672 protein-coding genes, 3 tRNA genes, 1 rRNA gene, 1 other RNA gene and 1 pseudogene (1 of these 678 only partly in view) are annotated in these 922,746 nt (G+C 54.5%); 336 read left to right on the top strand and 342 right to left on the bottom strand.

The features are described 5' to 3' along the window. Position 1: 1 nt before the first annotated feature. Entirely contained in the window at positions 2 to 1,051 is a 1,050-nt protein-coding gene (locus K239x_RS19635) for a beta/alpha barrel domain-containing protein (protein WP_145419881.1), read from the top strand. 167 nt (positions 1,052 to 1,218) lie between these two features. Here K239x_RS19635 and K239x_RS19640 read toward each other — a convergent pair whose 3' ends face one another. Further along, positions 1,219 to 4,716, bottom strand: a complete 3,498-nt coding sequence (locus K239x_RS19640; RefSeq protein WP_419189179.1) for a hypothetical protein — start codon at positions 4,714 to 4,716, stop codon at positions 1,219 to 1,221. A gap of 452 nt (positions 4,717 to 5,168) precedes the next feature. Between K239x_RS19640 and K239x_RS19645 the strand changes: the two genes are divergently transcribed. Beyond that, positions 5,169 to 5,675, top strand: coding sequence for an AP2/ERF family transcription factor (locus tag K239x_RS19645; protein WP_145419882.1), 507 nt, complete (start codon positions 5,169 to 5,171; stop codon positions 5,673 to 5,675). Positions 5,676 to 5,752: 77 nt separating this feature from the next. Here the strand turns inward: K239x_RS19645 and K239x_RS19650 are convergent, their stop codons facing one another. Next, positions 5,753 to 7,366 carry a PQQ-binding-like beta-propeller repeat protein gene (locus K239x_RS19650; protein ID WP_419189180.1) on the bottom strand — a complete coding sequence of 538 codons (1,614 nt, stop codon included), beginning with the start codon at positions 7,364 to 7,366 and terminating at the stop codon, positions 5,753 to 5,755. 51 nt (positions 7,367 to 7,417) lie between these two features. On the opposite strand from K239x_RS19650, the gene arfB reads away from it, so the two are divergent. The 7 genes from arfB to K239x_RS19685 all read left to right on the top strand — a co-directional run bounded on the left by arfB (position 7,418) and on the right by K239x_RS19685 (position 14,766). Next, positions 7,418 to 7,846 (top strand): alternative ribosome rescue aminoacyl-tRNA hydrolase ArfB, encoded by a 429-nt coding sequence (gene arfB / locus K239x_RS19655; protein WP_145419883.1) that lies wholly within the window; start codon positions 7,418 to 7,420, stop codon positions 7,844 to 7,846. Positions 7,847 to 8,351: 505 nt separating this feature from the next. After that, positions 8,352 to 9,086, top strand: a complete 735-nt coding sequence (locus K239x_RS19660; RefSeq protein ID WP_145419884.1) for a UvrB/UvrC motif-containing protein — start codon at positions 8,352 to 8,354, stop codon at positions 9,084 to 9,086. Between the two features lie 164 nt (positions 9,087 to 9,250). Then, positions 9,251 to 10,591, top strand: a complete 1,341-nt coding sequence (locus K239x_RS19665; RefSeq protein ID WP_145422460.1) for a sensor histidine kinase — start codon at positions 9,251 to 9,253, stop codon at positions 10,589 to 10,591. 88 nt (positions 10,592 to 10,679) lie between these two features. Beyond that, a complete protein-coding gene (locus tag K239x_RS19670; protein ID WP_145419885.1) occupies positions 10,680 to 11,351 on the top strand; it encodes a response regulator transcription factor in 672 nt (223 codons plus the stop codon). A gap of 150 nt (positions 11,352 to 11,501) precedes the next feature. After that, a complete protein-coding gene (locus tag K239x_RS19675; RefSeq protein WP_145419886.1) occupies positions 11,502 to 12,644 on the top strand; it encodes a sensor histidine kinase in 1,143 nt (380 codons plus the stop codon). Continuing rightward, positions 12,641 to 13,006: a response regulator gene (locus tag K239x_RS19680; RefSeq protein WP_145419887.1), complete on the top strand. Its 366-nt coding sequence runs from the start codon at positions 12,641 to 12,643 to the stop codon at positions 13,004 to 13,006. The genes K239x_RS19675 and K239x_RS19680 overlap by 4 nt, the downstream gene beginning before the upstream one ends. 161 nt (positions 13,007 to 13,167) lie before the next feature. Then, on the top strand, positions 13,168 to 14,766 hold the full coding sequence (locus tag K239x_RS19685; RefSeq protein WP_419189181.1) for a DUF1570 domain-containing protein: 1,599 nt from the start codon (positions 13,168 to 13,170) through the stop codon (positions 14,764 to 14,766). Between the two features lie 100 nt (positions 14,767 to 14,866). On the opposite strand, the gene K239x_RS19690 is transcribed toward K239x_RS19685, so the two are convergent. Beyond that, on the bottom strand, positions 14,867 to 16,537 hold the full coding sequence (locus K239x_RS19690) for an ATP-binding protein (RefSeq protein WP_419189182.1): 1,671 nt from the start codon (positions 16,535 to 16,537) through the stop codon (positions 14,867 to 14,869). 1,162 nt (positions 16,538 to 17,699) lie between these two features. On the opposite strand from K239x_RS19690, the gene K239x_RS19695 reads away from it, so the two are divergent. Further along, positions 17,700 to 19,231 (top strand): 16S ribosomal RNA (locus K239x_RS19695). A 732-nt stretch (positions 19,232 to 19,963) separates the two neighbouring features. Here K239x_RS19695 and K239x_RS19700 read toward each other — a convergent pair. The 4 genes from K239x_RS19700 to K239x_RS19715 all read right to left on the bottom strand — a co-directional run bounded on the left by K239x_RS19700 (position 19,964) and on the right by K239x_RS19715 (position 26,581). Beyond that, the gene (locus K239x_RS19700; RefSeq protein ID WP_419189183.1) at positions 19,964 to 20,794 is read right to left on the bottom strand and encodes an HAD-IIB family hydrolase; all 831 of its coding nucleotides are present in this window, start codon (positions 20,792 to 20,794) and stop codon (positions 19,964 to 19,966) included. Beyond that, complete coding sequence (locus tag K239x_RS19705) at positions 20,787 to 22,793, bottom strand: amylosucrase (protein ID WP_145419889.1); 2,007 nt, start codon at positions 22,791 to 22,793, stop codon at positions 20,787 to 20,789. The genes K239x_RS19700 and K239x_RS19705 overlap by 8 nt, the downstream gene beginning before the upstream one ends. Further along, positions 22,759 to 25,005, bottom strand: coding sequence for an HAD-IIB family hydrolase (locus tag K239x_RS19710; RefSeq protein ID WP_473163543.1), 2,247 nt, complete (start codon positions 25,003 to 25,005; stop codon positions 22,759 to 22,761). Before K239x_RS19710 ends, K239x_RS19705 begins: the two co-directional genes overlap by 35 nt. A 511-nt stretch (positions 25,006 to 25,516) precedes the next feature. After that, positions 25,517 to 26,581: an ROK family protein gene (locus tag K239x_RS19715; protein WP_145419890.1), complete on the bottom strand. Its 1,065-nt coding sequence runs from the start codon at positions 26,579 to 26,581 to the stop codon at positions 25,517 to 25,519. Positions 26,582 to 27,287: 706 nt separating this feature from the next. Between K239x_RS19715 and K239x_RS19720 the strand changes: the two genes are divergently transcribed. From K239x_RS19720 to K239x_RS19765, 10 genes are all read left to right on the top strand, one after another. After that, positions 27,288 to 27,767 carry a BLUF domain-containing protein gene (locus K239x_RS19720; RefSeq protein ID WP_419189184.1) on the top strand — a complete coding sequence of 160 codons (480 nt, stop codon included), beginning with the start codon at positions 27,288 to 27,290 and terminating at the stop codon, positions 27,765 to 27,767. Between the two features lie 63 nt (positions 27,768 to 27,830). Next, the gene (locus K239x_RS19725) at positions 27,831 to 28,385 is read left to right on the top strand and encodes a heme NO-binding domain-containing protein (protein WP_145419892.1); all 555 of its coding nucleotides are present in this window, start codon (positions 27,831 to 27,833) and stop codon (positions 28,383 to 28,385) included. Positions 28,386 to 28,397: 12 nt separating this feature from the next. Next, positions 28,398 to 29,762: a two-component system sensor histidine kinase NtrB gene (locus K239x_RS19730; protein WP_145419893.1), complete on the top strand. Its 1,365-nt coding sequence runs from the start codon at positions 28,398 to 28,400 to the stop codon at positions 29,760 to 29,762. After that, the gene (locus K239x_RS19735; RefSeq protein ID WP_145419894.1) at positions 29,743 to 31,017 is read left to right on the top strand and encodes a sensor histidine kinase; all 1,275 of its coding nucleotides are present in this window, start codon (positions 29,743 to 29,745) and stop codon (positions 31,015 to 31,017) included. Before K239x_RS19730 ends, K239x_RS19735 begins: the two co-directional genes overlap by 20 nt. 44 nt (positions 31,018 to 31,061) lie before the next feature. Continuing rightward, positions 31,062 to 32,279 carry a response regulator gene (locus K239x_RS19740; protein ID WP_419189185.1) on the top strand — a complete coding sequence of 406 codons (1,218 nt, stop codon included), beginning with the start codon at positions 31,062 to 31,064 and terminating at the stop codon, positions 32,277 to 32,279. Between the two features lie 4 nt (positions 32,280 to 32,283). Further along, a complete protein-coding gene (locus K239x_RS19745; protein WP_145419896.1) occupies positions 32,284 to 33,444 on the top strand; it encodes a response regulator in 1,161 nt (386 codons plus the stop codon). 4 nt (positions 33,445 to 33,448) lie between these two features. Continuing rightward, on the top strand, positions 33,449 to 33,823 hold the full coding sequence (locus K239x_RS19750; protein WP_145419897.1) for a response regulator: 375 nt from the start codon (positions 33,449 to 33,451) through the stop codon (positions 33,821 to 33,823). Positions 33,824 to 33,830: 7 nt separating this feature from the next. Then, positions 33,831 to 35,057, top strand: coding sequence for an HD domain-containing phosphohydrolase (locus K239x_RS19755; protein WP_145419898.1), 1,227 nt, complete (start codon positions 33,831 to 33,833; stop codon positions 35,055 to 35,057). 385 nt (positions 35,058 to 35,442) lie between these two features. Beyond that, a complete protein-coding gene (locus K239x_RS19760) occupies positions 35,443 to 37,062 on the top strand; it encodes an AAA family ATPase (protein ID WP_145419899.1) in 1,620 nt (539 codons plus the stop codon). A gap of 60 nt (positions 37,063 to 37,122) precedes the next feature. After that, positions 37,123 to 38,643 (top strand): phytoene desaturase, encoded by a 1,521-nt coding sequence (locus tag K239x_RS19765; protein ID WP_145419900.1) that lies wholly within the window; start codon positions 37,123 to 37,125, stop codon positions 38,641 to 38,643. Between the two features lie 27 nt (positions 38,644 to 38,670). Here the strand turns inward: K239x_RS19765 and K239x_RS19770 are convergent, their stop codons facing one another. The 3 genes from K239x_RS19770 to K239x_RS19780 all read right to left on the bottom strand — a co-directional run bounded on the left by K239x_RS19770 (position 38,671) and on the right by K239x_RS19780 (position 41,777). After that, positions 38,671 to 39,114 (bottom strand): hypothetical protein, encoded by a 444-nt coding sequence (locus tag K239x_RS19770; RefSeq protein WP_145419901.1) that lies wholly within the window; start codon positions 39,112 to 39,114, stop codon positions 38,671 to 38,673. Continuing rightward, positions 39,111 to 40,499 (bottom strand): TIGR01777 family oxidoreductase, encoded by a 1,389-nt coding sequence (locus K239x_RS19775; protein WP_145419902.1) that lies wholly within the window; start codon positions 40,497 to 40,499, stop codon positions 39,111 to 39,113. Before K239x_RS19775 ends, K239x_RS19770 begins: the two co-directional genes overlap by 4 nt. A 177-nt stretch (positions 40,500 to 40,676) precedes the next feature. Next, a complete protein-coding gene (locus K239x_RS19780; protein WP_145419903.1) occupies positions 40,677 to 41,777 on the bottom strand; it encodes a sigma-70 family RNA polymerase sigma factor in 1,101 nt (366 codons plus the stop codon). A 306-nt stretch (positions 41,778 to 42,083) separates the two neighbouring features. Here K239x_RS19780 and K239x_RS19785 point away from each other — a divergent pair, with 306 nt between their 5' ends. Further along, positions 42,084 to 42,980, top strand: coding sequence for a helix-turn-helix domain-containing protein (locus K239x_RS19785; RefSeq protein ID WP_145419904.1), 897 nt, complete (start codon positions 42,084 to 42,086; stop codon positions 42,978 to 42,980). Positions 42,981 to 43,071: 91 nt separating this feature from the next. On the opposite strand, the gene K239x_RS19790 is transcribed toward K239x_RS19785, so the two are convergent. After that, entirely contained in the window at positions 43,072 to 44,742 is a 1,671-nt protein-coding gene (locus K239x_RS19790; RefSeq protein ID WP_419189186.1) for an outer membrane protein assembly factor BamB family protein, read from the bottom strand. 555 nt (positions 44,743 to 45,297) lie between these two features. On the opposite strand from K239x_RS19790, the gene K239x_RS19795 reads away from it, so the two are divergent. Then, positions 45,298 to 45,873 carry a DJ-1/PfpI family protein gene (locus tag K239x_RS19795; protein ID WP_145419906.1) on the top strand — a complete coding sequence of 192 codons (576 nt, stop codon included), beginning with the start codon at positions 45,298 to 45,300 and terminating at the stop codon, positions 45,871 to 45,873. Positions 45,874 to 45,921: 48 nt separating this feature from the next. On the opposite strand, the gene K239x_RS19800 is transcribed toward K239x_RS19795, so the two are convergent. Then, positions 45,922 to 51,720: a WD40 repeat domain-containing serine/threonine protein kinase gene (locus tag K239x_RS19800; protein WP_145419907.1), complete on the bottom strand. Its 5,799-nt coding sequence runs from the start codon at positions 51,718 to 51,720 to the stop codon at positions 45,922 to 45,924. Between the two features lie 30 nt (positions 51,721 to 51,750). Continuing rightward, a complete protein-coding gene (locus tag K239x_RS19805) occupies positions 51,751 to 58,656 on the bottom strand; it encodes an autotransporter-associated beta strand repeat-containing protein (protein WP_419189187.1) in 6,906 nt (2,301 codons plus the stop codon). Between the two features lie 488 nt (positions 58,657 to 59,144). On the opposite strand from K239x_RS19805, the gene K239x_RS19810 reads away from it, so the two are divergent. The 5 genes from K239x_RS19810 (at position 59,145) to K239x_RS19830 (ending at position 67,373) form a co-directional block, all read left to right on the top strand. Beyond that, positions 59,145 to 60,020, top strand: coding sequence for a hypothetical protein (locus tag K239x_RS19810; protein ID WP_145419909.1), 876 nt, complete (start codon positions 59,145 to 59,147; stop codon positions 60,018 to 60,020). Between the two features lie 421 nt (positions 60,021 to 60,441). Continuing rightward, positions 60,442 to 62,028, top strand: coding sequence for a hypothetical protein (locus K239x_RS19815; protein ID WP_419189188.1), 1,587 nt, complete (start codon positions 60,442 to 60,444; stop codon positions 62,026 to 62,028). A 181-nt stretch (positions 62,029 to 62,209) separates the two neighbouring features. After that, a complete protein-coding gene (locus tag K239x_RS19820; protein ID WP_419189189.1) occupies positions 62,210 to 65,587 on the top strand; it encodes a PVC-type heme-binding CxxCH protein in 3,378 nt (1,125 codons plus the stop codon). A 265-nt stretch (positions 65,588 to 65,852) separates the two neighbouring features. Further along, entirely contained in the window at positions 65,853 to 66,785 is a 933-nt protein-coding gene (locus K239x_RS19825) for a sugar phosphate isomerase/epimerase family protein (RefSeq protein WP_145419911.1), read from the top strand. Between the two features lie 27 nt (positions 66,786 to 66,812). After that, on the top strand, positions 66,813 to 67,373 hold the full coding sequence (locus K239x_RS19830) for a DJ-1/PfpI family protein (protein ID WP_145419913.1): 561 nt from the start codon (positions 66,813 to 66,815) through the stop codon (positions 67,371 to 67,373). Between the two features lie 7 nt (positions 67,374 to 67,380). Here K239x_RS19830 and K239x_RS19835 read toward each other — a convergent pair whose 3' ends face one another. From K239x_RS19835 to K239x_RS19875, 9 genes are all read right to left on the bottom strand, one after another. Next, positions 67,381 to 70,092, bottom strand: coding sequence for an arsenate reductase (azurin) large subunit (locus tag K239x_RS19835; RefSeq protein WP_145419915.1), 2,712 nt, complete (start codon positions 70,090 to 70,092; stop codon positions 67,381 to 67,383). Next, the gene (locus K239x_RS19840) at positions 70,092 to 70,652 is read right to left on the bottom strand and encodes an arsenate reductase (azurin) small subunit (RefSeq protein ID WP_145419917.1); all 561 of its coding nucleotides are present in this window, start codon (positions 70,650 to 70,652) and stop codon (positions 70,092 to 70,094) included. Before K239x_RS19840 ends, K239x_RS19835 begins: the two co-directional genes overlap by 1 nt. 137 nt (positions 70,653 to 70,789) lie before the next feature. Then, a complete protein-coding gene (locus K239x_RS19845; protein WP_419189190.1) occupies positions 70,790 to 72,028 on the bottom strand; it encodes a cytochrome-c peroxidase in 1,239 nt (412 codons plus the stop codon). Position 72,029: 1 nt separating this feature from the next. Next, positions 72,030 to 73,127 carry a cytochrome-c peroxidase gene (locus tag K239x_RS19850; protein WP_145419922.1) on the bottom strand — a complete coding sequence of 366 codons (1,098 nt, stop codon included), beginning with the start codon at positions 73,125 to 73,127 and terminating at the stop codon, positions 72,030 to 72,032. Then, positions 73,124 to 73,945, bottom strand: coding sequence for a carboxypeptidase regulatory-like domain-containing protein (locus tag K239x_RS19855; RefSeq protein WP_145419924.1), 822 nt, complete (start codon positions 73,943 to 73,945; stop codon positions 73,124 to 73,126). Before K239x_RS19855 ends, K239x_RS19850 begins: the two co-directional genes overlap by 4 nt. Positions 73,946 to 74,046: 101 nt before the next feature. Next, the gene (locus tag K239x_RS19860; protein WP_145419926.1) at positions 74,047 to 75,000 is read right to left on the bottom strand and encodes a sugar phosphate isomerase/epimerase family protein; all 954 of its coding nucleotides are present in this window, start codon (positions 74,998 to 75,000) and stop codon (positions 74,047 to 74,049) included. A 63-nt stretch (positions 75,001 to 75,063) separates the two neighbouring features. Beyond that, positions 75,064 to 77,829 carry a c-type cytochrome domain-containing protein gene (locus tag K239x_RS19865; RefSeq protein WP_145419928.1) on the bottom strand — a complete coding sequence of 922 codons (2,766 nt, stop codon included), beginning with the start codon at positions 77,827 to 77,829 and terminating at the stop codon, positions 75,064 to 75,066. 46 nt (positions 77,830 to 77,875) lie between these two features. Continuing rightward, on the bottom strand, positions 77,876 to 80,350 hold the full coding sequence (locus K239x_RS19870) for a DUF1549 and DUF1553 domain-containing protein (RefSeq protein WP_145419930.1): 2,475 nt from the start codon (positions 80,348 to 80,350) through the stop codon (positions 77,876 to 77,878). A gap of 54 nt (positions 80,351 to 80,404) precedes the next feature. Next, positions 80,405 to 81,778 carry a DUF1501 domain-containing protein gene (locus K239x_RS19875; RefSeq protein WP_145419932.1) on the bottom strand — a complete coding sequence of 458 codons (1,374 nt, stop codon included), beginning with the start codon at positions 81,776 to 81,778 and terminating at the stop codon, positions 80,405 to 80,407. A gap of 136 nt (positions 81,779 to 81,914) precedes the next feature. On the opposite strand from K239x_RS19875, the gene K239x_RS19880 reads away from it, so the two are divergent. Next, positions 81,915 to 82,661 (top strand): helix-turn-helix domain-containing protein, encoded by a 747-nt coding sequence (locus tag K239x_RS19880; protein WP_145419934.1) that lies wholly within the window; start codon positions 81,915 to 81,917, stop codon positions 82,659 to 82,661. A gap of 88 nt (positions 82,662 to 82,749) precedes the next feature. Here the strand turns inward: K239x_RS19880 and nadA are convergent, their stop codons facing one another. Continuing rightward, positions 82,750 to 83,901: a quinolinate synthase NadA gene (nadA, locus tag K239x_RS19885; RefSeq protein WP_145419936.1), complete on the bottom strand. Its 1,152-nt coding sequence runs from the start codon at positions 83,899 to 83,901 to the stop codon at positions 82,750 to 82,752. Positions 83,902 to 83,946: 45 nt separating this feature from the next. Further along, positions 83,947 to 85,203, bottom strand: coding sequence for a hypothetical protein (locus tag K239x_RS19890; protein ID WP_145419938.1), 1,257 nt, complete (start codon positions 85,201 to 85,203; stop codon positions 83,947 to 83,949). Between the two features lie 161 nt (positions 85,204 to 85,364). Between K239x_RS19890 and trhA the strand changes: the two genes are divergently transcribed. Continuing rightward, positions 85,365 to 86,048, top strand: a complete 684-nt coding sequence (gene trhA, locus K239x_RS19895; RefSeq protein ID WP_419189191.1) for a PAQR family membrane homeostasis protein TrhA — start codon at positions 85,365 to 85,367, stop codon at positions 86,046 to 86,048. Positions 86,049 to 86,079: 31 nt separating this feature from the next. On the opposite strand, the gene K239x_RS19900 is transcribed toward trhA, so the two are convergent. The 7 genes from K239x_RS19900 to rsmG form a co-directional block, all read right to left on the bottom strand. Beyond that, a complete protein-coding gene (locus K239x_RS19900; protein ID WP_145419940.1) occupies positions 86,080 to 87,681 on the bottom strand; it encodes a hypothetical protein in 1,602 nt (533 codons plus the stop codon). Then, complete coding sequence (locus tag K239x_RS19905) at positions 87,678 to 89,192, bottom strand: serine/threonine-protein kinase (protein WP_145419942.1); 1,515 nt, start codon at positions 89,190 to 89,192, stop codon at positions 87,678 to 87,680. Before K239x_RS19905 ends, K239x_RS19900 begins: the two co-directional genes overlap by 4 nt. A gap of 8 nt (positions 89,193 to 89,200) precedes the next feature. Continuing rightward, positions 89,201 to 89,809: an RNA polymerase sigma factor gene (locus K239x_RS19910; RefSeq protein ID WP_419189192.1), complete on the bottom strand. Its 609-nt coding sequence runs from the start codon at positions 89,807 to 89,809 to the stop codon at positions 89,201 to 89,203. A 269-nt stretch (positions 89,810 to 90,078) separates the two neighbouring features. Next, the gene (locus K239x_RS19915; RefSeq protein WP_145419946.1) at positions 90,079 to 92,244 is read right to left on the bottom strand and encodes a M3 family metallopeptidase; all 2,166 of its coding nucleotides are present in this window, start codon (positions 92,242 to 92,244) and stop codon (positions 90,079 to 90,081) included. Positions 92,245 to 92,580: 336 nt separating this feature from the next. Next, positions 92,581 to 94,521 carry a sulfate adenylyltransferase subunit CysN gene (gene cysN / locus K239x_RS19920; RefSeq protein ID WP_145419948.1) on the bottom strand — a complete coding sequence of 647 codons (1,941 nt, stop codon included), beginning with the start codon at positions 94,519 to 94,521 and terminating at the stop codon, positions 92,581 to 92,583. A 69-nt stretch (positions 94,522 to 94,590) separates the two neighbouring features. Further along, complete coding sequence (cysD, locus tag K239x_RS19925; RefSeq protein WP_145419950.1) at positions 94,591 to 95,502, bottom strand: sulfate adenylyltransferase subunit CysD; 912 nt, start codon at positions 95,500 to 95,502, stop codon at positions 94,591 to 94,593. A gap of 177 nt (positions 95,503 to 95,679) precedes the next feature. Next, positions 95,680 to 96,363, bottom strand: a complete 684-nt coding sequence (rsmG, locus tag K239x_RS19930; RefSeq protein ID WP_145419951.1) for a 16S rRNA (guanine(527)-N(7))-methyltransferase RsmG — start codon at positions 96,361 to 96,363, stop codon at positions 95,680 to 95,682. 184 nt (positions 96,364 to 96,547) lie between these two features. Here rsmG and K239x_RS19935 point away from each other — a divergent pair, with 184 nt between their 5' ends. Continuing rightward, entirely contained in the window at positions 96,548 to 96,958 is a 411-nt protein-coding gene (locus K239x_RS19935; RefSeq protein ID WP_145419953.1) for a gamma-glutamylcyclotransferase family protein, read from the top strand. Between the two features lie 13 nt (positions 96,959 to 96,971). Here K239x_RS19935 and K239x_RS19940 read toward each other — a convergent pair whose 3' ends face one another. Together K239x_RS19940 and K239x_RS19945 are read right to left on the bottom strand one after the other, a co-directional pair. Beyond that, on the bottom strand, positions 96,972 to 98,006 hold the full coding sequence (locus K239x_RS19940) for a helix-turn-helix transcriptional regulator (RefSeq protein WP_145419955.1): 1,035 nt from the start codon (positions 98,004 to 98,006) through the stop codon (positions 96,972 to 96,974). 97 nt (positions 98,007 to 98,103) lie between these two features. After that, the gene (locus K239x_RS19945; protein ID WP_145419957.1) at positions 98,104 to 98,610 is read right to left on the bottom strand and encodes a zinc ribbon domain-containing protein; all 507 of its coding nucleotides are present in this window, start codon (positions 98,608 to 98,610) and stop codon (positions 98,104 to 98,106) included. 395 nt (positions 98,611 to 99,005) lie between these two features. On the opposite strand from K239x_RS19945, the gene K239x_RS19950 reads away from it, so the two are divergent. The 3 genes from K239x_RS19950 (at position 99,006) to K239x_RS19960 (ending at position 104,878) form a co-directional block, all read left to right on the top strand. Then, positions 99,006 to 101,297 (top strand): DUF1592 domain-containing protein, encoded by a 2,292-nt coding sequence (locus K239x_RS19950; protein ID WP_419189193.1) that lies wholly within the window; start codon positions 99,006 to 99,008, stop codon positions 101,295 to 101,297. Between the two features lie 76 nt (positions 101,298 to 101,373). Beyond that, positions 101,374 to 102,795 (top strand): DUF1552 domain-containing protein, encoded by a 1,422-nt coding sequence (locus tag K239x_RS19955; protein WP_145419961.1) that lies wholly within the window; start codon positions 101,374 to 101,376, stop codon positions 102,793 to 102,795. A 121-nt stretch (positions 102,796 to 102,916) separates the two neighbouring features. Continuing rightward, the gene (locus K239x_RS19960; RefSeq protein WP_419189194.1) at positions 102,917 to 104,878 is read left to right on the top strand and encodes a RecQ family ATP-dependent DNA helicase; all 1,962 of its coding nucleotides are present in this window, start codon (positions 102,917 to 102,919) and stop codon (positions 104,876 to 104,878) included. 13 nt (positions 104,879 to 104,891) lie between these two features. Here K239x_RS19960 and K239x_RS28850 read toward each other — a convergent pair whose 3' ends face one another. After that, the gene (locus K239x_RS28850) at positions 104,892 to 107,444 is read right to left on the bottom strand and encodes a hypothetical protein (RefSeq protein WP_419189195.1); all 2,553 of its coding nucleotides are present in this window, start codon (positions 107,442 to 107,444) and stop codon (positions 104,892 to 104,894) included. A 485-nt stretch (positions 107,445 to 107,929) separates the two neighbouring features. On the opposite strand from K239x_RS28850, the gene K239x_RS19975 reads away from it, so the two are divergent. The 8 genes from K239x_RS19975 (at position 107,930) to K239x_RS20010 (ending at position 123,105) form a co-directional block, all read left to right on the top strand. Then, on the top strand, positions 107,930 to 110,620 hold the full coding sequence (locus tag K239x_RS19975) for a tetratricopeptide repeat protein (protein WP_145419963.1): 2,691 nt from the start codon (positions 107,930 to 107,932) through the stop codon (positions 110,618 to 110,620). Next, positions 110,617 to 111,483 (top strand): DUF4159 domain-containing protein, encoded by an 867-nt coding sequence (locus K239x_RS19980; RefSeq protein ID WP_145419965.1) that lies wholly within the window; start codon positions 110,617 to 110,619, stop codon positions 111,481 to 111,483. Before K239x_RS19975 ends, K239x_RS19980 begins: the two co-directional genes overlap by 4 nt. Positions 111,484 to 111,571: 88 nt before the next feature. Then, the gene (locus K239x_RS19985; RefSeq protein WP_145422467.1) at positions 111,572 to 112,561 is read left to right on the top strand and encodes an AAA family ATPase; all 990 of its coding nucleotides are present in this window, start codon (positions 111,572 to 111,574) and stop codon (positions 112,559 to 112,561) included. 13 nt (positions 112,562 to 112,574) lie between these two features. Beyond that, a complete protein-coding gene (locus K239x_RS19990) occupies positions 112,575 to 113,573 on the top strand; it encodes a DUF58 domain-containing protein (protein ID WP_145419967.1) in 999 nt (332 codons plus the stop codon). Beyond that, positions 113,570 to 115,738, top strand: a complete 2,169-nt coding sequence (locus K239x_RS19995) for a BatA domain-containing protein (protein WP_145419969.1) — start codon at positions 113,570 to 113,572, stop codon at positions 115,736 to 115,738. The genes K239x_RS19990 and K239x_RS19995 overlap by 4 nt, the downstream gene beginning before the upstream one ends. 91 nt (positions 115,739 to 115,829) lie before the next feature. Beyond that, a complete protein-coding gene (locus K239x_RS20000) occupies positions 115,830 to 119,657 on the top strand; it encodes a hypothetical protein (protein ID WP_419189196.1) in 3,828 nt (1,275 codons plus the stop codon). Beyond that, positions 119,654 to 122,086, top strand: coding sequence for an Ig-like domain-containing protein (locus K239x_RS20005; RefSeq protein ID WP_419189197.1), 2,433 nt, complete (start codon positions 119,654 to 119,656; stop codon positions 122,084 to 122,086). Before K239x_RS20000 ends, K239x_RS20005 begins: the two co-directional genes overlap by 4 nt. Beyond that, the gene (locus K239x_RS20010) at positions 122,083 to 123,105 is read left to right on the top strand and encodes a hypothetical protein (protein WP_145419973.1); all 1,023 of its coding nucleotides are present in this window, start codon (positions 122,083 to 122,085) and stop codon (positions 123,103 to 123,105) included. Before K239x_RS20005 ends, K239x_RS20010 begins: the two co-directional genes overlap by 4 nt. A 17-nt stretch (positions 123,106 to 123,122) precedes the next feature. Here the strand turns inward: K239x_RS20010 and K239x_RS20015 are convergent, their stop codons facing one another. After that, positions 123,123 to 123,899 (bottom strand): ankyrin repeat domain-containing protein, encoded by a 777-nt coding sequence (locus K239x_RS20015; RefSeq protein WP_145419975.1) that lies wholly within the window; start codon positions 123,897 to 123,899, stop codon positions 123,123 to 123,125. An 84-nt stretch (positions 123,900 to 123,983) separates the two neighbouring features. On the opposite strand from K239x_RS20015, the gene K239x_RS20020 reads away from it, so the two are divergent. The 6 genes from K239x_RS20020 to K239x_RS20045 all read left to right on the top strand — a co-directional run bounded on the left by K239x_RS20020 (position 123,984) and on the right by K239x_RS20045 (position 133,938). After that, on the top strand, positions 123,984 to 125,306 hold the full coding sequence (locus K239x_RS20020; RefSeq protein WP_145419977.1) for an acyltransferase family protein: 1,323 nt from the start codon (positions 123,984 to 123,986) through the stop codon (positions 125,304 to 125,306). A gap of 112 nt (positions 125,307 to 125,418) precedes the next feature. Next, entirely contained in the window at positions 125,419 to 126,468 is a 1,050-nt protein-coding gene (locus K239x_RS20025; RefSeq protein ID WP_145419979.1) for a DUF4261 domain-containing protein, read from the top strand. 48 nt (positions 126,469 to 126,516) lie between these two features. Next, positions 126,517 to 129,267 (top strand): hypothetical protein, encoded by a 2,751-nt coding sequence (locus K239x_RS20030; RefSeq protein WP_145419981.1) that lies wholly within the window; start codon positions 126,517 to 126,519, stop codon positions 129,265 to 129,267. Positions 129,268 to 129,342: 75 nt separating this feature from the next. Beyond that, entirely contained in the window at positions 129,343 to 130,821 is a 1,479-nt protein-coding gene (locus tag K239x_RS20035; protein WP_419189198.1) for an SDR family oxidoreductase, read from the top strand. Between the two features lie 302 nt (positions 130,822 to 131,123). Beyond that, complete coding sequence (locus K239x_RS20040; protein ID WP_145419983.1) at positions 131,124 to 132,326, top strand: right-handed parallel beta-helix repeat-containing protein; 1,203 nt, start codon at positions 131,124 to 131,126, stop codon at positions 132,324 to 132,326. Positions 132,327 to 132,510: 184 nt separating this feature from the next. Further along, positions 132,511 to 133,938, top strand: coding sequence for a hypothetical protein (locus K239x_RS20045; RefSeq protein ID WP_145419985.1), 1,428 nt, complete (start codon positions 132,511 to 132,513; stop codon positions 133,936 to 133,938). A 7-nt stretch (positions 133,939 to 133,945) separates the two neighbouring features. Here the strand turns inward: K239x_RS20045 and K239x_RS20050 are convergent, their stop codons facing one another. From K239x_RS20050 to K239x_RS20070, 5 genes are all read right to left on the bottom strand, one after another. After that, a complete protein-coding gene (locus K239x_RS20050) occupies positions 133,946 to 135,418 on the bottom strand; it encodes a DUF1501 domain-containing protein (RefSeq protein WP_145419988.1) in 1,473 nt (490 codons plus the stop codon). Between the two features lie 4 nt (positions 135,419 to 135,422). Then, positions 135,423 to 137,846, bottom strand: a complete 2,424-nt coding sequence (locus K239x_RS20055) for a PSD1 and planctomycete cytochrome C domain-containing protein (RefSeq protein WP_145419990.1) — start codon at positions 137,844 to 137,846, stop codon at positions 135,423 to 135,425. 313 nt (positions 137,847 to 138,159) lie between these two features. Continuing rightward, positions 138,160 to 140,400, bottom strand: a complete 2,241-nt coding sequence (locus tag K239x_RS20060; RefSeq protein ID WP_419189199.1) for a sulfatase-like hydrolase/transferase — start codon at positions 140,398 to 140,400, stop codon at positions 138,160 to 138,162. A gap of 180 nt (positions 140,401 to 140,580) precedes the next feature. Then, complete coding sequence (locus K239x_RS20065) at positions 140,581 to 142,035, bottom strand: DUF1501 domain-containing protein (protein WP_419189200.1); 1,455 nt, start codon at positions 142,033 to 142,035, stop codon at positions 140,581 to 140,583. A gap of 20 nt (positions 142,036 to 142,055) precedes the next feature. Then, positions 142,056 to 145,037, bottom strand: coding sequence for a PSD1 and planctomycete cytochrome C domain-containing protein (locus K239x_RS20070; RefSeq protein ID WP_419189201.1), 2,982 nt, complete (start codon positions 145,035 to 145,037; stop codon positions 142,056 to 142,058). Between the two features lie 198 nt (positions 145,038 to 145,235). Here K239x_RS20070 and K239x_RS20075 point away from each other — a divergent pair, with 198 nt between their 5' ends. Then, positions 145,236 to 146,453: a RimK family alpha-L-glutamate ligase gene (locus K239x_RS20075; protein WP_145419998.1), complete on the top strand. Its 1,218-nt coding sequence runs from the start codon at positions 145,236 to 145,238 to the stop codon at positions 146,451 to 146,453. A gap of 34 nt (positions 146,454 to 146,487) precedes the next feature. Here the strand turns inward: K239x_RS20075 and K239x_RS20080 are convergent, their stop codons facing one another. After that, positions 146,488 to 146,919: a thiol-disulfide oxidoreductase DCC family protein gene (locus K239x_RS20080; protein ID WP_145420000.1), complete on the bottom strand. Its 432-nt coding sequence runs from the start codon at positions 146,917 to 146,919 to the stop codon at positions 146,488 to 146,490. Between the two features lie 298 nt (positions 146,920 to 147,217). On the opposite strand from K239x_RS20080, the gene K239x_RS20085 reads away from it, so the two are divergent. The 4 genes from K239x_RS20085 to K239x_RS20100 all read left to right on the top strand — a co-directional run bounded on the left by K239x_RS20085 (position 147,218) and on the right by K239x_RS20100 (position 153,338). Further along, positions 147,218 to 148,876, top strand: a complete 1,659-nt coding sequence (locus K239x_RS20085; protein WP_145420002.1) for a hypothetical protein — start codon at positions 147,218 to 147,220, stop codon at positions 148,874 to 148,876. 362 nt (positions 148,877 to 149,238) lie between these two features. Continuing rightward, positions 149,239 to 150,570 (top strand): pseudouridine synthase, encoded by a 1,332-nt coding sequence (locus tag K239x_RS20090; RefSeq protein ID WP_145420004.1) that lies wholly within the window; start codon positions 149,239 to 149,241, stop codon positions 150,568 to 150,570. A gap of 20 nt (positions 150,571 to 150,590) precedes the next feature. Further along, a complete protein-coding gene (locus K239x_RS20095; RefSeq protein ID WP_145420006.1) occupies positions 150,591 to 151,487 on the top strand; it encodes a dihydroorotate dehydrogenase electron transfer subunit in 897 nt (298 codons plus the stop codon). A gap of 591 nt (positions 151,488 to 152,078) precedes the next feature. After that, positions 152,079 to 153,338 carry a DUF1559 domain-containing protein gene (locus K239x_RS20100; RefSeq protein ID WP_145420008.1) on the top strand — a complete coding sequence of 420 codons (1,260 nt, stop codon included), beginning with the start codon at positions 152,079 to 152,081 and terminating at the stop codon, positions 153,336 to 153,338. A 335-nt stretch (positions 153,339 to 153,673) separates the two neighbouring features. Here K239x_RS20100 and K239x_RS20105 read toward each other — a convergent pair whose 3' ends face one another. The 33 genes from K239x_RS20105 to K239x_RS20265 form a co-directional block, all read right to left on the bottom strand. Next, positions 153,674 to 156,172, bottom strand: coding sequence for a polysaccharide biosynthesis tyrosine autokinase (locus K239x_RS20105; RefSeq protein ID WP_145420010.1), 2,499 nt, complete (start codon positions 156,170 to 156,172; stop codon positions 153,674 to 153,676). Between the two features lie 319 nt (positions 156,173 to 156,491). Further along, entirely contained in the window at positions 156,492 to 158,192 is a 1,701-nt protein-coding gene (gene xrtU / locus K239x_RS20110; RefSeq protein ID WP_145420012.1) for an exosortase U, read from the bottom strand. Positions 158,193 to 158,364: 172 nt separating this feature from the next. After that, a complete protein-coding gene (locus tag K239x_RS20115; RefSeq protein ID WP_145420014.1) occupies positions 158,365 to 159,057 on the bottom strand; it encodes a sugar transferase in 693 nt (230 codons plus the stop codon). A 3-nt stretch (positions 159,058 to 159,060) separates the two neighbouring features. Continuing rightward, positions 159,061 to 160,272, bottom strand: coding sequence for a UDP-N-acetylglucosamine 4,6-dehydratase (locus K239x_RS20120; RefSeq protein WP_473163544.1), 1,212 nt, complete (start codon positions 160,270 to 160,272; stop codon positions 159,061 to 159,063). A 44-nt stretch (positions 160,273 to 160,316) separates the two neighbouring features. Beyond that, a complete protein-coding gene (locus K239x_RS20125; RefSeq protein ID WP_145420016.1) occupies positions 160,317 to 160,967 on the bottom strand; it encodes an acetyltransferase in 651 nt (216 codons plus the stop codon). Then, positions 160,964 to 162,163 carry a LegC family aminotransferase gene (locus tag K239x_RS20130; RefSeq protein ID WP_145420018.1) on the bottom strand — a complete coding sequence of 400 codons (1,200 nt, stop codon included), beginning with the start codon at positions 162,161 to 162,163 and terminating at the stop codon, positions 160,964 to 160,966. The genes K239x_RS20125 and K239x_RS20130 overlap by 4 nt, the downstream gene beginning before the upstream one ends. Positions 162,164 to 162,175: 12 nt before the next feature. Then, positions 162,176 to 162,793, bottom strand: a complete 618-nt coding sequence (locus K239x_RS20135; protein ID WP_145420020.1) for an acetyltransferase — start codon at positions 162,791 to 162,793, stop codon at positions 162,176 to 162,178. Between the two features lie 2 nt (positions 162,794 to 162,795). Continuing rightward, on the bottom strand, positions 162,796 to 163,518 hold the full coding sequence (locus K239x_RS20140; RefSeq protein WP_145420022.1) for an SDR family NAD(P)-dependent oxidoreductase: 723 nt from the start codon (positions 163,516 to 163,518) through the stop codon (positions 162,796 to 162,798). 2 nt (positions 163,519 to 163,520) lie between these two features. Beyond that, positions 163,521 to 164,891, bottom strand: coding sequence for an AMP-binding protein (locus K239x_RS20145; protein ID WP_145420024.1), 1,371 nt, complete (start codon positions 164,889 to 164,891; stop codon positions 163,521 to 163,523). Next, positions 164,884 to 165,108 (bottom strand): acyl carrier protein, encoded by a 225-nt coding sequence (locus tag K239x_RS20150; RefSeq protein ID WP_145420025.1) that lies wholly within the window; start codon positions 165,106 to 165,108, stop codon positions 164,884 to 164,886. Before K239x_RS20150 ends, K239x_RS20145 begins: the two co-directional genes overlap by 8 nt. Before the next feature lie 90 nt (positions 165,109 to 165,198). Beyond that, a complete protein-coding gene (locus K239x_RS20155; RefSeq protein WP_145420027.1) occupies positions 165,199 to 166,332 on the bottom strand; it encodes a glycosyltransferase family 4 protein in 1,134 nt (377 codons plus the stop codon). A 34-nt stretch (positions 166,333 to 166,366) separates the two neighbouring features. Beyond that, a complete protein-coding gene (locus K239x_RS20160) occupies positions 166,367 to 167,272 on the bottom strand; it encodes a class I SAM-dependent methyltransferase (RefSeq protein ID WP_145420029.1) in 906 nt (301 codons plus the stop codon). A gap of 59 nt (positions 167,273 to 167,331) precedes the next feature. Beyond that, positions 167,332 to 169,377, bottom strand: coding sequence for an asparagine synthase (glutamine-hydrolyzing) (gene asnB / locus K239x_RS20165; protein ID WP_145420032.1), 2,046 nt, complete (start codon positions 169,375 to 169,377; stop codon positions 167,332 to 167,334). A gap of 81 nt (positions 169,378 to 169,458) precedes the next feature. Further along, positions 169,459 to 170,238 carry a formyl transferase gene (locus K239x_RS20170; RefSeq protein WP_145420034.1) on the bottom strand — a complete coding sequence of 260 codons (780 nt, stop codon included), beginning with the start codon at positions 170,236 to 170,238 and terminating at the stop codon, positions 169,459 to 169,461. Continuing rightward, a complete protein-coding gene (locus K239x_RS20175) occupies positions 170,238 to 171,233 on the bottom strand; it encodes a polysaccharide deacetylase family protein (protein ID WP_145420036.1) in 996 nt (331 codons plus the stop codon). Before K239x_RS20175 ends, K239x_RS20170 begins: the two co-directional genes overlap by 1 nt. 11 nt (positions 171,234 to 171,244) lie before the next feature. Beyond that, positions 171,245 to 172,492, bottom strand: a complete 1,248-nt coding sequence (locus K239x_RS20180; protein WP_145420038.1) for a hypothetical protein — start codon at positions 172,490 to 172,492, stop codon at positions 171,245 to 171,247. A gap of 241 nt (positions 172,493 to 172,733) precedes the next feature. Further along, entirely contained in the window at positions 172,734 to 173,870 is a 1,137-nt protein-coding gene (locus K239x_RS20185; protein WP_419190102.1) for a glycosyltransferase, read from the bottom strand. A gap of 5 nt (positions 173,871 to 173,875) precedes the next feature. Next, positions 173,876 to 175,066 carry a glycosyltransferase gene (locus K239x_RS20190; RefSeq protein WP_419189202.1) on the bottom strand — a complete coding sequence of 397 codons (1,191 nt, stop codon included), beginning with the start codon at positions 175,064 to 175,066 and terminating at the stop codon, positions 173,876 to 173,878. 222 nt (positions 175,067 to 175,288) lie between these two features. Next, positions 175,289 to 176,386, bottom strand: coding sequence for a DegT/DnrJ/EryC1/StrS family aminotransferase (locus K239x_RS20195; RefSeq protein ID WP_145420044.1), 1,098 nt, complete (start codon positions 176,384 to 176,386; stop codon positions 175,289 to 175,291). Continuing rightward, positions 176,386 to 176,796, bottom strand: coding sequence for a sugar 3,4-ketoisomerase (locus tag K239x_RS20200; RefSeq protein ID WP_145420046.1), 411 nt, complete (start codon positions 176,794 to 176,796; stop codon positions 176,386 to 176,388). Before K239x_RS20200 ends, K239x_RS20195 begins: the two co-directional genes overlap by 1 nt. Next, positions 176,793 to 177,278, bottom strand: coding sequence for an acyltransferase (locus K239x_RS20205; RefSeq protein ID WP_419189203.1), 486 nt, complete (start codon positions 177,276 to 177,278; stop codon positions 176,793 to 176,795). The genes K239x_RS20200 and K239x_RS20205 overlap by 4 nt, the downstream gene beginning before the upstream one ends. A gap of 109 nt (positions 177,279 to 177,387) precedes the next feature. After that, on the bottom strand, positions 177,388 to 178,257 hold the full coding sequence (gene rfbA, locus K239x_RS20210) for a glucose-1-phosphate thymidylyltransferase RfbA (RefSeq protein ID WP_145420050.1): 870 nt from the start codon (positions 178,255 to 178,257) through the stop codon (positions 177,388 to 177,390). Beyond that, positions 178,244 to 179,329 carry a dTDP-glucose 4,6-dehydratase gene (gene rfbB, locus K239x_RS20215; protein ID WP_145420052.1) on the bottom strand — a complete coding sequence of 362 codons (1,086 nt, stop codon included), beginning with the start codon at positions 179,327 to 179,329 and terminating at the stop codon, positions 178,244 to 178,246. Before rfbB ends, rfbA begins: the two co-directional genes overlap by 14 nt. A 215-nt stretch (positions 179,330 to 179,544) precedes the next feature. After that, positions 179,545 to 179,952: an acyltransferase gene (locus K239x_RS20220; RefSeq protein ID WP_419189204.1), complete on the bottom strand. Its 408-nt coding sequence runs from the start codon at positions 179,950 to 179,952 to the stop codon at positions 179,545 to 179,547. Between the two features lie 512 nt (positions 179,953 to 180,464). Beyond that, a complete protein-coding gene (locus tag K239x_RS20225) occupies positions 180,465 to 181,442 on the bottom strand; it encodes an NAD-dependent epimerase/dehydratase family protein (RefSeq protein WP_419189205.1) in 978 nt (325 codons plus the stop codon). A gap of 12 nt (positions 181,443 to 181,454) precedes the next feature. Next, on the bottom strand, positions 181,455 to 182,882 hold the full coding sequence (locus K239x_RS20230) for a lipopolysaccharide biosynthesis protein (RefSeq protein ID WP_145420058.1): 1,428 nt from the start codon (positions 182,880 to 182,882) through the stop codon (positions 181,455 to 181,457). Between the two features lie 10 nt (positions 182,883 to 182,892). After that, positions 182,893 to 184,563, bottom strand: a complete 1,671-nt coding sequence (locus tag K239x_RS20235) for a Gfo/Idh/MocA family oxidoreductase (protein WP_145420060.1) — start codon at positions 184,561 to 184,563, stop codon at positions 182,893 to 182,895. A 168-nt stretch (positions 184,564 to 184,731) separates the two neighbouring features. Next, positions 184,732 to 185,820, bottom strand: a complete 1,089-nt coding sequence (locus tag K239x_RS20240; RefSeq protein ID WP_145420062.1) for a DegT/DnrJ/EryC1/StrS family aminotransferase — start codon at positions 185,818 to 185,820, stop codon at positions 184,732 to 184,734. Between the two features lie 147 nt (positions 185,821 to 185,967). Further along, entirely contained in the window at positions 185,968 to 186,948 is a 981-nt protein-coding gene (locus K239x_RS20245) for an NAD-dependent epimerase/dehydratase family protein (protein WP_145420064.1), read from the bottom strand. Between the two features lie 172 nt (positions 186,949 to 187,120). After that, positions 187,121 to 188,464 (bottom strand): nucleotide sugar dehydrogenase, encoded by a 1,344-nt coding sequence (locus K239x_RS20250; RefSeq protein WP_419189206.1) that lies wholly within the window; start codon positions 188,462 to 188,464, stop codon positions 187,121 to 187,123. 85 nt (positions 188,465 to 188,549) lie between these two features. Then, positions 188,550 to 191,165: an O-antigen ligase family protein gene (locus K239x_RS20255; protein WP_145420066.1), complete on the bottom strand. Its 2,616-nt coding sequence runs from the start codon at positions 191,163 to 191,165 to the stop codon at positions 188,550 to 188,552. Between the two features lie 32 nt (positions 191,166 to 191,197). Then, positions 191,198 to 192,202 (bottom strand): GDP-mannose 4,6-dehydratase, encoded by a 1,005-nt coding sequence (locus K239x_RS20260; protein ID WP_145420067.1) that lies wholly within the window; start codon positions 192,200 to 192,202, stop codon positions 191,198 to 191,200. Positions 192,203 to 192,741: 539 nt separating this feature from the next. Further along, positions 192,742 to 193,671: a thiamine-phosphate kinase gene (locus K239x_RS20265; protein ID WP_145420069.1), complete on the bottom strand. Its 930-nt coding sequence runs from the start codon at positions 193,669 to 193,671 to the stop codon at positions 192,742 to 192,744. Between the two features lie 312 nt (positions 193,672 to 193,983). Here K239x_RS20265 and K239x_RS20270 point away from each other — a divergent pair, with 312 nt between their 5' ends. The 11 genes from K239x_RS20270 (at position 193,984) to K239x_RS20320 (ending at position 217,678) form a co-directional block, all read left to right on the top strand. Beyond that, positions 193,984 to 195,453: an aldehyde dehydrogenase family protein gene (locus K239x_RS20270; protein WP_145420071.1), complete on the top strand. Its 1,470-nt coding sequence runs from the start codon at positions 193,984 to 193,986 to the stop codon at positions 195,451 to 195,453. A 99-nt stretch (positions 195,454 to 195,552) separates the two neighbouring features. Then, complete coding sequence (locus K239x_RS20275) at positions 195,553 to 196,989, top strand: DUF58 domain-containing protein (RefSeq protein ID WP_419189207.1); 1,437 nt, start codon at positions 195,553 to 195,555, stop codon at positions 196,987 to 196,989. Between the two features lie 210 nt (positions 196,990 to 197,199). Beyond that, positions 197,200 to 197,466, top strand: coding sequence for a hypothetical protein (locus K239x_RS20280; protein ID WP_145420073.1), 267 nt, complete (start codon positions 197,200 to 197,202; stop codon positions 197,464 to 197,466). 421 nt (positions 197,467 to 197,887) lie between these two features. Further along, entirely contained in the window at positions 197,888 to 198,841 is a 954-nt protein-coding gene (locus tag K239x_RS20285) for a LysR family transcriptional regulator (protein WP_419189208.1), read from the top strand. 127 nt (positions 198,842 to 198,968) lie between these two features. Then, on the top strand, positions 198,969 to 203,519 hold the full coding sequence (gene gltB, locus K239x_RS20290; protein WP_145420076.1) for a glutamate synthase large subunit: 4,551 nt from the start codon (positions 198,969 to 198,971) through the stop codon (positions 203,517 to 203,519). Between the two features lie 92 nt (positions 203,520 to 203,611). Next, positions 203,612 to 205,111, top strand: coding sequence for a glutamate synthase subunit beta (locus K239x_RS20295; RefSeq protein ID WP_145420078.1), 1,500 nt, complete (start codon positions 203,612 to 203,614; stop codon positions 205,109 to 205,111). 395 nt (positions 205,112 to 205,506) lie between these two features. After that, entirely contained in the window at positions 205,507 to 206,544 is a 1,038-nt protein-coding gene (locus tag K239x_RS20300; protein ID WP_145420080.1) for a hypothetical protein, read from the top strand. A 335-nt stretch (positions 206,545 to 206,879) separates the two neighbouring features. After that, entirely contained in the window at positions 206,880 to 209,828 is a 2,949-nt protein-coding gene (locus K239x_RS20305; protein ID WP_419189209.1) for a PD-(D/E)XK nuclease family protein, read from the top strand. Between the two features lie 195 nt (positions 209,829 to 210,023). Further along, positions 210,024 to 212,720 (top strand): UvrD-helicase domain-containing protein, encoded by a 2,697-nt coding sequence (locus K239x_RS20310; RefSeq protein ID WP_145420082.1) that lies wholly within the window; start codon positions 210,024 to 210,026, stop codon positions 212,718 to 212,720. An 84-nt stretch (positions 212,721 to 212,804) separates the two neighbouring features. After that, complete coding sequence (locus tag K239x_RS20315; RefSeq protein WP_145420083.1) at positions 212,805 to 214,097, top strand: metallophosphoesterase family protein; 1,293 nt, start codon at positions 212,805 to 212,807, stop codon at positions 214,095 to 214,097. Next, on the top strand, positions 214,094 to 217,678 hold the full coding sequence (locus tag K239x_RS20320) for a YhaN family protein (RefSeq protein ID WP_145420085.1): 3,585 nt from the start codon (positions 214,094 to 214,096) through the stop codon (positions 217,676 to 217,678). Before K239x_RS20315 ends, K239x_RS20320 begins: the two co-directional genes overlap by 4 nt. 135 nt (positions 217,679 to 217,813) lie before the next feature. Here K239x_RS20320 and secY read toward each other — a convergent pair whose 3' ends face one another. From secY to rpsJ, 21 genes are all read right to left on the bottom strand, one after another. Further along, positions 217,814 to 219,211 carry a preprotein translocase subunit SecY gene (gene secY / locus K239x_RS20325; protein WP_145420088.1) on the bottom strand — a complete coding sequence of 466 codons (1,398 nt, stop codon included), beginning with the start codon at positions 219,209 to 219,211 and terminating at the stop codon, positions 217,814 to 217,816. Between the two features lie 72 nt (positions 219,212 to 219,283). Then, positions 219,284 to 219,778: a 50S ribosomal protein L15 gene (gene rplO / locus K239x_RS20330; protein ID WP_145420089.1), complete on the bottom strand. Its 495-nt coding sequence runs from the start codon at positions 219,776 to 219,778 to the stop codon at positions 219,284 to 219,286. A 184-nt stretch (positions 219,779 to 219,962) separates the two neighbouring features. Then, on the bottom strand, positions 219,963 to 220,445 hold the full coding sequence (gene rpsE / locus K239x_RS20335) for a 30S ribosomal protein S5 (protein WP_145420091.1): 483 nt from the start codon (positions 220,443 to 220,445) through the stop codon (positions 219,963 to 219,965). 168 nt (positions 220,446 to 220,613) lie between these two features. After that, positions 220,614 to 220,982 (bottom strand): 50S ribosomal protein L18, encoded by a 369-nt coding sequence (gene rplR / locus K239x_RS20340; protein WP_145420093.1) that lies wholly within the window; start codon positions 220,980 to 220,982, stop codon positions 220,614 to 220,616. A 126-nt stretch (positions 220,983 to 221,108) separates the two neighbouring features. Next, a complete protein-coding gene (rplF, locus tag K239x_RS20345; protein WP_145420095.1) occupies positions 221,109 to 221,648 on the bottom strand; it encodes a 50S ribosomal protein L6 in 540 nt (179 codons plus the stop codon). Positions 221,649 to 221,710: 62 nt separating this feature from the next. After that, a complete protein-coding gene (rpsH, locus tag K239x_RS20350) occupies positions 221,711 to 222,112 on the bottom strand; it encodes a 30S ribosomal protein S8 (protein ID WP_145420097.1) in 402 nt (133 codons plus the stop codon). A gap of 24 nt (positions 222,113 to 222,136) precedes the next feature. Next, positions 222,137 to 222,322, bottom strand: a complete 186-nt coding sequence (locus tag K239x_RS20355; protein ID WP_145420099.1) for a type Z 30S ribosomal protein S14 — start codon at positions 222,320 to 222,322, stop codon at positions 222,137 to 222,139. Positions 222,323 to 222,409: 87 nt separating this feature from the next. Continuing rightward, positions 222,410 to 222,988 (bottom strand): 50S ribosomal protein L5, encoded by a 579-nt coding sequence (gene rplE, locus K239x_RS20360; RefSeq protein WP_145420101.1) that lies wholly within the window; start codon positions 222,986 to 222,988, stop codon positions 222,410 to 222,412. Between the two features lie 89 nt (positions 222,989 to 223,077). After that, the gene (rplX, locus tag K239x_RS20365) at positions 223,078 to 223,425 is read right to left on the bottom strand and encodes a 50S ribosomal protein L24 (protein WP_145420103.1); all 348 of its coding nucleotides are present in this window, start codon (positions 223,423 to 223,425) and stop codon (positions 223,078 to 223,080) included. Positions 223,426 to 223,486: 61 nt separating this feature from the next. Next, positions 223,487 to 223,855 carry a 50S ribosomal protein L14 gene (rplN, locus tag K239x_RS20370; RefSeq protein WP_145420104.1) on the bottom strand — a complete coding sequence of 123 codons (369 nt, stop codon included), beginning with the start codon at positions 223,853 to 223,855 and terminating at the stop codon, positions 223,487 to 223,489. Positions 223,856 to 223,920: 65 nt separating this feature from the next. After that, positions 223,921 to 224,286 (bottom strand): 30S ribosomal protein S17, encoded by a 366-nt coding sequence (rpsQ, locus tag K239x_RS20375; protein ID WP_145420106.1) that lies wholly within the window; start codon positions 224,284 to 224,286, stop codon positions 223,921 to 223,923. Positions 224,287 to 224,297: 11 nt separating this feature from the next. Continuing rightward, positions 224,298 to 224,504, bottom strand: a complete 207-nt coding sequence (gene rpmC, locus K239x_RS20380; protein WP_145420108.1) for a 50S ribosomal protein L29 — start codon at positions 224,502 to 224,504, stop codon at positions 224,298 to 224,300. Between the two features lie 103 nt (positions 224,505 to 224,607). Continuing rightward, positions 224,608 to 225,015: a 50S ribosomal protein L16 gene (rplP, locus tag K239x_RS20385; protein WP_261340483.1), complete on the bottom strand. Its 408-nt coding sequence runs from the start codon at positions 225,013 to 225,015 to the stop codon at positions 224,608 to 224,610. Further along, positions 224,963 to 225,670 carry a 30S ribosomal protein S3 gene (gene rpsC / locus K239x_RS20390; RefSeq protein ID WP_145420110.1) on the bottom strand — a complete coding sequence of 236 codons (708 nt, stop codon included), beginning with the start codon at positions 225,668 to 225,670 and terminating at the stop codon, positions 224,963 to 224,965. The genes rplP and rpsC overlap by 53 nt, the downstream gene beginning before the upstream one ends. 80 nt (positions 225,671 to 225,750) lie before the next feature. Then, positions 225,751 to 226,110: a 50S ribosomal protein L22 gene (gene rplV / locus K239x_RS20395; protein ID WP_145420112.1), complete on the bottom strand. Its 360-nt coding sequence runs from the start codon at positions 226,108 to 226,110 to the stop codon at positions 225,751 to 225,753. 68 nt (positions 226,111 to 226,178) lie between these two features. Beyond that, positions 226,179 to 226,451, bottom strand: a complete 273-nt coding sequence (gene rpsS / locus K239x_RS20400; protein WP_145420114.1) for a 30S ribosomal protein S19 — start codon at positions 226,449 to 226,451, stop codon at positions 226,179 to 226,181. A 74-nt stretch (positions 226,452 to 226,525) separates the two neighbouring features. Then, positions 226,526 to 227,386, bottom strand: coding sequence for a 50S ribosomal protein L2 (gene rplB, locus K239x_RS20405; RefSeq protein ID WP_145420116.1), 861 nt, complete (start codon positions 227,384 to 227,386; stop codon positions 226,526 to 226,528). Positions 227,387 to 227,470: 84 nt separating this feature from the next. Beyond that, complete coding sequence (rplW, locus tag K239x_RS20410; RefSeq protein WP_145420118.1) at positions 227,471 to 227,794, bottom strand: 50S ribosomal protein L23; 324 nt, start codon at positions 227,792 to 227,794, stop codon at positions 227,471 to 227,473. Further along, a complete protein-coding gene (gene rplD, locus K239x_RS20415; protein WP_145420121.1) occupies positions 227,791 to 228,453 on the bottom strand; it encodes a 50S ribosomal protein L4 in 663 nt (220 codons plus the stop codon). The genes rplW and rplD overlap by 4 nt, the downstream gene beginning before the upstream one ends. A gap of 9 nt (positions 228,454 to 228,462) precedes the next feature. Next, the gene (gene rplC / locus K239x_RS20420; protein WP_419190103.1) at positions 228,463 to 229,104 is read right to left on the bottom strand and encodes a 50S ribosomal protein L3; all 642 of its coding nucleotides are present in this window, start codon (positions 229,102 to 229,104) and stop codon (positions 228,463 to 228,465) included. A 367-nt stretch (positions 229,105 to 229,471) separates the two neighbouring features. Beyond that, positions 229,472 to 229,798, bottom strand: a complete 327-nt coding sequence (gene rpsJ, locus K239x_RS20425) for a 30S ribosomal protein S10 (protein WP_145420124.1) — start codon at positions 229,796 to 229,798, stop codon at positions 229,472 to 229,474. A gap of 265 nt (positions 229,799 to 230,063) precedes the next feature. Here rpsJ and K239x_RS20430 point away from each other — a divergent pair, with 265 nt between their 5' ends. Beyond that, on the top strand, positions 230,064 to 230,579 hold the full coding sequence (locus K239x_RS20430; RefSeq protein WP_419189210.1) for a DUF2752 domain-containing protein: 516 nt from the start codon (positions 230,064 to 230,066) through the stop codon (positions 230,577 to 230,579). 6 nt (positions 230,580 to 230,585) lie between these two features. On the opposite strand, the gene K239x_RS20435 is transcribed toward K239x_RS20430, so the two are convergent. Next, entirely contained in the window at positions 230,586 to 232,262 is a 1,677-nt protein-coding gene (locus tag K239x_RS20435) for a DUF1559 domain-containing protein (RefSeq protein WP_419189211.1), read from the bottom strand. 311 nt (positions 232,263 to 232,573) lie between these two features. Here K239x_RS20435 and K239x_RS20440 point away from each other — a divergent pair, with 311 nt between their 5' ends. After that, positions 232,574 to 233,284 carry a hypothetical protein gene (locus K239x_RS20440; RefSeq protein WP_145420128.1) on the top strand — a complete coding sequence of 237 codons (711 nt, stop codon included), beginning with the start codon at positions 232,574 to 232,576 and terminating at the stop codon, positions 233,282 to 233,284. Positions 233,285 to 233,499: 215 nt separating this feature from the next. Here K239x_RS20440 and K239x_RS20445 read toward each other — a convergent pair whose 3' ends face one another. Continuing rightward, a complete protein-coding gene (locus K239x_RS20445) occupies positions 233,500 to 235,257 on the bottom strand; it encodes a hypothetical protein (RefSeq protein WP_145420130.1) in 1,758 nt (585 codons plus the stop codon). A 223-nt stretch (positions 235,258 to 235,480) separates the two neighbouring features. Next, positions 235,481 to 237,325 carry a hypothetical protein gene (locus tag K239x_RS20450; RefSeq protein WP_145420132.1) on the bottom strand — a complete coding sequence of 615 codons (1,845 nt, stop codon included), beginning with the start codon at positions 237,323 to 237,325 and terminating at the stop codon, positions 235,481 to 235,483. A 341-nt stretch (positions 237,326 to 237,666) separates the two neighbouring features. Here K239x_RS20450 and K239x_RS20455 point away from each other — a divergent pair, with 341 nt between their 5' ends. The 5 genes from K239x_RS20455 (at position 237,667) to K239x_RS20475 (ending at position 243,045) form a co-directional block, all read left to right on the top strand. Then, positions 237,667 to 238,539, top strand: coding sequence for a hypothetical protein (locus tag K239x_RS20455; protein WP_419189212.1), 873 nt, complete (start codon positions 237,667 to 237,669; stop codon positions 238,537 to 238,539). Positions 238,540 to 238,630: 91 nt separating this feature from the next. After that, positions 238,631 to 239,836, top strand: coding sequence for a GTPase family protein (locus tag K239x_RS20460; RefSeq protein ID WP_145420134.1), 1,206 nt, complete (start codon positions 238,631 to 238,633; stop codon positions 239,834 to 239,836). After that, the gene (locus K239x_RS20465; protein ID WP_145420136.1) at positions 239,833 to 241,383 is read left to right on the top strand and encodes a dynamin family protein; all 1,551 of its coding nucleotides are present in this window, start codon (positions 239,833 to 239,835) and stop codon (positions 241,381 to 241,383) included. Before K239x_RS20460 ends, K239x_RS20465 begins: the two co-directional genes overlap by 4 nt. A 114-nt stretch (positions 241,384 to 241,497) precedes the next feature. After that, positions 241,498 to 242,364: a glycoside hydrolase family 16 protein gene (locus K239x_RS20470; protein WP_145420138.1), complete on the top strand. Its 867-nt coding sequence runs from the start codon at positions 241,498 to 241,500 to the stop codon at positions 242,362 to 242,364. A gap of 351 nt (positions 242,365 to 242,715) precedes the next feature. After that, positions 242,716 to 243,045 carry a hypothetical protein gene (locus K239x_RS20475; RefSeq protein WP_145420140.1) on the top strand — a complete coding sequence of 110 codons (330 nt, stop codon included), beginning with the start codon at positions 242,716 to 242,718 and terminating at the stop codon, positions 243,043 to 243,045. Between the two features lie 141 nt (positions 243,046 to 243,186). Here the strand turns inward: K239x_RS20475 and K239x_RS28855 are convergent, their stop codons facing one another. Next, positions 243,187 to 243,486 (bottom strand): hypothetical protein, encoded by a 300-nt coding sequence (locus K239x_RS28855; RefSeq protein WP_419189213.1) that lies wholly within the window; start codon positions 243,484 to 243,486, stop codon positions 243,187 to 243,189. 96 nt (positions 243,487 to 243,582) lie between these two features. Here K239x_RS28855 and K239x_RS20480 point away from each other — a divergent pair, with 96 nt between their 5' ends. From K239x_RS20480 to K239x_RS20515, 8 genes are all read left to right on the top strand, one after another. Beyond that, a complete protein-coding gene (locus K239x_RS20480) occupies positions 243,583 to 243,921 on the top strand; it encodes a hypothetical protein (protein WP_145420142.1) in 339 nt (112 codons plus the stop codon). Between the two features lie 63 nt (positions 243,922 to 243,984). Beyond that, positions 243,985 to 245,592, top strand: a complete 1,608-nt coding sequence (locus tag K239x_RS20485; protein ID WP_145420144.1) for a hypothetical protein — start codon at positions 243,985 to 243,987, stop codon at positions 245,590 to 245,592. Further along, positions 245,589 to 246,845 (top strand): hypothetical protein, encoded by a 1,257-nt coding sequence (locus tag K239x_RS20490; protein WP_145420146.1) that lies wholly within the window; start codon positions 245,589 to 245,591, stop codon positions 246,843 to 246,845. Before K239x_RS20485 ends, K239x_RS20490 begins: the two co-directional genes overlap by 4 nt. A 50-nt stretch (positions 246,846 to 246,895) precedes the next feature. After that, entirely contained in the window at positions 246,896 to 247,411 is a 516-nt protein-coding gene (locus tag K239x_RS20495; RefSeq protein ID WP_145420148.1) for an A24 family peptidase, read from the top strand. Positions 247,412 to 247,508: 97 nt separating this feature from the next. Then, a complete protein-coding gene (gene cpaB / locus K239x_RS20500) occupies positions 247,509 to 248,729 on the top strand; it encodes a Flp pilus assembly protein CpaB (RefSeq protein ID WP_145420150.1) in 1,221 nt (406 codons plus the stop codon). Then, the gene (locus tag K239x_RS20505; protein WP_145420152.1) at positions 248,726 to 250,147 is read left to right on the top strand and encodes a TadA family conjugal transfer-associated ATPase; all 1,422 of its coding nucleotides are present in this window, start codon (positions 248,726 to 248,728) and stop codon (positions 250,145 to 250,147) included. The genes cpaB and K239x_RS20505 overlap by 4 nt, the downstream gene beginning before the upstream one ends. Beyond that, positions 250,144 to 251,094 carry a type II secretion system F family protein gene (locus K239x_RS20510; RefSeq protein ID WP_145420154.1) on the top strand — a complete coding sequence of 317 codons (951 nt, stop codon included), beginning with the start codon at positions 250,144 to 250,146 and terminating at the stop codon, positions 251,092 to 251,094. Before K239x_RS20505 ends, K239x_RS20510 begins: the two co-directional genes overlap by 4 nt. 54 nt (positions 251,095 to 251,148) lie before the next feature. Further along, positions 251,149 to 252,075 (top strand): type II secretion system F family protein, encoded by a 927-nt coding sequence (locus tag K239x_RS20515; RefSeq protein ID WP_145420156.1) that lies wholly within the window; start codon positions 251,149 to 251,151, stop codon positions 252,073 to 252,075. A 22-nt stretch (positions 252,076 to 252,097) separates the two neighbouring features. On the opposite strand, the gene K239x_RS20520 is transcribed toward K239x_RS20515, so the two are convergent. Together K239x_RS20520 and K239x_RS20525 are read right to left on the bottom strand one after the other, a co-directional pair. After that, positions 252,098 to 252,709 (bottom strand): ECF-type sigma factor, encoded by a 612-nt coding sequence (locus tag K239x_RS20520; RefSeq protein WP_145420157.1) that lies wholly within the window; start codon positions 252,707 to 252,709, stop codon positions 252,098 to 252,100. Positions 252,710 to 252,775: 66 nt separating this feature from the next. After that, positions 252,776 to 253,399, bottom strand: a complete 624-nt coding sequence (locus tag K239x_RS20525) for a hypothetical protein (RefSeq protein WP_145420162.1) — start codon at positions 253,397 to 253,399, stop codon at positions 252,776 to 252,778. A gap of 424 nt (positions 253,400 to 253,823) precedes the next feature. Here K239x_RS20525 and K239x_RS20530 point away from each other — a divergent pair, with 424 nt between their 5' ends. The 5 genes from K239x_RS20530 (at position 253,824) to K239x_RS20550 (ending at position 258,307) form a co-directional block, all read left to right on the top strand. After that, positions 253,824 to 255,473 carry a type II and III secretion system protein family protein gene (locus K239x_RS20530; protein ID WP_145420165.1) on the top strand — a complete coding sequence of 550 codons (1,650 nt, stop codon included), beginning with the start codon at positions 253,824 to 253,826 and terminating at the stop codon, positions 255,471 to 255,473. After that, positions 255,470 to 256,138, top strand: coding sequence for a hypothetical protein (locus K239x_RS20535; protein ID WP_419189214.1), 669 nt, complete (start codon positions 255,470 to 255,472; stop codon positions 256,136 to 256,138). Before K239x_RS20530 ends, K239x_RS20535 begins: the two co-directional genes overlap by 4 nt. A 196-nt stretch (positions 256,139 to 256,334) precedes the next feature. Beyond that, positions 256,335 to 256,916, top strand: coding sequence for a tetratricopeptide repeat protein (locus tag K239x_RS20540; protein WP_419189215.1), 582 nt, complete (start codon positions 256,335 to 256,337; stop codon positions 256,914 to 256,916). Positions 256,917 to 257,135: 219 nt separating this feature from the next. Continuing rightward, on the top strand, positions 257,136 to 257,852 hold the full coding sequence (locus K239x_RS20545; RefSeq protein ID WP_145420171.1) for a hypothetical protein: 717 nt from the start codon (positions 257,136 to 257,138) through the stop codon (positions 257,850 to 257,852). Between the two features lie 381 nt (positions 257,853 to 258,233). Beyond that, positions 258,234 to 258,307 (top strand) — tRNA-Val (locus K239x_RS20550). 573 nt (positions 258,308 to 258,880) lie between these two features. Here the strand turns inward: K239x_RS20550 and K239x_RS20555 are convergent. After that, entirely contained in the window at positions 258,881 to 259,192 is a 312-nt protein-coding gene (locus K239x_RS20555) for a hypothetical protein (RefSeq protein WP_145420173.1), read from the bottom strand. A 296-nt stretch (positions 259,193 to 259,488) separates the two neighbouring features. Here K239x_RS20555 and K239x_RS20560 point away from each other — a divergent pair, with 296 nt between their 5' ends. The 3 genes from K239x_RS20560 to K239x_RS20570 all read left to right on the top strand — a co-directional run bounded on the left by K239x_RS20560 (position 259,489) and on the right by K239x_RS20570 (position 262,133). After that, positions 259,489 to 259,707, top strand: a complete 219-nt coding sequence (locus K239x_RS20560; RefSeq protein ID WP_145420175.1) for a hypothetical protein — start codon at positions 259,489 to 259,491, stop codon at positions 259,705 to 259,707. A gap of 499 nt (positions 259,708 to 260,206) precedes the next feature. After that, the gene (locus tag K239x_RS20565; RefSeq protein WP_419189216.1) at positions 260,207 to 261,040 is read left to right on the top strand and encodes a response regulator; all 834 of its coding nucleotides are present in this window, start codon (positions 260,207 to 260,209) and stop codon (positions 261,038 to 261,040) included. A gap of 184 nt (positions 261,041 to 261,224) precedes the next feature. Beyond that, positions 261,225 to 262,133, top strand: a complete 909-nt coding sequence (locus K239x_RS20570) for a hypothetical protein (RefSeq protein ID WP_145420179.1) — start codon at positions 261,225 to 261,227, stop codon at positions 262,131 to 262,133. Between the two features lie 39 nt (positions 262,134 to 262,172). On the opposite strand, the gene K239x_RS20575 is transcribed toward K239x_RS20570, so the two are convergent. Together K239x_RS20575 and K239x_RS20580 are read right to left on the bottom strand one after the other, a co-directional pair. Next, the gene (locus K239x_RS20575; protein WP_145420181.1) at positions 262,173 to 263,618 is read right to left on the bottom strand and encodes a DUF1501 domain-containing protein; all 1,446 of its coding nucleotides are present in this window, start codon (positions 263,616 to 263,618) and stop codon (positions 262,173 to 262,175) included. A gap of 5 nt (positions 263,619 to 263,623) precedes the next feature. Further along, positions 263,624 to 266,155 (bottom strand): PSD1 and planctomycete cytochrome C domain-containing protein, encoded by a 2,532-nt coding sequence (locus K239x_RS20580; protein WP_145420183.1) that lies wholly within the window; start codon positions 266,153 to 266,155, stop codon positions 263,624 to 263,626. 353 nt (positions 266,156 to 266,508) lie between these two features. Between K239x_RS20580 and K239x_RS20585 the strand changes: the two genes are divergently transcribed. Next, positions 266,509 to 267,270 (top strand): PilZ domain-containing protein, encoded by a 762-nt coding sequence (locus tag K239x_RS20585; protein WP_145420185.1) that lies wholly within the window; start codon positions 266,509 to 266,511, stop codon positions 267,268 to 267,270. Between the two features lie 162 nt (positions 267,271 to 267,432). On the opposite strand, the gene K239x_RS20590 is transcribed toward K239x_RS20585, so the two are convergent. Both K239x_RS20590 and K239x_RS20595 read right to left on the bottom strand, forming a co-directional pair. Continuing rightward, positions 267,433 to 268,188: an MIP/aquaporin family protein gene (locus K239x_RS20590; RefSeq protein WP_145420187.1), complete on the bottom strand. Its 756-nt coding sequence runs from the start codon at positions 268,186 to 268,188 to the stop codon at positions 267,433 to 267,435. Positions 268,189 to 268,209: 21 nt separating this feature from the next. Then, positions 268,210 to 269,583 (bottom strand): sulfatase family protein, encoded by a 1,374-nt coding sequence (locus K239x_RS20595; RefSeq protein WP_145420189.1) that lies wholly within the window; start codon positions 269,581 to 269,583, stop codon positions 268,210 to 268,212. A 309-nt stretch (positions 269,584 to 269,892) separates the two neighbouring features. Between K239x_RS20595 and K239x_RS20600 the strand changes: the two genes are divergently transcribed. From K239x_RS20600 to K239x_RS20625, 6 genes are all read left to right on the top strand, one after another. After that, entirely contained in the window at positions 269,893 to 271,296 is a 1,404-nt protein-coding gene (locus K239x_RS20600) for a sulfatase-like hydrolase/transferase (RefSeq protein ID WP_145420191.1), read from the top strand. Positions 271,297 to 271,525: 229 nt separating this feature from the next. Next, positions 271,526 to 272,659, top strand: a complete 1,134-nt coding sequence (locus K239x_RS20605) for an MFS transporter (RefSeq protein WP_145420193.1) — start codon at positions 271,526 to 271,528, stop codon at positions 272,657 to 272,659. Positions 272,660 to 272,920: 261 nt separating this feature from the next. Further along, positions 272,921 to 273,124, top strand: a complete 204-nt coding sequence (rpsU, locus tag K239x_RS20610; RefSeq protein WP_145420195.1) for a 30S ribosomal protein S21 — start codon at positions 272,921 to 272,923, stop codon at positions 273,122 to 273,124. A 695-nt stretch (positions 273,125 to 273,819) separates the two neighbouring features. After that, the gene (locus K239x_RS20615) at positions 273,820 to 274,947 is read left to right on the top strand and encodes a GNAT family N-acetyltransferase (protein WP_145420197.1); all 1,128 of its coding nucleotides are present in this window, start codon (positions 273,820 to 273,822) and stop codon (positions 274,945 to 274,947) included. Continuing rightward, a complete protein-coding gene (locus tag K239x_RS20620; protein ID WP_145420199.1) occupies positions 274,944 to 276,287 on the top strand; it encodes an acyltransferase family protein in 1,344 nt (447 codons plus the stop codon). The genes K239x_RS20615 and K239x_RS20620 overlap by 4 nt, the downstream gene beginning before the upstream one ends. A gap of 127 nt (positions 276,288 to 276,414) precedes the next feature. Continuing rightward, a complete protein-coding gene (locus K239x_RS20625) occupies positions 276,415 to 278,574 on the top strand; it encodes a hypothetical protein (RefSeq protein ID WP_145420201.1) in 2,160 nt (719 codons plus the stop codon). Positions 278,575 to 278,662: 88 nt separating this feature from the next. On the opposite strand, the gene K239x_RS20630 is transcribed toward K239x_RS20625, so the two are convergent. From K239x_RS20630 to tsaD, 8 genes are all read right to left on the bottom strand, one after another. Beyond that, a complete protein-coding gene (locus K239x_RS20630; protein ID WP_145420202.1) occupies positions 278,663 to 280,900 on the bottom strand; it encodes an ABC transporter permease subunit/CPBP intramembrane protease in 2,238 nt (745 codons plus the stop codon). After that, a complete protein-coding gene (locus K239x_RS20635) occupies positions 280,897 to 281,724 on the bottom strand; it encodes an ATP-binding cassette domain-containing protein (protein ID WP_145420204.1) in 828 nt (275 codons plus the stop codon). Before K239x_RS20635 ends, K239x_RS20630 begins: the two co-directional genes overlap by 4 nt. 262 nt (positions 281,725 to 281,986) lie before the next feature. After that, positions 281,987 to 283,294 (bottom strand): homoserine dehydrogenase, encoded by a 1,308-nt coding sequence (locus K239x_RS20640; RefSeq protein ID WP_145420206.1) that lies wholly within the window; start codon positions 283,292 to 283,294, stop codon positions 281,987 to 281,989. A 60-nt stretch (positions 283,295 to 283,354) separates the two neighbouring features. Then, on the bottom strand, positions 283,355 to 283,732 hold the full coding sequence (locus tag K239x_RS20645) for a hypothetical protein (protein ID WP_145420208.1): 378 nt from the start codon (positions 283,730 to 283,732) through the stop codon (positions 283,355 to 283,357). Positions 283,733 to 284,223: 491 nt separating this feature from the next. Then, positions 284,224 to 285,063 (bottom strand): menaquinone biosynthesis family protein, encoded by an 840-nt coding sequence (locus tag K239x_RS20650; protein WP_145420210.1) that lies wholly within the window; start codon positions 285,061 to 285,063, stop codon positions 284,224 to 284,226. Continuing rightward, on the bottom strand, positions 285,060 to 285,725 hold the full coding sequence (mqnB, locus tag K239x_RS20655; protein WP_419189217.1) for a futalosine hydrolase: 666 nt from the start codon (positions 285,723 to 285,725) through the stop codon (positions 285,060 to 285,062). Before mqnB ends, K239x_RS20650 begins: the two co-directional genes overlap by 4 nt. 9 nt (positions 285,726 to 285,734) lie before the next feature. Further along, entirely contained in the window at positions 285,735 to 286,325 is a 591-nt protein-coding gene (locus tag K239x_RS20660) for a GNAT family N-acetyltransferase (protein ID WP_145420215.1), read from the bottom strand. Positions 286,326 to 286,330: 5 nt separating this feature from the next. Beyond that, on the bottom strand, positions 286,331 to 287,356 hold the full coding sequence (tsaD, locus tag K239x_RS20665) for a tRNA (adenosine(37)-N6)-threonylcarbamoyltransferase complex transferase subunit TsaD (protein WP_145420216.1): 1,026 nt from the start codon (positions 287,354 to 287,356) through the stop codon (positions 286,331 to 286,333). Between the two features lie 359 nt (positions 287,357 to 287,715). On the opposite strand from tsaD, the gene rpsL reads away from it, so the two are divergent. The 7 genes from rpsL to K239x_RS20700 all read left to right on the top strand — a co-directional run bounded on the left by rpsL (position 287,716) and on the right by K239x_RS20700 (position 296,619). Further along, a complete protein-coding gene (rpsL, locus tag K239x_RS20670; RefSeq protein ID WP_145420219.1) occupies positions 287,716 to 288,081 on the top strand; it encodes a 30S ribosomal protein S12 in 366 nt (121 codons plus the stop codon). Positions 288,082 to 288,141: 60 nt separating this feature from the next. Continuing rightward, a complete protein-coding gene (gene rpsG, locus K239x_RS20675; RefSeq protein ID WP_145420221.1) occupies positions 288,142 to 288,618 on the top strand; it encodes a 30S ribosomal protein S7 in 477 nt (158 codons plus the stop codon). A 260-nt stretch (positions 288,619 to 288,878) separates the two neighbouring features. Continuing rightward, the gene (fusA, locus tag K239x_RS20680; RefSeq protein WP_145420223.1) at positions 288,879 to 290,972 is read left to right on the top strand and encodes an elongation factor G; all 2,094 of its coding nucleotides are present in this window, start codon (positions 288,879 to 288,881) and stop codon (positions 290,970 to 290,972) included. A gap of 35 nt (positions 290,973 to 291,007) precedes the next feature. Further along, positions 291,008 to 292,033: an S-methyl-5-thioribose-1-phosphate isomerase gene (gene mtnA, locus K239x_RS20685; protein ID WP_145420225.1), complete on the top strand. Its 1,026-nt coding sequence runs from the start codon at positions 291,008 to 291,010 to the stop codon at positions 292,031 to 292,033. Positions 292,034 to 292,119: 86 nt separating this feature from the next. Beyond that, positions 292,120 to 292,896: a sugar phosphate isomerase/epimerase family protein gene (locus K239x_RS20690; RefSeq protein ID WP_145420227.1), complete on the top strand. Its 777-nt coding sequence runs from the start codon at positions 292,120 to 292,122 to the stop codon at positions 292,894 to 292,896. A gap of 528 nt (positions 292,897 to 293,424) precedes the next feature. Next, complete coding sequence (gene ppdK / locus K239x_RS20695) at positions 293,425 to 296,076, top strand: pyruvate, phosphate dikinase (protein WP_145420228.1); 2,652 nt, start codon at positions 293,425 to 293,427, stop codon at positions 296,074 to 296,076. 204 nt (positions 296,077 to 296,280) lie between these two features. Next, positions 296,281 to 296,619 carry a tetratricopeptide repeat protein gene (locus K239x_RS20700; RefSeq protein WP_145420230.1) on the top strand — a complete coding sequence of 113 codons (339 nt, stop codon included), beginning with the start codon at positions 296,281 to 296,283 and terminating at the stop codon, positions 296,617 to 296,619. Between the two features lie 182 nt (positions 296,620 to 296,801). Here the strand turns inward: K239x_RS20700 and K239x_RS20705 are convergent, their stop codons facing one another. Then, the gene (locus tag K239x_RS20705) at positions 296,802 to 297,518 is read right to left on the bottom strand and encodes an ABC transporter ATP-binding protein (protein ID WP_419189218.1); all 717 of its coding nucleotides are present in this window, start codon (positions 297,516 to 297,518) and stop codon (positions 296,802 to 296,804) included. Positions 297,519 to 297,591: 73 nt separating this feature from the next. Between K239x_RS20705 and K239x_RS20710 the strand changes: the two genes are divergently transcribed. Continuing rightward, positions 297,592 to 298,506 (top strand): hypothetical protein, encoded by a 915-nt coding sequence (locus K239x_RS20710; RefSeq protein WP_145420232.1) that lies wholly within the window; start codon positions 297,592 to 297,594, stop codon positions 298,504 to 298,506. After that, entirely contained in the window at positions 298,503 to 299,342 is an 840-nt protein-coding gene (locus K239x_RS20715; protein ID WP_145420235.1) for a homocysteine S-methyltransferase family protein, read from the top strand. Before K239x_RS20710 ends, K239x_RS20715 begins: the two co-directional genes overlap by 4 nt. A 57-nt stretch (positions 299,343 to 299,399) precedes the next feature. On the opposite strand, the gene K239x_RS20720 is transcribed toward K239x_RS20715, so the two are convergent. Continuing rightward, on the bottom strand, positions 299,400 to 300,362 hold the full coding sequence (locus K239x_RS20720; protein ID WP_145420237.1) for a hypothetical protein: 963 nt from the start codon (positions 300,360 to 300,362) through the stop codon (positions 299,400 to 299,402). A 340-nt stretch (positions 300,363 to 300,702) separates the two neighbouring features. Here K239x_RS20720 and K239x_RS20725 point away from each other — a divergent pair, with 340 nt between their 5' ends. Continuing rightward, the gene (locus tag K239x_RS20725) at positions 300,703 to 301,893 is read left to right on the top strand and encodes a phosphoglycerate kinase (RefSeq protein WP_145420239.1); all 1,191 of its coding nucleotides are present in this window, start codon (positions 300,703 to 300,705) and stop codon (positions 301,891 to 301,893) included. 138 nt (positions 301,894 to 302,031) lie between these two features. Then, positions 302,032 to 304,758: an MGH1-like glycoside hydrolase domain-containing protein gene (locus K239x_RS20730; protein ID WP_145420241.1), complete on the top strand. Its 2,727-nt coding sequence runs from the start codon at positions 302,032 to 302,034 to the stop codon at positions 304,756 to 304,758. 72 nt (positions 304,759 to 304,830) lie between these two features. On the opposite strand, the gene K239x_RS28860 is transcribed toward K239x_RS20730, so the two are convergent. Both K239x_RS28860 and aroB read right to left on the bottom strand, forming a co-directional pair. Further along, positions 304,831 to 304,959: a hypothetical protein gene (locus tag K239x_RS28860; protein WP_419189219.1), complete on the bottom strand. Its 129-nt coding sequence runs from the start codon at positions 304,957 to 304,959 to the stop codon at positions 304,831 to 304,833. A 559-nt stretch (positions 304,960 to 305,518) separates the two neighbouring features. Next, positions 305,519 to 306,634, bottom strand: a complete 1,116-nt coding sequence (gene aroB, locus K239x_RS20735; protein WP_145420243.1) for a 3-dehydroquinate synthase — start codon at positions 306,632 to 306,634, stop codon at positions 305,519 to 305,521. A gap of 69 nt (positions 306,635 to 306,703) precedes the next feature. Between aroB and K239x_RS20740 the strand changes: the two genes are divergently transcribed. The 3 genes from K239x_RS20740 to K239x_RS20750 all read left to right on the top strand — a co-directional run bounded on the left by K239x_RS20740 (position 306,704) and on the right by K239x_RS20750 (position 310,466). Continuing rightward, complete coding sequence (locus tag K239x_RS20740; RefSeq protein WP_145420245.1) at positions 306,704 to 307,348, top strand: hypothetical protein; 645 nt, start codon at positions 306,704 to 306,706, stop codon at positions 307,346 to 307,348. Positions 307,349 to 307,563: 215 nt separating this feature from the next. After that, a complete protein-coding gene (locus K239x_RS20745) occupies positions 307,564 to 309,195 on the top strand; it encodes a prenyltransferase/squalene oxidase repeat-containing protein (RefSeq protein WP_419189220.1) in 1,632 nt (543 codons plus the stop codon). A 545-nt stretch (positions 309,196 to 309,740) separates the two neighbouring features. Continuing rightward, on the top strand, positions 309,741 to 310,466 hold the full coding sequence (locus K239x_RS20750; RefSeq protein ID WP_145420247.1) for a leucine-rich repeat domain-containing protein: 726 nt from the start codon (positions 309,741 to 309,743) through the stop codon (positions 310,464 to 310,466). A 344-nt stretch (positions 310,467 to 310,810) separates the two neighbouring features. On the opposite strand, the gene K239x_RS20755 is transcribed toward K239x_RS20750, so the two are convergent. The 7 genes from K239x_RS20755 to K239x_RS20785 all read right to left on the bottom strand — a co-directional run bounded on the left by K239x_RS20755 (position 310,811) and on the right by K239x_RS20785 (position 322,772). Next, positions 310,811 to 311,827, bottom strand: coding sequence for an acyl-CoA desaturase (locus K239x_RS20755; protein WP_419189221.1), 1,017 nt, complete (start codon positions 311,825 to 311,827; stop codon positions 310,811 to 310,813). 290 nt (positions 311,828 to 312,117) lie between these two features. Next, positions 312,118 to 316,767, bottom strand: a complete 4,650-nt coding sequence (locus K239x_RS20760; protein WP_145420251.1) for an outer membrane protein assembly factor BamB family protein — start codon at positions 316,765 to 316,767, stop codon at positions 312,118 to 312,120. Positions 316,768 to 317,004: 237 nt separating this feature from the next. Then, positions 317,005 to 318,831: an ABC transporter ATP-binding protein gene (locus K239x_RS20765; RefSeq protein WP_419189222.1), complete on the bottom strand. Its 1,827-nt coding sequence runs from the start codon at positions 318,829 to 318,831 to the stop codon at positions 317,005 to 317,007. A 348-nt stretch (positions 318,832 to 319,179) separates the two neighbouring features. Next, the gene (locus tag K239x_RS20770; RefSeq protein WP_145420253.1) at positions 319,180 to 320,973 is read right to left on the bottom strand and encodes an ABC transporter permease; all 1,794 of its coding nucleotides are present in this window, start codon (positions 320,971 to 320,973) and stop codon (positions 319,180 to 319,182) included. Positions 320,974 to 321,100: 127 nt separating this feature from the next. Continuing rightward, entirely contained in the window at positions 321,101 to 321,514 is a 414-nt protein-coding gene (locus K239x_RS20775) for an acyl-CoA thioesterase (protein WP_145420255.1), read from the bottom strand. 170 nt (positions 321,515 to 321,684) lie between these two features. Continuing rightward, positions 321,685 to 321,963: a 30S ribosomal protein S18 gene (gene rpsR / locus K239x_RS20780; RefSeq protein ID WP_473163545.1), complete on the bottom strand. Its 279-nt coding sequence runs from the start codon at positions 321,961 to 321,963 to the stop codon at positions 321,685 to 321,687. Between the two features lie 242 nt (positions 321,964 to 322,205). After that, positions 322,206 to 322,772, bottom strand: coding sequence for a PEP-CTERM sorting domain-containing protein (locus K239x_RS20785; RefSeq protein ID WP_145420257.1), 567 nt, complete (start codon positions 322,770 to 322,772; stop codon positions 322,206 to 322,208). Positions 322,773 to 323,466: 694 nt separating this feature from the next. Here K239x_RS20785 and fusA (K239x_RS20790) point away from each other — a divergent pair. The 5 genes from fusA (K239x_RS20790) (at position 323,467) to K239x_RS20810 (ending at position 335,445) form a co-directional block, all read left to right on the top strand. Beyond that, positions 323,467 to 325,554 carry an elongation factor G gene (fusA, locus tag K239x_RS20790; RefSeq protein WP_145420259.1) on the top strand — a complete coding sequence of 696 codons (2,088 nt, stop codon included), beginning with the start codon at positions 323,467 to 323,469 and terminating at the stop codon, positions 325,552 to 325,554. Positions 325,555 to 325,755: 201 nt separating this feature from the next. After that, entirely contained in the window at positions 325,756 to 326,109 is a 354-nt protein-coding gene (locus tag K239x_RS20795) for a hypothetical protein (RefSeq protein WP_145420261.1), read from the top strand. Between the two features lie 194 nt (positions 326,110 to 326,303). After that, positions 326,304 to 328,613 carry an AMP-binding protein gene (locus K239x_RS20800; RefSeq protein WP_145420262.1) on the top strand — a complete coding sequence of 770 codons (2,310 nt, stop codon included), beginning with the start codon at positions 326,304 to 326,306 and terminating at the stop codon, positions 328,611 to 328,613. Between the two features lie 173 nt (positions 328,614 to 328,786). Next, complete coding sequence (locus tag K239x_RS20805) at positions 328,787 to 334,576, top strand: tetratricopeptide repeat protein (protein WP_145420264.1); 5,790 nt, start codon at positions 328,787 to 328,789, stop codon at positions 334,574 to 334,576. Beyond that, positions 334,573 to 335,445, top strand: a complete 873-nt coding sequence (locus tag K239x_RS20810; protein ID WP_145420266.1) for a hypothetical protein — start codon at positions 334,573 to 334,575, stop codon at positions 335,443 to 335,445. The genes K239x_RS20805 and K239x_RS20810 overlap by 4 nt, the downstream gene beginning before the upstream one ends. Before the next feature lie 31 nt (positions 335,446 to 335,476). On the opposite strand, the gene K239x_RS20815 is transcribed toward K239x_RS20810, so the two are convergent. Then, on the bottom strand, positions 335,477 to 335,845 hold the full coding sequence (locus K239x_RS20815; RefSeq protein ID WP_419189223.1) for a nucleotide pyrophosphohydrolase: 369 nt from the start codon (positions 335,843 to 335,845) through the stop codon (positions 335,477 to 335,479). Positions 335,846 to 335,902: 57 nt separating this feature from the next. On the opposite strand from K239x_RS20815, the gene K239x_RS20820 reads away from it, so the two are divergent. The 3 genes from K239x_RS20820 (at position 335,903) to K239x_RS20830 (ending at position 340,924) form a co-directional block, all read left to right on the top strand. Next, positions 335,903 to 336,586, top strand: coding sequence for a hypothetical protein (locus tag K239x_RS20820; protein WP_145420268.1), 684 nt, complete (start codon positions 335,903 to 335,905; stop codon positions 336,584 to 336,586). Positions 336,587 to 336,639: 53 nt separating this feature from the next. After that, a complete protein-coding gene (locus K239x_RS20825; RefSeq protein ID WP_145420270.1) occupies positions 336,640 to 338,073 on the top strand; it encodes a phytoene desaturase family protein in 1,434 nt (477 codons plus the stop codon). Between the two features lie 526 nt (positions 338,074 to 338,599). Then, positions 338,600 to 340,924, top strand: a complete 2,325-nt coding sequence (locus K239x_RS20830; RefSeq protein WP_419189224.1) for a hypothetical protein — start codon at positions 338,600 to 338,602, stop codon at positions 340,922 to 340,924. 22 nt (positions 340,925 to 340,946) lie between these two features. Here the strand turns inward: K239x_RS20830 and K239x_RS20835 are convergent, their stop codons facing one another. The 6 genes from K239x_RS20835 to K239x_RS20860 form a co-directional block, all read right to left on the bottom strand. After that, entirely contained in the window at positions 340,947 to 341,591 is a 645-nt protein-coding gene (locus K239x_RS20835; protein WP_145420274.1) for a hypothetical protein, read from the bottom strand. Between the two features lie 92 nt (positions 341,592 to 341,683). After that, a complete protein-coding gene (locus K239x_RS20840) occupies positions 341,684 to 342,277 on the bottom strand; it encodes a peroxiredoxin (protein WP_145420276.1) in 594 nt (197 codons plus the stop codon). A gap of 150 nt (positions 342,278 to 342,427) precedes the next feature. Further along, positions 342,428 to 343,771 (bottom strand): acetyl-CoA carboxylase biotin carboxylase subunit, encoded by a 1,344-nt coding sequence (gene accC, locus K239x_RS20845; RefSeq protein WP_145420278.1) that lies wholly within the window; start codon positions 343,769 to 343,771, stop codon positions 342,428 to 342,430. Positions 343,772 to 343,827: 56 nt separating this feature from the next. Next, complete coding sequence (gene accB, locus K239x_RS20850; RefSeq protein ID WP_145422481.1) at positions 343,828 to 344,307, bottom strand: acetyl-CoA carboxylase biotin carboxyl carrier protein; 480 nt, start codon at positions 344,305 to 344,307, stop codon at positions 343,828 to 343,830. 103 nt (positions 344,308 to 344,410) lie between these two features. Next, positions 344,411 to 345,496, bottom strand: coding sequence for a M24 family metallopeptidase (locus K239x_RS20855; RefSeq protein WP_145420280.1), 1,086 nt, complete (start codon positions 345,494 to 345,496; stop codon positions 344,411 to 344,413). Positions 345,497 to 345,522: 26 nt separating this feature from the next. Further along, positions 345,523 to 346,068: a hypothetical protein gene (locus K239x_RS20860; protein WP_145420282.1), complete on the bottom strand. Its 546-nt coding sequence runs from the start codon at positions 346,066 to 346,068 to the stop codon at positions 345,523 to 345,525. Between the two features lie 197 nt (positions 346,069 to 346,265). Between K239x_RS20860 and K239x_RS20865 the strand changes: the two genes are divergently transcribed. After that, positions 346,266 to 346,649, top strand: coding sequence for a hypothetical protein (locus K239x_RS20865; RefSeq protein ID WP_145420284.1), 384 nt, complete (start codon positions 346,266 to 346,268; stop codon positions 346,647 to 346,649). Between the two features lie 86 nt (positions 346,650 to 346,735). Here K239x_RS20865 and K239x_RS20870 read toward each other — a convergent pair whose 3' ends face one another. From K239x_RS20870 to K239x_RS20890, 5 genes are all read right to left on the bottom strand, one after another. Further along, positions 346,736 to 347,062: a hypothetical protein gene (locus K239x_RS20870; RefSeq protein ID WP_145420286.1), complete on the bottom strand. Its 327-nt coding sequence runs from the start codon at positions 347,060 to 347,062 to the stop codon at positions 346,736 to 346,738. 9 nt (positions 347,063 to 347,071) lie between these two features. Continuing rightward, positions 347,072 to 347,275 (bottom strand): thioredoxin domain-containing protein, encoded by a 204-nt coding sequence (locus tag K239x_RS20875; RefSeq protein ID WP_145420288.1) that lies wholly within the window; start codon positions 347,273 to 347,275, stop codon positions 347,072 to 347,074. Positions 347,276 to 347,334: 59 nt separating this feature from the next. Then, complete coding sequence (locus tag K239x_RS20880; RefSeq protein ID WP_145420290.1) at positions 347,335 to 348,231, bottom strand: sugar phosphate isomerase/epimerase family protein; 897 nt, start codon at positions 348,229 to 348,231, stop codon at positions 347,335 to 347,337. A 106-nt stretch (positions 348,232 to 348,337) separates the two neighbouring features. Further along, a complete protein-coding gene (locus tag K239x_RS20885) occupies positions 348,338 to 348,553 on the bottom strand; it encodes a hypothetical protein (protein ID WP_145420292.1) in 216 nt (71 codons plus the stop codon). Positions 348,554 to 348,716: 163 nt separating this feature from the next. Continuing rightward, positions 348,717 to 351,515: a hypothetical protein gene (locus tag K239x_RS20890; protein ID WP_145420294.1), complete on the bottom strand. Its 2,799-nt coding sequence runs from the start codon at positions 351,513 to 351,515 to the stop codon at positions 348,717 to 348,719. Positions 351,516 to 351,804: 289 nt separating this feature from the next. Here K239x_RS20890 and K239x_RS29060 point away from each other — a divergent pair, with 289 nt between their 5' ends. Beyond that, on the top strand, positions 351,805 to 352,302 hold the full coding sequence (locus K239x_RS29060; protein ID WP_473163546.1) for a hypothetical protein: 498 nt from the start codon (positions 351,805 to 351,807) through the stop codon (positions 352,300 to 352,302). 283 nt (positions 352,303 to 352,585) lie between these two features. On the opposite strand, the gene gluQRS is transcribed toward K239x_RS29060, so the two are convergent. The 4 genes from gluQRS to K239x_RS20915 form a co-directional block, all read right to left on the bottom strand. Beyond that, a complete protein-coding gene (gene gluQRS / locus K239x_RS20900; protein WP_145420296.1) occupies positions 352,586 to 353,542 on the bottom strand; it encodes a tRNA glutamyl-Q(34) synthetase GluQRS in 957 nt (318 codons plus the stop codon). Positions 353,543 to 353,691: 149 nt separating this feature from the next. Continuing rightward, entirely contained in the window at positions 353,692 to 355,086 is a 1,395-nt protein-coding gene (gene asnS / locus K239x_RS20905) for an asparagine--tRNA ligase (RefSeq protein ID WP_145420298.1), read from the bottom strand. 94 nt (positions 355,087 to 355,180) lie between these two features. Beyond that, complete coding sequence (locus K239x_RS20910) at positions 355,181 to 356,905, bottom strand: divalent metal cation transporter (protein WP_145420300.1); 1,725 nt, start codon at positions 356,903 to 356,905, stop codon at positions 355,181 to 355,183. Positions 356,906 to 357,020: 115 nt separating this feature from the next. Next, positions 357,021 to 358,091: an NAD(P)/FAD-dependent oxidoreductase gene (locus tag K239x_RS20915; RefSeq protein WP_419189225.1), complete on the bottom strand. Its 1,071-nt coding sequence runs from the start codon at positions 358,089 to 358,091 to the stop codon at positions 357,021 to 357,023. Between the two features lie 199 nt (positions 358,092 to 358,290). Between K239x_RS20915 and K239x_RS20920 the strand changes: the two genes are divergently transcribed. Continuing rightward, complete coding sequence (locus K239x_RS20920) at positions 358,291 to 360,267, top strand: carbon starvation CstA family protein (RefSeq protein WP_145420304.1); 1,977 nt, start codon at positions 358,291 to 358,293, stop codon at positions 360,265 to 360,267. A gap of 101 nt (positions 360,268 to 360,368) precedes the next feature. On the opposite strand, the gene K239x_RS20925 is transcribed toward K239x_RS20920, so the two are convergent. Continuing rightward, complete coding sequence (locus tag K239x_RS20925; RefSeq protein ID WP_419189226.1) at positions 360,369 to 361,133, bottom strand: carboxylesterase family protein; 765 nt, start codon at positions 361,131 to 361,133, stop codon at positions 360,369 to 360,371. A 150-nt stretch (positions 361,134 to 361,283) separates the two neighbouring features. On the opposite strand from K239x_RS20925, the gene K239x_RS20930 reads away from it, so the two are divergent. Then, positions 361,284 to 362,219: a FecR family protein gene (locus K239x_RS20930; RefSeq protein ID WP_145420308.1), complete on the top strand. Its 936-nt coding sequence runs from the start codon at positions 361,284 to 361,286 to the stop codon at positions 362,217 to 362,219. 1 nt (position 362,220) lies between these two features. Here K239x_RS20930 and K239x_RS20935 read toward each other — a convergent pair whose 3' ends face one another. Continuing rightward, the gene (locus tag K239x_RS20935) at positions 362,221 to 363,201 is read right to left on the bottom strand and encodes a 2-hydroxyacid dehydrogenase (protein WP_145420310.1); all 981 of its coding nucleotides are present in this window, start codon (positions 363,199 to 363,201) and stop codon (positions 362,221 to 362,223) included. 190 nt (positions 363,202 to 363,391) lie between these two features. Here K239x_RS20935 and K239x_RS20940 point away from each other — a divergent pair, with 190 nt between their 5' ends. Next, complete coding sequence (locus K239x_RS20940; RefSeq protein WP_145420312.1) at positions 363,392 to 364,363, top strand: alpha/beta hydrolase fold domain-containing protein; 972 nt, start codon at positions 363,392 to 363,394, stop codon at positions 364,361 to 364,363. Between the two features lie 83 nt (positions 364,364 to 364,446). Here the strand turns inward: K239x_RS20940 and K239x_RS20945 are convergent, their stop codons facing one another. Beyond that, on the bottom strand, positions 364,447 to 365,106 hold the full coding sequence (locus tag K239x_RS20945; protein ID WP_145420314.1) for a class I SAM-dependent methyltransferase: 660 nt from the start codon (positions 365,104 to 365,106) through the stop codon (positions 364,447 to 364,449). A 170-nt stretch (positions 365,107 to 365,276) separates the two neighbouring features. On the opposite strand from K239x_RS20945, the gene pgi reads away from it, so the two are divergent. After that, positions 365,277 to 366,914: a glucose-6-phosphate isomerase gene (pgi, locus tag K239x_RS20950; protein ID WP_145420316.1), complete on the top strand. Its 1,638-nt coding sequence runs from the start codon at positions 365,277 to 365,279 to the stop codon at positions 366,912 to 366,914. A 35-nt stretch (positions 366,915 to 366,949) separates the two neighbouring features. Here the strand turns inward: pgi and K239x_RS20955 are convergent, their stop codons facing one another. From K239x_RS20955 to K239x_RS20965, 3 genes are all read right to left on the bottom strand, one after another. Continuing rightward, positions 366,950 to 368,554, bottom strand: a complete 1,605-nt coding sequence (locus K239x_RS20955; protein ID WP_145420318.1) for an L-serine ammonia-lyase, iron-sulfur-dependent, subunit alpha — start codon at positions 368,552 to 368,554, stop codon at positions 366,950 to 366,952. Between the two features lie 30 nt (positions 368,555 to 368,584). Then, positions 368,585 to 369,667 (bottom strand): CBASS cGAMP-activated phospholipase, encoded by a 1,083-nt coding sequence (locus K239x_RS20960; RefSeq protein WP_145420320.1) that lies wholly within the window; start codon positions 369,665 to 369,667, stop codon positions 368,585 to 368,587. Positions 369,668 to 369,742: 75 nt separating this feature from the next. Beyond that, a complete protein-coding gene (locus tag K239x_RS20965; RefSeq protein WP_145420322.1) occupies positions 369,743 to 370,582 on the bottom strand; it encodes a TVP38/TMEM64 family protein in 840 nt (279 codons plus the stop codon). A 231-nt stretch (positions 370,583 to 370,813) separates the two neighbouring features. On the opposite strand from K239x_RS20965, the gene K239x_RS20970 reads away from it, so the two are divergent. From K239x_RS20970 to K239x_RS21005, 8 genes are all read left to right on the top strand, one after another. After that, positions 370,814 to 371,677, top strand: coding sequence for an Lnb N-terminal periplasmic domain-containing protein (locus K239x_RS20970; protein WP_145420325.1), 864 nt, complete (start codon positions 370,814 to 370,816; stop codon positions 371,675 to 371,677). Positions 371,678 to 371,779: 102 nt separating this feature from the next. Then, positions 371,780 to 372,940, top strand: a complete 1,161-nt coding sequence (locus K239x_RS20975) for an NPCBM/NEW2 domain-containing protein (RefSeq protein WP_145420326.1) — start codon at positions 371,780 to 371,782, stop codon at positions 372,938 to 372,940. Next, positions 372,937 to 374,781: a S1C family serine protease gene (locus K239x_RS20980; RefSeq protein WP_145420328.1), complete on the top strand. Its 1,845-nt coding sequence runs from the start codon at positions 372,937 to 372,939 to the stop codon at positions 374,779 to 374,781. The genes K239x_RS20975 and K239x_RS20980 overlap by 4 nt, the downstream gene beginning before the upstream one ends. Next, positions 374,733 to 375,794, top strand: a complete 1,062-nt coding sequence (locus tag K239x_RS20985) for a S1C family serine protease (RefSeq protein WP_145420330.1) — start codon at positions 374,733 to 374,735, stop codon at positions 375,792 to 375,794. Before K239x_RS20980 ends, K239x_RS20985 begins: the two co-directional genes overlap by 49 nt. 13 nt (positions 375,795 to 375,807) lie before the next feature. Further along, positions 375,808 to 377,799 carry a PDZ domain-containing protein gene (locus K239x_RS20990; RefSeq protein WP_145420332.1) on the top strand — a complete coding sequence of 664 codons (1,992 nt, stop codon included), beginning with the start codon at positions 375,808 to 375,810 and terminating at the stop codon, positions 377,797 to 377,799. A 35-nt stretch (positions 377,800 to 377,834) separates the two neighbouring features. Continuing rightward, the gene (locus K239x_RS20995; RefSeq protein WP_145420334.1) at positions 377,835 to 378,722 is read left to right on the top strand and encodes a hypothetical protein; all 888 of its coding nucleotides are present in this window, start codon (positions 377,835 to 377,837) and stop codon (positions 378,720 to 378,722) included. A 39-nt stretch (positions 378,723 to 378,761) separates the two neighbouring features. After that, positions 378,762 to 379,397, top strand: a complete 636-nt coding sequence (locus K239x_RS21000; RefSeq protein WP_145420336.1) for a hypothetical protein — start codon at positions 378,762 to 378,764, stop codon at positions 379,395 to 379,397. Beyond that, positions 379,394 to 380,125, top strand: a complete 732-nt coding sequence (locus K239x_RS21005; protein ID WP_145420338.1) for a hypothetical protein — start codon at positions 379,394 to 379,396, stop codon at positions 380,123 to 380,125. Before K239x_RS21000 ends, K239x_RS21005 begins: the two co-directional genes overlap by 4 nt. Positions 380,126 to 380,279: 154 nt before the next feature. On the opposite strand, the gene K239x_RS21010 is transcribed toward K239x_RS21005, so the two are convergent. Beyond that, complete coding sequence (locus K239x_RS21010; protein ID WP_145420340.1) at positions 380,280 to 381,320, bottom strand: Gfo/Idh/MocA family protein; 1,041 nt, start codon at positions 381,318 to 381,320, stop codon at positions 380,280 to 380,282. A 157-nt stretch (positions 381,321 to 381,477) separates the two neighbouring features. Here K239x_RS21010 and mfd point away from each other — a divergent pair, with 157 nt between their 5' ends. After that, positions 381,478 to 384,861, top strand: coding sequence for a transcription-repair coupling factor (gene mfd, locus K239x_RS21015; RefSeq protein WP_419189227.1), 3,384 nt, complete (start codon positions 381,478 to 381,480; stop codon positions 384,859 to 384,861). Between the two features lie 107 nt (positions 384,862 to 384,968). Here mfd and K239x_RS21020 read toward each other — a convergent pair whose 3' ends face one another. Then, on the bottom strand, positions 384,969 to 385,937 hold the full coding sequence (locus K239x_RS21020) for an alpha/beta hydrolase (protein WP_419189228.1): 969 nt from the start codon (positions 385,935 to 385,937) through the stop codon (positions 384,969 to 384,971). Positions 385,938 to 386,421: 484 nt separating this feature from the next. Here K239x_RS21020 and K239x_RS21025 point away from each other — a divergent pair, with 484 nt between their 5' ends. Beyond that, positions 386,422 to 387,750: a M48 family metalloprotease gene (locus K239x_RS21025; RefSeq protein WP_145420342.1), complete on the top strand. Its 1,329-nt coding sequence runs from the start codon at positions 386,422 to 386,424 to the stop codon at positions 387,748 to 387,750. A gap of 30 nt (positions 387,751 to 387,780) precedes the next feature. Next, complete coding sequence (locus K239x_RS28865) at positions 387,781 to 387,972, top strand: hypothetical protein (protein ID WP_419189229.1); 192 nt, start codon at positions 387,781 to 387,783, stop codon at positions 387,970 to 387,972. An 88-nt stretch (positions 387,973 to 388,060) separates the two neighbouring features. Here the strand turns inward: K239x_RS28865 and K239x_RS21035 are convergent, their stop codons facing one another. Beyond that, positions 388,061 to 390,181 (bottom strand): cytochrome c3 family protein, encoded by a 2,121-nt coding sequence (locus K239x_RS21035; protein WP_145420344.1) that lies wholly within the window; start codon positions 390,179 to 390,181, stop codon positions 388,061 to 388,063. A 400-nt stretch (positions 390,182 to 390,581) separates the two neighbouring features. Between K239x_RS21035 and tpx the strand changes: the two genes are divergently transcribed. The 3 genes from tpx to K239x_RS21050 all read left to right on the top strand — a co-directional run bounded on the left by tpx (position 390,582) and on the right by K239x_RS21050 (position 392,717). Beyond that, the gene (tpx, locus tag K239x_RS21040) at positions 390,582 to 391,097 is read left to right on the top strand and encodes a thiol peroxidase (protein ID WP_145420346.1); all 516 of its coding nucleotides are present in this window, start codon (positions 390,582 to 390,584) and stop codon (positions 391,095 to 391,097) included. A gap of 66 nt (positions 391,098 to 391,163) precedes the next feature. Continuing rightward, positions 391,164 to 392,096 carry an oxygen-dependent tRNA uridine(34) hydroxylase TrhO gene (gene trhO / locus K239x_RS21045; protein WP_145420348.1) on the top strand — a complete coding sequence of 311 codons (933 nt, stop codon included), beginning with the start codon at positions 391,164 to 391,166 and terminating at the stop codon, positions 392,094 to 392,096. A 198-nt stretch (positions 392,097 to 392,294) separates the two neighbouring features. Then, on the top strand, positions 392,295 to 392,717 hold the full coding sequence (locus K239x_RS21050) for a hypothetical protein (protein ID WP_145420349.1): 423 nt from the start codon (positions 392,295 to 392,297) through the stop codon (positions 392,715 to 392,717). 238 nt (positions 392,718 to 392,955) lie between these two features. Here the strand turns inward: K239x_RS21050 and K239x_RS21055 are convergent, their stop codons facing one another. After that, positions 392,956 to 393,924, bottom strand: a complete 969-nt coding sequence (locus tag K239x_RS21055; protein WP_145420351.1) for a cytochrome c — start codon at positions 393,922 to 393,924, stop codon at positions 392,956 to 392,958. A 235-nt stretch (positions 393,925 to 394,159) separates the two neighbouring features. On the opposite strand from K239x_RS21055, the gene K239x_RS21060 reads away from it, so the two are divergent. Then, positions 394,160 to 395,833: an alpha-keto acid decarboxylase family protein gene (locus K239x_RS21060; RefSeq protein ID WP_419189230.1), complete on the top strand. Its 1,674-nt coding sequence runs from the start codon at positions 394,160 to 394,162 to the stop codon at positions 395,831 to 395,833. A 19-nt stretch (positions 395,834 to 395,852) separates the two neighbouring features. Here K239x_RS21060 and K239x_RS21065 read toward each other — a convergent pair whose 3' ends face one another. From K239x_RS21065 to K239x_RS21075, 3 genes are all read right to left on the bottom strand, one after another. Then, positions 395,853 to 397,334, bottom strand: a complete 1,482-nt coding sequence (locus tag K239x_RS21065; protein ID WP_145420355.1) for a sulfatase — start codon at positions 397,332 to 397,334, stop codon at positions 395,853 to 395,855. Between the two features lie 125 nt (positions 397,335 to 397,459). After that, positions 397,460 to 399,151, bottom strand: coding sequence for a hypothetical protein (locus K239x_RS21070; RefSeq protein ID WP_145420357.1), 1,692 nt, complete (start codon positions 399,149 to 399,151; stop codon positions 397,460 to 397,462). 95 nt (positions 399,152 to 399,246) lie between these two features. Then, on the bottom strand, positions 399,247 to 400,332 hold the full coding sequence (locus tag K239x_RS21075; protein ID WP_145420359.1) for a S49 family peptidase: 1,086 nt from the start codon (positions 400,330 to 400,332) through the stop codon (positions 399,247 to 399,249). Positions 400,333 to 400,622: 290 nt separating this feature from the next. On the opposite strand from K239x_RS21075, the gene K239x_RS21080 reads away from it, so the two are divergent. Continuing rightward, positions 400,623 to 401,750, top strand: coding sequence for an ABC transporter permease (locus K239x_RS21080; RefSeq protein WP_145420361.1), 1,128 nt, complete (start codon positions 400,623 to 400,625; stop codon positions 401,748 to 401,750). 133 nt (positions 401,751 to 401,883) lie between these two features. On the opposite strand, the gene K239x_RS21085 is transcribed toward K239x_RS21080, so the two are convergent. Both K239x_RS21085 and K239x_RS21090 read right to left on the bottom strand, forming a co-directional pair. Then, positions 401,884 to 404,577: a DUF11 domain-containing protein gene (locus K239x_RS21085; protein ID WP_419189231.1), complete on the bottom strand. Its 2,694-nt coding sequence runs from the start codon at positions 404,575 to 404,577 to the stop codon at positions 401,884 to 401,886. 159 nt (positions 404,578 to 404,736) lie between these two features. Further along, on the bottom strand, positions 404,737 to 405,741 hold the full coding sequence (locus tag K239x_RS21090; RefSeq protein ID WP_145420363.1) for a GNAT family N-acetyltransferase: 1,005 nt from the start codon (positions 405,739 to 405,741) through the stop codon (positions 404,737 to 404,739). Between the two features lie 125 nt (positions 405,742 to 405,866). Between K239x_RS21090 and K239x_RS21095 the strand changes: the two genes are divergently transcribed. Next, positions 405,867 to 406,475, top strand: coding sequence for a cytochrome c oxidase subunit 3 (locus K239x_RS21095; RefSeq protein WP_145420365.1), 609 nt, complete (start codon positions 405,867 to 405,869; stop codon positions 406,473 to 406,475). 119 nt (positions 406,476 to 406,594) lie between these two features. Here the strand turns inward: K239x_RS21095 and K239x_RS21100 are convergent, their stop codons facing one another. Then, positions 406,595 to 407,521 carry a TIM barrel protein gene (locus K239x_RS21100; protein ID WP_145420366.1) on the bottom strand — a complete coding sequence of 309 codons (927 nt, stop codon included), beginning with the start codon at positions 407,519 to 407,521 and terminating at the stop codon, positions 406,595 to 406,597. 525 nt (positions 407,522 to 408,046) lie between these two features. Between K239x_RS21100 and K239x_RS21105 the strand changes: the two genes are divergently transcribed. Next, positions 408,047 to 408,877 carry an MBL fold metallo-hydrolase gene (locus tag K239x_RS21105; RefSeq protein WP_145420367.1) on the top strand — a complete coding sequence of 277 codons (831 nt, stop codon included), beginning with the start codon at positions 408,047 to 408,049 and terminating at the stop codon, positions 408,875 to 408,877. A 63-nt stretch (positions 408,878 to 408,940) separates the two neighbouring features. Here the strand turns inward: K239x_RS21105 and K239x_RS21110 are convergent, their stop codons facing one another. The 5 genes from K239x_RS21110 to K239x_RS21130 form a co-directional block, all read right to left on the bottom strand. Then, positions 408,941 to 410,386, bottom strand: coding sequence for a class I adenylate-forming enzyme family protein (locus tag K239x_RS21110; protein ID WP_145420368.1), 1,446 nt, complete (start codon positions 410,384 to 410,386; stop codon positions 408,941 to 408,943). Continuing rightward, positions 410,373 to 411,674 (bottom strand): hypothetical protein, encoded by a 1,302-nt coding sequence (locus tag K239x_RS21115; protein ID WP_145420369.1) that lies wholly within the window; start codon positions 411,672 to 411,674, stop codon positions 410,373 to 410,375. The genes K239x_RS21110 and K239x_RS21115 overlap by 14 nt, the downstream gene beginning before the upstream one ends. Positions 411,675 to 411,708: 34 nt before the next feature. Further along, positions 411,709 to 412,479 (bottom strand): hypothetical protein, encoded by a 771-nt coding sequence (locus K239x_RS21120; RefSeq protein ID WP_145420370.1) that lies wholly within the window; start codon positions 412,477 to 412,479, stop codon positions 411,709 to 411,711. Between the two features lie 146 nt (positions 412,480 to 412,625). Then, entirely contained in the window at positions 412,626 to 413,648 is a 1,023-nt protein-coding gene (gene fba, locus K239x_RS21125; RefSeq protein ID WP_145420371.1) for a class II fructose-bisphosphate aldolase, read from the bottom strand. A 203-nt stretch (positions 413,649 to 413,851) separates the two neighbouring features. Continuing rightward, on the bottom strand, positions 413,852 to 415,024 hold the full coding sequence (locus K239x_RS21130) for a lactonase family protein (protein WP_145420372.1): 1,173 nt from the start codon (positions 415,022 to 415,024) through the stop codon (positions 413,852 to 413,854). Positions 415,025 to 415,324: 300 nt separating this feature from the next. On the opposite strand from K239x_RS21130, the gene K239x_RS21135 reads away from it, so the two are divergent. The 3 genes from K239x_RS21135 to K239x_RS21145 all read left to right on the top strand — a co-directional run bounded on the left by K239x_RS21135 (position 415,325) and on the right by K239x_RS21145 (position 419,022). After that, positions 415,325 to 416,191, top strand: coding sequence for a TIGR03546 family protein (locus tag K239x_RS21135; RefSeq protein ID WP_145420373.1), 867 nt, complete (start codon positions 415,325 to 415,327; stop codon positions 416,189 to 416,191). Beyond that, complete coding sequence (locus K239x_RS21140) at positions 416,188 to 417,945, top strand: TIGR03545 family protein (protein WP_145420374.1); 1,758 nt, start codon at positions 416,188 to 416,190, stop codon at positions 417,943 to 417,945. Before K239x_RS21135 ends, K239x_RS21140 begins: the two co-directional genes overlap by 4 nt. A 267-nt stretch (positions 417,946 to 418,212) precedes the next feature. Further along, a complete protein-coding gene (locus tag K239x_RS21145) occupies positions 418,213 to 419,022 on the top strand; it encodes a hypothetical protein (protein WP_145420375.1) in 810 nt (269 codons plus the stop codon). Positions 419,023 to 419,052: 30 nt separating this feature from the next. On the opposite strand, the gene K239x_RS21150 is transcribed toward K239x_RS21145, so the two are convergent. The 4 genes from K239x_RS21150 to hisE form a co-directional block, all read right to left on the bottom strand. After that, positions 419,053 to 419,856 carry a hypothetical protein gene (locus K239x_RS21150; protein ID WP_145420376.1) on the bottom strand — a complete coding sequence of 268 codons (804 nt, stop codon included), beginning with the start codon at positions 419,854 to 419,856 and terminating at the stop codon, positions 419,053 to 419,055. Between the two features lie 160 nt (positions 419,857 to 420,016). Next, positions 420,017 to 420,355 carry a rhodanese-like domain-containing protein gene (locus K239x_RS21155; RefSeq protein WP_145420377.1) on the bottom strand — a complete coding sequence of 113 codons (339 nt, stop codon included), beginning with the start codon at positions 420,353 to 420,355 and terminating at the stop codon, positions 420,017 to 420,019. 30 nt (positions 420,356 to 420,385) lie between these two features. Next, the gene (gene hisG, locus K239x_RS21160) at positions 420,386 to 421,264 is read right to left on the bottom strand and encodes an ATP phosphoribosyltransferase (protein WP_145420378.1); all 879 of its coding nucleotides are present in this window, start codon (positions 421,262 to 421,264) and stop codon (positions 420,386 to 420,388) included. After that, on the bottom strand, positions 421,261 to 421,626 hold the full coding sequence (gene hisE / locus K239x_RS21165) for a phosphoribosyl-ATP diphosphatase (RefSeq protein ID WP_145420379.1): 366 nt from the start codon (positions 421,624 to 421,626) through the stop codon (positions 421,261 to 421,263). The genes hisG and hisE overlap by 4 nt, the downstream gene beginning before the upstream one ends. A gap of 360 nt (positions 421,627 to 421,986) precedes the next feature. Between hisE and hisH the strand changes: the two genes are divergently transcribed. From hisH to K239x_RS21180, 3 genes are all read left to right on the top strand, one after another. After that, entirely contained in the window at positions 421,987 to 422,628 is a 642-nt protein-coding gene (hisH, locus tag K239x_RS21170) for an imidazole glycerol phosphate synthase subunit HisH (protein ID WP_145420380.1), read from the top strand. Positions 422,629 to 423,098: 470 nt separating this feature from the next. Next, entirely contained in the window at positions 423,099 to 423,695 is a 597-nt protein-coding gene (locus tag K239x_RS21175) for a CAP domain-containing protein (RefSeq protein WP_419189232.1), read from the top strand. 92 nt (positions 423,696 to 423,787) lie between these two features. Further along, positions 423,788 to 424,663, top strand: a complete 876-nt coding sequence (locus tag K239x_RS21180) for a hypothetical protein (RefSeq protein ID WP_419189233.1) — start codon at positions 423,788 to 423,790, stop codon at positions 424,661 to 424,663. A gap of 22 nt (positions 424,664 to 424,685) precedes the next feature. Here K239x_RS21180 and K239x_RS21185 read toward each other — a convergent pair whose 3' ends face one another. Next, complete coding sequence (locus K239x_RS21185) at positions 424,686 to 426,275, bottom strand: MBL fold metallo-hydrolase (protein ID WP_145420383.1); 1,590 nt, start codon at positions 426,273 to 426,275, stop codon at positions 424,686 to 424,688. 340 nt (positions 426,276 to 426,615) lie between these two features. Here K239x_RS21185 and K239x_RS21190 point away from each other — a divergent pair, with 340 nt between their 5' ends. Then, a complete protein-coding gene (locus K239x_RS21190) occupies positions 426,616 to 427,956 on the top strand; it encodes a tetratricopeptide repeat protein (protein WP_419189234.1) in 1,341 nt (446 codons plus the stop codon). 87 nt (positions 427,957 to 428,043) lie between these two features. Here K239x_RS21190 and K239x_RS21195 read toward each other — a convergent pair whose 3' ends face one another. From K239x_RS21195 to K239x_RS21210, 4 genes are all read right to left on the bottom strand, one after another. After that, positions 428,044 to 428,676: a DNA-3-methyladenine glycosylase family protein gene (locus K239x_RS21195; RefSeq protein ID WP_419189235.1), complete on the bottom strand. Its 633-nt coding sequence runs from the start codon at positions 428,674 to 428,676 to the stop codon at positions 428,044 to 428,046. 5 nt (positions 428,677 to 428,681) lie between these two features. Further along, a complete protein-coding gene (gene pepF / locus K239x_RS21200; protein ID WP_145420385.1) occupies positions 428,682 to 430,484 on the bottom strand; it encodes an oligoendopeptidase F in 1,803 nt (600 codons plus the stop codon). Positions 430,485 to 430,620: 136 nt separating this feature from the next. Next, entirely contained in the window at positions 430,621 to 431,100 is a 480-nt protein-coding gene (locus K239x_RS21205) for a hypothetical protein (protein ID WP_419189236.1), read from the bottom strand. After that, a complete protein-coding gene (locus K239x_RS21210) occupies positions 431,097 to 432,221 on the bottom strand; it encodes a M28 family peptidase (protein ID WP_419189237.1) in 1,125 nt (374 codons plus the stop codon). Before K239x_RS21210 ends, K239x_RS21205 begins: the two co-directional genes overlap by 4 nt. Positions 432,222 to 432,512: 291 nt before the next feature. Here K239x_RS21210 and K239x_RS21215 point away from each other — a divergent pair, with 291 nt between their 5' ends. The 7 genes from K239x_RS21215 to K239x_RS28870 all read left to right on the top strand — a co-directional run bounded on the left by K239x_RS21215 (position 432,513) and on the right by K239x_RS28870 (position 443,000). After that, on the top strand, positions 432,513 to 434,513 hold the full coding sequence (locus K239x_RS21215) for an efflux RND transporter periplasmic adaptor subunit (RefSeq protein ID WP_145420386.1): 2,001 nt from the start codon (positions 432,513 to 432,515) through the stop codon (positions 434,511 to 434,513). A 129-nt stretch (positions 434,514 to 434,642) separates the two neighbouring features. Then, complete coding sequence (locus K239x_RS21220) at positions 434,643 to 436,649, top strand: hypothetical protein (protein WP_145420387.1); 2,007 nt, start codon at positions 434,643 to 434,645, stop codon at positions 436,647 to 436,649. Then, entirely contained in the window at positions 436,642 to 437,226 is a 585-nt protein-coding gene (locus K239x_RS21225; RefSeq protein WP_419189238.1) for a peptide chain release factor family protein, read from the top strand. The genes K239x_RS21220 and K239x_RS21225 overlap by 8 nt, the downstream gene beginning before the upstream one ends. A gap of 82 nt (positions 437,227 to 437,308) precedes the next feature. Further along, entirely contained in the window at positions 437,309 to 439,579 is a 2,271-nt protein-coding gene (locus K239x_RS21230; protein WP_145420388.1) for an FAD-dependent oxidoreductase, read from the top strand. A 59-nt stretch (positions 439,580 to 439,638) separates the two neighbouring features. Next, positions 439,639 to 441,300, top strand: a complete 1,662-nt coding sequence (locus tag K239x_RS21235) for an FMN-binding protein (protein ID WP_145420389.1) — start codon at positions 439,639 to 439,641, stop codon at positions 441,298 to 441,300. A 240-nt stretch (positions 441,301 to 441,540) separates the two neighbouring features. Continuing rightward, complete coding sequence (locus K239x_RS21240) at positions 441,541 to 442,770, top strand: DUF1559 domain-containing protein (RefSeq protein ID WP_145420390.1); 1,230 nt, start codon at positions 441,541 to 441,543, stop codon at positions 442,768 to 442,770. A 53-nt stretch (positions 442,771 to 442,823) separates the two neighbouring features. Then, positions 442,824 to 443,000, top strand: coding sequence for a hypothetical protein (locus K239x_RS28870; protein ID WP_419189239.1), 177 nt, complete (start codon positions 442,824 to 442,826; stop codon positions 442,998 to 443,000). Between the two features lie 55 nt (positions 443,001 to 443,055). Here K239x_RS28870 and K239x_RS21245 read toward each other — a convergent pair whose 3' ends face one another. Further along, complete coding sequence (locus K239x_RS21245; protein ID WP_419189240.1) at positions 443,056 to 444,636, bottom strand: mercuric reductase; 1,581 nt, start codon at positions 444,634 to 444,636, stop codon at positions 443,056 to 443,058. Positions 444,637 to 445,260: 624 nt separating this feature from the next. Here K239x_RS21245 and K239x_RS21250 point away from each other — a divergent pair. Further along, positions 445,261 to 447,270 carry an ABC transporter ATP-binding protein gene (locus tag K239x_RS21250; RefSeq protein ID WP_145420391.1) on the top strand — a complete coding sequence of 670 codons (2,010 nt, stop codon included), beginning with the start codon at positions 445,261 to 445,263 and terminating at the stop codon, positions 447,268 to 447,270. A 111-nt stretch (positions 447,271 to 447,381) separates the two neighbouring features. Here K239x_RS21250 and K239x_RS21255 read toward each other — a convergent pair whose 3' ends face one another. After that, positions 447,382 to 448,776: a two-component system sensor histidine kinase NtrB gene (locus K239x_RS21255; RefSeq protein ID WP_145420392.1), complete on the bottom strand. Its 1,395-nt coding sequence runs from the start codon at positions 448,774 to 448,776 to the stop codon at positions 447,382 to 447,384. 2 nt (positions 448,777 to 448,778) lie between these two features. Next, positions 448,779 to 450,173 (bottom strand): sigma-54-dependent transcriptional regulator, encoded by a 1,395-nt coding sequence (locus K239x_RS21260; RefSeq protein WP_145420393.1) that lies wholly within the window; start codon positions 450,171 to 450,173, stop codon positions 448,779 to 448,781. Between the two features lie 538 nt (positions 450,174 to 450,711). Here K239x_RS21260 and K239x_RS21265 point away from each other — a divergent pair. From K239x_RS21265 to K239x_RS21280, 4 genes are all read left to right on the top strand, one after another. Next, positions 450,712 to 453,813, top strand: coding sequence for a DUF2309 domain-containing protein (locus tag K239x_RS21265; protein ID WP_145420394.1), 3,102 nt, complete (start codon positions 450,712 to 450,714; stop codon positions 453,811 to 453,813). Beyond that, on the top strand, positions 453,810 to 455,204 hold the full coding sequence (locus K239x_RS21270; protein WP_145420395.1) for a proton-conducting transporter transmembrane domain-containing protein: 1,395 nt from the start codon (positions 453,810 to 453,812) through the stop codon (positions 455,202 to 455,204). The genes K239x_RS21265 and K239x_RS21270 overlap by 4 nt, the downstream gene beginning before the upstream one ends. Before the next feature lie 12 nt (positions 455,205 to 455,216). Further along, a complete protein-coding gene (locus K239x_RS21275; protein ID WP_145420396.1) occupies positions 455,217 to 456,659 on the top strand; it encodes a proton-conducting transporter transmembrane domain-containing protein in 1,443 nt (480 codons plus the stop codon). A gap of 133 nt (positions 456,660 to 456,792) precedes the next feature. Then, positions 456,793 to 458,802 (top strand): SulP family inorganic anion transporter, encoded by a 2,010-nt coding sequence (locus K239x_RS21280; RefSeq protein ID WP_419189241.1) that lies wholly within the window; start codon positions 456,793 to 456,795, stop codon positions 458,800 to 458,802. 50 nt (positions 458,803 to 458,852) lie between these two features. Here K239x_RS21280 and K239x_RS21285 read toward each other — a convergent pair whose 3' ends face one another. The 4 genes from K239x_RS21285 to K239x_RS21300 all read right to left on the bottom strand — a co-directional run bounded on the left by K239x_RS21285 (position 458,853) and on the right by K239x_RS21300 (position 463,536). Next, entirely contained in the window at positions 458,853 to 460,241 is a 1,389-nt protein-coding gene (locus K239x_RS21285; RefSeq protein WP_419189242.1) for a S1C family serine protease, read from the bottom strand. Between the two features lie 23 nt (positions 460,242 to 460,264). Further along, entirely contained in the window at positions 460,265 to 460,807 is a 543-nt protein-coding gene (locus K239x_RS21290) for a hypothetical protein (protein WP_145420399.1), read from the bottom strand. 2 nt (positions 460,808 to 460,809) lie between these two features. Beyond that, on the bottom strand, positions 460,810 to 461,502 hold the full coding sequence (locus K239x_RS21295; protein WP_145420400.1) for an RNA polymerase sigma factor: 693 nt from the start codon (positions 461,500 to 461,502) through the stop codon (positions 460,810 to 460,812). Positions 461,503 to 461,859: 357 nt separating this feature from the next. After that, entirely contained in the window at positions 461,860 to 463,536 is a 1,677-nt protein-coding gene (locus K239x_RS21300) for an OprO/OprP family phosphate-selective porin (protein WP_145420401.1), read from the bottom strand. A 464-nt stretch (positions 463,537 to 464,000) separates the two neighbouring features. On the opposite strand from K239x_RS21300, the gene K239x_RS21305 reads away from it, so the two are divergent. After that, entirely contained in the window at positions 464,001 to 465,500 is a 1,500-nt protein-coding gene (locus tag K239x_RS21305; RefSeq protein ID WP_419189243.1) for a porin, read from the top strand. Between the two features lie 123 nt (positions 465,501 to 465,623). Here K239x_RS21305 and K239x_RS21310 read toward each other — a convergent pair whose 3' ends face one another. Further along, the gene (locus tag K239x_RS21310; RefSeq protein WP_419189244.1) at positions 465,624 to 467,126 is read right to left on the bottom strand and encodes a TolC family protein; all 1,503 of its coding nucleotides are present in this window, start codon (positions 467,124 to 467,126) and stop codon (positions 465,624 to 465,626) included. Here K239x_RS21310 and K239x_RS28875 point away from each other — a divergent pair. From K239x_RS28875 to K239x_RS21325, 4 genes are all read left to right on the top strand, one after another. Beyond that, complete coding sequence (locus K239x_RS28875; RefSeq protein ID WP_419189245.1) at positions 467,125 to 467,391, top strand: hypothetical protein; 267 nt, start codon at positions 467,125 to 467,127, stop codon at positions 467,389 to 467,391. The genes K239x_RS21310 and K239x_RS28875 overlap by 2 nt on opposite strands. A gap of 107 nt (positions 467,392 to 467,498) precedes the next feature. Then, the gene (locus K239x_RS21315) at positions 467,499 to 468,848 is read left to right on the top strand and encodes an efflux RND transporter periplasmic adaptor subunit (protein WP_145420403.1); all 1,350 of its coding nucleotides are present in this window, start codon (positions 467,499 to 467,501) and stop codon (positions 468,846 to 468,848) included. Positions 468,849 to 468,954: 106 nt separating this feature from the next. Then, complete coding sequence (locus K239x_RS21320) at positions 468,955 to 472,089, top strand: efflux RND transporter permease subunit (protein ID WP_145420404.1); 3,135 nt, start codon at positions 468,955 to 468,957, stop codon at positions 472,087 to 472,089. Positions 472,090 to 472,826: 737 nt separating this feature from the next. Further along, positions 472,827 to 473,258: a hypothetical protein gene (locus tag K239x_RS21325; protein WP_145420405.1), complete on the top strand. Its 432-nt coding sequence runs from the start codon at positions 472,827 to 472,829 to the stop codon at positions 473,256 to 473,258. A 139-nt stretch (positions 473,259 to 473,397) separates the two neighbouring features. Here K239x_RS21325 and K239x_RS21330 read toward each other — a convergent pair whose 3' ends face one another. The 5 genes from K239x_RS21330 to K239x_RS21350 all read right to left on the bottom strand — a co-directional run bounded on the left by K239x_RS21330 (position 473,398) and on the right by K239x_RS21350 (position 480,357). Beyond that, the gene (locus K239x_RS21330) at positions 473,398 to 474,363 is read right to left on the bottom strand and encodes an L-threonylcarbamoyladenylate synthase (protein WP_145420406.1); all 966 of its coding nucleotides are present in this window, start codon (positions 474,361 to 474,363) and stop codon (positions 473,398 to 473,400) included. Positions 474,364 to 474,470: 107 nt separating this feature from the next. Further along, complete coding sequence (locus K239x_RS21335) at positions 474,471 to 475,790, bottom strand: hypothetical protein (protein WP_145420407.1); 1,320 nt, start codon at positions 475,788 to 475,790, stop codon at positions 474,471 to 474,473. A 316-nt stretch (positions 475,791 to 476,106) separates the two neighbouring features. Then, positions 476,107 to 477,156: a hypothetical protein gene (locus K239x_RS21340; protein ID WP_145420408.1), complete on the bottom strand. Its 1,050-nt coding sequence runs from the start codon at positions 477,154 to 477,156 to the stop codon at positions 476,107 to 476,109. Positions 477,157 to 477,473: 317 nt separating this feature from the next. Further along, positions 477,474 to 477,692 carry a hypothetical protein gene (locus K239x_RS21345; protein ID WP_145420409.1) on the bottom strand — a complete coding sequence of 73 codons (219 nt, stop codon included), beginning with the start codon at positions 477,690 to 477,692 and terminating at the stop codon, positions 477,474 to 477,476. Between the two features lie 199 nt (positions 477,693 to 477,891). Then, on the bottom strand, positions 477,892 to 480,357 hold the full coding sequence (locus K239x_RS21350; RefSeq protein ID WP_145420410.1) for a peroxidase family protein: 2,466 nt from the start codon (positions 480,355 to 480,357) through the stop codon (positions 477,892 to 477,894). A gap of 238 nt (positions 480,358 to 480,595) precedes the next feature. Between K239x_RS21350 and K239x_RS21355 the strand changes: the two genes are divergently transcribed. From K239x_RS21355 to K239x_RS21365, 3 genes are all read left to right on the top strand, one after another. After that, positions 480,596 to 481,273 (top strand): sigma-70 family RNA polymerase sigma factor, encoded by a 678-nt coding sequence (locus K239x_RS21355; RefSeq protein ID WP_145420411.1) that lies wholly within the window; start codon positions 480,596 to 480,598, stop codon positions 481,271 to 481,273. Positions 481,274 to 481,306: 33 nt separating this feature from the next. Continuing rightward, on the top strand, positions 481,307 to 484,177 hold the full coding sequence (locus tag K239x_RS21360) for a serine/threonine-protein kinase (protein ID WP_145420412.1): 2,871 nt from the start codon (positions 481,307 to 481,309) through the stop codon (positions 484,175 to 484,177). Between the two features lie 81 nt (positions 484,178 to 484,258). Further along, complete coding sequence (locus K239x_RS21365) at positions 484,259 to 484,489, top strand: hypothetical protein (protein WP_145420413.1); 231 nt, start codon at positions 484,259 to 484,261, stop codon at positions 484,487 to 484,489. On the opposite strand, the gene K239x_RS21370 is transcribed toward K239x_RS21365, so the two are convergent. Next, positions 484,480 to 487,407: a TolC family protein gene (locus K239x_RS21370; RefSeq protein WP_419189246.1), complete on the bottom strand. Its 2,928-nt coding sequence runs from the start codon at positions 487,405 to 487,407 to the stop codon at positions 484,480 to 484,482. The genes K239x_RS21365 and K239x_RS21370 overlap by 10 nt on opposite strands. 579 nt (positions 487,408 to 487,986) lie before the next feature. Between K239x_RS21370 and K239x_RS21375 the strand changes: the two genes are divergently transcribed. Further along, positions 487,987 to 489,384 (top strand): cytochrome b family protein, encoded by a 1,398-nt coding sequence (locus K239x_RS21375; protein WP_145420414.1) that lies wholly within the window; start codon positions 487,987 to 487,989, stop codon positions 489,382 to 489,384. A gap of 111 nt (positions 489,385 to 489,495) precedes the next feature. On the opposite strand, the gene K239x_RS21380 is transcribed toward K239x_RS21375, so the two are convergent. Then, the gene (locus K239x_RS21380; protein WP_419189247.1) at positions 489,496 to 489,969 is read right to left on the bottom strand and encodes a CBS domain-containing protein; all 474 of its coding nucleotides are present in this window, start codon (positions 489,967 to 489,969) and stop codon (positions 489,496 to 489,498) included. A gap of 110 nt (positions 489,970 to 490,079) precedes the next feature. After that, a complete protein-coding gene (locus K239x_RS28880; RefSeq protein WP_419189248.1) occupies positions 490,080 to 490,250 on the bottom strand; it encodes a hypothetical protein in 171 nt (56 codons plus the stop codon). Positions 490,251 to 490,289: 39 nt separating this feature from the next. On the opposite strand from K239x_RS28880, the gene K239x_RS21385 reads away from it, so the two are divergent. Further along, on the top strand, positions 490,290 to 490,769 hold the full coding sequence (locus tag K239x_RS21385) for a hypothetical protein (protein WP_145420416.1): 480 nt from the start codon (positions 490,290 to 490,292) through the stop codon (positions 490,767 to 490,769). Here the strand turns inward: K239x_RS21385 and K239x_RS21390 are convergent, their stop codons facing one another. From K239x_RS21390 to K239x_RS28885, 7 genes are all read right to left on the bottom strand, one after another. Then, positions 490,770 to 491,942, bottom strand: coding sequence for a hypothetical protein (locus K239x_RS21390; RefSeq protein WP_145420417.1), 1,173 nt, complete (start codon positions 491,940 to 491,942; stop codon positions 490,770 to 490,772). Positions 491,943 to 492,049: 107 nt separating this feature from the next. Further along, positions 492,050 to 492,550, bottom strand: coding sequence for a hypothetical protein (locus tag K239x_RS21395; protein WP_145420418.1), 501 nt, complete (start codon positions 492,548 to 492,550; stop codon positions 492,050 to 492,052). A gap of 9 nt (positions 492,551 to 492,559) precedes the next feature. Further along, positions 492,560 to 492,829 (bottom strand): WXG100 family type VII secretion target, encoded by a 270-nt coding sequence (locus K239x_RS21400; protein ID WP_145420419.1) that lies wholly within the window; start codon positions 492,827 to 492,829, stop codon positions 492,560 to 492,562. Between the two features lie 44 nt (positions 492,830 to 492,873). Beyond that, complete coding sequence (locus tag K239x_RS21405) at positions 492,874 to 493,608, bottom strand: tetratricopeptide repeat protein (protein WP_419189249.1); 735 nt, start codon at positions 493,606 to 493,608, stop codon at positions 492,874 to 492,876. A gap of 93 nt (positions 493,609 to 493,701) precedes the next feature. Continuing rightward, complete coding sequence (locus tag K239x_RS21410; protein ID WP_145422492.1) at positions 493,702 to 494,844, bottom strand: iron-containing alcohol dehydrogenase; 1,143 nt, start codon at positions 494,842 to 494,844, stop codon at positions 493,702 to 493,704. Positions 494,845 to 495,016: 172 nt separating this feature from the next. Further along, positions 495,017 to 495,991, bottom strand: a complete 975-nt coding sequence (epsC, locus tag K239x_RS21415; RefSeq protein ID WP_145420420.1) for a serine O-acetyltransferase EpsC — start codon at positions 495,989 to 495,991, stop codon at positions 495,017 to 495,019. Positions 495,992 to 496,318: 327 nt separating this feature from the next. Further along, positions 496,319 to 496,594: a hypothetical protein gene (locus tag K239x_RS28885; protein ID WP_419189250.1), complete on the bottom strand. Its 276-nt coding sequence runs from the start codon at positions 496,592 to 496,594 to the stop codon at positions 496,319 to 496,321. 538 nt (positions 496,595 to 497,132) lie between these two features. Between K239x_RS28885 and K239x_RS21425 the strand changes: the two genes are divergently transcribed. After that, positions 497,133 to 497,531, top strand: a complete 399-nt coding sequence (locus K239x_RS21425) for a hypothetical protein (protein ID WP_145420422.1) — start codon at positions 497,133 to 497,135, stop codon at positions 497,529 to 497,531. 100 nt (positions 497,532 to 497,631) lie between these two features. On the opposite strand, the gene K239x_RS21430 is transcribed toward K239x_RS21425, so the two are convergent. Together K239x_RS21430 and K239x_RS21435 are read right to left on the bottom strand one after the other, a co-directional pair. Continuing rightward, positions 497,632 to 500,463: a YfbK domain-containing protein gene (locus tag K239x_RS21430; RefSeq protein ID WP_145420423.1), complete on the bottom strand. Its 2,832-nt coding sequence runs from the start codon at positions 500,461 to 500,463 to the stop codon at positions 497,632 to 497,634. Between the two features lie 104 nt (positions 500,464 to 500,567). Beyond that, positions 500,568 to 501,104: an RNA polymerase sigma factor gene (locus K239x_RS21435; protein ID WP_145420424.1), complete on the bottom strand. Its 537-nt coding sequence runs from the start codon at positions 501,102 to 501,104 to the stop codon at positions 500,568 to 500,570. 339 nt (positions 501,105 to 501,443) lie between these two features. Here K239x_RS21435 and K239x_RS21440 point away from each other — a divergent pair, with 339 nt between their 5' ends. The 9 genes from K239x_RS21440 (at position 501,444) to K239x_RS21480 (ending at position 514,354) form a co-directional block, all read left to right on the top strand. Then, positions 501,444 to 502,601 carry a DegT/DnrJ/EryC1/StrS family aminotransferase gene (locus K239x_RS21440; RefSeq protein ID WP_145420425.1) on the top strand — a complete coding sequence of 386 codons (1,158 nt, stop codon included), beginning with the start codon at positions 501,444 to 501,446 and terminating at the stop codon, positions 502,599 to 502,601. Positions 502,602 to 502,743: 142 nt separating this feature from the next. Continuing rightward, a complete protein-coding gene (dapF, locus tag K239x_RS21445; protein WP_145420426.1) occupies positions 502,744 to 503,598 on the top strand; it encodes a diaminopimelate epimerase in 855 nt (284 codons plus the stop codon). After that, positions 503,591 to 504,793 (top strand): exodeoxyribonuclease VII large subunit, encoded by a 1,203-nt coding sequence (gene xseA / locus K239x_RS21450; protein WP_145420427.1) that lies wholly within the window; start codon positions 503,591 to 503,593, stop codon positions 504,791 to 504,793. The genes dapF and xseA overlap by 8 nt, the downstream gene beginning before the upstream one ends. 204 nt (positions 504,794 to 504,997) lie before the next feature. Further along, positions 504,998 to 505,570 carry a prepilin-type N-terminal cleavage/methylation domain-containing protein gene (locus K239x_RS21455; protein WP_145420428.1) on the top strand — a complete coding sequence of 191 codons (573 nt, stop codon included), beginning with the start codon at positions 504,998 to 505,000 and terminating at the stop codon, positions 505,568 to 505,570. Positions 505,571 to 505,932: 362 nt separating this feature from the next. Then, positions 505,933 to 507,702, top strand: a complete 1,770-nt coding sequence (locus K239x_RS21460; RefSeq protein ID WP_145420429.1) for an AMP-binding protein — start codon at positions 505,933 to 505,935, stop codon at positions 507,700 to 507,702. Then, the gene (locus tag K239x_RS21465) at positions 507,702 to 509,003 is read left to right on the top strand and encodes a thiolase family protein (RefSeq protein WP_145420430.1); all 1,302 of its coding nucleotides are present in this window, start codon (positions 507,702 to 507,704) and stop codon (positions 509,001 to 509,003) included. Before K239x_RS21460 ends, K239x_RS21465 begins: the two co-directional genes overlap by 1 nt. Then, complete coding sequence (locus K239x_RS21470; protein ID WP_145420431.1) at positions 509,000 to 511,195, top strand: 3-hydroxyacyl-CoA dehydrogenase NAD-binding domain-containing protein; 2,196 nt, start codon at positions 509,000 to 509,002, stop codon at positions 511,193 to 511,195. Before K239x_RS21465 ends, K239x_RS21470 begins: the two co-directional genes overlap by 4 nt. Before the next feature lie 107 nt (positions 511,196 to 511,302). Further along, positions 511,303 to 513,339, top strand: a complete 2,037-nt coding sequence (locus tag K239x_RS21475; protein ID WP_419189251.1) for an acyl-CoA dehydrogenase family protein — start codon at positions 511,303 to 511,305, stop codon at positions 513,337 to 513,339. Between the two features lie 61 nt (positions 513,340 to 513,400). Continuing rightward, positions 513,401 to 514,354: a patatin-like phospholipase family protein gene (locus K239x_RS21480; protein WP_145420432.1), complete on the top strand. Its 954-nt coding sequence runs from the start codon at positions 513,401 to 513,403 to the stop codon at positions 514,352 to 514,354. On the opposite strand, the gene K239x_RS21485 is transcribed toward K239x_RS21480, so the two are convergent. Further along, positions 514,338 to 515,654, bottom strand: coding sequence for a VWA domain-containing protein (locus K239x_RS21485; protein ID WP_145420433.1), 1,317 nt, complete (start codon positions 515,652 to 515,654; stop codon positions 514,338 to 514,340). The genes K239x_RS21480 and K239x_RS21485 overlap by 17 nt on opposite strands. A gap of 11 nt (positions 515,655 to 515,665) precedes the next feature. Beyond that, positions 515,666 to 516,625 (bottom strand): SHD1 domain-containing protein, encoded by a 960-nt coding sequence (locus tag K239x_RS21490; RefSeq protein ID WP_145420434.1) that lies wholly within the window; start codon positions 516,623 to 516,625, stop codon positions 515,666 to 515,668. A 131-nt stretch (positions 516,626 to 516,756) separates the two neighbouring features. Between K239x_RS21490 and K239x_RS21495 the strand changes: the two genes are divergently transcribed. Continuing rightward, positions 516,757 to 518,298: a sulfatase family protein gene (locus K239x_RS21495; RefSeq protein WP_145420435.1), complete on the top strand. Its 1,542-nt coding sequence runs from the start codon at positions 516,757 to 516,759 to the stop codon at positions 518,296 to 518,298. A gap of 41 nt (positions 518,299 to 518,339) precedes the next feature. On the opposite strand, the gene K239x_RS21500 is transcribed toward K239x_RS21495, so the two are convergent. After that, on the bottom strand, positions 518,340 to 519,302 hold the full coding sequence (locus K239x_RS21500) for an ABC transporter permease subunit (RefSeq protein WP_145420436.1): 963 nt from the start codon (positions 519,300 to 519,302) through the stop codon (positions 518,340 to 518,342). After that, on the bottom strand, positions 519,302 to 520,294 hold the full coding sequence (locus tag K239x_RS21505) for an ABC transporter ATP-binding protein (protein WP_145420437.1): 993 nt from the start codon (positions 520,292 to 520,294) through the stop codon (positions 519,302 to 519,304). Before K239x_RS21505 ends, K239x_RS21500 begins: the two co-directional genes overlap by 1 nt. A gap of 179 nt (positions 520,295 to 520,473) precedes the next feature. On the opposite strand from K239x_RS21505, the gene argJ reads away from it, so the two are divergent. After that, a complete protein-coding gene (argJ, locus tag K239x_RS21510; protein ID WP_145420438.1) occupies positions 520,474 to 521,667 on the top strand; it encodes a bifunctional glutamate N-acetyltransferase/amino-acid acetyltransferase ArgJ in 1,194 nt (397 codons plus the stop codon). 32 nt (positions 521,668 to 521,699) lie between these two features. On the opposite strand, the gene miaA is transcribed toward argJ, so the two are convergent. Then, positions 521,700 to 522,677: a tRNA (adenosine(37)-N6)-dimethylallyltransferase MiaA gene (gene miaA / locus K239x_RS21515; RefSeq protein ID WP_419189252.1), complete on the bottom strand. Its 978-nt coding sequence runs from the start codon at positions 522,675 to 522,677 to the stop codon at positions 521,700 to 521,702. Between the two features lie 331 nt (positions 522,678 to 523,008). On the opposite strand from miaA, the gene K239x_RS21520 reads away from it, so the two are divergent. Beyond that, a complete protein-coding gene (locus tag K239x_RS21520) occupies positions 523,009 to 523,533 on the top strand; it encodes a GNAT family N-acetyltransferase (protein WP_473163547.1) in 525 nt (174 codons plus the stop codon). 5 nt (positions 523,534 to 523,538) lie between these two features. Here K239x_RS21520 and K239x_RS21525 read toward each other — a convergent pair whose 3' ends face one another. From K239x_RS21525 to K239x_RS21550, 6 genes are all read right to left on the bottom strand, one after another. Further along, entirely contained in the window at positions 523,539 to 525,377 is a 1,839-nt protein-coding gene (locus K239x_RS21525; RefSeq protein ID WP_145420441.1) for a sulfotransferase, read from the bottom strand. A 76-nt stretch (positions 525,378 to 525,453) separates the two neighbouring features. Continuing rightward, positions 525,454 to 525,663 (bottom strand): hypothetical protein, encoded by a 210-nt coding sequence (locus tag K239x_RS21530; RefSeq protein WP_145420442.1) that lies wholly within the window; start codon positions 525,661 to 525,663, stop codon positions 525,454 to 525,456. Between the two features lie 63 nt (positions 525,664 to 525,726). Beyond that, entirely contained in the window at positions 525,727 to 526,587 is an 861-nt protein-coding gene (locus K239x_RS21535) for a hypothetical protein (protein ID WP_145420443.1), read from the bottom strand. A gap of 118 nt (positions 526,588 to 526,705) precedes the next feature. Continuing rightward, positions 526,706 to 529,801: a WD40 repeat domain-containing serine/threonine protein kinase gene (locus tag K239x_RS21540; protein WP_145420444.1), complete on the bottom strand. Its 3,096-nt coding sequence runs from the start codon at positions 529,799 to 529,801 to the stop codon at positions 526,706 to 526,708. 83 nt (positions 529,802 to 529,884) lie between these two features. Beyond that, positions 529,885 to 533,088 carry a DUF5060 domain-containing protein gene (locus K239x_RS21545; RefSeq protein ID WP_419189253.1) on the bottom strand — a complete coding sequence of 1,068 codons (3,204 nt, stop codon included), beginning with the start codon at positions 533,086 to 533,088 and terminating at the stop codon, positions 529,885 to 529,887. An 84-nt stretch (positions 533,089 to 533,172) separates the two neighbouring features. Next, positions 533,173 to 534,354, bottom strand: coding sequence for an exonuclease/endonuclease/phosphatase family protein (locus tag K239x_RS21550; protein ID WP_145420445.1), 1,182 nt, complete (start codon positions 534,352 to 534,354; stop codon positions 533,173 to 533,175). Positions 534,355 to 534,791: 437 nt separating this feature from the next. On the opposite strand from K239x_RS21550, the gene odhB reads away from it, so the two are divergent. Further along, entirely contained in the window at positions 534,792 to 536,036 is a 1,245-nt protein-coding gene (gene odhB / locus K239x_RS21555; RefSeq protein ID WP_145420446.1) for a 2-oxoglutarate dehydrogenase complex dihydrolipoyllysine-residue succinyltransferase, read from the top strand. A 169-nt stretch (positions 536,037 to 536,205) separates the two neighbouring features. Here odhB and K239x_RS21560 read toward each other — a convergent pair whose 3' ends face one another. Next, complete coding sequence (locus K239x_RS21560) at positions 536,206 to 536,973, bottom strand: hypothetical protein (RefSeq protein WP_145420447.1); 768 nt, start codon at positions 536,971 to 536,973, stop codon at positions 536,206 to 536,208. Between the two features lie 249 nt (positions 536,974 to 537,222). After that, a complete protein-coding gene (locus K239x_RS21565) occupies positions 537,223 to 538,179 on the bottom strand; it encodes a type I phosphomannose isomerase catalytic subunit (RefSeq protein WP_145420448.1) in 957 nt (318 codons plus the stop codon). Positions 538,180 to 538,325: 146 nt separating this feature from the next. Between K239x_RS21565 and tatC the strand changes: the two genes are divergently transcribed. From tatC to K239x_RS21580, 3 genes are all read left to right on the top strand, one after another. Then, positions 538,326 to 539,402: a twin-arginine translocase subunit TatC gene (gene tatC, locus K239x_RS21570; RefSeq protein WP_145420449.1), complete on the top strand. Its 1,077-nt coding sequence runs from the start codon at positions 538,326 to 538,328 to the stop codon at positions 539,400 to 539,402. A gap of 195 nt (positions 539,403 to 539,597) precedes the next feature. Further along, complete coding sequence (locus tag K239x_RS21575) at positions 539,598 to 539,900, top strand: DUF485 domain-containing protein (RefSeq protein WP_145420450.1); 303 nt, start codon at positions 539,598 to 539,600, stop codon at positions 539,898 to 539,900. Then, positions 539,897 to 541,825, top strand: a complete 1,929-nt coding sequence (locus K239x_RS21580; protein WP_145420451.1) for a sodium/solute symporter — start codon at positions 539,897 to 539,899, stop codon at positions 541,823 to 541,825. Before K239x_RS21575 ends, K239x_RS21580 begins: the two co-directional genes overlap by 4 nt. Positions 541,826 to 541,859: 34 nt before the next feature. Here the strand turns inward: K239x_RS21580 and K239x_RS21585 are convergent, their stop codons facing one another. Then, positions 541,860 to 543,014, bottom strand: a complete 1,155-nt coding sequence (locus K239x_RS21585; RefSeq protein WP_419189254.1) for a retropepsin-like aspartic protease family protein — start codon at positions 543,012 to 543,014, stop codon at positions 541,860 to 541,862. On the opposite strand from K239x_RS21585, the gene K239x_RS21590 reads away from it, so the two are divergent. The 5 genes from K239x_RS21590 (at position 543,013) to K239x_RS21610 (ending at position 546,197) form a co-directional block, all read left to right on the top strand. Then, on the top strand, positions 543,013 to 543,834 hold the full coding sequence (locus K239x_RS21590) for a hypothetical protein (RefSeq protein WP_145420452.1): 822 nt from the start codon (positions 543,013 to 543,015) through the stop codon (positions 543,832 to 543,834). The genes K239x_RS21585 and K239x_RS21590 overlap by 2 nt on opposite strands. A gap of 55 nt (positions 543,835 to 543,889) precedes the next feature. Then, positions 543,890 to 544,135 (top strand): DNA gyrase inhibitor YacG, encoded by a 246-nt coding sequence (locus K239x_RS21595; protein ID WP_473163548.1) that lies wholly within the window; start codon positions 543,890 to 543,892, stop codon positions 544,133 to 544,135. Between the two features lie 77 nt (positions 544,136 to 544,212). Beyond that, a complete protein-coding gene (gene mscL, locus K239x_RS21600; protein WP_419189255.1) occupies positions 544,213 to 544,629 on the top strand; it encodes a large conductance mechanosensitive channel protein MscL in 417 nt (138 codons plus the stop codon). A gap of 357 nt (positions 544,630 to 544,986) precedes the next feature. Continuing rightward, positions 544,987 to 545,469, top strand: coding sequence for a transcription elongation factor GreA (gene greA / locus K239x_RS21605; RefSeq protein WP_145420453.1), 483 nt, complete (start codon positions 544,987 to 544,989; stop codon positions 545,467 to 545,469). Further along, complete coding sequence (locus tag K239x_RS21610; protein ID WP_145420454.1) at positions 545,466 to 546,197, top strand: hypothetical protein; 732 nt, start codon at positions 545,466 to 545,468, stop codon at positions 546,195 to 546,197. Before greA ends, K239x_RS21610 begins: the two co-directional genes overlap by 4 nt. A gap of 55 nt (positions 546,198 to 546,252) precedes the next feature. Here K239x_RS21610 and K239x_RS21615 read toward each other — a convergent pair whose 3' ends face one another. After that, positions 546,253 to 546,825 (bottom strand): SHD1 domain-containing protein, encoded by a 573-nt coding sequence (locus K239x_RS21615; RefSeq protein WP_145420455.1) that lies wholly within the window; start codon positions 546,823 to 546,825, stop codon positions 546,253 to 546,255. 221 nt (positions 546,826 to 547,046) lie between these two features. Between K239x_RS21615 and K239x_RS21620 the strand changes: the two genes are divergently transcribed. Then, positions 547,047 to 548,870 (top strand): zinc metalloprotease, encoded by a 1,824-nt coding sequence (locus tag K239x_RS21620; RefSeq protein WP_145420456.1) that lies wholly within the window; start codon positions 547,047 to 547,049, stop codon positions 548,868 to 548,870. 37 nt (positions 548,871 to 548,907) lie between these two features. After that, complete coding sequence (locus K239x_RS21625) at positions 548,908 to 549,762, top strand: hypothetical protein (protein ID WP_145420457.1); 855 nt, start codon at positions 548,908 to 548,910, stop codon at positions 549,760 to 549,762. Here K239x_RS21625 and K239x_RS21630 read toward each other — a convergent pair. Together K239x_RS21630 and K239x_RS21635 are read right to left on the bottom strand one after the other, a co-directional pair. Next, entirely contained in the window at positions 549,734 to 550,870 is a 1,137-nt protein-coding gene (locus K239x_RS21630; protein WP_145420458.1) for a hypothetical protein, read from the bottom strand. The genes K239x_RS21625 and K239x_RS21630 overlap by 29 nt on opposite strands. A gap of 148 nt (positions 550,871 to 551,018) precedes the next feature. Beyond that, positions 551,019 to 551,243, bottom strand: coding sequence for a hypothetical protein (locus tag K239x_RS21635; RefSeq protein ID WP_145420459.1), 225 nt, complete (start codon positions 551,241 to 551,243; stop codon positions 551,019 to 551,021). A 122-nt stretch (positions 551,244 to 551,365) separates the two neighbouring features. Here K239x_RS21635 and K239x_RS21640 point away from each other — a divergent pair, with 122 nt between their 5' ends. Further along, positions 551,366 to 553,150 carry a glycosyltransferase gene (locus K239x_RS21640; protein WP_145420460.1) on the top strand — a complete coding sequence of 595 codons (1,785 nt, stop codon included), beginning with the start codon at positions 551,366 to 551,368 and terminating at the stop codon, positions 553,148 to 553,150. Positions 553,151 to 553,180: 30 nt separating this feature from the next. Here K239x_RS21640 and K239x_RS21645 read toward each other — a convergent pair whose 3' ends face one another. Next, positions 553,181 to 557,965 carry a bifunctional serine/threonine-protein kinase/formylglycine-generating enzyme family protein gene (locus K239x_RS21645; RefSeq protein ID WP_145420461.1) on the bottom strand — a complete coding sequence of 1,595 codons (4,785 nt, stop codon included), beginning with the start codon at positions 557,963 to 557,965 and terminating at the stop codon, positions 553,181 to 553,183. Positions 557,966 to 558,274: 309 nt separating this feature from the next. Here K239x_RS21645 and K239x_RS21650 point away from each other — a divergent pair, with 309 nt between their 5' ends. Beyond that, the gene (locus K239x_RS21650) at positions 558,275 to 558,568 is read left to right on the top strand and encodes a hypothetical protein (RefSeq protein WP_145420462.1); all 294 of its coding nucleotides are present in this window, start codon (positions 558,275 to 558,277) and stop codon (positions 558,566 to 558,568) included. Positions 558,569 to 558,831: 263 nt separating this feature from the next. Then, the gene (locus tag K239x_RS21655) at positions 558,832 to 561,105 is read left to right on the top strand and encodes a redoxin domain-containing protein (protein WP_419189256.1); all 2,274 of its coding nucleotides are present in this window, start codon (positions 558,832 to 558,834) and stop codon (positions 561,103 to 561,105) included. A gap of 28 nt (positions 561,106 to 561,133) precedes the next feature. On the opposite strand, the gene metX is transcribed toward K239x_RS21655, so the two are convergent. The 8 genes from metX to K239x_RS21695 all read right to left on the bottom strand — a co-directional run bounded on the left by metX (position 561,134) and on the right by K239x_RS21695 (position 571,629). Then, the gene (metX, locus tag K239x_RS21660) at positions 561,134 to 562,894 is read right to left on the bottom strand and encodes a homoserine O-acetyltransferase MetX (RefSeq protein WP_145420464.1); all 1,761 of its coding nucleotides are present in this window, start codon (positions 562,892 to 562,894) and stop codon (positions 561,134 to 561,136) included. Between the two features lie 11 nt (positions 562,895 to 562,905). Continuing rightward, on the bottom strand, positions 562,906 to 564,213 hold the full coding sequence (locus K239x_RS21665; protein WP_145420465.1) for an O-acetylhomoserine aminocarboxypropyltransferase/cysteine synthase family protein: 1,308 nt from the start codon (positions 564,211 to 564,213) through the stop codon (positions 562,906 to 562,908). Positions 564,214 to 564,531: 318 nt separating this feature from the next. Next, complete coding sequence (locus tag K239x_RS21670) at positions 564,532 to 565,500, bottom strand: aldo/keto reductase (protein WP_145420466.1); 969 nt, start codon at positions 565,498 to 565,500, stop codon at positions 564,532 to 564,534. A gap of 57 nt (positions 565,501 to 565,557) precedes the next feature. Then, a complete protein-coding gene (locus tag K239x_RS21675) occupies positions 565,558 to 566,517 on the bottom strand; it encodes an alpha/beta fold hydrolase (RefSeq protein ID WP_145420467.1) in 960 nt (319 codons plus the stop codon). A 152-nt stretch (positions 566,518 to 566,669) separates the two neighbouring features. Next, positions 566,670 to 567,278: a phosphoesterase gene (locus K239x_RS21680; RefSeq protein WP_145420468.1), complete on the bottom strand. Its 609-nt coding sequence runs from the start codon at positions 567,276 to 567,278 to the stop codon at positions 566,670 to 566,672. A 37-nt stretch (positions 567,279 to 567,315) separates the two neighbouring features. Continuing rightward, positions 567,316 to 568,983: a transglutaminase-like domain-containing protein gene (locus tag K239x_RS21685; protein ID WP_145420469.1), complete on the bottom strand. Its 1,668-nt coding sequence runs from the start codon at positions 568,981 to 568,983 to the stop codon at positions 567,316 to 567,318. A 181-nt stretch (positions 568,984 to 569,164) separates the two neighbouring features. Continuing rightward, positions 569,165 to 570,340, bottom strand: a complete 1,176-nt coding sequence (locus tag K239x_RS21690; protein ID WP_145420470.1) for a trans-sulfuration enzyme family protein — start codon at positions 570,338 to 570,340, stop codon at positions 569,165 to 569,167. Further along, positions 570,337 to 571,629 carry a trans-sulfuration enzyme family protein gene (locus K239x_RS21695; RefSeq protein ID WP_145420471.1) on the bottom strand — a complete coding sequence of 431 codons (1,293 nt, stop codon included), beginning with the start codon at positions 571,627 to 571,629 and terminating at the stop codon, positions 570,337 to 570,339. The genes K239x_RS21690 and K239x_RS21695 overlap by 4 nt, the downstream gene beginning before the upstream one ends. 305 nt (positions 571,630 to 571,934) lie before the next feature. Here K239x_RS21695 and K239x_RS21700 point away from each other — a divergent pair, with 305 nt between their 5' ends. Next, positions 571,935 to 573,119: a hypothetical protein gene (locus K239x_RS21700; RefSeq protein WP_145420472.1), complete on the top strand. Its 1,185-nt coding sequence runs from the start codon at positions 571,935 to 571,937 to the stop codon at positions 573,117 to 573,119. 102 nt (positions 573,120 to 573,221) lie between these two features. Here the strand turns inward: K239x_RS21700 and K239x_RS21705 are convergent, their stop codons facing one another. Beyond that, positions 573,222 to 574,328: a glycosyltransferase family 4 protein gene (locus tag K239x_RS21705; RefSeq protein WP_145420473.1), complete on the bottom strand. Its 1,107-nt coding sequence runs from the start codon at positions 574,326 to 574,328 to the stop codon at positions 573,222 to 573,224. A gap of 251 nt (positions 574,329 to 574,579) precedes the next feature. On the opposite strand from K239x_RS21705, the gene K239x_RS21710 reads away from it, so the two are divergent. Both K239x_RS21710 and K239x_RS21715 read left to right on the top strand, forming a co-directional pair. Further along, the gene (locus tag K239x_RS21710; RefSeq protein ID WP_145420474.1) at positions 574,580 to 575,020 is read left to right on the top strand and encodes a hypothetical protein; all 441 of its coding nucleotides are present in this window, start codon (positions 574,580 to 574,582) and stop codon (positions 575,018 to 575,020) included. Between the two features lie 421 nt (positions 575,021 to 575,441). Continuing rightward, a complete protein-coding gene (locus K239x_RS21715; protein WP_145420475.1) occupies positions 575,442 to 577,058 on the top strand; it encodes a GumC family protein in 1,617 nt (538 codons plus the stop codon). A gap of 124 nt (positions 577,059 to 577,182) precedes the next feature. Here K239x_RS21715 and K239x_RS21720 read toward each other — a convergent pair whose 3' ends face one another. Continuing rightward, a complete protein-coding gene (locus K239x_RS21720) occupies positions 577,183 to 578,487 on the bottom strand; it encodes an O-antigen ligase family protein (protein WP_145420476.1) in 1,305 nt (434 codons plus the stop codon). 502 nt (positions 578,488 to 578,989) lie between these two features. Between K239x_RS21720 and K239x_RS21725 the strand changes: the two genes are divergently transcribed. Next, a complete protein-coding gene (locus K239x_RS21725; protein WP_145420477.1) occupies positions 578,990 to 579,355 on the top strand; it encodes a hypothetical protein in 366 nt (121 codons plus the stop codon). A 357-nt stretch (positions 579,356 to 579,712) separates the two neighbouring features. Here the strand turns inward: K239x_RS21725 and K239x_RS21730 are convergent, their stop codons facing one another. Further along, entirely contained in the window at positions 579,713 to 580,147 is a 435-nt protein-coding gene (locus K239x_RS21730) for a DUF1499 domain-containing protein (protein ID WP_145420478.1), read from the bottom strand. 101 nt (positions 580,148 to 580,248) lie between these two features. On the opposite strand from K239x_RS21730, the gene K239x_RS21735 reads away from it, so the two are divergent. Next, positions 580,249 to 581,577 (top strand): replication-associated recombination protein A, encoded by a 1,329-nt coding sequence (locus K239x_RS21735; protein ID WP_145420479.1) that lies wholly within the window; start codon positions 580,249 to 580,251, stop codon positions 581,575 to 581,577. 18 nt (positions 581,578 to 581,595) lie between these two features. Here the strand turns inward: K239x_RS21735 and K239x_RS21740 are convergent, their stop codons facing one another. Continuing rightward, positions 581,596 to 582,864, bottom strand: coding sequence for an outer membrane protein assembly factor BamB family protein (locus K239x_RS21740; RefSeq protein ID WP_419189257.1), 1,269 nt, complete (start codon positions 582,862 to 582,864; stop codon positions 581,596 to 581,598). A gap of 118 nt (positions 582,865 to 582,982) precedes the next feature. On the opposite strand from K239x_RS21740, the gene K239x_RS21745 reads away from it, so the two are divergent. Further along, entirely contained in the window at positions 582,983 to 583,639 is a 657-nt protein-coding gene (locus K239x_RS21745; RefSeq protein ID WP_145420481.1) for a putative signal transducing protein, read from the top strand. On the opposite strand, the gene K239x_RS21750 is transcribed toward K239x_RS21745, so the two are convergent. After that, a complete protein-coding gene (locus K239x_RS21750; protein ID WP_145420482.1) occupies positions 583,622 to 584,866 on the bottom strand; it encodes a class I SAM-dependent methyltransferase in 1,245 nt (414 codons plus the stop codon). The two genes, K239x_RS21745 and K239x_RS21750, sit on opposite strands and share 18 nt — an antisense overlap. 296 nt (positions 584,867 to 585,162) lie before the next feature. On the opposite strand from K239x_RS21750, the gene K239x_RS21755 reads away from it, so the two are divergent. Further along, positions 585,163 to 585,990, top strand: a complete 828-nt coding sequence (locus tag K239x_RS21755; RefSeq protein WP_145420483.1) for a DUF6690 family protein — start codon at positions 585,163 to 585,165, stop codon at positions 585,988 to 585,990. Positions 585,991 to 586,013: 23 nt separating this feature from the next. Here the strand turns inward: K239x_RS21755 and K239x_RS21760 are convergent, their stop codons facing one another. After that, positions 586,014 to 586,400, bottom strand: a complete 387-nt coding sequence (locus K239x_RS21760) for a response regulator (RefSeq protein ID WP_419189258.1) — start codon at positions 586,398 to 586,400, stop codon at positions 586,014 to 586,016. 263 nt (positions 586,401 to 586,663) lie between these two features. On the opposite strand from K239x_RS21760, the gene K239x_RS21765 reads away from it, so the two are divergent. The 3 genes from K239x_RS21765 (at position 586,664) to K239x_RS21775 (ending at position 590,180) form a co-directional block, all read left to right on the top strand. After that, positions 586,664 to 587,701, top strand: a complete 1,038-nt coding sequence (locus tag K239x_RS21765) for an AAA family ATPase (RefSeq protein ID WP_145420484.1) — start codon at positions 586,664 to 586,666, stop codon at positions 587,699 to 587,701. A gap of 15 nt (positions 587,702 to 587,716) precedes the next feature. Continuing rightward, positions 587,717 to 589,060, top strand: coding sequence for a DUF58 domain-containing protein (locus K239x_RS21770; protein WP_145420485.1), 1,344 nt, complete (start codon positions 587,717 to 587,719; stop codon positions 589,058 to 589,060). An 82-nt stretch (positions 589,061 to 589,142) separates the two neighbouring features. Beyond that, entirely contained in the window at positions 589,143 to 590,180 is a 1,038-nt protein-coding gene (locus K239x_RS21775) for a PEP-CTERM sorting domain-containing protein (RefSeq protein WP_145420486.1), read from the top strand. A gap of 107 nt (positions 590,181 to 590,287) precedes the next feature. Here the strand turns inward: K239x_RS21775 and K239x_RS21780 are convergent, their stop codons facing one another. Next, positions 590,288 to 591,388, bottom strand: a complete 1,101-nt coding sequence (locus K239x_RS21780) for a mechanosensitive ion channel family protein (RefSeq protein WP_145420487.1) — start codon at positions 591,386 to 591,388, stop codon at positions 590,288 to 590,290. A 244-nt stretch (positions 591,389 to 591,632) separates the two neighbouring features. Between K239x_RS21780 and K239x_RS21785 the strand changes: the two genes are divergently transcribed. Next, positions 591,633 to 593,027 (top strand): right-handed parallel beta-helix repeat-containing protein, encoded by a 1,395-nt coding sequence (locus tag K239x_RS21785; protein WP_145420488.1) that lies wholly within the window; start codon positions 591,633 to 591,635, stop codon positions 593,025 to 593,027. 118 nt (positions 593,028 to 593,145) lie between these two features. On the opposite strand, the gene K239x_RS21790 is transcribed toward K239x_RS21785, so the two are convergent. The 7 genes from K239x_RS21790 to K239x_RS21825 form a co-directional block, all read right to left on the bottom strand. After that, on the bottom strand, positions 593,146 to 594,834 hold the full coding sequence (locus K239x_RS21790; RefSeq protein ID WP_145420489.1) for a matrixin family metalloprotease: 1,689 nt from the start codon (positions 594,832 to 594,834) through the stop codon (positions 593,146 to 593,148). Positions 594,835 to 594,949: 115 nt separating this feature from the next. After that, positions 594,950 to 595,387 carry a hypothetical protein gene (locus tag K239x_RS21795; protein ID WP_145420490.1) on the bottom strand — a complete coding sequence of 146 codons (438 nt, stop codon included), beginning with the start codon at positions 595,385 to 595,387 and terminating at the stop codon, positions 594,950 to 594,952. A gap of 317 nt (positions 595,388 to 595,704) precedes the next feature. Further along, positions 595,705 to 597,549, bottom strand: coding sequence for a CotH kinase family protein (locus K239x_RS21800; protein WP_145420491.1), 1,845 nt, complete (start codon positions 597,547 to 597,549; stop codon positions 595,705 to 595,707). Between the two features lie 49 nt (positions 597,550 to 597,598). Next, positions 597,599 to 598,288 (bottom strand): DUF4956 domain-containing protein, encoded by a 690-nt coding sequence (locus K239x_RS21805; RefSeq protein ID WP_145420492.1) that lies wholly within the window; start codon positions 598,286 to 598,288, stop codon positions 597,599 to 597,601. Next, positions 598,273 to 599,034 (bottom strand): hypothetical protein, encoded by a 762-nt coding sequence (locus K239x_RS21810; RefSeq protein ID WP_145420493.1) that lies wholly within the window; start codon positions 599,032 to 599,034, stop codon positions 598,273 to 598,275. Before K239x_RS21810 ends, K239x_RS21805 begins: the two co-directional genes overlap by 16 nt. A gap of 220 nt (positions 599,035 to 599,254) precedes the next feature. Beyond that, the gene (locus K239x_RS21820) at positions 599,255 to 601,699 is read right to left on the bottom strand and encodes a serine/threonine-protein kinase (protein WP_419189259.1); all 2,445 of its coding nucleotides are present in this window, start codon (positions 601,697 to 601,699) and stop codon (positions 599,255 to 599,257) included. Between the two features lie 105 nt (positions 601,700 to 601,804). Next, positions 601,805 to 602,380, bottom strand: coding sequence for an ECF-type sigma factor (locus K239x_RS21825; protein ID WP_145422499.1), 576 nt, complete (start codon positions 602,378 to 602,380; stop codon positions 601,805 to 601,807). Positions 602,381 to 602,815: 435 nt separating this feature from the next. Between K239x_RS21825 and K239x_RS21830 the strand changes: the two genes are divergently transcribed. Next, positions 602,816 to 606,763 carry a PVC-type heme-binding CxxCH protein gene (locus tag K239x_RS21830; protein WP_145420494.1) on the top strand — a complete coding sequence of 1,316 codons (3,948 nt, stop codon included), beginning with the start codon at positions 602,816 to 602,818 and terminating at the stop codon, positions 606,761 to 606,763. A 135-nt stretch (positions 606,764 to 606,898) separates the two neighbouring features. Next, complete coding sequence (locus K239x_RS28890; RefSeq protein ID WP_419189260.1) at positions 606,899 to 608,860, top strand: serine hydrolase; 1,962 nt, start codon at positions 606,899 to 606,901, stop codon at positions 608,858 to 608,860. Between the two features lie 171 nt (positions 608,861 to 609,031). Here K239x_RS28890 and K239x_RS21840 read toward each other — a convergent pair whose 3' ends face one another. Both K239x_RS21840 and K239x_RS21845 read right to left on the bottom strand, forming a co-directional pair. Then, on the bottom strand, positions 609,032 to 610,057 hold the full coding sequence (locus K239x_RS21840; RefSeq protein WP_419189261.1) for a 3-keto-disaccharide hydrolase: 1,026 nt from the start codon (positions 610,055 to 610,057) through the stop codon (positions 609,032 to 609,034). 104 nt (positions 610,058 to 610,161) lie between these two features. Continuing rightward, complete coding sequence (locus tag K239x_RS21845) at positions 610,162 to 611,097, bottom strand: sugar phosphate isomerase/epimerase family protein (RefSeq protein ID WP_145420495.1); 936 nt, start codon at positions 611,095 to 611,097, stop codon at positions 610,162 to 610,164. Positions 611,098 to 612,085: 988 nt separating this feature from the next. On the opposite strand from K239x_RS21845, the gene K239x_RS21850 reads away from it, so the two are divergent. Then, positions 612,086 to 612,895 (top strand): helix-turn-helix domain-containing protein, encoded by an 810-nt coding sequence (locus K239x_RS21850; protein ID WP_145422501.1) that lies wholly within the window; start codon positions 612,086 to 612,088, stop codon positions 612,893 to 612,895. A 312-nt stretch (positions 612,896 to 613,207) separates the two neighbouring features. Further along, positions 613,208 to 613,996 carry an SDR family NAD(P)-dependent oxidoreductase gene (locus K239x_RS21855; RefSeq protein WP_145420496.1) on the top strand — a complete coding sequence of 263 codons (789 nt, stop codon included), beginning with the start codon at positions 613,208 to 613,210 and terminating at the stop codon, positions 613,994 to 613,996. 146 nt (positions 613,997 to 614,142) lie between these two features. Here the strand turns inward: K239x_RS21855 and K239x_RS21860 are convergent. Both K239x_RS21860 and K239x_RS21865 read right to left on the bottom strand, forming a co-directional pair. Next, positions 614,143 to 614,217, bottom strand: a tRNA-Pro gene (locus K239x_RS21860). Positions 614,218 to 614,484: 267 nt separating this feature from the next. Beyond that, positions 614,485 to 614,946 carry a hypothetical protein gene (locus K239x_RS21865; protein WP_145420497.1) on the bottom strand — a complete coding sequence of 154 codons (462 nt, stop codon included), beginning with the start codon at positions 614,944 to 614,946 and terminating at the stop codon, positions 614,485 to 614,487. 414 nt (positions 614,947 to 615,360) lie between these two features. On the opposite strand from K239x_RS21865, the gene K239x_RS21870 reads away from it, so the two are divergent. The 3 genes from K239x_RS21870 (at position 615,361) to K239x_RS21880 (ending at position 618,587) form a co-directional block, all read left to right on the top strand. After that, a complete protein-coding gene (locus tag K239x_RS21870) occupies positions 615,361 to 615,927 on the top strand; it encodes a hypothetical protein (protein ID WP_145420498.1) in 567 nt (188 codons plus the stop codon). A 3-nt stretch (positions 615,928 to 615,930) separates the two neighbouring features. Continuing rightward, a complete protein-coding gene (locus K239x_RS21875) occupies positions 615,931 to 617,691 on the top strand; it encodes a DEAD/DEAH box helicase (protein WP_145420499.1) in 1,761 nt (586 codons plus the stop codon). A gap of 332 nt (positions 617,692 to 618,023) precedes the next feature. Next, the gene (locus tag K239x_RS21880; protein ID WP_145420500.1) at positions 618,024 to 618,587 is read left to right on the top strand and encodes a hypothetical protein; all 564 of its coding nucleotides are present in this window, start codon (positions 618,024 to 618,026) and stop codon (positions 618,585 to 618,587) included. Between the two features lie 22 nt (positions 618,588 to 618,609). Here the strand turns inward: K239x_RS21880 and K239x_RS21885 are convergent, their stop codons facing one another. The 3 genes from K239x_RS21885 to K239x_RS21895 form a co-directional block, all read right to left on the bottom strand. After that, positions 618,610 to 620,790: a hypothetical protein gene (locus tag K239x_RS21885; protein ID WP_145420501.1), complete on the bottom strand. Its 2,181-nt coding sequence runs from the start codon at positions 620,788 to 620,790 to the stop codon at positions 618,610 to 618,612. A gap of 8 nt (positions 620,791 to 620,798) precedes the next feature. Then, positions 620,799 to 621,917, bottom strand: coding sequence for an efflux RND transporter periplasmic adaptor subunit (locus K239x_RS21890; RefSeq protein ID WP_145420502.1), 1,119 nt, complete (start codon positions 621,915 to 621,917; stop codon positions 620,799 to 620,801). Between the two features lie 62 nt (positions 621,918 to 621,979). Next, positions 621,980 to 623,878 carry an efflux RND transporter periplasmic adaptor subunit gene (locus tag K239x_RS21895; RefSeq protein ID WP_145420503.1) on the bottom strand — a complete coding sequence of 633 codons (1,899 nt, stop codon included), beginning with the start codon at positions 623,876 to 623,878 and terminating at the stop codon, positions 621,980 to 621,982. Positions 623,879 to 624,360: 482 nt separating this feature from the next. Between K239x_RS21895 and K239x_RS21900 the strand changes: the two genes are divergently transcribed. From K239x_RS21900 to K239x_RS21915, 4 genes are all read left to right on the top strand, one after another. Next, positions 624,361 to 626,295: a TolC family protein gene (locus K239x_RS21900; protein WP_145420504.1), complete on the top strand. Its 1,935-nt coding sequence runs from the start codon at positions 624,361 to 624,363 to the stop codon at positions 626,293 to 626,295. Positions 626,296 to 626,435: 140 nt separating this feature from the next. After that, complete coding sequence (locus K239x_RS21905; RefSeq protein ID WP_145420505.1) at positions 626,436 to 626,885, top strand: 3-hydroxyacyl-ACP dehydratase FabZ family protein; 450 nt, start codon at positions 626,436 to 626,438, stop codon at positions 626,883 to 626,885. Positions 626,886 to 626,935: 50 nt separating this feature from the next. Further along, positions 626,936 to 627,706, top strand: coding sequence for an enoyl-ACP reductase FabI (locus K239x_RS21910; RefSeq protein ID WP_145422502.1), 771 nt, complete (start codon positions 626,936 to 626,938; stop codon positions 627,704 to 627,706). 206 nt (positions 627,707 to 627,912) lie between these two features. After that, positions 627,913 to 629,085 (top strand): hypothetical protein, encoded by a 1,173-nt coding sequence (locus tag K239x_RS21915; RefSeq protein ID WP_145420506.1) that lies wholly within the window; start codon positions 627,913 to 627,915, stop codon positions 629,083 to 629,085. 95 nt (positions 629,086 to 629,180) lie between these two features. On the opposite strand, the gene K239x_RS21920 is transcribed toward K239x_RS21915, so the two are convergent. Beyond that, positions 629,181 to 629,882 carry a spermidine synthase family protein gene (locus K239x_RS21920; RefSeq protein ID WP_145420507.1) on the bottom strand — a complete coding sequence of 234 codons (702 nt, stop codon included), beginning with the start codon at positions 629,880 to 629,882 and terminating at the stop codon, positions 629,181 to 629,183. Positions 629,883 to 629,919: 37 nt separating this feature from the next. Beyond that, a complete protein-coding gene (locus K239x_RS21925) occupies positions 629,920 to 630,696 on the bottom strand; it encodes a 3-keto-disaccharide hydrolase (RefSeq protein WP_145420508.1) in 777 nt (258 codons plus the stop codon). 308 nt (positions 630,697 to 631,004) lie between these two features. Here K239x_RS21925 and K239x_RS21930 point away from each other — a divergent pair, with 308 nt between their 5' ends. Together K239x_RS21930 and K239x_RS21935 are read left to right on the top strand one after the other, a co-directional pair. Further along, complete coding sequence (locus K239x_RS21930) at positions 631,005 to 632,150, top strand: SGNH/GDSL hydrolase family protein (protein WP_145420509.1); 1,146 nt, start codon at positions 631,005 to 631,007, stop codon at positions 632,148 to 632,150. A gap of 439 nt (positions 632,151 to 632,589) precedes the next feature. Next, complete coding sequence (locus K239x_RS21935; protein WP_145420510.1) at positions 632,590 to 634,146, top strand: DUF4332 domain-containing protein; 1,557 nt, start codon at positions 632,590 to 632,592, stop codon at positions 634,144 to 634,146. Between the two features lie 13 nt (positions 634,147 to 634,159). On the opposite strand, the gene glmM is transcribed toward K239x_RS21935, so the two are convergent. After that, the gene (gene glmM / locus K239x_RS21940; protein WP_145420511.1) at positions 634,160 to 635,500 is read right to left on the bottom strand and encodes a phosphoglucosamine mutase; all 1,341 of its coding nucleotides are present in this window, start codon (positions 635,498 to 635,500) and stop codon (positions 634,160 to 634,162) included. A gap of 267 nt (positions 635,501 to 635,767) precedes the next feature. Here glmM and K239x_RS21945 point away from each other — a divergent pair, with 267 nt between their 5' ends. Next, the gene (locus K239x_RS21945; protein ID WP_145420512.1) at positions 635,768 to 637,588 is read left to right on the top strand and encodes a phospho-sugar mutase; all 1,821 of its coding nucleotides are present in this window, start codon (positions 635,768 to 635,770) and stop codon (positions 637,586 to 637,588) included. 1 nt (position 637,589) lies between these two features. Here K239x_RS21945 and K239x_RS21950 read toward each other — a convergent pair whose 3' ends face one another. From K239x_RS21950 to K239x_RS21975, 6 genes are all read right to left on the bottom strand, one after another. Continuing rightward, positions 637,590 to 639,536: a DUF4129 domain-containing protein gene (locus K239x_RS21950; RefSeq protein ID WP_145420513.1), complete on the bottom strand. Its 1,947-nt coding sequence runs from the start codon at positions 639,534 to 639,536 to the stop codon at positions 637,590 to 637,592. A 78-nt stretch (positions 639,537 to 639,614) separates the two neighbouring features. Next, on the bottom strand, positions 639,615 to 639,845 hold the full coding sequence (locus K239x_RS21955) for a DUF4339 domain-containing protein (RefSeq protein WP_419189262.1): 231 nt from the start codon (positions 639,843 to 639,845) through the stop codon (positions 639,615 to 639,617). Between the two features lie 311 nt (positions 639,846 to 640,156). Next, positions 640,157 to 640,987, bottom strand: a complete 831-nt coding sequence (locus K239x_RS21960; RefSeq protein WP_145420514.1) for a metallophosphoesterase family protein — start codon at positions 640,985 to 640,987, stop codon at positions 640,157 to 640,159. A 15-nt stretch (positions 640,988 to 641,002) separates the two neighbouring features. After that, complete coding sequence (locus tag K239x_RS21965) at positions 641,003 to 641,680, bottom strand: YqgE/AlgH family protein (protein ID WP_145420515.1); 678 nt, start codon at positions 641,678 to 641,680, stop codon at positions 641,003 to 641,005. Positions 641,681 to 641,842: 162 nt separating this feature from the next. Further along, positions 641,843 to 642,850: a ketoacyl-ACP synthase III gene (locus tag K239x_RS21970; protein ID WP_145420516.1), complete on the bottom strand. Its 1,008-nt coding sequence runs from the start codon at positions 642,848 to 642,850 to the stop codon at positions 641,843 to 641,845. 260 nt (positions 642,851 to 643,110) lie between these two features. Beyond that, positions 643,111 to 643,183, bottom strand: a tRNA-Gly gene (locus K239x_RS21975). A 389-nt stretch (positions 643,184 to 643,572) separates the two neighbouring features. Between K239x_RS21975 and tig the strand changes: the two genes are divergently transcribed. From tig to K239x_RS21990, 3 genes are all read left to right on the top strand, one after another. Then, positions 643,573 to 645,069: a trigger factor gene (tig, locus tag K239x_RS21980; RefSeq protein ID WP_145420517.1), complete on the top strand. Its 1,497-nt coding sequence runs from the start codon at positions 643,573 to 643,575 to the stop codon at positions 645,067 to 645,069. A gap of 226 nt (positions 645,070 to 645,295) precedes the next feature. Further along, positions 645,296 to 647,059: a SpoIIE family protein phosphatase gene (locus K239x_RS21985; protein ID WP_145420518.1), complete on the top strand. Its 1,764-nt coding sequence runs from the start codon at positions 645,296 to 645,298 to the stop codon at positions 647,057 to 647,059. Positions 647,060 to 647,121: 62 nt separating this feature from the next. Then, the gene (locus tag K239x_RS21990) at positions 647,122 to 647,391 is read left to right on the top strand and encodes an acylphosphatase (protein WP_145420519.1); all 270 of its coding nucleotides are present in this window, start codon (positions 647,122 to 647,124) and stop codon (positions 647,389 to 647,391) included. A 10-nt stretch (positions 647,392 to 647,401) separates the two neighbouring features. Here K239x_RS21990 and K239x_RS21995 read toward each other — a convergent pair whose 3' ends face one another. Together K239x_RS21995 and K239x_RS22000 are read right to left on the bottom strand one after the other, a co-directional pair. Next, positions 647,402 to 648,328, bottom strand: coding sequence for a metallophosphoesterase family protein (locus K239x_RS21995; protein ID WP_419189263.1), 927 nt, complete (start codon positions 648,326 to 648,328; stop codon positions 647,402 to 647,404). Between the two features lie 118 nt (positions 648,329 to 648,446). After that, a complete protein-coding gene (locus K239x_RS22000; protein ID WP_145420521.1) occupies positions 648,447 to 648,713 on the bottom strand; it encodes a hypothetical protein in 267 nt (88 codons plus the stop codon). Positions 648,714 to 649,051: 338 nt separating this feature from the next. Between K239x_RS22000 and K239x_RS22005 the strand changes: the two genes are divergently transcribed. The 3 genes from K239x_RS22005 (at position 649,052) to K239x_RS22015 (ending at position 651,778) form a co-directional block, all read left to right on the top strand. Beyond that, positions 649,052 to 650,476, top strand: a complete 1,425-nt coding sequence (locus K239x_RS22005) for a sulfatase-like hydrolase/transferase (protein ID WP_145420522.1) — start codon at positions 649,052 to 649,054, stop codon at positions 650,474 to 650,476. Positions 650,477 to 650,503: 27 nt separating this feature from the next. After that, complete coding sequence (locus K239x_RS22010; protein ID WP_145420523.1) at positions 650,504 to 650,950, top strand: hypothetical protein; 447 nt, start codon at positions 650,504 to 650,506, stop codon at positions 650,948 to 650,950. 90 nt (positions 650,951 to 651,040) lie between these two features. Continuing rightward, positions 651,041 to 651,778: an SDR family oxidoreductase gene (locus K239x_RS22015; protein WP_145420524.1), complete on the top strand. Its 738-nt coding sequence runs from the start codon at positions 651,041 to 651,043 to the stop codon at positions 651,776 to 651,778. Between the two features lie 34 nt (positions 651,779 to 651,812). Here K239x_RS22015 and K239x_RS22020 read toward each other — a convergent pair whose 3' ends face one another. The 15 genes from K239x_RS22020 to K239x_RS22090 all read right to left on the bottom strand — a co-directional run bounded on the left by K239x_RS22020 (position 651,813) and on the right by K239x_RS22090 (position 679,373). Beyond that, positions 651,813 to 654,875 carry a sulfatase-like hydrolase/transferase gene (locus K239x_RS22020; RefSeq protein WP_145420525.1) on the bottom strand — a complete coding sequence of 1,021 codons (3,063 nt, stop codon included), beginning with the start codon at positions 654,873 to 654,875 and terminating at the stop codon, positions 651,813 to 651,815. Beyond that, positions 654,872 to 655,972, bottom strand: coding sequence for an FG-GAP repeat domain-containing protein (locus K239x_RS22025; RefSeq protein WP_419189264.1), 1,101 nt, complete (start codon positions 655,970 to 655,972; stop codon positions 654,872 to 654,874). Before K239x_RS22025 ends, K239x_RS22020 begins: the two co-directional genes overlap by 4 nt. Positions 655,973 to 656,090: 118 nt before the next feature. After that, on the bottom strand, positions 656,091 to 657,557 hold the full coding sequence (locus K239x_RS22030) for a sulfatase family protein (protein WP_145420526.1): 1,467 nt from the start codon (positions 657,555 to 657,557) through the stop codon (positions 656,091 to 656,093). Between the two features lie 193 nt (positions 657,558 to 657,750). Then, positions 657,751 to 659,985 (bottom strand): sulfatase-like hydrolase/transferase, encoded by a 2,235-nt coding sequence (locus tag K239x_RS22035; protein WP_419189265.1) that lies wholly within the window; start codon positions 659,983 to 659,985, stop codon positions 657,751 to 657,753. Between the two features lie 113 nt (positions 659,986 to 660,098). Then, positions 660,099 to 661,604 (bottom strand): sulfatase family protein, encoded by a 1,506-nt coding sequence (locus tag K239x_RS22040; RefSeq protein WP_419189266.1) that lies wholly within the window; start codon positions 661,602 to 661,604, stop codon positions 660,099 to 660,101. Positions 661,605 to 661,773: 169 nt separating this feature from the next. Then, positions 661,774 to 663,429 (bottom strand): hypothetical protein, encoded by a 1,656-nt coding sequence (locus tag K239x_RS22045; protein ID WP_145420527.1) that lies wholly within the window; start codon positions 663,427 to 663,429, stop codon positions 661,774 to 661,776. Between the two features lie 83 nt (positions 663,430 to 663,512). Then, positions 663,513 to 665,090 carry a sulfatase family protein gene (locus K239x_RS22050; RefSeq protein WP_145420528.1) on the bottom strand — a complete coding sequence of 526 codons (1,578 nt, stop codon included), beginning with the start codon at positions 665,088 to 665,090 and terminating at the stop codon, positions 663,513 to 663,515. 8 nt (positions 665,091 to 665,098) lie between these two features. After that, positions 665,099 to 667,867, bottom strand: a complete 2,769-nt coding sequence (locus tag K239x_RS22055) for a sialate O-acetylesterase (RefSeq protein WP_145420529.1) — start codon at positions 667,865 to 667,867, stop codon at positions 665,099 to 665,101. A 133-nt stretch (positions 667,868 to 668,000) separates the two neighbouring features. Then, a complete protein-coding gene (locus K239x_RS22060; protein ID WP_145420530.1) occupies positions 668,001 to 669,863 on the bottom strand; it encodes a sodium:solute symporter family protein in 1,863 nt (620 codons plus the stop codon). A 360-nt stretch (positions 669,864 to 670,223) separates the two neighbouring features. Next, positions 670,224 to 672,932, bottom strand: coding sequence for a cation-translocating P-type ATPase (locus tag K239x_RS22065; protein ID WP_145420531.1), 2,709 nt, complete (start codon positions 672,930 to 672,932; stop codon positions 670,224 to 670,226). Continuing rightward, positions 672,920 to 674,218 (bottom strand): cation:proton antiporter, encoded by a 1,299-nt coding sequence (locus tag K239x_RS22070; RefSeq protein ID WP_145420532.1) that lies wholly within the window; start codon positions 674,216 to 674,218, stop codon positions 672,920 to 672,922. Before K239x_RS22070 ends, K239x_RS22065 begins: the two co-directional genes overlap by 13 nt. A gap of 545 nt (positions 674,219 to 674,763) precedes the next feature. Then, positions 674,764 to 675,087, bottom strand: coding sequence for a hypothetical protein (locus tag K239x_RS22075; protein WP_145420533.1), 324 nt, complete (start codon positions 675,085 to 675,087; stop codon positions 674,764 to 674,766). Between the two features lie 145 nt (positions 675,088 to 675,232). After that, positions 675,233 to 676,918: an ABC1 kinase family protein gene (locus K239x_RS22080; protein ID WP_145420534.1), complete on the bottom strand. Its 1,686-nt coding sequence runs from the start codon at positions 676,916 to 676,918 to the stop codon at positions 675,233 to 675,235. A gap of 209 nt (positions 676,919 to 677,127) precedes the next feature. Continuing rightward, positions 677,128 to 677,541 carry a hypothetical protein gene (locus K239x_RS22085; RefSeq protein WP_145420535.1) on the bottom strand — a complete coding sequence of 138 codons (414 nt, stop codon included), beginning with the start codon at positions 677,539 to 677,541 and terminating at the stop codon, positions 677,128 to 677,130. A gap of 395 nt (positions 677,542 to 677,936) precedes the next feature. After that, positions 677,937 to 679,373 carry a PAS domain S-box protein gene (locus tag K239x_RS22090; protein ID WP_145420536.1) on the bottom strand — a complete coding sequence of 479 codons (1,437 nt, stop codon included), beginning with the start codon at positions 679,371 to 679,373 and terminating at the stop codon, positions 677,937 to 677,939. A gap of 576 nt (positions 679,374 to 679,949) precedes the next feature. Here K239x_RS22090 and K239x_RS22095 point away from each other — a divergent pair. The 22 genes from K239x_RS22095 to cydB all read left to right on the top strand — a co-directional run bounded on the left by K239x_RS22095 (position 679,950) and on the right by cydB (position 705,274). Beyond that, positions 679,950 to 680,432, top strand: a complete 483-nt coding sequence (locus tag K239x_RS22095) for a universal stress protein (RefSeq protein WP_419189267.1) — start codon at positions 679,950 to 679,952, stop codon at positions 680,430 to 680,432. A 462-nt stretch (positions 680,433 to 680,894) separates the two neighbouring features. Next, positions 680,895 to 681,284 (top strand): thioredoxin, encoded by a 390-nt coding sequence (trxA, locus tag K239x_RS22100; protein ID WP_473163549.1) that lies wholly within the window; start codon positions 680,895 to 680,897, stop codon positions 681,282 to 681,284. 172 nt (positions 681,285 to 681,456) lie between these two features. Next, positions 681,457 to 683,562 carry a glycogen debranching protein gene (locus tag K239x_RS22105; RefSeq protein WP_145420538.1) on the top strand — a complete coding sequence of 702 codons (2,106 nt, stop codon included), beginning with the start codon at positions 681,457 to 681,459 and terminating at the stop codon, positions 683,560 to 683,562. Next, on the top strand, positions 683,549 to 685,108 hold the full coding sequence (malQ, locus tag K239x_RS22110) for a 4-alpha-glucanotransferase (protein ID WP_145420539.1): 1,560 nt from the start codon (positions 683,549 to 683,551) through the stop codon (positions 685,106 to 685,108). Before K239x_RS22105 ends, malQ begins: the two co-directional genes overlap by 14 nt. 308 nt (positions 685,109 to 685,416) lie before the next feature. Then, a complete protein-coding gene (locus K239x_RS22115) occupies positions 685,417 to 685,869 on the top strand; it encodes a DsrE family protein (RefSeq protein WP_145420540.1) in 453 nt (150 codons plus the stop codon). Positions 685,870 to 685,969: 100 nt separating this feature from the next. Continuing rightward, positions 685,970 to 686,320: an ArsR/SmtB family transcription factor gene (locus K239x_RS22120; protein WP_145420541.1), complete on the top strand. Its 351-nt coding sequence runs from the start codon at positions 685,970 to 685,972 to the stop codon at positions 686,318 to 686,320. Between the two features lie 76 nt (positions 686,321 to 686,396). Further along, positions 686,397 to 686,969 (top strand): rhodanese-like domain-containing protein, encoded by a 573-nt coding sequence (locus K239x_RS22125; protein ID WP_145420542.1) that lies wholly within the window; start codon positions 686,397 to 686,399, stop codon positions 686,967 to 686,969. 194 nt (positions 686,970 to 687,163) lie between these two features. Further along, positions 687,164 to 688,024 (top strand): sulfite exporter TauE/SafE family protein, encoded by an 861-nt coding sequence (locus K239x_RS22130; protein WP_145420543.1) that lies wholly within the window; start codon positions 687,164 to 687,166, stop codon positions 688,022 to 688,024. Positions 688,025 to 688,034: 10 nt separating this feature from the next. Then, positions 688,035 to 689,471, top strand: a complete 1,437-nt coding sequence (locus tag K239x_RS22135; protein ID WP_145420544.1) for an MBL fold metallo-hydrolase — start codon at positions 688,035 to 688,037, stop codon at positions 689,469 to 689,471. Positions 689,472 to 689,752: 281 nt separating this feature from the next. After that, positions 689,753 to 690,859 carry a DsrE family protein gene (locus K239x_RS22140; protein ID WP_145420545.1) on the top strand — a complete coding sequence of 369 codons (1,107 nt, stop codon included), beginning with the start codon at positions 689,753 to 689,755 and terminating at the stop codon, positions 690,857 to 690,859. A gap of 18 nt (positions 690,860 to 690,877) precedes the next feature. Continuing rightward, positions 690,878 to 691,513, top strand: coding sequence for a methyltransferase domain-containing protein (locus K239x_RS22145; protein ID WP_419189268.1), 636 nt, complete (start codon positions 690,878 to 690,880; stop codon positions 691,511 to 691,513). Then, positions 691,513 to 693,189, top strand: coding sequence for a cytochrome c peroxidase (locus tag K239x_RS22150; protein ID WP_145420546.1), 1,677 nt, complete (start codon positions 691,513 to 691,515; stop codon positions 693,187 to 693,189). Before K239x_RS22145 ends, K239x_RS22150 begins: the two co-directional genes overlap by 1 nt. A 47-nt stretch (positions 693,190 to 693,236) precedes the next feature. Then, positions 693,237 to 693,764 carry a rhodanese-like domain-containing protein gene (locus K239x_RS22155; RefSeq protein WP_419189269.1) on the top strand — a complete coding sequence of 176 codons (528 nt, stop codon included), beginning with the start codon at positions 693,237 to 693,239 and terminating at the stop codon, positions 693,762 to 693,764. Between the two features lie 178 nt (positions 693,765 to 693,942). Further along, complete coding sequence (locus K239x_RS22160; RefSeq protein WP_145420547.1) at positions 693,943 to 695,058, top strand: efflux RND transporter periplasmic adaptor subunit; 1,116 nt, start codon at positions 693,943 to 693,945, stop codon at positions 695,056 to 695,058. Next, positions 695,055 to 698,390, top strand: coding sequence for an efflux RND transporter permease subunit (locus K239x_RS22165; protein WP_145420548.1), 3,336 nt, complete (start codon positions 695,055 to 695,057; stop codon positions 698,388 to 698,390). Before K239x_RS22160 ends, K239x_RS22165 begins: the two co-directional genes overlap by 4 nt. Then, positions 698,383 to 699,570, top strand: coding sequence for an efflux RND transporter periplasmic adaptor subunit (locus tag K239x_RS22170; protein ID WP_145420549.1), 1,188 nt, complete (start codon positions 698,383 to 698,385; stop codon positions 699,568 to 699,570). The genes K239x_RS22165 and K239x_RS22170 overlap by 8 nt, the downstream gene beginning before the upstream one ends. Next, complete coding sequence (locus tag K239x_RS22175) at positions 699,567 to 700,778, top strand: ABC transporter permease (RefSeq protein WP_145420550.1); 1,212 nt, start codon at positions 699,567 to 699,569, stop codon at positions 700,776 to 700,778. Before K239x_RS22170 ends, K239x_RS22175 begins: the two co-directional genes overlap by 4 nt. Continuing rightward, the gene (locus K239x_RS22180; protein ID WP_145420551.1) at positions 700,775 to 701,494 is read left to right on the top strand and encodes an ABC transporter ATP-binding protein; all 720 of its coding nucleotides are present in this window, start codon (positions 700,775 to 700,777) and stop codon (positions 701,492 to 701,494) included. Before K239x_RS22175 ends, K239x_RS22180 begins: the two co-directional genes overlap by 4 nt. A gap of 29 nt (positions 701,495 to 701,523) precedes the next feature. Continuing rightward, positions 701,524 to 702,006 carry a YeeE/YedE family protein gene (locus K239x_RS22185; protein WP_145420552.1) on the top strand — a complete coding sequence of 161 codons (483 nt, stop codon included), beginning with the start codon at positions 701,524 to 701,526 and terminating at the stop codon, positions 702,004 to 702,006. A gap of 61 nt (positions 702,007 to 702,067) precedes the next feature. Further along, a complete protein-coding gene (locus K239x_RS22190; protein WP_145420553.1) occupies positions 702,068 to 702,547 on the top strand; it encodes a DUF6691 family protein in 480 nt (159 codons plus the stop codon). A 274-nt stretch (positions 702,548 to 702,821) separates the two neighbouring features. After that, positions 702,822 to 704,246: a cytochrome ubiquinol oxidase subunit I gene (locus K239x_RS22195; protein ID WP_419190106.1), complete on the top strand. Its 1,425-nt coding sequence runs from the start codon at positions 702,822 to 702,824 to the stop codon at positions 704,244 to 704,246. After that, on the top strand, positions 704,246 to 705,274 hold the full coding sequence (cydB, locus tag K239x_RS22200) for a cytochrome d ubiquinol oxidase subunit II (RefSeq protein ID WP_145420555.1): 1,029 nt from the start codon (positions 704,246 to 704,248) through the stop codon (positions 705,272 to 705,274). Before K239x_RS22195 ends, cydB begins: the two co-directional genes overlap by 1 nt. Before the next feature lie 140 nt (positions 705,275 to 705,414). Here the strand turns inward: cydB and K239x_RS22205 are convergent, their stop codons facing one another. Continuing rightward, positions 705,415 to 706,362, bottom strand: coding sequence for an L-lactate dehydrogenase (locus K239x_RS22205; RefSeq protein ID WP_145420556.1), 948 nt, complete (start codon positions 706,360 to 706,362; stop codon positions 705,415 to 705,417). Between the two features lie 166 nt (positions 706,363 to 706,528). On the opposite strand from K239x_RS22205, the gene K239x_RS22210 reads away from it, so the two are divergent. Further along, positions 706,529 to 707,464: a histone deacetylase family protein gene (locus tag K239x_RS22210; RefSeq protein WP_145420557.1), complete on the top strand. Its 936-nt coding sequence runs from the start codon at positions 706,529 to 706,531 to the stop codon at positions 707,462 to 707,464. A gap of 33 nt (positions 707,465 to 707,497) precedes the next feature. Here K239x_RS22210 and K239x_RS22215 read toward each other — a convergent pair whose 3' ends face one another. Further along, entirely contained in the window at positions 707,498 to 710,206 is a 2,709-nt protein-coding gene (locus K239x_RS22215) for a bifunctional acetate--CoA ligase family protein/GNAT family N-acetyltransferase (protein ID WP_145420558.1), read from the bottom strand. A gap of 185 nt (positions 710,207 to 710,391) precedes the next feature. Here K239x_RS22215 and K239x_RS22220 point away from each other — a divergent pair, with 185 nt between their 5' ends. From K239x_RS22220 to K239x_RS22245, 6 genes are all read left to right on the top strand, one after another. Beyond that, complete coding sequence (locus K239x_RS22220) at positions 710,392 to 710,880, top strand: bacterioferritin (protein WP_145420559.1); 489 nt, start codon at positions 710,392 to 710,394, stop codon at positions 710,878 to 710,880. Positions 710,881 to 711,054: 174 nt separating this feature from the next. Then, a complete protein-coding gene (locus K239x_RS22225; protein WP_145420560.1) occupies positions 711,055 to 712,098 on the top strand; it encodes a CNNM domain-containing protein in 1,044 nt (347 codons plus the stop codon). 166 nt (positions 712,099 to 712,264) lie between these two features. Beyond that, the gene (locus tag K239x_RS22230) at positions 712,265 to 712,534 is read left to right on the top strand and encodes a hypothetical protein (protein ID WP_145420561.1); all 270 of its coding nucleotides are present in this window, start codon (positions 712,265 to 712,267) and stop codon (positions 712,532 to 712,534) included. A gap of 89 nt (positions 712,535 to 712,623) precedes the next feature. Beyond that, complete coding sequence (locus K239x_RS22235) at positions 712,624 to 713,556, top strand: universal stress protein (protein ID WP_145420562.1); 933 nt, start codon at positions 712,624 to 712,626, stop codon at positions 713,554 to 713,556. Between the two features lie 207 nt (positions 713,557 to 713,763). Further along, complete coding sequence (locus tag K239x_RS22240) at positions 713,764 to 715,509, top strand: Na/Pi cotransporter family protein (RefSeq protein WP_145420563.1); 1,746 nt, start codon at positions 713,764 to 713,766, stop codon at positions 715,507 to 715,509. Between the two features lie 43 nt (positions 715,510 to 715,552). Continuing rightward, positions 715,553 to 716,542 (top strand): TIGR00341 family protein, encoded by a 990-nt coding sequence (locus K239x_RS22245; protein WP_419189270.1) that lies wholly within the window; start codon positions 715,553 to 715,555, stop codon positions 716,540 to 716,542. Between the two features lie 362 nt (positions 716,543 to 716,904). On the opposite strand, the gene K239x_RS22250 is transcribed toward K239x_RS22245, so the two are convergent. From K239x_RS22250 to K239x_RS22300, 11 genes are all read right to left on the bottom strand, one after another. Further along, on the bottom strand, positions 716,905 to 719,373 hold the full coding sequence (locus K239x_RS22250; RefSeq protein ID WP_419189271.1) for a plasma-membrane proton-efflux P-type ATPase: 2,469 nt from the start codon (positions 719,371 to 719,373) through the stop codon (positions 716,905 to 716,907). After that, on the bottom strand, positions 719,366 to 719,938 hold the full coding sequence (locus K239x_RS22255) for a histidine phosphatase family protein (RefSeq protein ID WP_145420564.1): 573 nt from the start codon (positions 719,936 to 719,938) through the stop codon (positions 719,366 to 719,368). Before K239x_RS22255 ends, K239x_RS22250 begins: the two co-directional genes overlap by 8 nt. Further along, on the bottom strand, positions 719,938 to 722,328 hold the full coding sequence (locus K239x_RS22260) for a phosphoketolase family protein (RefSeq protein ID WP_145420565.1): 2,391 nt from the start codon (positions 722,326 to 722,328) through the stop codon (positions 719,938 to 719,940). The genes K239x_RS22255 and K239x_RS22260 overlap by 1 nt, the downstream gene beginning before the upstream one ends. Beyond that, a complete protein-coding gene (locus K239x_RS22265) occupies positions 722,325 to 723,578 on the bottom strand; it encodes an acetate/propionate family kinase (protein WP_145422512.1) in 1,254 nt (417 codons plus the stop codon). The genes K239x_RS22260 and K239x_RS22265 overlap by 4 nt, the downstream gene beginning before the upstream one ends. Continuing rightward, on the bottom strand, positions 723,575 to 726,124 hold the full coding sequence (gene glgP, locus K239x_RS22270) for an alpha-glucan family phosphorylase (RefSeq protein ID WP_145420566.1): 2,550 nt from the start codon (positions 726,122 to 726,124) through the stop codon (positions 723,575 to 723,577). Before glgP ends, K239x_RS22265 begins: the two co-directional genes overlap by 4 nt. 2 nt (positions 726,125 to 726,126) lie before the next feature. Then, positions 726,127 to 726,486 carry a SpoIIAA family protein gene (locus K239x_RS22275; RefSeq protein ID WP_145420567.1) on the bottom strand — a complete coding sequence of 120 codons (360 nt, stop codon included), beginning with the start codon at positions 726,484 to 726,486 and terminating at the stop codon, positions 726,127 to 726,129. A gap of 108 nt (positions 726,487 to 726,594) precedes the next feature. Next, on the bottom strand, positions 726,595 to 727,323 hold the full coding sequence (gene gpmA / locus K239x_RS22280) for a 2,3-diphosphoglycerate-dependent phosphoglycerate mutase (RefSeq protein ID WP_145420568.1): 729 nt from the start codon (positions 727,321 to 727,323) through the stop codon (positions 726,595 to 726,597). After that, positions 727,316 to 728,383 carry an NAD(P)-dependent alcohol dehydrogenase gene (locus K239x_RS22285; protein ID WP_419189272.1) on the bottom strand — a complete coding sequence of 356 codons (1,068 nt, stop codon included), beginning with the start codon at positions 728,381 to 728,383 and terminating at the stop codon, positions 727,316 to 727,318. Before K239x_RS22285 ends, gpmA begins: the two co-directional genes overlap by 8 nt. A gap of 206 nt (positions 728,384 to 728,589) precedes the next feature. Then, positions 728,590 to 729,105 (bottom strand): DUF8051 family protein, encoded by a 516-nt coding sequence (locus K239x_RS22290; RefSeq protein WP_145420569.1) that lies wholly within the window; start codon positions 729,103 to 729,105, stop codon positions 728,590 to 728,592. Beyond that, a complete protein-coding gene (locus K239x_RS22295) occupies positions 729,098 to 729,874 on the bottom strand; it encodes an acetolactate decarboxylase (RefSeq protein ID WP_145420570.1) in 777 nt (258 codons plus the stop codon). The genes K239x_RS22290 and K239x_RS22295 overlap by 8 nt, the downstream gene beginning before the upstream one ends. A gap of 62 nt (positions 729,875 to 729,936) precedes the next feature. Then, positions 729,937 to 730,350 (bottom strand): hypothetical protein, encoded by a 414-nt coding sequence (locus tag K239x_RS22300; protein WP_145420571.1) that lies wholly within the window; start codon positions 730,348 to 730,350, stop codon positions 729,937 to 729,939. Between the two features lie 139 nt (positions 730,351 to 730,489). Here K239x_RS22300 and K239x_RS22305 point away from each other — a divergent pair, with 139 nt between their 5' ends. Beyond that, positions 730,490 to 731,146, top strand: coding sequence for a hypothetical protein (locus tag K239x_RS22305; protein WP_419189273.1), 657 nt, complete (start codon positions 730,490 to 730,492; stop codon positions 731,144 to 731,146). 258 nt (positions 731,147 to 731,404) lie between these two features. Continuing rightward, the gene (corA, locus tag K239x_RS22310) at positions 731,405 to 732,565 is read left to right on the top strand and encodes a magnesium/cobalt transporter CorA (RefSeq protein ID WP_145420572.1); all 1,161 of its coding nucleotides are present in this window, start codon (positions 731,405 to 731,407) and stop codon (positions 732,563 to 732,565) included. 195 nt (positions 732,566 to 732,760) lie between these two features. On the opposite strand, the gene ftsH (K239x_RS22315) is transcribed toward corA, so the two are convergent. From ftsH (K239x_RS22315) to ppsA, 3 genes are all read right to left on the bottom strand, one after another. After that, the gene (gene ftsH, locus K239x_RS22315) at positions 732,761 to 734,704 is read right to left on the bottom strand and encodes an ATP-dependent zinc metalloprotease FtsH (protein WP_419189274.1); all 1,944 of its coding nucleotides are present in this window, start codon (positions 734,702 to 734,704) and stop codon (positions 732,761 to 732,763) included. A 4-nt stretch (positions 734,705 to 734,708) separates the two neighbouring features. Next, positions 734,709 to 735,203: a hypothetical protein gene (locus K239x_RS22320; RefSeq protein ID WP_419189275.1), complete on the bottom strand. Its 495-nt coding sequence runs from the start codon at positions 735,201 to 735,203 to the stop codon at positions 734,709 to 734,711. Between the two features lie 125 nt (positions 735,204 to 735,328). Then, a complete protein-coding gene (gene ppsA / locus K239x_RS22325; RefSeq protein ID WP_145420573.1) occupies positions 735,329 to 737,749 on the bottom strand; it encodes a phosphoenolpyruvate synthase in 2,421 nt (806 codons plus the stop codon). A gap of 413 nt (positions 737,750 to 738,162) precedes the next feature. Here ppsA and K239x_RS22330 point away from each other — a divergent pair, with 413 nt between their 5' ends. The 4 genes from K239x_RS22330 (at position 738,163) to K239x_RS22345 (ending at position 743,140) form a co-directional block, all read left to right on the top strand. After that, positions 738,163 to 738,474 (top strand): hypothetical protein, encoded by a 312-nt coding sequence (locus tag K239x_RS22330; protein ID WP_145420574.1) that lies wholly within the window; start codon positions 738,163 to 738,165, stop codon positions 738,472 to 738,474. Between the two features lie 899 nt (positions 738,475 to 739,373). After that, a complete protein-coding gene (locus tag K239x_RS22335) occupies positions 739,374 to 741,185 on the top strand; it encodes a purine-cytosine permease family protein (protein WP_419189276.1) in 1,812 nt (603 codons plus the stop codon). Continuing rightward, complete coding sequence (locus K239x_RS22340) at positions 741,182 to 742,669, top strand: mannitol dehydrogenase family protein (RefSeq protein ID WP_145420576.1); 1,488 nt, start codon at positions 741,182 to 741,184, stop codon at positions 742,667 to 742,669. Before K239x_RS22335 ends, K239x_RS22340 begins: the two co-directional genes overlap by 4 nt. A 102-nt stretch (positions 742,670 to 742,771) precedes the next feature. Next, positions 742,772 to 743,140: a hypothetical protein gene (locus K239x_RS22345; protein WP_145420577.1), complete on the top strand. Its 369-nt coding sequence runs from the start codon at positions 742,772 to 742,774 to the stop codon at positions 743,138 to 743,140. 154 nt (positions 743,141 to 743,294) lie between these two features. Here the strand turns inward: K239x_RS22345 and K239x_RS22350 are convergent, their stop codons facing one another. Continuing rightward, positions 743,295 to 743,954, bottom strand: a complete 660-nt coding sequence (locus tag K239x_RS22350; protein WP_145420578.1) for an IS3 family transposase — start codon at positions 743,952 to 743,954, stop codon at positions 743,295 to 743,297. 857 nt (positions 743,955 to 744,811) lie between these two features. Here K239x_RS22350 and K239x_RS22365 point away from each other — a divergent pair. The 5 genes from K239x_RS22365 (at position 744,812) to arsB (ending at position 749,329) form a co-directional block, all read left to right on the top strand. Beyond that, positions 744,812 to 745,138, top strand: a complete 327-nt coding sequence (locus tag K239x_RS22365; protein ID WP_145420580.1) for an ArsR/SmtB family transcription factor — start codon at positions 744,812 to 744,814, stop codon at positions 745,136 to 745,138. A gap of 81 nt (positions 745,139 to 745,219) precedes the next feature. Further along, the gene (arsD, locus tag K239x_RS22370) at positions 745,220 to 745,588 is read left to right on the top strand and encodes an arsenite efflux transporter metallochaperone ArsD (protein ID WP_145420581.1); all 369 of its coding nucleotides are present in this window, start codon (positions 745,220 to 745,222) and stop codon (positions 745,586 to 745,588) included. Positions 745,589 to 745,621: 33 nt separating this feature from the next. Further along, entirely contained in the window at positions 745,622 to 747,439 is a 1,818-nt protein-coding gene (arsA, locus tag K239x_RS22375) for an arsenical pump-driving ATPase (RefSeq protein ID WP_145420582.1), read from the top strand. Positions 747,440 to 747,634: 195 nt separating this feature from the next. Next, positions 747,635 to 748,081, top strand: coding sequence for an arsenate reductase ArsC (locus K239x_RS22380; RefSeq protein WP_145420583.1), 447 nt, complete (start codon positions 747,635 to 747,637; stop codon positions 748,079 to 748,081). A gap of 24 nt (positions 748,082 to 748,105) precedes the next feature. Next, complete coding sequence (gene arsB / locus K239x_RS22385; RefSeq protein ID WP_145420584.1) at positions 748,106 to 749,329, top strand: ACR3 family arsenite efflux transporter; 1,224 nt, start codon at positions 748,106 to 748,108, stop codon at positions 749,327 to 749,329. Positions 749,330 to 749,426: 97 nt separating this feature from the next. Here the strand turns inward: arsB and K239x_RS22390 are convergent, their stop codons facing one another. The 5 genes from K239x_RS22390 to K239x_RS22410 form a co-directional block, all read right to left on the bottom strand. Further along, positions 749,427 to 749,981, bottom strand: coding sequence for an NUDIX domain-containing protein (locus K239x_RS22390; RefSeq protein ID WP_145420585.1), 555 nt, complete (start codon positions 749,979 to 749,981; stop codon positions 749,427 to 749,429). Positions 749,982 to 750,114: 133 nt separating this feature from the next. Then, positions 750,115 to 750,438, bottom strand: a complete 324-nt coding sequence (locus tag K239x_RS22395) for a low molecular weight protein tyrosine phosphatase family protein (RefSeq protein ID WP_145420586.1) — start codon at positions 750,436 to 750,438, stop codon at positions 750,115 to 750,117. Next, the gene (locus K239x_RS22400) at positions 750,435 to 751,580 is read right to left on the bottom strand and encodes a M14 family metallopeptidase (RefSeq protein ID WP_145420587.1); all 1,146 of its coding nucleotides are present in this window, start codon (positions 751,578 to 751,580) and stop codon (positions 750,435 to 750,437) included. The genes K239x_RS22395 and K239x_RS22400 overlap by 4 nt, the downstream gene beginning before the upstream one ends. After that, positions 751,553 to 752,113: a hypothetical protein gene (locus K239x_RS22405; protein WP_145420588.1), complete on the bottom strand. Its 561-nt coding sequence runs from the start codon at positions 752,111 to 752,113 to the stop codon at positions 751,553 to 751,555. The genes K239x_RS22400 and K239x_RS22405 overlap by 28 nt, the downstream gene beginning before the upstream one ends. Further along, positions 752,114 to 752,479 carry a cupin domain-containing protein gene (locus tag K239x_RS22410; RefSeq protein ID WP_145420589.1) on the bottom strand — a complete coding sequence of 122 codons (366 nt, stop codon included), beginning with the start codon at positions 752,477 to 752,479 and terminating at the stop codon, positions 752,114 to 752,116. 410 nt (positions 752,480 to 752,889) lie between these two features. Between K239x_RS22410 and K239x_RS22415 the strand changes: the two genes are divergently transcribed. Beyond that, entirely contained in the window at positions 752,890 to 753,306 is a 417-nt protein-coding gene (locus K239x_RS22415; protein ID WP_145420590.1) for a hypothetical protein, read from the top strand. Positions 753,307 to 753,376: 70 nt separating this feature from the next. Here the strand turns inward: K239x_RS22415 and K239x_RS22420 are convergent, their stop codons facing one another. The 4 genes from K239x_RS22420 to K239x_RS22435 all read right to left on the bottom strand — a co-directional run bounded on the left by K239x_RS22420 (position 753,377) and on the right by K239x_RS22435 (position 758,809). Further along, complete coding sequence (locus tag K239x_RS22420; protein ID WP_419189277.1) at positions 753,377 to 755,194, bottom strand: TolC family protein; 1,818 nt, start codon at positions 755,192 to 755,194, stop codon at positions 753,377 to 753,379. A gap of 357 nt (positions 755,195 to 755,551) precedes the next feature. Next, complete coding sequence (locus K239x_RS22425; protein WP_145420592.1) at positions 755,552 to 756,295, bottom strand: ABC transporter ATP-binding protein; 744 nt, start codon at positions 756,293 to 756,295, stop codon at positions 755,552 to 755,554. Then, on the bottom strand, positions 756,296 to 757,537 hold the full coding sequence (locus K239x_RS22430; RefSeq protein ID WP_145420593.1) for an ABC transporter permease: 1,242 nt from the start codon (positions 757,535 to 757,537) through the stop codon (positions 756,296 to 756,298). 6 nt (positions 757,538 to 757,543) lie between these two features. Beyond that, complete coding sequence (locus tag K239x_RS22435) at positions 757,544 to 758,809, bottom strand: efflux RND transporter periplasmic adaptor subunit (protein ID WP_145420594.1); 1,266 nt, start codon at positions 758,807 to 758,809, stop codon at positions 757,544 to 757,546. A 399-nt stretch (positions 758,810 to 759,208) separates the two neighbouring features. On the opposite strand from K239x_RS22435, the gene K239x_RS22440 reads away from it, so the two are divergent. Further along, positions 759,209 to 759,859, top strand: coding sequence for a DUF3179 domain-containing (seleno)protein (locus tag K239x_RS22440; protein WP_145420595.1), 651 nt, complete (start codon positions 759,209 to 759,211; stop codon positions 759,857 to 759,859). A gap of 31 nt (positions 759,860 to 759,890) precedes the next feature. Here K239x_RS22440 and K239x_RS22445 read toward each other — a convergent pair whose 3' ends face one another. The 4 genes from K239x_RS22445 to K239x_RS22460 form a co-directional block, all read right to left on the bottom strand. Beyond that, on the bottom strand, positions 759,891 to 762,545 hold the full coding sequence (locus K239x_RS22445; RefSeq protein ID WP_145420596.1) for a DUF1588 domain-containing protein: 2,655 nt from the start codon (positions 762,543 to 762,545) through the stop codon (positions 759,891 to 759,893). Beyond that, positions 762,542 to 763,861, bottom strand: coding sequence for a DUF1552 domain-containing protein (locus K239x_RS22450; protein ID WP_145420597.1), 1,320 nt, complete (start codon positions 763,859 to 763,861; stop codon positions 762,542 to 762,544). Before K239x_RS22450 ends, K239x_RS22445 begins: the two co-directional genes overlap by 4 nt. Positions 763,862 to 764,222: 361 nt before the next feature. Further along, positions 764,223 to 765,545, bottom strand: coding sequence for a Gfo/Idh/MocA family protein (locus K239x_RS22455; RefSeq protein WP_145420598.1), 1,323 nt, complete (start codon positions 765,543 to 765,545; stop codon positions 764,223 to 764,225). 55 nt (positions 765,546 to 765,600) lie between these two features. Continuing rightward, positions 765,601 to 766,824: a PQQ-binding-like beta-propeller repeat protein gene (locus tag K239x_RS22460; protein ID WP_145422516.1), complete on the bottom strand. Its 1,224-nt coding sequence runs from the start codon at positions 766,822 to 766,824 to the stop codon at positions 765,601 to 765,603. 77 nt (positions 766,825 to 766,901) lie between these two features. On the opposite strand from K239x_RS22460, the gene K239x_RS22465 reads away from it, so the two are divergent. The 4 genes from K239x_RS22465 (at position 766,902) to K239x_RS22480 (ending at position 774,816) form a co-directional block, all read left to right on the top strand. Next, on the top strand, positions 766,902 to 769,841 hold the full coding sequence (locus K239x_RS22465; RefSeq protein ID WP_145420599.1) for a DUF7133 domain-containing protein: 2,940 nt from the start codon (positions 766,902 to 766,904) through the stop codon (positions 769,839 to 769,841). A 253-nt stretch (positions 769,842 to 770,094) separates the two neighbouring features. Continuing rightward, positions 770,095 to 773,061, top strand: coding sequence for a hypothetical protein (locus K239x_RS22470; protein ID WP_145420600.1), 2,967 nt, complete (start codon positions 770,095 to 770,097; stop codon positions 773,059 to 773,061). Positions 773,062 to 773,090: 29 nt separating this feature from the next. Beyond that, on the top strand, positions 773,091 to 773,405 hold the full coding sequence (locus tag K239x_RS22475; protein ID WP_145420601.1) for a YkgJ family cysteine cluster protein: 315 nt from the start codon (positions 773,091 to 773,093) through the stop codon (positions 773,403 to 773,405). A gap of 73 nt (positions 773,406 to 773,478) precedes the next feature. Next, positions 773,479 to 774,816 (top strand): isoaspartyl peptidase/L-asparaginase, encoded by a 1,338-nt coding sequence (locus K239x_RS22480; RefSeq protein WP_419189278.1) that lies wholly within the window; start codon positions 773,479 to 773,481, stop codon positions 774,814 to 774,816. 32 nt (positions 774,817 to 774,848) lie between these two features. Here K239x_RS22480 and K239x_RS22485 read toward each other — a convergent pair whose 3' ends face one another. Beyond that, on the bottom strand, positions 774,849 to 775,358 hold the full coding sequence (locus tag K239x_RS22485) for a hypothetical protein (RefSeq protein ID WP_145420603.1): 510 nt from the start codon (positions 775,356 to 775,358) through the stop codon (positions 774,849 to 774,851). A 197-nt stretch (positions 775,359 to 775,555) separates the two neighbouring features. Beyond that, positions 775,556 to 777,580 (bottom strand): sialidase family protein, encoded by a 2,025-nt coding sequence (locus K239x_RS22490; RefSeq protein WP_419189279.1) that lies wholly within the window; start codon positions 777,578 to 777,580, stop codon positions 775,556 to 775,558. A gap of 236 nt (positions 777,581 to 777,816) precedes the next feature. Here K239x_RS22490 and K239x_RS22495 point away from each other — a divergent pair, with 236 nt between their 5' ends. From K239x_RS22495 to K239x_RS22510, 4 genes are all read left to right on the top strand, one after another. Continuing rightward, entirely contained in the window at positions 777,817 to 780,078 is a 2,262-nt protein-coding gene (locus tag K239x_RS22495) for a DUF1549 and DUF1553 domain-containing protein (protein WP_145420605.1), read from the top strand. A gap of 14 nt (positions 780,079 to 780,092) precedes the next feature. Continuing rightward, complete coding sequence (locus K239x_RS22500) at positions 780,093 to 782,165, top strand: serine protease (RefSeq protein ID WP_419189280.1); 2,073 nt, start codon at positions 780,093 to 780,095, stop codon at positions 782,163 to 782,165. Beyond that, positions 782,162 to 783,583 carry a DUF1501 domain-containing protein gene (locus K239x_RS22505; RefSeq protein ID WP_145420606.1) on the top strand — a complete coding sequence of 474 codons (1,422 nt, stop codon included), beginning with the start codon at positions 782,162 to 782,164 and terminating at the stop codon, positions 783,581 to 783,583. Before K239x_RS22500 ends, K239x_RS22505 begins: the two co-directional genes overlap by 4 nt. Positions 783,584 to 783,894: 311 nt before the next feature. Then, complete coding sequence (locus K239x_RS22510) at positions 783,895 to 788,442, top strand: serine/threonine-protein kinase (protein WP_419189281.1); 4,548 nt, start codon at positions 783,895 to 783,897, stop codon at positions 788,440 to 788,442. 148 nt (positions 788,443 to 788,590) lie between these two features. On the opposite strand, the gene K239x_RS22515 is transcribed toward K239x_RS22510, so the two are convergent. Continuing rightward, positions 788,591 to 788,896, bottom strand: a complete 306-nt coding sequence (locus K239x_RS22515) for a TFIIB-type zinc ribbon-containing protein (protein WP_145420607.1) — start codon at positions 788,894 to 788,896, stop codon at positions 788,591 to 788,593. Positions 788,897 to 789,130: 234 nt separating this feature from the next. Between K239x_RS22515 and K239x_RS22520 the strand changes: the two genes are divergently transcribed. Further along, a complete protein-coding gene (locus K239x_RS22520; RefSeq protein WP_145420608.1) occupies positions 789,131 to 790,132 on the top strand; it encodes an SMP-30/gluconolactonase/LRE family protein in 1,002 nt (333 codons plus the stop codon). 54 nt (positions 790,133 to 790,186) lie between these two features. Here K239x_RS22520 and K239x_RS22525 read toward each other — a convergent pair whose 3' ends face one another. Together K239x_RS22525 and dxr are read right to left on the bottom strand one after the other, a co-directional pair. Next, positions 790,187 to 792,295: a site-2 protease family protein gene (locus tag K239x_RS22525; RefSeq protein WP_145420609.1), complete on the bottom strand. Its 2,109-nt coding sequence runs from the start codon at positions 792,293 to 792,295 to the stop codon at positions 790,187 to 790,189. A 204-nt stretch (positions 792,296 to 792,499) separates the two neighbouring features. Continuing rightward, complete coding sequence (gene dxr / locus K239x_RS22530; RefSeq protein WP_145422519.1) at positions 792,500 to 793,666, bottom strand: 1-deoxy-D-xylulose-5-phosphate reductoisomerase; 1,167 nt, start codon at positions 793,664 to 793,666, stop codon at positions 792,500 to 792,502. A 284-nt stretch (positions 793,667 to 793,950) separates the two neighbouring features. On the opposite strand from dxr, the gene K239x_RS28895 reads away from it, so the two are divergent. From K239x_RS28895 to K239x_RS22550, 5 genes are all read left to right on the top strand, one after another. Beyond that, on the top strand, positions 793,951 to 794,097 hold the full coding sequence (locus tag K239x_RS28895; protein WP_419189282.1) for a hypothetical protein: 147 nt from the start codon (positions 793,951 to 793,953) through the stop codon (positions 794,095 to 794,097). Next, positions 794,098 to 796,272, top strand: a complete 2,175-nt coding sequence (gene ftsH, locus K239x_RS22535; protein WP_145420610.1) for an ATP-dependent zinc metalloprotease FtsH — start codon at positions 794,098 to 794,100, stop codon at positions 796,270 to 796,272. A 202-nt stretch (positions 796,273 to 796,474) separates the two neighbouring features. Beyond that, positions 796,475 to 797,515 (top strand): BPSS1187 family protein, encoded by a 1,041-nt coding sequence (locus K239x_RS22540; RefSeq protein WP_419189283.1) that lies wholly within the window; start codon positions 796,475 to 796,477, stop codon positions 797,513 to 797,515. Further along, the gene (locus K239x_RS22545; protein ID WP_145420611.1) at positions 797,515 to 797,991 is read left to right on the top strand and encodes a hypothetical protein; all 477 of its coding nucleotides are present in this window, start codon (positions 797,515 to 797,517) and stop codon (positions 797,989 to 797,991) included. Before K239x_RS22540 ends, K239x_RS22545 begins: the two co-directional genes overlap by 1 nt. 201 nt (positions 797,992 to 798,192) lie before the next feature. After that, on the top strand, positions 798,193 to 799,680 hold the full coding sequence (locus K239x_RS22550) for a GntP family permease (protein WP_419189284.1): 1,488 nt from the start codon (positions 798,193 to 798,195) through the stop codon (positions 799,678 to 799,680). A gap of 62 nt (positions 799,681 to 799,742) precedes the next feature. On the opposite strand, the gene K239x_RS22555 is transcribed toward K239x_RS22550, so the two are convergent. After that, positions 799,743 to 800,195, bottom strand: a complete 453-nt coding sequence (locus K239x_RS22555; RefSeq protein ID WP_145420612.1) for a thermonuclease family protein — start codon at positions 800,193 to 800,195, stop codon at positions 799,743 to 799,745. 224 nt (positions 800,196 to 800,419) lie between these two features. Between K239x_RS22555 and K239x_RS22560 the strand changes: the two genes are divergently transcribed. The 5 genes from K239x_RS22560 to K239x_RS22580 all read left to right on the top strand — a co-directional run bounded on the left by K239x_RS22560 (position 800,420) and on the right by K239x_RS22580 (position 804,650). Next, the gene (locus K239x_RS22560; RefSeq protein ID WP_419189285.1) at positions 800,420 to 801,088 is read left to right on the top strand and encodes a 3-keto-alpha-glucoside-1,2-lyase-like domain-containing protein; all 669 of its coding nucleotides are present in this window, start codon (positions 800,420 to 800,422) and stop codon (positions 801,086 to 801,088) included. Between the two features lie 25 nt (positions 801,089 to 801,113). After that, a complete protein-coding gene (locus K239x_RS22565) occupies positions 801,114 to 802,271 on the top strand; it encodes a right-handed parallel beta-helix repeat-containing protein (protein WP_145420614.1) in 1,158 nt (385 codons plus the stop codon). A 315-nt stretch (positions 802,272 to 802,586) separates the two neighbouring features. Continuing rightward, positions 802,587 to 803,168, top strand: coding sequence for a YceI family protein (locus K239x_RS22570; protein WP_145420615.1), 582 nt, complete (start codon positions 802,587 to 802,589; stop codon positions 803,166 to 803,168). 3 nt (positions 803,169 to 803,171) lie between these two features. Next, positions 803,172 to 804,230, top strand: coding sequence for a hypothetical protein (locus K239x_RS22575; RefSeq protein ID WP_145420616.1), 1,059 nt, complete (start codon positions 803,172 to 803,174; stop codon positions 804,228 to 804,230). A 162-nt stretch (positions 804,231 to 804,392) separates the two neighbouring features. Continuing rightward, positions 804,393 to 804,650, top strand: coding sequence for a hypothetical protein (locus K239x_RS22580; protein ID WP_145420617.1), 258 nt, complete (start codon positions 804,393 to 804,395; stop codon positions 804,648 to 804,650). 42 nt (positions 804,651 to 804,692) lie between these two features. Here K239x_RS22580 and K239x_RS22585 read toward each other — a convergent pair whose 3' ends face one another. The 4 genes from K239x_RS22585 to K239x_RS22600 form a co-directional block, all read right to left on the bottom strand. Then, on the bottom strand, positions 804,693 to 805,499 hold the full coding sequence (locus tag K239x_RS22585) for a peroxiredoxin family protein (RefSeq protein ID WP_145420618.1): 807 nt from the start codon (positions 805,497 to 805,499) through the stop codon (positions 804,693 to 804,695). A gap of 203 nt (positions 805,500 to 805,702) precedes the next feature. Next, a complete protein-coding gene (locus K239x_RS22590) occupies positions 805,703 to 808,471 on the bottom strand; it encodes a tetratricopeptide repeat protein (RefSeq protein WP_145420619.1) in 2,769 nt (922 codons plus the stop codon). Between the two features lie 136 nt (positions 808,472 to 808,607). After that, positions 808,608 to 809,825: a fasciclin domain-containing protein gene (locus K239x_RS22595; RefSeq protein WP_145420620.1), complete on the bottom strand. Its 1,218-nt coding sequence runs from the start codon at positions 809,823 to 809,825 to the stop codon at positions 808,608 to 808,610. Positions 809,826 to 809,964: 139 nt separating this feature from the next. After that, positions 809,965 to 810,390, bottom strand: coding sequence for a hypothetical protein (locus K239x_RS22600; RefSeq protein WP_145420621.1), 426 nt, complete (start codon positions 810,388 to 810,390; stop codon positions 809,965 to 809,967). 261 nt (positions 810,391 to 810,651) lie between these two features. Here K239x_RS22600 and K239x_RS22605 point away from each other — a divergent pair, with 261 nt between their 5' ends. Then, positions 810,652 to 812,241 (top strand): polyphosphate:AMP phosphotransferase, encoded by a 1,590-nt coding sequence (locus K239x_RS22605; RefSeq protein ID WP_145420622.1) that lies wholly within the window; start codon positions 810,652 to 810,654, stop codon positions 812,239 to 812,241. Positions 812,242 to 812,641: 400 nt separating this feature from the next. Beyond that, positions 812,642 to 813,529 (top strand): SHOCT domain-containing protein, encoded by an 888-nt coding sequence (locus tag K239x_RS22610; RefSeq protein ID WP_145420623.1) that lies wholly within the window; start codon positions 812,642 to 812,644, stop codon positions 813,527 to 813,529. A 101-nt stretch (positions 813,530 to 813,630) separates the two neighbouring features. Here the strand turns inward: K239x_RS22610 and K239x_RS22615 are convergent, their stop codons facing one another. Beyond that, on the bottom strand, positions 813,631 to 814,326 hold the full coding sequence (locus K239x_RS22615; RefSeq protein ID WP_145420624.1) for an RsmD family RNA methyltransferase: 696 nt from the start codon (positions 814,324 to 814,326) through the stop codon (positions 813,631 to 813,633). Positions 814,327 to 814,651: 325 nt separating this feature from the next. On the opposite strand from K239x_RS22615, the gene K239x_RS22620 reads away from it, so the two are divergent. Continuing rightward, positions 814,652 to 815,980: a peptidylprolyl isomerase gene (locus K239x_RS22620; RefSeq protein ID WP_419189286.1), complete on the top strand. Its 1,329-nt coding sequence runs from the start codon at positions 814,652 to 814,654 to the stop codon at positions 815,978 to 815,980. Positions 815,981 to 816,201: 221 nt separating this feature from the next. Next, the gene (locus K239x_RS22625; protein WP_419189287.1) at positions 816,202 to 817,506 is read left to right on the top strand and encodes a Gfo/Idh/MocA family protein; all 1,305 of its coding nucleotides are present in this window, start codon (positions 816,202 to 816,204) and stop codon (positions 817,504 to 817,506) included. A 46-nt stretch (positions 817,507 to 817,552) separates the two neighbouring features. Here the strand turns inward: K239x_RS22625 and K239x_RS22630 are convergent, their stop codons facing one another. Continuing rightward, entirely contained in the window at positions 817,553 to 818,368 is an 816-nt protein-coding gene (locus tag K239x_RS22630) for an inositol monophosphatase family protein (protein ID WP_145420627.1), read from the bottom strand. Between the two features lie 2 nt (positions 818,369 to 818,370). Further along, positions 818,371 to 819,357, bottom strand: a complete 987-nt coding sequence (locus tag K239x_RS22635) for an aldo/keto reductase (protein WP_145420628.1) — start codon at positions 819,355 to 819,357, stop codon at positions 818,371 to 818,373. A 303-nt stretch (positions 819,358 to 819,660) separates the two neighbouring features. Between K239x_RS22635 and K239x_RS22640 the strand changes: the two genes are divergently transcribed. Beyond that, positions 819,661 to 820,584, top strand: coding sequence for a glycosyltransferase family protein (locus tag K239x_RS22640; protein WP_145420629.1), 924 nt, complete (start codon positions 819,661 to 819,663; stop codon positions 820,582 to 820,584). Positions 820,585 to 820,800: 216 nt separating this feature from the next. Here the strand turns inward: K239x_RS22640 and rpiB are convergent, their stop codons facing one another. Further along, positions 820,801 to 821,277, bottom strand: coding sequence for a ribose 5-phosphate isomerase B (rpiB, locus tag K239x_RS22645; protein WP_145420630.1), 477 nt, complete (start codon positions 821,275 to 821,277; stop codon positions 820,801 to 820,803). Between the two features lie 413 nt (positions 821,278 to 821,690). On the opposite strand from rpiB, the gene K239x_RS22650 reads away from it, so the two are divergent. Next, a complete protein-coding gene (locus K239x_RS22650; RefSeq protein WP_145420631.1) occupies positions 821,691 to 823,484 on the top strand; it encodes a 30S ribosomal protein S1 in 1,794 nt (597 codons plus the stop codon). Between the two features lie 140 nt (positions 823,485 to 823,624). Here the strand turns inward: K239x_RS22650 and K239x_RS22655 are convergent, their stop codons facing one another. Together K239x_RS22655 and K239x_RS22660 are read right to left on the bottom strand one after the other, a co-directional pair. Beyond that, on the bottom strand, positions 823,625 to 826,225 hold the full coding sequence (locus K239x_RS22655) for a serine/threonine-protein kinase (RefSeq protein WP_145420632.1): 2,601 nt from the start codon (positions 826,223 to 826,225) through the stop codon (positions 823,625 to 823,627). A gap of 59 nt (positions 826,226 to 826,284) precedes the next feature. Then, entirely contained in the window at positions 826,285 to 826,860 is a 576-nt protein-coding gene (locus K239x_RS22660) for an ECF-type sigma factor (RefSeq protein ID WP_419189288.1), read from the bottom strand. A 195-nt stretch (positions 826,861 to 827,055) separates the two neighbouring features. On the opposite strand from K239x_RS22660, the gene K239x_RS22665 reads away from it, so the two are divergent. Continuing rightward, positions 827,056 to 842,646, top strand: a complete 15,591-nt coding sequence (locus K239x_RS22665; protein WP_145420634.1) for a hypothetical protein — start codon at positions 827,056 to 827,058, stop codon at positions 842,644 to 842,646. Positions 842,647 to 842,773: 127 nt separating this feature from the next. Next, complete coding sequence (locus K239x_RS22670; RefSeq protein WP_145420635.1) at positions 842,774 to 845,218, top strand: carboxypeptidase-like regulatory domain-containing protein; 2,445 nt, start codon at positions 842,774 to 842,776, stop codon at positions 845,216 to 845,218. 72 nt (positions 845,219 to 845,290) lie between these two features. Here the strand turns inward: K239x_RS22670 and K239x_RS22675 are convergent, their stop codons facing one another. Both K239x_RS22675 and K239x_RS22680 read right to left on the bottom strand, forming a co-directional pair. Next, positions 845,291 to 845,914 (bottom strand): superoxide dismutase, encoded by a 624-nt coding sequence (locus tag K239x_RS22675; protein ID WP_145420636.1) that lies wholly within the window; start codon positions 845,912 to 845,914, stop codon positions 845,291 to 845,293. Between the two features lie 138 nt (positions 845,915 to 846,052). Beyond that, positions 846,053 to 848,314, bottom strand: a complete 2,262-nt coding sequence (locus K239x_RS22680; protein ID WP_145420637.1) for a sensor domain-containing diguanylate cyclase/phosphohydrolase — start codon at positions 848,312 to 848,314, stop codon at positions 846,053 to 846,055. Between the two features lie 502 nt (positions 848,315 to 848,816). Here K239x_RS22680 and K239x_RS22685 point away from each other — a divergent pair. After that, on the top strand, positions 848,817 to 849,377 hold the full coding sequence (locus tag K239x_RS22685; protein ID WP_145420638.1) for an RNA polymerase sigma factor: 561 nt from the start codon (positions 848,817 to 848,819) through the stop codon (positions 849,375 to 849,377). Here K239x_RS22685 and mtaB read toward each other — a convergent pair whose 3' ends face one another. Both mtaB and K239x_RS22695 read right to left on the bottom strand, forming a co-directional pair. Further along, the gene (mtaB, locus tag K239x_RS22690; protein ID WP_145420639.1) at positions 849,378 to 850,697 is read right to left on the bottom strand and encodes a tRNA (N(6)-L-threonylcarbamoyladenosine(37)-C(2))-methylthiotransferase MtaB; all 1,320 of its coding nucleotides are present in this window, start codon (positions 850,695 to 850,697) and stop codon (positions 849,378 to 849,380) included. Positions 850,698 to 850,727: 30 nt separating this feature from the next. After that, on the bottom strand, positions 850,728 to 851,072 hold the full coding sequence (locus K239x_RS22695; RefSeq protein WP_145420640.1) for an ATP-dependent Clp protease adaptor ClpS: 345 nt from the start codon (positions 851,070 to 851,072) through the stop codon (positions 850,728 to 850,730). 314 nt (positions 851,073 to 851,386) lie between these two features. Between K239x_RS22695 and K239x_RS22700 the strand changes: the two genes are divergently transcribed. Beyond that, positions 851,387 to 852,760, top strand: a complete 1,374-nt coding sequence (locus K239x_RS22700) for a dipeptidase (protein ID WP_145420641.1) — start codon at positions 851,387 to 851,389, stop codon at positions 852,758 to 852,760. 117 nt (positions 852,761 to 852,877) lie between these two features. Then, a complete protein-coding gene (gene serS, locus K239x_RS22705; RefSeq protein WP_145420642.1) occupies positions 852,878 to 854,170 on the top strand; it encodes a serine--tRNA ligase in 1,293 nt (430 codons plus the stop codon). Between the two features lie 3 nt (positions 854,171 to 854,173). On the opposite strand, the gene K239x_RS22710 is transcribed toward serS, so the two are convergent. After that, positions 854,174 to 854,815: a response regulator transcription factor gene (locus K239x_RS22710; RefSeq protein ID WP_145420643.1), complete on the bottom strand. Its 642-nt coding sequence runs from the start codon at positions 854,813 to 854,815 to the stop codon at positions 854,174 to 854,176. 388 nt (positions 854,816 to 855,203) lie between these two features. Here K239x_RS22710 and K239x_RS22715 point away from each other — a divergent pair, with 388 nt between their 5' ends. The 9 genes from K239x_RS22715 to K239x_RS22755 all read left to right on the top strand — a co-directional run bounded on the left by K239x_RS22715 (position 855,204) and on the right by K239x_RS22755 (position 862,887). Further along, positions 855,204 to 856,643 (top strand): sigma-54-dependent transcriptional regulator, encoded by a 1,440-nt coding sequence (locus tag K239x_RS22715; protein WP_145420644.1) that lies wholly within the window; start codon positions 855,204 to 855,206, stop codon positions 856,641 to 856,643. Between the two features lie 229 nt (positions 856,644 to 856,872). Next, an RNA gene (ffs, locus tag K239x_RS22720) (signal recognition particle sRNA small type) lies at positions 856,873 to 856,967 on the top strand. Between the two features lie 51 nt (positions 856,968 to 857,018). Next, entirely contained in the window at positions 857,019 to 858,896 is a 1,878-nt protein-coding gene (dnaX, locus tag K239x_RS22725) for a DNA polymerase III subunit gamma/tau (protein WP_145420645.1), read from the top strand. Between the two features lie 249 nt (positions 858,897 to 859,145). Further along, positions 859,146 to 859,355, top strand: coding sequence for a hypothetical protein (locus K239x_RS22730; protein ID WP_145420646.1), 210 nt, complete (start codon positions 859,146 to 859,148; stop codon positions 859,353 to 859,355). 30 nt (positions 859,356 to 859,385) lie between these two features. Further along, positions 859,386 to 859,538 carry a hypothetical protein gene (locus K239x_RS22735; protein WP_145420647.1) on the top strand — a complete coding sequence of 51 codons (153 nt, stop codon included), beginning with the start codon at positions 859,386 to 859,388 and terminating at the stop codon, positions 859,536 to 859,538. Positions 859,539 to 859,779: 241 nt separating this feature from the next. Continuing rightward, positions 859,780 to 860,226 carry a YbaB/EbfC family nucleoid-associated protein gene (locus tag K239x_RS22740; RefSeq protein WP_419189289.1) on the top strand — a complete coding sequence of 149 codons (447 nt, stop codon included), beginning with the start codon at positions 859,780 to 859,782 and terminating at the stop codon, positions 860,224 to 860,226. A 37-nt stretch (positions 860,227 to 860,263) separates the two neighbouring features. Then, positions 860,264 to 860,863, top strand: a complete 600-nt coding sequence (gene recR, locus K239x_RS22745; RefSeq protein WP_145420648.1) for a recombination mediator RecR — start codon at positions 860,264 to 860,266, stop codon at positions 860,861 to 860,863. Between the two features lie 183 nt (positions 860,864 to 861,046). Beyond that, positions 861,047 to 862,477, top strand: a complete 1,431-nt coding sequence (gene rpoN, locus K239x_RS22750) for an RNA polymerase factor sigma-54 (RefSeq protein WP_419189290.1) — start codon at positions 861,047 to 861,049, stop codon at positions 862,475 to 862,477. Between the two features lie 2 nt (positions 862,478 to 862,479). Further along, on the top strand, positions 862,480 to 862,887 hold the full coding sequence (locus tag K239x_RS22755; RefSeq protein WP_145420650.1) for a hypothetical protein: 408 nt from the start codon (positions 862,480 to 862,482) through the stop codon (positions 862,885 to 862,887). A gap of 40 nt (positions 862,888 to 862,927) precedes the next feature. On the opposite strand, the gene K239x_RS22760 is transcribed toward K239x_RS22755, so the two are convergent. Next, on the bottom strand, positions 862,928 to 863,557 hold the full coding sequence (locus K239x_RS22760; protein ID WP_419189291.1) for a DUF2306 domain-containing protein: 630 nt from the start codon (positions 863,555 to 863,557) through the stop codon (positions 862,928 to 862,930). A 153-nt stretch (positions 863,558 to 863,710) separates the two neighbouring features. Here K239x_RS22760 and K239x_RS22765 point away from each other — a divergent pair, with 153 nt between their 5' ends. Continuing rightward, complete coding sequence (locus tag K239x_RS22765; protein ID WP_145420652.1) at positions 863,711 to 864,091, top strand: hypothetical protein; 381 nt, start codon at positions 863,711 to 863,713, stop codon at positions 864,089 to 864,091. A gap of 33 nt (positions 864,092 to 864,124) precedes the next feature. Here K239x_RS22765 and K239x_RS22770 read toward each other — a convergent pair whose 3' ends face one another. The 3 genes and pseudogenes from K239x_RS22770 to K239x_RS28900 all read right to left on the bottom strand — a co-directional run. Continuing rightward, the gene (locus K239x_RS22770; RefSeq protein ID WP_145420653.1) at positions 864,125 to 865,105 is read right to left on the bottom strand and encodes a DUF502 domain-containing protein; all 981 of its coding nucleotides are present in this window, start codon (positions 865,103 to 865,105) and stop codon (positions 864,125 to 864,127) included. Positions 865,106 to 865,157: 52 nt separating this feature from the next. After that, positions 865,158 to 865,838 carry a ComF family protein gene (locus K239x_RS22775; protein WP_419190109.1) on the bottom strand — a complete coding sequence of 227 codons (681 nt, stop codon included), beginning with the start codon at positions 865,836 to 865,838 and terminating at the stop codon, positions 865,158 to 865,160. A 30-nt stretch (positions 865,839 to 865,868) separates the two neighbouring features. Continuing rightward, positions 865,869 to 866,075: pseudogene (locus tag K239x_RS28900) on the bottom strand (double zinc ribbon domain-containing protein); the annotation flags it as partial. A gap of 1,074 nt (positions 866,076 to 867,149) precedes the next feature. On the opposite strand from K239x_RS28900, the gene K239x_RS22780 reads away from it, so the two are divergent. Together K239x_RS22780 and K239x_RS22785 are read left to right on the top strand one after the other, a co-directional pair. Next, complete coding sequence (locus K239x_RS22780; RefSeq protein WP_145420655.1) at positions 867,150 to 867,731, top strand: RNA polymerase sigma factor; 582 nt, start codon at positions 867,150 to 867,152, stop codon at positions 867,729 to 867,731. Between the two features lie 275 nt (positions 867,732 to 868,006). Further along, positions 868,007 to 869,182 carry an SGNH/GDSL hydrolase family protein gene (locus tag K239x_RS22785; RefSeq protein ID WP_419189292.1) on the top strand — a complete coding sequence of 392 codons (1,176 nt, stop codon included), beginning with the start codon at positions 868,007 to 868,009 and terminating at the stop codon, positions 869,180 to 869,182. Positions 869,183 to 869,197: 15 nt separating this feature from the next. Here the strand turns inward: K239x_RS22785 and K239x_RS22790 are convergent, their stop codons facing one another. Further along, entirely contained in the window at positions 869,198 to 871,066 is a 1,869-nt protein-coding gene (locus K239x_RS22790) for a proprotein convertase P-domain-containing protein (protein WP_145420657.1), read from the bottom strand. 6 nt (positions 871,067 to 871,072) lie between these two features. Continuing rightward, a complete protein-coding gene (locus K239x_RS22795; RefSeq protein ID WP_145420658.1) occupies positions 871,073 to 873,724 on the bottom strand; it encodes a secretin N-terminal domain-containing protein in 2,652 nt (883 codons plus the stop codon). A gap of 510 nt (positions 873,725 to 874,234) precedes the next feature. On the opposite strand from K239x_RS22795, the gene K239x_RS22800 reads away from it, so the two are divergent. The 6 genes from K239x_RS22800 (at position 874,235) to K239x_RS22825 (ending at position 883,169) form a co-directional block, all read left to right on the top strand. Beyond that, on the top strand, positions 874,235 to 875,518 hold the full coding sequence (locus K239x_RS22800) for an outer membrane protein assembly factor BamB family protein (RefSeq protein WP_145420659.1): 1,284 nt from the start codon (positions 874,235 to 874,237) through the stop codon (positions 875,516 to 875,518). A gap of 223 nt (positions 875,519 to 875,741) precedes the next feature. Next, positions 875,742 to 876,500, top strand: a complete 759-nt coding sequence (locus K239x_RS22805; protein ID WP_145420660.1) for an AraC family transcriptional regulator — start codon at positions 875,742 to 875,744, stop codon at positions 876,498 to 876,500. A 107-nt stretch (positions 876,501 to 876,607) separates the two neighbouring features. Continuing rightward, the gene (locus tag K239x_RS22810) at positions 876,608 to 877,129 is read left to right on the top strand and encodes a sigma-70 family RNA polymerase sigma factor (RefSeq protein WP_145420661.1); all 522 of its coding nucleotides are present in this window, start codon (positions 876,608 to 876,610) and stop codon (positions 877,127 to 877,129) included. Further along, positions 877,129 to 878,850: a LamG-like jellyroll fold domain-containing protein gene (locus K239x_RS22815; protein WP_419189293.1), complete on the top strand. Its 1,722-nt coding sequence runs from the start codon at positions 877,129 to 877,131 to the stop codon at positions 878,848 to 878,850. The genes K239x_RS22810 and K239x_RS22815 overlap by 1 nt, the downstream gene beginning before the upstream one ends. 62 nt (positions 878,851 to 878,912) lie before the next feature. After that, on the top strand, positions 878,913 to 881,702 hold the full coding sequence (locus K239x_RS22820) for a PSD1 and planctomycete cytochrome C domain-containing protein (RefSeq protein WP_145420662.1): 2,790 nt from the start codon (positions 878,913 to 878,915) through the stop codon (positions 881,700 to 881,702). A 51-nt stretch (positions 881,703 to 881,753) separates the two neighbouring features. Continuing rightward, positions 881,754 to 883,169 carry a DUF1501 domain-containing protein gene (locus K239x_RS22825; RefSeq protein ID WP_145420663.1) on the top strand — a complete coding sequence of 472 codons (1,416 nt, stop codon included), beginning with the start codon at positions 881,754 to 881,756 and terminating at the stop codon, positions 883,167 to 883,169. 71 nt (positions 883,170 to 883,240) lie between these two features. Here the strand turns inward: K239x_RS22825 and K239x_RS22830 are convergent, their stop codons facing one another. Both K239x_RS22830 and K239x_RS22835 read right to left on the bottom strand, forming a co-directional pair. Beyond that, positions 883,241 to 884,236, bottom strand: coding sequence for a ThuA domain-containing protein (locus tag K239x_RS22830; protein WP_145420664.1), 996 nt, complete (start codon positions 884,234 to 884,236; stop codon positions 883,241 to 883,243). A gap of 94 nt (positions 884,237 to 884,330) precedes the next feature. Beyond that, entirely contained in the window at positions 884,331 to 885,083 is a 753-nt protein-coding gene (locus tag K239x_RS22835) for a hypothetical protein (protein WP_145420665.1), read from the bottom strand. Positions 885,084 to 885,605: 522 nt separating this feature from the next. Between K239x_RS22835 and K239x_RS22840 the strand changes: the two genes are divergently transcribed. The 7 genes from K239x_RS22840 (at position 885,606) to K239x_RS22870 (ending at position 893,618) form a co-directional block, all read left to right on the top strand. After that, positions 885,606 to 886,505, top strand: a complete 900-nt coding sequence (locus K239x_RS22840; RefSeq protein WP_145420666.1) for a DUF2293 domain-containing protein — start codon at positions 885,606 to 885,608, stop codon at positions 886,503 to 886,505. 67 nt (positions 886,506 to 886,572) lie between these two features. Then, positions 886,573 to 887,475 carry a dihydrodipicolinate synthase family protein gene (locus tag K239x_RS22845; RefSeq protein WP_419189294.1) on the top strand — a complete coding sequence of 301 codons (903 nt, stop codon included), beginning with the start codon at positions 886,573 to 886,575 and terminating at the stop codon, positions 887,473 to 887,475. Between the two features lie 4 nt (positions 887,476 to 887,479). Further along, the gene (locus K239x_RS22850; RefSeq protein WP_145420668.1) at positions 887,480 to 888,415 is read left to right on the top strand and encodes a DMT family transporter; all 936 of its coding nucleotides are present in this window, start codon (positions 887,480 to 887,482) and stop codon (positions 888,413 to 888,415) included. Between the two features lie 78 nt (positions 888,416 to 888,493). Continuing rightward, on the top strand, positions 888,494 to 889,435 hold the full coding sequence (locus K239x_RS22855; RefSeq protein ID WP_145420669.1) for a dihydrodipicolinate synthase family protein: 942 nt from the start codon (positions 888,494 to 888,496) through the stop codon (positions 889,433 to 889,435). Positions 889,436 to 889,437: 2 nt separating this feature from the next. Beyond that, positions 889,438 to 890,370: a proline racemase family protein gene (locus K239x_RS22860; protein ID WP_419189295.1), complete on the top strand. Its 933-nt coding sequence runs from the start codon at positions 889,438 to 889,440 to the stop codon at positions 890,368 to 890,370. A 32-nt stretch (positions 890,371 to 890,402) separates the two neighbouring features. Continuing rightward, positions 890,403 to 891,662 (top strand): FAD-dependent oxidoreductase, encoded by a 1,260-nt coding sequence (locus K239x_RS22865; protein ID WP_145420670.1) that lies wholly within the window; start codon positions 890,403 to 890,405, stop codon positions 891,660 to 891,662. A gap of 54 nt (positions 891,663 to 891,716) precedes the next feature. Beyond that, the gene (locus K239x_RS22870; protein ID WP_145420671.1) at positions 891,717 to 893,618 is read left to right on the top strand and encodes an alkaline phosphatase D family protein; all 1,902 of its coding nucleotides are present in this window, start codon (positions 891,717 to 891,719) and stop codon (positions 893,616 to 893,618) included. 51 nt (positions 893,619 to 893,669) lie between these two features. On the opposite strand, the gene K239x_RS22875 is transcribed toward K239x_RS22870, so the two are convergent. The 3 genes from K239x_RS22875 to K239x_RS22885 all read right to left on the bottom strand — a co-directional run bounded on the left by K239x_RS22875 (position 893,670) and on the right by K239x_RS22885 (position 897,389). Further along, entirely contained in the window at positions 893,670 to 894,728 is a 1,059-nt protein-coding gene (locus K239x_RS22875; protein WP_419189296.1) for an agmatine deiminase family protein, read from the bottom strand. 514 nt (positions 894,729 to 895,242) lie between these two features. Continuing rightward, entirely contained in the window at positions 895,243 to 896,856 is a 1,614-nt protein-coding gene (locus K239x_RS22880) for a YhjD/YihY/BrkB family envelope integrity protein (protein WP_145420673.1), read from the bottom strand. 113 nt (positions 896,857 to 896,969) lie between these two features. Beyond that, on the bottom strand, positions 896,970 to 897,389 hold the full coding sequence (locus K239x_RS22885; protein ID WP_145420674.1) for a hypothetical protein: 420 nt from the start codon (positions 897,387 to 897,389) through the stop codon (positions 896,970 to 896,972). 377 nt (positions 897,390 to 897,766) lie between these two features. On the opposite strand from K239x_RS22885, the gene hpt reads away from it, so the two are divergent. The 4 genes from hpt (at position 897,767) to K239x_RS22905 (ending at position 901,645) form a co-directional block, all read left to right on the top strand. Then, positions 897,767 to 898,312 carry a hypoxanthine phosphoribosyltransferase gene (gene hpt, locus K239x_RS22890; protein ID WP_145420675.1) on the top strand — a complete coding sequence of 182 codons (546 nt, stop codon included), beginning with the start codon at positions 897,767 to 897,769 and terminating at the stop codon, positions 898,310 to 898,312. Continuing rightward, positions 898,309 to 899,640, top strand: coding sequence for a glycosyltransferase family 4 protein (locus tag K239x_RS22895; protein WP_145420676.1), 1,332 nt, complete (start codon positions 898,309 to 898,311; stop codon positions 899,638 to 899,640). Before hpt ends, K239x_RS22895 begins: the two co-directional genes overlap by 4 nt. Continuing rightward, a complete protein-coding gene (locus tag K239x_RS22900; RefSeq protein ID WP_145420677.1) occupies positions 899,637 to 900,890 on the top strand; it encodes a glycosyltransferase family 4 protein in 1,254 nt (417 codons plus the stop codon). Before K239x_RS22895 ends, K239x_RS22900 begins: the two co-directional genes overlap by 4 nt. Before the next feature lie 200 nt (positions 900,891 to 901,090). Next, complete coding sequence (locus K239x_RS22905; RefSeq protein ID WP_145420678.1) at positions 901,091 to 901,645, top strand: hypothetical protein; 555 nt, start codon at positions 901,091 to 901,093, stop codon at positions 901,643 to 901,645. A gap of 85 nt (positions 901,646 to 901,730) precedes the next feature. Here the strand turns inward: K239x_RS22905 and K239x_RS22910 are convergent, their stop codons facing one another. Further along, positions 901,731 to 902,645, bottom strand: a complete 915-nt coding sequence (locus tag K239x_RS22910; protein ID WP_419189297.1) for a glycosyltransferase family 2 protein — start codon at positions 902,643 to 902,645, stop codon at positions 901,731 to 901,733. 299 nt (positions 902,646 to 902,944) lie between these two features. Between K239x_RS22910 and K239x_RS22915 the strand changes: the two genes are divergently transcribed. From K239x_RS22915 to K239x_RS22925, 3 genes are read left to right on the top strand one after another with little or no spacing between them, the layout of a single operon-like run. Continuing rightward, positions 902,945 to 904,852 (top strand): cation:proton antiporter, encoded by a 1,908-nt coding sequence (locus K239x_RS22915; RefSeq protein ID WP_145420680.1) that lies wholly within the window; start codon positions 902,945 to 902,947, stop codon positions 904,850 to 904,852. Positions 904,853 to 904,871: 19 nt separating this feature from the next. After that, a complete protein-coding gene (locus K239x_RS22920; RefSeq protein ID WP_145420681.1) occupies positions 904,872 to 905,531 on the top strand; it encodes a hypothetical protein in 660 nt (219 codons plus the stop codon). A gap of 39 nt (positions 905,532 to 905,570) precedes the next feature. Then, positions 905,571 to 906,134, top strand: a complete 564-nt coding sequence (locus K239x_RS22925; RefSeq protein ID WP_145420682.1) for an elongation factor P — start codon at positions 905,571 to 905,573, stop codon at positions 906,132 to 906,134. Between the two features lie 464 nt (positions 906,135 to 906,598). On the opposite strand, the gene K239x_RS22930 is transcribed toward K239x_RS22925, so the two are convergent. The 6 genes from K239x_RS22930 to K239x_RS22955 all read right to left on the bottom strand — a co-directional run bounded on the left by K239x_RS22930 (position 906,599) and on the right by K239x_RS22955 (position 912,756). Further along, a complete protein-coding gene (locus K239x_RS22930; protein ID WP_145420683.1) occupies positions 906,599 to 907,975 on the bottom strand; it encodes an MFS transporter in 1,377 nt (458 codons plus the stop codon). 67 nt (positions 907,976 to 908,042) lie between these two features. Continuing rightward, the gene (locus tag K239x_RS22935) at positions 908,043 to 908,885 is read right to left on the bottom strand and encodes a class I SAM-dependent methyltransferase (protein ID WP_419189298.1); all 843 of its coding nucleotides are present in this window, start codon (positions 908,883 to 908,885) and stop codon (positions 908,043 to 908,045) included. A gap of 76 nt (positions 908,886 to 908,961) precedes the next feature. Next, the gene (locus K239x_RS22940) at positions 908,962 to 909,390 is read right to left on the bottom strand and encodes a Minf_1886 family protein (protein ID WP_145420685.1); all 429 of its coding nucleotides are present in this window, start codon (positions 909,388 to 909,390) and stop codon (positions 908,962 to 908,964) included. 22 nt (positions 909,391 to 909,412) lie between these two features. Then, the gene (locus tag K239x_RS22945) at positions 909,413 to 910,324 is read right to left on the bottom strand and encodes a PSP1 domain-containing protein (RefSeq protein WP_419189299.1); all 912 of its coding nucleotides are present in this window, start codon (positions 910,322 to 910,324) and stop codon (positions 909,413 to 909,415) included. Then, positions 910,321 to 911,532: a WD40 repeat domain-containing protein gene (locus tag K239x_RS22950; protein WP_419189300.1), complete on the bottom strand. Its 1,212-nt coding sequence runs from the start codon at positions 911,530 to 911,532 to the stop codon at positions 910,321 to 910,323. Before K239x_RS22950 ends, K239x_RS22945 begins: the two co-directional genes overlap by 4 nt. 84 nt (positions 911,533 to 911,616) lie before the next feature. Beyond that, a complete protein-coding gene (locus tag K239x_RS22955; protein WP_145420687.1) occupies positions 911,617 to 912,756 on the bottom strand; it encodes a prenyltransferase/squalene oxidase repeat-containing protein in 1,140 nt (379 codons plus the stop codon). A gap of 330 nt (positions 912,757 to 913,086) precedes the next feature. On the opposite strand from K239x_RS22955, the gene K239x_RS22960 reads away from it, so the two are divergent. The 5 genes from K239x_RS22960 (at position 913,087) to K239x_RS22980 (ending at position 917,573) form a co-directional block, all read left to right on the top strand. After that, a complete protein-coding gene (locus K239x_RS22960; RefSeq protein ID WP_145420688.1) occupies positions 913,087 to 913,671 on the top strand; it encodes a hypothetical protein in 585 nt (194 codons plus the stop codon). 259 nt (positions 913,672 to 913,930) lie between these two features. After that, entirely contained in the window at positions 913,931 to 914,935 is a 1,005-nt protein-coding gene (locus K239x_RS22965) for a sugar phosphate isomerase/epimerase family protein (protein WP_145420689.1), read from the top strand. Between the two features lie 3 nt (positions 914,936 to 914,938). Then, the gene (gene thiS, locus K239x_RS22970) at positions 914,939 to 915,142 is read left to right on the top strand and encodes a sulfur carrier protein ThiS (RefSeq protein WP_145420690.1); all 204 of its coding nucleotides are present in this window, start codon (positions 914,939 to 914,941) and stop codon (positions 915,140 to 915,142) included. Positions 915,143 to 915,196: 54 nt separating this feature from the next. Then, positions 915,197 to 916,063 (top strand): thiazole synthase, encoded by an 867-nt coding sequence (locus K239x_RS22975; RefSeq protein WP_145420691.1) that lies wholly within the window; start codon positions 915,197 to 915,199, stop codon positions 916,061 to 916,063. 31 nt (positions 916,064 to 916,094) lie between these two features. After that, positions 916,095 to 917,573, top strand: a complete 1,479-nt coding sequence (locus K239x_RS22980) for an SLC13 family permease (protein WP_145420692.1) — start codon at positions 916,095 to 916,097, stop codon at positions 917,571 to 917,573. A gap of 54 nt (positions 917,574 to 917,627) precedes the next feature. Here the strand turns inward: K239x_RS22980 and K239x_RS22985 are convergent, their stop codons facing one another. After that, on the bottom strand, positions 917,628 to 917,882 hold the full coding sequence (locus K239x_RS22985) for a DUF202 domain-containing protein (protein ID WP_145420693.1): 255 nt from the start codon (positions 917,880 to 917,882) through the stop codon (positions 917,628 to 917,630). Positions 917,883 to 917,986: 104 nt separating this feature from the next. On the opposite strand from K239x_RS22985, the gene K239x_RS22990 reads away from it, so the two are divergent. Further along, positions 917,987 to 918,784, top strand: a complete 798-nt coding sequence (locus K239x_RS22990) for a 3-keto-disaccharide hydrolase (RefSeq protein ID WP_145420694.1) — start codon at positions 917,987 to 917,989, stop codon at positions 918,782 to 918,784. A gap of 9 nt (positions 918,785 to 918,793) precedes the next feature. Here the strand turns inward: K239x_RS22990 and K239x_RS22995 are convergent, their stop codons facing one another. From K239x_RS22995 to K239x_RS23005, 3 genes are all read right to left on the bottom strand, one after another. Next, positions 918,794 to 920,473, bottom strand: coding sequence for a sugar phosphorylase (locus K239x_RS22995; protein ID WP_145420695.1), 1,680 nt, complete (start codon positions 920,471 to 920,473; stop codon positions 918,794 to 918,796). 57 nt (positions 920,474 to 920,530) lie between these two features. Then, the gene (locus tag K239x_RS23000) at positions 920,531 to 921,796 is read right to left on the bottom strand and encodes a glycosyltransferase family 4 protein (RefSeq protein WP_145420696.1); all 1,266 of its coding nucleotides are present in this window, start codon (positions 921,794 to 921,796) and stop codon (positions 920,531 to 920,533) included. Positions 921,797 to 921,877: 81 nt separating this feature from the next. Beyond that, positions 921,878 to 922,746, bottom strand: partial view of an HAD family hydrolase gene (locus tag K239x_RS23005; RefSeq protein ID WP_145420697.1) — the 3' portion only. The gene runs 37 nt beyond the window's last position; 869 of the gene's 906 nt are visible here — the last part of the coding sequence; its start codon lies beyond the right edge, outside the window — the gene reads right to left on this strand; it ends in the stop codon at positions 921,878 to 921,880.

Consider the following 922,746-nt stretch of genomic DNA (forward strand, 5'->3'; position numbering starts at 1 on the left):
CATGTCATCTTCGCTGCCTCGCTATGACACCAACCAAACGTATCAGTGGAATTATGATCATCCGCCCGACAGCCAAAGCGACGTAGTAAATTCGCTTGACCTACCTGCTGTTGCGGGAGATTGGCAACTTTGCGGATTGCCGATCGAATCGCCGCTCGGAATTCCAGCGGGCCCACTACTCAACGGTGCGTGGTGCCTGTATTACTCGCGGCTAGGCTTCGACGTCTTGACGTACAAAACCGTACGCAGCGGACGGCGGGAATGTTATCCGCAACCCAACTTGGTGCCCGTCGATTGTGGGCAGCTCGATGGAACGCAAACGTCAGTCAAGGCTGCCCATCAAATGGATCAGTCCTGGGCGGTTTCGTACGGAATGCCGTCGACCGATCCAGATGTTTGGCGCCGCGACGTTGCGTGGACTCGCACTTCGTTAGCCAAGGAAAAACGCCTCTGCGTTTCCGTCGTCGGAACCATGCAAGAAGAATGGAGTATCCAAGAATTGGCCGACGACTATGCGACCTGTGCCAAGTGGGCCGTGGAAAGCGGTGCCGATTTGGTCGAAACCAATTTTTCTTGCCCGAATGTTTCGACCTGCGATGGCCAGCTCTACCAAAACGCGGAATCATCGGCCCTTGTGGCACAAAGAGTCCGGCAGGCGATAGGCGACACACCGTTGATCATCAAGATCGGCCACCAGCGAAACGCTGAACTGGCAAAGCGACTCTTGGCGGCTGTCGGCCCGCACGTCAACGCGATTGCGATGACCAATAGTATTGCGGCGGTTGTCCGACAGGGCAGTGATGATTTGTTTGGCGGCATGCCGCGTGGGATTTGCGGCGACGCCACGCGGACCGCATCGATTGCCCAAGTCCAAATGTTTGCCAACGTCATTGGCGAACTGGGGCTTTCGACCGAATTGATCGGCGTGGGCGGAATCAGCCAAGCAGCGCACGTCCAAGCGTACCTGGCCGCGGGAGCGAGCATCTGCCAATTGGCAACGTCGGCGATGCTGAATCCGGCCGTGGCCGCAGAAATCCGGCAGCAAATGTGAGTCGACGACACTGGAGAGCGGAGTAGCCAACCGTACAACCCAATTGCCCAACGCCTTTTGTACAACGCCAATCGCTGCCAGCCTTCGATGTGCCACGCTGGCCCACGAAAAAACGCCAGGAGCAAAACTGCTCCTGACGTTGCATTGTTTGATAAGAAGCGTATTCGCTATCGGTTCGGATCAAATCCGGTCTGAGCGATCTCTTCTTCTTCTTGGATGATGATCCGTGGTGTCACCATCAGCATCAAGCTTCGTGCGTCACGTCCAACCGCAACGTTGCGGAACAGACGGCTGACGTACGGAATCTTGCTCAACATCGGAACTCCTCGTTCTGACCGGCCTTCGGACAAACGTTTAATACCGCCCAGCAGGATCGTGCCACCATCAGGAACACTGACGGTCGTGCTGACCTGAGTGAACGCGAACGTTGGCAACTGGACCGTGGTACCTTCAATGATGTCTTGCTCGTCTTCAGTATTCGCCGAGTCATCGTCGTTGACAACGCCGTCACCATTTGTATCGCCGTCTTCGGTGCGACTACTTCGACTGGTGCTACGTCGGCCCTCGAACGTGAAGGTGTTGACGTCACCGATCTGGCTAAAGAACGGAACTAGTGTCAGACGCACGAATCGTTTGTCATCGCTGACGATTCCTTGCACGTTCAGCTGAGTCCCTTCGTTGAGGACCACAATCACAGGTTGCTGAGCGACTGCAAAGTCACCCACGACTGGCGTGATACTGGTCACGAAAGGACGCTGCGTCGTGTCTTGGATCGTGGCGATTTGCCCGTCAAACAGAGTCACCTTGGGTGCCTGCATCACGTTGTTTCGATTGTCACCCTGAGCGGCCTGCAAGAAGAAGAACGCTTCGATGTCGCTCAAAATCGCAAAACCGACCGTCGAGATCGCCCCCGCATCCGGTGCACCAAACGTTGGCGCCACACCAAAGCTGTTGTTATTAAAGGCAATGTCCAAATCAGGGGTAAGTCCTTGACCGTCAAAGCCAAGGGTTACCGACGGGCCACTGTCATCGTCAGGAATCTTGCTGACGTTGTCATCAAACCGCACATCAAAATCGACGCCGATTTGCTCAAAGAACGTGTCGGACAGTGTGATAAAGCGTACTTCGATCGTGATTTGCAAGTTCTGCAGACGGCGAAGTGATTCCAACAAGTCAGTGATTTGATCATGGACGTCACTGGTCGTACTAATGACCAAGCTCAAGTTCTGAGGGTACGGTGCCATAGTGCTGGGACCGCCAAGGGCTTCCCAAGTATCGGGCACAACGGTTGTCTCGATCAGGCTCATCAACGAATCGAAGTCAGCAAACGAGCTTCCTCCGCCACGTCCTGGTGCCGATGTACCGCCAGGACCGAATCCACCTTGCGAACCCATGCCCGAGTATTGCCCCAACATGTTGGGTGCCATTTTTGATGGCTGCATACTGTTTGCAGCACCCTGAGCCAATTCCATTGACGACACAGGCATGATCCGCACGTCTGTCTGTGGCTGCGTCATCTGGTAAGCGGCACGCAATGCACCGGCCAAACCGTCTTCGTAGCTACTGGTGAAGTTCGGAATCGGTGTAACCAAGTCGGTCACACGGTAGGTCACTGGATAGACATTGCTACGCTTGGCTTCGACACTGGTGATGTTCAACACGTCGTTTTCGATCACATAGGTCAAATCCAAACTCTTTAGCAGCAAATTCAACGCACTTTTCAGCGGCAAACCATTGGGCACCGACAAGCTGACGGGGTCAGTTGGGGTGACGCGGATGGCAGCCAAAGCACGGTTATCCAACACGACGGGGATGTCCGCCGTCTGGCTGATGTCTTCCATGACTTCGCCCAAAGGACGGTCTTGGTAGCTGACTTTGATTTTGTCTTCCAACTTGCGTTGGATTTCACGCTCGGCTGCACTCAGACGCGAATCCTGGTTGCGATCGCCCAAACGTCGTTCGGAGATTGCTTGCCAAGTTCGTGCATCAGGCAGCTGATAGGGAAGCGTCGGATCCATCGTGATCGCGGATCGTTCGACATCGGCCATGTTGTCCAAGAAACCTTGGTCTTGAGCATCATTGATCTCTTCTTGAATCAGACGCTGCGTTCCGGTGCGACTGATAAACAACAGTTGTTTCGCAGTTTCTGAACCAGGCATCAGTACGGAGACTTGCTTGGCGACCACTTCGGCTTCACTGAAACGACGTTCTTTGACGAGGTCGTTAAAAGTATTGAGCAACGAAGACATCTCTTCGTCGATGCGAGCGTTCAATTCGTTTTCCGCAGCCATTTCCATATGGACGGCTTCGTTGCGAAGCTCCAATTCAATTTCGGCGCGGTTGGCTTCGACGTATTGTTTTTGATCTGCCAAAGCACGATCAACCATGGCTCCGATCGAACGACGTGCGTCTTCGCTGATGTTTGCACCATCAACGGTCCGGCTTAGGCGATTGAGTTGATCCAAGGCATCCAATGGTGCTTCGGTTTTCTTTTCGCCGATCGTTGCCAGTTCACTACTGACTTCGCGATAGAGTTTGCGTGTTGCTTCGGCAGCTTTCAGATCAGCCCGTTCGATGGGCGTCAAATCAGCAGCTGCACGTGTTCCCGCGTCAGGTAGTCGTTTCGGCTGTTGCAGCAGCGTCAATTTGTCTTGTAATGTTGCACGAACGGATAGGTCCAGTTGGCTTTCGTATTCCCAAGCTTGAACAAACCGAGTGCGGGCTGTCTCACGATCACCACTGTTCAGAGCAGCCATGCCGGCTTCGTAAAGTCGTTGACCGTAGCTTGCACCGTCTCCACCAGCTTCACCCAGTGGAGCTGCGTAGACATCTTCGGCCTGAACCTGACGAATGTTGGATTGGGGCTGAGCGTTACCGTTGTCTTGAAACAACATTTGCGCGATCGCACCGGCTTCGTTGTCCGCCGCGATGTTGCTGACTTGCTGGATGGCACCGCTGTTGGCCGGACGACTGTTTCCGGGTGTCGATGGATCCGTCGCAATGCCTTGACGACGTGCGGCAGATTCAGCGTCCAACACGAATTGCCACACGCGTGGTTCGCCAGGAGCAAAATCGTTTACAGGTACATTGAGCTGTTGAGCTTGGCGTGCAAGCGTCAAAGCCGTGCTGGCTTCGCCGCGATCCAGTGCCGCGCGTCCCATTGCGATCAATCGCAAAGCTTCTCGCTTGCGTGCAGCAGGATCGTTTGCGACCGCTGCTGTTGGCATGGGCGTGGCACCTGCAACCGATGGCATCGGTTGCACGGCTGGCTTGCCCTGACTGGCCAAGCTTGCCGAATCGACGCCTGCGATTTGCAGGTCCAGTCGCAAGCGTGCCACATCGGGCACGATCTCCGGCAACGTCAATGCTAGCTGGGCGGCCTGCCGATATTTGGCTGACGCGGTCGCAAGGTCACGAGCGGCCATCGCGGCTCGGGCTTCGCTGACCAGCTGACCACCTTGAGCGCCGTTGCCTTTGACGGCGTTTCCATTCGCGGTGGCACCATTAATTGGCGCCGCAGGCGTTTGGGGCGAGGGTGGTGCGTTGGACGCAGGAAAAGTGAATTGGGCTGACAGTTCAGGCGCGAGCATCCAAATTGCTACGGCAATGGTGAACGCTCGAGTCGCCAACACTTGGTGTCGGCGAATGGGTGCAAGACGATTCAACGCGACTCTCCTTCTTCGCGGTGAGACTTCAGTTTCATCAAGGCAGTCATCAGAGATGTCGCGAACGATATCTCGTCTCCCAAACCTTTGTGGTGATTCGCGAGCCTGACTACGCAGAGAACGCGATTCCAAGAGTTCACAGGCTGCATTCGTTCACTACACCATCCTTGATGCAGTGACCATCGAAACAGACCACAACGGTCGCCACCGAAAAGGTGGCACAACCGTGGAGCTCCTGGTTTGAAGCGGGAATAAGAACTATTCTCCAAGACTGTCAACATCGATCAGCAGGCAATTTGACAAATATTTAAGTTGTCATTCGAAACTCAGTTTCACGCAATGAATGGCGGTACTGTAGGGGGGCCACGGCTCATGGGCAGTCGCCAAAGTTCTTAGACTAGCGATCTGCCCTTTGAAGCGGGAATCGTGCGTTTTTGTTGAACACGCTGCCCATGAAAACGCCGCGATCGAATTTGCCATTCGCTTCACTGCCAACCATTTCCTTCACTGCCAAATTGCCCGGCCGAAACATGCACGCCAATCGCAACATCACTCGAATCAATCGCCAGTCGACCGGCGGCTATCTTGTCAGGATTACTCGCAAGGGAAAGCTGCGCTCCAAATACTTTGCCGACGTCGACGGAGGCAAACGGAAAGCCCTCCAGGAAGCGCGTTTGTATCGTGACGAGCTTGAATCAAAAATGCGTGGCTACTCCAGCAAACAACTCGCCAAGAAAGAACGAGCCGACAACACGTCGGGCTACCCGGGAGTTCGCAAAGCAACCGAAGCAGATCCGCGCTGGCCGTCGAATCCTTGCTACAACTACTGGATCGCCCAGTGGAGCCCATCTAAAGGAGTTCGACGAACGCGTCGCTTTTCGGTGGAGAAGTATGGCGAAGAGGAAGCGTTTCGATTGGCGGTCCAAGCAAGGAAACGCGGTGTCGCGTCGATGGAGTAAATCGGACAAAAACAAGTCTCTTAAACCGGATAGTCCAGGCGACTGCAGTCACAAACCTGTTGTTTTGGAACTCGCTGTCACAGCGTCTGCAAGGCCAGACACAGCACTTTTGTGTTGCCGCGAATCAGCAATTGATTGCCGACAACAACCGGTGCTGCCCAACAGGGATAATTCAGTCGCGGCCATTCATCTTGGGCGTCGTGGAAATCCCATTCCGTGACGACATCCAATTTGTCGCGATTGGGTCGCACGACTTGCACCAAACCGCGTTCTTCTAAAACCAACAAATGATTATCCACTGCGGTGACTGACGACCGGATGCGACGCGAATCTTGCCATTTGACTTTGCCCGTTTCAAATTCAACGCATCGAAAATCACTGTCCGGTGCATTCCGACCACTGCAACCGTACAAATGCCCGTCAACCAAAATCGGGTTGGACCAGTGAACTCGCATCGCCTGTTTGCGACGATTGTTTGCCGGATCTTCCCACTGCACTTTGGCTGATTGCCCAGTGACCTTCAGGAGCACGCTGCCTAGTTCGTAGCACTCACTGATAAAAACAAGATCGCGATCAACAATCGGCACCATCGCGTTGACGCTTTCGTTGATCTCTGCGCGATGAAAATGTTTCCAACGCACGTTTCCCTGAGCAGGGTCGACCGCCAACAAATGGTCGCGTGCAAACAGCAGCACAAGCGTCTGGCCGCCAACTTTAATCGGACGAGGGCTGCTGTAGCTTGCCAAGTCATCGCCGCATTTCCAAACTTCGGTTCCGTCTTTGATCCGAAAAGCGACCATGGCTGATCCGTTGGGCGAAACCCGGTCCAGCCGTCCGGGCGCAATCTTCTGATCTTCCGCCGGGCTACCGCCCACCATCACGATCACCAAATCACCCAACACCAGAGGCGATCCACCCACACCAAAAAAGTTGGTCACCACACCATACTTCTCGCTCGTATCGACCGACCAAATCAGGGCACCGTCGGCACGTGAACGACAAGTCAACTGACCACCGACTCCCATCGTGACCACTTTGTCATCGACAAGCGTTGCACTCCCTCGCGGGCCGGTCTCGTAGCCGTACATATCGCGGTACGCCAACTCCTGCGTCTGAGTCCAACGAACGGCTCCCGTTTTCATGTCGATACAGCGAAGTCTCTCGGCAGTACCTTGGGGGGAATCGAAGTGGTAGTAGTTGCCGTCGGCATCAACCGATCCGATGCCGTAACCATCATCGACCGCTAACTGCCAAAGCAACTTGGGTTGAGCAGTCCAATCAATTTTCAGATCAGGCTGCGACGAAGCGGGAACCACGCCGTCATAGGTCTTTCCCAAAAAACGTGGCCAAGAATCGCGAACATGGCTGGCGTCCGAGGTGTCCGCGTTAGCAACCACGCTGCCCGAGTCAATTTCTTGCCCATTGCTCACGCGAGCCAGACCGCAAGTCGATATCATCGCGGCCGAGACCAACCAACACGACAAAGCACGCTGGGACAAAGCACGCTGGGACAAAGCACGCTGGGACAAAGCACGCTGGCTGGTCGTCCCCGGCGTGGAGAACGCTCGGTAGATCGCCTGAAAAAACGATTTGCAAAGCGACTGGCAAATTGACGCGTCAGGATCCCCCCAACACGGTTTGTTCAAAAACGGAACGCTTGAAAAAGGACCAAGTTGGGAATTCTTGTTCATTCAATTGTCGACCAAAGGACCTACGGAAGATTCAACTGTTAAAGTAGAACTATGAGCGACTTGTATATCAACGCACGACTAACGATCGCGGGCAATGAGTTTGAGTTTCTCCATGCGCGAAGCAGCGGCCCGGGCGGGCAGAATGTCAACAAGGTAAACACCAAGGTGACGCTGCGATGGTCGCCTAGTCAGTGCGAAGCGTTTCCCGAAGCGTGGCGAAATCGATTCGTTAAACGATTTCAAAATCGAATCAATCGCGAAGGCCAGGTCGTCCTGCATAGCGAAAGGTACCGTGATCGGCCTCGCAATATCGAAGACGCTCGGCAAAAGCTGGCCGACATGCTGCGGGAAACTCAATCGGCACCTAAAAAACGCAAGCCCACCAAGCCGACGCGCGGCAGCCAGCGCCGACGCATGGACAACAAAACGAAGCAGTCGCAAAAGAAGCAGAATCGCCAAAAGAACATTCGGCACGATTGAGCTAGCGAAAGTGTATTACGGAATCACCGACGCAATTTGACATTTGCATTCTGCCGCAGAATCCGTCGCTGGATCGAATTTCGATAAAACGTTTACGTCGCACCGGATCACAACCAAAACGCCATCGCTGTGTTTTGCTGCACCGTTAGATTGGCAAAACGGACAAGAAACCCCAATTATCGTTGGGATGTTCGTCTTTTCAAAAAGTCAAGCCGGATTGGAACGCCGTAATTCGCACCTGGATCCGCCGGGAAAGCTTCACTCGCAAAACGTCGCTGCTATAGTTGTCGGACGGGTTCCCGGTAGACATACGATCGACATAGTGCAAGATAGACAACGGCGAAGACGACCGACTCTCGGCACGGCACGCGATTAGTTGCCACGCAGTTTTCAGCCCGAGCTGTTTTGCCAACTGGCTCAACGGCGTGTAATGCCCCGATCTGCCGTTGCCTGAAGATTGATAACTTGCTGTTTCCAAGCAAACGGATTGACGAAGCGAATTTTGATGAAGCGAACTATGCACCTAGATGACATTCTTTCCGACTGGGATTTCAACCCTTCCACGTTGAACGTCCGGTTGACCAAGGGTAAAGATGGACGAGATGTCATTCAGATGCGCGTCGATCTGGGTATCATGCAGCTGGAAACGACTGGCCGTCCCGATGGACAGCCGATCGAAGAATGCGAAACGTACCTGGAATACTTGCAGAATCAAGTTCTGGGCGAACCCGACTTTCGCGTGACCGAAGAACAGTGCAACGAAATCGATCGTGAATTCATGCAGTTCTACCATCGACGAATCTGCTGGCTCCGTCTCCAGTATTACCACCGCGCTGTCATGGACGCCGACCATACGCTTCTGTTGATGGACCTTTGTGAAAAAGTAAGCGACGACGAAGAATGGAACGGCACGCACGAACAATACCGTCCGTTTGTCTTGTTTCATCGCACGCAAGCTTCTGCCCTTGGCGCCCTGGAAGAAAATTCTGGGGAAGAAGCCGTCCAAGAAATCAACCTGGGCTTGGAAACGATGCGTAAGTTCTTTTCCAAACACGAAGCCGAAGAACACTTTGAATCGGATGAACTAGTCGTCCGACTCTCTGAGCTTCGCGAATCGCTTCGCAATGAGTACGAAGTCGGACAGACTCTCAAGGAACGTTTGACCGAAGCCGTTGAACAGGAACAGTACGAATTGGCAGCGCAACTGCGCGACGAGCTGACCCGCCGAGAAATGAACTGAACGGGCTTTGCTGCTGTAACTTGGTAGGATCCAGTACGCATACTTCGTCGATTTCATAGCGAGCGTTAGTTTTTCATAACGTTCATTGCGCGTCACGGGTGCGTCCCAGCGAAATTCATCCCACGAGACGATTTCCCTTGCGAACCTATCGCCACACGCTCACGCTGCCCTTGATTGGCCCGGCTCGACTGGGTTCATCCCCATGGCTGTTGCATTTGCGCACCTTTGCGATCGTCGGGCAGTTGATGACGATCCTGGCTGCGGGTGTTTTGACAACGGTTCGATTGCCCTACACCCCTCTGCTTTCACTGGTCGGCCTGACGGCAGTGACCAACCTATTCTACGGGTTATGGCTACGACGGTTACTTGGCCGCGATGATGTCGATGCCAGCCATGTCGATGGCGAACCGCACGTGGCGCATTTCGTTTCCCTGACGTTGATGTTGCTGGACCTGATCACGCTCACAGCGATGCTGTATTTCAGCGGAGGCGCGGACAACCCGTTTAGTTTTTTTTACTTCGTGAATCTTGCGGTCGGCGGACTGATGATCCGCCCGCGGGCGGCTTGGTTGCTAACCCTGATGGCGGTCGTTGGTTACACATTCTTGCTGCAGTACTCGGTCCCGATCGAACAAATCAGCACGAACCGAATTGGTAGCGGATTCGATTTGCGTTCGGTAGGGTTGATGTTGGCCTTTGCCGCTTGCGCTTCCGTTGTGACGTACTTTGTCACGCGAACGTCCGGCGAACTCCAGCAACGCGAACGCCAGCTTCGCAAAACCCAGGCTCAGCAAGCAGCCAGCCATCGGCTAGAAGGCCTGACGACTTTGGCGGCCGGCGCAGCGCACGAATTGGCTACTCCGCTTTCGACCATCGACGTCATTGTTCGCGAACTATCGCGGCACCTCGATGACGTCGACAAACCGGAATCCGTCGACACCGATCTGAAATTGATTGACGGACAGCTGGAGATGTGCAAACAGATTCTGCAGCGGATGCGGAGCGCCGCGGGCGATTCCATGGCACAGCGATGGGACCGCACCACCGTGGGCGATTTGATTGATACGGTACTAGAAGGCATTCGTGACCCGCACCTAGTGGACGTGATCGATGCGAGCGAACGGGTCGAGAATCATCCGCTTTGGCTTCCGCAAGAGGCTCTGGCACAAGCGGTCCGCAATCTGGTCCATAATGGTTTGGACGCCAGCGGTCCCGACGGCCGCGTCAGCGTCGAATCGCAGATTGTTAATAATCGACTTCAGATTACGGTTAGCGACCAGGGACAGGGAATGAGCGCAGAAGTTCTTGCCCGCGCTAGCGACCCGTTCTTCACCACCAAAGAGCCGGGCCGAGGGATCGGGCTGGGATTATTTTTGACGCGAAACGTGGTGTCACAATTGGGTGGGTTGATCGATTTTAAATCACAAGTCGGGCAAGGTACGCGGGCAACGGTGATTTTGCCGCTCGACATGCGGCCACCCGAACCCGATTCTGCAAACTCCTAGACGGTTTGTGGCTACATCGCCGTTGAATTGGCCATAAAACGGCAGACAGTTCGGCAGTTGCTGCTAGAATGCGGCTGAATGATTGAGGATGGCTTCTGTTGAAACGATAAATGGTGCTGCAATGAGTGACGCGACGACAGACACAACAACGGTTTACAACACGACCGACGTGGGAGCGGACAGCATTTTGCTGGTTGACGACACACTGGTGCTTCGCGAACGCCTGTCCATGGCGATGGAACAACGCGGCTTTCGCGTCGAAACCGCTGGTAATTTCGATGAAGCGGTCGCGGTGTTCAACAAGAACCCAACCGATCTCGCAGTACTGGACCTCCGAATGCCAGGACGAACCGGGTTGGAACTACTGCGGCGGCTGTTACAGATGAAGCCGAACACGCGAATCATCATGCTGTCTGGATTTGGCAGTATCCCTGCATCCATTGATGCGGTTCGTGCCGGAGCCGTCAACTTCCTGAGCAAACCCGCCGATGCCGACGATATTCTGTCGGCTTTTCTACGGGGCGATGAACCCACCGTTCCCGATGGCGCCGTCGCTTTTCCTGCACCTTCGCTAGCCAGAAACGAATGGGAACACATTCATCGCGTGCTATCGGACTGCGGAAACAACATCAGCGAAGCGGCTCGCCGACTGGGGATCCATCGCCGATCTCTGCAACGAAAGCTTCGTAAACGTGCGCCAGAAGATCCAACGGTACCAGGTGCAGCCGAAGACGACGGCGCGGACGCCCCCGAAGCGTAACGTTGGCCCCGCCCAAGGTGATCGATTGGATTGCAGTTCGGGCAAGCTATGTGATTCGCTCTGATCTGCCATTGAGCAGACTGATACGCTAGTGCGTTCAAGAACGGAACGAAACGTTCTGCATTTCAGAAGCACTCCAATGGAACAACAATGAGAGTTCTCCTTGTTGAAGACGAATCGTTTGACGAGGAAGCGGTCCGTCGGTTAATGCCGAACGACACCACCATCCATTGTGTTCGCACGCTGCGTGACGCCGTTAAGATCGTCACGCAACAGTCATTCAATTTGATTTTGTTGGACTTAGGACTCCCCGACAGCTCCGGCCTCGATTCGTTTACGACGCTTCGCGATTCCGCGCCGCTGGTACCGATCGTCGTACTGACCGGCCTGGACGACGAACATCTTGCCGTGCTGGCGATTCGCGAAGGTGCTCAAGATTTTCTGGTCAAAGGCTATCTAGACTCGCGAGCCCTTCGATCGCTCGGTTTTGCGGTGGAGCGGGACAAGCTGACCAGCGATTTACTGCAAGAGCAAGCCAAGGCAACAGAGCTGGAAGGAGACTTGCGCAAACGGGAACAGGAACTGGCGCACATTAGCCGCGTCGCCCTCATGGGGGAGGTCACAGCCGAAATCGCGCATGAAATTAGCCAACCGCTGCAAGCGATCGCGAATTTGATGTCAACAATCGAAATGATCGCCCAAAAAGATCAGTCCACGCCGGCCTCCATTCCACCGGAGCTTTCCAAGCAGATCCATCTTGCGATTCAACTGGCGCAGAGAATTCTTTCGCGTACGCGCGGTTTCGTTCGTAAATCGGATGCCCAACGCGTATCGACCGACCTGGTCGAAATTGTTAAAGACACTCTTTTGTTCGTCGATTTCGAACGCAAGAAACACCGGATCGAACTTTCTCTCAATGCGTCTGACACGCCATTGAACGTCCTTGTCGATGGCGTGCAAATTCAACAGGTAATCGTCAACCTGCTACGCAACGCCACCGACGCCATCAATGAAGCGGCAAAAGAATCGGGCCCCATACAAACGCGGCAAATAGGGGTACGCTGCTTTCGCCGGGATCAACAGGTCGTCGTCGAAGTCGAAGACAGTGGCTCTGGAATTCAATTAGACGCGGAAGATCCATTCGCACCGTTTGTAACGACCAAACCTGACGGCCTGGGCATGGGACTGCCAATCTGCATGCGCATCATGCGCAGTCACGATGGACAGATCAAAGCGAAGAGCACTGAGAGTGGCACGATTATCGAAATCACACTCCCCGAGCACAGCCAATGAACTCTATTCCCAACATTGGCATCGTCGAAGACAACGATTCGGTGCGAGAGTCACTGCAGGCACTGGTCAAAGTCTGGGGCTACCATGCCTTTGCGTTTTCGTCCGCCGAAGAATTGCTGGCGTGCAAGGATCTTGATCGATTGGATTGTCTAATCCTGGACTTCAACCTGCCCGGTATCAACGCACAGGAACTGATCAGCGAACTCGACCAACTCGATCAAAGTGTTCCAACCATCGTGGTGAGCGGCACGATCGATGCGGCCAAAAGCACTCAACTGCACCAATCAGGCGTGATTGCCGTCCTGGGCAAACCCATTCCAGGCACCGAATTGATGGAACTGGTCAAAACGACTGTTTCCTAGTTAGCCGACTTTCTTTCTCGCGCCGCTCGATCGCACGCACTGAGAATTTGGGCCACTACATTTCGCAGAGGTGCAGAAACTCGCGTTATTCGATGGAGTACGGGGCCTGCACTCGCTTATAATGCTCGGCTTGGAATTTCCACTCGCAATAGAAGTCCGGCATGTTTCGAATTCGTTTGTTCATCGCGTTTCTTTTCGTCGCCATTCTCCCGGCGACCATCCAAGCCCAGATATCGATTCCGATGCCTGATATCGGCCGTTCCGTCAGAGAGAGCCAGGAACGCGCGGCACAAATGTCCAAGGAAATGGATGAGCGCATGAAGGAACTGCGCGAACGTACTCGGATGCCGGGGTTTCCGAGTGGTTTTCCCGGCGGATTTTCCGGCCCCGGACTGGGTCGATCCTCGATCGGGCGCCCAGGACAAGGTGTTAACGGACCAGCGGCGGGTGGCCAAACGACCGGGGCCGCTGGAATCGCGTCCCCCATCCCTCAGTCGATTCAATCTCGCGAACAACTGGAATCAGGCGGACTCAAACTGGCTCAAGGTGAGATCACCTATTCCAACGGAGAACGAATTTTAGTCCGTGGGGACGACGGTGAACCGATCGTTGGTCGCTTGCACGTCACCGTCGGCGACACGCAGATGGTTTTGATGCCAGACGGATTGCTGAAAACATTTCCCAAATCGGAAACACGACCAACGACCGAAAAATTTGTACCGCTGTCGATGAAAGCCATTGAAACAGCACTGCTCCAAGACCCCAAACTCAAAAACTTCAAGACTAAACGCAGCCGGCGATTTCTGTACGTCTACAACACCAGCGAGATCTTCGTTGACTCGACGCGGACGATCTTGGAATCGATGTATCCAGCCGTGCGCAAATATTTCAGTCGCTCCGGGATCGACATCCACGAACCCGAACTGCCACTGGTGATTATCGCATTCGCAACCGACGATCAGTTTCAAGACTACCGCCGCATGCCGCAGGGGGTGGTGGCCTACTACGACGGCATCAGCAACGCAGTGATGCTTTACGAACGCTCCAAACTTTCCGCTCACGCACCCGAGATCGCCGTCAAAAGTGCCATCTCGACGATTGCACACGAAGGCGCTCACCAGATTCTTCACAACATCGGCGTCCAGCAACGACTGTCCAAGTGGCCGATGTGGCTGAGCGAAGGCCTAGCAGAGTTTTATGCACCAACATCGGTACAGAAAGGCGTTCGCTGGAGCGGAATCGCTTCGACCAATCAGCTACGGATGATGGAAATCGAGCGAGAGTGGACAGCCAACCGAGTGTTAGGCACGGGAGCCACTGCCAATCGGGTGGCCGACGCCGACCAGCTCAGCTCGCTGGACTACGCCTATTCCTGGGCGCTAATTCACATGTTCTCACGGCGTCACCAAAAAGAACTCTTCGCGTGCATTCGGCAATGCAGCGAGCTCCGGCCACTCGACGGAACCGACTTGGTCAGCCAGCCAATCGCGACCTCCGCGGACGTCTTCGCAAAGCACTTTGGAAGCGACTACCAAGCCATAGAGCGAGAACTGCACAAACACCTGACAAGCCTCAACTACGTCGATCCAGTGAAGTCACAGACGCACTTCCTGGTCGTCGCCGATGGCCGTGTCACGTTGACCAGCTCGCCCGAGAAAGTCAAAGAAATCCAAAGGGCAACGCGATTTGGCCGTGCTCGAGTCCAGAAGTATGCCAACCGAACGCTGGCCGAACGAGCGATGGCCTCAATTACGAAATAGATTCGCTCACGAAATTAATCCGTTCGCGACAGAACCAAACGCTTTGCGCCAAAACGCTCAAAAGCCAGAGCGTTACCCGGCAATGCCGCAGCGGCGCGAATTACATCACGCTGAAGTAGTTGTCGCACGCAAAGTCCATGTACTCGTTTTTCAGCTCAATCGGCAAATCGTTGTACAAACAGTAGTTCTTGACCTGCAGCAACAAGTCACGCGGCTGACACATCCGCATCGGGCGATCGACCGGTTTAAAGTGCGTATCGATCAGATAGTCGATGCACTCCTTTCGGTAGGGCACCTTGGTCACCTTGCACATGATCTCGAATAGCTTGCGAAAATCGTCTTCAGGGGGATTCTCCGCTTCGATTTTGTAGGGAATCCGTCGCAAGAACGCGTCATCGACCAAATCCTTTGGCTCCAGGTTGGTACTGAAGACCACCAGCTGGTCAAAAGGCACTTGAATCTTCTTGCCGCTGACCATGTTCAAAAAGTCGTAGCGTTTTTCCAAAGGCACAATCCAACGGTTCAGAAGCTCGTCAACACGCATCTTTTGACGGCCAAAGTCATCAATCACCAGCGTTCCGCAGTTGCTTTTCAGCTGCAACGGAGCTTCGCTGATATTGCTTTCCGAATTGCACTGCACTTCCAGCATTTCCATCGTCAGTTCACCACCGGCAACAATCGTCGGACGCTCGATCCGCACCCAACGTTTGTCATAGCCGCCTATGTCCAACAAACCACTGCCTGCATCGGGCATGTTCATTTCGTGGTTCATCGGATCAAAAACACGCATCACATCGCCGTCCACATCGACCGCGGCCGGCACCCAGACATATTTCCCAAACGCACCGGTGACGCGTTCTGCGATTGACGTTTTTCCGTTTCCTGGAAACCCGAACAAGAACATTCCGCGGCCGCTGGCAACGGCGGGGCCGAGTTTTTCGAGCATCTTTGGATTGATCAGCAAGTCGCTAAAACAACGCAGCAAATCCTGACGCTTGGGATACTGCCCTTCGATCGTCTGCATTTTCACGCTCGCGATGTAGTCCTTCAGGGAGACAGGACACGCACCGAAATACGTCGAATCATTGGCGTGATTTCTCGCCACGTTTCGGCCGGTCTCCGTCAGCTGATAGACATAATCGTTTGTCGCTGTCGAACTCTTGTAGGCGACGTTTTGCTCCATTTTTAATCTCGCCATGACAGGTTCGACCATGCGGAACGGCAGCTTGACCTGATCGGCAATGCGCCGTCCTTCGCACTCTCCGATGTTCAACAAGTAGCGATAGATGATCGCTTCAAGCATCGATTCATTGGCTCCCGATTCCGCCAACGTATCGGGTTCTGCAGGCCGCCAAGGCTCATCACGCTCGGGCTTGAACCCCAAGGCCATCGGCAACTTTTTCGACGCTCTCAGGCCTTTCGTCGGCTCGGGCAGCTTCTCCTGTGATTCTGCGGGAGCAGCTGGTCGCGGTGCTTGTCGCCCTGGCTGCGCCACGCCGGAAACCGGCGGAGACGCGGGGGCACCTTGGGCGGGCCGAGGTTGAGCGGGCCTGGGCTGAGGCGGGGCCGACTGGGGCGGAGCAGGTCTAGGTGCGGCCGCCTGGGCGGGATTCTGGGGAGCAGGACTTTGTGCAGGGGGTCTCGGTGCTGCCTGCTGGGGAGCCGGTGCGTTTCCACCCGAATCGTCGCCGCTGAGGGACTGAATTCGCGAAATCAGAGCATCAAGTTGGCTGTCGGCCGCATTGGACGATGCGTTGGTTTGCTGGCTCATCGTGATTCCTTGGGGTGATGATTCAACTGCATCCTGCAGTTGGTCCGCGTCGGCTTAGAAGCACAAACCCTGATAGCGACACGTCAATGGAAACGCGTGCCGAAACAAACTTGCGCGGACAAAACAAGCTATCGGCGCAATCCTGACAGTTGGTCGTGCTTTCGTGATTCAACTGATTTGTTCCGAACCTGCGACATCTACCGGACAATGCGCGCCGTTTTCCCAGTCGTCAAACTTTCACGCCAAAGTGCACGTGCTCGAACCGGTTGCAGTCAGCGGTGACGGCGGAAACACGATCCAAAGACAAACGTAACAGTCGGCATACGACCGCGACAACTTTCAGCCACGTGCCCGTAACGACGCCGCAAACAATTCACAAAGCGGCGAATCGAACGAGCGTAGATCCGCGGACTGCCAGACAACCAAAAACGAAAGCCACACTTCTGCGTTTCTTCGTCGACTCAACTCTTCCTAACACACGCTTACGAAATAAAACTCAGCAGCAGATTTGAATCACACGAGATCCAAACGCAGAACTCAGACAACATTCAGCTCCAAACGCAAACACAAGTCACCAACTTCGATCGCGAAACAGTGCAACACGAAGGCAGCAGCAGTTGGATCGCACAAACAAATCGGAAATCAATCGCGAGCATTCCCTCGTGAATCACGACCTTTTCGCATGCGTGAAGTTTGTTTGCGGAGAAATCCATCGAATTTGCCCAAAGGCACTTGCAACCGATAGGTAAGAGCTCTATCTTTCGCCCCTCGCTGATGCGAAGCGTCGAACGTTTAACACTTTTGTTTCCCGATTTGATGTCCAGCGAGACGACAAGTTGTCGACCTAGAAAGTTTCAAACTTTCTTCACTGACCCGCTTGACGAAAGTTCGCTTGGCTCCTAAGTTACTGGACCAGTCGAGACAAGCCTTCAACGGCTTGCCTCGAAATTGATATTTGACAATTTGGTGATGAAACTCTGTTGAGTTCAGATTTGTGCGAGGTTGCTGTTTGGTTGCACTGATGATCTTCGGATCACATGCAGCACAAAACTAAATGGCGAATCGCTGTGACGGTTTACCGACCGTCACGGAGCAGAATCAGCTTTCGGTTTAAATTTGCTTTCTCCCGGTGAGACTTCGGTGTCACTGGTGAATCAATACAAAATTGAAGGGTTTGATCCTGGCTCAGAATGAACGTTGGCGGCGTGGATTAGGCATGCAAGTCGTACGAGAAGAAACCTTAGCTTGCTTTGGTTTCGGACAGTGGCGAAAGGGAGAGTAACGTGTGGTTACTTGCCCTCGAGTTCGGGATAGTAGCGGGAAACTGCTAGTAATACCGAATAATATCTTTGGATCAAAGGTGTGATTCCGCTCGAGGATAGGACCGCATACTATTAGCTTGTTGGTGAGGTAATGGCTCACCAAGGCCGCGATGGTTACCGGGTGTGAGAGCATGGCCCGGCTCACTGGGACTGAGACACTGCCCAGACACCTACGGGTGGCTGCAGTCGAGAATCTTTGGCAATGGGCGAAAGCCTGACCAAGCGACGCCGCGTGCGGGATGAAGGCCCTCGGGTTGTAAACCGCTGTCAGTTTGGAGGAATGGAGTGTGAAGAGCACTTCTTGACCGATATTCAGAGGAAGGACGGGCTAAGTTCGTGCCAGCAGCCGCGGTAAGACGAACCGTCCAAACGTTATTCGGTATCACTGGGCTTAAAGCGTGCGTAGGCGGCTTGGTAGGTGAGATGTGAAAGCCCACGGCTCAACCGTGGAATTGCGTTTCAAACCCCCAAGCTCGAGGAAGATAGGGGTGATGGGAACTTATGGTGGAGCGGTGAAATGCGTTGATATCATAGGGAACACCGGTGGCGAAGGCGCATCACTGGATCTTTTCTGACGCTGAGGCACGAAAGCTAGGGTAGCGAACGGGATTAGATACCCCGGTAGTCCTAGCTGTAAACGATGAACACTGGGTTGAGGGGACTTCCACATCCTCTCGGCCGTAGCGAAAGCGTTAAGTGTTCCGCCTGGGGAGTATGGTCGCAAGGCTGAAACTCAAAGGAATTGACGGGGGCTCACACAAGCGGTGGAGGATGTGGCTTAATTCGAGGCTACGCGAAGAACCTTATCCTAGACTTGACATGCTTGAGAATCCCTATGAAAATAGAGAGTGCCCTTCGGGGAGCTCTTGCACAGGTGCTGCATGGCTGTCGTCAGCTCGTGTCGTGAGATGTCGGGTTAAGTCCCTTAACGAGCGAAACCCTTATCTTTAGTTGCCAGCGGGTAATGCCGGGGACTCTAAAGAGACTGCCGGTGTCAAACCGGAGGAAGGTGGGGATGACGTCAAGTCCTCATGGCCTTTATGTCTAGGGCTGCACACGTCCTACAATGGTACGGACAAACGGAAGCAATACCGCGAGGTGGAGCAAATCCTAAAAACCGTACCTCAGTTCGGATTGCAGGCTGCAACTCGCCTGCATGAAGCCGGAATCGCTAGTAATCGTAGGTCAGCATACTACGGTGAATGTGTTCCTGAGCCTTGTACACACCGCCCGTCAAGCCACGAAAGTTGGGAGGGCCCGAAGTCGCTAAGCTAACAGTTTACTGAGGCAGGCGCCGAAGGTCAGCTCGACAATTGGGACTAAGTCGTAACAAGGTAGCCGTAGGGGAACCTGCGGCTGGATCACCTCCTTTCTAAGGATTCTTAGAATTAGGTTCTACCAGGTGACTGGTAAGATCCGAATCCGTGGACACAACTCTCGCACAAGAATTCAACAGACACAGTTCTTCGGAACTGATTCATCACTAAATATCAACGAAGACCTGCTTTGGACTGTCGCCAGCCAAAGCAGGTTTTTTCGTGCGCGCATATAATGACAGTTTTGCGCTCAAACAAGGTGTCACAACTCACCGGTTTCCGCACCGCCAAGTCCAGTACGCTGCACACTGGTTCTCAATTCGCACCCGCCGCCGTGTTCGGTCTCGCGACTGGTTCGTATTCACGAAATGCCAGCGTTGAGAAACACCGGTTGCTAAGCAAGGCGAAAAGCCGCTGCCGTGAATGCGTGACTTTACGAACGGGCAATCGACATGATGTCGACGGACATTCGTTTCGTGCCTCGCCCGATTCAGTGCCTCGCGCGATTCAATCGGGCAGCTGTCGTCCCGTTTTCAGACCGCACCAAATCTTGCTCGCGGATCCGGTCGCTAATCGCCATCTGCCAACATACAAGTGAGTTCGATTCGACACGTTCCACTTGCGTATTTCCGCAACTGAATTTGGAGCTAGAGGTGTTCGTTCTATTTAGCAGCCGATGCGGTCAGTAGAATTCGGCCATCTCACGTTTGCCTCGCTCACAGGCGAACACAAACCTTAGCACTTTGAAGCGGCGATTTGGCTGCTCGCTCTGTTTTGCTCGAACATCGTTACTGCGGCTGAGAGAGAAAGTGTTCCAAACCTTCCAATACACCGCTGGTCGCAGAGGCTTGGGCGACATGAAGCCGATTATCCCAAGCAGACGAACGATGTTTTTGCTGGACCTTTTCAATCAACGACGCGGAGGCATTTCCAACAACGATGCTGCGGTATCCAGCGGTCAACGCAGCTAGGTCGTTGCCCGAATCTCCGGAAAAGACAATCGACTGGCGATGGCAGCCGACATGCTTCGCCCACCAATCCAAAGCGGAAGCTTTGGAAACACCTCGAGGCAAAAGATCGATTAGTCCATCGCCAGTGAATGGGTCCACGCTGGCAATCATTTCGTAGGGAAGCTTCATTTCTGAAACCAAGTTTTGTAGCAAGCCTGCAGTCTTGTCCAAATGCTTGGCATCCGCGTAGAAACTGAGTTTGAATTCGCTCTGCTTTGATTCTTCCTGCTTTCGCAATCCGGCAATCTCTGAAAACGGCTCCAACAGCGCTGCAGTTCCGACCGTCGCTACGATCCGAGACAAGTGAGATCGGTATTCAGCAAGCAGATCATAATCGCCGCTTTCGCCACGATGATAAATCGCTGCGCCTACGTCGCAGATCACCCACATCGGAGCCGGCAGCTGATAAGTATCGATTGCATCGTTCACCAATGCGAAATCGCGCCCCGTGACATACACCAAATCGATCTGATGGCGATTCATTTGTTGCCCGAGCACAGCTAGGTCTCGGACATTGTCGGCATTTCCCTCGAGCGGGATGAACGTGCCGTCCATGTCCGTTGCCAACGTTGAAATGCGATGCTGATTCAAATCGTTTGCCTTAGACACGACGCAACCAGACATATTGGTAGGGATCGAGCTGAAGTGCGTCACTTGTCCCGTAGGTTCTGTCGGTCAAGACATCTTCAAAGAATCGCCCCAGCCCAGCCGTCCGTAGATAATTGCCGTCGATGGTTTGAATCTCTTCCGAAAAGTTCGCGGCGACAATCACGTGATGGCCGGCATTCATCCGAGCAAACACGACGATATGCGGATTTCCAGTCGAAATCAGCTTCATCGCTTGACCGGCAAAAGCAGGCTGCGATTTACGGACCGCAATCATTCGCTGCAGCGACCGATAGATACGCGTGCGAATCGAACCACTTCCCGATTCGATGTTGTCATCGAGCTCGTCCAAGAATTCCCACTGCATTTTGGGACGATGCACCCAGCGAGTATCACCGGCTTTGGCGGGGTCTTTTACAAACTCGTAATCATTCAGCATGCCCCATTCTTCGCCCAGATAGATCAACGGAATACCACCGATACTGAGCGTAATACTTTGCAGAAGCAGCATGCGCCGGATCCCCAGCTCTTTTTCTTCTTCCGAATCGTGCTCGATGCCAAGCTCAAGCCCAGCCAATGACGCCAACGTTCCTGCGATCCGCATGTCTCCGGTTTCGACATTCTCCTGAAACGGGACACCGCGGGCAAACGACCCTTCAAATTGCCCGGTGTAAAAGTCGTTCAAGAACTTTCGATGATCAAACGCGTTGATGCCGATAGCCGCCGCGTCCGCATCATCAAATGTCCAGCCAATATCGTCATGGCAACGCAGGTAGTTCACCCAAGCTGTGCCATCGGGCAATTTGTGACGATGACTGAGCGACCGGGTCAACAATCGAGTTTGCCGCGTCGCGAGTGACTCCCAAAGTAAAGCCATCAGAGTTGGGTTGTAAGAGATCTGGCATTCTTCTGGACTGACGTATTTTACGACGTCGTCGGGATGCACGATTGCTTCGGACTTGAACAGCAATCCAGGCGTGGCAATTCTGGCCAACAAGTTGTACGCCTGTATCATGCGGTGAGCTTCGGGCAAGTTTTCGCAACTTGTGCCCATGCGTTTCCAAATGAACGCCACAGCATCCAGCCGTAACATGTCGACGCCGGTATCCGCGATGAAGAACATTTCTTCCAGCATGGCACGAAAGACCGCGGGGTTTCCGTAGTTGAGGTCCCACTGAAAACTATTGAACGTCGTCCAAACCCACTGCTGCATGCCATCATGCCACGTGAAATTACCGCGGCGGACGGTCGGAAAAATCTCTCGCAGCGTTTGCTCGTATTGATCGGGCACTTCCCGGTCGGGAAAAATGTAATAGTACTGTTGAAATTCGCGATCGCCTGACTGCGCCAGCTTGGCCCACTGATGGTCATCGGATGTGTGGTTGAACACAAAATCCAACACCAGCGTGATTCCTGCAGCTCGAAGTTCGTCGGCCAACAGCTTTAGATCGTCGATGGTTCCCAATCGAGGGTCGACGCTGCGATAGTTACTGATCGCATATCCGCCATCATTGTCACCCGGACGAACGGCAAAAAGCGGCATCAGGTGGAGGTACGTGAGGCCGAGCTCTTTGAAATACCCAATCGTTTCACGCAGTCGGCCCAAGTTCTCGCTGAATAGATCAACGTATAAGGCGCCGCCGACGACTTTCTCTGACGCAAACCAATCGGGTTCGTTGATCCGATGCCGATCCACTTCGCGGAGAGATTCGGGGCGATTGATCCAAGCGGTCGCCGCCGTCGTCAGTATTTGCTCCAGATGATAAAAGAAGTCGTAGCGGCTACCGTAGAGCTCGTGAAGAATCTCGAACAGCGCGTACCAATATTCTTCCAGGCGGAGATTAAATTCCGTCCTTAGCGATTCATCCGCACCGCTGGCATCCCATACCGCATCCAGACGCGGCATCAATCTTTTCAACGACAGTTCACTTTCGAACCGCAGCGGTTGGGACGCGTGTGCCGCGCCGTTATTCGCTTTCGACTGCAGGTTCGATCCGATCATTCGGGATGACTATGTTTTCTAAGAATTGGTAGTAGTGAATGCCTTCGATAATCCCTCTCGCATGAGAAGCTTCGGCAAAATAGATCCGAGGACGCTTGCGAAGACGCTCGAGTTCTGGGCTGTAGTTGCCGACGACCACGCCCAAAGTGCGGCCAAGCAACATGCCAGCGTCATTGCCGGAGTCGCCCGCAACCAGCACATTATCCGGCGAAAAGCCCCATTTCCACAGCAAGTGCCGCATCGAAAGATCGCTCCCACCGCGGACCGGAATCACATCCAAATACATCCCCAATGACAACACAACTTTAGCACGCAACCCCGCTTCACGAAGTAACTTTTTCAAGTTGACTGAGGATGGCGTTCGGACAGGATCAATCTCGTAACTGAGTTTGAATTCAGATTGGTGGGATTCGGGTTGTCGGACCACGCCGGGGAGTGCGCACAGAATCGAATCAATCTCGGCTGGTTTCCAGGCGTAGCCAATCTGTTTTCGCCAGCTGAGATCAGGCGTTAATTTTTCACCGTAATGCAACTGCGTACCAGCATCGGTATCGATCAGGTCTGGCTGCGGCAATCCGAGCTCTTCGATCAGCGCTTTTGCACTATCCAATCGTCGTCCTGTCGCGATACCAAACCCAATGTTGTCGTGTTCGCGAATCAGTTCATTGAATTCAGAGAGCGCCTCGGGGTCCCCGGTCAATGTATTGTCCAAATCGGTAATGATTAGCCGATCAAATTCGGGCAGCCGCCGCTCTCGAGGGCGATCGACTAGAGCGGGCGTCGTCGTGTGTTTCAAAATGTCGTCCAAATCACGCAAATAGCGATTCGCATGATTACTCCATGCATAATGTCTACGCGTGCCATCAATTCCAGCTTGCGACCACTTTTGCCATTGCTCCGGTTCGGTCAGCGTTCGCAGTAGAGCGCGTTCGATTTCCTCCGAATCCAGCGGATCAATCAACAAACCATTTTCGCAATTGGCCACGATATCACTCGGGCCACCATCGTTGGTCGCGACAATGGGCAGACCGGTCGCTCCGGCTTCCAGCAAAGTCAAACCAAATGGTTCGGTCAGAGCAGGGTTGATAAACACTCCCTTCCCTTTGACGGCCCATCGGTACAAATCAGGTATATCACCAGGCGCATGCGACTTGGGATAAGCAACATGCCCATACAAATCGTACTTGTCGATTAGATAAATGACGTTGTTGAGCACCTGGGCTTGGGCCTTGGGAAGTGCCCGGATATCGTCGCGGCCCCCCATGATCATGACTAAGTTGGCGAGCTCGCGAAGTTGTGTGCTTTCGCCGTAGACCTGGACTAGTTTTTCTAGGTTTTTCCGTTCGTCCGGCCTCGCCAGTGTCAGAATTATCGGCTTGGAAGCATCCTGCAGAAAACGATCTAGCTCAGCGGCGATCGGCGGGTCTGGATCGCCCTCGGTCGGCGGTGAAAAGTGGGCAAGGTCCACTCCTGGTGGAATGACCTCCATCCGCGAAGGCACGTAGTGATCGTACAGTTCGTACTGATCTTTCACTTCTTGGCGGGTACTGGTGACGACCATCGAAGCGGTTTCCAAAGCGATCTCTTCGGATTCGATGCGGACACCAAACCTGTACTTCTTTTCCAGCGTCTCCTGGCTGGTCTTTCCCAACCCCAATCGCTGACGCTTGACGCGACCGAGCGAGTGTCCGGTAAAGATGTAAGGAATGTGCAGCAGTCGGGCCAGTTGTGCACCGGCCAGACCAGCATCGGCATAGTGGCCGTGAATAATATCGGGCAGCCCCGTTCGCCGAAAATGCACAAGAGTTTGGTCAACAAACATTTCCAGGTAGGGCCACAGTGCTTCTTTTTTCAGGTACCGCTTAGGACCAAATGGGATCCGCACAATCCGCGCATGCTTGCAGATGGGCTCTTCGATCATCGCATAGTCGCTCGACACTTTTGGATCGATGATCTGCCGAGTCAACAATTCGACTTCGCGCACGTTTTCGTGCGAAGCAAGTTCCTTGGCCAATTCCAACACGTATTTGACCTGCCCTCCGGTGTCAGCGTCGCAGCCGAGTTCCGCACCCTCGGCTCGAATCAGCCCATGCAAACTGATGAGCGTGATCTTCAGAGGTTCGCCTCGGTCCAATAAAACCATGTCTTGCTGTCCCTGCGATTCCGCAGGAGATCCTAAGTCAGTTGGAGATTTCAGTCGTAAGGTCGTCATGCTTACCCCTCCCATCGAAGAGATGAATCGTCCGGATCGTTTCCGGACCAACAACGGTTACCTGAATCAAAATTGGTAGCAGCATTATAAGTGTTGCTGACGCAGTCACGAATTTACGAAAGGCAATTAACTTGCCGTCAGAGCCACCTAATACCGGAAACGCGAAGCGCCTTCGTTACAAAACGCCCGCAAGCTACAATCGATTTGGTGATGTACAGCCACGCCAAACCAAGCAAGTTGAATGCCAATACTGGGCAATACGGGGAAAAACTGCGAGCGACACGGCGCATGGTCTCACCCTGGTAAACCCAGACGTGCTCGAACGCCGTTTGATCGATAATCGCCCAGGTGCGTCGTCGCTAAGTCCCCGATTGCGCGATCGGCGGTCAGCGTGATCGATCAGCCATCAAGGTTCGATTCAGGCAACGCTTTGGGTGAACACCTCTGTGGATGTCTGCCGAAAAGGTGCAGCAACCGAGTCGCTTGCCCTGGCCAGTACTTTTCGAGCGGCCTAAGTTTCAAACGTGTAGGAATGAGCGAGGGCTCCGACGACTGCGGCTTCATCTCCGCAGATAGAAAACTCAATGCCTTCTAAGTTCCTAAAGCCATCCAATGCTGAATCGTAATACGCTTTTTCAACACCTTGGCGATAGCGTTGACGCATCGCATCGCTCATGTCACATACGCCTCCACCGATTACTAACAGGTCGTAGTCGCCTAAGTAATTGGCAGTGAGCAAACCGATGCCTAACGCCCGGGCCTGGTCATCGAATAACTCCAAAGCGAGATCGTCACTATCGGCGGCCAATTCGCGAAGCTGTTTTGCTTTGTCGCGATTGGTGTCTGCGGATGCGTTGAGCGGATGATCTTTCCACTGTGCAAGAGTAAGTCGGTGAGCCAACTGATGCGTTAGCGCCGTAAGCGACACCGCGGATTCGACAGTGGAGACTGCGTTCCCAACTTTTAGTTGCCTGTCATGTTCGTGACGAAAGGCGGTCGGGGGCAGGAACGTGTGCCCAGCATGGCCAGCGCGCCCCTGGCTACCACGAACGGGAAGGCCACGCCGCACCGCACCGCCACCAAGCCCCGTGCCCACCATTGCCATGAAAAGGGAATTGGATTTCAAGGCCGTTGCTGCTGACTGTTCCGGGATGGCTTGAGACCACGTGACGGATCCTTTGCGAATGGCAAACTCACCAAACGCAGCTGCTTGCCCATCACCGATGTAGTGAACGACTACGCCCGGTGATGCGGCTTGCATACTCGCTTGCAGTGCGCCACGTACCGCAAAATTGTTCCACAGCTTTGGATCTAGATTGGGTGAATTTTTTAACACGCCGTCACGCGTTGCTGGACCTGGTGTCGCCAATCCAATGTGTTGAACTTGATCAAATGCGCATCCAACGTGTTTCAACGCCAATCCGATTTCATGAACAATGGCTGCAATCGTCGCTTCGGGGCCATCCGTGGAACGAGTATCAAACTGCGGGGAAACGAAAACCACTTCCCGCTCTTCGTTGCCAATCGAAACGGTCGTCGTGGTTCCACCGACATCAACACCAACGTAGTGATTCATATCATGCTCTGTATTCAATTGCGTGGAGTGCCGACTGATGGCAGGAAACGTGAGTTATGCGAACGCGTCGATAGTCTACCGTTTGCGATTGAGTTCTGTCACACGCCGCTGATCTTGCCTTCGATCAAGATCGTTGTGAGCGAACCGCTTTTCCTGCACTTAGTAACGACATTCGCAAGGGCTAGCTGACGCGTCGCCTTGGTCAACCAGCATTCTTGGATTGTTGGTAACCACGGAGCGTCTCACTAGCGGACTACGATTTCTGTAGAGAATTCATTTCTCATGCGAAGTAACAAGCTGCAGCGAGGTGCGCACGTTACTGAAATGAGTGGATATAGATTAGTGATGCCGAGAGTGTTCTCGCGAAATTTCCAGTAGGTTCATTGACGCGGGTTTTGAATTGACGCCCGAATCGCTTGCGATGTTTAACGCTCCTGTCTCATTGGTGCTGCCACTTAGGCCGCGGTTCGATGGCGATGCTGAACTATCAAATTTGCATGTTTGCAAGTGATTTCAAGGTTTCGCGGATGTGCGTTTTATACGCCCCCTCCTGGAATCCACAAAAGTGTTCAACTCAGGTGGCAGTCGATGTTTGCCCCAAAAACTAACTGCTTTTCGTTCTCTGCGACGATGAATGTGTCGCAAGCTTCCGATGCCGCCAAGCGGTGGCTTGAATTTGTGATTCGGGATTATGCAGGAGCGTTTAATGTCAGCCGACGATACAAAAAAGAAGCTAGTGCAACTCGTTTACGCTAGCGCCTCAACCGTTTCGTTTAGTGATGAGCAGCTCGATAAACTGCTTGAGTACGCACGTCAGAACAATTCGTCACTTGACGTTACGGGCATGCTGCTGTTCGTAGATGGCACGTTTTTCCAAGTGCTTGAAGGAGACCCTGACACGGTGCACGCGCTGTACGACAAGATTCAGCTTGACCAGCGGCACAACAATGTCTTGATGTTAGCGGAACGCAACATTGAAGAGCGAAACTTTGGTCAGTGGAGCATGGGATTTGTCCGCAGCCAAAAGGAAATCGCTGAACTGCCCGGATTCATTGACTTTTTCAGCGACGCGGACGACCAAAAGAATTTCATTGATCTTCACGGTGATTCAAAACGCATCGACAAAATTCTGGAAGGGTTTCGTCGGGGGCGTTGGCGACGCGAAGCCGATCCGATCAATAAATAGTAGCAGTCGAAGCATTGTCATGTATGGCAAAGATGGAAGCCACTTACCTAGAAGGAGTTTGAGATGAAAGGGATTGTCTTTACAGAACTGATTGAAATGGTCGAGGCCGACTTGGGAATCGACATTGCTGACCGCATGATTGGCGGCGCAGAGACTTCAAACAACGGAGCCTATACATCAGTTGGCACCTATGACCACGCAGAACTCATTCAGCTAGTCATCTCGCTTTCAAGCGAGACAAATATCCCGGTGCCAGAACTGGTTCGGACTTTTGGCAAACACTTGTTCGGTCGTTTTCACGAATTGTATCCTCAGTTCTTTACCGGGATCAATTCGGCTATTGATTTCCTGCCGATGGTGGAAACCTACATCCACGTCGAGGTTCGCAAACTATATCCAGATGCCGAATTGCCATCGTTTGAATGCGAAATAACAAATGGGGTTTTGGATATGACCTATCGCTCCAAGCGTCCTTTCGCCGACTTGGCTGAAGGGCTGATCTTGGCATGCGTCGACCACTACAAAGATCCGATCGATATCAAACGGACCGATATTGGCGAACAGAATGGCACGGAAGCTTGCTTTACGCTCACTCCCGCTTCCGTTCAACTTTCCTGAGCAAGCCATTTCGTGTCTGACTTAGATCTCCTCCAACGCCGATTCGACCGTGAACGCGCAGCTCGCAAAGAAGCCGAAATGCTTCTGGAGCAAAAGTCTCGAGAGGTTTACGAGACAAATTGCCAGCTTCGTGATCTAGCGGAACAAAACACTGCGATAGTCGAATCAGCTGCCGAGGGAATCCTTACCTATTCGTCCGACGGAAAAATACTGACGATCAATCGCTCAGCGGAGCGATTGTTCGGTGTCTCGCGATCCAACAGCCTAAACCTTCGAGACCTGTTTGAGGCCGGGGAGAACGCCGAAGCCGTTCTGTTTCGCTGCGATGTCGATTTGGGTGGTGAAGCCGATCACAACATTGATTCTCAGCCGGATGCTGACTCCAACGAGATCGTCGCGGTTCGCTCATCCGGCAAAGTATTCCTGTCAGGGATCTCAGTTAGTTGCACGACACATTGTAAACAAAAAATGTTTACCGTGTTGGTGCGTGATCTCTCGCGTCGCAAGCGGATGGAGGCAAAGCTCAATCAAGCGCAGAAGATGGAGTCGATTGGCCAGCTTGCGGCGGGCATTGCGCACGAGATCAACACTCCGATCCAGTTCGTCAATGACAACCTTCAGTTTCTTCAGGATGCGTTCGAGGACTTGAGTGAGTTGCTGGATCTATTTGACCAACTGCTGGCATCAGTCAAGGCGGATGAGCCAGCCAACAAACTAGTTGAACAGATTGATTCGCAAAGCGAGGTCGCCGATCTCCCATTCTTGAAAGAAGAGTTTCCAAACGCGTTCTCTCAGACGCTCGAAGGCATTCAGCGTGTTGCCAAGATCGTGGTCGCGATGAAAGAGTTTTCGCAGCCGCCATCCGAAGGCAAGAGCCAGCTAGACATTAATCAAGCGATCGAGAACGCCTTGACGATCGCAGCCAGTCAGTTTCGCGATGTTGCCACCGTCAAGACTGACTTGCAACAAGGTTTGCCAGGAATCGTCTGCTTAGGAGCTCAAATCAACCAGGTTCTCTTGAACATTCTCGCCAATGCATCCGAGGCGTTAGCGGAACAATGCGGTGACACGAAGGGAGAGATCCTGGTCACCACGCGAATGATTGACAACGATCTCGAAATTCGCGTCGAAGACAACGGCCCAGGGATTCCTGAACACATTCGGGACCGAATATTCGAGCCGTTCTTCACAACCAAAGAGGTTGGGAAAGGAACAGGGCAAGGGCTCGCATTCGTATACGACATTGTTGTCAATCGGCATGACGGATCCATCCAAGCGGTTGCGTCTCCGAGTGGAGGAACGACGTTTGTAATCCACATCCCGGTTCCCAAGGTCATGGACACAGAAAAGAGAGAATATGAAAACTCTATTGGTTGAATCGGATCCGAAGCGACAAGAACGCTGGGAGCAACGCCTGCGAGATCTGGATGCTCAGCCGACTGTGGTGGCTTCCTGCGCCGACGCGATGCAGCTCCCGAACAACTCTCGTTTTCTCCTGGCGATTGTCGCTTCGAGCGAGATCGATCGTGAATTGATCCAGGGGGCTGTTCGTGAACTGAAACGTCAATGCCAAGTCGTTCTCTGTTTGATCGACCGTCAAGATGCCCAAGCTGACCGTGCCGCATACGAGGCCGGTTTCGATGGCTGTCTGTTCGACGATAGTTCAGATTTGGAAATCGCGACAAAGATTGGTCAAGCAAATGACCTCGAGAAGATCGAGCTGCGACTTGCGCAAGCTCAGAAATTGGAATCCATTGGTGAATTGGCAGCTGGCATTGCTCACGAAATCAATACGCCCATTCAGTACGTTGGAGACAATACACGCTTTGTTCAAACCGCTTGTGATGACCTCGTCGATGTTCTCCAGTCCTGCCAGGCACTCATCGCCACGCTCAACGAAGAAGGCGATGTAGATAAAGCAAAGCAAACGTTGCAGACAAGTTTGGACGACGCGGATGTCGAATACTTGCTGGAAGAAATTCCTTCGGCAATCACGCAAACGCTTGATGGCGTTGATCGTGTTGCCAACATCGTTCGTGCGATGAAGGAATTTTCGCATCCGGGAGTCTCGGAGATGGCGTTGACTGACTTGTCAAATGCAATCGAGAACACGGTCATGGTTGCACGGAATGAGTGGAAGTACGTTGCTGAGATGGAGACTGAATTCGATCCGGATTTACCCCCTGTCTCCTGTCTGCCTGGCGAACTGAATCAAGTGCTGTTGAACATGGTGGTCAATTCCGCTCATGCCATTGCCGAGTCGCTGGGTGAATCGTCTGAGCAAAAAGGCAAGATCAAAATCTCAACTCATTTAGCAACCCCCTTTGCCGAAATACGGATTTCCGACAACGGCACAGGAGTCGCAGAGGAGGACATACAGCGAATTTTTGCACCATTCTTCACCACGAAAGCGGTTGGAAAGGGCACAGGCCAAGGCTTGGCGATTGCCCAAACGGTCATTGTCGAAAAACACGGTGGGGCGATTGAAGTGGAGAGTCAGCTGGGTCAAGGCACCACTTTCATTATCAAAATCCCGATTGACCAAACGCGAACGCCCGAAGGTTTGAGCGACGCCGAACAGACGCCTGAACTACCGAAAGCCAATTCCCCCGAGCAACTCGCCGCTGACTGACATTGGCAAGGCGAGCCAAGCTCCCCCTTTATTGGATGCTGACTATGAAGACTAGAATTCTATTCGTAGACGACGAACCCAATGTGCTCTCTGGGCTACGTCGAATGCTGCGCAGTCAACGCAAAGAATGGGAAATGCAATTCGCCAACGGCGGAGCAGCTGCCCTCGAACTATTGGAGCAAGAGTCATTTGACGTCATCGTTAGCGACATGCGAATGCCTGGTATTGATGGTGCCGAATTGCTCACTCGCGTCTCCAAGCAGTATCCCAACATGGTGCGGCTGGTCTTGAGCGGCCAGTCTGAACACGAGAAGATCTTTCGGGCGATTGGCCCAGCCCATCAATTTTTGTCAAAGCCCTGCGAGCCGGGGAATCTGATCGGTACGATTCAGCGAGCTTGCGGATTGCACAGTCAGCTGCAGGACAAAGCGTTGATGAATATCACTTCGCAATTGAGTTCTTTACCAAGTCTGCCGCAGGTCTACAGTGACTTGGTCTGCGAATTGAGTTCGGATGAAGCATCGTTGCAGCGAATTGGAGAGAGAATCGAATCCGATATTGCGATGACCGCCAAAGTGCTTCAGTTGGTCAATTCGTCGTTCTTTGGATTACCACAACATGTAACATGTCCTCAGCACGCAGTGGCGCTGTTGGGGCTGGATGTGATACGCCCGTTGGTTCTGTCTGCTGGAATCTTCACGCAATACACTGATCCCGGGATCGAGGGTTTTTCGTTAGAGCATCTTCTTGAACACAGCCTGGCTGTGGCAACAAGTGCGCGACGTGTTGCCGAAACAGAATCAGATAATCAGCATTTGATTGATGATGCGTTCATTGCAGGAATGCTGCATGACATTGGAAAGCTGATACTTGCAGTCAATCTACCGTCCCGCTACTCCGATTCGCTTGAATTGGCTCGCAAGGAAGAGATTCCGCATTGGCAAGCAGAGCAGAAAGAGTTTGGCTGCACTCACGCAGAAGTGGGAGCGCATCTGATGGGCCTTTGGGGATTGCCTAATTCGATCGTCGAAGCAATCGCGTTTCATCATCGACCTCTGGATTCATCCACGACCGAATTTACGGCGTTGACTGCAGTTTACGCCGCGAATATGCAGCAACACGTCAACGTCTCAACGGACGCTAGCGAAGAACCGCCAGCATCCTCTCCCAACGTTACTGATTGGGACGCATCGTACTTGAGTGCAATCGGGATGAGCGATCGCATGAACGTGTGGGGATCCGTTCCCTGCATAGGGAGCTGATCAAATGAGCAAAAAAGTCCTTCTGGTAGACGACGAGCCTAACGTCCTGAGTGCGTTCAAACGCAACTTGCGCAAAAGCTACGATCTGGAGATCGCTGTCGGCGGTGAAGCTGCGTTGCAGTTGATCAAAGAGAATGGCCCCTTTGCGGTTATCGTCTCTGACATGCAAATGCCCGAGATGTCGGGCGTTGAATTGCTAACGAAAGTCCGTCAGATCAACGATCAAACGGTCCGAGTCATGTTGACGGGAAACGCTGATCAAAAAACAGCAGTCGATGCGGTCAACGAAGGCGAGATCTTTCGATTTCTCAGCAAACCCTGCCCGCCAGACGAACTTGCCAAAGTTCTTGATGCGGGACTGGAGCACTATCGCCTCATTACTGCAGAGGCCGAGCTGCTCAATAAGACATTGTCGGGGAGCGTTTCGATGCTAACCCAGGTTTTGTCGCTCGCGATGCCGGAAGCCTTCGGATTGACACAAGAGGCCCGAACGTGGGCCAAGGAGATTGCCAAGGAAATCGGTATTGGCCCACTATGGCAAGTCGAGATGGCTGCAATGCTCATGCGAGTGGGTTGCGTTTCGCTGCCCAAGGATGCGTTGGACGCGTATTTGTCGGGCAGCAACTTATCCGGTGAACACGCCAATCTCGTGGCACAGACTCCGAAATTGGGTCATAGCCTAATCTCGTCTATCCCTCGACTGGAAACAGTGGCAAGTTTTGTTTTGGCGCAAAACGATCCGTTGACAGATTCGATGCCCATTGCGGCCCGGATCCTGCGTGCAATCGGCGACTACCAACTGTTCCGCGATGCTGGCTCAGAAGGTGCGTTCTCGCGGCTTCGAAATGCAGAAGTCTACGACCAAGCTGTCGTCACAGCATTGGAAAAGGCAGTGAATCGCCAAGGCAGCGGCCGCGACATCTCGCTCGTCGAGCTTCGCGACGGCATGATTCTCAGCGGCAACATCTGTGACCATGCAGGACGCATTTTGGTACGCAGCGGCATGGATGTTCATCAAGCAATGATTCAAAAGCTTCTTCTGTTGCAACCTACCTGCGGCGTCCAGGAACCGATTAGCGTTCGGCTGGCCGAGGGTGATGTGACTTTGGTCGACGCCGTTACCGTCGCCCAAGAAGTGTCTCTCAATATTTTCCAAGAGGAATAGTCTTATGCCCTCCGTTCTTTTCGTGGATGACGACATGAATCTGTTGCAAGGATTGCGACGTTCACTTCGTGACCAGCCCTACAACCTTTTCATTGCCAATTCAGCCGAAATGGCGATGTCGATGTGTCAAAGGGAAGCGTTCGATCTTGTGGTTGCTGATTATCGCATGAGCGGTATGAGCGGCATGGATTTAGTGAATTGGCTCGCTGAGAATTTGCCGGACACGGTTTGCATCATGCTCACCGGGCACGCAGACGTTGAATTGATGAAGGAAGCAATCAACCAAGGTCATGTCTTTCGTTTTCTTACCAAACCCTGCCATGACGTAGAGCTGTCACTTGCCGTTCGCGAAGGCCTTGAACTCCAATTGAAATCGTAGGTAATCCGTGAGCTTGCAACGAATCCTATTTGTCGATGACGAACCCAACGTGCTGCGTGCGTACGATCGCTCTTTGCGAAAATTCGCAGGTGGTTGGCACTTAAGTTTCGAGACAGACCCGTTGAACGCCTGGAACCGAATTCAAAACGAATCGTTTGATACGGTCGTCTCGGATGTTCGGATGCCGGGGCTGACGGGACTGGAGCTGTTGAAGCTTGTCAAAAACGACGCCAAGGTCCACGACCTGCCAGTCATTATTGTTACCGGGGAAGCGGACAAGGGACTCAAGCAGCAAGCGCTCGACATGGACGCAGCGGATCTGCTTAATAAGCCAGTGCAACTGGAGGACCTCGTTGCTCGCGTGCGAAATGCTCTTAGAATCAAGGGCTACGCCGACCAGTTGAAAGAGAGCAACGAACTGCTGGAACGCCGAGTTGCTGAGCGGACGTTGGAGTTGGAAGCGTCTCGAGTCGACATTCTATGGCGACTCTGGAAAGCCGCTGAATTCCGGGACGAAGAGACGGGCAATCACGTTTTGCGTGTCGGTAGCTACAGTCGCGTTCTGGCAAGAGCCTTGGGGAAAGATGCCGACTTCTGCGATACCCTCTTCTTGGCAGCGCCATTGCATGACATTGGCAAGATAGGTGTGTCGGATGCGGTGCTCTTAAAGCCAGGTAAATTGAATGAAGAAGAATGGGCCGAGATGCAAACGCACTGCGAAAAAGGTGTTGCGATCTTGAGCGACCAGGCTCGCTCGAATTTCTTGGCTGCTGAATGTGTCGATTCCAGCATTGGCCGTGCAGTGGCATGTCGTGCGACGAATCCAGTGATCGAAATGGCTACTGTGATCGCCGCTACTCACCACGAAAAATGGGACGGGAACGGATATCCAAATGGATTGTCGGGCATGGACATTCCTCTCGCCGGCAGGATTGTGGCGATCGCCGATGTGTACGATGCGCTACGGAGCAGACGATGTTACAAGGAACCGTTTAGCAGAGAACGCTCACTCTCCATTTTGCGAGAAGGCTCCGGTTCGCATTTCGATCCCAATGTGGTTGATGCGTTTTTCGATAGCTTTCCCGAAATTGTGGCGATTGAAAATGGACTGACAGACGATGCTCAGGAAGAACCAATCCCTCCTTGCGAATCGTCAACAGTGGCAGGAGCTTTTTCCGGCGGGTGTTTGCAGACTACGGAGATCTCGACTGAGATGGGTTCAACGGAATCCTAGATTCAACAATGGCATGCCGAGAGGGCCACGAGCCGCGCTAGGGCGACTGCTTAAGCGAATCACGTCCACTGAAATCAAGTCCCATGCATTCAACGGCGCGTCTCCTTTTCTGATTGGCGCGGATCGCAGACCACTCTATAGCGTGACTTCCATTTTGGCAGCTCTCGTCTGCTGTATGCGATCGGTCGTCGGCAGTCATCGCCATTCTCACCGACTCGATCAATGCTGTGACTGGATCGCTATTGCTTCAGTTGCGAGGGGAGAACCCAAGGGTTAACCGAGGCATCGTCTGGGCTATCAGTCATTTTGACATTCGCGATAGACTCTACGCGTCTCCCATGGAGGAGCACGAATTCAGTGACTCGAACCAACACTCGGAAACAAGATGTCAGCGAGTTTCTTCCATGATCAGTTTGTCGATTCGATCGATCAGTGTCGCCAACTGTACGTCGACAAAGTCGTTGAGTGCTTCGTGGCTTCGCCCAGTCGTTTGGGCATGGAAGCGGACGAGTTCTTTGCCGTTGTGCAGGACCGATTCAATTGCCTAGTCATCAAAGCGTTTGTGGAAACGGCCGAGAGTGACTTGGTGTTGACGCCGGCTGAAGCGGATCTCGCCAAGGTGTTGGTCGAGCACCTGTTGGATCGTCAGGTCAAACCGCGGCACGTGAAAGAGAACTTTCGCGAATTGGCAACCTTGGCAAAACAGACCTCTTGGGGTGCCGCAGTGGAGCCAATGAAATGGTTTGAAGAAACAGCGGCTTACTTCGAGGAAGTGAAATCCGCGTTACTACGTATCGCCACGATTGCTTCCCGAGTCGACGGAAGTGTGCGAGGCGAAACAACGGCCCAACTAAAAATGATTCGGATGCAGCTGGATCAACATTTGCCGGTCGTTCGATCGCATTCAGCCGAAAGCAAACCAGTAAACGATGCCTCCGAAAGCACTGACGTTTCGGATCATTCGGCTGCGACCAATAGTTATCAAATTTCGCAGGCTCTGATCAAGGTTCTGTCTGAACAACGTGAGTCCAAACGGGCAGCACCAATGGATGCGTCTGCTTTGGAGAGCAACGAAACATCCCCAGTGCAAGAATCCGCGACAGTTATTGCCCAGTCAAATGCGTCCGACACGGACGCCGAAACAGTGGCTGACTTGACGCCCCAGCAGCGAGACGAGTTACTGCGATTGGGGATGGCAGAATTGGAAAACTTGATTGGCATTGATGCGATACGCCGCGAAGTTCAGACGCTGATCAATGTTTGCAAACTGCAGCAGTTTCGCAAGGAGCACTCCATGCCGGTTAGCACTGTCAGTTTGCACATGGTGTTCACTGGAAACCCGGGCACGGGCAAGACGACGGTCGCGCGCATTGTCGCCAAACTGTTCGGGGCGATTGGTGTGATTCGGCGCGGGCATCTCATCGAAACGGATCGCAGTGGGTTGGTCGCGGAATTCCAAGGTCAGACCGGGCCGAAAACCAATGCGAAAATTGACGAAGCTATTGATGGCGTCTTGTTCGTCGACGAAGCCTATTCATTGGCCCCCGAAAACCAGAGCGATAGTTACGGGCTGGAAGCGATTCAAACTCTGTTGAAGCGGATGGAAGATGACCGCGACCGTTTGATCGTCATCTTGGCGGGCTATCCCAAGCCGATGGAGACACTAATGAAAAGTAATCCTGGTTTGTCATCTCGTTTCTCGCGACGGTGCCATTTCCCTGACTACGACGAGACTGAGCTGGCAGGTATTTTTGATGTCCTGGCTCAGAAGCACCATTATCACATGACTGACGATTTTCGGTCCACGTTCCTGAAGCAGATTCGAACAGCAGTTGCGACGAAAGACGAACATTTCGGAAACGGCCGAATGGTTCGCAATCTTTACGAATGCGCTATCCGCAACATGGCCAATCGCGTCGTTGAGTCGGCGGAACTGACACCAGAACTGCTGTCGACGTTCCAGGCCGAGGATCTGTCCGAATGGATCGAAGGCGAATCGGTTTGATCTTCGCAAGCTTGCCGCTGGCACTACAGTAAGACGTTTAGGCACTCACGGAATTTAATTTTGTCAAAGAAAAAGATCGTCATCGTTGGCGCGGGGCCCGGTGGGTTGGCTACCGCAATGCAGCTGGCGCATGCGGGATGCGATGTGACCGTCTTGGAACGAAAGTCTCAGGTAGGTGGACGCACGTCCGCGATCCAGAAAGACGGGTTTCGGTTCGATTGTGGCCCGACGTTTTTTCTTTATCCGCGAGTGTTGACTGAAATCTTCAAAAGCGTTGGCCGAGACTTGATGGCCGAAGTTCCGATGAAGCGATTGGATCCGCAGTATCGACTGACGTTTGGCGGCGGTGGTCAACTGGACTGCTCGCCGGACTTGGAAAAGATGGACCGGCAGATCGCTCAGTTTTCTCCGGATGATGTCGGCGCTCTCAAACGCTACATGGACGACAACCGAGTGAAACTGGAGCGGTTTCGACCAATTCTGGAGTCGCCGTTTAGCTCCGTATTCGATTTGATGCGTCCTTCGATGCTAGCTGCTGCGAAGCACCTGCATCCTCAACGTTCGCTTGGCAAAGAACTGCAACGCTATTTTTCGGATCCGCGGTTAGTGATCGCCTTTGCGTTTCAATCCAAGTATTTGGGCATGTCACCATTTCAATGCCCGAGTCTTTTCAGCATTTTGTCGTTCCTGGAATACGAATACGGAGTGTGGCACCCGATTGGTGGATGCAGCCGCGTCAGCGAACGCATGGCTGAGATCGCAAGCGAAATGGGCGTCAAATTCCGCTTCGACGAACCGGTCCTTTCGGCCAAGCTGCAGGGACGAAAACTGAAAACACTTGTTACCGCCAAAGCCCAGTATTCAGCCGATGCATTCGTGGTCAACGCGGACTTCGCCGACTGGATCACCAAAACGATTCCGAATTCCAAGCGACGTCGATGGAGCGATGAGTCACTGAAGAAGAAGCGATTTTCTTGCAGCACGTACATGCTGTACTTAGGAATCGAAGGACGGTACGACGATCTTCCGCACCATAACATTCATCTTAGCGAAGACTACGAAAACAACCTGGTCGAAATCGAACAGACGCACGTGCTCAGCAAAGACCCATCGTTCTACGTACAAAATGCTTCCGTGACAGATGATTCGCTGGCACCCCAAGGACAAAGCTCCCTTTACGTCTTAGTACCGGTCACGCACCAGCACGCCAACGTCGATTGGTCCCAAGAATCGGATTCGTTCCGAGAGCTCACGCTAGACCGACTCTCTGCAATCGGCCTGCATGACATTCGCGACCGCATTCTGACGGAGCATCGCATCACGCCAGACAACTGGGAACACGATTATGGTGTTTACCGCGGCGCCACATTTAATCTGGCACACAACCTGGGACAAATGCTGCACCGGCGTCCGCGAAATCGTTTTGAGGAAGTCGATGCAATATATTTAGTCGGCGGTGGGACGCATCCAGGCAGCGGACTTCCGGTGATATACGAATCGAGCCGCATCAGTAGCCGGCTTCTTCTGGACGACTTAAAAGTCGACCGCGGCTTTATCGATAAAGCCGCAAGTGTGTCGTAACCAATTTGGTACAGCACGTGCGATTTTTTAGCTGCGAAAGCTCGCAATTAAAAAGTACCCCACTGCCAACCCTCTGATTGTCCACAGGATCGTGCGAATCCAGTTGGACTGCACGAGTCGCCGATAAGTTGCTAAATCAAATCCGCTGCTTAGCCGGTTGTGACAGGGAACTTGTATCAACACAGTCGAAAGCCAGATCGCTAGCACGATCGCAAATGCTGCGATGACTGCCCAGCGAGGAGAACCGGGCGGCGTCATCATCATCAACAGCGCCGCCGTGATGATTTCGACCAGCATGGGTGGTCCGACAATCATGGTGATCAGGCGAGTGTGATCTTTTTCATAGCGGACAAATCCGGCTTCGCCAACTCGATCAAACAGTTTGTAATGAACGATCTGCACAGTCCAAATCAGGCCGACCAGATACCAAGTAGCGATCGCATTAAGAACCAGAATCGTTGAAGCGTTCATTCAGCCGATTCCAATCGGTCGCGCCCCAAGCAGTATCGCAGAGCCGATTCGAGGTCCGTAAAACGGAATCGGTAGTTGCTAGCCGTCAATTTGCCAGGAACAACGCGTTGGCTGGACAAGAGCAGAGCATCGGCCATCTCCCCTAAGGCGGCACGCAACGCGAAAGCAGGCGCCGGGAAGATCGCCGGGCGGGAAATGACTCGTCCAAGAGTGCGTGCGAATTCTTTATTTCTGACCGGTTCGGGCGAAACACAATTGATCGGCCCCGCTAAATCGGGACTGCTGATTGCGTGATAAATAGCTCCCAGCACGTCATCCAACGCGATCCAGCTCCACCATTGTTTCCCGCTACCAAGTGCACCAGCGGCAAATTTTGCGGGGAGCAGCATCTTTTCGAGAGCACCACCGCGAGGCGAAAGAACAATTCCCAGCCGCAGATTCACGACGCGGATTCCAGCGTCGATCGCCGGTTGGCATGCAGCCTCCCAGCCTTTCGCCACCTCGGCAAGAAAATCTTCGCCTGCCTCTGATTCTTCATTCAAAATCTCTTCGCCGCGGTCTCCATAAATTCCAGCACCCGACGCACAGATGAGCACTCGTGGCTTACGATCCAGCTTGGCCATGCTTTCACAAAGCTCACGCGTCTTGATCCAACGACTGTCGCGGATCTGTGCTTTCGTTTCCTCAGTCCACCGGTCACCGGCGATTGGCTTGCCGGCCAGATGAACGACGGCGTCTACGTCGCTCAACTTCGCCGCCTCACTCTCATCGTTCCAAACAGCGATTTCACTAGCCTCGATCGGAGTTCCGCGAACGATCGGTCGGACGCGATGCCCGAGCAAAGTCATCAATGCGCTCAGTTGACTTCCAACCATCCCGGTGCTGCCAGAGATGGCAACCGTGATAGGGTCCGCCTCGTAGTTGGAAAGCAATTCCATATCGTGCCGAGTGACGTGATGCCGGTAGGCAAACATCGATTCAATGGCCTTAAGAGCCATTCCGCCACCGAACAATTTTCCGGCCGCTCCCAAAGGCAAGCGATATTGAATCTCATCGCGAAGCACGGACTGTTCATCACCAACCGCTTCGAAGAGGTGCTCGTGGTCCCACTGGGCAAACGGGCCAGAAACTTGAGTGTCGGCGAACTTTCGCGGCGGGTCGTACAACGTGTGCTCTGCCAACCAACGCACAGGCACACCAAGCAACGATGTTTTCAAAATAACCTGGCTACCGACGCGAAGACTGTGGTCCGATTTTTCGACCCGGACGTTCTCCCATGGCGGTATCAGACGTTCCAAGGCGCCGGGGCGGTCATGGTAGGAAAACGCTGTTTCGGCGGAAACCGGAAGCGTTGATGACGCAACATAGACGTTGGGCTGACTCATACAGACTCTTGCCGATCGTTTTCATAAGGATGAAGGTGGCCATCCGACAGCAAGCAAAATCGAAGTGCTGAACGAAACGAACAATCTAGAGCTGGATCGAAGATTCCGCAAACGAGTTCCCCGCAAGAATATGGGCTACGCACGATGGTTCGACCGGCATTCAGCGAAACTCGCTTTCTATTCCGCTGCGTTGGCTGCTGTTGGATCTGCCATGGTTCTCAGTTTGTCCATCGCGCGACGCTCCAATTGACGCACCCGCTCTTTGGAAACGCCCAGTCGGTTTGCCAGTGCTTGAAGAGTGTAGACCTTACGGTGGGCCCCCAGAGAGAACCTGGCCCGAATGATAAACTTCTCACGACGATCCAGATGGTCCATCATCTTGCTCAACCGGCTGCGTAGTTCGTGCCAACGCTTTTCACTGATCGCCGACTCACGGCCTTCATCAGTTACTTCCAGCTCCATATCCTGCAGACCACCGAGCGTTGACTGTCGTTCTTGCTGCTGCAGCACCACCGTTTGGTATGAGCTACGTCGGATAACCTGGGTAGCATAGGTGCTGAATCGGAATCCACGGTCAAAGTCAAACTTCTCCACCGCCCTCATGATGGCAACGATGCCGTCGCTCAACAGTTCCTCGAATCCGCACGTCGGATTGACGAACTTCTTGACGATGGAAAATACCAATCGGAGATTTGATTCCACGATTCGGTCACGGTGCCAATCGGCCAAAGCGATGTACTGCTGAATCAACTCGATCCGTACTCGCGAAGGCCGCTTCGCGTTCAGTTGCCGGTGATGATTGGCGGCTTGCTGGCGAAGGAAGTTCATTCGCTGAAACAATGCGCGTTCTTGCTCAGGCTTCAACAAAGCTGCCTCACACAAGCGATTCAAGTGAGACGGGAGATCGACTCCGCGTCGTCGTAATGCCGACGCGGCGTCGTCGACACTGCGACTTTGCAGATTGAGTGGTTCACGGAAAATTTTTCGCCCCATCGACGGCTGGTCGAATGACTCGTTGGCGATGTAATCAATTTCGTCTCGCAGCGTTTTTTTCGTCAAGGCCTTGAGCTCATCGAGCGACATTTCGCTCAGGTCAGCTAGCTCGCCCGCGATTTCCGCAACCGGCACCAGAAGTTCATCGCACGAGATCCAGCTGGGCCGGCGGGCGGCCGTCTGGGACGCAACCTCTGAAGCAACAGCCTTTGTGGAGAGTCGCGAGCGACCGATGCTTTTGGCAGACGAAGTCTTGTTGGACTGAACGGATTGGGAGACGACCATCGGTTGATTCCAGCGTAGAATGTAGGTGCATTTCAAATGAACGTTTTTGACAACCAAAACGTTCAGCTACTTTTGTACCGGCCCCCCAAGATCTACGCAACAGATACGCCAAGGTTTTCTAGATTAAGTCAAAAGCTTGCCAAAACGCCACGCATATTTGTTTTTTGCCGCATTCTCTGCAGAACGCCCTCGCCTTGATGGTATGATTAATTATCGCCCGACCTGAACGTTATCAAACCACTTTGTGAACGTTTTGGGGTCAATAACGCCGAATCCTTCCCAATTCCCTTTCAACCAGCTGATCCGTTGTCTGCGCAACAGCCCCATTTTTCCCCCAAGCAAGTCGCCAAGTCGCTGGAAGTCAGCGAATCGTCGATCAAACGGTGGTGCGACCAAGGTGTCATCCCCACGGTGAAAACGTCGGGTGGACATCGCCGCATTAGCCTGGAGGGGCTTCATGATTTTTTACAGGCGTCCGGTCGCGAATTTGCTCACCCCGAGGAGCTTGGCGGAGCGGTGCTGCCACAGCGACGCCGGACCCGCATCCCAGGAAAACGGCATCCTACTCAGGCGGCATTTCGTGAAGCCCTTGCGGATAGCGACGAAATGAAATGTGAACAGTTGGTGCGTCAGTGGCTGGCCGACGGGTGGAGCCGCAGTGAAACGGCCAACGATTTAATCACCGACGCTTTACGCGGCATCGGTGAAGCTTGGAATTGCCACGAAATCGATGTGTACCGTGAACGCGTCGCCTGCGGAATTTGCATGCGTCTGATTCACAAACTCAGAACGGAGCTGCCACCTGTCGAACATGACGCTCCGCTTGCGATCGGGGGCACACTGACAGGTGACGCCTACGAAGTTCCGACCGCACTGGTCGATCTGATGTTGCACGAACTGGGATGGCGATCGCTTAATCTGGGAACCAATCTGCCGGTCGAAAGTTATCTTCAAGCAGCCAGCGACCATCGGCCAACTCTGGTGTGGCTCAGCATTTCAACAATCGACGACCAATCGCAGTTCATCGCCAATGAAATTCGCTTGTCGAATTCGCTTGACGACGAAGTATCGCTCATCGTCGGCGGTCGAGCTTTGTGCGACCAAATCAGGCCACAGCTTTCCTATACCGCTCACTGCGATAGCCTGAGCCACTTGGCACAACTCGCGACGATGATTAAGAATCGCTTTGGGTTGGAATCTTAGATTCGCCTAGTCGTAGCCATCCGCAAAAACGCAGCGAAAAGCAATGCCACTGGTGTGTGGAATCGAGCTTGTATTTGACCGAGACTGGTACTCAATTGCCAAACGGATCGGCAAATGGATCTGCGCCACCGCCACCCGCTCCGCCACCGAACGGGTCGGCCATCGCATCGCCCCCGGCTGCACCGAAGGGATCGGCTGCACCGGCTCCAAAGGGATCGCCACCGGCCGCCGCTGGAGCAGCCGAAGCTCCGAATGGGTCCTTGGGTTGTCCCTGACCAGCAAATGCTCCGGAAGGTCCTTCAGGCTCTTTGTCGCTGGCCATCGGATCGGTGCTGCCAGAGCTTGCCGACTGACTCTTTGATTCGTTGAATGTAGGCAAAACGGCTCCGGTAGGTCGAAGACACTGGACTGCTCCCGTCTGGCTGACCAGATAAAGCCGATTGGTTTGCGAATTGGCTAGCAGGCGAGTTGGCAATACGTCATTGGTAACGCTAATTGTCTTACCGGACTCCAAATCGATCACGGACAGTCCACCGGAGAGCAAGCGAACAAACACTTTTCCGTCAAAAACGGCCAGCAGCTCGTCAATGTTTGAAACGGTGTCTTCCCACACCATGATGCCGTCCGCGGTTCCCAAGCAGTAGAGATTGCCATACGTCGACCGCAGCAATACTTTGTCGCCTGCAATCATGGGCGAATTATAAAACGGTTCACCGTAGGGACGACTCCAAACAACCTTGCCTTCTCGAGACGCCTGGATCCCGTAGACCTGGCCGGATTCACTCCCGAAGTAAAAGTAGTCTCCCGAAGCTGCTGCAACGCGGCCGCTGACGATCCCATCGGTGTTCAGACGAAAAAGAATAGAGGGAGTGCCTTCTGATTCCATCACGTACACGTACCCGCGATTGGTTCCCCAAGCTATCTTGGTCGAGTTCGGTGATTTGCTGGGAGGTGCCAGAGCAAGGCCAGCGACTACCTCAGTAAAGGCTTCGCGTTTGTCGTTGGAAAGCGGGTAGCCAACGATTCCGTTGCGAATCGTTGGGACCATCGAGTACTCGCCGGCGTGTATCGCACCAAAGAGAGGCATCGTCGTGGTGCGAATGGATTCCAATTCAGCACCATCTTTCGCGTTTAGCTTGATCAGATTGCCGCCATTGATGACGGTCAAAAACTGATCATCGATACCGATCTTGCTGTAACCGATGTGCCGATTGCCCACGCGGGACAACCAGACAGGTGATCCCGTTTCCGCGTCGCGACACTCAAGTGTTCCATCGTCGCTAAGCGTGTAGAGGCAAATTCGCGGAACGGTTTTGGAAGTTACTTTCGCGTCGACCTTGCGATGCGTCAGCCGGCGAACTTCATTGCTTGCCAAACGCTCCGCTTCTTTCTTTCCAATCGCATTGCCGTAGCGATCCACTTCGTCAACCGAAATCCGTCGAAGGACGCTTTCGTAGGTCTCTTCCTTGCCGGTTTCGGCGTCTGGTCGCTTCATTGTCGCAACGACTTCGACGTATTCGTGCGGCTCGGACTGATGCACATAAATCTGCTGGTCAACGATCGACGCAGCCCCCGCCGGAACTTGGATCTGTCGCTGCCAAGCCGTTTCCAAGCCCATCCGGCTAGCCAGATTGGCCGACATTGTCTCGTCGGCAAACACGCTTGTGGGACTGTATTGCCCGGCAAAAGCCAAGCACGCGACGCAAAACGCAACGGAAAGGGCAGACGAATAGCGAAAGCCAGAATAGTTCGAGCGTAACATGGCGGCGATTGGGTTTGCGTGAAAAGCAGACGAGCAGCGGTACCTGCCCTCCATTCTACTCGGAAATAGGCATCGGAGCCAACGGAATAGCAACGCAAGCCGATAACCGGATGGACCTAAAAACCGGATCATTCGCGTCGTAACGGTTGTCCGCTGGATGCGAAAGCAAACCGGCCAACGTTGAGCGGGCGCCTCCTCCTTCTAACAAAACACCTCCAGCGCGTCGCCGTGATCCTAATCAATTGGTCGGACGGCCCATCAAGGAGCGCCGCAGTATTTGGCCAACCTACTAGCCAACACATACAGGCAACACGCACAGACAGCACTGGGGCTGCTAACAGCAGGATTCGAGGCTACCTTGGAATTCACTTTGCCGGAAGTAAAAACGGCGACTGCAGACGGTAGCTGTCGCAAGGCATCTTCGAGACAATGCCCATCGATCGCGATCCCAGCGGCGCCGTTTTTTAACGCCTCGTCTTAGCGTCGCGATCATCGTTGTCCCGTAAAGAAACAATCGTCCAACGCCCCTTTCACTTTTCCCGTTGAAACTTGCTCATGTCCAATAAGAAGATTTTGATGATCGTCGGCGACTATGTCGAAGACTACGAAGCAATGGTGCCCTACCAAATGTTGCAAATGGTCGGCCACCAAGTCGATACGGTTTGCCCCGATAAGTCAGCCGGCGATTCGGTTGCGACCGCGATCCATGACTTCGAAGGTGACCAAACCTACAGCGAAAAACCCGGCCACCGGTTTGCCGTCACTGCCAACTTTGCGGACGTGGACGCTGCCACGTATGACGCACTGGTGATTCCTGGTGGACGAGCGCCCGAGTACTTGCGGATGAACGCCGACGTGCTGAAAATCGTTCAGCATTTCGATTCGGCTTCTAAACCGATCGCCGCGATCTGCCACGGAGCTCAAATACTAGCGGCAGCAGGTGTTTTGAAAGATCGCCAATGCAGTTGTTACCCCGCGGTCAGTTTTGAAGTCACCGCAGGCGGCGGCACTTACATCGAACCTGCCGTGACGATGGATTCGGCTCACGTGCAAGGCAACTTGGTGACCGCTCCAGCATGGCCTGCCCACCCGGCCTGGATGCGTGCCTTCATTGATTTGTTAGCCGAATAACGAGAGGCCAGCGATTCCCCTGCGTCGCATGACGGACAAGGATGAGCCTTATTCGTCCGCGCCCATGAGGTCGTCAAACAAACGGGAGTCGTCGTGGTCAGTGCTGGCTGGCAGCCGCTTGGCGGCGGGCCAAAGAATCACGGAACCATCGCGACTAGCCGTCATGGCAATGTTGCCGTCACGGCTAACGTCGACGGCAGTGACGCCAAGCGTATGGCGCCGGAGCGTTAAGATTTCTCGGGCGCGATCCTGATCGGACCCCACACGCGGATCCCAAACCCGCGCCGTCTTATCAAGCGATCCAGTCAAGATTCGCATTTCTTGCGAACCATCTTGAATCACCGCGATGTCTTCGATCACATCGGCGTGGCCTTCCATGATGATCGCCCGCGCGGGATTCGCATCGGGTTTGGCAACGGCAAACAACCTCGCCTGTTTGTCATCGCCTCCCAACGCGACCCACTTTCCATCAGGAGAAAAGTCCGCACTGGTAAACGAAACGTGATCGGGTTGGTCAAGAACAAGCGGCGCGCCGTCGTTGACAAGCGACCAAACGCGGGCTCTCCCGTTGTCGCCCGCCACCACGATTCGGCGGCCGTCATCGGAAATGCAGACAGTTCGTGCAATGCCATTCAGGTCATCACCGAGCGAAAACTCTGCCTGTTTGACAAAGGCCTTTTCAAGCGGCTTCCATTGCCACAATCTCGCTTTGCCATCTTCGCCCGCCGTTGCCACCAAATGATTGGGACCTTGCCTACTAAATTGCACACTGCGCACCGCGCCTTGGTGAGGACTCTCCAGTTTACCGATCGCAGCCCCCGTCTTTGCATCCCAAATTTTCAGTGACCGACTTCCCGTCGCAATGTATTTCCCATCAAACGAAAAACTTGCCTGAGTCAGTGCCGCGTGAGCTCGATAGCTTTTGCGATGCGTCATCGTCTTCATATCCCACAAAAACGCCGCGTCGGAATTGAGCGTCAGCAGATGTTCGCCCGGCAAAGCCAGAGCGACTTCAGCAGCCCCCAATCGCCGCGGTAGCTGCAACTGCCGTGCTGATTTTCGATTCGCCCGCTCTCCCGAAAGATCAATCAGCGTCAATCGTCCTGGCCTGCGATCCCCTTCGAATCGGCTGATGATGGCTCGTTGATCTTGGGAATCGAAGCCGGCGGACAGAAACCGTCGTTCAACCGCATTCGCTCTATCATCGCCATTGGACTTGGCCGCGACGTCTCGCAGAGCCGAGATTTGATCGACAATTTGTTTGGCCCGCGTGGTCAGGTCCCAAAGCGTCACGTCCGATTCAAAACGCTTGCGTGTACTCGACTCACTAATGGTCAAAACGCGGCGACCGTCGTTTGACAGCGCAATTCGCGTGACAAACCCGTCGTGCGGCAACCGATCGATTCGACGTCCCGAGGGCACATCGATCCGTGTCAAATTTTGATCGTCGGCGGCCACTAACAATTTGTTGCCATCATGCGAAAAACGAGCGTCGTTGATTCGATAGCCACGACATTCTTCCACGGGACTGCCGATACGCTGTCCAGTTGCTGTGTCCCAAAAGTAGCCCAAACCAATTCGGTCGCCCGTAAAGAGCCTTCGCCCATCCGGCGAAATCGCCAGTGCGGTAACGGCTTGCTGATGTCCTTTCAAACGGAACAGTTTTTTGGCAGGCGTCAGCCCGGATGGATCAATTCCCCACACGATGGCTTTGTAATCCGGCGAACTTGAACCGGTCAGCAACAATCGTCCGTTGGATGACAACGCCAGTGAACTGTTCAGCCCTGTTCCTCGAAGCTGACCAATCTGCGTCCCGCGAACCAAGTCCCAGATTCGCACACTGGCATCGGCGCTGCCAACAAACACATGCCCGTTCGCACGATCGACAGCGACTGACATCGCACGAAAAGAAGTTCCTTCGGACAACAAGTCCGGCAGCCCAGCATCGCTGGCATCCGATACTTGGCTCTCTAGCTGCAGTTTGGCGATTTCACGAAACCGCATCGTTTTGCGGTCGATCTCCAGGACGCGAGCGGTATGGTCGCGGCTGGCCGAAACAATTCGGGTTCCCGTCGGATCAAATCTTGCCGACCAGATTTCATCGTCGTGTGGCTGCGATTGATCCACCGATGGATCGCGTCCTCGCTTGCCAGAATCTTGATTGACAAAGACAATGTCAGCATCGCTTTGCCGAATATTCCAACTACGCACCGAAGCGTCTTTTGACACGCTCAGCACACGGTCGCCGTCCAGACCTGCGAAGGTCGCATCTGTTACCCAGCCACCATGCCCGCGAAGTGTCGCGTTGATGCGGCGGTCCTTTACGTCCCAAACTTTGATGGTGTAGTCGTGCGCGGTCGTCAATAAACGTCGGCCGTCGCTGCTAAATTTGATTGATTCAACGTAGTCACCGTGAGCCTTGCTGGACGCAGTGTTGCGTTTGGTAGTCGACACCAGTTGCTTGTTTTCCAAGCTCAATGACGGGTCCGACAGTCGGGCCACGACTTGAGAGCGAATGGACTTGGCATCTCTACCGTTTGCTTTCCCGCCGACCTGTTTGATCGCCTTGGAAATCGCCGCTTGAAAATCGGTACTTCGTGATCCAAGCGGACGCCAAATCAACACGTTGCCCCCCACGTCTCCCGACGCCGCTAATTGTCCGTCGGGCGAGAGAGCAATCGATGCAAGAGGTTGATCATGTTGATCGAATTCTCCGATCCGTCGCGGATCTGACTTCGCGCCGTCCCCTCCTGCCCGCCACACGACGGCTCGGCCGCTTGCACCATCGGCCACCGCCACTGCGATCAACAGCGATCGATCTCGTCCGACTGCCGTAGCAATCTTTCGCACCGGAGCAATGTGCCAAAGCTTCGATCTCGGTTCACGATTTTTCGCATCCCAAATCCGAACGGTTCGATCTAGCGATCCCGACACCAAACGCTCTGCGTCCGCGAAACGCAGTTCGGACACTTCCTGTTCATGACCATCAAATTGCAAAATCATCCGCGGCGGTGAAGATTCCCACAACTGAATTTCACCCGAACGATTGCCAATTGCGATTCGGCGTCCGTCAGCGGAAATCGCAGCCGCCGTGATGTCCTCCAGCGCTCCTTCCCACGAAAGACCACCATCCTCCTGCATGCTCACCCGGCCATCGACGGCCACATCTAGCAGTCTGATCGTGCCGTTCTCGAGGACGACGACTCCATGCCGATCGTCGTCGCTGAGATCCATGCCGACAAGTGCGCGATCCGTTCGCAAGGCAAACGCTGACTGGTTGGATTGTCGCCACAGCCAACGCCACTCCCACCCCAGGCGGCTTGGATCACGCGCGTCACTTAGCTCCGTCAGAATCCGCCTGGCATCATCGAATTCGTTTTGATCAATCTTCGCTTTCGCCAAACCGATTTGCGAAAGATAAACTTCGTACTCTGCTTCTCTGGCCTTGCTAATTGCAATGCCACGCTGCTTGTTGGCCTCCGCCAAGTTCTTGTTCGCCAACTTCGTTTTTTCTTCGGCCGTGCGAGCGTTCCTTTCAGCGGCTTCTCCGTTCTTGATTGCTTCGTTAGCGTTTGCGACGGCCTCGGCCCGTGCAATGTCGGCCTTCTTGCGTTCGGCCTCGGCCAATTTGGTCTGCTTGATTACGTTCTCTTTCTCCAGTTCAACTTCTTTCGTTTTTGCCTCCGCGCGGTCACGCTCTGTATCTGCGATACGCCGCTGCTTCCTTGCCCTCAACTCCTGATCCTCCGCTTTGATTTGAGCCACGACCGCGGCGTCCCGAGCTTGGTTGATATAGTAAAACGCTACCGCCCCGCCCAACATGATGAATAACAACATCGCGGCAGCAGCACGTTTGAAAAGCGTTAACCTGGATTGCCGAAGATCTCTTTCTCGCTGTCCATCAACAAGCTGTTGAATCAGTTCCTGGTGTGCAGGTTCGGTCTGACTGAGCAGCGAGAGTCCAAGGTCAAAGTCCTCCTTGGCAAGCGCGGCTTCGGCGTGCGAAATCTTGGTTGCTTCAATCCCACGCTGCGCCGGTTCATTGCCAGGCCAAAGCGACAGAGCTTGCTGAAATCCATACGTCGCCCGCGAAAAACACGAGTAGTCATGTTGTTCGCGTCCTTGTTCCGCATTGTTTTCGGCCCGATTCGCAAGGGCGATACTCTCCGCGTGCGAACGGTACTCGCGAATTGATTGCTGAAACGCACGAACGTCCTCGTAGCGATCGCCAGGTTCCTTTGCCATCGCTTTGAGCGCGATGTTCAGCAGCTCGCCCCGATAAGAATCCAGATCGCCCGAGATCTCGTTTTCCGCGACCGCTTTAATGCACTGCGTGATGTTGGGAGCCTGGTGAGGCGGTCTTCCCGTAATGATCAAAAACAGGGTCGCACCGAGCAAATAGATATCGCTGGCTGGACCGATCTTTTGCATCGGCCCGGTAGCCATCTCGGGAGCCATGAAAGCCGGCGTCCCGCCCAATCCCGCGGTGTGAGAAATCGAGTCGATCTTTTCAAACTCAGGTTTGGCAAGCGCCAGCCCCCAATCCATCACCAGCACGACTCCGAAATCACCCAACATGATATTTTCAGGTTTGATATCCCGGTGAACAACTCCGCGGGTGTGTGCAAACCCAATGGCATCAGAGACTCTCAGCAGGATGTCTAAGTTCTCGTCACGACTCTTTTCGTCGATGACCTTCGACCAAGGAGTACCGACGACCCGTTTCATCGCGTAGAAAAGCGTGTTGTCGGCTGTCACAGCGATGTCGTGAATCGGCACGATGTTGGGATGATCCAAATCACCCGTCACGACGGCTTCGGAAAGAAACTGCTGCCGGCGATCTTCTTCGACTTCCTCCAACCGCCCCTGCGCGGCAAGCTTTTCTCTCTTCTTTTTTTCCAGTGGTTTGATGACCTTGACTGCGATCAAACGATCCAGCGAAGACTGTTTGGCGACGAAAACGTTGCCCATGCCTCCTTTGCCCAACAACTGCACCAACCGATAATCCGACTCGGCATCGGCGGGCTGTTTGGGCGACAACATTTCGCGAACGCGAATCTGCAGTTTGGTTTCCGAAATGGACCTCTCTATCGCAGGCGATATTTCAGTCACTTCACCTCGCTTAGCGATTTGGCCTGATCCGCTTTGCAACAGCGAACCCCAAAACGCAGCGTCTTTGTCGGACAGTTCGCGCGGATTGACGGTCTGACCAATATCGCGGTGGTCGATCGCCACCGTCCCGCCCTGGGCAGCGTCATCATCGCCTTTGAATCGAACGACCGTTTCTTCACCGATGACTTGACTATCGAATTGAACAGTCGCTTCCAACGCGTTTTGGTCAGCGGTGTCCTCCAGACGAACCGTTTTGTCAGCCGCTGCGATCGCTTGCGTTTTGCCCGTCCCAAGAGAAATTGTTGCCGATGCATCGTCTCCCTGGATCTCGCTGGAAGTGTCATCCAAAGAATCAAGCTGATGCGTTTCTTCCAATTTCGCAACAGTCGCTTCCGTAGACGCGTCAGGACTTTGCGGTGGAGCAGCATCAATCTGAAGTGTGGCGTCATTCGGATCACCAGCGACGGTCTGATCCAGATCGATCCCAAACGGTTTGGTCGGTTTACTCTCCCCCGCATCGGCAGAGTCATCGGCAGGCAGTTCGTTCGAGCGACCACGTCGAATCGATGGAGGCTCCGCAAGCGCCTCTTCGATAGACTCGACCGTACTCTCCATCAGCCCCGAATCACTCTCAACGTCGGGCGATTCGCTTGGGTCGCGACGTGGCGCATCGGGCTCATCTGACGATTGGTCAGACGGGCGTTCGTCATCCGGAGGAGGCGAAGAATCTGTCATTAAAAAGGAGAGGCGTGACTTCTGCCCCGATTAGCGATCTTGGCGTGGCTTTCGGCGAAACCGTTTTCCAGCGGAAAAGTACTTTTTTGAACGGTGTCCGGCAGTCGTCAAACCCAGCAACGACGCGGCAAACTCCGGTGTAAACATCTTAGTCGATTCGCGGAAATAGCTAGACTCAAGATTCGCCGATTCGTCGTCCGGACTCAACCGAGGCACATCGAGATCACGATTCTGACGGCGAATTTCAGCCTTTACCCGTTCGACTGGGTCGACATCGCTGGCGGAATCTTCGCCGGGCTCTCTCGCTTGGGAATCGTCTTCGCCGACCTCACGCAACTTCATCGGACCACCATCAAGCTCGTCACCCGAAATGATCGGACGCCCTCCGCGCAGGTCAACTTGCAAGATCGATCTTTCGTTGCCATCGCCTAACACGTACTCGATTTCGTAGCGTCCATCCGGCAGTTCTGCAAAGAGTTCGCGAAGCTTGCTTCCATCCAAAATGTCATCCGGCAATTGTTCCGGAGCAGCCAAGTCCTCGCCATCGGGATTGGGCGACAGGATTCGGATTTGAAAATACTCTTCTCGCGAAACACTGTTCGACACACTGGATTCGACGACCGTAAAACTACTCTGGCTTAGCGCGACCGACTGCTCCGTTTGCACAAACACCTCCGGCTCGCTCAGCTCCGGAATCACGTTGCGAACCGGAAAGAAAGCAACTGGAATCGACAAGGATGGAATGATGAACGTTGCTTGTCCATTTTCCAAAATCGCAACGTCCTGACTTTCAGCTGTCAGCGGATTGTCAGTCGATGAAAGGATGCGTCCGCCCACGACCAACACTTCCGATTCGCCCTGCGCAATGGTGTCACCAATCACTCGAATGGATTCGTGATGGCGAACCGCAAAGTTGACATTCAGCGGAGCAGTGGCGGACGCCCGATCGTTAAGCCGCGTTTCCAGAATATCTTGTTCCAGATACACATGACTGACCACCAACGGCGGCGCGTCACCCGAGAGCCCATCGATTTGCTGAAAGCGATCCGTGTCGGCACCCCAGTCAATATTGATTGTCAGCCCGCGCTCGCCTTCGTTGCCGATGTCGACGGTCAGCTTTCCTTCAGCATCGTTGATGGCGGCTTGCTCAAGAACATTTGTAGTGACAGAGGTCGAATCGTAGAACGCTGTGTCCTCCAGCCCGTTAACGGGACGCGGCGCAAAAACTCGAGCCACTCCTACGCCTTGCCCCGTTTCGATCTGAAACTGTTGCCCCAGGATCACGTCCGTCGCTTCGACCAACACGGCATTGATGGTCGATTGACTTGCACTGATTTGCACCGAATCGCTGACATCGATCGTGTTCGATGCGATAAGCGACACACGCCCATGATCGCCGCCGGCCACGATCTCCTGGTCGCTTCGCAAATCGGCGCCGTCATTGCCCAGGTCGGTGTCAGAGATCCGAATCGACTGACCGGCCATCACACGAATCTCACCATTGGACGTCGTCAGAGTTTCGCGATCACTTATGTCATCCGACGCAGCCAAATTAATCGTGTCGGTTTCGCGAATTTCTATGTCGCCGCGATTGTCGCCCGCAACGATTGAATCGACATCATTGACCGAAGTCGACAACCCAACAGCCGTTCCTTGGTCCTCGGTGCCATTGGCCGATCGAACACGCAAATCGTCCGCTGTGATTCGGCGCTGGTCACCCCAGTCGATGTCCAAGACATCGTCTGCCGCCGTAAGCACCACATCGGCCGAATGGTCTGCCGTGATCCGGTGCACCAAAATATCGCTACTGGATCCCGATGTGGTGAGCACCACATCTCGCGAACCGGCCTCAGTGGGCTGCTGAGCGTCGTCGAATCGGCTTTGATTTTGCGACAAAATGTCGGTTGCCGTAATGGTTCCTCCAGCGACAACACGGATCAATCCGTCAAACGTGTCGACACTACGAAGTTCGATCTCGTCGACTTCGTTTAGTTCCAAACTTCCCTCGGCGGTGACTCGGCTATCCAAGATCGCCAGATTGGTTTCCAAAGCATTGCCGTCGCCGATCCCCAACCAGCTGACCAAGTTCGTCTTTCCGATAGCAGCCTGAATGTCCACATCAGCATCGCCGCGATCCGTGATCTTGCCGGTAACGCTGCGAATCGCAACCGCCGTTTCAGTTGCGTTTGTCGTAGTTATCCCGCCCAAACCGATGCTGCCGTCGGCTACCAGCGACACCGTGCCCGATCCAACATCAAACAGGGTTCCATCAGCCATGGAAATGCCGCCCCCAAACTCGCCAGCCCGATCATCCGCGGTCACGCTCAGATTGCCGGACATCGATCGAACGTCGCCAGCAGAAGTGAATACGACATTTCGGTCCGCCGCGATTCGCACGCTGCCGTCATGCGACACAATCGCACCACGTACGAAAACGTCGGACGCATTCCCAATCGCGACCAATTCAATGGAACCGTTTTCGCCTGCGCCGATGGCAACTTCGTCGGTTCCATTTCCGATCACGTCAATGGACTGATCTGAATTAGTGATCACGATCGAATCGGCGAGATTAGTAACTTCGCGAACCTGCATTCGCTGCTGACCAGATTGCACGATCCGAATCAATCCCGTCTCGGCTGTGACGCGAGAAATCAAAGTCGTGCTATCGGCGTTCCAGTCGAGATCGACTCCGCCATTGATCGTAACGGCGTCCAACTGGTTGACATTTTGTAGCTCGATCCGCCGCAAGCTCCCGATGCCATCGATAGCGGTCATGGTCAAATCCGCGCCGACAATGTCGCTGATTTCGTCTTGAACATCGTCGTTAATTGAATCAGCGACTAGCGAGATGTTTCCCAAGCCGGCATCGATTTTGCCAATCAAAATCTCCCCGCCTTCGTTTGCCAAGAAGATGTCGCCACCAAATACTCCGGTCGTCGCGTTGAGCGATTCAGTCGCCACGACATCGATCGCGTTTGCGACTTCCCCGATCCCTCCTGCGCCGGCAAAGAGGTTGACCACTCTGGCGACAAGATTGCGCCGGTTATCGTCGCCATCCAAATCGACGATCGCATCTCCAGCGGTCACGGTGACGACCGCCCCGTCCGCAACCACAGCGTCATTCTTCAGCGCGACCGTGCCTTGCGCTGTCACTTGAATATCCGATCCATTGGAATCGATGCCTCCCACTACCAGATCATCCGTCGCGTCCACCACGATGACGCCGCCGCCGGACGCGATGCTGTCAATCGAACCGATTTGATTGTTGTCATTGGCCAGATCAACCGCCCCCGACGAACTGACAGCCAATCGTTCCACGAAGATCGACGACTGAGGAAGCTGCGAAATGGTTCCGGTAACGTCGGCGTTTTGCCCAATCACCAAAACCCCCTGTGCAACATCGATATCGCCCAGCAATACCGACGATGCGTTGCCAAACAAGATCGCTTCGCCATCAAACAGGCTCGTCAAATCAGCGTGCCTTGTATCGATCGAACCACCGTTGCCATCCAGATTGATCGTGCCTTGCCCGGTGTTCACCGCAACGTTGCTGACCGCAGCATCTCCCACGACGATGGAACTGCCCCCTGTGACCAGAACGTGCCCATCGGCAAAGCCACCCGTGGCATCGATTTCGCCAAGCAGCGAAACCGTCTCGGCGCGAACGGTCAAATCACCGGCCGACTGATCCGAACCGATCAACAAATCCGCATTGATGATCACAGAATCGTCGCCGGTGGCTCCGTCGATCGACAGCGAAGCTCGAAAATCGCCCGTGCTGCTGCCAAACCCGTTGACGATAATCTGATCGTCGCCGCCAGCACCGTCAATCGACAGAAACTGCGTGGGATTGTTGGTGGACAACATCGTCGTTGGACCAGCGGCGGCATCCGCTTGAAACAGGGTTCGCTGCGGAGCATCTAGATCAATGTCGACCTGAATCAATTGGTCATCGTCGCCATAAACGATTTGCGTTTCGTCGGAAGTGATGTCTTGTTCGATCCGCTCGAGCCCGGTGAACGACAGCGTGAAGGATCGATCTCCCAGGCTGACGACCGCCGCGCCTGTGCGATCGTCGTTCATCGCGTAGTCGACGATGTCCGGCAAATCATCAGTGTCGGGGTCGGAATCGAAAAGAATGATTCGATCGTTGTCTGCAAATGCGGCATTGCCATCGAACGCCAAATTGCCAGAAAAGCTGAGCGCATTGCCGCTTTTATCGACGAGCCCATCGACGTCCACAAAGATGACATCGTCACCGGGCGTGTCCACCAGTCGCAAGTTATTATCATTGAGGCCCGCGATGGGACGCACAGTCGGTGTCGCTGATTGAGCACTCACTAGGTCAGCCCCCGTCCGAACAACCAGATCAGTGCCTTGACGAACCACCAAGGTTACTTGATCAGCATCAAACGTCACGTCGCCTTCGGTCACGATCGCGATGTCATTGCCATCGCCACCGAAGTAAGTGATGAACGCGGAATCTGACCGAGATCCAAAAGGCGACCGCACCAGGTCGCCTTCGTCTAGTGTTCGCGGCGCCGAAAGCAAGTTCCCGTCGATGTCGAAATTGACGGCGAAACGACCATCGATTTCGTCGACACCATCATTGCGAACAAGGACAAATTCCGATGCCGGCAACGGCGAGTAGTTCAATTGCAAATCAAGAATGGCTCCGTCAATCGCGACTTCGTCGTCCAACGCGGTGCCTTCGCCGACAATCAATTGATCGTACTGGCTGGTCGCAACCGGCCCGTTAATCTGCACTTCATAGATTGATCCAGCTTGCAAATCGACTGCATGCGTGTCCAGTCCAGCCAGTTGAATGCCCGACACATTGCCAGGGCTCAATCGTCCTCCACTGAGCACCACAACGTCCGCTTCGATGGCTCCGTCGCCCGAAAGAGTCGCACCAGCCTGGACCGTTACCTGTCCTGCACCATCGGCGATGCCACCGCTGACCCGAAGCGTCCCGGACTGGACCACGGTCTCAGCCGTAAAGTGATTGATCGTTCCCAAGACCAGCGTTCCGTCGCCTGACTTGGTGATCGCGTCGACAGCGCCGCCGGGATTCACTAACCCGGAGAATGCCGTGGTCGTGGTTCCATTGAGTGTCACAATTTCGTCATCGAAACGAATGGATGCGCCAAGCAGGTCGATGTCCGCTTGAAAAAAGACCGCGTCGCGAAACGCCATCTCTTGCCCCGTCGTGATCGAGGGAGCCGACACTTGAATTCCGGTTTGCGAAGCCACGTTCAACTGCTGCTGCAAATCAATGTCACCACCGAAGCTGGTTGACCCATCTGACTGAACGATCAACGTGTCAAAATTTTCAATCGTCGATCGAAAGTCAACGTTTCCTCCCGAAGCGACCGTCAATTGGTTTGATCCTGCCTGCCCAGCGATCGCTCCGTTGATTTGGAAGTCGTCGCCAATATCGATCCGGGCGTCACCAGTAGGAAGAAACAATTGCCCGTCGACAACGATCTGCCCGGGGTCCGTCGCCGTCGAACGGACCACCCACTGCGGCCCGGACATGCGGACGATCGGGGCCGTCAGATTGAGAACGCCGCCGGTGATGCCGACCGACCGCAAGTCGATCACGCCAGCATCAATGGCTAACGAATTGAGATCAAAAACACCCGCCGCTGCGAACGGACTACCAATGTCTCCTTGAACTTCGACGGTGCCTGCTGTCGTCTGGCCGATCGATCGAATCTCCAAACGATCATTGATTTGATCAACACCGCCGACCAACCCAAAAAAACGAACATCCCCGCCGTCAGTCGCATTCACTGCTGAATCAATGACGACAGGCCCGTCAATCAGCGTGTCACCAATCAACGAAACATCCGCTCCTTGGGTGCGGAGAATCGCCTGTGACAATTGCAAGTCCGGGCTGATCAGATCGATTCGCCCGGCACTGACTGCCGCTGTCGTATCGATAGTCTGCTGGACCATCACTCGATCGTTGGACAGTAATGAAACGACACCCGTTTCGACGACCAGGTCTCCGTTGACCGTCAGTTGTTCAGTGCTGCGCATTTGAATGCTGTCAGCAGAAATGGACGCGTCGATGTCGACGGTGGTGGCAATTCCTTGCGCGGTCAAGTCGCCGGACAATTCAACACTGCTTGAAAAACTAACCGATGATGCACCAATGATGTGAATGTTTTCGATTGACTCGCCAGCGCTATCGTCGATCGCCCCGAACGTGAGATCCGCGGTGGTAGCATGATTGAGTTGAAATACCAGATCCGTGCCTGACTGCGTTGCTGACAGAGTGGCATCCGAAAAGTCAACGCTGCCGCCGATCGAGAAGAACGAAACATCGCCGGCCAAGTGGATCGATCCACTTGCACGAAGATCACCAGTACCGAGTTCTACGCTGGTCGCGTTTGCCAGGTCGCCCACCGAAACATTGCCGCGGAGGGTGACATCGTCGTTGGTTAGACTTACGTTCCCCTGCCCGGGTTCCAGCTGGATAGTTTCCGCTTCGATATTGATCGAGTCACCCGTTGCCGCTTCGACGCGATCCGAAAACGAAACGATCACATCATCGTCGCCCGCTGAGTCACTGAGAGTGACGTCCAGTCCAGCCGGCAACGCTAGATTCAAAGAATCATCGCCACCGCCCAAGTCGATCAACACTCGACCGGACGTCACCGCGGCGACGGGCAACGGATCCGTATCGGATCCCGGATGGTTCGCGATCGGGATCACCGCACCTGACGCATCGGTGATCGAAATGCTGCCATCTCCCAGTTCGTTGAAATTGATTACGTCCGCTCCTGCATCACCGGACAAGACCAAATCACCGATCATGGTCAGTTCCGCGGTGGCATTGAGAACGAACCGTGGCTCCAAAGTTCGGACGGACGGCCGAAGCGAACTCGGAGGACGAATCACCTCCTGCATCACTGCTCGTTTTCTCAACCAGCCTCTCCCCAACCACCCGCGCTGCACGAATTCGCGCAGCCAGATTCTGGCTCGGCGAACGGCGGGTGGACGACTCTGTCTTGAAAGCATTGATGGTGACTTATGAGGGCTTCTTGCCATGGCCGATCGGATCGGCCGCGCAACGATCGGCACTACTCAGCATCGGCAAATCGCGAAGGCGACCGGATCACCCGATCGCAAATCGCCTGTTCATTCCAATCGCGAGAACCAATTATCCCAGTTGGAGATGCTAGTTGAACCATCATTTTGGCAGGAATTGCTTTCAATAGCGTGTTCTGCGGCCATAAACTCGCTGCCGCCGATTTGGATCGATGAGAATCTGTGCGGATTGGCAAAGGAATCCCATTTACGGTCGGGTTGCCGACTGAACCGGTTCTTCTGGTTTCGTCGGCTCATCCGGATCGATAAGCATTTCGTCTCCCGCCAGTGCGCTGGCTTTGTTGCTGATCGATTGGGTCCGTCCAGTGTCTGTGCGTTATCAAACTGTTTTGCGAATCGCATTCTTGGTTGCCATCTTGGTAGTCGAAACCTATGCCACGGCTCAATCACCTTTCACCCAGTCACGTCCTAGCCAAGCTCCACCATCAAGTCGACGCGGCCAAGCGGGGAACAGCCCGTCATCGGAATTCGACGTGTCCGACTACTTTGGTGGAAACCAAAAAGACTCTTTGGCGGACCTGCTGCGAGACGATCGCGATGCCGACGCCGGCCAACGCAATGCGCAGCCCCAATCACCTCGGCGAAGCGACAATGTTGGCGAATTGGCTGACGATGAACCCACCTACAATTTGCTCGACGACGATTCAGAGTTCGAAGAAGAGGACGAGCAAGACGAATTGCTGAAGGCCGCGCAGAATCGAACAAGAGCGTTGGCGGGCCACTTAAACAGGCTTCAAAAACCACTCGGCGAAATCCGACTGGTCAACTTGGAATCGGCCTCAACCGTCAAGCCGGTCAACCAAGCCAAGCAGTTGACGCAGCACCTCCCCGCGCAGTGGGTCACAGCATCCGGCGCATCCCCCCGACTTGCAAATCGCTATCCAGTCGGCTTCTGCCATCGGCCGCTGTACTTCCAGGAGTTGGACCTGGAACGCTGTGGTGAACATTTCGGTTGTCTCCAGAACCTTCATTCCGCAGCTCACTTTTTGATTGGCACTGCGATCGTTCCCTATCGAATGGCGACGCAGTGTCCCGACCACTTGGTGCGCGGCCGCGGAGACTGCCGAACAGGACATACGATCGGCCACCGCATTGAGCCGCTTTCTCGCGGCAACCTGCAGGGTCGCGGAGTGGTCGCCGAGGCAGCAGCGATTGCTGGGTTCACATTCTTACTTCTCTAAGCCGCCCAGGCTTGCTTCTCTAAGCCGCGCAGGATTGCTTCTCTAAGCCGCGCAGGATTGCTCCAAGGCGCTTGAGCTAGCCTCCAATCGAGTCCGCTCGCAATTTGGAAGCGCGAAACGATGTCGGACTGTACGGATTGACCAAACTGTCCGGCGTGGCGAAAAGGCAACGAATGTGGTGTCAAATAAGCAACGCAGGCAATCTGGCGAGTTTTAACGGTCTGCTAGCACTCAAAACGCGGCTTTTTGAAGGGTTTTCGCTACAAAAACCTCAAGTCCTGCGTACCCTTGAATAGAGTGCACCGCGATAGCGCTGCGCACTTTTGTTGGAACATTAGGCTTCCAGCACGAACAAGGGTGGTCGCCACGGATCGAGCAGCACCACCTGCTTAACAATACTGTTCTGCGAGCTTGGAAAGATATGATTCGCCGACTTAAGAATGTCACGCTTTGCACTCTGACCACTTTGATTGCGTCGCCAATCGCGATGGCTCAGGATGATGCCTGCTGCTTCCAACCGACGTACCGCCTGCAAAGCGAAACCGTGATGCAGCCGCAAACGGTGCAGAAATTTCGTTTGGCTTACGAGACCGAGTACGTTGACGAACAAGTCACCAGCTACCGTCCCGTCGTGAAGACTCGTACGGAAGAAAAGGTCTATCAAGTCGCCAAACCGATCACGGAAACCAGCTACCGCGAAGAACGCTTCACGGTTTGGAAACCCGTTGTTGAAACCAACTACCGCGAAGAGTCCGTTCAGCGGACTCGCTATGTCGCCGAGAACAGGGAACGCGAAGAACAGTACACAACGCTGAAGCCCGTCGTTGAAACTCAGTACTATCAACAGCGTTACGCAGTGCAGCGTCCGGTGACAGAAACAAGTTTCTATGACCGCCAGTACGCCGTCCAGCGTCCCGTCACCGAAACACAACTACGCACCCAGGCGTACACGGCATACCGCCCTATGACGACCTACCAAAGTCGCATGTATGACGCTGGTAGTTACGTCCCCCAACAAACGATTATTCCTGGCCAGACGGGATACGCACGAAGCTGGGCACGCGATGCCAACGCAACTCCGGGACCTCTCGGAATTCTCGGTTATTATCCGCGCCGACCTGTCCTGATGCCTTACCAGACTCCGGCTCAGGTTCAGACGTCGTACGCGTACCGCCCCAACTACATCCAGCAGCAAGTTGCCCAGACACAGTACGTGCCGGAGACTCAGCAAGTCCAAGTGCCAGTCCAAGTCCAACGGATGCAAACGGAGTACATGACTGAGCGAGTGCCCGTCCAGCGGACACGAATGGAAACGAATTACATGACGCAGAATGTTCCCGTCCAAACGACGCGAATGATTCCAACGACAGAAGTTCGCAAGATTCCTTATGTCGTGCAGCGCCCCGTAACCGAAACACTGACTCGCAAAGTTCCTGTAACACGCCAGCGTTGGGTCCAAGAAGAACAGGTTCGCAAGGTGCCCGTTCAGTCGACTCGCATGACTTACGAAACTCGCAAAGAGTCGGTTCCCGTCCAGTACATCGAACACGAAGCCATCACGCGAACCGTTCGACGCCCAGTGACTCGACAGAAATACGAACCGTACTACGAAACATTGATGGTTCCCAAGCAAGTCGTTCAGCGTGTACCACTGAACTACTTTGATCCGTATGCCGCTGCCATTCGCACAGGTTACTCGTCGTACTCGGCCCCCATGATCGCGTCCAGCTACTCCAGTAGTTCGGTCGTCGTCCAACCCGAAGACTTGGGAAGCACCATCTTGGAAGGGCCTTCGGTCTATGACGACACGCCCAAGACCAGCATGTTCAAAGTCGAAATTGGTGAGCCTGAGCCGCCCAAATCTTCCATCGAAGATTCGGAACCTGAGGAACTGGAGCTTCAGTCCGCTGATCCTTCGGACAGCGACACGGTCGAGCAACCAGAACTCGACGCGACCGAGGCTGCCTTCCGCATCAAATGGATGCCTCGCTTGGCTCGCCGCACCTAGGTCTTTTCCCCGGCCTCAGAACGATCATCAAACGGGCTTCGCTCCTTCAGCGAAGCCCGTTTTTTTCGTTTTCGTAGGTGCCTGGTCGCCGGCTTCATGACTGATCCCCGGCACGGTTGAGTACAGTATGACCAACGCTTTCGGTCCCCCTTTCTCTCCGCCAGACCCTCCACGTTTGATTATGTTGCGATCTTTTGCGGGCTTGCTCACCCTGGTCATTTTGGTTTCGATTCCCGGCATCGCGATCGGCCAAGATCACGGTAAGCGCAAACCGTTGGTCGTCGATGTTCAGCAGCGCCCAAAGAGCGACTTCCCAACCTTGGAATTCCAGCGTTGGTCCGGCAAAATCAATGTACCTGACCCCGTCGCTCTCAGCGTCGACAATCGCGGCGTCGTTTACGTCACTCAAACGCGTCGCCGCAAGATTCAAGACTTGGACATCCGAGCCAACCAAGACTGGATTCCCGACGATGTGGGAATGCAAAGCGTCACACAAAAGCGATCGTTCTACCGCGAACAACTCGCGATCGATGGCAAAGATCCCAAACGATCCGAACGAGTCGCGGACTGGAACAAAGACGGCAAGCACGATTGGCGTGACCTAACCGTCGTCAGCGAAGCGATCTACCGTCTTGTTGACAACAACGATGATGGAACCGCCGACCAGATCACGACATTCGCCGAAGACTTTAAAACCGAAGTCACAGGCATTGCCGCGGGCGTGCTGGCATACCAAGGCGATGTCTACAGCACGATTGCACCCGACGTTTGGAAACTACGAGACCACGACCAAGACGGAGTGGCCGATTCACGCAGCGTGCTCGCCACCGGGTTTGGACTGCACATTGCTTACGGCGGTCACGACATGCACGGATTGACGGTCGGCCCCGACGGAAAAATCTATTGGTCGATCGGCGACAAGGGGATCAACGTTCAATCCGCGGAAGGAAAAACGTTTAAGTATTCCAATCAAGGCGGCGTGATGCGTTGCAATCCCGACGGCAGCGATTTTGAAGTGTTCGCGCACGGGCTTCGCAATGTCCAAGAGTTCGCTTTTGATCAGTACGGAAACCTCTTTGGCGTCGACAATGATTCCGATCAACCAGGCGAACACGAGCGTTTTGTCTGCATCATCGATTCCATGGATGCAGGCTGGCGATGCAACTACCAGTATCGTGGCGACAGCTACAACCCGTGGACGGTAGAGAAACTCTGGGAAACGGCCGGAGACGAACACCCCGCATACATCGTTCCGCCCATCCGCTACTACGTCGACGGGCCAGCTGGTTTTAAATTTAATCCTGGCACCGCGCTCACACCGGAGTATCGCGACTTTTTCTTCATGACCAACGCGCCGGCTGGTTTTCAGTATGCGTTTCGCGTCCAGCCTGACGGCGATTCCTTCAAGATGACCGATTCGCACCAATTTGGATCGGGCGACGCGATTGTCGGTCTTGCGTTTGGACCTGACGGTGGGCTCTACGGTGCCGACTGGGACGGCGGCTATCCGTTGGACGAAAAAGGCGCCGTCATCCGCATCGATGTTCCCGCCAAGCAGATTTCGCCGGAGCACAAAGTACTTCGCCAAGAAGTCGCGACGCTCCTGCGAACAGGATTTACAGGGCACAGCGTTGACGAACTCAAACTGTTTCTGCCTCACGCTGATCGCCGTATCCGTTTGGGGGCTCAGTTTGAACTGGTCAACCGAGAGCAAGCAACTGTTCTCGCAGATAATCTCGCGGACGCATCAGCCGACCAACTGGCTCGATTGCACTGTGTGTGGGGACTGGGACAGCTGGCCCGCAGTGGTGACGAACTGGCACTTCAGGCACTGCAGCAAAATCTCTCCGAGCAAGATCCGATCGTTCTTGCCCAAATTGCAAAAACAGTCGGCGAGATCCCCGCGGCCGATTCGTTGGGCCTGATCGACGCATTGTCTCACCCAAACCTGCACGTTCGCGTCAATGTGGGACTGGCGATCGCCCGTCACCCTGCTGCAAGCTTCATTCCCGCCCTGTTGCAGCAGGCAGAAAAGCTGCAGCCAAACCAACACTCCCTGCGTCATTCAATTGTGCGTGCGCTTGCCGCATCGGCGACGTCCGATCGACTTGCCGAACAGTCTGGCAACCAATCAGTGATGGTAAAAATGGTCTGCGTGCTTGCCTTGCGTCAGCAAGCAAGTCCTCTGGTGGCAAAGTACCTGGGTGACGAATCGGCATGGATCGTCGCCGAAGCCGCGCGAGCGATCCATGACGACGATTCGATTGCCAATGCACTGCCCGAATTGGCGGCTGCGTTGTTCGGCCCCCATCAGCAAAACCCCGCCATCATGCGGCGCGCAATCAACGCAAATTTGCGGCTCGGAACCGCCGCCCACTCAGACAACCTGCTGACCTACATGGCCTCCCAGAGTCCCCCAACCGATCTGCTGGTCGAAGCCTGCGAATCGATTGGAATCTGGAACGAGCCGCACGTGCTGGATCGTGTCGAAGGAGTCTATCGCGATCTAACGCAAACCAAACGCGAGCCATTAAACAAGCGTGCCGCAGCCACACTGACCGCGCTGGTAACAACAGCAGCGACGCCCGTGAAGATCGCTGCCGTGATCGCGGCAAGGCAACAAGGCATTCAACTGGGAACCGAAGCATTAACGACGTTGCTGCAAGCCGAAGAAGCTCCTGCACAACTGCGAATCGAAGCCATGAACACCTTGGCCGAAACAAAATCGCCGGAAGTGAAAAAACTTTTGATTGAGTACACCTCAAGTGCTTCAAAACCATTGGCGGCACGAGCGATTGGCCTGCTGGCTGAAACATACCCTGCCGACGCCACAAAAGTTCTTCAGGGCCTTCTTGAGCAATCCAAGAGCATAACGATCCAACAAGCGTCGCTGTCTGCACTGACGTCCATCGGCAATGCAAAAGCCGATCAAGCCCTAGCCAAGTTTGGCAGTAACGTTTTCGCCAAAGACGATTCGTTTGCGATGCTTGAGATTGCACAAGCCGTCGCAACCCGCGCACAGCAGTCCAGCGAGCTATCGCGTCTTCAAAGGGTGGTGAACCAAAAACAGCTTGATCAAACAGCCAAATTCAAACTCGGAAACGCTCCCGGCGCATCGAAATTTGCATTCTCGCTTTCGGGAGGTGACAAACAGAACGGCGAGAAGATATTCAAAACTCATCTGCAAGCTCAGTGCAGTCGCTGCCATCGAATTGGAAAAAGCGGCAGCAACATTGGCCCCGAATTAACCAAGATCGCTAAGCAACGCGACACTGTTCATCTGCTGCGTGCGATCGTCAATCCGAGCGCTGACATTGACCCCAAGTACTTCACGCAAGCCATTCTGATGGACTCAGGTAAAATCATCCGCGGCGTGATCAAACACGAAGGCGACGAGACAACAATCGTCATCGGAAGCGACGGGAAGGAGAACGAGATTGCGTCCGAGGAAATCGAAGACATTTCCAGTCAAAAAATCTCGCTGATGCCTGACATGACCGAGACGCTGACCGCTAATGAAGTGCGGGATTTGGTCGCCTACTTGAGTTCGCTCAGGTAGGAGCGGCGACAGCGTGGTATGATGAGCGGCCCCTCCTAAGTCCCACCTTTCAAATCGTTTGCATAAATCCTCGCTCGATTCGTTCGGCGTCACTTTTGTATTTCACCCCAGCGATTCAGGGCTTCGGCCCCGGGGGCAGACAACCGCCGTGCCCCTCGACGTCTCTGCGACCAATCCTTCGCTATCCAATCTCCCCATCTGCAGCGGCACGGATTCGAAACGGTTTGACCGATGATTCAACGATCTTTTTAGGCCACGAAATACCATGCAGCTAAATCGTCGACACTTTACTCAGGCAACCGCTGCGTCACTTGCCGCAGCATCATTGGGTACCGCACCACTGGCCAGCAAATCCCTTGCACAAGCAGCCAGCGAATCCAACTTCAAGCCTCGCTACTTGCTTGGTTCGTGTCTGTATGGCTACCTGCCAATCGCAGCCATCTTGCCGGAAGTCGCCAAAACCGGCGCCAAGGCCATCGACATCTGGCCGATGAAACACGGCAATCAACGCGAACAGCTGGACAAAATGGGCGAAGCAGCTTTCACTGAATTGCTCGAAAAGCAAAACGTTCGCCTCGGCTGCATCACTCAATACCACCTCGGTTGCTTTGGACTCAAAGACGAATTCAAACTTGCGTCACGCATGAACTGCCAAACCATCGTGACGGGAGCAGCCGGCCCACGGGGACTGAAGGGGCAGGAACTGAAACGAGCCGTCGCGGACTTCGTCGAAAAGATGAAGCCACACATCGAAGCCGCGGAGGAAAGTACCGTCACAATCGCCATCGAAAACCATGGCAACAACTTGATCGAATCACCGGATTCGTTGCGCTGGTTGGCCGATCTTTCGCCAAGCCCGCATTTGGCAATCGCCTTGGCACCTTATCACTTGCCGCAAGATCCCGACTTGATCGCTAATTTGATTCGCGACTTGGAGCACAACATTTCTGTTTTCTACGGCTGGCAGCACGGCAATGGATGCATGCAAGCTCAACCAAAGGAAACCGAACTACTGCAAATGCCCGGACGCGGCGATCTAGACTTTGGTCCAATCGTTCAAGCTCTGGCTGACATTCGCTACCAAGGTTGGACGGAAATCTTCATGCATCCGTTCCCAAGAGGCATCCCTATCCTGGAAACCGCTGGGCAAGTCACTAGCGAAATCAACCGAGCACGAACCTACCTCGAAAATCTCTAAACCACACCCTCATTTTTCAATCGACCTATGCAGAAAGTTCTGATCGTCATCGGTGATGCCACCGAGCTACTTGACACGATGTACCCGTACTACCGATTGCAAGAAGCCGGTTTTCAGCCGGTTGTTACCGCGCCCGAAAAACGCAAGTATCAATTAGTGCTGCACGAAGTGAAGCCGGGATGGACGATCACCAAAGAATGGGAAGGCTACACGCTGGACTGCGACGTACCGTTTAGCGAAGTCAAAGAAGACGACTACGCCGGCATCATGTACTCTGGCGGCCGTGCCCCGGAATACATCCGGTACGACGAAAACCTTGTGCGAATCACCAAGCACTTCTTCGCCGAAAACAAACCAATCGCGTCGGTATGTCACGGAGTCGAAATCCCGGCTTACGCTGACTGTGTTCGCGGACGCAAAATGGCGACGGTTGCTAAATGCAAGTTCGACCTGGAAGTTTGCGGCGGAACATTTGTCGATGAACCCTGCGTGATCGATGGCAATTTATTCAGCGGCCGAACGTTTCACGACAACGGCTACTACGTCGGTCCTTGGATCGAAGCGTTAACCAATGCACGAGACGCGTAATCGATTGCTACGGCAGGGCTGTACGCGAAGCGAATGTCAAACGCTCGAACTCGGACTTGTACGGCGATTCACCGGTCTTCCTAATTTTTCCCTTGCCTAATTTGAACCGATAACGATTTGTAATCGGATCCGGCACGCGGTGCACCAAGCTGTTCGCTGGTGATCCCGGTATCAAGGCGTTGGTCCACATGACGCCCTGACGAACGGCATCGGTGACGATCGCGACGGCTTTCATCTCGCCCTTGCCGATACGAATGTGACCGTTTTTTTCCAGGCTTGTAAAACTGGCCTCGTCGCTGTGTACCGCGACGAAACCACTGGTCTGGATCAAGACGTCATCGTTGGTCACCAAGACTTCGTCACCCGATTCGATCCCAAACCGCTTGGCATCGTCAGGATGAATTTCGATGCACTGTTCAGGCCAACGTTGCTTGATGTAGTCGCGACGCGAATCATCGAACATGGTTTGCCAAATTTCGTTGATCCGTCCGCAGGTCACCCACAATTCGTCACCAGTCGGTTTGATGCGATCGTAGAAATCGCCGAACAGATCCCACGGTGTTTTGTGCAAAACAGCTTTACCGCTATGCGAACCAAACGCTGACATCCACTTCATGTGCAGCGTCGGCCCCTCGGGAACTCCCATGTCCATTTCGGGATCGTGCAGCCGTTTGGTACCGACGATCGCGCCAACAACATTGGGATCATCGTAGTGACCGGCGTAGTCTTTGTACTCGTCCGATTCCGTCAATGCTTCGCGGTAACGCACTGGCGTTTGAATGCCATGAGTGCCCATCTCTTTCAAAAGTTCGTGGCCTCGTTTGCCGCACTTCTGGGCGTAGTAGACCAGCGGATGATAATTCAGCACGCCTTTGCGACCAAACCGAGCGGCCTGTTCAAACACGTCGTTGCTGTCTTTCCAGTCGTAGTCTTTGAAGCCCATTTTTTTTGCGAACTGAGCAATGATCCACCAATCCGGTTTGGCTTCGCCTGGGGCATCACAAAATTTACTGTACAACCTCAGTCGCCGTTCACCGTTGCAGCGAGTGAAGTCTTCTTCGCCCCAAGTCGCAGCGGGCAACACGATGTCGGCAAAATCGGTTCCCATCGGGCCGCGCATGTAGATGTCCTGATGGACAACGAACATTCCCCCATCGTCGACACGTTTCTTCAGCACATCGACCGCATGATCCACATCCGCCTTGGCGATCTGGTGCTCACTCTCGAATGTCATTGCCTTGAAGCTGTTCATCAGCTCTTTGCTAGCCGCCATCGCCTGACACCAAGTCGTGCCGATGACCCAAGCAAACCTTAGTTTTCCGGCTTCGACCCAGCGATCCAGATCAATTTCTTTCTTGCGACGACCGGGACCTTTTTCAGGCGAATAGATTCTTGGGTAACTGGCCGCTCCCATCCATCCGCGCTGGTGGCCGCCAAGACGTGACACCACTCGGCCTTCACGATTGCCTGCCCCACAGATCGCCGCCAAAGCTGCGTACGACGCTGTGTTCAGGTAATTGTTACTCCAGTAGTTGCCTTTCTCCAAAGCAAACGAAGTCTTGGGGTGCTGGCCGTCGATCGGTTTGGCGATCATTTCGGCCGCTTTGCGAATCAGGTCCGCATCGATACCAGTGATCTCGGCCGCGCGATCCAGCTCTCCCATCTCCTGCGACAGGATCCACTCCTTGTACTGTTCAAACGACGCACCCAATTTTCCCCAAGTCGTTCGCCATTGCCACGGTGTGTTGCGAGTACCGCGACCAAAACCGCTATCGATCTCCCAGCGACTGGCGACGAACTTCTCGATGAACTCTTGATCTTGCCAACCGTTTTCCACGATGATTCGCGCGAGAGCCAAATGCAAAACCGTGTCGGTCCCGGGAATGATCGGCAAAAACAGGCCGCCATTTTTCTCTGCCCACGCCGCACCGGTGGTTTTCCGCGGCATCACCATGATGATCTTCTTGTCCCCCTTCATCATCCAATCGGTGAACACAACGGTCTTGGATTCGTACGGGTCGCTACCGGAGATGAAGAGCACCTCCGCTTTTCCCCAATCGTCGTAAGACGCGCTAAACGGGTTGAATCCCGCATCGTCGATTCCGGCCGTGTCGTTGCCCGGACCAGGTTTGTCATGCGGCGCGTAGGCCGGTGTCTTGATCGATTCAAAAGCCAACTTGGAAATCGCGTACGTGTTTTCAAAATACTGATACGAAAACGTTTTCATCCCCCATGCATTCACGCCATGCTTGTCGATGATGTACTGACTGACTTGGGCCATCACATCGATCGCCATCTCCCAAGAAACAGGTTTCAGTTCGCCACCAATTCGCATCATCGGCGTTTTCAATCGATCCGCCGTAGTGCCGTCCGGCGAATAGACTTTCTTTGACAAACAACCACCGCGGACCGAGTGATTTCCGTTCTTGTTGACGACTTTCAAATCCGTATCGGCCACGATCGCGACGTGGTGCTTTCGCCCATCAACCATGCACTCACTATGTGCGTTGGGACTAAGCCACTGCCCCGACAATTCTTGAACCGGGAAATCTGCCCCCAGGGCATTTTCTTTTGCAGTGGGCCCGCCCTGAGTCCCTTCGGGCCACGTGTACACTTTGTATCCGCACCCGACCACACAGTAGTCGCAGACGGTCGTGTGAACGTTCGCGTCGGCCGGAGGCAACGGGACGGCAGTGGGTGACTTGGGTTTATCGGCCATCAATTGTTCTCGGCGGTTGGGTTTTGGTGATAGCCATAGAAAAGTCCGACGATACCTGTGGCAAAGATTTCGTCGCCGTCGAGTTCCAAGATGATTTGCGGCAATCGCTCGGTGGCATGACCAGCCACCATGATGCCATGTCGTGTCAGATCAAACGTGGTCAGGTGCTCTCCGCAGCCCACCAGTTTGTGTTCAGCGATGTAGCCTTGGGAAAGGTCGCCTCCCATGTGTGTGCAGCGAGCGCTAAATGCAACGACGTCGGCGTCGGGGCCGACGCCACCACCAGCTTCGGTTCCCAATTTGTACAGAATGCAATTCGTATGCAGCGCCCTGGACGGATAGTTGAATTCAATCGGCACATCCTTGGTCAGATCCGACAGTTTGGCGATCCGCTGACGCGACAGTTCAACAACGGGAACCTCGGTGCCGGCATCTTGTGCCGATACACGACCAGGAAAGACATCGGCTAACAGCATCATGGTGACCGAAGCCGCCGTGGTCTGAAGAAACCCACGCCGTTTGACGCAATCCGAACTGCAAGATTGATTGGATGATTTCATGTCAATTGGTTTGTAAATGGAGGGCCAAGCAAAAACGGGCAGGGCTCTGTTCCGAACGGATCGCGCGTGTCGCCAGGACGATCGATCGCTTCGAACCGTTTCCGCCGGAAGTCGCACTTCCTGAAGATCTGCGACAACTAAGACGCTTCGTACTTGGGCAATTCCGGAGGCGTGATGCGGATTTCATCGCCGCTCATAGCTTCCAAGAATTCCAACAAGTCCCACTTCTCGTCTTCGGTCAATCCAAGCGGCTCTAGCAACGGACTTTTGTCTTTGGCATCGCCGCCGCCTGCATCATAAAAGTCGATCACTTCTTCGAGCGTTTCGAACACGCCGTTGTGCATGTAAGGCGCCGTGTACGCTGCGTAACGCAACGGAGGCGTGCGGAATTTTCCGATGTCGGCCTCACGTTTGGTCGTATAGTACAAACCCATGTCCGTATTGGCCGAACGATAGACGCTCTCTGGGACGCCCCGGATGTAGTGCTGATACCGTAGCGATATTTGACGAAGCGGGTCCTTGGTAAACAGTGGGTTCTCCGGAAGTCCCAGATTGTGAAACTTCTCGTCCGTCGTCAACGCACCGTTGTGGCACTTGATACAGCCGGCCTTTCCCTCGAACAAAACTTTGCCTCGCAACGCCTCTTCGCTGAGTGCCGATTCGTCGCCTGCCAAATATTGATCCAGCGGACTGTCACGCGAATCCATCGCGACACGTTCAAACGTCGCAATCGCTTTGAGCACATGATCGTACAGCGGACGGTCGCCACCGAACGCTTCATGAAACCGCTGGACATACTCGGGGATCTGAGCCAACCTTTCTTCGATCATCACGGGATCGCCGTTGCCGGCCAAGTTCCCCGTGATGGCACTGTTCGCCTGCGACTCCAGGCTAGGCGTTTCACCAGCCCAAAATAGCTTCGCCAGATACGCTGTGTTGATCGTCGTCTGGGAATTGCGCCAATGCTGCGTCCCGGCATAACCGCGTGAAAGGGCATTGCCATCGCCCCAACCCAATCGCGGGTCGTGGCATGAAGCGCAACTGGTTCCGACGTCACCCGACAACCGGTCGTCCCAGAACAGCAGCTTTCCCAACTCAGTCTTGGCATCCGAAATCGGATTGTCACCCGGCACGGGTAACTCGGGCAAAGGAGCTAGCGGCGGAAACTTGCCGACCAGTGTTACTGCGGATTGCTTCGCCGGTTGACGGTCCGCTCGGTTGTTCTCTCCGACGACATCCACGTCTTGCCCAACATTGCCCGGGGCGTCCGTGACAGAGGTATCGGCGGGAGCCGTCCTGGATGCCTCGGGGGCAGGTTTTCCGCAGCCGACGACTGAAGAGACGAAAACGCACAGAAGAAAAAGAGATCGATTCATCTTAGAATTGCCCCAGTTCGCGGAGTTCGTAGGGAGGCAACTTAGGTGGCGTGACATCGACGGGGTCGCTGACGAGCCCCATTAGAAATTCGACGAGATCTGACTTTTCGTCCACCGTTAGCTTCAACGATTTCATCGAACGAGACTTCGCGTCGGTTACCCCGCCGCCTGCGTTATAAAAATCGACTACTTCTTCCAACGTTTTCAATTGACCATTGTGCATGTACGGCGCGGTCCGACTAACTTCTCTTAGCGACGGCGTGCGGAACGCTGCGGTATCGGACTTCTGTTTCGTCACACAACCGTGACCGATATCGATTCTTAACGTCGCACAATCTCCTATTCCGATCGTTCGCATAAACCGACGAAACGTGATGTGTCGCTCTGGGTCGCCGAAAACGTCTTCGTTTTGCGGCACGCCTGTCACGTGAATTTTGTCATCGGTCAAGAAGGGACCATGGTGACAACGAATGCAATCGGCTTTGCCTTGAAACAGTTCCAACCCTCGCTGCGCGGCTTCTGTCAACGCGGACTTATCGCCGTCAAGGTATCGATCAAGGGGCGCAGTGCCGCTGCGCAAACTACTGACATACGCAGCCACCGCGTTCAGGATTTTTCCATACGATGGCTCACCGCCCATCACTTTCTTGAACCCCGCTTCGTACTCGGGGATCTGACGCAGCCGCTCGATGACCAACCGGCCATCGGCTTGCATAAAATGAGCTTCGGCAATGTGGTCGCGAACCAACGATGGCAGATCGTCGCCCGACATGCGGCCATCCCAGTAAAAGTAATTCTGCTCCGATGCGTTGATCAAAGTTGGTGTATTGCGAAAATACTTCGTGCCCGGATAACCTGCAGACAGCGGCAGTCCATCAGTGAACGCTTTGCCGGGATCATGGCAAGTCGCGCAACTGGTCGTCGCATCGCCAGAAAGTCGCCCGTCAAAAAAGAGCGTTTTACCAAGTTCGATGATTGCATCGGGTGACGTGGATTCTGCTTTGGGCAACGGCGCTAAACCCTGCCCCGGCGTGTCGACGGCCACGAAAACAACAGCCAGAGACAAGGCCCAAAAGATCAGCTTGCGGTTCGATCTCATTTGAAGTCAAACTCGTGATCCAGTGTCGCAGCTTTGCCAGCTACTAGCGTCATGCGAGCGTTCTTGCGTCCCAATGAAGCGTGCCAAATATTGATGCGGTACTTTCCCGGTGGGATTCCCGTGATCGAGAAGTTCCCTTTCTCGTCCGAGACCGCATAGAACGGATTCTGCACGGGGTAAATCCAGGCTTCCATCCAACTATGGATATTGCAACCGATTTTGGTCGGTGATTTGCCTTCGACTGGTCGTACGATGGGATCCGGGCCAGCGGGTTGCATCTTATTCCAGTCGCCGGTGTTCACGTTGTGACCGACTGGATCGTCGTTGTAGACTTTGATGTCTTTGCCGTTGGGAATGACCAACAAGTTGGGTCTGAACTGACAATCTTTCTGACGCATCACATACCCATCAGCCGGATCATTGTACGTCCAATTGTCTCCCTCGACGTCTTTGATTTCGATCACCACGTTCGCCACACCGCCTTCGGAACCGGTGATGTCGGCAATCGTGTCGATCGCGCCGCAAGTATCCACGTCTTTGGTGATCGACAATTTTCGTGGACTTGGGATCTGGCCGTTCAAAGTGATCCGCCCCGAAAGATCCGCAGTGGACGAACTTCCCGACTCCGTGTCGGCAGACTGCTTAGAGCTGACCGCCGAGTCCGTGTCGTTTTCGAGAACCCCGTCGGCGTCGCTGGATGACTGACTGCCACCCGCCGAAACCGGGAGCGGACTTTTGGTCGCCTCGTTTTTTGATTCACACCCCCATGAGCTGAGGCAGATGAGTGATAGTAAGACGAGATAACTGCGATAACGCACTGCGACCACTCCTTGGTAGGTAGACAATCAAGCCAAGACAGTGTGTGTGATACCTAGGCCGGATGCAACCGCGAAGGATTCACCAATCCCCCCACCGTTTGCTAAGAAACCAAGTCAAATGCTGACTTCATCGCTTTGGCAGTCGCTGCAGCGGCTTCTTCATTGCCCAACTGATTCAGCGGTCCGTTAAACGGCTCCGCGCGAATCGGACCGTCGTAACCTATTTGAACCAACGCGGACAAAAACGCTTTCAAGTCAATCACGCCGGTCGTCATTGGCAACTCACGTCGTGAATCAATCTGCTGGTCGATTTCCAAACCTTTGGGAGCATCATTCAAATCGCAGGCAACGATGTCGTCATTGGTCAGAGTCAAAATGTCGTCGATGTTTTCGTGTGCAGTGAACCAGTGCCAGCTATCGAGCACAAACCCCATGTTGTCCACTCCCGCTTCGGCGATCAACTCTTTGGTTTCGCGCATCGAATGAACGAAGCTGTGGCGTTTGGAAGCCCAAAGCGTTTTAGGCCCAACATACTCCAGACCAAATCGTTGACCGTGGTCTTTTAAGATCGTCGCACACTCGCGCAATCGTCGTGCGTGTTGCCGGAAGTTTGCGACGTACGTCAGTTCATCGTGGCAAGGCATCAACCAAGTGCCCACGCGTGTCACGCCGGCTTGCTGAAGTGCCTTGGCCATTTTGGGCAAGTTGCCAGCGCCACCTCGAAACGTTGCGTCGTCTTTGCGAAAATCAACCGGCAATCCTGCCGACCCCCACGTGAGATTCTTGTCCTTCATCTGTGCCAGCAAATCAGCCCGCTGGACGCCAGAAAGCTTGGCGAGATAACCAGCATCGGGTGCTACCGATTCAAACCCATTGTCACTGGCCAACTGGATCGCTTGCTTCAAATCAGCTTTGATTCCGACGCTGCTGCCGCGCAAATCCATCGTGAACTTTCGCTTGGCATCCGGTCCAGCGGCGATCGTTTTGTCACCCAACATCGCGGTAGAAGCTGTCAGGGCAGTGCCAATCAGGAGAGTCCGGCGGTTGAGCGACATATAGGGTTCCTCGATGAATTAAAAACAGGCTGTACTTCCGAGCTCGATTGTAACACCATCGCGCTACGGCAACACTTCGACCGTGATGGGATGCGACGTAACGTTGCCATCGACCTTTGCGGTTAAGAAAAACGAACGCTTGCCTGGATCTGCGCTCACATCGGCCGTGAGATAGAACACGCGTTCGTTGGCATTTTTCAACACAATCAAACCATTCAGCCCGATGTTGTCGACATAGACACCAGCGGACGTGTTGCGGCCCGAGAGCTCCTTGCCGAAGCTGACTTCCTTGTCAAAACCTTTCTTGCGATCGATCACCAATCGCGCCGAAGCGGTCTCGCCGCGGCGAACTTGCAGAACCCAGTCTTCGGTGGGTTTTGTGTCGCGATCAGTTGGCATGATCCTTGGAATCACACTTGGATGCTCACCCAACGTCAAGCCGCCGATTTTGCCAACCCTGCGTTCGACCTTCTGACCATTGATCGTTGCCCAAGCGACGACTTCTGGCTCAATTTCGCCATCCCACTTTTCACCGTCCTTGCCAATCCAAAGCGTCCCTGTCGCGTAACGCTGCCCAGGTTCGATCACCAACGGCGTGTTTGCTTTGACCGACGACGGCAAATCGACAACGTCAAAGGTGACCGGTCCGTCGTAACCATCCGTCCGATCGACTCGCACGGTAAACTCGCGTCCGGTTCCTGGACGTAGACTTCCCTTGATAGGGACCACTGTCGGCACAAAGGTCGGCTTGGCCGGGCGAATTGCCAATTGATATCCAAACGCTTCACCACCATCGCCACGCGTGTCGGTGATGCGTGCGGTAAATAACCCATCGCTCGGTGCTGTGAACAGCACTCGACTACCGGTACTAGAGATCCGCATCGGATCATCGTCGTTTTCGTAGTAAATATCAAAAACCGGCAAACCGTTTGCGACAGGTTCTTCGCCGGGAGCCAATGGCTGCACAATGTAGGCTGGTTCGCCCAGGGCGTGCGTCGTGTTCGTCGTTCCAAAATACGTCCATCGATTTCCCTCCCCGGGATAAACATTGAACCCACTATCCGGCCCGCGCGGATGCATCCACAAACGGGTAACTTCCCCATTGGCGTAGAAGTACTGTTTCAGGTTCATCTCCTGCCAATTGAACACCCGAAAGTCGCCCACCTGTTTGCTGTCCTTGCCGCGAAACGTGAAGTACGAATCACGGACCGCTTGGAGCCGAATCTTTAAAACCGGATCTCCGGCCGCATCCAAAATGGTCACGATCGGATCGATCATGCTGTCCTTCGCTCCATCCGCATCGATCGCCCAAACTTCTCCGGCCGACGCTTGCCAAGTAAACCGATCCGATTCGCCCGGCTGACCGATCACTCCATCGATCGTGACGCCGCGGCCCACGTGGACCGTTTCGTCAGACGACATCATTTTGTCGGCAAGCTGCTTTCTTAATTCAGACTCTTTCAGATTTCCCAGGGCACCCAAATCCAGATACAGTGGTTCCACCGCGTCGGCGACGATGGACTTTTCAGCAGTCCCCTGCGGCAGCTCGCGGCGGGCAATTTGTCCATTCATCATCGCGATCAGTGCGACGTTACTCTTCGCATCGATCGTGATGTCGCTTGCGGTATCGGGAAGCGGAGCCAAAACCGCTGCTTGGCTCCAATCGGATGTGCGAATCACCTTCACGTTACCGCCTTGGCTGACGACAAGCAGTGATGTTCCATCGGGTGAAAGATCCATTGCAACAAGCGGCGATTCGTCCACAAATCGCGTCGCGACAATGGGGTTTGTCCGTGGCTTGTCGATCGATCGCAATCGCCAAACACGCAGCCGATTGTCAGCACTTCCTGCGATCACAAATTTACCATCGTTGGTAATGTCGACCGCAAACACTTCGCCTTCGGGTTGCCCCAAGGTGTCCAAACGCTGGCCGCTGGCGACACTCCAAACCTTGACCGTTTCATCGGCGCACCCGCTGACCAACACTTTGCCGTCGGGCGAAAACACCAAGTCAAAAATCGCTCCGTTGTGGCCCTTCAGTTCACGCATCATCTCGCCGGTGTCGCTATCCCAAAGCTTGATCACTCGATCGTAACCCGCCGTGGCGATGATCGATTCATCGGGCGAAAACACTGCTGCGTAGAGCACATCGCGGTGCCCAATCATCTCCGACTGCAACTGACCTGTCCGGGTCGCGTAGACCGTGGCACTACCGTAACTGCCCGTCACTCCCGATCCGATCAGCAGTCGCGAACCATCACGACTGAAAGCCAACGAATTGATTTTGCCGTGTTCAGTTGTGATCGTCGCAACCGGTTTGCCATCAGCATCTTCGATCGCCACTTCCGCATACCGTGCTTCCGCTCGCAACTCTCCGCTGGGCGACGTGGCCACCGCCGTAATCGGCCAATGCCCATCCGCATCGGATGCAATCTTGGGTGTCCGAAGCGTTCGTTTGAAAGGCAGCTTTCCTTCTGGGCCAGCCGCCCCTTGATCGATCCAGGCAGTCAGCAGCGAAACTTCGTCTTCACTGGGCTGCACTTCATCCTCGGGAGGCATTTTGGGATCGACTTTCCCGGCCACCATCAACAGCATGCGACTGCTCTGCGATTCGCCTTGCGTAATTGCGATCCCGGATTCACCGCCACGCATCAACGCCGCATGCGAATCCATCGCAAAGTCGCCTTCGGCATCATCTTGGTTGTGGCAACCGATACAGTACGTCTCCAGAATCGGCAAAACATCTTTGACGTAATCGACCTTGTCGGCGGCCTGCAATGCAGGAACGCTGAGAAGGGACGCAAGCAAGAAAAACAATGGAGTTCGCATGATGTTGTCGATATGGTGAAAATCTCTTTAAGAACCAAGGTCACGTCTAATGGTTGAACGTAAACTCAGCATTGGTCAGCACGCTCCAAGCGACATCCTGCAACGCCGTCGCTCGCTGCTCACTCGGATATTCCTCGACGATTTTTAATATCGCCCCAAACTCACCTTCCGTCGGTTTGCGTGACAAACCGTTCAGAAAAACCGCTTCGATAATGCTCCGGTCATCCGCACCGTCTCGAATCATGCGTCCCACCAGGTTGTCTTCGTCTGCGAGCTTGGGGTTCAAGGTATCGCCGTTGGACATGTGCAGCACTTGCACCATGCTTGGCTCATCACTGCGTTCGCATTCGCAGGTGATCTCGCGAGGATTGCGGCCAAAGGTTTTCAAAAAATACGATTTTACCGCCGCGTCATAGAGTTCGATCGCACGCGTTCCGTCGCCATAAAAATCCGTCGCCTGCTTGTCCGCCCCCGGAAAGGCGACCTCCGTGAACGACGTCGTTGTCCCCAGCGTTTGGTCGATCGCATCGAGGAGCACTTCTGCCATCAGACGCCGTGGATAGTAACGACTAAGGTACTTTTGTTCGTCGCGATTCTCTGCCAACGGTTCGCTGCTACGTTGATAGGTCTCACTTCGCAGAATGGCACGCATCAGTTGTTTTAAATCAAAGTCGGCATCGACCACATGTTTTGCCGCAGCGGTCAACAGTGGTTCGCTGGACGCTGGATTGCTGAGCCGCAGATCATCGACCTGTTCGACCAATCCGCGTCCAAAGAAATTGGCCCAGATGCGATTCGCAACCGCGCGAGCAAAGTACGGATTTTCCGGCGACGTCATCCAATCGGCCAACGCAAGACGTCGATCTGTGGGATCGTCAAATTCAAGTGGTTCGGCGTCCAGCGGCGCCGGAGGTTGCGGTTTGCCGAGTCCCGGTTGAATAAGATCGCCTGACGCAGCCACGAAAAGTGTTCGGATGCCGTCACCGTTTCGACCATCGCCGCCCCAGCCTTTCGCTCGCACACGGGCGAACAAGTTGGCCATCGAATAGTATTGATCGTTGGTCCATTTTTCCAGCGGGTGATTGTGGCACTTCGCGCAACCGATGGACAAACCTAAGAATGCTTGACACGCATTTTCGGTCATGTCTTCGGGCGATTGGTGCAGAGCATAAAAGTTCGTTGCGCCATTCTGGTCGCTACCACCAGTTGCCGTCAGAATCTCCGAAACGATTTGATCCCACGGCTTGTTTTCGCGAACACTCTCGTGGATCCACTGGTAATACGTTTCGACCGCGACGGGCCGAAGCCGAGTCCCATTTATCAGCAGCATGTCGCACCAGCGATATGTCCAATAGTCGACGAAACCTTCGCTCGACAACAGTCGTTCAATGAATTCGTCTCGACGTGTTTTTTCGTTGGCAGCCAAAAACTCGTCTCGTTCAGCAAGCGTCGGCAAGCGCCCAATCGTATCGAGCGATGCACGTCGGACAAACGTTTCGTCATCGCAACGAGGTGATGGCCGAAGTTTGAGTGTTTGCAACTGCTGAAGATTTAGTTCGTCGATATAATTACGCCGCGCTGATTTCGCAAAAACACTTGGCGGGATTTCATCGGGGTATGGGACCGTCATTCGTGCGAGTGCCACTTTGCTGCCGAACCAGACCAAGACCGCACCTTCGCCGCTGCCGCGCACCGAAACGACTCCTTCGTCATCAACGCTTGCGATCGTCTCATCCGTGGCAGTAAAGCGGGCCCAGTGGCTGACGTCGGCAATCCGCCCATCGTCATAGTGAGCGTTGACCAGCACGCGGGATGAATCGCCGGGCAGAAGCATTGCCGATTCGGGATACACACTGATCCGTTGCAGAATCGCGTCGTCTTCTTTGGGCCCAGCTGCACCGTTTGCGATCCACTGCGACAAGACGCGATAGTCATCGGACTGAGTGCCAAGCTTGATGCCGCCTTTGTGTGGCAGCGCCCCGGTCGGCTTCGTCAGCAATAGACTGCGTCCTGGGTCGGCCAACTCAGTACGCCGACCGCGGGCTTCGCGAGTGATCGTTTTGAAGTCAGCGTCCGCATCGTAGCCTCGAAGCGACAATCGAAAACCACCTTTGCCTGCCAGAGCGCCGTGGCAGGACCCCATGTTGCATCCGATCTTCGACAATACCGACTGAACATCGTTGCGAAAGCTCCAGTGATGCGGAGCGTCGGCACCGACGACAGTCACTTGCGAAGTAACGGTTTCCCCATTCGCGGTCGCCGAAACCTGTGTGCTGCCATTGCTGACCGCGTACGCCACGCCGTCAACAATTTTCACAATGCTTGAATCAGCCGATTGAAAATCAGCGTCGGCGATCGCGGGGCCAACCTCGCGGCCTTGAAGTTTGGTCAGTGAAAGCTGCTGCCGCGATTCTGAACCGTGCAGAGTAAACGAAGACGGTAGCAGCAGGTGCGAATCAGCGACGGCAATGTCGGCGACCAAGCAACCTACGCATAGCATCAGGAATTGGATAGGATTCATTTCGGCGGGGTATTAGGCGGGTAGTTTTGAAACGGATGAGACTCAGGCAGGGTTCTAAACGAACAATTCCTTGATCTCGCGAACACCAAAGTCCACGAGGGGGAATGGACGCCCGCCTGGTCCTGGCATTTCGGCGTGTAAGTCCAAGCCGAGACTTTTGAAGATCGTCGCAATAATTTCACCCGGTGAAGTTGGACGGTCGGCCGGAACTGCGCCAATCGGATCGCTGGCTCCAATCGCACGTCCGCCTTGCACACCGCCACCAGCAAACGTGCAAGAAAAACACTGAGGCCAATGGTCACGTCCTCCGGCAGGATTTACTTTCGGCGTGCGTCCAAACTCTGCTAACCCACACACCATCGTGTCGCCCAGCATGCCACGCTGATCCAAGTCCGTGATCAGAGCCGAATAGCCTTGGTCGTACATCGGAGCCACGATGTTCTTCATGCCTTCGATGGTCGTAAATGGCTTGCTACCGTGGATGTCCCACGTGATTTCGCCAAAGACCGTCAGGAATGTATTGATGGTGACAAAACGCACGCCGGATTCGACCAACCGGCGGGCCAGTAAGCAACATTGCCCGAAGCGATTCATTCCGTAACGCTCGCGTACCGCAGTCGGCTCTTTCGTCAAATCAAATGCTTCGCGAGCTTGCGGGCTATTCATCAATCGATAGGCGGCCTCAAAATTCTTGTCCAGCATCTTGGCCGATTCGGTCGCCTCGAAATCTTTCATATGCGCCTCGATCGCTCCTCGCATTCGTCGACGACGATCAATCCGCACGTCACCCAACTCTTTGGGGGGCAATAGATCAGGAACCTTGAAGTTCGGTTTGCTGGGGTCCGCCATCAGCGCAAACGGATCGTAGGCTTTGCCCAAAAAACCGCCCGCTTGCCCATTGGGAAGATTACCGCCGCCGCGTCCCATTGTTTCCGGCAGCACTACATGCGCCGGTAGTTCACCACGTCGCCCCCGCATGTATTGCAGCACGGCGCCGGCGTGCGGGTAGTTGACGCCTCCGTTGAACTGCCGCCCCGTCTGCAACATTTGCCAACCCGCGTCGTGTACAGCGGCAGCCGTGTGGTAGCACGAACGCACAATCGAAAACTTGTCACCGATTTCTGCATGCATTGGCAAAATATCGGAAACCTGAAAATCACCTTTCGTCGAAATGGGCTTAAATGGTCCGCGAACTTCCGAAGGAGCTTCGGGCTTCATGTCGAACGTATCCAACTGACTGGGCGCACCCAAGTTGAAAATCATGATGCACGAACGATTGTCTTTGTGAGGATCAACGCCCCCTTTTTCGGCGGCCGCCAAGTACTCGGGTAACCCGAGCATGGCACCCAAAGTCCCGATTTGCAGAAAGTCGCGACGTGTCGTGCCGTCGCAGGTATGAGATGTACCGCGCGAAGTCAGATTCAGCATGGTGGTGGGGCAGGTGGGGGCAAGGGAAGAAGGGACCGCTTAAACCTCTGAGAAAGGTCGCCGCGGTAGCCCAATTCTAGTCGATCCCAACTGGGCCCGATTGCAAAGATCACGCATTCTTTTGTACAAATCACGCATGAGCAAAACAGGAGAAGCGATTCGGCAGTGTTTTTTTGACTCCATTGATGACGCGGCGCAATTGCTGCGTCTGTTTGATTTTTTGCCAAACACCTATCTGTACGTCAAAGACATTGATGGGCGTTTCGTGGCCATGAACGACGAGCAAATGCAATTAAAAGACGTCAAGCATCAACGCGAACTGTGGGGCAAAACGGATTTGGATCTGCATTCTTTGCACTGGGGCCGACTCTATCAACAAGAAGATCGCAAGGTGATGGAATCCGGCCGCGAATTGCCTGACCAGATCTGGTTGGTGTCGACCGCCGATGGGAGCTTGGGCACGTTTTGTTCGAGCAAGATTCCAGTGCGTGGCCGCGACGGCAAAGTGATTGGCATCGCAGGTGTGATGTATCGAATCGATCAATCACAGCGAGCCGCTTCTGTCGACGATCCTATCAAGATGGCCACGGACCTGATTGCAGCACGCTACGATGAACCACTCGAAATCACCGACATCGCTGAACAAGTTGGATTGTCGACCAGTCAATTGAATCGGCGTTTTCGAGCGATGTTTCAGATGCCGCCGTCAGAATACTTGCAGCGCGTCCGTGTTCACGAAGCCAGCCGTCGGCTCGCCGATGGCGACCGAGCGATAAGTGAGATCGCGTTGGGCTGCGGATTTTACGATCAAGCCCACCTTACCCGAACCTTTCGCCGCTGGATGGGAATGACCCCGCGAGAGTTCCGCCGACTATCAATGTAAGACAATCGTGCGTGTGTTTATCGACACGCGCATCACGAACCGAGCAGGTCGCTGGAGCCGGCAACGGACCAGTACTATCGCACTGCTACTATCGCACTGCCAGCATGCGTTCGAGCGCGATCAAACTCCACTTCGTCGTCTCCTCGTCGACCGCGATCACGTTTACAGCGGCGCCGTCACGCAAATTTTCAAGCGTCCAACACAGATGCTGCAAGTCAATTCGATACATCGTTGCACACATGCAGACGACCGGACTGAGAAAGTGAATTTCCTGCTCGGGATACTCAGCTTTGAGTCGATTTACCAAGTGCAACTCGGTACCGATCGCCCACTTGGTTCCCGCCGGGCTGTTCTTGACTGTTTCGATAATCTTGCCCGTGCTGCCCGACACATCCGCCAAGTCGTTGACTTCACGTGGGCATTCCGGGTGAACCAAAATTTTGATCCCAGGATGCTGCTTGCGAAAACCATCGACGTGTTCGGCACGAAACATTTGGTGAACACTACAGTGGCCTTTCCAAAGAATCACTTTGCTATTTTCCAGGGCGTGTTCCGTGTTGCCGCCAAGTTCTAACTGAAACGGATCCCAAACCGGCATTTGTTCTTCGGTGATGCCCATCTTCAGCGCTGTGTTACGGCCCAGGTGCTGATCAGGAAAAAAGAACACACGATTCCCGCGTTCGTACGCCCATTCCAAGACAGCCTGTGCGTTGCTGCTGGTGCAGACGATTCCACCATGGCGACCGCAGAAAGCCTTCAGGCTTGCAGCACTATTGATGTAGGTGACGGGAATCACTTTTTCGGTATCGATGACATCGGACATGTCTTCCCATGCCGCTTCGACTTGTTTGATCCCGGCCATGTCAGCCATCGAACAACCCGCAGCCATGTCTGGCAAAATTACCGTCGTGCGCCGGCCGTCACGTTCGGCCATTTTTTCGGGGCGATTGGCCAGAATGTCGGCGGTCTCTGCCATAAAGTGAACGCCGCAGAAAACAATTGTTTTGCAAGCGGTGCTGTCGGCGGCCATTTGGCTCAGCTTATAGCTATCACCGCGAAGGTCCGAAAACTCGATGACCTCGTCTTGTTGATAGTGGTGCCCCAGAATCAACAGCTCATCGCCAAGCTGATCGCGGACTGCCTGAATCCGCGATCGCAGTTCATCGACTTCGATCGACTTGTATGGCTCAAGTGGATGAATGGGCTGGGCACCCGTATTTTCGATTTGATCGGTACTCAACGACCTGTCCTTTGGATGAAATAAAGCTTGCGTCTGCGGAACTGATTATACGCTTCCACCGTCACTTGGCCGACCCTGCCAAACCACGCAAACGGGCCAAGGACAGTGTTTTTCGATGGTTTGCCGATCAATTTCGCTGGCAACGTAGACTCGAACGTCATCACGATCGAAGGTGTCCAAGCCCACGTCCGCCGAACTTCGCCACTCACGTTCGGCAGTCCAGTCGTACGTTTTCCCCGCTGCTTGAAAACGATATTGATCGCGCGGATCAATTTTTTTCCGCGTTTCCTTGTTGCCGTAGATCACTTCCTGGATCCCTGCTTTGATCGCGGCTGACTTGCGAATCGCGATTCCCCAAGGTTCGTAGTCCCACCGTTTGAGATGCTGGCGATACGACCGTGATACCAACAGCTCCGACAACGCGACTGCTGAAAAGCAAACCACTGGATACGCTTTTGCGCTGGCAACCGCCCCGGCCAGCAATCGCCTGGAACGAACAATTCGCGTGAGCGTATCGAGTGGCGTTCGTGTCGACGGGTCATCTCCTAGCAGTAATTCATCTCGATATTGCTGCTCGGTTTGTCCCGGCCATGGCCCCACGCAAGCTCGCGTGCAATGAACCAACCAATCTCCATCGCGGTGCATCCACTCCGGCTGATCTTCATCGGCAATTAGTTCGCCGTGCCGAATTGCATCGCGCGGTTGACGTTGCGAATTGTCGACTGCGAACCAACCGACCACTCCGCATTGGATCAATTCTTTTGCCGCACAGTCGGGCAACGACGACACCGCAACACGCGTGTTGGAATGACCAAACAACTCAACACGCTTTCGTAGCGCGTCATCGATCTTTCCGTTACGCCGCGCGTAAAGAGCGTCGACTCGATCTGCCAAAAACAGCGTCACCGAGTCTCGCGATAACTTGCCGTCGTTAGTTGCCTTAGCGTGTAAACACGGCAAAGCATTGCCGCAATGTTCACCGTCGATCACGAGTTCGATCACAGGAACGCTAAACAATTCAGCGGCACGCATCGCCCACGGATAGATCGCTGATTTTTTTGCGACCAACAACGCGGCTCCACGACGGCGACAATCCACCATGGAATTTGCCAGCTGACGACAAACGTCTCGGTGCAGAACAGGGTTGTGCCCCAAACGACTACTGACGGTTGCCACCCAAGGTCGGTCCCAAAGCGACGGCTCCTCAGCCAATTTGTCATTGGGGGTGACGACAACCTCACCGATGGCTGCGACCAGTCGGCTATGCCGTACTTTCTGCAGCGCAGAATGATTATGGTTCATTGTTTACCCCGCCAAGTCGGACCAAGACGATACGGTTATACCGAATTACACGCCGAGGCTTGGCTTCGTACGGCAGGTAAGCGACCAATGGCGGCGGATTGTCATCAAAGTACTCGTCCAACCTTGGCTCGCTGACATGCCGTTGTCACAATATCGGCGATATGAGCACTCAAACAAACATCGACGACACTTTCGCTAAAGACCAAGCAGCGATGCTTGCTGATACTCCGGTCAAACTGGATGAAGAATGGGCCAACGCGTTAACACATGGTGTTGCGGCGGTCGCCGCGTTGCTTCTGGGCAGCTACTTAGTGATGGTCTCACTGGAATCTAACGTCGGGTTAGCCGTCGCCTGCGCTGCTTACACCGCTTCAGTTGTCGGCACCTTTGTGTGCTCAACCCTTTCGCATTGGATTTTAAGGCAGCCACTGCTCAATACCCTGCGAGCATGGGATCAAGCGATGATCTATCTGATGATCGCTGGCACTTACACTCCCATCGCGTTTCGATTCGCGCCCGATCACATACGCATGTTTTTGCTGGCTGCCCTGTGGATCGCAGCTGTCACCGGATTTGTCACCAAAGTAGCAGTGCGGCATCGGATCAACTCAATCGGCACCGTTTCCTATTTGCTGCTCGGTTGGCTCCCTTCGATTCCATTGGCCGGAAATGTCCCCACTCCATTGATCCTTGCAATGTTGCTTGGCGGCGTGCTGTACACCGTGGGCGTCGCATTCTTGGTCAATGATTCCAAGTTCCGTTATGCTCACGCAATTTGGCACTTGTTCGTAATGCTAGCCGCGACTGTTCATTGGTACGGCATTTTGTACTATGCGACGGTCTAACGATGCGAACGCGAACCACTCTGCAGCCTGATTAGCGCTGCGTCGGTTTCGCTGGAGGGCTTGTCGAATCCTCGGGTGTTGGCGCGGCCAATTCGTCGCTCTCCTCATTTGCTTCAACCGCCAAAGAATCATCGCGTTTTATATTATTGGCATCCAGCAACAGTGACTCTCGGTTCGATTCTTTACGAACCTCGTCGATATCCAAGTCACTCGCCGGGACCAATTTGACGGCTCTCTCGAACTGATCGAGAGCCTCTTTGGCACGACGGGCTTCGAATTCGGCCCTCGTCACTGCGTTCTGTATCGAAGAAAGCAGCCCGCGATCGTTGGGCGAATCCTGAACGCTTCGAAGCTGCTTGGCGTTGCTCGACAACCTATCCGTCGCGTACTCGATAGCTCGCTGGAGCGATAACCGCATCGCGGCTAACTGCATTGAATGGAGTTTCACATTGCGTTGTGCGCGGGCGTACTCGAACTGCGACTGCTGAAGTTCCAACTCTGGGGCGAGCCCTTCCTCGTATGCCTGTTTGCAATTGCTCAACTTCAGCTGAGCCTCACGGACATTCGAGCTCGCTTGGCTCGCCTTTTCAACGATCTCGAAAATGTCGGCAATGCTGCTGCCCGCTACGCTGCGAAGTGTTTCCGCATTTCCAGGGGCTTGATTACCGGCACGAACGTCGGCAGTCTGAGTTTGAATCTGACTTTGTCGATCGAGTTCAATGGATCTGTTTGTCACGTTTGATGGAGGCCCGAGAGGCAAATCGCCGCCTCCGGAATCTTCCCCTTGCGGCTGCGGTGAAAGTGAGGGATCTAGATCGGATGGACCTGGAGCAACAGAAGTTTCCGCGATACTAGGTGTGCGTGTGTTCCAGTCCAGCGGATTGCTCGCACCGGTCAGTTGGTCGATCCGTCGCTGAACAATGTCGGCTGAACTTTTTCCGCGATGTTGATGCAGCTTACGCAACGATTCCAGCCGCTTAGCTGCCGACTCTATCTCACGAGCCTGCTGTTCATGCCTCTCCGCAAATTCGGCGATGAGGAACTCGCGAAGTTTCGCCAGCTTTTTGTTACGCACTTCATCGGTAGCATCGCTCAATCCAATCCGCAACTCGTTGGCCAATTCCAACACTTTCGGATCATGCCCCATCGATGTTGGAGCCCCCCAACGCTGTGTTAGGACGGGGACTTTTCGCACGTACTGTTCCGTGCCCCAGTAGCTCTGGCCGGATGAATCCTTCTTCTGAACGCGAACCTGATACTTTTGTTCACGGTACGATGTTTCGAAAGCTGGCACCTGCTCTGGATAGCGGCTTCGCATCTGCCCCGCCTCGGAAACCGCCCCCGGTCGCACGATCGCTGGATTGACGTGAGAATCATGCTGAACCATTTCAAGCCCCTTATTCGCTTGCAACTGTGCGGGAGCCACACGACCATTTCGGCCCCCGGTCTGGGCAGTCGCTGTCGACACGTGTGCTAGGTAAACCAGCCCCAATGCAGCGACGGGTGCCCCCAGCAACAGCGTGAAGTACACTGCCGGGCGTAATCGTTGACGCCCGCGGTTCGTGGTTTCAACTGCTGACACAGCCACCTGTTCTGCCTTGGCCGTTTGGCTACTTTTCTGCTGGCTGCTCACTTTTTCTCTCCAGAATAAGAGGATTGGAATGTCGCTCGATGGCGACCGTTTAGTTCAAGCGACAGTTCGTCCAGTTGAGATTGAATCGATGACAATTCCGATTCAACTTCACTTGCAGCCCAATCCGGTGACGTGGCATTCGTCGGCTGGATCACTGCAACACCTTTCGCCGATGTGTCTGCGGCGACTACAGCTTGCCGATGCGCAGGGGCCAGTTGCCCGCGATCTCGATTCGATGCCGTAACAGAGAATGCGTACGCTGCTATGCCGACAGCGATGCCGAGCACGGGGATTCCTAGGCAGAGTGCCATACGTTTCCAAGAACGGACCGCAAGCGACGAAGGCAACGGACTCGCGGAAGGATTGCGCACATGTGCGTGCGCTTCTCGCAGCAGATCAGCGGCTTCCTCGGCTGACCTCAATCGCTGACCAAGACTACGATGCATCAGACGTCCAAGCAGGACACCAAACCATGCCGGAGAGCTTTCGTTGATCTCCTGCACAGGTTTGGGATCGGTATCGGTGATCTTTCGGAGTACGCCCAAGGGAGTCTCGGCTCGAAAGGGGGCTCGCCCCGTCGCGAGTGCATACAACAGACTTCCCAAACTGAATAGATCGCTGCGAGCGTCAATCGAATCGCCGCGGGCCTGTTCGGGACTCATGTACTGGGGTGTTCCTGCAATCATTCCACTGACGGTCAGCGTCGCGTCATCAAGAGCACGAGCCAATCCAAAATCGCTAATCAGAACTCGCCCATTGCCTTCTTCCACCAGAACATTAGCGGGCTTGATGTCGCGGTGAATCACGCCGCCTCGGTGAGCCGCCGCGAGGCCTTCGGAGATTTGCAGGCCGATTCGAAGAACCTCCGTCAACTCCAATGGCCCTTCGCGATCAATCCGCTGCTGTAAATTGCCACCCGCGATGCATGGCATCACGATGTATGGCAGGCGCGCGGATGGCACCACGCTGTAAATCGGCACGATCGACGGGTGCACAATTGCCGCCGCAGCCTGAGCTTCACGCATGAACCTTGCTCGTGCCGCTCCGACGCCCGCTAGATGTGGCGAAAGAATTTTGATTGCGATGGGACGATTCAGTTCAGGATCTTGTCCTTTCAGCACCACGCCCATACCACCTTGGCCAATTACTCCCTGCACCGGGTACTGGTCAATGCGTCCTACGGAAGTCGATGTGGATGCATCGGAGTCAGGCAGCGGTTCCAACAAAGGTCGAATCCAATCGAACGAACCGTCCAGGGAGCGAAGTAGCAGCGAGCCACCGGCGTCCTGTCCGTGCGGTTGCCCCTCAGAATCAGGCACCGTGCTTTGGCTTAACACTTCCAGGGTTTCGTTCCACCACTGCGGATCGCCTGCCATCAGCGCAAGTTCGGCGCGACATGCTTCGCACGACGAAATGTGTGACTCGACTTCCCTGGCTTCGCCGTGCGGCAATCGATCCTCCAACAAGAGGCGAAGTTTGTCGTGTTCAAAATGATGTTGCTGGGCAATCATGTTCGTCCTCAATCTTCCAGTCGTTGGTGGACTAGCTCGCGAATGCGTTTAAGAATCCGGCATCGAGCGACATAGATGGCGCCTTCCGAAATGTCCAATTCCTTCGCGACTTTTGCAATCGACTGCCCTTCGACCGACGTTTTCCAGAATGCAATCCAATTTAATTCGCCCGTACGCGTGCGGACTTGGCTGGCCGCCCAGCGAAACAACTGCTGCCGATACTGGGTGTCGAATTCTTGACACAGAACATCCTCAGGCAAAAGGTGCTCAGCCGCCGCGTCGATGGCTCGTTCGATCCCACTGTCATTGCTGGTTTCAAAACGACGCAACATTCGCAGGCGATCAACCGTTGCGTTGCGTGTGATGCGGCTCAGCCAGCCACGAAAGGAACCGTTACCATCGACATCAAAACGATCGATCGCGCCGACGACGGACATCAATACTTCTTGGATGATCTCGCGTGCGTCCGCATCTTGCACGCCTCGTCGCTTGATCATCCGATAGATCACTGGCTCGTAGATTGCCGTGAACTCCGCCCAGGCTCCCTGATCACGAGCGTCGCGCATTCTTAACAGCAAGCTCGGCCGCGTCGTGTAGTCGGAGATGGAAGGATCCAAATTCAAAGCCTGCGTCCCAAAGAAAGCCGTGGAAGCCCGTTCTACTGGGCTTCACGGCATTGGATAGAAAACCTTGCGCGCGACCTTTGGATTTTTAAAAGAGTTTGACACATCCCTTTATTAAAGCAGTTCCGGAGGCACAGCGCAGCCAAATTCGAGTGCGAAGAAACTCAACCCCGGTGCGGCCTCTCTCCAGTCCCGGCTCGAGCTGTCCAGAACGGAGAGGTCGAAAAAAAAGACGGCAGCACTATTTGTTTCGCGGAAAACCGCTATTCGACCGGGAAACCGCGTTTCCGCAGCAGTGCACTCGTGTCGACGCCTCGGCCACGGAATGCTCGAAAACCGTCGGCAGGATCGATTGTGTCGCCCACGCTCATTACGTTGTCGTGCAACTTCTTGGCGACGTCTTTGTCGTAATAGCTTCCGGCTTCCTCGAACAACTCCGCGGCATCGGCTGTCAGGGCGTCCGACCAGAGATAGCTGTAATAGCCGGCCGAATAACTATCGCTGCTGAACAGGTGCGAAAAGTGCGGCGTGCGGTGTCGCATCGGTAGTTCACTTGGCATACCGATCTCCGCAAGCGCCTCTTTCTCGAACTTGTCAGGATCGATACTCGTGTCAGTGGACGTATGAAGTTTCATATCGACCAATGCGCTGGCTAAATACTCGACGGTATCGAATCCTTGGTTGAACGTCGACGCTTTCTTGATTTTGTCCATCAACTCCTGAGGCAATGGCTCGCCGGTTTTGTAGTGCACGCAGTACTTGCTGAGCACTTCGGGCGTTTCCAACCAATGCTCCATCAACTGCGATGGAAACTCGACGTAGTCGCGTGCCACGCTGGTGCCAGACTGCGAAGGATAGGTCACTTTGGAATTAAGCCCGTGCAATGCATGACCAAATTCGTGGAACAAAGTGACCGCGTCATCCCAGGAGATCAACACAGGTTCGCCCGGTGCACCTTTGACGAAGTTGGAGTTATTGGACACGATCGGGGTGATCTTATTGTCCATGTTCTCCTGACTGCGGTACGCATTCATCCATGCACCACTACGTTTGCCTTCGCGAGCAAATGGATCGAAATACCATAGTCCGACATGTTCACCGGATTGATCGAGGACTTCCCAAACGGTGACGTCAGGATGAAAAACCGGCAGCCCACTTACTTCCTTGAACTGCATTCCGTAGATTTCGCCAGCCGCCCACATCATCGCTTCACGCAACTTGTCCAACTGCATGTACGGCTTGACTGAATTCATATCCAAGTCGTACTTCGCTTTGCGAACTTTCTCCGCATAGTAGCGATAGTCCCAAGGCTCGATCGTGATGCCTGCATTTGCATCGTCGGCGATTTCCTGCATGTCCGCCACTTCTTCTTTGACCCGCGCAACTGCCTTGGGCCAGACTTTCATCATCAAATCCATTGTCGCTTCGGGAACCTTGGCCATCGCTGGCTCAAGTTTCCAATGTGCGTGCGTAGGATAGCCCAGCAGTTTCGCACGGGCCGTTCGCAAGTTCAGGATTTCGGCGATGATTTTGTTGTTGTCATGTTCGTCTCCGTTGTCGCCACGACTGTAATAGTTGGTCCAGACCTTTTTGCGCAGCTCGCGATCGTCGGCATAAGTCAAAACCGGGTCCATGGACGACCGTGTGTTGGTGACTGACCACTGGCCGGACTTGCCTTTTTCTTTGGCAGACGCGGCCATTGCTGCGATCGTGCTATCGGGCAGGCCCTCCAAGTCGGAAGCATTTTCGATCCACGTGACGTAGCCCTTCTCGTCAGCCAACACGTTTTGATTGAAATCAGTGAACAGTCTGGCCAGTCGCGTATTGATCTGCGAAAGCTTGGCCTTGTCCGCATCGTTCAACTTGGCACCGCGACGCACGAACGTCTTGTAGCGATCGTCGACCAATCGTTTCTTAGCAGTATCAAACGACTTCATCGCATCACTGTTGTAAATGGCTTCGATGCGTGCAAAGAGTTTTGCGTTTTGATAAATGCTGTCTGAATGCTCCGACAACTTTGGCGCGACGGCACGTTCGATGTCTGGAATCGGGCCCAGGTTGAGATTGGATCCATGAACACCGAACAAAGTATCCAGTCGATCAAGCATTCGCCCGGCGTGCTCCATCGCGACGAGCGTGTTTTCAAACGTCGGGGGCTCGGGGTCATTGGCGATCGCGTCAATGTCCTTGGCTGCCGATGCGATCGCCGTATCAAATGCACTTTGAAACTCTTCGGTGCGAACGACGTTCCAGGGTGGGACGCCACCGTAGGGGCCAGTCCAAGGTAGCAGCATGGCAGATTGCGAAGCCATTTCTTTTTTAGATCCCGTTTCTTGCGCGTAAGAGCGTGGTAGAGCCTGAACAGTTGCGCTGATCAAAAGAGCGGCAACGCTGGCAGACAGAATGCACTGACGTAGTTGGCGAAGCATAGATAGTTCGTTCCCAGAGAATCAGAATGCACTAGCCAATTTCGCTAGCGCGTCAAACGATTCGGTGAGTGTACCAAACTGTGTGCAGAATGAAGCGGTCGAGCCGCTGTCGATATAGCCCTTGTCGACATAGCCCTTGTCGGTGAGGCGTCGGTGCAAGCCACAAACGCTTTCACTCGATCCGCTATCAGTTTGGATCTGCAGTCTTTGATCGCATGGCTTTGATTCGCCTAGCCCGCCATAGAGCTGCTGGAGATTTCTGACCAGGGGCAAATCGATTGTGCTCCCGCGTCTTCAATTCAGCTTCAACCTTGTATGCCTACTAACCTTGTATGCCTACTTGATCAGGCCATTTTCACGCAGCAATTCGATCACCGAATCGGCACATTGCTCGATCGATTTTTCGGCGGCGTTGATGGTCAGATCGGGATTGGCAGGCGGTTCATAGTCGGCTGTAACACCGGGGAAATTCAACAGTTCACCCGCGTCTGCCTTCGCGTACTGGCCTTTGGTGTCACGTTCGCGGCAAACTTCGATCGGCGTCGCAACGTGAACCACCAGGAAGCGGCCTTCGCCAATCAGCTTGCCGACCTTTTGACGAACCTCTTCCGCCGGAGCGACGAATGACGCAATGCAGATCAGGCCTGCGTCGTTGATTGCGTGCGCCAAGTGTGCACTACGGCGAAGGTTTTCGCTTCGATCGTTGGCGCTAAATCCGAGATCACGGCTTAGCCCACGACGAACCGATTCGCCATCGATGACAGCGATCGCGCGTCCGGAGTCAAACAACTTGCGTTCGATTGCGTGACCAATGGATGTTTTCCCACTTCCCGTTAAACCTGTTAGCAAAACGGTGGCAGGCTTTTGCCCAAAGCGTGCTTCGCGCTCAGCAGCTTCGACTGCAGACACGTCGCCGGAGCCTTCGTCCGCTGAATCTGCTTCGTCATCCCAGACCGATTTTGCAGAACTGTCACCGGACTTGTCCAAAATCATGCCCGCCGCAACGGTGGCATTTGTGATCCGGTCGACAATGATAAACGCGCCCGTGCTGCGATTGCGGCGATAGGCGTCAAAGTGAATCGGCGCGCTCAGCGAAAGGCTAACTCGCCCGATCTCATTCAGTTCCAATGCAGGTGCTGGTTCGCGGTGCAACGTGTTGACGTCCACCTTGTAACGCAATGAATCAATCGTGCCAGGAACAGTTTGCGTCGTGTGCTTGATCAAGTAAGTCTTACCCGGCACCATCGCATCTTCGTTCATCCAAACCAACATCGCGTCGATTTGATCACGGCTTTTGGGGACATTTCCCGAACGCACGATCATGTCGCCGCGACTGGCGTCAATCTCGTCTTCCAATGTCAGCGTCACACTCAATGGCGGATACGCTTCGTCCAAATTACCGTCGTAAGTAACGATCTCTTTGACTTTGGAAGTTTGACGACTCGGCAACACCATGATTTCTTCGCCCGGGCGAATGATGCCCGAACCGATCGTGCCGCAGAATCCTCGAAAATCCAAGTTCGGTCGATTGACGTACTGAACCGGCATGCGGAAATCTTGCATGTTGCGGTCACTGCCGATGTAAACCGTCTCCAAGAAATTCATCAGCGTGCTGCCGCTGTACCACGGCGTGTTTTCGCTGCGATCGACGACATTATCACCGTCCAATGCGCTAATCGGAATGAAGTGCAGGTCGGGCAAATCCAACCGAACCGCAAACGAACGGTAGGCGTCGCAGATTTCGTTGAACTTGTCTTCGCTAAAGTCGACCAGATCCATCTTGTTGATCGCGACCAAAACGTGACGAATCCCCAGCAACGAAACAATAAAGCTGTGCCGCTTGGTTTGCGTCAAAATTCCGTGGCGAGCGTCGACCAAGATGACGGCAAGATCAGCGGAACTTCCGCCAGTGGCCATGTTCCGCGTGTACTGCTCGTGCCCCGGTGTATCGGCGATAATGAATTTACGTTTGGCCGTGCTGAAATAACGATACGCGACATCGATCGTGATGCCTTGCTCACGTTCGGCTTTTAACCCGTCGGTCAACAACGCGGGGTCGAAATTACCGCCCGTGGTACCGACGGTTTTCGAGTCGGCTTCCAGTTTCGCCATATCGTCTTCATAGATCATCTTGCTGTCGTAAAGCAGACGACCAATCAGAGTGCTCTTGCCGTCATCGACGCTGCCGCAGGTGATGAAGCGAAGCAGTTGCTTGCGTTCATGCTGCTTTAAATAAGCGTCAATGTCGGTCGCGATGAGGTCAGATTTATGTGACATGAGAAAAGCTAGGTCTAAGTCGGTTTTCGGTTGGGTGCGGAGCAGCGTCGGTAGGTAGCCACTTCGTGGTTAAAAATATCCGCGACGCTTTTTCTCTTCCATTCCAGCTCCGCCTTCGTCTTGGTCGATCACGCGTCCGCCCCGTTCGCTGGTCGTCGCCAACAGCATTTCTTGGATGACCTGAGTCAATTCGGTGGCTTCGCTTTCGACGGCACCCGAGAGCGGATAGCAGCCGAGCGTACGGAAACGCACCATCTTCTTCTCTTTCTTTTCGCCCGGCAGCAATGGCATCCGGTCGTCATCCATCATGAAGTAGATCCCGTCGCGTTTGACGACCTCGCGTTCGGCGGCCAAGTACAGCGGCACGATGGGGATATTTTCCATGTGGATGTACTGCCAAACGTCCAACTCCGTCCAGTTGCTCATCGGGAACACGCGAATCGATTCGCCTTTGTTCACGCGGCCGTTGTACTGATTCCAAAGCTCGGGTCGCTGATTCTTGGGATCCCAACGGTGCGACTTATCGCGAAAACTGAACACGCGCTCTTTTGCTCGGCTCTTTTCTTCGTCTCGACGTGCACCACCGAAAGCTGCGTCGAACTGATGCAGGTCGAGCGCTTGTTTCAGCGCGTCGGTTTTCATCAGTTCCGTGTGCCGCTCGCTGTCTTCCCACGGCTTGATGTCGTGTTTGAGGCCTTCCTGATTCGTGTAGACGATCAGATCCATGCCCAATTGTTTCTTGGCAAAGTTGTCGCGGAATTCGATCATCTCCTTGAATTTCCACGTCGTGTCGACGTGCATCAATGGAAACGGCGGCTTGGCTGGATAAAACGCCTTGAGAGCCAAGTGGACCAGAACCGCAGAGTCCTTGCCGACGCTGTAGAGCATCACAGGTTTCTGAAACTCCGTGACGACTTCACGCATAATGTGAATGCTCTCGGCTTCCAGTTGCTTCAGGTGAGTTAGGTCGTAATCCGACATCAGACGATCAAGGGGCCTTTGGATTGCAAAAAACGCCACCTTGCTGCATCAAATGCAAAAGCATCCGACGGGCCGGTGGCGGTGAAGAAGCGAGTATAGACGGATGGCTGAACCTGCCTAGATTGATTCAGCCCAACCCACCGCACCTCGCTGTAAATAGCGAAGCAGTGTTGCGAATTATGCTGAAATTTCCGGGCTGGACGAATTCGGTTCGGGCCGCCCTTTGGGCCAAATCTGCAAAATCACGCCAACGCTTTCGGCGTCATCGCCTAGCGGATACTCCGCAACGCGTCGGATTTGCAAGTTTGACATCACCCCTAAGTGACGGGCCTCGCCCCGTTCCTCCACCCATTTGGGGCCTTTGATCAACAGTAGCCGATCCACATTGCTCCAGTTCGGTTCTACCCAGCGGCAAAACTTGGTGATGCTGCCGACGGCTCGACTGACGACACTGCTGAATCGAAAATCTTCCAGCAAGTCTTCGCCACGAGCGGCATAAACCGGCACAGGCAAACCCAGTTCGGTGACGATTTCGCCCAAAACCTTGGCTCGTTTGGCGACGGATTCGGCCAAAGCCACTTCGATATCGGGCCGAAGTATTGCCAACGGGATGCCGGGCACGCCGTTGCCGCTTCCCAGATCCAACGCCTCTTCGCCCTCGTGCAACAGCGGTGCAAGCTGCAAACAGTCCCGTAAATCGCGACCAACGAAAAGATCCCAAGTCGTATGCCGAGTCAGATTGATCGTCTCGTTCAGCTTCCAGAGCGTTTGAGCGTATTGCTGTAATCGCAGCGCAATGTCTTCGTCGATTTCCATCGAATGAGCAGCTAGTGCGGCAGCGAAATCAGGATCGAGCGACATGGATAACGTTGGCTGGAGAAGTGTTTGACCGGCTAATGATGATGGAATTGGGCCCGCTTGGGAACAGGATAGGCCAGAGCATTCCAGTAGCTTAGGTTGAAATCTCTCGAAGACTCCGCCGCGGGACCTTTGGCAGAATCAAACGCTCCCCAATCCTATTGCCGCTCAATTCGCACACAATCCAATGTCCTGTCAGTTTTTTGTCTACGGAACGCTCAAACGTGGACTTCGCAACGAATCGGTTTGGCCCCGAGCACCACTGAGCGTGCAAGTTGCCTGGACGCGCGGCCTGCTCTACGGCGGACCGCATTACCCGGCGATGAAACCGGGGCACGACCGAGTCCGAGGCGAGCTCTGGACCTTTGATTGCGACCAATGCGAAGCCGTGACAAAATCACTGGACGTTTTGGAAGGCACGAACAACAACAGCCCTGGTGATCTGTACCATCGCTCGATCGCCGAAGTGTTTGATCTGCATGGCCAATCGCTCGGCCAAGCCAACTTGTACCACTATGCCCGCGACCCGCTGGACCACGGATTCAAAAAACTGCAGCCGCAAGACGACAACTATGTCGATTGGCCCGCAGCCGATTAGACCCCGCAGCCAATTAACCCGCAGCTGATTGGCCGGCAGATTCATAGCGGCTGGCAAGCTCCGTGACCGCTTCGGCCACCGCATCGCGAAATTCACTTGGCCCAATGACTTCGGCGTCTGTTCCGAGCGAAAGGACTTTTGGCAACACTTCGCGTGGATGCGACGCAGGCACGGTCAACACCGCTGATCCGTCGTCATTGAATTCCAGTTTTTGCTCCGGATGCCAAGGGTCTTCACGAACCCAACCTGCAGCACGTTGTCCCAGTTTAATTCTGACATCCGTGGGATGATCGCCAGAAAAGATCCCGATGCTGCGACCTAAATATTTTGAAACATCTACTTCGGGGTCTGGCTTGAAGTATTCGTCCAGCGCCGTGGCTTTTTTGAAGCGATCCAGCTTCCAGTTCCGAAGTCGATCGGTCGGGTCATCGATCTCCGGGTTGGCCGCGATCACATAGATACTGCTTTGGTAGACCGCCAATCCGTACGGTTCGACTCGGCGCGTGCTGACGGGTTTACCGGTCGGTTCGTATTCGATCTCGACAATACGATGTTCCAAGATCGCGCGGTTGATCGTTTTCAGCATCCCTTCGTGTTTTTCGTACGTCTTGCTAGGCGTGCCAAAGACATGCAGTGTTTTGCGATAGTTGGTGTAGTGATCAAATACACCGTTGGGCACCGTCTCTTGGATTTTGTTCCAGAACGTCTCGATGCCGCGCCAGTACTGGGTTCCCAGTAGCGGATAAAGCAATTCGCGACCGATCGACAAAGCGATCAGCTCCGTTGCCGAAATCCCGATCTCGTGCACGCCCGTGTTGTTGGCGCCCAGCTTGTAGACCTTTCCACGTTCAACGGTGTCCGACTGAATGTCAAACCCGGCGGCCTGCAACGCTTCCACGTCACGGCGCACGGTCCGTTCGTGCAAAGTACTGAGACCTAGGTCTGCGATCAGTTCGCCCTTGAGTTCTTCTAACGTGCGACCGAAACGTGAAATTTCTAGCAGCTGCAGAAGCTTGTGTTGACGAATGAGTTGTTCGTTGCGAGCCATCTTTGACGTCCTCCCTGGCGATAAGTAATGGCGTCATTGTCGCAAGCTGATCAGCTAGAGGGAAGCCGCATTGCAAAGCGTGAATTGACCAGACGTGTCAAAATCCCGCTCGCGCCACGATCATCGCTGCGGCAGCATTGCTTCCGCCAAACCATCCCAGCAAATAACCAGCCACGCCGACGCCAATGCCCGCCAACAGCAAAACTGCGACGACAATGATGATGATCATCTTTTTGTTCGATTTTTTGACCACCTCGTCGCCTGGCCCCCCCGCAACGACGGCCTTTTGGCCAGGGCTATAGACTCCTTTGACCGGCGTCAGATCTTTGTCGGTCAGTTCGCCGAACAGATCATCGTCCAATTGCGGCGCAGCAGCGGGGGCTCGCGTTGGGGCTGGTTTAGCGGCTGCAACCGGCTTCGCTGCAACCGGCTTCGCTGGGGCTTTGGGTGCTCCAGCTTTCGCCGCTGGCTTTTGAGTTCCGCCTGGCGCTCGCAATTGCTTGCCGCACGAACACTTAACCAGCTTTCCCGCAGCCGCCTCAGGAATCCCTAGCACCTTTGCGCATCCTGGACACTTAATCTTCATCGCGTGGTGCTTTCTCATTTCGATTCACAAAAATTTCATCCGGCCTGTTTTGGCCACTCGTCGATCGACAATCGCACCGGTTCAGATGTAATCATCGTACGTGAGCAATGTACGCGAGCATCTTACCGATCCAAAGTCATCTCGTCGCCTGGCGTCCCACCAAGGCAACGTGAAGCTGCAAAAGTGACCGAAAGCTGCTTTCACGCCAAGACGGGGCATCCCAAGTGGACGTGCCATGGAATTTGCCTCAGGGCGAACTTCCTGATCTCGCTGGCAAATCTGTCGGCGGTCGATCATAATGAGCGCCCCTCCTTTACGATCGCCCCGATCGTCCTACCTCAAAGCTGACCGGCCCCTGGATGAGCTTTCGTTTTCAACGCGTCTTGCATCTTGCTGGTTCGATAACACTAGCGATGTCCTTGCAAAGCATCGCAGCGGAGCCTCCGGTTCCGACACCGCAATCGACCACACATTACCAAGACGTCATTCGGCCAATCTTGATGGAGACGTGTAGCGAGTGCCATTCGCCTGGCGATGACGAAGACCCGGTGCGTTTCCTGCGATCAACGACACCCGATGAAGTGGCTCAACAACGTGGCATCTGGGCCAGCGTCGCCGAACAGCTTCGCAACCGCACGATGCCGCCCGCTGATTCGACTCAACCGTCCGAAGAACAACGCGTCGAAACCGCCGACTGGATTCAGCGTCATCTGGTCGCGACCGCATGCGACGCCGGCCCCTACGCAGGCAGTCCCGTCGCTCGTCGGCTCAACCGTGATCAATACACCTACGCGATCAAGGACTTGACCGGTGCCGAGTTTGATTTTGTACAGAAGCTGCCCGCCGATGGCAGCGGCGGCGAAGGATTCGACAACAACGGCGAGACACTTTTCTTGCCACCGATTCTGATGGAACGCTACTTGGAATTGGCTCAGCAGATCATCGACGAAGTCATCGTCACTGATCCGCTGGAAACCATCTACGTGATCGAATCGAAAGCCAACGACCAGCAACCCATTACCTTTATCCCGATCGCATCCAACGAATCTCGTCCGACATCGTCGATCGCTTTGCAACCGATGCAAACCGCGACGATCACGTTGACGATTCCCACCGAAGACGATTTTGGGTTGTCCATCAAAGCGATTCACACAGACGACGAATCCCAAAATTTGAATCTGTCGATCGACGGCTTGGCAGTGAGCACCTTGGCCATCAAGAAGATAGACACCGCCGGCGACAATGGCACGAACGCCCATTGGACTCGAGTCCATCTCGCTCGCGGCGTGCATCAGATTGGCTTGTCCGTGCCCGCCGAATCCGCGGCGATGCAAATCCCCTGGGTGCGAATCAAACAAGACACCGGCGACAAGAACGAACGTCACCGACGCGAACGCATCACGAAAAAGATTTTTGCCCCGGCAGGAGACTCTCTGGACCAGGATCACGTGACTGCAGCGAGAAAAACAGTCAAAGCGTTTGCTCGAAAAGCTTGGCGACGCCCCATCACGGACAACGAACTAGCCCAATTGATGGCGTTGTACGATCGAGGCGTAGCGAGGGGTGAACCGATGGCACAAGCGATCAAGCTACCGATGAAAGCGATCTTGGTGTCGCCAAAATTTCTGTTCGTTGTCGAAAAGGACGCTGTCGACTCCGGTATCCATCGCGTTACCGACCTGGAACTGGCCACCCGGCTTTCACTTTTCCTGTGGCACAGTTTGCCGGACGACGAACTGCTGTCACTTGCTGCCGACAACAAACTGCACCACCGCCCAACACTACACCAACAAATTCGTCGCCTGCTGGCGGACGATCGCAGTGAGCGTTTCGCCAAAGCGTTTTCCGGTCAATGGCTGGGCACGGTCGCCGTGGGACGAACCGTCATTCCCGACACCAATCATTTCAAACCGGTCTATACGACCGACTTGGTATTGGACCTGCGTCGACAAGTCGCCGAAACGATGTCGCACATGTTGAAACAGAATCGTCCGTTGACCGACTGGATTGACTGTGACTATGCCGTCGTCAACAAGCGTTTGGCCAAGCATTACGAAATGACAACGGTGCCCAAATCGAATGACCGATTCGAAGTCGTCGCTTTGGCTGATACGCCCCAAGATCAAACCCGCGCGGGGGCACTGGGAATGGGGGCCGTTCACATGCTGACCAGCTATTCACGCCGCACCAGCCCCGTCCTACGCGGCGGATGGGTGTTAGAAACGATGTTCGGCGTCCACTTGCCCGCACCGCCGCCCGATGCGGGTGCGTTGCCCGGCGGTGAAAAAGAAAGCCGCAAAGAGACCGTTCGCCAACGACTACAATCTCATCGCGACAACCCAACTTGCGCTGCGTGCCATGATTTGATTGACCCAATCGGTTTTGCGCTGGAAAACTTCGACGTGCTCGGTCGATGGCGCGACAAAGAAGGCAAACTGAAAATCGACGCCTTGGGCAAACTCCCCAGCGGACAAGAATTCACCGGACCGGCAGAACTTCGCAAAGTGCTCTTGGACCGGCAAGACAACTTTTTGCAACAGATCGCCAGGCGAATGCTGGGCTACGCGTTGGGTCGTTCGCTCGAAGACGCCGATCAATGCACAGTGACTCAATTAACTAAACGACTACGGGACAAGGACGCCAAGATCCATGAGTTAATCATCGGGATCGTCGAAAGCGTCCCTTTCCAAAACCGACAAAAATAGATTGCATCGTCCGCAACGGGCGGGGCCGATTTTCGCTTCGCTACTTTGACAGTTTCATTCAAACGACATCAAAGCCATGACCAAACCACACCTCAAGATCGATCGACGCAGTCTCCTTCGCGGCACCGGTGTTTCGATGGCGCTACCGTGGATGAACGCGATGGCGGGCAAAGCATCGGGCGAGCAAACGAAATCCGATCACGGCACAAGCGAGCCGAGCAATCGCTTGGACAAACCGCCCGTGCGCACGGCGTTTCTTTTCATGCCTAATGGCGTGAATCCAAAAAACTGGACGCCCGAGCAAAAAGAGGACAGCGAACAATTCGAGCTGTCACCGATGCTGAGCCCCTTGTCGGATGTCAGAGACGAAGTCCTGCTGCTGGAGAATCTGTATCACCCTGACGTCAACATGCGAAACGGTCACTGGCCCAAAGTCCCGGCGTTTCTTTCGGGTGGCCACGTTTTGCGCACATCCGGCCGCGACTTAAATACCGGTGGCGTTTCGGCGGACCAGTTCATGGCCAGCCGAATTGGCAACCAAACGTCCTTACCAAGCTTGGAACTCGGCGTCGATTCACCCTACACGGGAGTTGATAACGTCGGCGGCGGTTTTACTCGCGTCTACGGTTCGCACATCGCGTGGCGAGACCCCAGCACACCGGTGGCCAAAGAGATCATCCCGCAATTGGCATTCGACCGACTCTTTCGTGGCGAAAACACTGGGCCGGCCCTTTCCGGGTTGGATCCCAAACACCGCAAAGTGGTCCAATCCCTGCGGCGTGACGACACCAGCGTCTTGGATTTGGTTCGTGAAGACGCCAAGGACTTGGAACGTCGGCTCGGTCACGAAGACAGCACCAAACTGGATGAATACCTTGAATCAGTACGCAGTATCGAACGTCGAATCGAATCGTCGATGAAACCCCACAAGCGTTGGATCAACGAAGACCGATTTGACCTCCCCCGTCCCGAACCTGGCATTCCGCAGCAACACATCGATCATGTCCGCTTGATGATGGACATCATGGTGCTCGCGTTTTGGACGGACACAACACGCATCTCAACCTTCATGATGGGCAATGCTCAAACCGGACGTAATTTTTCGTTCATCGACGGCGTAAAATCGTCGTTCCACGGCATCTCTCACCACCGCAACGAACCGGAGCGTTTGGCTGAATTTGAGAAGATCGGCACATGGCATGTCGCACAAGTCGCTTACTTGATCGACCGCATGCGGGGACTGAGCGAAGGCGATTCAACGCTCCTGGACAATTCCATGGTTTTCTTTGGAACCACCATTCGCGACGGAAACAAACACGACATCGAAGATCTCCCTCTGTTTTTGGCAGGACGCGGCGGCGGAACCATCCGCACGGGCCGCCGGTTGACCGCGCCCAAGAAAACGCATCTTTGCAATCTCTATCGTGCCATGATGGAGCGAATGGGCGTCGAAACCGAGACTTTTGGCACCAGCAACGGCATCGTTGATTTGTCGTAACGGCTCTCGCACCTCACGCCGCAATTTCAAAACCTTGACGTTCGTCCTGCCACCGCTAGATTGCTAGTCCACTTCCCTCTGAAGTGAATGACGTTCAAGGATACGAATCACGGGGCGAACAATGGCTTCTTCGAATGCATCAAGTGATGCCAAAAGCGACGCGGCAGCGTTGATGGATCAAGCTCAAACATTGCTTCGTGAACAGTTCGGACTGGCGGATTTTCGCGAAGGGCAACGCGACGTCATCAGTCGCCTACTCAACGACAAGAACACCGCGGCGGTCTTTCCCACCGGAGGCGGCAAAAGTCTCTGCTACCAATTGCCCAGCCAACTCTTTGACGGCACCACGGTGGTTGTGTCGCCCTTGATTGCCCTGATGAAAGACCAATGCGACGCGTTGGCCGAACGAGGCATCGCCGCGGCGCGACTGGATTCGACTTTGAGTAGCGATGAATTTCGAGCCGCCATGAAAGGCATTCGCGATGGTTCGATCAAAATGCTCTACGTTTCGCCCGAGCGATTTTTCAACGAGCGTTTCCTGGCGTCCATTGGTTCGCTGAACGTTTCGCTGTTCGCGATCGACGAAGCCCATTGCATTAGCCAGTGGGGACATAACTTTCGTCCGGACTATTTGAAGCTGGCGATCTTGGCCGACAAAATCAACGCCAAACGCATCCTAGCACTCACCGCCACTGCGACTCCGTCCGTCCTGGAAGACATTCGCGACGTTTTCCAAATCGCCAAAGAGGACGCGATCCGAACTCCTTTCTATCGCCCAAACTTGCAGATTCGCAGCCGTGTACTCGACCGCACCGAACACTATTCGCAGCTGATGGCGGCTATCCGCGAACGGCCTGCGGGATGCACGTTGATCTATGTCTCGCGTCAAAAGACAGCCGAAGAAATCGCGGAGCAACTCACCAACGATGGCTTTGCCGCCACCGCTTACCACGCAGGCATGGATCCGGAGACACGCCACCGCGTGCAACAAGAATTCATCGCATCACCGAACGGAATTGTCGTGGCCACGATTGCCTTTGGAATGGGAATCGACAAGTCCGACATCCGGTACGTCTATCACTTCAACCCGCCAAAGTCGCTGGAATCGTACGCGCAAGAAATCGGCCGCGCAGGCCGCGACGGCGAAGATTCGATTTGCGAGATGTTCTTGGTGCCCGATGACCGCATCGTGCTGGAGAACTTCACATACGGCGAGACTCCCGCACGACAGGCGATCGGTAAGTTCATCGATTTACTAAGCGGACAAGCCGACCATTTTCACATTTCACACTACAAACTGTCCGCAGAAACCGACATTCGCATCTTGGTCGTCAAGACGCTTCTGACGTACCTGGAACTGGAAGGCTATCTGCAAGCAACGTCACCTCGCTACGATTCTTACAAAGTAAAACCGTTGGTTGAATCTCGGTCGATCCTGAACCAGTTCAAAGGCGAACCGCGTGAGTTCATCGCTGCAGTGCTGGGTTGCCTGACGAAGGGACGCACTTGGTTCACGCTGAACATGACGGTGGCCTGCAAACGACTTGGCGCCGAACGCGAGCGCATCGTCAAAGCCATGGATTACTTGGCCGAACGCGGCTGGGTCGAAATGAAAGTTTCCGACCTCGTTCACGGCTATCGTTGGCAAAAACGAATCGATGATCCCAAATTGCTGGGCGATGATTTGTTTGACCGAATGGCCCAGCGAGAAGCATCCGAGGTCGCACGACTGGATGACGTATTCGGCCTGGCTCAAGCCGCTCAATGCCAAGCCGACACGCTGTCGTCACACTTTGGCGACACCATGGCGGAGCCCTGCGGACGTTGCAGCAACTGCATAGGCGACGGGCCCTACGAACTGAACCAAACGTCGACTCGATCGATCGGCACGTCGGCTCGAGACGCAGTCGATGACATCACACGACGTTTTCCGGATCACTTCACGACCGCCCGTGACAGAGCACGCTTTCTGTGCGGGTTGTCATCCCCCGCTTTCGTTCGCGCCCGAATCACCCGCGAAGGCAGCTACGGCGTGTGCGATGGGATTCCGTTTGCCGATGTCGTGCGACAACTCGAACAATGATCCTCAGCGGCAGCTAGTTTTTGTATTCCACTTTGCGGTTCGCGCCTCGATCTTTCGCGGTGTCGCGAATCTTTTGCTGGCTCTCTTTCAAACGTTTGGGCCAACTAAAGGCTGGCGACTTCGTCGGATCGTAGCCGGCCAGGTGCCCCGTCAAACGCTGGCCTGGTTTGGTGTAAACGAGCTCTGTTGTGCCAAACACCTCCTCGCAAATCGCAGCCAAACCTGGGTCGTACTCCTTCAGTTCGACACGAGTGTCAACGTGATTGTGGTCATGGTCTGGTTGACGATTGTTGTCAAACCATGACTGCACGCCTTCCGCAAAATATTCCGAGTGGTTCGTCGATGCATACTTCGTTTTCCAAAGTCCGTTTGCCATCGCTCGGTCATACGACGCTCTGAGCCGATCGTCGAACGTAGGGTCCAAATTGACCATGCCTCGCAGGTGAATGTTGTGAGCGAATTCGTGAATCAAAATATTCTCGGTCGAATACGGATCGCCGCTGAACGCCAGCAGGTTTTCCTCGCCGCAGGAACACACCGGTTCGTCACGCGAACCACCCAAGCCACGCGCCCGTGCATCCCAGTAATCCTTGGGCTTCAAGTGCGAATGCTCGGGGATGTCCGTCGTAAATTCGTCGTGCGCCATCACGATCAATCGCGAACCGCTGTCGACCATCGCGCGGCGCACATCCGGACGACTTGCCAACATCATGTCGACCAAATGGGCAGCTTCCTTAAGCGCGTAGTCATTCACCCTGGCAGAACCAACGATGGGGTATCCGCTGGCATCGACGTACTTTGTGTAAAACGGATCGAGCTTTAGTTCTGCGGGAGGTTCCGCCACGCTGTACTGGCCATCAACGGCCAACTCCTGCCGAGTCACGATCGGAACGTACCCCGCCTCCAATCCCTTGGGTGGAGCGACAATCAACGCGGCATCGATGTCGGCAAGCTGGCCGATCTTTGGGGCCGGCAGATAGTCACGCTCCTTGGTCCAACTGGCGTGCAACTTCTGAACACGCATCTGAAGTGCTTCACGCTCCGCATCGGTCAGATCAGCATTCAGCAGGGCCGGTTGATCGGCAAAACGGTACCAAAAATATGTCACTTTACTACCGTCACCGGGATACGCGTAAAAAGGGCCCGCCACAGGACCGGGCGTTTTCCAGCAACTCTCCGGTTCGTCCGGAGTCACGTAAGGTTCTGTGGGCGTGTGCTCCGGAGCCGAGAACCGATGTTCTAGCAGTCCGGTTTCCGCTGGGATGTCTTTGGCGTCGACCACAACCCATTGGGGCTTTCCTTTCTTTCCTGTCGACAAGCGAAAGTACTCCGGTAGCGTCACCAATTTCGCGTCGGCGTCATGCTTGACAAGTTCATCATTCCAGCTGAAACCGAACGTGTGAGAATCGATCGCGATCGGCGTCGCAAAAGAAGTCCAATCCAACGGAATCTTATCGTCGCGTTTGGTTCCAGGCGGATAGATTTTCCAAGTTGCGCCGCCGCGACCGGGAAACTGATGAACGACTGCCTGTGAAGAGTCAATCTTACCCGAAACCACTTCGCCGCCCGCAAACCAAGACTCAACGCGATCCCATAACGCCTGCTTCTTGTAGGACGTCACTCGGTGAACCACTGCAGAATTACCATCGTCCTTGCGAGGAAACGATGTCGGTGCAACCCGAGCATACGTAACGCCCGCGCTGTCGGTCGCCTGAACGCTGGGGACGTACTGCGTTTCCATCTGCAACGCGCGATTAGGATTCGACGGTCGTGTATCTAAAAACAACTCCGCGACACCAGGGTCTTTTAAACTAGGACGCGTCCAAAAATACGGCGTAAAGAAAGCGGCCGGGCCCTTGAAATTTCCGGAGTTCAAAAACAAGGTCCAACTCTGGTTGCCGGTCGGCACGTCTTGCCCCGCCGTGGTCGCCTTGGGTTCGGTCAGCGGGAGCGGCAAGTACCCGTAACCAAACAGTTCGCCGGAGGTGCCTTGCTTTAGGTTGACTCCGTCGGGCGGCCACAACAGCCACGGACTCAACTGCGCGACACCGTACTTCCCCTGAGGCTTGTCCCAATTTCGCCCTTTGCCAGCACCAGGCCCGTTGGCCCACGCACTAAAACTGCGTGCGACACCGCCCATGATGAACTTGGGAGTCTCGGTTGCAAACCGCGTGTCGCGCCACCACCCCAGCCCGCCTTCGATGTCTGAGTACAGCTTGTCCTCCTTGGATCTGGGAGTGTCATATTGAGCGTGCATCCACGTCCCAAACAAACCTGTTTGAAAACGTCGGCCAGGGTACTCGCTTAGCAACGGCCACGCAGCGACGTACATCGAAAACCCAGCGTCATATTCTTTGGGCATTTTGTCGTTAGGCACAAGCAAGTAGCCAGCCATTTCGCTAGGCTCAACCACATTGCCGGCAGCTACCGACTGCTCCACCGGCCCATCTGAGACCGGCCCGCCTGTTTCCGGTCCGCCTGTCTCCAGCTCGTCTGCCATCGCATGATGCGTGGACAGCAAAAAGAGGATGCCAGCACAGAACAAATGAAAAGATCGGTTCAGCATCAAGATTCTCAACAAGTTTGCGGACTGGTTTGCGCGCTGCACGCCAGAGGGAATCTAACAGACTCGCTCCAAGTCGTGCCGCCCTGGCGACGAATGTCCGGTCGCTAGCGAGCTAGGTCCGCCGGAGTTGGCTGCGCGATATGACGTTATCTCGTTTTGATGTCGCGTCCCGCTCCATTGAGCAATGGTTCCGCAAAGAAAGGGTTCCGCAAAGAAAGAGATTGTTTTTGGACTTTCTGCCTGGTTTTGCAAGAACTTTTCTGCCAGCCGGTGGTTGTTGGCAAACCCGCTGGAATTGGCAAACAGATTTACCGTGACCAACATCCTCGTTCGCCTCCGCAGTAGAATTGTGAGAACTAAACTGAATTCACTTTGCCGGGAGTCTTCCGCTGTTGTCGTCCCCGTTCCTCTGTCGCCCGCGACAAACGTCTCCGCTTCTTCAACAAACGACTCGGTTCGCGGGGATCGCGCTGCTTGTATTTTGCATGGCCGGCTTGTGCGGAACGATCGCAAGTGCAGCCGAATACACTAGCACTCGCTCCCTGTTTCTTGCCGGCAAATACGAAGACGCGGAGAAACTTGCGGGTGAAGAAGTAGAACGTGGAATCTGGAACGAGCGGTGGCCTCGACTGTTGATTCGATGCCAATTGGAACAAGGCAAATATGCCGAAGCGTTGGCGACGTATGACGCCGCGATCAAGCGTTACCCGACCAGCCTGACATTGCGAATGCTGGGCTTGGACGTGATTCGGCGAAACAACTTGATTGATCGATCTCGCGAAGAGTACGCAAAAATCCTACAGCTGCTTCAGGGATCAGCTGCCCGATTCGCCAGTCGCGACAACTTGATCGCCGCCGGTCGTTACTTTGAAACCAAGGGCGAAGACGCGAGACAAATCTTGCGACTCTTTTACGACCGAGTTCGTGACGCGGACCCCAATTTTTTGGAAGCGTACATCGCAACCGCCGAACTTGCCCTGACCAAGGGTGATTTCAAAGTGGCCGCCGAAACACTTCAAGCCGCCGAACGCATCGACGCCAGCGATCCCCGCACCGCTTACTTGCTCGCTCGCGCTTTTGAGTCCTCCGATTCGCAGCGATCCAAAGAATCGCTTCAGCGGGCACTCAAACTGAACCCCAATCATTCGCTCAGTTTGTTGATGCTGGCCGAAAACATGATCGACGCTGAAGCTTACGACGACGCGGACGCAATGATCGATTCGATGTTGAAGATCAATCCAAAATCGTCCCAAGCAATCGCATTGCAAGCCGTACTGGCTCACCTGCGAGGCGACTACGAAGCAGAAAAACAATTTCGCGACAAAGCTCTGGAATCCTGGAGCCGCGATCCGGAAGTCGATCACCGTATTGGGCGGATGCTGTCGCAGAAATACCGATTTACCGAAGGCGCGGAGTATCAACGAAAGGCGTTGACGTTTTCCCCCAAACATGTCGGAGCCAGTTTTCAGTTGGCTCAGGACTTATTGCGTTTGGGCGACGAAGACATTGGCTGGCAACTTGCCCAATCCGTGGCCGACGAAGACGAATACAACGTGGTTGCGCACAACTTGATCACTCTGCATGATCGCATCAAACAGTTCAGCACCATCGACGCCAACGAGATTTATGTTCGCATGGATCCGCGTGAATCGGCAATTTACGGCGCCGATGTTTTGGAATTACTGAGCGAAGCGAGGGAACAACTTTGCGAGAAATACGACGTGGTGCCCGGTGGGCCGGTCGTCGTCGAAATTTTTCCGGAGCAAAAGGATTTTGCGATCCGCACGTTTGGACTTCCAGGTGGTGCAGGATTCTTGGGCGTCTGTTTTGGGCGCGTGATCACAGCGAATAGTCCGGTGTCTCAGGGCGAACGTCCTGCCAATTGGAAGAGTGTTTTGTGGCACGAATTTTGTCACGTGGTCACGCTAGAGAAAACCAAGAACCGTATGCCGCGATGGCTTAGCGAAGGCATTTCGGTTTACGAAGAATGTCAACGCGACGCGTCTTGGGGCGAATCAATGACGCCGGCTTATCGCGAGATGCTGCTGAGCGAAGACTTGACGCCAGTCAGCAAACTGAGCGGAGCATTTCTTAGCCCACCGTCCCCGATCCACCTACAGTTTGCATACTACGAATCATCACTGGTGGTTGAATTTCTGATCGAAGAACACGGCTTGGACAAACTCAAACTGGTGCTCGTTGACTTGGGCGGCGGCCTGCCGATCAACGACGCGTTGGCTCGGCACATGGGATCGCTCAATCGACTGGACAGTCAGTTTGACCAATACGCGAAAAAAATTGCTGCGGACTTTGGTGCCAAGGCGGACTGGTCGCGAGACGCCTTCCCCGAAAAGCCGACTTACGAACAACTGCAGGCTTGGGTCGACGCAAACCCCGACAATTTCTGGGGACGACAAACGCTAGCCACGATGTTACTTCGCCGCAAAGATTTTGCCGCCGCCAAAACGCACCTCGAACATTTGGTTTCGCTGGAAACCACCACGGGAGCGACCGGCGGCGTTCTGGAAATGCTGGCGAGCGTTTATCGACTGCTTGATGAAGACGAAAACGAAAAGGCGACGCTTGAAAAAATCGTTGGACTCTCCAGCAACGCGCTTCCCGCTCTGCGGCGACTGGTCGAAATCTCGACCAAGGCCAGCGATTGGCAAGCAGTAGATCGTTACGGAAAAAACATCTTGTCCATCAATCCGATGTTGCCACTGGGACAGCAGGCGTTTTCACGAGCAGCCGAGGAGCTGGAGCAACCTGAAAACGCTGTTCGTGCGTTGGAGGCGATGCAGCAGATGGAGCCGATCGACCCGGCTGGATTGAATTACCGTTTGGCCAATGCCCTGCACAATCTAGGACAATCGGACAAAGCAAAGAAACACGTCCTCGCGGCACTTGAGGAAGCCCCCCGGTACCGTGACGCTCATCGGCTGCTATTGAAAATCGTCGAAGACGCCAGCACAGCCGCTGAAGCTGAACCCGATGCAAAGCCAGATGCAATCAACGACGCGAGCGAAAAGCCACAAGACGAAAAGCCACAACACATCGACGCCCCGCAGAAATCGAGTGAACCACCGGCGCCGGATGATTCGCAAGCTGCCCGCGATCAAGCTGCCCGCGATCAAGCTGCCCGCGATCAAGCTTCCCGCGCTGAGGTCCAAGAATGAGGCTCTTACGTATCTTCACGGCCAAACCGCCTCGGGCTTGGGTTTTGGCGATCCTATTCTGCTTTGTTTGCGGCGGTGCTTTCGCACAGCGTCGCGGATGGTGGCGAAATCGTGACATCAGCGAAGACCGACGCGGGGTCCCCAAGTGGGACGTCAAGGAAGGTTTTCCCGGAGACTTGTTTACGTTCGCTCGGATTCGCTACGAATCTTGGGGTGGGCGTGGCGGCGGTGGCGGCTGGGCGACGGATTACCCCGACAGTGATTTGAATTTTTCACTGCGGCTGCAACAGCTCACTTCCCTGAAAGTTAATCCGGATCCGGTCGTCATCGAACTGACCGACCCCAAACTGTTTGACTACCCCTTCATCTACATCATCGAACCGGGCAGCTTGGTATTTAACGATGATGAAGTCGCTGCGCTTCGCAGGTATTGCCTGAACGGAGGTTTTTTGATGGTCGACGATTTCTGGGGCGATTCACAATACGAAAACATGCGACACGAACTCAAACGCGTCTTTCCCGATCGCGATCCGTTTGAAGTCCCCTTGGAGCACGAGATTTTTCACAATGTCTACCAGATGAAAGAGAAACCGCAGGTGCCGGCCATCAACGCTGCACGGCGTGGTTTCAATGGCGAAGTCGGTTCGTACGAACGGTCTCGCGACGGAAGTGACACTAGCGTGGCGCACTACCGGGCGATCACCGACGACAAAGGCCGCATCATGGTTTTCATTTGCCACAACACGGACCTGGGTGACGGCTGGGAACGCGAAGGCGAAGACCAATGGTACTTTGAAGAATTTTCAGTCAAGAAGGCCTACCCCATGGGCATCAACATCGTGACGTATGCAATGACCCACTAGCGTTCAACTTTGAATTCGCAACCAGTCGCTGCCAACCCAACCCCCTTCCATCACACACCAACCTTTGCTGCCCATGTCTAACGAAACCATGTCCGTCGAAGAAGAAGCTCGCGCGGTTGAGCAGATTCGTGAAGGACGCGATAAAATCTACCAAGAGCTTTCCAAAGTCATCGTCGGTCAGCACGAAGTCATCGAACAGCTGCTGATCAGTTTGATGGCCGGCGGTCACTGTTTGATCACCGGGGCACCGGGCTTGGCAAAGACGCTTTTGGTCAGCAGTGTGTCGAAAATCTTCCACCTCAATTTTCAACGTATCCAGTTTACGCCCGACTTGATGCCAGCCGACATCACCGGCACAGAAATCTTAGAAGAAGCCGGTGACGGAAAACGAACGATGGCGTTCGTCAAAGGCCCCGTGTTTGCCAATGTAATCCTGGCCGACGAGATCAACCGAACGCCACCGAAAACGCAAGCAGCTCTCCTAGAAGCAATGCAGGAGCACCAGGTCACCGCGGCCGGTCGACGCTACGAACTGGAGGAACCCTTTTTCGTTTTGGCGACGCAGAACCCGATTGAGATGGAAGGCACGTATCCGTTGCCGGAAGCCCAGCTGGATCGATTCATGTTCAACGTCCTAATCGATTACTTGCCGCCCAAAGACGAACTGGAGGTCGTAATGAAAACAACCTCAACGCGATCGGAACCCATCGAGGCGCAGTTTACCGGCGAAGACGTTTTGCGGTTCCACGAAGCGGTCCGCAAAGTCCCCGTCGCTGAAGAAGTTGGTGCGTTTGCCGTCAAACTGGTAGGTGCGACTCGGCCAGGACGCGAAGGCACGCCGGAGTTTATCAACCAATGGGTTAGCTGGGGCGCAGGTCTCCGCGCCGCGCAAACGCTTGTCCTAGGCGGCAAAGCCAGAGCACTCCTCAACGGCAACGCTCACGTCAGCATGGACGACATCAAAGCCCTGGCCCATCCAACACTTCGTCACCGCGTGCTGCTCAGCTACAAGGCGGAAGCCGAAGGCATCACGATCGAAGATGTCGTGGACCGCTTGTTGACCGAAGTATCTAACTAACCGAGCCCGCCCAATGCCCACTTCAGGCGACCAATCCGCAGGCCGACGGAATCCTGATGACAGGAAACCCAACGCAAACGTTGATTCGACATCCATCATGCGAATCAAGAATCTGCAGTTGCGCGCCAAGATGATCGTGCACGGTTTTTACAACGGCCTGCACCGAAGCCCCATCCACGGATCATCGGTCGAATTCAGCGAATACCGACCGTATAGCGTCGGCGACGATTTGCGAGGCTTAGACTGGAAACGTTATGCACGAAGCGATCGTTACTTCATCAAAAAGTTCGAGGACGAAACGAACCGACGCTGCTATTTGGTCGTCGACCAGAGCAAATCGATGGGCTACGGTTCCTTGGAATATACCAAGATCGAGTACGCGCGAACCATCGCTGCAACGATCGCACATTTCCTGATGCTGCAACGCGACAATGTTGGGCTGCTAACGTTTGACGAAGAAATCGGCGACTACATCAGTGCTCAAACACGCGTGGGTCACTTTCATCACCTGCTCGTTGCGCTCTCGCGACCACTCCAAGGCAAGGGCACCGACATTGATGCGCCGCTGCGCCAGATCGCTGGATTGATTCGTCGACGCGGGTTGGTGATTTTGATTTCCGATTTGCTGACGTCTATCCAAACGTTGCAAACAAATTTGGCCTACCTGCGATCGCGGGGGCACGAAGTCGTGATCCTACGTGTTTTGGACCCGGCCGAATTTGATTTTCAAATCGACAAGCCCAGCATGGTGCTGGACGTGGAATCTGGTCGCGAAATCTACATTGACCCCGACGCCGCCCGACAAGATTACCAAACCAAATTCAACGAACATCGCCAGCAACTCGGCGACGTTTGCGATTCACTGGGTGTGGATCACTACGAAATATCCACCGACGATTCGATGGACGACGCCTTGTTTCATATCGTCGATGCCCAGTCGCGACGCGGAAAGTCGACCGCCCGTGGCGGCATGCTGGTCGGCGCAGCCAAAGCAGCGGGAGGCCAACCATGAGCGTCCTGGCTCCGTTGTATCTCCTGGGTGGACTTGCCGTTGCACTGCCAATCCTCTTCCACTTGATTCGTCGTCGGCCTACTGGCGCCGTCGAATTCAGTTCCTTGATGTTCTTGCAACCAACGTCGCCACGTTTGACTCGCCGCAGTCGGCTGGAAAACTGGCCGCTCTTGTTGTTGCGTGCTTTGGCTCTGCTGTTGCTTGCTGCCGCGTTTGCGCGTCCATTTTTGCGCCAAACCGAATCATCCAGTGACGAAACGATTGGCCAACGCTTGGTCATCTTGCTTGATACTAGCGCGAGCATGCAAAGGCCAGAACTTTGGGAAGCAGCGACGACCGACGCGACCAACGTCATCAACCAGCTTTCGCCCAAAGACCAATTGGCAGTAGTGGTTTTTGACAACCAACCCCGAATCGCTCTTAGCTTCGAACAATGTGCGGAGCTTGATGCCGACCAACGAAAGACCGCCGCATTAGCCGCAGTTCGCGATAGTTCGCCAACGTGGAAAGCGACCGACATGGGTCGAGCGATCAGCTACGCTGCCGATATCGTGTCACAGTACGAAACAGACGATGCCGCCAAACAATCCGACGACGACAATTCCACGGCCAGGGTCGTGGGCGAATCAAGTTTGGTGCTGATCAGCGACATGCAACAAGGCAGCCAGATCGAAAGCTTGCAGCAATATTCTTGGCCCAAGAAACTAAGTCTCGAGATTCATCGGGTTGGTGTTCAGCAACCTTCCAATGCTGCCGTGTCGCTGCTGCCCGAGACACATTCTGACCATGACGCCGATCGTATTCGGGTTCGTGTTAGCAATGCTGCGAACAGCGAAAAATCACGCTTCAGCGTCGCCTTCGCGGGAGGTCATCCGTCGAACGACAACCTGGAACTCCCCGTGCAAGTTCCGCCCGGCGAGAGTCGAGTGGTGCGAATGCCGCTGCCAAGCAAGTCGGTGACTTCACTGGTACTGCGGGGTGACGACCAAGCATTCGACAATCAACGGTTCCTGGTCAGTCACGAACCGGAACCCCTGACGCTGCTGTTCGTCGGGTCATCGAATGACAAAGGCGACGATCACCGGCAGGAATCGCCTGCAAGAGAGAGCTTGCTGTATTACCTCAAGCGGGTGCCGCTGAGTAATTCGCGAGGCGAAGTAACCGTGACCCCCGTCGCTCCCGAAAAGCTGACGGTTGTCCCTGAACCAATCTCGACGCCTTTGATCGTAGTGGCCGACCCAATCTCGACCGATGTCGCGGATCGGTTGAAACAGTATGTAGCCCAAGGCGGCCGGGTCCTGTTTGTTTTGCCCCAACCAAGCGACAGCGATTCAGGTGACAACGAGTTGCAAACTGCGATTCGGACCGTCGCCAACAGCGATGATGATTCGATGACGATCACCGAATCGAAAGTAAAAGACTATGTGATGCTGTCGGGAATTGATTTCGCCCATCCCGTTTTCAAACCGATGGCCGATCCGCAGTTCAATGACTTTACGAAAGTTCGTTTTTGGTCGCACCGAACGATCGCAAACATTCCCGCTGACTGGTCGGTGCTGGCCAGTTTCGATGACGGCGATCCTGCCTTGCTGGAATCTCAAAACGACAAAGGTCGCGTTTGGGTCCTGACCGCTGGTTGGCAACCCTCATCCAGCCAGCTCGCTCTGTCCACAAAATTCCTGCCCCTCGTGTTCAGTTTCTTTGGACGCACGGTCGGCCAAGCAAATGAATTCGCGACGACCGTCGTGGGCGAAGCACCGCCGTACAGCCCCACTGATTCGGCAACCATCACGGCCCCCAGCGGCATCGCGTTTGACTACTCCCAAAGCGAAGACGCCGATCAGATCGATCAACCTGGCGTCTACACTTATCAAGACGAAGTGGAAAAAACGTTTGCCGTGAACCTTGCTTCTTCGGAATCCAACACGACTCCGCTGGATGACGAGGCCTTTGAGCGTTTCGGCGTCAAATTGGGAAAGCCTCTCTCGCCAGCCCAAACTGACGCAGCGAAACGACAGTTGCGTGACATCGAACTTGAAAAGCAACAGAAGGTCTGGCAGTGGCTTCTGATGACCGCACTCGTTCTGCTTGCAGCCGAAACCCTTTGGGGCGGATTGATCAGTCGAGGCTCGTCACCGGGAACGACCGAAAAGGTTTCGCCATGAACCGCCTGCATCCCATCAAAGCCTGTGTCCGTCTTACGATTCAAAACCCTGCCTGCGATTTCCAAGTCAACGAAAATTTAGGTCAACGATCATGTATCAATCGCTCTTAGATCGCATGCGTCCGGTCACGCGACGTTTTCGAGCCTATCGATTTTGGTGGCTTGTTTCGCTGCTGGCGATCGTATTCGCGTTTCTGGCTTTCACGGCCATCGATTCCGCTCACAGCGGAGAAGTCGACGGGCGCAGCGCGGCGATCGGTTTTGGACTGGCCGCGTTGGCGTCGATCATCGTCACTGGCATCGCCAATTACATCTCATTTCGCAATCCACGCAAGATTGCCGAGCAGATCGAACAGCGATTCCCCGATCTGAACCAGCGGCTCTTTACTGCCTTGGATCAAGGCGACGAAGCGAACGGTAACGCTAGCAGCCCGGTTTCAATGGGTTACTTGCAGCAGCGAGTCATTCGCGAAGCTCGTGATCACTCCCGCCAGTTTGATTGGGCGCAGACGCTTTCGGGATCCAAACTGTGGTGCAGCCGGCTGTCTGGTTTCATCGCCACCGGAGCCTTGGTCAGCGTGCTCGGCGTACTGTGGTCGGCCAAACCATCTTTGGAATCCGTCAACGAACTTACTTCGGACACTGCCGCCAACACAAACGTCATCGTCGAACCTGGCAATACCGAGATCGAACGAGGGACCAGTCTGGCGATCACCGCACGCTTTCCCGACGCCACCATCGGCGAAGCTCAGTTGATCTGCGAAAACGAAGACGGCAGCGAACGACGGATCACAATGAAGCAGAATTTGTCGGATCCCGTCGTCGGCGGATTTCTGGCGTCGGTCGACGGCAAGTTTACCTACCGGGTCGAAACGGAAGATTGGACCAGCGAGTCTTACACGATCGACGTGTTCGAATTCCCGTCGCTGGTCCGAAGTGATGCGGGACTGGATTTCCCAGACTACACCCAACTGCCAGACAAGACGATCGAAGACACTGTGCGAGTTTCCGCGGTCGAAGGCACCAAAGTCAAATGGCTGTGCTTTCTGAACAAAGAGGTCGGCTCAGGGTCGTTGATTGGCAAGGAAGGCGAACGCATCGAACTGAAACCCGACTCAGAACATCCCGGGGCTCTATCGACGCAGTTTGACCTGCACGAAACGAAGCGTTTCACTTTGGAATTGGTCGATGCAGAAGGACGCAAAAACAAGTATCCGCCCGAATTGATCGCAAAGGTGATTCCAAACACACCACCCAAACTGAAACTGGCCAACGCCAAAGACGCCAGTGTGTCGCCGCTGGAAGAGCTGCCTTTGGGCGTCGAAGTGCGAGACGATTTCGGGGTCGCCCAGGTCGGGCTCTCTTACACGTTCGCGTCGCAACCAGCGACCGACATCGTTCTGAAAGAGAACATCGCCCGAGGCGACAAGCAGAAACTGGTGCACTTGATCGCGTTGGAAGAATTGGATGCTAAACCCGACCAACTGCTGGCATATCACTTTTGGGCGGAAGACATTGGCCCCGACGGAAACGCGCGGCGCACCGAAAGCGACATGTTCTTTGCCGAAGTCCGGCACTTCGAGGAGATCTTTCGTGAAGGCGAGCCGCCACCGTCCGGACCACCATCGCCTCCCCAAAGCCCGAAAGGCCAGGAAGCCGAAAAGCTTGCTGAGTTACAAAAAGAAATCATCAATGCAACTTGGACGGTGATACGAACCGAACGAGCCAAAGAGGTTTCCGATCAGTTCCCAGCCAATGGAGCTCTGCTTGCCGAATCACAAACCGGCGCCCTCAGCCAACTTCAGGAACTGGCCGCAGAACTTAGCGACGTAGAATCCAAGGCGCACGTCGATAAAATCGCCCAAGACATGGAGAACGCGATCAGCAGACTCAACGCTGCCATCACCAACAACTCGGCCGCTGGACTGCCGCAAGCGATGGCGGCCGAGCAGTCGGCTTATGCGGGTTTGTTGAAACTACGTGCACGTGAGTTCCAAATCACGCGTCAACATCAGAAACAAAGCCAGAGCCAATCGAGTGCGGCGCAACGACGGCAAAAACAACTGGACGATCTGGAATTGGAGCAGGAAGAAAATCGTTACGAAACCCAACAGCAGGCCCAGGCCGACAGCCCCGAAGAACAGCAGCAACGGGAGACCCGCCAAGTTCTCAACCGGCTTCGTGAACTGGCGCGTCGACAGGAAGACCTAAACAAACAGTTGGCCGAATTGCAATCCGCTCTGGAGCAAGCCCAATCCAAAACGGAACGCGAAGAGATCGAACGACAGCTCAAACGGCTGAGAGAGCAACAGCAGGATTTACTTCGCGAAACGGACGAATTGTCCGAACGGATGAAGTCCCCCGAGAATGCCGAAACGATGAGCGAAGAAAGCGAACAGCTAGATCAAACTCGCGAGAATGTCCGCAAAGCCACCGAAGCATTGGAGCAAAACGACGCTTCCAAAGCGTTGACCGCAGGCAAACGTGCCGAGCGGGAGTTTGAGGAGATGCGAGACGATTTCCGCAAGAAGGCCGCTGGCGAATTCAATGACACGGTACGTCAGCTTCGCAGCGATGCTCAAGAGCTGGATGACAATCAAGAACAGATCGGAGAACAACTCAAGCAGATCGAAGGCCAGCAAGCGTCTCCGGGGCTACGCAGCGAAAACAATCGCCGCGAAGTCGAAGAGCGACTTAAAGAGCAACGCGAGAGGCTATCGGATCTTCTGGAGCAAATGCAACAGACGGTGCAGGAGGCCGAGGAAGCGGAACCACTGTTGGCTCAAAAACTGTACGACTCGTTTCGCAAAACTCAACAACGCCAGATCGATCGCAAACTAAGCGATACGTCCGAACTGCTGCGACGCGGCTTTGATGAAGAAGCTCGCAAATTTGAACAGCCGGCTCGCGCAGGCATCACGGAACTAAAAGACGAATTGGAAGACGCCGCCGAAGCTGTCTTAGGCGATGAATCCGAGGCGTTGCGAAGAGCACTGGGTGAACTGGATCAATTGAGCCGCGACTTGGATGATGAAATCCAGCAATCGGATCCGCAAGCCAATCGCGGTTCATCGGCTGCCTCCGACGACGAGCAATCTGAAAGCCAACGGGGCCAGGAGCAATCCAAACGAGACGCCAGCCAACGTGAATCTGGCCAACGTGAACCCGGCCAAAGTGAACCTGGCGAGAGCGCCCCCCAACAGGGACAACTCAGTGACCAGCAACCGGAGCAAGCACAGCAGCCTGGTACAGCACAGCAGCCTGGTACAGCACAGCAGCCTGGCGGCAAGCCGCAAGAAGGCGAACCACAAGCAGGAAAGGGACAACCTGACGGGACAGGCACCGGGGAAACTCCAGGGCAACGTCCGGGCGAAGGCGGCGGTGAAAACTCCGATAAAAATTCTGGCCAGGGTGAACCACAACAACCTTCCCAATCACAGCAAGCTTCCAATCAACCAAATCCAAACGGACCACCGTCTCAACAACCTCCGGGTGAATCTGACCAGCCTGGCCAGCGGCCTGGCAGACGTCAGCAGACTGGCGGCTTGAGTCGTTTTGCAGCTGATAGTCCCTCGGCGAACCCGCTGACCGGAGAAGGGTTTCGGGATTGGTCGGATCGCCTGCGTGATGTCGAAGAGATGGTCGACGACCAAGACTTGCGTTCGCGGGCCGCACGGATTCGCGATCGTGCACGCGACGTAAGGATCGATGTAAAACGCAATTCCGAAAGTCCACAATGGCGACTGGTCGAAGAAATGATCGCCCAACCACTTCGCGAACTTCGCCGTGACGTGCAAGAAGAGCTTATTCGCCGATCGGCTGAAAAGAACTCCCTCGTGCCGATCGATCGCGACCCCGTGCCGGAGCAGTTTTCCGATGCGGTTCAAAAGTACTACGAGAGTCTCGGGAGCGGACGTTGAACATCTACGCCGCTAATCCCAAAATCCTGATCGCTCAATCAGACCTGCCTTCTGGCGAACTCCTTTGGGGTGCGCCGACTTGGTTGCTGCCTACGGCAGTGATTGGAGCTGTCGTGGCAGCATTGGTAGTCTGGAATTACTCACAGCGCGGGATCGTCGCTCCGGTGCGACTGTTTGCGACGTTGCTAAAGCTGGCGGCAATCGGACTGATTGCCCTTTGTCTGCTGCAACCAATGCGCAGTGGCACAAGACCGCGTCCGCAAGCCAATGTGATGCCAATCCTGATTGACAACAGTCAGAGCATGCAGCTTAAAACAACGGACGCCGTTCAGTCGCGCGGCGACCGGGCCCGAACTCTTTTGGACGAAACATCTGATTGGCGAGTGCGACTGGCACAAGCCTTTGACGTGCGCACGTACGGATTCGATGCAAGACTGGAGAACATCGCTTCGAACGAGACGTTGGAGATGGATGGCAATGTTTCTTCGCTCACAGGAAGCTTAACCGCACTGGCACAGCGGTTCGCCGATCGCCCCGTGGGCGGCACGATTCTGTTTACCGACGGAAACCTGACCGATTCACCGTCCGCTGATTTTGACTGGTCGTCATTAGGGTTTCCGGTGTATCCGGTGCTCCCTGCTGATGACGCGCCGGTGCGAGATTTGCGAATCGCGGACATCAGCACGCGGCAGACCGACTTTGAATCCGCACCGATCACATTGCGTATCAAAATCGACGCGGTCGCGATGGGATCCGCACCAGCTATCGTTCAACTGCGCGACCAATCGTCCGGCAGATTGATTCAGGAGCAGTCCGTCCCCGACCAGTTGTCGACCGAACCGCAGCAAGTCACGTTTCGGTTTCGCCCCGAGCAATCTGGAATTCAGTTTTACCGCGTAATCGTATTTACCGAAGACGATCGAGCGACGATGGAAGACGCCGCTTCGGATCTGGCCCGCGCTGAAACTCGCGAAGCAACCTTGGCAAACAATCAGCGTCTCGTCACAGTCGACCGGACCTCCGGCCCCTACCGAATCCTGTATCTCGCTGGACGCCCCAACTGGGAGTTTAAGTTCATTCGCCGGGCACTTCAGGAAGACGCCGAAGTCCAGCTTGTCGGCCTGCTTCGTATCGCCGACAAGGAACCCAAATTCAGCTTTCGCGATCAAGGCGTCAGCAGCACTAATCCGCTTTTCCAGGGACTCGGCGACGAAGAGGAAGACGCGGCCCAGCAGTACGACCAGCAAGTCATCATTCGGCTGGGCGTGCAAGAATCCGAGGAGTTGAGCGAAGGTTTCCCTGAGTCTCCCGAGGAGCTTTTCGCTTATCACGGTCTGATTCTTGACGACATCGAACCCGAATTTTTCACCCAGGATCAATTGCTCTTGATACGCCGGTTCGTCGCAGCACGCGGTGGCGGTCTCCTGATGCTGGGTGGTCAAGAATCGTTTGCGGGAAAATCCTTTGCCGACAGTCCGCTTGGCGAATTGTCTCCCGTCTACGCCGCCCGCAGCGTCGATCTCACTTCGCCGCGAGAGGGCCAATCATTCAAAATGCAGCTCACACGCGAAGGCCTGCTGCAACCATGGGCCAGGCTCCGCGAAACGGAATCAGCAGAGCTTGGACGCTTGGCAGAAATGCCCGCCTTTACGACCATCAATCCCGTCGGCGAAATCAAACCCGGTGCTTCACAATTAGCCGTCGCAAAATCCGCGGACGGCGAAACGGTACCTGCCCTGCTGGCTCAGCGTTTCGGCAAAGGCCGATCAGCGGCGATTCCGATTGGCGACCTCTGGCGATGGTCCATGCGTCGCGACGACACCCAACGCGACGATCCGGCCCAGGCGTGGCGGCAACTGATGCACTACTTAGTCAATGAAGTGCCTCGACGAGCCGAGATCAAAGTTCGCAGCGCGGCGGACCCCAACCAGCCGGTTACGATTGTTGCGACCGCACGCGATGAAGACTATTTGCCGCTGGACAACGCGAATGTGCAGTTCACGATCGACCCGCCCGACGGCGAACCGTTTACGATCAAAGCCGAACCGGACGACCAAACACCGGGGCAGTATTTGACAACTTACTGGTCCCGAGAACCCGGTGCCTACCGCGTAACAGCATCGATCACGCAAGCTGACGGCAATGACGTGGGCGAAGCGGCGTCAGGCTGGACGGCTCAATCCAATGCGGCAGAGTTTCGGCAACTGCAACTCAACCGCGACCTGTTAAAACGGATTGCTGATCAAACTGGTGGCGAAATCATTGCCGAAGACCGCCTGTCCGCATTTGTGACCGACCTTCCCAATCGCAAAGTCCCTGTGACGGAGACGTGGATCTATCCGATTTGGCACCGGCCGTGGGTGATGTTTCTGGCAATGCTGTGCTTGTGTGCTGAATGGGGAATCCGACGACTGAGAGGCTTGGCATGAATCGACAGCTGATTTTACCGACGGTCCTTGCGACATTGGCACTCGCGATGGGCCAATCCAATCTCACACGCGGCGAAACCACGATTCCTGATGACGAAACACCTGAGATCATTGTCGTGATCGGCGCCGAAGGCGCTCCTGAATTCGGCGAGCAATTCGGCAAATGGGGAACAACATGGAAGCAAATCGCTGACAAAACAGGTGCCAAGTTCACCACTGTGGGGCGAACTGCTTTGACAAAGAAGACCGATCGCGAAACGCTCCAAGCCGCTTTGCGTGAAATCCCACCGACGAGGACAGCGGCAACTTGGATCATTTTGATTGGTCACGGGACCTACTCGCGGCAAGCTGCCAAATTTAACCTTCGCGGCCCTGATGTGTCCGCTCAAGATTTGGCCGAATGGCTACAACCGATTCAGTCGCCGTTGGTGATCGTCAACACAGCGTCGTCCAGCGCCCCCTTTATCAACCGGCTCTCGGGCAAGAATCGAGTGGTGGTGACGGCCACCAAAAGTGGAACGCAGTACAACTTTGCTCGATTCGGAAAGTTCTTTGCTAACGCCATCGCATCGATCGAATCCGACCTGGACCACGACGATGAAGTGTCGGTTCAGGAAGCCTTTCTTCGGGCCAGCAATGACGTCGAGGAGTTCTACAAATCCGAAAACCGCATCGCGACCGAAAACGCGCTGATCGATGACAACGCTGATTCGCGTGGAACGCCGGCCAAGATGTTTCGCGGAGTAAGGCCGATCGCCAAAGCAAAGGACGGCTCGCCGCTGGACGGGAACTACGCTGCCCGAATCACTCTGTCGCCCAGCGGCAACGCGTGGACGCTTGCAGCTGATGAACGCAAACAACGCGACGAACTAGAGCATCAACTGGAAGTGATTCGCAGCCAGAAAGAAACGCTCGATCAATCGGAATATCAAACCGCGATCGAACCGGTAATGATCCAACTGGCAAAGATCTACCAAGCTGCCGAGGAACGCGCCGCTTCGGAAACGAAACCGCAATAACCCAAGAGTGCAAACGACTATTTTTTTGCGTCGTGTTTTTCGAGCAGGTCGATGACAGCCTTGTGGTTGTTTTTTCGTGCAAACAAAAGTGCGTCTTCGCCATCGATATCTTTCGCCGCCGTGTCGGCTCCCGCCGCAAGCAATAGCTTGACGACTTCGGCTTGTCCTTCCGCAGCGGCAAACATGAGTGCCGTAAATCCTTCATCGCCATCGGCTACGTCGACTTCCGCTTTGGCGGCAAGCAACTCTTTGACAGTCGTTGCGTTATCGGCCGTCGATGCATACATCAGAGCCGTGCGCCCGATCGCGTCACGATGATTGACTTCCGCGCCGCGGCCAAGCAGCAGTTTCACGATCGCGGTGTGCCCATTGTACGACGCCAACTGCAAAGCGATCCGTCCATCCGCTCCCTTCGCATTAACACCGGTCCCCGAATCAAGTGCCGATCGAACTACCTCCATCTTGCCATTCATCGCCGCGTCACGAAAAGCATCGTCGCTGTATTGCGGAGTCGCTGGTGCCGATTCCACCATTTCGGACTTGGCAGAATCTGTTTCCGGCGGTGACTTCTGCTCGTCGGAAAGATCCGCACCCGAATCCGCGGCCTTGTCAGCGACGGGCTCTTGGGACACGACTTTCGCAGCCACAGGCTCATCCGACACGGGCTTTGCTTCGTCGATGACGTCCGATCCGCAACCGCTGGCGAGCGTGACCATGAACGAAACAGCGAACAGACGGACGACTTTTTTTGATTGGATCATTTTCATGCGGGCCAGCTTAGCGGATGTCAGCATTGATGAGATGGGGTGAATGCTGGCAATAGCCCGATTCAGTGCTTGGGCTTCCGCTGATTTACCTTGATTTGGTATTTGGCAGGCATGAACGCGCCGTCTCACCGTCTGCCGTCCCTCCGCCTGCACAGCAGCGACGCCGCCTCTTCGGCCGGCAAGCTGGATTTGCCGGGCCTCAACACGGTCCGCGCGGTTGCCGCCCTAGGGGTCGTCATGCTGCACGCGGGAGTGCCTTACTTGCAACACCCCATGCCGGGTTTGCAGTGGTCCGTTCGCGACACGACCAGTGCCCCCGTGGATTATCTTTTCTGGGCGATCGAAATTTTTATCATGCCTGTTTTCTTGCTACTGGCAGGATTCTTGGCTTGGCAAACCCTCGCTCGCAAAGGCCACATTCCACTGCTACGCAGCCGAGCAAAAAGGCTGCTCGTGCCACTGCTTTTTGGAATGCTGGTGGTGCTTCCAATTGATCTGTACATCTGGGTCGCCGGTTGGATTTCCGATGGTTTGGTTTCGCCCGTCAAGCTGAAGAGCCTGAAGTTTGACGGCTCGATTGGCCAAAACATTTGGGGCCTCAGCCATCTTTGGTTTTTGCTGTATCTGTTTTTGTACGTCGCCGTCACGGCCTTCATTGTTCAGCTCACCCACAAATCGAAACGACTATTTTGGTTCACAAACCGTCTGGCCTCGTCCGGCTACGGTTTGACCGCGATGGTTTTATTCGCGGTAGGTGCACTGACGCTTACATTTCGGCCCGAAGTGGTTTGGGGGTTTCAGCACGCGTTTGCGCCGGTACCGAGCAAATGGATCTACAGCGGAACCTTCTTTGCCGGAGGCATGTTGCTGGCCGTCGCCGATCCAGCCATGAATCAGCTCAAGCAACACACCGCTCGCATCGTGCCACTTGCAGTACTGTTTCTAGCCGCCGCCGTGGTGTTAGGACGCTGGCAATTGGGCACTGAAATGCGAGCTGCCGCGGGAGACGTAATTGATTCGCCGCAGTCAGCCGAAAACCTCCTGGCAGCCGTCACGCTGGCATTGGTGACGACGATGAGCGCCTGGCTGGTGTCACTGTCCCTGGTCGGAATCGCAGTCTTGACAGTTCGCCGAAACAGTTTGTTGATGCAGTACTTGGCAGCCGCGTCCTTTTGGGTGTACTTGGTGCATCATCCTCTGCTGGGGCTAACCCACATCGATCTAAAATGGCTGTTGCCGGGCACGTCCCCTCTTCTGAAGATGGGCCTAGCGTTCTCCGTCAGCACCGCGGTGTCCCTGGCGACCTACGAAGCCTTCATTCGAAAAACCTCCTTAGGTCGAATGCTTGGTTTTGCTTGGGCAGGACCAAGCCAACCGGCAGTGAAACCACCGCTTGACCAAACGATAGCCGACGACCAACAGATGGCAGCGTGATCGAGCGGATTGACGCAACTGGTGGGCCCGAAACCCTTGCCCTCGTCGATTCAGGCTCGCTGAGCTAAAACGGTGCCTGATTCAACCGCAGTTTTTTAGTCGTAGTAGCAGCATGGCCAAAGGTCTTTTCACTCAGGGAATGTGCATCCTCTTGGAGGAGCCGATTTCGATCGCCGAGCTAGAAGACTGCCTCAAGGACTTTCAAGTCGTTGGCAGGCATGAATCGATCGAAGACGACGATTCGCCCGAAACACTGGTATTGAGCTACCGCCCCGAAGTCAAAGGGCATCTCTTGGTGACTCCGTCGACGGCGGTTTGGCCCGATGACATGGGTGATCCCGATGAGTCGCCCGAACTCTTTGTGGCTTGGTCGCTCGGCCAATTCGGACCGCTCGCGTTTCCTGGTTGCCTGGACCGCGCGACCGAACAGTCATGGGGTTGGGAAAAGGGTGCTGATATCGCCCAAGGTCACACCGCGCACGTTCGATTCTTGATCAGCTACGTCCTCGGCGGCGAAGAAGACGACGACGACCAAGATGTGCCGTTGGTTCCAGACGACTACGATCCCATGGACGAAATGAAATTCCTGACCAAAGCAGTCTCTGCGGTTTTGGAATTGCCCAAGGCGATCTGTTATTTCAACCCAGGTGGTGAAGTCCTGCGAGACGAAAACGGTCTACGATCGGGCCTGAATTACGCTTGGAACCACGACCTTCCGCCGCTGGACATGTGGACCAACGTTCGATTGTTCCGCGCAAGCGATTCCTGGGCATTGATGGACACGGTCGGCAATGGGCAACTGGACTTGCCCGATCTAGAGGCGATCTACGACAGCGAAAAATACGAACCCGCCGATGTCGAACGTTTCTTGCGGAACGCGTCGCTGTACATGCTGAACACAAACGAAGATGTCGACGAAGGCGACACCGCCGACGGTCCCGGTGACATCACCTGGACTGCCATGGAATGCGACGAAGCACTTTCGGACCCACCGCGTCCGACCATCCGCTGGATGCCCGATGACGGCAGTGATCCCCCAGAAGATCTACTGGACCGTGGTGACATCATCGACGATCTGGACGACATCGATTTCGACGGTGAAGATGATGACGACGAGGCGAGCGATTTAGATGACCCACTGGCCGATTTGGACGACGCCTAGCCAAGTCGCTCCGCTGCATCGCCTACAATCCAAGCACACTGTTTCTTCATGAATGGGTGGGCAACGATGTTCTGCGGCAAATCTGCAACACAAGACACCATCGTACGAATCTTCGTACGACTCGTTTTTTTCCTAGCGTTATTGGCCTCCTGCCCATCGGCGGCTCATAGCGATGAAGCCGCCAAAGCACTGTTCCCCGGTGCCAAGCATGTCGTCGATGTGGTCCGACTTCCCGACGGACAAATGGTGTATCTCCACGGCGATGAAGGCCCCTGCAAAATCAATCCCCAAACGGGTTTGCTACTGCCGATCCACCGCCATGCTGGCAAGTACGCCAAACACTTTGAGCGTCTTTTCCAAAACCCCAAAAAGCCTTCGGAGTACTTTTCGATTGCACATTTGAAATCGGACAAGTCGTACGGGCTGGCGATCTTTCGCTACCGAGGAGGTCAAATTACCGAGACACGCACGGGCCGAATGCGTGATCCCCAGTTCTATCAAAACAAGCATGGCGTCGTATTCGTTTGGTCACGACACGTCCCCGAAATCCGTTGGATCAGCGCGACGTCCCATGGCAAAATCGAACTGCCGCTGCTAAATCCCCAGGACCGACACAACGTCAAATGGATTCGCCCGATATCAGCCACCGAATCCGCAGACGGCACGGTCGCGTTGGGGAGCATCCTTGACCCGCATTTTAAACCCAAAGGGATGAACGGCGTCCTGATTTTCAAACCCGCTGACGACTACTCCCAACCAGGAACGGTCAAGCGCGTCCCGATGCCCGATCAAATCACCGGGCCAATGTGCTTTGATGACAACAACCATTTGCGGATGATCAATCATGATTCAATGTTAGACATCGACGCAAATGGCATCACGCAGACACAATCATTCGCCCCGATGACGTTCGACGGCGAAAAGCTGGTGCCGGTTTTGTTTTGGAACGACGCTGCGGGAAACCCGACCGCAACGTGGCGACAACTTAATCGCTCGATGCGCCGCTACGACGTTGCGGGTTTTGAAGACGGCCGACTGCATCGCTTTGCAACCTGGAACGAGGATCACTGGGACGTACTTACCAAAGGCATGAACCAACGACTGTACGCGCCATCACAAATTTTGCTTGATGCAAACAACGACCGATGGCTGACGGGCTGCGATGGTTCGCTCTATTTCTCGCAGCGTCACAACAAAATCAAAGAGCTGGATTGGCGATCCGGTATCGAAGTGCAAACGATCACGCACGCAAAGATCATCGACGACGATCTATGGCTGTTCGATCGAACCCATCGAAACGAAATCACTCAGCGATTGAATCTGGAAAGTCTCCGCCGTCATTCAAGTGCCACCAAAAGCAAAACATCACCGCGACTTGGACGATGGAACGTCGTCTACGCCCACAAGTCATCCGAGACCTTTGCAAGAAATCAGTCGTGTGCTGTCAGCCTGAGCGGTCGGCTGATCGGATGGAACACGACCGGAATGCACCAGTCAAAATTGCCTGCCGACGCCAATCTGCGACAACATCTCTGGGGCGTCAGCGATCCGGAGCGACAGATCGGCCTCGATAGCCGCGGCCACTTTTGGATATTCGATTCGGCAGATGATCCTACTGTCATGAGATCATCCGACGGAAAGTGGGAAACGATCGGCAAGCGTTCCAACGACGAATCACCTTTCCAAATGGCGCTCAGATCCTGCCTAGATGCCGACTCGCCAGAACTTGAGATTGGATTCGGGCGTTCATCAGCAGCGATTGGATCAAACCGACGGATCGTCTACCGAGCTCCATCAAATCAACTAGCAGTGTTTTCTGCTGGCAAATGGCAACGATTTCCTTTACCCAAACACTTGCAGGATTCAGCCGTCTTTGAAGTCGCACTTCATGACGATGATGTCCAAGCCACGATCACTGACGGATCCGTCTGGCAAATTTCGTTCGACGAATTACTGCAGCAAAACGAAAACCGTGCCGCAAAGTCCGATCTTTCCGGCACGGCCCGACGCCGCCCCCAAGAGAACTGGCACCGCGTTTCTTCCACGCGAAAAGCACCGCTAAACGGACGGCCTCAACCGCCGAAATCTTGGAACTGGAAAGACGACGACGTGATCTGGCGACGCTATTCAGACTCTGGTTCTTATTTGATCAAGAAACAAAACAGCCTAGCGATCCAGCTACATGATGAAAGCTGGATGCGGTGCGACACGACCAAGACTCCGCTGCAAGGAATGACGCATTTCCGATTGGCAAGACCAAGCGTCGGAGGAAAATTTGCCTTCTTGGCCCTGCAGGATCATGCCCTAAAGATCGCTGTTTACACGCCGCCGGCTTCCTCAGAACCTATCAGCAGTACCGACCTAGGGACGTTCAGCCAACCGGGCGTAGCCGTTCGATTGGCCCCCAACGCAGAAATCCTCTCTCAAAAGACATGGTCTCGTTACCGCGTCGACAATCTCCGCTGGTCGCAGTGGGAGATGAACGGACAAGTCAAGTTGCCGGCCGTCAATGGCATCGGCCCGCATCGCTTGACTGTTCAACACCGTGACTCCGAATCATTGTCGCGGATTCAGCAAAGCAGTTACCGTTTCTCGGTGTCGTACTCGATCGCCGATCAGGTTGAACCATTGGTCAAACAACTAGATGCCGACAGTTTCGCCAAACGCGACCGGGCGACACGAAGCCTGATCCAATGGGGACCAGCTGTGCGGAATCTGTTGCCACGCAAGTCGAACACGATGAGCCTGGAAACACGCAAACGCATTGATCAAATCTTGCACACAATCGATCAGCAGTAACCAAGGGACTGAGACCCATGCGGCGTGGTTGTCAGCTACCAACAATACTACTTCCACCGTTCCTTGGAGTCCCCTTTGTCGTCCAACAATATCCAACATGTTCTCATCTGCGGCGCAACCGGCTACGTCGGCGGACGCTTGGTGCCGCGTTTCTTAGAACGTGGTTTAACCGTGCGTTGCCTGGTACGCAGCCCCGAAAAACTGCGAGCATTTCCTTGGCATGACCACCCGAATTTGGAAGTGATCGAAGGCAATCTGGACGACGTCGAAACCGTACGCCGATCAGCCGAGGGAACCCACGCAGCGTACTATCTGGTCCATGCAATGATCAGCGCCGGAGGTGACTACGCCCAGCGTGACCGCGAGTTGGCGACCAGCTTTGTCGAAGCTCTCAAGGGCACCAGTTGCCAGAGGATCGTGTACTTGGGAGGCCTTGGCGAACTTGGACCTAACTTGAGCGATCACCTGGCCAGCCGCCGCGAGGTCGCCCAAATCCTGCAAACCAGCGATTGTGCGGTCACTGTCTTTCGCGCGGCGATGATCATCGGCTCCGGTTCCGCCTCCTTTGAAATCCTGCGCTACCTGGTCGAACGATTGCCTATCATGGTGACACCCAAGTGGGTGAAAATGGAAACGCAGCCGATCGCGATCCGTGATGTGCTGCGATACTTGGTCGAATGCCTGGACGTGCCAGAGACAGCAGGTTCCGTGATCGATATCGGCGGGCAAGACGTGTTCTCTTACCAAGACCTGATGCAATTGATGGCCAAGGCACTGGGACTTCGCCGACGCATTATTGTGCCGGTTCCCGTGCTTACTCCCAAACTTAGTTCGGCTTGGATCTCGCTGGTGACACCCGTCAACGCACGTATCGCAAGACCCTTGGCCGAAGGGCTACGCAATCGAACGGTTTGCCGAAACGACGTCGCACAACAATTGATGCCCGGACCACTGTTCGATGTCCAAGACGCCATTGACGCAGCACTTGGAAAACTGAAGGTCGGCAACATCGAAACTCGCTGGTCCACCGCGGGCGAAATGCCAGGCGACCCAGAGTGGTCCGGCGGCAAGGTTTTTCAAGACGAAAGGTCGTGCGTGATTGATGCGTCACCACAAAATACGTTCGCAGCGCTTAGCCGCATCGGTGGACGCTATGGGTACTGGGGCGGAGACTGGCTTTGGTGGGTACGCGGCTTGATGGACAAAGCGATTGGCGGTCCGGGACTCAGGCGGGGCCGGCGCCACCCCAGCGAATTAAGCTACGGCGAGGCGGTCGATTTTTGGCGGATCAACGGTTACGAAGACGGCAGCTGGCTCAGACTGCATGCTGAGATGAAATTGCCCGGCGATGCTGAGTTGGATTTTCAAGTGCATCCGCATGCGGATGGCAAAAGCGAGCTAGTACAAACCGCCCGCTTCCGCCCAAGAGGACTGTTGGGTATCGCCTATTGGTGGGCGGTGTATCCACTGCACTTTTTTGTCTTTCCAAACATGGTCAACGGCATCAAGCGAGATGCGGAAACGCTCCAATCCAATGGAACCGCATCGGCTTAGCTAGACGCATCGAGAGACTCTTGACGCTGCAGCACGGCAATCGCTTTGCTGAAATGGCCGCATGCCGAATCCGCCGGCCAGTGTATCCACGCTACTTCTACCGCTAGTGATTCTGGGGCAATGGCTTTCGCCGGAGCCGTGATTGATGCCCCTAAAAATCCTAGGTTCCCCGAATAAGGGGATTTAAAATCCGTAATTTAAAAGCTCGTGAATTCTGCTCAGCAAGGGTTATTCAACAAAACTGAGTGGATATGATTGAAGGGCTTTTTTGTCCAGGCCCTGCTTTTCTACGGTCGTAATTGATGAACCACTTTTTTCTGTCACGTCTTGCTTCCGTTTCCGCGATCGTCGTCGGAATGCTCTTGCTCGCTTCTTCGGTGGATGCGGCAAATTACTACGTGGCGACTTGGGGCTCGGACAATCGTTCCTCCAGCGAAGCGCAGAGCCGATCGACGCCTTGGCGAACGATCCAGCGTGGGTTGGACACCGCGGGCTCAGGTGATCAAGTCATCGTGTTCGACGGCACCTACAGTGAACACGTTTCCTTTCGACGAGGCGGCAGTCGCAACAATGATCTGATTTTGCGAACGCAGAACACACATGGTGCCAGAATCGTTGGTTCGATTTCAGCGTCGGATAAAAACTACATTCGTATCCAAGGATTTGACGTTCGAAACCCAGGTGACCAACAGTTGACCAAAGGCATCTCACTGTATCGCTGTCACCACGTCAAAGTCCGCAGCAATCGTGTCCACGATTGTTATGGAGGCGGGATTGCGATCGATCGATCCGACTGGATCCTCGTCGAATGGAACCTCGTTTTCCGAAACGCTTACTGGGACGTCAAACAGCACAGTGGCATTTCGATCTACCAGCCGCAGTACCGTAGTAGCGATTCGCAGAAGTACGGCATCATCATTCGCAACAACACGTGCTGGCGAAACTGGAACTACGTTGACAATCCGCTTTGGGGCCGCCCCACAGATGGCAACGGCATTGTCTTAGACGACTTTTTAAACGAGCAACCCGGTGGTGGTGCTCCTTACGATCGAATGACCGTTGTCGAAAACAACTTGTGTTTTGGCAACGGTGGTCAAGGCATCCACAATTATCTAAGCCAGAACGTACGCATCCGAAATAACACCTGCGTCAACAATTTGGGCAGCTTTGATTTTGGCGGCGAAGTTTCGGTGGTCAGCTGCAACCGCATCTACGTCTACAACAACATCCTGTCACCGCGTGCGAACAAGAATGCCGCGTTGCAGTACCAATCAACCGATTTCTGGTTCGGTTTCAACATCATTGACGGCCCCACGCGAGGCGTGCCGCAAGACGGCAGCAACATCTACGGCCCGGCACTTTTCCAGAGCGGGAGCTTCAAGCTGGAACCTTTCAGTCCGGCCGTTGACTCCGGTTTACCACGGTCCGATCAATTTTATCTGGATATCGATGGCCAACGACGTGCCGTCGGCAACATCGATCGCGGCGCGGCAGAGCTTCAATAGGGAATCCATCCCGACGCCGAAGCCCCGTGTTTTGCGGTACGAATCAGCGTTTTGCTGCTCCGACTGGTCCTGACCAGGCTAATTGGCAAATCGTTGGCAACTAAGATTTGTTCAGTGGTGGTTTGGTAACTAGGGTGTAACAGACAATACAAGTCTGCATGTTCCACCCGCGAGGCTAGTTGCCATGTTGATGCGATCTGAATCGGCAGACGCGTGCGTCATTGAATCCGATCTTCCCAACTACGGCCGTACATTTCCAATGTACGTGCCAGCGATTGATTGGTACTTCTTATGCGACGACAGTCGCGAGTATCCAATGTCCTTTTATCTGGACTTGGATTTTACGGGTACCATCGATCAAGAAAAATTTTCGCTCGCGCTGCGCGAAGCGTTGTCGCGTCACCCGCTGCTGATGTGTGTCATCCAACCGGGCAAACAAGACTTGCCGTGCTGGACCCTGGCGCAAGATCCCATGCCGACGATCGACTGGGCCGACGAGGGCGTTCCTTTTGGTTATGGCGACGCGCCAAATGAGTCCAGCAGCGAATCCGAAGTTGGCCTGGACGGTGACTTCATCGACATTCGCCGCACTCCGGGTCTGCGGATTTGGGTTCGTGAATCGTCTGACTCAGTACGAATGACATTGCAGTTTCACCACAGCGCTTGCGATGGGACGGGAGCCTATCGGTTCGTCGGTGACTTGCTTGCCTGTTACATGCAGCAACTGCCATCATGCAACAATAAAGTCGAACTGGGCGATTTCGATCCCGCGCTCTTAAAAGTTCGCGCGGCAAAAATGCGAAGCATTCGATCAATCGATAGCGAACTGAAAAAGCTCTCCGTCGCACTAAAAGAAGCATGGCACCACGTTGGCACTCGCGTGTCCCCGTTGAAGGCTCCTGATTCCAAACCGCAAACGAAAACGTTGCCGGGCATCGTGAAGCGAGTCTTTTCTGCCGATGAATTGTCGTCGATGCGGCATCAAGCGACCGATCAAGGCGCGACACTTAACGATTGGTATCTGTGCAAACTTTTCCAAGCAGCTCGAGACTGGAACGGTCGCTATCGCCACAACGGCAAACTGCGACTCCTCGTACCCGCCGACATGCGTGACGGAAACGATTTCGCAATCCCGGCCTGCAACATGACCGCCTGCACGTTCATCACACGTCGGGCGTCGGAGTTGAACGACGATAAGAAACTGCTTGATTCGATCCGCGCCGATACGCTGCAAATCAAGCAGGGGCACCCGCAAAGAGCATTCGTCAACGCGATCACTTCGGCGATGCAAGGTTCCATGCTGCCATGGATCATGAACAAAAACAAATGCATGGCCACCGCCGTGTTATCAAACGCCGGCGACCCTTCGCGACGCTTTACCTGCAAACTGCCTAAACGGCGTGGCAAAGTCAGTTGCGACGAATTTACGCTGGAATCGATCACAGGTGTCCCACCGCTGCGTCGTCACACTCGCAGTACATTGTCGGTCAGCAGCTATGGCCGCCAGTTGGTCGCATCGATGCGATGCGACCCTTACCTGTTTTCGCAAGGCGACAGCCAAAGGTTGCTCGATTTGTTCTGCGACCGATTGCTACCGGCAAACGAATCCTAGTGTTCGCTTAGGCCAACAAATCTTTGACCACGTGGGCTGGCTCCACACCGGTGAGCCGGAAATCCAGCCCTTGAAAACGCACGCTTAGCTTTTCATGATCCAGACCAAGCTGGTGCAGTAGCGTCGCGTGAATGTCGCGAACATGCACCGGGTTTTCGACGGGCGCGAAACCAAATTCGTCGGTCTCGCCGTAGATCGTGCCGGGTTTGAATCCGCCTCCTGCAAACCACATAGTAAATGCATCGATGTGGTGATTGCGCCCCGTGTTCTCGCGAACTTCGCCCATCGGCGTACGACCAAATTCGCCACCCCAGATCACAATGGTGTCCTCCAGCATCCCGCGGCGCTTCAGATCCAGGATCAGAGCGCTGGACGCTTGATCGATTTCCTTGCAGATTTTTGGCAAGTGTTCTTGCAGGTTTTCCGTTGGACCGCCGTGGTGATCCCAGTTCGTGTGATACAGCTGAATAAACCGTACGCCGCGTTGAACCAATCGCCTGGCCAGCAGGCAGTTGCGGGCATAGCTCGCTTCGTTGGGATCCTTGATGCCGTACAGATCCAGCGTCTCGGCGCTTTCGTCCGACGTATCCATCAGCTTAGGCGCCGAACTCTGCATCTTGTACGCCAATTCGTAGGCATTGATCCGAGTCGCGATTTCTTGGTCGCCCGTTTCAACCAACCGCTTGAGGTTCAGTTCCTTGACGGCGTCAACCAAATGTTTCTGCTGTTCAGGCGAAATGGATTCCGGAGTGGAAAGATTCAGAATCGGATCTCCCTGGTTACGTAGTGGCACGCCTTGGTAGCTGGTCGGCAAGACACCACTATTCCAAAGCGTCGCACCGCCGCGTGGACCACGCGGACCACTCTGCAACACCAAAAAACCAGGCAAGTCATCGCATTCGCTTCCCAGTCCATACGTGACCCACGATCCCATGCTGGGGCGTCCGAATTGCCCGCTGCCTGTGTTCATAAAGAACTTGGCCGGCGCGTGGTTGAACAGATCGGTTTTGCAAGTCTTGACCAACGTCAATTCGTCGATGATCTTGCCAGTGTGCGGAAGCAAATCACTGACCCAAGCTCCGTTGCTTCCGTATTGCTTAAACTTTTGCGTCGCCCCCAGCAAATTCGTGCGGTGGCTACTGTCCATGAAAGCAAACCGCTTGCCTTCGATAAAGCTTTGCGGAATCGGTTGCCCACTGCGTTTGTTCAGTTCCGGTTTGTGCTCAAAGGTCTCCAATTGAGTTGGGCCACCAGCCATGAACAGAAAGATCACGTTCTTGGCCTTCGCCGGAAAATGGCTCGGCTTGGGCTGCATGGGATTCTCTGACATCGCCGGCGCAGCCATTGCGCGGTCTGCCATCAGAGAACCAAGCGCCATCGAACCGATGCCCATTTGGCAACGGCTGAAGAAATGTCGCCGCGTTTGCCGCTTCAGCAATTCGGACTGCAACTGATCGTGTTTGTTTTGAAAACTAGTCATCGCATTATTCTCGAGTGATCGTTTCATCAAGATTCAAAAGTGTCCGCGCCGCATTGAGCGTGTCCATTTTGATCAAGACGTTCAGTTCTTCTTCAGTGGGTGTTCGCGAAGTGCAGCGACGAAACGCAGTAATCAATCCATCACGTTTAATCACCTTTTCTAACGACGTCGCAAACTCAAAGAATGCGGGGTCGTTCATTAATGTCAAAGCTTGCAGCGGCGTGTTGCTGCGGTTTCGCCGCGTGCACGTGCTAAGCCCATCGGGAGCGTCAAAGACGTTCAGCGATGGCGGCGGCGTGGCGCGAAATTTAAACGTGTACAGCCCACGTCGGTAACGGTCCTTGCCTTTGCTGGTGTTCCAGCCTCGTTTGACTTGGCCTTGGCCCATGACTCCATCCGGGATGGGCGGGTAAACAGGTGGCCCTCCAAGATCAGGTGCCAGTAGTGCGCTCGCACTCAACGCAACATCACGCACGATTTCTGCGTCCAATCGCAGGCGTTGCTGTCTGGTCAAGTAGTAGTTGCCAGGATCAAAGCGTTCGTCATGGTTGACCGATGATTGCTGGTAAGTGTGCGATGTCACAATCAAACGGTGCATGTCTTTCATGCTCCAGCCACCGTCGACAAATCGATTCGCCAACCAATCCAACAGTTCTGGGTGCGTGGGTACCGATCCCTGCAAACCAAAATCATTTTCGCTTTCGACGATTCCGCGTCCAAAGTAATGCAGCCAGATCCGGTTCACGATCACGCGAGCGGTCAGCGGGTTTTCCGGACTGACAATCCAGCGTGCGAGATCCATCCGATTGGCACGATCCGACGAAATTTCAAATGGGTGCAGGACCGACAGAGTGCCGGGCGAAACTTCTTTGTCGGGCCGCGTAAAATCGCCTTTGATCAGCAACATCGTCTTTCGCGGCTCATCGCGTTCTTTCATGACCAGCGTGGTCGCGGTGCGATTCAGTTTGGCATCGGCGTCATTAAACTGTTTTTCAAGTCGTTCAAATTCTTCGCGTGTCTTTTCATCAATCGCGTCGCCGGCCGCTTTGAATAGCGATCGCTTGTGATCCAGTGTGCGGTCCGATGGTTTCTTGTCGAGTGCCTGAGCAGTACGCTTGCCAAGCTTCTCCTTTTCTTTCGCATCGATTCCTTCGGCCCAGGCGCTCACGGCGTCGACATTCTCACTCTGGTCCACCATGTCCTGTAGTTGCGATTTGGCTCTCTCAAAATCCTGTTTCAACAACTCCACGTCGACATTTGGTCCGTAGACCTTCATCGACGGTTCGTCTTGATCGTTCAAGAAGGCGAACATGCGGTAATATTCGACTTGAGAAATCGGATCGAATTTGTGATCGTGGCATTGAGCACAGCCCACCGAAAGCCCGAGCCAAACGGTGCCGGTCGTTGCAACGCGATCAAAAACGCTGTCAACGCGAAACTGTTCTCGGTCGATGCCGCCTTCTTGGTTGATCTGTGTATTGCGATGAAACCCCGTCGCGATCTTCTGCTGTTGAGTCGGATCAGGAAGCAAATCGCCGGCGAGTTGCTCGACGGTAAACTGATCAAACGGCATGTCGTTGTTCAGTGCGTTGACGACCCAATCTCGGTACGACCAAATCTGCCGCGGACCATCGATCGAATAACCATTGCTGTCGGCATATCGGGCTTGGTCCAACCACCAACGGCCCCAACGTTCGCCGTAGTGTGGGCTGGCGAGTAGTTTGTCGACGAGCTGGCTGTAGGCCGCGTCAAAATCGGCGGCCGCATCGATCTCGAACTGTTCGATCTCAGCGACCGACGGAGGCAATCCTGACAGGTCCAAACTCAAACGACGAATCAACGTGTGGCTGTCGGCACGTTGCGTTGGACTCTTTTTTTCTTGAGCCAATCGAGACACGATGAAACGGTCGATCGGATGCTCCACCCCTTTCACTTTGGGCGGCATCAATCGCTCGGGAGGTGTAAACGACCAGTGCTTGGAATACTGCGCTCCCTGGCTGACCCAAGTCGTAAGCAACTGAACTTGCTTTGCCGATAGTTTCCGTCCTGAATCCGGAGGCGGCATCAACATGTCAGCGTCGTCCGACAATATCCGAGCGACCAACTCACTTGCATTCGGGTCATTGGGAACGATGCCCGCTGTTCCGCCGTCCTCGCCGGTAGCTCCGGCAAACGTATCAAGCCTCAAGTCCGCCTCGCGAGAAGCCTCATCGAATCCGTGGCACGAAAAACAATTCTCCGACAGAATCGGACTGATGTCGCGGCTAAAATTGATCGTCGTTTCGACCGCAGGCGATGAATCTTCGCCCGCAGGCGTTGGCTCGTCGCCATGCAGCGGCGGATTCAGATTTGCAAGAAGGCTCAACAAGGCGATCACGCAGGTTGTCAGCCCGAATACCGCGTATTTTGAGCCGGAAAAATTCGACATATCGATTGCTGGAGCTAGTGTTTCGTCGTGGAGACTTGTTCGACAGAGTATAACTGAATGAACAGGGGATCTGAGGGGCAGATTCGATCCAATTGAACCAACACCAAGAGGCCGTGGCTTGGCGTCGCGAAGAAGCCAATCGCTGCCTCCAGAGCAAATCACTTTTTGAAGAGCGAAGGTCTGTTTTTAGCGGAATGGCGCAAGCCATCCGAACTGTGATGTACCGCGCGGCTCGCGCCGTTCGGCTAACAGGATCGCCAGTTTAAAAAATTGACTTGCCCTGCGCGACTCCCCATAGCGGCTGACCGTGCGTTTAGTTTCTCTCTGCCGCGACGTAATGGGCGTTCATCTGTTCCCACCAACGATCCAGCGGCGATTTCATGCGATCGACAATTCCGGGCCGCTCGGCAGCGACGTTGTTTTGCTCGCCGATGTCGGTTTCTAGATCGAACAGCTTCAAATCCGAACCGTCGGGATTGCACAACATCTTCCATTTGCCTTGACGCATCGCGAGCTGCGGACTGATGTGCTCCGCCTTACCAGGATTGATACTCCCGTGCACGCCGTACTCCCAAAACAGCGGCGTCTCTCGAACGACTGGATTCCCCAGGATCGAGTCTGACAAATCAATTCCGTCGCACTGATCCGCATCGAAATCGGCGCCGACGATTGAGGCGATCGTTGGCAACACGTCGATCGCCGCCATCACGGTCGTTTCGTCAGTCTGCTCAGCAGAAATTTTGCCTTTCCATCTGGCGATAAATGGCATCCGAATTCCACCTTCGTACAAACTCCATTTCCGGCCGAACAATGGCCCCGTGAAACCGGGAGGCTGATGACCTGCTTTGTAGTAACGCGGCCAATCGGTCGGGCCATTGTCACTGGTAAATAAAATCAGCGTTTCCTTTGCGAGCCCTGCTTGATCGACCGCGTCGACAAGCCGGCCAATCTGCCGATCCATTTCATCCAAGACGGCAAAGAACGCTTCGTCCGGCGGGTTGGACGTCTTGCCTTTCCACTTCGCCAACTGCTGCTCCGAGGGAACATGTGCGTCGTGAACATCGTTGGGGAACACTCGCAAATAGAACGGTTGGTCGCGATTGGCTTGAATGAAGTCAATGGCGTGATCCACGTAAGTTTCGGTTGTTTTGTGCTTGGGAAGATCCAGTATTTTGCCGCGGCCGTGCTTCCAGCTCATCTCTTGGTTGCCAGTTTTCTGCCAAAGAATTCGGTCGCCGAGTCCTTCAAACGAAACGAGCGATTCGTCAAAGCCATAAGCCTGCGGCAGTGGTGCATCATCCACGTCACGACCACCGCCCATGTGCCACTTCCCAAAGTGCGCGGTGCGATACCCCAACGGCTTCAAAATCTTGGCCAACGTTGGCGCCGCAGGATCCAACCAGTCGGGCATCTTGCGTTTGCGATTGGACTGCCGCGACGCAAAGTAAGAATGGATGCGATAACGTTGTGGGTAACGCCCTGTCGTAATGGCAACACGAGAAGCAGAACAGATGGGCGAATTGACATAGAAGTTTGTCAGACGTCGCCCTTCTTTGGCCAAACGATCGATGTTCGGCGTTTTCATCGCGGGGTTCCCAAAGCAACTCGGGTCCGCGTAACCCATGTCGTCAATGAACAGGACGATCACATTGGGCGGGCGAGACTTGGCGGACGTCAATTCTGTTTCTGCGCCCGCTTGCTCCTTCAGAAACTGAAAGACCTGTTTCGTCGCAGCGTCCCCTGAAATTCCCAGTTCCCGATTGATCGATGCGTGTGATTTATCAACTGCGGCGTACACGGTGGCCTCTGTATTGGCCCTGTTCAAGGCTTTGGCAAACGCATTGGACTGCTGCGCCGAATCGACCCGACTGGCAACATGCAGGATCAAGAACGGAGGAATGCCTTTCCCTGTCGACACGTGTGACATGGGTGAACGAAGGTTTTGACTAACAACATCGCGACCGAATGCGGCGGTGTAGAGAGCGCTTTTGAAACGTCCGAGAGCGCCGATCAATTTCGCCGCGTCGTAGGCTGCCGTGTCCACCGGCACACAGCCTTTGATGTCAGACAACTGCAAACCTTTTTTGTTTAGATACCGCTGGTCGGTACATACGAGTGCGGCTAGATGAGCTCCAGCGGAATGGCCCGCCAAGAAAAGACGATTGGCATCGCCACCGTACTGGATTGCGTTTGCTCGGACATGCTTGACAGCCTTGGCAATGTCGCCCGCCATTGCCTCGATCGTCACATCCGGGACCAAACGGTAATTAACCGAGACAAACACATAGCCCTGCTCAACAAAGGCCTGCGGCTTCTGCTGTACTGCACGCTTGTCACCCAGTCGCCAGCCACCGCCATGTATCCAAATGACAATGGGATGGTTTTCGCCAGCGTCTGGTCGATAAACATCCAGCGTCTGAGCATCGTTGTTTGTCTCTGCGTAGCGAATATCACGTTTGACGATCGGCGCGGCCGCAGAAACAGACGCACTTGGGGCGATTAACAACAGCAAGAGAAACGCTCTTGCCAACCAACTCCCGCAAACAATTTTCATACAACTCAACATTTCTATTTCTCACATCTCGGCAAACGATTTTGTCTCACAAGCAACACGGCGGATCGGCACCCAAAAATGACACAGGACACGAAGTCACGAAGCAGCCGAAAAGCAAACGGCCAATTTGCACCGCCCACTGCTGGTCCATTCAGCCAGCAAGCAGCGGAGCTCATTCATTCACGCAAGTATTTCATCGACAATGCGTGACGGCTTGGTCAAGTTCGACAGTCGCTGATTGGCCCCTTGCGTGTTGTAGGTCAAACGCAGGTGATCGATCCCCATGGTTTTCAGAATCGTCGCGTGCAAATCATGAGGCGTGACCGGATTAGCGGCGACGTCGTAGCCGATCTCGTCGGTCTCGCCGTACGTCAAGCCACTTTTGACACCACCGCCTGCCATCCAGATGGTGAATGCGCCGGGATGATGGTCGCGGCCGACGAACTTCATCTCTTTGCCATTGCGATTCTCCCGCATAGGGGTGCGGCCAAATTCCCCACCCCAGACGACCAACGTTTCGTCCAATAGATCACGTTCTTCCAGGTCTTTCAGCAAAGCCGCGATCGGCTGATCCACTTCGCGGCACCGATCACTAAACCCTCGATTGATCGCTTCACTCTCCGCTGCCCCGTGCGAATCCCAGCCCCAGTGAAAGAGCTGAATAAACCGCACATCACGTTCTGCCAGACGGCGAGCGAGCAAACAATTGTTGGCAAACGATTCTTTGCCTGGCTCGGTTGCGTACGATGAGTGAACGTGCTTGCTCTCCTGCGATAGATCGAACGCGTCGGTCGCCGACGTCTGCATTCGAAACGCCATCTCGTATTGCGAAATACGGGTGAGCGTTTCTGCATCGCCGAATTCCTCGTAGGCACGGCGATTAAGTTTTTCGATCGCGTCGAGTGTTTGGCGACGCTGCTGGCGCGATGAACCGTCCGTATTGGACAAAAACAAAACCGGATCACCCTGCGAACGACACTGCACGCCCTGAAAAACAGACGGCAAGTACCCGCTGCCCCAAACGCTTTTCCCGGCCGACGGCATTCGTCCACCGGAAACCAACACGATGAAACCTGGCAAGTTTTCGTTTTCGCTGCCCAGTCCGTACGTGGCCCAAGATCCGATCGAACCGGCACCCAGGTTTTGATTGCCCGTCAGCATCATCAACTGCGCCGGCCCATGATTGAACTGCGTCGTCGTCATTGATTTGATAAAGCAAACTTGATCGGCAACCGTTTTGAAGTCGGGTAAACGATCCGACACCCAGCTTCCCGATTCGCCAACCTGCTCAAAGTCAAATTGCGGCCCCAGCATCTTCGGGACTCCCTGAATGAACGCAAAACGCTTGCCCTTCAAGAACGATTCGGGGCAATCCATTCCATCCAGTTTTTGCAGATCTGGTTTGTAGTCAAACAAATCCAGTTGGCTGGGCGAACCGGCCATGTGCAAATAAATCACCCGCTTGGCCTTGGCCGGAAAGTGCATTCCGCCCTGCGACTGCGCATCGTAGGGCGTCGTTTCCTTCGCGGACCGATCATCAGCGAGTGCCGATTGAGTCCCCAGCCATGCCGACGCGAGGCCCAATCCGCATCCATTTAAGAAGTGACGGCGTGTTCTCGCGCGCAAGTCGCGCATCAGTAGTTCGTTGTGCAAATTCATTTGGTAATCGCCCAGTCCGAATTAAGAATGGCAAGTGCGACGATGCCGAGTGGTTTGAGTCCGACGGATTTCGCGGCGCCGTCAGATTGCTCTTCGTCAGCTTTTTCGCCGTCAGGTTTTCTGTGGTCATTGGCATCGGTCGCCGACGGGCCCGAAAGTGATTCATACAGTGTCGTCAGATCACGCAAGTCGTCGTCACTTGGCGAGCGACTGACGACTCGCAGAAACATTTCCGCGATGGATTCTCTCACGTCCGGTGAATCACAAGCCTCCGCTAATTTCCCTGCCAACTCCGAATAGACTTCGCTGTTGAGCGTGACCAGCGCCTGCAATGGCGTGTTGGTCGCGATCCGACGGGGGCTACAAACATCACGACTGGGTGTGTCGAACATGACAAACCCCGGATACGGACTGGTGCGTTTCCAGTACGTATAAACGCCGCGCCGATAGCGGTCTTCGTCATCCGCATCTGTCCACTGGTTGGACGAATAGACTTGCTGCCAAACACCGTCGGGCTGCGGAGGCATCACGCTGGGCCCGCCGATCCGGTTGACTAAAGCGTCGGCGGCTACGAGAGCTTGATCGCGAATCATTTCGGCGGTCAACCGAGTGCGTGGTCCATGAGCGAGCAGCTGATTGTGGGGATCAGATTCACGAAGTTTCTGCGACGCTCGAGAATCTTGTCGGTACGTAGCCGACAACACGACCGACTCCAAAAACTGCTTCAGGCTCCAACGATAATCACGCTGCATCTTCAAGGCTAGATGATCCAGCAGTTCAGGGTGCGTCGGCGGTTGTCCGCTGACGCCAAAATCTTCTTGCGTCACAACAATCCCAGCCCCAAACAACTCGGCCCAAATTCGGTTGACCCAAACGCGAGCCGCCAGCGGATTACGCTTGGACACCAACCACTTGGCAAACTCCAGACGGTTACGCACCGAAGCGTGAGCAGCAGGATCAGTGGGTTGAAAAGCATCGGGAATCCGCGGCTTGACCACCTCGCCTCGCTCCAACCAATTGCCTCGCAAAAACATGCGGGTCGTTCTACGGGCGGGACCTCGGCGTTCGATCATCACGGGAACACGAGCCCCTTTGAACGATTTGTACTTCTGTTTCAGCTTGGCAACTTCGTCGCGTCGCAGACGGTAGTCGTCTTCGTCAATCAGTTCGGCCAACTCTCCCGATCCGGTCCATTCGATTTCGAACCGGCGAAGGTGATTGGAAAGACCTCCTGTCACCGAAGCGTCTTGTTTAATGGAAAGCTGCAAGGAATCGCCGGCGTGGATCTCCAGCGGCGTCTTGAGAACAGCCACCACCCAACGCGGCTTGAACAACTTGGGATGCCCACCGAATCCGCGTTTGCCTTTGCGAAACATTTCGTCACAGTCCGCCTCGCCCAAGCCATCGACTCCGTTTCGGTAGTCGGGAATTGCCGAATCGAACGCTACGTCTTGCGACTTGCCGTCCTGGTCGACGACTGTCATCGTCAGCCTCGACAGAACGCTTCCCTGTTCGGGCCACTCCGCTGGGTTGTCTGATTCAGGGCGAATCGTAATTCGCAAACCGGTCAGTCGACTGACGTAATCTGGAAGCTCAGCTGCGATCGTGTAGGTGCTGCCCACAGCCACGGTTCCAGCCACCACCCGAATTTCGCGACCGACAACATCAATCGTGCCGGTGGTCGATTCGGTTTGGGTGATGGGCAAAGGCTGCCACTTCGATTGCAAAACCGCTTGTCGCCCAATCGCGTCCAGCGCGTCTCGCCTTGCCACCCAACGACGCTGGGTTCGCAAAAAGCCACCGCGTTGTTTTTGGTTTTCCAGATAAGGAACCGTCGGTGTTTCCGAATTCAAATCCGAATCTTCGCTGTTGTTAAACATCGAAAGCCCCGCATAGAACTCTTCGTGGTCATAAGGTTCGTAGGGGTGCGAATGACATTGGACACATCCAAACGTCGTCGCTTGCCAAGTCGTCCAAGTCGTGCTGAGCCGGTCGATCACCGCAGCAATTCGATACTCCTCGTCATCCGTACCGCCTTCGGTATTGGTCTGCGTGTTGCGATGGAAAGCCGTCGCGATCAAATCGTCGTAACTCGCCTTTGGCAAAAGGTCCCCTGCAAGTTGCTTGATTGTGAATTCGTCGTATGGCATGTCTTGATTAAACGCATTGATCAACCATTCCCGGTAAGGCCACATGTCGCGGTGCGGGTCCTTTTCGAAACCCTGCGAATCCGCGTAACGGGCCAAGTCCATCCACATCGCTGCCCAGCGTTCACCAAAGCGTGGCGACGCCAATAAACGGCGAACCGTACTGCGATAGACCGTCTCGCGTTGCAAATCAGTTTCGACATCCTTCAGCGAATCCTGAAATGCTGAAATGTCGGCCAGCGTCGGAGGCAAACCAACCAAATCAAACGTCACCCGCCGCAGCCATTGGTGTCCCGGAGCAACACGACTCGGCTGCAGCCCTTCCTTTCTCAATCGATCAAACACGAAGTGATCCATCGTCGATTTGGCCCAGTCGGCCGAAGCGGTCGTTAGCGGTGGGTCCTCCTCCGAAAGCTGCGCACGTGCCCAGTGGTCTTCCCATTTCGCGCCCTCTTGGATCCAGCGTTTGATCAGATCCACTTCGTGATCCGCCAACGGTTCGGGGTGTTCATGCGGCGGCGGCATACGTTCCTCCGGGTCCGTCGAGATCAAACGCTGAAACAGAATCGATTCCTCGGCGTCTCCTGGTTCGATCACCCAACCGTCCGGCGGCAAAATGGAATCGGGAGACACAAACGAGATGTCACCGGCCTGTTTGACGCCGCCATGACACCCCGTGCACGCGCGAGCAAAGATCGGCTGGATGTCGCGGACAAAGCTGACCGATTTTTCATCCGCCGCCGCGACGATCGACAAACCTGCCACGGCCAGACAAACAGACGCTCGCACCACAAGGGATAGCAGCAAAGACAGAACCGGGGAGTTACGCATAATCGAGATTTGGAAAGGGAAAACGGTTTCTTCGCTCGTCAGCACAGCATACCCCGATTCGCCCTGTTCGCAGCGACCCCCTGACATTCACATTAATAAATGTCGCTACACTCTACCTCACGCACCGCGAATTCAATCGATCGTTACGTGATCACTTTCCTGGCACTCCACAGGGCTATTCCCCCAAGGACAAACTTGATGAAACTCGGCATCCTATCCACGGCACCACGCTGCTACAGCACCCGTCGTCTAATGGCCGCAGCAAAAGACCGTGGCTACAAAGCCAAGGTGATCAATACGCTCAAATGCTCGATCGACCTGCAAGCCGGTAAACCCGACCTGTACTACAAAGGAAAACCGCTGGGCGACTATGACGCGATGATCCCCCGGATCGGAGCCAGCATCACGTATTTCGGTACAGCGGTTGTCCGGCAGCTCGAACAGATGAATGTTTTTGTTGCCAACTCGTCTAGTGGCATTTCCAACAGCCGCGACAAACTGCGCAGCATGCAAATACTTAGCCGCCATCATATCGGCATGCCCAAGACGACTTTTGTTCGCGACCGTAGCGATGTCATCAGTGCGATCGAACGTACCGGTGGCGCACCGGTCATTATCAAACTGCTCGAAGGAACCCAAGGCGTCGGCGTGATCCTGGCCGATTCGATCAAGGTCGCCGAAGCCATCATCGAAACCTTGCAAACCGCCAAGCAAAACGTACTGCTGCAAAGTTTCGTCGCCGAAAGCAAGGGCCGTGATGTGCGTGCGTTTGTCGTCGGAGACCGAGTCGTCGGTGCCATGCGACGCGTCGCCCAAGGAGACGAATTTCGCAGCAACGTGCACCGCGGAGGATCGGTCGAAGCGGTGGAACTTGACGACGCCTATCGCGAAACCGCAATTCGATCTGCGCAGATCATGGGATTGCAAGTCGCGGGCGTGGACATGCTGGAAGGCAAAAACGGCCCCCAAGTCATGGAAGTGAACAGCTCGCCAGGTTTGGAAGGAATCGAACGCGCCACGGGCAAGGACATCGCCGGGTCAATCGTCGAATACTGTGCTGCCCACGTCGATTTCCCAGAAATGGACATTCGCCAGCGGCTGACCGTCAGTCGCGGATACACGGTCTGCGAATTGCTGATCCCCGAAGGTTCGCATTACGTCGGAATGACGATTACCGAGTCGGCTTTTGCGGATCAAGACATCAACGTGCTGACGCTTTACCGCGGCAAAACGGTGATCCCCAACCCAAAGGTCTCACGGACATTAGAAGCCGGGGATCGACTGCTTTGTTTTGGCAAACAAGAATCGATGAAGTCGATGGTTCCGGCGAAGACTCGCAAGAAACGCGAACCCAAAGTCAAGAAACTGGACCCCGCCATGATCGAAGACGCGATGACCCCGACTTTGGAATCCTAAGTCGCTGTCTGCTGATCAGTCGAAATGCGCCCGATCAGTCGAAATGAATCGAGCAGGCGTCGTTTTCGCAATTTTTGCCTGCGATTTTGTAACGGCGTTTGGCGACTTGACGATACAGCCATCGCCAGAGATTCGCCGTACCGGGCAAATAAAGAATCGGTGCGGCGATCCACAACAGGGGCAACCGCCGACTGAGATAGCGCACTGCGTCGGCACCACCATGGCGGTTCCCGTCCGTGTCGACGACGAACATTTCGTTCATCAAATCGTCGTGCCCAAGGTCCGGATACCGCTCCGCGACGCGCGGATCATGCAGCGATATAAACGACAACCGCGGGCCAAACCGGTCCAACTGTCGCAATCGTTTCACACCGCCAGTACAAAAACGACAGTCGCCGTCGTAGATCACGACGTCTGTGCCGGGCGTTTGGTCGGGATCGGGAAGCGATTGAGAGCTGATGGACATTTTTTTTACCCCGAGAGGTTGGAAATCGGTGGCAAAAACGTGATTTCGACTTTAATGCCTGCCACCCTTCCCCTCTATACTAGAACTTACGACAGAAAGCGGGCGACGCCAACTTACTAATGGCTTAACCGCTCAATCGGCGACCGGAAAACAGTCGGCACGTAAAAAACGGCGAGCCGTAGGACTGATTGCGGTTTTCGCCGATTCGGCTCGTCCTGCGATTTTACTCGTAACCCGTCCGCTGCTCCTTCGTTGCTCTCGCTGAAATCAGACCAGCCAATAGGCAAGGCAAACTGACATGAACCGCATTGAAACTCGTGTTGCATCCGCTCGCCGTCGCCTCATGGCCGGCACCTTTGGACGCGCCCTGTGCTACTCGCTTTTCACAGCACTGATCATCGCGACCATCGCCTTGGCGGCGCCCGCCGTTTGGGTCATGGACATCGACGCGGCCAATTGGGCGTACAGCTGGATCGGCGGAACCGTCCTAGCAGCAGTGATCGGTGCCGCAGCCTATACCTTTGCCACTGCACCGAGCCAAGAATCGGTGGCTGCCGAAGTCGACCATCGCTTCGGCCTACGTGAACGACTCAGCAGCTCCCTGTCGCTGGACAAAGACGAACAGGACACTGACTTTGGTGCCGCGCTGATGGCTGACGCCGAAAAGCGAGCCGAACAACTCGAAGTCGCCGACCGGTTTGCACTCAAACCCTCCAAGCTCAGCTGGCTGCCCCTTTCTCTGGTCCCCATTCTCGCAATCGTCTTCTTCTTGGTCGATCCAATCAGCCAGTCGGTCGCCAGCAGCACTTCGAAAACGGATCAGGCCGAAGTCGACCAAGTCAAAAAAGTCGCCTCCCAATTGAAGAAGCGTATCCAACAGCAAAAACGCAACGCGGACGCCAAAGGACTGAAGGAAGCGAAAGAACTGTTCGAGAAAATGGAGGCCGATCTAAACAAGATTGCTTCGCAGAAGAACATGAGTCGCAAAGAAGCGATGATCGCGATGAACGATCTGAAGAAGGAACTCGAAGAGCGTCGCAGCCAACTCGGCTCAAGCGAATCGATGCGTAAAGCGATGTCGCAAATGAAAGGCTTGGAATCTGGCCCAGGCGACAAGGTCGCCAAGTCGATCGAAAAAGGCGAATTCGGCAAGGCGAAAGACATCGTCAAAAATCTCGCCAACAAAATGCGAGATGGCAAACTTTCCAAGAAGGAAAAAGAGCAACTGAAAAAGCAAGTCGATCAAATGAAAAAGCAGATGCAAGCTGCCGTCAAAAAACACGAACAGCAAAAACAAGATTTGCAAAAGAAGATCGAACAGGCTCGCAACGAAGGTCGGGGTGCTGACGCAGCCAAAATGCAGCAACAACTCAACCAAATGCAACAACGTGACGGCCAGATGCAACAAATGCAAAAAATGGCCGATGCGATGAACCAAGCTCAGCAAGCGATGAAAAATGGCAAGTCCGCCGAAGCCGCTGATGCCCTGGAACAGATGGCTGACCAACTCGGTGAAATGCAACAGGAGATGTCCGAGCTCGAAGATTTGCAGTCGACGTTGGACGAGCTTTCACAATCCAAAAACCAAATGCGATGCAAGAACTGCGGCGGAGCAGGTTGCCAACAATGCCAAGGCAACGGCCAGTTCGGCATGGGCAACGGCGAAGGCCAAGGCAACGGACTGGGCCGCGGTAATGGCTCGGGCGACCGGCCCGAAGAAGAGGGAGACACCAACACGTACGAGACTCAGGTGCGCGGGAATGTCAAAAAAGGCAAAGCAATCATCGCTGGCTTTGCGGATGGCCCCAACAAGAAAGGCGTCTCCCGCGAAGAACTCAAAGCCCTCGTCGAAGGTGCGATGGCCGAAGACGCCAAAGCTCTGGACAACGAGAACCTTCCGCGAACCGAGCAAGAGCACGCCACCGATTACTTCAACCAACTTCGCGAAGGACGCTAATTCCTGCCGAACAGGTCAGCAGCGAGTCTTCAGCGGGCAGCGTTGCATCAGCGGGCGGCTTTCGCTCGTTGAGTCGCCCGCTGCCGGCTTGGGCTTCGATAATTCCGTTGGTGTGCTGGCCATAAAGCGAATTGGCACTCTTTCTCAGTAAAAGGCGCCGTCACAAAATGGGTAGTTTCTGGTAATTTACAGGGCTGATCGGTGTTTTTCCCCGATCGTTGAGCCGCTGGCGCTAGCCACGGGCCATTGATGTGAGCCGCCGGCGATTAGCCTCAGGCCAATAAATTGCCGGGCTCAGTACTTTGTCCCACTCGCGGCTAGCGCCGTCTATCGATCGAACGACGGTTCTCCCCGCGTATCCAATGCCCAAACGCTCCACCAACAAACAGGCCTCCCAAAAGCAATCGGGCAGCTCGCGGCGAAAAAAAGCTGCTCCTAAAATCGAAAAGCCCGAGGGCCCGCAGCGACTCCAGAGAGTCCTCGCGGCAGCCGGCTTTGGCAGCCGCCGTCAGTGCGAAGAACTCGTCGAAACAGGACGAGTTGCCGTCGACGGCGAAATCGCTTCCAAACTGGGTACAACCGTCGACCCCAAGCTGGTCAAGATCCACGTCGACGGTGTCTTGCTGCGAGCACAAAAAAAGGTTTATTACGCCGTCAACAAACCAACTGGCGTGGTAACCACCAACCGAGATCCGCACGGACGCCCACGCGTGATCGATTTGGTCCCCAAGACCGAACGCATATTTCCCGTCGGACGCCTGGACCGCAGCAGTGAAGGACTGATCCTGCTGACCAACGACGGTGACCTAGCACAAATGCTGGCCCATCCCAAATTTGGCGTCCGAAAAATTTACCGTGTGACGGTCGCCGGCAAGGTCGAATCGGAAACGATGCGAAACATGCGAACCGGCATCTATATCGCCGAAGGCCATGTGAAGGTTGAAGGCGCAAAGATCATCAAGGCCAAGTCCAAAGTAACGGAACTTGAGATCACGCTTCGCGAAGGCAAGAACCGCGAAATCCGCCGCATCTTGGCTCGGCTAGGACACAAAGTTCAAACACTTCGGCGCATCGCGATCGGACCACTTCGACTGGGCGACGTTCCCCCCGGAGCGTATCGCTTGGTTTCCAAAGAGGAAGTTCGCAAGCTTCACGCTGCAGCCGAAGCATCCCGCAACGAAGGCGAAACAAGGCTGGCAGCACGCAAAGTACCACGCAAAAAAGGAGCCGGCGCCAGCAAACGCGCCGCGCAGCGTTCGAATTACGAAAGCCGGTCGTCTAGCCCATCGACCAATCGGCCGGCAGCAAAACGCCCTGCCAAACGATCGAAGAAAGACGCTTCATCAGACGTCAAATTTGAGTTCGATTTTGATTCGGGCAGCAACGATGCCGAAGGATCCGTCATCGGCGGCGACCCGTCCGAATCACGCAAACGTCCGCAGCGCGGGCGGCAAACCGCAAAACGCACCGCCGGCAAGCGAAGCTCGACTTCACGCTCCGCAACGACCGGAACTGGCAAGAAACGTGTCGCTGCCAAAGGCAAGCGGAAAACAACGGCCAAGAAGAAACCCGCCGCTTCAGCGACCAGCCAACGTCGCGGAGCAGCACGAGTCAAAAAGGCGGCTCCCTCGAAAGGACGCCCGGTCAAGGGACGCTCAGCTAAAAAGAGCGTCGGTCGCAAACGGAAACGATAGACAAGGTTTAATTCGACAGCATGTCCAAACTACACGCCGACTTTTATGCCGATGCGATGACGCAGGTCGAAGCTGTCATCACCGAACAGCAATTGATTGCCGAAGAAACTTACCGCGTACGAGTCTCTGCGGCATCCATCGCATCGACAGCCGTGCCCGGCCAATTCGTCATGATCCGACTTGCGTCGCGGAACTCGCCGTTGATCGGACGGGCTTTAGCGATCTACGACGTGATTGACGACAGCGATGGAAAGCCACGGTGGATCGACTTGGTCTACATCCGCAAAGGCACACTCACGCAGGCCCTCGCCGCAAGTCCGCTCGGTACGCAGGTCACACTGTGGGGACCGCTGGGCAACGGATTTTCCGATCGCCCCTGTGATCGGCTGATCATGGTCGCCGGCGGAATCGGGCAAACGCCCATGCTGCTCCTCGGACGCGAAGCTCTCGGGAATCAAACGTTCGGCGATGGCTCACGGCAAAACGGCTGGGCTTCCCAAGTCGAACTGATCTACGGTGCCCGCCGCGAAAGCTTGCTTGCTGGGGTGGATGATTTCCGCAACGCCGGCTTCGGCCTGACACTCTGCACCGACGACGGTTCGGTGGGCGAGCAACGCCTGGCGCCGGATGTTCTAGCCGAACGCTTGTCAAAGCTCACGAGTGGCGAAACCGTTCGCGTCGCAACCTGTGGTCCCGAAATCATGATGCAAAAGGTGGCCGAGATCTGTGCCACTGCCGGGGTCGACTGCCAAGTGTCGATGGAAACGCCGATGGCATGCGGTATCGGAATTTGCTTTTCTTGCGTCGCGCCGATCAAAATGGATGCCGCAGAACAAGACGGCAGCGAAGGATGGGACTACAAACGCACCTGCGTCGAAGGCCCGATCTTCGATGCCGACAAGATTTGCTGGCACTAACCATCCGCCAGCCGCACTTGGACCAAAAGGCTTCAGATACGGCTCTTTCCTCGTTGATCACGTGTGGGACTGAGGCATCGGTCTGTTCGCGAATCCCCAGGTTCAAAGCACGCCCCTCCCCGCGGACGCGGTTTCTGCATCGACCATTGATCAGTCGCTCGTCGCTCTCTGTCGGTGTGAAAACCCGTGCCGCTTGCACAGAACTCGTTTACACTGAGACGACACACAAGGAGCAGTTGTCTCCTGCTTTCTCGCACAAATCATCGTCGCTATGCCCCGCACAGGAATCCGACTCGCTCAAGTTTTGCTTCTGCAAGCGTCTGTTCTGTGCCTAATCTCAGGCTGCGGCACGAACGACGCGTCGACCGCAGGGAGCTCCACTAGCACGCAAGACATCCGAGACTTCATTGAGTCCAATCCCGATTATGCTTCCGAGACAACGGGTGGCCCGGGGCGACAGCCTGCTGCCGGTGAACTTAAGAACAAACCTTCCCCATCCGGCGAAGCGAACGGAGAGCCCGGCGAAGCGAACGGAGAGCCCGGCGATGCAAAAAGGGAAACCGCCGAGCAAATTCTAGACTTGGGAAATTGATGACGCAGCACCATCAAACAAAACCATGTAGCCAACGCCACGCTTTCACGCTGGTCGAACTGTTGGTTGTCATCGCGATCATTGGGATCTTGGTCGGATTGCTGCTGCCCGCTGTGCAGGCAGCTCGCGAAGCAGCCAGAAGAATGAGTTGCAGCAACAATTTCAAGCAACTCGGCTTAGCACTCCACAACTACCACTCGGCCTACAAGCGATTGCCGCAGTATCAAGGTGGCACTGGCGGATTTCACCCCGACTTGTTCCTCCCACGCGTAGGAGTCAACGGCAACGCGCTCAACATCCTGGTCGGGATGACGCCCTTCATGGAACAGCAGGGATTGTGGAATCAGATCAGCAACCCATTCCAAGATCCGATCTCGGGCGAGCCCTTTCCGCCAATGGGGCCGTCGCCGTACAAGCGATTGGTCAGCCACCTCTCCAGCCGTTACGATCCCTGGCTGACAGAAATCCCGACCTATCGGTGCCCGAGCGATCCAGGCCAAGGTTTACCGGCTCACGGCCGCACCAACTACGCGACCTGCTTGGGTGATTCGCCCTTGGTTAATCAAGGGCCTTTGCTACCGATTGATGGCAGCCCCATTCCTTGGCAACCTGACGCCAATGCAGCGATCGCAGCCCAAGGCTCATGCCGAGGAGCGTTCGTGCCGCGGCGTTTCACTCGATTCCGCGACTTCCTCGACGGCCTGTCCAACACCATCACGATGGGCGAAATCAATTCGGACCTGGGTGACCACAACATCACAACAGACCTGTCCGTAGTGTCGCTTGCCCCCGTCGCAAACAACCCTCGCTACTGCGACGATGCGGGCCATCGCGACCCAAACCGGCCGCAGTTCTGGGGATCCAATGCGATAAAAGTCGAAATCGACTATCGCCGGGGACATACCTGGGCACTTGCCCTGCACATCACCTCGGCCGTCAACACAATTCTGCCGCCCAACAGCGGCATGTGCGGATCGATCGGATCGGTCATCGATCCACTTCTGGGCGGCGTCGCCCCTCCCAGTAGCCGCCATCAAGGCGGAGCACACGTCCTACTAGGCGACGGCTCGGTTCGCTTCATCACCGATTCCATCGAAGCCGGCGACGGCCGCCAACAATCGGTTTATGTCGACATGAACATGGACGGAGACACCACCGATAGCAGCATCGCTCCCTCCAGCCCCGGCACCAAAAGCCCCTACGGCCTCTGGGGAGCCCTAGGAACAAGAGCCACCGCCGAAGTCATCTCCGATTTCTAAACACGCCAGAGTCAGCCGCTAGCGCAAGCCAAGTACCTTTCCCACAAACACATTTAACGGCCCTGAACTAAGCTCCGTCAGCATCCGTTCAAGCAACGCCCACACCCAGCACTAACAGTCAGCCGCTCGCGCTAGCCACGGACATTTCTCCAAACGACTCAAACTTCGCCGCCTCAGCAGGCAGTCGCCCGAACCTCGCATCCAAACAAGTAAAGTTCACACCCAGCACTAACAGTCAGCCGCTGGCGCTAGCCACGGGCCTTTCCCACAACGATTCAAACTTCGCTGCCTCGGCAGGTCTCAGGCAGAACCCAACATCCAAACAAGTAAATCGCTCAGGCACGATCATCCCTGGATCCCCCACTGGGGTTTACTTCAGCGCGTCTAGCAGAAGCAGTGCCATTGGACGTCACTCCATTTCGTGCAGTAGATCCGCGACCGGTAATGACCATCGACTCACGTTTCGAACCGTCGCTGGATCCTTCGGACGCATTTCCACGTCGCGCATAACGATTGGTGTAGCGACCGTACCGGTAATATCCATAGCCACGGTATCCGTCACTCGCACCGGCTTCGTCCGAGTTGTTGATGACCGTCCCCAGTACTTTGGCGCCGACCGCACGCAAAATATTCAGCGATTCCTTAGCGTTCGGCTTACATTTTCGCCGAATCCGAACGGTCAAGACAACGCCGTCAACCATACTGGCGGTGATACTTGGGTCCGTCACCACCAACAGTGGCGGCGTATCCAAAATGATGTAGTCAAATTCATTGCGAACTTCCTCCAGCAACTCATTCATATCTGGCAAAGTCAACGCCTCAGCCGGATTAGACGGGATGGGCCCACTAGGCATCACGAACAAATTCGGAAGCGGGGTGGCATGGCAAGCGTCAGCCAATTCGCAATCGCCGTTGAGAACATTGGAGATCCCTGGCTTACCAGACATATCAAAGTTGTCCGTCAACTGTGGACGCCGCAAGTCACAGTCCAGCGCTAAAACACGCTTTCCACTTTGGGCGATCGAACAAGCCAAGTTGCCACCGATAGTACTTTTACCGTCACCAGGTAGCGGGCTGGTCACTTGAATCACCTTGCCTCCCGAAACACCAGCGAGCTCAAAGAACACCGATGTCCGAAACGACCGTATCGCTTCGGACGGGATCGATGCAGGCTGGTGGATCACCGCCAAGTAAGGATCCAGATCCTTATAAGGACTCACTTCACCCTTCTTAGCCTTACGAATCCGTCCCTTGAAGAAAGGCACGTGAGTCAAAACAGGAACACCAAGCACTTCAGCAATCTCGTCAGGGTTTCGGAAAGTGCTCGAATTTTTCTCCAACAGAAAGGCCAACCCGGAGCCTAACGCCAGACCAAGAAATGTTCCGATTCCCAGACATATCATTAGGTTTGGTCCCACGATATACGCACCCGACGGAGCCTTCAGCTCGGTAACTCGCGTTCCCCCCTCGTCATCCGTCAAGCTGACTTGATCCATTTGTTTCTCAAGACGGCTCATCAGTTCACGATTGCGATCAATCTCTCGAAGCATGCCAATGTTCTGCTGTTCATACCGTGCAAGCTTCGTGGCTCCTTCTTTCTCGGTCTCGATCTGCGCATCGACCTCCTGGATCTGCGTATCCAGCAACTGCTCTTCCGCCTTTGACGCATAAATAATCTGCGCAACAGTCTCGGCAGCAACTTCAGCCGGATTGGCCCCTTCGACCTTATTCTCACGAATCAACTCCAGCATCCGGTCGGTTTGTTGCTGCACCAGTCGTTTCAGCTCAGCCTTCATCACACTCAATTCGCTATCCAGCTGCTTAACGTTCGGGTGATTGTCACCAAATTGAGCGGCATATTTATTTCGTTCGATCATCAACGGGATCAATTTTTCATCGACATCCAGCAACCGCAACTCTGCGTCTGCGGCACGCATGTCCGGCGTCACTCCAACGCTAGTGTCAATCGAAATGGAAACACCAAGCAACTTACTGATCACATTGAGCGCAACGATTGGATCTTTCGCTCGCTGAGCGAGCGTTTCAACCTGACGCAACATGATCTGCTTCTGACGCAATTCTTCGAACAACTCACTGCGTTTCTGAACTAGGTACAGCTGACGTTCACGATGGGGGTTGATCGCTTCACCATCCGAATTCCACGTCAACGGAACCTCGCTGCGAAACTTTTGATTGCGTTGGTCAAGCTCCTGTATCTTCGGATACAAATCTTCGATCGCTTGGGAAATCAGACGAATAAGTTCACCCCGCGAGTTTTGTTGCTTCTCATTCAAAAAGTCTTGCAGCGCACTGCTAAATGACTTGACTGAAGCTTCGCAAAGCTCGGGATTGGTACTATCAAAATGCAGGAGCATTACCAGTGATTGAGCGGCCGCATCATCCACCTCGGGCTCCAAGACCATCAAGTCTTGCACCTCGGAAATAAACTGGCTGGATCGATTGTTAAATTGCTCTCGAAACGGCTTCATCCGTGGATCATCAAACGCCATCGACACGACCTTGTCGCTATAAAGCTGCGACTGAATGATTTCAATTCCGGGAACGCCACTGACTACGTTGCCTGTCATATTGTCGAAAATAGCAGGTCTATCGGACTCAAGCATTAACTTAGTCGTGCTGCGATACGTTTCAGGTGTTCTAAGATAGATAAGAAAACCGGCAATTGCACCAGCGATCGCAGGCAAGACCACCGCCCAGCGGTATCGCCACAGTGCCCCCAGGATATCAACCGATGAATCACTGCCAAACTCGCTTTCCTTGTTGAGTTGTGCTGGTTGAATACGATTTGGAATGCTGTCGGAGTCTGTTCTCATCGCCTAAAGTCTCTGGTCCAATGATGTTGCTATTCAAATCGAGCTCAAGTCGAAGTGTAGCGACTCTAGCCAAGAAAGTTAATTCGGAAATTACAGTTTGCCTTCGCAAGAGACCTCAAAAGGCTCAACACGCCGCTTTTCGCGGTAAAAGCAGTAAGACCATGCTTGAATCGGAACAAGATTGACAACTGAACAACCAAGAGCAAAAAGGCGACCCAAAGTCGCAAAATGACGCTCGAGATTCACATTTCGATCCTACAGCGCGTTCAGTGCAACACCGGCGAAATCCACCCTAGACAGCCGTGGCAACGATCAGCGGTTAATCGATCGTATCCGGAGTCGTCGTTCGAATGCGTTGCACTAATTGGTCTCTTATCCGCAAAAAATCAGACTCTAATCGACTCACATGGTCGGAGGACAGTTTTTGGTTGGTCACCAGCCAAATTTGAAGCATCATGACGTCTTCTCGAAACCACACTCCGCTTCTTTCGAATCGCTTGGCAAATCGGTTTCCCAAGACACCGAACTCAGTAATCGCAGGCATGATCGATCCGTCGGGGCGAATTGCCGAGAAAAGCAAGTAACCTTGGTGCCCTTCTGGAGATCTAAACCGCCCTCGTACAAAACTATTCTTACCACTCTGTGTGCCGCTTACTGCTAACGACTTTCGAACAACTCTGTCAACCAATTCCCAGCTCCTGACTTCATAGCATTCACAGAGTTCTTTCCAACCATGGTATGACTGGCTCAGTGCAACTTGAGCTTCTGCGGTTTGCCCTTCAATGTCGCATACCCAAACATCAGCGTTTTTCCCCAGCCGAGCATCATCACCATCTCTCTCGCTGAAATGCCTAACGACCCGTAGCATTTCATAATTTCCGCTGAGCAGATTTCCGGGTGGATCGAACAGAATCCCATCTTCCCCCACAGATATTGTTTGCCGCTCAGACCCAACGACGATGAACGTCGAAAAACAAGTGATACATACAGCAAGAGCAGCAAATGTCGCCTGAACAGAAATCAGACCGGCAATCCTTAACGGAATCTTCGGTGTCACCTCGTCACCATAGTTTATAGCAGCTTGCCCTGTATCACTAGTTTTAATCACAAAACGCCACAAACCGATAAAAGGATTTGGCTCGTTAGACTCTCGCTCCAAATCAAAGTCGTGAAACAGAATTACCGCAAGACGGTGGAATGACAGCAACATCGCAATTGCGATTGCGAGACAAAGGTAGCCGACTAATTCGTGAGGCCAGCCTGTCGCGAGGTCAATGTCGAGCAATGCATACGCTTCGGCAATCATAGTCACACGTAGGGTGTTGGCAGCTATCGCCAGTAATGCGGCCGTCGCTAGATAAATAGGCAGTAGCCAAAGCCGGATACGAAAAACACTCACAATCAGGCAAGCAATGAACATCAGTGTAAAAACGGATTGAATCCCGCTGCACGCCTCTGCAACAAACAGCTCTCGATCTGCCAACTTGATCACATTGCCCGAGACAGCGTGAGTCACCCCTGCAAAATCCAGCACAACGCTAGACAGCCGAGTCGTAATGCTTTGAAGCTCTGCAACGAGCGTGCGATCGGCACGTAGAGGCAGTTGCACAACCATCCAAAGAGTCACCGCGATTCCAAGAAGGCTTCGGTCTGCGGGACCTTTCATCGCTGACAGGCAGCATGTGACAATCATCGCAAATCCGAATGCCGCAAACAGCGGGTACACCATTAACGCCGCAAGTACATTGGAAAGTAGCCCAACTGCAATCACGCCCCAAGCAAACCAGGATCGCGGCGGATGAAACTCCCGATCCCAACGCTGATAGATAAGGTACCCCACTGCGATAAGACAGAAGGGGAAGTATCGGTAGTGTTCTTGCGTCCACAACTCAGCGAAGTAGGGATACAACATGGGCAACGAAGTCATGACTAGAAACAGCCAAAACATTGCCCAGCGGTCAAATAAACCGCGTGAAGGTTCGGCCTGTTGATGCCCAGATGTATCTTTCAATTCCGTCATGTCGTTTCGCAAAAGAATAAAGGTGACAAAAAGCACATGAGGAAATGCGAGACCGCCTATGCGTCTCGAAAAAACCTTCTTGAGAGTCTCGAGTACGCTCGAGGAGTCCTTCTTACACTTGTTTTAGCGAGTCTCAAGACTCGCATGTCTTCCATTTGTGCCAGCGAAATCGCTACTCAAATCCTAATTGCCGCCGGACGATGTCCGACTTAGGGACGGGCAACCCCGCGAACCACCGGTGAAACCCCTTCCAACTTGGCATGGCAACTGCAATCGCAGTTGCGATCATGATTTTGATGTCAACCACTAAGCTGCCGTGATCGACGTACCACATTTCTAAGGCACCTTTGTACGGCATGATGTCATTCCGATAGCAATTTCGGAGATCACGCCCATCTGTCGCAGCAGCCGTGATAATTGATTCTTCATCACGGAAAAAGAGTGACCCAAGTCCAGTAATTCCTGGCTTGACAGTCACGATTCTTCGCTGAATGTCTTCGGAGTAGTCGGCAAAACCCTCAGGCATCAGGGGCCGCCAACCTACTAGAGAAAGTTTCCCTACAAGAACATCCCAGAACTGGGGGATCTCGTTGAGCTTTGTTTTACGCAACAACTTCCCGACCGGCAGCACACGCGGGTCGTTCCGCAGTGTAATGTCCTGCGTCCCCATGCTTGCACTATTCTTGACCATCGTAACCAGCTTGGTGACCTTGATAATTTTTCCACTGAGCCCCACACGGTCTTGAAAGTAGAACGCCTCGTGTTCGCCCGTTAGTTTTAGAATAACGATGATCACGCTTAGTGGCGCAGCAACAATCAGCAGTACGCATGCGGAGACAAAAAAATCCATGGCTCGTTTGATCATCAATTACATCCGATTATCCAGAGTCTTGCCGGTTTCTTTATGAGCAAACGTTGGCAACAGTTTAGAGAAAATGGCCAGCAAGTCCTCCTTGGTCCACTCATTGGCGCGTTTCAAGGATTGAATCGCGTCTTCGAATTCAGATAGTTGCTGGCTGTCAGCAAACGCCTCGTTTTGAACGACCCCCAGTTCTTCGTATCGATCCCAATCCACCGTCTCGCCATCGGTATAGAACTCTTCAAAGTCTTTTTCACCCGTCGTGTCGGTTTTGAAGAAATAGCAGGGCCACTTTTTGACGTGAATCAACTCTTCCACGCCGCTACGCGCCTCCTCCTCCGTTTCGCACAAAACAGGTTCGTAACCCATTCGGTTCAGATAGCGTTGGGCCATGGCCGAAAACGTGATCAAATGAAGCTTGGGGCTAAGTTTCGGGAAATAGATCTCCCGATCTCTTCCCTGAAGAATCGAAAAAAGACAAAGCTGCGCGCCTTCGTCTCCCGTCACAAAGTACCTTCGTATATCGTCAGGGGCGGCAATCGGCTGGCGTTTTTGTAAACGTTGCGTCCACGCAAAGGGCAGTGACCCGTCGGAGAAAGCGACGTTCGCAAATCTCGCCGTCGAAACAGCTGTCTCCGATTTTTCTCCCAGCAAAAACATTTCCATGATTCGCTTGGAAGCCCCCATCATATTGACGGGGTTGGCTGCCTTGTCGGTCGAAACACAGAAGAATTTCTTGGCACCTGCTTCGCGTGAAAAACCCAGCAGTTTTTTAGTCAAAAAGATGTTCACATCGATCAAACGCATCAATGTGAACGGATCTTTCTCGCTACGAACATGCTTCAGTGCAGAAAAGTTTAAAACGTAATCGTATGGTTCGCTCTGCTTAAGTGCATTGTGAGCAAAGGCGTCGAATTCCGGGCCCAGGACATCAAAGCAGTACGCATGGAATTCTCCATCTGTGTATCCGATCGATGATCGAAGGTCGCGGACAAGTTCCGCCAGATTGTTTTCCGATGTATCGATTACATGCAGAGCACGTGGATTGTTCGCAAATAACTGGCGTACAACGGCTCCACCGATTGATCCCGCCCCGCCAACCACCAGAAAACGGCTTTGCGCAATATGCTCACTCAAGGCATCGCCGTGTTTCTGCAGATCCTCCACAAAGAGAGGTACAGCACGACCAATCATCTCCAGCAACGATTCGGCTTGTCTCAACGTTCTATTTCCCAGTTATACAGTTTGATGTTTTGGTTTAGCAACTAACGCGGCATGAACTTTCGTGCCGGCACTCCACGTACAAATTCACCGGCGCTGATGTTACGAACGACGGTTGCACCGGCAGCGACAAAACAATGACTGCCCAGGTCCAATCCTTGGATCAAATTCGCTCCTGTACCCAAGTGACTACCTCGCCCAACTCGAACATTCCCGGAGACTGTCACACCGGGGCCGACATGGCAATAGTCATCAATCACACAGTCATGGTCTACAGAACAACACGTATTCAAAATCGCGAAGTCGCCGACCACGGTTCCTGGCTGAATGATAGCGCCAGCGTGAATCTGCGCGGTTTCCGATATATCAGCATCAGGTGCAACCCATGAAGTGGGGTGCCGAAAGCCCACAAAACGATAGCCAATTTGTTTGAATCGATCGACGATTGTACAACGCGGACTCGCTACATCCACCGGCATCACCGAACCGACTCCGGAGGCAAGCAACACTTGATCCGACGCAAACTCGGACAACATCGCCTCGTCGGATAGAACTCTTATCCCCATCCTGTTGTCTGCATGATCCTCAGGATGAAGATCTGTGGCGGCAACAACATCGTGTCCGCAAGCAATTAAGCAAGCGCTAACAACGCGGCCATGCCCACCAAACCCAATGACCACAATCGGACGCTTCATTCGGCAGCCTCCGCAAGCCAACCAGGAGCCAAGTCAGCGGAACTGGGGATATTGATCGCCCGCCGGCTGATCGATTCCGTCTGGTCCACTGGACCGCGCGGACACCCGCTGTACATATCTAGTTGGTGCATTGGCTGCCAAACAGGTCGACACTGATAGCCAGCTCTGTTCAGACTTTCCAGCAGAGAATCGCGTGCTGATCCATGATTTGGATCAAGCATTAGGCAGTTGAGCCAATGGTTACTGCGACAGTCGGCAGGCTCAGCCAGCATCTGCACGCCATCCACTTGCGAAAACTGTTCTGCATAGAGACCAGCAAGCTCTCGTTTCGCATTCAATAACTTGGGCAATACTTCCAGCTGCGCCGCCCCTAGCGCAGCGTTAACGTTGGGCATACGAAAATTCCAAGCAATTTCGTCGTGGCGAAACTCCCACTTGTGCGGAACTTTGGCTGTCGTTGTGAGATGCTTTGCCCGATCAGCCAATTCATGGTCGTCAGTCAAGATAGCGCCGCCGCCGCCCGTCGTAATGATCTTGTTACCGTTGAAACTGACCGCCGACACCTTACCGAACCTACCGGTATGTTTACCTTGGTAGTAAGACCCTAGTGATTCAGCGGCATCTTCAATGAAGGGAATATCATACTTCTTGCAAATCTCAACGATGTCGTCCAATTCGCCCGGATGCCCGAAACAATGCATCAAACATATTGCTGAGATACGTCGCCCCGTTTCTCGATTAACTGTTCCGTCGGCTCCAGACTTCGCGACCTTGGACAGTCTCGATCTCAACGCGTCAGGGCAGATCGACAAACGCGATTCTGAAACGTCAACAAAGTGTGGGACCGCTTGGCAATGCGAAATGGCATTCGCAGTAGCGACAAACGAAAGCGATGGACAAATGACTTCATCACCTTCCCTTACGCCTGTGATGTGAAAGCAGACCTCCAGTGCCGCCGTGCCATTGACGGTTGCGACAGCCCGTTGGCAACCGGTGGCTTTCGCCAACTTTTCCTCGAATCGTGTAACGAACGAACCTGCAGAGGATACCCAACCAGTGTCTAGGCACTCCTTGGTGTACTTCCAGGCGTTGGGCGGAAGATACGGCCTGTGCAATAGCACGTACTCTTGTTGCGGTCCAATCGCATTTTCAATCGCAGCAATTGTCTCGCTGCTTAACCGTTCGATCGATGTCATTTCAGGTAACGCTTAAAAGTTGACACGAGGCATTGGGCCAGCAGCACGCAAAGAAACAATCTGATTCGTGGAAACATCCCGCCTTACATAGGTCAGTGCGTCCACCTGACTGTCATCGCCAATGTTGATGCCTGCCGCAACAAACGCATTGCTGCCGATTAAAACCCGATCGCCCAACTCGACCGAACCGCTCACGCGTGCTCCCGGCAAAATAGAACTGTATTGCCCCATCACGACATCGTGCCCAACCGATGCATGAATGTGAACGATTGAATGATCGCCAATCTTTGCATTCGAGGAAATGACCGCCAACGGACCTACGAATACACCTTCCCCAAGAATAGCAGAAGGACTAACGACGGCGACTGGATGGACAACAGAAAATGGACTCCACCCTTCTTCTAAGCAGCGTTTCGCGATTTGCGATTTGACGCGTTGATCTGATACACCAACATTAAAGTAAACCTTAGCACCTGTCTCGGTAAACTCCGGCAGGTATCGAAGTTTAAAACTCTCTTCCTCGAAATAGATTCGTTCAATTCGTTCAAATTGGTCAGCGTAGCCCAGGCACGCAGCTTCATGGACCTCAAATGCTGTTCGGTCTCCAAATACAACCAACATAGATGCCATGTTCAAATCGTTCCCGAATCGACAAACAGGTTCTGCCCAGTCACCGACTGGCTGCCGTCAGAGAGCAAGTATTCAACAGTCGAAGCGACGGAAACTAGGGAAGTCGGACGTTTCAACGCTGTGCGCTTGTGGATCCGGTCGCGCTGTTCATTACTCAACGAAGAAGACATCTCGGTTTCCATAAACCCAGCCACCACACAGTTTGATCGAATTCCTTTTGATCCCCATTCCCGAGCAGTGTTCTTGGAGAAACTCTCGATCGCTCCCTTGGTGGCGGCGTACATCGCAAGCCCCTTGTATCCGGTATGAGCGCTGATCGACGAGATATGCACAATCGAACCGGCAACCTCATGCAACAGCATGTTGCGAACAACGTACTTTGTCAGAAACATCGGAGCGTAAACGTTGGTTTGAAACATTGAATGAAGGGGTTCGGGCTGAAGATTCGTCAGCAAGTCATCGTAAGCTGTCGCAGCGTTACTGATCAGGCCATGTAGCGGCGTTTCTTTGCCAATTTGATCATCGAACACTCGTTTCTTGATCTGGCCGGTGTCAGCCAAGTCACAATCGATAAAGCAGGCCCGCTCAGGAAATTTTCGCAGTAGCGAATCGAGTTCTTTCGTAACGTTTCGGCTAACGACATACACCTGATGGCCGAGGGAAAGCTGATGCTCCGCTATTTGGAGCCCCAGTCCTCGCGATCCGCCAGTTAGCAAGAGATTCATGATCAGCGGACTTTTTTACCGGTCAATGTTGTTTGAATTAAATCGACCAGATTTACAATCCGCGGCAATTCGTAGTCATTCAACACATCTCCCAGCCGGTCTCGAATCAACTTCACACTGACGCAAGAGCCCGCGGTTGCAAACACTTCACAGCAGACCAATTCTCCGGTAACCGAATTTGACTTACCAAAAACTCTCGCCTGAACAACTTCCGGCATCTGCTCGATTAGCGATTCGACTTTCTGGCAGTTCACTTTGTAGCCGCCAACATTGATCACATTTGAATCACGAGACTTGATACTGAATTTTTGCGAATCCTCAGACTGATTCTCAACAAAGTCGCCGGTCAGAAAAAACTCCTCGTCGATATTTGCACAAAACGATTCCGCCAGCAGCGAGCGATGCACTGCTAACTGACCATCAATGATCTTAACGCGACCTCGAAGCGATTCCGGAATTTCAAACTGACCATCGCCCGAATACAACAGCGCCCCTGCTTCCGTGGACGCATAGATATTTGTCGTTTTAGCATTGGGAAACGTTTTAGATATCTGCTGCAGGAGATGATCATCAGCAGTCTCGCCACCCATCGTCACTCGACGAACATGTGGGTGAACCCGCTGATGAATGGGAGCGTTTGCTCCCTGACTGGTGTCAGCCGATGACTGACCGCACAAAAGCCGTAGATAGGTGGGGGTCGCACTCAAATGAGTGATCTGATAGCTATCGATTGCTCGATGTGCCACAGAAACGTCCAAGCCAAATAGTTTCACAATCGTGTTACGATTGCAGAGTGCTTGTAGAAAAACCTGAATGCCTGCGAAGTGCGCCGGATGGAAAGCAAATCCCCAGACGTCATCTGCGTGCGACGGCCCCGACCGTACCGTCCGCACCAGTGACTCAGCACCGTGCTGGACTATTTTTGGTTCTGCGGTGGTCCCAGATGTCTGCACACCGATCCGACAGACTGACTGCTTGATCGCATTCAATAAATCATCTGCAACTAACGGGTTGGAGACAGGGCCCCTGCTTCCACCACGCGATTCTGAAATCATCCCCGATTGCTTCTCCTGCTGCGCCGCCTGGACTTCTCGTTTGCCAACAGACCGAACTTCGGAGCCGGAATTTTTGGACTGAGCCAAATGGAATTCGCGTTCCACGTCCTCACTAACCTTTTCTCCCAACGGCCCAGCGATGATTCTTAGACTGCTGCCCGAGAGAATTGCTGCCAACAACACCTTGAACAACTCATAACAACCTTTCGGCGTGAAATCGTCAGAACCAATCGTCGTGTCTTTAACATCTCGGCCAAAATCCGCATACGTGACTGCACGACCGCCGACCGGATCAACAAAGAACGGCTTGTCATTCATTGATCCGCCCACGCAGTTCGCCGACCGTCAAAACAATGCCTTGTTCAAACACGTCCACGCCGAACTCTGCCTCAATCTTGACGGCCAACACAGCCAGTTCCAACGAATCAAAGCCCAGGTCATCTCGGAGCTTTGCATCATCGTCAATCGAATCAAGTTCAGCGGCGCCCGCGTCACTCCTGATTCCGTTGAACAGTCTTAATAGTTTGTCACTCATACTTAATCGTGTGAGATAGATGGCCGGTGTCATCGAGTGGAAGATAGCAGACGATTTTAAAAAGCGAGGGCTCACATTCATCTCGCGCGGCTAGCTTGCTGACTGAATTCCCATGATTCTTAACATTTCCGCATTCACTTTTCGCACGTCAAACCGGTCTTCAGCCAGTCGCCGACTCTCGGCTCCCATCTCAGCCCATTGATCGCGGTGTTCGATGAACCAGATCATTCGCTCCGCCAACGCTTCCGCATCGGCCTTAGGAACTAGCCAACCATTTCGGCCAGGCACGACAGTCTCCCGACAGCCAACCACGTCGGTCGTTAAGATCGGTCGCCCCATCGACATCGCCTCCAAGACAGTTCTTGGCATCCCTTCATGGTAGGACGGCAGCACATACACATGGCAATCGCAGACGAAGGGACGAACATCGGTTGCCGCCCCATGGTACCAGATCGCCCCCCCCTCATGCCACTGCCGGACTTCCTGATACGGAATCCCATCCGGCGATGGATCCTCTGGCCCAACCAAATCAAAGATTGCTGCTGGGTACTTCTTTTTGACAATCTCCGCTGCAGCCACATACTCGCGAATCCCCTTTTCGCCCAGAAGTCGAGCGATCAATAGAAATCGAGGATCACCTGTCGAGAACGGCTGTGTTGAAAAGAAGGAAGTATTGATACCTGAACCGCTAACCACATGGCATTTACTTTCCGGCACGATCCGCATGGCAACAAACAGGTCACGGTTATCGGCATTCTGAAAGATGACCGCTTCGGCGTGCCCGAGTGCAAATCGGTACAACCGCACGACCACCGCGTTTAACACCCGTCGTTTTAAACTCTCACCCTGAAAGGCGTATCCCAGCCCAGTAACCAATGCAAAGAAACGGGTATTCTTAGAGCGTCTGGCCGCGATCCCGCCCCAGATAATCGGCTTGATCGTATACGCCAAAATCACATCGGGCTTCAGCTCTCCGAAGACACTTCGAAGACTCAGCATCGTCGCCAAATCACTCTTCGGGTTCATCCCATTTCGCTGAATGGGATAGGGACGAAACGTCGCTCCGGTCTGCTCGATCTCCGCTTGCACTTCCGGTGACGCTGCTGCCGTCATCACCGTGACGGGACTCCCCGTATCCAACAGATCTCGAATCAAATCCCCACGAAATGTGACGACAGAAATTGGGTAGGCACCCAATACGATAATGCCTTTGCGAGGATTCACTTACGACTCGAACTGATTGGTTTGATCTGCATTACTATGAACCTGTTGGCTTCATTGCTACGGCGCACCAGAACGGAACATGATCGGAAAACTCGACGTTCGTCAGTCCGGCTTTCGTTAGCATTGCCTCAATCTCGACCTTGGAAAATCGCTGTTCCAGCGGAGTACCAAATCGATCGCGGCTGTCATTCCTAATCACCCAAAAGCTCTTGTCGTAGTAGGCCGATAGAGGAATCAATCTGAACATTTCTGACTTGGGTGAAAACCATCGAATAACTCTTGCCAGGGCAACAAGAGGAAGATAGACCGTGACGGCAAGGATGTCACAGACGATCTGCTTTAGCACCGAAGGCAACGCAGCGACGACTCTCCTTAGAACGTTGCTTGCTTTGAAACAAAGACGAAACAACGTCCCACGATTATCACAGGAGTAATAGAGATACACGAACAAACGTCCGCCCGGCTTTAACTTCTCCGCACAGCGTGCGATCCCCTCGAAGGTGTCAGGCATGTGATGCAAGACGCCAACACTGATGACCACATCAAACGTTTCGTCCTCAAACGGAATGTCACCGATCCCCGCTCTTGTGATGCGCACATTCGGAGAGTCTTCCAGCAATTTTCCAGCTGCCTGAACAGCAGAACTAGGGTCAATCGCCTCGATCCACCCGACCTTCGTGGACAAGTATTTCGACCATCGCCCTGTTCCGCAGCCTGCATCGAGCAGATTTACTTCTTTGTTCAGATAAGGCAACAGAATTGAAAAGTACATTGGCCCAATCACGCCAAGGTCCTTCTCGTCAAACTCGGAAAAGTGTTCCCACTCTTCCCCAAATGACTCCACGGTGCGAGGATCAAGATTTTCACCCAAGGAAAAGACAGCAACTTCCTTGTCGTGAATCTTCTGTGAACTCTCTGGCGAGCGACTGTATTCGATCATTTTTGGCTTTCCTGGTGATTGGATCCTGATAGCGATGCTACGAAACCATCGCTAACTAATTATGAGTGATGGGCTTCTAAAAAAGCTTGAAACATCAGTACGTTCCAAAGCCGGTATGCGTACTCTTTCGTGCCAGATTGATGCTCGTCCCAGGTTCGTTGGACTAGGTCTGCGTTCAGGAATCCTTGTGACTCGATTTTCTGGCGATCTAACAGAGCTGCCGCCCATTCTTTCAAGGGCCCTCGCAACCAATCAGCCAAAGGAATACTGAAACCACGTTTGTTCTTACCAAAAGTGAATGAATCGGGAAGCTTGGATTTGAGCAACTCGCGCAGGACGACTTTCCCTTTTCCATTTCCAGTCAAGAACGATTCTGGCAAACGCGTCGCAAACTCGAGCACCTTGTGATCGACAAAGGGGACACGCGCTTCCAGGCTTACTGCCATGCTGGCTCGATCGACTTTAGTGAGTATGTCATCAGGGTGGTAACTCAGCAGATCCCTGCACCGCATTTCGGACGAACCCGCAGCGAACTTCAGTCCATCGACATCCGTCAAACGAGTTTGCGTGCGATGTCCATTCAATACCAGCGCATCGGTTGGCCAAAGCAATGTTACGCGATCGTAAAACTCCCTTTGGGACCGTGAACTCAGCAAGTCCGCAAATTTAGGGATCGTGATTTCAAGCCATCGGTCATTCATCGATTCTGGCAGAACAGGCGAGAGCAATTTCAATCCCGCCCCATATAGACTCCATGGCCCATGGAGCAGCGCTCCCGCAAGCCCCTGTCGCATCAAGTTGGGAACCCAGTTCAAACGATCCAAGATCTTTGGTGCATGAATATATCTGTTGTAACCACCAAACACCTCATCACCTCCATCGCCCGAAAGCGCCACCGTGACATGCTCTCTCGTAATTTTGGACAGCAGATAAGTGGGAATTTGCGAACTGTCTGCGAAAGGCTCGTCATAGTACTGCTGTAGATTCGGTACGACATCCAACGCGTCGCTTGCGGAAACGAAATGCTCAGTATGGTCGGTACCAAGAAAATCAGCCAGCTTCTTTGCATCACTTGATTCATCGTATGCATGATCCTTAATGCCAATCGTAAATGTCTTTACAGGCCGGGAGGATTTTTCCTGCATCAACGTCACGATGGTGCTTGAATCAATGCCACCCGACAAGAAAGCCCCCAGCGGGACATCAGCAACCATCCTCGCTTCAATGGCGTCCGACAACACGTTTTCACACTCGGCAACGGCATCGGCAAGTGTCCCTTGAAAGAGGTTACTTCCGCCCGATTCATAGACGTCCTCGACACTCCAATACTTGGATGGAGAGGAAGACGAATCCGTTGCAAAAGGAGAAAAACCGCCTGCTGGCGAGCGTAATTCGTCCTTCGTAAGCGTCAGCACAGACCCAGGAATCAACTTGTAGACATTTTCATAGATGGAATACGGCGTGGGTACATAGCCGTAACGCATGAACATGCATAATGCATCGCGATTGATAGTCGGCTGCCAATTTTGGATCGTCCGCATGGCATGCAATTCGGAGGCAAACATGAAGCCTTCATCATTCCATCCATAATACAACGGCTTGATTCCGACTCGGTCACGAACAAGTTGCAAAGTCTGTAGGCGCTGATCGTACAGTCCAAAGGCAAACATTCCATGTAGCCGTTCCACCGCCTCTGTAAGCCCCCACTGCTCCACAGCCGCCAAGATAACTTCGGTATCACAATCTGATTTAAAACCGTGACCTAAAGACTCTAGAGCCGAACGAATCTCTCGAAAGTTGTAGATTTCTCCATTGAATGTGATTGTGAAGCGACCGCCATTGCTGTGCATTGGCTGGAGTCCATTGGGCGAAAGGTCAAGTATCGCCAACCTGGCATGACCCAGTGCAAGGTTTACGTCGTCTGATTGCCATGTCGCGTTATCGTCTGGACCGCGATGGGATATCGCTCCTATCATCCGCTGGCAGTTAGAACGCAAAGATGCAGGTGTAGTTGCTTGATAGATGCCTGAAATGCCGCACATGTTCTTTTTACAACTCTCGGACTGATGCGATTTTAAAAACGACGGCCCCAGCGCAGCACCCATCCAAACACTGATCACCAATATGCAGTTGCTGCATATTCATTGGTTCGCATACCAACTCTCTAAACGCAGCAGTTCGCAAAGTTACTTTACGCTTTTACTGAATCTGTAATACAGGTACTGAAAAACGGTGGGGTGACTTCGCAAACAAGTGCGTCTGCCAGACGAATCCTCTCGGGGAAGCTCCTGGCCAGCAAGAATCGCTTGCACGGTCTCGGCAATCTTTGGAATCGCCGTGCCGATGTGGTGAATAGGATACGTCGTGAAATTATCGTTGGGCGCGATCTCAAAGTGGACGTAACGAATTGCCCCCCCCGTATCGATGCCTTCGTCGACAAGATGGATAGTCGACCCGACATCTTCAGGCTTGCCTTCTGCCAAGGCCCAGTAGCCACCGTGCACACCTCGATAGGTTGGTGTTATCCCATGATGCGTATTGATAAAAGTTGCATCGCAGCAGCCAAGCGTTTTCTTGCCAATGATGCGAGTTCCATTGACAACAACTACCTTTGGCTGAAGCCGAGCGAGCAATTGGCGGCAATCTTCCGCATTGACTGACGCCACACGGTCGACAGATTCTGTTGGAATACTTGTTATGTCAAGTTGGTACAAATCTTGCAATTCACGCGAACGCTTAAAACTACATCGCTTCATCCAGGGCACAATGCCCAGTAAGAAACAGAGTTGGCCAAAGACAACCCGCCAGCCAAGCGTCTTGCAACGCCTTCGGTACATTTTCATTCGTGACGGACCCTGCTCCATCACCACAGACATACTGCCAAACTTACCTGCGAGTGCGTGATAAACAGCGCGACTACTCTCGCCGTCACCACACAGAAGAACGATGTCACACTCAACGGCCATTATTTATCCTTGGCTGCAGCAGCAACCTGCTGCATGTTTTGAGATCGCATCCCGAATTTCCGGTTGAGCATGCGAAAGTGCTCAAGTATCTCTGCCAGGACTTTAAAATTTTGCTCGGTGCAGTCTGAAAAATTGTGGGGGTGCCACCACAAATGAAAGACTCTCTTCTTCTTGGCGGCATATGTCATGGCACGTTTAATTCGCTGGACATGTAGACGATGGACTTGCTTGCGCGACTCCGTATAGGGCCGGAGGAAGATGCTGCCAGGAACGTTAAACAGACCGCTATCAGTGCCAATTTCGCTCCATTTCGTAGCGTACGAATTACCGAAAAAACAGTACGCATCTAGCAATCGAAACAACCTTTTGACTAGCTGTTTGTGGTCGGAAGCCATATTGCGAAACAGCCAAGTGTTTGGGTTTCCGCGAAAGTTCGTGATACCGTTTGCAACCAGCAGATCGTCATAGCCAGAATTATGCTGGTTCCGTGGGAACACAATCGAACTCATCAACACGCCTTTGCTTTCCGCCAGTCTCCCGCCTGCCTCAAGGTCTGCCTGAAATGCCTCACCGGACTGCCCAGGCTCAAGGCACAGGTAGTGCGAGTATGTATGGGAGGCGATTTCTTGCGAAGCGAAATTTTGAATCTGGCGAATCAATGGAAGGCCGTAGTGCAAGGGGTCGTCCACGTGCGAATCCCCCACTCGCTGGCCATAGGGAGACAGTTCTGGTTCTTTGTATTGAGGCTGAACACTCGGAAATGACTCCTCTAGCTCCTGACGTCCTTCCGCAAACAGCATTCCCACGACCGCCCATGTTGCCGCAATTTCAAATCTGTCAAAAAGCTGAAGGAGTCGAGGCACAATTGCCCAGACAGAATTGAGTTTTTGGGCTTCTGGACTATCCCACTCCAAGACGTCTCGCAAACCCCAGTGCAACTCGAAGTCCAATGAGATGACAAACGCACCGTGGTTGACGGGTTGTGATTCAGCCATTCGTTCTTGTGCTATGTTCGGTGAAACGCAACGGGACGCCTTGAAATCGCAGGAATGTTCATCGCCGTCACTCCAAGAGGAAGTGTCGCCAACAAGATACAAGCCGGCATGATCTGAAGCCGCTGACGTACCATTAGACCCATGTTGTACATGAATCCTAAGTAGAAACTGATGGCTAAAAGAGCCACGACACAGATGACTACGGCAGGACTGAAAAGCAGTTTTTTCTTATCAGCGACTCGAGACCACTGAAACGCAATCATCAGCGTTGAAAACCATGCTTCAACGCCAACAATTGCGAAATTGAAATTGCCCCAGGTCGTCGGATTGGGCTCAAACAGAATGAACACTAGGCCACTAAGAACTGGGATCGGAACCGCATTTCTTACGATCGTTGAGCCACCCAAGTCTTGATCCGTCATCGCATCCAACTGATTGACGATTCCTCTCTGTGCAACCTGTTCGGTGAAACCAGGTGCAAGAATTTGTACGGCACCAAGAAACAAAACGAACGAGACACCCAGAATCAAGACTGAAAAAAAAGCCGACCCCGGCCTCTTAAACGACAGAGCATGAGGGGCAGCACAAGCAACCAACCAAGCTGCAAAAATGTGTGGGCGAAGCAAGAAGAAAAGTGCAGCACCGACGAATGAGATGAAATAGAAAACTTTAGTTCGACTTGGAAAATTAACATTAGGCAGGCTGGCAACTGAAAATCTAATAATCAAGCCAATCCCCCAAAGCACAGGCCCTTCTTTCATATTCCACGGAGTAAAGATCAGCGCCGAGGGAAGAAAAAGTGCGTACAAGATCACCCAAGTCGGCAACTTTTCTACCCGTGAAACAAGCACAACGGATTCAAGGACCAACAATAGCCCAATGAACGCTGCCATCGCATGAATTATGTAAGTTGCAAAGATGGGAGAATCAGTCAGTGCATAAAAAACACCGATCATGCTTCGGTATCCATAATTACTCAACCATTCCAGCTCGTCTAAACCCATCGATCCGAGCTGAAGTTCGCGAGCGATGCGCCTGGCTGCTCGTTCATGAGTATGCCCGTCAAATGATGCACGCATATGACTGGGCAGCCAGATGAAACAACGATGGAACGTGATTGCCACCCAAGCGAAGAGAGCGAAGTAGAGCAAATTACGTCGATCGTGTAGCGCAATGTGCGCACTGCTTAACCGGCGAATGCAATAATCAGCAGAGCCAATTGCAGCAACTGCAATTATCAGCCCAATAACAATATCCATTTGCGCCTAACCTTCCTTTAGCGTCTGCAGCGACCCGTGCGCCAAACCATCAGCGCTACGGTAATGCATCGATCGGAAAACAGCGATCATCCAATCCAACACCGGTTTTCCGCCTGCATATGAGACTGTTTTACCACAGCCCAATCCCTCTCTATTGAACTCATAAAAAGCAACTGGTCGTTGTTTCTGCCTCAGCATGAACGACCCTAATTTTCATTTTTCAAATGCCGTGCAAACGGGACTACCTGGTACTGGCAGCCTCGATCGCACGCTGATAAAGATTGAAATAGTTAGATTGCATCGAAGACAGCGAGTGTTGCGATTTCGCATATTCCATCTGAGACTCACCTAGCTCATTTCGTTTCTTTGGACTGCGAACCAACTCTATCGCTCGGTTGGCAATAACCTCAAGATCTCGACTCGTCCAAATCCAGTCCGATGATGTGATCTCGTATTGGTCGTTAAGTTGATACCCAACTATCGGCACTCCGGCAAAAGCTGCCTCGATAGCAGCAAGCCCGGTAACGGACCCAACGTTAAGAGTCAGATATAGATCCATGATCGACACTCCCAACTTTGGATCGTTAACAACTCCCGGGGTGTGAATACGACCTTCAAGCCCATGATTCCGAATTGCATCTTGCACGTTATCGAATTCAGCGCCGTCGCCAACTAATAAAAAATGAACTTCAGGACCAACTTCATGCGAAATCATTGCCATTAGTTCGACAAACATCGTGGGCAATCGCTCAGGGCGAAACTGCCCCATAGTTCCGATGATCAACTCACACGAATCCGGAACTCCAATTGATTCCCGAAGCACTTGCCTCTTTACATTCGATACTTTGCCACAGGAAGTATCGACTCCGTTTGGGATAACCTCAACCAGAATTCTAGGATGACGTTTGACGAAAGGTTGCCAACTCTCATCGTATGCCATCATCGCTATTGCGTCACGACGGCTGGCAAGCCATTTGTGAATCTTCTTTTTCCAATTTGCAAAGGGCATGCCTACAGCATGGTAGGTTTCAACGACTGCTGGCTGCTTGTTCTTCGTAAGCCAAGAGCTGAGATGAACGACTGAGCCGAAAACAGAAGCGAAACTTAGGTGGCAATGCAGTATGTCATGAGACCTTAACCAACCCAATTTTCTTATAGTCCACAACAAACCTTCAAATTGAAGTCGAAGCCGCCCGACTTTCTTTTCAATGACATACTGAACGTCAATTGAGTCGTCGATAGTATTGCGAAGCAGTCGCTCATCCACCTTGAAGGCGGCGACGACGGTAACTTCATGCCCGTCTCGCGCAAAGCTATTTGCCAAGTCAACCATGACCCGTTCACCACCACCTTTGGTGAGAGCCGGTATCAAGTGCACTATTTTCAAGTTTCTGCACCCATTAATTCATAGGCTGCGACTTCCATTTCGGTTTGCTCCGCTGGTGCAAGAATTTCCAACGCTCGCTTTCTCGCGTTTGAACCAAATTCAGCAGCCAATTCCTTATCGCCTAGGATTCGAATCGTTGCATCGGCCATTGCTTGCTTATCAAACGCTGGAACCAACAGTCCAGAAATTTCATCGACAACCAAATCGCCCTGCCAATCCAAATCGTAAGCAACAATTGCAGCCTCGCCAAAAGCGGCTTCTGTAAGAGCACGACCTGTAAGCGGTGAAAGCACGACGGCTGTTTGGGGGATGATGCGTGATATAACCCCTTGGTCACAGTTGCCTAGCATCATGACTTTGTCCCCAACTCCCAACTGAACAGCGCGGTCCTTGATTGTATCTCGTAAAGGCCCGTCACCTATAAAACAGAGACCGACATCAAGCCCTGACGTCGTCAAAATACCCAAGACTTCGATACAATCCAGAACGTGCTTGATTTCGATAAGACGTCCAATATGAACGAGCGCAGGCCGTTGACTGAAAAACTCTGCTACCTTCGGATCTTCGATGCTTGGCCGGTCACCAGCAGGAGCTAAATGACGCGGATCAATAAGATTCCCGAACCTAACGATATGACACTTTTTTGGATCCGCGCCTTTTGACACGGCGAAATCCTGATAGTTTTCACCTGGTGACAAGATGCTATCCGCACGTGACAAAACAAGCTTTTCAACCATTTCTTCAAGTCGAATAAATGGAAACATCCGTGGCATTATTGGACGACCAGTCCTCTTCCGGATAGCGTCGTGATCTCCGTTGATTCTTACCATGAGTTTACCGCCAACTAGGCGTGCGACAATCAAACCAAGTAGTCCCGCAAGTATGGGATCACCTACTCGTATTGTCTTAATTTTTTCGTGTCGCGCAATTCCAATCAAGTGGAACAGAAGGCTGACAAGAGCCAACCCGGCGTTAAGATGTCGAATCCATGAAAGCCAGGAGACACGACCATAACGGCCTCTGACAAAGATGTGATCTTCCGACACTGTCTCATTGATCGGGCGCCCGTAGACACTCGAACTGCTACCCATTTCCGGGTGTATGTCCACCGGATGAACTGACCAAACTTTTTCCCAATAACCGTCGAGATGCCTAATCTTCAATACATGCGACAAGTCCCGTTCCAAGATTTGGTCGTATGTATAGGACGAGCAAATGTAGATTAGTTTGCGAATCGTGCCGTTCCCTGAGCTTGTCGTGTCCGCCGATTTAGTCAAGTGACGGGAACCCTTCGACATTGGAGAGACAAGTTCTTGGCTTGTTCCAAGAACCATGATCAAGATCGATGTCTAAAAACATCATAGTAGTGATTGTCTGCTCAACCACCGTCGCTCGGTTACAACTCGGTGTTAGCATAGCACATCACCTTTTTTCTTAAGCAACTCAATGACGTAGTCGATATCTACGTGCGGACCAATCGGCAGGCTCAAGCAGGTTTCGGAAATTGACTCTGTAATTGGTTGCGAGGCCGCATTGAATTGAGGATAGGCTTTTGTTTTATGGGCTGGAATCGGATAATGAATCTGCGTGCCGATCCCAACCTCCGCGAGTTGAGACTGCATCCGATCGCGGTTTAAAACACGTATCACATAGAGATGCCAAACCGGATTCGCCCATGTAGGAACGGTGGGCAGGGTAATGGAAGGCGATCCCGTCAATAAATCAGTGTATGCCGCGGCGACTTGTTGGCGCCGGCCGTTCCATTCATCAAGGTTCGCCAGCCGAACTCTTAGAAACGCGGCTTGCAATTCGTCGAGTCGAGAATTGAACCCTGCTTCTTCGTAGTGATACTTGATCTTAGAGCCATAGTTGCGCAGAATTCGGACACGATCTGCAATTGAGCTGTCTGTCGTTGTAACAGCTCCCCCATCAGCGAATGCTCCCAGGTTTTTGCCTGGATAGAAACTGTGCGCTGCTGCGTGCCCGAGCGAACCTGTTTTTCGGCCCTTGTACAACGCTCCTTGCGCCTGTGCAGCATCTTCGATGACAACCAAATTATGTTGATCGGCAATTTGCATTATCTGGTCCATGTCCGCCGGTTGACCGTACAGATGCACCGGAATAATAGCCCGAGTCTGGGGTGAAATCGCTGCTTCTATTCGATTCGCATCAATGTTGTACGTTTGCAAGTCAGGTTCAATCGGCACTGGAACAGCACCTACTTGGCTGACTGCTAACCATGTGGCGACAAAGGTGTGTGATGGAACGATCACTTCATCGCCAGGACCGATGCCGAACGCACGCAGCCCCAGCACCAATGCATCGAGACCACTGGCGACGCCAATGCAATGTTCAGCTTCGCAGTAAGTAGCGTATTCGCCCTCAAACGCTTCCAGTTCTTGCCCAAGCAAGTACCAGCCAGAGTTCATCACGCGGTGATAAGCGGCATCAAACTCTTCCTTGAGTTCGAGATAGGCCGGTTTCAACTCAAGAAATGGCACATTCATCAGGACGGTTTCATGGCACTAAGGAATGAACTGTACTCTCGGAAATAGTCGTCTTCATCGTACGCGTTTGATGCTAGAACCATGCAGACTGACCCGGACGAAAAATTGTCAAGCTCACGCCACATCATCGGGCAAACATAGAGCCCGCAATACGAACGATTAAGATGCACCCGCTTCTTTTCAGTGCCGTCGTCAAGCACGACGTCAAAGCTGCCGGACATAGCAATGATCAACTGATGCAGTGCTTTATGTGCGTGCCCACCTCGCTCCGCGCCGCCAGGTACGTCGTACAGGTAATAGACCCTCTTAATTTCAAACGGAACATGTGACTGCCCCTCGATGAAGGTCAAATTTCCACGCGGATCCGAAATCTTCGGTAAGTTAATGACTTTACAGTCTGTAATGCTCATCTTTTATCAACAATGAGAATTTCGTTTTCGATCTTGAAGTTCATTCCGCAAGAACAACGAATCGGATCGGATCCCGTAGCAAGTTTGTTGCCACACAAACAAATCCAACCTTGAATTCTGGCTGGACATCCACAAACAACTGCGAAATCGGGAACGTCTTTGGTTACTACCGAGCCAGCCCCAATCATCGCCGCTGCGCCAATCGTTATGCCTGGCAGTATTGTGGCGTTTCCTCCAATGGAAGCTCGATGTTTCACTAGAGTCTTGGCAAACTCGCCAGGGTACTTTTGGCTTCGAGGCAAGACATCGTTTGTAAAGGTGACATTGGGTCCAACAAAAACATCATCTTCCAGAGTAACTCCATCCCATAGCTGAACACCGCATTTGATGGTGACTCGATCACCGACCAAAACTTTGTTTTCGACGAAACAATGGGAGCAAATGTTGCAATCATTTCCTATGACCGCTTCGGGCAAAATCACCACGAACTGCCACACGCGAGTCTGTTCACCAATTTGATTCGCTTGGACATCAGCCGATGGATGAATCATTCTCTAAAGTTCTCAAAATCGCCGTGTCGATGACAAAAGGCTACCGAGTCAAGTTTACCAAATAACGCCCGTAGTCGGTTTTGGACTCGGCAAACCGTTCCAAAATCTGCCCTGCAGCCAACCATCCGTTTTTAAATCCAATCTCTTCCAAGCACGCAACCTGAAAACCTTGATGGTGTTGGATCGTCCTTACAAACATGGAAGCGTCCAGCAAACTGTCATGAGTTCCAGTATCAAGCCAAGTATGACCGCGTCCGAGCATCTCCACTTTAAGCTGACTACGCCGAAGGTACTCTTGATTCACCGAAGTAATCTCCAACTCCCCGCGCGCTGATGGCTTAACTGACTTGGCGATATCGACGACCTGATTGTCGTAAAAATACAAGCCGGTGACCGCAAAATTCGACTTGGGCTCACTTGGTTTTTCTTCGATCGAAATAGCAGTGCCATCGTCGTTGAATTCCACTACCCCATATCGCTCCGGGTCATGCACCTCGTAACCAAAAACAGTCGCCCCAGTTTCCTGCTGAAACGCTGAATGAAGCTTGGGAGAGAATCCCTGGCCGTAAAAAATGTTATCGCCGAGAATAAGCGTGACACAAGAGTCACCAATGAACTCTTCGCCAATGACAAATGCTTGCGCCAGTCCCTCAGGCTTAGGCTGGACGGCGTACGCAAGCTTGATGCCAAAATCAGATCCGTCTCCCAACGTCCGCTCGTAAACCGGGAGGTCCGTCGGCGTCGAAATGATTAAAACCTCTCGAATACCGGCCAGCATCAACACAGACAAGGGATAGTAGATCATCGGCTTGTCGTAGACTGGCAGCAACTGCTTGCTAGTTGCAATCGTGACCGGGTGTAGTCGCGTGCCAGAACCGCCTGCGAGAATGATTCCTTTACGATTGTACATTGACGCCTCCTATTCGTTCCAATTGGTAACCACCGGAGAGGATATTTTCCAGCCAAATGCTATTGTCCAAATACCATTTGACGGTTTGACGGAAGCCTGATTCAGCGTTTTGCAGTGGAGCCCATTGAAGCTCTTGCTTTATTTTTGACGCGTTGATCGCATATCTCATATCGTGTCCTGGACGGTCTGTGACAAACGTGATTAGCGAAGAATAGCGACTGTCTTCTGGTGATTTGCCGTCGGCCGATCTTGGACGCAGCTCGTCCATCAAACTACAAATTTGTTGTACCAACTCAAGATTGGTAAGTTCGTTGTCGCCGCCTATGGCATAAGTTTCGCCGACCTGACCTCGGTCAAGCACCCTTTCAAGAGCGCGGGCATGATCTTCCACATATAACCAATCTCGAATGTTCTCGCCTTTTCCATAAATCGGTATCGACTCCGATCGTAGACATTTCATGATCACGACCGGAATTAGTTTTTCCGGAAATTGAAATGGCCCGTAATTATTACTGCAGTTGGTAATCAAGACCGGAAGGCCATAAGTATCTTGCCAGGCCCGAACCAAATGATCCGACGATGCTTTGCTGGCCGAATACGGTGAGTGCGGGTCGTACGCAGTCGATTCGCAAAAAGCCGGAGCGTCCATTGCAAGTGAACCAAACACCTCGTCTGTCGAAACATGCAAAAGCCGAAAACGATCTTTGTCGGCGCCTTCCAATTGCTGGTAGTAGCTCTTGGCTGCATTCAATAGTTTAAATGTTCCCACAACATTCGTTTGGATGAACGCTTCTGGTCCATCGATCGAACGATCCACGTGCGATTCGGCAGCCAAATGCATGATGGCGTTTGGCCGATGCTGTTCCAGCACACTTGCGAACAAATCTCCGTCGCAAACATCACCCTGTACAAATTGAAAACCTGGGTGGTTTTCCAAATCAGATAACGACCCGCGATTTCCCGCGTAAGTTAGCTTGTCATACACAACGACTTGATGATTGCATTGCATCAGCAAGTAGCGAGTCAAATTGGTGCCGATAAATCCTGCACCGCCGGTTACTAGTATCTTCATGTATTTTTGCCGTCTAAGTTCATAACGCGTCGATTGTCAAACGGGGAACAGAATTCACGGCCAGTCTACAACCGAGCGAATATCGCAAGTTCAAACGCGTCTCGAAGGTGAAAGCTGACGCAATAGCAAGACTGCAATTGCCGCTGTGCTTATTCCAGTTTCAGGGAGGACCGCAGATGTGGGAATGCCGTGTTACTTCAATCATGACTCTATACTCAGTTTGCGTGAACACTTGCGGATCCGCTGAAATCCTTAATGAACTTAGCGGGCACTCCGCCGATGATCGTAAACTCTTTTTCAACACTTTTCGTCACCACAGCACCCGCTGCCACGATCGTGTTGTTTGCAATTGAAACGCCGCCCAAAATAGTTACGTTTGCTCCAATCCAAACATTGCTGCCAATCGAAACGGGTCGTTTTTCCACGGGCTGATATTTGATGGGCGTGCCCGCATCGGCAAACGTGTGTTCTGTCGTGATGATCGATGTGTTGTGACCAATGGCAACGTAGTCGCCGATTGTTAACCCGCCTTGCCCCGACACAAAGCAACCGTGATTGATGGAAACGTCATCGCCCAGGACGATGTTCTCAAATCCATGAAAAACAATATTGGCTCGAAACAATAAGTTTTTTGAGCGTTTCCCCAAAAGTGCCTGCACGAGCCGAACCCGTAAAAGATCGAACAATGGGAAATCAACGATTTTAATCAGAAGATAAACCCGATAAAGCACTTTTTGTTTAATCCCCATTCTTCAGTCCTCCCATTTCAACCTCGATGCGACGACGGCGTCGTCAATCAATACCGACCAACGACCTGCTACAGCGTTTTGCCTAAGCCGAGTACCGAAAATGAATTCCGAGCCGGTCAGTTTTTCTTACCCATTCGGTACGTCTTCGAAACCGCCAACCTTCCCACGCGTGTTGGTGGTGCTTTATGCCTCGCTGGCAAAAGCTGCGACCTTAGCAGCAACTTCATTGGCCGAAACAAACAATCCAGAAGCAATGAACTGCGCTAAGCAGTCATGTACCAGCCGGTGACACAGCAGCACGTCGCCGTGCCGCATTTGTCACTTTCCTGATTCAACAACACTCGCATAAGAAACCGTTCAGGCGTTTTCTCAATGCCTGTTCGGCGTTATTGGCCTAGGAACGCAGAAGTGTCTGCCAGGGCCAATTTCAAAGTCCCCCAAAAGTCCTTATTGAATGTCACGCCTAGGTCCTTGACCACGGTCTCATTTGAAATATCGAACTGCATAATGTCGCCGATCAAGGGATCACCGTGTTCAACAGATAGCTTGTCGTTGGGATCCAGAATTTTGAGCATGTTCGCCGCCAACTCATTGATCGAGACTTGAATCCCGGAGGCTGCATTGTAGACCTTTCCCGTCGCGACAGAATTCATCGCAGACCGCAAATTGACTTCAACGAGGTCCTTCACCCAAGTGAAGGAGCGAACCTGCTCCCCGTGGCCAAAGACGACCGGGTTCTTTCCTTCCATGATGTTGCGAAGAAAAATGGAGACGACTCCGCCAAACTCATTCGATTCCTGCCTTGGCCCGTAGACATGAAAGTACCGTAGGATCGTGGAGTCGAGTCCATATAGTTTATGAAAAACATCCACATACCGTTCGCCGGCTAGCTTTGAAACTCCGTAGTAGGACACTGGCTCAAGAGGGTGCGTTTCGGTACTGGGGAAAATCTGCGGCTCGCCGTAGACGGAACCCGTTGACGCATGCACAAATTTGGAAACCTTGTGGTCCATCGCGTACTGCAATAGGTTCAAAGTCCCACCCGCATTCACTTCCAAATCACGCTGCGGATCATGGAGACAAATATTCTTCTTTGAAGCCGCGTTGTGAAAAACAATGTCACATCCGTCAAAGAGCGCCTTCATATCGTCGTCGCGATCACAAACATCTTTGTCGGCGACCGTCAACAAATCACACTCAAGGAGCTGCGTATTGCTTCGCTTGCCAGCGGAAAAGTTATCAAGGCAAACGACATTTGCCCTGAGCTTAATGAGTTCCTCACAAATGTGGGATCCAATGAAGCCTGCACCGCCTGTGACGATAACTTTCTTGCCTTCAAAAAAATCTGTTTCTAGCAATAACAATTTAAAGATCCTTTAAACATTCAGTTCGATAGTGTTTTTAAATAGCGTGGGACCGAAGTAGCCCAGCAAAAAAATGGTGAGCGTTGCAAGGAAACCCCAAAACACGGTGATTGCGATTCCCGCCCTTAGCTCCTTGGCTACCCATGCGATTTTTGGCGAAGCCTGGAATAGGACGACAACAAGATACAGAGAATAGAAAACCCAGCCGGTAATCGCATAACACTCAACCGCGTCAAGTCCCCAAAAGGGAAACATGACTGCCCAGCATCGCAATATGAGCCCGAAAATCTGCAGTGATAAAGCAACTCCAGTCTTCTTCAGGACATGAAGGCACATGGAAACGGGAGCCACTATTAGCTGAGTAATTGCCAGCGGCAGTAGCCATACAACAAGATGACCAACGCGATCATATTCGTCGCCCAACACGACATGTAACACGTTAGGTGCGAGCAGTCCCGCAAACAGCAATGGACCAACACCTGTCTTTAGGATGCCACCGATCACCCTTAAATTGAACTCTCCCAACCGGCCCTCGCGCTGAGCGAGAGGCGCCTCGGTCAAGTAGACCTGCCCAATAGCTGCACCAATCAGCGTCGAGGGAATTTGCGTTAGCTTCAAGGCAAGAAACAAGAATCCAACCTCTGTGTCTCCCACAAGGGCTACGAGAAACAGGATCGGCAAATGAAGGCTTGCTCCGTTCACCAAAGCCTCCCAAGTCGAGAACAATGGAAAGGCCCGGTAGACCCCAAAGAGCCTCTTCATTTCTTGCCAGCTGACTTTCGACCATAGATTCGGCTCAGCCCTGAACAACTCTCGCGAGAACGACAACAAGCCACCGAGGCTATTGAATAACTGCCCGAAAACCAGACCCAGCGGACCTAGACAAGCGACCCCCAATCCGACCTGAATGGCGCTCGCTCCACTTGACTGCCACAATCGAGTCCGAGCAATAAGCGAGAAGTTCTTCTTTCGCGTGGTCCAGTACAACAATGCGTTGTAAAGACTCGCACCCAATACACCGACCGGCAAAAGCCAGTAAAAAAATTCAGGAAGCGGTGATTCTAGACGGGCTTGAATCGCTCGCATTCCAACAAGTGACACCAGAGCGATTCCAGCGAACGCAGTCAGCGCTCCAACGATGGCCAAAAATAGAATCTGTAACGCTTCGTCGTCTCGCTCTGGAATCGGAATTGCGATTTCAAACCGAAGGCACGCAGCAACACTAAAAATGCCCAGCGAGGACGCGAATACTCCGAGCACACCAAATTCGTCTGGAGAGTAGAGGCGTGTTAACACAGGCAAGACAAGAATTGCTAGCGCCTGCGCAAACGCTGCTCCCCCAGCAAGCACACTAACCGACTTGACGAATGGCCGGTTCGCAATTGCACGCAAACTCTGCCAAGCCCTTTCCGGGGTCATGGAAGCAAGTACATCCCTCATCTCTCTTTGTTCAGTTCTTATTTCCGCCGCGGAATTCTCTGAACGGCTTCAAGCCTGTTGAGAGTTCAGGAGACAACTCGCTATCTTCACTAATGTCGATACAAACAACTTTGGATTCGGAATCTGTAAGCCGGTATCGAAGCTTCGACTCGGGGCAAACTGCCTCGCCTTTTTCGTCAAATTCAAGTGGGATTCCATGGCGACTCATCCACCCCGAAAGCCTGGCCGGAACTCCACGAACGAATCCATAGTCAGGAATATCCTTGGTGACGACCGCCCCCGCTGCAACAAACGCAAATCGTCCAATGGTAACTCCGCAGACAATCGTCGAATTTGCGCCAAGCGTAGCTCCACGTCGTATCGTCGTTTTCTCATAGAGCCCTCTGCGATCCACCTCGCTTCTGGGGTTGGATACGTTCGTTAGCACACAGGATGGACCGAGAAAAACATCGTCCTCAATCGTCGTCCCTGCATAGATAGAAACATTGTTCTGAATTTTGACGTTACTCCCAACTTTTACCTTGGGCGCGATGAATACGTTTTGTCCAAAGTTACACCTCTCGCCAATTTCGCAATCATTGCTGATGTGCGAAAAGTGCCAAACTTTAGTGCCGACCCCGATAGAAGCACCAGGATCAACGACAGCACTTTCATGCGCGTAAAACTGGTTTTGCGAAGAAGTCTTTGGAGCCGGTGGGACTGAGTGGCCACCACCGTTGAGACTCGCCTGTGCGGCATTGAGTACTTGAAGTACCTGAAGCCCTTCTTTTCCATCAGTCGTGGGAGACGTTCTAGTTTCACAGCATTCCAAAAAATGCATGCACTCATTCTTGAGTGGCTCGGACTGAGGCACCACGACCGTCTCACCAGCGTTCTTCTGCGCAATTGGGACCTTTCCGTCAGTCCATGTCAGGTAATTCCGATAAACGGTCAGCTTCTCTTCCCATGGCTTCGTGTCGTCGAACACGGCCATACCTTCCGACCCGACTACGGTAAGCTTTTGCTCCTTGAATGGATTCAACCAACTGACGTAGACGTGGGCTCTTAGACTCCCACCAAACTCAAGTTGGGTCAACGTTGTGTCCGCGACACCTTCTGTCAGGTACGACTCACCATGACACAAGACAGCTTTTGGCATCGCTCCCGCCAATCGAAGAATGACCGATATGTCGTGAGGAGCAAAGCTCCACAACGAGTTTTCTTCTTGCCGAATTTTGCCAAGATTGAGACGATTGGAAGTGATGTACTGCAGTCGACCGAAATCTCCAGCGCCCACCAATTCACTTAACTTTTCGACGTAGGGGTGGTATTGCAGGAGATGGCCCACCATCAAAATGCGTTCGTAGGATTCAGCTAGCCGCACCAGCTTTACGGCCTCTTTCGTATCAAGGCAAAGCGGTTTCTCAACATAGACGTCTTTCCCTGCAACAATTGCGGCGCTAGCGAGTTCAAAGTGGGTTGCTGCCGGTGTCGCAATCGCAACTTTGCGTATTTCTGGATTGCTGATGATTTCATCAAAGGCGGCAGTCTTTGCAACGCCAGAATACTCGTCTCCGTAACTCGCAAGGATCTCGTCGCTCGAATCGCAAAGCGTATGAAGCGCGTCGAGAGCGAGGAAGTTGCGTGCAAGGTTCTTGCCCCAATACCCAGCACCAATGAGAGCGAGATTCGGTTTAGTCATATTGTTCAAGTGGTTATGTGTCGATGTGAGTTTTGTTTTTGCCCAAACGATTTGCGTGGGCCGGCATTCGATTGTGAGTCGAGTTCAGAGTCGTGATTTCATTCCGGCCAGAACGAAAGTCGCTCTTGGCTTGCGTGCGCATCAGGGCGAACTAACAGACGCAAACGCTCAGCAGGCCGCTTTTACTGCTTCAACGACCTTGTCCTGGTCTGCTTCGCTAAGAAACGGGTGCATTGGCAGACTGAGCACTTCCTTGCTGGCCTTTTCCGATTCAGGAAAATCGCCGTACTGGTAACCAAGGTCGGCAAAGACCGGCTGCTCATGCAAGCACTTGGGATAATAGACGGCTGACGGGATGCCTTTCTCCTTCAGGCTTGCCGCCATCGCGTCCCGATCAGGAACCCGAATCGTGTACTGGGCATAGACATGGGTGTTTCCATCGATCACTTCCGGCACAACACAGACACCGCGAAGCAAATCCGAGTAGCGGGCCCCGATCCGTCCTCGTGCTTCGACTTCGTTCTGAAAATGAGGGAGTTTGGCGAGAATCACTGCGGCTTGTAGGGTGTCGAAGCGTCCGTTGGTCCCGACGAGCGTGTGATGGTGACGTCGAGTTCCACCGTGCGTGCGAACAGCTCTCATCGCCGTCGCGAGTTCATCGTCGTCAGTGAATAGGGCCCCGCCGTCGCCGTAGCAACCCAGCGGTTTGGCAGGAAAGAAACTCGTGCTGCCAATTGTAGACATGGCGCCGCTGCGTTTGCCGTCCTGCGTCGCGCCGAAACTCTGCGCGGCATCCTCAAGGACTGGAATACCATGCCGGTCCGCTATCTCGTTCAGTCGCTTCATATCAGGCACCTGGCCAAACAAGCAGACTGGCAGGATCGCTTTTGTGCGAGGCGTGATCGCGGCCTCGACTTGATCTAAATCGATATTGAACGTGACCGGATCGATGTCAACAAACACCGCCGTTGCGCCCACCAGCAAGACGACCTCACTACTGCTGATCCAGGTGAACGGAACCGTGATCACTTCGTCGCCAGGGCCAATCTTGAGCGTTCGTAACGCGATTTCTAAGCTGTGAGTTCCGCTTGAAACAGTGATGCAGTGCCTGGCACCCGAGTACTCCGCCAATGCTGCCTCGCATTCGGCAATTTCGGGGCCCATGATAAATCGACCATGTTGCATCACTGCATTCATCCGAGCGTCGATGGCAGCTTGGTACGTTTCGTATTGGGTTTTCAGGTCGATGAATTGCATTATTTTGTATCTTCGTCGTACGCGGTTCGGTCACGCCGATTCACATCAGCGTATCAGTTTTGTGGTTCGGGAGGGACGGAAACAGTCCTTTCACTTGGCGAGTCACTGGCCGCCTCGCCATGGATTCTCCGGCTCTTCTGCTAATGGCTAGGGCAGCTCGATCTGGTTGGACCAGGGCTTGTTGCTGTTGTGCCAATTAACACACAACTGCAGCCCCTCGTCGAGCGACGTTTGCGGCGCCCAACCTAGCAACTGGTGGGCCCGGTTGATGTCAGCCGCTGTTGTTTTGATATCGGCCTTGTGAAACGTTTCATGCGTCTTTGTGGCCTTTTTTCTAAGCATCGTTTCAAGCGTCGCAATAATTGTGTTCAGCGAAACGGGCTCGCCACCACCACCTAGATTAATGACCTCATATCCAACGTCTTTGGTCGCTGCAATTGTTCCTCGTGCAATGTCGTCCACGAACGTAAAGTCACGTGACTGTTCACCATCACCGAACAATTCGATCGGTGTTCCTTCATCAATCCATTTGATGAATCGGAACACACACATGTCAGGTCGCCCTGCGGGCCCATAAACCGTGAAGTACCGGCATACGGAGACATCAATTTCGTACAAATGATGGTAAGCGTATGCCATCGCTTCGGCAGACTTCTTGGACGCCGCGTAGGGTGAGATTGGCGTATTCACAGGCAGCGTTTCAACGAATGGCATCGGCTGGCCGGCATACAGCGATGAAGTTGACGCTAGGACGTACTTCTTGACGTCGCGCCGACGCATTTGCTCCAGGAGATTGAGCGATCCCATCGCATTGGTCGTCATGTACACATGAGGGTTCTCCATGCTGTACCGAACACCAGCCCGAGCGGCTAGGTTCAACACTGCGTCGAACCGATACTTGTCAAAAAGGCTTGACAGCGCGGCTTGGTCTTCAATGTCAATTTTTACGAACGCAAATCGGTCGTGCTTCAGGGAGTCCAGACGATGCTGCTTTAGGCTGATGTCGTAGTAGTCATTCAGGTTGTCAATTCCGATGACTTGATGACCAGATTCAAGCAGGAAGGCGCAGACTCGGGAGGCGATGAAGCCAGCGGCGCCGGTGACAAGGTAAGTTTTTGAATCGGACAATGGACGGAAATGTAGCTGTGTGGGGGGGGTAGTCGTGAGAAAGAACGCGTTGCGATTTGTTTGTCATGCCCCGCTAGGGACTGTCTTGACGACGGCAATGGTGACGATTGGATACTGGATGGCGCCCGTGGCTAGCGCCCGTGGCTAGCGCCAGCGGCTGACAAGTGAGCCGCTAGGCCTTGAGTGTTTTTGTATCGCGGATTACCTGGGGCAAGCTGGCGGTCGCGTTGCGCGTGTCAACGATGAAAGTTGACCACTCGGCTAACTCGTTGATGTCTAAACATTCATGCCAGGTCGAAATCAGAACAAGGTCGTATTGGTTGATTGTCCCTTTGTCCCAGGACACGCTTGGCGTGCCCGCCCAGTGAGAATGCTCGCGTGATGGGCGGATTACCGGCACGTAGGGATCGTGGTAGCTGACAGCTGCCCCCTGTGCAGCTAAACGATCCATCAGTTCGTACGATGGTGATTCGCGGTCATCGTCCACGTTGGGCTTGTAGGCGAGCCCAACCAGCAAGATCTTGCTGCCGTTAACAGATTTCTTTTGCTTATTCAATGCCTCTGCACATCGATGTACGACGTGGGCAGGCATAGCACGATTGATCTCACCAGCGAGTTCGATGAATCGCGTGTGGACTCCATACTCGCGTGCTTTCCAGGTCAGGTAGAACGGGTCGATCGGAATGCAGTGTCCGCCCAGCCCCGGTCCCGGATAAAACGCCTTGAAACCAAACGGTTTGGTACTGGCCGCCTGAATGACTTCCCAGATATCGATTCCCATCGAATCGGCGACGACTTTTAGTTCGTTAACCAGTCCGATGTTGACGCTGCGGTAAATGTTTTCCAGCAGCTTGGTCAGTTCCGCGACCTGAGTACTGCTAACCGGTACCACCTGATCAAAAACGCTTCCATAGAGGGCTTCGCCAGCGGCAAGACACTGCGCAGTGTGACCGCCGACCACCTTAGGAATATTGGTCGCCGCGAATTCGGGATTGCCTGGATCTTCACGTTCGGGCGAGTATACAACGTGAACATCGGTACCGACCTTGAATCCGGCAGCTTCAATTCGCGATACGATTTCTTCTTCGGTGGTGCCTGGATACGTAGTACTTTCCAAGCTGATCGTTTGACCGCTGCGAAGGTGCGGCAAAATTGCTTCGATTGTACTGATCACGTACGACAGATCGGGTTCAAAGTGATGATCCAGCGGGGTTGGAACGCACAGAATGATGGCGTCCATTTCTTTTAGGGTCGAGAAATCCGTGGTTGCCGACAATGCCCCGGCCTTGACCTGATCTCTAATCAGTTCACCGTCAATGTGTTTGATGTAACTTTTACCACTGTTGATCGCGTCGACTTTCTTATCGTCGATGTCAAAACCGGTCGTGCGATATCCGTCGCCAGAATAGGCCAACGCAAGCGGTAGACCGACGTAGCCGAGGCCGACGACCGCTATTTTTGCTTGATGGGAATCGACGAGTTCGTTAAGTTTTGAAGCAGATAGGGTATTTGTCATGGTGAGCAAAAATAGTTACGAGGTGTCGGTTTCAATTCGGCTGGCTGGTTACGAAGTAGAGTCTTGAGTCGGCTCGCGTCACTATTCACTGTGACAGAGCCTTGCGCAGGTCGTCTTGCGCGATCGACTTAATCATGCTGTCGAATCGTTTGTCACCGGGAATCACGGTTCGCCCGCGACTAGATTCCTTGCGAGCTTGGTCCGAACGATTTTGTTCACGGAGCCGGCGGATCAGCTTCAGGCGCAGCTCTGCGTCCGATGGACTTCGATCGATCGCGAGTCGATACTGTTTAAATGCTAGTTCGTGACGTTCCAACTTGTAAGCGATGTCGCCTTGCAAAGACAAACAAGCCGCTTTTTCCTCCAGCGAATTGCACTTGTCGCAAGCCACAGCATCGAACGAATTAGCTAAATACTCGTTCGCCTGCTCTTGACCGGACTGCAATAAGTACCTTGACGCAAGGCGAATCGTTTCCGGCCGATCAGGAACAACCTCAGCAATGTTGATCTGATCGTGCAAACTGGCCAATTCAATCGCTTTTGTAGTCAAGCCACTTCGCTCCATGGCCGCCGTTCTCCATAATTTGGCTGCCAGTTCGTACTCATCTCGATTGGCAGCATATTGCCCCAGCAACAACAGAACAGCGGGGTTATTGCGATGAAGAACAAAGAGCTGCTCCAGCGACTTTTTCGATTGGCTCGAATCGGTTTGCAGAAAATCGAGGTACAGTTTTCCCGAACGTGCATTGACACCGAGCGGACGCACAGCAAGTGACTGATGATATTTTGACAATGCACTGCTGTACTGTCTTCGCACGCTGGGCGATATTTGCATACTTCCTGACTTACGAGTGGCTGGTTTGGTCTCGTCGAACAGCTGTGCCACTTCATCGGAAGTCTTTGGCCGCTTCTCATAGACTTCCGCCAAGCGAGCCTGCGAACGAAGGACACTTCCTAGAGCTTCCAATAGTTGCGGCTCGGGGCTGTCGCCCAGGTCTGACGCCAGCTTGATGGCCAAGCTATCCAGACCATCCGCATCGGTGCGCAAAGATTCGATCTGAAAATTCGCTGATCGGACCAACGACTCAATCCCTGCGTTGCGCCGGAGTGTCGGTAGATTCAAAATTGGCAGCGCAACTACCAGCAGTGCGACCACGACAAAAAGCGGTTTGCGCCAACGCCCTGCAAAAATCGTATTTTCAGCCGGCAGAATACCTGGGGTTCCGACCTTGTCGTCACTGCCCAACTGACGCGTCTCATCGCTCGAAGCATCGCGAGTCCGCACGGAGACGTGCCGAGTGATCGTCGCTGAATAAATTACAGCGACTAGCAATAGGTTAGCTGGCAACATCAATCCGCAATCAAAGAACTGCGAACAGAGGATCACTCCTAAGATGTACCAACCAGCTGTTCGAAGACCTTGATCAATGGGGTCTGGTGATTCACGCAACTTAGTCAGTGATCGAACAATCAGAAACATGATGACTATTGCCAGAGCGACTCCCACGATCCCCTGCTCGACGAACAGTTCCAGCCAGAGATTGTCTGCGTGCTGCGCCCAGGTTTTCAAAACGCCTGACTGGTATGGCAAGTGAGAGAAAGCGTACGTGGACAGACCGGAACCAGCAGGCAGATAATTTACACCAGCTTCAAACCCATCTGGCCAAATCAGCAAACGCCCATCGCTAGCAAACGTCCTAGCATCATCGCTAAAAAACTCGAATCGTTCAATGCTTTTCATGCTCAGTTTCATAGGCAACAAAAGGATTGCCGCCGCTATCGCCAGAGCAGCAGCCACTACTGGCAAGGTCGCCAAACCGCGCCGCTGGCGAACCCAGCCAAACGCAAGCAACGCTCCGAATAAGACGGATACAATTCCACCGCGCGATCCACAAAGCAGCAAACCGCCAAGACAAATGACGGCACAAAAAACGCCGATCATCGAGTCACGATCACCCATCAATGACACCAGATCATTGAATTCAAACTGTTCGTCATCTAGCTCTTGCCCCGCCAGCGCATTGATACGCCATGAAAGCAGGCCCAGACTGCACCCAAGACCAAGGTTCATGAAAAGGGCAGCGTTGTTCGGGTTCACGAATGTGCCGAAGGACGCGTATGAAAGGTCGTTGACGCTGTCGTAGAGGTCGGCCCCTGGGAAGACCAACCGTAGTAATCCGTAGCCGACGTGAGCCGCAACGCCAAGCGCGACAACGTTCAGCAGAAGGATGATTCGTGCTCGAGTGCAAAAGGTCATCGTCGAGGCGAAAACGATGCCGATGACTAAGGCAAGCATCGCGACGGCTTGACGCGAATCGTGGGGTGCGACGGAGATCGAGAACTTCGTGGGCATTTCGCTCGGCGGAACGATTCCGCTGAGCCACTGCGTGTAGGCCGTGTACGATCCGGGACTAAGCAGGCTGACGATTCCCGGTGCGATTGGCAGGGTTTGGAACCATGCAAAAAATAACCATGCGATTAACGGCAAGAGCAGCACGTGCTGGCGAAGCTGACCTTTGTTGGGCTGGTCCCAATAGGCAGCCAGCGATAACAGCGTGATCGCCACCGTCGCCAATCCGATCAACAACTGCGTCCAGCGGAGGATTCCGCCAAAGTCTGCTGCAATCACAATCGGCAACACAGCCAACAGCGCGGCGGTACACCACACTAAGGTCGTTCGGATCGTGCTAATGAATTTCAATTTACCGTCAAATCCGTCATGTCAATCTTGAACTATCGACCAACCACGGGAAGGCTTGATTGCGTGATCGCTACAAGGTCTGCTTGCACCATCAACTTGGCAACTTCGGGGCCGCCTACGCTGGCTCGCCAATCCAGTTGCTTGTTTGCTTTTGCCGCGTCACCTACCAGACGCGACACTTCCGCAGGACGCATGTATCGCAAATCCTGCTCGATGTGGTCTCGCCAATTCAGGCCGACCGATTCAAACGCGGCCGACAAAAAATCTCGCACGCTATGCTGTTGACCAGTCGCCAACACAAAGTCATCGGGCGTCTCTTGCTGCAGGATTCGCCACATCGCATCGACATACTCCGGGGCGTAACCCCAGTCACGTTTGCCATCCAAGTTGCCCAAGGACAGCTTGTCTTGTTGCCCGAGCTTGATCGCTGCAGCCGCTTTGGTGATCTTTCGTGTCACAAATGATTCACCGCGACGAGGTGATTCGTGGTTGTAGCAAATCGCGTTGGTCGCAAAGATGCCGAAAGATTCACGGTAGAGAGCCACCATTTGTGTCGCGAATGCTTTTGCAATTCCGTAGGGCGTCACAGGACGCATGGGGGTCGCTTCATTTTGAGGCGATTCGTTTGGACGCCCGAAAATTTCGCTGCTACTGATGTGAAGCGTCCGCGGCTGCTTTTCTAGATCGCGAACGATTTCCAGCAACTTCAGGGTGCCCATTGCAGTGAATTGGCAAGTTGTTTCGGGGATGTCGAAGCTCGCTCCCACATGTGATTGCCCAGCGAGGTGATAAAGTTCGTCCGGCTGAGTCTTGACCATGATCCGCCGGATGGTCGTCGTATCATCCAAGTCGGCGTAGTGCAGGAAGAGCTGTCGATCATAGATGTTCTTGTCATGAAAAAGACCATCAAGTCTTGTCCGGACCGTCGAACTGCTGCGACGAACGATTCCGTGAACGAGGTAGCCTTTCTTCAGCAACAACTCCGTTAGATAGGAGCCGTCCTGGCCAGTGATTCCGGTAATGAGTGCGGTTGGCATCTAGATGCGAATCATTAGTAATCAATTCATCAGTGATCACTGCGAGGTCGAGAACTTGGACGGAGTGGCCAAACGATCAAACTTCGCTACAAAGCAAACTTTACAAAAAGGGGCCTGTCAGCGCGGACTTCGTCCACTTGGGTGGCAGCCCAAATCGAGTTTTCATGTATTGCGTGGGTCTCATTCGGGACCGAACGTCCCGCCGGAAACCCTCCGAAGTCGAGCGACTTCCGATTCTCAGCATGATCCGGCCGTCAGAATATGACAAGTTCAATCGATCGCTTTGACAGGTTGAGTCGTACAGCAAACCGCACAACCCTCCCAAACCGCCTGACCTCTTCAGTCACGTGAACTTGGGCGCAGCTTTTCTCGCCGAACACAACGACGAGCTGCCGACTCCCTCTGGGGGAGCGAGGGGCAGGCACCCCCTCTTGATTGCCAGCCAGGTAATAAAAGAACAGCCGCCACGACCTGCTTCCGCAGCGAACCGCCAGCAGCCCATCCAGCAACAACCGGTTCGCCAGCAGCTTGGTCGCAATCTAGTGCGAGTAGCCCTGCGGCGACAACCGTGTGAACTTACCGGCCTTTCGCTTCCACAGTCCGGTTCGCCCGACGACGCTACCGATTTGGGTCAGCTCAACACCCAGATCGGCTTCCAAAATCCTGTCCGCGTCTGCTTGGCTAAGCGTGAAAATTAGCTCGAAATCTTCGCCATCCGACCAAGCGTGCTCCCAGGGCGTGCGACCGGAATCCTGTGCCATCACGATGGCATCGTCGTGAATCGGGATCGTTTCGACACTTAGCTCCGCCCCCACGTGACTGGACGCACAAAGCCGATCGAGATCGAGCGACAGACCATCGCTGATATCGATCGCAGCGTGCACATCGACCAGTTCGCGAAGCTTGGTGGCCAAATCGATTCGAGGCTGCGGCCTGAGATGCCGCCCGCGCAGACTGCCACCGACGAATCCGCTGACCAAAATCGCGTCACCTTCCTGAGCTCCGCTGCGTAGCCAAGCAGCCCCAGCTGGCACATCGCCCAACAGCGTCACGCTGACTGACAACGGACCGTTGTAAGTAGAAAGGTCGCCGCCAGCGATCGCGATCTGAAATTCACGGGCGATCTCAAAGATGCCTTCGTAGACTTCGCCCGCGATCCGAGTCGCATTTTTGTCGGGCAATGCCAAAGTCACGAGAGCCGACGTCGGAGTCGCGCCCATCGCCGCGATATCGCTCAAGTTAATCGCGACCGATTTGTAACCCACGTCGGCGAGCGAATGTTCTGCCGAAACGAAATCGACGCCATCGATGATCTGATCCGTGCAAGCAACCAACTGCCGCTCAGCGGGACTGCCCGCAGCGTCGGTCACTGCAGCATCAATGACGGCGGCATCGTCGCCAATTCCAACGGCAACCTGAGGAAGCGAACGGCAGCGGCCGCGCAGATAAGACAGAAAAGAATGTTCCATAAACCCTGGTCCCTAACGAACCAAACTGAGACCCGAATTCGACTAAACGAGCTGCGGGCAAAACCACGCACACTTCGCCTCCGGCCGCTTCGACCGGTGCCAACCAGGCAAACCAAACGCCGGCCGGACACATCGAAGGCTAGACGATGACAACTCAATCGACAATCGCGGCAGCAACCGGGGCAGCGCACTTTGCAATGGCTTTTGCCGGTGCTCGCGCGATCGACACGACCGAACAAACACTCTGAAAACTACGCTACAATACTGGGCCGAGGACTCGTCTGATTTTTCTTCCCAAAATGAAGGTTTGCCATGTCGACCATCGCTTCTACTGCCCCCGACATTGAGATCACCGAAACCGAGTGCTTCATCGACGGAAAATGGCTACCGGCGGTGAGCGGAAAGACGTTCGCTTCGATCAACCCGGCCACGGAAGAGGAAATTTGCCAAGTCGCCGAAGGCGATGCCGAGGATGTTGACTTGGCGGCCAAAGCGGCGCGCCATGCGTTCGAGCAAGGCCCTTGGTCCAAAATGGATGCCCGTGATCGCGGCCGACTGATGTACCAGTTGGCCGACCGTATGGAATCGGAACTCGAACACCTGGCGAGACTTGAGACGCTGGACAATGGCAAACCGTTTAGCGAAAGCAGCACCGCCGATTTGCCGCTGGCGATCGACTGCTTGAGGTACTACGCCGGCTACGCCGACAAAATCCACGGCAAGACAATTCCCATCCGCGGCAACCATCTTTGCTACACCAAGTCCGAACCGGTCGGAGTTGCAGGGCAAATCATTCCGTGGAACTTCCCCATCTTGATGGCCGCTTGGAAATGGGGACCAGCACTGGCAGCGGGCTGCACGATCGTAATGAAACCCGCCGAGCAGACTCCGTTGACCTGTCTGCGAATGGCTCAGCTGGCCAAAGAAGTCGGCATCCCCCACGGCGTAATCAATATCGTACCAGGCTTTGGCCCGACCGCCGGTGCCGCGTGCGTCAAGCATCCGTTGATCGACAAAATTGCGTTCACTGGCGAACACCGCACGGCACAAATCATCACGCGAGATTCGGCTGACACACTGAAGCGACTGACATTCGAGTTGGGCGGCAAAAGCCCCAACGTTGTTTTCGCCGACGCAGATCTGGACGCCGCCGCACATGGTGCCTACATCGGGCTGTTCCTCAATCAGGGCCAATGCTGCTGTGCAGGCAGTCGCCTGTTCGTCGAAAGTAGCGTGCACGATGAGTTCTTAGAAAAACTACAAGCGTTGACCGAAAAACGAAAAGTAGGCGACCCTTTCGCCGCGGACACTCAGCAAGGCCCGCAGGTCGACCAAGCTCAGTTTGACAAGATCATGTCCTACGTCGACAAAGGACGCGACGAGGGTGCAAAATGCATCACCGGCGGCAAACGAGTTGGCGACAAAGGCTACTTCATCGCTCCGACGATTTTTGACAATGTGAAAGACGACATGTCGATCGCCACCGACGAAATCTTCGGGCCGGTACTCAGCGTGCTAACGTTTGACGACAAGGAAGAAATGATCAAACGAGCCAACAACACCATGTTCGGCCTCGCCGCCGCAGTTTGGACGCGAGATCTTTCGACGGCACACGACTACGCTTCACGTGTTCGCGCGGGAACCGTGTGGGTCAACTGCTACGATGTGTTCGATGCCGCTGCACCATTCGGCGGTTTCAAAATGAGCGGCCACGGTCGTGAGCTTGGCGAAGAAGGACTGCGAGCGTACACCGAAAACAAAACCGTCACGATCGCTCTGTAAGCAATCGCTCACCAACCACTCCGCCGGCAGACCAACTACTGGCAACAAACTCGTCACAGCAACCTTCGACCATGAAACCCCCGCTCGAAAGCAATCGCTTTGATTGACGAATCCGTCCAACAAGTCGCGGCGAACCAGATTCAGTGGCTCACTCAGTTGCCTTGGCTGCTGATGCTGCTGGCTGCATTTCCGATGATCGCGGCCGGTTTTCGCATGAAGATCTACCCGACGCGGGCCTGGATCTTCTTGCTGACCGCTGGGATCGTAGCGAGTCTGATCAATGTGTTTAGTCCGCAGTTTGTTGTCGCAGTCGTCGCGATCGATTTGCTGATCGTGATCGTCGCGGCGATTGATTTCCTGCTGCTGTATCTTTCAACCAATCAAGGGATCGAAGCGACGCGAACGATCGCGCGAACCTGTTCCCTGGGCGTGCCCGTTCCAAGCGAAGTGACGATCGAAAACCGAACGGCGCTGACTCTGATCGGCGCCGTTCGCGACGACCTGCCCGAACAATTCAAAGCCAGTCCACCCGAGCACGCTTTGCGTTTGCCCCCGATGGGTCGCATGACGGCGCATCGCAAACTTACTCCCGGACGACGAGGTGCGTTTTCGCTCGAAAAAATCTACCTGCGGTTCACCAGCCCCGTACGGCTCTGGAATCGGCACCTTGCGATCGACGCGCACGACCAACTGAATGTCTATCCGGACATGAAACAACTGTCCGACTACGCCCTGCTGGCCCGAACCAATCGCCTGAGCTTGATCGGCGTGCGGCGGACACGGCGAATTGGACAGGACAGTGATTTCGAACGACTGCGCGACTACAGTCGCGACGACAACTATCGACACATCGATTGGCGAAGCACTGCCCGTCGCCGCAAGCTTACGGTTCGTCAGTTCCAGAGCGACCAAAGTCAACGAGTGATTTTCTTGCTCGATTGCGGGCGGATGATGACCAACGAACGCGACGGCTACTCGTTGCTGGATCATGCCCTGAACGCGACGTTGATGATGGCCTACGTCGCGCTTTCTCAAGGCGACTCCGTGGGAATGCTTTGCTTCTCCGATACGATTCACGCCTACATTCCGCCTCGCGGTGGCAAGAGCCAGATGAATCGATTGATCCAAGCGGGGTTTGACCAGTTTCCACGGTTGGTCGAGTCCCGTTACGACCAGGCATTTCTGTATTTATCGGGACACTGCAAACAGCGCTCGCTGGTTGTACTGGCCACGAATGTGATCGACGAAGTCAACGCAAACTCGGTCGTCGATTACTTGACCAACATCAACGGCCAACACCTACCTCTTGGCGTCCTGTTGCGAGATCGCGAAATGTTTGAAGCAGCCGAATCACCCGACGGTGACCCGCTAAACATGTACCGCGCCGCGGCAGCAGCAGACATTTTGCTGTGGCGAAACCAAGTTCTAAAAGACTTGGAGCATCGCGGCGTCTTGATCGTCGACGCGTTTCCAGACGAACTGACTGCACCACTGGTCAACCAGTACCTGGAAGTCAAAGCCAAGCACCTGCTGTAGCCCTAGTCGCTGCCGCTTAGCTGGCATTCTTCCAAGCAAACTCAAGTGCGGGGCGATACGGCTCTCAATTTCGCTGCGCCCCTGGCGCGGTTGAGCGGGTAATTCCAACTGCATTCACTTTGAGGAAACCCAACGGCACCATCAACTTGCTAGCAACTAGCTCCGATAAAGATAGAGAGTCTTGTTTTCTCTCACCCGTGGAACTCTGCAATGTGGCGTGCGATCTTCATCGCGTTGGGCATCATGGCCATCATCTTCGGCACTGAATGCCTGATGATCGACAGTGCAGTTCTGTATTCGGGCGAAGGCACCAAGGCGATCGACTTCTTTGATCCGACCGGGGTGCCCAATGGTGCGTCAAGCGAATGGCGTCCCAAAGAATGGCTGCCCTGGGCCGTCGCTGCTGCGGGATGGATCACAGTGCTGTGGGCATTCACTTTGCCACGCCGCTGGCGAACAGCCAACGCCGAAGGCTAGGCCTTTGCTCCTGGCCGCCCGCTACGCACGGCCATCCGGCCCAACGATCAAACTGTGCGGGCCCCAACTGCGACGGCAACTATCTGAGACGGAGCCGCACATCTGCGAGCCCGCTTCCGTTGCCAGGCCCCATTGCCGCTAAAGCCCGAACGCCAACCCGGACCTTTCCCACCGAGGGGGTCCGCCGTTGCCTCGAACGCGAACCCGCCGCCGGCCCTTACAGCCCTTCTGTGGCCCGCCATCTTCCCTAGCCCATGGCGGGTTACGCCGACTCTGCGGCGCAGTTGACGGTCACGGATCCTCTGCTACCTTGCATTAATGAAAATTGAGGCGACGAGCCTCAGTATTAGCAAGACTTATCAAAGAACGTTTGCTCCCGTTGCATCTGCGAACCCTCGAAATCTTCTGTGCCGTCGCCGATTTGCGTAGCTTTTCCAAAGCTGCGGCTGCTCACCAATTGACTCAGAGCGGAGTCAGCCAAGCGATGCAGCATCTAGAAGAATCGATCGGTGTGCAATTGATCGACCGTTCCAAACGGCCCCTCGTCTTGACCGCCGCAGGCCGGACGTACGTTGATGGCGTTCGCAAATTGGTTCACAACTACCATCGCCTGGAGCAAGAGGTTCGGTGCACCAGCGAGTCGCTCAGCGGCACGTTGACGCTGGGAACCATTTACAGCGTCGGGCTCAGCTACATGCCCGAAGCATTCGAGGCGTTTACCCGAATCCACCCCGATATGCAGGTGCATCCGGAGTTTGGAACCAACGAACGTGTCATCGAAATGACGGCTGATGGAACGGTTGATTTCGGACTGGTCAGCTTTCCCAAAAACACAAAACAACTCCGCTACGTGCTTTGGCAACAGGAACCGATGCGTTTGGTTTGTTCGCCGTCGCATCCGTTGTCGCAGCGAACCGACGTGACGCTTGACGATTTGAACGGCATGAAAATGATCGGCTTCGATCGCAAACTGGCCATCCGAAAAGAGATCGACCAGAGTTTGGCCAAAGCTGGCGTAAGCGTTGACATCCAGATGGAATTTGACAACTGCGATTCCATGGTGCGTGCGATTCAAGCCAACCGCGGAATCGGCATCGTCCCCGAAGCGGCCGTTCACCGCGAAACCGCCACCGGCGCGCTGCGAGTCGTGGCGTGCCGCGAATTACGAATCACGCGACCGCTTGGCATTCTGTACCGGCGTGCCGGTCGGCTCAGCCGCGCCGCGAGTGAATTCGGGTCGCTTCTTTTGGGGCGGCCGATTGAATCCGAGAAAGAGAAACCTCCCAAACGCGGGGTGGGCGGTCGATCTCCAACGAAGCCTCCGCTGGGAGGCACCGCGATCGACACCGGCGACGGCACCTCGGTGGTTGCCTAGCGGTCATCGCAGCGGTTCAGAACTTCAAGTGTTCGCAACCGTGTGCCAAACGAAACATCATCTCAGACACTCCTTTCAAGACCACTTGGCAGTCGCCGCCGGTCTGAACGACAAAGAAGACTTACCGATGAAAAAACTCATTCACCTTCCACCCGCTCAAGGCCTTTACGATCCCGAGCAAGAACGCGACGCCTGTGGTGTCGGGTTCATCGCACACATCAAAGGCAAGCCCAGTCATCAAAACGTCTTGGATGCTGACGAAATCTTGATCGCGATGGACCACCGTGGTGCGTGTGGCTGCGAACCCAACACCGGCGATGGGTCAGGAATCATGTGTGGCTTGCCGCACAAATTCCTGAAGAAGGTGGCTAAGTCCGACTTGGGCGTCGATCTTCCCGAGCCCGGCCGTTTTGCCGCGGGACTGATCTTCCTGCCTCAGGACGAAACCGAGCGTGCATTCTGCAAAGAAAAAATCAACGAACTGATCGCATCGACGGGCCAGACGCTGATTGGCTGGCGCGACGTGCCTCAAGAAACCGACAACGCTGACGTCGGACCGACGGCGCGCGCATCTGAACCGTTCATCGAACAACTCTTCGTGGGCGCCGCCGACGGATTGGATGCCGACCAATTCGAACGCCAGCTGTATTTGATCCGCAAGCAAGCCGCCCATGTTCTGCGCGGCAGCGACACGCTTGAACAAGCCTTGATGTTCTACGTCTGCTCGCTGAGTACCAAAGTCATCATCTACAAAGGCATGCTGACGCCGGCACAGGTGCTGCCTTACTACAGCGACCTTCGTGACGACGATTTCGAAACACACTTGGCAATGGTTCACAGCCGATTCTCGACGAATACGTTCCCCAGCTGGGACCGTGCTCAGCCGCTGCGTTTCATGAGCCACAACGGCGAGATCAACACACTGCGCGGCAACGCCAACTGGATGCGTGCTCGTAAAGGAAACGCCGAAAGCAAACTGTACGGCGACGAACTGCAGAAACTGTTTCCGGTCGTCGAACCGAACTGCAGCGATTCGGGCACCTTTGACAACGTGCTGGAGTTTTTGCTGATGAACGGCCGGACGCTTCAAGAAGCCATCATGATGATGGTGCCCGAAGCGTGGCAGAAGCATGAAACGATGTCGGAGGACAAGCGAGCGTTTTACGAGTATTTCTCTTGCATGATGGAACCGTGGGATGGCCCGGCATCGATCGCGTTCACCGACGGTCATTACATCGGAGCGACTTTGGACCGAAACGGATTGCGACCGAGTCGTTACTACATCACGCACGACGACCGTGTGATCATGGCCAGCGAAGTAGGCGTGCTGCCGGTCGATCCCGCCATCGTGAAATCCAAAGGTCGCTTGCAACCGGGCAAGATGTTCTTGATCGATTTCGCCGAAGGCCGTTTGATTCCCGATGAAGAGCTAAAGTCGTCGTTCGCGAAAGCCAAACCGTACGGTGAATGGCTTAAAAAACAACGAATTCGCCTATCCGATTTGCATCCCGAAAGCGAACCGCACGGTTTCGACAGCGAGACGTTGTTGCCGCGCATGCAGGCATTCGGATACACCGCCGAAACCATGGGCTTCATGCTGCGTCCGTTGGTCGAACAGCTTCGCGACCCCGTCGGGTCGATGGGCAATGACAGCGCGATTGCTTGCCTGAGCGACAAGCCGCGAATCATCTACGACTACTTCAAACAACTCTTTGCCCAGGTCACGAATCCTTCGATCGATTCGATCCGCGAAGAAGTCATCATGTCGTTGGAGTGCTACATCGGTCCGGAGCAAAACATTCTGGATGCGACTCCGGAGCACTGCCATCGCTTGTTGGTGGATCATCCGATTTTGACCAACGAAGAAATCGCAGCACTCAAACACATCAATCACCAAGGCTGGAAAAGCCAAGTGATCGACATCACGTTTGATCGCACCAAAGGCAAAGCGGGTCTGCAAAAGACGTTGGACCGAATCGCTACCGAAGCGGAAGCCGCCGCCGACGCGGGCATCGAACTGGTTGTGCTAAGTGACCGTGCCGTTGGCCAAGACCGTGTTCCGGTCAGCGCTCTGCTGGCAATCGGCGCCGTGCACCATCACTTGGTCAAGGTAGCCAAGCGAACGCAAATTGGCTTGGTCGTCGAAACCGGCGAGGCACGCGAAGTGCATCAGCATTGCCTGCTGATTGGCTATGGAGCCGACGCGATCAATCCTTACTTGGCATTCGAGGCTCTGTGGCAATCACGTCGCGACGGGCTGATGGATCCAGCGTTGGACGACGAGAAAATCGTTGCTGCGTATCGAAAGGGTGTTGCCAAAGGCATGCTCAAGGTGATGGCCAAAATGGGCATCAGCACGCTGCAAAGCTACAAGGGTGCTCAGATCTTTGAAGCTCTTGGCCTGAAGGACGAGATCATTGAAAAGTGTTTCGTCGGCACAGCGAGTCGTATCCAAGGTGTCTCTTTTGACGTCGTGGCCGAAGAAGCTCTGCGTCGTCACTCACTGGGCTATCCCGAACGCGTCGATGACAAACTTCCGCAACTTCCCAACCTGGGCGAATATCACTGGCGAGCCGAAGGCGAAAAGCACACTTGGTCGCCCGAGTCGATCTCGAACCTGCAGTTGGCCGCGCGAAACAACAACGAAGATGCGTACTGGAAGTTTTCGCATCAGATCAATTCGGACAATCGCAATCGCTGTACCTTGCGGGGCTTGCTCGATTTCAACGAAACCGGCAACTCGATCCCGTTGGACGATGTGCAACCGGCTAGCGAGATCGTCAAGCGTTTCTGCACCGGTGCGATGAGCTTTGGCAGTATCAGTGCCGAGTCTCACGAAACGCTGGCGATCGCGATGAACCGCATGGGCGGCAAGAGCAACACCGGCGAAGGTGGCGAAGACCCCGTCCGATTTGAGACGATGGAAAATGGCGATTCAAAACGATCGGCCATTAAACAGGTCGCTTCGGGACGCTTCGGTGTCACGATCGAATACTTGTCCAATGCGGATGAGATTCAGATCAAAATTTCGCAGGGAGCCAAACCCGGCGAAGGCGGCGAACTGCCGGGCAAAAAGGTTGATCAAAACATTGCTCGGATTCGCTACAGCACCCCGGGCGTGGGACTGATTAGTCCTCCACCGCACCACGACATTTATTCGATCGAGGATTTGGCTCAGCTGATCCACGACCTAAAAAATGCCAACCGTGCCGCTCGCATCAGTGTCAAACTGGTCAGCGAAGTCGGCGTGGGCGTGATCGCTTCGGGCGTCGCCAAGGCGCACGCCGATCACATCCTGATTGCCGGCGACACGGGCGGAACCGGTGCCTCACCACTGACCAGTATCAAGCATGCCGGATTGCCCTGGGAACTTGGCATCGCCGAAACGCATCAAGTCTTGGTCCTCAATGATTTGCGAAGCCGCGTTGTCCTGCAGACCGATGGCGGTTTAAAAACAGGCCGCGACGTGGTGATCGCTGCGTTGCTGGGTGCGGAAGAATTTGGTTTCTCCACGGCACCCTTGATCACTCTGGGCTGCATCATGATGCGGAAATGTCACTTGAACACCTGCCCCGTCGGGATCGCCACCCAAGACCCCGAACTGCGTGCGAAGTTCAACGGCAAACCGGAACACGTCGTCAACTACTTGTTCCTGGTCGCCGAAGAAGCCCGCCGGATCATGGCCAAACTAGGCTTCAAAACCATCGATGAAATGGTCGGACACAGCGAAGTCTTGAAAACCGATGCCGCGATCAAGCACTGGAAATCAGACGGTTTGGACCTGACGTCCATGCTGATGCCTGCGAATAAACCGCACGACAAAGTGAAGGTAATTTGCAGCCAAGAGCAAGATCATGGGCTCGAAAAATCGCTCGACATGACCGTCATTTTGGACAAGGCCAAACCGGCGATCGAAAACGGAACGCCCGTGGTCATCCAGTCGCCGATCATCAATATCAATCGCACCGTCGGCACGATCCTTAGCAACGAAGTGGCCAAAAAATACGGCCAAGGTGGATTGCCGGACGACACGATTCGCATTGAATTGACCGGATCGGCAGGCCAAAGTTTGGGCGCGTTCCTTTCGCATGGCGTGACCATCGAACTGGAAGGCGACGCAAACGACTACGTCGGCAAAGGACTCAGTGGCGGACGCGTAATCGTTTACCCACCCAAAGTCAGCAGCTTTGCCGCCGAAGAGAACATTTTGGTTGGCAACGTTTGTCTGTACGGGGCAACCAGCGGTGAAGCCTATCTACGAGGCCGTGCCGCCGAACGTTTCTGCGTTCGCAATAGCGGAGCCAGAACGGTCGTCGAAGGTGTTGGCGATCACGGTTGCGAATACATGACGGGTGGACGTGTCGTTGTTCTTGGGCCAACCGGGCGTAACTTCGCGGCCGGCATGTCCGGTGGAATCGCTTACATCTGGGATCGCGATGGCAACTTCAATTTGAATTGCAACTTGGCCACCGTTGAACTTGAAAAGATCGAACCGGGCGAAGAAGAGGCCGACGTCAAAGAGATGATCACGCGGCATCATCAGTTCACCAGCAGTGTGATGGCTGAACAAGCTCTTGCGAACTGGGACACGTTCCTGTCGCAGTGCGTCAAGGTCATGCCGACGGACTTCAAACGCGTCTTGAACGAAATGAAAAATGCCGAAACGGCAACTGCCTAACTCAGTGGCCCTGCGATCAGCATCGCAGGACCGCCGACGTTGCCGCTGCCAAACACCTAGAAAACAAACACAAAACCTACCGAGAAAGAATCATGGGTAAGCCTACAGGATTCAAAGAGTTTGACCGCAAGAAAGTCGCTTGGCGATTGCCGGTCGTCCGTATCAACGATTACGACGAAATCTATACAGAACCCAAGATCGACCATCTTCGTGAGCAAGGCGCTCGCTGCATGGATTGTGGTGTTCCGTTTTGCCAGTCCGGAACAGGTTGTCCGATCGACAACTTGATCCCCGAATGGAATGATTTGGTCTACAACAATCGCTGGAAAGAAGCAATCGAACGGCTTCACAAGACCAACAACTTCCCCGAGTTCACCGGCCGTACATGCCCGGCACCTTGCGAAGGTTCGTGCGTCCTGGGAATCACCAACCCACCGGTAACGATCAAGAACATCGAAAACGCGATCGTCGACCATGCTTGGGAAAAAGGTTGGATCGTGCCGACGCCCCCGGAGTCGCGGACAGGCAAGAAGGTCGCCATCGTCGGCAGTGGTCCATCGGGGCTTTCGGCCGCGGATCAGTTGAACAAAGTCGGCCACGAAGTCACGGTCTACGAACGAGCCGACCGCATCGGCGGACTGCTACAGTACGGCATCCCGAATATGAAGCTGTCCAAAGAAGCCGTGCAGCGCCGCGTCGACAAAATGACGGCCGAGGGCGTGAAGTTTGTGACCAACGCAAATGTGGGCCAAGACGTCGATCCCAAAGAATTGGTCAACGCCAACGACGCTGTCCTGTTAGCGTGCGGCGCAACCAAGCCGCGTGATCTGCCGATCGCCAATCGTGACGCCAACGGTGTCCACTTTGCCATGGAGTTTCTAACGGCAAACACCAAACAGATGGTTCATGGCGATTCGATCGACGCCGACTTTATCAGTGCCGAGGGCAAAGATGTCATCGTCATCGGCGGCGGCGACACGGGAACCGACTGCATCGGCACGAGCCTTCGCCATGGCTGCCGCAGTTTGGTGAACTTTGAATTGTTACCCAAACCGCCCGAAGAACGCGCCGACGAAAACCCCTGGCCCGAATGGCCACGCGTGTTCCGCGTTGACTATGGCCACGAAGAGGCAGAAGCCAAGTACGGTCGCGACCCGCGCGAATACCAATTGCTCAGCAAAGAGTTCTTGAAAGACGACGACGGCAATTTGAAGGGTGTCAAAACCGTCGAAGTCAGCTGGACCAAGACCGACGATGGTGGTTGGAAGATGGCCGAAGTCGAAGGCAGCGAAAAAGTTTGGCCGGCACAACTAATCCTGTTGGCGATGGGCTTCTTGGGCCCCGAGCAATACCTGCCCGAGTCGCTTGGGTTAGAAGTCGACGCACGCAGCAATTTCCAAGCGATCCACGGTAAATTCGCCACGAACATCGACAAGGTGTTTGCGGCGGGCGATTGTCGCCGCGGCCAAAGCCTGGTTGTCTGGGCGATCAACGAAGGCCGCGGAGCTGCACGAGCGATCGATACGTTCTTGCAAGGCAGCAGCAACTTGCCGGCACCTGGCACGACGATGGGAACTGCGATGCAGGTTTAGCAAGTTCCGCTAACGAGATCGTTCCGTCGATTGGCGGACGATCGAATGCTGAAGTGCGGCTGAGTTTCACAGAGTTGCCGGCGAGAGAAATCACAGGGCCACTTCTGCAGGTCGACAAACGCTGCTCTGCAGGTCGACAAACGCTGCGAATTTCGTCCTTTGCGCTAAAAGCAGACAAGGAAACGAGATTTGATCGTAGCTGACATTGACAACGATTCAAAACAGTTCTTACGGTCGCGTTTGGAAGCGTGCTTCGAAACGGAGCGATTGCTTTCATTTGGTTATCCGAAATGGGACCGACTTTTCCGATTTGTTAAACATTTCGGATTGTCGTATCCGAGAAAACGAAATGGATTCGTCAATTCGGAACTAAGTTGTCGAAGGAATAGGCAAGGATGCTCACTAAATTCAAATCACGCGGTCGTTACGCCATCATCGCTTCCGCTTTGTTGGTCGTGGGATCAACCGGCTGCCGCTCAGGCAAATCCAGCGCAAATCTATTTGGATTCAACAGCGAGCCGTCTGCCGAAGCTCTTGCCGGAAGCGGCCCTACGACGACTTACCCTGCGCCGCCTAGCGCATCGGCCACTCCCGAAGCCATCGCATCGATTGCCGGCGGAACGGCCCAACCAAGCACCAAACCAGTCACCGCAGGCGTGCCTGACACCAAGATCGCCAGCGCCGTCAGTGCCCCCAGCTACGTGACTCCCGCATCGTCATCGGGTGCCAACATGTCCGCGGCTCAAGCCAACGGCATCTACGGAAAGACTCAGCCCGCAGGATTTGCGGCTCCCAACTGGAACACTCCCGCGACGAGAAACTCAGGAGCAGTCACCGCGTCTGCCTCCGTCCCCAAAATGAACCTTCCAGACATCAAGATCCCGGACATCAATGTTCCCAAGATCAAAGTCCCCAAGGTGTCCGCAGCCGGGATCACCATGCCATCAGCCGGCAACGGATCCAACTACGCCGCCTCCATCCCGTCGGGATATCAGTTTGGCGCGACCAAACCAGCTACCTCGGCGATAGCGCCATCTGCATCGATGACCACTCCGTCGGCTTATTCACTGCCAAGTTCAACCGCAGCGAATAGCCAAACAAAAACGACCGCGCCCAGCACAGAAGCAACTGCCATCTCGTTTCCAACGATCGATACAGGGCCAGCCGCAAAAGCTTCCACGACCGCATCTGCCAACGTTGCTGCCGGTGGCAGCTCTGACGCAAACGCAACGTGGCCTGGCAGTGTAAACACCAACACAGCGTCGACGGTCGCTCAAACCAGCGGCAACACATCGCCAGCTGACAGCAGCCAACCAGAAGCTCGTGTGAGTTCCGCGGGAACTTACATGCCAGGAAGCACGTCCAGCACCGGATACCCGGGCGCATCAGACGGCTACCCAACTTCGTCAACCAGCGGATCTTATCTTCGTTAGAACGGGTCGTTTTGTTTGCTACGCTCGAGTCGTAGAAACAAAAGCCGAACGGCGTGAGCCGAAGTCGACGTCACGCAACAGTCGACTTCGTGGTGGTCAGCGTACTGATCGCACAAACCAGGGCGGATCCAGACGGATCACGCCCCTTCTTAGCCAGTTGCACCAACTCGGTTCTCAGCCAGTTGCACCAACTTGGCCTCTTCGCAAAAAACGCCCATCATTGGCGAACTGTCGGATTTCTCCGACAATGGTTGTTCGCTTGACCACACGTGTCACGGTAATCGCGACACTCTTTAAAAGGTCAACCTGCAACTCTCGCGACGACATACCTATTCGTGACGCCTCCAACAATAAAACCCGAGTGCCATTACCTCGGCTGGGATTCGCCCCTTTTGCCGCGCGCGGTTGATTACTTGCGTGATGCCTATGCCAGCGGAAATCGCTGGGACGCCAGCCGCTGTATCTGCGTTTTACCAGCGGCGCGAAGTACACGCCGACTTGCTTCGCTATTGCGATGGGAATCCGAAGAACAAGACTTCGATTTTCGATTGCCGGATATCATCACGGTCGGACAACTTGCCGAAAAACTCTACACGCCCACCTATCCATTGGCATTGGATTTCGAGCAGACATTGGCTTGGTCAGACGTCCTGCGAAACATGAATCCGGACGACTTGCGACCGTTGGTGCCAACACTCCCGCTGGCGGATGCCGTGAGCGCGTGGTTGGAGTTGGCCGGAACACTACGACGATTGCATAGCGAACTTGCGTCCAGTTCGCTGTCATTTGCAGACGTCGTCAAAGAGGCCGAAACAGAATCCGAACAGCGGCGTTGGAAATTGCTGGACCAACTGTTTGGCAGGTACTTGCAAACGCTGCAACAAGCAGGCGTCGCCGATCCCCACCAAGCTCGTCGCGACGCGATTGCTGCTCAGCAGTGCGGAACGCCACAGGACGTCATTCTGATTGGCACCACAGACTTGAGCGACGTCGTTACGGAAATGCTTTTGAGCCTCCCGTCCAAGGTGATCTCGTTGGTCGCGGCTCCCGACACAGCAGCTGATCATTTCGATTCACTCGGCAGCGTAAAAACCTCGGCGTGGGTCGACTGCCAGCTGCCTCTACGCGACGAGCAGCTGATCCCGGCCGCTGACATCGCCGATCAGTCTGCCGCTGTCGCCGAAACACTTGCAGAGTTTGCGGATCTGTATGCCGCCGATCAAATCACTGTGGGAGTGACTGATGAATCCCAAGTCGGGCCAGTTGAAATCCATCTACGTGGCTGCGGGGTCCCAACGTATCGTCACTTGGGCTGGTCGATCAGCCAAACCGCAGTGGGTCGATTATTCGATCTGACTGCGACCTACTTGCAACGTCAGAACTGGCAATCGCTGGCAGCGCTAGTGCGCCACGCTGATGTTCACACATGGTTGACGCAAAAGGCTGCGAAAGAGAACAACCAGAAAGCTCCCGTTGACTGGCTTCCGCAAATCGATGCGTTGCTGGCCAACCACTTTCCGCGCCGCGTTGACGAACCACTTTCACCGAAAGCTGTCGAGGATTTCCCCATTGCGATCACAATCGCAGAGTGGATAAACGATTGGTTAAAGGATTTCTTGACCAGTGAAAAAGTTGCCAATCCCAAACCGCTTTCACATTGGAGCGGACTGGCACAGCAATGGCTCTGCCGCATTTACGTCGACACACATTTCACAAGCGATGCCTCCGAATCGTCAGCCACGGTTGAATCCCCAACCCAAGCAGAACCAGCCACTCGGACAGAGCACGCGCTTACCGCGACACAACGTTTGCTAGAGAGATTCACGTCGCTCAATGATCACCTAGACGTTGCCGTATCAGGCGCAATCGCATTTGAAATGCTGGCCCAGCGATTGGGCGATACGCGAATCGCTGACACAGCTGACCCGGGCGATGTAGAGATCCTCGGCTGGCTGGACTTGGCACTTGATGATGCGCCCGCAATGGTCGTGGTGGGCCTGAATCATCCGTTCGTCCCTGGTGCAATCACAAGCGATCCGTTTCTGCCTGGAACCTTGCGAACCCGTCTTCGGATGGTGGACAACGAACGACGTTACGCTCGCGATGCGTACGCAATGCACTTGATGCTTTCGACTCGCAACAGCATCCGGTTTATCGTCGGGCAAAACTCTGCCGATGGTTCGCCCACACCGCCCAGTCGTCTGATAGCTGCCGCTCCACCGGTCGATTCAGCTCGCCGAATCCGCTATTTGCTGGGCGGCCAACGCACCAAGACAGTTGTAAAACACCAGTGGGACAACCAAGTTAAAAATACGCAGCTGCCAATCCCTGCGTTGAACGCGGATCCGACGCGAGTCAAAACGATGAGCGTCACGGCATTTCGCGACTACATGGTTTGCCCGTATCGGTTCTATCTACGGCACGTTCTGAAGATGCGCCCTGTCGATGACTTGACCGGCGAATTGGCTGCCAACCAGTTTGGCGATCTCGTACACGGAGCCCTTGAACGCTATGGACTATCAGATCAAAAAACACTGACGGACGTCAGCCAAATTGAATCTGCGTTGATCCAACATCTTCACGACTACGCCGCTGACATTTACGCTGACAATGTGGCGATGGCAGTCAAACTGCAAGTCAAGCAAGCCGAAAAGCGATTGCAAGTCGTCGCCAAAGTCCAAGCTGAACGGATCGCCGCGGGCTGGCAAATCCGCGCTGCCGAAGCAAGCGTGAACGAAACGCCCACCAAAACCGCCGATGGCAAAGTCTTGCCAGGTGCCATCATCCAGCTTGATGGTGAATCGAAGGGAGGGAAATCAATGGGAATTCGTGGCCGATTTGATCGCATCGACTACCATCCCGACACGGGCCGATGGGCAATTTTGGACTACAAAACCCACGGGCACAAACCAGAGAAAAAGCATCTCAAGAAAACTGATGACGGCGATGAGTGGATCGACTTGCAGTTGCCGCTGTACCGCCTGATGGTTCCATTTTTGGGCATTGATGCACCGGCGTCGGATGTCGAATTGGGCTATTTCAACATCAGCGAGAAAGAAGAAGAAACGAAAATCAATATCGCCAATTTTTCCGACGAACAGTTGGATGCGGCCGATGAAGTAGTTCACGAAATCATTCGTTCAATTCACGCGGGCAAATTTGATCCCACCGGCGATCGCGTCCAGTACGACGACTACGACATGATCCTGCAAACCAGCATCACGCAGCGACAATTGATCACCGCCGAAAAAGCCGATGCAGTCGCCGTGGAGGAAAACAGATGAAAATTATTTTCCTATTGGGTCGACACTTCACGGCAACGAATGGCAAATTGAATCCGAGACGCTGCGTCATCGACGGGTTGTTTTTCGGCAAAGATTGTTCGGCGCAGACGATCACCTCACATTGCTGGCACGTACTCAGGTGTCTTCAAGTGGTTTCCTCCTCCATTTTCTTCTCAGCTGCGAAAGGGCACGCCCATGTCTAGCTCGCAACCCATGCTGTTCGACGATGCGGAACCAACGCCCGCAGAGAACCTATCGCCACTGGGAGATTTCCCTGCCCTGGCGCCGACGCTTGTTCGTGCGTCGGCTGGCACTGGCAAGACGTACCAGCTGACGGCTCGGTTGCTGAAAATCCTGCTACAAGGCGCGGCGCCGGAGACCATTCTGGCCACGACCTTTACACGCAAGGCCGCCGGCGAAATCCTCAATCGCTTGTTGCTGGCTTTGGCGAGCGCCGCGGACGAAAAAAACGACCAAGCGTTGTCCGATCTACAGCAACAAGTCGGCATCCCGTCACTTTCGCGACAGTCGTGCTTGAACCTGCTGGACAAACTCCTGCGAAACATTCACCGGCTGCGCATCAGCACGCTGGACAGTCTATTCGCACAGCTGGCACGTTCATTTCCGTTTGAACTGGGCCTGCCGCCTGCTTGGCGTTTGACCGACGAGATCGAAGAAGCATGGTTGCGAGAACGCGCGGTTGAATCAGTAATCTCGACGCTTGAACCAGCCGAGATGATGACCCTGCTTGCGATGCTTGGCAAAGGCGAGGTGAAACGTTCGATCGCCTTCGAACTTCAACAAGTCGTCACGACCGCCTATTCGCTCCAGCGCCAAAGCGACGCGAAAGTCTGGAACAAAATCAAAGCAACCAAGCTTCCCGAAAACGAGCTGATCACTCGGACGGCCGGCATATTCCGCCAAGCCGCTCCGAAACAAAAGTCGCTGGTAAAAAAGCTGGAAGCGATGGCCGAACTGCTGGAGACGCGACAGTTCGCACCGCTGACCGATGAAACGTTGGTGACCAATGTTTTTAAAGCACGCAGCAGCAAAGAGCCTGTCAAACTGGGCCGTTCAAAATTTGACGAATCGCTGGATGAATCGTTCGACGTTTTGTACGCGATCGCAAAGAGTGAAATGCTTCGACTGCTGTGCGCTCAAAACGAAGCGACCGGTAGCGTGCTGGGAACTTACGATTATCACATTGGCCAGTTGAAACAAAGCTCGCGTGCCCTGGGGTTCAACGATGTTGCTGTCCGGCTGGCGAATCAGTTTGCCAAAGTCGATTCAGATTCGCTGACCAACCGCATGGACGGCGCGATCGATCACTTGCTGTTAGACGAATTCCAAGACACGTCTCCTATTCAATGGCAAGTGCTACGCCCGCTAGCGATGCGAGCGGCGTCGCAGGAAACCGGCACGGACAACCGGCAAGAATGGCGTGTTGACCGATCGTTCTTTTGCGTCGGCGATACCAAACAAGCGATCTACGGCTGGCGCGGCGGCGTCGCAGAAATTTTCGATGCGGTCGCGGATCAAATCGACGGCGTCCAAGAAGCCGAGCAGAATAAGAGCTTTCGCAGCAGCCCGGTTGTACTGGACGTTGTGACACAAACGTTCAAGAATCTGAAGCGTCATCCATTGGCGGCATCGGCGTCGGGCGACATCATCCACAAAGCAACGCACGAAGCGAACGCGATCGTAGATTTCGCCAAGCGATTTCCGATCCACACGTCGGCCAAAGAAGAACTAGCTGGCTACGTCACGCTGCAAACGGCTCGCAAAGTCGACGGCGACGCTGCCGCTCGCAAGCAAGCGTGCTACGAAGACGCTGCGGATTTGATCGCCCAAATCAATCGCGACGCGCCCGACAAAACAATCGGTGTGCTAACACGTTCTAATTCGGTCGTCGCGCAGATCATTTTCTTACTGCAAGAAAGAGGCGTGCACGCCAGTCAAGAAGGCGGCAACCCACTGACTGATTCGGTCGCAGTGGAGCTGATCCTTTCCGCACTGATGTGCGCCGAACACCCCGGCGATTTACGCTGGGCGTTTCATATCCAGCAATCGCCGCTGGGAGAGTTCCTGGAAACAGAATCGGACAGTACGCCGGGCAGTACATCGGGCCATTCCTCTTCCTGCAAGCTGGGCAATCGCGTTCGCAAGCTTGTCGAAGAACATGGGCTTTCCGAATCGATCGAAATTTTGGCGGGCAAGCTAGCTCCGAATTGTGACCGTCGCGAAACGCTGCGATTGCGGCAACTGACTCAGTTGGCAATGACTTACCAACAAAACGCGGCGCCACGACTACGCGATTTTGTGCGTCTGGTTCGGGAGAAACGCGTCGAGCGTCCGCAACGGGCTCCGGTCCGAGTGATGACGGTCCACCAAGCCAAGGGCCTTGAGTTTGATGCAGTGGTGCTACCCGAATTTGATTCGGCCCTGACGCGGGGCGGGTCGGGCTGCGTTGCTGACGTGCCGGATTTGGGGCAACCGCCCAAAGCAATCACCCGCAGCGTCAAACAAGCTGCTTGGCATTTCCTGCCGCGTGCTTGGCAACAGGCTTTCGGGGATCAAGCTGCTGGCGAGATGACCGAAGCGATGTGTTTGATGTACGTCGCCATGACGCGGGCCAAACAGGCGTTGCACATCGTGATCCAACCACCAACCAAGTCCGCCTTCGAGACAAAGACACCCTCGTCGCTGCTGTATCATTCGCTCGAATGCGAAGAGGATCCCACGCAAGGCCGAGTGACTTTGTTTGAAACAGGCGACCCGAATTGGTACCAAGAGGGCGAGACTCCAGCTAAAAAAACAGACGAAGTCGTGGTCGAAAAAGCAATCCAGTTTCAACCGCTGCCCCCCGTGCCCCGACGCAACCGGATCGATTAAGACATAATGCAATGAGCCGGCGCCGCCGTCTTCCGCTCGCTCAGGCCGCGTGTTCACTGAATCTAGCTCCGCAGCATTTCCCCAATGACAAAACGCCGTATCTTGCACGCTGCTGACATCCATCTGGATAGTCCGTTGCAAAAACTCAGTCAGTACGAAGACGCTCCCGTTCAGCAGATCCGCGATGCGTCGCGTGATGCCTTGAACAACCTGACAGACCTTGCCATCGACCAAGCTGTCGACTTGGTTGTAGTTGCTGGCGACTTATACGACGGAAACTGGAAAGAAACGCGCACCGGCATGTTTTTCGTCAAGCAGGCAACGAAACTGCGTGACGCCGGCATCCCGATTCTGGTCATCCGCGGCAATCACGACGCCGCGAACATCATGACCAACTCATTGCCGCTACCTGCCAATCCGGACGGTAGCCCGATCATGATGGCGGACGAAAAAGTCGACACGCGCGTGTTCGACGACTTGGGCATCGCCGTGCACGGTCGATCGTTTGGCAAACGGGCAGAGAAGGACGGCATGGTAAAACACTACCCGTCGCCTCATAGCGGAATGTTCAACCTGGGTCTCCTGCACACCAGTTTGCTCGGTGGTGATGGGCACGACCCGTATGCTCCTTGCACTCCCGCTGAACTGACCAACAAAGAGTACGACTATTGGGCTCTCGGCCACATTCACGTACGCGGCGAACATGGCGTCGCCGACGGGGCACCGATCGTCTTCAGTGGCAACATTCAGGGACGACACATCAATGAAACGGGCGAGAAAGGTTGCATCCTGGTCGACATCGATGACAAGAACCAAACGAAACGGACGTTTCATCCGTTAGATGTCGCTCGCTGGGAACTCTGTTCGATCGACGCGTCTGAGATGCAAAGCACGGACGATCTGCTGGAAGCGTTTGGCGACTGGCTTGCCAAGCAGCTTCCCCAAGTCGGCGATCGGCTGCTGGTAACGCGAGTGCGTGTGCACGGAAATTCACCGCTCCACAATAAACTGCACCAACGGAGTCGCCACATCGAGGACGAACTACGTGCCATCACGATCAGCCATGGCGAAGGACAGACATGGCTGGAGACATTTCGTGTCCGCACTAATGTAATTGCCGACGCGTCCCTGAGTGTTGATATGGAAGGACCGATGAAAAGTCTGTCGCACGTGGTCGGTGATTTGAAATCAGATCCAGAACTAGCGGCAATCGTCGCAACGGAGTTACGCAATCTTGCGGGCAAGCTGCCAACCGAAGTCTCGTTGTGCGACGAGATCGGCGAAGACGCATCACAGTGGGCACAGGAATTGATCGCAGCCGCGTCAGCTGACTTAGTTGGACGACTACAAGGGAACGGACAGGAGGCAGGCCAATGATCATCCAGCGATTAGACCTGAAAGCGTTCGGCGGCTTCACTGATTTTTCGATCGACTTATCGGGTGGCCCCAACCGATTTCACATTGTTTACGGCCCCAACGAATCCGGAAAATCCACCAGCCTGCGCGCAATCAACTCATTCCTATTTGGCTTTCCACGCAGCACGGACGACAACTACCTTCACCCAAACACCAAACTTCGCGTGGGCGGTGTTCTGGAAGACGAGCAAGGGCAAACTCTTGAATGCGTGCGCAAAAAGGGAACGAAAGGAACACTTCGCGCGGCGGATGACAAAACGGTCGTCGACGAATCGGTTCTCAGCGAATTGCTGGGCGGCGTCGACCGCGAGACGTTCGAGCATCGGTTTGGATTGTCCCACGATGAACTGGTACGTGGCGGATCGCAAATCATCCAAGGCGGCGGCGACCTGGGCAGCATCTTGTTCGCAGCTGGTGCCGGTGTCGATCGCCTGCGAGAAATCCAGTCCGAACTAGGCAACCTTTGCTCCACGTTGTTTGTGCCAGGTGGCACCAAAGGCGCGATCAACCAAACGGTCAAAGTGTTTCGCGAACAAAAGAAAGAACTCTCCGGCACACAGGTTTCACCAGCCGAATACGAACAACGCAAAGACGACCTGCAAGTCAAAGTCGACGAGATCGAAGAGATCCAAGCCGAACTGAAAAGCGTCGCGACCGAATTGGCTTCCCTCACGCGACTACGTGATGCAATGCCATTGATTCCCAAATGGAAATCTATCCAAGAAAGCCTGCGACAAGTTGGCGAAGCTCCGCTGCTGGATGGTGACTTTATCGAACGACGGCGATCAACGCAGGAACGCCTGGAAAACGCGACGCGACAACAGCATGAGCTTTCGGAACGGCGCCAGAAACTGCAAAACGAACTGGCTGAATTACCAGACGATTCGGCGGTCATCGTTTATCAATCGCAAATCGAATCGTTATTTCAAAAACTTGGTGCACGCGAAGAAGCCAGCGAACAACGCACCGACCTAGAAAAAACCTGCCAGCGTCTCGAACGCCATATTCGCGAAAAACTGCGCGACTTGAATGCAGAACTGCCTCCCACGGATGACCAGGCAGATGCGATCGATCAGGCGGTCGAAAAACTGCGACTCAGCGAGGCGATTCAAGCTCGCGTTGACGAACTCGCGTTGAAGCACGACGCGCTGGTGACGCAGCGAAACGACGCCGAAGCCAGCGTCGACGCATTATCCCGGCGAATCGAATCACTGCAGGTCGAACTGGCTGCGAACGACGACGGAGCAGACCCGGAATCTTTGAGCGAATTGCTGGAATCAGTCGGCAAACCGGATGTATTGATCGATCGCCTGTCACAGCAACAAGCGGACGCTGATCGTTCCAAGCGAACTTGCCAAGCAATTCACCAACGGTTGACCGGAATTGAGCTTTCGTTCGAGCAGGCAGCCAAGCTGCGTTTACCCAGCGAATCCGCGATCGAAGCAACTGCCGCACGAATGCGATCCAGCGAAGAAGCAGTCGCCGCCGCAAAAACACGCCAAGACGAACTGACGCGAGAGCGTGACCAAGTCGATCGGCGGATCAAAACACAGCAAGCCAGTCAGCCCCTACCAACGCTCGCGGAACTTCAGCAAGTCAGACTCGATCGCGACGAACTGGTCAGCAAGCTATCTGCTGCGGTTGGCGATGAAGACGTCAGTCTTGCACAAGTGGAAACGCTACGAACAGCGATCTCTCATGCTGACAAAATAGTGGATGAGATCCATGCACATCACGAACAGGTGCATCAGCGTTCGTTGGATTTGGCAGAGCGAGACGAACTTAGCGAAGAGATATCCCAAAACGAACTTACCATCGAATCAACCGTCGAACTTTCAGAGGCGGCCGAACAAGAATGGTACGCCGTGTGGCAGAGCATTGGCGTGGCAGCGGATACGCCCAAACGCATGCTTCGTTGGGTAGCCGACCACGCACAACTAGTGGAGAACGTCGGGCAATGGAATGAAGAAGCCAATCGTCTAAGCGAGATCCAACGGCGCGTCGACACTTGCTGCCGACGACTGAGTGCAGCGTTGGGAGTCAAACAGCTAGCGGGAGCGAAACCGGTTGATCAACCCTCCGACGGCCCGACGCTGTTTGACGACATCCCCGAACCAGTCGTGGATTCCACCAGCTTTGCCGAACTCTATCAGAAAGCCTGTAGCTTGCGACGCAAGCTTTCGGATGCTCGGCAACAACGGCTGGATCTGCAAAAGCGTCTCTTGGAAGCCAAACAGAAAATGCCCGACGCCCAGTCAAACTTGCAAGCCAAGGAGAAACTGGTGGCCGCATGGCAGAAAGATTGGAAAACGATCACCGAATCGTTCACTCAAGCCGATGACACCGCTCCGACGATCGTGGTTGAATTGGTCCGCGATATCAACTCTTTGACCGCTCAAAAGAAAGAGCGAGACATCGTCGCAAAACGCATTGCTTCGATCCTCCGCAACGAACAAGAGTTTTCGGAGATGGTGCGCAAACTGGCGACAAACATCAACCAGGGCTCCGCTACCGATTCTGCCGACAGGAATCCCCATGAAACAATTCGCGAATTGTTTCAGCGACTGCAGGCAGAGCGTTCAGCAGCAGCCCGACGCGATTCACTTCGGCAACAGATCGATGACGTAAATGCCAAACTAGACAGAGCGAGCGAAATCCACCGCGAATGCGGAACGGCTTTGACGCAGCTTTGTATCGAAGCGGCCTGCGAATCACCGGGCGACTTAATTGAAATCGAACGAAGAAGTACCTCCCGCCGCGAATACCTACGTCAGAGCACCGAAACGGAAGACAAGCTACGCCTCTTGGCCGCCGGCGAATCGATCGACGATTTGATCCGCCGAGCCGATGACCAAGACGAGGGCGTATTGAGCGTGGAGATCAAATCCAAGTCACGTTTACTGGAGGAACTGAACGCACGGCTAAGCGACAGCGAGGGCCAGCGAGGCGTCTTGCGAGATCGATTCAATCAGATCGACGCCGGGAACTCCGCCGCGGACCTTTCACAGTCGTTGCAGATGCTCAGTGGCCAGTTGCAGCGCGACGCAAACGAATACGCTCGATTGAAAATCGCGGCGTTGATCTTAAAACGCAGCATCGAACACTACCGAGCCGCGAACCAAGGTCCCGTACTGGGATATGCCCAAGAGATCTTTCGGGAATTGACTTGCAACGAATACCGCGAGCTTCGTGTCGAGTATGTCGGCAAAGACGAAACGACGCTGGTGGGCGTAAAGTCTTCGGACGAAACCAACTTGGTACCGGCCGCGTTGATGAGCACCGGAACAGCTGACGCACTGTATCTATCGCTGAGGCTTGCGTCGCTGCGGCACCAACTCAGTCACGGCACCAAGATCCCGCTCATCGTCGATGACTGTCTGGTGCAAATGGACGATCAACGGACGATCGCAGCACTAAACGTATTTGCGAAGCTCTCGCTCGATACGCAAGTGATTTTGTTCACTCACCACCAACACTTGCTGGAATTGGCGGCGTCGAATCTGAAGCAAAGCGAGTTTCATTCTCACTCGCTATCGTCATAAGACGGCTTCGCTGTGATCGGGTGCCAAACGCACTGCCGCTGGACGCAGGCTATCAGACAACGCATCAACTCAATGCGTTGCCGTAGAATTCACTAGCGTGGGACGTCTGATCGCCCCGTCCATCCAAGAATGGCTCTAGACGACCGGTGAGACTCCACCGCCGGCACCTTCTAACAGGCCGCGGTAGTTTCGCATCACCAAGTGACTGTCGATCTTCTGCACCAAGTCAAACGCCACGCTCACGGCAATCAGCAAACCAGTACCGCCGTAGAAACTAGCGATGGCAAAGTCGACGCCCAGCGAACCGTAAACGATGGTCGGCACGATGGCGACAACCGCCAGGAAGGCAGCACCCACATAGGTAATGCGAACCATGACCTTTTCCAGATAGTCAGTTGTTCGTTTACCCGGACGGTAGCCAGGAATAAACGTTCCACTGTCACGCAAGTTGTCCGACATCTCTTTCGGATTGAAAGTGATAGCCGTCCAGAAGTAACAGAAGAAGAAGATCAGAACGACATAGAACAAGTTGAAGAAGTACGAAGCTTGATCCTGCATCGTCAGCGACAGCAAGTTCAACGCCTTGAACATTCCGCCACCTGATTCAAACCAGCCAGCCAATACGGCGAACAACATTCCAGGAATCATCAGCAAACTGCTGGCGAAAATGATCGGCATCACGCCTGCTTGGTTGATTCGCAGCGGCAAATGCTGGCGAGATCCACCGTAGACGCGGCGACCGCGGGTGAACTTGGCGGACTGTGTCGGAATCTTTCGCTGGCCCAGCGTGATAAACACCACACCGAACACCACCAGCACAAAGAGCACTATCAACAATATTAACGTTTCTACCCCCGTCTGACCTCGGCTTAGCCCAGTCAACTCGGGTTTCATATTCTGGACCAAGATGTACAGAGCCTTGGGCATTTGAGCCAAGATCCCTGCCATGATCAGCAAACTGATTCCGTTACCGATACCGTATTCGTCAATCTGCTCACCTAGCCACATCAGGAAAACAGTTCCGCAGGTCATCACAAGGACCGCGACGACTTGCCAGCCCCAAAATAGACCGGTGGAATCGGCGTTAAGGAAATTGGGGTTGATGTTGCCGTAGCCAGTGCTACCGCCCGACATCAACATGAACTTCAAATACATGTAGCTCTGAACCAAGCAAATTGCGACGGTCAGATAGCGTGTGTATTCGTTTAGTTTCTTGCGTCCTGCTTCACCTTCCTTCTTCAGTTCTTCAAGCGGTTTGTACACGCTTCCCAAGAGCTGAAAGATGATCGACGCGGAGATATAGGGCATAATGCCCAAGCCGAAGATTGTTGCCTGGCGTAGATCGCTCGCGGCAAACACGGCAACTTTTTCGAAGAATTCATTTGCAGCACCACCGCTCTCGCCCAGGTTGGTCGCAACCATTGGCAGAGGAATGTGGAAACCGATGCGATAGACCGCCAGCAGACCCAGGGTCAGCAAACACTTTTTTCGCAGCTCAGGAATCGAGAAAATGATTCGCAGCTTTTCAAACATGCGACAGTCCGTCTATTTCATTTATTGGTAGCGGAAGCTTCCAGCCGCCGCGCGATTGAATCTACTGAGCTTTTACTTGGAAGCCTTCAAAGCTGCAACACGTTCATCTGGTGTTCGCTTAGCGACGATCTTGTTGACCGTACCGCCAGCCTTGGTGATCTTCTCTTCAGCGGATTTGCTAAAGCGATGAGCACTCACGGTGAGCTTTTTAGTCAGCTCGCCGTCACCCAGGATTTTGACTTCGTCGAAAGTACCCTTCGCAACATCCTTGGCAGCCATGGCTTCCAAAGTGACTTCGGCACCGTCGTCGAACAATTCGTTTAGTTTGCCAACGTTGACAGCAAACACTGTCACAGCCCAGCGGTTGTTGAAACCACGTTTTGGCACTCGGCGGAACATTGGCATCGCACCACCCTGGAAGTTGGGTTTGCGACTGTAACCACTACGACTTTTGTGTCCTTTGTGACCACGACCGGACGTTTTACCGGTGCCGCTACCAGGACCACGACCGATCCGCTTGCGCTTTCGGTGCTTAGTAATGCCTTGGTTGACGTCGTTCAGGTTCATAATGAAACCTACAGGTTCTGCTTTGAATGTTCGTTAATCTTTATCTCACTCTTCCGCCGGAAGAGTCGGCCTCTCAGGGCCGGAGAGGACTTTGTGTTCTGTTGCGGTCAACGCTGGAAACGTCAGCTGACTGTCCCGACCGCGATTGCGTCCGAGCCATCCCGCTAACGGGATGGCAAATTCTTTACACCATCAAATCTTCTGGTGTCAGACCACGCAGAGCAGCAACTTGTTCACGCGTTCGCAATTTGCTCATCGCGTCGACGGTTGCTTTGACCAGCGTGACTGGATTGTTTGTTCCGTACGACTTCGTCAGGATGTCGTGGATGCCGGCAGCTTCGCAGACAGCACGCACCGCTTGTCCAGCGATGATACCAGTACCAGCACCAGCTGGAACCAGTACGACTTTGGCCGCCCCGTAGCGTCCCCAAACTTGGTGGGGGATCGAACCTTCGACCAAAGGCACGTCGATCATGCTCCGGCTGGCTTGCTTCTGAGCTTTTTGGACACTCGGCGGGACTTCGTTTGCTTTGCCGTAACCCCAACCGCATTTGCCGTTGCCGTCACCGACCACGACCATTGCAGCGAAGCTAAAGCGACGTCCGCCTTTGACAACCGCTGCACAGCGTTTGATTTTGACGACGCGATCGATCAGGCCTTCCGCCAAACCTTCTTCTTGTGGTTTACGATCGCGCTTACCGCGACCACCACGTCCGCCGCCTTTGCCACCTTGGCCTCCGCCGCCTTGACCGCCGCCGGGTTTTGATGCGTTACTAATCGTACAAGTCCTCGTGTTTTCCAGTCGATGCGACCGGTTTGATTTGGTGTTCGTCTCTTAAAGCTTCAGTCCGCCCTCGCGGGCCGCTTCTGCAAATGCTTTGACTCGTCCGTGATACTTATTGTGGCCACGATCCAATTTGACCGCCGTGATTCCCGCAGCCGAAGCCTTTTCAGCAATCATCTTGCCGACTTCAGCAGCTGCATCGCAGTTGCCGCCATAGGAAACCTTTCCTTTGACCGCTTTATCGCGAGTGCTGGCACTGGCCAACGTTTTGCCTTCGGCGTCATCAATGACTTGCACGGCAAAGTGTTTCAAGGAACGCTGGACGCACAAACGAGGCAGCGTGGAATGCTTGCGCAGTTTGTTGCGAACGCTGCTACTGCGGCGTTTACGCTTCTTGAGGATTTGTTTGTTCTTATCCATTTGATTGCCGATCGATTTTGGACCGGTCCAATGGTGTTTATCTTAAAGGTTGTTTCTTGATTCGGATCCCGGCGACCAATCTTGGTTGCCGGTGACATTTCGTTGCCGTCTGTCAGCAACTTAACGCTACTTGGCAGCAGCTTTTCCTGGCTTGATCTTGACCTGTTCACCTTTGTAACGCACGCCCTTGCCTTTGTAAGGCTCAGGTTTGCGAAGCGAACGGATTTCCGCAGCAAACTGCGTGACCTTTTGCTTATCGCATCCGGTAACGACGATTTCTGTGTTGCTTGGGCATTCGACTTTCAAATCAGCCGGGATCTTGCGATGCAGTTCGTTGGCAAATCCAACGCGAAGCTGCAACGTGTCACCTTGGATCGTCGCCAAATAACCAACACCGACGATTTCCAAACGGCGTTCGTAGCCGGCGGTAACGCCTTCGACCATGTTGGCGATGATGGCCCGGGTAAGGCCGTGGAGCTCACGGGAAGTGCGATCTTCTGCATCGCGCTTGACCGTTACGATTCCATCGCTGACTTCAACGGTGATTTCAGGACGATGCTCGAACGTCAACTTGCCCTTGGGGCCTTCGACATTGATCGTGCATCCATCAACCGCAACGCTGGCGCCGCTGGCGATGGTGACCGGTGTTTTTCCAATACGACTCATAGCACTACTAATTGATTCTGTGTTGTCTTCGGCTGTGCCGCGTGTGACGTCCGTGTAATTGCTTAGGCAACTTCACAAAGGACTTCGCCACCGACGTTCTTTTGGCGTGCTTCGCGATCGCTAATCACACCATGGCTGGAGCTGATAATTTGAATTCCCAGTCCACCCAAGACAGGCTTCAGTTCTTTGCTGCGGGAATACAGGCGACGGCCAGGGCTACTGACGCGTTTGATCGATTGGATCACGCGTTCGCCGTTGGGTCCGTACTTCAGTTCCAGACGCAAGGTCGAAACAGGAGCTTCTTCGACTTCCTCCTCTTTCCAATCCCAGATGAAACCTTCGCGCTTTAGCACGTCGGCGACACCGCGTTTAACGCGGCTGGTTGGGATGTCCACGAACGGTCGTTCAACACGAACGGCGTTGCGGATGCGAGTGAGCATGTCAGCGATTGGGTCTGTCATCATGGCTTTATGTTCCGCTTTCTATCGTTACCAACTTGCCTTGCGAACACCTGGGATCAATCCCTTGTTCGCATTCTCACGGAAACAGATTCGGCACAAGCCGAACTTGCGGTACACGCTGCGGGGGCGTCCACAGAACTTGCAGCGATTTTCACTGCGAGTACTGAATTTCGGCTTCCGACCTGCCTTGGCGACTTTTGATTTACTTGCCACGGGGCGACTTCTCAGTTGGTAAAAGCGTTTTGTGATCTGGTGGGTCGAAAACGATTCCTACGGGGAAGCGTCTTCACGTCAATCTGCTTACGCAGCGTCTTTCTCTTTCTTAGGATCTGCCTTGAACGGCATTCCAAACATCTCTAGCAAATCACGGGCTTCGTCATTCGTTCTTGCTGACGTGACCATGGTGATATTCATGCCCTGCGGCTTGGTAAATTTGTCGGGGTTCAATTCGGGGAACACCAACTGCTCAGTCAAACCTAATGTGTAGTTTCCTGCTCCGTCGAACGCTTTGCGGCTGATACCGCGAAAGTCACGAACACGAGGCAGAACGATCGAGACCAAACGGTCCAAAAATTCGTACATTCGTTGGCGACGAAGCGTCACCATGCAACCGATCGGCATGCCTTCACGCAAACGGAAATTCGCGATCGATTTGCGTGCGATCGTGTGAACGGGTTTTTGACCAGCAATCTGAGTCATGCACTCGTATGCCAGGTCGAGGATTTTCTTATCTCCGACGGCACTGCCCACGCCCATGTTCAACGTGATCTTATCGATCCGTGGAATCTGGTTGGGGTTGGCGTACTTGTGCTTGTCCAACATCGCTTTGCGAATGTTGTCTTCGTAAGCAGCTTGCAGTCTTGGTTTGTTATCAGCCATTGCGGGAATCAGGCGTCAGTCGGTTGTGTCTGGGTAAAGTCTTGTTTTGTGGGCGTCGATTGTGAACGCCGCAACTTACTTTGTGTCGGTTACTTCTTTGCGTACTGCGGGCGAGCCGGAGCGATTTCGCCCAAGCTGGCGCCACTCTTCTTGGCGTAACGCTCTTTCGCACCACTTTCCAAGTAACGCACACCAACTTTCGATGGCTTGCCGGTACTTGGGTCGATCATCATGACGTTGCTGACGGCGATTGGCATCTCTTTGCTCAACCGTCCACCTTGCGGGTTCTTCTGGCTACGTCGGACGTGCTTCCAAACCTTGCCGGCGCCTTCGACGACGACTTTGTTGTTTTTGCGATCGATCGTCAGGATCTTGCCACGGTGGCCCTTGTCGGCTCCGGCGATCACTTCGACTTCGTCATCAATGCGAAAGTGCATGGTATTTTGTTGGGTTCGTTTTGAATCTTGTTTGTCAGGCTGCTGCGTAGGTCGATTGACTTTAAACGACTTCGTTGGCCAAGCTGACGATCTTCATAAAAGCACGCTCACGCAACTCACGGGCAACCGCACCGAAGATACGTGTACCACGTGGTGATTTGTCTTTATCGATCAAGACGACTGCGTTGGAGTCAAACTTGATGTAACTGCCGTCGGCACGTCGTGTTGGAGTCTTGGTTCGCACGATGACCGCACGGACAATCGACTTCTTCTTGACTTCACTGCCTGGAATCACGCTTTTCACGCTACAGACAATGATGTCACCCACGCCGGCAGTACGCTTACGAGTACCGCCGAGCACCTTAATGCACATCACTTGCCGTGCACCGGTGTTGTCAGCAACATCAAGTCGGGATTCTTGTTGGATCATGGTTCGTTATTCGGTTCGCACTTACAAAGGAGCTTTGAAATTTCAGTTCTGAGATTTCAAAAACACTACTCAGTAGCAGGCGCTTCTTGCTTGGTTTCGGCTTTTTCTTCGTTACCGGCTTGGGCTGCTTCCAAACCTTCTTCTTCAGCACTTTTGCGAGCGGCACGCAGAGCGGCCACGTCGACTTCGGTGCTCTTCTCCAAAACGCGAACCAGCTTCCATCGCTTCAGTTTGCTCAACGGTTCTGACTCGATGATCTCCACCAAGTCACCATGGCCGGATTCGTTGTTCTCGTCATGGACGTGACAAACGGTACGACGCTTGATGTACTTCTTGTACTTCTGATGCTTGACCACACGACTGATTTCGACACGACGAGTCTTGCTCATCTTATCGCTGGTCACTCTTCCGGAAACTACACGTTTTGGCATGATTCTATATCTTATGACTTTGCGGCCGCGGCCTTCTCTCGCTCGGTCTGCAGCGTTTTCACGCGAGCGATCAAGCGTCGGTTCTTCATGATTTCGGACGGCGTATTCAGCCGCTCGCTTTGCGATTGGAAGCGTAGACGGAACAGCGTCACGGCGGCCTCATTGGCCGTCGCTTGCAACTGCTCGTCGCTCATTTCGCGGAGTTCAGTAATCTTCATTGTCTTTTCAGATCAGGTTTGCTGTAGTGGATCTTGTCAAAGACCCCGTATTGTCAGGATCTTTAACAAGACCCACTACCATCGAAAATTGCGTCGCTACGTACTACGCAGGGCGTCGTTCGACAAATCGAACTTTTACAGGAAGCTTGCTTGCCAGTCGTGCAAAACACACTTTAGCTTGCTGCTCCGTTACACCACCGAGTTCGTACATGATCGTGCCTGGCTTAACGACCGCGGCCCAGAAATCTGGTTCTCCCTTACCTTTACCCATCCGAGTCTCCAGCGGTGTGCTGGTCACGGACTTGTCGGGAAAGATTCGGATATACAGTTTTCCTTCGCCACGAACGTACTGCTGAGCAGCGATACGTCCCGCTTCGATCGTCGTCGCTTTGACCCATCCGGCGTCCAATGATTGAATGCCGTAGTCACCGAAGACGACCGTGTTGCCGCGAGTCGCACTACCTTTTATGCGACCTCTTTGGCTTTTTCGATGCTTGACCCGCTTGGGCATCAGCGCCATCGTCTTCTCCGTAAATACCTTGGTTAATCCAGACTTGAATCCCGATGTGCCCCTGTGGCGTCATCGCTTCAGTTGTCCCGTAATCAATCTTCGCTTGCAATGTGCTCAACGGAATCGAGCCCATGCTTTGTTTTTCGCGGCGAGCCATTTCAGCTCCACCCAATCGTCCGGCCAATTGAATCTTGATGCCCTTGGCACCCGAATCCATCGTTTGCTCCAACGAACGCTTCATCGTTCGGCGGAAACTGGACCGCTTCTGTAACTGCTGTGCAATGTCCTCGGCAACCAACTGAGCCTGCAACTCAGGGCGTCCAACTTCTTCGACTTTCAAGTTGATTCGGCGACCGATCAAGTTCTGCAGTTCAGCCTGCAAAATTTCGATCTCTTGGCCCTTCTTGCCGATGATCAAACCGGGGCGAGCGACAAACATCATCACGCGAACTTCATCTCGAGTTCGCTCGATTTCGATACGGTCGATGCCGGCGTTTTTGTATTGTGTTTTCTTGGGGTGCTTCGTGATGAAGTTACGCAACTTGCGATCTTCGACCAACAAATCCGCGAAGTCTGCCTTCGACGCGTACCAACGACTGGTCCAGCCGCGAGTGACGCCAAGTCGGAAAGCGATGGGGTTTACTTTTTGGCCCATGGGGACTCGTCTTCAGTGCTTGGTAATTGCGTTTGTTAAAACGTTAAATTGTATCGTTATCAACTGGCGAACCAGCGATCTTATATTTCGTCGACCGGTGTCAAACCAACTCGGATGTGACAGCTTCGCTTCTTGATCTGGAACGCGGTTCCACGCGACCGAGGCCGAATCCGCTTGAACATCGGGCCGGGATCAATGCGAACATCCGTCAGCACCAATTCTTCGACACGACGCGAACGTCCCGAATTCTGATCAGGGTCCTGTGCGTTTCCGACAGCACTCTTGATCACCTTTTCTAACATGCGTGCACCACGCTGCGACTGGTACTTGAGTGTGTCGAGTGCTTCGTCGGCGTACATGCCGCGAACCAGATCGGCCACCAAGCGAACCTTGCGGGCGCTCATGCGTGCGTTTTTGTGAAATGCGTTGAATTTTGCCATCGTATTTTCTCGTTGTTATTATCCGCTCTGCGAATAACGAGCCCCGCCAGGGCCTGTCGGGACAACTATTACTTCTTGCCGCCTTTGCCGCCGTGACCCTTAAAGGTCCGCGTCGGTGCGAATTCGCCTAACTTGTGCCCGACCATGTCTTCGGTCACTTTCACGGGAACGTGCTTACGTCCGTCGTGAACTGCGAACGTCACGCCGACGAACTCAGGAACGATCGTGCATGCACGACGCCAAGTTTTGATCGGTGTGTGACCGCCTTCTTCAGCTTGCTTTTGCACTTTGAAAAACAGCTTCGGATCGACGTACGGTCCTTTTTTCTGACTGCGACTCATAGGGAGCTTCGATTCGCTTTGATTGTTCTTGTCTGTTACTTACCGGAAAGAGAGCACTTGGCTCGCCGCTTTCCCTACTTGTGCAATTTCAGTTGCCCGTAACGCCGGCTTTTGCGACGACGAACAATTGCACTGTTACTTGGTTTACGTTTCTGACGTGTGCGGCCACCCTTGGCACTCTTGCCTTGCGGGCTCACTGGGTGACGACCACCCTTGGTCCGACCTTCACCACCACCGTGCGGGTGATCGATCGGGTTCATCGCTGTACCACGAACATGTGGGCGACGACCGAGCCAACGAGCTCGACCAGCTTTACCCAACACAACATTCATGTGTTCGCTGTTACCAACCGATCCGATGGTTGCACGGCAGACACTTGGAACTCGCCGAACTTCACCACTTGGCAAAGACAACTGAGCCCAATCTGCTTCGCGAGCCATCAAAGTCGCATAAGTCCCAGCACTGCGGCACATACTGGCACCGCCACCGATCCGCATCTCGACACAGGAAACCTGCGTGTTGAGCGGGATATTTTTCAGAGGCAAACAGTTGCCCAATGTTGGCGGCGCGTCCGGGCCGTTCATAACCTTGTCGCCAGCCTTCAATCCTGAAGGAGCGATAACATAACGCTTTTCGCCGTCAGCGTACTTCAGCAATGCGATTCGAGCCGAACGATTTGGATCGTACTGAATCGAATCAACAATCGCCTGCACATCGTCTTTCACTCGGCGAAAGTCGATGATGCGGTATTTTTGCTTGTGACCACCACCACGGTGACGCGCAGTGATCTTGCCTTGGTTATTACGACCACCGGTCTTACGCTTAGGCTTCAGCAGCGAACGCTCAGGCGTGTAGCCCTTCGTCAGCTCAGCAAAATCGCTGACCGACGCATTTCTGCGTCCGGCGCTGGTCGGCTTGTAGATTCGAATGCCCATGGCAATTTATTTCGTATCGGTGTGTTCTGTATTTTTCGTGGCGCCAGTAAGTCGCCAAACAATCTGTCGTGACTTCTGTGTCGATTAAAAGAAGTCGATCTTGTGATCCGGGTGAAGCTGAACGATCGCTCGCTTCCAATCACTCGTGCGGCCGAACCGCATTTTGTAGCGCCGAAGCTTGCCTTTGCGAGTCTGAGTTCGCACTTTGGCAACCTTTACGTCAAACAAAGATTCAACAGCCGACCGAACATCGGCTTTGGTCGCATCGCGATGAATCTCGAACGCATACTGATTGTGACGAGTCGCACGGTGAACACCTTTTTCGGTGACCAACGGACGAAGCAACACTTGATGCGGCTCCAACTGAATGCCGCCTTCTTTAGCAGCAGGTGGTTGAATGCGTGTCATTTCGTTTCTCCCTCAGCAGTCGCTTGCGTTGCAGCAAACGAGCCGTCTTTGATTTTGTCCAAGGCGTCCTTGGTGACCAACATTCGCTTGGGCTTGAGCACCGAAAGTGCGTTCAAGTCACTGACAGGCTGAATGTTCACGCCAGCAATATTGCGAGTACTCTTGTAGACAGCAGCGTCTTGATCGGCCGTCGCAACCAAAGTCGTGGTCGCGTCCAAACCCAAAGCTTTCAACGCCGCAGCCATCCGGCTTGTCTTTGGCTCATCAAAAGCCAACTTATCGATCACAACCAATTCGCCGTCGTCAATCTTGGAACGAATCGCCATGCGAGTCGCCAAACGAACCGCCTTCTTTGGCAGACGATAGCTGTAATCGCGGGGCTTCACTGTGCGAGCAACACCACCGCCACGACGGACGTTGGTTCGCTTGCTACCAGCACGAGCATTACCCGTACCCTTCTGGCGATACATCTTCTTGTTCGTGCCACTGACTTGACCACGAGTTCGCGTGTTGTGCGAACCCTGACGCAAGTTAGCCTGGTACATCACGACCACATCGTGCATCAACTGCTTATTCAAGCGATCAGCAATCTGCTCGGTGTCGATCTCGTACTTGCCGACTTCTTTGCCGGACTCGTCATATACATTTAAGCTGGCCATGATTGTCCCTTATACCTTGTTCGTCTGACGGACGGACACAAAACCACCATTCGGCCCAGGAACAGCACCGCGAATCAACAGCAAGTTGTTCTCGGCATCGATTCGGACGACTTCCAAATTACGAGTCGTCTGCTTGGCGTTGCCGTACTGACCACCCATGCGACGACCTTTGAAAAGCCGACTTGGCGAAGCACTGCAACCCGTACCACCAGCGTGGCGGTGAACCTTCTTGACACCGTGAGAAGCACGCTGCCCGCTGAAATTGTGCCGCTTCATGACACCCGCGAAACCTCGCCCCTTACTGGTGCCGGTCACGTCCACTTTCTTGACTTCGGCGAATTGCTCAACCGTTACTGTCGCACCGACTTCCAAGTCAGTCTCGCCGCGGAACTCGCGAATAAATTTCTGCGGTTCACAATCGGCCTTCGGAAGAGCATCAGCCCCCCGGCTCTTGGATCGCTTGCCCTCCAGCTTGGCAACATGGCCACGCTCGGAGCGAGCCGCCAAACGGCGAGGCTTATCCTCGAAACCCAACTGAACGGCCTGGTAACCATCGCGATCTACGCTACGGACCTGCAGCACATGACACGGACCAGCCTGAACAACCGTGACTGGAACCGCAGTTCCGTCTTCCAGGTAAATCTGAGTCATCCCGACTTTACGGCCTAGGATTGATGGTGACATATCTCTTTCGCCCTGCCTTATGCAGAAGCGCCCGTCGTTCGTTATGAATTTCAAGGCCGCCTGACGATTCTTCACCGCGACTAGTCGCAGCCAAGTTATCGCCAAGGCATCCGTTCATTCGGAAACCAGTGTTACTTTAAATTTACAAAACATGCGCTTCTCAATCGCACAGCCATGGAATCATCCATTACTGAATCAACGAGAGGCAAATCGCCCAGAGACGCACTTTCAAAAATGCGACACAACCGCCAACAGAGGGCGGTATGCTACCGAGACAATCGTATCCTGCAAGTCCATCGAGCAGATTTATTTAGCAAACCCACTCAACTTAAAACTACCGTGCTGACGCCTTAATCTTGATGTCAACACCTGCAGGCAGGCTCAACTTATTGAGCGCTTCGATCGTCTTGGCAGTTGCCTGGACAATATCAATCAAACGCTTGTGCGTACGAATCTCGTACTGCTGCCGCGCCTTCTTATTCACGAAAGGACTAGACAAAACCGTGTACCGCTCGACTCGAGTCGGCAAAGGGATCGGCCCATGCACTTCGCTATGAGTTCTTTTGACCGTATCAACGATTTCCTGAGCACTCTGGTCCAGCACGGCGTGATCGTATGCTTCCATACGAATTCGAATGACTTCGCTAGATCCGGCAGACACAGTGACAAACTCAGAAAAAGTTGGTAAGGAAATCGGGTAGTTGAGCCTTCCCGGGCAGAGACCCGAGATCGTCTTGGAGCCCAAATCGACCCAAAGTTGCTCGACGCAAGCGTTTGCCGCTTACGTGAAGGGCAAAAGTTAGAGCCACTTCATTTTTTCGTCAACGGCTCTTCGCCATTTCTTTCAAATCTTTTACCGGGTTTTTGCGGTGGAAGCGGAGCTGCTAGATTATTTGCACCTCCGTCCCCCGCCGCGAAGCAATCGATTGAACACCGAACTTTCTAACGAATTGCCAGCTAACACAGCCAATACTGTCGCGGTGGTCGCGAGCGAAACGGCAGACCGCAAGTCGTCGCAAATGCCGCAATTTGCGAGACTCACGGCACTTCTGCTCGGCCTGGGGCCACTCGTGTTACTAGGCGTCGCCCTGTCATTGCGGCCCAGCGAAGACGGCCTAGGAACGCACCAGCAACTGGGTCTGCCGCCGTGTAGCATGCGTGTCATCTTCGGCATCCGTTGCCCAGCCTGCGGAATGACAACTTCCTGGTCGCATTTCGCTCGCGGCCAATGGCTGCTGAGCGCAAATGCCAATCCCGGCGGTTTTCTACTAGCTGCTTACTGCTTTCCGTTCGCGGCATGCTGCTTTTGGACCGCGTCGAAGGGAAATCTCCCACCGACTCGCCTTCAAAACACGATGATCATGCTGTTATTGATGATTACGATCGTTTCGGTCGCCCAGTGGTTTTGGCATCTGGGACGCAGCGGAATCGCGAACTTTTAGACGCCGCTATTGCACGCTCCAACTGGCCAGACGGACATGAATCCGCCAGCGGCCGTCGATGTAACGAAACCGTAAATCGTCGAACGGCTGCCTGCCCGGAGGAAGGTTTAAGTGCAAGGTGATCGGAGCATCGCCGGAGATTTTGCGATCGACATAACCCGAATCGGGGTTGCTGAGCTCACGCCGCAAATTTTCGAGCGTCTGCGTGAGATATAGCTCAAATCGCTTGCCCCAAGCCGCCACAATCTTGTCGTCATGCAAATCACACTGAATCATCTCGGCAGCGAATTCGGCGTATTGCTTGTCGCCCAAAAGTTTGATCGAACGAGTGGCAAGGGCTTTTAGCTGCAGAGTCGCACGGTCCATCATCCGCTCGTTCTGCCTGGCCGCGTTTTTGGCATCCTGCGGCGCTAATTTCCGCGCCGAAATGTACTGGATCGCATTTTTCGGCGCGGACCAATAAGCGAGCGAATTGCCGGACAAGGCGATGAATTGACCGCTCACTTCGGACTGCCCATCCGCCAGCACCCACGTCTGCACAGGGCGGCGGCTCAAAACAGCCTGCTCACGATCGGTCAGCATCAGCGACCGGTTTTGAAAACCACCGTCATCACGGTCGACGACTTCCTTATTTGCCCTCGTCCCCACGGCACCCCACACCCCAAACGGACTGACGGAACCCGGCTTAGCGTGTTTGGCATCCGGATGAAGTGCGACGGTGGGCGAATTGTTTTTCCCTGCATCGATTGCATCGACAACAAAGAGAACGGCGCCGTCCGAAAAAGCAACATGCGCTCCTCCCATGTGATAGCTGGACGCGGAAATGACTCCTTCAAAATCGGATTGATCAGTCGTTGCTGACGACGAATTGGGCGGCAAAATCGCCTGAAATCCGCTTGATCGCAAGCAGCCATCCGCCCAACACGCGGACCGCGCGCCAGGCCAAAACATGGCACCAGGATTTTCGCTTGCGGCGATGCATTTCGATGGATCCAGCGACATTCCGGCAACGCCTTTTGCGACCGGTTTGCCGGCGATGCGCGACTCCGAAAACATCAAAGTATTGGACAGACCGTCCAGGCAATCGCGAAATCGAATGATGCGATTGCCGCAGAAAACGCCGCGATTGCTGGCCTTAACCGCCATCTCGACGAGCGGATCTTTCAGGTCCTGCGGCGAACCAACTCTGTCGACGGCATCACCATAATTCATCACGTAACTGGCGACGGTCGACCACTCGGCGGCATCCGGATCGTCCGGGCAGACCAGCAAACTTGGCCGCTTACTCCATGGCGAATATTCTGCCGGATCAAACCAGGGCACCGGCCCCATCGCGGGAAACGAATGCGAATCTGTCTGAAGCGGATTTGAGACTTCTTCCCAGAGCGATTGCTGTTGATAGAACGGCGAAAGCGCCACCCACGCGCTCAAGCGATCCTGGTTGCTTTGCCACGGTTCAGAATCGGGCTGCGCGGAACTTCCGCCCATCCCCTGCGGCAATCGCTTAAAGGCACTGTGATAGTTGTGCGCGGCCAAACAAAGCTCGCGAAGGTTCTGCACACACACGGACTTGCGGGCACCAACCCGATGCTGACCGATCTGCACCAACATCAATGACAGCCCCACCAAAATGGCACAGCAAACGACTACCAAATCAGTTAACGAGAATCGGCTCAAACGCATGGGTGACTCGCTCAAAGAAACTGGACGTGGGTATGTATTGCGTGGGGCAATTGCGTGGGGCAGCACCCCGGGCATTGCGTGGGCATCACGCGGGGGCAAAGTGCACCCGACATTGTACGGGCTGCAAACACACTCCACTGCCGTCAGGATTCGATGCCCATCGATGCCACAGCGGCGGCCGAACAATCGCGAGATAGCAAAAAGCCTCAGAATCGGTGTGGATTTGGGGACGTGATTTATCGTAAAGAACTTCGTGTGGGCGAAATTCGCCGACGTCCCAGTAACATTTGCTGCGCGAAAGGAATCGCCAGATGATCCGCCAATTTGCTTTCAAACAAGACTCATCGATGCCAGTGTCCACGTCGAACCGACGGGGAATGCTGGCTCGCGCCGGCTTGTTGGCGATGGCAGGTTTCTTGACCACGTCGCAGCCAGGCTGTCTCGGTGTTTACGCAAACCTGATGCACGCTGTGGGCGCCGACAAAGTGCCCGCGGCCTATGACGAACTAGAAGATTCGTCGGTTGCGATCATCACGGTGACCAACAGCAGCCACTACAGCGACGACACTTCGGCACGCCTATTAAGCCGCATGGTCGGGGACATCCTGACCAACGAAGTGGACGACATTGAATTGGTACGCGAAGACAAAGTCCAGCAATGGCGAGACACCAACGGCTGGGATTCGCTGGACTACCAAGGCCTGGGCCGCGATGTAAAAGCCGACAAAGTGGTGAGCATCGAACTGACGGATCTGACACTCCGCGAAGGCAAAACGCTCTTTCGGGGCAATGCCAGCGCGACCATCGCGGTCATCGATGTCACGTCCGGCAACACGGTTTACCGCCGATCGCTGGACGATTTTTCGTTCCCGACCAACGCGGGACAACACACCAGCGAAACCACCGAAGCAAGATTTCGCAAACTGTACCTGGGCATGCTGGCGAAACAGATCGCTCGCTCATTTCACGCCTGGGACATGACCGAAGACTTTGCGATCGACGGCACAATCGCCAGCCAGTAGCGGCGACAGCCTAAGAGAAGGGCTTCAGCCGACAGCGATCACCAAGCGACAGCGATCTCCAAATAACAGATCGCCAAATATCAGATCACCCGAATGCAGCGATCGCCAAGCAACATGGCCTGACGCATCGTTAAAACCGATCGCGTCAAAACCGATCGCGCCCGGCCTGTAATACCCGCGATTGGCCACAACCAAGCGGCCCGCAGGCCCTTGCGTCACTCCGGCGGCGCCAGTTCGTCCAAGTTCTCTGGAAACTTAGGTCCGCCCGCTTCGTCCAAAACCGGCTCTTCCGGCACGAGGGCTTTTTCGACCGGTTTGACAGCGACCACTCGGCTGACACCTGGCAGCAAAATGGGCTCTTGCGCCGCGACAGCGACGGCCTCGGGACCAGCGATTTCCTCCAGCATTGTGACCTGCACGTCCAACGCTTCCATCCATTTTTCCTGGGTGTCGTGCGCAGGTTCGTTGAGCGCGGTGATGACTGCTTCCATCTTGCTCAACCAGTCTTTCACCAACGCTTGATCTTCGGCTTCGACGGCGCCCAACAGCCCGCTTGAAGTTTCGCTTAGCGTTCTGGGAACCCCTGGCTCTCCGCTGCCGTTAACGCCTTTGTGCAACTGCTGCAGCACGTGATTCAGCTTGCGCCGCGACGCGATCACTTCGGGAGGCTGAGGATTGGCTTGAACACCGATGCCCATCCCCATGCCCATCTCCATTTCCATTCCCATGTCGCCCATGTCCATCCCCATCTGATCCATCCCCATTTCGCCCATGTCCGATCCCATTTGGTCCATGCCCATTTCACCATCCATGCCCATCGCACCACGCCCCATCGCGGCGGAAGGCGACTTTTTGGTCTCATCTTTTTTGGCAGACGCCATCGAATCGGCTGCCGTCGGCTGACGCGAGACTGGCTTGGGACGCTCAAATGCATTTAAGCGTGCGATCTCGTATTGAAAGGCCCGCATCGCACGAATGGCCCAACTATCGAGCACCTTGCTGGTCGAATCGACATTGCCACGCAAATCAGCGGACATCGCGCCCAGGCGTGCTGCGGAATGAAGTGCGATTAAATCATGACTCTTCGTTTCCGTGCTAATGCTGATCAGTTTTTTACCCAGTTCCGCGTCCGTCGCTCCTCGCAAGCTGGCCAAAATGTCGACTGCAAAACGCTGCAAATACGCGTGCACGTCAGCACTGCGGCCTTCCGGTGGATCACTGTCAAGCAACTGTTTCATCTCAGCTACCAACGTGGATCGCAGCGGATCGACGACCGACGGGGCCGCATAAATCACGTAGCGATGCACTGCATGCAGCGCCGCAGCACGCACGCCGTCCGGCGCTGTCTTGTCTTGGTAGATCGGAATAAATTCAGCGGGAATCGTTCGCAGCGGTACCGGCGGAGTTCGATTGGCATTGTTAGCCGGCGCGGTATCCATTCGCGAGATAAACAAAATGGCGTTGATCCGCGCGGCGGGCTGATAGTTTTCCTTGGCAATCGGCAACAACCCCGCATAAACCCATCGATTGATAAAAGTCGCTCCCGGCGCGTTGGATCGCTGAGCCGAATTCAATCGATCTCGGACATTCTTCATCAACTCGGTGATCTTCGTCACACCATCGGGCTGAGTGATCTTTGCGGGGACGTACAGCTGAAAATACCGCATCGCCCAGGTTCCATTCTCCCGTCCGACATCAGCCAAATTCCTTGCCGACGAAATCGACTTTGCGGCACTCTCCATTTTCTTGAAATTGGCTGGCTCTTCAAACGCCGGCGCAAGCGGCAGCACTTTGTACGGCGGTTGCCCCAAAGCACTCGATGCCATCAACGCGACGATACCTGCCGCCAAAAACCACGTCGCCAAAACGGCCAACACTGAACGCTGCTGAGCAACCTGCTTGGCCGACCACTCGGTCGCCACCGCTGGGGTGGGCTGGTCAATCGAGGTACGAGATCCGTTCCGATAGTTCATGCGTGCGTGTCCGCGGGTGAAAAGGTCGCTGGCGATTCAATTCGTCGATTGTCGACGCAGTCCCGGGTAAACCGAGGCTTGCATCGACCGAAATCTGCCAACAGAAGAGTCGGTCCGATTATCCCCGACATGCCCCCCAATCGTCAATCAATTTCGACGCTTAGAAGCCATTTTAAATCACTCCGCGTCGAGTCTTACCGTCTTTGCGGGCCAAAACGAACGCTCAAACGTCGGTTTGCCGGCTCGCTGGCTCGGCCATCCAAGCCATCGGGGCCGCTCCGGAATCCGCTGGCGGAATCGGGGCGGCGGCATTGGGCTGGCCAGCTGCCGCCGGCTTTACGGCATCGGCTGGGGGCGAAAGTGCTCGCGAAAGCTGCTGTAGCTTGGCCGACTGGCTCTTCAATTCGTCCAAATAGCTGGCCCGCGTCGACAACGAATCACGGTTGATCGAATCAAGGATCTGATGAAGCCCTCGCAGCCAATCACGCACCACGACTTGGTCCTCGCTGGCGACCGCCGCCATCAAGCCACGCCGCTGAGCGAGCAAAGCGCGTTTGCGACTGCCGGTCGCTCCATAATTCAGCTGCTGCACAACAAAACTCAGCTTGCGGCGCGACATGACAATCTCGGGTGGCTGCACAGCGAACTGACTTGGCCGCCCCATTCCACCAGGCATCTCACCGCCGGGAAAATCCTCCATCATGCCGTCCGTAGGATCCATCCCGTCAGCGGGATCATTGCGCATGGGGTTATTGTGCCTGGGATCCTGCTGGCCGGCACGCGCTCGATTGGCCATGCGGCCTCTGCCGTTTGCCGGACGTGCTCTGCGAGCCGCCTGCGCCATCGCGTCAGGCGAACGCGGTTGCCGCGCCGCGACGGGCGGACGTGTCATTGATTCCAACCGATCGATCTCGCTGTCAAACGCTTGCGCGACCAACGTGGTCCAACTGGCCAAGATCTTCCTCGAAGCTCCCTTTCCGCCGATCAAGTTTTCGCGGACCGTCCCCAATCGTGACGCCGCGTGCATCGCCAACAAACGATGGCTCGATTTGTCCGTGCTAATACTGACCAACTGCGCACCAAATCCATTCTTGCGTTTTTTGTCGTCACGATCCTGATCCGCCGAAGCCTGCATCGCCGCCAAGATGTCGATGGCGAATCGCTGTAAGTACGCATGCGCTGCCGCGTCGCGCCCCTCGGGCGACTTGTCGGTCAACAACGTTTGCATCTCTTGGACCAGCGAGTCTCGCAGAGTTTTTTGCTCCGGAGCCTGCAAACGGTCCGCCGCCAAACTGGCGTAGCGATTCAAACCTTTCAGTGCCGCGGCACGCACACCGTCGGAATTGGCCGCGTCTTGATAGATCGGCAACAACACCGACGGGACGACCGAACTAGGCACCGGCGGTTTCTTTTCCATCAAGTCCGCTGGGACGACATCCAATCGCGAGATCAACAAGATCGCATTGATGCGTGCCGCCGGTCGGTAGTCTCCTTCGGCGATCGGCCGCATTCCTTTGTACAACCACCCCATGATATTTCGTGCCCCCGGCTTGCCCGTTCGATTTGACCGCGAGACACGTTTGCGGATCGTCGTCATCAAATCAGAAATTTCGTCCATCGAAACATCCTGCGTGATGCGAGCCGGCAAGTAATGCAGATAGTAGGCCCGCGCGTATCCCTCGTCGGCAAACTTTTCGATCGATTCGGCAAACGCATAATTCTTGGACGCTGACACCATCCGACGCATGTTCGCCGGATCGTCGAACGCCGGGTTCATCGCCATCACACGGTATCGCTCGGTCGCGGCTGCGGGAGCCATCGCAAACGTCGCCGTCGCCAACAATACAAGGGCACCCATGCAAATCGCTTTTACGATACGCCCTCGATCGAATCCGGATTGCCGAAAACACTCTTTTTCAAAACACGCCCGCCCGCCCAATCCCCGATCGCCCAATTCCCGTTCGTTGAATGCCCGATCGTTGAATGCCCGTTCGCCTGGCTCTTCGATCGCGTGTTCGGTTGGGCGCTGCGCAGCACCAACGTTCAGGTTGACCTGATGTGAATTCATTGGATTGTCCCCACTAGTCGTTAGCGGTCGCCGATCGCAACGCCGGTGAGGTGCCGCGAACAGCAGAAAAGATGAGAAGAGAAGTACCCCCATTATTCGGCGAAACGGCTGTCTACGTCAAATTTTTCGTCAGCGCCCCGGCCTCGCTTCCTGCCTACACTCGCCTGCCAACCACTGTTGTTCGCTCGGGGGTGGTCATCCATGGGCGTGTCAGGGAAAACAAGCAGGCAGAAAAACCAGGAAAACCGTCACGAAAACACTCGCCGTCGTCTGCCTGCAATAAAAGACCATCGAGGCGAATTTCAAAGACACTTCGGCAGAGCTTGAGGGAACGCATCGCGATGACATCTTCGAAACGCCCCACCGGTTCGACAACGGCTCGGTCTGCCAAGAAACCGTCGCGACCGAGTGCGACCGGAACAATTCGTCCGCGCGACCCGGCGAAGCTGTCCAGTTTGGCGGGCGAAGTCGCACTGCGAAAATTCAAACGCGCTGATGTTCATCGCTGGCAACAAGAGATCCACGACCAAACGCTGATGCTAAGTCGCACGATCGACCGGCCCAACTTTTCGCGCGTCAGCAACGATGATGTTTCGCGAATGATTCGCATGTACGACGACCGTTTCTTTGACGGAAAAGTCCTGCCACTGGCACGCGCCGAAGGCATGAAGTTCGCGCTCTCGTCGCGGATGACTAGCATCGCTGGCAAACTGGTCACGCATTACCCCGAAGGCACCCACAGCGGCCGCCGATCGTTTGAACTGGTGCTGTCGACCACGCTTTTGTTTCAAACGTTTGAAGATGTCAGCCGTCCTGTCGAAGTCACCGGGCGACTGTGCAAAGATCGACTCGAAGCCATGCAGCGGATTGCCGAACACGAATTTGTGCACCTGATCGAAATGCTGATTTGGAATGACGGAAACTGCAGCGAATCCAGATTCCAATCCATCGCACTACGGTACTTTGACCACACCGATTTCCGGCACGACCTGATCACCCAACGTGAACGTGCCGCACGAAAGTTTGACGTGCGAGTCGGCGACCAAGTTCGATTCGCACGCGACGGACATTATCTGATCGGCCGCGTCAATCGAATCACGCGCCGTGCGACCGTCTTGGTCCCCAATCCCGAAGGCGAAAAGTTCGCCGACGGCAAACGTTACGTCCGCTACTACGTTCCGCTCGAAAAGCTGCAAAGAGTTCGTGCCCGTTGAGCACGTTTCGCCATGCAAACGACACTCTGCTTTTCCGACCACAGACGGACCTCCGCCTCGGTTTCCTCATCAAAACGTCTTTGCCGCAAACATGCTTTCCTGGCTTCGCAACCGCCGCTCTGCCCCCGACAACGACGCGCAGTACCAAGCTCAGTTGGAATCGCTTCGCAAACAAGCGCCCGTGCCGGAAATTTGGCTCTTCGGCAAAACCGGCAGCGGCAAGAGTTCCGTCGTGCGATACTTGACCGGGGCAAGTGACGCGGTCATCGGCGAAGGCTATCGCCCGGAAACCAAGGCCTCCAGCCGATTCGATTTCCCCAACGCAACCGAACGGCTGCTATCGTTTTTGGATACACGTGGCATTGGTGAAGCATCGTACGATCCGGCCGAAGACATCGCGGCGTTTTCGCAAACCACGCAGCTGATCATCGTCACCGTCCGCGTCGCGGACCATTCGCTCGAAGGACTGCTGCAGCCGCTGCGACGAATTCGCAAAACAGATCCCCAGCGCCCCGTGCTGCTGGTGCTGACCTGTCTTCACGAATCCATGGCCAACGACCAGGACATTTCGGCGGGGCTTGATCCATTCGATTCGGAGCCCGACACGAACCCTGACGCAAACCCAACCCCGGGCCCAGTCGCCAGCCCAGTCGCCAGCCCAATCCCCGAGCGACTTGCGACCCTCATCGACCAAAAACGACAGCAGTTCGCCGGTTTGTTTGACGCCGTCATCCCGATCGATTTGACTCGGCTGGAAGACGGTTTTGCTGACCCCGACTTTGGCGGCCAGCGCTTACGACAATCCATCCTGGACCAACTCCCGCAAGCCTATCGCCAAGCCGTCTTGGCACTGCATCACCCGCAGCTGGCGACAGGTTCGCGGCAACGCGCCCACTGGCAAGTCCTGGCCTCCAGTGCCCTGGCGGGAACAGCCGGCGCCGTCCCCGTGCCCTGGGTCGACATTCCTGTTGTCCTGGCAATCCAAACTCACTTGGCTGTCAAGATCGCCAAGATCTACGGTCAAGAAATCACGCCGGCCCGCTGGGCAATTCTTAGCAGTGCCGCGGGCTCGCGCATCGCCGTTCGCTTGGCCATCCGCGAAGCACTCAAATTCATTCCCCTGCTGGGCATCGCTGCCGGTGCTGCCGCATCGTTTGCGTTCACGTACGCGCTGGGAATGTCGTGGGATTGGTTCTTTGCGGATCTTCGTCGCGGCAACGTTCCAACGACCGAACAGCTGCAAGAAGTCTTTGGCGAACAACTCAAACGGGGTCATCAACTTTGGCGAGCGTCATGAATTGGCTGCGGCGAACCGGAATCCGACCTCGCTTGGTCGTCCTGACATTGCTTTGGCTCCTGCCGGTTTTGTTCTACGGAGCTGCTGGCATTGCCGCGCTCTACCAGACAGGCTGGTTCTATTGGCTGCTCTGGACGCTGCCGCCAATCTGGACGCTGGCCTGGCTACTGGGTCGTTGGTGGCCAGCGGCAAAGCTAAGCGAAACTTCCGACGGCGCACCGCTCAAAGCACCGGAGTTCTGGACACCCCATGATTTGGCCGCCGTCCGCATTGTCGAAAAATTCCGCAGTGACGTCGCCGACGTCAACGGCGAATCCATTGCCGACACCAATCGTTATCTTGACGATGCCAAATCGCTCGCCGAATTGTTGGCCCAGCACTATCACGCCGCCGACGGAAAATCGTTGCTGCATCCCTTGACGATTGTCGAAATCCTCTCGGTCGTGCACCTTGCCGTCGAAGACATGGAACAATGGATTCTGGAGAACATCCCCGGCAGCGACTTGGCGACCGTGGGCCAACTGGAGCGAGTCCCCGGGTGGGTCAACGCAGCCGACGTGGCGCAGAAAGCGTTTTACTTTGGATCGGCCCTCTTTAACCCGTCCAAATTGTTGGCGTATCCCCTGTGGCGAAAATCCGGTCGTCTCACGATCGAATTGCGAGACGAATTGATCCGTCGTTTCTATCAACGTTACCTTCGACAGCTCGGATACTATCTGATCGAAATGTACAGTGGCCGGCTCAGTGGCGGGTCGCGCCGATACCGATCTCAGTTTGGGCGGATGGCCGACGCCATTCATCAAGCCGACGGGGACCTCAGCGTTCTGCAGAACCTTGACGATGTCAGCACCACGATCGCCGTCATGGGCCAAGTCAAAGCCGGTAAATCTTCGCTGATCAATGCGCTGATGAATCAAGACGTCGCCGCAACCAGCATCTTGCCCGAAACAAGAGAGGTTCGGCAGTTCAAGTATTCGCTGCCGGGCTCCAGCAATTCGCTGCTGTTGCTGGACACGCCGGGTTACAACGAAGCCGACGTGACCAAACAGCAACACCAAGAGATCGCCAAGGCGGCGAAACTGGCCGACATCATCGTGCTGGTCATGGCCGCCAACGTGCCTGCCAAAGACGCCGACGTCCAAGCCGTCCGCAGCCTGCTGAAACAGTACGAATCACAGAAACAGTTGCAGCCCCCCAAAATCATCGGTGTTCTCACGCACATCGATCGCCTGCGTCCAGTCAGAGAATGGTCACCGCCGTACGATTGGCGAACTCCCGATTCCGCCAAAGAAGTCTCGATCGCAGAATCAGTTCGCTACGCCCGCGAATTGTTTGGCCAGTCGATTGCCGGATACGCCTGCGTCTACACCGGCGAAGTCCACGATTCGGATACCAGTGTCGCCGATGAACTGGTCCCCGAATTGCTGAAGTATCTCGACCACGGTCACTCCGCCGCAATCTTAAAAGCGTTCTATCAGCGACTCAGCCAAGAACGCATCAAACAACTGACTCAGCAAATCATCGGGCTACTTCGCACGCTCCGATAAACGAACTGACCGATCGCAATACGACGCGCAGCGCAGTTCCGCTGCCATTGCCATTGCCGCGTCTGCATTTCTCGCAACAATCCAGCCATTCATTCCTCAGCCCGATCGATCATCATGCCCATCGCAAAGCCATTCCCCGTGATCGCCATCCCTTGCTGGCTGGCCATGGCAATTTTGACCGCCACGTGCCCTGCGCAAGACAACCAAACGCCGGCGAACATTCTGCAACACAACACGGCTGAATCGCCCGCTACTACCAGACTGGTTTGGCACGATGAATTTGACGGCGAATCGCTGGACTATGGCAAATGGAACATCGAAGTCAACGCGTTTGGCGGCGGCAATCACGAACTGCAAATCTACACGGACCAGTCCAAAAACGTGCGTGTCGAAAACGGTCACCTTGTTTTGGAAACGCACCAAGGCAGGACGGACGTCAACGGAACCGAGCGAGACTTTTCGTCAGGCCGCGTCCGCACCAAACACCGCGGCGACTGGAAGTACGGACGAATCGAAGTCCGTGCCAAACTCCCGATCGGCCAAGGAATTTGGCCGGCCATCTGGATGCTGCCCACCGACGACACCTACGGCGGCTGGGCCAACAGCGGCGAGATCGACATCATGGAATACAAGGGCCAGGAACCCGACGTCATTTGGGGCACCCTGCACTATGGCAAGCGTTGGCCCGACAACACTCATACGGGCGACACATTCAAACTTGCCATAGGAACGTTCCACGATGACTTCCATCTCTTTGCCGTCGACTGGCGAGAAGGAAAAATCAGCTGGTACGTCGACAACCGCCTGGTGCAGACTCAAACCAAGTGGTCCAGCCACGGCCATCCGTTCCCCGCCCCGTTCGACCAACGGTTTCACTTACTACTGAACCTAGCCGTCGGCGGTCAGTTCGTCGGACCAACCAATGACAAGACCAAGTTCCCACAGCAATTCCTGATCGACTACGTACGCGTCTACCAATAGCTTCGCCGGTGAAATCATGCGAGCGAATGGTGTCGAGGGTTCTTCAATCTCGCAAACGCGAGTACATACGGCTGTATACCTATTTTACCGTTTTTTTCCGCAACTCTTTGGTGGTCGAACCAAAACACCTCAAAATGCGCAACGACGCAATCGACAAACTCAAAAGTTTTGTCTGCGCGGTCTGGCAACCGAACTTTGACGCCCGCGCATTCTCCGAAAAGCAAATGCGTTTGAGGGTTAACCCTCAAACGGCGCTTTACATTTTAACACGTGAACGTTGCTTCAACCGTGAAGTGACCGCGGCAGCATGCCGTGTTGTTCAAGATGTAATTTCTAATCGGAGTAAAGACAGTGAAAAATACTGCAAAGAATCTTTGGAACGACGAAGCTGGCTTCGTTGTTTCTGTTGAATTGGTTTTGGTTTCGACAATCGCCGTTTTGGGCCTGATGACTGGCCTGACAGCTGTACGTGACGGTGTTGTTTGCGAATTGTCCGACACTGCTGGTGCCGTGCAAGACCTGAATCAGTCGTACTCATACAACGGCGTTGTCGGTCACTCTGGCGCAACCGCCGGATCCGACTTCAACGACGCATTGGACTTCTGTGACAGCACCGACGACCTGTCGGGCCGCGCTGACAACTGCATCACGTTCGACGGCGCACCTGTCAACGAACGATAGTCCAAACTTTGGACCAATGCGGAGTCGGCGCACGCCAATGTGCGTCGGCTCTTTTTGCGCAGTCTGCTAGTCGGCAGCCTGCAGTGTTGCTGCGTGGGGGCGCAGACGACTCTACGTCAGAAAAACGAACGCACGGGTAAATCAGTGAAGAACGCACACAAAGGAATGGTCAAAAACCAAGCCGATTTTGTCGTCCCTTCCAAGCGTGTCGTAGTCGTCACGATCGCTGCCATCGAACCGAATGCGAGCTTTGATGCTGCGCCAAACAGATTCGCTGAACTTTCTTGCAAAGCTACGAGCGTTCAAGACTCGAACCAATCCTGCGTACTGGTAGGAATTTCTCGGCTTAGATCTGACACAGCAGTCGACCACTTGCACGACCAGCATGAATTTGGCGACTCGCCCGACGATCGTTTCGGCCCTGCCAAAGTCTGCCTCCACCGCATCGTCCCTCCCGTGGATAAATGCTATTGATCAGCGACCCACGACGAGTGACGTAGCCCACCGCGCAATTCCTTCAACGTTTCCAAAACGAAAATGCACCAGCCAAACGAAAGCCTCACGATTGCGCAGCGATGTCGCGATTCTTTCGTCAAGCTTTGGCAAGATGAAGCTGGCTTCGTGGTTTCGATGGAGCTGATTCTTATCGTGACCATTCTGGTGATCGGAATGATTGCCGGACTCACTGCACTTCGCGACGCAGTGGTGGGCGAGCTGACGGACGTCGCCCGTAGTGTTCAGCAGATGAACCAATCCTACTCAGTCAACGGCGTTGAAAACGGATCCGCGTCCACCAGCGGCTCCGGATTCCAAGACCACAACGACGGCGGCTCGTCTACGTGCATCGTTGTCTTCGGTCCGCCGGACGAGTCCTAAATCACAAGCCTTCGACGCTTGATGATACCCAGCCAAACATTCACCAACACGGATCGTAGTTTAATGTCCTCAGGTCAACTCACAGCAGGCGCAAAATACCAGCTGCAGGCAACGCTTCCTGAAAACTTTGCGCTCCGTTCACACCACGCTGCAACGGTTGGCGCATTCGTCGTTCTGTTTCTCTATTTTGGCTATCTGCCCGTCACCAATCCTTCAACGTGGGACGCTGCTCTCAGCGAGCAGTCGGGGAGTCAAGTCACGCAGCTGCTACCACTTTCCGAAGGCATCCGTCACATCGAAATCGGAGCCGCTGGCAAACGCTTGATTGCGATGCTGCACTCTTGGGGTGGCTCCGAAATGCTGTCCCTTTCGTTTGCTGTTCTACAAACAATGACGCTCGCAATTTGGGCTGCCATCTTCCTACGACTATCGGATCGACGTTGGGCCGCGATGGGCGTCGTCGTGGTCGTCGTAGCAAGCTTCCCGTTCTTGAACGGTTTGACGGCAGCGACGTTTGGCCAACTGGTGTTTGCGGCCCTAGCATATTGTCTTTCCCGCACCCGAGCGCGAACTGAAGCCCCCACTATCGCAAGCGACCTAAAACTGTCGTCGGCCTCCTACCGCTTGCGTGCCACGATGGTCGTTTTGTTTTGCGTTTGGGCCAACCTACACGGTTCGTTCGTGGTTGGACTTGGGTGGCTAGGAACCTTGGTTGCGGCTCGTTTTCTGACGACCGTCGGGAGCAACGGGCTACGTGAATCGCTGTTCGACGAAGAATTCAAGTCACGTGTTTGGTTGCTGGAACTAGCTACGCTCGCCACGCTTCTGACACCCAGCGGAGTACAATTGTGGGCCGCAATGTGCTGGTGGCCAGACAATCCCGTCCTGCAAGAATTGGGTGGGATCGCACCGACTGTCATGACTAGCTGGATTGGCGTTTCAGTCCTTCTTCTCTGGGCCTCGGTCGCCATCGGCACACGCAATCGCAACGTGAACCTGGCTTGGTTGCTTCCGCCCGCACTGCTAACCGTCGCAACCGGATTTTCTAGTCCAATGATTGTATGGTTCGCGCCGTTGATGATGGCTTCGATCTTCGCAGTCCTACGCAATTCAGAGAATGACGCAAAACATCCATCGATCACGCCCGATGAAAATTGTGATGACAAATCTGCCGGTCAGGTAGGCCAGAAGAACGAAACTCTGCGATTCGGTTTCACGCTATTGGCCGGTTTGCTGCTGTGGTTTGGCTTCGCCTTTTCGCCTTGGGCATCTGTGTTGCTCGGTGGAAAATCGAGATCCGAAACGCAACTCACTGGTTCGCAGTACCCACACGAAGCGGTCAGTAATCTGACCAGTCATGGAGACCACCAACTCCTTTTCTGTCCAGCGGAATGGAGCGACTGGATCCAGGCACAGTCGGCGACTCCCGTGTTTGTAAACAGTGATACGAGTCGATTTCCTAGCAGCGTGCAGAGCGATTACTCGTTGATCTATCGAGGCGAGAACAATTGGAAAAGCGTTGCGGAGAAGTACGCTCTAAGTCACATACTGATCGATCGGCAGCAGCAAAAACAGTTGGTCCGGCGTTTTCGCCAAACACCTGGAGACTGGAGAATCCAGTACGAAGACAAAGACACAATCCTGTTGGTATCTGAGGCCACTCAATCATGAAAGACTTGATCAAACCCTTCTCGTCTGCCAGAGAAATCTTCACTGGTGGCATCGGTTTCGTGTCTCTTCAGTTTGTGATCCTGGCCACGATCGCCATCGCTTCGGTTCAGACCGTGCGAGAAACAAACAATCGACCGACGCAACCCGCATTTAACGAAACTCCAAGACACGTAGGACCACGGTACAACTACAAGTTCGTGGTTTCTGACGATCAACTGTCGGCTGTTTTGCAAAAGTTGCATCCTGTCTTTTCCGAAGTGCCAACGAAAATCAATTTCGTCGATCACGCCATCCGCATGTGGGACGACGAAGCGACATTCGACGATGAATCGCTTAGCGGCCAGCAGATGCTAAGCCTCCTGTTGGACAACGATGAGTTCGCAAAAGTCTGGGGCCAGTCAATGCCGCTGGTTCAACGATCAGAGCATGGAATCGCCGTGAACACGCAGCAAGGCCGGCCTTCGGTCAGTCACGTTGATCACTTGATGGGAACCCTGGCCGAAATTGGCGTTCCGCTTTCGTATCCAGTCCGGACTCCACACGGCAAAGACCAAGTGGCAGGCATTTTGCAAAATGCCATCCGCAATTTCCGTGTCAATCAACGCGAGTACGAGTGGACGGCACTTGCTGCTGCGTTCTACGCGCAAGATGGGCGTCCTTGGTACACGGTCGAAGGACAAGAAGTTGACTTTAACGTCATGGCGAAACGCATCATGCGTCAGACGCAACCACTAGGCGTTTGCTACGGTCAACACCGACTGTACACACTGACCATGTTGCTGCGAATCGATGAACAGATTCAAGACAAAAACGATGAAGCTGCCCACCGTTTGCTGACCACACAGACGCGGCGAGAAGTCTTGGACTATCTGCAAGGCATGACGCAACGATTGTTCCATTCGCAGTCGTTAGCCGGTTATTGGGACGGCAATTGGCCCGATGCGAACAAGCCAGTTCCGGATCCAGATACGGACCCGCTCAGTCGACGAATTTTGGCCACGGGTCACGTTTTGGAATGGTGGGCGATGGCTCCGCAGGAACTTCATCCACCACGCGAGACGATCGTCAAAGCGTCGCAGTGGTTGGCCAAAGAAATCATCGCGATGGATGCTCACAAAGTGGAGAAAAACTTCACCTTCTTGTCGCATGCCGGGCGTGCTTTAGCTCTGTGGCGTGACTGTTTCCCTGCTGAATTTGAACGCAACTACAAACCGCAGCACCAAGAGCCAATGCAGCTCACTCAGTCGCGGTAATCGCGAACGATCGCACCCAACACTCAACACAAACCATCAGGAATCGGACCATGGAACTTGACGCAACAACAATCGCAATGGTCATTCTGTTTTCGACCATCGCGCTGGTGACGGACTTAAAGAACCGTCGAATCCCGAATTGGCTGACGGTTTCATCGGCGATCGCTGGATTGGCCTGGCACGCCTGGAGCGGTGGACTTGCTGGCGTTGGAACCTCGCTGGGCGGTTTCGCAACAGGATTCGGCTTGCTGTTATTGCTTTGGGCCATCGGCGGTGGCGGCGGCGGAGACGTCAAATTGATGGGTGCTGTCGGAGCGTGGCTAGGTGCCTTTCCGACCTTGTTGGTATTCGTCGGCAGCGCCGGTTTTGCGATTGTCTGCACGATCGTGTTGGTAACTTTGAAGCGAATGCATCCAGCGCCCGTTGGAACCGACCAAGCTGAATCACAAAGTGACGCGGCGGAAGGAGACTCGAAGTTGAGTTCGGTATTCAATTTCACAGTGCCCTACGCATTGCCTGTGGCCATGGCAGTTTGGTCGTTGGCTTTGCTGAATCTTATGAAGTAGGCGTCCCAATTGCCTTCTCGCTCGCTAAGGCTTGACCTGCAAGCAGAAGGGCAAAACAGAAACCCACTCTCGTCCTCCTATTCAGGTTCGCCGACCCATGAAAAACGAAACCACCAGCAAGATCAACTCGAGCACGATCCTGCTCGGGTTCGTGGCAATCGTCGTCGGCTTGGTAGGAACCTACACCGTGCGGATCGCATTGGCGTCCGCGCCAGCGGTCCAGCAGGAGCCACAGGCGGCGGAGAAGCCACCAACCAGGATGACGGTTCCGTTGGCCAGCCGTGACATCCCGGTCGGTACCGAAATCACTTTGGATGACATCGCGCTCTATCGCATGACGTCCCAAGAGATCAAAGAGACGATTGACGCGAAGACGTTTATGACCAACCCCAGTCAAATCATAGGCAAAATCGTACTGGCTAGTCTCAAACGCGGTCAGACGTTTGACACAAAAGATCTTTTGCCAGCTGGAAAGGTCCCTGGCGTTTCGGGTCGACTCAAGCCAGGACTCCGAGCGGTTACGGTCACGATGACGCCGGAAAATGCGCTGCTGGGTTTTGCCGGGGCAGGCCAACGCGTTGATGTTCTCTTTCACTATGGAGAAGGCACGGTAGACGGTACCTCAACGTCCGATGCGTCAGCTGCTACCGGAGCCGATACTGCTGGCTTCCGTCCTGGGCACCACGATTTCAATCCGCCGCGACGCAGGGATTACCACGGAAACACACTGGGTGGAAGCGGCGATTTCCTGGGTTCTGGTGCTTTCCAAAACGCTACTTCGACGTTGATTCAAGACTCAGAAATTCTTGCGTTGGACGACCAAAGCACACCATCCGATTTGGCCAGTCCGCTGGGTGACAAAGAAATGGTTCGTGTGACGCTGGCAGTTTCGCCACGGCAAGCCGAAGTGTTGCGAGTGGCATCCGGTCACGGAAAACTGTCGCTTACCCTGCGTTCGCCAGACGACGGAGGCAGGGTCGTTTTAGAAGACCCCATCACGCTCGCCAATATCATGTCGGTTGATCATTCCCTGCACGTTATGGAAATCTACCGTGGTCAGTCTCGGTCGCAGTTGAGCTTTGGAAGCAAACGCTCCATCACGAAACGAAATTTCGACGAGCCACGCATCGCCGAACGTAATCGCAACCCTGATCCGGCCATTAACACTGAACGGGCTCGCAACGTGCAACGGGATGACGCTGAACAGGCTCCCGTCGCTGAGACCACCGCTGACCAATCCGGATTGTCCCTCACATTGGCGAACCCCCACGGCGACCCTTCGGGATCCAATCCTGTGAAAGCGGAGGCTGGCCAATGATTGCGCCCCTCGAATCATTCGACTCAAACCAGACACCGGGCGCCCACGAATCCACGGAACCGTTGGCCGTAGCACGGGCAAACACCTTTGCATCTCAATCCGATGAAATCGCGTTTCAACAAAAGAAACAGCAAATCCATCAGCGGATGGTTGGCTGCCTGGACATTGCCGCACCGCACGAATTTAAGTCACGCGAAGCACTGGATGAACTACGCGGATTCATCGAGATGTTTGACGACGAAGTCGACTTGTCGGCGGACGAACACACTCGAATGATGGTCGAATTGCCTTGGGAACTTTTTGGCAATGGCCCGTTGGAGCCACTTTTGGCTGACCCGGATGTAAGCGACATCTTGGTCAATCGGGCACACGAAATCTTTGTCGAACGCAACGGCTTGCTAGAGCCATGTGACGTCATTTTCGCTGATGACGCACACTTATTGCAGATCATTCAAAGAATCGTCACGCAAGTGGGGCGGCGCATTGACGAATCTTGCCCGTTGGTGGATGCACGACTAGCAGACGGTTCGCGAATCAACGCGATCATCGCGCCGCTTGCTTTGGACGGGCCCAAGCTTTCGATTCGACGATTTGGCAAACGACACACAAGCCTTCAGCATTTGGTCGACAACGGAACGCTAAGCCAATCGATGGCGGCCTTTTTGCGGGCCGCCGTTCAAGCTCGCCAAAGCATTCTGATCTCGGGCGGAACAGGATCGGGAAAGACGACGATGCTCAATGCGCTTTCATCGTGCATTCCAAACGATCAACGGATCATCACAATCGAAGATTCTGCGGAATTGATTTTGCAGCACCCCCACGTTGCTCGACTGGAGACGCGGCCAGCTGGTAGCGAAGGCGTCGGCGAATACAGCCAGCGAGATTTAGTCCGCAATAGTTTGCGAATGCGTCCCGACCGGATCATCGTGGGTGAAGTCCGCGGCGCCGAAGCCCTGGACATGTTGCAAGCCATGAACACCGGACACGAAGGATCGCTGACAACTATTCACGCGAACGATACGGTCGACGCGATCTCGCGGCTGGAAATGATGGTCGCCATGACAGGGCTGGATCTCCCTTCCGCCGTGGTGCAATCTTACATCCGCAGCGGCATTTCGTTGGTGGTGCACCTGGCACGTCAGCAAGGTGGGTCGCGTTGCGTGATGCGAATCTCAGAGCTGCTCTCAGCACCCGGCGGTATGGAATTCCGACACGCTTTCTCCTATCGACGCAGTGGCGTGGATGCCAATGGGCTAACGACGGGAAAGTTTGAAGTGGGTGATCGGCCCGAATGCGTCGATGTCTTCCCCGAATTTGGCGTTCAGTTTGACGACTCGGCGTTCAGTCGACTGCAAACCGCCCAGAGCACAGACGCAACGGATTGCACTGCAGATGGCACGATGGATAACGCAAAATGATTTCCCTCGTCGACGTGTTCGTGTTTTGCGCATTTGTGACGGTGACCGGTCTAGCTGCCCTTCTGGTCAAACGCAGAAAAAGCGAATCTGAATCAACGCCAGAGGATTCGCCGCCCCCAGCATTGTTGCGAGTCCGTCGCGATGCCGCGCTGAACAATGATGTGCTGAAAAACGCCGCTCAACCCGCTTCGATGCTTGTGCGACTGGATCAAGCATTCGAGCGAATCCTAATTCGCGGCGGCGTCCAAAGTGATCGTGGTACTTGCACCGTGCTGCTGATTTGCGTCTCGCTATTGGCTGCGATCGTGGCATTTGTGCTGGAGCTTCACGTTGCCGTGCAAGTGTTGTCGATGATGGGCGTTTTGACATTGGGCGTGATCGTGTTTTATGCACGGATGACCATCCGAATGAACAAGTTTGCGACACTCTTCCCAACTGCGATCGAATTGCTGGCCAGAGCCACCAAATCGGGATCCAACTTGGAAAGCGCTTTCCAGATCGCCGGACAGTCTTGCGAAGAACCCATCAAAGGTGAATTCTTACAATGCGTCCGTCAAATGCAATTGGGATTAACGCCGGCTCGCGTTGCCGAAGACTTAGCGGAACGAATTGATTCTGTCGAAGTTCATCTGCTGTCGCATACGATCGCGGTCCATCAGCGTCTGGGCGGCAAGCTTTCGGATTGCCTGGAGCGATTGTCATCATCGATCCGGGATCGATCGCAATGCGAAGACAAAATCAAATCCATGACCAGCATCGCTCGGTACTCCGTTGCCGGCATCGTATTGATGGGCGTTTTTGTGCTGATCTATATGCTGACGGTCGAACCTGAATACGTCGACAATTTGTTCACATCCAGTTTAGGAATGAAACTCTTGGTGTATGCAGGAGTCTCGGAATTGGTTGGCCTGATCTGGGTCGGGCTGGCATTGAAGTCCGACTTATAGATGCCGCTTGCGACCAGCGTTCACGTGTGATGTGATTCTAGGAAAGTCAAACGAATGCTACTCTTCTCGCTGATTTTTTTTTCGTTGACGTTCAGCATCTTTCTGCTGGGACGGCGATTCGTCCTGACACCATCGGCTACTGTGGATGCAGCTTCCACGCCAATTGACGCCGGGCCATTCTTGGGCGATTTCACCAGCCCGCTGGCGAGCGTGCTGCCGACGTCGTCCGCCAAGCGAATCCAGTTTGCAAAAGACCTTGTCGCGTCAGGCGACCATCGTAAAAACGCCGTCGATGATTTCCTGGCCAAGCGAAACGCTGGCGTGCTTGCTGCGATCGTGATCAGCGCTGTGATATTCGCATTGGGTTTGGCCGATGGCCGCGAACTTGTCGTCGCGATCATCCTGGGTGTGGTTTGCTTGTTCGCCTATTCATTACCACGAATCATGTTAAGCGGGCGAGCAACCCGTCGGACTCGCGCGATCGAAAAATCGATCCCCGACGTCATGGACATGATCGCCATGTCGATTCGCGGTGGGTTGCCGTTGGCAACGGCGATTGGTCAAGTCGCAAATCGGATGCAGGACATCTATCCTGACTTGGCAAAAGAACTGGGGATTGTCTTTCGGCAAACGCAATCTGGAGCGCCCGATCATGCGTACAACGGTTTCGCAAACCGGATCGACATCCCCGAAGTCGTTGCATGGTGTGCGATGATGCGACAAAGTCAAAAGCTGGGCGGCGGATTGGCTCCGGCCCTTGGCGACTACGCAAGCCGAATTCGAGTCGATCGTCAAAGCAAAGCGGAGCGAGTAGGCAACACTGCTTCGCTGAAACTATTGTTTCCCGTTGTGCTGTGCCTGGCACCACCGATAGCGATCTTGCTAATCGGCCCGGCAGTGATCGAACTGCGAGATTTTATCAATCGCGAAAAGGGAGCAACGATAGCTGCGTTTGAAGAAGTCGAACAAGTACAGCCCTAGCTCTGCAAAAACAAAGGTACGCTCACGAAGCTTTGTTTTTGGCCGGCAGTCGAGTGTCGGACATCTCGGCCATCAACCACGCTTTCGCATAAGCCCAGTAGCCATCTGCGGTACGGCGACCAATGCCCATTTGGTCAGCCACTTCATGCAGGGTCATTCCGGCAAAGAACCGCAACCGAACGACCTCTGCGATTCGAGGCTCCAACGACTGCAAAGCTGACAGCGATTCATTGAGCACCAATAGCTGGCCCTTCGTCTCTGGGGCGCTTATTTCGTCCAAGTCAATCATGACCCGGCAGAAATTTGCGCCGCGCTTCGCACGATTCTTTCGTCTTGCTGCGTCGACCAGAATTTGACGCATCACAGTCGCCGCCGCGTCAATGAACGCTTGTTTCTCGCTCCCGAATGCTGGGAGTCCGCGTTTGTCACTCCGACCGTACGCGAACCAATGCAAATAGACCTCGTGCACTAGCGCACTTGGATGCAGCGTTTGCTCCGTTTTTTCGCGAGCCAACAATTCCGCTGCCAGTCTGCGGAGTTCATCGTAGACGTTATCAAAGAAATGGTTCTTTGCGTCGACGTCCCCTTGGTCAGATGCAAGTACCAGGAGTGAAATCGAGTCAGTCGTCGTCATGCGTTCATTTCTCAGCCCCAAGTCCCAAACAACATCAATGCGCCGAGCCGTCGGCAACACACGCAGTTATTTCAACAGGTCGGACAGCGTTTGCGAGAGCGTTTCGTCCGATACAGATTGTCCTAACGTCGCGTCGCTCTCCGTTTTCGCTTCCCAGGCAAGTCGAGCGCGGCGGTATTCCCGCCAATCAGAAAACTCAAACGCTCGGTCCTTGGCCACCATGTCTTCCGATGATAGCTCCATCGCTTGCCGTTCAACGTGCCTGTAGACTTCCTCGAACACGTCTGCAGAATGGGATTTTGCGGAAACATGCGAAGGAGAATAGGGCCGGTGGTAGTAATACTGCTGCATGCTTGTGTACGGAATGCGACCCACTAGATTTCCGGGAGGAAGCAACCGTTGGCTTGACCAATGCAGTTTCCCTGTGCCAGCGGAACACTCGGCAACTTTCGCATTTTCGTGACTCAGTGGATCCAGGTCACACGCGCTCTTGGCTGCCTCTGTCGGTGCGCTGCAAACAGCGCAATCACATTCGCTGCCAGCGCGTTTGAACGGGTTACGCGACGGTGACTGAGCACAACAAACCGTGCAAACACACACGAGTACGAAAAAAGCAAGCAGTTGAAAAACTTGGGACTTGCTATCACTTTTCAAAACTCCAAGACACTGCCGTACTGCAATTTCTGTCATGGTTTGCCTCCGTGCTTGCATTTGCTTGACAGTGTTTCCTTCGGCAGTATTCAGCCGCACAACAATAAGAAGCATTTTTTCCGACACATTTTGCCCAACCTCCCAGCATCAACGTGAGATTCTGTCTGGAGATGCCCCACGGTTGGTAAAACGCTCGATGGCTTCGTGGAAGTAGAGCCCCGGCAGGTCTTGCTGATGAACTGGCTAACCTCAGCTGATGAGCTGGCTAGCCTTGCTGATGAAAAAACGTACAGGAGTGTGTGACCTACCTACACGACTAAATCTCGGCAGGCGCCCGACCGTGTGATAGCAAATGAGCTGCGTGTTTTACGCATTGGGGTTTCGTCTTCAGCTGCGAATCGTGTAATCGACGGAAAACCCTTACGGCAATCGCAGTACGAGGATCCGACGAATTTCGCTCACGATGCCCTCTCATTCTACCGCCTATCGAATCACGGCCTTGGCCGTCCTATTTCTATCGACCTTGATGTCGGTTGATTCGTTGCACGCGCAGATATTGGGTCAGCGACCGATTGCTGAAAAAACCGGGCCACTCGAATTCCCTTCGCCGCGTTCGATCGCAAAAGAACGCTCGTTGATCGAAGAAATCTACGAACCCGAACTGCTGCTACGCGTCGAACCGTCTCAGTCCAAGATCATACGAACCAAGGTCGCGGTACAGCGAACGGCCATTGCCAACCCTGAGATCGTCGACTTGCACGTGTTCGACAACGATGAGATCGAAATCATCGGCAAGAGCGTTGGTGACACCACGATCACCTTTTGGTTTGACGTCCCTGGAGTGGGCACACAAGTCTTGCGATACTACGTTGAAGTCGACAATGCACAGCAAGAACAACGACGACGCGAAGCGCGATACAAATCTCTGCAGTCGCGAATCAACGAACTGTTTCCCGACAGCCAGGTATTCTTGTTTCCAATCGACGACAAGGTGATTGTGCGTGGGCAAGCGCAAGATGCCAAAGAGGCATCGGACATCATGCGTTTACTAGGTGATGACGGCCAGCAACGTTCTTCCCGCGACTTTGATTTCAATCGCGGCAATGACCGGGGCAACGGCAACAATGATCGCAACGGTGTCGATGATTTCGATGATCTGGACGGCGACACGTTCATCAATTTGCTGCACATTGCCGGCGAGCAACAGGTGATGCTGAAGGTCCGCGTTGCCGAACTGGTTCGGAATTCCAGCCGAGGCGCTGGCAGCAGTTTTTCAGGGATCTTTGACTCCGTGCAGCTCAACAGCTCGCTTGCTTCGGGCGGCGCTTTGTCAGTCATTTTGGACGATGGCGATGTCGATTTCCTGCTGGGTGCAGTCGAAACACATGGCTACGGAAAGATCTTAGCAGAACCCACTTTGGTGACGCTCAGCGGCAAACCCGCGCAGTTTCTTGCTGGCGGAGAATTTGCGGTCCCAACGACGGTCGGTGTGGGAGGTGTCGGTGCGGCAACAACGACCTTTCGCGGCTTTGGAACCGAGCTGGAATTCACTCCAACCGTTCTCGACAAAGACCTTGTTCGTCTCGAAGTCTCCCCTTCGTTTAGCACCTTGAACTCGGACGCTACCGTGGGTGGCATTCCGGGGCTAAACCGACGAAGCGTCGATACCACCGTGGACCTGCGGGAAGGTCAATGGCTGGCGATCGCCGGTTTGATTCAAGATGAACAGGGTGGGCAACGGACCAAGATCCCGTACCTCGGCGACATTCCACTTGCAGGCCAGTTGTTCTCGCGACGTTCCACGTCGCGATTCGAAACCGAATTGGTTGTCCTGGTTAGCCCCCAGTTGATTCATCCGCTGGAAACCGAACAAGTACCACTTTTTCTACCAGGCATGGAAGTCACCGACCCAACCAACTCCGACTTTTTCGTTCGCCATTTGGTCGAAGGCTACCAAGGATTCGAGCATCGCAGCACCGTCTGGCCCGTTATGCAAAGCCAACACAAAGGCTTTGAAACAGGCGGCTTTCGATCGGGATTCTTTCGCAGCGTGACGAGCACTCTAGCCCTGCACGACACCTATTTCTCTGGCAAATGCGGGCTGTCCAAGTGAATCAATGCGCAACCCAGAGTGCCGCTAAAACCTCTGTCCAACCGATCCAGCCAGCCGCATCGCCAGCTTTCGCGATCATGCTGTTGATCGCAGGTCTGTGCAGCGGATGCGGCATTCCGTTGCCCGGCGGATCCATGGTCGAGCCAGCTATTCTGGGAAGCAAGGTTGATGAAATCAATCAGCTGCAGGAAGAAAATGCGGAGCTTGCGAAATTGATTGTTTACTGCCATGAATTCGAAATCAATTTACAACAATCGCTGCTAGACAAAGCGCCCGACGAACAATCCACCAGCACGTTTCGGTTCAACCCTGAAACACGTGCCCGCGGAATTCGCTTGACTCCGTCCGGCGAAGATCACATCAAAGAGATTGCCGACTTTCTGAGTAATTCGCAGCAGTACGACGCACACTATTACGCAGTCGTGGAACGAAGCGAAACAAGTAAACGATGGGCTACCAGGCACCACTACCCTGTCCACAGGAACCCCGAACTGGATGCTATGCGGCGTCTGGTGGTGGTCACAGCGCTCGAATCTTTGGGAGTCGAAAACGCTGACGAACTGGTCGTGATTGCACCGGCGTTTCCAACGGGAATGAATGCCACCGAAGCTGCCTCGGCCTTTCAGCAAACCCAGCGTACCCAAGGTCGAAATCTCGGCAACTGATTGGCGTTCAAACGTCAGACAACAACTTTTGATGACTCAAACCCGCCTACTTTCCGCGTTCCCCCCCCAAGTTCGTTGCTTCGCAACGTGCGTTGGTGCGCTGCTGCTGGCATGCCAACTTGGCTGCGTCTCTTTGGTCCAATGGCCGCAAAGAACAAGCGAACCGCCTACTGAAATTCGGTTCGGAATGGCTCGAATGCTGGAACGCAATAAAGCATTCGCTGAATCCGAGAAGCTCTACAGAGAAATCCTTGTCTCCGAACCGGATCACCCAGAGGCCCGGCATCGACTGGGCGTCGTTTTACTGCGTACGGAGCAAATCGATCAAGCGATCAAATGCCTTTCCGACGCGGTTCAGCAAGGCGATCCGTCAACCGGACTGTTGGGCGACTTGGGATACGCACAAATGCTTGCTGGCGACCTACCCGCCGCAGAACAAACGCTCCGCACCGCCGTCGAAGCGGCGCCTGACAACGAACGCATCGTGAACAATCTGGGCATGGTCGTCGGCTTTCAAGGAAACACAGAAGAGAGCCTGGCACTTTTTCGGCGCGTGAACAACGAATCCGAAGCTCAATCCAATCTCGCTTTCGTTCTGTCGGGACTCGGCAAACTCGATGACGCCAAAGACCGCTACCACCAAGCGCTCAATCGAGACCCAAAACTAAAGCAAGCTGCTAGAGGTTTAGCCGAATTCCATCGCACTTTCGAAGCTGCAAACAAATCGAACAGCCCGGCACCACGAAACAGCAAGTCATCTCGAAGCCCGTTGCAATAACTGGCGCATGAAAAAAATCCGTTGCGCTATAGAATCAACCAAAACGCCAAACCGAGAAGCACCAATGGGTTCTTGCTAGCAACCCCAGTCAACCATTGAACCTCGCCACAGCTGCGATGCGATTTCGACTGACTGCGATTTCGACGAGAAAGGACAGTTGATACGCCACTCACGTTTTGACTTAGACGACTCACAAGACATACACCAAGATCAATCATCATGAAGAACTCTTTTTTTCTTTGCCTCACGCTCCTGCTGGCGTCGGCTGCAGAACGTTGCGATGCCGCCATCGTCACTGTTACTGCCAGCGGAACCGCCTATTCAATTCATGACGCACTCTTGACTGATGCGAAAGCGGGCGGCTTCGTAGAAGTGGGCGACAAGTTCACCGTTGAATACACAATCGACACATCGCTCCTGACATCTCTATTTCCGATCTCAGGGGAGCCAGCCTTCTCCACAGACGCAATCACGTCGGTGTCACTCGCCCACGCGCGACGGGAATCTCCAGGAGTCTTCGCGTCCAGCGTTACGGAATTTGATTCAACCAATTTCGGGACCAACACGAACAATAATTCTGTCCGAATCACAGACGAATTGGTCAGCCTGGGCGCTTCGGTACAGTCGCGTGCGCATGTTTTTAGCGAAAACTATTTTTACAACCGGGTATTCGTCCAGCTTACGGGGCTCAATCTTGATCCCAACACAACTGACATTGCCAGCACGATTGTCAACGGTGTAAACGGCGCTGGAGTGATTCCATTTGTCGAAATCACGACCACTCACAAAGACAGCAACACCAATGCGACGATTCTATTGAACAATGTGACAACGTCCTCCTTCATCACCGCGGTGCCGGAGCCCTCTTCGTGCGCCGTCCTCGGATGCATCTGTGCCGTCGCCACATTGAGACGCAAACGCAGGCAAGGTCAATGAATGAGTTCGCTGCGATGGCAAATTCAGTTGCTCCGGCGTTGTGATTTTTCAACGCCCCTTTCGGATCGAGCAATTGGCGAACCCTACTTAGCAAGTGGATCTGGAATGCTGGACACACAACAAGTCGTCGCATGAGTAAACTGATCGTGTGTGTGCAAAACCCGGTAGCTAGAATCCGTGGCAGCGTATTTTTTCACGCTGAGCAAAGTCGCACAACTCTCCGAGTTGTTAGCGCTATCGACTCTGAAAGTCGAGCGACAAAGGCAGGCTGCCTCGTTTGAAAAAGAGACTTGCCCTGAGGGCAAATCCCTTTGTCTTGCAGACTCCGATTCGTCCAGCTATTGTTCACGGCTGAATTTTAGAAACGCCGTGGTTGCCCACGGGCGATTAGCTCAGTTGGTTAGAGCGCTGCTTTCACACGGCAGAGGCCACAGATTCGAATTCTGTATCGCCCATCACGTCGCTTTGCTCCGAGTGGGGCAAAGTGGCCTGTAGTGGAATCGAGCCACGTTTTGCGGTGTTTTTTCTTGGACTTGCTTCTCCGGTCCATCACGTGCGGCCCGCATCTGCTTCGCTTTCTTCAGAGTCCGACGATGCGTTTTTGGGCGTCGTTTCTGATGGTTTCGTTGTTGCGGTCTCGCAGACTTCTTTGCGGGCCATCGCGTACCACGCGTTGGGACGGCTTGCGTCTGAGAAGGTGCAATGCTTCGGTCGCATCAGTGACAGACGGTCGATCAGTTCGACGAGTATCGCTCGGTCGGCCCGCTGTTAAAGGCCCGCTCGCTAACGCTTCACTGGCCTTCGTTGTTGCGATCCATCAAATATTACAGCACTGGCCGGCTTGCTAAGACAGTCGCAGCAGGGTGACGCTCTCGCCCCATGGCTACGGTGCGTCAACGTTTGCGTCCGTCATTTCGCGTTCCTTAGTGGTTGCGATGACTCCAACCGACGCCTTGGGCACAATGTTTCAAGGCCCACGTCCACCCCGTTGGTGATGGTTGGATTGCAACGCCGCTCACTTGCATTGACTACGACCAGCCGAGCTTTATGAGATCCTGTTTGAGCGACTCTCTGCCTACCGATGGATAGAAAACGACTGGGTTGGCTAGATTTGGCTGTGAGTGATGAAAGCGAATGCCGCGTTTGAAGATACCCAGCACAGAAGTGTCCTGGTAGCCTTTGAAGTTTTCACGGCCAATCCGATACGAACGGCCTCCCGAGCTGATTGTCAGAACAGTCTTGGTGACGGTTAACTTCACGAACAACTGCGCCGTATACCAACCAACACGCATGGATCCACCGAAATTCAATGGTTCGGATGAAGGTTGAGAATTGGGCATGTGCTTACCGGTCTATCGGTAGAATTGAAAGTTGGATTGCGTGCGAGTGATACTACGGCACAGACGATAACCGGACGCAGGCAGAGAGCGCAGCGTCACCTATCGCCCCAGTGTATCATTGCGATCGGGCATGCTTAACGGCCGCCCGCGTAGAATTTGACGACAAGGGCTTTGCAACGTGGTGGCGAGACACGCCCTACCCCGGTGCGTCCATTTGGTTTTGTCTGCCGACTTGAAAGTCCTGCCCTTAGTCTGCGGCGATGGCAACGGGGCACCTACTTCGATGATTGGCCCCGATGACAAACCCGTACGAACCGCCCCCGGAAACCAACCAAGACGACAAGCTGCCATCGAAACCACGCAAATGGATTCGCAAGGTCGTTCTCTTTTTTGCTTTGTTCGTTGTCCTTGCGACGGTTGGCAGCCTGGCAAATACAGGGCAGGGATACTGGGTGACATTTGTGTTGTACGTGCTGCTGGGCTGCGTCTACCTTTGGCAGGTCAGGGAATCGTAGCGTTTGGTAGCGGTCAGAACCGGTGTTTGCGGTCAGTGGTTCGCGCGATTGCCAATTCAGCAAGGACCTTTTTCCAGCAGCGTGAATGCGAAACAAAATGCAATGCGTTCGGCAGGGAGACAATGCACTCGGCTGGCAGGTTGCGACGCAACGTACGGCTCGCTCATAAAATCGAAATCAGACCATCGCGAATGGTGTCTCTTCGCGCCGCAACCATCGCGTTAAGTGACGATGGCTAGCCTCCCACATTGCAATGCAAGCATTGCTGTTGCCCACCCAATGCGACACGGGCGATGCATTGCGGTTAGCCACTGAATTTGCATTTCGCGAAGTGATTGTGTTGCAAATTTTTTAAGTGCTATTGCACGAATTTGCGAACCGCATCAGGCTACTCGGATCGAGCAGGGAAGCCCGATTTGCTTCGTCCCCTTGAGGCATGGATTGCTTAGAGGGGCGAGTTTATCGTTGCGCATCCAATCAAAGCAAAAAGGATATTGCTATGCTCGTGTTATCGCGTGGTGAAAACGATCGAATCGTCTTTCCTTCTCTGGGCATCTCCGTAGAAGTTTTGAAAATGAAGGGTTCGAAGGTCGCGATCGGAATCGACGCGCCTCAGCATATCCGCGTCGTTCGTCATGAATTGCTCCAAGCCAGTGACGCGTACCCAGATCAAAGCGTTGATGCTGAAGTGAATCAAATGCGTCAGCATGAGCTTCGCAACGAGATCAACCGAGCGACGCTGAAGTTGCAGATTGCCGCCAAACTTTTTGAGAATGGCGAAACGAGCGAAGGGCTGGCCGCCATGGCAAAAGGCATCGCTGAACTGTGTGCCTTGGGCACCGACGTGGCCACCCAAGAAAACCAGGTCAGCGAAACAGCCGCGCCGTATCTGTGTGACGGTGAGTCGACCGTGTTTGCGAAATCCAACGCTCCCAACGGCGGCAAAGTGCTGTTGGTCGACGACGACGACAACGAACGCACGTTGATGGCCAGTTATCTGAATCGCTGCGGGTTGCATGTTGACCAAGCCAGTGACGGACTGAAAGCCATCTACGCTCTGTCCAGCAACATCCAACCGGATGTCGTATTGCTAGACATGAACATGCCCAACCTGAACGGACGCGAAACGATCAAGCAAATTCGAGCTTGCAGTCCCCGTCCGAACGTCCCGGTCTTTGCCGTCACAGCAGAACCAATCGAAACATCGGGCGTCTCCATCGACGAAAATGGAGTCACGGGATGGTTTCAAAAACCGGTTCAGATTGACCAGATTGTCAGCGCGATCCAGCAGTGCGTGCCAGCGGCAGCCCCCGAAGGTTGCCAGGTCGTTTGAACCATCGGTTTAGCAAACGCCGCGACAAGAGCAAGCCATCGCTGGCTGAGGGGCCTCTGCTACTGAGCCCCTATTCGCGGTCATTGGTTAGCGGGTATTTGCTAAACTGGACGGTAAACGAGCGTTCGATTCTGTCGATAGCGTTCTCTACGATTTGGATCGCGAACTGATTGATGCAATCGCTATGCCTGGAAACGTCGATTCGGGAACAACGAACTACGCGTTCCGACAAAAAGTGATTTTGCTGATCGCGGTCCTGATGGGCATCACGTTTATCATCGTGCAGTTGTTCCCGCAGGCGCTGGGCTCCGGCGTCGGGATTTCGGTAGCGATCGGAATTGCGATCGGCAGCGTTTATTTATTCTTGGTGTACCGATCCAAGCGTCCCAGTAATCGATGGCTGCTGGTTTTGGCTCCGATCGCATTGGCAATCATCCTTGCGGTTTGCTTCACACCGAATTTCCAACGTGCCAAACTGGAACAACAACTGGTCGGCCTGGGCGCGGAAGTCACCACGCACACTGACCCTGGCGATCAGGTTTGGTTTCGATGGCACGGCGTCTATCTGCCCGCTTGGACGAAACAAATGCTGGGCCCAGCGTTTTTTGGATCGATCAATCGGGTTCGGTTCAACGAACCGGCAAACTTGACCGGGCTGCTGGAGGGATTGCCAAGGCCCGAGCCAATCTCAATCCTTTTTGTTGCCGGCGTAAACACCGATCCAGAAATGCTTTCGCACTTGGCATTGGCTTTTGATGCTGAGCAAGTTTTACTGAATCAGGTCGCTGCCAACGAACAATCATTGCACCAGTTTGCCGCCAACCCTTCGATGCGATGGGTCGTCATGATCGACACCGACATCACTCGGTCGCAGGCGCAAACCTTTCTCGCACGTAACCCAACGACGATGGTCATTTATGGAACTCGGCAGTCCTATGGCAGGCTGACAAAGAACACGACGGGCACGCCAATCAACACCCAAACGGCCAGCACCAAAATTGCGAACACCAGCGGAAACCCTGACGGCAAACCCAGCGACAACACCACCGACGGACTTCCCGGCAATGATGCCGACAACGCGCCGAAACCTTGACGCAAACGGATTCGCCCCTCAACGTTTGAGGGCGTGAGATCAAGCCAAGATTTGCTTGACCACGTGCGCTTCTTCGACGCCGGTCAATTTTTGGTCCAAACCCAGAAATGGAAAACTAAGCCGGTTGTGATCAACGCCCAACTGATGCAGGATCGTGGCGTTTAGATCACGCACGTGGACAGGATTCTCTGCGATGTTGTAGCTGAATTCGTCGGTTTTTCCGTATTCGATGCCGCCTTTCATCCCACCGCCGGCCATCCACATGCTGAAACAACGCGGATGATGGTCACGGCCGTAATCCGTATGCGTTAGCTTTCCCTGGCAATACGCAGTGCGTCCAAATTCACCGGCGAACACAACCAACGTGTCGTCCAGCAAACCGTTTCGTTTCAGGTCTTTGATCAAAGCGGCTGCCGGCTGATCGACATCTTTGGTCTGCCCACGCAGTTTGTCCGGCAGCCCCCGGTGGTGATCCCAACCACGATGGAACAGCTGAACAAACCGCACGTCACGTTGGACCATGCGTCTGGCCAACAAACAATTCCTGGCAAACGAACCACTCTTTTCGACTTCGGGTCCATACATCGCAAGCGTCTCGGCCGTTTCTTGCGAAAGATCCGTCAGCTCTGGGACTGACGTCTGCATTCGAAACGCCATCTCTTGCTGCGCGATCGTCGTTTGAATTTCGGGATCACCTACTTCGCTAAGATGTTCTTGGTTGAGTGATTTGACCAAGTCCAACATTCCACGACGACTACGTTGGTTAACACCAGCCGGGTTGGACAAGAACAGCACCGGGTCACCGGACGGCTGAAACTGAACCCCCTGGTGTTTGGACGGCAAAAATCCGGAGCCCCACAATCGACTGTAAAGTGCCTGAATGTTTGCCTGGTCACCGCTCCAATACGCCGAGTTAAGCACGATGAAATCCGGAAGATTTTCGTTCATCCGCCCCAACCCATAGCTGAGCCAGGAACCAAGACTGGCTTTGCCCGGGATTTCCGAACCCGTGCATATCAACGTTTTGCCAGGATCGTGATTGATCGCATCGGTGTGCAACGATTTGACGATGCATAGATCGTCAACGACGCCGGATAGATGCGGTAACAATTCGCTCATGTACAGCCCGTTACTACCGGCCTGTGCGAATTTGAACATCGACGGAGCGACAATCTGCTCCTTGCCTTTGGTCATCGCCGTGACCCGCTGCCCCATGCTAACGCTTGGCGGCAATGGCTTTTTGAACTGCTTGTGCAAATCCGGTTTGTAGTCAAACAAATCGATCTGGCTGGGCGCGCCCGCCATAAACAAAAAGATGACTCGCTTTGCCTTCGCTGGAAAGTGAAGTCCTTCACTGACCGAGGCAGCCGATGCGTGCCGTGATCCGACGACCGACGCCAACGCGGCTGATCCCAAGCCCATCGCGCTGTCGCGAAGGAATTGCCGTCGGCCCTGCAACTGATTCATCTGTTCGATTGAATTCATCGTTCCTACTCGCGTGTCTTGGTGGTATCTAAATTCAGCAACGAATGGACCAGCATCGTCCACGCAGCAAGTTCGACTTTTTCATCCTCGGCACCGTCATCGGTCGCCTGCTTGTCACTTGGCATCATCTGCTCGGTCAGCTCAGGATCGTTCTGATAAACCTGTCGAAATTGATTGACCGCCCCGAGCAGGATCTTGGTCTGCTGATCGGTGGGCAACCGTGCTGTCACGGATTCGTACGCATCGACAATGCGCTGCGTGTCAGACTGCTGGGTACCGGACTGCTGGGTACCGGACTTAGTCGTGTCGCTCAACAGTTGTGCCGCGAAGTGCCTGGCGGCTGCAAAGTGCTGCCCTTCATTCATCAGCAGGAGAGCCTGCAAAGGCGTGTTGGTGCGTTCGCGGCGAGCGATGCAGCTTTCCCGCGTAGGTGCATCAAACACCGTCATCTGCGGAGGCGGCAAACCGCGTTTCCAAAACGTGTAGACACTACGTCGATAAATATCTTGGCCGCTATCCGGTTTAAACTGGCTTGGAAAAGACGACGGCATCGCAACAATCTTCCAAAGCCCGGCCGGCTGCGGTGGCTTGACGCTCTTGCCGTAAAGTTCGCTGTGCAGCAAACCGCTGACGCTGAGCAGTTGATCGCGAACGACTTCCGCATCCAACCGAAACCTTGATCCGCGAGCCAGCAAACGATTCTGGGGATCGTCCACAAAACTCTTTGGCTGTGCATGAGAAGTCTGGCGATACGTTTCTGACAACACAATCGATCGCACCAGATTTTTGACATTCCAGCCCGACTGAGTGAAGTGCATCGCCAAGTAGTCCAATAGTTTTGGGTGGCTGGGCGATTCTCCCTGCGAACCAAAGTCCTCAGATGTTCGCACCAATCCCACACCAAAAAATCGCTGCCAAATCCGGTTCACGGTAACGCGTGCCGTGAGCGGATTTTGTGACGACGTGAACCAATGGGCCAGATCCATCCGAGTTTTTTGTGGGCTATCGGATGTCATCGGCGGTAAGAACGCAGGCGTGTCTCGCTGAACTTCTTCGCCGGGCTGATCATAAGCACCGCGAATCATGATGTGCGTTGGACGGACGTCAGCGCGTTCTTTCATGACCAGCGTGGCGGGAATTTCGAGCAACAGCTTGTCGCGGCGCTGCTGCATTTGTCGCTGCGTCTGAAGCAGGCGTTTGACTGCCGCATTCAACGATTTCAGCGTCTGCTGGGCGATCGTGCGCGACACATCCTCCAGGACGCCGTCCACCGAATCATCTTTGGGCTCCGGTGCGGGACCGAGCTTTTCGAATCCTTTTTTCGCGGCGACTTGCCGTTTTTGCATCGCTTTGACCTTTGGCGCCAGCTTTGCCAGATCAGCAGTCAGTTTTTTCAACTGCGTGGCTTGCTGCTCGCTGGGCAACTCGAGGTACGGAGGCTGAAGCCCCCGTTTGAATTCCACCGTGCCACGGCTTCCCGTTTCAGGTTGACCATCGAAGTTATTAAAGAACGCCGAAAGTTGATAAAAATCTCGCTGGGTGATCGGATCGTATTTGTGGTCATGGCAAACCGCGCATTGCATGGTCAGTCCCATAAACGCGGTGCCTACAGCGGCGACGCGATCGACGACGTTGCGAAACGCACTTTCTTCGGGCAATGCCGTGCCGCGATCAATGATCAAGTGCAACCGATTAAAACCCGATGCGATCAATTGGTCGTTCGTTGGATCGATGTGTAAATCGCCAGCTAGTTGATCGGTGATGAATTGGTCGAAGGGAACATTGTCGTTGAATGATCGGATGACCCAATCGCGATAGGGCGTCATCTCCCGATAGTGATCGTGGTGCAGCCCGTTGGTGTCCGCAAAGCGAACCAAGTCCAACCAGTAACGCGCCATGTGTTCGCCGTACGCGGCCTGGCTTAACAATCGATCGACTAGATGCTCATAAGCCTTGTCTGATTCGTCGTTCAAAAATTCGTGAATGGATTCGCGTGTTGGCGGCAAACCGGTTAGATCCAAACTGAGCCGCCGAATCAAAGTGCGTTTGTCCGCCCGCGAGCTCGGCTGCAATTGCAGGTTTTCCAGACGCGACAACACGAATTGATCAATCGGCTGATTGCTCCACGTTTTGGATTTCACGTTTGGAATCGAAGGATCGTCGACGGGGACAAAAGCCCAATGCTGTTGGTAGGCGGCACCCGCGTCGATCCATTCAGTCAGGACTTGAACCTGATCTTTCTTGAGCGGCTTGTTCAGATCCGGCGGAGGCATGATGACATCAGGATCGTCCGACGTGATGCGATCCACGATCTCCTGCAGGTCGACGTCGCTGGCGACATCCAATCGCAAATCCGCTTCGCGATGAGCTTCGTCGGGACCATGACAGGCAAAGCAGTGGTTGGACAAGATCGGACGCACATCGTGCCGAAACGAGGCGGTCGGTTGCTCATTGTCCGCAGCCAACGCCGCAGCGGGGACTGCCAGCAGCACGGCAAAAGCAACGATGCGGGAGACGATTGAAAGTAAGTCTGACATGTTCACTTTTTGACAGATCCGCTGGACGATTCAGCAATGGAAAACTGGACGATTCAATGAAGCAATGAAGCTGATCACATCCATGATAGTCATCTCTGGGCGATCTGACTGCCGCACCGACTGCGTTCCGCTATCTGCCCAGGCAAAGGCACGGTCATTCCGCGTCCGATGCAAGCCTTCCCGTCCGATGCACGCATTCGCGTCAATCGACACAATCCAGCCAACCGGCATGACCGATGATCCAGGCAGCTGTTTCAAAGACAATGATCGCCTGCACAGGCGGTTGGCTCCTTTTACGTGAGCTAAGACCCTAAAGAGAGTCACCGATCCATCTGCCGGTTGAGTATAGAAAAATGGAAGACGAAGCAACACTTTGCGTCCGAAAAGAGCGTCGCTACAAGACGTGCGACGACCAATCGCTGCGCTGCGACACATTCGTTGAATTCGATGAACCGGTTCAAGGCAACGTGATCGACATTTCGCCCGGCGGGCTCAGAATGTTGTCTGAAGGCACTTTCAAGATTGGGCAACCGTTTGTCACGGAACTGAAAACCAACGAACTGCACGGCGTCTTTCCCGGTATCGTGCGACGAGTCGAACCGTGGGTCGACGGCAAGTCGGTCTTGGGCGTGCAATTGCTGGAATCGATTCCAGAAGAAGTGCTCGAGTCGCTGGCTCACGAAAACGTGATCAACCGACGTCGTGAAGACCGAGTCGACTGGCGGCAAAACGCCAAGCTGAATTGGGAACTGCACGAATCGCAAGTCGACATCGAAATCCAAGACTGCTCCAGCGGGGGCCTAAAAATCGCTCTCAAGGAACCGCTTCCCGAAGGCGCTCGATTGCGAATTCACGTGCTGTCGCCCGACACCGATGAAGAAACCATCATTGCAGCCAAGACGGTTTGGCAAAGCGAACGCAAAGGCACGTTTGAAGCGGGACTCGCATTCATCACCCGAGAAATCCCTGATCTCGTCGCCGATGTTCTGAGTCACGGAATGGTGGCCGAAGTAGATTCACTGAATCGCAAACGATCGATGCGACGGAGCGTTCTGGTCGCAGCAGTCGCCACCGTGTTGTGCTTGGCACTAACCCAAACCGGATTGCTAGGCTAAATACCGCTCAGCCATCATCAGCCGCTGGCGCTAGCCCCGGGCCTTAACGGTCATTGCATCACGCTAATTGCCACCCGACACGGACAAAGACAATGTCCGCTTTGCCAAAAAAACAAACTTGGCAACGACAACGGATGTTAAACCGCGATTTCTTCAAAAACTTTAAATCACTTCGATGATTCGGTACGCCAACGCGGCGACGGCACCGCCGATGATGGGGCCGACGATCGGCACCCACGCGTAACTCCAATCGCAATTGCGTTTGCCAGGAATCGGAAGCACGGCGTGTGCACATCGCGGTGCCAAGTCACGGGCTGGATTAATCGCATAGCCGGACGTTCCGCCAAGCGCGATGCCGACGGCAAAGACAACCAACGCGACTGGTAGAGCACCGAGAGCTCCCAAACCGATCTCGCTGGAGGCGCCCGCACCGCCGTCGCCCGTGATCAATTTGGCACCGCTGGCCATCAAGACTGCAAAGACTAGGACGAACGTCCCGATTGCCTCGCCAAACACATTGTGCCCGTAACCACGGATCGCAGGCGAAGTGCAAAAGGTAGCCAACTTTGCGTCGGCGTCTGTCGTGACCGCGTAGTGCTGAAAGTAGAAAAGGTAGACGAGCACCGCTCCGGCAAACGCGCCCAGAAACTGCGCCGTGATGTAGCCCACGACCAGCGACCAACTGAATTTCCCAGCCGCTGCCAATCCGATCGACACCGCCGGATTTAAATGCGCACCGCTGGCTTCCTGGCTACAGATCACGCCCACATAAACAGCCAACGCCCATCCGATCGCAATCTGATTCCAGTTGGAATCATTCGATCCAAACGTTTTGGACAAACTAGCATTCGCATTGACACCACCGCCGATCAAAATCAGCAGGGCGGTCCCAAAAAACTCAGCGACATAAGCATCCATCACAGAACCAACCTTTTAACTTTAGAATGCGCTGAGCACTTGCCGCTCATTGACGGGATACCAAGCGTTGATCTTCTTTACGAGCCGCTCAACCACTTCGGGATGTTCTGCGGCAAGGTTGTTTTCTTCGCTGGGATCCGCTTCCAAATCAAACAGCTGCGGCCGTTTTTCGTTTCGCGGATGCGTCGACTTGTAGCGATTGACTTCGCCATCGTACGTCAACAAAAGTTTGTATTTGCCTTCGATGGCCCAGCGAAACAACAACGATGCTTCGGGGTTTTCGATATCGGCAATGTCATGAGCAAAGCCTTCGCCAAAAATCGTGTCGCGTTCGATGGGCTTGCTGCTGATCAGGTTGGGCAGCAAATTCACCCCTGGTAGGTCGTCGGGTATCGGTGCCCCGGCAGCCGCCAGCATCGTGGGAACGATGTCGATGCTGCTTGCTAATTCGGTTCGGTCCGCCGCAGCGAATTTGGCAGGCCAGCGGTACATGATCGGAGTACGCACGCCGCCTTCGTAGGGCGTTTGTTTCGATCGCGGAGCGTAGCCATTCTTGGCGGGATTCTGAATCCAGCCGTTGTCGGTGACATAGACGACCAATGTATTGTCGCGCTGTCCGGTTTCGTCGATTTTATTCAGCAATTCTCCACACGTTTCGTCAAACCAATCGCACATCGCATAGTACTTGGCCACGGTTGGGGTGAGATCACCTTGGCTGTACTTGTCGATCAAACGCTGCGGAGGATTGTGCGGCGTGTGGGGCAAGAACGGCGCGTACCACATAAAGAACGGCTTCTTTTCCTTGACCGCCATGTCGATAAATTGAGTCACCGGCGCCATGCCTTTGCGACCGATCGACAAACCATCATCACCATGGCGACCGCCTTTTTGAGGAAAGCCACGAGTCATTCCGTGAGTAAACCCGCAGTTCTGATAACTGCCCTCCCAGAGCTTTCCGCTTTGATGCGACAGATAGCCAAGTTTTCCGAGCGCCTCGGGCACCGTTTCAAATCTGTCCAAATACGAAATCAATTTGGCGCATCGCTGATTGTAAAGCTCCGATCCCCGCGCCGCATACTTTGGCGACGGGTCATTGCCAGTGACGCCATGCGTCGAAGCGTAATGACCAGTCAACAGCGTCACCAGCGAAGGGCGACAAAGCGCGGTGGGGACATAACCGCGGCGAAATAAAACGCTTTCGGAAGCCAGCTTATCCAAGTGCGGCGACTTGATGTCCGGATGCCCCATGAACCCGTAGTCGGTCCACGCTTGGTCATCGGAAATCAGCATCACGATGTTGGGAGGTTGCTGGGCAACGGAGCGATCCGCGGCTTGAAAAAAGACGGTCGTCGCGCCGACCATCACCAAGGCTATTTTTCGTAGGTTTGTGTTCATAGGGAGAGATCATAACCGGACGCGAAGCGATGTTCTACCAATCGGGCAACTTAGTAGTGCCAGAACAGTTAGACAGTGCCAAAGCAGCTAGACAGCGCGCAAGCGGACAGCAGTGTCCAAGCTCCCGTCGCCGTTGAATTGGGCAGCGACTAGATGGCCAGCGTTTAGGTGGTCAGCGTCTAGATGTCGCACCGCTTGCCACGACCACGTAAACTTGGCGATTCCGATCGATTGCCGCTGAACTTGCGTGCCGCTGAACTTGCCCTCCCCAAAAGTCACGCCCCAAAAACTCTCGCCAGGAAATCACAAATGTTGCTGCGATTCCAAACTACACCGATCCGTTTCGTCGCGGCCGGTTTGGCCGCTCTTTGCTTGGCCGCTATCTCACCCATGCAAAGCATCGCCGTCGACGGTTCGGCTAGCCGCCCCAACGTCCTGATGATTTTGGTGGACGATTTGGGATACGGAGACTTGAGTTCCTACGGCGCAGAGGACCTTCGAACTCCCCACATCGATCAGCTCGTTGAGCGCGGGATACGGTTTGACAATTTCTACGCCAACTGCCCCGTCTGCTCTCCTTCGCGAGCTTCGCTGCTAACCGGTCGATTCCCAGAATTGGTGGGAGTGCCTGGCGTGATTCGCACGCACCGCGAAAACAACTGGGGTTACTTGGATCCCAACGCGGCAATGTTGCCGACTTCGCTGCGAAACGTGGGCTACACAACGTCACTCATCGGCAAGTGGCACCTGGGATTGGAATCACCCAACAAACCGAACGAGCGGGGGTTTGATCATTTTCATGGATACCTGGGCGACATGATGGACGACTACTACGTCCATGAACGGCACGGCAACAACTACATGCGGCTAAATGATCAGGAGATCAAGCCGACGGGGCACGCGACGGATTTGTTCACGCAGTGGGCGATCGACTTCATTGGCAAACGAGTCGGCCAACCCGATCCGTTCTTTCTGTACTTGGCCTACAACGCTCCGCACACGCCGATCCAACCACCTCCCGAATGGCTGGCAAAAGTCAAACAACGCGAACCCAACATCAGCGAAAAACGAGCCAAATTAGTAGCCTTGATCGAACACTTGGATGACGGAATCGGCCGAGTCCTTCAAACCGTGAATGACGGGGCGGACGCAGAAAAAACGCTGGTCATTTTCTCGTCAGACAACGGGGGCCAAATCAGCGTCGGTGCTAACAACGGCGCCACTCGCGATGGCAAACAGAGCATGTACGAAGGCGGCCTACGAGTGCCAACTTGTGCGGTCTGGCCAGGCAAGATCACCGCTGGCAGTCGCACCGATGCAAAGGGCATCACGATGGATTTGTTTCCGACCATTTGCGAAGCTGCGGGAGCTTCCTTTGCATCTCCCATCGATGGCGTTTCGCTGCTGCCTGTTATGCTAGGCGAGCAAGCAAACGTGGCTGAACGAGACCTGTATTTTCATCGACGCGAAGGCGGCAATCGTTACGGTGGGCTGACGATCAACGCAGTCAGACGCGGGGATTGGAAACTGATTCAAAACAGTCCGTTCAAACCGCTGGAGCTTTTCAATTTGGCAGACGACCCGCTCGAAACAACCGACCTGGCCAAGCGGGCTCCCAAGGTATTTAACGAATTGTCGTCGGCGCTTCGGGCTCAAGTGCAACGCGGCGGCGCGGTGCCATGGCAGCGACCGGCAATGCGCGACGCAAGGTAGCCGTGGTTGCTGATGCGATGACGCGATGGGTTTGACGACAAAGGACCTTCTTTGCCTTTGGGCTTCTTTACGACCAAGCAGGTGACTACGTTGGCCAAATGTTTCTGTCTTTCCGTCGCGAGCAATCCACATCGCCACTGTTTCCCCCACCGTTGCCGCGCGTCTGTATGATCGCAGCTTTGCGTTAGCGATCTGCAGTCAGACGTGTTTTGTCATCGCCAATACACTGATGGCACATTACGCCCGCTGGATTGAATTCCTGGGCGGTGACCTGCGACAAGTGGGTTTGGTGATGGGCTTTGGTGCTTCCCTTGGGCTGGTCCTGCGCCCCTGGATCGCCCAATGGATGAATCGGCTGGGCGCAAGAACGATGTGGGCAATCGGCTACGGGGTGTTTGCGGCCGCGGCACTGAGCAACTTGTTTTTGTATGAACTGACGCCCCTGATTTTTGTTTGCCGATCCGGAATCGTGCTGGGCGCCGCGATCGTGTTTACAAGCGGGCTGACTTATGTGTCACAGATCGCGCCGGATAACCGCCGTGCCGAAGCGATCGGCATCCTGGGTGTCGGCGGTTTTTTGGGCATGTTGGTAGGACCATTTTTGGGCGACCTTTTCCTAGGCTCCAGTGACCGACAGCACCGTGATTTTGTCTGGTTCTTTGCCATCGCTGCGATTGCCAACCTGATTCCCGCCGGCATCCTGGTGTTCATTCGGCCGCCGGTTCGGTCCAAGGCGGTCGTTTCGATTCGGCTTTCGGAATTTGCGGCAAACGTCCGGCAGCACTGGCCCGGCACCATCCTGCTGGTGGATCTGGCGTTTGGCGTGTGCATGTGCGGCCCCTTCATTTTTGTCGCCAGTTTCATCGATCGCCAGCCCCTGCAGATCAGTGGCTATTCGGTGATCGGCGTTTTCTTTTGGTTCTATGCGGGACCTGCGATCGCGATCCGGGTCTTTGGCCGCCAATTGCCTCAACGCTGGGGGACGGCAAAAGTCCTGATCGCCGGCGGAGGATTGATGTCGCTGGGAATGTTCGCGTTTGCGGTCGTCGGCAGCGAAAATCCCTGGTTGATTGTGCTGCCTGCGCTCTTGGCTGGCGCGGGACACAGCCTGATGTTCCATACAATGACGGCCCTGACGCTGGAGACGTTTCCGCTGGAAATTCGCGGCACGGGATCGACGTTGGCACTGATGATGCTGGATTTGGGCACCATCTGCGGAGCACCTTTACTGGGGCTAATTGGCGAACAATACGGCTTTGCCACGTTGTTTGCGACGATCGGGGCAACCTGCTTCACAGCGACCGCGGTGTATTGGCTGTCGCTGATCAGATCGACAAAAACCGGCGGTTCAGCGGCCTCGTAAGCGACTGGGAGCTGATCAGCGGTCGGTTTCCGGAGAGAAATCCCCATCTTTTGGCCGTTTTGGTGCCGATTGGGCGGTGCGGGAAGTCGAGGAGATGTCTACACTGTCGCTCCCAAACCAAAGAAATCGCTGGTGGCGTTGGCCCCCGATTTCGTATTTTGGCTCGCAGGCTTAGACTTCGTCGCTGGATGTTTCATCCCCACGAACGGGACTGCGGTCCTGAGCAACCCTAACTCATTTGAAGATTGAAGCGGAGAAGCAATGATACGAATGCAGGTTCGCGATCGCGAAACCATTCAAGAAGCCGTCCGTCGTTTCCGCAAATTGGTGGAACGAAGCGGTTTGAAGAAAGAAATGCGCCGTCGTCAGTACTACGAAAAGCCAAGCGAAATCAAACGTCGCAATCATATCCGCGCCGAGCGTCGTCTCGCCCGCGAACGTCGATTGGCTGCTGGCCGTCGCTAAGTTTCGTCTCTGCGAGATCGATTCGCAGAGCTTGGGCACAGTAAGGTGCCATCTCCCAATGGCCGACATGACAACTGTCATGTTGGCCTCGACCGTTGCGCTATCAGCAGTGCAGAAATAGCCCTGCCATCAACGGCTCACCTGAGAAAAGAAGCGATTCAGCTTTCAACACGCGCCTGATGAGCGCCAAATCGACGTAGCTTTGCGTCACGATGGACCCAATGGCTTGCGGCCGAACAATACCGGCTAGCGATTCGTTCAGATGCAATCTCAGGCTTCGCCGTTCTAGTGCGAGCGGCTTGTCGATTTAGCTCGTTTCGCGGCCGGGCGAAAAGCCGGACAAAGAGCCGAACGCGAAACAGCAACATCGATTGGCCGACGATTGCCCTGTGCCGACGATTGCCCTGTCCGGTGCCCAGCAACGGAGTCGTCCGGGAGCACAAAAGCGACTTACGTGCAAACTGAGCGACTTCGCAAACGGACGGCAGCGGCAACTCGCCCCCTTCCCCGCCGTGAATCACTTGCCCGCGATCGGCACAATCGTCAAAACCCAATCCAGCGACGGTGACGTACTCGCACACGTCGATGATCCGTCCCCCAAATTGCCGAGACCGGCTGTCGGCCAGCTATTGCGACCTAGCTTTAAGTGAAATTCCCAGAGTCCATTCCGCCGATTCACTTGAGCCACTGCTGCGATGATTGCCACCAACCAATCGGCTGATCTAACAGTCCGTGTCGTCACCGATGCCGCTGGCTTTGATGGCTTGAAGACCGAGTGGAACCGCTTGGCTCCCAGCATTCCCTTCCGGAGTTTTCGCTGGCATCGCGCATGGTGGAAACACTTTGGCGTCGATCGTGCGTTGTTGATCTTGGCTGTCTACGACCAAGAAACCTGCGTCGGCATCGCACCCTTATTCGTCCAGCGGATCTTGTCGGCCGGACGAGTCGCCCAGTTCATTGGATCCGGGGAAGTCGCATCGGACCAACAGTCCATCCTTTCGGCACCAAACCGCGAAACGGAAGTCGGAGCAGCCATCGCAAATTGGTTCACCAGCGACCAGAACGAACAAGCGGACCTACTGCAACTTGATGGGATCGCTCCCAACAGCAATGCCTTCGTCGCGTTCGCCAGCGCTGCACAGCAGATGAACTATTCGCTGATCGATCGGTCGACGCTTCATACCTGGCGAATCGATCTGCCAGGCAGCATGGACGAGTATATCTCTCAGCTCTCCAAATCCTGTCGCCGCAAAGTTCGCACAGCGGTGAAGCGATTTGAATCAGGGGAATTAAACGTGTCCATCGCGAGCGATCCGACCGAATTCGAATGCAATTGGATGCACTTTGTCACGCTTCATCAGCGACGACGCACCAGCCTGGGAGACCCCGGCTGCTTTGCCGATGGCGACTTTGCAGCATTCCTGCACAACATCGCCGCCGACTTTTTCCGATCCGGCCACTTGGACATGGTCTGCGTGTCCGACAACAGTGGGCCGATCGCCACCGAAATTTGCTTTCGCGACGACCACTGCAGTTACGCCTACCAGATCGGGATCGACCCCGATGCGCTGAAACAAAATCCCGGATGGCTTGTGAACACGGCTTCGATCCGCCACGCGATCGAACTGGGACTAAGTGAATTTGATTTTTGCCGCGGCGACTTTGATTACAAGCGGCAACTGGGAGCCGAAAAAACGGCTTGCCAACGGCTGCGACTGACGCCCAATCGCATGCGATCCCAAGTGCTCAACGCAGCAATCACGGGTGGCACTGCGATGCGAAATTGGTGCCAAAATACGTTTAACATTCCCGCAACACAATGATGAACGACAGCAGCCATCCGAATCCGACTGACGGATCACTTGACCCGACGTTCTTCAGCACCGGCACAGCCGTCGTACTGGGCGATACGGCTGGCGCGACTGATGCGCCGCACGATCCGTCTGCAATCGTCGCGACTCCATCGACGGCAACCGACGACAGTCTCGGTCGGACTGAAACACAAACGGTCATCCGACCGCAGCTACCGCCCAAACCGGCGACGGCACGGTACGACACACTGGATGTCGTTCGTGGCATGGCTTGCCTGATGCTGATGTTCTATCACGCGACGTTCTATGCCGAACGAAGCTGGTCCACGGGCGATCCATCGACCTGGACGCTGGGCGGACTGGGCATCAATTTGGTGGGACGATTGTGGATGGGCGTGCCCATGTTCTTTGTCGTCAGCGGCTACTGCATTGCAGCGAGCATCGATTCGCTACGCAGAAAACCACACTCACTGGTCAACTATTTCTACCGCCGAATTCGCCGCATCTACCCGCCGTTGTGGGGCGGGTTCGTGTTTGCAATCCTGTTCACTTTGGTTGTTGGCCTCAGTTCAACACTCTCAGAAAACTGCCTGCAGCTACCGCGTTTGGCAAGCTTTACCCTGACCGACTGGCTGGCTAACTTTTCAGCGACGACGTCCTGGTTTCCCAAAGTCGTTGGCGGCGAAAGCAACCATCTGCTGCTCAATACTTGGACGCTGTGCTACGAAGAACAGTTCTACGCGGTAGCTGGCATCTTGCTAGTGCTCGCGTCACGCCGATTCTTTCTAGCTTCGTACCTGATTGCAGGCGCGACGTTGATCACTCGTCACGTTTGTCGTTTTTACGGCGTGCCGATCAACGGGTTCTTTTTTGACGGACACTGGTTGCTGTTCGTCTGTGGGATCTTGGTCTATCAGCGAATCAACTACCTAACGGGAAAACCAGCTCGCGCTGCCATGATTGCGATGGCCGTCGGTGCGGTGTATGGACTGAGCGAACGAGTCTTTGCAATCGACGCCCACGACCGGCATGTCGGTGAATACATTTTGGTCGCATGTACGTTTGGCATTTTTCTTTCGTACATCAAACGCTGGGACAAGAAAGTCGCTCAGCACTGGACGCTGGCGCCGTTTCGCTGGTCCGGCAAGATTTCATACAGCCTTTACCTGACACACTTCCCCATCACTGTCTTTGTCGCCAGTTTCCTGGCCATGGGCGGAGTGACCAGCGATGCCGACGTGCTTCGCATCACGCTTCCTGCGTGCCTAATCTTGTCATTCCCGGTGGCCTACGTGTTTTACCTGCTGGTGGAACGCCGCTACCTGAACGCGCCGATCAAGAAGACTTCTTAGCATCAGCCCGAACGCAAATCGTTGACAGCGGCAAGGTGCTTCAACGCAGTTCGCGGCCAACTTTGCTGTGGGCGGTTTTGCGCCAAGGTATAAATGTTCTTAGCTGACGTCGTAGGCCATCGGAGAAATGGACCTACGATGGACTGATGACAAAGACCAAAAGGCATTCCGCTTGGCTTCACTGCAAACCGTATTCGCGATCTTAACATCGTCGCGTTGGATCATCGAAGTGATTGTGGCGGTCGCGGTGCTCCAGGGCGTGCTGGCGATCTGGCTGTCGCTAGGTAAAGGCAAGTGGTTCGTTCGCGCTGCCGTCGCTTGTGGTTTTGCCGGATCCCTGATCGCGATTCGCGCCTACCTGCCCGCAGTGATGTTCTGTATCTCCGGATTGCTGACCACCGCTGTACTTTGCTCAGTGCGACTACGAACGAAGAAAACGAGCGTCGGCACCCGTCCTGTTGCGATCAGCCCCGCTGGCCTCTGCGCAACCATCGGCCTGGGAATTCTGGTGGCCGTCTACTGCATCAATCGAATATCAAGCATTTTCTTTGCCACCGGCTGGCACGAACGAATCAGCGCGGGAATTCTAATCGCATCGTTCACCACCACTGCTACGCTGGCGATGACAAGTCGCTTCCTAGGTGGACCTGCGATTCTGTTGACCGACCAGGCGAATCCCGAGCGACGCTCGATTTACTCCTTGCGAGACCTGCTTGTCGGGGCGGCGTTTGGAGCCGTCGTGTTCACTATAATCACGTCGTGCCTTCGCCGATCCGAACCGGTCGATGCAACCGCCTTTGCGTTACTTGCAATCCTGTTGGCTGCCATCAATTGCCTTGCCTGCGGGTTAGTACTGTCCATCCAATGGCGTTGGCGTCTTTTATCAGCGATTGCACTAGCCGCACTGGGCACCGCGATCGTGCTTGGATCAACCAGTTTTCAACTGACTCCTGCAACCAAGTGGCTGACCTCTTTCCTCTGGCGAAGCTCCAAGACGACCGAGACGCTTTGGCTGATGCTGACCAGCGGAACCGTCAGCTTAGCGGCCTGCACGCTGATGCTGCGAACCGCCGGGCTTGTCGCTTGGCATCCTACAATTGCCAGGCACCCGACGGCAGAAACCGCCGTTGCCAAAACGGCCCTTACCAAACCAATTCGCGTTCGGCCTGTGGCGAAAATCGCTTGCATCGTGTCCGCGGTCGCGTTGCTCGCGACGTTGGCACCACTCTACCGAACCATGACCGGCGAATTGCCTCGCCCCAAATCCAGCCAACAAAATGCGGCGGACTACGAAAAGCTCTGCAAAGCGATGATCGCCGCAAGCACCTTGAACACTCAAAACCGCACCATCCAAACGCTGCGGACCAATGGGATGACCGAGAAAGCAAACTGGCTGGCGGAAAGCTATTCAGAAATCGACTTGCTAGTGCGACGAGGCGTCCGCATTCACCTCCCGCTCGACACCGAAATCGATCGCCGGCCATTTGCGATGAGACCGATGCAAGCTGAGCAGGCAGCAAGAAACCTGGCTCGATCATGGACGAATGAAATCAATTCGCTTACGACACCCACCGCCGCCAAGGCTAATCCAGCTGCCAGCACCGAAAAGACCGCCAACCAGGCAGTTGAACGGACACTCGGATTGATACGATTTGGAAGCCGAATGACATGCGGCGGTGCCATCCCCATGTCTTTAGTCGGCGTCGCTTGCGAAACACGAGGCCAGGAACTGCTGATCACGATGCTGCCCAAGCTGAGCAATCGCAAGCTGATGGATGTGATCGGCGCGCTCGTCGAAATCGATGCACAAAGAGACTCGCTGGAGTCGTTGATCCAAAACGATCGAGCCTGGATGGACCACACCGAAACATGGCATGCCCGCATTCAAGGGATCAACGAAATCTACGCAAAGAACGCGAATTCGATCCCCGGAAACGCGTGGTCGCCAGCCGAAGAGTCGCTTGCCGAAGCGATCGTCCGGCGCGACGCAGCCTGCCGACTGCTGACCCTGCACGCGGCGTTAACGATCTATCACGAAGACAAAAAGCACTACCCAGAAAGCCTCGACGCGGTCGTTCCCAAACACTTGAGCCGGATGCCAATTGATCCGTATTCGGGAAAACCATTTCTTTACCGAAAGCGCGGAAACGCCTTCGAGCTTTTTGCACAAAGACCTAGCCCGTGCGGAGTCGTATTACCGCGAGACGAGGCCACTTCGACGTATCTATGGAATGCCAGCGAAATCATCGAAGGCACCCGGCGGCTGCCCCAAAAGAGCAAGCCATAAAGCAAACTTGCGTCCGCCGAAAAATGCTGCACGCCGCTAGACCTTCCGCCCCCATACTCATCCCACGAGGACTTCGCGGAGCCACGGCTCACATCGAAACGGCGATCGCTTTGGTCGGATCGATGTATTCCAAATCAGACTCGACCAAGTCTGCTTTGGCTTCATCGACCGCCGGTCGCAGGGATGCGATGTACAATAAGCAGGCGACAGCCATCAACGTGCTGATGATGATCCACACCGGTCGGTACTCGGGTCCCGCTTCGGTCGAGTGCATCAACAACTGCGATCCTTCCCAGCCGCTATTCATGATGCGATCCATCGACACCGACATGGTGTTGTTGGTGAAGTGAATCAGGATACCGGGCAAGACGCTTCCGGTTCTCAACGCGACCCAGCCAAGCATCAAACCCATGAACGTGGCACAGATCGATTGCTGAACGATGCCGTGCGAAATCCCGAACATGATCGCGGTAACAACCACAGCGCGGAATCGACCGTTTTCGCGAACGAGTCCCCCGAAGATAAATCCGCGGAACGCAAGCTCTTCGCAGATCGCCGGAACCAAGGCCATTAGCAAGATGATCGAAACCCAAGGCGCGTCGGTGATTTGCTGTACAAACGGCTGCATCGCCAAAGCGGCTTCTTCGCTAATCGGATACGCGTAGCTGACTGATCTGGCCAACAGCGTGTAAGCCGGATGCAGTGTAAACCCGACCAATACCGATAGCGGCAACACGGTCCAGTGCGGCATGCGAATGCGAAGGCTTTTGCGGACCGACGTAGTCAACACCAACGCCATCATGATCGCGGGAAATAAGATCATTGCGAACTGCGGCAAGCTGACGAGCTTTGCGATGCCCACAAAATCCGTCGGCACATCGGTGACCGCAAGTTTGCCAAAGAACAGCGTGACCAAAATGATCGCGCCACACGCAAACGCTTGTGCGGGAGTCGCTGCGGTTTGTCGGTCACGCCACAGGTGACGCACCCACATACTGAGTTCCCATTGTTCGCCGCCGCCGAACAAAACGGATTCATCGTCAAACTGGCTGCGTGCCCATCGCGTTGCCATCCACAGGCAAAGCCCTGTGACAAACGCGACCATTGGGATGTACATGATTGCGGTGGCGTACTGGCCTTCGACAAGCGAACGAACTAACAAGAACATTCCGGTTACGGGAATCAAGCTAGTCCCGACGCTCAGAGTGGTTCCGGGCAGCATTGGCAACAGCACCAACGGCAACGTGACCATCATCAGCGGCATCAGATAGTACTGGCCTTCTTTGCTGCTGCGGGCCATCGCGGCGACAGCCAACGCCAGGGCACTGAACAGTGCCGACAATGGCACCAGAGCAACCAACAGCCACAACATCGGCGCCAGCGGTGGTGAACCCATCGCAGCGTTTGCGCCACCAAGCCCGATTTGGCCGAAGACGAATGTGCTGGTAACCAACATGCTGCCTGCGTTCAGAATCGCGGTAAGCATGCTAAAGGTGGTAACCGCTCCCAATTTGCCCCAAACGATTTCGCCACGCAGTGCGGGACTGCAAAGGAGAGTCTCGAGCGTCCCACGTTCTTTTTCGCCCGCAACCAAGTCAATCGCGGGATAAAACGCACCCGTCATCGCCCAGACCAGCATGATAAACGGCAGCAGTTTGCTCCAGAAAGCAGCTTCACGTGTTCGTTCGGGCGCGATATCAACGTCGTTTAATTTGAATGGATCCAGCATCGTCATGTCGACACCTGAAGTTGCCAATCGATCACGAATCCAGCTTCCTCGCCACGCGGACAAGACCGTCATCACGCGATCACGTGCGACCATCGATTGATCTGACGCAACGTTGTACAACAGTTGCACCGACGCCTTTTCGTCGACGCCACGCAGCGACGAGTCAGCGAATTCGGGTGGCACCATGATGACCAAATCAAAGCTGCCGTCGCGAACCCATGCCGAAGTTTCTTCGGCGACATCAGAATGGCTCGCGATATCACTCCACTTGTAATGAATGAGCTCCAGACGCTCGTTGTTGTCCGCCAGGCCTTCGGCAAACTTTTCGCCTTCCAACAACGGTGGTGCGTCGGTCAAAAATTCGGTGCCGACGACAACAATTGACGTGGGATGCTGACGTGTGAACTGGGCAATCTGCAGCAGCAACATTCCCACCAACGGGTACAGCAAGATGGGCAGAATCGCGATGGTAAACAATGTGCGGCGGTCGCGCAGCTGATCACGCATCTCTCGCGCGTAGATCAACCAGATGGCCGAAAGCCGAGGACGTCCGGCTGTGCGTGCTTTTTTACGTTTTTGTTGGGAGGTCAGATTCATGATCGCGCCTCCATGCTGGTTGCTGGGTTAGTGAAATCCACCGGAGCAAGCCCGTCGGGGTGCGACTGGAGTGCTTCGCAGTCGGCGTGTTCGTGCCGGCTAAGGAGCCCAAAGAAGAGTTCTTCGAAGTCATGTTCATCGTGACGATCACGTAACTCTGGCAGCGTTCCCGAGTCGAGAATTTTGCCACGATGCATGATCGCGATTCGGTCACAAAGCCGTTCGACTTCGCTCATGATGTGCGTCGAAAAGATCAAGCACTTTCCTGCGTCGCGAAGCGAGCGGATCACGGCCAACAAATTGCGAGCGACCAGGACGTCCAGACCAAGAGTGGCTTCGTCAAAAATCAATACTGGTGGATCGTGAACCATCGCCCGTGCGATGGAGACCTTCTGTTTCATGCCGGTCGACATTTTGGCACCGGGCACGTCACGAAAGTCGTTCATGCGAAGTTGAGTGAACAGCGTTTCGAGCCGTTCGTTTAGATGCGACGCCGACATGCCATGCAAACGACCGAAATACTCGACCATTTCCCAAGCCGTCATGCGGTCGTAGATCGCCGTGTTGTTGCTGACAAATCCGATGTGCCGGCGGACTTCGGCGGGATCGGTGACCACGTCGTAGCCGGCAACGTTGGCGATTCCAGAGGTGGGCGAAAGCACGGTGCTCAGGATTCGCAGCACGGTTGTCTTGCCAGCACCGTTGGGGCCAAGCAACCCGAAGATTTCGCCGCGGTTAACGCTAAAGGAGACTTCGTCGACGGCGACAAAGCGTCCGCGTTGCAAGTCATCGTACGTTTTCGTCAGATGTTGAACGTGGATCATGCATTCGAAGGAGATGAGGAGAAGACACACCTTGGCCTGACGCTCACTGGGTCGGTCGTCAGCAAAGGTGGGATTGTTTCATCTAGCGCGTTTGGCGCGATTGATCGACCAATACGTCCTCGCAATGAATGCACAGAGGGCGATCAAAACCACAGACGCGGCCGATCGACGCATCCTATGCGCATCAAGAAAAACTTCAAAGCAAAACAGGCTACTTCGGAAATAAGAACTGCGATTCGCGGCCCGCGGCCCCGTGCAATCGTTAGTCCTTGACCCTAAGCCGTACAACCGGACCGGTGACGGCGGCCAAAGCTTCGATGGCAACGGTGGCTCCTTGCGCCGATCCTTCGCTGGCTTCGTGAGTCATGATGACCAACGGGACCGAATCAGCCTTGGCAGCTCCGACCGTGTTTTCGTGTTGGATCACCGACGCAATCGAGATCGCGTGCTTTTCCAAAACGGCGGCAATCGCAGCCAAGGTGCCAGGATGATTGGCGACGTGCAGGCGGAAATAGTATCGCCCCATCAGCGTCAGCGCATCGAGCAACTTGACTCGTGGCGGTTGTTCGATGTTGAAATATTCCAACGTCTGAAACGTTAGTTTCGTACGTCCTACCGCCGTGTCGATGACGTCGGCGACCACGGCCGATGCCGTTGGCATTTGGCCAGCCCCCAGGCCGTGATAAAAAACAGGTCCCACTGCGTCGCCAACCACGCGAATGGCATTGAATGCATCGCGAACTTCGGCAAGCGGTGTACCGATCCGTACCAGCGTCGGCGCAACCGATAGCTCCAAACCGTCGTCGGCAAGATTGGCGACCGCAAGTAACTTGATGCGATAGCCAAGCTCCCGCGCGTATTGCAAATCAGCGGGGTCCAAATTATCGATGCCGATTTTGGGAATGTCCGACCAGTCGACGGTCGCACCAAAAGCCAAGTGAGCCAGGATCGCGAGCTTTTGCGCCGCGTCGGTGCCGTCGACATCCATCGTCGGATCGGCCTCGGCGTAACCCAACTCCTGAGCTTGTTTGACCACATCATCGTACGACGCGCCACGTTCGTCCATTTGAGTGACGATGAAGTTGCTGGTCCCGTTCAGAATGCCTTCAAGCGACTGCAACTGATTGGCCGACAGACATTGGCTGATGTTGGCGATGATCGGAATGCCGCCTGCGACGGCCGCTTCAAAAGCGATGCTACGCCCTAGTTCTCTGGCTCGGGTAAACAGCTCGGGGCCGTGTTCGGCAAGCAAGGCCTTGTTGGCGGTGACAATGTCTTTGCCGGATTCCATCAACTGCAGCATGATGGTTCGGGCAGGCTCCAATCCGCCAATCAATTGCGCGACGACCGAAATCTCCGGATCATGGATCACATCGCCAAGCGAATCGGTGACCACGCCGTCAGGCAAGTCGACTTCACGCGGTTTTGCCAAGTCTCGCACGACGGCTTTCTTCAGCCAAATCGTGCGTCCAGCGTGACGCGAGGTGCGATCCCCATGATCCAGAATCAGGCGAGCGACACCGGTGCCAACGGTTCCCATTCCAACGATAGCTACATTTGTCTTTTTCATGGGGACAAATGTTAGTCATCAATTCACGGCGCGGCGAGGCCATTGATATTCAGCCGGTTTTTACGACGTTTGGCGTTTGACCAACTGGAACTGCCAACCCGAGAAATGCCAGTTGCTGCCGTACGCAAGACACCAGCGACACTGCGAAATAACCGCGACATCGGGCCGCTTGATTCCTTCGATGACCAAGACGGCCTCGGATCGATCAGGGATCGGCTCTTGGGTGATTAGCCCGATTCCGTGACCAGAGACGTTCCGCGAAAACGCGAGGATCGTGCCCTGGACCGGTTTCCGCATCTGAAGCAACACACTGCGAACAAGATGCTCGCGGTGCATCGATCGGTTTTCGTGTCGATCATATTCGGCGTCTTCCGCAAGCATGTCGCGGACGATTTGACCAAGTTCGGGAGTGGCTGCTGGGACAGAAGAACGAAGCATGGTATTGGCTCTCGATTAACTACAACGCAAACAGTAGGATCCGCGCCAGCCTGAACCCATTCAGGCTACGCGGGTTTACCCCCAAGTATCGCGGGGATCGATGGTGAACAAAATTGTTCCGCCGAAACCGATTCGCTTCGTATCGCTCGAAACGAAATTGCGGACCCTTTCTCGGTGAACGTTCGTGACCTCATGCGACCTGCATCGCTCAGCCGTGCTGCTTCGGTGAACTCGGTTTAGCGGAAGCATCGGCTCCCTGTCTAAATAGAGGTATCAAGTTTGTCCCAGGTGCAAATCTCAATAACGGAACCGAGTCAGATTTTTGGTGATCGCATCACGCTGGTACCGCCTGCCAGGGTTGTTCGGCGGGAAAGCCCCGGATGATGCAGCGCCCCAATCCCAGCTGACATCAGTTGCCCCGGCCGCGATAAAGGAACCAACATGGCATGCCGATTTGCAAAATTCGTGCCCGGCGTCTTAGCAAACACGTCCTACGACGCGATCACCAATCCTGGCGCATTGGCCTCGATCAAGCCCACGCTTTTGGCTTGCGACGAAAGCTCCTGCAGTGCATTTTCGCCGACACTGCCCAGCTCCCGCGTCCAGTCGTTGACATAAAGGTCGACGTGTTGCATCAAAACATCATCGTCAAACTCCTGGGCGTATTTTCGCATCGTCGGCAGGGCACCGGACGGGTTCGCCAGAGAATACTCCAGCGATTCGCGGACGACCGCTTGAACATTGCAAATGGTTTCTGCGCTCAGTTGTCGCGATGCCACCAGTCCGCCCAGTGGCAGAGGACAGTCCGTCGTTTGCTCCCAACGCTGGCCCAAGTCTTCGACTAATCCCAGACCTTCATCCTGCCAAGTAAAGCGTCCTTCGTGAATGCAGACGCCAAAATCAGCTTGCCGTTTCTTTAGCTGCGGCATGATCTCGGAGAAAACCGTCTGCTCGACGCGAGTTGTGCCGGGATAAAACAGCGCAAACAACAATGCCGCGGTCGTGTGTTTTCCGGGGCACAGCGTCAACTGACTGTCATCCACAGGCTGGCTGCCAGGCTGTGCCGAAAGCAGCAACGGACCGACGCCAAAACCAAGAGCCGATCCGCTGGGCAACACCACGTAACGGTCGGCCAGCAGCAATGCGGCGTGGAAACTTGTTTTTGCCACGTCGAAACGATCCGCAAACAATCGGTCGTTCAGTTCTTGAATGTCCAGCAATTCGATCTGAAAATCCAAGCCGCGCGTGTCGATCAGCCCATTTAAAATGGCATGAAATGTAAACGTGTCGTTCGGGCACGTTGAGATGCCCAATCGGATTGCCTGACTCATGCTGTGTCTCCGATCACTTCGTCGTTTACCATGCGGGCGGCGGACTCCAAGGCGGGATCGATCTGCCAGCGACCGTGGTCGCGATCGCCAACTTCGTTGGAAATCCCGCGAACAATCCGCAGCGGCACGCCGGCAAGCTGGCAACTAACCGCCACCGCAAACCCTTCCATGTCTTCGGCAACTGCATCGGGAAATCGCCGCCGTCGCGAAGACGCTTCTTGCGTGTTGGCCGACGCGGCGCAAACGGTCAACAAGCTTGCACTGTTGGATTCGCGCGGCTCGCTGCCGCCCCGTTCATCATGATGCAACCCGATGCGGGCTCCTACCGAAATCGTTTCGTCATCGAACATCGACCATCCCATATCAACCACGCTGCGATACTCCGGACCAGTTCCAACTCCGATTCCGTCGCACTCAACGGTCCGAAACTGCATTGCGTTTCCTACCGGACACTCGCGAATGTCAAACGCCCCCGCAACGCCGACCAAGCAAACTTTACTGGGACGATGACGGGAGATCAGTTGGCTGGCGCGTGCCGCCGACGCGAGCGGTCCAAAACCGACGATTTCGATTTGCCAGCCACGTTGCGTTGCCGCATCTGACAGTAGCGGTTCAATGACACTGCGTTCGCGTTTCGTCGGGACTAATATCAGATTGGGCACAGCAATAATCTATTCGTTAACAACACTCGGAAACGCATCGTCGCCAACCGGCCATGCTTTCGGCGTGAACGGCCAAGACAACGTCGCGCAGATTTCCTGCCACACGTTCGCCACCGCATCGTTGTAAAGATAAGGAACGTAACCGAGCCGCAGATACGAACGCAACGCGGCCGTGCGAAAGTGCTCCGTGTACAACTCAATATGTCGATACCCGCCTTCGATCATCCTTGCCGTTGCAGCCGACGCCAACGCGGAACCAATTCCGCGACCGCGATGATTTGGCGCGCAGCCGACCCAGCCGAGAGTTCCCGAGTAAGGTAGTTTTTCGGAATAGTTGTGGAGACTCATTGCCGAGCCGACCAGTTCCTCCGAAGCGTCTTCGATCACGACGAACCAGCCCTCGGGCAGCAAACGGGATTTGCAATACGCCAATCTTTCGCTGTCCCAATCGTCCCAACCGCAGCCGTGCATCAATGCAACAAAGGCGGTTTCGTCATGCTCGGCACAAAGCCGCAACGAGTATTCACTCGGCAATGTCACCGTCGGCGGATCAGCCAGGCGATCGACTGGCCAAGTCATTTTCAATTGCGGTTTGGTCATGGCGATCAAAAACCGCGTTGCAAGCCAGGGGTGATGTCCAAGTCCAGCGAAGCGTACTGGCCGCGTTTGATTTTTTCCCAAGCGATCGCGCCCATGATGGCGTTGTCCGTACACAAATCCATCGGAGCGATGATGATGTCAAAGCCACTGGATCTGGCGGAATCAGCCAACTGCTCTCGCAAATAGCCATTCGCCGCCACGCCGCCGCCGACGATCAACCGATTGCAATCGAATTGCTTGATGGCTTTGGCACTTTTGCCGACAAGCACATCGACGACCGCAGCCTCAAACGACGCACACACATCCGCTTTGGCTTGGTCAGAAAGTTTCAATTTGGAAAAATCCTGCTGCCCGGGCCCTACGATCGAGTACCGCACGGCAGTCTTCAAACCACTGAAACTGAAATTGAATTTGCCGTCATGCATCATGGATCGTGGGTAATCGTGCGCGGTGCGATCTCCTTGCGCCGCTAACTTCGACACCGCCGGCCCGCCGGGAAATCCCAAGCTGAGCATCGCCGCGACCTTATCAAACGCTTCGCCCGCCGCATCATCGATCGTGCCGCCCAGGTACTCCAGATCCAACGGACTTGTGCAGTGATAAAGAGAAGTGTGCCCGCCGCTGACGACCATTCCGATGCAGGGATAGACCGGAACATCCGAAGCCAACTGGCACGCATAAAGATGGGCGTGCAAATGATTGACGGCCACCAGCGGTTTTTCCCAAGCCAGGGCAAGCGTCTTGGCAGCGACCACCCCCACCAGAAGGGATCCGGCCAGGCCAGGACGGTCGGCGACAGCGATCGCATGCAGGTCGTGCGGGTCGACGCCAGATTTTTTTAATGCCGTATCGATCACCGGTAAAATCCGCTCCAGGTGAGCGCGAGCGGCGACTTCGGGGACAACCCCGCGAAACTTTTCGTGCAGCTCTTCTTGAGTCGCGATGCAGTCTCCCAGCACCACCCCGTCCTCGTCGATGATCGCCGCCGCGGTTTCGTCACACGTCGATTCGATTGTTAAAATGGGCGACATTGAGAGCTAGGAGCTGAGGAAAAGCAGGGGCATCCGCTGAATCGGGACCGGCCCAGTTCTGAAATCAGCCCGCATGGAGGAAGGTTACTGGGTCAAACTACTGGCCCAACTATTAAGCCAACGATCGAATACACAAACGATAGGGCCAACTCAAAACGCTGATTGCAGCGCCTCTTTGCGACCACGCCGTTGCCTTGAAAACAGGTCTTCAAGCGGTTGCCGGGCTGGCTCCAGGGTAACCGGGCAGCAAAATACACGGAAGCTATTGACACCGATGGCGTTACCGCGATACTTGCCGCTTTCCAAAACCAATCAAATAGCGGTAATTTCCGGCGGAATCCCTAGCGAAATCCATTTTAATGCCAACGATTAACCAACTCGTCCGCAAACGACGCAAGCTCAAGAAGAGCCAAAGTAAGTCTCCTGTTCTCGAAAAATGCCCACAAAAACAGGGTGTTTGTTTGCAGGTGCGTACGATGACGCCCAAGAAACCGAACTCGGCGTTGCGTAAAATTTCGCGTGTTCGATTGAGTAATGGCAAAGAAGTCACCGTTTATATCCCAGGTGAAGGCCACAACTTGCAGGAACACTCGATTGTGTTGGTCCGCGGTGGTCGAGTCCGTGACTTGCCGGGTGTTCGCTACCAAGTGGTCCGCGGTTCGCGTGACGCATTGGGTGTCGAAGGACGTAAGCAATCGCGTAGTCGTTACGGTGCCAAGAAGTAATCGCTGTTGCGGTTGCTAGTTCATCAAAAACAAACTTTAGAAATAGTTTAGAAGCGAAACATGGGACGTATTACTTCCAGCCGAACTCAACTGAAACCCGACCCGCGACACAATTCGTTGCTGGCCGGTAAGTTCGTCAATTGCCTGATGCTCGACGGTAAGAAAACCGTTGCACTGAAGGTTTTCTACGACGCATTGGAAGAAATTGGCAAGCGTGGCGAAACTGGCGAAGACGAGCCGATCACCGTTTTTGAAACTGCGGTCGAGAACATCAAGCCGTACATCGAAGTTCGCTCCAAGCGAGTCGGTGGTGCCAGCTACCAAGTTCCAATGCAAGTGAACAAAGCACGTCAGCAAAGCCTTGCACTTCGCTGGTTGCTGGAAGCTGTTCGCGACAAGAAGGGCCGCCCAATGCACTTGAAATTGGCCGACGAACTGTTGGCTGCTTACAAGAAAGAAGGCGTTGCCTACACCAAGCGTGAGAACACTCACCGTATGGCTGATGCCAACAAGGCGTTCGCTCACTTCGCTTGGTAGTTTCCGCGAACGCAAACGATCATTCAAATACCGCGTCCGGTCGCTGACCGTGTCGCGGTTTTTCATGCGCTGCGATAGGATGTCTGCAACCAACCATTGGCACTTCTGCGTGCGGAAGGACCGAACAAAACAGCGACCGGAGAGGACCTGCCCCAGCAAGCCCTCCTCTGCCGAAGTTGCTCAACTCCTTCTTTGAATTCAGCTCGACTTTCCCCAAACGGGAAAGCCAATCACGACCAGACCTTTCCCAACGATCCACCATGGCTTCCGACATATCCAAGCTCCGCAACATCGGCATCATTGCACACATCGATGCGGGCAAGACGACCGTTACCGAACGCATGCTGTATCTGAGCGGAGCCAAACACCGCGTCGGCAGGGTCGACCATGGCACGACGGACACGGACGATGATCCCGAAGAACAAGAACGCGGCATCACGATCTTCAGCGCCTGCGTAAAATTCAACTGGGGCGATTTCAACATCAACTTGCTGGACACCCCCGGACACGTTGACTTTACCGCCGAAGTCGAACGTTGCCTGCGAGTGCTTGATGGAGCAGTGACGGTCTTTTCGGCTCGCGAAGGCGTCGAAGCGCAAAGCGAAACCGTTTGGCGGCAAGCCGATCGCTACAACGTACCGCGAATTGTTTTCATCAACAAAATGGATCGCGAAGGCGCCAACTTTGAAGCCGTCTTCAACGACATCGCACCACGCTTGGGTGGAAAACCTGTCGCCGTCGAACTCCCCGTCGGCGAAGGCCCGGCGCACGTCGACAATCCGTTTCGCGGCGTGATCGATTTGGTCGAAATGAAGTTCCTGCAGTTTGATCCCGAAACCGACGGTAAAGAGATCAAGGAAACGGACCTGCCCGAAGAATTGCTCGACGAAGCTCAGCTCTGGCGAGAGCAAATGCTGGAGGCGGTTTACGAACTGAGCGAAGAAGCCATGACGTTGGCGATGGACGAAAAAGAAGTCCCCAATGAAATGATCATTGCGGCACTGCGTGACGGCTGCTTGACGCAGAAAATCCAGCCCGTTCTGTGTGGATCGGCACTGCACGGCATCGGAGTTCAACCGCTCATGACGGCCGTGGGCAACTACCTTCCCAGCCCCTTGGATCGTCCGCCGGTTGAAGGTTTCGATCCCAAGAAACCCGACAAGACGCGTTCGCGAAAACCAGACCCCAAGGAACCGTTCTGCGGCCTGGTGTTCAAAATCTTGCCTGCCAAGACAGGCGACAACTACTGGATCCGAATCTACAGCGGCCAAATCAAACAGAACTCGCGAGTCCAATGCCCCAACCGCGAAAAGAAAGAAAACATTGCTCAGCTTTGGCAAATCCACGCGAGCAAGAAGGACCGTGACGGTCAAATCGAAACCCTAGCCGCAGGAGACATTTGCTGCGTGATCGGACCACGATTCGCCATCACGGGCGACACAATCTGTGACACCAAAGATGCCATCGAACTGCCTAGCATCAAGTTCGCCGAGACCGTGATTTCGATGGCGATCGAACCCGAGAATACGGGCGACCGAAAGAAACTGGAAGAAACGCTCGAGATGCTGCGGCGACAGGACCCAACTTTTCGCGCGGTCGAAAACGAAGAGATCGGCCAGACCATCATCAGCGGAATGGGCGAACTGCACTTGGAAGTCATCCAGCACCGACTGACACGCGACTTTGGACTGAACGTCAAGTTCTACAAACCTCGCGTGAACTACCGCGAAACAATCGGTGGCAGCGCGGACGTCGTTGGCCAGTGCAACCGTCAGCAAGGCGCCACGCAAATGTTTGCGAGACTAAGCGTCAAAGTCAGCCCGCTGGAGGATTCGTCGGCACCTGTATTGGTCTTCGATCGCATTCCACCCGAAACGGTAATCACCAACGCACTGCGAACCGCAGCAATCGAAGAACTTCGCGAACGCGCCGAAGGCGGCGGCATGATCGCCGGTTTCCCCCTGTCGGGCGTCAAACTGGAAGTCTATGACGCGGAGATGCACGAAGAAGGCAGCGACGAAATCGCTTTCCGCATCGCAGCAGGCGACGCTTTTGACCGAGCGCTGACGGAGGCCGGACCGGTCTTGCTGGAACCAGTGATGAAAGTCGAAGTCACAACGCCCGAGGACTTCATGGGCGAAATCGTCAGCGACCTGCACCAACGCCGCGCAACGGTCGCCGGAAACGAATCACGCGGTGCCATGACCGTTATCACGGCTCACGCACCGCTGAAAGAAATGTTCGGCTACGAAAGCGCAGTACGAAGCCTAAGCCAAGGTCGCGCGGGCAGCAGCATGGAGCCCCTGAACTACCAACCTGCCCCCAAAGAAGACGCTGACAGTTTTCAGTTCTAACGAGCTCACTTGCCGGCCCCGGCGGAACAACAACTATGCCTGCACCCGAAACCATCGCCTTTCGCGACGACACGCTTGTCTTGATCGACCAAACCAAACTGCCTGAGCAGCTGTTAACGTTGGACTGCAAAACGGTTGAGCAAACCCACGACGCAATCAAACGACTGGTCGTTCGTGGAGCTCCAGCGATTGGGATCGCCGCCGCCTACGGAGTCTGCTTGGCCAAAGGCGCTGATGGAAAGCCGAACCGCGAAGCTTATCTTCACGCCGTCGAATGCTTGGCCACCAGTCGCCCAACAGCAGTCAATCTATTCTGGGCTCTTGATCGCATGCGGCGGATCGCTGAATCCGGCGAGGATAACTTGCCGCAAAAACTGCTTGCCGAAGCGATCGCGATTCACGACGAAGATCGCGAAATGTGCCACAGCATCGGCCGCAACGGCGCTCCGCTATTAGCGGGTAAGCAAGGCGTGCTGACGCATTGCAACGCTGGCGGACTAGCAACGTCGACATGGGGAACGGCGCTCGCGCCCATCTACCATCTGCACCAACAAGGCGAATCGCTTGAAGTCTACGCCGACGAAACGCGGCCACTGCTGCAAGGCGGGCGATTGACGGCATGGGAACTTTCCCAGGCTGGCGTTTCCGTCACGGTGCTGACCGATTCCATGGCCGGCAGCTTGCTGCGAACTGGCAAAGTCGGTGCTGTCATCGTCGGCGCCGACCGCATTGCCGCCAACGGAGACGCTGCAAACAAAATTGGCACCTACCCGCTGGCGGTCTTGGCACGCTATCACGATGTGCCTTTCTACGTGGCGGCTCCCTCCAGCACGTTCGACTTGGAACTGGCAAACGGCGACTTGATTCCCATCGAGGAACGCGAACGGGACGAAGTAGCTTGCCCGCACGGAGTAAAGATCGTTCCGGATGAAGCCAAGGTGATGAACCCAGCGTTCGACGTCACCCCCGCCGATCTCATCAGCACGATCATCACCGAGCGAGGCGTCGTGATGAAGCCCGATCGCGAAAAGCTAGCCGAACACCTCGGCGCCAAACGCTAGAATACAGTCGCCAGAACACGATCACTCAAAACACCAACTTGCAGTACACGCGTCTGAGCGCGAATCAAAACCAAAGGGATGTATCGATGGCGGAATTGAAGATCGCAGTTCGATTGGATGCGATTCGCATGCCGATCAAATGCGCGCTCGAGCAGGCCGCAAGGCTGGGCGCGTCGGCGGTCGAACTGGATGCCAGAAACGGTGTTCGGCCAACCGATCTGTCCGATACGGGACTACGGCAATTTCGCAAAATGCTCAGCGACTTAAACTTGCGAGTCGCGTCACTTCGTTTTCAAACTCGTCGAGGATATGACGTCGAACAGGACTTGGAGCAACGCGTCGACGCGACCAAATCGGCGATGCGATTTGCATACGATTTGGGATGCCCTGTCGTCGTCAACCAAATTGGATCAATCCCGGATTCAGACGAAGATCCCAGGTGGGCACCATTCCAAGCGGTCATTCAAGATATCGGGCGTTACGGCGCCAAAATCGGAGCATTTTTTGCTGCCGAAACGGGCACCGAACCCGGCGAAAAACTCGCCAGCTTCTTAGGCGACGAAGACGATGCGTTCATCGCCGTCGCTCTCAACCCAGGTCAGTTGATCGTCAATCGGCACAGCGTGCCGGACACGGTCTCGGCACTGAAACGACGGATTCAAATCGTCAATGCGGTCGACGGCGTACTGGACTTGGCAGCCGGTCGCGGCATCAATGTTCCGCTGGGACAAGGGACGGCGGATTTTCCGCAATTGCTGGGACTACTGGAGGACATTCAGTACCGAGGTCACTTCGTGGTCGGCCGGGCCGATTCCAGCTTGGAAGAACTGCAACTGGGCGTCGAATACCTTCGGAACATGTAGCCAATTTCGCTGCACAAACGCCGCTAGACCCCGAACGAGTCCTACCGAAACAAGCTGCAAGGCGACCGAACGCACCAACATGCAGCCCCTCCAGGACCGCACCGACGCCATTGCATCGCAACCAGCTGACGCCACAATGCCCCATCAGCCACCATTAAAGCCACCTGCGGTTACCTAGTACCCCGCCATTTATTTCGCGGCTATTCGGCGAGGTGTTGAATCCGCCAAAAACGTGTGTGGGTTGCACCTGCGTCTCATTGACCTGACGGCCTGGCGCAAATACATTCAGCCCCGAAAAGACGTGCTTTTTGCAGTTTTGAGGCTATTCTCAGAGCCGCGATTCCAGGCCGTGTTAATTGTCGCACGCGATTGTGTCGAAGGAAAGGATTCCCGACCCGACACACCGGCGAAAAATCTTAGCGGCGCGTCTTCCTATTCATTCGGCCTAATCCAAGTAGCTCGACCCAACGTGCGGCCGAGCAACATCACCCACTTCACCAACCACGACGGTTTCGACAGAGAGATTCCATGGCGAACAAAATGGTTTATTACTTCGGCAAAACAAAGACCGAAGGCAAAGGCAAATCCAAATCAATTCTGGGCGGGAAAGGATTGAACCTAGCCGAGATGACTTCGATCGGCTTACCGGTCCCTCCCGGATTTACGATCACGACTGAAGTCTGCGATCAGTACATCAAGGGCGGCGAAAAACTTCCCAAGGGCTTGATGGAAGAAGTCAACAAAGCCGTCAAAATCATGGAGAAGGAGCTGAAGAAAAAATTCGGCGACGATTCCAACCCGTTGTTGTTCAGTGTTCGCTCCGGTGCTGCGGTCAGCATGCCGGGCATGATGAACACGATTTTGAACTTGGGCTTGAACGACGTTTCAACCGCTGGTCTTGCCAAAGCAACCAAGAACGAACGTTTTGCTTACGACGCCTACCGTCGTTTGATCAACATGTTCGGCGACGTTGTCATGGGCATGGACCACCATCAGTTCGAGGTCGCTTTTGACAAGGTCAAGAAGAAGTACAAAGTCACCGAAGACACCGAAGTACCTGCCGAAGGTTTGAAAGAACTTTGCGAGGCGTACAAAGCTGTCTACAAGAAACACTGTAAGGAAGAATTCCCGCAGGATCCTGTCAAGCAACTTGAGCACGCTATCAAGGCTGTGTTCGGTTCTTGGAACACAACACGTGCGGTTCGCTACCGCGAGATCGAAGGCATCCGTGGCTTGCTGGGAACAGCTGTCAACGTTCAGTCGATGGTCTACGGCAATATGGGTGACGATTCGGGAACAGGCGTTGCCTTTACCCGAAACCCAAACACTGGCGAAAACAAGTTCTTCGGCGAATTCCTGATCAATGCTCAGGGCGAAGACGTGGTGGCTGGTATCCGCACACCACAGCCTGTTGCTGAAATGCCAAAGTGGAATCGCCCGGTTCACAAAGAACTATTGGCGATCAAAAAGATCTTGGAAGATCACTACACGGAGATGCAAGACATCGAGTTCACGATCGAACGTGGAACGCTGTTCATGCTTCAAACGCGTACCGGAAAACGCACCGGAGTTGCAGCGGTCAAGATCGCTTGCGACATGGTCAAAGAAAAATTGATCGATCAAAAGGAAGCCGTCATGCGGGTTCCTGCGAACGACCTGACTCAACTGTTGCTGCCTAGTTTCAAGCCAACCGCTCGTAACGCAGCCGACGTGCTGACTCGCGGTTTGCCTGCTTCGCCAGGTGCTTCGGTGGGCAAGCTTTCCTTTACCGCCGAAGACGCACGTGAACGTGCCGAAGCTGGCGAAAAAGTCATCTTGGTTCGCCAAGAAACGAGCCCAGAAGACGTCGACGGCATGAACGCTGCCGCTGGTATTCTGACCAGCACCGGCGGCATGACCAGTCACGCTGCGGTTGTCGCACGTGGTTGGGGAAAGTGCTGCGTAGCAGGTGCCGGCGAAATCGAAATCAACGCCAAAGGCCAAAAGATCAAGGTCAACGGACGTACGTTCGGCCCCAAGGACATCATCAGCTTGGACGGCACCACGGGAGAAGTCATCTCCGGTGAAGTCGAAACGCAAGAGCCAAAGCTGTCCGGTGACTTTGCCAAATTGATGAAATGGGCTGACGGTTATCGCACCTTGGACGTTCGCACCAACGCGGACTCCCCCAAGGACAGCAAACGTGCCCGCGAATTCGGTGCTCAAGGCATCGGCCTTTGCCGCACCGAGCACATGTTCTTTGAAGCGGACCGAATCATTCACATGCGTGCAATGATCTTGGCTGAAACCGAAAACGATCGTCGTGCGGCTCTGAAGAAGTTGCTGCCGTTCCAACGCAAAGACTTCGAAGGCATCTTCAAAGCCATGAACGGACTGCCAGTTACAGTTCGTTTGCTTGATCCGCCTCTTCACGAATTCTTGCCTCACGAACCGGCCGCTCAAAAAGCCATGGCGAAAGAGCTGGGCGTCAAGCCAGCCGAGATCGTCAAGCGTGCGGAAGCACTGCACGAGTCCAACCCCATGTTGGGTCACCGTGGATGTCGCTTGAGCGTGACGTATCCCGAAATCTTGGAAATGCAAGTTCGCGCGATCGTCGAAGCCGCGATCAACTGCTCAAAGAAAAAGATCAAGGCTCAGCCCGAGATCATGATTCCTTTGGTCGGTACTGCTGCGGAACTGAAAATGTTGCGTGCCCAGGTCGAAGCAACGATCGAAGAAGTTGTTACGCAGAAGAAATTCGCTGGCAAACTGGACATTTTGATCGGTACCATGATCGAAATCCCGCGTGCTGCGTTGACCGCTGACGAAGTCGCCGAGTACGCCGACTTCTTTAGCTTCGGCACTAACGACTTGACTCAAATGACGTTCGGTTACAGCCGTGACGACATCAACACGTTCTTGCCTGACTACTTGTCACAAGACATCCTGCACGTTGATCCGTTCCAGTCGCTGGATCAAACCGGTGTAGGCCAATTGGTCGACATGGGCGTCACCAAAGGTCGTCAGACAAAGAACAAACTGAAAATCGGTATCTGTGGCGAACACGGTGGTGACCCATCGTCGATCGACTTCTGCAACCGAGTCGGATTGGACTACGTCAGCTGCAGCCCCTTCCGCGTGCCCATCGCACGCTTGGCGGCCGCACAAGCAGCTCTGACCCTGAAGAAGAACAGCAAGTAGTTGCCGAACCATAGCGAAACCCGCTAACATCAAAGAGTTCAGGTCGATCCGGCCTGAGCTCTTTTTTTATGCCATTCATCAAATGTTAGCCGCTGCCGCTAGCCACGAGCCTTTCACCGGCATAGCCGTGTGAGCGGGGCCTGTGGCTAGCTTCAGCGCCTGACTCCAGCGTCTGGCCGATCTGAACCAAGCTAAGAGTCACCCATGACCGATATTCACGCCAAGTACAGCGAAGTCGAAAAGCTAATTGACGACGAGAAGTTCGAGGAAGCCATCACCGGCCTCAACGAAATCGTCGCCGAAGACGAATCGTTCGTCCTGGCTCATTTGGCCCTCGCTCGCGTTTACACCAAAACCGGCCAACACGATTTGGCCATCCAGCACGGCGAAAAAGTCGTTGAACTTGAGCCTACCGATTCGTTCAACTTCACCGCACTGAGCGTGACTTACCAGAGAGCCTGGGCTGGCACGCAAGAGCAGCAGTACATCCAGAAAGCCGAAGACGCGATGGCCAAAGCCCAGATGATTCAGTCGCAGAGCTAGTAGCGAAATTCGCTACCGGGCTAGCCGCCAATCCCGATGCTGACGTGGCCGCGATGGCTTCAACGCGACGTGCGACGTGAAGCGAAAAAGACTTCGGTCCGGCGATGGTTTTCCATTGCCCGACACACGTGGCCTTTACGCAACGATTCACCTTCACACATCAATTCGCCATTTCACATCGATTAGGTGGCCACCACTTGGCCGTCCTTGATGTAGATCGTTTGCTTGGCTTGGTCGGCGATGTTTTGGTCATGCGTGACCACAATTAGCGTTGTACCGTGCTGGGAATTGAGCTCGCTGAGTACTTTCATGATGTCGATGCCGCTTTGGCTGTCCAAGGCTCCGGTGGGTTCATCGGCCAAGACCATCGCAGGACTATTTGCCAGGGCACGCGCGATAGCAACCCGCTGCCGCTGACCGTTCGACAACTGCTTTGGCAAATGGTTGACACGATTCGCCAACCCGACCTGCTCCAACAACCGCTTGGCGTGCATGATTCGCTGCTGAGAATCACGCGATGTTTCGAACATGGGGATCTGCACGTTTTCCAGCGCCGTCAAATTCGGTAGCAGGTAAAACGATTGAAACACAAACCCGATCTGCTGCGAACGCAATTGATCCAAGTTCGTGTTTGATTGGATCCTTTGACCGCTAAACAAAACATCACCCGTCGTTGGTCGATCCAACGCTCCGATCATGTTTAGCATCGTTGACTTGCCGCTTCCGCTGGGCCCCATGATCGACAGAAAGTCGCCCCGGGCAATGTCCAGCGAAACGTTGTCCAAAGCTTTGACGTTTCCTTCGGCATAGTGTTTCGTTACGCCGACCAGCGACACAATCGGGCTATCCGAGAGCATTGTCGTATTTGCTTGCGTACCGACTTCGCTTGCTTTCGTCATCAGGAATCCTAGAATCAGCTCTCTGCAATCAGGTCTGGCATTCGTTTACTCATCACACGCTTCACAGCAAACCATGCAATTATTGTCTGCCAAGTCTATCGCATTCGTGTTAGGGATGCTGGCCGGTTCAGCGATTTGCGCGTCGGCTCAAGACAGTGCCACGACCAATTTGCAGTCGCAGCAAAACGCGTCGGCGACTCGCAAACCGATCACGCTGATATCGTCGGGCGTCAAGTATCCAGCCGCAGACGTTGCATCAGGCAATTGGAACCGCGCGATCCTGCTTTCTAATTCTAAAATCGTCAGCGGCGACATTGAAAAGCTATCCAGCGGCATTCGCGACGCTGCGACTGCGTTTTCACTGACGATTCTGGCGACCGTCTCGCCTCCGCAGCAACCCGGTGGGCAGTACGTTCTTCGCAACGTGGGCGTCGGCTACAGCGTTCCGATTCGTGGCGTCCCCACCATCGTGACCGAATCCACCGCAAACGAGCTTGGCGGCGGGCTGGGATTCATTTCTCGCAAGATCCTTGGATCCAGCGTGACGGAATTGGCGCAAGTCAACACGATCGTCCAGACCACAACGCTGCTAGTGTTCGATGCTCCTTCGGTGATGCTGCGAAACGGCAAACACTTGAAACTAGTCACCCGTCACATGATCTGGATTGATCCGGTAACGGGCGAAGGCGCGACGATCGTTTGGTTACTAGGAAACAACGCCCAAGGCCAACTAACGCCTGTTAATGAACCACTCAGGCTGTTCGCCCATGGCACCAAAGAAAGCAAACGCATTCACGTGGATGGAAACGAGTTTTCGCTGCTCGGCTTTCCAAATGAAAAAGCGTTTGCGTTGGAAGATCTGCCTCCCGGAAAGAAAGTGCCGTGGACGCGAGAGCTTGCGGCAATCGCTGCGTTGCCGAAATACAGCCTCCAGCAAATTCCCGAACTATCGCAAAAAATGAACGACGCGATTGCCGCCGCTCAATGAGCAAACTGACGATCCTGGACGGTCCGGTAGGGACACAGCTAGACGCTCGCGGCATTTCAATCGACGGCCCCAAATGGAGTGCTGCGGCAATTGCACAGCAGGGCAACGTCATTGCCGACATCCATCGCGACTACGCCGCTGCGGGCGCGACGATTCATACAGCCAATACGTTTCGCACCAAACGACGTTCGGTGGGCGATCGCTGGAAACAGCTGACTGCCGCGGCGATCCAGATGACGCGCCAATTGATCGGCACAGAAATGCGAGTCGCAGGCAGTATCGCGCCGCTACAGGATTGCTACCGCCGCGATTTGTCGCCTGCCGATTCCGATCCGAAAACCACAGCGATTGAACACCGCGAAATGGCGATGGAGCTGGCACAATGCGGTTGTGACCTGCTGCTGTGCGAAACGTTTCCGCACCCAGGCGAAGCATTGATCGCAGTCCAGCAAGCCGTGCAGACAGGCAAACCGACGTGGCTGTCGCTCAGCGCCGGGCCGGACGGTGACTTGCTGACGCCCGCCGAAGTCGCACAGTGCGCTCGACGGGCGGTCGACGCTGGCGTCGAGGCGGTTTTAGTAAATTGCATTGGTGCAACGTGGACGCTGCCGTTCGTCGAAGCGATCGCCAGGGCCAATCTTGGCGTACCGATCGGCGCCTATGCCAATGCGGGGCGGACCAGCGAATCGATCCCGTGGAATGACTCAAGTGACAAGAGCACCGCAGCGTATCGAGAGCTAGCGAAAACGTGGGTCGACGCCGGAGCAACGATCCTTGGCGGCTGCTGTGGCACGACGCCAGCGCACACTGCCAGCTTACAAAGCCTGACTACCTAGACGACCGAAAGGCAGCCACGCAGGACCGTGACACTCCACCAGCGTCACGAGAACCAATTACTTGGTGCGCCTGGTCAACGTTCGCACGGCAGTTCGCGGCGGCTGAACATTTACATTCGGTTCAGCAGCGCGGGACGGCAAAGTAGTTCGTGCCGCAACGCCGGCGATCACTTCAGCGAATTGCTTTTTCGTCACATCGTCAACTTGAGGCAATCGTCCTGCAACGTCGACCATCGCGGGCGGGTTTTTCGCCGAAGCCTGGGAGACTTGCCCAATGAACCTGGCCGTCTCAGTGAAATTGCTATCCGCCGAACGACCGATCACCCCGCTCAAAGTTCTGACGATCAAGTCGGTGCCGATGCCATGAAACTGAACAAACACGTCCAGTGTTCCGGTAACGGTTGTCGAACCGCTCGCCGATTTCGCGTAGCCACTGCGAAGCACAAAGACGCCGCTCCCTTTGATCGGCTTGGCAGTCATCTTGCCGTCGTACATTCCGTCCGCGACGAAAATGTGCAGGTTCGAATCGCCATAGATCAAGTCCACCGTGCAAGTTGTGCCGGCACCGTCCTGGGCTTCCAACTGATACTTGCCCGTCCGTCGGGTTTGGACTTGGGTGATCCCCATTAAGTCCCATAACCCCACAAGCGTTTCGCTATTGCGCGTCAAGAATAAGAACATGTCGCGATCACAATCGATTGCCTGGGTCGGAAGTCGTCGATAAATAGTCGGCGATTTCGCAATCGAAGTGATGCGTTTTCTTGCTTGAGGCGTCAGGCGATTCATCGGCAAACTAGCCAACACCTGCTTGCGCTGCGAACTGCTACTGAGTCCGGAGAACGGGTTGCCAATCGATTTTGGTTCGGCGGATTGGCTAGAAGAGCAGCAGGAAAGGTTCAATCCAGCGCCCAACAATGCTGGGATCAGCAATGCAAACACGACGGCTCTCAGGCCACGTGCAGACGTATTGATCGAACCTACCGCCACCGAAGTCCCCCGACCGGTTGTAACTGTGGCCACCACCACAGAGCGCTATCCCAGCGGCAATCTGCTACTTGGGGCACTTGGAATATCTATTCGGCGTTTGGTTCGCCATTGTTAAGAAAAACAACGCCCGGGAAACAGAACCGCCGCGAGTTCATCACCAAGACCGCTAATTTGCCAATCGTCCAGGACGAATTGCCCCGACTCGACACTTCCGTTTGTTTTCCGATAATCAGGGAGCGATATCAAACATTTGCTGCGACGCCAGTAAACCGCCGGCGCGAGCCACAGTCCCACTGAAGCTGATAAATCACCGCAAAAAGCCCTGTGCCAAGCGATATCAGTTCCCCCAACCACCTCCTAACGAAATCCAAGCATGGCCAAAAAGACAATTGACGACATCGACGTTGCTAGCAAAACCGTTCTGATGCGTGTCGACTTCAACGTCCCGTTGAGCGAAAACCAAGACATTACCGACGATCGCCGAATCCGCATGGCATTGCCTAGCATCAAAAGCGTCATCGATCGTGGTGGACGAGTGATTTTGATGAGCCACCTGGGTCGCCCCAAAGGCACGCCGGAAGCGAAATACTCGCTCGCCCCCGCCGCCAAACGCTTGGGCGAATTGCTGGACAAGCCGGTGGCGTTTGCGACGGACACGGTCGGTGAAGACGCACAAGCAAAAGCCGCGGCGTTAACTGATGGCAACGTCCTGGTTTTAGAAAACCTCCGATTCAACGAAGGTGAAAAAGCCGGGTCGGCCGAATTTGCTGGCAAGCTGGCTGCGATGGCCGACGCTTACTGCAACGACGCTTTTGGAACCTGCCACCGTAAGGACGCGTCGATGGTCGCTGTTCCCGAAGCGATGGCTGGCAAACCTCGCGTGGTCGGTCACTTGGTCGCCAAAGAGATCGCGTACTTGAGTGACGCGATTGGAAATCCGGGCCGCCCGTTCGTGGCGATTTTGGGTGGTGCCAAAGTCAGCGACAAGATCAACGTCATCAATAACTTGCTGGGGATCTGCGACGCAGTCCTGATCGGCGGAGCCATGGCATACACCTTCTCGTTGGCACAAGGCGGCAAGGTCGGCGATAGCTTGGTCGAAAAAGACAAAGTCGATTTGGCCAAAGAACTACTCGCCAAAGCCGGCGACAAACTGCACTTGCCTGTCGACACTCACTGCGGCGACGACTTCGGTGACATTGCCGGTTGCAACAAAGTCGTTGTCGCTGCGGGCGAAATCCCCGACGGCATGGAAGGTTTGGACATCGGCCCTGAGACGGCCAAGAATTACTGCGAAGTCATCAAGAATGCCAAGACGGTAGTTTGGAACGGGCCGATGGGCGTGTTTGAAAAAGCACCGATGGACGCCGGCACACGAGCCGTCGCACAGGCGGTTGCTGATAGCGATTCGACCAGCATCATCGGCGGTGGTGATAGCGCTGCTGCTGTCGATCAGATGGGCTTCGCCGATCAAGTCAGCCACGTCAGTACCGGTGGCGGTGCAAGTCTAGCGATGCTGGAAGGCCAAGCGTTTGCAGCAGTTGATTTGCTGGACGATGCTTGATCCACTCTCGTTGCCGATCACTTGAACTTCAGTCTGCACCTGAATCTTTAGGAATCAGAAAGAGTTGAAGTTCAAGGTGCGGCAGCAGTGTAAGACCAGTTTTTCGATTGACGCGAGCCCGTACAAAAAGAACACGCTATGACCGCGGAAGACAAACGGCTGCTCGCAAGCAGGAAACGTGAAGAGAACTGGCAACGCTGGGGGCCTTACTTGTCGGAACGACAGTGGGGAACCGTTCGCGAAGACTACAGCGAAGGCGGCGATGCGACGTGGAGCTATTTTCCCCACGACCACGCTCGCAGCCGCGCGTACCGCTGGGGCGAAGACGGGCTGCTGGGCATCTCGGATCGCCAATGCCGACTGTGTTTCTCAGTCGCAGTCTGGAATGGCCGCGACCCGATCTTAAAAGAACGTCTGTTCGGTGTAACAGGGCCGGAGGGCAACCACGGCGAAGACGTCAAAGAGTGCTACTACTATCTCGATAGCACCCCCACGCACAGTTACATGAAGGGGCTCTACAAATACCCGCAAAGCCGGTATCCGTACGAAGACCTGGTCGACGTCAACAAGCATCGACCGCTGTCGGAATTGGAATACGAACTGTCCGACACGGGGGCGTTTGACGAATCACGTTACTTTGATGTTCAAGCGGAGTATGCCAAACCCAGCCCCAACGACATTTTGATTCGTTTGACGATCACCAACCGAGGTCCGGTTGCCGCGGTCGTTCACCTGCTGCCTCAGTTGTTCTACCGCAACACGTGGACCTGGGAGTGCACGGACGAAGGCTGCACGATGCCGCCGACGATGCAGTTGGTCGATGGCGTCGTCAAAACACATCACGAAACACTGGACGAATTTTGGTATGCCTGCGATCAGCCCGAAGCGATGGGCGGATGGCAGTGGTTGTTTACCGACAACGAAACAAACCAGCAGCTGCATCCCGGTTTGCCCAGCGAATCAGAGTTTTCCAAAGACGCTTTCCACCGGTACGTCGTCGAAGGCGAAGTGAAAGCAGTCAATCCCAAGCAGAAAGGGACAAAATGCGCGCCCTATGGTTTTCAAAAACTAGAAGCGGGACAGTCGACCGTCGTTCGCTTGCGGCTCACCAGCAAAGCCGACTCGTTTATTACAGAAACTTGCAACAGCGACACCAAACATTTTCACGACCAGGCATTTGGCGAATCGTTTGACCAGGGTTTTCAATCGCGACTAGATGATGCCAACGAATTTTACGCACAGCGGATTCCGGATTCTCTATCGTCCGACCGGCGTTCGATCATGCGGCAAGCGTACGCCGGTTTGTTGTGGACCAAACAGTTCTACCACTATTCGGTCAACAGTTGGCTGGACGGCGACCCCAATGGTGTTCCCGCGCCCGAGGCTCGCAAATCGGGACGCAATGCCGACTGGCGACACTTGTTCAATCGCGATGTGATATCGATGCCGGACAAGTGGGAGTATCCATGGTACGCCGCGTGGGACTTGGCGTTTCACATGGTACCGATGGCGCATCTGGACAATGAATTTGCCAAACAGCAGATGATCTTGTTCCTGCGGGAATGGTACATGCACCCGAGCGGCCAGATCCCCGCCTACGAATGGAATTTGGGCGACGTCAACCCGCCGGTTCATGCCTGGGGCGTTTGGCAGGTTTACAAAGCCAGCGGACCGGCCGGCCAGCGCGATCGCGTTTTCCTGGCAAAAGCGTTTCAAAAACTGCTGATTAACTTCACGTGGTGGGTGAACCGAAAAGACCCCCGTGGCCGCAATATTTTCTCCGGCGGATTCTTGGGCTTGGATAACATCGGAGTGTTTGACCGCAGCAAACCGCTGCCGCAAGGTCACCTGGAACAAGCCGACGGCACGGCTTGGATGGCCTTTTACTGCGGCGGCATGCTGCGAATGGCGATGGAATTGGCCGAAGACAACGAGGCCTACGGAGACATGGCCAGCAAGTTTTTTGAGCACTACGTTGCGATCGCCGAGGCCATGAACAGCATGGACGGCACAGGTTTGTGGGACGAAGAAGATGGTTTTTATTACGACCATCTTTTCGTCGACGGCAAATCCATTCCCATGCGAGTTCGATCGTTGGTAGGACTGCTGCCGCTGATGACGGGTGTCCTGCTGGACGAGGAGGAGATCAACAAGCTGCCTGGATTCAAGCGCCGGATGAAGTGGTTCCTGGACAACCGCGACGACTTGAGTAAACACATGACGTACATGGAATGCCAGGATGACGATGACCCGAAAAAAGGCCTGCGCCTACTTGCCATCCCGTCGGAAGATCGATTTCGCCGACTGCTTGCTGTGATGCTGGACGAAGACGAGTTCTTATCGCCCTATGGAATCCGGTCGCTGTCAGCCGCACACCGCGACGAACCATACGTGTTTGAATTTGGCGGGCAAAAGAACGAAGTGCATTACGTTCCGGGCGAGAGCGAGACACGGATGTTCGGCGGCAACAGTAACTGGCGTGGTCCTATCTGGTTCCCAACAAACTTCTTGTTGATCCAATCCCTCAAGCGATACCACGCTTACTACGGCGATAGCTTTCGAGTCGAATGTCCAACGGGCTCTGGTAATCGCATGACACTGATGGAAGTCGCGCAAGAACTCGAGCGACGTCTGATCGCATTGTTTGAGATCAACAAAGACGGACAACGTCCGATTCATGGCGAAGACAAAACTTACGCCGAGGATCCCAACTGGGACGAGCTTGTTCTGTTCTACGAATATTTCCATGCCGATTCAGGACGTGGACTGGGAGCCAGCCATCAAACCGGCTGGACCGCCCTGGTCGCATCAATGCTTCGCAGCCAAGCAAAGCTGCCAAAGCACTTGCCAATCGATAACTCGTAGTCCGCCGTCGCAAAATCAAAAGCGGCGATCTCGGATGCAAATGAGACGCCGCGCAAACGATCGAACTGCGTTTTAGTGGCCGACTGTTTCACGCGGAATTTGCGATGGCGTTTCCGGCGAATCGGTTTCGGGCGCGGACGGCGTCGGTTGCGAAGGCTGGGCGTGCTTCTGATCTTTGCGAATCGTTAATTGTCGATTCACCGGCACAGCGGCTCCGTACTCAATCTTTGATTCCCTGGGAATCGAAAAGAAAACTCGTCTTCGGCGTTTGCACCACGGACACCCAAAAGCAGCTCGCGCGAACAGCATTCTTTCAAAGAAAGTTCGACGTACACGATCGAGATTGACGCCGCACTTGCGACATCTCAGCTTCCGTTTTTGCAGATACATATGAGTCCTCGTTTCGTCGGAGCGCTCCGGAGAATAGGCCTGTATTTTAGTTCAAACATTCGACAAGCTTTCAAACTATTTTAGCCTTTCCCACAGACGGCTGTAGGTGAACGAGTGATAACAAACACCGTAGGACGGAATCCCGGCTAACAAAACGCCTCTACGAACGTAGTTCACACCCATCGCACCTAGCGTTCCGATCCAAGGCGTTCCGATCCAAGCGACAGAACTTGTAGCCACAAGAGGGAGGTGGCGATTCAATGCATTGAATTAACGCCTTGCCGACCGGTCACCGGCCTGGAATGGCAATCACGGCACAAGCAGACGGTAGGCCACTTAGCGAGCACAGACTGAGGCGTCGAATTGACCGCTAAATCGTTTTGCGAATCGCGTCGACCACGGCAGATTCATCCACATCACCGACCAAATCGACGCTGCCGATTTTGGTGGGCAAGATAAATCGCAGCTTTCCGTGCGCAACCTTTTTGTCTCGTTTCATCACCGGCAACATGGCGTCCGCGTTTGCGTCGTCAAACACAATCGGCAGTCCGCAATTTTGCAGCAGGGCCGTTTGTCGGTCCAGCAACTGCTGTCCGCAGAGCTCCAATTCGATAGCCAACCGCGCAGCCATTTGCATTCCGATCGCAACGGCTTCTCCATGCATCAGCGTTCCGTAACCGGCAGTCGCTTCGATGGCGTGAGCAAACGTGTGTCCGTAATTCAGAATCGCTCGACGACCACTGGTTTCACGTTCGTCTTCACCGACCACGTTGGCTTTGGACTGACAGCTTCGTGCGATCGCAAAGCAGACGGCTTCGTTTTCGCGATTAATCAGTGCCTGCCAATTCGCTTCCAACCATTCAAAGAAATCGGCATCATCGATAACGCCGTACTTGATCACCTCGCCCAGCCCACTGATGAAATCTCGCTCCGGGAGCGTCGACAACACCTGCGTATCGATCCAAACCAAAGACGGCTGCCAAAACGCTCCCACCATGTTCTTTGCCGTCGGCAGATTGATACCGGTCTTGCCTCCTACGCTACTATCAACCATCGCCAGCAGTGATGTCGGTACTTGGACGAACCGAATGCCTCGCGTAAACGACGCGGCGGCGAAACCTGCCAAGTCGCCAATGACGCCTCCGCCGACCGCGACAACGACGCTGCGGCGATCAGCACCACTGGCAAGCATCCATTGCAGAAGCGTTTCGAACTGCGAAACCGACTTGCTTGGCTCCCCGGACGGCACCGCGTACTTGTCGACACGGACGCCTATTTTTTGCAGTTCATCAGCCAGACCGGTGGCCCATTTTTTGTCGACGGCTTCGTCAGTAATCACCATCACATGCGAAACGTCGCCCAAAGCCTGTTTGGCTGCCGAAGCAAACTTCGCTTGTGCATCCGACTGGATAAAGATGGTGTAGCTGCGATCCGCCAATTGAACTTCAACAGCGGTAGCGTCAGATGATGGGGAATCGAATACCATGTTACTGTGCAGAGTGAGCATTTCCGTAGGACGGCGAACCGAAAGGTTCCCAGTGAGATCGATTAACTTATGACCCCGAATGAAAACGATCCAGACCGTATGACTAAGAGCGAGAATGTTGCCGAAGACGCACACGCTGACAAATACAATGACCCGCGAGCCAAAATCACGCGTCGCGGCGTTTTGATTGGAATCGGCGTGCTTTTGTTTGGCATTCTGGGCGCCGCGGGAAGCATCTATCAACGCAAAACAAAGCTGACTCAAACTCGCAATTTCTGGGGTGACGAAACCGTTCTGGCCCTTCAACTTGCCGAACGAATCAAGATGACGGCTGTCAAAGGAATCGAGTTCGATCCGGTCGAACTGACTGCCACACCTGGTTTGGGACACCTGCGACACGTGCTTTTGGACGAACGCAGCTATCAGTGGGACTCGACCGAAGAGCAGTCCGTAATGAGCAAGCTCCAGGAGCCCGAATCCGCCTGCGTGCAGCTAATACTGACAGACCCAACGGCTCATCGATTTGAAACGGTCCAGCTAATTGTCGACCTTAACGATGGCTGGGTAGGCCCCTCTGATGGTAGTCGATGCGTACAAACAACCAAAAGAGTGCGGCCCGCTTTGGCAAAGTTTCTCAAGACGCTGATCAATGTGCAGCAGAAACGCTACGATTTTCGACAATCCGTCAATCGACCGACATCGATCAATCGGTAGATCGCGAAGAGTACATTCAGGTCGCAAGACCGTTCTTACTAGGTCGCCAATACGACAAAACACAGGCTTTGGGACTCCCACCTTCGATGCGGGCTTACCTATAATTAAGCCAACGCGGCATTGCACCGATGCCACTACGCATCCTGTTCGGATCGCCAGGGCAAGCTGCGTGCATTGCTGATCCCCACAACTCTTCATCATCCTCAGGTTGAACGATGGCATCTTCTGACTCAGGCCCTCTGGACGAAGCCGACGACTTGTTCGCCGAGGACGTCGAAATGGCCAGCGAGGCAGAGACTGACCAAGACGCGGCTTTGTCCGGTTCCGAAGCAGACGAATTGCAACACGATGACGACGATGATTCGGGCAATCGATTTCTGTTCTTACAAGCTGCCCCAGCCTGGCTGGTTAGCACGCTAGTTCATGTTTTGATCTTGCTGATCCTGGGTCTGCTGACCATCGCGGACCCGATCAAGATCGTGAATGTCCTGACCGCCAGTGCTACCAGCGATGACGGTCCCGAAATCGAAGAATTCGCGATCGATGATTCCGAGCCCAATGAGATGCAGGAGGTGAGCGAAGAAATCACCGAACCGGTCGAGATCACCGAACCAGTCGACTTGGCGGAACCGATGGACGTTGTCGTGCCGATGGAAATCGCCACGGTGCCGATCGAGATGACCGATTTTGCTACGGAGATGGCCCCTGCCGCGGCACAGCTTCAGACACTTTCTGCCGCGACGGCCACGCCGATGGGTAGTCGCAACAGTGAAATGAAAAAGAAACTGCTCCGTGAGTACGGCGGCACCGAAAGTAGCGAAGCTGCAGTCCAAGAAGCACTCAAGTGGTTTGCCCGTCATCAAATGCCAAACGGTGCCTGGACACTACAACACAACCTTGTGTGCCGAAACGCGTGCGGCAATCCCTGTGCGGATGTCAAACGCGGCAAACAAATCAATGCCGCCACTGCGCTGGCGCTCTTGCCGTTTCTCGGTGCAGGGCAGACTCACATGGACGGCGAATTTCAGAAAGTCGTTTTTCGCGGCCTGCAGTTCTTGATCGCAAACGGCAAACCGGGCCGAGTCAACGGGTTGCCTGTGATCGACTACCGCGGCCCTGGTGGCAACATGTATGACCACGGCTTGGCCGCGATCTTGCTGTGCGAAGCGTACGCGATGACGGGTGATCCAGCGATCGCCGCACCGGCTCAGGCTGCAATCAATTTCGTCGTCACGGCGCAGTGTCGCGATGGAGGCTGGCGTTACACACCACGACAAAAAGACGGCGGCGACACATCGGTGGTGGGCTGGCAAGTCATGGCGCTCAAAAGCGGCTACATGGGACACTTGGCAGTGCCTCCCGCATCGATCCAAGGATCAATGCTGTTCCTGGACAAAGTTCAGTCGCATGGCGGAGCCCAGTACGGGTACGCCGGACCGTCCGTCAAGCTTCGCAAGGGAACCACTGCGGTCGGTTTGCTTTGCCGAATGTACACGGGCTGGAAAAAAGACCATCCGGCGATTGTCAAAGGCGTCGATGTGCTAAGCAATTATGGCCCGTCCAAAAACGGCACCGACCTGTATTACGATTACTACGCTGCTCAAGTATTGCGTCAGTTTGGTGGCCCCAAATGGGACGCCTTCAACACACAGCTTCGTGATTTCTTGGTGTCCAAACAAGCGCAAGACGGTGGTGCAAAAGGCAGTTGGCACATGACTGACAAAGGTCACTTCAACGAATCCGGCCGACTCTGCCAGACCGCATTTGCGACGATGATTTTGGAAGTCTACTACCGTCACATGCCGTTGTACGCGGACGCAGCTTCGGAAGAAGAGTTTCCCCTATAAAACAGCCGACGCGCCCGCAATTACGGGCGATTGCGCAGCCCCATGACAAAGCGTGAAACGAACCCAACCGTTCGTTTCACGCTTTTTTCGTGCGCCGTTTCATTGTAAATCCTGGCGTTTCATCGATTTTATTGAAAACAAATCTGGCGATTTACAAATCAGCGTTGACAGCCAGCACGGGCGATTGTTAATCCCCATTTAGCTGACACGAATCAACCGAGGTGGTTCCGCGATTAGCCAATCGGTGGAGACCTGATTCCGCTACCATCCATTCAATCAACACCAGTTACATTTGGAAGTCTTTTTCGTAGTCAAACGCTTTGCGGGAATCGTTTGCTGACCAACTTGTTGGTCGAAGCATTTTGCACCTGTTACGACGGTTTCTGGGTCAATCGTCTTAGCAAGTCGCTTCACGGAAAAAACTTCTTTGACGCATCGGGACGTCGTTTACACGGCGTCCCGATGCGACGATACACTGCGGCATTTAAGACGATCGTCGCCTGAGACGATCGTCCTTTTTAGCCGCCCCCCGCCGGTCACTCGAAATGACGATCGTAACCTGTCTCCGCGTTAGAAATGTCGCCGGAACCCTGGCCGTTGCCGTGCTGGCTATCGCTGGCTGTCAACACGAACCCAATTCAAATCCGTCGGGCTCCGCAGCAGCGGCTGCCACGTCCTTTGCAGATCTCGCACGGGCGGCTCTAGCAGATCGCCAAGATCGAATTGAGACCGACCAGATCATCGATGACACAGACTTGGAAATCTTGTCGCAAACACCGCTGATCCAAACACTGATTTGCGATGCTGGCACCATCACCGACCAAGGCATGGAACAGATCAAGCGGCTGCCCGAACTGCAGCATTTACGGCTTCGCCATTCGCCCATCACCGACGATGGAATGCAGACAGTTGCAGCCATCAAGACGCTATGGTTTCTGAATCTCCCTCACAGCGACTGCACCGCCAAAGGCCTGCAACACTTGGCGACGCTGCCAGAACTACGAAACCTGCGAATCGGCTCCAAGCGTCTAAACGCTGATGCGGCCACCAGCGTCGCGGCCATCAAATCACTTCGCAGCGTGCATTTGATCGGCGTCCCCATCGACGACGAGGGACTCAAGGAAATTGCCAGCTTGCCAGAACTGCACTCGCTCTACCTGGACGACAGTGATGTCACAGAAACGGGTTGGCAATGGCTATTCGAGCATGCCCCGTCGCTGCATGTGCACGTTGACCAGCTGCACCACGACCGGGATCCTCACCAGCACTGATTGGCGATCGAAAAGACGGCGGGCCTGGGGAAGCAAAGACAGGCGATTGCGTGCCGTACGAATTTCGCATTCTTCGAGCGAGGTCTGGTAGTCAACACCGCCGCGGCTTCCCAGCACTGCCAACGCTTGCTAGCTTGGCTGGCCACCCAAAGCTGACGCAGCCAAAACTTGACGCAGCCAAAGCAACGCCGTACGAAACTTGACGCGTTACGGAACGTCCTGCACGCTCTCAAGATTGATTTTCGCCTGCGATTCTTCTGCTCTCGCCATCACGGCGATACGAAAAAAGCCGCCACGCTCGATTGAGCATGGCGGCTTTGTTTTTCGGTAAAGACTTGCGCCGTTTACTTGGCGGCTTCTAAGCCAGCTTTCTTTTCGGCAACGTTGCGGTAGTCGACCACGTCCCAAACCAGACCGCATGCACGCAGCAACTTGATGGCTTGCCAAGTGATATCAAATTCCCACCATTTATGACCGTGCTTGGCCATTCGTGGGTAAGCGTGGTGATTGTTATGCCAGCCTTCGCCGTACGCCACAATCGCGACAATCCAGTTGTTACGGCTGTCATCGGTCGTTTCGTAGTTCTTGTAGCCGAACATGTGCGACGCACTGTTGACCATCCAAGTCGCGTGAAGAACGCCAACCAAGCGGACGAACAAGCCCCAGACCAAGAAAGACCATGCCATTGATGTTCCGCCCAACGCGTAACCTGCTCCAAACAGAATGAAGCCAGACAGGATATGCAAAGGCAAGAACAACATGTCCAGGATTCGCATTCCACGTTCTTTGTAGAGATCCGGCACCCAACGTTGCAGGTACGCTTTTCGTTCGCCATTGTGCGTGTGGTAAACCAACCAACCCATGTGACTCCAAAGGCCACCATCGTGAGGCGAGTGAGGATCGCCGTCTTGGTCACTGTGTGCGTGGTGTTTGCGGTGATCAGCAACCCAGTCGAGAGCCGATCCTTCGCCAGCCAGCGTGCCAATGGTTGCAAAGGTGTAGCGGACCCAGTTGTAGGTCTTCATGCCCGTGTGAGTCAGCAGGCGGTGATACCCCAGACAAATGCCAAGGCTACCTGTCATCCAGTGCAGCACAAACATGACAGCCAGGGCTTCCCAAGTGAACGTCAGCGGAGCAGCAATCAGGACGACCAAGTGGGCCAGCCCCAACCAGCCGATCGACCAATAGCTCACGTTTGCACGGCGTTTACGCGCCAACGTTTGAGGAGCTTGTTTGCCGTCGGTCGCTTCGCTTGGTTGCTCGAGAGCGTCCACTGAAGCATCACCGTCTTGCGGCTTGAGCCCATCGCTGGGACGCGTTTTAGTCGGTGAAGAAGTTGAATTGTCGATTACGCTCGCCATAGCGGTCATCCTGTCAGAAGGGCAATTTTTGTCAGCAGCCGACGACAAGTGCGCCGATTGATGACCGTAGTCTACAAATCCCCCATGCTTGCTCTGTCACGACGTCGAATCGCTAATGTAACGCTCGTGTAAAAGATGCTCAAAAGTGCCTCGTCAGACTCCAAATACTTGCACAGACAGCCCGTTTGACTGCGGCAAAACGCCGCCACTGGCTCTTCGTTCGCTATGTCCGGAACAAATTCGCGCCAACGAATCACGTTGGCAGCAAATCATTTCCCCTCAACATCCAATCACTCTCCAAACAAATCGTCCAGCAACGGCAGTTCAGACGGATCCTTGGCTTCCTTCGGTTTGCCTGCCTCACCTTTGCCGTCGTTTTCCGCGTCGGTCTCGCCGAATTTGTAAGTCAAAATCTCATTGCCAATCTGCGCGACCACTCGATCCTGAACACTCTGCACGGTGATCTTGGCGTGTTGTTCGTTCATTCGCGACGGCACCGGTGTTCCGAGTCGCTGGTGAATCGTTTTGCCGTTGCGAACGTCCACTGCTATCGCATCCATTTTTGACTTGCGCGCCCGGGTGTCGTCGATCTTCCAACGCAAACGTGTCAACAACAAGATCGGACTGTCGCCAGGCTGGGACAACGTGCATCCCCATGGTGAATCAAATTCCTTTTTCCAGCGAAGACCGCCATCATTCAACGAATAAGCAAACAGCGCATCGGCCGTCTTATGAAACAACCCTTGCTCGGTTTGCGATTCTTCTCCATCGGCGGCTGTCACCATCGAATCAAGACGCTCCGGAAACACGACAAGCTGACCGTCTAGTTCAACGCCATGAATGGCTTTCAAATCCGCATACTCGCCGATTTCGGCATCAACGATTTCTTTGCCCTTGAGAATATCCCAGACTTTCAATTTGCCCTGAGTGTTCAGTAGCAACAGGTAACGCTGGCTCACGATTTTTCCGAACGCACGCTTTTCGCCTTCGCCGGCTCGGTTGGAACTGTACGAAACAGTATCCAACAGAACCTGCTTCGAAAACGGATTGACGACGCGCAAGTTGTATTTCCAACGATCATCGGTCTCCGAAAAACAAAGCACGTTTTCGCCAGTATCCGCCCAAACAATGCCATGCTCCCATTTTTGTTCGCCAAGATGGCGACCGTCCAAGGCGTCGAAGAACACTACTTTATCCAAAGGCTCGCAAACCACCGCGACTCGTTTTCCATCCGACACGACTGCACCTTGCGGCGGTGCGGTTGAGTTTCGCCAGAGTGTTTTTGAGGTCATCAAATCAATCGCCATCAGGTCGCCACCCTGCAACACGAATACGCGATCACCCAGCATCGTGCCAACGCGAAACTCCCCCGGGACGGCGGACGCGCGAGATGCCGTAATCAGACGCCGGACAAACGACGGCCCAAACTTGGACGACACGCTCGTTCGAGTGATCGCCGTTGAGCTGTCACCACCAAACTTACGCTTCCAGAGCACCGATTCGATGCCTTGGTTGCCCAGGATTTTGTACAAGTCGACTGCTGTCAGTTCACCGCCACGGTGCACGACCATCATCCCGCCGTTGATCTTGGCTTCGCGCTCACCGACTTCGCGTCGCACCGCGCCGCCTGTTGGCATTCCGATCACTCGTCCAACGCGGTCTCGCATCGCCAGCGTACGTCCCCCTTCGGCGATCAACTTCCAACCACGAAACGTTTCGTTGGAAATTACTTCGGTGCTCATCAATCGGCGTTCCGTCTGGATCATCCCCAATCCTTGTTGAGGCGTGGGACTGGACTGCCAGTCCAACGCGACCTTGTCGTCCCAAGTCGGCTGGGCGGATTTTTGCTCGGCGAGCAATTCCATTTCGCTTAGCACTTCCGGAAGGGAGTCCTCGAATTCGCGTTTGTGGATTTTATCGATCAACTTGACCGCATCCTTGACCATCCCGCCGCGCACATAGGCTTGAGTCAGCAATACCAAGTCTTTGGCCGTCAACGAATCAAAAAGTGTCCCATCATTGGAATTGGGCCCAATCACCAAACGTTCCAGTGTCAGATAAGATTCTTCATCAAGCAGCTTTGCCCCCAAAGTCGAAAGGGCGGCGCTAACATCAAACGGTGCAAAATGGTTGATCACGGAAATCAACGACGATTTTGCCCCTTCTAATTTTCGCTCCACGAACTTGCGAACCTGTTCATTGATCGCTTCGATTTGCTTTTCATCGGCAATCTGTTTTACCTCGGCCATTCGCGCGACCACCCAGTTGTTCAAATCGCATTCGCGTGCCGAATCGTTGATCACTTCCTTGCCCGCGTTATCAAGCTGTTCGGTACCGCCCAGTAACTGCGAAAGCTGAATCAAGCGTTTGGCAGCGCTTTCGGGTTCGTCATTTTTGAGCGACGCTTGAATTTGCAACGACAAAAACTCGACCCGTTCGCTGGGTCGATCGATCATCGTATCCAACTGATCCGCCAACGCATCGGATCCCGGCTTGCCTTCACGCAGCAATCCCAACATGGCTGATACCGAAAGCATGTGGACTTCGACACTTTCGGAATCAATCGATCGAGCACGATCGAGCAGCTCCAAAGCATCGGTGCGACGATTGCGTTGAATCAACAACTCGGCCTTGCGCACGAGTGCCTCGAAATCATTCGGGTTTTCGGCAAGCCGCGCATTGACCAACGGTTCCAACGTTTGTTCGCCGTAAGCGACTGCCAGCGACGTGCTGCTTTGCGAAATGATCTCACCGTCGACGGCAACCAAGTTTCCCAACGCAAACTTGGTTGATCGCCGTGCCAACACCTTGCCGTCTTTCAACGAAACGCGAACCAATTCATTGGACGATGCTGGCAGCAGATAGTCATCTTCGCCGAACACGCCTCGACCGACGATCTGTTGACCGATCGCCAGCAGATCTTTTTCTGTGCGCCATACTTCTGCGCCCGTTTCTAGATCGACGGCCAGCATGCGACGCGCCCCCACCAAAATGATTTTTGCGTCGCGAACGCCGGCCAGATAGCGAAGATCTTCGCGTTTGCGATCCCCAAAGTGCCTTGTACCGGTCAACAGATCTAAACACATCAGCGTGTCAGATTCCGCAGGTGTCAAAACCAACGAATTGTCCATCGCGACAGCTGCTCCGTTGTGCCAACGCTGCAACAGTTGGCTGGGGTTCATGCGCCCCGACCGCGACCCAAGCACTTCACGCGGCGTGGAGCGGCGCGCATACGTCACGCCCCAACGCAATGTGCGGTCAACCAAATCAACAGCGACTGTTGCACCGGCTCCCGTTGGGCAGATCAGCAGACCTTCGCTGTACGTCGGTGTTGCACCGGTCACGCGCCGAGCCGCATCGACATCGATGGCTCCCGTTTCGACGGCGACCAACTGCTGTCGCCAAATTTCGTCGCCGGTGGCCGGGTCCAAACAGACCAGCAGAACATCACCGGCCACTTCAGCCATGACGTACAAGCGACCATTCAGTGGCAGCGGCGGGCCTAAGAAAAATGCATCAAACAAACTGGACGCATCATCCGCCCCTTCGCCCAATCGCCACAGCAAACTTCCTTCGGTCCGCAGGTCCAGAGCAACCAGCGTATTGGTCCCCGTGTTGGCCGGACGTGTTCCCCGCATCCCCATTGGGCTGAACGCAACGATCTCGACTTCGTTTAGATCGTCAATAAAAAACACACGTTCGGAATCGCTGGTCAATTGTCCGTAGGGTAGATCGTTCCATACGCGCTGGGCCAGCAACGAATCGCCTTTGACTTGCCCCATCACCGTTGGCGGCGCTTGGTCATCTTCTGTCGATTCATCAATGGAGTACCACGGATAGTTCCAGATGCGTTTGCCCGTTTTGTAATTGACACCGAACAATCGATTCGTTGTTCGCATCAACAAATGCTCTCCGACGCGAATCGGCATCAGACTAGGCGGTGGCAACTGTCCCGACGCGATCAATTCCGACGCGACTTTTTCGATGGTCCTTGCTTCTCCCGGTGTCGAAGTCGTTTCCACTTGCCAGCGAGCGTTGGCCAGTGGCATCTGACCATCGGACGCTTCGTTGCGATTCGGTTTGCCGCCAAACATCGGATAGCTTTTCAAAGTGCCGCCGGCTTGACGTTGTCGCTGCGAAAACTTTGCTTCGATCCAATCGTTGACGGCATCCGCTTTGGGCCATTCGGTTTGGACTTGCCCAACACGCACGGTCCCCGAGCTTGGCAATTCGACGTCTTTCAAGTCTCGACCTGCCAACTGCATCGCCGCGGCATGGATCAATTTCACGGACTGGCCCAAGTGGTTGACCGCCCGCGGCGATACAACCACATCGTCCAACAACAGCGAAGCGGCCAGTGGGTGCCCGTTGAACAGTTCGTGTTGTGCCAGGATTAGCGACGCTTCGTATCCGGCCAGCGTATGAAAGTACTTGCGGCGCACATCACCGACGGCATTCCAGTCGCGCTCGGGTCCGGCTTCTTGAAGTGTCTTGCGAGCAAGCGGCCCATAACGAAGTTCGTAAATGTCGATGGCCGATGCAGGGAGTTCGCCGATCAATCGCCGCGCTCGATTCAGTTTGCTGTCAGAGAACTTGGTCCCGCGGTCGGGCGGGAGAAAAAAGTCTTGACCGGACAAGTCTGAGTCAACCGAATCCAATGGTTCGCGTTGCAACAAGTCGCCCAAACGCACCACCGCATCACTCATGCGGTCTTCGGCGATCGCCCTTTCGGCTTCGCGAAGCTCCTGCTGGATGTACCGGGGTGCTTCGATGAATCGAGCCGACGACATGCCGCGTGTCTGACGCATGATGCCGGCTTGTCCCGACGCCTGCTTGGTTGCCGATGCAACCAGTAAGACGGCGACACAGAAACACACGAACAGCGGTGTTATTCGAGATCGATTAAAAAAGTACAGTGATGGCCAGCAATTTTGATTCACGTTCGCTTGCTCAGTCTCAAAGGAATCTATTTCGAGAACAAATCGGCCCGACCAACGCGACCGTGGCTGCGACCGTTTCCCGACTGGCCCTTATTGTAAGGCTACGAAGCGATTCGTCGCTGGCGAAGAGTGCCAATTTGCGACTTTTGGCCGGCGAATCGGGAAGACACAAACGCGTCGATTCCGCAAATTGCGACAGCGGCCTCATTCGTTCAGAAAATCGCCGCTTGCACGAGCTTAAACGCGTGGATTTCTCTGATGCCGATAAGGGTTGAACAGCAAATAGTTCAGGTGGCGATACAGATCACTTTGGTTCAGCAATTCCGCGTGCTTGCCTTCGCCGACGAGACGCGGGCCGTTGAACAACACAACCCGATCGGCGCCGCGTAACGTTTGCAATCTCCGCGGCAGCATGACAACCAAAGTGCCAGCGTTGACCAATTCACGCAGTGCCATCAAACAAGGGTCTTCCGGCAAATGCTCGGCGGGTGGAGGAGGCTCCATCGCCAACAACACGGGTGGACGATGGATCAATGCCCTGGCAATGGCAATCGCATAAGTCGCTTCGACATCCAGCATCGAATCGCCCGCATTGACGTAGGTGTTCAGGCCTTCGGGAAGTCGCTGCAAACGCTCGTAAACGTGCACTTTCTCCAACGCTTCGACCAGCGTGCTGTTGTTGATCGTATCGTCGCCGCCACGCAAATTTTCGTCCAGGGTCCCGTCCCAGATCGGTCCTGAAGGTTCGATCCACATGACGTTTTTCGCCAAAGCCTGCGGATGCACATCCAGTAATTTGATGCCGTCGACCAACACCATCCCATCTGAAGGGCGGCCGAATCCCATCAACAGTTCCACCAACGCTCGCGCGGAAACCGACTTGGTTCCCAGCAAAGCGACCAAGGAACCAGGCGTCAGATCCAAACTGAGGTGACTGAGAATCGGCTTGCCTTTGGAATCGTTCAGTGTCACATCGCGAATCTCAACCCCGTCACGCAGCCCCGACAATCCGACTCGCTGTTCCGTGGGCGCAATGTCGTCGCTTCGTTTCAAATAGCTGTAGATTTCGTCGCACGCCGCCCCGCTGCTACGCAACTTGCCCGCCAATAGTGAAAGCCGACTGGCCGCCGTTACCGCACCGAACAGCGACAGCCCCAGCACAACCGCCGCTGGCACACTGAGCCCATTGTCGACGCCGAAAAGATTCACCCCCAAGCCCAGGACCAACACGGCGATCGCTACCGAACTGGCAAGAAACAGCAGCGGCCAACTGCGACCGTTTCGGCTGTCCTCGTCTCCCAACCGGCGGTACAGGGCATCCAACTCTGCTTGAAAAGAACGGTCCGCCAAACCTTGTGTTTGCAGTCGAGCCAGCATGGGAGCTTGGCCAACAATTTCAGCCATTCGCTGTCGCGAACGCGGGACTTCCCAATTGCTAATTTCCGTTTGGTCGTCGTGTCGAAGCCGATGATTCAGCTGACGCAGTAGCACGCCACTGACGACGGCCAACAGGGCAAGCCAAACGTTGACCAGCAAAGCCAACGCCACGCAGCCAACTAGCATCAAAACGCTCCGAGGAATCGAGCGATACCAGAGCGAAAGCCCTTGCTGCAATTCGGGCAGCGCTTCGCCAATCAAATGCTGGGCACGAACATGCTGGGCCGCCGCGCCTTCCACTTCTGCTCGCCGCAAACTCTGATTCAGCGCCCTGGTATGCAGCAATTTCACAATCCGCCGCGAGCGACTGTCTGCGGCTCGGCGATGCATCCAAACGGACAGGCAAAAAACCGCCGCCACCAACAGCGTGATGACAACCAGTTCGCTCAATTGAATCAACGCGGCTTGATTGACAAATGTCTCGCTCAAAGGTACGTGCAGGTGAGTTCCCAATCGAACCGGCGATGCATCGATGCCGCGCGAATTAAGAAGCTGAGCGATCAAGCCAACCAGCACAATCAGTACTGGGATCAGCAATCCCGCCAACGCGGCCCAGCCGTAGGCGAGCCAGTGGCCGCGCGATTCGGATTCGCTGCGGGCAGCCGAAAGCGTGCTGATCGAAGGCAAGGCATCAGCCTCAAAAAAGTAGGTGAGACAAGAAACGAAAAGAGCGACAAAGCGAAGTTGCCGTGACCCAACAAGTCCCGATCACACACCCCGCTCGCTCCAACCATGATAGTCGGCGTCGGAACTCCGTGCGCGATCTGGCTGAACGGACACGGGACAGAAACAAGACACAAATAGCGACAACGTCACGCCGCAAGTTCGGTCGCAGCTGCATTGTCTTGCTCGCGTTTTTTCGCTGGAGCGAATTTTCTTTCGTAGCCTGAGCTGACCAAGTGCCGCACGTAAAAGCGACAGCATCCGCCTCGATCAGAAAGCTGTTTGCCCGGACATCCGCATGCCGACCGTCTCCTAAGCTAAATCGCGGTCCTCGAACAGCAGCATCGCAAGCATCCAAATTGCAATCACAAAACAGAACAGATAATTGAACGCTCCCGCCAAATACAGCGACGGAATTTGGCTTCCCGTGTCGACGGCGCTTTGCACATTAAACACATTCAGGTTGGGTATCACCACCGCGATCAGCTTGCCAACAAAGCCCACCAGTTCGTTGTTACCCTCGGCCGAAGCCACCAACGGTGAAGTCAGGTTGCCAATGACATAGACGACAAAACAAATGATGAAATTCGCCAACAGCGGCAAACGAGTCGCCAGCGCGACGGCGATCGCACCGATCACCATGGTTTCCATAAAGTAAAGACTGAGCGCTGGAATCGTTGACTGAATCTCGGCGAGCCCCATTTGCCAGATCGGCAATGCCTTGGAAGTTTCGCGAGCGTCATAGATGGGTTTGTACGCCATCAATACGACGAACACTGCCGAGATGATCACAAACAGCACCAACACGGACATCATGATTCCTGCGTACTTGCCCAAGATAAACGAGCGGCGGCTGACTGGTTTGCTCAAGACAGTCAGTGCGGTTCGTCCTTCGATCTCTTCGCTGACTGTCGTACCGGCACTCCACACCGCTTGGATCATCGCAAGCACCATGACCAACGTCACGCCGCTGTCTTTGTACATGCGAATGTCATCACCGAGCGTGTTGAACGGATAAATGGCAAACACCACGACTCCAAAAATCCCAATCGCTAGCAAGATCAAATACAGCGTCTGAGCCATTTCATTTTTGGCGGTCGACAACGCCAGCGCCCACACGCGCGGCGCGGCCTGCCGAAACGCGACAATCGATGTGATCAACAAGAAGAAACAGATCGCAATGTTGACGCTGGTCGCAACTTCGGGAATCTGAGGCAATGTCTTAAACGTAAACGTCACTTCGGCGGGCGAGATTTCCCGGTTCTGAATGTGCAGCGTCGTCGCATCGGTTGGGATCGGAGGCGTGTCACGATTTTCGTATCGGTACTCTAACTCCGTTCCGGCAAATACTTGCGTGGGAGTCCGAGTGAAATTGGTCGGAATATCCGAGTCGGCCAAATTGATCGTGCGGTCCGAAGTAATCGTCAACTCGGCGGTGTTTGGCAAATCGTAGGAAATGTCCGCAGGCAAAAACGGAGCTTCATCCGCCGTCAGATCTTCATCCGCGGCTGGCAAAGTCACGACCACGGTTCGTGTTCCGTCGCCGACTAAATTCACAGCCGGAATCGAAGTGATGTATTCCGATGGCTTCTTGACCCACATCGTGGCGGCCACACCAATCAAAGCGACCACGGCTGCAGTGCCCAACAAATACGGCACGATTCCTTCGCCCAAGATCGCGCCCCATTCGTCTCGCGTGCGGTGCCACATTCCGTAGACCAAACCGAACCCGGTGATCAGGCCAATCGTGATCAACGGCAGAAACAGCGATTCGCTGTACTCTTCGCCTGATGGGACATATTGCCAACACAACAGAGCCGAAATGATTCCGCCGACGATCAGAGAAACGATGATGCCTCGCCGTGGGGAATCGGGCAAATTGCCCAAGCCCGGCACCAATGACAGGAGTGCCAAAAATCCATAAACCACGATGCACGCGGCCACACCCACCAACAGCCCCAGCGCGATGATCCAAATTGGTGTCATCCAAACCGGCAACCATTTCGCGATTTGACCAACGATCAGCCCCGGCTGCACCATATGCGTTGCAAGGTTACTGGCGAGACAATCGACGGAAACTGAAGAGGAAAGCAGGCCAGGAGTCATTTCGAGCCAATTCGACGTGAAAGCGATGTTGGATGGCAAAAAGGAGAATGCCAAATCAAACGGACAGTACTGATAGACCTGAGGCCTATCCCACCGAGTACGCAGGCAACGACGAAAAGGTTTGCCATCACGCGTGCTTGGAGAGAAGATCTCGGATGGAATCCGGGATCGGCTGTTTTTCGAGCCCCCGCCCGGGTTTCAGGTGGCAGCAGACCGTCGTAATACGGCCTCGGGCGATACTTTTTTCCTCGCGTGCGAAATGAAAATCATAGTCGACGCTGGAGTTGCCAATTTTGCCGACGCCGACTTCGATCGTCAGCACATCCTCGAATTTCGCCGCCGCAAGGTAGTCGCAGGACGCCGAAACCCGAGGCCAAGTCAGCTGTTCGGGATTGCCATGATCCATGATCGAAATCCCCAGACTCCGCAACAATTCGTGCTCAGCCGATTCCATCATCAGAAAGAAGGCGGAAAAATGCACGATCCCGGCCGCATCGGTGTCACGAAATTCGACGCGTCGCTGAGCACAAAAGGCGGGCATATCAAGGACTGTAGGTTCGGGTCGATCCACGGTGACGCTACGTAAGCCGCGGAGCGGGGCGAGCGGCCGCGCCCCAAAACGGCAAAAAACAAGCCAAGCGACAACCGCCTGGCTCATTGAAATTCAGTAATCCGATCGAATGATTTGCTCGTCGGACCTAGTCGATTGGCTTACTCGCCGACGTACGGCAACAGTGCCATGAATCGAGCGCGTTTGACAGCTGCTGTCACAGCGTGCTGACTAGCGGCAGTACAACCACTCTTGCGTCGGCCAACGATTCGGCCTTGGCGATTAATCATTTTCTTCAGCAGATCCAAGTCTTTGTAGTCGACATACATCGGCCGTGGGCGATGCCCATCGACAAAGATAGGATCTTTCTTGCGGGTGCGGGAGCGAGCGCGGGTCCGTTTCCGGGCGCGGCTACGGCTGCTCATGGGACGTGGAGGCATCGAAGCGTGTCTTTCTAAATCGGGCGAATGGTCTAATACGGTCAGCAGCGTCAAAACGTGAAACCAAGCGTTCCAGCGTCAGCCTGCCAACTCGCCAATCAAAATTGGGATCGCAGAGTATGCCGATCGAACCGGGCGTTCGCAAGTGCGACGAGGCAAAAACAAGGCAATTTACCAACGAAAAACGCCTCGATCACAGGAATCGAGACGTTCGCAACGTTCAAAAAGAACCTCAGGAAGGGTCAGTCTTTCGCAAGCTGGACTTTTGACCGACGACGTCGGCGAGTCACCAACCCCATCGCCAAGAATCCAAGAGCAGCGAAAGAACCTGGCTCAGGGACAGCGGTGGCGGTTCCCGTGAAGGTCGCACTGAACGAATCAACGAAGAAGTCGTTCCCAAACCCACCATTAAAAACCTGGGGAGTCAGATCGCCGGACAAAGCAAAATCACCGGCCGGGTTTCCGTCCGCGTCGAAATTGACTTCGTCGAAAGTGCCCATCACTGTTCCGTTCATAACATTGGTAATCGAAGCGGTAAGAGTCAACGATTCGCCATTGTTCACGCCGTCATTTCCGACAGCGATTCCAATGCCGTCAGGGTCGATGTCGAGCGCGCCGCTCCCGACAATCGAGTAATTGACGTCAAACGACACGCCGCCATCGACCAGCGAATTGGTAATCGTAAAAGTACTACCAGTAATGCTACCGCCACCAGCGACATCCGGCAGAACAACAAAATCAGTGAAGGCAGCATTTCCTGTCGAAACCATGGCGATGCAGGTCAGAACGACCGCTAATAATCTTTTCATCTCTTGGCACTCCTCAAAGTTGAATATCACGAATAAGAATTCATCAAGAACAAGCTGCAAGCAGGACGACCGTTGCCATCCGCATTGCACGCAGGTTCACATGTGTACAAATTACACCCTTCGTGTGAACATGTATGCACTACAACGCCACCCATTTGCCAAATAATGCGATAATCAAGAAAAACATCGTGTTTTGATCGCGGTGTGCGTGCCCTGACTACGTCTCCCGCCCGGCATTTGCCGCGCAGGCAAAGAGGACGCCAATTTCCGCGGGGCAGTCACGCTGAGCAGCCGACTCACACCTCTCCGTCGGACCAAACCGACACCACCCACAAGCCAACGACTTGCCCTCGTTGGCGTCTAACGCAAATGGGATCGCAAACGGCTACTCAAAACAAAGGCTGATCACGCTCCGGAACGCGATTTGCCCTTCCCCTCAAACTGAACCTTTGCCATATTTCCCGGTCAATTAAGCGGGGAGTTTTTGGCTTCCAAGACGGTGAAATCGTGGTCGCGGGTCATTTTCTTTGACGACACGCCTGCCACCGTTGCAACACTCCACTGCCAACACGAACACAAACGAAACACACAAGCCACGATTAAGACGGCTCCCAGCACTTCTGAATTTGACACGATTGTTTTGCGTGTCCTGGGGTTCCTGCTCAAACCATCGTGCGTTGTTAGGTGAAAGATTATGAATCTGGAGAAACTACGAAACATCGGGATTAGCGCCCACATCGACTCGGGGAAAACCACCCTCAGCGAGCGCATCCTTTATTACTGCGGTCGGATTCACAAAATCGAAGACGTTCGTGGTGGCGGTGATGGCGCGACGATGGATCACATGGAACTGGAAAAAGAGCGTGGCATCACGATCACCAGTGCCGCGACCAGCGTCGAGTGGAAAGGCCACCCAATCAACTTGATCGACACGCCGGGCCACGTTGACTTTACCGTCGAAGTGGAACGATCGCTGCGTGTTTTGGACGGTGCCGTATTGGTGCTCTGTAGTGTTGGTGGTGTTCAAAGCCAGTCGATCACGGTCGACCGTCAAATGAAACGTTACCAGTGCCCGCGCGTCGCTTTCATCAACAAGATGGACCGTACGGGTGCCAACCCATTCCGCGTGGCCGAACAGCTCCGTGAAAAATTGGGTGCGGATGCCTTCTTGATGCAGTACCCGATCGGACACGAAGAGAGCTTCTCGGGCGTGGTCGATTTGATCGAGATGAAGGCTTACACCCACGGCGGTACCGAAGGCGAAGAAGTCATCGTTGGCGACATCCCGGCGGACATCAAAGACGAGTGCGACAAGTACCGTGGATTGATGCTCGAAGCGTTGTCGATGTACAGCGACGAACTGATGGAAAAGCTGCTCAGCGAAGAGGAAATCTCCAGCGACTTGATCTACAAAGTCACACGGGATGCCGTCCTGGGTGGAGCAACCCCGGTTTACATGGGCAGTGCGTACAAGAACAAAGCCGTTCAGCCTTTGCTGGATGCTGTTCTGAAATACCTGCCTAGCCCGCTAGATCGCGAGATCAAAGGTTCGGACCCCAAAGACGAAACCGTCAAGATCGAACTTCGGCCTGATCCAGAGCGTCCATTCGTCGGCATGGCATTTAAGATCGTTGACGATGCGTTTGGTCAGCTGACATTCATGCGAATCTACCAAGGTAAAATCGAAAAAGGCGGTACGTACATCAACCAACGTACTAGCAAGAAAGAACGTTTCAGTCGCATCGTGCGAATGCACAGTGACAAGCGTGAAGAAATCGACACCGCGACCGCCGGCGACATCGTCGCGGTCATGGGCATCGATTGTGCTAGTGGTGACACGTACGGCATCGAACGCGATCAATGTACTTTGGAATCCATGTTCATTCCTGATCCTGTGATCAAGATTTCGGTGGAGCCAAAGAACCGAAGCGAAAGCGACAAAATGGGCAAAGCCCTGCAACGTTTCCGCAAGGAAGACCCGACGTTCCGCGTCTTCACAGATGCTGAAACCAAGGAAATCCTGATCAGCGGCATGGGCGAACTGCACTTGGAAGTTTACATCGAGCGGATTCGCCGCGAGTACGGTGTCGACATCGAAGTGGGTGCTCCGAAAGTCAGCTACCGCGAAAGCCCAACCAAAGCTGTTGAGTTTGATTACAAGCACAAGAAGCAGTCGGGTGGCTCGGGTCAATTCGCGCACATCAAAGGCCGCTTGAGCCCAATCGAATCCGACAGCGAAGATTCGTTTGAGTTCGAGGACAACGTGACCGGTGGTCGTATTCCTAAGCAGTTCATTCCTGCAGTGGAAAAAGGATTCCGCGACTCGTTGGTAAAAGGCCCTGTTGCCGAGTACCCCGTGGTGGGCACCCGAATCGATTTGGATGACGGTAGCTACCACGACGTTGACTCGTCGGAGAAAGCGTTTTACACCGCCGCCGGTGGTTGCTTCCGTGAGTATTTCAAGCAAGCTGCACCTAAGCTTCTTGAGCCAATCATGAAGATGGAAATCGAAGTCCCCGAGGACTTCCAAGGTACAGTCGTGGGCGACGTGATCAAGCGTCGTGGTGTGATGAGCAGCAACGACGTCGTCGATGGCAACAGTGTCATCGTCGCCGAAGTTCCACTCGCTGAAACCTTTGGCTATGCGACGGACGTACGAAGCATGACGCAGGGTCAAGGAACGTTCACGATGGAACTACTTTGCTTCCGCCAAGTTCCGTCGAACATCCAAGAAGAGATCATCGAAAAGAAGAAGGAAGAAAAGCTGGTAGATGCTAAATAGCGTCCACTAAGCCTTCTGACGAAAACAAAAACGGTGGAGCGAGCCAATCGCTTCACCGTTTTTTCGTAAGCAGAATTTCGCTTCGACGCTCCAACCCGAGCTCTCTAATCCAAATTAGCTGACGGTTTCGCGCTGCGTATCTTCTCCCGAAGGCTCTCTGCTAAATGGCTGACATTCATTCCCAATTCTCAACTCACGATTTTGAACTTCCGCTCACTCCCCCTCCCGACCGACCGGCAACTGTTCTGGTGGACGGTCTTCCTGACGATTGCGATCGAATTGCTGACCTGCGGCCTTCGGTTTGGTGCGGGGCTGACATCGACTCGCGACACTGCGTCCACAATTGGCGTGATCACATGCGGACTGCGAATTCACCACAGCTACATCGGGCTGGCGATCGCTACCGCTGGCTTCTACTTTTTCCACCGCCGCCCGGTTTGGGGTCGATATGCAATGATCGTTGGCTTGGCTCTGCTGCTGAGCGATCTAATCCACCACTTCCTGGTGATGTACCCGTTGACGGGCAGCCCCGAGTTTCACCTTTGGTACCAATGAACACCGGCCCCACCAGATCCCCGCGGGCTCTTACAGCCAGGCTGCGAATCGGCAACCACCACCCCGCCAAGGCCTGATGGGACAACTATTTTAAATTCCTGCACCCGCGGCCATGCAACTGCCCCAACTGCTCACGTCATGACGACGCGAATGGGTTACCTTATGGCCGCTGGCTGATACGAAACTCAGGAAGAATGATCGTGCAAATCCTCTGGTACCTCCTCGCTGCGTTGGCGATTCTCTTTGTTGCCCTGGTCGTGATGGCCATCTATTCACGCCGCCTGTTCGTGCGATTTCTCGTGCGACCGTTCTTAGAAGTTTTTTACCGCAAAGAAGTCGTCGGCCTAGAGAATCTACCCAAGACCGATGGGTGCGTCATCATCAGCAACCACGTGTCGTGGATCGACGGCCTGTTGCTGCTGTGGATGCTGCCGCGAAACATCCGCTTTGTCGTCGACGGCGGTAATTTCAAAGGCAAGATCGCACCGTGGATCGCCGGTGCGTTTGACACCATCTTGATGATGCCCAATCCGAAATCGATCGGGCGAGCCCTCAAGGCTGGACGCCAAGGCCTGATCGATGGAGACGTCGTGGGCATTTTCCCCGAAGGCACGCTGACTCGTACCGGACAACTGCAAGCTTTTAAACCCGGACTGAAAAAGATCCTGAAAGGAACCGACGCGGTCGTTGTTCCGATTTGGGTCGAAGGCATGTGGGGCAGCATTTTCAGTTTTTCCGAAGGAAAGTTCTTTCTTAAATGGCCCAAGAACTTCCGACGCAAAATCAAATGCCACATCGGCACTCCGCTCCCCGGCGATGCTTCCGCTGAAATGATGCGTAGCAAGCTGCAAGACTTGTGCGCCCGAGCGACGATCGAAAACCGCAAGTCCTTTCCCGTACTCGCTAGTCGCCTGATCCGTACTTGGAAAAAAGCCGGTGGACGACTGCAAGCTGCCGATTCGCTCGGCATCGAACTGACCGGCCGTCAGATCCTGATCCGCACCCTGGCATTGCGTCGCATGCTCCGGCGAGAAGTCTTCAGCGCCGACGAACAATACGTGGGCATCTTATTACCACCCAGCGTCGGAGCTGTCAGCGTGAATGCGGCACTCGCGATGGACCAGCGAATTTCCGCCAACCTGAACTACACCGTCAGCAGCACCGTGCTGAATCACTGCATTGCCGAAGTCGGCATCAAACACGTGCTGACAAGCAAGAAGTTCATGGAGAAGATCGACCTGGAATTGGACGCGGAAGTTGTCTTGCTAGACGATCTAAAAGAGAAAGTCAGCAGCGTCGATAAGGCCATCGCTTTCACGCAGTCCTATTTGCCGGCTGGGATCCTGGAGCGAATCCTGAGACTTAACAAAGTCGATTGCGACGATCTGTTGACCGTAATCTTTACCAGCGGTTCCACCGGCATGCCCAAAGGCGTCTTGCTAAGCAATTCCAATGTCAGCCACAACGTCGACGCGATCGACCGCGCCATCAAACTTACGACCGACGACACGGTGCTAGGTGTCCTGCCGTTTTTCCATTCGTTTGGTTACAGCGTGACGCTTTGGGCCGTTCAAACGCTCGGCCCAACCGGCGTCTATCACTTCAACCCACTGGATGCTCGGCAAGTGGGGAAACTTGCACACAAGTACAAAACCACCGTGCTACTGGGCACGCCGACTTTCCTAAGAGGCTACCTACGGCGAATCGACAAAGAACAGTTCGCGTATTTGGATGTCGTCGTCGTCGGTGCAGAGAAAATGCCAGCCGATCTGTTTGATGCGTTCGAGAAAAAGTTTGGCGTGCGACCGGTCGAAGGCTACGGAACAACGGAACTAAGTCCCTTGGTCAGTGTCAATATTCCGCCCAGCCGATCGGCTGCCAAGTATCAAGCGGATCGCGTCGAAGGGTCGGTTGGTCGACCTTTGCCGGGCATCTCCGCTCGCGTGGTTTCTCCCGACACGGGCGACGAATTAGAATCCGGCCAAGACGGCATGCTGTTGATCAGCGGCCCCAACGTAATGAAGGGCTACGCGAATCGCGACGACCTGACCAGCAAAGCAATTCACGACGGATGGTACGAAACGGGCGACATTGCGCACGTCGACAAAGATGGGTTCCTCCACATCACTGGCCGACTCAGCCGGTTCTCCAAAATCGGTGGCGAAATGGTGCCGCATGGCAAGGTCGAAGAAGAGCTCGCCAAGATCCTAACGATTTCCGATGACGACGAAAAACTACGCGTCTGCGTGACTGCCGTTCCGGACGACAAGAAAGGCGAACGCCTGATCGTCCTGTACCTAACACCCGATGCAGACGAATTGGAAGCCGGTGCCCCCGTAGTGACGGTGGACCAAATGCGAGACGCTTTGAAAGAATCGGGACTCCCCAATCTGTTCATTCCCGCTGCCAATGCGTTTCACGTGATTAGTGAAATCCCGTTGCTAGGCACCGGAAAACTGGACCTAAAACACTCCAAAGAAAAGGCTCTCGAACTGGAAGGCTAGCCGCCCAGAAGTCTCGAATCGGTACCGCCGCGGCAGTGCCAATATCGCGGCCTAACGCGGGCAGAGCCATCCAGCGGGCCATCGGCATCTGCGTTTAACGCAGATAAAACCATCGAACGCGCCCTGCGGCATGCTAGAATTGACGTGAACTTTTCTCGTTGATTTTGCTGCCTATGAACTCTCGCATCCAAACGTCGATCTTTCTGTTCGCATTGGCGATCGGCAACATTTACACCGAGATTCCCAGCACAGCGGATGCGCAGCAAGCAGCCCTCTCAGCTACCGACCGCGAAACGGTGCTGGCGATTGTCGATCAACTTTCGAACCGGCGGTTTCAAAGGCGACAAAACGCCGAAGAAGAACTGTGGGCGATGGGGCCAGCAATCGAACCGCTGCTGATTGAAGCCACCAAAAATGCCAACTTAGAAACTCGCGAACGCATTCGGTTCATTCGAGAGAAATTCGATCTCGGCATTACGCCTGAGATGCCTGCCGATGCACGACGGTGGATTACGACGGCCATCAATTCACGAAGTGACAAACAACGTCGTGAAGCCACAGCAGAGCTGGCAAAAATTGGTTACTTCGCCGCGACCTTGAAAGTCCTGCAGCGATTGGATTCGCCGCAGCAACGCAGCGAGTATCTATCGATGATCATGACGCAAACGCGAACGACGAAACCATCGACTGAACAAGACGACTTTCACTTTCGCTTGCTGGGCATGGCGGTAAACGAAGCCAATCCGCGAGATGCTAGTCGAATGATCGGGTACGTGCTGCGTGCCAGCCAAGTCCGACAGCGGGCGACACAAGTCACTTGGATCACCAAGTTTGTCGATCTCGTAGGACAATGCCCCAACGCAACGGCACGACGATCGCTGATCGATGGAATTTATTTCGACTCCAAGATCACTAGCGGTGCGATCAGCACTGACTTGCTGGTCAAGTGGATTGACTTGGTAGCCGACGAACCGGATCGAATGAGCCGCTTTCGGCACGTTTCAAAACTGCTAAGCACATCCGCGTTGATCTCTTCGTACGGATCATCGTCACGGGCTCCAAGGTTTAAGATCGACGAGCTATTCAATCGTCTGTCGCCGCAAGGACGAAACGCGCTTCTCGATACAACGGCAAATGTCTCATCGGCATTGACCGTCCTGCATCAAAAAGTAGGCGACCAGGCACTTTTGAAAGCTGCCGCACACACCAAAGACGAATTAATCCGCGGCAATTTGATCGGCCGACTGGCTGCTCTGCCCTCTTGGCCAGCGAAGAAGAGCGCAGACGAAATCGTCAAGCACGATGTGCTCTCGCTAATCGACAACGAACCCGACGGACCCGCTCGCCATCAAATCGTGACCGGATACCTGCAAGGCCTTGGCAGGCGTTCGTCCAGAGACGTTGCACCGTCGAGGGAAGTGATCCGTGCAATCTGGAACCGAATGACCACGCAGGACGATCATGCTTGGCAACTTATGGCGATCGTGGAGACGTATAGTTCCGAACAGCATTTTGGAGCGATGCACGACAAAGCCACGATCGAAAAAATGCTGCGATGCGCTAAACTGGCTTCTACCAAGGACACCCAGACACTTGCGTATTCGCCCATCAGCAAGAAACACCTGGCTGCCGAACTGAAGAAACACCGAATGGCGATGCCATTTATCAGGACGCTTGATTCGCTGCCCTCGGGGGCCAATCTTGGAAGCCGCTTTAGTTCGTTACTGGGTGCAAGCCAGTTTACAAACGCGCTGTATGATCGCGAAGAACGAAGATCGCTCTTAGCGTTTGTCGAAAAACACAGCGACAGCCGATCCCGACGTTACGCCGCGACTGGAATTCTACGAAACAAAACTCTGCTGAAACAACTTCTGAACGAAGGAGAGTTTGAGCGAGTCAAAAAGACACTCGTCGGCGGCGCGGACGAAAAGAACCGTGGCGACATGCTGGGAAAGCTTTACGCAAACGGCGCCACCATCGAATATCTGGTCGCAAATAAACGCATGCATGAAGTGCTTGATTTTGACACACAAAATCTGGCCGCCAATTATCGCGAGTCCGTTTTGACTCAATTGGTCGGCAGCGATGATGCGGTGACGGCTTTGCTAAACGCTGGCCACTACGATTCGCTCTTAAAATCAATTGAAAACATTGACAACGATGCGCGTCAAAAGGATCTCATGCGCAGACTGATGACTCGCAAAGCGTATGCTCGCGTGTTGGCGACTCAGGGATCGTTAGCCGCCAATCTGCTGGAACTCTCTCGCAACAAAACCTGGATGGCGTCACGCGGCTACGTCAATCTGATCACCAACCTGCATCTAAAAGATCTGGCCGCCGAGCCAAAACTGGCACTCTCGTTTTGGGATTTGGCGACTCAGTTGCCACGAGAGTACGACCGCCGCGAATGCATCAAAGCTCTGTTTGCGTCGGACTGGTTTTTCACACAAGTGCTACAGAACCAGCGTCTCGATGAGATCGTCGCCGTACTCCCCAAGACACTCTCTGCGACGGCCCATCGATCGGTAGTGTCCGATATGCTGCGAAAACCGGGAGCTGCCTTCTTCTTTCAAGACGGACACCTGCCTTGGCTTGTCAAACTGTGTCTCCCGCTGCGAGATGTCGACCAACTCAGTAGCTATCGATCGATTGGCTACTCCACCGAGGCGCAAAAATGGTTTTCGGGACCGAACCAGCCTGAGCGATTGATTAGGGAGTTTCAGTCCATCGACCGAAGACAACGCGGGAAGTTTGCTGCGGCGTTTTTGGAATCGGGCATTTTGTCAAAGCAAAGCAAGAACAAAACTTTAGCCACCAAATTGATCAAGTTTGCGTCCGCTCAGCCGGTCGAAGTCCAACGTCCGATCGCATTAGTTCTTCTGACCCAGTACACGACTTCGGCCGAAGCAGCGAAAAGCGACCTCGCCAACGTGGTCATTCGCCAGTTGGAAACAGAAGCCGTCGAGTATGAGTATCTGCGAAAGGCCCTGTACGCGTCATCGATATCGCGAAAGCTGCTCGAACAGAAAAAACTCCGCTCCATCATCGCCCGTTGCCTGAACTGGCCCGATGGCAAAGAACGACTCGTCCTGGGCCGGACGTTACTTTTGAATGTCTACTATCAGAAAGCTCTCACCGACACTGAACTGAAGACGCTCGCAGCGCCGCTTTTCGAGGGGACCGAAAGCACAGGAACCGTTTCGACGTACTTAAACTCGTCCACTCTGGTCGGGCGTTTAGTCGACCTTGGATTCTATGATCAACTACGCGACGTCGTCGACGCTCCCCAGTCAAATGCGACCACCTTCGAATCCCGACGATGGACGTTCTACACCAATCCTTCGGTGGTCGAACGCGCACGCATCAAGGATCCCAAAGCAACGGTGTTGGTAAAGCTAATCCAGGACACTCGAACCACTTCGCTTTACAGCCGGATGACACAGTTGGGCAGCAACGCGAAAGCCTTTGGATGGTTCCTTGATGGGCAAGGCATCACGCCGGTCGCATCGGTCATCCAGCGAATCGATGTTCGCAGCCGCAGTTCATTGATCCGAATGCTAACGACGTCGTCGAACATCTCCCGTGAAATCGAAAAACGCGATCTGATGCCGGGGCTGCTGGAGATCGAAGGCGTCCGTGAAACGGTCGTCAAAGATGGGAGCTATCTCTCCATAGTCAATTCGGCCCTATCCCGCCAAAGCAAAAGCGTCCCCGGCCTTCTGCCGATCCTGAAAGCTGCCTACCAAGAAGATACCAATCCGTCGCGGCGTTCCGCTTTGCTCGTAAGCCTGGGACGCTGGGAACTCCAAACAGCACTGATCGACCACGGCGACGGCCGATGGTTGCTTGATGTGATGGGTGAACAACACAAGAACAACTCCGACAAACCCAACGCTCGCCGACAACTAGAGTCAACGCTGGGACAACCTACCGGTTTGTATTCGCTAGCGATTCGAGTGGGCGATTACCAAGCCGCCGAACGATTGCTCCTCCAATTGAGCGACACCGATCAGGGCAAACTGCGTCTGATCCGATTCCGGATGCTGATGAAACGCTTTGGCAAATCGGATCTCGCTCCCCCATCACAGCCCACTCAATCACAGCCCACCGATCTCGATCAATCGCAGCGTTACCGCTACTTTCTTTTACGCAGCCAGAACCTAGACAGTCGCCCGCCGCTGATCACATCAAAACTGGCCGATCCGGTGATCCACTGGACCGACGCCATCGAAAACCATCGGTACGACGAATTGTCCACCCTGCCGGTGCCATCGATCAAAGAGATGCCCAACACGCCGGTCAAGAGCGACATCAATCCAGTCCATCGACGAGTCGAACAGCTGGGCTTTCAGATCGTGGCGAAGCAACTGGCGGGTTTGTATTCATCAAAAAAGACAGAAGACGCCGACATCAAGCAGTTGACCGACTTGGTCGAAAGCCATCCCCAAGACATTCACCTGCATCGATATGTGGCCGATGCGTTACTGTCAGCCAACAGGCCCAGACTAGCGCTCGCTCTGCTTGACGATAAATTGCCGCGCCGAGCCATGTACTGGCACTGGGAACGATTAGATTTTGACCGTGCTTTGCAATCGATCAAATGGGACCCTCATCGCTGCAATGTACTGTTCGATGATGTTCGCGGCCAAGCAAAACCCTCTGTGTCAAATCAGAGGCGAGCTCGAGATTTCCTTTTGCAGGTTGCCATCCTTTTGAAAGGCGCCGGAATGACCGCCGATGTCCAGGCCGTCATCAACACACTTAGGCAGCACGCCGCGGAATCGCTCGACGCCAAAAGTCGCAGGGAGTACCTCGTCTCGCTTGCGACTCGGATGCACCAACTGGGTTTCAAATCCGCGGCACATCACACGCTCGCGGAATTCACAAACGATCTTTCCGTCCGCTCTCGCTATTTCCTGACCATCTATCACTCGGACCAATTCCAAGCGTCCTGGCGGGAATCGCTTCAGTGGTGGGACGAATTTGCACGTCGATACCCCAATGAAACAGCAGTCGAAAGGCTCGTTCGGATTGATAACGTCATGTCGGGCCAAACACCACTTGCGGAACTGGGCATGTTCCCCCAGTCAAAAGACGACCGATTTGGCAATCGCCCGCAGACACCCGAGACTGACAGTGTCCCGGTTACCCACTTTCGCTATCAGCAATACGCGTTGGCACGAAAAAACGCTCAAGCAACCGACATCCCCCAGCACAATGACTGGATCCTGATCGGGCGCACACATTTGGCAGAAGACAACTTCGCCGATGCAGCCCAAGCTTTCCGCGAAGCCTGGAAGCTTCGCCCGCTGGACCTGACAAGGCTTTATCTAGCAGGCGATTGTTGGCAAAAGGCGGGCAAAACAACCGCGGCCAACCAATGCAAACAACAGGCTCGGCTCTTGGCACTTACGATGGGCAACGAATTTGGATTGGCATTGGGATTGCAACAGGAAGGACTCGACCAGGACGCGATTCAGATACACCGCGACCTACTGACAACGACGCTTCCCGGGCACAAAACCCACATCAACGCAATTCCGCTGGTCGCACGTAACAGCCCGGACACCGCGAAGAAATTGCAACTTTGGCAATCGCATGATTTGTATCATTTGCGTCCGACTCAGTTCCACACCAACCTCCGTCGCTGGGTTTTTCAAGCCGCACAGCGCCACGCGCTGAGGGCCGAACTTGCAATTGACCACAATGACTTCCAAACGGCCCAAACGGCGTGGCAAGACATGGCAGCGGTCGGCATGGGCAACACCCGGCTGATCGTTCCGCTGCTGCAGAAACTGGAAGCGAAAGGACAAACTGAATTGTCAGACAAGATCTTCGACGCACACCATAGCTATCTTCACGCGGCGCTCGAAAAACACCCCGACTCTCCCGCAATAAAAGAACACGTCGGTATTCTGCGTGATTTCAGCAAGCAAACGATTCGCCAGGATACGGTTCAATGAGAGTGCTTTTCGCTACAGCGGCCATCGTCTTTTTCATGGCCGCGTCGCCCTTGTCGTTTTCCCAAGACGCGGGGGTTCAGCCAGCTTCTTTGCTACAAGAAGTCGTCGGCCCTGGAGTTGAGATTCCAGGCCTTGGCAAGACAGCCGTCTTGCCGCCGATGCTTGCTGCGGAACTGACTCCGCCTGAGCGTGCCGCCGCGCTGAAGTCAGTTTCTCGCGGTGGAGATTGGAAACGTTTTAGCCGAAAATCCGTCGTGGCACCTCTTTCGATCGACTTGGAATACTTGAAGAACAGCGAAGGTGAACGCATGGGACATCGCGTCCACTTGGCGTTCGTTGTCCATGCGTCGTTGGAAACGCTGAAAGACCAAGACTTGATGAAGCAAATGTTTGCCGGCGAATCAAAGCCGGAAGACGCCGACACCGTCGAATCGGAAAAGATCACCGTGGACGAACTAAGCCAACGAGGAATCGCCCCGGACGACAAAACTTCTTTTTCCGTCATTCAGTTCCCGCTGCTGGACAAAGTAACCGTCAAGGGTGTGCTGCAAATTCAACAAACCACAAAAGACGACACGATTGTGCTGGCAGTCAAAGTCGACCCTCGATTCAGTACGCGAAATGCATGGGCGCCGATCAGCGAAAAAGGAGATCCCGACTGGCGTCCGTACCAAGGTGCCGCGGGATACCTAAGCGTGACGCGTCTGAGCGAAACGGACGGAACTGGACTGAGCAACGCTTGCTTTATCGAGTCGCGTTTCATCATCTATGAACCGACCGATTGGTTCCGCGGCAGTAATTTGCTACGCAGCAAAATACCACTGCTACTGCAAGAAAGCGCACGTAAACTGCGACGTAAACTTCAGTAATCCAGAGCATGGCCGAATCCCCTCCCGCAGTTCAGCATTCGCCGACGGGATACTTTTCGGCATTGCGTATCATCTTTGCACGTAGTGTCTGGCTCAAGTCGATCTCCATCGAATTCGCAATCGCGATGACGTAAGCCAAACAATCCGCCAGCTCTTCACCGGCAGCGTGTTTCTTGGCAGCGTCGTCCTTCACAGCGTTCGCCTCGTCCAAGGTGAGCCACTGAAAATGCTCGAGCAATTCGCCGGTTTCAATCGCCAGCGACATCGCCAAGTTCTTTGGATTGTGAAATGTTTGCCAATTGCGTTCATCAACAAATTGTCGCACCAGATCTTTCAATTCTTGGACGCGGGTCGCATCGTCGCTACTGGAATCCGCAGATACCGAAGGTAGGTTCATCATCTTTGTCCGGGAATGAGCTTTGAAGGATCGTTGGACGTGACGCTACAATAGGCAGCGATGCTATCTGACAACTTCGACAAACGAACCAACGGCAAAACGCGACTGCAAATCAGTCTGCGAGAATTGTTGCTGATCATGGTCGTCGTTGCGATGGGTGCCGCATGGGCGTTGACCCGATCACAGCTGCAAAAAAGTGATTCTGAACTTGCCAAATTGCGAGCGGAAGTCGGTTTTCTAGAACCAAGCACAGCGGATCAAGTTGCTGCGGTCCGCTTGCCCAGCAACCAGCCATTGACGTACCGATTGCGAATTCGCACGCCCGACCATCCCCGGTACCGAGTCGCGTACAGCAGCGTCTGGGAAAAAGACTCATCAGGACCGACGTGGTTCGCCGCCGCCCCGCTGCCACAAGGTGAGTCGGTCGTGATTGTGCGGGTTATGAAAGACCCTCGCGACGAACGCTGGAAAATTACTACACTGGTGCAGTCTGACGCAGGGACAAAGCGAATTGGAACCGTCCTCCCCGACGAACACGCTGCGATCTTTCGACAAACAGCCGAAGTCATCAGTGCGGGAGTTGGCCGACAAACGCTGGCAATTGACAAAGCAAAACCGCTGCGATTGTTAGACGAAAAATGGCTGGTCGGCGAAGGCGGTTTGATGCTGTACGGTGATAGGCCACCCGAGCGAGACCAAGTTGGAATCTACGCAGAATTGCAACCTGATATCGGCACACTTTAGATCCGTTGATCCCCCAAGCAATCCACTTCATCTTTTCTACTTACTAGTTCATTATGCCACGCGATTTTCTGAAAGACGCCGCTGACGAATACGATGTTGTTGTCATTGGCAGTGGACTGGCTGGAATGACATCGGCAAACATCCTGGGCAGTGCGGGGCACCGCGTGCTGCTGCTGGAACAGCACTACAAACTTGGCGGATTGGCGACTTGGTTCTTACGGCCAGGCGGGCACATATTTGACATCTCGCTGCACGGATTCCCGCACGGAATGATCAAGTCGTGCCGCCGCTATTGGAGCCGCGACATTGCCGACCGAATCGTTCAATTGACGAATATCCGATTCGACAATCCGCAATTTTCGCTCACGACCTCCTTCAACCGCGAAGACTTTACGCGGCTACTGACGACCGACTTTGGAATTGCTCCGCAAACCGTGTCTGATTTTTTTGATACGGCCCGCGGAATGAACTTTTACGACGATCAAGCAACGACGACGCGTCAGCTGTTTGACCGGTTCTTTCCTGGACGCGACGACGTCGTGCGTTTGTTGATGGAGCCGATCACGTACGCCAACGGTTCGACCCTGGAGGATCCCGCGATCACGTACGGAATCGTCTTCAGCAATTTCATGAGCAAAGGTGTGTTTATCTACGAAGGTGGCACCGAAGACCTCGTCGCAAGGATGAAAAAGGAACTTGTAAAGAACGGTGTCGACATTCGCATCAACTGCGGCGTGGACAAAATTGACGTGGAGGACGGCAAAGTTTCCGGCATCCAAGTAGGAGACCGAAAAATCAAATGTCGTGCGATCGTCAGCAACGCAAACTTGCGAACAACCATCCTAAATATGATCGGGCCTGAAAAACTGGATCGTGATTTTGTCGACCGCACGCAGGCGGTTCGCCTGAACAACAGCAGCACGCAGGTCTACATGGCGTTAAAGGAAGGCGAGGAGATCGACGAATCATCGGGTGATCTTTTCTTTACCAGCACGGCCAAAGAATTCCGTACCGATCTGTTGCTTAGCCGCGACATCACCAGCCGAACATTTAGTTTCTACTATCCTCGGACGCGCCCACAGAAAAAGAAGGAACGCTACGCGATCGTCAGTAGCACCAACGCAAATTGGTCCGACTGGTCCGACATGAGTGAAGAGGACTACAACGCCAGCAAAGCCGACTTGGTCGAAACGACGATCGAGGCTCTCGAACGCTACATTCCAGGCGTGCGAGACAAGATCGACCGCGCTGAAGCCGCCACGCCCGTCACGTTCAACCATTACACAAGGCACGAAATGGGCGCCAGTTTTGGGACCAAATTTGAAGGTCTGGGGGTTAGTCGCGAACTGCCACAGCAGATCGGCGGCATGTTCCATGCCGGCAGCGTTGGAATCATCATGAGCGGCTGGCTGGGAGCGATCAACTATGGTGTGATCGTCAGCAACGAAGTGGACCAACTGCTATTCAACGAATCGTCGCCGGTTTAGTCTTCAACAAGTCTGACGCAAAACTTCTTTCCACACGCGGACCGTTTTCAAAGGTTGAATTGATCTGTTCTTAAGGGCCCATTAAGATCTGTTGGTCAAGTGTTCAATCTGGGAAATCGGAATGCCAACCATCAAATTTTGCCCATCATGCGGAGAGTCTCTAGGAGACACGCAGGGTAGATTCTGCGCGATTTGTGGCAATGAGATTCAAAATGAATCGGAGCAGACCGCAAACTCGCAAGCTGCCGTAGCTGAATCAGCCGCGAAGACACCCAATCCGCCAGTCGCGCAGGAGCATCTCCCGGCATCCTCTGACGTTGCCGCAGGCCAAACTGACTCTACTTTATCGAAACACAAGTGGTTTGCAGCGATGGGCATCGTGGCTGCGGCGTCCGCATGCATCATCGGATTTTCTTTGATGCGATGGCCAGCCGAGAGCGACACGAACAACTTCAATGCTGGCACAAATCAGAGTGGTCAATCCCGGCAAACGCAATCGTCGCTTAAAATCGACGAAACTAATCGGATGGCAACACAGCCTCCTGCTCAGACCCAGACCTCGGGAAAACCCGCTGCCGCTGGTGCAGCACAAACCGGTTTGCCCTTAGAGCAAGCCGACGCAATCAAAAAGGAGATCGAGAGCCTGGAAGACGAACGCGCGCGTGTTAGCTCAGAACTAGATGACGCGAGCGAAGAACTCGATAGAGTCAAGCGTGAGCTAAAAGCAGAGCGAGATAAATTGCTAAAGCTAATAAGTCAGGTTGAGAGATTTACAAAATGGCGAGAGGCTGAACTAGTAATTGCCAACCCAACGCACCGGGCCGTCGCGTTGGTTTCTACTGCTGGCAATCCTACGCTGAAGTGCATCGACGTTGCCGAGGACGCTTGGGCTCCGATCGCCATCATGTCAGCGAGAGGAGGTGGCGCCCTTTGGACTGAGCACGATCACGTTTTAGCACGCCGTGTCCATGCTTCCGTGCAACCAGGTGAATTTCTAACTGTCGACCAGGATGCTGCCGTTCGATCTCTGTTTCGAAAACGCGATTTCTTTGAATCACCTGCCGATCCAGATCGTCGCTACGTTTCGTTTCGGCTCGCGTCAACTGACGCACCTCAATTTGCCAGATTCTGCGGTGCCGATGCTGCGTCAATCAAGATCCAGCGATTGGGCGAATCAGTCTCGTCGATTCCTCTCAGCCAAATCCGGCCAGGCTCAGCACGATTGGTGAATGAACGAGAAGCAAAATATCTAGAAGACGGCGAATTCCTCGACTCGTGCCTGATACGCATGGTTGAAGCGTTAGAGCAAGCAACTGCATCTACGATTTCTCAGCCGCCGTATCTCGCCGTCAAAGTCAACACTTCAGACGGTGGGTTGCGTGGCAAACCGAACATAGCGTTCGGCTTGTTGCAGCTGATTCGCAGAAAGTCCGCAGGAGAAGTCGATTTAGACCGCGCCCGGTATTTGCTTGAGTCAGAGATCTACGAAAAACTCTCGCGTCTTTCCAGTCAGGACGTCGGAATTAAGCTAGTCGAACCCGAATCTTTCGGTCAGATTCTCAAGGAAGCATTTCTGCCCAACAGTTTAGCTGCTGCAGCAATCAAACTGCTTCTGCAGGTTGAAGATGAAGACGATCTTGTCGCGGACTTGCTAATAGACGCTGTCGAAAAAACGAATGATCGACTTGCCTACTCTCCTGTAACTCATCTACTGGATATTGAAGTGGCGCCTCCTGCCGAAGGCGGTGCCTATCATTTGGATCTGCGACTACGGGATGTCCGTAATCGCGAGGTGCTATCGGCGATTCAGGGAGACCGGAAGTTTGTAGTCGATTCAGATTTGCACTTTCCCTCCTCTGGGCGGATGGCGTCCATTCGCTTGAAGAAAACTGCCGCAAGACCAATTGAGTTTGTCGAAGAACAGCCGCCGATTAATCGAGGAACGCTGTGGGTGCCAACCCAGACGGACACGTCGGCGGTAGTGCTATACGAAGGAAAGCGATCGGGCACCGCGATCTATCGCTCGCTCTTTGGCAAACACTTTCACTACGCGACTCCGGACGATGTGCATCTAACTTTCGTCGAACAGCCCGAATTGGTTCCCTTGCCCGATCGAGTCAGAGTGGCGGGCTACAATTTGATGAGAGCCATTCTTCCGCCGTCGGGCTACGTAGCTGCGATCGGCTCAAATGACTCCGCCTCCATTACCATTGGCGAAAACACTGGTTTGAAAGCCGGTGACCGCATGTACGCATCTCGCGTTACGGGTAACACTCCGGCAAAAGCATATCGCGTAAATCTCGCCGTTCCGCTTTCGGTAACGAAGGTCGCTGCATCGCATGCCATGATCAGGTTCGGTGACTCAGGGTTGCGGGAGCAGTTTCCGGAGGACCGATTAGAGATCGGAGATATCGTCTACGCACGACGAAGCGAAATGCCTGTCGTTGCCTTTTCGCCGTTCGAGTACCGGGGACCAGTGGATCAGAGAGCTGCCGTAAGAATGAAATACAAGGGTGCACGGCGGCTACGCCTGGATACCTACGCCGGCGACTCGACGAAAAAGCTTCACGACCGGCTGCACGAATTGTTGCAGGACTGGAACGTGCCAATGGTTTCCAATGACCAGGTGCGAACAGGCGTACGCTATGGCACAAATCGAGACGCAGGATCAATCGAAACACATGGCCGATATTTGCCGCCTAACGCACGGGTGACGCACCATGTAACGGGGATGGTCAAACTGGCAAGCGAAAGTCGATGCGAGGTCGATTTCAAGGTTTCAGACCCGTCTACCAATCAAGTGTTTTCCGAGTTCAGCGTAAGCCTTCCCATCAACGACCGATCGCGGTAACGAGCACAGACTTGCGATGTCACTACGGTGTCAGCGGCAACGGACTGTTGCTTAGTTCGCGGGCGTATTCGAGCAATTGTTCTTCGGCTACCTCTCCAAACACGAACCAGGGCCGAGCTTTGCGGATGACTCCCTTTTCCAAGAAGTCACCAAAAAGACGCAAGGCAATCTGATCGCCTGTGCTACTGCTGCTTGTGAAAGGACTATCGTGCTTGCCTAGAACAACCGCCAAGGGTTTGCCATCGCGAGTGGCGATTGAAACCGGCGGTGAACCAGAGCCAACGATTTCACCAACCGCCTTAGTACCGTTGGCTGCTGCGATGACATCCAACTTAGGATGCGAATCCAGCAACGTCGTTTGAATCGACACAGTGGCTTGCAACACAAACACGCCGCCTTGCTGCGAAGCGATCGGCTCCAAGGTTATTTTGACGCCAAATTCGTTGTCGCCCTGCGGCAACCAGAGGTGCAACTCATTGCCGCGAACATATTGCTCGGCGACCGGCGAAAGCTCTTTGCCTTCGATCGCATCAAGCCGAAACCACTGACGACCATCATCCCCGTCGACGTGAATCCCGTGATCCCCGCCTCGCGCATCGATCGTCAACTTGATCTGATCGGTGTTCCAGTTGGCTTGGCCAAGCTGGTTGGCCTTGATGGTCCACATGGCGTGCTTTGGCGGGTGAGCGAAGAGAGTTGGCCGTGCATGGCACGGCCGGAAACGATTCATCGACTCGGTGAGCCGCAATCGGCGTTGAATTAAGCCTTGTACTCAGCGTTGAAGAACTCTTTGCTGTTCTCAACGTCCGGTTTGATCGTACGGCTGCCTTCCTGCCAGTTGGCTGGGCACACTTCGCCATTTTTCTCGAAGTACTGCAACGCTTGCACCATTCGGAAAGCTTCATCGACGCTACGGCCCAGCGGCAAGTCATTGACGACTTGGTGACGCACGATGCCTTCTTTGTCGATCAGGAAGAGCCCGCGAAGAGCAACACCACCATCAAGCAACACGTCGTAGTCACGCGAAATCTGCTTGTTCAGGTCAGCGATCAATGGGTAGTCGGTTTTGCCAATGCCGCCTTGGTCACGCGCCGTGTTTGTCCATGCCAAGTGAGTAAAGTGGCTGTCGATCGACACGCCCAGAATCTGCACGCCCAAAGCGGCAAAGTCCTTGGCACGGTCGCTAAACGCGATGATCTCGGTTGGACATACAAAGGTAAAGTCCAAGGGCCAGAAGAAAAGCAGGACGTACTGGCCTTTGTAATCGCTCAAAGAAACTTCTTTGAACTGCCCGTCAGGCATGACGGCTTGTGCGGTGAATTCGGGTGCTTGCTGGGTGACCAAAACACTCATAGCGATGTCTTTTACTGTAAAAGTGAACTGAATGGGGAACGATGCCAACTTTTGTGTTGGCGACGATATTTCTAATGGGCCGAATCTCTGCCGGCCCATTTCACTGCGGCTGCGACTGGCGCGGCCCGTGGCAATTACGAATTGAGTTGTCTAACCGGTAAATTCTCGTTCGACAAATTTGGTGTCGTGCGTGCCCGCGATAAACTCCGGATGCTGAAGAACTTTGTCATGGAAACTGGCCGTGGTCTCGATTCCTTCGACCTGCATTTCCAACAAGGCCCGCCGCATTGTTGCGATCGCTTCTTCTCGCGTCGGGCGATGGACGATCAGCTTGGCGATCATCGAATCGTAGTGGGGTGGCACGCTGTAGCCACCGTACACGTGCGAATCGAAACGCACGCCCAGCCCGCCGGGCGTGAACAAACGAGTGATCTTGCCCGGGTTGGGCATAAAGTTCTTGTCAGGGTTCTCGGCATTGATCCGACATTCGATCGCATGCCCCGTGCATGACACGTCGTCCTGGGCGAACGACAGCTTCTCGCCCGAAGCGACTCGGATCTGTTCTTTGATCAAATCGATGCCGGTAATCGCTTCGGTTACCGGGTGCTCCACCTGGATGCGAGCGTTGACTTCGATAAAGAAGAAATCATCGTTCTTGTCGACGATAAACTCCACTGTCGCTGCATTACCGTACTCAGCGCCACGAATCATTCGGACCGCCGCGTCACAAATGGCCTTGCGACGCGATTCGGGCAAGTTCGGGCTGGGAGCTTCTTCGATCAATTTTTGGTGGCGACGCTGAACGCTGCAATCGCGTTCAAACAAGTGACAAACATTGCCATGGTTGTCGGCGATCACTTGGACTTCGACGTGGCGCGGTGATGTCACGTAGCGTTCCAAATAGACACCACTGTTACCAAATGCCGCGCCGGCTTCGGTACGGGCTTGATTGAGCGCCGTTTCCAAATCAGCTTCGGTTTCGGCAACTCGCATGCCTTTGCCACCACCACCGGCCGTGGCTTTGATCAGGACCGGAAACCCGATGTCCCGGGCAATTTGCGTTGCGTCGGTATTGGCGTCGATCAGACCGTCGCTGCCGGGCACAACCGGAACGTCGTTGGCGATCGCCATCGAACGAGCGGTGTTCTTGTCACCCAACTTTTCCATTGCCTGAGGCGACGGACCGATGAATTCAAAACCACTTGATCGACAGACTTCATTGAAGTGGGCGTTTTCGGCCAAGAATCCGTAGCCGGGGTGCACTGCATCGACATTGCCGACTTCCGCAGCAGCGATGATTTGGTCGATCTTGAGATAGCTGTCGGCGCTTTTCGCTGTGCCGACACAGTACGCTTCATCAGCCAGCGCGACGTGCATCGAATCCTTGTCGGCTTGACTGTAGACGGCCACGGACTTGATGCCCATTTCGCGACAAGCACGAATGATGCGCAACGCAATTTCGCCACGATTGGCGATGAGAATTTTTTGGATCACGAAAGGCTATTTCGACGAAAGACGATTGGACGAGGAGTTTCGACTGCTCGCTGGAATTACGCGTTGGGCTTCACGCGGAACATGGGTTTGTCAAAGTCGACGGGCTGCCCGTCTTCGACCAACACTTCGACGATCGTACCGCTGCATTCCGCCGGGATCTCGTTGAACACCTTCATCGCTTCGACGATACACACCACGGTGTTTTCATTGACGACTGCACCAACCTGAACGAAGTTTTCGGACTCCGGATTGGGGCGAGCGTAAAAGGTACCGACCATCGGCGCGTTGACCGTGATCGTTCCCGCGTGAGCATCGCTCGCAACCGGAGCAGCCCCCGCCGGCGCCGGCGCCGACGCTGCCAACACTGGTGCTGGTGCGGCCATCGGCACGGCAACGGCACCGCGATTGAGTTTGATTTTGTCATCGCCCTGTTGCAGGTCAACTTCGCTCAGATCGTGTTGCTCCATCAACTCGATAATCTCGCGAATTCGATCGACATCGAAGATCCCGCGACTTGGCTTACCGCCCTTACTCATATTGAACTCGCCGTCAGTTAACAATGGTTGGTTTACCTCAAGACCGTCATCATGGAACCAGTCTTGAGAGGCTCGGAAATGCATTTCCTGAGCGGGCTAGGTTTTACAGCATTATGCGGCATTCATCGAGTCCCTTGGGCAAATGCGACAAGACCTCGTGCCCGGACGAAGTCACCAAAATGTCATCTTCGATGCGAATCCCGAATTCGCCTGCGAAATACACGCCTGGCTCAACCGTGACGACCATCCCCGTCTGGAGCGTTTCGGTGCTAATGGACGACATTCGGGGGCCTTCGTGGATCTGGAGCCCGATCCCGTGGCCCAATCCGTGAACAAAAGCATCCGCCAATCCAGCCTCTTGAAGTACCCCGCGAGCAACTGCATCCACCTCTGACGCCTTCACGCCCGGCCGGATCGCCTGGATTGCCGCAACCTGCGAATCCAAAACCGCCTGGTACGCCGACCGAAATTTGTCGCTGGCGTGGTCCTGGTGCAAAGTCCGCGTCATGTCGCTGGCATATCCTTTGTAAAACGCCCCCCAGTCGATCAACAACGTCGCTGCGTCGCCGATCGGGTATGGCGACGGCGTGTAGTGTGGCAGCGCTCCCGCGGCGTCGGCGCCAATGATCGGAACAAAACTGACGCCTTCGGCACCTAAGAAACGCATCGTCGCTTCAAATTCATGAGCAATCTCACGCTCAGTCCAATCGCGACGCAGCTTGGCGACGACCGACAGAAACGTTTGCTCGTTGATTTGAATCGATTTGCGAATGATCTCGATTTCGCATTCGTCCTTGATCATTCGCAATGCTTCGACCACGCCACTGGTTTCGACCCACTGGACCGAATCAATGTTTTTGCCAAAACCGCGAAAGCCGTTCAGCGTCAGGTGCTCGGCTTCCACAGCGACTCGTTTCGCTCCCGCAGCTCCGATCACGTCTTTGATCGAATCGATCATCCGTTCGCCGGAATAACGAATGGTGGTTTTCAAATCAGGACATTCATCGGCGATCTGCGTTTCGTAACGACCGTCACTAATGATCGTCGTCTCGTTGGGCGTGATCAAAAGGTACGAACTGTCGCCACTGAAACCGCTTAGATACGAAACATTGATTTCGTTGGTTACCAGCATCGCATCGGCTTGGAGACCCTCTAATTGGCTGACAACTTTCTCGATTCGCTTCGTCATGCGGCTTCTCTGCTGTGAAGTGTTTCTTATCGTGACCCCATCACGGCTAACAATAGAACCAGGATTACCATCGCACCAGCACTGATGACGATCGACCTCAGCGACAACGGCGATGCATTGCCCGACACTGCTCGCTGAAACTCTGACCGAAAGCCGATGTATCCGGCAATCGACATTGCCGCGCCGACGGCAATCAACATCCATGCAGGAGTTCCCTCCTGCAGCATTTTGGTGCTGTCCAGTTCACTGTCGCCGGAGTAGTAACCGGCCAGAAGGTACAGCCCATTGGCGACAACACTAAACCAAGCGACGAACCAGACGGCCTGCCGCCGAACAATCGCGGCGACCACCAATACTGAAACGCTGCCGAGGATCGGACCTGCCCAAAGAGTGAGCAGCGGAAACGAATTGCTTGCGAACAAACTGTGCGGCAAACACCACGGTCGCAGCTCGAAATGCTCCAAATCCCCGCCGACGGCGCAGCCCACAGCGATGTGCCCCAGTTCGTGCAACAGGGCCATGCACAACCACGCCCACCACAGCAAATACACAATTTCGATCCAACGTCGCATGGCCCCAAATGTAACGAATTGCTCGATCGACGGCTCGCGAGAACTAGATATGTGAAATTCCTTGGCGATTGCGATCAAATGAGTGACAGAGGTCAGCCGCTTCACTAAACTTTGCCATGGATTGCTGGTCGTCGATTATTGGTCGCTCGGACCACGACCAACTTTGTCACTGGATTTGCCTCGGGAGAATTTTCAAAATGTCGCGTAATGTCATAGTTCAATTAGCTGGGTGCCTACTGCTTGGCGCCATTGTTAGCTTGCCTGCAATGGCTGCTGACGATGACGACAAAGCACCCAAGTTCAAGACCAAACAGATCATGAAGAAGGCCTTCAAAGGGCCACTACTGAAGAAGGTCGCAGGCGGCGAAGCTTCGGACGAAGAAAAGAAGCAACTGCACGAGATGCTCGTCGCATTGAGCAAGAACAAGCAACCACGCGGCGAAGACGAAAGTTGGAAAACCCTGACCAGCGCTCTCGTCAAAGCCGGTGAAGCCGCTGTCAAAGGCGACGAAAAAGCAGGAGCGATGTTGAAGAAAGCAGCGAACTGCAAAGCTTGTCACAAAGAGCACAAGCCTAGCTAGTCGCGAAGCATCGAATTAAAAAAAGCAAACCCCGCGTGATCGGATCACGCGGGGTTTTTCGTGGACTGCAAACCATCAAAGCCGAACTACTTTTCGACTTTCTTTAGAATTTTCAAAAGCTCGTTTGCCGTCGCGCGATCTTTAAGCGATCCGTCGATGACACCGCGAACAATGCCTTTTGAATCGACCACGTAATTGTCAAACGTCCTGTTCTGAGAACTGTACGCGGCGGAAGATTTCTTATTGAGATCAAGTCCCAGTAAAATTGTCTTTCGGTTCTTTGCTTCGATCTTCTCTTCGATCTTCTTCAAACCGTCGACGCCGTCAGTTTCCTCGCGGTATACGAACACCAATTGAGTGTTCAGCTTTTCAAAATCACTCGTTTGCTGTTGCAACTGGACCAGTTGCCGCATGCAGAAGGGTCACCAATGAGCACGACTAAACATCAATGCGACATTCTTGCCCTGCTTGGTGACGTCCGAGAGTTTCATTTCTTCGCCGTCGATACCCGTCATCACGATGTCGGGCGCGGCTTTGCCAACAACGACCTTGGTGGCCGGTGCTTCTGCAAAAACCGTGGTGGCCAGCATCGCCAGTGCGACGCCTCCTACGATTCGTAAATACATTTCGATAGACCATTTAAAGAGAAAGAGAAGTAGTCTTCCAATTGTAGTCGATCATTTGCTCACGAAGTCTCAGGCCAAAACTCGGTCATTTTTGCTCGCAAAAACTCTGCACTTCTCGCCAACTGATCCATGCCATCGACGCCGTCTTCGATACTGATCCAATTGTCGCCGAAGCCCGCCTGTTTCAATTGCGTAAAAATTGCGTCGTAATCGTTAAGCCCTTTGCCAATCTCACCGTGGCTTAAACGCTTGGCGTATCCCTCGGCACCAGCTTCTTCGTTTCGCAGATCTTCGATCGTTCCTTCGATCAAATAGCGATCACTGGCGTGCATTGTGACCACACGTGACGCAACACGGCGAAGCAACTCCAACGGATCTTCCCCCGCCAAAATCGTATTACTGGGGTCATAGTTGACGCCAAAATTGGGTGCCTGGACCGCGTCAACTAGCTCGCAAAACACGTCCGCCATCTGAGCAAATTCGGGGTACAACCAAAAATCATCCTTGTAATGATTTTCGATGATCAGCGTCACGCCTCGCTCTGCTGCATACGGAGCGCAAGTGTCGATGCACTCGGCGGCAAGTCGGACGCCTTCGCTGCGAGAAAGTTCGGGACGACGTTGTCCGGACAGCACCCGGCAAAAGGAGCCGCCCATCGCAGCGGTCATATCGATCCAGAATTTCTCTTTCTCGATCTGCTCGCGCCGAAACTCCGCGTCAGGATGCGTAAAATCAGGCGAGCAACACATCATCGGAATCACTAGCCCCTTGGACTCCACTTTGTCACGCAACGATTGCCAGTTCGACCGATCCTGCATCTCCAAGAAACTGGCATACCACTCCAGCCCATGGATCGGCAACTCGCTGGCAAGATCGATCCACTCGCTCAGACTGAACGTGCCGTCTTTGCACAGTTGTTGCATGTACAGTTTTGGAAAAGCAGCCAGTTGCGGCATCGCGTTGACTTTCTACGCTAGAGGTGTGTCGATCCAATGGGAGCAGCGAGCCCCATGAACTTGATCCGACGTTTGTTTTTGAAGACGTCATCGCCAGATGCGATCACTACTTTTGCGGCGCGTCGATTTCGTAGTGAACGATGACCATAATGTCGCCGGCTGCAAAACTACTCATTGGCCCCTGACCACTGCTGGGATTGCTGGCCAGGTTACCAGTGATCGAAAGCACCCGAGCACCGCTCTTGCGCATCCAACGGTTGATCTGATGCTCCATTTGAGGAATCTCGGTATCAACGCTTTTGAAGATTTTTATTTGTTGCATGGTGAATCAGTCGTGCAGCGATTGGGAGGCAAAGGCTTAGTGCCTGTCAGGCTCCGATTATACAACGTTTGTTGGAAGTTGTTGGCGAGAAGAAGCTGACATGACATCGGCCCCAGCGTCACAGACCACGACTGGATTGCCGCATCATAATCGCTGCATCAACCTAGCGCTGCATCACCGACGTCTCGGTGCGTTCCGCGATCGGCCGCAACGGGACGAACGGTTTCGACTTGGGCTCCCAAAGCTGCAAGCGAACTTCGTCAATCGTCGCTTCGCCGCCGCCGATCAACTCGAACATCACTTTGACTTCTTGCTCGCCGACGGTTTGTCGGTACAACCGGACCGGCGTCCAGTCCGACTGGCCACGGACCAGCACCCCCAGTTCTTGCCCGCCGGTTGTGTCGTAGACCAACAGGCCCTGGTGCGGATCGCCAAATCCGAGCGTGCGGACCATGGCGTCGATCCGAATTGCTTTGCCAGCTGGAATGCGAACCGAAGGGCTAGCGATTTGCACAATCGTGCCTTCGTAGCCACCCGGCAAAGGGTCGTCGCTGGTCGGCACCACGCTGGCTCGCAGGGCACCGCCGCCACTGAAGACACCTCGTGTGATCATCTGCACATCGGAATTGGCCGCGGCATTTTGACGTTGGCCAAACACCCAGCGATCTTCGCCAAAGACATCTTTGCGGTCCAGCGAACCAGTGGTCAGCCGGTTTCGGCCCCAGCCTTCATCATCCTGAAAGAGAGGTTGCCATGCGATCTGAATCGGCCCGGCGCTACAGGCCATGGGCGGCGAACTGGTCGGGTGGGGCCAATCAGGCATCAACGCTTCAGCCAATTGCCACTGGCTGCGCAGCCCCCACGCGTCGGCTCGCCTTGCCATTCGCAGGGCCACCGCCACATCGCCGGCACGATAAACCGGCTCGGCATCGTTTAGGGTCCGCATCGCAGCGGAAATCAAATCGGTCGGCGGCGCTGCTTTGGTAGCCCGTGCAGCGGTCGCGGCGGTCCAGTCCTGCCGCGTTCGACGAACCAAATCAGTGGTCAGCTGCCAGCGATCCAGTCCAGCTTGCTGTGCAAACTTTGCCGCAGATGCAGCCAGTTTTCCGCCCACGGACGGATCGCTACTGAGAACAATGATTTCGGCCGCATCGGGGGACACAATCTGCAGCCGCGCACCGGTAGGCGTTGTTTCGGGGGTCAAGCGTTCGGCGGCAAAGTGCGTCAGCCGCCAAGCATTCTTGGTGGCGTCTTCGGGCGAGAGCAATATTTCCATCGAGTTGCCATCACCCGAAAGCACTTCACTTCCTCGCAGCGCGATCGACGTTGCAATCAACAACTGCGTTTCATCAATCTGTAGTCGTCCACATCGAAAAGGAGCGCCCACCACACGCATCGGCGGGGCAGGGCGTGCACCAGAAACCCAGGGTGCCAACATTGCGACCATTCGATTGACGTAGCTCAATGCCATCGCTCGTTGCGAATCAAATTCGCTGCCCGACGCCAAGGATCGCGACGAGCGATACAGAATCGCTTCAGGCGTGGTCTCCAGGCTACGCATCACCTGCAACCACATGGAATGCCATCGAAAGCTATCAGGCGGTGGCGCGCCGATCATACGCGCGATCGCATTGGTTTGCGTCAAAGCAGACTCGGGCGGCATCGATGCCACTCCAACCGCAGTATGTATGCGGCCGTTGATGGCCGCGAGCGTCGAAATCATCTCGGCGATTTCTTCGCCTGCGGTCATACCACGAACACGCAGCGGCAGATCATCGATCATCGCATCAACAAGCGGCGAATAGCGTTGCCAGGTTTCGACCGGCGCGGCAACGATCGGACGTTGCCACCGTGGTGGAAATCCGCGCAGACGTTTGGTGGTGATTGCAGTCTGGTCGACTCGACTGCGATCCAGTGCCACGCCCGAACCGACGTACCATGCGGCAATCGGCTCCAGCAGGGCTTGAAGACTTGGGTCAGGCGCCGTCGGCGGCGGCGCGTAAATCATCATCCTGGCCTGAACAGCTTCACGCAGAATCTCTGCAGTGGGCGGATTGGACAGCAACACGCCATCAAACCCCAGTGACCGGACCCACAGCAGCGGTTCACCGTTATGCTGCAAAATTTTGGTGACTTTGCCCGCCGGAAACGGTGATCGACGAGCAGGCAACAACGGCGCAAATCCGCCGCCAAATTCATCGCCGGGCGTCACGCGATTGGAACTGGATTTCGACGCCTGTTCTTTTAGAAAGTCTGCTTCATCACGTACTCGCGATACATGCCCGCTTTTTCCAAGCGGGATCATCGAATCGACAAACAACTCATCGATCCTTAGCGATGACTTGCCGGCGCCGCTAAACGCATTGATCACCACTGCATCGACGTACGGATCGCTCAAGTCGGCTTTGCTGCCATGCTGTTGGCGTACCGCAATCGTTTTCAGACGCAGGGGCTTTTCGATCGCGCCAACGCCAATGCTGCGAAAGGCGCCGGGATCGTCGTAAGCAGCGCCGTAGACAATCGTGGACAGAGGGCGACGTGTTTCCGCATCACGTGTGTACGGGTAGCGAATCCGGAACCCAATTCTGGCTCCGACCGATGCGCTCATCACGGAAACGCGGGCGGTCAGACCGTCGATCGCTTGGATCGGCTCGATCGGATACACCAAGATCGCTTCGGTGCCATGGCCCGCTGTGAACGTCAGCGTTTCGCAGGCACGACGATCGATTCCGCCGTCGGCCAAATGCTTGTGTTCGATGACCCGCGCATCGCAATCGGAGGTGTCCAACGACCAACGCGGCGGATGCGCATCTAATCCGTCGTAGAGCTGCGCGGCGACTTTGCCTGATAAAACGGTTGTTAGCAGCACACCGTAGAACGCCATTGCGGCGACAAAACGCAAGCTTTGCCAGGACGGAACATTCCGAGGCGATTTCGCGGCGGTTAGTTTTCCAGCTCTCATTGATTGTTGACCTAGGGGCCGCGACTCGGAACAATCAGCCGCACGACGTCACCCACACGATGAACGGCCACCTGAAACATCAGATCTCGGCAGCATCCAAAACTTGGGGCATTTGACGGTTCGTGGACCGAAGGTGTGCGGTAATCGCGACGGGTATGTTTCAAAAACACCCCCTATCGTCGCAAGCCGTCACCGCAGGCGTAAAGTGTTTGGATACCATGATTTAGGTACTCAGGCCAAGACGAAATGGCGTTGCAAAAAGGCAACGTTGCGTCTTGGCATCATTGGCATGCCAATTAACCTAAGTCGTTACCAATCAGACACTTATGCGTCTCGTGACAGTCACCGCAGGGAAAGTGGTACTCCGCATGCAATGGATGGCAACCACGAAACAACGGTTTACACCCTTCCCATTTTGATTCCGCCGTCGCAGCAGCGAACACACCAGTTTGCAACGACCACGCGAAGCCGAATCAACACCCCAGGAAACGCGATGCCCAAAACGACGATCGGTTCGACCCCAAAAATCAACGACGAAATGCCCGCCGAACTTCAAGAGCTGGCCAAGGCAATCAATGCACTTCCGCAACGCTATCGCGATTCCGTGGCTCCTGCATTGGACCGAGTCGTCGAATGCAGTACTCGCCGCCGCCGAATCTTGAACCTGGTTCAAGAAGCTCTGTCGCAATTGCGTTTGGATATGAAGTATCTCGTATTCGATTTGGAAGCAACTCGCCGCGAACGTGATCAGTACCGCGAGCTGTTGGAAAAAGACGGCCTGCTATAGACCACGTCGAAAGAGACAACGCGAAGAAGTTTGCTTCAGCGGAGTACACTCCGTCGAAGCCCATGGCTTGTTGCGGTGTTTTCTTTTTACCGAGGTTCATGGCGGATTTGAAACACGACGAATCATGAAACCATGAGCAACCGTCGCCATCCAATGCACGTAAGCGGCTGCGGCATCAGTCGATCCAGCGTGCATTTGCCGGGCACACAAAACCGGCTACCGGGCACACAGCGTCAGCCGTCAGATGCCCAGGATGCTGAAACCAAGCTTCGGTTAGGCGACTTCAAAAAGGATCGTTTTCGACGATGCATTTGCCGCGGCTGAGTTTCTGCCAGTCAAAACTAGCAACGATCGACTGAGCCGACACTGGCTGTCGCTCGTCGAATAGTCCTGCTGAATGGGCTGCCCAACCGACGATTTGATCGGCATCGATGCCTTGCTCGCGATATTGGCTTAACCGTGTGTCGCCATGGCGTTTAGCCAGCCGGCGGCCGTCGGTACCGACAACGAGTGGCACGTGTGCAAAGGTTGGCACTTCGTAGCCCAGCGCAGCGAAGAGATCGATTTGCCGAAAAGTGCTGGGCACAAGGTCGTCGCCGCGCACGACTTCAGTGATGCCCATCTGCGCATCGTCGACCACTACCGCGAGCTGATACGAAGTGTTGCCGTTTTTCTGAGTAATCGGAAACGCGCCAAGTTGCTCTGCGGGGCGACACGATTGCTTGCCCAATACCAAGTCATCAAATTTGATCACGTCGTCGCTTGGTCGAAAACGCCAGCAGAACGTGCCCGCTTCGGGTATCGATTCGCCAGCCCGCCAACCGGCGCAGGTCCCTGGGTAGATCGGACCTTCGTGTGCAAATCCGATCTCGCTCTCGTGGGGCGCCGAGGCCGCTGCCACGATGTCTTTGCGAGTACAAATGCAGGGAAAAACCCGATTGGCGTTGATCAATTTCTGTAGTGCGGCATCGTACAAATCAACGCGTTGCGTTTGCACGTACGGACCATTCTCGCCGCCAATATCAGGACCTTCTTCCCAATCGATCCCTAGCCAACGCAGATCATCGATGGCTTGCTGGGCTGCCCAAGGTTTGACGCGTGGAGAGTCAATGTCTTCGATTCGCAGGGCCAACTTCGCGCCGCTTTTGCGAGCCGACCAATACGCCAACAGGTACGTCCGCGCATTACCAAGATGCTGAGCACCTGTAGGCGAAGGAGCGAGTCGGCCTTTGGTGTTCATAGAACGCTTTTCAAAAAAGTAGCCGGCCCGCAGGTTTGCAATATGCAGCTTTTCAATATGCAAGGTTCGCAAGGGATTTGCACACGGCACGGCGGAGCATGCCGGCTACGATTTTGGGATTCGTTGCTCGCTTTGCTCTGCGAGACGAACTAAAAATCGGCATTGCCGGGCGTGCGAGGAAATGGAATCACGTCGCGTATGTTTGACATCCCGGTGACGTACTGCACGGCTCGTTCCAGCCCGAGTCCAAATCCAGCGTGCGGCACGGTGCCGTATTTGCGAAGATCGATGTACCACCAGTAATCTTCTTCGTTCAAATCCGCTTCTGCCATACGACGCTGCAAGACATCCAAACGTTCTTCACGCTGGGATCCTCCGATGATTTCGCCAACGCCTGGCACCAACACGTCCATCGCGGCAACCGTTTTTCCGTCGTCACTGACTCGCATGTAAAACGGTTTGATCGACGAGGGATAGTCCGTCAGGATCAACGGTCCGCCAACGTGCTCTTCCGTCAGATAGCGTTCGTGTTCGGCTTGCAAATCGGTTCCCCAAGCGATCGGGTAATCAAACTTTTTGCTCGCTTTCTCCAGCACCGTAATTGCGTCGGTGTAAGTCATGTGCTGAAACGGTTTTTCGATAACGGCTTTAATCTGATCCAGCTTTCCTTTCTCGATCATCTTGTCAAAGAACGCCATGTCTTCGCCGCATTTGTTCAAGCAGTCGGTGAAGATCTGTTTCAGAAAATCTTCCGCCAACTTCATGTCGTCCGCTAAGTCAAAGAAAGCCGCTTCGGGCTCGACCATCCAAAACTCAGCCAAGTGGCGGCTGGTGTTGCTGTTTTCGGCGCGGAAAGTGGGTCCGAACGTATAAACGCGGCCCAGCGAGGTTGCATACGTTTCGGCTTCCAACTGTCCGCTGACGGTTAAAAACGTAGGCTTGTCAAAAAAGTCGTACTCGTATTTTACCGGTCCACCTTTCTGGGCCAGCATCTCCAGATCCAAACTGGTGACGCGAAACATCTCGCCTGCGCCTTCGCAGTCGCTGGCCGTGATGATCGGCGTGTGGGTGTAGAAGAAACCGTTTTCGTGAAAGAACTGATGAATCGATTGGCTGATCTGATCACGCACACGCATCACCGCACCAAGCGTATTGGTGCGCGTCCGCAGATGCGCCCACTCGCGCAGTTTTTCAAACGAGTGTCGTTTCTTTTGCAGCGGGTAGGTTTCCGGATCAGCCCAACCGAGCACGCGAACCGCATCGGCATGCAATTCCGTGTCTTGACCTTTGGCGGGTGATTCCTGCAATTCGCCGGTGATCACCACGCTACAGCCGGTGGTCAGTTTTTGAATTTCATCAGCGTAGTTGGCAAGCTCTCCGGGCGCCACGATCTGCAAGTTCCCCATCGAACTGCCGTCGTTGACTTCGATGAAACTAAAACCGCCCTTGCTGTCGCGACGCGTTCGCACCCAGCCGCGAATTTCTACCGACTTGCCCGCCGATGATCCTTGGCGAGCTTCTTTGACACTGATCCAGTTCGACATGTCTTTTCAATCCATTTCATCAAAACGAGTGTCAGTGTGCTGACATTGATAGAGCGACTTGGCCGCAACCGGGCCAAGCATCATCCTGGAGACGTTAGGCCTGGGAGGCGTGCGATTTCTTTAACAAGAATCCCGCCACCACGGCCAGGGAATAAACAATAAAGATCCCGATCACCACGTAGAACGCGACTGGATTGTTCTTGTCCATTGCCTTGCCGTACATGGCCACACCCGCAGCGGCGACGGCACCGATTACGGCGAGCCCCATCATGATGTTCCATCCCAGCATGCGGGCGCCAGTGGGTTTTTCGTCGCCCAGAATCCGACGACTGTTCATCATCAAGAAAAAAGTAAAGTAGGCGATCGGAAGCAGCATCACCGCAAACGTACTTGCGAAAATCGCTAGCCAAAAACGAGTATCGTCATCCGTCCACAACCACACCCAGCAAGCTCCCGAAATCCCCGCAACCAAAACACCGGCAATGAAAACCGATTGGCTATCGGGTTTGCCCAACAGTTCGCGAAACGCGTAACCGTTAATCAGCATCAGGATAATGATGGTCGAAAAACCCATCCCAAACACACCTAAACCAAACACAAGATTGGCGTTCGTTTCACCCAGCAGGGGTGCAAGGGTTCGTGAAAGTTGAAAAGCGTTTCGTTTGACCAATGCCGCGGCAATTCGTTTTTCGGCTTCGGGCAATGCCGCGACCATCTCCAGCTTCGCAGCTTCATCAGTTGTCGCGGCCGCGTCGCCAAGTTCAGCGTCAACGCGAGCCAATAAGTTCGATTCGACTCCTCCGTAGATCGGTGACGTCTGCATCACGGCAATGTCCGTGGATGCCAGTTCTGCATCGATTTTGTTGTGGAACGATGCCGCCGCGGCAACGACAACGCAGCTGGTGACCAAGACAAATGGAATCGCCATTCCCGTTGACAAGTCAAAACGAGCGAGACCGCGGAAAGGTTTGTCCCAACCACGTGCCAGCATGGAATAGGGCAACAGGAACGTCATGTTGATCCCGACGGCCGTGGCAATCGCAGCGATCATGACCGACTGCTGTGTGCCCATCAATTTGCCGCTCCAAAAATCCTGGCCCGTCTGCGAAAGCCCATCAACGAGCCCCCTGAGATCACCAGCCGGTTTGTGGAACTGCGTGAAATCGGGAACCAATCCGGCGACGACTTCACCAAGGTTGATCTGTCCTTTGACGAAAAGCAAAATTGCGACGCCGAAAAAGCAGATCACGACCAAGCCAATCAGTGCCTTGAGGAATAGGTCAAACAGCTTGGCGGCTTTTCCACCCCGCGTGTTGAGCAAAACCACAAAGCCAGCTGCCAAGAACAGCATGATGGTCACCGTCCATTTGACACCCGCACTACCACCAAGGCCTTCGGCACCGACGACCGTCGAAAGATTTTTGTCCAGCGCGTCGTAGCAGAGACTGAACTGCGGCATGCAAAAAATCATGTTGGCCATGATCGTCGCAATCAGCCAGCCCCAACCCAGAGCAGGATTGATCTCGCTATTGATCGCCTCGAAAGGACGTCGCCCGGTCGAAAGCGTGACGTAGCTGATCGCCGACAACATCACGACGCCCAGCACAATCGCTACCAACTGCAACCACAGCATGCTGGTGCCGCCAAGCACTCCCAGAAACAAAGATCCTGCGAGCGAACCGCCGCCCAAGGTGATCGCACTTTGCAACCAACCGGGCCCCGACAGTTTGACGTACGCGCCAAGCAGCTTGCCGTCTTCCGAGGCTTGTTGCAACAACTCGCGATCGGATTGAACTTTGTTGGAAGACGCGTCAGACATGGCATTGGGGATCAAAGAAGGGAACGGGACTTCGGAAATCGTTGGAATCCAATCCGCGGGCATCTTGAATCATCGATCCAAGACGCGCAACACAGGGATGCCAATACTCGATTGACTATTCGCTTTCGGCCAACAAACGTTCGGCGTCCAAAGCGGCCATACAGCCGGTTCCGGCTGATGTGATGGCCTGACGATAATAGTCATCTGCCACGTCGCCTGCTGCAAAAACACCCGGCACACTGGTATTGGTGCGGAATGGCTTGGACCATTTGATGTACCCGGCTTCGTTCATCTCCACCGCGCCGTCCAAGAACGACGTGTTGGGTGTGTGGCCGATTGCGACAAACATGCCGCCGACTTCCAAGTCACGCTTGGATTCGTCCGCGGTGCTGGCCAGTTTTAAACCGGTTACCTGTTTTCCGTTGCCGACCACTTCTTCGACGACGTGATTCCAGATGATTTCGATCTTGGCATGATTCATTGCGCGATCTTGCATGACCTTGCTGGCACGCATTTCGTCGCGTCGAACCACCATGTAGATCGTTGCGGCGTTCTTTAAGTTAGCCAAGTAAGTGGCTTCTTCGACGGCAGAGTCGCCCGCACCGACGACGGCCAGCGGTTTGGCGCGATAGGTTGGCAGCGCACCGTCGCACACGGCACAAGCGCTGACGCCTTTGTTTTTGTACTCTTCTTCTGAATCGAGTCCCAAGTAATTGGCTCGAGCTCCGGTGGCAATGATAACCGTCTTGGTTTGAACCGCTTCGCCCTGGGCTGGTTTGAGCGTGTGAACGCCGCCGGAGGAAAAACTGACGCTCTCGATATCGTCGCTGATGACCTTGGTGCCAAAATTGAGCGCCTGTTGTTTCATCAGTTCCATCAATTCCACGCCCTGGACCGCGTAGTGCGGCTTGCCGTCCTTGGTGTGGCCTTCGGGCACTGGTGGCAAATTGTAGTGACGATCTTTGTCGACGGCCGATTCGACAAATTCGCGAATGTTGCCAGCCGGGAATCCCGCAAAGTTTTCGACTTCGGTGGTGTAGGCGAGCTGCCCCAACGGGATCATTTCAGGTTTGTAAGTGCCTTCGTAGAGAACCGGATCCAGATTGGCACGCGCTGCATAAATGGCGGCCGACCAGCCCGCGGGACCACTACCGATGATGATGGTTTTTTCGACGTTGTCCGACACTGGATAGAGGCTCCGTGCAATTGCAAGTTATTTCGTTTCGCGTGCGACCGGTGCGTTGACAGGCCACGCTTGTGTGAAGGTTGCGTTAGTATAGAGAGGTTCTGGGTCTTAGCCACACCGGTTAGGCTCCGTCGTCACCTATAAACGACCGATTCTCTTTCCAGCCCAGTTGCCGCCCGCAACGTTTACCTGAACCGCTATGTCCACTCTGCTGATCGCCGTCGGAACGATGGTTGCCTACTTGATCGCGTACCATACCTACGGGCGCTGGCTGGCTCGAAAGATCTTTCAGCTCAACGCCGACGCGGACGTCCCCAGCATTGAGCTAAACGACGACCGCGACTTTGTCCCGACCGACAAATCCGTGCTTTTCGGCCACCACTTTACCTCGATCGCAGGTACCGGGCCCATCGTCGGTCCAGCCATCGCCGTCATGTGGGGCTGGCTGCCAGCGTTGGTCTGGGTGTTGCTGGGTTCGATTTTGGTCGGTGCCGTTCATGATTTCGGAGCGTTGGTCGTTTCGATCCGCAGCCAAGGCCAGACGGTGGGCGACGTCGCTGGTCGTGTTTTGAATCGCCGCGTGCGACTGTTGTTTTTGCTGATCCTGTTCATGGCGTTGACCATCGTTCTGGCAATTTTTGGCTTGGTGATTGCGGCTGTTTTTAAACAATACCCCGCCGCAATCTTTCCCTGTTTGGTTCAAATCCCCATCGCAATGGCGATCGGAGCCTGGTTGCACCGCAAAAACGTCAACCTGCTGATCCCGTCAATCCTGGCCCTGATCACCATGTACGGGACCTTGGTCTATGGCAACGAAGGCATCCTGGGCGCAGCCAATACAGCGATGGCTGGCTGGTCGATCATCACTTGGGTGTTGATTTTGCTGGCGTATTCCTACGTCGCATCGGTGCTGCCTGTCTGGATGTTGCTGCAGCCACGCGACTATATCAATTCGCTCCAACTGATCACGGCGTTGGGCTTGGTGGTTGTCGGCTTGATCGTTGCCGGACTGATCGGCGGTGCACCCATCACGGAAAACGGAGCACGACAGCCGTTGGAAATTGTCGCGCCGATGGTGCGAGCCAATCCACAGGGCGCGCCCGCGGTCATTCCGTTCTTGTTCATCACAATCGCGTGTGGTGCGTGCAGTGGTTTTCACTGCCTTGTTTCTTCGGGTACGTCCAGCAAACAAATCAAATGCGAAACGGACGCGCAGTTCATTGGCTATGGATCGATGCTGACCGAAGGTTTCTTGGCAACGATCGTGATCTTGGCTTGTGTCGCGGGACTGGGACTGGGCGTAACGGAATCATCCGGTGCGGGAGAAATCGTCACGGGTTCGGCGGCCTACGACGCACGCTATGAATCCTGGGCGACTGCCAAAGGCCTGGGTGCAAAAGTCGGCGCCTTCGTTGACGGGTCGGCTAATTTTTTGAAAGCGATTTCGATCCCTGCATCCATCGCCGTCGCGATCATGGGCGTACTTGTGGCATCGTTTGCCGGAACAACCCTGGACACCGCTTGCCGATTACAGCGTTACGTCGTCCAAGAACTGGCAGCAACCTTCGTCGGCGAAAAGCACTCGACTAAGAACGGCGGCGGATTCTCACTTAATCCGATCGCTTGGCTAACCAACAAACACGGCGCCACGATTTTTGCGGTGACGCTTGCGCTGATCATTGCGGCACTTCCTGCACCAGGAACGGCCGTTTCGCTGGGCGATGCTGTCTCGGGAAACCTGCCGGCGGATTACGTCGCCGCCAATCCAACACTCCCCGCCGAAGCGTCCGCGGGCGGGATCGCAGGCGGCCAATGGTGGCTTTCCGCGTTCGCTGGCAAAGGCGGACTGATTCTGTGGCCTTTGTTTGGGGCGACCAATCAACTGCTTGCCGGGCTCGCTTTTCTGGTGATTTCGTTTTTCTTGTGGCGTCGCGGCATTCCGGTTTGGTTCATCGTGATCCCGATGATCTTTATGTTGATCATGCCTGCCTGGGCAATGCTGAGTGATCTGCCGAACTGGTTGAAAGATGAAAACCCGAACTGGGTCGTGATTGTCGTCGGCATCTCCACGTTACTTTTGGAAGCGTGGATGTTGGTCGAAGCCATCATTTTGTGGCCCAAGGTCAAGGGCGTCTTAGAAGTCAAAGCCACGGCACCGGTGAAGCAATTGACGTAGCGGATCTTTGAACACCCCGAATTTGATTATGGCAAGTTTGGCCATGGCAGCGACTGGCATCACGTGAACGCCCGATTCGCCAAACTTAATTAGCGGCAATCTTATTTCGCGGCGGCTGACTTCTTTTGCTCCAGCATCCACCGATAGAGCTCGGGATCATCAAAAGCCTGGGTCCAAGCATCGTGCTGGGCGTCGGGATAGATCGTGAATTTCACATCGCCACCAGCTTCGCGAAGCGAGTCGACCAACCGCTGCGATTCGCTGATCGAAATGACGGGATCCTGAGCTCCATGAAACACCCAAATCGGAAGATGCTTGATTCGATTGACGTAGGGCAGCGGCCCGCCGCCGCAGACGGCGACCAAGGCGGCGAATCGATCAGGATTCTGAATTGCCAATCGCCAAGCTCCGTATGCACCTCGGCTGAGCCCGGCCACATACACGCGTGAACGGCTGATTGGGTAACGTCGTTGAACTTCATCTAGCAAGCGAATCAGTTTTTGATCGTCCCAAAACTGCGTTTCACTTGGATTCTGCGGCGCGACCACATAAAACGGAAATTCGTCTCCCGCCGCCAACCGCTTGGGAATCCCGTGCTTCTTCACTTTCTTTGGCTCCGCACCGCCTTCGCCACCGCCGTGCAGAAACAGCACCAAGGGAAACGTCTTGCCTTGCCCCTTCGTCTCCGCCGCGACCTTCGCCGCCCCAACCTTCGCCGCGGCCGGTTCATAAAGCCAGTAGCGCAGCGGTTTGCTGGGAGTCAATTCCTGAGTCGGCGAACCCTGAGTCAGCAACTGCATCTCACCAGCGAAAAGCGTCGAAACAAAGAAACAACAGACAGCTGAAATCAGCAAGATGCGCGACACTGGGTACTCCCTGAAAGACGTAGAAGGCTTGCGTATCGTAGCTAATCTGCCTTTAGCATGCCGACGCGATCGAAATGGTTGCTCCAATCCTAGCGGCATGCAACGATAGACCCCCCGCATGAATCCTCTTCTTTTCAAGGAACCAATTCAATGTCGCTTAATGGTCGAACTCTGTGCTTCGCATTGATTTTCTTTATTCCGTGCACGAGCTCCTTTGCTCAGATCAATGATCCGTTCGGCAGCGATCCCTTTGGGGAAGCCCAACCTGCCGCAAAAGCAGAAATCGCTGCGCCGGCGGACGATCCATTTGGCACGCCCCAGCAACCGGCAGCCGAGGCAGCCAACGACCCGTTCGGGCAAACGGCCAAGCCAGCAGCCAATCAAAGCGATCCCTTTGGTGGTGCCACCCAGCCTGCCGCTGCCACGGACAATCCATTCGGTGACACGCGGAAGCCAGCCGCAAAAAAAGCCGCGTCTGCGATGACTGATCCCTTTGGTAAGCCCGCTCCCAAAGTCGCCACCCCAGCGGCTACTCCGCAACCTTCTCTGGGCAGCAGCAAAGTCAACGAACAGATTCGCGCCAAACTGAATGATCCGACCTCTCAATTTTTCGTCGAAACGCCGCTCGGCGAAGCGATCGCCGTTCTATCGCGCACCCACAACATCCCCATGGTGATCAACGCCAGCGCCTTAGAAGAGATCGGTCTCAGCAACGACGTTCCTGTCAACCTGACGCTTCAGAATGTGTCGCTGCGCAGCTTCCTGCGATTGATGCTCAAAAGCCTGGACTGCACGTATGTCATCAAAAACGAAGTGCTCCAGATCACAACCATGGAGTCAGCCGAACAGAATCTGACTGTAAGGAGCTACACCATGAGCGAAGAACTTGCTCCGCGTGCGGATAAAATCATCAAAGCGCTGACGGCAAGCGTCGTATCGGATACTTGGTCTCAATCCGGCGGCCCCAGTTCCGTCAATGCCGTGGATCACGTTTTGGTTGTATCAACGACGGAAATCGTGCACGAAGAAGTCGAAAAGTTCGTGGCGATGCTGGAAGACGCATTCAAGAAACGAAAAGGTCTCTAGATCACGCAAAAATCTCTGGATTGACGATATTGGGCGGCCGGTCGCCACGGCAAGCGGCCAAGCAATTTTCGATCGCGATGTCGCCCATCTTGGTTCGAGTTCCGATCGTAGCGCTCCCGAGATGCGGTGCGACCACGACATTGTCCAGCAAGTAAAGTTCCGGTTCCAACTGCGGCTCGTTTTCAAATACATCCAAACCGGCCGATGTGATCGCGCCGGTTTGCAAAGCGTGAACCAGTGCTTTTTCGTCGATCACCGGTCCGCGAGCAGTGTTGATGATGGAGGCGGTTGGTTTCATCCTTTTTAGCTGCTCGCTACCGATCAGGTGCCACGTTTGTTCGCTAAGTGACACATGCAGCGAAACAAAATCGCTTTGCCCTAGCACTTCATTCATCGAACCGTACGTGACTCCCAGCTGCTGCTCCTCTTCTTGGGACAGCCGTGTGCGATTCCAATAGACGACATTCATGTCGAACCCCTTGGCTCGTCGGACCATCGCTTTGCCGATTCGACCCAGACCGATCAATCCCAGCGTGGCGCCGGTGATGTCGGCTCCCAAAAACTGCAGTGGCCCCCAACCGCCCCAAGCTTTGGTTCGCACGAACCGGTCGCCTTCGGCCACTCGCCGGCCTGCGGCCATCAGCAAAGCAAACGCCATGTCAGCGGTCGTCTCCGTCAATACTCCCGGCGTGTTCGTCACAGGAATCTTCCGCTCGGTCGCTGCGGGAACATCGACGTTGTTAAAACCGACCGCATAATTCGCGACGACTTTCAGATTTGGATTGGCATCCAATACGTCGACGTCGATCGTGTCGGTCAACAAACACAGCAACCCATCGACGTCACGAACAGCATCGATGATCTCTTGCTTGGTCAAACAACGATCATCCGGGTTCATCGTTAGATGCGTGTGATCGCTCAGTGCCTGCATGCAAGCGGAAGGCAGTTGGCGAGTCAAAAAAATCCGCGGTTTGACAGTCATGGCGATTGCAGATCCGACTGCAGATCAAGGAACGTTGTGTTTCGACAAAGCACTTTTTAGCATTGTTGGACGCTTCCAGGACGATCTGGCAACAAATCGACTGTCAGAATGGCTAGAAAGTAGAAACGTTCTCAAAACCGTTCACGCACATTGCCCTTCAAGTTGCCCCCTCAAGTCACTGCAAAACTCCATGAAGAACATCGTCTTAATCTCCGTCTGCCTGGCCATCGCCGGCAGTGTTGCAGCGAATGCCCAGGAAGCGAAACCGAAAGCCCAAGCACCGGCCAACACCAAGGCTCCGGCTAAGAAGGCAACCGCCAAGGCCAACAAATTCCCGCCGACACTAGCCAACGTTCAGTATGGCGATCATCGATCGCATGTGATTGATTTCTGGCGTGCCGAGGGTGAATCGCCGCGTCCGCTATTGGTTTACATCCACGGTGGTGGATGGATCGGGGGCGACAAGAAACGCAGCGACAAAGACGTCCAACCGTATTTGGATCACGGCATTTCATATGCAGCCATCAACTATCGTTTGACTGGCGAAGCGTCTTTGCCCGCGCCGGTTCACGATGCAGCTCACGCCATTCAGTTCATCCGCAGCAAAGCCGACCAATGGAACATCCGCACCGATCGAATTGCGTTGACCGGTGGCAGTGCGGGAGCTTGCACATCCATGTGGATCCTTTGCCACGATGACCTGGCCGACCCGACTTCCAAGTCTCCGCTCGCACGGCAATCCACGCGTGTTCACGCAGCAGCGGTTTCGGGCGGCCAAACATCCATTGACCCCAAGCAAATCGAACCTTGGTTGGGCGAAAATGTCTTGAAACACAATATGATCAACATGGCCGTCGGCGAATCAACGATCGAAGGAGCAATCGTAAATTACAAAGACCACCAATCGCTCTACCAAGAGTTTTCTCCGTACAACCACGTCAGCGCTGACGATCCACCTTTGTTGATGACCTACGGTGGCGACATGACATTGCCGTCAAAAAACGCGGGCCATGGAATTCACCATCCGGTTTACGGCTTCAAAATGAAAGAGAAGTGCGATCAAGTGGGGCAAGAGTGTCACCTGCTGGTGCCCGGTCATTCGAAGTCCGACAAATACACCAGCGCAAAAGACTTCCTGATGCAAAAACTACTCCAACCGTAGCCGACCGCATATCAAAAGCAGCCAGTCGCCAGCCCCCTGGTCGCCAGCCCCCTGGTTGCCGGCCAATTCGCCCGCTGCAGATGTCAGTCGTTCAAAGGTTTTCGAGCGACCAATGCTGTCCGAGTGAATTTGGCGGGCAGATGACGCAGGCCGAATTTCTTCACGTTCAGTTGAAAACCGGCGTCGGTGATGACTTGCTGCATTTGCGAAATCGGAATGTTGTCGTAGTGGTACCGGCGAGAGACGAATTTTCCTGTGAACGATTCGTTCATTTCTAAATTCAGCAGCATCCCGCCGGGGGCGACAAGCGACAGCAATTTGCGGAGACTTTCCGCCGTGTCGCTTGCGTAACCAATCACCGCGCCCACGCAGACGACATCAAACGACTCGGCTGCTAGCGTTCGGACTTCGCCATCGAGCGTGGTCATCTTGGTCGGATCCGAGATATCCGATGTACCAACGCTGATGCGTGTTTTGTCGACGCCACGCGTCTTTGCGTTGGCAAGCGTGGCCTGTAGGAAGTTCGCTTCCAAGTCGGTTGCGACCAACGTTGAATCGGCAAAACGATCGGCGAAATGCAGCCCCATCAGCCCCGTTCCGCACCCAGCGTCCAGAATCTTTGCATCGCCGGGGCAATCAACTGACACGCTTCGCAAAAATCGATCGATGCTGGTTTGGTAGCCCAGCGATTTCATAAAAAAATCGTAGACGTGGCTACTGCGATAGAGTTTGGGGCTGATCATGGGCGGAAGCGTCTTGCTGTGCGGATTGAAGTGCCGCAAAGTCTATCGCCAATTCGACTTGTGCGGGGCGACTGCTTGCCAAGCATGGTCGGTGCCGTCGGACACTGGTATCTTGGCGACATTGACGCTTCTAATCAATCATCGCATTCACCGCGGACAAGGCTTTAACGATGGCAGCAACGTCGAAATCATCTCTCACGTCACGCCCCGAGTGGAAAGCTCTCAGCGCCCACTACGACGCCATCAAAGGCACTCACCTACGCGATCTTTTTGCCGGTGACGCGGACCGCGGCAAATCGATGACCTGCGAAGCAGCCGGGCTGTACTTGGACTACTCCAAGAATCGCATCGACAACACGACAATGGATCTGCTGATCCAGTTGGCAGAGTCCGCCGGCTTGAAAGATCGCATCGAAGCGATGTTTACGGGCGAAAAAATCAACCTGACCGAAGGCCGTGCGGTACTCCACACGGCGCTTCGTGCTCCCAAAGGCGCTTCGATCTTGGTCGACGGAGAGAACGTCGTCCCCGAAGTCCACGCGGTGCTGGACAAGATGGCAGCGTTTTGCGATCGCGTTCGCAGTGGCGACTGGAAAGGGCAGACGGGCAAACCGATTCGCCACATCGTCAACATCGGCATCGGCGGCTCGGACCTTGGACCCGTGATGGCCTATGAAGCGTTGCGACATTTCAGCCAACGCGAACTGACGTTTCATTTCGTCAGCAATGTCGACGCGACGGATTTTGCCGAAGCGACTCAGGGACTGGACCCAGCCGAGACTTTGTTCATCGTCGCGTCGAAGACATTTACAACCATCGAAACCATGACCAACGCCGATACGGCTCGGCAGTGGCTATTGGCGGGTACCGGCGGCGACGAATCTGCGATCGCAAAACACTTTGTCGCGCTGTCGACCAACGCAGAAAAAGTGTCCGCCTTTGGAATCGACACAGCCAACATGTTCGGTTTTTGGGACTGGGTCGGCGGTCGATACTCGATGGATTCAGCCATCGGTTTGTCGACAATGCTGGCGGTCGGGCCGAGCGGTTTTCGTGAAATGCTGGACGGTTTCCACGAAATGGACCAGCATTTCCGCACCACGTCGCTGGACCAGAATTTGCCCGTCATCATGGCACTGCTATCAGTCTGGTACAGCAATTTCTTTGGCTGCGAAACAACCGCGGTGCTTCCGTACGAACAGTATCTGTCGCGTTTTCCGGCATACCTCCAGCAATTGACGATGGAGAGCAACGGCAAGTACGTGACCGTCGATGGAGATGAAGTCGATTACGAAACCGGCCTGATCTACTGGGGCGAACCGGGCACCAACGGACAGCATTCGTTTTACCAATTGATTCACCAAGGAACGCGTTTGATCCCGTGCGACTTCATCGCGTTCGGCAAATCACTGAACCCAATCGGTGCTCATCAAGACATTCTGATTGCCAACGTGTTGGCTCAAAGCGAAGCGCTGGCATTTGGCAAAACCGCCGAACAAGTCAAAGCCGAAGGCACCGAAGACTGGCTGGTACCGCATCGTGTGTTCCAAGGAAATCGTCCGTCCAACACGATCTTCGCGGACAAAATGTCTCCAGCGATTTTGGGAAAACTGGTCGCTATGTACGAACACAGCGTCTATGTCCAAAGCGTAATCTGGAACGTCGACGCGTTCGATCAGTGGGGAGTCGAACTAGGCAAAGTCTTGGCCACAAACATTATCCCCGAACTGGAATCCGCGACGGAACCAGATCTCCAGCACGACAGTTCGACGAACGAATTGATTCGCCGCTATCGCGCGATGAAATAATCGCGGCTTGATCGCACTGGGGCGAGATCAGCGGATTACATTTTCAATTCGGGCGTCACGACAGGGCCACAGCCGCAACCGCTCCCACATCCTGACATTCGCTTTTCGATAGCCAGCGATGTGGGCGTTGTCGACAATCCGCCAAGTGCCGTGCATCGATGTTCTCGCGGCATTCGCAATGCAACTTGCTTGGCAGCTTCGACTGTTTCGTCAAACGGAATGACGCAGTCGAATCCTGAGAGCGACATGTTGGCGCACGAGAGCGCATTGCTGGCCGCCATCACGTTCTTGCCCAGACAAGGAACTTCCACCCGGTTGGCAACAGGATCACAGATCAGCCCCAGCATGTTCTGCATCGCCATCGACGCGGCGCCGACGGCTTGCTGACGATTGCCATTGGAAAACGTAACCAGTGCGGCCGCTGACATCGCCGATGCCGATCCGCCTTCGGCCTGGCAACCACCTACTTCGGCGGCAAAGCTCCAAGGCGTCGTGATAAAAACGCCGATCAATCCGGCTGCCAGCATCGCACGCGCAATCTCTTCATCAGACTTTCCTAACACTTCGCCAGCCGCAATGCAGGTTGCAGGCAACGCTGCACAAGCTCCGGCTGTTGGTGCTGCGATGATCACCCCCATGGAACTCTTCACTTCCATCAACGCCGTCGTGTAGAGCACGATTCGGTTCAGCATACCGCCGTCCAGCAATTGCCCCGTATCCATCATCTTCTGAAAACCACCCGACTGAAAACCCAGCACTCGGTCCTCGTACTGCGTGCCAGCAAGTCCTTGCTGGATGCTGCGGCGAATCAGCTGCACCAGGTCGACCATCTTGGCGACCACGGCATCGGACGACATTCCGCTGCGGGCCGTTTCGTAGTCGACCGCCAATTGCCAAAGTAGTTTGTCGGACCCTTCGGCACTTTGCATCATCTGCGTACACGACCGGAATGGCACGTCCGTATCGGGTTGCGATTGAACAGGCAGCACCGGTGAGAGATGCCGTACACGCGAGACTGTACCGATGATCGATTTGATCGACGGGTCACTGAGCGGTTCCTGGGATCTGACTTGAATCAGATCGATTGACTCATGGCGTTGAATCAACACCGAATCCGCCGCGAGAGAATCGCGAACACTCGTTTCGTCAACAGTCTCGCCTAGCGATCCTGCCGGCGCCCACGCAATCGTTTCGTAGTAGTCGCCAAAAAGACTAACGCTGACGCCGTCGATCTGGATGACTTCGATCATGCCGCCGCCTGTCGAAATCGCAATCAGCTGGTGCGACTCCTGCCCGTTGCTCAAATGCAACCGGTACGTGTTGGGGTGTGCGTCGCCATAGTCACCGTATTCAAAACGCAGATCAATGTTTGCGCCCGACAGATACTTCGCCGACTCGGGCAGACGTTCGTCATCGGCTTCCCAACCCAGCAGACCTCCGAACAGCCCCATGTCGCTGCCTTGCGTTTGGTGGGTCGCAGGCAACGAACCGGAGTGATCGAACTGGACCAACACGGATTCAATCTGCTGCCCCATCAGATCACGCGCGATGCGTCCAATTCGCAAAGCAGCAGCACAATGAGAGCTCGATGGACCTCGCATGACCGGGCCAATCACATCGTTAAAAATACTGACAATCATGCGAAATTCTGAGGAGAGGAGGACACTGATTTAGAGAGCACTTTCCAGCGAAGGATCATCCACAACATCGTGGGCGTCATCTTCGACGTGATCAAAGGGATCCGGAATATGCTGCAGGAATTTTTCGATAATCTCATCGCCGTGTTCGCGAGCCGCCGCGCGGCCCATTTCGATCATCTCATCAAGGTGCTGCACGGCATCCAGTTTCCAACTTTTATCCGGCAGCTGAAAGTTCACTTGCTTGACTCGATCGGCCAACAAAAACCGCAGTGGCACCTGCAGACCTTGGACTTGGGACGAAAGCATTACATCGGCGATTTGAGGCGCCCAGTAGATCGCGCCCGCATCTTCGCCGGGCGGTTTGAGCGAAAACTTGGCCGTACCGGTACCGACCGTCAGCATAAAAATTTCGCGTGTGCTAAACGGCGGCGCACAATGATCTCCGACACAAAGTTGCCGCAAACGCAATGCTTCGGCCAATCCCAATAGACCGGGGCTGTTCGCCCACAGACCGCCATCGGCATGAGCCGAACCGTCCGGCATTTCGTAATGCGAAAAATACGTTGGCGCCGCGGTCGTCGCCATCAGCACGTCTAAGATTTTCAAATCCGCATCCGGCAGGTGAATCGGTAGATGCGGCGTCCCGAAAATATGCGGTTCGCCGTCGGTCAAATTGATACTTGGCACGATCACGCGCGGACCTTCGATATCTTTCATTTGGCAACTGCCAAAATGCTCGTGCAAACACTCACGCAGATTTTTTGACGAGTACCGCGACCGAAAGAAATGATCAATGTCGCCGGAGGCCTTCAGCGAGATTACTTTTTTGACGTAAGGATAGATGTGCCGAATCCAAACGCTATCGGGAACGTATTCCGGCTGTGGGGCAAAAATCTTAGGCCCCGAACGCTTGTAGAGCTCGACTAAATCATCCCCCCCGAATCCGACGCCCAACCCCAGTGCCGTGATCGCGCCCGTCGACGTACCGGCGATCAAATCGAAACAGTCACGCAATTTTCGGTCGGCTTGCGATTCAAGCTCTTGCAGAAACCCGACTCCAAATGCGCCGCGAATTCCGCCGCCGTCGAACGCCAATATTTGAAATCGTGCCATGAATCGCTTGAACTAAGAACCGTGAAAGGCAAACCGTGCCTGTCTGGTTATAGGTGATCGCAACTCAAATACTATTCACGTTGCTGGCGTTTTCGGCTGTGCCATCGAAAAACGGTTCAACAAAAACTTGGCGACCAGCGGAAAAACACCCAATAGCGTAAAAGCCACAAAGATCTGAAGCAGCTGCGATGTGGAAAAGACCGCCCCAACGCCTTCGTCTGCCAACGTATTCAGATCAGGCACTCGCGATCCGGCGTAAACAAACACCGCAGTTCCAAGCAGCATTCCAACTTGGCTGACCCAATAGAATGTCCACGTTTTCATCTTCGTCAGCCCCATGACCAAGTTGATCACAAAGAAAGGGACCGCGGGAACCAGTCGCAGCGAGAACAGATAGAACGCTCCTTGTTCGTCCAAATGCTGGTTGAATGTCCCCAACCGATTACCGAATTTGGACTGCACCCACTCGCCCAACAAATAGCGACTGAGCAAGAACGCTAGCGTAGCGCCGATTGTCGACGCAAAGCTGATCATGATCAATGCGGGCCCAAATCCAAAGTACCAACCAAACACCAACGTCAGTGCGGCGGCGCCAGGCAACGACAAACCGGTCACCAGGACATAAACCAGGAACGCGACTCCAAAAACCAACCACGGATGTCGCGACTGAAATTCTCGCAATTGCGATTCCCGTTCAGCAAGGTACTCCAGACTGATTGCGTCACGATATTGGAAAAACAAAACTCCGATGACAACAACGACGCTGATCAAAACAATCGGTTTGATCCACCGCGACTTCGCACTACTTTGACCGGCAGCGTCATCACTGGGCTTCGTCGACACCGAATCGCTCGGCTCCCCATTTCGCAGACCTGAATCGCTGGGAGGCTGATCGCTAGGCGAAGTGTCTGGCATGGAATTGATCGTTGGATGGCGGCGAAAAAGGAAACGTCAGAATAGTGCGCGCTGCGGATTCAGACAGGGTGTTGCTAAGGAATGTTCAACAAAGCCGAGGACTCGCCAACTACCGCTGCAATTTTCGCTATCTTGATGGTCGGCGTTGTAGCGAAGTGCCCCTGTTTTTCAAACAAATCGTTTAAAAGCAATGGCTAGTACCCTGCACCAGTTCCCAGGGCGATCGACGGCGTGTTCCCAGGGCGATCGACGGCGTGCCTGATAGCGATTCAGCCCTGGCTTGGCAAACGAATCACCTTTCAAGCCATTCAACACGACAGCATGTTTCAGGCGATCAAACGACTCTTTTCCTCCGACGATCGACCCTGGAAGGCCGGTTTCGAACGACTGCCCCAAGTCCAGATCCAAGGCGATCAGTTGCAGATCGACGATTTTCGCAATTTTCGCTACCACTGCGACGGGACTCACGAACAGAAATACGAAACGCGGCAGTTCGCGATCAGCGACGTTCGCACGCTGGATTTCATTGTCGTCCCATTCCAAGATTCTTCCCGCTTTGCCCACACGATGATGAGCTTCGGGTTTGCCGACCAGTCTCACTTGGTCGTATCCATCGAAGCTCGTTTGCGACGGGGCCAGAAGTATTCGCTGTGGAAAGGACTGATTGGTTTTTATCAAATCATGTACGTCATCGCGGACGAACGCGACGCGATCGGGCACCGCACCGAATACCGCGGCGACGAAGTGTTTGTCTATGGCGTGGCTGCAGAACAGTCCCAGCTAGAGCAGCTCCTGAGCCGCGTGACGAAACACGCATCGCAACTGCCCCGCAAACCAGAGCGATACAACACGCTGACTCATAACTGCGCGACCAACATCCGTGATCATGTCAATGCAATCTGGCCCGGCAGGATTCCCTGGGGGTGGGGCGTTTTGATGCCAGGCCGGGCAGACTTTCTGGCGTATCGACTGGGGCTACTGAAATCCGACGAAACGTTCGAAGCGACACGACAACGGGCAAGAATCAATGATCTGGCGGCAGGGAACTGGCATGATGAGCGTTTCTCGCAATTGATTCGCTCAAAACGGGCTTGATCGACGAGACAGAAAACGTCGACTGCGCTAAACTATCTAGGTCGGTTAGCTAAGGTCGCGCCAACACAATCTGAACAAATCAATTTCTGCGGAGCCAAAGTTTTGGGATTTGCGTTAGCGTTTTCGGTGGTCCTACGATCGATCGGAGTGTTCATCGTCGCGGTGCTGCCGATTGAGGTCACCACGACCGATGGCAAAGTTATTGACGGCGACTTTGCCGGCATCGGCGAATCGGAATTAAAACTGGACGTCGACGGAGAGACGCGATCGTTTTCGTTTGAAGACCTGCAAGCGATCACTCCTGCCGACAAACGCGATGATGCGACCGGCCCCACCAGCCGAGTAACGCTGGTGGGCGGCTCGGAGATCGCTGTCCAAGACATGACGCTGGCGAATGAACAGTTTGTCATCGAACCGCGACGCCAAAAGGCGATCAAAGTGCCGATGAACGAAGTTCGCTCGATCCGTTTTCGAACCGCATCGCCGGCAACCGATTCGCAGTGGCTAGGATTGCTGGAACAGGAAGCTCGCGGTGACTTGCTGGCGATTCGCCGTGCCAACGATCAACTGGATCCCGCGCCGGGATTGGTCGAAGCGATCGGCGGAGGCGTGGTCAAATTCAGCATGGACGGAGATACGGTTGACGCACCAATCGAACGACTCGAAGGGATCGTGCTAAGCAGCAAGCCGAGTCCATCGAAGTCGGCAATTCAAATCGTCGATCACTATGGATCACGGTTCGCTGCGGTCAACATTTTGGCCAGCGAAGCAGACGCGCCTTTGCGATTGCAGCTTTCCGATTCGGTCACACACACATTGCCGCTGAAACACTTGCAGTCAATCTTTTTTAGTGGCGGACTGCAAATGCTGGCTCAGGAGCCACCGAGCAAAGCTGACTACGCAGCGTACGTAGAAACGAAATTGGCAACCGATCTGCAGTCGCAGTGGTTTGGCCCAAAAGCTGACGGAGACGACGTCGTGATTAGTGGCAGCGGTTCGGTGGAATACCGTGTGTCTGAAAAATACAGCAAGCTGGCCGGAGCCGTTCGCCGCGACCAAAGTGTCGACAAAGCGGGCGATGTGACGGTCGAGATTTTTGTGGACGACAAGTCGGTGTGGAAAGAAACGCTGACGGACGCTCAGCCACGCGGATTTGAATTACCAACCAACAACGCTCGCCGCATTCGATTCGTCGCCGACTGTGGAAACGATGGAGACTTAGGTGACAAAGTTCGGATCACGCGACCAAGGCTGCTGAAATGAAACTGACACTATGCCGGCGATTCGCTTTGGCTTTCGCTGCGACCTGCGTTTGCTTTGCATCGATCGCCCCCGCGCAGCCTCCTGCTCCGTTGAAAATCGATCCGATCCTGCAGGCGGCAGAAGACGCTCGAATCGCGGCGATCGATCGTGCGCGGCCGTCTGCCGTCAGCGTTTATGTGCCAGGTGGTGGCGGTGGCGGAAGCGGCGTTTTGATTTCGCCCGACGGCTTTGCCCTGACGAACTTTCACGTCTCCAGTCCGGCTGGCGTTTACATGCGTTGCTCGTTAGCCGATGGCAATGTCTACGATGCGGTGCTGGTCGGCATCGACCCGGTCGGCGACTTGGCAATGATTCGACTGCTGGGACGCGACGATTTTCCGTTTGCCAGATTAGCTGACAGCCGACGAGCCCAAGCGGGTGACTGGTGCATGGTCATCGGCAATCCGTTTCTGCTGGCATCGAATTTACAACCGACCGTGACATGGGGAATCCTTAGCGGCGTTGGTCGTTACCAATATCCCTCGGGCACGCTGCTGGAATACGCCGACTGTTTGCAAACCGACGCATCGATCAACCCGGGCAATTCGGGCGGCCCAATCTACAACGACCAAGGCGACTTGCTGGGGATTGTCGGACGAGCTTCCTTCGAAAAACGAGGCCGCGTCAACGTGGGCGTCGGATATGCCATTTCGATCCACCAAGCAAAGAATTTCTTGGGTTACCTTCGTAGCGGACGCGTGGTCGACCATGCCACATTGGGCGCGACCGTCACCACCGAAGAAAACAACGGCGTCAGTGTTTCCAACATCCTGGAATCCAGTGACGCGTACCGCCGAGGTCTGCGTTACGGCGCCGAAATCCTGGAGATCGATGGGCGTAGCGTCCAAACGGCCAATGACGTTCAAAACGTATTGGGCACCCTGCCGTCGCAGTGGCGAGTCAAAATGTCGTTTCGCGATCAAGGCGTCAGAACAGACACACTTGTGCGACTCCGTAGCGTGCATCGCAAAGACGAGTTGCTACAAAAAATGTCCGCCGCACTGCCCCCGCCTCCGCCACGTGAACAGGAAAAGAAAGAGGAGGACGAAAAGGAGCCTGGTGATGGCAAGCTGCCGAATCTGGAAGACCTGAAAAAGCTGAAGGACAAGATTCTTCAAAAACCCAAAAAGAAGAAGTACCCCAAGGAAATCGAAAAGCAATTGGTGCTTCGCGAAGGCTATGGAAATTATCATTTCAATCTGGCCGAACAAGATCATTTCATTGCGGCATTGCGGGGTCAATTTCCCGGTGGCAAGGCAGACGTTTTGCCGACCTGGCATATCGAAGGCGAAACGACCGAAGCGACTCCCCGCCCGGTATCGATCCAAATCGAATCCGGAAACATGGCCTTGAAAGTGGGCGATGAGGTGTTTGGCTACAAGACGAAGGCTGACCTTTACGAAGCGATCGACCGCGAAACGATCGCTGGAATCTTGCCCGTGCTCGATGCATGGCGACGAATGTCGGCTCAAGGTCCTAAAAAGTTCGGTGAAAGCTACTACTTGGGCACGATGCCGCTGCTGGGCGAACGACCGCTCCGCGACTGCATGATCGCAACCGATGGCGAACTGGAAGTTCGCTGGCTCAGCCACCCGAAAACTCATTTGGTCGAAGCGGTAGAAGTGTTTGCGGATCGTGATCGTGATCCGGCCGAACTGTTGGTGGTTCGCAAGAGCGACGAAAAGGGCCAACAGCCAATTGAACTGAAACTTCTGTTTGGAACCCAAGCGAAACTGTCATTTACTGTAAGTTCATGGGAAACCAAACTGAATCAATCGCCAAACAGGGAGGACGCCTCGTGATTTGTTTGCGACCAATTACCCTTGGCCTGTGGATCGGTTTTGTAGGCACTCTGTTTGCCGGCCAACTGGCCGCGCAAGGAAAGCTGTCCGATTTATCAAAGACCGCGCAGGCTCGCGTCGTCAAGATCTACGGTGCGGGCGGACTTGCCGGGCTAGAAGCGTATCAGAGTGGGTTTCTGGTTTCGCCCGAAGGTCACGTTGCGACGTCGTGGAGCTATGTCCTGGACGTCGATCCGATCGTCGTCTTGGATGACGGCCGGCGATTCGAATCGAAGATTGTTGGTTTCGAGCCAGCATTGGAATTAGCAGTGCTCAAAATCGAAGCTTCCGAGTTACCGTTTTTCACTGTTAACAAACAGTCTGGCATTCAATGGGGCGATCCCGTTCTTGCGGTTAGCAATTTGTTCGGCATTGCCGCGGGCAACGAACCAGCCAGTGTCATGCAAGGCACGGTTGCGTCGATCACGGATCTGGATGCGAGACGTGGCACGTACAAAACACCGTATCGCGGGCAAGTTTTGATCCTGGATTTGATCGCCAACAACCCGGGTGCCGCTGGCGGCGCATTGGTCGACGCCCAAGGCGAACTGGTCGGCATGCTGGGCAAAGAACTACGCGACGCCGCGACCGGTGTTTGGTTGAACTATGCGATCCCGTCCGATGCGCTTCGCGGAGCGATTGGAGACATCATTGCTGGCCGCAAATCCAGCGTCGTCGACACTTCCAAACCGATGTTAGATCGCGGCAAGTCTCATTCGCCCAAGTCATTGGGCTTGGTCTTGATCCCCGATGTTCTCGAAGCAACGCCTGCGTATGTTGACGATGTGCTGGCCGATAGTGCGGCGATGCGAGCGGGCATTCGCCCAGACGATCTTGTATTGCTGGTCGATGGCCGCCGTGTCGAAAACCAACGAAGCCTGCGCGAATTGATGCGTCGGATCGATCGACGTGACGAAGTCGAAATCACTGTTCAACGCGACACAGAAATTGTTCCCTTGATGTTGCGTCCCTAATCCTGTGATCCCCATGAAATTGTTTTCAAGGCAAACCGCAACCTCGGCTTGCATCCTGGCTCTGTTAGCGCTGCACGGCGCCGAGCAAACACACTCGCAGGACGTTGTTTATCGCGGTGCAATGGCCAATGCGGTTCGCGATGCTGCCAATCGTTTTTTGCCGTCCGTCGTGACCGTCGAAATCATCGGGGCGGTCGGTCAAGCTGACGGCGAAGTCGAACAGGATGCGCCGACGTCAGGCATCGTGGTCGACGACTCCGGTTTCATCCTGGCGTCCAGCATTGTCGTGCGACGTCCTTCGGCCAGCATTTTGGTCGTGCTACCCGACCGCACGCGACACGCCGCAACCGTGGTGGCAAAAGACCAGCATCGTGAATTGATCTTGTTGAAAATCAAGACCGACAAGCAGCTGGTAGCCGTCGACCTGCCAAGCAAACTGGATCTCCGAGTCGGGCAAACCACGATTGCAGTGGGACGCTACGGTGCAGATGCATCACCGATTGTCAGCAACGGCGTCCTGAGCGCGACCCAACGACTCGATGGCATTGCACTGCAAACGGATGCAAGAGTTTCGCCTGCTTTTTACGGCGGACCGCTGATTGATTTAGCGGGGAACCTGCTGGGTGTCCTGGTTCCCGCTGTTGCTCCCGGCGGAGCCCCCGACGCGACCAGCTGGTATGACTCAGGCATTGCGTTTGCAATCCCCGCGGACGTTATCCAACGCAAACTTGAACGACTTAAAGCCGGCACTGACATCAACAAGGGCTTGATTGGAATCGTGCCCAAAACAGACGATCCGCTCAAAGCCGGCACCAAGCTTGCCGCCGTCCGAACACGGTCACCTGCGGAATTAGGAGGCTTGAAACCGGGTGACGAAATCACGTCACTGGCAGGACAGAAGGTGAAGCGGTTTCAACAGATCAAACAGATTCTGGGAAGCTACGACGCGGGCGAAACCATCTCGATCGAGTTTGCTCGCGATGGCAAATCACAGTCCGTCGAAATCGAATTGATCGACAGCATTCCACCACTGCAGCCGCAACGATTGGGATTCATCGCTCGTGAAGAAACCGTGACGGACAAAGATGATGACGCAGAGGACCCCAAAGAAGGTGACGACGCCAAACTGTCGGTGGTCGTCGATCAAATCCTGCCCGGCTCTCCTGCCGAAGGACAGCTGAAAGGCGGCGATGTCATTTTAAATGTCAATGAAGCGACGGCCTCAGACACGCAATCACTTCGCTCGCTGATGGTGGCGGCCGAGCCGGGCAAGGTGATGACAATCCAGGTTCTGCGCGACAAAGAAGAAAAGACGATCTTCGTGACGCCTGCCAGCATCGCTGGACCGATCGCTGACGAAGTGCCTGAAGCCTGGGAAAAACAAGGCGAAAAGGAATGGAAAGTTTCGCCGCTAAAACTCCCCGACGTCAGTAACGCTGCCGCATTTGTCGGGCCCGATGACGACGATGAATCGACGGAGCAATTGGGCCTTTTGGTGATGCTGCTGAACCCCGGGCAAGGCAAGCCGGAAAAGGTACTTGAATCGTGGCCCAACCTGGCTCGTCAACACGGCGTGGTCGTGTGTGCAATTGCACCGGCGGCCGACGAGCGATGGCGTTCGAAAGAAATTGACGTGGTTTCGCGATTCGCCGGTGCGATTCTGAAGAAAGTAACGATCGAAGAATCCGCTGTTGCCGTGGCTGCATCCGGAGCCCTCGATGGCGGAAAAGCCGAAGCGGGCGATTCCATGGCGTTGGCCGTCGCGATCTCCGCCAGCGAGACGTTTTTCGGAGTCGCGATATCTCACGAAGCACGTCCTCCGGCGGTCAGGCTGCGTGAAAATGAAGCGGACGCATCACTGCAACTATTGCTTCCAATCAAATCGGCCGATGATCTACCGACATGGGGCACAGCGCTTCAAAAATCGGGATATCCCGTCGTTTTCGGCGGTGCAACCGATAGCCAACGCTTGCTAAAGTGGGTGCGACTGCTCCAGTCGATCTAACAAATTCCCGATGACACCCAACGAGGACTACAGCAATGTCAAGCATGACCAGCATTCCTGCCGCGATCGTTTTCTGTCTCGCACTGGCGACGCCCAGCCTGGCGGTCGCTCAAGATTTATCCGTAGGCGACGATCATGCTGATTTGCAGCAGCAGGACCAGTTTCAGCAATGGATCGAGCAACTGGATTCACCCAAGTTTGCAGAACGTGTAAATGCGACGCGAAAGCTGCAACAACTTGGAGCACGCGCTATCGGGCCGCTGACCAAGGTAGTGCTGGACGGAAACTCCGATGCGGCCGACCGAGCGATCGGAATCCTCAGAAAGCACTCGCAAAGCAACTCGCCCGAGCGATCCAGTGCTGCACGAAAAGCCTTGGAACAAATCGCAAAACAACTGGGCCATCCCAAGGCTTCCGTCGCAAAACAAATCTTAGATTCTGAATCTCAACCGCAAACCGCCCCCAACGCTCAACGACCGCAACAGCTGGCTCCGCCCATCCAACTTGCCCCCCCAATCCGACAACAGACGCGTGTTAGCGTTTCCGTCAAAACAGTGAATGGCAAACGAGAAATTTCGGTCGACGAAAACGGCCGCAGTTTCCGCTTCAAGGACAACGACCAAGGATTGAAAGTCGAACGTCCCGATGCGAAAGGCGGCGTGCAAACCAAGCAGTACAAAAACGAAGACGAATTGAAAACGGCCGACACAGAGGCCTACAAGGTCTATCAACGATACGCGTCGGGAAAGGGAAACCAATTCCAGATTCAGCTAAATCAACGTGGCTTTCCGCGTGGTCTTCCGCCTGGATTCCTGCCGCCGCAATTCCCCGGTTTTCAGCCACCAGAATTGCAAGTCCCACGCCGGCAAATCCAACCGCGCCGGCAACCCAAACCGCCCGAACCCGACTTGATCGAAGTCTAGACACGACTTCCACATAAACTCTTAGGCGGTTTCAACCTGATGTCCGACGACGGCTTTGATCAATCCACTTTCGTGAACAACCCATACCGTCCGACAAATGTTGGTCGGCAGATGCATGGGGAAAGCCTTTCGTTGCCGCCGGGGCAAACGCGAGGCATGACGGGACACACGACTGTGCTGGGCGTGCTGATGGTCGTCCAAGGTGTTTTTGATTTTCTGGCAGGCATCATGGTTGGAGTCTACGCCTGGTTTATGCCGGAACTCTTTATGCAGATGCAGGCCGAGGCGGCCAAACGGGCGGCGCAAAACGGTGGCGCAGCTCCTCAAGGAATGCCACCGGACATGGGAATGTACATCGCCATCGGCGGCGGGATCATTGCGGCGGTCTTGGTGCTGATCGGTGTATTATTGATCTACAGCGGAATCGGGGTGACCAGCTACCGCAGACGTGGACTGGCAATCGCGTCGCTGTTACTTGGTGTGCTTACGCTGATGACCTGCTACTGTTTTCCTACCTCGCTGATTTTGGGCGTGTACGGACTGATCGTCTTGTTCAATCAGAGCGTGACGCTGGCTTTCCATTTGCGGGGCGAAGGAAATTCGGCGACCGACATTCAACGAGCCTTTCTATCGCCGCCTTCGTACCCTAATGAGCCTGCGAACGAGGGATCATGAGCAACACGCCCAAACATTCAGCGGCTGGTTCCGCCCCAGCTGCGGCATCGATTTCGGACTCTGACTCCAATCCGTTAACCAATCCACACGACAGCTTCCGCCCCACCGCCGAACCATCACACACGGCGCTCAAGCCAACCGGGGTGACAGTCGCCGGCGTGATCAGCTTGCTAGCCGGGATGAGCGGCATACTGATCGGCGTCATGGTCATTGTGCAGGTGTTATTTGGCCAGCAGATTTCGGATGCCCTGATGCCCGCTGGCGCGCAAGCTCAGGCCCAACGCGATATGAATGCGGCCATGGCTGCGATCAACGCCAAGTACATCATCCCGCACGTCCTTTCGTCACTTGGCGGCCTGGCGATCTCGACATGCCTGATCATCGGCGGCATCGGTTGCTTGGCGTCAAAGTCCTGGACACCGCGTTGGATGGGCAAAACGCTTTTGGCGTTGCTGGTTTATGAAGTGCTGCGAACAATTTTTTACGTCGCGTTGCAATTCGAAACGATACCGCTTGTCCAACTTCACATGGACAACATCGCGGATGCCAATTCTGGCAACGGCGGCCCGCCAGCAGCGATGGTTCAGTCGATCCAGAAGATCTCGATGATCATCGGATTTGCATTCTGGGCGACCTGGTTCGTCGTCAAATGCGGGATTGCAATTTGGGGACGTCGATACTTTGGCCGCGACTACGTACGTGACTATTTCAAGACCAACAGCAACTGAACCGCTGACTCGATCATACGAAGCGACTCAGCGGTGCCGTTAGCTGATGCTTGCTGGCACTAGCTGTCGCCCGACAACGTTGCCGCCCCTCGCAACTGCGAAGGGGCTCTCCAGAGATCTGGCTCGGCAAATCCCGCCGATGTTCTACGTGCTTTTACAGCGTGATGATCTTGCCCGACTTGGCACTTTCATAAATGCCTTCGATCACTTCGACACTGCGGCGGCCTTCATGACCATCAATGCTTGGTGACGTGTCATTGTTGATGGCGTTGACCAAATCCTCGAACAACAACGTGTGCCCATGGTGCCCGATCGCGGATGGGTCAGCTGCACCACCACCGCTTTCGGTTTTGCCCGTCATTTCTTTTCGGATTCGTTCGTCTTCGGGAGTCTCGTTTGCAAACTGCCACGTGTGAATGTCTTCTTCTTGCAGCACAGCGGTTCCCTCGCTGCCACAGATTTCGATGCGTTTGAGCGCACCGGGGAACGCCGTCGTGGTCGCTTCGATCACGCCTAATGCGCCGTTGGCGAATCGCAACGTTGCCACCGCGACGTCTTCGACTTCGATTCGCTCGTGCGTCAACGTATCCGTCATCGCGCTGATATGCGTCACAGGTCCCATCAACCAAACCAGCAGATCCACTGAGTGGATGGCTTGGTTCATCAGTGCGCCGCCGCCATCAAGTGCCCATGTCCCGCGCCATGCGCCGCTGTCGTAGTATTCTTGGCTGCGATACCACTTCACATAGGCGTCGCCCATGGTGATTTTTCCGAATCGGCCAGCATCGACGGCCTTTTTGATCAACATGCTCGATTCGTGAAAACGACTTTGAAATGTCGTCGCCAATTTGACGCCCGATTTTTCGCAGGCCGCGATAATTTGGTCACATTTGGCGGTCGTCACTTCCAGGGGCTTTTCAACCAGGATGTGCTTGCCAGCCGCGGCTGCTTCCAAGCCCGGATCCAAGTGAGCACCGCTGGGCGAACAAATCGAAACGGCTCCGATGGCGGGATCGGCCAACATTGCCTCCAGCGTATCGTATGCTGGGCACTGGTTCTCAGCGGCAAATGACTTTGCTCGGTCGACGTTTCGGTCCGTGCAACCGGCCAAGTGGGCGCCCTTTGCGTCGGCGATCGCTTTGGCGTGAAAGCCTGCGATCATGCCACATCCAATGACTCCAAATCCAATGCTCATCGTGTTTATCCCCAGTCCGCTTGGCGGCAAATTTTTTTGGCAATTAGTCAAAACGCTTCAAACAACGGCTTTGCCACCGATCCACTCGGCATAGGCAAAACTCGCTTAACACGATACGGTTTTTATCCTCAAGCACCACCGCTGGTATCGCACAGACTTGGCAAATACCACCGCCACGACCGTCAAAGAACTCAGCGACGTGCCTCGCCTGATAAACGAGTCACGTGGGATCGGTGCGCGCCTGGCGGATCTGCCACACAGCAAAACACTGGGATTTTCCGGTGTTTGGGGCTGCCTGCGAGCCGTATTGGCCGCCGCCGTTGCACAGGAAAACGCCAATATCCTGATGTTGCTACCGCAGGCCGCCGATGCGGATATCGTCGCTGGCGATGCGGTCGCCTTCGGATTATCGCAAGCGATGTCACTGCCCCTATCGGCGGGAGATGGTCGCGGCGAATCGATCCGGGACGCGGATTACGCCGACCGTCTGCAAGTGCTGCAGCGGCTTAGCGGGCGTGATGGCGGTTCCGACGAACCGTTGCTCGTGACGGCTTACATCGGGGGTGCGCTGCAGCTGGTTCCCACGCCCGAAACACTGGAAGCGTCGACTCGTAAGCTAGCCGTAGGTGCCACGGTCGATCCAGCCGACATTCGTCGCTGGTTGGCGAATGCGGGATTTGCCGCGACGACGGCTGTCGGACTGCCCGGTGAATTCGCGACTCGCGGGGGACTGCTAGATATTTTTTCCGCCGATCAACCGCAACCGATCCGCGTGGAATGGTTTGGCGACCAAATCGAATCGATCCGACGTTTCGATGTTGCCAGCCAAAGAAGCATCGAGCGGCTGGACGAAATCGAGATCGCTGCGATCGGTGTCACCAACGACGACGTCATCAAAGAAGCACTGGAGCAGGATCCTTACGAAGATCCCAATCCGGAAGACCTAACCGCGGCAGCCTCACCGATCGACGCTTCGGGACTGGGTTCCATCGGTGACTATTTGTCGGGCGACACGATCGTCGTGGTGATCGATCCGCACGAATGCGAAAAATCAGCCAACGACTTGCTGGCTCGTGTCGATTCTCCGTCGCGTTTTTGCGACTACAACGAATTGCTGGCTTCGCTTAACGATTGCCGCGTGATCACGGCCACGACGTTTGGTGCTGGCACCGCGGACGAAGTGATCGATCTGCAATCGGGTACCGCGGACAGCTACGCCACTTCGCTGGACGAAACCAAAAGGAAAATTGATTCGGCGGCAAGTGATCATCAGGTCCTGCTGGTCGGCGACACACCCGCCGATGCGGAACGACTTTCGGAGCTACTGCAGGATACTGAATCAGCCAAACACGGACGGCTGAAAATGAGCGTCGCGCAGTTGAGCGGCGGCTTTCGGTTAATCGACAACAAACTGCTGGTGCTGACCGGCGCCGAATTGTTTCACCGCAGCCCAGTTCGCCGGGGACGCACACGTGCCAAAGGCAAACCGATTGCAAGTTCACTGCAATTGGAATCTGGCGATCTGGTCGTTCACCTTTCGCACGGCATTGGCGTTTACCGCGGTATCCAGACGATCGAAAAGAGCGATCAGCACATCGAACACTTGGTGATCGAATTCGATGGTGGTTCAAAAATTTACGTGCCGTCGTCCCGGATCGGACTGATCCAGCGTTATATCGGTGGCACCAAGAATCGGCCCCGTCTTGCCAAAATCGGAGGTCAGGCTTGGGCCAAGCAACGCAAAGCCGCTGAATCGGCCGTGACCGACATGGCCAGCGAGCTGTTGGAAATGCAGGCGAATCGGCAAGCCCGGCGCGGCATCGTTTTCGATGGTGACAATCATTGGCAGGACCAATTCGACGCTTGTTTTCCGTACGTGGAAACTCCCGATCAAGTCACTGCGATTGCGGATTGCAAAGAGGACATGGAAATCCCCAAGCCCATGGATCGACTGATCTGTGGCGACGTGGGATTCGGCAAAACAGAAGTCGCCATGCGAGCGGCATTCAAAGCCGTGCTGAGCGGGCACCAAGTCGCGGTACTGGTGCCGACAACGGTGCTTGCCGAACAGCACTACCATAATTTTCGCGAACGCATGGCAGAGTTTCCGGTGGAAATCGCCAAGCTCAGCCGCTTTTGCACCAAAGCCCAGCAACGCCAGACGGTCAAGGACCTCAAGACCGGCAAGGTCGACATCGTGGTCGGCACGCACCGCTTGGCCAGCAAAGACGTCGACTTCTCCAGCCTCGGTTTGGTCGTTGTCGATGAAGAACAAAAATTCGGTGTGGCGGTCAAAGAACGGCTCAAAACACTTCACAGCAACGTCGACGTTTTGACACTCTCGGCGACGCCTATCCCCCGAACGCTTCACATGGCGTTGGTGGGTGTGCGAGACATTAGCAACTTAGAAACACCGCCTGCGGAACGTCGCAGCGTCGAAACCAATGTGGTTCGCTGGGACGACAAACTGATTCGTTCGGCGATCATTCGGGAATTGAATCGCGGCGGACAGATTTTCTTTGTTCACAACCGCATCGGCGACATGCACACGATTGCCGAAAAGATAAAACGCAACGTGCCGGAAGTTCGCATCGGGATCGGCCACGGCCAAATGGGCGAAGGAGAACTGGAGCAAGTCATGGTGGACTTTATCGAACACAAGTTTGACCTGCTGCTAGCCACAACGATTGTCGAAAGCGGCTTGGACATTCCCAACGCCAACACGATTTTCATCGACGACGGTGATCGCTATGGGCTAAGCGATTTGCACCAGCTCCGTGGACGTGTGGGCCGATACAAACACCAAGCGTATTGCTACTTGCTAATCGCACAGCACAAACATCTTTCGCCCGAAGCGACCAAACGGCTGCGCGCAATCGAAGAATTCAGCCACATGGGAGCTGGGTTTGCGATCTCCATGCGTGATTTGGAAATCCGTGGTGCCGGCAACCTCCTTGGTAGCCAACAGAGCGGTCACATTGCTGCGATCGGGTACGAAATGTACTGCCAGCTACTGGAAGACGCCGTTCGCCAAGTTCAGAATCTGCCACCCAAACTGTCCGCCGATGTGGACATCGACTTGCCCGTCGAAGCGTATCTGGCGGAAGAATACGTCCCCGATCTACGACACAAAATCGATCTCTACCGTCGGATGGCCAAGATCGACAATGCGACGGAGATCGAAGAAGTTCGTTCAGAGCTGCGCGATCGATTCGGACCGCTGCCCAAGCCGGCAGAAAGAATGCTGGAACTTTGCGAAGTGCGTTTGGATGCCGCGGTTCGACAGATTTCTGCGATTACCAACAACGACCGGTTCCTGGTTTTGCACTATAGCAATCGCAAACAGATGGAACAGATCCAACGCAATTCCCCGTTTCAAGTGCGAATTGTTGATCGAAGCCAGGCCTTTGTCCCCCTTCGTCCGCAACGCAAACCCGGCACCACCACTCCCGCTCCCAAATCTCACCCGGGTATCGACATCGATGACCCAACCGGGATCGGCTACTTGGAACTCACCCGGCAAGTGTTGAACTTGGGTTAGCCCACAGCGGGTTTGGCGAAATAGCGAAAACAATTTTGCAAATCAAGTTTCGCCGAACGAGAATCAAGCGTCGCCGAACGGATCGCTCCGGCTTGAAATCGTCGGATCTACTCGCGGTTGACCCACGGATTGATTTCTTCGTCTTCGGAAATGACGACGTTCTTTTTCACAAACTGGACCACGGCCGGAAGCACATCAGGAGTCTTCGCCACCAACTGCGGGCCACTGAAAGAAGCTTTGGAGAGATGCAGATTCAATCCCTCGACGTCTCCCCGATGGATTCTCTTTCGAACCGCTTCGACTCGCTTATAGACTCGTTCGGCTTCGCTTTCTTCGGGGCTGCCTTGACCTGCGACCAGCATCATCGGTAGCGATAGGATCGCTGGGTTGGAAAGCGTCTGATCCAGCGAGACGCCCTTGAATACTTTCTTGGGTGAAATCAACACAAGAGCTTTGACGTCTTGCCCGCGTTTCTTGGATCCGACCGGCGCAAAAGACCAATCTCGCTGCGCCCAATGTGCTGCCATCACACAGCCTTCGCGAACTCCAATTACGACCAACGCGTTCAGGTTCAACTCCTCGTCGTTGTTTCGTTTCTTCAAGAACCGTTTCGCTTCTTCCAAGTCGTAGCGGACAATGTTCTCCACGTCCCGCTTTCCCATCTGCGCGATGTTGAATTTCCTGACCTTGCCTCGTGCATCGGTGTACTCCTTGCTGCCGCCGTGGCCACGGTAGTCGGGCACAATGACCGCGCATCCTGCGTTTCGCAACGTCATGCACAGCTTGCCGTACGGACTCGCTTGTCCCTGCCATTCGTGGACCAACATCACCGTCACCGCTTCCTTTCCTTTGTCCGACGGAAAGTAGAAGGCGCGAAGGGCAAGTCCGTCATCCGTTTTTAATACGACTGGCCGCGGCTTCAGCTTTGGGTCTTCCTCTTTTTTCTTTTGCGCGAACGCCGGATTCGCTAACAGAATCACGATCACAGCACAGACGCAAAAATAAAACACTCCCATCAGCATCTTGCTTGATTTGTCGCGTGGTTTAATTGCTTGGGTCGTTGCAGTGGGCTTCATCAATCTTTCCTCGGGCTCTTTGGGAACTCATTTGCTCTGTCAGTGCCTCCATTATGGCAGAAATGACATCGGATGCGTGTGTTGCAGGGCAAAAAACGCCGTCTACGACGTCGAAACGCAGTATCAGGTGCGGCCAAAGGCGTTTGATGTCCGATTGCTGCAAGCAACGGTAAGCCTCCGACACTTGGGCAAAAAGGTTTCGGACAGACAGAGCATTCAGCGAATTGGCGTGCGAGCGTACGCCATCGGTTCGATGCTCGCGAAATCACGAGCGGCACGACGCTCGGCAGCGGCTTCGTTTCCGCAGTGGCCGCCATAAGTTGGCTCAAGGCGTCTGAGTGACGGGCCCCATTCCGGCCGCTTGACCGTCAGAACCGTTACAAAGAGGCACCACGAATCTTGCCGTCGCTGGTTTTGATCGTATTATCAACGCTAGTCGCTGAATCGTTGGAATAGAATCGGCGTTTGCCCACGTTTCATTTCCTTGGCGACCATCATGCAGTTGCTCTACTTTTTGGTCGTCATCGTCTCCTTGAGCTGCGGATCCATTCCCAGCCCAGCGAACGAATTCGTTAGCGACCATGGGATTTCCGGTCCGCTCATCGCAACGCTGGGCCTGGTCTCTGTCTGGGCGGCGCTGTGTCACCTTGGATCCTGGCTAGTCGCCCGCCAAGTGGTCACGGAACAGCTTGAACCAATGGTCGGTGCACGCTGGATCGAACGCCAGCTTGAAGTTTTTCGCTGGTTGTCACTGTTTGTCATCGTGCTGTGCTTGGCTGGATTTGGTTTGGCACAGGCGATTAGCGTCGCCCCCGTTCTTCGCGATTCGATGGCGTTGCAGTCGATCATTCTGTTGGCGCCCGGGTTGATGATGACGTTTGCCAGCTGGTCCGCTGAGCAAGCCTATGGGGTGCGTTTGAACTACACCGAGGGTGGCTTTCGCAATCACACGCGTTCGCTATGGCTTTCGTTTCGCAGTGGGCTTGCCTGGCTGGTCGCCCCCGTGCTGATGTTACTGGGCGTGTCGGATTTGATCTCGCTGTTGCCGCTTTCAGAAAACACTGCGTCATGGATCACCGGCGCGATTGTCATCTCTTTCGTCGTAATGGGATTGCCGCTTCTGATCCGCAAGCTTTTCAAAACGACGGAAATTTCTCCTGGCGTGAATCAGTGGGTCGTCGACTTGTTGGTGCTGGCGAAGATCAAAAGCACCAAACCAATGCGGTGGGACACGGGCGGGCGAGCTTTCAACGCAATGGTTGCTGGCTTTGTTCCCCGCTTTCGATCGTTGCTGCTGTCTGACCGGCTACTCGACGAACTCGGGCGAGAACAAATCGCCATGGTCGTGCTTCACGAAGCCGCTCACTTGCGTCGTCGGCACGTGCCGCTGCGAATGCTGGCGATCTTGCCGGCCTGGATTGCGGCGGTGCTGGTAACGCAAATTGCAGGCGATTCTCATTGGGCACTTCCGTTGGGAAGCGCCGCGGGGATTTTGCTCACAATGCTAATTCTGCGAATCGTCGCTTATCGCAGCGAATACGACGCCGACGTGCAGGCTTGCAAAATGGCGGTCGAGATTTCATCGCAGTTGCACGGAGTTCCCAGCACATACGAAGCGGCTTGCGACAGCCTGAGTTCTGCATTGATGCGAGTCACCTTTGATCATCCGGCCGCCCGCAAACCCACTTGGCTTCACCCAGGTGTTGCCGATCGCGTGGCTTGGATGCGTCGCCATCGGAGCGAACCGATGGCCAACAGCACGGTGGCTGGCACCATCGCGAATCCTGACCAGCCGTGCCAGTTGATCAACTGATGCATCGTTTGCGTGGACGGATAAGGCAGCATGCAGAAAAACACGGTCGCAATCGTCGCGAATCCGGTCACGATCAACGCCCAAAATCCGCATCGCTGGATGAAGTCAGACGTCGCTGAATTGATGTTTCGCGACAGCCAAACAATCGCAGCCGCTGGCAATGCAAACACCAACGCACCGCTGGCCATCATGTGCAGCAGCAACATCGTGCCGCCCAGGTGATGGCCCGCCAAAACCGGCAATGCGGTCGCCGTCAAAACGGCGACAATGACCACAATCGCCAACAATAAGATGCGGTCGATCCAAATCATCATGCCGTGACCTCGTTTTCAGTGGTAGATTCGGGATGTGTCTGGCCTTGTACATTCGCAACGCCTGCTCCCATCGCTTTGGCCCCGATTGCGCCGGCTCCCACCAGCAACGTCATCAATAGCAATGCCAGCGATGTGAAAATGATGTATTTAAATGTCTTGCGACCGCTAAACAATTGGTTCCAAGCGAGGCGTTGATTGGCATCCATTCCCTGCAGCGTCGCCATCGTAATTGGCTCGGCAACATTCGGCGCCGGACCAACGGGGCTGACCGTCGACGCAAAAATTTTGCCGCCGTCACTATGACATTCGGTGCAGCCTTTTATGCCAAGCGACCAGCCTGAGGGACGAACGTTGTGAGCCATCGGCCAACTGACCATGTCGATGTCGTCTTTGGAAGCGAGCTGGATCGATGTGAGCGTATCGGGTTCTTCACCGCGGGCGTAAACCACCCCTCCAGAAATGTAGACCGCCTGCTCGGCTTCCAGTTCCTTCTCTAGCGATGCCAATGCAGCAGAGACCTTTTCGGCAAAGAGCGTTTCACCGTTTTCACGTTGGATTTTCTCCAGCTTTTGACGTTCGTCGTCACTCCACTCTTCGCTCGGTATGCGTGCACGGTCATCACCAAGGACTTCTTTCAAGTCTTTGCTGCTCCATTTTGGCAGCACCAATTCGTCGACAAAGTCTTTACGCACTCGCAGAGATTTTCGAGTGGCGTCATAAACCTTCTCCGGTGCGATCGGCTTGGCGACGCCATCGACGACCGTTGCCCAGTACGCCGGCCAAACGGCCCGATGTGGATGAATCTTTTCGCTTGCCCCCTTGGTAAACACGGGGCCCTGGATTGCGGGCAACTCAAATCCGTCTCGGTGGCCTTTGTCGCCCAAGCCGTGAGCCAGCGATGTCATAAGCCGCAAGGCTTCGTCCCGCGGCGCCGGTCCGCCGTGGCACGCGGTGCAGGCGAGTTTTTCGAAGTGAACAGGGGGAAGACCTGCGTGCATCGGAGTGGGCGATCCAAGGCGGCCCGCTCGCAAGCTGATCGTATCAGCGTCGCTGCCTTGCGCCCCTAGATGGCAACCGGTGCATGAAAGTGTCTGCACCAACGTCCCGCTCGGATTCTCTTCGCCTTCGAACCCACGACTAATGTGATGATCGATTCCGTTTCGATGGCAATCGGCACACGACATGCCCGCACGCAGGTGAACGTCTTCGTCGTGAACCCACCGTTGCTCAATCCCTTTGTCGCCGACAATGCGGTTGCTGTGACACTGGTAGCAAGCGTTGCTGGATGGTTCGCGAATCAAATCCATAAACACTGTCCCGTCGGAATTGAATCGGCGTGGGTTGTAGCTGACTTTGGGCAGCTTGGCCTTGATCGCGTCATCCTCGGGATCCGAGCCCTCCTTGATCCGGGAAACCTTGCCATCGATGGTGCCCAATCGCAGACCCGCGGTGGGAGCCCAAGCAAAATTGTGTTCTTCGATTTGCTCTCGGCGTTGATTGAAATCGTAAGCCCCTGATTGGGCATGGCAGATCATGCAATCGATGTCCAGGGTGCCGGAAAGTTTCCATCGTGGCGACGGAATGACTTCGCCGTCTGCTGAGGACGCGTCTAGACTGGGTGACACTTCTGGCACAGCCGCCACCGCGCCCGCTGCCATAGAACCACCCGGAATCCGACCGCCGAATTTTTCCGTCATTTGCCAAGCCGTGATGCCTATTTCACGCGGATCAAACGTATGGCTCCAGTCGCGATAAGAAAGTGGAAGTTGTGTCCCCGTTCGCGCGTCAGTCCAAATCCAGGGTTCGCCTTCCCGGCCGCTTTTGGCATCGGGATCAAACGCATTGAAATGCCAGCCATGCGAAATGGTTTCATAGTCGTGGCAACGGCCGCAAGTTTTGACCGACGAATACGGCGTCGTCGATTCGGACGTAATCTTTCGATTGTCCGCATCATAAAGATCGATGTGGTGCAAAAACCTGGCGTCCGAATCACTGTGAGCGTACTTGGATCCATCCGCGGCATAGCCGGACCGACACGTCAACTGCGTCACCGTCGATAGAAAGACCGCCAGCAACAGTATTCCGAGCACCGGACGGCTGATTTGTCGAACTCGCATGCGATTGAAAGCCTGAAGTTAGGCGAAGGTGGCAAAAAACTAGTATCGAAACGCGATGTCTTGGAGCAGTTCGCTGCGCCAGTGACGAAACGTGCCGACGAAACGCGGTACTCCCCACAAGGGCAACGAAGCAGACCGGAAAACGTCAATTCGCCCCACCCGAGACTTCTGCCGCAGCCACATCAAGCGCAGCGGCTTCAGCCGGCCCGCTGACTTCAGCGACAGCCCTGACTTCAACTCCCCTTCGCCCACCCATTCACTCCTCTGGATCGGGACATCATACTTAGGAGACCATTTGCCGAAAGGCGAATGGTTTTGTCGACCAGCTTGGCGTGAACACGCATTTCGCAAATCACGCCTGACAATATAGCCTTTTTCAAATCCCTCGGAGACCAAGACGATGTCACGCACTGGAGTCATCACATTCAAAGGCAACCCCATGTCGCTCGAAGGCGACGACGTCGCTGTTGGATCGGCCGCACCTGATTTTGCTCTGCACTACGCCGACGCCGGAATCCAAACGCTGACGCTGGCGGACCTGAAAGGCAAACCCAGCATTATCAGCATCGTCCCCAGCTTGGACACGCCCACCTGTGCCGTCCAAACCAAACGGTTCAACCAAGACTTGGCTTCCCTGGGAGACAAGATCAACTCTGTTACCGTCAGCCGAGATTTGCCGTTTGCCCAGGCTCGCTTCTGCGGTGCGGAAGACATCAAAATGCGAACAGCTAGCGACTACCAAACGCATGCTTTCGGAACCGACTACGGCGTCACGATCGAAGAACTCAAACTGTTGACGCGTGCCGTGTTCGTGCTCGATGGCGAAGGCAAGGTCGCTTACAAAGAGATCGTCGCCGAAGTCACCGAGGAACCTGACTACGACGCGGCCATGGCCGCCCTGCGAATGCTTGTTTAAACGTCTGTTCGAATCGTTTCGTTCCCGCACACGATTGCGGGAACGAACGAGATCGGTTGGGTGACCATGACCAACTCTCCGGCTTCGGATCCAAACATCGTCGTCGCGGCTCTTTATCGATTTGTCGCGTTGGATGATTTTGTGTCGCTGCAGCAACCGATTTTGGATGCCATGCAGCAACATCTAGTTTTTGGAACACTACTGCTTGCCCACGAAGGCATCAACGGCACGATTGCCGGTAGTCGCCAAGGCATCAACGATCTGTTGGCCCACCTTCGTCGCGACCATCGCCTGCGCGAACTGGAAGTCAAAGAGTCGTATTGCGCTGAAATGCCGTTTAAGCGAACCCGGGTTCGTTTGAAAAAAGAAATCGTCACGATGGGTGTCCAAGACATCGATCCCAATCGATCGGTGGGCACTTATGTCGACCCACAGCAATGGAACGAATTGATTTCCGATCCTGACGTCACTTTGATCGACACCCGAAACGACTACGAGGTCGCGATCGGAACTTTCAAAGGCGCTGAGAATCCTGACACGCACACGTTTCGCGAATTCCCCGATTACGTCGATCAGAATCTTGATCCGGGCAAGAACAAAAAAATTGCGATGTTCTGCACGGGAGGCATTCGCTGCGAAAAATCCACGGCACTGCTAAAACAAAAGGGATTTGAAGAGGTCTATCATCTTCGTGGTGGAATCCTGAAGTATCTGGAACAAGTGCCCGCAGACGAGTCGCTCTGGGATGGGGACTGTTTCGTATTTGACCAACGCGTCGCCGTCGGACATGGCTTGACCGAATCCGAGCATGTGATGTGCTTTGCGTGCGGATGGCCGGTCACGACCGAACAGCAACAGCACGCGGATTTTGTCGCTGGAGTCCAGTGCCCGGGTTGTGCCGGACGTCTGACTCAGGAGCAAAAAGATCGCTTCGCCGAGCGGCAACGCCAGATCCAGCAGGCTCGTAACGAGCAAAACCGCTGCACCGACGACGTCTAATTTTCCTGCCCAATGTCGCTCAATCGCATCTAAATCCCTGTCCAAGGCAGATTTGCCCGCGGTCGAACGGACGTGGGGCGTCTCCGCCCCGACCGATTCGATTGGTACCCTGTCGGCAGACGGCCTCTTTTTGTTAGAATAGGAGCCTTACGAGACGCTCTTTTTCTGCGATTTGAAGTACATAGGAAGCTCCCAAATATGGTTGCCAAGAAAGCTGCTGTTGATCCGATCGATTTCAAGATTTCCCCTGAAGACCAGGACGAGGACGGTTTCGTCAGCCTGTGGAATATCTCATCGAGCACTTGCAACGGTGACCTGGAAAAGACACGCGCACTCGCCGCGAAATTGCTGAACTTTTTGTGCAAACGCGAGTGTGATTTCGTCGTCATTAGCCCAGCTGATGCGAGTTTCTTGGACGAAAAATTCGAGTCCGAAAACAAGCTTCTCTATGATTGGAAACCTGAGAGCGAGCACGTTGATATTTTGTCTCAGCACGCAGAAGTTCCGGCCAAAGCGTTCATGTCGTTTTTGACAACGCACAAGTTCAGCCCATCGACCAAATACAATCCACGACGTGCTGACCGCGTGGAGTGGTTCAACGAAAAGTGGTGCGTCGGTTAGTAAACCGCACGACTTCACGCAAAACTCCGCTAGAGCGTCTCAGGCGGATTGACCGTGACGACGATTGAGCAAAGCTCCGCCGATTCGGCAAATCTCTGATCGCTCACTCGGAGCGATCGATTGGCCACGGATACTGTGGCTACTCGGATGCGTGTCTACGTTGGTTCCGTACCTACGTTGGTCCCTGGCGATTCGCGCACTGCCACAACTTCGCGCATAGCCACAGCCACGCATTCCGCTAGCGATACTGTTCGTGGCAAGCGTCACAGCTTTGTGTGATGGCCCCGACGCCCTTGCGAACTGCGTCGGCATCTCCTCGCTCCAAAGCTCCCACCACTGCCTTGGACGCCTCTGTCATCTGCTTGCTGAGCGCAGCGTAGTCGTCATCGTCAAAATCATCCATTCCTTCTTTGACAAGCACGGTACCAAGAACGGCCAACAACTCTGCTTCGCGGCGAACTTGGTCAGACTTGGACTTCACCGAAGCCGCATCATTGGTGGCATCCTGCAACGAATCGACTAGCTGCTGAGCGTATTCCATCATCGGACTGCGATCGACAATCATCGACCAATCGTTTTGGTCTTCGCCGTCGCGGTTACTCAGGCCGCTTCCCGCGACCAAGTCTTGCAAATCGGCTTTGCGAAGTTTCGCTTCGTTGTAAACCTGCGTCGAACCGGCTTTGCAATTAAACGCTGATCGTGCAAGCAGGTCACGAGCGGCTGCCGCCTGGTCCTTCCAACGCACATCGGCCGGATGTTCTTTGATGATGGCAAACATCACCGCCAAAATCGACAGATCCAATCGAGCGTCTTGGTAGCCGCCCCCTTTAAATGCACCGGGCGTCGTAACCACACCGTCGTAGTGCAACTTCACACGTTTCACTTCGTCTTCGATCGATGGCGGCGAAATCAAATCGCCCCATCCACCACCCGCTTTCGCAGAACCAGCAGCCATCGGCGCGGTCTTGCTGTCCGTTGCAGCAGCAACCGAAGATTTCCGCAACGCGGAAAGTGTGGGGCGTTCGCCGATGATGGCGTCCGAGAGCGAAGGAAAAAACGTCCGACTGGTCTCCGATTCCGAAAACTTTGGCGGTGCTAATCGGCGTTCGTCGGCCCCCACATACGCAATGCTTCCCAGCACCGCGGCCACCACGGCAGTCGTCCAGCTACGAAAGTGTCGACGTGACAATCGAATTTCTGATTTCATTTTCCGCTTCGTCCAATCGATAGTAAGCCAATCGCGATCCGCCGATTGTAGCATCAACACCGCAAAACCAGTTATGACAAAACACAACATTGTGAACGCTTGAGCAGTCTCCGCTGGCGGCAACGCCAGTGGAAAAAAATAGTTCAACGTGTGATACACGCGGGCCGCATAAAATAGTCAGACGCTTCGGATCCCCAACCAAGATCATTCGTGAACCACCAGGAAGGCAATGACGATGACTCAACCGACTCCGCCAAGCACTGCTAACCTCTCGATCGCACAGTACCTGATCCAACGTCTGAGCGACTATGGCATCGAAGACATTTTTGGGATCCCGGGCGACTATATCCTTTCGTTTTACAGCGAACTGGAAAAAAGTAAAATCAACATGGTCGGCTGCACACGCGAAGACTGCGCGGGCTTTGCGGCCGACGCCTACGCGCGGATTCGCGGCATGGGTGCGTTGTGCGTCACTTACTGCGTAGGGGGATTGAGCGTCTGCAATTCAATCGCAGGAGCGTACGCCGAAAAATCTCCAGTCGTGGTGTTAACAGGTTCCCCGGGGCTGAAAGAACGTGCCCACGGCGCGTTGCTACACCACATGGTCCGCGATTTCAAAACACAGTACGACGTGTTTGAAAAGTTCACGATTGCGGGCACCGAGCTTTCGGATCCGTTGACCGCGTTTTCCGAGATCGATCGCGTCCTGGATGCCTGCGACCGATACAAACGACCTGTCTACATTGAACTTCCCCGAGACATGGTTCACGTGGTACCCAAAATCGCCCACGGGTACAGCGGTGCAGTCCATCAAAACGATCCCGCAGCAACCGCCGAAGCGATCAAGGAAACTTCGCTGCGTTTGGCGGACGCAAAGAAGCCCATCATCGTCGCTGGAGTCGAACTGCATCGTTTTCGACTGCAAGATGAACTGCTTGCTTTTGCCGAGGCCGCCAACCTGCCCATCGCGACGACGATGCTGGGAAAATCCGTCGTGTCCGAACGCCATCCGAATTTCGTCGGCTTGTACGAAGGAGCGTTGGGCGATCAAGAAGTCACTCGATTCGTCGAAGAAAGCGATCTAATTCTTTTGCTAGGGGCCTTCCTGAGCGATATCAATCTGGGCATCTACACCGCCGATTTGGATCCCACCAAATGTGTCTACGCGACCAGTGAAAACCTACGCGTTTCGCACCATCACTATCAAAACGTGGAGCTAAAAGAATTCATTGTTGGTCTTAACACGACGAACGTGAAAGCTTCCACGCGCGAAATCCCCGAATCCATTCGATCGGGACGTGTCCGAACGCCATCGTCCCCGCCGACCGATGATGGACCGCTTCGAACCAGTTGGATGATTCGTCGGCTGAACGACCGCATCGATGGTGACACGATTGTGATTGCCGACGTGGGTGATTCGCTATTCGCCGCCACGGAGTTGACGATTCATGATCGAGGCGAGTTCCTTAGCCCGGCCTATTACACTTCGATGGGTTTCAGCGTGCCGGCCGCGCTGGGCGCTGCGACCGCAAGGAGCGATCATCGCGTTGTGGTGATTGTCGGCGATGGAGCCTTTCAAATGACCGGGCAAGAACTGAGCACGCTGATTCGCTACGGGCACAATCCGATCGTAATCGTACTGGACAACCATGGCTACGGAACCGAACGCTACTTGCACGAAGGCGAATGGAAGTACAACGAGATCCACCCTTGGCGCTACGGCGAACTGATGAAAGTCTACGGTCGCGGGATCAGCCATGAAGTGACGACCGAAACTCAATTCGACAACGCTTTGCAGGCCGCGTGGGACACGCCTGACCAGCCGCACTTGATTCACGCAACGCTCCAAGAAAACGATGCCAGCGAAACGTTGCGAAAATTGGCCAAACGTATGAGCAAAACAGTGTGATGCTCCCCCAACACGACGGCTACTTTCGCCTCTTGCGGCGGCTAACCGCTTCGGGATACGACGCCAATATCGCTTTCAATTCGTCCACGACCTCTGGCTTCTCAGCGGCATGGTTCTTCGTTTCCAACGGATCCGCTTCGTAATCGTAGAGTTCATACTGGGCGGTTTGATCATCGGCTCCAGGAGTCTTCCACTGCACCAATCGATATCTTTGCGTTCGGATCGCCCGCCCCAGTTTCTTTTTAGGGTAGGCATGAAAGGCATGCCCCCGGACACGTGCTTTCCCGTCTTTCAGAACTGGAACCAGACTCACGCCATCAATCGATTGCGGCACCTTGGGGACAGGCAAGCCAGCCAATTCGGCCAACGTTGGAAAGATGTCAACCGATTCGGCCGGCTGACTTGTCGCAGTTGTTGACCGGGTGACGCCAGGAGCGACAAAGCAAATGGGAATGCGGTTGGCCTGTTCGTAGTTCGTATGCTTGGTCCAAATCCCCAAATCGCCCAAGTGAAATCCATGGTCGCCCCACAGGACGATGATCGTGTTGTCGGCCAACCCCAATTCTTCAAGCGAATCAACGACTTTACCGATCTGTGCATCGACAAAACTGGTGCTCGCGTAATAGCCATGAATCAATTGCCGTGCGAGTTCATCGCTAATTTTTCCTTGCGCAGGAACCGGTTTGTAGGCCGCGATTTCGCCGCCTTTTTTTCCAGCGACCGCAGGAGCTCCCTCGGGTGCTGAATTGGTCAGCGGCATCGGTAACGATGCGGGATCGTACTTGTCCCAATACTTCTTTGGTGCGCTAAACGGTAAGTGGGGACGTACAAAACCGGCCGCGATGAAGAACGGCTGATTGTCGGTCTCTATTCGTTTCTTCGCCACCGTCAGACGACGAATGGTTTCGGCAGCGACGCGGCCATCGGCATACTGATCATCGGCAACATCGGGCGATTCAAATGCCGCACCGCGTGGAAGCGATTTGATTTGGCCAAGCTTCTGGTTAGTGAAGTAGGCTTCTTCACGCGTCAGTTGCCCATCGGTGCTTTCGGGAACCAAGTACTCGATGACCTTGTCTTTCATGTGCGGCACGCTGAAAGAATCCGGGTCGCCTTCGTTTCCGTGGCCGATGTGAAAAACTTTTCCCAACGATTCAGTGCGGTAGCCGTGTTTGGCAAAATACTGAGGCATCGTCACGGCATCGGGCACCAACTCTCTCAGCTGACTGCCCAGCCCATAGAGTCCCGTCGAAGTCGAATGAGACCCAAGCATCAATGTGAACCGCGACGGAGCACAAACCGCTTGATTGCAGTAGGCTCGATCAAACCGCATCCCACGAGCGACCAGTTCATCCAGATGAGGCGTCTGGGCGGTCGCGTCGCCGTAGCAGCCCATCGCGGGTTTGAGATCATCAACCAATATCAACAGAACATTCGGCTTCTGTTGGGCGGAAAGTGACGCAGCAAAAGACAAGGTCAGCAACAAACAACACGATCGCATTGATCTCTCCGAATGACAGGAAGCCTAAAACCATAGAGCATGAGCGTAGTGCAACGACAACGCGATGCAATGCACGATAACGTCAACGGATTGAGTGTCTTTGCCAACGATCTCACCGTGAACGCTTACTCGATGTAGTCGCTGACATAGATCGTGAATCCAACTTTGACTGACAAACGAATATTGCCGAACCCAATTTTCCGCAAAGCCTTGATCGCGTTGACTTGGACAGGCGAATCTTTCATCACGCCCGCAAGCTCATTGGCTTTGGCCGGATTATCACGCGGACCGCCCAGCGTCAGGCTTAACCGCAGTGATTTCCCCGCAACATCGACGCCCTTGACTGCAGCTTGGATCTTTTGCAACGTCCCATCCGAGATTAGCTGCTTGGGCTTCAAAGGCCGATCCGATTTTGACACGATCAAGCACTCAAAGTCGTCCGCCAGGGCGCGGCCGAGTCGTGAACCGACGAGATAGACCCCAATTTGATCGTCGCCCAAGTTGCGTTCGTCGGACTCCGCGTTGAAAGGTTCTGGCAGCGGCTGCCAAAGCGAACCGCCATACCGGCTGGAATGTTTAACACTGGCAAAACCGTTGTCTTTCGCCAGTTGGATCACGGGCAAACGCACAAAAGCCGCCAGGGTCGAATCCGAACCAAGAGCTCCATGCTCAAACGCCACAAACAAATTCGCGTGTTTATTCCCACGTCGGTCGGACGCTGCCTTGAATGCTATGCCTAACGCATCAAAGTCGAATCGGGCGGGATCAATCTGCTTTGTGTTGACGTTCGCGTAGGCCGTGACATCGACGTGTGCATACGTATCGGATTTGCTGGATCCGATCAGTTCGCGTTGCAAATCCGTTTCGATTGGTTGAACATAAAAACTTGCAGCTTTGGCCACGTCGGTGAAGTTCCGCCTGAGTGCTGGCACGTCTAGACCGGACGGAAAATCGATCTGCATTCGTTTCTTGTCAATGTCTGCATTTGCGATCCACTTTTCGCATCGAAGATCGGATCGACGAAGCGTCGCGCCAACGTCCGCTCCGTGACCCGCAACGCCGAAGGTCTGGACCCAAGCAATTTGCGGAAACCAGAACCCGTCTTCATTTTTGGAGAGCTTAAAACTATCGATGCTGTAAACAACTTTCCATTCGGATTGCGGTGTTGAACGCATTAAATTGCGACGACGTACAACGGCAAACCCACGTTCCGGATCGATCCAGTACTGACTCTTGAACGTATCAACGTTGGCATCCGTCACCGATTCAACAACCGTCACTTGGTGGCCGTCCCAACTTTCACTGCCAACGATTTGCCCGCCCTTGGAGAGATGTTCACTAATCGGTTGCCCTTGGTGCTGCGTCGTCAAATCAAACGGCGACACCGCGTATCGCATGAGTGTCAGTTCAATGTTTCCACGCAACGTGGGCTGGCCCAGCCCACGCGTTTCCTCAGTCAAAGTACGCCCTTCTTTGCCATCGAAGCAGGCGCGATGATGAAAACTGTGATCGCGGACGCTTCCATCAGGTCGATTGCGAGTAATATCTCCTTTGGCATCGTTCCAGCCATAGCCGCTGGCATTAACCTGCCACTGCTCGGCAAATGTTTGTCGAGCGCCGTTTTTCGCAAAGTCACCAAAGAAGTTTTGCACGCCTTTGCAACGATAGGTGACGCCCAACGTTTGCAGGTCAGATTCGTTTTTCTGCAGACCAGCAATGACGTCGCTGAGTGTGATCGATTCAAGCGGCGATTCTGCTTTCGCAGACACGCTGACGACCACAAACAGGCACAGCAAGATCGGGCGAACGAAAAACATTTGGCGGACTCACAACAGGAGAGGAACAGATCCGGCTCCAGTGTATCTACTTCACACAAGCTCGTTGCCACTGCATCTGATGATGCAGGTGGTGCTTACTGAATCACAGCCGCAAGACTTGGGTCGGCTTGCCAAAGGTACAGAAACGTTGGCATCGCGCTCCGGTCCAGTCCCGGAATATTGATAGGCAGCAGTGACATGCCAAGCGGATCGTTGGGGCTGACATCGAGCGTGGTGTACGCACGGTCGTTGTCGCGGCGAAGCATAACGACGGGGCCATCTGGTGCGGCCCCGCAGAGTTCCCTTGCCCGATCGATCGCTTCATCGAGGTAGCCAACCTGATCGACCAAGTTCAGCTGCTGTGCCTGAACACCTGTAAACACACTGCCGTCAAACACTTCGACTTCGGTTTGGATATCGCCGCGGGCAAGCTTGACTTGATCGATGAAACGCTTTTGAAACGAATCGGCGATGTTCTGCAGCATCTCGCGTTCGTCCTCTTCGACGACACGCTCGGGAGATCCGGCGTCAATTTTGTCGCCGGCCTTGATATGTTGGGCCGTAATATTGAATTGGCCCATCGTGTTTTCCATATCGTAAACATTCAGGATGACGCCGATTCCACCGACAACGGAGGTTGGATGCGAAATGATCGTGTCGGCATGGGTTGCCAAGTAGTAGCCGCCGCCCGTCCCCGTTCCCATTAAACATGCGACGACTGGCAGATTGCGTTTACGTTTTAGCTGCGTCACTTCATGTGCCATCAAATCCGAAGCGTTCACTCCGCCACCGGGCGAATTGATCCGCAACACAACCGCACCAACGCTGGCATCAGCGGCAATCGCGTTGATCTTTTCGCGAAACAAGGCAACGGGATTTTCGCCCATCGAACCAAGTCCGGAGATATTTTGATTCAGCAACAAACCATCCACATCGACAACGGCGACTTTCTGGCCCGCATTTGGATGCCCCGTGACTAGAACGGAGGCCAATCGCGAAGCGGTGTTGTCAGTCTTCATACTCATCGACATGTCGCCGCTCATGTCCATGTCACCGTTCATGTTCATGTCGCCGTTCATGCGCATATCGCCATTCATGGTCATGCCGCCACGCATCAAGAACGGCTTGTGCTGACAGCCGACAGACAGCAACAGCACGACGATGAGCGGCAGAAAACGCATGGGACAACGTCAGCATTGGGGACGGAACTTCACTTTTCAATCATCGACCCGCAAGCTGAAAGCCGGCCAGTCGCGATGCATTGCCTAGAAAACCTCTGCTGCTTCGCCTGGGCTTCGTCGCTTGCCTATCTTGGATTCGGTGCAAATTTGTTAAAGTCTTTGTGCTGTTTAGGATCTGCGATGTCGTTCGCAAGGCAGCGCTGCCCCGTCGCGATCGCATTCAGTTACGTTGCCATGACAAGAAACGTCCCGCGAACGGACCATCGAAACAGGACTTCAGAAAGACGCCCATGCGTTTCATTTCGCTAATATTCAAGAACCTCACTCGTCGACCTTTTCGCACCACGTTGACGTTGCTGGCATTTGCCACCGCCATCGCGGCGGTCGTTTCGCTGCTAGGAATCGCCAAAGGATTTACCAAGTCGTTTGCCGATGTGTACCAATCACACAGCGTCGACGTAGTCGTTTCGCGAGCAGGCACCGCCGACCGACTGAGCAGCAGTGTGGACGAATCGTTTGTCCAGCAGATTGCTGCCGTGCCCGGTGTCAGTCGTTCGGCAGGCGTGTTGCTGGAAACCATGTCGTTGGAAGAACAAGAAATCTACGGCGTCCCGTCGATGGGCATCGCTGACGGATCGTGGCTCTTGGATGACTACCGGTTGGAAGACCAGGTTACTGTCGAATCGCCCGACAGAAAACGTGTGCTGCTAGGTGCAAACTTGGCCAATCGTGTTGGAGTAAAGCCAGGCGAAGATGTGATGATTTTTGAAGATCCTTATTTGGTCTCAGGAATTTTCAACAGCCAAAGCACTTGGGAAAATGGATCGATGATCTTTCCTTTGTCGCAATTACAGCAACTAGCAGACCGCGACGGACAAGTCACTTATATCAACGTCGTCTTAGATAAATCCTTCGCCGCAACCAAGGCAGCGCAGACAGTCGAGCAGATTGGAGCCTTGGATTCAAAGCTAAACGCTCTGACGACGACTGACTTTGTCGAAACAGACACCCGTATGCAACTCGCCACGGCGATGGCTTGGATGACGTCCATGATCGCTTTGGTCCTAGGAGCGTTCGGGACTCTCAACACGATGATGACCAGCGTGCTGGAACGGACTCGTGAGATCGGGATCCTGCGAGCGATGGGTTGGCCGCGAAAACGCGTGGTCAAAATGATTTTGATGGAATCAATCTTGCTGGCGATCATTGCCAGCGTGATCGGCAGCCTAATGGCGATTGCGATGACATCGCTACTGGCTCGGTCCGCAGCAACTCAAGGCATCTTGACGCCCGCGATTGATGGCCCCGTTTTAATGCAGGGCGCCATTATCGGCTTGGTGATCGGAGTGCTCGGTGCGTTGATACCAGCGTGGCGAGCTTCCAAGCTGTTGCCGACCGAAGCGTTTCGCGAATCATGATCGCCGACTTCGCGATAAATCCATCGCTTGGCTGCAGGGTTGCATGCTGGGATCGGTGAATCAATAAAAAAACTGCGGCCGATTGAGATCGACCGCAGCTTTACGTTTGGTTGGCTGTCAACGATGAGTTCGTTTACCGAAACTGCTGCCCCGAAGGCTGAGTTCGGTTTTGGCCTCTCTGGCCTCGTGCGACCGCAGGTTGGCGATCGTCATACACCATTGTGCTTTCTTCTTTGGTAACAGGTTGGCTGGATTGGTCGCTGACCACCATGGCCTGGATTTTATGTCGGCCATCCTTGATACCACGTGCTTTGATGCGGTAGACCAATTCTGAATTGGCCCCCAAGTGAGCACGCGGACGGAATGCGACTAAACCGCGACCATCGGTCTCTGCGTCTTCGGCCCCCAAAAGCTCCAGCCCTGGTGGCAATTGAACTTTGACGGAGACGTTGCTGTCGGGGCGAGAACCTTGGTTGACCACTTTGATCTCGTAAGTCGTTTCGGTTCCCACTTCGATCGGATCAGCCGAATCGGCAACCGAGAACGTGAGTTCGGCGAGCGATTCGACATCCACGCGTTGTTCGTTTTTAGCAATGACGCCCAAATCTGCTTTGGCTTCCAATTGGATCGATCGAGCACCTTCTTGAACCGGCAACAGCGTCAATGGAACAGAATCGTTTGCACCGACCGGCAAGTTGTCCAGCTGCCAATAGACGGCGTGACGGGATGGGTCGTACTGACCAGCGTTGCCAGTGCTGACAAAAGTGAACCCGCGATCCAAGAAAGCGGTGATGCGGACGTTGGTGGCTTGCGCGGTTCCCGAGTTGGCGATATCCAAGCTATAGACCGCTTGGCGTTCCAAAAAGCGACGTCCTGGACCGACCAATGCGACTTGCAACTGCGGAGCGACGACTTGAACGTCCACGCTATGACTGGTTTCCATGCCATCGTCACCTCGCAAGAAAACCGTATTGCGAACCATCCCCGGGGCGACTGCTCGCAGGCGAAGCATCTGCCGACGAACTTCGCCGGGACGAAGTGTTCCAATTAGGTTGTCGAGTTCGCGACCACGAGGATGCTCCAGATTCTCCGGAACATCTTCCTGTAGCATGACGCCGGTGGCGTCACCTGTTCCTGGGTTGGAAACTTCGACTTCGATTTCAAGCTGCTGACCGACCAAGACGGTTGGAGGTGCTTTTTGGACGATTTTCAGTTCGGGCCGTGTGCTCATTGTCCGGACTGACGCGGCTGCCTCAAAAGTGACGCGTGCGACGCTGCCCAGTTCACCTTCTTCCACAGGAACCAACTCCATTGTCAACGTGCGTTCTTCGCCCGCTGCCAAGGAACCCAACTGCCAAACAAGCTGGCCGTTGTTGCCCGCTTGTGCTTGGGGAGTGGCTCCTTTGAACTGCATGCCGGCGGGCACTTGGTCGTGCACTTGCACATCCAATGCTTCGGCAGAACCGACATTCTGGACTTGAATCACAAACGAAGCGGGTTTCCCAACTTTGACTTCGCTTGGAGCTCGCTTATGGATGACAACACTGGGTGCTTGGACGCCTTCCAAGCGACGGTCGCCAGGCTGAGCGAGCGAGCCAGTGGATTGACCAGCCAATCGGTGAGCTGCAGGGAGCGCGGGCAAAGTAGTTTGCCCCATTCCGATCCTTGAAGATGTATCGCGGCGACCATTGTTCTGAAAATTACTGGGACGATTGTCGAACTGGCCATTTGCGTATTGGCCGCCATCGTACTGCCCCCGAGGAAGCGGCGGAGCGGAAGGCTGCGGCTGATTATCAAAACCGTTCATTTCGACGGATCGTCGTTGGCTTGGTAGCGGTTGCCCAAATCCATTGTTGGTGGGCCCATTGTTCGCGGCGAATTGGTTGGGCTGGGGGGCAGCTTGCCGTTGACGGATTTGCTGAGCTTGGATCTCTTGCTCTCGTGCAAGTTCTTCGCGAGCGAGCATGGCGTCGGCACGACGTTGCAGTTCCTGTTCTTCGCGTGCTTGTTGCTGGCGTAGTTCCTGTTCTGCCGCGAGCGCCTGTTCGCGTTGGATCGCGTCGCGTTCGGCAGCCAAGGCAGCAGCTTGATCTGCTGCGGAATTGTCGGGCATGGCAACGGCGCGAAGCATTTGGGACGCGGCCCCATTGTCATTTTGGTTCGCAGCGATGTTGTCTTGCGATTGTTCGCCGAATCCACCCATGAAATTATTGGGAGTCATGTTGGCAGGCTGAGCGGCGTCGGTTGCGATCGGCTGTGTTTCTTGATCGCTGACGCCACCACGCAAAAAGTTGGAGGGCTGTCCACTTGGCGGCATGGCATCCGCTGAATCTTGCCCCGCAGCTGGCATCGCCAAACTTTGCGACGGTGGCAGATTCAGACCGTCAGTGGCTTGCGCGTCACCTGCTGGTTCTTGCCCGGGAGCATCGCCTGGAAACGTCATCGCAGGCATTGCCATTGCGTTGGCAGTTGATTCGTTGGAAGCGTCCGAAGGCGGCGCAAACGTCGTCGGCAGTGCTAACGCATTGGCAACATCACCAGCTACGTCACCGATCGCGGCTTCGGTGTGCTGTACCAATTGAATCGCACCAGGGACGTCGGCAAACGGACTTGCCGGCGGTTTCTCGCCGTCATCGTCGGTTTGATTCCATTGCCCAAGACCAATGGGTGCGGGCGCATCACCATCGGCTTGTCGCTGAATATTGTTGAGCGGGTTCCAAGACGTTTGCAGATCGTCTTGATGGTCTTTCTGAGCTTGGGCGGCCATGATGGCTCCCAAGAGAATTGTTACCGCCCCTGCGGCGAGGCGTACGCCAAAAGGTTTCATGGGTCGCATTCCGTTCGCGAATAGTTGAGCCGATCCTTCGGCGTGCCCCGTCGTTACCAAATTTTGCAGCGTGCCTGGAAGAGCAAACGACCAAACTTGAATCAAATTGAACGTTTTCGCAAAATTGCAGTGACTTCAACCGGGAAGTCGCGGGGCTGTCTATGCAAGCAACTTTCCCCAACGCTGACCGCGTTCGCTGCTTTGGAAATTCAACTTTGCCAGTTGCTCGATCAACTCACTGCAATCCTGATCGACCGCGGTTTCGATCGTGAACACCCGGCGGTTGGCAAGCAACTGAATCACCGAACCAATCAAGAACGACTCCGCCGATTCCAGTTTTGCCCGATGGTGAATCTGTCCCAAATCAAGGATCGCCTGGGAACAATTCATCACCTGAGCATCGGGGTCACTGAGCCAAATTGACAGAGACGCCAGAACTTCGTCACTGCGATGATCAACTAGTTCGTGATGTTCGACATCTAAGTGAGCCATCGCCGAGGCATGCCGTGGATCGGCGGGAATCCACTGCTCCACTTGCATCCGTGTGCTTCGCTGCAACTGCATCCATTGGCGATCGACCGGCATTCGAAACGGGTTGGTGTTGGCCGTCATTCGGACCACATTTTGACCACCGGTATATGACTGCCGCGACAGGAGGGACGACACTCGCGTATCGTTAACACTGACGCCGATCCCGTGGCCTAAGGGCGCAAGCCCAGCGTAGCCGCTGATTTCGTCACGCAATGGACCGACGACAATCCGATCAAATCCCGATTCGGCAATCAGGGTTTCTGCAGTGCTTAAGAGTTGATCGCAGCTTTCGAGTCCTTCGGCCGTGAAGCAGATCGCGGACAGGATCGCTGTCGACGGTTGATAGACGTCCGGAGCGAAATGGCACCACCCTTGGACATGATCATCATGAACGGCGACCAACAGGTGTTGGGCGTCAAAAAAGGTCCGCGACAGCACAGATTGCTCGATGATCGCGGTGCTAACCGGCGGTGGCGGCCCTAACGCGGACCAATGCTGGACCCAGACGTCAGCCAAGGCGGGCAAGTCACCGTTTCGGAACTGGCGAATTTCGACCACAAGGTTCATCAACTTGAAGGAGTGAGCGTTTTCGTCATGATGCCACATGAAGGACCATTCCAGTAGGCGGGGCACTACGATATACCCGAATGGTCGCATCTTGGCCGACATGCGATCCCGAAGGCATCAAATCTTGACCAGCCGCCTTTTCGATCAACGCTGTTTTACCCCTCTGCCGCTTGGACCATGCAGCCTGAACCATGCCGCTCACTAAAATCTCTGCCAATCCCCCCGCTGAAATACTCCCCAGCGATCAACGTCAGCGATTGGGCGGACTGTTGTTTTTGCTATCGCTGCTGGTTTTTTTTCTCAGCAGCATCTTGCTGTACGGAATCTATGCGTACTGGCGCCGTGACGATCCGCAGCGAATGACGGCACTGCCGGCTAGTTTTATGGTCAGCACCGTTTGCTTGCTCGCAATCAGCGGACTGGTTCACTTCGCAACACGCAGTATACGACGCGAACGGCGGACGCTTACCGGCAGCTTATTGGGAGCCAGCGCCTTGTTGGCACTCATCTTTATGGCGATTCAATTTGTTGCCATGATCGAGATGCTAACCGGACGAGGGATGGACCATGGAACCGCCAAAGGGGTGGTCGGCATGGTCGTCGTTTTGGCATTCTTGCACGCACTGCACGTCTTAGGCGGAGTTTTTGCGCTCGGCCTTGTTGGGATTCGTTCCATCCAGGGACGCTATGACCATGAAAGACACTGGCCCGTGGATTTCGCCGCGCAGTATTGGCACTTTCTGGATCTGATTTGGTTGTGCATGCTCGGTACGTTTTGGATGACGACCGGGGGCTTTTGACCCACCAACCTTTCCCAACAAGACGCTCCGCAACTAGCGCAAAAAAAGCCACCCACACTGATGCAGGCGGCTTCGTTGAATTTGCACTGTCGCCGAATTGGCAACTTGCTGCGAGCGTTCTACGCTTCGGCTGGGACCGACGTCTCGACGGCGTTTTCGTCGATTAGATCCATCGGCAATGGCGAAACTTCGATGCCAGCGTCGGCCGAGATTCCGTCGATGGCCTTCTGCGATTTTTGAACGGTGCTTTCGCGAGTCTGGCCTTTGTACTGCGTTGGCGAAGCGGAAGGGCTAACCGGTCCTTCGAAGTCAATCGAAACCAAGTGCTTCATGACAGCAACGTGATCCAGTCCGCCTTCTTTTTCGGGCAAAACGCGATCGTTGGTCGTAGCGCTGGCAGCTTCGACTTCGGGTGCCAGTGACGCCATGCGAACGGCCACGATTTGGTCCGCCGTCAACGCGCTGATTTGCTCAAGCGTTCCGGCTCCCACCAACCAATCCCAGGTGTCGATCAAGAATCCGACGTTGGAATTCCCAACCCCTTTGACCAGCGCAAGGAAACCTTCGACGTTTTGAGTGAAAGCAAACTCTTTGCCCTCGCTCAATTCGGTGCCAGCGTGGAAACCAACTCCCAGACGAATGTTCTTGCTGCCTAGCACGTCAGCGATTTGGTCCAGACGTTTAAGCTGTGTGTCAAAGAACTCGTGGTACGGCAGGCGGTCAGTCGCTGCTGGAGCGTGAATGTATGCGCGGCTAACACCCAATTCGGCGGCGACTTCGGTCAACGGATGCAACGCACCAACTTGGCTGGTGAACGCGTCATCATCAGCATCCAAATCGACGTCGACAGCGAAACCGCCCACGCTCAAATTTTCGGCAGCACGCAGGTACTTTGCCGCATCATCGATGCTAGAACGTTGCGAACGACGCAGCATTTCTGACATGTCAATGTCCATGCTGCGGAACCCATAAGTGAGCGCCAACTCAATCAATTCGCTTTGTCGTCCGTTGATACGCAACGATTGAGGTGAGAAATTCTTTAGCATGTGAGTGTTTACCTATTAAAAACGAATGGCTGTAGGATGACGACGAATCGTGTATGAAACGATCACCCCACCGGGTTAATCCGCGGGGAGAGACCTTGTGTGCGGTTCTTTGCAAACAGTGGCTCGATCGACGCAGGACACCAAAGTCCCCTCGTTTGACACCAGAATCACCGTTTCTAGCAATTTGCAAGCCGCAGAGTATCGCAGAAGTTACCGTTTTGAGCCAAGGGGCTTATTCTGGCTGAAGCGGGATAAATCCGGCATCGCTCGATTCGGGGCAAATGTCACCCAAGAACGGGCTGATCTGGCGTCCGAACCCGCCCAGTACGAGCCCAAACACGAGCCTTGACGCTTCATCGCACCGCAGGAAACCACTCCAAAACGGCTTTCGCGGCCAACAAGTGTTCGCTCTGACAGAAATTGATCTACGTTTTGGTCTGCCGAATCGGTGGCTCAGGTCAAGCATCTTTGATCCAATTCAGCACGCCGCCGTGACCGATCCCTCTCTTATTACCTCCTAGTTCTGTGACCTCGACCGACGCCCAAACTCAGCGAACAGAATCGCCCCATGGCCAATCGACCGCCGTGTTTCTGGGGACGGGAACCAGCGTCGGGGTACCAGCAATTGGATGCGAGTGCGCGGTCTGCCAAAGTGATGACACACGCAATAAACGACTTCGATGTGCGCTCCTGGTCTACTTGCCCGGCGGAACGCTGCTGATCGACACACCACCCGATTTGCGAACACAGCTGCTTCGCGAAAAGGTCCGGTTGGTTCATGCAGTCCTCTACACGCACGAACACGCCGACCATCTTTTTGGCCTGGACGATCTGCGGCTCTTTCCGTTTCGGCTTGGGCACGCCATGCCGCTGTACTGCACCACGTTGGTCGAACAGCGGATTCGCCACTCGTTTGACTACGCGTTTTCAACTCGTGAACAAACCCACCCAGGCTCTCGGCCTCAATTGGAATTTGAAACAATCGACGAAAACCCATTCCAAGTGCTCGGCGCGACCGTCACGCCCATCCCCATGAAACATGGCCCTCATTTCAATGTGTTTGGTTTTCGGATCGGGGACTTTGCGTATTGCACGGACACCAATTTCATTCCGGATTCATCGATCGAATTGCTCCAAGGAGTGCGGACCTTTGTCGTCGGTGCGCTTCGCCATACCACTCATCCGACTCACTACAGTGTCAGCGAAGCCGTTGAAGTCTCCAAACGGGTCGGCGCCGAACAGGTGTTGCTAACGCACGTGTGCCACGACTTGGATCATCAAACCACCAACGATGAATTGCCCAGTGGAATCGACTTGGCGTTCGATGGGCTGCGAGTTGAATTCAACGCAGGCTGACGACGGATCAGAAGCGTGTCGCGACCAGACGTTGCCGCCACGACCAGACGATGTGCCGTCCGATTACCGCAACCGCCGCATCACTTGTCGACGTCGAATCGTTCCCTTGGCTGTCAGATCACCCGATTCGGCACTCAGCGGTTCTTCAAAACAGTGAACCGATGCTGGTTGTTCCCACGGCGGTCGATCCGCAAGTCTCTTTTCGATGGCAGCGGCCCAACCATTTGCGTCATCGGCATCCAACCAAACGTCAATCGTCCTGCCCGATGGCACGATTAACGCATGACGCACGCCGTCGATTTGTTCAATCTGCCGTTCAATCGACTGCGGATGAATCTTGTGCCCGTTATCAAGCACGATAACGTCGTCAGCACGCCCAAGAATCCGGAGCTGGCTGGTCGCGGGATCCAGTTGCACGATGTCGCCCGTATCGAGCCACCCATCGACGATCTTTTGACGTGTTGCGGTCAGGTCATTCCAATAGCCCGACATCACATGCGGTCCCCGCACAAACAATCGCCCGTCACGAATCTGGCGCTCCCATCCGTCGACAAACCCACCCACCATACCAGCCGTGGAGTTCTCAGGCGTTGCGCTGCAAATCACGGGAGACGACTCCGTCAATCCATAACCTTGGATGATGGTCACTCCACGAGCGCTCCATTTGCAAAAATCACGCTGCGACAATGCCGCGCCACCACACCCAAGTAATCGTAGGCGATCCAATCCCATTTCAGCGGCATCCGATTCGTACAATCGATTCGCCAAGCTGGGAACAACATTGGCAACGGTCGGCTGAACTTGCGGCCCCATGAATCGCCACGCTTGCATCCCAAGTCCCAGCGCCATCGTGCAGCCACTCAGCAACCATGTTCCCAAATCGCACGTACGCGCGTACGCATGACAGAGCGGGAGTGAAGTCAGTCGAACATCGCTGGCTGAGTTGGGAACTGCCTTTAGCTTGGCCCTCGCGTTGCCAACCAAATTCCTATGGGTCAGCGTAACCGCCTTGGATTCGGCCGTCGTGCCACTGGTCCACAAGATCAATGCTGGGTCGTCTGGTTTCGTCTTGGGCAAAGCCGCATGAATTCGTTGCAAAGGATCGCTGCCGAAACCCGCATCCTCTTGATCGAGGTGGTGGTGATCGATCCACACCCCGCCAACTTGGCTCGCAAGCTGTTTTGCCCGCGCTCCCAATCGATGGTCAATCGGAATCTCCATCGCATCAATCAAAGGACACGCCAGCGCGATCAAGACATCACCAAGCGAATTGTCGCTTGCGTAGCCGATGCAGCGCTGCGAATCACCATCAGTATCAAGACGATGATCAAGCAAGTCCGCCTGAGCACAAACAAGCTGGCCCAGTTGCTGCCAAGTAAACGCCTGCGTGTCCGCCTGGAATCGCGTCACTAGCGCGACGTCGTTTGCTCGTGTTTGGATCTGATACGAAAAGGCATGCAGAAGACTGGGAAACCCCTCGCTTGATGACGCTGCGTTAGAAGTTGACAATCAATGCGTCCCCTTGCATTTCCTTGTTTGCAAACCGAAAAGGCTTGCCGCCCGACAAGGGATGGATCACGCGAAGCCTTACTTGCAAATCATCGATCGGATCCAACTTTACGTGCCACTGCGCTGTCTGCCCGGGCATCACGCCGCTTAATTTCCAGTCGGTCAGCAACGGCCGTGTTCGGATCGTCGGTGCCGAAAATGCGATTTCAATGGGCCAATCCTGATAGAACGGTGCGACGCCGCGATTTTCGACCGTGAACGCCAGCATCCCGTCGGCAATCTCAGCCTTCGAAACATGTAGCTCGTAGCCCATCTTGCTGACGGCGGCTTTCGCACGTCGCACTCGATCGGCACTTGGCTTCTTCCGGCTGAACAAACCGCTATCCATTAGCCAGGTCACGTGCGTTTGCTGAACACATTTCGCAAAATCTTGCTGCTTGGGATGCGGGCTATCGGTGAAGTGCGCCTGCCAAAGTTCGGGGCGAATCTCGCCGCCGATCGGAAACGTTCTCCATTTCTCTAACGCCTTGGGCCCCGCCTGTCGCAGCAGACTCATGTAAAACCAGTTGTCTGCTTCGTCCCCGGTTTCCAGCGTCGCCCATGCAAACGAATCGTCGTGATACCCCATCGGTCGCGTGTCGTTGCGAACGTACGCGTAGTGGTTTTCTCCAGCAGGGTACCGGTGCAGCACGGCGGTTTTAGTGAATGCCGCTTCGTAGGCATCCAGAACTTCGTTTTGCACCTCGCGAGATGCAAACAATTCTGATCGCGGGTAGTCATGCCATTCGCCCCACATGCCAAGGATCCCGCACGTGATGTAGCCCATGCGTGGGTCGCCGTCGTACTTTTCACCAAACGCGGCAATGAAATTGGTCATCGCTTTACGAAGCGATGGGCTTTCGTAGTCCGGCGTTAAGTTCATTCCATCATTGGTTTTCCACTTTGTGATTTCCAATCCCGCATCGACCAAAAACAGAGGAACTCCTTTCTCTTTGCCAGGCATCTCCAAATAAATCCGCACCACCAATTGGTTGCCGCGACTGGAAGTTTGCTCAAGTGTATTTTCGATCGCCGACCAATCGAACTGGCTGGGACCGCTCATTAAGTCCGAAAATGCGAAGTACCGAAACTCCAGTGAACAAGGAAAATGATCACGTCCATCAGCATCGGCATACGGCACCAACCCTTTCATCGGGTTGTCGGCCGGTGATGGCGCGTAAACCAGTTCGACCGCGGCCGCGGCATGTGACAGAAGGGCCGCTAACAACAATGCAAATACGGTGCGCATGATTTTTGGTTTCGAGAAAAAAGTTGGCGGAAGACTACTCCACCGGTGCCGGAACTGGCATGACCGGCACTGGCATAGCCGGTGCAGCCAGCGGTTGCATCGCGGCTCGCCAAACTGGCATCTGCGTGTTGGATTGCGGACGAACTTGCTGAGAAGTTGCCACGATCAGACAATTCTTGTTCATTGCTTGCTGCGAGATATCTGAAAGCGGACGGAGCGGGCCATTATGATTGTCCAGCAGAAAAACTGGCGTTAGTTTGCTGATACGTTTCGCCGCATCGTCGATGCTAAGGGCGTTGCCAGCCAGGTCGTAGAAGTCAAATTTCTTAGCACTGAACGTTTTCGGTTTCAGGCCAGCGGGCACCGAAATGTCGGCGTCTCTTTCAACCTTTGTGACCAGCTTATGAACTGTAAACTTCTGTTCGACTGGCTTGCCGTCCACCACGACCGTACGGGTACGTTCTTCTGGAACCACTTCCGTCACGACTTTGTCGCCTTTGCCTGCGCGAAATGATTCCAGCATCAAGATCAGCCTCGCTTCGTCACCTTCAGCATGATCGATCTTTGCCCTAACCAACTTCGCAAGGTTCACGCTTGAGTTGTTCTGCCGAAAGACCGCACCAGGCGCTGCGATGAAGTTTGCGGGGACTGGAAGCTGGTTTCCGACAGGAGCGAACTTGTTAGGCGCCCACTGTATGGGAACTGCCGCTGGCTTGGCGGGTGCCAAATCAGCGTCGTCCTGCGCAGGCAACGACATTGTGGAAGCGAACGCAAGAATGCACGTGATGACAAAACGTAGGGACATTGTTTAGCTCGTGGTTCGGGATTCGTGGCGAAAACCAGACCAGGATTCTACCGCAACAAAAAAGGTGCTGGATGAAGCATCCAACACCTTTTTAAATACAGTGTCCGCTGAAGGGTGCCAGCGAATCTCTCAGGCAGCGAACTGCGTTAGGCAGTAGCGCCCATTGATGCGCGAAGCTTGGCAGCGTTGCCAGCTTGGCCGAAGGCCGTCATGCGAGCGACGCAGACGTCCTTCATTGCTGCACGTGCTGGTTTCAGGTAAGCACGTGGATCAAAAGCACCTTTGTCTTCAGTCAACACTTTGCGGATCGCACCGGTGATTGCCATGCGGCAGTCCGTGTCGACGTTGATCTTACGAACACCGCTTTTGATGCCGCGTTGGATTTCTTCGACAGGCACGCCGTAAGTCTGCTTCATTTCACCACCGAACTGATTGATGATGTCTTGCAATTCTTGTGGCACGCTGCTGCTGCCGTGCATGACCAAGTGAGCGTTAGGCAGTTTGGCGTGAATCGCATCGATGCGGTCCATGGCCAAAACTTCGCCGGTTGGTTTCTTAGTGAACTTGTACGCACCGTGGCTGGTACCGATCGCAACGGCCAAAGCATCGACGCCGGTTTCGGCGACAAAGCGCTCGGCTTCTTCGGGGTCGGTCAGCAGTTGATCGTGAGTCAATTCGCCAACTGCACCGTGGCCGTCTTCCTGTTCGCCTTCGCCCGATTCAAGCGATCCCAGGCAACCCAGCTCGCCTTCGACGCTGACGCCGCTTGCGTGAGCCAATTTAACGACTTCGGCTGTGACCTTGACGTTGTAGTCATAGTCGGCAGGAGTCTTGCCGTCGGCTTCCAGCGATCCGTCCATCATCACACTTGTGAAACCGTTGTCGATTGCACTTTGGCAAGTCTCAGGACTGTTGCCGTGATCTTGGTGCATGACAGTTGGGATGTGCGGATACAGCTCGACAGCAGCCAACATCAGGTGACGCAGGTAAGTGTCTTGCGTGTAAGCCCGAGCACCACGTGACGCTTGGATGATGACCGGCGAATCGGTTTCTTCGGCCGCTTCCATGATGGCCTGAATCTGTTCCATGTTGTTGACGTTGAACGCGGCAACGCCGTAATCGTTTTCTGCGGCGTGGTCGAGGACAACGCGAAGTGGAACCAAAGCCATAGTGAGCTTCCTGAATGATCGAGTGGTTGGAGTCGTAAGTCTGAGGGGGGATTATCTCAGGCGAGGATTGATCCGCAAGGGCTAAGGCGAACGCGAAAAATGACGGTTTCGCCGCAGGAACGCGGAGGTTCTCCCGTAACCCACGCTAAGGCGGATATCAAAGCCGCTGGACGCCGGACAAATCATCCCCCCATCGGTGCCATTCAAAATTCGACACAGATCGATGACGGAACCATGGCCGTCTCTCGCGTAAATGTCAGTTCGCCCGTCGTCGGATCGATTTTAAAAACGGTCGCTGTGTTGCTGTCTTGCCCGGCAACGATGATCCATTTTCCGGTGGGATCCAGGTTGAAATTTCGCGGCCAGCCGCCACGGATGGGTTCCCATTCGACAAACGTCAACTGCCGGCTTGATTGGTCAACCGAAAACACGCTGATCGAATCGTGACCTCGATTGGCCGAGTAAACAAATTTCCCTGACGGATGCACGCGAATTTCCGAAGCACTGTTAAACGTCTCTTTGGCTTTGACAGCGTCGCTGAGCGTTTGCACGGTTTGGATCGGTTGCATCGTGCCGGCTTTTGCGTCGTAGGCAAATGCCGTGATCGAAAGCGCCAGTTCGTTGAGCACATAAATGATGTCACCATCAGGATGAAACTTCATGTGACGGGGTCCACCACCTGGAGGGCAAATTCCAAAGCCATGCGGTGAAATTTTCTTGGCGTCCGCATCCATTGAATAGATAACCACTTTGTCCATCCCCAAGTCCGGCACAAACGCGAATCGGTTGTCGGGCGAAAACCCCGTCCAGTGCGCGTGCGGTTTGTCCTGGCGTCGATCAACGACTCCCGAGCCACCCTGGTGTTTTTCGATCTGCAATCGTTTGGCAATGCTGCCATCATCAGCCAATTCAAACAACGCCGCCGATCCACTTCCATACTGAGCGGTCATCAAGAATTTGCCCGAGCGATCCACACTGACGTGCGCCGCGCCACCGTCGCCAATTTCGGCCGAATTGACAAACGTCAGCGTTCCCGACTTGTTGGTCGATTGAACGTTAAAAGCAGCAACCGATGCTTTGCCATCCACATTGCCGACGCTGTACAGCATGTCCAACGTGGGGTGCTTTGCCAAAAACCCCGGGCTGCTGATTTCAGCTGCCAACCCCGGCTTGGTTAGTTTTCCCGAATCGGTATCAAACTTGGCGTGGTAGATCCCTTTGCTAAGTCCATTCTTGGGAGTGCTTGTCCCAAACCAGACATCGATTTGCTGGGCCATAACGTGATCCGAAGGGGCCATTGATACGATCGCAAACGCGATACAGATACTGAACAGGGGAAGCCGAAAAATCGCGGCAGTGCCAGGTCGAAACGTCATAAGGGAGTTCGCTCGCTTGGTTTGAGAAGGGGAAACATCGCGGCGATCATAATAACCAGTTGCCAGCATTGCGATCGGCTGTTTGGCGGCCGCTGAGAATGCAAGCAAGATGGGAATTTTGCTTTTGCCGGCCACCGTGAATGCTGAACACCTGTTTTTTCTTCGTCAGGCCCATCAACCATGCAGACTGGTCTAGCGTGTGAAAATTTGCGGGTTGTATTGAATATGTGGCTGTCGACTGCCGATAAACGCAGTTGAAGGTTCTCTACGAGCGAACTGTGCGCATGGAGGCGCACCACCATGATCATTTGGACGATCAAGCTATACAAAAGCATCAAATCGGCAATTGCCGGTCGCCGCTACCCGCACCAATTGGCTGCGGCGGTCGCATTCGGCACGCTCTTGGGCGTGGTGCCGCACGGAAATCTGCTGGCCTTGGCGATCTTGATCGTCGTGCTTTCGCTGCGTGTCAATCACGCAATGGCAGGCATCACCGCGATTGGCGTTTCGTTTGCCGCGTCACGCATGGATCCGTATTCGCACGTCGTCGGCAACCAACTGCTGAACCATTCGCGATTCAGCGAATACGCGACACAGGCTTGGCAATTGCCAATCGTTCCCTGGACGGACCTGAACAATTCAGTCGTGATGGGCAGCTTTGTGATTGGCGTCGCCGCGCTGATCCCGATCTTCATGGTCACGTATCCGATTTTTCGATTGTTCAAAACAACCGAAGAAGAAGATACCCTTGCTGCCGATCTGCAAACCGAAAAACAAAACCGCAACGTCGCAAAACACTCAGTTGTCTTGGTTGACCAAGGCCACAATGAAGTAGCCGCGCCGCATGTCGACCGACACACACCCGACGTCGAAGAAACGATTGATGTGACGGATGAACAGCCGGCGTTGAATGAAATTCGGATCGACGAAGCAGAATCGTTGCACGAAACGGTCGCCGAAACTCACGCTGACTTGCAGGTCGAAACTCGCGTCGACGTCATCCGCATGGTTGACTATCGCGACGAAGCGATCGATGACCAGTCGGACACAACGGCCGAATCAGATCCAGCCCCTCCCGCTTCATCGACACCACCTCCTTCGGACGAAGCTCTTAGCTACTTGCTTCGTCAGTTGCGTGACTCACAGCAGCAAAGGAAAGCAGCATGATCCGTTGGCGATACGTAATTTCACGACTGATCATTGTTGCGGTCGTACTCCTTTTGATTCGGTTAGGCCTTGGCCCTGTGGCGTCCTACGTCACCGTGAAGGGGATTCAACAGGCAACCGGTGCCAAAGTCGAAATCGAAAGCACTCACGTAGGGCTCTTTCCGCCGCGTATCGAATACTCGGATTTCCGAGTTGCTGATCCGCGCAGTGGCAAAGTCATGCGAGACGCATTTCGTGCCGAGTCGATGGATTTCGTTATCGACGCCAAGTCACTGTTGCACCGTCGATGGGTTGCCCGCGACGCACGCATTAGCGGCATTCAGATCGACGCTCGCCGTGATACTTCGGGCCACTTGGCTCAAGACGACACACCGAGCACCACCGCACCAGAGAGCGCTGGCATCCTTGGCAAGTTCATCAAAGGCGCCACCGATCAACTGGGCGATCAAGCCGCCGATGTTGTTGGCGGGATGGAGACGGTACGTCGCAGCAAAGAAATCAAACAGCGATGGCAACGTGAATACGACGAATTGGTCGTGCGTGCTCGCGATTTAGAAAGCCGAATCCGCAAGATTCGCGACACGGCTCGCGGGATCGACAATCCTCTTCGCGACTGGGAAGAACTCGACCGCACCTTGGCCCGTGCCACTGAGACGCACAGCGAATTGAAAATCGTCCGTGCAACGATCGATGCGTTGCCACAGCGTTTGCAGGACGACTTGGTATCGTTGGAACGAGCCAAGCAAATCGACCTGGACAAAATCGACCAGTACGTTCCCGGTTCGCTTTCGCAAAGCGACAACTTTGGCGTCGACTTGATGGCCAATGCGGTTCGCGATCAAGTGCAACGGATTCGAGGTTATTTGGACGGTGGTCGCGCAATCGCTGACTACACTATCGTCGCGCCGGAGAGTTCGCGAGCACGAGGAATCGACTATGACCTGTTAGGTTCCAATCGACGTCCCGACATCATGATACGTCGCTGCGAAGTGGGTGGATTGCTACGATCCGGAGGCGAAGCGTTTGTACTGACTGGCATCATCGAAAACCTGACACCAACCCCCGAATTGCTAGTAGAACCGACGGTCGCACGTTTGCGTCTGGAAGGCAACGAAGTCATCCGTGTCGAAATGGTTCGAGATCAGCGACAAGGTGCTGACGTGGACTTGCTGACACTGCATTGGCCGCAAACCGAAGCTAAGGAATTGACCTTGGGTGACGACGACGACGCTGGCATCAGCATCCAAGGCGGCCAACGTGAACTTTGGGTCCAACTGCGTAGCGAAGGCGAGCGCATCTCCGGACGTTTTGTCAGCAAGCAAACGGGCTTGAAAATGAAACTGAATGTCGATTCCAAATACGCGGATTCGCCAGCTGCCGTTTCACTGGGCCAAAGCCTAGCTGCGGTCGACAAACTTGAAGTCGAAGCGACGTTCGCTGGAACCTGGAAAGACATGGGCCTGCAGCTCAATTCCAACATCGGGCAGATCTTCAAAACGGCCGCACAGAACGCAGTCGCGAGCCAAATCGAAACTTCCAAACGCGATTTGGCACTTAAGATCGAAGAGACTCACTTGCGTGAATCCCTGGAGCTTCGCAAATGGTTGGAAGGCCAGCAGAGTGAAGCCAATGAACTCCTGGCATCAGCAGATCAGTCGATCAAGGAAATGCGAAACAAAGTGGTCCGCGAAGTAGGTCAAGCAGATGCCTACCTTGGCAAACTGCGTTCAGCGATCGAAGGCCGTCTACGATAAACGATAGGCTCCACCGTCGTTGGCACGCTTTGATTAATAACCAAGGCTGACGCAAAACGTTAAACCACAAAAGCTCACGCGAAAGCGTGGGCTTTTGTCGTATTGCGACTCTCAAACGCCTTCTTGCATGCAAACGTCCGACCGTCACGTTACACTGCGATGCGACCCAAACCCTCCTTGGGGTAAAAGCATCAACCCTCAGACCCAATGCCTCTGCAGGGCGAGTCTTCCTAGGTGCAAGAACTCTTTCATAAAACGAGATAAGCGATGACGGCGGACAGCGATTCGGATCACAAAGGTGAATTAGAAGAAGCTCACAATCACGACGAAGCAATCGCTGCGCTCGAGGGCACTGGACCTGACGATGGCGGCGCTGCTGTCGGCGATGAGATCGATGCAGCTCGATCGACCTGGGCCTGGCTGGCCGTAGGGCTGCTGGCAGGCGTCCTGGGAATCGTTGCTACTCAAGTCGTGCAGTCTTCGTTTGAAGTTCCATTGCCGGCGGAGTATCACGAACTAGTGATGGCAGCCGACGAAGGAGCCCCCGCCGAGGAGGCGAATGCACTGGCTTTAATAAATCGCGAATCGAATCACAGCCGACTGCTCCTGGGACTCGGAGCCACCATGGCGATGGTGTTTGGCTGGGCGGCCGGAGTGATTAGCGGCCGGATCCCTCGAGGAATCGTCGGTGCGATTGCAGGTATCGTGTTGGCGATCGCGTTGGCAATGCTGGCCAGCCCGTTCCTGCTGGACTTCGAAGCGACCGTTTTGAAAGCCCGGGAGAACAGCGACTTCTATGGAATGGCACTGCACGCGGCACAATGGCTCTTGATCGGGCTACCTATCGCGCTTGCCGTCGGAATTGGTTCAGGCCGAATGACCAGCTCTGCGAAAGTTGCCGGATCCGTCGTAATGGCTTCGCTGCTGGCCGGCATCATTTATATCATCGGCGGATCGCTCATTGATCCCAGCGCGCGGTTGTCGAGTGCTACACCTGTCATCGGCACGCTTTCTTACTTGTGGCACATCGCGCCTCCGACGATGGTCGGTTTGTTTCTTGCTCGTAGCTCGCTGTAGATTGTCAGTCCCCTCAGCGTCATGGCTGCGCTAGCGGGCGGATCCCCGACTGGTTGTGGGAATTGCATAGGGATTGTCAGGCTGAGCGTGCCAACGGTCAACACGCGGTGTTTGGTAGTCAGAAGAGAACACCGCGCCCGATGCAACGGCATTAATTTGATCGACCAAAGCAATCGCTTGGTCACGGCGACGCGATGGTCGCAAGTCGCCCAAGCCATGATCACGGAAAGCGATCGGTAATTCGACCACTCCCTTTTGCGTGCGTGCCGTGATGACGATCATCGGCAGCGGCGCCAGCCAGCCAGCCGGTCGGATCTCTTCGATTTGTGCGTCCAAGATCGAATCACTCGGTAGGTCGTAGTGGTCCCGATCACCTTCCATGGCGAGTCCATCGCAATGGAGATGCAGCACCATCAAATCCGTCGCGGTTTCAAAGTGACTTCCACGCCATTTCTCTCGCGGCACTAATTCGACCACGCGTCCGGTCGAATCTTTCGTCCAACTGGGACGATCTATGCGAGCGAAAACACTCCGACGCAGTTTGCGGCAAAGCGACCGGTTGATCGGCCATTCGGGGTAAACGCAAAGCAGGCAAAACTGCAACGCCAGTAACCCTAGCCCGGTGCCGCAAGCAATCGTCGGGAGCGCCCCCACAACGCTTCGCTGCAAAAACGAGGCGGCAATCGCGAAAACGATAAACCACACCCAAAGCGTTTGAAACACGACCAGTTTGATCGAATTGATCGCCAACGAAAAACCATTCATCACTCGATTTGCATCGCCTGGATGAACAGGCCAAATACGAGCGAGCGAGGAATTAATCGAACGAGACATGGACTGCGAAACCGATGGGCAATTTGATCGTCAGAAAACCGATGGCGTTTGCCATCGGTTCGACCTTAACTCAGCCCGTTGCAGGGTTCGAGTCAAAACTTGCCCGCAAACGTCAATTCAGTCCCGCCAACACAGACTTGCCGACCGCAACTGCTGTCCTTTAGTAGCGAACCACCGTTTCATCGATCTCTTGGCTCCACTGATCGATGCCGCCAGCCAAGTTTTGAACTTTCGCGAATCCCATGTCTTTCAACGCGTGTGTCACCCGCATGCTGCGACCGCCATGATGACAGTGGACCACGATCAAACGCTCGCGGTGCTCGTCAAGCTCGTCCGCGCGATCTTGCAGTTCACTCATCGGCAACAGAGTGCTTCCCTCAATTTTTGCAACTTCGTATTCGCCCTGCTCGCGTACATCCAACAGCAAAAATTCATCGCCGCCGCGCAGCATGGCCGCCACGGTGTGAACATCGGTTTCGATCGGTAAATCTTCTGACATCGCTATTCTCGCAAAAATCCAAACTTCAATTTACAAACGGCAATTCGCGATCGTGGTTTCAAAGATCGCTGAAGCACCAAGTTGCTCCAGTTTCTCCATCGCATCAATGACGTCACGACGTTTGACCATCACGCGAACACTGCACCAGTCTGCGTCTTCAAGCGCGCTGACAGTCGGTGATTTAAAACCGGGCGTGATGACCTCTGCAGCCGCTAGTTTTTCACGCGGCACGTTGTATTCCAACAAGGAATAGTCACGAGCAATCACGACGCCTTCTAGTCGTCGCACCACCCGATCAGCCATGGCAGGGTTGCGACAACGATCGTTCTGGATCAGGACTGTTTCGTAGTGTCCGATTTCTTCCAAGATCCGCAATCGATTAGCCGCCAGCGTGCTACCGGTTTCGACTAAATCGACGATGGCGTCGGCGATGCCCAATTGAATCATGACTTCCACACTGCCCGACAGCGATACGAGATGCGCCTTGGCACCGTGATCAGCCAAATACGCTGACGTGACCATCGGAAAACTCGTTGCGACTCGTTTTCCGTCCAAATCTTTTGCCGACGTGATGTCCATTGAATCAGGGACACAAATTGCCAAACGGCATCGTCCTACACCCAGCTTCATTCGCGTCTGCACGTCGCCGCCAGATTCTTCGACCAAGTCGCTGCCGGTGAACCCCATATCAATGGCGCCTTCGGCACACAGCGTGGGAATGTCATCGGTGCGTAGAAAAATCAGTTCGATGGGCAACCCGCTTACCTTGGCAAACAAGCCGCGACTTTGCCGACGAAACGTCAGCCCCGCTTGCTTGAGTAAGTCGCCGGAGATTTCGCTAAGCCGCCCTTTACTGGGCAAACCGATGCGGAGAGTGTTTTGATCGTCCAAGTCGTCGCTTTTGCTCATTGCTTTGGTTCGTCTTTTTTGTCATCGCGGCTAGCCTTTTCGACCAAGCCAGAAGTGCCTTCGCGTCGCGCCAATTCGCTGGCCACTTCGCTCAGGTCCACGCCTCGATAAGCCAACATGACCAGAGTGTGGTAAATCAAATCGCCCGCTTCGTAAACAAAATGCTCGCGGCCTTCGTCCCCGTTGCCCGAGAACTCCTGGGCAGCTTCGATCAATTCGTCAGCCTCTTCTCTGATTTTGCTGCCGATCTTGGTCGCTCCGCCTTCCATCAACTTGGTCGTGTACGAACCGGCGGGACGTAATTCGGCTCGTTCTTGCAAGGTTTGCATCAATCGAACCAAAGGGTCCAGCGGGTGACTCATCAGCGATTTCCGTATGATTTTGGTGGAACGGCGATTTTGCGGGATACGAAGTGAATGACGATGTTAAACCGCAAACCCAGAATTGCCAACGCGTTGCCGCCTGAGCCCATCAAATCGAACCAACCCAATCGCAGACCTCGATTCGCAACAAGACGTGAAAACGGCCCTCAATCAACACTGGCTGTGAATTTGCCGCCAGGATGGGCGCCGCGACCGCTTTCACTGCCAGCCTGTTCAACGCGGACGATTTTGACGCGAACCTCGACCGATTGGTTTGTGCCCGCTTTTATCGAAGGCTCAATGGGTTAATCTTATCGGGCCATCTCAAATCCAGTTGAATCCTCCTGAAATCGCAGCGAAATGATCACGATTGTCGACTATCAAATGGGCAACCTGAGAAGTGTGCAAAAAGCGATTGAGCGAGTCGGGGGTCAAGCAAAGATCACGTCGGACCCCAGCGAGATCGCAGCCGCTGAGAAATTGATTTTGCCGGGAGTCGGTGCCTTCGGCGACGCGATGGACGAAATCAACCGCCGTGGCCTTGCCGATCCGATTCGGCAATTCGTTGACGCTGGCCGGCCGTTTCTGGGAATATGCCTCGGCCTACAACTGCTGTTTGAACGTGGCTTTGAGCACGGGGAACACAAGGGGCTGGGGATCTTGGCTGGCGATGTTGTTCGATTTGATCTTGCCGAAGATTTAAAAGTCCCGCACATGGGTTGGAACACTGTCACCCCCAAGCCCAACGCTGATGGACAGGTCGCTCCGATCATCAGCGACGTCGATCAAACACATCACTTTTATTTCGTCCACTCGTACTTTGTTCGGCCGACCGACCCCAGCGTCGTCGCATTGTCGTGCGACTACGGCGGTGAGTTCTGTGCGATGGTTTGGCGCGAAAATTTGTTTGCGACTCAGTTTCACCCCGAAAAAAGCCAAGCCAACGGACTGAAACTACTCGGTGCTTTCAACGATCTCCCCATTGAAACCACCGTTTCCTAGGAACTCTTCTCAGCTCGTCTCCGATCCCACACCACCGCCCATCGCCATCTCCAGCGTTCAAAGACGGAGGATCTGATGCGGACCGTGGTCAGTCCTTCATGCCGTGTCGCTACAATTGGCGGCACGACAAGACGGGATTACCAGGCGACCCAAACAACCCATCTTCGCCATTGCTCCCACGCTTCCTGATGCGAAAACTTTTCTTTGATTTGTTTTCCGGAGCAGCGCGATGACCTAAGTCCGTGCAATAGAGGGAGTAGCGGCTGTGCCAAAACAGCCCATCTATCCCAATCGTCTCATTTGCCAATCGGGTGGGCTTTACCAATGGCCAAAGATCCCCATCCTTTCGGGCCAAGGAGAGTGTGAAAGCAGTCGCCAGGATGGTCCTCGTCGGGCTTGATCCTGCGATCTCGCACTCTTGGTTACGCCTACTTTTCGGCTATTTCAATGCAATTTCCATGGAGAATCCAATGGTGCGCACTTTAACAATCGTGGCTGCAAGCTTGATGCTTGGAACCAGTTTCGGATCAATCAGCCCCGTTTCAGCGCAAGGGGTCGTTTACTCGTCTCCTACTTTCACGACACCGTCGACCACTACCGGCCAAGTTTGCGCCAAGTGTGGACGAATCCACGGCAGTTCAGCCGGTGCGATTCAGTCCAGCGTCGTTCAGTCGGGTGTGACAAACCCAAGCCCCGCGCCGTACACAAGCAATGCTCCCAGCAGCTACTCGCCGGTACAGCAAACCTCCTATTCCTCTGGCGGAACCAGCAACGTTCTTGCGATGCTTAACGCTCAACGGGCCCGACAGGGAGTCGGCGCCCTTTCCTACGACCCAGCGCTCCAGGCCGTCGCTCAGCGTCGCGCCCAAGCCATGGCGTCGAGGGGATTGAAAAGCCATCCCCCGGGATCATTTGCTCCGGGACGCTACGAAGGCGTCGGATGGTCAAGTTCGTTTTCGCCATCAGGAGTTTCGGCGTGCTACACGTCCAGTCCAAGCATGCGTTACGCGGGAGCCGCCATGGCGACCGGTCGCGATGGTGTCTACTTTGCAGTGGTCTACCGCTAAGCAAACTTGCTGCCAAGAAGTCTGATCCAAGTAGCCTCGAGCCGCCTCTGCGCCGCTCGAGGTTTTTTCGTATCGAAACTGCCCTGAGCCGCTTGATCGGATTGGTTGCGCTGCTGATGGTCGTGACCTGCACGGCGGTGGTCCGCGGTGACGAATCACTAACGCTCAATTCGGCTGCGAGTTCCGCCAAATCGCCGCAGCGATTTACGTCATCGATGGCAATCAGCGAATCACAAGCCCGCACCAGCGTGCAGTGGTTAAGCGAGCTGGCGGTCAGCAAGTCGCCGCGCGTGTTTACCGGCGACAAGAACTGGGGCGACACAAAGAAGATCTGGGCTGGAGTTAAAGTCAAACGCGACGGTTTGAAACTGACAACACACCGACGCTTCAAGGAACTCCGTCACGGACGATGGGTCAAGTACGAATTGACTTTGCCACCGTCCGCCGCTCCCGCCGCAGACTCGGTATCCGACAGCGTCGTGGCCAACGTGCACCGCGTCCGACGCACCAGCGACGTGCAGCCGGGCGTCCCCGTCGATCAGCAAACAGGCACGCACTGGGAGATCGACGCATCGGTCCGGACGCCGATCAAATTCACAGCACGCGTCGAACGGTGGAACCGGGGCGTTCAGTGGTATTCGATCGGTATCACCGGCAAGATGCAGGTTCGCCTTGATACGTCCGCACGGATCCGATTCTACGCCGACTATTCCGAAGTCCCGCCCGCACTGGTGATCGCTCCAGCAATCACCCAGGCGCATCTGGAGCTAGAAGAATTCGAGGTCGACCGAGTCAGCAAGGTCGGTGGCGACGTAGCCGAAGAATGGGGCGAAATGGTCGAAACGATCGTCCGCGAAATCTTCTTGAAAAAGCAAAACGAAAAACTAGCCGGCAAACTGAACGGTTCCATCGATAAACACCGTAGTGATCTGCGTCTATCGATGGCCGACTGGTTCACCAGCTGGTAGCGAGCGTTTAACGATCAGCCAATTACTTTGCGTCTAACGCCCGACTCACCTTAGCGATCAGTTCGCGGCGTTTTTGATGGTCTTTGATTTCATCCAGCTTGCCACTCAATGCGACCATGAATGCCGCATAGTCGTTGTGCCAGTCCGTCTGCAATTCGGTGACATCAATTCGCGGCTCCGGCTTGCCTTTGGAGACGGGTTCTTGGCCGGGGATCAATTCAAAGGTTTCATCAAACGCTGGCATGAAGATCTTTGAAGTATCCAACCCCTTCTTGCCCAGCAATTCTCGCATGGCTTCGCGAGCGTCGTCGTCGCCATGGTTCAAAAACAGAGCGCCACTTGCCGGCCCCCGTTCGATCACCCAGTCGATCAACTCGCCCTGGTCAGCGTGCGCGGAGTAATTTCCCAACCGTCGGATGTCAGCAGCAACCTTATACTGCTTGCCATGAATCGTCACTCGTTTGGCACCACTGGTGATAATGTGCCCCAACGTCCCGGGTGACTGATAGCCGACAAATAACACCGTCGACTTTGGGTTTGAAATATTCGCTTTCAAGTGATGTTTGATGCGGCCTGCGTTACACATTCCACTAGCCGAAATAATCACCGCACCTTTGGGAATTCGATTGACGGCCTTGCTCTCTTCAACACTTTGCACGATGTGAAAACGCTTGTGTTTGAACAACTGCGATTCGTCCATCGCGATGTCTTGCAACTCGCCAGCATGTTTGACGAACACTTCCGTCGCTTTACGAGCCAAGGGCGAATCCAGATACACGTCGCAATCAGGAATCTCGCCGGCGTACAGCAGCACACCGATGTCGTGCAGTAGCTCTTGGCTTCGCTCGACCGCGAACGAAGGAATGATCACGTTGCCGCCACGATTGAGCCCACGCGTCAATTCCTCCTTGATCGCTTCGCGGCGTTTTTCCAGCGTATAGTCGTCGCGATCGCGGTTGCCATAAGTGCTTTCGCAGATGATGTAGTCGTAGCCGGTAGGCGCATCGGGCTCGGGGTGAAACGCTTTTTCCTCTGGCCCCAAATCACCGGAAAACAGCAACGAGAGCGTTTTTCCCGAAGCTTTCTCCTCGACGCGAACTTCGGCAGACGCACTGCCCAGCAAGTGCCCGGCATTCCAAAATCGCGCCTTCACCCCAGGTTTCGGCTCGAACCAGGTTTCGTAGTCGACGCTCTGCGTCAGCTTCAACGTTGCTTCGGCGTCGGCCATGGTATAGATCGGTTCGACCGGTTCCTTGCCTTCGCGATTGCGACGTTTATTAAAACGCTCGGCATTGGATTCTTGAATCCAAGCGGAATCCAACAACATGAATTGCAGCAAGTCGTTGGTCGGTTCGGTCGCAAAGATCTTGCCTTTAAACCCAGCCTTGACCAGTTTGGGCAATAACCCCGAGTGGTCGATATGGGCATGTGTCAGAATCAGGAACTCGACCTTGCTGGGATCAAACAAAAACTCTTCATAATTTAACTGTTGAGTCGTTTTGTTGCCTTGAAAGAGGCCGCAATCGACCACAAATTTTGCCGCATCCGAATCAATGAATGAACAAGATCCCGTGACCGTGCCAGCCGCTCCGCAAAATGTCAGTGTCGTCATGAACGTATAGATCCCAGCTTTGCCAAAGGTTTATCAAAACCACACGGTTCTGATTCAATGTCCACGCAATCGATTGGTCGGCAGACTTTGTACACCTCAGAGTTTAACGGATCGCGATGGTGACGCGATCGGGCACGCAAGGTATGTCCCCCCCAAAATAGAAATGCCTCATCTAGGAGCGTTTACTGATCGAATTCATCTTCGTCTAGGCAGCTGTCTCTCTACGGATGTGCCTACGATCCCACCTAAGCCGTGCCCCGGACTATCCTGTTGCCGACTTTCGTTCGCACAGTAGGTGGTCAACCATCGAATCATGAAAAATCTACACATTCAACTTTTGATGTCGCAGTCTCGCTTTGCCGAAGCCGAGCCATTGATTCGTCAGGAATTGGAAAAGGATATCGCCGACGCTGGCCTGCTCTGCTTGCTGTCGATTTCGCTGAGCCGACAAAACAAAACCAAAGGAGCGATGGAAGCGGCGCGCGAGGCAGTGCGGCTGGAACCTGAATCCGACCAAGCTCACTTTGCTCTCGCCCTTGCACTGTCCGAACGAAAGGATCTGCGAGGAGCGTTGGCGTCAGCCAAAGAAGCTCTCCGGCTAGACCCCGATGATGTGCAGAACTATGCGCTCAATGCTCAGATTCTTACCGAAATGATGAAGCATTCCGCGGCCATCAAAATGGCCGAACAGGGGCTACAAATTGATCCCGAAAACGAGACCTGTCGGTTTTACCGCAGCGTCTTGCTGGGGCGTCAGGGACGGCAACTCGAAGCTGACGAACAATCCCTGGAACTCTTGGCCGATGAACCCGATGACGAAACCAGTCACTGCGCTCGCGGTTGGGTACTGATCCATTCCGGCGATGGTCTAGGTGCCGAACAGCACTTTATCGAAGCGTTGCGAATCGATCCCAATCACGAAGACGCTCGGGATGGACTGGCCGAGGCGCTGAAGATCCAGAATCCGCTGGTGGGGTTGATCTACAAAGGGCTTAGCCTGATAGGGCGAACATCGATCTGGGCTGTCGTGATCGGAGTGATCGTTGCGGGACAGGTCGCGCGCTTTTTGCGTTCGCAAGACGACCCCGCTATTCAAATGACCGGCGTGATCTTGAACGTGGTTTTCTACCTGTTTTTGACATTGATCCTGATTGCCCCCGCACTCGCCGACTTGACGCTATTTGCTTCTTCACGCGGACGACTGGCGATGACGGCACTTCAGAAACACGGCGTCCGTTGGTGGATCGTTCCGCTGCTGATCGGCTGCGGGCACTTCCTCTGGTGGTCCGTATTCGGTGGACGCTTGGGCCCCCTGCAATCGATGGGCTGGTGCGCGATCGCCGCCTTGATCCATGAGACGTACCAATATCCACAAAGTTGGGTACGCAAACGAATGCTCGGTGTCGCTACCGTCCTGTTGGTCACCATGCTGGTCACTGAGTACTCCAACGCAGTGATCCTCAGGCCGATGCGAATCGAAATGATCCCCGATTCACTGCTTTCGAACGCCAAGACGATTCCCGCGAAAGAAACCATCGCTGATCTACAGACTCGCCTGGAAACGTATATCAAAACGCGGTCGTATCTGGTCGTATACCCAGCATTGGCCGTTTTGTTAATCGGATGCCTCCGAGACAACATCGCCGATTGGTTCGTGCGGCGGTCCCCCGACGCGGAGTGATTGAATCGACTCAATTTGCGAGCGATGAATTCCCGTCAGAAGTTTGGCTACAGATTCGCTTGTCAGTGACAACTGCAATCGCAACTTCTATCGGGTTCCTTTCAAGTACCAGTGCCACACCATTCGCGTGGCAACGCTGCGAAACGGACGCCAAGATTCTCCGCGTGCGATGGCCTTCTCGGGACTGGTGTAGTCGCCGCCATCCAAACTGGCCATGCCTTTGATCAATGCCAGATCTCCGACGGGGAACACATCCGGCCGCATCAATGCCATCATCAGAAAGACGTCCGCCGACCAATTGCCCAACCCAAGTCGCGCGGTGATTAAATCGCGAGCCTCATCATTGCTCTTCTGATGTAGCGAACCGATTTGAAAACGCCGACACCGCACGTCATCGGCTAAACGAATCGTATAACGTGCTTTTTGCCGACTGAAACCAATTTCCCGCAGCCCGTCATCGCCGACTTGCTGGACTCGCAAGGCCGTCACCGAACCACCACAAGACTGCCGAAGTTTGTCGAAAGTGCTTTTTGCAGATGCCAGCGAAACTTGCTGTTCCAAGATAATTCGGACGAACGTGGCGAACGTCGCGGGCCGCTTCCAAAGCGGTGGCGGCCCATAGGTTTTCAAAACGGTACGCAAGACCGGATCGATTCGCGCCAGCTTTTTAACCGCCCGCGACATCGATTCTGCGTCCAGAGTTTGCTCCGTTGGGGCCACTCGAATTACAACAATTGATCAAGTTCGGCAGTCAGTGTCGCAAAACGCTTGAGCGTTGTTTTGACAGGCTCGGGGCTGGACATGTCGACGCCTGCATCACGCAAAAGATCCAGTGGGTCCTTGCTGCAACCACAAGAAAGGAAATTCAGGTAAGCGTCCAACTCCTCTTTGCCGCCCTCCAACACACGCCGTGACAATGCCACTGCGGCGCTCAATCCAGTCGCGTACTTGTAGACGTAAAACGCGCGGTAGAAGTGTGGAATCCGGAAACACTCCAAATCAAGCTCTTCATCGATGACAAACTCTGGTCCGAAGTACGCTTCCAACAACTCGCGGTAAACGCCACGCATCGTTTTGACGGTCAGCGGTTCGCCCGCTTCGGCCATCTCATGCGTTTTCTTTTCAAACTCTGCGAACATGGTCTGACGCACGACGGTCGCGCGAATGCTGTCCAGTTCGTTGTTGATCAGATACGCGCGTTCTTGATCGTTCGCCGCATTGCTGAGCAGATGCTCGGTCAACAGTTGTTCGTTGAAAGTACTGGCAACTTCGGCCACAAAAATCGTGTAGTTGTAGTACTCGTACGGCTGACTGCGCGACGAATACCAGCTGTGCATCGAGTGCCCGGCTTCATGCGTCAGCGTAAAGACATCGTTCAGCACTTGTTCTTTGAAGTTCATCAAAATGAACGGATCGCCGTCAAACGAACCGCAGCTGAACGCGCCGCTTTGTTTGCCGCGATTGGGATAACGATCACACCAGCGACCGCTTAGTCCTTCGGCCAAAACGCTCGTGTATTCACTTCCCAACGGAGCCAGTGACTGCAAGACGACTTCAGAAGCCTGGTCCCAATTGTGATGTTTTTCGATATTGCTAAGAATCGGCACGTAGGTGTCGTAGTGATGGATGTCTTTCAACCCCATCTTTCGTCGACGCACGTCCAAGTAATGGTGAACACTGGGAAGCGAATCTCGCACCGCCGTGATCAAGTTGTCGTAGACGTCGACAGGCACATTGTCTGGAAAAAGAGACGACTGCAGACTGCTTTCGTAGTTTCGGGCGCGAGCGTAGTAGACGTCTCGTTGGATGCTGCCAGCCAGCGTCGCGGCGAGCGTGTTTTCGTGAGCAGCAAACTGCTCGTAGTACTGCTTAAACGCTTTGCGGCGAACGTCGCGATCAGGGCTGATCAAAAATTGACTGAACGTGGCATGCGACAGTTCAACCGTATTGCCTTCGTGGTCTTTCAATTCACCAAAACGCAAATCAGCATCATTCAATTGGCGAAATGCGTTGCCCGCCGCGCCCGCCATCTCGCCTTGCATCGCCAGCAAGCGTTCTTCGTTGTCAGTCAGCGTGTGCGGACGATAGCGCAGTAGCCGTTCCAACTGCAAACGAAAACGCGACAAAGCCGGGTCAGTGATCAATCCCGACATCACCGTTTCGTCGATCGCAAGCAATTCGGGACGCATGTAGCTGGACGCTTGACCGGCGCGGACGGCCAAATTTTGGAACCGCGCCTTCATCGCTTGGTAGTCGCTGTTGCTTTGGTCTTCGGTGGTTTTCAAAAACGCGTAGTATCCCAATCGCTCCGAAGTGCGATCAAAGTCGCTATCAAACGCCAATGCTTCGGCCAACACCGCCGCTGATTCGCCCAACCGCCCACGGAAAGTTTCGTAGGTATCGATCAGAGTATCGACCTGTTGAAAATCCTTTTCCCAAGCAGCGTCGTTTTCAAACAAACTGGAAAGGTCCCAGCAATCGCTGGAAGAAACTTCGCTGCGGTTAGGAAGCGTGGCGGTAGCAGACATTCGATTCGCAGTTGGGGGAAGAACTGAAGAGTAGGGCGTCGCCCATGGGAAACGCCTTGTGTTGATTAAAGTAGCGATTACGACAGGATCACGGTACACCCAATATTTTGGCAGCATTGTAACGCCCGCGCACCGCTCAGTCGTCGCCGCGACGCAGGTTACCGTCACGCAAGCTACGGTCACGCAGATCGGCTTCAAGCAGGTCACGACTAGTCCGGGATCGCTTGCTTCGACGATGGACATGCGTCCGAATCCCGTCAAGCGTCGCGATCGCCATGATGGCCATCAGCACAAACGCGACACAGCTCCACGCGGCCACGAACACCAGCCCCGGTCCGGCAACGGTCGCGATCAAGACCAGCACACCGCTGGCAGCAAACAAGAAATGGACGCGATTTCGCGATCGTTTTCGGCTGGCCAAATACTTCGCGTCCGCTTCCGGCGACTTCATTTCATCGCGATCCTGCTGGCTAAATCCAACGTCCTCAGGATCGCCGTTTTCATACGCCCAGCCGTTTTGTTCATTGAAGTGCAGCCAAGCGGCAAAGCCAAACAGGGTTGCCGACAGCAGCAGCCCGCCCGCAAACATTCCGCCGACGAATAAGACCGGAATCATTGTTTCTTGAGCCACTCGTGGACGACCCAAACGACCGCGGCGATCGATTCACCACTGCAGTTGGCCGGAACATCTTGCTCGGTATGCCAATACGAAGGAGCCCCGAAACCTTCGCGGGGATAGTCAAAATCAATTAAGTCGACCGTGGGGATTTCCGCGATCCGGTTCAGCGGCAAATGATCATCTTGGATTTCGTGCCGCTCTTTGGGGATGAACGCTCGCACTCGCAATTTTCGCGCCACGCCCCATATTTGCCGAGCGACTTTGGGCGCGTAACGCAAACTGTTTCGTTCGTAATAGATTCTCAGTTCACGGTCGCCGATCATGTCCAGCAATACGCCTGCCCGGTAGGGAACAGCGGGCGGAGTCGCCTTGTACTTTTGGGCGAAAAACGTGGAACCGAGAAAGTAGTCGTCGCGACCTTGCTGAAAAACAAACTCTTCGCCATCAAATGCCACCAAATCGACGCCCACATCATCAGGCAAATCGTTCATCTGGTTGGCCAGCTCCATCAGCCCAGCCGTCCCGCTGGCACCGTCATTGGCACCAACGAAAACGCCCTTGGGATTATTGCGATCTTGATCAGGAAAGGGCCGCGTGTCGTAATGGGCGCAGATCAAATAACGCTTGGGGCGATCAGCATGCCACGACGCGATCAGATTTGCGAGCGAAACATCTGAACCGTTTTCGGGATGTCGAATCTGAAACGTTTGCAAGCTGACTTGCGCCCCGCGTTGACGAAAGTGCTTGGCCAGCAACTCCTGTTGTTGCTGCATTCCAGGCGAACCCGACGGACGTCGCCCGATGTCGCAAAGCTGTTGGAGATACGAAAACGAGCGACTGGCATCGTAAGTGGCCGGAATCGCAGCAAGCGTGGGGCTAACGTTTTCGACGGGACCGCGGTGGAATACGCCGCTGGTGAACGCCACAAAAACCATCGCGGCGGCAAGTGCCAAAAAAACACCATAGATCCACCAACGACCGGTCGCTTTTGCCGCAGGATTATTGCCGGGCGAATTACTGACAGGCCCACTAACCGACGGATGGGCCGGTGTTGGCCTGTTCGGATCACTCACCGTGGAGTGACGTGTGCTGGATGAAGAGGGGTTGGGGACGGTCATGGAATGCTGGGTCGTTGCGGAAGTCATGCCATCATTGTGGCGAATCTCGTCGATCATGCCACACCGGCTTGTCGCCCCGGCGTGCTCTTGGACTGATTGTTCGCGAATGCAGCCAATCCGCTAGCAAATAATCGGAAAACGACATTGTCGCTTTGCACGCCGTTTTGTTAGTCCCCTAGAGGTGGCGTCTCGCATTTGAGCCCTACGAACGTCGACCATTCTTTTTCTCGGACTCGCCCGGTAGTCGTGAATCCCCCTTCGCCCCACCAACCGTTCGTATTCCAGTCCGCTGTGGCTACAGCCGGAGTTGCGATCGGTGCAGGCGCAGGGACAGGTGCTGGTGCAGGGCGAAGTACGGTCGCGACGCAGGACAGTCTGGTCCACGACACCCGGCGTGAAATCACCGAGATCATTCGCGAAGTCGCCGTGGCAGCGCGGAGCGATCGCACGATTGGACAATTCAGTTCGCTTCTGGTGGACCATATTCTGCGTGCGATGGCGGCCGAAGGCGTCGTGATCTGGTATCGAAATTCAGAACCCCCCGACGTTCCCTTTGCGCCCATTCAGCGATGCGGCCGAATAACCGACAAGACGATTTTGCCGGAGTGTGCAGCCACGCACCAAACCATGTTGTCCCAAGTGGCCCGCGAAGCGATCCCGGTCGTTGTCCCGGCCACCCCCGGCGCCAGCGAATCAACGGTGCCAGCCAATCCAACGGACACTCCTGCGGCAGTCGTTCCAATCGAAAGCGACACCGGCTCGGGAAAGATCGAGTATTTGATCGAAGTCTTTCTGGAACCCGAGGGTGGGGTGACGACCCAACGCGGCTACCTGCGTTTTGTTGTTCAGATGGCAGACTTGGCCGGCGAATTCTTGCGAGCCGCCGAGCTTCGGCGTTTGAAACGAACGACGTTGATCAGCCAGCGGGTCGACACCGCCATCGAAGGTTTGCATCGCAATACGCGTCGCGAACAAGTCCAGGCTGCCATCGTCGATACAGCTGCTGACCTGTTTGATTTTGATCGCGTTGCGCTCTGCATCGTCGATGCGCCCCACGCGACGCTCGCTGCGGTCAGCCATGTCAACAAGATTGACCATCGCTCTGACGGAGCTCGCTTTTTGCTTTCGGCCGCCGGCATGGAACTAGACGATGGCATTGGAGTAATTGCACAAGAAAATGACGACCACTCTAACACGTTCGTCGTCGCGCCACATGATTCAGCCAGCACGCTGCGATTGGTTGCAGTTAGTAGCCAAGCCAGCAGCTTTGAAAACCGCGACCAGCTACGTCGATTTGTCGATCACGCCAGCGTCTCGCTTCGCAATGCAAGCCAGTTCGATGCGATCCCCGGAGGCCGCTTGTTGGCATCCATGGCGCCCGCACTGCAGTCAGGGCAAATCCAATGGTGGTTGCGTCCCATTTTCACTGCCTGCGTGCTAACGATGCTGATCATCTTAGCCATGCTGCCCACTCCGATGTACGTGCATGCTCCCGCGACCGTTCGTCCCGATCCACAGCACGTCCAACAGGTTTCAGCACACCGCGATTCAATCGTTCTGACGCGATATGTCGGTCACGGCGATAAAGTCCAGAAGGGCGACATTCTTATCGCGTTGAAAGACGAGAATCTAGAGGACGAAATTCGCGGCCTGACACGCGACCAGTCCGTGCTGAGTGAAAAGCAAAAGAATGTAGAAAGCGAACTTAGAAAAGTACGATCCCAGGGCAAGGACGGCACCACCCTGCAAAATGAATATAGCGAACTGGGCGTGAACCTGACCGGTATCGACGACCTAATCTCACTGCGGAAACAACACCGAGAAAGCCTGGTCGTTCGCGCGGACCGCAGTGGACGTGTGGACTCTTGGCGAATCGAAGAACGGTTGGCAGAAGGATTACCACTCAAACGCGGCGACCAGCTGATGCGAATCGTTGCCGACGACAAACCCTGGATCGTCGATGTCACCGTGCCTCAAAATCGCACATCGTCGATTCATCAATCCAGCGAAAGCGAAACACTTCGCGTCCAAGTTGCTCTGGATTCTTCGCCCGACCAGCCTTTGTCGGCAACCATGAACCAACCGATGGGGCCATCTGTTATTCAAACCGACAGTGGACTTCGCACCAGCAGCGTGCGGCTTCAGCTTTCCAGCCCGATGGCGGGAAGTTTGTCGGGCGTGCCGGCAAAAGCCATTTTCTATTGTGGAAATCGCCCCGCGGCCTATTTGCTTTTCCAAGACGTCATTGCCAAAGCCCGTGAACTGGCAGGGCTCTACTTTGGCCACGACTAGTGCGCAGCCAATCGATTGCCCGACTCGTTCCAGCCCCCACGACATTGTTTCCTCAAACACCACCCGCTACGGCCCCGGCAGCTACCGGCAAGCGTCCCCGCCGCAAGACCAAACGCCACACACTGAAACATGTCCACCACTCCCCTCCGACGCGATCTGAACACCACGGCCGTGCAAGGGCGAGTACGCCCTTATCGGATCGTGGTCGACGAAGTGGCCGGGCGATTTGCGAGGGTCTCCGAAGACCTCTGGCAGCGACTGGTCCGTGGCGACAATGATCCCGCGCTCTGGGCACAAGCTCAAGAAGCAGGGTGGACACGGAGTCGTATCGCTGAGAACCGCAAACCGAAATTTTCGTTCTTGGCCATTCGCATCCCGATGGGAGGCGTTGACTGGCTGGCACGCAGATTGGTCGCCCCGAGTTCGATCGTGTTTTCGACTACCGCGATGGTGGCTTGGTCAGTTGTCATCTTGATCGCCGCGATGATCGCGATCAGTCGCGGTGCCGAAATCATCGCATCGCTCGGTTCGCTAACCAGTTTCTTGCAACACACCAGCCCCATCACCTTGGGCGTTGTTTTCGTGTTGACCAAAATCGCTCACGAACTGGGGCATGCAGTCATGTGCCGACGGATGGGATCGCGGTGCGGCAGTGTGGGCGTGTTGCTGCTGTGCGGCATGCCGTGCCCTTACTGCGAAGTCACTGACATCTGGCGACAGTCCTCTGCGATTCGTCGCGCGGCGGTGATGATGGCGGGCATCTACATCGAATTAATCATTGCGGCAATCGCCACGTTTGTTTGGGCATTTGGAACCGATCCGTCGATCCGACTGATGGCGTTGAACTTGATGGTCATCTGCAGCGTCAGCACATTGCTTTTCAACGCCAACCCACTGATGCGATACGACGGCTACTTTGTGCTGTCCGACCTATTGGAAAGCACGAACCTTCGCCAAGAATCGCAGAAAGCATTTCGATCGGTGGCAACGCGGCGGATCGCTGGCCCGGAATACGCCGTCGACAAAAGCAGTGACCGTCGCAGCGTCTCGTTAGCCATCTACCATCTTGCATCGAAGGGTTATCGTTTGGTGGTGACCTGCACGATCGCAACACTCCTGATTGCCGTGGCTGGCTACTTTTACCTAAGGCCAGTCGCGATTGCATTCGTTCTACTGGCATCGATCATGCTGATTCAAAAAAACCTGCAACGTGCCGCTAGTGCCCTGAGCGGTCAAGCCAATTGGCAGCGTGTCCAGTTGGCCCGTCGCATGTTTGTGATCGGCTTCTTTGCGTTCGTGTGCGCTGCGTTGTTCTTCGCGCCGATGCCACGGTACCGTCCCGCGCGCGGAATGGTTGACGCAGCCCACGCACTTCGCGTTACCTTGCCGCATTCGCAAGTTGTGAAAAACGAATCAATCAAAGACTACGGACAACGGGTCCGCGCCGGTGATCCGATCGTGGTTCTTGCCGATGACGAAGAGCAACTCGCAAAACGCAAGGCCCAGAGCCAGCTGGTCCTTGCAAATCATCGAATCAACAGCGCGGATCGAATTGGCAGACTGGAGTCGAAATACTCGGGTCCAAAATCCAAAGATCAACGGCAACGGCTCCTAGCAAATCAGGTGGGCGCAAGACAAGAAGTCATGGCGGCCGAAAAACGCTTGGCCCGGCTTCAGGTGACTGCCGAAGCCTCCGGGGTCATTATTCCAGCCAAGCCAACTGTCGAATCCAACTCTAGCGGATCGGTAATGACGCTCTACGATCGCGTCGGCGAACTCGGTACCACACGAGGGTCCTGGTGTCGCATCGGCCGCGACAATTCACTTCATGCAGCTCTCGTGATTGATGCCTGTGATCGATCTCAAATCCAAATTGGATCATCGGTTCAAATCACATTGGCGTCGCGGCCGGGCCATGTGATTTCGTCGACAGTCTACGATGTATCCAAAATCCGATCCGACGAACAGTCGGTCGTCGGCGCAGCCGCGTACCAAGCTTTGTGCATGATCCCCGACTGCCAAGAAGACGAACTGCTTTCAATGATTGGCCAAGAATGCAACGGCGTCTTTCGCTTGCCTAACCGAAGCTTTGCAGCGGATTTGTCAAGCTGGTGGAGCGAGTGGATTCGTGGGTAAAGACGATTCGACGCAGCCGATTCTGCCGAACGTAGGCGACCGCATACTGCTCACGCTTTGCGATGCTCCGCACCCGGCTGTGCTGCCACCGGAGCAACTGTTGCAAGTCTGTGAATTGCGAACACAGCGGCGCAGCGGACCGGGTGGACAGCATCGAAACAAAACCAGTTCGGGCGTCTTTCTGACACACCGGCCCAGCGGTATCGTCGGTGAAGCAACCGAGCGACGCAGCCAAGCCGCCAACCGAACGGTCGCACTCCAGCGACTCAGGTTTCGACTGGCCGTGCACTTGCGTACGCCGTCGATTTTTGATGCGTCGGAAGTGCCACTGGAATCCGATGTCCGTGCAGCGTATTTCGGAAAGTCGTTGAAATTGAACGACCAAAACGATGCCAAACCGGGCGTGCTGGCGATGGTCCTGAACGATCTGCACGCTAGCGGAGGCCAACCAAGTGCCGTGGCCGAAAAATGGTCCGCTTCCACGTCGGCCATCGTAGGGCTGATTAAATCGGATCGCGACGCTTTTGCAATAGTTAACCGCATTCGACAACATCATGGGCGGCGGGCGCTAAAGTGAATTGAAGTAGCTACAATGGCCGGCGATCTGTCTATGATCGCCCGCCAACACACTTTGACTCACCTAGATTTAGTGACCCACCATGAAACTTATTCGAACCTCGATTGGACTGCTGATCGCTTTCTGCGCGATCTCGCAACAGGCTAGTGCAGCCGAGATTTTTGTCGAAACGGAAAGCTTTGCCGATCGCGGTGGATGGAAGCTCGATACGCAATTCATTCAACAAATGGGATCCCCCTATTTGCTCGCACACGGTCTGGGCAAGCCCGTCGATGACGCCAGCACGGAATTTGAAGTTCCGCAATCGGGTCAGTACCGCGTCTGGGTCAGGACGATCGATTGGGTCGCCCGCTGGGAAGCAAAGGGGGCGCCGGGAAAATTCCAAATCGCAATCGACGGCAAACCACTCTCGGAAACCTTTGGCACCCAAGGAGCCGAGTGGTCATGGCACGACGGCGGCCTTGTCGATCTCGCGCAAGGTTCGCGTAAATTGACACTCAAAGACTTAACGGGTTTTGATGGTCGCTGCGACTGCATCTACTTCACGACGGACCAGGATGCGACGCCGCCCGCTGAGCAGGGCGTGTTGTCAGACTGGCGACGCAAACAGCTGGATCTTCCCGAAACCCCGGCGACTCGTGGCCCTTATGATCTGGTCGTCATCGGCGGAGGTTACGCGGGAATGGGAGCCGCAATTTCGGGTGCTCGCATGGGCTGCCGCGTCGCACTGGTCCAAGACCGTCCGGTGTTGGGCGGCAACGGATCGAGCGAAGTACGAGTCTGGGCAATGGGCAACATTCGCCGCGGCAAGTTTCCACGCATCGGCGAGATCGTCGAGGAGTTTTCGGACCATGCAACCAAATCACCCGGCTCGTACGAAGAGTTTGGCGACGACTTAAAAGAACAGACTGTCCTTGCTGAACCCAACATCGACCTGCTGCTGAACCATCACGCTCACGCCGTCGAATTGGACGGATCAAAGATTGAAAGCGTGTTCGCGTTTGATACCCGCAGTGGCCAAGAAGTTCAAATCTTGGGCAACCTTTTCGCCGACTGCACCGGTCATGGTTGGATCGGCAACTGGGCCAAAGCCGAACTGGAAATGACAGAGACGGGCCGCATGGGCATGAGCAACATGTGGGCGTGGGACGAAGAAGCCGCACCAACTGATTTCCCCCAAACTCCTTGGGCGTTGGATTTGGACATGGCTGACTTTCCGTATCCCCGTGACCATCACGGACAATGGTTTTGGGAAAGCGGTTTCGACAAGGATGCCCTGGGTAGCGCCGAAGCCATCCGCGATTGGAACTTGCGAGCCGTCTATGGCGCGTTCAATGCGATGAAAAACCGCGACGGTGCCGACAAGCACAAAAACGCGATTCTGACTTGGGTCGCCTACGTCGGCGGTCCGCGAGAGAGCCGACGGTTGATGGGCGACGTCGTACTGACTCAAGAGGATGTCGTGGCCAAACGTGATTTCCCCGATGGTTGTGTCCCAACGACTTGGTCGATTGACTTGCACTACCCAAAAGAACAGTACGCAAAAAAGTATGCTGACAACCCTTTCATCTCAGTCGCCGTGCACGACCGACGCGTGGACCGATCGTACGGGTATCCGGTGCCGTATCGCTGTTTTTACAGTCGCAACATCGACAACCTGTTCATGGCCGGAAGAAATATTTCGGTCACTCACGAAGCACTCGGGACGGTCCGCGTGATGAAAACCTGCGGCATGATGGGCGAAGTCGTCGGCAAAGCTGCTTCGCTCTGTGCTCTGAACAGCTGCAATCCGCGTGACGTTTACGAATCGCATTTGGATGCTTTGCTAGAACTACTCAAATTGCCAGGCAAAGCTCACCGAAGCACACCGTCGGCACAGATCATCATTCCCGATGACATTTTGCCAATGGCCGGCCCTCAAGGCCCCATGTCCGGCAAAGACCCCAAGAAAGAAGACGGCATCGTGCTGGACGACAAAGATGCCACACTACGAGGAAACTGGACTAGCGGAACCGGGTTGAAAAACTACGTCGGCTGGAGCTACCAGTATGCGTCGCCCAAGAGCAAATCGTCGGCCACCTTTATCATGAAGTTCAAAGAGCCAGGGAAATACAAAGTCCAACTCTATTCGCAAGCTCACCAGAACCGTGCCACCAACACGCTTGTCACGGTGCTTGCCGATGGCAAACAAACCGAGCACAGAGTCAACCAACGCGAAAAATCACCCAATGACATTTTGACGGTCACCGAAGTCGACACTGGCGACGGAAATCGAGTCAACGTGACGATCAGTACCGAAGGTGCCGATGGCAATGTGCACGTTGACGCAGTGCGTTTGCTAAAGGTCCAATAGAAATTAGGCCGAACCGTCCGCCCACGTCTTTCTTTCGTTTCACGATCGCCGACTCCAAAATGAACCATCGCACTTCCAGGCAATCCAGTCTGGCCCGATGGTTTCATGCTGCGCGTGTTGGCATGGTGGTCGCGTTGCTGCTGGCGATTCCGTCGCCTCAGCAGCGTCAGATCGTCGATGCGGGCGCGGCGCCTAGCATCGACGTGGTTCAAGCGTTGTTTGAAGAACCCGTCTCGATTGAACCGATTGCCGATGGCAGCGGGATGTGGACCGTCAACAATGCGTCCGGCGAACCGCTTTCCAAGATCGCGCGGACGCTGCCGCTTGGCAACGACATCGTTGGCTACCGGGGTCCGACCGAAGCAATGATTGTGCTGGACTCGGAATTCAATATCGATCGGGTTGCTTTGCTTGCCAGCACCGACACGCCCGAACACGTTGATGCGGTCTTGGCAGACGGAGACTTCTTTGCTCAGTTCCGCCACTGGCCTTGGGGTGGCCCTGCTGGCGACCTGCAAGTCGACGCCGTGTCGGGCGCGACGTTGACCAGCATGGCCCTTGCCGAAAGCGTCCTTCGGCGGATCGGTGGTGACCGACCGTCGCTGGTGTTCCCCGATGATCTGTCACCATCGGAACAGAGCGAATGGGCGGACCAGGATTTTCCAGAGAGTCAGGTGATTCGCACGGGTCCGATCTCCGATGACATCGCCGGCTATCAGGGCCCCACCGAACTGCTGTTTCAGATCGACCAAGACAGAATCGTCCGTCGCATCGCGATTCGAGAGTCATTTGATAATGAACCTTACGTCGACTACGTCCGCACCGAAGCCTATTTCTGGAGTTTGTTCACAGGCAAAACGATCGACGAACTGGCGGTGCTAGATCCCGAAGCCGAACGAATCGAAGGGGTTTCCGGAGCGACGATGACCAGTTTGGCCGTAGCCGACACGATTGTCGCGGCAGCCAAGGGCATGACTCTGGCCCAACAGGAATCGGATCGCTTGGCCGCCCAACCATCATCGCTTCGCATGCGATGGTCGCTACCCGACATCGCCACCGTGGCATCGATTTTGTTGCTTGGTTTGTTCAGCTGGCGACGGTGGTTCCGTATCAAGTGGCTTCGGACAACTTGGCTGCTCTGGATCATCGCGGTGATTGGTCTCTGGGCAGGCAACTTGGTATCCATGGCACTTCTAGCGGGATGGGGAGCCGAAGGAATCGCTTGGCGACTGGCACCAGGGCTGGCCGCGATTGCCGTCGTTGCAATGCTGACACCGGCAACCACCAAAGGAAACCCTTACTGCAACCATCTGTGCCCCCATGGGGCGGTTCAGCAGTTGATCCGTCCCCGGTCCAAATCACGACGCAGAATCCGTCTATCCGGCAAGGTCCAAATGCTGTTGCGTTGGATTCCTGGAACGACGCTTGTGATCGCGTATGCGATGCTATTGGTGCGTCCGACAATCGACTTGTCATCCTGGGAACCGTTCCATGCGTACCTGTTCCAGATTGCTTCGTGGAGTGCGATTGGGATGACTTTCGCATCACTGGCGATCGCCGCTGTCATCCCGATGGGATATTGCCGGCTGGGTTGTCCTACCGGCCGGTTGCTTGACTACGTAAGACGATCATCGCAGAGCCACCGAATCAAGCTGGCGGACATTCTTGCCCTTGCGCTACTGATTGCGGCAGTCGCAACGCGATGGTTCTCGATCGCGTAATTTTCTTCGTGACTATGTGTTCCCCGCCGTGGTCGACGTTATTGAAAAAGTATCGCTCTTGGGGTTATCCCTCAAATCCGACTCCACCCTTTGACCAACTCAGAATCTCTTTTCGTTCGAACCGCTGCACGCGCATTTTGCGTTGACGAAAGTTCTCCATGTTGGATGCTCCTAGCGGTCGAGTGACCCGCGAGCATTGTCTCGCTTGATCCTTACGAGACAAATCAAAAGAGCATCCCCATGACAGCTTCCCCACGCGCCCGTCGCGCCTTCACACTTGTTGAACTCTTGGTCGTCATCGCGATCATCGGCATCCTGGTTGGGCTTCTGCTACCCGCCGTTCAAGCTGCACGCGAAGCAGCGAGGCGAATGAGTTGCAGCAACAATTTCAAGCAGATCGGATTGGCAGTTCACAATTACCATTCAACCTACAAACGTCTGCCCAAGCACAAGACAGGAACGGGCCTAGATCCTGGTACTGCGAACTGGTGGATCTGGTCGCCCAACACCAACCAAAGCCAACTCAGTGCTTGGGTCGGCATCACTCCGTTCATCGAACAGCAAGGTTTGTGGAACGAACTGAGTCGCCCGCTCGGAGCCGAACTGGGCGACGATGGACAGCGAATTACCAAATCTCCCTCCTGGAGTGCGTTTGGCCCCAAGCCTAGTTTCTGGGCCAGTTTCAAGTACCCGCCGGCGATGACCGAGATTCCAACTTATCGATGCCCATCGGATCCCGGCTACGGTGTCCCCGCACAAGGCCGCAGCAACTACGCCGTGTGCTTAGGCGATTCGTTTTGCAAAGCCGAAACGGGACCGATGAATCACGCGTTGGTACAAACGTCGGCCGACGCACAGCTTTCGCGTGCTGGCCAGCGTGGTGCCTTTGTCGCTCACCGTGCGATGCGGTTTCGCGACATTCTGGATGGACTATCCAACACGATCATTGCTGGCGAAATTGCCACCGACTTGGGTGATCGCGATGTCCGTACCCAAGCCGCTCGCAGCCAAACCGGTGTAAAAGCCAACCCTCGTATTTGCGAACAAAACGGCGCGATCGATCCGTCTCGGCCGCGTTTCTGGGCCACTTCGACGCTCTTGTTCAGCGATTGGGATGGAGGTTCGATCTACGGCCGTGGATTCCAATGGATGAACGGCGAAACGTTTCACACCGGCTGCTTTACGATCACACCACCCAACACAGCAGCCTGCTGGCAAAACGATTGGCCTGGCCAACAAGGGATCGCGCCGCCAAGTAGCCGCCATCAAGGCGGGTGCCACGTGATGATGGGCGACGGTGCCGTTGTCTTTGTGACGGACTCCATCGAAGCGGGCGACCAAAACGCGCACATGGTCGAAGCCGGTCAACAAGGCAAATCGGCCCCCGGTCAAAAAAGCCCCTACGGATTGTGGGGAGCACTTGGCACTCGGGCGGCATCCGAAATCATCCAAGAACAATTGAACCAATAACCAGGCGAAAAGCTCTCGCCAAATTACAATTTCAAACGCCAAGGATTCCAACCATGCAAAACAAAATCATCGTCGCCGTTTTTCTCTGCTCGCTGCCTTGGATCATCGGCTGCGGTCGCAGCAACGAAACTCAAGTGATTGGCTCCCTCAGCGAAGACTTCTTAGCCGAACTACAGGCCGGCCAAGAAGAATACGTCAAGCAAATGCCGCAGGTAAGCACGAAGCGTTAACCGTGACAACAGGCATCATCACCTAAAATCACATCTGTCCGCTCAAGCTGCTTGGCTAGCTCCCAACATTCCATCGTTGCAGCAATCCAAGCAGCTTTTCGTTTCGCGGTGTCAGCTTGGTTCGATTGTATTGGTCGCCAAGTTTGCGAATCGCATCAGCCACGGTCGGATACGGATGGATCGTGCTGCCGATCTTGGACAGCCCCAGCCCATGCGTCATTGCCAAAGTGATTTCTGAAATCAAGTCACCCGCATTTTCAGCAACGATCGTCGCGCCCAAAATCTGGTCCGTCCCCTTGCGCGTCAATACTTTGACAAATCCCTCTGGGTTTCCTTCCAAAATCGCGCGATCGACGTCGGCAAAGTGCTGGACGTAGGTATCGATTTCGATGCTTTGCTTTGCGGCGTCTTTTTCGTAAAGCCCGACATGGGCCACTTCGGGCGATGTGTACGTTGCCCACGGAATGATCAGATCACTGGACTTCTTTTTGCCGAACGGCCCCGTCGCAAACAAGGCATTTTGGATCACGATGCGAGCTTGAAAATCCGCCGCATGCGTGAACTTGTATTGCGAACAAATGTCTCCCGCAGCGTAAATTTTCGGATTCGTCGTCTGCAGGTGGTCGTTGACACTGACGCCCGTTTTGCCAAATTCCACGTTGACGGCAGCCAAGTTCAGACCATCGGTATTGGGGGCACGGCCCACGGCGACCAACAGTTTGTCGACCGTAATGTCGTACGGATCACCGTCACGTTTAACGGCGACTCGAATCCGATCATCTTCGCAACGAGAGACTTTCATGTCTTTGCTATTGAGCATCAAATTGATGCCGTCCCGCTCGAATTCTTTTTGAACGATGGCGGCCGCCTCAGGATCCTCGCGGCCCAGAATGTTTGGGCCGCGTTCGAAGAGCACCACTTCGCTGCCTAATCGAGCAAAGACTTGAGCCATCTCCGCTCCGATTGGGCCGCTACCGATCACGCCAAACCAAGGCGGCAACTCGGTCAGTGAAAACAAGTTTTCGTTGGTCAGGTATTCGACGGTCTCCAGTCCATCAATGGGTGGCGCGGCCGCTCGTGCGCCGGTTGCCACAACGGCTTTTCGGAACTGCAGTTCACTGGTGCTACCATCATTTCGAGTCACGGTTACTCGATCATCGCCCGCAAAACTGCCTTGCCCCAAATAAACATCCACTCCCAAATCGCTGAAGCGCTGTGCTGAATCGGCGGGGCTGATTTCGGCGCGAAGTCTTCGCATTCGTTGCATGACAGCAGCAAAGTCGACGACGGGATTTTCTGGAACTTCAATTCCGAACGAAGCCGCTTCCTTCATCGTCGCCACGATGCGTGCGGCGCTGATCATACCTTTGGACGGAACGCAGCCGACATTCAGACAATCGCCCCCCATCAATTCGCGTTCGACCAACGCGACTCGGGCACCAAGGCCAGCTGCACCAGCAGCCGTCACCAAACCAGCAGTTCCGGCACCGATCACCACCAGATGATAAGGTTGACTGGGAGTCGGGTTTGTCCACGTTGGCGGATGCACGTTCGATTCCAATTGCCGATTGAATTCGTCGTGAGGCTGCAATTGAACCAAGGGACTTGTCGAATTTTCGCTGGAAGTAGTATTCACGTTGGTTCTATCGAGATGTACGGAGGTCGTTTTCAGTGTTCTTAAAGATTGCCTATCGCAAAGATGGTGATTTCAGTGCTCTGCCCGCCATCACTGCAATTCTGTTGACCAAGACCGAAACCATCGTAGTGCGGCGGACAAGGGATTTGTGAGATCTTGCGGAAACTGCGATGCAGCCTTTGATGACAATCGTTTCGCACGCGCGACCGGCCAGTCGCGAAGAAGGATGCCGATGCTGTGCGACCGCATTTGTATCGCCACCGATACGTCACTGACACCTCCGCAGCCGGACCATAATCAGCAGAAAGCGTCGCAAAATCAAATGGCCCAAATACTCAGCTGCCATCGACGTGCCAGCTTGAAATGCGATCGACACGTAGGCGAGACCGGCGGCAAGACAGCTTTTTACGGCGTCCTAGCCAAACGTTGTGAAACTGAACCGTGAAACCCAGCTCAAAATCATCGATTCCGCGTCAAGGAAGCGTCAGTCATCGGTTGGATTTGCATCTAAATTCGGCTGGTTCACCCCGGGGCAGTTCGTTACAAGTCAGTTTGACGGAACACTCCATCGATGCGTGCGGGATGCGCGCATGATTTTGCCCGGCATGGACGACGATTTTTTCAATGAACAACTTTGGTCGCGTACTGCGAATTTCGTTACGCCATAAATGGTCGCTAGCTGGCATTCTGGCTACATCTGCGTTGATCGCGGTTTTGTGGGGCGCCAACATTGGCACGCTACTGCCGCTGATTCGCGTCGTCTTCAGTGACGACCCCGCTTGCGACAGCATGCCTGAGTACGCCGCAAAAGAAATCGCGCTCGCCAACGAGATGATTGCAGGCTTTGATGCGGAAATCGCATCTCTGAACCAAAAACTAGCGACCGCCGATCCCGCGGTCCGTCCTACGATCGAGAAACTGATTGGCAAGGAAGTCCAGAAGAAAAAGGACAAAAGCGGCAGCGTCTACTACATGCAGCTCGTCCAGCCCTATCTGGACAAATACGCGCCGACGACACCGTTCAGCACGCTGCGCATCATCGTGTTTTTGCTGGTCGTCAGCACGGTCATCAAACTGATTGCACTGATGGGCAACATGCTGATGGTACAGTACGTGTCACAACGAACGGCCGTCGATTTGCGTGCGATTTTCTATCGCAAGGCACTTCACCTAGACTTGGATTCGTTTGGCGAAAACGGCTCCGCTGACTTGACCGCTCGACTGACCAACGACATCGCCTTGGTCAGCGCTGGAGTCACGGTGTTGCTTGGCAAAATGGTCCGCGAACCACTAAAGCTGGTGGTGTGCATCGGCAGCGCCGCCTATCTGTGCCCACGACTGTTGCTTTTCGTGATGGTGCTAACGCCTATTCTGGCGCTTGTGATGCAGCACCTTAGCCGCGCTATCCGTCGCGCCAGTCGACGAGCGATGGAAGAAATGAGTCAGCTGTATGGAATGCTGAATGATTCCTTTGCCGGCATTCGCGTCATCAAGGCCTTCAATACACAAGCATTTGAACGAGCCCGTTTCAGCCAAGGTATCAACGCTTACTTTCGCAAATCAATGAAGATGGCGTTCTACAACACGTTGGCTCGTAGCAGCAGCGAGTTGATGGGAATGATCACCGTCGGCTTGGCAATTCTGGCGGGCGGCTACTTGGTATTGAATCAAAAGACACACCTGTTGGGTTTGCGAATCACCTACGAACCACTCGACCCAGGTCAAATCTGCCTGTTCTTTGCGTTCCTGATTGGTGCATCCGATCCGGCAAGAAAGTTGACGGATGTCTGGAGTCGGCTTCAAGGCGGAATCGCGGCGACGACCCGAATTTACGAAATCATCGATGCTCCTGTTCGCGTCCACGAACCCTCGTCTCCGCAAGCAGTCAATCGACCTCATCATCGCATTGAATTCAGTGATGTTTCTTACCAGTACCCGGCCGGACCAACCGTCCTTCGCGGAGTCGACCTAACCATTCGCCACGGTGAAACGATCGCCGTGGTGGGCCCCAACGGAAGCGGCAAGAGCACGCTGGTTAGCTTGTTGTGTCGGTTCGATGATCCCCAAGGCGGAACGGTATCTCTGGACGGCGTGCCGCTCAGCGACATGCGAACGCGGGACCTGCGAAAACGACTCGCCCTGGTAACGCAGCGCACGATCTTGTTCGACGACACAATCGAAAACAACATTCGCTACGGGACACCGGGTGCCGATAGTCACGCCGTGGTTCGCGCCGCAAAGATGGCGTTTGCCGACGATTTCATTCACCGCAAAACTCCCAATGGTTACCAAACCGTCTTGGGTGCCAGCGGAATGCGACTCTCCGGCGGGCAGATGCAACGAATCGCCCTGGCCCGCGCCTTTCTGCGAAACCCAGACATCTTGATCCTGGATGAAGCGACCAGCCAAATTGATTTGGAAAGTGAACAGCTCATCCACGAAGCGTTGGCGAAATTTTTAGTCGACCGCACCGGCGTGATGATTACCCACCGACCGACCAGTTTGGCGATGGCCGATCGCATCGTTGTGATCGAAAGCGGCAAAGTAGCCGACAGCGGATTGCACGAAGACCTGTTTGCTCGCAATCGCTTTTACCAAAGCCTGTGCGGCGTCGAGCAACGCAAGAGTGCCTAAGCAAATGCACGTGCTGCGGCCACGACTTCAGAAGTCATCGACGCTGCACGGCATCTCTGCAAGGAAACCATCCGACCGTTCGTGATCGACAGTCGCAAACGGCTGATCGCCTCAATACAGCGTTGGGACATCATGGTCCGCGGACGGCGCCGAGACATTGGCCGCGTCGACCTTTGGCAAGCGAACCGTAAAGGTTGTGCCATCTTTGTCGGTCGCGAAATCGATGCTGCCGTCGTGTTGGCGAATGATCTTGTCGCACAATGCCAAGCCCATGCCGGTACCTTCGCTGCGCGTCGTAAAGTAAGGATCAAAGATCTTGCCTTGAATGTCATCGGGAATTCCGCCGCCCGTGTCGCTCACTTCGATGCAAATATCGTCGTCTTGTCCGGAAAGCTTAAAAACCAGCACGCCGCCACTTGGCATCGCGGCGATCCCATTGATGGCGAGGTTCAAAATCACCTGTTGCAGTCGCACCTCATCGGCTTGAATCAGACCGACCATTTCCGTTGGCAAGTCGACTTTGATTTTGACGCCCTTTGCTTCTGCATCCAGGCGGATGAGACGAACCAGTTTTTCGATCAACAACGCTACATCGACTGGCGATCGACCGATGTCGTGAATTGACGCGTAGTTACGAAAACTATCCAGCACGCCTCCGATGCGTTTGACCTCGGTGTTCAAGATATCAAGCGACTCGGCTGTTTCCGCGTCGCCCGTCTCCTTTCCCAGACGTTCGCAAAGCAGCTGAATATGGAGCGACAATGCACTCAGCGGATTCTTGATCTCGTGCTGCAGCCCTGCCGCCAGCGACCCTAGGCTCATGTAACGTTCCATCCGCCGCAGGCGTTCTTCCATCAGCCTTCGTTCACTTACGTCGCGAACGTGAATGACCAAACCAACATTCTCGCCATCACGTGATCGCAGCACGGTGCATCCGGCGCGCAGTGTTCGCGTGTGTCCATCATTTGTTACGTGATAGTCACGGTCGCGAATCGGTTGCCCGTATTTCTGAACCGCCTCGGTGATCTCGCAAAGCAAGCTGTGCTGCGAGTGGACATCAGAAATCGAAATTTGGGGAGCTCGCGACTCCAGACCGACCAGCTGTTCGCCGCGCGGATTGACACTGATGATCGTGCCTTCTTGATCAGTCGTGATTACCCCGGAATCCATGCTGGCCAAGATGTCCGCCGACAGTTCCTTTGCATCTCGCAGCGATCGCTGACTGCTGAAATAGCCGCGCACCACGAACGACAAGACAACAGCGGTCGCGATCGCATTTAAAACCAACAGCAGCGACAATTCGCTCTGCACGCTCAGTTCGCTCTGCAATTCTTCAGCAACTTCAAAATCATTGCCACGCAGATGACCGATCAGCTGACCGACGATTTGCTGCTCGTGCCGAACATTGATCCAAATCCAGGCGGTAACGCTCAGTGTAAGCAGGCTGAGAATCGCCAAACCAATGGCAAAGCGTCGAACGCTACGGCTATCGTCAGCACTAAACATGTTTACCGCAGTCCGTATCGGCCCATTTTGTAATGCAGCGTTCGCACGCTGACGCCCAACGCCTTGGCCGTTCGTTCGCGGTGCAGATCGCAAACCGCCAACGCGGCTTCGATTGTTGATTTTTCGCACGCTTCGACCGCTTCGGCAAGCGACGGCGGCAACGCGGAGTCGACTGCTTTCACGCGTGTCAGTTCAGCAGGCAGTTCGCCTTCGTGAATCGTGTCTCCCGGTGTCGTGATGACCATTCGCTCAATCACGTTTCGCAGTTGCCGAACATTGCCCGGCCAAGATGCATCAGTCAGCCGCTGCATCGCTGCGGGCGAAACTTGCTTGGGCTCTCGAGAGTGGCGAGCGCAGAAATGTTCCAAAAAGTGCTCGACCAACAATGGAATGTTGTCACGACGATTCCGAAGCGGTGGCACGACAACCGGAATCACGTTTAACCGATAGTAGAGATCTTCCCGAAAATCGTTTTCCTCGACCAAGTTTTCGACGCTGCGATTGGTCGCCGAAATGACACGAGCATCCGAGTGCAAGAGTTCTTCGCCACCGACTCGATTGAACTGTCCGGTCTCCAACACACGCAGCAGGTCGACTTGGCTCTTTGCCGACATCTCAGTGACTTCATCCAAAAACAACGTACCGCCGACCGCGCGTTCAAAACAGCCAGGCTTTTGCCGCGTCGCTCCGCTAAAAGATCCTTTCTCGTGCCCGAACAATTCGCTTTCGAGCAGCGTTTCGGGAAGTGCTCCGAGATTGACGGGCACAAATGCGTTAGCCGATTGCTCGCTCAAATCATGCAATGCTCGAGCAACCAGTTCTTTTCCTGTGCCACTTTCACCGTGGATCATGACGGTCGCCTGCGTTCCGGCGACTTGACGAATCTGCCGAAACACATCCTCCATCGCGGCGCCACTAGCGACAATATTGGACAGCTCGCCTGATTCGGCAAGCTGGTTGCGAAGCTGTTGATTTTCCAACCACAACTCGTAGTGATCCTGAGCTCGCCGAACTTGTTGCCGAACCAAATTCAGATCAACTGGTTTCAGAACAAAGTCGAATGCCCCAGCCCGCATCGCTTCCACTGCCGTTTCAACCGTGCCATGCGCGGTGATCACGATCACACAAGTCCCCGGCCGGTCATGGACCATCTGCGTCAGCAATTCGATGCCAGTGACGCCACAGTTCAATCGGACGTCGACGATTACCAACGGGTGGGCATTCTTCGCGAACTTGGCCAAGGCTTCATCCGCATCTCCCGCCGTATCGATGACCCTGCCATCGTCCGCCAAGCCTTTTGCCAGACCGGATCGAATGTTGGGCTCGTCATCGACGATCAAGATACCGAAGGGCAGGCTGCCGACGGACGAACTACCGACGGATGGGGCGTTGGTCATAAGGGCGTGGTTCCTCGGTTGAATCCTTCATGATCGCGATTCCGGTTGATGCCTCACCGCGGTGAACGACGCGTCAACGACAACTCAGCGACAACTCAGCGAAGCGTCTCAAACGATCTGAAAGTTATCGACAACGGCAGCCATGGATGACCAAGATTAAACGCATGGAGTGAGTCGAATGTTTGCGATTCGCAATGGGAGCTGTCTACCAATTCTCCATTCTATCAAAACATAGTGCGACCGCGATCGGTCTCGTAGCGTCGACACAAACTTGCGGGCTCAAGTGCAGTTGAGACCTAGAGCAGCGAATCGCAGTGCTGCAAAAGTTTGCACACCACTGCAAATGCCTGCACGAATCCCTGGTCGGTTGCTTCGCGGCTACCGTGCGGAGGAGCCGTACCAAACTTTTTCTAACACGGCAAAACGCTGTCTTTGCGAACAATCTGGAAACTCGAACGATCGCTTCGGCACAGCCCGTGCATAAGGGTGTGCCAACCACGACCTTCCATCTCGTTTGCTCACCGCCGTTTCTTCGCCCATGCAAATCGCAAACGCAAGCTCGCCTGACGAAAAGACTGTCAAGCCGATCGAAGATGACCGAGACTTGGCAGCCATCTCCGAAGCGATTGAGCACGCAAAACACTACTTGCCGGCGCAAGGACCGATCTCGATCTTTGTGCATCACAACACGCTGCACTCGTTTGAACACCTGCCGTTCGACCAAGCGGTCATCGAAGGCGGCAAACGCTACGGCTGTGAACCGTATCTTTCAGAGGATCGCTACCGACAAGAACTGCGGTGCAATCGAATCTCGGTCGACGATCTTCGCCAAATCCTGATGGATGACTTGGCCGACGATGCCGACCAACTGGTCGCGTCCTTCGGAACTCGCTACACGCTGCGTTTGGCGATGTTGCAAATGAATCTGCACACGGCCCCCGAAGCGGAACTGCAATGGCTGCTGAGGGAATCGGACCTACTGAAGCGTTTTCGAGGCGAAGTCAGTGATTCACGCCGAGAGAGATTTGTTGCGGCGACGCGCACCTGGGTGCTGCGGCAGCGCGAGTCCGAATCGCCGAACATCGTCCGCGAAATCGTTCAAAATAGTGGTAACAAGAAAGTCCAATCGTGGAACGATGATGCCTGGGAAGCGTTTACGTTAAAAGCACTGTGGCGATCTTGCTATGACGGAGTCAAAGCCGCCAACGCTCCGTACCCCACCGAAGTCCCCTCGCGATCGTTGGAGCAATTGCTGCGGCGGCTTGATGGCATCCAGATTCATGAAACGGTCAACGAAGTTCTGATTCGTTTTTGCGGTGGTTTTCTGGACCAAGGGTTTGCCGAATGGTCGTTGCCAGACCGTGAACTAGGGTTTGCAAAATCGTTTGCAAATTTATTCTCCAGTCGATTCTCCATCGTGCCTATCTGGATGAAAGGACTTGGCAGCGAAATGGAAACAATTGCCAAAGAGAATTTCGACCCGATCCGTTCGATCAACGAATCGCTGGCTGCGATGGGCGTGAAGCCCGAGGATATCCAGGAGACTCTGACTGAATCCTTGCTGGCTCTTCGCGGCTGGGCAGGAATGATCTGGCAAACAGAATCCAATTCGCCGCATCTGCCCAACCCGATTCCGACGGGCACACTTAACGAATATTTGGCTATTCGTTTGATTCTGCAACGGTACGCGATCGCGGATGCCGGTCGACTGCATTTCGGCACTCGTGATCTGACAAAAATTCGCGAACAAGTCGAACTGAAATCACATCGACGAAACCATCGAACCAGTCCGTCAATCAATGAGCGGACCTACACGATTTTTCAGTTGGCTCAAGCAGGTGGGTGGACTCCGGAGCAATTGGTTTCGATGTCAGTCGAGCAATGGACTTGCTTGGTTCGCGAGATCGAAATGTTCGACTCACTGGACCGTCGACGTATTTTGCATGCGGCGTACGAACTTCACTACCAAGCATCTGCCTTGGATGCGATCGCCATTCACTCAGCTCGTCGGCAAAAACAATCTCAGCAACCAGCCGCCACCTGCCCGACCTTCCTTGCAATCTTTTGCATCGATGACCGCGAAGAATCGTTTCGCCGGCACTTGGAAGAAGTCGAACCCGAATGTCAAACGGCGTCGGCCGCTGGTTTCTTTGCCGTCGCGATGTATTACCAAGGCGCTGACCACGCACACTTCCGCCCGCTGTGTCCCGCGATCGTCAAACCACAGCACTATGTTCGCGAAGAACCAACCTTTTCGACCGTGACCGAAAGTAAAAAGCGGGCCGAACATCGTCGACGCATCGGTTTTGTCACTCATCAAGTCCACGCAAATTCACGAACAATGACCGGCGGTTGGATCACCAGCGTGTTCGGAGCATTGGCGACTTTCCCGATGGTCGCTCGCATCATGGCGCCTCGGTTGACGTCACGGATACGCGAGTCGCTGGGAACGTTTGTCAAACCACCCGCAACTGAACTTCACCTAGAACGTACCGCTCCGCAGCCCGGCCGAGAACCGGATTCACTTGGCTACAGCGTTGACGAAATGGCCAGCATCGTAGAGAGAATTTTGCAGGACATCGGCCGGGTCGATAACTTTCCACCAATCGTGGTGTTCTTTGGACACGGAAGCGGAAGCCTGAACAACCCGCACGAATCGGCTTACAACTGCGGGGCGTGCAGCGGCGGACGTGGCGGCCCAAATGCTCGCGCGTTTTCAAACATGGCCAACGACCCCCGGGTCAGACGCCTAGTCGCCAAACGCGGCATTGAGATCCCCGAAGACGTTCGTTTTGTCGGCGCTTTCCACAACACTTGCAACGACGATGTTGAATACTACGACCTGGATCTCCTCCCGCGAACTCATCGCGAACTGTTTCGGCAGATCGAAGCGAGTGTGAACGAGACTCGATGTCGCAACGCTCACGAACGATCACGCCGATTCAATTCCGCGCCACTGTCGATGACTCCCGCCGAATCGCTGCAGCATGTCGAACAACGAGCGGAAGACCTGTCGCAAGCGAGGCCTGAATACAATCACGCCACCAATGCTTTGGTCACGGTCGGCCGACGCGACTGGACACGGGGTCTGTTCATGGACCGACGCGTTTTCTTGACCCAGTACGATCCTGCAGTGGATGACGATAACGTCACGGTGCTGACTCGCATTCTGCAGGCGGCCATTCCCGTCTGTGCCGGCATCAATCTGGAATACTATTTTTCGACCGTCGACGTTGAAGGTTACGGATGCGGATCAAAGTTGCCGCACAATGTGGCGTCGATGATCGGCGTCATGACCGGAGCGGCCAGTGATCTCCGTCCCGGCCTGTCGCAGCAAATGGTCGAAATCCACGAACCCATGCGAATGCTGTTCGTGATCGAAACGACGCCGGAGAAATTGGACATGATCATTGCCCAAAACGAAAGCATCGCCCGACTGATTCAAGGCAACTGGGTACAGATCGCTCTGATAGATCCGCAAACGTCCACGATCCTGCGGTACGTGCAGGGAAGCTACCAACCTTACGTGCCATCGGAAACAGAGATCCCGACCGCGAATTCGTCCGTCGATTGGTACCGCGGCATCCGTGATCACTTGGGATTTGCTTCGATCAACAATACAGAGACCGCCGGAAGATGACTCCACTTGAAATCACGTTTCACATTCTTGGCACCGCGGTCATCGCCAGTCCAATCGCGCTGCTCTGTATCCTGGGACTTTCGTCGCTCGCGGGGTACAAGCTTGGCGAATCGGTGACGTCGCGTCTGACGCAAGCATCTGTCTGGCTCACTTCACTGCCGACGGTCGGCATTGTGGTGTTGATGTTGGCAACGGGCATTCGTTACGTGCCCATTGAACTGGGCAACTGGGTTTCGATCCCCGAACAGCACTTTCACTTTCACCTAAAATTCGCGTTTGACCGACTAAGCATCCCTTTCTTGCTATTGTCCTGCACTCTTTGCGGAGTGGTCGGCGAATTCACGCGGCGATACCTGCACCGCGAAGAAGGCTATCAGCGTTTTTTCCTTTTCTACGCCGTGTTCTTCTGCGGCATGGTGCTATCGTCACTTGCCAGCACCATCGAAACCTTGTTCGTGGGTTGGGAAATGGTTGGTTTGTCGTCGGCGTTGCTCGTTGCGTACTTTCACAACCGCATCAATCCGGTTCGCCAAGCGGAACGCATTTGGTCCATCTACCGATTGTCGGATGCCGCACTATTGGTCGCTGCGATCACGATGCACCATATGACCGGCGAAGGCGACTTTGGCGGTTTGATGAGCAGCGGCGTATGGCCCGAAGGTTCCGCCGCGATCGATTCAAGCCAAGCTTTGTTTGTCGGTGTGCTGATCCTGATCGCGGCCGCGGGCAAATCCGCTCTGTTCCCCTTGTCCGGTTGGTTGCCGCGGGCGATGGAAGGCCCCACTCCGTCAAGTGCCATTTTCTACGGCGCGTTATCGGTCCACCTGGGAGCGTACTTATTGCTGCGTCTGAGTCCGATCATCGCCGCTTCACTAACGCTTCAAATCATGGTGATTTCGTTGGGGGCGGTTTCCGCCGTCTGCGGCGCGATCATGTCGCGAGTTCAAAGCGACATCAAGGTTTCGCTTGCTTACGCATCGTTAACACAAGTCGGTGTAATCGTCGTCGAAGTTGGCATGGGACTGCATTACCTGGCACTCATCCACATCGTTGGGCATGCCTGCTTGCGAACGATGCAATTGTTGCGAGCCCCCACGCTGCTGCGTGACGTCAACGATTTGGAAAACAAGATCGGTGCCCGATTGCCAAACGAAACATGGTCCGACGCCGGACATCGCCGTCCAAAATTCGGGCGATGGTGGTATCGATTTGGATTTGAACGCGGGTTCATGGACGTGACGCTTGACACGTATGTGGTACGACCGTTTGTCTGCGTTGCCAGTTTCTGCGATCGGATCGAACGCACCATCACCGACAAGATATCCAGCGAATCATCTCGCGAGTCAGACAACGCTGAGCTGCATCCCGAAAAAATCAATCGAGTGGCCTAACCTAAATCCCTCATGCCTGAACTATACTTTCCTTGGATCGAAGTTTCGATCTTGATTCCGCTGATCGGTGCCGCGTGGGTCCATCTGCTTGGCCAACGCGACAATTTGCTGACGCATGCGATTGCGTTCTGTTCGTTAACGCTGGCACTGACCATCGGCGAACTGATCGATTTCATTTCGCTGGGAACTTTTGAAGCTCACGATCACTGGCCGTTTCTGGGTTGGATTTTTGATCCCAGCGTGTTCGTCGTCGATGAACTCAGCGTGTTCCTGATTCCGCTGACCGCGCTCATCTTTCTGGTCGTCGTGATGTCGACGCTAGGCACCAAGGCACCGCGTTTTTCGCTCAGGCTTGTACTTGTACTTGAATCATTGACGTTAGCTACATTTAGCTGCCGAGCGTCCTGGGCACTCGTCGCGTTGTTGATTGCTGCCGCGATTCCCGCGTATTTGGAACTACGCCGACGAAAACGCTGCTCACGCATTTACGTCCTGCACATGGTCACATTCGCCGTGCTGTTGATCACTGGGTACGCGATCGAATCGACGGGCGTTTTGATTCCAGGAGCAATGCTAACGGCGGCGACTCTGCTACGCGCCGGCGTCTTTCCATTGCACCTTTGGATGACGGACCTATTCGAAAAAGGAACGTTTGGGACAGCGATCTTGATGACAACTCCACTGGTGGGTGCCTACGCCGTGATGCGATTCGTTTTGCCCATCGCGCCGGAATGGGCGCTGCAAAGCATCGCCGTACTATCGCTGTTCACCGCAGTCTACGCCGGTTCGCTTGCGATCATTCAACGCGAAGCACGTCGAATGTTTTGTTATTTGCTCCTGTGTCAATCATCATTGATTCTGGTCGGACTTGAATTGGTCACCCCGATCGGACTGACAGGAGCACTTTGCCTGTGGTTATCAGTAGGGCTGTCCCTGACAGGATTTGGAATCACGCTCCGCTGCATCGAAGCGAGGATCTCGCGCGTATCGCTTTCGGATTACCACGGCCTGTACGCGCAGATGCCGATGTTGGCTGGCTTCTTTCTGCTGACCGGATTGGCATCCATCGGTTTTCCAGCCACGGTAGGATTCGTCGGCATGGAACTGCTGATCGAAGGAGCCGTCGAGGTTTACCCTTGGGTCGGCACCCTGGTTGTTTTCGCGGCTGCACTGTCTGGAATCACAGTACTGATGGCATATTTCCGCATCTTCACCGGTAGCGAGAACCGAACACTGGTTCCCATGAATGCCCGACCGCGAGAAAAAGTTGCCGTCCTGGTTTTGACCGTCTTGATCATTGGCGGCGGGTTGGTGCCGCAGCCAGGCGTGACGTCGCGTTATCACGCCGCGAGCGAATTGACCAAGCACCGCAAAGATCTCTCGCTGGTTCAAACCCCGCCACACGTGGAGCTGATCCAGCGATCAAAGAAACTAAGTCAGTCGGCGTCCGATTGACATGCCCACGGTGGGCAAAAGCACTCAGTCGCTGCACAAATCACTGCCGCGACTACCGTTGCTCGCCTGCCTCTTGCGACACGACAAATACAACACCCCCAGCTAAACCAAACGAATCATGAGCGACAACGCTATGTCTGACTTACCGAAACCGATCGCAGAAGTCCCGGTCGGCAACCTCGCTGGTTTCCGAAAGTACTTCAAGCACGATTTGGTGTCCGGCCTGCTTGTTTTCCTGATCGCTTTACCACTTTGCCTGGGCATCTCGCTGGCCAGCGGCTATCCGCCGATCGCGGGAATCTTCACGGCGATCATTGGAGCGTTCGTTGCGACGTTCCTAAGTAATTCAGAGCTCACCATTAAGGGCCCAGCAGCAGGACTAATCGTCATCGCGATTGGTTGTATCGGAGCATTCGGTGGGGACGGGATGGTCGGTGGCTGGACCGAAGTGGACACACAGGCTTACCAAGCCGCGTTGGCTGTTGGTTTCGCCGCGGCAGTGCTGCAAGTACTTTTTGGAGTCTTTCGTGCCGGAATCCTAGGCGAGTTCTTTCCTATCTCCGCCGTGCACGGAATGCTTGCCGCGATCGGTGTCATCATCGTGGCAAAACAGATCCCGGTCGCTTTGGGTGTCAGCGCATCGGGTGAACCGTTGGAACTGCTTAAAGAAATCCCGCACTTTATTGCCGAAGCGAATCCAGCGATTGCAACCATCGGGATGGTCAGCGTCTTGATCATGTTTCTGTGGCCGATGCTTCAACGCAAAGCGTCTTTCCTGAAGGCCTTGCCATCACCGTTGATCGTGCTGATCGTCGCGATCCCCATGGGGATGGGATTTGACCTGATGCACAATCATTCGTACACGCTGCAGAACCACGAGTATCAACTGGGCGAAAACTATCTGGTCGCGATGCCCGATCGAGTGTTCGGCATGTTCGATTCGATCATTCATCCCGATTTTACAGCTCTGCAACAACCGAAGGCATGGAAGTGGGTTTTCATGTTCTTTATCATTGGTTCGCTTGAATCACTGCTGTCCGCCAAAGCGATCGATTTGATTGACCCTTGGAAACGTCAGAGCAACATGGACCGCGACATGGTCGCCGTCGGTGCGGGCAATCTGTGCTGCTCACTGGTTGGCGGTTTGCCGATGATCTCTGAGATTGTTCGTAGTAAAGCCAACATCGACAACGGAGCTCGGACGCGGTTTGCCAATCTGTGGCACGGTGTGTTCCTGCTCGTTTGCGTCGCGTTCATTCCGATGGTGTTGCACCGAATCCCAATGGCTGCTTTGGCCGCCATGCTGATCTACACAGGGTTTCGGCTCGCGCACCCCAGCGAATTCATGAACGTCTGGAAAGTCGGCCGCGAACAGCTGCTGATCTTCGTTGTGACGCTGATCAGCGTTCTTGCAACTGACCTGTTGATCGGTATCGCGATCGGCATTGCGACCAAAGTCGTCATTCACCTGTCAAACGGCGTGCCGCTGCGTTCGTTGTTCAAACCAGAGATCGAAGTCACGCATGAGGACGGAGAAACGGTCCACCTGACCGCGCGACAATCGGCCATTTTCAGCAACTGGATTCCAATGCGTCGCCACATCGAGCGACTTGGATTGCTGGAACGCAAAAATGTCGAATTGGATTTGTCGGAAGTCAAGCTAGTCGACCACACAGTGATGGACAAACTGCACGAAATGGAAGGCAGTTTTGAGCAACAGGGACTTCAATTCACCACAGTGGGCCTGGAATCACATCAACCACTTGCACAGCATGACCATGCCGCACGCCGAAAAGGTCACTGCACCGCGCAGCGGCTTACGGTGATCACAAAAGTCGAAATTCAGCAGACCATCGAATCCGAATTCGTGCGGCTCGGTGCCAGCGGGTTCACCTCCACGCCGTGCATGGGCGCAGGCCGCCAGGAGATTGCTCTCGAAGGCGGAGCACCGCGGCCACGCATCCGTATCGAAGTCATCGCGACCAAGGTGGCCTGCCTGGAAATGGTCAATTATTTAACACGCGAAATCCAACCCGAGCATCGATTGACTTACACCATCGAAACCGTCCAAGTAGGCAGGCTGGATTCGTTTTTAGCGACGGAGTCGAATAACGCTGATGAAAAGACACTGATCGAAAACTAGTTTCTCCGCTGCGTCGATCGACTCCCTGCTTGGCGTGTCGCTGACGGCCCTTATTGGTTCGATTCCAATTCCTGAATCTTGTCGGTTAGCTCTTTGATCTTTTCCGCTTGCCGGTCGCGTTCGGCTTCCAACTTACGGAGTGTTTCTTCGGTGTCACTGCGTTCGACGCGGAGCCCTTGGAAACGACGTGGCATGCGAAACTGCTTGGGCAAAGCATTCGGGCCATTTTGGAACATATCCTGAAATTCTTTTGGAATGACCATGTCAAAGTTGCCATCGGCGTCCAAGTCCATCGGGACCAGCTTTCCGTCTTTCAATTGCCAACCCTGCTGACGCACGATCGCCCCGCCGTTTCCTTGGACACCGTCACGGGCACCTGCTGGATTCTCTGGCAACGGTGACAGCGTGATGCGTTGCTCAGGATGCTGCCCCAGCGTCAACGTGTGCACGATCGTTTCGTCACCACGCTGCACGACCACCTCCACACTATCGCCTGCTCTCGCCATGGCTACCGCAGCAATAACGTCTTGAGACGAACTTACGTCGTAGTCATCGACGCGAGTCACGCGATCGCCCTGGAGCAGACCAGCTTTTGCGGCAGGAGATCCATCCGTCACGCTCGTGACCTCGGCTCCGGTGTCGCTGCCAAACGCGACACCGACTAGCCCACGCTCCAGATCCTGAGGTTTGTCCGCCAACGCTGAATCGATCAACCGAGACAACTGAGTGGCTGGCAAGCACACCACCGCACCGTTGTCGTCTTGAACCGTAACCCCCACTAGCACACCCGCGGAGTCCACGATGGGGCTCCCCGTCACTGCATTCGGGTTACTGAAGTCGACGTCCTGAGTCATGCCAATTTTCGCATGAGAGGAATTCAGTGAACTGGAGATCATGCCTTGCTTACATCGATGCACACCGCCATCAACCCAAGTCGTCACAACTGGCAAACCTAATTCGGGATGACCATCCCCCACGACTAAGCTAACCAGTTCCGCACCCTCGATTTTTGCGACACACAATCCCGTCACGTTATCGCGTGCAATGACCTTCGCATCGTGCTGTGAATTATCGGCGGTCGTGATCGTCAATTCGTCGTCGGCAGCATTCAGCTGAGTCAGGACAAGATCAGCACTGATCGCGAAACCCGCGCGTATCGAATTCTGGGCTGAAAACAGTTGCATACCTGGACCGGCCATCCCCATCCCACGCATGTCTAGCCCGCCCATACCAAAACCGTTACCCCGAAACGCCTGTCTTTGCCAATCCTGCAACGCATCGTTTTGCGGTCGTTGATTGTCAACGCCAGATGGCTGGACCGAAACGGTTGCGGGAAACGTGACTTGCAATGCACTGCGAAAATCCGAGGCATCGTCCGCCATCAGCGTCGACGCCAACAACGCAAAACACATACTGAAAAGGGGGATCGATTTCATCATTGGAACAACCTTGGATCTGGAGTCTACAAACTTAAATGCCATGCTTCGTCCGCTTCAAGCACAACGCCGAAGCGATTTTGCTGGTTCTCGGAAACGTAATTCATATCGACTGGAACGTCCTGTTGTGATTCAACCCAACCGACGTGGTGAATCGTTTTTGTTTTCTCGTCAACGTCAAACACCGGCACGCTCTGGCTCATCAAGGCATACAGCTGAATCTTCGGCGGACGCACTTCCACAGACGATTCCTCCCCAACGCTTGGCTGCAACACTGCGATCGACGTAGCCCGATTCGATTCGGCAAGCATGCCGTCAGGCAAATTGCCCTGCGCGACGTTGATTTGCGATTTATTCGGAGCCATCAAACCCTGCCATGCAAACACCGTCGCCAAACACATGATCGCGACTGAACCAGCAGCAACCGTCATCACCACCCGGCGACGACGACGCACCGCTGCGACTTTTCTTGTCAGCTGATCAAAGTCCGGCGGTAACGACGGCGGCGTTTGAACCGTTTCAGATGCAAGCCGCATTGTGACTTGCGTTTTGTTGGATGAATCAGACATGACTAAGTTGATGATGGTGGTTCGATATCATTGTGTGATTCGGAAAATTCATTTCCGATCGTCTGCAATTGTTTCAGACGTTTCAGCCCGTGGTGCACGCGAGTTTTGATGGTGCCACTAGGAACGTTGATGGCGGTCGCGATTTCTTCGTAGGTTAACTCCTGGGCGTATCTCAGCGTGATCGCTTCTCGCTGAGCCTGGGGCAGTTGCGCAACGGCTGCCCAGACACTCTGTTGCCAAGAACGCGTTGCCATCACGATGGCGGGATCCGCCGCGTTTCGTTTTTCGGATTGTTGATGTTCGGTTTGCAGTCCATGTTTTTTCAGACGTCGACTTAGCCGGGACAAGGTTCGATTGTGGCGACGATGCAACCGAATCAGAATGCCATACAGCCAAGTTGAACGAGTTGAGCGGCCATCGAATTTGTTCCACTTGTCGATCGCCACCACGAATGTTTCTTGAGCCAAATCATCAGCCGCCCACGCATCACCTGTCATCATCCAAGCCGCGCGGTGGATTTGCCCGTAACACGTACGAACCCAATCGTCCGACGGTGTGGGAGGGTCTTGCACCGCGGCAACGACGGGATCCGGCTTGCCTGAATCCCCCACTGACGCACGCGCAGCCGACAAAGGCTCGACCGTCGTAGACGCGGACCGAGGCCGTTGATCACCAACTGGGACATCAGGGGGCATGACCCACCGTGGGCTTGGAATCAAATCGGAGTGTTGTTGATGTGCATGAGTGCCCGCACTACGGGATAGCGTTCAATCAACTTTCAAAAATTCAGGTACTATTTTTACACCCCCGTCTTTGCGAGGGTGAACATGCCAGCAGTCCGGGATTCTCTCGCACACCCATTTGCCGTGATTCACCGATAAAACGGCGTTTCCCGACAAGGATTGGCCCGTGGACACGCATCCGCCCCAAACGGTCCGGTACGCATCGAATCGATGATCTTGCCAGGACTACCACCTGCCAAAACGAAAACGACGCACTCCCAAATGAATGAGAGTGCGTCGCGAGAGTTTTGTCGTGCGATACGAGCCGACTTAGAAGTCGACGCGGAAACGGGTTCCCAAAGCTGTGAAGTGTCCGCTGTCGAAACCACCGATCGGTGCACGGTCTTCGATGTCACCATAGACCGCGTTGAACTGCCAAGACGAGTAAGGGTTCAGGTACCAGACCAGACCACCTGTCACATTTTTTTCGACGCCACCGCGAATGTCATTGTCGGTCAGGTCCAAGTAGGAGTATCGAAGTGCCACTTGCCAGGCTCCCAAGCCACCCCCACTGCAACCGTCACATTTGTCGACGCAAAAGAAATTCTCGAACGGTTTGATGCGATCAATGGTGCCAGTTTTGCGTTTGTAGGGCATGTGTTCGCCCGTCAGCATGTACGCAATATGGAAGTAACCACCGTGGAAATTCAAATCAGCACCGGTGCCAACCGTTGTGTCGTCTCGCTGCATCCAGTTGGACTGAAATTCTCCCGCTGCGTGAAACGCTCCGACATTCAACATCGCTTCCAAGCCGAGTGTCTCGTACCACTCGGCTCCGGCAATACGGCCCGTATCGATCCATCGGCTATCGCTACGCAGTTCGCCGCGAGTTCGAAAGCGACCTTCGTTAGCGTTTGTGTCGCCGGGTAGATTGTCACCATCAGGTCGGGCGACCATTCCCGAGACAGCCCAGTGAAAATAGCCACGACCGCCAGAAGTTTCGTCGTACCAAGGACTGTTGGCCAGCCTAGCATTGGCACTTAGCTGCATCGAATCGCCAATGATTTTGCCGTCGCGAGTTAGGTTCTCCAGCGCGTACACACCCAGTGCCCAGATGCGCGACTGGTCTTCGTTGTGATTGTAGGACGTGATGCCCAGTCGACGTGCGTCTTCGTTGAACGCTTCGACGACAAGCGGCCGTTCGATAAAGATGTTGAACCGGCTACTATTCAAGTGATCCAGGCCCATCGGACGTTTCTGATTTCCGACCAACAGAGTTCCCAGATACGGAAGTTCCTTGAACCCGATATACATGTCCTTCATCTCGCCACTCTCGGGAGTGTTGAAATCGATTTGCATCCGGTAGGTCATGGTTTCAAAGAGATCGCCCTCGAATTTCAATCGAATGCGTCGAAAGAAGAGACGATCTTCCGGGTCTGTTCCGAAATTGTCGTCGCCGGCATCTTGATGCTCAAAGAAACCGATGCCGTCGCTGTCATCGGCAAAATTCCAGTAGTCCAAGTGGATTCGGCCGTTGATCTTCAACGCAGGCTTTTTCTTTGCGTCCGAAGCTTTCTTGGAAGCTTTTTTCTCGCCGTCTGCGAACGCTTCTTCCAGTTTGGCCAATCGCTCCATCAAGTCGTCTTCGTCAGACTTGTCTTCGTCGGCTTCGCCATCATCGGACGATTCTGCGTCCTCACTCTTCTGATCCGTTTTCGCCGATGTTGCTTCCCCGCTGGCCGATTCGTCTTTCAGTGCTAATTCATCCACGTCCGCTGGCGAGACAGGCGCTGCCGCTTGGCCATCGCTCCCTGGCACAGTTTTGTTTTTGAGCTCGGCGCCCGTTGCGTTAATTGGTGGCGCCAACGTCGTGTTGTTTGCCATGGCGAACGGATTGACTCCGCCAGAGAGTGGCAGTTGCTGTGCTTGCAAACTGGCGACGCAGAAGGCAAGCATGATGCCCAGAGCGGCGACGGGTCGTGAATGGGGCAGGGAAACGATTGGCATTGCTGATCTCACTGATTCATCGGACTTCTATCGAACATGACGGCGATAGTGGCTTAAGCAGTTGAATCGGCTGTGACCAAAACTCGGAATATTAAGAAACGATGTTGTCTGGCAATTGTGCCGGCAAATAGCCAAACAAAATCCAGATGATCGTGACAACCGTCAAAGTCGCGCCCAAAAGTGAGGGAGACAGCTCGCCAGCCAACGTCCACTGACAACCAGTGCTTGATCGTTTCAAGCAAAGGGAAACGGCCGTTTCGACAATGCTTGCAATTGAATCGTCAAAAGCCGTTTCATTGCATTCACCGATTTCTTACGAAGACACATTGCAAATCAACCGATCGTATTACCAGTAACAACCGTCATAAAGCACTCTGCCGCAGTGGCCTGATTGCCTTGGGATCTTGGAGCAGTAGCTCAACGATACAGACGTAAGACTCCGCTACGTGGAAAAGGAATTGAACGTGAAAGCGAGCGTCACCATCGGTGTGTTGGCGATCGCATTACTTGCGTGCTCCAACTCCAGCCAAGCTCAGGAAAGCATTCTTTCCAGTCTTGATCAACTGAAGCAAAACCTGGATCTCCAGGAAGCGATGCTGGACGCGACAGCACGTGATTCGGTGCCAGCCCCTTCCCCAGCCAATTCCTATGTGCAGCAGAGTCAGTTCGTCCAAGCGTCGTCTTGCGAAGACGCCGGCACATCCGAAGTGCCTCTGGTATGTGAGCTTCCACAAGAATCAAACTGCGACGCGGATTCCAAAGAATCGAAAGTGCGAGTGGTCGACTACTTTGTGGGCTACGACAAAGGATTTGTGATCCGTGCGTTTGACAAAACAAAGAATCCATCCAGTTTGAAGCTGAACGGTTGGATTCAGTTTCGCCACCATGCGTTTAGCCGCGATGAAGATTCCTGGACCGACAATGCGGGCGTCGTACGACCGATGCGTAGCCGCAATGCGTTTGATATCGAACGCGCAAGGCTGGTGTATTCCGGCACCGCGTTGGATTCGCGATCCAGCTATTTCTTGCAGTTGGACGGCGACACCGACGGATCGCACACGGTCGACTTTTTCGACTATTGGTGGGGATGGCGGTTCTCCGATAGCTTCCAAATTCAATTGGGAAAACGCAAAGTCCCAGCCAGCCGGCAATGGCTGCTGACGGCGCGGCGAACCCGATTCGTCGAACGACCGATGACCAATGACTTTTTTCGCCCCGATCGTACCGTTGGCATTTTTGGTGTTGGCAAAATTGGTGAATCAATTCGCTATCAGTTAATGCTGGGCAACGGCTATTCGTCCTCCAATCTGGCCAATTCGCGAACGGACGAAAAGTTCACGATCGCCGCGACGAGTTCATTTGACCCGCTAGGCGACATTGGCGGCTCGATCGTCGATGAAAGCGGCGAGAGTCCCTTCCGGCTTCGGCTGGGCCACTCCATGGTGTACGCAGCACAAAAGGGAAGCTCGGCTGGCCAACCGCTTGCTGAGACGAACTACCTGCGGCTTTCCGACGGAACGCGGCTTGCGCAAATCGGTGCGATCGATGCCGGTGTAACCGTTTCCGATGTGGACGTTCTTCTGTATGGCGTTGACGTCGCGGCGAAATGGAATGGATGGAGTTTCAATGCCGAGTATTTCGCACGCTGGATCGAAAACCTAAGAGGTGACGGCCCCCTTTCGATTGACGAACTCTTTCAACAGGGATACTACGTCGAAGGCGGACGCTTTCTCCTACCGAACCAATTGGATGTCAACGCAAGGTATTCGCAGGTCATGGGCGAATTCGGAACTTCCTCCGAGATCGCGCTCGGTGCGAACTGGTATCCACTGTCGCGTCCCACATCGAAGGTGTCAGTTGATGTGACGGCGTTGGATGGGAGTCCACTTCAAAACACAGCCAGCGATATTCTGGCTGGTGATGACGGTCTGCTTTTTCGAACGCAGTACCAAGTCGAATTCTAGGGTCGCCAGTCTTTGCGAGCCATCGGCGATCGCCACGGGCGATTCAACAGCATTCGCACTTACAGCCGGGCTGCTAGGAAAAGGCTCGGGTGCGTTAGCTTTCTGCAAAAATGACACCACAACTTAAGACAGCGGTGGAGCCGTGATGGGCCAACCGAGTGCCCACTGCAAGCGAAACTGAGCTTGATTGTAAGACATGATGGCATCCAAGTACGCACGTTGGGCTTGTTCGAGAGCCGTCGCTGATTGCAGCACTTCTAACGGCAGGCCTTCGCCATCGTTGATGCGTTCCAAATTCCGCTCGTACGATGCCTGCGCGAGCGTAATTGCTTGCTGAGTGATTTGCATCTGCTGTCGACGAAACGGAATTTGGGAGGACGATTCGGAAATTTCACGTGCGATTTGATCCATGACATTGAGCGTCTCGAATCTTGCTTGCTGTAACCTCGCGGTCGTTCGTCGTCTGGCGGCACGTTCACCAAGTCCCAGATTGCGAATTTCCCACGTCACGACAGCATCAAAATCGTAGCGACCATCGACGTCGTTGGTGCGGTTGCCTAACCCGCCCCCGAATCCACCGCCGCTGTAACCCAACAGAACACTGGGAACAAACGGTGCATAGCGTTCGCGCCGATGTGCTTCGCAAGCCGCCGCAACCAACGCTTTCGACTCGCGAAGCTCGGGGCGTGTCGATAGTCCGGTACTAATGAGCGAGGACTTGTCGGCACTCACCGCCGTCAATTCCAGCGGCAAGACCGTGACGTCCATCGGCACGATGTCCGCATGACTGTTAAGACTGATCGCTTGAGCCAATCGCGCCGACGCGAGCGAGATGGCGGCTTGAATTTCCATCGCACGGTTTTTCGTCAGCATTGCTTCGGTCTGCATGCGATCAGCATCCGATTGCAAACCCTCGCCGGCTTCCGCAAAGTCAGCTGTCACTTTCGCTAAGTTGTCGGTTCGGAGTTGTGACTCACCGATGATCCGTGCTTCTTGATGGGCATCAAGTAAGTCAAGATACGAAAGTGCCACTTCCAACAGTTGTCGATTGACGACTGCATTGGCAGAGTGCTGGCGAGCGCCGGCAATTGCACAAGCGATTTTTGGCTGAAAGATCGCGTCGGCCAGATGAAATCTCGCGACGAGGCCTGGCTGTGTCGTGGTCCCTGCCCCGGTCGCCCCCGCGCCGAGTCCATATTGAAACGAATTTCGATTGACGTCGACAATTTGCCCATCACTCGCTTGATAGTTTCCATCATGGTGATGAAAACTGAATCCGATCTGGATCGACGGAAGCCATAGAACCTTGGCTTGCTCCAACTCCGCGTAGGCTTGCTGGGTACGCCATCTCGCTACACCAACAGCTGGATGCTGCCCACCGACCATCGAGAGAGCCGTCGGTAGATTCAAGGGCATGCTGTTGCCAGAGAGCGTCGCCGGCAAAGACGATTGATCCGCATCAATAGCGTCACGCACCATCGAATCCGCTTGGCTGTCAAACACTGTTAGATGCTGCGCCCCTTCTTCGTCCGCAGGCAGTTCCATGTCGAATTGCGCAGACGCAATCGGAAAATCGGCGTTCATCGTCAGGCAGATAAATGACAGCGCGAAAGTGAGACGCAACATGGGTGCCTTCCTTGAAAGCAGGGGGAGGTTCAATGCCATCATCACTCGCGCAATGCTAGCATTCCCTTTTCCCATTCGGCTGAAGCAGGCACAAAGTGAAGCGAGTGACGGGGAATTTCGCTTCGAAAGCCAGGAAATGACGGTGAAAACCACCTATGTCCCGATTAAGCTGCGCCAAAGGCTTTCGTTGAACGCAACGAGGACTGCCAATGCTGGCAATCAGTCCGATTCCGCAGGTTATGCCGTCTATTTGCCTGCCCCCTGAAGACTGCGTTAAGACGAACCGCGTTGCCCGGGATCAATCGTTCAACGCTGCAGATCTGCCAATTGATATCCCGCCGCCGAAATCACCTCCTCGGCTTCACCTACCCCATGATCGATTCAGGCACTGCGATGAGAGATTTGCGTCCCGTATCCACTCTCTACCGCATCGCGGTGCTCTGCACGGTTGCCTTGATGGCTGGCTGCTCCCCGGAGCAAGTGACTCTGAAATCCAAAGAAGCTGGCAAAGTGCAGGTCAGAACCGTCGCCGTTGCTACGGAAGCGATTCCCCAGACCACCGTCCAACCCGCATCGGTACACGCTTACCATCGCGTTGAAATCCGTGCCAATACGTCGGGCTTCGTAAAAACACTGAACACCGACATTGGAGAGTTGGTCCAGGCTGGCGATGTACTGGCAGAGATCGATGTTCCCGAAATGCTGATGCAACGTGAAGTCATCGAAGCCCGCATCGAGCGACTAGTTGCAGAAGAGCAGCAGGCAGAAGCACTGATCGAATTGGCGGAAGCGGCCGTAAAGTCCGCGACGGCAAAAGTCGCTGAAGCGGAATCACTCGTCGCCGGAACCGATGCATCCGTCGCTGCCGCCGAAGCGGAATTCAGCCGCACGCAAGACATGGTCGGGCGTGGCAGTTTGCAGAGTCGCGTCTTGGACGAAGTCCGAATGAAGCGAGATTCGGAATCCGCCAATAAGCAGGCAGTCGAGTCTGCAACCGATTCGGCAAGAGCGAACGTCGCCGTTGCAAAGGCAAAAAAACGTGCCGCCGAAGCGGACATGAAAGCCGCCAAAGCGGCAACCGAGATCACGAAACGAGAGCTAGAAGAAATCGATGTGATGATCGCCTACGGTACTTTGAAAGCTCCGTTCACAGGGCTGGTCACCCAGCGCAACATCGAACCAGGTGACCTGGTTCGCTCGGCCAGCGAAGTCGGCAGTGGCAAACCGCTATTTGTAATCAGCCAGATCGACAAGGTACGTGTTCGCATCCCTGTTCCTGAATCAGACGCTGCTCTGGTCAATCCTGGTGATTCGATTGCGTTGACGTTTCCATCGTTCAAAGCGGAACCACCGATGGCTGCGACCGTGACTCGCATCTCGGGAAGTTTGGATCCAGCCACAAGAACCATGATGATCGAAGCGGACATGCCCAATCCTGACGGCAAACTGATGCCAGGGATGTTTGGGCAAGCATTGATCCAAATGGACACAACCTTGGCCGCCAATGTCTTGCCAGCTCGAGCGATACGCTTTGATGAGACCGGCAAGGCTTACGTGTATGTCGTCGGTGATGACGATGTTGTTTCGATTGCCGATGTGGCGACGGGCCTGGACGACGGCAATTCGATTGAGGTTCTCTCGGGGGTTGAACCTGGACAGCGGGTGATTGATTCGCACTTGAAGCGTTTCACCGATGGCCAGCAAGTTGCCGTGTTGCAGTAGAGAGAGGTGCCCGCTCCGGGGCACCGACGCTCTTTACAACGGCGTTTCAGTTTGACAAACCATCGCGGCGGACTCACTGAGTCACGTCTTGCCAGAGAATTTACTTATGGGCCTGACTAATCTTTCGCTGAACAATCGCTTCGCCGTTTTGGCAGCAGCGATCGCACTGAGCGTGTTGGGAGTCGCAGTGATTCCCGGCATCACAATCGACATCCTGCCTGACTTTAAAAAACCCGTCATCGTCAGCTACTTTTCGTACCCAGGGTTGCCGACTCTGGACATGGAGAAGTCCGTCAGTTCACGAGTCGAACGCGCGCTGACGTTAGCCGGAAAGATTGAACACCAAGAATCGCGAACCATTCCCGGCGCCGCGGTGATCAAGGTTTTCTTCCAACCGGGAGCCGATGCAAGTTCAGCGATGAACGACATCGTCAACCTGGAAGCGAGTGATATGTTTCACTTGCCCCCGGGGATTGAATGGCCATTTACGCTTCGCAGCGAACCCGCCAACTTGCCCGTTGTCTTGGCAGCGATTTCGGGTGAAGGCCTTAGCGAATCCCAGCTCTACACGATTGGCTACTACGCCGTCCGAAACAAAATGGGTGGCCTCAAAGGCGTGCAGATCCCTCACCCATTCGGCGGCAAGTTTCGTCAGATGATGGTGTACGTGGATCCGGACAAACTTCGCGGCTACCACGTTAGTGCAACCGACGTCGTCGAAGCGATGCGAAAGTCCAACCTTGTACTCGCTGCGGGCACCGCACGAATGGGCGGCACCGACTACCAAGTCCACCCGCGAAATACATTGCCAGACACGGCCGAAATCGAAGCCATTCCGATTGCCATCCGCGACGGCAACCCAATCTTCATTCGCGACGTCGCCCGCGTGGTGGATGATGCAGCACTGCAATACAACATCGTCCGGGTAAACGGCAAACGTAGTGTCTATTGCCCGTTGCTTCGCGAACCCGGCGAGAACACGGTTGCGGTCGTGGACCGAATTTACGAAGGAATCGCCTCCGAAATCCCCAAGATGAAGGAACGTGGCGATATCCCCGAGGCGACGGAAGTCACTCTGGTTTCAGATCAATCCAGTTACATCCGCAACGCGATGCGCAACCTATTGGTTCAAGTCTTGTTGGGCGCTTTTCTGGTTGCGATCGTCGTTCTTGTTTTCTTGCGTCAGATAATGCCCACGGTGATTATCGTCTCGACGATTTTGCTGGCGATCTTGATCGGTGCACTGGGTTTTGCATTTTCTGGGCAAACCATCAACGTGATGACACTCGGCGGCATCGCGTTGGCGATCGGCACGGTCGTTGATGCGGGCATTGTCGTTGTCGAAAATATTCTGCGACACCAACGGATGGGCAAGTCCAAGATGGATGCGGCACGTGACGGTACGCAAGAAGTCTCGCCAGCCATCCTGGCGGGAACCTTGACGACGCTGGCTGTTTTCTTGCCGGCAATCTTTTTGACCGGCATGATCAAGTATCTGTTTGCCCCGCTGTCTCTGGCAGCGACGCTAACGATTGCCGCATCGTATCTCTTGGCACTGACCATCGTCCCCGCATTTTGCGGGACATTTGTCCGCAACAAAGTGATCGGAAAAACCGATGCGGAGCCGCAAGAAACCGAGGTAAAGGCTCGCGGCATTTACGGAAACATGCTCAATATCGCTCTGAAGGCTCCCGCGATTTGGTCACTGCTGATCATTCTGGGCGTGGGAGCTTCCTACCTCCTGTTGCCCAAGATCGGTACCGAGCTCTTTCCAGAAGTCGACGCAGGTACGTTTGAACTGAGGCTGAAAACGCTTCCAGGCACGTCCCTTGTCGAGACTGAAAAGCTGGTTGAGCGAATCGAAAACACGATCAAAGAAGTAATCCCCGAAGAACAGATCGATACGTTGATCGCCAACATCGGGTTGCCGGTGGGCAAAGGCGCTGGTTTCTCGACCGTCCTAAGTTCCAATTCAGGCCCTGACACAGCGTACGTGATCGTAAATCTAAAGCAGTCAGGGCGTTCAACCAGCACCAAAATCTACATCGATCAACTTCGGCAAAAACTGACAACGGACTATCCGATGGAACAGTTTCTGTTTGTCTCCGGTGGCATCGTGAACATGGCGCTCAACGAAGGTGTACCGACACCCATCAGCGTGCAAGTCTCCGCCGGAACTCTGCAACAATGCCGCGATGCAGCCGAACGAATCGTCAAAGAGATCGAGCCGATTGCTGGAACCGCAGACGTTCAAATCGCTCAGTCGTTGGACTATCCCCAATTCGATGTTCAAGTCGATCGTACGCGTGCCAAGTACCTTGGCATTGATCAAGAAGAAGTCGCACAAACTGTGCTGACCGCATTGGGCTCCAGCGTCGGCTATTCGCCAACAATCTGGATTGATCCCAAATCCGGTGTCGACTTCTTTATGGGCGTCCAGTACGAATCCAACGATTTTCAGTCGTTAGATGATGTACGGAACATTCCGCTATCGCTTAATTCGGCCGACGGTCCGATCACGATTCCACTGTCGAACATTGCCACCGTGAAACGAGTCAACATCCCGGGCGAAATCGCTCACTACAACATTTCGCGAGTCAACGATGTTCATGTCAATGTCGTGGATCGCGACCTAGGTTCTGTCGCGGCAGACATCGACCGTGTGATCGAAGGGATGGAATTTGCAAACGGTGTTTCAGTGACACTCCGCGGGCCGGTCGAAAAGATGCGTACCGGCATGAGCATGTTGGGCATTGGATTGGCCGTCGCGACTCTGATGGTCTATTTGGTATTGATGGCGCAGTTCCGATCGTTTGTTGATCCGCTGATCATCATGTTGGCGGTGCCACTGGGCATCGGCGGTGTCCTGTTAGTCCTGTACCTGACCAACACCAACATCAACATTCAATCGTTGATGGGCACGCTGATGATGGTCGGGGTCGTTGTCAATAATTCGATCCTGATTGTCGAATTTGCAAACCGCCGACTCGCCGAAGGATTGATGCCGCGTGATGCAGCATTATCTGCCGCCCAAGTTCGCTTGCGTCCAATCCTGATGACGTCGCTTACACTGGTGGCGTCCATGCTGCCTTTCGCGTTTCAATTTGCACCAGGAAACGAAGCCATGCTGCCATTGGCAAGAGCCTTGCTGGGAGGCATGGTCGTTTCGACAGTGTTGACGTTGATCTTGGTGCCTTGCGTGTATTCACTACTGCACAAGCAACGCCCGCTGGCAAGCTAAACACGAATCGCCAAGCCACTGGCTTTCTGTCGCTATCGCTGATGTCGATGCTACTGATGTCGATCCGTCGGGGAAAAGCCCGTGGCTAACGTCGGCGTCTCGATACCGTTTCGACGCAACGCCAAGTGCGTGTGGGAATCTGTAACGATTGTTCCGGAAGCAGGAAAAATTTGGTTCCTGACGCGAATTCGGCTTATGCGCCCGGACGAGTCGCATCAAACCGACATTTCAACGTTCTTAACAGAGAATGTCGCGTTGGGTCTCCGATGCAACTATCAGAGAAGTTGAATTCGTTGTCATCGGTCAATTCGTTACGGCAGGCACTTTCGGTCGTCAAGTACGACAGAAGGTCGTCGGCGTCCGCTGCATTTGGCCAGCAACCTCGGCAACGAATCAATCAAAGTCCAGGAAGTGCGTGGAGATGTACTTCAAACACTTTGAAGCAAACCTGCGGTCCCATCAGCACATGGAAGAAAAAAATGATCGGTCAGTCACTTACGCGCCTCTTGTTAATCGCAGCAGCCCTATCGATAGGATTCACGTGCAATCAAACCGTGCAAGCGGCATGCAATATTGGCTGCAAAACCAGCCAATGCTGCCCTAAGTGCAAATACGTTTGCAAGCTGACGGCCGAAAAAGTCGACGTCGAGAAAAAATGCTTCGAGGTCGAGACGGACTACATCTGTGTTCCACGCGTCGTCTTTCCGTGGCAGCGGCCCAGCCAAAAGTCGTGCGGCATGTGCAATTCGTGCGACGGCAGCGGCTGCAAGTCTTGCAGTGCCTGCCCCAACAACGGAGCCAAGATTCGCAAGGTTAACAAGTTGAAGGTTAAGAAGTACGAATGCCCTGAGTGCAAGTACACGTGGGATGCCGAAAAAGTCGGCGGCTGTTGCGGTGGTAACTGCGGCACGGCTAGTTGTGCCGACGGATGCTGTGCTGACGGATGCTGTGCTGACGGATGCTGCGGTGGTTCATGCGACGACGGAGCAACTGGCGTGGACCTTTCACAGGTGAACTACCCGCCATCGGCTGATGTGTCTTACGCGGCTCCGATGCAGTACGAACCTTCGCCGACCGTTGCCCAGCCAATGCCAACAGCGGTTCCGGCTCCCGTCTATACGGATCAGACCCCGCCGGCTGCCGACTACTACGCTCCGGTAGCTCAGTAAATACCCGCGCACCAAGGCGACGGAAACTGACGACTAAATCAAAACCTCGACCGAGCTATCTCGGCCGGGGTTTTTCAGTTTGAATACTACCCACGGGACGATCGCTGCCAGGACCGAGCTGTTGCTACTTGGCCAGTTGCTATTTGGCGGCTGCTCGGCGCAAACGATCCATGATCGCGCGCCCAAGTTCGGCTTCGGGAACCGGCATGGCAATGATCGAGTCCAGGCCCATCTCATCAAGACGCCGAAGCGCCGCGAACAGATTCACGGCTGCTTCGCGAAGACAGCCTTTGGCAGACAGCACTTCGACCGCAGCGAAATGCGCTGCCGCAGAATGCGTCTGGAAACTGAGCAACCCGACTTTTTGGTTTTCGATGGAATCATCCATCACCCAGTCACTTGCAACCAACGTCAATGGTGTCGTTGGTGCGTAGTGACTGGCCAATTGACCGGGCGCGTTGGGATTGCCTTCGGACTGTGCTTTGATATCGATTGTTCCGATGACCGCCTGAATTTCTTCCAACGTCACGCCTCCGGGACGCAACAAAGTAGGGCGATGATCGGACGATTCCACAAACGACACCACGGTTGATTCGACTCCGATCCGGCATGGGCCATCGTCCAGCACCGTGGGCAGTTGATCTCCAAACTGCTGCCGAACATGAGCCGCAGTCGTCGGGCTGATCATCCCGAAACGATTCGCGCTGGGAGCCGAAATGGGAACTCCCGTAGCCCGGATAAACGTTCGAGCGACGTCGTGATCCGGGCATCGGATGGCAACGCTAGGCAATCCCGAAGTAACGATATCCGGCACGCTGGAGTGTTTGGGCAAAACCAGCGAAAGCGGCCCGGGCCAAAACCTTTCGATCAGCTCGGCGGCGGCCGGTGGAATCACCTTTGCCAAATCGACAAGCTGGTCGACATCGGCGATGTGGACAATCAACGGATCAAATCGTGGCCGACCTTTGAGTTCAAAGATTTTGGCGACCGCATCCGCATTTAACGCGTTGGCTCCCAGTCCGTAAACGGTCTCGGTCGGAAACGCCACCAAGCCACCTCTGCGAATGAGGTTTGCCGCGTCAGAGATTTCCTGCTGTGTCACCATGGAAGCTGATCTTGATGGTCGTGATCGATTCGGTCGCAAGACAGTTTGCCGCATTTTGCCTGCTGCGAACACCTCTCTGATAATGTGACATCGCCGGATCCGTCGACTTATCCAGAGAAGTACGGGTTCTGCTGAACACCCGCCGGATTGCGTTTGGCATCACGATCGGCTCGAAAGGGAACCGCCAAGGGTTTTGTCGTTTCGGGCGCCGTATCGGGCACCGGAGTCGCTGTCCGCCGAACCGTCGTGACAGTCTCTGGTTCAGCTACCAAATCGGCGACGGCCGGCTCCGCGGCGGCCTTTTCAAAACCAGGCTGTTCAGCGCTCATTGGCTCAAAGCCGTCCTGCTCCGCATCAGAACTCTCGCTGGATTGTTCCGGCAACGCATCTTCACCCGCCAGGCTGACTAGCGTCGGTTCGACCGATGTTCCGGCGTTTGCTTTTGCCTGTGCACGCAGCCACGCGACGGCCAGCTTGAATCCAGCCTCAGGCACCGATCCATGCCCACTACATTTCACAGGAACGGCGACGGCTTTCTTGCCGACCGCTTTGGCGTAGCCCAACACTTCACGCGGCCGCGTGATTTGGTCGGTCGGCGTATACAGCAACAGCATTGGCACATCGGTGACTTTGGCATGCACGATGGGCATCGAACGATTGACTTCGTGGGCTAACGTCCCTGCGTCCGCGCCGCGGATTCGAGCGACCGTCATGTGGCTGCCAAACTCCATTTCGCAGGCAGGTGCAAAAGCCACGCTGCCGCGAATTCGTTCGTCGTGGGCCGCCAGCAGCAGCGCCTGCTTGCCTCCACTGCTGTGACCGATCGTATAAAGTTGGTCCGCGTCGATCTCCGGGAATCGATCCAGTGCAAACTCCAAGGCGCGTTTTGCATTGATCAGCCCCGCTTTGGAAGCGACATACTGACGAGTCATCTGAGCAATATCACTGGGTGTCGGCTCACGCTCAAAACTTGGTTGGCAACCGTCCGTTTCGTAAGCAACGATCGCGAATCCACTCTGGACGTAGGGCAGCATTGGCTCGATGTCTTCGTCACTGAGTACCATTCCCGAAAACAGATAGGCCCCCGAACCATTGACGATCAACGTGGGAACTTTGCCAGCGGGCATCGGACTGGGAAGCACGACGCGCACTTCGCTATCGTGCCCTGGCTGATCGTCGGCAATCCCCAGATCCGTGATGTACTCCGTGGCGTACTGCGTGATGCGTTGACCAGCGGGCCGTGCCGGAAGCTCGATTGCCGGCAACTCAGCCAAATCAAATGGCTTGTATTCGGTCGGCTTGATCTCAGGAAGCTTTAGACCACAGCCCGCAAATAACGTGGTGAACAATAACGTGGTGAACAGGGCAGCCAAGCAAAACAAAGGATGCCGTCCCGAACTTGGCAACTGATTTAGACAACGTGACATGGCGGTCGACCAGGAGTGAATGAACGGCGAAGAACACCGAAGAATTGGAGGTATCAGGGCAACGCTAGGTCAGCCAAGCGGCGGCCGAGCCTACTTTTGAAGGCCAGACCGCCCCTCAGGCTGCCAAAAGCGTCATCACAGGAACGGTTGTAGGGACTATGCGTTTCCTCCAAGGCATATCGTGGTCTCACCAAGCCACTCACTCGCAATGGCAATGCCGTCGCGTGAATGGACATTGCCATTCACGCGACGACTTCGTTGACAAAGCCACTTAGCTGAGACTGCTGTGCAAGAGTCCCGCGAAACTGCCAGTCTGTCACTTTGCAACGGCAAACTTGGTCGTCTTGCGCGAGCGATCAACCCCGCCAGAAGCCTGTTTGGTTTCGATGGCAAATTTGTCGGCCCCGTCAAACTCGAGAATTTTGCGTCGCACCTGTGCGGAGCCACGCCATGCAACGACGAAGTCAGGAGCAGACGCGTAGCCATCGGCAAAATTGTGCTGAATGTCCATCGCGACAACTCTAGGCGTCCAATGCGATAGTTCACTCGAATCGATATCATGCATGTCAAAAGCGTATCCTTGCTCCATGCGTTCGGTCGTGAATTGCAAATTTCCGTTTTGCTTGAACACGGGGTAGTAGACGCTCGGAAACGCATCGATCCCAAGCTTTACTTCGACGGAAGTCATTCGGAATCCAAACTCTGCGACGTACTCTCGGATCAGGTTCAGTTGCGACAGCGTCAGCGCTTCGGTAGGAACAAACGTATCGGTGTTATCTTCCTTGAACAGAAAAGACGCGCCGTCGGACGGATCACCGTGGCACCAGTTCACTCGTTTTAGACTCGCGGAAAGACTGTCCATCACAGCATCGTCGACTTCGTGTGCAACCCCGACAGCGGCATACCACGCGACTGGATCCGGCTTGTGGTAGGCGATGTAGGCATAGCGCGTCGAGTCGCCAGCGTCGTAGGCTTCGATCTGCATCATTTCCGCGTTTCCTTGCAGGAGAGCGATGTGGTCGTTGATGCCTTGCTCCGTCATCCCAAAAAAGTGTGACACCAGAAGGTTGTCGACGTTTGGAACAAAAATCGCGCTACAAAGAACTTCATTGGCCGGTTCAAAAAACTCCGCATTGAAATATTCAATGCGAAAGAATGGTTGCAGATCGGCATAGAGGTCGCCGTATTCTTGGTACGAAGCAGCAGTGACCAAAATGCTGTCGCTGTCGCTGGTGACTTCCGTGGCACCGGAGTGTTTCTGGCCCAAAGTGAGCAACATGGTCGCTGCAATCAACACCGCACGCGTGCTGAGTAATTTGGCAACGGACATCGGATGGACTGGCGCAGTGATGCGAGAATAACGCATGGGATTGGCTCCGGTTGGGACAGCAAAGAAAAAGGCTGCCCAGGGCAAGCCACTTTTGAAACGGAGTCAGCGGTTAGCGGAACGGTGCGAGACGTGCGGTGCAAGACGTCCAGCGCGAGCCGTCCGGTGCGTCAAAGACCGGATGGCCTACGCCATTCCGCTAAAAACAAACCCTCATCTCTTCCAAAAAGTGATTCGCCCTGGGTCACTGCCTTATCAAATTGCCAATGCCATCTCCGACCGGACACAATAATGCAAACACACTGCGATTCTTTCCCGCCGATCTTTCCCGCCGAGCAGATTTAGGCGGCCATCGCCTACAAACCAAGCCACGGCAGTCGTCGCTGCATTGCTTGGCGAGTCCCTTGAGTCGACCGTTTGGCCATCGCGATGGTTTGGACCAACGAGTCGTCAACAACATCGCAAAGGTGGTCCATCGAAAGACGAGCCGCAAAGTCAAAGGTCGCCAGGATCGAATCCATTGCCGCGTCGCTGGCTAAAACCGCGTCATTGAGTTGGCTCGTTGTTTTTTTCATGGTAATGACCTTCAGTAGGGCAAAGAAGATTGCGTTGCGAAATCAGATGCAGCCAACCCCGGGTGTCCTCCGTTGAATCCGCCCGGCGAAAAGGCCTTTGAAAACAACGGAAGACTCGGGGTGGCTTGCGAACAAATCAACAAAACGCTGCAGCGGAGAACGGAAGTCATCCTGCGCGGCTGCTGTAAAACGACGCTTCTTAAACGAGGACGCGAAAATCGATGCCGTCCATGTTTTCATCGCCATTGGAAATCGACACGTCCCAAGTGTCGTCACCTTCGACGGTCCAAGAATCGGAGTCCGCGATACGAACCTGGTACGAACCGGACTGACTGACCGATGCGAAGGCATAGTTACCTCGAACGTCCGTCAATGTCGAATCGATCACCGTCCCGTCGGCATCGACCAATTCAACCAAGATTCCTTCCGCAGTAACGACGTTGTTATCCCCGCTACTGCGTGGACCATTTTGCCGGGGCCCGTTCTGCTGTGGGACACCTTGTCCCCGCGCACCAGACCGAGGATCAATGGGCGTTCTCGCAAGATTGTCCCCTTGTCCCAGGTCCAGCCCATTATCTGGCCCAGTTGTCGGCTGACCACCATCACGGTCCAACTCGCTGGTGAGTTCGCCCTGCGCATTCCCGGTCAACTGATCTGCCGATTCAAGTTGTGTTGCTGATTCGGCAATCACGGTTCCGGTGATTTCGGGTGCAAAGAAGAAAACATTGGACTGCAAGGAATCCAGTTCCGTATTCCGTTCGATGATGTCTGCCAGCGAAGTGCTTTCGATATCGCGAATCTCTCCATCGCTCATCGTGTTTTCGTAGTAGAACCGATCACCATCACGCAACCGTTCGAATTGATCGGCGATGATGGTGGTGGCGGTTTCACCGAGCGATCCATTGTTCGTGTGGTCTTCGGCCATCAGACCGACCCACAAATCGACGTTATTGACATCGCCATAGAGCGATTCCAGGTTCGCCTGAACATCCAGATCGCTCGTGATATCGGCGAACGATTCGACTGGATCCAACCCGTAGGCTTCGCGTGTCGTGTTGTAATCCGCCAGGCCATGGTCACGTCCACGCTGAATATTGAGCGAGACGAGATCCAGCCCGCCGCTGCCAGGAGCTCCGAATAAGAAATTGCGTAGGCTATCGACGACCTCCAAGTCAATCTCCTGCGACTGCGTCGACGAAGCGTACTTCAGGAACGAATCGATGCCGGTTTCTTCCAATAACTGCGGCGTGAAGAAGGCGCTGGCTAGCGAGATTGCCTCAGCGACTTCTTCTCCGTCGTTGCCCACCAATCGAAACTCATCATTGAGCGTGGAGTGCCCGAAGCGGAATGCCGCGGTCGAGAATTCGTTGGCGATCGATGGATCAATCGACGAATCATAGCCGTTGTATTCCGACAGCGCGTCTTCACCTAACAGCGCTGGCAAGTATTCGTTGTAGGTGATCGATTGCATCTCTGCGATCACGGTCGCGCGAGCTTCTTGAAAGATCTCCTCATCGGTCAGTTCGGGGTTGGCAGCGGAGATTCCGTCCGCTAGCTGATTGTGCTCACGCACGAACAACGCGTGCATCGATGTCAGCACGACGTTTTCAGCTGCACGAATGTCGCCGGCCAGAATTCCGCCGTCATCATCGGTTGGCAACAAACCGTCGTCGGACACCAACAAACGTCCTCCAACAAATTCACGTAGCGAATCGGACGTTTCCAGATCGCTCCCGTAAACCTGCGAACCATCCACCCAGGCCGTGATCGAATTGACTTGTTCAGCCGGATTGTCCGTTGATGTGCCGGTGCCATCGGCGATTGCCGACCGCGTCAGGTGAATGGTTTCTTCCCCGGTATTGAATGGATCAAACAGCGGGTCACCTTCGGGTACTTCGATGTCAAACGACTCCGCGTCGTCAGCGTTCTCTGGTTCCAACGACAGATCAATGTCATGATCAAGGAATTGGCCCCAAGCGAAAACGAATGAACTCAGGTTGCGTTCGCTAGTGGTTGCGTCAGGATCGGCAGCGGAAAGCGTGTTGCTGATTTCTCTGGCACTGGGACGGTCTTCGCCGGCTGGTTCGGAGATGCCGTCGGCGTAATCGTTTTCAGCGACACGAAGCAGTTCGGTGTCGGCGGCGCCGACTTGGGGATTCTCCAGGTTGTTACCTGTACCGTCGATGGAACGAACTTCATCGGTCTCATTTGAAACGGGTGGTGTCTCAGTAGGATTCTCAGGCGGTGTCTCAGTGGGATCCTCGGGCGGTCGTCCTTGATCACCTCCTCGACCTCCCAAGTCTCGGTCGCGGGTCATCCGATTAAGGACGCGTAGTGCGTCATCGGGTGTTAACCGGCCGTCACCATTGACGTCACGAAAACGACGGTTGTTCGGCTGATTGCCATCGTTCGCAGCTAGGTCTTCACCGCCGGGACCAGTAATCTGGACCTCGCCTCCTTCCGCCAATCCGTTCAGTATCATCAAAACATCGGCAGGACTGACTTCGCCGTCGGCGTTCACGTCTTCGGGGAATTCGACATTTTGAAAGGCACTGATATCAGCTGCCAGAAGCTGTCGTTGCTCCAGATTCTGAAGTCGCAGACGGCGATTATGGGAGGGGCGTTTGACGAAACGACGATTTTTCCCGCGTGGCGAGTTGCGCATGGTAGGCTCCTGAAAACGATGAAAAGACCGTGGTTTTGTTGCACGGCAATGAGAAGAGAGCTGAAAGTTCGTTTAACACTCGTCAGCCAATACACTCAACGCTGCTATCAACCGAGCATCCACGCGGAAAACGCGTTGGTTTTCAGAAAACTGCGGACAGTTGTCGCACCTGTCGGTTTTCTTGTCGCCAGCGAGTGGATAAAGTCGCCGTGGCCCGTTTAGTAATGCTGGAATTTCAATGACCGATACCAATTCGATTCCTGACTCCGATGAATCAGCGGCCGACGATGCGCCTCCATCAGGTGCGGATCCAGAAGTTCTGCAGCGTCTGCGAGATGATGGAGAGCAAGTTTTGGCAGATACGTTTGCGGCCAATCGCGAACGATTCTGGTACCTGGTAACGTTCCGACTTGATCGACGGATCGCGGCTCGAGTCGACGCGGACGACGTGCTGCAGGAGGCCTATGTTGCCGCGACCAAGCGGTTGCCGCACTACTTGAAGCAACCAGATTTTTCGCTATTTGTCTGGCTGCGGTTGATCGTTTCGCAAACTCTGATCGATGTTCATCGGCGGCACCTCGGTGCGGAGATGCGATCAGCAGGCCGGGAAATTTCGCTCGGCGGTCCCAAATTCCCTGAGTCGACGTCTGTTTCCCTTGCAGGTCAAATCGCGCTTTCGCAAACGTCTCCCAGCGGTGCGGCGATGCGAGACGAAGCGGCTGCATCGCTGGCAACCGCCATCGAACAAATGTCGGAACTGGATCAGGAAACGATTGCCCTGCGACACTTCGAGGGGCTCACCAATACCGAAGCTGCCGAAGTGCTGGGCATCAGCGTGACAGCGGCAAGCAACCGATACGTGCGTGCATTGTCACGCCTGCGCGAGATTCTGGAGCAGATTGAATCCGACAGTTAACCTGTTCTCGCCCTTTTCGATCGAAACAAAACCTTGCCATCATCCGACGACCAAACGCCGCCCCAACGAAATCCGATCGAATCGATCGCGTCAGACGTCGTCGATTCCATTCGCATTGGCAAAACAAAGCCGCTGCAACCGATCATCGAATCCAATCCGGAGCACGAAGACGAACTCCGTGATCTGATGCCGGTCATCGAACGCTTAGAAAACGCCAGGAAGTCGCAAGCTCAGCAGCTAAACAGCCTGGCTTCGCTGGGTGCCGATCGTCCTGAAAGTTTGGGCGACTTTGATTTGGTCCGTCAAATCGGGCGCGGAGGAATGGGCGTCGTCTTCGAAGCGATCCAGCGTTCTTTGGGGCGACGCGTCGCTGTCAAAGTATTGCCAAAATCGCTGCTAATGGACGACGTGCAGCTCAAGCGGTTTGAGCGAGAAGCAAGAACAGCCGCGGCGCTGCACCACACCAACATCGTTCCCGTTTTTGGCGTCGGCGAGGATCAGGGTTTTCATTACTACGTGATGCAGTGCATCGATGGACAGGGGCTCGACCGCATTATCAACCGTGGCGACGAACGCCAACTATCGTCGATGCAGGTCGCCCGGCTTGGCCGACAAGCGGCATCCGCGCTGGCGTACGCACACGGTCAAAAGGTCCTGCATCGCGACATCAAACCGGGCAACTTGATCGTCAATCGCGACAACGAACTTTGGGTAACCGACTTTGGCGTCGCCAAAGCGATCGAATCCGAAGCGGTCACTCGAACAGGCGATGTCGTGGGCACACTGCGATACATGGCCCCCGAACAGATCGTCGGCGTCAATGATTTTCGCGGCGACATCTATTCGCTTGGCGTCACACTCTACGAATTGTTGGCGGGCCGCCCTGCGATGGACGACGCATCGATCCGCTCGGCGATCGTTTCCAGACGGCCCGTGACGTCGCCGCCACCGCTGCGTCAGCTGAATGCCAATGTCCCCAAAGACTTGGAAACGATTCTGCACACGGCCATGTCGATCGACCCCGCTGATCGCTATCAGTCCGCTGCAGAGATGCGCGATGACTTGGATCGTTTTCTCAAAGGCGACACCATTTCGGTGCGTCCATTGTCAATTGCCGAAAGCTTTGCACGTTGGTCGCGACGCAATCCCGCCATCGCAGCGCTCAGTTCACTGTCGCTGTTGCTCTTGATCGGCGTCGCGACGCTTTCGCTGACTGGCTATCTGCATTCCCAAGACTTACTGCACAAAGAACAAGTTGCCAGAAACAACGCCGAACAGACAACGGAAACGGCAGCCAGCGCCCTAGACAAGATTTTTCAACGGTTCGCTGTCACACCGGGTGCCGGCCAATCTGCATCGTCGCAATTCGCTGCCGCTCCAGCGCTAAGCAGTGAAACAGCGGTCCTGCTGGAAGACCTTGTTCAGTACTTCGATGCGTTTGCCTCACGCACTCAGGCCAACCCTAAGTTGCGGCAGTCAGCGATCAAAGCACGCTCGTCGATCGGCGACATTCACTTGCAGCTGGGACAATATGAACAAGCGATCAAGAGCTTTCAAAGCACTTTAAGCAGCCTTGATCCGTCCGCCAGCGACACAACTTTGCAGAAAGCAAAAATGGCGAATCGCATCGGCTACGCGCACCTGATGATGGATCACAAAACCGCGGCGCAGCAACAATATCTCCACGCCATCGAACTTCTCCAAAGCGACACCGACGCGTCTCCTTCGCAGACCGATGACGACGCGAAACGATTCGAGATCGCCCGTGCCCATTTTTTGCTCGGCATGCGAGTTCAATCTGGGATGCGTCCCGATTCGATGCCGCCCCCCATGGCGATTGAATCGGAGTTGGGTGGGCCTCGCGAAGGAAGACGACCGGGACCGCCCGGCAGACCCGAGCACCACGCCGAAAAACGACTGATCCGCCCCAGCGAATCTCAAAGAGAACACTTACTGTATGCGGTCGATATTCTTCGCGACTTGGTCCAGCGAGATGAGTCCAACGTTGGCTACCAAGTGTCGCTGGCAGCCTGTTTGCGGCAACTCTCTGCCGACTCCATCACGCAGCGAGATGAAACGGAAGCGGAGTATCAAAACGAAGCAATCACCATACTGCGACGACTGCACGAACAACACGCCGACGACACCACCGTGTTGATCGAGTTGGCGACGGCATTGTCCAGCATGACCGTCTACGAAAGGATGACCCACGAAGATCACTTGGTCGCTGTGGAACACTTTCGCGAAGCGGTGCAGTACTGCGACCTCTTGGCGACATCGCATCCCAACATCCCTCAATACAACAATGCCCTCGTGCACTCTTTGTTTCGGCTCGGAGTCCTGCTGGAGCGGATGAGCCAGCGAGGCTTAGCGGGACGACCAAGCCCTGCGGGACGACCAGCACGGCCGGAAGCTTTTGGCCCGCAAACAATTCGTGGCCTTGGCCTGCGGCCGCCCGGCCCAAGAGCGTTGTTTGATCCGCATGCCCCAAGCGAACCGGGCAACATGCGGCCCGAGCAGCGCGACTGGGAGAAGGAAGCTACCGACGCTTTTCAACAAGCCGCGATGCGACACGCCGTGCTGCTTCGGCAACACCCCAGCGAAGTCGGATACCGTGCGTGGGACGCCGTATTCCTACTGCGGTATGGGGCGATGCTGTTCAAGTCGGGATCTTACGATCTAGCTGAACTGGCTGTCGGGCAATCCGTCGAAACCTGGGAATCGCTGTGCAACGATCACCCCGACCAACAAATCGCTTGGGAAGCCGTCCCGCTGGCGTACGACATCCTCTCGCAAATCCAACAACGCATGGGCAAACCGCAAGACGCGAATCGATCCCGAATCGAAGCCGAATTAGGAAGACTACTGCTGGAAACAGGCGTCCACGGCCCCGCGTCCAGATAGCCCAAACGATCGCCTCGACAATTGCGACAGTGATGTTTACAACAGGGGCTCTTTCGTTTGTCTTCTGGCTGGATCTTGCTGATGAAAACCATGCGTGCGTTGTTGACTTTGTCGCTAGCGACCCTCTTCACACCGATAGCTGCTTTTGCCCATAGCGGACACGGCATCATCTCCGACAGCGGGGATGCCAGGGACACTGTGCTGCACTATGTCACCCAGCCCGAGCATGCTGCCACCATCGGCGTGGCAATCCTTTGCGTCGGCATCATTGGTGTAGCGGCGACTGCGTTCGCACGCCGAAGCTATTCCTGAATCACCGGCACGCCGACTGAGTAGCCCGAGATATCTCCGGGCGGCAGCTCACCAATCGAATGGTTGCTAATCGGCACATTGCTGTTTGGCATACTGGTAAACGGCACGGTGCTGACCGGCACATCACTGACATTGATGATCTGTTCGGCCTGCTGATTGAAGCGAGGTTCTTCGGGCGGCAGCTTGATCTTGATACAGCAGTCGCTGCAATCTCCGTCGATCAATCCATCGTTTGTTGTACCGGGTAACGCCAGCAGTTCGTCGGTGGACAATTTGCCCGGATCGATCCAAAGTCCTTCGGGCGTCAATTCCATGGTGCCCAAATCGAAGTCCAAACCGCGGCGGACGACTTCGTAGTTGACAAAGATATTGAGCAACGAGTTTTGCGAATTCAGCAAATCTGACAACGCCGAAATCGTATCTCGAGCCGCGGTCGGACCACTGCTAAGGCCCCGTGCATCGCGGAACGACCGAATGTCTTCGTTCAATTCAATCTGTGCCGCCGCGATCCGAACCGATTGTCGGCCCAATTCAAAGTTGACACGATTGGATTGCAACTGCCGCACTTGGCCACGGAGGAGTTGCCAAATGCCATCTTCAAAACCGTAGTAGCTTCGTTTGGCCTGCTCGTACTCGATTAGCGATTGCCGGTACGTGTTACGTTCTTGCAATCGAGTGATCGGAGCGTCCCACTGTAGTCCGGCACGCAGCCGTCCCGTGCTGCCACGCAGACTGAGCGGATTGTTACCGACGTTTTGCACATCGCCAGTGAATACGATGTCCAGCGAACTTTCCAAATCGTCCGCGTTGAATTCGATCAGACGCCAGGCATCGACCAACGAAGCACGAGCATTGGCCCAGTCACGTCGATTCTTGCGAGCGATCTCGAAGGCGGTCGCTGGATCGATTTCGACTTCCGGCAAGATCACGCTTTCTGTCCGAGCACGTGCCTGAATCAACTGCAACGCCAAGACATCGTCACCCATGTCGGCCAACAAATCTTGCGAGAACAAAATGATCTCATCGCGAAGTCGTCGAGCACGATCGTAGGGCGTTCCGTCACCCGCCTGCGTGCTGGTGAACTTGGTCATCGATGCTTCTAGCTTGGCGATCCGAGCCGTATACGAATTCAACCGTTTGAGAAGTTTTTCGTAGTCTTTGCTCAATCGATCGCGAAGTGTATCGAGTTCGCCGATCTCAAAAATCGACTCGTCCAGTTCTTTGACGTTCAAGAGCGTGCAAATATTGTCACGTTCAAGTCGATACAGTTCGACCAAGTTTTCGTTTTGCTCTTTTCGCTCGGGCACCGACTCGGTCAGGAGCTCGATGTCTTTGCGAATTCGTGGAAGGTCATCATCAATCAGCTTCTTGTTGAACGCTGAAAGCGGTTCGATACTTTCTTGCAAAAGGCTCATCTTCTCGCCGATACTGCTGGACCAATCCAGCTTACTCTCCGGCAATCCTGTCGCAGGATCGACGTCCGATTCTGTCTCTTGCAGCAGGGCCACATTAATCTCACCCACGGCGTTGCGGACTTTGATCAGTTGTTCGCGGCGACTGCGAAGATTGCGGTCGATCAGCTCGAACTGCTCCAAAATCGGATCTTCGATCTTGATACAGATGTAAGGTGGCAATCCAAGGTCGCCGACAAATCCGTCAAGCGAACCTTGATAGGCGGCTTGCCGGGACACCAATTGGCTTTGGGCATTCAAGAGAGCCGATTTAGCCTGAGCGACTTGCAACCGCTGGCGAATGATGGCTTCTGGATCGTCTGGGATCGTCGTTAGAAGTTCGATCAGTGTGTTTTCCAGGACCAGCAAGTTCTCGCTGAGACGAGCGATGTTTTCTTCCAAGTTTTGAATCTGCAATTGATCCTGTAGCAAACCAAAGAAGCCGCCCGCTTGCGGTACACCGCCGCCTCCGCCGACACCAGCGTTACCGCTACCGTTTAGACCGGCGAATCCACCGCCGAGCCCGTTGAACCCACCAAGCCCGACGCCAAATACACCACCACTACGCCGAACCGTGCTTTCGGTCCCACGGCCGATAGTGATGTTCAGGTAAAAACTACGTCGATAGCGTTCGAATGAACGGACGTTTGCCAGCAGAGAACGCTCAGCACGTGTGAGGCGTTCCATCACCCGGTCGCGACCGGCTCCCCGAAGCAGCGGTTGAATCAGCGAAAAGTCCAAAACAGTCGTGGCACTTTGTGCACTAGGACCACTTAGCTCCCACACAATGCTGTTGGCGACACCCGCGATCAGTTCACCCCCCGTTGCCAGCGAACGTTGCAAAGCAAGGTCGCGACGCCCGTTACTATTGGGGCCGATCTCAAAGGTGGTGCTACGCACACCGGTATCGGTGCGACGATCGCCTGATCCGGTCAAAAACGCGCTGGCACCGCCAAAGAACTGCGTGTCAAACTGAAAGCGTTCGCTGCTGACGTCCAGTGCCGACAGGTAAAGCTCTTCGAGCTGCTCTTGGTAGTCCGGCGAATGCAGCAGCGCGATCTGGACGGCGGTTTCGGCATTAAGGACCAGCACGCCGTCTTCGTTGAGCGGCAAGAATTCCCACCAATCGGGACTTTCGACGCTATTGGTGACGCCCGCGGCCTCCCACATGGGGTATCCGCGACGCCCATCGACACATTGCATGTATCGATGTGACGCCGGATCGTCGATCGGCATTGGCTGAAAATCCAAGTCGAACGGATTGAACATTCGACTACGACGGTCAATGTCGATCCGGGCCGGAGCAGGCGCCGGACGGGCCGTGTGGGCGGATTTCTCCCGAATCAGAGCATGGGCCTCCATGTCCGCCTGCTTGCGGTAATACTGGCGATGACAGCCGGCAAAGAGGCCCATGGCCACAATGCTTGCAATAGCTAAAACCGGTGCTGGACGGGTAAATGAAGTCATCACGATGATCCGCGGGAATGGGGAAATCGATGTGGGCACGAGAATCCGCGTTTCTGGCGCGGTCCCTGCCACCGAATCGACTTCGGCGCGAATAATCCGGTTGCTTCACTGGTATCACCAGTCCTGCTGATTGTTTGCCCCCCAATGGTGAGTCTCGTACCGATTTTTAGGATGCTAATGGCTAACGCGGACGGTGCGTCAGCGTCGATCGATAGGAATAAGCCACTGATGCAATGCGGAGCTGCCGGCAAACTCTGCTGAATAAATTGAGTTTGAGCCCGGGATTTCCGAGAAAACCTTGACGTTACAAGCCACCCAACTTACTATCCGACAGGGTGCTATTCCCGCGGTGTGAGTGATCTGCTTGACCTGGTGGTTCGCTTTTGCACCGAGCCATCGCCCTTAAATGATCATGGCCGTTGCCCTTTATTGAAGTCGGTGGGCAAATATTCAGATTATCATCGACCCAATTCGGCCCTTATCCCAAACCGCTTAGAACGCAATCCTTGTCAAATTCATCTCCTCGCCGAGCATCGATCTCGATGCCCCCCAGAGCACACTGACTGAGCATTTAGCATTATGAAGTTTGCAATTCTGGGTGTCTTGATCTTGATCGTGATCGCCTTCATCTATTTGCTTTGGAAAGCATCCAAGCATTGGCGTTGGTATCACATCACGACTGCCGTGATCACCATGATTCTGGCGATCACGCTGGTCTTCCCTACCGCCATGGTTTTGAAGAGCCGTGCGGCATGGCATCAAATCAAAGAAAAACTGGAAGTCCAGGCTGAGAACGCCCAACAAGAAAATACGCTGATCAAGTACGGCGACCCGACCGATGCCAACACAGGTGTCGGATTGTTGGAATTAACACAGCAACTTGGCAAACTGGGACGCGAAGCTGGTCGTCGATGGCGTGGCCTGCAGTTGCAAAACGCAAACGCTCAGGGCGTCACATTACGTGCCATCCCCACGACGCCTCCGCCTGGCATCCCCGGCAACGACGACGGCGCTGCGGCACCCGAACCAGCGTCTTTGCCACAAGCCAACTTGGTCGTCTACGGTTTTGCCGAAGGCAACTATCAGAACCAATCGGTTCCCGTTTTTTACTTAGGTGAATTTCGCGTCGAAGCGAGTGCAGGCAATCAATTGACGCTGTCGCCGACAGGTCCGTTGGAACCCGCACAGCTCCAGGCGATCTCAGGCGGCAGAGCCGCGCGATGGTCGCTTTACGAAATGTTGCCCCTTGATGGGCACGAACCCTTTGTCGCAGACGGCAGCGAAAGCAACGATGACAATGTGTTTGGCCGTATCGACGATGCACTAGTCAATCAATTGCTTGGCAACAAAATTCGTCCGGAGACACTGCAAGAGTATCTCCGCGACGGATCACGATCCAATCCAGACGACGTACTGCTGAGTCGCTGGGTAAAAGTCGAGTTTACAAAGAACCACAAAATTGACGTCGATTCGCCAACGCAACAGGGCGCACTCGAAGGCGGCTTCTTTGATGCCAGCGGCCGAGCAGTGGACAGCCGACTTCAGCGCGGCGAAGGCGGCGACACACTTTTCCGCGCCGAACAGCAGATCATTGTCAAAGAAGAAGCCGCCAAACAACTGATCGACGTCGATGGCGTCGCAAAGTTAGTGGACACCTACTACCTGCGACCTCTGAATGACTATCGGTTCGTTCTTCGCCGACTGCGTTTGCGAATCAATGAAGCGGCAAGCCGAAAGATCGAACTGGATTTTGAAAACAAAGTCCTCCAAGACGCCAAAGACGCGACGGATTCGATGCTGACGGTGAACCAAGAGATCAAGCTTAAATTGGAGCAGGATCAGGATCAGGTCAGCGTAGAACTGAAGGCCGTTTCGGATTACGAAGCGGAAGTCCGAGCGAAGGTTGACGAACTCCAGAAAGAATGCCAACGGCTGTATCAGGACAATCTGCGTCTTGAAAAATTGCTGCCAAGGTAATTTCGCCAGCCAACATCGCTTTGATTCCCGAGAGCTCATTCCCGAGAGCTCAATTCGGAGCCTTCATTTACGGGCGTTCGTTTTCAAACGCTCATTTTCGAGCGAGGAATTCTAGATTGGACGCTGCCCGTCTTCGTACAAGGCACTGACGTACAATCCTTGCTGCTTGACCGGTGTTCGTGCCGCACCGATGTGCTGCCGAGCCACTCGCATCACATCGCGCCGGGAAATCTGCCCCTTCAGTCGTCGTTCATCGTCCAAGACCGGCAACCGTCGGCAGGCAGCGTCGATGAAGGTCTGGGCGACCGTCAGAAAATCCGTCTCCTCTGTGATGACTCTTGGATTTCGATCGACAAAGGCCATCAACATGTTCGATGGCAACTGTTCGTAGGCTGCGTCCAATACGAAACGCATGCACGACTTCTCTGAAAAGATACCCAAAAATCGGCCATCCGGATCGACCACCGGTGCGCCGGAGATCTTCTTTCGTAACAGGACATCAATCGCATCGAAGACGTCCATCTCTGGTGAAAGCGTAATCAGGTTTGAAACCATCATTTCACGGGCGACAATACTTGGAATCATTGGGGCTGCCTCTAAGAGAAAAAAACGCGAAGAGCAAGAGCCCCCAGCAATCGAAACTCGCTGAGGTCTGTCACCAGCGTGTCGCACCGACATAGCAGTCGTCAAGAAAATTAGTCGCAGTTTCCGCGACGTTGCATCAACAGCAATCGCCCTTCACGAACGATGCTGCATGGATGCCAAGTGTCGGCAGCGGGCACCGCGATGCGTAAATCGCGTGCTTCCAGCAAGTCACGCCGCCAATGATTGGTTGGATGGACGGGCAACACTTGGGCACGATACATTAGTTGTGATACTTTTCACAACAATGGGAAAACAGATTGATGACAGGTCAGTGGGTTGAAATTGAGTTTGATTGCTTGCCACTTCGCAGTGTCACACGCATCGACGTTCCCGTGGACGCGTCACCGGTCTACGAACAGTTTGTCCTGCGCGTCAAAGCGGCGATGGCAAAGCATGGAACGCACAACACTTATTACGTGCATCAAGGTCGATGTGTGTTTCACTTGACCAATGATCCGCAACGTGGTGAAGTCGCGTTTAGGTTCGAGGGCACGGCGATGACCGACACCAAAGATCGGCTAACCAAATCGGTTGACCTGGAAATCACTTTGGATCGCGAAACCTGTACGTGGCTGACCGAACCGATCGTCGCGTTTTTGACCGAAAGCGTTCAGCACGCCTTGATGGTCGAATTCGATCGCTACATCGATGCTGGAGACCTGCAGCGAACACAAGAGCGAATCGAAAAGATCAATCAACAAAGCGACGAAGCCGACGGTTTTGTGGGCATGTATCTCTGATCAGTTTTGCGACGCGTGCAGTGCCGCGGCATAACCCAAGACATCGTTGCGTCGTTGGCAATAACCCAAAATGGCTTCATAAGCATCGCCATTGCTTGATGCTTTAGAGCGATCGGCAATGTCCATCAGTAGCGGCACGATTCGCTGGGCAGGCACATCGTCAGGAACAAGCGAGATCGCGGCGTCGATGGCTTCTTGAAAACGACCACTACGATCCAGCAGACTGACATACGTTTCGATCGCTGCGGTGCCGTGCTGAACGACATCAACACTTTTGGCTTTGCGTTCAAAGTATTTCAGTCCCGCGTCGACATCGTCGCCCAACAGCACAGAATAAAACGTTGAGTACGCGGGGTAAAAATCGACGAACGGCTCATCACCTGGATACTGGAACTGGTGGTTGAGACGGCGGCCATACTGTGTCATCTCCCACGCTTTTTTCATCGATGGCTGATCGGTTAGCACCGACGCGATTCGAACCGTGGATGCTAAGTGGGTCGTATCCAAATGGTAGCCGCCTTCGTCCAGCACCCACTTACGTGACGTAATCATGTCGGCCAACGACTCCGTTGGATCGGGCGCTGAATCTCTCTCTGTTATGTCATCACGCACCAGCCCAATCAATTCGTCATAGAGGTGATTGAGCAATCGCGATGCAGCGGCCTGCTGGTCCGTTTTACTGCGCTGCGATAGCGACTGTTCGTACAGCGTGATACTGTTGCACGTTCCCTGATGGTCCAGCACGGCTTGGAAGCCACGTCCGACGTCGACGCCTTCGTGCAACAAGACTTGAATCATGTCGTCGTAGTTGTCGTCGTTGATTTCGATGTCCTGGACCAAATCCCGCGCCAGACTAGTGTCGCCGGTGGGCCGCAGGTACATCCAGCCGTCGGTGATGCGCCCGTCTTGGATTAACATCGTTCCGGTTTCGCGGCACGCGTCCAGCAACCCAGCTTCAAGCTGGCGTTCGGCGTCTTCGGGATGCGTCGCTTCGTCATCCGACGCTAGCAGCGGCATTCCCAGTCCGTGCCGGATTCGCATCTTCAACGCTTCGAACAGCTCGATTGGCAAACGAGACTGTCGAAAATGGTCGACCAGCTGATCCAACATCTCGGAGCAGTTGGCACGGTGATCAGCAAGTACGGCAAAAATGGGTGAATCCGTCTGAGACATGAATCAATCTGATCGGGGAAAGGACAGGAACACAGACCACCAATGGAAAGGCTAGCCAAGCGATCTTCAAGAGGTCTGGTAAACCATCGCGGCCCCAAACGCCTTGCTTAGCCTTGTTCAGACGGCGGTTCGGACTTTTCTGCGTAACGCCTCAAGTGTTCGATCAACGTTTTCAGTTCGCCGGCCGCCTTGGGCAGCAAGACATCACAGTGCTCCGAAACATCAGCTAACGGCCCCAAGACGACGTCGCATTCATGTGAAATCTCCACGGCAATGGCCTTGGCGAGACGACTCTTTTCGCGGCACAGGTCCAACCGTCGTTTGGCCTGATTGACTCGGTTGACCGCTTCGGTCGCCGCGGGTCGGTCCGAGGCGCGGACAGCGGCGCGTTTTTGCGACAGATTATCCTTGGCTTCATTCAGTTCTCGTTCGGCCAACTCGATTTGCCGACGCCAATAGCGAGGGCGGTCATCAGCGAAGTACTGATCGGCTCGATGAATTGCCATCCGCAATTCTTGCAGAACCGCATCCCAGTTGTCAGACAGTTTCAACAAACCAGCATGAAATGCGGCGAGCGATTCGATATCACGGACATTACTTTCCGACATGAGCGTTTACTAATGGCCCAAGTAAGCGTCAATTTGTTCGGCCTTGCGCATCAGGTAAGGCACGTGCTGTTCAGTGTTTTTGATCAGTCGCGCCAGCTGACGCATCTGGTCGGTGAACTCTTCGGCAAATTTGCGTTGCTGCTCATCACGCCAAGTCTGTTCCAATTGATTCATTTGCGATGCGATCGCCGTGGAACGTTGTTTCAGTTCTTCAGAAAATCGATGCAACTGGCCAGCGAACTGACGCAAGTGTTCGGGATCAACGACTGCTTGGCTCATCGGGGACTACTTTCGATGCAAAAGGAATGGGACACGGGAAAGCATCACGGCGTTGCCGCTGCCAGCTGTTGTTCGGCAATTTGGAGTGCTTCGCGATAACGATTCTGCGTCAGTTCGACGCCCAACCGTTCGGCCGTTTCACAAAGCAACTTCAACGCAGCGACTTTGGTGCGTGGCGGAGAGATCACAGATCGACGGAGCGATGCAGCCCGAAAAGCCGCCATCGCTTCGACGTCGCGTTTCAATTCCAGCAAGCATCGTCCGCCAATCAGATAGCCGTACGGCGAATGTTCATCACTGGACAAAAGTGGTTTGACTGCGTTCAGCGATTTTTCGTACATCTCGGCATCGTACAGTGCCTCGGCCAACACGATTCGCAGATGGACCAAGGACGGATTCCGCTTCAACCGTGCCTTGCAAACTTCGATGCGACGGCTGGCCCAATCAGTCTGACTTCGCTGAAGTTCCCGCTCGGTTTCGCTGGTACAGAGTCGTTGATCCAGATCAGCGACCTCGCGCAGTTGTTGCAGCGACCGCGCCAGCGTGGCCTCTTCAAACTCCCACAGCACTTTCATGTCGTCTGGAAATATTTTTCGCGCCTGCTCCAGAATACGCCGGGCTTCCGCCGGACGATCTTCGGCACGATAAATCGCCCCCAATTCCAGGAATCCATCGAGATCGGTCGGACTGGTCCGCAGATGAACTTCCAACTCCTGCCTGCGTTCGATGTTGAGCGCAGCCGGTGCGTTGGAATCGCTTTGTTTTTCAGAAGGTGACACCAAAGACATGCCCGCTGGAGAGGAATCAGATAAGTCCTTCCATTGTGAACCAATCGGCTCACCAGAGCAAACGTGCCGCACAAAACAGCGATCTTAAGCGACGTCGCGGTACAATTCGCTGACCCGATTTTCATCCAGAGGCACCGGATTGAATGTGCCGGTCCATTGCTTCATGGCGTCTTGAACGAACGTGTCGATACCAGAGGACGGGATAGACAGTTCTTCAAACGAAGTCGCCAAACCAGCCTCACGCATCCATCCGATGACCATCGACGCCAGCCGCTCGGGCGCTTCGGCAGCGGTGACGCCAGGATCCACTTCACGCATGAGTTCTGCGTACCAGTCGCCATGAACGGCTCCGTTCATGCGGATGACCGCTGGGAGCATCATGCCAACTGCCTGGCCGTGTGTGATGTCATGGTGAGCGGTCAAAGGGTTCGCCGTGGCATGCGCCGCCCCCAGCATCGATGTTTCGATTGCCATTCCCGCGAAACAGGCCCCGAGTTGCATCTGGCTGCGTGCTTCGACATCGGTAGGCTGCGAAAGAACTTTGGAGAATCCGGTGGCCAAAAACCCAAACGCTCGCCGCGAATACATCACCGACATTGGATTGCGTCGCTTGGTGACATAGGTTTCGATCGCGTGCGAGATCGCATCGATTCCCGTTAGCGCCGTGACGCGTTGCGGCTGGGTGATCGTCAGTAGCGGGTCCAGCACTGCGACGCGGCATGCGGCACGCGGATCACCGCAGGGCATTTTGGTATGCGTCACCGCGTCACTGATCAACGCAAACGACTGGGCTTCGCTGCCTGTCCCCGATGTGGTCGGCACAGCGATCATCGGCAGCAAGTCCGTGGTTGCTTTGCCGACACCATGGTAGTCATGGATGGTGCCGCCACACGAGTAGACAAAGTTAATGCCTTTGCAACAGTCCAGGCTACTGCCGCCGCCAAGGCCGATCAGCAAGTCCGGTTTGGCTTCCGCGGCCTTTGCGACCCCAGCATCCACCATCGCCGACGTGGGGTTTTCGCCAAAGTCATGAAAAGAATCGACCGTCAAACCACTCTGCTTTAGCACGTCGATCGCGACGCCAAAATGACCGGCGTCAACGATCCCCGCATCGCTGACGACCAGCACACTGCGAGGCCTGAAGCCTACGGCTAATTCGCCCAATCGGTCGACCGATCGTTCACCAAAAACAAAGCGGGTTCGGTTCTGCGTATCAAACGGCAACATGTCGGTTTCGGCGGGTGGCCTCTGGTAGGTGCAGCCGAGAAAAATCGGTGCCACCGGAGGGCAGAAGGTAGGCGGGTTTGGTTGCAACACTGTAAATGCCCGTCGAGGTTCAAGCGACCGCCATAAAAATGGGGGTCAAAAGTGTTTTATGCCAGAAGACAGCCGTCCCCTTCTAAATCTGAAAGTTCAGATCGTGGTCGGCCGTCGCACCACTGTTTTTGCCGTCGCGGACGCGAAGCTGCGGTTTTTCCAGCGTGACGGTCGTATTGGGCGACACCGTTTTTGTAATCCAAACACTGGAACCAATCACGCTATCGCGTCCCACCACGGTGCGTCCGCCTAGAATCGTCGCGTTGGCATAGACCACCACCCCGTCTTCGATCGTCGGATGTCGCTTGGTGCCGCGGATCAATTGTCCGTCGTCATCGGTTTTAAAACTTAACGCCCCCAGCGTCACCCCCTGATAGAGTTTGACGTGTTCGCCAATTTCACAGGTTTCACCGACCACCACACCAGTTCCGTGGTCAATAAAAAAGTACCGACCGATCGTGGCGCCGGGGTGGATATCGATCCCGGTTCGCTGATGCGCCCATTCGGTCATCATCCGCGGGATGAACGGCACTTGCAGTCGATGCAGTTCGTGAGCGATTCGGTAGACCGTGATCGCCTCCAAACCCGGATAGCAAAAAACGACTTCGTCCGTCGTTTGGCAAGCGGGATCGCCATCGTAGGCAGCCTGGACATCCGTGGCCAACACGGCACGTAGCGCCGGAACACATTTCAGTGTTTCGATCGCCATCGCCTGTCCCTTGGCTTCAAAATCGATGTCGCTTTCGCAATCGTTGTGTTTCTGCTGGACACGATTTTCGTGCCGGAGCGCTCGCGCGATTTGGATGGTCAGCGAATCGTGAAGCGAATCGATCAGCCCGCCCACGTGATAGCGAATGTTACCGTTGTGAAGCCCCACTTTGCGCTGATAGCCAGGATACAGAATATCTTTCAGATCCATCAGGATCTCGATCACCGCTTCGTAACTTGGCAGCGCGCAATGACCCAAGTGATTGATCGCGTCATCGGGCGTGTAAGTCGCCACGATTTCTTCGGTCAATGTCGGCAGATGTTCTTTCAGTCGAAAGTCGGATGCCACAGGTCTGCTCGATAAAAAGGGTCAGCGATTGGGACAACGACAAAAATCACGTTAACCAGCTTTCAGCACACATCCGAGTTTCGCTCGTCCGTGTGCCCTCCAGACCATTGTTGGCCTTGGCAGGTTCAGTGGCTAGTGCGGCCTAGAAAGACTTCGCAACAGCAGCGTTCTGTCCATTCAAACGAAAACCAGCGACCGAGCCAAAGCCTTGTCGCTGGTCATTCACATTTTCTTGAATTCCTCGATGCCTACCGTAGCCGGCTGAATCAGCCGACTCTTGGCAAGCAGCTCTTGGGTGCCCATTCTTGGCGAGCACTCAAGACTTCTTTAGCGACCGATACTCGGTGGATTTGCTTGTAGAAAATCACGTGGTCCGCGAGTCGTGTAATACGGATACGCAACCTGTCCACTGGCAGGGCCCGGTGTGAAGGGGCGACTGTTCAAATTCGCAGCGGCATTGTGACCGAGCAATCCGGTTTGCAAATGCGAGCTGTAATCCAGCCCACCTGATTGCCAACCCAGTTTTCCGGCTTGGCAACCTGGACGTCCACAGTTTCCACCACAGCCGCCTTTGCATCCTAGCAGACCAGCCGCAGTTCCCATGGAACCTCGAACGCCGCAGTTACCACTTTGGCATCCGCCACCACAAGCTGATCCACAACTGGAGGCCATCATGCCACCACCGCAACTACCGCTCTGACAAGTTCCACTACTGCAACCGCCACTCGATGAGCATGAAGCACATCCAGTTGCAGTCACCATAAGACCGACTAACGATCCGATCAAAAGCCAACGATTCATTGTCGAATCCTTTCAAGGGTGTGCCTGATGCACGGGAATGCAGACACGGTTTGCAAAATGTTTCTTCGTGGCAAGTAAGCGAACTGATTTCGCGAGCGTACTTGCTTCTGTTCTCATTTCGGCGTCGCAAACGGCTCCGTACACATAATCAGTGCAACCGCATCAAACCGATTGGAATCGCAACCGTAACTGCGCCGCAAACTACCTCGCTTATTGCTAGCCAAGCCCAAAACCGCTTCGCAACGTGATTCCTGGCTTGCGATCAGCCACTGCGGATTGGTACGTCCAACACTGACATGCCCACTCTTCTCAGGCAGTTTCAATGATCTTCGGAAGTAACATGGTTTCCTCAAACTCCTTTGTGCGCCGGCCCGCTTTTCTCGTTGCGATGGTGATCGCTGCCGGTCTGGTCCATCACGCGTCGGCTCAGAATGCCGTTCCGCGCATTTCGACCGTGACGGTCGATCCTTACCGCACGCTCGAAGACCAGCTGCTAAACCGTTTACGAGCAACGTCGCGCGAACAACGCGCGTACCTTCAGTTTGTGGTCAAACAAGTCAAACAAAACCGTTTGGACATGCGACTGGTCATCGCCATCCAACGTTATGCACTTCGACGACGTCCGGACTTTCCGTTTCCGTTTTTTGAGCAAGCCCTTCGCACCGAGGCTGCTAAACGCAACGTGATACTGCCACGAGTGCAAACCTTTGCCAGCAGCAAGATTGCTTCGCCTCGCTAATCAATCGGCGCTAATCAATCTGCACAGATCACTTAGCGTTAATCACTTGACGCTGATCACGCCCCAGCAATCAAACTAGGCGACGCCGCCAACCGGCTGGCTACTTCGATTCGACCAACGATTCCGCTCGACGAATCACCTGCAAGAACTCCTCGCGAAGTCCAAACGGATCTCTTCCCAGCGAAGTTTCAGCGACCGGCAAAACCTCTTTCAACGTCCAGTCGCCCAGATATTTGCTATCACGCAGCTGCATGCCAAAATGGGCCACCGTGGCGGCAAACCGAAAATCGGCATCGGCATCGGCAAACGCAACTTCATCGCCGCTGAATGAAAACTCGGCCCTCTCGTCCGCGTCTTCTCCCTCGTCTGCATCTTCATCTTCGTCCGCGTCTTCGCCGGGCAACCGGTAGCTCAATCCAACCGACAACAATTCGTCGCTGCGAGCCTTCTTGGTCAAGCGAGGTTCCTTTTGGTACTTCAACTTTTCCACATTTCGCGATGGTTCTTCTTCGGCTTCGTCCTGCGGCACAATTTCGTACAACGCCGTCACACTGCGCCCCGCCAGTATGCGATTTGATCGACTGTCCCCGGATCCACCGCTGCCTTCAGTCTTTGCCACCAGCCCTATCCGTTCGTTCTCGAACCCAATCAATCGGTACTGACTCACTCGCCGCGGATTAAATTCCAGTTTTAATGTCACGTCGTCGGCGACCAAGTCCCGGCGACTCGTCTGATCGGACATCACCTGTTTTGCTTCAGCAATCGAATCGACAAACGCAAACTCACCCTGAGCAACAAGTTCGCTGGGCCGAGCTTGAGCGTAGTCGCTTTGGCCAAGGGCGAGGATCGCAAATGAAATCCCCGCCGCCGATTCCTTTTCGATGCGGCTCGAGAGTTTCTCGATGCTGTCCATTCCCGCACTGAAATCTCCGTCCGTACAAACCACGACACGATTGACACCATTGTCGACCAGGTTGTCCTTGGCGACTTTAAACGCCAAATCAATTCCCTCGCCTCGCGTTGTCGAACCACCGTCAGACAAATCCGCCAACGCGTCTAAGATACTTTTCTTCTCCGACACCGGTGTCGAATCGAGCACCAAGCCTTCAGCGTCGGAAAAGACGACGATGGCCAAACGATCCTTTTCATCCAGTTGCTCGACCAACGACCTAATGGCATCGGCTATCAGTGACAACTTGTTGGGAGCATCCATCGAACCGCTGGTATCAAGCAAGAAAACCAAGTTACACGGCGGACGCTTTCCTTGATCGAGGGATTCGCCTTTGACAACGACTCGAACAAGCTGGTGATCGCTGTTCCAAGGACAGCTCGCCACCGTCATCTGGGCTGCAAAAGGATGCTGCGGTTTGTCTGCCGGCGATTCCTGGTCGGACCAGTAGTCGTAGTGAAAGTAGTTCACGAGTTCTTCCACACGAACTTCGCCCGCGTCAGGCAACGCTCCCGCCCGCAACAGTTCCCGACGGACCAAACTGTAGCTCGATGTATCGACGTCGGTTGCAAACGTGCTCAAGGGGGATTCTGTCACCGCGACGAATGGGTTTTCGAAGACCGGCATCGATCGTTTACCCCCGATGCCGCCACGTCCAAATTGATTTTGGCCGAACAGCTTTTGATTCAACTCCAAGATCTCTTCATCGAACCCTTTGTCCGCGGAAGCCTTATCCGCCCGCGTCATGACACCTCCGGCAGCGAATGCGACTCCACCGGCCGGTTTCACTTCTTCGGTTTTCGCGTCGTTCTTATAACTCGTTTCCTTGGGAATATCCCGAAACAACAGTTCGTCTTGCGCAGTCATGGGCTGGTCTTCAACACTTACCTCATTGGCTGGCGCCGACAGTGCTGCTGCACCGGCGGGTGCCGAACGCGACATCGAACGATTCGGACGCGCGCTCTTTGCGATCGACTTTTGCGCCGCAACAGCCGGCGGAGCCATGGCTGATTCGGGTTCAACAACTGCCGCGGGTTTTTTCATCGGAGCAGGAGCAGGCGTTTTGTCGCTGCGGGCTGCGATCGATCCCATGTTCTCTGCGATGCGTGCCCGAGCACGTTGCATCGCGCTGCGTTTGGGCGATGAACTTCCGTCGGATTCAGAAACTCCATCGGAAGCAGTACCAGCGGCTGCCGACAATGCCGTCGCTCTGCCGGTCAAAGCTTCCTGTTCACTGTCCGTAAGCGCATCCAAATCGGGTAACCCCAGCGAACTGGCCGTCGGAATGGCTCGGTCGACGGTCTCGCTTTGTCGGCCACCTTCAGCCAATTCAAACATCTGCTTGCCCTGCACCGACTCCTGCGCAACATCCATCGCAGATTCCATCCCGGCTTTCCTGGCATCGTCTCCATCAGCCAATGCAGCGATCGCGGTGCCGGACGGTGCTTCCTTTGAAAGACTCAACTCAACTTGTTGCCCCGCCCCGTCTTTGGCGAAAGCAAAATCCGCGGCAGCAGGCACACTACCGGCCTTTTCGCTCGCCGTCGGAGCGGAGCTGGCGACAGACGACGCCATCGCCGATTCCTCCTCTGGCCCGCTAGCTGTCAGCACTTTGTTCTGCCGAATCCACGGAGCGAACCCGACCAGCAACAACAACACCGCTGCCATCGCCAATACCATCATCGGCACACCCCACGACGGTGCGCCGTGAATCGCTTCGCCTTGTTCTGCGTTACTAAGCGATGACAACGGATTGGACGCGGTGTCGGCGATGGCGGATTTGCGCGCGTCGTCCAACGAAGGTGTTGATTCGCTCTCGAACAGGCTGCCGATGCGATCCGTCAAACTGCTCGCTTCGGCGACAGCGGCGGCCAGTTCAGAATTGGAATCCAGTTCTAATTCAAATGCATCACGTTGCTCGGCGGACAATTCGTCCAACACGTAGCTCGTGATACGCGGGTCGTCCCAAGTAGAATCCGACATTTCAATAAGACTCGTCTAAAATTTCGTTCGTATAAATCTTGGTGTCATCCTGGACAGCAGCGACGCCTGTCGCATTCTTTCGACAGCCAGCCACTTTTGCCAGATCAACCGACCGCCATTGAATCGCGCAGGCTGCGTACTGCAGCATGCAAATGAAAACCGACGTTGCTGACCGTCAGTCCAGTGACTTCGGCAATTTCTCGATAACTCAATCCCGCTTGCATTCTCAGCCGCAGCACTTCTTGCTGCCGCGGCGTTAACTGATCGACCATGCCGGCCAATTGACTCTGTTCTTCTTGGTCACTGACTCGCTGCGACACATCGGGCTGCGGATCTTCGATTGGGATCTGCGACGCATCGACGGCATTGCTGTGGTTTGTTCGTTGCATATCAATCACTCGACTTCTGCAAACCGTGTACAGCCAAGCGGCTACACGCGATTCGATCTTATGGCGATCTTCGCGGCACAATCGCAGAAACGTCTCCTGCACGGCATCTTGAGCTCCCTGCCAATCTTGTCCCAGCATCCGATGCGCGTACGCCAGCAGCGGACGCTCGTATTGATGGACGAGCTGATCGATGACTTCAGGAGGCCAAAGGTGGGGTGCCTCAAGTGGCCGTGCAGCGGGAGCGTCACTCATGGATCTTGGAAGGGCAAGTTTCGCGGGTTCATACGGGCTAACGATCTGCGCCCTGTTTTTCTTAGCCAGATTCTTGCGACTTCGGCGCTAGGGAGCGAGGCGAACCGTCGCACTTGCGGTCGGGAACTGCCAAGTTTCCGCAATTTTGAGACCTATGTTCGTCATTTTCGGATCAAAATCCCTTCCGATGCTGATGGATCTTGACCTCATCAACTGACAATCGCTAATTCCAAGGCAACGATTGCCGACTTGGCGGCCCGGATGGCCTCTCGATGTCCCCAATCAAATCCCGATTCATTGCTCCCGAACATGCTGACTCGACCACGGAAGGTTGCTTAGATGGCTAATCCCAATAACGTTCCACTCTTAGATATCAATCGCGATAACGCTCCCCACCAAGACGAATTTGTCGAAGCACTCGCCAAAGTCGTCGAAAGTGGACGCTTTCTCTTCGGCCCCGACGTGGTCGAACTCGAACGCGAAGTCGCTGGCTACAGCCAAGTTGAAAACGCCGTCGGATGTGCTTCCGGCAGCGACGCTCTGCTGCTGGCGTTGATGGCACTGAACATCGGGCCAGGCGACGAAGTCATCGTGCCCAGCTTTACCTTCTTTGCGTCGGTCAGCTGCATCACGCGACTTGGTGCGACGCCCGTCTTTGTTGACATTCGTCCTGACACGTTCAACGTTGACGTCGACAAAATCGCCGAAGCGATCACGCCCAACACAAAAGCCATTATCCCGGTTCACTTGTTTGGCCAATGCGCCGAAATCGATCGCATCTGCCAGATCGCCTGCGAGAACGACATCCCGGTTGTCGAAGACGCCGCTCAAGCGATCGGTGCTGCCTACCACTCTCGCCCAGCGGGTTCCTGGGGAGCCGTCGGTTGCTTTAGTTTCTATCCGACCAAAAACCTGGGTGGCATGGGCGATGGCGGCATGATGACATCGTACGACGCCGCCATGGCCGATCGCTTGCGATTGTTTGCCGGCCACGGAATGCGACCACGCTACTACCACCAAGTCGTCGGCATCAATAGTCGCCTGGACACGTTCCAAGCGGCCGTGCTGCGAGTCAAACTTCGCGACTTGCCCAATGCGGTTGAAAAACGATCCGACATCGCTGCTCGCTACAGCCGACTGCTATCCGATGCCAACCTAGTGGGCGACGATCAGTTGACGATGCCACACCAAGATCCCAACGCATTTCACGTTTGGAATCAGTTCGCAATCCGAGTTGCCGGTGGACGCCGCGACGACTTGCGTGCTCATTTGTCCGAACGAGGTGTCGGCAGCGAGATTTACTACCCGGTGCCGATGCACAAACAAGAGTGCTTTCAGTACCTGAAGGTCGATGGATCCAATCTGCCCGAAACGGAAAAGGCCTGTGCAGAAGTTCTGAACTTGCCAATTTTCCCATCGCTCACCGAAGCCGAACAAATTCAGGTCGTTGACACGATCGCCAATTTCTACGCTGCTTCGGCACGCATGGCTGCCTAAAACCAGTTACCGCGGAGCAGCCGACTCGCCTGCGACCGAACCAATTCAAACGCCAACGAGTCTCTACTCGCTGGCGTTTTTTTGTGTCCGCCCCGCCAGCAGTTTGGTTCCCAAATCGATTTAGGCCCCGTAAGATAATCGCATGAAATTCACAAAAATGCACGGTGCTGGCAACGATTACGTCTACGTCGATTGCTTCAACCAAACGATCCCCGATAACGTCGCCGAACTGGCTCGCAAGATCTCGCACCGCCACTTTGGTGTCGGCGGCGATGGACTGATTTGCATCCGGCCAAGCGACGTTGCCGACGCCCGCATGCAGATGCTGAACGCTGACGGTAGCGAAAGCGAAATGTGCGGAAACGGCATTCGTTGTGTCGCCAAGTTTGCCTACGACCACAATCTCGCTCGTAAGAAGTCGATGCGAATCGAAACCGGTGCCGGTGTCTTGGATTTGGAACTCTCCACGGGCGACGATGACCTGGTCCACGAAGTCACCGTCGATATGGGTGCGCCGGAACTGGAGGCAGCCAAGATTCCGACAACATTGACCGACAGCGGCCGCGTCGTTGATCACGCCGTGGAATTTGATGGGCATCAGTTCAACGTGACATGCGTGTCGATGGGTAATCCGCACTGCGTTATTTTTGTCGAAAAAGCGACCGACGAACTGGTGCTGGGCTTGGGGCCCAAGATCGAAAACGACCCGCGATTCCCCCATCGCATTAACGTCGAATTCATCGAAGTGATTTCGCCAACGGAAGTCCGTCAGCGAACGTGGGAACGAGGTTCCGGTGAAACCTGGGCCTGCGGAACGGGCGCATCGGCAGTTTGCGTCGCGGGCGTTTTGACGGGACGCACTGAGCGAACGATTTTGAATCACCTTCTCGGTGGTGACCTGACGTTGCAGTGGGATGAAGCGTCAGACCACGTCAAGATGACCGGTGGAGCTACCGAAGTCTTTTCGGGCGACTGGGACGAATCCCTCGATGCCTGAGAAAGCAATTTCGGTTGCCGACCTGACGCTGCACATCAAAGCGATGGTCGAAGAACTGTTTCCGTCCATGTGGGTCGCAGGAGAGATTTCCGACTTGGTGCGCGCTCGCAGTGGCCATGTTTATTTCACCCTGAAAGATGAATCCGCACAGATTCGATCCGTGATGTGGCGAAGCAGTGCGGAACGATTGAATTTTGATCTCGAAGACGGCCAAGCAGTGCTGTGCTTTGGCAATTTAGAAGTCTATGCACCGCGTGGGACGTACCAGTTGGTCGTCCGCAAAGCTCAACCGCAGGGCCTCGGTGCGTTGCAATTGGCGTTTCAAAAACTGCAAGCCAAACTGGCCGCCGAAGGTCTCTTTGCGGCCGAACGGAAACGCCCGCTTCCCGAATTTCCTCGCCGGCTCGGGATCGTCACCAGCCCGACGGGAGCGGCAGTCCGAGACTTTTTGCAAGCGGCGGCGAATCGCTTTCGTGGTGTCGAAATTGTCGTCATACCAGCACTGGTGCAAGGCCAGGGAGCAGCCAAATCGATCGTCGCTGGTATTCGTGCCGCCCATCAAATCACGCCAGCCTTGGATGTGGTCATCGTTTCGCGCGGTGGCGGTTCGCTGGAAGACCTTTGGTGCTTTAACGAAGAACCTGTCGTTCGCGCCATTGCCGAAAGCCGTCTGCCAACAGTGTCGGCCGTCGGACACGAAATCGACGTCACCTTAGCGGATCTGGCCGCAGACGTTCGTGCACTGACTCCGACCGACGCGGCAACTCACGTCTTGCCTGATGGCGAACGTTTGCTCAGCGCCTATCAAAACCTTTCGCAGCGGCTTCATCGATCGATGCGAAGCAACCTGGCCGATCGGCAATTCCGCATCGACGCGCTATCAAACCGTCCTATCCTGGCGCGACCGCACGAATTCATTCAGCAACGCCGGCGTGACCTGGACGAATTGGATGCACGGGCGCGGCGAGCTGCTTGGTCCCAGTTCCAACAAGCCAGGTCAAAACTCTCATCGTCCGCAGCGTCTTTGTCAGCCTTGTCGCCGTTGAATGTGCTCACACGCGGCTACAGCGTTACGCTTAATCAGGACGGCCAGGCGATTCATGACGCCAATGAAGTTCAAGTCGGTGATACGATCGAAACCAAGCTGCACCTAGGTACCGTCGAATCGACGGTCGTACGAAGATCGACTTCTTGATCGCTAGCTAGCTGATTCGACCTGTGGTCAAGCCAATCAAAACCTGACGCGTGAAGTGTTTTCCCCCATTCGATAGCCGGGTTGCGCCACATTCAGCAATCCCCAAAAGAACGCTCTGCTGGCGTTCACTCCGGCGGTTGGCTCCGTCTTTCCTGCCTCTCGGCCGCATTTTAACGGCGCCAAGCGGATACACTGAATAGCGAAATGAATCATTCGCACACCTCGTCCCGCGCCGCCGTCACCCTAATCGAACTGCTCGTTGTACTGTCGATCATCGGCATTCTGATTGGCTTGATGTTGCCGGCCATCCAAAACGCTCGAGCGAGAGCTAGACAGACGCAGTGCATGAGCCGCCTACGACAGTTCGGACTCAATCCCCGCGCCGCGAGACAAGGCGGCATCGACGTGTGCCCCGATTCGATTGAAGGCTACGGCTACTTTTACAATCCGGTCCTGTACACCGAACCATTTAAAGACAACACGACGACGACTCTATTGTTCTTTGAACACGCTGGTGGAAGGTTGCATTCCACCCAACCGAAGCCACCAAATCCAGACAATCCGCTGGACTGGTTTTCACCTGCGAGCATCCAGTCCCGGCAGACTTGGGCCAAGTGTCAAAAGTACATTGCAACCAAGCGGCACATCGGCGAAACCGCCAATTACCTCTATTTGGACGGTCACGTTGCGACGATTCCCTCGCGAGTGATTGAAGACTGGTGCAACCAGGGATTTAACTTCGCACTGAAAGGAAAAGGGGCCCCGCCGAGCCGGTAAAACGCCGCCACAAAGGCCCCTCATAATCCCTTATTTTCGCATTGCGTGATTTTACTTGCCTTTGCGGCTCGGGCGACGTAGGATAGATTGCATGCGGTGAGGAGCGGATTCGGCTCGGTTTCCCGCCTTTCTTCGCCTGCACGCCCTCGTGGGTAGTCCCGTTGGACTTGTACCACGCTTATCTCGGGCGTTGTCACGATCATTCATTGAAGCATTGCCATCACTTGGCTGCTGAGCCGACAGCCTCTCTGGTCGGTTGCTGAAAATTCTCGCGCCCGTCCAGCAGGAACGGTCTTGTCGTCATCGTGTGACGATACCGGTCATTCACGGATGAAGTCTCTCAAGTTTGAGGGAGCTCCGAGATGCGTCAGCTACCTGCCAACACCAACGAACCACGCCACATCGGCGGACGAGTCCGTTCAAGACGTGGACCACGATTCGATCGAGACAATTCACGGCGCGGACTGTCGCACTACCGCGACGTGCCTGCGTTTGGATTGCTTTCCCACGCAGCGTCAACGATTCCCGATCGTGATGCAGTACGTTACGGCGAAGAAACCTGGAGCTATCGTCGTATCAACGATGCAGCCATCCAGTGTGCTGCCATGCTGCAACGAATCGGCATCCAGCCTGGCGATCGTGTTGGCATTCTGTTGCCCAATGTGCCCGAATACATCATCGCGCTCAATGCGATCTGGCGAGCAGGTGGCATTGCCGTCGCCATCAGCCCGTTGATGGTCGGCGACGAAGTCGAAACGTTACTTCGTCAGACCGGTTGCCGACATGTGGTGTGTTTGGATTTGCTTTCGCATCTTTGCAATGGAGATCCGGACTTAATCGATCACATGCTGTTGGTGTCCATCCGTCAGCACCTGCCTGCGTACAAGCAGTTGGGTTACCTCTGGATGCGACATCAGCACACCGGACATTGGTCGATCACGTCCAACGAACGCATCGATTGGTTCTGGGAAGCGATGGAAGCGACCACGAACCGCTGGCGCCCTATCACCATCGATCCGGAAATCACGGCCGCCTATATCTTGCCCACCGGTGGAACCACCGGCGCCCCAAAAGCAGTCACCCTCAGCCACACCAATTTGGTTGCCAATGCGTGGCAGCAGTACAAGTGGACCGACGAATCGTTTGGCACCGAAACGATGATGGCGATCTTACCGTTTTTCCACAGCTACGGACTGTCCACGACCGTGATGGCCGGGGCGGCGATGGGAGCAACTTTGGTGCTGCACCATCGCTACCACACGACCAAAGCGATTCAGTTAATCCAACAGCATCGCCCAACTGTCCTGCATGCGGTGCCTGCCATGTTGATCGCAATGAACCAGCGACTGCGAAGACATCCTGCCAACCTGAGCAGCATTGACTGGGTGATCTCCGGTGGAGCTCCTTTGCCCGAAGACGTCGGCCGCGAGTTTTCCACGCACAGTGGCGCGCTGGTTGTCGAAGGCTTTGGACTTTCCGAAGCATCGCCCGTGACGCACGTGGGACATCTTTTCCGAGAGGCTCGTTACGGAGTCATCGGCTTGCCGCTACCCGAAACCGAGTGCCGAATCGTAGAAACGCAAAACGGCGACGTCGAATTGTCTGACGGCAATGTCGGCGAGCTACTCATTCGCGGGCCCCAAGTCATGCTCGGGTATTGGAACAACCCTGTCGCCACCGGCAACGCGATTCGCAACGGCTGGTTGCACACCGGTGATTTGGCAATGCGTCACGCCGATGGGTATTTCAGCATCGTTGGCCGCAAGAAAGACCTCGTCATCACGTCCGGCTACAACGTCTATCCCTGCGAAGTCGAAGAAGTCATTCGCCAACACGACAGTGTCCAAGACGTCGCAGTGATCGGTGTCCCAGACGCTTCCCGAGGCGAAATCGTCAAAGCCGTCGTGGTTCTAAAGAAAGGACACGCTTGGGACGAAGACGGCTTGCGCCTGCTTTGTCGCAACTCCCTGTCTAAACACAAACGTCCGCGTCTGTTCCAGCAGTGCAAAGGCGAATTACCCAAAAATTTTCTCGGCAAAGTCGTTCGCCGACACCTGCGTGACGCCCCGCCGATCCCACCGTTGCCAGCCAACAACATTGGAAATCTGCCGACCAACCAGGAGGCCAACTGATGATTACTTCTCAACCACTTGCCGTCATCGCGGGAGCCCGCACGCCTTTCGCAAAGTCGTTTACCAGCCTCAGTCGCGTCGACGCGGTCGCACTTGGACAACATGCCGTCCGCGCGGCGATGACCCGCGCTGCATTGGCGGGCCCCGATATTGACGAACTGGTCATGGGCAATGTTGCTGGACCAGCCGACGCAGCCAACATCGCTCGCGTGATCGCATTGAAATCAGGACTACCGATCGACCGCATTGCCCATACCGTCAACCGGAACTGTGCTTCAGGAATGGAATCGATACTAAGTGCTTGGCAAGCGATCGATGCTGGCCGCGCAAAACTGTGCGTGGCAGGCGGAACGGAATCGATGTCCAACATCCCGCTGCTGTTTCGCCCCGAAGCGGCAAGGCTGTGGATGCAGTTGGCCAAGAGCAAAACGATTCTTCAGCGAATCAAAACTCTGGCGTCGTTTAGACCTCGTCACTTCAAACCGCTCGTCGGCATTGAACTTGGCCTAACTGATCCCGTCTCGGGATTGAACATGGGCGAAACGGCAGAAATCCTAGCGGCAGAATTCGATATCACTCGTGAAGAGCAAGACGCTTTCGCGCTGCGCAGCCACCAGAAGGGAGCGGCCGCTAGGGAACGTTGTTTTCTCTCGGGTGAAATTGCACCGATCCAGATTCGCCCCGGCGAAGTAGTCGAAAAAGACAATGGCCCGCGCGAGGGCCAGTCGATGCAACAGCTTGCAAAGCTGCGACCATTTTTCAAAAAAGACGGCACCGTGACCGCCGGCAACAGTTGCCCACTTACGGACGGCGCCGCCGCGTTGGTGCTAGCCGGACCAGACGACCTTTCGCGTTTTGACTGCGAACCACTCGGCTTCATCACATCGTATGCGGTCGCGGGATGCGATCCGCGTCGAATGGGATTGGGACCGGTCTATGCGACAGCCAAGTTGCTGAAACAGACGGGACTGACAATGAAAGACTTTGATCTGATCGAACTCAACGAAGCCTTTGCCGCGCAAGTCATCGCTTGCCAGCGTGCCGCAACCAGCAAGGCGTTCGCGCAGCAAGAACTTGGAATGAGCCAACCGTTGGGCGCGTTTCCGGACGAAATTTTGAATATCCACGGCGGCGCAATCGCGTTGGGTCATCCCGTGGGAACCACGGGAACACGCTTGATCCTGACGTTGCTGCGAGCGTTGAAAGAAAGTGGCCAACGACGCGGACTCGCAACCCTTTGTGTCGGTGGCGGGCAAGGCGTCTCCATGGTCGTCGAAACTCACTTGGGAGATAACAAATGAATAACGTGACCTACAAAAACTTCACTGTCACCGTCGACGCTCGCGGCGTTTGCCAGATCGTTCTTGACGTGCCCAATCGTCCGCTCAACGTGTTGGATCACAGTGTAATGACCGAACTGGCATCCATCGTCAGCGATCTGGAAACCAGCGACACGATCAAAGTGGTCGTCTTTCGCAGCAGCAAAGAAAGCGGCTATTTGGCGGGGGCGGACGTGTCAGCGATCGCAAATATCCAGTCGCCGCAACACGCTGCGCGTTTGATCGAAAACGGCCAACTGCTGTTTCAGCGGATTGAATGGCTGCCGATGAAAAAGGTAGTGGTCATCCACGGACCGTGCTTGGGTGGCGGACTGGAGATGGCGTTGGCGTGCGACTACATCATCGCTCGCGATAACAGTTCTACCAAAATCGGGCTCCCCGAAATCAAGCTGGGCGTGATCCCCGGTTGGGGCGGAACGCAACGACTGCCTAAGCGAGTTGGATTGCAAAACTCGCTATCGATGATTTTGCAAGGCAAACACTTGGATGCCAAAGAAGCTTTGAACATCGGACTGGTTGATCGTGCGATTCCGCCCGAGGATTGGGCCGACGGGGTGGAGCAGTTCATCGACAACATCGTTTCGGGATCATTGAATTGCTCGCCACGAAGTCATCGCAAGTGGACAACGCGCCTGCTGGACAACACCAGTTTGGGACGGGCGATCGTCTTTCGTGCGACTGGCAAAAAGATCGCCGCGAAGACAAAAGCGTTTCCCGCCTTGAAGTCAGCCCTCAAAGCGATCAAATCGGCTTACGTGCGGGGCAAAGACGGTTTCTTTGTCGAACGAACCGAATTCACGAAGCTCTTGTCGACACCCACTTGCCGAAACCTACTGGGACTATTCTTTGCACGCGAAAAGGCTCGAAGCCCCAAAACATGGACCGTCGACAGCGTTCGAGCGGCCCACGAAATGCCTATCCAACGCGTCGGCGTCATCGGCGCCGGTGCGATGGGGGCTGGGATCGGACAGTTAGCCGCACTGCGCGGATTTGACGTGGTAATCAAAGAAGTCAACGAGGACGCCGCGACGCAAGGACGACGACGGATCGACGTTTTGATCAATTCGCTGGCAAATCGCAAAGGCTGGAGCGATTTCCAACGCCGCGATTTGACACAAAAGATCACCGTCACCTGCGACGACGATCTGCTACGACAATCTGACTTGATCGTCGAAGCCATTGTCGAACGCATGGAGACAAAACAGGCTGTCTTTAGTGAGCTCGATGCCATGGTTGGCCAAGACACCATTCTGGCAACCAACACGTCTTCGCTTTCGGTCGACACCATGGCCATGGCGGTTTCGCGGCCGGCAAACTTTGGCGGCTTGCACTTCTTCAATCCCGTCCAACGGATGGAGTTAGTCGAAATCGTACAAGGCAAAGCAACCAGCGACGCCACGGTTTCGCGATTGGTCGCGTTCGTTCGGGCCATGGGAAAAACGCCGATCGTCACGTCCGACTCACCGGGATTCTTGGTCAACCGCGTGCTGTTCCCTTACTTAGGCGAAGCCATTTTGATGGTGCGTGAAGGCTACGACGTGGCCAAAATCGACAAAGAGCTCCGGCGTTTTGGCATGCCGATGGGACCGCTGGAATTGCTCGATCAAATTGGCCTGGACGTCGCGTTGCACGTCGCCGGCTCACTTAGCGAAGTGCTCTCGGGAGTCGAACCGGTTGTCGAAATGCTTCAGATGATGGTGGATGACGGCAAGCTTGGTAAGAAAACGAATGCGGGTTTCTATCGCCATTCAAATGGCCGTCGTGGCGAAGTCATCGAACTGGCAATTAGCACGCAACCAAAGAAATTTGCGGAAACATTTCTAGACGACTCGCTAACTCCCATTCAACGTCGTTTGGTGTATCCGATGTTAGCCGAAGCGATCAAGTGTCACGAAGAACGCGTCGTTGTCGAAGCGTGGGCGATCGACTTGGCAATGGTCCTGGGGACAGGCTTCGCGCCGCATCTGGGCGGCCCGCTTCATGTGGCCGACTCAATCGGCGTGCAAACATTGCTAACGAACATGGAATTTCTTCAAGAGCAGTGTGGCGACCGGTTTGCACCACCAGCCACTTTGACACGAATGGCAAAGGAGGACGGGAGTTTTTTTGAAACTGACGACACCCTCGATCACAGTGCGACCACAACGAACTAGGGACCGATCGCAAATTTGCAACGCTGCCACCTCGGCTTCACAAAAAGCGTTTGGTGAACGGCGTCGCACAATGAACACACAAACATTTTTCACGAAGGAGCTTTGTCATGAGCCTTGATTTTGATACCAACCACTCGCCGGACGTTCCTAAGATGGACACTCCTGTAGTGCCAGTCACGGACAAAGAAACCGCGGCGCCCAAATCTGCGTCCACGCCGGAGCCATCTTCTCCACAAGCCTCCACGCCGGTTCACCATGGTGCCGAAGAAGAATCGTTTGCCGAAGTCGCACTTCGTTTGGGCGGCGCGTCCGATGATGAAGCCAAGCGAACCGGTGTCGTCGATACGGCTGACGACCAGGTCGAAGCGTTGTTCGCACCGCAGTACAAGACAGTCAACAGTCCGGTTCACCGCGCCGTTTGGGATTCCAAGGTGCCTACCGAGCTGTTTTACAGCGACGTTCCTTTCGGTTCGCCCGCTGTCGAATCTGTCGTCAACAAATCTCTCGCGATCGTCCAACGCCACCGCGACGTTGGCACGCTCGTCGATGAACACGGCAAAATTTCCAACGTGGTCATGACTGAACTTGGTGAAGCGGGCTACTGGGGCCTGCTGGTCGACACGCAATACGGAGGTGCCGGTGCGACGATGCGAGAGTTCGGGCGAATGATCACGCGGATGGCAACCATCGATCCCACCGTCGCCGGCTTGGCCTCCGTTCATGGCTGTATCGGTGCTGTCGATCCAGTGCGTTCATTTGGAACGGATGAACAAAAGCGACGATTCCTTCCCAAACTTGGCGATGGCCGAGCCTTGTCAGCATTTGCGTTGACCGAACCTGGTGCCGGCAGTGACCTCACCGCTCTGAAAACGACGGCGGTCCTGGACGGCGACCATTACGTCGTCAACGGGGAAAAGCTGTTCATCACAAACGCGATCCCTGGTCGAACGATCGGATTGGTCTGCAAAATCGACGACGTTCCATCGGTGCTGATTGTCGATCTACCTGACCAAGAGAATGAACATTTCTACTTGAACCGCTACGGCATCTACGCGCTTCGTCGGGCGCACAACAATGGACTGGTGTTCAAAGATTTCCGCGTGCCAGCGGCCAACCTCTTGGTACCCGCTCGCGGTGATGGACTGACAATCGCTTACCACGGATTGAATTTAGGACGAGTTTCTTTGTGTGCCAACGCTGCTGGCGCTATGCGCTGGATGCTGGCCGAAATGCTTCCCTGGGCGGAGTATCGCAAGACTTACGGGCTGTCGATCACAAAACGCGAACTGGTTCGGCGCCGCGTCGGCAAGATGGCAGGCCTGATCGTTGCCTGCGATGCGCTGACGCAGTGGTGTTCCGGTTTGATCGACCAAGGATACCGAGGCGAGATGGAGTGTATCGTCGCAAAAATCTTTGGCAGCGAATCGCAAAAGGAAGCGGCCATCGAATTGTTTATGAAAACGCATGGAGGTCGTTCTTTCCTGGAGGGCCATTTGTTCGGGGACAACGTTCACGAATTCCTGGCTCCGTGTATCTACGAAGGTGAAGGCGAAATGCTGGGCATGGCGTTCTTCAAATCATTGGTAAAGGACCACGGCAAACGATTCTTTGAACCAATCGGCCGGACTCTACACGGTCTGGGCATCAAGCAGCCGAACCTTGCCAACCCAATGCACCTTTGGGCACTGAAGGGACCAATGATGGCGTACACCCGGTGGTTCGCGGGGCGAAAACTTGCGGGCAGCAAGTGGTCACCGATCGACGGCATCGACCACGAACTCGGCCAACACACAAAGTTCGCGCAGCGACTGTTGTCCAAATCCGGTTTCAAGATCAGTGGCACAATGCGTCACCATCAATTGAAACTAGCCGACCGTCAGTGCCGCATGTCGGCCCTGTCATCGGAGTTGCAAGGTGCCATCGTCATGTTGGTCACCAGCTTGTACGCGGCGCACTCCGCAGATGCGACAACCAAGTCAGCTGCGTCCGTCATGTGTGGCGAACTGCGTCGTCAAATCACAGGCAAGAAACCGTCCGACAAAGATTTCCGGCTGGTAACAACGTTGGGCGGAAAGATCGCCGATGAAGGATGGGCGGAGCTAAAAGGCGTGCAGTCAGGAAAAATCCTGCAGTCTTATAAATAGCAGCATCCAATCAACGACTCCGCAGGCGGAGTCGTTGGCCCCTTTTAAAGAGGTCACCAACATGAAATTGATTGAGCTATTCAACTTTCGCAAAGAGGACCTAAGCGCCCAGTCGAATCGTCGCGCGGTGATTGCACTTGGCGGTGGCGGTGCTCGTGGAATAGCTCATCTGGGAGCCATGCAATTAATCGGCGAGTCAGGGATTCAAACCGAGCGCATCGTGGGTGTCAGCATCGGATCTTTGGTGGGCGCGATGTGCGCTGTAGAACCAGATATCCGGCGGGTGCAGGCAGCCACGATTGAATTCCTGCACTCGTCGATCTTTTTGGAAAACTTCACTTCCGTGGTGGGCCCCGCCTCAAAACTGTCGGCACCCGAGCAAGAATCGCCTTCGCTTTCGTGGTACGCCAGCATGTTGTCGCGGCTTCGCAAAACCGTCGCCAATAGCCGCCGTTTGCGCCGCGCGATCACAGGGCCATCGTTGATGCACGATAGTCTGCTGCGCGACGCCATCGAACACTTGCTACCAGACATCGACATCCGCGAAACCGCCATTCCGCTCAGCATCGTTGCAGCGGATCTGATTAGCGGACAACGAATGGTTTTGGAATCGGGTTCGCTGCGACAAGCCGTGTTGGCATCGACCGCGATCCCCGGCTTTTTCCCGCCGGTCAACTGGGAAAACCATCTTCTGTGTGACATCGGTGTGCTGGATTCGTTGCCGACTGAAGTTGCTCGCAGCTACGCAAGCGACATGGTCATCGGCGTCGACGTCGGGGCTGACCACACATCGATTCCTCGTCCGGGCACGGCAATGGAAGTGATGATGCGGATGGACGAGATCGGTGAACGCATCCTGCGCCGAACCGCAATCGAAAAGGCCGACGTGGTCATTCGGCCAAGTGTTGGTGGGCGGCCGTGGTTTGATTTTTCAGATCCTGAGCGTGCAATCGGTGCAGGCCGTACGGCGGCGCAGCGTGACCTAGCTGCTTTCCTCGCTACTCCGGCTGCGTAAATTCGCCGCTGCAACGTTTGGCCAATGTCGCTAAGAATGACTTGGTCTTTGAATTCACCGCGATACCGATCGTGTTGATCTTCAAATGTCGCAGTTGATTTTGACGCACGATGTCATTCACGATGTGATCCGGGTGCACGATGGCCCCACTGCTGGGAATACCGTCCGTCAAAAGAAAGACGGCTTCCAGGTCATCGTCAAAGTTCATCGATTCACACAACGCTCCGTGCGTGTTCGTGCTGCCCCCAAAACCCAACCGGTACACAAACGCCTTGGCGTCCTGTTTGTTGTCCGGCGTCGCAACGACCAGGCCCTTTTTCCACTGACGCACAGTCTCTGCGTAGAAGATGATGCCAAATTCGTCGTCTTCGGGCAACGCTTCGATCGCCTTGATCAAAGCATCTTTTGCGTGCCAAAGCCGACTGCCCCAGCGCCCGTTATGGCTACTGCCCTTTTTCATGCTGCCGGAGTGATCGATGACAAAAACAAGCCGTTTCGCCTCGATATCAATGCCGTAATACTTCTGGCGGCGTAGTTGAATTCGGTTGGCTGACTCGCTGTACGTCGCGTCCTTGAAGATCGAATCCGGCGATTCGGAATAGCCAGCCAACTTCACCGACGGACCAGTGGTGCTACCGTTTTTCCAAGCTGCAAAGCGTTCTTCGTCGCCCAAAAAATCGTCCACCGTGATGCCTTGAAACACCGTGTTCATTTCATGCAAAAGCTGGCCGTCCACGTTTCTTCTGATTTGAGCCAAAAATTCGTAGGCGTCCGGGTGATCCATTAGGGTCAATGCACGGACCAAGTTGAACCGAAATCCGTAGTGTGTTTTCCACTCGGACCGTCCAACTTGTTGCTTGAGCGATTCGATGGCCTCGATACACTTTTGGCGACCGAGAGCATTGGCGCAAAACATCGAAATCTGCATTTGGTCGCTATCCAGCAAATCCACCAAAGCCCGCGTGGCTGCGGGGTCGTCCACCGACGCGATCAATTGAATCAATGCGGGCGTGCTTCCGGCGATGGGTCGACCAGCAACGACTTGATTCGAATGCTCACGCAACGCATGCACCAGTTCGTCCAACGCGTCGCGTTTGGCCTCATTTTTGAACTTCAACGAAGCGATAGCCTTCAAACGCACTGATTCGCTGCGTCCTACCAAGGAACGCACCAATCGCGACTGTGACAGGTCCACACTGGCAGCGTTGCCGTTGCCCTCCGCCTTCGCGTGCGATGTCCCGCAAACCGCGCACAGCGATGCCGCAACGACGGCAGATCGAATCACACTTTGGAATGACACAGCGGTTTCTCCTATCGGCTCAATTTCCTGACGGGACCGTTGCGAAACCCGGGATTGGATCGCAAAGCTTTCTGAGTTGCTTCTAAACTATTGCGTCCATATGCAACGACCCAACGTGGACGTGCATACGTGCCCGGCAGAGGGTAGAGCGTGATCTCCCACGCGGACGTCAGACCAGATTGGATTGCTTGAAACTGCAAGTTCATCACGGCGACCTGACGATGAAATGCCTCATTACGCCGCCGTCGCTCTTCAGCCTGTGCGTAGCGTTCTTGATCGCTCTTGTAGGCGGCCGCGGCTGACTGCAGCATAAACGTCTCACGCTCGGCCTTCTGCACATCCGCTTTCGCCGCCAACCAATCGTCCCAGCCTGGCTTTAACATTTGCTGGTCTTCTTTGGTGAACAGAAAGAAGGGGACACCGTATTCGTCACCGTTTTCGAGTTCGAACAAGACGCCACTGAGTTGAAATGTCTTGGGCTTGCCTTTTAGCGAACGCACCCAGTCTTTAAATCCCTTCCGATCCATTTCGTCGGTGCGTTCGAGTTCTTCGACAATCTGCGGAAGCATAAACTGGTAAATCTGCGGAAGATTTTCAAACACGATGTTGTTCACGTATGTCTTGCCGCGCCGCGCTTGGACAGTGACATCTCGCTGTGCGAAATCAACGATTCGCCCCACGACTTTCAAACCGTTGTTCAAGTGCCATGTTTGAAGCTGATCGATGGTCGTCGCGTGCACATCCTTGGCTTCTTTGGACTCCAAATACATTTTGTCTTGCTCGGACAGTTTGTCGATCGGGAACGCCCCCAAATCTCCATCCTTGCGTTGCAAGATTACCGCGGCATCATCGAATCCGACCATGTCTGCATCCAACGTGTAGTTGCCCGAACTATCCGTCCAAGTTCGGGCCAACAGGGGCGATCCGATTGCGGCAATCAGACCAACTAAAACAAGGTTTCTGGGAAACATCTCTGTGAACTCTCTTTCGCGAAAGAATTGAAGCCAGTCGTGCAAAACGTCGGTCACTGTTCAGAGTATCATTTTCGCATATCCGCTGCGAATCAAACTGGCACCTGACCGTTTTTAACGAGCTTTACTCCATGCGAAATGTCGTTTTCTTTGCCCTGCCCGCACTATTGGCAAGTTTCGCGATTCCCGCCAGCACGTCCCAGGCCGTCGAACCTTCGGCCAAGCCGAATGTATTGATCCTGTACGCCGATGACATGGGGTTTGGGGACTTGGGCGCACAGAACGTCGACTCCAAAATCCCCACGCCCAACCTGGACACATTGGCCAGCCAAGGGATGCGGTTCACGGATGGACACTCTTCGTCGGGGATCTGCACGCCTAGCCGATATGCACTGCTGACGGGCCGACACCATTGGCGAGATTTTCACGGCATCGTCAATGCATTTGGCGGTTCCGTTTTCAAACCGGAACGATTGACGTTGCCGGAGATGCTGAAAGCAAACGGCTATCGCACCGCAGCAATCGGAAAGTGGCACTTGGGTTGGGACTGGGACGCGATCAAGAAACCCAATGCAAAGCCCGTCAAGGAAGGTCGCAAAATGGCCTTCAAACCCGACGCGTTCAACTGGGACATGGCGATTCCCGATGGACCGTTGGCACACGGATTCGATTCGTATTTCGGCGACACGGTCATTAACTTTCCTCCCTACTGCTGGATCGAAAACGACCGAGTGCAGAAAGCTCCGACCGAGATGATGGACTCTACGAAATGGAAACCGATCAAAGAAGGCAACTGGGAATGTCGCCCCGGACCAATGGCATCGGACTGGGATCCCTACCAAAACATCCCAACAACCACTGCTCGCGGCGTCGAATTTCTGAAATCCCAACGTGATAGCGACGAACCGTTCTTGTTGTACTTCGCATTTCCATCGCCTCACGCTCCCATCATCCCGAATGATCAGTTCGACGGAAAATCAGGCGCAGGCGCGTACGGTGATTTCGTTTTTGAGACTGATGATGCATGCGGCCAACTGCTCCGTGCTCTTGAGGACTCGGGAAAAGCAGACAACACGATCGTGATTTTCACGGCTGACAATGGTCCCGAGCGATATGCCTATGTCCGCGACGAAAAGTACGACCATTGGTCCGCGAAACCGTTTCGTGGCTTGAAGCGTGATATCTATGAAGGCGGACACCACGTTCCATTTGTGATTCGCTGGCCAGGTGTTACTCAAGCGGGCAGCGTCAGTGAATCGCTTGTTTCGCAAGTCGACATCATGGCAACCCTGGCCGGTCACATCGGCTTTGCTTTGCCCGATGATGCGGCCGAAGACTCGCACGATTTGCGTCCGCTGCTGACAAACCCGACCGCTTCGGTGCGGACCACTCATGTGCACAACACTAAACAGAACAGCTACGCGTTTCGCGATGGCAAATGGCTGCTAATCGATGCCCCAAACGGCTACGTCAGTGCGCGAAACAAAACATGGGAATCAAAACACAGCTATCCCAATGATGATGATGGACCAGCCGAGCTGTACGATTTGTCAAACGACATTGGCCAACGCAACAACGTAGCATCACAGCATCCTGAGCAGGTCGCCAGAATGCAGGGGTTGTTGGCAAAGATTCGCAAGCAAGGTTATTCGGCGCCGCGACTGGCCAAGTGATGTGCGATCATCGTCAATGCGAATGAACGCTTGGGCTGCGACTACAGCGGCGCTGGAAGATCTCGGCGATCAAAACGAATGGCGGCGATTATATAAAACACGATGCCACCCCCAATCAGGATCAACGGATACACCAGCGGCGGCAACACCAAGTCAGCGGACACTTCCGTCAGACTCCAAGGTCCCGCCATTCCTTTTTCGCCGACGATTGCGGCCATTTTTTGCGGTTTGTAGCAACTGAAGAAACTCATATTCAACAGCCAATCCAACGACTTGGCCGCTTTGCCCAAACCAAACATCACCAACTGAATGATGTAGACACCGACCACACAGCCCACGGTTCGCCAGCGATAGCGATCCAAACTGCTAAACAAAGTTGCCAACGACAGCACGAAGAAACCAAATGCAAACAGGTGAAAAGTTGGCGATGCATAAGTTCGCACATCGACCCGATCGGCCAGCGGAACTTTTTCCACCAGCGGCTCTCCGGCCGAAAGCGGTATCTCCCAATTAAAGATCGGAATGGTGACCTGCGGCGCAGGGATTTCTTCGTCGACATCATTCGTGTAGACGCCCAACCCGATGCCAGCCCAAACCAACAAGCACAGTCCAATCAGTCCGCCGATGGACACGATCGCGTGAGACCCTAGCAATTGGCGGCGACTGATCGGCTGCGAAAGTAGCATCTCCAGCGTCCCCCGCCCTAATTCGCCACTGATGACGTCACTGCCCCGTGCGACACTCCAAATCACCACACAAAGAATCACAATCGGTTCGTCGTAGACCAGTGCCACTTGCCCGGCGTAGCTCATCAAAGCCGAGAATTCGATGGGCGCAAAATGCTCGAACTCTTTTAATTGATCTAGAATGCCTTGGTACTGGCTGAGATTAAAGAACGTTCCCACCCAGACGCGAACCCAGGCGAACGTGAACAGAATAAAGGCACAAGCGAGGAACAGCAGCATCGACTGTCCGATGTACTTTTTGATCAAAACGCGGTCCATCAGATCGCCACCTTTTGACCAGCATGCACGGCGTCATAAACCGAACGCAGCCCAAGCGGTTCGATTCGAAGGTCCGAAAGTCCCAAGGAGTTGATCCACGGTAAGAACCCCGCCAAATCACCTGCCGTATCGATCGTCACGCGGCCCTCTCGATCGCCGATCGCGTCGACGATGGTGATGGATGCGGAATTCGCCAACGGATCGGGTATCTCAGGTACCGTGCTCGGGGCTTTGGCGGTCACGCGATGTCGCTGAAAAAGCTCGGCCATTTTCAATTCATGAGCCAAAACACCGTGCCGCAAAAAAGCGACTTCATCACACGTTTCTTCGATCTCGCTCAGAACGTGAGACGAAAAAACAACCGTGCGTCCTTCGTTTTGAGCTTCACGGACCAAATTCAAAACCTCGCCGCGGACCGTGGGGTCCAAGTTGGCAGTCGGTTCGTCCAAGATCAACAACGGTGTTTCCGTCGCAAGCACGACCGCCAACGCCAATTTTTGCCGCATTCCTGTCGACATAAACGCTACCCGGCGACGAAGGTCCAGTTCCAAACGCTTCGCGATGCTGTGGCTCTTGTCTCGATTTCCGCTGGGATGAATTTCCGAAAAAAACTTCAGCACGCCATCACCACGCATGTGACGTGGCAACCGAGCATCACCGGGCAGATAGCTCACCTCTCGCCGGACGGCAACCGAATCAACTTCCGGGTTCAGCCCCGCGATCGCGCAACTTCCGCCCGTGGGATGCAGGTACCCCAAAAGCAAACGAATCAGCGTCGTTTTACCAGCACCGTTTGGGCCTAATAAACCAAAAACATCGCCCTGCCGAACGCGAACATCGCAGTCCTTGAGTGCGTCGAAATCACCGTAGCGTTTGGAAAGTCCCTGGCAGCGTACGATGTCGGTCCGTGCGTCACACGTCGGCGAGTAGCCGGTATTGGCGGCGCCGGGATCGTCCGTTTCGTCAGCAGTTTCTTCCACAGAATCCGTCATTTGCGAATGGGGTGCGTTCAACGATACTGCCGTGATAAATTGGACGTTCAAAGGGACGTTTTAATCGGCCCAACGCTTTCAGGATCATAACCGCAAAACACGAGAGCACGTCACTTTAGTGCTCTTGCCAAGCTTTGCCGATCCTAGGCAGCCCTCCCCACACTATCCCAAACGAATCGATGTCAGAGCCAGCCCCCTCACTGCCCGCCGGATTTCAATTTTCGGGTGTCGCCTGCGGAATCAAAGCAAGCGGCAAAAAAGACGTTTCTTTGATTGTGTCGGAAAGGGACGTAGTGGGGGCAGGTGTATTTACGAAGAACCAAATCGTCGCCGCACCTGTCCTGCTGTGCAAAGCTCGTACGCCGTCGGAAACGATCCGTGCGGTTGTGACCAACAGTGGCAATGCGAATGCGTGCACGGGCCAAAGCGGCATGGACGACGCAGTGACCATGTGCCAGCAAGTCGCCGCCAAGGTCGGATGCGACGAAAGCCAGGTGCTGGTCATGAGCACCGGCGTGATTGGGCAGCCGCTTCCGATGGATAAGATCGCCGTCGGAATTGAGCAGGCTCATGATCAACTAAGCAACGATCACGAGTCGTTTTTGTCGGCTGCTGATGCCATTTTGACCACAGACAACGCACGCAAAATGGTGCAGCGAACGGTCGTCTGTGGCGGCAAGTCGTACGAGATCGCGGCGATGGCCAAAGGCGCCGGAATGATTTCGCCCAACATGGCGACGATGCTGGCGGTGGTTTTGACGGACGCCCCCCTGGAATCGACACAGTGTCAAACCATGTTGGCCAAAGCGGCTGACTTGAGTTTCAATCGAGTCAGCGTGGATGGGCACACCAGTACCAACGATACGCTGTTGCTGTTGTCCAGCGGCCAGGGCGAACCGCTCAGTGGCGAACCGCTCCAGGACTTCGTGGACCAGTTAAACGATTTGTGCATCGAACTGGCAAAGAAACTGGTCGCCGATGGCGAGGGGGCGACGCATGTCATGCAGGTCCACGTCCATGGTGCCGCCGATGATTCGGCCGCTGAGTTGATTGCGCGAACGGTCGCAGCCAGCCCGTTGGTAAAAACAGCAATCACCGGCGGCGATCCCAACTGGGGACGGATTGTTTCGGCGGCGGGTTACGCAGAAGCCAAAATCGATCCGACAAAAACGACCCTCAAAATTTGCGGACAGGCCATCTACTTGGAGGGAGTCCCCCAGTCGTTCGATGCAGCCGCTCTGAGCAAGAAGATGAAGGCCAATGTTGACGTCGAAATCGATCTACAAGTCGGACTGCAAAGTGGCAAAGCGACGTTTTGGTCAAGCGATCTGACGACCGAATACGTCACGTTCAATTCGGAATACACCACATAACAAGCCGGTTGCCAAAGATTACGAGGTCGACGTTATCCAACCTGCGCGGCAATCTTTTCCGCCAGCGCGGTTGCGTCGATCACTTCGGCGGCATCGATCGGGCGTATTTCCGTGAATGATCGGAACCAGGTCTCTTGGCGGCGGGCAAGCTGCCGAGTGTGAGCGGCGATCTCCTCTTTGATTCGGTCTAGATCACCGCCGTCGCGCACGTATTCGATTAGCTCTCGATAACCGACGCCCTGGGCAGCGGTCCGAGACAAGGACTGGTAGCGATCAAGAAGCCCACGCACTTCATCGACGATTCCCGACTGGAACATCGTTTCGACGCGTTGATTGATCCGGGCGTGCAATTCGGCTCTTGGGACTTTCATTGCAAAAACAGAGCAGTCTTTGGCCGCACGTGCACGATCAAACTGCGACTGACGATGCGTCAACGGTTGACCAGCCCAGCGAGCGACTTCCAAAGCACGCGTCATTCTCCTTACATCATTGGGACCGATGCGATGCGCCGCGACCGGATCGACTTGGCGAAGCCGCTGCCGGAGAGCTTCGGCGCCGTGTTGCTTGACGTCGTCTTCGACAGCTTTGCGAAAATCCCAATCAGCGGGTGGTCCGGGATCGAATCCACGCAGCACCCCCTTGAGAAACATAGGCGTGCCCCCGACAAAAATCGCTCGTTTGCCTCGTTGCTTCAGATCACGAACGATTTCCCGGGCGGACTGCAAGTAACACGCAACGCTGTATTCTTCGTCGGGATCAACCACATCGATCAAATGATGCACGACGCGCAGCTGGTCGTCGGGGCTAGGCTTTGCACTGCCAATGTCCATCCCGCGATAGACTGCGACCGAATCAAGCGACAGAATTTCGCCGTCGATTTTTTGTGCCAATTCGATTGCGACGTCGCTCTTCCCCGACGCAGTGGGTCCGGTCAAAACGATCGCATCATCGACCAATGGAGCCAGAACATCCCCCTGGGTATCGGAAGAATCGGAATTGGAAGGTTCCAAACGGGGTGCCTCATCATGCTGCATAACCGGCGAATTTTATCAGTTGGGATTCAATTGGCGTAGTCCACCGCGACCGAGCGTGGCAATCCACGGCTGAGCGAGCTGTATTGTTGGTCGTAGTACTGGTTACTGGTCGTCGCAGATATAGCAGGCACCATCACTGGGATCGTCCGATTCTGCCCAAGAATCGCTTGGACTGGCCCGCCCCGGTGTTAGAATTGATTGACTATAGGAATCCGCCAAGCGGCCATCTAAGTCCAAACGCCGATTTCTGCCAACCACGTCTGAGATAGCAAACCGCATGGGCCTGACGTATTTCAAACGATTCCGAATGGACTGCGATCTTCGCGAAGCGTTGCCCGCGGCTCGTCCGTTGCCATCAGGGTACGAACTGGTGCCGTTCAGCCAAGATCTGATTCGGCAACACGCGATCGCTAAATACGAAAGTTTTCGTCACGAACTGGATGCCAACGTGTTTCCGTGCTTGGGTCGCCGCGATGGCTGCTTGCGATTGATGCGCGAGATCGCTTCCAGGCCGACGTTTGTTCCCGAATCCACTTGGTTACTACGTCACCGTGATCAGAGGGGGCGAATCGAGAGCATCGGGACGATCCAAGGACTGCAGAGCGAAGGCTGGGGTGCGATCCAAAATCTTGGCGTCCAGCAATCGCATCGTGGTCTTGGCCTAGGCTCCATCTTACTGATGAAAGCCGCTGCCGGTTTTTGGAATGCTGGTCTGCAAAAGATTCATCTCGAAGTCACCACCGAAAACACGGCCGCCATTCGTCTGTACGAACGACTCGGGTTCAAACGAGCGCAAGTGGTTTACAAAGCGGCGGATGTCGCTGGCGTCTAAATCAGCTACGCGTCGGTCGGCTCAGGAACGGAGTGGTCCGTTTCGAAAGCGTATCCCAGCCGAACTCGTAGATCGCCCAACATCTGATTCGCTGTTTGCTTGATCGCGTCGGTAAAGTTGGGCGAATCACGCCAACCTCCGGCGATGCCTTGCCGGCGAAATTCCAACCGGCCGGTTCGTTTGTAGTTTTCAAAGCGATGTTTTTCAACACTTCGCAAAACGTGCTTTTCGTTGATCGCCTGCCCCAGGATCTGTGCACACTGCTGCAAGCCCCCTGCAGTGTCATCGAGCAGGTTTTCGTAAGACAACCAAAGACGCTGATTGTCCGGGAAGGATTCGTAGGCGTTCAAAGCCGCGGTCATCGTTCGGTGAATATGCCGGGCCGTCCGCTCAGCGTGTTCGGGGTCAAGCGGATCGCCATCGGCGTCACCGAACCGATCGTTCCAGCTACCGCTGCGCTGGAGATCCAGATACGAGTCGAACACATCAAATGGGTCGCGTGCCAAAAAGACCAAGCGGCTTCGAGGGAACACGTCGTGTATCCACGGATAGATCTCTGGCGTGTTGACTTCTTTGACGGCCAATGCGTGGTCACCAAGCTTTGGAAAACGATCCTTGGCGACATCAAAAAACATGCTTCGCAGTCCGGCCAACCAGATGCTCTGTTGCTGCCGTGAAAAGAACGCTGACTTGCGATCGCGTTCCTCGGGCCTCTCCTGCAGATGGCGAAACAATCTTCCAAAATAGGGTTCGTGCCAACGCCGAATTCTGGGCAAATCTCCTAGCATTTCCGCCAGCCAAGTCGATCCAGTTCTTCCACAACCAATGATCCAGCCCGTCTGCGATTCGATCAAATCGATCTCCAAGGGAGAACCACCGGCAGTCAACAGCGCATGCGAAAGACGGTCGGCGCGATCAAAATACGTCTGTGATTGCAGCGTGATTTGTTTGGCTTCCTGGACTTTAATCCCACGCGTGTCAGGTTCGGTCAACGCTCGTTCGATCGACTCAATAGCAGAATCAGCATCGTCAAAATGGTAGATCGAGTCTCCGTAAATCGAATCAACTTCCGCTCGCCGTGGTCCACTGACCAGCGCGGCGTGGCCGAAAGCGGTCACTTCAAATATCCGCGGACTCGGCGAGACCGCAGGCCGATCGGACTCTCGAAAGACATTGATCGCAACGTGGCAATCCGAGTAGATCTGCCACTTTTCCGCTTCATCGACCGTCTTGATTTTGACATCGGCAAATTGAAAACGATCAAAAACCGTAGCGTCTCCTAGCACTTTGCCAGCGATCAACATTCTGCGTTGGTTGCGTTCGCAGTGCTCTGCAATTTCGACCAACAACGGGGCACGATCCTCGAACACCGTTCCCAAGAAGGCTACGTCATACGTTGGTTGATCACGCCGCGACAATTCAGGCGGCGGCAACGTGGCCGTCGGCAGATACTCGGCCCCCTCCCATGCACACTCCTTTTCGTTGGTGAAGCGATACGTATAAATCGATTCGGCATCTGGGATCGTGACGTACGGATCATCCGTCGCAATCAACACCGTCGGGATCCCGGCGCGCCGTATCGATTGCGGCACGCGACTGCGGTGCCCGCGAAAGTACAATCCGTCGACGAACACGACAAAGTCAATGTGGTTCGCTTGGTCGACGGCAGTCCCGATGATGTCGTTGCAAACGGCATCAATGCTAAGCAGCTTTAAAAACGAAAACGTGGAGTACGGAATGACATGCATTCCAGCCTGCTCCAACGCGACGCGGTACCCATCCCACACATCGCGAGTCGAAAAGTTTGCCGAGCCAGCGACCAAAAGAACCGTTGCCGATTTCATTGGTGCCTCGAACTATCGAGAGAACTGGACCTAGAACGCTTACAGACAGACAACACGAACCATGACTTTGAACTGATCACTGGCCACCGTCATAGTCGTAATTGTGTGTCATCGAGTCGGAAGCATCTCCCGTTTTGACTTGCTGGCTATTGGCCTGCATTGCATCGGATTTTGCAGTAATTCCCCACCAGCTCACAGCGGCCAAACTAGCGGAGCCGGTCGCTTTGATGAAATCTCGCCTTGGGACTGGCGAACGCCCTGGCGGATACTTTTGATCTTCATTCATGAGACAACTAACTAAAAAGCTTGCGCGGACACCTATTTCCAAAACGTCAAATCAAACGTCTTCTCAAACATGCGGTGGGACGAAATCAAAGCTGCCTTCGATTTCATCGGTGCCGTTGAGCCCCTGGACTGACACGATATCATTCGCTCGCGCAACCTTAAAATCAAAAGACATACCACTGGTAATCGTGACAGGAGCCGCTAAGCCGTGCAGCTTGAATGAGTGGTCCCCCGAATTGAACACCCGAAAATAGTTATCGCGTCTTCCGTTCCTCAAGGTGTTGATAATCACATGGTCCAGGCTTGGATCGGGATGCGTTGGAATCTTGGGGCCAATTTTAAACCGTCCGCTCCTCACGTCCCCCACTTGGTCAAGATGGAAGTAGATCCCTTTGGCCGAGGAGATCAACTCGACCTCCATACCATTTCCATCCAGCTCGATGTCGATCGATGTCTTCGGCTTCAAATTTGTCACGAGCGTCGGAGCTGTCGGATGCAACCGAAAAATTTTGAACGCATCATTGCCCGAATTGATGACACGATACAGAACACTTTTTGCGTTCGGGTTTGCGTCGCTCACAATGGAAAACATGCCACTTACTTTCGAAAACCGTCCACTCCTGACCTCCGAGTGTTCCGACAAGAATTCATAGATGCCTTCGACCATCTTGTCGCCCGCCGGTGTCGTGGGAGTCGCGGGAACCCGCTTGATCATGATGTCTCCTGAACCTGGACGGACATCAACACTGCAATCTGCCGGTAGCACGATGTTCGGCTGCCCTCGAATGGCGACTAAGAAAGCAGAGTAGCCAGAATTGAAAATCCGATAAGTTCCTCCATGACCATCAATGATAGGAAGTCCACGCCTGTTTCCGACCAAGATCTGCGTTGCGTCACCCGTAAATCGACCGCTGCGAATTGCCATGTTGTGCTCCCGGCTGTTCGAATCTTGAAGAAACTGCTTAAGCGAAATCATAACCCGCCAGCGGGGCAACTGTTCCTCCTAGTCAAAAGTCGGCTTGGGGCAGCCCATCCACCCTGGACTAGTGTTCAGTCCTCCAGATTCTGGCGTCGCCGTCGATTCCGGCAGAGAGCATCGTGCTTCCGTCAGCTGAAGCAGCGATTGAAAACAGTTGATGCTCGTCTCGATGCAAGCGAATTCGGCTGTCGCCATTTTCCAGGTCCCAGATCGCGATTGCGTTGCTGTCCCCTACCGAAGCAATCGCATTGCCTCCAGGGATGCGGATCAAATCGTTGACGTAGTTGACGTAGGCTTTGATTTTCCAAAGCTCTGCCATCGCTGATTGATCAAAACAGATGACCTCGCCACCGCGCGTGCCCACCACAATTTTGTCGCCGGCCATTACCAGGGATTCGCCTGAAGCATCCAAAGCGATTCTTGCGTTTTGCCACTCAAGACGGCTGAGCTCCGCAACTCGAATCTGCTGATGGCTGAATGAAACAGCAAGCTGTTGCGAGTCGCCGGACAATGCCAATGCAACTACCTTTGGCTGTTCAGAAATATCCGATTCGACGGGCAGGGCAAGTGAAAACAATTCCTTGGCGACCTGCTTGCGATTCAAATCGATGGAGTACCCGACAATGGGTCCACCTGATCTGCTGATGATCAAAAGTTTGCCGGATTGCGAAAACGTCATCTCATCAACATCAAGCTCGGCAATGGTTGCAACTGACTTGCCGCTACTAGACATAAGCTGCACTGGTAGACCTGCAGAACCGATCGCAACGACAGAGTTCTGTTCAGACGCACTCACCATTGGACGCCTATCCGAAGATTTAAAGAGCAAATCGACGGTACGCTTCTCAAAGTTCAACTTTTTGATCGATCCATCACGATAAGTTGCCACTGCCTCCTGCGATGACAGAAAGTCGATGTCAAAAATGGGTTCGTCACTGCCAATCATGAGCGCGCGTTGAAAGTCGCTCGTGTCAATCGTTCGGAGGATTCCTTTTGCCGACCCAACCGCCATTCGGCTTCCATTCTTGGAGACATCGAGCAGCCCCTCTACTCCATAGTGTGTTTGAATGTCACTGATTTCTTGGTGTGTCTCCAAATCGAAAATGGCAACCACCCCCTTACTTGAACACAGTGCCACCAACGAGCTCTTGCCAAGAAATCGAATGCCCGAAATCCAATCAAAACGCGTATTGAGATTGAACAGCGGAGTTCCATCGATCGTTTCGTGCATCAATAGGTAACCGCCTCTTGTCCCAGCAACCAAGCGATCGCCACTGGGCGAGAGCGCGACCGACTGAATCGAACGACCATCACGAATCGCGAATCTCATGTTCTTTGCGTCAACATCCCAAACGCGAATTACACCTTCACTGCCGATCGTGGCCAGCACACTTCCATCAAATGACGCATCCAAGGCGACTAATCCCTCGCGTCCAGTCGGAATCTCGCTGACCAGTTTCCATGTACCGACCTCCCAGACTCGTACCGCACCGCTGGCGCCTGACGAAAACAACCTCTTTCCATCGCCAGAGAATCGGACGACTTGCACCCCGACGCCGTGCTTAAAAATTGTCGGCAGTTTGCTTTCGTCGCTGATCGAATCCCAAACGTAAACCGATCCATCCTTTGCGCCCGCAGCCACTCGATTGTCGGCGTGAGAGATCGCAACGGCTTGCCAACGGCCAGCGTGAAACGGAATTTCGCGAATCGACTTGGCTGATTCGAATTCAAAAACACGCAAGAAGCGATCGTCAGCGATTGACGCCCACCAATCGCCGTCGCGACTGACTGCCAAGCCTTTGACGCGGCGTCCGTGTTGAGTGACCGCTTCGAAACGATTCAACTTTGCCGCCAGATACCGCCATTCAAAGCCTCGCAGATACTTCAACCCCGTCGTGTTGTATCGATCCAAAGTACTTCGGGTCGCTTCGATATCACCAACGCCTAAATGACTCGCTGCCATCGACATCTGCGACGCGTACAGCGATCGATTGGCCTGCAGCGTTTGCTTTCGGGCTTCTAACCAAAACGTGGTCGTTCCCGCCAAACCGATCAACAGGCTGGACAAAAACAGAGTGGTCAGGGACGCGGTCATTCGATTTCGCTGGCACCAACGCCAGGCCTTTTCGATTCGCGAAACGGGGCGTGCCAAGATCGGCTTCCCTTCCTTGAAACGCTGCAATTCATCGCAAAATTCGTCGGCCGTTTGGTAGCGACGGCCAGGCGCACGCTGAAGACACTTCAGGCAAATCGTTTCCAAATCCAGCGGAACCGACGTCCGGAGTTGTCGCAGTGGTGTGGGGTCTTCGTTGGACTTTTGGTGCAAAACTGCCTGCACGTTGCCACGGTACGGACGTTCGCCCGTGAGCATTTCGTACATCATCACGCCCATGGCATAAACGTCGGCGCGGCGATCAACTTGATCGACTTCTTGACCGGCCTGCTCGGGCGCCATGTAGAGAATGGTGCCGACAACTTTCCCGCGCGATGAGATCGATTCTTCGACGCTAACAACTTTTGCCAACCCAAAATCCGCCACCAACGGGACACCGGCATCGTCGACCAAAACGTTACCTGGCTTCATGTCGCGATGGACGATTTGGTTCTCGTGTGCATGGTGCAGACCTGACGCGATTCCTTGCAGTAGATCGACGACACGTGCCTGTGGCGGCAATCCCTTGCTGAGGTACGATCGCAAGTCGAGCCCGCTGACGTACTCGCAGACGATGAAAACCTGTCCTTCAAATTCGCCGACCTCGTGGACCGTCACGATATTGGGGTGCTGCAACTTGGCAGCCGTTTTGGCTTCCCGCACCAGCGACTTCGATGTGCCCCGACGTCTAACAGGTAGCTTTACCGCGACGCTGCGGTCCAACCGGGTATCCTTGGCCAGCCAAACCGTTCCGAACCCGCCTTGCCCCAGGACACGTTGCAATTCGAAGTGCGCGAACTGCCGCGGTTCGCCCCCCGCGGCTTCTGTTTCCAACGAAAAACCGTCATCAGCGTCTTCGCTCAACAGAGTCCCGCAGCTCGGACAACTGACCAGCGTCAAATCCTTATCGACAACGTCATCATCATTGGCAATGCTCAAGGTCCGGCCGAGACGACTTGACGGTCCGTCGTCAAACGAATGGTTGCAAACGGGACATTCACTATCCATTCGTTATCGGCCCTTGGGAGTGAAGCATCAGCTCGTGCCGCCTTTGCAAAATGCTTGGCGGCACGAGGCATCATCAAAGTGATCTACTTTTTTCGCAGCACCGTCACCCAATCGTTCTCCGCGTCGGGCTGAATCAAATCGACTTTACTGCCACCCGCAATCAGCTGACCGGCTTTCATTTCACCGGTCCGCGGATTGAAAAGGGACGCTTGAAAACTGCCCGTTTGCCCACTCAGATCCAACATGATCGATTGAGAGTGAGCGACGTAGACCAGGTAAATTTCACCGGGCTTGGCCAGACAATATGCCTTGTTGCTTTTAGTATCCAATCCCAGCAAATCGTCTGACGGCACCATGTCTTGCACGGGAATCTGGTTGTTGCGAAAGAACTCCAAGGCGATCCGGCAATAGTCCCAGCTCTTGTCTCGTGAACGCCAGTCTTCGCAGACCAGATCGTTTTCAACAAACTGGTATCCAAAGTAATATTCGACACCGGCACCGCCGCCCATCAGTTGCCCCCAAAGGGTCTGTTGGCGAACTTCATTGGGCGTGTAAGTCATCTTGCCGGTTTTGTCCCTGCCGTCGAAACCCTTGTATCCGATATCGGGACACTGAGCGTGCGCGGCGCTGCCCGATTCGTCAAAGGCGACAATCCACGGTTTGCCGGCGGACGTCGACTCGGTCACCCATTTGACGGTTTGCCAGTGAGTGTCTTGGATCCCGCTGTTTTGAAGCGACATGCCAGTGAGCTTTGACTTGTCACCCAACAGCGGTCGGTAGACCTTGTCTTGTTCACCGGGGAAGGTGTGGATCACGATGTTGTTGTCGTAGGCATCCAGATTTGCGATGTAGTTGATCATGTCGACTTGCTGCTGGTGCGTTTGCGTGTTCTCTTCGCCTAGGTTCCAGTTCAGCGCCAAGTTGTGACCATAACGAGCGATCAGTTCACGGCAGTAAAGCATTCGCTGTGGACCAAGATTGCCGCCGTCCAAGCATTCGGGAACGTTGCCGCCGCCCTTGCCTTTCTTGTGGTCGTCGTTTTCGGTTTCTTGCATTTTGAAGTGCAAGTACATGCCAAGATTCGTACCGTGGTCAAACACCATGCCCCACTGATCCAGTTTGCTACAGTCGTAGTGCATCTTGTCGTCGCGATCGATGAACGGCCAAACGTTGTCGCCATCACCGCCCGCGTTGTACGTCAAAAACGAAAACGCATTGCAGCCTTTGCCGGCCAAGTAATTCACCGCACCGATCAGGCCTTTGCCCTTGCCATCTTTCCAAGTCGGATCGCCCGATCGCCAATCTTTGACGTGAGGCTCCCAAGTTTTCAGGGGCACTTTTTTTGCTTTGCCAGCGATCGTGTTGTCAAAATCCACGTAGCCCAGCAACGTTTCGGGAGCGTCAGCACCGGCTTTCAAGAAGTATTCTTTGCTGCCAGCGTGTTGCAAGTAGCGTTTGCCGACGTACTGCAAACGTCCTTTGGCTCGTAAATCACGGCCGGTTTTGTCGCTGGCCGTCACGCCCAGCAGACCGGCGACTCCGTTGAAAGGTGAGACGGGTTTGGCATGTGCATCGGCGCGAAGTGCTGTGTTCTTGCCTTCAAAGAAACGGACCTTGTAGTTCCATGCACCTTGTCGGTCGGGAGCAAAATGAGCTCGCCACTGGGTCCCCGACTGGGCAGATGTATTTCCGGCATCACCATCGGCAGCAAAGTATCCCGGCACCGAGAAAGTCGTGCCATCGGAGTGCCTGAAATCGACCATCATGCGATAGTCGGTAAACGGATTGGGTTCGTTGTCTTGTTCGTGAGCGTAGGGCCCGTTGAGCGTCAAAGTGATTTTGTGCCACGTTTTTAGTTCTCCCGTTACCACGACCGATCCGTCGCCGTCGGCTTGACGGGGTTCGATCCGCGGCAAGTTGCTGACCGGTTTGGTAGGGCTGCTTTTGGGAGCCGACTTCGCTTGAGCTTTTGCCTGAGGCTGCTTGGCCAAGAACGGCGCGGCTGCCTTTCGCGTCGCATCGTCCGCGGGAGTCAGCGTGATTGCTGCCCAGCGAGCCCGGCTAAACTCGTCGCCGTCTTTGGATGCGATCGTTGATTGAATCTTCAACACAGTGCCGTCGGTGATCATCACACCGGGCCAGGTTTTGTGAAACTTCTTGCCTTCCTCGAATGTCTCGGTACTGAGCGGGCACTTGAAATCCCCTAGGACATCGGCATCCAAACTGACTTGGTAGGTCGACTGGCCATCGCTTTCGCCGACCGCCTGAAGCGTGACGTTGTACTTGCCGGTGGGATACTCAAACGTGATCTCAGTCTTGGCCGTCTTATTCTTGTCAGGATTAATCGCTGCCCACTTGCCTTGATCCAGGTAGTAGCCAGTGCCAGCAAGCACGAAGGACTTCGCCGGCAAACGCAACGACCTATTCGTGCCAGCCGCGTTCTTGGCGCGGACAGCTGCCGGCTTGTTTTCTTTCTTGGGAGCCGGTGGAGCTGCGACAAACGGAAAGGCTGCGGGAGGTGTTCCCTGATTGATGAGTGTCTTTGGACCAATGTCGTCGGGACGAGCAAACTTTGGATCCTTGGTCATCAACCATTTATCAAATTCAAATCCGTCTTCTCGCATCGAAAATTGAATCGTGTGCAAACCAGCCTTATCGATGTCGATAAAGATTTTTCCTGGCTCGCCGCAATGTTGCTTCTCGGTCCGTTGCTTGCTGTCCCAACGCCACGTCTTTTTGCCTTCGCACCACTGCAACCGCTGGCCAGAGTCGGGCCATGTGCCATCAACACCAACGTGCAACCCGTTGTCTTCGCTGCCGGTCGAATAAGCTCGCACCCAGAAATAGTAGCGCCCCGGATTGGTCACGTTGACTTTGTAACTGAGCACAGCCATCTCGCCTGCCTCGGGCGAAAAATTGGTGCCTCTGATCAGCTTGTCCGCATGAGTTCGACGCGTGTCTGGCAAGATTTCCAAGTACGCGCCACCGCTGGCGCCTGCAATGTGAACGGGGTCGCCATCAGGTGTGATATCCGGAGTGGACCCCGGTGCAACCAGATAAAACGCTCGCTTTTCGTTCGCGGTCTGCTCAAAGAAATGCTCGGCTTCGACGGCCAATAGCCCGTCTTTTTCGGCGAACACTAAGTCACTACTTGCAGTCGGCTGCTGCGCATTTGCGGATGCAACGAAGCAAAAGAACGATAAACAAAACAGGACACGGCGTAGGTTCAGATTCACGTGGGGACTCAAAAAGTAGGGGGACGTCACGTCACTCAAATTGACGTCCATAATCTACTTCAGTCACGCCGCGCTTGCACGCGTGCCAGCGAAATCTTGGAAGCGTATTCACCCCAGCAACCTGATCGGAGCCACTTACAGTTCGCCGCCCTCATGCGCCGTAAACTCAGCGAACACCGGCAGATGGCTGGTCAGCAGTTCGGCTTCGGAAGCACTCAAGTTGTAGACACGCAGAAAATCAAACGCTCCCCCGCGGCCGATGTATTCGCTGGTCAGTTTTGTGTCAATTAAGACATTGCTGGTCTGATGACGCCCGAAGATGTCCGTCGGTACACTGCGGACGGCGGCACGCATGTCTTGGCCTGCGATGGTAGGCAAAAGATAGTCGTCGTCAGCTTGAAACATGCCCGCCAATACAATGTCGTCTTCGCCGCGTCCATCCACCCGAACAGCCCCGATGACGTTGGGCAACATGGCGACTTCCATGGGAGCACGCGCCAGATCGATGCGGACATTTACCAGCGAAAACGTCCAAGCGTCACTGGCTGGCAACTGAGCCGTTTGAAACCACGCCACCAGTGGATCGTACAACAAGCGATTCTCCGGGTCGGCCATCGTGTACGTCTGCCGGCGATCAACGCGAACCCGCGCAGTGTCAAACACAAACGCAAGTTGCTCTTGTCGATCCGCTGGACCGGTCTGGTCACCGACAATGTATTCGTACCGTCTGCCGCCTTCGTTTGCAGCGTCGACCAAACGAGGAATCAAATCGCGTTCCTGCGACGTGACTTGTTGCAAAGCCAGGACATCAAATTGGCGGATCACGCGAATCAGATTTCGGCGTGCAACAGGGTTCGCCAGTTTGCTGGGCGTAAATCCTGAGAGCGCCCACGACGCAACGCGAATGTTGCGAATGCGAGGACGAGCCGCAACGGCCGGCCCGACAGTCGTTTGATTTCGCAAACCATTGAACGGGTTCCCATCGCGAGGGAGCGAAGCGTTGCCGATCTGCTCGAACGTGCCAGGATTGCCGACAAAAGCGGCGCCGCTTGAATTGGCTGCGACCGGCTGGTCCAGCATCATGCTGGGACTGACCAAGCCGTCCGAATCACTCAGGCCGACCAACGTCGCGTCGTATCCGGTCGGCCCGTAGACGTTGATGTCGTCGGCGCTGTCCTTGGGATAAATCGCAATCTGATCCAGGCCAGCCACCTTGAAATGCCGGAAGAAAAAGAACCCGCCGACGACCAAGAACAGGACGACAAACCATCCAGGAATCCGGAACGAGCTACCTGGTTCATCGTTAAATGCGGACATTGAAGATTCCAAGTCGGTTGCTGGGTGAATAAACGCGGCACTTCGCAAAAATGACCGAACGGTCGCGACGCTTTAATAAGGGATCGATCGTCAGGCTTGGGTTTCTGCACCAAAGCCGCTGGAAAGGACGCTCGTCGGATCAATGGGCTTGGTGTTTTCATCGCAAGAAACGCCAGCCTTGCCGATGTTAAAACCCGCTTATCTGGGTTAACCGCTGCGACAGGCATCCCAGAGGCAACAATGCTCCCGTAAGCGTTGCGAACGACTTTTGCGACACAGAAAGCTCCTCTATTTCGCCGACCATGCTGGCTGCGGCGGGCTTACCGAAGGACGCCGTGGTGCGGTATTCTGTAGGCCGTTGCCTGGCGGCGTGAATCGGCAACCAAACACTCTTTTTCCCAACACACCCGTTTTCCTAAACACAAGTGGCTCCAGCGGTGAGTGAAACAGTCAAGGTCGATATCCCCACAGTCGGCGAATCGATCACGGAAGTGCAAATTGGTCAGTGGCTCAAATCCGAAGGAGACTGGGTCGCGTCGGGCGAAGACTTGGTTGAAATCGAAACAGAGAAAGCTTCGGTGCAAATCCCGGCGCCGGCAGCCGGATTTCTCGAAGGAATCAGTGCCCAGGAAGAAGACTTTGCAACCGTGGGCGACACGATCGCACAGATCCGCGTCGCGGAAAAACCCGCCGGCAGTGGTGATGCTCCCTCGGGTTCGTCGTCGACGTCGTCCGGCAGCAGTGACGCTGATGGCGACGGTTTTGTGATGCCAGCTGCACAGCGGTTGATGGACGAAAAGGGTTTGACCAAAAGCGATGTTCGCGGAAGCGGCCCGGGCGGACGAATCCTGAAAGAAGACGTCTTGGCAGCGATCGAAAAAGGAACATCGGCTCCCGCAAAATCCGCCGTCGCGGCTGCTGCTCCCGCCGCACCGCCGCGTCCCAAACCACCGTCATCCTTGATGACAAATTCGGCACCGCATCGCAGCGAAGAAGTCAAACCGCTCAGCATGCTGCGTCGCACGATCGCGAACCGATTGGTCGAAGCTCAACAAACCGCCGCGCTGTTGACGACGTTCAACGAAGTCAACATGCGACCGGTCATGGAGATTCGCAAAAAGTACAAAGACGCGTTTTTGCAGAAACACGGCGTCAAACTAGGCTTCATGTCGTTCTTTGCCAAAGCCGCCGTCGAAGCCTTGCGTGCGTTCCCGGCTGTCAACGCAGAGATTCGTGATGACGCTGCGATCTACCGCAACTACCACGACATCGGAATTGCAATCGGTGGCGGCAAAGGCTTGGTCGTTCCCGTACTGCGAAACACCGAACGAATGTCCTTTGCGGAAATCGAATGGACCATTGGTGATTATGCACGACAAGCAGGCGAAAACAAACTGCAGCCTGAAGACCTGATGGGCGGCACGTTTACGATTAGTAACGGCGGCATTTACGGATCGCTGCTCAGCACACCCATCGTCAATCCACCGCAAAGTGGCATCCTCGGCTTGCACGCGATCCAAGAGCGACCGATGGCCGTCAATGGTGAAGTGGTCATATTGCCAATGATGAATTTGGCACTGACCTACGACCACCGCATTGTCGATGGCCGCGAAGCGGTTGGGTTCCTAAAAACGATCAAAGATGTGATCGAAGATCCGGCTCGACTGTTCTTGGAACTGTAGTCGCACTGGGAACAGTAGTCGCCGCCCAGCGTTTAAACAGCGTTCAGTTCATAAAACGACTAACGCTGCCCCGTCAGGCTTTGACGGGACGCGGATTCGAAATACCGCGAGTGATTTTGCGAAACGCAGCATCGCAATCCCGCCGAACCTTTGGCGGGATCGCTGCCACTCACGCAGCGTCGTTCCAGTAGTCTTTCAACCAAGTCGCCGGCAACGTCGACTTGAAGATACTTGCTTGGTAGCCTTCGATTGCCTGCTCGGGCAACGGGTAACCGTGAAATGCCAACACTCGCATTTCACTGGGCTGATGCGGCGGACGGACCACATTCATTGGAAACGTCGGCCGACAGTGACGCTTGAAACTGCAAACCCATTCGCTTGGCCAAAACGCAAGATCGTTGGACAGCGTCCGCGTGACGTACTGCTGTTCGATCCGAAAATCCTCAAGCACTTGCTCTTGGTTCTCTGCAAAGTAGTCGTAGACGCGAGTGTGCTTTTGGGGGTGAAAACGGAACACCGACGTGTTGCCAACGCGGCCATCACGACCTGGCATCCAAGCCCGTTTCTTTTCCAACCAATCGTGAATCACGCAGAACTTACCGGGCTCGTACGTAAAGAAATCGTCAAGCGATCCTGTGACCACGATGTCCAAATCCAAGAACAAAGTGTCATCTTCCAACCCGGCAATTCCCGGCTGAAACAAACCTACTTTTCGCCACGTATCGCCACCTTTGCGGGCGTCAAACGAAGCTTCGTCGAAAGGCGTCACCGGCAATGGCAACACTTCCACATCCGGATGGAGGCCTTCTCCACGGTCGGTCATGCAGATAAACCGAACGTCACCGGACAGGTTTTTGCGAACACCTTTGTGAAGGCGATTCACATACTCACTACCGTATTTCGTTCCCCATTTGATGCACAGCACATTTGCTGACATGAGATTCACTCCGCAAGTGACGCATTTCCAGTGACTTGACCCACGATGCGACGCACCGCGATGGTTGGGAGATACAAAAATCCCCGTCAAAAGTAAAGAGAATCTCCCCACACAGAGGCTGCCAGGCAGACCTGAGGCATGCTGGCAAATCAAGCTCGCCGCACCCCGCCTGTCGGAGCGACCTGAAACAGCAGGCTAGTCTGGGCACAGAATCAGCCAAGCCGATCGTCAACCCAGTCGCTCAATTCCCTACGGCAAATGCATGGCCAGCAGCGTGCTATCAGGATCGACCGACACATCGGTTTGCTGCATCGCAGCGGGCAACAGCACGCTATCGCCGGCCGACAACTGGGTGTCGCCGACGCGAGCGGTCCCGCTTGGCACCGTCAAAATATGAAACTGGTCATCGCCCGAAATCGTCGCCGCGCCATTTTCCAGTGCCTGCAAGACAAACTTGTCGCAGCGAACCAATTCCTGCCAACCCGCCGCCGACTGATCACTACTTCGAGCCGCCACGGGGCCCGACTGGTAATCCGAAACTTCCAGCGACTGCTGCACGTGAAGTTCACGCGGATTGCCGTCCGCCCCGACACGATTCCAATCAAACAGCCGAAACGTCGTGTTGCTGGATTGCTGTATTTCGGCGACCAACAACCCGGCCCCCAACGCGTGGACGGTGCCCGCTGGAATAAAAACGACATCCCCCGCGGCGGGATGAAACGAGTGCAGCACTTTTTCGGTCTGCCCATCCGCGACCGCTTTGCTGAGGGCGTCACGATCGACCCCCGATTTCAGCCCGGCATAGATAAGGCTGTCTGGTTCCGACGCGACGATGTACCACGCTTCGGTCTTGCCGCGATCGGGCACCGGCATTTGCGCTCCGTACTGATCGTCGGGATGAACCTGAACAGAAAGCACGCGGTTACAGTCCAGGTATTTCAGCAGCAGTGGAAACTGTCCGGTCGAATCAGCACGATGCTTGCCCAGCAGCCAATCGGCGTGCTGATGAACCAATTGCTGCAGTGATTTCCCTGCCGCATCACCACCGACGACGATGCTCTGATCGGCCCCATGGTCAACGACTTCCCAGCTTTCAGCGTAATCACCCTGATCGCCGATCGGTTTTCCCAAAGTTTCGCCCAATCGGCGCCCACCCCAGATCGTTTGCTTAATCACTGGCCGAAAACGCAGCGGAGTGGGATTCATGATTGATTCGTTTCTCTGGTGACAATTGTCAGGTCTGTGCGTTTAATTTGCAGCGGGCTCGTCCGCTTTTTGGGGCCGCTTGTTACACTAGAGCAGCTGAAGTCAGATTTTCCAACACTCGTTTTCCTCGCGCCCGCCCGATCCCCTTGGACCAACTCGCCCGCCCAAAAGACGACCTGTTCGATAATTCGTCGATGACCTTCGGGGAACACCTCGAAGAACTTCGCGCCTGCCTAGTCAAAGCCATCATCTGGCTGGGAATTGGCCTTGCATTTGGGCTGCTATTCGCCAACAAAGTCGTGCAGTTCGTCAGTGATCCGCTGAAAGTCGCGATCCAAGAATTCAATGCCGACAAGGATCTAGCCGCGCTGGGGTACACGGACAAAAACGACCCCGACTATCAGCGGATGAAGCCGTTTCTGAAAAACAACGCGCTCAAATGGCAGATCATTTACGACATTCCCGATGAATACCAAACCCTGACGATAGAGTCGCTGGAACAGGCCAGCGATCAAGACGGCGAAACCGACGAGGCCGCCGGTGTGGTTGTCAAATCGCACGAGATGGCCGATTTGCTAAGCAAGTTGCCGGACCCCGCCGCATTAAAACCCAAGTTGCAGTTGGTCGAAAACAAACAGGGCCTTAGTTCATTCAAAATGGAAGAAGGCTTTATGATTTGGATCAAAGCAGGCTTGGTCCTGGGCGCTCTGTTTGCGTCGCCGATGATCTTCTTTCACCTTTGGAATTTTGTCGCTGCTGGTTTGCACATGCACGAACGCAAGTACGTCTACATTTACTTGCCGGTCAGCGTGACTCTGTTCGTTGCCGGCGTTGTGCTGGCGTTTTTTGTCGTCCTGCAGTTTGTCCTGAAATTCCTGCTGGACTTCAACGGGGGCATGGACGTCACCATCGAACCACGCTTGACGTACTACATTAATTTTGTGCTGCTGCTACCGCTTGGTTTCGGTTTTGCATTTCAATTGCCACTCGTCATGCTGTTCCTGCAACGCATTGGTTTGATCGAAACGGAGTCCTACATCGACAGCTGGAAAGTCGCTGTACTGGTGATCTTTGTGCTTTCGATGCTACTGACCCCTGCCGACGTGCCCAGCATGATCGCGCTGGCGATTCCGTTGATGCTGCTGTACTTCCTGGGCATCTTGATGTGTCGTTTTATTCCGCGGGGACGGGGACTCGGCAGCACTGCCTATGACCCAGCCTAAATAGGCCCCGGCCTAAGCTCTCGCGAACCGGAAAAATCATCCGCAAGCGTTGAAAATTAAATCGCAAGCCACCTGAATGACTTGCCCTGAGTATTATGGCGCGCGCCGAACCGCTATTCTTTGTGGCACCTTCCTAGGCAGGCCTCGACAGCGTGCCGGTTTCAACTCCCGCCCTTTTATTCAGCAATCAGCTTCATGCCTCCTTCATCCAGCGGCGACTCAGCCGAGCGTCGCTTTAACACGCGACTCGGATTGATCCTTTTTTTGATCTACCTCGCGTTGTACGTCGGCTTTGTTTGCATCAATGCGTTCAGAGCGTCATGGATGGATGTGACGGCGATTGCCGGACTGAATCTAGCGATCGTCTACGGTTTTGCGTTGATCGTTTTCGCGATTGTTTTGGCGTTGGTCTACGGAGCGATGTGTCGCACCGAACCGACCGAATCAGCCGAGGTATCCTCCGACAATCAGCCAACCGATAGCGGAGACGCACAATGATTTATGATCCCTCTTGGACAGCCGTCTTTGTCTTTGGCGCGTTTGTACTGGGCACCGTTGGACTCAGTTTTTTCCTAGGACGAAAAGCAAAATCCTCCGAAGGCTACTTTGCTGCTCACGGCCAAATCCCCTGGGTCGTTAATGGAGTCGCTTTCGCCGGCGACTACCTGTCGGCGGCTTCGTTCCTAGGTATCTGCGGCATGATTGCCGCCTATGGCTACGACGGGTTCCTGTATTCGATCGGCTTTTTGGCTGGCTGGATCGTGGCACTTTTCGTGATCGCAGAACCCATGAAACGCCTCGGTCGGTTTACGTTTGCCGACGCGTTGGACTCCAAGTTCAATTCGCGTGGCATCAAGGCTGCCGCCGGCGTCAGCACGCTGGTCGTCAGCGTGTTTTATCTGATACCACAAATGGTTGGCGCCGGATCACTGATCCAGCCGCTACTGGGATTTCCGCACTGGGTTGGCGTCGTGCTGGTCGGCATCGTTGTGATCACCATTGTTGTCACGGCCGGCATGGTTTCCACCACCTGGGTGCAGTTTCTCAAAGGCTCGTTGCTGGTAGTATTCAGTGCAGTCCTGGTGGTGATGCTCCTCAATCGTGGCTTTTCGACTGACAACGAAACCTTTCAAACGATCGGTCCACTGGCGGCCGATTCGGTTCGATCAGGGGCCATCGACGGCCGCGAACTGATCCCTCCCGACAATGGCTGGGAAGAACACGAAGAGTTTGTACGCCTGCAACGCGACGACGATCTGGGATTCGATCTATTCCACGTCGAACCCACCGCCGAAGCCAACCAGATCTTGCTGCGACAAGCCCAGTCAGTGACCAAGACCGCCGACGGCAAGACATTGATCGACGGGGCTCCCCTGGGTGACGGCGACGGAGAGCGTCAGCTGAAACCAGTTGGCGCGGTATCGAAGCTTCCCGAGGGAAAAACCGAAACCGGAAAACTGGGGCCGATCTCATTCTTTACGACACTCCGTGACAGCGAAGTGATGCTGTGGCGAAACGAAAAATTCAAACTCGCTGACGGTTCGACAGCGACGGTCCATTATCAAAAAGCGACCGAAGGCACCAAAGTTCTGCGACCGGGCGAGCATCCCAAGTTTGCCGGCATCCGCGGAGACGAAGCCACAGGATCGCTGAACTTTTTGTCACTGATGCTGGCGTTGTTTTGCGGAACAGCATCGCTGCCACACATCTTGATTCGCTACTACACAGTCAAAGACGGGGCTGCGGCTCGCAAAAGCACGATCGTCGGCATCGCAACGATTGGTTTCTTTTACGTCCTCACGCTCTACCTTGGCTTAGGTGCAATGACCAGTGGTGCGTTGGACCTGACCGACAACAACATGGCGGCACCTTTATTGGCACGGAGCCTGAACGAACTGCTGTTTGCGATCATTTCGGCGATCGCATTTACAACCGTACTAGGAACTGTCAGTGGATTGATCCTGGCCAGTAGTGGCGCGATCGCGCATGACCTGCTCGGAGGCGTGTTGGGAATGAAGCTGTCCGGCGAATCGCAAGTGCGCATCGCCAAGATCGCGGCTGTCATTGTTGGCGCGATCGCCATCGTCTTGGGAATCCTGTTCAAAGAACTTAACGTTGGTTACTTGGTCGGCTGGGCGTTCAGCATTGCCGCTAGCGCGAATCTGCCCGCTTTGGTCATGCTGTTGTTTTGGAAACAAACGACAAAAGAAGGCATCATCTGGAGTGTCGTCGTTGGCATGGTCAGCTCACTCGGTTGGATTCTGCTTTCGGCAGACACCTACAAGAGCGTTTACGGGCTGGACCCCGCTGATGCGATCGCACCGTTTAGCCAGCCAGGGATCGTGACGATTCCACTTGCGTTTTTGACGCTGATCGTGGTGTCGTTGCTGACGCAGCCCAAGACGGATGAATTAGTGGCTTGAGCCCCCAGACCAAGTGAAACGTCCAAGACGACTCCTACTCCGCGGCGACGCGGAGCATCTTGAGCGTCTTGTCGCTGGTGTTGATCTCAAATTTAAAATTCCCCAGGTAGCTCATCCCCAACAGCGGTTCGGCGCCGTTTGCTGACGCATGCAGAATCGCAGCACGCACATTGTGTGCTTCAAATTCTCCGATCCGCACCCGAGGCAGGATGACGGCCTTGGCCGCAATCTCGCTCCCGTTTGCCATCACCAATCGCAATTCGGGAGCATCGGCGGGAACCTGAATTCCTAGCTCCGCCGCTTTGTCGGCCGGCAAGGTAACCAACGTCGCGCCACTATCGACAACCATGCGCATGGTCTTGTTGCCCACGACGACATCGATGAAGAGCGAACCGCCGTTTCGAACCTCCAATGGGATCAGTTCGCTGAACACTTCTTGTTCGACTTTCGCTATCCGCTTTTCCAAAGGCGACAGCACGCTGATGGAAGTGATTTCCGCGGGTGCCGGCATGTCAAAATTACGCTGCATCACACCCAATGCGATTTTGACTTGCGGCACCACCAAACTGTTGCTCAAGTTTTTGCCGACCGCATCGAAATCTTTGCGAATGGCCATCACCATGTCGGCATAAGCCGCCTCGGATTGCCCCAGCGAATCACGCTTGGCCGCGACCATTTTACGTGCTTCTTCGATTTGCCCAGTGATCAGCTTGCTCTTGATACGCCCCGCATTGATCAAGGCAACGATCCGGTTGTCAGCCGACACATCAATCCCCGCGACACGAGCGAGCTGCAAATTCAGTTCGCCATCTTGCACATTCAACCGTTTGAGCTGCTGCTGCAGAGCGGCAAGTTGACCGTTGGCGGTTTTCCAGTCTTTGTAAACCAGCCCCAGTTGCCGCCTTTGACGCGAAAGCCCTGACAAGGCTCGCGAAACTCCTGTCGTATTGATTGCACTATACGATTTACCGTTTCGCCGTAGCCCGGCTTCCTTTAAAATTTGCTCGGCTTTCTTAACGACGTCGTCGCTGTATTTTGCTGCGGCAGCGTTTTGTCCCCAGGAAGCCGACGCAGGGGAAAGGCCGATTAGAGCGGCGGCCAACAGAAACCGACGCCGTGAAGCGTCAAGCATTGCTCTCTCGCCTCGATACGTTTCTTGTTCCAGTGTTTTTAATCGAGGAATAGCCATGAAATTTCAGTTTCGATTTTCGAGTACGCACGCTGTCTGTCGGCGTGAACAAACGACCGCTGCTTTTGCTGGACTCATTCGACTCTACCGTAGCAGGTTCGCTGCGGAACGTCTTGGCGAACCGCTTCGCCGCCTATTTGACGATCACCATGCCATCCGCGTTTCGACGATGGGTGTCGTTTTTGCAATGTTGTTTACAGTTAGCATGGGCACTGGCTTGGCGCAAAATACTGCCGATGGCACCAACCAGATCGAAACGGCCGCGTCACTGACGTCTTTGCGGAATCAGACCAGCGTGTTGCTACGCCAAGCGTCTGTCAGCGACGATGGTGCTTCGAAAAACAAAGCAATCGTGGCGCTCTGCGATTTCTACGTGATGCTTCGCCAAGATACACGCTTCGGCCAAAGCGAAATGCTTCAGCAGGATGCCGGTAAGATCCGACGTCGCTTGCTTTCAACAAAAACAAAGCTGACGTCGCAACTGCGTCGGCAAAAAGTTGTTCGCCTCAGCGGTCTCAGCAGCGACGTCGACTCCATTATCCGCCATTCGCTCGCTGCGGCGAATTCAGACGCCGACGAAAGCGATCGTTCGCAAAGCAGTCCCGCGGGCGATCAACTCGGGCGTGGTGCCGCGGGGATCGCCGACAACGGCTGGCAATTAGTTGAATTGATCGAGCGGGTGGTCGCCCCTGATTTTTGGGACACCAATGGCGGACCAGGCACGATTCAGTATTTTGCTATGCGACGATTCTTGGTTGTCAGAGCAACCTCGGATGTGCACGAACAGATCCGTGACCTGCTTCGTGCTTTGCCACGATAGACGCCGCTGAGCGTTTGTACTCCAATCACCCATTTGATTTTCGAGAAGATTCACTGTGGGAACTCAATCCAACCAAAATCCGCAAGCCGATCGCGCTCCAATGCCCATGAAGTGCTCGACCTGCGGACTGGACTTTTTGCTGGACGAAACCGAGGCGCCGCCATTCTGTTCGCAGCGCTGCCGAATGATCGACCTGGGTCGATGGCTGGATGAGGAAATCGGCGTGCCGCACGAAGGCGGTCCGGAACCTGGCAAGATGAATCACTCGATCGATGATGACGAAGAAGCCCAAGACGCGTAGTCGCCCAAAAAAGACAATGATTCAATCGCGACGTAGCGATTGCTGAGGAACCGCTAGTCGCTAAAAGGACTGATGTGATGGGAATGATCAAGGAATTCAAAGAGTTTGCACTGAAAGGAAACATGATCGACATGGCCGTCGGCATCATGCTGGGAGCAGCTCTGGGTGCGACCGTTAAATCGCTGGTCGACAACGTGATGATGCCTCCCATCGGCTATGTCATGGGCAAAGTGGACTTTTCAAAAATGGTGGCCGAATTACCCGTCGAAGGCGCCGACGCTGAACCAGTCTTGATCAAGTACGGCGAATTCATCAACTCGGTCATTTCGCTTTTGATCGTTGCCGCCGTCCTGTTCATGTTGATCAAAATGATGAACAAAATGCGTCCCAAGGCAGACGAAGCTCCGACGACCAAGGCCTGCAACGAATGCAAGATGGACATCCCCATCGCGGCGACTCGCTGCGGGCATTGCACATCACAAGTTGCAGCGTAACACGACAACACTCGAAGCATACGCGTCGGCCCAACAAGTTTCGGCCGCAGCAGTGTCGACTTGACCACCGGCCGCCGCGGCTGCAAAGCCGCAACAGTGTTGAAACTCCATGATTCACACGTTTTGGTGATTTTTTTTGCGATGCGGATCGCCCGCAGGGGTGGCTTGGTGACTTTACACCTGCCCCTCCACCGGCGAAGATATGACCTGGAATATGTTGAAGGCCTTTCTCGCTACTAACGGGAAAGGTTTTCTTTTTAGTTTGCCGGCTCGCGATTTGACTCAGTTGGTCAGATCAAACGACCCGGCGTCGTTGAAATCGAAGCGTTCTCGAAACGCAGAGGGGAGACAGTTGCCATGCACGAATCGGTACCCATGACGCGTGAAGGCTACAACAAGATCAAGGCAGAAATCTCGCGTATGGAAAACGAAGAGATGCCGTCGATCACCGAAAAGCTTGCGGCTGCGCGCGAAGAAGGCGACTTGAAAGAGAACGCCGAATACCACGCCCAGCGTGAAAACCAAGGCAAGCTGCAAGCAAAAATCGGACTGCTGAAAAGTAAGATCGCGCGAGCAACGATTGTCGACCAAGCGACGCTCCCCAAAGACGAAGTTGTGTTTGGCTGCACTGTTACGGTGGAAGATCTCGCTTACGGCGACGAAGAAGAGTTTACGCTCGTCGGCGCGGGTGAAGAAGACTACAACAACGGAAAGATTTTGGTGACCAGCCCGTTCGGACAAGGTCTGATCGGTAAAAAGGTCGGGGAAGAAGCCGAAGTCGAAGTCCCCGCTGGCACCAACAAATTCAAAATCTTGAAGATTGAATTCCGCGACGCATGAACGGCTCGAATTTGACGACAGGCAAAGACGCCCCCGACGAACCGGTTTCGGGTGACGAAGTCGCGGCGGAGAATCATGCCAGCGACGGAGGCCCCGGTTGGATGCCCGCAATCATGGCCGCCACGCTGATCTTCGGCATGGTCATCTTCGTTACCTGTTCCTTCACCACTTGGCTGCTGTTTCAAAAACGCAGCGAATTTGCCGTGAAGACTTTGCGAGGTACTTACTTGCCCAGTATCGAACAGAGCCTGCTGGAACCCGAAGACAAAGAACGAACGTTGGCGCTGCTAGAAGAATTCACCCAAGAACTGGAACGCGGCAAGTATGAAGACTGGCAAGCCGGCGGCGTGATGACACGTATGATCCGCCTGCCTGTCCTTCAGTGGGGTGACTTAGCTGCCGTCGAAGCGTTTACCAAGTCTCACGCCGACAGCTTTGACGAAGCCGCCCAGCGGCAGTTTTCGCGACTACGTTGGACAGCTGAAATCAACAAGGCTACCGGAATTGATTTTGACCATGTCCTTGATCCCGTCATTCAGTACGACGATTCGCTTCGTGGCCAACATTTGGTCGAACCCTTGCAGATCGAAGCGGTCAAAGACGTTGTCAAACGCTGCAAAGAAGTAGCGGATCGTTTTGAAGTCGAAGACAAACGATTTGACGACGTCTGGATCGATCAGATCGTCAACCGCCAAATCAAAGCGGGCTTGGAACTAGGCAGTATCTAAAAAGCGGGTTTGTTTTTTCACAGCGATCGAATCTGCCATCTTGATCATTGCGATTTCAAAAATCGGCGCGTGCGCCTTTGGATTTGAAAACGGCACGCAGGTACTCTTTGTCCGCTTCGCCTAACTTGGCAATCTGAACCTCGCGCGTCGATTCATCTTCAAGTTGAAGTTTCACCATGCTTCCGCTTGCGCTGTAGAACCGTGCCTTCAACGTGAATCTACCGCTGCCGTCCTGCCAAGTCCGAAATTTCCTCAGCTCGCGAACGCCCGCCTGCTTTGATCCGAGAGCATCCTCGGGCGGCTGATTGCGATCACGACTGGGCATTTCAGCCACATCGTCGAAAAAACCAGTTGTCCACTTTTCCGGAACAGGCGATCGCGATGCGCGTTGTTCTCGGCCGCGATCTAGGGGGGCTGCTTTCGTTGATTGGTCGACGATTACTTCGCGCACCTGATTGCCTGGATCGCGGATGTAAAAATACCAATAGGCAAGTGCGACGCTGGGCAAGGCAAACATCACGACCGTCAATCCGATGTTCAGAAAACCAAAGACACAGCCTCCTATCGATGCACGGGACTTACGTTTCTTCATGGCAACGACAGGGATTTTGCGAATAGTTGGGTTCATGGCGAAGGCGGTCAATTCCACACCAGTGAACAAGTGTAGCAAACGACAAGTTAGCGTTTGCGACACGCCGAATCGCAATGGCCGTTGGCATAGCGTCTAAGATAACGGTCGCGCGAACGACCAGAACTAAAGGCAACCATCCTTATTCGCTTAGGCCATGCCACTTGATGTTTCACCGAAAACACTTAGCCGTTTTGGCATTCCTGTGGCTTTTCCCCACCTTGTCTGATCAGCTCCACGCCGATTATCTCGGAGCGCTTCGTAATGGCATCACAACCAACGAACTGGAAAAGCTCTACGCGACGTACTCATCGGAAGTCCTGGAAAGCGCGGACAAGAAAACCGAAAGAATCGAAGAGCTAGCCGGCGGATCGGACGGCACTCAGTCATTTCTGCTCGCATGTCTTTCCAATGGCTGGCCGGTTCGAGCCAGGGATATCGACCTTCGTTTTCTGCCTCCGGCCGGATCATGGGCTTTTTCCAATCAAGACTTTGGCGGCCTCGTGCGGCAATTTCCATCGGATTGCAAACACATGAACTGCGCCGACATCGCGGACTTCGATGGTTTCGATGTGAAATCGATCGCGATCGGCTCCTCTGTCACCGCTCGTCTCTTTCCCAGCCCCGATTTCGGCGGCCCCCCCATCACGGCGGATGAATCGCTGGCGGTGCTTTCCGTTCCTATGGCATCGATGAAACTACGAACAGCGCCTCGCGTGGATTACGTCTGTCTTTCTGATTACCAGTCCGATGGCACAACCGCATCCATGACGATCCACGTGAGCGGCGCCAATATCGATCGCGGAGCAGTGCTCACCGTTGATGGCTCCGACGTCAGTGGCAGTGAACTCCGGAGCCGGCTCGACAATTCCAGTTGGCTTCGGCTGGGCACCGATCTGGCTCAGGCAGGCTACAACTTGGATCCGACTTACTTTGCGTACCCGATTTACCACTACGATCGCGTGACCGCGCCGTTGTCGAACATCCGCTGCGGACAAGTCGTCAGCATCAATGTTCGCAATTTTGACGGACAACTGGCGGGAAAGCCGCTCGATTACACAATCCCTTCGCCTGACACGCTCGACAGCGACTCGGACGGACTACTGGACGTTTGGGAAACCAATGGCATCGACGGGGTGGACTTGCCAGCGATGGGGGCCAAACCGGATCGCAAAGACCTCTTCATCGAAGTCGATCAAATGGTCGTGCCGGGCCGAGTGTGGTCTGACTTTTCGGAAAGCTCGTACCCGAGCCCCGCCGTTTTCCCGCAGATCCAAGCAGAATACCGGCGTGCTCCCATCATGAATCCCGACGGGACCAGCGGGATCGAAATCCATATCGACTACGGGCAAGAGGGCTTTCTGCCGTCGGGCCAAGCCCGTGGTGGCACCGAAATCCCATGGAAACGCTACATCGGTTTTAAGAAAGCAACTGACACCTACATCAAAGATCTCTCCCAGTATTGCAACGCAACGGAAATCCGGGACGACCCGAACTACTTTGACGCAAACCGCCGTCGCATTTTTCGATACTGCATTTTTGCTGATCAACAGTGGAGTTCAAGATCAACCGGCGCAGGCAACAAGTCGTCGATCTTTTTCTTGACACTCGGAGTCTGTCGAATGCGCGCCGTCGACAACAACTACCAACGAGGTGTTTTCATGCACGAATTTGGCCACTTGCTTAGCCTGACACACGACGGCAATCAGGGCGGACGCATCAACAACAAACCGAACTTCAATAGCTTGATGAACTACCTTTACGTTTTCCAAGGAAGCGACATCGACGGAAAGATCACAGGCGCAGACCAAAACAGTTTCGCTGGCGATTTTGTCTACACGTATTCCGAAGGCATGCGAATGGACTTACAAAAGTCAAAGCTGAGCGAAGTACTCGGAGTAGCAAACCACTACCCGATCGATTGGGATGAAGACGGATCGATCGACATCGATCCCGTCGACGTGAAGCTGCACGGAGTTCCCAATGTACCGACTCTAAAAGACTGCTCTGATTGGTCGCGACTGGTGTTTCCGATCACAAAATAGGTACCCCAGCCGCGGCAATGACTTAGCGAGATCATCAATGATAAAAAAAGTAGTATTGGGTGGACTGATCCTTTCCTCAATGATCGCTGCCGCGGTGGTCGTTCTTCGGTCGCCAACGTGGAGCCCGCAAAGCGACTATTCGGCTCCGGACATCATCGAGCGGCCAGAACCTCTGCAATACAGTGCGTTCAAATTACAGGGAACGGCAAAGATTCCAGACTCGGTCCCGTTCGCGATCGCGTGCGACCTGGGCGGCGTGCTGATGACAGGAGACTTCAAAGCAATTGGCAAAGTCAAAGAGCACGATCGACAGGCGGGCGTCATTACTTTTGAAACAGAAAAACACATCCACGACGAAGCTCAGATTGGGCACTTGGCCTACCGGTTGCCCGCGGGATTGCCGATTCCGCTGCAATCTGGTGATGCGATTTCGTTGTTACACGATCACCAGGTCAACGAAAAGCGAATGGAATGGGACTTTCACATTTCGTCCAACGACAAGCTCATTTTTGCAACGTCCCATGAACACGACGACACGCCGCCGCGTTCGGCTGACACTGCCGAAGTTCTGTTCGCTGGAGCTCCGGGCGGACACTCCATTTTTTATTGGTCAGATCCTGCGGATGACGATCTCGCACAATTGTTGAAAGGGGCGCCGACAATCCATTCGCCGGTCTCGATCAAGGTTCGTAGCGACGGCGAAACGCGAACGGTCAAGCCAAATCGCAATCAGATCGTCAACGTGCAACTCAGCGAAGAACCGTATTTGTTCGGGGTCATTTCCAGCGAACATTTCCCGGGGGCACCAGACCTTAGCGATCCGACTCAACGGACTGTCTCGCACTCGACCGAATGTTTTTTGCTCAGGGAGAATCCAGTTGATCGCCAATGAATTGATTGGCGCGACGTGCATTGACTGCCCTGGCGACTTTCCAAATCGTGCTGATGATGCCGATATGCTGAACCAAGCTGGGACTGGGAAAGTAAACCGGAATTTGCTTCGCTTGCGCGAACTGCCCGATCGCCACATCGATTCGCGAAAGTCCTTCGTCTCCAGGCTTCGCACGATGCTCCCAAATCATCGGTGATTGCAGAAGCGATAAAACAGCATCCCGAGAAAAGACAAACGCGACGGCGCCCCACACCCAGTTTTCTGGAAACAAGTGCCACCCAGTCTCGCTTTGGTTGTACTCGCTACTGCAATACAGTGACGCAATGCTTGGGCCTTCGTCGAACCATAGCACGCGGTCCAGATAGTCGCGCATCGCCGACGACGGCAACAACAGTGCGTCATCCTGAATCATCAGGTAGGCATCCGCGTGCGGGTTCCGCATATACAGTTCGCCCAACGACAAAATGTAGTTGGGAAACGCTCCCGTTGCGGGAGAGCGACGACAACACTCAAGGTGCTGCAGCGACGCTGGAAGATCCACTTCGCCATCGATGAACAACACAGGATCGTCCCACCCCGCCTGAATCACTGATTCGGCACTTTTCTGGAGGGTCGGCAAGCGGCGTGGAGCCGTTGTGATGCCCACGGACCACGTCAACTTTCCATTTTTGTGCTTCGATGATTCCGCTGGCATCGGCAACTGTTGCAGAAGTTGATCGACGGAAACACCTGCAAGGTGATCGTAGGTGCGCTGCTGAATGTCCTCGCTATCGTCTTCATCTGGCGCGACAGCTGGCAGCGATCGTTCCGCCCAGGCGTTGAGCCGACTGGCCTTCTGTAAGTCGCACCCATCGACTCCCCCCAAATCAACAATCTGCTCGGACAGTTCAAACAAGAGGGATGCCACAATCGGGTTCAGATCCTCGGCGGACGGCGAAAAGGAATCGCAACAGGCCAAGCAGGCGTCACGTTCGACTACCAGAGCTGGATGTGAATCGACGCCGGCAATCTCTTGCAGTAAGCGACAATCGGCCAGCTCGCGATCGCCATCTTGCCTGGGGTCGATTCGATGGCGGCAAGATTCCGGGCTGCGTTTTTCGATTGGCATTTGGCGCAGAAACGTTTCGTACAGAACGAAAAAAGGCCAGATTACTCTGGCCTTCGATTGATCCTTTGCCGGGCAGACCGAGTCAAAAGATGACGATTAGATTTTCAATAACGCGATCAAACTTTTGCGAACTGAAACTCATGCTTGACTAAGCGACAACGCACGCCGTGGAGCGGAGTTGTCCCTTGAATTTCCCTTCCATCGCAGGCGGCTCTCCAAGCTGTGCATCACCGATCGCACAATTCTTTTTTAGCTGCCATTGGCTGCCGTCAAATTGCCAGATTGAATAACCACAACCCGATGGTCCGCTTGTGGGCGGTGGGTTGGAGCGGTTTCCGCTGGAACGTGGTGTCGTCAACGTAGCTGTCTGCATTGGGTTTCTCCGGTTGATCGGTTGATCATTTGACGTCGTTACAACGGACATCGAGGTCGGTTAGCATACTCGCCCTGTCGTAACTGCGTCAAACTTCCGACGACTTAGGTGGACGTATTGCCATGCCTGATCTTAATTGCCCCTATCGTTTCGACGTCCGTCAAAGCGACGACGGCGAGGTGGCAACTTGTGGACTGCTGCAACAGATGATGCGGCTACAAGATCGTGAAGCTTGCAGCGTTACCGCCGCAGCGTGCCAAGCGTGCGTAGAATCGCTGCCCGTTCCCGGCCGCTTTATCAACAGCGTGTTTCCATCGATTTTGAATGTCGCCTGCGAAGACTATTTGCAAATCAGCCCGGCCCCGCCAGACGAATCCAAACAACGAATTGCGAAACTACAGCGGATCACTGAACAGGCCGTCGTACTAGATTCCTGCGTAACGAATGAGCATCTGGCGACGTGTGACGTCGTACTATTTTGTACCGAAGCATCGGATCAGAACCGTGTTGCAATCCAGAGCGTGCTGGAGCAACAAGACGCGGTTGTGTACCTACACTTGGTCATCGGAGATCCCGCAGCCGAACCGTTAGCGGACGAATATCGCGACACCTGGAATGTCCAAACACATCGTTTGCGAGCTGGTCAAAACCTATTGGGGGCGATTCAGGACATTGCTCCGCAGATGCGATGCGAATTTTTCGCTCTCCAGCACCCGCAGGCTCGGTCCCTGAGCAATCGGGTCGCAAATGCAGTCAGCGAGATGCAACGCCAAGGCAGTGACATTGTCGGATCGTCGATCTACACCCCGGACGGTGAAATCGTTGCGACTAAACCGACGGAGGAATTCCAGACGTTTCTACCCTGGCCGACGTTGGTCATCCGTCGAAGCTTCTTTTTGGACCACGGAGGCTTTGCAGATCGCCGGGGCGACCAAGACATTGAATTTGTCTGTCGGGCCCAACGTCTAGACGCAAGGATTCACCTCCTGCCATTTGCAACTGTGGAAATGACTGAACGCCAGCTTCCCACACAGCTAGGTCCAGCACCGACGTATCCGACCAGCCACGATGCGCTGCGAAAATTCTCGATCGGTTATCCCATTGCGCACGTCGATTGCGATGTCGTGCTGCCCGTCTTTGGGCAATTGGAATTCGTCCAAGATGCGATCGCCAGCATCATTGATCAAGAAGACGCGACTGCCATTGTCCACCTGATCGACGACTGCGGACCCGAAGATACCCGTAACCTATTCCATTACTGGCGTTCGCATCCGCAGGTACGTCTGTATCGCAACCAACGCAACCTAGGGCAGTATTCTTCGTTCAACAACGTTTCGGAATTCTTTGAAACGGATCTGGTCGCAGTGCAGGACGGTGACGACATTAGCCTGCCGCACCGCCTAAGCGTCAGCGGCAACCTGCTGCGACTTTGCGACGCCGAGTTCTTCGCCGCGACGATGGTGCAGTTCGGCGACGAAGCGTTTGCTAACGAATTTAGCGATGAAAAACGTTATCGCCGATCGGTTTATCCGCGTGGCCACCGTGTGGGATATTTCGCGATGAATCCGACGGCCTGCTTTAGCGTATCGATGTTTAGACGTCTGGGCGGGTACACCAACTTTGGAGCGTCTGAATCGAATCGTGGCGGACTGGATTCTGAATTTATGTTGCGAGCGCATTTTTCAGGCGTCAGATTCGCGCTGTCGTCTTGCGTGGTCGCCAAGCATCGGCTTCATGATCTCGCCGCGACACGAAACAGCGAAACTGGCTTCGGCTCGATGAAACGACAATTCGCGATGGACGAGTGCCTTCGTCGCGAAAAGATCTTCCAGGCCGGACCGCCGGATCCACGCGTCTACGGTGCCATCAATCGTTACCGCGGTTTAACTCAGCGAGTCTCCGAGTAAATCACCAGGCAACAGACGTCGCGAATCAGATTACTTGCTGTTGTCCGAAACGACAGGACGCGACCGAACAACTCGCAGGCCCCAAAACGAAGCTCGGGCGGTCACATCGGCCCAGCCGATGTAATACGGCGAAATCCCGTTCATCCCCCAGTGATAACGATAGTCAGAACCACAGATTTGCCTTTGATTTCGGTCAATAGGACGCGCCGTGCTCGTCCACTCTCGCACATTCATGTAGGTGTCAAAGATGCCAAACCCGTTCGGACGCACTTGAGCGATCGGCCAACTCGCATCGCCATCGCCAATTAAATTGGCACTGTAGCCGTCCCACAGCTCCTCTTCGCCTTCCAAGGCAGTAGGCGACGCGCTGCTGCCAAAAGAGTAATCAGTCAGGCACCCGCTACTTGCCATAAAAAAGTACTCGTTCGCAGTGGCCAATCGATAACCACTCCGCAATTGGTAGTCCGCGACAAGTTCAACGGGATCATCCCCCCCCTGTTCACGCACCGGATAGCACAACTGGTCCTCGCCAAGCCCATTGGCAATCGATAACCAATTGCAATACTCAACCGCTTCTTGATAGCTGACCTGCCCAACTGCACAGTCCAACGACGAACCGCTCCAATACTTGACCTTTTCGGGATCAGTACTCCATTGGCGCAACTGCCCAAGCGTGACTTCGCCCATCGCCGCATCAATTCGATATTCATCCAAAGGATCATGCTGTGGCAACTGAATCATCGTTTGCCCTGATTGGTTGACATACCACTGCCTATCCGATTTGATCGAATGATCCGAAGGAACGATCTCGCCTTGCACCCACTGGCGATTTCCCCATGAGTCCAAGTTTAAAAACCAAAAAGCATTGGCATGAATGCTGGCTTCGGCCGACGTTCTGAACCAGCCCTTTACCGCGGTCACGACGTGGTCACGCAAATCATCGTCCAGTTCGGTTGCCTGATAGTTGCCCAACGCCTGCAGCAGTCCACAACGAACATCCACATCGGATTCGATCAACAACCGCCGTGCAATGGTACTTGGGTCAACTCCCAACCCCCGAACTCGTTGAACCAATTTGGTGCGGGCGGTCGGATTCAGAGAACGGCCAAACGTTAGTTCGGCTAACCGCATTTGAAGTGACAACAGATCGCAGTCAGCAGGAATCTTCTCAAACGCATCCTCCGGCAACAGTCGCTTCAGCTCGTCACGAATCCAATCTTCTGGCGACAGATCGGAAACCACGTCTCGTTCGGTTACTGCATCGGGTTTAAAAACCGACCAAATTGCATCGCTCGATGCTCCCAGTCGCAGCAACAGGGCCGCCGCATTTGCTTTCTCAGTCGCGGCACGCCTCCACATAGGATCTCGCATCGAGATTTCTTTCTTAACATAGCGATCCAACAACGGGCGAATTTCGTCCCGGTGCTTTTCGAACAGCTTCGCCTTAGGCGCAAGTTGCTCGACACCACCGTGCATCATATGCCTGGCAAGCGTCACTGGACGGTCAGCAAAAAGATCGGTCAGCAAGGAAAGCGAACTTTCGCGGCGTGATTCAACTTCATCAAAATCGCTGATCACGCTGGACAAACGAGTCGCAATGATCGGGGCAAGGGGTTTCGCCAGTTCCAGCAACGAGGAGTAAAACTGCATGTCGATGTTGCGAAAGAAAATCAATTCGTCAGCAAGATAATCAGCATGCCGGTGCCAGCGTTTGGCGTGTTCGAGCTCATCAAGTCGTGGCGGATCGAATTTTGCCAACGCCAGTCCCGCGTTGAACCGCTCGCTAAACGGTCGACCATCGTCATCGATGACTCGCTCCAGATCTTGATCGCCTAAGCGTTCCCAGAGCGGCTGAACTAATTGCGTGCGATACGGCTCCAGTGTATTACAAACCAGCCGCAGCGTTTCGGGGTCCGAATGCTGTAAAAACGGACGGATCTTTTCGACCTGACTGGCGTCAGAGTCCAATAGGGCGATGCTAGCAAACAAGTAGGACCGGCTATCCGGTGCGCTCTCGTCTTGGATGGCGCGAAGCCTACTTGCGGACCATCGTTCGCGACCGGCCAATTGCTCCAGCAACCGCGGAGCTTCGGCCACATTGGTGATTTTCAACTGACCGGTCAGTGATTTTGCTTTGTCCCACGCCGCGTATTGAAACAAGCCAAACACAGCCAACATCATCGCAGCAACCACGATCAAAGTACTGGTCGTATGCCGATGAGTCGCAGCCTTCATCATGCGTTGCTGCGAATCGTCCCAGCGATCATGTTTGGTGAAAACCAGAATCGTCGCCCACTCGATCCAGGTAGGCAGATGTCGCGTTTCGGGGTGCGAACGCCATACTTCGGCGCGCTGAGCGGATCGAATCTCGGCACGTCCTTTGCGTGTCCCTTGTTGCATCTGAACTTGCCACTGCCGAATCGACGGCACCAGATAGTCATGGGCCAGCTGGTAGTAAACCTGAGTCGAAACGCTTGCGGATTGTGAGCCTGACAAATTAACCGACTGATCACCTTTGCCTTCAGGATCGGTACGAGTGATCAAGTGCAGCTCAGAATCCAGAGCCCGCATCATCCCCTGAAACTGTTTGGGCTGTTCACTGTATCCAGATGCCCGCAGGAGTTCTTCTCGCGACTTCATGTGCCCCTTTAGGTTGGCTCCTGGGGCAGGCAAAAGTTCAGCCAAAGTTGCATAGACTGCGTCTTTGTGCATTCGATAATCCAGTGGCGCACTGTCCGCCACGAAATTTTCGTCCAAGAACATTACGCCAACGCCAGCCGTGCCGCCGATCTTCTTCAGCGTCGCGGTGCTCCAGGTTTTCCCTTTGACCATCTCGGCGAACAGGGCCAAACGGACGGGCGTCACTTTCCCGTTTTCGGCCAAGTCATCGATCGCATTGGAAACGAATAAATTCTGGTCACGACTGGTTTCCGAAGCACGTTCCGGCAATCGATGAAAGGCGCGGCCAAATTCTGTCAACACTCGCTTCGCATGCGACTTATCGAACAAATCGATCATGGCCATGTTTCGGTTCTGCATCAATTCGATCTCGAGATGATCCATGAACCGAGTGAATGCCAACCAAAAATCATCTCTCACCATCAGGATGCATTGCACATGCTCTCCATCGCACTGCCGCAGCGCCTTGGCCAATTCCGAGTGTTCTGGCTGATCGACTGAATAGAGCCATTGTTCAAACTGATCGATGACGATCAACACTTTCTTGCCTTCGCCCATCACGTTTCCGTGGCGCAGCGTCGCAATCGACTCACGGAGCCCGAGTTCCGTGTCCAAGTAGGGACACTGTCGCCGCAATCGATTGAGCAATCGATTTTCCGTGGCACCAACGGCCGCCTCAATTGCGACAGCGGTCACATGCGGCGAAAGAGTGGGGATCAATCCTGCTTTTACAAATGAACTCTTGCCGCAACCCGATGGTCCATAGATTAGCCCGACGCGAAACGCCTCATCAGGATCCAGTTCTTCGATGCGCCGTCGCCAAAAGAGAATCGATTCGGGCATCCCGTTTCGATTGTAGGGCCCCGGCAGAAGACCTAAGAAAAAGTGCGCGTCGTCAGGACCAAACGAACGTAGGCCCTTGGGAACAATGCCAAGAAACTGACGACTCGATCGGGACTGCTCCATTGAACCGGTCGCAACGACCGCCTGAGTGCTGGCACCGCTGAGCAAATGCAGGCCCTCGTTTTGACTCAGAAAGTGGTCCAGATCTTCCGCAAAATCAAGGGCCGTGTTGTGCCGATCCAACGCTCGCTTGGAGAGCGATTTCATGCAAATCCGTTCCAACTCAGCCGGTATGTCGCCATTGAGATCACGAAACCGCTGAACTTCATCTTCCTGGATCGCGCGAAGCACGTCGCTGGTGGTTTCGCCGCGAAACGGTCGGTGTCCGACAATCAATTCGTACAGCACGATGCCCAGTGCAAAGATGTCCGACGTTCCTTGGACCAAATGGTTTTCGCCCCGTGCTTGTTCGGGACTCATATAAGACGGCGTGCCCGCGAGGTTACTTGAACGTGCCGCGTTCTCTTCTAACAACGCTAACCCAAAATCTGCCAGATAGGGTGTCCCACGTTTGTCCAACAAGATGTTATTGGGTTTGATGTCCCGGTGGATCACGCCGTGCGTGTGCGCATAGTGAACCGCTCTTGCGACAGTGGCGATCAAGCTGACCGACTCACCAACGTTAAGAGGCTGGACCTTTATTCGTTTGTATAGGTCATTGCCGTCGATGTACCGCGACACGATGAAACAAATGCCTTGGAGCGTATGCCCGACATCATGGACAGGGACAATGTTGGGATGCTCCAATTTTGCCAACGTCCGCGCTTCGGCCAAAAATGCCTGCACGTCCAGATGGTTGCGAACTCGGTTGTTGTGCGGAACTTTGACCGTGACGTTACGCTGCAGATCGTCGTCCCAGGCCAAGTACACGCATCCAAAACCACCTTCACCAAGAGTGCTTTCCACGCGGTATCTGCCGATCATCTCCGGGACTTCGGCCTTCAATCGCCGACCATTCGAACGCTTGTGATCATGCAGTGACCGATTGGTTTGCTGAACATCTGCTTCAAACGTTTGCTGCGCAGGTCCGAGGCCCGAGAAGGTGTCATCGACCGAGAACGTCGATTCGTCGCCTGTTCGCTCGGCGCCCGTAGCAGCAACCTCGTCCGGAGCAAGTTCGGTTGGGGCACCGGTTGTCGACTCAGGATTGGAGGCAGGCTCCTTTCCCAGGTTCAAATCAGAGGGACCTTCCTGGGTCAGTTCATTGTCTGGATTTTCCGCCGGGTCATTCATATTGATCGCTCTGTTACCCGATTGCTGCCTTACGTGCCCCAAAACGTTTCGTTGTGAATAAAAAACAAACGAGCGTTAGGGAGCTAGCTTAACAGGCGCCATTAACGCACGCATGGACAGTTACATCTGTCCACCCAACGATTGGCGGAAGCAAGTGACCGTACACAGCGCCGACTCACTGAAGTCTTGTCTGACACGCGTCCGATGAATGCCGTCGCAGGCATCGTTCACTGCATTTGACCGAACGTGTCACCGGTGGCAGGTAGTTTTGGAGCTCCGATCCCTAACCCACCACTTCAAGGACACAAGATGTGTAGTGAAAACAGCGACGAACCGCGTGACTCTTCTCACCAAGAACACTCGCCAAAGAATTCGCAAGGCCAACACTTTCGCTTTCCTCAGGGCTGGGTTATCGAAGGACGACGACCGCAGGACGGATCTCCCACCGGCCGCTTCCTTCAAATTGGTACCGGGCAATGGTGTCCGCAGCAGTACGCAACGGTGTTTCCCATCCGACAAACCGCAATCGTCTACGCCAATGAATTTGGCTACTGCGTCGGGCATAATGCCTGTGTCGTTCGGTACTGCGACCATGACGGCTAATTTCACGGGGAAAAACAGACAACCTGTCAATCACGAATCACCCTCGATTCGCCGATATGCCTACAACCCGATCGACCACCAGAATCCTCCTGCGCGATGACCTGAGACCGACCGATTGATCTGCCTACCTGGCTGCGGCTGATGAGGGTTCGACTACAATTCAGAACTGAATTTCGTTACTTCGTCGAACCATTCAGTCTGTGCCTCAAATGTTCAATCGAATTTTCGCTCTCGTCTGCCTCGGGTTTTTCGCTCCTCTGGCAGTGTCCGTAGTATCCCAGGCGGCTGATCCAAGTACGGATGCCAAGGAGAACGCATCGGCTGATCCGCTGGCAGGTCACAGCTACCACGGCGAGGCATTCAACGAAGGCCCTCGCCAGAGCGCGAAACTGATCGACGGGATGGCGAAGCTAAAGTTTCCTACGTCGACGAAGTCAACCAAAGCGCAGAAGTTTGTACTGCAAGGCATCTCGCAGCTGCATGGATTCTGGTACTTGGAAGCCGAACGTTCGTTTCGGCAGGCTGCCAAAGAAGACCCCAAGCTAGCGATCGCATACTGGGGCATGGCGATGGCAAATCTAAATAACCCTCAGCGGGCACGTGGGCTGATCGACAAAGCCATGGAGCTTCGCACCAAGAATACCTCCAAACGCGAACGGCTCTACATCGAAGCTCTCGATCGCTTTACGCCTAAGTCGTCCGATGACTCCGACGACGAAGAGAAAAAAGATAAAGACGCCGAGCGAGAAGCCAAGAAGAAACGCGGGGAGCGGTACATCGCCGATCTGGAAAAGATCATCCACGCCAACCCGGATGATGACGAAGCGAAAGCGTTTCTAGTCGTTCACATGTGGCAAGCGGATCGATACGGCGTGAAGCTAACGAGCCGGTACGCAGTGAATGCATTGATGGGCGAGATCCTTGCCAATAATCCGCTGCACCCTGTGCATCACTACCGAATCCATCTCTGGGATTCGCCGCGGCCTGAAAACGCACTCAAGTCAGCGGCGATGTGTGGCCCTTCCAGCCCTGGCATTGCCCACATGTGGCATATGCCAGGCCACATCTATTCCAAATTAAAACGATACGCCGACGCAGCATGGCAGCAAGAAGCGTCGGCTCGAGTCGACCACGCCCACATGAACCGTGCTCGGCTGATGCCCGATCAAATTCACAATTTCGCTCACAACAACGAATGGCTGACGCGAAACCTGCTCTACGTCGGCCGCGTCCATGACGCTCTGGAACAGTCACGCAACTTGGTCTCCCTTCCAAGACACCCTGCCTACAACTCGCTCACCAAACGCGGCAGCTATCGATACGGTCGCCAACGATTGCTGCAAACGCTATCGCAGTATGCACTCTGGGACGAATTGATCGACGAATCTGGCGGCCACTACCTGCCACCGACCAAGGATGCTGCACAGCAAGAAGAATGGCTCGGCTGGCTCTCCGTTGCTCGGTTCATGACAGGCGACAAAAAGCAGGGAGCCAAAACACTACGGTCACTACAACGCCGACGGATCGCCTTGCAAGAACAGATGCTTGATTTGGCGGACGCAAGTTCCGAGCCTGACGAGACAACCGATGATGACGAGGAAGGAAAAGAAAAGCCTCCGACGCGAGACGAACTGAAGAAACATATCCAACAGCTTCGCCAAGTCATCGCCAGAGCAGCGGCAGCTGCTGCAACGGTTCGCAAAGATAAGTCGACGCTGGAACGCCACATGAAAACGGCCAAGCTGGACAAGGTCATCCAAGCGCAGTGGTTAGCTGATGCCGGCGATTTCCCCGGGGCAATCAAGATCGCTGAAGAAGCAGTCAATGGCGGACAATCGCAAGTTCGGCCCCTAGCCGTTTTGTCTGACTTGCTCTGGCGAAAAGGCGACAAGGAGTCGGCCAAAAAGAAATTCCAGCAACTACGCAAAATCGCCGCAGATGCTGACATCGACACGCCGATTCTGGCAAAGCTAAGTCCAATCGCCAAAGAGCTGAAGATCAAAGGAGATTGGCGTATCAAACGCAAACCTGCGGAAGATCTGGGCGATCGACCGCCACTGGATGAACTTGGCCCCTTTCGCTGGCAGCCTTACACGGCGCCGTCATGGGAAGCCCGGACAGCGAAAGACAAACGGCAGTCGAGCGAACAATTTAGCGGCCGACCAAGACTGGTGATCTTCTACCTCGGCTTTGGATGCTTACACTGCATCGAACAGCTACATGCCTTTTCGCCCAAGCTGGATGAATTCCGTGATCTTGGTATCGACGTGGTGGCGATCAGCACCGAGACACCCGAAACGCTGGCGATCGGCATTGCGGATTTTGATAAGAAGCTCTCGATCCCGCTGTTGTCGGACGGCACACAGAACACTTTCAAAGCCTTTCGATGTTGGGATGACTTTGAAAATCAACCGCTGCACGGCACATTCCTGATTGATGCACAGGATCGCGTTCGCTGGCAAGACATCAGTCACGAACCCTTCACGGATGTCGATTTCATGCTGGAAGAAGCGGAGCGGTTGCTGTCGCTACCGTAAGCTTGTCGATTCGACGTGATTCAACTGCCTAACGCGACAATACCAAAATTGCCGTGTCTGCATTTAGATTGGGATCGTCGTTTGGATCGATTCGCAAATCATCCGTCGAATCAAAGTAGATGGCTTCATCGATGCGGACATTTTTTTGCCGACACAAATCGTGCACATCAGCGATACTTGGAAAACGTCGATTGGGCGTGTTGTACCATTCAAAATTGAACTCGCCCGGCGCGCGGGGAGAACGGCCACGCTTGACGTAGTCTTCTCGCAATGCTCGGTAGGCAAAGTTGGGGAAACTGACAATCACTCGTCGACCGACTCGCAGCATTTCGTCAAATAGTTCGGCGATATTCGCGACCGCCTGCAACGTGGCACTCATGACGACCACGTCGAATTGATTGTCGATAAATGCAGGTAGACCGTTGTTCAAATCGTAGTCGATGACATCAAGACCACGCCGCGCTGCGCGAATCAGATTTGCCTGGGCGACCTCGACTCCTACCAGCCGCTGATGGCCTCGCTGCTTCAATGCAGCCAACAGATGCCCATCGCCACAGCCCAAGTCCAAGACGTTCGCGCGATCGGGAATCAACCGAATGATCGACTCTTCGACCGACGAAAGCTTAGGAGCCATGTCGTCTCGCTCTCCCAATCGGGCTCCAACAAGCGGGCCATACTGGTCGATGTCACTGCCGATCAAAAACGAATCATGTCCGGCATCCGAAGTGATCTCCGCGTAGGTAACCGATTTATTCAACGCGGTCAAAGCATTGACGATCTCGCGTGACTGCTCCGGCGTAAACAACCAATCGCTACTGAAACTTACAAGCAAAAAATCACATTCCGAATCATCAAACGTCTCCATCAACTGCAGTCGATTGTCACCCAAATCCATCAAGTCCATGGCCATCGAAAGGGTAACGTAGCTGTTGGCATCAAAACGGGTCGTGAACTTTTGACCTTGATGTGCCAAGTAGGAACCGATGCTAAAGCGTTGTTCAAAGTCCGATACAATTTCACGCGGATCATGACGGTCGCCATCAAACTTCTGCGTCATCGCCTGGCTGGACAAGTAGGTGATGTGGCCCAGCATGCGAGCGATCGCCAGCCCTGTGTCGGGTCGGTCAGCTCGGTCGTAGTATTGGCCTTCAGCAAAATGCGGATCGGTCTGAATCGCGTTTCGGGCGATGATATCAAAACCGAGTGCTTGGCTAGTGAGACGCGGTGACGACGCGATCGCGATACACGACTGAGTTGACTGTGGAAATTTGGTAGCCCACATCATGGCCTGATGACCGCCCAACGAACCACCCACCACCGCCCGCCAGCGGCGGATGCCAAGATGGTCGGCCAGTCGGCGTTGGACTTCGACCATGTCGCCAATGGTGATTCGCGGAAAACTGGCACCATACGGCCGCGGAGGATTCGATTGCGGATCAATATCGCTGGGGCCAGTCGTCCCACGACAACCACCCAACACATTCGGACAAACGACAAAAAACTGGTCCGTATCGACCGCCTTTCCAGGTCCAATCAGTTGATCCCACCACCCCGGGTCATCCAACTCGTCATGTCGTGCGACGTGAGAATCTCCCGAGATGGCATGACAAACCAAAACCGCATTGGACGCATCGTCGTTGAGTTTCCCCCAGGTCTCGTAGGCGCAAACGGCCCCCGACAACCGGCCGCCCAACTCCAATTCGATCACTTCATCAAGCGATAGTGTTTGGAGAAATTTTAGCGGCGCGGCGGTTCGTTGGTCGTCGGTGCTTTCAGTCGGATCTGACACGAAGTGCTTACTCACGCAGTGGCGACTGCGAGTGCTTGCGTCAAATCATCGATGATATCCGCCAAGTCTTCGATTCCCACTGAGACACGGATGTATTCGGCTTTTACCCCCGCCAGTTCTTGTTCCTCAGGCGAAAGTTGCTGGTGTGTGGTGCTGGCAGGGTGAATCACCAACGTTTTTGCGTCGCCGATGTTGGCTAGGTGCGAACACAGTTTGCAAGCGTTGATAAATTTCTTGCCAGCATCCATACCACCTTTGATTCCAAAACCTAGAATCGCGCCTTGCCCGTTAGGCAAGTACTCTTGGCCGCGTTGGTAGTCTTTGTGCGATTCCAACCCGGGATAATTCACCCATTCGACTGCATCGTTGGCTTCCAAGAACTGCGCGACGGCCAAAGCGTTTTCGCAGTGTCGTGGCATGCGCAAGTGCAACGTTTCGATGCCCAATAAAAACAAGAACGCAGCAAAGGGACTCATCGCCGCGCCGGTGTCACGCAGCCAGTGCGTGCGGATGTGGATCAAGTACGAGATGTTTCCCATCGGCCGCAAGTGTTCCTCGAACACGGCACCATGATAGGACGGCGACGGGGCACACAGTTCGGGCCATTTTTCAGGTTGATCCGCCCATTTGAAATTGCCGCTATCGACGATCGCGCCGCCAATGTGAACTCCGTGTCCACCTAGAAATTTAGTCGTGCTGTAGATGACAATGTCGACGCCATGATCGATCGGCTTTAAACACATGGGGGTCATCGTCGTGTTGTCGCACAGCAATGGTAGGGCGCCATGCGGTGCGGAGTGTGCTGCATCGGCGATGGCTTTGAAATCCGGCACATCGTTCTTGGGATTGCCGATACTTTCCATGTAAACCAGGCGAGTATTTTCGTCGACCAAGTCGTGGATTTGCTCCGGGTGATCCGGATCAAAAAAGCGAACTTCGATACCAAGCTGCCTGAAGGTTTGCGTGAACAGCGTCCATGTTCCGCCGTACAGCGATGTGCTGCTGACGATATTTTGACCGCTATGAGTCAGCGTCAGAATCGCCGCATTGATGGCCGCCTGTCCCGACGCAAAACACAGCCCTGTGACGCCGCCTTCCATTGCCGCCAACCGTTTTTCCAACACGTCGACCGTTGGGTTCATTAAACGGCTGTAGATGTTGCCGAATTCGGCCAAGCCAAACAGGGCGGCAGCGTGATCGGTGTCGTTAAACGTATAACTGGACGTCGCGTAGATCGGAACTGCGCGGCTATTGGTCGTCGGGTCAGGTACTTGGCCGGCGTGTAGCGCTCGTGTACCGAGGCGATGTTCGTCGCTCATGTGTGAAGTCCAAAGATGGTGGGGCCCGGAATGTTTAGAGGGCCAGAATAATACGGCAAATCACCGCGTAATGCGATGGTCTGTCCCATCACAGCCAGGGCGAATCACTTTATAAAAACAGGTAATTTGTTGTTGGCGGAATACAGTCATCCGGTCTTTGACGCACCGGAGGGTTCGCGCCGTTCAGATAACAGTTGCCCCCGTTTCAATAGCGACTTGTCCTGCCAACACACTGGAAATGGCAATTCGTTAGAGAAATCCGACAGCACCACGTTTTGTTGTGTCCAGTCAGCCCAAACCCAATCAATCGCAGCCAAATCAAACAGCAGGCCGCGAAACCGCCACACCCCGCCGCTGCAGACACGCATCGACTTGCTTCAGCGTCGCGTCATCCAAGCTTAGCTCCATCGCTTCCGCTGTCTCTTGAATCTGGTATGCCCGTTTGGCGCCACACAGGGCCGACGTGATCCCTGGCTGCGCAACGGTCCAAGCGACGACCAACTGCGCGACAGTTGCCCCCATGCCGACTGCGACTTTGCCAAGGTCGTCGATAAAATCTTGGTTGCGGCTCCACTCGTCACCCTGAAACATCGGGTACTTCGCGCGACCGTCACCGGGTTTGAAAACATGCTCGCGTGACATCTTCCCGGCCAGCAGACCTTTCATCAAAGGCCAGTAGGTGATCGCAGACGCACCGTGCTCGTCACACCATGGCAAAATGTCATGCTCGATTTCTCGCTGCAACATGTTGTAGTGAGGCTGCACCGCGCTGATGGGGCACACAGCATGAAATTCCTCCATCTGCTGCACTGTAAGATTGGAGACTCCGACACTGCGAGTCTTACCGGCATCCAACAAACTTTTGATCGCACCTGCGGACTCGCTCAGGGGCGTATTTTCGTCCGGTGCGTGCAAGTAGTACAAATCCACATAGTCGGTTCCCAAGCGAAGAAGACTTTCGTGGCACTGCGAAATCAGACGCTCTGGACTAGCGTCAAACGCGCGCTGCCCGGACTCCCAGTGCATGCCGCCTTTCGTCGCGATCACAATCGATTCTCGCTGGCTACCCAAAGCACTCGCGATCAGCCGCTCACTTTCACCATCGTTGCCATAGCCATAGGCAGTGTCAAAAAAGTTAATGCCCGATTCCACCGCCGCGCATAGAGTCTTCAAACTGTCGGCATCGTTAACGTCAACACTGGTCATCCCAGCGATTGGCCAGCACCCCATCGCGACTGACGTGATCTGAATATCCGTTTGACCAAGAGTTCGTAAATGGGAAGTCATAGAGAGCCTGGAATAACGGGAGTGGCACGCAGCCCGGCAAGGACTGCTGAGAGTCGCCTAATCGGTCGTCGCTGTCTCCGCTGATGTCGATCTCGGTACAGTCGGCAACGCTTCAGTCGGTGGGATAGTTTGTAATTCGCCGACCAAGAAATCGCAAGCTTTCGACAACGCCGTTTTGTCGGACGCGGCCTGAATGTGACCGGCGCCCTCGATGACGTAAAGCTCGGTTTTGACGCCCGCATCTTTCATTGCCAAGTGACACGCTTGGGTCCAAATCAGCGGAACGATCTTGTCCTTGGTGCCGTTAAAAAAGAATGTTGGCGGATCTTTTGCGTCGACAAAAGCGGCTGCCGAAGCGGCTTGAAATTTCTCGGGGACCGAGTCCAAATTTCCGCCCATCCAGTACTCGGCCCACCGACCTTTATCGGGGAACCAACGAAAATCCGTCGGTGCGCCGCCGGCCACGATCGCTTGGATCCGCATATCGACGTTGCCGTTCTTGTCGTTTGCAGATTCGCCGGTGGTGCCCAGCAAAGTTGCTAAATGCCCACCTGCCGAATATCCAATTGCGCCAAGTCGTTTCGGATCGACTTTGAAAACGTCCGAATTTTCGCGAATCCATTTTACAGCTGCCCGGCAATCATCGATCTGAGCGGGAAATTTGTGCTTGGGAGCCAAACGATAGTCGACCGCAAAACAACAGAAACCGCGACTCGCCAACTCGGCAGCATATTGCCGAAGTTGCTTGCGATTGCCTTCCCGCCAAGCACCGCCGTGGATGACCAACACCGCCGGAAACACGCCCGGCGTTTCAGGCAAGTAAGCATCCAAAAGCAATTCACGACCACCGACCGTGTGGTACACAATTTTTTCACGCACTTCGTGCAACACGCGCGGCGAAAGGTCCATCGCCGATTCCTCTGCGTGCGCGGTCGATTCATCCCATCCCGCCAGTGAAGCGACGCAACCCATCAATACAAAAGCACGCACCAACATATCCATCGTTTCCTTATTCAATCCCCACCAATCAAATCTCAAACCAATGCGATTTGCTTCAACGTGGACATTCTAGGGCAGTAGGAAGTGAAGCAGTCAACGAACCGGATCACAAGCTGAGAATATTGGCTGGCATTAATGGCAGCGGACGAAACGGAACAGCGCGTTCGCGCCTAATACAATGCTGCGATCGCCAGTTGACTCCAAGTTTCCAACTGCTCTTTATCACGCTTGAGATCGGCGACGGACACGAATCCTCCTTCGGCCAGATCGGATTCATTGCTCTCGACGTGCGGGCTTTCCAAAACGAAACGATGCACGACACCCAAGTGAACTTTCCCGACTTCGTTGGAGGGATCGTAGATCAGGCCTTCGCGTGTTTCGGTGTAGCCGCTATCCAGCTTGATTTCTTCGTCCAGCTCACGGTGCATTCCAACGGTGTAGGGATCGCCGCCGTCTACCGCGTCTTCCTGACTGATGTGCCCACCAATTCCCACGCTGCGTTTTGCGTGCAAGCGTTTTTCGCCCGAACCACCTCCACGCGTGTAAGCAAACAGCATCACTTCGCCACTCTCGTTGGTCCACTCCAGCAGGACGTACGGGATCAACTGCTTGTAGCTCGGATCGGTCTCCATCGGACCGCGCGGTTGAAATGAAAGCTGATCGCTGGCAAGGATCGGACGAAGGAAACGATCAACGTTTTTCTCGAATCCCTCGACATGACCAATCTCCGAAATCACGGTTTCGGGAATCACAAGGATGTGTTCTTCAGTGGCAGACAAGTCAGTTTCTTTCTTTCTTTAGATCGTGGACGAATTTTCAGGGGAATTGTAACAGCATCTGGCGTTCTGGTTTCGCGTTGATCGGCTCAAAGTTAACGTAGTTGTTGCGCACTCGTTTTCCACCGCGATATTGTCGCCGGATGTAGTACGTCAAACCTAAATGCTCCGGATCGATGCCACCCCGGCTCAGTGTGATGATGTAACCAGGCGTGCCAAAGAGGAATTCAAAATCTCGCCGATTTTCTTCCGCATCGTCAAATTTAGTGAGATCAACTGGAATCCAACCGAGGCTGGGAAAATAGACCTCATTCCAGCGATGAAACAATGGGCTTTGGTGCTTGGCAGCGTAGTCGGCAAACTGAATCCCGCCCATCAAGCGTGTTGGAATTCCATTAAGCCGACAGAGGCTGGCGAAGATGAACGAGTACTCCGAACACGATCCTGTCCCACGAACCAAAGAGGTATGAGCATCGTCCCAGGTGTCGTCCATTGCATAGCGAAATCGACTGGTGATGTACCACGCGATGTTTGTAATCATCGTTCGGACGTCTTTGGGCTGCGAGCCATCTCGTCCGACTCGCGCTTCGCTTGCCGCTTGCACCATTTCGGATTCCGTCATTTGGTAAATCGGCTCGGCAGCCAAATACGTCGCCGTGATTTCATCGGGAATACGCGCGAGTGATTGCAGCGGCGATTTCGGCGGATCGTATTGAATGGCACGCGCGTAGACATCGACTTGGTAGGTAAGCTGGTGGCGATCAGCCGCTTCAAGTGACAAGCCGCGAAATTTTGCAATCTTTTGGCCAAACCGATCTTCGACAATTTCCTGCGGCTCCAAAGACCACTCTAGTTCGCCGACGACTTGTGAAGGCGTTCTCATCGGCACCGAAACATCAAAGTCCATCAGCATCGTTTTGTCCGATGAAACGTTTGCACTTTCTTGAACGAAGGTCATCCGAATCGGTTGCATCCACGATGAAACCAAATGAGCTTCGGCACGCCACGCCAATGGACGAAGCCTCTGAAAATCAGCTTCATGGACGTAGAGCTGACCACCAACAAAACAAATGCCACCGCTGCCGCTCGAAATCCCAGGCCCAACTTGGAGTTTCAGCTTCGTCGACGCCGACCGCATATCGAATTGATGAACACATCGATCACCAAGATCCAACACGAACAGACGACCTCCCAAGACTGCTAGGTCGGCACCGCGGATGCCGTCATAGGCAACTCGCATGAGCACTTCGCCCGTGCGAGCGTTGACTTTCAAGATGGAAGGCGATGGCCCATCGTCAAACAAGTAGATGTCCGTTCGGTCCACCGCGATGCTTCGCAAATTCGAACACCCTTGGATCAAAGTCTTTTTGACGGAGTTGCCCGCATACTGCAAAATTCGATCGCGCGAACAGTAGACAGCTGACTGTCCAATGATCGCGACATCCGAAACAGCCCAACCATCGAGCGATTCGACGGCTCGCATCTTGCCTTCGCGATTGCTGACAAACAGAGTGCGTCGCGGGTGATCAAATACAGCCAAACCGCCTGCGTGCTCGCAGAACCCGCGTGCTCCTTGGATCGGGATCGAATACGTCGTCTCGTTGCGTGGAGCAGGACGCGCCGCGTCGGCATACGTACCAAGCCAGCAACCAAAGAGGAGTGCGGCGCAAATCGCGGTCATTTCTGTTGAGGGGCGAAATCGGAGCATGGCATTTCCAGGGGCTTACGAAAGGAGAATCTCGATTCTAAGCCTTTCGCAAAACCGTTTTCAACGCTCGATCGGCACCATGATCTTGCTGGCGAAACCTTGCCGATTATTCATGGCGCAGATATGCCACTTAAGTGCATTGATTTAATCAAACCCCCGCCGCTAACAAGGGCAGGCGTTGTTACTTGGCCCGCGCCGCGGCGATTGCTTGCTCAAGATCCGCCTGCAAATCTTCGTATGATTCCAGACCGACCGAAAGACGAATCAAGCCGTCGGTTATTCCGAATTTTGCTCGGTCCGCCGCGTCGTAACTGGCATGCGACATCGTTGCTGGTTGCTCGATCAATGATTCGACGGCGCCCAAACTAACCGCCAAGTGAAAGAGACTTGTCGTTTCGCATACCTTGGCGGTTTCTTTGATTCCTGCATCCAACTCGAACGTCACGATCGCGCCGAAACCGCCATTGAGAAGTTCTTTGGCAACAGCATGCTGGGGATGGGTTTCCAAACCTGGGTACAAAACACTTTTGACTTGCGGATGTTGCTGCAACCAAACCGCCAACTTTAGTGACGTCGCCGACTGCTCACGCACTCGCAGGTCCAACGTTTTCAAACCACGTGACACCAAGAAACAGCTCAACGGATCCAACACCGCCCCGGTCGCGTTTTGAATGTAATACAGTTCGTCAAACAAAATTTGGTCAGCCACGGAGAGAGTTCCGCCCAGACAATCGCTGTGCCCCCCCAGATACTTCGTCGCCGAATGCATCACGATGTCGATCCCGCATTCCAGCGGACGAATCAACGAGGGAGTACCGAATGTATTGTCGACTCCGATTCGCACGCCGCGTGATTTGGCAATTTTGGCCAGCGATGGCAAGTCGGGAATCGACAACCGTGGATTGCCAATCGTTTCGGCCCAGATCAATTTTGTGTTGGGCTGAATCGCTGCTTCGACCGCACCGGTGTCAGTCATATCGACCAGAGTGACATCGATACCGCTGCGGCTGCAAATTTTGTGCAGCAAACGATACGCGCCTCCGTAAAGATCGCAGCCCGCTAGCACATGGTCACCGGTGCTGAGCATCATCGTGACGCCGTGAATTGCAGCCATACCCGACGAAAACGCGAGTGAACCGCATCCGCCTTCGAGCGATGTCAACGTTGACTGCAAATTGCTGCGTGTTGGATTGCCACTGCGCGAGTAGTCAAAATCCCCCCACTCGCCCGCGCCAGGCTGGCGAAAGGTGCTGGCCAAGTGAATCGGCGGCACCACCGCACCCGTTTGCGGATCGACTTCATTGCCGACATGGATCGCACGGGTGCGAAACGAATGCTTCGATCGGGAATGACTCATGTCGCTAGAGCTTGCTTCAGATCGGCAATCAAATCTTCTGCGTTTTCGATGCCGCAGGCCATTCGAATCATATTGTCGGCGATACCGAACTGCTCGCGTTCGGCAGGCGTGCAGTGGTAGTAACTCATCACGAGCGGCTGTTCGATCAACGATTCAACGCCGCCCAAACTAGGAGCAATACGAGGAATTTGGGCCGCATCGACGACTTGAGCGGTCTGTTTCCAATCAGCATCCTTGATTGTAAAAGTGATCAATCCGCCGAAACCACGCATCTGCGACGCAGCAATTTCGTGCGAAGGATGCGATTTCAAACCGGGATAGTAAACTTTTTCGACACGCGGATGGGCGTCCAAAAACTCGGCGATGCGTTGACCATTTTCGTTGTGTCGCTGCATGCGAAGCTCGAACGTTTTCAAACCACGTTCAAGCAGATAAAGATTGTGTGACGAATTTACGCTGCCCAGAATGCCTCGGAGTGCTCGCACTGATTCCAGCTGCTCTTTGCGTCCGCAAATCACGCCGGCCATCAAATCATTGTGACCACCCAGGTATTTGGTCGCCGAATGGAGCACGTAATCGACGCCAAAATCGACGGGGCGAATGTTGTACGGCGTCGCCAGCGTTGCATCGATCAACGTTTCGACTTCATTGGCTTTGCCCACCGCGGCGAAACGCTCCAAATCGACAGCTGTCAAATGCGGGTTTGTGGGTGATTCGCTAACCAGCATTTTCGTGTTGCGATTGATCGCTGCTTCCATCGCATCAAAGTCGCCAGTCTTGACTTGGCGAGTCACCACCCCAAAACGCGACAAGTGCTTGGTGCAAAACTCGCGACTTCGGTGGTAACACTGGTCGAAGAAAACAATCTCGTCGCCCGAGCTCAGCTTGCTCATCAACAGACCGACGATAGCCGCCATTCCGCTGCTGTACAAAATCGCTTGCTCAGCGCCCTCGAGGGCTGCCAATTTTGCTTCGACGCTTTTTTCGTTTGGCGTTCCGTAGCGACCGTACTCTTCACGCTGCTCGTTTCCATTGACGAACCGCATCAATGATTCGGTCGAATCAAACGTGTAAGTCGATGCCGTGAAGATCGGTGCGGTGATCGATCCTTCACTCTTTTGACGTCGCTCACCCGAATGGACACAACGTGTCGACAGACCGGCTTCGGGTTGAAGCTCAGTCAGCGGTGGCGAAGGCACGACTTGCGAGCCATCTGCCGCCGAAGAATTGGTTTCGGAGCTGTTTGGAGACGATTGCGAACCAGAGTTCGCATCAGATTCGATAGACATGTCTGTTTGCATGGCTCTTTAGCAGTAAGGCTGCAAGTGGCCGTAAATCCCAGTAAAAACGCGTCAGCGAGATGCACTTCGCTTGCGTCACGCCCTCACAATAGCCGCGAAGGTCCAAATCGACAAGCGTTTTCGGCCTTTCAATTCGCATAGAATCCGCCGAAGATACGCACAAGCGGAATGATTCGCCTATTTTCACGCCGGACACTTTCACGTGAAGGCAACCACGAGCGACCAACGCTGACCATCATCCCTCCTATCTGAAGGCCCTAGGCTTGAGACCGCCCCAAAAGTTTTCGACCGCGATGAGTACTGCGAGCGTACTTGCCATCTGGCTGTTGGGATCGTCAATCGCAATGGCTCAGCCGGTTCCCAAAGCCCCCGCAAAGCCATCCGGTTTGACGCAGGAGCAAACCAGGCAAGCACATCAGTACATCGAGATGCTGAGCGCAAAAGAGTTTGCAGTCCGCGAACGAGGTGCGGAGGGCCTGGTCCTGATCGGTGAAGTCGTCGTGCCGCTTTTGCGAGAGCACGTCAATCAATCCAGCAATGCCGAAGCAAAGCTGCGGGCCCAGGGATTGATCAAACAGATGAACGACGGCGATTTGCAAACTAGAATCGAAGCGTTCACGCGTGGCGAAGAAGTTGGATTCGAAGGTTGGCCGATTTTCCGAATCATCTTTGGTGAATCGGGCAAAGCTCGTGATCTGTTTGTGGACTTGATAAGACATTATCCGGAACTCGTGGAATCGTTTCACGGAACGTCGCGTGATCTTGCCAAAGCGATGGAGACGGTCGTCAACTCGCTCGCACTGCGGCAACGCAAACTGCCGGTTCGTTACACGGTCGCCGACGCGGTCGCATTGCTGCTACCGGTCGGTGAAGAAGCCGTTCCAATCACGGCGGCCTATGAACGCAACATGATGCGGATACTGAGAATGGCCCCGGCCAGTCAGACAGCCAGAGATCCGGTGCTGGGTCGAGGCTACCAAGACTTACTCAACGCCTGGATCCGGCGCAGCACGCTGGACAATCGGGAAATGGTGATCGACTTCGCACTGCAGAATGAACTGACCGCCGCCTACCGACTGGCCATCAAAACACTCAGCCAATCCGACGAACCGCGAACACAAGCCATTGCCTTGCAAGCGATTGCTCGCTTTGGACGAATCGCTGATGTCAGGTTTGCCGAACCGTTTCTGGACGACAGTCGTGAATTGCAAGTTTTACTGCACAGCCCCGGCAAACTGTCTCGCGTGCGGATGCGAGACGTCGCGATGGCAACCATTGCCAAACTGCATAAATTGCCGCTCACAGAACTAGGATTCCCAAGTTCAGCTAAACATCCCAAATACGGGTTTATCTATGAGGACCTGGTTTTCACCGAAGAAGGTGACGACAAGGCACCGATCGAAAAACAGCGTGGTGCCGCGATGACAAAGATCAAGCAGCTGGTCGAACAGGGAAAGCGAACGGGGCAGATCGAATAAGAATCTTGCTGGAGTAGGCGGAACAAGCCCCACTGATTGATCGGCTAAATGACCGGCGATGCTCACGATAGGTCGCCAGCGATTGTTGTACGGCTGCGACTATCAATCGCCAGAGTCAACCGAACTGGCTGCTTCGCTGAGCACGCGTTCGTAGCTGTCGACCATCTTGTCCCAGCTGAAACGTTCCAACACGCTTTTGGCCCCCGCTGCGATACGATTTCTTAACTGACAATCTTCGATCAGTCGCAACAATCCTTGGGCAAGTTCACCACGGTCATTCGGGATCAACAATGCATTGGATTCGTTTTCGACAATGGCTCGGGGACCGCTTTCGCAGTCCATCGCGATGCTCGGCACGCCCATCGCCATCGCTTCCAGCAATGCCGACGGAAACCCTTCGTAACGACTCGGTAGCGCAAACAAAGTCGCATCAGCAAGCTCACCCCAAATGGGCTTGATCCATCCGGGCATCGTCACGCGGTCATCCAACCCCAGCGCGTCGGCTTGGGACTGCAACTGTTTTCGCAAAGACCCATCGCCGACAATTCGCAGACTCCACTGACTGTGCTGCTGGCTGACGGTCGAAAAGGCATCCAACAAACGATCGAATCCTTTTTCGTATTCCAATCGTCCTACAGCTAAGATCCGTCGATTCGATTCTGCCGCAGCGCGATCTGATTCGATGGGTGGCTGTTCAACCGCCGAAGCGATCACATCGATCGGGCAGGAGCAGATTGGACGCAAGTGGTCGGCAGCAGAGCGAGTCAATGCAACGACACGATCGGCGCGACGGTAGACGCTCTTGCGCCTGTACTCCCACCAGCGTCCCAGATTTTGCTGACTCGGATCGCTACGTTCGCTGATGACGATCGGGAGCGAGTGATTTCGCAAACCCGAAAGCACATCGATGTTGGTGCGATCACAAAACGAAAGCACCACGTCAGGCTTTTGATCTAACAGCGAATCGCGAATCATGGCGACACGCCGCCGGCTGTTAAAAAACCGATCCAGCTGGGAGCGACTGACACGCATCAAATCCAGCGGGACACGACGGACAGCGCTGGACAATTCGTGCCGATTTTTGACACCGTTGTCCAACGTGACCAACACCACTTCGTGACCGCGATCGCACAGACGCGACGCCAAGCCAGCCATCACGCGTTCGGCGCCACCTCCGTCTAGTGAATGAATGATGCAGGCGATTTTCACGTCGGTACCGTTGGCTCGATCGAAATGGCTGGTGAAGTGGGAACGCGGATGGGGTCAAAACGAAAACGCAGCTTGGTCGGCTTTTTTCAAAAACAACGATTCTGACGATTGAAACGGCTGGACTGTCGAATTAGTCTGCAATGCAGGCTCGGGGGGGTGACCAATCGGACGTGGTGCATCGGTCTTGAACACCGGATTGCGCCCACCGCTGAATTTTTGCAACTCCACCTGTCTCTTTAGTCTTGAGGTCTATGATGAAACGGTTTGCCGCCACCATCGTCTTGGCACTTGTTGCCGCAGTTTTTAGTTCGGACACCGCCTCGGCTCAGCAGCCCTGTGGCTTTGGCGGATTTCAGCCGTTCGGATTCTACCAGCCTTACGGAGCACGGTATGGCTCGTCGCTAGCGACTCCGCCGTACTTCGCGCTAAACCCACCTGTCTACTACGGAGCACGATTCGCGCGACCGTATGGAATGAGCCCCTTCGCTTCGCCCCCAATCGTCACCGCCCCAGCAGGATACCAAGGACGACTGCGTACGAATTTCCAGCAAACATCACTGCAGCACAGTGCTCGCGTTTCGCACTCGAATCCATACGTGTCAAAGAGTGCCCAATTTGCCTCGGCCGTCGTCAGAAAAGGCGACATCCAGTCCAACCCTTTCGCGTCGGACGCCCAATTGGCTCAAAAATAGTCGGCCACGTCGACACCCCAAAAGCCGCGAAAACTCTATCGTTTGATCACAAGCGATAGAGTTTTTTTCTCGGCAGCAACCAGCACTCAACTTGGGACAAAACGGTCACCCAGTGGGGGCAGTTTTTTGGTAAGACGAAATGATTGGCCGCGTTTCGTTGATGATCACCGCTACCACGTGGCCCAAGTCCCTAACCGTTAAAAGCTAGTAGCCGAAAAGATGTTCTGGGTTTCGGCCCCATTGAATTGCTTCTTTTCCACGCCCACATGGCTATGCTAAAGAACGCCAAACCACGCACTGCCACTACCTGACGGTGACGGTGAACGGCACCCAATTGGTCACGTCCGCGATCGTTCGGCATTGCACGAATCCGAAGCGGTCTCGATCCAGGAAAACCCAAGTTTCGATTGCGACAACTGACATGTCTTCTTCCGATCATACCCCATTAACGCTCACCGAAATTATCGCCGGCGGTTGGCGACAAAAGTGGTTTGCTATTCCATTGTTTCTTGTACTCGCCGTGGCCTGCATAGCAGTGCTGTGGCTGATGCCCAATCGCTACACATCCGAAGCTCAGCTCTTGGTGCGACTGGGCCCCAACGCAGTGTCGATGGATCCCACCACCGAACTGAGTCGCACGGTTTCGCTGCAAGAGAGCCGACTTCACCAAGTCAATTCGGTCATGGAATTGATCAACTCGCGAGAGATGATCCAGCGAGTCGCCAAACGGATTGGTACCGATCGCATTTTGCAACCAATCGGCTTCCTCGAAAAAACTCAACACTGGCTGACGAACTTGGCCCCCAATCGTTCCATCCAAGCCGAAGGTGGGTATTCAGCAGCCGAAGTCGCTGAGCTAATCGAACTAGGCAAAGCCTGCAAAAAACTGGAGCGTGACCTCGTCGCCGATGTCGGCAAAAAAGCTTATACGATCGATGTTCGGTACGTCAGCAATTCTCCTTACTTGGCTCACGACATTGTCGAAGCAATGCTGGAGGAATATCCCCGCTATCACGCCAACGCACATGGTTCGACTGGTTCGCTTGATTTCTTCAAGCAAGAACTCAAATCAACGCTTGATTCAGCGACCGACGCGCAAGGCGAACTGCGTGACTTAAAACTCAAAATGGGAATCGTGGATCTCGATTCGGAAAAGCTGGCGTTGCAAGAAAAACTGAGCCAGCTGGAACGAGCCACCAACGACACAGATAGCAAGTTGGCCGAAGTCGACGCGGAAATGTCGAGCTTGAAAACCGAAATCGCTTCCCTACCCGAACGCATCGTTGCCGAAGAAACGACCGGGATCTTCAAGCGATCAGGCGACTTGGTGCGTCAAGGTTTGTACGAATTGGAGTTAAAGGAGAAGGAGCTCTCGACCAATTTCAATCCGGATCACCCCAAGATGCTGTCGATTCGCGAACAACTGCAGCAAGCTCGATTGATTGCGAATTCGGAAATCGGGCAATCACCTCAAGTCAGAAACGTCGCCAATCCGCTTCGTCAGCAACTGGACCTGCTGCATCGACAGGCGATCGCCAAACGTGCGGGACTACAGGCAAAACAAAAACAGCTGGCTCTTCAACTGGCGTCAGCCAGGGCAGAACTGGTTGATTTGAATGTCTTGGGCGCCGATCTCACCCGGCTCAACTGGGATGCGGAGGTCGCCGAAAACACTTATCTGGACACGGCCAAGCGGCTCGCAAACGCGCGTCAAATCGCTGACTTAGAATCGTTTGAATTGAGCGACGTTACCATTGCTCAACCAGCAACACTGCAATTAACCAAAACGGGCCCACTGCGGTTTTATATCGGACTGGTAGGCTTCTGTATTGTCGGCTGCCTCACGTTCTTTGCCGCCGCACTCCGCGACAAAAATTTGGTCAGCAGCCCGACGCCGATTAAGAAAAGGCGTCCTATCGAAGTATGGACAGGACCGGCACCGACCGCCCAAACTGACCATGCATCGATTGCGTCAGCTGGCAGACAAATTGCCGACCAGACTTCGTTGCATCCCGAGCTGGCAAAACCGTCTTCCTAGTTCGATGTGATTGAGCTAGATGGAGCCAGCTAACTAGAGCGAGCCAGCCAAACTGTGTGATTCGACCTGAGTCGTACTTCGACAAGCGTGCGCAACACAGCCGAGGTTCGCTCGCACAAGCAATCTATCGAGGTTGCCGCGGGCGATCGTAGTCGTGGTCTTCTTCCAGCGGCAAATCGTCGTCTTCGTCGCTGTCGACAATTGTGTCCTGGGCATTTTCGTGTCGCCTCAGCGGGCACAGACAGCAAACAAAGAACGATAGAGTGGCTGGACCGGGGAACGTTTCCAACACAGTGTCTTCAAAGAGACCACTAATCAAAACAAAGATTGCCAACGCACTGATCGGCCGGAATTCGCCAGCAAACGCAACGTTTACTAACCACAGTGCAAGGCAGATCATCAACGCTCCCGCAACCACGCCCGCGACCATCGCAGCGTGCAAAAACATGTTGTGCGTGGACTGTGAAAAATCCAACATCAGTGCCTGCGCCGCTCCAAATCCATAGCCGGTGATTGGCTTTTCGCTGATCAGCCGAATTGCTTCGGCCCAAATCGCGACGCGACCAGTTCCGGTTGTTAGCTCGGTCGAATCACCCGTCTTGGAGACCGAACCGGCAAGCTTGGCAATCGTGTCTCCTTCATTGCCCGATGCGATGAGCAGAAACAGTGCCAGCAAGCCCACGAAACCGCCAAGCATCATCCATTGAATTCCCGCTCGCGTTTTCAGGCGATCCATAAAGAGAGCAGCCAATGCGATTCCGGTACCACCGATCACTGTTCGGCTAATCGTAAACGCGATCGTGACGGAAAAAGCGAGGACCAGCCAGAACGCGATCGGAGTCGAGATGCGGCGGTCGCGCCAAAGGGCCGCGGAAGCCAACAGCCCGATCGCTGCCGTACGACCGACCGAGTTTGGGTGCGCATGGCCGCCCAGACGCTCGACCGTAACACTGCCCAGAAACTCTTTGAAAACCCCAAATTCAGGCATCAAGAAGTAAAGAATCCATGCAAAACCACACGCGGCTAAAGTGCCAAGCACGATCGCATAGAAGAACGTTTTCTCTTTGAGGTACGCCAAACAAGTCGCAATGAACGCGACGTAAGAAAGATTGATCAGCGTCGCCGGCAATGCCGACGGCGAAAAGCCACTGAGTGCTGATGGAAATGCCAAGAGCAAGATCAGGATCAGGATGCAAGCCGGAATCGACAGAAGCACACGACGCACACCCGTTGTCGTTAGTACGCCCCACAAACCCAGCATCGCGCTGAACGCTGAAACGGCCAATTTCAGGGCCACCTGCCAATCTAGCCCCACCTCCATCAATTCGCCCTCTTTGGACATATTCAACGGGCAGATGAAGACGCTCAAAACGATCGCAAAGAACAGCATCGGACCCAGGAACGAACCCTTGTCAGAATCTGCATCCAAGTCGGCGGTGGTATCAACCGTAGCGATGGTCGGTTTCCTGTAAGCGAAGCACAAAACTGAAAGTGATGATTCGGGCTGCCAGCCAATGAGGCAAAGTCGGCTGCGTTTCAGTTGTCTAACGAAGATAATAACGCGGCGTTGATCTACCAAGCTTCGATTGGCAATTCGGAGCGGCAACTAGCCAATTCGCAATCCAATCAACCGGAATGACCGTCACATCCCACCACGGCCTGATTCGACGAACAAGCGATCCATCGACTGGGCCTCCCTTGGCATCGGTCGCTGGAAGGATCCATCTGCAATGGCCGCCTTTTTATCGCTTTGACAATCTGTCCGCCTCAAACGCCGCAAGGCAATCTTCGTTTAGGGGGAGCGATAAAGTTTCGCGTTTTCCAGTAACAAACCTCGGTTTTCTTCGCTTCGTTTTACGTCGAAACCTGCCTGGTAAATGGTGGTTTCAACAGTAAAGGACCGTTCGTTTCACTTCACAAAGGATCATGCCATGAACTCAGACCCCGAAAACAAAATCACGTGTGCGTGTCCTTCTGGTCACAAAGTCCGTGGAGAAGCTTCGTTGTGCGGCGAAAAAGTCATCTGCCCCCGCTGTAAACGCGTATTTGTGTTTGGCCACCGCGACGACCAACCGTCTCGCGTGAGCGACACAGGCGTGATGCGGATTTTGGGTGACATGCCAGCCCCGCTTCCGCCGGCAGGCGCTGATGATTCGCCGGAGACAAAACCATGCGGACGTTGCAATATCGCGATCGATGCTTCGGCGTCGGTATGCAAACACTGCAATTCGTACGTCGGCGTGATGCCACGCTTTATGCGGTCACTGAACCAAGCACCAACGCTGCATCAGAACTGATGCGTCACGACAAGAAAGAAGTTTCGGCGACCATCCTCGCAGAGGGAACAGCACCGTCTGCGAGGACAGTCCGATGAAGCAGTTACCGTGCTTTCACGCTCGGAGCAAATTTGCAATTGCTCTCTCACAGCGACGCGGTCAACAGCGGGCCGAGGTCGATGGCCCGCCGATGATAAAAGCGACTGCTGCATTACGAGCGGCACACCGATCATTCACCGAAAAGTAGCGTTTGAGGGTTCTCATTCACCACGAAGCTTTTGATCGGCATCTAAATGCGAATTCGTGATCTCTGTACAGAGAATCAACGTCAGAATTCAGGGAATACTCCGGCGTGGAATAGCTGCTATTTGCCAGCAATCACTTCCACGCTTGGGACAACTCCGTCAAATTGCGGGGATTCTGTCCAAGGTCGCCTTTGCCGATCCGCGATTCGCTGACGGTTTCGATCACCACTCCCGCATCAAGCTGGCGGATTGTGACGTGGATATCGTCGGTGAACTTGAACAAAGCGGTTGAGCGAATCAGATGCATCTGGGTCTCCGACGGCGACGGCATATCCTTAGATTCCACGGTCCACCGACTTTGTCCGGCGACCCAATTGGCAATCCGCTCGGCCGTTTCTGCAACCGACCCTTCCTGAAGTTCGAAGGTCTGCTCCGCGCGATTTTCCGTCCAGTCACGGCTCCAGTCGTCGACTCGCCAACAGACGGCCCCGACGGCGATGGCCACAACGACCAGCACGGAAACTCCCAACATTTTTGGCCAGTTCTTTGATTTTGGGAATTCGCTCATTGTTTTGTAAAATCGCTGTACTCGGAAGACTCGTCACTGTATCGATCTGCTGCTAGATTCGCCACTGTCCGCCAACGCTCCTTGTCTACAAAGCAACTTTCATGAGCCCCACCCCGTCATTGTTTGAAGCCGCAGACGATGACTGCTTGGACAAAGCTCAGCCGCTTGCCGCCAGGATGCGACCGCGTCAGCTGAGTGAATACATCGGACAGCAACAGATTCTCGGCCCCGGGAAATTGCTCCGACGAATGATTGATTCGGGACGTTTGGGCAGCGTGATTTTATTTGGCCCACCGGGAACCGGAAAAACCACTCTCGCTCATTTGCTGGCCACTGAAACGGGTAGCCAACTGCGTTCGCTGTCGGCAGTATCCAGCGGGGTCAAGGATGTTCGCGAAGTTCTAACTTGGGCCAAGGACCTTGTTGCCGCGGGCGAACCACGACCGGCATTGTTTATTGACGAAATCCATCGGTTCAGCAAAAGCCAACAAGACGCGTTGCTGCCCGATGTCGAATCCGGCATCGTGTCGCTGATCGGTGCCACGACTAGTAATCCGTACTTTGCCGTCAACGGAGCGTTGCTTAGTCGAAGCCAACTTTTTCAGCTTCAAACACTCTCGCAAGAAGAAGTTCGTGCGTTGCTGGACCGAGCTCTCGTTGATAGACAACGCGGACTGGGTGACACCAACGTCACAGTCGACGACGACGCACTGGACTACCTGGCCGACGCCTGCGAAGGAGACGCCAGGCGTGCTCTTTCGGCACTTGAAATTGCGGTCCGCAGCTCAGGCGATGCAGCCAAAGTTGACAAACAGGCGGCGTTTGAATCAATGGGCAATCGGATGGCTGGATACGACGCCACGGGCGACGATCACTACGATTTGGCCAGCGCATTGATCAAGAGTATTCGTGGCAGCGACGCTGATGCGGCAATCTATTGGCTAGCGCGAATGCTGGAAGGCGGCGAGGACATTCGGTTTCTTTGCCGGCGGCTCGTGATCCTGGCTAGTGAAGACATTGGCAACGCTGACCCACAAGCTCTGACGCTAGCGGTATCCGCCATGCAAGCCTGTGAGTTTGTCGGATTGCCCGAAAGCCAATTGACTCTCAGCCAAACCGTTGCGTACTTGTCACTTGCTCCCAAAAGCAACGCAGCGACGAAAGCCATCGGCGCCGCTCGAACCGATGTTCGGGAGCAACAGATTGTTCCCGTCCCCGTGCATCTTCGCGACGGACACTACAGCGGAGCCAAAGACCTGGGCCACGGTGAAGACTACCAGTACAGCCACAACGACGAAGACGGCGTCGCTACTCAAGACTACCTCGGCGTCGACCGGACTTACTACGAACCTGTCGACCGCGGATACGAACAAGAACTAGCAAAACGAAAGGCAAACATCGAGCGAAAGCTAAAGGGAAAGACTGAATAGTTGATGTGAACCAGCGATCTACTGGACGCCCAAGCAGTAGAGGTACTCATTTCGTTTGCCGTCTTCTTGAAGTGCGACGCGTGCAAAGATTTTTCCGCCGCAAATCGTTGGCGTCGCGAACACGTTGTCGCCTAGCTTGTTCTTGGCAATGGATTCGTACTTCTCGGGATTCACCGCAAACACAAAGGTTTCACCGTCCTCGTTGGTCGCATAGATGTTATCACCGACCATCACTGGCGAACTACTAAACGTTCCCCCGAGCCTTGCCTTCCACTGTTCCGAACCGTCGCTCATGTCCAAACAGGTTGCGACGCCTGCATCCAAAACCGCATACAAAAAACCGTCGCGATACAGTAGCGATGGCACATACGCGCGGGTGTTGTTTTCCCAAACCACTTCCCCCGTTCCGTCGGCAGCCACGGCAGCGATGTGATTCTTTGGATAGCCACCACTCGTGACGACGACTTTGCCGTCGGTTACGGTCGACGTGACGCATTCGGTCGTTGCACCTTCAATCTCCCAATTCACTTTTCCGGTGGCCGGATCCAAACTGGTCACCAGCTCACAGCCAGTCATGATCAGCTGTTCTTTTCCCGCCGCACGTAGAATGATCGGCGATGAATAATTTGGTTTCTTGGGACGCTCATGCTGCCATCGAACCTGACCTGTAGCACGCTCCAGGCCAACGACTTTTCCACCACCCTTGTTATCTGCCGACACGATGACCAAATCTTCAAAGATCGCCGGCGATGAACCGTAGCCTTGGTGGACGATGTAGTCGCAGATCTTCTGCTGCCAGAGAATTTCGCCCTGCAGGGACAACGCCGTCGTCCACACAGCTTGGCCGTTTAGAAAATTGACATACAGCCGCTCAGAATCCGTCGCGATCGTGGTCGATGCCAGCGAAGCTTTCTTGTTTTGCTTTTTGTTGCCCTGCGTTTTTAAACCGCCCGTATGAACGGCGGTCCGGAAAAGCTCTTTGCCGTATCGCTTGTCAAATGCGAGCACGAATTGCGCGTCTTGATCGACATCAGCAGCGGTCAGGAACACTTGGTCGCCAAGTACGGTAGCACTACCGTGCCCACGCCCTGGGATCGGCATCCGCCAAATCACGTTCTCACTAGAGGACCAATGAAGCGGAGGCTTTTGGTCGGCAGCGGCTTGTCCGTCCCGCGACAAGCCTCGCCACCACGGAGCATCGGCTTGGGCGACTTGAGGGCGTTTTGAAGATTGACTGACTGACGACTCGTCAGCCATCGTTTGGCAGTTTCCGAAAAAAGCAAGCATCAAGCCAAGCAGGATGGAATGACTCAAAATTTTTGTTCTGGGCATCATATCGTTTCGACTTTCGTATTCTGTCAAAGAGGGAGTCCCGATTAGTATAGAGCATCGGCTCGGAAGGGTGATGAAAGCGACAGTGGCTGAAGCTTTCCAACTCCGTGCCAACAACCGAGGAAAGAAAACGATCAAAATGCTGACTGCCACCAAAACACTTCAGGTTTTCTCCAATCCGCAGGCCGCCGAAATCATCCGAACTCGGCTTGATGCAGCGGGCATTTTGTCTGTCATCAACGGAGCCGAAGTAGCATCAATGTTCGGCAACATGGGTCCTGCGTTTGCAGCGGTTCGCTTAGAAGTTGCCCCGGAAGATTTCCAACGTGCGACTGAGATACTTGAAGAAGACTACCGCCTACGCAACGAACTATCGAACTGGTGCTGTGTTCGGTGTGACGAAAACAACGACGCCAGCTTCGATCTGTGTTGGAATTGTTCCAAGAAACGCGAGGGATTGGACAGCGTCTCGATCGCCGGCTCGCGTGATCCAAACGAGCAAACCGAAGAACCAATCACGGCCCCCAGTGATGCGCAGGGACAGCACCTCAGTACCACCGACAATCCCTATGCACCAACTTGGGTTGACACTAGAAACGGCTCCCCGAATGCCGGTGATTCAGATTCAATGCGAAAGTGGCATTGGAACTGGTCTGCGACCGCGGCCATGATGCTAGTCGCCATCATCCTTCTTTCAACGCTGGCGATCGCGTTACTTCGGTTTGCATGATGCACCGACGGTCATCGCAGCGTAGTGGCGTTTGCCGTTGCGTCCCAGCCAAAGCGAACACGGTTGATCGCCACTCTGACGGAGCTTCTTTTCCATTTGGTTGGGATCGAAACTGACGCCGCGAGTCTTGATCCGCTTGGGGTAAAGATCCCTGGCTCGCAACTCCTTTCGAAGCTTGCGATCGTCGCAGGAACCTTGCCAAACGACCCTCTCGCAAATCGCAAATCGCTCAATAGCATTCGCGTCGTCGACACCTACACCATCGCATTTTGCTTGCCCCGTCAGAAAGCCTTCGGGGCCACCAAGAGCACTCAAGCCGAACTCGGCTGCGAACGCTTCCGTCAGACCGGCGCTGCGAATGGCCGCGTCAGGATCAACCATCCAATCTACTGGTTCTTTGACAGACACAATCGGATCGACGTTACGCAGCGGTAATTTCGGACAAAAAACAGACGATGCACCGTCGCGACGAACCACAACCGCAGACACATCACTAAGCGAATCGGTCGCCATCGCACGTGACCTAAAAACTGCGACGGTTTCACCAAAGAGCAGACATTGTTCACGGACCGTGCCGGCAAGCGAAATCCAGACGCGGTGCACATCGTCTCGCTGGACCGGCATCGCTTCGGCTGCAGGAGCAAGCTTCACTGCACCGCCACGCACTCTACCAACCAGTTTCGCGACATCATTCCAAGCGGGCGAATACTGATTGGGATCAACACTGCGGCGGTCATCCGCGCGCCGATCAGGGTCCACATGAATCAACGATTCGCCCGGAATCGACTGCTCCAGCACATCACCGTTTATAACGACCGCACCGCCACCGACATGATTGCGCAGATTCTCCTTGACCATCAGACAAACAGCGTCGCTGGCATCGACAGCGACAACGGAGTGATCTTTTGCCAAGTGAACAGCATCCCCACCGATTCCACAGCACAAATCATAAACATCGCCAGCGCCAAACCAACTTGCCTTCAGGCGTGCGACTTGCCAGGGAGTTGCTTGCTGAAGCGACTTGTCAGTGATCCACCACCGCCCCTCTCCCAGCTTTGCGATTGCCTTTGATTGCAGCATGGCAGACGAAAGCACTAGCGATGCCAAATCGACGCCAAGCTCTTCATTGATGTGCCGTGTCTGGGCAACACTGATGTCTTGCGACGCAAGTGACGTGATGATTTCTTCGCAACGAAGACGCGACGTTTCGTTTAATGGATCAGGCAAACGCGAAGGTACCCGTGGTAAGAATTTCGATTGAGGCAGAAACGACACGCAACGACAAAGTTGCTTTGACAACGTCGCACCTATTGTGCGGAACCTACCGGTCCTAGCAACCGCACAGCTTTTAACTGCCAAAAGGATGTTAGCTTCAGAAACGGTCTTATCCACCGATGGGTTTGGATGCGAAATCCTGTTGCGATTCTTTGCTTGCGTCGATAATTGATCATGAAGCGGTCTCAAGTCCCCCGCCCCTTGAGTTCGTAAAACAGATCGCGTTCCTCCCCGCAATCGATATCCAAATGTTGACACCCATCCGACTTATCTTCTTGCTTGGCGTCGCCGCAGTTACTCCGTACATCGCGTCGGAAACAGACTTTGGTCGCTCCTTGGTGACCAAAGCAACCAACTTGGTGCGCAGTGAAAGTCGGCCCGACCAGGGCCCGGACCAAGCCTATGGCGGATACTCCACGACGGGATGGAATTCATCAAATCCGGTCGACGCGACCTATGCGAACCACTCGCACTACGAAGTCGAAAAACTGCGACTCAGCCAACCAGAGCGGTTTTCGTACGACGAACAACTCGTTCGCAAACTGGGCGGCATTCCAGAGAACGCGCCGATGCCATCACTGGTTGGAAGCCGCGTCGATGATCTTCGCAAGGTACTACGGTTCGATGCGACTCCGGAAAAAGTCATCGCACACTTTTCACGTGTCAGCACTGTTCTGGCCGACATGAGTTTGCAAGGACTGCGAGTCCCCGTCGTGACCGGTACCGAGGCAACGGATTTGGCGGGAACGATGACGTACTACTTTGATCGATCCGGTAAAACGCAAAGGATCTCACTTCACGGGTTCACTGGCAATCCGCAAAAATTGGTTTCGACGCTAACCCAACATTATGAACTGCAACATGCACCGGCGATCGAAGCTGGCGTCTACATGAAGCGTTGGAACGGACAGCCAGTCAACTTTCTGCGGATCACCCATGCTCCCGTCGTACGCACCGAAGACGTGCATCAAAAATACACTTTGTTTCTGGAACTGAACCACCCGAACTTGGCCTACGGCATCAGCAACGAAGCTCGCCGTATTGTGGCTGCGGACCGCGCGACTGGTCGCTGGTAAGCCGCCCATAGACCGCCCGCAAATCACACCGTGGGATTCCAACCCCATGCGTCGCGAAGCGCGTCGGCGATGACTTGTGAAATCTCCATCAGCTTCACGGGCTTGCTCAGCACGCTGTACGCATTCAGATTCATCGCGGCTTGGCGAAGCGAATCATCCAACTGAGCCGTCAGCAGCACGCAAGGCAGATGCGGCGAACTGGTGTGAACGTGCTGCATGACGTCCAGTCCCGTTGCACGCGGCATCTGGTAGTCCACCAAAGCCAAGTGGATCTCGCCTTGCCTGAGCACTTCAATCGCTTCTTCGCCGTCGCATGCCTGTTGAACATCAAACCCACGACGCTGCAGGCCTTCGCACAACACGTTGCGAAAAGCATTGTCATCGTCGGTGATCAACAAACGCGGTGTCACGATCGGGACCGAAAAATAGGTAAGAAGCAAGACGGCCTGTCAGGCTCAAAAGCCCTGCCAACGCGGCAGAGCCTAAACGACTATGATAGTCATTGCAATTTCGGTGCCGCAATTCTTTGTGGCAGCTGCTTTTGCGCGGTGCGATTTTCAAATGACGATCAGTGCCATGACTTTTCACGACGTTTTTCTCTCAACAGTCCCCAGACGCCCCTTTTCGATGGTAACCACTGCGGCGACGCAACGGGTTACTGCGGCGACAGCACATGAGTCCATCCGAACCGAAACCTCCTACGGCTTCACCTAAAACAGCCGCTTCCCAACCTGGTTCACGCCCGCCTGCCAATTCTGCGAGCCCGGCGGTTGTGGGAGAACTGACCAAGCGAATCATCGGCAACGTCGAGCACGCGATTGTGGGCAAGCGAAAACAGCTCGTCCTTTCCATGGTCGCGTGGCTCAGCGGCGGGCACATTCTATTGGAAGACGTGCCTGGCGTCGCGAAAACCATGCTGGCACGGGCGATGGCCAAAAGCCTCGGTTGCAAATTTAAACGTGTGCAGTGCACGCCAGATTTGCTGCCCACGGATGTGACGGGAACGTCGATTTTTAATCAAAAGACTTCCGAGTTTGAATTTCGACCCGGCCCCGTTTTTACGCAAGTTTTGTTGGCCGATGAAATCAACCGCGCCACGCCGCGGACCCAAGCTTCGTTGCTGGAAGCGATGGCGGAAGGTCGCGTAACAGTCGACGGCACGACACACACGCTGGAAAAACCGTTTCTAGTCATCGCAACTCAAAACCCCGTCGATCACGAAGGCACGTTTCCGTTGCCCGAAGCTCAACTGGATCGCTTCCTGATGCGGTTCAACCTGGGCTACCCGTCGATGGAAGAAGAAATGCGGATGCTGGACCTGCTGCAGTTTGGCCATCCCGTCGACTCGCTCCAATCGGTCGCATCGGCAAAAGAGCTGCTGGAATCGCAAACCGAGATACGCAAGGTCCACGTCGATCCACGAGTCCGGCAGTACATTTTGCAAATCATCAGCCAGACGCGATCCCATGAAGACTTGGCTCTCGGCGGTAGTCCTCGCGCAACGATTGCCTTGTTCAGGTGTTCGCAAGCCATGGCGGCCATTCGTGGTCGTGGTTTTGTGCAACCAGACGATGTCAAAAAAATCATCAGCCCCGTGCTAAATCACCGATTAATCCTGCGTCCTGAAAGCCGTCTTCGTCAAGTCACAACGGAATCCGTTGTCGACGAAATCATCGGCGATATCGCTGTCCCAACCATCGAAGCAAAGTAGCTCGCAAAACGACGCATGTCCGACACAACCAGCAACGAGCCGAGCCCGAGCTTCGCTATCTTCGCTGGCATCTGTGCACTTTTGCTATGCGGGATGCTGTTCGGTGCTTCGCTTTGGATTCTGGCGGCAATCAGTGCCGGCGGCGTTCTGTTAGTCAACAAATTCGTCTCGGCGACGTGGGCACAGTCGACAGTTGCTTCGCGGCAAAACATCCCCAGCGAAATCAAAGTCGGTTCGCTGCTGGATGTCAAACTGCAAGTCACCAACACCAGTCGCATCCCTATATTTTGGATCTTGGTCGAAGATCTTTTACCCCGTTGGGCTGTGCAGTTTGATCCACCGACCTTGGCCGTCGAAGGCGACCGCATCAAGGTGCTCCTGCTATGGCCCGGTGAAACCAAAGACTTGGAGTATCAGATCCGCTGTAACCGCCGCGGATACTTTCAGATCGGGCCCACCGTTTTAGAGACAGGCGACCTAATGGGTTTTTATCGCCGATATCGCGTTGGTTCGGATCCGCAATACGTCACGGTTTTGCCCGAAATCCGGCAACTCGGCGCTTACGAGATTGGATCGCGTCGCCCCATTGGCGAAATCCGCATGCGTGACAACGTGATGGACGACCCGACGCGACTGCGTGGCATTCGACGCTGGCAGCCTGGTGATCCGATGCGTAGCGTTCACTGGGCGGCAACCGCACGAACAGGAACCCTCCACAGCAAAATCTACGAACCCTCGTCGATCGCGGGCGCCACTTTGGTTTTGGATTTACACGAATCGACCAACCCGCAGCATAACGAACCGTTTCGTAGTGACGTCGCGATCACTGCTGCCGCCTCCATCGCGGCCTGGCTTCACGAATCCGGCGAACCCTTTGCCTTGGCAAGCAACGGACGCGATGCGGCTGATCGCATTCGCACCGAAGGATGGGTCGGCGACCATCGAGTGCGAGGCGAAGCCACAGCAGCGGTCGAAATGCTCAGCGAAAGCGACCGTCGACGACCTGTATTGATCGAATCCGGGCGAGGACCTGTCCATCTAAAACAGATGATTCGCACGCTCGCGAGATTAGAACGTACCGATGCCCTGAAACTGTCTGAACTGTTGGTCGAAAGCGAATCGCGACTGTCCGCCGAAACCACCGTGCTGATTATTTTGCAACAGGCCACCCCCGAAACGATTGCCTCGATTGTCAGCCTTTCACGTCGCGGTCGTGCCGTCGCGGTCATCATTAACACCCATGACATCAATGACTATTCGTCAATCGCCGGCCCCTTAATCGCGTGCAATATCCCCACCCATCATCTGTCGACCAAGGAATCCATCGCCGACGTATGCCGAAAAGCAACTTTGCGGTGACACCGAATTAGATTTCGTGATCAGAACATTTGAGCTATAATCGGCGTTTGACGATTCGTTGATATCAACCCTATGAAAAGCCATGTCGCGTCCCACGCCAAAGCCGTCAGACTTCGCGATTCGTTTTTTGATCGTAGGGTTGATTTCGTGCACTGCGTCGACCAACGCCCTCGCGGCTGTTTTCGCGAATTACACACCTTCGCGTCATGACCGTTTCTTGTCCGATGGGTCGGTAAATAATGATTTCATCATGGCGGGATTTGATCTCTCTGGCATCAGCCTAGGGACTCCCGGCGACGGAACAACTGGCGGCGTTGATCCCATTGGGGGAACCAGCCGAGCCATTCTGATCACGCCGCAACATTACATCTCAGCCAATCATGCGTCGACAACGACGCCTCGATTTCGTGGGAGCGACGGAGTCATTCGCTCCTATACAAGTTCATCGTCGACACAGTTGACGACCACGCGTGCCGACGGCACTAGTGACCCCAGTGACATCCGGCTCTTCACGTTGTCAGCGCCCATTCCCGAATCCGACTTGGTGAACCCATTCGCAATTTATTCCGGTAGCACGAACCTACTGGTTGGAGAAGAGTTTTTTCTCATCTCCAATCCCAGCGTCAATGCCGACGAGAGTTTGACGCACCGCGCAGGCATGAACGTTATTCGCGATGTCGAAGAAGTCGGCTTTGGTGCAGCAGGCACTTCCCCCACTACCAACATCTACTACACGTTCGATACGGCCGCCAACGGAGGCTCCAATGGAACGGGCGGTGACACGTTGGGCATTGACGAGGCGGGATTGATCGGTGGCGATTCGGGCAATCCGGCGTTGATCGCAATCGACGGCCAACTTGCCGTCCTGGGAACTCATTTTGGAATCAGCGTGCCGTCAGGAAAGAGTGCCTCAGCAGGAGACTTTTACCACAATTATTCGACGCTGCTGACTCCCTACCTCAGCGAAATCGAAATGCTAACCGCCGCAGATGGGCAGTCCATTTACCGTTTGTCAATTTCGGTGACTGCCGTTCCCGAACCCAGCAGCGCCCTGCTGTTATTCTTTGTCGCAGCAGGCGGAATGCACCGACGGTCCCGTCGCCCAAGCAATCGGAAGTAGCGGCGAATCCGGCGTGGTTCTGTAGAAAGCTATGCCAGCACGTCAAGTTCCTAGCCGCATTCAACACTTCGGAAGAGCCGCCGACCAGGAACGGTCTTCTGCCGGCGTCAAGCGGAACGCCGAGTCTGCAAATGTCGCGCGATGTTGGCCTGGAGGATTGGCGCGTCACGTCGCCTTGGCCGCGTCACTGCGGCTTCGTCTTCTTGTGTCAAATGAATGTCAAGCTGCGGATAGGGAATCGCGATTCCAGCCGAATCCAAAGCCTTCTTGGTCGCCGCGGTAAGATCTTGACGGACAGCCCAGTAATTCGCCGGACGGCACCATACGCGGACTTGCCAGTTCACTGATGAATCGCCCAACTCGTCCAAGTAGGCTTGCGGCGGCGGGTCGCTGACCGCCATCGGAATGTTTGCGATCGCCGCTTCTAGCGTTGCACGTGTGGTATCCAAACAAGCTTCGTAATCGCAGCCAACATCCACGTCGACACGGCGGTATCGATTGTGAGTCACGTTTTCAATGGTTGTCCCATAGACTTCGCCGTTAGGAACAATTAGCCGGCGATTGTCTCGTGTGTCCAACTGAGTGGTGAACAGGTCAATCTCTTCGACAGTTCCTTCGGTTCCAGCCATCACGACGTAGTCGCCGACTTTGAAAGGACGAAAAATCAGCAACATGATCCCAGCCGCAAAGTTGCCGAGCGTCCCGGCCAATGCCATGCCCACAGCAAAACTGGCGGCAGCAAGAATCGCGGCGACGCTGGTAAACGAAAACCCGAAATAGCCAAACACGCCCATCAACACAAACAAAAAGATCAGCGTCTTGACGGCCTTCCCTGCAAATCGTCCCAGTGTCTTGTCGACCTGTTTGGAAACAAACCGGCTGGCCTTGTCGCCGACGAATCCGGCAACCAAGTAACCCACAAAAATGACCAGCGCGGCGATGACCACCGGCAGCAAGTACTGCGTGAACAATGCCAACATCGCTTCGGTATCGCCGTTGAAAGCTCGTACCACCGTGCCTTTGGCAGCCTCCAATTTCTGCGTTGCAATCTCGGTTGCCGCAGTGGTCGCTTCGGCCACCCCTTCGTCACCACGCGCCGGCGTTCGGCTCAGCAAGCCAAGCGACAACAAAAACACGCTTAACCGCAGCAGCAACGACGTCTGCGCGTGAACACTCAGATACTTCAAGACTTTTGCGAAAGTAGCCATCGGGCAACTCCAGAAAACATTGCAGATCGGCGAAAGACAATTTGTTCATGTACCCTTCTGGGGTGAACCAGGTGAAGACCACTTCGGTTTCACAAGCGGGGTTTCCCACACCGCAGATTGACACGCCGCAGATTGAAGCACCGATCAACGGGCGAGCCGGCGGCCCTCTCTGTTAAGCTAGACAAACGAGCAAATCACGGCATTTCTGCTCCCTACATCGAACAAACCTCAATCAGTCATCAACATGCGAACCTTCCCTCTGATCGTCTGCCTCTTACTCGCAATTTCTTGCCCTCAGTTTCTTTGCGGGCAGCAGCCTTCGATGCAAGAGAAATACAAAATCGTCGGTGACGGAATGACGGACGACACCGCAGCGATCCAGGCTGCCGTGGACGCTGGCGTGAGTGAACTCCGGTTCGGTAAAGGCACCTATCGCATTTCAAAAACGATCACCATCGACTTATCCAAAGTCGAACGGACTGCCATCTCGGGTAGTGGCGTCGCCCGCTTTCGCATGGAGGGAGCGGGGCCGGCATTTCGATTCGTTGGATCACACGATGGCACGGCCGCGCCTCATACCATTCGCCCTGACGTCTGGAACCGCGAAAGCTCCCCAATGGTTGACGGAATCGAAATCGTCGGCAAGCACCCGTTGGCAGATGGCATTTCGGCTAGCGGCACTATGCAGTTGACCATTACGCGCGTTGTCGTGCGTGATGCACGCCACGGCATTCATCTCACCGATCGCAACCGCAACGTGATCATTTCGGAATGCCATCTTTACGACAATCATGGGATTGGCGTTTTCATGGATCGACTGAACTTGCACCAAATCAATCTGACCAATTGCCACATCAGCTACAACGATGGCGGAGGTGTCGTCGCGCGCAACAGCGAAATCCGTAATTTGCACATCGGCACTTGCGACATTGAAGGCAACATGGGTGGCCCCGATGCACCACCGAGCGCCAATGTTGACTTGGATTCAACGAATTCGTCAGTAGCAGAAATCGCCATTGTCGGCTGTACCATCCAGCATTCGCATGATGCCAAACATTCGGCGAACATCCGCATCAATGGAGAGTCGACCAAACGTCCGTTTACCGACGAAACACGGCATGGTCATGTCACCATCGCCAGCAACGTGCTTTCGGACGTGCAAGTCAATATCGAACTGAAAAATGTTCGCGGCGCAACCATCAGTGGCAACACGATCTGGAAAGGCTACCAGCGCAATCTCGTCGCTAAAAACTGCCAGAGCATTGTGATGACCGGGAATAGTTTTGATCGAAATCCGCGTTACCACTACGGCGATGGCCGCGAAGCGAAACGAGGCGTGATCTTTACCAATTGCAAAGACTGCACACTCAGCGGCAACCAGTTAAATGGAATCGTCCATCACGAAGCCGCAATGGTGTTTCGCCAATGCCAGCGAATCAATGCCAATGGGCTGAGCATCCTGGACTACGGCCAGGTGGGGCTGCTATTGCAAGAGGTGGTCGACAGCCAATTTAGCGGCTGCCTGATTCGCGACGACCGAAAATCGGCCGATGGAATTTCGATTCGATTGGTCGACGTTGCTCGAACCAAAGTCAACAATCCCAACGTCAGCCATCAAGTCATCGAATCATCTCCCTAGGCTTCGACAATTGCCTGAACAGCACTTGCTAGACGGCGGGCCCCTAAACAGTCTGCGTGCGCAGTCTTCACGTCCCGTTGTCGTTTACTTATCCAGGTTGTTCGGCGAGAGCTTTGATTCAACGAAAACTTCGACGGCGATCGTGTGAACGGCGGACGCGTTCGGCCAGAACGGATTCGCTTTCATCTGCCTGCTGTTGTGCCTTGAACGATTCTAATTCGTCAAAAGACACTGCTTCGTCGTCGTCCACATCAGCCGCAGAGATCTTTGACCAAGCCCTTGCACTCACTTCCGATTCGACGATAAATCCGTCACCGTCGGCATCCTTGTTGTCAAACGATTCTTGACGTGCCGCGGTCGCAAGCATTTCGATTTCCGTCAGCGATATCAATCCGTCACCATCGGCGTCGATCTCACTGTCAGCAAACTTAGCCCACAGTCGCTCTGGCACTTCGTCTTCGGACAACGCTCCATCTTCATTGGTATCGAATCGCGTGACCAGCGTCTCGGCGCTCCTGCCAGACAGAACCGAATGGCCGCGTCGGTTGCGATGATGTCGATCGTGATCATCGACATTGTCTTCAGGATCCGCCGAATCATCGACCAGCCCGCCATCGTCGATGGCTGCTTCGGTGTCATCCAAAGCGACTGAGTCCTCCTCAGTATCCGCGGCTTCGTCGGTTTCGCTAACCGGAAGTTCTGAGTCGCCGTCATCCATGTCTAAATCCGTATTTTCAACGGAACTGGAATCAACATTCGCAACATCAAGACTGGATGGTGCTGCATCGTCAGCTAGGACATTGATAACGGTTAACGCGTCGGCGGGCGTGATCGAACCATCGCCATTGGCATCACACAGACCGTCGAAGCCGAGAGCTCCCACATCAACATCGTCCAAACTTTCCGGTTCCAACGCCGAATCACTGAGTTGGTTGATGACCATCAGCACATCCGCAGGAGTAGTGCTACCGTCACGATTGACATCACTCGGGCTGACGTAGTTGAACTGAGGCGTTGCGCCGTCTAGACGGCCTCCCCAGCGGCGCCAATTTCCACCGCGACGCCAACGCCAGCGTGGGAATGGATTGTCGTCGCTGTCGCTCGCATTGGTATCGTCTGCATTATCATTCGCAGGCGATTCATCGATGGGTGACTCATCGGACGATGGCTCGTCAGCGGGAATGCCAACCGTGGACTGACCATCGACCGCTGCGTAGAGTTCCTGGATACCAGCAACATCACCGGCATCCAAACTGCTAAATGATCGGCCGGCTGAGACAAAGGGAGCGAGAACGCTATTGGACGCTTGGGTATGATCCAGCCCTAGAGAGTGTCCAATTTCATGAACGGCGACGTAGACTAAATCAAATGCCTGATTGCCCATCGAATTGCCAACTTCCCAAGCATCCGAGATGTCAAACTGGATGTCGCCAGCAATGCGAGCAGGATTGACGTCATCGGGAAAATACGCCTGCGCCAACGTGCCGCCGATTCCGTCAATGTTGGTGAACGAGATATCAATCGAATCGCGCAGTCCGCTTTGATTGGTCGGTGTAAAAGTGATATCCGCGGCACTGGACCAAGCCGCGAGTGCTGTTTCGATGGCCGCATTGGTCTCGGCTTGTGAAAGTGAACTGGGCGAGTTTGCAACGTGGTATGTCAATTCAGCACTGCCCAAACCAGGGCCATCCCAGCCCAGACTTGCGGCCAGAACGCGGCGGTGTTCCAGAGGCTCCGCAGCCAGTTTTCGGCGTTTGGTGCGGATCCGATGAGACTGTGTTTTACGCCGCGAAAAAAGCTGAAACATAGATTGGCCGCCGAGTGATGATGAAGCTGACAAGGCAAAGAGAAGTAAAAAACGAACGACGCTAGTTGAGCCCGAAGACAGATGCTGTCTTCGGAGCAAAGAGCGATATCGAGATTCAGAACTCCAGTTGTTTGTCTGGATCGGCTGGACGCTCCGAGGAACTGTTCCGCGACGCCAGCATTACACCCGAGTAGTCCGTTGTCCTGGATTGCTGTGCCTTGCGAGATGCGATTCGCTCCGAGAGCTTGGCACGCTTGGCTTCGGCGCGAGCCAATCGAGTCGCGTGGATCGCTTGTTTTCGTTCACTTTGCTGAAGGGCGTATTCCTGCAATTGCTGCTGCCGGATCTGACTGTATCGCTGCTGCATTTGTAGCGTCGCCAGGTTGGCGTAAGGCAGCGACGAGGGAGTCGTCTGGGCCAGCTGGCTGGAATACTGCGACGGAGGCGATCCGCTTGACGCGCCTCGACTTCGCGAACATTGAGCTTGTGACTGGTCGATACCAACGGTCGCGGTCAACGCGATCGCTAGCATAAATACGGGGATTCGATTCATCGTATCGTCCTTTTCAGTGGAAGCCGGAAAAGCAATCCCGGCAATCAAAAGGCCGGTTATTACATAAGGGAGAATCCCAACAGAGAATGTCACGAGCGTCGGCGATTTTTTCGCAGAAACGCATCAGTCGCATGTTCCCCAGGCTTTCGACGACGAGACTACAGAGCGGCTCGCCCTAATCTTTCACCCAGCTTTGCCTGCCGGGGAGCCATGCTTCAGCGTCCAAATTCCACTTGCAGAAACAGAACGCCCCGCATCCGCAGGCAGTCAATGGACCGGCCATTGACTGCCAAACGCAAGATTTGCAGCATCGATCGCTACTTTTTTTCCAGCAGATACTTGCTTCTTTCGACCGCGAACTTGTGAAGCGACATTTGGTCTTTGGATTCGCTCAGGTCCGAACTCGTCGCGGCAACAAATGCTTCGTACGAGCTTAGCTTTCGAGTGTCTGCTTTGACCAACGGATCGATCAAGTCACGATAACTGTCGACGACCGGACCAAGTTTTTGCCACGCCAGAGATTCCTTGGCGATTTGATCGACGTACTGCATGTAACGCTCGCGTAGCTGAGGAACGGCCAGCAACCGACTTCGCAACGGCATCCGGTCGCTGTCCAGCCCGACCAACGGATCTAAATCGACGCCGCCATGCCGAGGGCCACCACCACCAGGGCCACCGCCTGGGCCTCCACCTCTCGGACCAGCACCTCGCTGTCCATCTGAGCCAAAGTCGGCCGGTGCTCTAACATCACGGGGACCACCGTCAGGCCGCCCACCGTCGCGAGGACCACGATCTTCGCGCGGCCCCGCCTCGGATCGTCGATCATCGGCGCCAGGTGATGGCGGACCAGAACCGAAGCCGCCAAATCCTCCGCGTCGATCGCCACCGGGTCCACCGCCTCGTCTACCGGGACCGCCACCTGGTCCTCCCGGGCCGCCGCCATGATTCGCTAAAGCAAACGCTTCATTCATGTCGTGTGGGATCAAGTGAAACTTGCCTTCACTATCTTGAAACAAGTTGTAGTCGCTCGCTCGCGTCCAATAGCCGTCGCTGTTGGCTAGGACAACATCCAAGGCCAAAAACTTCAAGGCACCATCAACATCCAAGATCGGGTCGAGCGCTGACTCGAGTTGCTCCAAAGGAGTTTCGTTGAGCGTCTTGCAAAGCTCGATGAGCCGCTTCCAAGCTTTCTTGCCATCGTTGGATTTCATTTCAAAACGAGCTTCGTACTCGGCTACATCGTCACCTAGATAGCGAAGCCCACCATCACCGTTGGGGCTTCCGCTGACCTTCCAACGCGTTCCCTTGGACCCATCGAAATTTTCGGCGAGGAACTTTTTGTCAAATTGCTGCACACTGTCGTAGAGCCCCCAGCTTTCTCCGTTGACGACGACGTGTACGAAGTTCGCTTTAGGCGTCGGGATGTACTGGTTAGCGATATGCGAATAAACAACCGTGCTCATCATCGACGGATCGCCATGACTGTTGAGCAAATTGAGCGTCTTGTAGCCATCGATCCGCTGGTCGTCATTGGCCATGTCCAACGAAACATTGAAAGACCGCTTGCTGCCGCGAGAGACATGTCCGTAGGACGACGCACCGCGAAAACTTACGCCCACATTGGGATAAACTTTTCCATCGACGGTCATTTGCGCCGCCACATCCACGTCGGTTTCCTTGAAGACTTCTAGCTCTTGCTCCCATTCTTTGTTCTCAAATTCCAGAAAGATTGTTCGCAGAGTGCTGGTATCGTAAAGCGGCTTGTCGGCGTAGACCGCAACACTCTCGGGTGCAACCGTTGGCCCCGGAGTTCCCGGCTGCGTATCTCCGCCAAGACCACCTGGGCCCCCCGGTCCGCGTCCGCCTCGACGCGGTCCTCCCCCTGGGCCACCGGGTCCTCTTCGTCCACCGCGCGACTGAGCTTGCGCCTCAGCCGCTTTGCGAGCCGCCAAGCGTTCGCTGCGATCGAGCCAGCCGTTCGCATCCGTATCGTGGTCCTTGACCAATTTCAGTTCTTCGCGATTCGGACCTCCTGGACCACCAGGTCCGCCCGGCCCACCACGACCGCCACCAAACAAACCAGGCGGTTGTGAATAGACGATACCGCCTAGCACACTCCCCATCGAGATGATCATCACGAGTGCAATCGTTCGTCTTTTCATGTTCCGTTTCCTATCAGGTAGAGATTTAGCACTAATGGTTTTGGATTCATCATCTTCCTCGTCGAAGTTCAACACTTTGCACTCCTTCGATTAGATTCAATTGGTTGATCAGCTCGGTCGGAGACGCGTTGGCGGCAAGACTGACTCGGTAGATCAGGTCTAGCGAAGCCCCTTGCTTGCTGGTCGCGCCTGAGAAAAAATCAACCTTACTGAGCGACTTGGCAAACACGTCCTGAAACACAACATCAGGATCCCGGCCCACTCCAAGTCGTATTTGCAACTTCGCGTTATTGCCCAAATTTGGTCCACTTGGATAGCGAGGCCGCACGATAAACGCAGCGGTTCCCGTGACCGCGATTCCGACGACGGCCACGGTCAACTGGTCCGCGCCAACCGCCATCCCGACCAGCACCGCAAAGATAACAAAGGTGATGTCGTGAGTGTCGTCGACAACCGTACGAAAGCGAACAATCGACAGGGCGCCGACCAACCCAAATGCCCACGCCACATTCTGGCCGATGACCAAAGGCAGCATCGCGCAGAGAATTGCCAGCAGGACCAACGTCGCTGGGAACGTCGGCATGAAGTGCTCACGCGGCCGAACACCCCAGTAGATGATTGCGATAGCGGACCCGCAAAGAAACGCGGTTCCCAATCGCATCGCCATCTGCAATGCGTCGCTGTCACCGGGTGTGCCCATCAATTCCGTCGCACTGATATCGGTTAACCAAGTGGGCATGTCGCGGCCTCTTGGTGGAAGTCCTGGATTTCGTTAACTCGAAACGCGTGCGTCTCCTTGGCCTGGAACGAATTCGCAGTCGCTTCATCGTCCACGACGCTAGCTACTTCCGCTCTTGCAAGATCCAACAAAGCGGTTGACTGGTCTGGCAGCAACGCGAATTCGTAGATCAGCGATTTTAAAACAGACGGCAACGACACCGAAAATTGCATCCGTACGATATTTGCCGCAATCCGGACTCGTGAAGACGACGCCGATTGGAAGGGAGCAGCCTGAATGTTGCGGCTAACCGACAACCGCAGGGTTCCATCAAATGAATCCGCCTCCCAAGAGGTTTGATCAAACTGAATTTCTAGTGAAGGCAACAGGCTGTGCTTGAGTAGTTTTTTGTGAAACCATTTGCCTGCCCAAGACTTGTCGACAGCAGCGGATTTCAGCTTGGACAATTCGTGCGATGGCACATTGCTTTGGCGAAGCAATCGCATGCCCCGTTCCAAGCGAAGGGCCTCTAGTGAGGCGTAGGGTGCCGGAACATTTGGGGCAGAATCAATCTGGCGAACTCGGTATTGACGAGACGGCGACTTTGCGCGAAGCCGCTTTTTGCGTTGCGGCGATTCATAGTAGTGATCGCAGATCATCTGCTCGGTCGAACCGGCTGCAAAATGCTTTGAGGCTGAATCCATCAGCGCGGCAGCCAGACGCGATTCTAGAACGAAAATCAGTTCGTATTGAGGCCGAAATTTCAAAGCAGTTTCTCGTGCGAAGTTTCGTGTTCCAGACTTCTTTCGCTGGTTCAATGTGTCATGCGCAGCGACAAACAAACTCGGGCCAAAAAACCGCGCCATTTTCTAAAAACTTTAATTTCCACTCGCGTATCACGTGGGCGATCCCATCGTGGCGTCATCCAAAGCGGCAAGCCCCAATTTCGATTGTCACCGACACGACGCCCCGAGATGGAAGCCAAGGCTAGAGTGCGAGCAAGTCCCGCGTTTCCTTCACGGCTTTTTCAATGCGCTCGTCAATTCCGACTTCTTTGTCCAATACGACCCGACTTGCTTCGCGATGCAGCAACACCATTTCCACAAAATCAATCCAAGGTCGCTGCATGTCCAGCGACTGAACCGCTTCAACGGTCGCGGCCTCCAACACTTCATCGGCTCGCGCGAGTGCTGCTAGAGCCTGAGCCTTATCTCCCATCTGATGAAACGCGATCGCCTGCAGCGAATACACCATGGATCCACCGGGCCCTCGCGACTGTGAAGCAGATTCTAGATAGTCCAGGGCTTTGCGATTCTGGCCGTCACGAAGGTTGGCCCAGCCAGCTACATACTCCATGACGCTACGCGGAGCATGATTCTGCCGCGAAAGACCTCGCCCTCCTCCCGGTCCACGATCTCCCGGTCCACGATCTCCCGGTCCACGATCTCCCGGTCCATGATCTCCCGGTCCATGATCTCCCGGACCACGATCTCTGGGACCAAACTCTTCTGGCCGAAATTCACCAGGCCCAAATTCGCTTGGCCCAAATTCACCTGGCCCAAATTCACCGCGGCCATCCTGGCCGCCTCGAAAATCCCTCCGAGGCCCACTGGCTCGCTTGATGATCGTTTCCATATCGGCTGCCAGCCGTTTCGTGTCCGCGGCAGCGGGAGCGATCAAACACGAACGAATCGAATTCAAGCTCAGCGGCAACGTCTCTTCGCTGGCAGACGTCATAAATCGCTGATACATGGCGTCGTAGTCTTGATCCCGCCGCGTGAGACGAAAAATCGCGGCAGCCCCTTCCCACTCGCGGCTATCGATTGGCGCCTCCAACCTCATCGCCGCAGCAAAATCGTCAGCCGCTTCTTCCCACAAGTGCAGTCGTCCACGCAGGGCTGCCCGTTGCACCCACACCAAGTAATAGTTCGGCACCAACGTCACCGCTTCGCTGTACGCCAAGTCGGCGTCGGCGTACTGTTCGGCGTCTTCATGCGTCCGAGCATCGCCCAGTAAGACATTGGCGGTTTTGAGTCGCTCCGCAAAACTTTCGACTTCTTCGCGTGCTTCGATCGCATCGCGCAGCGCTATTTCTTTCTCGTTGCGTTCGGAAATCGCGATCGATGCCTGATACAAACTGGCGACGGATCCAACGATCAGAGCCGCTGCCACCAGCGACCCCGTCAACAAGGCGACACGGTTGCGACCAGCAAATTTTCGCAAACGATAACTTCGCGATGGAGGACGGGCTTCGATCGGCTCCTCCGACAAAAAACGTCTGACGTCAGCGCTCATTGCCGCAGCGGATTCGTAACGCCGTGTGCGATCTTTTTCCATCGCTTTCATCACGATCCAGTCCAAATCACTGGGAATCGACTCCCGTTTGCCAGCGTCTTTTAGATCGCACGAACTCGCCGAACGAACCTCCTCCACGGTTTGCGACCCGACGGTCTGGATGGTCGTCAAACGAGTGCTCGGCTTAGGCGGTTCTTCGTCGCGAATGATGCGCCGCATCTCGTCGTAGCCAGCCGAATCAAGTCGCTTGCGATCAAATGGAGTCGTGCCTGTTAGCAATTCGTACAGCAACACTCCCAAGGAATAAATGTCGCTGCGAGTATCGACATCCAAACCGCTCATCGCAGCCTGCTCGGGGCTCATATACAGCGGGGTCCCGATCATCGAGTAAAACCGCGTGTAGATCGTTTCATCGGTCAGATTCTGGCCCATCGCTTTGGCCACCCCAAAATCGATTACTTTCACAACGGGTTTGTCATCGTGCAACGTGACCATCACATTGGAAGGCTTCAGGTCCCGGTGGACAACGCCTTTTTGATGCGCGTGATGAGTCGCCGCGCAGACGTCTTGAAACAAACGCAAGCGTTCTCGGACCGACAAATGATGCCGGTCACAAAACACCGTGATCGGCTCACCACGCACCAGTTCCATCACAAAATACGGGCGCGCGTCTTCGGTCACGCCCGCATCGAAAACCTGTGCAATATTGGGATGATCCATCATCGCAACGGCTTGGCGTTCTGCATCGAACCGCGCAAGAACCTCTTGCGACCCCGTTCCAGGTTTGATGATTTTCAAAGCAACTTTGCGTTTGACGGGTTTTTGCTGTTGAGCAACAAACACCAATCCAAACCCACCTTCGCCAATTTGCTCCATCAGCCGATACGCATCAATCGTCATGCCGATGTGCTGAGTGGGCGTGACCTTATCAGCGACATGTGTAGGATCGAAATGACCACCAGAAGGAACTCCGTCGAGCAGGTTCTCGGGGCGTTCATGGGCTGCCAACAACGACTCGACGCTGGCCCGCAATTGGGCGTCATCACCGCACGCCGATGACAAGTAAGCGTCACGCTGCTGCGGAGTCTCCAGATCGAGCGCTTCTAAAAAAACGGTCTTGGGGTTTGGATGACTCATCGTTTCCTTTGCAGATTGGCTGAAGGATGCAGAACACGCCTCTGCATTGCTTATGCGCCGCCAAACCCGAATTGGGCCACCCTTTTTGCAAAGGGACGGATAATTTCACGAAGACGATTCTTCACCGTCCATTTCCCGCCGAAGCCAAGCCCTGGCATAGCTCCAGTTTCGCTTGACCGTGCGAGGTGACACACCCAGGACTTCCGCGGTTTCGTCGATCGTCATCCCCGTGAAGTATCGCAGTTCGACCAACTTGGCCAATTTGGTGTCTTCGGTTTCCAATTTTGTCAGCGCCTGGTCCAATGACAGCAACGACTCGTCGTCCGTGCTATCGGTGACGGCGTCATCTTCCATCAGTTCACAACGCACCAAATTCCCGCCACGTTTTTGAGCGTTCCGTCGCCGAGCACTTTCGATCAAGATGCGTCGCATCGATTCGGCCGCTGCCGCAAAGAAATGTCCTCGACCATCCCACGATTGCGGGCGTTCGCCACCCACCAGACGCATAAACGCTTCGTGCACCAAAGCGGTGGGCTGAAGCGTATGACCCGATTTTTCATGGGCCATTTTGCCGGCCGCCATTCGGCGTAGTTCTTCGTAAACAATTGGCAACAGCTGGCTAGCCGCCAACGGGTCACCCTCGTCGATGGCGTTCAGAATGTTTGTGACATCACTATTCATGGTGACAGCATATCGTGCTGCCCAGCATTCCAGAAGCAACGGAAGATATTCCAGAAGTGACGGCACGCCGGATGCATTTCTACGTCCACGGCCCAACCAACCGCCCCCAACCGGCAGAAACGCCCGGCCAAGGCAACTCATTTTGTGCGGACTGTGACGCAAAATGTGACGAATCGCGACGACTTCCTCGCACAAAGCTCGCTGGATCAAAACAGCATCTCGCTCTCCTGCGTCACTGCGTCCCGCCGCCGAACCTTTTTCGTTGCTCTTGCTGGGCCCTTCTCCCATTTGCCACGGTGTCCAGTAGACTGTTAATCCTGCTTTTCCCGAATCATTTGCTGCCGCGTGGCGGCGACAAAACGTTTGAATATGATTAGGTGTGCGGCCAACGAAGGCCACGCGCACGAAACCTTGCTTTTGAAAGATATCTGACGAATGAAGAAAGTCATCGCGACGGTTGGTTTACTGCTCTTTGCCGCTGGCAGCACGCTGTGCTTTCAGTACTCACAGCAAGCCTTTGCGCAAGATGCTGACGCAGACGCTGGTCCAGAAGTAATCACAACCCTGACGGACGAAGAGTCGCAGCAGCGTGACAAACTGCGTCCGGAATATCTGCAACCGGTTGCCGTTGAAGGCAAGCCCGAAGCAACTTCGTTGCCGATCCAGCCAAGCCAAGGCGAAACGATTGTCTTCTTGGGCAACTCGCTGGCCGAGCGGATGGAACACCACAACTACTTTGAATCGTCGCTGCACCAAACCTTTCGCGACAAAGAGTTGACGTTTCGCAACTTGGGATTTCCAGGCCACACACCCGGGTTCCGTCCCGAAGCAGGCCGCAAGGAACCGTGGGCGTTTCCCGGTGCCGAAAAATTCAATCCCGGACTCCAGACTCACTTGGGGCAAGGACATTATCCGGCGCCAGACGAATGGTTGACGATTGTCAAAGCCAGCACGATCGTCGCGTTCTTTGGTTTCAACGAATCCTTTGAAGGACTCGAAGGTGTCGATAATTTCAAGAACGAACTCCGCGCCTTTGTCGACCACACTGTTTCGCAGTCCTATACGCGAGACGACAAAAAAGCTCCTCGGCTGATTCTTGCGACGCCCATCGCCATGCAGCAGCACGCAGAGTTTTTTCTGCCCGACGCGCAACAACGAAACGCTGTCCTTCAAGTCTACGCGGAAGCGATCGGTGAAATCGCCAACGAAAAACACGTCGGCTTCATCGACTTGTTCACACCGACCAAACAGTGGTTCGGTGAAACAAACGATTCGCTGACGATCAATGGAGTTCACCTTTCGTCCCAAGGATACAAAAAACTCGCTCCCGTGCTGATGCAGGCTTTGTTCGGAACAGGCGTCGATGCTGCGGACGAAAACAGTTTGATCCGCCAAGCCATCGCCGACAAAGCGTGGTTCTGGCGGAATGACTACCGCATGCTCAATGGCGTCCACGCGTACGGTCGTCGCTGGGCACCCTACGGAAACTTTAACTATCCGCAAGAGATCGAAAAGATCCGGCAAATGACGGTCCTCCGCGACCGAAACATCTGGGCCATTGCCCAAGGCAATTCCACCACCCTGAATGTCGACGATTCGGTCACCCGTTCGCTGTCGCCTGTGGAAACGAACTACACGATCAGCGAGAAGAATGGCTCGACAGATTTCTTAACGACCGAAAAAGAAGTCAACGAAAAGTTCACGCTTCCCGACGGCTACAAGGTTTCGCTCTTCGCATCGGAGCAGCAGTTTCCCAACTTGGGCAACCCCGCGCAGATGCGTTTTGACAACAAAGGGCGACTTTGGGTTTCGACCTTGCCCAGCTACCCGCACTACAAGCCGGGCGACCCCAAACCCAACGACATGATCTTGATCTACGAAGACACGGACGGTGACGGACGTGCCGACAAGGAAACGGTCTTTGCACAAGGATTGCACATGCCAATCGGATTTGAATTGGCCCCCGAGGGAGTCTACCTGTCACAAGAACCTTTCTTGATGCTGCTCAAAGACACCGACGGCGATGATCAAGCCGACCAAACCGAATACTTGTTGGACGGGTTTGACCCGCACGATACGCACCACGCGATTTCGGCGTTCGACATGGACCACGGCGGCGGAGTGTTTATGTGCGAAGGCCGTTTCTTGCACTCGCAAGTCGAAACACCTTGGGGTCCGGAACGAATGACTGACGGAGGCACGTGGCGATTCGACCCTCGATCTTGGAAAGTCGAACGAGTGATGCAGACCGACGTCTCCAACCCTTGGGGCGTTGCACACGACGAGTACGGCCAAACCATCGTCAATGATGCATCAGGCGGTGTAAATCTGTGGATGCTGGGTTACTCCTTCAAGATCCCGCACGGCAAAGAAGTCCCGATGGTTTCGAAGTTCAACTACGAACACCATGCTCGCCCCACATCAGGCGCCGAGTTTCTGGTTTCGAGCCACTTTCCTGACGAAGTTCAGGGAGACTACATCTACGCAAACTCAATCGGCTTTCTTGGCATCAAACAGCTGCAGACGCTCGAAGATGGTCCAGAGCTGAAGGGCAAATGGCGACAAGACTTGATTCAGTCGACCGACGGAAACTTCCGCCCTTGTGATTTGGAAGTCGCGCCGGACGGAAGCCTATATTTTGTCGATTGGCACAACACACTGATTGGCCACATGCAGCACAGTGCTCGCGACCCGCTACGTAATTCGCAGTACGGACGGATCTACCGAATCACGTATCCTTCGCGACCTTTGGTTGACCCTCCAAAAATTGACGGCGAAAGCTTGGACATGCTCTTTGAGAATATGAAACTGCCCGAGATCAACGCACGCAAACGGTCGCACAGAGAATTGCGTGGCCGCGACAAGACCGAAGTGCTTGCTGCTGCCCATCGATTTGCTGATGCAAACGCTGACAACGAGCGACTGATCCTAGAAGCTCTTTGGGCGACCTGGGGACAGCAGGCTCCTTCGGTGGACTTGATCAATCGCTGCATGGCGTCCAAAGACCACCGCGTCCGAGCGGCTGCAGTGCGAGTGATTCGGCACAGCCTTCACATCTTGGACCATCCCGAAACCTACCTGATGAAGGCGGCCACAGATGAACACCCACGTGTCCGATTGGAGTCGCTCTCCGCGGCATCATGGCTTGGTGGAGACGCCGCTGCCAAAGTCCTCCTGACGGTCGCCACGCAGAAAACCGACAAGTGGATTCGCAACGGGCTCAACAGTTCGATGCTTCTTCTGAAACCGAACGTGGACGCTCTGATGTCCAATGGCACGTTCGGACCGGATGACTTGACAGTTGATCACGAAAAACTGCTGGCAAGCAAATTGGAAGGAGCAGCGAAACCCAAGGACTTCCGAACGAAGTCGCCGAAGTTTAGGGACAAAAATTTCAAGCGCGCGTACGCCCTTGGCGAACGAGTCTTTTACGAAGAAGGTTCTTGCTACACCTGCCACCGCGATCACGGCGAAGGAATCATCCGGATTTATCCTCCGTTGGTCGGCAGTGAATGGGTCAATGGCGACAAGGATCGTCTGATCAAACTGACACTGCACGGAATCTGGGGTAAGATGCGAGTGCGAGGCGAAATTTTCGAGCCGACCGAAGGCGTACCGCCGATGACTGCCATCGGAAACTTCTTCAGCGATGCCGAAGTCGCTGCCGCTCTGACTTATGTTCGCAACAGCTGGGGCAATGACGCCGACGCCATTTCGCCCGAGGATGTCAAACGTATCCGCCAGGAAACGAAGGGACGCAAGAAGTTCTACAGTCCCGCAGAACTGGTCGAAATGCATCCGTTCCCCGAAGGCAGTCGGCCGGAAATGATCACTGACACGATGAACACGGAACTGGAAGAGAGCCTGCTAGCGGAACCCATCGCCGACTTGGCCAAAGCCGCACTCAGCGATGGTGACGCACTGCGTGGCGCCAAGCTGTTCTATGGCAAGAAAACGGCTTGCGCCAGCTGCCACGACGTCAGCAATGCTTACCAGATGGGCCCCGAGCTGACCAAGCCGCGTGATCAAACCACGCCGGAGTTCTTGGTCGAATCGATCCTGAAACCTTCCCAGTCGATTCTCAAGGGTTATGTTTCGGTCAACGTGCTGACAGACAGCGGCGTGTATTCGGGATATCTGGTCGAAGAAACCGATGACGAGATCACGATCAGTATCGCAACCGACGCCGGAAAGCCGAGAACGATTTCGCAAGACGATGTCGAAGCCGTCAAAGAGATGAAGCAATCGACGATGCCCGCCGGCCTAGCAAATCTATGTGGCGATCGCCAAGGATTTCTGGATTTGGCAAAGTTCGTCATCGACATCAATCAAGGCGGCCCGAAACGACTGCGGCAGCTGAAAAAGAAAGCGAAAGTCGACTGAGTCGACTGAGTCGATTAATCCTTTCTTCCGTAAAATTAGCCGCGAACTCTGCCCGCAGAGTCCGCGGCTTTTTTTGTATTCATTTGTCGCCCCAGAACGCTCGCAATCGCCGCCGACGCTCAGCGACAATGCCTGTTGGACTATGCTGGCCTGGAGGGAGCGTTGCTGCTGGCGGAGCAAATGGCGGTGTCAATGGCGGAGCAAGTTGCTTGTCTTGTTAAGATCGACAATGGAACCTCGCGACCGACTGCTCGCTTTGGCAATAAGGTTGCAAGACAGCATTCTGTGAAGAACGCTCCCAACACTCATCAATTGTCCGGAATCGATCAGAGGAACGAGATGAAGCCATCGACGACTTGGTTTGCCACGACGATCCGAAACATTACCACGTTCGCTCTGCTTGCCTTGGGCCCGCTGGCTTGCGCAGAAACCCCCATTCGCATCGGTGTCTTTGAAGACGAAGGCGTTGGCAAAAGTGCCAACAACCTCATCTCAGCACTCGAGACAACGTCCAAGAGAAAGTGCTCGATCAACCGAATCTCGGGGGAACAAATACGGGCCGGCAAACTTTCCGAATTCGACGTACTGGTACACCCCGGCGGTAGCGGCAGCAAACAAGGAAAGGCTCTGGGCCAAGAAGGACGAACTGCTGTCAAAACGTTTGTACAAAACGGTGGCGGATTCCTCGGGGTTTGCGGTGGAGCCTACCTCGCAACGAACGACTACACGTGGTCGCTCAGCTTGATTGATGCCAAGTGCGTAGATCGCTTTCACTGGGCGCGCGGCACGGGAAACGTCAACGTAAAGCTGTCGCCAACCGGCTCACTCCTGCTTGGTCATAACGATGACCAAATCGAGATTCAGTACGCGCAGGGACCTTTGCTGGGCCGCCCCGAATGGGACGATGAAGAAGTCCCGAACTACGAAAGCTTGGGAGTTTTCGACTCCGAAATTGCAAAGAAGAAAGCACCGCGTGGCGTGATGAAAGGAACATCGGCGATCGTCCGAGCGAGATATGGAACCGGACGAGTTTTCTGTTTTTCGCCGCACCCTGAATTGACGCCTGGAATTGAGCACCTGATTGCTTTGTCCGTGGACTGGTTAGCCCCGTCGATCGACCAACACGCCGTCGAGGCCCCGGAAGTCAGTCGCGTTGTCAGAAAACATGTCCCGCTCGACTCGTCGGGAGGCATTGCCGTTCTTGTCACGCGAGACGGCAAAATCATCCACCAAAAAGGCTATGGATTCGTCAAGGGAACGCATCTGACATCCCAATCACCATTAAGCATGGCGTCGGTCACCAAACAATTCGCAGCAATGTGCGCCGCCATGTTGATCGAAGAAGGCAAACTCGAATTGAAAGGCAAGGTTTCACACTATCTTCCCGATGTACACATCCCGATCGACGGCAGGGAACTGCTGGTGCAAGATCTACTGTGGCACACAAGCGGCCTGCCAAACTTTATCAACAGCAAAGAAAAGGCTTCCATTGCCGAGTTCAAGACGAAGTTTGGCCTAGATTTCCTGACCAACAAGACACATGCGGAGTGGTTGGCAACCACGAAACTGCGTCATCCTCCCGGCCAAAATTTCGAGTACACAAACTCGGGATACGTACTGCTCGCCAGAATCATCGAAGTCATCGCTGGCGAACCATTTCATGCATTTCAAATGAAGCGGATCCTGGATGTGCTTGACATGTCGGACACGACCGATAGCACTCGATTCAATGGATCGGGAAACATGAAGACAACGCTTCTGGATTACGCAAAGTGGGACCAAGCCATGTGGGAGAAAGACGACCGCCTACTGCCATCCGCTGGATACGACATGCTGTTTCAACCAGGCGCATTGGACAACGGTGAATCGGTTGACTATGGATTCGGATGGTACGTTTCGTATGAAAACGACAAATTAGTTTCGATGGAACACGGTGGGGCCGGTAGCGGCACGACAGCAGCCCGAAACTGGATCCGGCGACACACTAAAGATCAAACGACCGTCGCGATCTTTGCCCAAGAACACCGCCAGCTAACAAGAAGCAAGCGACAACTGTTGGTCAGTGAAATTTACCAAGCCCTGCAACCGGTGAACTAGACGCAGCAGATTTGGCGCAGCATCCGCGGAGGGTGTGACCACGGAAAACCGGACAGTGGTTGCAGCGTTGCAGACCACAGACCGATCGTCATTGAAAATGACAGCTGCCCCGATTCTGCGACCGGGGAAACCTACCTCAAGCAATTCAGACACTCAAACGCCCAGAGAACGCTAATCCTCCAACACCGGTGCCAAGTAGATATCTCGGTACGACACCTTTGTGTGGTCGCCTTGTAAGTAGATGGGACCAGGTGCTGCCGCGTTGGTGTAAATCGCGCCAGGCGTCGGCTTATCAATGGGTTGGTTATCGATGACTTTGACGCCGTTGAGTACGACAGTCACATGACGATCAACCAACGTCAGGTCGTAAGTCTGCCACTGTCCGCCTGCATTGCCGGCGTTCCGCGACGGTGCGATTGCACCAAAAATCGCACCGACTCCTTGGATCCCTTGCATTCGACTGTCGCGATCAACCACTTGCGCTTCGTACATTCCACGCAAATAGACACCACTGTTGCGATTCTCTTCGACAAGGAATTCAATGTGCAGCCAAAAGTCCTCGAACTCGTCTTGAGTACGCAAATTGGCATAAGCCCCTGTCGGACTGAAATCAGTTTTTGTGGTCGTGTTCACCAATAATCCATCGATCACGCTCCAACCATTTTGTTTGTCAGACTCGTAAGTCCGCCAACCGCTCATGTCTTTGCCGTTGAACAACGAAATTGGGTGTCCGAATCGAACCTTCGATAGATCCGGGGCCGACGCGGGCATGGGCGGAACTTTAGTGCCTGTAAAGGTATCGCGTTGCACAGAGCCGTCGGCCGACTTCTTCTCCAAGACGCCCTCGAGCTTTCCGTCTTCGATTCCCACATCAACCCGAGTCACAGATGCTTGAGCGAGATTCTTCTTTCTATTCTTTTTCTTGATCTCAAAATTCAATCGCCCCTTCACCAGCTTTGCCACGTAGGGACCAGCGGGACCTATATACAGTCGCATATGAACCTGCGGATTCCCGTCTGATTCAGCGACTCGCATCCAAGCCGGCAAACCGGAATCGAGCTTGAGTGACCAATCCCCTGACAAACCAGCCGGCAACTCTTCCGCCTGCACACCGAGCGGAACCAACAACAAAACGCATGTGGCCGCACCACAACACAAAGATCTTAAAACGGTCGGGGGCATTCGGTTGTGGTCCATAGCGTCAGTTTTGGTGTGATGAGGACAAGATTGATTTGAGCGACGAACGCTCGGCAGCGGGCCAGATGCCGTTGAAACTTCGACGACCGCTTCAAGTTCACGACTCAGGAGTTGAACAGCTTTTGCGCGTACACGGCGTTTTTCTCCGTCGCTTCGGTGCGGCTCATTCCTGCGGGCGATGATCCCTCGATAATGAGCCAGCCACGATACTGAATTTTTTCAAACAGAATTTTCAACCGTTCGAAATCGATCTCTCCACCTCCCAACAAGGCCTTGTCTTGTTTGATATGGATTTGGCAGATGTTTTCGGCGCCCAAACTTTCGATCTCGCGATAGATGTCGTAACCCATTCGCGCGGAGTTCGCCGTGTCATAGTAGACCTTCACGGCGGGCGATCCGACACTATTGATGATGTGCCGATGATCCGCTTCGTTTAGCTGAGTCTCCAAGGCAAGGACGAAGCCGTGCTTCTCTGCGATCGGAGCGAACCGTTTGAGTTTTTCAATCACGACCCGAATCCGCTGGGGGTCACCGTTGATATCCGCTTTGCCAAAAAACGCCAACAAAACGATCTTGGGCGACACCATCGCCGCCAGTTTTCGGTCTTCCAACTCGGCCGCTTCTTCTTTCAACTTGACCATCGTGTCCAGGCACTCGGCAACCAGTTGATCCGACTCCGTAGTCGTAGCCAGCGGAACCCTGTTCAAAAGTGCGATTCCCAACGACGCAATCTCCACTCCGGTTTCGGCAACCGTTTTGCGAATGATGTCGCGATTTTTGCGAACGCGAAGATCAAGACCTTCGCCATCTGCGTCGAACGAATACTGAATGCCGTCCAGACCGTTTGCCTTGGCAAACTTGAACGAATCAACCGACACCTTCATCTGGATCGACCAATCACAAGTGCCAATCTTGTAACGGTTTTGCTGTGGCACTTCAGCGTGGCTCGTCGTTGCAGCCATGCACACCGCAGCGAGTGCGACACCGCCCCAGATCGCCGGCCCAAATCTCACGTCGGATTGATAATTGGTTCGCAGCATGATCCGATTGAGTGGGAGAGAGTTCTTTGGGTCGTCGGAACTGATGCGTGAGGAGACGCATCGATTTCCGTCGAGTAAACAGTGATCAAATGCTGAACGAATGAAGCAGCCGAGGAACTGTACTTCGTTGCCGTCTTTGTTTCAGCATCCGCGTTCGGCTTTGTGCTTTCGCATTTTGCAGAACCGGAGCCGACCATCATACATTCCCGGAGTGGCTTGGCACCAAACTGGCTCCAGTGCGAAAAGCGACATCCAAGAAATCAGTGATCGGTGTCAAGGTCCGCTGGGGAACAGTATAAGGCCCGCCGGGGAGCAGTATCTCGCTCTTAGCTGATAGGCGTGCAAACACATCGTAGGTTTCGAAAAGCCCTCTCCAAGCCCCTCCGCTCGGCACAACCTGCCCGCAAAATCACATTCCGCGATTGCCAATCGCGCGATGGCGCATTTGAGTCCGTGGTATCTCCGATCGCATCGCTTTCCTGAGTTCGGCCAGAATCGCTGTCGTTGAAGCTTGGCAATCACATTCCAGCGTTCACGGATCGACTATCTTCGCCGTCTGTGCGGAATCGGCAGCGAAAGTTTGCTCGGTTGGATTTCCTTTAAGGAGATCGGCCTGCAGAGGCGTCCTTCGGCCGGCCAGTGAGCGGCTTGTTTGCAGTACTAACGCGAGGAATGGGCGGTGCAACTTCACGCATTGGTCGGAACACCGATGCAAGCGTTTAACTGCTTTGGACCGTTCCAATTCCGTCCCGGAGACAGTAATGAAACTACAGAGAGGCGGTTCAGACCGATGTTAGAATGTCGCCCGGTGGTGCTATCTCTCGATGTCGGGTGTTGGCGGTTTAGTGGCGTTTTCCGTGCAGAAATAGGGAGCCCCCGACAGGCCACTCTTCGTCCGGCTTGCTCGCGCTCATTTCGCGACGTAATCTCTGTTGTCTTTCACGTTGTTTGCATCGCCACCGAGGACAATATGGCTTCCGGGTTGAAAGTGAAGCATTTCAAAGTTCGCGGCTCTGCCGATGACGGGATTACGGTGCATCAATGGGAGTCGGTTGAACACACTTGGCCGAATCACTCACACCCTGAATACAAACTGGGCGTTTCCGAAGGCGGGACAGGGACGTTTTTCTATCGTGGCCAGCGATACTTCGTCGGACCGGGGAAGCTGCTTGTCATTCACCCCAATGAAGTGCATTCGTGCACGGCTACCGGAGCGTGGCGATATCTCTATGCTGCCCCGAACGTCATCGCCAGTATCGTCAGGACGTTTAACCGGAACGGTGATATCGAACCATTGTTGCTGCCCCCGGTCATCGACGACATGCAACTTGTGGAGCTCGTTTTGCAGGCTCACCGGGCGATGGACGACGGAGATCCGCAGTTGGATCAGGAGTCAACCTTTTATGAAGCCATCTGCGAGCTGTTAGTGCGGCACGCATCCATGCCGGACATTCCAAGAAAGCGGGGACGGGCGAACATTCGCAGAGTCAAGGAGAGCTTGGAAGCGAAATTCAGCGAGAATGTCTCGCTTCACGAACTCGCCCAATTGGCTGGGACCTCCGCCCCGTATCTGAGCCGCGTCTTCTCCAAAGAGGTCGGCATTCCCATCCAGTCCTATCTCTCTCAAATCCGAGTGCGTCGTGCGCAGCAGATGTTGATGGCCGGTGAGACGCTAGCTAATGTCGCCTACGCTGCCGGTTTCGCGGACCAGTCGCACTTCACGCGGCATTTCAAACGATTCATCGGGGTCGCGCCGGGAGCGTATTCCAAGGCGGTGAATCCGTCGAGCAACTCCTGACGCGCCTCCGTAACCGCAAAGCCGTCCGGTGTCATGAGCCATAGATCGCGAAATATCGGATGACTCGCGCCCTTCCGCTAAGTAATCCTTCGTTTCGATACCAAAGTGGACGGGCGTTGGGGACGATCCGCAGGTCCTGAGCCCGCGTCAATCCTGGCGGTCAATTCTTTGGAAGGCGCGCAATATCGTTCAAGAAGCTTCCCGGGCACCTCCCTAAACTCATGACGTTGAAGGGCTACAAGTCAGCCCCATCTGATGAAGTATTCGCTTCGACACCCATCCATGAACGTTAGGGAATAGGATAAGAATTCGATGAATCTTGAACTCAACAATAAAACAGCACTGGTCACCGCATCAACAGGCGGAATCGGTCTGGCGATCGCGACTCGCCTGGCTGCCGAAGGGGCAACAACCATCGTCAACGGTCGCAGCGAAGCGACCGTCGAGACGGCGATTGGAAAGATTCGTGAGAGTCAACCGAAGGCCGACCTGATCGGACTGGTTTCCGACAATGGGACGGCCGAAGGCGTCGCACGAACCATCGCCGAACATCCGCAGATCGATATCCTGGTCAACAATCTGGGCATTTTTGAAGCGGTTGATTTTTTCGACCTGACGGACGAAGCGTGGCAGCACATCTTTGACATCAACGTGATGAGCGGTGTGCGTCTTGCACGGCACTATCTGAAGGAAATGCTGGAGCAAAACACCGGACGCATCATCTTCATCAGCAGCGAATCCGGCGTCGTGCCCGCTCCGGAAATGCCACACTACGCGATGACGAAGACGGCACAACTTGCCGTCTCGCGTAGTCTGGCTCAATTGACCAAGGGAAGCTGCGTTACGGTGAACACCGTCATGCCTGGATCGACGTTAACGCCAGGTGTGAAGGAATTCATCAGCAACCTCTTCCCGGACGAACCCTACGATTCGGCTGAGAAACGATTCATGGCAGACAATCGGCCGACCTCGTTGATTCAAAGATTGATAGAACCGGAAGAGATTGCCAACATGGTTGCGTTTGTTGCCAGCCCACTCGCATCGGCTATTAACGGAGCACCAATACGAGTCGACGGAGGACTCATTCCAACGATTGCTTAACGGTGTCGGAAAAGAAACGTTAAGGTGAAGCGGGCGAAAAGGGCATCTGTTTGAACTGCCAAGGTAGCTGACAAGAAATCGCGTAAACCATTGCAATTCAACGAGAAACAGCTCGCTGCAAATCAATGCAACGAGCTGTTTCGTAGTCGGGGCGACAGGATTCGAACCTGCGACCTTCTGGTCCCAAACCAGACGCGCTAGCCAGGCTGCGCCACGCCCCGAGGCGTGTGGTAATCAGGAGATAGACTCCCAAATTGCAAAGCACAGAGTAACCGACGAAGCATTTTTGCGAAAGGTTCACTTCAAGACGTTTTTTGCAGTCTCTGAGTCAACTTCGCAGGCGACGTTCGATCAGTCGGTGGAGCGGAAGAATAGCGATATCAGGGCGACATGGCGAGTGGACTTGGAAAAAAAATGGCCGGATCGAATTTGATCCAGCCATGATTTGAAATGTCACTCTTTTCCCGGCAAACCAAGCGCTGGCACGCTTACTGGTTTCCGGCGGCTTCTCCGGTGCCCAGCTGAGCCAAAACCTGCAGGACGCCGTTGAGATGGGCCAATCGGGGGCCAAATCGGTCGACAAATTCGTTCATCATGAACTCGCCCTCGATGAGGTTTTCTTCGTTGTACTGAATCTCTTCGGTCAGATTATCCAAAAATTGCGTCTGGACCTTGCTGAGGGTTTCCGCTGCTTGTCGGCACGCACGCGAAAGATCCGGGTTGGCCGATTTCCACTGCTGCAGTTCATTGGAACGCTGCTGCTGCATGGCAGCGTTCTGCTGGGCAAGCTGCTCCAGTAATTGATTTTGTTTCTGTTGCCCGACGACCAACTGACGCAAAAGGTCCGCTGTTGTCTCTTCTTCGGAAACCTGTGCTTGCTCCGGCTCTGCTTCCGCTGAAACGTCAATCCGAAACATGGGCGAAAGTGGTTCCTGCTCATATGAAGACATACGCTGAATTCCTGCTGCGTTTAATCGAATAACTCGAGAAGATAAAATCGTGCGAGCCACGAGTATAACCAGCAATTTTCGACTTTGTCCAATAAACAATGGCCAATCGTACCGGCCACTCCATCTTTCCTGGGAGCCTTGAGGAATCACGGTTTTTTTCGGCAAATTTTTGCTTGCTTTTGCAGTCGGAATAGTCGCCCCTACAACCGGCGCAATCGAACCTGTGCCGTCAAAGTCCGCGTAATCGGAACCGCGAAATCTGGCGAGACGTTGCCGAACAGCCTGCAATGACCTCAGACACAGCAGCCAGCGGACGATAAGACCTGTAGAAGCTGCGGTCGCTATGACCCGAACAATCTATCGCAGCGTTATTTTTGCACCCGACTCCCTCTGAACCCCGCGACGCTAAATCGTATGGCAGCCACCTCTGTAGCAAAAACGATTGGGTACTACACCGTTTCCGAAGACGAACGCATGGGTTGGACTGGCGGATTACTGATTCTGAACTCAAGTGGCCGTCCGCTCGAATTTCAGTGCACGCTTCCAGTGCGGCCTTCCAAGGCTCATGAGATTTTGTACGGACCGACCCTCCGCGCCCATTTGATCGGCGAGATCATCGGCGAGCTATTGATCAAGAAAGCTCGCACTCCCCTGACACTGCTTTGTTGTGATCAAGCCGAAGCGTTGTCGCTGGAATCGATCGTCGACCTTCCCGTCGTTCTGGTAGCCGAAGCCGCCGAGCCGGACGAAGGTCCCATCACGGAAGAATCGCTGTCGGGCTGGCAATCAGTCGACTTTGCGGGCACGCACTTTTGGGCTGCGATGGAACACGTCGAAACCGTCACTGAGATGGCAAAAACATTCGGCGACATTCCTGATGGTGTTGAACCGTTCGACCGCATTCGCGAAGCGATCAAGGAAGCCCATTCACAAATCGCTCGGCAACAAACGACACCTCAATCCACGTCCCAAGTGGCCTAGTCGATGTTCAACATTCATCGCCCATCGAGCCAACCACCTAAACGAAGGTTGCCCGCACTCGATATTCAGATCGATGCCCAAAGCAGTTGGCATTGCGATTCGCTGACACCGAGCGACACATACGAAATTTCGCTCGACCGCATTGAGCTGCGTTCGATCGCCATCCGTGTGCCAAAGCTTACGTCAAAGGTCAACGGTTTCATCTTTCCCGAAGCCCAGCAATGGCTGCCGCAAAAACCTGCGCCCAGCGATGGCGAAACCGAACCCAAACCGCGTCCCAAACGCAAACGTGGTCGTCAAGAGATCGCGAAGCATTCGCGCATCAAACCGCCAAAAGACATCGTCAAACTACAAGACCGACTTTACTACTTGCTGCAGCCGCCGTTGGATTTATTGGTCGGCAGCGGACAGCTGACGTTTCCTTTTGAACCGTTTCCCTATCAGCTCGATGGAATGGCGTTTCTGTTTCCTCGCTATGCAGGGATTCTGGCCGACGAAATGGGCCTGGGAAAAACGATGCAGGCGATCAGCACGATCCGATTGCTGTTGTGCAGTGGTGAAGTGCGAAGCGTATTGCTGGTTTGCCCCAAGCCCCTGGTAACCAACTGGCTTCGCGAGTTCAGTGTATGGGCACCAGAGATACCGATTGCGCCGATCGAAGGCAACGCTGCCAAACGCGAATTCCAATGGCGTTCACCTGATGTTCCGGTCAAAGTCGCCAACTACGAACTGCTGATGCGTGACGAAGAAATCGTCATCGACAGCGGCCTGCATTTTGACTTGGTCGTTTTGGATGAAGCGCAACGCATCAAGAATCGCAACAGCACCACCAGCGAAATTGTGCGCGCGATTCCACGCACACGTTCCTGGGCGCTGACGGGAACTCCCGTTGAAAACTCGCCCGACGACTTGGTGGGAATTTTCGATTTTCTCTCGCCAGGATATCTCAAAACGGGCATGCCGATGCCCACGATCGCGAAACGATCCAAGGACTACATTCTGCGACGTACCAAAGACATGGTGCTAGACGACATGCCGCCCAAGCTCTATCGAGACGCCGAGTTGGATTTGACGCCTCAACAGTGGGCGACCTACGAATCGGCCGAATCGGAAGGAGTGATCAAGCTGGAAGAGATGGATCAGGAACTAACGATCCAGCACGTCTTTGAACTAGTCTTGCGATTAAAACAAATTTGCAACTTCGATCCGTCCACGGGCAGTAGTTCTAAACTTGAACGCTTGGTCGCTGACATGGAAGAAGTCGCCGCGAGCGGCAAAAAGGCGATCGTATTTAGCCAATGGGTCAACAGCATCGACAAGATGCGGCCAGCCTTGGAACGCTTCGGTCCCCTGGAGTACCACGGACGAATTCCACACAAAAAACGTGACGGAGTCATCGACCAATTCAAGAACGACTCAAACTGCAGCATGATTTTGATGAGCTATGGTGCGGGGAGCGTCGGGTTGAATCTGCAGTTCAGCGAATACGTCTTTCTCTTTGACCGGTGGTGGAATCCAGCGATCGAAGATCAAGCGATCAATCGCGCGCACCGCATTGGAGCTGCTGGGGCGGTCACCGTTACTCGGATGCTGGCGATGAACACCATCGAACAGCGGATTGCCGATGTGCTAGACAAAAAGCGGGAGATGTTCGACGCGTTGTTTGCGGACTCAGACTCTCCAGCGAAAGGTGCCGGTTTGAGCCGCGACGAAATCTTCGGGCTCTTTGATCTTCGCGCTCCAGGTGGAAAGAAAGTCGGATGATCAATTGCACTGTGCATTGGGCGCGCAAGCAAACATCAATGCAAAAGCAAACTTCAGAGCGTATCACTTCCTTGCCTTTCGATTCCTGCAATCAACCTTTGTTCGCAATCTTTTTTTGTAGCGGGCCATCTCTTGCATCGACACTTAGCCAATCGGGTTTTCAACAACTGTAAACATCAAAATGTCTTTCGACAATTTGGTCTCTTCGGTCGGTTGGACTACAATTGATTGGGCGATGCGATCGAAACTGTCTTGACAGCCACCATCGGCTGAGCGTAACAGTGATTTTCAGGTCTCCTTGCCCCCAACGGTTTTTCCAGCGGAGAAGAGATATGAAGCCTGAATCAAACGGCAATGATGGATGTGATCCTTCGGACGCTGAAAGCTCACCCCTCGACCGCTTCTTTAGCGGATTGAGCGAGTTCATCTTCCACTCCAAGTTGGGCGTCGCCGATGTCCAATTGGTCGACTATCTGTCTGACATGATGTTGCGATTCGTAAGAGTCGAGGCAACTTATCGCGTCCGAAAAAACAACGGGCGTCCGGTAACCGAAGTGTTTCAGATGCTTTGCGAAGCGGAGAAACGAATCGGGCTGGCGCGACGCGAAGTCCATCGGCATATCGGTGACTTCACACTGTTTTGGTCGGGCATGTATCCCGAGCAACTGCGGCGGATCAAGCCCGAACAGTCACGTGATGGATTTCTGGACTATTGCCATCAGGGCAAACGAGCTTACGCGATCGCCGCAGAAATCGAAGCTGGTGAAGATCGACCATCCAGCGATCTCTTGATCCGGTTAAGCGAGCACTTTGAACTCTGTGCCTATGGCCTTCGCGAAGTCCGACGTGAGTGGGAAGAAGGCGATTCATCTGCAGACGGTTTGCTCCTGTCATAGCACGGACGACGTCATCCGCAGACTAATTCGCAAGTGCTTCGGCGATCCGTCGAAACAACGAAGCCGACCGCACGCGAATTCGTGCTTGACTGGTGCTGCGGACCGCTAGCGTTGCCGCGGATCTACCAAGTTCGACGCGGACTTGGTAATAAGCGGCAGCAGGTCGCTGCAGCGCCAAATGGCTAGGCAACGCAATAAGCTCCGACGCGTAGAACTCGCGGGGGATCGTTTCAATCGGAGTTGGCGACACTTCAGTGACCTTGCCCAAAACGCTGCCCCGGGAGCGATTCGGCAAAAGCAGACTGACGCTCTGCCCAATTTGCATCAGCGTGATATCCGCCTGATCAACCAACAGGATGGCTTCTCGATCCGTCGGATGCCCCACGTGACCAACCAACGTACCGGCAGTCAAAAACGCCGAACGATTCGATGGCTGCAGTGGCGTCCCCGCCCATGTCTGCCGCACCTCATCCTGGTCTGCTTTGAGAAGATTGCTGGGCGGATAGAAACGCCCTGAACTCGGCGAACGAATGACCAACTCATCGACGCTCTCCTGCAAAACTTGGCAACGCTGCGTGACGGAAGCCAGTAGATCTGCAGTCGCTGGAATCTGCGAAGCCAATTCGGGGCGACTTACTTGCTGCTTTCGCAGACCATCGATTTGTGCACGCATCTCGTTGCGGCGAGTCGTTTGCTTCGCCAATTGCAGCACCATGTCGGGGTTCACCAAATTTGCCAAAACGTCGCCTTCGCTGACGTCGCTTTGGTAGGCGACTGCATCAACAACTTGTCCTTGCGTTGCAACGTAGACTGGCTTGGCGTTCGTCGCTTGTACCATCGAGGGTACCGTGATGTGACGTGGCAAGGGCACCAACAGGATTAGAACCAAAGAGACGGCCCCCACCGCAACAAGCATCACTTGACGCTTACCAGCGTCTTTCAGATTGGCATCAGCCTGCTCGGGCCGATGCAGCAACGGCTTTACCATGCGATAAGCAACCGCCACCACCAAACCCAAAACTAAAAACGTTGCGAGCTGATTCAGACCATAGCTGGAAAGCCATCCATAGGCGATCGAACCGAGCGTGAACATGATCAACATGCGATACGCGGCACTGAGCAGGCCGTAACCGACGAAAAACGATCGGTGCCAAACAGGCACACCCGGTCGCTCAGATTCGCCGCTGCCAACGCGAGGGAGCGCCCACACGAATCGCCGAACCCAATTGCGAATCAACTGTCTTGCTTGGCTGGCGAGATTCGGAATACCTACCAGATCCGAAAGGATAAAGTACCCATCGTATCGAAGCAGTGGATTGCCGTTGAACAACAACGTACTGACGGAACAGACCACGATAATACTGACGCAAACGTCTCGGGCTACGCCGGCATCCAAGAAACGCCAGGCGACAACCGCGAACGTAGCGATAGTCAGCTCGGCAAGCATCCCCGCCGCCGATATCAAAACTCTCTTCCATCGCTGCGGAATCATCCATGCATCGGAGACATCGCAGTACAGACAAGGCACGCCCACCAGGAACATCACGCCCAGCTCACGGCACTCACCACCAAATAGCTTGCAGCACATCGCATGCGCCAGTTCATGAACAATCTTGGTCACAGACACCACAGACGCAATCAGTAGCCACCACGAGAGCGACGTTTGACTGGCCGCTTGACCGACGTGCTGACTGAACGATTCGAAGTGAACCAGGACCGTCATCGCGGCGCCCGCAATGGCGACCAGCCAAACGACCCAGAAAACCGGACTGGTCAAATATGCAGCCGACCACTGGGTAGTAGTAGCGACGCGCCCCAGCAAAGCGTCCGGATTGATTCCGGGCATCCGTATGGCGAGTGGGTTTCGCAGCCAAGCAAACTGAGGTGCACCAACCGGCGGGGCTCCTCCTCCTCGCAATAGCCCCTTCGATCTGGCATCGGCGACAAACTGCAATAAGGCCTGAGGCGAAACAAAATCCGGTGCGAACCGTTTGGCACACTCGCTCACGATTTCCGTGAGAGACCGTTCGCCATCGAGCAATTCCAAAATCGACCACTCGCGTTCGGAAAAATAGTAGTACGCGCGAGACAGCGGATCTTTGACGACCACAAATTCGCGGCGTCCCATCCGTACCTGCGACCGCTGCAAATCAGCGCGCAGCGCGATGGTCGCGTCGGAGAGGTTACTCGCTGTGCTTGGCAAGAGAAAATTCACTTTGAATCGTCGGAGGGATCCGTGGCAGTTTCCCCTACCGCAGTCAGATCAACACGCATGCCCGGCAAGACTTGCTCGCCAGGATTATCGAACTGCACAAGCAGACGCACCTGTCCATTGATGGGATCCATTTCGGGACTGACAAAACTTACTTCACCCTTGATCGCTTGGCTTCCGACTCCAGCACAGCGAACTTCGACCGATTGAGCCGCTTGCAATTTCTTTGCGATCTCGATTCCCACGAACCCTTCGGCTTGCAATCGATCTATTCGCAACACGCGGACAATCGCAGCCCCCGCCCCAACCCACTGTCCAGGCTGTTGGTAGCGTTGCACAACGACACCATCGATCGGCGCGACGATCGTGTGCTGCTGGACCGACAACTGAGCTAACTGAGCAGCATATTGCTTGGCGCCCGTCTGGATTTCCAAAATCGACTTGTCGGCGGTTGCCTGATCGATCGTCACTTCGGCTCGTCGAATGCGGAGCCGATGCAAGAGAGACGCCTTGTCTTCGCTCTTGGATGTCAACGCGTCAATTTGCTGGTCAATCACCGCTTGCTGACCTTCCAACTGACTTCGTTCATAGGCCAATCGCAAGCTATCGAGTTCTGATTTTGAAACGCTATCGGCAAATCGAGATCTGGCGTCGTTGGCTCGCGACCATTCATTTTTGGCAATGCCGGTCGCTTTGGCAGCGGCGCGGACACGCACATCGTTCTGCGCCTTTTGGCGAGCGATGTCGCTGGAAAATTTCTGCTGTTCGCCAAGCTGTTCGGCCAACGCTAAGTCATGCTTGGCCAATTCGCTCTCGAAATGAGTCTCCATGCGTTTCTTTGCGATTTGCAAATCCGCGTCTGCCAACTTTGCCTGAAGCTGAATTTGTCGATCGTCCAATTTTCCGATCAATTGCCCCGCAGTGACTCGGTCTCCTTCGGCTACGTCCAGCGATTCCAACAACCCAGTTTCGCGGGCCGGCACATCGACCTGATCGATTACGGTGACCACCCAATCCTTCAACGAGATCGTTTCTTGCGCGCACGCAGCGTCATTCAAGCAAATCGTTAATGCAAGCGAAAACAGCAGGACAGCGAGACGTGGCAAATTTCGTTTCATCAAATTTTTAGCTCATCAGATACAGAGTTCAGGTCCTGGAATACAAGCAGCATCGGCGATGCTCACCACCAACTTTGCCCGCGTGCCCACTGAATAAAACTTCGAAACCAAACGAACCCGACCGAGCGTCGACCGCAATGAATGCTGGCGTTGACCGTTGCTCCCACACGGAAGTCATCCGTTTCCGGCGAATCGGTCACTTCGATTTCGCCACGCAGCACAGGTCGTCCGTCGTCCGCAATGATCGCCGTGTCGGACAATTTGCTCAACGTGCCATCAAAATTCGCCTCCGTGCGACTAGTCAGACGAAAGGAACACTTCGCGGGGGATTCACGATGCGATTCGATAACATAACCGCTATCTGATTCGGCGATGTCCAACTGAACCTCCCAACCTTCGCTAGGTGCGACCACACTGAGCAAGTATTCGCCATGAACAACGGGTCGGTGGTGCAGAGCTTGATCCAGATCCCAGCGGTCGACTTGTCCATCGATCGGACTACGAATCGTCAGATCATCACGCTGTTGCTGCACGATGTTCAGTTGCTGGATCAGGCCGTCGATTCGTGTTTGCAAAAGCTGCTGCGTTCCAGCAGTCGACGTCGATGCTTTCCCTGAAGAATCTGTGTTGGAACGCATTGTTTTTGCCACAGCTAGTTCGGTTCGCGCCGTCGCTAGATCGCCCTTGATTTGTTCGTTCAGCAACTCCAGTTTCGCGCTTCGTAATCGTACCAAGGCGTCACCTGCTTTTACGTTTTGCCCACTACGGACAAGCACACCTTCAGCAATCGCGTCGCTGGGTGCAAACAATCTTTGCGTTTTCGCAGCCACCAACGTTCCCTTGGCAGGGATATCAAACGGCGCAGGAACAAACCAAAGCACCGCGATCACCGACGCCGCGACTGCCAGAGCCGCCCAGCACCTACGACTGGCAGATAGTTTTCCTATCGCATTTGCAAACGACTTCATCGTCAACTGCGACAATCCGATGCGATCACGATCCACGGCACGGCGAACAGCGCGGTCAATCATCGACCGGTTTTCCAGTTCAGCAGGGAGTGCTGCATCGCGAAAACTTTCCACCACGATGCCTGCGATCGGCTGCTGAACCGAGTCGCCGATCGGCACTGATTCGATGCGAATCGCTTTGGCCCCCGACGAAAGCAAGTAGCTCTGCAAGGTTTCCGATTGGCAACGATCGATCTCCCCTGATGCTTGCGCGACAAACTCAAACATTCCGCCAACGGGAATGACTTCGTCGACCAGAGACTCCAGCAAGCGAACCTGCTGAGCGCGTCGATCGACGTTGCTCTGGGTCGATGTCGCGATCAAACGAAAACCGGCTCTTTCGGCTTTCAAAAGCGACACGCGATCGACGTCGCTCATTTGCGACAGCGCCGATGCGATGCCGGCAAGGGACTCTTGCAAAGTAATTCCAGAGCAAAGCTGTTCGATCCATCGAGCACGAGTGTCTTGTTGATCGATTTGTTCGCCGACGCGATACAGTTCGTCTTTCAAATACTGCCGCGTTGCAGTCGTCATTACGGCCTCCGCTAATTCCCCGATCGCCGAAGCTTGGTTTGCACTGGGCGCTGAAGGCATGCAAACCAATAAACCCATCACCACTGGCGGCACGCATTGCGCGTACTGGGGCAATTGCTCGGCGATGCGAAGCGTGGTGGGCTCGGTCCAAACCGACGAACTCCGGTCAGCCAGCAATGTCGGTGTTAGCGAGAAGGTGCCGCTGTTCGTTCGTGGTGAAACGAATGTCCACAATTCAGTTTGCTCTGCTTCTGCCCAAAGCCTGACATGGCTCGCTTGGGTCGCACCAGCTAGACCGTCGACGATTGATTCGTAGAAATCATTGCTCATGACGTTTTCACGAGACAATGATTCAAGTCGATTCAGTAGCGATTCGCCGTTGCTCCAGATGTGATCAGCCATGCGGATCGGGTCAGACATGCGAGGGCGGCTTCAGATCGAAAAAGGCGGAAAGGAATGCGTTTCACCAGCCGGAAGGTTACGCAGATTGTGTGTTGGCTGTCTTGATAACCGAGGCAACTTGAGCAAACGGCGGCAAATCGACTTTGATCATCCGTTCGCTAGTTTAACCACTTCGCCCCAAGGCTCGTCCGGCCAGCGCGAGTTTCACGACCACTGGCGAACGCCCGCAAAATTTGCCCACTTTCACCCGCTTGCATCCACTTTGACTCAATCAACTTGGTCTGGTTGTACGAATAAGGGAAGCAGAGAGTTTTAGGAAGGCTTTGCGGGGTGTCGTGCGCACTGACACTTTCGCTGAGGGGCAACCAATCCCAACAGGCCATCCTTGAATGGGCCAGCCTGTTCTTGAGATCTGAACGACTTTGCATCAATCCAACTCGATCGCTGATCGACCTTGCTCACAGCGAGGTCATCGCTCATCCGGTAACTCCGGACGTTGGATGCTGCATGCCTTGAAAACTTGCTGCCTGATCACCCTGGCGACAGCAGTGGGTTGCCGAAGCTATCGAAATACAGCCGAAACGATTGGCAACGACACGCAGATGATTGATGCGATCATGCGCGAAGTCGATCGCGGTGCTCAGAAATCGATCGCCGAACCCATGCCGCTGACGCAACCACCCCTCACGCTGAAGACTCCCGAAGCGTTTGACAATGCAAGCTACCGAGAACTGGGCCTGCAAGAAACCATTATGGTCGCCCTGAGCAACACATCTGTTCTAAGGGATTTGGGCGCGACGGTTCTACGATCTCCCAACGCCATCCTTAGCCAAGAAACTCGTTCGCTGGCTCAGATGGATCCTCAATTCGGAGTCGAAGCCGCGCTATCGGCTTACGATGCTCAGCTGTACGCGTTTGGCAAATGGCAAAATAACGACCGTCGATTCAACAACCGATTTTTTGGCGGTGGTGCCAACGCGTTTCAACAAGACACTCATGACTACGTTCTACAGCTTTCCAAACTAACGCCCACGGGAGCTCAATTTTCCGTTCGCAGCATCATCGACTACGACGCCAACAACGCGACGGGAAATCAGACCCCGAGCGCATGGCAAACTCAGCTGCAAGCAGAAGCCCGCCAACCACTCTTGCAGGGCGGCGGACTGACATTCAATCGCATCGCTGGGCCTGGTGCGACGCCGGGTGCTTACAACGGTGTTTTGATTGCCAAAGTCAATACGGACATTACCAACGCTAAGTTCCAGCAAAACGTCCGAGACTTTGTCAGCAATGTCACCAACGCGTACTGGGATTTGTATTTTTCGTACCGTGATCTGGATGCCAAGCGGTCGGCTTACGAACGCAGTCGTACCACTTGGCAAAGCTATGAAGCACAGAAAGCCAGCAATCGAAAATCGGGTGCTGCTGAAGCACTTTCGCGTGAACAGTTTTATCGTTTTGAATCAGAACTCCAGGATGCGATCGCCGGCAAACTGTCGCAGCGGACTCAGAACAACAACTCCACGTCCGGCGGTTCGTTTGCAGGCGTCAATGGAGTCCAAGCCGCCGAGCGACGATTGCGTCTACTGATCGGGCTGCCCATCAGTGACGGCGTGCTTCTGCGACCCGCGGACGATCCATCGACTGCGCCCCTGATTTTTGACTGGGATTCAATTTCGGCAGAAGCGATTCGATTGCGCTCTGAACTGCAGCAACAACGCTTGCTGGTCAAGCGTCGCGAAATGGAAGTTTTGGCGGCCAAGAATTTCTTGATGCCCCAATTGGATCTTGTCAGCATCTATCGCGTTCGGGGACTGGCTCGCAATTTGGCGGGCGACGAATCCGCTTTCGGTGAACTGGGCTCGCTGGACTTCCAAGAGTACGAAGCAAGTTTGGAACTGAAACTGCCGGTTGGTTTTCGACAAGGTCATCTAGCGGTTCGACATGCCAAAATTCAGCTGGCACGCGACCAAGCCGTACTGCATGAACAAGAGCGTCAGATCATTCACGATCTAACCGCCGTGGTGGCCGAGTGCGATCGCGCTTACAAACAAATGCAGACCAATCTGAATCGCTACTTGGCCGCCAGCGATGCACTTGCCGCGCTGGACGCGAACCGATCCGCCGGAATGCCGGTGAACCTGGAACAATTGCTGGACGCCCAGCGTCGCATTAGCGAATCGCAAAGTCGGTATTTTCAGTCGCTGGCCGAATACACCTTGGCCGCCAAGAATGTCCAGTTCGAGAAAGGCACCCTGCTGGAAACGACTAATCTTTTCATCGCGGGGGATTCTTCAGCGAACTTCGCTGTGCCAAGCGTGCCACCAGCCGCCGAGTCGACTGTCGATAGTGATTCGGACCCCGGCGAAGATTTCGATCGGGAGGCCGACGCGAGCTACGAGCCAATTGCCGTGCCGTTTCCTGACGCGAACTAAGCTACCAAGCGAGCCCCACTAATTGGCCCCTGCCAACGCTTTTCGCCGGGCCCCACGCCTTTCGGCGGCTCCCCCGTTGCTGCAACGCCTGGTCGCAGCACTACTTGGCGCGTCGTGGTTGTTCGCTTCAGATATTGGGCATGACTGCACAAGAAATCGAAGCGATGATTCCCCACCGACCGCCCATGCGTTTGCTGGACGAAATCATCTCGCAAGACGATTCAAACATCGTCTGCAAAAAGACGTTTGCCGAAGACGACTTTTTTGTCCAAGGCCACTTTCCCGCCTACCCGCTGGTGCCTGGTGTCATTCAGTGCGAATGCTGCTTGCAAGCCGGCGCGATTCTTCTGAGCAAGATGACGCCTGACGATCCCAACGTGGTTCCCGTGGCAACACGAATGGACAGCGTCAAATTCAAACGCATGGTGCGCCCTGGTGATACGGTTGAGATCCATGTCACGCTGAACGAACGCATTAGCAACGCCTATTTCTTGACGGGCAAAATGTTGCTCGATGGCAAAATCACCGCGCGGCTGAATTTCGCCTGCAGTGTGACCAATCCGCGCGAAGCCGGCGAGGCTCCATCGTGAGCGAACCAAGCTTTGATTTTTTGGGCCTGTCGGGCAAGACCATTTTGATCATGGGCGTGGCCAACAAGAAAAGTGTTGCTTGGCAAATCGCCCGGATCGTCGAATCTGCTGGTGCCGACGTGATTTACAGCGTGCGCAGCGAATCGCGCCGCGAGAGCCTGGCCAAACTGCTGGGGACACGCAAAGTGATCGTCTGCGATGTCGAACATCAGTCGCAAATTGATGACCTGGCCAATCAGCTGGCCGCCGATGACGTGACGATCCATGGCTTGGTCCATTCGATCGCGTTTGCCGACTACCCCGAAGGCATCCGGCCGTTTCACGAAACCACTCGCACGCAGTTTTTGCAGGCGATTGATATCTCGGCGTATTCGCTGACCAATGTGTGCAACGCCTTGAAAGACCGATTCGCCAAAGACGCGTCGGTAGTAACGATCGGAATCAGCACGACGCGGATGGCCAGCGAGAGTTACGGGTTCATGGCTCCTATCAAAGCCGCGTTGGAGTCTTCGCTGGCTTTCTTGACCAAATCGTTCAGCCGATTCAGCGAAGTGCGTTTTAATTCGGTCGCAGCAGGCTTGCTGAAAACCAGCGCATCGGCGGGAATCCCAGGCTACGTCGATTCGTATCTGTATGCGGAAAAAGTCATTCCTCGCGGACGAGCGGTTGCGACAACCGAAGTCGCCAATACGGCGGCATTCTTGCTTAGCCCGCGCAGCAGTGGGATTACGGCTCAATCGGTCGTCGTCGATGCGGGCATGTCGATCAATTATTTTGATGCGGACGTTGTCCAAGCAGTGACCGACGCCGACGTGAATTAAGTATCTTTTGTCCGATGAGCATCACGCCTGTTGGGCGAACTTTGCGGGCATTCTCAACCGACGCGGTCATGTCACGTGGAGACGTCGTGAGTCCTTGGATTTCCCGAGCAAACATTTGACCGCGGCGCGTCGATACTCTCACGACGCAAGACCTCGATCGACTTGCGGCCACCTTCATTTGTTTGCAAAAACTCCGAGATTGTTTAATGCCATTTCTTCGCGGTAGCCTGGGTTTTGAGAGATTTTCCGTCGCTGGTTTCGAAGCTTCAACGTTTGATGACGAGCACATCGAAATCCTGTCCAAGCACGCAGCGGGCCGGAGCGATTCGACCGCCATCGAAAACGTTCACACGGGTTTTCTAGGCGGAGACCACCTCTTTGACCAAGACTTTGATCTCAGCAAAAACGTCGTCAACGATGCGCTGCACGTGAGCGTACGGATCGACACGAACAACATTCCTGCCGCCATTCGCAATGCCTGGTTGCAAATGGAAATTTCCGGCATCGCCAAAGACAGCGAAGACGGCGTCGTCTCCAAGGCGCAGCGAAAAGAGGCCAAAGAGGCGATGGAACAACGCTGCGAGGTCGAAGCGGCAACCGGCAAGTATCGCAAGATGCAGTCGTTTCCACTGCTGTGGGACTACAACCACGAAACGCTCTACTTTGGCGGCAGCGTCGGAAATGCAGCGGGACTCTGCATGGACTTGATCGAAAGTTGTTTTGGCGTGGAACTACGCCGCATTGGTGCTGGCGCGATCGCAACCCAGTGGGGCATCGACACTGATCAGTATGCATTGGTCGATGATCTACAACCCATCAGTTTTATCGATGGCAAAATTAGCTCGCACCATTGGTCCAACGAGCACTCGCAAGCTCCCGATTTTTTGGGCAATGAGTTTCTGATGTGGTTGTGGTGGACCTTGGAGAACGAAACCGACACGATTGTGTTGCCAGATGATTCCGAAGTCACGGTGATGCTGGCCAAAACACTGACTTTGGAATGCCCGCACGCGGAATCGGGCAAAGAGACCATCACAGCGGAATGCCCGATCAAGCTTCCCGAAGCGATGCAGGCGATTCGATCAGGCAAACTGCCTCGTAAAACCGGGATGACGATTATTCGAAACGATCGTCAATTTGACCTGACGCTCAACGCCGAAACGTTTGGCATTAGCGGGGCAAAAATCCACTTGGATGATGACGAAGAATTTGACGACAACGATCGCATCGACGCGATTCGTCTGTTGGGCGAAACAACCGACCTGATGCTCCATGCCTTCTGCAAACAGCGCATCAGCAAAGATTGGGCGGCCGATCAAAAGAACATTCAAAAGTGGCTTTCACAAGGCACCGCGGGCCGCCAAAAATCGGCCGCCTAAGTCCCTCGCATCGGTGTGCGTCACTGCCAGCGTCCGGACTGAATCACCGGACTGAATCACCGGACTGAAACACTGGCCTGAAACACGGGCCTGGCTCACCGAGCAAAGAACAACCAGTCCGTGCAGCGTTCGTCGACCAAGTCGTTCTGGTAGCTGACGTCCTGCACGTGCACTTCACCAAAGACGGCGTGCAGGGCATCGACAAACGGCGATGACTGGTCGTAAGACCAAACGGCCAGCATGCCACCCGGGGTCAAGTGTTGCTTGGCCAACCGCAGCCCCCGCTCTGTATAGAACATCTGACTGAAATCGTCTGCTTGTTCGCCCAGACGTTCTTCAGGCGAATGATCCACATCAATTAGGATCAAGTCAAAACGAGATTCGCGCGGACCGCAAAGCCGCCGGTAAACGTCACACGGAGTCGTTTGCAACCGCTCGTCAGCGTTCAATTCTTCGGAAAGCGGAACGAGCCCTTTCCGCATCCAATCGATCACTTCTGGCAACAATTCGGCAACTTCGACCTTGCCGACCCGGCCCGACGCGAGCGTTGCTTGAGCCGTGTAGCCCAATCCTAAACCACCGATCAGAACCGACAGGTCGGTTCCACCGTGCCGCTCGATCGCAATCCGAGCCAATTCACGTTCGCTATCGGTGTAAAGACTGCTCATCAGGAATTCATGATTGAGCGTCACCTCGGTCACAAACGTCCCGGGGCTTTTCAACAATTCGCGTCGGCGCAAACACAACGTCCCCAAGGGACTGTCTTCGTACGCCAAGATCTCAAGTTTGGATGCCATCCCCAAAGCATAGCGTCCCTACGTCGCAGCAGTGACGCTACTTCAGTTCTTTGACACGAACATTCTTCCAAAGCACTTTGCCTTTGGCGCCCTTGTGGATCTGCAATCCGAAAAATCCCTTGGCGTAAGTTCCGTCGCCAACCCAATGGGCTGCGCCCACACCGTTGACCCAAGTCTTTACGACATCGCCTTTGGCCATGATTGTCAGACGATTCCAGCCTTCACGATCGAGCGCATCGCGTGCTTCCTGGTGGCCTTTTAGCCACAACGGATAGAAGTACCCGCCGCAACTTTGACCATAGATTCCTCCATTCCAATACCGGTCGCCGGTGACTCCTTCCATTTCTGCCTGCGGACCAAACACGGTCACGCCGCCATTTTTGGCTGGTTTTGTCTGAGCCCGAAACATGACGCCCGAGTTCCCATCGACTTCCCATTTCATATCACACGTGAAAACAAAATCGGTGTAGTCATCTTTTTCGGTCGATAGATAAGTGCTGTTGGATCCCGGCACGCAGGTTCCCACAACCAGATCTCCTTGAACTTCAAACTTGCATTCGCCGCCTTTGGGTGACCAACCGCTTAGATCCTTGCCATTGAACAGCGGCGCAAAGCCTTCTTTCAAGTCCGGTTCGGCATCTGTATTGAGCAGCATCTCATCTTTGGGAATGTTCTGCTGACTCTTGTACTTTTCGTACCAAGCACTTTGTTTTGGGTCTACTTCGTCTGCCATCGCGACGGAAGTAACAACGATCGGCGACAGGGTCAAACACAGCAACAGGCTTCGGATTGTCACGAAGGGACAGGCAAACATAAAACTCTCTTTGAATTGCTAAAGGGCAGAAATGCGATCCCCAAATTCTAAACTAAATCCCTGATCATAGCTTTCACTTCTCCATCGATCTTCCTGTGAAAACAGCTGCTACGACGATGCCCCGCAAAACCCCGCCGTTTTGACAACGGCCACCGCCGCACCGGACTCAATCAAGAGACAGCTGAGAGCCCCAAAAGACAATATTGCTCTCTGTTTCGGCGTGAAGCCCCCGAGTCTGATGGTGACGCCTGCCAAGGGTTAGACTGGTCTGGATAAGTTTCCGAACCTTCTGTCTTAGCACCAACACCATGAAAAATCTGCTTGTCGTTTCGTTGACACTTTGCTGCCTGTTGTCCGCTCCCACTTTTGCGCAAGACAAACTTAAAAGTGAGATTGGCAAACTTGATCCTGAAATGGCCGCGAACAAGAAAGCCAGCGACGGCCTGGATTGGCATGATGTGACGACCTGGGATGTCGAAGGACGCATTCTGCCCAGCCAAGAACGACAGCGGTGGTTTGATCGGCTGCCAAGTTCGGCCCAAAAATCGGTTACCAAATCCGTTTGGGGATTGAGCCGAGACAGTGCGGGCATGATGGTGCGGTTCAAAACCGATGCGACCGCCATCCACATTCACTACAAGTTGTTGAAAAAGAACTTGGCCATGTCGCACATGCCCGCCACCGGTGTAAGCGGTGTCGATCTCTACGCGAGAGACGCCGATGGCAAATGGCGCTGGGTCCAGGTAGCACGGCCGACCTCCCAAGAAGTCAAATCGCAACTCGTCAGTGGACTGGCCCCCGGATTTCGCGAATTCGCAGCGTACCTGCCGCTTTACAACGGAGTCGATTCGATGAGCATTGGCGTGGCTCCGGACTGCAAATTTGAAACTTTGGCACCGCGGTCTAAGCCGATCGTTTTCTACGGCACCAGCATCACGCACGGCGCGTGCGCCAGTCGCCCCGGAATGGTGCACACGGCCATCCTGGGACGGCGGTTTGACCAGCCCGTCGTGAACCTTGGTTTCTCCGGCAACGGCAAAATGGATGCCGCCGTCGGCGACTACCTAACACAAATCGATGCGGCTGTTTTCGTCATCGACTGCCTGCCAAACATGAACGCCAAGATGGTGTCACAAAAATGTGTTCCGCTCGTCAAACAAATCCGCGCTGCCAAACCAGACACTCCAATCATCTTGGTAGAAGATCGCCGCAACACGAACAGCTGGATCATGCCTGCACGCGACAAGCACCACACGGCCAACCACCAGGCACTGGAAACAGCTTACGAGCAGTTGAATTCGCTTTCGATCAAGAACCTGTACTACATCTCTGGTGATAAGCTTTACGGAACTGATGGCGAAGGAGCCACTGACGGTTCGCACGCAAACGACCTGGGATTCATGCGACAAGCCGACGTCTTTGAACCAGTGCTTCGCAAGGCAATGCAAAAGTAAAGCGAATCCCCCAGGGTCAGTTCAAGAGCTGCAACGATCCGACGACCATCCGATCGTGCAGCGTCGTGCTTCTTGACAAACCCTTCAGTTCTCCCGCCACGGAAGCGGGATGTTTCCCAAAACTTGTCTGCCCAATCATTGATGATATTCGCGGGCGCAATTCGTCGGCGACCACTTGGGCGGGTCGCGGACAGAATCAGCCGTTCCGGTGTCCTTTCTCACCATTAAGCGGCCTCCAGGCTTCTAGAGGTCTCATCCTACAACACGGCGAAATGCTAGCATCACGCTGCGGACTCGGCTTAGTCGAGGTGGTGCCGGTGGGTTTGGATATCGTAGGGTTGCTTAGCGTCACGAGACCGCTGGGCAAATTGATCGCGTGACGACTGAAATTCAATGCGCAGCTGTCTTGCGCATCGGTCATTCTGCGTGGAGACGTCCTATGAGTTTGCTGATCAAAATCTTGCAAGCGGCGCACTGCCGTAGCACTCATCAGTTTTTTGTGATGGATGCGTTGCCCCTGGTTTCGTCGCCGCGAGCTCAACGGTTCGGATCGGTCCTGCTAAAGCACTACGATGCCTACCTGATCGGATCGAAGGATCCTGACAAAACGTTTCGCGATTTCCGCAATCACGTCCTTCACGTCGGCGACAACCACTGGGGCGGCGCCCCGGCGAGCGCCGAAAAGTGGTACGGCAAACTGCAACGCGAAATGGAAGCGGGCAATTGGCCCGAAGCCGCCTATTCCGCGGGAGTCCTGAGTCACTACTTCACCGACCCGCTGATGCCATTGCACACTGCGCAAAGCGAAAAGGAATCAGTGATTCACCGGCCCTTGGAATGGAGCGTCACGAAGTCGTATTCGAAGATCCGAAAGCGTTGGCAAGACCGCAACGGCAAAACACGTTCATTTGTGCTTCCGCACGGTCCGGACTGGCTATCGACTTCGATCACACGTGGCGCGACGGTCGCTCATTCTTACTACAACGAACTGATCGACCGATATGATTTGGCTGCTGGCAGCCGTAATCCCCCCCAAGGTTTCGACGACCGAAGCATCGATATCCTGGCGACGATGTTTGACATGGCGATTACCGGTTGGGCGCAAGTGCTACAGCGCGCGGCGGATGAATCTCGCGTCCCCATTCCTGACATGCCGCTCAGCATGACGACCGTGATGGCAACGCTGGGAATGCCTTCGGCATGGGTGACCCGGCGTATCGAATCCAATGAAGAACGATCGGCAGTGCAAGCCATTTTTGACGAGTATCAGGCAACCGGCAGAGTGAAGGACAATTTGCCGCCGGAAGTCGCATCGGTACGCCAAGAACGGCAACTGGATGCCTTGCACAGTGGCCCCCCGATCGCCAACGAGCCAGTGGCTAAGCCTGCAGCGAAACCCATTGCTGTTAGCGTTCCCAATTCAACTGACCAAGCGATCCAAACCGCTGACACACAGGACCGTGCCACTGAAGTGTTGCCGATTGATTCATCCGACCAACGCGTCGTCGCAAGCGCCCCCAACGTGGGGCAGCGAAACGCGGCACAATATCGCCCAAGAAAACCAACGCTCTGTCTGGCGGACGACCTGGTGGACGCTCCGTCGATCGGGCCAAGGACGGCCAAGCGATTCGCCGTGATCGGGATTCACACGGTCGCACAGTTCTTGGCCGAATCTCCTGAGCAAATGGCGACCGACCTGGACACTCGTTGGACCACCGCCGACCGGATTCGCGACTGGCAAGCCCAAGCGATGTTGGTATGCGAAGTTGCCAGTTTGTGTGGCTACAAATCGCAATTGCTGGTCGCGGTCGGCTGTCGAACAGCGACGACACTGTCCCAACAACACCCCGATGAATTGCACAACCTGATCAGCGACTTTGCGAAAACAACTGACGGAGATCGCATCCTGCGTGGCAGCAAAGTCCCGCAGGCCGACGATGTCCGTCAATGGATATCCGACGCGAGCGATGCAAAATCACCTCGCAAATCGGCCTAACGCAACCAGCTGCCTACAACAGTTCCGCTGCTGATTGACAAAGCGCGACGGCTTCGGATTCCGTTTCTGCTTCGGCAATCATTCGCACGATAGGCTCTGTGTTGCTCCCGCGGACCAACAACCATTTGTCGTCCCAGGCCAATCGCAAACCGTCGCCGGTGGCGGCTGTCGCATCGCTGTGTTTGGCCACCAATGCATCGAACAGCTCAGGCAATCGATCCGCTGACACGCTGGCTTTGGATTTGTGAATATGCAATTTGGGAAGTTCATCGGCAAGCTCCGCGAGTGACTTGCCGGTTGTCGTCATTAACTCCAAAACTTGCGCCATGCCGACAAAACTGTCTCGCACATAGCCGACTCGCGGATCAATCGGCCCACCATTTCCTTCGCCGCCGTAGGTCGCTTGATTGGCGATCATCATGTCGGCCACATTGGCCTCGCCGACCGCACTACGCATCGACGACACTCCTGCCTGGGCAGCCAATCGTTCGCTCATGCCACTCGTTGCACCGTTGATCACGATCGTGCCGCGCGTCTCTTCGCTGGCCATTGCCAACTGGATGCAAAGTGCCAACGTATATTCTTCGCCAATGTAGCGACCGCCCGCGTCGACCAAGGCCAGCCTGTCTGCATCAGGGTCTTGGCAAAAACCAACCGCGCACTTTTCGTCTTTGACGCGTTGCGAAATGCCGGTCAAGTTGTCGGCGGTGGGCTCAGGCACGTGTGCGAACTGACCATCGGGTGTGTCGCCAACCGCAACGACTTCGCAGCCGAGTTCTTCCAGCAGTCGCTTGCCCAGCAAGCTGCCGGCACCGTGATTGCTATCCAACAGAACCCGATGCTTCGCTGATCGGATCGCGGCAACGTCGACGGTCGCCAGTACTTTTGCAAGGTGTCCGTGGTGCGGATCTGGTTCGGTCGTGGCTGTCCCGATTTTGTCAAAGGTGCACCAAGCGGCTTCGCCAGCCAGATAACCATCACGGATCTTGCCACCCGTCACACCATCAAGCACGCGTCCCTCGCTGCCGAACAACTTGATCCCGTTGTAGGGCGGCGGGTTATGGCTGGCTGAAATCTGCACACCTCCAGCGGCGCCGGAGTCTTTGACCAATACTCCAATGGTCGGCGTCGACGCCACGTCAGCATCAATGACGTCACGGCCGCATGCGGTGAGAGCTGCCACGATCGTTTGCCGCAACATCGGTCCGCTGCTGCGACCATCGCGGCCGACGACGATTTTTCCGGGAGCGACTTGCGCCGCAAAGGCTGCCACGAAACGGCTCGCCACATCGGGCGTCAAAGTCTCGCCCACGATGCCACGCAAACCGCTGACGCTAATAATCAATTCAGCCATGATTTTTCAGTAAGATAGACAAGAGTTGTAGAAAGGAAAACAAGAACGCCGCAGCGACCAAACGGAATCGTCGCAGGCTACGTGACGCGTCAAATATGCAGCACGTCAGCAAAGCACTTCGGTAGGGGCGTTGCAGGCAACAGAATCCCGGGCGTTGCAGGCAACGAGGGCTTGCAAATAGAATCTGACCGAATCCATTGCCGCGAAATATCGTATCCGGCGATCCTATCTTTTGTCGACAGACCCTTCTCCTATCCGAGTCTATTCGTGGAATCTAACGTCCAGTCAGCCCTGCAAGCGATCGAGCAAGCGTCCGACAACGGAGCCCTGAGCGGATCAGCCAAAGAGAACATCCGCGTTTGGCTGACAGAATCTCGCTACAGCGACTACCGTCAAACCGTGATTGACCATATCAACGACAACAATTGGCAGACGTTGGACGATGTGTTTTGGACCATCATTCCGTTCGGCACCGGTGGCCGCCGCGGCCGGATGTACCCCATCGGTTCCAACGCAATCAATGACCGCACCATCGGCGAAAGTGCTCAAGGGCTAGCGGACTACGTCGTCGACTATGCCAACGGCAAAACAGACCTGTCCTGTGCGATCGCTTACGACACTCGTCATCAATCGCGACACTTCACCGAACTCTGTGCGGGAATTATGGCTGCCGCAGGAATCAAGGTTTACTTGCTGGACGACTACCGCGCCACGCCACAGCTTTCATTTGCGGTCAGACATTTTCAGTGCGACTGCGGCATCATGGTCACGGCCAGCCACAATCCGCCCAGCGACAACGCGGTCAAAGTCTACTGGTCCAATGGCGCTCAGATCTTGCCGCCGCACGATTCGGAAATCATTTCGCGAGTGATGAACTGCGAAGAGATCAAGTGCATGCCATTCGACGAAGCGGTGTCAAAAGGACGCATTGAAATTGCCACCGAAGAAATCGATCGCGAGTACTTGGCGGTGAGTGCGGCTTGTGGATTCCCAGGCCCGCGAGACGCCAAGATTCTTTATTCGCCGCTGCATGGTGTCGGCGCCGAAGCAGTGCTCCCGCTCCTGAAGCACGACGGTTTTGACGAAGTCGAAGTCTACGGTCCCCACGAAGAGAAAAGCGGCGACTTTCCCAACGTTCCCGGACACGTCTCCAACCCCGAAAACTTGGCCGTCTTCGAAGCCCCGATCCAATACGCCAAAGCATCAATGTGTGATGTCATCTTGGCCACCGATCCCGACTGCGATCGCTTGGGTGTTGCTGCTCCCATCTCCCTGGACGCGTCAATGGACTGGGACACCTTGGACGGAAACCAACTTGGCTGCGTGCTAACCGATTTTGTGCTCAGCAAACGATCCGAAGCGGGCGACCTGACGCCCGAGCACTACGTCATCAAGACTTTGGTCACCACTGAAATGACACGGATGATCGCAGAAAACTACGGCGTTCGTTGCGTGGGAAATTTGCTGGTTGGGTTCAAACACATCGCTGCAGCCATGGAACAAGAGGGCCCCGACACGTTTGTCTTCGGCACCGAAGAATCGCACGGATACCTGATCGGCCAGTACGCTCGCGACAAAGACGGAGCCGTCGCCTGTTTGTTGATGAGCCAACTGATTGCCGAACTGAAAAAAGACGACCGATCGCTTCATGACTATTTGGGTGACCTGCAACGCAAATACGGCTATCACAAGGAAAAAACCGTAAGCCTGTTCATGGAAGGCAGCGAAGGCATGGTTGCCATGAAGCGATTGATGCAGGCGTTCCGTGACAATCCTCCGAAACGACTGGCCGGCCTAAACGTCACTGGAATTCGCGACTATCTACACAGCACCCACACCGATATCGCCAGTGGAAAATCAACTTCCTTGGACGGCCCAGCGGGCGACTTGATTTTCATGGACTTGGAAGAAGAAGGAAACTACGTCGCGGCTCGCCCCAGCGGCACCGAACCAAAAATCAAGCTCTACAATTTCACGCGACTTTCACCAACGGAGTCGTCTGATCTGAAACATGCCAAACAGGCTTTACAAGAGCGAATCGACGCGTTGGAAAAAGACATGCGAGCCTTTGCACAACTGAACAGCTAAATCACGCCTGCATCGCTTGCCAAACCTGCTTGGCCGCCGCCATGTCTTGCTTGGTCGCTTTACCGCGACCATAAACAATCCGGTTGTATCCTTCGACAATTTGCGACGCCGGGGTCGCGGCACCGGGAATCGCCCCTGCGACGCGTCGCAGGAATTCGCTGGGCGTTTCGTTTTTGTCGCGTTTCCAACCCTGTTCTCGGGTCCAAGCCTCGAACGCCTGAAATGTGATGACGACGATTCGACGCGGGTCCTCTTCCTTTCCGATCGGGTTTCGGAAAGCCGCAAACGGCCGCGGCGGTTGCTGAATCGCTTCTTCCAGCGACGGTGTTGGCGCATCGATCGAAGCGACCGGAGCATCCTGATTCCAAAGGCTGGCCCACCAATGCGCGATTGCGTCGCGATACAGATACACGAACACAGCCACGACGGCAAACAGTCCGGCCATGATGAACAAACGCAGCAACCCGCCCAAGAAGGAAAAGAAAGTTCCCATCGATGACGAACCTGAATCGCTGGGCGCGTCATTCGCCTTCGCGGCACCGGTATCTGGATCATTGGAATCCGGATTACTGGAATCCGGATTACTGGTTTTCGCATCGTTAGCCGAAGCTTCGCTGGGCTGCGACTTTTCTCCTTGCTTGCGTTGCTCGGCTTCCGACTTTCCTTGGTCCTGTTTTGACTTGGGCTCATCGCCGCGCTGATCGTTTTTTTCGCTGCTTGAATCTGGCTTGGATGATTGATCTGGCGGACTCTGTTTGGCCCCGCTTTTTTCAGCATCGTTTTGCTTAGATTGCTTTGGCTGACTTTCGTTAGATTTCTGTTTTGATTTTGAACCGCTGGGATCTTGCCGCGACTGCTCAGCCTTCTGTTTCTCACCCGACTTTGAGCCCTGCGACGGCGTGGATTTCTGACCATCAGGTTTTTGCTTCCCCGACTCGCCTTTACTCTCGCCTGCAGCGCCCTTCTTTGCTCCCGATTGCTTTCCTGGCGGCCCCTCTTCGCCTTTTCCGTCACCCGAATCTCCCGCAGGCGCCCCTTCTTGCGGCTTGATGCTTCCGATTTCTTTGTCTTGCTGGTTTTTGTCCTTAGCGGTTTGTCCTGAATCAGAATCGCCGTCGTCGGCAGCCTCGTCGCCCCATCCCATCGAACTCGACTTAAACCCCTTGGGGGAAGTCAGAAAATCTGGCATCTCGATCGACGCCAGCACTTGGCCCGGCATAGGGGCCAAGTAAGCGACCCCAAGAATCAAACCGATCATGACCACACCGCCGGCAAGCCAAGCGACGGTGACGTCACTTGGCATGTCAACTTTTCGCTGACGCAGATAGCGGCGCAGCCCCAGGAAGCTAGTCGTCACCAAAAGCGAGAGGCTGCTGAAAAGGTAGAACGCCAAATACTTCTGCGCCATTGCCCAAGTCGTCGAATCGGACCGCATCAGAAACTGACCAATCCCAAACAAAGGCAATGCTCCCAAAGCCAGGTACATCACGGTCCGCCCCGGTTGATGAGCCTTCATTTTCGGTCGTGGCTTTGCGGGATCCTTCGCTTCGTCGGACGGCACTACGTCTTCGCTGGATTGCGAAGCGGGTTTGGCAATTTGTTTTTGAAAGGCATCTTTGCCAAATTCGATCAAACCCTGGCCACTTGAATCGACCGAGTCATCGATCAACGTACAGTCGTGAACAATCCGATCACTGAGGTAGGCGATCAACGCCAGAATTCCAACGCAAAAAATGAACGATCCAGGAACGAATCGAACCATCACAACCAACGCAGCCAACGCCAAAGCAATGGCATACCCGATCGAATAATTGCGATCCTGTTCGATAGCGATGCGGGCCACACAGACCGCGCCCATCGTGTACATCAAGAGAGTCCAGGCGAGACGCTGGCTGTACTGACCGTGATAAAGAATCAGCATCAAGAAATTCGCCAAGCTGCTGATCATCAAAAAGATCAACAGCGGCGCGACCGCGATCGCGGCATAGTCAGCGGTCGTTTTGGATTGTCGGCTCAGACCAACAGCCTACTTGTGATGTGCAGGGTGAAATTTATGCCAGGCTTTCATCGCCGGCCCAACACTGCTCATTGGAACCCATTTGCCTTTCGTTTTGCTGCTCTGCAACAACGTCGACGGCTCGATTTTGCCTTTTTGTATACAGGCCAGCAAATCAGGCTCGGAGATTGGCCCTACGCGACGCGACTTGCGCATCCAACCTTTCGCCATGTAATACCAGCCAGTCGTCATCGATCCCATCGATATTCTCCCGGTTAAAAGAAAAGAGTGCCTTGCATCCTGCAACCGCGATCTTTCTGCGCAATGAACGTCAACACATTTAACATCCGATCACGACTGAAAGTTTCGCTTCGTTCGACAGCGTTTCGCTTTTACGAAATTTCCTTCTTTCATAGTAACGTGGTTTCAATCGCCCAGCAGACAAAATGCCAACGTTTTGACGTAGAATCGCCACCCGTCCATCCGTAGAGGCACCTGCGATCCACCATTACGAAGGGTCCGGCGGCACTGAACGCCGGATCTTTCGCTCCGCTTACGCTCGCGGAGGCTCGTCACCTGTCGCCGAGGCTGGCATTCAGGTTCCGCACTTTCCCTTCTGCGGTGCCATCAGCTGGTTCGTCGTTTGGCTCGTTGTTTTCAGCCGACTTAGCAACTGAACGACGTGTGAGACGAAGAACCAATTTCTTGCAGCGAGACCAGCCGCGACCAAGTTGATCAGTAAAATCGGCCAGCGGATCGCGTCGAAGGTGCCCGTGCCGGTCGACCTGAATCACATCACCCGTATCGATATCCATGGCTGAGAGATAGCCATTGCCGAAACAATATGTGTCCACACACACCAAATGTTCCAGATTCAAAATCTGCCCAAACGGCTGCGGCGTATGCCCGACGAACACTCTTTTTCCGCTTCGGTGCGGCGCCGGAGCGGGATCCGGCAAATGAGTCCAATAGATCGTTGAATCCAATTGCTCTCGCATCGGCAACTGCGGATTGTATCCCGCGTGAACGAATATCTCGTTTTCTGTTTCGTAGTAAGGACGCAGTTCTTGAAAAAACGTGATGTGTGTCACGGGCATCTTTCGCAACGAACCACCGTAACTGCTAACCGTTGCCAACCCTCCGCCATTCATCCAAGCCGTCGAATCGACGCCGCCAAACGCAGCAGCCATCAGCATAATTTCGTGGTTGCCTCGCAATGCCACCACGCGGCATTGTTCTTTCAGTTGGACAATTTGCTCTACCACATCACGGCTGCTGGGACCGCGGTCAACGTAGTCGCCCAGAAAGACAATCTCGTCATCAGCGGACGGCGCAATCGTCTCGATCAAAGTCCGCAAAGACTTGGCACATCCGTGGATATCTCCGATCACAAAACGACGCATCAGCAGTTCATTCAATCAGTTCAGCGTGGGATCGCCAAATTTCATACCGGGGGAAATTTCCGCGAGAATGTTTTGACCGCATCGTTTCACTGCACGTTCCCAAATCTCGTTAGGATCCGCAAAAACCAGTTCAGGATCGGCTTCGCCCACCAGCCAACCACCAACACTGAGTTCGTGATCCAGCTGCTGCGGGCCCCAACCACTGTAGTGCGATACATATTTGACTCGCGCGTCGGGACGCCGAAGCAAAATGCGCAAGTGGTCGTCGTCCCCCGTCAACCAAGCAGGTGGGTTACCCAATTCGATCGACATCGACCCCCAAGATTCCATTGGATGATCGTGGACGACATGCTTGGTGCCTTGGAGATTCGATTCCATCGGCCCAACAAAATCGGTCGGCGCATTGGGATCAAATGGGCCGCAGGGTTCGCCGACACCGGCTAAGTCATGCAAGGCAAGCAGCGGTCCTTGAACCGGGCCACCACAAAAAATGAAATCGTCTTCGCGTGGCTGGCCGTCCGTGCTGCTCATTTCGACCAGCTCGCGAAACCGCCGATCCGTTGGGCGATTGATCGAAAGACCAAACGCACCTTCAACATCGTGACGGACCACAAAGACGACCGATCGGAGAAAGTTTCCATCGCTCAAGTAGGGCGAAGCGATCAACAAGCGACCGGTTACATTGACTTTCATTTCCGAGTCCTCCGCTTCGACGAGTGGCTGAGAAGGTATAGAACACTACCTTGCATCACAACATTCTATCAATTTAGCCCGCGATCGTTGACGCAAAACCGACCAATTCACACGGCAAATTTAGATTCCAAGCGGTAGGACACCATTCATCGCGACGACCGCCTACCCGATTGCGAAATGATCTTCCCAAAGGCATCCAGCCCACGACAAACCGACCCCAAACCCTACTAGCATTTTGGGTGCCGCCGCGTTCCAGTTCGAACGACTGCGTAATTGGTCGATCAGAATCGGAATCGTACAGGACACCGTATTGCCGACATCGGCCATTTCGATCGGTAGCTTTTCGGGTGGCAATTCGAGCTGGCTGCGCAGCTGATCCAGCATTTTCCAAGTCGCCTGATGCATCAGGTACAGGTCGACGTCGCCGCGGCTCATTTGATTGTCCGCCAAGATTTCGTCAACAAGCTGAGGAACGGCCTCGACGGTAAAATTGATCAAGCTGGGGCCATCCATGTACAGACGGCTCTTCCAACGTTTTCGGTGCCGTGGTTCGATCGCGTCTTCAGTCGGGCGACCGCCACCGTCAGAAACTAAAAGCATGTCGCCACCACTTCCGTCGCTGCCAAAACGAAAACCCCGCATCGATTGATCATCGGCAGCCTGCACCAAGGTGGCTGCGGCTCCGTCGCCAAAGATCGTCCGCAGGCTACGGTCATCTGCATCGATGTATTTGGAATACGTTTCGGCGGTCAGCAAGAGGATATTTCGTGCCGCACCGCTCTGGATCAGCCCATCGCACATGGCCAATCCGTAGACATAGCCGCTGCAACCCAGATTAAAATCCAGCGCGCCACAACTGGTGCGAAGCCCCAAACGATCTTGGACCAAGCAACTGGTCGTGGGCAGCGGGTAGTCCGGCGTTTGCGTACAGAGCAATACAAAATCGATGGTCGAACGATCGATGTTGTTTTCCTGGAACAATTTCTCGGCTGCCGCGACGGCCAGATCGCTAGCGGTTTCGCCGGGCTCGGCAATGTGACGCTGTAGAATCCCGGTCTTCTCGGCGATCAGTTTCAAGTCCCAGCGAGGAAACTGCTCCTGAAGATCCTCATTCGTCTCGATCCGAGACGGCAGGTGAACGGCGATCGGTCCAAGTTGGGCGTAAGACAAGATGCGTTCCGTGGTTGACCAGATCGAGAGGGAGCGAAAGAAAAGCCACTAAAGCATAGCAACGCCAGCATAATCACAAACAGATGCAATCCGATTGACCAGTCGATCATGCCTGGATCCCGAATATCAGAACAGCGATTGCCAGAACTCACGTCCAGGCTGCCCGATTTTGTCAGAGCGGCTACCCAACACGATGGGGCACCAGATGGACCGATGACGATATCATCGGTCAGCTGCCAGAACCGGCAGGAGAAAAAGAGAGCGGCTGATCGGATTCGAACCGACGACAATCACGTTGGCAACGTGATGCTCTGCCAACTGAGCTACAGCCGCATGCTTCACATGACGGGAACAATGAACACTGTCCGCCAATCACATCTAAGGGAGATCGGCAATCAGGACGACAAACTTTACCGGGCTGATTGCTTTTCGAGCCCAGATTATAGAAACCGCCGCAGGTCCGGCAAGGCCACTGAGACAAAGAACCATGCGACTTCATCGATCAAATCGCAAAATAACCGCGAGATTGCGTGCGAGAAAGGTTTCCAACGAATCGGGACAACTGCCCGCTTGCTGATTTTCACCCGATGGCGGTACACTGCCGGGCCATAAAAAACGCATTTTCACGATTCCTGGCCATCGAGTTCACCTGCCAATCGCTGGTAATTTGAGCCCGCCGGGATTCCCACTCCATTGAATCTATACAGAAGGTCTGTCAAAGGATGTCTACTTCGACCGAACCCGAAACAACTGAAGAAGCAAAGAAACCCATTCAGTTGGATGTCAAGGTAGAGAGTCCGCAGGCTTGTTTGCGCGAGGTCGTTGTGACCATTCCGCAAGGCGAAGTCCAGCGATACCTCAAGGACGCCTACGACGAATTGGTCCCCGAAGCACAAGTACCTGGCTTTCGCGCCGGCCGTGCCCCTCGAAAACTAGTTGAAAAACAATTCCGCGATCGCGTCGTCGAGCAAGTCAAAGGCTCGCTGCTGATGGATAGCTTGGCTCAAGTCACCGAGAGCCAAGATTTTTCAGCGATCAGCGAACCTGACTTCGACTACAACGCCATCGAAGTCCCCGAAGAGGGCGATTTCAAATATCAGTTTTCCGTCGAAGTACGACCCGAGTTCAAGACTCCGGATTGGAAAGGCGTCGAGCTGAAGAAACCTGTCGAAGAAATCTCCGACGCCGACGTCGATACCGCCCTGGCTCGTGTGCTTTCTCGCTACGCGACACAGGAAGCCAGCGACGCTCCTGCTGAAATGGGCGACAAACTACTGATCACGGCTCAGTTCACTCACGACGGCAAAACGCTGTCAGCCATGGACGAAGAACGCGTCACGCTGGAAGAAAGAATGACTTTCTCTGACGCGACGATGGATGATTTCGGCAAGAAACTGAAAGGCGCCAAAGAAGGCGACAAGATCAAAGGCAAAGTCACCTTGGGTGAAAACGCCAGCGACGAATCACTTCGCGGCAAAAAGGTCGACGTCAAAATTGAAGTCGTCGAAGTGCTGAAAGAAGAAACGCCAGAATTGACCGAAGCTTTCTTGGAAGAGCTGGGCGATTTCGAGACCGAAGCAGAACTACGTGCCTTTGTCCGCGACTCGCTAACCCGACAAGCCGATTACCGCACCGAGCAAGCTTTGCGAAGTACCGTCGTCGAAGCTCTCGCAGGATCGGCTTCGTTTGAATTGCCGCCCGAATTGGTTCGGCGTCAAACGATGCGTGAACTGGAGCGAAAAGTTCTGGAACTACGTCGCAGCGGATTCGATGAAGACAATGTTCGTCGTTTCGTTAACGCAACCAAGCAAAACGCTCAGGCTTCGACCGAATCAGCTCTGCGAGAACACTTCATCCTGGAGCAAATCGCTGAAGAAGAAAAAATCGATGCCGAACCATCCGACTACGATCATGAAATTTCGCTGATTGCTGAGCAAAGTGATCAGCCAGAACGTCGGGTTCGTGCTCGCTTGGAGAAAAGCGGCCAAATGGACGCCCTCCGCAACCAGATTGTCGAGCGTAAAGTCATCGAAGTCATCGTTGGAAAGGCCAAAGTCACCGAAGAGCCTGTCGACAACAAAGATGCTGATGACAACAGCGAATTTGCTGTCTATCACAGCGTCTTGCCGACCAAAGACAGCGAAGCAATTCCGGAAGCAAAGTACGAAGACAACAGTCCTCCCGAGGCTGACAAAGACACCGAACGAAACGAAGAGTAGTCGTTCGTTCGGCAGTCAGAAGTGTCTCTCGGACACAGACAGATTAATAATCGAAAACCGCCGGTCCCTTCCGGCGGTTTTTTTCGTGCCTGAAGGGGTCCCATGCGGACCTACGGCGCTGACTCGGGGACATTATCGCGGTCGGGCTTCGTTGTTGGCTGCTGCCACGCCATCTACAATCAACACCTACGAATACCAGTTCGCTCATCGCCTACGAAATTGACTGATGGCTTTTCTTTCGACCAATACCGACGACCCTAATTCTGCCCAACGGTTTGAATTGGTCGAATCCGAAACCGTGCTTGGACGACACCCCGATTGTCATATCGTCGTGGATGCCGGTGCCGTCAGCCGTTTTCACGCCAAAGTACTGCGCAAGAACAAAGAGTTTCTGCTCGCTGATGCCGGAAGCCGAAACGGCACGTTTTTAAACGGCCAGCAGATTCAAAAAGAAGAACCGCTCCGCGAGGGAGACCGAATTCGAATCAGCGATGTCGAACTGATGTTCCACAACGAAGCGGTTCCCGAATTCGCCCGCGGCGGTCACGACATGACCTTTGACGGATCCAAATTTGGCGTGATGTTGGTCGACGACGAAAGCGCTGAAGCCGAACCGCTCTCGTCCTCATCGGCCAAGGTCGAATACCGTACTTCGGTCGACGGCCTCAAGATGAGCGCCACGCCCGAAGCAAAACTGGAAGCACTGATCCGCATCAACAGCAACCTCAGCAACGTGCTGTCGATCGATTCGGTGTTGCCAAAAGTACTGGAAAGTCTTTTTGACATCTTCCCATCGGCTGATCGGGGATTCATCGTCATGAAAAATCCCGACGACACGCTGACGCCGCGCTGGGTCAAAACTCGCAAGGCCCAGGACGAAACCGAAACGGTTCGCATCAGTCGCACCATCATTCGACACGTCATGGAGAGCGGCGAATCAATCCTTTCGCTCGATGCCCTCGAAGACGATCGGTTCGACAGCAGCGAATCGATCGCGGATTTTTCGATTCGTTCTATGATGTGCGCGCCGCTCTCTGATGGCGAAGGAAATACATTCGGCGCATTGCAAATTGACTCGACTCAAGGACGCGGACAGTTTCGCGAAGAAGACGTCGACCTGCTTGCCGGCGTCGCGACCCAGGCTGGCATCGTGATCAACAATGCCCGTCTGCATGAACAAGCACTGACGCAAAGGGAAGTCGAACAGGACCTCAAGCTTGCCATCGAAGTGCAGAAGGCCTTTCTGCCTCAAGCACCGCCTGATGCTCCAGGCTTTCGCGTCAGCAGCTACTACCAAGCCGCTAATCACATCGGCGGAGACTACTTTGACTACATCCACTTCAATGATGGCCGTGTTGGTATCGTGGTCGCGGACGTCGTCGGCCACGGTGTCGCCGCAGCGATGTTTATGGCCAAACTATCTGCGGAAACGCGGTTTTGTCTGGCAAACGACGACGACTTGGCCCGTGCGGTCGAACGCCTAAACGATCGCATGAGTGGTGTTCAAGTCGAACGCTTCATTACGTTCTTGCTGGTCGTCATCGATCCGAACAGCGAAATGATTAAGATCGTCAATGCGGGTCATATGCCACCGATCGTCCGGCACGCGGCGGACGGAAAGATCTCCGAACCTGGTGAAGAAGAATCCGGTCTTCCGATCGCAATCGACAGCGGCATGGATTACGAAACCGTTTCGATCCCGTTTCTCAATGGTGACCTGGCGGTGATGTACACCGACGGTATCAACGAGGCGATGGACTCTGATGACGAAGAGTTTGGCATGGAGAATGTCCGAGCATTGTCTCAGCAGGCCGGCAATGCAGATGAAGTCACCAGCCGAATCGTCGACGCCGTACTCAAGCACGTCGGAGACGCGCCGCCCTTCGACGACATGTGCCTGGTCATCATCGAACGAATCGCACCACCAGCGACCGTCGCGCCTACGACAATGGAAACTGTTGACGAAGACGTCATCGAAACGTCTTTGTAAGAAGCAACCGCTGGAGTCCCATCGACTAACTGTTTCACGCATCACTCACTAGCTTGCCAGCCGTGCAACGTTTTATCGTTCGCTTTACAGGTCACGTTCAAGGGGTCGGATTTCGCATGACGTGCGTGACCGAAGCCAGTGGATTGAATGTCCACGGTCACGTCAGCAATCAAAGTGACGGTAGCGTGCTGATGGACGTCGATGCCTCCACAGCCGATGGCAAAGAACTTGTTCGTCGTATTCAAATCGCACGCGCCGGTTACATCGACGATACGCACGTGGAATCACGTGACTCCCTAAATCGCAAAGCGGGCTTCAAGATCAAAAGCTAGCTGACCTCGGTTAATTAGCCATGGCAGGCGTGGCCCATCGGTAGTCGGATTGCTTGCGGAATCCGTCCACCACGATCGAATCATCGACACCGAGTGTCATCATCGCGTGCCCGCTGTTTTCCACACCGGCCCCTTCGACCATGGCAACCAGAGTGCAATAGTGGATGCCGCTGATTTCCTTCAGATCGTTTTTGTGGCTGTGTCCTTGAAAAACCGCCAGCACGTTGCCTGACGTCTCCAATGCAGCTCGCACCTCGGCGCAATTTTTGACGCCATGATTGTTGCTGACGTCCAGACGCTGATGGGCGAACACGATCGTTTTGCGATTGGATGCCTTTAAGTCCGACTGCAACCAATCAATCTCGGCCGCCGGAATGTTGGCATCGGTCCATTTAAAATTCTTACGACCATACGGCTGGCCATCACTGCGAAAGCAGGAATCGAGCACGACAAAATGGAAGTCGCCGCGATCGAATGAATAAAACGATTTTTGCTGACCAACGGTGCCGAGAAACTCTTCTTTCTTGAGCGTGTCGACACAATGATTGCCCAAAACGTAATGCCGATCTTTGCAAATGGCACTGAACTCTTTGTTGATCGTCTTGAGATACCTTTGCTCGGTTTCAACACTATCGGCTCGGTCTATCAGGTCGCCAAGTTCAACGACAAAGTCCGGTTCGTCTCGCAAAAATTGCCCCGCTGCCTGATCCAGTTTCGCCAGCGTCTCTCGATAGTGCCGCGATCCTGCCGTCGGTTTGTCAGCGTAGTGTAGATCGGTGACCATTCCGACCTTCAACCGATGGCCGTCGTCAGCACTCGTCCGAGCCTCATCGCCAAGCAATGCTTGGGGCAGAACAGAACTCGCGCCTAGTACTAGCGCACTTCCGCGAACAAAGGCTCGGCGGCCGATCTGCCGCGCTTCGTCATTGTTATTCATGATATTTCCTAGCATGTAAAAAGCCACAAGTTAGCGAGCACGCACCGCGGTGCTATCTGTGTACAGTTGGACAAATGACGGTTCGCTAGTCAGCATCAAACGCAAGCACCGTGCATCATTACTCGACCAACGAGTAAAGAGTGCGACTCTCTTGTTTCAGTTTTCCTTGCCTAGCCAACTCTCGCCAAACCGCTTTGGGAAACTGATCGGGAGGAGTGATTGCCGCGACGCCGGATTTTTCGCCTGAAGACATTGGGCCATAGCCCAGTCGCGACTCTTCATCCAACCGTGTCAGTTTCAGACGTTTGCGAAATGCCTTCATCGCCAACCTCAGGTCTTCTTCAGAGGGTTGATCGGGCGTGGCAGCGGCATCCGAATCGGACATGTGAGTACCTTTGGAATTGGAGAACAGGTTGAACCAATGAATCAGTATATTTCGACACAATGATATCGATCAGCAATGCATTGCAGTCTATCAAATTTTTCTCGTCAGACGGCTGCTGTGTGTCGCCCGAGCGCATCCGTTCATAATGCTATTCCATCTTCGGTGCACTCAAATTCAAACTTGGTGTCGTTGCCAATGGAGCCAAACCTTCACTCCGACAGATGAATGTAATAAGTCCGGTAAATTTAGTTCGCTTTGGGCTATCCTCTTACCAATCGCAGTCAGCCAAACATTCGCCAATTTTCAACATTCAGCAAACACGTTCGCCCTCGATCACCATGAACCAACTCATCATCGCTCAAGTCTTCTGCCTGACCATCGTCTCCATGTACTCGTTACCGCAGTCATTAGCGATGGCAGACGATACTGAGTCGCCAAATGTCATTCTCTTGATGAGCGATGATCAAGGATGGGGTGACGTTGGATTCAATGGCAACGCTGTTTTGCAGACGCCCCATCTTGATGCGATGGCAGCCGGAGGTGTTCGGTTTGATCGCTTCTATGCTGCTGCGCCTTTGTGCTCCCCGACACGAGGCAGCTGCTTGACCGGGCGATATCCGTTTCGCTTTGGAATTCTGGCGGCACACACCGGCGGCATGCGAGTCGGAGAAAACACGATCGCAGAGATGCTGAAAAAGAAAGGCTACGCAACCGGTTTCTTTGGCAAGTGGCACATTGGCTGGGTGAAGCCCGATGAGGTTGGCACCCGTGGTTTCTATTCACCACCATCCCACCATGGTTTTGACCAGTACTTTGCCACAACCAGTGCCGTACCGACTTGGAACCCCAGGGTGACACCGGCGGATTGGGACAGCTGGGGCGGCAAACCAGGTGATCCTTGGAAAGGTGGTTTTCCGTATGTCCAAGATGGCGTCGAAGTGAACGAAAACCTGCAGGGTGACGATAGTCGCATCATCATGGATCGCGTCATTCCGTTTGTGCAAGCCAACCAGGCCAAGCCGTTTCTGGCAACAGTCTGGTTCCACTCGCCGCACGAACCAGTGGTTGCAGGCGACGAGTACAAAAAGCTGTATCCCAAAGCGGGAAGCAAACGTCAAAACTACTACGGCTGCATCACAGCAATGGACGAACAGATCGGGCGTCTGCGAAAAAAGCTCCGCGAGCTAGACATCGAAAAGAAAACCATCGTCTTGTTTTGCAGTGACAATGGCCCGTCTGATGGGCTGACCAAAAAAGGCGTTGCATCGGCCGGACCGTTCAAGGGCCACAAGCACACGATGTACGAAGGCGGCGTGCTGGTTCCTGCGTGTGCCGAGTGGCCGGGCGTTATCGCCCCGGGCACAACGACGAACGTTCGGTGCAGCACCGTGGATTTTCTCCCCACGATCGCTTCTATCGTGGGTTACTCGCGTTCAAAAAAAGACACTCGCCCCATCGACGGTATCGATCTGATGCCAGTAATCCGCGGCGAAAGCCAGAACAACGACCGCAGTCTGTTCTTTGGCTATCGACGATTGCATCAAGGAATCGATGGCAAGGCGATTATTTCGGGTGACTGGAAACTGCTCCAGGAAGCAAAGAAAAACGGCCGCACTCGGCTCTACAATCTCGCGAATGACCCCTTTGAAAAGAAGGATTTGTCCGACGAAATGCCTGAGCAGGCGGATCGGCTTCGCAAAAAGTTATCTGAGTTAGAAGCAAGTTGTCAGCGAAGCCGCGACGGTGCGGATTATCGCTTCTAATCCAAATACGATTGACCAACACAGAACATGACTACCGACGACCACCAACAAGACCTCCATTTACGATCTCGCCTGCCTTGGGGGCTTCTGCTGTTGCGACTCGGAGTCGGGCTGGTGTTCTTTATGTGGACACTGGACAAGTTTCTAAATCCCGAGCACGCAGCACTTGTTTGGGAAAAGTACTACATGATGAAAGGACTGGGAAACGAGATCGTTCTGGCTATCGGAATCGTGCAGATGATTTTGGTAGCGGCGTTTGTCAGTGGAACATTCCGTACGTTTTCGTATGGAGTGATCACGTTGCTGCATACCGTTTCGACTCTCAGCGCTTACAAACAGTACATCAACCCATGGGAAAAACCGAACCTGCTGTTCTATGCAGCTTGGCCCATGTTGGCTGCCTGCATCACACTCTGGCTGCTACGTGAATACGACCAGTTGACGGTCGATGCGAAACGCAGGAAGACGGCTTAAGATTTCATCGCACCGCAGCGACTGTGTCGCTCAAACCATCCCATACGCTGTTCAGCGTCCACACAAACCTTTACGTAAACAGCTCCCAGAATGGCAACAGATTCAAAAACAGCGATTGTCACAGGTGGCTCAGGCGGAATCGGCCGTGGCATCTGCCGACGACTTAGCAAGGATGGATTCAGTGTGGTGGTTCACTACGGATCGGATCAAACGTCCGCCAACGAAATCGCAACCGAGATTCAGCAAGCAAACGGAAACGCGATTGCGATTGGAGCAGACATCACCAATGAATCCGATGTAGCGAACCTCTTTGAACAAACACAAACGCATTACCAAGGCGTCGATGTGGTTGTCGCGAATGCGGGAGCAGCAGGCATGGGATCGGTCGTCGACTGCTCTGCCAGTGATTTCGAAAAACTCGTGGCCGTGAACATTCGTGGCGCGTTTTTAACAATCCGCGAAGCAGCACGACGAGTACGAGACAACGGTCGGATCATCTTTGTCTCGTCGCAATTGGCCGAACGTCCGCGAGAAGGAACCGGCATCTATTCCGCGACCAAAGCCGCAGTGGACGCGATGCTGGTTTCGCTTTCCAAAGAGATTGGCGATCGCGGCATCACGGTCAACAGCGTCCGTCCCGGCGCCACGTCTCCCGGCATGTTTGACGCAAATGACAAACAGAAAAGCCAAACATTCATTGAGCTATCGGCGTTCAAACGACTGGGCACACCGGAAGACATCGCGTCGGTCGTTTCGTTCCTAGCCAGTCGCGACGGAGCCTGGATCACCGGTCAACACATTCGTGCCGACGGCGGGATGTCGAACTAGAATCTTGACACAGCCACAGTTGTTGGGACCGTGACTAGTGATCGCCGACGACGATCGTCTGAGGCGGAAACGATGGCGAATGAATTTCGTGAACGCTTCCGTCCGCGTTTTCGACCACATAGACACCGCCGATGCGAGCGTTGAACGTCGCATTTTTCGCAGGCGAGATTCTTTTCACTCGCCCTCGTTTCCCCGTTGGCGTAATGGGATAAACCCTTAGTTCTGAATGGCTCTGATTTTCAAAAGTCAGATTCGCTTTCCAGCGTCCCGGACTTGGATTGGAATGAATGGCGGGTGTCATCACCAATCCCTTGCGCGGCTGCAAGGCCATTAGCTGGTCAGTCAGTTTTTCGACCACCTTGTTGTCAACTGTATCGATCACGTTGAAGTCTTCGCTCAGCCCTTGTCGATGATCGTACAGTTCACGATCGGTCACCGACCCCGTCTCAAAATCACGCCATTCGATAAAACGATACTTATCCGTTCGCATGGAGTACCCCATGTACTCGCGACCATCGAATCGGCGGTAGTACTGGCTCATCGCTGCTTCGCGGACGGGCTCGTTGACGCCTTGCAGCAGCGGAACCAGGCTTTTTCCGTCGACAAACTCTGGGACATCAATTCCGGCGAGCTCACAAAGTGTCGGATACAAATCCAACAACTCCGCTAGCTGCTGCGTTCTTTGCCCCGCCGTTTTCATGTTCGGTGATGCGACTATTAGTGGCACACGAGCATCGATTTCGTAGTTGGTCATCTTCCCCCAACCGCGATGCTCGCCAAGCTTCCAACCGTGATCACTCCACAAAACGACAATGGTGTCGTCGGCCAGTCCCTCTTTATCCAATGCATCTAGCAAACGCCCAATCTGCGCATCGATGTAACTGACACAGGCATAGTAGCCGTGAACCAGATGCCGCATTTTCTGAGCCGACAGAGACGTTTTACTCGAAGGTTTGGGCATATCGATTAGGTCGACGTAATGTGACAGTTCGCTGTTGTTATGCGGTGCGTACGGTGGTGTGTCACCAATCACCTCCTGATCCAACATGACCGGAAGCTTGGCAGGGTCATGCATGTCCCAGTATTTTTTGGGAGCGACCCAGGCCAAATGTGGACGGATATAGCCCATCGCCAAAAAGAACGGTTCGTCTTGGTTTCCAAGTCGCCGCAGGCTTTCGATGGCGACGTCCGTTTGGGCTCCATCCAAAATTTGGTTGTCCGGCAAATCGGGCGAAGCCGTGCTGGGGCGACGCAGATTATTCTTACGCCAATCGTTCGCGGGCAACGCTTTCATCGCTGCTTGGACGGTTTCTCGCGTTCCCTCGGGATACGGATCGGGCAACTTTGGCAACGAACGAATGGGTTCGCTCCACGATTGCGGGTCCGGGGTGGGGTTGTGAAATATTTTCCCATGGCTGACGGCTGTATAGCCAAATTTGCGAAACCACTGCGGCATCGTCACCGCATCCGGCATCGCTTCTCGAAAGTGAATGGGAAGCGTCCACACACCAAGTTTGTCGGGACGTAATCCCGTCATCAGACTGGCCCGCGACGGATTGCACACCGCGACTTGGCAGTAAGCTCGATCGAACTGCACACCGCGACTGGCCAGGCGATCCATGTTCGGCGTGATCGCATGTTCGTCACCGTAACAGCCCATCGACGGCCGCAAGTCGTCGACAGCAATGAACAAAACATTGTGTTTCGGCTTGGGCGCCGAACTCGATTCTGGCTCTGACGGATCGACAGGTTGAATTGCATACATGGCTTTGGTCGTGCGCACGTACATCACGCCTGCCGACAGCGCCGGAGTTGCGAAACAGGGTTCACCCATTTTGTTCTTCGCCCGAATCCTAAATTCCGGACCGGCTGCTAACACATAAATCGTTTGGTCCTCCGATGGACAATAGATTTTGTCATCAGCCGCAACGAGCGACGCTGTAATCGAAGCACCGCCACCGAGGCGTTCTTCGTAGATCTTTTCGCCCGAGATCGCGTGAAAACATCGCACGACGCCGTTTGTATTTCCGAGATACAAGTAGTCGCCCCAAACGACGGGCGTCGACATGTAGCTACCGCCTCGGTCGACTTTCCAAAGCAAGCTTTCGGCTGACGTTGATTCTGATTCGCTCAGATTTCCCTTTGCATCCGACTTGATTGCATAGATCGGTGACTGTCCGCCGTGCGAATTTGTGATGTAGAGACGCTGGTCAATCGCAAACGGGGTCGGTGTCGGATTGTCACCACCGCCTTCGATCCGCCAACGTTCTTCACCGTTCTCCAGATCGTACGACACAATCCAAGGCCAACCGTTGACGACCACTTGAGATGAACCGTCGTGTTTGTGAACGAGAGGCGTCCCCCAACTCCGCTCGCAATCACCCTGTCGCGATTTTCGCCATAGTTCTTTTCCATCGGAAAGCCGCAAGGTGACTATAAACGGGTTCTTTGGATCGTCACACACCAAGACAATTCGGTCATCGTGAATCACCGGCGAACTGGCATATCCCCAGCCGATTCCATATTTGCTGATATCGATAACGCCGAGGTCCAGATCCCATAGCAAGTTGCCATCGTGGTCATAGCAGTAGCAGCCCTCCGATCCGAAAAACGCTACGACATGAGCCTCGTCTACCGCGACGGTCGCATTCGCATGTGTCGCTTTGGAGTGCCGAGTTGCCTGTGGCTGTCCCTTGCGAGCTTCTTTGCGCCAAAGCTCTTTGCCGGTCTCTTTGCTGTAACACAAGACCAGCCAAGTCTGCTCTCCGTTGTCATCGGCCGCAGCTGTGTTGCCCCCGCGACCAACTTGCAGTGGCACGTCATCGCTGCTGGAAACCGCGGTTGTCAAAAAAATCTTGTCGCCGAACACGACGGGACTCGAATGCCCAAGCCCCGGCACTTCTGATCGCCAAAGAACAGCTTCATCCCCGGCGTCCGTCGCGTCCCATGACTCAGGCGCGGCATACCCGGTGATGATTCCACGGCCTCCTGGACCACGAAACCCCGGCCAGTCCACTTCATCCCCGGCCGCAACCGCAACGACTGACCAGAACGCGGTCAAACCAAAAACGATCACACACTTCACTTCGCTTCTCATCTGTCTTTCCGTTGGTTCAAGAAGATCCGGTTCAGTCCATCTGAGTTCGCGACAGCTACATCCGCAAAACCATCTTCGTCAAAGTCGCCCGTGCATAGTCCATAAGTCGCCGCTTCAGAATCGCCAAAGCGAATTTCGTCAAACGATTTGCCGTCGTTACCATTGAAGTAAACCGCATTCTGCTGCGTGACATTGCCAACAACGACATCAGGCCGTTGATCATTATCCATGTCGGCAATCGCGATTGCATATGTCTTTCCGTCATCACGGCCAAAACTCTTTTCGCGAGCCACTCCGCCTCGTCCGTCACCGAAATAGACCACGTTTGCTTGACCAATGTTGCCAACCACCCAGTCAACGTGGCCATCACCGTCGAAATCGGCGATGGCGACTGCGCGACTTGACGTCGCTGAAGCTCCAAACGTGATCGGCTCCCCAAAGCCTCCCTTGTCTCGGCCGAGCAAAATGCAATTCGGCTGGACATCTCGGTTGGCCAAGATCAAATCAATGTTTCCATCTGCGTTTACATCCGCGACAGCCACATCGATCGTCGAGTCACGCTCGTTCCCGAACGAACGTGATTGCGAAAACACGGCGGAACCATTGTTGATGTAGATCTGGTTCGCCCGTCCGCGACACGTCGACAACAGATCCATATCGCCGTCACAATCAATGTCGACGACGCAAAGGCTGCGAAGACTTGACGGCTCGCCAAATTCGCTGCCTTTCGCAAAGACACCCTCTCCGTCGTTGAGCAGGATGTAACAAGGCGCATTGTCATTACCGATCGCTAAGTCGATATCACCATCGCCATCAAAATCGGCTGGCTCGCAGGCATAGGTTGTCGACAACTCGGCGCCCAATCGGCGAACCAGATTGAACCGACTGCGCCCTTGGTTGACGAACTGAAAATTTTGCTGCGGCCAATGGCGACCGTTTGCAACCACGACATCTAAGTCACCATCGCCGTCAAAATCGGCTGCCCGAATCGAAGCCGAACGATGGGCATCGATGCCCAGGCTCAAACGGCTACCTGAAACAAGTCGACGTTCTTCCGCTAGGCCATGTGATGTGACAACCAGCGCTAAAGATGTCAAAGCAGAAAACTTCCATCGTATCATTCGGGATTGGCTTTTCCAAATTGGTCGTAAAATCGTCGGAGCGAGTGTTTGTGTATCCATTGAGTTTACCCCGTCATCGACGAGGGGCTCTCGGCTATTTCGGTTTTCGCGCACGTGGGGCAGGAACTGGAGGCTTGGTTGGGCGTGAGCCTTCCAAATCAAAGAAACGCATACTACGACCGACGCGGTCATGGTCCCCGAGGTCTTCACGCATTGCGTCGGCCAATGCCAACAGTCGCTGGACGATATCTGGATGTTGCGCAGCGACGTTCGTCGTTTCAGCAACGTCGTTGACTAGATCAACCAGGAATGGATCATTGAAACCTACGCGGTCCTGCGGCGCAATGTGTGCGTTTCTGCTGAACGGAGCAGCACCGACAGGTTCCTTTTTGCGAGGCAAATGCAGTTTCCATTGCCCTTGCCGAACGGCCTGAAGTTGGACACGCAGATAGTAAAAGAATGCCTTATTCGGATCCGCTTTGTCGAAGTCACCATGAAACAGGTGGCGAATGTCTTCGCCATCAATCGTGCGATCGTCGGGCGGATCGACACCGGCCAAAGCAGCCAGTGTCGGCAAGACATCCAGCGTACTTGCAATCTCGTCACAGGTGGTGCCAGCAGGCACACGATCAGGTCCCCACAGAATCGTGGGCACTCGGATGCCGCCTTCAAACGTCGACACTTTGCCACTGCGAAGACGCCCCGCGGAACCTCCGTGATCCCCAGGAAGACTTCCATCAGCGTGACCTTGGTTCTTGATCAACCATGGTCCATTGTCGCTGGTAAACAGAACATAGGTTTTGCTGGCCAAATCCATCTCGGTGACTGCGTCCAAAATCCGGCCGACGTTGAAGTCGATCTCTTCGATCACGTCACCATAAAGTCCTCGCGGGCTTCTTCCCTTGAACTTTTGCGATGCAGCGAGCCGAGTATGTGGCATCGTGTGCGGAACATAGACAAAGAACGGTTTATCCTGATTGTCTTTCATGAAGTTGATGGCTTCGTCCGTGTAACGGCTTGTCAGCGTCGCCATCGTGGTCTTCGGTTCGATCAACGTTTCGTTGCGATACAGATTTGCAACGCGATCATTGCTAGTCGGTGTGCCGAAAAAGTAGTCAAACCCCTGCCGCGTTGGAAACAAGTCAACGAAGAAGTCGTCTTGCGAATGCTTGGCCAGATCCCATTTCCCAAAGCACGCAGTCGCATACCCCTTGGTCTTGAGCAGTTCAGCCACGGTAATTTCGTCGCTGTGCAAAATCGGATGAACCTGCTTGGTATTGCCGCGCTCAGCCACTCGCATCGGGTAACAGCCAGTCATTAACGCTGCGCGTGACGGACCGCAGACCGGTTGTGCGTAAAAGCTCGTGAACTTCATTCCCTCGCTCGCCATCGAATCGAGGCGCGGAGTACGAATGTCGGGGGAGCCGAAACAACCAACGTCGGCATACCCCTGATCGTCGGTAAAAATAACGATGAAGTTGGGTGGCCGATCGTCCGCGTGGCATACGCCCCCGAACAGAACGAGGGCAATGATGAGTACGTTGCGACGCGTCGTGATCATGATCGATTTCCTTTGTTGGCTAGACTGGTCCAACCAAACGGGCATAGGCTGGGCTTCGCCTCAAAATCCAAGCACGCCCCGGCCCTGTATCGGTTGGGAGCCATGCTCACTTGTCACTGTCAATTTGAAGGAGGTCGTGCGTCGCAGGTTGAGGGCAAGCACTCGAAACGGTTCGTCACCTTTATGACACGGACTAAAATTCATCGGGCGACAAGAATCCATCTTGGTTCTTGTCAAATTTGGAAAAGTGCCGAAGATGAATGGACTGGTACTCGTCGCGTGTGAGACGCCGATCCTTGTCCTGATCAGCATGTTCAAACGACGGATGCGAGTGCTCATCTGGTGACAATTCACCGTCACTGTCTTTGTCCTTGCGATCGAAACCCGCAACGAACGGTCTTAGGTACTCTTGCTCGCCGACCTTTCCATCTTTGTTCGTGTCCAGGTCATTGAATCGTTCAGTCTTAGGTCCTGAAGCGATTCCCTTCGGTTTCTTGGTCGACGGTGCGCCGGCATTCGTCGCCACGCCCGCCTCCACACCAATCGCCCCTGCCGTCAAGCTTCGCTTGTCACCCAAGACTTTCGGATAGCACACCAGAAATTTGTTGTCATCAATCAAGTTCACGTAGTAGTGCGTCGTCCCCTTAGGCAACTCCGCTGTGATCGTCCCTTGCAAGGGAATGTTCGCCAGAACGCGAAGCCACTCTTCGTCGCGATCATTGCCATTGACCGTATAGATTAGATCGGCGCGAACTACCTTTGCACCGTTCTCGCGGTACCTAAACTCCACTGTGTTGCCGCTGCGTGTCTGCGACACCAACATTGGGACGCTACCTTTGTTTGGCAAATCGTCGCGGCAATCCGGATTATAATAGGGATAGGTCGCGTTCATTGCGTCCAGGATCTCAGTCAACTTCGCAGCCATCGCCTTCGTTTTTTCGGGCATCGACTCAGCAAGATCATTTGCCTCTTCGATGTCAGCTCGCTTTTGAACTCCGCCAGTGGTCTCGTAAAGGCGAAACAGTTCAAGCTTAGGAGTCTCTAAATGATTTACATGGTCGTAGTTGTGCACCAGTTTGTAGTCACCAATTCGGATCGTGCTTTCCAAAGCAACGCCTACAGGAAAGTGCCAGACCATCGTGTCACGCACCGAACCGTCGGCTTGCTTCACCAGCGAAGGCTCCGTCGGGTCATTCAGTAACAAGGGCGTCAGATCGCAGCCGTCGAGTGGTTTCCCGCTTGGTTTTTCGACGCCAGCCATCGACAAAATGGTGGGGTAAAAGTCCAACCCATTGGCCATCACATCTGTTTGCACGTCGGAGGGGATACCGGGTCCTGTGATGATCAGAGGCACACGAGTACCGCCTTCCATCGCAGAAATTTTCCCTAGCAGAAGTGGCTGATTGTCGGTGTATCGTTCGGCAGGTGAACCTTCCATGCCGCCGTTGTCGGACGTGAAAATCAGGTAGGTGTTCTCACTTAGCATGTGCCCAGGCCAACGTGGGTCTTCGGTTTGGTCCAGATAGCCAAACACTTGGCCGATGTAGTAGTCCAGTTCCTGAACCATCGAGGCAAAGAAGGGATTCTGCTGTCCAGGCGTGTCTTTTTTAGGGGTGTGCGCCGGATCCGTCCCCAAACGCTTGGCGTATTTCTGCAAGTGTTCTTCACTGCGTGTGTGAATCGGGGCATGCACCAGCCAGGTCGCGTAGTACAAAAAGAAGGGTTTGTCTTTGCTGTTCTTCAGGAACGTCAGGGCGTCTTCGTTTGTTTGGTGATAGGGATATCCGTTGGCGTCCAGGCGGTAAGGATCATCGGCCGCCGCGGTCGCAAAACCGCTCAGGCGATTCGGCATCGACTGTCTAGATCCGCGGTCACAACGGGTGTAGTCAAAACCAAACGGCTCACGATTGGCATCGTCTCGCTCGCCGCCCTTGGACAGATGCCACTTTCCTGAGTGACCGGTGACATAGCCATTCCGCTGAAGGATTTTTGGCAGAGTGAGTTCCTCGGGCGGAAGACCATAGCGTTGCCAGGGAGCGATCAAAGTCGATGCCTTGTTCAGCGGAACTGGTGGGCTGCCACCACGGACGCTTGTTTTCTGCGCTCTCGCTGCATGAACGCCGCTTAGAATCGCGCATCGTGAAGAAGCACACACCGGCGTTGGCGAATAACCTTGCCAGAACATGACCCCTTTTTTGGCCAAGGCATCGATGTTCGGCGTCTCATAGGGACACGGTTCATCAATGTCATAGCACTTTACATCCTGCCAACCGAGATCGTCGGTCAAAAGAAGTACGATGTTCGGCCGCGCGGGACGCTCCTGGGCTCGATCCGCCATTGCTTCGGAGTGTGCGAACAAAAGCGATGCTACCAGTAGGGCGATGCTGAATTGGCTCATCGCTGGTTTGGACATGAGTAGTGTGCTCATCGGTACTCGGTTCGCGTGTATGGCCTGGGTTGCCGATCAACTAAAAAGGCTTCTAGGAAAACGACGATGCGACCGCACAAAAACCGCTTCCGCAAACGTCTACCGGCTTGACGCTAGTAATTTATCTTTCCGCCTCTGGCTGGCTTTTGACGCTCTGATTTCCACCATTGGTCGGGGCCCTCCGACTCGATGGACTTCCATACTTCAAAGAGCTGCCTTTTTAGCTGGTCCGTTTTCTCTGGCATTTTGGCGGCAAGATCATTTTGTTCTTTCCAGTCTTTCTGGATGTCGTACAACTGAAATTTCGTCAGCGTTTCGTCGCCAACCAATTTCCAATCACCGACGCGCAGCGCGACGCGATCGCCTGGAGGCGAAACATGAGTCCGCCAGAAAAGCGGAACGGGGCGATGGACCGGTTTTCCCGAAAACGCTGGCACCATGCTGACACCATCAATGGTGCGATCAGCCGGGAGCGGGATTCCCGTGATATCCAGCACGGTGGCAAAAACGTCCGTGCCAATCACGGGGACATCGCTGGTGGTGCCCGGCTTGATTTTGCCAGGCCAGCGCACCACGCCCGGCACACGGATTCCGCCTTCGTGGTCACTTCGCTTTCCGCCACGCAGTCCGCCGGTCGTACCACCGAAATTGGCAACTGGACCATTGTCCGACGTGAAGATCAACAGGGTATTGTCGCTGACACCTTCGTCATCGAGCGTCTGCATAACTTGCCCAAGAGCATGGTCAAGCTGAGTGATATTGCCCATGTATTTGCTATTGTCATGGTCATCGTAGATCTCAGCAAATTCCGGATCGGTCGCAATCGGTGAATGCGGTTCGTGCACCCAAACTGAAAGAGCGAATGGCTTTGATTTGTCGCGTAATTTGGTCAGCCAGCGAGACGCTTCAGCGGCAACCAAAGGAGCGGAATAGCCGTTCAGTTCGCCAACGGGCTCGCCATTGCGGTAAAAGTTATCGGGATTCTTGTGACTGGGACTGGCGTTGTTGTGAGTCGCCATCCAGTAGTCGTAACCGTGATCGCCCGGCTGAGGAAAGTCTGGGTTGGCAAAGTGCTGCCTTGAGTTGAGATGCCATTTTCCAACGTGGCATGTTTCATAACCGATTGTCTTCAGGAGTTTCGGATAGGTAATCTCGGTACGACGCAGATGAGCTTCATGCAGTCCCGACAAATGTCGCCAGACGCCATTTCGATACGGTGTACGCCCCGTCAGAATCGCTGACCGCGAAGGTGAGCACACGGCGCACGCGGAATAAAACTGCGTGAACTTGACTCCTTGCGAAGCCAGTTTGTCGAGGTTGGGGCACTTAATCGTCGGATGTCCGTACGTTGACGAATCTCCCCACCCCATGTCGTCCGCCAGAAAGACAACAATGTTCGGTTTTGGTAATTCACTTGCGGCGACGTCAGCCCCCACAGCTAGAGTGGTGCAGCATGCAAGGAACAAGACCGCGATGGCGAATCGTTTCATCTGATCGTATTGGATTTGAATGCGCAGGACAGAAGTGTCTTTCGTGGTCATTACTGGTTCCCCGCCGAATCGACGACGTTCCAACACCACTTTATTGCATCGCATGTCAGTGCTGCGAGTTCCACGCATGTTGCTTACTACTTTCTTTCGATATTGATCGGCGTCTGACGTCTGCGATGGACGCGAACGTGGGCAGCAAGTTCATTGTGCTTCGATGTTCATCTGCATCTGGTGAAAATCTTGCTAAACCACTTGACGCCCCTCGAGCCATCTTACAACGAAACGAACGATCGCCACGTCATTCGCTTGGGAGAATTTTGACCCAAAGATCCAGATGGAAGGCGTCAGGCTTGGGAAAAGCATCGGTGTCAAACAATGACGAGAGCCGCTGCCAATTGCCAACGGCGGGCTTGTTTTCGTAAGCGTAGCCAACCAGCGACTGCCAATCGCTACTATTTTGGTCCATCGAGTAGCCAACCGTTTCGCGATAGTAGTCGTGATCACGATGATCCACTGGCAAACCAAAATCGACCTGCTCTTTCTTAACGAAAAAATACGGGTCGGTTGTCACGATTTCTTGATCGGTCTTTGTGTTGCGAATCCGCAGCAAAGGTTTGGTTCCAGGAACGGGCTGCGAAAACGTTTCAAACACAGGTGCTCCTTTCTTCAAACGCACTTTCATCATCGGAGACGTCGCCGGGTCGAAGGTAAGCAGCCCGTAGTCGACTTGATCAACCAACTGGGTCGCTTGCTGCATTGCTTGGCGTTTGTTTCCAACGACCAGATAGCTACGAAACCAGATCGTGCTTCCCGGGACAATTTGGATCTTGGGAATGATCTCGCAAACGTCATAGTTGCGAAAACTGTTCTCGGGTCGCGTGGCCCAGTCCTTCCATTTGTTCTTGTAGAAAGGTTCGCTTGCACGCCAGTCGCGGTATAGCGAGTGTTTGAATTGGCAATACGGTTGGCCGGACGTTTTTCGAGCCAATTCCGTTTCCAGATGTCGATCACGGCCATAAACCAAGGCAAGACTGGGGCTATCGTCATCGTCAGTTGCACACGAAATATTCCAGCCGCCGGTATCACGCACATCAACCGTTCCATACTCGCTGAGAAAGCCCTCGCGTTGCAGCAACTTTCCGTCAGGCGCACTGACGAAACGAAGTGGCAAACTGCTGATCCGCGTCCCTCCCCACGGCGCATTGAGGTGATCGAAAACAATGTCGTCTCGAACGCTAAAGTTATGAACGGCCCAGGTCAGTTCAATTACACCGTCGCCCGCATCGCGAATCTGTGTGTAGTAAAGTAACGGCGAACGATGAATGGTTTTGATCTGCGGGACAAGCCCCCAGTTAAGCATTCGAAACGTGCGCTTTTTTTTATTTACTGCAGACGCAAGCAGGGGGCAGTACAGTGATTTGACTGCCGAGTCGCCAGGAATATAGGCTCCCGAATTGTGGATAAAGAATGTATCGCCGAACGGTGACTGCTTGATACGTTGGAGCGTCTCGCTGGGCAACTTGCGATAGGCCCGTCCGTCCATCCCGTTGTAACGAGAGCAAACCGCAACGAACTGCCAGACTTCGTCGTTCCAAGGCGAAACCTTGCCACCTGGCGAACGCCAAGACGGCGGAACGCTTTCGCCAAACGGGCCTCGCAAGGAATAGATCTGTCCGCCCTGGCCGATTCGCAACTTGAAGGAGTTACTCTCATCTTGCGCATGCGCCATCTCGCTCAAAAAGACAGGGCGTTCGTCCAACCGTTCATCCCACAAACTTTCACTAGGAATGAAGTCGGCGGAAAACGTTGTCTGGCCGCGCGGATGCGGTGCAACGTTGACGGTTGAATCGGGAAACACATCCAACACCGACTGTCCCGCCGACTGGGTTGTGCAAACGGCACAGGCGAGCACCGAAAAGCAAGCCAAGGAAAACAGTCGTCGTTTAAGAATCATCAGTTCGCAATTGGGGGAGAAAACCGGGAGATAGACAGCCAAGAAACACTCGCTCACATCGCATAGGCGGACGGAATACAACATCACGGAATACTTCGGCCAGCTTGCATCGATGCGTCCAGCAACGCACGAAGCTCGCGAGCCACTTCCGGATGTTTCAACACAAGGTTCGTCGTTTCGCCAGGATCAGATTCCAGGTCATACAACTGTCCCGGCGCTTCGGGTGCTAACTCCGGCAAGGCGTATTCCTTGAGCATCGCATGACTGGCATAGTTATTTCCACCGGATCCTTGATGGTGCAAGTACTTCCAGTTTCCTTGACGAATGGCCAGTTTGCGACCACCGTAGAAACCTTGCATCAAGACATACGGCCGGATTGGCTTGCCGTCGTCGCTGCCCAACATCACTGGCAGCATACTGAAACTATCTTGACCGGCATCGTCAGGCACATCGGCATCGACGACGTCCGCCAGAGTCGCCATCACGTCGGTCAGTGACGTGATTTGACCCGTGGTCGAATTTCCCGGAACCTTGCCAGGCCAACGCACAATAAACGGGACGCGGTGGCCGCCTTCCCAATTGTCACGTTTGACGCCTCGCCATGGCCGCGCACCGTCGTGGTCATGATCGTGACGCATGTGGTATACCGTCGGCACCTCGGGGCCGTTGTCGCTGGAAAACATCACGATGGTGTTGTCGGCAATCCCCAGTTCGTCCAGTGACTTCAGCAATTCGCCGACGACGTAGTCGAGCTCAAAGATAAAGTCGCCGTGGGGCCCGGACTGAGTCTTTCCTTTAAACGCATTCCCAGGAAACGAAGGCAAGTGAACTGCTTGCGTAGAGTGCAACAAAAAGAACGGCTTGCCAGTGGCTTGCTGGACATGATTCTTCAAAAACTGCTGGCTCTTCTGCAAGAACTTAATGTCGACCTCTTCCAAATCGAAGTCCGGCGCAACCACACCGCCGCGGTTGTCATTCGCGTAAGGATGCTTTGGTAATTTCGATTTATTAAGCTTGGCGACCGGCGGAACCGGAATTCGTTTGCCGTCAATGAAAGCGTACAACCAATCGGTCGTGGGGCAGCATGCAGTCCCAAAAAACTGGTCAAACCCGCAATCGAGCGGTCCGCCGATGATGTCGCGCGAATAGTCGATCTGCGTCACACCTTTGGGACTACCGTCGTGGATTGGGTCACCGTCGCTATCCAAGAACGTCAGACCAATGTGCCACTTTCCGAAGCAGGCCGTTGTGTAACCTTGATCTCGCAGCATGCTTGGCAATGTCGACCGACCTGGCGCAATCAAAGACGGGCCACCGGCGCCACTGAAGACGCGGCCGCCATTGGGCACGCGAAACGCCATCTGCCCGGTCATCAAACTGAACCGAGTCGGCGTGCAAACCGTGCACGGACTATGCGCATCGGTGAATCTCATGCCTTGCTTGGCTAGGCGATCCAAATTCGGCGTGGGGATTTTTGACGACGGATTGTAACAGCCCAAATCTCCGTAGCCCAAATCATCGGCAAGGATAAAAAGAATGTTGGGGTCGCTCGCGGACGCGGCCGTGCCTGCAATCCAAAGCACGCCCAAAACAGCAAGACTGATTAAAGACGCGGGCACCCTTGCGATGCGAGATTCTGAACGATTCGCGAAGCGATTCATAGTTACTTTCATCTCGTTCTTTCTCCCGCAGTCAGTTGATCGATCCAACTGGCGTGTTCTTTTTTGACAGGGACTAGCGATGGTTCGTGGGCGAGATTGTGCCATTCGTCGGGATCTTTGTGATGATCATAGAGCTCTTCAGTTCCGTCGACGTACCGGATGTACCTCCAGCGTTCCGAACGAACGGTGTGATTGCCTTCGGTCGTAGACGTCAATGCGGGGCGTTCCCAAGCAGACTGTGAGTTGGAAAGCAGCGAATGGAAACTCCTGCCCTCAAGCCCTTCGGGGGATTCAAGGTTGCAAAGTTTGGCGAGTGTCGGATAAATGTCAATCAAGCCGACAGTTCGACTGCAAACGCTGCCGTTGGCTAAAGCCTCAGGAACGTGAACCATCATTAGGCTGCGAGTCGATTCTTCCCAGGGCATCCACTTTCGCCAGTGATTTTTTTCGCCCAGATGCCAGCCGTGATCGGACCAAAGCACGACGATCGTATTATCGGCATGAGGACTTTGGGCAAGGCGTTGGAGTACTTGGCCGATACAGTCGTCGATCAATGAGACGCAGGCGTGATACGCATGCACCAATTCGCGACGGTAGGTCGGGCTGTACTGTTGAACGGCTTTTTCGGCGATCAATTTTTGCCGGTCAAGAACCCAGCGGCGTCCTAGTTCGGGTACGTCCGACAAGTCATCTTCTAGTACCCTGGGCATCGTCAACGAATCTCGATCGAACTGGTCGAAGTACCTTTTGGGCGCCGTCATCGGTGTATGCGGTTTGTAGAATCCCAATGCCAGAAAGAACGGCTCGTCGCGTGGTTGATCTAGTTGCTGGATTCCCCAGGCCGCAATCTGTTCGTCAGGCATGCCCCCTTCTTCGATATCCAGCGCCGCCCACGCGAGCGTGTCCTTTGCATCGGTCCCAAATCGCTTTGTGAATTGGCGACCGCCAGGCGGTTCCGGTCCCCAGCGAAGTGTCTTTGGTCCGATTTCGTCCCAGTACGATTTCCTGCCGTGGTCATTGTGGTAGATCTTGCCCATGCACATCGTGCGGTAGCCATTTTCGCCAAACCACACCGGCATCTGCGTGGCGTCTTTGTAAGCATCGGTCGCGTGCTTGGTTGTGTTGCCATAAATCCCGCTCGTCGATGCGTAAAGTCCCGTCAGCACGCTACTGCGCGAAGCGTTGCAGAGAGCGACTTGGCAATGGGCATTGTCAAACAAGACACTTCGTTTGGCGAACGCATCAAGATTGGGAGTTTGGGCATCAGGGTTGCCGCCCAAGCATCCGACCCAATCGTTGAGGTCATCGACTGAAATGAACAGAACATTTGGTTTAGGTGTTTGTCCCAATTTTCGGTCCAGCAATGACGGCGGCTTTGGTTTCGGTCTGAGCAACGGGGCCACTGCTTCGGCAATGTGCTTGGCAATAATTTGGTTGCCCGCTTCACTCGGGTGGACACCATCGCCGCTCATCCACTGAGGCTCTTGCTTAAGCAACATCTGCAAGTCAACGACTGGCACACTGCTGGCTGTGGCAACATCGATCGCCGCGGCACGATAGCTGGCCTGGGCCTGTTCCAATCCAGCCACGTCACCAAAGTCACTGCGTTCGTGCCGAGTAAAAAACGGTTCAGCGTTGATCGGTGGCAGCGTGCATACGACGACCTCGGATCCGATTTTTCGACACGACGTAATCATCGCGTTGAGGTTGTCCCGATACTTCTCCAGCGGAACATGCTTCCGATCGTTATCGACCCGAATATCGTTGGTACCAAAAAAGATTACCGTCACCGCCGGCTTCTGGTTCAAGACATCTTTTTGAATTCGACGCAGCCCCTCGGAAGATGTGTGTCCACCGACGCCAGCATTGATTGCATCGACATCCAGCGACTCGGCCAAGATTGCTGGAAACCCTCGCTTGGTGATACTGTCACCAAAGCAGACGATTCGCTGCTTGCTTGACGCCACCCCCTTGGATTGAACATCACGAATCGCATCGGCAAAACGCTGCCCTAATTTCAATTGACTCTTTGCGTCAAAATGTGTGCCTTCATCGGATGTCGTGAGACCACTCGCCGGCACAAATCCAACGCCCTGGACGCTTTCCGACACTTTTCGGATCGCGGCACGGACGCCGTCGCGTTTGCCGTTGTCAAACACTTCGCCGACGACGACCGGCAAATCATCGACACCAACGTCCTGGCGAATCCTCGCAATGAACTCCTCCAGTCGCTTCTGGTAAACCGAACTCTTTGCCTTGGAGTCTGATTCTCCTTGATGCCATAGCAAACCGCGAAGCTTGTATTGGTCACCACGTTGCTGCAATTCCGCGGTCGCCAATCGAATCGTTTCAACAAAATCACGGTAGCGTGGCCCCTGCGTATCGGGATCTCCCGCGACTCCGGGCTTCCAATCCGCTCGCAGACTGGTGCCACCCTTGGAGCCCTTGATCAACGCAAGTTTGGTACCTGGCTTCGCTTCCAACATTGCCTTGGAAAAACCGACTTCGGGCCCGAATGTCGGGGAAGGCAAACCGCCCTTGTGCTTAGGAGGGATGCTGAATCCAGGTGTCAGCGACTTCCACCCATCACTGGAGTGCGGGACGCTGCGATAAAAGATGATTGCGTCCGCGACCGGATTCATTTGCTCCGACGACAAGTCACTTACCCTGCCTCGACCGTCCATGTTCGACTGACCGGCCAATAAGTAAACGTCGAATTCGTCCGCAGCGGTGACTCCGCCCAGTGCAAACAGAAGGACTAGCGAAAGTAATCTCATCACATTTTTTTCCCGTGGATGTAAAACGCCCCAAGCTGACGTCGACCAACTTGAACCTGTTGCCGCGACGACCACTCTACTCCAACAAATGGAGCTCCGAAGTGTCGATCGCCCATTCGTTAATCGCCCCATGTCAGACGTCTTTTGTTAAACGATTTACCAGCATGGCCACAACCACCGTCAATATGGCGGCGACGATGCCGCATACCAACGCAGCTGAGTAGTGCCCAAAGATCAAATTGCCAACTCCAGGCAAAACGCTGTAGACGATCCCCGTTGCCGAGATCGCAGCCACTAACGACAGCCCCAAATCTCGATCGACCACCACGTCGGGATTGCGATTAGCCACCGGCTTCCAAAATCGACCGCCCGGCCGAACCTTCTGATAAAAACGATCAAGCGTCTCTGCGTCCGTCGGTGGTGTTAGCCACGTCACCAGCAACCACAACAAAATCGTCAACATTGCGACCGAAAACATTTTGACTTCGGGCCCCAGCACAGGTCCTGCAACATCGGCAGTTGCCAGGCCCGTCATGATCGCCAACGGCTCGACCGACACAAAAAAGATGAGCGATCCAAACATCGACACAATTTCGCTCCAAGCATTGATGCGCCACCAAAACCACCGCAACATAAAGACCGCGCCCGTACCTGCGCCCAGCGCCAGCAGCAACTGCCACGCGGCATCGACCGACTGGCCAAACATCAAAACCGAAGCAATTCCGCCCGCGACCAAAATGATCAATGAAGCGTATCGTGATGCTCTGTTCAACTGTGCCATGGTCGCGTCCGGCCGCAGAAAGCGTTGATAAACGTCTCGCACCAAATACGATGCGCCCCAATTCATTTGAGTGCTCAAAGTCGACATAAACGCGGCGAAAAAAGTCACGGTCAGTAAACCGCGAAGTCCCGGAGGACTCAGGTCTCGCATCACACGTGGGAAACCAACGCCCGAGTTAAACGCAGGGTCGGCCAATTCCCCCTGCCGCAGGTCGGGATACATTGCCAGTGCCGCCAACGCAACAATCAACCACGGCCAGGGTCGCACGCAGTAGTGAGCAACCTGGAACCAAAGCGTCGCCAACAGCGAATGCCGTTCGTCTTTGCAGGCTGCCATTCGTTGCACCACGTAGCCACCGCCCCCCGGTTCAGCACCGGGATACCATGTTGCCCACCACTGCACCAACAACAGCAGCAGGAAAACGTGGACCGGCATCCAAGCATTTTCGCCCGAAAAATTGGGGATCAAGTCAAACGCGGCGGTGCCACCTTCGCCAAAGCTTTCGATCACCTTCGCCTCCAATTGCGACGCACCGCCAAAGTGGGCGATCGCCAGCCAAGCCAACGCGACGCAACCGAACATCGCCAGGCAAAATTGCATTGCGTCGGCGACTGCAACGCCCCACATCCCAGACAAAGTGCCATAAACGCCAACCAGAACCAACGTCCCAAATATGATCAGCCAGGGACGAACCGACAGCGCACGTTCGCCCAACAGCGTTTCTTCAATCGCTGACGCTGGCATCTCGTACAGAATCGTTTCGTCCAACACCATGAACATGGCCGAAGTCACCCATCCGATAATGATCGGATTGACCAGCAGTGCGATATAGATGGCTCGCGATCCACGCAGCAGCGCCGCCGGTTTGCCCGAATATCGCATCTCAACCAGTTCGACATCCGTCATCACCCCAGATCGGCGCCAGAGCTTTGCGTAGACAAAAACCGTGATCATGCCGCCCAACGCAAACGACCACCAAACCCAATTTCCGGCCAAACCGTGCTGGATGGTCAACCCCGTGACAGCGAGGGGAGTATCGGCGGCAAAGGTCGTTGCGACCATCGAAGTGCCCGCGATCCACCATGGCAATGATCGCCCCGAGACAAAGTATTCCGCGATATCTTTACTGGCTCGATTGCGAAACCAAAGGCCGATCCCAATCGTGACGGTAAAGTAAACCGCGATCACAACGTAGTCGATAGTGGTAAGAATCATGCTGATTTACGATGGTTGCACTTCACTAATAGGAGCGAGGCGACACGAATTCCGTTTGCCTAGCCAAATGCAAGTGTAAACGATTGCTGCGATCAATCATCACGCTGGGGTCCTAGATGATGCGTCGGCAAACAAACAGTTCGCCATTGCGGCACGACGGAAACGTTCAACGATCGCTTCTCCGCTTGGAGAAGCTTCTCCCCCGAATATCAGAGAGCCGGCTGCACAAGGTAGTGCGGTAGGGCGCGGAAACAACCTGCTCGCCTGCGTATCAGCGATTTGGGCTACTGCGATCAAAAACCGGCGTCACGCATACTGGATTTTCAGACGATGACAACACCTTGCACGCGAACGGCGAAGCTAAGGCGTTCGCGAACGAAACCACTTGACGACTTCGGGAACGATAAAGATCGGCGCAGCAACGATGATGATCAACGCCCAGTCGAACCAACGCAGTGGTGTGGTGTGGAGAGCATGTTGCAGGAAGGGGACGTAGACCGCGCAGGCCTGCAGAGCAACCGTGACCGCGATCGCAATTAGAACCCACGGGTTGGTAAAGAAACCGACGCGGGTGAGCGGCGAGTGAAGAGACCGGAAGTTCAGGACATTCGCCTTTTCAATCATGATGATGCCAGTGAAGGCGACCGTTTCCGCGAGTGCGGCGGTCCCTGCGTCGTCGCTGTGGAGGTAGTAATGGAATAGTAAGAGAGCTGCCAGACCGATGTAAGTTCCGAGGCCAAGAATAATAGCGATGCCAGACTTGTTGAGTACGGGTTCCCGGGGACTGATTGGCATGCGTTGCATGACGGACTTTTCGGCCGGTTCAAGCCCCAACGCGACGGCCGTCATCCCGTCGGTTACTAAATTCATCCAAAGTATCTGAACGGGGAGCAAGATCAGGGGGCCGCCTATCAGAATGTTCACAAAGATCGCAACGACTTCACCGACGTTGGATGACAAAAGATACCGCACAAATTTTTGAATATTGTCGTACTGCCGACGGCCTTCTTCGACAGCGCCGATGATGGAACTGAATTTGTCGTCGGTCAGGACAATGTCCGACGCCCCCTTGGCGACGTCTGTCCCACGCAATCCCATTGCAATGCCGACGTCCGCTTTCTTTAAGGCCGGAGCATCGTTGACTCCATCGCCAGTCATGGCGACCACATGCCCTTGATCCTGAAAAGCCTTGACGATTCTTAATTTGTGCTCAGGCGTCGTTCGTGCAAAAACGATCTCCTCCTGAAGAGCGTCGCAAAGTTCTTGATCGCTCAACTTGACCAAGTCGCTACCAGTGAGTGCTTTTGTTGCCGATAGACCAATTTTTTTGGCGATGGCCTGGGCGGTCGCCGCCGAATCTCCGGTGATCATGCACACGCGAATCCCTGCCTGCAGAGCCATCCGAATCGCGGCGGGGACATCCAAACGCGGCGGGTCCAACATACCCACGACTCCCAACAAGACTAATTCGTCTTCGACGTGACCTTCGTCCAGCGGACAACCTTGGGGAAGTTCGCGATACGCGATGGCCAACGTCCGCAGTCCGCTCTCCGCCATGCGTTGGTACGCCGATTCCGCTTTCGCGCGGTCATCGGCAGTGAGTGGACGAACATCGTTGCCATGACCAATGCGAGTGCATTGCGGCATGATTACTTCGGGTGCGCCTTTGCAGTGAGCAACCAATCCCGTTGGTCCATGCTTCACGACCGTCATCCGCTTTCGGGTCGAACTAAACGACAACTCATGCACGACGTCTGAGGGCTTTTCCTCGCCTCGCCAAGCTTTGTAGGCGGCCACCAGCAGCGCCGCTTCGGTTGGCTCCCCGCTCTCCGTCCAACGATCTCCGTCGTGTACCAGCCGCGCGTGATTGCAATGGGTACCGGTGTCCAACAACGCAATTAGATCGTCGCGCTGGTGGTAGTCGATCTGCTGCCCGTCTACTTCGAAGTGCCCTGCGGGATCATAACCGACACCTGTCACACTGACGGTTCCATTGGGTAACCAAATTTCCCGGACCGTCATCTGGTTCTGCGTAAGCGTTCCCGTCTTGTCGGTGCAAACAACGGTCGCCGAACCAAGAGTCTCTGCGGCTCGCAGTCGTCGGAGCAAAGCCTTGCGGCGAACCATTGCACGAATCCCAAGTGCCATCGTAAGCGTGACGACAGCGGGCAGTCCTTCTGGAACCACAGCGACTGCCAGCGAGACACCGGTCAGAAACATTTCCAGCACGGGTTTGCCCATCGCCCAGCCCGCAACCGCAACCATGACCGAGACAAAAATGGCTGCAAAACCGAGCTGCGTTCCCAGAACCCCTAACTTCTGCTGCAGAGGCGTTGTTTCTCTTTCAATCGTTTCGGTCAACTGGGCAATCTTGCCGAACTGAGTATCTGCCCCGGTCGCAACGACAATCCCCAACGCTCGCCCGTTCGTTGCCGATGTTCCCATCCACACCATCGATGCCCGTTCGGCGAGTGGCGTGTCTTTCGCCAGGGCATCGACATGCTTTAAAACCGACATCGATTCGCCCGTCAATGCGGACTCGTCAATTTTCAGATTCATGCTTTCAACGAGACGCAAGTCAGCAGGCACACGGTTGCCGATCTCGAGCAGAACGAGGTCGCCGGGAACTAGCGTCACTGCATCAATCTCTTGTTCTTTCCCCTCTCGGATCACATGGCAACGCGGGCTTAGCATTTCGGTCAACGCTTCAAGCGCGCGCTCCGCTTTCCACTCTTGGACGAAACTCAGCATTCCGTTGAGCAACACGATCGCGAGAATTGTGACGGCGTCCGTGAGTTCTCCCACAGCGATCGAGACGACTGCGGCGACCAGCAGTATCAGGATCAAGACATCAGTGAACTGCCTAGCGAGGACCTGATACCAGCGAACGGCATCAGTGGCGGAAAGCACATTGGGACCATGTTTTTCTTGAAGCCGAACGACCTCTGTGTCAGACAGACCAGCTGTGACATTCGAATGAAGCAACGCCGTCGTTTGCTCGACAGTCATGGCGTGCCAAGGTGAGTCGTCGCATTGGCTTGGCTCTTCGATCAAGGTTACTTTGGGCATGGCTCTTGGGGCTCCGTGGCAAGTAACGAGTCTTGGTCGCCGATTGCGACATGAGCGACTTCGTTGGAAACGGGCAATGTTTCCTTCAGAGAATCGCCCCAGCGACTGACGACAACCGCAAAAGCAACCGGAACTGTGATTGCGGAAATCGAGGCTGCCGCGACAAGTGCTGTGAACAAATGCAATTCAATGATGTTTGCATCGTAGAGCAGTCTCGCGACGACGATCTCCGTTGTCAGCCTCGCATCCAAACCAATTCCGATCGTCCATCCCTCTCGCCAACTAAGTCTGCCCATTGGGATCATCAGTAGTGTGGCGCCAATTTTGCCAATCGACGCCGCGGCAAAGAGCAAAATAGCCAAAAGCGGACTTGTAAACAGCCCGCCCAAGTCGACACTCAGCCCCACCCAGAAAAAGAAAACTAGACCAAAGAAACCGTATCCAACGCTGCGAAACACTTCCTTGGCCTGCTCACCATGCCTGTCGCCCTTTAACACCGGAGCCATTACTACCCCCGCCGTGATCGCACCAACGACCATCCCCAGTTCAGACATTTCGCACGCTGCGCCGAAGCTCAGCAGAATCACCATCGATAGCAGCACCAGCTGCCGCGTGTCTCGTTTGACCAAACGGCTCAACCACCGAATGCCCCAGCGATACAAGACGACGCTCACGAAAGCAAACGCGATGACGCTGGCGAAGATCATGGCAACTTCGGCGGACACCGAGTCGTGCGCATCGGCGCGGCTCCCAATCCAAACGGAGACAATCGCGACCAAGATCACTTCAAAGAAGTCGTCGAGCGTTCCTACCCCGACGATGAATTGACCCACGCGAGTTTTAAGCAATCCAAAATCGTCCAAGATCGGAACAATTACCGCTTCGGCAGTCGGGATTCGGGTCATCCCAATGACGAGAGCGACCAGCACGCCGTAGCCCAACAAGAGCATGACGCCGGCACCAAGCAAAAACGGCAGCAGTGCGCCGATCGCAGTAAGAAAAAGGATGTCGCGGCCCCGAGATGACATTTCGGCAACATCAATTTCAAGGCCGATAAAGAAAAGCAAAAAGAGCACTCCCATCTGCGCCACAAAACTGAACGTCGGGTAGAGATCGTCAGCAAGCAAACGGTCGCCGATCGGCGTGTAGTGCGCAGCCATCGCGACAAACAAGGCTCCAAGGATCGGTGGGATACGAACCCACTGCAGAATCGCAGCCAGTAGATACGCAGCGATAAATAGAACCGCTAGGTCAAACAGCAAATCAGCAAGTGCACTGTGAGGCATCGTTCTTCCGCCTGCGATGAGGCGTGATTGGGTAACTGAAAACGCGGAGAGGCATTTTCATGCGACAGCGGCGATGGTTCGATGCGGTTTGCGAGATCCAATTGTTTACGCTGGTTGCAGCTGAACACTGATTCCGCAGCAGTTAATGCAACTGGTGTGCCAGTGCGATCACCCGCCGGAAGAGCCGCCGCAGCGGATGCCCAGGTACATCGAGTCGCCGTTAGACACTCCGCAGGATCTCGTTCCGCTCAATCCGCGCACAGTGTCCGCACTCGCACACAACACCGCCAAATAAGATACCGCGAAAGAAAATGCCGGCTCCCGCTTGACTATGCGTCTGCCGGGGAGAGCAAGCCGCACGACAGAACTTTTCGATCGCACTCAGCAATCGGCAAAACACCATTCTGGATCTTTGATGACTGGATTTTCAATGCATCGCAAAAGCACAGCTGCGCGGCTCTTACCGCACGCAGGCGAGCAATTCCGCACGCGTCGAGCAGACGATGCCGTGGCACGAATCATCAGAGACTTCACTTGGCGTGCGTTTAAGCGTGCGCCGCATTCCACCCCGGCGGGTCGCTTGCCGGAAACGACTCGTCACCGCATTCATCAATCATCGCTTCATCATGCTGATGATGGCTAACGGCATCATCGCGGCTCTCATTCTGCCAAGAAACCGCCATGCGTGCAGCGTCGCGCACACTTTCCAAATAGTCCTTGTAGTGCTGCGGATGTGCTCGCCTACAAAAGGCCTCTGCATCGCTAGAAATGTGCTGTGAATCGTCGCAAAGTTCTTTGAAGCGATCTGCGCAGTTGCGAACACGGCTACAAATCTCTTCGCACTCATGGGATACAAACGGATCGTTCATGGCGTTCACCTTGCAGGACATACGATAAGAATCACCGACCAACAGCCGGAGCAATCGGCGTGCCGGCCCCTATCGCGTCACCGGCTACCAACGTCATTTCGTTCTTGCCCTTGAAGCGATGCCTCTGCGTTCTGAAGCACGCTGGCTACTCGCTTCGCGAGATTTGCAGGACGATAATACAACCCATCAAGGTCGCCACGACACAACCTACGATGCCTGGCAGTGACGTGTGCAGGATGAGCGGCGGGACTTGGTTGCTCCACAGCGAAGCAGACCCAATAAAAAGGGCTGCGGTTAAGATGCCCATCACCAAGCGATTGACGACCGGTTCCAATCGCCGGTGCTCCAGATGGATGTCGAATCGCCCCCGCTTCATGTTGTGCAGAATGTCGGCAGCGTCTTTGGGCAGAATTTCAAGCAGATGATCCCAGTCTTTCGCCACCGACTTCATTCTTCGTAGCAACTTCCTGGGCGACAGCCGCCGTGCGACCGCCTTTCGAGCGTAAGGTTCGATCAACTCCGCCAGGCTGAACTGCGGATTCAGTTCGCGCGAAGTTCCCTCCAGCATGACAAAGACCTTCAGCAGCATGCTAATTTTGGACGGCAGCACGATCCGGTGTTCACGAATGACTTGCACAATGCCAGTCAGACAACCGCTAATGTCAAACCCATCCAACGATTGCCCCATGTAATCGCCAAGGAAATCCTGGACCGAATTCAAAAGACTTTGCTCGTCAAAGTCTGCCGGCACGTCGCCCAATCGCACCATCACTTCAGCGATCGCTTCGGCGTCCTGGTTGGCCGCGGCGATCAGTACGTGCTCCAAATCTGCTCGTAGTGATTCATCGACGCGGCCGACCATTCCGCAGTCGAGGACTCCGATCACGCTGAGTGCATTATTGCTGCCAGAATGACCCGGCGAGCCTTCCGCATCGAGCACCATTAAATTTCCCGGGTGCGGATCCGCGTGGTAAAAACCATCGCGAAAAATCATATCCAGAAACAAAGTTGCGCCGCGACGGGCAACCGCATCCAAGTTCACTCCCGCATTCTCAAGACTTGCTTTGTCGCAAATCCCAACGCCCTCAAATCGCTCCATCGTCAGGACGCGGCGCGAACAATATTCGGCAAACGGCTTTGCAAATTGAACGGAAGGATCATCCTGGAAATTTTTGCGAAAAGCCTCTGCGTTAGAACGTTCGCGAGCGAAATCAAGTTCCCGCATCAGCGTCTGCTTGAATTCACGCACCACTTGCACGGGACGATACTGCCGCAAATACGCCGAATGCTTTTCAGCTAGCTCGGCAAGCCGCCGGAGGATATCGAGGTCGTTGACGATCTTTTGCTCAATGCCGCCATGCTGCACTTTCACGACCACATCTTCACCAGAGTGCAAACGAGCCCGGTGCACTTGACCGATCGAGGCGGAAGCCATCGCGGTCGGGTCAAATTCGGAAAACAGCAATTCCAAGCGATCGCCAAGTTCCAGTTCAATCATCGCCGCGACAGTTGCTGGATCGTCAGCAGGCGTGTTTGCACACAGTTCGGCAAGTTCACGTGCGAGCGTCACGCCAACGACGTCGGGGCGAGTGCTTAGCACTTGGCCGAGCTTGATGAACGTCGCACCGAGTTCTGTCATTGCTACACGGATGCGTTGTTCCGTGGAAAGTTGACTCTCCACATCAGAACTAGCCGAGCTGACGATTCTGGCCAACCACTCCGGCGCACTCACCGTCAGCCAATCGGCCAAGCCGTGCTTTGCCAGAATCGTGACGACTTCGCGAAACCGATCGGCACTGCGAACAAACTGCGGGATGACGTTTCTATCCAACGCTTGACTGCTTCCAGGAGAGAGAGACAAGGAAGACCGAATCATACTCGACAATACCCCCAATACGCGATGCAGCGACAAGGATCATTTACGACGCTGCCGTGGCGTGGGACGCCAAACACACGGCAACGTTCTTTTCGCCTCGCCGCTGCAGCAAACGAATCGCGATGCCCTTCCTCGTTCCTGCTTTCTGCCTACATCTCACGCCGTTAAACGGGCTCCTGGAGGGCTTTCGTCAACATCGCAACGGTTGCCATTGCCTGATGGTGATGTTTCTTGATGCGCTCGTGAGCATCCTGTTGATGACAATGCAGATCCGCCTGCTTGGTGTGTTGGTCACCTCGCACTTCATCAAGACTTGCTGAGGAACCGTCCTGCAAAGATTCCGCCAATGCCTTTTCATGGTGCTCAAGGCCACCGACAAGCGACTTGACGGAATCATCATGTTCATCCAACGCCTGCCCGTGCTCGTTGACGCGACTGAGGGCTGCCTGCAGTTGAACGATCGCAGCCGAGTGCTCCATTCGCCAGTTTTGAATATCGTTCAACCAACACTCAGCATCGCTCTTCCAGTGACGATGGTCAGAGTGGGCATGGGCGGCGGAATTTTGGCTAACGGTCATGGTTCTGTTCCTTGCTTAAAAGACATTGATTGACAGTTCCCAGTAAGACGCAACTGTCGTACCAAACAGGGATCAGATTCGCAGACGCGGTCAACTATCCGCCGGACAAGCTCCGGCACTTTTCAAACGCCACCCGATGAACGAGCAGCTCCGTGCATGGCGGGAAGAAATCTGCGAGCTTGAACGCGCGATTGCCTCAGAGATTCACCCGGCGCAAACACACGTCCCGTTTCCGATTGCAGGTAGCGGGTGGTCTCCCATCCGGGGGTGCGAAAACGTCACAGCGGGTGCGCGCAGCGCGCGTGGAAGAGCTTTCGCGTGACCTCTTTGCTGACAGCACCGACCAATGCTTGCCGATCTTCTTCAATGCGATGGCTAACGACAATGAGATGGGATTACACAGGCAAGGTCAAGACAAATTCAGCACCATCGAGAGAGTCCGCGCCGAGGCGAATATCACCTCCATGAGCCTCGACGATTCGCTTTACGATGGCCATGCCAAGCCCGGTGCCCTTTGCCTTGGTCGTATAGAAAGGTTCGAACACCTTCCGTCGCTGGTCACTATTGAGCCCGGGACCGTTATCGCGGATGGCAATTGTCAGACGACCGCCGTCATTGCTGCAGTGAACTTGGATCTCCGCTGCGACACCGCCTACAAAGGCGGCAACTGAATTTTCAAACAGATTGCGAAAAACTTGGCTGACCCGAAAGGCATCAACGTCACAGTGCAAGTCCAAGTTGTTTGTGACTTCAGCAAATTGAACCCTTCTGGCGGCTTTGTTGTTGGCTTTGACGTCCAGCCATGCGTCCCGCCAGATTTCCTGCAAGGAACATCGCTTGCGTTCAAGATTCGTCGGTGCGGCAAACTGACGAAGCTCCTCGAGCAAATGTTCCAGTCCCTTTTCGGCACGTTGGATACACGCGATTTCCTCAATCGCATCGGGATCGTCTTTGTCAATTTCAAGAAGCATCTCAGCGCTGCAGGAAATCCGCTGCAAGAAATTGCGACTCTCGTGCGCCATGGACGTCGCGACTTGCCCAATGGCCGCTAGTCGCTCGGCTTGCGCCGCTCGAATCTCGGCTTGTTTGCGGTTAGTAATGTCAAGGATGATTGCAAAAAAAGCCGGCCGACCTTGATAGGTCGTTTTCTGAAGATGAACCTCCACATCGTAGTGACTGCCGTCTTTGCGACAATGCTCCGTTTCGAAGACGAGCATGTCTTCTTGACCGTTGACAAGCGGCAGGATCAACTCCGAAAACGTCTCCGCGGTGTGGTAGGGCTTGATGTCAACCGGTGACATTTGTCGCAGATCATCCAGCGTGTAACCGATGTTATGACATGCACCTCGATTGACATTCAAAAACTTTAGCGTCTCAGCGTCAAAGACGAATACTTCATTGAGCGAGGACTCCAGTATGCGTCCCAATTCTGCCTGCAACACAGCGGCAAGCTTTCTGTCACTCGCATCCCGAATGATGCCGGTGAAGATCCGTTTGCTGCCAACCGTTGCCTCGCTGATCGCCAGATCGATCGGAAAGGTAGTACCATCCTTTCGCTTCGCGACCACCTCTCTTCCAATGCCAATGATCTTTGCGTGCCGCGTCTCTTGGTAATTGGAAAGGTACTTATCGTGCTCCTCCTGATAAGGCGATGGCATCAGGATTTTCACGTTTTCGCCGTACAGTTCCTCGACGGCGTAGCCAAACATTCGCTCGGTAGCGGGGTTCGCAGATAGAATGACTCCGCTTTCATCAATCGTTATGATGGCGTCCGCTGCTGTCTGCAGAATTGCTTCCAGCTGCTTTTCGCGTTCCGAGATGGCCTCGCTCATGTCTACTCGTAGGGTTTGGCTTGTTAGGGAGGCCTAGACGATCTACTCGAAATCTGCAGTCAACTTATCTTACTCGTCGCTGTGAATCATCGCACTCGCACAAAGCGTTTGCGGAGTGATTTAGTAAGATCAGAGTCAAACAGTCAAAATCGTCGATGAGGAACTGCCTGGACATGAAATCGGCGTTTGAAAATTCTTCCCCCCGTTAACATGGTAGGTTCTGTCTGTCGCTGACAAGCAACCGCTCGATTCCTGAATCGCTTGTCTTGCGTGTGATGGCACGCTTGTTGGATCGCAGACGCTTTTCGCATTCGGTGGGACGGGGGGTTGTGCGATCGGCAATGCCAAGAGCTGTGGCTCGCATGCGTTACATTGGGGAGGAGCCTGGATACGTGGAGCGGAAATGCCCGTGCCCCAGTCAGTACCACCAATGGTCGCTGCGTTGATCCCACCAACGGGAGCCCGGCAACGTCCTACAATTGATTCCCGCGAAGCGTGCGAACATCTTTGTTTGCAACACGTTTTTGGGGCACCTCTTTCGCGCTCTATTAAACGCCGATACCTCCAAGTCCGTTGATGGCCATGAACTTCTTTTCCAACACAAAAACACTGGTTCCGATCGACTTTTCGGAGTACTCCAAACGCGCCGTCGAAACCGCGATGCAAGTCACCAGCAACGCAAATATTTTCCTGCTGCACGTTGTCGACCCGGCCCAGCTGTACGGTTTCGATGATAACGGTGGCTATGAACTGGGCGGCGGAATGGGTGAAACGATGGGCGCAAAGCAAGGTGCTGCTGAGTTGGAAAAGCAGCACCGCGACGCCGCACTGAAAGCCATGCAGGGCCTGTTTGGTGATGAGAAGCATCACGGCATTGTCTTCGCCGTTGTCATCAGCGACCCGCCGCACGGAATTGCTCAATTCGCAACCGAGAACAAGGTCGGGTTGATCGTCCTGCCGTCTCATGGTCGCACCGGCGCAAAACGGTTATCGATTGGGAGCGTCGCAGAGAGAGTCGTTCGCTTGTCGCACTGCCCAGTGCTGGTCCTGCGCGAATAAGTGCTGGTCCTGCGCGAATAAGTGATGGTCCTGCGCGAATAGCAGCTCAGTTGTCTCAGACAAGACTCGATTGATGTGCCTTGGCACGGGGATGATCGTGCCCTCAGGTTTCCGCACCTTGCTTGAATTTTGACCGAGCAATCCGATGCGATTTCGACAGGGCCTCGTTAACTTGACAGATATTGCTGCCCGTCTTTGCACAGCATGACTCCCTGACTGATTTATGGGCGGATAGCGTGCATGAATCTGGGCAGGTGTGCCAGTTTCGCTCACGAACAGGCTGATTGGTTCGCATTCAATTTTGGCACGGCCTTTGCCTTGCTGCTTAACATATACGTTCTTTCCAAACGCCCCTCATTGACCAGCTCGTTGGCACGCCCCGCGACTGATTCCGCACACTGACATCCCGCTCTGCAGCTGAGAATAAATAGAATGCACTTAGTATGCCCCCAGTGCTCGACCGTGAATCGTGTCCCTGCCCCCAAGTTGACTGATGGCCCGATCTGCGGAGAGTGCAAACAATCGTTGCTGCCGAACCATCCCATCGAACTGAGCGAAAACACATTTGCAAAGTTTATCGCCAGAACCGAACTGCCGGTTCTCGTGGATTTCTGGGCGCCTTGGTGCGGTCCTTGCCGCATGATGGCCCCCGCGTTTGCAGAAGCCGCGGCAAAACTGTCTCCCAACACAATCCTGGTCAAACTGGATACCGAAGCGTCACCGATCGCAGCCTCTCCCTTCAACATCACAGGCATTCCAACATTGATTTTGTTCAAAGGCGGAAAAGTAATTGCGCGTCAGTCCGGAGCGATGAACGCGGAACAGATCGTGCGGTTCGCAAACCATGTGTAAAGGATGACAAATTTGCTTCCGCCATTTCATTCCCCGATTTTTAGCAAGCTGAACGGGCTCTATTTTTCCAGCAAAACAGAAAATGCGAATTGGTGTTCTATGCAGCGCAGGAGACGCACCGCCGAGCTATTAAAACTCTTTGAAAGAATGTCCATCTAGTGGAACCGCGAACATGAATCGCTGGGAAAGAATCGAGGGAACACCATTCCCGTTTGGCGCAACTTGGCTTGCGACCGAACAAGCATTCAACTTTTCAATTTACTCCAAGCACGGGGAATCGATTCGTTTATTGCTTTATTCGCAGAGTGATTTAGTACACCCCTGCTTTGAATACGAATTTGACTACCTGAAAAACAAATCGGGACCGACGTGGCATTGCCGCGTTCCAATATCGCAAGCTCCAGACGCGTACTACTACGCCTACCACGTCGATGGGCCGGCTCCCGAACCTGGTTTCAACTGGCACAATTTCGATGCCGCAAAGATCTTGCTTGATCCTTATGCAAAGAATGTGTTCTTCCCCGAAGACTTCAGCCACGACGCGGCTTGCCAACCGGGCTCCAATGCCGGCAAGGCACCCCTGGGCGTCTTACCGAGCAAGCTGCACTTCTCAGGAAAACCACATGACAAACCGCTTCGCCATGGCAGCGACCTTGTGATCTACGAAATGCATGTGCGCGGATTCACACGCCACCCCAGTTCAGCCATCGCCGAAGCAAAACACGGGACATTCCTGGGAATCGTCGAAAAGATTCCGTACCTCGTCGACTTGGGTGTGACCGCCGTTGAACTGATGCCCGTCTTTCAGTTTGATCCCCAGGATGACAATTACTGGGGCTACATGCCGCTGAATTTCTTTGCTCCGCACCATGGCTACTCAACGGATCCCAATGCCTCCCATCAGCAAGACGAGTTCCGCAAGATGGTGAAGGCTCTTCATCAAGCTGGCATCGAAATTATTCTTGATGTCGTGTTCAACCACACCTGCGAAGGAGACCATCACGGGCCAACGTATAGTTTTAAAGGAATCGACAGCAGCACATTTTACATGACGTCGGGAAATCCAGACGCACCCTTTGCAAACTACAGCGGTACCGGAAACACCCTGCACACCGCCAATCGCGCTGTCCGCCGAAGCATCATCGATAGCCTGCGATACTGGGACACTGAAATGTGCGTCGATGGATTCCGATTCGACCTGGCGTCCATTTTCACTCGCAGCACCGACGGTTCGATTGATCTGGACGACCCTCCTGTCATCAGCCAAATCGGTACCGATGTAGAACTAACCGACTGTCGATTGATTGCAGAACCTTGGGACGCAGGAGGAGCGTTTCAGCTGGGACAAAAGTTCCCAGGCCAAAGATGGATGCAGTGGAATGCTCGCTACCGGGACACGCTCCAGCAGTTCGTGCGCGGCGACCGGGGACTGATCGGCGATCTGATGCAACGTCTCTATGGGAGCGACGATCTTTTCCCCGACGACCGGATGCATGCGTATCAACCGCCATTGAGTGTCAACTACGTCACCTCGCACGACGGTTGGACATTGTACGACCTCGTCTCCTACACCGAGAAACGAAATTGGGCCAATGGTCATGACAACCAAGATGGCGCCGACGAGTATTCGTCAAACTGCGGCTGGGAAGGAGACGAAGGGGCGCCGGAAACGGTGGTGCAACTTCGCAAACAGCAGGTCAAAAACTTCGCGTGTTTGCTCATGCTCTCCAACGGAACTCCCATGTTCCGAATGGGAGATGAGTTCATGCAGACTCAGCAGGGCAACAACAATCCTTACAACCAAGACAACGAAACAAGCTGGCTGGACTGGGACCTGCTGCACACAAACGCAGATGTCTTTCGCTTCTTTCAACGAATGATCGCGTTTCGCAAACAGCATCCTTCGATCAGCCGGTCCCGGTTCTGGCGTGACGACGTAAAATGGTACGGCGCGGAGCATGCAGTGGACCTGTCGGCGCCGTCTCAGCAACTGGCCTTCTGCTTGCACGGAGGCTCCCAAAACGACGACGACATCTACGTCATTATCAATGCGGCGGACACGCCAGTTGAATTTGGCATTCACGAAGGGCAAGCCGGTGATTGGACGCGTGTAGTGGACACAGGACGCCAAAGCCCCGATGATTTCTGGGACGCGTCCGACGACCGCGTAAACATCGTGACTTACCCTGCAAGTGCGCGGTCAGTAGTCGTCTTATTGCGTTCGGGCTTATTGCGTTCGGGCAAGCACACCAACGAAATCGCGAATGACTCTGACTAACTCCAATGAACGTGCTGCGGGTGTACTCCTGCACGTGACGTCGCTGCCTTCGGAATTTGGCATCGGCGATATGGGGCCAGGAGCATGGGCGTGGATCGATCGTTTGTCAGAGGCAGGGCAAAGCTGGTGGCAGCTTTTGCCGCTGGGTCCCATCGGCCCTGGGAACTCTCCCTACAGCCCCTTTTCAACGTTCGCTGGCAACGTCTTGCTGCTTAGCCCGGAGCGTCTAGCCGAAGAAGGGCTGCTGTCGCGTGCCGATTGCGTTTGCCCCGATTTTCCGAAAAACGATGTCGATTTCGACGCCGTTTCGCTCTTCAAGCTTCGACTTCTTGACACGGCCTGGCAGAACTTCAGCAACGACACTGACGCAACTTTACGGACTGCGTTTGAGACATTTTGCCAAACACAGAGTTCATGGCTGGACGATTATGCGTTGCTCTTTGCGCTGCAGCAACGTTATCGATTCGTCTCCTACCTTGAACTCCCCGACGAGCTCTTGAACCGCGATCCGGCTGCCATGGCTCGATCAAAACTAGAATTGGCCGATTCGATTGACCGCTGCCGATTCGGACAGTTCTTGTTTTTCCGCCAATGGAATGCGCTGCGGCAGTACGCAGGCCAAAAGGGTGTTCGCTTGATTGGGGACCTTCCGTTTTTTGTCTCAGCCAATTCGGCGGACGTCTGGTCTCACCCCGAAATTTTTCTGCTAGACAAGCAACACAAGCCTACGTTCGTGGCCGGAGTGCCGCCAGATTATTTCAGCGACACCGGCCAACTCTGGGGCAACCCAGTCTACAACTGGCAGGCACTTCAAAAACAGGGATATCGCTGGTGGATCCAACGCATTGAAGCACTGCTGTCGCTGGTTGATGTGATCCGCCTGGATCACTTTCGCGCGTTCGCGGCGGCCTGGCACGTTCCGACGGACGCCACCACTGCCGAATCAGGAGAATGGCTGCCTGGCCCAGCCGCCGACTTCTTTGAACACATGCGCAGCACGTTGGGCAGACTGCCATTTGTTGCCGAAGACCTGGGGCTGATCACCGACGATGTCCACGAACTTCGCGATCAGTTTCAGCTGCCTGGCACGCGTGTTCTACAGTTCGCTTTTGATGGCGATCCTGCCAACCCATTTCTCACTGACAATTATCCCAGCAACACCGTCGCGTACACCGGCACGCACGACAATGACACAACACGCGGATGGTACGAAAGCCTTGACGCAGAACAGCTTCAGATCGTTCAGAAAACACTGAAAGACCGCAAATTAGCGTCCAACACGATCGCTCCGGAATTCATCCGTTTGGTTTGGTCGTCGCAGTCCACATTGGCGATCGCTCCGCTACAGGACATTCTCAATCTCGGGACCGAATCGAAAATGAACGTTCCCGGAACCACCGATGGCAACTGGCAATGGCGCTGCACTTCACAGATGCTCGACCAAGCCGACTGGCAATCGCTTCGTGATTTGACGGATCGCACCGGTCGCCTGCCGTCAGCCCATGGCGATGGCGATGGCGACAATAGCCCTTTGGAAGTCCGTTGATACTCTGGATCGACTAACACGGTGGCGAATCTGTCACACGGGTCGCGCGTGACACTCATCCATCAATAGCTGGGCCCAGCTTTGTTGCGGGACACTGTCTGCTTGTTATCCAAGGCATCATGGATGCATTGCGCCCAATTTGGACTCCAGCGGGACGGCACGTGTAAGACCGCGGGAAGCGAATCCGCGACACCCACCAAGTGATGATCTGAGATTTGGATTCCTGCGTGATGGGTTCGCTGGCACGGTAAGTGCATTGCAGAATCGTTACTTGATACGATTCCTCCATTCTCCAATGGGACCACAAGATGAGACAATGCATTTCGATCGTCGCTACTTTTGCCTTGCTGCTCGCTGCGTTACCGGCCCAAGCTGAAGATCACAAGCAAGCCCCAAAGGCACAGCAGGTTGTCGTCCACCTTTCTCATTTTACTGACGACCTTCATCGCTGTTTTATGGCGTTGAAAGTCGCTGGTTTAATGCAGACACATGGCGCAGAGGTTTCAATTTTCCTTGATCTTGAAGGCGTGCGTTTGGCACAGCGGCGCCAAGAACTAGCTTTTACCTGGGGAGCCGATTCCCCGACTCTAGCTGAGTACTACGACAAGTTCACAGCGGCCGGTGGCAAAGTGGTGGTGTGCCCACACTGTGCCAAATCCGCTCACGTCAGCCAAGGTGGACTGAGACGCAATGCGGAAATTGCCACGATGCCGGCGTTGGGAAAACTGCTCGTCGACGCCGACAAAGTAATGGACTATTAAACGGGACCAGAAAAACCGGAGTTTCATTCATTGACATATCGCGAGGTGACGATATATATAAGCAGGGACTCAAACCACGCGAGGAGTAGAGGAGTAATTGATGGCAATCAAACCAAAGTCGAAAAAGCTGATTAAGCCGGTGGGCTCAGTCCAGGATTTTGCTCAAGCGGCCGAATGCCTCAAGACATTGGCACATCCGGTCCGTTTGCGAATCGTTCAGTTACTGCTCCACGGTCGATACACGGTGGGCGAATTGGCCGAAGACTGCGAAATCCCGGACAATGTGGCGTCCGAAAACCTGCGATTACTGCAACGATGTGGCTTTTTGATAAGCGAACGAGAGGGCCGGCGTGTGTACTACCAAGTCGCTGAGCCGCATCTCAGCAAACTAATGGATTGCATCGAGGGCCGGTTCCTTCCCAGTGGCACACGGCCCAAAAAACAAACGTGACGCAGCGTTCCCTTTTTTTAACCTCACCTATCGTCACATTGTGACATAACGACACATAAAGACATGAGATCAAGCCATGACAGAGCTCAGCACAGTATCAGTTCACCAGCTCGCAGAGTTGCATTCGCAGGACGCCGTCGACGTGATCGATGTGCGATCCCCAGCGGAGTTTCGCGGCGTGCATGCGGCGATCGCCCGCAATGTGCCACTGGATTCCCTGGACCCTCACACCGTCATGGCCCAGCGAAATGGGACCGCAGGCGAATCGCTCTATGTGATCTGTCTTAGCGGAGGTCGATCAACCAAGGCTTGCCAGAAATTCGCAGAAGCCGGTTTCTCCAATGTCATCAATGTCGAAGGAGGAACCAATGCTTGGGACAAAGCCGGTTTACCGGTCAATCGCGGAACACAAACGGTTTCATTGGAACGGCAAGTGCGTATCACAGTCGGTGCCATTGTGATGGTGACTGGTTTGCTGGCCTTCGTCGCTTCGCCCCCGCTCTCATCGATCGCCGCTGGAGTGGCCGCCGCCTGCGGAGCGGGGCTGGCATTGGCAGGAATCACAAATTCGTGCGTGATGGGAATGCTACTTGCAAAGATGCCCTGGAACCGAGCCAAAGGCGAAGAAAGTTGTTGTTCAGTTAAGTAACCAGCTGAAATCCAAATGACTTGAACTGTTACGGGACAAAACAAACATGCGCGTCAAACACAACTGCCGGCCATGCGTGTCGCACTTGATTGCAGATGACCTACAAAACGAACCCCACTTTCCTTACGCAGACCTCAACGCCGTCCCATTCCTGATCGGTGGTGTGGGTCAACCGATGGTCGGAGCCACCTGAGATGACAACCATATTGATCGGAGCGCTCATCATCGGCTTGACGCTAGGAATGCTAGGCAGCGGTGGTTCAGCGATCACGGTTCCTGTCCTGGTCTATCTAGTGGGTCATGGCACCAAGGAATCGATCGCAGAATCGATGGCGATCGTTGGATTGATTTCGATTGCCGCTGCGGTGCCCTACGCCAAGGCGAGGCAGATCGACTGGCGCAGCGTTTGGTTCTTTGGCATTCCGGGAATGTTTGGCACTTTCTTCGGCGCTTGGATCGGCGGGCTGTCGACCGATGCGGCCCAGTTGGTCGTATTCGGAATCGTCCTACTGGTTGCCGCGTATTCCATGCTTCGCAGGCGAAAAGGCAGCACGGCATCCAACGAAGACTTGCAGATCGAATCGGAGCGACCTCCCGTTTGGAAAGTTGGAGCCGAAGGATCTGTCGTAGGAATCGTCACGGGGTTCGTCGGTGTCGGCGGCGGATTCTTAATCGTTCCGGCCTTGGTACTGCTTGGCAACTTGCCCATGCGTCTGGCGATCGGAACAAGCTTGGTCATCATCGCGGCAAAGTCGGCGATCGGTTTCGCCAAGTACGAACACTACCTGCTGGCCCACGATTCGACGGTCAACTCACAAACGATTCTGGTGTTTGTTTTGATCGGTGTCGTAGGCAGCCTGGTGGGCCGTGCCATCAATACACATATGAATCAACGCAAGTTGAAACTGGTGTTTGCAGTGTTTCTGATCTTGCTGGGCGGATTTGTGATCATTCGCGAAGGCAGCAAAGTTTTTTTGTCAGACAATGATGTCGCCGTTCACACCAGCACGCCCCCTTTTACAAACCAGTACGCAATCAATCGCCTTTCAAATTAGGAATCGAATCATGTTACTTAAATATTTTTACGACGAAAAACTTGCCCATGCTTCGTACATGGTTGGATGCCAGCGAGCCAAAGTTGCCATCGTGGTTGATCCAGGTCGCGACATTGATCAGTACATCGCGATGGCCGACAAAGAAGAACTGGAATTAATCGCAGTAGCAGAAACCCACATTCACGCGGATTACGTTTCCGGTGCACGTGAGTTGGCCGATCGCGTGGGTGCCAAACTGTATGTGTCCGATGAAGGACCAGCCGAGTGGAAATACTTGTACCTGGACGACTACGACCACGAACTGATGCATGATGGCGATCAGTTTACGATTGGGAAAATCGTTCTTGATGTCATGCACACGCCAGGGCATACCCCCGAGAGTATTTCTTTTGTGCTGACCGACCAGGGTGGTGGCGCTGACAAACCGATGGGCATCTTCACGGGCGATTTCGTTTTCGTAGGATCGATTGGACGCCCTGATCTGCTGGAACAAGCTGCCGGAATCGCGAATACCGCCGAACCAGGGGCCCGTGATTTATTCCATTCCGCTGAACGTTTTAAAACGCTCCCTGACTACCTGCAAGTCTGGCCGGCTCACGGTGCCGGCAGTGCGTGCGGCAAAGGACTCGGTGCGATTCCGTCGTCGACGGTTGGCTACGAGAAGCAGTTCAACCCGGCTTTGCAGTTCACCGACGAAGACGATTTCGTTGGCTACATTCTGGCCGACCAACCAGAAGCACCGAAGTACTTTGCGGTCATGAAGCGAGTCAACAAGGAAGGCCCCGTTGTTTTGGGAGCTGACCACCATCATCAGATGCTGGAATTGCCAAAGCTGCAGCAGGCGATTGACTCAGGCACCGTCGTCGATTTGTCGGCATCCCAGGACTATGCGAAAGGCCATGTCCCCAACACGATCAACATCCCATCGGAAAACTTAGCGGCATGGGCAGGATGGCTGGTCGACTATGACCGTCCCTGTTTTCTGATCTGTGAGCCCAGCGAGCTTGAAGAAGCCGCGCGTGTTTTGCACAAGATCGGTGTCGAAGACATTGCTGGTGGATTCTCCCCTTCGGAGATCGCGTCGGCTGGCTTAAACACTCAGACATATGCTTCAGGTACACCGGCGGAGCTGTCAAAATCAATTCAATCAGGTGATGTCGTTCTGATTGATGTGCGTTCGGACGCAGAGTGGAATGAGAAACACATCGAGCAGGCCGAGCATCACTTCCTGGGACGACTCCCCGAGACGCTCAACCGTATTCCAAGTGACAAACAGGTCGTGGTGCAGTGTCGGACGGGCGGACGATCGGCAGTCGCAGCCAGCGTTTTGCAGGCGGCTGGAATCACCGATGTCGTCAATTTAACCGGTGGCTATTTGGCTTGGGCCACCGCCAAGCTACCAATCACAAAAACTGGCAAGCAGGAAGCCGCCGTCACTTCGTCGTAGTTTGATCAAGTGAATTGACAAAAACAATCGGCGGACAAGTTCGTACTGGCACGACATGCGAAGCAATGTGTGTGTCGCAAACATGAAAGGTGATTCGATGAAAGAAGTCCTCTTGATGCTCGGTCTGATCGGAGCATGGTTCACTTTGAATCTGTGGGTACTGCCCAAGTTCGGATTCAAAACGTGAATGAGTGATTCCTGTGCGGTGGATCCGCACGTTGAACGCGAGACGCAGACAAAACGACTTGAAACTGAATCAAAAACTCAATCGGAGCCATCAGATGAAGACGATCACTAAAGGATGCCTGTTTACGCTGTTGGCATTAAGCATGACCACACTTGCGATCGCTCAAGGCGGTCCGGAAAAGGGACGCGGTCAAGGACGGGGACAAGGTTTTGGCCCAGGATTTGGACAGGGACAAGGAAGAGGCCCAGGGGCTGGCCAGGGATTTGGTCGTGGCGCCGGTGCGGGTCACGGGCAGGATGATCGGCATAACGACGACCACGAAGTCTTTCAGTACTTGCTGACCAACCATGACAAAATCAAGCGAACCGTGAAGGAACTTCCCGACGGGGTCGAAACGCTGACCGAGTCAGATGTGCCGGAAATCGCAGACAAGATCAAAGAGCATACCGAATGGATGGAATATCGCATTAAGAAAACGCATCCCATTCGCATGCGTGATCCATTGTTCGCCGAAATCTTTAAGCACACCGACAAGATCAAAATGCATCACGAAGACACCGAGAAGGGTGTTCGAGTGGTCGAGACTTCCGACGATCCCTACGTCGCGAAGCTAATCAAGGCGCATGCTAAAGTGGTTTCAGGATTTGTTGAACGCGGGTTTGCCGAGGCGATGAAGAATCATCCCGTTCCCGGCAAAGAGGTGATCGCCCAAACCGCGCCGATGCCCGCTAGAAGCACTGCAGCGATCAAGAACTACGGCAAAGTCACCCGACTGCCCGACGCCGCTCAGCAACCAAAATCAGGATCAAAGATCTGCGTCGATCTTACCGCCGGTGGAGACCCTGCAAAGCTGAATCCGGGAATCGAGAAAATCGCCCGCTATGTCAACCTCTATCAGGGTGCTGGCAATGAGCCGGCTGACGTCAACATTGCGGTAGTGCTTCACGGCCAAGCGACGCTGACGGTTTTGAATGCAGATGCCTATGCAAAGAAGTATGGAACCGAAGACAACCCGAATTTTGACTGCCTACACCAACTACACGAAGCAGGTGTTGAGATTTACGTCTGCGGTCAATCGCTCATTAGCATGGGTAGCAAGCCGGAAGACGTGATGGTGTTTGCGGATACCGCTGTGTCGGCGCTTACTTCCATCGTCAACTTGCAATCCGACGGCTACGCCTACGTGCCGCTGGGGAAATGATCAACCGTGCGTAAAGTCATGAAAGAAAATCACGCCGCAACCAGCGATACGAATTTGGATCATTCCGACGGTTCGATGAGTGGAGCCTGGCAAGAGCGATATGACGCAGGCAAAACCGGATGGGACCGCGGCGAACCAAGCCCCGCGCTGTTGCACTGGCTGAACCAAGACACGCTCTCGTCTTGTCGAATCCTGGTACCTGGATGTGGACGCGGTCACGAAGTCGTCGAGCTCGCATCGAGAGGCTTTGAGGTCACGGCGATCGACATTGCCATGACGCCAGTACGCGAATTGACTCATCGACTAACGAAGTCTGATCTGGTCGCCGAGGTTTTGCGAAAGGATGTGCTGGGGTTTAGCTCGAGCGAACCATTCGATGCCATCTACGAACAAACGTCGCTCTGCGCGCTCGAACCAGGAAACTGGGCGGCATACGAAACACGTCTGCATCGCTGCCTTAAACCTGGCGGACGTATTTTTGCACTGCTGATGCAATCCAACCGACACGATGCTCCGCCGTTTCATTGTGAACTGCGGCAAATCAAACAACTCTTTAGCGACACTCGCTGGAGCTGGTCCGACGACGCGTTCAACGTCGACCATCCATCCGGAATGACCGAGATCGCGACAATCCTTACGAAACGAGAAAGCTGATGAAGGCTGCAAACCCGGGGCGATTTTCGCGTTTGACAATCGTCGCCACCACGGTATTCGCCGTGACAGGGGCATTCGTTGGCTGCCAAGGCCGCGATGCTGCCAAGACATCCGATCGCGACCACTCCGCCGCTGCTAGTTCGGCGGCAGAAGCTCCTGAACCCAACCGAGCGTCTGACAAACGCAAAGCGGTCGCCGAGAAAGCAAAGGACGCACTCTTTACTCAGCTTTCGGGGCGGTTGATGGAAGTCATGCAAACCGAGGGGCCGGCGGGTGCGATCAACGTGTGCAGTAACGAAGCGGTTTTGATTGCCGAATCTGTCGGCAAAGAACATGGCGTGGAAATCGGTCGCACGGCGTTCAAGCTCCGTAATCCCAAGAACGCCCCACGTGACTGGATCAAACCTTTCGTCGAACAACGCACCGATACTCCCCAACATGTCCAACTCGAAAACGGCAACCTTGGAGCCCTCTATCCTATTCGCATTTCAGTCAAATGCTTGATGTGCCATGGTGGTGAAAATGATGTACTAGACGCCGTCAAACCAGAACTAGCCAAACGCTATCCAGACGATCAAGCGACCGGATTCAAACTGGATGACTTGCGAGGCTGGTTTTGGGTCGAAGTTCCGAGCACAGGGACTCAGCTAATCTCCGTCAATTCGACCAGCGCTGGAGGCGCACTCCCCACTCAATCGGCTCTCCCGGGTGATACCGACGCGTTGGTGCAACTGGGAAAGAAACTGTATTTCGATCCACGTCTTTCACTGACCGGCACCGTGTCCTGCAACACTTGTCATAACTTGATGGAAGGCGGCGACGATGGACGACCTACGTCGATGGGAGTCAGCGGCCTGCTGGGCCCTCGAAATGCTCCCACGGTTTGGAATTCCGTATTCCAACACTCCCAGTTCTGGGACGGTCGCGCTGCCACACTAGAAGAACAGAGCATTGGTCCGATCGTAGCAGCACCAGAAATGGGAATGCCGTCGCATGATGTCGCCATCCAACGCTTGTCGGCGATCGACGGCTACGTTCAGGAATTCGCGAAGGTCTTTAAAAGTAGCGACGCAGTCACGATCGACAATGTTGGTAAAGCGATTGCCGCGTTTGAGCGTACGTTGATCACACCCAACAGCGCTTTCGACAAATACGTCAGCGGAGACGCCTCCGCGCTGACAAGCCAGCAGTTGCGTGGGATGGAGCGATTTGACAGCGTCGGTTGCACCGAGTGCCACTCAGGCCCAAATTTCAACAGCTGGACAGGCGATGAGTCGGACATGATCTACGAAGAGTTCCCTCGCTACAGTGACAGTCCGTTGGTGAAACAGCATAAGCTTGACCTGGACCTGGGCCGGTTCAACGCGACCAATGACGATGCGGACAAGCATTTTTTCAAGATCGCATTGCTGCGAAACATTACGCTTACGGGACCTTACTTTCACAACGGCGCTGTCGACACGCTAGGCGACGCCGTCCGAATCATGGCGAAAACACAACTCGACGAGGAGTTGTCCGACGGTGAAGTCGACGACATCGTTTCGTTTCTGTCGGCGCTGGAAGGCGAGTTTCCAGAGATCGTTTTGCCGCGATTGCCGTCTCGGTCAGGCAGGTCGATTCTGGAAAATCAAACGGCCGCATCCGATGTCGGCAATAACGACACCGAAACGTTGTAGATCAGTGACACATCACCCTGTTTAGCCATGGATTGGAAGAAAACCAGATGAATAAAAGATCAGTGATCGGAATTTTTGCGTTTGCATTGTTCGCCACCATGGCGGCACCATCCCACGCTCAGTTTGGATTGTTCAGCCGAACAAAAGTAGAAACAATCAGCACCAGTGATTTACACACGCTGCTGACAAAACAGCAAAAGGCAGAAGCCGAAGCAAAGAAAGCAGGCGTAAAGGTCCCGCAAGCAGACTTTGTTGTCGTCGATGTTCGATCCGCAGCGGAGATCAAGGTGTCGGTCATCCCGGGCGCGATCACAAAGTCACAGTTCGAAAAAGAACGCCAACGATACAAGGGACGCACAGTCATTCCTTACTGCACGGTCGGCGGTCGCAGCGGTGCCTATGCAAAACAGCTTTCCAAAAACGGCGTGAAAGTAAAGAACTACGAAGGCAGCATTTTGGATTGGGTGGCCGCTGAATTGCAGCTGGTCACGCTCAGCGGCCAGCCCACAAATCGCGTTCACACTTACAGCGATCGCTATCAGGTACCTGCTAAATATCAGCGAGTAACTGAGTAGTGACCACAAAAAACATCGCTCATGCACGCCGGTGCTGGCATCTGAAAACTTGGATCGACAAACAACTTATCGGCGATTTCCAGGTGAAAAGTCCAGCAACGGCAGACGCGCCGCAGCAGCCACATCGCATCGCAGATCAGCCACATCGCATCGCGGCGACCCAACCGGAGTGCCAACAATGAAGACGACTCAATTACGTAGATTCCTTGGCGGCTTTGCCCGAGTCCTTGGCGTGCTTGTTGGACTGGGGGTTCTAATCGTCTCCATCGCATGGCTCTCGGGAATGTTTGTGGACAAAGTCCAACCGGGATGGAACGAGCGAGGCGCTTTGCGATATACCGACCAACCCACGGACGTTGTGCATGAGATCGAAAAGTCTTACATCGAAGAAGCAATCGGCACGTTGAAAGCGTCCAGCCGAACCGTGGTTTCGGCAAAGTTGTTGGCGACGATCGATGAAATCTTGGTGACCGCTGGCGATCAAGTCGAACAAGGACAAGTCTTGATCAAACTGGACGACAAAGAATACGTCGCTCGGTTGGATCAAGCCAAACGCAGTTTGGAGGCGGCTTCGGCCCATCGCGAAGAAGCGGAAAAACAATTTGAGCGCACCGAACAATTAGTGCGGCAGAAGGCGGCTTCTCGGTCGGAGTTCGACAAAGCGTCACGCGACGTTCAGGTCACCGTTGCCAACGAATCCCGCGCTAGACAGGCCGTGTCCGAATCGGAGGTGATGCTTTCGTATACGACCATCAAGGCAGCCAAGAAAGGTCGCATCGTCGACCGGTCCGCAGAGCCGGGAGACATCGCCAGTCCAGGCGTGCCAATCTTGGTGCTTTACGATGCAACGTCGCTTCGACTGGAAGCGCCTGTAATGGAAGATCTGGCGGTCAAACTAAAAGTCGGTGACGAACTGAGTGTTTTCGTTGACTCGCTCAAACGCGAATTCAAAGCCACCATCGACGAAATCGTTCCACAGGCCGACGCGCCCAGCCGTTCGTTTCTGGTGAAAGCAAGTCTGCCAAAATCCGACGAGTTGTACGAAGGCATGTTTGGTCGACTTCGAATTCTAGCCGGCCAGCGGCGTCATCTTTGTTTGGCCACGGACGCGGTCGTCCAAATCGGACAACTTGAATTTGTGGATGTCGTATTACCCGACGGAAACATTGAGCGCCGGCTGATCAAGAGCGGCCGACTGGGAATGCCCGGGCGACAAGAAGTCTTGAGCGGAGTCGAAGCGGGCGAGACAGTGATATTGCAACACGGAGTCAAGGACGAAAAGGTTCAGCCATGAACGAGCAAGAAAACACGCCGTTTATGACTCGGATCGTCGAAGTCTTCTTGCGAGGCGACGTCGCAATCCTGCTGATCATCGTCTCACTGATGCTTGGTGCAGCGGCCTTGGTCCTGACTCCGCGCGAAGAAGAACCACAGATCGTTGTGCCGATGGCCGACGTCTTTGCGTTTGCTCCTGGGCTGTCTGCCGAAGAAGTCGAACGGCAAGTGACGGACCGGTTGGAGAAGGTGCTGTTCCAAATTGACGGAGTTGAGTTTGTTTATTCGATGTCCCAGCCGGGGCAATGCGTCGTCACGGTCAGGTTTTATGTAGGGGAAGACCGCGAAGATTCGTTGGTCAAGATCTACAACAAGATCAATTCGTCGACCGACAAAATCCCCCCCGTGGTCAAGTCCTGGGTCGTCAAGCCGATCGAAGTGGATGACGTACCGATCGTGATCGCAACGCTCTGGTCCGACCAAACCGAGCGGTATGGTGACCACGAACTGCGTCGCATTGCCGAAGAAGTGCAGCATGAATTGCAGGCGATTCCCAATACGAACCAAGTCGAAGTCGTTGGTGGTCGCCCAAGACGTATCTATGTCAACTTGGATGCGCAGCGATTGGCGGCCCATAAGACGTCGCCGTCACAAGTCGCCCGTGCGCTGCAAGTCAGCAACGTGACGGCTCGCAACGGAAGCTTTGAACAACAAAACACTCAGTTCAATGTCGAAACCGGAACGTTTATACGCGGAGTAGCTGACTTAGAAGAGATCGTCGTCAATGTCGCCGGTGGCCGCCCCGTCTATTTGAAGAACATCGCAACAGTCGTGGACGGACCAGCTGAAGCGGACAGCTACAGTTGGATTGGGTTTGGCCAAGCGGACCAGGAACACGGCGACAAAACGAATGTTTTCCCTGCCGTCAATATCTCGGTAGCAAAACGGAAAGGATCCAATGCCGTCAAGGTTGCCAAAGCGGTCGAGGCGCGATTAACAGAACTCGAAAAGACCCATCTTCCGGCCGGCACACACTTTCGCGTCACTCGTGACTACGGGGAAACGGCCAACGAAAAAGTCAACGAGCTCATCGAAGGCCTGGTGATCGCCGTGCTGACCGTGATTGGGTTGATCGGATTGACAATGGGCTGGCGTCCCGCCCTCGTGATCGCGCTGGCGATTCCGGTCTGCTACAGCCTGACTCTGTTCATCAACTTGATGGTGGGCTATTCAATCAATCGCGTTACGATGTTCGCCTTGATTCTGGCGCTCGGTTTGTTGGTCGACGACCCGATCACGGATGTGGAAAACATTGCACGCTACTTTACGATGAAAATATTCTCGCCCCGCACATCGGTGCTGCGCGCGGTTCAAGAAGTTCGGCCCGCGTTGATCCTTTCCACGTTGGCGATCATCGTCAGTTTTTTGCCGCTGGCATTCATCACTGGCATGATGGGGCCCTACATGGCGCCGATGGCGCTAAACGTCCCACTGACGGTCACGATTTCGACGCTGGTTGCGTTTGTGATCACGCCCTGGCTGGCCATGGTTTCGTTGAAACAAATCAGCGACAGTGGTGACGAAGACCAAGCCTATGATCTGACGACGAAGCCACTTTATCGACTCTCACGCTTTGTGCTTGCTCCCATCTTGCGCGGTCGGGCGCGTGCCTGGGGAGTCCTCATTGGCATCGCATTGTTGCTTGTCGTCGCAATGATTCCGCCAGTTTTTCGTTGGGTACCGGTCAAGATGCTCCCGTACGACAACAAGAACGAATTTCAAATCATCGTCGACATGCCCGAAGGCACCACGCTGGAACGCACCGATGTGGTGTCTCGCCGTATTGGTCGTTTTCTGGGCGGGTTAGCCGAGGTCCGCGACTATGAAGTCGTCGTGGGTAAAGCCTCGCCGATGGATTTCAACGGATTGGTGCGTCACTACTTTCTCAGACAAGGACCGCACGTTGCCGACATCCGCGTCAACTTGCTTGCCAAAGAGCAACGCCAACAACAGTCGCACGAGATTCTGCTGCGAATACGTGACGAAGTGACGGAACTGGCCCGGTCGCTGGGGGCAAACATAAAATTGGTCGAAGTCCCGCCCGGTCCGCCGGTCATGGCATCCATCACAGCAGAGGTCTACGGGCCGCCGGATGGTAGCTACGCAAAGCAGATTGAATTGGCTCGCTCGGTCAAGGCAAGACTCGAACACGAACCAGGCGTCGTCGACTTGGATGTAAGTGCCGAAGACGATCAAGTTCGCTTTGTGTTTGAAACCGACAAACCGAAAGCCGCTCTGTCGGGCATTTCAACGCAGACTATCGCCGACACGGTCGCCGCTGTACTAAGCGGGCACAAAGCAACTGTCCTGCACCGACCTCATGAAGTGGAACCGCTATGGATTGAACTGCGTTTGCCGCGAGCAAGCCGATCGGCACTTGATGACTTAGAGGAGATCTACGTTCAAGGCGAAGCGGGGCAGGTCGTCCAGCTAGGAGCGTTGGGAAAATTTCACGAAGAGTTGGAAGACAAATCGATCTACCACAAAAACCTGCAACGCGTCGTCTACGTTTATGCCGAAGTCGCGGGCCGACCACCTGCCGATGCGATTGTTGATGTGGAGTGGGATCGAACCAGTCCCCCAGCCTTGGACGACACTAATCAGTTTGACGCAGATTCCATCGCCACCCCTCGCCCTGTCCACGATCGATCTTGGCTATCACCGGGCGGCGGAGTTGCCTGGTCGGTCCCCGCTGGCTACCACGTCGAATGGGCGGGCGAAGGAGAATGGGACATCACGCTGGATGTTTTTCGCGACCTTGGACTCGCTTTCGGCGCGGCCTTGCTGGGCATTTTTGTCGTGCTGATGTTTCAAACGGGATCGCGTCTGCTCCCCGTGCTGATCATGTCTGCGATTCCGTTGACGATGATCGGAATCATGCCCGGTTTTTGGGGACTCAACGCAATCATGAATCAACCTGTCGGTGGACATCCCAATCCAGTCTTCATCACGGCCACGGCAATGATCGGCATGATTGCTTTGGCTGGAATCGTGGTTCGCAATTCGGTTGTCTTGATTGACTTCATTCATTTGGCTCAGGCCGAAGGACACTCGCTTGTTGAATCCATCATTCGCAGCGTTGCCGTCCGAACGCGGCCGATCTTGCTAACAGCTGGCACCACTTTGCTTGCCAATTGGGTGATCACACTCGACCCCGTCTTCTCCGGCTTGGCGTGGGCGATCATCTTTGGCATTTTGACGTCAACACTTTTTACTCTAGTGGTCATCCCCGCAGCCTACTGGCTTCTGTATCGCAGCGAACAAGTAGCGGAGGTGGCGACTGATGAGTAGTCAGCAAGCACCCAGCCGATTTTGGAGCACCATCAAACGACTGTCCTGGCGGGCATTTCAATTGCTCGTCGTGCTGTCGATGATCGGTGGCGCGGTCTACTGGATGAAGTTCTCTCCCATCCCGGTCACAGAGCACCGTGTCGAGCGAGGATTGATCGTTGCCGAAGTAATGGGCACCGGGACTCTGGAAGCCCGCGTCGAAGCTACGATCAGCCCCAAAATATCGGGACGCATCAAACGCGTGCTCTCCGATCAGGGCGAACGCGTATCCGCCGGTGATCTACTGGTTGAACTAGATGACCAAGAACTTCAACAGCAAGTCGCGATTGCCGAAGCCAACGCCGACGCAACGCGAGCCGGGATCGAACGTCTTGTCGCGGATAAAGAACGCGCGGTCGCGACGTATACCCACGCCAAGCGAAGCCATTCTCGCAAACAGTCTTTGGCACGCAATAATGCAGCCAGTGAAGACGAACTGGAGCAGTCAACCGAAGCCCTGGCGATCGCCGTGACGGGACTTTCGCGATCCGAGGCCGCCATCACGGAAGGCCAAAAAGAATTAGTGGCCGCCGAAAAAACGCTTGAATATCACCGGACGCGACTGGATGACTGTCTCGTTCGTGCACCGTTTGACGGCTTGATCGTCAGTCGCAATCGAGAACTCGGCGACGTGGTTGTACCAGGCACGGCGATCATGCGACTAATTTCGACAAAACAAATGTGGATCAGCGCCTGGGTCGACGAAACCGAAATGGCAAAACTGCTCCAAGACCAGCCGGCTCGTATTGTGTTTCGCTCTCAGTCATCGCAGGATTTCCCTGGCAAGGTCATTCGACTTGGCCGCGAAGCTGATCGAGAAACGCGAGAGTTTATAGTCGACGTCGATGCGTTGGAGCTGCCGACGAACTGGGCCGTCGGACAAAGAGCCGAGGCATTCATCGAAGTCGCCAGAAAAGACGACGTGGTTCTACTCCCTGCCAACTTGGTTGCCATTCAAGATGGTCTGCCTGGCGTGTTTGTCGCAATCGACAACCACGCGACTTGGCGGACAGTCAAACTTGGGCTTCGCAATCGCGATCGAGTCGAAATTGTCGATGGTGTCACCGCAGGTGATATCGTCGTCAATCCAATCGACCCAAAATCGGCTCTCAGCGAAGGACGCAAGGTGGTTGCACCGTGAACCTTGCCACCAAAGATATTCGTCATAACCTTGGACGGTTTGCGTTGACGACCGTCGGCGTCGGCATGTTGCTGATGATTGTCATGGGGATGGGAGGCATCTATCGCGGGATCATCGCCGATGCAACGCTCTTGATCGATTCAGTGGGAGCCGATTTGTGGGTGGTTCAACGTGATACGCGAGGGCCGTTCGCGGAATTATCGCGTGTGCCGCAGAACTTGGTCCACCGTGTCTACGCGGTTCCTGGCGTCACCGCCTCTCGCGAATTTGTCTATCACACGGTGCAACGCCAACGCGATGAAAAAGCACTGCGAATGGCGGTACTAGGGCTAAGCTGGCCAACCGACAAGGGCGAGTGGATCCAACTGACCGCGGGTCGGTCGCTTAAGCAAAACCACTTTGAAATGATCGCGGACAAATCGCTCGGCCTAGCCGTTGGTGAACAAATCAAGCTGGGCAAGGAAACCTACACCGTCGTCGGCACGACCAGCAACATGATTAGCTCCGGCGCGGACGGAATCGGTTTTGTGACGGTAGCCGACGCGCAAGCGATTCAGTTCGACGTTCCCGGAGAAGCCGTGCGATTAGAACGTGCATCAAGATACGCTCGCGGAGAAAGCAGCGAAGTCGGCATCAAGCAGCCGGCGCTGTTGGAGAACGCGTCAAAGCCTTCCTTCGAATTGCCGACCACTCCGCGAGCGCAAATCAGTGCGGTGATGGTGACCGTGTCACCGGGCGCGGACGTCAATGAGGTCGCGAGGGCAATCGCGGGCTGGGGCGACGTATCGGTCTACACGTCTTCGGAAGAACGAGAGTTTTTGCTGAAGGGCAATGTCGAAAAAGTTCGTAGGCAAATCGGTCTCTTTCGCGTGCTACTGACAGTGATCGCGGCCATCATCATGGCATTGATTTTATACACGTTAACGCTGGACAAAATTCACTCGATCGCACTTTTAAAATTGATCGGCGCCCCCAACACCGTGATCCTGGGTTTGATCGTACAGCAAGCTCTGGTGCTCGGAGTGGTTGGGTTCGGCATCGCGTTTCTGATTGGGCAAAAGATTTTCCCTATGTTCCCAAGACGCGTGATACTCACCAATCCGGACCTGATTCAACTCGGCGTGATTGTGCTGGGCATCTCGGTCGCATCCAGCCTACTTGGGATCTGGAAAGCGATGCATGTCTCTCCCAACGAGGCCCTATCGTGAATCAGGCAGCGGACGCGGAACTCGCCATCGAAACAAAGTCGCTGACCAAAATCTATGGGAGCGGCAACACCGAAGTGGTAGCCATGCGAGATGCGTGCATGAAGGTAGCCCGCGGCGAAGTCGTCGCATTATTGGGACCAAGCGGCAGTGGAAAATCGACCTTTTTGACGGCGGTTGGATTAATCAACCCGCCCACGTCAGGGCAAGTTTTCATTCGAGGTCAATTGATTCTCGATGCCGACCAAGCGCAAGTGAATCTTCGTTCTTTTCGACGCCAACACATTGGATTCGTCTTTCAAAAGTCGAACTTGATCCCGTTCCTCAGTGCGATCGAAAACGTGCAAATCGCGATCGAACTCAACGGACAATCATCGCGGGTTGCACGACAAAGTGCCCAGAAACTGCTCGATGATCTTGGCGTTGGCGATCGTGCCGACAATCGTCCTTCCATGCTTTCGGGCGGACAACAACAACGAGTTGCCGTCGCTCGCGCGTTGGCCAACAATCCCAGCATCATCCTGGCGGACGAACCCACCGCAGCCCTGGATAGCCATCGAGGTCGACAGGTGATGGAGCTTTTCGCACAAGTTGCCCATGAACATGGCGCGGGCGTGATCGTGGTCACCCATGACCACCGTGCGCTGGACGTCTTCGACACGACTTACGAAATGGAAGACGGCCGAATGTTTCAACCCACTCACTCGCAACCAAACTGATTACAAACAATCCACTTTGGAGAATAAAAATGGAATGGCTTTTGCAACCTTGGCCTTGGTGGCTTTCGGGAATCTTGATTGGTCTGACAGTACCACTGCTGTACTTGCTTGCGGGAAAAGCGTTTGGGATTTCGACAAGCCTGCAGGAGGCCGGCGCCCTCTGCGTCCCCCACAGCAAGATGGAATATCTCAGCAAGTTTGATCGCATCGGCGGCCTGTGGACTCTCGTGTTTGCTTTCGGCATCGGCATCGGATCTTTGATCGCAACACGATTTCTGTCCGCGGATCCCAAACCGTTCCTGCCAGAATCATTTTGGTCCGTTAGCGGGGCGATCAAGCTGATCGTTGGTGGCTTTCTGATTGGGTTCGGAACGCGATACGCAGGCGGGTGTACGTCAGGGCATTCGATCACAGGCATCTCGAATCTGAATTGGCCAAGCCTCTTGGCAACGATCTGTTTCTTCGCCGGCGGATTGGCCGTCACTTGGGGACTCGGAAGCCTCCTCTTCTAACGATTTCGACGACTGCAGTCGGATCTTACAAACATTGAACCTGACAAACTAATCGAACAACATGAACACAGACACTCAGCCGAGTTCACCAGAAAGCACAGAGGCCAAGACAAGGTCGGGCTCATCCCCAACGACTTACGTGATGGTTCTGTTGATGGGCATCTACTTAGGAATCTTGTTCGCCAAAAGTGAAGTCGCTCACTGGCAGCGAGTTCACGACATGTTCCTTTTTCGTGAAGCTCACATGTACTTGATCATCGGCACAGCGATTGTCGTCGCGATGATTTCGATGTTGATCATCAAACGCTTTGCGATCAAATCAATCGATGGCAAACCGATTACTTACAAACCCAAACCGTATCACAAAGGAGTGATCATCGGCGGCATGTTGTTTGGCGCAGGATGGGCGATCACCGGTGCCTGCCCAGGTCCGATCTATGCACAAATCGGAGCCGGCGAATGGCTGGCGGTCTTGACACTTATCGGCGCCATGCTGGGAATGTTTGCCTACGCAGCATTGAAACCGAAACTGCCGCACTAACGACTAAATGTGCCAACATGCCAGCGTCACCGCGGCCAACAGCACCGCTTCGCCGAAGGCTTCACGTCAAAAAAGCAGCCCATTGGAGTGCAAAGTGTGTCGGAATGCCACGCCTCCTTCAACGGCTTACGCGACCGCCTAAGATGACAGAACGTGAAGCGGTGCAAACACAATGCGAAAGCAATGGGTTCGCATAGTCGCAACAACAAACCAACGACAGGAGTGATCGGTGGACGTTGAAATTCTCAGTCGGTTGCAGTTTGCCGGCACGATCATGTTTCACTATTTGTTCCCGCCCCTGTCGATTGGGCTAGGGCTACAACTCTTTCTGTGCGAACTGGTTTACTTTCGAACTCGCAAACCAGAGTGGGAAGCGGCAGCACGATTCTGGACTCGTGTGTTTGCCGTCAACTTTGCCATGGGCGTGGCGACCGGCATTGTGATGGAGTTCGAGTTTGGGACGAACTGGGCCGCCTATTCGCGGTTCGTCGGCGATGTCTTCGGATCGGCGTTGGCGGCCGAAGGAATTTTTGCATTCTTTCTGGAGAGTGGTTTTCTGGCTGTATTGGTGTTCGGATGGGATCGCGTCGGCCCAAGGATGCACCTTTTCAGCACCCTGATGGTTTCGCTGGGATCGATTTTCAGCGCAGTGTGGATTGTCGTTGCAAACAGCTGGCAACAGACTCCGGCGGGGTACCACATCGTTTGGCATGACGTGCAAGGCGAAATGATGCCGCGTGCGGAAGTAACTGATTTTTGGGCGATGGTTTTCAATCCATCTTCAGTCGACCGCCTTAGCCATACGGTGATCGGTGCGTTTGTGTTGGGGGCGTTCTTTGTTGCGTCGGTTTGTTCGTACTACTTGCTGCGAAATCGTCACCAAGCTGTTTCCAGGTGCTGCCTGTCGATCGCTTTGCCGACGGCGTTGCTGTTTACCATTTTGGCTGCGGCCACCGGACATGACTCAGCAAAGAAGCTGGTCGAAACACAACCAGCAAAACTAGCCGCAATGGAGGCACACTTCGAGACGACCGATGAACCGACCGGACTGTACCTTTTTGGTTGGCCAGATGCAGAATCCCAAACCGTCCACTACGGCGTTCAGATGCCGTATCTACTGAGTTTGATGGTTTACAACGATCCGACGAAACCTGTCCCTGGCATGGACCAAATCCCCGAGGACCAGCATCCGCCGGTGTGGTTGCCGTTCCAAACCTTTCACTTGATGGTGGGGCTTGGCACGATAATGATCGGGGTTGCCGCTTTGTCTTGCTGGTTCTGGTATCGCGACCAGCTTGAACAGAAGCGATGGCTGCTGTGGGCAATCGTGCTGATGCCGATCGCTGCGATGACGGCCAATCAAGCCGGTTGGATCACCGCTGAAGTCGGCCGGCAACCGTGGATTGTCTATCCTTCGGTACAGGACGGCGTCGAAATGATGGGTTTAAAAACCGCTGACGGACTGAGCGAATCCGTGACCGCGCAGCAAGTACTTAGTTCTATCATTCTCTTTAGCATCATCTACTCAATGCTGTTTGCCGTTTGGGTCTTTGTTCTGAACAACAAAATTCAGCACGGCCCCGAGAGCGCTGAAGAACTAGTGGAGTACAAACGTAAATTGAAATCAGATTCGATGCCGGACAAGTTTGCACGCAGTGGAAAATCACTGGGCGGCGACATGATGGAGGAGCAAGCGTGATGAGCTACGATTTACTGACAATGATCTGGTTCGTTCTTTTGGGCGTGTTGCTGGTGGGCTATTCAATCTTGGATGGCTTTGATTTAGGCGTGGGAATCCTGCATCCGTTCATCGCAAAGGATGATCGCGAACGTCGCCTCGTGATGAATTCCATCGGTCCACTTTGGGACGGCAATGAAGTCTGGCTGGTAACCTTCGGCGGTGCGTTGTTTGCCGCATTCCCGGTGGCGTACGCGACCGTATTTAGCAGTTTCTACACGGCGTTTTTCTTACTACTGACGTGTTTGATCGGCCGCGCTGTCAGTCTCGAGTTCCGCTCCAAAGTTCACTCGCCAAGTTGGCGCAAAGTCTGGGACGTCGGATTTTTTCTGTCGTCGTTCACTGCCGCGTTCCTTTTAGGTGTCGCCGCTGGCAATGTGATGGCGGGCATGGAACTGGGGCCGAAGTATCTTTACGAAGGAAATCTGCTAAGCCAAATCTACTGGTACCCGCTACTTGTCGGCTGTCTGACCGTTTCGCTATTTGCATTGCACGGCGCAATCTATCTGTACTTGAAAACCGAGCATGAGCTCCAAGCAAGAGTGCGTCGCGCGATCAATCCATTGTTCTATGCGTTCGCAATTCTGTATGTCACCGTCTCGCTGGCAACGTTCTTGCATGTTCCACACGCGACCGAGAATATTGCCAACTACCCCGTCTTATGGATCGTGCCGATCCTCAATGCCCTTGCTGTGCTGAACATTCCACGTGCGATGCACCTTGGCAAACCGGCCTATGCATTCTTTACGTCGTCGATGGTCATCATGGCGTTCGCTTCACTTTTCAGTGTGGCGATCTACCCAAGTTTCATGCTGTCCACGATCGATCCCGCCTACAGTGTGACGCTGGAAAATGCACGAAGCAGTGCGGGTACGCTACAAACGATGTTGATCATCGCTGTGATCGGCATGCCGTGTGTGCTCAGCTACACCGTGATCATCTACTGGATTTTCCGAGGCAAGGTCACGTTGGAAAAGAACAGTTACTAACAAAGTTTCGTTCGGCTAAACGTTGATTGTGACATAGAACCGCTGCATAGCCGACAAGTGCCCTCTTCCCTCAGCGGAAGAGCTAACGGCAGATGGAGAAAGACGTTCTTCGACGCTTTCGTGACTTTTGTCGAAACGATTTAGATCGTCAGTGAAATCGAATCGATAGCGTCGCGGATGATTGTGGCACTGGCTCTCAACCGTGCTTGCTCGCCGTCGTCAAGCATCAGTGGGATGGACGCCATCACTCCTTTGCCACCTAACAAATGCGGCATTGAAATCGTCACATCCGACACTCCGGCGACGTTTTCGATTCGGGAGCAAATCGTCAGAATTGAACGCTGGTCATGTATGATCACGTCAACAATTCTCGCCAGCGCACTCCCAATCCCGTAATGAGTCGCCCCCTTGCCTTCGATGATGCGATAAGCGGCTTTGCGAACCTGTTCATCAATCGTGTCAATTGCGTCGTCCCCCAACGGTGTACCACTCACTTCACTGAATTCTTGCAGCGAAAGCCCAGCGATTGTCGCCAGAGACCATGTCAGCACTTCTGAATCGCCATGTTCTCCGATCACGTGCGAATGGACGTGGCGCGAATCGATTCCAAAATGCCGTCCAACCAGCGTGCGAAATCGGGCGGTATCCAACGTCGTTCCAGATCCGATCACGCGACTGGTTGGCACCCCACATTCCGCAGCGATTTCGCCTGCGATATGCGTCATAATGTCGACGGGATTGGTGGCAACCAGCAGCACTGCGCCCGGAGCATTTTGGACAATTTGGGGAACGCAATCACGAAAGACATCTGCGTTTCTTTGCAGTAGCTGCAAACGAGTCTCTCCCGGCTTTTGCCCCACACCGGCAGCAATGATAACAACACAGCTGTCTTCTAAATCCGAATACTCCCCCGCCCGGATGGTCAGCGGGTTTGCAAACGGAACAGCGTGTGCAATGTCGGCTGCTTCGGCCACCGCACGTGCTTTGTCGTGATCGACCAGCACGATTTCGCGACCGATGCCCTGCATGACCATCGCATAGGCCGCCGTCGACCCCACAAATCCGCTTCCGACAACACTGACTTTCATGATTCTTTATCCTGTTCCGGACCTGATTGATTGACAGCTAGCGGCAAACTACAAAGCAATTGGCGTACCGTTAACCCAATAGCGAACGTGCAATGGCACAAAGCTTGCAAGGGATGAGTTGACGACGGTGATGTGCCATTGGATCTCACACAAGTTGAATTTTGACATGACTCTTTTGTACTACGATCCCGTTCTAATGGAGCACAACACGGGTGACCATCCCGAGTGCGCCGCTCGCTTGATGCCTGTCGTTCGCCATCTCAACTTTGTCGCCCTGGATAGTCTGTGCAAACGGCCGGCCTGGCAGCCAGCGTCGATGCAACGTGTGCAACTTGTGCATGAAAAAGCATACATCCAATCCGTGGAGGCCTTCGCCAAACAAGGCGGAGGCAATATCGACGAAGATACCGTCGTCAGCACACGCTCCTACGAAGTGTCGCTACTGGCTGCTGGAGCCGTTTGTGATGCTGTGGAGCGAGTCCTGGGTGGCGAAGACAAGACGGCGTTTTGCCTTGTTCGACCACCGGGGCACCACGCGATGCCCGATCGAGCAATGGGTTTCTGCTTGTTTAACAATGTCGCAATCGGAGCGATGGTTGCAACGCAAGAGCTCGGAATCCAGCGAGTGTTGATCATCGACTTTGACGTTCACCACGGAAATGGAACCCAGGCAATGTTCTGGAAAAACGGCCAAATCGCTTACTATTCCATGCACCGTGCGCCGTTCTATCCGTACACGGGAGCAGCCGATGAAACCGGGGCGGAAGCTGGGTTGGGCACCACTATGAACGTGCCGGTGACTTTCGGGACACCCCGCGCACAACAACTAGAACAGTTCAGCAGTTCGCTGTCAGAGTTTGCCGATCGAATCGCTCCGCAGCTGATTCTTGTCAGTGCCGGTTTCGACAGCCATCGTGCCGACCCGGTCGGAAATTTGGGGCTGGAGACTGAAGACTTCGCAACGATCACTCGTACCATTCTGAAGATTGCCGAGCAGCACACCGGTGGCAAGTTGGTCAGTGTCCTTGAAGGCGGCTACAACCCCAATGCATTGGCCGAATGTGTCGAACTTCACATCGAAGAACTGCTCGGCCGCGAGTAGGAGCAGGCCAGTTGAAGTCCGTGCGAATCGACGTCAGTGTGCGGTACTGACTTCGGCCGAAAGTACTTTGTGTGCGATCACGACATCGTCGCCCAACCGATGGTCGAGTTCAAATTTCCTATGTGTGAACATGTCCAGCATTCGTTTGTTTTCCGGAGCGACTTCTGCGACTACTTTTTGGATGTTCCATTTGTCGCAAATGCCCAGGCAATAGTCCGTCAGCATCGACCCCAAGCCGATCCCATGCCACGGGTCGCCGACAAGAACGGCATACTCCGCTTCATCATGGTCCACGTCGGCAACAAGTCGACCGACGCCGGCGATCACACATTGGTCCATTTCCTCGATCTCGGCAACGATGGCGATTTCGCGGTCATAATCGTTGAAACAGAATCGTGAAGCCATTTCGTGCGTTGTCCCTCTGAACAAGTAGCGAAATCGCAAACGGATGGTCTCTTCCGAACATGTCGCCAGCATGTCGCGCCACATCGGTTCGTCTTCCGGTTTGATGGGGCGAAGCAGGACAGGCGTGCCGTCCTTCAGTTTCGCTCGTTTGATCAATTCATCCGGGTAGGGACGAATGGCAAGATGCGAATACGGTCGGACCGGATGGAGCACGGCATCGCGGTCGATCACAATACGCGCATCCAAAGCGATCGCGTCCTCGGGCGTTGCCAACAATGGGTTGACGTCCATCTCGGAAATCTCGGGATAGTCTGCGACCAAGTAGGACAATCGCATCAAGACTTCGATCAAACGTGGAAGATTGACGCCCGGCTTCCCGCGATACCCCTGCAAAAGCGGCCAAGACTTGAGCGACTCCAACATACGACGCGCCAAAGATTCGCTTAGCGGTGGGAGCTCAAGTGCTCGATCTTGGAAAAGTTCGGCCGACGTTCCGCCCGCCCCCACCAAGAGCACCGCTCCAAACACGGGGTCACGCTTGACTCCCACGATCAGCTCTCGGCCACAAGGATCGCTGATCATGTGCTGAACCGTAACTCCCTCTACACGGGCGTCGGGACGCAGCTTCGTCGCGCGATCAAGGATCCGCTGGTAACTCTGAAGCACTTCGTCTTCGGTTGCCAAATCAAGCTCGACGCCACCTACATCGGTTTTGTGGGTGATGTCTGGAGAGAAAGCTTTCAGCGCAACGGGGAAACCAACGCGATTGGCAAACTCAACGGCGTCCTCTTTTGAGCGTGCGACGTAAGGTTTGGCGATCGGAATTTCGTAGGCTTCCAAGAACGCCTTGGAAGTGCTCTCCGAAAGAATGTCATGGCCTTCGGTCAAGATGGTGTCAAACACACTGCGAAGTTTCCTGCGACTGAGTTGAAACTCCATCGGAACTTCGCGAGGGGTTTCATACAGTAGGTCGCGGTTGCGAGCGTACGCCACCAGATACATAAACGCACGCACCGCTTTTTCAGGGGTCGCATAAGTAGGGATCCCAGCTTGGTTGAACAAATCAATTCCCGGACGCACGCGCGATCCGCCCATCCATACGGTGAGAATCGGTTTGCGTGCCCCCTTCGCTGCATCAATGACTGCCTTTGCCGCTCCCGTCGGGTCCGTCATCGCTTGTGGCGAAAGAACAACGATCACTCCGTCGACGCCTTGATCACGCAAGACGGTTTGCACGGTCGTCGCAAAGCGTTTGGGTGGAGCGTCGCCAAGGATGTCGACCGGATTCCCACGAGACCAAGCTGCCGGAAGCAATTTATCAAGTTTGGCGATGGTTACGTCGGACAACTCCGCCAATGAACCGTCTCGCTGCAGGAGAGCGTCGGTTGCCATCACGCCGGGACCGCCCGCATTGGTAACGATGGCCAGTCGAGGACCGCTGGGGGTTTTCTGACGGGCCAGCAGTTCAGCACAATCGTACAAGTCCTCGACTTCAAAGACACGCACGATTCCCGCTCTGGCCAGGGCAGCTTCATAGACACTATCAACGCCGGCCATCGCCCCGGTGTGTGACGCGGCTGCCTTGGCGGATTCGGCAAACCTTCCTGCTTTGTACGCAATGATCGGTTTGTGCCGCGTAAACGCTCGCGCCGCCGACATGAACTGACGCGCCCCCGTGATCGATTCCACGTACAAGATAATGGAGTCGGTTGCCGGGTCGGATGCAAAGTAGTCGATCAGATCGGCGATCCCCACATCCATCATGTTGCCGACCGACACAAAGTGCGAAAACCCGATATTTTCTCGAATGGCCCAGTCCAACATCGAAGTGCAAAGCGCACCGGACTGAGAGAGAAAGGCCACGTTTCCTCGAGGGGCCGCATCGCTGGCGAAGCTGGCATTCAGTCGATGGTGTGGCGACATGATGCCAAGGCAATTGGGACCGATGATGCGCATACCACCGTATTGTCGCGCCGCCAGTGCGACTTCCGATTCAAGCCGCTTGCCTTCTTCGCCCGCTTCTCGAAAACCAGCTGAAAGGATGACCAGCCCGCGAATACCCGCGTCGCCGCATTGACGCACCAGTCCAGCCACTGTTGCAGCAGGCGTGCAAATCACGGCTAGATCCACCTGCCCTGGAATATCAGCAACCGCTCCAACACAGGGCTTACCATCGACGGATTTGTACTTGGGATTGACTGGATAGACCTGCCCTTGAAAACCGCCTTCGACGAGGTTCTTCAGTACCGTTTGTCCAACGCTTGATTTGCGAAGACTGGCACCGATCACGGCTATGCTGCGAGGAGCAAAAATCCTGTCCAGATTTCGAGTAGGCATGACTGTCGCTGGCGAAAGAAGTGAGCAAACGCGTGCCGACGGGGTGCGACGGCGATGTTGCCAAATACGAAGCACACGCCATGCCAAACCCAAACGAATGGCACAAGCATTGCTCTGCATCTACGATTCAATGGTCAAGCGAAGACTTTGGCCCAAAACTCTTTCGATTAACTTGGGAACATAAGATGAGCCAACAAGAAACACTGAAAAATCTCCAAACAGCCCTTTCAATGGAGCTCACCGCGATGCATCAGTATCAGCTGCACGCGAGTGTTCTGGACGACTGGGGAATGGATCGACTTGCCGCAAAAATGCGAGAAGAAATGCAGGAGGAACTCGGCCACTCCGACGAATACTTGGCCCGGCTGACTTTCCGCAAAGGGACCCCTGAACTGAAACTGCAAAAGACGCCGGTTCTGGCTAAGTCGCTAAAGGAAATGTTCGAATTGGACCTCGCTGATGAACAAGAGGCCATCGAGTTTTACACAACGTCCGCCAAGCAAGCGAGCGACGAAAGAGACATCGGATCGCGAATGCTGTTCGAGCGAATCGCAATCGACGAAGAAGGTCACATGAGCTGGCTTGAGTTGCAACTTGATCTACTCAAACGCATGGGCGAACCAGCCTATATCGCCAAGCACATCACGGTGTCAGGCGAGCACGAAACCGCCTAAGTCGACGGTTCTGCAGCTGTGTCAACTAGATCGGTAAATCGCAGCGTGCGATCAGGCACGCATACTTGCTGTTTTCGCACTCTGCCATGGAGTCGACTCGGCAAGCATTGACGGCGGAGTGCAACGCAATCTGGATGCTCTGCATCGTTTCTGACAAGCACACGAGAGCCGCGAATGGCTCTCGTCCTAAGCGTGGAGGCCTTCGCTCCCGGCGACCTCGCGTTCGGTCTCACCGCGGGACTTGATTTTATGCTATTTCTTGTTCTATCGATCGCATGCTTTCTGGGGTTGTCTGGGATGATGGCTGCCGTAGACGCGGCAATATTGAGCGTCACTCATCCCGAAGTCGATGTATTGGTCCAGAGAGGAAAGTGGGGCGCGCATCGCCTGAGCCAAGTCAAACTTGATTTGTCGCAGTCCGTGGTAGTGATCGTGATTATCAGTAACACGATCAATGTTCTGGGCCCCGTTTTGGTCAGCTTGCAGGCCTTTGAACTGCGCGGCAGCGAAGGAGTCGCAATTATCACCGCCGTGCTGACGCTGGGAACTATTGTGTTTTCGGAGATTGTCCCAAAGTCGATTGGTGCGCACTACGCACCATTTATCTCGCGAATTTCTGCGCCGGCAATACTCGCGTGTCGATATGTGCTGTACCCGTTCGTCATTGTTTTCGCAGGGCTATCCAAACTTTTCACTAAAGGTGACCGGCAAATTGGCACCGAAGCACAGGTTCGATCGCTGGTCCGCATCGGTCGGTTAGCGGGCCATATCGAAAACGACGAAAGCGAAATGATTCACCGCGTCTTTGTTCTCAATGACAAGACCGCCGGCGGCATCATGACACCACTGGACCGAATGAAGGTTCTGGGCAGGAACTTCACACTTCAGCAAGCGTCTTCCCAAGTGCTTGATGGCCAGCATTCTCGGTACCCGGTGTTTGGCCAAACGACCGACGAGATTGCTGGAGTGGTGCTAGCTCGCGAAATCCTGCGGGATGCCCGATCGCAACCACGAAAATCACTCGAGTCCATCATCCGCCCTGCACTAATCGTGGAAGCAGAAACCAAATCAGATAGCTTGATTGAGCTGTTCCGGGAGCATCATGCCCAGATGGCGATCGTGCAAGACTCAGGAAAGACCGTAGGGCTCGTCACCTTTGCTGACGTCTTGAGCCAACTGATCCCTGGTACGCACGCACTCAACCGTCCTGTGCAATAACGCGCGCAACTGCGTCCAGACTGTGCGAATGGGCATAATGCCTTTGCGACCGAAACCAGAACGTAGGCGAATCAAACTCTCCAACCTTCTTTGGCACGAATCGTGCATTTCAAAAGCGAACGTAGCACCGAATCGACAAGCCATTTTCACCGAAAAAGGGGATGACATGAATACGACCGACAAACAAGCCAGTGTCAACAAGTTGATCCACGACCTGAAGAAGGAACGTGATGAGATCAAGCTACAGCTCCACCTTGGCTCGATGGAACTGAAGGAGGAATGGCAAACCCTTAACGATAAACTCAACGCTCTCAGTCACGAATATGATCCGCTCAAGGACGCAGTGGAAGAAACGGCCGAGGACGTCTGGGACTCGATGAAGCTAGTCGGCAGCGAACTCTGGGGCGGTTTCAAACGCATCCGGCAAGCACTTTAGCATTCGATGGTGCTCCATCCATCGGAAACACTAAGCAAAAACCAGCTTCGCACTCGCTCCATCTAAATCAGATTACAAAAGAAGAACTAATGAAACGTTTCAGGAATATCTTGGTCGCAGTGGATACCCGGTTCGATGAGCATCCGATCATTGATGAAGCGGTTGCGATTGCTGAGCAGAGCGGCGGGGCGATAAAGATCGTCGACGTCGTGCCTGAATTTTCTTGGACCGTTCGCCTGACCTTGAATGATCACGAGCACATGCGTGACCTGATCGCCGAAGAGAAACGCACTAAACTGACGGAGTTGTCCGCCCCGCTGAAAGCGAAGGGCATCGATGCCGAGTCAAAGGTGCTGATGGGCAAAACGTCCGTCGAGATCATTCGCGAAGCGGTAAGAGGCGAGCACGACTTGGTGATGAGAGTCACTAAAGGACACGACAGTCGCAGCAAAGGATTCTTTGGAAACACGGGCAGTCGATTGCTACGTCAGTGCCCCTGTGCGGTGTGGCTCGTGACACCAGAACGCCAACAGTTTCAGCATGTACTTGGCTGCGTCGACACATCGACCGGTGATTTGATCGACGGAGAATTGAACAACAAAGTTTTTGAGCTTGCGAAGACGATAAGTGGCTTTCACGGAGGTTTCTATTCAATCATCCAAGCGTGGTTGACTTGGAACTGGCAAATGTTGAAATCACGAATGGAGCCAGAAGCGTTCACCGAGATGGAAGCGGCGAACAAAAAGCAGGTTACACAGCAACTGGACCATTTCCTTGCCACCCACGGAGCGGAATCCTCTCCAAGCAACGTCCACTTGGTCAATGGTGACCCTGCTGATGTGATCACGCGGTTTGCCAGGAAAAATGATGTCGACCTAGTCATCATGGGGACAGTCGGACGCTCGGGGATCTCAGGTGCGGTCGTTGGTAATACTGCCGAACAAGTTCTTGCCCGGATCGAGTGTTCCGTACTCGCACTCAAGCCATCCAACTTTGTCTCGCCCATTGCGTCGGAAGACTAAAAGGAGCACCACCAACGGCCAATGAACGCGACACTCAACATTTCTGTTCCTGAACCGATCTCAGTCGTGTGCACGCGAGCGTTTGCCTTTGGTGTGTCCAGCTTGAATAAAGCCGACAACCGGCCCTCCCAATGACGCGGAAGTCATCACAGTAGGCAGCCACTCTTACATGGCCACACTGACGATCAGCTTGCCAAAGCACCTTGGATGTCTCTCACCGAACCAGTCGCTTCGATCGAAATTGGAACTCTCATCACTGGTCTCGGTGGCGGGCTAGCTCTGTTCCTTTTCGGAATGCGGCAGATGACCGAAAGTCTGAAAACGGTCGCTGGCAGCAGCATGAAAAACTTGCTGGCTAAACTGACCGCCAACCGCTTCACGGCTGCTCTGGCGGGATCAATTATCACGGCCGTCATCCAGTCCTCATCCGTCACCACCGTTTTGATCGTCGGTTTTATTTCGGCGGGCCTGCTGACACTGAGCCAATCGATCGGCGTCATCATTGGTGCCAATATTGGCACGACGGTCACCGCGCAGATCATTGCGTTCAACGTATCGAAATACGGGCTACTGATGATCGCCGCTGGTTTTCTGACGGACATCGCAGCTAAGAACGAAAAGATCAAGCAGTGGGGCATGGTTCTGATGGGTCTCGGGCTCGTTTTCTTTGGCATGGAACTGATGAGCAATGCCACAGGACCACTACGCCATTGGCCATCGTTCATTAGTGCCATGCAGAACATGCACAATCCGCTCTTGAGCATTTTGATCGGAATGCTTTTCACCGCCGTCGTGCAAAGTTCATCGGCGACCACCGGAATTGTCATCGTTTTGGCCAGCCAAGGTCTCATTCCACTGGAATCAGGTATCGCACTTTTGTTTGGCGCAAATATCGGAACCTGCGTGACGGCAATCATTTCGGCAATCGGCCGTCCGCGGGAAGCCGTTCAGGCTGCTTGGGTTCACGTGATATTCAACTTCGGCGGCGTTGTCATATGGATGTTCTTCATCCCACAGTTCGCCGACGTCGTCCGAGCGATTTCACCGTCAGCTGAATCGCTGGGCGGTGCGGCCCGGCTTGCAGCGGATACTCCGCGCGAGATCGCGAATGCACACACTCTATTTAATGTCGGCAATACGCTGATTTTCATCTGGTTCACCGGACCACTTTCCAAATTCGTTGATTGGCTGGTCCCACCAAGGACTGCGCTCAAGGGAATTGCACCACAGTATTTGGACGAACTATTTCTGGACCAGCCTGCGATGGCGTTGGACCAGGTTCGGCGTGAACTTGTGCGATTAGCCGAACTCGATCGAGAAATGCTTGACCACGCTTTCGGTACCGTCACCGTGGGGACCCAACGCGACATCGACCACGCGCGAAAACTAGATGACGATGTCGACGAACTCTACGGCGAGATCATTTTGTTTCTGGGCAAACTTTCGCAAAAGAATTTGGTCGATCCGCTTCCTAAGCAACTGTCGGACTACATCTCGGTGGCCAATTACCTGGAAAACGTTGGCGACGTGATCGAAAACAACATTTTGATTGACGCGGCCAAACGAGTTCGACGTGGGGTGGCAGTCAGTCCCGAAACGATCGCGGTGCTACGAACCGTCCACGAGAAAGTTTGTTGGTCTTTCGACCGGGCACTCGACGCCCTGCGTGATCATGACCAGACAGCCGCAATGGACGCCGTCAAAAGCAAGGACCAAGTCAACCACTTGGCCGAAGCCGCCACGACACATCTGTCCAAACGTTTGGTCGCGTTCGAACCAAATCGGCTTGCAGCTTTTAAGCTTGAAACGAACGTGATCGAAAACCTTCAGCGGATCAACACGCTTACCCGACGAATCGGCAAGGTCATGCAAACGAATAATCAAAATGCCCTTAACGTCGACGAACCGCATCCAGAGAATACTGATCATCCCGTTTCGTCGATCAAATCCTAAGTTACGATGAACTCCCAAGTCACAATGCAATCGGTACTGAGCCATGGCGCTTCGGCTTCTCGAAATGGTCATCCCGCATGACGCGACCGCATCCGTTGGCGATCTGCCCAGCGTCAACAAAGTCATCGAGCGCTGGGACGACCAGCTCAATGACAAGCAATCGTTGGTGCGAATGCTTGTCAACGCCGTGGATTCCGAGGCATTGCTGGACGACTTAGAAAACCGATTCTCCGACGTCAACGGTTTTCGCTTGATTCTGTTGAACGTCGAAGCGACGATCCCCAGACCCAGCGTTACGGTTAGCGAAACCACCGATCCCGCCACAAAGTCTCCCGAGCGAATCAGTCGCGAAGAGATCTACCATGATGTCGCGCAAGGTGCGAACGTGACACATGTCTTTCTCGCCCAAGTGGTGATCGCGACCGTCGTCGCTGCCGTTGGCCTATTGAGAAACGACAATGTGGTCATTATCGGAGCGATGGTGATCGCGCCGCTGTTAGGCCCCAATATGTCACTGTGTTTGGCCACAACCTTGGGGGACTTAAAACTCGCGATCTCATCGCTCAAAGCAAACGTGACTGGCTTGGCCGTGGCCTTCGTTGTCTCGCTGATCGTCGGCTTCCTGTTCGTCATTGATCCCAGCATCGAATCCATCAAAGCTCGCACACAAGTATCAGGTGGCGACATTTTGCTGGCCTTGGCATCTGGAACCGCCGGAGTACTGGCTTTCACCAGTGGTGCACCAGCCGCTCTAATCGGTGTGATGGTCGCGGTTGCCTTGCTGCCTCCCTTCGTGGTCTTTGGATTGCTAGTGGCATCGGGAGAATTCGACGCCGCAAAAGGTGCTTTGCTGTTAGTCGCTACCAATGTCATTTGCGTAAACCTGGCTGGCGTCCTTACGTTTGTTGCTCAAGGCCTGCGCCCCAGAACCTGGTGGGAAGCCGAACGAGCTAAAAACTCAACCCGCATCGCAATCGCGACTTGGTGTGCACTATTGGCGATCCTGGCATTATTGATCTACGGCGCCCGGTAATCAGCAATACCGTAGCGATGGGCGACACGTTTTTTCGCAACCAACGAACAAGGACGAGATCCGAATCGCCCAGGCGGTTGGTGAATCTTACACCGCTGACATGCGGGTACGGCCGAGCGGCACTGGTGCCAGTCCCTCGCTCAATCTGAACAAGACGGCTTCGGTGGCGAGTGGTCTTCGCTGGCGTATCGGGTCGGCAATACCGGAATCCCGGTGCTGCTGCGTGGTGGCTCGTGGCCACAGAGAGTGGGGAGTAGACAGTGGTGAAAGTAGCCCGCGGAATTTGTTTTCTTTGCGAAAACTCCGCGTGTGGCTGATTTTCGTATTCGCCGTCCTCCCATTCGATCGCGCCAGGCTGGGTGTCAGCGTGTTTTGGTCGCGGCCAGCCAGTTAGCACGGCTGGGTGATGGGTCAAAGACCCGATAGGCAAACAACTTGATGCGATCGTTCACCAGGAAGCACGCCAGCGCGTAGCACCAAATCAATCCGGCCACTTTCCATCCAATCGGTGCCATCAGGATTCCGTACACGGCAATCACAGTCGCCAGGATCTGCGTCCCAACGACAGCGATGAACAGGATTTTTGCTGGGCGGATTGACCAGAATGGGCCTCGAGTGCGTGTGGCGAAAACGGTCAGGTGACCTGCGATGGATAGCTTTAAGTAAATCAGCGATTGAATCGTTTCGCGATCGACTTGGTAAACGCGTTCGGCGAGATAAAACAGGCCGAATGAAGCCGCAACGCCGGCGAGCCCCAGAGCACTGGAGACGCCCAGAACCGTTCGCATGTCCCAGTGTTCGGGCTGGTCGGAACATCGCACTCGGTCGTAGGCAATCGACAAGATCGCACCGTCATTGAGCAACGCCAACAACACGATCATCACAGCGGTGACCGGATAGAAATTGAAGACCAGGATCGACAACGTCATGAATAGCAGCACGCGAATCGTTTCAGCAATCCGGTAGATCGCGTAGCTGTTCATTCGTTGAAAGATCTTGCGGGCTTCTTCGATCGCGTCGATCACGACCGAAAGCCCCGGTGCCATCAGCACAATGTCCGCGGCGGCTCGGGCTGCATCGGTTGCCCCCGAGACGGCAATGCCGCAATCAGCTTTCTTGAGTGCTGGAGCATCGTTGACGCCGTCGCCGGTCATGCCAACGATGTGACCGTGCTTTTGCAACACGTCGACGATGTGGAACTTGTGCTCGGGGAAGACTTGCGCGAATCCGTCGGCATGTTCAATCATGTCGTCGACTTTGGCGGATTGGCTGTAGCTGGTTCCCTGGAAAATCTCGGCATCAATCAGATTCGCCCCCATATCCAGCTGTGTCGCGATCTCGCGTCCGATCGCTAACTGGTCGCCGGTGACCATCTTCACGGCACAGCCCATTTGTCGAGCGGCTGCGATCGTCGATTTAGAATCTTCGCGTGGCGGATCGGACAACGGCAACACGCCCAGGAACCGCCATCCGTTCACGTCGTCGTATTGGGCCACGCCAAGAGCACGGAAACCGCGGGCGGCAAAACCGTTGATCTCAGCTTGAACCTGTTCACGAATTGCATCCACGTTCGCGACTAGATCGAGGATGACTTGCGGTGCACCCTTGCTGGTTTTAAACGCCCCGCCGTCGCTGGCCTGCACTGTCGCTTCGGTTCGTTTGCGGACGGGATCGAAGGGCTGGAAGTGATTGATGTGGTAGGAGTTGGTGGAAACGTCGCTACATCCCGCAATGACGGCCGTGTCGATCGGGTCTTTGTTCTCGGCTCGAGAAGCGAGACACGCGGCGAGCAAGATTTCGTCTTTGGAGATGCCGTCCATTAAGAACGGTTCGCCGAGTGTTAGCTTGTTCTGCGTCAGCGTGCCGGTCTTGTCGCTGCACAACACATCCATGCCGGCGAGTTCCTCGATCGACGCCAATCGGCTAACGATCGCTTGACCGCGGGCCAGTGTTTTTGCCCCCACGGCCATGGTGACGGATAGCACCGTTGGCATGGCGACAGGGATCGCGGCGACGGTCAGCACCAACGCAAACTGCAATGTTTCGGTGATCGGATCACCACGAAACAATGCGACCATCAAAATGAACGCGACCATGACCACGGCGACAGCGATCAGAAAATTGCCGATCCGTAAGACCGCTTTTTGAAAATGGCTGGTCGTGTGAGTGGATTGAACAAGCTGGGCCGTTTTGCCGAAGAATGTTTCAGCGCCCGTGGCCGTGACGATCGCGTCGATCTCGCCCTGCTTGATGATGGATCCGGAATAAACGGTTTCGCCAGGTTTTCGTGTGACCGGCAAGGACTCGCCGGTCAATGCGGATTGGTCGACATTGACGGAACTGTCTTCGGCTGAATCCGAATCCGTCGAATTCACGTCGGTCGAAGGGCTTCCCAATAGGTCCGCATCGGCTGGCACGATGTCGCCGAGTCTCAATCGAATCCAATCGCCGGGCACGAGTTCGCGAGCGGTGACAGTCGTCCAACCGCCGTCGCGTCTGACACGGGCTTGAAGTGCCAATTGCGATTTGAGTGCGGCGATCGCGTTGCCAGCTTGAAACTCTTCCCAGAACCCGACCGCCGCGTTGACGACCAGCAACACCGAGATGACTGCGAAGTCGGCCCAGTGTTGAACGGCTAATGAAAGTACCGCCGCGATCTCGATCATCCACGGGATCGGTCCCCAGAAATAGGACAACAGTTTCAGCAAAACACTGGTCGTTTGCTCACGCAATTCGTTGGGGCCGAATTGCTCGAGACGCCGATCCGCTTCCGCTTGCGTGAGTCCGACGGTGACGTTCTGATTCATCGCGTTCATGAGATCATTATCCATTCCACAATTCGATGGCGGGATCGCCGACGTGTTCGTGCTGATAGCACAGCACGCTGAGCGAGGCGGTGTTCAAGATGAAGTGCTGGCCCGCTTGAACAGCTAAGCCGATCCAGCGAACACCCAGCACACGCCCGAAATGACTGTGAGAAAACAACGCGACGTTTCCGTCTAAACGGACGAGTCGCTCGATCAACCGATCGGCTCGGGCCGAAATGTCGTCAGGCGATTCACCGTTCGGGCAACCGTCATGGAATAAATTCCAGTCGGGGCGCTGTGCGAAAACGTCGGCGTGTGTTTGGCCTTCGTAGTCGCCGTTGGCCCACTCGATCAAATCAGGTTCGATCTCCGCTTGTTCGCCACACCCGGCCAGTTCACAAGTCTGCCGGGCCCGTTGCAGCGGACTGACCAAGACGTGATCGAACTTGATTGACGCGAGTCGCTGGCCGAGCCGACGTGCTTCGACTTCTCCGTTTCCGGTCAACGGAATGTCGACGCGTCCGGTGTGCCTGCCGGAGATCGCCCACTCGGTCTCGCCATGTCGCATCAAGTGAATTCGTAGAGTCATCAATCCCTCCAACGCCATTCGCGAACCTCGGGCATGTCTTGTCCGTGCTTGCAGATGTATTGACGATGTTCCGCCAGCTTGGCGGTAAGTTGCCGCTTGAGCGCCTGCCCTTTTTCACCGGTTTGTGGCAGTCGGTCGATCGCATCCATCACCAGATGAAACCGGTCCAGATCGTTTAGTACGGTCATATCAAACGGCGTCGTGATCGTGCCTTCTTCCTTGTAACCGCGAACGTGCAGGTTCTCGTGATTGGTACGGCGGTACGTCAACCGGTGGATCAACCACGGGTAAGCATGGAAGGCAAAGATCACCGGCTTGTTTTTCGTGAACAAAGCGTCGAAACCAGGGTCGGCAAGTCCGTGCGGGTGCTCGCTATGCGGTTGCAACTTCATCAAGTCAACCACATTAACGACACGGATTTTCAGTTCCGGCAAGTGTTCTCGCAGGATCGAAACGGCCGCCAATGTTTCCAGCGTCGGCACGTCTCCGCAGCAGGCCATCACCACATCGGGTTCGCCGCCATCGCCGTTGCCCTCCCCCTCGTTGCCCGCCCAGTCCCAAATGCCAATGCCGTCCGCACAATGCTTTTCCGCAGCTTCCATCGACAACCACTGCGGTGCGGGGTGCTTGCCGGCGATCACCACGTTGACGTAGTGGCGACTCCGCAAGCAGTGATCCATCACCGACAACATACAGTTTGTATCGGGCGGCAAGTAAACTCGCACCACCGATGCCTTCTTGTTGACGACATGATCGATGAATCCGGGATCCTGGTGCGTGAACCCGTTGTGGTCTTGTCGCCAAACGTGGGATGCCAACAAATAATTCAACGACGCGATCTTGTGACGCCACGGCAATCCGTTGGTCACTTTCAGCCACTTGGCGTGCTGGTTGAACATCGAATCGACGATGTGAATGAACGCTTCGTAACAGTTGAACAAACCGTGGCGACCGGTCAGCAGGTAGCCTTCCAGCCAGCCTTCGCACTGATGTTCGCTGAGCATTTCCATGACGCGGCCCGCCGGCGCGAGAAACTCGTCATCGGGTTGCGTCCGAGCGTCCCATTGCCGCGACGTGACGTCAAAGACGGCTTCCAAACCATTCGACGCGGTTTCGTCGGGACCGAAGACGCGGAAGTTCTGTTGTTCGGCGTTGAGCTTGATGATGTCGCGAACAAATGGTCCCATCGCATGCGTATCACCGATGCCCATCACGCCGCGAGGGAAAACGTCCACGGCATAGTCGCGATAATTGGGCATCTTCAGATCACGAAGCAACATGCCGCCGTTGGCGTGCGGGTTGGCACCCATGCGACGCGCGCCGGTGGGAGCCAGTTCGGCAAGCTCGGGCTTCAAGCGACCTGCTTCGTCAAACAGTTCGTCAGGTCGATAGCTTCGCAACCAGTCTTCCAGCATTCGCAGATGCTCGGGATGCGTCGCAGGATCGGAAAGCGGAACTTGGTGAGCGTGGAAGGTGCCTTCGATCGGAACGCCGTCGACGACTTTGGGACCGGTCCAACCCTTCGGTGATTTCAGCACGATCATGGGCCAGCGCGGACGCGTTAGATTGCCGTGCTGGCGTGCGTCATGCTGAATGGACTTGATTTTTTCGACGCATGTGTCAAGCGTGGTCGCCATCGCTTCGTGCATTAGCTCCGGATCGTCGCCTTCGACAAAATACGGCGTCCAACCGTAGCCACGAAGCAGTTGATCGAGTTCTTCGTGTTCGATGCGGGCCAGCACGGTTGGATTGGCGATCTTGTACCCGTTCAGATGCAGAATCGGCAGCACCGCGCCGTCGCTGGCCGGATTGAGAAACTTATTGGAGTGCCATGCCGTCGCCAACGGGCCCGTTTCCGCTTCGCCATCGCCGACGACACAGGCGACGATCAGGTCAGGATTGTCGAACACCGCGCCAAAGGAATGGCTGAGCGAGTAGCCAAGCTCGCCGCCTTCGTGGATCGAACCGGGGCATTCCGGAGACGCGTGACTGGGGATGCCGCCGGGAAATGAAAACTGGATGAACAGTTTCCGCAAACCGGCTTCGTCGTGGCTGATCTCGGGATAGATCTCGCTGTAGGATCCTTCCAAGTACGTGTTCGCGACCACCGACGGGCCGCCGTGACCGGGACCAGAGACGTAGATCATGTCGAGATCGAATTGTTTGATGATTCGATTCAGGTGGGCGTAGATGAAGTTTTGCCCCGGCGTGGTTCCCCAGTGGCCAAGCAGCATGTGTTTGACATCGGAGAGTTCGAGCGGTCGCTTGAGTAACGGATTATCGCAGAGGTAGATTTGACCGACCGATAAGTAGTTGGCCGCCCGCCAGTACGCGTCAATCTTCTGCAGCATCTCCGGTGCGAGTGTGGGTTGTTCTTGCAGAGCGGTCATGATTGGGTTCCTTGGTTGGTAGCGGAAGTCGCAGAGACATTCGGCGAGTGTTGATCGAAACTCCGGTCGAGTTTCGCTACGGTTTCGGAGACCGATTGGGCAATCACGAGTTCTTCGTCAGTTGGAATCACCCGAACGTTGACGCGTGAGACCATGGGAGAAACCACGGGATCGTTATCGGCATTGCGTTTGTCGTTCAATTCAATGCCCAGAAACTCCAGCGACGCGCAGATGCGAGCTCGGACTTCCGGTGAGTGTTCACCGATGCCGCCGGAAAAGACGAGCGTGTCGAGCCCGCCCAACGCCGCGGCGTAGGCACCGATCATCTTCTTGGCTTGGTAACAGAACACGTCAATCGCTTCGGCGGCACGGACGTCGTTGGATTCGATCGCCAACAGGTCACGCATGTCCGAACTGGTCTCAGACATCCCCAGCAAGCCGGATTCATGATTCGCCATGTCAAAAAATTCGTCCGATTTCAATCCCTCGCGTCGCGACAAGTAGCTAAACACGCCCGGATCCAAATCGCCGCTGCGCGATCCCATGGGCAATCCAGCCGCTGGCGTGAATCCCATGCTGGTGTCGATGCACTTGCCGTCGCGAACCGCCGCCATGCTTGCGCCGTTGCCGAGGTGAGCTAAGATCACACGCCCCTCGCTGGCCGCCGGATCACCGAGTCGCTGCAGTTCCTGCATCAGGTAGGTGTATGACAAACCGTGATAACCGTAGCGTTTCAGGCCCTTGGCTTCGTACCGACGAGGGATCGGCAACGTCGATGCAACACGTGGCATCGTGTGGTGAAACGATGAGTCAAAGCAAAGCACTTGCGGGACATTTGGCATGCTTCGTTGGCAGGCTTCCACGATGACGAGTTCGTTGATCAAGTGTTGCGGTGCGAATTGAGAGTCCCGGTACAGTTCGTCAAGCAACGCTGGCGTCACGATCTCGGGCTGTGCCAGTTGCGTTGCGTGAACAATGCGATGCCCGACGGCAGTCACGCCGGCGAGGATTTCTTTAGACTCGAACCAATCAATGAGGAAATCGACGGCCGAAAAATGATCCGACGCCTGGCAGTCGACCGTTTGTGATTCCGCATGCTCGTAATCACTAAACGTCAAACGCGTCCCCTCCTGTTCGATACGATCGAGTTTTCCGCTCAAGCCACGATGCATGGTTTCGCCCAACTCAAACAGTTCGAACTTGATGCTTGATGAACCGGCATTGACGGTGAGAATGCTCTCTTGGGTCATCTTTGCCACCGTATCAGGTCGAGTTCCAGTGGCACGCGGACGCCCTCATGCGTGGGCACAATTCGTGGCGTGAAATCATCGACCGAGCGATTGGCTGGCACGACTGCCCGGTACGTCGCCCAATGCGACTGGGCATCGTCGGCCGAATCAAGTCGCGTCATGACTTGACGAACAGCGGAGTCTTTTTCATTCGCGTTGGCGTATAGTTCCACTCGCACGAACGAGGGATCGAGACCATCGAGGTAGACGTCGGCAAAGAAGACATGTTCTTCTGCATTCATTTCCACTCGCACATCGCCGAACTCAAGCGATGCCCACTTCTCTCGGGCCGCACGTTCCCAATGAACAATATTGGTCCCGATCGCACCGCCTAGATTCGTTCGTTCACGCAACGCATTTGCGGCGGGTAGGTAGTGTTGCTCGGTATATTCGCGAACCGTCCGCACGGCGCTGTATTGCGGAGTTAGCTGCGACATACTGGCTCGCATCCGCGCGAGCCAACGAGTCGGAATCCCCTGCTCGTTGCGTTCGTAGAACTCAGGAACGACTTCGTTTTCCAACACATCGTAAAGCTGTTCTGCTTCGGCAGCGTCCCAGGCGGGGTCATCGCCGTGTTCTTCACCGTCGCCGATCGCCCAACCGACATCAGGCGTATACGCCTCGGCCCACCAACCATCCAGTTCGGACAGATTGATGCCGCCGTTGACCAACACTTTCATGCCGCTGGTCCCGCTGGCTTCCCAGGGTCGTCGCGGTGTGTTGACCCACACGTCACAGCCTTGCACCAAACGTTCGGTCAGCGACATGTCGTAGTCGCTCAAAAAGATCACGTGCTGTCGTGCGACCGGATGCCGAATGAACTCAATCCACTGGCGAAGCAAATCCTGTCCTGCTTTGTCGGCCGGGTGAGCTTTTCCAGCCAGGATCAACTGCACCGGACGTTCGGGGTTCGTTAACAATCGCAACAGTCGATCGGGATCATGCAGTAACAGATTCGGTCGTTTGTACGTTGCAAATCGACGTGCAAGTCCAAGCGTCAACGTATTCGGATCGAACAAGTGTTTCGCCACTTCGATGTCGTCGACATTTGAACCCGACGCCGCCAATTCTCGCGACAAACGAAGGCGAGCGTAGTCGACCAACGCATGAGTCGAGTCGATTCGGAATTGCCACAACATTTCGTCAGGCACGCGGTCAATGTCACACGCCAACGTTTCGTTGGTTCCCGACCAACGGTCCTTACCGCACGTATGAGTCCATAAATCATCGGCGGCCGCTGAATCCCAACTAGGCATGTGAACGCCGTTGGTGACATACTCCACCGGAACTTCGTCTTTCGGCCAATGCGGGAACAAGGGCGTAAAGAGCTGGCGACTGACTTCGCCGTGCAAACGACTGACACCGTTGACACTGCCGCTGCCACGTATGGCCAAGTACGCCATATTGAACGGCTCCGAAGTGTCCGCCGGGTTCTGACGACCGAGCGCGAGCAAGTCTTCGATCGAAATCCCCAGCTCGGTTTGCGCGTAGCGTCCAAGGTATTGTTCGATCAGGTTCGGTGCAAAGCGATCGAAGCCAGCCGCAACAGCCGTGTGCGTTGTGAATAAGTTGCCCGCCCGGGTCACTGCCAACGCCACGTCAAACGGCTGTCCTGAAGCTTCCATGAATCCACGGGCACGCTCCAACACCGCAAACGCTGCGTGGCCTTCGTTCAGGTGACAGACCTCGGGGGCGATGCCAAGTTCCGTCAGCAAGCGCCAACCGCCGATGCCCAAGATCAATTCTTGTTTCAGACGTAGGTCCGGACCACCGCCGTACAATTCACTGGTGATGCCACGATGCGCCGGGAAGTTCGCCGCATCATTGCTGTCAAGCAAGTACAACTTCACGCGGCCAACTTGGACCTGCCAAGCTCGCAACCACACCGAGTAACCGGGCAATTCAACTTTCAAACGCAGCCATTCGCCGTCGGCATCTCGGAGCGGCAGAATCGGAAGTTGGCCAGGATCGTTGTACGGATACAGGGCGTGTTGCCCGCCGGCGTCGTCGATCGTTTGGCGAAAGTAGCCTTGTTGATACAAAAGTCCAACGGCGACCACCGGCACACCCAAATCGCTGGCCGCTTTCAACTGATCCCCAGCTACGTTGCCAAGCCCGCCGGAGTAGATCGGCAACGCCTCGCTGAGCATGAATTCCATGCAGAAGTACGCGGCGGACGTCAAAGGCGACTCAGGCTGCGTTTGCTGAAACCAAGCCGGTTGCTCGGCCGTTCGCTTTCGATCGGTCCACAACGCGTCGACCTTCCCGCGAAAGTCTTCGTCTGCCAGAACGTGTTCGATACGGCCACGCGAGACGGTTTGCAGGACCACCCACGGGTTGTGCGTGATCTCCCACAGCTCAGGATCGAGTCGACGCCAAATCTCATCGGTCGCATGATTCCATGACGACCGAAGGTCCAACGCCAATTCGGCCAGGGTTTCAAAACCGTCGATCTCGACGGGAATGAGATCATAAACGGGATGCACGTTTCGAGGGTTGCCAGGCATAACTATTCAGCCAACCACAAACGAGCTGCGTCAATTTCGCTTTCGTCAAAATAACGAACCGAACTGGTTGTGAACGGCTTGCAGAACAACGCCATGCCGCGTTCCCATTTCCGATCGCCAACGATGGCAAGCTTTTCGATGTCATTGAAATGCTTGGCATCGAACTTGATGTCTTCCCAGAGAGCGGCGGCATCCCAACCATGGAAGTCATGCATCTCGAAAAGAATTCGCACCTTCCCGAAAGCTTCGATTTGGCGTTCGACGGACGGAGTGAAAAGATCATAGGCGGCTCGATCAAGCTTGCCGCTCACGCGAATCTCCAACAAATTTCCTTCTTGGACTTCGCTCAATTCAACGGACATGGCATCACCTCTTTTTAGTAGTAGTTTTTGAAAACTGATCGACGAATAGTGACTATGCAGATGCGGTGCCAAACCAAAAAGATCGCGAGAACTGCCACATGACGAACATCAGTGTGCGCACCCAGACATCGACTGTGCGAATGTGGGCAACCCCTGCAATCGAAGAGCATGATCAAAGTGGTAGACGACGGGCTCGCCAGTCGGCACTTCCAGCCCGACAACCTTTTCGTCCGAGAGACCGTTGAGATACTTGTTGAGTGCTCGCAAAGTATTTCCGTGGGCGACGATCAAGATCGTGTCAGCGGATGCAAAGGCAGGCACAATCGTGTTGTGCCAGTACGGCAACGCTCGCTCGATCGTGTCCTTCAGGCTTTCACCACAAGGCAACTGCGACGGATCCAGGCTCGCGTAGCGGCGGTCGTCTCCCGGAAAGCGTTTGTCGCCTTCGGTCAGCAATGGCGGGCGAACATCGAAACTACGACGCCAACGCAGAACTTGGTCCGCGCCAACTCGTTCCGCCATCTCATCTTTGGACTCGCCTTGCAACGCTCCGTAGTGCCGTTCATTCAATCGCCAACTGCGATGCACGGGAATCCACATCTGATCCATCTCTTCGAGGACCAACCAGAGCGTTTTGATCGCTCGTTTAAGAACGGATGTGAATGCAATGTCGAATTTCAATCCATCGTGAAGCAGTCGTCGCCCTGCTTCCACTGCTTCATCGTGGCCATGCTGAGACAACCCAACGTCCGTCCAGCCAGTGAAGCGATTCTCCAGGTTCCAGGTGCTCTGACCGTGTCGTAGTAGTACCAGAGTTTTATTGGGCGACTTAGTCATCGAATGTGATCAGTGGTTTGAGAATTCCGTCGTCTTTGGTTTCCATCATGCGCAGCGCTCTGTCGACTTCATTGAACGCAAACTTGTGTGTCGTCAGCGGCGACGGATCGACTCGGCCGCGCTCGATTAGCCCGAGCAAACGCGACATGCGGACGTTTCCACCCGGACAGAGCCCGGTGCGAATGACTTTGTCACTCATGCCGACTCCCCACTCAACGCGAGGAATCTCCACGCTGTCGCCATGACCGAAGTAACCGGCGACCGAAATCGTTCCGCCAGGTCGAGTCGCTTTTACACACGCCTCGAACGTTGTCTGTCCGCCCAGGCACTCGATCGTCGAATCGACTCCGACGCCGCCTGTCAGTTTGCGAATTTCTTCGACCGGATCGCCTTGCGTGAAGTCGATCGTTTCGTCTGCGCCGAAATGCCGAGACATTTCCAAACGTTTCGCCACGCCGTCCACACCGATGACCAATCCAGCGCCCAGCAACCTTGCCCCGACCGTTGCCATTAGTCCCACGGGCCCTTGGGCAAAGATTGCCACCGTTCCACCCAGCGGAATGTTCGCGTGTTCGGCACCCATGAATCCGGTCGACAACATGTCGCAAGCATAGACCGCGATGTCGTCGGAGACGGAGTCGGGGATCGGTGTCAAGTTCGCGTTGGCATCGTTGACATGAAAGTACTCCGCGAAGTTGCCATCCTTCGTGTTAGCATACTTCCATCCGCCCAGCATTGTTCCGCACTGCGACGGGTAGCCTCGCTGACAATTCTCGCAGTGAAAACACGGCGTGATTGCATTCACTGCTACCCGGTCACCTTCTTTGAAGCCATGGACTTCACTTCCAAGCTTTGCAACCACGCCGACCGCTTCGTGGCCCAGCGTCAAACCGTGACGGTCTCCGATGGCTCCCTTGAGCGTATGGACGTCCGAGGTGCACACGAGTGCCCGAGTCGTTTTCACGATTGCGTCATTGGGACCGGGATCGGGCACAGGCTTGTCAACAAATTCGACTTTACCAAGTCCCTGCATCACAAATGCCTTCATTGTTACCGTCATCGTTCGCTACCGTTTCATTGAAGTGTTTGTCAAACCAGTTGTTCAAATAGAAACGCAAACGCCGTGCCGTGCGGCACGTAATCTTTAAAGCCATTTGCGCCAGACACGGGACATGTAAACAGACGCACAGCTGCGTTTAGAGTTACCCACCGGTGACCAATGAGAGATTGCGTTGGATCTCAAGCGTTGTTTACAGGCATAGCATCTCAGCCACGCATCGCAGCAAGCGTCGCAAAGACGACGACTCCTGTACCAATGATCGACAGCAGGATGAGTGCGACGACGGTTCGCCAGCCGATCGATGTCGTGACGCCACTCGCAGTTCCCCTCGCCAACTTCGCATGGAAAACGGACAAGCCCATCAGCGGAATCGACAGGATCGTACCGATCACTTCGATGGCCAATAGAAGCGGCGGCATCGGGTCGGGTGATTTCGGAAAGACGTTTGCCAAGTCCAGCACGTAGATCAGGAAATAGCACCAGCCGATCAGCACTGACGCCCAGTAGGCTAGCGCGGAATCACGGCGGACCAAGAATGCCGCAACCACGCTGGTGATCCCCAGCGTGGTTAGGAAGACGTTGAAAGCCGCTAGGATTACAGGGTCGATATGAGAGAAGCCTCGCGTTTCAATCGGCCCGCCGGGCACCAGGCTTGCCAACAATGCAAACGACGCAAATAACAACAGCGGCAATGAGATTCGGCTCAGAAGTGGCTTATCCATCGCTCTGTTTTGGCAGCATAAGTTTAGCCCCTGCGGCGAGACCGACTTTTTCGATGTGACCGGTGAGAAGCAGCCCTGTCTTTTCGTCTTTGAATAACAGATGCACGTGTGTGGATGTGGCCGGATGGGTCAACTTCCCAACGGCATCCTTTGCGTAGACCCCGACGAGCGAGCCGGTGACCGTCGCAAGATTACTCTCGAATGGTTGCTGCTCCTTTGGCAGATCAATCTTCTGCATCCGAGCGTGAATCGGGCACGCGCCGTGAATGACATGCAGGCGAACATCGGTGAATTTGCCTTCTACTGAGAAGAGGAAGGGCTTGTCAGTGTTTAGGCCAGCCGCCGAAGCCGAGTCTGCGACGAATTTATCGAAGTCCCTTGGGCCAATGTGGTTAGGAACGGATCGCCGTGTCCATGCTGGAACATAAGCGCCGACCAACATGGTAGCCTTTCGTCTGCCATCGGCGTCTGGGAGCACGGCAAGTTGACCTTCGGAATCCACGCCGGTCATCGTGACTTGTCCGTCGCGAATTGTTACTTCGCCTGCGAGTCCTTCCAACGCAGCTACCCCATAAAAATGGGGCTGCTTCGTAAGCTCGCTCAACTGCACTCGACCGTGATCCTGCTTCTTCCCGATCGCTTCGTGCATCGTTCCGTGCTGGACAACGGAGCCGTCCCACGGTTTGTCCGCGAACGCTGTCGCGAATAATCCGCCCAGAATCGCGATCGGTAGAGCTGATCTTGCTAGGAGATTCATGTGACTTCGCATGGCTTGTTTCCTTCGTGCTTTGACTGTCTAGGTAAATTCTTATTGCGACTGAACCGGTCGCCTTACATCGGTGCTTCCAATGCGGCCTTCAGGATCGCGACCTGTGCCATCGCAGTGTGGTGATGCTTTTTGATGCGTTCATGGGATTCGTGCTGACGTTGGTGAACGTCCAATTGTTTGGCGTGTTGGTCACTTAACATTTCATCCAACTCGGTGTTGGAACCATTCTGCAGACTGGCCGCTAAATTCTTTTCGTGATACTCAAGCCTTCCTTCGAGCGACGCGACGGAATCGGCGTGCTGGTCCAGCGAAGCACCATGTTCATTGATTTGCCGGAGGGCCTCTTGCAACTGTGCGACGGCGGTGGAGTGTTCTGCTCGCCAGTTTTCGATGTCGTCTTTCCAGCACTCGACGTCGCTGTGCCAATGTCGGTGGTCGGCGTGCGATTCGGCGGCCGTTTTCAAACTTATGGTCATTGTTCTTGCTCCTTGAGTGTGCGTTAAACGGGTTGCTGATTCGTTCGATAACGCAAAATGCATACCAAACGGAACCGAATTCGCATGGTCACCTCGGTGCCCTAGTCGTTCTTTCACTCCAACCATTCTGGTTCACACGATGCCCATGCAACTTGACCAGCTTCTCGAAGAGATTCACGAACTCGAAAGAGCCGTCGCAGAAAAAGTTCAGCAAACGAAGAAGGAGCTGACCTATGAGATTGCCCACGGGCGGGCAGTTTTTGGTGAAGATGTGCGTCGGCGTCACAGGGCAATGGCCAAGCGGGCTTGGCGGACGATTCGTGAGTCTTCGTTTCTGACGATCGCGACCGCACCGGTCATCTATGCGCTACTGATCCCGATCTCGATGCTGGACCTCTTTGTCAGCGTCTATCAGTGGATTTGCTTTCCGGTTTATCGGGTTCCCCGTGTTGCACGTAGAGAATACGTCGTCGTTGATCGGCAATCGTTGGCATATTTAAACGTGATCGAGAAAGTGAACTGTGTCTATTGCGGGTATTGCAATGGTGTGTTGGCGTTTGCACGCGAGGTCGCTTCGAGGACCGAACAGTACTGGTGCCCCATCAAGCACGCTCGACGTGCCAAAGGCTGCCACAACCGCACGTGCTTGTTTTGCGAGTTCGGTGATGCAGAAGGCTACGCTGAAAACTTGCAGGACCTGCGGAAACAGTTCCGCGACCTGGAGCCCCCCAGCAAGACTGGCACACAAAATGGAACGTCGATTGCGAATATCCGCCGGACTTCGAGACCACTGTGACTGATTCACCTAAACCGGCAAGAAGAGCTGATAGGATTGATCCCGGTCAACTTCTAACCAACCTAGTCGACGTTTCTCTTGAACTCGCTCCCCATGCGCAGTTTGTACTGTCGGGCTAATTCACGTGGCCTCACTCGTTCGCAGCACTTTCGATGGAGACAGCAAAAGCAAGTAGAAATGCAACGACTGTGACGGATTGGATCACTGAAATAAACTCAGGCCGCTAAGGTTTTCACCAACAGACCCGCTTCGATCGCAATGACACGCACAAAACATCACCGCCGACGAAAACCGCCACGAATTCAAAAACGAACGGCGCCTGGTTCTGTACCGGGTCTTGTCAGCGTTTGCCAGCACGCTGAAAAATCGTCAATTCAAGCGATTAAGTTTTCGGAGACGCACCTTATTGAAAAGGAACTCGCAAGCGTGGCGGAGGCCAAGAGTTTTCTTGACGAGCAATCGGTGACGTGGATCAACGTCCACGGCCTTGGCGATGCGGAAACATTCCATCAGCTCATCGAGCTTTTTGGTTTGCATCGGCTGGCACTGGAGGACGTGGTCAACACACACCAGCGTCCCAAAGTTGAAATGTACTCCGAGCATCTATTCATCGTTCTGCGAATGGTGTCGTTTGCAGAGCATCTCGAAAACGAGCAGGTCAGCGTGTTCTTGGGCAAGAACTATGTTTTGACGATTCATGAACGGGATGGTGACTGTTTTGAACCCGTCCGTACGCGTCTGCGAGAATCTCGCGGGCAGATTCGAGGATTGGGGCCGGACTACCTTGCCTACGCGCTAATCGACGCGATCATCGACGGCTACTTTCCCATGGTCGATCACTATGGCGAACGAATGGAGCAACTTGACGACGACATCACCGCGGGTCATTCCATGAATACGATGGACATCATTCACAACCTGCGGAGTGATCTGATGGCACTGCGGCGAGCCATTCGCCCGCTTCGCGACGCGTTGAACCAAATCAAACCCGATGACCATTCGATGTTTAAGAAGGAGACGCACTACCATCTTCGCGATTGTTACGACCATACGGTTCAGATCATCGACTTGCTGGACAACTACCGCGAACTCTGTGCAAACCTGCGCGACTATCACATGTCGATCGTCAGCAATCGGATGAACGAAGTCATGAAAGTCTTGACGATTACCGGGACGATCTTCATCCCGTTGACTTTCATCGCGGGCATCTACGGGATGAACTTCAACACCAATCTGCCTGGCAACATGCCAGAACTCAATTGGCCCTATGGCTACCTGTTTGCTTGGCTGTTGATGCTGGCAATCGGGCTTGGGCTATTGGTGTTCGTCTGGAGAAAAGGCTGGCTCGCGTCGACGGAGAGCGGATTGAGTGGAAGCGGATTGAGTGGAAGCGAAGAGCATAGGAACGAAAACACGTGAGCGATTCTATTTGCGCGGCGGTCTCGTTTGCTAGTGGACGAGCCTGCGAGCAGAATGGCGAGACTCAGCCGATGGCGCTAGCCACGGGCCCCGAAAAGGCCAGCGTCCGCGACGCAAGGCCCGCGGCTGGCGCCGTCGGCTCACAGCTTGACAGATCTTCACCATTTCATGGCACGCGACAGTACCTTAAATCACTCAAGTAGCCGCGACGAATTCTTCTTCAACAAGCTTGCGAAACTGAGTGGCATCGAGCGTTTCGGTGCGGAGCAGTTCTTGGGCGACGCGGTCGAGCTGTTCGCGGTGATCGTCCAAGATGCGTTTGGCGTCTTCGTAAGCAGTCGCGAGCAGCTGTTTCACTTCCGCGTCGACGTGATCGGCTGTGTTTTCACTGCAATCCAGTCCGCCGGCATTAAACTGCGAATCGCTTAAGAAGACGTTTTCCCGGCGACCGCAATGGGTTAAACCGACGGAATCACTCATCCCGTACATGCATACCATCTGGCGGGCCATCGCCGTTGCTCGCTCCAAGTCGTTTTCGGCTCCCGTGCTGATCTCTCCGAACTGCACCTCTTCTGCCGCTCGGCCTCCCAAGAGTCCCTTCAGTCGATCGAGCAGCTCAGCCTTCGTCATCATGAACTTTTCGTCCGTCGGCAGTTGCAACGTGTATCCCAACGCCGCTTTGCCTCGGGGCACGATGCTGATTTTGTGAACGGGATCGGCGTGATCGCTGTAGTTGCCGACCAGCGCGTGTCCGGTCTCGTGGTAGGCAACACGTTCTCTTTCCTCGGCGTTCAGACGTCGACTCTTCCGTTCAGGTCCGGCGACGACTTTCTCCACCGCTTCTTCTAGGTCCTTTCGCGTGATGATCGGCGATTGGTGACGGGCACTCAGCAGAGCGCCTTCGTTCATTACGTTGGCGAGGTCGGCACCGGAGAAACCAGGCGTCTCTTGTGCAATTCGTGACAAATCAACATCATCGGCCAGCGGTTTGTTGCGAGCATGAACGGCCAAGATTGCCTTGCGGCCTTCCAGGTCGGGTGCGTCCAATACCACTTGACGATCAAACCGCCCGGGACGCAGAAGTGCTTTGTCCAAAACATCGGGCCGGTTGGTTGCGGCTAGCAAGATCACACCCACGTTGGCTTCAAATCCATCCATCTCAACGAGCAACTGATTCAGCGTTTGTTCGCGTTCATCGTTGGTCGTCCCGACATGAACACTTCGTTGGCGACCGATCGCGTCCAGTTCATCCAAGAAGATGATGCACGGCGTGTTGGAGGTCGCCTGACGAAAAAGGTCACGGACTCGCGAAGCTCCGACACCGACAAACATCTCGACGAAATCGCTGCCACTGAGTGAAAAGAACGGCACTTTCGCCTCGCCCGCAACAGCCCGCGCCATCAGCGTTTTGCCCGTTCCCGGAGGCCCGACCAACAGCACGCCCTTGGGAATCTTGGCACCAAGTTTGGTGTATTTGTCGGAGTTTTTTAAAAAGTCGACCACTTCTTCCAGTTCGTACTTTGCTTCGTCGCAGCCCGCAACGTCTGCGAACGAAACGCCGGTGTCCGTGTCCGCGACCAACTTTGCCTGACTCTTTCCAAAACCCATCACGCCTTGACCGACCGATGCCATGCCGCGAGCAAGGAACGACCACAGAACCAGCAAGACGCCGATGGGCAGCACCCATGACATCAGAAAGCCGGACAAGAAACTTGGACGCACGCCCGTGAATTCGACGTTCGCTGCTTCCAGTTCTTCGACAAGGTTTGTGTCGTCGATGCGAATCGTGCGAAACTGAAACGTCTCGGGCTGGTCGCTCTTTGCGTCTGACTTGGGCTTCGGCTCGGACTCTTTCGGATTCACTTCCGCAGTCAACTCCGACTGCCCCGCCTCCGATTTATCCGATAACGCGGCGACTTTCGCAGTACCTATGATTTCCGTATCACGGATTTCACATTGCGTGATCGCTTTGGCAGCCACATACGTCTTGAACTGGCTGTACGGAATTGTTCGCGTGCTGGCTGCGTTGAAGATGTCTTGCCACAGCCACAGCATGACCATCGCCATCATGGCGAACCAAAGCATGGAGCGCCAATCCAATTGCGGTTTCTGCGGCGGCTGGGTGTCTGGCTTATCCATCTTGCTAATTCCGTTCTCGCTTCAGTTTGTCCAGCTCATCGCGTTCCGATTCACTGAAGTACAGCGGCAGGAAAGGCAACTGGATTAGCAGCATCAAAAAGAACAGGGCAGCCGCTGCCGCTCCAACGATCTGCCAGTCGAACAACGATGCCGCAACGATAAAGGCCCCGATCGCGAGCACGCCGATCACCTTCATCAGCGTCACGATGCCAACGGTCTCGACATCGGCTTCTAATTCTTCGCGACTCAGTTCCTTTTCACCATCACTGCACAGGTTTGATGCCCGAGAGCGATATTCAAGGTAGTTCACAAAGGCCAGCACCGCGTACAGGAATGGAATTGGAATCGCCGCCAAGTAGGCCACTTCACGAAAGAAGAAAAGACACACCACGGTCGCGATTAAAGCCAGGGCAAGCAATGCCCGCACTCCGGTTCGAAAATGCCGCGAAACAACGTGAGCATCCGATTCGTGTGACAGGGCACGGGGGTGCGTTTCCATGGGATCGCCTTCGAGTGAATTGAGGTGATTGTGAAAGTGAAAATTTTGCGTAGTGGACGAACGAACGAGTTCCTGGAGCAAGAACGTCTTGATAGAACTTGCACTCTTATCAACCGCAATGAAAACTATTGCGTGCTCATTTGCTGTTCGACTTCCAGAACGTGCATGGTTGTCTTCACGACCGCATCGGGTGTGAGCGACATGCTGTCGATGCCTTGCTGCACCAGGAACTCAGCAAACTCGGGATAGTCGCTTGGTGCTTGGCCGCAGATACCGATCTTGGCTCCGTGGGCCTTCGCGGTTTGGATTACCGACGCGATGGAACGTTTTACCGCTTCGTTATTTTCGTCAAAGACGTGTGCAACGATTTCCGAGTCGCGATCAACGCCAAGCGTCAACTGAGTCAGGTCATTGGATCCGATCGAAAATCCATCGAAAATTTCAGCGAATTGGTCGGCCAGAATCACATTACTTGGAATCTCACACATCACATAAATCTCCAACCCATCCTGACCGCGAACCAAACCGTACTTGGCCATCTCTGCTTGGACTTTACGGCCTTCGTCGACCGTCCGGCAAAACGGAACCATTAACTTGAGGTTGCGCAGCCCCATTTCTTGGCGGACCTTCTGAACGGCTTTGCATTCCATACCGAATGCTTCGCGGAATTGCTCTGAGTAGTAGCGAGACGCACCTCGAAATCCGAGCATTGGGTTCTCTTCCCTTGGCTCATAGGCTTTTCCACCAACCAAGTTTGCGTACTCATTCGTCTTGACGTCACTCAAGCGAACAATCACCTCCTTGGGATGAAACGCTGCCACGATCATGGCGATGCCCTCCGCTAACCGATCCACATAGAACTGCGGCTTGTCTTCGTATCCTAGCGTCGCTGTGTCGACTGCGGCTCGCGTGGCACTGTCAAGTTGTTGGTAGTCCAACAGGGCCTGCGGATGCACTTTGACGTAAGTACTGATGATGAACTCTTCACGAGCCAGGCCGACGCCATCATTCGGAATCGCGGACAAAGTAAACGCTTCGTCGGGCGACCCGATATTCATCATCATTTTCGTCTTTGGTCGCTGCAGTCCGCTCAAGTCAAGCGTCTCGACTTCAAACGGCAACTGTCCTTCGTACACAACGCCTTCATCCCCTTCGGCGCAGCTGATCGTCACTTGCTGCCCGTTCTGCAACACTTCGGTGGCATCCAGGGTGCCAACAATCGCAGGAAGCCCCAGTTCACGACTGACGATTGCGGCGTGACAGGTTCGGCCACCACGGTTCGTGATAATGCCAGCGGCCCGCTTCATGACTGGTTCCCAGTCCGGGTCGGTTTTGTCCGTGACCAGAATCTCGCCATCACGGAACTCGGCAAGCTGGTGAACATCGTGAATCAGACGGACCGGCCCCGCGCCAATCTTCTCGCCAACGCTGCGGCCCGTTAGCAGTCGCGACGATTTCTCCTTCAGGTGGTATCGCTCATGAGTGTTCGCCGACTTCCGCGACTGTACCGTTTCGGGCCTAGCTTGCACAATGAACAGCTCGCCGGTTCGTCCGTCCTTGGCCCATTCCATGTCCATCGGACAGAGTGCGCCTCGCAATTGGCTGTAGTGATCCTCGATGTCGCATGCCCAACGCGCCAGCTGAAGAATGTCGTCATCACTGAGAGCAAACCGATTCGCCTGGTCGGGAGACACGGGAACGTTCTTCGTCATCTTGCTGCCGCCAGCGTCGTAGACCAACTTCATCGCCTTCGACCCGATCGCTTTCTTCAAGATCGGCCGAAAGCCTTCCTTCAAAGTTGGCTTGAACACGTAGTATTCGTCCGGATTCACGCTGCCTTGCACCACGTTTTCGCCCAATCCATACGCGGCGTTGATCAGTACCGCATCGCGAAAGCCGCTTTCGGTGTCGATCGAAAACATCACGCCGGACGTTGCCAAATCAGACCGCACCATTTGTTGAACACCGATCGAAAGCGCGACCTGCATGTGGTCGTATCCGTGGCTTGCGCGGTACGAGATCGCTCGGTCGGTAAACAGTGATGCGTAGCAGCGACGGCACGCGTCCAGCACTGACGCCTGGCCACGTACGTTCAGGTACGTTTCTTGTTGGCCCGCGAAACTTGCATCGGGAAGGTCTTCGGCAGTTGCGCTGCTGCGAACGGCGACATCCGCGAGTTCGTGTCGTTCTTCGCAAAGGTGATGGTAGGCTTCGACGATTGCGTGGGACAGCGAATCGGGCAATGGCGTATCCAGGATCATGTGCCTGACAATCATGCCGTGATGCTGCAGGCTACCGATGTCATCAACATTCATCCCACTGAGGACTTGCGAGATTTTGTCGTCGAGGCCCATTTCCTCAAGGAAGGTACGGTATGCCGACGCAGTTGTGGCAAACCCGTTCGGGATGCGAACGCCGCGTGGCGTCAATTGCCGATACATTTCCCCTAGCGAAGCATTCTTGCCGCCCACGACCGGGACATCGTCCATGCCCACTTGATCAAACCAACGAAGCAGATCGGTACTTGTTTCAACGGCGGCGTTCATTGGAAATCTCTTGGCGAAAAGGAGACAGGTACTTTTGATCGGATGCGATCCGGCTGGGGAATTGCCGTGATGAAACCGAGTTACGCAACGAGCGTGCCAATGAGTGAAATTGAGGCAACTTGCACCGAAGCAACTTCCCGAAACACCGCCACGGGGCAGGTTTGGCTCCGAAGTATTACTCAGGGCGAGATACGTCGATCCTTCATCGCCCGCATATGCCCAACGTTCTGATGATGTGAGCTGTATCGCACACGCCCTAGCGCATAGAAGTAGCACGCCGTATCGAGCCCCGACGGGCAGTGAGCAGATCCGCTGACTGGATAATCAGCTTGGCATTGCAGTTGCTGTTTATCTCTTCAATTGAATGCGACGATCGTCGTCCAAACATCAACCAACTGAGGAAAGGCAGAACAATGTTCGATCCATTTGTCCAAGCTGAATGGCAAGAATTGTGCGAGCGTCTGAACAAGTGTGCGAAGGGAATCGCACGAGACTCCGACAAGCAAGCGGACTTCGTGCAAAAAACCGAGAAGTTTGCGGACCAGCCCGCGCCCGAGCGATACCCCGAACTACTGGAGAGAACCGCTGAAGCAGCGCGACTGGCCGTTGAGTGGCAAGGCACGCGAAATGCGGCTTTTGCACACGACGACGCGTTGGTGGATGAAGCCGGTGACGAAAGCTTTCCAGCTAGAGATCCACCGACATTCAGCCACGCTCATGCTTAAAACCGCAACCAGCCAGCTAGAAACAAAGCGTCTTCAGTCGGACGCTTCGATTCTCAGGGGCATTTTGTAGCCGAATACGAACTGTAGGCGCCAAGCGGTATCAAAGATAATCGCTAGTGCTATGAAGAGACGTTCCCGAAAAAATTTCCCGTTTCGGTGGCAGCATCGGTTGTTGGATCGTGATATTGGTCGCAGCGTGTGTGCGGTTCAATAAATTCCAGCCGCATCAAACGCTTGAGGCCCAAGATCAATGGCGGGCCGAGCTTGCTGAAACGCGAGCAGCGAATCGTAGTCGCTCGTATCGAGGAAATGGCTGAGTCCATCGACTGTCCGGTGAACACACTTTGGGCCTCACGCTAAACCTCGAAAGTAGCCATCACGACGTCCGCCGCAGTACCTTGTTTTGAGCGCGTTGCAAGCGGTACCAACCCCGCTGCTGGCAGCGATCGAGACTTCAAATCTCCGCACGCGAGCACGCACGATGTTTTCCAGTCCAGTCCAGCGCATCCGTTCTGCTGGCTTGGATTTCCTTTGCTGATTTGATTCAATCGCCATCGGCTGCGCCGTTGATGCTGGCAGACAATTACTCGTGATGCAGCGGACTGAACAGACTTGTCGCCTCATCCGCTACACTAGCGCGTCAAGCTCAAGGCTATTGATTTGCCTCTCTCCACAAATGCAGAACTGGTGACCAGCGGCAAATTTCGCGAATCCCGCGCTGACGGTTGCATAACGGTATTGAAACTGCTCATTTAAGGTAGAGAGGGGCTTGAGAAGCCAGCGGACGAGGTTGTGTGGAAGCATTCGGAGGCGTCGTGCGGAAGCACTCTGGAACCTCGCCTATTACATCCCATGATGATTACACGCCGATGCAACCACAACGCAAATCGAATGTCTCTATGAAATCCAGCTCGCCTGCGATCGCCGAAATGAACCCGGAGCAGTTGCCCATTCCGGAACACAAACTGCACGGTTGGACGCATTTTGCTGGGTTGTATGCAGGCGAACACGTGGCGGCGACGGAGTTCGTTATTGGCGCCACGTTTGTTGCGTTGGGGGCAACGACGATCGACATTTTGATCGGGCTGCTGGTCGGAAACATTCTTGCAATCCTAAGCTGGACACTGATCACAACACCGATCGCCGTGCAAACTCGGCTCAGTCTCTATACGTATTTGCACAAGATCGCCGGCGACTCGATGAGCGATCTGTACAACGCAGCCAACGTGCTGATCTTTACGGTGATCTCCGCCGCGATGATTACGGTGTCTTGCACGGCGGTTCGATTGCTATTCGATATTCCCGCCCAACTGCAGTGGTATCCCAACAACGGCCTGTTCGTGTTGGTCGTGCTCGGCGTCGGCATGATCGTGGTACTGGTGGCGATGTACGGGTTCAATGCCGTGGCCGAATTCTCGGGACTATGCGGACCGTGGCTCATCGTCATGTTCATCAGCGGTGCGCTTGCCCTGTTTCCAGCGCTTGCCAACGCGGTCATCGGACAGACACAACTAACCAGTTTTTCGGACTTCATTACCATCGGCGATCAATCCATTTGGACGGGAGTCAACAGCGCAGGCAAACCCGGCATCGGATTATGGGAAGTGATTGGGTTCGCTTGGGCAGCTAACACGATCACCCACTTCGGACTGATCGACATGGCATTGCTGCGATACGCCAAGAAAACCGTCTATGGACTGTGCACAAGTGCTGGCATGTTGTTCGGCCACTACATCGCGTGGATCGCTGCGGGCATCATGGGCGCGGGCACGGCGGTATTGCTGAAATCGACGATCACTGAACTTGACCCCGGCGATGTCGCCTATCGAGCATTGGGATTGTCCGGCTACGTGATTGTGATCGTTGCTGGATGGACGACGGCCAACGCCAACCTATACCGCGCTGGCTTAGCCGCCCAAGCCATCTTTCATCGTCATTCGCGAAAACAGGTCACCTTTACCGTCGGCGTTGTGACCGTGGTGATCGCGTGCTTTCCGTTTGTCTACAAGCAGATTCTGCCGCTGTTGACTTACGCGGGGCTGTTGGTCGTTCCCGTCGGTGGAATCGTGTTTGCGGAACACTTCATCTTTCCGCGAATCGGGCTGACTCGATACTGGTCCAAGTATCGCGAGCTTCGCAGTGGACGAAGTAACGAGTCTCGTACAGAAGAACTCGCGGAAGAACTCACGACCTCAGCTACCAAAATGCGACTCGCCGACAAGCTTGCGACGGCGAACAAAGCTGCGATTGCCTCGTGGGTCATCGGCCTGGTGTTCGGGTTTGGGCTGAACTATTTGCAAGTCATGTCGTTCTTCTACCTGTTCCTTCCGACTTGGGCTTTCACGATCGTTCTCTACACGTTCCTGGCAAGTCGATCCGGCGCGGTGGAAACCTATCCGGCTGAAGAAGCGGCCGAACAAGAATTGAACGAAGCCATCAAGGAATTCCAATCAGAACAAGCCCGTACGGAAGGGACGCTGGTTCACGACGATTCGGCAATGTCGAAAGTTCTACATGGCGTCGCTTGGGTTGCGTTGGCGGTCACATTGGTGCTGGCTTTGATCACGATGTTCGCCAGTGGCGATATGGCTGCGTACGAACGCAATGTCGGCGTTTTCTACACCTGGGGATTCATCTGCACGATCGTTTACTTCGGTTCGTCGTACTGGGCTTTGCAACGCACGAAAAATCTCAACCGAGCACACTCATGAACACCCCAATCAAGCTAAATCAATACAACATCTCGCAGCTCCCCCGCGAGATCAAGCGTCCGACGTACGATCGCAGTCGGTTGATCACGGGCATTGTTCATGTCGGTGTGGGCGGGTTTCATCGGTCACATGAGGCTTTCTATACCGACCTACTGCTTCAATCCGGAGACGTTTCGCAGTGGGGAATTTGCGGCATTGGCCTGCGTGAATCGGATCGCCAAATGGCAGCCATTCTGAAGGAACAGGACTATCTCTACTCGTTGATCGTCAAGCATCCCGATGGCAACGTGGAAACAAAGGTGATCGGATCCATCGTCGATTTCCTGCTAGGTCGCGACGATCCGGCGGCAGTCATTGAGCGGATGGCTGCCCCAGAGACAAGAATCGTTTCGTTGACGATCACGGAGGGCGGCTACAATGTGGATCCGGCCAGCGGCGATTTCGATGCAGCGAACTCCGACGCCGTTCACGACCTGCAAAACCCACAGCAACCGCGGTTGGTGTTTGGCTACCTGACCGCAGCGTTGCGGTTGCGACGCGAGCGTGGGCTGCCAGCATTCACCGTGCAGTCGTGCGACAACATTCAGCACAACGGAGACCTGACTCGCAAAATGCTACTCGGCTTTGCACGGTTGCAAGATGCTGACCTTGCGAATTGGATCGAAAACGAAGTCTGCTTTCCCAACGCGATGGTGGATCGGATCACGCCCGTCACCACGTCAGAGGACGGCGAGTATCTGAAGAGTCAATTCGCGGTGGATGATGGCTGGCCAGTCACTTGCGAACCGTTCTGTCAGTGGATCATTGAAGACAACTTCTCAAACGGACGCCCCGAATGGGAAAAGGTCGGTGCTCAATTCGTCACCGACGTCACACCGTACGAGAAGATGAAACTGCGGTTGCTCAACGCCGGCCATTCAGTGCTGGGCCTGCTAGGTTCCGTATTCGGATACCAAACCATTGACCAAACGATCAGCGACGATCTCTTCGCAGCTTTCTTGCGAGGGTTCTTCGATGACGAGGCCACGCCTGTGCTGGATGCGGTCGAAGGCATCGACTTAGACCAATACAAAACCACACTGATCGAACGGTTCAGCAACCCCAACATCAAAGACAGTTTGGCGCGCATTTGCCTGGAAAGTTCGAGCAAGCTCCCCGTTTTCTTGCTTCCCACAATTCGCAAGAACTTGGAACAAGGCGGCCCCATCGACCATGCAGCCCTCGTCATTGCCGCTTGGTGTTACTACAGCGAACATCACACCGACCGCCACGGAAACGCCCTTGACATCGTTGACGAACAGAAGGCCGCACTGAATGCAGCAGCGAAAAAGACATCCAACGACCCACTCGCCTTCATCAAGCTCCAGTCCGTGTTCGGCGATCTGGCCGAGGACACTCGTTTCGCCGAGACCTATGAAGGCTTAGTGAAACAACTCTACAGCGACCCAGACGTATCGATCCTGATGCGACAGGTTTCCGGTTGAGATCAAAGGATGAAAGTGGATTTCGATGGCATCACCTAGGACGCGCAGAACGAGTGGCTGTACTTTGCACCGCTGTACGGCAAGAAAATTTACCGCGTCCCAATGAAAGCGATCGCGGATCAGTCGCTATCGCAAGACGAATTGGCAGCCACCGTGGAGACGTTCAGCGACAAAGTCAACAACGGCGGGCCGTCGATCGACACGGCAGGCAACATCTATATCTATTCGACCAACGTCGAAAGCCACAGTGTCGGTTTTGTGTCGGCAGGCGAGAAGGTGTATTTGCTGTTGGCATCTGACAATCGAATGCTGCGGCCAGATGGAATCAGTTACAACCACGATGGTTACATGTGTGTTTCGGCCGCCCAAGTCCACTTGGGCGCACCGTTCAACGGCGGCACAGACAAAACATCAAAGCCGTTGTTCATCTTTCGTTTTAAGCCCAAGGCACCCGGAATCATCGGACGCTAAGGTACAACCCTGCTAGAAATAGTTGCGGGAAAACCATGGGCCAGAACGCTGTTGATTGCTCCGAAATGCTGTTACCGTTCACAAGCTACGCAGGAACAACCATGCCCCAAAAAGTCACCATGTGAGGTGGCCCACGCTTGACGGGCGCCATTCCTTAAGGATTGAGGTTCAGCTCGAAGCGGTTTGGTGACAGGTAATCTATTGATGAATGTCGACGAATCGTATTGAAGTAGTTGATGTATTCCCGGATTTCTTTCCTCGCCTCTTCGAAGGATTGATCTGTGCTCATTTCCAGTTCGGTTTTGAGGGTTCCAAAACAAGATTCCATGAAGGCGTTGTCGTAGCAGTCTGCCGCACGACTCATGCTCTGTTGCATTCCAGCGCGATTGAGAATCTTGCGATACTCCTTCGCCGCGTATTGGCCTCCGCGATCGGTGTGGTGAATCATTCCGGCCGTTGGCTGGCGTTGCTCGATGGCTTGCTTCAACGCTTCAATGACCAGTGGTGCATCCATGCTCAAGTCGAGTGACCAGCCGACGATTTTCCTTGAGTAGAGATCCGTCAACATCGCTAAATGGGCGAACTTGTTTTGCAAGGCGATGTAAGTGATATCGCCAACCCAGACCTGATTAATGCGGTCGACTTGAACCCCGCCGAGTAACAGATTGTCGTTGTAGCCAAGCCAGTGTTTACTTTGAGTTGCCCTTGGTTTGAATGACTTGGGCTGGATGGCGAGGAGACCCATTTGATCCATGTTTTCACGGGCTTTGAGACGACTAAAGGATACGCCTCTCGATTGAAGTTCTATCGCTATCCTGCGCTCGTCATAACGTCGTTTGTGCTAAAAAAAGATGTCTTGAATCATCGGCTGAAGGCTTTGGTCTTGTTGCTGAGGGAGGTTGGGCGAGGCATGCTTCCAGTCGCAAAACGCACTCCGCGAAACTTCCAAGAGTTCGCAAAGATGCGTCACTTCAAATTCACTTGGGGACAGCTCGAAAATCACGTCGTAAATTCGAGTTACTCTGGTTGGCTTAAAATGCCAACGCTTTTTTTTGAAATATCACGTTCTCGTTGAGTGCTTCGGATCTCGTCGCGAAGCTGTCGAGCGACTCTGCAACGGGCCTCCATCGGCCACTTGCTCAGCTTTCCACGGATACACGAGATTGGTATTTCCACTGCCCAGATTCTCTGATACCGAGCTTGCCCAGTAACCATCCAAGAGCATTGCAACGGCTTGCTGCTTGAAGTCCTTCGTGAATGTGCGACGAGTTTGGCGAACTGTTTTGCGTTGCTCTTTGGCCATCGCGGCCCTCCTACGTGTCAGCTTCCAAGCCTGTAATCTTAGAGGTTCGCGCGCCCGTCAACCGTGGGCCACCTCATGTTGTCTTCATGCAGGGTAAGACAGGTTTTCTTGCCTTGCGTTTTTGGGTCCGCTTGCTTGTGCGGGTAGGGTTCGTTCGCAGGTCATCGACGCACGGCTTCTTGGTATTGCCGGTGTCTGTTTTGCCACGTGTGAACAACAGCACGTTGGTCGTCGCGCCCTGGCCTGACGAAAACGATGGGCGTGGGCGATCGGTCGCGAGCGATTTGTTACGGGCTAGGATTTTTGTTGTTGACGACTGCTTGCATGGCCGATACCCTTTATCGTAGATGAACGATAAAGGAGCCTCGATGGCGAAACGAACTACCAAGAAATGCTGCGATTCGACGCCGGTGACGCTAAAGGCGGATCCGACGACGGAGGTATTTGCCAAGCTGGCTTGGGCGATTGCTCATCCGGCACGCGTGCAGATTGTGCGGCTTTTAATCGGTCGAGAAGCTTGTGTATGCGGAGAGATTGTTGATTGTCTGCCGTTGGCGCAATCCACTGTCTCGCAGCATCTGAAGATATTGAAAGAGTCGGGGCTGATTCAGGGCGAGGTTGATGGGCCGAAGGTTTGTTACTGCATCAACCCGGAGCGACTTGAGCAGCTCAAAACACTTGTTGCGGCGTTGTAGACGTTTTTTTGAAACCGACTATCGTTAATCGGCGATCAACGATTTCCGAGGTCGTGAGCTAACACTTGAGAGGGAATTGAGATGAGCAAAGTTGAAATTTATGACAAAGCTATGTGCTGTTCGACCGGCGTTTGCGGACCGCAGGTCGATCCCGTGTTGCCAAAGTTTGCCGCTGATTTGGATTGGTTGAAATCACAGGGCCACTCGGTCGTTCGGTTCAACTTGTCACAAGATCCAGCAGAGTACGCCAAGCACGACCGCGTCAAACAAATGTTGGCTGATGAAGGCGTCGAATGTTTGCCGTTGGTGATCGTCGACGACCGAATCGTTAGCCGGAGTGAGTACCCGTCCCGGGAGAACCTTGCCCTGTGGACCGGCACGACACCGAAAGCCGGTCTGCCGATGGCCGATGGCGGTGGCTGTTGTGGTGGTAACTCAGGCTGCTGTTAACCATTTGAAGGGGCCAACTACGGGAGACTAACGATGCAATTTCTGGAAACACCCACGCGAAATTTGTTCTTCACAGGGAAAGGCGGCGTTGGCAAGACGTCGATGGCTTGTGCGACGGCTGTTCAGTTAGCCGATCGCGGTTTGCAAGTGCTGTTGGTATCGACTGACCCGGCATCGAACTTGGACGAAGTTCTTGGCACAACGCTGTCCCACGGACCAACGGCAATCGATTCGGTGCCCAATTTGTTTGCCATGAATATCGCCCCCGAGGAAGCCGCCCGCGAGTATCGCGAACGGATGGTGGGCCCTTACCGCGGCGTGTTGCCTGACACGGCAGTCGCCAGCATGGAGGAGCAGTTCTCCGGTTCTTGCACGCTCGAGATCGCCGCATTTGATGAGTTCGCGAAATTGCTGGGCGATGCCGACGCTACCAGCACGTTTGACCACGTCATCTTTGATACGGCGCCGACCGGCCACACGTTGCGATTGTTGACGTTGCCGTCGGCCTGGTCAGGATTTATGGACGACAACACTTCGGGAACCTCCTGCCTGGGACCGCTCGCCGGTCTTCAGGCACAGCAGGCGATCTACCAACAAACGGTCAAAGCGCTGGGCGATTCTGCAGTGACCACATTGGTGTTGGTGACGCGGCCCGAACCGTCCGCCTTTCGCGAAGCCCAACGGACCAGCCAGGAGTTGCGGACACTTGGCATCAACAATCAACATCTGCTTGTCAACGGAGTTTTCAAAAGCCAGACGCCGATGGACGAAATTTCGGTCGCCATGCAGCGCCGAGGTGATGAGGCGGTGGCAAACATCCCCGACGAAATTCGCATCCTCCCTCGAACCACAGTTCCACTGGCGAGCACCGGTTTAATGGGCGTGGATTTGTTGCGGCAGGTCGGATCTCCTGATCGTGAAGTAGGATACAAAGCGGACACGTCCGCCGACGGCAGCGGGGAAACGGGTGCGTCATCAATTGACGGGTTCGGTTCTGACGGGCTCGGTTCGAACGGGCTCGGTTCGTTGATCGACGAACTGTCGGCTGTCGGTCATGGGGTGATCCTTGCGATGGGCAAAGGCGGTGTCGGCAAAACCACCGTTGCGGCGGCGGTTGCAGTCGCGTTGGCAGAGCGAGGTTTTGACGTGCACCTTTCAACCACGGACCCAGCGGCTCACATCGCAGCGACGATCGCGGCCGATCAGATTGCGGGTTTAACAGTGGGCCGCATCGACCCAGCAAAAGAAACCGCAGACTACACGACAGAAGTGCTGCAAAACGCTGGCCGTGATTTGGATGCGGAAGGCAAAGCATTGCTTAAAGAGGACTTGCGTTCGCCGTGTACCGAAGAGATCGCGGTGTTCCGGGCCTTCGCCAAAGCGGTAGCCGAAGGCAGCAATCGGCTTGTCGTCTTGGACACAGCACCGACAGGCCACACGGTTTTGTTGCTCGATTCAGCACTAGCGTATCACCGCGAAGTGTCGCGGCAATCGCAGGAGATTACGGAATCGGTTGGGGAGCTGTTGCCTCGCTTGCGTGATCCAAATTTCACGCGAGTCTTGGTGGTCACACTGCCCGAAGCAACACCCGTGCACGAAGCGGCCAAGCTGCAGGAAGACTTGCGGCGCGCCGAGATCGAACCATTCGCCTGGGTGATCAATCAAAGTCTTGTTCCACTGACCGTCACCGACCCGATTCTTCGGCGTCGTCAAGAGAACGAGTTGCCTTTCATTAACGAAGTCAGGTCTGTGCACGCGAATCGCGTGGCGTTGGTTCCTTGGCAAATCGAACCGCCGACCGGACGTGAGCAACTTCAGCGTTTGACGCAGCAGACCAGCGGCACTCTCTAAGCAGCCATGCGAAAAGTCCGTTTTGTGAAGTGATTGAGTGACGCCGCGACCCATTGCACCACGATGAAAATTCCCGTGAGGTGAAAGTTGGAGCGTTTTGGATTTCGGTGGCTCTCGTGATCGCAGCGGCTTTCGCTAAACTGCTGCCCGTGAACTATCTTTCTACAACATCCTGCCCTACTCGATTGAATTTTGATGAATAAGAAACACGTTTTGTTCCTCTGTACTGGCAACTCGTGTCGCAGCCAGATGGCCGAAGGCTGGGCACGAGAATTTTTAGGCGATCAAGTGCATGCGTATTCAGCTGGCATCGAAGCCCACGGCGTGAACCCGATTGCGATTCAAGTGATGAAGGAAGCCGGCGTCGATCTCTCGGGTCATTCATCCAAACTGGCCAGTACGCTGGCCGACATTCCGTTGGACCTGGTGATCACTGTTTGTGGACACGCAGATGAAAATTGCCCGGCTTTTTTGACGCAGGCCAAGCTGGTCCACGTCGGGTTTGACGACCCACCGAAGCTGGCCAAGGAAGCAGACACGGAAACACTCGCGTTGGACTGTTTTCGTCGCGTGCGTGATGAAATCCGCGACTTCGTCCGCGATCAATTGCCAGAACTTATTGCACAAACACCCTCGCGTTAGCACCCATCGATAGGAATTCGGAAGATGAGCAGCCAAACCAATTGCCCCGCCGATGAGCCCAAGCAGATGGGGTTCTTTGAACGCTATCTGACGATCTGGGTAGCACTGTGCATCATCATTGGAATCTTGCTGGGAAAGATCGCGCCGGGTTTCGCAAAATCGCTCGATGCGATGGCAATCCATGTGAATGGGGCGCCGGTTATTTCGATCCCGATCGCCATTTGTTTGTTCTTCATGATGTATCCAATCATGGTCAAGATCGACTTTGGGGAAGTCGTTCGCGCCGGCAGATCCGTGCGTCCCGTCTTGCTGACGCTGTTTATCAATTGGGCGATCAAGCCATTTACGATGTACGTGATCGCTAGCTTTTTTCTGGGTACGTTGTTTCTGGGGTTTATCGGGGCCGACGCTGTGGACTATGTCAAAGCGCCACTTGGCAGCGATATCGAAATCGGCGCGACCTACGGCGCCGGCGAAGCTGTATTGGTCGACGGCGTCAAAATGTTGAAGGTTCCGTTGTGGCGAAGTTATCTGGCCGGATGCATTTTATTGGGCATCGCGCCATGCACGGCGATGGTTCTGGTCTGGGGCTATCTTTCCAAAGGAAACGACGGCCATACGTTGGTGATGGTCGCCATCAATTCGCTCACCATGCTGGTGCTATATGGAGTCCTGGGTGGGTTTTTACTAGGTGTTGGACAACTGCCGGTGCCTTGGCAAGCGTTGCTGCTTTCCATCGTTGTTTACGTTGCGTTGCCGCTGGTGGCTGGTTATCTGTCTCGTCGTTGGCTGATCGCGGCAAAAGGCGAAGTGTGGTTTCGAGAAAAGTTCTTGCACGTTTTGACGCCGGTCACGATCGCAGCGCTACTGGTGACGTTGGTGCTACTGTTTTCTTTCAAAGGCGAAACCATCGTCGCCAACCCGCTGACAATTCTTTGGATTGCGATTCCGTTGACGATTCAAACGATCGCCATTTTTGCACTTGGCTACGCAGCATCCAAAGCGTTTGGGTTCACGTATGAAACGGCAGCCCCGACGGCGATGATCGGCGCGTCCAACCATTTCGAGGTTGCGATCGCCACGGCAACGATGCTTTACGGTTTGTCGTCTGGGGCAGCACTGGCGACAGTCGTCGGCGTTTTGATCGAAGTCCCGTTGATGCTAATGCTGGTCAAATTCTGTTTGCGGACGCAGCACTGGTTTGTGTCCGAATCACATTCCGCTAGCGAAATCCCGGCGGAGACCTAACGATCAGCAGGCGAACGACGGCAATCGCCCAGGGACGTTTGCCGTCGCTCCCGCATTGCCGTCGGCAACCATCAAAACTGAAACAATGGCCTGTGTGCTAAACGCCCAGGTATCGCGCGGCCTTTAAGATCAGCGTGCAACTGGGGGCATGCGTGACTTCGCTTTGCATTACCTTTTCGATCGCTTCGGCCAGCGGCATCTTGATTGACTGAATCACTTCGGTGCCTTCGGGAGCAGCATCGACAAACGAAAGATCTTGCGCAAGATAAAGCTTGGTTGGCGAAAGCAAGCTAGCTGTAAACGGATCGCACGTGCCTAAGTCGGTCCAGTCTTTGGCGATGATGCCCAGTTCTTCACGCAACTCTCGTTTGGCGGAAACCACTGCCTCTTCGCTCGATTCGATCCCGCCGCTGACCGCTTCTAACGTGACGCGGTTAACGGCGTAGTGAAATTCGCTAGTCAGAAAAACGTTGTGTTCCGTGTCGATTGCCAGAACGGACACGCCAGGTTTGATCGTCACGACACTGTGTGTGCCGGGATCACCATCCGGCCGAATCACGTCGTCCTTACGGACACTCAGCCAAGGATCTTGGTACACCTTGGTCGATTGCAGTACGGTCCATGGTCCACGTTTCTCTTGGGCACGATCCATTGTCAATCTTCACTGAAAGGAGCGGTCATAGTCAACTTACGCCGGTCGATGGGCTCCTGGAACCACCGCAAGCGAATTATGCATAAAGTCCCAGACCGCGAGAGTTGTTGGCTAATCGTTCGTCAGCAAACGCTTAGTTCGCTAGCAGCGGATCGACCGCCGACTGAATCATCGCCACGAGTTCCGGATCCATAAAGAGATATTGGTCGGGGATGTCTAGGACATGAATCCCATGAGGCGAAATAGCGAGACGGAAATTAGCTAGCAGCCGTTGCTTGTGTTGACTTTCCATCACAAAAATACGTTCCGCCCACTGGATGTCTTGCAGCGTCACTTTCCTACGCGCGCTGCGGTTTGTGCCGCGAGATCGGGCGTTGATTCCGTCGCGTTGCTTGTAGATTTCTTCGGCCGTTGGGCTGCGCCATTGATTTCGGCTGCAAACGAAAAGTGCATTCAAAGGTCACTCCAATCCGCGTCGGTGGCTTGGTGGATGATCTGCGTCGCTTTTTCGATCACTTCACTTCGCCATGCCGGACCTGCCGGGCAAAAGTGTTCTACCAAGTTCGACTTGGCTCGCTGGTATCGCGAGTCGCTGGCATTTGCGTGGAAATGGGCTCGGTTTTCAGCGCGCAGCGCTGCCAGCACTTTTACCAAGCCATAGGTTCCAAACTCGGCGAGTGCAAAACGGAAGTTGCGATTGGGGTTGGCTTTATGAAGCCAACTGCCCAGAGAGCCCGATGCTTGGTAAGCGGTTCGGTCGGCAGCATCGTTTGGGTGAAGCCGCGATGCTTCGACGTATTGTTCGCCAAACGTCTTGGCGTACCACGGATAACTTTCGGCGTCCCGAGTTTCCTCCAGCAGCAGTTTGCACGCAGCACGTTTGCCCAGTCCTGTGTGCAGGTCCATATGAATGACGTTCTGACTTTCGCCGATCCAATTGCCGTAGTTTTGCTGGATGATCTTTGTGGAAGCACTGCGTTCGCTGCCGCCAAAGAACATGCCCGCAGGGAAATCGTATTGTCCGCCCGCAACGGCTTGTTTGATCGCGGGCATCCCCCTGTGAAGGATTTGCAAAGCCGCTTTGGCGAGGAACGGTTCAAATGGGCTCGGTGGTGTTTGAGGATTGAGTAGCGAATTGAGATCAGCGTATGCAGGTGGTGAACCTCGAAAGTCATCGTTGCTTTGGCAAAAATTGCGATTTAGGTCGACGTTGTTTTCGTTCCACCGACGTAGATTTGCGAATCCAAAGGGGTTGATGGCGTGAATCAAAACAATCGGCGACGCGGCCGCGTTTTGTTCTGCAATTTGTGACAAGAACGCCAGTTGAACGGCACTACCAAAGAATCCTTCGACACCATGCAGCCCGGATGAGATCACGGTCGTGTGTCCGCGACTGCCACCATTGATCGTCGCGACATCAATCGACAAGTCCGAATCATCACCGATGGGGAATGATTGAAGAATTGCGTCACAATTCTGAGCTGCCTGAATAAAGCGATCTTTGGCGACGAAGTAGTCTGGCGAAAAACAGTTCAGAAGGTCCGCGGGCTTCATTCGCTTGGATCGACTTTTTACTTGAGTTTCTCGTTGGCGATCCATGCAGCCAGTTCTTTTAAATCAGCCACATTCATCAATGAAACCAGTTCCGTGCGATTGATACTGTGGATCGCCAGAATATGGTTTCGATGGAAAACGATTTCATCACCGTAGTTCATGCCGTGCAAGCGATGTTCGGCCAAATGATTGTCGATCCTGCCTAGAAAAAGTTCGCCCGTTCCAGAGACGCAGCAAGAGTCGACCTGAACCCAGAAGTCCTCGCCCCATCCGCGGCCCGGTACATCTTGATGCGGATGAGGCAGCAGAGTAAGGGGATGTTCGTGCCGTAGTATTGGGTTGCTCATGTCGCCATCGCATGACGGACAACTGCACATTTTTGCATCGTCATCGTGGACCGAAAAGCGAGGCGAATCGAGCCGCAATTCTACAAAATGCCCTGACCCCAGCTGGCGTTTCAAAACAGCCGGCGGAATCTGAAAACGATCGCCGTTCTGGTCATGCATCGCGACCCCGTCGACCAATTCATAGTCGTTGTCAAAATGCTGACGGTAGTAATGTTGTTGCAGGTCCGGCATTTAGCGAATGGTCGTAGACGCGTCGTAGTAGATGGCCAACCAAACCGTGGGAACTTGGTCGCTCGTCGACTGAACACGGTGACGTCGGTGGGGCGGAATTTGAATCCAGTCGCCACTCTTGAGCCGTGTTAGTTGCGGTTGGTCCTGAAACTGTAACGTCGCTACGCCTTGCAAGACCATCACCCACTCGGCTTGCTCCTGATCGTACCAGCCATCGGTATCGTCGTCCGCTTGAGTCGCCTGGCCGCTATCTGCAACATGCACAGGCGAAACAATTCGATCGATACGTAGGTTGACGCCTGATGCGAGCGTTTCGTGAAGTTCATCGGGAAGCGATTCTGGCAGATTTTCAAACAGATTGGGCACGAATGGTTTTCGCTAAGACTGATAAAGACAGGGGTATGGAATCGGCAACTGCGATGGCATGTAAATGATAAACTCCCGTTAACACTTTTCCCATTGCAGCGAACGATAAGCGGTTCCATTGGGCAGGGGCGACTACCGTGCGTCGTGGAGCTGGCACCGCTATCGGCCCGATGGGTTGGTGATGTCAGACTGATTCGTCGACGGTATCAGACTGACCACGCGCGTTGGTTGCACCCGAAATCGCCCAATCTTCGAATTTGCTGCAATTTGGCTCGAAAAGGAAATTTCTTAAGCCGTCGGGCATCATTGGTACGCCCGATGCACTGTTGTCATTGATTCGCCCGTTCCCCGTCCCCTACATTCGTATTGCTATGACTTCAGTGCAAAGATCCACGTGTCTGTTCTCGCTCATGCTTATCGGTTTCGCTGGTGCTGGCGATGCGGCGGCACAGCGAGTTGACAATAAAGCAGTCCATGCCGCTAGCGCCAAATTTCGGGCGGAGGTCGTTGCATTTGAAGTTCTCGTTAAGAAAGTTCGTGGAATTGACCGGCGGGACGAACGAATCGTTGACCTGTTTGAGGAGTCGACCAAGCGAGTCCAGACGTTGGCCAAGAATCCGCGGCAGACAAGTCGGCTGAAAGCGGAGTACATGCGGATGCTGAAACTTCAGGAGCGAGCGGAAACCGCTATTTTCAAAACCTATACACCGCATCACGATCTGATAGCGGTCTGGCAAAATGTGCTCTGGTGCCAATACTTGCTTGAACAAGAGTTCGCATTTCACTTTGAATACCCGCGTCACGGAAATCGAGTTCGCAAACGCTAGCACAGGTAGCGATGAGTGCAGAGAGCCCATCAATGTCCTGCGTAGTGGACTCGTTAAGTTGGCGACAGAGTTATCTTCGTAGCTTTGTCTTTAGATAGTCCGAAAACGTTCGCAGCGCGCTTTTCTTTTGCAGCAGTTGGTCGATTTCCTCGTCCGACATCTCGCCGTCTTGATTGGCGTCGATTTTCTCGAAGTCGACTTCGGTGTCCATGTCGATTTCGTCTTCCTGCGAGGCGTCCAATTGTTCGTCGCTCTTGTTTGCGGCGACCGGGTCTTCCAGATCGAAGTATTCTTCTGACGGTTGATCGCCGCCTTCATAGCGTGCAACGGATGCAGAAGGTGGTTGACTGCGCGGATAGCATTTGTCGTTGCCATAGCGACCGAGCGGACCGATCGATCGAAAGCGTTCTTCAAAAAATACGACGTTGTGTTCTTGTAGGATCGTGCCGGTTTGGAGTTCCAGGCGTGCGAGTTCGGTGTTGTACTGAGAGAGCGATTGAGCTTCCGAGCTGACGCTGTTGCCCCAATCCACAATGGCTTGCAGGACGACGATGAACTGTACGATGCCTTCGTTGTACTGCGCGAGCTGTTGTTCTAAGTTCGTTCGTGCGGCCTGGCGAACGGCTTGAAAACGTTCATACTGAGCGTAGAATTGCTCTAGATTGCGTAGGCTGAGTGCGAGCTGGTGCTGCATGTTGTGCAGGCCCTGATTCAGGTTGGCCCGGTCGCGTTGAGTGATCAGTCGGCGCTGGCGGAGCGATGCGCGTTCGGCTCGGAGCCCCAGCGGCACCGAAAAGTTGACGCCCAGTGACCAGTCATCAAAATCACCTGCGCCGCTGCGGATGCGGTTTCCTGCGGGAGTGTTGCCTTCCAGACCGTTCCAGCGGTACAGTGCCACCCCATTGAGCTGCGGGCGCGCTTGATTGTCGGCGAGTAGAAATCGTTGCTGGTCGGCTTCCAAAATCAATTTCAGCTCGATAATGTCCGGCCGTTCTTGTTGAGCCAGTTCGTTGATCTTTGCCCAGTCAATCACGAATGGCTCCTGGACCATCGGCGTCACCGGAATCGTTCGCTGAGCTTCGTAGGGCGGTAGTCCCAGGATGTTCAGCAGAGCTGCTTGACGCTGCAGAACGCTGGCTTGTGAAGCAAGCAGGCTGGCGCGGAAGTTTTCGAGTGCCAATTGGGTTTGGGCGAGGTCGCCGGCGTTGGCATCACCTGTTTCGATTCGGGCGAGCGTCCGATTGTTTGCAAAGGTCGCCTGTTGAACTTGCTGTGTGCGCGCCCACAGGTCTGTCTTGGCGAACACGAGTGACCAGTAGGCTTCGATCACACCCGCGACGGATTGTTGGACCGCACTCTTGTACTGAAAGTAGGATCGCTCAGTGTCGATGCGGGCCAAAACAATGGGAGCTTGATTGGCTGTTCGTCCAGCGCCTTGCAGCAGCGGTTGTGTGTAGCTGAGTTCGGTCGCAGTTCGGTCAGCTGGATTGAGCGGAATCACGCCAGGCGTGATTCGATTGCTGTTGCGGTTGACGCCCAGGTTGGTCGTTCCGCCCAGAAAGTTGCGTTTTGATAAACCAAAGTCCAGACCATAGCCTTCGTTTTGGTTGCCGGTGATGATCGAATTGGTGGATCCGATCGGATTGAAAATACTGCTTGGCGTTTCGGTTTGGTTCCAGGTGTTGTTCAGCGTCAGGCTGGGATCAAACGTAGCGCGTTGCTGGTCGATCGTCGTGTTGGTAATCGCCGCATCATAGATCGTGCGGCCGCTGGTCGAAGCGGTGACGCCGCCTAGCACTCGGACCACTTCGCTGTTTGCCAAAGCGGTGTTGATCGCTTCGTTGAGCGTCAGGTAGCGAACCTCCGCGTCAAATTGAGGATCGTTCACCGTTGCCGGACGTGGTGTCATGGGCACCGGGACTTGGCAAAGTTGCTCCGGTCGACGGATTGAGAGGCATCGCTGCTCCGGCAAAATGGGCTGATATGGTTCGTCGGCATTTGTTGAACATGATGTGGTGACAACAAAAGCGACCAGACCAAGGGAGAGCACGCGATAAAGTGACGACGTATGCATACGGTCACGTTTCGACCGGATGCAATGGATTGACCAGATGTTGCGTCTGTGCCGTTATGACCGGAACCAACGCCATTGCCATTTGACCGCAAAGGTCGGGTTGTATCGATTGGTGAAGATGGTTTGCCAGACCATGGTCTAACGACAGCAAACGAAAGTGATAGCGTTCCTCTAAACCGAATCAGCTGGTGCTGTTGGATCGTATTCCAAGGCGGCTTTTGCAAGCGTAAAGTCATCGGTGTCTTCGACGACTTCGCCATCGCGTAAGACGATTGTCCGTTTGGCATTACGAGCCACGTTTTGATCGTGAGTGACCAAGATGACCGTGATCGCTTGTTCTTCATTCAATTCTCGAAAAAGCTCGATCACTTCGCGGCTAGTTTTGGAGTCGAGATTTCCCGTTGGTTCGTCACCCATCAAGATTGACGGTCGATTGACCAAGGCGCGTGCAATTGCGACCCGCTGTTGTTGGCCCCCTGAAAGCTGACTGGGGTGGTGGTGATAGCGATCGGCCAATCCCACCTTTCCAAGCATCTCCATGGCTCGGTCACGTCGCTCGCGGGTCGGTATCTTCGGTCCGTACATCAGCGGCAGTTCAACATTCTCCAGGGCTGATGTGCGATTTAGCAGATTAAAGCTCTGGAAAACAAAGCCAAGCTGTTTGTTTCGGATCTTGGCCCTTTGGTCGCGATTCATCGTGACGACTTCTTCGCCGTCAAGCAGGTAGCTGCCGTGCGTTGGGCGATCCAGGCAGCCCAGCGTATTCATGAGCGTCGATTTTCCACTGCCAGATGCACCGATCAGAGCAATGTATTCGCCCAGTTCAACGTTTCGCGTGACGGTGCGAAGCGCATGCACTTTTACTTCGCCCAAATCGTAGACGCGTCGGACATCGTTGAGTTCGATCAGGGCCATCTATTCGTACCTCAGTGCATCGATCGGATCGAGCTTGCTGGCTCGACGCGCTGGGTAGTAACCAAAGAAAACGCCGACGATTGCCGCGAACCCCATCGCAACGAACGCAGCAGGGATTGAGACGACCATTGGCCAATCGGTTCCCGGTTTATACGCATTGATCAGGACGGTTGCCGCCATCGACGTCGCGGTGCCGAGTGCCAACCCGATTGCTCCGCCGATGCAGGACAATACGACCGATTCGATCAGGAACTGACGCAGGATGTCTTTGCCACGAGCACCGATTGCCATGCGAATTCCAATTTCGCGGGTTCGTTCGGTGACCGAAACCAACATGATGTTCATGATGCCGACACCGCCGACAAGCAACGAGATGCCTGCGATCGCCGACAGCATCAGTGTCAGTGTGCCGGTGATGATGCCTAGCGTCGCGGCAATCTCCGTCGTGTCCTGGACACTGAAATCCGGCTCGTCCGTCGGCCCAACTTGGTGCCGTTCATGCATCAAATTTTCGATTTGCTTGGTCGCTTTGCCCATCTGGTTGGTGCTGCGAGCGGACACCATGATCGCGTGAACGGTGTCCAGTGGCGACCCGTTGATTCGTTTGCGCACCGTCGTGTGTGGCATCAGTACGATATCGTCTTGGTCGTCACCCACCATGTTGGCACCTTTCTTTGCCAGGATGCCGATTACGCGAAAGGGAACGTTGTTGACGCGGATTGTTTCATCAAGCGGATTGACGGTGCGAAACAGCTTGGGGATCAGTGCCTGGCCGATCACGCACACCTTGGCGTTGGATTCAATGTCGCTGGTCGAAAAGAAACCGCCTGCTTCAAGTTTCCAGTTGCGGACGGTCAGGAAATCGGCACCGACGCCCTGCATTTCTCGTGGATTCCAGTTTTCATTGCCGTAAATGATTTGACCCGATGTCCCCACGATCGGCGACGACGCCAGGACCGCGGGACACTCCGCCCCGATGGCGACTGAATCGGCGGCGGTCAATGTCGGGGCACCTGATTGGCGAACACCGCCACGGCGTGTCTGCCCCGGCAGCACTAAAACCACGTTGGTGCCGAGTGCCTCGAATTCGCCGCTGACTAGTTGGCTGGCACCCTGCCCGATCGAAACAATGGTTGTCACCGCAGCGATGCCGATCACCACGCCGATGATCGTCAGGACGGCTCGCATTTTGTTTTTGACGAGCGCTCGCAGAGCGATTCGCACAGTATCGATGAAGGACATAGGACTTTATTCTTTCCTGCCGGTCACGAGTTTAGCACCGACATCGAGATCGCCTTTGGACATTTCAGTGAACTTGTTCTCCGTCAATCCGGTTGTGATCTCCACTGCCTTTAGCAACTCGCCATCGACCATCCAAACGTGCCGCTTGTTCTTTTTCTTTTCCGCTTCGGCTTTTTGCGTCGCTGTCTGATTGGCGTTTTCTTCTTGCTCGGCATCGGTTCTGGGTTTTGATTTCCAGGTCGAACCGTCGATCAAGTGTTGGTCGTCTTTGCGCACAAGCTTGACGTTGTCTGGAAAGAACCTCAGTGCCGCATTGGGGATCTTGGGCACGTCTTTTGTCGAATCGACTTCAAACGAAATGTTCGCTGTCATGCCTGGCAATAGTTTTAAGTCCGAGTTGCTCGCTGCAATGACCACCGGATAGGTGACCACGTTGGAGGTTGCCACGCTGCTGACGCGGATCTGTTCGATTTCTCCGTCAAAGACTTCGTCGGGGTGAGCATCGACAGTAAACGTGACTTCGCGGTTCGCTTTCTTTGCGTCCTGGATCAATCCGATGTCCGCTTCGTCAACGGAGGCAAACACATGAACTTTCTCCCGCAAGTCAGGCGCGATAATAAACAGTTCAGGCGTTTGGAATTGTGCTGCCAGGGTTTGTCCTGGATTGATCTTTCGGTCGATAACGATTCCGTCCACCGGAGCGGTGACTTCGCAGTAGTTCAGGTTGGCTTGGGAAGTTTCTAGCGAAGCGGTCGCCTGCAGAATCGATGCTTTGGCGAGTTGTCGCTGTGCCTGCAGCGATTTGACTTCAAACGTCAACGCATCCATTTCGCGATCGGACATGAAGTCGGCGTTTTTTGTCCGTAGGTTTTTGCCACGCATGTAGTTGTTGAGTGACTGTTGTAGCTGGGCTTCGACTCTTTTTAAATCTGCTTCGCGGGTCGCCAACGTCGCCTGATCGCGATCCACGTTGGCTTTGAATAGGCGAGGGTCGACGCGGGCCAGAATGTCACCCTTTTTGACTTCGTCATTGAAGTCGACGTTCAATTCCACGATGGGGCCGGAGACAAACGATCCGATCGACACAGACAGGACCGGTTGGATAGTGCCGGTCGAATTGACAAAACGCGTGATGTCGCCCGATTCAATCTCGGCCGTTTCCCAAGTGACTTTGTTTCGTTTGGCCCAGTATTCCTTCGCGGGCTGGTAGCCCACCGCACCGGCGGCGCCGATCACTCCAGCAACAATTAGAAGCTTGAAAGCAGTTTTCATTTCGAGAGGAAGCTGGGATTAGGAAGATCGCGAAGCGGCAAATAGACTCCCATCATAGACAACCACGCCTGGAACGGTGGATTGGAACGCCGTGCAGTCGAACGCGTACCGGTTGCGGTGACGTAAACCGGTGGCAGGAGCTGAGGGACGGACAGGGGCAGCGTAGCTGGAGCGAGCCCGGTGAATGAGGAGCCAGTGGATGAGCGAGCCAGGTGGATCGCCGGCGGGCTGCGTCTCCGGCGACGATTTCAGTCAATTGGGGAGCTGGTCGCTCCAAATCTTGACGAAATGGATCCGCCGTCGAAACTTAATTTGGTGCTGCCGGTTTCCACTATTTGACCTCTATTTGCGGAATTGTTTGCGAAGCTTCAGGGGGGGGCACAACGTAGGAGAGACGAAATGAACTTCTGGATGGCTTCGATCGTGTTTGCGATTGTTAGCCTTGATTTGGCGTCAGCATCGCTTCACGTTTGGTCGCAACGGTTTGTCGCGACCAGTCCGTTGGAGAACGTTCGCCGTGTTCCGGACACGCCGGAGGAAATCGCGATCACCAAGGCGATTGAAGCCGAAGACCGTAACATTCGTGGCGGAGGTGAGTTTTTCAAGCCGCTCAAATTTATCGTCAACTATCCAGGCATCGATCGACCGAAAATCGTGAAGGGAGAGGATTCGGGTCTGCCAGAATCCACGCCCATCGTAGGTGTTGAAGTGGGCGGCAAGCCGTACGCGTTTGTCATCGCTGCGTTGTGCGATCCCGAGCAACACATCGTTAACTTGTTCGTCAATGAGACTCCGTTGAGCGTGACGTACTGTGATTTGGTTGATTGTGTCCGCGTGCTGACTGACGATTCGGATCAACCGATTCCGCTTTGTGTGGGCGGGCTGGATGTCGAGCAACAAGTGGTGCTCTTGCTTGAAGGCCAGCGGTATGGACAGTCGTCCGCTGGGATCCCACTCAAGGATTATCCATTCGTTCGGACGACGCTGTGGAACTGGAAAGAACGACATCCGTCGACATCCGTCGACGTCCGTGTACGTCGGACCCGATGAATCAGGTTCAGAGTCAGAGAGGTAGTTGCGACTATCTGTTTTCTTCACCGACGGTCGCTGTGCTCGCGGTTGTTTCGCTCGATGCCCTATCGCTCGCGGCGGTTTGGTTGGTAGGCGTTTGGTTTACTGTGCGGTAGAGAAACGCATCGGACGTCAGCAATGACACGAGCATCGCTTTCATGCTGCCGCCGTTGTTCCTGTAAGCGAGGTGGGCATTCTGCAAAACGGGGGCGTCGTTGAGCGTTTCGTTTCGTCCCATCCAAAAGCGAAAAGCGTGTCGGACGAAAACCTGTTCGGCCCGCTGGCTTTCGGCGATTTTTTGGATCATTTCAATCGCGTTGGAAACTTTGCCATCTAGATCGGGGGCACCTGAATCGATGATCTCGCCCGACGTGTCGACCGGTTTGCCAAGCTCCGTGTTTCGGTACAGCCCGGCATGGTTGTACATTTCAAACGGCAATCCCAACGGATCCATTTTCTTGTGGCACGTCCAACAGTAGTCCTCCCTGGTGACTCGCATTCGATGCCGCAGCGTGCTTGTGGGCTCGTCCGGCAGCATCGCGTCGACCGTGATTGGTACATCGGGAATGCCGCCGCCAAGCAATCGTTCGTAGATCCATCTGCCACGTCGGATGGCATGATTGTCCATCGCATCGGAGTGGGAAACGAGCCAGCTGGGATGAGTCAAAATTCCCATACGTTCGCCTTGGGGAACGGTCGCCAAAATGCGTTCAGGAGCCATCGATCCGTTGCCAAAGCTGCGGCGGCTTACGCGGGCGTAGATTTTGTCGCCTGACAAATCGACTTCGGCGACGTTGTGATTGATTCGGGCACGTCTTCTTTTCTCTGCCGTCGCTTTCTTCTTGATCGTTTCGAGTGTTTTCTCTTTTGCTGCCAGCGTTCTTTGGGTTCGCTTGTCTTCTGGGTTTACTTTCAGTTTGTCTTGAAGCTGCGAGATCTCTGCCGTCAGCTTTTCGACATTGGCTGCGTCCGCTTTCGCCTGTGCTTTGAGTGTTTTTTTGTCAGTAGCAATGGCCTCGGCGCGTTTGTCTGCAGTGCGTTGTCGACCAAAGTAGACACTGTCGTTTTTTGTTGCGACCACTTTGTCGGTGGTTAAGAGTTGTTTCAGAACGTCTTTATCGTCCTGCAGAATGAATTCGATCAAGCGGTCGGTGCTGGCTGCCGCGTCGAACATGGCGCGGTAGTGGGCCTGTCCCCGATTACTGGCTCCCGTATCCGCCAAAGCTTTTAAATCTTTGCAAATGTAACCGCCAAGGTCATAGTCAAAGTAGTCGCGAAAGAAACGAAGAATGCGTGGCTTGCGAATGCTGTCGTCAGAAAGAATGCGTTCAACTTCGCGTCGAACGTCCGCTCGTGTCCGCATTCGGCCATCGGTGACGGCGCCCCGTAGTGTTTGGTCTGGGCGGATGTAGCGAAACGCGTGATTGACGGCCATGCCGAGTTCCCAGTCTTGCAGCATGACGCGACCATGCAAATCTGGTTTGCCACTTTGGGCTAATTCTGGTCGAAACAAAGCGTCGCGATCAAGAAAGATCGACGAGAGACCAAGGACAGCGCCGTCGGTCTTGCCCAGTTTTTCGATCGACTGTTGCGCGATCGACAAATACTCGTTTGATTCCACTTTGCTAGGCGGTCGGAAAGTCAACGCTTCGAAGAGATAGTCGACCGCAGCGCGCAGTCGTTGGTCGGTCACGCCGTCATTGTTCATCAGATCGTGCACGGGTGTCAGCGGACGCACGACTCGGGTGCTGTAGACCAGGCTGGTAGGTAGTCCACGTAGATCGCCTTTCATCCTGTCCGCGATTGAATTGGGATCATCGGTGATTTGATACGGCTGGGCGATGCTAAGCGGACCGTCCGCCATGTAGCGAATGATATCGGCCGCGATCCCAAGTATTTGCGTCGCTTCGGCACTGTTGACCGTGTAGAAATCTGGATAGTTCTCCAGGCCGTGATTGCGTGCGGATGACAAAACAGCAGGCACACTTTTGACCGACGTAGCGTAGGCGACCGTACCGCCCTGCCATTTGATGATGCGATCGGTACCAAAGTACAGTTTCAGTTCACCGCCGTGGTTGGTTGGGACGACGTCGCCGTGAGTACGAAGACCGGGCTTTTTGCGATCGAACGGAGATTCTGTGTTGATCAACTCGTTTAGCCGCGTGATGTGCTCCTGCGGAGTCACACGCCAAATGCGAGCCGGTGAGGAGGTCGGCTGCAGTCGGATGCCGTCGGGCAGGCGACCAAATAGCAGATCGTGATCGACAAAGTTCCCTTTGTCAGGGTCCAGGTTCGCCCGAAACCCACCCTTGTCACGCATCAATCGAGTGAGTTTGTCGACGATTCCGTCCGAAAAACGCAATCGCTGGATGACCTGAGGTGGCTCGGCATCCTCTGGTGGCATTTCTTTCAGAGTGACCTGTGCCCAGACGCTTCGCCAGGTCGCGGCATTGATTTCATCAACCGGTCCGAGGTCATGAAGTGAGAGGTCGCCTTCGGGGGCGGTCTCGCCATGACAATCAATACAGTGGTCGGCAAGAAACGCTTTTGCAAAGCCGTCAAAGTCTTCGTCGACCGTTTGGCCTGGCGTGTACGTTTCGCTGCAGGCAACGGAAATGAACCAGCAACCCAGTGCAAAAGACAGAGCGCACCGAACGATACTCATACAAGCACTTCCTTCAGAGGGCCGATGCCACTGTCAAACTTTTTGGCCGCCTTGTCGTCCATGTTGAAGCGATCAACATTCTGGCCGGCGGCGCGAAGCAGCGATGTGTACAGCGAATTGATCGGTCGTTTACCATCAAGCTGCGTGAAGCAACCGGTCTTGAAGGCACCGTCCAAATTGCCCAGTAGCATGACGGGCCAGTTGGCCCCATTGGTGTGCTGTTTGTCGGCGTTGTTGCTGGTGTAGACGATCAACGTATTGTCCATCATCGTGCCACTTCCTTCGGGAACGCTTTCTAACTTTTCCATGATCCGCACCAACATGCGACTGTTGTATTGACGAATCTTGACCCAGATCGGATTGTCGGGTTGATCCATGTGCCCCAGATTGTGTCCTTGCTGATCGATCCCGAGTCCTTTCCAGGCACCAAAAATTTCGCCACGCCCGGAGCCGATGGTCAGCGTGTTGGTGATTCCTGATGTGAGCGCCGAGATACCCAAATCCAGCAGCACATCGTGCCAGTCCGTCTCGAATTCTGGGCGGGTGTATCGCTCGTCCACCACGGGGGCAAAATTTCGCAAGTGATCGGCAACCGCGTCCAAGCGATCGCGCAGACCGTTGACTTCTTTGAATCCTTGGACGTACTGGCCGTAACGCATTTGATCTGATGTTGGCAGCGATTGTCCTTTTGTAGCGGCCAGTCGTTGCACTTGATTCATGACAGCCGATCGTGCTTCGTGCTGACGTCGGATGTTGCCCGTGGAGATGCCGCCGTACAGCATCTGGTAAAGATGATTCGGGTTGGAATGCATGAAAATTGGCTGTCCCGCGCCACTGGCCGACAGCGTCGCAATCGTCGGCTTGGTTTTCATGTTTTCGATCGAATCCATGCCGATGCAGAGATGCGGCAGCAACGTCTGCGGCAGGGCTTTGCTCAGTTCATAGTCGATCGTCGACGCACTCGGTGGCACTCCGTCGCTGCCGCGATAGCCGCCCAGGGCGCCAAAGAAAGCGCTGTGCGATGGGCTGGTGTGAATGCCGTGCAAGCCATTGATGATGTGCAACCGTTCTTTGTACGGCTCGAGTGCATTGATCGGTTCGGGAAGTCTGGTTTTTGCAAGTGATCCGCTGCTTCGAAGTCCGCTGGGAATGCAAGTCTTCGGATCGAATCCCTGATTCTGCATGAAGAATACGATCCGCTTGGGAGCCGCGTCCTTTTTGGGGGATGCGTCGACGCGATTCGTCGCCATCGAGTTGCCAAACACGGCAACTGTGCTGGCTGCGATTCCTTGGAGCATTTTTCGACGGCTGAGCATGATCGTTCTCTCAACGTGATAGACGGTCGACTGTCGTTTGTCTGCCAGCCGATAGGATCAGATGATCCGATCAGAATTGGGTCTGCGAAATAATTTGTCGTGATGCATCAATGGCTGCACCGAAAATCATTTGCTGACGAAGACAACAGAGGGAGGAAAGGGGGGGGGTTGTCGGTGGGAGACCCGACGCAGTCATGTCATTCTAGCTGACCAGCGAATGGACGTCACTGCCTTTTTGTTCGGTAGTGCGTTGGCGCCATCGTCCCGTTATCACCTGGATGAATCGTGGTCGCGTGCCACCGAGAGAGCACGTTTTGCACAAACAGCAGGTCATTTTGCGATGGAGGCGATTCAATTCAGCCTACGCTTCGGGATACTCCCACTCGCCGCGATAGGGGCGACGAAGCAATTGGTTGGCTTCGGCGTCGCCGATGATTTGTTCTTTGGCTCCGTCCCACTGAACACTGCGTCCTAGCTTCATCGACAACATCCCTAGCAAGCTCATGTTGGTAGCGTCGTGTCCGACCTGTACATCGCACTTTGGTTTGCGACCACCTTCGATGCTGGCGATAAAATCGGCCCACAGCAAATCGATGCTGTGACCGTCCGGCTCTTTGTGCTGGGCGTCTTGATGGACTTGCTGTTTCTTGCTGTCCGCCGGGTAGAACGTCCAGCCATCTCGCCAACCCATGTGAAAGGTTCCTTTGGTGCCGTGAAAGTAGCAACCGACGGACGATTTTTCGGGACCGTTTCCAGCGAACTTGCGATGCTCCCAGGTCGCAGTGAACGATTCGAATTGGTAGGTCGCGACTTGATGGTCCGGTGCATCGCTCGTCTGTTCTTTGTCGTTCATCACGACGTCCCCCTTGATCGGGCGACCGCCGGTTGAATGAATGTGTGTCGGGAATTTTTCGTCGGTCCACCAAAGGATTTGGTCCAACCAATGGACACCCCAATCACCCAACGTGCCATTGGCAAAATCCAGATAGTGCCGGAAACCACCGGGATGAATTTTGCGATTGAACGGACGCATTGGCGCAGGGCCGCAGTACAAGTCCCAGTCCAGCTGTTCGGGCGGTTCGCTATTGCGTGTTGGCCGTTCAGCGCCACCGCGGCTGTGGACGAACGCTTCGACTAATCCAATGTCACCAGCGCCGCCGTCTTTTAGGAATTTCATCCCCGACACATAGTGCGGTCCGATGCGACGATGCAGGCCGACTTGCACTGTGCGGTTGTTGGCACGGGCGGCGTTGAGCATCGCGCGGCTTTCGCCAATCGTGTGGCCGGTCGGCTTTTCGACAAAAATGTGAGCGCCTTTGTCGATGGCTGCAATCGTGTTGAGAGCGTGCCAGTGATCAGGCGTTGCAACGATAGCGATGTCGATTTCGACTTTGTCCAACAGCTCACGAAAATCGGTAAAGGATTTCGGTTGGTCGCCAGATAAATCCGTAACTTCTTCTGCGGCGATCTCCAATCGGTCCTGATCGACATCGCACAAAGCAACGCACTGCGAATTGCCCGCCGCAAGAGCTTCTTTCAGTATGTTCATCCCCCACCAACCACTGCCGATCAGAGCGACGCGGTACTTCTTGCCTTTTGACTGCGCATGGATTGCTGGCGCACTGCAGGCAATGGCGCCGGCAGCCGCTGCAGTTTGAATGAAATGGCGACGTGGAATTGTCATAGTCAATCAGTCGGTGGGCGAAGAAGTGAAGTCTTGGAGGGCAATTATACGCGATTCAATTCTGCGAGGACGTTCTCAGGTCCAGGCAAGTCAGTTCGCCGTCGATGCTACGGACGTACAGTAGGCCATCGGACAAAGTCGGTGATGTCCAGCATTTGCCGTCGATGATTGGATGCAGTGACAGGCCTTCGTACTCTTTGGACGTTGCCTTGGCGATCACCAGTTGACCTTCGTTGGTGATGACGATCAACCGATCGCCAGCAGCGGCAATCGCACTGGGCTGAAACGAATCTTCGCTCCAAGCGACTTCACCGGTCGCCAGTTTCAGGCAGCGCAACTGGGTGCCCGCGTCGACGTCACCGTGGATGCCATACACAAAGCCATTGATCAGAATCGAGGTGCTCAGTTGGTTTTGCATCTCTTTGCTTTTCCAAACCACTTTGGGATCACCGTCAGCGGTTCTAAGCAATGCACTGCCGCGATTGTAGCCGGATGAGACGAACACCGATTCACCGGCAACGATTGGGTCCGCCGCGTTGCATCCAAACGTGGTCAGCCATCGTTGACGCCATCGTTCTTTTCCCGAATCAATCTCGACACACAGGTAGGAACGCGCCGAACCAAAAACAACAGCGGCTTTGCCTTGCTGCTGGATTGGGACCATCGACGAGTAGCCTGCGTCCTTGTCAGCAGACTTCCAGATCATCTCGCCCGAGTCTTTGTTCAGCGCTAGTCCTGCTTCGCCGACGTTCAGCAACACAGTGTCACCGACCAATAGTGGCGACCCGGCAAATCCCCAAGCGGGCACGCGGATGTCGTTGACTTCGGCGGCGTCGACGCTCCACCGCAGTTTTCCGGTGAGTTTTTCAAAACAATGCACCTGTCCCAAGCGACTGAGCGTGTAAAGAGAATCGCCATCGACAGTGGGCGTCGAAGTGGGACCACCTTCAAATTCGTTTGGGTCAAGCGGGCAATCGTAGGTGAATGACCAAACAGTCTTGCCACTATCGCAGTGCAGACATTGCACACTGTCGGTGTCATCGTTGTTGCCGATGGTGTACAGCATCGATTCGCTGGTCACGATACCCGAGACTCCCGTGCCGACATCCTGTATCCATCGCTTGGTGGGCTGATCGCGACCGGCAAGGTCAGACCAGTCGGTTTCCCGGGAGATTCCGTCCAGAGAGGGGCCGCGGAATCGGGGCCAGTCGTCGCACACGGCAAGCGATGCAAACAATAGGACGGTCAGGATCGATGTCAGTGGAAGGATTTGACGCATGGGTGACGCCGTCGCGGCGTGTGGGGAGGACGATAGAATGATTGGCTGTGACAAATTTTAGACCGACCGGGGGCAGCATGATAACGACGACCAGACTTTTGGCGATTACTGGCTTGGTTAGCTTGGCGATCGCGGTTGGAGCAGAGGATGCGGCGCGACCCAATTGGGTTGGAGATCCGCAAACGCCAGCGGATGACGAAATCGCTGTGTTTCGTAAGTCGTTTACGGTCGAGGAGGAGTTTTCCAAGGCGACAATCCAGGCGTCCGGCGAGTCGATGGCAGTTCAAGTCTGGATGGATGGTCGCATGCTGCTGGACTTGGAGCCTTATGATCCGGTCGCGTTGATGAATGTGGCCGGGCAGCTTGAAATGGGGACTCACGAGTTCACCGTTCGTTGCCGAAGTGTAGATGGCCCTTCGGCGTTCTTCTTATGTCTGCAGTTGCGTTCGGCGGAGAAAGTGATTCAGCAGGTTGTCACGGATGCAACTTGGCAATGCGGTAGCGGCCCCGCAACGACCTACGGTACCGTCGATGCTAAATCTTTGGTCGATGAGAAGCGGAGAGTCGCCGTTGCCGCGAGCGACAATTATGACCAGTGGAAACTGGCTCGTGACGCGAATGATGAAACGGCGTCGGTTCGTTTCGACACGACGCCCGGTTTCGAGATTCGACGCGTTCGGCACGCGAAAAAGAATGAAGACTCTTGGGTCAGCATGGCATTTGATTCGAAAGGCCGCGTCTTGATCGCAAAAGAAAAACAAGGGTTGTTGCGGATGCGTCTGAGCCCAGATGGCAGGGAGGTTGTCGAGACACATACCGTCGAAGACACGTTACAGGAATGTCGTGGGTTGCTATTCGTCGACGATGTTTTGTATGCCAACGCCAACAACAGCAAGGGCTTGTATCGTTTGAAACCAGAGACGGACGATCGTTTTGGCGATCCCGAATTGCTTTACGAATCGACCGGCGGTGTGGGGCACGGTCGAAATGACTTGGCTCTTGGGCCCGACGGAAAAATCTACTCCATTCACGGTGATTCCGTTGGGTTGCCAGCCGATGCTAACGATCTCACCTCGCCACTGCGTGATGCTCGAAACGGAAAGAAAACCAGCGAGGGGCATCTAATTCGCGTCGATCCATCCAACGGCACCGTCGAAGTCGTCGCGGCGGGATTGCGCAATCCGTTTGGTATCGATTTCAATCGACAAGGCGACGTGTTTACCTACGATGCTGATGCGGAATACGACATGGGTTCGTCATGGTACCGACCGACGCGCGTCAGCCATCTGGTTGCAGGTGGAGACTACGGGTGGCGGGGTGTTACAAAGTCGTGGCCACCCTACTTTCCTGATCACGCGGACAACGCTCGCCCAAACTTGGACATCGGCAAAGGGTCGCCCACGGCGGTCAAGTTTGGTACGCGAAGCGATTTTCCGCAGCGATACCGTGACGCACTGTTTATTCTGGATTGGACGTACGGACGCATCATTGCCGCGCACATGGTGCCATGCGGAGCCAGCTATCGCATGATGGGTGAAACGTTTTTGCAAGGTCGGCCGTTGAATGTGACCGATCTGGATTTTGGTCCCGATGGTTGCCTGTACTTCGTTACCGGAGGACGTAAAACACAGTCGGCGCTGTACCGTGTCCAGTACGTCGGAAGAGAAAAGCAACCACCAAGTCAGCAAACGCCACAGCAAATTGCCAGAGAAGCGTTTGCGGCAGAGTCTCGAAAGCGGCGGGCAGCGTTGGAATCAAAACTGGTGCAGCCGACTAGCGAAATTGAAGCGGACATGATTGTCGCGGGCCTGTCCGATGCGGATCCTTGGATTCGGCATGCGGCCAGAAATGTGCTGGAAAGAAATCGTTCGCTTGCCACTGAATTGCTCCCTGCTGAATTGAATTTGGCAGCGAAGCTGGAAGTGCTGTTGGCGAATTGCCGAGCACTGCGACAGGGTGACAACCGGGCACAATGTGCAGGCATTGAATCAGAGCTGCACGAACTGCCATTGGCAACAGCGACCCGCAGTCAAAAATTGGCAGCTCTGCAGTGCCACTTGCTCTTGTTCGATTCGACGTGGGTGACCGAGGAATTCAAGCGAAGGTCTGCAAAGGATCTGGCCGCGTTGTATCCCGACCCCTCGTTTGAAGTGAATCGGCTGCTGAGCGAACTGTTGGTGCGTTTGGCGGACGGTTCGGTCGTTGAAAAGACTGTCGCGGTAATGGCGCAGTCGAGTGATCCAGTCGAGCGTTTTCACTCTTTGTATGTGCTGAGAAACGCAGACAGAGGATGGACCGAAAAACTGCGGCGAGAGTATTTCAATCAGCTTGCCGCAGCGAAACACTTCGTGCGAGGTGAAGGCATGGGCACCTTTCTTGCCAAAATTCGTGAAGAAGCCATCGAGCAGATTTCACCAAAGGAACAGTCGCGTTGGAGGGATTTTCTCGAAAATTTGTCTCAGCCGGTTGAGTCATCCGCACCAAAAGCGACGCGGCCGTTTGTTCGCAACTGGACGGTTGACGAATTGATTCAATCGGTGGGAACCGGCAAAGGCGACCTGCAGCGCGGTCGACAGGTTTTCGTGGATGCGGCGTGCGCAAACTGTCACCGCCACGGCGAAATCGGAACGTTCGTCGGTCCCGACTTGTCAGCTGTTAGCCGGCGTTTTGCCCGCCGCGATGTGTTGGATTCGATCGTTCATCCCTCGCGCGTCATCGCTCCCAAGTATCAGAGCATTCAAGTGGTGACGTCCGACGGTAAGACACATGTAGGACAGGTCGCTCTTGGCGGCGATTATCGATCCACCAAACTACGGATCGCTGTCGACCCCAACCAGCCTTCGAAAGTGATTGAGATCGAAAAGTCCACGATCGAATCGGAGCGTCCGTCGCCTGTGTCTTGGATGCCAACGGGGTTGTTGGATACGTTCAGCGCCGCGGAAATCGGAGACTTATTGTTGTACTTGGAATCCGACGGGATCCTTGGATCCGACGAAGACCAGACGCGTGAGAAATAGCGGTTTTGGCGCTTTTTATCCTGCCCTCGTCTGCCGCTTCAGCGTCCGACGTGCGGGCAGGCTGGAGGCGTAAGATAGGTCGTAAAACACCATGTCGCCTAAGATTAGGCTGTCTCTTTCGGCGCGGTTCGTGAGCAGCCGCGTCAATCGAAGATAAATCGGCGATGCGTCGAAAAACTGCGCATCACTGTGTTGGCGAGGGGCTCCCGTTAAGGTTAAGCCACCTCACTCCCATCAAAAAACCGGGTTCGCGATGAAAATTTGGAAATCAGTTAGTCGATCGATTCAATCCGCGTGTTTGCGCCGGCGAACTGGCAAATGGGCCTGCGGCGCGTCGTTGATGCTCGCTTGTCTGGTGGGACTGGCATTGCCAGCAGTTGGCCAAGACCGATCACCAAAGCCAAGCGACACGGTGGTGGCAGCTGAAAAACAGTGGGAGTATTTCTCCGTCGACGCGGCTGAGTTGGTCGCGGGATTCGATCAGTCCAAAATCGCATCGGATCCACCCATATTGAAGGCTTCGTTTTATCAAAAGAAAAACGATCCGCGCGTCGTTGTTTCGGACGATTGCGAAGCTTACTTGCTGGAATCGAAGAAGCGGAACAATGAATACAAGGGCTACCGCATTCTTGGACGCAAAACGCGCGGTCAAGCTGTCACCGGCATGCTATTCAAACTGGCACGGCATCCCGACCATCCCAGCGAAACCGTATTGGCCAAGTTGGACTTTTCAGTCGCAGGCAACGTAAGTGGCACCGTCGATGCCAAGGATTTTCATCGTGCGAAAGGCGAGCACTTTCAGCGGCTTTGGTCATCGGAGTATGCGGGGGCGGCGATGTTCCGGAATCTCGCGATCGCGTCGATGAAAAAAGCTGGCGAAAAAGCCCAAGCCGTTGGCCCCAGTTGGCCGCTGCGGCGTGACCAAGGTGTTGATGCGACAATTAACATGATGTCGGGCGGTCGTGCGATTAGCGAAAACTTATCGCTCGACACCGAATTGGATGATCCCGACAACTATCGCGGAGAACTGATCGAACTTGCAGATGTTCGCGGTGTGACCGTCGACGCGATCGATTGGAGCGATCAATTGTCGGATCAGCCAACCGAGCTCGATCCGCTCGCCAAATTGGTTCGCGAAGATCAATACGCTGTTTTCCTGCCATCGTTTCAGTTACTTTCCGAAATGGTAGGCCGTGGCAGTGAGCTTGCTCGTCCGCTGGTTCACTGGTTTGAACCGCAGTCGCGAGTCACCGATGTGCTTGGGATGTATCAACGGCAACTTGGCTTGCCGCTCAATGGGCTGACGCGACAATTCGGTGGTGCACTGGTTGGCGAAGTCGCTGTGACGGGATCCGATCCGTATTTTCGCACCGGCACTGACATCGCGGTTTTGATGCAATCGGGACAACCCGAACTGCTCCATCAGTCGATCGTCGCGTTGGTCAGCGGGCAATCAGCGCTGCACCAGGATGTCAAGCAAATTGACCACAAAGTGGACGGACAGGTGTTTACCCAGTGGTCCAATCCTAGCCGCAAGTTTTGTAGCTTCGTCGCGGTTACCGATCACACCGTCGTCGTGACGAACTCGCTGCGTCAAATGCTGAGCGTACTCAAATGCGCTCGTGGCGATGCCGAATCGATGCACGATCTGGACGAGTACAAATTCTTTCGCCAACGGTACCCTCGCAATACGAAGAACCAAAAAGCACTGGTCGTTATCACTGATGGAGCGATTCGTCGTTGGTGTGGACCGCAATGGCGAATCAGTGCTTCACGCCGAACGCGAGCTCGAGCAACGATTGCGGAAGTTACCATGCAAAACGCGGATGCATTGGTAGGCGGACAGATCCAATCGGAAACTGTGATTCATCGTGATAGCGAACTGCCGCTCGCCGGCACGGTGAAATTGACTTCCACGGGGGTTCGTAGCGATGAATACGGAACCTTGGATTTTCAAACGCCGATTGTCGAAATGGATCTGACACGCGCGACGCAAAAGGAAGTTGATTTGTACAACCGGTGGCGGGTGCGGTATGAACGCCGCTGGCGACGTGTTTTTGACCCGATTGCGGTCGAAATCGGACTTCAAGATGACGAATTGACGGTGGACCTTACGGTGATTCCGATCGTAATCAATTCGGAGTATCGGCAGTGGCGACAGATCGTTGGTGATGCTCGATTGAAACCCGGCGCGGGTGATCATCATCCCGAATCGATCGCTTCGATTGATGTGGCCATCGATGTGAATACGCCGACTTTTAACTTTGCACGCATGTTTGTCCAGAGCCAAATGGGCGGCGTCAACGTGGATCCGTTTGGCTGGATCGATGGATCGGCGAGCGTTTACTTTGACTATGACGAAGAGTGGATGCGACGCTATGAAGCACGTGATCGCTGGGCGTTTCAATTCGAGGAGTTGGTCAACGATCTTCCCATCGGTTTTCACGTGCCGTCCAAAGACTCGTTGCGGCTGACCGCATTTGTCGTGGCGATTCGGTCGTTGCAAAGTCAATTTGCTCCCAATACGATTCGCTGGGGATCAGCAAAGTACAAGGAATTTGAATACGTTACTGGCCAACCCATCGATCGAATCTTTGAAGGGCAAGAAGAAACGCCGACGCTCTACTATGTCACGTTGCCTGACGGTATTACCCTGAGCGGTAACCAAGGCGTGATTGAGCGAACGATCGATCGCTACATCAAGCGGAGCGCTGCAGCCGTCAGGGGGAAGAAAGATGGCAACAAAAAGGATGCTCCCAAAGGCGACGGCAATGACATTGCGACGCTGGCCGACGACACCGAGCCAGCCGTCGTCGATCCGGCTAAACTTTTGAATCCGCAGATGGTGATGAACGTCACTGGGCAAGCGGCTGAAGCAATGACGCAGACGAACTATCGCGGCGGGCTTTTGCGCACCCACAAGATCGCGTGGAGCAATTTGCCGATTTTGAATTATCTACGCAGTCGTTATCCTGATCGTAATCCCATGGAAGTGTACAGCCAACTGTTTGGACAAACATTAGTGGAGCCTACCGGCGGGGACTACCTGTGGAACGAACAACAGGCGACCTACTATTCCAGTCATCACGGCTATCACTTGGATCCGCAGGCCGGTCCTATTTTGGCTAATACGTTTGGCGACGAAGATAGCGTCCGAACTACCTTTTCATTTCAAAACGGCGGAATTCGAGCCACGATGAACATAGCGGATCGCGAGTGAGTCGAGCGACTTCATCGAAACGAAAAACGTTGCCCGTTGTCGTCGATTGCCAGGGCTGTGGTGCGTGCTGCCAGCACATGGGGTACCCCAGTTATGTCGTCACTGACAGCGGCGAAGCGACGGAAGAGCACTGGCTGACGATGCCGGCAAAGCTTAAGTCGGAATTGCTGGAATTCATGGCTTCGTACGACGAGCCCAGCGACGGTGAACTGGACGACGTCTGTTGTTGGTACGATGCTAGTCTCCAGCGATGCAAACATCATCAGCACCGACCCAACGTGTGCCGCGACTTTGAAATCGGCAGCCAAGACTGCTTGGGTTGGCGAAAAGTGTATTCGTCGTAAATAGTAAATCGCCGTTGCCTTACGGAAGAAATCGATGCGCATCATTCTTAGCCTTTTCCTCGCCGTCTTTTTTATGAATCTCAGTCCAAGCTCTGCTGATGAACCTTCCGTGCAATGGGCCATTGCGATTCACGGCGGTGCTGGTGGAAATCCTGCCAAGTGGGAAGACCGCAAAAGGGCGGCTCGAAAGGAAGGGCTTGAAAAAGCTCTGTCGGCGGGAAAGGCCGTTTTGGAGTCTGGTGGTGAAGCAATGGACGCGGTCGAGGCAGCGATTCGTGTGCTAGAGGACGACGCAAGTTTCAACGCGGGCCGTGGTGCCGTGCTGACTGAAGACGGTAAAGCCGAATTGGATGCGTCAATCATGGACGGAAAGACAAGGGCTTGCGGCGCGGTCGCTGGCGTGACCCGGACCAAGAACCCGATTGGCTTGGCTCGTTTAGTGATGAGCCAAACGAAACATGTTTTGCTGGCCGGCCCTGGCGCCGATGAATTTGCAGAAGAACAAAAGGTGCCGTTGGTCAAACCAGATTACTTTCTTAGCAAATTTGACAATTCCTACCGACGCAAAAACAATCTAGCAGCTGATGCTTCGGAACCACATTTCGGGACCGTCGGCTGCGTTGCCCTGGATCAGTCCGGCAATCTCGCGGCGGGAACCAGTACTGGCGGCACTGCCCAAAAACTGCCCGGACGTGTCGGAGATTCTCCGATTGTTGGCGCGGGCACTTACGCCTCCAACGACACGTGTGCGGTATCGGGCACGGGCGTCGGCGAAGAGTACATTCGGCATTCGGTTGCTTACGACATCGCGGCGCAAATGCGTTATGCGAATCGATCTCTGGAAGATGCGGTGACAGAAGTGATGACGCAGCGACTGGAGCAAGGAGTCGGCGGATTGATAACCGTATCTCGCACCGGCAAGATCGAAATGCAGCACAATACGCCAGGGATGAGCTGTGGTGCAGCGGATAGTACGGGGCGATTCGACACCCATCTAAAACTTGCGGCAGAACCCGACGCCGGCGAGGATCGTGAAAATGCAGAGCGAGTCATTGCTGCCATTATTCACCAGCAAGCTTCGGACTGGAGTGATGGTGATCTTGATGCGTTTATGAAACCGTACTGGCGCAGCGACAACTTGACGTTTTCCTCGGGAGGAAAGGTGACGCGGGGATTTGATGCCACGTTGGCAAGCTACCGAAAACGCTATCCCGACAAGGCCACGATGGGCATGACGACATTTTCCGATTTGGAGTTTCTGAAATTGGGCGATGATGCGATGCAAGTCATTGGCACCTGGAAACTCGATCGCGACAAGGATCCGATCGGTGGTAAGTTTACACTGGTGTTTAAACGAATTGATCACGCATGGAAGATCGTCCACGACCACACTTCGTTGTTAGCCAAGTAGCACTTGCCAAGCAGTAGCTGACAATCGTTCGCTTATTTTAAGGTAAGCGAAACGACACGCCCGTTTTTCTGCAGATTAGTGCTGAATTGGATTTCGGCGATCACGCGGGTATCTTCGTAACCGACGATGCTGATGTTGGGGGGCGTCGTGTAGCCGGACCCTGATTCGATAATTTCGATACCGACGACTTTGTCATTCTGAATCGTGGCTTTGGCGGTGGCTGGCACAAACGTCCAGATCTCACCGTCCTGTGGGCGGTATCTGTAGTAGTTGGAAACTTCGTCCAGGCGGTTGTTAGTAACCCCGTGCTTTCCCAGTGCGTCCATCAGGATTTTCTTGTTTGCACGTGCGTGTGACGGCGACGGTGGACCGCTCTTGGCTGGGGTGACACCACTGAAAGCGTCGCGGAAAACTTTGGGCGTCACTCCCAACGCGTTCCCAATCAACACGACCGGTCGACCGCGATCTTGTGGATCGGTTTCAACGCCGCCCGTGATGACGACTGAGCCCACGTTCGTTGGTTTCTTAGAGGTGGCTGCCATTTGATCAGGATGGATCTGCGAGGACGAATCGGTACATCCGATGAAAAGCGCGGTGGATGAAAGGAACAATGCAGCAGTCGCGAGTCTCATTAGTTCGGACGCCCTTTTCCGCTGGGACAGAAATGGCCAAGGTAAAGAAAACGACTCGCCACGACATCATCCACCGTAGTTGTCAAGAATGAGCTGAAACCGATCGCTCATTTCTCGCTCTGCACACCCACATCGCCAATCTGCTGAAGGACGTGCTCCAGTCCCTGCAAATTCTGCGTCAGAACCACTTCGGTGTCCAAGTCATGGCGATGATCCAAAATGCCGATTGGACCTTGGTACTGGCTGTTCAGGACGCTCTTGATCATTTGCGCTTCAAACTTTCCGCTGCCGATGGACCTAATCTTGTGCTGCTGTTGGTGGACGTCGAATTCCTCGGGGCTGACCATCCCGTTCAGATTCAAGCAAAAAAGATAGGGTTTCATCTTCGCAAATCCCGTTGCGAAGTCGATGGTTCGATCGTGCGCGTGGTGAAAGTTGTAGACAATGCCGACATGATCGGCGTCGTGAACCGTCTGAAGGTGTTCGCACAATGCGACCAGGTTTTCCGGCATTCCACCCCAGCCACCGTGGTTGTAGAGCCCCAGTTTCAGCCCCAGTTTGCCAGTTTTTTTGACAAGCGGAAGCAGTTTGGCGGCCGCCATTTCGATGCGTGCTTGCTGCGTTTCGGCTTCGGGTGAAGGCGCCGTCGTCCAGATCTGAGGTTGGATGTTGTGTTTCTTGATCAATAGTTCAAATGAATCGTGCCACGACCAAAAGGCGAAAAACTCAATGTCGTGCTTTTTATATTCCAGAATCTCATCTTCAAACTCGCCGATGTGTTCTTTTCGCCAATCGTAGGCAATGCGTCGAATGCCTAAGTCGTGAACCATTTCAGCTCGCTCGGCCGGTCCTCGCTTCTTGGCATCGAACGGCACGATGCACCAAGCGACCAAGTTGTTCTTTGCAAAATTGCTTGACGCTGACGGTGTAGTGCTGACATTTTGATAGCCGCCGTAGGGACTCTGAAGTCGGTCGTCGCCCCCGGTTAACTGCTCTAGCGTCAGACGCACGAAGCGGACTTCCTTGTACCCCGGTTCATAGAGAATACCGATGCTGCCATCGCGAAGGATTGTCAATTCGCTGTAGGCGGATGGTCCTGCATCGATAACTTTGCCGTCACTCCACGACATGCCGTCGTCATAGCTGATTCGGAGTGTCAGGTTTTTGCGTCCTTTGGGCGATGCAGCGTTACAAAAGAGAAGTCGATTCTTTTGGTGCCCGTCCTGTCGCGAAGTCATAGCAAGGATGCTGGCGTTGCATCGTGGGTCCGTCAGCCCAAACGGTTGTGTGCTCCATGTCTTTCCGCCGTCGAGTGAACGGTGTTCGAAACGCTTGCCGACTTCTTTTCTGGAATTGACCAGTAATGAATCGTCGGATAGCTGAACCAGTTTTGATTCATCACCTAGTTGCAAATCGGCAAAGGATTGCCACGTCGCTCCGTGATCTTTGCTGCGAAAAAGGGTGACGCCATCGCCGACGCGAACGTAGTTGTGCATTAACACGCCGTCGCGAGTTTGGATGCCGCGACCGGACGTCACAAACTTGAAGCTGTCCTTCAATTCACTGCCGGCGACTTGGTCCGTAAAATCAATCGGTTTGCCCCAGGTCACGCCATGATCGCGGCTTCGGTGCATGACGAAACGAAACTCTTTATCGGACTTGTCGGCGGACATGAAGTTGTAGAAACAAATTACTTCGCCAGTCGTTCGGTCGACCACAAGCGACGGATCGCTGCAACCGCCGTCGTCCCGGTGTTCTAGCTTTTTGATGGGGGACCACGTTTCACCGTTATCGGTGCTGCGCCGATAAACGATGTCGATTGTCCGGTGGTGTATCAAGTCAGCAGCACTGTTTCGTCGTGCATCGCATGCTGCGATCAGATCACCATTGGTTGCAGTGACAATCGCTGGAATGCGATACGTGTGAGTGTCGTTTTGACCGGATACAAACAGCGATCGTGTATGCAGCGGCGATTCTCCGTCGCGATTGGCTTCTTCTGCAGTCGCACTGCTGCCCAAGAGACTGCCCGTCAATGGATTGCCAGCCAATGCGCAGCACACAACTGCCACGAAGCACATCAGGATGTTTAAGCCAGCGGCATTTTCTCTGCGAATGAGCATCGATTTTTTCATGGTTGGCGGTTGGATTGGCAACATTGATTGAACAGCGAGACGTGTTGGACGAAGGCTAGAGAGTGGTAAAAGTCCGCAAATTCGCATGGCTGATAGTCTGAATTGGACTCGGCATCAGGCTTTCACTACTCTGTAGGGGCTCGCCGATGGTGAGTCCTGCCCAAAATCCTACCACCAGAATGTCTCGTCGGTTCGTGTGATGCGAACGATCGTCGAGTGTTTCCACTGCGAGAGCCATGTTCCACCGCAGTCTCTGTCGAACCGTTCTGTCCTGCGCCCGCTCGCTTTTTGTCGGCGCGGTCGTCGTTACGTTGCCACTGTGCGGTTTGCTGATCAATGCTTCGTCCAGCGCCGCTTTGGAACCGACAGTCAGTTTTGCCAACGATGTGATGCCCGTTCTGACCAAAGCGGGTTGCAATACGGGTACCTGTCATGCCAAAGCGGGCGGCGGACAAAATGGATTCGAGCTTTCATTGTTGGGGTTCGAGCCTTTGGAGGACTACGAGCATTTAACTCGCGAAGGGAAGTCGCGTCGGCTTTTCCCCGCGTCGCCCGATCGTAGCTTGCTCTTGTTAAAAGCGACCGGCCGTGTGACGCATGGCGGTGGTGTTCGTTTGTTGATTGACTCACCAGAATACGCGACGATCCGCGATTGGATTCAGCAAGGCACGCCGCTGGCAGTGGACGATGAGCCGTCGTTGCAGTCGGTCACCGTTGAACCGCCTGATGCAAAATTTGCGCCCAACGAAGTTCAATCGCTAAGAGCATTTGCCCATTACGATGACGGCAGCACACGCGATGTTACTTCGCTGTCCCTGTTCGAATCAAACGACGTCGGCATGGCCACGGTAGACGAACTGGGCCAGGTTCAAGCCGACAAGGTTCCTGGCAGATTTTCGGTCATGGTGCGTTACCAAGGACGGGCCGCCGTTTTTGCAGGGTCCGTGCCAATGGATGCGGTCATTGAAGAACTGCCTCCGGTGAATAATTTTGTCGATCAACATGTTTTTGAAAACCTACGTGAACTTGGGATTCCCACGTCGGCGATAGTCGATGACGCAACGTTTTTGCGCCGCGTTACGCTGGACATTGCGGGCCGTCTGCCTACCCAGGACGAAACGGCCGCGTATCTCAAGAGCGAAAGTGAAACTAAACGAAATGAACTGATTGACCGACTGCTTGGCGGTGCTGGCTACGCTGATTATTTCGCAAACAAGTGGACGACGTTGCTGAAGAATCGCCGCGATGCGAAAAGCGACCTGATGTCAAATTTTGCTTTTCACGCTTGGATTCGCGATAGCTTGCTGGAAAACAAACCCTACGACGAACTGGTGCGTGAGCTGCTGGCCGCGACCGGCACCGTGATCGCTAACCCCGCCACGGCTTGGTACAAGCGAGTAAAAGATCCCAAGGAACAGCTCGAAGACGTCGCGCAGTTGTTCCTAGGCGTGCGCATGCAATGTGCGCAGTGTCATCACCATCCATTCGAGCGTTGGAGCCAAGATGATTACTACGGATTGGCGGCCTTTTTCAGCCAAGTGGGACGCAAGCCGACCAGCATGCCGGGCGAGAATTTGGTTTATCACAAACGAGGTGTTGCCGGTTCCATCAACCCTCGCTCACGCGAAACGATTCGGCCCGCTGCGTTGGGGGATTCGGTCGGCCAGATCGGTCCCGACGAAGACCCGCGACTGCGTTTCGCAAATTGGATGGCGTCGCCGGAGAATCCGTTCTTTGCCAAAGCGGTCGTGAATCGTTACTGGAAACACTTTTTCAAACGCGGACTGATCGAGCCCGAAGACGACATCCGCGACACGAATCCGCCCACGAATCCTGCATTGTTGTCGGCCTTGGAAGAACACTTTGTTGCCAGCGGTTACGACCTCAAAGAATTGGTGCGGACGATCACTCGGTCGACGGCTTATCAGCTCAGTTCCGAGCCGAATCGCTTCAATATCGCCGACCGCCAAAATTACTCGCGTTTCTATCCGCGACGCGTTCAAGCGGAGGTTCTACTGGATTCGATTGATCATTTGACCGGTGCGGAAACGGCATTCGCAAATTTACCTGCCGGAACGCGCGCGGTCGCTTTGCCAGACAACAGCTACAACAAGTCGTCGCCGTTCTTGAAAGTTTTTGGGCGGCCTGAGAGCACGAGTGTGTGTGAATGTGAACGAGTTCAATCGGCAAGCCTTTCGCAGAGTTTGCACCTAATCAATGCGTCCGATATCAAATCGAAACTGCAAGTCGCGTCAGGCCGAGTGGCCAAGTTGGCGAAGGCGGAATTGCCGATGGAGGAACGCATCGGCGAGCTCTATGCCGTGGCGTTTTCTCGCCCACCCAGTGATGCGGAGCTGACAACGGCTCAGGCCTATCTGAATGAGTCACGGCAAGAGAAGAACGGCAAGCCGATGAGTTCAGTCAAAGCTGTCCAGCAAAATATGCAGGACTTGATTTGGGCACTGATCAATACAAAAGAATTTTTGTTCAATCACTAGGAGCGTTGCATCGAATGATGGCTGTCCTTGAAGACCGAATGTCCAAAATCGCTTTGTTGCTGACGTGTGGCGCTGCGTTTTTTGCGAACGGCGCGTCGGCGCAATCCGTTTGTCTGCCGCTGCCGCGGTTGTTGACGGTGACTCCGATGGGCGCACAAACCGGCCGCGTCACTGAAGTGGTCATCACAGGCGAATCGATCGAAGAAGCCGCGGAACTGGTGTTTTCGCATCCTGGTATTTCTGCCAAGCCGAAGGTCGCCGACGATGGAAAAGTAATGGCGAACACTTTCGTGGTTGACGTCGCAGGCGATTGTGACATTGGTGTCTACGAAGCTCGTGTCATGACGCGATTGGGATTATCCAGCCCCAGAGCGTTCAGTGTTGGTGATCTTAAAGAAGTCAATCAGACAAAAGCGTCCGCGACTTTGGAGACAGTGGTCCCCGTCGATGTCAATTCGATCTGCAATGCGGCTGTCGGACCACGCCAAGTAAATCACTATTCGTTTTCAGCTACCAAGGGGCAGCGTGTTGTCATCGACTGCGCTGCCAATGGAATCGATTCGAGGCTCAATCCCGTCATTATCTTGGCAGACAGCAACGGGAGCGACTTACGTGCGGAGCGACGTGGTGGCGTCATCGATTACACATTCGATGCTGACGGGAAGTACGTGGTGAAGGTTCACGATCTGACGTTTAGTGGCGGGCCCCACTTTTTCTATCGCCTGTCGATACGCGAGGTTCTGGCTGATACGCCGGATGATCAGCCGGTCGAACGGTTGGCGTCGACGCGGTCGGTTCAATCGCACTCGTGGCCACCCGCTGGATTGCCAGCGAAAGCCGCGTTGGCCGAAATCGAACCGAACGACACAGCGGATCAAGTTCAGAAGATCGAATTGCCTTGTGATATCGCAGGACGGTTTTACCCGGCCGCGGATGTCGATCGTTTTCAGTTCAGTGCAAAGCAGGGTGAGGTCTGGTGGATCGAAGTTGCTTCGGAGCGACTGGGGCGACCGACTGACCCGACCGCTGTGGTTCAACGGGTTTCAGTCAAGAATGGCGTCGAAACGACTGACGATGTGATCGAGCTGACGGACATTCCTAGTCCGGTCAAGTTGTCGACCTACGCTTACACCTACAATGGACCGCCGTACAACTCCGGTTCAACGGACATTCTGGGCAAACTGGAAATTCCGCAAGACGGCGTCTACCGATTGCAGTTAAACGATCTGCTGGGTGGAACCCGCACGGACCCGCGATGCGATTATCGAATGGTCATTCGCAAAGCATCGCCGGATTTTTCCATTGTGATGTGGGGGCTGCACATGCAATTGCGAAACGGTGACCGTAACGCCCTGTCAAAACCGTTGGCCCTGCGTGGCGGAGATACCAGAGCAATGGAAGTCGTGGCGATCCGGCGTGACGGGTTCAAGGGACCGATTCAATTGGCACTCGAAAATTTGCCGGACGGTGTGACAGCGGAGGGTTTGACGCTGGGGACAGGTCAATCACAAGGAACGCTGTTGGTGACCGCCGCCGAGGGAGCTCCGCGCGGGTATCAGATGGCCAAGTTTGTCGGGCGGGCAACGATCGATGGTCAGTTGGTTCAGCGCGTCGGGCACGCAGCATCCATGGCTTGGCCGGTTCGCAACGCACGAGACGAAGTGACTCAGCCACGGCTGTTGGTCCAGATTCCGGTTTCGGTCGGTGGCGAAGAAGTTGCACCGATCACGATCGCAGCAAAAGAAGAAAAAGTCTGGGAAGCCAAGGTTGGCGAAAAAATCAAAGTTCCGCTGATTCACCTTCGACGCGGCGAATTTTCAGGGGCCAACATTGGGATGAAGACGTTTGGAGCTGGTTTTGAAAGGAACCCCAAATTTGATCTTCCCATTGCCAAAGATCACAGCGAAACAATTTTGGATTTGGCCGCTTTGAAAACCAAACCAGGTGACTATACCGTCGCGTTTTATGGCGGTGCCGTTGCGAAGCATGTCGACGGCGGTGGTGCAAACGCGAAGCCCAAAGACATCGCCGAGATCATTGTTTCTCAACCCATTTCGATTCGTGTCCTGCCTGCGGAAACACCATGACCAAATTATCGAAAGAACACCGTTGCTGTGGACCGGAATCGATTGCAACGCCAACTCGCCGCAGTTTCATGCGGTTCGGCATTGCGGGCTTCACTAGCCTGAGTCTGCCGGGCATGCTGCGCCTGCGGGCGGCTAGTCCGGAGGTCACGCCCAAGAAGAAAGCCGTGATCATGGTGTGGAAACCCGGTGGCTGTTCGCATATCGACACCTACGATCCCAAACCGGATGCGCCGGTGGAGTATCGAGGTCCCTTCGGAACTATCGCGACCAAAGTGCCTGGGATGCGGTTTACAGAACTGTTGCCGCGGCAAGCTGCGATCGCGGATAAGTTCACGGTGCTACGCAGCATGCATCAAACAGCGGGCGGCCATCCTGCCGGTTCGATGCAGATGTTTTCGGGGGACAAGGATACGCGAGACAAGCCTAAACCGAAGTATCCCGATTGGATGTCAGTCGCAAACTATCTACGTAGCCAAGAATCGCCACGCACCAATCCGTTACCAGCTTACGTGTCGCTCAATACGGCCACGACTTACAACGGACCAGCTTACCTAGGGGACGCTTACGGTCCATTCGGTGTCAACGGAGATCCGAACAAGCCGAATTTTGTGGTGCCGAATATCGGTCTTTCTGATCAAAGCGAAATTGAACGTTTGCAGCGCCGCATTTCACTTCGCGAGAAACTGGACACGCTTCACCGGCAGTTCGACACTTATGGCGAACTGGGAGCGTTGGACGAATTCGAAACGCAGGCAATGACCTTGCTGACGAATCCCAAAACCAAGGTCGCCTTTGACTTGACGAAGGAAGACGACAAAACACGTGATCGATATGGCCGCAATACTTGGGGACAGCAACTCTTGTTGGCCCGTCGGTTGGTCGAAGCCGGGGTCGATGTATTGACGTCCAGTTTGCGCGGCCCGCTTTGTGGCCGAGTCAGCAACTGGGATGACCACGCCGTGAATCATCACGTGTTTGACGCGATGCGATTTCGGGCGGCCGCTTACGATCAAGCAGTCACTGCGTTGATCGAAGACATCTACCAGCGAGGTTTGGACGATCGCGTGCTCGTCGTTGTAACGGGCGAATTTGGCCGCACACCCAAGATTAACTATCAGCCCAGCACGGGCGCTGGCAACGCAAGCGCGGCCGCCGGCACCAAGCAACCCGGTCGCGATCACTGGCCGCGAGCGTTTTCCAATATTTGGGCCGGCGGCGGGATCGAAACGGGCCGCTTCATCGGGGCCACCGACAGATTGGGCGAAGACGCTATCGAAAGTCGATGCAGTGCTCACGACTTTTTGGCGACGATTTATCACCACCTAGGGATTGATTCGTCCAGCGTCTTTATCAAGGACTTCAACGGACGCCCAACGCCGATCGTCGATGGTGGGAAACCGATTCGAGAGTTGATTTAAGAATCCGTCGCGGTCCTTGCAGTGGCTTACTGCACTACGTCAACACGGTGACCAAGACGATTGCCAGCTCGATCCGCGATCAACTGCGTTGTTTGGTTTTTCACGCGAACGATCGGGCGTCGCGCCTGTTGAGCAACGCGTTTGGTAGTCGGGGGCGAGTCTCAGGCACAACTTGCGAACAAAGTCCTGGTCGCAGCAGTTCGCTTTGTCCGAAGGCCCTCACGTAGTGATACGATATCACTCTCTGCTATCCACCGGTCGCGAGCACTTTGCGTCGCCCGAGGCAACCGTCACTCTGCGGAAATGAAACCTTGGATTTTCCTGGCGAAATTGATGAAGACGCCATTGAGCGTTTCGAGCGTGAGTGGTCCGCCGGAAGTGAACCGTCAATCGATGATTACGTTCCATCACGAACAAATTCACGCTTTGCTGGGACGCTAGAAAAGTTAATCGCCATCGACTTGGAAAACCGATGGAAGCGACCTCAGAGCGACGCGAATCAGGCAACCTTGATTCAACCTTCGGGAGTCGAAAGTTACGCTAGTCATCTTGGCGAATTAGATGACCAGGGCGCCATTCACCGGTTAGCCAAGCATGAGTTTATTGTTCGACGTAAATTCGGAGACCAACCAACCGTTGAGTCCATGGTCGCCCGTTTTCCATCGTTGAAGCAGGTGTTCATCGAACTGGATCGTGAATACCCCGTCCGGAAATTTGATCCCCCGGTCCAGCAAGAATCCAGCTATCCCGTCGTTGAGAACTATACGATCACCCGGCCCTTGGGCGAAGGTGGAATGGGAAGCGTCTATCTGGCGGAACAGACCTACCCGCTGCGCCGGTCTGTGGCTTTGAAAGTCATTCGCAGCGGCATCGATACCAACGATGTCATCGCCCGATTTGAGGCAGAGCGCCAGGCGTTGGCCATGATGGATCATCCCAACATCGCCAAAGTTCTTGATGGTGGCGTGACGCAAAGTGGATTGCCGTTCTTTGCGATGGAACTCGTCAATGGCACGGCGATCACGGAATTTTGTGATCGTCAGCGATTAGTGATCAATGATCGTTTGAATCTTTTCGTCCAGACCTGCCACGCCATCCAGCATGCTCATCAGAAAGGGATTCTTCATCGCGATTTGAAACCCTCCAATATTTTGGTCGCAATGAGTGACGGCAAGCCAACGGTGAAGGTGATCGACTTTGGATTGGCAAAAGCACTGCAAGATCAGACAGTCTTGACCGACCGCACGGTCAACACGCAGTTCGGACAGATCGTTGGAACTCCGCAGTACATGAGCCCGGAGCAATCACGATTGAATCCTGCCGATGTTGATACTCGCAGTGACGTGTATTCCCTCGGCATCATTCTTTACGAACTGCTCACAGGCGAACCGCCGCTCACGCAAAAGCAATTACAGTCCAAGGCGATGGATGAGGTTATGCGAGCGATTCGAGAGGTCGACCCGCTCAAGCCAAGCTCCCGTGTCATGCGACTGACTAGTCCGAGCACCAGTTCGATCGGCGACTTGCCCAATTCGCGAGTGAAAAATTTGTTGCAGGGCGAGCTTGACTGGATTGTCATGCGGTCCTTAGAAAAAGATCGCGAGCGGCGATATGAGTCGCCCCTGGCTTTTGCTCAAGACCTTGTGCGCTTTGAAAACAATGAGCCCGTCGCCGCAGGTCCGCCGTCGGCGATTTACCGAATGCGCAAATTTGCGAGGCGATACGCGGGACCGCTTGCTGCGGCGACAACTTTTTTGGTTCTGATAATTGTAGGCGCCATCAGTATCAGCTGGCTTGGATTGCGAGCGATCGATGCAGAGCGGGAAGCGAGAGAGAATTTGGATGCTTCCAATATTCAACGCGCTCTGGCAATTAGCAACGAAAGGAAAGCCGAAGCATTGGCCCTTCGTAGCCAAAAGCAAGCCGCTTCGCTTGCACTGCGTCAAGCGGAAACGTCGATGGCAAGCTTGGACACGGCGCGAGGCTTGGCGTGGTATGCCAATGCGTTGCAGACCGCTCCAGAGTCACAGCTCGCGATCCGTCGGACTGCCCGCCAGAATATTTCTGCTTGGTCCAGGCGACTTTCCAGACCCGAAAAGTCGCGAAGAATACACGACAAATTCAGTGCGTACGCGATTGAAGTCAATCTGCCCGTTCAGAAAGTTGGGAGTCGATTGCTGTGTCGATTTCCTGTTGTGGCTGAAACGGACTTGGAGCAGGGGGCTGATTTCGACGTTGCTGATGAGCCTTCGGAGCTCGATCTGTTTTCAGGGCCGAATAGCCCCTGCGAGTACTCGGTGCTTGATGAGCAAACTTTGGAAACACTTGGGATTCCAGTTCAACCGCAAGGTGCCTACTTGAAGCACTGGGTCGTCGGGGAACCGTCGAAACTAGTCACACTTCACTACACATCTCAGACGCTGCCAGAGGCAGCAAATTCTGGCAGTGCTGAATCCTTTGCGATCAGGCAACATGGCAAACGTTCGTACGCGCCGGAATTTCGCTCGTATCGTGGAGAGATCGTCGTGCAGACCTGGGATTTGAATTCGGGCAAAGAAATATCGCCGCCCATTCGTTTTCTGGGCGTTTGCGATGTTGGAGAATCCTTTTCCTTTTCCCGCTCCAATGTAGAGATTGATACGGACGGTCGCGTGCTTTTTTTTCACGATCGATTGCAGCAAATGGGAAAGGTATGGTCGCTCGAAACGGGTGAACTCATTGGAGAATTCACCGCGTCGATGCACGCTGATATGAATCGCGATGGCACTCGTTGCGTTTCGTATGGCGAAGACAACGTCGTTCGCGTCTTTGCGATCAAGAAAACCTCCATCGATTCGATCCGTGAATTCAATTCCGTGAGTAATCTGCAGGCAGTCCTTTCCTCCGATGCCAACAGTTTTGCAAGCCGGGACGCCGTTCTTGCCATCGACGATGATCGACATCTTCACGTTTGGGCTCGGAATGGTAACCACTATTCGACGCCCCTCTCCTATGCCGCTACCGGTTTTGGGTTTTGTCAGTCGTCGGTGTTTATCCAGTCCGTTGATCAGGAGGTCACGCAGTGGAAATTTGCGATCGATCAACAGAAAACTCTCGTCCCAGCTGGCAGTGGCGGGCAGGTCGCCATTCTCGAAGGGGGCAAATACATTGCCGTTTCCAGCGACACGAGCTTGGATCTGTGGGACCCGCTGGCATCTGCTGTTGAACCCGTGGCGTCAGTTCAGTCAGTTGCGCAGCGATCGTTATCGAACGATGCGTTTGTGTTTGGATTAATGATGGTTGATCCGCAGCAGCATGCTGTCACGCGCGACTTTGATTCGGGCCAGTTGGGACTTATCGTCATTGACGAACAAGAAACAGATCAAAAGCTTCGCGCGCATGCGGTGCCCCTTCAATCCGATGGTTTTCAACTGTCCTTTTTTTCTGCGTACGATGCGAGACTGGGCCTCGTCAGTCAGTCAACCGTATCTGGCAAACTCGCGAATTTCGATGCGATGACTGGGCGGGTCCTTGGCTTTGCCGACGGGTTTCCCGAAGGTGACGTGGTTTTGCCGTTGGGTTTTACTTCCGACCATACGTCGCTTCTTGCGATGTCGATGCCGCAAAAACACCCAGGTCCGACGCGTGTGCATCGGATTCCCGTCTCGCGCGAGCGTGTCCGCGCTCGACTGAGAGGAATCTCTTCGCTTGATTTTGCCATTCATCCGGAATCGAGTGCAGTGATTTTGGACGACCAGCTATCGTCGATTGCCATCGCAGGTCGTCATGTCGTTGCAGTGGACAATTTCGGTGAGGTGACGCTGCATGATTTAGCAACGGGAGCAGAAAACAAGTTGATCGACCCGTTGGATCCAATCGATCTGTCCAGTGATCGCAACATGAACGTGCTTGCGAGTCATGATGGATCGCGATTTGTTCTCTATTCCAAGGAAAGTTTCCCTGGGAAGGCACGGCTTTGGGATGTTACCACGCGGAAACCCCGCGGACCAGAAATTGAATTTCGGGAACTCGACGACGCTGACCAAGGTCGCTTTGATGATTTAGGGACGCGATCGGTCTATTCAAATGATTTGACGCGAGCGTTCTTTCCTGCGAGTCGGGAGTTGGTCCACCTGGTGGATGGAATGAGAGTCGAATTGCCCTTTGGGAAATCTATCCAATGCCGACTTGCCGCTTTTTCTTTAGACGGCAAGCAGATTGCTGTCGCGTGCTCCGATCGTCGACTCAGGCTCTACGATACCGCTACCCTACAATTGCAATCGACGGCCGATTTTTCGAGCGAAGTTCTGTTCATGAACTACGTCAATGAAAATGAACTGGTGATGTGTACCTCGGACCGGAGGTGGGGAAGAGTAATCGATGGCAAGAAAAAAATCGAAGGCGGTGTATTGCCCGCAGCCATTCGAAGTGCCGTCTTGAGTCACGACCGCGCCATGCTTGCGACGGTTGCAAGTGATAGCTCCCTGCAAGTCTGGGACGTGGAAACGGGAGTAAAGGTTGGCCCCGGGCAACAGATTGCAAGTGATTTTCAGTCAATGAAATTTGCGCGAGACAATCGGGCCCTGTGCGTATTGTCGGGCAACGCCATTTCCTTCTACCCGATTTTCGATGGCAATTCGCTCAGTGACCGCAAGTTAACCGCTATGGTTTTATCGCAGTCCGATGCCGAGTTGGTTGACGGCCTAGTGCAAGAGAGGGACGTCGATCAAGGCACGCCCAAGACAACGGTTTTCAATTTGCACCGATCGTTCAGCATGGTTCTCCCCGAAGTCTGGAAGTTGTCCGCCAGCGAGACCGCCGCCCAATGGCCGTATCGAGTTTGGACGTCTCCGAAGGTCGGATTCGCAGAAAGTGAATGACGACCTTACTCGCGAATTTTCGTTAAGAAAACAAACTGCTCAGGCTAGCGAAGAATCCTTAGCGGACTTCGGCGGTCCCGCTAGCAGTTCGTTCGAAGAAGATTTCGAGTGCTTTGATTTCGCCGTCGTCCAACCAAACGCCGTCGCATTAAGGGCAAGTGTCGATAATGCATTGGGAGCAGTATTCTTGCTCTTTGCGTTCCATCTGTCCGTTGCAACTTGGGCAGTTGACTGGCGGATTTTGCTTGGCCAAAGCAACTGCATAGGCTTGATCAACTAAGTTGGAAAGCTGCGCAATTTCCTCGGTGTAGTCTCGTTCGGACAGGTTCTGAATGCGTTCAAGTTCGTTGCGGCCGAACCAATTGCCGCCGCAGTTTTCAAGTTTTGTCGATTTCAATACCGGCTTCATAAAGTCGTACGTGTCAGTTCGCCCTGAATCAACAGGGCACTTCATTTGAGATATCCTTGTTGAAAATCAGGACGTGGAGATCGCAAATTTGAACTCCTTCGCCGATGCGGCGGTGTATGGCCGCGGCATGATTGTAAGGCGTCATGTTGTCCGTCTCCAGCGGCAAGTAAATCAAAGTCACGATGCCGGGTATCAGTGTGGCAATCGAGTACAATGGCCTGGATCGGAAGCTTGGCTTTCTGTGTGAATCAGTTCCACTATTTATGTTTGTTGAAGACCATGAAAACGTTTGCTTTCTCCATCGTCCTTTGCGTTTTGTTTACCAGTTTGGGCAACGCTCTCGTTGTTGCCCAAACGCCGGCTACGCTTGGTCGTATCGATCGTATTGACGCGGAACTTGATAAATACATTGCGGAAGATGCGAAGGTCGAAGTGCTTGCCGGTGGGTTTACTTGGACCGAAGGGCCTGTGTGGATTGGTGATGATGGGGGCGGGCATTTGCTTTTTTCTGACATCCCGCGAAATAGTATCTTCCGCTGGTCTGCGGCACGTGGTGTTGAACTTTTTATGTCTCCCAGCGGATACACGGGCAACACGTACTACGGGTTAGAACCGGGCAGCAATGGGTTAGCCCTTGATGGCAAGGGCCGACTGACGGCTTGCGAACATGGTGACCGCCGCGTCAGCGTGCTGACGCGTGGTGGTGGCAAGCGGACGCTGGTAGACAGCTTCGAAGGCCGCCGATTGAATAGTCCCAACGACCTGACGTTCGATTCGGCAGGCGCGATCTATTTCACGGACCCCATTTATGGACTGCCGGAGCGACAGAATGATCCTCGCCGTGAACTTGATTTTTGCGGCGTCTATCGGTTGGCACCCGACGGAAAGCTGTCACTCCTGACAAAGCAAATGACGCGGCCCAATGGAATTGGATTGTCGCCGGACGAGAACACTTTGTACGTCGCGCAAAGTGATCCAGAGAATCCTGTTTGGATGTCTTTTCCACTCAAAGATGACAAGACGCTCGGTGAAGGCAAGGTCTTGTTGAACGCCAAAGAGTACATGAAAGAGTTCCCTGGCCTGCCCGACGGATTAGCTGTCGCGAAGGACGGGACGATCTTTGGCAGCGGACCTGGTGCAGTCTATGTGATCAAGCCAGACGGGAAATTGATCGGCCGATTGATCACGGGCGGTCGAACAAGCAATTGCACGTTCAGCAAGGATCAAAAAACGCTTTACATCACCGCGGACAGTTATGTCTGCCGCGTACGATTGAAGTGAGCGTTGTTGGTTTTCCTTGCGTTGCAAGTTGCTCCGCCAGGGATGTCGGAGTAACTAGATGATATTGATGATGTCATTGAGAAAGACGAATGCCATCAGCGCTAGCAGCGCTAAAACACCAGCCAATGTCAGTCGCATCTCGAGCTCTTCGTCCACTCGCTTGCCTCGAATCGCTTCGGCGATCAGAAACACCATGTGGCCTCCGTCGAGTGCTGGGATTGGCAGAAAGTTCAGGATCGCCAAGTTCATGCTCAGCAGAGTCAAGAACAACAACTGTGGCGAAATACCCTGTTCGGCTTTCATGCCGGCAATCTGAACGATGCGGATGGGGCCGCCGACATGCTTGGTTTTTACACGGCCTTTGACCGCCAGGCCTAGGAAACGAACGACATCGTACAGCCGTCGTTTACCTTCACGCCAACCAAGACTTAAAGCGTGTCCAAGCGACTGCGCGACTTGTGTTCGCTGAGCCGGCAGGAATTCAATGCCTCGTTCGAACTCAAATCGGTCATCATCCGAAACAACCAGTGTCGTTTCGATGATCTTTTTGTCTGACGGGCGTTCGACGAACAGAACAAACTGAGTGCCGACGGGGATGTACTGAATCGAATCCAAGAAGGAAGAAACATCGCTGGCATCCTCGAATTTCCAATCCTCTAATTCCGAAAGCAACGCAGTGTAGCTCTCGTTGTCGAGCTGTTTTTCCAGGTCTTCTTTGCCGACCAAGTGAGCTTCTTTGACTTTATCGCCCACCTGCAGTTTGCCGGACGAATCGCCAGCGAGAGAAGAGATGGTCGTTTTGACTTGGTAAGCCAGTCCATACCGATTGACGCCTACGATTCCGCCCACGCCGTTGGTTGGCACGATGGTTTGCATCGAATTGATGGCCGCGAGTTCGACTTCGATGGTCTCCGCTGCGTCGCCCACGCCTCGTCGCAGTGACAATTTGACGGGCGAATCTGCTTCCACCAATTTCAGTGGCAACCCAAACGCGTCGATGTCTTTGTCGCCGTTAATGGCCGTGATCACGTCTCCGACTTTGACGCCGGCCTTTTCAGCCGATCCGTTTTGCACGAGTGACGTGATGGGGCCGATGGCAAATCGCAAACCAAGTGTTCGGCTGGTCTGTGGCGGAAGCGTTACCAAGTGCTTTGACTTGTCAACTTGTTCAAATTCCAGCTCGATCGGTTTGCTGGGGTGGGTGTAGAGATAGTCAAGGAACGGCGTCACGGGGACGATCGCGTCATTGTCAATCTTGTTACCGTCGTAGCCGACCAAAGTCGCACCGGCGTATTTTTCGTCCATCGCCTTTTCGGCAACGCTACCGGGTTTGGCCACCATCGGTGTCAGCATGGTGGATGTCGGATTGGTAATCCCAATCATCCGCATGTCTTTGTCCAGCGGATGCGGCGCGGTGGAGAGTTCGTAGTCCACGACTTCGCCTTCGTAACGAATTTTGACCGGGATCGGTGTGGAGGCACTTTTCATCCCCGTGGTCAGAATTTCGTTGCTCATCTCGTCGTAGTGCATCGCGTCGTCTTCGAGTGCACCGACTGCCATGACTTCGCCACCGGGCTGGATCCCTGTTTGCCAAGCTGGACCTCCGGGGGTCACACCACCAATGATGGCCGGTGCGTAATCGACGCCGTATCCGTACGCGATCGCGGCAAACAGGATGCCAGTGATCACGTTGACGACCACACCAGCGCTGATGATGATCATTCGCTGCCAAACGGGTTTGGCTGGATAGCTTCGCGGATCAAGTTGGACAGCAACGTCTTCGTCGCCACCGTTTTCGAGTCGGATTCGTTCTGCCTCTTCTTGTGCTTTGCGTGGGTCATCGTCTTGGCCCAGCATCTTGACGTAACCGCCCAGTGGCAGGATCCCGATTCCGTACTCGGTTTCGCCGTAGGTGAATTTACCCAAGGTTCGCGGGAATTTGATCGGTCCAATTCGGATGGGCACATCAAAGCCGACGTAGAATTTTTCGCACTTCACGCCAAAGGTCTTGGCAGCCAAGAAGTGGCCCAGTTCGTGAACGAAGATCACCAGGCCGATGCCCAGCGCGACGCGCGTCCAAAGCCAGATTTGCGAAAGGAGTGTGCTGAGGAAGCTGACTTCACTGTCGGCAAGCGGCAGTGAGTAGACGAGCGATTCAATCATCAAAAAAGATGCCTTCGGATAAGTGGCGATCCTAAGCGGATCGGTAACTGTCTTTTTGTGCGACGAATCTCAATGATTCGATGGGCGTCGCGTGATCTTCGCAATTTCAGCCGCGGCAGATGCGAGATTCTGGAGTTAAGTTTGCCGGGGATACGTGATAAATGGGATTACCAAAATCATCCTCAAAGCGAACCAACCTCTATTCTAGGCAATTTGGCCACAGCAACGCAGGGTCTCTTTTCGAGCCCAGCGATCTAATTCCAGCAGTGTTTCCAAAGATGGATCGGATTGATAGCTGTGGTTTTCCAGCACGCGACGGCAGGTTTGCACGATGTCAGTAAACCGAATTTCGCCGTTCAGGAACAGACCGACCGCTTGTTCATTGGCAGCATTAACCACCGAACCGGCCGTTCCACCGACTCTGGCGACCTCGAAACCCAGGTCCAGGGCTGGAAAACGCTCCCGATCGACGGGCTCCAGGGACAAATCCCACGTTTGAGTGCGATCGAGAGGCGGCGACTGACATGGCAAACGCCGGGGGTAAGTCAGCGCGTATTGAATCGGTAAACGCATGTCCGGTGGGCTCAACTGGGCAATCACCGACCCATCCTCGAATTCGACCATCGAATGGATGATCGACTGGGGATGCACGACCACCTCGATTTTGTCGGCAGGCAGATCAAACAACCACCTTGCTTCGATGACTTCCAGCGACTTGTTCATCATCGTCGCCGAATCGATCGTGATCTTGGGCCCCATCTCCCACGTCGGGTGCGCCAGCGCCGATTCGGGTGTGGCCGCATCCATCTGATCGGTTGACCAAGTCCGAAACGGTCCGCCGCTGGCTGTCAAAATCAAACGTTTCGGTTTTGACGAGCAAGTCCCCATGCACTGAAAAATTGCGGAATGTTCGCTATCGACGGGCAGCATTTCGGCGCCGGATTTTTCGATCCGTTCGCGAACAAGCGGCCCAGCGACCACCAGCGTCTCTTTGTTGGCGAGAGCGACTCGTTTGCCATGTTCAAAAGCAGCCAGCGTGCTCTCCAAGCCAGCGCGGCCGACGATCGCGGCCACCACAATGTCGATCGCCGGATCGATAGCGGCTTCGACAAGCGCTTCGGCACCGACCGAGACTTTGGCGTTGGCTAGCTCTGGCGGCGGACAATAATCGGCCGCTGCTTGCGCGTCCGAAAGGATCAGATGGGCGGGAGCGTCTTGGACGCTTTGAGCCATTTGCGTCAGGCAGTTTAGATTTCGGTGTCCCGATGCGGATCGCATGCACCAGCGATTTTGCGGGTCAACGACATTGAGGTGATTGATCACATCGACTGTCGCGGTGCCAATGCTGCCAGTTGCCCCCAGGACCGCAATGTTTTGCGCAGGACGAGCATCCTGTGTGGGGCGATCACCGTCGTGATTGCCAAAGTGTCGGTCAGTCGAATTGGATTCAGGCACGAATTCTGCATTCCTGCGTGGGCGTTGATTGGGGCATCTGCCGCCGGTTGATGAGAGGCAACGTATCTATCTGAAATCAAGTCGCGTTCCGGCACCAAATTTGCGGTGCCAAACGTTTTGCATTCATTGGTGTTGGTCGACGCTGGCGATGGGATTTGCCCAAGCCTGGCAGAGTCATCGTCAAACGATCGGCCTCTATCATGAACGATCTGAATGACCGTTACGACCCGACCGCGTTTTGCAGCGAAAGTCTGTCCGGTTGCCGATCGGGTTGGACGATCAAAGAATGCATGACAAGGCTGGAGCCAACGCCGCGAATTCGCATTTTTATCCATCTGGAATCATAGATGACTAACAAAGAGAAACGTCCCAAAGACAAAGACGGTCGCAACGGCGAATCCGGGGGCGGTAGCAATGTTTGGATGGTTTTGATCGCGGTCACCACCGTCGTCCTGCTCAGTGCGTTTCTGTTTGGCGGAAACGAGCGTCAGATGCGGTACCCGGATCTGGAGCAATTGCTGCGAGAACACGCCAAAGTCGCCGAGGTAGCACCGGCGGCAGATTCCCCGGCAGCAGATTCCACAAACGCCCAGTCCCCGGCAGTCCAGTCCCCGGCAGTCCAGTCCCCGGCAGTCCAGTCCGAAAGTGCTCCGGCAGCGGTTCCAACGATCGTGGTCACGTCGTCCAAGAACCCCAAGGTTCAGCTTGAATATTCAGGTCTGGAAAATGTGCTGGTCGCGGACGACATCGTTACCGGGGTCGTGAACTATCGATCGCTGGGCATCGACGGCGAAGACCAAGCCAAGGCTGATAACAAGCCGACGGCGGTTAAGTTTAAGTCGATCCGCGTGCGCAACGAAGAACAAGACAAGACGCTGGGCCGATTGTTGGCAGAATCCGGCGTCGTTTGGGACAACGCCCGGCCGAATCGATTCTTTGCTGACCATTGGCCCGAATTGTTGATGATCGGTGTGTTGGTCGGTCTTGGCCTGATGATGCTCCGCCGCATCGGTGGTGTGGGGTCGCCGATGCAGTTTTCGCGCAGCCGCGGCAAGCTTCATGGACAGGAAGACCTGTCGATCACGTTTGACGATGCAGCCGGAATCGATGAAGCAGTCGAAGAAGTTCGCGAGGTCGTCGATTTTCTTAAGAATAGCGAAAAGTATCAGGCTCTTGGTGGCCGCATCCCAAAAGGTGTTTTGCTGGTGGGCCCTCCCGGAACCGGAAAGACTCTGTTGGCTCGCGCGATCGCAGGCGAAGCCGGAGTGCCGTTTTTCAGTTTGTCGGGCAGTGATTTTGTCGAAATGTTTGTGGGCGTCGGAGCGGCGCGAGTTCGTGACATGTTCCAGCAGGCCACGAGCCGGTCGCCTTGCATTATCTTTATCGACGAACTGGATGCCTTGGGCAAAAGCCGAAGTGGTTCGACGGTCGGCGGCCATGATGAACGCGAACAGACACTCAACGCCCTGCTAGTCGAAATGGACGGATTCGATGCCAACTCAGGCGTGATCGTGGTCGCGGCGACCAACCGTCCCGAAACGCTTGACCCTGCACTGCTGCGACCTGGACGCTTTGATCGCCAAGTCTTAGTAGACCGTCCCGATGTGGCTGGTCGCGAAGACATCCTGAAGGTGCACGTCAAACACGTCAAACTGGATGACGAAGTGGATTTGCGACACATCGCGTCGATCACAAGTGGTTTTGTCGGCGCCGATTTGGCCAACTTGGTAAACGAAGCAGCGCTGTTGGCGGCGCGGGCTGAAAAAAACACGGTTCAAATGGAACAGTTTGACGATGCCGTCGAGCGGGTCACCGCTGGATTGGAAAAGAAGAACCGTGTGATGAACGAGGACGAAAAAATACGCGTCGCTTATCACGAAGCAGGGCACGCCTTGGTTGCCGCGGCTCTGCCCAACACCGACCCGGTTCACAAAGTCAGCATCATTCCTCGCGGCATGGCTGCACTGGGCTACACCATGCAGCGTCCCGAATCAGAACGCTACTTGATGACCAAGACCGAACTGGAAAGCAACATGAAGGTGCTGCTTGCCGGCACTCTGACCGAAGAAATGGTGTTTCAAGACATCAGCACCGGTGCACAAAATGACTTGGAACGATGCACCGAGATCGCCCGTAGTATGGTGATGGATTATGGCATGAGTCGTTTGGGGCGAATCAATTTTCGTCGTAGTTCGCGTTCTCCGTTTTTGTCAGGTGGCGGTGGTGGCGAGGGTTACCAGATGATGCACGGCGACGATATGGCGAAGCTGATCGATAAAGAAGTCGCTCGGATCATCGAGGAATCGTTGGTGCAAACGCGTGAGATTTTGGAGCAACGCCGCAACGTCCTCGAAGCTGTCACGCAGCGGTTGTTAGAAGTCGAATCGATCGACAACACCGAACTGAATCGTTTGATCGAAGTCAACGCGAAAGGACCTTGGTTGGTTCCCGGGACCGTTACCGAAAAACCGTTGGCCAAAATTCGAGCGAAAGAGTCGGACGAAAAAGGCAAGGCGCAGTAGCAACAATTGTTCGCTGTGATCAAACGCCAGCGGTTTCGCTTGCCAGTTGGTGAGTTTTCCAGCTGGCGTTTTTTGGGGTGCGGCTGCGTCGCCACTTGGCGGCCTTCCTCAAGCGTAGTTCTCGCTTCGCGGTTGCGGCGGGACATGCTGTATGATGGTGCAAATTGAATTTCCTCGTTTGCATCTCCCCCACCTGCCCGCCATGAAAACGCTTGCCATTCTGTTCACCATCCTTTGTGGTGGCACCGTCTACGCTCAGCTTGCCCCGAACGATTCTGCTGCGAAACAATATCGCATCAAAATGCGAGCCAGCGATTGTGATTCGCGAGTCCAATCGCACCCAGAGATTGGATTTGTCTTAGAAGACAAAAAGGGCAAGCCAGCCGATTTTCAAAATGCTTCCGTAGATACGCGTGTGAAATCACAAGGCAAGTTGGTGATCTGGTTGATGGGACACAATCAACCGCTGTTTGATCGTCTGAACTCGTACGGGCTGCATGCGATCCAAGTCCACTACGCCAACAAATGGTTCTCGATTTGTTGCCGCGAAAACCCGGTCGGAGAAACCTGTCGCGGTGACATTCGGCTTGAAGCAGCGACCGGGAAAGACTTCAGCGACGAGGTCGACATTCCGGGACCCGACGGCATGATGCAGCGCGCGCTGCATTTTGTCAAAGCACTTGATGCAAAGCACCCGCTTGGAAAATGGGGGCAGTTTTTAAACGAAGACCACAGCGATTTGGATTGGTCCAAGGTCATTGTTTCTGGTTCTTCGCACGGTTCGACCACCGCCGCACGTTTTGCCAAGCATCAGAAAGTCAGCCGCGTCGTGGCCCTGTGTGGACCACGTGACCAGCTGCAAACTTGGCAATCGCTTCCGTCGGCGACGCCCGAGAATCGGTACTTTGGTTTCTCACATGTGCTCGATGGTGGTTGGACCGATGATCACTACTGTCGGAGCTGGGAGTTGCTGGGGCTGAACAAGTTCGGGCCGATCGTTAACGTCGACAAGAGTCAGCCGCCTTACCAAAACACCCGCCGTCTGATTACGGATTTTGATGTCGACGGTGATGCGAAACGTGCCCACAGCAGCGTGCAGCCAGGCAGCCGCGCGAAAAAGAACGCCGACGGGACGTTCGGACATGAAGACGTTTGGCGTTATCTGTACACGCATCCCGTCGATCAAGTAGGCGAAGCGGTGCCGATGGACGATTCGTGTAACAAGAATCAACGTGGATCCTGATGGCGATCAATGAACACGACCGCGAAGATTTGCTTCGCGATGGTCGAGCGATGCCGCTTCGCGGTGAAACAGTCATCAGCGGCACCGAAGTCGTGATCGGTTTTCGGTCAAACAATCAGATGAGCGTTTATTGTGGGGCCGATCCGGTTTACCAATTCAATGCTGACGGCGAAGTCCGCAGGGTTTTTCACGACGGCCATCGCTATGCGGCTCAGCAAGGAAAGCTCGTGCTTCTGCAACGCAACAGCAAAGGTGGTCGAGTAAGTTTCGAATCGATTGGTTTGTCAAACGAATTGGAACGCGCGATTCTGGATCGAATGCAAGAGTGGCTGCTGCAAATTCAGATGGCATTGGATAGCGATCACCAAGAATGGAAAGTGGGCGCGGGAGACATGTCACGGTTCCTTGGCCTGCTCGGTGATACGCTGCATGGTCTTACCACTCCACCGAAAATCGCAACGCAACCTGCTGCCTAGAGACTAATCTTGTTGTCTGCGGCATCATGCTGGTTGCAGCTAGTGCGGTCGGTTGCCTCTGCCGGGAACGCATGATTGCGGTAAGGAAGGTTGCGACAAAGACGTTTGCAGCGAGTTTGTTGCTGTGAATAATTGACCCGCGGATCGCGGGCACTTAGACTCCGGCGTCTCGAATTCGCCCGCTCACCAAGCAGACTCGCTTTGAACAACTTGACTTCTTCGCTTGCGACCCATCTGACTTCTCCGGCGATCTTTGCTCAGACCGATCCCGCACCACTGAATGTCGGCGCCCTTTTGGCGTTACTGGTCTTCGGCATCGCACTGCTATTGGTGTTGATTCTGAGGTTCAAACTGCAAGCGTTTCTGTCGCTGATTGTGGTTTCCGTCGTCGTGGCAGCATCATCACGTCTGGTCAATCCCGATGCCGTGCCGCTGACTCAAGTCGCCGGCACCATCGTCAACAGCATGGGCGGAGCACTGGGATTTATTGCAACAATCATTGGCATCGGAGCCATTTTTGGGGCGATTTTGGAACACTCGGGCGGCACTCAGTCGCTGGCAAATTCGTTGGTCCGGATCTTTGGAGTCAAGAAAGCTCCTTGGGCAATGCTGCTGACGGGATTCATTATTTCGATTCCCGTGTTTTTGGATGTCGCCTTGGTCATTCTCGCGCCGCTATTGTTTGCGCTCGCACGTGATACCAAGAAACCTTACTTGATCTATGGATTGTCACTCTGTGCTGGCATGGCGATTACTCACGCCTTTGTCCCGCCAACGCCCGGACCGGTTGCGGTCGCATACATCCTGAATGTCAATCTTGGTTGGGTCATTCTGTTCGGTGTGATGGTGGGGTTTCCCACTGCTGTCATCTGCGGCCCGTGGTTGTGCACCAAATTGGCGAACACGGTTGATTTGCCGCTTCCTGAGTTAGACGTCGACGAAAATCTGGACGAAACCAATCTGCCTAGCTTTGGTTTTATCCTGTTCCTCATTGCGATGCCGATCGCACTGATTCTGTCCAACACAATTGTCGAGCAGATCGTTGCAGGGAGATTGCCCGAAGGGTTGACCAATGATGAGCGTGCCGTTGAATTGAAGACCGCGTTGGCGGAAGGGTCTTGGGTCGAGCAGCTGATCATTTTCTTTGGCCACCCGGTGATCGCACTGCTATTGTCAACCTTGGTTGCTCTTCACTTTCTTGGGACTCGGCGCGGTGTGGATCGCGAAGTCCTCTTGGAAGTGTCGACCAAGGCACTTGGTCCGGCTGGAATTATCATCTTGATCACCGGTGCGGGCGGTGTGTTCAAAGGCGTGCTCAAAGCAACGGGCATTGCCGATGCCATGGCGGAGATGTTTGGAGATTTGGGTATCCCAGTGCTCGTGCTGGCCTATGTGTTTGCCACACTGATCCGAATCGCTCAAGGTTCCGCGACGGTCGCAATGTTGACAGCGGCAGGATTGATGGCCGGATTTATCGGCGGGCTCAACCAACCCCAACTTGCATTGGTGACCATCGCGATTGCTGCGGGTGCGACCGGTTTTTCGCACGTGAACGATTCGGGTTTCTGGATGATCTCGCGTTACTTCCGTATGAGCGAAGCCCAGACGTTAAAAACTTGGAGCGTGCTTTCAACGGTGATTTCGCTGGTCGGTTTTACAATCACCCTGTTGATTTGGAATTTCGTTTAGCACGCGGAAAAGGCTGTTGGGACAACTCAGTTCGCACAAATACGGCAAGGAAAATTTGCCGTCTAACGTCGCTTGTGCGTCTTGCGATAGGTCCACGGGGGGATTGGCTGTCTGTCGCTCCAAATTCCGGTTTGGGCTTCCTGAGCGTCCATCTGCAAACGCGCTAGTCGGCCGTCCTTGTTGAACGACACGTAATGCCAAGCGAGTCCGCGTCGAACGGATTCGCCGTTGATCCAGATCTCTCCGTTGTGAACATTCGCCAGCGTGCGGCCATACTTGTCTTTGCCGACCGGCAGCAGCCAAATTGTTCGCCCGGAGGTGACTTGTTCAAGCCACGTTTTCGCTTCTTCGGCGAATGGTTGGCCTTTCTCGGGACAGTCGATTCCTTCCAGGCGAATCTCCAAACGCTCTCCGCTGTGAGCGCAGAACCAAAAACTGTCGCCGTCCATCGCTCTTTCTAATTCGCCAGCGATTTCGACAGCGTTCCCGGAGGTCGTGTCGGTATGAGTTTTCACAGGTGATGCGGGATCGCAGCCTACGGTGAAAAGCAGAACGAGCAAACCAATTCTCAAAACGGTCTCGCAAAATGTGAAAGTTGTTTCCGGTTCGGGCCAACGTGATTCGCCTGGTCGACTATCCTATCCGTTCTCGGAAAGGGGCCGTTTTTTGGGGGCACACTTCCACGGAAATTATTGCGATGAAATTAGCTCTCACTACTTCTTTCACAATTTTGCTTGTCTTGTCTACCCAAGCTTTGGCGCAAGACCATACCGTTTTGTTGGTTGATGATTTCGATCGGAATGAAACGGACGATTCAAAAGAACAGATTGGCAATGACTGGCGAACCAACAGTCAGTCACGAGCCAAAGGCACCAAACAAGTGGACTTGGCTAATGGCGCGATGCACATCACCAAGGCCGCAGTTGCTGACCATGGTGTTTCGGTGACCCACGAAGTCGCCTTCAAAGACGCCACGATTGAACTGCGTTTCAAGATCGGAGCGAAAGACGATTTGGGCATCAATATTGCTGACATGAAAGAGAAATCGGTCCACGCGGGGCACATCTGCATCGCCAGAATCAAACCCAAACGCGTTGAAATCACAGACCTCAAGACAGGTCGAATGAACCAAGAAATGCGTAAACGCCGTCAGGCCCAAAGCGAGACTGCCGCGGACAAGAAATTGCTCAAGACTAAGTCCAAGTACTTTGACGTGGACTTGGACGTTGACGCGTGGCACCAGTTGAAAGTCACCGTCGCTCAGGACACTCTGACCGTTCATGTTGACGGCAAGGAAATCGGAAGCTTCCAGTCGCCTGGGATCGGGCACCAAACCAAAAGCCGGCTCCGATTAGCGGTCAATCGGGAAGCTTGGGTGGACGACGTAAAGATCACTCGTTTGAACTAAAGTACCTACAGACTGACAAAGCTCTATGTGCCGACTTGCCATTTTCGTCGCTGTGTTTTCGTGTGCGTTCAGCCACTCTCTGTTCGCACAGGCTTTGATAGATACTGGCGACTATCATTCGTTGCAAGCGGCAGCCGATGCGTTGCCAAAGAGTGGTGGCGTCTTGCAGATTCCACCGGGCACACACGAGATCACGCAACCGCTAGTGATCAAAACCGGCGATACCCGCGTGGTCGGGGCCGGCGCGGCATCGCATCTGGTGAACAAAAACACCGACGGCCAGCCAGCGATCCTGATTCAAAACCCCGCCTTTGCCGGAAAAGCGACGCCCAACAAGGAGCGTTTGTGGCGAGTCAACATCGCCAACCTTCGCGTGACCGGAAACGATAAAAGTGGTGCGGGGATCGAAGCTCGCTACATCGAAGAACTGTTCATTCAGGGAGTCAGCAGTAGCCATCACGGGGGCGACGGGGTGAAACTGCATTTCTGTTACGAAGATCCTCGCGTCAGCGATAGCCTGATCACGTACAACAAAAACTCAGGTTTGGCGATCGAAGGCTGTCACGACATCATTGTCTCGGCCAATCAGTTTGAGGAGAACCAGGACGGCGTCCGATGCATCGACTCATTCAATCTAACAATGAGCGGAAACAACTTGGACGATCATTTGGGTGATGGCGTTGTCATTGAGAACACTTACGGCAGTGTTGTCGCCTCCAACATGATCGAAGAATGCCAGGGTTGGGCGATCACCTTGGACCGAGATTGTTATGGAACCACGATGTCAGCCAACGTGATTGCGCACGACTTTGCAGGCGGCATTGATTTGCGTGACGCGCACGGCTGCGCGATTTCTGCCAATACGTTCACCATTGTCAAAAACGCTGCTATAGCGATTCGCAAAGATTCAGGCAGCATCACGATTAGTGCCAACAATTTCAGCGACACGTGGATTGGCAAAGATGCCAACGGCAACTCTGTTCAAAAACGCGAAGACAAACCGAGTAAAACGGAAGCCAATCCCAATGAGGCCGCCGGCGTGTTGCTGCAGAACTGCTCCTCGGTCGTTGTTTCTGGGAACCTGTTTTCGCGTTTGAGTACCAAAGCGGTTCGTCAGGAAGGCGATTGTCGGAGAATCTTGCTTAGCGCCAACGGTGAACACGTCGCTGATTCTGATGACTGATGCGAATGTCGATGGCAAACCATGCCTCTCGCTTCCTGAAGTGTGCCCAGCAAGTGGCTCAACAGTGGCCATCGTGCGTATTACGCGAAACGACGAATCAATGCTCCAGCTGAGGAGCATGTAGATGCTGGCTTGGGGCAAAGACGTAAACAGTTTTACAGTACCAGCCATTCATGCGCACACGGCAACTTCAATCGCCGCGTGCCAGTCTTGGATTCTCGACAACATCCTGTTTGCCTAACACGTTGTAGTTGGCGTTGGCTGCTACGATAACGTCCAAAGAGTTCCCCCCCGTTTTCTCTAAGGACCTTTCGCATGCCCCGCGTTTTTTCTTTGTCGGCTTTTTCGATCGTACTCAGTGCTGTGTTCTGTTGTGGCACAGACGCCACCGCTGCGGACGAATACGATTACGACCTTGTTCACTCGTCCGTCAGCTTCAAAGCTCGGCATTTGGACATCAGTTGGATCCATGGCCGTTTCAACGACGTTGCCGGTAAATTTGTTCTCGACCGCGACGACCCTTCCAAGTCAACGTTTGCACTGACGATCAAAACCGATAGCGTGGATACCGCAAACGAAGCACGCGACAAGCACCTTCGCCAGCCAGACTACTTTGACACCAAGCAGTTCCCGACCATCGAATTCAAAAGCACAAGTACAAAGGCCATTGCCGGCGGTTACGAAGTGACGGGCGATTTTACGATGCACGGCAAGACGAATAAGATCACGATGACACTGATGGGCGGAAAAGAGCATGTTTTCAAAGACGTCAAACGGGTCGCGTTTTCGACTGAGCTATCGGTCAAGCGGAGCGACTACGGGTTTGACAAAAACGCAATCGGTCCCATCGGCGATAAAGCGTTGATCATGATTGACTGTGAAGGCGTGCGAAAATAGCTGATGCCAGATCCGTTGCTGTACACCAAGGCGATGGGAGTCGCAGCATTCATCAGCATGGCTCTGGTCCTCGCGATATTCGCATGGCGACGTCGATTGAAAATGGCGGAGCTCAATTCCGTATGCGTCGTTGGGATCGGATTTGGCCTTGTTGCTGGCTACGCGGTATTGGCGCTCAATTTGTCGTGGCCGCCAGCGAACGCGCTCGATCGGTTGTTGCTGATCATTGTTCCAGCAACTTTGGTTATCGAACTGATTGCGGGATTCCAGCGTGTGCCCCGTGCGGTTGCTTGGCTGATCCGCATCAGTCTGGCATTGGTGGCGCCGTGGATTCTGCTTCACAATTCGATCTATCTGAATGATTCGGGCGACTGGACGCCTTGGCAGGTGGGCCTCGTTATCGTCGTGTCAGCCGCACTTTTGATACTTGTTTGGGGACTGTTTTCGGTTCTGTCTCAGCGAAGTGGTGGCGTCTCGCTTCCAATCGCGGTTTGCATCGCCGTGCAATGCGCTGGGGTCGCAGTGATGTTGGCTGGCTACATCAAGGGCGGCGCCGCGGCGATACCTCTGGTAGCGACATTGTTGGGTACGTCGATCGTCGTGCAGGGTGTTGCTAGGTTCTTCAGCGGGAAAATCGATGTTTCTTTGCCGCAGAAGGTGGTGGTGCCTGGGGTCGTGGGCGTTGGATTGGTAGGCCTGTTTGGTCTGCTGTTTATCGGGCGGTTCTTTGGCGAAATTTCAACCCTCACGGCGGTGACAATTTTGGCCGCCCCACTGCTCTGCTGGTTGAGCGAAGCACGGCAATTACGAAACCGAAAGCCGTGGATCATTGCAGCGTTTCGACTGATCGTGGTCGCGATTCCATTGGTGGTGGTCCTGTTGGCGGCAAAACGAGAATTTGACCGCGAAATGTCGCCCTTGTTGGGGGCTGCAGGCCGGCAAGACGATCAGCGGGCGACGGAATGCAACGCAAGTCACTTTTTGATACTGGGGCAACTGTTAGCGGAGCGGCGCGAGTCGTCTGGTGCGTCAAAGAGCGAAGGGCTCGCGCCATTCCGGTAAAAGCAAACCTCCTATCATAAAAATGTGATTCGCCCTGCGACGCAATGGTGAGCCATAGCCGACAAACTTGCTGTTCGGTTAAGCTTTTGGATTAGCCTGGCGATTCCCTTTCCATCTCGCTCCTGCGAACAGAACTTGCTTCGCAGACCTCGAGGATCCACTATGAAAAAACACGAATGGCGCGAGAAGACCGATGAGGGGGCAACTCGCCTTGTCGTTGCTTCGCGACACGCCGGCAAATGGCAGCTTCGGTCACGACTGAAGTCCGAAACCGAATGGACTCAACATCCGGTGATGCCGCTGGATGATCTCGAGACGCTGCACGACATTATATCGAGAAAATACCAGCGAAACCGATTGCCTCACGAACAGGTATTGGAGCTCGAAGTCTTGATCGAAGCTGCAAAGAATCGCAACTAGCGTGCTGCATCACGACGGTCGGCGTCGCAGTCGGTGCCGCGACTACGCCCCGAAAGGATTCGATTGCAATTCTCCTGGCGTGATCGGTGCCGCAGGGGCGGGCCGTTCACGTGCCATGGTCCCCAGTGCCGGCAACAGATCCCGGTAGAGATCGTCTTCGGGGTGATGTCCTGTCGAATCATACTGCAGCACGAAGTCGGAATCGATCAAGTGAAAACCTGGAATCGATTTGTAGACCTCTGGGCTCAGCATTGACGCCTCTCCTTGGAGGACAACATTGCAATCGCTGCGCTGCATGCCAAAGTGCTCTGCCCAGCCAGCGACTTCGTCGGACGTTGGGCTCGACATCGCATTGCCATAAAGCAGCAGTTGCACGAATACGACGTTCTTGTCTTTACCTAATCGCACGCTGGAAAATCGTTCGGCGCATTTGTGAATCGAGTCGAGATTGGATTGGGAAGCAACGCCCGCGAAACTGCCAAGGTCGTTGGCACCCGCAAACGCTTGGCAGCCAGCGCAGGGAATCGCGGCAAGCTCCAGCAGAATCGGGCGTCCTTTGAAATCACTGAGCCGAACCGTTTTACCCAGCTGATCTTTCAGGATCAGATCCGGGTAGGCCTCCCCTTTGATTGGCGGCCAGTTTCCTTCTACGACAGGCGGCCCGTTCTTGCCTTGTCCGGAATCAACCGCGGTGCCAGAAACCAGTGAAGTATGCAGCTTGCCGATGGCTCTATCGAGCATCGGACGCGTTCCGGGCCCAGTCGCATTCAACGCGAACAAGCCGACAGGGACGGCGAGTGCTAGGATCAGCAACAAAGCCACGCTCTTGATTGGTTTTGGACGAGTCATAGTGATTCGATTTTCAGGAAGAAAGTGTGCGTTGAACGCTACTTTCCAAAGCGTCCATCGCGGCTGCAACCCACTCCAAACCAACGCTTCTGCAGGCCTCTTTCGAGCCGAACATCAACTGACCGTCATAACCGTTAAGACTACGAGCTGCGTCGACGAGTTATTCGCCTGGATGCGGCGGAGCATTTCGCCCAGCTCGCTCGCTAGTCCTTCGTCTTCTGTGCTTGGCAATATCGCAAGTTGTTTTTGAAATTGCTGTTGTCGGGAAATCGATCGGCAGCTTTTTCGAGTACTTCGATCGCGGCATCCCAGTCTTTGGCGTCAATAAACTTCTTGGCTCTGCGTTCCCAGCAGACCGTGAGATTGTTGGTGAAGTCACGATGTTTGGGATAACGTTTGAGCCCCTGTTCATAGACGTCACTCGCTTGTTGCCAGGCTTCGTTATCGATAAACGACTTGGCCCAGACGGCGTAGATGCGTTGGAACTGACGGTCGATGCCGCGAGATTGCGAGGCCTTGAAAGTTGCCGTGCCACGGACTCCGACAGCGACCGCATCTTGGTAGCTTTCCGCTTTTAATAACTTTTGGATCTGTCGGATGTAATCATTTTCGACGACTTCCCGAACTCCGCGACTCTGCGGATTGGTGGCGATTTGTTCCCGTGCGACTTTGTCAAACGCTTCGGGGCCCTTGTCTGAGATTTCACGAAGCCATTCCTGGACGATGTAGGCGTGGTTCTTTTTCAGTCGAAAATCACTGGTGTCCTGGACGGCCAGGCGACAAACCTTGGCGGCCTCGCTCCAGTTTTTGGTTTTGATGTATCCCTGGCACCAAGTCGAATAGACCGCAAATAGATTGTTTTTCAAATGGTAGTCGCCCGGGACACGTTCCAACGCGTTCTTGTACGCTGTGACGGCGGATGACCAATCCTTTGCCTGGATGAACTTGTCGGCTTGGAGATCATAAGCGCGGCGTTTCAGTTTCAAGACATCTTGATCGCTGAGGGCAGCCTGGTTTTGGTCGATCAGCGAAATGGCCTGTTCAGTTTCGCCCGCCTTGAGGTGTCCTTGGATCTGTCGTGACACGGAGCCGATCGTCACTTGCTTTAGGCTCCAATTGTCCGGGTACCGCTGCATCAAGTCTGCCATCATTTCAGTGGCTTCAGTGCTCTTGCCAATTTGCACTAACTGCCGCGACCACTTTTGAGCAAGAAACGCGACGTTGCGTTGGAGTCGGTAGTCTTTAGGGAATCGTTTGAGCCCCCGGTGAAGTGCCTCGGCCGCTTCGTCGAACTGTTCGTCGTTGATCGCAGTGACAGACCAATTAAGAAACACGTTACCGGTCCACTTGGTCAACTGTTCTTTCGCGGGGGCGTCGACGGCGGCGAGTCCTTTGTCAGCCAATTTGATTGCAGCGTCCCATTGTTTTTGGCTCATCCGATCTTGGGCTGGACGGATGAAAACCCACGATTGCATCTCATCGAAACCGCCGTCGGGAACTTGTTGGTGCGCTTCGCGAAGCATCGCCAACGCTTGATCGGAGTCGTCGGCATCCATCAGTGCAAAGACGCGGCTCTTCCAAACGTTTTCGCGAAAGGAGCGTAGCTTTGCGTCTTTGGGGGCTAGTTCGACGCCCGCGCTAAGGACCGACAGTGACTGTTGGTACTTCTTTTCCTCCGCCAGCGAAGCGCCCCAGTTTGCCAGTGTGACCAGTGTGTTTTTGACGGCCGAATCGTACTCCGGATCCATGCTGAGCGCGCAAAAGTAGCGGACCAGCGCGTTGCCAAACTCCTTGCGCTGCGAATGGCCGACGCCGTGGTTGTAGTAAATCAAGCCGACCAATCCGGTTTCGCCGATCTCGCGGCGTTGGTCCGGATATTTGTCAGCGATGTAAGCGAATCCTGTTTGACGTTGAAACGAAGCCAAGACCGCCGAGTTGCGGGACGGGTTGAAACCATCGCGATTGGTCGCTTCGACATCCGCATGTTGGGAACCGTCGTACAGAATCGAAAACGCGTGGTCGGGAACTTCGATTATGCGAGCATCCAGGTTCAACCGTCGGGCGAGTACGTTGTACATCGCCGCCGACGAAACACAGTTAAAGGTGCCGGTGTTGAGCAACGTATGCACGTCAGTTTGCTTCAGTTCATATTTGATCAAAGTAGGCGGCGTGTGCAGATACTGCAGCAGACGTTTGCCATTATCAAATGCATCGCCAGAGAGATTCAGTTGGCTACGAAGTACCGATTCGTGCGCGTCAATCTTCTTTAGCAGCGGTTCCCGTTGTTGCCGGTCCGTGACACCCGATGCGATCAGAACCGCTTCGGCTAAACTCCAGTCGTCCAGTGTCCCGTCCTTGGCGTCCTGAAACAACGACTTTTCATCCTCCGAAAGTTCCAAATCGATCATGCCCTGCAGTTTGGACAACACTTCAAACGCATCGGCGGGCGATTCGTTGAATTCATAATTGGACTCGGGGGGGCCAGTCGTGCCGCGGATTTCTAATTCGGCTAGCGAGGCATGCTGCGCATTGGCCGCAGGAATGATCCGAACCATCACCCAACGAGCGGTTCTGGGAACAAACGCAAATATCTGTTCGCCTGGTTGGGACCTCAAGTGCGCCGTCCGCAGCAATTGAAATCCTGCATCCGCCGAAAGGGTCGACACTAGGACTTCGATCGTGGGGGCTTGTTCGGCATTGGTGGTCCGCGACCAGTGCACGACGATGGCATCGGGGCTGACGATCTGATCGCCAAAGTCGTAGATGATGTCTAGCGGCGCACCGCCCAATGCGAACTCGACTGCCTGGGAAGTAACACCATCGCTTAGCGCCGCGTGCGGGACCTTGCCAGATTCAAGATCGATTGTCTGTGGTTTGATTTTCGCAATCAAGTCGACCGACGTTTTGTTCGCCCAGGTTTTCGCGTGGGTAAACAGAAACAGGCAAAGCAGGACGCTCAGACGAAGAGACATATCAGCGGTTTTAAAAGTCGAAAATGGGCCTCGCGACGAGATCCGATTCGGTCGCGATTAGAGAACGAGGCTCATTATTGACGAGGTGTCGGCAGACTACCACAAGCACATCCGCGTCACTCCGGCTGCGTGGGACTTAAAGTCCCACTGTGATCTGGTCCAACCGGTGGCGAAGTGACCATGCCCGATCTGTGGCACTGGTCATTTGCTGGCACTGCGTCAAAGTCTGCTGCATCTGATTCTGTGTATGGTCCGACCAACCGCAGGCTTGCATGCTAGCGACTGATTGCAACGCTTGCATGTAGATCGTAGCACAGCCGTGATGATCGCCCGCATTGTAGACCGGGACGCCCCGGTGTATCGCATCGGCAATGACCGCCTTGGCAACCGCTCGCGTATCGACACTTGGTTTCATCGCCGCGACCCGATTGTCATTGGCCGGAATGCTACTTGGAGGTGCATCGCTGGGAAGGAGCACACGGTCGATCACATGGATCACGCCATTGGACGCATCAATGTCGGTGGCGACCAAGCGTGCACCGTTGATGTTGGCACCACCATCGGTGGGCGTGATGCTGATTGATGGTCCGGCGACGGTCGGTGCTGACGACAACGCTAGGGCATCCTCGCTGTAAACACGACCAGCAACGACGTGGTACTTCAGGATCTCGGCCAGCTTGGCTTTGTTTTCGGGTTTCAGTAGTTCCGCGACAGTGCCGGCAGGCAACGCCGTAAAAGCTTCATCGGTCGGTGCAAACACAGTTAGCGGACCTGCTCCACTAAGGGTGGGGACAAGTCCCGCGGCGTTCGCGGCTGCCAATAAAGTACCGAATTGACCCGACGCACTCGCGACTTCTGGAATCGTCTGCGAGGCCGGAAGCAAAACGTTATCAATCACGTGAATCACGCCGTTGCTGCAAGTGATATCGGTTTGTACGACCGCTGCGTCATTCACTTTGACACCGCTGTCCGACGCGGTGATTCGGACCTTTTCGCCTGCAACCGTCTTCGCTCCGGTCAGTTTGACGACATCCGCTGCCGTCACGCGTCCGGGGAGGACGTGGTAGGTAAGGATCTTTGCCAGTTTGCTTTTGTTCGCTGGTTTCAGCAGTGATTCGATCGTTCCCGCAGGCAACTTGGCAAATGCTTCGTCGGTTGGCGCAAAGACAGTGAACGGCCCAGGGCTGCTCAGTGTGTCAGCCAGATCCGCCGCTCCCACGGCCGCTACCAACGTCTTGAACGAGCCTGCGTTGACGGCAGTTTCAACGATTGTTTTTTCGGCGTGAGCCGTTGTGCCGATAGCGAGTAGGGCGATTGTGGGAAGAGCGAACAAGCAGCGTCGAATCGAAAGCATGAGACTAGATCCTTTGGCGAACACCGATCGGGCACCCCAGTGTCCAATCCACTGATTATGCGAAAGGGTCAAGCGCAAGGCTGGCGTGCCATCGATCTGCCCGCCCCGAGCAATGGCGGCTGCCTGCTGCACTGCATGGTCAGTCACGTTGATTCGATCGATGAACTCGAGTCATGATCTGGTCCGCCAACATGACTGCGACCCAGCCCAGCATTAGCCCCATCGCGGCTCCGCAGACCAAGTTAAACACCAGGTAGCTGGTAGCAGATTCGGCGATCGGAATCGGGCTGCCCCAGGCACCGATCAAAGTCGATGTGGTTGAGGTTGCTACACCCACCGAAAACGGATTGATCATTTTGACCGAAGGAAAGTATCGTAGCCGACATGCCACCCAGGTCGTGATTCCAAGCGGCAAGGCGAAGAAACTGAACGCGGCACGTCCGGCCAATCGAAAATCTAGAAATAGAACGACCGCGCAGGCCAATTGTAAAAGCACTAGTTCAGCAATGCTGAATTTGGCTAATCGCTTGTTGGCACTCAGATCCACTTTGTCGCTTTCATCCATCCGTCTGTTCTCTGATTCCGGTTTGAAAAGGCATGGGCGATTGGGTAACCAATTGGATAGGCATCGATTGGACAACGATTGGCGGTCAGCGGTTCGGAAAAAAGTCGTCGTTGGCAATCGAGATCGTTTTCTGGGATTTGTTGGACAAATTCGAGTACAGAAGTTTTACAGCGAAACCGAACTCATCTAGTTTGGATGGGACATTGCATGGGGTAGCCATTGCCAACCGGTTTGAACTGCACGTTTAGGACGAAGCGTTTTATGAAACTAGCCGACTTTATTCACTCTCAGAGCATGAAGAAGAAGGAGTTTAACGCTCGTTTGCCAGTTCTTCGTGCCGAGTTGTTGGAAGCCCAGCACTCGCTCCGCAAAGCTGACTTCCCCGTCATCGTTCTTTTCGCGGGGGTCGACGGAGCTGGCAAAAGTGAAGTCGTCAATCTGTTAAACGAATGGATGGATCCGCGCTGGCTGATTAACCGTGCTTACGCTAGGCCTTCCGAATCTGGCAAAGATACGGAGCGACCCGCGTTTCGTCGTTACTGGCATGACTTGCCTCCGCGGGGGCAGATCGGATTGTTTTTGAGTGCGTGGTATTCGCAAGTGTTGCTGGGCACGGTTGCGCAGCGTGTTCCGTCCGAAGACTTTGCACGGCACGTCCAGCGGATCCGTCGTTTCGAGCGAACGTTGGCAACCGACAATGCGTTGATCCTGAAATTTTGGATGCACTTGGATCAGCGTCATCAAAAGAAACAGCTCAAGCGGCTTGAAGCCAACCCAGCAACTGCATGGCGAGTCACGCACACGGACTGGGCTCATTGGGCGATGTACAACCGCTTTGTTTCGGCTGGTGACCAGATCATTGACGCGACGGATACGCAGCAAGCGCCTTGGCGGGTCATCGACGGGGCCGATCATCGTTACCGTTCGCTCACGATCGCAGAGAACATTCTAAGTGCCATCAAATCGCGGTTGGATGGTGCCACGACATCGACTTCGGAGCCAGAGAACCACGTAATCCCAAAGACCGGAAAGGCGAAATCGAAATCGCCCGGTAAAGACTCGCGGCAGGAAAACGCCGTTCCTGGACAATTGCCGGATCAAGTTACCACCAAGTTTCAGCCCAGTCGTGTGAATTGGTTGGCTGGTGTCGACTTAAAACAAACGCTTCCCAGGAAAGACTATCTTCGTCGTTTGGCACAATCTCAAGGCGAACTCAATCGTTTGTGTCGTCAGGCAAAGCAGCACGATGTGTCGAGCCTGTTGGTGTTTGAAGGCTGGGACGCGGCGGGCAAAGGCGGATCGATTCGCCGCATTTTGCAAGCGCTGGATCCACGGAACTACCGTGTCATTCCAACCGCCGCGCCCACTGACGAGGAAAATGCGAGGCACTACCTCTGGCGGTTTTGGCGTCACCTTCCCAACGCAGGCAACATCACGATTTTTGACCGGTCGTGGTATGGTCGCGTCTTAGTCGAAAGGATCGAAGGCTTTGCTCGGAAAGACGAGTGGCAGCGTGCTTACGATGAGATCAACGAGTTCGAGCAGGAGTTGGTCGAGAGCGGAATCATGGTTTGTAAGTATTGGTTGCACATCACTCAGGAGGAGCAACTGAAAAGGTTTGAGCATCGCAAAGTAACTCCTCACAAACGGTGGAAGTTGACCGACGAGGATTGGCGGAATCGCGAAAAGTGGGACCAGTACGAAGCGGCGGTCAACGATATGATTCAGCGGACAAATACGTCTGTGGCGCCATGGATTATTGTGCCCGCCAACGACAAGTACACAGCAAGGATCCATGTTTTGGATACCGTGTGCGAGCAGCTACGCGACACGCTTCATATTTCGTCGTGAGTGCAAATCAGTACTGAACAATCTGCACCATGGGTCGGCTGTCGTCCGGGGGCGGGGAGTACTTTCGTCGCGAGAGAGCGTGCGAAACGCGGCCAAGGTTTTGCGGCCAAGATGATACAGAGGAAAATACCGCCATGCAGGAGCCCTATCGGGGCAGCAAGGGCCGGGATTGTTCCCGCGTGGACTGGGCCACGGTATTCACCAAATAGACTGCGGCAATCGACTAATTAGAGTCTACCATTCCAATGACTTCTTCTTGGCAGATTCGGGTGCAAACCTGCGCCATTTTGACAAGCCAATTCCCTTCCGCTTCAATTGTGGACGGTTTTTGAGCGGCCTTTAGTTCGCTCTGCATCCGGCAGAATTACCGGCTTCCCTTATCAACCTTTGAGACACAACTTTGTCAAACTTATCCCCCGCTGGCCAACAGTTGGTTCAACAGCTTGCTCAGCAATATGGTGTTTCCACCGACGCGGTGACTCACATGCTGATTGCGGTCTACAACGGCAATGGGACCATGGCCCAATTCAATCATCCCGAGTTTGGTGGGGCCGGCCAATGGATGCGCGGCGGAATGACGATGGTGAGCGATCTGTTCAACAACCAGCTCAAGTGCCTGGTCAACAACGTGTGCAGCGATCTTTCCAATCAGCTTGCCAACAATCAGTCCGGCACATTTACAGGATCGTTTCAATCGCAGAGCCAAAGTGGTTCGCATGATCAGACGCAAACCGCTGGTGGATCGGCGGGACAGAACAGTCTGTTCCTTCCTGACCCAAACAATAATTGGTGGCCGCCTGAATTTGGATCTCCCAGCGCGACCGGTTCGCAGAACAACGTGCGCTACGCCTACTTTGCTGACCGACGGCGGTTGGCAGTCAAAACAGGAACGTCGGTGTGGTGCTATGACACGGGCGACCATCAAATCGGTGGCTTCTCTCAACAACAGGGAGTCGGCGGTTCGATCACGTTTACAAGTCAGTTTGGTGTCGTCAATCTATCGACGTTACCGGTTGTCTCTCGCGATGGCATCGAACAGCCTTATCCTCCTGCTCCCGCCGTTGCTCCGGTCGATTCGTTCACGCAAGACGAAATGCAGGCACCGACGCCGAATCAAGGCTCGATGGACTCCAGCAACGTGTTACCGAATCCTGCCATGCCTGCGGAGCCAGTCGCCGGCGAAAACGTTTTAGATACTTTGGAGCGGCTTGGTCAGTTGCGTGAAAAAGGCATTTTGACCGACGAAGAATTTGGATTCAAAAAAGCTGAGCTTCTCAAGCGTCTTTAGAATTGCAGCGTTCGGTTCGACCCGGATGAATCGCGCGATCGAAGGCGTTTGCCAGTGCGGCATTCGTCAGCACTTGGCGTCGCCCCGCGGGCCAGTGAGAACTAAAAGTCGCAGTCGGCTGTCAATCCACATTGCATTACAGGCTCGATAAACGCCAAGCGTGTGCCGCCGTATTCTCGCAGGTCCCATTCGCCCGGCGGAAGTTTGTCGTGATCAAACGTCTTTTCGGTTTCGGCGACCAAGACGCTTCCTGGTGGCGCGTGGCGCATGAATTTTTGAATCAGGCCATTGAGCTGCTCCGTCTGTTCTTCCCAGAGAATATACGGAGGGCAAAGAAACACGATCCACGCGGTGTCGTCGTCGGGGGGGCCCAGCAAGTCGGTTCCCAGCCGAAAGGCATCGCCCTGCAGGATTTTCAGCCGGCCATCGATGGGAAGACTATCGACCGTTTTTTGAATGAAATCGATCGCTCGACGTGATTGTTCGATCGCGATCGCTTGATTGGCACCACGTGAGATCGATTCAAACGCCAACGCAGCCGTTCCAGCGAATAGATCAAACGCGATCGCGCCCTTCATGGCACGGCCAAGAATGTTAAACAAATTCTCGCGAATATTGTCTTTCATCGGACGGGTAAATTCTTCGCCGTGATACACAATCGGCCGCCCCCCCATTTCTCCGCCGATGATGCGAAGTTTGGTGGGTTTGGTTTTTGCGTCCGGTTTCCTGCGGCCAGCTCCTGACGAAAAATGTTTCTTGGGCGGTTTTCGGTTCGGCTTCTTCTTTTTGGCAGGCATGTTTTCCGCGTTCGCGGTGTTGTTTCGGCAAATCAGTCAGAGCAAGATCCCAGCGGGTATCACTGCGCCAGTATAGCGTTCAAGAGTGAATTGCAATCAGGCGAACAGTTTGCGAACCAGGGGCACCCTTTGGGCGTACAATGCCAGGGGTGCATCATCGCGGAGCGACTGGTGCACATCGATTGAGACCTTGATCGAGTAAGATTGCGTCTGCACCCTCTAATTTTGATTTCCCTTCCGGTGTGCCGGCCCCTTTCGGTGTGCCTGCCCCTTCCGCTGCGTCTGCACCGTCCCAATGACTTTCGAATACGACGAACCGACACTGATGCCCCGTTCTTGTTCGAGCCCTCTGAAGTGGTTTTTGGGGTTGCTGGTTTTTGCGACGACCGCTGCGGGCGGCGCCGAGTGTTTTGGGCAGGATTCCGACCTGGGGACCGACAAGTCGTCAACGAGCAGCGAGCCTGACGACAAAGCAGTGGAGCCAGTAATCGTGTCGGGAAAGACGGAGCAAGATATTTTGGGCTCGTTGCCTCCCGACGTGCTGGCCGCCGGCGAGAAGGCGAAAGCCGAGTTCCAGGAATTGAAGCAGAAACTTTCTGCGACGCTGCTGGAAATGCGGAAGACTTACATTCGGTATCAGAACGATGAAGTCCGCAACCCAGTTGCCAGAGATCGCTACCGGCAAACGCGAAACGACGCCCGCGACTTGATGAATCAGATGTTCGAATCGGGGTTGGATGTCATTCGTCAGATGCCCGATCAAGAAGTGTTGCAGTATGTACTGACAATCATTGAACACCGGCTGAAGCATGGTTTTTACGACCTGTCTTCGATGGAGGCCGGAGCCAGATTGATCGACGGCGGATTTCGGAATCCTTTTCTTTTCCCGGCAACGATGAGGGCGGCAATTGTCGGTGGCGACTTTACGCTCGCCAGAAAATTGTCCGAAGCACTGGATGTCGAAAAACTGGAGGAGCCCGATCAAAAGCTGATTTTCTATATGGACGAATTAGAAAAACAATTCAAAAGCGATCAGGAAATCCAAGCCAAGGACGACGTGAAGAACAATAATCCGCGTGCGAAAATGTTCACGACGCGCGGCGAAGTCACCATCGAGTTGTTTATCAATCAGGCTCCATCAACCGTAGCAAATTTTATCCAGTTGGCCGAGAAAGGGTATTTCGATGGGCTTGATTTTTACCAAGTGATCGATGACCTGTTGGCACTGACGGGAGATGAATCGGGTACGGGGGAAGGCCATACGGGCAAGTTTTTAGTGGACGAACACGACCGCCCGGATTCTCGTTACGGATTGTACGGGTCGTTGGTCATGGCCAAGCATCCCTTACCGGGAGGTGATTTTGTGCCCAATTCGGCGAGCGCACAATTCGCGATCTTGCTGCTACCGGTCGGATCGGTTTCCGAAAAACAAACCGTGTTTGGACGTGTGATCAAGGGCATGGATGTGATCAGCGAGCTACGCCGTGTTGACCCATCCAAAAAGAAAGAGAAAACGCAGATCGTGCTTCCACCCGACCGCGTCATGTCCATCGAAATGATTCGCCGCCCCGAGGAATTGCCTGAAGTGAAGTATTTTGATCCTCGTCAGGCGACTCCTGAAATGATGGCCCCCATGATGCCGCCAGCGAATTGATCCACGGGGGGCGGTGGGCTTCAGCCACCATCAAGGTGCCCAATGAGTTTGAACTCTCTCCCGTGGCCGTCTATCCTAGAATTCTCAGCCTAGCAGACCGCCCCGCTGGTTTGCTCCAGCGATTCTGAATTGCGAATTGAATGCCGACTCCCCACAACAGACCGACATCTGATAAGTTTTCGAGCTCGTCTCGCCGAAGGTTTATTCAAAGCGGCGGATTCATGTTGGCTGGTGGCGCTATCGCTGCCGGCAACGCAGCGATTGGTAGGTCGGCGCATGCGTTTGGTAGTGATGCCATCAAAATTGGCGTCGTTGGTTGCGGGCGACGCGGCATTCGCGCAGCGCTGGAAGCTCTCAATACCGGAGCGAAGAATTCGGTTTCCCGAGATGCGCCGGGGGAACGAATCAAGTCGGGCCGTGACAGTGCCAGTGGCCATTTCAACGGCAGAGTCGAACTGGTCGCAATGGCGGATGCATTCAACGACAACCTGCACAGAGCCTACCGCACGATCAAGGGGCATCACACTGGTTGTGTCCAGTCAGGTTTGCCACGGCACTGCGGCCTGGATGGTTTTCGCGGCGTGATGAACAGCGACGCCGATGTTGTGATCCTGGCAACGCCGCCAGCTTTTCGCCCCGCACATTTCGAGGCTGCGATTGACGCTGGAAAGCACGTGTTCATGGAGAAGCCGGTCGCCGCTGATTTCGAGGGCGTTCGGCGAGTCATGGCCGCGGGGCGCAAGGCGGAAGAAAAGGGCTTGGCGGTCCAGGTGGGTTTTCAAAGACGCCATGACCAGCGATATCAGGAAACCATTGCTCAGTTGCGTGGCGGTATCATCGATGACGTTCTTATGACGCGAGCGTATTGCAATACGAGTCAGGTTTCGCTGCCGCGGCGGCGTGCCAGCGAATCAGAACTGGAGTACCAAATCAGGAACTGGTCGGCTTTCGATTGGCTGGGCGGTGATTTGTTTGTCGAGCATCACGTTCAGAATCTTGACGTTATCAATTGGCTGATGGATGCTCATCCCGAGGAAGCCAGTGGACAGGGAGGACAAACTGCGTTTGCATCTTTGGCCCAAAGTCGTTCGGACGATCAAGGTCTGTCGGGTGATGCCGATTTGTTTCATCAGCAGATGGTCGAATTTACTTACGCCGGCGGTGCAAAGTTGCTGAGCCAGTCACGGCGAAGCAAAGGATGTTGGAACAAGGTCGGCGAGTTTGCTTTGTGTGCCGGCGGATCGGCGGATATCGCTGGGGCCAAGATCTATGACCGCAGCAATAAACTGATTTGGAAAAGCGATGCCGTGTCGACCAAAGGCAGCGGTTGGCAGGTGCAGCAAGACAATTTCTTTGCCGCTTTGCGACAAGGGAAATGCCCCAACGAGACAGCGTCAGCAGCCGAAAGCACGATGACGGCTTTGCTGGGACGGATTGCTTCGCAGCGAGGGCAGAGCGTTACTTGGGATGAAGCCACTAAATGCCAAGAGAGCCACGTTCGCGTCGAATCGCTCGTGATGACTTGATCAGCGTTTTCCGTTTCCTGCCGGGGTAAAAGTAAACTCGCTGCGGCTACGGCAGGTGTTTCGCCGTGATGGAGATCATGGCATCGTGAAGATGCTGGTTGCTGGCGACGACACTGGATAGTCCGATCGTTAGGGCATCTCCGCCCGCGTCGGTGACTTTGCCACCTGCTTCTTCGACGAATAGACGACCGGCTGCAAAATCCCAAGGCGAAAGTTGGTACTCAAAGAATCCGCCCAGGTGACCGCAGCCAACCATGCACAGATCCAGCGTCGCGGCGCCAAACCGGCGGATGCCATGGATGTCTTGTTCAAAGAACGACTGAATTGCTGAAAGCGTGCTACGCATCATCTCGCCGCGATCGTAGTAGAACCCACAACCGATCAGGCTGTTGGACAACGAGGTGGCATCATCGACACGCACGGCCATGCCGTTCAGAAAAGCTCCGCCGCCGCGGACAGCTTGATACAGTTCATCGCGTGCGGGATTAAAGACAACACCAACAATCGGTACGCCATTGTGGTAGTAGGCGATCGAGACGGCAAACTGTGGCAATTTGTGGGCGTAGTTGTTGGTGCCGTCCAACGGGTCAATGATCCACAGATGCTGGGCGTCGGGATTGCCTTTGAGTTCCTCTTCACCCAGCAGTTCGTGATCGGGAAACTGCGATCGAATGTGCCCTGCGACAGCTTGCTCGCTTTCCAAGTCCGCATCGCTGACCAAGTCGTAACTCTTGCCGCCGTTGTCGGACTTGTTGCGCATCTGCACACCGTCCCGCAGATATCGCATCAGAATCTCGCCGCCTAATTTTGCGGCCGTGATGGCAGTTTCTAAAAGAACGTCGGTGTCGGGAGTTTGATTCATGATTACTTGCCGCTATACCAAACACCGCGGTGCCAATTGTGGCGCCGTAGTTGGATCAAAAGGGTTTCGGAGAGGTCTTTTAAGTCGCTGGTGTTCGTGTTCATTTGAACTTGGTCGACGTTTCTCATACCGGCGATCACCGTGCTGACTTCGCTGCTGGCCAAAACGAATTTCAGTGCGATGTCGGCCAACGAGTATTGATCGGAGACGCCGAACTTTTCGAGGTCTTCGCGGATGGCGTCGACTCGATCGGCCGTTCGTTGCATTCGATCTCCGGCAAAGAAACCGGAGCGGAAATCGCCGGCTGAAAATTGGTGGTTCGCATCGTACTTTCCCGTCAACGCGCCTTCGTCTAGTGCCACACGAACGATGACGCCGGTGCCGGTTTCCGCAGCGACGGGCAAGATCTGTGCGGCAGCTTCTTGATCGAACAAGTTGTAAATCACTTGCACAACATCAACCAATCCATCTCGCATCAATTGGATCACGCAGGACTGATCTTGCTCGGGCGTGCTCACGCCGATCAAGTTGATTTTGCCTTCGTCGCGAAGTTGTCGCAAAACCATCAACGGCTGCGGGTCATCGTTCCAAGCCCGTGTCCAAGTATGCAGTTGAAGTAAGTCGATTCGCTCGACGCCCAAGTTTAGCAGACGCTGGTTAACGTTTGATCGCAGGTAAGCGGCGCTGTAGCGATCTTGCCAGCGGCAGTAAGGGCTGGGTGGCCAGGGACCAGCGTCGGGCGGCGTTTTGGTCGCGACATGAACGGTTTCGCTGCGCTGCTTCAAGACGCTAGCAATGACTTTTTCGCTGCGACCATCCCCATAGCCTTGGGCGGTGTCGATGAAGTTCACACCTGCATCGATGGCCGCATTGAGAGCTGCGGCTGAATCATTGTCGTCCTGACCGCCCCATTGCCCTCCCAAAGCCCAGGCTCCGAATCCGATCTCTGAAACTTGAGGGCCGTTAGCACCGAGGGGCCGAAATCGCATTTTGATCCGATTTAATAAAGAGGACGGACGGGGAGAATGTTAACTTTTGCCGATTAGTCGGTTGAATCGTAGGGGGCTTCGCCAAACTTCCCCGCTTTCCAAAAAGCGAACAGCGATCGCCTTAACTATGTGCACGACACTTTCCGACCTTGAAAGAGTGACAATCGCGTCGCGATCAGCTGGTAGGGTGTTTCCCGCGGAAAGCTGAATTCGTCGTGCCAGCGGTGTTGGGATCTCTCCCGACTCGTTGTGCCATTTAAGTAATCCGCGTTTCAACGCGGCCCTCCTGTCGGGTGTTCGTCGGTGCCAAAGATCCCTTCGATTCCAAGACTGTCCATCATCGTTCCATTGGGTGCGGACGCTTCGTCGTTTGAAGAAACGCTGGTCAGCGTTCTGGAAAACCGTCCCTCGGGGTGCGAAATCATTGTCGCCCACGATGGCAGCTACAGTGATCCCTTTGATCTCAGCGAGGAAGTACGGTTTGTCGTTTCGCCCTCCAGCGAGCTAATTGATTCGATCACCGCTGGCGCAGACGCCGCAAAAGCTCGCTTCGTTCACGTTTTGGCTCCGGGATTCCGTGCGATCGAAGACTGGACGGGGCCTGCATTGGCCAAGTTTGAAAATCACGATGCCGCGGTGGTCGCACCAGTGATCTGCCGCGAAGACGACGAAAGTGTGGTCGCCGCAGGCTGGCAAGATACTTCGTTTCGGTTGTGCCAACCCGTTGGCGATGGCCAAGCGACCGTCGGGCGACAAGCCGCTGCATCCGTGACAGGGGCGTACTTGCAAGCGAGTTTTTGGCGTAAAGAAGTGCTTCAATCGCTCGCGTCGTCGTTTGATGCTCCGACTGTCGGGGAAGCAACCTACGCCTATGCTCATTTGCTCAATCAAGCTGGTTGGCGTTGTGTGCTGGCCGAAGAGTCGATTTTGACGACCACCCAGCGGGCATCCGATTGGGACGTTTCGACGTACAAACGAGGTCGCCACTACCGCGCGATTCGCAAAGCAGTTACGCTCCGCGAAAAGACGATGCCGCTGTTGATCAACCTGCTGCGTGGTATTACGCATCCCTCTTCGTTTGCTGAAACGATTGGCCAAGCCAGCTATCGCAGCAAGATGGCATCTACCAAGCGACGATTGCAGTTCGACCAAGTCGTGCAGTATGTCGACCGGAGCGTGATTCCGATGCATGCGTCTCAGTCAATCACGCGGCGAAGAGCGGCCTAGGGACTGAATCAAACCGCGCCGTGTCGTTGCAAAACGCCGGAAAACGTTGGGTTTGCATATCTGATAGGCAGAGAGTCGGCGGTCAACGACAACGCGGAACCTTCGCCAGCGATTCCGGCAATCACTCTTTTTAATTGCTTGCGATCGCAAAGCTGGCTGAAGCTCGCGAACTTAGAAACCACGCTTGGCCGTCGTTTCGATCAGAGGTCGTGTCGATCAAAGCGTGTCGAGTCCGCGCTTTTCGATGTCCAGCACTTTATCCAATCGGCGTTGGTGACGTTCTTGCGGTTCGTACTTGGCTCCCAAGAACGATTCGATGATCTCAAACGCCAGTTCGCTGCCGATGATGCGTCCGCCGATGCATAGCACATTCATGTCATCGTGCTCGACACCTTGATGGGCCGAGTATGTGTCGTGGCAGATGGACGCTCGGATGCCGGGAATCTTGTTGGCCGCGACACTGACTCCGACCCCGCTGCCGCAGATCAGCAGGCCTTTGTCTGCGCGGCCCTGGACGATTTCGCGAGCCACCGCGATGGCAAAATCTGGGTAGTCACAGCTTTCGCCGGAGTTGGTTCCGCAGTCGATGACTTGGCTGACTCGATCACCAAAGTGCTCTGCGACGGCTTGTTTGAGTGGGAATCCGGCGTGGTCGCCGCCAAGTGCCAAGCGGATGGATTGGGAATGATTCATGTCAAAAATGGTTGTCGCAAAAGGGAGCAATCGCGTCAGAACAGCCGTCAAACGGAGCTGAATTGATACGACGACGCAGGCAAGTTGCCAACGGGGCAGTCGCTTAACGTGCGATTTTGGTCATCGGCTGGAGCCAGATGCCGTGAAAACGCCCGTTTTCTGCGTGAAACTGCGGCGTTAGACATTGTGACGAATTTTGGGCTTTGCTACTTTACCCAATCACTTTTGCAGTACTTGGTGCCCCAATTGGTCCGATTTAGCTAAAGAGGCCAGGCAGGCGTAAATACAGCACGCAGTATGCAAAGCCAGTTGTGTTGATTGGCAAGACGGAGTTTCGTTTCTCTAACCCCCGAACTTTCTCGGCCAGATTGCCCTCTTGGGTTGGCTAGAAAGGTCATTGGTATTTCATCTCTATGGTTAATCGTAACCTCATCCGCTCCCTCGAAGACGACGACATCCTCAACGAATTGGCCCTGCTGGCCCCCGAGGAAGAAGCGGAACAATGGCTCATCGAAGCCTTTGAAGCAGAACAACAAGAATACGCACAAGGGCGCATCGTCGATGGGCGCATCGTCGAAATCAACGATGAGTGGGCACTTATCGACGTTGGATTCAAAAGTGAAGGCACGGTCAGCCTGAACGAATGGGGGCCCGAAGAAGAAACGCCAAAAGTTGGCGATACGGTCAAAGTCCTGATCGAAGAGATGGAGGACGAACTGGGGCGCGCCGACGACCCGTACGGCATGATCTCGCTGAGCAAAAGCAAAGCGGAAAAGATCATCGAATGGGAAAAAATCATCGAAACCATTGGCGAAGGCCAAGTGGTTACCGGTACCGTCATTCGCAAGATCAAAGGCGGTTTGCTGGTCGACATCGGCGTGAATGTTTTCTTGCCGGGTAGCCAGGTCGACATCCGTCGTCCCGGCGACATCGGCGATTTCATCGGCCGCGTGATCCAAGCCGAAGTGCTGAAGATCGACGACACCCGTCGCAACATCGTCATCAGTCGTCGTTCGCTGATCGAGAACCAACGCGAAGAAGATCGCGCGTACTTGATGAAGGAATTGGAAGTCAACCAAGTCCGCAAAGGTATCGTCAAGAACATCGCCGACTTCGGTGCGTTCGTCGACCTTGGCGGCATCGACGGTTTGCTTCACATCACCGACATGGCTTGGGAGCGAATTGGCCACCCAACCGAAATGGTTTCGATCGACCAAGAGATCGAAGTCAAGGTTCTGCACATCGACCGCGAAAAGCAAAAAATTGCTTTGGGCATGAAGCAGAAAGATCGCAACCCGTGGGAAAACATCGAGACGAAGTACCCTGTGGACACAACCCACAAAGGCGAAGTCGTCAACGTGATGAGCTACGGTGCGTTCGTCAAACTCGAACCGGGCATCGAAGGCCTGGTTCACATTTCGGAGATGAGTTGGACCAAACGGGTGAATCACCCGAGCGAGTTGGTCGAAATCGGTGCCGAAATCGACGTCAAGATTCTGGGTGTCGACCCCGAAGGCCAACAGCTTTCACTGGGTATGAAGCAAACCCAAAAGAACCCTTGGGACGAAGTCATCAACCGCTACCCCGAAGGCAGCGATGTCAAAGGCAAAGTGCGGAATCTTACCAACTACGGTGCGTTCATCGAGTTGGAAGAAGGTATCGACGGCTTGCTGCACGTCAGCGACATGTCATGGACTCGCAAGATTGGTCACCCCAGCGAGTTGCTGGAGAAGGGTCAAGAGTTGGACTGCCGCGTGTTGAGCGTCGACGAAGAGCGACGTCGTATCGCACTGGGTCTGAAGCAACTTGATAACGACCCATGGGATGGCGACATTCCAGACAAGTACCAGCCTGGCCAATTGGTCAAAGGTGCCGTGACGAAGATCACCAACTTCGGTGTCTTCATCGGCCTGGAAGACGGCTTGGAAGGTTTGCTGCACATCAGCGAATTGTCCGACGACAAGATCGAAGATCCCGAAACCGTCGTCAAAGTTGGCGACGAGATCGAAGTCAAGGTTCTGCGAGTCGACACTGACGAACGCAAGATCGGTCTTTCTCTCAAACGAGTCGAATGGGGCGAAGAGCAAGAGAAGGCCGCAGCAGCAGCCGAAGCCGCCGAGAGTGGCGTGCCGGCTCAAGAAGGTGACCTCAAGGGTGGTCTGGGCAGCGGCGAAGGCCCGTTGTTCTCTGCCGGTGGCGGCGAGTAAATCTCGCAGCCCAGTTGAAAAACAAAACGCCGTCCGGATCATTTCCGGGCGGCGTTTTTCGTAGCCTTTCCCAAGTCCCGTCAGCGGCTAATGGTTAACCGTCGTTAACCGCTGCCTTGGAGCGGTTGCCCCGTCTGGCACTACTGTGTCGCGCGGCGGTACGACGCCGCAACGTCTTTCGTACGTCTATGATCCGGGCCAAGGGTTTCGGTCAGGATCGCCAATGATTCGGCCAACAGCTCCTTCGCTTCTCTCGACTTGACGTTTCGCTTGTGCAACTGAATGCCCAGTACTCTCAACGCATTGGCAGTTCGCGGTTGACGTCCGTAGGCCTTGCGAGCCAATGCGATTCCCTCTCGTAAGAAGACTTCGGCCTTTTCATGCTCGCCGGCTGCGAACATGCGTACCGATTGGTCAACTTGAATGTGGTTGACGATCGGATGCAATTCACCCAACGCTTTCTTCGTTAGTTCCATGACCTCCTGTACCTGCTGGTAGGCCAGTTCGTTCTCCCTGATCTGCCAATTGATCGTCGCATTGATCGCCAGCATGGATGCTTTGCCATACAGCCCGCCGTCAGGTGCCTTTGCCAAGAAAATGCCTGCCTTTGCAAGTGATCCCATCGCTCGCGCGATGTCGTGTTCGGTTCGGCTATAGATGGCATCGCCTGTCAGTGCGATTGCCATTTCGTACGGATCAGCATTTGCCTGACTCTCGCGAATCTTCACCACTTCGCGGAGAATCTTTCCCGCAGCGCGGTACTGAGCAGCGCTTCCGCGCGAATCTTCAAGCATGATGAGTCCATAAATCAGCTTTTCATTTGCGGTTTCGGGACTATCGGCGCCGTGAACTCGTTCGCGAATCTCGATGGCTTCGGCCAGCATCTGTTTCGATTCGTCGTGTCGGCCCTGGATGTACCTCGCTATTCCGAAAGTCGTTAGCGTATCGGCCAGTTCTTGGCCTTGTGATTCACTCGCACTGCGGTGAATGTCCATCGCAGTTTGCAGCATTGAGATCGCTTCGTCGAGAGAACCAAGCCCTAGATACACCCGGGCAATCTCTGTCATCAACGATGCGCGAACGATGGGTTGATCCTGCAACTTGGTTTCAATCATTCGCGAACCGCGCTGCAACAAATCGCGAACGGTGGGATCGGTTGGCTGATCCGGACGAGCCCCGAATTGGTAGCCAAGCACACCAAGACGATCGGTTTGTTGAAAAACACCGACCATAAAATCCGATACTTCTTGTGCCATTTTCGCTTGCCGGCGAGATTCGTTCGCCGATGCGATCGACTTTTGTTGAGCCTTCTGGGCGTCGATGCGTAGCGCCGCTTCGGATTCCGCAAGGCGGTTGGCGCGGCTTGCGGCAGCAACGGCTTCGCTTGCCTTTTGTTCGGCACGGTTCTTTTCGCTTTCGGCGCGAATCCATTGGGTGCTGGTGCCAACGACTCCCGCGATCAAACTTGCCAGCAGCACCGCTCCCATCGCCACGCCCACTCGATTGCGGCGAACGAATTTGCGCACGCGGTATCCAAGCGTGTCTTTACATGCGCGAACCGTATGGCCTGATAGATACCGCCGGATGTCTTCGGAAAATTGATCCACGGTCCCGTACCGTCGCGAAGCCTCTTTGCGAAGGGCCATCAAGACGATGGTTCCCAAGTCACCCGAGAGATCGCGGCGGAGTCTGGTCACAGACGACTTGCGTCGGGTCGCGATTTCTTGCTCGGTCTTTCGGTCGCTTTGATTGATTGGGCGATCGATTGCCAAGCGCGGGTGCAGCGGCTGGACTTGTTGAATCATTCGGACCAGTTGCTGTGGATCACCGGTTTGGACGTCATAGGGTGCTCGACCCGTCAACAGCCCGTACAGCACAATGCCCAAGGAATAGACGTCCGACGACGTCGTCGGCGCGTCGCCGCGAGCTTGCTCGGGGCTTGCGTAGGCGGGGGTTAAAACGCGGTAGGCGGTTTGAGTTTCTTCATTGTCGAAGCCAGGTTTCGGCTCGGTCAGTTTGGCGATGCCAAAGTCGATCAGTTTTACTTGCCCATCGTCAGTCACCAAAATGTTGCTGGGTTTGATGTCGCGGTGAATGATGGCGTTGCGGTGCGCAAATTGGACTGCGTCGCAAACATCGGTGAACAATGTCAATCGATCCGCGACGTTCAGTTCGTTTTGATCGCAGTAATGATCGATGCGTTTACCATCGACATAGTCCATGACCAAGTAAGCGATTCCGTCGTCGGTCATTCCTGCATCGATCAGGCTGGCAATGCTGGGGTGCTCGCCCAAGGCTGCCGCGAACTGCGCTTCGTCTCGAAAACGCCGCATCATCTCGTCGTGACCAAAGCCAAGACGCAAGACTTTGATGGCGACTTGCTGCGTCGGTCCTGCTGTTCGCTCGGCTAGGTAAACCGCGCCCATCCCGCCACGGCCTATTTCGCGAAGCACGGTGAACGGTCCAATGGTTCGTCCCACCAAAGACTGAGGACGCGATGCTGCCGAAGACGACCCAAGTTTTTCATGCAAATCAATGGCTGCCGGAGCCAAGAAATCACTCGCTTCGGATTCAGCGTCACGCTCCAAGAGACCGACGACACGCGACATCAATTGCAAATCGTCTCCACAAGCCTGCTTCAGATAATCCTTTCTTTCCCCCGACTCGAGCTCGATCGCCATGGAGAAAATCTCCATCTCGCTGTCGTGATCACCTGGGCGTGACGACGGACCGGATGTCATGGCACTAGGACTCGCAGGTTGGGCGAAGGAAATCGTTTATCAACCTGATAGTAACAAGATTATTCGGATTGGGTATTATCTAAGCGATCGCGCAGCCAGGCCCGCGCGTACCTCCATTCACGATTTACTGTAGCGAGTGACAAACTCATTTGATCAGCGATTTCCTGTTGGGACATTCCGCCAAAAAATCGCAACTCGACGATCCGGCTCGTTCGCTCACGCTGATTTGCCAGTTCCTGCAAAGCTTGGTCCAGTTCAATCAAATCCACGCCCGCTTGTTTTTCCATCACGTCGATGGCGTAGTCCAGCGACACCGCGACCTGGTTTCCTTGGCGGCGTTTTGCCTTTCTTGCACGAGCGTGATCGATAAGGACATGCCGCATCGCGCGGACCATCGAGCCAAAAAAGTAGGCCCGGTCAGGCATCGACTCCAACGCGTTGGACTTCAGCAATCGCAGCGCCGCTTCGTTGATCAAGGCGCTGGGCTGCAACGTGTGCGAGGCTCGTTCTTGCTGCATCAAAGCCGACGCCGCCCCGTGCAATTCATCCAGTGCAGCGGCGAACAGCTTGGCTTGAGCGGATTCGTCGCCCGTCTTGGCTCGCTGCAGGATGACCGTCAGTTCTTCGGGTTCCACGTCGGGAAGCTCATGGGGGCAGAGTAGAGTTTGTGAACAAGTGTGCGCTGACGAATCGGTCAGAGCGAATTTCTAAGAAAAGGATGACATCATCTCGGCAATTTGTACGCAGGTTCTTTCGGCGTGAGAGTTTAGCCACTCGTCACGCCCTTTTCCTACGGATGCCAAAGTCTCTTTTCATCGCAAAAAGCAATTATGCCTGCTACCCCGCGCCGCAGCCGCATCATTCCTCGAAAGCCAGTTTGGTCCACTCGTCGACGGCGAATGTCGATCGAAACGCTGGAAAAACGGCAGTTGTTGGCCGCGTCGATCAATGCTGGCGGACAGGACGTTGAGCTTCAACGCATGGGTGAATTGATCCAAGTCGTTCAAAGAGACGATAACAGCGTCGTGATCTGGGAGTCAGATGTACAGTCCATCGATGAAGATCGGATCGAGATTGTCAGCGGTTCGTTGCGAGTGGACTCGGATGTCGATCTGGATGGCAACTCGCTGCAGATTCAAGCTGATTCGATTCTCTTTGAGAATGCCGGCGGGATCTCGACGAGTGACTTAAATGACACCGGTGGCTGGGAAGGCGACTCTGGCAATATTGAACTGAGTTCGACGTCGATACAAATTGGAGCGGGTTCGTTTTTGCGAACACGCCCCGATTCTGGCGATGGGTTTCGTTCGGGAGCGATCACGCTGACCGCTGTCGATGCGCCACCGCTGGCAGGTTCTCTGCTGGTCGACTCGGCAAACCCATTGTCTTTCGAGACCCGATCGGGCGAAATCCAAATCACTGGCGCCGATATTGTCGGCCGTGACATTTCGATCACTTCGGCCGGTCAGTCATCGACGCGGTGGGACGACTTGGGCGGCGTGGGTGAGACGATCGCTGGTGAATTGACAGATCAATTACAGACGATTCCGCAGCTTGGCATCAGTTCCGTGTTGCCGTTGTCGGGACAGGTCAAAAGCCGAGCGGCGTTCTCATTACTGAGCTTGAACGATACAAACATCGATAGTGACACATCGGTGACTTTGTCGGCCAACTCCGTTGCGGATGCGACAACCAATGTGCTGTCGATCGGGACGATGACGGCGTCAACACTGACGGCGATCGGATTTAGTCGATCCGTCGCCGCCGCGCAAATTTCGCTGTTGGGGAATACGGAAATCGCTGCGGCGGGCCGCGTCGATATTACGACGGATGTGGAAGCCGATTCGACATTGTTTTCACGGGCCGAAGCCAACTCGCGTTTGTCAGGCAAAAACATTAGCGCCGCGTTCAACATTGCTTTGGCATGGAACGATCTTGACTCCAAAATTGTTCTGGGCGAATCCACAACCATCGACGCTGGCGGAACGGTTCAGGTCGATGCTAAGGGCACGACAGTCAACGACGTTCGCGCCGCGACATCAGTTTTTGAGGACGGCACGGGCGGTATCTCGGTTGCCGTTGGAATTGACAATGCTGATGTGAAGGCTGACGTTCGCGGGAAAATCACCAGTCGCCAGCAAGACGAAGTCGCACAGTGGACGTTTACCGCCGCGGATATTGAGGCAGCCAGCAACGAAGTGATCCTCAGTCGTCCACTTGACGCGCCCGCTCTGCAAAAAGGCGACCGGATTACTTACACCGGGGAAACCGCGCACGGACTGGTCTCTGGCGAAAGCTACGTTGTCATTCAAGTTGCCGACGTGGATTCCGGCGACGCCGGTACGATGTCGCAGCGAGTGCGTTTCGGTGGCAACACGATTGATTTGAACAACACCCAAGTCAAAGCAGGCAGTGTTCATACGCTTTCCAGCCTTGCGTCGATCCGCTTTGATGTCAGCGACGTTTCAACCGATCAATCGACTGGCGATGGCCAGATCACCCTGGCCGGTTTGCCAGATGATGTTGAAACGCTGACCTACTTGGGGCCTGACCTAGAGCTCGACCCAGGCGCGATCGCCGTCGAAGGTCTGGAACAAAATCAGACTTACGAAATCGATCGCGACGGTGATGTGGTTCGTTTGCGATTACCTGGCAGCACCGAAGCGATCGACTTTGTTGCGCCGTCGTCGGACGACCACGGCTTTTACTACACCGATCGCCAAGCCTCGTTCATCCCGCGAAACGTCGTGCCGGGTGAATCGGCGGTCGATAGCGAAAGTGACACGATCCAGTTGCCCGACGGACACGGATTTCAAACCGGCGATTTGGTATTCTACGCCGTCGATCCAACGCAGACGATTTCAAGTGATTTGTTGGATGCGGACACCGGCGAAGTCGTTGCGACTGTTGATTTACCCGATGCGCCGATTGACAACTTGCAGGACCAAATGGGCTACCGCGTGATCGTGGCCCCGGATTCGCCCAATCAAATCCGCTTGGTGACCACGTTGCAAGCGACGGATGACGCGCAGGTGGTGGACCTAATCGGTGGTGGCACGACAGCGGGCCAGTTCATTGGCCAAGTTCAGCAACAAGGTATTCTGATCGACGCGTCACTGGATGCGACCAACGGCGCAGACGCAGGGATCGCACTCAGCGATGAGGCTCAGCCTTGGCCGGAAGTCTTGACGGGCGTTGCCCAAGGTCAAATCGACAAGACTATTAGCGGTGGCTATGGTCTCATCAATGGATTGCGCGGCGGCTTGGGAGAAGGTGCGGCGACGGAGGGCGGCAATCGAACGGGAACGCAAAGCGAATTCCGTAAGAATCACGATCTAGCGGGCACAATCGCAGTCCCCATCTTCTTTCACAACGTCAGCGCAGAAGTCGCTCCGTCGGCAGTGCTGACGTCTTGGTCTGATTTGGTTGTCGACGCCAGCGTGGATCAAAAAACGGCTTTGTCGACATCGTCCGAAGCCACCCGGCGCGGTGTTGATGACCAAGAGGAAAGCCAGGACCCTGACGAAAACAACGGCAACGACACCGAGTTATCACTGGCGATTGGGTACGGCCATTATGTCAATAATGTGTCGGCTTTCATCGGCGTTAAGGAGGATACGGACCCGCCGACCGATTCTGTATCCACGGACGCACTGCGTGACACGATTGTTTCAGCGACCGTGGACCATCCCATGTTGGTCGAATCGGTGTTGGAAGCGATTAACCCCGTGACGACAATTCAGCAGCACGGCCTGAACGGATTTGATTCGCTGAACGACGGTAGTCTGGGTCTGTCGAACATTTTGAACGTCGAAGCCAAAACGCTCGCCGGTAGCAAAGGTGACCAAAAGGTCTTTGGCGGTGCCGTTGTCGTGACGAATATGAGCAACGACGTCCAGGCAAGAATCGGCGAAGCAGCACGCGTCAATCAAACGGTTGACTTGGCGGACGTTGACGACGGTAGTTTCGACTCGTCGGTCAGCGTGAGTTCGGACATCACCGGCACCGTCATCGAAGCGGGTCAGATGGCCGCCATCAATTTGGGCGTGCAAGGTGTGTTGGAGGCGTTGAGTAGCAAGGCCAAGAAACCTCAGGATTTTCTCAAGCAGCTTGTCAATCCGTTCGGCGTGCGTGGTGCAAAGGCGGTTGGCGGTATCGCGATCATTGCGCTGGCTGATCACACCAGCATCGCTGAGATCGGCGACTCAGCCCTGGTCAATGCGGATGATCTTGTCCGCGTGGAAGCAGACTCGGATCTCTACAACTTGAGCATCGTGCAGACAGGCGTGAAGTCGACGGACTTCGGGTTTTCCGCTTCGATCGCAGCGGCCGATATCGCCACCACGACTCAGGCCTTGATCGGTCAAGCCGTGACGATCAACGCGGGTGACTTGGTCGTGCATGCAACCGATGCTTTGGTGCGGACCAATATCGTGGGCGCGTTCTTGCTTGGCGAACAATCCGGCATCGGCGTTTCGATTGGCGTGAATAAGATCGATCAACAAGTTCAAGCAACGATCGGGCGTCGTAACTTGGATGAGCCACTGTTGTCACAGCAAGGTCTGATCGATGTCGACGGAGTCGTTGATGTGGTTGCCAAAGCTGATGACGGGGCCGTCTTTTCACTGGTCATGTCGGGTGCGTTGCAAGGAATCGGCAATAGTCAGTCCAACACACAAACAAGTAAACTTGGCGCGATTGCATTGACCGTTCCCGTCGCGATCAACGATGTGAAGACAGATACCGATGCGTCGATCGATCGCCAAACGTCAACTTCGGCTACCGTGAACGTAGACGCTTTGTTGGGCGGTACGATTCGCGGCATCGTGGTCGGCGGGTCGATTGCGGTGCAAGGCTCTGCCGGGAATAGTCAACTAAATTTTGCCGGTGCTGGTGCCGTTGCAGTCAACACCGTCGATCAAAATGCGGCCGCCATCATTCGCGAAAGCGACTTGACAACGCAAACGTCTGCGGGCGTGGCTGTTCGTGCCAAAGAAGCCCCCGAAATCGAAGCCGACGCAGGTGGGTTGAGCATTGCTGCGTCGAAGACACCGCAAAACCGAGCAGCCATTTCTTCGGCGGTTGGCGTGGCGATCAATGATGTGACTGGAGCGACGACGTCCGAAGTTTTTGATTCGGTTGTCACGGTGGGCGCAGGCAACCTGGAAATCGCGACCGAAGCATCTGGCTTCACCAAGTCGTTCGCTCTCGCTGGTGGCGTTGCTGTTTCTTTAGGGGGGACCGGCATCACTGGATTGTTGGGCGGAGCCGGATCAGGTGCCAGGAACGATGTGACCAAAACACGGTCAGCCAGTTTGAACGAGTCCACCATCGATGTCGCGGTCGGATCGCTGATGGTGACGGCCATCGATCAAACCGAAATCGCTGCGGACGCAGGCGGGTTCAGCTTAACGGTTGCAACGGGGGCAGGAAGCAATATCAGCGGTGCGATCGGCATCGCGCTGGCCTTTAACAATGTCGATCAAACTCTTTCGGCAACTGTCAGTGAATCGGCCCTCACGGCCAACGGAGAGATTCACATCCGCGCGGGGCTGGATCCGGATGCCGATCCAGCCATGACACCGCCCAAGATAAACGCTTGGGCAGTGGCCGCCGATTTGGGAGCCGGCGTGTCGACGGGATTCAACACAACGCTTGCCGGGTCCGGCGCGGGGGCACACAACACGATCAGCAGCATCGTCGAAGCGACCGTGACTGACGGTTCAAACTTAACATCCACTTCCAGCGGCATTGACGTCCTAGCAAACGACACTTTGATGATCGGCGCATCGGCCATCGGAGCTTCGCTGGGGCTAGGCGGATCATCGGGATTAAGTGTCCAAGGGGAGGTGGGGCTCTCGATCGCCAAACATGATGTCACACGAAAGGTCAGCGCCGAGGTAACAGATTCGATCTTGGTAGCAGCCGACACCAGTGACATCCGTATTGAATCGACCGATGCCGCCACGATTGAATCAGTAGCAGTTGCCGCGACCGTCAGTATCAGCGGAGCGAAAGGATTATCAGCGGCGTTAAGTGGTGGTGGCGCGGACGCGTCGAACGTGATCGAGACGGACAATCGCACCGAAGTGAAACACAGTTCGTTGACTCAGGCTAGATCAATCATCGTCAGAGCTGGCAGCAATACTGACATCGATGCGAACGTCTACGGTGTTTTCGTTGGACTGTCGGGTGCCGCAGGTCCTGTCGGGTCCGCCGCAATCGGTGCCGCCGTCGCAAAAAATTACGTCGGTACCGATGCAAGCGAGACACCGGTCGAATCTGGAGTCGTCGCGATTCTGGAAAACTCCGAAGCTGTCGCGTTGGTCGGAGTCCAAGTGGAAGCCATCGCAAGCCAAACCATCGACTCGTTGGTCTTAGTCGCCAGCATCGCCGTGGCCGGCGGTGCAAGTGCGGGCGCGGCAGCCAGCGGCAGTGGGTCGCGCACACAAAACCGAATCGACCAAGACATTCATGCGAAAATACTCGGGGACGGTGATGCGGATCCGGATGATCTGATCGATGCACCGTTGATTCGTGTCAATGCAAATGACACCTCCGCGATTTCCAGCGTCACCGACGCTGTCATCGTTGGCGTGGTGGGAAGTGTGGCGGCATCTGGTTCGCTGGCCGTTGGAGTCTCGGTCTCTGACAATCACCTCTCCAACGACATCGAAGCGTCGATCACAAGCCTAAAAGCGTCTGACGCTTCCAGTGGTAGAGTCGATGTCACTGCAAGGCAAACGAACACCATTAACGCGTTTAATTTAGGCGTGATCGTCTCGGGTGCTTTTTCGGGTTCAGGATCCGTTGCTGTGGGTGGTGGTGGCGCGACGGCTGACAATGTCATTCAGAACAAACTGCAAGCCTTGATGGTCGATAGCGACGTTGCCCGTTCGGTGTATGCCAGAGCGGTCAGTGAAAACGACATTGATGCACAGATCAAATCCGGAAGTGCCTCTGCGACGGGCGCGGCCGGAGTCGCTGGAGGGCTTTCGATTGGTGTCGTCACCGCCAGTAACCACATCGGCGGTCTGGCCAACGCGGCGGATCAGTTGACGGACGAAACGAATCAAGTGATCGCCGCCGTCCGCGGCAGTGTAATAAAGCCACACTTTGAACTGCTGTTGGAATCACGCTCAACCGACAACGTGAACGCACGAGTCAACGCAACATCGGTCGCTGCCGCTGCCGCAGTCAACGGCAGCGCAGCGGGATCAGCGGCCGGCGCAGCCGCCTTCAACGTGCTTGCATCGAACATTTCCGCTAGCGTGGAAAGCAGCACATTGAACCAATCGCAAATCCCCCCCATTTTTCAAGTCTTGGCAACAGACTCGGCAACGGTCGATTCTCATGTCGAATCGATCACGGTTGGTGCCGTCGGTGGTCTTCTGTCAGGAAGCCTTTCCGTATCGATTTCGCGTAGCGATAGCACTGTCGCAAATCAGGTCACCGCGACGTTGACCGAGTCCATACTGGACAGTAGTACGGCCAACGTGATTGTTCGCGCCGAAGAAACAGCCGACGTCACGACATCCGCCTATGCTGCTGCGGTCGCGGCCAACATTAGTTTCGGCGGTTCCATCAATGGTGGTGGCGCGATCGCCAACACCGACATTACGTCATCAGCGATAGCGACGGTCGTTGATAGCGACTTGAACGTGGGGGAAGTCAAAGCTGAGTCCAATAATCGTGCGACGGCTGACTCGACAACCCAAGGCACCAATATTACCGCCGCTTTAATCGGTATTGGTGGTGGCGGCAGCGTGGCGACGACCAGTATCACCCCGACGACCCACGCTTCGTTGACGCGTTCGGAGGTCCAGGCCCGCAGTTTGTCGATCTTGGCGTCAGCAACACCTATCGCAAACGGCGATGCAGGAGGGTTCGGCATCAGCACCGGGCTGGATGTTGGCGTTTCGCAAACCAACGTGCATTTGCAAGGCAACATTGACGCGACGCTGGACAGCCAATCAAGCGTGATCGATGTGGAGACACTCAACGTGAAGGCTGCTTTGTCGCAGCCAGAACAGTCTCTTGCCACTGTCACATCTTCATCCGGTGGCTTGTTAATTGGTATCGAAGCCAGCAAGACTTCCTTCACAGACAAGATCAATGTTTCGGCACAGATCGCCGATGGCGCCAGCGACGTAACGGTCGGCGACGCCGATGTTGTGGCCATGCGTGACACCAATCAACGGGCCGAAACTGCCGGTGTGGCTGGCGGACTCATTGCGGTGGGTGTGACGTCGGCGACGGCCACAACGGACGGCGAAACGACTGCCACGATCGGAACCGGTGTTTCATTGGCTGCATCATCGCTGCTGGTCGAAGCCGATTCGCATACGAAGAACTTTGCTCATGCACGTTCCATCGGTGGTGGTGCGATTCCGGTTGCCGTCGCGGTTCCCAAAACTGTCAATGCATCGACGACCAAAGCTGAAATCGGCGATCAATCCGAAATCACGGTGCTGGGTGATTTGGAAATATTTGCCGACCAAACGTCTGAATTCAACGCCACGTTGCTTGCGACATCCGGCGGACTCCTGACGGGTGGCGGCGGCGACGTGGACAACAGTGTTACATCCACGGTGACGACCGACATTGGCGAAGCAACGCTGGTAGCCAATGTCATTGACGCTTCCGCCGACAATCGAATCGTCAAACCAGCAGTCGGTGGTAGCGGCCAAGTCAATGCAACTACTGGCGGCGCGATTGCCGCCGTCGGCGTATCAAACGACACCACGTTGTCGTTGACAACGGCCGTCAACGTAGCTAACAACGCTTCACTGACAGCATCGACAAGCATCGATGCACACAGCTTCAACCATTTCGATGCGTTCGAGCAATCAACCGTCCGCAGTGCTGGTGCTGCGGCAGGTGGTGGAGTGGGTGTCAGGTTCGAGACGACCAAAGATGAGGCCAAGGTCTCGATTGGCAATGCAAGCGTGATTTCTGGCGGCGACATCACGCTGTCCGCACGCGGTGGTGGCGAAATCGACATCCAAGCCAATTCGGAAATTTTTGGTGCGGCCACGGTCGGCACCGGCACCACGACGGTTGATCTGAATCCGACCAATCTTATTTCGATCGGCTCGGGTTCTGGGGCGGGCGCTGTCGTGCGTGCCGATAGGAACATTGATATCTCGGCTGGGACTGATACACGATTCAATCCCGATGATTACAGGATCACGTCGTACAACGACACCTTCGCAGGCAGTCTGATTCCAATCACCAACGTCAACGCCAACGCGACGCTTCACCAAATCAACACCATCGATGTCGAGGCCAATTCGGTCGTCCAATCCCGCGGCGACATTCGACTGCATGCCGAACGTGACGGAATCAACCAATTGGACACGCAGGCCAAAGCCGTGTCGTGGGTTTCGGGACTGGCCAATGCGGTGAACAATTTGTCAAGCGAGGGAGGTGTGGAAGGCTACGGAGGCGGCGTGGCTGACTATTCCGCGCTGGCCAACGTGAACATCGATGGTACGGTTGAGACCGGGATTCATCGGGTACAAACGTTGAAAATCACAGACGTTACACGCGACCCAACCGCCCCCTTGGCGGACGCGGACAATCCTGACGACCCTGACTTTTACGACGTATCCTTTGAGACCGTTGGCGACGTAGGCTTTTCAAAAAGATTGACGCCGGTCGTCAGTAGCCTTGATGCAGCCATCGAAGCAGCGGAAGAGCAACTGATTAAATTCAGCGCTGATGAGAGTTTGAAAACCTTTTACGAAGAGCAAATCGCTTCGTTGAAGCAGAAACAGCTCGAACAAGGCATTGCTTATACGCCCGATGGCGCACCGGATGATGTCATCATTCGCCTGAACTCATCGGCTCTGACCATCGTGGTCGACCCGATCGTCGCCCAAGCCGGTTCGATCGATGTCCGTGCTGACAATTTGAATCGGTCCGATTCCGGTCAGTTCATCGCTCCAGGCGACGCATTAGTCGAAATCCTTAATGACACGCCAGCGTATGTCGAAGTCACCGGGATTTTGATTCCTGATTCTCAAGGCGGTGTCTTCCTGAACGGAAGCGACGTTTCACAAGAGAACGGAGTTTTACCAGGCCCCGACCCGATCGTTCGTGTTGAAAACACTTTGGATGTCAGAAGCATTGCACTGGGTACTGACGAGCAATTTCCTTGGCCCAACATTACCGTCACCGGCGATCCAATCAGTAACGTCAACGGTTCGGTGCAGTTGGTGGCTTTTGCCGGTGGCGGCGGTAGCATCAAAATCGATTCATCGATCATTGCGAAAACACAAAGTATCCAGGCTGGCCGAAGTGGGACCGTCAATATCGACTCGGGTGGCCAATTTGATATTTTTGGTTCCGAGCCGGAAAATTTGCAAGACACGTTCGATCGTGATGGTAGTTCGGTGATCGTGACGAACGGACGATGGGGATCTGATGGACGTTATCGCAATGCGGTTGACAACCAGAATTTCTACTTCGCGGGCAAGCACCCCGAAGAGGTCAACGGCGAAAGCACGATTCTAGAAGGCGAGCGGATTTTCATCACGGCCGAGTACATCAATGTCAACGGTGTGATCCAAAGCGGGCGTGGCGAATACAACTTGGTCATCGACGATTCGATCGCGGACGATATTTTAAGAGCACGTAGAGCGAATCTCGAACTGGGTAATGAAAACCCGCCACCACCACTACGGTTGACCGATCCGCGTAGTCGCGACCTTGCGGCTTTCTTTGATTTCGATTTGAACCGAATTGTTGTGGAAGAACTTCGTGCCAGCGGAGGCTACGTAGATTTAACGGGAGCCGTCGCCAATACGCGAAACGGTGAAATTCGTGTCTTTGGTGATTACGCCAAAATCAACATCGACAACCAAACCACCTACGACATGGAAATCCGTCGACTGGACGTGTCTCAGCGTGGTGAAGGGACTCTCATCATCAAGGACACGTTGAAAGGAACGCCCGAGGCTCCGCTGGTAACGATCTACCAGCGTGAAGGCGACTTGGTTCATGTGCAAGAAGGTTCGACTTCGACCCGATCCACAGGACGTGATTTTTCCTACAAGCCAAAGGACAAGCTTCGATTGGCCTGGACGATTGTGGAAGGAACTCGAACGACCGTAACATCAAATTACTCAAAGGATTCGCTTTGGGGCTTGATCCCAAACTTCTTTGACCCTGACCCATTGGATCGTGTTGGTCCCGAAGTTGAGGATACCCTTACCCTCAATTCGGATCGATCCAACGATCGATTCTACGTCTCGACTACGTCCAACAACAATCAGCTCAAGTATCGCTACAACACTGAGGTGACAAACGAACCAACCAAGACGCAGAAATACGATTTGAAACCGCGTTGGTCCGGCTGGGGCCCGTGGTCGGTCAAGACCGTGCGTTGGAAACTGGTGGACGTCACCTACGGGGTCACGCTTCACAAGCACAACATCATCGCCGACCAGCCGATCGACATTCAGTTTCTTGGTCAAGCCGAAGGCGAAATTGAGATCCAATCGCTTGGACGTGTCTTTGTTGATGGCGAACTTCGCAACCCCAACGGAACGACGCTGATTGACGCATCTGAAATTCAATTCAATTCGGCCGACGCGATCATCGGCGGTCGCCATGTCGATCTTTCGGCGACCGGCGGGATCGGTAGCGAAACGATTCCCATCAATACCAACATCGCCGATCTACCCGTATACGACTTCACGTCGGATCAACAGGTTGCCGTGGTGCCCGGATATCGCGTGCGGGTCAATTTCGATCACACCGCTGGCGGTACTCCTGGCAAGGTCTATGAGTACATCCGGCCATTAACCAGCGCCGGGCGAGGCATCCCCACCCGACAGTTGGCGAACACCGACTTCACGGACACGTCCGATTGGATGCAAGTCGAAGTGAATGGATCGGTCAGCCTAACCACCGTCGCTGGCGACATCTTCGCTAACGAAGTCAGCGGCGATCTGTTTGTCGATCAAATCATCGCGAACACGTCGGGGCTGGAGAGTAACGATGGCGATGTGACACTGTTTTCTCAGGGCAGCATTGTCGGAATCAATGACTCATCCAAAGTGATCGGTGACGCGATCAATCTGACGGCTCGCACAGGCAGCGTTGGCCAAGCCGACCAGCCGCTGCAAGTCGACAATTTGAACGCCCGGCAGACGCTTGGCGATAGCCTGACCGCTTGGGCGGCAGGCGATATTCACACCAAGCACTCCGGCGATCTGGTCCTGAAGGAGATCTATGCCGGTGGTGATCTGACAATGACCTTTGACCCCGATAGCGACTTCGGCACGCTGATCGATGGCAACAAGCTACAAGAAATCGATAAACGGGCCCAAGAGGAGTTGGTCAGTTCGGTGTGGGATGCCTTGAAATTGCTGGACGGTGAAGCACGCCGAACCGAACGTCGTGAAGCACTGATTGCGTCGAAGAACGATGCCTATGCCACCTATTGGAATTGGCGAAACACGCATGCAGACCCGAGCGTTTTTGATGCGACGTTTGTGATCGAAGTGTCCGACGGCGAACGTGAATTCTTTCGAGAGCAAGAGATTGAAAACGGTTTGGTCGAACCCGAATTGACGGCCAAAGTCAATGAGCGTGCGACGACGGTGTCCAACAGTCGCACGCAACAGTATCGTTCGCTCCATGAGGAATTTGGCAGCGAAGGCAATGCATTCCAGCAAAACTATCAGTACCTGCCGACCGCCGATGACGAAACGGAAATCGCGAATGTCAAAGTCTGGACGCAGGAGGAATTGGAGTCGCTTCGCAGCCGCGCGTTCTTGAACGTGACCGACACCGAGTTTGCCGTCGAAGAACCCAACATCACGGCACAGAATGTCCTCATCGACAACCGCTTGGGTGTCGGTCGCTACCAAAACGGAACCACAATCGCATTGTTCGACGATTCCGGTCAGCCAACCATGATGAACCTAGATCAACGGGCCGCATTGGATGGCGCTGAACCGTTCGACGTGGTCAAATTGACTCAGGAACCACTGTCGCTTCCGGCGAGACTAAGTGGTCAGCAGATTACGTTTCTGACCGAAAGTGGCGACATTGACATTACCGAGAACTGGCGTGACTACGGATTCGAGGTGGGCCAAGAAGTGTTCTTGGAAGCGAACCGCGACACGACTGACGAAGGTATCTTCTACACCGTTTTGGCGATCAACGGCAGTACGATGACGGTTTCGATTCCTCAGAACGGCAATGGTCCTCGTGATCCAGATGGACCACTTCGCCCGGACCAAGAAGATTTCGTGGTGTCCAATATCCTGATCGCACCCGTCGCGGCCACGATGGCCGAGGCGACTTACCAGCGTGTCCTACGACGTGAGGATATTGACATCAGGTTGAGCGCTGACGGAGATGGCGAACAATCCGGTTCTGTATCAGTCATCTCGGGGCGTCAGATCTTTATCGGTTCCGAATCCGGCTTGACGATCGGCCAAGTTCGCACTGCGGATGACCAGCGAGTTCAGATCAAAGTTAAAGATGATCTCTCATCGCTGGCTGCATCAGTGCCGCGAGTGTTCGGCGGGCGCGTGGTCTTGGAATCAACCAGTGGTCACGTGGGGACGCTTGAGCGTCCATTGCGGATCGGTACCGGGTCGGACGGCTATTTGATCACGAGAGCGGACCAGGAAGTCGTCATCGATCATCGAGACTTACTTCATTCCGATTCCGATCTGCGCATCAACCAAGTGTTCTCCAAAAATTCGTTTATCGATATTCAATCAATAGGATCGATCGTTGATGCTTTCTCTGACGACATCACAAATTTGCGAGCCGAGTCGATCTCTTTAACGTCGATAGTGGGCAGCATTGGATCGAGTCGCTCACTACTGGACATTGACGCTGCGGCAACGGGCGTAGTGACTGCCTTGGCCGCGAACGACATCGGATTGAACGAGACGGACAGCGATCTGAATGTTCGATTGATTCACGCGAAATACGGTTCGGTTAATCTGCGGGCCCAGAATTCGATTCTCGATACTGTCGATGTTCAAGATCCGAACGTCCAACCACTGGTGGACGACGATTCGGATCTGCCGTCGCGTCCGCAAACCGATGTGTTTGGCAAGTCCATCACGCTGACAGCCAACTTTGGCACCATTGGGCAAGCTGGCAACGAGCTAGACATCGATAGCAACTATGTTTTCATTCCAAACGAAAATACTACCGATAGTGACTTGTTGCCCGCTGGGGACTCTGACAGCAACGACGGCGGTAGCATCGATGGCGGGATGGGCAACGATAGCCCAGGCATCGATAGCCCCGACGCTAATGATCCCGACGTCAGTCAAACAAACATGGGCTATCTGACCACCCAGAGCACTGCGAACACCTATCTCAACGAAACCACCGGCGACTTGAACTTGAGCTTAGTGAGGACCGACGAAACCGCATTCATTGCAGCCTTGGACGGTCGTATTCTAGGACGCCCGATCAATGACGCTCCTACACCAGGACCTGCACCAACGCCTGGTCCGAATCCCTCGGTTCCCGTCGAAGACGATGATGAGACCGGTGTCGTCGCTGGCAAGCTGTGGTTGTTCGCTTCGGGTGACATCGGATCGGAAGATCGACCTTTGCGTACGAACGTCGGAGCCATCGAGGGCCAATCGACCAGCGGATCGGTTTACCTTGAAAACGAGTCCGATATCGAAATTGGCAACGTAGTGGCCGACAGTGGTGCACAGGGCGAACGAGTTCTGCAGGGTGAACAGGCTCCCCAGGGCGAAGAGGCTTCGACGCAGCGATTTGATTCTGGGTTCAAAACCGTTGGCGACTTGAATCTGCGTGCGGGTGGTGCGATTCGGGTGTCCGAAAATGTAACGTCGGAACGGGACTTGATCCTAGCCGCCACGGGGATGCTGATCGTGGATCTGGGAAGTGTGCTGGAAGCGGTACGCCAAATTGAACTTTCGGGCGTGGAAGGATTGCCGGTCGAGATGGACATTCGCGGCGAATTGAAGGCTCCAACGACTAATGCCAACGGAACCGATTTGAATGATGTGTTTGATTTCGCAGACTCATCTTTTACGGGTGAGCTAAACGTTTACGGACTCGGTGGCGATGACGTCATCACAGGCAGCGGCCTCGACGACGCCCTGTTTGGTGGCGAAGGGATTGATACGATTTTTGGCCGTGGTGGCTGCGATGTTATTCGCGGTGGACCGGGATTGGACGTCATCATTCCTAGCGGCGATGCCGACTGTAGTCCCTACGGAACGTTGGCCATGCCGCCTGCAATGATCTCGGAAGAACTGCCATCCGGCTCCGTCGTCCAAAGCGTTTCGATCAGCGATTTGGATGAAGACGACAGCGTGACGTATCGATTGGCCGATGACGCTGGCGGCCTGTTTGCCATCGCCGGTGATCAGCTAAAGGTCGTTGCTTCGGAAGCACTCAACGAACGACAGAGTTTCACCAAGGACGTCATCATCGAAGCGGTCCATGCTCAAGGTGGCGTGACACGGCAAACGTTTACAATCCAAGTCGAAGCTGACAACGACGCACCACGCGAATTGCGACTAGCCAGCGTCGAGAGCGGACCGACGTTTTCACCCGGCGACGTCGACAATGGCTTCGGCAGTCTTTCCGAACGCATCTCAGGACAGATTATTGTCGGACGTGTTCAAGTTTACGACCCTGAGGGAGACGATACGTTTGAGTTCGAATCCCAGGACGCTCGCTTCGAGATCGTCGATGGCGTCTTGCGACTGATAGCCGGGCAATATGTAGAGTCCACCGAAGGAACTGCAGGATCATTGGGCAACCGGATCAGTGTTCAGGTCAAGGCGACCGACCCCAGCGATCCCGCCAGCCAAGTCATGCTCGATGTGCCGATCACCGTTGCTGCGAACGAGACTCCCTGGATCAATCAATCGGCTTTTGCTGATGTGGACAATAGTGGTGAAGTGACTCCGAATGACGCTCTGATTGTCATCAACGATCTCGCTGAACGCGCGAGTCTTCCTATCGCAGAGCGGGATCGTCTACCCTTTGCACGTCCCGATTCTCGACGTGACCATTTCGTTGATACCAGCGGCAATGGTCTGATTTCACCGGATGATATATTGACAGTGTTAAATTTTCTGGCCGAGCAACATCGACCGGGTTCGGGCGAATTGGCTCAAGGAGAATCCTTGGACAGTTACCCCGCGTCCGACTTCTTGCCCCGCGCCGTCGATGCGGTTTACTCACGGGCCAACCCTGCCGAGGATTTGATCGAAAGAGATATCGCTCGGTCTAAGAGCCAACATTACGAATTGACTGGATCGCAAGCCACCTTGGCTGTCGCCCCGACAAGACAATCTGTGACGGATTCCAAGCACGACGAATGGAATGACCAGGAGATGGATTCCCTTGTTGATGTGCTGGCGTTGGATCTGCTGGAAACACAGGTGTGATGTTGGTTTATCGTGCCGAGCTTAGGTGATTGACAGAACTGCTCTGTGTTGCAGGAATTGCGCCGCGGAGCGTCGCAGTAACGAGTGGCGTACAATCAGGGCTTCTTTCACTAGGGAGAGCCAACTGATGTGCACTCGGGTTTGTGTTTTCGCTTTGTCGCTGACGGTTGTTTCGTCAATTGCTCGGGGTGACGATGCGCCGATCCACGGCACTTGTCTTGACAATACTGGCAAGCGTGTCGTCGGTGCGACAGCAACGCTTTATCACAGTGTTGACCAACAGAGCGAAATCAATGTTATCGAAACGGTGACGACGGACAAACGAGGTGGTTTCCGATTCAGCCCGCTCGCAGTCGAAGTGGATCAGCACGGTGGCACCCGCTACTTGGTGACGGTTACTACTAAAAACCACGCCTCTTTTTCGCAGCGCGTACATCGCGATCATTTGGGACGTGGTCAACTCCAAGTAAGAATCCACAAAGATCCTGCGACGTTAGTTGGGCATTTGACAGGGCCCGATGGCAAGCCTGTTGTTGGCGCGAAGGCTTTTCTGCCAAGTGGCTTCAACTACGAACCCATTGCTGGAGTGCTGAGCGCAACAACAGACGCCAAGGGAGTATTCCGCATCAGCGACATGAAACCTTGGAGGCCGGACAATCCTGGGCAGCGACGGATGAATCTGTTGATCGATCATCCTGACTTCGCTCGAACCAGCACGATGTTTGAGTCGGTTCCGCAAGTCTTACGCGTTCAACTGGACTCCCCAGCTATCGTGACGGGGCGCGTGGTCGATGCCGTCACCAACAAGCCGGCTGTCGACATAATCGTCAGCGCTCAAGGCGTTGCCGATAGCGGATGGGGTCAAACTCGGACCGACGCCGACGGCAAATACGAATTGCGATTGACAGCTGATCGCTACAACATCTGGGCCGAAATGGATGAGCGAATTGCCATTGCCGTCGACTCCGTCAAGGCAACACCTGGCCAAGCAGTCGTCGTCGGGGACATCCGAATGGTTCGCGGCGCGATCGTGTATGGAAACGTCGGCGTTGGCGGGGAAACTGGCAATATGTATGTAGCTCACTATGGACCCGCTCGCCCGCGATCGGGAGCGGCCGTTACGTCAACAAAAGTTCAAGCCGATGGATCCTACCGGCTTCGCGTCGCGCCCGGTATGAACTATCTGTATGTGATGGGTGGCGGTGGATCGATCACTGTCGACGTGACTGACGGCGAGGAGTTAGTAGCCCACTTCATGCCAGGAAAAACGGTCTACATGGTCAACGACGCCGAGAAAAAGCGTCAAGCGGATGCTTTGTTGGAAAGGCGAATCACCGACATGGTTGCTGACGCAGTTCCCAGTCGCGATCGCGGCGACACGCAAGTCGCAGAGCTTTTGGATCTGCTAGAGGTATTTCAAGAGCGTGAGTTTCTTTTCAAAGAACCGTGGCTACAAACGCTGCGCGACTTAGTCGACTGTGGTCCCGATGCCGTGCCCGAACTGATCGCGGAGCTTGACGCGACCGAAAGCAATATCATGTTTCGGTGTATGGGATTTGCGATGCGAGCGATCGGGGACCGGCGCGCCGTACCGGCTTTAATTCGCTCGATCCCGCGCGTCTACCTTACCCACGGCTCAGACATGGGACTGCAAACCGACAACCCAAAGCTGGCTGATTTTGCACGAAAACACGACTTGGACGACTCAAAGGACGGAAACCGGGATCGGTACAAGTTTGGGCGACCGATCCGTGAAGTCTTTGGTGCAATTCAGGTTCTAACAGAACATGATTTCGATGATTCGCAAGTCTTCAGGATCCGCCCCACGGGCACAGCGGCTCAGCAAGAATTGAAACGGGAACTCATGGAGCGACATGCAGCGAAGTGGGCAGATTGGTGGACGGCCAATGCCGCCAAATTGAACGTGCCAAAAAAATTTCACGAGATCGGTTTGCCACCGGTCGTGGTAGCCAAAATTACTCCGGTCGCACTGGGCGTCGATTACCGAAGTTGCGCGATGACCAGCAATTCCTTGCTGGAACCAGTCCAAGCCAAAGAGCCATACAGGACGTTTATCGATTTGGACACAGGGCGCAAAGGCACGTTGCCAGCGAAGTGGCGCGACACACCTAGGGGCGAATTGCCGCTAGAGGAAATCGCAACTTGGGCACGAAGCGAAGGTTTTGATTTGATGGGAACCGAGTTTTCGATTGATGATCAGAAAAACTGCTTTTCCATTCGTTTGCTGGGTTGCCGAGCCTTGCAGTTGCCTGACGCCGATTGGAAAAAACGTTTTAGTCAAGTTCGTTTGGAAGAATTGGTCGAGCGAGGCAAACCGATCGGCGAGTATCTGTTTCGTCAAGACGGCGGGGAGATCGATCACTTGGGGCAAGCGACGTTTCTATTGGTCACGGCCGAAGAGACGCCGGTGTTGCTCTATCTAGATGGGATCGCACACCACAATAAGCCGAAGCCCGCCGGATTCGAAAACGCCCTCAACGATTTAAAGCCCGTCGCTGTTCGCCAAGGCCGAAGATTCGGGATGCAATTGTTTGAACGGCTGAATAATTAAAAAAGGCACCGCCATATCTGACGATGCCTTTCTTAGAAATCATTGGTGTCTGTCTTTCAAGGACTAACGAGCCTACTTTGCGGCGGCGAAGCGAGCGGCCACGGCGTCCCAGTCGACCACGTTCCAAAATGCGCCAACGTAATCGGGGCGACGGTTTTGGTAGTTCAAGTAGTAAGCGTGCTCCCAGACGTCCAAGCCCAAGATCGGCGTGCCGCTGATCCCAGCGATATCGGCACCCATCAATGGGTTGTCTTGATTGGCAGTACTGCCAACTTTCAGTTCGCCGCCGTCGACGTACAACCAAGCCCAACCGCTGCCAAAGCGAGTCGCTGCCGCGTTGTTGAACTGCTCTTTCATTGCGTCGACGCTGCCGAAAGCTTTGACGATCGCAGCTTCCAAATCGCCCGAAGGGTTTCCGCCTTTTCCGGGGCCCATGACGCTCCAGAACAGCGAGTGGTTGGCGTGGCCACCACCGTTGTTGCGAACAGCGCCTTGTTTGTCGGCGGGAACGGTCGCCAAGTTGGAGATCAGGTCTTCGATCGAGTGGCTGCCCAGATCGGTGCCTTCGATCGCGGCGTTGACTTTAGCGACGTAGCCGGCGTGGTGTTTGCCGTGGTGGATTTCCATCGTGCGAGCGTCGATGTGAGGCTCCAGGGCGTCGTGGGCGTACCCTAATTCTGGCAGTGAATAAGCCATGCTGAATTCAGCTCCGTGTGCGAGTTCGAATGTGCGTGTGTCAAAATGGAAAAACCATTGACACAGCACGATAGCGACCCCGGCAAGACTCGCAAGAGGGACCCAGCGACAGGAGGCTTCTGCCGAGCGAAATACGCACTACTCGCCGACGGGCTTGGCCATGATTTCGCCCATTAGGTAGCTTCGCAGGCTGGCAATTACGTTGTCAACGCAATCTTGCAGTTCGCTGCTTCGCCGATCTCGATTTCGCAGCGGTGTCAGGATAACGTGGATTTTGGAGTGTCCCAGCGCGGACTTTCGGGCGGTGCCGAGTTCATCCTGACGAGCTTCGCTGAGCGTCAGATCCAAACGCAAGCCAATGTGCTGGTCGATTCGTCGTCTTCCGCCCATGCTTAACGCATGAATTTTGAGCGAAACTTGACTTTCGTCCACGCTGATGATTTCGGCACTGTGATCGGCGATAAAGCCTTTCAGCTTTTCGATGGCCAAATCGGCAGGAACGGGCGTCAGAATGTCGACTTCGGCGTCAGTACTTTTGCTGGAGGAATCAAACCAGCTGAACCAACCGGATTTGGCAGGAACAGGGGCTTTCATGTCCACGGTGCCACCGCCGCTGCCGAGTTGGACGACGCGATTACGGCCGTTGTCTTTCGCCTTCAGTAGAGCGCGGTCGGACCGAGCAAGTACGGTTTCGGCTGTGTCGCCCGGTTGATACTCGGTGACTCCAAAGCTCGCCGTCACACATTCGCCACCCAAGCTTGGCATGACAGTTGTCTCCAAAGCTTGGCGAATCGCATCGGCGCGTTTTGCTGCCGTGGCGTTGTCACAATTGGCGGCCAATAGCAGGAACTCTTCTCCGCCGTAGCGAGCCACTAAGTCACCTTCGCGGCTGTGCTGACGAAGAACATGTGCAAAGTTGATCAGCGCTTCGTCGCCGGCCGGGTGTCCATGCACATCATTGACACGCTTGAAATGGTCGATGTCGCAAATGACTAGGCTGAATCGCGATTCGCCTTTAGAGGTTGATTGCACCATTGCGTCGAGCGTTTCATCGAAGTGCGCGCGGTTGGAGACACCGGTGAGCGCGTCCATCGTTGTTTTGTGATGCAGCGTGACAAGCTGCTCTTCCAAGTCGGCACGAAACGAATTGTCGTGGATGATGATGACGCTACCAAGGATTCCGGGCTTGGAACCGCTGACAGGTGATACCTGAACTTGCACGGAGGTGGGTTCGTCACCCGTTCCGTCAAGCATCATGGCGCGGGTGACCGGAGCCGATCGATCGTAGCATTCGCGAAGCGGACAAGTGGTTTCATTGGCATCGGAGGCTGGCGATTGAAGACGAAGTGTCTTTGCGTTCCAGCTTTTGCCGATGATGGCGTCAGTCGCGATGCCAGTCATCTTTACCATCGTGGCATTCCAGTGAGTGATGATGCCTTCGCTGTCTGTGAATACAACGCCGTCTTTGAGGTCACGCAGCAAGCGATCGTGAAAGTGAGTCTCACGGCGAACACTGATTTTGTTCGGTTTGGATGATGTACGATCGACCGAGTCAGACCATTTGCTGGAAGCCTGATTAGTTTGCAGGCGACGGAGCCAGCGGTCGACGACGGCGCCATGCAGCATCTCGGGCTGTGCTTCCAGCATGCGTGCAAAGTCGGCTACCAACTCCGGATCAAACTGCGACCCACTCCCTTCTATCAGGCAGTTGATCGCTTGTTCGCGGCTCATTGCTGCGCGATAAACATGCTCGGTCGTCATCGCGTCGAAAGCGCCCGCGATCGACAGCATGCGAGCTCCCAGGGGCAATGCATCGCCTTGCGGAAATTCTTCGCGGCGTCGGCTTTGGTACCACGTGTTTGCGTGTCGAACGATGTTGAGTAGCTCTTGATCGCTGGTGCACCCACGCAAGATTTCGCAACCGATCTGCGGACAGCAATCCATTGCCAATTGTTCGTTGACATCCAGTTTAGACGGCTTGCGAAGAATGCGGTCCGGCACGCCGATCTTGCCTAGGTCATGCAGCAACGCGGCGACCTCGATGCGGTCACGACCTTCGCTCTCCAAGCCCATGCGACTGGCCCATGCCGAACAGGTCAGTGACACGCGCAAGCAGTGCGCAGCTGTAGGCGCGTGTTTGGTTCGCAGCGAGTAATACAACGACGTCGCCATTCCGAGTCGAACGACTGCTAGTTGGTTTTCGATTTCCGAAGTCGATGTAGGCTGCCGCGATTCTTTTGCTCTGGGAGCCGTCTCTTGCAATTTGCCTAAGAGCCGACTGACGTCATCCTGGCTTGCTTCGGCTGCAACTTGGAGGCTGGCGCTGGCAACCTTGGTCGCATTGAGCGGCGATGCATTGGAGGACGCGTTGGCGGTTGCTGGGCCAGTTGTATCGGTCATAGCGGTTGCGCAATTGTACGATCATGAAACAGAGGTCAATACGTTTTCCTACGTCAGAAACGGAGTCGAGGCAAAGGCTCCTGCACACAAATGTGCGGGTCAGGTGAAATAACGAGCTGAGCCACGCAATTGTCGAGGATTTCGGGGTTTAGCCCCCTCTGTGTAAGGGGCTGAGGATCGGATTTGGCGGCGGACTTGGCCCGTAGCGGCAGAGTGGCTTGTAGCAGCCGCAATCGCGAATAATACGAGCCGACCTGTTGACCGCGAAAGATTGCGCAAAACCCCCGATTGTCCCCCTTGGACAGCGTTTTGAATGAACTGGCTCGCAGACGGATCGTAATGCTTGCGATATGCAGGTTCCGTACCTACTATGCGTTTTGAGTGTTTGGGCTTTCTTTTGACGGCTCAAGGCTCGGCAGATCGCTGGATTTGCATGTGAGTTCGGGCCGACTGGCCACTGGACTGCCGCGATCACAATTGTCACCAACTTGGTAAAGCCTTCGTGAGTCTCTCTGAGGTCGATCGTCAACTTCTGCAACGATGTCTTGATCGTGCGCCGCGCGCATGGCAAGATTTCGTCGATCGATTTTTGGGCCTAGTCGTTCACGTTGCCAATCACACTGCCGAAGCTCGTCAAATTCAGCTCGACGAACCGACTCGTGAAGACCTTGTCTCGGACGTCTTTGTGACGATCGTTGCTAACGATTTTGGTGTCCTGCGAAAGTTTCGTCGCAACTGTTCGCTGGCAACTTATCTGACGGTCATCTCTCGACGCGTCATCGCCAGGCGGTTGGCTGCGTCGTCACCGCTTCCTCAAAGCAGTAATGCATCGATCGCGGACGCCATGCCGGGGCAAAACGGATTGCCGACGCGAATGGAAGATCGCGAGGAAGTCGAAAGACTACTCACGCGTCTAGATGACAAAGAAGCCAGTGTGGTGCGGATGTATCACTTGGAAGGCAAGTCATACGCCCAGATCAGCCAGGTGGTCGGCATCGAAGAGAACAGTGTGGGACCGGTTCTCAGTCGTGCACGCGACAAAATGCGTGCAACCGAGTCCTAATCACACTCGCGAGACGACTAGTTTGCTGCCGTCGGTCGATTCAACCACAACGTCAACAAGGCGACCGACTTTCAAGTCCGCGTCACTTGTAATGCACTCAGCGGGAGCATAGCGACAGGATGTGCCTCGCAACACGCGGTGCTGCGATCCCGGATCGGTTGTTGAATCGCCAATTGTTGCCAATGCGGTGTCAGATTCGATCATCATCTGAACATTCTGCCCAACCAGTTCGCGATAGTAGTCGCCACGCAGCTGGGTCTCCAGCTCGGTCAGTTCGGCAACACGTTCGCTTTGAAGCGATTTTGGAATTTGGCCCTTCATCTCCGCCGCCGGAGTTCCCCGTCGCGCACTGAACGGGAATGCGTGGATTTTGGAAAAGCCCGCTTCGCGGCACGTTTGAATGGTTTGCTGAAACTCTTCTTCGGTTTCGCCGGGAAAACCAACAATCACATCGGTGCTGATAGCAGGTGATCGAAGCGATTCGCGGAGCAAGCGACATCGATCCAAAAACATCTTGGTCCCCCAGCGCCGACGCATCCGGCGTAGCACGCTGTCACTGCCGCTTTGCAAACACAGGTGCAAATGCGGAACAACACGATCGGAGAATTCGCTCATGATCGAAATCAGTTCACGCGTGACTTCAGTGGCCTCGATGCTGCTCAATCGAATCCGAAAATCGCCATTGAGCTGACTGAGTTCGCGAACCAAATGCGCCAATCGCACCCATTCGTCTTTGGGTTTGTTTCGATTCCAATCAACGCCGAAATGACCAAGGTGAATTCCCGTCAGGACGACCTCTTGGTGTCCGGCATCGATCAATCGCTGGACTTCATCAACGATGTGCTGCTTGGGACGCGACGTTAATTCGGGCCGGACGTGTGGGATAATGCAATAACTGCAACGCAGCAGGCAACCGTCTTGGACCTTTACATAGGCTCGCTGACGCCCCGAAAATCCGTCAAGGCCTGTCGGAACATCGATGACACCAAAGCGGGACATTAGATCCGGCAGTTCACGTTTGTCAGTGACGACTTCGGTTACACCGGGCAGCGCAGCGACTTCTTCGGGCGCTCGTGTGGCATAGCATCCCATGACCACAATTCGTGCGTCGGGATTTTTACGATTGAGCCGGCGGACGACTTGCCGGCTTTTCGCATCTCCGTCATTGGTCACCGTGCAGGTGTTGACGATACAAACATCGGCGGCTTCGTCTTCGGCGCAATCGGAGTAACCGACGCGCTGCAGGCCTTGGCGAACCAATTCGGTTTCGTATTGGTTTACCTTGCAGCCCAAGGTGGCCACGCGCAGTTTGGCAGACATAAGAACTGAGGAGATCTATAAAGTGAGAGCTTAGCCAGTGACAGGTTCGATCGTCGCCGACATGCTGCCTTTGCAGCGAGTGATCAGGTCATCCTTGCCAAACGCATGAATCTGGTCACGTTTGAGCTCGGCATGTTCCATGGTCGTCGTCATGCAAATCGCACGCCCGGACGAATCGACTTCTTTCGCGATCTGAAACCCCATTTCGATGGGATGACGAAACAAACGTTTCATCATCAGCACAACATACTCGTAGCTGTGATCGGTGTCGTCCCAGAGGATGACATTGTATTGAGGCTGTTTCTTGGGCTTCTTTTTGTTCTCGCGTTTGACGACCACTTCTGGTTCGGCCACCGCGGATTGCTGATCTGACATGCGGATCATGCTCCTTGCTTTTCGTAAACTCGTCTCTAAAACCTTCGCATTGCGGCAACGCTATTGGGCCGATCGGTGACTTGCCATTTTCAGGCGTCCACCAGAGCGTCATTCTCCTCAGCCGCGTTGCGGATATATTGTAGCGCCACGCGGATCGATGGGCAGCAGGAAAGTATTCCAAAACGGACGAGTTTTTTTGGGAGCCTCTTTCTTTCCGGACGCCGCCGCACCATTTGAGCCACTGACCAAGTTACGTCGTCAGTAGTTCCCTAAAATGCCGTATTTATTGACATATTCCACCAAAGAACCCTCCTATGTGTCCCGCATCGCTGTTAGACCAACTGGACTCCGCTGCGGATCGCCATCTCAGCGAACTGATCGAGTGGCTAAAGATTCCGAGTATCAGCAGCGACAGCACGCGTGTGGACGATGTTCATCGCGCTTGCCAGTGGCTGGCTGACAAATTCACGGCTTCCGGTTTGCAAGTCGAACTGATTCCCACGCAAGGCCATCCGATGGTCTTGGCTCAGACGCCTCCGGTAAACAATGCTCCGGTCGTCGTCGTTTACGGGCACTACGATGTGCAGCCGGTCGAGCCCTTGGATCAGTGGATTACAGGGCCATTTGAACCGACCGTGCGAGACGGAAATTTGTATGCTCGCGGGGCAACTGATGACAAAGGCCAGGTGCTGACGCATATTCAGAGCGTTTGCGACTGGGTGGCCAGTGGCGAACCGCTTCCGCTGCAAATCAAATTTTTGATCGAGGGTGAAGAGGAAGTCGGCAGCGAGAATCTGGAACGCATGCTGCCGGATTTAAGCGAACGCCTGGCGTGCGACTGTGTTGTGATCAGTGACAGCAGTCAGTATGCCGCCGGGCAACCTGCGATCACGTACGGATTGCGAGGTATCGCGACCTACGAGATTCAAGTCGATGGCCCTAGCCAAGATCTCCATAGCGGATCGTTCGGTGGAGCAGTGATGAATCCCGCGATCGCGTTGTGTCATATGCTTTCGTCGATGGTAGATGATCAAGGTCGCATTCAAATCGAAGGCTACTACGACGACGTTCGCGATTTGAGCCAATCCGAACGCGATCAGTGGCAAGCTTTGCCTCAAGACGAGGAATGGTTTGCCAAATCCATTGGCGTGGACGAATTGTTCGGCGAATCCGGCTACAGCGCGGACGAACGCCGCTGGGCGCGGCCGACTTTTGACGTCAATGGAATCACTGCCGGACATCAAGGCGAAGGCGTCAAAACGATCATTCCGGCAACCGCGACCGCGAAGTTCAGTTTCCGATTGGTGCCCGATCAAGATCCCAAAAAGATCACCGCTGCGTTGGAAAAACACTTGGCCAAACATGCTCCCAAAGGAGTGTGCTGGACGCTGAAGCCGGATCACGGGGCGCCAGGAATGTTGGCAGATACGGACAGCAAGTTTGTCAAAGCAGCCAATCACGCAATCGAGTCAGCCTTTGGGACGCCGCCTGTCTTGATTCGCGAGGGCGGATCGATACCGATCGTCACAAGATTCCAAGAAGTCTTGAAATGCGATTGTTTGCTATTGGGCTGGGGCCAGTCGGACGACAATACTCACAGCCCCAACGAAAAATTTAGTGTCGCCGATTACCACCGCGGCATTCGAGCGTCCGCTCACTTGTGGGACGAGATTGGGAAATTGAGCTGACCGTTTTTTGTCGCCGCTCAAACTGCCTGCCGTCGCGGACTGACGGTTAGATTGCCCCTCGTTTAGTGCTGCTCTTCCATTTAATTTGACACTTAAGACCCAACGAACGCATCAATCATGCTGGACCGAAAATTCACTGTCGAAAACATCGACGCTGTACGCGAGAACTGTAAGAAACGTGGCGTCAGCTGCGAAGTCGACCGAATCGTAGACTTGGAAGCAGCGCGATTGGAAAAGTCTCAGCAAACCCAAGAGTTGAACCGACAGGCAAACGAAGTAAGTAAGTCCATCGGCAAGGCCAAGGATGATGCGGAGCGTCAGGCCACGATCGCAAAAGGTCGTGCGCTTCGCGAGCAAAAAGACGCGGCGCAGAAAGAGCAGGACGAAATCGATGGTCAGATCAGAGCGTTGCTCAGCGCGATTCCTAATATGACGCATCCGGACGTTCCGACCGGCGGCGAGGATGGTTACAAAGAACTGTCGTTTGGGAAAACCCCCAAACCATCGTTTGATTTCGAAGCGATGGATCATTTGCAGCTCGGCGAAAAACACGATCTGTTTGACTTCGAAGCAGGTGCGAGAGTCTCCGGCGCGGGCTTTTACTACCTTCGCAATGCGGCCGTGCGAATCGATTTGGCTTTGCAGCAATACGCCATCAGCTTTCTGAGCGACCGCAAATTCACACCGATCACCACACCCGATCTTGCCCTGACCAGTATCTTGGAAGGCATCGGATTTACGCCTCGCGGTCCAGAGACGCAGATCTACAGCATCGAAAACACCGAGCTCAATTTAGTTGGTACCGCCGAGATTACTTTGGGCGGAATGATGAGTGGTCAGGTATTGTCCGACGAGCAACTGCCAATGCGACTGTGTGGGCTGAGTCACTGTTTTCGGACGGAAGCCGGAGCGGCAGGCCGCGCCTCCAAGGGGCTGTACCGCGTTCACCAGTTCACCAAGGTCGAAATGTTTGCGTTCACCACGCCTGAGCAAAGTGATGCGATGCACGACGAGCTGCGCCAGCTAGAGTGCGAGATCTTTGATTCGTTGGAAGTGCCTTACCGAGTCATCGACACAGCCAGCGGAGATCTGGGCGGCCCCGCGTACCGCAAGTTTGACTTGGAAGCGTGGATGCCGGGACGTGGTGACACCGCAAAGGGCGAGGACGGCGAATGGGGCGAAGTCACCAGTACCAGTAATTGCACTGACTACCAGGCTCGTCGTTTGGATGTGCGGTACAAAACCGCTGGCAAGAAAGGCACGCAATTTGTGCACACGCTCAATGGCACTGCGGTGGCGACCGGTCGTGCAATGATCGCCATTTTGGAAAATCACCAGCGTGCTGATGGTAGTATCGCGATTCCCAAAGTGTTGCAGCCTTGGGTGGGAACGGATGTGCTGACGGCTTAAGAGCTAGTCAACCAAACCCAGGCGTACGGCTCGAACCGCTGCGTCGGTTCGGTCGTTGGCGCCGGCTTTGCGAAGAATGTTTTGCACATGTTCTTTGACGGTTTCGACGCTGATCGATAGCGACTTAGCGATTTCTTTGTTGCTAAGTCCCAGTCCGATGTGTCGCATGACTTGGACTTCGCGGGGAGTCAGCGGCAGTTCTGGCGGCAAATCACCTGACGCCTCATTGCGTTGCATCATGGCTTCGATTCGTCCTAGCTTGCTTTCGGTTGGCAAGCCCGTTCCAGCGACTGCGCACTTGATCGAATCGATGATGACCTCCCTGCTGTCACTTTTGAGCAGGTAATCGGCAGCACCTATGGCGGCGGCACGCGCGATGTAGGTGGGGTTGTCGTACGCGCTTAGCATGATGACGGGAAGCTGCGATTTAGCCACCAAGATCTTTTCGAGCATCGACAGCCCATCCATTCGGGAAAGCCGAACATCCAAAAGGACGGCATCGAGCGAAAGGCTCTCGATCTCTGACAAGGCTTCATCTCCACCAGAAGAGGTGGCTGCGACACTGATGTTGGACCCCTCCAGCATCTGGGTCAAACCTTCGCGAATTGCTTCGTGGTCATCAACGATCAAAATCTGCACTGACATTTTCAACGCCCGTATTGCAACGGGCCCCCCAGATAAATAATGGCCTTTTGTTCAATAGATTATGGCATCGGTGGCGTACCTTCGCCAGTCCGATCACTCGTTCACCACGCGGATTCGGGAAATTAACGTTTGGGGACACCAAGAAGCGTGGTTTTACCGCTGTTTGAGGGGGGTGGCTCCCTGTCCAGGGATTTGAATGTTCATTCAAAACCAGCCATTGGTTTTTGACTCGGGTTTAGCGGTGACGTAGATAATTCAGGCGTCGTACTCCCATTGCTGTCAAAACGAGCGTTTTGCTCACGTTTTGACTTGGTAGCCGAGGATTTCGCCGCTGTACGACGCATCGCCTGCGTCATCAGAAGGTCTCCCACCGTTGCTTGAGCGCTCCATGACTTCCTCCGCGTTATCCATCCTGTTAGTTGACGACGATCGGCATTTGTCCGAATCGATGAGGCTTTGGCTACGAGGGCTTGGACACGAAGTTCGTGCCGCGGAATCGTTGGCGAGTGCCAAAGCTGCGCTGAACGACCAGACGTTTGATCTGATGATTTGTGATTTGCGTTTGGGCGATGAAGACGGTTTCGAGCTCATCGAGCACAGCAAAAAACACCATCCCAACACCGCCGTTTTGGTGATGACCGGATACGCCACGCCGGAGACTGCGGTCGAAGCGGTCCGAGCCGGTGCGTTCGACCTGCTGACCAAGCCCGTCATCGATGCCGAACTGAACTTGGGAATCGAACGTGCCCTGTCGCTTCGCAACATCGCAAACGAAAACGAAGCGCTTCGGCAGCAACTAGATAAACGTAGCGGGCTGGAAAATATTCTGAGCCACGACTACCGGATGATGAAGATCTTTGATGTGATCGACAACGTCGCCGATGCTCGTGCGTCGATCCTAATTACCGGTGAAAACGGAACCGGCAAGAGCATGATTGCTCGCGCCATTCACAATCGAAGCCGTCGTCGCAGCAATGCGTTTGTCGAAGTCGCCTGCGGAGCGTTGCCGGATACGCTTTTAGAGAGCGAACTCTTTGGGCATGTCGCTGGCGCCTACACCGGAGCAAACTCGGACAAAGTCGGTAAGTTTCAGCTGGCCGATGGCGGAACGCTATTCTTGGACGAAATTGGCACAGCTTCGCCAGCGATGCAGGTCAAGTTGCTTCGAGTCTTGCAAGAATTTCAGTTTGAACAGCTGGGCGGAACGCAGACACACTCGGTGGATTCGCGAGTAATCTTGGCGACCAACGATGACTTGGCAAAATCGGTTGCCGCGGGAACATTCCGGCAAGATCTTTTCTATCGGGTCAACGTCGTCAATATCGCGTTGCCATCCTTGCGAGAACGTCCCGGTGACGTGCCGCTGCTAGTGGACCACTTCTTGCGAGAAGTGTCCGAAACGTGCAGTCGTGAAATCGATTGTTTTGATGGCGAAGCAATGACGGCGATGCAAAACTATGCTTGGCCGGGCAATGTTCGCCAACTTGAAAACGTGGTCGAACGAGCCGTCTTGTTGGGACGCGGCCCGCTGTTGACCATCGACGATCTACCGCCCGAAGTAACCGGCCGCGGCGTGAGTGCTGGATTTGGAAGCATCATCGCGGCCGATTCGCCCGGCAATCCCCAGGCCCTCAGCCTGGGCGAAGTCGCCGGAAAGACGCTCAAGCAAGCTCTGGAAGGTCCGGAACGTCAGATCATTCTGCAGGCTTTGCGAGCCAATAACTGGAACCGAGCCTCGACGGCCGACACCTTGGATATCAACCGCACGACGCTCTACAAGAAGATGAAGCGTTTAGGATTAGACGATCCAAGGTTGCAGTACGCTTAGTGCCTCGGCTTGGCCCAGTGTTTTGAGATCAAAGCCAGGCGATTCACAATAAGGCCGAAACGGCGCCGAAAACCACGGTTCAGGAATGTCTTGAAACAGGCATTTCGTCGGGTTTCCTATTCGCCGTCGGTGGCCTAAACTGCGGGGCCAATCTCACAGTGAGGGACGCCATCGAGTTTCTAGGCTCGATCAGAATGCCGTCAGCCATTGTGAATGCGTTTTGCTGGGAGGCGGCGGCCCTTGCGAGGGTGAGTCGTGAACCTGGTCAGGCCTTAACTGGAGCAGCCATAAGCGGTGTAGCTTTGTGTGAGGGTCGCCACCTCCCAGCAAAATTTGCTTGAAGTCTTCCCCTCTCTGTGTTGTGGGCCTGATCGTATGTCTGAACCAGACAATAGCTATGTCGTCGTCGCGCGGCGGTATCGTCCCCGCGGTTTTGACGAACTGGTTGGACAAGATCACGTCGGTCGTGCACTGAAAAATGCGATCGAAACCAATCGCGTCGGTCACGCATATCTTTTCACCGGAGCACGTGGGGTAGGCAAAACAAGTACCGCGCGGATCTTTGCCAAAGCGCTCAATGATCCCGGCGGACCAACAGCGTCGCCAAACAACGCAAGTGATGTCGCTCTGGCAATCGACTCGGGCGAAGACGTCGATGTGATCGAGATCGATGGTGCAAGTAATCGCGGAATCGACGAAATCCGTAGCCTTCGCGCCAACGTGGGGGTTCGTCCAAGTCGGTCACGCTACAAAATTTATATTATCGACGAAGTCCACATGCTCACCGGTGCGGCATTCAATGCGTTGCTGAAAACGCTGGAAGAACCGCCCGAGCATGTGAAGTTTATCTTTTGCACGACGGATCCCGAGAAGATTCCGATCACAGTGCTCAGCCGTTGCCAGCGGTTCGACTTTGCGCCGGTGGAAGTCACCAAAATTGTCAAACGGCTGAAAGAGATTGTCGAAGCTGAAAACGCCCAGGCTGACGAAGCTGCATTGGAGTTGATCGCCAGGCGCGCTGCTGGATCGATGCGAGACAGTCAGTCGCTCTTGGAGCAAGTGCTTAGTTTTTGCGACAGTAATCTGACGGCCGACCAAGTCCACGCGATGCTGGGCACGGCCGATGACGAACGGTTGCATGCACTGGCAAAAGCGATGGCGGATCGCGATGCCGCTTCGGCGATCGAGCAATTGGATGCTGGGATCGACGCGGGCGTGGACGCTGGTCGTTTGGCCGAGCAATTGCTCGGCTACTTCCGTGACCTGATGGCCGTCTCGGTCGGCTGTGATCCGTCACTGATGCGGCATACGTCGGCATCATTGCACGATGAATTGAAAGAGCTTGGCGATCGTTGGGGACTGCAGACTGTTCTAGCGGTTGTCGGACTGATTGATCAGACGTTGGTGCGAATCCGTCACAGCGTTTACGCTCGCGTGTTGCTGGAAGCGACCGTTATTCAGATTTGTAATTTGCCTGATCTGCAAAACATTGCCAACTTGGCAGCTGCGGCGAGCGATTTGGGGGGAGCGGTTGGCAATGCAAAGCCGCCGGCCGCAGCGGGCTCCACAAGCAGCGGGCCAGCGAGCGAAAAAAAAAACGTAGCTGAGCCAGCGGTCCAGGCAGCCAAGCCTGAATTGGTGGCTTCGCCGGAAACATCTCAAGTAGCGCCGTCAGTACCGGCGGAAACTACCGGCAACGCGACCAGCCAAACCAACGCGGCCAATAAAAACGGCGCCACCGCGTCACCATCGCCAGCCCCCGTGGCGTCTTCGACAGTACCGGCGAATCCGCCGAGTGAATCGCCGGAGCCGTCTGGCAAAGCTGCCGGTGAAGTTTCGTCCATCGCGTTGCAAGCTTTGACCGCCGCGTCGGTGGGGGACCTTTGGAACCAAGCTGCCGAGCAAGTCGAAACGTCAACGGCAACCTTGGCTCGCGCTAACGAGCGAGTCGAACTGGCGAACGAAAACACCGTGCGGCTCGTCTTTGCCGCGGAATCAAAATTGTCGGTCCGGCGGTTTGATTCCGCCGAGCACAAATCAGCGATGATCGCCGCTCTGAGAACGTTGGTTGGCAGAGAGGTCAACGTTGAATGCACGGTGGCGGCGCCTGTCAAACGAGAAGCCAAGCAAACGACTAAGCCGTCCAGTAAAGACCGGATGCAACGAATGCGAGATATCGAATTGCATCCGATGGTCAAAGCTTGTGCCGAAATCTTCGGAGCCGAAGTCGTCAAGGTCGACCACCCTCGTTAGCGAGGCGTGCGGAGTGTCGTTGCAGGCGATTGGTGGTTGTGGGCGATCACGTATTCTGAGCAAGGAGTCTTGCGGTCCGGCTTGGGTTGTCGCGTATCGAAGATCTCGCCTTGGCACTGGAGCTGGCGTTTTAGTGCGGCATTTGCCGGGCAACGGGGCCGGGTGCCAATTCAAGCTCGGCAGCGACTTGCAAAGCAGATACAGTGGTGGAAGTAGTCAACACCCCTTTTTTCCTTACGGAGTTACCCGATGAAACGATCCTCGATCGTCTGCCAGGTTGCCGCACCAGTATTGATGCTGGCGATGATTGGTTGCTCAGGTCAGTTAGAGACCTCGCAAACCGATGCACCTGCAGCAACACAACCCACCACCACCCCGTCTGATACGCCTGCCGATACGGTGCCTGGCGATGGCGAAGGTGTCACACTTGTCAGCTTGAAGGTTCCGAACATGCACTGAGGCGGCTGTGCCGCCTCGGTCCGAGGCGACTTGGCTAAGATCAAAGGTGTCAGCGATATCAAGACTGACATCTCCGGTCGCAATTGCACGTTCAAAGTTTCAGATCCCGATGTTGACTACAAAGGCAAGCTAAAAGAGTTTGCTGAAACGAACACGCATCTTGCTGGATACACGATTCAATAGTTTCGCATCCAATGCTGTTTAGCCGAAGCCCGTGGGATGATTCCTGCGGGCTTCTTTTTTGTTCGCAGCAGACGCTTTATCTGATTGCACTAGGTGGTTTGTCCATTTGCAGGAGCCAGTCACCAGGCCTGCGAGGGATTTTGGCAAAGTCCCCATTCGGCAATCAATCCAAGGGTTTGGGGGCTCATGCGGGCCCGGTGCATCGTCCCTGACCGTGACTTTTGTTGCCTTGGAAGCTACGATGTCAAAGATGTATTTCGCCTCGGGGCCGTCCCGCTTCGATGGCAACCACAACGTTTTTATCTGCGCAGATTCAAAAGGACAGATGATGTTCAAAGGACTCGGAAATCTAGGCAACATTGCTTCGATGATGGGATCGCTGCAATCGCTCCCTGAAAAGATGAAGGAGCTCAATGCGCGAATGGAAAATGAATACGTGACCGCCAACTCGCCATGTGGTGGAGTGATCGTGATCATGAGCTGCACTGGAAAGGTTCAGTCAACCACGATCGAGGCGGTTGAATTGCAGGGAGCTGTGCTGGAGCAAGCGATCACCGAAGCGTGCAATGCGGCCGGCGCGTTGGCCAAACAGACTTACGCATCGTCGATTAGCGAAATGGCTGGTGAGATGGACATCAATCTGCCAGGCATGGACGGGCTGATCAATTCGCTAGCAGGAAACGGCTGATCAGATTCGTCGATCGACGCGTCGGTACAATATCATCATGAGCAAACACGCTGGCGCAGTCTCGCAACTGGTCGAACAACTTGGGCGTCTTCCGGGAATCGGTCGCAAGAGTGCCGAGCGTCTGGCGTTTCACATTTTGCGGGTGCCCGAGCCCGAAGCGATCGCGTTGGCCGATGCGATCAAACGAGTGCGCAATGACGTGCGCTACTGCGCAATCTGTTTTAATTTGTCCGAAAACGAATCGTGTGCCATCTGCAACGATCCCAATCGTGATGCCACACGTCTGTGCATTGTCGAACAGCCTCGCGACCTGATGAGCCTGGAACAGTCTGGCGTTTTTAAAGGTCACTATCACGTATTGTTGGGACGGATCGCCCCGCTTGATGGCATTGGCCCCGACCAACTGACCGTGGACGCATTGGTCGACCGAGTTCGCACCAGCAACTTTGCGGAGGTCATTATGGCGACAAACCCCACTGTAGAGGGTGACGGCACTTCGTTGTATATCAGCAACCTCCTGAGTGAGTTTCCCGTCGAAATCACGCGACTTGCCCGGGGAATTACTGCCGGAAGTGTTCTGGAATACGCAAATCGTGAGATGATTGCCGATGCACTAACCGGCCGACAAAAACTATAATGATTGGAACGGAATTCGCTCTGCCGATCTTCTCCTTAGCGTTATCATTCGGTGGAGACGCGGTCAAAGTCGATGATTTGACCGTTCATTAGGACGCACCTTCCCTGCGAGAAAGCAGCTGCAATGCGGATGCAAATGGGCCTGCAAGCCCGACAGATACAATCACAGAAGCTCGCGCCGCGGATGATCCAGTCGATGGAGATTCTGCAATTGCATGCCCTTGCGCTACAGGAGCGCATCGAGCAGGAGATGAACGAAAATCCGCTCCTGGAACAGCAGGATGTCGACCCGCTAGCTCCCGATGAAGAGGTCGAAGCTCCCGACGCGGATACTCGCAGTGAAAGCGAGAAAGAGCTGGTCGTCGATGGCGAAAGCGATAACTCGGAAGATTTCGAGCGATTGCAAAACATGGTGTCGGAGCTTCCCAATGCGTTTGACGAACCTTTCAAACGGTCTGCCAATCGAATGCAGGACGAAGCGGACCGTCGCCATGATTTGATGGCCAACGCCCAATCGCGTCCCGAATCTCTGAATGATTTCTTGCTTCATCAGTTGCAGGAAATGGATATCGATGATCGGGTTGAACAGTTAGCCGAGCGGATCATCAGCACTCTGGATGCTCGCGATGGCGGTTATTTGCGAATGCCGTTGGTCGATTTGCTACCTGCTGGACATACCGATGACGACGTGGAACTAGCCGAACAAGCGCTCGCGATCGTTCAGTCACTAGAGCCTGCGGGAATTGCAGCGCGCAGTTTGAGCGAGTGTTTGCTGCGTCAGCTGAAGTCAAACTTTCCTCACTACGACGAGATGACGACCCTGGTCACATCTCACTTGAAGGATCTGGCTGAAAACCGATTGCCGCAGATTGCAAAGCAGACTGGTTTTTCGATCGAATTGATCCAAGACGTGCGAGCCGAATTGCATGTTTTGAATCCAAAGCCAGGTGCTGCGTTCATGGAGACGTACGTGCCCAACGTCACGCCGGACATCATCCTGGAGCAGGATGATGAGGGCGAGTACCAAGTCCGCTTGGACGACGACCGTGTGCCGCAGTTGTTTATCAGCGAGTACTACCGCAAGCGATTGCAGGATCCGTCGGCAACGGCAGAAGAACGTGAATTTATCAAGCAAAAAATCGGCAGTGCGCAGTGGTTGATCGAATCGATCGAACAGCGACGCAGCACGTTGACGAAAGTGTCTCAGGCGATTGTCGAGCATCAAAAGAAGTTTCTTGATGAAGGGCCCGAGGCGATTGAGCCGTTGAAGATGCAGCAGATCGCTGACAAAGTCGGCGTTCACGTGACGACCGTCAGTCGTGCGGTCGACGATAAATGGATTCAAACGCCACGAGGGATTTTGCCACTCAAGCGTTTCTTTGTCGGCGGGACACAGACCGACGACGGTGACGATGTTGCATGGGATACCATTCGATTGAAGTTGCAGGAGTTGATCGACAAGGAAGATAAGAGCGAGCCGTTCAGCGACGAAAAGCTCGTCGACGAACTGAAGAAAGCCGGTATGGCGGTTGCGCGGCGCACGGTAACCAAATACCGAAAACGAATGGGCATCCCCAGCAGCCGACAGCGTCGTGATTGGTCACTGAAAAAGTAGTCATGAGATCGGTCGTTCAGGTCATTGCTTTGTTGGCGCCGGCAGTCGCGATTGCCGCGCCGTCGATTCCCATTTATGCACCCGATCCCGGTCCAGCCCCGCCCTTCTCTCCGGTGCTTAATCCTGCCGTCATCGTGATTGCGCTGTTCTTTGGCAGCGCGGCAGTTCTGTGGGGAGTATCTGCGTATGTGCGTGGAAAGATTACTCGCAAGAAACTGATAGCGACCACTTCGTTGCTGATGTTGCTGACGTGGGGAGGTCTACTTTTGGCTCTCGTAAACGCGCCAGCCAACCCCGAATACCAGACCTGGCAGCAGGCCCACAAAGCTTGGCAGAACAAAGAAGTGGTGGGCTACGAAGGCCAGTCGGACGCCGATAAGTACGACGACATCATCGAGCCGCAAAGCTGACATCTTTGATTGGTGAATGAGAGATCATCCAGCAGCAATGTCAGTTCACAGTGGCGCTCAGAGCTTGGCGGTTCACCTGCCAAAAGAACAGTTCCAGCAATAGCATTGCCGGTACCCAGCTAAGCCAAGCTGAGATTTGGTAAGCAAGTGTGTGGTCAATCGTCAGGCCCGAAATTACATAGCTGAATACACGCAACATGATTGCCGAGCACATCAACGTGTAGCTTCGGCACATCCATTGCCCATGTGCGCGATAGCGATGCAGCATTGCCCGGCGCCATGCAACGAACGTTGTGATCCACATCGCGACACTGATCAGCCCGAAGCATAGTTGCGATGAGATTCCTCCGTAGGATCGCGTCGCCATGATGAGTCCACCGGGCGCGACTCCGATCAAGACGATCCAGACGTAGCATTGACCGAGCTGGCGATGAATCGCAGGTCGCGAGCGTCGAATCGTGCGACTCAGTTGAACGATGCCAAGAAAAAGCCCAATGGGAGCCGTGGCGATGTGCGCATAAAAGCCAATGAAATAGCCACTGGAGTAAAAGAAACTGGCTTTGTTGCGAAGAAATCCGCGAGCAAAATCGGGCGGTAGGTAATGCGGAAAAGGCGTCAGGATCAACGTGCCGATGTACAGAATCGCTGCCGCAACGATGAACTTCACCATTCGTTGGAGCGTAAAAAAATGGCTGTCGGCAATTTTTAGCATCAAACGCCCTAAGTTTAGGGGACCTCAGCTCGTTGTCTTTTTACGAAGCGACTCTCAAATAGTTCACTGTTCGCTGCTTCACTCAGCTACTCGCACGTCGAGGATGATTCGATGGCCAATGATCTTCCAAACAAAAATCCGCCACCGTCACGCGATTTGGAAAAACCTTATTTAACGCCCAAGGAAGTTTCGCAGGATCAGGATGTGGTCGCTGCTGGGTTCGTACGCTCAAAACGCATGTGGCTGGGGCTGCTGAGCGTGGTGATTGCTGGGGGCGCGTTGGCGGCGTTTTCCTATCGGCAATCCAGCTACATTCAGAATTTTGGCAACATGCGACGTGGGCCAATCGAAGACGTTGAAGTCGATTTTGATGGCATCGAATTTGACGATAACGTCCGCGAATTTGGAATGCGACGGAGCTATCCCGTTCAATCGCCGGCTCCCGCTGATTCATCACCGGCGAGTGCTTCTGAAATTGCCACGCAGCAATGACCGTGCGTCAGGATTGGTTTGTGCCTACCACGTTCAATTGTTTTTTGAATCGATAGTTGCGTTTGAATTTGACGCTTGGCTGTCCACAATCGCTTCGACCCGTTGTTGAACTGGAACCACGACGCCGCAGCTGACGACAAACTGAATCGCTTCGTCGATGGTAAGATCCATGTCGACGGCTTCGCTGCGTTTGACGGTGACCGTAAATCCCGTCATCGGCATAGGGCTGGTCGGCATCAAAACACTCAGCATCGGTTCGCCGGTGATCTTGGCGATTTCTTTCATGCTGTTGCCGGTGACAAACCCTAGTGACCAGATGCCGGCGCATGGATACTGAATGGCTACCACGCGATTGAATTCGATCTCGCGTTCGTTAAAGGCAAAGTCGGTGACCTGTTTGACACCGCCGTAGACCTTGTTGACCAGCGGAATGCGCAGGATCGCCGCGTCGAACTGTCTTACAAACCAACGCCCCAGCCCAAAAGTAAAAAGCCTGCCCAAGAAAAACAGCACGGTCAAAAATACAATCAAGAATACCGGGACGACCAACGCACGTGGCATCCAGACTACTTGCACATAGCGATGCCAGTACGCATTGGCGCTGGCGGGCTGAGTCGAATTCGGGCCGAAGTAGTCCGCGTTGTCGTCGACGATTTTGACGACATACTCTGGCAGAAACCGTCGCTTGGTGACCGGGTCGGGAATGTAGCGTTCGCCCTCGAATGTGAAACCATCCAGCAGCCGTTCGCCCGTTTTGACGGCACCTTCGGGCGGCTGTGTGTGCGTGTCTTGGATGTACCAGACGACTCCGCTACGGATGATCCATTCGGTCGGTTTTAGTACATAGCTTTCGATCGTTTTCCAGGCCCAAATCAAGACAACGATTGTCAGTAAGGGAGGCAGCACAACGCCTAAGCCACGCAGGATCGCGCGGCGAAAACCATGAGGTCTACTCGTTACTGTTGGGGGCTTTGGATCAGAAGCAGGTTCGGCGATCGGTTGGTCAGAAGCCATCGTTTCTCGGAATGATTAAATCTTCAAGTTGTGATACTGGAGCCGGTTGGCCCTACTTGCTCCACACCGCACGGGCGACCACCGCCAAGGTTACCCGTCGAGCGCCGGCGTTCCGTAGCACGGTGGCTATTTCGTTTGCCGTTGCTCCTGTGGTCAGTACGTCATCGACGACCAATATGTGCTGGTTCGCGATGACTGAGGCTCTGCCTTCGGGCGTACCGAAGATCGGTGAATCTCGTCGCCAAGCATAGCCCTTTTTCGTTGCAAAGGCACCGCTAACGTTTTTACGTCTTTCGACGTCACTGAGCCAAGCTTGTTTTTGGATGCGTCGCGTTATTCGCAGCAGCGGTTTGACTGCTAAGTTTGGATTAAGATTTGGCGAACCTACTGGGGCGGCCGCTTTGATGGCATGGGCAACTCCCTGGGCAATCGCAATGATCCCGGTCCGGCCTCCGCGCGCCCACTGGCGGCGGAAACTGGAGGGTACAAATGTGATCTGCTGGGGCGGGTCGCCATCAATCTGCGTTGCTACGTGTTCGCCCAACTGTCTACCCAAGGCATTTCCCAAAGCCGACTGCCTTGCATATTTGGCGGCGATGATCGCGTCGCAGACTTTCCCCTGATAAGTCCACTTGGCGATCACTTGATCAATTTGAAATGCTTCTTTTTTGCAGTGCACGCAGGGCTGGATGAAGGTGCTGGGGCCGCAAGCTGCGTTTTCTGCATCGGGCACGGCCAATCCTCCGGGCCTGCCACAGCGACGACAGGCCGATTTCATAGCTGGGCGACTGAGGTTCAGGGCGAGCCAGCAAGAATGGCAAAAATCCTGTTCCGTCCCGATCGGTTCGCTACAAAGCCGGCAGGCGGGCGGCAGAATCAAATCAAGAATTGTCGACGCCGCCCATCGACTGCCCGATTTCAGGCCATTTGACGCGGTTTTAGCGGGGTGGATTGCTTGCTTCGTCTGCATGTCGGCGCCCTGCTGATCCCGGTTGTTGTGCGTAAGTCGGCCGAAGTTTTTGCTTTTTCCTGTTTTTCTTCGCGAACCCTGAATAGTCCGCAGCGTCTATACGATCATCTGAAGGAAGGACAACAGAAAAAACGCCTCGTCGTTTTCTCTGGTCTTTCACAAGATTCTAGGATACTGTGTGTTCTAGAGAACCGCTCTTTGAGGCTAGTCCTGAGAGAAAAGTGGTCGAATGATCGATCACAAGGTTCTGGTTTTTTTCCTTTGCTCCGCCGCCGCACCTTCTTGGTGCTCGGGAGGTAATGAAATGCGTATCGAACAAATCACCGCCGCCATCGCCCGTCTGGTCACAAATCCAGTTGGTGAGATTGCCCGCGTCGAAACGTTCGCTCCCGTATTTTGCCTCTCATTCTGGCGAATGCGGATGCCGTTGGGGATGTCGTGTTATTCGCGTTCCTATCTGAGTTTATCGAGCTCGATGAGTGATCCGTCACTCCGGCTGGATACCAGAGGGACACGATGCCAGCACGGCATAAAACGTGGCCATTTGCTGCATCAATTTAATTTGGTGCCAGCACTTTGTCCCGCGGGAAATGCAGCAGCGTAACGCTGTCGCCCTTCCTACGGCCTGCCTCCCAAAGCAAAGAGAAAACCCTCGTGCCTTTGGTAGTTGGCTGTCCAAGCTGAAAAGTTCATTGCCGCGATGCGTTTGATTCCTTGTGAATCGTCCGACTCCTGCAAAACCATTTCAGCGAACCCCATCCTCCAAGATCGACTCGGTCGGTTCGTTTGTTTCAGCAAACCAGCCATCCACCGGATTGCATTCTGGCTTGTTGTTTTGCCGAGCGAAAAACTTCGCGACCGATCCAGGTCTCTCTTTGAGCCCGGTTCGCGTCGTCTTTTCGCAAGCTTAGCAACGCAGCCTCCTAGCAATGTTTCGTTTCTTCGGCGGCATCCTGATTACTGAAAGCAACCATTGGCAGACCGAGACGATTCGGTCACTTGCCAGACCAAATGATCGCCACACCTCGCTTTGGAAAAAAAGCCAACGGCCGGTCATCGGAAGGAAACGAAATCATGACTACTTTGCAAACTCAAGACACTGCTGCTTTGACACTAACGGTTGCCGATCTGGTTCGCGCTGCACAAGCTGGCGATCGAGATGCGTTCGGATTGCTATTCGAGCGGTACCGACCTGGTATCGTCGCTTTGGCAATGCGTCGCGTTCGCAATGCTGATGAAGCAGAAGAGCTAGCGCAAGACGTGTTCATCCAAGCGATGCAAAAGATCGACCAACTGCGAGTGCCCGAAGCGTTCGGTGGCTGGTTGCGTCGAATTGTGCACCGCATGGCGATCAACCGCATGACGCGAACTCGATCTGCGATCGCTTGCGATCCGGAAACTTTGGAAGCTACTTGTTTGGCGGATGGAACTCCCGACCAGGAGGCTCAAGATCGCGAGCAGGCTGCAGCTGTGCGGGACAGCATCGATCGATTGGGTGAACTGGATCAAGAAACGCTCAAGGCGTTTTACTTGCGAGGACAATCGCTGATCCAGATGAGTGTCGAATTCGACGCGCCCGTCGGAACGATCAAGCGACGTCTGCACGTCGCACGAAAGCGTCTGGCTAAGGAGATGGACGTGACGCAAGCTGTGTAGCAAAACCAGGCGAACCGGAGGGAGGCAGAGATGCTGACCTCCGGTTTTTTGTGCGCAAATCCAATTTCCCAAATCCGCAAGGATTGCCGTGAACCCCGGGTTTATGCGGCTGGGACGCAATTTGCGGGTCCTTTTTCCTGGTGGGCTGGTTGTCTTTGCCGGCCACATTGTGTGCCCGCTGAGATCTATAATTCGAATTCCACAGAACTGAATGCGTTCTTTCTCGGCGCGTTCGGCCAGCAAGTTCGATCTCCCTTTGCGGCACTAATCTTGGCGTGACGAATCAAAAGAAATCTCGACTGCCTGTTCGAAAAAAAATCGCGTTTGCCGCGTTGGTAGTCGTGGCGTTCTTTTCAGTGGTCGAACTGGGGTTCCGAACGGTCGAACATTTCCGCCCGCCGCGGCACGTGGATTTTGGACTGGGGTTCAACGCCGATAGCCGCGTCTTTCGGTCGATGGTTCGGCGGCCTGGGATGCTGGAGACGGATCCCGCGAAACGGGTTAGCTTTGTGCGGCAGCGTTTTCAGACTCCCAAACCAGATGGCACGTTTCGCATCGTTGCGTTGGGGGGATCGTCCGTCAACTATTTGGAACCAGAGTTTCGGGCCTTGGAAAAGAAGCTCACCTGCGACTACGCGAATCAGTTTGATCAAATCGAAATCATCAATTGCGGCGGCTTCGCTTACGGCAGCCATCGGTTAGTGATCGTCTTTCGCGAAATGCTGGAGTATTCTCCAGATCTACTCCTGCTCTATACAGGACACAACGAATTTGAAGAGATCGAACAACTGAACCTATCGTCGATCGAACGTCTTGCTTTCGATCGGGTGATTTCTCGTTCTGCGTTCATCCGATTCGTTCGAGATCGCAAAGCCGATTACGATTTGAGCCAGCTAGAGAAAGAGCACAACCAGCGTGTCCTGGCGTGTGAAGAGCCGGTCAGCGAATCCAACTTTGCTCGTGCATGGTCGTACCAGTTCACCGAGGACGACGTAAAAAAACGCATGAAGACTTATGAGCACAACGTCACGCTGATACTGCAGATGGCCAAAGAACAGGACGTGCCGGTCGTACTGGGAACCGTGCCGTCCAATCTAGCCCGGCCATATTTGCCTCAAGAGTCAGCGAAGCGTTACGAGGACGTTTACAAGTTGTGGGAAACGGGGGCCGTGGACCAAGGAAACGAATTGGCGAAGGAGATTTTGGTGGGCACTGTTGGACGCCACCAAAGTAGTTGTCTCGAAAATAACATTCTCCGCGGTCTCGCGACCAACCTGTCTGTGCCGCTAGTCGATATCGAGTCTTTGGTGATGGCTGCTGAGCCGCACGGGATACCCGGAGAGACAATGTTTGACGATCATTGCCATTTAAGCTCGCGCGGCCGCGAAGTTTGGAGCAGCGGTTTTGAACCAGAAATTCGCGCTGCGGTCGAGGCTGCTTTCGTGCAATGAGATCAGCACGAGGGGCTAATTGCGACGAGCCTGCTTGAGAAGTTTTTTCTCGCCGTTGTTCAGTTTGATTTTGCCGCCGTCGGCGCTGCGTTTGAATTCTTCACGACTGCCGCCCTGGGAGAGATGCTCCTTATATCTCTCGATGTCCTGAAGTTTTTTCGCCAATATCTGACGCTCTTCGTCTCCTAGGTCAGCGCTTTCGAGACGCTTTTCGATTTGTTGTTGCCAACCCGCTGCTTGCCGAACGCGGACCTCGGTTTTGCGCTGCTCCGCTTCGGCTTGGCGCTCCATCGGTTGCGTTTCCGCTGCCGCATTTGCCGGCGGTTGTACGGCGGCTGCCACCTCTGGCCCTGTTGCATTTGCCTGCGGTGGCAGTGCGGCATCCATTAGGTCGCTCTGCGGAGTCACGACTAATCCCCAGCTATGCAGCATGCCGAATCGTTCGCTTCGGCTGCACCGGATCACCAACTGCCACACGCCTTTGACGTTCTTGCCGTTAAACGAGGAAAGGCTGGGCTGCTTTTTGACCAACGCCTCAGGCTGAAACGTTCCCTTGAACGGTGGGCGTGTTTTGGTGATCGGAACGCTGGCTTGGTCGTCGAACACGGTGTTGTCGAAATGGTCGTCGTTGGATCCAACCGCCGTGAAAAGCTCGATCCTTTGCCCGTCGGGGCCCGTTAGATATCCGTCAAGATAACCCACGTAAGTGTGAGTGACTGACAGCTGCACATTCAAATCGCCGATCAGATAATCTTCGGTGACCTCGATTTCAGAGATGACGGTTTTGCGAGGCGGAAGCACTTCGGCTTCGGTGTTGCGGTAGTTGCCACCGACGAGCGCCCGGGAAGTAAGAACTTCCGTGGAAGTCAAAATTCCATCGCCGTTGCTGTCGTACGAAGCGAATTCATTGGCTTTTTCGTTGGTCCACTCGTCGGTGAACTCCAGCATTTCAATTTGGCTATTACGATTCGCATCCAATTCGTAAAACCACCCCGGAATCATCTCTGACGTGTCGCCGATCTGATCCTGCAACTCACCGAAATAAGCTTGCAGTTCGTCTCGCGTCAATTCGCCGTTTCGATCCGCATCGATACTTCCGGAAGGAATTCCTAGCGAAGTAACTTCGGTCGACTCCAGTCGTCCATTCTTGTTGGCATCAAATCGACTCAAGACAGACGCCGTGAGATAAGTACGACTGCCACCGTTTCGCCAATAAGAAGACCGGCTGGAGCGTTGTTCACGCTTCGGAGTCGACGACTCAATTCCATTTCCAACCCTTCGGGCTCGTTGAATCAATTCGTCGGAAGCTCCTTCGAGTAGCCGGCGCCGGGCATAGCGTTGTGCCAGCTCCATGCGGCTGAGTCGATTGTCTTTGTCGTAGTCTTCGGCAAATGGGTCGCGGTGTGTCCATCTTCCGCGACGCGCCTCGATTCGATCGACAAAACCGTCGTGATTCCTGTCGCATCGCTGCAGGCATTCGTCGGCTTCTTCCAAATCATCCGGGGTGTATGGGAACTTGATTTCCGCCAAGCCGAATTCAGGCACGAGCGGCACGTCGTCTTCCGGGCCGAAACTTCGGACAGGCGGGACATAGTCTGGTCTGACACGTTCGCCCGAGACTCCGTTCTGAATCGCGTGATAGACGCGTGCTGCTTCTTGCCATTTGTCGATGCCATATTCGCGATCGATAGACATTCGCCTCGACTTGGCGACACGTTCCAGCCACGGACGTGCAAGGGGCGTGATTTCTTCGCGGTCGATTTCGCCGTCTTGATCAGTGTCCAATCGTTCCAGCGATTGACGCAGTCCGGATTGCGCTGACGCGGTGCAAACAGCAAACGCAGCGGCAAATAGAATACCGAGCGGCAGATGTCTATTGTGCATGCTAGGTTACCGATCGCTTCGACTACGTGAACTGGTGCGCGAAGCCGAACGAGAGCTTCGCTGAGAATCTTCGCCGAGCAGCAATTGCTGAAGCACCGATTCAAAAACTTCGCCATTGACCGGTGTGATGACTTCGATTGCTTGTTCGCCACGTTCGTCGATCGCGCGGGCAAGTTTTTCGACCTGAGCATACAGAGCATCGGGAGCCGTCACGATCAACGAATTGCTGGGATCGTGGACGGCGAGCGTCATTTTGGGTTCTAAATCTTTCGCTCCACTTCGACCGCTCGCGGCGTTTTTGTCGGTGCCTTTCTTGTCCTTCGATGCTGTCTTGGCTGCCGCTGCTTTGGCCGCCGCAGCCGCTTCGCGCTGTTGATCGGCGCTGCCAGCTTTTCCACCGGCCGGTTGTCCTGGCTGACCGGAAGTCGCCAGGATGCGATTGCCGTAGGCTTGCCGAATCACATCGGCGACTTCGCTTGCACGCGTGTTGACGAGTTCGATGACCCGCGTCGTGCCGTGAGTTTCGATGTCGATGATGCTGTTGTCCTTATCCAGGATCTTCAAATAGCCTTCGATCAACTCAATGTCGCTGCTGGTGCCTTGTGCTATCAGCCGGTTCAGCCGGGAGTCAGCAACCACAGTGATCGAGCCCGACATCATGGTGGTCGTGCCATCGCGGTTTGTTACAAAGCTGCCCAGGAAGCTGCCCATCGAACTGGCCGAAACGAAGCCATTGACAAGCGTCCCGGCTTCGCCTTCGCGAGCCGATTCGCCACCGTCGAGTAGCTCGGCCAACATCCGCAGTGCATCGTCGGATCGAGTGTATTTCAAGTAATAGACGACCGGAGCGGACGGCAGCGATTCGACAGGTCCCGCGATTGTTCGCAAGTGTTCCTCGAATCGATCGAGAGCACTGATGTCGTCGGATTGAACCAGTAGCCCACGCGATGTGACCTGGCAACGGATAGCGGCTGCTTTGCTGCTAGCGTTGGACGTCAGAACACGCTGGTTTCGCAGGTCGATCGCAGCCAGTTGCACGTTGGAGGTGGGTTGCTTGGGTTCTTCGTCCACCAGCGTTCGTTCCGTGACGGTGCCGCGAGCGTCATCGTTGGAGCGGTACATGATGACGGAGTTCGCACCTCGCCAAAATTTGGAAGCGGTCACCAACGTTCGCTCGGCTTCTTCGCCCTTCAGAGGCAGGATCCGCATGTCACTTTGATCATCTGTCGCCGCGATTGGTGCGTCCAAGCCAGCGACGATCTTTTTGATCTGTTCGATTTGCGGACGTTTGGCACGTACAAACAAACGCATGTTGCCAGGATCGGCATCAATTTTGGGTGTGTCAGGGTCGATGTCTTTTGCGTCAGTCAGAGCATCGGGAAGGTCCAGCATTTCTTCCAGCAGGCTGATCACAAAGTAGGGATCAACGGTTTTGAGTGGGATGACCTCGAAATCTGCCGCGGACGCTTTCAACTGTTCGACGGTGGCTTCGATTTCTTTTTGCACCAACGGAGTGGCCAAGGCGACGACACTGCCGGCTTCTTCGTCAATCGATAGTCGGACTTCTTTGTCGGCCAATAGAGTTAGCAAAACGTTGTAGACCGTTTGGACATTGCCACCTTCGACAACGTGAGCTTTCAAAACGTTGTCACCACTGTTGGTCATCGTCTTTTTGGGTTTGTCCAACGACGCGACTAGGTTCTCCAGTAGCTTGACTTTGTCTTCGACACCCGTGACAAAAATGTTCTTGCCTTCTAAGTCAGCTGACAGGCTGACGTCGATTCCAATCATCTCACCGGTTGCCATGCCCATGTGAGGGCGAGCGACCAGCAGAATGTCTTCGGCCTCGACGTGCTGCAGGCTAAACGTTTTGACGACTGTCCCGTTCTCCATTCCGGCCGGGCTAAACGCATCCAAGATGGCTTTGACGTTTTTGAGCCGACCAGCGGTGTCGGTGATCATCAGCTGGTTGGTTTTGGAAAACACGGCAGGCGTCGTCATCAAGTTCAGCGCGCTCAGTTCTTCCACGGCGTCTTCCGCTTCGATTTCACCAAGTGGGAATATGCATTTGATCACATCGTGATTTTCTCGCGTCGCGAGCTGCTCGACCGTGACCAACTGAGCGATTGATTCCAGTTGTTGCATGCTGCGCGGATCGGACAGGTTGATGACCGTCAGCAACTTGCCGCTGCGAACTAATGTGAAACCCTGTGGCAGCAGAAACAAATTGATGCGGTCCACTGCCTGTTGGTACGTAAACGCACTTTGGTCGGAATAGGTAAAACTGCCGTTGGGAACATCGCTCACGTGCAGTGCCAGTTGAGCTTCATCCGCGATCCAGCTAATCACATCGCGCCAGGGAGTGCCGTCGAATGAAAATCGAACCGTACCAGGACTTAGGTGCTTGCCTGCACCGAATTGGTTTTCGGGTTCTTTGTTTGCAGGTCGAATGATGGAGGGCTGTATCGCAGCGCGTTCGGCTTCTAAAAATTCTTCAGGGATTTGCGGCGGCTGGATATCAAGAGGTTCTTGGGCCGACACACTGGTCGCATTTGCGATGATCGTGATAGCTAACGCTGCAAGTGCGCGAAGACCGATTTGAACGGATGGTGTGGGCAACCATCGTTTAGTCCAAAGCGTCGCAAGAAGGCGAGACATTCGAATCTGTGGGTGAATGGATTTGCGACGCGCTGACGACATTGAATGGGGTCGCACAGAGTGACGCTGCGACAACCAAGTGACACCGTAAAACGGTTGACGCTTGGCCAATTGCATGGTGGGTGGGAATGGTGGCGGGGTACTATGACAGAGGGGCAAATGCGCCCACGATGTCTATTTTTGCCGGGCCTTTCAAAGTATCAAAATCACTGCAAAAGTCAATATTTCTTTGGTGCTCCAGTGACCTTTCCGTAAGCTGGAGAGGGTCAGTTTTGGGGATTGGAGGGCGTTTGCTGGGAATGTTCGCCGTCTAGGCCCTCATCGAGGCCATCCTTTGGTCAAGGTGTTTGCGGGGGAAGAAAGCGTCGGGAGCGGCCTCGCCTCCGCCTGAGGGCTCCCCTTTCGGGGTACCGGCGATCAATGCTTATGATGAACACCCCAATCGTGTTTTTTGACTCAGACGCGAATGGTAGGTGCCCGATTCTTTCTACCAACTCATTTGGATCTCCGATGAATCCACGTTCATTCATTGCGCAAACGCTCATTGTCGTCCCGTTGTTTTTGCTAGTAGAACTGCTGGCTTGCCAGGCTGTCGCTCAAGAATGGACGCGGTTTCGCGGTCAGGCCGGAAGCGGGATTGGCGGCGAAAATATTCCGTCGGTATGGAGCGACTCAGAGAACCTTGCTTGGAAAACGAAGTTGCCGGGGAAAGGATCCAGCAGTCCCGTCGTTTGGGGTGACAAGGTTTTCTTGACGGCATTTTCCGGGTACGGACTGAGTGCAGAAGAGCCGGGTGACCGAGCCGATTTGAAGTTGCATGTGATTTGTCTTTCGCTCGCCGATGGAAAAATCCTCTGGGATCGTCAGGTCGACCCGTCAGCGGAAGAGCAGAACGCATCGAAGCGCGTGGTCGATCACGGCTACGCTTCGCCAACCGCCTGCGTCGACAGTGAAAACGTGTACGCGTTCTTTGGGCCGTCAGGGTTGGTCGCGTTTTCTCACGAAGGTCAACAGCTTTGGCGCCGAAGCGTCGGAACTAAAACGGCTGGATTTGGTGCTGCCGCAAGCCCAGTGCTTTGGGATGACCTTGTGATAATCAATGCGTCGATCGAAGACGGTGCGGTCTACGGAATCGAAAAGTCGACGGGCGTAGTGCGCTGGCGAACCGGCGAAATCACCAAGGCCTGGACGACACCGACCTTGGTCACGTTAAGTGCCGGCAACACGGAGTTGGTCGTCAATCAAAAAGAAGCGATCCTAGGATTGGATCCCCAAACGGGTTCGCGGCTTTGGTCATGTGATGCCATCGAGGACTACGTCGTGCCATGCGTTGTCGCAGACGGCGAGACGTTGTACTGCAGTGGGGGGCGTAGCAACAAAACGTTTGTTGTCAAAGCAGGTGGTCGCGGTGATGTCAGCGAATCGCATCAAGTGTGGGACGCTTCGCTGGGGGCCAATGTGACCAGTCCTGTGTTGTTAGACGGACATCTTTATTGGTCTCACGACAAATCAATCGCCTTGTGCTTGCGTGCCAGTGATGGCGAAATGATGTTTCGCGAGCGGATGCCAACTCGCAGTCGCGTGTACGCTTCGGTTGTCAGCGATGGCGAAAAACTGTTTTTGACGACTCGCGACGCCGGTGTCTTGGTGCTGGCAGCTTCGCCAGAATACAAGCAGATCGCGGTCAACAAACTCGGCGCTGATGGCGAGATGTTCAATGCAACGCCCGCTCTGGTGGGCCCGTCATTGCTGATTCGCTCCGATCAGAATCTCTATTGCATCAGGCAAGACTAGATAGGAATCGTCCAATTTCAGACAGCGGCGTTTGCTGCTGAACTTGATTTACTCAACTTCGTCGTGCGTCTGGAAAGTGTTTTCACATGCAAGTAATCTGGATGATACATTGAAGGGTTCAGGACGCCCTTGTTTGCGCTGACTCCTTGTGATTGGGCGCTCCTGATTGTTCGACGTGTCCATTCCAACTTTACCCTTCGACTCACCCGCCGAGGCTGCATCAATGAGGACGAGCCAACCTGAATTGCGTGACACTTTCTTGCGCCGGCTTGGTTCGCGGCATCAGTTTTATCTTCTGTTTGACAATATCCCTCGGGTGTATTTTTTCGTCAAAGACATTGAGAGCCGAATGATCCTTGGCAGTCGGCCGTTGCTGAATCGCCTTGGGATGGAAAATCCCGATGACATCATCGGCAAGACTGACTTTGACTTTTTTCCGCGGCATGTTGCCGAGAACTTCATACGTGATGACCAAGCAGTGATCGCGTCTGGCCAGCCGCTGATCAATCATCTGGAGCTTTGGTACAACGACCAGCGGATGCTGGAAATGTTTATGACGCAGAAGCATCCCGTTTTTGCGTCCGACGGCCAGGTCATCGGAGTGATGGGGACGGTTCAGAATTACGAACATAATAAGCAGCAGGTCATTCCGTACGCGGCCGTGATCCGAGTGGTCGACTACATTCGCGAACACTATGGAGACCGCATCAAAGTTCCTGATCTAGCCGATCTAGCGGGAATTTCGACTCGGCAACTCAATCGACGATTTGTAGAAGTGTTTGGGATCAGCGTGCAGAATTTCTTGATCAAGACTCGCATCCAAGCTTCCTGCGACGCGCTCCTGAACGGTGACAAGTCGATCGCGGACATTGCGATCCAAGTCGGTTTTTGCGATCAGAGTGCGTTTACACAGCATTTTCGCAAGCATATTGGCGTTACGCCGTACAAATATCGCAGCCGATCGGGCTGCCTGATGGATTAATACGAAAAAGCAATCGGTTTTCTGTAACCCATTGCTAATTGGCGGTAAATGCTGGTTGCCGCGGGGTTTCCGCCGGATGATCGTCCCGTTTATCAACACTGCTGTTCATGTCATCACCGTCTGACACCGAGCGATTCGTGCAATTCATTGCCGAACATCAAAATCGGATCTACGGTTACGTCTATTCGATGCTGGGAGACCATACGTCGGCATCCGACGTGGTTCAGGAAACCAATCTGGTGCTCTGGCGAAAGAAGGATCAATTCGACCCGTCGGCTGCTTTTTTGCCTTGGGCGTTTGGGATCGCGCGAATGCAAGTGCTTGCCCATGTCCGTGATCTTGGCCGCAGTCGGTGTGTGCTGGATCAAGAATTGGTTGAAATGATGTCAGCGGAAGCCGAAGCTCAGTCGCGGCAAATGGATTCACTGCAAGCAGCAATGCGTCGATGTTTGTCGGAAATGCCGCCCAAGCATCGCGACATGATTCAAACTCGCTATTTCAAATCGGCGTCGATCAAACAAGTCGCCGAAGTCTTTGATCGCGGCGTGAGTGATGTAAAGGTGACCTTGCTTCGGTTGCGTCAGAAATTGCGAGACTGCGTTGTCCGCCGCATGGAGGGAGAAGCATAATGATGGCTAACGACCAAACACTCGACGAACTGTTGATCGAACTGGAAAGCGGTTCGATCAGCGAGCAACAGCGTGAGTTGTTGCGATCCAAATTGCGAGAGAGCGAAGAGGCGCGAAAACAGTTCCTGCAATGGCAGATGTTGTCCGCTGCAATGCAGTTGGAATCCGCTTCGGGCGGCATGCCCATAGGCGACGATGCGTCGATCGGATTGGTTGCCAGTCAGCCTGATCCGCAGCCAGACAGCACGCCGGTTCAACCTACAAACCGGCCAAAGCCACGTCTGGCTTTGCGATGGAAGTCGTTGCTGACTCTTGCCGCCGGAGTTGGTTTGTGCCTGTTGGCAACACGCTGGGCTTACCTGGAGTGGGGCGGGCAATTGGCAAAGCTTCGAATGGCCGCGGAGCAAACTCAATCGGCGACCGACTTTCCCTCCCAGGCACGAAATGCGGAGGCCACTGCATCGGGCATCGCCATGGTGACTCGTTTGGTCGATGCCAAATGGGACGACACGACGCCGAATCTTGAAATTGGCACCGCCCTGAAACCTGGCGCGGTCAGTTTGCAGTCAGGCTATGCGCAGATTGAGTTTTTCTGCGGTGCAACGGTCGTCTTGGAAGGTCCCGCCCAGATGGAGCTGATTTCGTCGACGTCGGCGAAATTTCTTCGTGGCCGATTGCGTGCCACCGTGCCCCCGGCGGCGCGCGGGTTTGAGATTGACGTAGATGACATGAAAGTCGTCGACTTGGGAACTGAGTTTGGGTTGGCTGTCACGGACAAAGGTGCCGATGTTCAGGTTTTTGATGGTGAAGTGGAACTGCATCGCTCGGGCGCCGAAAAACAGCTGCTTACTGCCGGTCAGGCGATTCAGCGAGACAACGAACAACTAAGCCATTTGGCAGCAACACCCGATCAGTTTGTCGATCTCGCCAGCCTGGATACTCAGGCTCGCGGTCAGACGGCGCAGCGATATCAAAGGTGGTTGGCGTATTCGCGGAAGCTGCGAAAAGATTCGCGACTGATTGCCTATTACGCCATGGACGAAACGCAGCCTTGGAATCGAAAATTGTTGAACAAGGCGGAGCCGTCCAAAGGCGAACTGGCCGCGTCCGAATACGACGGAGCCATTGTCGGAGCCAGCCGGATTGCGGGACGATGGCGTGATAAAGATTCTTTGGAATTCAAGCAGCCCGGTGACCGCGTTAGAGTGAATGTCCCTGGCGAATTTCGTTCGTTGACGTTTGCTGTTTGGGTTAAAATCGACAGCTTGGATCGCTGGTACAATTCGTTGTTCTTGACCGACAGTTATCAAAAAGGTGAACCGCACTGGCAGATCCTTGATACGGGGCAGTTGTTCTTTTCGGTCCGAGCGGCTGAATCGGTCTCGGGTCCTGAGCACAAAAAAGTGCTGTCACCTCCGTTCTGGAATCCTTCGCTGAGTGGACGGTGGTTGCACCTGGCAACGACGTACGACGTCGATGCCAAACAAACAATTCACTATCTGAATGGCAAACAAATCCATCAAGAAACGATTCCCGATTTTCAATTGGTCGAAACTACGCGAATCGGGATGGCGTCGATTGGGAACTGGTCGATGCCTACGAAAGAAGATGACCATTTTGCCGTTCGTAACTTGAACGGCAGTTTGGACGAACTTGCGATTTTTAAGGCGGCACTTTCGCCTGAAGAGATCGCCCAGATGTATGAACACGGCAGGCCGTAAGTTGATCGTTGATCGATCCGAATCCGAAACGACATTAACTACCTTTGAATGTTGAAGAACTAATGAATCGCTTTTTCAAAACTACCCTCGCGTCGACGTTGATCGTTGGCTGTGTCGTGCTTGCCTCGCAATCGATGGCTGAACAGACAACGACCGAGGACGTCAAAGAAGCAAAACTCTTTACGCTAAAGATCTTGCCTCTGTTGAAAGAGAAGTGCTTGGGCTGCCACGGAGCGGACCCCAACGACATCAAAGGTGACTATGACGTCCGGAATCGCGAAGTCCTATTGGCGGGGGGCGAATCCGACGAGCCCGCGATTATTCCTGGCAAGCCCGACGAGAGTCCGTTCTATGAAGCCATCATGTGGGACGGAATGGAAATGCCGCCCAAAGAGAACGATCGCCTGACGGAAGAGCAAACGAAAATGATCCGCCATTGGATCGAAGTCGGCGCGCCGTGGCCCAGCGAAGAGGAGCAGTCGAAAATCAAAAAGGCTGAATGGTCCGTTGCTGAAAACGATGATGGCGTGTTGGTGTCGACGAGCGGTGGGTTGGCCGATGAGTGGACGTATCGCCGATACCAAAAAGAAGATGTATGGGCCTTTCGTAGCGTTCAAAAAACATTCGATCACGATTCGGTCGATGGCTTTGTCAACGCAAAGTTGGCCGATGCTGGGATCGATCCCGCTCCCTTTGCGTCCCCCGAGCAATTGCTCCGCCGTGCATCGTATGACGTGATCGGCCTGCCACCGACGCCACAAGAACAGAAAGAGTTTTTGGCTGCGTGGGAAAAGAATTCTGATCAGGCCTGGAGCGATCTGATCGATCGTTTGTTGGAAAGTGATCACTACGGCGAACGCTGGGGACAGCATTGGTTGGACGTGGCTCGCTATGCCGACACGACGGGTTTTTCGAATGACTACGAACGGTCCAATGCATGGCGTTATCGCGATTACGTGATTCGATCGCTCAATAACGACAAACCTTATGACCTGTTTGTCAAAGAACAAATTGCGGGCGACGAACTGAATCCCGGAGACCCCGAAGCCACTATAGCGACGGGGTTCCTAAGAATGGGGGCGTGGGGAACCGCGATGATCCCTGCTGCCGAAGCGCGTCAATTGTACCGGGACGATGTGGTGCATTCGATCGGGCAGTCGTTTTTGTCGATGCCGATGCGATGTTGTAAATGCCACGATCACAAGTTTGATCCGATTCCGACGCAAGATTACTACCGGATGTACGCTTCCATTTCGGCAACACAGCCTGCTGAGATGCCTGCCGAATTTCTGCCCAGTGAGAATCGAAATCGATTTGCAGAGACCAAAGAACTGGTCAACAAGCTGTGGGACTATTCGCATTCGCGTCGCAACGCATTACACGAAAAACGTGAGTCAGCCGCGAAGAAGTGGTACAAGGAAAACAATCTGCCTTACAAAAACAATGAAGAGCGTAAGAACGATCCGGAAGACAAAAAGCCAATGCGGCACGTTGGGCTGACCGAAACAGAGCAAGGTCAATTGAAAGTGCGGGAGCAAGACACCTGGATCTGGGAGCGACGTAAAGAACGCGTTCAGCCGCTCGCGCAGAGCGTGTACAACGGAGCCGATTCGAACCAGAACGATCGAAAACTTCGCAAGCCTAAGAAGGCGAAGCCGGGCGACAAGAACTGGCATCCTGAGTCAGTCATCTTTCTGGGCGGATCCTACATGGCAAAAGGCGATCCCGTCACGCCGGGTGTCTTGAGCGGATGTGGATTGCCTGTTCCTGGTGCTCCCTCCGACGATCCGTTCGCCATTACGACTGACATCGATGGGCGTCGTTTGCAACTGGCCAACTGGATTGCTCATCCCGACAACCCGCTGACCGCACGTTCGATGGTGAATCGGATTTGGCAGTACCACTTTGGCAAAGGGATTGTGCGGACGGCCAATAATTTTGGTGTCAAAGGTGCGAACCCGACCCATTTGGAACTATTGGATTGGATGACGCAACAGTTTTTGGCAGGCGGTTGGAAAATGAAACGCATGCACAAGCTAATCATGATGTCCGACGCGTATCGTCGCGGCGTGGTGCATCCCAATCAAGAACAGCTTGATGCAGTCGATTCTGAAAATAGCCTTTTGGCCCGTTTCATGCCACGACGTTTGTCGGCCGAAGAATACCGTGACGGAATGCTGTCGGTCACCGGCGAATTGAATCGCGAGCTCGGTGGTTTGCCGATCGTTCCCGAGATCAATATGGAAGTCGCCTTGGAGCCTCGGATGATTCAGTTTTCGATCGCTCCGGCCCAGCAGCCTTCGCGAACTCCGGAGGAACGAAACCGTCGTTCGATTTATGCCTACCGTGTCCGTGGTCAGGCAGATCCGTTTTTGGAAGTTCTGAACAAGCCCAATCCAAACGATTCGTGTGATTTTCGGGACGCCGCTGCGGTGTCGCCTCAAGCGTTCACGCTTTTCAATAGCGATTTAATGTCCGATCGATCGATTGCACTTGCGAAGCGAGTCGAGGCGGAAGCGAAGGGCGTGGATGAACAAATCTCGCGTGCGTTTGAATTGACGCTTGGTCGTGAAGCGAATGATGGAGAACGGAAACGTCTTTCAGAGTACGTTGCCGAGATGGCCACTTACCACAAACAGAATAAGCCTGATCCGGTGGCTTACCCGACCAAGATCACGCGATCTTTGGTCGAAGAGTTCACCGGCAAGGAGTTCACATACGAAGAGTGGTTGCCGGTTTTTGAAAACTACGTGCCCGATGCAAAACCCGACACTGTATCGCCACAGACACGCGCGCTGGCCGACCTGTGTCTGTTGCTCTTCAACGCCAACGAATTCATGTACGTCTACTAAGCCAGCCGACGTCTCCAAATCAGAACTACGACTCGAACAATCAATAAAGCTATGACTGGACTACCACGTCGCGATTTTCTTTACGGTCTCGGATCTTCATTAGGTACTTTGGCACTGACCGACATGTTGGCTGCGGACGGCACGGGCGCCGAACAGCTTGTAGCGGCAGCCGGCAAAGACGGTCCCCTGTCGCCCAAACCTCCGTTGCATCCGGCCAAGGCCAAAGCTGTGATCATGTTGTTCATGGAAGGCGGTCCCAGCCAGATCGATACGTTCGATCCAAAGCCGGAGTTGAGCAGGTTGCACTTGACCGAATCCAAACGCACCGAAGGTTTGGCAACGGGCAAACGTTTCTATGTCGGAAGCCCCTTCAAAAGTCGCAAGGTCGGCGAATCGGGAATCGACATGAGTGACCAATGGGTCCACATGGCAGACAAAGAAATTGCCGATGAATTGTGTGTCTATCGTGGTTGCCAAGCCGAATCGCTCAATCACCCCGAAGCGTTGCTGCAGATGAATACGGGGAGCCGGTTGGGCGGTGATCCAGCCGTTGGGTCTTGGATGACTTATGGCCTGGGCAGCGAAAACCAGAACCTACCAGGGTACGTGGTGATGACCGAATTGGCGGCGCCGCAGGCTGGTTCGACCAACTGGTCGAACGGTTTTTTGCCGGCCTACTACCAAGGGACGACTTTCCGTTCACAAGGTTCTCCGATTTTGGATTTGAATCCTCGGTCGCACAAAAGCCGCAAGCACCAGCGTCGCGCTTTGGACGAATTGGCAATGCTGAACCAGGCACATTTGCAATCGCACCCCGAGCACGGCGACTTGGCTGCGAGAATGGAAAGCTACGAATTGGCTTACCGCATGCAGACGGCGGTCCCCGATATCGTCGACCTAGCCAAAGAACCCAAGCATGTCGTCGAATCGTACGGCATCGACGGCGAAGACGACATGTTTGCCAAGCAGTGCTTGATGGCTCGCCGACTGGTTGAACAAGGCGTTCGATTTGTGCAGATCTTTTCGGGCGGTTGGGATAGCCACGACTATTTGGAGCGTGGTCACTCGGCTCGGATCTCAAGTGTCGACAAACCGATCGCAGCGTTGATCAAGGATCTGAAACGATGCGGGCTTCTGGACGAAACCTTGGTGGTTTGGACCGGCGAGTTTGGACGCACGCCGGACAACAATTATCGTGGTGGTGTGACCAGCGTAGGTCGCGGACACAATGTCGACGCGATGAACATGTGGTTCGCCGGTGGCGGTGTCAAGAAAGGAACGATCGTTGGCGGCACGGATGAAATCGGCGCCAAAGCGGTCGAGTGTGTTCACCCGATCCGCGACGTTCACTGCACGCTGCTGCATCTCATGGGATTAGACGACAATAAGCTGACGTACTTCCACGGTGGGCGCTACAAACAGCTATCGCAATTCGGCGGGGAAGTGATTGACGAATTGATCGCCTAGCTGTTGAACGCCTAGATTTGATTGCCTAGGCGGGACCTAGGCATCGGATCGATTCGGAAGCAGGCCAGAGCCTACTTGGCGGTCTGAAGTGCGTGGAATGCACGCGCACTGGATGCTTCTGGCTTGGGGAAATCCTCGGGGATTTCGGTCAAGGTAACTGCACCTGTGGCGGCCCATTCCGTTCCACGAATCAGTGTCGTGATAAAACCGACACATTCGACGCTGTAGTCAGCGTGGCCCATCGTCGAGTGAAAGACGCGGCCTTTGCCATAGTCGATCGTCATCAACTTGGGTTCGTTGCGTCCAGTGCCTTTGTATTTCTTGTCTGCAAATGCCGTGGCCAAGATGGTCATGTTGTCGGCTGGTCCGCGCAGTTCTTGGTACAGTTCGTCTTTGGTGTGCATCCAAGATCGTGGCAGGCCTTTTGTGATGGGGTGATCGGGGTTGCGAATCACGATTTGGTATTCGTGTTGCGGGCCATGAGCACCGCCGCGGCCTTCTGAATCGTCTCGAACCGTTTTGCCATCGTTGTCGATGTAGACGTACGGCCCCGATTTTTCCGTTCGGCCACCCCAGCCGCCCAGGCCGATCATCTTGTTGTACTCGGCCCAGTCGCCCCACGAATTGTCAGCGGCGTGAACAACGACTAACCCGCCGCCGCCTTTGACGAATTCCTCAAAGGCTTTCTTTGTCTCTTCGGGCCACGGTGCTGCGTTGTAGCCAAAGTTATTCAAGACCACGTCATAGTTGGAAAACGTGGGTTTGAAATCGGGGTCTGTTTTAGCTTGTGGCAAATCTTGGTAAGTCTTGCCGTCGTCCAGCGGAAACTCTTTGAGTAGCTCGCCGCCTTTCCAAGTGAACTGACTGCGTTGGACGTCGACACTGAAGCGACCGGTTTCTTCCAAATACTGCTTCATCATGGCTGTCGTTTTGGGCCAAGCAGTGTGGTTGTTTTGGCCGTCGATGATCAGCACCTTCAGCTTCTCATCAGCATTGACGCTGGCGCAAAACAGTGAAAAGACACCCAGGATGCAGGGCAAAAGGTAGGTCAAAACGCGACGCGACATGTGTGGAGCTCCAAAGACAACGATTAAGATTGAACGACGACATCTTAACCAGTTCACCATCAGAAGTGGTGGTGGTCGGAGGGCACAAATGGCGTTAAATTTCGCTCTCAGCGTACTTGTATTCGGTTGTTAACAGCACCATTCGCCTCCGCGATCCCATGCGAACGAATGCTTCGCGGGTATAGGTTTTCATCGGCACATTGCTGTCGATGCTAATCAGAGCCACGCCCTTTTGAATCTCATCGGCACTGCGCGTCTGAACCAGAAAAGTCTCGTCTTCGATTTTGATAAAGTAAATCGAATCGGGGTAAATGTCTTCTTCACTCTCGACAGGGCGAAATCCAAAGTGTTTTGCGATCCACGCTAGCTGCTCGTCTCCATCAATTTCCTTGAATCGACCGAGGAACAACTTCGTCACGTCGTCGCGGTTGGCCGGCCGGTCATAGACTCCGTTTTGCAATTCCTGCTGCGATTCAGAAACATCCGACGATGTCGACTCTGTATCGGGCTTCTCTTTCGCTTTTGCTTGATCACGATCCGCCAGTTTTCGCAGTTTTGGCAGCATTTCATCAAAGGCTTTCAAGATTTCTTTGACCTTGTCTTGTTTTCGCTCGATGCGTTTGATCTGTTTTGCCGCGTCAGGTGCTTTTGCATCCACCTGCGTTTCGGCCGATGATTTCATCAATCGCGATCGACTCTGCGAGTAACTTTCGCGAGCTTCTTCGATTCGCTCGAGCGACTGAATCGAATTTTTCTCGATGAAAAGCGTCCGGGCATCCAGCACAGCAAATGCTGATTTGCTGCCGCGAAGCAATTTGTAGAGGTTTTGAAAATCCTCGGCGTTCATGTTGGGTTGCCTCGTTGTTGCGGCTTCGATGCGGCAATGGAATCGGTGAACCGCGAACTCAATTCGCGGTGCTCCGATATGCTACATCATTACAGGCTGCGTTTTCTAGTTTATTCTCTTGTGCCTGCGCATCGCAAACAGTGATCGATTCTAGCGAGTGTCACTGTGGAGGGGGGAGCTGACCTCATCGATCGTACCCCGCAAAGCCAAGGTTGCGGCTTTCGTTGCAAACAGAGTCTTTCATTGCCATGCCGGAGTGTCTGTTCGCCAAGGTAAACCCCGTGAAAAGTAAGCACCGCCGTAGGCAGTACCCGACAACTATTTTACTGCGCTTGATTGATATCAGTCTCTCTGCGAATAAGCCGCCGAGTAAGCAATTGCGTCCGACGTTGCAGCAACGCGTCTACACCGCTGCTGAAACGATTCTGAAGCGACAGGGGCTGTCGGCCCGATCGAGCTGCTTCTTCATTTGAGCTTTCTCACTTCGAGCATTGGAAACGCGAACACGAGCGCTACCGTGTTTTGGAAGAACACATCCAGTGTGGTCCCGCGAAGCTGGACAATACGTTTCGCTATTTTCGACAGTGGACCAGGGAATCCAATTTGGAAAGCGCTGTCGTGCCTTACCAAGCCGCCAGTCGATCGGGCAATCGCGGTCTACGAATCATGATCGATGTCGATCGCGAAGTGTTTTTTCAGACTCGCTATCAGATTGCGGACCAAACACCGGCCCGAAAGAAGCAAATCCAAAAGAAGCTCACAAAAGCGCCCGATTTGGTCGTCTATGTGATGACCGCTGAAGTTGCCTGCTGCAGCGAATGCGATGAACCGATCCATTCCCGTCAACACATGTACCGTGAGGCAGATCAGCCGCTATGTACTGCGTGCGCTGATTCTGACTACTTGGAATTTTTGCCCAGTGGCAATGCGACACTCACACGCCGCGCAAAGAAACACAGTCGGTTGTCAGCTGTTGTTGTGTGTCTTAACCGTCGGCGAAAGCGCTACGATCGCCAAGGGCTTCTGGTCACCGCAGCGGCGATCGAACAAGCCGAAAATTCGATGCAAGACGATGCCGGCCAGCGAGCATGCGCGGCGGTGGCTTGCGACAAGCAAGACAAAAAATTGGTCGCGGCGATGGTGGTAGAGATCGGCAACCAGTTCCCGTCGTGCCCAGCCGAAGCGCCGGCGGCGCGGATCGCACAGCACACCGCGGAACATGGAAGCGGCCGTGTCGGGCGGTCGGCGGCGGGGCGTGACGTCGATCCCAAAGCAATCAAGCTGGCCGTCATTGCGCACATTCGTTACGAACACACCGGCTACGACAATATGTTGATGCAGGGCGTCGCTCGTGATGAAGCGCGCCGACAAATACAATTGGCCGTTGCGGAAAATCTAGCGCAGTGGCAATCGGGTGCTTGACGACCTAGGGCTGGCCGTTCTGATATGTCAACACTGAACCCACCACGATCTGCTGCGAGAACCTATTGTGACTTGGAAACCAATCAACGGCATCGTTCCCCCTTTGGTGACACCTTTGTTGGGACGCGACGAAATCGACGTCGATGGAACGCACCGGCTTTTGGAGCACATGATTGCCGGAGGCGTCGCAGGTTTGTTTGTGTTAGGAACCACCGGCGAAGCACCCAGTTTGAGCTATCGCTTACGACGTGAATTCATCGAACTGGTCTGCAAAGCCGTTGACGGACGCCTGCCCGTTTTTGTGGGGGTAACTGATACCGCGTTTGTCGAAACGATTACCCTGGCAAATGTGGCCAGTGACGCGGGCGCAGATGCGGTGGTGCTGACAACGCCGTACTATTTCCCGGCTGGCCAAACGGAATTGAAACTCTACGTCGATCACGTGGTGGATCAGTTACCGCTGCCTCTGATGTTGTACAACATGCCAAGTCTGACCAAGGTGTGGTTCGAATACGAAACACTGCAGCAACTGTCACAGCACAAAAGCATCGTCGGCGTCAAAGACAGTAGCGGCGACATGGACTACTTTCAGCAAATCATGGGTCTGAAAGAAGAACGACCTGATTGGTCCATGTTCATTGGACCGGAGCATCTGACGGCCGAAGCGGTACAGATGGGAGCCAACGGCGGCGTCAACGGCGGTGCCAATGTGTTTCCCGAATTGTTTGCCCAGTACTATCAGGCTGCGGTCGACCAAGATGAATCGAAGGTCGAATCGTTGCAGGAAAAAGTCGATGCTTTGCAAGCGATCTACGATGTCGGTAAATACGCTAGTCGACACATCAAAGCGACGAAGTGTGCGTTGTCGATCAAGGGGATTTGCAGTGACCACATGGCCGAACCCTTCAATCATTTTTTGCCACCGCAACGTGCCAAGGTAGAAGCGATTCTAAATCGATTGCAGTTTTAGGATCATGACAACCAAGCTTGCGAACGGACTGCTGCTAGCGGTAGGCGCCATCTGGGGACTCGCATTTGTCGCTCAGCAATCTGCGATGGATGACATGCCGGCGATGCTGTTCATTGCGTTGCGATTCTTTCTCGCCGCCGCGGTGGTCGCACCGATGGCGATCTATGAACGTGCTCGCATTGCCGACCCAGACACCGCGGCGCGATCACACCACTTTGTCGTTTTGGGCATCGTATTTTTTCTCGGCATGTCGACCCAGCAAATTGGATTGCTGGGGACAACGGTGACCAATGCCGGATTCTTGACGACACTGTATGTCGTCATTGTTCCAGTGTTGTTGTTTGTCGTCTGTCGGCAACGGCAGAGCGTGGCCGTTTGGATGTCAGCTTTTGTTTCATTGATCGGAGTGTATCTGCTCAGTGGTGGCGATTTTTCGCGGATCACTTGGGGGGATTGGATGGTCGTGCTTTGTGCATTTTGCTGGGCCATTCATGTGATACTGGTCGGCCGATTTGCAAAGCAAACCAATCGCCCGGTGAGTTTGGCGGCGAAGCAGTTTTTTGTTTGCGGATGTTGTGGGACGATCGCACACCTTGTCAGCGAATCATTGGGTTGGACCGATTCGACATTTTCGGTTTCGATGTTGCTCGCCGTGCTACCAGAGATCGCGTACGCGGGAATTCTTGCCGGTGGTTTGGGATTTACGCTTCAGATTGTCGCTCAGCGGCACACCAGTTCCAGCGTCGCTGCGATCTTGATGGGGACGGAGAGTCTTTTTGCCGCAGTGTTTGGCGCTGTTTTCGTTGGCGACCGATTAACTCCCGCGGGCTACTTTGGGTGCGCATTGATCTTTGCAGCCGTGATTACAGTCGAACTGCTGCCGGTCAAAAAGTTTGGCATGTCGCAAGGACCGACGGTTCGCCAGCCGCGCCAGGATTGATCGACGGCTGGCAGGGTCGCAAGTCGACGGTTCTTTGATTCAAATGGGGTTCAACTTCCAACACCAGATGGCAACGAAATGAACAACAGCGTTTTCCGTGGGTGCATACCCGCTTTGATGACTCCCTGTGATGCAGACCGCAAGCCAAATTTTGCGGCTCTGGTCAGCAAAGGCAAAGCTCTGATGGACGCGGGCATGAGCGGCGTCGTTTATTGTGGTTCCATGGGAGATTGGCCGCTACTGACCGACCAAGAACGTCAAGAAGGCGTGAAGCAATTGGTCGATGCTGGCGTCCCGGTCGTCGTTGGCACGGGCGCACAGAACCCGAGCATCGCAGCACAGCATTCGGCGCACGCTGCCAGTGTTGGCGCTGCCGGACTGATGGTGATTCCACGCGTGCTTTCGCGAGGAACATCACCGATTGCTCAGCGGCATCATTTCGCAGGCATCTTAAACGCCGCGCCAAACCTGCCCGCCGTGATCTACAACAGTCCCTACTACGGATTCGAAACGAAGGCGGATCTGTTTTTTGATCTGCGCAGTGAATTTAGTAATCTTGTTGGGTTCAAAGAATTCGGTGGCGCAACGGCACTCAGCTACGCTGCCGAGCATATCACTAGTGGGCGTGATGATCTGGTACTGATGGCGGGCGTTGACACGCAAGTGTTCCACGGTTTTGTCCAATGCGGTGCGGCCGGTGCTATCACGGGAATCGGCAACTGCTTGCCCGGTGTGGTGCTGCGTTTGGTGCAGCTGTGCCAGCAAGCCGCCACCGGAGATGCCGAAGCGCGACGACTTGCAAAAGAACTGGACGATGCGTTGATTGTTTTGTCGACGTTTGATGAAGGTCCGGATTTGGTGCTGTACTACAAGTACATCCTGTTCTTGCTGGGCGAAGCAGAATACGAGTACCACTTCAATGAAACCGATTGCCTGAGTGAGAGTCAGAAAGGATTCGTCGAAACGCAGCTGAAGCTCTTTCAGGATTGGTATGCAGCTTGGCCTGGACGAACAGCGTAGGCATGATTCAGCGAATTCACACCATCGATTCGCATACGGCTGGCGAACCGACGCGCGTCATTGTCGACGGCGCCCCGGACTTGGGCACGGGAAGCGTTGCCGATCAGTTGGTGCGTTTTCGTGAATCGTTTGATGCCGTCCGCTGCGGCGTGGTTCGCGAACCACGTGGGTCGGACGTGCTGGTTGGCGCAATGTTGTGCAAGCCTGCCGATCCAAGCTGCGACGCTGGCGTGATCTTTTTCAATAACGTCGGTTTTCTAGGCATGTGCGGGCATGGGCTGATTGGTGTTGTTCAAACACTCAAAGAGCTCGGTCGGCTAAGTTCCGATTCGTGTTTGATTGAGACAGCCGCGGGCGTGGTGTCGGCCAAGCTGAATGATGATGGTTCGATCAGTGTCGATAATGTTGCCAGTTACCGAATCGCCAAAGATGTTGAAATTCAGGTTCAGGGAATCGGAAACGTCGTCGGCGACATTGCTTGGGGTGGCAATTGGTTCTTTCTGGTGAAAACACCAGCATGTGACCTGCATTTGTCTCGGGTGCGCCAACTTCAGGATCACGCCGGGAATATACGATCGCATTTGAACTCGAGCGGTTTTCCCGACGTCGACCATGTGGAACTGTTTGGTCCGCCGACAAAGGCAGGATCGCATTCACAGAATTTTGTGCTCTGTCCGGGGCTGGAATACGATCGTTCGCCTTGCGGTACGGGGACCAGTGCGAAGCTCGCCTGCCTGGCTGAAGACGGAAAGCTAATGCCGGGTGAGCGATGGGTGCAGGAAGGAATTCTCGGAACTGCGTTTGAATGCACGTACCGATGGATGGATGAAACGAAAAGCAGGATCATTCCCACAATCTCGGGCACTGCGTTTATCACAAGCGAGTCCACTTTGCGTTTTGATTCCGATGATCCGTTTCGCGAAGGAATCAGGTAGTCATGTCAGTCCGGTTCGCAATCTAAAGTCTCATGTCAAAACACGTTGCAATTATCGGTGGCGGCGTCGTGGGAATGGCGACGGCTTGGTTTTGCCAGCAGCAAGGTCACCAAGTCACGGTGATCGATCGCAAACCCAGTCAGCGAGACGGTTGCTCGTTTGGAAACGCAGGCATGTTGGTTCCCAGTCACGTCATTCCTTTGGCTGCACCCGGCATGATCGCGATGGGGCTGAAGTGGATGTGGAATCCGGAATCGCCGTTCTATATACGACCACGTGCGTCGATGGATTTGGTCCGCTGGATGTGGCAATTTAAAAAGTCGTGTACGCAGCAGCATGTTCAGCGTTCGGCGCCGCTTTTACGTGATTTGCATCTGCGCAGTCGCGAGCTCTACCAGCAATTGCAGACAGAGCTTCCCGATGGTTTTGGGCTCAAGACTCGCGGATTGTTAATGTTGTGTAAGACAGCGGCAGGCTTGGACGAAGAAGCCAAGACGGCAGCCAAAGCAGAAAGCCTGGGGGTGCCCGCTCAAGTGTTAGATGCCGAAGCAACGTCGAAGTTGGATCCGAATGTTCAGATGGATATTCGCGGTAGTGTTTTTTATCCCAAGGATTGCCACCTTTCGCCCAATCGATTGATGCGTGCGATTGAGTCTGAACTAGAAAACAACGGCTGTCGCTTTTGTTGGGAAACGGAGTCGTTGGGGTTTACCAAATCCGGTGGCCGTATCGAGAACGTTGTGACGAGCGCGGGCGAAATCGATGCCGATGAATTTGTCGTTTGCGGCGGAGTGTGGTCCACGATGCTGGGACACGATTTGGGAGTGGCTTTGCCAATGCAGGCAGGTAAAGGCTACAGCGTGACGATCGATCAGCCGGCTGAATTACCCGAATTATGCTCGCTGCTTCACGAGGCCCGTGTCGCGGTCACACCGATGGGAAGTTCGCTTCGCGTGGGTGGAACGATGGAGATTGCCGGGATCGATCAATCGATTAGCCAGTCGCGCGTGCGAGGGATTTTGCAGTCGGTGCCAAAGTATTTTCCGGCGTTCAAGGCAAGCGATTTCGAGGGGCAACCGGTGTGGAGTGGGCTGCGTCCGTGTTCGCCCGATGGGTTGCCCTACCTCGGTCGGACGGCCAAGTGGAGCAACCTGGTTGTGTCGACGGGCCACGCCATGATGGGCATTTCGCTGGCGATGGTCTCAGCAGAAATCGTTGCCAATCTGCTAAGTCACCAAACGCCCGAAATCGAAGGCCTACGAATGCTATCGCCGGATCGATACGCTCGCTAACAGGATGTGTATGATGGGCCCATCCTGTTTGTTCTCTCTGTTTGATTGGGTGTCATGCGTTTTCTTGCTGCTGCGATCCTAGTGTCTTGTGCGTCCGGTATTACTTTTGCTCAGAGCGGTGTCGGCACGACTGGCAAGGCCGTTGAAGCGGCGACGATCGGTGCTTCAGTGCAGGTTCGCGATGCCGATCCGATTCGTTTGACGCATGGTCCTATGCTTGGGCAGCCCACTGCTACATCGATGCTGGTCTGGGCACGAACATCGGCGTCGGGCGAATTTTCGGTTCACTATGGAACCGACCCCAAGAAGCTCGATTTGGTTAGCGAATTTGCCAAGACAACGATCGACCGCGACAACACCGGGATCGCCAAATTGGTCGACCTGAAACCCGATACAAGGTATTACTACCAGACTTGGGTCAATGCTCGGCCGCACGGATTGCCTGGTAGTTTTCTGACACTGCCAAGTGCCGACGCGTCTCGAAATGCTGAGTACAACCCGGAAGGTCTTTTTAACTTCCGGTTTCAAATCGGTTCCTGTGCAAACCAAAATCCGCTGCATGGTCCCGGTCACCGCTCGACCACGTACGAGCATCTCAATGCTGACTGGGCTGACAAAGTTCATTTTCACATCATGAACGGCGACTGGCTGTACGAGGAACTTCGTCGCTATCCGCCCGAAGCGTGGCAGTTGACTCAAAACGTTGCGACGCTGCCGATGGTCGTCAACATCATGCCAACGATCGTTGGCGTGTGGGAAAACTACAAGCTCTACCTCAGTCGCGGTGTGGAACTTGCCCAATGGCATCGCAATGTGCCAAGCTACTTTACCTTTGATGATCACGAACTGGTGAATGACATTTGGGGTTCTTCCGAAGCTGGTAAGCGGCACCGGCGTACGGTTTTTCGTGACATCGGTACACAAGCTTGGCATGACTATCTGGGCTGGGCCAATCCCCAAGCGTTCAAACACGCGATTCATTTTGGCAAAGGATCGATGCGAGCTGGCAGCGATTTGTTGACCGATACCGACGTGGATTTTACGAAGCTGCCGTTATCGGAAATGACGAACTTGCACGTTCACTGGGGTACCGCTGAAGCCGGTGTGAACGACATGAAATATGACAACGACGATGGCAACAAAAATTCGTTTGTCTATGACATCGTCGAAGTGGTCGACAAGCATACGCTCAGGCTGCACATGCCTGCCAAAGTCGATGACTCGGAATTGAGCTATTCGATTGGTCGTCGCAGTTACGGCAAGTTTCGCGTAGCAAATTGTGATTTCTTCTTGATTGACACCCGAGGCGATCGCGACATGCATGATGTGTCTCAGCGTGACAAGCCAGGCGTTTCGCTGTTGGGAAAACCGCAGCGAGAGTGGTTGCTGAAATCAATGCGAGAGAGCGATGCCGATTTCTCGTTCGTCATTTCGACCGTCCCCTTCATGATTCCGCATAGCGGTGCTGGGGGGTTCGAGGCCGACGAGGCGAACAAAGAAGAAGCCTGGACTGGCTTTTTTGACGAGCGGGAATTGTTGATCAATGAATGGGACAAAATGGGCAAAAAGGTGTTCGTCATGACCGGCGATTTGCACAATAGTTTTGCGATCAAGGTGACCGACAACGTGTACGAGTTCTGCTGCGGTCCGCACAACAGCGTCAATCACGTGCCCAAGCTTGACGAAAGCGACCGACCAGCGACTGGTAAATTCAAATTCGGACCCCGCGAATGTGATATCCGCTGGAGCAGCTATGTGCTGCCGGACCTGCCGCGACTGGAGCGATTGTATCCGTATTTTTGCGTCGTTCAGGTCAACAACGTCTTTAACATGCCGCAAAAACTGGGGGGCAAACGCTTGGTCGCCTATCCACATCCTCAAATCGTTTTTCAGTACTACAGTGGCACGACCGGTGAACTGGCTTACGCAGAAGCGATATCGTTGGACAGAAAGTGATCGTCGCGTTGAGGCCGTCGAGCAAATTCGGGGGCCACGGTAACGCGATGGTTATTCGTCACCGGTAGCTTTGTTGCCAAGACTTTCGATCGTGCTTTTGAACGAATAGTAGGTCTTTGGCCAAGGGGCTTTGTCAGGCAAATTCAATGACAAGCAGTGCAGCGACCCTTGCAGTGTTTTCATGCTGGTCATGTCGACTGTTTTGATTTGGTAGTCAGGCAACAGACGCTGGTACGTTGCGATCGCGTTTTGAACGATGAGCTTTGAGTCCGTATCGAACGTCGGCATCAGCAACAGTTTGTTTGCCATGATGATATTCGTGTAGGGACTCCAGAACATGCCCTCGCGGGGAGGCACATCGATCCGATGGACTTCCAGTGGTCGACCGGCGACGCGTGCGGTTTGTAGTCGAGCCGCGTTTCGGTCCAAGATTGCGGCGTTGATCGGATCGCGAAAACGATCGACTCGTGCCACCAAGACGCGGTTGGAATCCAAAAACGTCGCGAACATATCGGCGTGCCGGGTCGCTTCTTGTTGCAGTGGTTCCAGGATGACGAGCTGGTCCAAGTTAAAGCTGCGTTTGAATTCCTTCGTGACCATCTTGCGAGCTTCTTGCTGCGGATTGGTTCCCGGGAGCGGATTGGGGAACTGAACGTTATTGTCCGAAAAAATGCGATTCGTTGCGATCGCGAGTCCTGCACCATTGCTGATCAGGTTGCCACCCTGCACGGTCCAGCGAACGGTTCGCAGCCGTGTTTTGGCAATCGCGGCCCAACGACTAGGAAAACTATCATCGCGGGGACGACTGCCTTCGTAAAAGAAGTCGATCGAAATCCAACCGTTGTCCAGTTCCGCTAGACGAGGTCCGAAGTCACGCAGCCAAATGGTGTCCATTTCGAGCTGTGAAAAGTAAACATGCTCGAAATTGGGATTGGAATCGGCAAGCAGTTTAGTCACATCGAGGAGCTGGTCCAGTTCGTCGTAGAGAATCAGGACATTGACGTGCTGGGATGTCTTGTCGACGATCTGCTGCAGAATGGGATAGTGGTGCGGCATCCAATCGGTGATGCTGAGCACGATTGCCCGTTGTGGTTCGAATTCACCGGGCACCCGCACTTTTGCCAGCGCCGGTGTGGGCGTTGGCTTTGACTCTGATTGAGTCGCAGCTTTTGTGGCGGTGGAATTGGCCGTGGAACTGCTGGGGACAAATCCCCGAGTTGCTTGTTGAGCTGTCGCGGTCGTTCCATGGCAATGGAAAAGGGCGACATGCAAAACACAGCCAACGAAAACGCGATGGAGTCGACGCGACCGAGCACGGCGCGTTGACCGCGGTGTTCCGACGAAAAGTGTTTCGGGGAAAGATGTTCCAATGAAAAAAGAGGCCATGCGAGACGGCAGCCAACAGCTAGATGGTGATCGAAATGAAAGCTGGTCAACGACCTCCCGAATCTTACTCACGGGTGATCGCTACGAGAAGCTGGCAATTATCCATTGCCGTCAATGTCACCGCCAAGTTGCCGGTTGTGACGATGGGGACAGTCTGTGCTAAGTCAGGGGATCACGTCGAAAATGAATGGCTCTTGAAGTGCCAGTTCGCAGCAGGCGGTCGCTTTGATTCGGGGCTCTAAGTCACTTCTGCGAGGGTTTTTTCGTTCGCGGCAGCTCGTTGGGCATCTTTCAGATCGGCGAGGGTTTTCCAGGCTGGATGGTCGCTGGATGGACGTGATTGATGGGCAAGCTGCAGGATTTCTGACACGGAGATGCTTTCTGCGGGACGACCCAGAGTGAGCGCGTCTTCTTCGCCAGCGCCGGACGAGACACGGCGAAGCAGCCCGGCATCGATCAGCCGGTGTGTCATTTCGTGGACGATGCGTCCGGATAGCCCCAGGCAATCCGCGATCTCTTGATAGTCGATGGATTTGCCTTGCCGAAACGCTTCGGAAACTTCCGTCATGATCGGTAGCATCCAGTCGGGGTCGCCTTTGAGAAGGTCGTCTTCGTCATGATTGACGCGTCGCAGTCGTCGCCCGCGCAGTGTTTGGAGCGTGTAAGTCAAAATCAGACCGAACAAAACGATCAGCCACGTGACATAGATCCAAAACAGGAACAGCGGAATCAAACCCAACGAACCGTAGAGTGCTGCATAGGGAACCGCGGTGCTGACATAAATCTGAAATCCAAACTTAGCGGCTTCCCATAACAGAGACCCGACCAGCGACCCGACTACGGCAGCGCGCGGCGACACGTTGGTGTTTGGCATCAATGCGTAAAGCAAAAACAACAGGACCCAACTGGCTCCGATCGAAAGGAGCCGCGCCAAGACCAGCTGTATTGACGATCCCACGCCCACTGTGCCTGCCCACGCCACAAACTGTCCGGACATGTAAAGGCTCATCGCCAGCAAGCCACTGCCCAGGGTGATGATCGACCAGTGGATGGCGAGCCGAATGTGGACCGGCCGATGTTTGGGGGCGTCGTAGATTCGGTTGAAAAGGTATTCGGTCGAATCAGCCAGTGCGACCGCTGCGTACACAAACAGCAGCAATCCGAAGACACCGATCGACGCGAAATCAATCGACGCGACTTTTGTGGTGGCTTCATGAAGCGTGCGGCGAATGATGGCACGAGTTTGCTGACGCGTCTCTTCCCTTTCTTCGGCTGCGTTTTCGGCGTCTAGCTCAACGTCGGTTTCGGATTGCAGGGCTTCAAGAGCGGACTCGGCATCGGATGCTTGCTCAGGTGCGGATGCTTGCTCGGCGGCGTTTGTAGCGATGGCGTCATCGACGACTTCGGCTACCTGTTCCGCTGAAAGATCATCGCCGACTTCATTGGCCGGCGCCTCCAGGCTGGTCGCTGACTCCGCAGGAGCGTCGTCATCGCCGACCGCGACCAACGAATCGTTGTCGGTTGGCTCTTTGGGGAGGTCTTGTTGTAGATAGCTTTCGGGGATCTCTGGAACACCAAAGAACGAATAGAGTTGGTTTTCGACTTTTTGCTGAACGTCATCCAGTCCGCCCACGACTCGAAACATAACGAGTCCCAGCACAACCACGGGGATCAACGAAAAGATGGTGCGATACGTCAGTTCGGCAGCCATGCCTTCGGCGCGATGACGTAGCAGCTGACGCCAACAGTGGGCGCCTAGCTCCCAGGCGTAGCGAACGTTGTGCTGGCCACGCGTAAGTTGTTCGCGCGGACGTAGCACGGATTCGGTGATGTAGTCGGTCAGTCGTCGCATCCACTGTCACCGAAAGAGTACCGAACCAACCTTTGTCGCTGGCAGACCGTTGTCGGGCTGCTCGGTTTACAGGTTACTCCGTTTGGGAAGAAGCCAACCGGTAAGATACCCGATCACGCTGCGCGTCGAACGTCTTGGTCGTCGGACGAACTTTGTTCGTCTGCAGCGTCCTGTTCGGCTGCAATGTCGTGCCTGTCGTGTTCGTCTGAGGTGCCGGGATGGGTTCCGATTTTGATGACGTTGATTTGATGATCGTCGCTTTCGGATTCAGCGCCGATTTCTTCGCCGCGGAACACAGCAACAACGCCGGTGTCGTTCAAGAATTTCAGTTCGTCCTCTTCGATAAACCAAAGAGCTCGAAATTGATCGGAACTAAAGCAACGTCCACAATAATGCTCGTCGCGAATGACGATCGACTCGGTAATTTTCGACGGTTCACCATTGCGAATGGATTCCGCGTACTGGTCACAATGGTCCGCAAGCCATTGGCGTACGTGAGTGCGGACAGTCTCGAGTCGTTGAGAATTAGTCATTCGCGGTTTGGGATTCTCATCAAGGTCGCACGGGCAAACGTCAATGGGCAACCATCAACGGTCAAAACTCACTCGGCGGATTTCACGCCTCCGTTGAGTTCTCTGACTCCCTGCACGCTGGTCGACCGTTACAATCGAGCCATTCGAGGCGGCGGAGCCCGATTGGAACGCAATCGAGTGAATCCCTGCTAAGATCGGCATCCGACAATCGTTTTGTCTCTCTCGATTGGGACCGCTGGCACGCGACACCTAACTGACACGAAACACCTAACGGTTAGACTGCTGCCAAACCCCTGGGGCGGCCTAGCTTGAAAACTGACGCTAAACTTCCCAAAGCACCACCGCCCCTCATTTCTCTTGATTTTTGAACTGTAACGATGCGAACTTTGCTGAACGAAAGCGAATTGAACGAAGGTGTCGAGCGACTTGCTAGCGAGATCGATCAGCACTACGGCAGCGAACGGCCGCTGACGGTGATCGCTGTGATGACCGGAAGTCTGGTGTTGTTTGCTGATTTGATTCGTCGATTGTCGATGCCCCAGCGAGTCGGTGTGATCCAAGCCTCTAGCTACCGTGGTGGGATGACGTCGGGCGAATTGTCGGTTGATGCAAACATGTTGATCGATGTCAAAGATCGCGATGTGCTGTTGGTCGACGATATTTTTGATACCGGAAAAACACTCGATCGCCTGACCGGGATGCTTCGCGAAATGGGAGCAAAATCGGCAAGGACGGCAGTGTTGTTGCACAAAACGCGAACTCACGACGTAGAAATGAGACCTGATTTTGTTGCGTTCCAGATTCCCGACGAATTTGTGGTCGGCTACGGATTGGACTACTTGGACATGTATCGCAACTTGCCGTATCTAGCAATTTTAGAGCCTGCCGAAATCGAAGCGACAGCTGCGGAAAATCAGTCGTGAGCTCACCGCTGCGATTGTTATTGCTGGGCCGACGATTCTGGCCGCACGGTTCGTCGGACAGTGCCGCGCATTTGATCGATTTGGCGACCGGGCTGAAACGACAGGGAGTCGCGGTCGAAGTTTTGACGCCCCGTTATTCCGCTTCGTGGAGCAGTGCTTTTGATTTTCGCGAGATTCCGGTCCATCGTCCCGCTATCGCGCCGCGAAGTGATTGGTCGACGGGACGATACATGCGAAATCTGACAAAGTGGATGCGAGAAAACGGCGAGCACTACGATTTGATCATGGTCGATGGGGCTCGCGAGGATGCGGTGGCGGCGCTCGAAGCCAGGCGAACACTTAACTGCCCCGTTGTCGTGCGATTGGGTCACGATCATCTGCAAAGCGATCTTGATTGGTGGGCTTCGTCGCGTGCTGCCCAGCGCTGCGAAAACGCTACTCGATCGGCGGACGCGATCGTTGTCAGTGGATCCAGCACGCAAAGAGCCCTCGTCAGTCGTGGCTTTGCTCCGCATCAAATCGTTCGCATTGATGTGGGAATCGGTACCTCGATTCGCTCGGACGAAGCACAGCGAATCGAAGCCCGAAAAGCTCTGGCGTCCATCAATCGTGACTTTCATGCGCCTGCTGATGAACCCGTGGTGTTTTGTGTCACGCCGATGGAGGGAATCGATCCCAAGCGGCGAATCAAGCAAGTCGATCGGTTGGTTCACGCAATGGTTGTATCAGCACGGGACCTAGTTGCCCGATTTCCGCTGCTGCATCTGTGGTACATCGGAGATGGATCGCAACGTGACCTCATCTACTCGACCCTTCGCGGCGACGGGGTGCGTGCGTCGATCGCGATGCCGGGTTGCTTTGGAAACATGGAAGACGTTTTCGCCGCCGCGGACGTGTATGTTCAGATGAATTCGTTCGGTTTGGAAGCGTTTTTGCCGATGGCGGTTGCTGCCCAGTTACCGATCGTTGCCGCCGATCTGCCTGAGGTTCGCGAAGTCCTTGCCCTGAAGAGTTCGGGATCGAACGACGTTCAACGTGCAAGTGTCGTTGACGCATCCCGTGCGACCGAGCAGGCTGATCGCTTAGGGGACGCTACGTCATTGGTTTCTTGGTTTGATCCCGACCGCCCCAAAACATTTCGACAAGCGGTGCGCCACGTTTTGGATGATTTGCCGGCCGCGGAGGCGAACGCGGAAGTGTTTCACAGGCAATTAGTGCGCACGCTGCCGCAAACGAAAGTTCTGGAAGACTACATGGTGTTGTTTCAAGATTTGATGGCCAAGCATCATCGGTCGGACCCGGGGCCGTCCATGGGAGCCGTTTCATGACGATCAAGGTAGCGTTGATTATTCCCACGATGGATCGCGGTGGTGCTGAAAAGCAGCTTTGCCTGTTGGCCGAAAATTTGCCGCGCGATCGTTTCGATGTGCATGTGATTTTGCTTACTCGAGATGGGCCGCGAAGCGAACGACTTCGTCAGGCCGGAATTCCGGTAACTGTGATTGGCAAACGTTTCAAAATCGACCCGTTCGCCTTTCTGCGACTGCGTCGTGAACTGGTGCGTTTGCAGCCGGATGTGGTTCACACTTGGATTTTTGCCGCGAATAGTTTTGGCCGCTTGGCGGCCAAGTTGGCGGGAGTCAAGCGAATCATCGCCAGTGAACGTTGCGTTGATTCATGGAAAACGAGTGGGCACTTTTGGATTGATCGTTGGCTGGCAAAGTGGACCGAAGCCATCACGACAAACAGCTCTGGAGTAAGCGAATTTTATGCCGCCAATGGCATCGCCGCCGAGCTGTTTCGAATCATCCCAAACGGCATCGAACCCGTGGATGTGCAGCCGATTTCGCGGTCCGACGCGTTGGCAAAGCTGAAGGTTCCCGCCGACCGTAGACTGATTCTGGCGGTGGGGCGTCTATGGCCACAGAAACGTTACCGGGACCTGATTTGGGCGGCCGAATTGCTGGCTTCCCTGCGCCGCGACACCACCCTAGTGATCATCGGGGACGGGCCCCAACGCGGCGAACTGCTTCGGCACCGCGACGCGGTGACGACCAGTCGGCACGTACGTTTTGCGGGCAGTCGCGACGATGTGGCTCAGTTGCTGCCGCACGCGGACGCATTTTGGATTGGCAGCGAATACGAAGGACAAAGTAACGCGGTGATCGAAGCGATGCAGGCGGGAGTGCCCGTCATCGCATCGGATATTCCCGGCAATCGCGACTTGGTGATCGACGACGGCACTGACGTCGATACTAGCGCAGCTGCAGCCGGAGGCACCGGCTCAGATGTCGTCGGAGGAACTGTTCCGGGCGACCTCGCAGAAGACACAACTAGCATCGGGCCGGCCACTCGCGAGTCGACAGGACGGATTGTGCCTCTGGGGGATACGGCTGCCTTCGCCCGCGAAACTCAGGATTTGCTGGAAAATCCCAACATGGCAAAACGGATGGGCGAAGCCGCGCGGCGACGAATTGCCAAAGAGTTTTCGGTCCAAAAGATGATCGACAAACACGTCGAGCTTTACGAAAATGGCCGTGTTTTGCCAGCAAAAAGTGATAAACAGTTCCGCTCGTAACGATCAGGTCATGGTCGGGCCGATGATTTTCTTGCCAAACACTCCTTTTGACTCAAAAACGGATTGAGCGATGCCGGGGCACGGATACCATCGGTTTCGTGACTGACACATTCACGTCGCCGAGCATTTGTCGGCGAAGCGATGGGTCACACGAAGCCCACCCCTCAATTCCGCCCTTCAGAGTCAAGCAACGAATGGACATGAGCGACACTAGCCGACCGGCGATCGACGAAGTCGACTTGATGTTGGCGAATGCACGCTTGCGTGACGAACTTGAGCCGTACCGCGACGAATCGATTGACGACCCCTCGGTCAATCGCATGCCGCTTAAAACGGAAAACGAGTACCTCGCATCGATGCTTGCCTGGGAACGTGCTCCGGCACTGCCAATTTCATGTTGGTTTTCCCCACCGTTGGTTCTCCCCGCTCCCGATTCGTTGGGTGACCAAGAGATCAGCAAACTGTTGGGCGAAACCGTCCAGCGTTTGTACGCCAAGAATGTGGTGCTGCGGTTCACCGATCACCTGTGTGATCGCGATCTTTACAAGATCGTCTATCGTGACATCCTGCCAAGCTGTGAAAAGAAGGTCGACGTTCCCGGCAAGTCACTCGAGTGGCGCTGCGTCGAAGACGACGAAACATGGCTTCGCTACTATGCGGGACCGGTCGATCGCCGCCGTTTTCAGGAAGAGCACGATTTGGATCTGCCAGAAAGCGCTGAGCCCAAATTCAAACGTCAACTGCCAGGCAACTGATTGACCTGAGCTTGCGTTGACTGAGCGAATAAATGCAGGTGGCCGATCAGCAACTGGCTGATCAAGCGACACACCAGATCGATTCTTATCTGGATCGGTAACGCCACATGCAGGCCAGTGCGGATACGCCATCGCGCCAACCAATCTTTTTGCCCTCGTCGTAGCTGCGACATTGATAGTTGGTGGCAACTTCTTTTACGCTTGCGCCGCGAACGGCTACTTTGGCCGTGATCTCCGGTTCAAATCCGAAGCGACATTCACGCAGCGGGATACTGCGAATCAATTCGCCGCGAAAAGCCTTGTGGCAAGTTTCCATATCGGTCAACTTCAGGCCGGTCAGGCGGTTGCTGAGCGTCGTGAGTGCCCAATTTCCGAAACGGTGAAGCAACGAAGGGTCGCTGATTTCGCCCAAGTAACGCGATCCGTAGACCACGTCTGCATCACCTTGGAGAACAGGCTGAACTACCTTGAGTAGATCAATGGGATCGTATTCCAGGTCGGCGTCTTGGATCGCGACAACACGGCCTTGGCTATGGCGGATAGCCAATCGTACCGCCGAACCTTTGCCGCGATTCATTCGTCGACAAATAACGGTGCGTTCCGTCCGCTTGGGCAAACTCTGTAGCCATTGGCTGGTGCCATCCGTGCTGCCATCGTCAATGACGATGACTTGCGTTCGCGGCGGCATGACTTCGTCGATACGCTCAAGTACCTTTGGCAACGTTTCTCGTTCGTTGAAAACCGGCACCATGATCGTCAGTTCATAGGCTGCGTCCGCTTGATTGTTATGGGCAGCCTGCTCTGAAGCTCCCGCGAGCAACTCCGATGCACTGGCGGCCTGCAGTGCGGCGTCGGCTAGGTCGAGCGTTTCGTTGACGCGCGACACCACGTTATCTTCGGCTGGCTGGGAAACCAGTTCGATGCAGCAGTCGTTTGGGGTCGCATTTTCGCAGACGCGTCCAGCAGGCTTAGCAGTATCGATAGAATCAGCGATGGGCAAGTTTGTAGTCTCTTGAAAAGATTGATTCGTCACATCCCCCATGCTAGAACCATGCCCGTTGGCGGGCTTTCGCAGCTAAAGGCTAGGTCTTCCTGCACACTGTGGTTGAGAAATGCGATCCAGATCACCGGACAAGTCTGCTATCGGCGTGACGGAATTGCGGGTTGTGTCGGTTGTCCCTCAGCTTCCAAGGAAACCACCCTTTGGCTTACGCTGTGCCCACACAATCGCACCCTGGTGTCTCGGTTTCGCACCCGTTGCTGCGGTTTCGTACCCCGCCGATCGAACGATCATGCCCTATGGATCTCCTACTTTATCTTGCACTCGTACCTGCTTTGGGAGTGGCAGCACAGTGGATCGCTTGGCGAACCAATTTGCCTGGCATCCTGCTGCTGTTGGTCTTTGGGGTGATCCTGGGGCAGTTTGTTCAAGTTGACGAATACTTGACGCTGTTGACCGGCGGAAACGAACAAGCAGGCCCCAATTTGCTGTTTCCGTTGGTGTCGCTCTCAGTCGCCGTCATTATGTTCGAAGGCGGCCTTTCGCTGAAACTGACCGAGCTGCGCGAAGCCGGCAGCGCAGCCCTGCGTCTGTGCACGATCGGCGCCGCGATCACGTTTGTATTGGCCGCCATTGCAGCCAACTACACCCTTGGATTTGATTGGCGTCTAGCATTCTTGCTCGGTGGCATCCTGACCGTGACAGGCCCCACTGTGATTGGCCCCTTGCTACGGCAGGTTCGGCCAAGTCGACGAGTGGCGTCGACGCTGAAGTGGGAAGGCATTGTGATCGATCCGATTGGCGCGATCCTGGCAGTGCTCGTGTTCGAACACTTGATGCTCAACGCTCAAGATGCGTCCGTCGGTGGCATCCTGTTGACACTGCTAGAGACTGCCGCGATTGGAGTCCTGCTGGGCGGAATTGGTGGCGTGGCACTAGGGTTTTCGTTTAAGAAATTCTGGGTCCCCGATCAGTTGCAAGGCGTCGCGGCATTGGCGATCGGTCTGCTGCTATTTGCGATCAGCAATCATTTTGCGCACGAGTCAGGGTTGATCACGGTCACCATTCTAGGGCTTTGGCTAACCAACCAACGCGGTTTGGACATCGAACACATTGTCGAATTCAAAGAGAATCTGCGAACGCTGCTGATCGGTGTCTTATTCATCGTGCTCGGTTCGCGAGTGAACATCGATGACATCATGGCCATCGGCATGCCGGGTGTTTTATTCGTCGTGATCCTGGTTTTGATCGTTCGTCCGGTTTCGGTCTTTGCGTCCTTAGCTGGATCAGCCTTAAACCGGCAGGAAAAGTCCTTTGTCGCGGGCTTGGCACCACGTGGGATCGTGGCCGCCGCCGTCAGCAGTGTGTTTGCACTGAAAATGGAAAGCCATGCCGCCCACATTGATATTCCCGGTGCCGATCAATTGGCCAATGTTACTTTCCTGGTAATTGTCGCGACGGTTGCCATCTACGGCCTGTCCGCGACGGCGCTGGCAAAGGTCCTAGGGCTGGCTGATACATCGACCAACGGAGTCTTGATTGCTGGTGCGGATGCTTGGGTGCGTGACTTTGCCAAAGAATTGGTCAAGGCCAAGATCAGCGTGCTGTTGGTCGACACCAACTACAACAAAATCTCCAAAGCTCGCGTTGACGGAATCGAAGCCTCTTGTGCCAATATTTTGAACGAACATGTCGTCGAAGAACTGCCGCTCAGCGGCATCGGACGATTGCTGGCGATGACGCCCAATGATGAAGTCAACTCGCTTGCTGTCCGCGAATGTACGCACCTTTTTGAGCGTTCTCAGGTTTACCAATTGTCGTTTAACCAAGAGAATACGCACCACCGCCGTGGGATGACAAAGAATCTGATGGGGCGCGAACTGTTTGGCAAAACGAACACCTTTTCCGAACTACGCGATCTACACGCCGCCGGGGCTCGGTTCAAAACGACGCCCCTGACCGAAGAGTTCACTCACGAAGATTTTCTGGAGAATTATGGCAACAGTGCCACGTTGCTATGCACGATCGACGAAGACGGAAGCCTGGAGTTTGATACCGTTGACCAACCCTTGCTGCCAAAGCCTGGGCAGCAATTGATTGCGATCGTATCGGCCATGGTCGTTCCCGATGATCATGCCGCCCATCCTGCTTCGGATGCGGCACAGGGAAACGCGACCGATCGGACTGGTCGCAGCGAAAAGTCCTAAACCTATTTGATCAATCACAATGTTCATCGATCCCTTTTCCATCATGCTCGCGCTGCTGCCTTTGATCGGCTACTTGCTGATCCTGGGCACCGTCCGGATGCTGGGGCACGCGTTGGTAACCACCGGTGGGCGTGACATTGCTGCACTAGGTGTCGCAGTGTCTGGCTTGTTTGCCATCGGCCCGGCAGAGCTTTTCTTTCCCAATGCAGCCGCGACCGTTTTTGGGCCGTTGGTTTGGGTTGCCCTGCTGATTTTTTATGGGCTGATTGTTTCGCTTGTTGCGCTGACATCCGCGCCACGCTTGGTCGCGTATGGGCGTTCCCCCGAAGAACTGTATCAACCGCTGTTGGCTGCCGCCCAACGAATTGATCCCAGCGCAGTCGCGATCGATGGGCACCGCGTTCATTTGCCAGCGATGGGAATTCACTTTCGCTTGGATGGCTTCCGCGATGCCGATCATGCCCAGGTGCTGGCTTTTGAACCGGGCATTCCGCTTCGGATCTGGAGCCAGTTACTGGCGGGATTTCGCGATGAGGTAAGCAAACTGCCGTCCCCCGAACGGCGGCATGGTTTCATGATGTTGATGGCGGCCGGCGCGCTGATCTGCTTATTGCTTTGGCAGGGGATTTCAGGGCACGAGCAGGTCGTCCAAGGTTTTCGTCATTGGCTATGGCGATAAAACAGATTTTTTAGTTCTTACTTAGAGGGAGTTCATTCGATGCAAGCGAAGGAAATCAAAACCGGTATTGTGGTCGTGTACGAAGGCAATCCGGTGCTGATCGAAAAAATCAGTGTGCATTCGCCTTCCGCACGTGGTGCCGCGACGCTTTATAAGTTTCGTGCCAGGAACGTCGTCACGCGAAACAAGATCGACATCACGATGAAGGGGACCGATCCGATCGACGAAGCTGATTTTCAGCGTCGCAACGTTCAGATGATGTATACCGATCCGACGCACATCTTTTTGATGGACCAAGAAGACTACCAACAGTTTGAATTACCGTTGGAGGATGTTGAAGAGCAGCTCCCCTATATCACCGAAGGCCTCGAAGGCATGCGGGCGTTGATTTACAACGATGGTTGCGTAGGGCTGGATGTGCCAACGTCGGTGGAGCTGACGATCACACAGTGCGATCCGGGCGTCAAAGGCAATTCGGCGACTTCGCGAACCAAGCCGGCGACGATGGAAACCGGTCTAGTCGTTCAAGTGCCCGAGTACATTAAGGACGGCGAGAAGCTGAAAATCGATACGCGTACCGGCGAGTTCCTTTCGCGGGCTTAGAGATCTTTCGCGGGCGTGTGGATTGTGCAACGCGGTTTGACGAAGCGTCTGGCTGGCAAGATCAATTTTTGATTTTGTTTTGTGCTGAAATGGCAACAAATCGCGAAAAGAAACTGCATTGCGGCCGAGTCAGCAGCCGACCTATCTTGCTGTACGCCTCCGGGTGTCTAAAATTGGACGGTGGGATTGAATAAGTCCCACACAGCTTCGGTCTTCCATTTCGGCAGAGGGATCATTTTTAGGGTTCGCCTGAATCACTTAACGGCTTGTGCAGTAGCACGCTCAGGTTCACGCGTTTCTCCCAGCGGCTCCATTTTGCCGCCGACTGATCGAAGCATCCGATATAGCCGGTCGACAGATCCTTTGGGATTATGTCGACCGGTTTTTTTGTGCGCCGACCACCAACCGAAATCCTCGGTTTCTGTTGTGACGGCGGGCTGTGGGGAGGGCGATTGGTCCGAGTGTTATAGACTGTCGGAAATTGCTTCGCCCGATTCCGTTTCGTTGTCCGCAGGTTTCGTGCGGTCGTTGAAGAACAGAACAAAGCCGATCAAAACGGCCAATGCAAAGAACGCTGGTATAGCCCACAATTGCTTCCACTCGATCGCTTGCAACTCGCTGTGTCGCAACGCATTTTTCTCGTCGGCCAGGTTGGCCAGTTCTGCTTCTCTGGCTCCCGCCTCCGTCGCGTCATCGATCTCTTGTGTCTTTTCAACGACTTGCTCGTTCAGTGCTTTTGCGGCGTCAGTTGTATGTGCGGCTTCGACGCGTCCTGCGACCTGAGCACCGATCATCATGCCCAAGCCAAGCGTCAGCATGACCAACAATCCTTGAGCCTGAGCTCTGACCGATTCCGGTGCTTTCTGGTCGGTATAGATTTGACCTGTCACGAAAAAGAAGTCGTAGCAGATACCGTGGAGTAGAACGCCCAAAATGATCATCCAGCGGATTTCCGAAGGTGCACCAATTGCGAAAAGTGCATAGCGGACGACCCAAGCGAGCATCCCGACGGCAATCATCCACTTCACGCCCAATCGCTTAAAGAACAGCGGCATGAGAAGCATGAAAACGATTTCGGAGATTTGCCCAAATGACATCGTCAGACCGATGGGTAGTTCGGTCAATTCGACCACTCGGCTGGCGATTTGGTAGTAAAACGCCAGCGGGATGCAAATCAGCATCGATGCCGCGATGAACACCAGATACGATCGGTCCTTGAGTAGCGAAAATGCATCCAGCCCAAGTAGCTGTCGCGCGGTCACCTTCTCGTCGCTTTGGATTGGCGGTGTGTCGGGGAGCGTAAAGCTGAACAGGCCAAGAACGATCGCTGATCCCGCCGCTAAGTAAAACATCCCAACGGTGGTTTCAAATCCGGTCAGCGTTAATGCAAAACCCGCTGCAATCCAACCGATCGTGCCCAGCACCCGAATCCCAGGGAACTGCTTCTCTGGATTCGTCATGTTCTTCATGGCGATCGTATTTGTCAGGGCGAGCGTGGGGTAGTACGTCAGCATGTAGCCGAGAAAAAATCCCCAGTTAAGTAGCGACGGCGACGGCGAATCACCTTTCATGACAGTGATCGCTGCCAGGATGATGCCGCCTCCCAGAAGGTGCAAAATGCCAAGGACTTTTTGTGCCGAAAAGAATCGATCGGCAATCAGGCCAACCAACAGTGGTGTTAGCAATCCAGCGATTGGGCCGACTGAATACGTGTTGCCGATATCCCCTGCTTGGAATCCGATCGTTCCTAGAAAGTTGGGGGCTGTGACGTACCAGGCTCCCCAGACGAAGAACTCCAGGAACATCATGATCGACAGCTGGATGCGGACTGTTGGATTCATGGCGGGCAACTTTGCGGTGGGAAAGACGGCGGAAAATCATTTCGAGTTCCGCAGAGTTTACCGCAAGTTACTTCGCCTTGAGCGCCTCAAGCACTTCCGTGGCCGGCATGGGCACGATTTTTTCTAGCGGGCTGTCATCACGGGCGAAGAACATCAAGTGCTGCCACGGAAGCTGGTTGTATTCGCGGACAAGTTTCATGCCGTTGGCTTCGTACTCCTTCATCACCTGCGACTTGGACATCTTGTGAAGCGGTTTGATGGGCACTTTGGGGTCTTCTTCACGGTATTCCAGCAGGGCCACGACTCCTTTGGGCGAAAGCGAGTTGCGAATCTCCCAAAGCATTGATTCGGGGTGCGAAAATTCGTGGTAGACGTCCACCATTAACAAGAGATCGATTTCGCCTCGGGGCAAATTTGGATTGTCGACGTCGCCTAAGATCGGTTCGATATTCTTTAGTTTCAGTTTTGCAGCGCGGGCGCGTAATTTCTGAAGCATTTCCCTCTGGATATCGACCGCCAGGACACGTCCCGTTTTGCCGACATCGCGGGCCATTGGCAACGTCCAGTAGCCATTTCCGCAGCCCATGTCGCAAACCACCATGCCCTCGGTCAGTAGCAGCTGCTTGAATGATTCCGACGCACGCTCTTCTTCATCGCGATTCTTGCGAATCAGCCAGGGGGCTCCCAAGTGCGACATCGGTTTGGCCAAGACGCGGCCCAAGTATGATTTGCGAGCTTGTTCGACAGGTTTGGGGCGGTCGGCGCCCGCCGTGCTTGCTGCCGTGGTGTTGTCTGCTGAGTCCTTCGATGCGGAAGGTGCAGTTGCAGAGGTCTGCTCAGGGACGACCGATTCAGCGACGACCGGATCAGTGGCGTTGGGTTCAGCGACGACTGGAACTTGAGCACGCAAGGTTCCGCAGCAAAGCAAAGGCAGGAGCAGGAACCCGGTAGTGACCGTGGTTCGTCGGCAGCGGCGCCGAGCTGCCCTAGTCGTTAGATCGTGGTGTGAAGTCGAACTTGGGCTCAAACGCTTCTTCAAAATCGTAGACATCGTCAAAGTCCTCGCGGCGGTCGGTTTCACTTTTTCGCATCTGTTCAATCCGAATTAAATTGTAAACCAATTCGCCGAAGTCACCGGTCGATTCGATACCCCATTTGGCCAGTACCATCCGAGCAAGGTAGCCGAATTGATCCAGCGCATATTTGCGACACGCGTGACAGAGCTGCTGGCCGGTGACGTGTTTGGGGTGCGGTTGGCCGAACGGAACGTCGCCTTCAACGTCAGGCTCCTGTTCAGGCAGGTCCATGTTTTCGTGGGCGAACTGGAGGGCTTCGCGAATAAACTGATAGGCCTCGAATTTGTATCGAGTGTCTTCGTCCAACAGCTTATTGATCGCTTGCAAGGGCGAAGTCATTTTGGAGTCCACGTTTGAATTTCTATTTCTTTTCGCCCGAGCGGTCCGGCCCGCGCCGTCGCTTTTGCGTCGGTTCAACCGCTAACTTTGTCACCTGCACAACATCGGTGGCGTGAATCAAAATGCGGCGGTGATCGTCAGTCTTAATCATCAACTGCTGGGACAAAATATCGTGTCCCAAAACTTTGGCGGCACCGTCGCGAGTCAGAATCTCGCTACCAACAGTCGGCAATTCTGACGCCAATTCTTGGTAGGTGTCGAACTCGTAACGTAAACAGCATTTTAGTCGACCACAACGGCCCGAGATTTTGGTTGGATCCAGCGTCGCTTTCTGCAGTTTGGCCATTTTCATGGACACAGGCGGCATTTTGCTTAAAAACGTTGCACAGCAGATCGGCTGGCCACAATCGCCGTAGTCGGCCAGCAATTTTGCTTCGTCGCGGACGCCGATGTGACGCATTTCGATCCGCGTCTGGAACTCGCCTGCCAGATCCCGAACTAGCTGACGAAAATCGACTCGTTGTTCGGCCAAGTAAAAGACGACCATTCGTTCGCCGCCCAAGATTCGTTCGATGTCGACAAGTTCCATCTGCAAATGCAATTTGTCGATGTGTTTTTGGCAAGCCACGATGTCGTCGCTGACTTGGGCCTGCATGTGTTCCCACTGCGTCTGGTCGTCATCGCTCAGGCGGCGAAGGATTTTGCCCTGCGTGGGTTCCTCCATTTCTTGCAAAGCAGTCGGCGTGGCTTCGCACAGTATGGTGCCAATTTCGGTGCCACGATCGCTCCGTACCACGACCTCATCGCGATAGCGAAACTCTTCTCGAGCCGCCATCACGCCCAACGTTCGCATGGCCCCGCATCGAACGACGTACTCCAACGGACGCTGTGGTGTCGGGTTGGTGGCCTTGTCTTCGACCGGCACATCGCTCACTTGGCGGGGGCCTCTTTGTCAGCGTTTTTCTTTTCGGCGTCCTCTTTTTCAGCATCCTTCTCTTTGCCGCCAGTTGTCTTGGCATCAGAGGACTTGCCTGCCGGCTGTTCTTTGCCAGGCTTGGCAGCGGCTTTCTTTTTGTCGTCCGTTTTGGTTTCCGGCGTGCTGTCCTTTGCTGGCTCGTCTGCTGCCGGCTTTTTCTGTTCGGCTTTTCCCTCGGGTTTCTTTGGCTCGGGCTTCTTCGGTTCCGTCCACTTCCAGGACTGGCCGGCAGTGATCAGTCCGTGTTTTCGAGTGCCTGCAATCAGCTGCTGATCTCCGTTCCAGCACAGTGCCCATACACCGCTTTTGGCATCCATCGATACCGTTCCTCCGGCGGATGGAAAGTGCAGACGCCCGCCAACTTCCGATGCGGCCACTTGGCCATTGTGCGAAATCGCAATGCGGGTGATCCAGTCCTTGCCTTTGGCGATGGTCTCTGGTTTTGCATCGGCTTTCGCATCGCAGCGGTAGAGGTTTCGGTCGCTGCTGCCGCAAATCAACGATTGGTCGTTGTCGGCAAACGCGACACACCAGACCGTTTCTTTGCTAACTTCGATCTTGCCGGCTTCTTCCAGGCTGGGCCACTTCAGCAAGTGGACATGGCCCGCACCATCGCTGGCCGCTAGCAGTTTTTTGTCCGATGAAAACGCCAACCCGGTAATCGCGTGCTCGTCCAGTTCGATGGACTTTCCAACCTTGGCAGCTTGGATGTCCCAAGTCATCAACTTGCCGGCTTCGTTGCCCGCAACGACTAATTGGTTGTCCGGCGAGATCAACAACGCTTGGCACCAACGCTCGAATGCTTTTTCATGCGTAGTGGGTTTTTTGGAAGCGACGTCGTAGATCACCAAGTTGCCGCGGTAATCGACGCTGGCAATGGTCTGGCCGTCGTCCGTCGAATCGACGCACCACGCCGCTGCGGGATGCGTGTAGAGCGGCGACAGTTTGGTAGGATCGCTGGCGTCGAACGATGTCACCGTTGATTCGCGAAGTAGCAATCCATTGGCGGTTGACGCAACGAATTGCTCCGACGTGCCGATTTGCGCAATCGAAGTCACCCACACGGATGGCTGGTCCGCTTCTTCCTTGGGGGGATCTGCAGCTCGCGTTTGGGCGTTGAAGAAAACAATTGTTGCAATACAAACAAGTGACCGTTGTAGAAACATCACTTTCACCGTAGCGGGGCAAGGGATCGAAACCAGAATCGCGCGAAGATTCATCTTCGCGCGGCTCTCAGTCTACTCCATCGGCTAACGGCAGTGTATTAGTGCCAGCAGTGCATAGGCAGTGACCAGTTGTCGATCGCCTTCCATCCATCGGTCGCTGCCCTGATTGACCCAAGCTCCGTCGGATTGTTGCTGGGAGATCAAATGCAGCGTCAATTCATCGCGCCAAGGATGCGGATTGCCTTCGCTGTCATCGAGGACTTCGACCTTGGCTGCGTCGAATGCTTTGGCAAACGTGTGGTAGTAGTAGTACAGCCCTGCTTTGCCCATGCCAGGGTTGTCTTCGAGGGAGTAGTTTTTTTGGATGAATGTCATTGCTGCCTGAACACGCGGATCGTCCGCCGTGAGCCCAGCATAGATCATGCTTTTTAATCCGGCATACGTCATCGATCCGTAGCTTCGCAATCCGCCACCATCATCTTGGCCCGCTTGGCTGGATCCGCCGGCTGCGGGGGTGTAATAAAATCCTCCGTCGCCGACTTTCTTTGCGTGCTCGGTGTCGTTTCCTTGGCCCTCCAGATTCTGAGCTCGCAGAACGAACTTCAGAGCTTTTTGAATCGATTCGTCATCTGCGTCGTTTCCGAGTTCCTTGAGAGCTTCAACAGTAAAGGCGGTGTTGGACAAATCGGGGCGTTTGTGTTTGCCGTAACCACTGCCGCCAAAAGCCGTGTCCGATGTTTCGATTCCTTCGCCCTCGTCCCACTGAATTTCTTTCAAAAACGCTTCGGATCGTTTTAGCGCACTACTGAAACGACCGTCCTTGTTCGCTTTGATCAACGCGCCGACTGCGACCGAGGTTTCGTAGTTCCGATACAGTGAACCGTTGTTATAGATTCCACCGTCGCCCTGCATTTTTGTTTCGATGAATTTCAGAGCTTTTTGAATCGCCGGTGTGTCGACTGATTTGGGTTGGTGTTCCAGCATCGCGCGAACACACAAAGCCGTCACCGCGACACCGGTTTCGCTGCTGAACGAACCATCCGGCGCTTGGCCGCGATTCTTGAGAAAAGCAATGCCACGCAATGCCGCTTGGTCAATCAGCTTTTGCCGATCGATGATGGTTGGTTTCGTTGCTGTTTCCGATTCCTGTGCGAATGTATTTCGCGGCGAAAAACAGGACGCGGAAAGAATCAGAACGCACAGTAGGACAATCAAACGAGGCATTTTGGATTCCTCTCTCGGTGGATGTTTTGGAGTTAAATCACGTCGTGGCGAATCGACGTGTTCAATTGTGGACGCGAACGAGTGACATAGTCGTTGCAAACGGTCAAGTTTCACAGTTCATCGTACCGCCAAAGAACCGAAACTTGCAGTTCAGAGATCAACTTAGTCGATAGAAAAGTATCTGTATTGCCAACGACGCAATTACCACCGAGTGAACAAAAAAACGCCGTCCAAACTATCGCCGCGTCGGGCCGTCCGAACGAAAACTTTGCTGGCTTTCCGTTGGCCAGCAACCGCCTGTCACTTCCCTGAAATCACCTTGCTGGAAAAATGCCGGTTTCCGACTCTCAGCCGTTGATCAATCGCATCGACTCGCCAGCGATTGGCGGGTTGAATGTTGGTTCGGCGCAGCAGGTCCGGCGTATAGCAGCGGCCGTTGCCAAGTCAAAGAAATCACCAGCAGCGACATCGCCGATCGAGTCCACTTCAACAGGGGCACCTACGAATGCCCCAGCCAGCCTGGGTGGGCCTCGGCCGGTCGGTTCGCAGGCCGTTGGAAGTGCTGCGGTCAGGACAGATGGTTCGGGGGCAGGGGCTTCCATTCGAGTGGATGGTGGGCATCGCGTCGCCAGCGCCGACTCACTTAGCGGCCGGGCGGCTCATGACCGAACGGACTGGTTGCAATTGCATGCGGCTGAGTTGATTCGTCGGCTTCAGACTTGGGCCAACGGTTTGGACGCCCGCGAAGCCAGTTTGAATGCGGCCATGGCCCGACAAGATCTTCGCGAACGCCAGTTTCGTTTGCAGCAGCTAGAATGGCAGGCGGAAATGGATGCAGCAAAAATCGCCGCCGACCAACTTCGCGACAATCTGTCGGCTCAAAGTCGACGCTTGGCGTTTCAGTCGCTTGCCTAATCTCCGGTGGCTTTGAATCTCTAGGCGCCAAGTTGTTTTTGGAAACCGGCGACAGTGCTTTGGGAAGCTGCTGTTAGGGACAGCAGCCGTGATGCGCGGCTCGAAAACGCACGCTCGACGGCGATCTGTCTACAGAAAGCGACAATTCAGCTTCTCTGAGGCGAAACAGGCCGTCCCTTGGTTGCAGATCGACTGGCAAAAAAGCACAATAGCTCAGTGTTTTTACGTTTCTTGCCGCATCATTTGCCCGGAGTCCTTCATGGCACGTCCCGTCACCCTGTTCACCGGTCAGTGGGCCGATTTGCCGATCGCCGAAATGGCACGCATGACGGCCGACTTTGGATACGACGGAATCGAACTTGCCTGCTGGGGCGATCACTTCGAAGTGGATCGAGCCATCGCTGAAGACGATTACTGTGACAACAAGCGTCAACTATTGGACGATGCTGGACTGCAGTGCCACGCGATCAGTGCCCACTTGGCTGGCCAAGCCGTGTTGGACAACATCGACGAACGTCACCAAGCGATACTGCCTGATTACATCTGGGGCGATGGCGATCCAGCGGGCGTGAATGAGCGTGCCGCTGAAGAATTGATGAACACAGCTCGTGCGGCTCAAAAGTTCGGTGTCGGCGTCGTTAATGGATTCACCGGTAGCAGCATTTGGCACTTGCTGTACTCGTTTCCACCTGTCCCACCCAGCATGATCGACGACGGGTTCCAGTTATTGGCGGATCGCTTCAACCCGATTTTGGACGTGTTTGGCGAGTGCGGCGTTCGCTTTGCTCTTGAAGTTCACCCCACTGAAATCGCGTTTGACATCCATACGGCGCAGCGTGCTTTGGAAGCACTGGATCATCGACCAGAGTTTGGTTTTAACTTTGACCCGAGTCACTTGATTTGGCAGGGAATCGATCCCGTCGAATTCATTCGCGCGTTTCCCGATCGGATCTACCATGTCCACATCAAAGACGCGATCGTGACACTTGACGGGCGCTCGGGAATCAACGCCAGTCACTTGAATTTTGGCGATCCGCGACGCGGTTGGGATTTCCGCAGTCCAGGGCGCGGTGGAGTTAATTTCGAGGAAATTATCCGTGCGTTAAACGTGATCGAGTATCAAGGCCCGCTTTCGATCGAATGGGAAGACAGCGGAATGGAAAGAACATTCGGTGCTCGCGAAGCATGCGAGTTCACCAAGAAACTGGATTTCTCGCCCAGCAACATTGCCTTTGATGCCGCCTTCGATGAAGCCACCGAGTGATCCATGATTCAAGTCACCGTCAACGGCAAGCCAGTCCAGATCGCATCGTCGATGACGGTCGAGCAATTGTTGGACAGCGTTGAAGTCCCGCCAAACTACTTGGCTGTCGAAGTCAACGCGGATGTCGTACCACGTGAAGAGTACACGGTCACGATGGTCAATGACGGAGATGAGATCGAGCTTGTCACGCTGGTTGGTGGTGGCTAGTCATCGCGATTGGCATTCGTTGAAAAATTAGAAGTTCTTATCTGTGAGCGATCGTTGTCCTCTTCCGTCACGCCAACCGAATCCACCGCCGATGACAAGCCACTTGTCGTCGGTGGGCACACGCTTGCCAGTCGACTGATCGTTGGCACAGGGCGTTACGACACGATGCAGCAGATGCGTGATTCGCTGGATGCATCGGGGAGTGATTGCGTTACGGTCGCTGTTCGGCGCGAGCGTCTTTATGATCGCAACGGTCAAAATATCCTGGATTTTATTGACCTGGATCGTTACACGTTGCTGCCCAATACGGCAGGATGTTACACGGCCAAAGATGCAATTCGCGCTGCCAAATTAGGACGCGAAATCTTAAGGACACTGGGCAATGCGGGCTCGGACTGGGTCAAGCTGGAAGTCTTAGGCGACAGCAAGACTCTGCTGCCCGATCCCGTCGAAACCGTCACTGCCTGCGCAGAACTTGCGGCCGAAGGATTCAAAGTACTCTGCTACACCAGTGATTGTCCCATTACAGCGAGACGATTGAAGGCCGCCGGCGCAGCGAGTGTCATGCCCGCAGGTAGCCCGATTGGTAGCGGGCAAGGTTTGTTGAATCCCAACAATTTACGAATTATTTTCGAGTATCTCAAAGAGGACGATGCTGACTACCCGATCATTGTCGACGCTGGCGTGGGCACGGCGAGTGATGTTAGCGAAGCGTTTGAACTGGGTGCGGACGGCGTGTTGCTCAATACGGCGATCGCTCATGCACGTGATCCTGTCAGGATGGCGACGGCGATGAAACATGCCACAATTGCGGGCCGCGCTGCTTATTTGGCTGGCCGCATACCTCGGCGACTCTACGGCACCGCAAGTAGTCCCACCGAAGGCGTCATCAGCACGCGGCCCTACGGATCCAACGCGTAGCTCTTACTTCCCCTCTACGGCGAAAAACCTGATGCCTAAAAATGGCAATCCAGACTCAGGGTCGGCGAATCCGTTTCAGCCAAGTTCGCCGCCTGATGCGTCGGGGCAAGAACCTGTTCCGCCCGCGGCTTCCCATTTCTGGCGAACGTTCGCGCTCTTGGTCGGCCCCTTGTTTGCTGCCACAGTTGGGTTGGCCCTTTATTTTGCGGGGCACTCGGCCGATGTTGCTTGGACTGCCGGTGTCATTTGTCTGTGTGCCGTTTGGTGGATTTTTGAACCGATCCCCATTCCAGCTACTAGTCTGATTCCACTGGCCGTATTCCCTGTCGCTGGCGTGTTAGATTCGAAGCAAGTCGGCAGTGCCTACGGGGACAAGCTGGTTTTGCTGATGATGGGCGGGTTCATGATCTCAACCGCGATGCAGCGCAGTGGTGCACATCGCCGGCTGGCTCTGAACATGGTGACGCTTTTCGGTGGTAGGGGTGGCGGCCGCCGGTTGGTGTTTGGATTCATGGCGGCGTCGGCGTTTCTGAGCATGTGGATTTCCAATACTGCGACGGCGCTGATGTTATTGCCGATCGTGGCGGCGGTCGTCGAAAAGTCCACCGACCGACGGCTTCACGTTTGTCTCTTGCTGGGCATTGCGTATGCGGCCAGCATCGGTGGTACCGCGACACCGATTGGCACCCCACCGAACTTGTTGTTTTTTGACAACTACGTCAAAGCGGGCGGCGAAGAACCCACGTTTGCTCAGTGGATGAAATGGACGTTGCCGATCGTGTTGACGATGCTGCCGTTGACGGCTTGGTGGCTCACGCGTGACTTGAAGAAACAATCCGACCTGCAACTGCCTGAAGTGGGAAAGTGGCGCACCGAAGAAATTCGCGCGCTTGTGGTGTTTGCTGTCACGGCCCTGTTGTGGGTGACTCGCAAGGAACCATTTGGCGGCTGGAGTGAATGGCTGGGGATACCGGGGGCAAATGACGCCAGCGTCGGTCTACTGGCGGTTGTTGCAATGCACCTGATCCCCAATGGCAAAGGCGAAATGTTGATGACCTGGGAATCTGCTTCCAAGATTCCTTGGGGTGTGTTGATTCTGTACGGTGGCGGGATCGCAATCGCGCTCGCGTTTCGTGAATCAGGACTGAGCGAAACGATCGCCAGTTCCCTTACAGGTTTGTCGGCGGTGCCTGTGATCGTGATGATCGCCGGTATTTGTTTAGCAGTGACTTTCTTGACGGAAGTCACCAGCAACACTGCCACCGCGACGTTGCTATTGCCGATTCTGGGCGCCACAGCACTGGCGGCGGATATGGATCCAAAACTGATCATGATTCCCGCCACCATCAGTTGCTCGTTCGCGTTCATGCTGCCGGTAGCAACGCCGACAAACGCAATTGTATTTAGCAGCGACAAAATTACGATCAAAGAGATGGCTCGCGAAGGCTTCGCGCTCAACCTGATCGGTGCGGTTGTTGTCACCCTGCTCTGCTACTGGTTGCTTTCGTAATCGATCGTTCAATCGGTGCATCTTGCGTGGCTGGATCAAGCCTGGGGGAGAAAACTAGTCGTGCAGACGTTTGTGGAGCCGCATGAATCGCAGCAAGCCAATCAGCCCGACTGCTAGGCCCAAGGCAAACAAACCCCCGCCAGCAAATTGGATCATCAGCGTTTCGTCAAAAAACTTAAACAGCGAGACGCCGGTTCCACTGACCATCAGCGCAGTGCGGCCGTATGCCAAAAGAGTTCGTTCGTTGGCCAAGGCGGTTCGCACCAACGCGAGATCAGGTTTTGGTTCGGACGGTTCGGATTCGCTCATTTTGTTCACTTAATTTATTCGCGCTGGTCGCTTCGTTCTCTTCCTCGTTGGATTATCATCCTACGATCAAATCAAATACCCAATTCGATAAAGGATCTCAATCGATGTCCCGCCCCAAGTCCCAATTGCTTTTAGGCACTGCCCTGGTCGTGTCACTGATTCTGCCATCAGCGGCCAGAGCTGAAGAATACCTTAACGGCATCAAGTGGGAACCGCCTGCCATTGTCACGCCTGGCGAAACAGATGATCAACCGCCATCGGATGCCATTGTGCTTTTCGATGGCAAAGACTTGTCGTCTTGGGAAGGCGCAGAGAAGTGGTCGGTCCAAGACAATTGCATCGTCACCGGCAAAGGCAAGGTCCAGAGCAAGGAAGAGTTTGGTGATTGCCAAGTGCACATCGAATGGTCAGCTCCCATGCCTGTCAAAGGTAACGGTCAAGGACGCGGCAACAGCGGCGTGTTTTTGATGGGCCGATACGAGATCCAGGTTTTGGATTCGTACGACAACGAAACCTATCACGATGGTCAGGCGGGCGCGATCTACAAGCAAACGCCGCCGGCCGTCAATGTGATGCGCAAACCTGGTCAATGGAACACCTACGACATCTTCTGGACCGCGCCGCGATTCTTTGACGACGGGTCGCTCCAGTCGCCCGCGTTCATCACGGCGGTGCACAATGGTGTGCTGATCCTGAATCACTTTGAACTGCTAGGCGACACGCCGTACACGCGTCCGCCTCAGTACAACAAGCACGGCCTTAAAGGTCCGATTGCGTTGCAGGACCATGGCAACCCTGTGCGTTTTCGCAACATCTGGGTGCGAGAATGCAAGCCGGCAAAAGGCGAACAAGTTCGCAAGCCGTTTTTGCGCGATGATGGCAAAGAGACCACGATCAAGTGATCGTTTGAATCAGTCAGTAAGCCAACGAACTTGGAATGGCCGCATTGGAATGGATGCCCCATCGTCCAACTCCTGCATCGCCAGTACGTCGTTGCGAAGTTCGGTGATGCCCGCATCAATTTGCCGAGGTTGGTCGGTCAGGTTGGCAAGTACGGCGACCTTTTCTCCGTCGGCCGATTCCCGAACGAATCCCAGCAATCCATCGCCTGGCAAATCCAGCACGGTTTGAGTCGCCGATGGATGAAATGCTGGTTGGGTGCAGCGTTCGCCCAGGAGTCGTTGGTAGCCATCGAACACACGTCGTTGCAGCGAATCGGGCTTAGCAAGAGCTTCGGCCAGTTCACTGCGTTGGTATTTGTGTCGATTGATTCTGCGATTCTGTCCGGACGATTCCATGCCTTCGATATCGTTGGGAGAACCGACCAAGCTATGGAAATAGACAGCCGGAACTCCTTGCATCGCCAGCATGATCGCTTGCGTCGCCAAGAAACGGCGTGAGTGTTCAGCAGAGGAAACGGTCGCGCGGTCAGCGACTGCATCCAGGAATGTGATGTTTAATTCGTACGGGCTGTCTGTTCCATCGGCATTGCGCCGCGTGTTGACGCGTCCGCCCTGAGCGCGAACGACGTCCGCTAGCTTCTGGACTCGCTCGGCAGGAACGATTCCTTCGAGCGGTCGCACGCCGATACCATCGTGCGAGGCAGTGAAATTGAAGAACGTTGTTTCGTCAGTCGGCGGTTTCAGCGTTTGTAGCCACGATTTGATTGCGGATGTTTGGCCACTGTGAATGGCATCCAACAGCAGCGGTGGCAAACTGAATTGATAGACCATGTGGGCTTCGTTGTGCCCGTCGCCAAAGTAGCTGACGTTCTCTGCATGCGGCACGTTGGTTTCTGTCAAAATCAATGTTCCCGGAACAACACGATCGAGCACTTGACGCATCAATTGCACGGCGGCGTGTGTTTGCGGAAGGTGAATGCAATCGGTTCCGGGTTTCTTCCACAAGTAGGCGATCGCATCGAGCCGGATGATACGCGATCCCTTTCTGGCGTATTCGACCAGGATGCGGATCATTTCCAGCATCACTTTGGGATTCGCGTAGTTCAGGTCCACTTGGTCAGCGCTAAACGTTGTCCAGACATGCTTGGTGCCCGATGGCGATTCAAATGGAGTCAGCAGTGGCAAACTCCGAGGCCTGGTCACGCTGGAGAGGTCCACGCTGGGGTCTTGGTCAATGAAGAAGTTGGCGTAGTCAGGGTCGTCGGCGATATACGCTTTGAACCATTCATGATGTTGGGAGCAATGGTTCAACACCAAATCAAACATGAGCCCAAAGACGTCGCCAAGGTTAGCGATATCGTTCCAGTCACCTGAATCGGGATCGACCGCTAAATAGTCAATTACCGAAAAACCATCGTCGCTGGAGTACGGGCAAAATGGCAGCAAGTGGACACAATTGATCACTTCATCGACAGCGTAGTCCAACAAGAACGCTTGCTGGGCTTCCAACGCCGTTCCCGCGTTGCTTCGGACTTGGTCTGCGTACGTGATGAGAACGACGTCGTTTTCGTTCCACAATTCTTTGGGCGAATCGGCGTCGGGGCTATTGTCGATAAGTTCATTCAATCCGTTTAGCAAATCTTCCGGCACGTGGCCGTAGATCTTTTTTATCAGTTCAATCATCGGCATGGTGTGGATCGGATTGGTGTGTTGATTGACTCGGGAGAGCAGCTTAACAGCGGACGCCTAAAGATTGTCTTGCCCGGTAAAGTTGGTGACTAGGGCACGCAGTTTGCGACGTAGCACGCTGTAGCTGAAGAATGCTTTGCCGATTTCATAGTTGAAGTCGACCATTTCTTCGCGGTACTTTTCATCGTTGATGATCTTTTGCACCTTTGCCACGACGTCTTTTGTGAGGTAGCCATCCATTGCGATGACCTTTGCACCCTTGGGTTCGATATCCGCGACGTAGATCGAGTAGCGATTTACCAGCACCGGTTTGCGATAGTAAAACGCTTCCAACAATGCATTGCCAAAGCCTTCGTAGAGACTGGGGTACGTGATAAAGTCGGCTTGCGAATAGGCATCGGCCAGCGTGTAGATTTTGGAACCGTCTGCTTGCAGTCCACGTTTGTCGCCGACCTGTGTGTCGCAAAGAATTAAGTTCACTCCGCTCGTTTCTGCTAGCTCTTTGAGCGCCAGTAAATACTCGTTGCCTTCGTCTCCGCTGGCGTGTGAAATCACTAACTTGCAGCGATCATCTTTTAACGCAGCGACCAGGGCGATCGCGTGTTCGATGCCTTTGCGTGGAACGATGCGGGTCGGCTGCAAAAACATAATGTCGTCGTCGGCCAAGCCAATGGCTTTGCGAAAACCACGGGCGTATTCATCCACTTCGTCAGGCTCCGTTTCGAAATCCAGGACGTTGGGGACCAGAATCGATGAAACGCCGCGTCGATGTGCGAGGTCTTCTTGGGCAAACGAATTGATTGTGACGTTTTGAATTTGCGACAGTGCCGGTGGAAAAGACATCCACAGCAGGTCGGTCACCGCCGACACACTGAACCGATCGCGTTCCCAGTAAAAGTCGTGGTGGTGTGCGATCGTTGGAAAACCTGTTTCGGCGATGAAGTGAGTGATCGCGATTCCCAAAGGAATGTTCATCGGTATGCACAGCGCATTTTGAACGATCAGCAAATCCAGGTCGTACCGACGCGTGAATTCGTACAACGTACCTTTTAGGTAGTCTGCCAACGCGTAGATTCGCTGGGTGACATCGGACGTCCGTGTGCGCGTGCCAAAGGCCCGCCGGTTGATCCACTGGATGTCTGGGTGGCCAAAGTACGCGTGAGGAACCACCATCGATGTATCTTCGGCGCGGTCGCTTAGCCCAGAGTACCAATGGCTGATGTGGCGGTGGTCCCAAAGGACTTGCGCCCATTTGGCGCTTTCAAGCGAAACACCATCGGTGCCGGCGAATCGAGTTCCGATAAATCCAATCTGTACGCCCATAGCGTGCTCAGTGGTTGCGATATCGGTGGTGTAGATATCGAGGTTTCGTAGATGAAAAGTCTGGCCGCCTTGATCAAGCTTTTAACTGATCGCCAGGCACGAGAGCAACTGCATCAAATCTGTCGTCACGATATCCGCTTGCAGATCTTGGCAGCGCGGGTCGTCTGAACGCGGTCGGCAACTTCTTGCGTCACCAACAAACCACGCCGTTCGAAGCCCTGCCTGAGTTGCCGCATAAATGTCGTTTAGCATGTCATTTCCAACATAGATCGTTTCGTTAGGGTGGATAGACAGTCGTTTCAATCCATCGCTCAAAGCGTCAAACATCCTTGGCCCGGGTTTGGATTGCCGGTACCGATTGGAAAAATGACACAGATTCAAATCAAATCCTATTCGGCCCAAATCTTTTTCCACATTAGTTGCATCCTGGAGATCCGCCACTAGTGATAAAGTGAATTCCTGAGCATTGCTGACAATGCCCAGCGCTAGATCGGAACGGCCAATTTGCTCCAGCAGTTCGATCGCGAAAGGCATCGGCCACGTTGGGTTGGCTCGCGATTCAAATTCGGCCGCCAAGCGGACGACCTTTTTGGTGTTGTTGGCCAGGTCAGTTAAGCCAATTTCATTTAGCAACACCCGCCAAATAGCGACGATGTCGACTTCTGGTTTGGGGCACTGTTCATTCAGGCGTGACTGATTGGTTTGCTTGATGATCTCGCGAAGCTTGGATTCAAGGACGCCAGCTTTTGCAGAAGGCCGCGGTTCGCCGATCGCCGCCATGGCATCGCCGATTTGATCGGTGGGTTCGCTTTCGTCGGCTGAACCAACGTCGCCGCTCCCGCTGACGACCAGCGTTCCATACACATCAAAAATCACGGCGCGAACACCGGGGAGCTGCGTCAGCCGCGGTTCGATCTCGGTCGCGATCGGCAACAGCGGATGGCGATTGT

This window comes from Stieleria marina, from assembly GCA_007741555.1.
In the GTDB taxonomy this organism is placed as follows: Bacteria; Planctomycetota; Planctomycetia; order Pirellulales; family Pirellulaceae; genus K23-9.

Bases quoted from the DNA above. Each gene is read 5' to 3' on its own strand.
- rpoN (WP_419189290.1), top strand. From the start codon at position 861,047: ATGATCCAGTCGATGGAGATTCTGCAATTGCATGCCCTTGCGCTACAG.
- arsD (WP_145420581.1), top strand. From the start codon at position 745,220: ATGAGCAAAGTTGAAATTTATGACAAAGCTATGTGCTGTTCGACCGGC.
- K239x_RS22870 (WP_145420671.1), top strand. From the start codon at position 891,717: ATGCGTTTTCTTGCTGCTGCGATCCTAGTGTCTTGTGCGTCCGGTATT.
- K239x_RS20480 (WP_145420142.1), top strand. From the start codon at position 243,583: ATGCACCAGCCAAACGAAAGCCTCACGATTGCGCAGCGATGTCGCGAT.
- K239x_RS21120 (WP_145420370.1), bottom strand. From the start codon at position 412,479: ATGTCCCTACGTTTTGTCATCACGTGCATTCTTGCGTTCGCTTCCACA.
- K239x_RS20080 (WP_145420000.1), bottom strand. From the start codon at position 146,919: ATGTCCATCAGCTCTCAATCGCTTCCCGATCCCGACCAAACGCCCGGC.
- K239x_RS22820 (WP_145420662.1), top strand. From the start codon at position 878,913: ATGAATCGCTTTTTCAAAACTACCCTCGCGTCGACGTTGATCGTTGGC.
- K239x_RS20490 (WP_145420146.1), top strand. From the start codon at position 245,589: ATGAAAGACTTGATCAAACCCTTCTCGTCTGCCAGAGAAATCTTCACT.
- xrtU (WP_145420012.1), bottom strand. From the start codon at position 158,192: ATGACGGAATTGAAAGATACATCTGGGCATCAACAGGCCGAACCTTCA.
- K239x_RS19740 (WP_419189185.1), top strand. From the start codon at position 31,062: ATGAAGACTAGAATTCTATTCGTAGACGACGAACCCAATGTGCTCTCT.
- K239x_RS20525 (WP_145420162.1), bottom strand. From the start codon at position 253,399: ATGACAGAAATTGCAGTACGGCAGTGTCTTGGAGTTTTGAAAAGTGAT.
- dapF (WP_145420426.1), top strand. From the start codon at position 502,744: ATGAAATTCACAAAAATGCACGGTGCTGGCAACGATTACGTCTACGTC.
- K239x_RS20095 (WP_145420006.1), top strand. From the start codon at position 150,591: ATGTCCAAACTACACGCCGACTTTTATGCCGATGCGATGACGCAGGTC.
- K239x_RS21505 (WP_145420437.1), bottom strand. From the start codon at position 520,294: ATGACGGATTCTGTGGAAGAAACTGCTGACGAAACGGACGATCCCGGC.
- K239x_RS28895 (WP_419189282.1), top strand. From the start codon at position 793,951: ATGAACGATCTGAATGACCGTTACGACCCGACCGCGTTTTGCAGCGAA.
- K239x_RS20260 (WP_145420067.1), bottom strand. From the start codon at position 192,202: ATGCCAACCGCACTCATTACCGGAATCACTGGCCAGGACGGCTCCTAT.
- K239x_RS20150 (WP_145420025.1), bottom strand. From the start codon at position 165,108: ATGAGTGACAAACTATTAAGACTGTTCAACGGAATCAGGAGTGACGCG.
- K239x_RS22045 (WP_145420527.1), bottom strand. From the start codon at position 663,429: ATGATTCTTAAACGACGACTGTTTTCCTTGGCTTGCTTTTCGGTGCTC.
- K239x_RS22140 (WP_145420545.1), top strand. From the start codon at position 689,753: ATGAAGACGATCACTAAAGGATGCCTGTTTACGCTGTTGGCATTAAGC.
- K239x_RS22235 (WP_145420562.1), top strand. From the start codon at position 712,624: ATGAAACGTTTCAGGAATATCTTGGTCGCAGTGGATACCCGGTTCGAT.
- K239x_RS20890 (WP_145420294.1), bottom strand. From the start codon at position 351,515: ATGAGAGCTGGAAAACTAACCGCCGCGAAATCGCCTCGGAATGTTCCG.
- K239x_RS22830 (WP_145420664.1), bottom strand. From the start codon at position 884,236: ATGTCGCGTCGCGTTTTGACCTACCTTTTGCCCTGCATCCTGGGTGTC.
- K239x_RS22470 (WP_145420600.1), top strand. From the start codon at position 770,095: ATGAAAATTTGGAAATCAGTTAGTCGATCGATTCAATCCGCGTGTTTG.
- K239x_RS22920 (WP_145420681.1), top strand. From the start codon at position 904,872: ATGTTCATCGATCCCTTTTCCATCATGCTCGCGCTGCTGCCTTTGATC.
- K239x_RS20470 (WP_145420138.1), top strand. From the start codon at position 241,498: ATGCCCATCGCAAAGCCATTCCCCGTGATCGCCATCCCTTGCTGGCTG.
- K239x_RS19945 (WP_145419957.1), bottom strand. From the start codon at position 98,610: ATGAGAAAGCACCACGCGATGAAGATTAAGTGTCCAGGATGCGCAAAG.
- K239x_RS22930 (WP_145420683.1), bottom strand. From the start codon at position 907,975: ATGAATCCAACAGTCCGCATCCAGCTGTCGATCATGATGTTCCTGGAG.
- K239x_RS20875 (WP_145420288.1), bottom strand. From the start codon at position 347,275: ATGTATTTACGAATCGTAGGAGGCGTCGCACTGGCGATGCTGGCCACC.
- K239x_RS22405 (WP_145420588.1), bottom strand. From the start codon at position 752,113: ATGCCGGACCTGCAACAACATTACTACCGTCAGCATTTTGACAACGAC.
- K239x_RS22005 (WP_145420522.1), top strand. From the start codon at position 649,052: ATGAACCAACTCATCATCGCTCAAGTCTTCTGCCTGACCATCGTCTCC.
- K239x_RS20135 (WP_145420020.1), bottom strand. From the start codon at position 162,793: ATGGCATCTATGTTGGTTGTATTTGGAGACCGAACAGCATTTGAGGTC.
- K239x_RS19800 (WP_145419907.1), bottom strand. From the start codon at position 51,720: ATGACAGATTCTTCGCCTCCTCCGGATGACGAACGCCCGTCTGACCAA.
- K239x_RS21715 (WP_145420475.1), top strand. From the start codon at position 575,442: ATGTCTTCTTCCGATCATACCCCATTAACGCTCACCGAAATTATCGCC.
- trhA (WP_419189191.1), top strand. From the start codon at position 85,365: ATGAGCACTCAAACAAACATCGACGACACTTTCGCTAAAGACCAAGCA.
- K239x_RS19990 (WP_145419967.1), top strand. From the start codon at position 112,575: ATGCCCACTTCAGGCGACCAATCCGCAGGCCGACGGAATCCTGATGAC.
- K239x_RS22810 (WP_145420661.1), top strand. From the start codon at position 876,608: ATGTCATCACCGTCTGACACCGAGCGATTCGTGCAATTCATTGCCGAA.
- tig (WP_145420517.1), top strand. From the start codon at position 643,573: ATGTCTACTTCGACCGAACCCGAAACAACTGAAGAAGCAAAGAAACCC.
- K239x_RS21210 (WP_419189237.1), bottom strand. From the start codon at position 432,221: ATGACCGTCCCCAACCCCTCTTCATCCAGCACACGTCACTCCACGGTG.
- K239x_RS19715 (WP_145419890.1), bottom strand. From the start codon at position 26,581: ATGAATCACTACGTTGGTGTTGATGTCGGTGGAACCACGACGACCGTT.
- K239x_RS21350 (WP_145420410.1), bottom strand. From the start codon at position 480,357: ATGCGCAACTCGCCACGCGGGAAAAATCGTCGTTTCGTCAAACGCCCC.
- K239x_RS22195 (WP_419190106.1), top strand. From the start codon at position 702,822: ATGTTTCACTATTTGTTCCCGCCCCTGTCGATTGGGCTAGGGCTACAA.
- tsaD (WP_145420216.1), bottom strand. From the start codon at position 287,356: ATGTCGCCCATTTTAACAATCGAATCGACGTGTGACGAAACCGCGGCG.
- arsB (WP_145420584.1), top strand. From the start codon at position 748,106: ATGAGCAGCCAAACCAATTGCCCCGCCGATGAGCCCAAGCAGATGGGG.
- K239x_RS19905 (WP_145419942.1), bottom strand. From the start codon at position 89,192: ATGATTGCCCAGCAACATCATTTTGAACACGACAAACTTCGCCTCTTG.
- K239x_RS19830 (WP_145419913.1), top strand. From the start codon at position 66,813: ATGCAGAAAGTTCTGATCGTCATCGGTGATGCCACCGAGCTACTTGAC.
- K239x_RS20235 (WP_145420060.1), bottom strand. From the start codon at position 184,563: ATGACTAAACCGAATCTCGCTCTCATTGGTGCTGGGTATTGGGGCAAG.
- K239x_RS21240 (WP_145420390.1), top strand. From the start codon at position 441,541: ATGACAGCTTCCCCACGCGCCCGTCGCGCCTTCACACTTGTTGAACTC.
- K239x_RS21740 (WP_419189257.1), bottom strand. From the start codon at position 582,864: ATGCTTGCTTTTTTCGGAAACTGCCAAACGATGGCTGACGAGTCGTCA.
- K239x_RS22445 (WP_145420596.1), bottom strand. From the start codon at position 762,545: ATGAGTATCGTTCGGTGCGCTCTGTCTTTTGCACTGGGTTGCTGGTTC.
- K239x_RS22065 (WP_145420531.1), bottom strand. From the start codon at position 672,932: ATGCCCAAAGTAACCTTGATCGAAGAGCCAAGCCAATGCGACGACTCA.
- hisG (WP_145420378.1), bottom strand. From the start codon at position 421,264: ATGAGCAAAAGCGACGACTTGGACGATCAAAACACTCTCCGCATCGGT.
- K239x_RS21845 (WP_145420495.1), bottom strand. From the start codon at position 611,097: ATGCTGCGAACCAATTATCAATCCGACGTGAGATTTGGGCCGGCGATC.
- K239x_RS22765 (WP_145420652.1), top strand. From the start codon at position 863,711: ATGGCCAATGATCTTCCAAACAAAAATCCGCCACCGTCACGCGATTTG.
- K239x_RS21955 (WP_419189262.1), bottom strand. From the start codon at position 639,845: ATGGGATCGATGACGACTGGCTGGTATTACATGGCGAAAGGTTGGATG.
- K239x_RS20810 (WP_145420266.1), top strand. From the start codon at position 334,573: ATGAGAGTGCTTTTCGCTACAGCGGCCATCGTCTTTTTCATGGCCGCG.
- ftsH (WP_145420610.1), top strand. From the start codon at position 794,098: ATGACTAACAAAGAGAAACGTCCCAAAGACAAAGACGGTCGCAACGGC.
- K239x_RS22900 (WP_145420677.1), top strand. From the start codon at position 899,637: ATGACGATCAAGGTAGCGTTGATTATTCCCACGATGGATCGCGGTGGT.
- K239x_RS20570 (WP_145420179.1), top strand. From the start codon at position 261,225: ATGCCTGGAAACGTCGATTCGGGAACAACGAACTACGCGTTCCGACAA.
- K239x_RS21470 (WP_145420431.1), top strand. From the start codon at position 509,000: ATGAATAACGTGACCTACAAAAACTTCACTGTCACCGTCGACGCTCGC.
- K239x_RS21220 (WP_145420387.1), top strand. From the start codon at position 434,643: ATGTCCACCACTCCCCTCCGACGCGATCTGAACACCACGGCCGTGCAA.
- rpsR (WP_473163545.1), bottom strand. From the start codon at position 321,963: ATGCCTCCACGTCCCATGAGCAGCCGTAGCCGCGCCCGGAAACGGACC.
- K239x_RS21435 (WP_145420424.1), bottom strand. From the start codon at position 501,104: ATGAGTGACGCTCCCGCTGCACGGCCACTTGAGGCACCCCACCTTTGG.
- K239x_RS21100 (WP_145420366.1), bottom strand. From the start codon at position 407,521: ATGCTAAAGAATTTCTCACCTCAATCGTTGCGTATCAACGGACGACAA.
- rfbA (WP_145420050.1), bottom strand. From the start codon at position 178,257: ATGTACAATCGTAAAGGAATCATTCTCGCAGGCGGTTCTGGCACGCGA.
- K239x_RS19995 (WP_145419969.1), top strand. From the start codon at position 113,570: ATGAGCGTCCTGGCTCCGTTGTATCTCCTGGGTGGACTTGCCGTTGCA.
- K239x_RS22630 (WP_145420627.1), bottom strand. From the start codon at position 818,368: ATGAATCAAACTCCCGACACCGACGTTCTTTTAGAAACTGCCATCACG.
- asnS (WP_145420298.1), bottom strand. From the start codon at position 355,086: ATGTCGAACTGGATCAGTGTCAAAGAAGCTCGCCAAGGATCATCGGCG.
- K239x_RS20635 (WP_145420204.1), bottom strand. From the start codon at position 281,724: ATGATCCACGTTCAACATCTGACGAAAACGTACGATGACTTGCAACGC.
- K239x_RS21285 (WP_419189242.1), bottom strand. From the start codon at position 460,241: ATGATGAAATCGATCCCCCTTTTCAGTATGTGTTTTGCGTTGTTGGCG.
- K239x_RS19745 (WP_145419896.1), top strand. From the start codon at position 32,284: ATGAGCAAAAAAGTCCTTCTGGTAGACGACGAGCCTAACGTCCTGAGT.
- K239x_RS21820 (WP_419189259.1), bottom strand. From the start codon at position 601,699: ATGAGTCATCCAAACCCCAAGACCGTTTTTTTAGAAGCGCTCGATCTG.
- K239x_RS19720 (WP_419189184.1), top strand. From the start codon at position 27,288: ATGTCAGCCGACGATACAAAAAAGAAGCTAGTGCAACTCGTTTACGCT.
- K239x_RS20870 (WP_145420286.1), bottom strand. From the start codon at position 347,062: ATGCGGCAACTGGTCCAGTTGCAACAGCAAACGAGTGATTTTGAAAAG.
- serS (WP_145420642.1), top strand. From the start codon at position 852,878: ATGCTGGACCGAAAATTCACTGTCGAAAACATCGACGCTGTACGCGAG.
- K239x_RS22425 (WP_145420592.1), bottom strand. From the start codon at position 756,295: ATGGCCCTGATCGAACTCAACGATGTCCGACGCGTCTACGATTTGGGC.
- K239x_RS22430 (WP_145420593.1), bottom strand. From the start codon at position 757,537: ATGTCCTTCATCGATACTGTGCGAATCGCTCTGCGAGCGCTCGTCAAA.
- K239x_RS19820 (WP_419189189.1), top strand. From the start codon at position 62,210: ATGTTGCGATCTTTTGCGGGCTTGCTCACCCTGGTCATTTTGGTTTCG.
- K239x_RS20820 (WP_145420268.1), top strand. From the start codon at position 335,903: ATGCTATCTGACAACTTCGACAAACGAACCAACGGCAAAACGCGACTG.
- K239x_RS20145 (WP_145420024.1), bottom strand. From the start codon at position 164,891: ATGAATGACAAGCCGTTCTTTGTTGATCCGGTCGGCGGTCGTGCAGTC.
- K239x_RS22250 (WP_419189271.1), bottom strand. From the start codon at position 719,373: ATGGATAATGATCTCATGAACGCGATGAATCAGAACGTCACCGTCGGA.
- K239x_RS21635 (WP_145420459.1), bottom strand. From the start codon at position 551,243: ATGCAGACAGCTACGTTGACGACACCACGTTCCAGCGGAAACCGCTCC.
- K239x_RS22465 (WP_145420599.1), top strand. From the start codon at position 766,902: ATGATAACGACGACCAGACTTTTGGCGATTACTGGCTTGGTTAGCTTG.
- K239x_RS20300 (WP_145420080.1), top strand. From the start codon at position 205,507: ATGCTCACTAAATTCAAATCACGCGGTCGTTACGCCATCATCGCTTCC.
- rplE (WP_145420101.1), bottom strand. From the start codon at position 222,988: ATGGCTGATAACAAACCAAGACTGCAAGCTGCTTACGAAGACAACATT.
- K239x_RS20265 (WP_145420069.1), bottom strand. From the start codon at position 193,671: ATGGAACATTCTTTTCTGTCTTATCTGCGCGGCCGCTGCCGTTCGCTT.
- K239x_RS20045 (WP_145419985.1), top strand. From the start codon at position 132,511: ATGTTGATGCGATCTGAATCGGCAGACGCGTGCGTCATTGAATCCGAT.
- rplD (WP_145420121.1), bottom strand. From the start codon at position 228,453: ATGGCCAGCTTAAATGTATATGACGAGTCCGGCAAAGAAGTCGGCAAG.
- K239x_RS22125 (WP_145420542.1), top strand. From the start codon at position 686,397: ATGACAGAGCTCAGCACAGTATCAGTTCACCAGCTCGCAGAGTTGCAT.
- K239x_RS20460 (WP_145420134.1), top strand. From the start codon at position 238,631: ATGCTTTCCTGGCTTCGCAACCGCCGCTCTGCCCCCGACAACGACGCG.
- K239x_RS21585 (WP_419189254.1), bottom strand. From the start codon at position 543,014: ATGGCTATTCCTCGATTAAAAACACTGGAACAAGAAACGTATCGAGGC.
- ftsH (WP_419189274.1), bottom strand. From the start codon at position 734,704: ATGGATAAGCCAGACACCCAGCCGCCGCAGAAACCGCAATTGGATTGG.
- K239x_RS20015 (WP_145419975.1), bottom strand. From the start codon at position 123,899: ATGCTGACATCCGCTAAGCTGGCCCGCATGAAAATGATCCAATCAAAA.
- K239x_RS21870 (WP_145420498.1), top strand. From the start codon at position 615,361: ATGGCAGCCACCTCTGTAGCAAAAACGATTGGGTACTACACCGTTTCC.
- rpsH (WP_145420097.1), bottom strand. From the start codon at position 222,112: ATGATGACAGACCCAATCGCTGACATGCTCACTCGCATCCGCAACGCC.
- K239x_RS22905 (WP_145420678.1), top strand. From the start codon at position 901,091: ATGAGCGACACTAGCCGACCGGCGATCGACGAAGTCGACTTGATGTTG.
- K239x_RS19775 (WP_145419902.1), bottom strand. From the start codon at position 40,499: ATGAGTCAGCCCAACGTCTATGTTGCGTCATCAACGCTTCCGGTTTCC.
- K239x_RS19795 (WP_145419906.1), top strand. From the start codon at position 45,298: ATGTCCAATAAGAAGATTTTGATGATCGTCGGCGACTATGTCGAAGAC.
- K239x_RS20445 (WP_145420130.1), bottom strand. From the start codon at position 235,257: ATGAACTATCGGAACGGATCTCGTACCTCGATTGACCAGCCCACCCCA.
- K239x_RS21260 (WP_145420393.1), bottom strand. From the start codon at position 450,173: ATGACCAACGCCCCATCCGTCGGTAGTTCGTCCGTCGGCAGCCTGCCC.
- cysN (WP_145419948.1), bottom strand. From the start codon at position 94,521: ATGTCACATAAATCTGACCTCATCGCGACCGACATTGACGCTTATTTA.
- rpmC (WP_145420108.1), bottom strand. From the start codon at position 224,504: ATGAAGATTACTGAACTCCGCGAAATGAGCGACGAGCAGTTGCAAGCG.
- K239x_RS21855 (WP_145420496.1), top strand. From the start codon at position 613,208: ATGAATCTTGAACTCAACAATAAAACAGCACTGGTCACCGCATCAACA.
- K239x_RS21255 (WP_145420392.1), bottom strand. From the start codon at position 448,776: ATGTTTAGTGCTGACGATAGCCGTAGCGTTCGACGCTTTGCCATTGGT.
- K239x_RS19645 (WP_145419882.1), top strand. From the start codon at position 5,169: ATGAAAACGCCGCGATCGAATTTGCCATTCGCTTCACTGCCAACCATT.
- K239x_RS21345 (WP_145420409.1), bottom strand. From the start codon at position 477,692: ATGAAAAAAACAACGAGCCAACTCAATGACGCGGTTTTAGCCAGCGAC.
- K239x_RS22150 (WP_145420546.1), top strand. From the start codon at position 691,513: ATGAAGGCTGCAAACCCGGGGCGATTTTCGCGTTTGACAATCGTCGCC.
- K239x_RS21965 (WP_145420515.1), bottom strand. From the start codon at position 641,680: ATGAAAGTCAATGTAACCGGTCGCTTGTTGATCGCTTCGCCCTACTTG.
- K239x_RS21770 (WP_145420485.1), top strand. From the start codon at position 587,717: ATGTCCGACACAACCAGCAACGAGCCGAGCCCGAGCTTCGCTATCTTC.
- K239x_RS22520 (WP_145420608.1), top strand. From the start codon at position 789,131: ATGAAAACGTTTGCTTTCTCCATCGTCCTTTGCGTTTTGTTTACCAGT.
- K239x_RS19870 (WP_145419930.1), bottom strand. From the start codon at position 80,350: ATGAATCCTATCCAATTCCTGATGCTATGCGTAGGTTGCTTGGTCGCC.
- K239x_RS20885 (WP_145420292.1), bottom strand. From the start codon at position 348,553: ATGCAACAAATAAAAATCTTCAAAAGCGTTGATACCGAGATTCCTCAA.
- K239x_RS22950 (WP_419189300.1), bottom strand. From the start codon at position 911,532: ATGTTTCTACAACGGTCACTTGTTTGTATTGCAACAATTGTTTTCTTC.
- ppsA (WP_145420573.1), bottom strand. From the start codon at position 737,749: ATGAACGCCGCCGTTGAAACAAGTACCGATCTGCTTCGTTGGTTTGAT.
- K239x_RS19875 (WP_145419932.1), bottom strand. From the start codon at position 81,778: ATGCTGAATCTGACTTCGCGCGGTACATCTCATACCTGCGACGGCACG.
- K239x_RS22670 (WP_145420635.1), top strand. From the start codon at position 842,774: ATGTGCACTCGGGTTTGTGTTTTCGCTTTGTCGCTGACGGTTGTTTCG.
- K239x_RS22780 (WP_145420655.1), top strand. From the start codon at position 867,150: ATGACTACTTTGCAAACTCAAGACACTGCTGCTTTGACACTAACGGTT.
- K239x_RS22505 (WP_145420606.1), top strand. From the start codon at position 782,162: ATGACCAAATTATCGAAAGAACACCGTTGCTGTGGACCGGAATCGATT.
- K239x_RS22790 (WP_145420657.1), bottom strand. From the start codon at position 871,066: ATGCACAATAGACATCTGCCGCTCGGTATTCTATTTGCCGCTGCGTTT.
- K239x_RS21310 (WP_419189244.1), bottom strand. From the start codon at position 467,126: ATGTTGCGTCTCACTTTCGCGCTGTCATTTATCTGCCTGACGATGAAC.
- K239x_RS22075 (WP_145420533.1), bottom strand. From the start codon at position 675,087: ATGAACGATCCGTTTGTATCCCATGAGTGCGAAGAGATTTGTAGCCGT.
- K239x_RS21700 (WP_145420472.1), top strand. From the start codon at position 571,935: ATGAGTACTGCGAGCGTACTTGCCATCTGGCTGTTGGGATCGTCAATC.
- K239x_RS22345 (WP_145420577.1), top strand. From the start codon at position 742,772: ATGAAAGCGATCGCGGATCAGTCGCTATCGCAAGACGAATTGGCAGCC.
- K239x_RS20115 (WP_145420014.1), bottom strand. From the start codon at position 159,057: ATGATCAAACGAGCCATGGATTTTTTTGTCTCCGCATGCGTACTGCTG.
- K239x_RS21730 (WP_145420478.1), bottom strand. From the start codon at position 580,147: ATGAGCGAATTCCCAAAATCAAAGAACTGGCCAAAAATGTTGGGAGTT.
- dnaX (WP_145420645.1), top strand. From the start codon at position 857,019: ATGTCTGAACCAGACAATAGCTATGTCGTCGTCGCGCGGCGGTATCGT.
- K239x_RS21370 (WP_419189246.1), bottom strand. From the start codon at position 487,407: ATGACTTCATTTACCCGTCCAGCACCGGTTTTAGCTATTGCAAGCATT.
- K239x_RS21915 (WP_145420506.1), top strand. From the start codon at position 627,913: ATGCCATTTCTTCGCGGTAGCCTGGGTTTTGAGAGATTTTCCGTCGCT.
- K239x_RS22240 (WP_145420563.1), top strand. From the start codon at position 713,764: ATGTCTCTCACCGAACCAGTCGCTTCGATCGAAATTGGAACTCTCATC.
- K239x_RS21000 (WP_145420336.1), top strand. From the start codon at position 378,762: ATGTCCGACGACGGCTTTGATCAATCCACTTTCGTGAACAACCCATAC.
- K239x_RS19725 (WP_145419892.1), top strand. From the start codon at position 27,831: ATGAAAGGGATTGTCTTTACAGAACTGATTGAAATGGTCGAGGCCGAC.
- K239x_RS20650 (WP_145420210.1), bottom strand. From the start codon at position 285,063: ATGAGTCAGGCAATCCGATTGGGCATCTCAACGTGCCCGAACGACACG.
- K239x_RS20630 (WP_145420202.1), bottom strand. From the start codon at position 280,900: ATGAATCTGACCTCCCAACAAAAACGTAAAAAAGCACGCACAGCCGGA.
- K239x_RS19840 (WP_145419917.1), bottom strand. From the start codon at position 70,652: ATGAAATCATCCAATCAATCTTGCAGTTCGGATTGCGTCAAACGGCGT.
- K239x_RS22650 (WP_145420631.1), top strand. From the start codon at position 821,691: ATGGTTAATCGTAACCTCATCCGCTCCCTCGAAGACGACGACATCCTC.
- K239x_RS20435 (WP_419189211.1), bottom strand. From the start codon at position 232,262: ATGCGTTTGAGCCGATTCTCGTTAACTGATTTGGTAGTCGTTTGCTGT.
- K239x_RS22500 (WP_419189280.1), top strand. From the start codon at position 780,093: ATGATGGCTGTCCTTGAAGACCGAATGTCCAAAATCGCTTTGTTGCTG.
- K239x_RS22955 (WP_145420687.1), bottom strand. From the start codon at position 912,756: ATGCCTCGTTTGATTGTCCTACTGTGCGTTCTGATTCTTTCCGCGTCC.
- rfbB (WP_145420052.1), bottom strand. From the start codon at position 179,329: ATGAAGATACTAGTAACCGGCGGTGCAGGATTTATCGGCACCAATTTG.
- K239x_RS22035 (WP_419189265.1), bottom strand. From the start codon at position 659,985: ATGAGCACACTACTCATGTCCAAACCAGCGATGAGCCAATTCAGCATC.
- K239x_RS20815 (WP_419189223.1), bottom strand. From the start codon at position 335,845: ATGATGAACCTACCTTCGGTATCTGCGGATTCCAGTAGCGACGATGCG.
- K239x_RS21670 (WP_145420466.1), bottom strand. From the start codon at position 565,500: ATGACTTCCCATTTACGAACTCTTGGTCAAACGGATATTCAGATCACG.
- K239x_RS20920 (WP_145420304.1), top strand. From the start codon at position 358,291: ATGTCCACTCTGCTGATCGCCGTCGGAACGATGGTTGCCTACTTGATC.
- K239x_RS21865 (WP_145420497.1), bottom strand. From the start codon at position 614,946: ATGTCTTCATATGAGCAGGAACCACTTTCGCCCATGTTTCGGATTGAC.
- K239x_RS22070 (WP_145420532.1), bottom strand. From the start codon at position 674,218: ATGCCTCACAGTGCACTTGCTGATTTGCTGTTTGACCTAGCGGTTCTA.
- K239x_RS21880 (WP_145420500.1), top strand. From the start codon at position 618,024: ATGAAGCCTGAATCAAACGGCAATGATGGATGTGATCCTTCGGACGCT.
- K239x_RS21145 (WP_145420375.1), top strand. From the start codon at position 418,213: ATGACGGCGGACAGCGATTCGGATCACAAAGGTGAATTAGAAGAAGCT.
- K239x_RS21010 (WP_145420340.1), bottom strand. From the start codon at position 381,320: ATGAGCATTGGATTTGGAGTCATTGGATGTGGCATGATCGCAGGCTTT.
- K239x_RS22265 (WP_145422512.1), bottom strand. From the start codon at position 723,578: ATGACCCAAGAGAGCATTCTCACCGTCAATGCCGGTTCATCAAGCATC.
- rpsG (WP_145420221.1), top strand. From the start codon at position 288,142: ATGGGACGTATTACTTCCAGCCGAACTCAACTGAAACCCGACCCGCGA.
- malQ (WP_145420539.1), top strand. From the start codon at position 683,549: ATGACTCTGACTAACTCCAATGAACGTGCTGCGGGTGTACTCCTGCAC.
- K239x_RS19635 (WP_145419881.1), top strand. From the start codon at position 2: ATGTCATCTTCGCTGCCTCGCTATGACACCAACCAAACGTATCAGTGG.
- K239x_RS20625 (WP_145420201.1), top strand. From the start codon at position 276,415: ATGGACCTACGATGGACTGATGACAAAGACCAAAAGGCATTCCGCTTG.
- K239x_RS22665 (WP_145420634.1), top strand. From the start codon at position 827,056: ATGCCTGCTACCCCGCGCCGCAGCCGCATCATTCCTCGAAAGCCAGTT.
- K239x_RS20075 (WP_145419998.1), top strand. From the start codon at position 145,236: ATGAAACTCGGCATCCTATCCACGGCACCACGCTGCTACAGCACCCGT.
- K239x_RS22165 (WP_145420548.1), top strand. From the start codon at position 695,055: ATGAACGAGCAAGAAAACACGCCGTTTATGACTCGGATCGTCGAAGTC.
- K239x_RS21560 (WP_145420447.1), bottom strand. From the start codon at position 536,973: ATGTCAGCAAATGTGCTGTGCATCAAATGGGGAACGAAATACGGTAGT.
- K239x_RS20230 (WP_145420058.1), bottom strand. From the start codon at position 182,882: ATGAGGGATGTACTTGCTTCCATGACCCCGGAAAGGGCTTGGCAGAGT.
- K239x_RS21295 (WP_145420400.1), bottom strand. From the start codon at position 461,502: ATGCCCCCTGATGTCCCAGTTGGTGATCAACGGCCTCGGTCCGCGTCT.
- K239x_RS22965 (WP_145420689.1), top strand. From the start codon at position 913,931: ATGGCACGTCCCGTCACCCTGTTCACCGGTCAGTGGGCCGATTTGCCG.
- K239x_RS21400 (WP_145420419.1), bottom strand. From the start codon at position 492,829: ATGAGCCAAGCAGTCGTTGATCCCGAACACTTGCGTCAGTTCGCTGGC.
- K239x_RS22020 (WP_145420525.1), bottom strand. From the start codon at position 654,875: ATGAGAAGCGAAGTGAAGTGTGTGATCGTTTTTGGTTTGACCGCGTTC.
- K239x_RS20440 (WP_145420128.1), top strand. From the start codon at position 232,574: ATGATCCGCCAATTTGCTTTCAAACAAGACTCATCGATGCCAGTGTCC.
- K239x_RS21960 (WP_145420514.1), bottom strand. From the start codon at position 640,987: ATGCGTCGTTTTGTGATCGGAGATATCCACGGATGTGCCAAGTCTTTG.
- K239x_RS22835 (WP_145420665.1), bottom strand. From the start codon at position 885,083: ATGAACGCCGAGGATTTTCAAAACCTCTACAAATTGCTTCGCGGCAGC.
- K239x_RS21805 (WP_145420492.1), bottom strand. From the start codon at position 598,288: ATGCCCACTTGGTTAACCGATATCAGTGCGACGGAATTGATGGGCACA.
- K239x_RS20715 (WP_145420235.1), top strand. From the start codon at position 298,503: ATGAGCAAACTGACGATCCTGGACGGTCCGGTAGGGACACAGCTAGAC.
- K239x_RS22105 (WP_145420538.1), top strand. From the start codon at position 681,457: ATGAATCGCTGGGAAAGAATCGAGGGAACACCATTCCCGTTTGGCGCA.
- K239x_RS19845 (WP_419189190.1), bottom strand. From the start codon at position 72,028: ATGAATCGATCTCTTTTTCTTCTGTGCGTTTTCGTCTCTTCAGTCGTC.
- K239x_RS19890 (WP_145419938.1), bottom strand. From the start codon at position 85,203: ATGAACCATAATCATTCTGCGCTGCAGAAAGTACGGCATAGCCGACTG.
- K239x_RS22295 (WP_145420570.1), bottom strand. From the start codon at position 729,874: ATGCGAAGTCACATGAATCTCCTAGCAAGATCAGCTCTACCGATCGCG.
- K239x_RS22635 (WP_145420628.1), bottom strand. From the start codon at position 819,357: ATGCGATTTCGGCCCCTCGGTGCTAACGGCCCTCAAGTTTCAGAGATC.
- K239x_RS22300 (WP_145420571.1), bottom strand. From the start codon at position 730,350: ATGACCATAAGTTTGAAAACGGCCGCCGAATCGCACGCCGACCACCGA.
- K239x_RS22290 (WP_145420569.1), bottom strand. From the start codon at position 729,105: ATGGATAAGCCACTTCTGAGCCGAATCTCATTGCCGCTGTTGTTATTT.
- K239x_RS22680 (WP_145420637.1), bottom strand. From the start codon at position 848,314: ATGACCGATACAACTGGCCCAGCAACCGCCAACGCGTCCTCCAATGCA.
- K239x_RS20160 (WP_145420029.1), bottom strand. From the start codon at position 167,272: ATGATCGAATACAGTCGCTCGCCAGAGAGTTCACAGAAGATTCACGAC.
- thiS (WP_145420690.1), top strand. From the start codon at position 914,939: ATGATTCAAGTCACCGTCAACGGCAAGCCAGTCCAGATCGCATCGTCG.
- cysD (WP_145419950.1), bottom strand. From the start codon at position 95,502: ATGTCGGATTACGACCTAACTCACCTGAAGCAACTGGAAGCCGAGAGC.
- K239x_RS20585 (WP_145420185.1), top strand. From the start codon at position 266,509: ATGGAAGACGAAGCAACACTTTGCGTCCGAAAAGAGCGTCGCTACAAG.
- K239x_RS22380 (WP_145420583.1), top strand. From the start codon at position 747,635: ATGAATAAGAAACACGTTTTGTTCCTCTGTACTGGCAACTCGTGTCGC.
- K239x_RS21150 (WP_145420376.1), bottom strand. From the start codon at position 419,856: ATGTCTCGTTCGATTAATTCCTCGCTCGCTCGTATTTGGCCTGTTCAT.
- K239x_RS19975 (WP_145419963.1), top strand. From the start codon at position 107,930: ATGGCCGGCTTGTGCGGAACGATCGCAAGTGCAGCCGAATACACTAGC.
- K239x_RS20615 (WP_145420197.1), top strand. From the start codon at position 273,820: ATGATTGCCACCAACCAATCGGCTGATCTAACAGTCCGTGTCGTCACC.
- K239x_RS21070 (WP_145420357.1), bottom strand. From the start codon at position 399,151: ATGTTTTTCGTTCGCCCGATCTTGCTGTGCCTGTTTGTGGTCGTCAGC.
- K239x_RS20910 (WP_145420300.1), bottom strand. From the start codon at position 356,905: ATGTCTGACGCGTCTTCCAACAAAGTTCAATCCGATCGCGAGTTGTTG.
- K239x_RS20560 (WP_145420175.1), top strand. From the start codon at position 259,489: ATGACAAACCCGTACGAACCGCCCCCGGAAACCAACCAAGACGACAAG.
- K239x_RS21920 (WP_145420507.1), bottom strand. From the start codon at position 629,882: ATGGCATCCAAACTTGAGATCTTGGCGTACGAAGACAGTCCCTTGGGG.
- K239x_RS22760 (WP_419189291.1), bottom strand. From the start codon at position 863,557: ATGGTGAAGTTCATCGTTGCGGCAGCGATTCTGTACATCGGCACGTTG.
- K239x_RS20320 (WP_145420085.1), top strand. From the start codon at position 214,094: ATGATCATCCAGCGATTAGACCTGAAAGCGTTCGGCGGCTTCACTGAT.
- K239x_RS22625 (WP_419189287.1), top strand. From the start codon at position 816,202: ATGTTGGCTGGTGGCGCTATCGCTGCCGGCAACGCAGCGATTGGTAGG.
- K239x_RS22770 (WP_145420653.1), bottom strand. From the start codon at position 865,105: ATGGCTTCTGACCAACCGATCGCCGAACCTGCTTCTGATCCAAAGCCC.
- K239x_RS20280 (WP_145420073.1), top strand. From the start codon at position 197,200: ATGTGGCGTGCGATCTTCATCGCGTTGGGCATCATGGCCATCATCTTC.
- K239x_RS21265 (WP_145420394.1), top strand. From the start codon at position 450,712: ATGCAAATCGCAAACGCAAGCTCGCCTGACGAAAAGACTGTCAAGCCG.
- K239x_RS20070 (WP_419189201.1), bottom strand. From the start codon at position 145,037: ATGCGTAACTCCCCGGTTCTGTCTTTGCTGCTATCCCTTGTGGTGCGA.
- K239x_RS20880 (WP_145420290.1), bottom strand. From the start codon at position 348,231: ATGCCGCAACTGGCTGCTTTTCCAAAACTGTACATGCAACAACTGTGC.
- K239x_RS19825 (WP_145419911.1), top strand. From the start codon at position 65,853: ATGCAGCTAAATCGTCGACACTTTACTCAGGCAACCGCTGCGTCACTT.
- K239x_RS21320 (WP_145420404.1), top strand. From the start codon at position 468,955: ATGGGCCTGACTAATCTTTCGCTGAACAATCGCTTCGCCGTTTTGGCA.
- K239x_RS21615 (WP_145420455.1), bottom strand. From the start codon at position 546,825: ATGAACCCAACTATTCGCAAAATCCCTGTCGTTGCCATGAAGAAACGT.
- rpsS (WP_145420114.1), bottom strand. From the start codon at position 226,451: ATGAGTCGCAGTCAGAAAAAAGGACCGTACGTCGATCCGAAGCTGTTT.
- K239x_RS21430 (WP_145420423.1), bottom strand. From the start codon at position 500,463: ATGTCGGATTCTACTTGGGACGACCCGCGTATCACGAGCTACGTGTTG.
- K239x_RS20660 (WP_145420215.1), bottom strand. From the start codon at position 286,325: ATGACCAAACCGCAATTGAAAATGACTTGGCCAGTCGATCGCCTGGCT.
- K239x_RS28870 (WP_419189239.1), top strand. From the start codon at position 442,824: ATGCAAAACAAAATCATCGTCGCCGTTTTTCTCTGCTCGCTGCCTTGG.
- K239x_RS20025 (WP_145419979.1), top strand. From the start codon at position 125,419: ATGGCCAAAGGTCTTTTCACTCAGGGAATGTGCATCCTCTTGGAGGAG.
- K239x_RS20980 (WP_145420328.1), top strand. From the start codon at position 372,937: ATGAAACTGACACTATGCCGGCGATTCGCTTTGGCTTTCGCTGCGACC.
- mtnA (WP_145420225.1), top strand. From the start codon at position 291,008: ATGCCTGCACCCGAAACCATCGCCTTTCGCGACGACACGCTTGTCTTG.
- K239x_RS22120 (WP_145420541.1), top strand. From the start codon at position 685,970: ATGGCAATCAAACCAAAGTCGAAAAAGCTGATTAAGCCGGTGGGCTCA.
- K239x_RS21745 (WP_145420481.1), top strand. From the start codon at position 582,983: ATGAAAGCGACAGTGGCTGAAGCTTTCCAACTCCGTGCCAACAACCGA.
- K239x_RS22940 (WP_145420685.1), bottom strand. From the start codon at position 909,390: ATGACTTCGCCCTTGCAAGCGATCAATAAGCTGTTGGACGAAGACACT.
- K239x_RS22210 (WP_145420557.1), top strand. From the start codon at position 706,529: ATGACTCTTTTGTACTACGATCCCGTTCTAATGGAGCACAACACGGGT.
- K239x_RS22030 (WP_145420526.1), bottom strand. From the start codon at position 657,557: ATGATCACGACGCGTCGCAACGTACTCATCATTGCCCTCGTTCTGTTC.
- K239x_RS22220 (WP_145420559.1), top strand. From the start codon at position 710,392: ATGAGCCAACAAGAAACACTGAAAAATCTCCAAACAGCCCTTTCAATG.
- K239x_RS21800 (WP_145420491.1), bottom strand. From the start codon at position 597,549: ATGAAAAGACGAACGATTGCACTCGTGATGATCATCTCGATGGGGAGT.
- K239x_RS21020 (WP_419189228.1), bottom strand. From the start codon at position 385,937: ATGAAGCCCACTGCAACGACCCAAGCAATTAAACCACGCGACAAATCA.
- K239x_RS20705 (WP_419189218.1), bottom strand. From the start codon at position 297,518: ATGACGAAAGCAAGCGAAGTCGGTACGCAAGCAAATACGACAATGCTC.
- K239x_RS28875 (WP_419189245.1), top strand. From the start codon at position 467,125: ATGGGTGCCTTCCTTGAAAGCAGGGGGAGGTTCAATGCCATCATCACT.
- K239x_RS28850 (WP_419189195.1), bottom strand. From the start codon at position 107,444: ATGCTGAACCGATCTTTTCATTTGTTCTGTGCTGGCATCCTCTTTTTG.
- K239x_RS19815 (WP_419189188.1), top strand. From the start codon at position 60,442: ATGATTCGCCGACTTAAGAATGTCACGCTTTGCACTCTGACCACTTTG.
- K239x_RS22595 (WP_145420620.1), bottom strand. From the start codon at position 809,825: ATGCTTTCGATTCGACGCTGCTTGTTCGCTCTTCCCACAATCGCCCTA.
- K239x_RS22815 (WP_419189293.1), top strand. From the start codon at position 877,129: ATGATGGCTAACGACCAAACACTCGACGAACTGTTGATCGAACTGGAA.
- K239x_RS19670 (WP_145419885.1), top strand. From the start codon at position 10,680: ATGGCTTCTGTTGAAACGATAAATGGTGCTGCAATGAGTGACGCGACG.
- K239x_RS20710 (WP_145420232.1), top strand. From the start codon at position 297,592: ATGCAATTATTGTCTGCCAAGTCTATCGCATTCGTGTTAGGGATGCTG.
- K239x_RS22860 (WP_419189295.1), top strand. From the start codon at position 889,438: ATGATTCAGCGAATTCACACCATCGATTCGCATACGGCTGGCGAACCG.
- K239x_RS21005 (WP_145420338.1), top strand. From the start codon at position 379,394: ATGAGCAACACGCCCAAACATTCAGCGGCTGGTTCCGCCCCAGCTGCG.
- recR (WP_145420648.1), top strand. From the start codon at position 860,264: ATGAGCAAACACGCTGGCGCAGTCTCGCAACTGGTCGAACAACTTGGG.
- rpsQ (WP_145420106.1), bottom strand. From the start codon at position 224,286: ATGCCAAAACGTGTAGTTTCCGGAAGAGTGACCAGCGATAAGATGAGC.
- K239x_RS21755 (WP_145420483.1), top strand. From the start codon at position 585,163: ATGTTGACACCCATCCGACTTATCTTCTTGCTTGGCGTCGCCGCAGTT.
- K239x_RS21270 (WP_145420395.1), top strand. From the start codon at position 453,810: ATGACTCCACTTGAAATCACGTTTCACATTCTTGGCACCGCGGTCATC.
- K239x_RS22260 (WP_145420565.1), bottom strand. From the start codon at position 722,328: ATGACCGCTCTGCAAGAACAACCCACACTCGCACCGGAGATGCTGCAG.
- K239x_RS22570 (WP_145420615.1), top strand. From the start codon at position 802,587: ATGCCCCGCGTTTTTTCTTTGTCGGCTTTTTCGATCGTACTCAGTGCT.
- K239x_RS20955 (WP_145420318.1), bottom strand. From the start codon at position 368,554: ATGATTGTCAGTATTTTTAACGATGTGATTGGCCCGGTCATGCGAGGT.
- K239x_RS22960 (WP_145420688.1), top strand. From the start codon at position 913,087: ATGCCGGTTTCCGACTCTCAGCCGTTGATCAATCGCATCGACTCGCCA.
- K239x_RS19710 (WP_473163543.1), bottom strand. From the start codon at position 25,005: ATGACGACCTTACGACTGAAATCTCCAACTGACTTAGGATCTCCTGCG.
- argJ (WP_145420438.1), top strand. From the start codon at position 520,474: ATGTCAGAGCCAGCCCCCTCACTGCCCGCCGGATTTCAATTTTCGGGT.
- K239x_RS21500 (WP_145420436.1), bottom strand. From the start codon at position 519,302: ATGGACCGCGTTTTGATCAAAAAGTACATCGGACAGTCGATGCTGCTG.
- K239x_RS19675 (WP_145419886.1), top strand. From the start codon at position 11,502: ATGAGAGTTCTCCTTGTTGAAGACGAATCGTTTGACGAGGAAGCGGTC.
- K239x_RS22085 (WP_145420535.1), bottom strand. From the start codon at position 677,541: ATGACCGTTAGCCAAAATTCCGCCGCCCATGCCCACTCTGACCATCGT.
- K239x_RS21830 (WP_145420494.1), top strand. From the start codon at position 602,816: ATGAAGAAAGTCATCGCGACGGTTGGTTTACTGCTCTTTGCCGCTGGC.
- K239x_RS22400 (WP_145420587.1), bottom strand. From the start codon at position 751,580: ATGGATCGCCAACGAGAAACTCAAGTAAAAAGTCGATCCAAGCGAATG.
- K239x_RS21140 (WP_145420374.1), top strand. From the start codon at position 416,188: ATGATCCGTTGGCGATACGTAATTTCACGACTGATCATTGTTGCGGTC.
- xseA (WP_145420427.1), top strand. From the start codon at position 503,591: ATGCCTGAGAAAGCAATTTCGGTTGCCGACCTGACGCTGCACATCAAA.
- K239x_RS21890 (WP_145420502.1), bottom strand. From the start codon at position 621,917: ATGAAACGAAATTTGCCACGTCTCGCTGTCCTGCTGTTTTCGCTTGCA.
- K239x_RS19880 (WP_145419934.1), top strand. From the start codon at position 81,915: ATGAGCAAAACAGGAGAAGCGATTCGGCAGTGTTTTTTTGACTCCATT.
- K239x_RS22715 (WP_145420644.1), top strand. From the start codon at position 855,204: ATGACTTCCTCCGCGTTATCCATCCTGTTAGTTGACGACGATCGGCAT.
- K239x_RS19960 (WP_419189194.1), top strand. From the start codon at position 102,917: ATGGCTTCTTCGAATGCATCAAGTGATGCCAAAAGCGACGCGGCAGCG.
- K239x_RS22340 (WP_145420576.1), top strand. From the start codon at position 741,182: ATGAACACCCCAATCAAGCTAAATCAATACAACATCTCGCAGCTCCCC.
- pgi (WP_145420316.1), top strand. From the start codon at position 365,277: ATGGCAGCAACGTCGAAATCATCTCTCACGTCACGCCCCGAGTGGAAA.
- K239x_RS21825 (WP_145422499.1), bottom strand. From the start codon at position 602,380: ATGAATAGTGATGTCACAAACATTCTGAACGCCATCGACGAGGGTGAC.
- K239x_RS22850 (WP_145420668.1), top strand. From the start codon at position 887,480: ATGACAACCAAGCTTGCGAACGGACTGCTGCTAGCGGTAGGCGCCATC.
- K239x_RS20180 (WP_145420038.1), bottom strand. From the start codon at position 172,492: ATGGATATTGTTATTGGGCTGATAATTGCAGTTGCTGCAATTGGCTCT.
- K239x_RS21300 (WP_145420401.1), bottom strand. From the start codon at position 463,536: ATGCCAATCGTTTCCCTGCCCCATTCACGACCCGTCGCCGCTCTGGGC.
- K239x_RS21175 (WP_419189232.1), top strand. From the start codon at position 423,099: ATGGTGCGCACTTTAACAATCGTGGCTGCAAGCTTGATGCTTGGAACC.
- K239x_RS21275 (WP_145420396.1), top strand. From the start codon at position 455,217: ATGCCTGAACTATACTTTCCTTGGATCGAAGTTTCGATCTTGATTCCG.
- K239x_RS19955 (WP_145419961.1), top strand. From the start codon at position 101,374: ATGACCAAACCACACCTCAAGATCGATCGACGCAGTCTCCTTCGCGGC.
- K239x_RS19915 (WP_145419946.1), bottom strand. From the start codon at position 92,244: ATGCTTCGCCAACTACGTCAGTGCATTCTGTCTGCCAGCGTTGCCGCT.
- K239x_RS21910 (WP_145422502.1), top strand. From the start codon at position 626,936: ATGGGCGTGGCCAACAAGAAAAGTGTTGCTTGGCAAATCGCCCGGATC.
- K239x_RS19860 (WP_145419926.1), bottom strand. From the start codon at position 75,000: ATGTCGCTCAACCGCCGGACTCTCCTGATTGGCACTGCCCTGACAGCT.
- K239x_RS21610 (WP_145420454.1), top strand. From the start codon at position 545,466: ATGAACGGCTCGAATTTGACGACAGGCAAAGACGCCCCCGACGAACCG.
- K239x_RS22450 (WP_145420597.1), bottom strand. From the start codon at position 763,861: ATGCTCAGCCGTCGAAAAATGCTCCAAGGAATCGCAGCCAGCACAGTT.
- K239x_RS20750 (WP_145420247.1), top strand. From the start codon at position 309,741: ATGACGATCGTAACCTGTCTCCGCGTTAGAAATGTCGCCGGAACCCTG.
- K239x_RS20060 (WP_419189199.1), bottom strand. From the start codon at position 140,400: ATGAAAATTGTTTGCGGGAGTTGGTTGGCAAGAGCGTTTCTCTTGCTG.
- K239x_RS22565 (WP_145420614.1), top strand. From the start codon at position 801,114: ATGTGCCGACTTGCCATTTTCGTCGCTGTGTTTTCGTGTGCGTTCAGC.
- K239x_RS20840 (WP_145420276.1), bottom strand. From the start codon at position 342,277: ATGAGTGTTTTGGTCACCCAGCAAGCACCCGAATTCACCGCACAAGCC.
- K239x_RS20770 (WP_145420253.1), bottom strand. From the start codon at position 320,973: ATGACTCCTGGCCTGCTTTCCTCTTCAGTTTCCGTCGATTGTCTCGCC.
- K239x_RS21410 (WP_145422492.1), bottom strand. From the start codon at position 494,844: ATGTTGCCGTTTGATACGCAGAACCGAACCCGCTTTGTTTTTGGTGAA.
- K239x_RS20030 (WP_145419981.1), top strand. From the start codon at position 126,517: ATGAATGGGTGGGCAACGATGTTCTGCGGCAAATCTGCAACACAAGAC.
- glmM (WP_145420511.1), bottom strand. From the start codon at position 635,500: ATGGCTGAATTGATTATTAGCGTCAGCGGTTTGCGTGGCATCGTGGGC.
- K239x_RS22800 (WP_145420659.1), top strand. From the start codon at position 874,235: ATGAATCCACGTTCATTCATTGCGCAAACGCTCATTGTCGTCCCGTTG.
- K239x_RS21230 (WP_145420388.1), top strand. From the start codon at position 437,309: ATGAAACTTATTCGAACCTCGATTGGACTGCTGATCGCTTTCTGCGCG.
- K239x_RS20065 (WP_419189200.1), bottom strand. From the start codon at position 142,035: ATGCGCGACTTGCGCGCGAGAACACGCCGTCACTTCTTAAATGGATGC.
- K239x_RS21790 (WP_145420489.1), bottom strand. From the start codon at position 594,834: ATGTTTCAGCTTTTTTCGCGGCGTAAAACACAGTCTCATCGGATCCGC.
- K239x_RS22755 (WP_145420650.1), top strand. From the start codon at position 862,480: ATGAGATCGGTCGTTCAGGTCATTGCTTTGTTGGCGCCGGCAGTCGCG.
- K239x_RS20805 (WP_145420264.1), top strand. From the start codon at position 328,787: ATGAACTCTCGCATCCAAACGTCGATCTTTCTGTTCGCATTGGCGATC.
- K239x_RS21530 (WP_145420442.1), bottom strand. From the start codon at position 525,663: ATGAATGAAGATCAAAAGTATCCGCCAGGGCGTTCGCCAGTCCCAAGG.
- K239x_RS22695 (WP_145420640.1), bottom strand. From the start codon at position 851,072: ATGTCAGATCAGCAATCCGCGGTGGCCGAACCAGAAGTGGTCGTCAAA.
- K239x_RS20170 (WP_145420034.1), bottom strand. From the start codon at position 170,238: ATGGCCGTTGAGTGTGACATCGTTCTTCTGTGTGGTGACGGCGAGAGT.
- K239x_RS21075 (WP_145420359.1), bottom strand. From the start codon at position 400,332: ATGCGTTTTCTGCCGCTCATCGTCGTGCTGTTGCTGTCTGTCGGCTGT.
- K239x_RS21840 (WP_419189261.1), bottom strand. From the start codon at position 610,057: ATGGACCACAACCGAATGCCCCCGACCGTTTTAAGATCTTTGTGTTGT.
- K239x_RS22490 (WP_419189279.1), bottom strand. From the start codon at position 777,580: ATGAAAAAATCGATGCTCATTCGCAGAGAAAATGCCGCTGGCTTAAAC.
- K239x_RS20515 (WP_145420156.1), top strand. From the start codon at position 251,149: ATGCTACTCTTCTCGCTGATTTTTTTTTCGTTGACGTTCAGCATCTTT.
- K239x_RS19850 (WP_145419922.1), bottom strand. From the start codon at position 73,127: ATGAGATCGAACCGCAAGCTGATCTTTTGGGCCTTGTCTCTGGCTGTT.
- K239x_RS29060 (WP_473163546.1), top strand. From the start codon at position 351,805: ATGCCAATTAACCTAAGTCGTTACCAATCAGACACTTATGCGTCTCGT.
- K239x_RS20755 (WP_419189221.1), bottom strand. From the start codon at position 311,827: ATGGCGAGCGTAATCGACAATTCAACTTCTTCACCGACTAAAACGCGT.
- cpaB (WP_145420150.1), top strand. From the start codon at position 247,509: ATGAAAAACGAAACCACCAGCAAGATCAACTCGAGCACGATCCTGCTC.
- K239x_RS21520 (WP_473163547.1), top strand. From the start codon at position 523,009: ATGGACTGCGATCTTCGCGAAGCGTTGCCCGCGGCTCGTCCGTTGCCA.
- K239x_RS21650 (WP_145420462.1), top strand. From the start codon at position 558,275: ATGTGTAGTGAAAACAGCGACGAACCGCGTGACTCTTCTCACCAAGAA.
- corA (WP_145420572.1), top strand. From the start codon at position 731,405: ATGACACGCACAAAACATCACCGCCGACGAAAACCGCCACGAATTCAA.
- K239x_RS22275 (WP_145420567.1), bottom strand. From the start codon at position 726,486: ATGTCCGTTGAATTGAGCGAAGTCCAAGAAGGAAATTTGTTGGAGATT.
- K239x_RS20240 (WP_145420062.1), bottom strand. From the start codon at position 185,820: ATGCAATTCATCGACCTGAAAACCCAATACGAAACGTACCAAGCTGCC.
- K239x_RS21535 (WP_145420443.1), bottom strand. From the start codon at position 526,587: ATGGCAATTCGCAGCGGTCGATTTACGGGTGACGCAACGCAGATCTTG.
- K239x_RS20465 (WP_145420136.1), top strand. From the start codon at position 239,833: ATGAATTGGCTGCGGCGAACCGGAATCCGACCTCGCTTGGTCGTCCTG.
- K239x_RS20605 (WP_145420193.1), top strand. From the start codon at position 271,526: ATGGCACATTACGCCCGCTGGATTGAATTCCTGGGCGGTGACCTGCGA.
- K239x_RS20495 (WP_145420148.1), top strand. From the start codon at position 246,896: ATGGAACTTGACGCAACAACAATCGCAATGGTCATTCTGTTTTCGACC.
- K239x_RS22145 (WP_419189268.1), top strand. From the start codon at position 690,878: ATGAAAGAAAATCACGCCGCAACCAGCGATACGAATTTGGATCATTCC.
- K239x_RS20995 (WP_145420334.1), top strand. From the start codon at position 377,835: ATGTCAAGCATGACCAGCATTCCTGCCGCGATCGTTTTCTGTCTCGCA.
- K239x_RS22095 (WP_419189267.1), top strand. From the start codon at position 679,950: ATGGCCATGAACTTCTTTTCCAACACAAAAACACTGGTTCCGATCGAC.
- gltB (WP_145420076.1), top strand. From the start codon at position 198,969: ATGAAAAAACTCATTCACCTTCCACCCGCTCAAGGCCTTTACGATCCC.
- K239x_RS20855 (WP_145420280.1), bottom strand. From the start codon at position 345,496: ATGACGAAGCGAATCGAGAAAGTTGTCAGCCAATTAGAGGGTCTCCAA.
- K239x_RS22605 (WP_145420622.1), top strand. From the start codon at position 810,652: ATGAAACTAGCCGACTTTATTCACTCTCAGAGCATGAAGAAGAAGGAG.
- K239x_RS20930 (WP_145420308.1), top strand. From the start codon at position 361,284: ATGTCGCTTAATGGTCGAACTCTGTGCTTCGCATTGATTTTCTTTATT.
- K239x_RS20800 (WP_145420262.1), top strand. From the start codon at position 326,304: ATGATCGTGCAAATCCTCTGGTACCTCCTCGCTGCGTTGGCGATTCTC.
- K239x_RS21545 (WP_419189253.1), bottom strand. From the start codon at position 533,088: ATGGACGTCAATTTGAGTGACGTGACGTCCCCCTACTTTTTGAGTCCC.
- K239x_RS20860 (WP_145420282.1), bottom strand. From the start codon at position 346,068: ATGCGACGTTGGATCGAAATTGTGTATTTGCTGTGGTGGGCGTGGTTG.
- K239x_RS22655 (WP_145420632.1), bottom strand. From the start codon at position 826,225: ATGACATCCGGTCCGTCGTCACGCCCAGGTGATCACGACAGCGAGATG.
- K239x_RS21250 (WP_145420391.1), top strand. From the start codon at position 445,261: ATGAACAACTTTGGTCGCGTACTGCGAATTTCGTTACGCCATAAATGG.
- K239x_RS22010 (WP_145420523.1), top strand. From the start codon at position 650,504: ATGACTACCGACGACCACCAACAAGACCTCCATTTACGATCTCGCCTG.
- K239x_RS22925 (WP_145420682.1), top strand. From the start codon at position 905,571: ATGCAAGCGAAGGAAATCAAAACCGGTATTGTGGTCGTGTACGAAGGC.
- rplC (WP_419190103.1), bottom strand. From the start codon at position 229,104: ATGACTCAGATTTACCTGGAAGACGGAACTGCGGTTCCAGTCACGGTT.
- K239x_RS20740 (WP_145420245.1), top strand. From the start codon at position 306,704: ATGACCCCGAATGAAAACGATCCAGACCGTATGACTAAGAGCGAGAAT.
- K239x_RS19835 (WP_145419915.1), bottom strand. From the start codon at position 70,092: ATGGCCGATAAACCCAAGTCACCCACTGCCGTCCCGTTGCCTCCGGCC.
- K239x_RS21735 (WP_145420479.1), top strand. From the start codon at position 580,249: ATGAGCCCCACCCCGTCATTGTTTGAAGCCGCAGACGATGACTGCTTG.
- K239x_RS22495 (WP_145420605.1), top strand. From the start codon at position 777,817: ATGTTCCACCGCAGTCTCTGTCGAACCGTTCTGTCCTGCGCCCGCTCG.
- K239x_RS20010 (WP_145419973.1), top strand. From the start codon at position 122,083: ATGAATCGACAGCTGATTTTACCGACGGTCCTTGCGACATTGGCACTC.
- K239x_RS22170 (WP_145420549.1), top strand. From the start codon at position 698,383: ATGAGTAGTCAGCAAGCACCCAGCCGATTTTGGAGCACCATCAAACGA.
- K239x_RS20020 (WP_145419977.1), top strand. From the start codon at position 123,984: ATGAACGCGCCGTCTCACCGTCTGCCGTCCCTCCGCCTGCACAGCAGC.
- K239x_RS22480 (WP_419189278.1), top strand. From the start codon at position 773,479: ATGAATCTCAGTCCAAGCTCTGCTGATGAACCTTCCGTGCAATGGGCC.
- K239x_RS20645 (WP_145420208.1), bottom strand. From the start codon at position 283,732: ATGCTTCGTTCTTCTGTCCCAGCAGCCACTCCCGAACTTGGTCAAATC.
- K239x_RS21645 (WP_145420461.1), bottom strand. From the start codon at position 557,965: ATGAATGACCCGGCGGAAAATCCAGACAATGAACTGACCCAGGAAGGT.
- K239x_RS28865 (WP_419189229.1), top strand. From the start codon at position 387,781: ATGCAGAAAAACACGGTCGCAATCGTCGCGAATCCGGTCACGATCAAC.
- K239x_RS20575 (WP_145420181.1), bottom strand. From the start codon at position 263,618: ATGAATTCAATCGAACAGATGAATCAGTTGCAGGGCCGACGGCAATTC.
- fba (WP_145420371.1), bottom strand. From the start codon at position 413,648: ATGGCTTTGGTTCCACTTCGCGTTGTCCTCGACCACGCCGCAGAAAAC.
- K239x_RS21495 (WP_145420435.1), top strand. From the start codon at position 516,757: ATGCGAAATGTCGTTTTCTTTGCCCTGCCCGCACTATTGGCAAGTTTC.
- K239x_RS21795 (WP_145420490.1), bottom strand. From the start codon at position 595,387: ATGAATCGAATCCCCGTATTTATGCTAGCGATCGCGTTGACCGCGACC.
- K239x_RS22255 (WP_145420564.1), bottom strand. From the start codon at position 719,938: ATGACTCTACGAATTCACTTGATGCGACATGGCGAGACCGAGTGGGCG.
- K239x_RS20945 (WP_145420314.1), bottom strand. From the start codon at position 365,106: ATGATCAGCCCCAAACTCTATCGCAGTAGCCACGTCTACGATTTTTTT.
- cydB (WP_145420555.1), top strand. From the start codon at position 704,246: ATGAGCTACGATTTACTGACAATGATCTGGTTCGTTCTTTTGGGCGTG.
- K239x_RS20315 (WP_145420083.1), top strand. From the start codon at position 212,805: ATGACAAAACGCCGTATCTTGCACGCTGCTGACATCCATCTGGATAGT.
- rplB (WP_145420116.1), bottom strand. From the start codon at position 227,386: ATGGGCATTCGAATCTACAAGCCGACCAGCGCCGGACGCAGAAATGCG.
- ppdK (WP_145420228.1), top strand. From the start codon at position 293,425: ATGGCGAACAAAATGGTTTATTACTTCGGCAAAACAAAGACCGAAGGC.
- K239x_RS21390 (WP_145420417.1), bottom strand. From the start codon at position 491,942: ATGTCTCAGACGGATTCACCCATTTTTGCCGTACTTGCTGATCACCGT.
- K239x_RS21235 (WP_145420389.1), top strand. From the start codon at position 439,639: ATGAACCATCGCACTTCCAGGCAATCCAGTCTGGCCCGATGGTTTCAT.
- K239x_RS22990 (WP_145420694.1), top strand. From the start codon at position 917,987: ATGTCCCGCCCCAAGTCCCAATTGCTTTTAGGCACTGCCCTGGTCGTG.
- K239x_RS21325 (WP_145420405.1), top strand. From the start codon at position 472,827: ATGTGCAATTCGTGCGACGGCAGCGGCTGCAAGTCTTGCAGTGCCTGC.
- K239x_RS19935 (WP_145419953.1), top strand. From the start codon at position 96,548: ATGTCCTGTCAGTTTTTTGTCTACGGAACGCTCAAACGTGGACTTCGC.
- K239x_RS19985 (WP_145422467.1), top strand. From the start codon at position 111,572: ATGTCCGTCGAAGAAGAAGCTCGCGCGGTTGAGCAGATTCGTGAAGGA.
- K239x_RS22225 (WP_145420560.1), top strand. From the start codon at position 711,055: ATGGCTCTCGTCCTAAGCGTGGAGGCCTTCGCTCCCGGCGACCTCGCG.
- K239x_RS22090 (WP_145420536.1), bottom strand. From the start codon at position 679,373: ATGAGCGAGGCCATCTCGGAACGCGAAAAGCAGCTGGAAGCAATTCTG.
- K239x_RS21375 (WP_145420414.1), top strand. From the start codon at position 487,987: ATGAAGTTTGCAATTCTGGGTGTCTTGATCTTGATCGTGATCGCCTTC.
- K239x_RS21625 (WP_145420457.1), top strand. From the start codon at position 548,908: ATGATAAAAAAAGTAGTATTGGGTGGACTGATCCTTTCCTCAATGATC.
- K239x_RS22115 (WP_145420540.1), top strand. From the start codon at position 685,417: ATGAGACAATGCATTTCGATCGTCGCTACTTTTGCCTTGCTGCTCGCT.
- K239x_RS21290 (WP_145420399.1), bottom strand. From the start codon at position 460,807: ATGTCTGATTCATCCAACAAAACGCAAGTCACAATGCGGCTTGCATCT.
- K239x_RS19685 (WP_419189181.1), top strand. From the start codon at position 13,168: ATGTTTCGAATTCGTTTGTTCATCGCGTTTCTTTTCGTCGCCATTCTC.
- K239x_RS22040 (WP_419189266.1), bottom strand. From the start codon at position 661,604: ATGCGTGGAACTCGCAGCACTGACATGCGATGCAATAAAGTGGTGTTG.
- K239x_RS22160 (WP_145420547.1), top strand. From the start codon at position 693,943: ATGAAGACGACTCAATTACGTAGATTCCTTGGCGGCTTTGCCCGAGTC.
- K239x_RS20270 (WP_145420071.1), top strand. From the start codon at position 193,984: ATGTCGACCATCGCTTCTACTGCCCCCGACATTGAGATCACCGAAACC.
- K239x_RS20505 (WP_145420152.1), top strand. From the start codon at position 248,726: ATGATTGCGCCCCTCGAATCATTCGACTCAAACCAGACACCGGGCGCC.
- K239x_RS22330 (WP_145420574.1), top strand. From the start codon at position 738,163: ATGTTCGATCCATTTGTCCAAGCTGAATGGCAAGAATTGTGCGAGCGT.
- K239x_RS20785 (WP_145420257.1), bottom strand. From the start codon at position 322,772: ATGAAAAGATTATTAGCGGTCGTTCTGACCTGCATCGCCATGGTTTCG.
- K239x_RS22700 (WP_145420641.1), top strand. From the start codon at position 851,387: ATGTGTCCCGCATCGCTGTTAGACCAACTGGACTCCGCTGCGGATCGC.
- K239x_RS21540 (WP_145420444.1), bottom strand. From the start codon at position 529,801: ATGGATAGTGAATGTCCCGTTTGCAACCATTCGTTTGACGACGGACCG.
- K239x_RS19790 (WP_419189186.1), bottom strand. From the start codon at position 44,742: ATGTTACGCTCGAACTATTCTGGCTTTCGCTATTCGTCTGCCCTTTCC.
- K239x_RS21630 (WP_145420458.1), bottom strand. From the start codon at position 550,870: ATGCCAATCGAAAAACGCAGCCCGGAATCTTGCCGCCATCGAATCGAC.
- K239x_RS22995 (WP_145420695.1), bottom strand. From the start codon at position 920,473: ATGCCGATGATTGAACTGATAAAAAAGATCTACGGCCACGTGCCGGAA.
- K239x_RS20965 (WP_145420322.1), bottom strand. From the start codon at position 370,582: ATGCCAGACACTTCGCCTAGCGATCAGCCTCCCAGCGATTCAGGTCTG.
- K239x_RS21355 (WP_145420411.1), top strand. From the start codon at position 480,596: ATGACCGATACCAATTCGATTCCTGACTCCGATGAATCAGCGGCCGAC.
- K239x_RS21460 (WP_145420429.1), top strand. From the start codon at position 505,933: ATGCGTCAGCTACCTGCCAACACCAACGAACCACGCCACATCGGCGGA.
- K239x_RS21185 (WP_145420383.1), bottom strand. From the start codon at position 426,275: ATGACGACACTGACATTTTGCGGAGCGGCTGGCACGGTCACGGGATCT.
- rplR (WP_145420093.1), bottom strand. From the start codon at position 220,982: ATGGATAAGAACAAACAAATCCTCAAGAAGCGTAAACGCCGCAGTAGC.
- K239x_RS19690 (WP_419189182.1), bottom strand. From the start codon at position 16,537: ATGAGCCAGCAAACCAACGCATCGTCCAATGCGGCCGACAGCCAACTT.
- K239x_RS20100 (WP_145420008.1), top strand. From the start codon at position 152,079: ATGACGCAGCACCATCAAACAAAACCATGTAGCCAACGCCACGCTTTC.
- K239x_RS22620 (WP_419189286.1), top strand. From the start codon at position 814,652: ATGCCCCGTTCTTGTTCGAGCCCTCTGAAGTGGTTTTTGGGGTTGCTG.
- K239x_RS20520 (WP_145420157.1), bottom strand. From the start codon at position 252,709: ATGACGACGACTGACTCGATTTCACTCCTGGTACTTGCATCTGACCAA.
- K239x_RS22980 (WP_145420692.1), top strand. From the start codon at position 916,095: ATGCCTAAAAATGGCAATCCAGACTCAGGGTCGGCGAATCCGTTTCAG.
- K239x_RS20510 (WP_145420154.1), top strand. From the start codon at position 250,144: ATGATTTCCCTCGTCGACGTGTTCGTGTTTTGCGCATTTGTGACGGTG.
- K239x_RS21330 (WP_145420406.1), bottom strand. From the start codon at position 474,363: ATGGTGACACAGCAGGAAATCTCTGACGCGGCAAACCTCATTCGCAGA.
- K239x_RS20700 (WP_145420230.1), top strand. From the start codon at position 296,281: ATGACCGATATTCACGCCAAGTACAGCGAAGTCGAAAAGCTAATTGAC.
- K239x_RS21935 (WP_145420510.1), top strand. From the start codon at position 632,590: ATGAGTTTGCTGATCAAAATCTTGCAAGCGGCGCACTGCCGTAGCACT.
- K239x_RS22285 (WP_419189272.1), bottom strand. From the start codon at position 728,383: ATGACGGTAACAATGAAGGCATTTGTGATGCAGGGACTTGGTAAAGTC.
- K239x_RS20450 (WP_145420132.1), bottom strand. From the start codon at position 237,325: ATGAATTCACATCAGGTCAACCTGAACGTTGGTGCTGCGCAGCGCCCA.
- K239x_RS22415 (WP_145420590.1), top strand. From the start codon at position 752,890: ATGCTTATCGGTTTCGCTGGTGCTGGCGATGCGGCGGCACAGCGAGTT.
- K239x_RS22880 (WP_145420673.1), bottom strand. From the start codon at position 896,856: ATGCGACGACTGACCGACTACATCACCGAATCCGTGCTACGTCCGCGC.
- K239x_RS20105 (WP_145420010.1), bottom strand. From the start codon at position 156,172: ATGAGAACAGACTCCGACAGCATTCCAAATCGTATTCAACCAGCACAA.
- K239x_RS22215 (WP_145420558.1), bottom strand. From the start codon at position 710,206: ATGCCTACTCGAAATCTGGACAGGATTTTTGCTCCTCGCAGCATAGCC.
- K239x_RS22730 (WP_145420646.1), top strand. From the start codon at position 859,146: ATGAAACGATCCTCGATCGTCTGCCAGGTTGCCGCACCAGTATTGATG.
- K239x_RS20040 (WP_145419983.1), top strand. From the start codon at position 131,124: ATGAACCACTTTTTTCTGTCACGTCTTGCTTCCGTTTCCGCGATCGTC.
- rplF (WP_145420095.1), bottom strand. From the start codon at position 221,648: ATGAGTCGTATTGGAAAAACACCGGTCACCATCGCCAGCGGCGCCAGC.
- K239x_RS20580 (WP_145420183.1), bottom strand. From the start codon at position 266,155: ATGTCAGACTTACTTTCAATCGTCTCCCGCATCGTTGCTTTTGCCGTG.
- K239x_RS21995 (WP_419189263.1), bottom strand. From the start codon at position 648,328: ATGAATAACAATGACGAAGCGCGGCAGATCGGCCGCCGAGCCTTTGTT.
- K239x_RS21565 (WP_145420448.1), bottom strand. From the start codon at position 538,179: ATGAATCCCACTCCGCTGCGTTTTCGGCCAGTGATTAAGCAAACGATC.
- K239x_RS20310 (WP_145420082.1), top strand. From the start codon at position 210,024: ATGTCTAGCTCGCAACCCATGCTGTTCGACGATGCGGAACCAACGCCC.
- hisH (WP_145420380.1), top strand. From the start codon at position 421,987: ATGATCACGATTGTCGACTATCAAATGGGCAACCTGAGAAGTGTGCAA.
- K239x_RS21080 (WP_145420361.1), top strand. From the start codon at position 400,623: ATGCGTTTCATTTCGCTAATATTCAAGAACCTCACTCGTCGACCTTTT.
- rplW (WP_145420118.1), bottom strand. From the start codon at position 227,794: ATGACACGCATTCAACCACCTGCTGCTAAAGAAGGCGGCATTCAGTTG.
- K239x_RS21475 (WP_419189251.1), top strand. From the start codon at position 511,303: ATGAGCCTTGATTTTGATACCAACCACTCGCCGGACGTTCCTAAGATG.
- K239x_RS22545 (WP_145420611.1), top strand. From the start codon at position 797,515: ATGGCGATCAATGAACACGACCGCGAAGATTTGCTTCGCGATGGTCGA.
- fusA (WP_145420223.1), top strand. From the start codon at position 288,879: ATGGCTTCCGACATATCCAAGCTCCGCAACATCGGCATCATTGCACAC.
- K239x_RS22155 (WP_419189269.1), top strand. From the start codon at position 693,237: ATGAATAAAAGATCAGTGATCGGAATTTTTGCGTTTGCATTGTTCGCC.
- K239x_RS22335 (WP_419189276.1), top strand. From the start codon at position 739,374: ATGAAATCCAGCTCGCCTGCGATCGCCGAAATGAACCCGGAGCAGTTG.
- K239x_RS22460 (WP_145422516.1), bottom strand. From the start codon at position 766,824: ATGCGTCAAATCCTTCCACTGACATCGATCCTGACCGTCCTATTGTTT.
- K239x_RS21695 (WP_145420471.1), bottom strand. From the start codon at position 571,629: ATGTCTATCGAATCTGATGCGAACTCTGGTTCGCAATCGTCTCCAAAC.
- K239x_RS20085 (WP_145420002.1), top strand. From the start codon at position 147,218: ATGAACCGCATTGAAACTCGTGTTGCATCCGCTCGCCGTCGCCTCATG.
- K239x_RS21575 (WP_145420450.1), top strand. From the start codon at position 539,598: ATGCCTCCTTCATCCAGCGGCGACTCAGCCGAGCGTCGCTTTAACACG.
- hisE (WP_145420379.1), bottom strand. From the start codon at position 421,626: ATGAGTCACCCGCTGGACCCTTTGGTTCGATTGATGCAAACCTTGCAA.
- K239x_RS28880 (WP_419189248.1), bottom strand. From the start codon at position 490,250: ATGTATCGTGCCCAAGTGTTGCCCGTCCATCCAACCAATCATTGGCGG.
- K239x_RS21490 (WP_145420434.1), bottom strand. From the start codon at position 516,625: ATGTTTCCCAGAAACCTTGTTTTAGTTGGTCTGATTGCCGCAATCGGA.
- tpx (WP_145420346.1), top strand. From the start codon at position 390,582: ATGTCACGCACTGGAGTCATCACATTCAAAGGCAACCCCATGTCGCTC.
- K239x_RS20690 (WP_145420227.1), top strand. From the start codon at position 292,120: ATGGCGGAATTGAAGATCGCAGTTCGATTGGATGCGATTCGCATGCCG.
- K239x_RS21785 (WP_145420488.1), top strand. From the start codon at position 591,633: ATGCGAACCTTCCCTCTGATCGTCTGCCTCTTACTCGCAATTTCTTGC.
- K239x_RS21590 (WP_145420452.1), top strand. From the start codon at position 543,013: ATGAAATTTCAGTTTCGATTTTCGAGTACGCACGCTGTCTGTCGGCGT.
- K239x_RS21550 (WP_145420445.1), bottom strand. From the start codon at position 534,354: ATGTCCGCATTTAACGATGAACCAGGTAGCTCGTTCCGGATTCCTGGA.
- K239x_RS21950 (WP_145420513.1), bottom strand. From the start codon at position 639,536: ATGATCAGCAGCTTGGCGAATTTCTTGATGCTGATTCTTTATCACGGT.
- K239x_RS20090 (WP_145420004.1), top strand. From the start codon at position 149,239: ATGCCCAAACGCTCCACCAACAAACAGGCCTCCCAAAAGCAATCGGGC.
- K239x_RS22915 (WP_145420680.1), top strand. From the start codon at position 902,945: ATGGATCTCCTACTTTATCTTGCACTCGTACCTGCTTTGGGAGTGGCA.
- K239x_RS21155 (WP_145420377.1), bottom strand. From the start codon at position 420,355: ATGTCAGAAGATTTACCGATCGAAACCGATGTTCACACCGTGGCGGCC.
- K239x_RS21280 (WP_419189241.1), top strand. From the start codon at position 456,793: ATGTCTGACTTACCGAAACCGATCGCAGAAGTCCCGGTCGGCAACCTC.
- K239x_RS19660 (WP_145419884.1), top strand. From the start codon at position 8,352: ATGAAGCGAACTATGCACCTAGATGACATTCTTTCCGACTGGGATTTC.
- K239x_RS20455 (WP_419189212.1), top strand. From the start codon at position 237,667: ATGACATCTTCGAAACGCCCCACCGGTTCGACAACGGCTCGGTCTGCC.
- K239x_RS21455 (WP_145420428.1), top strand. From the start codon at position 504,998: ATGAATCATTCGCACACCTCGTCCCGCGCCGCCGTCACCCTAATCGAA.
- K239x_RS21640 (WP_145420460.1), top strand. From the start codon at position 551,366: ATGCCTGATCTTAATTGCCCCTATCGTTTCGACGTCCGTCAAAGCGAC.
- K239x_RS20555 (WP_145420173.1), bottom strand. From the start codon at position 259,192: ATGCCCAATTCTCAACCTTCATCCGAACCATTGAATTTCGGTGGATCC.
- K239x_RS21055 (WP_145420351.1), bottom strand. From the start codon at position 393,924: ATGAAATCAGAAATTCGATTGTCACGTCGACACTTTCGTAGCTGGACG.
- K239x_RS21690 (WP_145420470.1), bottom strand. From the start codon at position 570,340: ATGAGTCATTCCCGATCGAAGCATTCGTTTCGCACCCGTGCGATCCAT.
- K239x_RS22710 (WP_145420643.1), bottom strand. From the start codon at position 854,815: ATGTCAGTGCAGATTTTGATCGTTGATGACCACGAAGCAATTCGCGAA.
- K239x_RS21190 (WP_419189234.1), top strand. From the start codon at position 426,616: ATGTCGCAGTCTCGCTTTGCCGAAGCCGAGCCATTGATTCGTCAGGAA.
- rpsL (WP_145420219.1), top strand. From the start codon at position 287,716: ATGCCAACGATTAACCAACTCGTCCGCAAACGACGCAAGCTCAAGAAG.
- rpsU (WP_145420195.1), top strand. From the start codon at position 272,921: ATGATACGAATGCAGGTTCGCGATCGCGAAACCATTCAAGAAGCCGTC.
- K239x_RS20985 (WP_145420330.1), top strand. From the start codon at position 374,733: ATGGGAAACCAAACTGAATCAATCGCCAAACAGGGAGGACGCCTCGTG.
- K239x_RS22190 (WP_145420553.1), top strand. From the start codon at position 702,068: ATGAACACAGACACTCAGCCGAGTTCACCAGAAAGCACAGAGGCCAAG.
- K239x_RS22600 (WP_145420621.1), bottom strand. From the start codon at position 810,390: ATGGATGAAAGCGACAAAGTGGATCTGAGTGCCAACAAGCGATTAGCC.
- K239x_RS20620 (WP_145420199.1), top strand. From the start codon at position 274,944: ATGATGAACGACAGCAGCCATCCGAATCCGACTGACGGATCACTTGAC.
- K239x_RS21095 (WP_145420365.1), top strand. From the start codon at position 405,867: ATGCCGCTCACTAAAATCTCTGCCAATCCCCCCGCTGAAATACTCCCC.
- K239x_RS20485 (WP_145420144.1), top strand. From the start codon at position 243,985: ATGTCCTCAGGTCAACTCACAGCAGGCGCAAAATACCAGCTGCAGGCA.
- K239x_RS21725 (WP_145420477.1), top strand. From the start codon at position 578,990: ATGAACTCAGACCCCGAAAACAAAATCACGTGTGCGTGTCCTTCTGGT.
- K239x_RS22015 (WP_145420524.1), top strand. From the start codon at position 651,041: ATGGCAACAGATTCAAAAACAGCGATTGTCACAGGTGGCTCAGGCGGA.
- fusA (WP_145420259.1), top strand. From the start codon at position 323,467: ATGAATCTGGAGAAACTACGAAACATCGGGATTAGCGCCCACATCGAC.
- K239x_RS19770 (WP_145419901.1), bottom strand. From the start codon at position 39,114: ATGAACGCTTCAACGATTCTGGTTCTTAATGCGATCGCTACTTGGTAT.
- K239x_RS20640 (WP_145420206.1), bottom strand. From the start codon at position 283,294: ATGAAAAAGACAAATGTAGCTATCGTTGGAATGGGAACCGTTGGCACC.
- K239x_RS22000 (WP_145420521.1), bottom strand. From the start codon at position 648,713: ATGTCCGATTCGGATGCCGCTGCCACGCCCGATCAACCCTCTGAAGAA.
- K239x_RS21875 (WP_145420499.1), top strand. From the start codon at position 615,931: ATGTTCAACATTCATCGCCCATCGAGCCAACCACCTAAACGAAGGTTG.
- mtaB (WP_145420639.1), bottom strand. From the start codon at position 850,697: ATGTCTGCCAAACTGCGCGTGGCCACCTTGGGCTGCAAGGTAAACCAA.
- K239x_RS22865 (WP_145420670.1), top strand. From the start codon at position 890,403: ATGTCAAAACACGTTGCAATTATCGGTGGCGGCGTCGTGGGAATGGCG.
- K239x_RS20055 (WP_145419990.1), bottom strand. From the start codon at position 137,846: ATGTCGAATTTTTCCGGCTCAAAATACGCGGTATTCGGGCTGACAACC.
- K239x_RS19705 (WP_145419889.1), bottom strand. From the start codon at position 22,793: ATGATCGGATCGAACCTGCAGTCGAAAGCGAATAACGGCGCGGCACAC.
- K239x_RS28885 (WP_419189250.1), bottom strand. From the start codon at position 496,594: ATGGGAACTGCGGCTGGTCTGCTAGGATGCAAAGGCGGCTGTGGTGGA.
- K239x_RS22985 (WP_145420693.1), bottom strand. From the start codon at position 917,882: ATGAGCGAATCCGAACCGTCCGAACCAAAACCTGATCTCGCGTTGGTG.
- K239x_RS21385 (WP_145420416.1), top strand. From the start codon at position 490,290: ATGACAGGTCAGTGGGTTGAAATTGAGTTTGATTGCTTGCCACTTCGC.
- K239x_RS22185 (WP_145420552.1), top strand. From the start codon at position 701,524: ATGGAATGGCTTTTGCAACCTTGGCCTTGGTGGCTTTCGGGAATCTTG.
- K239x_RS21895 (WP_145420503.1), bottom strand. From the start codon at position 623,878: ATGTCTGACCCGATCCGCATGGCTGATCACATCTGGAGCAACGGCGAA.
- K239x_RS20835 (WP_145420274.1), bottom strand. From the start codon at position 341,591: ATGTGGACCATCAAGGCCAACCAGCTTGGCCAAGCCAACTGGAACACC.
- rplO (WP_145420089.1), bottom strand. From the start codon at position 219,778: ATGAACCTGAACGACGTCAACCAAGGCATTACTAAGCACCGAAAGCGC.
- K239x_RS22740 (WP_419189289.1), top strand. From the start codon at position 859,780: ATGTCAAAGATGTATTTCGCCTCGGGGCCGTCCCGCTTCGATGGCAAC.
- K239x_RS22135 (WP_145420544.1), top strand. From the start codon at position 688,035: ATGTTACTTAAATATTTTTACGACGAAAAACTTGCCCATGCTTCGTAC.
- K239x_RS19980 (WP_145419965.1), top strand. From the start codon at position 110,617: ATGAGGCTCTTACGTATCTTCACGGCCAAACCGCCTCGGGCTTGGGTT.
- K239x_RS22675 (WP_145420636.1), bottom strand. From the start codon at position 845,914: ATGGCTTATTCACTGCCAGAATTAGGGTACGCCCACGACGCCCTGGAG.
- K239x_RS22540 (WP_419189283.1), top strand. From the start codon at position 796,475: ATGAAAACGCTTGCCATTCTGTTCACCATCCTTTGTGGTGGCACCGTC.
- rplN (WP_145420104.1), bottom strand. From the start codon at position 223,855: ATGATCCAACAAGAATCCCGACTTGATGTTGCTGACAACACCGGTGCA.
- K239x_RS22245 (WP_419189270.1), top strand. From the start codon at position 715,553: ATGGCGCTTCGGCTTCTCGAAATGGTCATCCCGCATGACGCGACCGCA.
- K239x_RS21900 (WP_145420504.1), top strand. From the start codon at position 624,361: ATGCTGCATGCCTTGAAAACTTGCTGCCTGATCACCCTGGCGACAGCA.
- K239x_RS21925 (WP_145420508.1), bottom strand. From the start codon at position 630,696: ATGTTTGCCTGTCCCTTCGTGACAATCCGAAGCCTGTTGCTGTGTTTG.
- K239x_RS22060 (WP_145420530.1), bottom strand. From the start codon at position 669,863: ATGATTCTTACCACTATCGACTACGTTGTGATCGCGGTTTACTTTACC.
- K239x_RS22580 (WP_145420617.1), top strand. From the start codon at position 804,393: ATGAAAAAACACGAATGGCGCGAGAAGACCGATGAGGGGGCAACTCGC.
- K239x_RS21465 (WP_145420430.1), top strand. From the start codon at position 507,702: ATGATTACTTCTCAACCACTTGCCGTCATCGCGGGAGCCCGCACGCCT.
- K239x_RS22455 (WP_145420598.1), bottom strand. From the start codon at position 765,545: ATGACAATTCCACGTCGCCATTTCATTCAAACTGCAGCGGCTGCCGGC.
- rplX (WP_145420103.1), bottom strand. From the start codon at position 223,425: ATGCACTTTCGCATTGATGACGAAGTCGAAGTGATCGCCGGAGCCGAC.
- K239x_RS22440 (WP_145420595.1), top strand. From the start codon at position 759,209: ATGAACTTCTGGATGGCTTCGATCGTGTTTGCGATTGTTAGCCTTGAT.
- K239x_RS19750 (WP_145419897.1), top strand. From the start codon at position 33,449: ATGCCCTCCGTTCTTTTCGTGGATGACGACATGAATCTGTTGCAAGGA.
- K239x_RS21315 (WP_145420403.1), top strand. From the start codon at position 467,499: ATGATCGATTCAGGCACTGCGATGAGAGATTTGCGTCCCGTATCCACT.
- K239x_RS22585 (WP_145420618.1), bottom strand. From the start codon at position 805,499: ATGACTCGTCCAAAACCAATCAAGAGCGTGGCTTTGTTGCTGATCCTA.
- K239x_RS20000 (WP_419189196.1), top strand. From the start codon at position 115,830: ATGTATCAATCGCTCTTAGATCGCATGCGTCCGGTCACGCGACGTTTT.
- K239x_RS21130 (WP_145420372.1), bottom strand. From the start codon at position 415,024: ATGACGTTTCGACCTGGCACTGCCGCGATTTTTCGGCTTCCCCTGTTC.
- K239x_RS20600 (WP_145420191.1), top strand. From the start codon at position 269,893: ATGTTGCTGCGATTCCAAACTACACCGATCCGTTTCGTCGCGGCCGGT.
- gpmA (WP_145420568.1), bottom strand. From the start codon at position 727,323: ATGACTAAGTCGCCCAATAAAACTCTGGTACTACTACGACACGGTCAG.
- K239x_RS21205 (WP_419189236.1), bottom strand. From the start codon at position 431,100: ATGATTCCGGTCTTATTCGTCGGCGGAATGTTTGCGGGCGGGCTGCTG.
- K239x_RS20730 (WP_145420241.1), top strand. From the start codon at position 302,032: ATGACCGCGGAAGACAAACGGCTGCTCGCAAGCAGGAAACGTGAAGAG.
- K239x_RS19950 (WP_419189193.1), top strand. From the start codon at position 99,006: ATGTCCTTGCAAAGCATCGCAGCGGAGCCTCCGGTTCCGACACCGCAA.
- arsA (WP_145420582.1), top strand. From the start codon at position 745,622: ATGCAATTTCTGGAAACACCCACGCGAAATTTGTTCTTCACAGGGAAA.
- K239x_RS20540 (WP_419189215.1), top strand. From the start codon at position 256,335: ATGCTGGAACGCAATAAAGCATTCGCTGAATCCGAGAAGCTCTACAGA.
- K239x_RS21050 (WP_145420349.1), top strand. From the start codon at position 392,295: ATGGTTGCCAAGAAAGCTGCTGTTGATCCGATCGATTTCAAGATTTCC.
- K239x_RS20590 (WP_145420187.1), bottom strand. From the start codon at position 268,188: ATGGATGCTTATGTCGCTGAGTTTTTTGGGACCGCCCTGCTGATTTTG.
- rplP (WP_261340483.1), bottom strand. From the start codon at position 225,015: ATGCCCAAGCGGGTCAAGCATCGAAAAAGCCAAAGAGGTCGCATAAAA.
- K239x_RS21380 (WP_419189247.1), bottom strand. From the start codon at position 489,969: ATGATTCCAAGTATTGTCGCCCGTGAAATGATGGTTTCAAACCTGATT.
- K239x_RS22485 (WP_145420603.1), bottom strand. From the start codon at position 775,358: ATGGCAGCCACCTCTAAGAAACCAACGAACGTGGGCTCAGTCGTCATC.
- secY (WP_145420088.1), bottom strand. From the start codon at position 219,211: ATGTTTGAAAAGCTGCGAATCATTTTCTCGATTCCTGAGCTGCGAAAA.
- rplV (WP_145420112.1), bottom strand. From the start codon at position 226,110: ATGGCAAAATTCAACGCATTTCACAAAAACGCACGCATGAGCGCCCGC.
- K239x_RS22320 (WP_419189275.1), bottom strand. From the start codon at position 735,203: ATGGAAACGCACCCCCGTGCCCTGTCACACGAATCGGATGCTCACGTT.
- K239x_RS20725 (WP_145420239.1), top strand. From the start codon at position 300,703: ATGGCCAAAAAGACAATTGACGACATCGACGTTGCTAGCAAAACCGTT.
- K239x_RS22795 (WP_145420658.1), bottom strand. From the start codon at position 873,724: ATGTCTCGCCTTCTTGCGACGCTTTGGACTAAACGATGGTTGCCCACA.
- K239x_RS21425 (WP_145420422.1), top strand. From the start codon at position 497,133: ATGGTTTCCTCAAACTCCTTTGTGCGCCGGCCCGCTTTTCTCGTTGCG.
- K239x_RS22050 (WP_145420528.1), bottom strand. From the start codon at position 665,090: ATGAATCGCTTCGCGAATCGTTCAGAATCTCGCATCGCAAGGGTGCCC.
- gluQRS (WP_145420296.1), bottom strand. From the start codon at position 353,542: ATGAACACCAAAGGCCGACTCGCTCCTTCGCCTACAGGTGCTCAGCAT.
- K239x_RS21085 (WP_419189231.1), bottom strand. From the start codon at position 404,577: ATGAAACCTTTTGGCGTACGCCTCGCCGCAGGGGCGGTAACAATTCTC.
- K239x_RS22365 (WP_145420580.1), top strand. From the start codon at position 744,812: ATGGCGAAACGAACTACCAAGAAATGCTGCGATTCGACGCCGGTGACG.
- K239x_RS20250 (WP_419189206.1), bottom strand. From the start codon at position 188,464: ATGACAAATACCCTATCTGCTTCAAAACTTAACGAACTCGTCGATTCC.
- K239x_RS21115 (WP_145420369.1), bottom strand. From the start codon at position 411,674: ATGCGCACCGTATTTGCATTGTTGTTAGCGGCCCTTCTGTCACATGCC.
- K239x_RS19760 (WP_145419899.1), top strand. From the start codon at position 35,443: ATGTCAGCGAGTTTCTTCCATGATCAGTTTGTCGATTCGATCGATCAG.
- pepF (WP_145420385.1), bottom strand. From the start codon at position 430,484: ATGTCTGCTACCGCCACGCTTCCTAACCGCAGCGAAGTTTCTTCCAGC.
- K239x_RS21710 (WP_145420474.1), top strand. From the start codon at position 574,580: ATGATGAAACGGTTTGCCGCCACCATCGTCTTGGCACTTGTTGCCGCA.
- K239x_RS22390 (WP_145420585.1), bottom strand. From the start codon at position 749,981: ATGGATCGTGCCCAAGAGAAACGTGGACCATGGACCGTACTGCAATCG.
- K239x_RS21395 (WP_145420418.1), bottom strand. From the start codon at position 492,550: ATGTCGGAAAGTAATGTCCGTGATATCGAATCGCTCGCCGCATTTCAT.
- K239x_RS22615 (WP_145420624.1), bottom strand. From the start codon at position 814,326: ATGCCTGCCAAAAAGAAGAAGCCGAACCGAAAACCGCCCAAGAAACAT.
- K239x_RS23000 (WP_145420696.1), bottom strand. From the start codon at position 921,796: ATGGGCGTACAGATTGGATTTATCGGAACTCGATTCGCCGGCACCGAT.
- hpt (WP_145420675.1), top strand. From the start codon at position 897,767: ATGCGAACTTTGCTGAACGAAAGCGAATTGAACGAAGGTGTCGAGCGA.
- K239x_RS22825 (WP_145420663.1), top strand. From the start codon at position 881,754: ATGACTGGACTACCACGTCGCGATTTTCTTTACGGTCTCGGATCTTCA.
- K239x_RS21930 (WP_145420509.1), top strand. From the start codon at position 631,005: ATGAAAAATCTGCTTGTCGTTTCGTTGACACTTTGCTGCCTGTTGTCC.
- trhO (WP_145420348.1), top strand. From the start codon at position 391,164: ATGACCAACTCTCCGGCTTCGGATCCAAACATCGTCGTCGCGGCTCTT.
- K239x_RS22305 (WP_419189273.1), top strand. From the start codon at position 730,490: ATGCCCATGCAACTTGACCAGCTTCTCGAAGAGATTCACGAACTCGAA.
- K239x_RS19865 (WP_145419928.1), bottom strand. From the start codon at position 77,829: ATGCGAACTCCATTGTTTTTCTTGCTTGCGTCCCTTCTCAGCGTTCCT.
- K239x_RS21780 (WP_145420487.1), bottom strand. From the start codon at position 591,388: ATGGCTACTTTCGCAAAAGTCTTGAAGTATCTGAGTGTTCACGCGCAG.
- K239x_RS22590 (WP_145420619.1), bottom strand. From the start codon at position 808,471: ATGTCTCTTCGTCTGAGCGTCCTGCTTTGCCTGTTTCTGTTTACCCAC.
- K239x_RS20545 (WP_145420171.1), top strand. From the start codon at position 257,136: ATGAAGAACTCTTTTTTTCTTTGCCTCACGCTCCTGCTGGCGTCGGCT.
- K239x_RS20195 (WP_145420044.1), bottom strand. From the start codon at position 176,386: ATGAATGTGCCATTTCTTGAGTTGAAACCGGCCTATCTCGAACTCAAG.
- K239x_RS20295 (WP_145420078.1), top strand. From the start codon at position 203,612: ATGGGTAAGCCTACAGGATTCAAAGAGTTTGACCGCAAGAAAGTCGCT.
- rsmG (WP_145419951.1), bottom strand. From the start codon at position 96,363: ATGTCGCTCGATCCTGATTTCGCTGCCGCACTAGCTGCTCATTCGATG.
- K239x_RS20865 (WP_145420284.1), top strand. From the start codon at position 346,266: ATGTCGCGTAATGTCATAGTTCAATTAGCTGGGTGCCTACTGCTTGGC.
- K239x_RS20775 (WP_145420255.1), bottom strand. From the start codon at position 321,514: ATGCCCGCCTTTTGTGCTCAGCGACGCGTCGAATTTCGTGACACCGAT.
- mscL (WP_419189255.1), top strand. From the start codon at position 544,213: ATGGGAATGATCAAGGAATTCAAAGAGTTTGCACTGAAAGGAAACATG.
- K239x_RS20175 (WP_145420036.1), bottom strand. From the start codon at position 171,233: ATGGCTGAATCACAACCCGTCAACCACGGTGCGTTTGTCATCTCATTG.
- K239x_RS21365 (WP_145420413.1), top strand. From the start codon at position 484,259: ATGAAAACCATGCGTGCGTTGTTGACTTTGTCGCTAGCGACCCTCTTC.
- K239x_RS22855 (WP_145420669.1), top strand. From the start codon at position 888,494: ATGAACAACAGCGTTTTCCGTGGGTGCATACCCGCTTTGATGACTCCC.
- K239x_RS19735 (WP_145419894.1), top strand. From the start codon at position 29,743: ATGAAAACTCTATTGGTTGAATCGGATCCGAAGCGACAAGAACGCTGG.
- K239x_RS21525 (WP_145420441.1), bottom strand. From the start codon at position 525,377: ATGAAATCGGCAACGGTTCTTTTGGTCGCTGGCTCGGCAAACTTTTCG.
- K239x_RS22055 (WP_145420529.1), bottom strand. From the start codon at position 667,867: ATGAGATTACTTTCGCTAGTCCTTCTGTTTGCACTGGGCGGAGTCACC.
- K239x_RS22435 (WP_145420594.1), bottom strand. From the start codon at position 758,809: ATGAAAACTGCTTTCAAGCTTCTAATTGTTGCTGGAGTGATCGGCGCC.
- K239x_RS22205 (WP_145420556.1), bottom strand. From the start codon at position 706,362: ATGAAAGTCAGTGTTGTCGGAAGCGGATTTGTGGGGTCGACGGCGGCC.
- arfB (WP_145419883.1), top strand. From the start codon at position 7,418: ATGAGCGACTTGTATATCAACGCACGACTAACGATCGCGGGCAATGAG.
- K239x_RS20200 (WP_145420046.1), bottom strand. From the start codon at position 176,796: ATGAGCATTACAGACTGTAAAGTCATTAACTTACCGAAGATTTCGGAT.
- K239x_RS21765 (WP_145420484.1), top strand. From the start codon at position 586,664: ATGAGTCCATCCGAACCGAAACCTCCTACGGCTTCACCTAAAACAGCC.
- glgP (WP_145420566.1), bottom strand. From the start codon at position 726,124: ATGCCTGGCAACCCTCGAAACGTGCATCCCGTTTATGATCTCATTCCC.
- K239x_RS20940 (WP_145420312.1), top strand. From the start codon at position 363,392: ATGAAGAACATCGTCTTAATCTCCGTCTGCCTGGCCATCGCCGGCAGT.
- K239x_RS20125 (WP_145420016.1), bottom strand. From the start codon at position 160,967: ATGAAGCGTCCGATTGTGGTCATTGGGTTTGGTGGGCATGGCCGCGTT.
- K239x_RS21060 (WP_419189230.1), top strand. From the start codon at position 394,160: ATGACTCAACCGACTCCGCCAAGCACTGCTAACCTCTCGATCGCACAG.
- K239x_RS21340 (WP_145420408.1), bottom strand. From the start codon at position 477,156: ATGCGTTATTCTCGCATCACTGCGCCAGTCCATCCGATGTCCGTTGCC.
- K239x_RS20960 (WP_145420320.1), bottom strand. From the start codon at position 369,667: ATGGCACGATTTCAAATATTGGCGTTCGACGGCGGCGGAATTCGCGGC.
- K239x_RS20935 (WP_145420310.1), bottom strand. From the start codon at position 363,201: ATGACTGTCAAACCGCGGATTTTTTTGACTCGCCAACTGCCTTCCGCT.
- K239x_RS19680 (WP_145419887.1), top strand. From the start codon at position 12,641: ATGAACTCTATTCCCAACATTGGCATCGTCGAAGACAACGATTCGGTG.
- K239x_RS21035 (WP_145420344.1), bottom strand. From the start codon at position 390,181: ATGCGAGTTCGACAAATCAGCCGTCCGGTGCTCGGAATACTGTTGCTG.
- aroB (WP_145420243.1), bottom strand. From the start codon at position 306,634: ATGGTATTCGATTCCCCATCATCTGACGCTACCGCTGTTGAAGTTCAA.
- K239x_RS22130 (WP_145420543.1), top strand. From the start codon at position 687,164: ATGACAACCATATTGATCGGAGCGCTCATCATCGGCTTGACGCTAGGA.
- K239x_RS21905 (WP_145420505.1), top strand. From the start codon at position 626,436: ATGACTGCACAAGAAATCGAAGCGATGATTCCCCACCGACCGCCCATG.
- K239x_RS22575 (WP_145420616.1), top strand. From the start codon at position 803,172: ATGCCAGATCCGTTGCTGTACACCAAGGCGATGGGAGTCGCAGCATTC.
- K239x_RS20825 (WP_145420270.1), top strand. From the start codon at position 336,640: ATGCCACGCGATTTTCTGAAAGACGCCGCTGACGAATACGATGTTGTT.
- K239x_RS21685 (WP_145420469.1), bottom strand. From the start codon at position 568,983: ATGCTCCGATTTCGCCCCTCAACAGAAATGACCGCGATTTGCGCCGCA.
- K239x_RS20745 (WP_419189220.1), top strand. From the start codon at position 307,564: ATGGCATCTTCTGACTCAGGCCCTCTGGACGAAGCCGACGACTTGTTC.
- K239x_RS19650 (WP_419189180.1), bottom strand. From the start codon at position 7,366: ATGAACAAGAATTCCCAACTTGGTCCTTTTTCAAGCGTTCCGTTTTTG.
- K239x_RS19940 (WP_145419955.1), bottom strand. From the start codon at position 98,006: ATGGCTCGCAACGAACAACTCATTCGTCAACACAAGCTTCTGCAGCTG.
- K239x_RS20130 (WP_145420018.1), bottom strand. From the start codon at position 162,163: ATGACATCGATCGAACGGTTAAGCAGCGAGACAATTGCTGCGATTGAA.
- K239x_RS21440 (WP_145420425.1), top strand. From the start codon at position 501,444: ATGGCTAATCCCAATAACGTTCCACTCTTAGATATCAATCGCGATAAC.
- K239x_RS20595 (WP_145420189.1), bottom strand. From the start codon at position 269,583: ATGAACACAAACCTACGAAAAATAGCCTTGGTGATGGTCGGCGCGACG.
- rpsC (WP_145420110.1), bottom strand. From the start codon at position 225,670: ATGGGCCAAAAAGTAAACCCCATCGCTTTCCGACTTGGCGTCACTCGC.
- K239x_RS21985 (WP_145420518.1), top strand. From the start codon at position 645,296: ATGGCTTTTCTTTCGACCAATACCGACGACCCTAATTCTGCCCAACGG.
- K239x_RS22525 (WP_145420609.1), bottom strand. From the start codon at position 792,295: ATGATTGAATCGCTCGTCTACTCACTGCCGCTTGCCGACAGTGAAGTC.
- K239x_RS21580 (WP_145420451.1), top strand. From the start codon at position 539,897: ATGATTTATGATCCCTCTTGGACAGCCGTCTTTGTCTTTGGCGCGTTT.
- K239x_RS19780 (WP_145419903.1), bottom strand. From the start codon at position 41,777: ATGGTCGTCTCCCAATCCGTTCAGTCCAACAAGACTTCGTCTGCCAAA.
- rpiB (WP_145420630.1), bottom strand. From the start codon at position 821,277: ATGAATCATTCCCAATCCATCCGCTTGGCACTTGGCGGCGACCACGCC.
- K239x_RS20140 (WP_145420022.1), bottom strand. From the start codon at position 163,518: ATGAATCTCTTGCTAACTGGCGGATCGCGAGGACTGGGGCTCCAAATA.
- K239x_RS22805 (WP_145420660.1), top strand. From the start codon at position 875,742: ATGAGGACGAGCCAACCTGAATTGCGTGACACTTTCTTGCGCCGGCTT.
- K239x_RS22885 (WP_145420674.1), bottom strand. From the start codon at position 897,389: ATGACTAATTCTCAACGACTCGAGACTGTCCGCACTCACGTACGCCAA.
- asnB (WP_145420032.1), bottom strand. From the start codon at position 169,377: ATGGGTGCTGCGCTGGGGCCGTCGTTTTTAAAATCGCATCAGTCCGAG.
- K239x_RS21065 (WP_145420355.1), bottom strand. From the start codon at position 397,334: ATGCGATCGTGTTGTTTGTTGCTGACCTTGTCTTTTGCTGCGTCACTT.
- K239x_RS21135 (WP_145420373.1), top strand. From the start codon at position 415,325: ATGATCATTTGGACGATCAAGCTATACAAAAGCATCAAATCGGCAATT.
- K239x_RS22230 (WP_145420561.1), top strand. From the start codon at position 712,265: ATGAATACGACCGACAAACAAGCCAGTGTCAACAAGTTGATCCACGAC.
- K239x_RS20530 (WP_145420165.1), top strand. From the start codon at position 253,824: ATGCCCTCTCATTCTACCGCCTATCGAATCACGGCCTTGGCCGTCCTA.
- K239x_RS20830 (WP_419189224.1), top strand. From the start codon at position 338,600: ATGGCAACACAGCCTCCTGCTCAGACCCAGACCTCGGGAAAACCCGCT.
- K239x_RS20050 (WP_145419988.1), bottom strand. From the start codon at position 135,418: ATGACTAGTTTTCAAAACAAACACGATCAGTTGCAGTCCGAATTGCTG.
- K239x_RS21665 (WP_145420465.1), bottom strand. From the start codon at position 564,213: ATGAGCGACGAACATCGCCTCGGTACACGAGCGCTACACGCCGGCCAA.
- K239x_RS20565 (WP_419189216.1), top strand. From the start codon at position 260,207: ATGCTCGTGTTATCGCGTGGTGAAAACGATCGAATCGTCTTTCCTTCT.
- K239x_RS21775 (WP_145420486.1), top strand. From the start codon at position 589,143: ATGTCGCGTCCCACGCCAAAGCCGTCAGACTTCGCGATTCGTTTTTTG.
- K239x_RS21335 (WP_145420407.1), bottom strand. From the start codon at position 475,790: ATGTCACGTTGTCTAAATCAGTTGCCAAGTTCGGGACGGCATCCTTTG.
- K239x_RS21480 (WP_145420432.1), top strand. From the start codon at position 513,401: ATGAAATTGATTGAGCTATTCAACTTTCGCAAAGAGGACCTAAGCGCC.
- accB (WP_145422481.1), bottom strand. From the start codon at position 344,307: ATGAGTAAGGGCGGTAAGCCAAGTCGCGGGATCTTCGATGTCGATCGA.
- K239x_RS22515 (WP_145420607.1), bottom strand. From the start codon at position 788,896: ATGAAGTGCCCTGTTGATTCAGGGCGAACTGACACGTACGACTTTATG.
- greA (WP_145420453.1), top strand. From the start codon at position 544,987: ATGCACGAATCGGTACCCATGACGCGTGAAGGCTACAACAAGATCAAG.
- K239x_RS20990 (WP_145420332.1), top strand. From the start codon at position 375,808: ATGAAATTGTTTTCAAGGCAAACCGCAACCTCGGCTTGCATCCTGGCT.